The organism is Microbacterium sp. NPDC087589 (genome assembly GCF_044743635.1).
Taxonomy (GTDB): Bacteria; Actinomycetota; Actinomycetes; order Actinomycetales; family Microbacteriaceae; genus Microbacterium.
Map to the genome: position 1 here is coordinate 169,411 of NZ_JBIUWV010000001.1, position 901,031 is coordinate 1,070,441.

A 901,031-nucleotide genomic window follows, 5' to 3' on the forward strand; every position below is an offset into this window, starting at 1 on the left:
GACCCCCCAGGTGCGCCTGGAGCTCGCCAAAGAGGCGTCCCGCGCCACGGCCAGGCTGACCAGCGATGACAAGGCGCGCGCGCTCGAGGCCGTTGCGGTTGCCCTCGAGTCGAACGCCGCCGAGATCATCGAGGCCAATGGTCGCGACATCGAACGAGGTCGGTCCGACGGCATCGGCGAGTCGCTGATCGACAGGCTTCGCCTCGACGAGAAGCGCGTCGCGGCTCTCGCCGCAGCTGTCCGTCAGGTGGCGGCACTCCCTGACCCGGTCGGTCGCGTCGTCGGAGGCCACCGGATGCCGAACGGCGTGGCGCTCGAGCAGGTCCGGGTGCCCTTCGGTGTGGTCGGCGCGATCTACGAGGCGCGTCCGAACGTCACCGTCGACATCGCAGCGCTCGCGCTGCGCTCGGGTAATTCCGTGGTCCTGCGTGGCGGCAGCGCCGCACGGGAGTCGAACACGGTGCTCGTGGAGATCATGCGCGGGGCGCTGCAGGGCGCGGGCGTGACTCCTGACGCTGTGCAGACGGTCGACGACTTCGGCCGAGACGGCGCCACGGCGTTGATGCACGGTCGCGGATTCATCGACGTGCTCGTGCCGAGGGGCAGCGCGGGGCTGATCGAGACCGTCGTGACCGAGGCGACCGTCCCCGTGATCGAGACCGGTGCGGGCAACGTGCACATCGTGCTCGACGAGACCGCTCCTGACGACTGGGCGCAGGACATCGTGGTGAACGCGAAGGTGCAGCGCCCCAGCGTCTGCAACGCCGTCGAGACGGTGCTCGTGCTCCGTCAGGCTGCACCGCGGCTGGTTCCTCTCGTCGTCAGCGCGCTGCAGAGCGAAGGCGTGGCGATCCACGGTGATGACATGGTTGCGGGTCTCGTCTCGAACGTGATCCCGGCGACGGAGGAGGACTGGGCGACCGAGTATCTGAGCCTCGACATCGCGATCAAGGTCGTCGACACCCTCGACGACGCGCTCGACCACATCCGCCGTTACAGCACCGGTCATACAGAGTCGATCATCACCACCGACTCGCGCAACGCGGAGCGGTTCCTGGCCGAGGTCGACTCGGCGGTCGTGATGGTGAACGCCTCGACCCGGTTCACGGACGGAGGCGAGTTCGGGTTCGGTGCCGAGGTCGGCATCTCGACGCAGAAGCTGCACGCGCGGGGACCGATGGGGCTTTCCGAGCTGACCAGCACGAAATGGCTGGCGCGTGGGGCAGGGCAGACGCGCGGCTGAGGGCTAGACTAGGGGGCGCTGTGGCTCTCCGTGAGCCATGCCCGCCAGCCACGAAACGGAGTCAGGATGAACCTCGTCGCACAGATCGCGATGGTCGCTGCCGAAACCGAGCACCACGGCAATGTGCAGCAGGAGACGCTGATCTTCGGCGTGATCGCGATCATCGTCTTCGCCTTCCTCGGACTGGTCACACTGTCGTACAAGAACGTGGCCAACCGTCATTCCGCCAAGGCCGACGCCTGGGCTGCGAAGCACGGCAAGGACGGCCACGAGGCAGGGCACGGCCACTAGGCCCATATGAACGACACGACCTCGCGTCCGGCGCGCATCGGTGTGATGGGCGGTACCTTCGACCCCATCCACCACGGCCACCTGGTCGCCGCGAGCGAGGTCGCTCACTCCTTCGATCTCGACGAGGTCGTCTTCGTCCCCACCGGACACCCGTGGCAGAAGTCTGACGTCACCCCCAGCGAGCACCGCTACCTGATGACGGTGATCGCCACGGCATCCAACCCGCAGTTCACAGTGAGCAGGGTCGACATCGATCGTGAAGGGCCGACATACACGATCGACACCCTCCGCGACCTGAAGGAGAGGCGCCCCGACGCGGAGCTGTTCTTCATCACCGGTGCCGACGCCGTGGCGCAAATTCTCAGTTGGAGGGACCATGATGAACTGTGGGAGTTGGCCCACTTCGTCGCGGTCTCGCGTCCAGGACACGTTCTGAGCACTGACGGCCTCCCCAGCGACAATGTCAGCCAACTGGAGGTGCCGGCGCTGTCCATCTCGTCGACGGCCTGCCGTGCGCGGGTCCGTGACGACGAGCCGGTCTGGTACCTCGTCCCCGACGGAGTCGTTCAATACATCGCGAAGCATCATCTGTATCGGAGCAAGGCATGAGTACATCGGATCAGCAGGGTCACGGTCCGCTGACGCGAAAGCAGCTGCGTGAGATCCGGCTGACGGGTTCGACACCGGTCATCTCAGCGGAGGAGGCCGCGGCCGCGGCCGCCGTCCCTTCCCCTCCGGCGCCGTCGAAACCAGAGGTGCCCGAGTCGATCGAGGTCGAGCCCGCGCCGCACGCAGCGTCAGTCGCAGGCAAGACTGACGGGGAGACGTCCTCGGGGACCACGCGGCTCACGCGTCGACAGGTTCGCGAGCGCGAGCGCTCCGCGACGGGATCCGTTCCTGTCGAAGAGTCCGATGCGCCGGATGGAGCGGTTGCCGATGAGTCGGCCGAGGAGGTGCCGCGCGTCGAGCCCGCATCCGAGGCGAAGAGCAAGACTTCTGCATCCGCTGCATCCGCTGCATCCGCTGCATCCCCTGTGCCCGCCGACGATGACGTCGATGACACCGCAGAAGAGGGCCTTCCCGCTCCCGTCAGCGCCTCGACGCCTGTCGAAGCCTCGGGTGATGACGATGCGATCACTCCCGAAGAGACCGACACATCTGCCGCCGTGGCCGAGCTCGGCATCGAGGGAGAAAAGGCGGACGCGCACGACGACGTCCTGGCCGATGTCGCCGAGTCCGACGATGTCGACATCACCGAGGGGGAACGCCCCACGGTGAACTCCGCCTTCGGGCAGGATCTTCTCAGCGACGGCGCGGAGAACCGCAAGCCCTTCTCTCCGTCTTTCGACGAGCTCCTCAGCGTCGGCGACTCGACCGGATCGCAGCATCTCGCTCCGAACACGCTCATCTTCAACCCCTCCCCGGGAGACGGGTCGCTGTCGGGCCCGGTCGCCTCCACGGGGGAGATCCTTGTGACCGGCTCCTACGAACTGCCCATGGGCCTCGGTTCGCAGGGCCACGCGCACGGCACGACAGACGGCAAGGACGTGGATGCCGTGCTGATCGACGGCGAGCTGCCTCCGGCATCCTCGCCCACTCCGATCGCCGCCAGCGCGGCCGTCAGCACCATCAAGCCCGCCGGTGAGGTCATCCGCCCGCCCGCCCCCGAAAAGGGCAACAAACTCATGCTCATCCTCGCGATCGTGGCGGGTGGTCTTGCGCTCGCGCTGGGCGTTTCCCTGATCGTCGCCTTCAACTCGAATGTGTTCTGATGCAGTCACCTGAAACCGCCGAAGAGATGCTCCAGCTCGCGGCAGACGCCGCCGTCTCGAAGGGCGGTGAAGATCTCGTAGCCCTCAACGTCTCCGAGCCTCTGCCGCTCGTCGACATCTTCCTGCTCGTCACCGGAAACAGCGAGCGCAACGTCGCCGCCATCGCCGATGAGATCGAAGACAAACTCATCGAAGCAGGCCACAAGCGGGTTCGCCGTGAGGGTCGTGCGGAGGCCCGCTGGGTGCTCCTCGACTTCGGCGACCTGATCGTGCACGTCTTCCACCAGGAGGAGCGGGTCTACTACGGCCTCGAGCGCCTGTGGAAGGACTGCCCTGTGGTGCCGTTCGAGCTCGCCGAATCCGCCGCAGCGGACCGCGACTGACGTGAGAGTCCACCTGATCACCGGTGCCGGGTCCGGCATCGGCTCCGTCGTCGCGCGCCGACTGCTCGACCGGGGTGATCAGGTCGTCCTGCTGGCCCGCGATGCGGGGCGCGCGAAGGAGATCACCGCGGCGCTTCCTGGCGCATCGGCGGTCGTCGGTGACCTCGCGCAGCCGGGAAGACTGTCGTGGGCGCTGTCGAAGCAGGCGCTTCCTGAGCGTATCGACTCGCTGATTCATGCAGCCGGTGTCGTCGACCTCGGGCCGGTCGCCGACCTCGCAGCGAACCTGTGGGAGCGTCAGCTCGCCGTGAACCTCGTGGGGCCCGCAGAGCTGACACGTCTGCTGCTGCCGCTGCTGCGCGTCTCCGGCGCTCGGGTGGTGTTCGTCAACTCCGGCGCAGGGCTTCACGCGCACGCAGGCTGGTCTGCGTACGCCGCGTCGAAGCACGGGCTCAAGGCTCTCGCCGACTCGTTGCGCGCCGAGGAGGCCGAGCACGGGGTGCGGGTGACCTCGATCTACCCTGGTCGCACTGCGACGCCCATGCAGGAGCGTGTGCATCAGCAGGAGGGGCGCGACTACGATCCGGAGCGCTTCATCACTGCCGATTCGGTCGCGACGACGATCCTCACCGCACTCGACCTGCCGGACGATGCCGCTCTCACTGACCTGACGATCCGTCCGCGCGGCTGATTCCTTTCCTGCAGTCTCTCTCTCACCTGTCAAGCCCCTGTGGGCTCGGGGCGGCGACGTGGATGATGTGCAGTGGGGGAGAGAGTCGTGGAGGGAATCACATGTCCGGAGATCCAGATCCTAGATACGTGCTGCATCGCGTCACGCCGTCTGAGTGGGTGATCAACGACCGGCGGTACGAGTCGCACGATGCTCGTCACGTGGTGGCCTGCATCTACGAATACGCAGACACCGAGGTCGAGGTCGTGTGGCTGCGCGATCTGCCTCTGGCAGTGCGATACGCCACCCCCGCCGAGGTCCTTGAAGAGGTCACACGGGTGCAGGATTCGAGCCGGGCGACGAGGCCCATCGCGATCCCACACCTTCCTCCGCTCTACTCGGCCTGAACAGACTGCGCGGCAGGACCCGGGGAGGGACCTGCCGCGCACTTCTTCGCCGGGGCGGGGACTCAGGAGTCTTCGTCCACCGGCCGCTCCGCTGCCAAGCGGTCGGCAGCAGCACCGTCGACCTGGTCGGCGTCGGCATCCGTGTCGAGTACGGGCTCGCCGTCGACCTCGCGGTGCGGGACGCCGTCGATCTCTGGGTCGTCGTCCGGGCGCGGAACGAGCGGCGGTATCGGGTTGTTGGTCATCGTTGACTCCTCTCGTGAGATGTGAGCGCCACGCTAGGCCGGACAGTCACTGGAGGGGAGCGGGTTGACCGTGGCGTCCCGGCAGGGTAGCGATGTCGCCACCAGATCGGGTCAGGGTGAGGCGGCGCTCAGTCGGACATGCCCCATCCAGTCGCGTCCCGAGACCGTCAACTGCGGGAATTGTCGGATGTAGTGCTCGGCTACGATCATGTTCTGCGCCCGGATGTCGAGATCGCGGTCACCGAGGCTTTCCAGCCACGACGCTGCTTTCTGGCGGAGAGACGGCGCGCTGGTCGCCGAGAAGACACGGGCATGATTGGCGAGTGACACCCGGTCTCGAGTCTTGAAGACCACGTCGAGGCACGCGTCGCGGGTGGGTGGGAGCAACACCAGGCGGTTCGGGTCGATCAGGCGCCAGAGCGTGTGCCCCGCGACGACTATCGCCGCTCCCCCTAGGAGAGCGAAGACAAACGCACCGAGCCACATTGCGAGGTCGACGTAGCCGAAGAGCAGGAAGGCGATCACCTCGAGCAGCAGAAGTCCGAACGCCGCGAGTGTCAGCCATCGCCAGGCCGGGAACCGCCACATCGCGATGGCGATCGAGCAGAGGCCGATCACGAAGACGGGCCAGGCATCTCGGGCGGTCGCGTCGACGCAGTCCTGCGGTCGGGATGCAGGAAGCCGTCTCACGTCATGACTCCAGAGGCGGTCGAGGGGCGCGCCGCCTGCTCTGCTCGAGGCGAGTCGCCTCTCACACGGTCTCCGGCCGCTTCTTGCGGAACGGCTTCGCGGGCGTGTGAGGGCCATCCCACACGGTGATGATGCCCCACGCGACGGCGGCGATGGGTACCGAGAGGACAGCGCCGACGATCCCACCCAGGATCGTCCCCGTGGTCAAGGCGAGCAGGATCACGAGGGCGTGCAGCTTGAGCGAGCGAGCCATCACGACCGGTTGCAGGAAGTTTCCCTCGAGTTGGTTGACGAGCACCACGATGCCGACCACGATGAGCGCGGCGACCGGCCCGTGCGTGACGAGTGCCACGAGTGCCGCGAGGATCCCTGCCGCGGTCGCGCCGACGAGCGGGATGAAGGCCGTGAGGAAGACGATCACGGCAAGGGGCAGGGCGAGCGGGATCTGCAGGATCGCCAGGCCTATGCCGATGCCGAGGGCGTCGGCGGCTGCGACGATCGAGGTTCCTCGGATGTAGCCACCGAACACGTCAACCGTCTTGTCTCCGATGCGGCGGGCGCGCTCGTAGCTGGTGCCGGCGAAGGGACGGAGCAGGAACTCCCAGATGCGCGGACCGTCCTTGAGGAAGAAGAACAGCACGACGATCATCAGTGCGAGGCCCGTGAAGAAGCTCGCGGTCGCCGAGACGCCGGCCAGGGCTCCGCGTCCGAACGACGCGCTCGTCAGGAAGTCCCCGACGCCGGCCCACACCTCATCGAGGTCGAACGATGCGAAGTCGAACGGCAGGGTGTCGAGCCACGCCGTCACCTGCGTGATGCCGTCGGTGGCCGAGTCGATGAGATCGTCCCACTGCGAGCGGACCGTGAGCACGATCACCCAGACGATGCCGCCGAGAATCGCGAGGATTCCGATCAGCGCGATCCACGTCGCGAGGATCGACGGCACACCGCGGCGGCGCATGAAGGCGACGAGCGGGTGGATGGCTGAGGCGAGGATCAGCGCGATCGTCACCGGGATGAACACGAGCGAGAGCTGCGTGATCACCAGGACGCCGATCGCGACCAGCGCGAGCACCGACAGCGTCTGCAGGCTCCGGGTGGCGGCGAGTCCGAAGCCGCGCGACCAGAGGCCTGGTCCAGGGGTCGGGCGTGCGCCGTCTGCCGGCGGGGCTGACGTGGTCTCCGGTCGTCGGAACAGTCCCAGCACGTGCATCCTCCACCTCGTCGAAGACCGCCTCACTGACGAGGACGGCCTGGCCTTTCTATCCGGCAAACCAGACGATGGCAAGTCCCTGGCGCTCCGCCGCGCGGCCACTTGTGACTGATGGCCGTGGCCAGCGTGTCCGGATGAGCCCGGAGACGAGAAGAAGGCCCCGCGATCTCTCGCGGGGCCTTCGGTGAGTGGACCTGGGGGGACTCGAACCCCCGACCCCCTGCATGCCATGCAGGTGCGCTACCAGCTGCGCCACAGGCCCAGAACTGCTTCCTCACTGCTCGAAGCAACTTGAACAGAGTACTACACGGATCGCGCGCAGCACCAATCGACGAGGGGCTCCCGGGCGCGTCGCGTTAGGCTCGACGGCATGACGACGATCAACCCGATCACGCAGGCCGACTTCGATGAATGGGCGGCTCTGTGGCGCGGATATCTGACGTTCTACGGCACCCAGCTCTCGGACGAGATCACGGCCGAGACGTTCCGGCGGCTCGTCGAGGACACGGAGCTGCACGGCGTCGTCGCTCGTGACGATGACGGACGCGCGATCGGCATCGTGCATTGGCTCACACACCCGGCGACGTGGAGCAGGTCTGCCTACTGCTACCTCGAAGACCTCTACGTCGATGCCGAGTCGCGTGGCTCCGGAACAGGCAGGCGCTTGATCGCGCACGTGCGGGAGTGGGCCGCGGAGCGCGGATGCCAGAAGGTCTATTGGCTGACCCAGGAGACCAACATGACGGCCCGCGCGCTCTACGACAGCGTGGCGACGCACACCGGGTACACCCACTACCAGATCGCGCTCTGAGCCCCGCGGAACAACGGCACGATCTCGGGTGTTGTCACCACCGTGAGCATCCTGGACAGTGTCGTGATCGGCGCCGGTCAGGCCGGTCTGTCGGCCTCCTTCCACCTGACCCGCCTGGGTATCTCCCACGTGGTGCTCGACTCGGATTCCGAGCCAGGGGGCGCATGGCGGCACCGGTGGAACGCGTTGACCATGCGCGACGTGCACGGAGTGGCCGAGCTGCCGGGCGAGTCACCCCCTGCGCGTGACGGCCAGCGGGCCAATACGGCTGTGCCGGCATACTTCGCCGCCTACGAGCGTGCTCATGATCTGCCGGTGGTCCGCCCGGTCCGTGTCGACCGGGTGGTCGACGACGACGGGATCCTGGTCGTCCATGCGGGGGAGCGGCAGTGGCGCACTCGCACCCTCGTCAACGCCACCGGCACGTGGACGCATCCGTTTCTGCCGCACTATCCGGGCATGGAGACGTTCCTCGGCGAGCAGCTGCACACGGTCGACTACCCGGGACCGGAGCACTTCGCGGGCAAGCGCGTCCTCGTCGTCGGCGGCGGTGCGTCGGCCGTCCAGTTCCTCGGAGCCCTCGCGCCCCTCACCGACACCCTCTGGGTCACGCGTCGCGAGCCGGTGTGGCGCAGCGACGACTTCACTCCCGAAGCCGGGGCGGCGGCCGTCGCTCTCGTCGAGCAGCGTGTCGCACACGGGCTGCCGCCGCAGAGCGTCGTGAGTGTGACAGGGCTCATGCTGCGGCCGCAGGAGCGCGAGGCGGAGCGTCTCGGGGCGTACGCCGCTCGCCGCTCGATGTTCGCTCGCATCGAGCCGGACGGCGTGCGCTGGGCCGACGGCGCATTCGAGCGCGTCGACGTGATCCTGTGGGCGACAGGATTCCGCCCTGCGATCGCCCACCTCGCCCCGCTGCATCTGCGCAGTGCCGCCGGCGGGATCCAGCTCGATCGCGAAGGCCGCGGCACGACCGCGGTGCTGGATCCGCGGATCCAGCTCGTCGGCTATGGACCGTCGGCGAGCACGATCGGCGCGAACAGGGCGGGGCGCTCGGCCGCGAAGGGCGTTCAGCGAGCTCTGGCGAGAGAATCCCTGCGCACGTCGTAGAGAGCGGATCGGACTCGCGCGGGTGTGACATCGAGGCAGCAGGCTTTCGTGGTCGACAGCTCGCAGGGTCCGCGCCGTCTTTGTGCCGGGCCCGATGTCGGCTCAGGCGCGTAGGGTGAAGACATGTCGCGAATCATCGTCTTCGGCGGCCACGGCCGCATCGCACTTCTGCTCGCTCCTCTCCTCGTCGCCCGCGGCGACGAGGTGACCTCGGTCGTCCGTAATCCCGACCATGTCTCAGAGGTCGAAGCGACAGGGGCGCACGCGCTCGTCGCCGACGTCGAGACGCTCGACACCGACGCGCTCGCGGAGATCATCGGCGGACACGACGCTGTGGTCTGGTCGGCGGGGGCCGGTGGCGGCTCTCCTGAGCGCACCTATGCCGTCGACCGTGACGCTGCGATCCGCACCATGGACGCCGCTGAGATCGCCGGTGTGAAGCGGTACGTCATGGTCTCCTGGATCGGCTCGAAGGCCGACCACGGAGTGCCTGAAAGCGACGGCTTCTTCGCCTACGCCGATGCGAAGTGGGCGGCAGACGAGCACCTGCGATCGACAGATCTCGACGGCACGATCCTCGGCCCGGGCGCGCTCACGTTCGATGAGCCCACGGGTCGTATCGTCCTCGATCCCGAGGGCAAGGGAGAGGTCTCCCGCGCGGATGTGGCAGCCGTGATCGCCGAGGCCGTCGGCAGCCCGTCGACCTTCGGCCGCACCATCAGATTCGGAAACGGCACGGACGACTCGGCGGTGTCCATCGTCGACGCCCTCAGCGCCTGACCTCATGCTGCGGCGTCGCTTCGGGGCAGTCGGGGCGGCCGTGATCGTCGCCTTCGCCCTGGCGTCCGCGCCGGCCTCTGCCGCGGCGCACGGCTCAACGCGAGTCGGCGAGGCGCGGTCGGACGTCCTCTCCGTCGAATCCGACGAACGCGCAGCGGATCTCGTCGCTGACATGACGACGGCCGAACAGGCAGCGAGCGTCGTCATGGGGCACATCCCCACGACGGATGCCGCAGCTCTCCACGCATACATGCAGCAGGGTCTCGGCGGATTCATCCTGATGGGGGCGAACATCCCCGCGACGGATGACGAGCTGCAGACTCTCACTGCGGCGCTCCTGGCTGATCCTGCACTGCCTCCGCTCATCGCGATCGACCAGGAGGGCGGGCTCGTGTCGCGCCTCGACAGAGACGAGTTCCCCGCCTCGACCAGCCTCAAATCGCTGCCGGCCGCCGACTCGGCGGCGGCCTTCTCGGCCAGAGCCGCGTTGGTCGCGCGGGCCGGGATCAACGTGAACTTCGGCACGGTCGCAGATGTCACATCCGACTCATCGTCGTTTATCTACGGCCGGGCGCTCGGAACCGATCCTCAATCGGCGGCAGAGCGAGTCGTGGCGGCCACGACGGCGCAGGAGCAGGTCGTCGCGTCGACGCTGAAGCACTTCCCCGGTCATGGAGCGGCGCCCGGCGACTCCCATCACGCGATCCCGACGACCGGCGAGACCATCGACGAATGGCGTGCGACCGATGCGGTGCCGTTCGTCGCCGGTGTGGAAGCCGGAGCCTCGCTGCTCATGTTCGGTCATCTGGCCTACACCGCGGTGGACACGGCTCCCGCGTCTCTCTCGCCGCGCTGGCACGAGATCGCCCGGGAGGAACTGGGTTTCGACGGGGTGATCGTGACCGATGACCTCGGGATGCTGCAGTCCTCGGGGATTCCGGAGTACGCCGACCCTGTGCGCAACGCGGTGTCGGCGGTCGTCGCCGGAAGCGATCTCGTGCTCATGATCGCGGGCTCGACGCCCGACACCGCCGGCCAGATCGTGCAGGGGCTCACGGCGGCGGTCGACGCAGGCACCCTCCCCGTCGACCGTCTCACCGAGGCGGCGACACGTGTGATGTCGTTGCGCCTGCAGTCGACGTCGGCGACCGCGGACTGGGCGCTGTGCCCGGAATGCGAGCCGGTGGATTGACGGGTCAGCTCGCGACTGCGGCGGGCTGCACCGAGCCGAGCCACGCCTGCAGCAGCTCGCCGCGAAGCCGAGCGCCTCGCTCGGCGAAGACGCGTTGCTGACGCACGTACTCCGCTTTGCCCTCGGGGGTCTCGATCGGCACGGGCACGATGCCCCACGGTGCCAGGTCGTAGGGTGCGGCCTGCATGTCGAGAAGACGGATGTCCCTGGCGAGCTCGAACGCGTCGAGCAGCAGTTCGCCGGGCACCAGGGGACCGAGCTTGACCGCCCACCTGTAGAGGTCCATGCCGGCATGCAGACACCCGGGCTGCTCGAACAGAGGCTGGTCGTCACGCGTCAGCTCTGTGCGGTTGCGAGGCACCGCTTCGGGGGTGAAGAACCGAAACGCATCGAAGTGCGTGCATCTCAGGTCATGACTCTCGACGATCAGATCGGTGCCCGCCTGCCCGAGACGCAGGGGCACCGGGTGCCTGTGCTCGTCAGCTCGGTAGACCATCGCCCACTCGTGCAGTCCGAAGCATCCGAACTGACCGGGGCGCGAAGCGGTGCGGCGCAGCATCCGCTCGATGAGGCCCGCGAGGTCCGCCTTCTCGTGTGCGAACACGTCGGCATCCGGGACCGCACCGTCATCGGTGCCACCGGGCGAGTACCAGCGCCACGTCAGCCGCTCGGGGGCCTGCTGCAGCTCGACTCCGGCACCCGGGTGCCACCGACGCAACTGCGCGGGCTTGTAGCTGTAGTAGGTGAAGAGAAAGTCCCACACGGGGTGCTTCTCGCCTCGCGCGGCCCGCCCCCTGTGGTCGGCCGTGAGCGCCTCGGCCCTCGCCTGGTGCGCTCGCTCGCGCTCCAGCCAGTCCGTCCGTGGAAGCGACGTGCTCATGTCAGTGCAGGATGCCGGCTTTGCCGAGCAGGTCACGGAGTCCCGCGCCGTCCTCGGCGCTGACCCACGGGGCGACGCCTTCGGCATGCTTCTCGTGACCCGCGCGCCCACCGGCGAGAACCGCTTCGGCCGGCAGCAGTCGACGGATGGCGACGCCGGCGACGGAGCTCGGGTGCTCGTCCATGAACTCGGAGTAGATCGACTCGTCGTGCTGACCGTCGTCACCGATCAGCAGCCACTTCACGTGCGGGAACTCGGTCGCCAGGCGCCGCAGATTGGTGAGCTTGTGCTCGCGCCCGCTGCGGAACCAGCGGTCATGCGTGGGGCCCCAGTCGGTGAGGAGCATGGAGCCTGCCGGGAAGAGGTGTCGTCCGAGGAAGCGACGCAGCGTGGGGGCGACGTTCCAGGCACCGGTCGACAGATAGACCATCGGCGCGCCGGGGTGCTCGCGGAGCACCTGATCGAGAAGCACAGCCATGCCCGGCACGGGGATGCGCGCGTGTTCGTCGACGACGAACGAGTTCCAGGCGGCGATGAACGGACGGGGGAGGGCAGTCACCATCACGGTGTCGTCGACGTCGGAGACCACGCCGAAGTGCGTCGACTCTGCCACGATGAACGCGGTCGTCTCGACCGGGTCCTGGCCCTCCACGGAGAACGTGAACGGCTGCCACCCGGGCTCGAGATCGGTGTGCACGACCGAGTCGATGACACCTCCGCGGTCGGCGACGACGTAGTGAGTAGAGCCGCCGATCTGCACGGCGACCTTCGCGAAGCTCACCGGGATGCCGACGAAGCTCCGCCAGCCGCGGACGCTCGCAGGCTCGCCGTCTTTCGTGCTCCGCGCAGGCGGCACGATGAGTACGCGTCCGACGACTCGCACCCACCCGGGGCCCCCGTAGCCGGGGAACGGGAGGATGGTCGCGGTGCGACCGCGACGGCGCGCTCGTCCCTCGCGCCACACGTGGAGGCGGTGTTCGAGGCGCGCGAACCAATGGATGCGGGGCGCCGGGGGTGACGAAGCCATTGCTTCAGTCTTTCACGTCGGTCGAGTCCTTCGCGTCGGAGATGTCGAGATGACGGGACTCGAGTCGCGAGATCACCTTCTTGCCGACGAACACGGCGATGAGGAAGAGGGCGATGATGCCGACGAAGATGTATCCCGCGTAGTGCACGCGGTCGGCGAGTTCATCGAAGCTGCCGGCGGCGAGCGATGTGATGCTCACGTAGGCCGTCGCCCAGAGCAGGCAGGCGGGTGCCGTCCATGCGAGGAACCTGCGGTACGAATAGTGACTCATGCCCACGGTCAGAGGCACGAGCGAGTGCAGCACGGGCAGGAAGCGCGAGAGGAAGATCGCGATACCGCCGCGGCGGGCGAGATACCGCTCGGCGCGGACCCAGTTCTCTTCGCCGACCCGACGACCGACCCAGGAAGCGCGGATGTGGGGACCGATCCACCGTCCGAGCCAGAAGCCGATGCTCTCGCCGACCAACGCGCCGAGCACGACGGAGACGACCATCGCCACTGCCTGAGGGAGGCTGGTGATGCCGATGGATGCGACGAGCACCACCGTATCGCCGGGGAAGATGAGGCCGATCAGCACGCTGGTCTCGAGCATCACTGCGAGCCCGGCGACGAGCGTGCGGGCGACCGGATCGATGGACCGCATGAAGTCGATCAGCCACGGCACGAAGTCGTCCACCCCTTGAGAATACGGGACTGCTCGCGGCCTAGGCTGAGAGCGTGCCCGAACCTCTGAGCGCCCGCGTCCTGCCCGACCGGGTGGCGCCCGAAGCGCTCTTCCTCGCGCTCGAGCGAGAGCACTCCGATCTGTTCTGGCTCGACGCCGGAGCCGATGCCCCCGAGGGGTGGAGCTTCATCGGGACCGGCACTCGGTCGTCGTTCCCCGGGGAGGTCCGGCTGGACGTCGCCACTGCTGCCTCCGAGGCGGGTCCGCCCCTGCGGGGTGGGTGGGTCGGGTGGCACGACTACGAGAGCGGCGCCCGAGCAGCGGGAGCTCCCGTGTCGGATGCTGCCGACGTGCCGGGTGGCGCCTGGTTGCGTATCTCTCGACTGGCTGCGTTCGACCACGCGACCGGTGCCGTCTGGACGGTCGCGGTTGAGGCGGACCTCGACGACTGGGAGGCCTTCGTCTCGCGCGTCGCGACGACGACGGTGCCGGAGGGCGGACCGGAGATGCACGAGGTCGGGACGAGGTCCGTCGAGGCGCGGCACACCCCGACGGAGTACGCCGCACTCATCGAGCGCAGCCGCGAGCTCATCCGCGCGGGGATCGCATACCAGCTCTGCCTGACCACGCGCTTCACCGTGCCCGGGGCGCACGACGGCGTGACGGTGTACAGACGACTCCGTTCGGCGACCCCGGCGCATCACGGTGGGTTCATCCGCATCGGCGGCCGCTCTCTGCTCAGTGCGAGCCCCGAACAGTTCCTCCACGCTGACGGCGGTGTCATCCGCACACGTCCGATCAAGGGGACACGACCGCGGGGCACTGGTGCCGCTCACGACGCCGCGCTCGCCTCCGAGCTCGCCGCCGATGCGAAGGAGCGCGCCGAGAACGTCATGATCGTCGATCTGATGCGCAACGACCTGTCGCGGGTCTGCGAACCGGGGTCGATCCGCGTCGACGCGCTGTGGGCGGTGGAGACCTATCCGGCCGTGCATCAGCTCGTCAGCACGGTCAGTGGCACGGCGTCTCCGGGCACGACGGCCGGCGCGCTCTTCGATGCCGCCTTTCCCGCGGGCAGCATGACCGGTGCGCCGAAGCTCTCGGCGATGACGCGTCTGCGCGAGCTGGAGGGTGGACCCCGTGGAATCTACGCCGGATGCTTCGGCTATATCGGCGACGAGGGGTCACTCGACCTCGCGATGGTCATCCGCAGCATCGTCATCGACGGCGCGGATGCGGTCGTCGGGGCCGGCGGCGGAATCACCTGGCGATCGGTCGCCGCTTCCGAGGTCGCAGAGGTCGCGACGAAGGCGCGCGCACCGCTCATGGCGCTCGGCGCGGAAATCCCCGCGGCCTGGGCTTCCGATATCCTGAACTGATCCCCGTTTCCCTTCAGATTGGTCGTGCGTTCGTTGTCTGAGAACCTGTCCACCTCTCCCGTCGACGAGGAGACCTCCTCGGCGCACGCTATCCAGGCCAAGTGGCAGAAGTACTGGGCGGAGAACGAGACGTTCCTCACCGGCGGCGACGACGACAAGCGGCCCCGCCGCTACGTGCTGGCGATGTTCCCGTACCCCTCCGGTGACCTGCACATGGGGCACGCCGAGAACTACCTCTACTCAGACATCGTGGCCCGGTTCTGGCGCCACCGCGGGCACAACGTGCTCAACCCGATCGGCTGGGACTCGTTCGGCCTGCCGGCGGAGAACGCCGCGATCCGCCAGGGCGCCGACCCGCGGGAATGGACTTATCAGAACATCGCCCAGCAGAAGCAGGCGTTCCAGAACTACGGCGTCTCCTTCGACTGGTCTCGCGTGCTGCACACGTCCGACCCGGAGTACTACCGCTGGAACCAGTGGCTGTTCCTGAAGCTGCACGAGCGCGGTCTGGCCTATCGCAAGAAGAGCGCTGTGAACTGGTGCCCGAACGATCAGACGGTGCTCGCGAACGAGCAGGTCGTCGACGGACGCTGCGACCGCTGCGGCGCCGAAGTCGTCAAGAAGAAGCTGACCCAGTGGTACTTCAAGATCACGGACTACGCCGACCGTCTGCTCGATGACCTGAACCAGCTCGAGGGATTCTGGCCGCACAAGGTGCTGCAGATGCAGCGCAACTGGATCGGCCGCTCGATCGGTGCCGACGTCGACTTCCGCATCGAGGGACGCGAGGAGCCGGTCACGGTGTTCTCGACGCGCCCGGACACGCTGCACGGAGCGACCTTCTTCGTGGTGGCTCCTGATTCCGACCTGGCGTCTGAGCTGGCGGCGGATGCTCCTGTCGAGGTGCGCGAGCGCTTCCAGAAATATCTGGCCGATGTGCAGAAGACCACCGATGTCGATCGTCAGGCGACGGATCGCCCGAAGACCGGCGTCTTCCTGGAGCGGTACGCGATCAACCCGGTCAGCGGCGAGAAGCTGCCTGTCTGGGCAGCCGACTACGTGCTGGCCGACTACGGACACGGAGCGGTCATGGCGGTGCCCGCGCACGACCAGCGCGACCTCGACTTCGCGCGCGCCTTCGACCTGCCGGTCAAGGTCGTCGTCGACACGACGGCGCCGATCACCGGTGCGATGCCCATCATCGAGGTCGACGACGAGGGTGTGCCGATCGACACCGGCGCCGCCCTCGACGAGCAGAACCCCGCGTCCACGGGCATCGCGCTGACCGGCGAGGGACGGATGATCAACTCCGGCCCGCTCAACGGTCTGTCGAAGCGCAACGCGATCGCTCGCGCGATCGAGCAGCTCGAGGCCTCCGGCACCGGTCGTGCCGCGAAGAACTACCGACTGCGCGACTGGCTGATCTCTCGTCAGCGCTTCTGGGGCACGCCGATCCCGATGCTGCACGCCGAGGACGGTCGGATCATCCCGGTGCCCGAGGACCAGCTGCCCGTGAAGCTGCCCAGCGTCGAGGGGCTGGATCTGAAGCCCAAGGGATCCTCGCCGCTCGGTGCCGCGGAGAGCTGGGTGCGCACGGTCGATGTCGCCAGCGGTGACCCGGTGCTGCGCGACCCCGACACGATGGACACGTTCGTCGACAGCTCGTGGTACTTCCTGCGCTTCCTCTCGCCGAACAGCGACACCGTCGCATTCGATCCGGCTCAGGCCGCACGCTGGTCGCCGGTCGACTCGTACATCGGCGGCGTCGAGCACGCGATCCTGCACCTGCTGTACGCGCGCTTCATCACCAAGGTGCTGTTCGACATGGGGCTGATCGACTTCACCGAGCCGTTCTCCAACCTGATCAATCAGGGCATGGTCCTGCTCGACGGCGCGAAGATGTCGAAGAGCAAGGGCAACCTCGTCCTCTTCGAGGAGGAGCTCGACGCCTACGGTGCCGACGCGCTGCGTGTCGGCCTCGCCTTCGCCGGCCCGGTGGAAGACGACAAGGATTGGGCAGACGTCTCGACCACCGGTGCCCAGAAGTTCCTGGCGCGTGCGCTGCGAGTTGCCCGCGAGGTCTCGTCGCCGGTCGACGTGGTTTTCGCCGGAGGGGATTCGGCGCTGCGCCGTGCCACGCACAAGCTGCTCGCCGATGCTCCGTCGCTCGTCGAGCAGACGAAGTTCAACGTCCTCGTCGCGCGTCTGATGGAGCTGGTGAACGTCACTCGCAAGACCATCGACGGCGCTGCCGGTGCGGCTGATCCGGCTGTCCGCGAAGCCGCCGAGACGGTCGCCGTGATGCTCGATCTGATCGCCCCGCACACCGCGGAGGAGATGTGGGAGATCCTCGGTCACGAGCCCTCCGTCGGACTCGTGACGTGGCGCTCGGCCGACCCGGCTCTGCTCGTCGAAGACACGGTGACCGCTGTCGTGCAGGTGGGCGGCAAGGTTCGGGCTCAGCTCGAGGTGCCGGCACGCATCGGCGAGGCAGAGCTCGAGGCGATGGCGCGCGCCGACGAGCGTGTGATCCGCTCGATCGGCGACCGCGAGATCGTCAAGGTCGTCGTGCGCGCTCCGAAGATCGTCAGCATCGTCGTCAAGGGCTGATCTCAGGGTCGTCGCCACCGACTCATCCGCTCTGCACATCCGGCCGCCCGCGGGGCTTTCTCCCCGATGGGCGGCCGGACGTCTGTGCACTCTCGGCAAGCCGCTTAGCGTTGCGGGATGTCCGATTCCGCGTCTGCGTCCAGTCGACCGCGCAGGCTGCGGCTGAGCATCGGTGCGGCGATCGTGCTGGCGCTCGTCGTGCTGTCGGCTGCCGTCGGTCTCGGGCTCATGCGCGGCCAGGCGGCGCCCACGGATTCCGTGCCACTGTCGACCGGCCACGGGGCTGGCTCTCCGGAATCGTCGGGGGAGCTTTACGTGCATGTGCTCGGGGCAGTCGCGAGTCCTGGGCTCTACGTCCTCGACCTCGATTCACGGTTGGTCGATGCGGTGGCTGCTGCCGGAGGAACGACGGATGACGCCGACCTGACTGCCATCAACCTCGCTCGCGTGCTCTCTGACGGTGAGCAGATCATCGTTCCGGTGGTCGGGGCAGCGGCTGCAGAGACCGGAGGATCCACTCCGGGCGATGACCGAGTCGATCTCAATACGGCTGATCAGGCAGCGCTCGAGAGTCTTCCGCGCATCGGCCCCGCGCTCGCAGAGCGGATCATCGCATGGCGAGAGGAGAACGGTCGGTTCGCGTCCATCGACGACCTACTCGCCGTGCCGGGCATCGGAGAGAAGCTGCTCGCGGGCATCCGCGACGGTGTGCGGGTGTGAGGCGCGATCGTCTCAGCGCCCTGATGGATGCCTCGGAGCGGCGCTGCCCAGCAGGACGGAGGACCTCCCGGGCTCAGGTGCGACCGTCAGCCGCGCTCAGCACACCCGAGATGAGTAGTTGCACGAGGGCGTCGGCCTCGTACCTGGCGTCTGCAGCGGCGCCGATGCAGAGGTTTCCGATGCCCTTGAGCACGTTGTACGCATCGACGGGCGGCTCGGCGTCGACGGTCTCGAGTGCGGCATTGAGGAGGTCGTCGCACACCGGCACGAGGCGGCCGACGAAGTAGGCATGCAGGGCGTCGGAACCCGCGCTGTCTCCCTGGAGCGCGCTGGCGAGACCGTGCTTGGTGACGAGGAACTCCACGAACAGTGTCACCCATGCTCGCAGGGCCGCTTCGGGCGTCGCTCTCTCGGTGAGCAGTCGTGGTCCTGCCTCTGCGCACGCCTCGACCTGATGTCGGTACACCGCGACGACGAGCTCCGGACGCGTCGGAAAGTGACGGTAGATCGTCCCCACCCCGACGCCGGCCTTCGCTGCGATCTCGCGCACCGGAGCGTCGACTCCGGAGGTCACGAACACCGCTGCCGCAGCGTCGAGAAGCGCCTGCTGACTTCGACGTGGCCGGCCCACTTGCGGGGGCCGTGCGACGTGCGACCTGTCGCTCTCGGTGTCAGCCATAGGTCCATCCTCGCCAGTCGTCGTGCATGCATTTGCATTACGGAGCAATGTTCCGTAATGTTGCGGAACAGCGCTCCGATAAAAGTATCGCAGAGCATTCCCTGAGAAAGGAATCGCCATGACTTCGTCTCTCGTCAACGCACTGGACGACATCATCGGAACCGACGCTCCGGTCGTCTCCGTCGCTCCTGTCACGTTGTCCGCCCCCGATCGGCCGGTCCCGTTGGAGGTGCGCGTGTCCGCGCCGACGGCCGGTACCGACCTCCCCGTGGTGGTGTTCTCCCACGGCAACGGATGGAACCTCGATGGCTACGCGCCGCTCACTGCGTTCTGGGCCTCCCGCGGGTTCGTCGTGATCCAGCCCACCCACCTCGACTCGCGCCGGAACGGCTTCGGCTTCGACCACCCGGTGTTCCCGACTATCTGGACCGAGCGGATCGCGGATCTCACCCGCATCCTCGACCAGCTGGACACCATCGAGGGCGCCGTACCCGGGCTCGCCGGCCGCATGGACGGCCGTCGCATTGCTGCTGCCGGTCACTCCTGGGGCGGACAGACGGCACAGTCGCTGCTCGGTGCGCGGATCCTGGACGAAGCGGGTCGGGTCGGCGAGGACATGTCCGACGGTCGCGTGACCGCCGGCATCCTTTTCGCCGCTACCGGCCTCGGTGGCGATGACCTTCACCCGTTCGCGCGGGCGAACTTCCCATTCATGCGACCCTCGTTCGAGGAGCTCACCACGCCGGCGCTCGTCGTCGCGGGTGATCACGACCAGTCCAAGATGTCCAGTCGCGGACCCGACTGGTTCACCGACGTATACACGCACAGTCCCGGCGTCACCGACCTCCTCACGTTCTACGGTGCCGAGCACTCCCTCGGTGGCATCGTCGGCTACGAAGTGGCCGAGACCACCGACGAGAACCCGGAGCGCGTCGCCGTCATCCAGCGAATGAGCACCGCCTACCTCCGAACCGCTCTGCATGTCGATGAGAACAGCTGGCCCGCTGCCCGCGCGGCATTCACAGCCAGCGCCTCTGCGATCGGCCGCGCGGACAGCAAGTGACCACGCTTCGGGGCCTGCTCCTCAGCTGCGTTCGAGTGCGTTCAGGACGACGGATGCGGTTCGGGCCACGAGCGCGTCGTCGAAAGCCGCCTCGGGATCGTTCCGTGACGTCAGTACCGTGATGATGATGGGGTCTCGCTCGGGTGGCGTGACCAGAGCGATGTCGTTGCGGATCGCACCTGCTCCGCCGGACTTGTCGGCGACAGCCCACCCGTCGGGAGCGCCGGCCCGGTTGAGAGCAGCGTTGTCGCTGGATCGTACGGCGGCTTCGGCGAGCTGCGCGTAGGTCAGCCCGTCCTCGACATGCTGCGATGTGACGGGAGCGTGGCCGGCGGCGTCCGCCTCTGCTGCCGTCCACCGGACGAGCTCGTCACGGTCCGAGCCGTGCACCGATCGAAGGAACTCCGCAGCGGCGAAGGCCTTGATGGTGGACGCGAAGCCGAACCGCCGGTCGCCGCCGTACGAAACGGACTCGCCGGTGGCGGTATCGACGGCCACGACACCGATGGTCGCGTCGTACTCCTGCTCGAGGCCGATGAGATCTTCCTCGACGACGGAGTCGAGGTCGGGCGAGGGTGCGGCGGCTGTCGGGGTGCCGGCGGGGGAAGCTGCGGTGGATGCGGAGGGCCCCGAATTCGTGGCGGCGCAGCCGGTGAGCGCGGCGACGGTCAGAAGGCAGCCGAGGGTGAGGCAAAGGCGCCGACGCATGCTCTCAGACGCCCCCGAACGGCCACCCGGTCGTGACCGCGTGGACAGCGAGTCGAAGAGTCGCGTTCTCGGAGTCGACGCGCACCGTCTCGGAAGGTAGTGCGCGTTCGGTCGCGATGCCGGAGGTCACGGTCGCGAGGAACCGCGCTCGCGCTTCGAGCTCGCCCCCGGGGGTCGCGCCTTCGTCGACCAGGGTGGTCAGCCACTGCTCGATGCGATGGCGCCCCATGCGATCCAGGGCGAGGTAGACCGCGGCCTCGTCTTCTGACGGGGCCGTCGCCACATAGGCCTCGTAGAGGGAAGCCCACTGCTGCCGGGCGCGGTCGCCCACCCCCACGTGGAAGAGGAGCAGCTGCAGGCACGCGACGAGGCGTTCTTCCGGGCTCAGGGAGTGGTCGTTGATCGGATCGTCGGGAATCTGGAGGTCGTACATCGCGGCGACCACCGTCTCGACGAGCTCCCGCTGGGTGGGGAAGAAGTGCCGCAGCGAGCCCGTACTCACCTGAGCGCGGGCGGCGACAGCCCGCACGCTCAGTCGCGCGGTGGGGTTCTCACCCAGCATCGTCGCTGCGGCGATGAGGATCTTCGAGCGGGTGCCCGTTTCCTTCGGTTCAACGTCCATGTCCATCCTTCGTGTGACACCTGTCTATCACAGTGTGCTAGCTTAGCCTCTCGTTGACTATCACGCTGTGCTAATAGAAAGGGAATGATGACGATGGGGATCGCGAACTGGCGCAACCGTCGCGTCCGTGCCGGATCCGGCGAGCCGCTGCGACGCTACCGCTGGTGGCAGATGTTCAGCCGATCGCTCCGCTCGATCACGCTGACCTCGGAAGACGGAAGGACATCGACCTATGCCGTCGAAGTCCGTCATGGGGGAGATGCGACCGACGGCGAGGTCCGCGCCCGCCTCTACGTCGACGGAGCGCTGCAGTCGTACGCGAAGCTGCCCACCCGCTTCTCCGTGCCCGGCGGCCACATCGAGGTGGCCATCACCGGCTTCGGGCTCAAACGATGCCACTACGTGCGAACGGACGGCACCGAACAGCAGCTGTCACCCGATCCGCGATCCGCCGAAGGTCGTCGCGCCCGCCTGCACCAGCGCCATCCCGGAGTGAGCCGAGTGATCGGCACCCTCTCCGTCTTGTTCGTCGTGGTCGGCCTCTGCGTCGAGGTTCCCCAGATCATCGAGGCCCTCTCGCAGATTCCCCCGATCGCGGATTCGATCGGCACCTTCACGTCGCCCATCCAGCTCCCCCTCCACGTCAATCTGCTCATCGGGCTCGTAGCTGTCGTCGGCAGCACTGAGCGAGCCTTGCGGATGCGATCGAGCTGGATCGATGAACTCGCCAGCTGACACACCACGAAAGGAGTCACCATGATGAAGCTCTCTCCGATGCGCAGCCGAGGGAAAGACGGCGTCCGTCAGCGATGGAGGTCGGCGGGCATCGCTGCGGCCGCGACCGCGTCCGTGCTGGTGTTCGCCGGGTGCACCACCGCGGCACCGGACGACCAGGGAGACTCGACCGCGACAGGGCTCGAGCAGTATATGGAGCAGAAGCTCGCGTTCGGTCCCTGTGACCCCATGATCGTGGGTGCTCAGCCCGTTGTTCCGGAGATCATCGATGCGGCCGAGAGCGCCGAGTGCGCGATGCTCACGGTGCCGATCGACTACGAGGATGCCGGTGGCAAGACCATCGAGCTGGCGGTGACCCGCATCGCGGCCACCGGCGACGACCGCATCGGGTCGGTCGTGCTGAACCCGGGCGGGCCGGGTGCTGCCGCGACGACCTTCGCCCCGCTGGTCGCCGCGCTCTGGACGGGGGGCGCGGTCACCGAGCGGTTCGACATCGTGGGCTTCGATCCTCGTGGCGTCGGCCTCAGCCTCCCGGCGGTCGGCTGCTACACCGACGAAGTGCGAGATGCAGACGTTCCCCTCTCTGCGCTCGGTGAGTGGACGGAGCAGTCCGCCCGCGAGATCGTCGACAAGTGCGCCGACGGCACGGGGAGCGAAGAGGTGCTCGCCCACCTGGGAACCCGCGACACCGCCCGTGACCTGGACATCCTCCGATCTGCACTCGACGATGACAAGCTCACGTTCGCCGGGGTGAGCTATGGCACCCGCCTGGGAGCGGTGTATGCCGAGATGTTCCCGCAGAACGTGCGCGCCCTCGTCCTCGACGGGGCCGTCGACCCGCTTAAGAGCAGCGGTGAACGCCGGATCCAGCTCAGTGAGGGGCTCCAGGCGTCGTTCCAGCGTTTCGCCGACTACTGCGCGACTCAGGTCGCCTGCCCTCTCGGAAACGATCCGACACATGCGACGACCGAGGTGCAGGGGCTGCTGCAGCCTCTCGTGGATGATCCGCTGACGGCCGCTGACGGCCGCGAAGTGGGCTTCCTCGCCGCCGGTGAGGGGATCGTCGCCGGACTCTACGCGGAGGCGAGTTGGCCCACGATTCTGGCCGGGCTGTCGGAGCTGAAGGAAGGGCGACCGGATGCCCTGCTCGCGCTGCGTGACGGATATCACGGACGCTCCGGGAGCGGTGAGTACACGAACTCGTATGAGGCGCTCTTCGCGATCAACTGCCTCGACGAAGGCCGCTTCACCGCCGAGGAGATGGCGCAGCTCGGCGAAGACCTCAACGACGCAGTGCCGTTCCTCGACCCGGGAACCGCTCCCGCCACGCAGGACGGATGCGAGTACTGGCCCGCCGAACCGACCCTCGGCGAGCCGTACGCAACCGACATCGACGGACTTCCCGAGGTTCTCGTGGTCTCCGCCACCGGAGATCCGGTGACGCCGCACGAGGGCGGTATCAGCCTGGCCGACACGCTCGGCGCACGGCTGCTCACCGTCGACGGCAATCAGCACGGCACCGTCATCTCCCGAGACGCATGCGTCGACGGCGTTGTCGCCGACTACCTCGTCGACCTCCAACTGCCCGACGAAGGAGCACGTTGCGCTCTGTGATCCCGGAGTTCTTCAGAGGCTGATGGGTGCGGCGCTCCTCGAAGATCCCGAGTCAGCGAGGATCGCGCGCGCGGCACGTTCGCCGGACGCGAGGGCTCCTTGAATGGACGCGGTGTCTCGATGGTCGCCTGCGACGTACAGACGCTCGGCGTAGCGCGGCGATCGCGGTGCACCGAGGGGTGCCGGCTGGGCCGGGAGCGCGTCTTCGATGTCGTCGCGCCGTAGCAACTCCCACGCGCTGATGTCTGCATCCCAGATCTCGCCCAGGTGGCGTCGGACTTCGTTCTCCTCGGCGGGTTCACCGTCGCGCGGCAGCAGACATGTCGCGGCGATGAGGTGCCGGCCGGCCGGGGCATACGAGGGCACGGTGTGCGTCATCACGACGGTGTTCACGACGGGGCCGCGGCCGCCGCGCCCGTCGACGGTGAGCAACGCGGACGTGGTCGGAGGTTCGGCGGCGGCGAACCACCATGTCTGCAGGCCGTTCGTCGCCGGTGCCGGAAGCCCGGTGAGACCGGCGACATCATCGGCGCCGACCGCGACGACCACCCGAGCTGCACGGACGGAATCTCCGTCGGTCAGTTCCACCCGGATGCCGTCTCCGTGCGCCGAGATCCGGTCCGCGCCGGCACCGAGGCGGATGTCGGCGCCCGCCGTGCGCGCGCGTGCGGCAAGCTGCTCCGGGACCGCGGCGATCCCTTGTGCGGGGAGGCCAGGGCGGCCGACCGCGAAGTAGCGGACGAGCAGTTGGGCGAACGCATTGGACGTCTCGCCGCGGCTCTCTGCCAGGACCCCGGCGAGGAACGGCTCGAGCACGGCGGTGCGTAGCGGGCCGCGGAGCCCCACGGCATCCCAGGCCTCGCGCACGGTGACGTCGTTGCGGGCGAGACGAGAGAGCGGATGCATCAGAGCCGGTGCGGCCCAGCGCGCCAGCGCGACGGCATCCCGACCATTCACCAGGCCGCTGCGCAGTGTCGTGCCGATCGACAGCGGATGCCGGAGCGGATGCCGCAGCTCGACCGTCCCATCAATCGTGCGCACCCGCACACCGACCGGGAAGCTCCCCAGCGCGAGCGTGTCGAGATCGACGCTGCGGCGGAGCGCCGGGTAGGCCGGGTTGAGCACCTGGAAGCCGCGATCCAGCCGGAAGCCGTCGACGATGTCCGTGCGCTGGCGTCCTCCGACGGCATCCGCCGCCTCGAGGACGACGACATCGAGTCCGCCTGCGGTGAGCAGCCCGGCGCAGCGGAGCCCTGCGAGTCCGGCGCCGATCACGATCACGTCATGCATTCTGGACCACTTCCCCTCGGCGGTTCGCCGAGCACGATCAACAGATCGCGCAGCGTCGGCTCCATTGCACCAGCGTACGACGGGATGCGGTGGAGCGGACGCGCGCACGGACTCGGCACCTGGCCGCGCGCTGCCGGCCGCCGCAGATCTCCATCTCTGGCCTGATGAACGTACATCGCCGGTCTGATGCCCAGACGCCGCGCCCGCGAATACGGTCGAGCGTATGCCCTCTCGCACAGTGATCCCTCGCAGGCTCCTACCGCTCATCATCGTGGCTGTGGCGGCCATAGCGCTGATCTGCGCGCAGACCCCAGGCAGCCTCAGCGTGGTGGGTACGAAGTGGCTGAGTTCCCTCGGCCTGTCCGTCCCGCGAGTCGACCTCGTGTCGGAGATCACGCTGGTGCTTCTTGCGCTGGCTGCGGGGTCGGCGATTGGTCTCGTCTGGTGGAAGCATCCGGAGCAACGGCCGCGCGCCGCGGTCGCATCGATCGGCGTCGTGCTGGCGTACGCCGCGAGCGAAGGACTGAAGGTGCTGTTCGCGCAGCCACGTCCATGTTCTCGCTGGGTGACGGCGGCTGAGTGTCCGCCGGCAGGGGACTGGTCGCTGCCGTCGAATCACGCCACCCTCGCTTTCGGCGCAGTGGCTGTGGTCTCGGTGCTGCTCGGCAGAACGGCAATCACGTGGGCGATGATCGGCTTTGCTGTGCTCGTTGCAACCGGACGAGTCTTGGAAGGTGTGCACTACGTTCACGATGTCGCGATCGGTGCTCTCCTCGGCATGGGACTTCCCGTCCTCCTGACGCTCGTGTTCGACGTTTCTCGTGGGCGCCGAGACGTGAGCCGGAGCACGCGGGATGCAGATGATCGCACCGTCTCGTAGTCTGGCCGTTCGCACCGATCGCTACTTGGCCTGATTCGGTTGGGTGGTGTGCACACGCGATGACCCGTCGGCGGAGCTGCTTCGCTTACAACGAGAGGGAGCCAAGAAATGATCATTCTCCGTGTACTTGCGGGCCTGCTCGCGGGGGCGGTCTATGTCGTGGTCGCGGGGATCCTCGAAGTTCAGATATCTGGGTCTCTCGCTGGAGGCGTATATGACCTGAACAACGTGATCGTCGCAGTCACGCAACCTCAGATTCCGTTCCTGCAGTACGTCTCATTGGCGGTACTCAGCGCGGCGGTCCTCTTGCTAGTGATGCGTCAGAGCTCATCTGATCCGATTCCGCAGGCGATTGCCTTGGTGGGCAGCTTCGCGTTCGCGGTGATCGTCTTGATCACGTGGGGGTTTGTTCTTCAGGGGGCGGCCATGGCGGAGACCGGAGGTGTCCGTGAAGGACTTCCCGAGGGATTGTCCGGATGGGTTCTGATGGGTGGGCTCAGCGTCGCTGTCCAAGCTGTCGGCTTGGTTGCAGCCCTGTCTGCGGTGTTGCTTGCGATGCGCGCGAGGAGAACGAGCAGGCTCGATCCGCAAGGCCGGCTCACGGCGTCCGACGATGCGAGGGCGCGAACTCTGTAGAGGATCGACTCATCGTCGTCAAACCGTACATTCAGCTCCGTCTGCGAGTGGAAGTCGGCTTCGGCGATTGCAATACGGACTACGCCGTTGCCACGGTTCCAGAGCTGCCCTCCCGTGCGGATGGTACGGGAGGGCACAATCGACTGCCTCCCTTTCGGCACTGCCTGCGCCGGCTCAAGGATTCTGGAGCGTTTTGGCCGCGACCGCATCGTCATCTGAACCAACAGCGTCGCCGTGCACCGGTGCAGCGGGAACACCGCTACCGCATACTGAACTAGCAAGACGGAACCTGCACCCGAGATGAGGGGACAACGACTATGAGTCCGTCACAAGCCAAAATCCGCGCTTCCAAGTACACGCTCTGCGGGGCATTCGCCGTTGCTGTGGGTGGTGTGATGGCCGCCGTCTTCGCTCTGCAGCCATGGCGGTCGTGCCCGGAAGACGACGTCGCTGCGGGGTGCGTTGCGCTTCCCCAAGATACGGCGGGGATGATGCTGGGGCTGGTTGTGCTCGGCGGAGGACTGGTGCTGTTGTCTGTCGGCGCGCGACGACGCCGACAAGAGTGACGGGCCCCCGCACGGCGTCAAGTTGCCACTTCTTCGCAGCGGCCGGACTACTCGTCGAAGCGAGCACCGGCAGGGCGTGCGCTCAGCAGCGTGAAGACGAGGAGCACGATGGCGCCGACGATCGGGACGAAGACGATGAAGAACTAGGGCGTGTCTGACAATGAGTGAGCCGTAGCCAATGTCCGTCTTCAGGGGGATGTGTGCGCGTCACCTGTGTGGTGCAGTTGGCCTATGGATTCGATGCTTCGAGGACGTGAAGTGAGCGTTCACAGTGTTCAGCGGCTAAAGCTGACGGTGCGGCTTGTCAACGTGGTCGCGATCGTCGGTGTGGGCGCTGCGATTGTCTGGTTCGGGTTCGCCGCCGCCGATGCGTCTGGTGCTCAGATGGCCGCGGCCAGCGCGATGTTCGCGGCATTCGCCAGCGGGTGGGCGGGCGCTTTCGCTGCGATCAAGGCGCAGTTGAAATTGGGCGAGGCAACTCAGGCTTGAGTGAGCTTGCTCGTCCACGCGATAGCGGCCTGGATGAGGACGGCGGTGCGGTAGACGATCGCGTGTTTGTCGTAGCGGGTCGCGAGGCCTCGCCATTGCTTGGTGTGGCAGAACCGGCGCTCGATCACGTTGCGGTTCCGGTAATCGTCAGCATCGAGGCCGACGGGTCTGCCGCCACGTGAGCCGCGCCGCTTCCGATGGCCCTGCTGGTCTCTCGGTTCGGGAATCACGTGCGACCGGATCGCGCGTGATGAATAGGCCTTGTCGCCCCGGACCGCGTCTGGGCGCGTGCGGGGCCGGCCGACCGGGCGCTCCACGCGGAGCATCTCCAGCATCGGTAACAGCGTTGGTGAATCCCCAGCCTGACCGGGCGTGATCACGGTGACCAGCGGGAGACCGTTACCGTCGACGAGTTGATGGATTTTCGTCGAGAGGCCACCGCGTGAGCGACCGATCCCGTGATCAGGCGGCTCGGCGGCCGGATTCGTGTAATTCGATCCAGCCCCCTGTGGGGCGCGTCGTATTCGTCGCGTGCTGATGCGCCCTGGCGATCGTCGAGTCCACCGACACCGACCAATCGACCAGCCCCTCAAGACGAGTCAACCGAACCGTCAGCAGTCCCACGCGCCGGATCGCGATTGGTCTGCAGCGCAAGGATCGACACCTGATGCTCCATGGATTCGAGACTGGACGGATCGTGCGGTTACCGGGTGGGGAGTACGTCGAAGTGCACTCACCACTGACACCCGACGAACGGTCGCGACTGAACTATGAAAACGCCCGCCTTGGTCCGGGCATGAAGCCCGGAGGCGGACGCGCCGCGCCCACCCCACTGCTTCGCGCCGCGCTCTGGCGCCTGTTGTTCGAGCAGCGCCTGGAGCCTCAAGAGAGAATCAAGACTGCCGAGAAGTCTCCCCTCGACAGCGGACCGACAACATGACCTCGACCAGTAGGTCGTGACGGCGGTATTCGCAGGTGGACGAGGTCGAGTCGGCTCCACGGTCGCACGCGGTGGAAGTACAGTTCCCCGACACCAGGGACAACCTGGGGCATTCAGTGCCGATATCGGCTTTGATGGAGCGCATGAAGAGACCTGCGCTGTTCGGAGCGTCAGTGCTGATGATCGGGTTGCTCGCCGGCTGCATCGCGCAACCGGACCGCACCCCGGAATTGAGCGAAACCGCGAACGCGGAAGACGCCCTGCCTGCGGAAGTGGACGAGGTGGACGGTCTGCAGCTGGACGAGTCCACCGTTCGCTTCGCCGGCGAGGAGGAGGGCTGGCGAGTGTTCATCGGTCGGTCCGTGGAGGTCGATGATGTGACCTCGTATTGCGTCGTGGTTGTTTCAGACGAGGACGAGAGTCAGGGCCTGTGCGGGGACTCGCTCCCCGTTCGGGTGAACGTTCTGGACGGACCCTCGTTCTGGTTCACAGGTGACACGGGAACGACACCCGATGGATTCGAGCAGCTCTCACCAAGCGTGTACTGGAAGCCAACGGCGTAGACACGAGAGCCGCCCGGGGGACTTTGTCTCGGGCGGCTCCGCCGTTGACGGGCGGCTAGCGTCGAGCGGTCATTCGGCGGATCTGCTCGGCGTAGCCGTCGAGGACGTCGAAGATCCCGCGGTACTGCCAGACGCGGTGGCGTCCTTGGCCGGTCGTCTCGGTGAGCACCCCGCGGTCGGTGAGCGTGTCCAGCGCGCGCAGGGCCGCCATCTCGCCGAGTCCGAGCGCACTCATGAGGTACTTCGTGTTCACCGCGGGCTGTCCGACGAGCGCGGGGAGGATCTTCCAGACCGCAGCATCCGAGCGGACGCCCTGGAGTAGAGCGCGGGACTCGTCCAGCTGAGTCACGAGGTCGTCGACCAGCTGCATCCCCGTGGACGCGGCGATGCGACTCGCCATGGCGAACTCGCGGATGATCGGGGCGGCGTCGCCGGCGCGGAAAGCGCTCAGCGCTTCGAAGTAGCGCCCGGTGTTCACGAGCAGTCCTGCAGAGATCGGTACGGCGGTCGAACCGACGAGACCCTTGTTGCGCAGGATGGACTGCGCGAGCGCGCGACCGGTGCGGCCGTTGCCGTCGACGAACGGGTGGATGGTCTCGAACTGGGCGTGTGCGACAGCGACCTGGACGAGCACGGAGATGTCCTGGCGCTTCACGAATCTCACCAGGTCACCGATCGCACCGGGAATCCGGTCGTGCTGGGGAGCTATGAACTCCGCCTGGCGGGGGCCGGCGGTGCCGGAGCCGATCCAGACTTGTTCCTGGCGGTAGAGACCTGCTTCGTTCTCGAGGCCGGGCTGGTGGCGCAGCAGAGCGTGGTGCATCTGCAGGATCGACTCCTCGGAGATCTCGTCCGAGAGCGCGAGAGCTGCTTCCATGGCGCGTACGTTGCCGATCACGGTGAGCGCGTTGGCCTTGTCGCCTTCATTGATCTCGGCGAGAGCCAGCTGCTTTGCCGACGTCGTCAGCTGCTCGATCTGGGAGCTGGACGCGGACTCGGTGCGGAGCAGGATCGCGGTCATCGGACCCAGGGCCGGGTTGTCGGTGCCGAGCGTGCGCCGCGCATGCTCGTCGAACGCGACCAACTGGCGCGTGGCGTCTTCGACGTCAGCGGCGTCTTCGCTCGGGACCTGAGGGCTCCACTCGGCGATCGGAGCCGTGACCGTCGCCTCATATGGCCCGGTCTGACGCACAACCTCGGCCCGTGAGAACATCTCCGGTGCCCGCGGCTTCCAGTCCAGGGCCTCGCTCGAGACAGCATCGATGGGGATGCGGGTGCTGGGCGAAGACGTGGACATCACCTCATCATACCAACACTTATGTAGTTAAGTGTGGGTAAAGGGAGGCTCAACCCGCGTCTGGTGCCCGGGGCTGTCTACTGCGAGATCATGTCGACGGATGAACTCGAGCGTCTCTTCGCTCGTGAAGGTTCTACCTCCGCGCTCCGCGAGGGCCTCGAATCGCAGCTCCTCCATGCGCTCTCGTATCTCCTGGAGACGTGCGAGGCGAGCCTGGTCTTCTGGGTCGGTCACTGTGGCTTCTCTTGGGTACTCGGCAGTTGGTACTACTCGTCGAAGCGAGCACCGGCGGGGCGTGCGCTCAGCAGCGTGAAGACGAGGAGCACGATGGCTCCGACGATCGGGACGAAGACGATGAAGAACCACGCGCCGCTGCGATCGGTGTCATGGAGTCGCCGCCATGTCAGGGCAAGTGCGGGAATGAGGATTGCTGTTGCGTAGATGAGGAATGCCGCGCCTACCGGGCTCGCCAACGCGAAGGCACCGCCGGACGCGAACGGAGAGAATACGTCGATGGGGCGAGACGTCCACTGTGGGTCGGTCAGCGATCCGACGAGATTGAAGGCCACGGCGACGAGTACGTTCGCCAGCACCCACCACCAGTACTCGCTCCGGCTGGCCCGTCCGCTGAACGTCGCGTACTTGCGGAAGAAGCGCGAGACGGCTTGCGGGAACGAGGCCCCGTAGAGAGGCTCGCTGAGGGCGAGCTGTGTCGTCGTCATACCAGGAACATATCCATGAACGAATCGTGGCGCACAGTGCGTGGCCACGGCGGCGCTCTCTGTCTCTGCACATCGCGAGGCCGCTGACGGGTGTCCACTGTGGGTGGGTCTGAGTCCGAGAGGCTGCTGCGGTCGCCTTTAGGTTCGTCTGATGCATGCACTCGTGTACGGCATCGGCGTTCGATCCCGGCCCTCCGTCTTCATTCGTGACGGTGTGCGCGGGTGAGGCGCGATCTGCGTCTTCTCCCCATCGCCGGGGCGGTATGGGTGGTCGCGCTGCTCGGCCTGTTCGTGCCCGTCTCGGCGGGGTGGTTCGTGCTCGCCGGGGTCGTCGGGGCGGCCGTGGTGCTGGCGGCGATGCTGCGGCGCCCTGTCGTCCAAGCATCGGCGGCGGGCGTGGTGCTCGTCGTGCTCGCAGCTGTGGCGGCGGTGTCGATCACTATCATGGTCGCGCTTCCTGCTCGAGACAGCGCGGCGTCGTGGGATGGGCGTGTGGTCGAGGCGACGGGGGAGATCACCTCGTCGGCGTCGGTCGGTCGGGACGGTCGGCTGTGGATGGAGGTGCAGGTCACGGGCATCGGGTCGCCGGGCTCGCTGCGGGCGGCGTCGGCGCCGGTGCGGGTCGGGATCGATCCGGCTGACGGATTCGATCTCGGTGCGACGCTCAGGGTGAAGGGCGAGGCGGCGGCGACGGATCCGGGGGAGAGGTCGGCGCTCGTGGTGTTCGCGAGCACGGCATCGGTCGAGGTGCCGGCATCCGGGGTGTTCGCGGTGGCGGCCGATATGCGCAGCGACTTCATCGAGCGGTCCACACGTCTCCCCGAACCCGGAGCAGGTCTGCTTCCTGGGCTCGCCGTGGGCGACACCCGGGCGGTGTCGACCGAGCTGAACGACGACATGCGCACGAGCGGGCTGAGTCATTTAACGGCTGTCTCCGGGGCGAACTGCGCCATCGTCGTCGGCGCCGTCTTCTGGCTGGCCGCGCTGTGCGGGGCCGGACGAGCGACCCGGGTCGTCGCGGCCGCGGTCGCCCTTGCGGGTTTCGTCGTGCTCGTGACGCCGGAACCCAGCGTGATCAGGGCGGCGGTCATGGCCGGTGTCGCGATGCTGTCGTTGCTGCTCGGTCGGCCGAGCGCCGGGGCCGGAATGCTCGCGCTCAGCGCGAGCGGCATCCTCATCGCAGATCCGTGGCTGGCGTCCACCGCGGGGTTCGCACTGTCGGTCGCCGCCTCGGGGGCGTTGATCATGCTCGCGCCGTCGCTGGCCCGCGGACTCGCACGGTGGATGCCGCAGCCTCTCGCTCTGGCGATCTCGGTGCCTACCGCAGCGCAGTTGGTGTGCGGTCCTGTCATCGCTCTGTTCGCCGAGCAGCAGTCGCTCGTCGGCCTGGCGGCCAACCTGCTGGCCGCGCCCGCAGCTCCCATCGCCACGATCATCGGTCTTCTCGCGTGCCTCGCAGCTCCGGTGCCACTGCTCGCGGACCTCCTGGCAGCCTCCGCGTGGTTGTCGGCCTCCTGGATCGCGCACACGGCAGGCATCACCGCCCGACTTCCCTTCGCGCAGGTCGCGGTGGTTCCGGGCGTCGCAAGTGCGGTGCTCGTCGGCCTCGTGAGCGTGGCGGCCGGGGTGATTCTGGCCGACGGATGCCGCACACTCCCGCTCGTCAGAGGTGCCTCCGCATCCGTTCTCGCAGTGGTGCTCGCCCTGGGCGGCGCCCATGTAGCTCTCAACGGGCCACTCGCGAGCGCGACCAGCCCGGCTGGCTGGTCGATCGCCGCCTGCGATGTCGGCCAAGGAGACGCACTGCTCGTCAGGTCTCACGGCCGGGTCGCGCTGATCGACACGGGGCCGGAGCCCGAGCCCCTGGCGGCCTGCCTGCGCAGTCTCGGCGTCGAGCACATCGACCTGCTCGTTATCACTCATTTCGACCTCGATCATGTCGGCGGTGTCGAAGCCGTGCAGGGCAGAGTAGGTGCGTTGCTGCACGGACCGACGGGGGAGAGCGGCGATGAGCGGATGCTGCAGCGTTTCGCCGACGGCGGTGCGACGATCACCCTCGCCGGGGCGGGGTTGAAGGGCGATCTGGGCGGCGCATCGTGGCAGGTGCTGTGGCCGCAGCGTGGGTCAGAGGTGTTCCCGCCGGGCAATGACCAGAGCGTGGTTCTCGAGGTCGAAGGCGGCGGGGTGCCGCGGTCGCTCTTCCTCGGCGACCTGTCGGCGGAGCCTCAGCGGATGCTGGTGCGCACCGCCCACCTCAGGGGCGACTACGCGGTGGTCAAGGTGGCGCATCACGGCAGCGGTGATCAGGACTTCTCGCTGTATCAGGATCTGCGCCCGGTCATCGCCCTGTTCAGTGCCGGCGCCGACAACGACTACGGGCATCCTCGAGCAGAGACTCTCACGTCGCTCGAGACAGCCGGCGCTCGCGTGCTGCGCACCGACCAGCAGGGCCGACTCCTCGTCGGTCTCGATGGCGATGAGCTGCAGCTCTGGACGGAGAGGCAGCCGCCCTGACGGCGAGGGCGACGTCTGCGGCCCCGGGTAGTCTGGAATCATGGCTGCCTCTCGTACCCCCTCCCGTGGCGGAGCGAAGGCAGCCAAGATCGCACAGGTCTCCTGGCGTGAGCCACGACCGGCTCCCGTCGTGCTCGTGTTCGGGCCCGAAGAGGTCTGCGCAGAGCGTGCGATCGCGGGGGTCCGCGACTACCTCCGCACCGAAGACCCTGCGCTCGAGGTGACCGATGTGCGCGCCGACGACTATGCGCCCGGCACCCTCCTCTCATTGACCTCGCCGTCGCTGTTCGGCGAACCGCGACTCGTGCGCGTATCCGGTGTCGAGAAGTGCTCGGATGCCTTCCTGCAGGAGGCAGTCTCCTACCTGGATCACGCCCAGGAGGGAGCGACGGTCATCCTCCGACACACCGGAGTCAGCGTGCGAGGCAAGAAGCTGCTCGACGCAGTGCGCGCGGGCACCGGCGACGGCATCGAGATCCCGTGCCCGGCGATCAAGCGCGACGGCGATCGCGTCGACTTCGCCGCGGGGGAGTTCAAGGCGGCCAAGAAGCGGATCGCACCGCCCGCGCTGCGCGCCCTGGTCTCGGCGTTCTCCGATGACCTCACCGAGCTTGCGGCGGCTTGTCAGCAGCTGATCGTCGACGTCGAGGGCGACATCACCGAAGACGTCGTCACGAAGTACTACGGCGGGCGCGTCGAGGTCTCGGCCTTCGTCGTCGCCGACACGGCGATCGCCGGCCGCTACGGCGAGGCATTGGTCGCGCTGCGTCATGCACTCGCCTCCGGGGCCGATCCGGTGCCGATGGTCGCCGCCTTCGCGATGAAGCTGCGCACGATGGCGCGCGTCGCCGGCAACCGTGAACCCAGTCGTCAGCTCGCCCAGCGGCTCGGCATGAAGGACTGGCAGGTCGACCGTGCACGGCGCGACCTCGCCGGGTGGAATGAGCGGTCGCTCGGGATGGCCATCCAGGCGACGGCTCGCGCTGATGCCGAGGTGAAGGGCGCGGCGCGCGACCCGATCTTCGCGCTCGAGCGCATGCTCACGGTCATCGCGACCCGGCAGCCGTTCGGCGAGTGAGCGTCACCGCGGGTGCGCGGCAGCGTCACTGACGTTCTCGCTTTCGCGAGTTCGAACGAGTTCTGTCACGCGTGCCCGACCCAGTGCCCTGGGCAGCAGCGCATGCGAAAGAGCCCGCCCCGCGAACGGGACGGGCTCTTGTCACACCGCTGGGCGTGGAATCGGCTCAGAGAGCGGAGACCTGCTTGGCGATGGAGGACTTGCGGTTCGCAGCCTGGTTCTGGTGGATGACACCCTTGCTGACGGCCTTGTCGAGCTTGCGGGAGGCGGCCTTCAGAGCCTTCTCGGCTGCAGCCTTGTCGCCGGAGACGACGGCAGCGCGCGTCGCGCGGATGTGCGTCTTCAGCTCGCTCTTCACGGCCTTGTTGCGCTCGTGAGCCTTGTCGTTGGTCTTGTTGCGCTTGATCTGCGACTTGATGTTTGCCACGTGTGGACGCTTTCTGTACGGAGTTGTTAGGAAATGCCGGCAGAAGAAGAGGGCTTCCACTCGGCGGTCGTGAGGGAAGAACCCACACGCAAGCCAAGAACCCACTCTACCAGCATCTCGGCGGTTCGCCCTAAACGGGGGAGGGCGCCTCCTCTTGCGGATGCGGCACGGGGGCATGCGGGTGCACAATCATCAGTATCCCGACACCCGCGTCGCGACATCGACGTCAAGGAGCGACATGAGCCCCGCCCTCCCACCCGTCTCGCCTGTGCCCGGCTCGCGCAGGGTAGGTCCGCGCTGGATGACCGTGTTCGCACTCGCCTGGCTGGCCATCTGGACGGTGCAGCTCACGCCCGTGCAGCTTCTGCTGCCACTCCAGCTCGACACCGCAGAAGAGGACTGGATCAGCGGCGTCATCTCCTCGGGGTTCGTTCTCGGCATCGGCGGTCTCGCCGGCATCAGCGCAGGCCCCGTGGCCGGCGCCCTGTCAGACCGCGCACGTGTCGGACGCCGGCGCCGGCGCCCGTGGGCGATCGGCGGCGTGTTGGTCACCGCGGTGTTCCTGGTCGTCACCGGCTTCAGCGAGGGTCCCTGGGCTGTGGGGGCCGCGTGGGTCGGGGTGTCGATCGGCGTATCGGTGTCGTCTGCCGCCTTCACCGCGCTGATCGCCGATCAGCTGCCCACGACACAGCGGGGTGCGGCAGCTGCCGCCGTAGGGTCGAGCCAGGCGGTGGGTATCGTCCTGGGGGTCGGTCTCGTGGTGCTCCTCGGGCTCGGCATCCGCGACGGCTACCTTCTGCTCGCCGCAGTGATCGCCGTCGTCGGGACGGTCGCGGCGCTTCTTCTTCCCGACCCGCCTGCGTTCGCAGGCTCGTTGCCGGGCACGCGCGACCGTCGTCTGCTCGCATCGCTGCGCGACCGGGACTTCGCCTGGATGCTGTCGGGCCGCCTCGTGACCAACATCGGCAACGCGCTGGGCACCGCGCTGTTCCTCTTCTTCCTGCTGCACGGGTTGCATCAGGAGACGACGGTGGCGCAAGACAATCTGCTGCTCCTGATCGTGGTGTACACGCTCTTCGTGGTGATTGCGTCGGTCTTCACCGGAGTGCTGTCCGACCGCACCGGCAACAGACGCACTCTCGCCATCGTGGCGACGTTCGTGCAGGCGGCCTCTGGTGTCGTGATCGCCGTCGTGCCGACGTTCGAGGCGACGATGATCGCGGCCGCGCTCATGGGGCTCGGCTACGGCGCGTTCTCGACCGTCGGACTCGCCTTCGCCGCCGACCTGCTTCCCGACGAGAAGGATCACGCCAGAGATCTCGGGATCGTCCACGTCACGGCCGCGCTCGGTCAGCTGATCGGCCCCGTGCTCGGCGCTGGACTCGTGGCGCTGGTCGGCGGGTTCTGGCTCGTGTTCATCACCGCCGCTGTGCTGTCGCTCATCGGCGGCGGGCTCACCGCTCTCGCGAGGCAGCCTGCGCGGGATCCGCTGCCGCAGCCGTAGCTCCGGACTCGATGGTCGCGACGGCCAGACGCAGGACGGCGTTGAAGATCTGCGGACGCATCGCGGTGACGAGATGCGTGGTGCGCGGCACCACGATCAGTTCTGCGTGCGGCGCGAGCCTGCGGAAGAGGGCTTCGTTGACCCGCAGCTGATCCCATTGCCCGTTCACGAACCACAGCGGCACACGGATTCGGCCCACAGCCGTGGCGAGATCGAGGGTCGCGAGATCCCGGAGCGCGGTGTCCTGGGTGTCGAGGGCATACCCTCCGGCCGCGAAGTCCGAGCGTGTCTCTTCGGGGATCGTCGCCTCGAGGATGCGCTTCGTGATCCACATCCCTCGGTCGGGCAGCCGGTCGACCGCCCTGGCGATCGCGCGATACGCCGCGAGCCCGGCGCCGCGGGGGAGCGAGGTGCACGACGCTGCCACCAGACCCGCGATCTTCGGTGCCTCGGCGCCGCCGACGTAGGCGAGCGAGAGGAGTCCGCCCATCGAGTGCCCGACGAGCAGCACGGGGCCTCGCGTGGCGGCATCGCGCACGGCGACGTCGATCGTATGGAGCGCCTCGTGCAGGGTGAAGTCCTCGTTCATCCGCGTGCCGTGGCCGGGAAGATCGACAGCGACCGCGGGAATTCCCTGTTCGTCGAGGAACTCCAGTTGCGAACGCCACATCGTCGCGGACGTGCGGATGCCGTGCACGAAGACGATCTGGACGCTCACGCCTTCAGCATAGAGAAAAGCGGGGCCGGTGGATGAACCACCGACCCCGCTGCGAAGCACTGACGAGTCAGGCTCCTTCTGGATTACTTCTCGTATCCCACGTTCTCCACCGGCGTGATGCCGAAGAGGTCGAGACCCACGTAGGGCTCGGGCGTGAGGTTGGCGAGACCCTCCTTGACGGTCCAGATCTCCGGGCCGTTGAGGACCGGGATGATGCCCCAGGTCTTCGCGAAGATCTCGGACTCCATCTCCATGGCCTTCTTGGTCTGCTCGACCGGGTCGGAGATCGTCTCGAGCTCCTCGTGGATCATCTTGTCGATCTCCTCGGTGCCGGTGCCCGAGAGGTTCAGGCCGCTGTCCGAGCAGTACAGCTGGCAGAACCAGGCAGCACCGAACGGGTCGGACGACGTGAAGTTGAGGAAGAAGATGTCACCGTTCTGCGTGGTGTAGTCCTCGGCGAAGTCAGCGGACGGACGGGTGTCGATCGTCACCTCGACGCCGACCTCCTTCAGCTGCGCCTGCACTGCCAGCGAACGAGCACGTGCGGTCTCGGTGTCGGAGTGGACCGGGAAGACCAGCGAAAGACGCTCGCCGTCCTTCTCGCGGATGCCGTCGGCACCGGCGACCCAGCCGGCCTCGTCGAGGAGCTTGTTGGCACCCTCGGCGTCGCCGTCCTTGCGGCCGGCCTCTTCCAGCGCGTTGATGTAGTTCGGCTGGAACGAGAACAGCGTGAGCGAGCCGGCGGGCTCCTCCGTGTAGTTCAGACCGTTGAAGACGATGTCCTTGACCTGCTCGATGCTGATGGCCTCGAACACGGCCTTGCGGACCTCGAGGTCGGACAGCACGGGGTTGGTCGAGTTCAGCGTGAAGATCGCGTTCGCGGTGGCCTGACCCTTGTAGGTCTCGACGCCCTCGAGGCCCTCGACCTGTGCGAGCAGCTCGGCGCTGCCGGTCTCGGCCATGTCGACCTCGCCGTTGCGCAGGGCGTTGACCGCCGCGGTCGGCTCCATCTGGATGAAGGAGACCTTGTCGAGCAGCGGAGCGTTGCCCCACCACTTCTCGTTCGGGACGAGTGTGACCACGCCGCCGGTCTTGTCGAACTCATCGACCGTGTACGGGCCAGCGGCCCACTCCGGGTGCCAGTCGCCGAGGAAGGCGGTGTTGAAGAGCTCAGGCGTGTTGACCGCCGGGTGCAGCAGCTGCGAGTAGACCATCTCGGGCCAGGCGAACTCGCCCTTGAAGGTCACGATGACGTCGCGGTCGTTCTCGCCGGCCTCGACGGACTCGATCTCCTTCCAGCCGTCGGTCGCGTTCGGCTGGTACTCCTCGTTCTCGCCGCTGTTCGCTTCCCAGGTGGCCTTGAACGCGGTGACGTCGATGGGTGTGCCGTCGTTCCAGACTGCCTTCTCGTTGACCTTGAAGTGCAGGACGGTCTTGCCGTCTTCGACTCCGAAGGAGTAGTCGTCAAGGTAGGCGTCGTTCTTCTTGACGGTGCCGTCGGGATCCATCAGCAGGATCTGCGGGCGGAACCACGTCGCGATCTGGGTGACGCGAGCGTCGCCGTCGCTGTGGAAGTAGTTGAGCTGCTCGGCGATGTTCGAGACGGGGATGCGGAGCTCCCCGCCCTCTGCGAGGTTCTCGCGGGGCTGCGGGTTGTAGTCCGCGCCTTCGACCGTCTGAGCTTCGCCTTCACCGCTGTCGCCGCCGCCGTTGCCTGCCGGTGCACACCCGCTCATGACGAGTGCGAAGGCGGCGCCGAGAGCAGCGATGCCCATCAGCTTCTGATGCCGTTTCATGGTACTCCTTAGTGCCTGTCGGCCTTACTTGGGATAGGGGCAGACTAACCCCGCAACTCGCGGGCGAAACCCCAGGGACACGGAACCGTTACCGGACTGTGCACATCGCTATACAGGTCAGCTGGCGGCGATCGCCTCTGCGTCGAAGCCCTCGACGGGGAGGATGATCCGCTCGCGGGTGCGCTCGATGTCGGGGTCGGGAATCGGGATCGCCGACAGCAGTGCCTTCGTGTACGGATGCTGCGGATCGTCGAACACCTGATCCACGTCGCCGTGCTCGACGAATGAACCCTTGTACATCACGGCGACCCTGTCGGCGATGTGCCGCACGACCGCCAGGTCGTGCGCGACGAACAGGTACGACAGGCCGAGCTTCGCCTTGAGCTCGTCGAGCAGGTTGATCACGCCGGCCTGGATCGAGACGTCGAGCGCCGACACGGGCTCGTCGAGCACGACGATCTTGGGGTTCGTCGACAGCGCTCGCGCGATGCCGATGCGCTGACGCTGACCGCCCGAGAATGCCTGGGGGAACCGGTCGCTGTGCGCGGGGTCGAGGCCGACGAGCCCCATGAGCTCTTCGACGCGGTCGAACACGTCGTCCTTGCTCATGCCGATCGCGAACATGGGCTCGGCGATGATGTCCCAGACCGTCATTCGAGGGTCGAGTGCCCCCATCGGATCCTGGAACACGATCTGCAGGTCGCGACGGAGCTTGCGCTCCTCCGCCCGGTTCTTGATGTCCGAGACGCTCGTGCCGCCGATCCGGATGTCGCCGTCCTCCTGGGCGACCAGGTCCATGATCTGCAGCAGTGTCGTGGTCTTGCCGCTGCCGGACTCTCCGACGATCGCGAGGGTCTCACCCTGGCGGATGTCGAAGCTGATGCCCTTGACGGCGTGCACCTCACCGACCTTGCGCTTGAAGAAGGCGCCCTTCATCAGCGGGAAGATCTTGTTGAGGTTGACGGCCTCCAGCGTGATGGGACGATCCTCGCGGGGGACCTCGGCGAGGGTGCTCGCTGGGATCTCGGGGATCGGGAACACCGGCAGGCCGCCGATCGTGCCGTCGTCGTCGATGTCGTTCGCGCGGATGCAGGCGACCGAATGGTCGGAATGGCCTTCCGTGGTGATCGGCAGCAGGTCGGGCTCGCGTTCACGACACGCGTCGATCGCGATCGGGCAGCGCGCCGCGAAAGGGCACGCATCCGGCAGGCCGATCAGCAGCGGCGGGTTTCCCTTGATCGGGATCAGGGGCACCTTCTCGGTCTTGTCGACGCGAGGGATCGCACCCAGGAGTCCGATCGAGTACGGCATCCGGGTGCGGTAGAAGAGCTCACGCACGGGCGCCTGTTCGACGGGCTTGCCCGCATACATCACGAGCACGTCATCGGCGGTCTTCGCGACCACACCCATGTCGTGCGTGATGATCATCATCGCGGCGCCGGTCTCGTGCTGCGCCTTCTCCATGAGCTCGAGAATCTGCGCCTGGATGGTGACGTCGAGCGCAGTGGTCGGCTCGTCGGCGATGATCAGCTTGGGGTCGTTCGCCATCGCGATAGCGATCACGACGCGCTGACGCATGCCGCCGGAGAACTCGTGCGGGAATGCCTTCATCCGGCGCTCCGCCTCGGGGATCCCGACGAGCTTCAGCAGCTCGACCGAGCGATCCCACGCCTCCTTCTTCGACAGTCGGCGGTGCACCGTGAGCGCCTCGATCAGCTGGTCGCCGATCGTGAAGACGGGGGTGAGCGAGGTGAGGGGGTCCTGGAAGACCATCGCCATACCGTTGCCGCGGATCACCGACAGCTGCTTGTCGGATTTGCCGAGCAGCTCCTGGCCGTCGTAGATGATGGAGCCCGTGACCTTGGCGTTGTCGTCGAGCAGGCCCATGATCGCGAGCGAGGTGACGGACTTGCCCGAACCGGACTCGCCGACGATGCCGAGCGTCTTGCCCGCTTCGAGATCGAAGGAGACGCCACGGACGGCGTCGACGCGGCCCGCTTCGGACGGGAAGCTGACCTTGAGGTCGCGGACGGAAAGGACAGTACTCATGCGCGACCTCCAGCCGCCGAGGTCGGATCGAGGGCGTCGCGCAGACCGTCGGCGATGAGTGCCATCGAGACGGTGAGCAGCGTCAGCGCCGCCGCGGGGAAGTAGAACAGCCACGGAGCACTCACGAGCGTGCTCGAGCCGTAGCCGATGAGCGCTCCGAGTGAGACGTCAGGCAGCTTCACACCGAACCCGAGGAACGACAGGGCGGTCTCGGTGAGCACTGCCGAGACCACACCGAGGGTGAAGTTGATCACCAGCAGCGAGCCGATGTTCGGCAGCATGTGCCGGATCACGATCCGCATGCCCGACAAGCCGGCGTAGCGTGCCGCGTGCACGTACTCGCGCTCGCGGATCGACAGCGACAGCGTCCAGATGACGCGCGCCGGGAAGAACCAGCCGACGACGAAGATCATCACGAGCGAGATCACGAGCCAGTTTCCCCCGGCGTCGTTCGAGATCATCGCGAGGATCAGGAAGTTCGGCACGACCATCATGAAGTGGATGATCGCGAGCATGATCCGCTCGTACCGCCCGCCGAAGTACGCGGCGGTGGCACCGATGAGCGCCGAGACGACGGTGGTGCCGATCGCGACCAGCGCGGCGATCATCATCGAGCGCTGGAGGCCGACGGCTACCTGGGCGAAGTTGTCGTTGCCCGAACCGTTCGTCCCGAACCAGTGTTCGGCCGAAGGGGCCTGCCGCAGCGCGAGGAAGTCGAGGTCGGTGTGCGAGTACGGAGAGATGAGGGGCCCGACGATCGCGAACACCACAAGGACGGCGAGGATCACCACGCCGATCAGCGCGCCGCGGTTGCGCATGAAGCGACGCGTGTACAGCGTCAGCATCGAGGTCCGTTTGCGGTTCTTCGGCTTGGTTTCGATTTCGGGGGAGACCCCGATGCTGTCCAGAGCCATCAGCTCACCCGCACTCTCGGATCGAGGACGACCACGGCGACGTCGGCGAGGATCGCGCCGATCGCCGTCATCAGGGCGCCGAATGCCGCGACTGCGACCACGCCGTGGATGTCGTTGTTGTTGAGGGTCTGGATGAAGTAGCGACCCATTCCGTTCCAGTTGAAGATCGTCTCCGTCAGCACCGCGCCGGTGAAGACCGCGGGGATCGTGAACGCGACCTGCGTCGTGACCGGGATCAGCGAGGTCCGCAGTGCGTGCTTGCGAATCGCCTGCTGCTTGGTCAGGCCCTTCGCCCGTGCGGTGCGCACGTAGTCGGCCTTGATGTTGTCGAGCAGCAGCGAACGCTGCAGGAAGTGGATGCCCGCATACCCGGTGAGCACGAGGCCCAGTGTGGGGAGCGTCAGATGCTGCAGCACATCTATGAGGACGGGGAAGAATCCCTCCACCCCCTGACTCGACGAGCCCACCACGTAGAAGACGGTCGTGCCGACCGCGTTGTTGAAGTTGATCGCCAGGAGGACCAGAGCGAAACCGGCGACCACGGTCGGGATGTTCATCGTGATGATGCTGGTGGCCTGACCGATCCGGTCGGCGAGCTTGTACTGCCGCGAGGCGGTGTACACGCCGAGGGCGATGCCGAGGATCGTCGTGATGATCGTCGCACCGAGCACGAGCTCCGCGCTGATCCAGACGCGGTAGGCGACCTGCTCGTTGACGGACTCGCCTGTGGGGCTGAGCCCCCAGTTCCAGTGGAAGAGGATGTTGGAGAACCAGGTCCACCACCGCTCGATGAGAGGTACCGACTCGCTGAGATTGCGAGGGCGCAGGAGGCTGTCGATCTGATCGGCCGAGAGCGGCGGACGCCGCCCGACGTAGTTGTTCTCCGGGTCGAGGTACAGCCACGCGAGGAAGTAGGTGATGTTCGTCGCGATGACGATCATGAGCACCCAGCCCAGCAGGCGGCGCAACAGATACTTGATCAAGGTGATGATTCTTTCTCTTTTACAGGCGCGCGCGGGTTTTGCCGACGCAACGCTGAGCCGGGAAGACAGTCAATCACCATCAGCCGATCTGCGCGACACGACGCCTGCACTTGGTCTGTGACGGAGTCTTATCGCTCACGGGATCCGGTGTCACGGATGGCTCCCGGGCAACCTCGGCAGAATATCACCGGATCGGGCGAAGCGGGCATTAGTCGCGCCTCACCGTAGAATCGTCAGGACATGTCACCACGCGCTCACACTCCGCTTCAGCCTGCCGCGACGCCTTCGGCGCAGATCCGCAATTTCTGCATCATCGCGCACATCGACCACGGCAAGTCGACCCTCGCCGACCGCATGCTCCAGATCACCGGCGTGGTCTCGGATCGCGACATGCGCGCGCAGTACCTCGACCGCATGGACATCGAGCGCGAGCGCGGCATCACGATCAAGAGCCAGGCCGTGCGGATGCCGTGGGAGATCGAGGGCGAGACCTTCGCGCTCAACATGATCGACACCCCCGGCCACGTCGACTTCACCTACGAGGTGTCGCGCTCTCTCGCCGCCTGCGAGGGGGCCATCCTGCTCGTCGACGCCGCACAGGGCATCGAGGCCCAGACTCTCGCGAACCTCTATCTGGCGCTCGAGAACGATCTGCACATCATCCCGGTGCTGAACAAGATCGACCTGCCGGCCGCAGATCCCGACAAGTACGCCAAAGAACTGGCATCCCTCATCGGTGGCAAGCCCGAAGACGTGCTGCGCGTCTCCGGCAAGACCGGTGTGGGTGTCGAGGAGCTCCTCGATCGTCTGGTCAAGGAGATCCCGGCACCTGTCGGCGACGCCGATGCGCCCGCGCGAGCCATGATCTTCGACTCCGTCTACGACGCCTACCGCGGTGTCGTCACCTACGTCCGCATGATCGACGGCAGCCTGTCGCCCCGCGAGCGCATCCAGATGATGTCCACGGGCGCTACCCACGAGGCGCTCGAGGTCGGCGTGTCGAGTCCGGAGCCGGTTCCCACCAAGGGACTCGGCGTCGGTGAGGTCGGCTACCTCATCACCGGCGTGAAGGACGTGCGGCTCTCCAAGGTCGGCGACACCGTCACGACGGCACGCAAGCCCTCGACCCAGGCGCTTCCGGGGTACACGGATCCGAAGCCCATGGTCTTCTCGGGCATCTACCCGATCGACGGCAGCGACTACGCCGACCTTCGCGAGGCGCTCGACAAGCTGAAGCTCTCCGACGCTTCACTGCAGTACGAGCCTGAGACGTCGGTCGCCCTCGGCTTCGGCTTCCGCTGCGGGTTCCTCGGTCTGCTGCACCTCGAGATCATCACCGAGCGACTCGAGCGTGAGTTCGGTCTCGACCTCATCACGACCGCGCCGAGCGTGATCTACGAAGTGCTCACCTCAGACACCGGCGAGACCGTGACGGTCACGAACCCGAGCGAGTACCCCGACGGCCGCATCGGCTCGGTGTCGGAACCGATGGTCAAGACAGCCATCCTGCTGCCGAAGGACTACGTGGGCACGGTGATGGAGCTGTGCCAGTCGCGTCGCGGTGCACTGCTGGGCATGGAGTACTTCTCCGAGGAGCGCGTCGAGCTCCGCTACATGATGCCGCTCGGTGAGATCGTCTTCGACTTCTTCGATCAGCTCAAGTCCAAGACCCAGGGCTACGCCTCGCTCGACTACGAGCCCGCAGGACAGCAGGAGGCGGACCTCGTGAAGGTCGACATCCTCCTGCAGGGTGACAAGGTCGACGCGTTCAGCTCGATCGTGCACCGCGACAAGGCCTACGCCTACGGCACGCTGATGACGGAGCGCCTGCGCAAGCTGATCCCTCGCCAGAACTTCGAGGTGCCGATTCAGGCCGCCATCGGCGCCAGGATCATCGCCCGCGAGACGATCAGGGCGCTGCGCAAGGACGTGCTCGCCAAGTGCTACGGCGGAGACATCAGCCGCAAGCGCAAGCTCCTCGAGAAACAGAAGGAGGGCAAGAAGCGCATGAAGATGGTCGGTCGGGTCGAGGTCCCGCAGGAGGCATTCATCGCCGCGCTCTCCGGCGACGTCGAAGGCAAGGAAAAGAAGTAGAAGCCCACGAGCCGAGCATGCTCGGCGCGTGGGGGTGATCGCCCAGGTAGCGGGAAGTAGGCTGGAATCATGCGGCGCGGGACTTTCCGAGACGACACGGTTGACTATGCGGCCGTGGGTGCGACCCACGCGCCCGATCTGATGCAGTACCCGCCGGAGCGCAGCATCCCGGCGGAGAACTCCTGGCGGATCGGCAGCGGCCTCGAGCGCTTCCAGTCTGCGGGAGAGGCACTGCTCACCTGGACGGCGCAGCGCGCCTCAGGGCTCAGCGTCGAAGACGTGCGCCCCGCGCCGGGGCCGGCATATGCAGGCGTGAGCTTCGATGCCGAGGGCACGCCGATCGCCCCGAGCAAGCACGATGTCGAACAGCGGTTCGACGCAGAGGGCACTCCGTTCGCGGGCCCGGGGATGACCCTGCGCCTGCATGGCCGGGTCGCCGGCATGCGAGCGGATGCCGAGCTTCGCGTGATCTCCGTGACCGAGGAGAAGCGCCGGATCGGTTTCGTGCTCGGCACCGTCGGCGGGTCCGTGGTGCGCGGCGAGGAATCCTTCGACATCGACTGGCGTGAGGACAACGACGAGGTCTGGTTCACGGTGCGCGCGTTCGATGCGCCGAACTCACTGCTCTACCGCGTCATCCCTCCTCTCGTGAAGCGTCGCCGCCGCGAGCTGTTCGCGCGCTATCTGCGGGCGATCTCGCCGCTGTACGCGACTCCGGTCTGATGGCCGCGCCTCTCTGATGGCCGGTCCGCTTCCCCTCGGTGATCCGGCACCGGCCGACGGCCGTCTTCCCTCCGATCTGTCGATCGACCCCGCCGTGCCCTTCTCCGCCTATCTGCACGTCCCGTTCTGCCGGGTGCGCTGCGGCTACTGCGACTTCAACACCTACACCTCGGGAGAGCTCCGCGGCGCGAAGCAGGAGGACTACGCCTCGACACTGATCACCGAGATCGACCTCGCGAGGCGAGTGCTCGCGGATGCCGGCACATTGCGCCCCATGGACACGGTGTTCTTCGGTGGTGGCACACCCACCCTTCTGCCCGCGGGAGACCTCGCCCGGATGCTCGATGCCGCGACGGACGCGTTCGGGCTGGTCGACGGCGCGGAGGTCTCGGTGGAGGCCAACCCCGATACGGTGACGCCCGAAGTGGTTCGAATCCTCGCGGATGCCGGTGTCACGCGGCTGTCGATCGGGATGCAGTCAGCCGTTCCCCATGTGCTCGCGGCGCTCGACCGAACCCACCGCCCGGAGAATGTGACGACCGCTGTCGCAGCGGCCAAGGATGCGGGTCTCGCAGTCAGCGTCGACCTGATCTACGGAGCGCCGGGAGAGTCGCTGGCCGACTGGGAGGCGTCGCTCGACGCGGCGCTCGCTCTCGAGTCGGACCACGTCTCGGCCTACGCGTTGATCATCGAGGACGGCACGAAGCTCGCGCGGCAGATCCGCCGAGGTGAGGTGCCGATGCCGGACGACGACCTGCAGGCCGACATGTACGAGCTCGCTGATGCGCGTCTCGCAGCGGCGGGCTTCGACTGGTATGAGATCAGCAATTGGTCGCGCAGCGTCGAGCAGCGCTCGCGACACAACCTCGCATACTGGCGAGGGAGCGACTGGTGGGGGTTCGGACCCGGTGCGCACAGCCATGTCGCCGGCCTGCGGTGGTGGAACGTCAAGCACCCGGCTGCCTACGCTCAGCGGCTGGCCGCCTCGGAGTCTCCGGCAGCGGGCACCGAGCGCCCTGATGAGGAGTCAGCGACGCTGGAGCGGGTCCTGCTTCTGAGCCGGATCCGTGAGGGGATCGCGGTCGCCGACCTGCAGGCGGACAAACGCCCCAGGGTCGCGGGCCTGATCGCGGATGGCCTCGTCGATCCCGTAGCCGCAGTGCGCGGACGCGTCCAGCTCACTCTGCGGGGTCGGCTGCTCGCCGACGCCGTGGTGCGCGAACTCACCGACTGAGCAGAGAACCGACTGAGCCGAGACGCGCGCTACGGAAGCAGGTCCAGCGCGTCCGTCCGACGCTGCGGCACTGTGGCGCTGTCCGTGTCGAACACGCGCGTGTTCCGCTCCGCACCGAAGGCCGGCCACCCGGGGTCGCCGGTCGTGATGAACGAGATCCACGCGGCGTGCATCTCGTCTGCGAGTCGCTGCGGTGCATCGGCCCCCGCGAGGCGCTGAGCCTCGGGGTCGCCGAGATGATCGAAGACGAAGCCCAGTTCCAGCGCGTGCGCGGCACGCAGGTCGCGAACCGGGCTCCGCCACGCGAACTCGTAGACGTAGGTCGGCGCCGTACGCGCCTTGGCGAGCGTGGTCAGTGGGCCTCGCAGCATGATGTCGGTCGCGAGCTGGCCGAAGATCTCACCCGTGGTCGCGCCCGGGAAGGTCGACCGATAGGCCGCCACCGCTCGGCGCGGGATCCGCAGGGCGAGTCGTCCGAGCAGCAGTGTGATCCTGCTCATCCCTGCGAGCGTGGCAGGGGGGAACCAGAGCCGGTACTCGTCGGTGTTGCTGCCGATCAGAAGCGGCACATCGGTGCCGGTGAGGACCTCGTGCGGTGACCGGGGCAGCGAGCTGGCATCCACCGCGAACTGGAACCCGGGGGCTCCGCCGAGAGGAGACGACCCTGCGGCCTGCTGGTGCCTGGCCTCGAGCAGCCGCTCGGGGGAGACCGAGGCGAACCCAGCTCTGTCGGCGGCGACCCCGAGCCGCTTCGCTAGCTGGGCGGTCACGCGGCCGGCCTTCTTCGCCGTCTGCGCGTGGAGAGGTCCGGACTCGATGATGGCCTTCGCGATCTGCGCCCGAGACGAGTCGTTCGCGAGGAGTCCCGCGACGATCGCACCGCCCGCGGACTCGCCCATGACCGTGATCTGCCCGGGGTCGCCGCCGAAGGCGGCGATCTCGCGGTGCACCCAGGCGAGCCCCGCCGCAGCATCCTGCAGCCCGAGGTTCCGGGGAGCGTCCTCGAGCACGGAGAATCCTTCGGAACCCAGGCGGTAGTTGATCGAGACGAAGACGATCCCGGCGCGGGTGAAGCCGGCGCCGTCGTACAGCGGGATAGCAGCGGTGCCTCGTTCGAGCGCGCCACCGTGGACCCAGAGCACGACCGGGGCGCGGTCGGCATCCTGAGGCGCCCAGATGTTGACCGAGAGGATGTCGTCGCCGGGGATCTCGACCGAGCCCAGCAGCTCGCCGATGGCACCGGGGTACGGAAGCTGGGGCGCGGTCGGCCCGAATGCCGTGGCATCTCTCATGCCGTCCCACGCGGTAACCGGCTGAGGCTCGCGGAAGCGGTTCGGCCCGAAGGGCGCGGCTGCGTAGGGGATGCCGAGGAAACGACGAATGCCGTCGACCACCTCGCCGCGCACGATTCCGGTGGACACGACGACCTGTGGGGCGACACTCATGGGCTCATCGTATGGCGATCAGCGCGTGGTCGGCGTCGGCGGGTAGAATTGGCACTCGTAGCCAGTGAGTGCCAAAGGGAGGGAGTTGCGATGGTCAGTGAAAGAGGCCTCCAGGTTCTCCGCGCGATCGTTCAGGACTACGTCGAGACCCACGAGCCCGTCGGCAGCAGGTCGATCGTCGACCGCTACTCGTTCGGGGTGTCGCCGGCGACGATCCGCAACGACATGGCCCTTCTCGAAGACGAAGAGCTGATCGCCGCCCCGCACACGTCCTCCGGTCGAGTCCCCACAGACAAGGGATACCGCGTCTTCGTCGACCACCTCGCACAGCTGCGACCGCTGTCGGTCGCACAACGCACGGCGATCGAGTCGTTCCTCACGGCGCCCTCCGACCTCGACGACCTGATGGTGCGCACTGTCCGGGTGCTGACCCAGCTCACGGGCCAGGTCGCGCTCGCCCAGTACCCGTCGTTCGCCCGGGCGCATCTGACGCACCTCGAACTCGTCGCGCTGGCGCCGAATCGACTGCTCATCGTGTTGGTCACCGATGCGGGGGGCGTCTCACAGCGCATCGCACCGTTGCCCGTCGACGTCGATGACGCCGATATGGCCGTGCTCCGCGCACGCCTGTCAGCTCTGATCACCGGGAGGGCGGTGAGCGATGCGGCTGAGCGTCTCCAGGCCCTGCTCGCCGACGATGAGCATTCGCACGACATCGTGCTGCGCGCACTCGCGACCATCGTCATCGACGAACTCGGTGCGTTCCGCCAGGAGCGTCTGGTGATGGCGGGAGCGGCGACTCTGGCGCGTCGCGAGCAGGACTTCCGCGGCAGCATCCATCCCATCCTCGAGGCGATCGAGGAGCAGGTTACTCTCCTGCGCCTGATGAGCGAGATGGAGGCCGACTCACACGGCCTCGCAGCCAGCATCGGCACCGAGAACGCGTCTTTCGGACTCGGTGAGGCATCGATCGTCGCCAGCAACTACGCCGCACCGAGCGGCACGGCGCGCGTCGGCGTGATGGGGCCGACCCGCATGGACTATCCGAGCAATCTCGCGGCGGCACGGGCTGTTGCCCGCTACCTGTCACGGATGCTCGATGAAGACGAGGCGGCTCGCTGACGCGGCCGCCCAGATGACAGCACACGCAGAAGGGCCATTGTGGCAGACCACTACGAGGTACTCGGCGTCTCTCGCGACGCCTCCACCGACGAGATCAAGAAGGCGTACCGACGCCTTGCCCGTCAGCTCCACCCCGACGTGAACCCGGGTGAAGACGCCGCTGAGCGATTCAAGCTCGTGACGCACGCGTACGACGTGCTGAGCGACGACGATTCACGCCGCCGCTACGACATGGGCGGGGGAGACGGAGCGGCGAACGACTTCGGTGGTTTCGGCGGTTTCGGCGACATCTTCGAGACGTTCTTCGGCGCCGGCCAGGGTGGTGGCCGCGGAGCGCGTCCGCGTTCGCGGCGCGAGCGCGGCCAGGATGCGCTGGTTCGCGTGACCCTCGATCTCGGCGACGTCGTCTTCGGCGCCCACCGCGACATCGAGGTCGACACCGCCGTGCTGTGCGAGACCTGCAACGGCTCGTGCTGTCAGGAGGGCACGTCGCCCGTCACCTGTGACATCTGCGGCGGGTCCGGACACGTGCAGCGCCAGGTGCGCAGCCTGCTCGGCAACGTCGTGACCTCTCAGCCGTGCGGCACCTGCGAGGGCTACGGCACGACCATCCCGTATCCGTGCGGCACCTGCGGCGGACAGGGCCGGGTGCGCTCTCGCCGCACCGTCTCGCTCGACATCCCCGCCGGCGTCGAGACCGGACTCCGTCTGCAACTGCCGGGGTCTGGAGAGGTCGGCAAGGCCGGCGGTCCGAACGGCGATCTGTATGTCGAGGTCACCGTCAACCCGCATCCCTCGTTCAGCCGCGACGGCGACGACCTGCTCGCGACACTCGAGGTGTCGATGCCGGATGCCGTCCTCGGCACCGAGACCACTATTCAGGGGCTCGACGGCGAGGTCGATCTCGAGATCCGCTCGGGCGTCCAGTCGGGTGACGTCCTGACCATCAAGGGCCGCGGCGTCACGCCCCTGCGGGGCAACCAGCGCGGCGATCTGCGGGTCGGCGTGCAGGTGGTCACCCCGACGAAGCTGGACTCGGCACAGCGCGCGCTGATCGAGGACTTCGCGAAGAAGACGAAGGCGCCGGGTCCGCAGCTGGCGCAGTTCCAGCAGGGACTGTTCTCGAAGCTCCGCGACCGCTTCCGTTCGCACTGATCCGGACGGCGCTCATGGCACTCCACTTCCTCGTCGAGAACTCGGCGGATGCCGCGGTCGGCGACCTCGTGTCGCTCACCGGTGCCGAGGCGAAGCACGCGGCGGTGGTTCGCAGGCTCCGTGTCGGCGAGGCCGTCACCGTCGGGGACGGCGCGGGAGTGTGGCTCACCGGCGTCGCCGAAGAGGTGTCGCCGTCGCGCGTCGAGGTGCGCGTGTCGGCCCGCTCGGTGGAACCCGCACCGAGCCCGCGGATCGCCCTCGCGCAGGCTCTGGCGAAGGGGGATCGCGACGAGCTGGCGGTGCAGGCGGCGTGTGAGCTCGGGGTCGACGAGATCGTTCCGTGGCAGGCCAGCCGCAGCGTCTCGCGCTGGGAGGGGCCGAAAGCGGCCAAGGGACGTGAGCGCTGGTCGACGATCGTCCGCGAGGCTGCCAAGCAGGCTCACCGAGCCTGGGTTCCCGAGGTCTCGCCTCCGGCGACGACGGCAGACCTCGCGTCGCGTGCATCCTCACAGCGCCTGCTGCTGCTCGACCCGAGTGCATCGACGCGGTTGTCGGATCTCGAACCGGACGGGCGTGACATCGTGCTGGTCGTCGGGCCAGAGGGCGGCATCTCCGACGACGAACTCAGGAAGCTCTCCGACGCCGGCGCCGAACGGGTGCTCCTCGGCACGACGGTGCTGCGCACTTCCACGGCGGGTCCTGCGGCCATCGCAGTGCTGTCGGTGGCGCTCGGCCGCTGGTGAACACGGCCACAGACCCGGTCGTGCTGCGGTCAGTAGACTGAGAGCATGTCCGAGCCCTCGATCTTCACGCGCATTCTCAACGGTGACATCCCCGGCGAGATCCTGCTCGACACCGGCCGGGTGTTCGCGATCCGCGACATCAACCCGCAGGCTCCTCTGCACGCTCTCGTGATCCCCAAGACCGAGGACTACCGAGACGTCACCGATCTCGCTCAGGGCGACCCGGGGCTCCTCGCCGAGATGGTCGCCGCAGCCAAGCAGCTCGCGGCAGAGCATGCCAACGGCGAGTACCGCCTCATCTTCAACAACGGCGCGAGCGCCGCCCAATCCGTCTTCCACGTGCACGCCCATGTGCTCGGCAATATCGAGGAGAACAAGCTCGTTGGCTTCTGACGAAAACGACCCAGCCACCGCATCCGACACCGCTGTCGAGAAGATCTATGCCGACGGCGTCGCCATGGTGCAGCTGCTCGGCCCGCAGGACCGCCTGCTGCGGATGCTCGAGAAGGAGCACCGCGACGTGCAGGTGCTCGTCCGCGGCAACGAGATCACGCTCACCGGCGCGGCGGATGCCGTCGCGAAGGCGAAGAACCTCGTCGACGAGCTGATGACCATGACGAAGGCCGGCCACGACCTCGCTCCGAGCGACGTCACCAGTTCGGCGCGACTGCTGCGCAACGACGGGGGACCCCGCCCGAGCGAGGTGCTCGGTGAGGCGATCCTGTCGACCCGCGGCAAGGTCATCCGGCCGAAGACCCTGGGCCAGAAGGAGTACGTCGACGCGATCGAGGAGAACACGATCGTGTTCGGCATCGGTCCGGCCGGAACGGGCAAGACCTACCTGGCGATGGCGAAAGCCGTCCAGGCGCTGCAGCGCAAGGAGGTCACGCGGATCATCCTGACGCGCCCCGCCGTCGAAGCGGGCGAGCGGCTCGGCTTCCTCCCCGGCACGCTGACCGACAAGATCGACCCGTACCTGCGTCCGCTCTACGACGCGCTCAACGAGATGATGGACCCCGAGATCGTCCCCCGCCTCATGGCGACGGGGACCATCGAGGTCGCGCCGCTCGCGTATATGCGCGGCCGCACGCTGAACGATTCGTTCGTGGTGCTCGACGAGGCGCAGAACACGACACCCGAGCAGATGAAGATGTTCCTCACGCGGCTCGGCTTCGGATCCAAGATGGTGGTGACCGGTGACATCACCCAGGTCGACCTCCCGCAGGGATCCTCAGGACTCCGCCTCGTGACGCGCGTGCTCGACGGAATCGACGACATCCACTTCGCGCGACTCACGAGCGACGACGTCGTGCGGCATTCGCTCGTCGGGCGCATCGTCGACGCCTACAGCGAATACGACGAGCGCCGCACGGCTCAGCGCTTCGAGCGGGAGCAGGCGGCCGAGTTCGCCAACCGCGCAGAGCGACGCGGAGCGCAGCGGCCGGGTCCCCGGGACCGGACGCCCAAACGAGGCCTCTCCTGATGAAACGAGCACAGCCATGATCGAGATCAACAACGAGTCGGCGATCGATGTCGACGAGACCGTGCTGCAGCGCCTGACCGACTTCAACCTGGCGCAGATGCACGTGAGCCCGGACGCCGAGGTCGCGATCGTCCTCGTCGACGAGGCCGCGATGGAGGCCCTCCACGTGCAGTGGATGGACGAACCCGGCCCGACAGACGTGCTCAGCTTCCCGATGGATGAGCTGCGCCCCGGCACCGAAGACCGCCCTACGGCCCCTGGGCTGCTCGGAGACATCGTCCTGTGCCCTCAGGTCGCCGAGGCTCAGGCGCAGGCGGCCGGCCACACGCTGATGGATGAGCTGATCCTGCTCACCACGCACGGACTGCTGCACCTCCTCGGCTTCGACCACGCCGAGCCCGAAGAGGAGCGCGAGATGTTCGGACTGCAGAAGGAGCTCATCCAGGGCTTCGCCGCGGCTGAACGTCGACGATGACCGCCGCCCTCCTGCTCGCGGGCGCAGTCCTGCTCGTCGCGTTCGGCGGTCTCATGGCGGCCATCGACGCCGCCTTCGGGGTCACGTCGCGTTCGGACATCGAAGAGATGGGCGCCGAGGGGCGCAACGGTCGTCAGCTTGTGCGGATCGCGGCCGACCCGGACGCACATGTCAACGCCGTCGCGTTCATCCGCGTGCTCGCCGAGACGGCGGCCGCCGTGCTCGTCACGGTCGCGTTCAGCATCCTGTTCGACAACATCTGGTGGGCGATGCTCGCCGCGGCCCTGCTGATGACGGGCATCAGCTTCGTGCTGGTGGGGGCGAGCCCCCGTTCATTCGGCCGGCACCACGCAGAGGGGATGCTCCGCGCGAATGCGCGGATCGTCCGCGGGCTGCGCATCATCCTCGGACCGCTCGCCCAAGGGCTGGTGATACTCGGCAACAGGGTCACTCCAGGACGCGGCCGCAGCTCGTTCACCTCGGAGGAGCAGCTGCTCAGCATGGTCGACGAGGCGGCCTCGAACGACCTGATCGAGGCCGATGATCGCGACCTCATCCACTCGGTGTTCGACTTCACCGATCAATTCGTACGCGCTGTGATGGTGCCTCGCACCGAGATGGTGACGGTCGACGCGACCGCGACGACGAGCGAAGCCATGACGCTGTTCCTGCAGCGGGGTGTGTCGCGCATGCCGGTCGTCGACGACGACGCCGATGACGTCGTCGGCGTGCTGTATCTGAAGGACCTGGTGCTGTTCGCCTTCCGCGATGAGAACGCCTGGCGCACCGCGTCCATCCGTCCGATCTCGCGGCCGGCGACCTTCGTGCCGGAGTCCATGCGTGCCGAGACGCTGCTTCAGCAGATGAAGCGCGACGCCGTGCACGTGTGCCTGGTGATCGACGAGCACGGCGGCATATCGGGCCTCGTGACCCTGGAGGACCTCATCGAGGAACTCGTGGGCGAGATCTCCGACGAGTACGATCAGGTATCAGCGGAAGTCGTCGAACTCGGCGACGGACGCTACCGCGTGAGCTCCCGACTCTCGCTGGAGGATGTCGGCGATCTGTTCGGCCTCGAACTCGAGGACGAGGACGTCGACTCCATCGGCGGTCTGCTGGGCAAGGCACTCGGCCAGGTCCCGCAACCGGGTTCCACAGCGACGGTCGAGGGGCTGACCCTCACCGGCGGCGCGTCTCGAGGGCGTGGTCGTGGAATCGCGACCGTGTTCGTCGAACGCGCGGCAGACGACGCGGGACATGCCGCAGATGAGAGAGACGGAAACGATGACTGAGCAGACGCGGAGCGGGTTCGTGACCTTCGTGGGGCGGCCGAACGTCGGAAAGTCCACTCTCACGAACGCGCTGGTGGGCGAGAAGATCGCGATCACCAGCGAGAAGCCGCAGACGACCAGGCGGGCGATCCGCGGAATCGTGAACCGCCCGGAGGGGCAGCTCGTCATCGTCGACACCCCCGGCATCCACAAGCCGCGGACGCTTCTGGGCGAGCGCTTGAACGACCTCGTCGAGCAGGTGCTCGGCGACGTCGATGTGATCGGCTTCTGCGTGCCGGCGACCGAGAAGGTCGGACCTGGCGACCGTCGCATCGCGGCCTCGCTCGACGGATACCGCCGTGCCAAGAAGATCGCCATCGTCACCAAGACGGATGCCGCAGGGCGCGACGAGATCACCGAACGGCTCATGGAGGTCGACGCGCTGCGCGAGGACTGGGATGCTGTCATCCCCATCTCTGCCCTCACCAACGATCAGCTCGAGGTACTCGCAGACGAGGTTCTCGCTCTCATGCCGGTAGGGCCCGCGCTCTACGGCGAGGGGGTCACGACCGACGAGTCGGAAGAGGATCGCATCGCCGAGATGATCCGCGAGGCGGCGCTCGACGGTGTTCGTGACGAGCTTCCGCACTCGATCGCCGTCATGATCGACGACATCGCTCCCCGTGAAGGAACCGACCTGACCGATGTGCACGCCTCGATCGTCGTCGAGCGGGACAGTCAGAAGGCGATCATCATCGGCCACAAGGGCAAGCGTCTGGCCGACGTCGGACGCCGTGCTCGCGTGGGCATCGAAGAGCTTCTCGGCACCAGGGTCTTCCTGGGGCTGCATGTCAAGGTCGCGAAGGAATGGCAGCGCGACCCGAAGCAGCTCGGACGCCTCGGCTTCTGACATGCGACACCGAGACGCGACGCGGATCGGGTGCTCCGGCGGACGAGAGAGATGAGCGCCCGCGGTGAGAACCGCGAGACCCAGAGGAACGAAGCCTTCAGTCGGCTCTTCGATGCCAACTGGGCAGCGGTCAGACATCATGTCGAGGGCGTCGTCGAGGATCCCGCGGAAGTCACCGAGATCGTTTCGGAGATCTTCCTCGTGGCGTGGTCTCGACTCATCCCGACGAAGCCGATGGATCGGATCTGGTTGATCCGCGCGGCGGATCGGGTTCTCAGCGGCCGATCGGGGCGATCCACTCTGAGGCGTACGGCCCTCGATGCCGTGCACAGCGGAGTGTCGGGTGACGAGGCGCCTCCCGATCTGACGATGCGCGCGAGAGTTCTCGCAGCATTGGCAGCCCTCACCGGGCGTGAGCGGCGTATCATCATGCTGAAGTACTGGGATGGGCTCGCGGTGGGGGAGATCGCTGAGTTGCTGCGCAGCCCGCGTGTCCGAGTGCGGAGAAGGCTGTTGCGCGCTCAGGTGAAGCTGCGCGCGGAGCTCGGACTGGAGGGGCGTGGGGATCATGTCGACTGACGACGCGCTGCTCGAACGTGTCCTCACGCAGGCCGATCCTGCCAGAACACCACGCGATGCGAAGCCGGACGCCGCGGCAGAGTGGACTCGAGACCGGATCATCCGCACCGCCGCGAAGCCTCGGCCTCGACGCAGGCGCGCTCTGGGGTGGGCCTCGGGTGTCGTGATGGCGGCCGCGGCGGCGGTCGTCGCCGTCGCCGTCCTGGTTCCCCAGGGGGCGGCGGTCGCAGGCTCGCCTGCACCGCTGGACTTCTCGGGTGGTGAGAGCACTGCTGAGACGTTGGACACGGCGCGGTCGACGCTGAGCGCGACGCCGGGCCCCGCCGAGCCGGAGCGCGTCGTGCGGTCGGCCACCTGGGGACTCGACATCAACGGCAGCACCGGAGCGACGAAGGTCGTCCCGCAGCTCACCACTCTTCGCTGGGAGCCCGACCTCTCGGGTCGGGTGGTCTCGGTGAGGGGGGTGCCGTACGACCCCACGGATGCGTCCGCGAACATCGGCGCCGAGATCAGCAGCTCGGGTGAGGTCACCGTCGATCTGTCGATCGAACCCGGTCAGTTGGGGACCCCCGTTCCCGACGTCTTCGGCGACTCCCGTGAGGAGGTGTCCGCCGTTCTCACCGCGTTCGGGATGCCGACGGATCCGACGGGCTCCGAGGTCGTCGCCGCCGCGACAGCGATGCTCGAGTATTGGACCCTCACGAACGCCCAGGAGTCGCAGGTGCTCGACGTCCTCGCGGATGCGGACGGGGTGGAGGCGCTCGGCACCACCACCGACCGCCTGGGACGACGGGTCGCAGGACTGCGAGTGATCACGTCGGACGGCGCTGCGAGTGACGTCGTGCTCCTGTCCCTCGACACGGGGCGGATCGTCGGTGTCGAGCGGACCAACCTCATCGAGAACGACCTGATAGCCGGTGGTGCGATCATCTCGTACACCATGTGGGACGTCGATGAGGATCTCGCGAGATGAGATCACGGAGCATATTTCCCGCCGTGGCCGCCGGTCTCCTCGCGGCCCTCATGCTTGGGGGTCCTGCAGCCGCGGCCCCTGCGGTGGACGACGGGGATCGCATCGCACCGCTGATCCTCGAGGTGATGGCAGAGGTCCCTGGCGGAGTCGTCGTCGACTCGCGGCACGCCGTCTGGCCCGAGCTGGGCATGGAGCTCGTCGTCGGTGCTCACGTCCGAGCTGTGTCTATTGCCGCCGTGGGCAGCTGCACGACGGGTCTGGTGTGCGTTTATACCGGAACGGCGCTCACCGGGGCACGGTTGAGTTGGAGCACGTGTGGCATCCTCGCGGTCCCGACATCCTTCCCGGTGAGGTCACTGGCGAACGCGCGGTCGGGGGGATACGCGCAGGCGCGCAACGGCGCGACGGTGCTGACCACCGCCCCCGCGGGAGGCTGGACCAGCGTCAACGGAACCTCGACCAACGTCCGCTGCGTGCTCTGAGGATAGAGTCACGGCATGACACTCGCACAGCACTGGATCGCATCGTCCTGGGGCGCCCCTGACACGTGGGAGTTCGTCGAGTACGAGGTTCCTCGCCCCGGCCCTGGCGAGGTCACGATCCGCGTCCGCGCGGCGGGTGTGAACCCAGCCGACGCGAAGCACGTCGCAGCGGCGCGCCCCGGTGTCGAGCTGCCGGTGCCGATCGGTTACGAGGTCTCGGGCGAGATCACCGCGATCGGACCCGACACGCAGATCGGATCCGGAGCTGCCGATGTGGGCGACGAGGTAGTCGCATTCCGCGTGAGCGGGGGATACGCCACCGAACTCACCATCCCCGCTGAGAAGGCCTTCTCGAAACCGACCACGCTGACCCACGCAGAGGCCGCGAACCTTCTTCTCGCCGGCACGACGGCGGCCGAGATGCTCTCGGTGACGACCGCCGCTCCCGGTGAGACGATCCTGCTTCACGGCGCGTCAGGTGCGGTCGGGGTGAGCGTGCTCCAGCAGGCGGGGCTCCGAGGCATCCGCGTGATCGGCACGGCGAGTGTGAAGGGATTCGATGTGGTCGAGCGCTTCGGCGGCATCCCCGTCACCTACGGGCCTGGGCTGGCCGACCGCGTGAGAGATGCGGCCGCCGGCGTTGCGGTGGCTGCCGCGCTGGACGCCGTCGGTACCGATGAGGCCATCGACGTCTCCCTCGAGCTGGTCGACGACCGACGTCGCATCGTGACGATCGCTGCGCCCCAGAGGGCCGACTCCGACGGCATCCTCGCGATCGCGGGATCGATGCCCGCGAGCGCCCGCTTCCGCGACGACATCCGCGCCGATCTGGTCGCGCTCGCGCAGCACGGCGACCTCGTCGTTCCGGTCGCGCGCACCTTCTCGCTGGAAGACGCGCCTGCCGCGCTCTCGCTGCTCGCCGGCGGCCACCCCGGCGGCAAGCTCGCGCTCATCCCGTCGTCCTAGTCGATCTCGCGCAGAGCTGACGTCACTATGACGACTCCGTCGCCGTACGCCTGATCGACCGCATCCTGCAGCGTGCCGTCATCCCAGACGACATTCACCCAGACATAGCCACGCTCGATCCAGAGCGAGAGGGCATCGAGGCTCAACGAAGCCGAGAGCTCGTCCTGCACGCGGATGAGATCTGCCTCGGAGCTCGTCCCGTCGACGCCGTCTGCTGGGTCGTCCGGGCGGATGGGGTCGTACAGCGCGAGCAGGATGGGCGGGTCGGTGACGGCGTAGCGCTCACCGTCGAAGGTGCCGTAGACGGCGTAGCTGCCCCAGGTGGTGTCGGCACTGGTCTCGCTGCCGTCGACACCCTCCCACGTCCAGTCGTCGAGTGGGATCCCCGAGCACTGCGGTGGGTACGACTCGGCGACGCCCCCGAGACACAGCTGGGCTTCACCGGCGACGTCCAGAACCGTGCCGGTGCCGATGACGCGTCCTTCCGGAGGCGCCGCATTCGCGGCATCCCACGCGGGCGGTCCCGAGCTCGGGGGTGCGGGCGAGGAGCCGGGACCGGTGGAACACGCGGCGAGACCGAGCACGCCCGCGAGGGCTGCTGCGGCGAGAAGCATGCGACTGCACGAAGTGCTCATGCCTGACAGTGTCTCGTGTCGGTCGATCGTCTCAGCGGCGAGTCAAACGGCTTACGCATCCCTGCTACCATGGCCGCATGCCTTTCGGCGGTCTGCTTCTTCTTAGCTGCCGCGACGAGTCCTAAAGCTAGGGCCTTCCTCGTCGCGGCGCTTGTGTTGGCCCGTTCACATTTCTGACGAAGAGAAGAAGCCCCATCATGCAGAACACTCAGCGCCCGTCCGCGATGCCGATCCACAAGTACCGGCCGTACCACGAGCAGATTTCCGTCCACCTGCCCGACCGCACCTGGCCTGACGCCCGGATCACCGAGGCGCCCCGGTGGTGCGCGGTCGATCTCCGCGACGGAAACCAGGCGCTCATCGATCCGATGTCGCCGGAGCGCAAGCGCGTGATGTTCGAGCTGCTCGTCAGCATGGGCTACAAGGAGATCGAGGTCGGGTTCCCCTCGGCCAGTCAGACCGACTTCGACTTCGTCCGTCAGCTCATCGAAGAGAACCTGATTCCGGATGACGTCACGATCCAGGTGCTGACCCAGGCGCGTGAGCACCTGATCGCCCGCACCTACGAGTCGATCGCCGGCGCGAAGCAGGCGATCGTGCACCTGTACAACTCGACGAGCGTGCTGCAGCGTGAGGTCGTGTTCCGCACCGACAAGCAGGGCATCATCGACATCGCCCTCGAGGGTGCCCGCCTGTGCCGCCAGTACGAGAAGACGATCCCCGACACCAAGGTTTACTACGAGTACTCGCCCGAAAGCTACACGGGCACCGAGCTCGAGTTCGCCGTCGACGTCTGCAACCAGGTGATCGAGATCTTCGAGCCGACGCCCGACCGCAAGGTCATCATCAACCTGCCCGCAACCGTCGAGATGGCCTCGCCGAACGTCTACGCAGACTCGATCGAGTGGATGAGCCGCAACCTCGCTCACCGTGAGAACGTCATCCTGTCGCTGCACCCGCACAACGACCGCGGCACCGCGATCGCCGCCGCAGAGCTCGGCTACATGGCCGGCGCCGACCGCATCGAGGGCTGCCTGTTCGGCAACGGCGAGCGCACCGGCAACGTCGACATCGTCGCACTGGGCATCAATCTGTTCACGCAGGGCATCGACCCCCAGATCGATTTCAGCGACATCGACCAGGTCAAGCGCACGGTCGAGTACTGCAACCAGCTCCCGGTTCCCGAGCGCAGCCCGTGGGCGGGTGATCTGGTCTTCACCGCGTTCAGCGGATCGCACCAGGACGCGATCAAGAAGGGCTTCGAGGCGATGGCCGCCCGGGCCGAGGCAGAGGGCCTCACGGTCGACGACATCGAGTGGGCCGTGCCGTATCTGCCGGTCGACCCGAAGGATCTCGGTCGTTCGTACGAAGCCGTGATCCGCGTCAACTCGCAGTCCGGCAAGGGCGGCGTCGCGTACCTGCTCAAGGCCGACCACGCGATCGACCTGCCTCGCAAGCTGCAGATCGAGTTCTCCGGCGTCGTCCAGACCAAGACCGATGCCGAAGGCGGCGAGGTCACCAGCGAGCAGATCTGGTCGATCTTCAATGACGAGTACCTCCCGGCCGACGACACAGCGGCCAAGTGGGGCCGCTTCGAGCTGCTGGCGACACAGACCCGCAGCGATATGTCAGGAGACGTCGTCCTCGACGTCGTGCTGCGCGACGATGACCAGCAGGTCGCGGTCGCGGGCAACGGCAACGGGCCGGTCGCCGCCTTCGTCGAGGTGCTGCGCGGTCAGGGCTTCGACATCACGGTGTACGACTACGTCGAACACGCTCTCAGCGCCGGTGGCGACGCGCAGGCCGCGGCCTACGTCGAGCTGCAGGTCGGCGACCAGCGACTGTGGGGCGTCGGCATCGACGGCGACATCTCGACCGCTTCGCTCAAGGCGATCGTCTCGGGCGTCAACCGCTCGATCCGCACGCGTCAGCAGGAGCTCGCAGCGGTCTGATCCTCGGATGGACGAACGCCCCACCCCTCGGCGGGTGGGGCGTTTCGTCTGCGCTGGTGGTGACAGGGCCCGTGGTCACTCGGCGCTGGGCTTGATGATCGGGATCACTCCGGTCTCGGCGGCGACCTTGCGCCGGTAGATGCGACGCTGCTCGGGAAGCGAGACATCGAAGGTGACGGCGAGGATGCGGATGACGCTGGTCACCGCGATGCCGATGATCGCCGCGAGCGTGATGGGCATGCCCAGGGCGACGGAGATCACGATGAACGTGCACCCCGCGCCGGCGGCAACCGCATAGAGCGAGCCGACGTGCATGATCGCGGTCGGCAGCCCCATGAGCATGTCTCGGAGCACGCTGCCGCCGACGGCTGCACACACGCCGATGAAGACCGCCGGCACCTCGGGGATGCCGAGGGCGAGCGCCTTGCTGGTCCCGAACGCGCCGAACATCCCGATGACGACGGCGTCGAGCACGACGATCGCCGTGTTCAGGCGGCTGAACAGTCCCGCCAGCAGCATGCCCAGGAGCGCTGCGCCGCCCGCGGTGACCAGATACCACTGGTTCTGCAGCGTGGCCGGGGTCTGCCCGAGCAGGATGTCGCGGATGAGACCGCCGCCCATGCCGATCATGATGCCGATGATCGCGACGCCGAGCCAGTCGAGGCGTCGCTGCCCCTGAAAACCCGAGGCGAACATCGCACCCTGGACTCCGCCGAGGCCGACGCCGAGCAGGTCCGCCCAGAGCGGAATGATGAAGAGCGGTTCGGTCACGCCTCTATTCTCCTGCACGGAGGATAATCGAACGGTGCCCACCTATCGAGATGAAGCGGTGATCCTGCGCACCCACAAGCTGGGTGAGGCAGATCGCATCGTCACGATGCTCTCTCGGCGGCACGGCAAGATCCGTGCTGTCGCGAAGGGTGTGCGACGCACCTCGTCGAAGTTCGGCTCGCGTCTCGAACCCTTCATGGTCGCCGATGTGCAGCTCTATCAGGGGCGCACCCTCGACATCGTGCAGCAGGCGGAGTCGCTCGGGTCGTACGGATCAGACATCGCGGCGCACTACGACCGATTCACCTCGGCCAATGCGATGGTCGAGACCGCTGACAGGCTCAGCGATTCCGAGGCGACGCCCGACCAGTACCTGTTGCTGGTCGGTGGCCTGCGTGCGCTGTCTCGGGGCGAGCATTCGCCCCGCAGCATCCTCGACTCCTATCTGCTGCGCGTCATGGCGCTGTCCGGGTGGGCTCCGTCGCTCGGCGACTGCGCGCGATGCGCCACTCCTGGGCCCCATGCGCACTTCGTCGGACAGCTCGGTGGGGCCGTGTGCCCGAACTGTGCGCCGGCGGGCAGCCCGAAGGTCGCGGAGAAGACCCTGTCGCTGCTGCGGTCGCTCATGTCCGGCGAGTGGGAGGCGATCGATGCTGCTCCGCACGCCGACAACGCCGCGGCATCCGGCCTCGTCGCCGCCTACGCCCAATGGCACCTGGAGCGCGGCATCCGCTCGCTCGAACACCTCGTGGCCGACATCCCCCGAGAAGGAGCACGGTGAGCCCCAAGCCCTACACGCACAAGGATGCCGTGGCGTATCGTCCGCTCGACTGGACGGGCATCTATCCGCCGAGCTTCCGATCTGTTCCCGAGCACGTCGCGATCGTCATGGACGGCAACGGCCGGTGGGCGAATCGTCGCGGCCTCAGCCGCGTCGAAGGGCACAAGGCCGGGGAGGAGGTGCTTCTCGACGTCGTCGCCGGTGCGATCCAGGCGGGGGTCAAGCACCTGTCCGTCTATGCGTTCTCGACCGAGAACTGGGCCCGCTCACCAGACGAGGTCCGCTTCCTCATGGGATACAACCGTGATGTCCTGCATCGCCGACGCGACCAGCTCAACGAGTGGGGCGTGCGAGTCCGGTGGGCCGGCCGCAAGCCGCGACTGTGGGGCAGCGTGATCAAGGAGCTGCAGTACGCCGAACAGCTCACGAAGGACAACGACGTACTCACGCTCACCATGTGCGTGAACTACGGCGGACGTGTCGAGCTGGTCGACGCGATGCGCTCGATCGCCGCCGATGTCGCCGCTGGTCGGGTGAAGCCCAACGCAATCTCCGAGAAGATGATCCGCCGCAACCTCTACGTGCCCGACATGCCTGATGTCGACCTGTTCCTGCGGAGCTCAGGTGAGCAGCGCACCTCCAACTTCCTGCTGTGGCAGGCGGCGTATGCCGAGATGGTGTTCCTCGACACGCTCTGGCCCGACTTCTCGCGCGAGGAGCTGTGGCGCGCCATCGAGGTCTACCTGTCGCGTGACCGTCGCTTCGGTGGGGCGATCGATACGCCTGACGCCTCGGCCTGAGAGCGCAGCCACCGCTCCGTCTCGCGGGGGTGCCGCAACCGCACGATCGTGAGGTGAGTGTGCTCTCGTGTGACGTCGGGCATCCGCGCGGTCCACTTGTGCAGCGTGTTCGTCTGCCACGCGATGATGTTCTCTTCAGGGCCGCCGGAGAACATCCTCCAGATCGGTTTCTCGACGTTGCCGTTCCACATCCGGGTGCGCAGGATGCTGCGCCCGATCGTTCGCCGCAGGAGGCGGGTACGCACCACTCGGTAGGGGTAGTCCAGCCAGAGCACGACCTGGGCGCGCGGAGCGAGGATCTCGTCGGTGCCCTTGCTGGTGTACTGCCACTCGGTGACCCAGCGGTCGGTGGACGCGAAGGCACGGACGTCATCGAGGAAGGACGGGCGTGGAGTCCAGTTCTCGCCGTGGAACAGGCCGTCGATCTCGACGTGCCGTAGATCCCAGAGCCCAGCCACGCGCCGCGCGAGCGTCGTCTTCCCCGATCCGGTGACACCAGCGATCAGCACCCTCTCGGGGCTGAACGGCAGCGGATCGGCGGCGGAGAGCATCCGAGAATCCTACCGACGGAATAGCCCATAGGTGCATACGGTTGGATGTCAGTGTGAGTGAAGCCATCTCGATTGACATCTGGTCCGACATCGCCTGCCCGTGGTGCTACATCGGCAAGCGCAACCTCGAGAAGGGACTCGAAGCCGTAGCCGGCGACGATGACGCCCCACAGGTGAACATCACCTTCCACTCGTTCGAGCTCTCGCCCGACACCCCCGTCGACTTCGACGGCGATGAGATCGACTTCCTTGCCGGTCACAAGGGGATGCCTCGGGAGCAGGTCGAGCAGATGCTGGCGCACGTCACCGGGGTCGCCGAGGGCGCCGGACTCGCATACCGTTTCGACCTGCTGCAGCACACCAACACGGTGAAGGCTCACGAGCTGCTGCACTTCGCGAAGGCGCAGGGCGTGCAGCACAAGATGGAGGAGCGGCTCATGTCCGCGTACTTCACCGAGGGCAAGCATGTCGGTCGCATCGACGACCTGGTCGAGCTCGCCGTCGAGGTGGGGCTGAACCCCGACGACACGCGTGAGGCTCTCGTCTCCGCTCGTCACCTGGCCGACGTCCGTCAGGATCAGGCGCAGGCCCAGGCCTACGGCATCCAGGGCGTCCCGTTCTTCGTGATCGACGGGCAGTACGGCATCAGCGGCGCTCAGCCGCCCGCAGCTTTCGAGAACGTACTGCGCGATCTCTGGTCCAAGCGCGGCGAGACAGAGGCCGAGAGCGAGACCGCCGCGGTCTAACGGTCAGGCTCCGCCGGAGCGAGCGCGGTCAACGCGTCGAACCAGGTCTGCTGATTCGTGCCGACGTAGCCGACCACTGCAGACCAGTGCGAGCCGTGGCCATCCGTGAACATGGATGACCACGGCTCGCGGCCGTGTGCATGCGCAGTGGTCAGCAGGTCGAGCATCGCCGCGGCGCGTCGGTGCATCATCGCGGGCAGCCGGGTCCTGAGCTCGCCAGAGGCGCCGTAACCGTCTACGAAGGCTCGAAGGCCCTCGGCTGCGACCTCCGGGGCGACCTCGACGGCCGAGAGCGTGAACGTCTGAGCCGCATAGGCGAGATCCCAGAGACGGGTGCTCGGCGCCGCGGCATCCCAGTCGATGAAGACCCATCGGTCTCCGATGACGAGGTTCCACGGCGCGAGGTCGTTGTGACAGATGATCTCCGCACCCGGCGCAGGGATGGCGGTATCCCAGAGCGCATCAGCCGAAGGAGAGAACGTCTCGCTCGCGTCGTGAATCGCCCGCACGATCGCGCCGACGCGTCGCAATCCGTCTGCGGTCAGAGGCCCGACGTCGATCGCGAGGGGCCCCGGTACGAACTCGATGCGCTGTCGTCCTCGCTCGTCCTGACCGCGCGGTGTCGGAACATCGACACCGCGTTCGCGTACATGCGACATGAAGGCATGAACGCTCGGCGTCGAGGCGGTCCACTGCTTGCGGACGGTATCGCCGATTCGGGTGACGGTGCCGCTCGCATTCCCGCCGGACAGCGTCTGCTCGTCGTCCATGCCCCGACACTACCCAGCCGACGGAAACGACGCTGCGGTCTAGCGGGTCAGCGCGCCCTCGATCGCTGCGACGATCTCGGGGTCGTTCGGCTTCTGCTTCGGGCGGAAGCGGACGACCTCGCCGTCGGGCAGCACGAGGAACTTCTCGAAGTTCCACTCGACGCGGCCGGCCTTGCCGCCGGCGTCCGGCGTCTCCTTCAACGTCTTGTAGAGCTCTGTGGCGTTCTTGCCGTTGACCTTCACCTTGTCGTTGATGGGGAACGTCACGCCGTAGGTGGTGGAGCAGAACTCCATGATCTGATCGACCGAACCCGGCTCCTGACCGAAGAACTGGTTGCAGGGGAATCCGACGACGCTGAACCCGCGGTCGCCGTAGAGACGTTGCAGTTCTTCGAGCTGCTCGTACTGCGGAGTGAGGCCGCACTTCGACGCGACGTTGACGACGAGCACGACGTCGGCACCGAGATCGTCGATCGTCTTCTCGTTGCCGTCGGCGTCGGTGAAGGGGATGGAACGCACTGCGGGATCGGTCATATTCACAGCTTAGGTCGATGCGCCGATACCGGCTCCGTGTCTGGGAGAATGGAGGGGACATGACTCTCGCCACCGCCTCTGCTCGCACCCTCAACATCGGTCCGATCGCCCTCGACGTGCCGGTCGTCCTCGCACCCATGGCGGGCATCACGAACACCGCTTTCCGTCGTCTCTGCCGCGAGTACGGCGCGGGGCTGTATGTGAGCGAGATGATCACGTCGCGCGCGCTGGTCGAGCGCAACGAGACGACGATGCGACTGATCCGCCACCACGAGTCCGAGACGCCCCGCTCGATCCAGCTCTATGGCGTCGACCCGCACACCATCTCCGAGGCCGTGCGCATCATCGTCGCCGAAGACCACGCCGATCACATCGATCTGAACTTCGGCTGCCCGGTGCCCAAGGTCACCCGCAAGGGTGGAGGAGCGGCGCTGCCGTGGAAGAGCACGCTGTTCTCGCAGATCGTCACGCAGGCCGTCAAGGCAGCGGGCGACGTGCCGCTGACCATCAAGATGCGCAAGGGCATCGATCCCGACCACCTCACCTTCCTCGACGCGGGGCGCGCTGCCGAAGACGCGGGTGTCTCGGCGATCGCGCTGCATGCACGAACGGCGAGCGAGTTCTACTCCGGCTTCGCCGACTGGAACGCGATCGGCGAACTCAAGCAGGCGGTCACGAGTGTCCCGGTGCTCGGCAACGGCGACATCTGGTCGGCTGACGACGCTGTGCGCATGATGCAGCAGACAGAATGCGACGGGGTAGTCGTCGGGCGCGGATGCCTCGGTCGCCCATGGCTCTTCGGCGAACTCGCCGCGGCCTTCGGCGCGGACCCTTCGACGAGCTCAGGGACCGAGCGGATTGTGGACGCGACTCTCGGCTTCGTGGCCGATGCGTTCCGTCGTCATGCAGAACTCCTCGTCGAGTTCTTCGAGGACGAGGACCGCGGATGCCGCGATGTGCGCAAGCACGTGGCCTGGTACTTCAAGGGTTACCCGGTCGGCGGCGACATCCGCACCGGGCTCGCGACCGCGTCGAGCCTGGCTGAGATCGACGAACTGCTCGGTCAGCTCGATCACACGGCTCCCTATCCCGGTGCGGATGCCGAAGGCCAGCGCGGTCGATCCGGACGTCCGAAGCGACCGGCGCTGCCTGACAAGTGGCTGGAGTCGCGAGAGCTCGCGGCATCGGCGTCCGAGATGATGCGAGGGGCGGAGATCGAGAACAGTGGCGGCTGATCCTCAGGCATACCCGGCGCGCGGTCGCTCGGACGGATACGACCCGCGCGACGCCGAGCGATTCTTCGCCGAGACCCATCGATCCGAACGCGACGACTTCGCCCGCGATCGCGCGCGCGTGCTGCACTCCGCGGCTCTGCGACGCCTGGCCGCCAAGACGCAGGTGCTCAGCCCCGCGAGCACAGCGGACTTCGCCCGCAACCGCCTGACGCACTCTCTCGAGGTCGCGCAGGTCGGACGCGAGCTCGCGACCGCGCTCGGAGTCTCGGCCGATGTCGTCGACACCGCCTGCCTCAGCCACGACCTCGGGCACCCTCCGTTCGGTCACAACGGCGAGCGTGCGCTCAACGAGTGGGCAGAGCCGATCGGCGGGTTCGAAGGCAACGCGCAGTCCCTGCGGATCCTGACGCGCCTCGAGGCGAAGGCCATCGATGACGATGGTCAGTCGGTCGGCCTCAACCTCACCAGGGCGAGCCTCGACGCGACCTGCAAGTACCCGTGGACGGTGGACAGCCCCGTTCCCGACCCGGGGGGCCGGCTCAAGTTCGGCGTGTATCCCGAAGACGAAGCCGTGTTCCGCTGGATGCGCGACGGTGTTCCGGGGCGGCGGCGTTGCATCGAGGCCGAGATCATGGATCTCTCCGACGACATCGGCTACTCCGTGCATGACTTCGAGGACGCGATCCTCAACGGCTACGTCGACGTATCCCAGCTCGCCGACCCGCAGGCGCACGAGGCGCTGATCGATCGCATTCAGCAGTGGGTGGGCTACGACTTCACGCGCGATGAGCTCGCAGACGCGCTCTACCGGCTGGCATCCCAGCCGATGTGGCTGCAGTCGTTCGACCGGTCGCGTCGGGATCTCGCTCGACTCAAGAACCTCACGAGTGACTTCATCGGTCGCTTCGCGCGCGCAGCCGTCTCCGCCACGCGCGAGGCGTATGCCGGCCCTGCCCTCGTGCGCTACAACGCGCACGTCGTCGTGCCGCGCGTCATCGAGGCCGAGATCGCCGTCCTCAAGGGCATCATGGGGCAGGCGATCGTCACGATCGAGGCCCGTAAGGGCGTCTACAAGGAGCAACGCCGGGTGCTGAAGAGACTCGCCGATGCGCTGTGGTCGACAGACACCCTCTGGTCGGCAGGCGCAGATGTGCTCGAGCCCGCCTTCTCCGCCGACTTCGTCGCCGCGACGACGGATGCCGAACGCGCACGTGTGATCGTCGACCAGATCGCGAGCCTCACGGATCAGAGCGCGATCGACTGGCACAACAGGCTGGTCGGCGAGATCGACCCCGCAGAGGTCGGTATCTGGACACCACGTCACGCACGGCCGGGTGCGCGGGAGCACACGCCGCGACAGGCGGTCGTCGAAGGGGCCGGCTGATGCCCCGCATCCGCCAGGCCGACGTCGATGAGGTCAAGGCCCGCACGAACATCGCCGACATCGTCGGGGAGCGCGTAGCCCTCAAGTCCGCCGGCGTCGGCTCGCTCAAGGGACTGTGCCCTTTTCACGACGAGAAGAGCCCGAGCTTCCACGTGCGGCCTCAGGTCGGCTACTACCACTGCTTCGGATGCGGAGAATCGGGCGACGTCTACTCGTTCCTCCGCGAGATGGACCACGTCAGCTTCACCGAGGCCGTCGAGCGTCTCGCGGGCCGCATCGGATACGCGCTGCACTACGAGGACGGCGGGTCGGCTCCCGAGACCAGTGGGCGCAGCCGCCTCTATGCGGCCAACACCGCCGCTGCGGAATACTTCCGGGCGCAGCTGCTCACCGCCGACGCCGAGGCAGGACGCCGCTTTCTCGGCGAGCGAGGATTCGACGCGGGTGCTGCCGCGCATTTCGGTGTCGGCTTCGCACCGCGCGGGTGGGACAAGATGCTGAAGGCTCTCACCGCGCAGGGGTTCACCCGCGACGAGCTGAGCGCCGCCGGTCTGGTGTCGACGGGGCAGCGCGGTGTGTACGACCGCTTCCGCGGCCGTCTCGTCTGGCCGATCCGCGACGTATCGGGGCAGACGATCGGATTCGGCGCGCGCAAGCTGTTCGACGACGACCAGGGCCCGAAGTACCTGAACACCCCCGAGACCCCGATCTACAAGAAGGCCCAGGTTCTCTACGGTCTCGATCTCGCCAAGCGCGACATTTCCCGGGGAGACCCTCGTCGAGTCGTGGTGGTCGAGGGGTACACGGATGTGATGGCCTGCCACCTCGCAGGGCTCACGACCGCGATCGCGACCTGCGGCACCGCGTTCGGAACCGACCACATCAAGGTGCTGCGTCGCGTCATGGGAGACGACAACGCCTCGGGAGAAGTCGTCTTCACATTCGACGGCGATGAGGCCGGGCAGAAGGCGGCTCTGCGGGCCTTCACGGAGGACGACCGCTTCAACGCCCAGACGTTCGTCGCGGTCGCACCCGACGGACTCGACCCCTGCGACCTCAGGCTGCAGCGCGGCGATGCCGCCGTGCGCTCGCTGATGGAGACGAAGCAGCCGATGTTCGAGTTCGCGATCGACAGGAAGCTCAGCGGCTTCGATCTCTCGACGGTCGAAGGTCGGGTGGGTGCCCTCCGTGCGGCAGCGCCGATCGTGGCCGAGATCCGTGACCGGCTGCTGCGACCCGGCTATGAGCGCGTGCTGGCGCGGCGACTGGGCATGGACCCCACCGAGGTGCGCAACGAGGTCGAGCGCGCAGCACGCGGAGGATCGCAGACGTCGAGGTACGAGTCGACCAGGCACGAGAGTGCGAGCGACGCCGCTTCAGGACCGCCGGGGGTGGCGCCGGTCACCCTCGCGAGCCTGCCGCGCACTGCGGATGCGGCCGTGGAACGAGACGCCTTAATGGGGGCTCTGCAATACGGACATCAGATCGATCAGGAGCTGCTCACGCGGGCCCTCAGCGCGCCGTTCCGCACACCGGGGCTCGACGCTGTGCGTGAGGCAGTCGCGTCGGCACCTGACCGGACTCGAGCCGGCTGGGTGACGGATACGGTCAACTCCGTGCGAGAGCCCTACCGGTCACTCGCGGGTGAACTGCTGATGACTCCGTTCCCGGCGCGCAACGAAGAAGGCGCCGTCGCCTCGACGACCGACCTCGCCAAGCGACTGATCATGCGCATTCTCGAGCACGAGAAGCAGGAGCTCCTGGGAGCGGTGCAACGGGTTCCGGCGGACTCCGACGGCGGGCGCGCGCTGCGCATGCGGCTTCGTGACATCGACGTCGAGCGTCAACGGTTCGCCGAGTCGTAACGGCGGGTGTCAGGCGCGGCAGGGCAGGATGGAGGAATGTTCTCTCGGCCCGAATCGACCAATGCGATCGACAGCTCAGATCTGGTGATCGACCGCATCGGGCACAGCGGCCCGACCCGCGCCATCGATGGGGTGAGCTTCTCGCTCGCGCCGGGCGAGCTCATCTGCGTCGCCGGCCCGACCGGCTCGGGCAAGTCCACTCTGGTCGCCGCGCTGGCGGGGTCGACCGATCCGTCCGTTCGGGTCGTGGGCGGCAGCGCACAGGTCTGCGGAGTCGACATCCGCCGGCCGGGTCGCAAGCATCGCCTGCTCACCTACCGCACCGGATTCGTGCCGCAGGGTGCCGGCGCCGATCTTCCTCCCCAGCTCACGGTCAGCGAGGTCATCTCCGAGCCGATCCTGATCCGAGAGAAGAGAGTCAACACCAAAGCACTGTCCATCCGAGTCGCGACGCTTCTCGATGAGCTGCACCTGCCGCTCGGTACGGCCTCGAAGTTCCCTTACGAGTTGAGTGCGGGCATGCGCCAGCGAGTCGCGATCGCCAGGTCGTTCGTGCTCGAGCCTCGGGTGCTCATCGCCGACGAGATCCTCGCCAACCTCGACCTCGAGGTGCGACCCGTGGTGTTCGACGCGATCACTCGGCGACGCAAAGAGCAGGGGATGGGGGCGCTGCTGGTCACCAACGACGCCGACTTCATCCGCGAGCTGAACGCCGAGACTCTGATGCTGCGCGGCGGTCATGTGGTCGCGCGCGGCGTCGGCAAAGACCTGCTCTGGGCCCCGAATGCCGAGGCGGATTCCGGGCATTGACGGGGCCGTGGGCGACACGCCCGACCTGCGGTCCGTGTCACGACCACCCTCTGGAGTTTGCTAGGATTGACGAGTTGCCCGCGCAGCGGAGCACATTCCTCGGTAGCTCAATTGGCAGAGCAGCCGGCTGTTAACCGGCAGGTTCTTGGTTCGAGTCCAAGCCGGGGAGCCAATGAAAAGCCCCTCTTCGGAGGGGCTTTTCCCTTTGCAGCATTCCTTGAGGCATCCTCCTCAAGAGTCACAAGCGCGTCCGCGCTCACAGCGAAGGAGGCCCCGTCGAGTGACGGGGCCTCCTTCTGCCGATCAGAGTCAGATCAGCGTGCAGCGCCCTCGAGCGAACCCTCGACCTGGCCCGCCGGGTCAGAGATGACGCACTGCACCACGCGGTCGTTCAGCTCATCCCAGGTCTGCTGGGTCGGCGTGATCGGGTAGACCTCGAGCGTCGAGGCATCGTAACCAACACCGACGAAGCTCGTGTACGGGTCGCCGATGCACTCCTGCGAAGCGGCGTCGATAGCCTCCGCCGAGAAGTCGCCATCGTCCATGGTGATCTCGTAGAAGACTTCCTGGTCGTGCGGCTCGGCGCACGGCACGACGTCGATGTCTTCGAGGAGGCCGCTGGGAGCCTCCATCATGCAGTCGCCGACCTTCAGCGCGAAGATGTCGATGTTCGCGCTCTCGGTGACCTGTCCGGTCTCCTCGTCGCGGTCTGCATCTCCCGCGCCTCCGCCCAGAATGCCGTTCAGCGCGCTACAGCCGGTCAGAGCGACCGACAGCGCTACAGCAGAACCTGCCAGCGCCAGTGCGCGTCGCGTGCGCAGTTTCATCATGATGTCCCCTCCAGAGCCTTCGTGAACGGGCATATCGATATCCCGCCTCAAGCACGCTATCCGGCGCGGAGTCTGTGGTGCAACTCAGAGAAGGCTGTGATTGGGCTGAAAGGTAAGGTCAGCCTTCCAGGTCGTCGATGCCGGGCACCCAGCTGGCGCCGGGCTTGCCCCATCCGCGCTTCTTAGCGATCTTCTGCACGGTCTTCCAATCGCCGTCCGAGAGGCGATCGATGTACAGGATGCCGTCGAGGTGGTCGAATTCGTGCTGCATGATGCGCGCACGCCAGCCGTCGACCGCTATCTCGACGGGTGAGCCGTCGAGATCGGTGCCTGTGACGCGCACCCGCTCGGAGCGACGCAGCGGGAATCGCTCGCCGGGGAACGAGAGGCATCCTTCGGACTCGAGCTCGTCGTCCGGCTCGCCCGGTTCCAGCGGCACCATCCAGAGCTCGGGGTTGATGATGACCCCGCGCCACGGCTGCTCGTCGTCGTCCACGTAGGCGTACGTGTAGATGCGCAGAGGAACGCCGACCTGGGGTGCGGCCAGGCCGACACCGGGTGCGGTGTCCATCGTCTCGAACATGTCGGCGATGAGCGTGCGGATGTCGTCGGTGATCTCTTCGACGACGGATGCGGGGGAGTGCAGGACGGGATCGCCCATGATGCGAATAGGAAGAACAGCCACGCCATAACCCTACTCGGCGCGCATCGCCGGGTAGGGTCGTAGGGTGAGCATCTCCGTATGGATGGCTGGGGCGGAAGACGTCACCGACCAGCTGGTAGGCGCGTTCCAGAACCCGGGACTGCTCCTCGGCATCCCTCTCGCACTCGCGGGTGCCGTCTTCATGTCGCTCGGTGCGCAGTATCAGCATCGCGGCGTGGAGAAGATGGAACGACTCAGCGGTGCGGACGGCGCGTCCGGCCTCTCGATGGCCCAGGTCCGCGGGCTGCTGACGCGTCCGTCGTGGCTCGTCGGGACACTCATGCTCGGCTTGGCCATCGTGTGCCAACTCGCGGCCCTGACCGTAGCGCCGTTGATCGTCGTTCAGCCGCTCGGCGCGATCGCTCTCGTCCTGACGACGCTGCTCAACGCCCGCATCTCGGGGCACTCACCGACCAAGCAGTCGATCACTGCGATCGTCTGCTGCGTCGGCGGAATCTTCCTCTTCGTCTTCTTCGCTGCGATCTTCGCCACAGAGAAAGAGGTCACCGACACCGAGCTCTTCACGATCCTGGCGATCCTGCTCGTCGTGATCATCATCCTCGGCGCATGCTGGCTCGTCCTTCGTCACCGCATGCGCGCGCTCTTCTACATCGTCGGCGCAGGAATCCTCTACGGCTTCGTCGCGACGCTCGCGAAGGTCGTCATCAAGCGCGTCCAGGCGGGCAACTTCGACTGGATCACCATCGTGTGCGTGATCGCCCTGATCGCCGCGGCGGCTGTCGGCGCCTACTTCGTGCAGACGGCATACAGCTCCGGCCCGCCGGATCTCGTCATCGCCGGCCTCACCGTCGTCGACCCTCTGGTCGCCGTGATCATCGGTATGGTCGTCCTCGGTGAGGCGGCAGCCGCACCGCCGTGGGTCCTCGTGATCTTCGGAGTCGCCGGTGCCATCGCGATCTGGGGCGTCGTCAATCTGGCGCGCTATCACCCTCAGGTACTGAGCGACAGTCAGGACCTCGGGATCCCACGCGGCAGTGACGAGAAGCCGAAAGACGCCGGGGCCTGAGCGGGCTGGCTCAGTACGCAGGGTCGATCAGATCGGGCGACACCTCTGAGGCGGCAGCCTCGTCGACGAAGAACACGGTGCGCTTGCGACCCTTGGCTCCGGCCGCCGGAACGTTCGTGTAGCTCGCGCCGGCAAGGGCGAGGCCGAGCGCCGACGCCTTGTCTGCTCCCGTGAGGACGAGCCAGACACGCTTTGAAGCGTTGAGCACCGGGCGCGTCAGCGTGACCCGCTCGGGCGGCGGCTTGGGGGAGTCCCGCACAGGCAGCGCGGCGGCATCCGTCACCGTGACCTCGGGGCGGTCTGGGAAGAGGGAAGCGATGTGGCCGTCTGGCCCCACACCGAGGAAGCACACGGCGAACGACGGCCACGGGTGGTCGTCGGTGCCGTAACGAGCGAGCTCTGCCGCGTAGGCGGCGGCAGCCTCGTCGAGGGTCAGGCCCTCGCCGGCGGCTGCGACCTCGTGCACGTTCTCGGCAGGAACCGGGATGTGGTCGAGAAGAGCCTCGCGCGACTGCACCGCGTTGCGGTCGGCGTCATCGCGAGCGACGAAGCGCTCATCGCCCCACCAGAAGTGCACGAGCGACCAGTCGATGTGGGCCGACCGCGGGTCATCACGCGTCGCCCGCAGCACCGCGCCGCCCATCGAACCGCCCGTGAGGGCGATATGGGCGATGCGGCCGTTGCGAGTGCGCGCGCGAAGACGGGTCAGGAACCGGTCGGCCACGCTTGCGGCGAGTGCTGCGGGCGTGGGCTCGACCACGACCCGCTTCTCAGCGGATGCTGTCTGCGTCGACATCATTCTCCTGTCTCGGGCGGTCCCAGCTTCTCCCAGCCCTCGGTGATCACTCGACCGTACAGGACGTCGGGGTCGAGGCGACGCAGCTCCTCGGCGAGGCACTCGCGCAGTGTGCGGCGGGGGAGGTGCAGGTCGTGGTCGGGCTGATCAGGCTGCGTCAGCACGGCCACGCCGGGCGTCGGGCGCTCGAGCAGGATGTCTCCGGACGAGCGGTGGAGGCGCACCGACTTGATGCCCTCCTGCCAGTGCTCCGGGTCTTCGTACGACCACTTGACCGGAACGTCGAGGGCCATCTGCAGCCACGCGGCCAGCAGAGCCGTCGACGGCGAGGCGGATCCACCGCGTACCTCGACGGCGGTCACCTCTTCGAACGGCGGCTGATCGAGCACGGCGGCGAGCTGCTCGCGCCAGTGTGTGAGACGCGTCCAGGCGAGGTCGGTGTCGCCGGGGGCGTGCGTCGCCCCGAGCTGCGCGAGGCGATCGCGCACGTCGGGTGCCGTCGCGGCATCCGTGATGCGTCGCTGCGCGATCTTGCCGAGCGGCGACGCGGCCGGCGACGTCGGTGCCTCTTCGGGCCACCAGGCGACGACCGGGGCGTCGGGCAGAAGCAGTCCGGTGACCAGGCTCTCTTCGTTGCTCGCGGCGTCTCCGTAGGCGCGGAGCACGACCACCTCGGACGCTCCGGCGTCGCCGCCGACGCGGATCTGCGCATCGAGTCTGGCATCGCCCTCGCCCGTGGTGAGCACGATGACGCGCATCGGGTGCTCGCGGGAGGCATCGTTGGCGGCGTCGATCGCGGCCTCAGCGACACCGTTGCGGGCCGAGATGATCAGCGTGAGCACACGGCCCAGCGCGACAGCACCGCCTTCTTCGCGCACCTTGACGAGCTGCTTGGCGACCTGGCTGACGGTCGTGTCGGGAAGGTCGATGATCATGGGCGTCTCCAGACTCGTCCGTCACGGGCTAGGAGGTCGTCGGCGGATGCCGGACCCCACGAACCGGGTGCGTACTGGTCGACCGGGCCGCCCTCGGCTGCCCAGTACTTCTCCACGGGGTCGAGGATCTTCCAGGAGAGCTCGACCTCTTCATGCCGCGGGAACAGCGGCGGATCACCCAGAAGGACATCGAGGATCAGTCGCTCGTACGCCTCGGGGCTCGCCTCGGTGAACGCGTGGCCGTAGCCGAAGTCCATGGTGACGTCGCGCACGTTGGTTCCGTTGCCCGGCACCTTCGATCCGAAGCGGATCGTGACGCCCTCATCGGGCTGCACGCGGATCACGAGCGCGTTCTGGCCGAGCTCCGACGTGTTCGAACGGCCGAACAGGTGCTCCGGCGCCGTCTTGAAGACGACCGCGACCTCGGTCACTCGACGGCCGAGGCGCTTTCCTGTACGCAGGTAGAACGGCACGCCGGCCCAGCGGCGGGTGTCGATCTCGAGCTTGATCGCGGCGTAGGTCTCGGTGGCCGACTCAGGGTTCATGCCGTCCTCGTCGAGGAAGCCGGTGACCTGCTCTCCGCCCTGCCAGCCACCCGCGTACTGCCCGCGCGCGGTCGCGAGGGAGAGGTCGTCGGGCACGTGCACCGCGGCGAGCACCTTCTCCTTCTCGGCACGCAGATGCTCGGCCGACAGGCTGATCGGCTCTTCCATGGCGGTGAGCGCGAGCAGCTGCAGCAGGTGGTTCTGGATGACGTCGCGCGCGGCGCCGACACCGTCGTAGTAACCGGCGCGGCCCCCGACGCCGATGTCCTCGGCCATCGTGATCTGCACGTGGTCGACGTAGTTGCGGTTCCAGATCGGCTCGTACAACTCGTTCGCGAAGCGCAGCGCCAGAATGTTCTGCACCGTCTCCTTGCCGAGGTAGTGGTCGATGCGGAAGATCGAGTCGGCCGAGAACGCCACTTCGAGGGCGGCGTTGAGCTCGCGCGCGGATTCGAGATCGTGTCCGAACGGCTTCTCGATCACGACACGGCGCCAGCGCTCGTCGTCGTCGTCGTTCGCTCCGACGAGACCCGAGTCCTTGAGCTGCTTCGCGACGAGCGGGAAGTCCTTCGGCGGGATCGACAGGTAGAACGCGTGGTTGCCCATCGTGCCGCGTTCGACGTCGAGCTGGTCGACGGTCTCACGCAGCTTGCGGAACGACTCGGGGTTGTCGAACTCGCCCGATACGAAGCGGATGCCCTGGAGAAGCTGTGCCCACGTCTCCTCGCGGAACGGCGTGCGAGCGTGCTGCTTGACGGCGTCGTAGACGACCTGCGCGAAGTCCTGGTCCTCCCAGTCGCGACGGGCGAAGCCGACGAGAGCGAATCCGGGTGGCAGGAGCCCGCGGTTGGCGAGATCGTAGACGGCGGGCATGAGCTTCTTGCGTGACAGGTCTCCGGTCACACCGAAGATCACGAGAGCGCTGGGCCCCGCGATCCGGTTGAGACGGCGATCATCGGGGTCACGCAGCGGGTTGTGCCCGCGCGAGATGGGAACAGACATCGGTGGGGGATTCTCCTGGCTGTTACTTCTGTGCGGCTTCGAAGAGGGTGAGGACGTCGGCCGACGAATCGGTGATCGTCAGGGAGACGACCGGACGGCCGTGCTCGGCCAGTACGCCGGCATCGCCGGCCGCCTGTGCCTCGATGAGCTGGCCGAACGTGAACGGTCGCTCGGGGATCTCGAGATCGACGTCGGTGCGCTCCAGGATCTGCAGGAACACGCCCTGCGCCGGTCCGCCCTTGTGATACTGGCCGGTGGAGTGCAGGAATCGGGGTCCCCAACCGAACGTGGTCGGCCGACCGGAGTCGGCGGCGACGAGCTCGCGGAGCCCCTGCAGCTGCGGGACGTCGAGCCTGTTGACGTATGCCTGGATCGACACGTAACCGTCTGTCGGAAGCGCCGCCCACAGTGCGTCGAGCACGCCCTCGACGGTTCCGGACGCCGCCAGAGCGGGGTCGGACACGCGAACCTCGACGCCGTTCTCGACGAATGCGGGAGCAGTCGGCGCCGGACGGGCATCGAGCAGACCTCGCGCCGCGACCTTCGCCGACTCGACGTCAGGCTGATCGAAAGGATTGATGCCGAGCAGGTAGCCGGCGATCGCCGTCGCGTACTCCCAGACGATGAGCTGCGCACCCAGCGAACCGCTGACGAGGATCTCGCCCTCGTGTCGCTCACGCAGGTGGAACTCGTTCGCGTCGTCGACGAGCCGCACGATCTGCAGATCGGACGGCTGGGAGTCGAGCTCGGGCGATACGGGCAGCAGCACGACGGGCAGGATGCCGGTGCCGTCCTTGCCCGTGGACTCGGCGATGAGCTGCTCGATCCAGTCGGGCAGGCCGTTGATGTGCGTGCCGTCGGTGATCAGGCCGAGCTTGTCGCGACGAGGCACCGTGGCGGAGATGGCCGCGGCCAGACGCAGTGCAGGGTTGTCGGCAGAATCGATCGCGACCTCGAGGAGCGAGGCCTCTGCCTCGTCGAGGAGCTCATCGATGTCCGCGCCGGCGAGGCCCGTCGGTACGAGCCCGAACGCGGTGAGCGCCGAGTAGCGTCCGCCGACGTTGGGGTCGGCGTTGAACACGCGGTAGCCGGCTTCGCGAGCGGAGACGTCGAGCGGCGAGCCCGGGTCGGTCACCACGATGATGCGCTCGAGCGGGTCTATGCCCACGTCGCGGAACGCGGCTTCGAACGTGCGACGCTGCGAGTCGGTCTCGACGGTCGAGCCCGACTTCGACGACACCACGAGCACTGTGCTCTGCAGACCCTCGTCGAGCGCGGCGAGCACCTGGCCGGGAGCGGTCGAGTCGAGGATCGTCAGAGGGACGCCGGCGGTCTGGGCGATCACCTCGGGGGCGAGCGATGAGCCGCCCATACCCGCGAGCACGACTCGCGTCACACCCCTCGCGTGCAGGTCGGCGCGCAGCGCGACGATCTCAGCGACCAGAGGGCGTGAGACGGATACCGCCTCGACCCATCCGAGGCGGATCGACGCCTCGGACTCGGCTGCCGGGCCCCACAGGGCCGCGTCGCCACCGGTCACGCGCGAGGCGACGAGGTCGTGGACGAGAGCGGGAACCGTCTCGTCGATCGCGACCCGAGCCGCGCCAGAGGCGTGGATCGCAAAAGTCATCGCTGCGCCTCGAGGCCCTCGGCCACCTGCGTCAGCAGGTCGTGCCACGAGTCGATGAACTTGGCGACGCCCTCGTCCTCGAGCACCTGCGTGACGTCGGTGAAGTCGATCCCGAGGTCGGCGAGGCCGGCGAACACCGTGCGGGCTTCTTCATAGCCCGCCGTGATGGTGTCTCCGGTGACGACGCCGTGGTCGAAGGTCGCCTCGAGCGTCTTCTCGGGCATCGTGTTGACGACGTCCTTCGCGACGAGCTCGGTGACGTAGAGGGTGTCCGGCAGCGCCGGGTCCTTGACGCCGGTCGACGCCCACAGCGGGCGCTGGGCGTTCGCGCCGGCCGCGATGAGGTCCTGAGCGCGCTTCTCGGCGAACTTCTGCTCGAAGAGCTCATAGGCGAGACGGGCGTTCGCGAGTCCGGCCTTGCTCTTGAGCGCCTCGGCCTCGTCGGTGCCGATCGCCGAGAGACGCTTGTCGGTCTCGGTGTCGACGCGAGAGACGAAGAATGACGCGACGGAGTGGATGCTCGACAGGTCGACATCGGCGCTGTGTGCGCGCTCGAGTCCGGTCAGGTACGCGTCGATGACCTCGGCGTAGCGCTCCAGACTGAAGATCAGGGTCACGTTGACGCTGATGCCCGATGCGATCGCCTCGGTGATCGCGGGCAGGCCCGCCTTCGTTGCGGGGATCTTCACGAGCAGGTTCGGGCGATCGACCTTGGCCCACAGCTTCTTCGCCTGCTCGACAGTGCCCTCGGTGTCGTGCGCGAGGTCGGGGGAGACCTCGATCGACACGCGGCCGTCGACGTGGCCCGACTTCTCCCACACCGGGCGGAAGATGTCGAGAGCGGCCGCGACGTCCTGCGTTGTCGCGGCGAAGACGGCTTCTTCGGCCGTTGCGCCCGATGCGGCGAGCTCGGTGACCTGAGCGTCGTACGACGTGTTGTTCTTGTCGGTGATCGCATTGGCGAAGATCGTCGGGTTGGTCGTGACGCCGACGACGTTGCGGGTCTCGATCAGCTCGGCGAGGTTGCCTGAGGAGATGCGGGTGCGTGACAGGTCGTCGAGCCAGATGCTGACACCGGCTGCTGCGAGGTCTGCGGTGGGGGTGCTCATGCGTTCTCCTTGATGGTCTCGCGTGCGGCCGCGATGACGGCCTCGGTGGTGATGCCGAACTTCTGGAACAGGGTCTTGTAGTCGGCGGATGCGCCGAAGTGGTCGATCCCGACCGAGCGGCCGCGGTCGCCCACGATGCCGCGCCAGCTGAGAACCGATCCGGCCTCGACCGAGACGCGGGCCGTGACGGCCTGGGGAAGGACCGACTCGCGGTAGGCCTCGTCCTGCTCGTCGAACCACTCCAGCGACGGAGCGGAGACCACGCGCACGTTCACGCCCTCTTCTGCGAGTGCTGCGCGCGCGTCGACCGCGAGCTGCACCTCGGAACCGGTGGCGATGATGATCACGTCGGGCGTGCCGTTCGGCGCCTCCGCGAGCACGTACGCGCCCTTCGCGACGCCGTCGGTCGAGGCGAAGACGTCTCCGTCGGCCCCGCCCTGTCCGCGTTCGAACACCGGGATGTTCTGACGCGTCAGAGCGATACCGGCCGGTCCCTCGTGACGGCGGAGGATCTCGAGCCAGGCGGCCGAGGTCTCGTTCGCGTCAGCGGGGCGCACCAGGGTGAAGTTCGGGATGGCGCGCAGCGTGGCGATCTGCTCGACAGGCTGGTGGGTCGGGCCGTCCTCGCCGAGTGCGACCGAGTCGTGCGTCCAGACGAAGATGCTGGGCACGTTCATCAGCGCGGCCAGACGCACCGGCGGGCGCATGTAGTCGCTGAAGATGAGGAACGTGCCGCCGAAGGCGCGCGTCGGGCCGTGCAGCACGATGCCGTTGATGATCGCGCCCATGGCGTGCTCGCGGATGCCGAAGTGCAGCACACGGCCGTAGGGGTCACCCGACCACTCGTGCGTGGACCACTCGGCGGGGATGAAGGACTTCGAATCCTTGATCGTGGTGAGGTTCGATTCGGCGAGGTCGGCCGATCCGCCCCAGAGCTCGGGGAGCTCGGCGGCGAGAGCGTTGATGACCTGGCCGGAAGCCGCACGGGTCGACACGTCCTTGCCGCTCTCGAAGACGGGGAGAGCGGAGGTGATGTCCGCAGGCAGCTCCTTCGCCTCGAGGCGATCGAGGAGCGCCTTGCGCTCGGGGTTGGCCGCAGCCCAGGCGTCGAACGACTTCTGCCACGTGGCACGAGCCTCGGCCGCGCGCTCGGCGAGACCACGGGTGTGGGCGATCACATCGTCGGCGATCGCGAAGTGCTCGTCGGCGTCGAAGCCGAGGACCTTCTTGGTCGCGGCGAGCTCGTCGCCGCCCAGCGCGGATCCGTGGATCTTGCCGGAGTTCTGCTTGCCGGGCGACGGCCAGCCGATGATCGTCCTCAGGATGATGAGCGATGGCTTCGAGGTCTCGCCCTGGGCGGCCTCGATCGCGGCATGCAGCTCGGCGACGTCCTCGACGTACTCGCCCGTCTTCTTCCAGTCGACGGTCTGCACCTGCCAGCCGTAGGCCTCGTAGCGCTTCGCGACGTCTTCGGTGAAGGCGACGTTCGTGTCGTCTTCGATCGAGATCTGGTTGGAGTCGTAGATCGCGATGAGGTTGCCGAGCTCCTGGTGGCCGGCGAGCGAGGAGGCCTCGCTGGTGACGCCCTCCTGGAGGTCGCCGTCACCGGCGATCACGTAGACGAAGTGGTCGAACGGGCTGGTTCCCGCCTCGGCCTCCGGGTCGAAGAGGCCGCGCTCGTAGCGAGCGGCGTATGCGAAGCCCACCGCTGAGGCGAGTCCCTGGCCGAGCGGGCCGGTCGTGATCTCGACGCCCTTGGTGTGGCCGTACTCGGGGTGCCCGGGGGTGAGCGAGCCCCAGGTGCGCAGCGCCTTGAGGTCGTCGAGCTCGAGGCCGAAGCCGCCGAGGTAGAGCTGCACGTACTGGGTGAGGGAGGAGTGCCCGACCGAGAGGATGAAGCGGTCACGGCCGAGCCAGTCGGTGTCGGTCGGGTCGTGACGCAGTACCCGCTGGTAGAGGAGATACGCGGCCGGAGCCAGGCTCATCGCGGTGCCGGGATGGCCGTTGCCGACCTTCTCCACGGCATCCGCAGCCAGAAGACGCGCGGTGTCCACCGCGCGTCGGTCGATCTCATCCCACTGCAATTCCGACACTGTGAAGCCCTTCTGCAACTGTTCGAGAGCACCCGGATTGCACGATCGCAGTCCGCAACGCAAAGGATGGGGTTGTGATGTGCGCCGGGCGCGCGAGTCATTTCAGCATAGCGCCGAGGTCTGACCCATTACCCCCCTTTACAACGCTCCGCGCTTCCAGTAATTCCATGGATCTGCCCCGTGTTCCACAGCCCGGTGGGACTGCGGATCATGGTTCCTGGAACGCGATCCCGTGACGCCCGGGCGAGGCGCATGCAGAGCTTGGAAGAGGGATCAGGGCCGGAGCACGGGCGAGCGCCTCGTCTCGCGTGCCCTAGACTGGGAAACGCTGTCGTGACGCGTGTGGAGGAGGCGATCGAGATCTCGACGATGTCTGATCAGACCGTTGTGAAGAAGTCCATCGGTCGCACCGTGAAGGCGTACGTCGCCCTCACCAAGCCGCGCGTCCTCGAGCTGCTGCTGGTGTCGACCGTCCCGGTGATGTTCCTCGCCCAGGGGGGGCTGCCCGACCTGTGGCTGGTCCTGGCCACCGTGATCGGCGGATCGTTGAGCGCCGGGTCCGCCGCGGCGTTCAACATGTACCTCGACCGCGACATCGACGCCCATATGCATCGCACCGAGAACCGCCCGCTCGTCACGGGTGAGATCACCCCGAGGGGCGCGCTCATCTTCTCGTGGACCCTGGCAGTGGTCTCCACCGTGTGGCTGTGGTTCACGACGAACTGGCTGGCGGCGACGCTGTCGGCATCCGCCATCTTCTTCTACGTCGTGATCTACACGATGATCCTCAAGCGCCGCACCGAGCAGAACATCATCTGGGGTGGCATCGCCGGATGCTTCCCCGTGCTCATCGGCTGGGCCGCGGTCACCGGTTCGCTCGACTGGCCGGCGTTCATCCTCTTCGCGCTCATCTTCCTCTGGACGCCGCCGCACTACTGGCCGCTCTCGATGAAGTACAAGGACGACTACGAAGACGTCGACGTGCCCATGCTCGGCGTCACCCGCAACGCCTCGCAGGTCGGACTCCAGGTCATCCTGTATGCCTGGGCCACCGTTGCCTGTTCGCTGCTGCTGATCCCGATCGCGAGCATGGGCCTCGTCTACGGCGTCTCGGCCGCCGTGTTCGGCGGCTGGTTCATCTACGAGTCGCACCGCCTGTACAACCAGGCGGTGCGCGGCAACGAGGCGCGGCCGATGCGAGTCTTCCACGCCTCGATCACCTACTTGACGCTGATCTTCGTAGCCGTCGCGGTCGACCCGCTGCTGCCCTTCTGAGCCTCGTCATCCTCGGCGGTCTTCGCGGCATCCGTGTCGGTCGTGTCGTTCTCGACCGTCGTGGTCTCGTTGTCGTCGACGGCATCTGATTCGGCGTTCCAGTCGATCGGCTCGACGACGACCGGTGCAGGTGCCGGCAGGAGCGCCTGCACGGCACTCAGGCCGACGGCGATCAGGATGCCGATGACGCCCGCGCCCAGGAGCGCGGCCCCGACGACGACGAGCGACTGCCCGACATAGACCTCGATGCCGGTGGCCGTGCCATCGAGCAGAGTGCTCGTCATGGTGCCGATCTGGCCGGCGATGAGCCAACCGCCCACACCAGCCGAGGCGAGCGAGAGCACGAGGAGGAGCCAGAAGCCGATGCTGCGTGTCAGTGACTTGTTCATGCCGGCCACGTTGCACGACGAACTGATGAGCCTCTGATGCCGCAGCTATGCATCCACTGTGCCGCGCCCGTCACTCCTGGGGCGCGACGGGCTTCTTCAGGTGCAGCACCACGACCGTGTAGGCCGCGGCCGAGAGCGAGGCGAGCACCATGTGGATGCCGACGAGCAGTGGAGGGAGACCCTCACGCGCCTGCCAGATGCCGACACCTACCTGCACGAGGATCGCGAGCACGAGCACGAGCAGCCACTTGCGGGGCTCGAGACGCAGTACCCACGCCGAGATCGTCAGCGCGGCGACGAGCGCGGCGAGAACGTATCCGGGCCACGCGTGGACGTGTGCGAGCACGGTGGCGTCGAATCCGTGGCGCAGCACGTCGGCATCACCGGAATGCGGGCCGGATCCGGTGGTGAGCACGCCGAAGACGATCGTCACGGCGAGAGCCAGGCCGGTGACGTGGCTCAGGGCCGCGAACCACTTCGGGACCGCGCGCTCCCTCGGACCCGGCTGCCCGTAGAGGCGCACCAGGAACGCTGCGGTGACGCACACCAGCAGCAGCGAGGACACGTAGTGGAACCCGACGATGAAGGGGTTCAAGCCGGTGAGCACGGTGATGCCGCCGACGAGCGCCTGTGCGACGACTCCGAGCAGCACGATCCAGGCGAGGATGACGAGATCACGTCGCTCGGTCGTCAGACCGAACGAGCGCACCATGGCAGCGACCACGGAGACGAGCAGAGCGCCCATGGCGAACGGAGTCGCGGGAATCGAGAACAGCGACACGATCACGAAGGTGATGACGGCCGCGACGACGCCGGCAGCCGCGAAACGCAGGGCGGAGAACACCAGCAGTCGGCCGCCGACACGCGCCAGCACGAGCAGCAGGACGGCGAGGGCGATGATGCCGACGACGCCCGTCATGACGCGGTTGCCGAACTCGATGATGCCGTGGATTCCCTGGTCGGCATAGATCGGCACGAGCGACTCGGGGGTGCAGAGCGGCCACTCCGAGCACCCGAGGCCGGATCCGGTGAGGCGCACTGCGCCGCCGGTGCCGATGATGATCGTCTGAGCCAGGAAAGACAGCCAGGCGAACACACGGAGCGCTCGTCCCCAGAGGATCGCATGCGTCGACGCAGGTGCGTTCGCGGAGGCGGAGATCGTGGGCTGGGGCATAAGTCTTCTCCGAACCGCCCGGACATGGCGAGCGGCCCTGTCTTCAGGCGGAACCTGTAGAATCGGATTGTTGTGATGAGCGCTTACCGCGCTGAAGCATCACCAACAGTTTAGGCGCGATGGATGCGCCGGTGATGAGGGCCCACCAACGGCACCCGCTCCCGCAGACTCGACGGGGATCAGGTGTGTCGGGGCGGATGACACCGTTTGGGACCTGTGAGGAGAGTGTGTGATGTCGGATGTACTGATCGACCGCCCGGAGCTTGACGGCCTGGGGGTGTACGAATTCGGATGGCATGACGAAGATGCCGCCGGAGCCATCGCCAAGCGTGGAATCTCCGAAGAGGTGGTACGCGGGATCTCGGCGCTCAAGCACGAGCCCGAATGGATGCTGAAGACCCGTCTCAAGGGCTATCAGCTCTTCGGACGCAAGCCGATGCCGACCTGGGGTGCAGACCTCAGCGAGATCGACTTCGACAACATCAAGTACTTCGTGCGCTCCACCGAGAAGCAGGCGCAGTCCTGGGAGGACCTCCCCGCGGAGATCCGCGAGACCTACGAACGCCTCGGCATCCCCGAGGCGGAGCGCCAGCGCCTCGTGGCCGGTGTCGCCGCACAGTACGAGTCCGAGGTCGTCTACCACCAGATCCGCGAGGACCTGGAGGAGCAGGGCGTCATCTTCATGGACACCGACACCGCTCTGCGTGAGCACCCCGAGTTCTTCGAGGAGTACTTCGGCACCGTGATCCCGGCGGGCGACAACAAGTTCGCCGCGCTGAACACCGCCGTGTGGTCGGGCGGCTCGTTCGTCTACGTCCCCAAGGGCGTGCACGTCGAGATCCCCCTGCAGGCCTACTTCCGCATCAACACCGAGAACATGGGCCAGTTCGAGCGGACCCTGATCATCGCCGACGAAGACAGCTACGTCCACTACATCGAGGGCTGCACGGCTCCGATCTACAAGTCGGACTCGCTGCACTCTGCCGTGGTCGAGATCATCGTGAAGAAGAACGCCCGCGTTCGGTACACGACGATCCAGAACTGGTCGAACAACGTCTACAACCTCGTCACCAAGCGTGCGGTCGCGCACGAGGGAGCGACGATGGAATGGGTCGACGGGAACATCGGCTCCAAGGTAACGATGAAGTACCCGTCGATCTACCTGATGGGCGAGCACGCCAAGGGGGAGACGCTCTCGGTCGCCTTCGCGGGTCCCGGCCAGCACCAGGACGCCGGCGCGAAGATGATCCACATGGCGCCGTACACCCAGTCGTCCATCGTCTCGAAGTCGATCGCCCGTGGTGGCGGTCGTGCGGGGTACCGCGGTGAGGTCCGGGTGGACGCCAATGCGCACCACTCTGCGAACACCGTCCGCTGCGACGCCCTGCTGGTCGACACGAAGTCGCGGTCCGATACGTATCCGGCCATCGACATCCGTGTCGACGACGTGCAGCTCGGTCACGAGGCGACAGTCTCGAAGGTCAGTGAAGAGCAGCTCTTCTACCTGCAGTCTCGTGGGATGCCCGAGGACGAGGCGATGGCGATGATCGTGCGCGGCTTCATCGAGCCGATCGCGCGGGAACTGCCCATGGAGTACGCGATGGAATTGAACAAGCTCATCGAGATGGGCATGGAAGGATCGGTCGGCTAAATGGCGGCCTCGACGACAGCGCCCAGCGAGGCGCAGCACACGAACGCGCACATCGACCCCGCAGCACAGGTCTCAGAAGCCGGATTCGTTCCGGTGCAGACCCGCTCGGAGCGCCCTCACTCCTTCGACCCCGACGACTTCGGTGCTCCCACCGGGCGCGAGGTCAACTGGAAGCACACCCCGGTCGCCAAGCTCTCGCCTCTCTTCGAGGTCGCGGGCTCGGGCGACGGCGTGAGCTACTCGTTCGGCTCGGGAGAGCAGTACGTGTCGGCCCCGCTGGCCGCCGGAGATGCACCGCGCGGAGAGGTCTTCCTCGCCGAGGACATCACCGCCGCGATCGCGTGGCAGGGCTCGCCCGAGGCGCTGCACATCCGCATCCCGCGTGAAGAAGAGGTCGCGGAGCCCGTCTTCATCGCGATCGACGGACTCGGCGCAGACCGTCGCGCCGACGCCCACCTCGTCATCGAGGCGCTCGAGCACAGCTCTGCGACCGTCGTGCTGCAGCACACGGGCGCGGCGCAGTACTCGCAGAACGTCGAGATCATCGTGCGCGACGGCGCGAAGCTCACCGTCATCAGCCTGCAGCAGTGGCAGGACGAGGCTGTGCACACGTCTGCGCACCAGGCCAGAGTCGACGCGGATGCCACGCTCAAGCACTTCGTCATCAGCTTCGGCGGCGGTGTCGTGCGCGTGAACCCCAGCGTCGAGCTCGCCGGCGCAGGCTCGGAGGGCTACCTCTACGGACTCTCCTACGCCGACGCGGGGCAGCACCTCGAGAGCCAGGTGTTCCTGCATCACAAGGGGCCGCACACCAAGGGCGACGTGCTCTACAAGGGTGCGCTCCAGGGCAAGGGCGCGCACAGCGTCTGGATCGGCGACGTGCTGATCGGCGCCGACGCGAACGGCACGGACTCGTATGAGGCCAACCGCAACCTGGTGCTCACCGAGGGCGCTCGCGCCGACTCGATCCCGAACCTCGAGATCGAGACCGGAGACATCCTCGGAGCAGGCCACGCCAGCGCCACCGGTCGTTTCGACGACGAGCAGCTGTTCTACCTGCAGGCCCGAGGCATCAGCGAAGAGGAAGCCCGCCGTCTCGTCGTGCTCGGGTTCCTCACCGACATCGTGCAGCGTCTGGGAATCCCCGCGCTGGAGGCCGAGCTTCTCGCCGCGATCGAGACGGAGCTCGCCGAGGTGAACGCATGACCGCGGAGCGCGTCTGCGGCGTCGCCGAGCTCGAACAGGATCTGCCGATCCGCGTCGAGCCGAACGGCGTGCCGATCACCGTGATCAAGGATTCCGAGGGCGTCATCCACGCCATCGGAGACGTCTGCACCCACGGCGACATCTCCCTCTCTGAGGGCTTCGTCGAAGGAGAGACGGTGGAATGCTGGGCCCACGGCTCCGCATTCTCGCTGCTCACCGGCAAGCCCCAGAATCTCCCCGCTTATGAGCCCGTTCCGGTCTACGTCGTCGAGATCGACGGCGACGACGTGCTCATCGACCCGACTGTGACGAAGGAAGTCTGAATGTCTGTTCTCGAAATCCGCGACCTCTACGTGACGGTCGAGACCGAGGCGGGAATCACCCCGATCCTCAACGGAATCACCCTCACGATGAACACGGGTGAGACGCACGCGATCATGGGCCCCAACGGCTCGGGCAAGTCGACGCTCGCGTACACGATCGCCGGCCACCCGAAGTACACGGTGGCGTCCGGCTCGATCACGTTCGACGGCGAGGATGTCCTCGCGATGAGCGTCGACGAGCGCGCTCGTGCGGGCCTCTTCCTCGCGATGCAGTACCCCGTCGAGATTCCCGGCGTGACGGTGACGAACTTCCTCCGCACGGCCAAGACCGCGATCGACGGCGAGGCGCCGGCGATCCGCGGGTGGACGAAGGACGTCAAGACCGCCATGTCCAACCTCCGCATGGACCCGAAGTTCGCTCAGCGCAACGTCAACGAGGGCTTCTCCGGTGGTGAGAAGAAGCGCCACGAGATCCTTCAGCTCGAGGTGCTCAAGCCGAAGTTCGCAGTCCTCGACGAGACCGACTCCGGTCTCGATGTCGACGCGCTGAAGATCGTCTCCGAAGGCGTCAATCGCGCCAAGGAGTCGACGGGCCTCGGCGTGCTGCTCATCACGCACTACACCCGCATCCTCCGCTACATCCGTCCCGACTTCGTACACGTGATCGTCGCGGGCAAGATCGTCGAAGAGGGTGGCCCGGAGCTCGCTGATCGGCTCGAGGACGAGGGATACGACCGTTTCCTCGACCCTGCAGCCCCCATCGAGGCGTAGGCTGATTCGCATGACAGCCACCCTCACCGACGCGAAGTACGACGAGGTCACCGAGGCTCTCAAAGACGTCATGGACCCGGAGCTCGGGATCAACGTCGTCGACCTCGGCCTCATCTACGATCTGGCGTGGGATGACGAGAACGATGCTCTCGTCATCCACATGACGCTCACCAGCGCGGGCTGCCCGCTGACCGACGTTCTCGAGGACCAGACCGCTCAGGCTCTGGACAGCGTCGTCGATCGCTTCCGCATCAACTGGGTGTGGATGCCGCCGTGGGGTCCGGAGAAGATCACGGACGACGGGCGCGACATGATGCGCGCTCTCGGCTTCGCCATCTGAGGATGCTCGAGGTCACGGCTCTGCCCCTGGCGGAGCTCCGCGAGCGCAGCAGCGAGAAGTGGAGGGAGTATCCCGCCGATGTGCTTCCGCTCTTCGTCGCGGAGACCGACTTTCCGTTGGCGCCGGCGATCTCATCCGCTCTTCGACGCGCTGTCGACATCGGCGACACGGGGTACATAGCCTCACGCACGCCGCTTGCCGAGGCATACGCGGACTTCGCGCTCCGTCGTTTCGGCTGGCACGTCGATCCGTCGCAGATGCGAACGACGGCCGACGTGAGCATGGGGATCGTCGAGATCCTGCGCCGTGTGACGCAGCCGGGGGAGCGCGTGGTCGTCACCCCGCCGGTGTATCCGCCCTTCTTCGACCTGGTCTCCGAGGCGGGCGCCGAGGTCGCTCGGGTGCCGCTGATCGATACCGGCACGGGGTGGGAACTCGATCTCGACGGCATCCGCGCGGCGTTCGACGACGGTGCCGCCGCGATGCTGCTCTGCAACCCGCACAATCCGACCGGCACGGTGCACGACCGCGACTCGCTGGCCGCTCTCGCCGAGATCGCCGACGAGTACGGCGTTGCGGTGATCTCGGATGAGATCCATGCGCCGCTCGCCCAGCCGGGAACCGGGTTCACGCCGTTCCTCGATGTCGGCGACGCCGCCGAGCGCGTCGGCTACGCCGTCGTGAGCGCGAGCAAGGCCTTCAATCTCGCTGGTCTCAAGTGCGCGCTCATGGTGACCGCTTCCGACCGCACCAGCGCCGTCGTGCGCGGGCTTCCGATCGAGGTCGAGTGGCGCACCGGGCAGTTCGGACTCCTCGCGGCAGTGGCCGCATTCTCTGAGGAGAGCGACGCCTGGCTCGACGGGCTGCTCAGGACGCTCGATGCGAATCGCGTGCTGCTCGAAGATCTGCTCGCGTCGAGGCTCCCTGCCGCACGCTATCGGATCCCCGATGCCGGGTACTTGGCCTGGATCGATCTCTCGGGTCTGGGGTGGGGAGACAATCCCGCGCGGCGGATCCTCAAGGAGGCGAAGGTCGCCCTGCACTTCGGCCCCGCCTTCGGCGAGCAGGGCAGAGGATTCGTCCGGCTGAACTTCGGCACGAGCCCCGAGATCATCACCGAGGCCATCGAGCGCATCGCGTCGCTCGAGGATCGATGATCACCGGGCATCAGCAGACCGCATCGATCTGGGACCGGGAACGACTCTGGGTCACCGTCGGTGCAGTCGCGCTGATCTTCCTCGCCGCGATCGAGGCGCTGGCGGTCACGACCGTCATGCCGATCGTCGCAGAGTCCCTCGACGGCCGCGAGCTCTATGCTGTGGCCTTCGCCGGAACCCTCGCGACGAGTGTGATCGGCATGGTCGCGGCGGGTGCGTGGGCGGATTCTCGGGGACCCCGCGGGGCTCTGTACGCCGCCGTCTCGTTGTTCATCGCCGGCCTGCTGCTGTCGGGCTTCGCTGTGACGATGGACCAGTTCCTCGTCGGGCGCCTGGTTCAGGGTCTCGGCGCAGGTGGGCAGACCGTGGCGCTGTATGTCGTGGTGGCTCGGCTGTATCCGCCCCAGCTTCACGGCAGAGTGTTCGCGGCGTTCGCAGCCGCGTGGGTCGTGCCGTCGATGATCGGTCCGTTCCTCGCCGGAGCGGTTGCCGAGTACCTCGATTGGCGCTGGGCGTTCCTCGGCGTCGCCGTGCTGACGACTGTCGCCTTCGTGACCGTCGTGGCCCGATTGCGTGGCGTCGACCTCGGACGTGGTGGACCTCAGGATCGCCGCGCGCTCGTCGTCCGTCTGCTTCTCGCGGTGCTCGTCGCGGTCTTTGCGGTGCTTGTCGGTCTCACGGCGGAGCTGAGCGTGCGCGTCGCATGGCCGGTGGCGCTCGGATCCGTCGTCGTGATCGCCGTTGCCCTGCTGCCGCTGGTTCCGCGGCGCACGCTTCGTGCGGGGCGAGGTCTGCCGAGCGTCGTCCTCATGCGCGGCATCGCCGCAGGCGCGTTCTTCGCGGCCGAGGCGTACATCCCCTACCTGCTGATGGAGCGCTTCGGCTTCACGGCGACCTGGGCGGGGATCGCGCTCATGCTGGCTGCCTTCGCGTGGGCCGGGGCTTCGCAGCTGCAGGGGATCTTCGGCGAACGTCTCGGCAACACCCGCATCACCGTGATCAGCCTGTCGCTCCTCCTCCTGGCGCTCGCACTCGTCTTCGCGGCGGCGCAGTGGGGCGTGTCGCCCGTGTTCGTCGTCGTCGGTTGGGGCTTCGCCGGCGGTGGCATGGGGCTGCTGTATCCACGCCTCACGGTGCTCACGCTGGCGTACTCGAACGAGGGCAATCAGGGGTTCAACTCGTCGGCGCTGTCGATCTCCGACGCCGCAGGTTCCGCGGTGACGATCGCGCTGGCCGGGTTGCTCGTCGCGACGCTGGGCGGAGACTCCGCGTCGTTCGGAGTGGTGTTCGTGTTCTGCCTCGGTCTGGTGCTGGTGGCGTTCGTGCCGGGACTCAGACTGGGCCACGCCGCGGAGGCGTCTGAGGGCTGAGGCCGGTGTTGGCCGGTTCCCCGGCGATCTCTGTGACGCCCAGGTCGAAGACGCGGTCCAGGCCGGCGGTGACGTCTGCCGTGCCATCGGCGAGAGCCGCCCCGTGGCTCTCAGCGTGCATGCGCTGCTGGACGAGAGTCGCGTGGCCGAGAACGAAGTGCAGGAGTGCCGCTGCTCGCTCGGCGACGTCTGTGTGACCGTGACGCGCGAGGGCGGCCTCGAGCGCCGTCTGGGCGTAGGACGAGCCGAGACGCAGCGCGTAGGTGCTGAGCACCAGCTCTGCCCCGTCACGGTAGGTGAAGAGGGCGTCGCGGATGCTGCGCGCGGTTGTCAGCACGTCGGCATCGTCGCGGGGGATCCCTGCGGTGATCCGGTCTGCCAGCGCTGCCAGCAGCTCCTGCTTGCTCGTGAAGTGCCAGTAGAGGGCGCTCGGCTGCACATCGAGCCTGCCCGCGATCCGGCGCATAGACAGGTCGGCCAGACCGACCTCGTCGAGCAGGGCGAGCGCCGCGCGTGTGACGCCGCCGCGGTCGTGACGCGCGGAGTTGTGCTCTGGGGTCATGCGATCAGTATAGTGAACACCGTTCAAGTGAACGGTGTTCAGGAAGGTGTCGGACAGTGACTCAGCAACGTGATGACCTCGGTCGTGAACTGGCGAGAGTGGCGATCTTCGCCGCGCTCATCGTCGTTCTCGGCATGGTGACGATACCGATTCCCGGTGGAGTGCCGATCACGGCGCAGACACTGGGAGTCATGCTCGCCGGTGCTGTGCTCGGACCCCGCCTGGCCCCGCTCTCGATTCTGCTGGTGCTCGCTCTCGCCGCCATCGGACTTCCCGTCCTCGCCGGTGGGCGGGGCGGCGTCGGCGTCTTCGTCGGTCCGACTGCCGGATACCTGCTCGGATGGGTGGCAGGCGTCATCGTGATCGGCCTCATCGTGGGCAGCGGTCGGCTCAGCTGGTGGCGGGTCGCCCTGGGAGTCGTCGTCGGCGGCATCCTCGTCGTGTATCTGTGCGGGATCCCCGTGACAGCGCTCGTGCTCGGGCTCGACCTCGGCCCGACCGCGCTTGCGAGCCTGGTGTTCCTGCCGGGCGATCTGCTGAAGGCGGCCGCGGCGACGGCGCTGGTGCTCGCGCTGCGGCGCGCGTACCCCCGGGCGTTCGGCGTGCGTGCCCCCGCAGCGCCCGCATCCGTCCGTGCGATCTGAGACCGCGGTCGGATCGATCTCGCTCGACGATGTCACGGTCGAGCGGGACGGGCGGTCGATCCTGCGTGCTGTGAGCGTTGAGCTCACGGCGCCGAGGATCGCGGTGATCGGCGCGAACGGATCGGGCAAGTCGACGTTCGCGCGCCTGCTGAACGGACTCGTACTGCCGGATGCAGGGCGAGTCACGGTTCATGAGCTCGACTCGCGTCGGGACACGAAGGCTCTTCGGCGCCGCGTCGGATTCGTCTTCTCCGACCCGCAGGCGCAGATCCTGATGCCGACGCCCGCTGAGGACCTCGCGCTCTCGCTGCGCGGCTCGCCCCGAGCCGAGATCGCCAGTCGGGTGGCCGGCGCACTCGCCGATCATGGGCTGACCGACAGGGCGGACATCCCCGCGTCTGAGCTGTCAGGCGGTCAGAAGCAGCTGCTCGCTCTCGCCTCGGTTCTGATCACCGAGCCCCGGTTGATCGTGGCCGACGAGCCGACCACGCTGCTCGACCTGCGCAACTCGCGAAAGATCTCCGACCTGCTGCTGGCGCTGCCGTCGCAGGTCGTCATCGTCACCCACGACCTCGATCTTGCAGCGAGATGCGACCATGCGGTGCTCTTCGACGCAGGTTCGCTCATCGCAGCCGGCACCCCGGAGGACGTGGTCGCCGAATACCGCGAGCGGTGCGGATGATCCAGTCGTATCGGCCCGGAGCGAGCACCATCCACCGGATGCCGACGGGGCCCAAGCTCGCGCTGTTCGCGGCGCTCGCGCTCGTGTCGTCCGCATACCCGCATGGCGCATGGAGTGTCACGATCTCACTCGTCGTCGTATGCATGCTGTACCTCGTCGCCGGGTTGCCGGTGAAGGTTCTGATCGTCGAGATGTGGCGGCTGCGCTGGCTCGTGCTGGTTCTCGGGTGGGCGCTGTGGATCTTCGTATCGCCGCTCACCGCATGGATCAGCACCGCCAGGGTGATGTCGCTGCTTCTGCTCGCCGGGCTCCTGACGATCACCACCCGGATGGGTGATCTGCTCGCCGTGCTGCATCGAACGCTGCGGCCGCTGCGGAAGCTGGGCGTCGACGCCGATGCGATCGCGATGACGATCTCACTGACCCTCACGATGATCCCGGTGGTCGCCGGGTTCGCGCATGCGGTGCGCGACGCCCAGCGGGCACGCGGCATCCGTCTCGGGCTTCGAACCGCCGTGCCGCTCATGGTGAGGACGCTACGCCACGCGGACGAGGTCGGCGACGCTCTCGCCGCGCGCGGACTGGTGTGATCAGCGGGATGCTGAGGCGACTCGCGGACGACGCATCCACGCCCACCGGGTCGTGTCCAGCCTGCAGAATGAGCTCGTTGATGACATCCACCTCAGAAGGCTAAGAAGCAGGCGGCAGGTGGGGCATCACCCTGAGGTATCGACCGCATCCCCGGGAGAGGTAGATCCGGCCATGATCTGCGCGTCGACTGAACACTCAGCAGGGCGATCTATACTGGGAGTTTGGCCCCTCGGCCCGAATCCCCTTGAAAGAACGGACATCCCGCCTGTGCTTGCCGTGCACGAACTCGAGATCCGCGTGGGCGCACGCCTCCTGATGGAGAACGTGTCGTTCCGTGTGAGCGACGGAGACAAGATCGGTCTCGTCGGCCGCAACGGTGCAGGAAAGACCACGCTCACCAAGGTGCTCGCCGGTGACGTCCTGCCGTCCGGCGGAAGCGTGACCCGCTCGGGTCAGCTCGGCTACCTGCCGCAGGATCCGCGATCGGGCAACCCCGAAGACCTCGCTCGCACGCGAATCCTCGACGCCCGCGGACTCGGCCAGCTCAACCTCGGGATGAGCGAAGCGGCACTCGCGATGGGGTCCGATGACCCCGCGGTCGCCGACAAGGCGATGAAGCGCTACGCGCGCCTCACCGAGGAGTTCGAAGGACAGGGCGGCTACGCGGCCGAGGCCGAGGCGGCCTCCATCGCGAACAACCTGTCTCTGCCCGACCGCATCCTCGACCAGCCGCTCTCGACTCTGTCGGGCGGTCAGCGCCGTCGTATCGAGCTGGCCCGCATCCTCTTCTCGGATGCTGAGACGATGATCCTCGACGAGCCGACCAACCACCTCGACGCCGACAGTGTCGTGTGGCTGCGCGAGTTCCTCAAGAACTACAAGGGCGGGCTGATCGTGATCAGCCACGACGTCGAACTCGTCGGCGAGACCGTCAACAGGGTGTTCTACCTCGACGCCAATCGCCAGATCATCGACACCTACAACATGAACTGGAAGAACTACCTGCGCCAGCGGGTGGCCGATGAGGAGCGCCGCAAGAAGGAGCGCGCCAACGCCGAGAAGAAGGCCACGACCCTGCAGCTGCAGGCGGCCCGCTTCGGGGCGAAGGCGTCGAAGGCCGCTGCCGCTCATCAGATGATCGCACGTGCCGACAAGCTGCTCGCCGGACTCGATGACGTCCGCCAGGAAGAACGCGTCGCCAAGCTGCGCTTCCCGAAGCCCGCTCCGTGCGGCAAGACCCCGATGATGGCGACCGGACTCTCGAAGTCCTACGGCTCACTCGAGATCTTCACCGACGTCGACCTCGCGATCGACCGCGGATCCAAGGTCGTCGTGCTCGGACTCAACGGTGCAGGAAAGACGACGCTGCTGCGCATGCTCGCAGGGGTCGACCAGCCCGACACCGGTCAGCTCGAGCCCGGACACGGACTCAAGGTCGGGTACTACGCGCAGGAGCACGAGAACCTCGATGTGAATCGATCGGTGCTCGAGAACATGGTGTCGGCCGCTCCGCACATCACCGAGATGGAAGCGCGCCGGGTGCTCGGCTCGTTCCTGTTCACGGGAGACGACGTTCTCAAGCCCGCCGGAGTGCTCTCGGGTGGTGAGAAGACGCGTCTCTCGCTCGCGACGCTGGTGGTCTCGTCCGCGAACCTGCTGCTGCTCGATGAGCCCACCAACAACCTCGACCCCGCTTCGCGCGAGGAGATCCTCGGCGCGCTCGCGCACTACGAGGGAGCAGTCGTGCTCGTCTCGCACGACCCTGGTGCGGTGCAGTCGCTCAACCCCGAGCGCGTGCTGATCCTCCCCGATGGCGTCGAAGATCTCTGGAGCCAGGAGTACCAGGACCTCATCGAGCTCGCCTGATCGGGCCCGGCGGAGGCATTCGGTCCGAGGTCGGTGGCATAGTCGAGAGGGTGACGCACCCATCTGACACCCTTGGCTCTCTCAACGAGTGGCTGAGAGGCCGACATGCCCTCACCGGGACAGCTCCGGACTGGGACCTCGACGCGCTGCCGGATGACCCGAGCGAGCTCTTCGCCACGTGGTTGCGCGCAGCGTCGGATGCAGGAGTCGCGGAGCCGCATACGGTCACCCTCGCGACAGTGGATGCCGGGGGAATTCCCGATGCCCGCACGCTCATCCTGAAGAGGATCGACGACCAAGGGTGGGCGTTCGCCAGCACGAGGTCGTCTCGTAAAGGCGCACAACTCGACGCCGTCCCCGCCGCGGCGCTCAATTTCTGGTGGCAGCCGCAGGTGCGCGCGGTGCGGGTGCGCGGTCGTGTGGAGGAAGCGAGCCTCGAGGAGAGCGCCGCCGACCTCGCCGCGCGCTCCCCGGCCGCGCAGGCGGAGGTCGCGGACGGCGATTGGGCGGTGTGGCGGATCATCCCGACTCGGATCGAGTTCTGGCAGGGGTCGCGAGACCGCCGTCACACGCGGGTCATCTTCGACGCCGCCGACGACGGGTGGTCTCGGACGATCACCGGCGGTCTCGCGGATCGTACGTCGGGAGAAGCGCGGACGACATGAGCGTGCTGACAGGCATCCGCTAGGGCGCTCTTGCGCCACGAGGCGTGTCAGCGTGCGTCGAGGAGCTCGTCTTCGACATCGGCATCTTTGTCGCGCCGCCGGGACTTCTTCACCGGTGCCGGCATGCCCTCGACCTCTTCACGATGCTTCACTATCTCGGTGCGGATGATGTACCCGATGAAGATGAAGCCCATCAGGGCGAACAGGATCCACTGGATCGCGTACGACAGATGAGGGCCGGGGTCGTCTGTGGGCGAGCCGAAACCGCCGAGGGTGCCTTCGCCGGTCGGGTCCTCGCTGACGATCTGCCCGTACGCGCTCGTGATGACGTCTCCGTCGACCAGCTCGGCGATCGACGGGAGGTTGATCGTGGGCACCTGTCCCTCGGGGGCACCGCGCCCAGAGGCGGGAAGCTGCTCGCCCGGACGCAGACGCACGATGACCTCGACTTCACCGGTCGGAGGCGCCGGAACGTAATCCGGGGAGTCGCCGTCGCCCGGCGGCACCCATCCGCGATCGACGATGAACACACGACCGTCGACGTCGCGGAACGGCACCAGAACCTCGAATGCGCTGGTCCCGCCATGCGGCCGGTTGCGCACCAGAAGCTGTTCGTCGGCGATGTACTCGCCGTTCAGCACCACGGGATGCCACACGTCACCGGGATCGAGCATTCCGTCGGGTCCGATGAGGGAGGCGAGCGGAACGGGGTCCGCATCGTAGTTCTTCTCGACGAGTGCGATCTGCTCGGATCGCGTCTCGTTGCGCTCGAACTGCCAATTCGACAGAAACGCGCAGGCGATCGCGAATCCGATCGCGACGAGCACGTATACGGTCCATCTACCCATCCGCGCACTCACGAGGGCACACCATCTCTCACTGTCACGGGGAAGTCCCTGGCTGCCAGGTAATCGTGGAGGAAGCCGACGTGCTCATCGCATGCGAGCCAGACCTTCTCACGGTCAGCGGCGTGGATACGGGGATTGCGCCACACCACGTGCATGGTCGCCGCGTTCCGGCATCCGGCACGCGAGCACTCCAGTCCACTCACTCGCGATCCTGGCGGCTCTCGTGAATGGTGATGACGTCAGGAGCGGAGTCCTGTTCGACCGGCAGCGCCGGGGCCGGGGCCGGGGCCTCCAGCTGCTGCACGGGAGACTCTGCCGTGGTCTCGGTGCTGTCGCTGCCCGCGTTCGCGAACACGACCGCGATGTAGGGGAGGAGCGCTGCAGCCAGCGCGAACACCCAGGTGTACCAGCCATACGGCTGCACGAACATCATCAGCGCGAAGCAGACGATGCGGATGGTCATCGTGAGCGCGTATCGGCGCACGCGATGGTCTGCCTCGTCCTTCGGCGACTGCGGAAGCGAGGTGACAGCAGGGACCAGGGGCTTGCTCTTCACGATGAGTCCAGCCTACGCCGGTGCGGGCATGACGGCGCGCCCGTGTGCGGCTCAGACGGAGAAGAGGAACGGCAGTGTGAAGGCGCCCAAGAACACGGCGCTGATCACCGTCATGACGATGCCGATGACCAGGAAGCCGACCATGATGTATCCCATGATCAGGCCGGCGAAGGCCATGCCGCGGCCACCCAGCGCCGGGTTCTGCTTCGTCTGTCGCACAGCCATGTGGCCCGTGATGACGGCGACGATCGAGGCGAGCAGGGGCACGACGGCCCAGAAGAGCACGACCCCCGCGATTCCGCAGATCAGGGAGGTGATCGCGAGGCCGCTGGCGGGGCGAGGCGGGGGGTAGGGCATCGCGCCGTAACTCGGATAGCCGGCGCCGGGCTGACCCGGTGCAAACGCACCGTAGTACGGCTGTGCTGCGGCACCGTACGGCTGTGTTGCGGCACCGTACGGCTGCGGCGGGGAGTACTGCGGCGGCTGCGGCGGAGAGTACTGCGGCGGTTGCCGCGATGGCGCCGCGTGGTCCTGCGATGGTGCGATCGACGGTGCTGCGCCGGGAAACGTCTGGTACGGCTGAGCGTGGGGAGCGGGTGCCGGCTGCGGGGAAGTCGGTTGTGCGTCAGGCGGAGTGGGGATGCTGTTGTCGCTCACGGTGAAGCCTTTCGTCGGGTTCAGCGTTCCAGTCGCGTCGCTGTTCTGTCAAACGTCGTCCCGATCGAGTCGCAGCATCATCGGTAGGATCGATGACGACCCGGCCGTCACACCCGCACCGGCCAGATCAGGAGTGGAAATGAGTTCTCGCGTCGTCCTCGTCACCGGCGGAAACCGCGGCATCGGCCGCGCGATCGCCGAACGATTCGTCAGGGACGGCTACCGCGTCGCCGTCACGGCTCGCAGCGGTGAAGGCCCCGAGGGCACTCTCACTGTGCGCGCGGACGTCACCGATGCCGCGGCGCTCGATGCGGCCTTCACCGAGGTCGAGCAGCAGCTCGGACCCGTCGAGGTCGTCGTGGCGAATGCCGGCATCACCAAAGACACCCTGCTGCTGCGGATGAGCGAGGACGACTTCGACAGCGTGGTCGCGACAAACCTGGGCGGCACGTTCCGCGTCGTGAAGCGTGCGTCGAAGGGCATGCTGAGGGCGCGGTTCGGCCGAGTCATCCTCATCTCCAGCGTGGTGGGCCTCTACGGCTCAGCCGGCCAGGTGAACTACTCGGCGTCGAAGAGCGCGCTCGTCGGTTTCGCACGTTCGCTCACTCGTGAGCTCGGCGGACGCGGCATCACCGCGAACGTCGTCGCGCCTGGCTTCATCGAGACCGACATGACGGCTGAGCTTCCCGAAGAGACTCAGAAGCAGTACAAGGCGAACATCCCGGCCGGACGTTTCGCGACGCCCGATGAGGTGGCAGGTGTCGTCACGTGGCTTGCCGGGGATGACGCCGGATACATCTCGGGCGCAGTCATCCCCGTCGACGGCGGCCTCGGCATGGGGCACTGATGCCCCGGCGTCGCCCACCCGTCATCGGCGGGTGATTGCGGCGTCGAGCAGCGCGGCGAGCCTCTCCGGCACCGAGAACTGGGGCCAGTGACCTGAGCCGATGCGCACCACCTCGGCATCCTCGATCGCACGGAACTCGTCGGCATAGGGCCCCCACTGCTCGAGTTCGGACTCGAACGTCTCCTGGTCGAGACCTCCCATGAGCAGCGTCACCGGCACCCGGTGGGGCTCCCCATGGCCGAGTTCGATCGCATCAGTGGGCACCCGCGCGGGCACGCTGTGCGTGAGCGGCGCGGTGCGCGCACGAGTCGCATCGTCGAGGTCGTCGACGTCTTCAGCCGGGAAGAAGTCCCAGCCCGGGAAGGGCACGACGCCGTCGACGATCTCGAACTCGCTGATGCGGAACCCGGACGGCGGTGGCACGGTGTCGACGAACACGACCCGCGATACGCGGTCGGGCCGTGCATCGGCGACGCCCCAGGCGACGTTGCCACCGCCGCTGTGACCGACGACCACCACAGGTGCGGCGACGGCGTCCACCGCGGCGACGGCAGCATCGACCCACTCGGCGATGCCGATGTCAGCGGACTCGGCGGCGGGAAGACCCACCCCCGGCATCGTCAGGGGGTGCACCGTGTGCCCTGCGCGTTCGAGATCGGTGATCACGTCGCTCCAGCTGGATGCATCGAGCCAGAGACCGGGGATGAGGATGATGTCCATGTGCCCGAGGGTAGACGGGGCATCGGACATTCGCTACGGCAGCAGTGCGATGACCTCGGAGAGATCCTGAGGTCCGATGACGAGGCTCGCAGCCTCGCGCACGGCGGGCTTCGCGTTGAACGCCAGGCCGAGACCGGCGGCCGCCATCATCTGCAGGTCGTTGGCGCCGTCTCCGATGGCGATCGTGGCGTGTCGGGGCACGCCGAGCTCGTCCGCCCACTCGCAGAGCGAGGTCGCCTTGGCTGCCGCATCGACGATCTCGCCGTCGACGCGCCCGGAGAGTGCGCCGTCGACGACATCGAGTCGGTTCGCACGCCACCGATCCACGCCGAGTCCGGGTGCCACGTCGTCGAGGATCTCGTGGAATCCGCCCGACACGACGCCGACCACACCACCGCGCTCGTGCACGGCCGCGGTGAGTTCGCGGACGCCGCGCGTCGGCTCGATGCGAGCGAGAACGCGCTCGAACGCGGTCACGGGGACACCTTCGAGCTCGGCCACTCGCGACCGTAGACTCGTCGCGAAGTCGATCTCGCCCCGCATCGCCGCCTCGGTCGCCGCCTGCACCTCGTCGCGGCGCCCGGCCTCATCGGCGATCAGCTCGATCACCTCGTTGCGGATGAGGGTGGAATCGGCATCGAGGACGACGAGGAATCGTGCGGCGGTCACGCCTCCGAGCCTATCGACCGAAAGCCGTCTGTCCGTGCATCGCGGTCTGCGGTCGGCACCGTCAGCGATCGATGAAGAGACCCTTGCCCACCACTGTGATGCCGGATTCAGTCACGGTGAAGCCTCGGGCGAGATCGCGTTCGCGGTCGACGCCGACGGTCGCTCCATCGGCGAGGACGACGTTCTTGTCGAGGATGGCTCGATGCACGCGCGAACCGGCCCCGATTCGCACACCGTCGAAGACCACGGAATCGGTGATGGTCGACCCGCCGCCGGCGAGAGTCCACGGGCCCACGACGCTGCGCTCGAGGTGGGTGCCCGACAGCACGGATCCGAGGGACACTATCGAGTCGATCGCATTGCCGATGCGCCCGACGGAGTCTCGCACGAACTTCGCGGGCGGCGAGTTCACGGCCTGCGAGTGGATGGGCCACTCCATGTTGTAGAGGTTGAAGATGGGCAGTGTGGAGATCAGGTCCATGTGCGCGTCGAAGAAGGAGTCGATGGTACCCACGTCACGCCAGTACGAACGGTCGCGCGGGGACGACCCCGGGACGTCGTTCCGCTTCATGTCGTAGTAGCCGGCCTCGCCCCGATCGACGAAGTACGGCACGATGTCGCCGCCCATGTCATGCCCGGAGGTGGGGGATTCTCCGTCGGCCTCGACCGCAGCGATCAGCGCGTCGGCGTCGAAGATGTAGTTGCCCATCGAGGCGAGCACCTCGTGAGGGGAGTCCTCGAGGCCCGCGATGTCGGTCGGCTTCTCGAGGAACTGCTTGATGCGACCCGACTCGGTGTCGGCGTCGATCACGCCGAACTGGGACGCCATCGCGAGCGGCTGGCGGATCCCGGCGACAGTGGCCTTCGCACCGGACTCGATGTGCGCGTCGAGCATCTGCCGGAAGTCCATGCGATAGACGTGATCGGCGCCGATCACGACGACGATGTCCGGCTTCTCATCGTTGATGAGGTTGAGGCTCTGCAGGATCGCGTCCGCTGAGCCCGAGAACCAGCGCTTGCCCAGGCGCTGCTGCGCCGGCACGGAGGTGACGTACGAATCGAGGAGTGCCGACATGCGCCACGTCTGCGAGATGTGGCGGTCGAGACTGTGCGACTTGTACTGCGTGAGGACGACGATCTGGCGCAGACCCGAGTTGATGAGGTTCGAGATCGCGAAGTCGATCAAGCGATACTGTCCGCCGAAAGGCACTGCAGGTTTTGCTCGGTCGGCCGTGAGGGGCATGAGACGCTTTCCCTCGCCGCCGGCGAGGATGATGCCGAAGATCTTCTTTGGTGCGGACATGCACCCACCATAGATGCGATTCGGCTCGGCTAACTAGCATCTGGACAAGTGAGTCACTACCGTCTAGACATGCGCGTCGAGATGATCACGAAGGAATACCCGCCGGAGATCTACGGAGGTGCCGGTGTGCACGTCGCGGAGCTCGTCACAGCCCTGCGGCAGAATATCGATGTACAGGTGAGAGCCTTCGGTTCTCCTCGGGACGAGGCCGGTACTTTCTCCTATCAGGCACCCTCAGAACTGGCCTCGGCCAATGCGGCTCTGCAGACGCTCGGCACCGATCTCGAGATCGTGGCGGCGATCTCCGACGCCGATCTCGTGCACAGCCACACCTGGTACGCGAACTTCGCCGGACACCTCGCCTCGCAGCTGCACGGTATCCCTCACGTGCTCACCGCGCACAGTCTCGAGCCCCTGCGTCCGTGGAAGGCCGAGCAGCTCGGTGGCGGGTACGCGGTGTCGAGTGGAATCGAGAAGCTCGCCTACGAGAACGCGGCGGCGGTGATCGCGGTGAGCGCCGGCATGCGCGAGGACATCTTGCGCAGCTATCCCTCCGTCGACCCGGCCCGAGTGCGTGTGATCCACAACGGGATCGACGTCGAACGGTGGCGCCCGGTGCAGAACCCCGCGTTCCTCGAGTCGGTCGGCATGGACCCGACCCGACCGTCCGTCGTGTTCGTCGGCCGGATCACCCGCCAGAAGGGGCTGCCCTACCTGCTGCAGGCCGCTCGGCTGCTGCCGCCGGAAGTCCAGCTGATCCTCTGCGCCGGGGCGCCTGACACTCCCGAGATCATGGCGGAGGTGCAGGAGGGCGTGCGACTTCTGCAGCAGACCCGCGGGGGAGTCATCTGGATCGATCGGATGCTGCCGCGCGACGAGCTCTCGGCTATCCTCACGGCGGCGACGACGTTCGTGTGCCCGTCGGTGTATGAACCGCTGGGCATCGTGAACCTCGAGGCCATGGCGTGCGGGGCCGCTGTCGTCGGTACTGCCACTGGCGGTATCCCCGAGGTCGTGGACGACGGAGTCACCGGGCGCCTGGTGCCGATCGAGCAGCTCCAGGACGGCACCGGGACGCCGGTCGACCCCGAGCGGTATGTCGCCGACCTCGCGAACGTGCTCACCGAGGTGACATCCGATCCGGAGCAGGCTCGTGCCTACGGCGCGGCCGGTCGAGACCGCGCGCGCGAAGAATTCAGTTGGGATGCGATCGCCGACACCACGCGCGCGCTGTACGCGGAGCTGACCGCCTGAGCCGATAGGCTGGAATCATGTCGATCGCCCTGGAATTCACCGACGTCGTCGTGCGCCGCGAGGGGCGCGACATCATCGATCACGTGACCTGGCAGGTCGACGATGATCAGCGGTGGGTGATTCTCGGACCCAACGGCGCAGGCAAGACCACACTGCTCCAGCTGGCCGACACGCTGATGCATCCGACCTCCGGAGCCGTCACGGTGCTGGGGGAGACCCTCGGGCGAACGGACGTCTTCGAACTGCGGCCACGCATCGGATTCGCGTCCTCCGCCATGGCGAAGCGCGTGCCTCGCGAAGAGACGGTGCTGAATACCGTGCTCACCGCGGCGTACTCCGTCACGGGGCGCTGGAACGAGAACTACGAGGACATCGACGAGCGCCGTGCGCTGCGTGTGCTCGGCGACTGGCGCCTCGACCACCTTGCCGATCGCACCTTCGGGACCCTGAGCGATGGCGAGCAGAAGCGCGTGCAGATCGCCCGTGCCGTGATGACCGACCCCGAGCTGCTGCTGCTCGACGAGCCGACCGCGTCTCTCGACCTGGGCTCGCGCGAGGAGCTGCTCGCGCTCCTGAGCGGTTACGCCTCGTCGCCGACGACACCCGCGATGCTGATGGTCACGCATCACGTCGAGGAGATTCCGGTCGGGTTCACGCACGTGCTGCTGATGCGCGAAGGGCGCATCGTGGCGGCCGGGCCGATCGCCGAGACCCTGACCGCCGACAGTCTGACAGAGACCTTCGGCATGCCGATCGTGCTCAGCAGCGAAGACGGCCGCTATGCGGCACGCGCGGCATCCTGACGCGGATCTGATAGAATCGATCCTTGGTGCTCTCTGCACCGCAGACTTCCCTCGTCCCTGGCACAATCCAGGGCAGCAACTAAGGAATCCCATGAAGACTGACATTCACCCCGTGTACAAGGCAGTCGTGTTCCGCGACCTCGGCTCGGGCGAGACGTTCCTCACCCGTTCGACTGTCTCGAGCGACAAGACGATCGAGCTCGACGGCGTCGAGTACCCCGTCATCGACGTCGAGATCTCGTCGGCATCGCACCCGTTCTACACGGGCAAGCAGCGCATCATGGACTCGGCCGGCCGCGTCGAGAAGTTCAACCAGCGCTTCAAGGGCTTCGGCGGATCGACCAAGTAACGACCACCGCGTTCGAAGGCCCCGTGTTCCTCGGAACACGGGGCCTTCGTCGTCCCATCCGGGTCGCGCTCGGGGTCAGATGTCCTCGGGGTCAGATGTCGATGACGATGCGTTCGCCGTCGATCCTGCTCGGCGGGTCACCGGGGGAGGGCGCGGGAGCCGTGCGCTTCGTCTGACGGTCTCGTTCCATCCCGGCCTCGTGCGCCGACGGCATCCAGACCGCTTCGAACGACCCTCCCAGTCCGCCGCCTGCGCTCTCGTACTTCTTCTCGAGCGGCGCCTTCGCGTACAGGGCCACGATCACCACGACGACCGCGATCACGACGACGAGGAGGATCGCGATCGTGAGGAGCATTCCGAGTGCATCGGCCATGGGTCCAGGCTATGCGGGTCCGCATGTCCCGGCATCCGTCTGCAGGAGGATTCCGTGGGGGGTCTCAGCGGATGCGCCGCGCGTGTGCGAGGTCGATGAGGTGCGTCAGGACGGGGCCCGAACGCACGCCGTTGTGTTCATGCTCGCTCGTGACCCACAGCTCGACACCCGGGAGCAGCCGAGCGGTCTCTAGTGAGAACTCCATCGGCACGTAGACGTCGTTCACGTACACGGCAGCGGCACCCGTCGCGCCCGAGGTGGCGATCGCCACCTCGTTGTAGATCCGGGGCCACTCGAAGTCGGCCAGCGCGAGCGTGACGTCTCGCCACGGCTGGAATGCCGGCACCGTCTCGGTCCACTCGCGACGGATGTGCTCACCGGTGAACAGGGTGACGTCATCGCGGAAGTCCTGGGGCTCCGTACGCTCCGCCGACCAGCGTGTGGCGTGCCCGCTCGCGTAGCTCGATTCGTGGAACGCGAAGTAGAGCGGGTTGCGACCGCCGTACGGCATCGCGTGCATCAGATCGTGGCGGAAGGCGTTCGACGCAGGGTCGCGCTCGAGCAGCGACCACACGGTCTGCCATCCGTCGTTCGTGCCGAGCGCCGAACCTACGGAACGCAGTCGTGATGGCGAGACCACTTCGCCGTCTGGCAGCACGATGTCGCCGGCCGAGGCCCGATCGACCAGACGACGCATGACCTCCCGGTGCTCGGGGAACCGGCGGTAATAGCGTTCTGAGGCGGAGCGCATCTTGTCGTAGCAGAGCGCGTAGACCTCGTCGGGGTGCCGGTTCACGGTGCTGAGCCCGCCCGTGATGAAGACATCGGCGAGCGAGTCCGCGTCGGTCGACAGGTAGGCCAGGGTCGTGAATCCGCCGAAGGACTGGCCGAGCACACTCCACGTCTCCGCAGCGAGGTGCTCGCGCATCGCCTCGCAGTCGCGGACGATCGAGTCGGCGCGCAGATGTGTGAGGTACTCGGCGATCTCGGCGGAGCCGCGCTCGAGATCGGCGTCGCCGACCGGCGTCGAGAGCCCGGTGCCGCGCTGGTCGAGCAGCACGACCCGATAGTGTGCGAGCGCCTCATCGAGCCAGGCGGGGGAGGACGAGGCATGGAAGGGCCGCGGGGCCTCGTGCCCAGGACCGCCCTGCAGGAAGACCAGGTAGGGGAGCCGCTCGCCACCTTCACGTGTGACGACCCGCGCGAAGATGTCGATCGTACGGGTGTCGGCCGCATCTCCCCATACGAGCGGGACGGTCAGAGTGTGCTCTTCGACGGTCAGATCGAGGAGGCGGCGGATGGTCGTCGTCATGTCACATCACATTCCCGATGTAGGAGTACTTGACGAAGACCTCCGAGGCGATGTCCGCCTCGTGAAGCACGCCCTGCACTGCATTCATCATGTAGTTCGAATCCCAGCCCATGTAGAGATGGTGTGTCGCGTCGAGCTGATCCCATTGGCCCTTCCAGGCCATCGATTCATAGATCGGACCGCCGTGCACGGCGCAGTACGACACGGCGGCGTCGCGGGTGTCGGTCCACGCGCGACGGAAGACGCGGTTGAAGAGATGCTTGACGTCGAAGACCTCCCAACGCTCTCCGCGGTACTCGACGTACTCGAACTCACGCTCCCATCCGGCAGGCCAGCCGCGTCGGCGCACCGCATCGAGGATGGGGGTGAGCCCGTCATCATCGATCTCGGGCAGCGCGGGGCGGGCCCAGATCCTCAGCAGATCGGAGGTGAGCCGGATCGTGCGCTGCGAGATGGCTGCCGTTCCCCACGTCTCCGTGTCTGCGAGAGCCCTGGTCTCTGGGACGGAGCTGCGGGCGTACGCCGCGTCGCGTTTCACGGAGTACGACTCTCCGAAGACCCGCTCCGCGAGCGACTGCTCGAGCAGGGTGAGGTTGCCGAGCGTCGGGGCGAGAGCGCGATGCGCGTTGCGCTCGTCGTCCGAGTAGTCGATCCATGAGCGCAGGCCGTCGCCCGACCAGCTGTCGCTGGGGACGGTGGGCACGATGTGCTCCACATCGAAGTGGTCCGGGTCGTCGACCCGCTCGATCCGCCCGAGGACGTAGGCCGCATGCGGCAGCTCGCTGTATTTCAGAACGGCGCTGACGCGCTCGTCCGACGGCGTGATCCGGGCGAACGCGCGTGCCAGAGCCTCTCGGCCGTTCGCCCTGGCTCGACAGAGTCTCGCGACCAGCCGCTCATTCGGCAGGTTCACGAGCGTGCGGCGGAGATACATCGTCTGGATCCACTCCAGCGTCTCGATGAGTTCGTCGCGACCGACGACTCCCCGGGAGTGATCGCTGTAGACGCTGAGGACCAGCGGATACGAGGCGCGCCCGAAGGTGTTCACGTATCGCAGCTGCCTCGCGATCTGGGGGTCCTTCTCGAGCGAGGGATCGAGCAGGATGCCGTAGATCTCGGCATAGTGTCGCCAGACCTCGGCATCCGCCTGCAGGTGATCGAGGTCGACGCGGGGGAAGGACTGTCGGAACGCGCTGTAGACACCGTGCTCGCCGTTGGCTGCGACCTCACGACCGGTCGTCATCACGAGATAGTGACGCCAGAACGCTCCGATGGTCTCGCCGGTGTGCTGCTCGATCGGCAGCCAGAACCGCGCCTCGACGTCGAGCTGCTCTGCGTGGGTGAGTCCCATCAGCATGTAGTTGTGGATGAGCTCGTGATCGCGCAGCGGCTCGCCAGTGGAGTTCAGACTCTCGAAGATCTGCTGCGCGTTGGCGGCGGTGCCGAGGGTGATCGAGACGTGCTCGAGCTTCTTCAGCCCCGCCCAGATCTGAGGCGCCTCGTCGGCGTGCACCTGACTGCGGAAGAACGCGTAGTTGTCATCGAACCGCGACTCGCGCTCTGCCTGGACATCGCGCTCGAGCACCACGGATTCGTACAGCTCGGCCCACGCGTCGTGCGGGCGCAGCTTGGTGCGCGTCGGGTCATCCGGGCGCACGAGCACTCGGTCGAGGTCGGCGGCGAGCACGGGATCGGAGTCCTGAACCGCGTGCCGGAGTGCTGCGACCAGCAGCATCAACGTCGTGATGCGCTGCTGACCGTCGATCAGCACGAGGTCGGTGTCGGCCTCGCTGTCGTCGGCAGCCGAGAGGATCGACCCGATGAAGTGACGATGCGAGGAGTCATTGCGGGCGACCGCACGGACGTCGGAGAGCAGCTGCTCGCAGCCGCCGATATCCCACCGGTACTGACGCTGGTACACCGGCACGACGATGGTGGTGGAGTCCTCTGCGAGCCACTCGATCGTGTTGACAGCTGTCGCCTCGACGTTGGTCGCAGTGCTCATGCTGGTGTCTCGTCCTCCCGTAACGCCCGGCGCCGAGGAGTCGCCAGGCGCCCGATTCAGTCTATTCGCTTATTCACGGCGACCCTCTGCGGCGCTCCAGAGGCGCCCTGTTAGGCTTGCCTTATCAGGGCCTGTTAAAACGTGCTGGCCCCCGATGAAAGGATCTGGTTCAGATCATGGGATACATCAAGTCCAAAGCCCTCGAAGACAAGGGCTTCGTCGTTCTCGACAGCTACAACCAGGAGCTCGACCCCAAGGAGTGGCTCGACATCGAGTACAACGACTGGAAGTCGTCGGGCGACACCCGCTTCGCACCGCTCGCCAGCGCCAAGGGCGAGATCGAGTGCAACGGCTTCTGGAACCACAAGCCGCCGCGCACTGACAAGGACGGCGTCTGGATCGACTCGCAGACCGCGAAGGCTCCGAACCTGACGCGTCGTGCGCAGGAACCCGGTGCAAACGTCGGTCGCTGCCGCGTGATCGAGCTGCAGCCGACCCCGTACGGCGAGTGCCTCTACAACCTCCACCAGGATGACAACAACCGGCTGAACCCCGACGGCACCGGCTGGGTCGTGCGTGGCTTCTTCAACCTCAGCGACGACAAGGACAGCTTCTTCGTCCTGCGCGAGAACCGCACCGACCCGAGCATCGAGTACCGCATCGCCCTGCCTGCAGGCGCTCAGCTCATCGTCGACACGCAGCGTCTCTGGCACGCGGCGACCCACGTGGGCACCGAGCCTCGCTACTGCCTCATCACGTCGTGGACGTCTGGCCCGGAGCTCGACGCCTACATCGAGAAGTACAACGGCACCGACGACGTTCCCAACGTCGAAGTCCCGCAGGACGTGCGCGAGGCCGGGTACGCCGAGCAGGCTCGTCGCGACGCAGCCCGCGCCGCGTACTACGCCGCGAAGGGTCAGCAGGTCAAGCAGGCCATGAGCGAGGCGTGATCCTCGTCTGATCCACGGCCGTTCACGGTCTGAAGGCCCCGGTTCTGTGACCGGGGCCTTCGTCGTGTGAATCACATGCTTGTTATTTCGCCTGGTCTGGGCGAGAATAGCCCCACAACCGCATATTCACGCCAGTTCTCGTTGTTTCAGGTCGTTGGGGAAGACGCACCTGATGAAACGGAGAGATCATGGCGACGGCTTACGCACGCGGAGTGGTGTTCATCCACTCTGCACCTCGCGCGCTCTGCCCGCACCTCGAATGGGCGGTCGGACGCGCTATCGGTCGCGCAGTGAACTTCGACTGGAGCGATCAGCCGGTGCTCGACGGCGCACGTCGCGCCGAGTTCTACTGGGACGGCCCCGTAGGCACGGGTGCTGCCCTCGCGACCGCCATCCGGGGCTGGGAGCATCTCCGCTTCGAGGTCACCGAGGATCCGACCCCCCGCAGCGACGGCGGTCGTTGGCTGCACACGCCCGACCTCGGCATCCATTACGCCCAGACGGATGCTGCGGGCAACATCGTCGTGGGCGAGGACCGCATCCGCTATGCGATGGAGATCGCCGCCGGGAGCGCGACCGAGTTGCAGCGAGAGCTCGACATCGCCCTGGGGTCTGCCTGGGACGAAGAGCTGGAGCCGTTCCGGCATGCGAGCGACGACGCTCGTGTGGTGTGGCTGCACAAGGTCGGCTAGCCGGACCCACAGGCCTGGAACGGGAAGGCGTGAGTATCGGATGCCGGTGAGCGATCCCGGACGCTGAGAAGACGTATTCCCGTTCCACACATGATGAAGACTCCGTCCCGGACATCAGGGACGGGGTCTTCGTCTGTCAGATGACGGCCGAGCGATGCATCTCTGCTCCGGCCGTCGTGGTCCCCTTCATGACGTCGTCCCAGGCGAGGCGGAGCCGATCCATCGCTTCGGCGGTGCGCTCCGGTGGCAGGGTGATCGGGATCCGCAGGCGCCTCTCGAGCACGCCGCCCGTGGAGAACCGTGGCCCGGGCGGGAGGATCAGCCCGTGCTCGCGGGCGGCCAGCGAGAGAGCGGTCGATACGGGGGCACCGAGGTCGAGCCAGGCCGAGAGACCGCCACTCGTCTGCGGCATCGATATGGCCTCGAACGATCCGAGCGCCGACGCCACAGCCTCGCGACCGGCGTGCAGGCGTGTCGCGACATGCGCGGTGAGCGCCGACATCTCCTGCAGCAGCTCGACGGCGATGCACTGCTCGAGTAGCGCGGTGCCGAGCTCGAACGAGGGACGGGTGGCGAGCAGACGCGTCATCACCGAGCGGTCGGCGCGGATCCAGCCGATGCGCATGCCGCCCCAGGCGATCTTCGACATCGAGCCCACGGTGATGATCTGCGGGCTGAACGCCGAGAACGGAAGCGGGGTCCAGCCTCGGTCGATGTCGAGCTCCGCGGTCGTCTCATCGACGATCAGGTGCGTCCCGACGCTGCGGGCCGTCGCGGCGATGCGCGACCGCCCGGCATCCGAGAGCGTCGCCCCGGTGGGGTTGTGGAAGTCGGGGATGAGGTACGCCAGGTGGGGGCGTTCGTGCAGCAGCGTGTCGGTGAGATGGCGCTCATCCCATCCGGAGACGTCGACCGGAGTCGGCAGCAGCCGATAGCCGTGCCGGTAGAGCGCTTCGAGTGCGTGCGGAAAGGTGGGCTGCTCGACGAGTGCGCGCTCTCCCCGTCGGCCGATGGTGGCGAGGACCAGGTTGAACGCGTTGAGCGCGCCCGACGTGATCATGATCTCGTCGGCATCCGTCGGCACTCCCCGCTCGGTGAAGCGCTGCGCCACAGCCTCACGCAACTCGGGAAGGCCTCGCAGCGAGTAACCGCTGGTGCCGCGCATGGCCGCGAGTCGAGGGAGTGAGCGGACCGTCGCGTCATACAGCCCCGGAGTCGAATCCATCGACGCGATCGACAGGTCGATCGCCGACTCGTCTGGGGCGCCGACTGCGGAGGTGGCGGTGTGCGGCAGAGTGACGCGGGTGCCGCCCCCGTGCAGGCGTGAGACATAGCCGTCGCCCTCGAGGAGGTCGTAGACGCGGGTCGTCGTGGAGCGGGAGCGTCGCAGCTCGAGAGCGAGAGCTCGCTCGCTCGGCAGCCGCTCGCCCACGGTGAGTCGGCCGTCGAGGATCAGCGCGCGGACATGCTCCGCGAGAGCCTTGGCCGTGGCGCCGGCGACGTTGTGCGCGCCGAGCTGCTGGACGAGCCGTGAGGTCATGACTCCAGCATGCCGCAAAGTGGCCTGAAGAATACAGGCCACTTCTCGCTGAGTGGTCTCGTAGAGCCGATGGACGACTGGGCCAGCATGGAGAGATGCAGCTTCGTTCCGTCTTCCTCCCGATCAGCGCCACCAGTCGACGTGATGTCGTCGAGCGCATCGTGCAGCTGCTCGTGGGGTTGTTCCTCTACGGCGTCGCCCTCGGCCTCATGGTGCGCGCCGGCATCGGTGTCGCGCCGTGGGACGTCCTCGCTCTCGGCGTCTCCGGGCAGACGGGGATCGGATACGGGGTTGTCACCGTGCTGGTCTCGGTGCTCGTGCTGCTGCTGTGGATTCCGCTGCGGCAGCGCGTCGGGCTCGGCACCCTGCTCAACGCGCTGTTCGTCGGGCCCAGCGCCGACCTGGCCCTCGTGGTGATTCCCGTGCCGGCGTCGATCTGGGTCGGCGCTGGGATGTTCGTGGCGGGACTGCTGCTGCTCGCCTTCGCCACCGGGCTCTACATCGCGGCGGACTTCGGCCCGGGTCCACGGGACGGCCTGATGACGGGCCTCGTGGGGCGCACGGGTTGGCCCGTATGGCTCGTGCGCACACTCATCGAGGGGAGCGTCCTGCTGGTCGGCTTCCTGCTCGGTGGGCCTGTGGGCGTCGGAACCGTGCTCTTCGCCTTCGGCGTGGGACCCCTCGTCGGCTGGTTCCTGCCGTGGACCACTCGCATCCGTGCGGCGAGATCACAGCAGCTCGCGCAGACGACCCCACGCTAGACCTGCGTAGACAAGAGCGGCCCCCGGGATACCCGGGGGCCGCTCGCCGTCATCGCTGCGCGTCAGTCGGCGCTCGCGAAGACGGCGACGGCGTTGTGGCCGCCGAAGCCGAACGAGTTGCTGATCGCGTACAGCTGGCCGTCGCCCAGGGGCTGTGCCTCGCCGGAGAGGCGGAACGGCACGGCCGGGTCTGGTTCGGTCATGTTGATGGTCGGTGGGGCGACGCGGTCACGGAGCGCGAGCAGGGCGAAGATCGCCTCGAGAGCTCCCGTGCCGCCGAGCAGATGGCCGGTCGACGCCTTGGTGGCCGAGACGGGGATCTCATCGATCCGGTCGCCGAAGACCTTCTTGAGCGCGACGTACTCGTTGGGATCGCCCACGGGCGTCGACGTCGCGTGCGCGTTGATGTGCGCGACCTGGTCAGCGGTGATGCCGGCCTCGTCGAGCGCCTGCGTGACGGCGCGTGCGGCGCCGGTGCCCTCGGGGTCGTTGCCCGTGATGTGGTATGCGTCAGCTGTGACGCCACCGCCGAGCACATAGCCGTAGATCTTGGCGCCGCGTGCCGTGGCGTGCTCCTCGGTCTCGAGGATGAGTGCGGCTGCGCCCTCGCCCATGACGAAGCCGTCTCGGTCGATGGCGCCGGGACGCGACGCGGTGTGCGGGTCGTCGTTGCGGCGCGACAGGGCCTGGGCTGAGGCGAACGACGCCATCGTGATCGGGTGGATGGCAGATTCGGTGCCACCGGCGATCACGACGTCGGCAAGGCCGTCCTGCAGGTGGTGGAAAGCGTGAATGATCGACTCGGTGCTGGAGGCGCAGGCGCTGACGACGGTCTGCGCGTAGGCGCGAGCCTGGAACTGCAGCGACAGGTTGCCGGCGGCGGCGTTCGGCATCAGCATCGGGACGGTGAGGGGCATCACTCGGCGGGGGCCCTTCTCACGGAGGGTGTCCCACGCGTCGAGAAGGGTCCAGAGGCCGCCGATGCCCGTGGCGAAGTCGACTCCGAGGCGCTCGGGAGCGACCTCAGGAGAACCGGCATCCGCCCAGGCCTCGCGTGCCGCGATGAGCGCGAACTGCGAGGAGGGGTCGAGCCGCTTGGCCTCGTGGCGGGGCAGGACCTCTTCGGGGCGGACGATCGCCTCGGCGGCGAAAGTCACGGGCAGTTCGTACTGCTGCACCCAGTCGTGCTCGAGGGGGCGGGTGCCGGATCTGCCTGCGAGCAGGTTGGTCCAGTTCTCGGGAGCTGTCCCGCCGATGGCGGACGTGGCGCCGATGCCGGTGACGACGATGCGCTTGGTCATGTGTGGTTCCTTGTCGGGCGGGTCGAGCAGAGGGCGGGCAAGGCGGAGGATGCCACGCCCCGACTGTGCGGGGGTGGCATCCTTCGAGGATTACTCCTGGCCTGCGACGATGAAGTTGACAGCGTCGCCGACGGTCTTGAGGTTCTTGACCTCGTCGTCGGGAATCGTGACGCCGAACTTCTCTTCTGCGTTGACGACGATCGTCATCATCGAGATCGAGTCGATGTCGAGGTCGTCGGTGAACGACTTCTCGAGGGCGACCTCGGATGCGTTGATGCCGGTCTCGTCGGTGATGAGCTCTGCGAGGCCTGCGAGGACCTCATCGTTGGTGAAAGCCATGTGGTCTTCCTCTTTCTAACGGGTTGTATTCGGAACCGTGGAACAGTCTAGGGAAAGTCTGCGCGTTCTCAGGGGAGGACGACGACCTGAGCGGCGAACACGAGTCCGGCGCCGAAGCCGATCTGCAGGGCGAGACCGCCTGAGAGCTCGGGATGCTCGGCCATCAGACGGTGGCTCGCGAGCGGGATGGATGCCGCCGAGGTGTTGCCGGTGGTCTCGATGTCGCGCGCGATCACCGTCGACTCCGGCAGCTTCAGCTGCTTGGCGAACTCGTCGATGATGCGCATGTTCGCCTGGTGCGGGATGAACGCGGCGATGTCGGTCGGCTCGACACCGGCCTTGTCGAGTGCCTCACGGGCGACCTTCGCCATCTCCCAGACGGCCCAGCGGAACACCGTCTGACCCTCCTGGCGCAGGGTCGGCCACGGCGCCTCGCCGTCGCGGAATTCGGTGAGCGTCGCGTTCATGCCGACTGCATCGGCCTTCGAACCGTCGGATCCCCACACCGCGGGGGCGATACCCGGCGTGTCGCTCGGACCGATGAGGGCTGCTCCTGCGCCGTCGCCGAGCAGGAACGAGATGCTCCGGTCGGCCGGGTCGACGACGTCAGACAGCTTCTCGGTGCCGATCACGAGGGCGTATCGAGCCGCACCCGACCTGATCAGCGCATCTGCCTGGGTGATCGCGTAGGCGTAGCCGGCGCAGGCCGCGTTGACGTCGTAGGCGGCGGCAGGGTTCGCGCCCACGCGGTCGGCCACGATCGCCGAGACGGACGGTGACTGCTTCGGGTTGCTGATGGTGGCGACGATCACCAGGTCGACCTGGTCGGCGGGGATGCCGGACTTCTCGATGGCCTCGACGCCGGCGACCGTGGCGAGGTCGATGGCATCCGTGCCCTTGTCTGCCCGCACGCGGGTCACGATGCCGGTGCGCTGACGGATCCACTCGTCGCTCGAGTCGATCGGTCCGATCAGGTCGTCGTTCGGCACGGCGTTCTCGCCGCGTGCAGCACCGAACGAGTAGATCCGCGTGTAGGCGGGGCCGGTGATCTGGTTCAGGATGGGGCTCATGCGGCTTCTCCGTTCAGCAGCGCGACGGCCGCATCGAGATCTTCGGGGGTCTTCACGGCCACGGATGGGATACCGCGCAGGCCGCGCTTGGCGAGACCCGTGAGCGCGCCGGCAGGCGCGAGCTCGATCAGGCCGGTGATGCCGTGATCGACGAACGAGGCCATGCAGAGGTCCCAGCGCACGGGGGACGACACCTGGTCGACGAGGTGGCTCAGGGCCAGCGTTCCATCGGTGACGACGGATCCGTCGCGGTTGGACCACAGCGTGATCTCGGGGTCGGCCGGAGCCACCGTCGCGACCGCGTCGCGCAGGACCGTGACGGCCGATGTCATGTACGACGTGTGGAACGCGCCGGCCACCTGCAGCGGGATGACGCGCGTGCCCTTGACCGGCTCGGAGGCGAGGGCGTCGAGCCCTGCGAGCTCGCCGGCGACCACGATCTGGCCGCCGCCGTTGTAGTTCGCGGGGGAGAGCCCGAGTTCGGTGAGACGCGTGAGGACGGTCTCTTCATCGCCGCCCAGTACGGCGCTCATGCCTGTGGGGGTCTGTGCCGCAGCATCGGCCATCGCGCGGCCTCGGATCCCCACCAATCGCATGCCGGTCTCGGCGTCGATCACCCCGCTGCTCACGAGCGCGGCGATCTCGCCGACCGAGTGCCCCGCGACACCGCCGGCTCGGCGACCGGCACGCTCGGTGAGCGCGTCGGCCGCGATCAGGGAAGCCGCGACGATCAGAGGCTGAGCGATGCGCGTGTCGCGGATCGTGTCGGCATCCGACACCGTGCCGTGCTGCTGGAGGTCGACCTCTGCCGCCTCAGAGAACGCGGCGAGGCTGTCTGCCACACCGTCGAGCTCGAGCCAGGGGGAGAGGAAACCGGGGGTCTGCGAGCCCTGTCCAGGGCATACGACGACAATCACAACCCCAGTCTGCCAACGATCTGCGCAGAGTGGTGGATGATCCATCACAAGATTCGAGAAAACCCTTGTGTGTGGCGTACAGCTGATCGGTGTGTGAGGCTGCCGATCAGCGCGACGGACGACGCAGGGGAGCCCGACGGCGGACCTGCTCTGCGGCGCCGATCGAGCCGAGAATGAGCGCGGTCTGCAGGATCAGAGCCTCGCGCGGACCCGTGGCGTCCCAGCCGATCACCTCGCTGACGCGCTTCAGGCGATAGCGGACCGTATTGGGGTGCACGAACAGCTCTCGGGCGGTCGCCTCGAGCGAACGACCGTTGTCGAGGTAGCTCCAGAGGGTGGTCACCAGATCCGTGGAGTGCGCCTGCAACGGCCGGTAGATGCGCTCGATCAGTGTCTGCTTGGCGAGCGGATCGCCCGCGAGGGCACGCTCGGGGAGAAGGTCGTCTGCGTCGACCGGCCGGGGAGCGCTGCGCCAGGCGCGGGCGACGGCGAAACCTGCGAGGGCTGCCCGTGCACTCTGACTCGCGTCGACGAGCGCGGCGACCGCGGGGCCGAGTACGACGTAGCCGGGGCCGAACGAGGGCTCGAGACGCGAGGCGATCTCTTCGAAACCGAGTTCTTCCTCTTCGCCTTCGGTAGGCTCCTGGCCTGCGATACGCGCGCGTCCGATCACCAGCACGAGTCGGGATCCCTGCACTCCGATGAGCACGTCGACCGCGAGCTTGCGCGCCGTGCGACGCACGAGATCGACGTCGAACTGCGGGGGCGTCGTGCCGACCAGCACAGCCACCTCTCCATGACCGTGCCAGCCGAGGGCGGCGATCCGGCTCGGCAGTTCTTCGTCTGCTTCGCCGGTGAGGATGGAATCGACGACGAGCGCCTCGAGCCTGGCGTCCCACAGGCCGCGAGCCTCAGCGGCTCTGGCGTAGACGTCGGCCGCGGCGAAGGCCACATCGCGTGAGTAGAGCAGGATCGCCTCTCGGAGGTCTGCATCTCTTCCGGCGACGCGCTCTTCCGTCACCTCGACGGTGACCCTGATGAGCTGGAGAGTCTGCTGCAGACTGACGCTGCGCAGCAGCTCACGGGGTGCTGCGGCGAAGATGTCAGCGGCGATCCACGGGGTCGACGTCGGATCCTCGTACCACTGGATGAACGACGTGATGCCCGCTTGAGCCACCAGCCCGACCGCAGAGCGGCGGGCTGGTGGCATGTCGGCGTACCACGGGAGGGTGTCCTCGAGGCGCTTGATGGTCACCGAGGCGATGTCGCCCGAGATCCGGCGCAGCCAGGTGAGCGTGGCGGACTTGTCCATGCCGCGCGAAGAGGAACCCGTCACCGATGGCTCAGCTTTCGCCGCCCGCGTTGCCGCTGGTGCCGGCGTTCACGTCGTGCAGGCTGTACTTCTGGATGGCCTGCGCGGCGAGAGAACGGTCGACGACCCCGTCTTCGGCGAGCGACTGCAGCGTGCGGACGACGATCGACGGACCGTCGATCTTGAAGAAGCGGCGGGCGGCCGCACGCGTGTCGGAGAAGCCGAAGCCGTCGGCGCCCAGCGTGGCGAAACGCTGCGGGACCCACGGACGGATCTGGTCCTGCACGGCGTGCATGAAATCACTCACGGCGACGACCGGACCCTCAGCGCCCTGCAGCTTCTGCGTGAGGTACGCGGTGCGGGGCTCTTCTTCGGGGTAGAGGAAGTTGTGCTCGTCGGCGGCGAGACCGTCGCGGCGCAGCTCGGTCCAGGAGGTGACCGACCAGACATCGGCGATCACGCCCCAGTCGTTCTTCAGCAGCTCCTGCGCCTCGAGGGCCCAGGGGAGTCCGACACCCGACGCGAAGAGCTGGGCGCGGGGGCCATCGCCCTCGCCGACCGACACGCGGTGGATGCCGCGCACGATGCCATCGACGTCGACATTCTCCGGCTCTGCGGGCATCACCATCGGCTCGTTGTAGAGCGTGATGTAGTACATGACGTTCGGGTCTTCGTGGTTTCCGCCGTACATGCGCTCGAGACCCGAGCGCATGATGTGCGCGATCTCGTAGCCGTAGGCCGGGTCGTACGAGACCGTCGCCGGGTTGGTGGCCGCGAGCAGATGCGAGTGGCCGTCGGCGTGCTGCAGGCCCTCACCCGTGAGGGTGGTGCGGCCGGCCGTGGCTCCCATGATGAACCCGCGGGCCATCTGATCGCCGGCGGCCCACTGTGCGTCACCCGTGCGCTGGAATCCGAACATCGAGTAGAAGAGGTAGACCGGGATCAGCGGCTCGCCGTGCGTGGCATACGAGGTGCCTGCCGCGGTGAACGCGGCGAGAGCGCCGGCCTCGTTGATGCCGACGTGCACGATCTGACCCTGCGGGCTCTCCTTGTAGGCGAGGAGGAGCTCACGGTCGACCGAGGTGTAGTGCTGGCCGTTCGGGTTGTAGATCTTCGCCGAAGGGAAGTACGCGTCCATTCCGAAGGTGCGAGCCTCGTCGGGGATGATCGGCACGATGCGGTGGCCGAAGTCCTTCGAGCGCAGCAGGTCCTTCAGCAGACGGACGAAAGCCATCGTCGTGGCGATCTCCTGCGTGCCAGAGCCCTTCTTGGGCAGCGCGTAGGCCGCGTCGTCGGGGAGCGACAGGCCGACGTGCGTCGAGCGACGCTCCGGCAGGAACCCGCCGAGGGCGTTGCGACGCTCGAGCATGTACTGGATCGTCTCGTCCTGGGGGCCCGGGTTGTAGTACGGGGGCAGGTACGGGTTCTCCTCGAGCTGCGCATCCGTGATCGGGATGTGCATCGCGTCACGGAACGTCTTGAGGTTGTCCAGCGTCATCTTCTTCATCTGGTGGGTCGCGTTGCGGCCCTCGAAGTGCGGACCCAGGCCGTAGCCCTTGACGGTCTTGGCGAGGATGACGGTGGGCTTGCCCTTGTGCTCGGTCGCGGCCTTGAACGCGGCGTAGACCTTGCGGTAGTCGTGCCCACCGCGCTTGAGGTTCCAGATGTCGTCGTCGGAGTAGTCCTTGACGAGGGCAGCCGCGCGCTCGTCGCGGCCGAAGAAGTGCTCGCGGACGTACGCGCCGGACTCGGCCTTGTAGGTCTGGTAGTCGCCGTCGGGGGTGACGTTCATCAGGTTGAGCAGAGCGCCCTCGGTGTCGCGGGCGAGCAGGTCGTCCCACTCGCGGCCCCAGACGACCTTGATGACGTTCCAGCCGGCGCCGCGGAAGAACGACTCGAGCTCCTGGACGATCTTGCCGTTGCCGCGCACAGGGCCGTCGAGGCGCTGCAGGTTGCAGTTGACGATGAACGTGAGGTTGTCGAGGCCCTCGTTGGCTGCGACCTGCAGCTGACCGCGGCTCTCGACCTCGTCCATCTCACCGTCGCCGAGGAAGGCCCAGACGTGAGACTCGGAGGTGTCCTTGATGCCGCGGTTCTCGAGGTACTTGTTCGACATCGCCTGATAGATGGCGTTGATCGGACCGAGACCCATGGACACGGTCGGGAACTGCCAGTACTCCGGCATCAGGCGCGGGTGCGGGTACGAGGGGATGCCGTACGGCGCGTGCGATTTCTCCTGGCGGAATCCGTCGAGCTGGTCCTCGCTCAGACGTCCTTCGAGGTAGGAGCGAGCGTAGGTTCCGGGGGAGGCGTGGCCCTGGACGAAGATCTGGTCTCCGCCGCCCGGGTTGTCGAGACCCTTGAAGAAGTGGTTGAAGCCCACCTCGTAGAGGGCGGCCGACGACGCGTAGGTCGAGATGTGACCGCCGACACCGATGCCGGGGCGCTGCGCGCGGTGCACCGTGATGGCCGCGTTCCAGCGGATCCATGCGCGGTACCGGCGCTCGACCTCTTCGTCACCCGGGAACTCGGGCTCGTTCTCAGAGGCGATCGTGTTGATGTAGTCCGTGGTCGGGACCATCGGCACACCCAGGTGCAGCTCCTTCGAGCGCTTGAGCAGGCTGAGCATGATCTCGCGACCACGGCCGTGGCCCTTCGCGTCGACGAGCTCGTCGAGAGACTGCTGCCACTCGCCCGTCTCCTCCGGATCGCTGTCGAGGGGGCCCTGGGAATACGGATCCTGGTCGTGCACAGTCACGGGGGAGCCTTTCGTCAAGCTGGCAGGTCATGCCATTGAAACGGGAAGCGACGCGGGCAACCTTGTCGGTTGTACACAACGCGTGCCGCCCTCAGCCTATCCCCCTTCAACGACATCGGTGCGCATCGGGTCATCTGTAGACTGGACGCACCAGGGCCTTTAGCTCAGCTGGTAGAGCGCCACGTTTACACCGTGGATGTCGTCGGTTCGATCCCGGCAGGGCCCACCTAGAGAACACTGGGAACTCAGCGTTCAGCACCTGTGGACAACTTCTTGAGCGTCCCCCCGGCGTCCTCCGGCTGAGCCAGTACAGCGTTCATTCGTGCGACTGCGGCTGTGTCAGCATCGCTTCCCATGTAGTGGGCGTAGGTGTCGGCTGTGAGCTTTGCTGTGCTGTGCCCCAGCCATGCCTGAACGGTCTTGAGGTCTACACCGTTCTGAAGCCACAGGGTGGCGGCTGTGTGCCTCAGGTCTTGGACTCTGCGTCCACGGGCGTGATCCTTCCAATGGCTGTCGCGCTTCCAGTTGTTGTTGCTGCGCGCGCTCCCTGACGCGGAAGGGAACACCAGCGCATCCGGAGTCCTGCCCTTGGTTGCCGCAAGGATGATCGCTGCTACTTCTTCAGTGAGGGGCACAGTGCGCGGCTTCCCACCCTTGGTTACGGTGCGCACCGGCTGACCGTCTGGCTTAGACCGCGACACCCGCAAGGCCGGATAGGGAAGTTCCTGCACATCACGAACGCGGAGTGCAGCAAGCTCGCCCCACCTCAGTCCCGTCAGGCCCAGTACCAATGCAATGTCTGCGTTCTCACGCGACGTGTGGTTGACGAGATCGGCATGCACAGCGCGAAGCTCTGCAAGGGAAAATGGGAAAATCTCCCGCTTGGTGTCCTGCCCCGTGCCGCGTGGCACCTTGGACTCGACAGCGGGATTCTTCGCGATCAGCTTCTGAGCCACGGCCCACGAGAAGAAGGGGCTGATGACTTGCCGGAAGCGGATGACGGTAGACCGGTTCAGCGTCCGCATCATCTGCGCGTAGAGCGCTTCCAGGTCGGTTGCGCGGATGGCGCTCAGAGGGCGGTTCCTCAGAGCCACAGGAACGTGCTTAAGGGCGTGCTTTTCAGTGTCCAGCGTCTTGCTCGCCACAGTGCCCGTGCGGGTCTGTACCCACCGCTCAAGGGCTGAGCCGACGGATTCCATACCGGCGCGCGGGTCTACGAACTCCCCAAGGCTCAGAGCACGCTTCTGTGCGTCATGCCAGGTGTCGGCATCGCCCTTCCGACGAAAGGTCTTGGATGCGACTACGCTGCGACCACTCTTGACGCGGGCGCGGTAACTGATCGATCCGTCAGCGTTGACGATTCTCGAAACTGTCATGAGCGCTTCTCCTTGATCCAGGCGTAGACATCGGACTCCCGATAGCGGGGGATGCCGTTGAGGTTGATGAAGGGCGGGCCGGTGCGCGAGGAGCGCCAGCGCGAGAGGGTCGGCATGGACACGCGGAGAAGCTTTGCCACGTCAGTCGAGGTCATGAGATTTGGTTCCATTCCTGCCTATACGCCTCTGAAGCACGGAAACCCAAGAAATTGGAGAACTCATTGTGAGAGAGCTTTCGCTGTCTGGCTGGTGACCATGGCGCGCACCGTCGAGGGGTACCACTGGCCACCCTTTGCCGTGGGTACGCCCTCCTGGTTGAGCGTGCGTGCGATTGCGTTCAGGCTCTCCCCGGCGCCGTGCATGGTCAGGACGCGCTCATAGGTCGGCAGGAAGTCGCTTGCAACCTCACGCCCGAACGTGACGCCCTCAGCCTTCCGCTGCGCCATGCCTTCGCGGGTGCGGACACTGATCAGCCGACGCTCATACTGGGCGGCTGAAGCCAAGACGTTGGCGACGAACTCGCCTGAGGGGTCAGAGAGGTCGAGATTGGGGGAGAGAAGCACAATGCCCCAGTGCTTGCGGCGTGCCCGGTCGATCAGAGAAGCGAAGTCCGCCACTGAGCGGGACACCCGGTCCAGGCGCACAGAGAGGAGGAACTGAGCCTCGCCACGGTCAAGCCGCTCCAGGGCCCCGGTGAGTTTGTCGCGGCCTCTGAGGCTCTTGGCTGACTTGCCTTCCTCGCGCACGATCTCGACAGCCCAGCCGCGCCGTGTGGCTTCCTCGCGCAAGGTGGCTTCTTGAGCGTCGAGTGATGCACCCTCCTCTACCTGCATAAGGGAGGAGACGCGAACATACGCGAGTGCGAGAGGCTTGGTCATACCTCAACCATACACAAAGGGTTCCCTCTATGTACAGCGTCAGCTGTCGACGAGAGCTTCCAGCGTGTCGAGCACACCAGCTAGGTACGCCCTCTGGTCGGCAGATGCGTCGAGCCTTCCCGCGTCGATATCCGCGATGACTGCGGCGATGCCGTCTGCGGATCGGCGGAGGCTGTCGAGGTCCATGCTCTGATTCTCCCTTAGAGACACCGATGCCCCGCTCTCTTAAATGGAGGAAGAGGGAGCGGGGCATTGGGTGGCCGGGATCAAGGGCCGGTCCCGTGCGGCGTCCTAGGACCGACACGGGAAGATCATTCAGAGGTTGCCGTTGTTGGCGTCCTCGATGAGCTTCTGGATGCGGGCTTCAGCGTCGCCGTGAAGCTTCTGCACGAGTTCGGCTTCCTGGGCTTCAGACCACCTCTTAGGGGCGTTCGCCGTCTGGGCCTTCACTGATTCAGAGTTCTGGTTCGCAAGGTTGGCGCGGATTTTTGCCATGTACAGAGCATCCCTCGCGGCATCGTCACCCATCATGATTTTCAACTTTCTGATCTGATTCGTATCCGGCCCACCGCTGAAGATGTTTGAGCACGGTGGCGTATGCCTGGCTTTGTTCGTGGGTAAGCCAGAATCGCCCCGGAAGGCTCTCCACGGCCTCTGCGAGGTCATCGCGGAGCTTCACAAGGGCCTGACGTTGGTCAGGGGTGCTGCGGGCTGTACGGAGAGCCATGGTCATTCCCAGCTCTGCAAGGTGCGCTGCGTGCTCTGTGGAGCGCCAAAGCGTTCCCTGATGGCTGTGTGCGCGGCTCGTCGCTCATTGGGGTCTGAAATCTGATCTGCGTGCTTCACTGCTCGTTCCCGTGCCAGAGCGATCTGTGCGAGATCGTCTTCGCCAACAAACTTGATGCACTCGGCCTCACGCTGGTCCCCGAGTGCGAAGTTGACGTGACCCCATCGGGCGAGCTGCTCTTCTTCAGTCATCGACAGCCAACTGACGCCATAACGATCCTCAGTCCCTGCCACCTGCTCGGCGTTCAGGGTGACTAGTTCTCCCCGGTACGCGGCTCTCGAACTGAAGTTGTCGAATGGGATTGTGAACCCTGAGCGGAGTACCGTCAGCGTTACTTCCTGGGTTTGAGTCGTCATCTGTTCTTTCCGATTCCGCGCGCACCAAGCGCGCTTGCGAGTTGGCTGAGTTCGGGGGTCTGCTTAAACACGTCGAGAAGGTCGGCGGCTGAGTCGGGATAGCTGCGGAAGAAGACCTTGAGTGCTGAGACCAGCGCCTGAGCTTCTTCGAGAAACTTGCTGATGCTGATGTCGTCAATGCCGAGTTCAGTGAGCAACTTGGAGAGGATTTCTGCTTCGCCCTTGATCGCCCTTGACTGTGCGACTGGCGACCCCGCTACCTTCACCTGCCGACGGATGAGACGTGCGTGGTCGGCAGCTTCCACAAGTCGAGACAGGACATCGGTTACTCCTGGTTCGTCGTCCACGATCTTCACAAGATCGCTCTTTCTGAGAGATGCGTACCTGGCAAGTGTCGAATTTGCGAGCGCCATGTCCCTAGCGATTGTGGCGATGGGAACACCGTCGTCCAGCATCGAGTCGATACGGTGAATCTGGGGGTGTCCCTTTACTGTGTGGTTTCTACCCAATGCCCTGCGTCCCTTGTATTCATTGGGGTGGGTGACCCTCGATACCCAAGGAGATCACCCACCCCCACCCCAACTAAGGTGGCGGGTGGTTAATTCGATGTTCCCCACCCGTACCTCTACTATCGTGCGCTAGAAGGTTTGGAGGTCTCAAAATGCGTGTTTTAGTGAAAGTATTTTGAGAAGATTATTCCAATGCTATTTTTTACTTCTGCAAGAGAGGTGATGAGCTTTAGAGGAGGGTAGAGAAGTGGATTATGTAACCCCTCCCCAAAGAACCCCCGAACCAAAACACATCAATATCGGATCGACTCAACACAAGTAGCGCTTACCCTCAAGGGACAAACGCTTAGTATCGACTCCTCCAGGCCCACAGCTGTGATGGATCATGCATGGAGAAGGTGACTCCTGCCAGCAAGGAGCATTTTGACTGGCGGTCAATTAGTTAGGCAGTAATGACCTGAAGGAACCTGCTAGTAACAGTTACACGAAGTTTCAAGGCTCTCGCATCAGCCGATGTCTTTACTATCGCTCGGACATACCTGCATATACGCCCGTGAAGCAAATTTGTAAAGAAATGCTCTATATGAGAATTGTTCTCGATAAGCGGTGTACAATTGAATTGGCTAGTAACCACACGAATGCACGCCGGGTCTCGTCTCAAAGTCCCCGGCGTGCATCTTCTTGTTTTAGCCTTTGGCTGCGTTGCGGGCTTGCCTGCGCTTCTCGCGCCGAGCCGCATTTTGCCGATCTTGCTTCTCTCGTCCCGCTGCGGCGCAAATTTCACACCTGCATTTCTTTACGTTGAAGCCATACAGGCCATGAGCGAACTCGCGACGGGGTGCACGTTCGCCTCGTCGATAAGCGGCTGTGCGTTCAGCGTTCCCCGCTCGGCAGTCGGCACAGCGGCAGCGGTCTGTTGAGTAGCACCTCGCGGTCGCCCCATGCGCGTGCTCAGGAGGGCACACGTTCTTCGGCTGCTGTGGGGCCACGTGGCGGACCGTGACTGGCCGTGGCTCTGGTGTGAGCGCCTGGGGTCGCTTAGGTCGCTCAGGGGTCTTCTGGGGCTGCTCAGTGGCCTTCTCAGCGCGAGCTTCTGCGATCGACGAACGCTCATCCCAAGCAGCATCGAGTGCAGCTTCCCGTGCTTCCATGGCTGCTGCTTCTTCGGCTCTGGCCCGGTAGACGATTCGACGACGCTCGACGGGATCAACGGTCGCTGCGACCTGCCGTGAGAGTTCGATCAGTCGGCCACGGTCCAAGTCGAGAGTGCGGAGTGTAGAGAGAGCTTCGTCGAGGGTCATACTCTCTATATCGCGCGGAGCAGGCCCGAGTTTGTGCGTATTCGAGCTACGACTTTTGATTCACAGCAGAAAACCCCGCCCTCGATCTACTGAAGGCGGGGTTTCTGAGTCAGCTAGCGTCTACGGCCTAGGCCTGGTAGTCCGCCACTGACGATTCGAATTCGAGGAATGACTAGCTTCGGCGTTGGAGGTAGCGACGCCCTCCAGGCCTCCTCGCTGTCGAATCCGGCTCGCTGCCACCACGGCGCGCGTGGAGTGTCGTCGACCGGAGTTCGAGGAACTTGCCTCTTCAGCTGAGGCCGTTTCGGCCTCGGCTTGGGTGTCAGCCAGTATTCAGAAACTGGCTTAGGTAGCGGCTTCCGCTTCGGTTGCCTCGGTTTGTGGATGGGGACCGCTTCAAACGGATTGACCGCTTGCGATCCGGTAGCTGGACATCGTCTGCCCGCGCTGTTCTCGTGACTCAGTAGTGTTCCTCCATCGCTTACCCCAGTAACGCGATGACATGTTTCACACTGTGCTCTCGTTTTCCCCTACCTCCATTCGCCGCCCCCAGGGCGTTTCGGGCCGGGCTTGGCCCTGTACCACAGATTACAAGGAAACGCCGAACATCGAAGGCGACACGCCAAGCAATATTCGAACACATTCGAACATTCGAAGGTGTGAGCCAGTCCCCGCGTCGGCTCAACATGCCAGACTCGCACTGTGCTCCTGGAACTCGCGAAACAAGCTGCTGCGGCTCAGCCGCTGATCTCGGATACGGTCGCCATCGCCATCGTTGGCGGCGTCGTCACGGTCGCCACTGCCTTTGTGACCATCAGCCTCACGAACGGCCACGCCCGGCGACAGGTAGAAGATGCCGCGAGGGAAGCCCGACGAACTGAGGCGCGTCTGGCTATTACGGAGTTCGTGACTGCCGGGATCGCATGGGCGAAGGCGAACGACGGAATGGTGCCGGTCTACTACAAAGAGGCGAGGAATCAGACGTTCTGGGTGGAGTGGGTCGACACCGATTCGGGTACCAAGATACGGAATGACATGGAGACGGTGACGCGCACGGGCGCTCAACTGCGTTTGCTCGTAGGCGATGCGGAACTACTTGCAGCGATCCAGACCGCGACAGAACTTGTGCAGGATGGGAAGGCCATGTCAGCGCTCATCGGGCACGGAAGTGAGACCGGGGGCGATTTCGAGAAGCTCGATGGCAGGATGGCGGATGCTTTCGCTTACTTCAGAGACGTTGTAGCCGCGTTCCAACGTGTCGAGACGGTCGCCGCGCGTTACGTCTCAGGTGAACTCGCAAAGAAGCACTGACCCGCGTCCCCCTGGCGTCCCCCCACGGTGAAACTTCGGTCGAATCAGGCAACACCTGTAATCTCAGAAAGCCGTGATGACGCGGGCGGGGGAGTAGCAGACCCGTTTACACCGTGGATGTCGTCGGTTCGATCCCGGCAGGGCCCACTCTCAAGAATCGCCCTGCCGTCCCCTCCCGAGACTCTCAGCGAGAGGTCGGTGGCAGCTTGTCGACGCCGTGCCTGTTGGGCTTGTCGGGCTCGGCTGCCGTCTCGGGCGTCGTGTTCCCCGGCGCGGCCGGGGATTCGGACGTCGGGTAATGCGGCTCGTCGATCTCGATGGCCTTGTCGCGCTCGTCGAGCGGAGGCAGATGATCGAGCGGTTGCTTGATGTCGTCTGGGTGGCTCATGGCTACAGGCTCCACGAGGATCCGCCCGATGAACAGGGGCTTGTGATCAGGAGGATCCTGTGGTTCGGGGCATCGGTCCGGGGTGCAAGGTCGACGCTCTGCCTCCGCAACCCCTGCGCGATGCCGCGCCCGAGAGTCGTGATGTCAACTGACGCCGACTCCGGTACTCTCGGCGCATGGCCACCGCAACGACGCAGTCTCCCAAACGTGAGGCATTCGGATCACGGAACGTCTTCATCCTCTCCGCGATCGGCTCCGCCGTCGGACTGGGGAACATCTGGCGGTTCCCCTACGTCGCGTATGAGGGTGGCGGTGGAGCCTTCCTCATCCCGTATCTCTGTGCGTTGCTGACGGCGGGCATTCCGCTGCTGTTCTTCGATTACGCGATCGGGCACCGGTTCCGCGGGTCCGCACCGCTGGCCTTCCGCCGTATGCACCGCAGGGCAGAGCCGCTCGGCTGGTGGCAGGTGCTCATCTGCGTGATCATCGCGGTCTACTACGCCGTCATCGTCGCGTGGGCCGCGATGTACACCTGGTTCTCCGCGCAGCTGACCTGGGGTCCTGGCAACGAGAACGACTTCTTCTTCATCGACTTCCTGCGCTCGGCCGACGTCGCCGAGGTCGGCGTCTCGACCGAGTTCGTGCCTCAGGTCGGGCTGCCCCTCGTCGCAGTGTGGCTGATCGTCATCGTGATCATGGCGCTGGGCGTCAAGCGCGGCATCGGCAGGGCCAACATGATCCTGATGCCGCTGTTGACGGTGATGTTCGCGATCCTCGTGGTGCAGTCGCTGTTCCTGCCGGGCGCGGCGGAAGGATTGAACGCCTTCTTCACCCCGAATTGGGAGGCGCTCGGAGACCCCGCCGTGTGGGCCTCGGCATACGGGCACATCTTCTTCTCGCTGTCGGTCGCCTTCGGCATCATGGTGACGTACTCGTCTTATCTCAAGCGAAAGACCGACCTCACCGGCTCGGGACTGGTGGTCGCCTTCGCGAACTCGGGTTTCGAGATCCTCGCGGGCATCGGCGTGTTCGCCGCGCTCGGCTTCATGGCGCAGGCGCAGGGCACCGAGGTCGCCGGAGTCGCGTCGTCGGGTATCGGCCTGGCGTTCATCGCGTTCCCGACGATCGTCTCGCAGGCGACCGGTGGATCGATCATCGGCGTCCTGTTCTTCGGCGCGCTGGTCTTCGCCGGCATCACTTCACTCGTCTCCATCCTCGAGGTCATCGTCGCAGCCCTCCAAGACAAGCTGGGCTGGGCGCGCATCCGCACGACCCTCACGGTGACAATTCCGCTCGCGATCGTCTCCATGGCGCTCTTCTCGACGACCACTGCTCTGTCGGTGCTCGATACGGCGGATGCGTTCGTCAACGCCTTCGGCATCATGGCGGTCGCCCTCGTGGCCGTCATCGTCGTGGCCTGGCTGCTCCACAAGCTGCCCGTGCTCGTCGATCACCTCGATCGTCGTTCGAGTTTCCGGGTCGGTCGGGTCTGGATGCTGCTCGTCGGCGCGCTCGCCCCGCTGGTGCTCGGATATCTGCTCGTCACCGAGCTGATCTCGAAGATCTCCGAGCCGTATGGCGGGTACCCCGGATGGTTCGTCGCCGTCTTCGGATGGGGCATGGTCATCGCGCTCGTAGCGATAGCACTGCTGCTGTCGGCGCTGCCCTGGAGCGGCCGCTCGCATGCCAAGGACGACCCGGAGTACGACGAGTTCCTCGCCAAGGAAGACTACGAGCCGGATCCGGAGACCTCGTCGATCCCGACGGTGAGGTCCCCGGAATCCGGGACGACCGAGAAGGGAGCGGGCGCATGACCACGACAGCGATCGTCATGATGATCGTCGCGATGGTCACGATCTGGGGTGGCCTCGTCGCCGCGGTCGTGAACCTCTCGCGTCACCCCGAGGCTGCGGATTCGGAGCCCGCTCCGCCCGCAGAGCTCTGACCGACGCGGGGGGACACGGTCGATACCCGTGCCGTGCCAAGAGGGCCGCACCCCGCACAGTGCGTCTATTGATCCCCAGCCGGCCACCGCAGGCGACCGAGTGCGCCGATCACGAGGGTCGACCTCCCGTCGTCGCGGAGACATGTCAGCAGCGTGCGGCCGCATCCGCGGCAGAGGAGTATGACTCCGGCCGGATCGAGCTCGGCGATCGCGTCGGCGAGTTCGGCTTCGCGTTCGCAGTGCGTGCATGTCGCTCGCGCGCTGGTCATGTCCCTGCCGAAGAGCTCGATCAGCATCCCGCCCGCGGCGTTGCCGTCGACTCTCGTGCGATGACCGGGGTGGGCAGCGTCCATCAGGCACCTCCGAAGCGCTCAGTGCGGATCCGTTCGGGCGGATGCCCCGCCGCGACGAGAAGGTCTGCCACCGCCTCGACGAAGCCCGTCGGCCCGCAGACATAGACCGAAGGCTGCTCTGTGGCGGGGATGGTCGAGACCGCGATCGTCGCCGCATCGACCCTGCCGGCTGGTCGGGCGGAGCCCGTCGGTGCCGAACGGCTGTATGCCCAGTCGACGAGGAAGGCGTCGCCGGCGAGGTCGTCGAGATCGTCTGCGTAGAACGCGTCACCGGGTGAACGCACCGCGTACAGCAACCGCATCGGTGCCGAGCTGCCCGCGCGCCCATGCTCTCTCACCATCGCCATGAGTGGAACGATCCCCGACCCGCCTGCGATCAGCTGCACGGACTCGGTCTGAGCGGCAGTCCACACGAAGTAGGCGCCGATCGGACCGCGAACCTCCAGCTCGTCTCCCGCGCGCACATCCTCGACGAGATACGGAGAGACCTCTCCTTCGGGCACCTCGTCGACGGCGAGTTCGATGATGTCGCCCTCCCCGGACGATGCGAGCGAGTACGACCGCACGGCCTGGTAGCCGTCCTCAGCGGTCAGGCGCACATCGACGTGCTGGCCGGCGAGATTCCCCGGCCACCCGTCGACCCGCACCTGAAGCACGCGACCGTGGGGCGAGGGGTTGCGCGTCTCGATGACTCTGGCGACCAGCCACAGCGGTGCGGCGGTCACCAGTAGCGCTCCTCTTTCCAGGGATCTCCGTACATGTTGTAGCCGTTCTGCTCCCAGAACCCCGGCTCGTCGTTCGCGAGCAGATCCAGGCCGTGCACCCACTTCGCGGATTTCCAGAAGTAGAGGTGGGGGACGAGGAGCCGGGCGGGGCCGCCGTGCTCTGCCGCGAGCGGCTCGCCCTCGAACTCGAATGCTATCCACGCCTTGCCGCCGGTCAGGTCGGCGCGGGGGACATTGGTCGTGTACCCGCCGTAGGAGAAGACCCGGGTGAAGTCGCCGTCTCCAGCATCCTGCAGCAGATGATCGAGCGAGACTCCGCGCCATCGGGTCCCGAGCTTCGACCAACGAGTCACGCAGTGGATATCGGTGGTGATCGTATCGATCGGGAGCGCCTGCAGCTCGTCCCACGACCAGGAGCGGCGGATGCCGTCGAGCCCGACGACGGCGAACTCCCACGTGTCTGTGGAGACGCGCGGTGTCGGCCCCGCCGAGAGCACGGGAAAGTCCTCAGTGAGGTACTGGCCCGGAGGGAGGCGGTCGTTCGACTCGCGTCGCCGTGCCCCGAAACCGCGGGAGATCACACCCATGATCGTCTTCTCTCTTTCGGTCGGGGCGGGGTCGCGAATCCGCTGGCGGGAGACGCCTGCCGTGTGGGACCGATTCTAGGGCGACTCACGAACGGCGCGCCTTAATCATTTTTTACTCATAAACGTGAGCTTCGTGCTAGCTTCACTCGTAAAACAGTTGTTCAAGCCACGGAGTCACATTGCTGAGTAGTTTCGCTGTTTCTGCTGATTCCAGTCAGCCTGACGACATCCCTGCCTCGCCCGAGAAGCTGGCGCGCGACAACATGCCGCTCGCGACCTTCCTGGCCGTCGAGAAGGCGAGGTCGGCGACGCACGTCGACCTCGACGATCTGCTCTCCGCCGCACGCCTGGGCCTCGCCCGCGCTGCGATGTCGTATGAACCGGCCCGTGGCATTCCTTTCGGTGCCTTCGCGAGCAGCCAGATCAACTGGGCGATGCTGTCGGAGATGCGCCGAGCAGACCCGGCCGGAGAACGCAGTCGCGACAAGATCGAACGCGTGCGGGTCGCCGCCGAGACGCTGCTCACTCGCACCGGCCGCGTCGCCACCACGGCGGAGCTCGCGCGGGAGTCGGGATTCACCGTCGATGTCGTCGGCGAGATGATGAAGCTCGACGAGATGGTGCGGACCGCGACCAGCTTCGAGGAGCACTTCGATGTCGAGACCGGGCGTCAGGCAGCCGACCTCACCGACAGTGTCATCCTGCCCGAGCACGCGGTCGAGCAGTCGGAGATGCGGGCGATGGTCAATCGCGTCATCGACGCACTGCCGGCGGCGATGAAGCAGGTCGTCCGCGGGATCTACCTCGAAGACCGGATGGTGAAGGACATCGCCGAAGAGCTCGAGGTCAGCCATGCGTATGTGTCGAAGGTCCGCTCGCGTGGTCTCGCGCTGATGCGCGAGGCCATGGAGGCATGGGAGAACGGCACGACAGGTGACCGATCGACGAAGGCGCGGGCTGAGTTCTTCGAGACTCTGTTCGGCCCGATCCGTGCCGAGACCCGCGACCGGTCGAGCGAGCTCCTCGCCGCTGTCTGACCCGCCCGCCGGAATCTTCCGGCTGCCTGGTTACGTCGGCGGTGCATGTCGCGAATATCGGTTGTGCAGGCCCACGGATGGGCCCGCGTCCAGCCCCATAACCACGGAGGAATTCTCATGGGTCTTCAGATCGCAACCAACGTCGGTGCACTCAACGCGTACCGCAACCTCTCTGTCAACCAGAACGACGTCTCGAAGTCGCTCGAGAAGCTCTCGAGCGGTCTGCGCATCAACCGCGCAGCAGATGACGCCGCCGGCCTCGCCATCTCCGAGGGCCTGCGCTCGCAGGTCAACGGCCTGAACGTCGCAGCCCGCAACGCTCAGGACGGCATCTCGGTCATCCAGACCGCAGAAGGCGCTCTCACCGAGGTCCACTCGATCCTGCAGCGCGTCCGTGACCTCGCCGTCCAGGCGGGTTCCGACTCGAACAACGCCGACTCGCGTGACGCCATCAAGACCGAGATCAACTCGCTCGGCGAGGAGCTCACCCGCGTCGCCGCCAGCACCAACTTCAACGGGATCAAGCTGCTCGACAGCGCGAGCACGCTGACGTTCCAGGTGGGAGCAGGCTCGGACGCCGCAGAGGACCAGATCGCGGTCACGCTGACCGACTTCTCTGGCCTCGGCGCGACCATCGGCGCACTGACGGTCGACTCCGCTGCGAACGCGCTCACCACGATCGCGGCGGTCGACGCAGAGATCACCAACGTCTCGACGGCTCGTGCCGGCCTCGGTGCCGTGCAGAACCGCTTCGAGTCGACGATCAACTCGCTGCAGGTCTCGGCCGAGAACCTGGCCGCAGCGAAGAGCCGCATCGCGGACACCGACATGGCGGCCGAGATGGTCAAGTACACCGCCTCGAACATCCTGCAGCAGGCCGGCACCGCCATGCTCGCTCAGGCGAACCAGTCGGGCCAGGGCGTCCTGCAGCTTCTCCGTTGAGTCGCTGCGCCTGAGGCGCATCAGGCGCCCGGGCGGAGTCACCTCCGCTCGGGCGCCTTCCTGTAGGACACGCTCGACCACACCGCACGGAAGACGACCGGGATGAAACTCGACGGACTCGTATCAGGGCTCAAGACGCAAGAGCTCATCAAAGCGCTCATGGACGTCTCGGCGATCCCGAAGACGCTCATCACCAACAAGATCGCGGACCGCAACTCGATCATCACGAACCTCCAGTCGCTGAACACCACGCTGCAGGAGCTCGTCACCAAGGCCAAGACCGCCGCGGCGCCCTCGTCGCTGGCATCGTTCACCGCGACCTCGTCGTCCGAGACCGTCACCGTCACGGCAGGCGCGAAAGCGACCGCTTTCTCGACCGACATCGTCGTCGACGCCGTCGCCACGGCGCACTCGATCGTGACGGCATCCGCTGGTGCGACGGAGTGGGGCGGCGCGTTCACTCTCGTCGGCTCGGACGGCGAATCGATCGAGGTGACTCCGCTCGGCACCGGTCCGCAGGACCTGGCCAAGGCCATCAACGCCTCGAAGGCCGGAGTGAGTGCGACGGTCGTCCCCGCGGGTACGGATGCCGACGGCAACCCGCTCTCGCGCATCCAGCTCACATCCGTCGAGACCGGCGCCGCCGGCGAGTTCGCCGTGCACAGGGGCACGGCGGCCGACGTCGCAGCAGGCACCTCGACGGATCTCGGCGCCGAGCCCGGTGCCGCCGTCATCACGCAGGGGGCGGATGCGCGAATCCGCCTGTTCGCCGGAACCACAGCAGAGCAGACGCTGAACAGCGCCAGCAACACGATCAGCGTGGGGGAGGGCATCGAGGTCAGTGTCACGAAGCCCAGCGCTGATCCCGTGACGGTGACGGTGGTCCGCGACGACAAGAAGCAGACCACGACAGCCGAGGCGTTCGTCAAGGAGATCGCCGCACTGCTGACGCGCATCGACAACGGATCGAAGGCGACGGTCGGAGGGGTCGGCGAGTCCACCACTCTCGGCGTGTTCACCGGAGACAGCACCGTTCGCAATCTCCGCGGCGCTCTCGCGAACGCGATGCAGCATCCGGTCGACGGAGCATCGCCGTCGACGATCGGAATCTCGATCAGCGACAAAGGGGTGCTCTCCTTCGACGCGGAGAAGTTCGGGAAGGCTCTCGCCGAAGACCCGGAGAAGACCCAGGAGATCTTCTCGTCGATCGCCGGTCGCGTCGAAGGCGTGACGGACCAGTACTCCGACAAATACGACGGGCTGCTCACCCAGCGCATCACCGGTCAGGAGACCGAGGTCAAGACGCTCAAGACCCAGGTCGAACGGTGGGACGTCCGCCTGGAGCAGAGGCAGGCGACACTCGAGCGCACCTATGCGCAGCTCGAGGTCCAGCTCTCGAAGCTGCAGTCGCAATCGTCGTGGCTCACGTCGCAGCTCGCAGGCCTCAACAACACGACGACGTCGTGACCTGAGCACCGCCACCACCATCGCATCGGAGACCAGAACCATGCCCATCACCTCTCTCGACCGCGCCAAGCAGCAGTACCTCGAGCAGCAGGTCGCCTCGGCCACTCCTGAACGCCTTCTCGTGCTGCTCTACGACCGCCTTCTGGTCGACATCGAGCGCGCAGACGCCTCGCAGGAGTCCGGCGACTGGGCGGCGGCGGGGAACCACCTCGTGCACGCGCAGCAGATCGTCGCGGAGCTGAACGGCTCACTCACCGATGAGTGGGACGGATCCGCAGACCTGCATGGCGTGTACACCTATCTCACGGGCCGCCTGATCACCGCCAACATCGCTCATGATCGGGTCGCCACCGCAGAATGCCGTGATCTCGTCGTTCCCCTGCGCGAGGCCTGGCATGCGGCTGCGGCGGAGATCACGTCCGGCACGCAGGCGCCCATCACGGCGCTGGCCTGAGCCCCCGTGCCTGACAACCTCTCGGCCTGGCTGACCGTGCTCGACCAGTTCGAGCGGGCTCTCGATGCTGCCGACGAGCAGCTCGACGAGCAGTCCTTCGATGCGCCGCCCGGCCCCGTGCCCGAGGAACTGCGCGAGCGCGCAGAAGCTGTGCTCGCGCGCCAGCAGCTCATGATCGGTGGACTCGTCACCTCCCGCGCCCACGTCGCGCGCGAGATCGCCGCGCTGCGGCGGGTGCCGACTTCCAAATCCGACGTACCCGTGTATCTCGATGTCGAAGGGTGAGCACCGCGGTTACGTGAGCGGTCGACTGTCGCGATAGTCCACACAGAGCACGGATCGCTCGACGATTGGCCAGGGATCGGCCTCTCCACCAACGTCCGGAGTGCCCCCGTGCTCGAATCCGTCACCTCCTCTGCGCTGATCAGCGCCCTCGACGGGCTGGCCCTGCGCCAACGCTCGATCGCCGAGAACATCGCCAACGTCAACACGCCCGGCTACCAGGCCCAGCGCGTCCGGTTCGAGGACGAGCTGCGATCAGCCGTCGACAGCGGTTCCGGCACCGTCGATCCCACGGTCGAGCGATCGCTCGAGCCGACCAGGTTGAACGGCAACAACGTCAACCTCGACACCGAGACCCTGTCGAACATCGACACGGTGCTGCGGTTCCAATTCGCCAGCCAGGCGATCGGCGGACAGGCGTCGTCGATCACCAAGGCGATCGGGCAGGCCTCCGCATGACCTTCGACGCGATCGGCATCGCCGGAACCGGCCTGACTGCACACCGCAAGTGGCTCGACGCACTCAGCGACAACATCGCGAACGTGAACACCGCCACCCCCGCGGGCCAGGAGGCCTTCCGAGAGAAGTACGTCACCGTGCAGGCCGGCACCGAGAGCCCGGGCGTGTACGTCGCGGGCGTCGTCGAATCGGATGCCGACGCCAAGCTCGTGTACGACCCCGAGCACCCCTACGCGAACGAGGACGGCTACGTGCAGTACCCGAATGTCGAGCTCGGCGACCAGATGAGCATGCTGATCCTCGCGCAGCGCGGATACGAGGCGAACGCGGCTGTCGTCGATAGGGCGAAGACGACCTACGAGGCCGCACTGCAGATCGGCCGCAACTGATGTCGGGCGTCGAGGCCGTCACCGCGGCGGGAGTCACGCCGCTCGCGCCGCTCAGCTTCGAGACGGGGCCGGAAGCAGCCGGTGCCTCGGCATCGGGGAGCACCTTCGCGACATCGCTCTCGGGCGCGGTGGAGAACCTCCAGCAGCTGCAGTCGTCGTCGAACGAACTCGCAGTGCAGGCGGTCACCGGTGACCTGCAGGACATCCATCAGGCGATGATCGCCTCGACACGCGCCTCCGTGACGCTCGACCTGGTGGTCGCCGTGCGTGACCGCAGCGTCTCGGCGTTCAACGAGATCATGAGGATGCAGGCCTGACGATGCCCAAGATGCTCACGAGCTACTACGACCGCGCGAAGCTGGTCGTCTCAGGATTCACGCTCGCACAGCGCACGATCGCCATCATCGGCGTCGCGCTGCTCGTCATGGGAGCCATCGCGCTCGGCGCGTGGCTCACCAAGCCGCAGATGAGCCCGCTGTTCACCGGCCTGAGCGCCGGCGACGCCTCGGCCGTCGTCGAGCAGCTGAAGTCGGCGGGCGTGGGCTATGAGCTCACCGAAGGCGGCGCGACTATCCTCGTGCCCGACGACCAGGTGTACCCGCAGCGTCTCGCAGCGGCATCCGCAGGTCTTCCCGGCGACACGAGCGAGGGGTACACCCTGCTCGACGACATGGGGGTCACGGCGAGCGAGTTCCAGCAGTCGGTCACCTACAAGCGCGCCATCGAGGGGGAGCTGGCGGGCACGATCGGCGCCATGGAGGGGATCTCCACCGCGTCGGTGCAGCTCGCGATCCCCGAGGAGAGCGTCTTCGTGTCGGAGCGGCAGATCCCGACCGCATCCGTGTTCGTGAAGACCCGCAACGGATCGTCCCTCAGCGACGAGAAGATCGAAGCCATCGTGCATCTCACGAGCGCCGCCGTGCCGGGCATGACCCCCGAGAGCGTCGCTGTGACGGATCAGGACGGCAGAGTGCTCTCGGCTGTCGGAACCGGCCTCACCGGAAACTCATCGAAGCAGGCGACGGAGCACGAGGCGAAGGTCGCCGCATCGGTCAGCAGGATGCTCGAGACGATCGTCGGGCCCGGAAACGCCACGGTGACGGTCGCGGCCGACGTCGCGAACTCCACATCGGAGCGCATGGACGAGACGTACTCGGCCCCCGAGGGCGAGCTGAGCGCGTCGGAGGAGACCAAGACGGAGACCTACAACGGCGGTCAGGCCGGCGGCACGGGCGTGCTCGGCCCCGACAACATCGCGGTCCCGAACAACGCAGAAGGCACCGGCGCCTATGAGTTCGAGGAGACGTCTCGCAACAACGCCGTCAACAAGTCGACGGAGAAGACCATCACTCCGGCCGGCGAGGTGACGCGGCAGACGGTCAGCATCGCGCTGAACAGGGGAACCGTCGCCGGGGTGACGGCGAACCAGATCGAATCGCTCGTGGCCTCCGCCGCCGGCATCGATCTCGAGCGCGGCGACGAGATCGCCGTCGAGTTCGTCGAGTTCAACGAGGCGGGAGCGACGGCCGCGGCGACCGCGCTCGCGGCGGCAGAGGCCGAACGCGAGGCGCAGCTGCAGCAGGAGATGCTGCGGTCGGCGATCATCGGCGGATCGATCCTGCTGGCGGCGATCATGCTGATCGTCTTCCTCGTCGTGCGCCGCAAGATGAAGCGGCGGGTGCTGTACACCGAGGACGGCCCGATCGAGTACTTCGCCACCGTCACCGAGAACGAGGAGCAGAAGCTCCGCTCGCTCAGGGGCCTCAAGGAATCCGAGGCGATCGTCGCGCCGGCACCCACCACGCTGCTGCCGTCGGCATCGATGGACCTCGATGACGAGCCGGAGCCCGACAAGGTGCTCGTCGAGCGCAGACGCCGCGAGATCGATGACCTCGCGAAGCGCGAACCCGACACCATCGCCAGCGCACTGGCCGACCTGATGGACGAGGCGACCGTATGAGCGCGCTCACGGAGCTGCTGGACGCGCAGGCCGACACGATCGAGGTCTCGACCGCCGTTGCACCTGCAGCTGTTCCTGCGTCGGAGATGAGCGGCCTTCGCAAGGCAGCGATCGTGCTGATGAACATGGACCGCGCTGCCAGTGCAGAGGTGCTGCGTCACCTCGGCGAGGAGCGCTCCGAGATGCTCGCGGCCGAGCTCACTCAGCTCGGGGGAGTGGACGTCGCCTCGACCGCACGCGCTCTCGCGGAGTTCCGGCGTATCGCCACGGGCGGCTCGGTGCCGTCTCGCGGTGGTCAGGAACTCGCCACCGGACTGCTCGAGACAGCCTTCGGGCGTGAGAAGGCCGTCGGGATGGTCGGCCGGGTGATGTCGCAGGGCTCGGTGTCGTTCGACTTCCTCAACGCGGCCGACCCGGCTCAGCTCGCCACGATCATCGAGGGCGAGCTCCCGACCACGGTCGCCGTGGTGCTGGCGAACCTGCGAGCCGATCGTGCGGCGGCCGTGCTCGCCGCGCTGCAGGACCCGCTGCGCACCGATGTCGCGCAGGCGATCGCGACCATGGGCACCGCGACCCAGGAAGCGATCTCGATCGTCGCAGACTCACTGCGCTCTCGCACCGGCGTCTTCGCGATGCGCGACAACCACGAGTCGATCGGCGGCGTCCAGCCTCTCGTCGAGATCATCAACAGGTCGGACACCGCTCTCGAGAAGTCGCTGCTCGCGAGCCTGGAGGGGCGTGACCTGGCGCTGGCCGAGGACATCCGCAGCCGCATGGTGACGTTCGCCGACATCGCTCGTCTCGAAGATCGAGACGCCCAGCGGGTGCTGCGCGGGATCGACCTTCGCATGCTCGCGCTTGCGCTGAAGGGCGCTGACGAGCAGATCACCGACAAGGTCAAGAGCAACATGACCGAGCGCAACCAGGAGAACCTCGCTGAGGAGACCCGAGTGCTCGGCCCCGTGCGCATGCGCCAGGTCGACGAGGCCCGGGCCGAGATCGTGCGCATCATCCGCGACCTGGAGGCCGCGGAGGAGATCACGATCTCGCGTGAAGACGAGGATGAGCTCATCGAGTGATCCCTCTCACAGCAGGTGATTCGGCCGCGGCGGTTACGGCTGCAGACGGTCGTCGCGATAGTGGGCGGGGAGCACGGATCGCTCGACCTCCGGGCCACGGACAGGCCTCGCCCTTCGACTCCGAGGTGTCCGCTGTGCTCGATTCCGCCTTCACGCCGCTGGTCGTGCCGCGCGTCGGCGAGACGCCCATCGACCTCCGAGGCGAGGCCGATCGCGCTCGTGCCCGGGGGTACGCCGACGGCTTCGCCGAAGGTCGCAGGCTGGCGCTCGACGAGGGCGAGGCGCAGCGCGCGGCGCAACAGCAGCGGATGCAGGAACTCCAGGAGCTGTATCTGCATGAGCGAGGCTCGGGTCTGCGCGCGTTGGAGACCGCGCAGGCGGCGCTCGACCAGCGCATCGAGGAGCTGAGCACACTCGCTGCGGACCGAGTCGAAGAGCTCGCCGTCATGCTCGCGACGACGATCCTCGGAGCGGAGCTGTCGGATCCTGCGCGGTCCGCCGCTCACGCGCTGCGGCGGGCCCTGGCCGAGATGCCGGCGGACCGGTGGACTCATGTCGCCTTCAGCGTGCAGGACGCCGGGGTGCTCCAGGAGGAGGCGTCGACGATGGAGGGACTCCGCGGCATCCGGGTCTCGGCCTCTCCTGCCGTGGACAACGGCGGCGCGCTGGTGGAGATCGAGAACGGTGCGGTCGACACCCGCATCTCCGCGGCACTCGCCCGTGCGGCCGCAGCGCTCGACGGCGGCGACCATGACGCCGAGGTTCTCCTGTGATCACCGAGACGAGGTCGTGGCAGCGCGCCCTCTCCGCCGCGCGCCCCGAGCGCTCCGGCACGGTGAAAGCGGTGCGAGGCCTCGGCGTGGAGGTGCTCGGCATCGACGGCGCGGTGGGCGACCGCATCCGGATCGACGCGGCGGACGGCCGCCCGGTCGATGCCGAGATCGTCGCCGTCGACGGAGCCTCCGCCCGCTGCATGCCCCTCGGCAGGCTCGACGGGATCACCGCTCGAGCCCGTGTGCGCCACGGGGGAGCTCCGCTGCAGGTGCCGACGGGACGAGCGCTGCTCGGACGAGTGCTCGACGGACTCGGTCGACCGATCGACGGCAAGGGACCGCTCGACAGAGGTGCTGCTCTCGTGTCGCTCGACCACGATGCCCCGAGCGTGATGGACCGCCAGCGCATCGACAGGCAGCTCGAACTCGGTGTGCGCGTGCTCGACACGATGACGCCCGTGGGATCGGGGCAGCGCTTGGGCCTCTTCGCCGGATCGGGTGTGGGCAAGTCGTCGCTGATGTCGATGATCGCCCGTGGATCCACCGCAGACGTGAACGTCATCGCCCTTGTCGGTGAGCGCGGTCGCGAGGTGCGGGAATTCCTCGAAGACGACTTGGGGCCGGAGGGCCTCGCGCGTTCGGTGGTGGTCGTCGCGACCTCGGACCAGCCGGCGATGGCACGGCTGCGCTCGGCATTCGTCGCCACACGGATCGCCGAGGGATTCCGCGATGACGGGCTCGACGTGGTGCTGATGATGGACTCGTTGACGCGTGTCGCCATGGCGCAGCGTGAGATCGGGCTGAGCGCAGGCGAACCGCCCGCCACACGGGGGTATCCGCCGTCGACGTTCTCGGTGCTGGCCCGACTGCTCGAGCGCGCCGGAACCGGACCTGTCGGGTCGATCACCGGTCTCTACACGGTGCTCGTCGACGGCGACGACCACAACGAGCCGATCGCGGATGCCGCCAGGGGAATCCTCGACGGGCACGTGGTGCTCGACCGGGCGCTCGCGATCCGCGGTCATTTCCCTGCCGTCGACGTGCTCGGGTCGGTGTCTCGCGTCGTGTCGAAGATCACCACGGCGGAGCAGCGTCAGGACGCCGTCACGCTGCGCAGTGTGCTGGCGGCCCGGCGCAGCGCGAACGACCTCATCGAGATCGGCGCCTACCGACAGGGGGCCAACCCGATGGTCGATGCCGCGCTCGCTCATGAGGGTGCGATCTCTCGTTTCCTCACCCAGAGCATGGACGATCTCGCCTCGTCCGACGACTCCTGGCAGCAGCTCGCCGCCCTCACCACCGACTTCGGAGGACTCACCTCATGACCTTCCCACTGGCTGGTCTGCTGCGCGTGCGCGGCGCCCAGGAGCGTGTCGCCGCCGAGCATCTCTCGCGTGCGAGCGCAGAACGCGCGCAGGCCGAGATCGCTGAGCAGACCGCGATCACGAGCCTCGCCGAGATCAGCGCGCAGATCGATGATCCTCGGGCGCTGATGGCCATGGCTGCGGCCCGCGCCGCGGGACGCAGCACCCTCAGCGATCTGCAGACGCTGGTCGACATGAGGCGCAGCGCTGAGTCCGAGGCCAGGTCGGCGCACGTCGAAGCTCGGCGCGATCTGAAGGGGCTCGAGCGACTCGAGAGCACCCACCGCGTCGAGACCGCCAAGGCCGAGCTCGCGGCCGAGCAGACCGCGCTCGACGAGATCGCGGTCGTGCGCACCTCACGACGCGAGGGGAGCGCAGCATGACCGGGCTTGCAGCGGTGATCGCCCGCGTCGACGCGATCGAGACCCAGATGGTGTCATTGGCTCCGGCGGGGCGGGCGGCCGCCGCGGCCGCATCGGCTGCGACCGAGGCGACCGCCGAGACATCGCCGGCCAGTTCGACGACGTTCGCCGGAGTGCTGGAGGCGGCCAAGGCGGCCACCGCCGGCGAGACCACGTCGAGCACTGCGACCACCGAGTCCGCCGCGGCGTCAGCTGGCGTCAGCACGGGTGCGTCCGGCGGAGAGAACGCCGAAGTCATCGCGGCACTCCAGACCCTGTTCTCGGCGAACGCCTCGGGTGCAGGCGGATCGACTCCGTCGATGCAGAAGATCATGGAGATGCTCGGATGACCGCGGTGGGACTTCTCGCGACCATCCCCGGCGCCGCCGGCTCGGGTGAAGCGGACACGGGAGGTCGAGCGTCGGCTGACTCGGGTTCGCTGTTCGGTGATGCCCTCGCCGCCGCAGGTCGGACGCTCGACGACGCGTCGGCAACTGAGACGACGATGCTCGCCCCTGCCCGGGAGGGCGGGCTGACAGCGGAGGCGTCAACGGCGCCAGATCGCACGATCGACCCACAGGCGGCGATCGCGGCCATGACACACCTGGTCGCGTGGTCGGCTCCGGTGACCCCGGGGCCGGCCCCGACGGCCACGCCTGTCCCGACGTCCGAGACGGCGGTTCCGGGTGAGACGGCTTCGACGGCTTCGGATATGACGGTGCAGATCACGCCGGGCGCAGCGGAGGTGTCTCCTGCGGATCCGGTGAGCGGTGTCGTCGAAGCGGATGCAGCAGCTGCGGTTCCGGCCGATGCCGAGTCTGCGCCTGCGTCGGCTCCGACTTCGGTTCCCGCATCGGCTCTCGCATCGGCGCCGGCGAGCGCGGCGGTCGGTGGCGAAAGCCGTGGCGAACTCCGGACGCAGCAGGAGAGGCCGCCGGGCGAGGTCCGAGAGGTCGGCGTCGACACGGCGGCGGTTCCGCGCGAGCCCGCCAGCGGCGGTGCCGATCCCTTGCCGTCCGACCCGGTTGCGGCGGCGCTCCGGCCTGAGCCGCACACGAGGCAGACCCTTCCTGCGATCCCGTCGGTGGTCGGCGTCCCGGTGCCCGGGGTCGGTGGTTCTTCCGAGCAGCAGATGTCGAGCGATGCGGGGGACCAGGCGCAGGGGTCGCAGCCGGTGCCCGCAACCACCCCGCTCGCGCCGGTCGCTCCGGTCGCTCCATCAGTCGCGACGGTCACCGCTGCTCCGTCGCCCGATGCCGCCGCCACCATGAATCGTGCGGTGGCGGCGCAGGTCGCTCCGGTGGTCGTGAGCATCGCCCAGCGTCCGATGGGCTCCCACCAGCTCACGATGACGGTGAACCCCGACAGTCTCGGCCCCGTCACGGTGCGCGCGCACATCACCGCATCCGGAGAGGTGCAGGTCGAGCTCAGCGGTGCGACGGATGCCGGGCGCGACGCGCTGCGCACCATGCTCGTCGACCTGCGCCGTGACCTCGCCGCGGTGATGCCGCACGCCACTCTGAGCGTCAACCACGGCGCGTCCGCTGATGCTTCCGGCGACCGTGGCCAGCAGGCTGCGGGTGACGCGCCGACGGGGCAGGGCGCGGACGATCGCGAGGCGAACCGCGGCCGACCTGACCACCGCCGTGGAGCCGAGCAGGCCCCCGATCTTCCCCGCACCATCCAGACGATGCCCTCTGCCGCCTCCGGCGCGGGGCTCGACATCTTCGCCTGAGAGGACGACCGAATGACTGTCGACGCCGTGAGCGCCCCGAGCTCGATCCACACGGGAGGCACCACCGACCCCGCAGCCCGCAAGCAGGTGCTCGACGGAGAGGTGTTCCTCAAACTCCTCGTCACGCAGCTGACCCATCAGGATCCGTCGAGTCCGATGGATACCAACGAGATGATCTCGCAGACCACCCAGCTCGCCATGATGGAGCAGTTGACGGCCCTCGCCGACAGCGGCGCCGAGGCCTTCGCCCTGAACATGCGGCAGGCGGCGAGCGCACTCATCGGCCAGGAGGCGAGCTACAAGGATGCCGACGGCAAGACCGTGTCGGGCATCGTGACCAAGGTCTCGTTCGACGGACCGATCCCGCAGGTGACCATCGGAGACAAGACCGTCGCCCTCGACGTCATCACGGGCGTCACCACCGCACCGACCACTCCCGCACCGGCCGCTCCGGCACCGACCACCCCCGCTGCGCCCACCCCCGCCACAGTCTGAACTCCGTCTCACCCAGGAAGAGAGAACCTCATGCTCCGCTCGCTCTACTCCGGAATCTCCGGCCTCCGCTCACACCAGACCATGCTCGATGTCACGGGCAACAACATCGCGAACGTCAACACGGCCGGGTTCAAGGGCTCGTCCGTGCTGTTCCAGGACTCGCTGTCTCAGCTCATCGGCAACCCGGGGATCCCCGACGACGAGGTGGGCGGTCGCAACCCCGCCCAGGTCGGTCTCGGGGTGCAGGTCGCCGGTGTGCGCACGAACTTCGCGCAGGGCTCCGCTCAGGCGACGGGCCGAGGAGGCGACCTGATGATCTCGGGCGATGGATTCTTCGCCGTCCGGTCGGGTGGCGAGACCCTGTACACCCGCGCGGGTGGATTCTCGTTCGACCCCACGGGCAAGATGGTCACCGCCGACGGTGCTGTGGTGCAGGGCTGGTCCGCCCAGGACGGCGTGGTCAACACCGGTCAGGCGACCGGCAACATCGTGCTCCCGCTCGACGCCGTGTCACCCGCGAAGGCGACCACCGCGGCGACCGTCACGGGCAACCTGCCTTCGGAGGCAGCGACCGGCGATGAGCTGGTGCGCGACGTCACCGTCTATGACGCGCAGGGCACGCCGTCGACTCTCAGCCTGACTTTCACGAAGACGGCTGCCGGATGGGACGTCACCGAACCTGCCAGCGGTGCGACCGGGTCGCTGGCCTTCACCGACGGCAAGCAGACCGGGGCGGGCCTCACCCTCACCGCCGGTGCCGTGAGTGTCGACCTCGGTTCGGTCACCGGCTACGCGGAACTGTCGACGGTCGCCGTGTCCGAGCAGGACGGGTCGGCTGCCGGCACCTTGAAGTCGTACAGCATCACCGGCGACGGGTCCATCGTCGGCACGTTCAGCAACGGCGCGACCCAGACGCTCGGCAAGATCGCCATGGCGACGTTCGCCAACCCCGAGGGGCTCGAGAAGGCCGGCGGAACGGCATACCGGGTATCCGTCAACTCCGGTGCGGTGCGCATGGGCGAGCCGGGCCAGGCCGGGTTCGGCGACCTGGTGTCGGGCGCCCTCGAGATGAGCAACGTCGACCTCTCGCAGGAGTTCACCAACCTGATCGTCGCTCAGCGCGGCTTCCAGGCCAATGCGCGCATCATCACGACCAGCGACGAGGTCCTGCAGGAGCTCACCCAGCTCAAGCGCTAGGACCGGCTCGGCGCTGGCGCGGGTCGCAAGGATCGGCCCGGTCAGCGTCGAGGGTCATGTGCAGCACAACCCCTGGCGCCGGCGCCGGGCTGCGGACAAGCTGAGGCCATGCGCTTCGTCCTGCAGTATCCCGTGATCATCGTCACGGCCGTGGTCCTCGCAGGGGTGCTCGCTCTCCACATCGGCGGCATGGACGTTGTCGGACGATGGGTCGCCACCGCCTATGTCGGAGCGTTCGTCCTCTGGACGCTCGTTCGAATGGTGCGGGATGTGCTCCGCGGGCCTGTCGGGCTCGACATCCTCGCCGTCGTGGCGATGGTCGCCACTCTTGCGGTCGGCGAGTACATCGCGGCGCTCATCATCGTCCTGATGCTCGCGGGCGGTGAAGCGCTGGAACACTTCGCGGGGCGCCGCGCGAAACGAGACCTCTCAGCCCTGCTGGATCGATCTCCGCGCATCGCCCATGTCCTCGTGCACCCGCTGGCAGCGGACTCGGAGGAGGTTCGGGACGTCGCCGTCGACGATGTCTCGGTCGGTGACACGCTGCTGGTGCGTCCGGCCGAGATCGTGCCGATCGACGGCGTCCTGCTCTCGGAGTCGGGGGAGTTCGACGAATCGTCGCTCACCGGCGAGAGCATGCCGGTGGCTCGCGATGCCGGGGGAGAGGTGCTGTCCGGAGCGATCAACGGAGCACGGGCCGTGCGCATCCGCGCGCTGCGATCGAGCGCCGACAGTCAGTACCAGCAGATCGTGGCGCTCGTGCACGCAGCCGAAGAATCGCACGCCCCGGTCGTGCGTCTCGCCGACCGCTTCGCGATTCCGTTCACCGCAGTCGCTCTCGTGCTGGCCGGCACCGCCTGGGCGATCTCCGGTGACTCGACACGGTTCGCCGAGGTGCTCGTGCTGGCGACTCCGTGTCCGCTCCTCATCGCCGCACCTGTCGCGTTCCTGGGCGGGCTCTCCCGTGCGGCCAAGTCCGGAGTGATCATGAAGGGCGGTGCGGTGATCGAGCAGCTGGCCCGCGTGCGGTCCGCGGCCTTCGACAAGACGGGGACACTCACGCAGGGCCGACCCGACCTCGTAGAGGTGCGACCAGCCGCCGGCGTCGACTCAGACGAACTGCTGATGCTCGCGGCGTCCGCCGAGCAGTATTCATCTCACGTGCTCGCGGAAGGCATCCGCCGCGCCGCTGCAGAACGTCGCCTCGGTCTACGTCGCTCCGACGACGCGAGCGAGGTCGCGACCAATGGGGTCGTGGCTGTCATCGACGGTCGCTCCATCGTCGTCGGCAAGCCCGCATTCGTCGCATCGCTCGCCCCCGATACCGTGCGGGTGACGCTCGGAACGGGGGAGGCCGCGGCCTACGTGGCGATCGACGGTCGGTTCGGAGGCGCCCTCATCCTCGCCGACGCGCCGCGACCGGAAGCGACCGAGGTCGTGTCGTGGCTCGGCTCCCACGGGATCGAGCGCATTATGATGCTCACCGGAGACGCTCGATCGACTGCGGAGTCCGTCGCGCGCGAGGTCGGGATCGACGATGTCCACGCAGAAGTCCTCCCGCCGGAGAAGGTCAGGCTTGCCGCCGACCTCCATCCGCGACCGATGATGATGGTCGGCGACGGAGTCAATGACGCGCCCGTGCTGGCGGCCGCCGACATCGGTGTCGCGATGGGCGCGCGAGGGGCGACGGCCGCGGGCGACGCTGCTGACGTCGTCATTCTCGTCGATTCGTTGACGAAGGTCGTCGATGCGGTCGCCATCGGACGACACACACTGCGCGTCGCGCTCACGGCGATCTGGATCGGCATCGGGCTGAGCGTGGGGCTCATGCTCATCGCGATGACGGGGATCATCCCGGCGGTAGCGGGTGCACTCGTGCAGGAGGCGGTCGACCTGGCGACGATCCTCTACGCCCTCCGGGCCCTCGCAGACGGTGGTTACCGGGGGATGGCCGCGTCGCGATAGTCGGGGCAGACTTCCCCCTCTCGTCCGAAGCCCGGAGACCCCACCCGATGATCATCGTCACCCGCCTCGACCGCACCCGGTTCGCGGTGAACCCCGACCTGATCGAACGCATACAGGCGTCGCCGGACACGACGCTGCACATGGTCGACGACCGTGTGTACGTGGTGGTGGAGGACCTGGACGTCGTGATCGACCTGATCGTCGCGTACCGTTCGCGCGTCCTCGGCGCGGCCCACGCTCTGACCTCGCAGACGGGGGCGTGACCGTGGATCCCGCTTTCCTCATCGGCGTCATCCTCGCGTTCGGCGCGCTGGTCGCCATGATCACGATGGAGGGCGCGAGCTTCGAGGCTCTGCTCATCCCCGCGCCGATGATCCTGGTGCTCGGCTCGACGATCGGCGTGGGCATCGCCAGTCACACTCTGCGTGACACGATCCTCGCGGTGAAGAGCCTGGGCCGCATGGTCCGCGGACCGAAGTCGACGCCGGAGGCCGTCATCCCGTTCCTCGTCGGCTATGCCGAGAAGGCGCGCGGCGAGGGGCTGCTCGCGCTCGAGCAGGAGATCGACGGTGCACCGGACGACTTCACGAGACAGGCGCTCCAGGCTCTTGCGGACGGAACCGATGCGGAGGACCTGCGCATGGTGATGGACGACGAGATCGCCGCTGCATCGTCGCGAAGCCGTATCGCATCGAAGTTCTTCGGGTCGCTGGGCGGATATGCGCCGACGATCGGGATCGTCGGCACGGTCGTCTCACTGACGCACGTGCTCGAGAAGCTCGACGAACCCGACCACCTCGGTCCGATGATCGCGGCGGCCTTCGTCGCGACCCTCTGGGGCCTGCTCTCGGCGAACTTCATCTGGAATCCGATCGCCGGCCGGCTGGGTCGGATCGGGGCTGTCGAGCTCGAGCGGATGACCCTCGTCTCTGAGGGGATGCTCGCGATTCAATCGGGCAGCGCGCCCCACCTGCTGCAGGAGCGCCTCGAGGCGCTGTCGACCGTGAAGCCCAAAGCGGGCAAGCAGAAGCAGAAGCGCGAGACTGAGCCTGCAGAGGGCGTCCAGTGAGCACAGCCCGTCGCGCTCGTGGCCGCGGGCATGAGGATGACTCGCACGACGAGCCGGACGAGCGCTGGGCCGTCTCGTACGCCGACATGGTCACCGTTCTCATGTGCCTGTTCATCGTGCTGTTCGCCGTGTCGAACGTCGACAAGACGAAGTTCGAGATGCTCGCGAACAGCCTGGCGACCGGTTTCGGGCAGGAGAGCACCGAGGGCGGCGCCGACACCGCAGAGGGCATGATCGTGCCGCCCGAGCTGCAGGACGACGACGGCGTCCTCGATCTCGCAGCTCGCGCAGAGACCGAGTTCGAGTCGCTCGTGGGCCTGCGTGATCGGATGAGCACGTCGTTGGCGTCTCAGGGACTCCAGGACACCGTGCAATTCGTGATCGACGATCGAGGGCTCCAGGTCGGCCTGGTCGGCGCCGAGACCTTCTTCGCCGACAACAGCACCGACCTCTCGGCGAAGGCGAATGCGGTGCTCGACAACATCGGAGACGTGCTGGTCACGGTCGACAACCCCGTCAGCGTCGAAGGGCACGCCGACCACAGGGTCTCGGCCGCCCCGTTCCCGACCAACTGGGAGCTCTCGGGAGGGCGCGCGACCCAGGTGGCTCGATTCCTCGTCGAGCACGAAGGCCTGGGAGGTGCACGCGTGAAGGCGACCGCGTTCTCCGACACCCGCCCCATCGTGCCCGGCGACAGTCCCCAGGCACTCGCCAGCAACCGCAGAGTCGACATCGTCGTCGAGTCGAACGAGGAAGAGCAGGTGAGAGCGCTTATTCCCGCGCTTGCAGCTGCCGCGAACAAGTGAGCACTCACGTGAACACCATCGTCGAGGAGACCGTCATGACCGCATCCGCTGTGCTCGATGATCCCGCCGTACGCTACCCGGCATACGATTTCGGCCGCCCGGCCCAACTCGGGCGCGAGAGCACCCGACACCTCGAAGCGTCGTTCGAGTCGTTCGCACGGCTGTGGTCGTCGCAGCTGACCGACAAGATCCGTGTGCGAGCGCATCTGGCGCTCGAGAGCGTCGACCTGGTGTCGTACGAGGAGTACTCCGATACGCTCCCCGGCACGACGGCCATGGTCGCGGGGTCGTTCGCCGATCGGGATGAGCCGTGCGTCGTGCAGTTCGGCCTCGACAGCGCCCTCCTGTGGGTCGTGCAGATGATGGGTGGCAGGAGCACGTCGCTTCCCGCAGCCCGCACGTTCACGCCGATCGAACTCGCTCTCGTTCGCAACCTGATGGAGGGCACGTTCGAGCACCTTCACGCCAGCCTCGGAAATCTGCTTCCCGGGGCGCCGAGATTCAGCGCGGTGCACTACAACCCCCAGTACATGCAGGTCATCTCCGCCACGGCCGCGGTGATCGTCGCCCGCTACACCATGCGACTGGGGGACTCCGAGACGACGGCGACCGTCATGCTGCCCGCTTCGGCAGTGGTCGACCGCCTCGCGGCGACGGAATCGGATGCCGCCTCTGCTCATTCGACCGATCACACCCTCGAGCAGGTGCGCAGCACCCCGTTGGAGTTGACGCTGCGGCTCGCGCCCATCACGATCGGCACCGGCGAGATCCTCGACCTCGCACCGGGCGACCTGCTGCGCCTGCCGCACCCGGAGACTCGGCCCTACGAGCTGATGGCGGGGCAGACCAGAATCGCCCTCGCCACACCCGGCAGCAGGGGCTCGCGTCTCACCTGCAAGATCACGACCACCCATGAGGAGACCCACTGATGAGCACCTTCCACGAGACCGCCATCGCCGCGGCGATCGCCGGCAAGCTGCCGTTCGGCTACCCGGTGATCCCGGCTCCCTCGACAGACCCCGGTGCGTCGGGCGACGCGGTCGTCGTCACCTTCACGGGCAGCCCCGGCGCGCGTATCGCGATCCAGGTCGTCGATCCGTCGCAGCTCGAGGACGGCTCGAAGAACGCGCCACTGCCTGATCGACTGCATCCGATCTTCGAGGCGGCCACCGCAGTGCTCGGCAGCGGATCGCTCGGCGACGGCACGGTGGTGGCCGCCGCCGATGTGTTCACCGACTCAGGCACGCAGGTGTTCGACATGGTCGACGCCGACGGCAGCGTCGTCGCGCGCGCAGCAGTGCGCATAGACGGAGCCCGGTCTGCCGCGGCAGCGGGACCTCAGCGGCTGAATCGCATCGCGGGCGTCGAGATGGAACTCGTCGTCGAGATCGGACGCACGCGGATGCCGGTGCGTGACGTGCTCTCCCTCGAACCGGGGCGCATGGTGGAGCTCGACCGCGCCGCCGGGTCTCCCGCGGACATCAAGTTGAACGGCCGTCTGATCGGGCACGGCACCGTCGTCGTCGCAGAGGGCGACTTCGCGATCCGCGTCGAGCGCATCCTCGACGGCGCCGAGACGGTCTGAGCATGGACGACATCCTCGTCGCGCTCCGTGCGATCGTGGCACTCGGAGCGGTGCTCGGCCTGCTGCTGTTCCTGAGCCGTCGCCTGCAGAAGTCGCAGGCGAAGGGGGTGAGCCCGCTGGCCGGGCTGATGCCGAAGAAGCTCGCCCAGCTGTCGGAGCTCGTCCCCTCACGTCCGGCGGCAGCCCCGCGCGCACGGCCGGAGAAGATCACCGTGGTGGCGCGGTCGGGCATCGGGGGCAAGGCGCAGCTCGTGGTGGCCGAGTTCGGCGGCATCCGCTATGTGCTCGGCGTGACCGAGCACGGGATCAACGTCGTGGACACGCAGGAGGCTCCTCCGCTGGCGGAGGAGATCATCGCAGAGGAGAAGCGCTCCGCTGTCTCCGAGATGCCTGACGACATCGTCGACCGCGCGCTGCGCTCGGTCGCCTGACAGCACTCGGCCCGTCGTTCGTCGCGGTTACGAACACCTCGTCGCGTCGCGATAGTCCACTGCGAGCACGGATCGCTCGACCCTCTGGCTACGGATCGGCCACGTCACCCATCTTCGGAGTGCCGCCGTGCCCGTATCCGCCGCAGTAGCCGCGTCGCCGTCTGTGCGCGCACCGCGACTGCCGCGTCGTGTCTGGATGATCCTCGGTGCCGCCCTGGTCATCGCCACGGCGCTGGTGCTGCTGCAGGCAGCCGGTGCGCATGCGGCCGCGACGCCGCATCCGGCGCAGATCGGTGACGGCGACGGCGACGGCGTGACGATCAACGGCATCAACGGGGCGCCGTCCGACAGCATCATGACGCTGCTGGGCATCACTGTTCTCAGCGTCGCTCCGGCCCTGCTGCTGATGATGTCGAGCTTCACCAAGATCTTCGTCGTGCTCGCCCTCACCCGCAACGCGCTGTCGCTGCCGTCGATCCCGCCGAACCAGGTGCTCGCCGGGCTCAGCCTGTTCCTGACGCTGTTCATCATGTGGCCGGTGCTCACCGACATCAATGCCGTTGCGGTCGCGCCGTTCACCGACGGTCAGATCGACTTCGGACGCGCCTTCGAACTCGCGCAGGAGCCGCTGCGGGAGTGGATGCTCACCTACACCCGCGAAGAAGACATCGCACTCATGCACCGTGCGGCGCAGATGGAGAATCCCACGGACGCCGCCAGCATCCCGCTGCAGACGCTCGTGCCGGCGTTCATGATCAGCGAGCTGCGCGCCGCCTTCCTGATCGGGTTCATCATCTTCGTCCCCTTCCTCGTGATCGACCTCGTCGTCGCCAGCGCACTGATGTCGATGGGCATGATGATGCTGCCTCCGGTCATGATCTCGTTGCCGTTCAAGATCCTCCTGTTCCTGCTCATCGACGGCTGGGGCATGGTCATCACCGCGTTGGTCCAGTCGTACAACGGGGGTGGCTGATGAACCCCGAGGCTGTCATCGACATCGGGCAGGCGGCGCTGATCGTGGGAGCGAAGCTCTGCGCGCCTCTGCTCATCACCGCGCTCGTGGTGGGGTTCGCGATCTCGCTGCTGCAGTCCATCACCCAGGTGCAGGAGATGACGATCTCGTTCGTGCCGAAGCTCGTCGCCGTCGGCATCGCCCTGCTCGTGACCGGGCACTGGATGATCGCCGAGATGATCGCCTTCACGAACGAGATGTTCGCGCGGATCCCGTCGCTGCTGAACGGCGGCTGATGAACATCCCCATCGACTTCACGTGGCTCGAGGCGACCTCTCTGGCCTGCGTGCGGATCACGGCCTTCCTGGTGCTGGCCCCGCCGTTCAGCCACGGCACGATCCCGATGCGGATCCGTGCGATGCTCGGCGTGGGTCTCGCTCTCGCCGTGTCGCCGGTGGTGACAGCAGGGTACGAGCGCCTCGACACCGGAGCCTTCATGCTCGCTTTGGCGGGGCAGGTCCTGACCGGCGCGCTCCTCGGGTTCCTCGTGCTGGTGCTCTTCAGCGCGATCCAGGGTGCAGGCCATCTCGTCGACACCTTCGGCGGGTTCCAGCTGGCGCAGGCGTTCGACCCCGGCATGGCGATCAACGGCGCGCAGTTCACCCGACTGTTCCAGATGACAGCGATCATGCTGCTGTTCGCCTCGGACGGATACCAGCTCGTGCTCGGAGGGCTGTTCCGCTCGTTCGACGCGGTGCCGGTCACGGGCGTGATCGATCTCGCCAAGCCGGCGGAGGCGCTCGTGGGGGCTGCGGGGCAGATGATGCTCAGCGCCGTGCAGATCGCCGGCCCGCTGCTGATCGTGCTCTTCCTCGCCGACGTCGGGCTCGGACTCGTCAGTCGCGTGGCGCCGGCCCTGAACGCGTTCGCGATGGGCTTCCCGATCAAGATCGGCCTCACACTGCTGCTCGTCGGGTTCGTCTACGCGGCGCTGCCCAGCGTGGTCGCGGTCATCGCGGAAGAAGCCGCGAAGCTGCTCCTGGGGGTGGTGCGGTGAGCGAGTCCGACAGCGGCGAACGCTCCGAGAAGGCGACCGAGCGTCGCCTGAAGGAGGCGCGGAAGAAGGGTCAGATCGGCCGTAGCCAGGACTTCACCGCCTGGGTGTGCATCGCGGCCGCCGCTGTGATGATGGTGCCGACGATCGCCTCGGGCACACAGGTCGTCACCGAACTCTTCCTCGCCGTGACTCCCGTCGCGATGAACCCCACCGACGACGCGGCTCTGGATGTGCTCGGATCGGCGATCGCGTCGCTCGGCGGCATCCTGCTCCCGATGCTGGTGGTGGTGCTGCTCGCGACGACGGCCACCGCGGTCGCTCAGGGCGGCATCCATCTGCGGGGCGTGACGATGCGCACCGAGCAGTTCAACCTCGTGTCCGGCATGAAGCGCGTCTTCGGGCAGCAGGCGCTCTGGGAGGGCGCCAAAGCGCTGCTGAAGACGGTCGCGATCGGTCTCGCGCTGTGGATCGTCGTCTCGGGGCTCGTGCCTGTGCTCATGGCCAGCGGCAGCCACAACATCACGTGGCTGCTCGAGCAGGCGGCCGGGGGAGCGGTCGCACTCCTGCAGGTCGCCGTCGCCGTGGGCATCCTGCTGGCGGCGATCGACGTGGCCGTGGTGATGCGACGCAATCGCAAGCACACCCACATGACGAAGAACGAAGCCAAGGACGAGCACAAGAAGAGCGAGGGCGACCCGCTCGTGCGGTCCCAGCGCCGTTCGCGTCAGCTCGCGATGAGCCGCAATCGCATGATCGCCGCGGTCGGTGACAGCGATGTCGTTCTGGTGAACCCGACCCACGTCGCGGTCGCGCTGCGGTACGAGCCTGGCAAGTCGGCACCTCGGGTCGTCGCGAAGGGGGCCGGAGTCGTCGCGCAGAAGATCCGCGAGAGGGCGGAGGAGTCCGGTGTGCCGATGATCAAGGACATCCCGCTCGCGCGCGCGCTGCACTCGGCCTGCGAGATCGGGCGGGAGATCCCCGAAGAGCTCTATACCGCCGTCGCCCAGGTGCTCGCCTTCATCGAGCATCTCAGACGCCGAGGGGCGGCCAGGGGGACGCACACGATGCCCTTCGCGAGCACCAGGGACCGCGGCCTCTGAGCCGGGTCGCGATCAGATTTCGAACGACGAGAGAGAACGAAGGCGAGACGCATGATCGGCCAGCTGCTGTCCAAGGCGACGGTGCCCGTCGGAGTGGTGGGCATCATCCTCCTGCTCATCGTGCCCATCCCGACCGGGCTCCTCGACGTCCTCATCGTCCTGAACATCGCGTTCGCGCTGCTGATCCTGCTCACTGCGATGTTCGTGAAGAAGCCGATCGACTTCTCGGTCTTCCCCAGTCTGCTGCTCGTCGCGACGCTCTTCCGGCTCGGTCTGAACGTCGCGTCGACGCGACTCGTGCTCAGCGAGGCGCACGCGGGCCAGGTGATCCAGGCGTTCGGACAGATCACGATCAGCGGGTCCCTCGTGATCGGCGCAGTGATCTTCCTCATCCTCACCGTCATCCAGTTCGTCGTCGTCACCAAGGGTGCAGAGCGTGTCGCCGAGGTCGGAGCACGATTCACCCTCGATGCCATGCCGGGCAAGCAGATGGCGATCGACGCCGATCTGAACGCCGGGCTGATCACCGACACAGAGGCGCGCAGGCGTCGAGCCGAGGTGGCTGCAGAGGCCGACTTCTACGGCGCGATGGATGGTGCGTCGAAGTTCGTCAAGGGCGACGCGATCGCGGGCATCGTCATCGTCATCATCAACTTCGTCGGCGGCATCATCATCGGCATGGTGCAGCACGGCATGGAGGTCGGCGACGCACTCGAGACCTACAGCATCCTGACGATCGGCGACGGTCTGGTCACACAGATCCCCGCACTCCTGATGGCTGTGTCGACCGGCATGATCGTGACTCGCGAGAACGCCGAGTCCGAGATGGGCCAGGCGGCCGGGCGGCAGCTCATGCAGTCGCGCAACGCCCTCGTGATCACTGGCCTCGCGGCCATCGCCATGGGCTTCATCCCCGGGATGCCCCTGGTGATCTTCCTGGCGATCGGGGCGGTGCTGCTGTTCGCGGCATCGCGCGTCAAGGCGAACGAGGATCGCGATGCCGCGCTCGAGGCCGACGCGCAGCAGCAGGATGCCGACGACGCCGGAGTCGAGGGGCCCGAGGAGCTCATGGACAGGATGCGCGTGCATGCTCTGGAGATCTCCCTGTCTCCTGACATCGTCGACCTGGCGTCCGGAGGAGCAGGGGATCTGCTCACCCGGGTGAAGTCTCTTCGTCGCAAGCTCGCTCTCGACATCGGCATCCTGATGCCGCCGGTGCGCACCCGAGACAACATCGATCTGCCGGCCCAGACCTACTCGATCCTGATAGCCGGGGTCGAGGCCGGGCGCGGATCGGTGCCGCGCGGACACGTGCTCGCGATCGGCACGGGTCTCGAGCAGCTTCCCGGCACGGCCGTGGTCGACCCGGTGTTCGGCCTCGAGGGCAAGTGGGTGCCTGCCGAGATCTCGCACGCCGCCGACATGGCGGGTGCGACGGTGATCGATCGGGCGAGTGTGATCATCACCCATCTCTCGGACATCGTGCAGAGCCAGGCAGATCGGCTGCTCTCCCTCGAAGACGTGCGCCAGCTGACCGAGCACCTGAAGCAGTCCAGCCCCGCGACGGTCGAGGAGCTCACACCGGCCGTGCTGTCGCTCGCCGCGATCCAGCGCGTCCTGGCGGGTCTTCTCGCGGAGCGCGTGCCGATCAACGACCTCGCCCGCATCTACGAGGCGCTCGCTCTGCGAGGCAAGACCTCGACCGAGACCGCGGGGCTCATCGATGCGGCGAGGGCGGCACTAGGACCGGCGATAGCCTCGCGCTTCGCCGAGGACGGGCGGATCCGGGTCGTCATGTTCGAACCGATGCTCGAACAGCAGATGCTCGAGGGGATGCGGGTCGTCGACGGTCATCCGCAGATCGTGCTGACGCCGGAGTCGACCATGCAGGTGCTCGAGAACGTGCGGCGCACTGTCGCCGAGCTCGAGCAGGTGGGACCGGAACCCGTGCTCGTGTGCGCTCCGTCTCTGCGTCAGGCCGTGCGTCGGATGGTCTCGTCGCAGGTCAGCGGCCTGCCCGTGCTGTCGTACGACGAGGCGGCGACAGGCGGCCTCGCGACCGATGTGGTGGGGGTCGTGCGCATGACGCAGTCGGCTCTTCCGAGCGCGGCGGTGTAGCGACGGATTCTGCTCATTTACGAGCTGAGTGCGATACGTTTGTGAGCAGAGCGCGCAACGGCGCTCACGCCATGGAAGGCAGACGACGCATGCTGGTACTCACGAGACGCGCCAACGAGAGCATCGTGATAGGCGACGACATCACCGTCACCATCCTCGCGGTGACGCCCAGCGGCGTCCGTGTCGGCATCGATGCACCTCGGGACAAGCGCATCAACCGCGCAGAGATCGTTCTCGCTGTCAGCGATGCGAACCTGCAAGCCGTCCAGACGTCCTCTGATGAGTCCGCGGAATCGGCTCTCCTCAGCATCCTGGGGAGAACGCCTCCCGCTCCCTGATCCGGTCGCGGGGGAGTCATCTCGGTGCACTCCGAGTTACTCGCCCGCTCCTTGTCGCGATAGTCGTGGATGTGACGGGCGTCCCCGTCATCGAAACCGTGACATGACGAGGTGACGAATCGTGGCCGCTCACGACCTGAGCATGCAACTGATGCGAGAGCGCGATCTGCTGGAGGTGCTGCTCTTCAAGCTCGATGAGCAGCAGATGCTGCTCGCGACCGGACGCAACCGTTGGATCCACCATGCGGCGAACGAGATCGAGCGGGTTCTCGCGGCCATGCCGACCGTCGCCCTCTCGCGTGACACGCTGGTCATCTCGGTGGCTGACGAATGGGGCGTGCCGGAGGCGACGACGCTGCGCGATCTGATCGAGGCCGCGCCGACCGATGCCTGGCGGGAGATCCTCTCGGGCCACCTGGATGCCATGACGACCCTCGCCGACGAGATCGGCGACATGAAGAAGGTCAACGAGCAGCGGCTGCGCACGGCCATCCGGGTGACGCAGGAGACGATCGCAGGTCTCGGCGCACCGACAGGTGAGTACGACACGCACGGCGATGTCGTCCGCGGCGGGGACGCCCGGCTCCTCGACACGAGGGTGTGAGGCGACGATGTCTTCCTTCGCAGCGCTTCGTCTCGCAGAATCCGCGCTCTCCGCGGCACGAGCGGGGATGACCGTGACCGGTCAGAACATCGCCAATCAGGCCACTCCCGGCTACACACGCCAGCGCGTGGAGCAGACCTCGTTCGCGGCGCCGGGCCAGACGGGACTCTGGCCGTCGGGCCTCGGCATCGGCGGCGGTGTCGGCGTGACCGGGATCGCTCGGTTGGGCGATGACATCCTCGACGCTCGCGTGCGAGACGCGCTGTCGACATCGGGTTTCTCGGCTGCGCGTGCGACAGCCGCTGCACGCGCCGAAGACGTGCTCGCCGAACCGACGAAGGACGGCCTCGCGGCGAACCTCGACCGCTTCTGGGCCGGCTGGTCCGACCTCGCCAACACGCCGGATCCGGCGGCGGCACAGGTCGTGCTCACGAACGCCAACGTGCTCATCGGCCAGATCGCCGCGGGATACCAGACGATCGCCGGACAATGGAGCGACCTGCGCGGACAGGTCGACAGTCAGCTCGCCGACGTCAATGCCGTCGCAGGCCAGGTGGCCTCGCTCAACGGTCAGATCAGGGACGCACTGCAGTCCGGGCGCAACGCCAACGAGCTGATCGACCAGCGCAACGTCCTCGCCCAGCAGCTCTCGACCGCAGTCGGCGCCAAGGGCATCGTCGAGGCGGACGGCACCCTCACTCTTCGGATCGACGGCAACGCGCTCGTGTCGGGCGACAGCAGTCGCGCTCTCGTGGCGAGCGGGCCGCGTGACATCGCCGACGCCGGTCGGGTCACCGTCGCATGGACCGATCGACCAGGCCTCGCGGTGCCGATCACGGGCGGCATCGTCGGCGGCACGATCAGCGCGCTCGCACCGGCCTCCGACGGCGGCACGCTCGCCGGCGTCGCTGCGGCCTACAACGAGACGGCGACCGCGCTCGCGACCGCCGTGAACGACGTGCACCGCACGGGGGTCACGTCGTCCGGCGCCGCCGGGGGCGACTTCTTCGCGCTCAACGGTGCCGGTCCGGCTGCTCTCGGGCTCAGCGTGATTCCCACCGATCTCGACCAGCTGGCCCTGGCAGCGCCGGGTGCCGGAGCGAAGGACACCACGATCGCCGACCGCATCAGTGCGCTCAGTGCATCGGCGACCGGGCCCACCAAGACCTGGTCGACCTTCGTCACAGGCTTCGCGGTCACCGTCGCAGGCGACCTGCAGCGCGCCGACATCGCCGACATGGGAGCTGTTGCGGCCGTCACCGCGCAGCAGTCGAACTCATCGGTCGACGGCGATGAGGAGACGATCAACCTCCTGACCTACCAGACCGCGTATCAGGCAGCGGCCCGTGTGCTGACCGCTGTCGATGAGGCCCTGGACCTGTTGATCAACCGCACCGGCCTCGTCGGCCGCTGACTCTGGGGAGAGTGAACATGATCGGTCGTGTGACAAGCAACACCATGACGCAGCAGTCCCTGCGGACGCTGCAGACCAACCTCGCAGACCGCGAGCGTCTGCAGAATCAGGCGGCCTCGCAACGCGCCTTCCGCTCGCCGAGCGAAGATCCTGCAGCAGCGGCGACGGCGCTCGGCGTGCACGGCGATCAGTCGCGCGTCGCCCAGTTCGCGCGCAACCTGAGCGACGGGATGGCGTGGGTGACAACCGTCGACACGGCTCTCGGGGCCAGTGCCGATCTGCTCAATCGCGCGCGGGATCTGACAGCTCAGGGCGCCAACTCCGGGGCGCTCAGCCCGACTGCGCGCGAATCGATCGCACAGGAGCTCGAGTCGATCAGCGCGGAGCTGCTGGCCAAGGCGAACACGAGGGTGCTCGGTCGCAGCGTCTTCGCCGGTACCAGCGATGCGGGAGGCGCCTTCGATGCCACCACATTCGCGTTCAACGGCGGGGCGGGCGACGGAGTGCATCGCCGCATCAGCGACAACGAGACGGTGCGCGTCGACTTCGATGGCTCACAGGCGTTCGGCGAGGGAGCCGACAGCGCGTTCGCCCTGCTGAACGATATCGCGGCGGACCTGCGCGGCGGCGTCGAGGTCGGCGCGCGTCTCGGCGACATCGACGCGCGCCTGAAGGATGTCAACGCGGCCCGAGGATCGACAGGAGCGCGTCAGGTGCAGATCGAGCGTGCCTCGGCGCAGAACCTCTCGGCGTCGATCGACCTCGAAGCCCGCCGCACCGAGGTCGAGAACGTCGACAGCCTCGAGGTGCTCGTTCGGCTGCAGTCGGCCGAGCTCGTGTTCCAGTCCGCCCTGCAGGTGACTGCCCGATCGCTGCAGACCAATCTGATGGAGTTCCTACGATGAGTGCGTCCACCGACCAGAGGACTGCGGCGCTGGGCGTCGAGTTCGCTTCGCCGATGCCAGGGCTCAGCCCGCACACGGCGTTCACTCTCGAGCAGATCGACGGAGCGGAAGGGCTGCACGCGCTGCGCGCGACGGATGCGGACGTGCGGCTGTTCCTCCTCGATCCGGCCTCCGGGGACTACGGCTACGAGCCGACCATCCCTGCCGAGGTGCGAGGGCAGATCGGCGCCGAGGAGGATTCCGACGTGCGTGTGTTCGTCGTGGCGAACCCGTCGGCAGACGGCGTCTACATCAATCTGCGCGCACCGATCCTCATCCATGCCGCGACCGGTCGTGCGGTGCAGGCGATCCTCGAGGACCAGCGATACCCGATTCGCGCCCTCCTGGGCAGCTGAACGGACGTCGCGTTCGACGACTCTTCCCACGGGGTGAATACTCGGCAATTAGAGGATTCCGACATTCACCGCATATACCAAGGAAGAGCAACTATCCTCTGAAGAGCACAGGCTGGGGTACTGGTGGGATCCCGGCGTCGTCGCAGGAGATCGGGACCCGGGACGCGTCACGGATGCCGTTGGTAGGGGTACAGCGCACGGCGCTCGGTGACGAGCGACATTCCATGGGACGGAAGACAACATGAGCACATCAAAGACGCTCGAGACGAATCGGGTGAGCAAGCGTGAGTTCGTGCAGAGGTTCGCACGACGCGGCGGCATCTCGGTTCAGGCGGCACAGACTGCATACACGGCGATGATCGACGAGCTCCTCGACCTCGTCGGCCGAGGCAACACCGTGACGCTCACCAATTTCGGAAAGTTCTACCCGCAGACGCACAAGGGCCATCGTGTGCAGTTCGCGAAGGACGACGGCGACGCCGAGGTCAATGACTACACGGTGCTGAAGTTCTCTGCGACTCGAGAGGTGAATCGTCGAGTCAAGGTGAACGACTAGTCATCGTTATCTGAACGTAAACGAGAATCCCCGGGGGTTTAGGCCTCCGGGGATCCTTTATGCCCGTCTCGCCCCTAGCATGTAGGTGAAAGCAGTTCTGGTCGCTGGGGAGAGGCCACGCTGTGAGTCGCTGGGGAGGGCTTGCACTTACAGTGAGAGAGGCTAATCCGGTGCCTGAGCGCGCGCGCGACCAACTCGTGGTCGATCACCTGCACATCGTCGGCGCGGCAACGGCGTACGTGGCTTCACGCCTCACCCACGTCTCCCGCGACGACCTCGCCTCCGCCGGTGCTTTGGCGCTGGTCCGCGCGGCCGAGAAGTTCGATGCGAGCCTCGGTGTGCCCTTCGGCGCGTTCGCGCGGGCGCGCGTGAACTGGGCGCTGAAGGATGAGCTTCGGTCGATGGATTGGGCACCGCGAGATATCCGCGTGCGTGCCAAACAGACGGTCAAGGTCAGGCAGGCCCTGTCTGCAGCGCTCGGCCGCACGCCCACCGTGGCGGAGATCGCGGCGGCCATGGGTGTCGACACCGCTGTCGCGCGAGAGGGGCTCGCGGACGCCCAGTGTATGCTCACCAGTCTCGACGCGCCGGACGCACCGGAGATCGTGTGGACCGGGTACCTGCCGGAAGAGCTCGCGATCGCATCGGAGCGCGATGAGTTCCTGCGACGCGCCGTCGATGCGCTGCCGGAGCGCAAGCGATCGATCATCACGGCGATCTACTTCGACGACCGCACCGTGACGGAGCTCGCGGACGAGCTGGGAGTCTCGCACGCCGCAGTCTCGCAGCAGCGAGCCGCAGCGGTGCGTATGCTCCGCGACGCGCTCGACCGCCACTACGCCGATACTCCGCCGACCGAGCCCGCGCCGCCCGCGCGCTCATCCACGTCGGGGGTGGACGCGTACCTCGAGCGCCTCGCCGCCAGCGGCCAGCGGTTCACACGCGCGATCCTGTCGCACGCCGTAGGCGTCTGATCAGGGCCGGCGCGCAGACATTCGACCGGTTCGGTCAGAGACTGAATCCGTAGCTCGCCTGACCGACCAGGATGAGGTTGACCGTCGTCGGGTATACCTCGGGTTCCTCGTCGTCATCGTCGAGCAGCTCGAGCTTGTGGATCGGCACGAAGATGCTGCCGTCCGGTTCGAAGATCAGATCCTTGGGCACGAACGACGCGAAGATCGACCGCGTCGCATTGCGAAGTTCGAAGGTGCGCCCGACGTCACCGCGCTCGAAGAGGTTCATCTCGACCTCATCGGACCAGACCTTGCCGTCGGGGAAGCGTGCCTCGATGCGATAGGTGCTGGGTTCGATCGCCTTGATGTTGAGGTCCTCGACGACATCTGCGAACAGTGCGTCCGGCTGCTCGAGCTCGAACGCGATGGCACGGAGGTGGTCGTAGTTGAGGCGGGCCCGGCGGGAGAACAGGGCGACGTTCTCGATCTCATCGGGATCGGCATGCGGAGCCTGGTCGATCAGGTACTGACGCACCTCGTCGGGACCGGGGTACTCGAATCGCATGTGGTAGTGGAATCGCCCCGGGCGGTTGACGATGTAGGTGCTGACGTCGCTGATGTCGTTCACGGTCAGGCAGTAGATGCGCTTCACGGACGAGAGGCCGTCGAACAGCGACAGGAACTGGTTCTGCCGATTGCCGCCCTCGCCGCCTCGGCGCCCTGCTGGGAAGACCTTCTCGAACTCGTCGAAGATGATCAGGCACTCGTCGAGAGTGTCGAGGAACTCGACTATGCCGTCGTTGTCCTCGGAGACGATCACCACGGGCAGGCACTGCTCGCGGGCTTCCTCGGCGACCATGCGCAGGAACAGCGTCTTGCCGATTCCTTTGTCGCCCGAGAGCATCACACCGAGGCTGCGATCGGTGAGGGCGTAGGAGCGGAAGATCTTGTCGACCTTCCTGTCACGGCCACCGTAGACGCGCTCGGCGCCCACGGTGAGGTCGTCGATCTTGATCAGGCTGAATCCCTCTTTCGAGGTGAAGTGCACCCGATAAGTACCGAGAGGGAACTCGTGATGCGTGCGGACGGCCGCGTCGTAGACGCGGACGTGTCCGCCCGTCTCGATGTACGTGCTGGTCAAGATCCTTCTCCTTCGCTCCCCGTACTCATATATCGGTTGATATTCGATCGCCGTAAGGCGTTCGCGAAGAAACTTTTCGCAGTAGCCTGAGCGGACAGTGGGCGTGGGGACGCCCGGGTCAGGGGATCCATCATGGGTGAGTACGCAGGGGACGAACAGCCGGTCGCAGGTTCGATCGTGATCGTGGTCGAGGCCGCGCCGCAGGGGTTGATGCAGTACACACTGGATCCCGACGACCGGCAGCCCGCATGGCAGGTGGTGCTCGTCGCACACGATGACGCCGTGATGGGGTCTGTGACGACGCCAGAGCAGACAGCTGAGCTGCTGGTGCGCGGAAGCGTCGAGTGCATCAGGCAGAGCATCCCGAGTCTCGAGGTCGGCGGACTGACCATGCGACCTGAGCTCGGACCGAACGACAACGCGCAGATCGTCGCGGCCGGAGAGGCCAGCTTCCTGAAGTCGGAGTGGGATGCGGTCGTCAAGCAGGCAGACGGTCCTCCCGAGATCTAGTTTCGAGCGCGGTCGCCTGGAAACGCCGCAGCGTCGTCAGCCGGGCGTCAGGTACGCGTCGACGATCATCGGTCCGCGGATCCGACGGAGCTCGTCGATGATGCGATCGACACCGCGGGTGGAGACTGATGGCATCCGCAGGTCGTGGGGGCCGAGTGGCTCGAGCCGCCCGGTGCGGATGCGGATGACCTCCCATCCGGCGGAGCGCAGGGCGCGATCTTTGCGCAGGTCCGTCTGCTCCCGCTTGCCGACGTGCTCGAGTCCGTGACGCCCGACCGTGTCGTACTCGATCGCGACGCGAAGCTCAGGAAGCAGGATGTCGGGCCAGACCTCGGTGTGACGGAAGAACGGTCGCGAGACCTTGACCGCGTTGACCCCCGGCGTGAAGGCGATGCGAGTGGCGAGCGCTGCGCGGAGCCGGGCTTCGGCGGCGGATGCGGGCGCAGGAGCGCACACGCTCGAGAAGGCCTCGCCGGTCGGCAGATCGGGAGTCTTGCCGCAGAGCGTCAGCTGCGGCTTCGGGCGCCGCGGAATCGAGCGGGGCTCGCCCAGCACCACGGGCTGGGGCCTGGCGAGCGACGAGCATTCGGGACACCACGCCGACTGGCGCCGCACTCGCCCCGGTCGCTCGCGTTGTTCCGACGGAGTGGCGGCGAAACGGTGGCCGACCCGGCACTCCCAGCACAGCAGCACATCGGCTGCCAGCGGTACCTGCGAGAGAGCGATGCCGTGATTGAGCTCGGGGTGGTACTGGCGGATCAACTCGGGATAGGCGGCCCATTGCGAGCGATAGGCGCCGACCTCGTAGGGCACGTCCCGCCCTCGCGAGAACTGACGTCTCGCCCACCACGACTGCACCGGTTCGGCCACGTCGGGCAACTTACCCGCCGCCGCGGACATCGCCAGGGGGGCGTCGGACATGACAGACTCGCGGAGGAGAACGAGTCCGGTGAACGGACAGAGGGAGTCATCATGCCGCAGCGGATCGTGATCAGTGGCGCATCGGGATTGATCGGCACGGCACTGTCGTCGTCGTTGCGGGCCGACGGCGTGGAGGTGACCACCCTCGTGCGTCGCACCCCACGCGACGCCTCCGAGGTGCAGTGGAGTCCGGGCGAGCGCGAACTCGACCCCGACGTGCTGGCAGGGGCAGACGCCGTCGTCGCTCTGGGCGGGGCGAGCGTGGGCCGCCTGCCCTGGACTCCGCGCTACCGCCGTGAACTCGTCGAGTCGCGGTTGACGACGACTCGCACGATCGCGACAGCGGTTCGCACCCTGCGCGACGATGCTCCGTCGCTCATCTCGGCATCCGCCGTCGGCTATTACGGCTCGGCACCCGGTGAGGTCCTGACCGAGGCGTCGCTCGCCGGCGACACGTTCCTCGCGCAGCTCTGCGTGCGCTGGGAGCAGGAGGCGCTGCGTGCGGGGGAGCAGACGAGAGTGGCGCTGCTGCGCACGGCCCCGATCATCCATCGACAGGGTGTGCTCAAGCCGCTGATCCAGCTCACCCGATTCGGCGTCGCGGGTCCGATCGGGCCCGGCACCCAGATCTGGCCGTGGATCTCCCTGCAAGACGAGGTCCGCGGCATCCGACACGTGATCGACCAGCGTCTCGAGGGGCCCGTGAACTTCGCCGGCCCGACGCGCGCCTCGGCGAACGACATCGGTCGAGCGCTCGCTCAGAGGATGCGGCGTCCGTTCTGGGTTCCCGCGCCGACCTGGGCCCTGAGACTCGCGCTGAGCCGTGCGGCCGCCGACTCGCTGCTCGTCTCGGATGCCGATGTGAGGCCCGCGGCGCTCGAGAACTCCGGTTTCGAGTTCAGCCACAAGACCGCGAAGCAGGCCGTCGACGCAGCGATCTGATCGCGGTGCGTCGACGACCGCGACTGTTCAGCGAGAGTGCGGGTCGCGCCCGTTGAGCGTCTCGACCACCTGCGCGTAGTCGCCCCGCACCTCGCCGTAGCGCAGGAACTTGACGTTCTCGACCTGGATCTCGGTGGCATCCGGCTGGGTCTCGATCAGTTCGACGACCTCGGTGACGAACTCATCGAGGGGCATCGCGAAGTCGCTGGTCTCCTGTCCGGGCATGAGGGACGTGCGCACAGCGGGCGGTTCGAGCTCGAGCACACTCACGCTCGTGTCGGCGAGCTGCAGGCGCAGCGATTCGCTGAGCATGTGGATGGCCGCCTTCGTGGCGTTGTATGAGGGGGTGACGCGCAGCGGTGCGAAGGCCAGACCGGACGACACAGTCATGATCGTGGCATCCGGCATGGTGCGCAGATGCTCTATGAACGCCGCGATCAGGCGGATCGGGCCGAGCAGGTTGGTGGTGACCGTCGCCTCCGCCGTCGCGAGGAACCCTTCGGGCGACTTCCAGTCCTCGGGGCGCATGATCCCGGCCATCGCGATGACGACGTTGAGCGAAGGATGCGCGGCCGACACGGTCTGCGCGGCTTCGCGGATGCTGTCGGCATCCGTGGTGTCGATCTGGACGGTGCCGATGCCCGGGTTCGCCGCCGCGATCTCGTCGAGCAGTTCGACACGACGCCCGCCCACGATCACGGTGTTGCCTCGTCCGCTGAGTCGCCGGGCGAGCGCGAGCCCGATGCCGCTCGTGGCGCCGGGGATGAAGATGGTGTTTCCGCTGATGTTCATGTGTCCACTCTTCGGCCTGTCGCAACGGTCGACCAGAGACCACGCATCCAGGGGTCCGCGGTCCCTGGATGCGTGAGGGCGAGCACGAGATACTGCAGTGGTGGATAGAGAAGCACTGGCCGAGTTCCTCGTGCGACGCAGGGAGCAGCTGCAGCCGTCGGATGTGGGCCTCGGAGCGGGAGCGCGCCGCCGCACTCCCGGTCTTCGCCGCGAGGAGGTCGCTCAGCTCGCCGCCATGTCGACCGACTACTACGCGCGTCTCGAACAGCAGCGGGGTCCGCAGCCCAGCGTGCAGATCCTCGCCTCCCTCGCGCGGGCACTGCGATTGACTCCCGACGAACGCGACTACCTTCACCGCATCTGCGGTCACAGCGCCCCAGACCGCACGACGTTCACCGACTACGTGCACCCGGGCATGCTCCGTGTTCTCGACCGCCTCGATGACACGCCCGCCTTCGTCGTGTCGGTGCTCGACGAGGTCCTGATCCAGAATGACGCCGCACGGGCTCTGCTCGGTGACGTGAGCGGCCTGGAGGGGATCGAGCGCAGCGGGATCTACCGCTGGTTCGCGCACCCGCACGACGAGCGCCGGCGCTACCCCGAGCAGGATCATCCTCGCCACAGCAGCGTGCTCGTGGCCTCGCTCCGATCCGCCTACGGCGTGCTCGGCGAGCGCTCGCGCGCGGGCGAGATCGTGCGAGAGCTCGCCGCTCGCAGCGCGGAGTTCGCCGAACTGTGGGACGTGCACGAGGTGCGGCGACGCTTCGACGACCACAAGGTCCTCATCCATCCGGAGATCGGCCCGATCGAGGTCGACTGCCAGGCGCTGTTCACCGAGGACGAATCCCAGGCGCTCATCGTGCTGACCGCGGCGCCGGGCAGCGACGCCGCGAGCAAGCTCGAACTGCTCAGAGTGCTCGGGACACAGCGGGTCTGACCGGCACCCAGCACGACACCCGACGAGGCGTCGCGCCATCTGCGAGGGAGCGGGATCCCTGCGATGGCCGGCATGACGTCAGTCCCTGAGCGGCGTCGGCCGACGCCGCTCAGGAAGCTGCGTCAGGATTCCTCGTGCGAGGCAGGATCCGCGTCGAAGAGCCGTCCGTCTGCGCGTCCGAGCGCCGTGATCGCCTCGACCTCGGCCGCGGACAGCACGACTTCTCCTGCGGCGAGGTTCGAGACCTGGTGCTCGAGGGAGGACGCCTTCGGAATCGCGACCGTCTCCCGTGCGACGTGCCACGCGAGCACGGTCTGCACGGGGGAGATGTCGTGCGCTGCCGCCACCTCCCCGATCACGGGCTCCTCGATCAGCTCCTTCGCGCGACCCAGCGGACTCCACGCCTCGGTGAGAATGCCGTGCTCTCGGTGATAGGCGAGCTGCTCGTCCTGAGGGAAGTACGGGTGCACCTCGATCTGGTTGACGACGGGGCGCACACCGGTCTCTCGCTCGATGCGCTCGAGGTGCTCGGGAAGGAAGTTCGAGACCCCGATCTGCCTCACGACTCCGCGCTGCTGAGCCTCCACCAGTGCTTGCCATGCCTGCACGTACTCGTCCTGATGCGGGTTGGGCCAGTGGATCAGGTGCAGGTCGATCGCGTCGACGCCGAGCCGCGACCGGCTCTCTTCGATGCTCGTCCGCGCCTTCGCGCGCGGGTGATGACGGCCGGGCAGCTTGGTCGTGACGATGAGCTCCGAGGTATCGATGTCGGATGCGCGCACCCCGCGACCCACCGACCCCTCGTTCTCGTAATTGAATGCCGAGTCGATCAGGCGGTACCCGGCGCCGATCGCGGAGGCGACGGAGTCCGCGCCCGCATCCCCGTTGAGGGCGAGGTGCAGAGGATCGCGTCAGACGACGGCATCCCTGATAATGGCGCGCGGTGCCCCTGCGGCTCGGGAGACCTCTACGGCGGATGCTGCGGCCCGCTGCTCGGCGGATCTCCCGCCCCCACGGCCGAGCGCCTGATGCGGTCGCGCTTCACGGCGTTCTCGATCAAGGACGCCGCATATCTCCTGGCGACCTGGCACCCTTCGACCCGCCCCAGCGAGATCGACCTCGACGACGACGTCGTCTGGCGACGGCTCGTGATCCTCGATCGCAACGCCGGCGGCCCTTTCGATCGCGACGGCGAGGTCGAGTTCGAGGCCTTCTGGCGTCAGGACGCCGAGCGGGGTTCGCTCCGAGAGCGGAGCCGCTTCGTGCGCGAAGACCGCCGGTGGCTGTACCTCGACGGACAGGTCGGGTGATGGACGCGACCGCACAGCGACTAGATTTGAGAGCGTGAACGCCAGCCCAGAACACCAGCGCATCCTGCTCGACGTCGCCGACCTGGACCGGCGCATCGCGCAGGCGGAGCGCGCACGCACCAAGCCGCCTCAGGCCGCCCGCATCACCGAGCTCGTCGCGATCCGTCAGGATCAGCTCCGCGAACTGACCGCGCTGACCGGCACGCGCGACGACGTGCGCACCGAGCTCACGCGGCTCGAGTCCGACGTCAAGCTCGTCGAGCAGCGCCGGGCCCGTGACGCCGACCGCCTCGCCACCGCGACGAACTCGAAGGAGGCGCAGGCACTCGAGCACGAGATCGCCAGCCTCGCGAAGCGTCAGAGCGACCTCGAGGACATCGAGCTCGATCTCATGGGACGAGTCGAAGACGCCGAGGCAGCGGTCGCCGCCCAGCAGGCGCTGCTCGGGACGACGACCTCCGAGGGCAGCGCTCTCACCGCTCAGGCCAAGGCTGACGTCGCTGCCGCGACCGATCTCATCGCCCAGCTGACGCGCGATCGTGAGGCCGTGACCGCATCCCTTCCTGCGCCACTCCTTTCCGACTACACGCGTCGCGTCGCGAACAGCGCGGGTGCCGCTGTGTTGACCCGCGGCACCTGCGAAGGCTGCCGGATGCTGCTTCCGGGCACCGATCTCAACGACGTCCGCAACGCTCCAGACGACCTCGTGGTCTACTGCCCCGAGTGCGGATGCATCCTGGTGCGCACCGAGGAATCCGGGCTGTGATCTCTGCGCCGCGAGCGCGACGGCGGTGAACTCGCGGCAGCAGACCGAGCGTCGCGTCGTCCTCGTGGCGGCTCGCTCAGGCGGGTACACGGCGGTGGAACTCGATGCCGACGATTTAGAGGACCGTCGTGTCGAACTCTCCGCATCGGAGATGCCCTCGTGGGTCGCGGATCAGGAGCGCGAGAATCCGCCGCGCTGGGTGATCCGCAGCGCCAGGGAGATCTACCCGGAGCTGCTCGCCGCTGGCGTGCTTCTCAGCCGTTCGCACGACCTGCTTCTCTGTCATGCGATTCTTCGAGATACGGACAAGGTCCCGCGCCCGCTCGCTCCGTCGCAGGCCTGGGTGCGACGCGAACCCGTCGATGATGCACCTGCGCTCTTCGACGTCATCGCGCACGATGCACCGGATGACCCTGTCGGTGAAGCCCTCGACCAGTACCGCGAGCAGCGCCGCGTGCTTCGCGACAGCAAAGACGGGCGGCTCACCCTGCTCACCTCGGCCGAATCCGCCGGTGGCCTCATCGCCGAGGAGATGAGAGCCGCGGGCGTGCCGTGGAACGAGTCGGTGCACGACGGCATCCTCACCGAGATCCTCGGCACCCGCCCGGTCGCCGGCGGCCTTCCCAGTCGTATGGTCGCGCAGGGCGAGCGGGTGCGTTCGATCCTCGGCGACCCGCACCTCAACCTCGAGAGCCAGCCGAAGCTGCTCCGCGCGCTGCACCGCGTCGGCGTGCAGGTCGAGTCGACCGGCCGGTGGGAGCTCGCCCAGCACAGCCATGCGGTGGTCGAGCCGCTGCTCGCCTACAAGAAGCTGTCGCGGCTGCTGAGCGCCAACGGATGGGCGTGGCTCGCCGAGTGGGTGCACGGTGGGCGCTTCCGACCGATCTACATCACGGGCGGTGTCGTGACGGGGCGGTGGGCATCGGCCGGCGGCGGTGCCCTGCAGCTGCCGCGCAACCTGCGCGCCGCGGTGCGCGCTGACGAGGGATGGACGCTGGTCGTCGCCGACGTCGCTCAGCTCGAGCCACGAATGCTCGCGGGCATGGCGGGTGATCGTGCGATGGCGCGAGCGGCTCAGGGAAAGGACCTGTACGCCGGAGTCGTGGAATCGGGCGCTGTGGCGACGCGCGAAGAGGCGAAGTACGCCGTCCTCGGGGCGATGTACGGAGCGACGACCGGCGACAGCGGACGACTGGTTCCTCGACTGCGCAAGGTCTATCCGCGGGCGATGGCGCTCGTCGACAAGGCCGCGCGGTTCGGTGAGGACGGGGGAGTGGTCTCGACCTGGCTGGGACGATCGTCTCCTCGTCCGTCGATCGAGTGGGAGGCGATGCAGGCTGCCGCCACCGATGCCGACGCCGATCCCGCCGAGGTGGCCCTCGCCCGGCGTCGAGCGCGCGACTGGGGACGCTTCACCCGCAACTTCGTGGTGCAGGGCACCGCCGCCGAGTGGTCGTTGATCTGGCTGGCTGAGATCAGGCACCGCCTGCAGCGGCTTCCCGCGGCAGAGCAGGTCGCCCCGGCATCCGGGATCTTCGGTTCACGCGCGCACCTGGCATTCTTCCTGCATGATGAGGTCATCCTGCACGTTCCCCAGGAGCAGGCGGATGCCGCCGCGGATGCCGTGCGCGAAGCGGCAGCAGTCGCCACTCGGCGGCTCTTCGGGGGTTTCCCGATCGAGGTTCCGCTCGATCTGCGGATCGCGGAGTCGGCTGAGAAGTAGGGTGCTCTGGTCGTAGACTGGATGCGCGAATGGGTCGACTGGACGGTCGCGTGGCGGGCAACCGCACCGAGGAACGTCCGGGCTCCTCAGGGCAGGACGGTGGGTAACGCCCACCCGGAGCAATCCGCGAGAAAGTGCCACAGAGAGCAGACCGCCCCGTCTCGGTCCCCGAGCTTGTCGAAGGGACCGAAGGGGTAAGGGTGAAAGGGTGGTGTAAGAGACCACCGGGGGCCATGGTGACATGGCCCGCCAGGTAAACCTCGTCCGGAGCAAGGTCAGACAGAGGATGTTGACGCGGCTCGCCGAGTCCTCGGGTAGACCGCTAGAGTGCCACGGCAACGTGTCGCCGAGAGAGATGGCCGTCGAAGGGGCGAAGAACCCCGGAACAGAACCCGGCGTACAGGTCGGCCCATTCGCCCAGACATAAACGAAGGCCCCGCTGATCCAGCGGGGCCTTCTGTGTTTCGGGACCCCATGGGCCCCTGAGCTGGTCGTGGGGTCAGTCGCCGGCGAGTGACGCCGCGCCGATGATGCCCGAGTTGTTGCGGTGGATCGCCGGGACGATCGGGGTCTTGAGATCGAGCAGCGGCAGGAAGTCTCCTGCGTTCTTCGACACGCCGCCGCCGACCACGAACAGGTCGGGGCTGAAGAGGAACTCGATGTGCGAGTAGAACTTCTGCAGACGCTCGGCCCACTCAGACCAGCTGAGTCCTTCGCGCTCGCGGGCGGACGTCGCGGCGTAGGTCTCGACGGACTCGTACTCGCCGAAGTTCAGGTGACCGAGCTCGGTGTTCGGGAGCAGCACGCCGTCGTTGAGGAACGCCGAGCCGATGCCGGTTCCGAGCGTGGTGAGCAGCGTGAAGCCGCGCACATCGCGGGCCGCACCGTGGCGCGCTTCGGCGACACCCGCGGCGTCGGCGTCGTTCACGAACACGATGTTGCGTCCGAGACCGTCGCGGAAGAACTTCTCCGCGTCGAAGTCGACCCACTCCTTCGAGACGTTCGCGGCCGAGAGAGTCTTGCCGCGCTTGACGATGGCGGGGAACGCCACGCCGAGCGGAAGAGTCGAGTCCTTGACGTCGAGGGTCTTCAGCACCGTCTGCACCGCCTCGAGGACATCCTGCGGAGATGCGCCCTTGGGAGTGGGCACGCGCACCCTGTCCGAGGCCATGGTCCCGTGCTCCAGGTCGACGAGACCTGCCTTGATACCCGTGCCGCCGATGTCGACGCCGATCGCTTTTGCCATGATCGATAGCTTAGCGACCGGCGTCAGCGCCGATAGGATCGATGACACCACGTGAAGAAGGGGAACGGCCATGTCGAACGGCGATGAGAAGTACTGGTACAACCTGGAGACCGGTCAGGTGGAATTCGGCATGATCTCCGCATCGGCCGACCGCGTCGGGCCCTTCGACACCGAGATCGAGGCTTCTCGGGCCCCCGAGAAGCTCAAGGAGCGCTCGCGTGCCTGGGCCGAGGAGGAAGCGGCCGAGAGCGGCTGGGACGCCGCTACCGGCAAGGGCGCTGAGTGACCGTGGACAAGCAGAGAGATTTCGTCCTCCGGACGATCGAAGAGCGCGGCGTCAAGTTCGTCCGCCTGTGGTTCACCGATGTCATCGGCACGCTCAAGTCCGTCGCCATCGCTCCGGCCGAGGTCGAGGGCGCGTTCGCCGAGGGGATCGGATTCGACGGCTCTGCCATCGAGGGGCTGACCCGCAGCTACGAGTCCGACCTGCTCGCGCAGCCCGACCCCACCACGTTCCAGACTCTGCCGTGGCGCGGCGAGATCGACCCGACCGCGCGCATGTTCTGCGACATCACCACGCCGGACGGGCGTCCTGCCGTGTCCGACCCGCGGCACGTGCTCAAGCGCACGCTCGCGAAGGCCGCCGATGCCGGGTTCACGTTCTACACGCATCCCGAGATCGAGTTCTACCTGCTCAAGTCGTCGTCGTTCGGTCCTGAGGGGCCGGTCCCCGTCGACTCGGCAGGGTACTTCGACAACGTGCCCGGCGGCACGGCGCACGACTTCCGCCGCCGGTCGGTGCGGATGCTCGAGGACCTCGGGATCTCCGTCGAGTTCAGTCACCACGAGGGTGGTCCAGGGCAGAACGAGATCGATCTCCGTTACGCAGACGCGCTGACGATGGCCGACAACGTGATGACCTTCCGCACGGTCATCAAGGAGGTGGCGATCGAGCAGGGCGTCTACGCGACGTTCATGCCGAAGCCACTGAGCGGGCACCCCGGAAGCGGAATGCACACGCATATGTCGCTCTTCGAGGGCGAGCGCAACGCCTTCTACGAAGAGGGTGCCAAGTACCAGCTGTCGAAGACCGGCCGTCACTTCATCGCCGGGCTCCTGCGGCACGCCAACGAGATGGCCGCGGTGACCAACCAGTTCGTCAACTCGTACAAGCGCCTCTGGGGCGGCGACGAGGCCCCGAGCTTCGTCACGTGGGGCCACAACAACCGTTCCGCGCTCGTCCGGGTGCCGATGTACAAGCCCAACAAGGGCGGATCGTCGCGCGTCGAGTACCGCGCGCTCGACTCTGCGGCGAACCCCTACCTCGCCTATGCGCTCATGCTCGCAGCGGGTCTCAAGGGCATCGAGGAGGAGTACGAGCTGCCGCCGGAGGCCGAGGACAACGTGTGGTCGCTCAGCGACGCCGAGCGTCGCGCGCTGGGTTATTCCGCGCTGCCCGCGAGCCTCGACCATGCGCTCGAATACATGGAGAGCTCCGAGCTGGTCGCCGAGACTCTCGGCGAGTCGGTCTTCAACTACGTGCTGCTGAACAAGCGCAAAGAGTGGGAGGCCTACCGCGGCCAGGTCACGCCGCTGGAGCTGAAGAACAACCTCGAGCTTCTCTGAGCGTCGCCGATGGCCCGTTCGGACGAATCCGTCTCTCTCTCCGCGCTGGCCAGGCTGGGGTTCGCCGAGCTCAGCGAGGCGGCGGCGAACCTCACCGAGCTTTCGACGCTGATCGGGGTCGAGCGATCGCTTCTGCTCGGTGAAGCCGACGGCGCCGACCCCGACGCGGCCGTGGAGGGGATGCTGCGCGTGGCGCGGCGTGACCCGGCACCGCTGGCTGCCCTGTTCGCCGACGCCCAGGCGCGCAGACGAGTCTGGCGGGTGTTCGGCGCATCGCAGGGGTTCGCGGACTTCTTTCTGCGACACCCTCGTGAGATCACGGTGCTGGGCGAGTCGATGCCCGAGTTGCCGTCGGCAGACCAACTGCGCGAGCGGATGCTGGATGCCGTCCGCGCCCGCGACGGTTTCGCCGAGTCCGGAGACGACGCGGCGGTGGTCACGTTGCGCGTCGCCTACCGGCGCAACCTCGCGGCGATCGCCGCGTTCGACCTCACGTCGTACAGTCCCGTTCGCATCGTGGGTGACGTGGCCGCAGCGCTGGCCGACATCGCCGGCGCGGCTCTCGAGGCAGCCCTCGCGGTCGCCCGTCGACGGCTCGTCGATACGGTGAGTCGCGACCAGGTCGCGGCCACGCAGCTCGCGATCATCGGCATGGGCAAGGCCGGCGCGCGTGAACTGAACTACGTCAGTGACGTCGACGTGATCTTCGTGGGGGGAACGGCAGACGAAGAAGTAGTCTCCGAAGCGAAGGCGATCGACATCGCGACGCGCCTCGCCAGGGAGACGATGCGCGGCCTGAGCGGGATCGAGGTCGAACCGCCGCTCTGGGAGGTCGACGCGGCGCTCCGTCCGGAGGGCAAACAGGGCGCGCTGGTGCGATCACTCGGCTCGCACCTGGCGTATTACGACCGCTGGGCCAAGAGCTGGGAGTTCCAGGCTCTGCTGAAGGCGCGACCTCTCGCCGGAGATCCCGAGCTCGGCGCCGAGTACATCGCCGCGGTGCAGCCCAAGGTCTTCTCCAGCGCCGCGCGAGAGAACTTCGTCGACAGCGTGCAGCGTATGCGCGAGCGGGTCATGGAGCATATCGACCCCGAGGATGCGCCGTACCAGCTCAAACTGGGGTCCGGTGGCCTGCGGGACATCGAGTTCACCGTGCAGCTCCTGCAGCTCGTGCACGGCCTCACCGACCCGAGTCTGCGCACGCGTGGCACCCTGGAGAGCCTCGACGCGCTCGTCGAAGGCGGTTACATCGGTCGAGCCGAGGCCGCGTCGTTCGCGGACGACTACTGCGTGCTGCGGCTCATGGAACACCGCCTGCAGCTCACGGAGCTCAGCCGCACCCACCTGATGCCTCGGACGCCCGCCGGGCTGCGAGCGCTGGCTCGGAGCACGGGTCTCGGCGAATCCGGCGAGGCGATCTGGGCTCGATGGGAGAGCGTTCGGCGTGAGGTGCGCGACATCCACACCCGGCTGTTCTACCGACCTCTTCTGAGCGCTGTGGCCTCGCTGCCCGAAGAAGAGCGCACTCTGTCGACCGCGCAGGCGCACGATCGTCTCATGGCCATCGGTTTCCGCGACCCGGCAGGCGCACTGCGGCACATCGGCGCACTCACGACGGGATTGAGTCGCAAGGCGACCATCCAGCGTCACCTCATGCCGGTGATGGTGCGCTGGTTCGCCGACGGCAGCGACCCGGACTATGCGCTGATCGCGTTCCGCCGCATCAGTGAGCGCCTCGGCGACACACCCTGGTTCCTCCGCATGCTGCGGGATTCGTCCGGAGCAGCTGAGAGTCTCACGAGGCTGCTGTCGTCATCGCGCTACGTCGGTGAGCTCATGGAGTGGATCCCCGAGTCGGTCGCCTGGCTCGACAGCAGCGAGCTGCTGCGTCCGCGGAGCGGTGCCGCACTCGACGAGGAGGCCAGGGCCATCCAGACGCGCCACAGCAATGTGGGTGACGCGTTGCAGGCCGTCCGAGCGCTCCGACGTCGAGAGCTTCTGCGCACGGCGATGGGCGGCGTCCTCGATGTGCTCTCGATCGAGCAGATCGCGACCTCGCTCACCGAGATCACCGACGCCACGATTCAGGCGGCGCTGCGCGCGGTTCGGCGTGAGATCGTCCCCGCCGATGACGAGGCGCTCGACTTCGCGGTGATCGGCATGGGGCGCTTCGGGGGAGCGGAGCTGGGATTCGGCTCCGATGCCGACATCCTCTATGTATACGACGCGAACGGCGTCGACCCTCAGCGGGCGCAGTCACTCGCCACGCGCATCGTCGCGGGACTCCGGGAGCACCTCACCGATCATCGGGTACCGCTCGATCTCGACGCCGACCTCCGACCGGAAGGACGCAACGGCCCCGTGGTGCGTTCGATCGAGGCATATGCGGAGTACTACCGACGCTGGTCTCTCTCGTGGGAGGCACAGGCGCTGCTCAGGGCACGCGGAGTGGCGGGAAGCACCACTCTCATCGCGAAGTTCACCGCACTCGCCGACAGCATCCGGTATCCCGCAGAGGTCGATCTGCAGGGCACCCGAGAGATCAAGCGCATCAAGGCTCGAGTCGAGGGCGAGCGGCTGCCGCAGGGAGTGGATCCGCGTCGTCATCTGAAACTAGGCCCAGGCACGCTCAGCGATGTCGAATGGCTGGTGCAGCTTCTGCAGCTGCAGCACGCCCACGACGTCCCGGAGCTGCGGACCACGTCGACCCTCACGGCCCTCGGGGCAGCCGTCGACGCGGGATTCGTGCCGGACGATGCCGCCGATCTGCTCCGCGCCGCGTGGTTGCTGTCGAGCCGGCTGCGCTCCGCCATCACGCTCTACACCGGCAAGACGAGCGATGTGCTGCCGACGGATCCGCGCGACCTCGACGCCATCGGTCGACTGCTCGGATACCCCGACCGCTCGGCGAGCGTGCTCGACGATGACTACCTGGGAGTCACGAGGCGTGCGCGCAGGGCGTTCGAGCAGCTCTTCTACGGATAGCCTGGCTTCATGACGATCTCGAAGCTCGGTGTGATCTGGAACCCCTCCAAGGTTGACGGGGATTCGCTGCGCGACGCCGTTGCCACGACCTTCGTCTCCGACGGGGTCGAGACGCCCGTGGAGTGGTGGGAGACCAGCGTCGAGGACCCGGGGCGCGGCATGGCCGCCGAGGCGGTGACCGCAGGCTGCGACGTGGTGATCGCCGTGGGTGGAGACGGCACCGTCCGGGCGGTCGCGGAATCGCTGGCGGGCACGGACTCCGCGCTGGGTATCGTGCCGCAGGGCACCGGCAACCTGCTCGCTCGCAACCTCGAGATCCCCTTGAACGACATCCCCGCTGCACTGGCGCGGGTCCGCGACGGCGAGCCGCAGCGGATCGACATGGGCTGGGTCGATCACGACGGCACCGAGCATGCGTTCGTGGTGATGGTCGGCTTCGGCATCGACGCGCAGATGCTGGTGGAGACCGACGAGGACCTGAAGAACCGCGCCGGATGGATCGCATACGTGGAGGCGATGGGGCGCGCCCTCGCCGGCACCGAGATGACCGACATCACTCTCACGCTCGACGACGAGGAGCCGCAGGGTCTTCGTGGTCACACGATGCTGATCGGCAACTGCGGCATGGTGCAGGGCGGCATCCGTCTCCTGCCCGACGCCGTGCTCGACGACGGGCTGCTCGACATGCTGCTCGTGAGCGCCGACGGGCCCCTGCAGTGGCTCGACACCGTCCGCGCCTTCGTCTGGGAGAACGGCATCCGCCGCATGATGGGGAACGTCGATACCGCGGTGAGCACCGACTCGACGACCCACATCTCTGCTGAACGAGTGCGGGTGCAGCTCGCGTCGCCCCAGATGTTCGAGATCGATGGCGAAGAGGTCGGACAGGTCTCCGACTTCACCGTGCGGGTGCAGCCCGCAGCCCTCACCGTTCGCTGAGGGTGCCCGGCGGCACGACCTTGCTGTCCTGCGTCGGGAAGACCACCTTCTGCACGATGATGATCACGCTGGCCGCGACGGGGATCGCGACGAGTGCACCGAGGATCCCGCCGAGTGCGCCGCCGGCGACGGCCGCGATCACGACGAGAGCGCCGGGCACCGCGACGGCCTTGTTCATGATGCGCGGAGACAGGACGTAGGCCTCGATCTGCATGTAGACGAGGTAGTAGCCGATGGCGATCAGCGCCGTCACCGGCCCGTCGATGAGGCAGACGAGCGAGATGATGATCGATGCGCTCAGCGTTCCGACGAGCGGGATCAACGATCCGATGAAGGCGATCAGCGCGAGCAGCGCAGGCACCGGTGCCCCGATGATGCTCAGCACGATGAGGCTCAGGATGCCGTTGATCAGCGCGAGGCTCGCCTGTCCCATCACGTAACGACCGACGGCGCCGGAGACGTCTTCGAGGAGTCCTCCGAAGGTGTCGCGCTGGTAGGCGGGGACGAAACGCGTGGCCACTCGCTTGATGCTGCGCAGCGAAGCCATGAAGTACAGCGTCAGGATGAGGACGATCGTCACGCCGGTGAACCCGCCCGCGATGCCCGCGCCGACCGCGAAGACGCCGCCGCCGATGTCGGCGAGGTTGCCCGGATCCTGCAAGAAGGAGAGGACGCCGTTCGCCGCGTCCTCGAAGGTGGAGCCGAACTGCTCGTTGAGGTCCTGGAACCACGCGGACGCCATGATGTCCTTGACCATCTGAGGGCCGTCTTCGATGAGGTTCGAGATCTGTTCGACGAGGATCGGCACGATGGCGAGGATGATTCCGGCGAAGGCCAGGATCACGGCGGAGACGACGATCGCGACCGCCGCGGGGCGAGGAAGCTTGCGTTCGATGAACGCGACGACCGGGTCGAGGCCGAGCGCCAGGAAGATCGCCACGCCGATGTATACCAGCACCGTCGCGAGCTGGTTGACGATTCCGCCCAGCATCAGAGCGACGAGCACACCCAGGGCGCCGAGCAGACCGTACATGAAGGGGTTGATTCTGGCGAGGGCCGCCGCCGCCGTCTTCGGCTGTGCCGGGGGAGTCTCCGATGTGTGGACCTTCTTCGGCTGCAGCCTGTCGTTCTTGCGGCGCATGATGGCCCCCCACTTGTGTTCGTTCGGACCCCTCAGTTGACCAGTCAGTGCGGGCGAAAGCAAGCGCGACACGGCGACGCTCGTTGTGGTGTATGGAGTCGTGAATGTCGGCTGCCTGTGCGATCGTTCACGCATGGACACGCTGACACTCAGGCCCTGGTTCGCGGGGGATCTCGACCTGCTGCGCGCCGCGAACACGCCCGAGATGACGACCTATCTCAACGGCGTCGAGAGTGAACAGCAGTTGCTCGACCGGCACGCCCGCTACCTGCGGCTGTGGGAGGCGGGAGAAGCCAGGATGTTCGTCATCGAAGACGATGAGGGGGCGCCACTCGGATCGATCGGCTTCTGGAACGTCGAGTGGCGAGGCGCGCCGGCGTTCGAGACGGGGTGGTTCGTTCTGCCCGAGGCGCAGGGCAGAGGGGTGGCATCTCGGAGTCTCGGACTGCTGCTCGACGATGCGCGGCAGCATCGCGCCGGACAGAGGTTCGTGACGGCGTTTCCGTCGGTGGTGAACACCGGCTCGAACGGGGTGTGTCGACGCGCCGGGTTCGAGATGGTCGGCACCATCACCGACGAGTTCCGTGGTGCGGCCCTGACGATGAACGAGTGGGTGTTCGACCTCGGTGACTGAGTGCGTGCGAGCCCCTCCGCTATTCGGACTTCTCGCCCTTCCACGACGACTCGAACCCTGCGCCCAACGCGACACCCAGTGCGAGGCCCAATGCAGCCCCCACGCCGATGTTGTCGAACAGCAGCATCCCTGCCCCCGCGCCGATCGGCAGGCCCATCGCGATCCCGAGGGCGATGCCGAGACCCGGCTTCTTCATGGAGTTCTCGGCCTGCTCGGAGTTCTCGTCTGATCCTGAGTTCTCGTCTGATTCGGTCATGTTCAGGACGATACGTGCGCGATCGACCATCCGCATCCCCCGCACGACGGACACAGTGCGGGCGGCGAAGCAGAAAGACGAGAACGCCCCCGAGCAGCTGCTCGGGGGCGTTCTCGCTAACTCGGTGAATCAGACGCCGAAGTACAGCTCGTACTCGAACGGGTGCGGGCGCTGAGCCATCGGCAGGATCTCGTTCTCGTACTTGTACGAGAACCAGGTCTCGATGAGCTCTTCGGTGAACACGCCGCCCTCGAGGAGGAACTGGTGGTCGGCCTTCAGCGCCTCGAGCGAGTCCAGCAGGGAGTTCGGAACCTGCGGGATGTTCTTGGCCTCCTCGGGAGGAAGCTCGTAGAGGTCCTTGTCGACCGGCTCGTGCGGCTCGATGCGGTTCTTGATGCCGTCGAGTCCTGCCATGAGCTGCGCCGCGAACGCGAGGTACGGGTTGCCCGAGGCATCCGGTGCGCGGAACTCGATGCGCTTGGCCTTGGGGTTCGAGCCCGTGATAGGGATGCGGATGGCAGCCGAGCGGTTGCCGGCCGAGTAGACCAGGTTGACCGGAGCCTCGAAGCCCTTGACCAGACGGTGGTAGCTGTTCAGGGTCGGGTTCGTGAACGCAAGCACTGCCGGAGCGTGCGCGAGGAGGCCGCCGATGTACCAGCGGGCGATGTCGCTGAGCTGGCCGTAGCCGGCCTCGTCATAGAACAGCGGCTTGCCGTCGTTCCACAGCGACTGGTGCGTGTGCATGCCCGAGCCGTTGTCTCCGTAGAGCGGCTTCGGCATGAAGGTGGCGACCTTGCCCCACTCTTCAGCGGTGTTCTTGACGATGTACTTGAACTTCAGGATGTCATCCGCCGAGTGCACCATGGTGTCGAAACGGTAGTTGATCTCCTGCTGACCGGCGGTGCCGACCTCGTGGTGCGAGCGCTCGAGGATGAACCCGGCGTCGATCAGCTTCAGGGTGATGTCGTCGCGCAGGTCAGCGGTCTTGTCGACCGGGCTGACGGGGAAGTAGCCGCCCTTGTACGGGGTCTTGTTGGCGAGGTTTCCGCCTTCTTCCTCACGACCGGTGTTCCACGCGGCCTCTTCGGAGTCGACCTTGTAGAAGCTCTCGCCGGCGGTGACCGAGTAGCGGACGTCGTCGAAGATGTAGAACTCGGCCTCGGGGGCGAAGACCGCGGTGTCGGCGATGCCGGTCGACGCGAGGTACTTCTCGGCCTTCTTGGCCACCTGACGCGGGTCCTTCGAGTAGATCTCACCCGTGCGCGGGTTGTAGATGTCGAACACCATGACCAGGGTGCTCGCCTCGCGGAAGGGGTCGACGTAGGCCGTGGTCACGTCCGGGATGAGCTGCATGTCGGACTCGTGGATGCTGGCGAAGCCACGGATCGACGAGCCGTCGAACAGCTGGCCGTTGACGAAGAAGTCCTCATCGACAGTGGACGCCGGGATGTTGAAGTGCTGCTGGACACCAGGGAGATCAGTGAATCGGATGTCAAGGAACTTGACGTCGTTCTCCTTGATGTAGGTCAGCACCTCGGACGAATCTTTGAACATGTACGACTCCTGGATTGCGGATCGATGGCTTCACGGCCATTGTGCACAGTACGTGCGGGGCGTTACTCCACGGTATCCGCTTTGTTTCCGGCATGTTACGCGCCGGTAGGCTGGATGCGTGACGGATGCTGTGAACACGTACCCCGGAGAACGACTCGGAATGCCGCAGACGGGGACGGGCAGCATCGCCCGACCTGGGCGGCGGATCGGGGCTCTTCTCATCGACTATCTCGCTGCGACGATCATCGCCACGGGCTTTCTCGGGTACGACCAGTTCGCATTGCCGGGGGAGGCAGGCCTGACGATGTTCGCGCCGATGGCGGTGTTCGCCTTGCTGCAGATCCTGTTCATCCCGACTGCCGGCGGCAGCCCAGGGCACCGCATCCTCGGCATGCGCGTCGTGCGACTCGGCGGTGGTTGGGTGGGAGTGTGGCGCCCGATCGTGCGCACGCTGCTCATCGTCATCGTGATCCCGGCGGTCATCTGGGACACCGACCAGCGCGGTATCCACGACAAGGTGACCGGACTCGCTCTCATCCGCGCCTGACGCGGATCACTCCTTGCCGCGGTTGCGGCGTCTCGCCTCGCGCGGTGCGCGACCTCCGACGAACGAGCGCGCAGGGTCGACGACATATCCCTGTCGCAGGGCCTCGCGTCCGATGAGCATCCGGAAACCCATCTCATCTCGGTTGCTCAGCGTCACCTCGGCGAGCACCTCTCGGTCATGCAGACGAATGAGCATCTCGACGACGAGTCGCTCCTGCGCATGGCCCGAAGAGCTGCGCACGGCGCGGCGGTCGTGCACCGGGGATTCGACGATCACGGCGTCTTCCTGGCTGTCCTGCCAGGGCTTCACCCGAAACCGCACCCACGACACGCCGTCCCGCTCGAACTCCTGGATCTGGAATGCGTGCAGCGAAGAGGTCCGGGCGCCCGTGTCGATCTTGGCTTTGAGCCAGTCGACACCGAGATCGGGCAGGCTCACCCATTCTCGCCACCCGATAAGGGTGTTTGAATGGGATGACTTACTCACCCGACCATCCTGGCAGGAAAACCCCCGTGAAGATCGCAGTGCTCTCCCGCGCGCCGCAGGCGTACTCCACCCAAAGGCTGCGCGCCGCCGCGCTCCAGCGAGGTCACAACGTCAAGGTGCTCAACACGCTGCGATTCGCGATCGATCTGACCGCCGATGAGCCGGACCTGCACTACCGCGGGCGCCAACTCAGCGACTACGACGCGATCCTGCCTCGCATCGGCAACTCGATCACCTACTTCGGTACTGCGGTGGTCCGTCAGTTCGAGCAGATGGACGTGTACACGCCGAACACGGCGAACGGCATCTCGAGTGCGCGCGACAAGCTCCGCGCCAACCAGATCCTCTCGCGCCACAACATCGCGATGCCGCCCACTGCCTTCGTGCGCAATCGTGCAGACGTGCGGCCGGCGATCGAAAGGGTCGGCGGAGCTCCCGTCGTCATCAAGCTCCTCGAGGGCACGCAAGGGATCGGCGTCATCCTCGCACCGCAGGTGAAAGTGGCCGAGGCGATCATCGAGACCCTCCACTCGACCAATCAGAACGTCCTCATCCAGAAGTTCATCTCCGAGAGCCGCGGACGTGACATCCGCGCACTGGTGGTGGGCGACCGCGTGGTGGCGGCGATGCGACGATCGGCAGCCGGAGACGAGTTCCGCTCCAACGTGCACCGCGGCGGTTCCGTCGAAGCCGTCGAGCTCGACCCGATCTACGAACGCGCGGCTGTTCGCTCTGCTCAGATCATGGGCCTGCGTGTCGCCGGAGTCGACATGCTCGAGGGGGACGACGGTCCGCTGGTCATGGAGGTCAACTCCTCGCCGGGGCTGCAGGGCATCGAGACCGCCACCAAGCTCGATGTCGCCGGAGCGATCATCGACTACATCGCGGGGCAGGTGGCGTTCCCCGAGATCGACGTGCGCCAGCGCCTGACGGTCTCGACAGGCTATGGCGTCGCCGAACTGATGGTGCACGGCGCAGTCGACCTCGTCGGCAAGACGCTCGGCGAGGCAGGGCTCTGGGAGCGTGACATCACCGTGCTCACGCTGCACCGCGGTGTCTCCGTCATCCCCAACCCGCGCAAGCACGTCGTGCTCGAGGCCGATGATCGGCTCTTCTGCTTCGGCAAACTCGACGAGATGCGATCCATGGTGCCCGAGCGTCGACGCCGCCGCGCCAAGGTCCGCCGCCTGCCGCGTCAGCCGCTCTCGGAGTGAGACGACGAAGCGCGGCCGCCTCTCGACAGAGGTGCGGCCGCGCTTCGTCGTTTGCGAGCGTCAGATCAACGCGGGCGCTGTGCCCTGACCTTGGTGGGATCGATGCCCTTCGGGATGGGAAGTGACGAGATCGACTGCGACACCGACTCGATGCGTCGGATGACAGCGCCCATGGTGGCCTTGTCGATGACCCTCGGAAGCTTCTTGATGGTCTTGGCGAGGTCGGCGATGGCGACGTCGTCATCGCCGTGGCCGACGTAGAGCACGGTCACAGGCACGCCGTGTGCGACACGGGCGGCCTTGCTGCGCTCGTCGTTGACGAGGCGGGTCAGGCGGCCGCGTGAGCCCTCTCCGACCACGACGACGCCTCCGCGTCCGACCGTGCGATAGACGGCGTCCTGCGTCTTCGGGTTGATGCCCACCGGGGTCTCGGAACCCTGCCAGTTGCGCCCGAGGCTGGTGCTGAGCACGTGTCCCGTGGCACCGGGCATTCCGTCGATCTTCTGGTACATCGCGGAGGTCGACAGGCGTGTCATCAGGAACATCGCGCCGAGCAGACCGAGCATCAGGCCCGAGATGCCCCAGAGGATGAGGGTCCACACCTGGAACGGCGGGATGAGATAGCCGACGATGAGGCCGACGAGCACACCGATGATCAGCAGCGCGATCTGGGCCCAGGGCAGCCAGGGGTAGATCTCTCTCGTGAACTTGAAGAGGGACTTGATCTGGGAGAAGAACCCCGGACGCTTCTCGGGCGCGGACGTGCGGTTTGCCATGTGCATAAGAATACCGACTCCGGGCGGCGCTCACGGCGTCGTTCGCGTCAGGCGGATTCCGGGGGCTCCTCTTTCTCTGCACGGATCACCGATCTCCGGGGAAGCGTCCACATCGTGTCTTCCGTCCACAGCAGGTCCGCGCGATGCGCTGACATGGGGTGATGGCAGAGACAGAAGCGCGACCACGAGGGGTGATGCTCGTGCCCGGTGCGCATCGCGTGATCCGGAGGATCGACCCGGGCGAGGGACCATATGCGGGAACACTCGTCACCCGAGGCGGGTCGGTGGCGGTGCAGGTCGACGCAGAGTCGATCAGCGGCTGGGCAGGTTGGGAGCACGCGGGTGACGATCACGTCGCGGGGCCACTCGACATCGTGCGTCGATCCGACGGGCATGACGTGCTGCTGCCGTGGTGCACCGAGCGCGTCTCCTCCTTCGTCGGGCGCCGTGCCGCAGCCGATGCAGCATTGTCCACCGGAGAGTTGACCACACTCGTGGCCAGCATCCTGCGCGGTCTGGGCGAACTCGCGCGCGCTCCGCGGCTCGGCGAAACCGGAGAGTGGTGGCTCACGGACGACGGGCGACCGACGTTCGTGATCGGCACAGGCGAGACAGCACAGGTTGCGGCGGCCGCCCTCGTGGCTCGGCTGCGGAAGGACTGCACGGACCGTACGCTCGGCCGGCTGCTCGTCGTGATCGAGGAGGGGCTGAGCGCTGACACGGCGAGACCGGGGATGCCGCTGCGACAGCTCGAGAAGTGGGAGGCGGAGCTGTTCGACACGGCGGCTCCGAAACCGCTGAGGCGGGATGTGCATGCGCCGGAACTGGCCAGGGACGTGGATGCGGCGAGGCATGCGGTCGCCGCTCGGCCCGACATGCGAGGTCAGCCGAGAAGCCGCTCGTCGCTGCCGCGGGAGGCCAGCAGAGTCGAGGCGCTGTCGTCACGCATCGCCGTAGTGCTCATGCAGCGCCTCGGCGCCTGGCGGGCCGCGCTGGCCCGCCCGATCGAGCGCCGAACCGGGCGCAGCGCCCACGGAGGATCCGTCCGTCGGGAACACATGGCAGAATCGGGCGCCGCCGCGAATGGCCGCGCTCCAGCGAAACGCGGTCGCCGAACGATCGTCGCCGTGTCAGCGGCGGCCGTGGTGCTCGCAGGCGGACTCCTCTGGCCCGGCGGAGCGACGGGGGAGCCGGAGGAAAGAGGTGCCACCGCTGTTCCCAAGAGCAGTCCCCGCGCGACAGAGGTTGCCCCAGCCGTCGCCGATTCGTCGCCGACGCCCTCTCCCCCTTCACCGGAACCGGATGCGCCGCCGGGGGAGGGATCGCCGCGCGACGGATCTGAGCCGGTGAGTCCCGCAGAGGCGGCACGGATGCTCCTCAGCGCGATCAGCATCTGCGGCGAGAACGACGACAAGGTCTGCGACGGTGCTGTTGCTCAGGGCTCTGTCGGTGTCGTGGACGCGCTGCGTGGCGTCAGCGACGGAGCGCTGCAGCTCGAACCGGTAGACGAGTACGGAGATGTCGCCGTGATCCGGGTGACCACTTCACAGGACTCCGACAGTACGCAGTCCGACACGGGGGAGCGGATGGTCGTGCTCGTCCGGATGGCAGAGAAATGGCTGGTCCGCGACGTGTACGACGTCGCGGACCAGCCAGGATGATGCTGCGGTCAGGCTCCGAGCTGAGCGGCGAACTGCGCCGACTCGAGGCGGGCCTTCACTGCGCCGAGGAAGCGGGCGGCGTCAGCTCCGTCGATGATGCGGTGGTCGTACGAGAGAGCGAGGTACACGTACGAGCGGACGGCGATGGCATCCGCGCCGCCGACCTTGACCAGACCGGGGCGCTTGACGACCGTTCCGGTGCCGAGGATGGCCGACTGCGGAAGGAACACGACCGGAGTGTCGAACAGCGCGCCACGCGAACCGGTGTTGGTCAGCGTGAACGTGCCGCCGGCGAGCTCATCGGGCTTCAGCTTGTTGTCTCGCGTGCGTGCGGCGAGATCAGCGATCTCGTGCGCGATCTCCGCGATGTTCTTCGACGCGGCGTCGCGCAGAACCGGCGTGAGCAGGCCGCGCTCGGTGTCGACCGCGATCGACACGTTCTCGGACTCCGGGTAGACGATGTTCTCTCCGTCTACCGTCGCGTTCACGATCGGGAAGGCGCGCAGCGCCTCTGCGGCTGCCAGGGCGAAGAACGGCAGGAACGACAGCTTGTCGCCGGTCTTCTCGAGGAACGAGGCCTTGACGCTGTCGCGGTACTCCGCCAGAGCGGTCACATCGACCTCGACGACCGTCGTGAGCTGAGCCGTCTGCTGCATCGACTCGACGGCGCGCTTGGCGAGAACCTTGCGCAGGCGCGACATCGGCTGGGTGGTGCCGCGCAACGGCGAGACCTCGAGCGGAGCGGGGGCAGAAGGAGCGGCGGCCGCAGCAGGAGCGGACGATGCGCTCTCGGCTGCCTTGAGCACGTCTTCCTTGCGGATACGTCCTCCGACACCGGTGCCGGTGACGCTGGCGAGGTCGACGCCCTGCTGCGAAGCCAGACGGCGCACGAGCGGGGTCACGTACAGGCTGTCGGTCTCGGTCGGGAGCGAGAGCTTCGACTCGGCCGGAGCCGGAGCCGGAGCCGGAGCCGGAGCGGGAGCAGCCGCGGCGCCGCCGGTGGCCTGCTCAGGAGCTGCCTGTGCGGGAGCAGCCACGGGCGCCTCAGCAGCAGGTCGCTCGGCGGGCTTGTCGACGGGTGCCTCCGAGACGGATTCCTTCGCCTCGGGAGCCTCGGCAGCAGACGGCTGCGCGGCAGGAGCCGGCGCCTCTGCTGCGGGAGCAGCCGGAGCGGTTCCGGACCCGACACGAGCGAGCACAGCGCCCACCTCGACAGTCTCGTCTTCACCTGCGACGATCTCCTGGAGCACACCGGCGACGGGAGACGGGATCTCGGTGTCGACCTTGTCGGTCGAGATCTCGAGCAGAGCCTCATCGACCTCGACGGTGTCGCCGATCTGCTTGAGCCAGCGCGTGACGGTGCCTTCGGTGACGCTCTCGCCGAGTTCGGGGAGAACGATGTCGGTGGCGTCGCCTGCGGGTGCTGCTGCGGCTGCGGCTGCGGGGGCTTCTTCGGCGGCAGCGGGCGCGGCGGCTTCGGGCTCTGCGGGAGCCTCGGCCTGCGGCGCGGCGGGCTCAGCGGCTTCCTCTGCGGCGGGCGCCGCGGCAGCGGGAGCGTCGTCGGCCGGAGCAGCTGCACTGCCGTCGCCGATTCGCGCGAGCAGCGCGCCGACCTCGATGGTCTCGTCCTCGGCGACGAGGATCTCCTCGATGACACCGGTGACAGGCGAGGGGATCTCGGTGTCGACCTTGTCGGTCGAGATCTCGAGCAGGCCCTCATCCGCCTGAACAGTGTCTCCCACCTGCTTGAGCCAGCGGGTGACGGTGCCCTCTGTGACGCTCTCGCCGAGAGGGGGGAGGACGACGGATGTGCTCATGACTGAGTCTCCTTCAAGAAGTTAAATGACGCGTGTCTAGCTTAGTGAACTGTTCACCGGTTGGTGTTCAGAGGGCGTGCAGCGGCTTTCCCGCGAGGGCGAGGAAGGCTTCTCCGAGCGCCTCGCTCTGCGTGGGATGCGCGTGGATCAGGGGAGCGATGTCCTCGGGGTGGGCTTCCCACGCGACGGCCAGCTGGCCCTCGGTGATGAGTTCGCCCACTCGGTCGCCGAGCAGATGGACGCCGATGACCGGGCCGTCCTTGAGCCGAACGACCTTCACGAGTCCGCCGGTGCCGATGATCTCGCTCTTGCCGTTTCCGGCGAGGTTGTACTCGTATGCCACCACGGCGTCCGTGCCGTGCTCTGCGACGGCCGCTTCCTCCGTGACGCCGACGGAGGCGACCTCCGGACTCGAGTAGGTGACCTTCGGGATCTGGATGTCGGGGACGTTCACCGGCGTGAGACCTGCGATGCGTTCTGCGACGGCGATGCCCTGCTGGAATCCGCGGTGCGCGAGCTGCAGCCCGGGAGTGATGTCGCCCACTGCCCACAGCCCGGGTACGCCGGTCCGGAGGTCCTGATCGACCGTGACGAAGCCGCGATCGAGCGTCACCCCCGCCTCTTCGAAGCCGAGGTCGGCCGTGACGGGTCCGCGACCGACGGCGACGAGCAGGTAGTCCGCGGTGAACTCCTTGCCGTCCTCGAGCGTGACGGTGACGGAGCCGTCGTCCTGGGTCGCGCTCTGGTAGCGGACGCCGAGGGAATACTGGATTCCACGGCGGCGGAACGCCCGCTCGAGTCCCTTGCTCATCGCGATGTCCTCGTTCGGGACGAGGTGGGGCAGCGCCTCGATGATGGTGACCTCGGTGCCGAACGACCGCCACACGCTGGCGAACTCGACGCCGATGACGCCGCCACCGAGCACCAGCACACGCTCGGGGATCACATCGAGCGACAGCGCCTGCTCGCTGGTGAGGATCCGGCCGCCGATCTCGAGCCCGGGGAGAGTCCGACTGTACGAGCCGGTGGCGAGGATCACGTCTGTGCCGACGTACACGTCGTCTCCCACGCTCACCGAGCGGTCGGCAGTGAGGCGGCCGAAGCCCGCGACGGTGGTGATGCCGCGAGCCTTGACCAAGCCCTCGAGACCCTTGTACTTCTTGGCGACGATTCCCTCGCGGTAGGCGCGGACGCCTGCAGGATCGATGCCGTCCAGAGTCGCCGAGATGCCGACATGCGCAGCGTCCCGCACGTGCTCGGCGACCTCTGCCGCGTGCAGCAGCGCCTTGGTCGGGATGCAGCCTCGGTGCAGGCACGTGCCACCGACTTTGTCCTTCTCGATGAGCGCGACGGACTTGCCGAGCTCACTCGCACGCAGGGCCGCGGCGTATCCGCCGCTGCCTCCGCCCAGGACGACGATGTCGAAGGTGTGCGTGGTCATGGTCATGCCTCCTTGTGGGATGCTTCGGCGAACGCGATGATCGATCGGACCATCGCTCCTGTGGGGCCCTTGTCGGTGAAGCCGTACGGTGCACCGTTGTGCTCACCGGAACCGGCGATGTCGAGGTGCACCCACGGGATGCGGGGCGCGTCCTTGTCTTCCGAGACGCGGCCGACGAATCGCCGCAGGAAGAGCCCGGCATACGACGCTCCGCCCATGCGATCGCTCATATTGGCGTTCTGCATGTCGGCGATGGGGGAGTCGAGTGAGTCCTCCATGTACGTCGGGAGCGGCATGTGCCAGGCCAGTTCGTCGGCTGCATCGGTCGCGGCGAGGAACTCGGCGACCGCGTCGTCGTCACCGAACACACCGGTGTGGCGGTGGCCCAGTGCCATCACGATCGCCCCGGTGAGAGTCGCGACGTCGATGATGACGTCGGGGTTCTCGCGGCTGGCGGCCACGAGGCCGTCGGCCATGACCAGGCGGCCCTCGGCATCGGTGTTCGGGACCTCGACGGTCGTGCCGTCGAGGATGCGGATCACGTCGCCCGGACGCAGCGCGCGCCCTGAAGGCATGTTGTCGGTGATGCAGAGCCAGGCGGTGACGTGCACCGGCAGGCCGAGCGCGGCGATCGCGCGCAGCGCGGCGACACTCGTCGCGGCACCCGCCATGTCGAACTTCATCCCGACCATCGAGGCTGCCGGCTTGAGCGAGAGCCCGCCGGCGTCGAACGTGATGCCCTTGCCGACGAGCGCGATGTGGCGCGTGGCGTTCGCAGGTGCGTAGTCGAGCCGCACGAGGCGGGGCGGCCTGTCGGAGCCCTGGGCGACGCCGAGGATGCCGCCGAAGCCCTGCTCTGCGAGTGCGTCCTCGTCGAGGACCTCCACGGTCACGTCTGCCAGGCCCTCGACGCTGTCTGCCGCGCTCTGAGCGAGCTGGGCGGGGCTCTGCCATTCTGCGGGCACGAACACCAGGTCCTTGATCAGGGCCATGGCCTCGCCGACGGCGATCGACTTGGCGAGGGCGGCGGCATCGAGGTCAGCATGCAGCAGAACCGACGATGCGCGGCTCTTGCCCGGGTCCGTGCGGTAGCCGTCGAACCGGTAACCGCCGAGCACCGCGCCCTCCGCGGCGGCGGCTGCGAAGTCCTCGAGACCCGGAGCCAGGGCCACGGACACCGCCTCGAACCCGGTCAGCGAACGGAGCGCCGTGCCCACCGCATTGCGTACGGCCTGGGCGTCCGGACTACGTCCCGCGCCGACGACGGCGAACGGCAGTGTCGTGACCTCGGGAGCGTACGCACGGGTGAAGGCCGACGCCGAACCGGTGAAGCCGATGCCCTGCAATGATTCGGCGAGTCCCGGATAGCCGTTCACGGCCTCCGTGGAGTCCGAGATCTCGGGGATGACGAGCACTGCGGCGTCTGCAGCGCTTCCGGGGAACTGATCTGAGGTGCGCGAGAGCGCGGGAAGCGTCATGACTCCATCCTAGGTTGGTCGCGCGTCTGGTCGCCGAGCGGGTGTTCGCTCTCAGCTTGAAGGTCACCGCCCGGCCGTCCGACGCTGCTCGTAGCATTGACTCATGCCCTTCTCCGGAGAGATCCATGAACGTGTAGCGAACGCGCCGGTCGTGCCGCGCGGACTGCCCCTTGTCCTGCTCCTGACGGGTTTCACCGACGCGGGCAACGCGGTCTCGGGGCTCATCGAGCACCTTCGAGAGACGACCTCTCCTCAGCCGGTCGCAGTGTTCGACAACGACGTGCTGCTCGACTACCGCGCGCGTCGCCCTGTGATCTCGTTCGATCAGGACCACCTGACCGAGTTCCGCCCCGCGCGGCTCGAGCTGTCGCTCGCGACGGATGCGCTCGGCCAGAAGTTCCTCCTCCTCGCCGGCTACGAGCCGGATTTCGCATGGAACGAGTTCGCACGCACCGTGCTCGAACTCGCCGACGAGTTCGAGGTGTCCGGGCTCAACTGGGTGCACTCGATCGCGATGCCTGTTCCGCACACGCGCCCCATCGGAACGACGGTGAGCGGCAACAGGCGCGAGCTCACTGTGGCGCACTCGGTCTGGCGTCCGCGCACTCAGGTGCCGGCGACCGCGGGCCATCTCCTCGAGTTCCGCTTCGCCGAGCACGGGGACCGCGTCGTCGGCTTCGTCCTGCTTGTGCCGCACTATCTCGCCGAGACCGAGAACCCTGATGCCGTGATCGCCGCGGCTGAGAAGCTGATGGCGGCGACCGGCCTCGTGATCCTGCTCGACGAGGTGCAGGAGCGCCGAGAGGACTACCTCACCCGAGTCGACGAACAGGTGCTCGGAAACGACGAGCTGCAGCAGATGGTGCAGGGGCTCGAGCGCCGTTACGACGCGTACATGGCCGGTCGTGACCCGGAGGACGGGTCTTATGACGAGGGTGGCTTCAATGAGCGCGACCTGCCGAGCGCCGACGAGCTGGCCGCAGAGCTCGAGCGCTATCTCGCCTCACGTCCCAGTGGCGACGAGGACAAGCCGGGTCGGGGCTGACGTCGAAGACGCGAACTTCGGCGGATTGCACCTGCATGACCACACGTGTGCGATACTAGGACTCTGACCCGTTGTCAATCGATCTTTCCGGAGATCGGACTTGACAAGGGTCTTACTAGTGTCCGAAATGCTCCGGGGCCTCCGAGCGGCCCCGTGAAAGGCGAAACGTGACTCCTGCCACGACGAAGAAGACCCGGACGAAGAAGACCGCCGACGCTCCCGAGGTCGACGCTCCCGTCGAGGAGGCGGCCGAGAAGCCGGCCCCCAAGACGGCAGCGCAGCGGGCCGCCGCCAAGCGCGCGCCCGCGAAGAAGAAGAAGGCTGAAGACATCGTCGAAGACGACGAGACTCCTCCCGCCGCAGAGGCCGAGGAGGACGACGAGGACTCGAAGCCGAAGTTCACCGAGCCTCTGCCGACCGGCGCCATCGTCATCTCGTCGAACGACGACGAAGACGTGCCCGTCTACTCGACTCAGATCACCGGTGCGACCGCCGACCCTGTCAAGGACTACCTGAAGCAGATCGGAAAGGTCGCCCTGCTGAACGCGGCCGAAGAGGTCGAGCTCGCGATGCGCATCGAGGCCGGGCTGTTCGCCGAGGAGAAGCTCTCCACGATGACTGCCGCCGAGAAGGCCAGCCAGCTCGGACTCGACCTGCAGTGGGTCGCCCGTGACGGCCAGCGCGCGAAGAGCCACCTGCTCGGCGCGAACCTGCGTCTCGTCGTCTCTCTCGCCAAGCGCTACACCGGTCGTGGCATGCAGTTCCTGGATCTGATCCAGGAGGGCAACCTCGGTCTGATCCGCGCGGTCGAGAAGTTCGACTACACCAAGGGCTTCAAGTTCTCGACGTACGCCACCTGGTGGATCCGTCAGGCGATCACCCGCGCCATGGCCGACCAGGCCCGCACCATCCGCATCCCGGTGCACATGGTCGAGGTCATCAACAAGCTGGCCCGCGTGCAGCGCCAGATGCTGCAGGACCTGGGTCGCGAGCCCACGCCTGAGGAACTCAGCCGCGAACTCGACATGACGCCCGAGAAGGTCGTCGAGGTGCAGAAGTACGGCCGAGAGCCGATCTCCCTGCACACGCCGCTCGGTGAAGACGGAGACAGCGAGTTCGGTGACCTCATCGAGGACACCGAGGCCGTGGTCCCTGCAGACGCCGTGGGCTTCACGATGCTTCAGCGTCAGCTCGAGCAGCTGCTCGACTCGCTGTCCGAGCGCGAGGCCGGTGTCATCCGGATGCGCTTCGGACTCGGTGACGGGCAGCCCAAGACGCTCGACCAGATCGGTGACACGTTCGGCGTGACGCGTGAGCGCATCCGTCAGATCGAGTCGAAGACGATGGCGAAGCTCCGCCACCCGAGCCGCTCGCAGTCGCTGCGGGACTACCTCGAGTGATGCAGGCGAACGAGGGCAAGGCGCTCGAGACGAGCGTCGACGGCAAGAGCTACGCGCGCATCCCGCTGCGGACGCGTGTGGTCATGCCGGATGATGACCTCGACTCGGTCGTCATGGAGTACGCGAAGGATGCGGTCCAGCCGGGCGACCTGCTGTTCGTGACCGAGAAGATCGTCGCGATCACGCAGGGCCGGTCGTACCGGCTCGACGAGATCTCGCCACGGCCTCTTGCGCGCTTCCTCTCGCGATACGTCGTCCGCACGTCTTACGGCATCGGTCTCGGAATGCCCGAGACCATGGAGATGGCGCTGCGCGAGTGCGGCACTCTGCGGATCCTGTTCGCCGCCGGCGTCTCGGTCATCACGAAGGCCTTCGGCCGCCGCGGCGATTTCTATCGCATCGCCGGCGACAAGGCCCGTGCGATCGACGGTCCGACGAAGAACACGATCCCGCCGTACAACCAGGCTGTCGTGCTCGGTCCGAAGGACCCCCGTGGCGTCGCGGAGCGCCTGAAGAAGATGCTCGGCGGAAACCTCGAAGTGGCCGTCGTCGACATCAACGACATCGGCGGCAACATCCTCGGTTCGACGCTCGACAAGGCTGGCGAGCGTCGTCTCGTCGAGATACTCGGCGACAACCCGCTCGGACAGGCGACGCAGTCGACCCCGATGGGTATCGTCCGCGAAGTCTGACCCGTCGCCCTTCGACAGGCTCAGGGACCCTTCGACAGGCTCAGAGGGACCCTTCGACAGGATCAGGGACCCTTCGACAGGCTCAGGGAGCCAGACGACAGCGAAGAAGGCCCGGATGCTTCGGCATCCGGGCCTTCTTCGTGTCCGCGCGCAGTCAGAAGCCGATCGCGGCCTGGTAGCGCGGCTTGTGACCGGTGCGGATCCCCGTGACGCTCGGCTTGTTCTCGTAGACGCCTGCGCCCCAGTTGCCCTCGACGAGGACGGGTCCGTCGGGGGTGACGACGACATCCCAGCCGACGTACTGGACCTGGGGCACGACACGAGCGACCTGATCCACGAACTCGCGGACCTCATCCATCATGGGCAGCTGGAAGTCGGCGATGGGGAACCCGGAGTCGGGGTGCGTGACGTGCACGTGGCCGTGCGAGTCGTACCCGGAGCCCACGGCGTGACCGTTCTCGTCGAGCATCGTGTAGAAGCCGCCGAAGCTCATCTGGTCGCTCACCGCGCCGCGTCCGAACTTCTGCGCCATCGCGAGGATGTGCGTCTTCTCGCCGTCGAAGAAGGCCGTGATGCGCGTGGTGTTGACGGTGCCTGGGCAGACGGCCGCGAGATCGGCGTGCTGGCGGATGACCTCTTCGACGAGCACCTGCTTCTTCGAGAGGAGCTCGGCGTGGAATGCGTCCCAATCCGTGACGTCGGCGGCGTGGTAGCGGTGCACGCCGGTGCCTGCCTGGCCGTGGGTCTCCTTGACGACGATCGTGCCCTGGCGCTCGGTGAACTCGCGTAGCTCGTCTGCGTTGCCCCGGGTGATGAGCATCCACTCCCGCCTCAGGAAGGCGTCGAAGACGGGGTTGAACTCCGCCTTGTCATGGAAGAGGTGACGGTAGTCGGGGTGGTCGTACTTCTGCGAGATCTCGTTCGACACGGGGTGGGTCATGAACGTGTCGCGCTCCGCTTTGGTGAGGATCGCGAAGTCGTAGTCGATGTAGTCCTGGAACCCGACGTTGTGACGCCCGGCAGACCACAGCATGTCGACGACCACCAGCGGCACGGCCTTGCCGTGCTGGGACGACGCCTCTTTGGCCCTCTCGATGACCGAGGCGACGTCGATGCGGCGGGCACGCGCCAGCAGATAGCGGACGCGGGGCGCGAGGGAAAAGCGTGACATGGATCTCCAAGGTCGGGGTCCTCTCCAGTCTACGGTGGGTGCGCAGAGCATCCTGAGAAGGCGGAGCTAGGCTGGAAACGTGTGTGAGAAGACATCGAGCTCCCGTCCGCGCGCGATGATCTCGCGGTCGGCGCTGGCTGCCGCATCGGCCGCCGCGGTCGATGCGGGGGGCCGCGTGGCCGACCTCCGCCGGGATGCCTGGGGACACGGCCTGTTCGCTGTCGCACATGCAGTAGTCGCGGCCGGCGCGGCTGCCGTGCGGGTGGACTGCACGGCGGAGGTCGAGGCGCTGGCACTGGAGGGCATCGACGCTGTGACCGACCGCGCTGCCGACATCGACCCCTCCCTGCTCTATGGATTGCCTGACTCCGACGGCGCGCTGCGGACGACCCCGGTGATGCGCCTGGTGGGCAGAGTGCTCTCGACCAAGCCGCTCACGGCCGGAGACGCGGTCTCGTACGGCTACACGCACCGAGCGACGCGTGATACGACCGCCGCACTGGTGACCGGCGGGTACGCGCAGGGGATCGTGCGTGCGTTGGGCAATGCCGCCCACGTCGAGATCGAAGGCGTGCAGCGTCCGATCATCGGGCGTGTCGCGATGGATGTCTGCGTGATCGATCTGCAGGGGTCAGCCGGTGTCGTCCCCGCTACCGACGCCACGTACTTCGGAGGACGCGGACCTGCCGCACCCGGACTTGCGAGGTGGGGTGCGGTGACGGGACTCACGATCGCCGAGCTCATCACCGTCGCCGGCTCCCATGCGGAGCGGGGGTGGGAGGCATGAGACGCCCCGAGCTGCGCGTCGACACAGACCGTTTCCGATCGAACATCCGCGCCGTACGCGATCGCATCGCTCAGTCGGCTCTGATGATCGTGCTGAAGGACGACGCCTACGGTCACGGTCTCCGCTGGGCGGTGGAAGCCGCGAAGGAAATGCGCGTCGAGTGGTACGGGGCGTACGACGTCCGCAGCGGAATCGAGACCAGGCGCGTGCTGGGCGACGCAGGACGGGTCTTCGCCTGGGCAACTTCGACCGATGACGAGATCGACGAGGCACTGCGGGCGCACATCGACCTGGGAGTCGGATCGGCGGAGTACCTGGCGCGCATCACGGAGGTGGCGCAGCGGAGGGGTGTGCGGGCGCGGATCCATCTGAAGATCGACACAGGACTGCACCGCAACGGTCTGCTCCCTGCTGAGTGGGGCCGCACCATCGACGACGTGCGCGCCGGTGAGGCCGCAGGGCACCTGCAGCTCGTGGGCATCTGGAGCCATCTCGCCGAGGCGAGCGACGGCGAGGACGACGATGCGCAGAGCCTGTTCCTCGAGGCCGTGCGAGTGGCGGAGCGTTCGGGCACGACTCCCGAAGCCTTGCATCTGACGGCATCCGCCGCCTCCTGGTGGCGCGCTGAGCTTCGCGGCTCGGTGTCACGGATCGGAGCGTTCTGCTACGGAGTCCGTTCGGCTGATGGCCCGGAGCTCGCGGGGGTGACACCGGTCGCGGAACTCACCGCGACGGTCGTCGACACCGTCGACGGGAACGCCGTGGTGGAGATCGGGGCGTTCGACGGAATCCCGTCGACGCTGGCAGGGGCCCGAGTCGGCACGCCCGCCGGGGCCCGCGGACTTCTGCGCATCGATGCGACGACCTCGGTGGTCGAGGGGTGGCCGGAGATGCGGCTCGGTGACTCCGTCTGGATCTTCGGCGCAGGCGAGCACGGCGAGTCGAGCGCGACGACCCTGGCCGAGCGCATCGACACCGTCGGTGAGGAGATACTCACGCGGCTCACCGCTCGCGTCCGCCGGGTGAGCACCCCTTAACGAATGCGGAGCCCGTCAGATGACGGGCTCCGAGGCGGATCGAACCGCAGCTGATCAGTCGATCAGGCGAGCGGTCTCGTCGTGCCAGCTCGTTGCGATGCTGCGGAGCTTCTCTTCGTACTTGCGCCCGTGGTGTGCGCAGAAGAGGAGTTCGGAGCCGTTGACCTCGGCGGCGATGTAGGCCTGAGCGCCACACGAATCACAGCGATCCATGGCGGTCAGGCGGAACTCGACGGCGGAGGTCTCACGTTCGGTCGTTGCGTTCATCATGGTGCCTCCTTGAGTGTCGGGTTCGCTGGTTGGGCGTGTTCAATACAACCACGCTGACGCTGTGCGCATGCCCGGTTTGCGGCGTGTTTCGCTCAGCGCGTACGCACGGCACCCGTCCTCGCCGCTCGCGGGGAGTGTCTGCGGCTCGATCAGAGGCATCGCGAATAGACTCGGAGATTGTGACCGCCGAGTATTCCGCCCATCATCTCCAGGTGCTCGAAGGACTCGAGGCCGTCCGCAAGCGTCCCGGTATGTACATCGGTTCGAACGGATCCCCGGGCCTGATGCACTGCCTCTGGGAGATCATCGACAACGCCGTCGACGAGGCCGTCGCGGGCAACGGCTCGAAGATCGACATCATCCTGCACGACGACGGCAGCGTCGAGGTGCACGACCGCGGCCGTGGCATCCCCGTCGACGTCGAGCCTCGCACCGGGCTCACCGGCGTCGAGGTCGTCTTCACGAAGCTGCACGCCGGTGGCAAGTTCGGCGGCGGGTCGTACGCGGCATCCGGTGGTCTGCACGGTGTCGGCGCCTCTGTGGTCAACGCCCTCTCGGAGCGCCTCGACGTCGAGGTCGACCGAGGCGGCAAGACCTACGCCATGTCGTTCCACCGCGGCGAGCCGGGACTTTTCTCCGACAAGGGCGAGAAGCGACCGGACGCCCCGTTCACGCCGTTCCAGGACAAGAGTGAGCTGCGGGTGGTCGGCAAGGCGCCCCGAGGCACGAGCGGCACCCGCATCCGCTACTGGGCGGACCACCAGATCTTCACGAAGGACGCCGCGTTCCAGCTCACGGAGCTGGTGACCCGCGCGCGTCAGACCGCCTTCCTCGTGCCGGGGCTCGAGCTCGTGATCCGCGATGAGCGCGCGGCCAACGGCTCCGAGGTCGAGGGCCAGCCGCTCGAGACCTCCTACCGGTACGACGGAGGCATCTCGGAGTTCGTCGAGTACCTCGCGAACGACGCGCCCGTCACGGACACCTGGCGCATCCAGGGCGAGGGCACGTTCAAGGAGACGGTTCCTGTCCTGCAGGCCGACGGCCACATGATCGCGACCGAGGTCGAGCGGGTCTGCGCTGTCGACATCGCGATGCGGTGGGGCACCGGCTACGACACGACGACCCGTTCGTTCGTGAACATCATCTCCACGCCCAAGGGCGGCACCCACACCCAGGGCTTCGAGCAGGAGCTGCTCAAGGTCCTCAGGGCCCAGGTCGATCAGAACGCCCGCCGGCTGAAGGTCGGCAGCAACGACAAGCTCGAGAAGGACGACGTCCTCGCCGGGCTCACCGCGGTACTCACCGTGAACGTCCCCGAGCCGCAGTTCGAGGGCCAGACGAAGGAGATCCTCGGCACCCCGGCTGTGCGTCAGATCGTCGCCCAGGTGCTTCGCAAGGATCTCGCCGCCCGGTTCAGCTCGACCAAGCGCGACGACAAGAGCCAGGCCACGCAGCTGCTCGACAAGGTCGTCGCCGAGATGAAAGCCCGCGTCTCTGCCCGAGCCCACAAAGAGACCCAGCGGCGCAAGAACGCACTCGAGTCGTCGACGCTTCCGACCAAGCTGGTCGACTGCCGCACCAACGAGGTCGAGCGCAGCGAGCTCTTCATCGTCGAGGGCGACTCTGCTCTCGGCACCGCGAAGAACGCCCGCAACAGCGAGTTCCAGGCCCTGCTGCCGATCCGCGGCAAGATCCTGAACGTGCAGAAGGCATCGGTGGGCGACATGCTCTCGAACGCCGAGTGCGCCTCGATCATCCAGGTGATCGGCGCGGGCTCCGGACGCAGCTTCGACATCGATGCCGCACGGTACGGCAAGGTGATCCTGATGAGCGACGCGGATGTAGACGGCGCGCACATTCGCACGCTGCTGCTCACGCTCTTCTACCGTTACATGCGACCGCTGATCGAAGACGGACGTGTGTTCGCCGCCGTGCCTCCTTTGCATCGTGTGATCGTGATCAACCCGGGGTCCAAGCCCAACGAGACGATCTACACCTACAGCGAGCAGGAGATGCACACGCTGCTCGCCAAGCTCCGCAAGTCGGGCAAGCGCTGGCACGAGCCGATCCAGCGCTACAAGGGTCTCGGCGAGATGGATGCGGAGCAGCTCGCGAACACGACGATGGAACGTGGCGGACGCCTGCTGCGCCGTGTGCGCATGGAGGATGCCGAGGCCGCCGGCCGGGTGTTCGAGCTGCTGATGGGCAACGAGGTCGCGCCCCGTCGCGAGTTCATCATCGACTCGTCCGACCGTCTGTCGCGCGAATCGATCGACGCCTGATAGTCAGCGCGTCAGCCCTTCAGCGCTTCAGAGCCAGAGCGGCTCGGTAGACGTCGAACAGTGCGTCGCGGTGGGTGTCCTGAGCGATCCTGTCCCGATGAGCGATCGCCGCTGTGCTCATTCGCGTGAGCCGCGAGGGATCCTCGCGCATCTCTCTGATCGCGGCCGCCAGGCCCTCGGCATCCGGCGTTCGGGTGACGACGCCACCGCCCTCGGGCAGCATCTCGACGAGGTCGGGATCCGTGACGATCACGGGCAGACCGGCGGCGATCCCCTCGAGGATCACCATCGGCTGATTGTCGAAGTCGAGAGAACTCGACACCAGGACGTGAGCATCCCGCATCGCCTCGAGCACGCGCGATTGGGCGACACCGCCGTGCACCGTGAGCCGGTCGGCGGGCATGCCGGCCGACGCCGCGGCGACCTGACGTCTGGCCACACCGTCGCCGAACATCTCGGCTCGGATGCCGGAGATCCGTCTCACGGCGTCGACGAAGACCTGAGGACGCTTCTCGGGCGAGAGCCTGCCGCACCACACCACCCGAAGAGACTCTCCCGGCGCGAGGGTGCGCGGCAGGGCGACGCCGATCTCGTCGAGCACCGTCGCCTCCAGGCCGTTCGAGAGCACGGTGAGCGGCGTTCGCACCCCCTGAGCCGAGAGCTTCGCCGCGAAGTGGGCCGAGGGCACTATGACCCGATCGGCGTGGTTGGCCTGGCTGACCATGAGGCGCCACATGCGCCGTGCAGCACGAGTCTTCGCATATGGCGCGCTGCTGTCGACCGTCACGCCGTCGTGGTTCAGTCGGCGGCGGTGCATGGCCGCGAGCAGCGCCGTGGTGATCGAGGGCAGCGGCAGCACCGAGCGGGTGTACACGTCGATGCGTCCGTGCATGGTCTGCACGACCGGTAGGCCCAGAGCCTTCGCCGCCTCGAATCCGCCCAGCGCCGCGAACATCTCGGTGTGCACGTGGACGAGCTCGACCCCGCGCGCGCGAAGGCCGTCAGCGAGCGCCGTCGCCACGGCCGAGGGTGGCCAGGCGAACGGATATCCGTCCGGTGCGAAGCCTCGAGCTGTCGGGAGGCGCACGACGTGCGGGTCATCGCTGGAATCGGCCAGGGGCGTGAACACGAAGACGTCGTGTCCGGCATGCTCGAGTGCCTCTCGGTGCGCCTTGATGACGGTCTGCACGCCACCGAGCGTGGGCAGGTAGTAGTCGGTGACCATGGCGATGCGCACTCGACCACAATAGGACGGCTATCGTGATGAGCATGTCCGGAGCCCGTGTGCTGGTGACGGGGGCGAGCGGGTTCCTCGGCGGCCACGTCGTGCCCGAGCTGCAGACACACGGATACGAGGTCTTCGCCGCCGGTCGCAACGAGCCGGCGCTCGAACGGGTCGCTGACGAGGGACACCGCGTGCTCGGCGATCTGGCTTCGCTCCGCTTGCGGGACCTCCCGGTGGACGCCGTGATCCACTGCGCCGCGCTGTCGGCGCCCTGGGGGCGCTGGAGGGACTTCCGCGAGGCGAACATCGACGGCACCGGTCACGTCATCGAGTTCGCCCGTCGCAACCGTGTGCGCCGTGTCGTCCATGTCTCGTCTCCCAGCGTCTACGCCGCACCGCGGGACCGCGTCGACATCCGAGAATCCGAGGTCGACCGCGCCAATCGACTCAACGGATACATCCGCTCGAAGATCGCCGCAGAGGATCTGCTGCTCGAGGCGCTGGACTGCGGGACGATCCCCGAGCTCGTGATCGTGCGTCCTCGCGGCCTGATCGGCGTGGGCGATCCGAGCCTCGTGCCGCGTCTCCTCGACGTTCACGCTCGCATCGGCGTGCCGGTCTTCGATGGCGGGGAGAACGTCATTGACGTCACGGCGGTCGAGAACGTCGCCTCGGCGCTGAGGCTCGCGTTGACTCGGGGAGATGCCGCCGGTGGGGTGTACAACATCACCAACGACGACCCCCGGCGATTCCGCGAGCTGCTCACGATCCTGCTCGAGCGCATGGGGGAGACCCCGCGATTCCGCCCGATGAACCGTCGGACAGCCTGGGCCCTGGCATCAACGCTGGAGTGGGCCTGCTCAGTGCTGCCGTGGCAGCCGGAGCCGCCGCTCACCCGTTACACGCTCAGCACGATCGCGTACTCGCAGACACTCGACATCACGAGGGCGAAGACAGAGCTCGGATACCGCCCCGAGGTGTCGCTCGATGACGCACTCGCCGGCGTGGCCGCGCACCTGAGGGGGAACGCGTGACCGGTCGCCTCCGCCACTACATCTGCGGCAGCACCTCGCACGACGTCGGCGCGATGTTCCGTGGCGTGCCGCATGGCGTCCGCGAGTTCCCCTCCGGTGTGTTCCTGTACGACACTGCGGACGGTCGGCGCGTATTGTTCGACACCGGCTACGCGACGGGAGAGTGGCACACCGGCTGGCGCGGCGCCGTCTACCGCCGTCTGCTGCCGCCGACCGTCCGGGACGCTGACGATGTGGCCGCCCGCCTCCGAGCAGACGGCGTCGACCCGGCATCCGTCTCGCATGTCGTGCTGTCTCACCTGCACCCGGACCACGTCGGAGGGGTCCGTCGCTTCCCCCACGCCACCTTCGTACTGAGCTCGGGGCACGAGCGGACGCTGTCGGCTCCCTCACTGCGCACGGGGGTGCTCACCGGGCTGCTCCCGACCTGGTTCCCGGATGCCGAACGGATCGTGCTCGATGACGAGTCGTTCTCCGTCGTCGAAGTCGGCGGCATCGCACTGCGCGCTCACGATCTTCTCGGCGACGGCTCGTACCTCGTCGTCGATCTGCCGGGCCATGCCGACGGGCACCTCGGCGCTCTGATCGAGGGCCGTATCCTGCTCGCCGGCGATGCGGCATGGGGGAGCGACCTGATCCACGCCGCTGCCGATCTGAAGGCCCTGCCCCGCGCCGTCCAGCACGACGCGGATCGCTATGCCGCCACCGCGCGGCGTCTCGGTGAGCTCGCCGCCGCCGGCATCCGCGTGGTCTGCAGCCATGATCCGCTCGAGGCGAAGGAACTGTTGAGCTGATGTCGAATCTCCGGATCCTGCGCGAATTCGTCGCGGTGCGGTGGCTCCGTCCGTTGCACACTCGGGCTGCGATCGAGCGGCGGCAGCGGCGCCTGCTGCGCTCCCACCTGAGGTTCCTGCGGCGGCGGTCGCCCTACTTCCGAGAACTCCTGTCGACACGCTCGTTCTCGGATCTGCCGCTCATGGACAAGAGCGTCATGATGACTCGCTTCGACGAGATCAACACCGTCGGGGTCCGGAAGGACGAGGCACTCGCACTGGCGATCGGTAACGAGCGCTCCCGAGACTTCGACACTGACCTGGGCTCGAACTCGGTCGGGCTCTCGAGCGGCACCAGCGGCCACCGCGGCCTCTTCGTGGTGAGCAGCGCCGAACGTGATGCCTGGGTGGGAACCGTACTCGCCCGCACTCTGCCTCGGGGCGTGCTCTTCGGACATCGGATAGCGCTGTTCCTCAGGGCGGACAACACCCTGTACGAGTCGGTCGGCTCGCGGGCGGTCTCGTTCCGCTACTTCGACGTCTACGCCGACATGGACGACAACATCACCCGGCTGCGGGAGTACAGACCGACGATTCTCGTCGCTCCGCCGTCCGTGCTGCGTCTGATCGCGCGCGCGGCCGATGCCGGGGGGTTCGACGTCGTGCCGCAGCGGGTATACTCGGTGGCCGAGGTGCTCGAGATCTCCGACGAGCAGCGCATCACGGCGTCGCTCGGCCAGCGCCTGCTGCACCAGCTCTATCAGTGCACCGAGGGATTCCTCGCGCACACCTGCGAGCACGGTGTGATCCATCTGAACGAAGACAGCATCCTGGTCGAGCGCGAGGCGCTGGATGCCGAGCGGTTCACGCCGATCGTGACGGACCTGCGCCGCCGCGCGCAGCCGATCGTGCGGTACCGGCTCGGCGATGTCCTGCGCGAGCGGACCCATCCGTGCCCCTGCGGCAGCGCGCTCGCGGCTGTCGAGCGCATCGAGGGACGAGAGGGCGACACGCTCCTCTTCCGGTCACTCGACGGCCGAGATGTGCCCGTCTTCGCCGATGTGATCACTCGTGCGCTGCTCTTCGCCGACGGCTTCGACGAGTACCGCATCACGCAGATCGGCGAGTCGCGGCTGCAGATCGCACTCGATACCCTCGACGATCGATCTCGGCGTCTCGTCGAAGACGAGGTGGATGCGCTGGCCGACCGGCTGGGCTGCGAGCGACCGGACATCGCCTTCATCGACTACGTGAGCGACGGGGCCAGGAAACTGCGGCGCGTGGTGCAGGAATGGGGGGACCGGAGATGGTGAGGAGCTGCGAGATCGTGGGGTGGGGCACGGCTCTGCCTTCGCGCATCGTCCGATTCGGGGAGGAGACGCGGTATCGCATCGACGATGAGATGTCTCATCTCGACATGCTGACGGAGGCGTGCGAGCGGGCACTCGTGCACGCGGGCGTCACGGCGGACGACGTCGACCTCGTGCTCGGCGCATCAGCCGCGGGGATCCAGCCGATCCCGTGCACGGCCGCACTCGTACTGGAGAGGCTCACTCTCACGGGGCACGCGGCTGCCTTCGATGTGAATTCGACCTGCACGAGCTTCATCACGGCTCTCGACATCGCCTCGCGATACCTCGATGCCGGCGATCACGAGACGATCCTCGTGTTCGCGGGCGACGTGGGGACTCGGTTCCTCAACCCGGAGCAGCGGGAGAGCTTCGAACTCTTCAGCGATGCCGGCGCGGCCGTCGTGCTGCGCCGTTCTGCTGATCCCGACCGCGGAGTGATCGCCAGCGCTCAGCGCACCTGGCCGGCGTACGCGCACGACACGGAGATCAGGGGAGGGCTGTCGGGATCGCCCGCGCAGGCGTACGCCACCGGAGACCCCGCCGACTACCTCTTCGACATGAACGGGCGCAGGGCGCTGTTGGGCATGATGCGCGTGCTTCCCGACTTCTTCGATGCGTTCCACCGGGATGCGGCGATCTCGCGTGACGATGTCGCGCTCTGGGTGCCGCATCAGGCGTCGGCGGCGCTCGGGCCGATGCTCGACCGCCTCGGGATCCCGGTCGATCGTCGGATCGACGAGGTGCGGGACTTCGGCAACATGGTCTCGTCGTCCGTGCCGTTCATGCTCGCCCGCGCGCTCGAGAGTGGCCGCGTCGGGGCCGGAGACACCGTGATCCTGTGCGGTACGGCCGCGGGCCTCACCGCCAACATCCTGGCTCTCCGGCTCTGAGTCAGGAGTCAGGTGCCGCAGAGGGCGGCTGAGCTGCCTCGAGCTCTCAGATCAGAGTGCGGCCGATGCTCCCGATCACGCCGTCGATCGGCTGGCCCGATGCGTCGCGTCGTGCGCCGGGCTCGGGGAGCTTGCGTACCGCACCTGTCGGGTCGACTGCCTGCGCGGGGCTCGGACCGACCCAGGCGACCGTGAGACGGTCCTCCCCCTTCAGGAACGAGTGCGCGCGCACTCCGCCGGTCGCGCGGCCCTTCGACGGGTACTCCGAGAACGGCGTGACCTTGGCGCGACCCGGCTCGGTTCCGGGAAGGATGCTGTCGGATCCCGAGACGGTGGCGACGACCGCCTCCGCATCAGGCCCCACTGCGCCGAAGAAGAGCACGGATGATCCGGTGCCCAGCTTGATGCCGGCCATTCCGCCGGCGGGCGCGCCCTGGGGGCGCACGGTGGATGCCGAGAAACGCAGCAGCTGCGCGTCGGTCGTCACGAACACGAGGTCGGCGTCGTCCTGAGCTTCCACGGCCCCGACGACGGTGTCGCCGGGCTTCATGCCGATGACTTCCAGATCGGGGCGCACGGGCAGCGTCGACGGGACGATGCGCTTGACCGTGCCCTGTGCAGTACCCAGAGCGATCGGGACGTCGCTGTCGAAGCGCACGAAACCGAGGATCCGTTCTCCCCGAGTGGTGATGCCGAGATAGTCGCGCAGCGGGGCGCCCGCCGCGAGCTGCACGGACGACGACGGCACGGACGGCAGATCCACGGGGGAGAAACGCAGCACGCGACCCTCGGTGGTGAGCGCGCCGATCTCCGCACGAACCGTCGTCTCGACCGTCGTCAGGATCGCGTCGTGCTTGCTCCGTCGCGCCGGAAGGCTCAGCTCCTGGCCCTCGGCGAGGTCGACCCGCACGGCACGGCCCGTCGTCGACAGCACGAGCACTGTCGGAGCGTCGGCGATCTGCAGGTCGACCGCTCCCTTCGTGGCGCGCGGCTTCGGGGGTGCGGCGTTCATCAGCAGCGTGCGGCGAGGAGTGCCGTAGGCGTCGGCTGCGGCATCCAGCTCTTGCGCGACCACTGCTCGGAGGAGCACGTCGCTCCCGAGCAGCTCGCGCAGCCTGGCGATCTCGGCGAGCAGGGCGTCGCGCTCGGTCTCGAGCTCGATGCGCGAGAACTTCGTCAGGCGTCGCAGGCGCAGTTCGAGGATGTACTCGGCCTGAAGCTCGCTGAGATCGAACACGGAGCGCAGCCGTGCGCGCGCCTGTTCGGAGTCGTCTGACGAGCGGATGACCTGGATGACCTCGTCGATGTCGAGGATCGCGATGAGCAGGCCCTCGACGAGATGCAGGCGCTCTTCTCGGCGTGCGAGGCGGTAGCGACTGCGACGGGTGATGACCTCGAGTCGGTGCGCGACATACACGCGCAGCATCTCTTTGAGGCCGAGCGTGCGCGGCTGCCCGTCGACCAGGGCGACGTTGTTGATGCTGAAGGAATCTTCGAGAGGGGTGAGCCGGTAGAGCTGCTCGAGCACGGCGTTCGGGTCGAAGCCGGTCTTGATGCCGATCGCGACGCGCAGTCCGTGGTTGCGGTCGGTGAGGTCGGTGACGTCGCTGATGCCCTGCAGCTTCTTCGACTGCACAGCGTCACGGATCTTCTCGATCAGTCTCTCGGGGCCGACCATGTAGGGCAGCTCGGACACGATGATGCCCGTGCGCCGCGGCCCGAGCGGCTCGACCGACACCTTGCCGCGCACCTTCAAGGCGCCGCGTCCGGTGGCGTACGCGTCTCTGACGCCGTCCAGCCCCATCAGGATGCCGCCAGAGGGGAAGTCGGGGCCGGGCACGAACTCCATGAGCTCTTCGGTGGTGGCCTCGGGGTTCTCGAGCAGATGAGTGGCGGCGGCGACGACCTCGATCAGGTTGTGCGGTGCCATGTTGGTCGCCATGCCGACGGCGATGCCGCTCGCGCCGTTGACCAGGAGGTTCGGGAACGCGGCGGGGAGCACAGAGGGCTGCTGGAACTGGCCGTCGTAGTTCGGGATGAAGTCGACGACGTCCTCGTCGAGGTTCTCGGTGAGAGCCATCGCGGGGGAGGCGAGCCGTGCCTCGGTGTAGCGAGCCGCTGCGGGCCCGTCGTCGAGCGAGCCGAAGTTGCCGTGGCCGTCGATCAGCGGCACACGCAGAGCCCATTCCTGGGCGAGGCGCACAAGAGCGTCGTAGATCGCCGAGTCGCCGTGAGGGTGCAGCTTTCCCATGACCTCGCCCACGACACGGGCGCTCTTGACATGACCGCGGTCAGGGCGGAGTCCCATCTCGGCCATCTGGTAGAGGATGCGACGCTGCACGGGCTTCAGGCCGTCGCGAGCGTCAGGCAGAGCCCGCGAGTAGATCACCGAATAGGCGTATTCGAGGAACGAACCCTGCATCTCAGTCTCGAGATCGATGTCCTGGATTCGCTCGGGGGCGAGCTCGGCAGGCGGGGTCTTCGGCATGGGCATCCTGAATGGTGCGAGGCAGAGGGCGTACGGGAGCCTGTGTCAGACTGGCTCGGATGTCCCTCATTCTACCGTCCGAGTCGCTCGCAGCCCGCAGCGTCGTCGGGGTGGCGGACGACGTGTTCGCCGCTCTGCGCGGCGAATCGGCGAGCCTGCAACGGGCTGAATCCGTCGTTCTCGTGCTCATCGACGGCCTCGGTGCCATCAGTCTGCGTGCCCACGCCGGCCATGCCAGGGCGCTCACGTCCGGGATGGCGAAGAAGGATGTCGCGCACTCGGTCTTCCCGTCGACCACCGCAGCCGCCCTGACCAGCATCCTGACCGGGGTGTGGCCGGGGCAGCACGGCCTGGTCGGCTACCGGGTTCTCGACCCCGCGCGGGGCATCCTGGTCAACCAGCTCACCGGCTGGGAGTCGGAAGGACTGGATCCGGCGACGTGGCAGGCTGCTCCGACGGTCTTCGAGCGCGCGCGTGCAGAGGGGCGCCCGACCTACGCGGTGGGCGTCGCGGCCTACGCGGCGAGCGGGTTCACCCGAGCGACGCTTCGCGGTGCCGACTTCGTCGCCGCGCAGACACCCGCAGAACGCGTCGAGGTGGCCTACGACCTCGCCGAGCGCCACCCGGGTTCACTCATCTACTGCTACCTGCCCGAAGCCGATAAGGCCGGGCACAGGTACGGACTGGACTCGGTGCAATGGGTGTCGGCGCTCGAAGAGATCGACGCCGCGCTGTCGCGACGCGTTCCGCCGGGCGTCGGTGTCCTCGTGACCTCGGACCACGGCATGCTCGACGTGCCTGCGCACCGGCAGATCGTGCTCGAAGCAGAGCACCTCGTCGGGGTGCGGCACATCGGCGGAGAGCCCAGGATGCTGCATGTCTACGTCGAGCCGGACGCCGACGCTGCGACGGTCGCAAAGCGGTTGCGCGATGATCTCGCCGGCCTCGCCGACGTCGGCACCCGGGAGCAGACGATCGCGTCAGGATTCTTCGGCCCCGAGGTGACGCCGGCCGCCGCGTCGCGGATCGGCGATGTCCTCGTCGTGGCCAGGGGCAACGGCGCGGTCTACGACGGCACCGCAGCGGATCAGCGCAGCCGAGGAATGATCGGTCAGCACGGAGGTCTGACTTCGGAAGAACGTCAGGTTCCGTTGCTGAGGTTCGGCGCTTTCGCCCGCTGACCGCGGGCACCGGCGCCCGGCCTACTCGTCGGTGCGTGCTCCGAACACGATCTCGTCCCACGACGGCATCGCGTTGCGGCGGCGTCGGCGACCGTTGCCCTCGTTCGAGGGCTCGGGTGCGGCCTTCGGCTCGTCGTCATCGTCGGGCTCGTCGTTCTCGAGGGCATCGAACAACGCGATCGGATTCTGGTCCGAGCCGTCATCATCTGCCTGGTCGAGGATCGGCGCGGTCTCGCGCTGACCGCGCCGGCGTCGCAGCGCCTCGAGCAGATCGGCGGTCTCCGGGCTCGTCGTCGCCGATTCCGGTGCACGCTTGATGGCGGCATCCTGCACCGCGGCCGCCGACCGCTCGGGCGCGATGCTGTCCTCGTCATCGGCTTCGGGCGGCGGGAGCAGGCGGGGGCCGAACGCGCCGGAGTCGAAGCGGCTGTCGTCCTTGTAGGGCGATGCCTGCCGTTCGGCCTCGACAGCGCGCAGGCGCGGGATGAGACCGTCGGGCAGCGAGCCCTGGCGGGACAGCTGGGTGGCGTCGGCGTTGAGGGGCGCCAGCGCACTTCGTCGTGGGTCGAAGCTCCAGCGAGCGTCATGCTCGACCTCGTTGGCGGTGAACTCGAGCTTGATGATCCAGCCGGATTCGTCTTTCCAGCTCGCCCAGCGCTCGGCTGAGGCCTCGACCTCAGACAGTTTGGCGCGGATCGCGGTGCCGAAAGTGGGCTGAGCGTCGGGCTCCACGTCGCTGCCGATCAGCACCGGCACGGCGAGGGCCTGGCCGATGACGTGCTCGCGCTCGGCGAGAACCGGTCCTTCGAAGCGGATGACGTCGTCGACACCGATGCCGAGGAGTGCGGCGACCTCGGGTGCCGTGAGTCCGGCGCGGATCTGCGCCTGGATGTCGCGCGGACTCGCGGCGAGCCGCTGGGCCGTGGGCTCGCTCTGGCGCGTCGCCCGCCGGAGCTCGCGGTGCAGGACGTCGTCGATGGGCAGCGCGAACCGCTCGCCCGACTCGGTCGCGAGTACGAGCAGTCCTGCTTCTGTGCCGACGATGGTGACGTTTTCCATGCGAATGCCCCTCTGATGGGTGTGCGTTCATGGTGTCACGCGGGGCCGCTCAGAACCGGGAATACTCTGGGCGTGCCGTGAGTTTGGTCTGTCGCAGCCGCGGGCATTTGCTTATTCCTCCGCGGTCATGCAAACTATGGCCGCCGATTACCCCGACGGCGCACCACCCACTCGCATGAAAGTGGAGATTCACCACATGGCAACCGACTACGACGCTCCCCGCAAGAGTGAAGACGACTCCGAGTCGATCGAAGCCCTCAAGGAGCGTGTGCCGGACAAGCTCTCCGGCTCCTCAGGCGACGAAGACGCGGACAACCCGTCCAGCTTCGATCTCCCTGGAGCCGATCTTTCCGACCTCGAACTTGATGTCGTCGTGCTGCCCGCGCAGCAGGACGAGTTCACCTGCATGAACTGCTTCCTCGTGAAGCACCGTTCGCAGCTCGATCACGAGGGCGCTTCCGGCCTCATCTGCAAGGAGTGCGCTGCCTGAGCGCACCTGAGAACAAGAACTCACGCGCCCCCGACCTCACGGTCAGGGGCGCGTCGTCTTTGTGGTGAGGTCAGCGCTGGGCTGCGACGATCGCGGCGGCCAGCCGATCGGGCGTGCGCGTCGAGATGGTCCAGGTGCTCACGGGGTCGTCAGGGTCGTCGTTCGCAACGACGACGACACCGTCGACACCGCCGCGGATGAGATGCCAGCCCCGAGCGGGCAGAGCGGGCCCCCGCGCCTGGCGTGCCCCTTCGCCGCTCAGCGCTCTGGGCGTGCCGAGGTGCCGGACCTCGATGTGCGCTCGACCCGCACGGAGCACGTCGCCGTCGACCGCCACGACCGGGGCGAGGCCTATGAAGGCGACCACGAGCACGGCCGACACGGCGGCTCCGACGACCAGGGCGACGGTCGAGCCGATGGGCACGAAGATGAGCGCCACCATGGGGCCGGCCAGAGCGACCGTCACCAGCAGCCACAGGCTGGGGGACAGTCTCTCGCGGTAGCGGGTCCGCGCGTCAGGAGCGATGTTCTGCATTAGCCTCGGGGGGTGACTGAATCCGTTGATGTCCCCATTATCGCCTCTGTCGTGCCCGGCTACGCCCACCCCGGCGATGCCGGAGCCGATCTGGTGGCGGCCGAGGCCGTTCATCTGGCCCCGGGGGAGCGGGCGCTCGTCGCGACCGGCGTGCGCATCGCGCTCCCTGAGGGCTATGCGGCGTTCGTCGTTCCCCGGAGCGGTCTCGCGGCCAAGCACGGGATCTCGATCGTGAACTCGCCGGGAACGGTGGATGCCGGATACCGCGGTGAGATCAAGGTGAGTCTGATCAACACCGACATCCGCACGGCGTACGATGTCGCCGTCGGCGATCGCATCGCGCAGCTGATCGTGATGCCCGTGACCCGTGCGACCTTCATCCCCGTCGAGGAGCTGCCAGGCAGCGTCCGCGGCGAGGGGGGTTTCGGTTCGACCGGCTACCAGGCAGGACTCCATTCATCTTCGGCAGGACAGATCAATGACTGACAACAACGCGACTCCCTCGAAGTCGGCACCGGACGACCGGGCGACGCAGGGTCCCTTCGACGACTCCGAGGCGAACCCGGTTCGTCCGTACATCGACCTCGGCGGCATCAAGATCCTGCCGCGCGAGGGACTGAATCTCCGGCTCGAGGTCGAGGAGCAGTCCAAGCGCATCGTCGCCGTCGGACTCGACTACGCCGACTCCTCTCTCCAGGTGCAGCCGTTCGCGGCGCCCCGATCCGGCGGACTGTGGGACGAGACCCGCGTGCAGCTGCGCGATCAGGTCCGCACCCAGGGCGGGCGGGTCGAGGAGCGCGAGGGGCCGCTCGGCAAAGAGCTGCTCGCCGAGGTCCCCGCGGCTGCCAATGAGGGCTCTGGGCTGCGGCTCGCCCGGTTCATCGGCATCGACGGCCCTCGATGGTTCCTCCGTGGCGTCATCGGCGGAGCTGCGGCGTCGGATCTCGAGGCCGCTGCCAAGGTGGAGGACCTCTTCCGGTCGATCGTGGTCGTCCGCGGTGGAGCTCCGATGCCTCCGCGCGACCTGATCCCGTTGAAGATGCCCGCGACTCCCGGCTCCGCGTGACCACCCCGGCTCCCGACCCCGAGCGCGAGCAGAGCGCATCCGACATCGTCGGAGCCGCCCTCGGCGGCGCCGCTCGACGCGCCGGCCTCGATCCGACCGAGAGCGACGCGACGCACAAGGTGGTGTGGTCAGCGATGGGCGGATGGCGCGGCATCCTCGAGTCGGTGCTGCCCAGCCTCGCGTTCGTCATCCTCTTCACGATCCGCCCGGAACCCCTGATCCTGCCTCTCGGAGTGTCGGTCGGACTCGCGGCGGTGTTCACCGTCGTGCGCCTGCTCCAGAAGTCGCCGCCCTCGGCTGCCATCGGTGGCCTCGTCGCCGCCGCGGCTGCCGCCGCCCTCGCGTTGTGGACCGGGCGAGGCGAGGACAACTTCGTACCCGGGCTCATCACCAACGCCGTCTACGGCACCGGCATGCTCGTCTCGGCCCTGATCGGCTGGTCGCTGATCGGTCTCGCCGTCGGCTTCCTGATGGGGGAGGGCACCGCGTGGAGGCGCGATCGGCGAAAGCGGCGCGCGTTCCTGTGGCTCGGCATCGCCTGGGCTGCGCTCTTCTTCGCACGTCTCGCAGTGCAGCTGCCGCTGTACCTCGCCGGGGACGTCACAGCTCTCGGCACGCTCAAGCTGATCATGGGGCTGCCCCTGTTCGCTCCACTGATCGCGGTCACCTGGCTCGTCGTGCGCGCCCTGTATCCGCGAACCCCGGATGCCGGAACACCGCAGCGGTCATGATAGATTTATCTTGACATCAAGATAAATTGCAGGCTTTCGCCCGGAGGCTGAGCGGAGCAGACTGGTTAGGTCTGCCTTGCTAGCCGCAGGGGCTCGCTGGCGAGCAAGATGGAGGCGCCTGTCGCTCCCATCCGAATAGAAGGAGACGGAATCGTGTCCACGGTGAACAGCTTCGGTGCCAAGAGCACCCTGACGGTCGGCAGCACCGACTACGAGATCTTCCGCATCGACACGGTGCCCGGTTTCGACAAGCTCCCTTTCAGTCTCAAGGTCCTCCTCGAGAACCTGCTTCGCACCGAGGACGGCGCGAACGTGACGAAGGCGCAGATCGAAGCTCTGGGTTCGTGGGATGCCGCGGCTGATCCGAGCACCGAGATCCAGTTCACGCCGGCCCGTGTGGTCATGCAGGACTTCACCGGTGTTCCCTGCATCGTCGATCTCGCCACCATGCGCGAGGCCGTCACGGCGCTGGGCGGCGACGCGAACAAGATCAACCCGTTGTCGCCTGCCGAGATGGTCATCGACCACTCGGTGATCGCCGACCTCTTCGGCTCGGAGAACGCGCTCGAGCGCAACGTCGAGATCGAGTACGAGCGCAATGGCGAGCGCTACCAGTTCCTGCGCTGGGGCCAGACGGCCTTCAGCGACTTCAAGGTCGTTCCCCCGGGGACCGGCATCGTGCACCAGGTGAACATCGAGCACCTGGCCAAGGTCATCTACGACCGCGACGTCGACGGTGTGCTTCGTGCCTACCCCGACACCTGCGTCGGCACCGACTCGCACACCACCATGGTCAACGGTCTGGGCGTGCTCGGCTGGGGTGTCGGCGGCATCGAGGCCGAGGCCGCGATGCTCGGCCAGCCCGTGTCGATGCTCATCCCGCGCGTGGTCGGCTTCAAGCTCTCGGGCGAGATCCCGGCCGGTGTCACGGCGACCGACGTCGTCCTCACGATCACCGACCTGCTGCGCAAGCACGGCGTCGTCGGCAAGTTCGTGGAGTTCTACGGCGAGGGCGTCGCGTCCGTGCCGCTCGCGAACCGCGCCACCATCGGCAACATGTCGCCCGAGTTCGGTTCGACCGCCGCGATCTTCCCGATCGACGACGTCACCCTCGACTACCTGCGCCTGACCGGTCGCAGCGAAGAGGCCGTCGCGCTGGTCGAGGCCTATGCCAAGGAGCAGAAGCTCTGGCACGACGCCTCGCAGGAGCCCGTCTTCAGCGAGTACCTCGAGCTCGATCTCGGCACCGTGGTGCCCTCGATCGCCGGCCCGAAGCGCCCGCAGGACCGCATCCTCCTCTCCGAGGCGAAGTCGCAGTTCGAGCACGACATCCTCGCCTACGCCGCGCCGTCCACCTCGGACGACGTCGTCGACCTCGAGTCGAAGCACTCCTTCCCGGCATCCGACCCGGGCAACGCTCCGGGCGAAGAAGAGCCGCACACCACCCGTCCGGTGCACATCAACAGCGGTGCTCCGGCGAACGCGTCGAAGCCTGTGCCGGTCACGACTCCGTCTGGCGAGAAGTACATCCTCGACAACGGTGCGGTGACGCTCGCGGCGATCACGTCGTGCACCAACACCTCGAACCCTTCGGTGATGATCGCCGCGGGTCTGGTCGCCCGCAAGGCGCTCGAGAAGGGGCTCAAGCAGAAGCCGTGGGTCAAGACCACCCTCGGCCCGGGTTCCAAGGTCGTCACCGACTACTACGAGAAGTCCGGTCTCGACAAGGACCTCGAGGGGCTCGGCTTCTACACCGTCGGCTACGGCTGCACCATCTGCATCGGCAACTCGGGCCCGCTGATCGAGGAGGTCTCCGCGGCCATCAACGATCACGACCTCGCCGTGACCGCAGTTCTTTCGGGAAACCGCAACTTCGAGGGACGCATCAGCCCCGACGTGAAGATGAACTACCTCGCCAGCCCGCCGCTGGTGATCGCCTACGCGCTGGCAGGCTCGATGCACTTCGACTTCGAGAACGACGCGCTTGGCAAGGGAACCGATGGCGAAGACGTCTTCCTGAGGGACATCTGGCCCACCCCGGCCGAGGTCCAGGAGCTCGTCGACTCGTCGATCTCGCGTGAGCAGTTCATCAAGCAGTACTCGACCGTCTTCGACGGCGACGAGCGCTGGCGCAGCCTGCCCACCCCGGACGACGACATCTTCCAGTGGGACGAGAACTCGACGTACGTGCGCAAGGCGCCGTACTTCGACGGTATGACGATGGAGCTCACGCCGGTGCGCGACATCGAGGGCGCGCGCGTCATGGCGACCCTGGGCGACTCGGTCACGACCGACCACATCTCACCCGCCGGCAACATCAAGCCCGGCACGCCTGCGGCGCAGTACCTCACCGAGCACGGCGTCGACCGCAAGGACTTCAACTCCTTCGGATCGCGTCGTGGCAACCACGAGGTCATGATCCGCGGAACGTTCGCGAACATCCGCCTGAAGAACGTCATGGTCTCGGCCGTCAACGACGGCCAGGTCGTCGAGGGTGGCTTCACCCGTGACTTCACGAAGCCCGGCGGACCGCAGTCGTACATCTACGACGCGAGCATGAACTACCAGGAGCAGGGCACGCCCCTCGTCATCTTCGGCGGCAAGGAGTACGGCTCGGGCTCGTCGCGTGACTGGGCGGCCAAGGGCACGAGCCTGCTGGGCGTCAAGGCTGTCATCACCGAGAGCTTCGAGCGCATCCACCGCTCCAACCTGATCGGCATGGGCGTCGTCCCGCTGCAGTTCCCCGCCGGCGAGAGCTGGGAGTCGCTGGGTCTCGACGGCACCGAGGTCGTCTCGATCTCGGGTCTCGAGGAGCTCAACAACGGGGTGACCCCGAAGACGGTGCGCGTGACGGCGACGCCGACCGAGGACTCGCCCGAGGGCAAGCAGGTCGTGGAGTTCGACGCCGTCGTCCGGATCGACACCCCCGGTGAGGCGGACTACTACCGCAACGGCGGAATCCTGCAGTACGTGCTGCGCTCGCTGGTCTGATTCAGCGACGAAAGGGCCCGGTTCTTCGGAATCGGGCCCTTTCGCGTGAGCGCGGTCGTGTCAAGGGGCGAGGCGTTCTCCGAGCTTTCACGGATGGCCGCGGTAGGATCGATCAGGCTTTCGAACCGGAATCGGATGCCGCCGACGGTGACTATGAGGAGGTGCAGATGCCCATTCTTCCGAGCATCTCAGGACCCCGTGATCTCGACTCCCTCTCTGAGGAGCAGCTGATCGAACTCGCCGGTGAGGTGCGCGAGTTCCTCGTCGAGAACGTGTCCCGTACCGGTGGCCATCTCGGTCCCAATCTCGGAGTGGTCGAGCTCACGATCGCTCTGCACCGGACCTTCTCGTCGCCCGACGATCCGTTCATCTTCGACACCGGCCACCAGTCCTACGTGCACAAGCTGCTCACGGGGCGCCAGGACTTCTCGTCTCTCCGCGTCCGCGGCGGCCTCGCAGGCTATCCTCAGCGTGGCGAGAGCCCGCACGATGTCGTCGAGTCCTCCCACGCCTCGAGCTCCCTCAGCTGGGCCGACGGCGTGTCGCGTGCGATGACCGCGACCGGCCGCGGCGATCGTCATGTGGTCGCAGTGGTCGGTGACGGCGCGCTCACCGGCGGTATGACGTGGGAGGCGCTCAACAACATCTCCGATGACAACGACCGCAACCTGGTGATCGTCGTCAACGACAACGGGCGCTCCTACGCTCCGACGATCGGTGGGATGTCGCGGTATCTGAATCGGGTTCGCACCGCCGCGGCCTACAAGGATCTGCACCACAAGTCAGATCGACTCTTTCGGGCATTCGGACCCGTAGGCCGCGCGGTCTTCCGCGGCGTGCGAGGTGGCACGCACGGGTTCCTGTCGCGCTTCACGAACAACGAGGCGCTGTATTCCAATCTCGACATCAAATACCTCGGACCGGTCGACGGACACGACCTCCCGGTACTCCTCGAGACCCTCGAACTCGCGAAGTCCTATGGCGCTCCCGTCATCGTGCACGCCATCACGGAGAAGGGGCGCGGATACCAGCCCGCCCGTGACGACGAGGCAGACCAGTTCCATGCCGTCGGACGCATCGATCCGACCACAGGCGAGACGCTCTCGTCGGGCGGCACGGGCTGGACCGACGTCTTCTCCGATGCCCTGGTCTCCGTCGGCGAGCGTCGCGATGATGTCATCGCGATGACCGCGGCGATGCTGCGGCCTACGGGCCTCGCTCCGTTCGCAGAGCGCTTCCCCGACCGTGTGTACGACGTGGGCATCGCCGAGCAGCACGCGGTGGCGTCGGCCGCAGGTCTCGCGTTCGGCGGGCTGCACCCCGTCGTGGCCCTGTACGCGACCTTCATGAATCGCGCGTTCGATCAGGTGCTCATGGACGTCGCGCTGCACCGCGCTGGCGTCACCTTCGTGCTCGACCGCGCAGGTGTCACCGGACCCGACGGGCCCAGCCACCACGGTATGTGGGACCTCGCGATGCTGCAGATCGTCCCCCACATCCGCATCGCGGCACCACGAGACGCGGCGCGCCTGGGCGAAGCTCTCGACGAGGCCGTCCTGGTGGACGATGCGCCCACGGTGATCCGCTTCCCCAAGGGCGACGTCTCGCCAGAGCTGCCGGCGATCGAGCGCCTGCACGACGGCGTGGACGTGCTGGCGCGCGGAGAATCCGAGGACGTCCTGCTGGTCGCCATCGGCCCGTTCGCGGCGCTCGCGATGGATGTAGCCGAGCGGCTTCGTGCGCAGGGGATCGGCGCGACGGTGATCGACCCGCGGTGGGCGATTCCCGTGCAGCCCTCGATCGTGAGCATGGCTGCGCGACATCGTCTCGTGATCACCATCGAAGACGGCATCCGCGTCGGTGGCATCGGCACTCGCGTCCGTCAGGTGCTTCGCGAGGCGGGCATCGACACGGCCGTCGACGAGCTGGGTCTTCCGGACGAGTTCATCGATCACGCGTCGCGGGACCAGATTCTCGCGGACGCGGGCCTCACCGCGTCGAAGATCGCGCAGGACGTCGTCTCCCAGGTGCTCGGAACCCGGATCCCTGTCGCACGGGACGCCGGCGCGAACGGCACGATCGACCTGCCGCTCCACGAACGGCGCTGAACGACGCCGCAGACTTCGTGTCTGCCGCTGACCGGGAAGAGAGCGAGTTCGGGGATCAGTTCAGTGCGTGAAGGGCGGCAACGGCCTGGGCTCCGCGGTCGGAGTCGCGAAGCGCGGTCGAGAGCAGGTAGCCGTCGGTCAGCGCATCGCCGGTGACCATGACGCGCACCAGCTCGACGCCGCACGCACGGCGCACCTCGTCGGCGCTGGCGGCGATCACGCGGGTGTTGATCTCGTCGTTGTGCGGCAGTTCAGCGCCTTCGAGGCCTCGGATGACATCTCGCAGTGCTGCGCCGACGATGTTCGAGGCGCGTTCCTTGACGTTGACGACGTCGAGCTCGAACACCCGGAGATCTCGTCCGGTCGGGATCGGACGCCACTCGAAGGAGGCATGCACGCGGTGCTGATGTCCCGTCGCCCCTGTCATCTCTCGCGCGGGGAGATCGGTGGCGCGGCAGCGCACATCGATGAGTCGGTACCAGTAGAACAGCGGGAAAGCACCGTGGGATCCCGGGTCGAGCACGACGACTTCGCCGACCGCTCCGCCGCGGGATGTGGGACGACGCTGCGGTCGATTCCGGATGATCGGCTTGCCGTTCCGCGTGCGGATCGCCGCCCATCCCTCGTCGACCGTGACGACGAAGATCTTCAACAGCGCCGGCACGACCAGCAGGATCGTGAGAATCGCAGTGCCGGTCTTGAAAAGCCCCGACATTCCCTTGCCGCCCAACACCGAGAGGAGCATGTCCATGCCACCACTGTGCCTCCTCGAGCGCAGGCGGATCGCCAACTTCGACGCGCACGCGAAGGTGTTCACACGCTGTTCCGCGCTCGTTACCCGGGCTGCCCCGAGGTGGATACGGTGCGCGCTGGTTGCGCTGGTTGCGCTGGTTGCGCTGGTGCGGCGTCGTCAGGAGAGGGTGGAGAGGATCTCGGCGACGGCGGATTCGACGGGTTGCCGCTGGCACTCCCGGTGCGCGTCGAGGAGTCCGACGCGCGTACGTCGATCGAGCACGTCCTCAGCGGTCATCGCGCCCTCGGAACGGACGGCGAACTCGATGACGGCGCGCGGCACAGGCCCGTGGTCCACGTCGAGCGTGACCGCGACGGCAGTGTCGGTGAGCCGCAGAAACGCCGTGCCGCTGGGGCCCGCGTCGAGTCCTGCGGTGGCCACGGCGAGATCGACGGCGTCCTCCGCCATCCGTCGGTAGGTGGTCAGCTTGCCGCCGAGCACATTCACGAAGCCTCTCTCGGAGACGCTGACGAGATGACGACGGGAGATATCCGCCGTCGAGGTCGCACCCGTGTCGACCAGCGGACGCAGCCCCGCGAATGATCCGCGGACCTGAGCTCGGGTGATCGGCGCGGACAGCACCCGGTTGAGATTCGCGAGCAGGAACGCGATGTCGCCTTCGGTGGCCTCGGCCACGCGGGGCACCGGACCTGGGGCGTCCTCGTCGGTGAGCCCGACGATCACCCGTCCGTCCTGCTGTGGCAGTGCGAACACGTAGCGACTGATCGAGTCCTCGTGCGGAATCGTCAGTGCGGCGGAAGGATCGCCGAGATCGGCGGCGTCGAGCACGATGTGGGTACCGCGGCTGGGACGCACCGTGATCGATTCATCGAGGCTGCCGGCCCAGACCCCGGTGGCATTGATTACCGCTCGGGCCCGGACATCCAGACGTTCGCCCGTCTGCACGTCCTCCACTGTCGCGCCGTCGCGGCGCAGCTCGAGGGCGCGCACCCGGGTGAGGATGCAGGCCCCGAGACTCGCCGCAGTCCTGGCGACCGTGATGACCAGTCGGGCATCGTCGACGAGCTGGCCGTCGTACGAGAGCATCCCGCCCCGCAATCCCGCGGGGGAGAGCGAAGGAACGAGGCGCTGGGCTGTCAGAGCCGAGACGACACGCGGCGGCGGCAGGAACCGACTCGGCGTGCGGGCTCGCATTCGGAGCAGGTCGCCCATCGCCATCCCGATCGTCCCTGCGGCGCGCTGGCGCGCCGTCACTCCTGTGGCGAAGGGCAGGAGCTGGCCGAGCGGACGGATGAGATGCGGCGCGATCCGCGTCATCAGCAGGTGGCGCTCGAAGGCGCTCTCCTTCGCGGTGGCGACATCTCCGGTGGCGAGGTAGCGAAGTCCCCCGTGCACGAGCTTCGAGCTGAAGCGGCTGGTGCCGAATGCGAGGTCCTCAGCCTCGAGAAGAGTGACGCTCAGACCTCGTGCTGCGGCATCGAGCGCGACACCGACGCCCGTGATGCCACCGCCGATCACGAGGACATCGACCGTCTCGTCACCGGCACGATGCAGTTCTGCGGCCCGACGCGCGACGTTGAGGTCGGGGGAGTGCGAGGTCATGGCCGGAGCAGCCCGTCGAGTGCGGCGCGCAGCTCCCGCTCCCACGAGCTCTCGGAGAGGAGCTCTGAGACCGTCCCGTGTGAGAGCACTGCCGACTGGGCGATGAGCAGCAGCATGACCGCGATCTCGTCAGGATCGCCGACGCGAACCGATCCGCCGCGCTGCGCCGCGCCGATCGCCGTGGAGAGCCAACCCAGGATCAGTCGCTGGCTCGATCCCACCCGCTGCAATGTGTAGCGGGTGAATGCTTCGGGCTCTTCCGCGAGGAGTCGCTCGTATACGGGGTCGGCGCGGAAGAGCGAGGAGAAGCGAAGAACATCGTCGACGAGCTCGTGTCGGGTGGCGGCATGAGTCGGGAAATGATCGATGATGACGGCGACCCTGCGGAGGAGAGCTGAGCGTACGACATCGTCGGCGTCGCGCCAACTGCGGTAGATCGTGGGTCGACTGTGCCCGGCGCGCCGAGCGAGCTCCGCGATCGTCACGCCGTGCACACCTCGGCGAGCCATCAGCTCGTCGGCTGCGTCGAGGATGCGGGATTGGGTGGGATCCCAGTAGGGCGCATGGATGCCTGCTGAGTAGACGACCGCTTGACGTTCTTCCATGATGTGTCACACTGTAACGCATGAGTAGAGAGAACGGCAGGGTCGCCGTGCGTTCCGAGATGCGCTGGAACGGCTGGGGCGATCCCGCGCGGGCCTCGGATCTGCCGCAGGCGGTGCGGATGCTTCTGCCGCTCCTGCTGGGACGCCTGCACAAGCCCGCGACGGCGGTCGACCTCCCCGACGTGCGGCTCGAGTCATCGTCGCTTCACGGGGACGACCTGCAGGAGTTCGCGGCAGTGGTCGGAGCCGAGCACGTCGACACGACGGACGAGTCGAGGATCCGCCATGCAGGTGGTCGTTCGACACCGGACCTGCTCAGACGGCGGATGCGGCTTCAAGCTGCTCCTGATGCGGTCGTGATGCCCGGGAATCACGACGAAGTCGTGGCCGTGCTCCGCCTCTGCGCTCACCGGGGGATCGCGGTGGTCCCGTTCGGCGGAGGGACGAGTGTCGTCGGCGCTCTCGATCCCGAGCGCGGCGCCCACCGCGCGGTGATCAGTCTGGATCTGCGGCGACTCTCGGGCCTCATCGGTCTCGATGAGGTGAGCGGTGAAGCCCGTATCGCCGCAGGGACCACGGGTCCGGAGGCCGAGGAGCTGCTGGCCGCGAGGGGCTTCGAACTCGGTCACTATCCGCAGAGCTTCCGGTATGCCACGATCGGTGGATTCGCCGCTGCGCGCTCGTCGGGGCAGAATTCGGCCGGGCATGGGCGATTCGACTCCATGGTCACCGGCCTCAGAGTCGCGACGCCGACCGGTGACATCGATCTCGGTCGATCACCGGGCTCCGCGGCCGGGCCTGATCTCATCAGGGTCTTTCTGGGGTCGGAGGGAATCTTCGGGGTGATCACCGAGGTGCGTGTCCGCGTCCATCCTGTGCCGCGAGAACGCGTCCTCGAGGCGTGGAGCTTCGCGGACTTCTCCCGCGGAGTCGAGGGGCTGCGACAGGTCGCCCAGAACGGCGGCGGTCCCACCGTCATCCGCCTCTCCGATGAGTCCGAGACCGCGGTCAGCCTCGCCCAGGTGGGCCGGATCGGGAAGGCGCTCGCGAAGGGTGCGAGCATCGTCACCGTGTACGAGGGCGACGGCATCGCCGAGCGTCGAGCGCGTACCTCCAGGATCCTGACGGCAGCGGGCGGTGTGTCATCCGGAGCAGGCGGTGCGGAGGGGTGGCTCGACGGCCGATTCGACGGCCCCTATCTGCGCGATTCCCTGCTGGATGCGGGAGTGTTCTGCGAGACGCTGGAGACAGCGACCACCTGGTCGAACCTGCAGCATCTCAGAGCGGAGATCACAGCTGCTCTTCGCGCAGGATTCGCAGATGCCGGCTCCAGATCGTATGTGATGTGCCATGTCTCGCACGTCTATCCCACCGGAGCCTCGCTGTACTTCACGGTGCTCGCGAACCTCCGATCCGAGCCGCTGGAGGCCTGGGCGGGGATCAAGCGACAGGTGAGTGATGCGATCATCTCGGCAGGCGGCACGATCAGCCATCACCATGCCGTCGGTCGCGATCATGCCCCCTGGCTCGAGCAGGAGATCGGCGAGACGGGGGTGCGGATCCTGGCGGCCGTCAAGCGAGAGCTCGACCCGACGTGGATCCTCAACCCCGGCGCGGTCATCACGCCGGAGCGGTCGGGCTGACGTGACTGAGCACATCGCGCTGCTGGCGAACCCGTTCGCAGGCAAGGGACGTGGAACGCACGCGGCGGAGGCCGCCCTCGCCCATCTGCGCGCCCGAGGCCTGGACGTACGCGTGTACACGGGAGAGTCGGCGGCGTCCAGCCGGATGCTGGTGGCACAGGCGCTCGGCGAGAGCCCAGGGATGCTCGTCGTCGTCGGAGGCGACGGCACGCTGTCCGGCATCCTCGACGCGGTGTGCGCCGCCGGCATCCCGGTCGTTCTTGTTCCGGCCGGCACCGGCAACGACCTCGCTCGAGCCCTCGGTCTGCCCCGTCGCGACCCGGTGGCCGCGGCCGAGCTCGCGCTGACCGGCGTGCCGCGCGCGATCGATGTCGGCGAGATCCGAGCCGCAGGGCGTACCGACTCGTTCCTGACTATCGCCGCGCTCGGATTCGATGCGAAGGTCAGTGATCGCACCAACCGGCTGCGCTGGCCGCACGGCGTGTTGCGCTACTACCTCGCGCTGGTCGTCGAGCTCGTGCGTCTCCGGCCGATGGAGTTCACGGTGTCCGTCGACGGCGATGCGCCGATCCAAGCGCCGGGAACGCTCGTCGCGGTGGGCAACACCGAGAGCTACGGCGGCGGAATGCCGCTGTGCGTCGGCGCCGCAGCAGACGACGGGCTGTTGGACATCGTGCAGGTCGCGCCGCTGACACGACTCCGGCTGCTGCGCTTGTTCCCTCTGCTTCTGCGCGGAACGCATCTGGCGAGACCTGAGGTGACCCGTCGCCAGGTCCGTTCCGTGACGGTCAGCGCCCCCGGTCTCGTCGTCTACGCCGACGGAGAGCGGATCGCCGAGAACGAGTGCACCATCGGGATCCGGCGCTCTGCTCTGACGATCCTCGTGCCCGCTGCCTCGGGGGAGCAGCCATGAACAACACCACGCATGGTGCGCAGCACAGTGGTGTGTTCGACGAGGAGGTCGTCGTCATCGGCTCGGGGTTCGGCGGCTCGGTGGCGGCGCTGCGGCTGGCGGAGAAGGGCTATCGTGTCCGCGTGTACGAGGCGGGTCGTCGCTTCGAAGACGAGGACTTCCCGAAGACCAATTGGAACATCCGCCGCTACCTGTGGGCGCCGAAGCTCGGCTGCTTCGGCATCCAGCGCATCCATCGTCTGCCGCACGTCATGATCCTCGCGGGAGCAGGAGTGGGCGGTGGTTCTCTCAACTACGCCAACACGCTGTATCAGCCCAGCGGCGCGTTCTTCGACGACCCGCAGTGGAGTGCTCTCGCGGCGTGGGAGACCGAGCTCGCGCCCCACTATGCGACAGCGAAGCGGATGCTCGGAGTGGTCGAACGCTATCCGCACACAGGCCCTGTCGAGCGCATCATGGCAGGGGCTGCCGACGACCTCGGCGCGGGCAGCACATTCCGGCACGCACCGGTCGGGGTCTGGTTCGGCAAGCCCGGCGAGCGCGCACCGGACCCCTTCTTCGGCGGGGAAGGCCCTGATCGCACAGGCTGCACGCTCTGCGGAAACTGCATGGTCGGATGCCGCGTCGGCGCCAAGAACACACTGATGAAGAACTATCTCGCCCTGGCCGAGAGGCGCGGTGTCGTCATCGAGGCGTTGCGCACCGTCACAGAGGTGCGCGAGCTCCCCGGCGGCGGCTTCGCCGTGACGACGGAGCGGAGCGGGGCATGGTTCCGCCGCGACCGCCGCACCGTGAGCGCGCGCCAGGTGGTGCTGGCCGCCGGGACCTGGGGCACGCAGCAGCTGCTGCATCGGATGAAACGCGTCGGGGCGCTTCCGCGAGTGTCCGATGCTGTCGGACGCCTCACCAGGACCAACTCGGAGGCCCTCGACGGTGCTGTCGCCGTCGCGGTTCCGGCCTCTCTCGAACTCGCGAGCGGAGTCGCGATCACCACGTCATTCCACATCGATGCGAACACGCACGTCGAGAATGTGCGATACGGCCCGGGATCGAATCTCATGGGCGCACTCGCCTCGGTCATGGTGCCCGGTGACCGCGGTCTCGGGCGACGACTGGCGAGCCTGGTGGGTCAGTTCCTGCGAACGCCGATCCGTCAGCTGCGTCTCGGTTCGCTTCGACGCTGGAGTGAACGCGGCATCATCGCGCTCGTGATGCAGACCGCCGACAACTCGCTCACGCTGTCGCTGCGTCGACGCCTCGGGCGGCTCGTGATGACGAGCAGGCAGGGGCACGGCGAGCCGAACCCGAGCTACCTGCCGCAGGCGCACCGCGCGGCCGCGGCGATCGCGGCGCGCGTCGAGACCGAGGGCGGCGTCGCGGCTGCAGCCCGAGGATCATGGCCCGAGGTCTTCGGCATCCCGCTGACCGCCCACTTCCTCGGAGGCGCCGTGATCTCGTCCACCCCCGAGACGGGCGTGGTCGATCTCTACCATCGGGTGTGGGGGCATCCAGGACTGCACGTGGTCGACGGCGCCGCAGTGCCGGCCAACCCCGGCGTGAACCCCTCGCTGACGATCACCGCGCTCGCTGAACGAGCGCTGTCGCACTGGCCGCGCTGTGGTGAGGTCGACCAGCGCCCGACGCTGTAGACACATCGGAGGGGCCGCCTCGCGGCGGCCCCTCCGATGTTCAGCTCAGCGGTTCTCGGTGCCGCGGATCTGCGGCGTGTGGAAATCGCCGCCGAACGCCCGCTGCGAGGCGCCCTCTCGGTCGAGGTACGGCGATGCGCCGCCATCGATGAACGGCCAGCCGGCACCCAGGATGAGGCACAGATCGATGTCCTCGACCTCGGGCACGACGCCCTCGTCGAGCATCAGCTTGATCTCGCTCGCAAGGCCGTCCTGCACACGCTGCAGGATGACCTCGGCCGAAGCCGGCGTCTTGCCGACGGCCGGCTTGAGCAGCTTCTCAGCCTGCTTGGTCCACCCGGTGACGCGGCCGCCCTTGTCCTTCTCGACGACCGCATCGAGCTCTGCGAGAGCGTGGAAGTTCTCGTTCGCGTAGAAACGGTCGGGGAACGCCTGCGCCATCGTGTCCTGCACGTGAGCCGCGACCTTCCATCCGACCAGGTCGATCAGCTGGAACGGGCCCATCGGCAGGCCGAGCGGTGCGAACGCCTTCTCGACCTCCGTGATCGGGGTGCCCTCGTAGACCGCACGAGCTGCCTCGCCCATGACTTTCGCCAGTAGACGGTTCACGACGAAGCCGGGCACATCGGCCGTGAGCACCGCGTTCTTGCCGAGGTTCTTGGCGACGACGAAGGCTGTCGAGAGAGCAGCCTCGGAGGTGCCCGGTGTCTTCACGATCTCGATCAGCGGCATCACCGCGACCGGGTTGAAGAAGTGGAAACCGACGAGGCGCTCAGGGTGAGCGAGCTTCGCACCGATCTCTTCGACGGACAGCGATGAGGTGTTCGTCGCGAGGATCGCGTCCTCCGCGATGACCTTCTCGATCTCACCGAACACCTGCTGCTTCACGCCGACCTCTTCGAAGACGGCCTCGATGACGAAGTCGCAGTCCGCGTACAGGCTCTTGTCGGTGGTGCCGGTCACGAGCGCTCGGAGCTTGTTGGCGGAGTCCGCGTCGAGGCGGCCCTTCGCCTCGAGCTTGCCGATCTCCTCATGGATGTACGCGACGCCCTTGTCGACACGCGCCTGGTCGAGGTCGGTGATCAGCACGGGCACCTGCAGTTTGCGCACGAACAGCAGCGCGAACTGGCTCGCCATGAGCCCGGCACCGATGATCCCGACCTTCGTGACCTTCTTCGCGAGGGCCTTGTCGGGGGCGCCGACCGGGCGCTTCGCACGCTTCTGCACGAGATCGAAGGCATACATCGAGGCCGCGAACTGGTCACCCGTCACGAGATCCGCGAGGGCCTCGTCTTCGCGGGCGAACCCCTCGGCCTTGGTGCCGCTCTTCGCCTTGTCGAGCAGGTCGAGAGCGGCGTACGGAGAGCGGGGCACGGTGCCGATCTTCGACTCGAGCATGCCTCGGGCCATCTTGACGGCGATGGGCCACTTGGTGAGTCGCTCGATCTTGCCCGGTTCGTTCTTGCGCTCGACCTTCTTGCCCCCGAGGACGGCATCTGCCCAGGCGAGCGAGTTCTCGAGGTAGTTCGCCGCAGGGAAGATCGCGTCGACGATGCCCAGATCGAATGCCTGCTGCGGCTTCAGCATCCGGTTCTGCTTGAGGGGGTTCGAGATGACGACCTCGAGGGCGTTCTCGATTCCGATCAGGTTCGGCAGGAGGTACGCACCACCCCACCCGGGGATGATCCCGAGGAAGACCTCGGGGAGCGCGATCGCCGCGGCGGACGCGTCGACCGTGCGGTAGCTGGAGTTCAACGCGATCTCGAGACCGCCACCGAGCGCGAGGCCGTTCACGAAGGCGAACGACGGGACGCCGAGCTCGCCGAGCTTGCCGAGTACCTTGTGACCGAGCTGGGCGATCAGCCGTGCGTTGTCGCGCGAGCCGACCTTGCTGATGTCCGAGAGGTCGGCACCGGCGGCCAAGATGTACTGCTTGCCGGTGATGCCGACCGCCTGGATCTCTCCGACAGCTGCACGTGCGGCGAGACCGTCGAGCGTCTCGCCGAGTGCGGTGAGAGTGGCCGGACCCAGGGTGTTCGGGCGGTTGTGGTCGCGCCCGTTGTCGAGCGTGATCAGCGCCAGCACCTTGCCCGACGCGAGGCGGATGTCGCGCACGGGTGAGTGCGTGATCACCTCGCCGTCGGTGAGGGCCTGGATGGGGGAGAAATCGACATTCGCGTACTGTTCGGAAATCGAGTTGGCCATCGGGCTTACTTCCTCTTCTTGCCGTCGTAGTGCGGGTTCTCCCAGATGACGGAGCCGCCCTGTCCGAGACCGACACACATCGCCGTCAGGCCGTAACGCACGTCGGGGCGCTCGGCGAACTGCGCCGCGAGCTGGATCATCAGACGCACACCGGATGCCGCGAGAGGGTGGCCGAGTGCGATCGCGCCACCCCACTGATTGACACGGGGGTCGTCGTCGGCGATGCCGAAGTGGTCGAGCAGGGAGATGACCTGGATGGCGAAGGCCTCGTTGAGCTCGAAAAGCCCGATGTCGGCGATCGTCAGTCCGGCCTTCTTCAGGGCCTTCTCCGTCGAGGGGATCGGCCCGATTCCCATGATCTCCGGCTGCACGCCTGCGAAGGCGAACGAGACCATGCGCATCTTCGGCGCGAGGCCGAACTCCTTGACGGCTCCGCCACCGGCGAGCAGCGACATGGTCGCGCCGTCGGTCAGCGGCGACGAGGTTCCTGCCGTCACACGACCGTGCGGACGGAAGGGCGTCTTCAGCGCGGCGAGGTCTTCCATCGTGGTCTGTGGACGACGCCCCTCGTCTTCGCTGGCGAGACCCCAGGCGCCGTCGGCCCCCTTGGTCGCGACCGACACGAGGTCGGGCTGGATCTTTCCGGCGTCGTACGCCGCCTGCACCTTGTGCTGGCTGAGCATGCCGAACCGGTCGGAGCGCTCCTTGGTCAGGTGCGGGAAGCGGTCGAAGATGCGCTCGGCCGTGACCCCCATGTTCAGGGCGCCGGGGTCGACCATGCGCTCCGCCACGAAGCGAGGGTTGGGGTCGGCGTTGCCGCCGATCGGGTGGTGGCCCATGTGCTCGACACCGCCGGCGAGAGCGAAGTCGTACATGCCGACGCCGATCGACGCACCCATGGTCGTGACGCTGGTCATCGCGCCGGCGCACATGCGCTCGACGGCGAGTCCTGGCACCGTCTGCGGAAGACCCGCGAGGATCGCCACGGAGCGGCCGAGGGTCAGACCCTGGTCTCCGGTCTGGCTGGTCGCGGCGATGGCGACGTCGTCGATGCGGTCGGCCGGGACGGCTGCGTTCCGCTCCATGAGGCCGATGGTCGCCTTGACGGCGAGGTCATCAGCGCGGGTGTTCCAGTACATGCCCTTTTCGCCGGCGCGCCCGAAGGGGGTGCGCACTCCATCGACGAAGAAGACGTCCGATATTTCGGCCACTCTGCCTCCAAGTTTGTGCGGTGGCCTCAGTCTATGGAGGGCCGGAAACGGGGAGGAATCGGTTGGATCGAACCTACGAAGCGTCCGACGGGGGCTCGTCGGGGGTTTGCGCGGCTTCTACAAAGGCGTTGGCGATCTTCTGTGCAGTCTGTGCAATCTGCCAGGGTCGCGCACCGAGTTCCGCAAGCGCATCCCCGATGGCACCAGCCGTCGTTCCCGGCACGTCCCATGCCACCCGGCGAAGGTGGTCGGGGGTGAGCAGGTTCTCCGTGGGCATCCCCAGTTCTTCCGCCGTGGCTTCGACGACGGGCCGGGCGGCCTTGAGACGAGCATCGGCTTCAGGATTGCGGTCGGCCCACGCCCGAGGTGGCGGCAGCGTGTCGCTCGCAACCCGTTCGCGCGGCAGCTCCTCTGTCGCGCGCCCGTCGACCATGGCCTGCCACCAGCGATCGAGCTGCGTGCGGCTCGCTCGACCTTGGAAATCCTTGATTCCTGCGAGCGCCTGCTTGCTCTGCGGGTTCGCGAGCACCGCGGCGATCAGCGAGCGATCCGGCACCAGTCGCCCCGGAGAGACATCCTGATCCTGCGCGAAGGCCTCGCGAGCCTGCCAGAGCGAGCGCGCGACGGCCAGGTTCCGTGCACCGCGCACCTGGTGGAGCCCGCTCAGGCGTCGCCAAGGGTCTTCGCGCGGAGGCTTGGGAAGACGGATGAGCGTGGCGGCGAACTCCTCGGCCGCGTACTCGGTCTTGCCCTGCTCCTCGAGCTCCGCCTCCAACGCCTCGTAGACATCGATGAGATGCAGCACATCGAGCGCCGCGTACTCGAGCCAGGCAGCGGGAAGCGGTCTGGTCGACCAATCCGCAGCGGAATGCTCCTTCTTGAGGGTGATGCCGAGCGTGTTCTCCACGACCGCAGCGAGGCCGACGCGCTCGTGACCCAGCAGGCGCGATGCGAGCTCGGTGTCGAAGATCTCCCGCGGCAGCAGGTCGAGTTCGCGGAGCGACGGGAGGTCCTGGCTGGCGGCGTGGAAGACCCAGAGCGCGTCGCCGATCGCCTCGTGCAGCGGGCTGAAGTCGCCGAGCGCAGGAGGGTCGAACAGGAAGACTCCCGCGTCACGGCGGAACACCTGCACGAGATATGCCCGCTGGGAGTAGCGGAATCCGGATGCCCTCTCGACGTCGACGGCGACAGGACCTGTGCCTGCGGCCAGCGCGGCGCATGCCGCATGGAACTCCGAGACGTCGGAGATCACGGAGTATTCAGTCACGTGCTGCCTTTCGCGCGCCGATAACGGCGATGCCCTCGGAGCCCGGCGGAAGACCCGCCAGCATCCCGACCAGTTCGACCCAGGCCTCGACATGGGGTGTGAAGGGGCCCTCGGGTGTCCAGGACGCCCTCAACTCTATCTGTGCGCCGTCGCCTTCGACCGCGAGGCCACCGAAGCCCTTCGACAGGGTCTTGGTCGACGTGCCGGACGCGGAGTGATAACCAGCGCCCCTGGAGTCGAGTGCGTCGACGAGCCACGACCAGGTGACGTCGGCGAGCAGGGGGTCGGTGCCGATCTCCGTCTCCAGCGGCGCCTGGGCGAAGATCACGATCCGCCAGTCGCCGTCCCACGCCGCCGGATTGTCTGGGTCATGCAGCAGCACGAAGCGTCCGGTGCCGTACGCGGACTCTCCGCCGTCGTCCGGGCGGACATCGGCGGCGAGCGCGAGGGCGTGCGGGGCGAGGCCTTGCGGCGTGGGGATCTCGCGGATGGTGATGTCTGCGCGGAAGGCGATATCGCGCAGTTCGGCCACGGCGGCGTCGAAGATCGTCCCGGCATCGGGGTGAGCGGTCACGGCAACAGGCTAGAGTCAGGAAGCGATGAAGAGTCTCAGGCACGCCGTTGCACTCCTTGTCCCTGCACTGATCGCTCTCGGGACGGCGCTGGCCCTGCTCGTCTTCAGCGTGGCGCGCAGGGTCGTGATCCCGAAGAAACGACCGGCCGACGCCGAGATCCTCGCTGTCGACACCGGTGCGCAGACGATCGAGCTCACCCGAACACGAGACACCGAGCTGCCGGGGCGATACGGTCTGTTCACCTCGGGCACGTACGGGTACGTCAAGCTCGGTGCTGTGCTCAGCGCCGACGCGACGACCGTGCGGCGCAAGCTGCTCACGCAGATCGAGCCCGGCTCCCGCGTCGACAGGAGCGCGGCGTTCAGCGGCTGGTACTACTCCACGCCCGGCGAGCTGCACCTGCCGTGGCAGAACGTTCTCATCGGCTCGCCGGCCGGTCCGTGCCCGGCATGGCTCTTCCCCGCTGAGTCGTCGACGTGGGTGATCCAGGTGCACGGCCGCGGGGTCACCCGTGCCGAATGCCTTCGCGCAGTCCCGGTGCTGCATGCGGCGGGTTTCCCGAACCTCGTCGTGTCGTATCGGAACGACGGCGAGGCTCCGCGCAGCCGAGGCGGTGCCTACGCGCTGGGGGCCGCCGAGTGGCGCGATGTAGACGCCGCGATCTCCTTCGCCCTGCGACACGGCGCTGAGCGGGTGATCCTGATGGGGTGGTCGATGGGTGGTGCCGTCTCCCTGCAGACAGCTCTGAACTCGGGCAACCGTGACCGCATCGCCGGACTGATCCTCGAATCACCCGTCATCGACTGGCGTAGTGTGCTGCGCTTCCAGGCGCGGGAGGCGGGAATGCGCGCGCCGCTGCCTGATCTGGCGATGAGCGCATTGTCCGTTCCGTTCACGGCTCGGTTGAGCGGTGCAGAGAGCGCGATTCCGTTCGACAGCCTCGACATGGTCGCACGAGCCGAAGAGCTGAATGTGCCCATTCTCATCCTGCACAGCGACGATGACGGATTCGTGCCGGCTGACGCTTCGCACGCGCTGCAGCGGGCCCGCCCGGACCTCGTCACGATGCCGGTGTTCTCCGGCGCGCGGCACACGAAGATCTGGAACTACGACCAGCTCGGGTGGAGCGACGCCATCACAGGATGGCTCACCGACCAGGGTTTCAGCGCTTCTGCCTGACCTGGTTCTTGGCGCGCATGAGCATCCCGGTCATACCGCCGATCCGCAGCGGTGACACGGCCCTGGTGAGCCCGATCGACTGAGGGTAGTCGTCGGGGATCGCCAAGACCTCATCGGCGGTGAGGCCGGTGAGGCCCTGCACGAGGATGCTCGCGAACCCGCGCGTGGTCGGCGCTTCGGGCGGAGCCGTCGCGTGCATCGTGACCACATCGTCGTTCACCTCGACCGAGATGTAGACGGGGGACTGGCACTCCGCGACGCGTTCGTACATCTCCGGATGGCTCGCGACCTCTGCGGAGACCTCGGGCAGCTCGTCCGAGTACTCCAGCAGGAGCAGCAGGCGATCCGCCTCAGGGGTCTCGAGGAATCCGTCGCGGATCTCGGCGAGGGTGTCAGGAAGTTCGCTCATGCTCATCCCTGCCATCCTTCCACGATCACAGCGATCCGGGCTCCGATCCGGTGACGATCGGGACCCGCACCGCGCTGCCCCACTCGGTCCAGGAGCCGTCGTAGTTGCGGACGTTCTCGAATCCGAGCAGATGCTTGAGCACGAACCAGGTGTGGCTGGAGCGCTCACCGATACGGCAGTAGGCGACGACCTCGTCTCCGTCTGTGAGTCCGGCGCCGTCGCGGTAGATCGCATCGAGCTCGGTGCGCGGCTTGAAGCCGCCGTCCTCTGCGACCGCCTTCGCCCACGGCACACTCTGAGCCGTAGGGATGTGCCCTGCGCGCAGAGCACCCTCGTCGGGGTACGCCGGCGCGGTGGTGCGCTCACCGCTGTATTCCTCGGGGGAGCGCACATCGATCAGGGGGCTGCCGATGTGGGCGAGGACGTCCTCCTTGTAGGCGCGGATGACCGAGTCGTCGCGCTCTACGACGGGGTACTCCGTCGGCGTGATCTGAGGTGCGTCGCGGGTGATATCGCGTCCCTCTGCGATCCAGCGATCGCGACCGCCATCGAGAAGTCGCACGTCTTCGTGACCGAACAGCGAGAAGACCCACAGGGCATAGGCGGCCCACCAGTTGTTCTTGTCGCCGTAGATCACCACGGTGTCGTCGCGGGAGATCCCCTTGCTGCTGAGCAGCTTCGCGAATCCCTCACCGTCGACGTAGTCGCGAACGACGGGGTCGTTCAGCTCGGTGTGCCAGTCGACCTTCACGGCGCCCGGGATGTGGCCGGTCTCATAGAGCAGCACATCCTCGTCGGATTCGACGACGACGAGACCGGGTGTGCCGAGGCGATCGGCCAGCCACTCGGTGGGCACGAGCCGGCCGGGCTCGGCATAGTCGGCGAACTTGGACGAAGTGGTGTCGAACTCGATGGCCACAGGGATCTCCTCAGACGGTGAGCGGCGATGATGCAGGGGGCGACGGCGTAATGTGGAGCCGATACTTCGACGATAGATCCACGCCATGCGCCCTGCACCCGATTCGTAAGACTTCGACACAGGTGCGCCCCCGATACAGGACCGTGATGACCGACACGCCCACCCGCACGGGCATCGTGCACCTGACAGATCGACAGCCGACCGTCACCGGTCCCGAGATGCTGGCCAGCCTCGTGCCGCCCCCGCAGTTCGACGGGGCCACCTTCGACAGCTATCGGGCGGATCCCGCATACCCGTCACAGGAGGAGGCGAAGGAGACACTGATCCGCTTCGCGGGGCGCGGCGGGGCACCGGCGAAGCGCGGCGGCTTCTTCAGTCGAGCGAAGAAGGAGCCCGAGACCAAGCCCGGCGTCTATCTCGACGGCGGCTTCGGCGTCGGGAAGACCCACCTGCTGGCGTCGATCTATCACGCGATGCCCGCCCGCAGGAAGTACTTCGGCTCGTTCATCGAGTACACGGCTCTGGTCGGCGCACTCGGATACAAGAACACCGTCGACCTGCTCAAGGGCGCCGACCTGCTGTGCATCGACGAGTTCGAGCTCGACGACCCGGGCGACACCATGGTGATGACGCGACTGATCGGCGAGCTCGTGCCGACCGGCACCAAGCTCGCCGCCACCTCGAACACGCCGCCGAACGCGCTGGGCGAGGGACGCTTCGCCGCGCAGGACTTCCTGCGTGAGATCCATGCGATGTCCGACAGCTTCCAGACGATCCGCATCGACGGTGTGGACTTCCGACAGCGGGCTCTCGACGGGCACGCCGTGGTGAGTGACGCGGCCACCTACTCCGCCGCGGTGCAGGCCGAGTCGGCAGAAGGGGTCGCATCCGACGATTCCTTCGCTGAGGTCATCCGTCATCTCGCTCGTGTGCACCCTTCGCGGTACCTGCGGGTCATCTCGGGGCTCGACCTCGTCGGCCTGAAAGACGTGCACGTGCTGACCGATCAATCGGAGGCTCTTCGTTTCGTCGCCTTCGTCGACCGCGTGTACGACGCGCAGATCCCCATCGTCGCCACCGGCGTGAGCCTCGACCAGGTGTTCGCAGAGGAGATGCTGAACGGCGGGTACCGCAAGAAGTACCTGCGTGCTATCTCCAGACTCAATGCACTTACACACGCGGATCGCAGTGTCGCGTAACGCGATGTTCACACACGTGGCGTCTCTGTAACGCCACCGCAACAAACCTCACGCATTCCGGAAATCGGGCGTCGTCACACTGAAGCTCTCGTTTCCCGAATGTGAGGTTTGACTATGGATGCTCCAGGCAACATCTCCTGGGCGATCACCGCGACCGCCCTCGTACTGCTCATGACGCCCGGCGTCGCCTTCTTCTACGGCGGTCTCGTCAAGGCGAAGAGCGTCGTCAGCATGATGATGATGAGCTTCGGCTCGATCGGACTCGTGGCGGTGCTCTGGATCCTCTTCGGATTCTCGATGAGCGCCGTCGACAGCCCCACCGCCTTCGCAGGCAACCCCTTCGCCGACATCGGACTCTCCTCTCTCGCTGAGGGTGAGGGCTCGAACGTCGCACTTCTCGGAGTCGCCTACGGTGCGACCTTCGCGATCATCACCGTCGCGCTCATCTCGGGCGCCATCGCCGACCGTGCGAAGTTCGGCAGCTGGCTGATCTTCGCGGGCGTCTTCGCCACGGTCGGCTACTTCCCGGTCGCGGCATGGGTCTGGGGCGGCGGTTGGATCATGAACCTCGGCACCACGCTCTTCGGTGAGGACAGCGGCATCGGCGTGATCGACTACGCCGGCGGTACGGCTGTGCACATCAACGCGGGTGCTGCCGCACTCGCCCTCGCGATCGTCCTCGGTAAGCGCATCGGCTTCCAGAAGGGCATCCTCAAGCCGCACAACGTTCCGCTGACCCTCCTGGGTGCCGCGCTGCTGTGGTTCGGCTGGTTCGGCTTCAACGCCGGAGCGGAGTGGCTCGCAGAGGACATGGGCGGCGTCGGACTCATCGGCCTGAACACCCTCGGCGCCACGGCGGCCGCGATCCTCGGTTGGATCCTCATCGAGAAGATCAAGGACGGAAAGCCCACGTCGGTGGGTGCAGCGTCAGGTGCCGTCGCCGGTCTCGTAGCCATCACCCCCGCTTGCGCCAACCTCACCCCCGGATGGTCTCTGCTGCTCGGTGCCGTCGCGGGTATCGTCTGCGCACTCGCGGTGGAGATGAAGTTCCGCCTGGGCTTCGATGACTCGCTCGACGTCGTCGGCATCCACCTCGTCGGTGGCCTGATCGGAACGCTCTACCTCGGCTTCTTCGCAACCGGAACCGGTCTCTTCGTCGGTGGCGACGCGCGTCAGCTCGCCGTCCAGGCGATCGCAGCCCTCGGTGTGCTGATCTACTCCTTCGTCGTCGCCTTCATCATCGGCTTCGCGATCGAGAAGACGATCGGCTTCCGCGTCACCAGCGAAGACGAGATCGCCGGTGTCGACCAGGTCGTGCACGGCGAGGAGGGCTACGCGCTGGCCGACGCCTGAACTGCCGTTAGGGTGACCGTGTGAGCAACTCGAACGGCATCCTGGCAAGACTCGCGGAGATCCTCTTCACAGCACTGGGATCTGACCGGGCGTCTCGGACGAGCAATCGTCCGAGACGCCCGGTCTCGCGTTTACGCTCCTCTGAGGAAGTGCGCTCCTCGGCATCCGGCGAGAGGGGTTCGCCGCGGGGCACGGAGACGGTGCGCATCGACCCCGATCGGATCGAGCAGCTCCGCATCAGCTATGCGCCTGATCGGGATGGTGCGCCGGACGCGGGCGAGATCATCTGGACCTGGGTGCCCTACGAGGAGAACGACGGACGAGGCAAAGACCGTCCGGTGCTCGTGATCGGTCGCGAATCCGCGGATCGCGTGTACGCGGTGCGGATGACGAGCAAGGCGCACGACGGAGATCGCGACTACCTGGGGATCGGCTCCGGCGACTGGGACTCGCGAGGGCGCGAGTCGTGGGTCGACATCGAGCAGCTCTACAGCGTCCACGAGAGCGGGCTGCGTCGCGAGGCCGCCGTGCTCGACCGTTCTCGCTACGGTCGCGTCGCGTCGGCGCTGGCCCGTCGGTACGGCTGGGCGAGCGCCTGAGCATCTGCCTCCTCTGAGCGTCTGGGAGTCCCGAAGCCGCGCACCCTGCTCAGCGCCCACACCAGCGAGCCGGACGCGAGCAGAGCCGCGAAGAGTCCCGCGACATGGAGCGTCAGAGACATCACACCCCGGTCAGGCAGCAGGAACCCGTAGGGCACCCAGCCGTCCGTGACGCCCCGGACCAAGACGACGCCCAGCCATATGACGGGGTACGGGAGCACGAGCCAGAGGCGCCGCCACGGCATCGGAGCGCGATCGCCGACGAGTACCCAGTCGAGCACCAGCAGCACGGGGAACAGGGTGTGGAGTGCGACGCTCACCCACGCCGGTGCGCTTCCCGTTCCCGGGACCAGCACGTTGTACACCACGCCCACGATGATCATGCACGCGACGGCCACGGCGCGGGCGCTGATGAGCGGCGCAGGTATCGACCGGCGGCGAAGCGACAGCAGCCCCGTCGCGACCAGGACACCGGATGTCAGCAGACTCGTCAGATTCGTGAAGTAGCCGAAATAGTCGACCAGGCTCGCTCCCTGGCGGGGGATGCCGATCACGTAAGTGAACAGGAGGATGCCGATCACCCCTCCGCCCGCGGACACACGGAGGATTCCGATCGCGGGGGATGCAGACGGCGATGATGTCATCCGTTCAGGGTACGAGGGGGACTCCTGCAATCCGTTCGGCGCACCGCTGCGAACCAACTGTGAGTCGCAGCACGCGACGACACCACAGGAGGAATCATGCGCTTCATCCCCACCAAGGTCCACGGAATTCTCGACTACGTCGTCGGCGTGGCACTGGTCGCTGCTCCGTGGCTGTTCGGCTTCGCCAGCGTGGGCGGCCCCGCCGTCATCATCCCGATCGTGCTCGGCATCGGGCTCATCGTCTACAGCCTGTTCACGAAGTACGAATGGGGTCCCTTCGGCGTCATTCCGATGCCGGTGCACCTCGTCTTCGACATCGTCGCGAGCCTGTTCCTGGCGCTGTCACCGTGGATCTTCGGCTTCTCGACCGAGGCACCCAACGTGTGGGTCCCGCATGTGGTCGTAGGTGTCGCCGTGATCCTCGTCGTGCTGTTCTCGCAGCCCCAGCCCGCTGGCGTCAAGGCCACCGCGCGCGCCTGATCCCACTGAACTCTGAAGCCCCGCACGGAACGTCGGCCCGTGCGGGGCTTCAGTTCTGCAGTGCCGAGCTCACCCAGCGTGCATACAGCTGCCAGGGCTCGCCCTCGGCACGCAGCCCCGCGATGTGCGAGGACAGAATCGGCGTGAGCGTGAACCACTCGCCTCCCTCGCGGGCTTCAGCGAACTCTCGATGCCTCGCCTGCTCGACATCCCGACCGCCCCGCTCGAAAGCCAGGAGCTCTTCGTGACGGATGCTGGAGAGTCGCTGACGAGGGCGACGACTGGTCCCGATCTTCACGCGGCGGTCGTAGCGGAGGTAGTAGACGACCTCGATCACCGGGCGCGGCAGATCAGGATCCGGCGAGTCTCCGTATCGCCACCCGCACCAGGCGCACATCAGGGCCGTGGCCACGCGCACCGCATCTGCATGGCCGCAGAGCGAGCAGGGGCTGGGAAGCTGGATGGCCGACACGCCAGGCACGCTACCGGCGGCCACCGACGTCAGACCTCGCCCCGACGCTTCTTCGGCCGCTCGCCGGCGCGGTCGCCTCCTCAATGGGGGACGACGAGGGGAGTACCCGTGTGCGGGTCGGGGATGATGCTGCAGCTGAGCCCGAAGACCTCCTCGACACGGTCAGCCGTCACGATGGAGGCAGGGGCCCCGGATGCCACGATTCGGCCGCCGCGCATCATGATCATGTGATCCGCGAACCGCGCCGCCTGGTTGAGATCGTGCAGCACCGCAACGATCGTGCGACCCTCCGTGTGCAGCTCGTGGAACAGGCGCAGCAGCTCGTACTGGTGCGCGATGTCGAGGAAGGTCGTCGGCTCGTCGAGGAGCATGGTGGGTGACTCCTGCGCGAGCAGCATCGCCACCCACACGCGCTGTCGCTGTCCACCGGACAGCTCGTCGACCAGTCGCCCGGCGAGTTCTGTCGTGCCCGTGGCAGCGAGGGCTGCAGCCACGCTGGACTGATCGCTATGAGACCACTGCCGCAGGATCGTCTGGTGCGGGTGCCTCCCTCGTGCGACCAGGTCGGAGACGCGGATGCCGTCGGGAGCGATCGACGTCTGCGGCAGCAGGCCGAGACGCCGCGCGATCTCCTTGGTGGGGAGATCGGTGATCGCCCGTCCGTCGAGCAGCACCTGCCCTGCCGTGGGTTTCAGCAGGCGCGCGAATGCGCGCAGCAACGTCGACTTGCCGCAGGCGTTCGGCCCGACGATGACCGTGAAGGCACCTGCGGGGATGTCGACGCCGAGGTGCTCTGAGACGATGCGTCCGTCGTACCCGATAGTGAGGTCTTCCGCGCTCAGCCGCGCTAGGTCGGTGCCGGTGCCGGTGCCGGTGATGGTCATCGTCTTCTCGCTTCCTGGATGAGCAGCCAGACCAGATAGACACCGCCGAGGCACACCGTGACGATGCCGACGGGGATCTGGGTGGGTGCGAACAATCGTTGTGCCAGGACGTCACTGGAGATCAGCAGGAGCGCGCCGACCGCTGCGGATGCCGTCAGCGTCACCCCAGCGGAGCCGGTCAGACGTCGCGCGACCTGCGGGGCGGCGAGCGAGATGAAGGCGATCGGGCCCGCCATCGCCGTGACGGCGGCGGTGAGACAGACACCCAGGACGATGAGCATCAGACGGGTGCGGCCGGTGCGGACGCCGAGCGCGGATGCCGTGTCGTCGCCGAGTTCGAGCAGGTGCATCCGATCGGCGAGCATCGCCACGGCGACCCCGATCGGGATGATCACGCACGTGGCGATCGCGACCTGCTCGGCGGTGATGACGTTCAGAGATCCGGCGCCCCACGCGCTGGCGAGCATCGCGATCCGCAGGTCCGCGTTGAGGATGATCCAGGTATTGACGGATGCCAGCATCGAGGCGACGCCGATGCCGACGATGATGAGCCGGAATCCCGTGAATCCGCGCCGGAATGCGAGGAGGTAGACGAGAAGAGCTGTCGTCGCACCGCCGATCAGAGCCGCGGCGGCCGTCGATGCGACGTTGACGCCCATCGTCGTGATCACGATCAATGCGCCTGTGTAGGCGCCGGCATCGAATCCGATCACGTCGGGGCTGCCGAGCGGGTTGCGGGTGAGCGATTGGAAGATGGCGCCACCGACGCCCAGGGCGAGGCCGAACACCAGCGCCGCCAGGACGCGGGGCAGCCGCCACTCGACGATCACGAGTTCGGCCCGAGGGTCGCCCATGCCGAGCAGCGTCACGAGAACTTCACCGGGTGAGAAGACGACATCGCCGAGAGTCAGGGCGAAGATGCCGACGGCTGCGGCGGCAAGGAGAGCAGATGCGGTCACGATCGTGGCGCGCACACCGATCCGTCGGGAGAACACAGGAGTGTGCGGGGTGAAGACCCGTCGACCGGCGTCGACCGCGACGGGAGAGGTCAGAAGACCGGTCACAGCCCGCTCACCTTCCGCCGGCGGACGAGCCCGATGAGGACAGGCGCGCCGATCACCGCCGTCATCACCGAGACCGGAAGCTCTCCGGTGCGCAGCACCGACCGCCCGACCACGTCTGCGGTGAGCAGCAGCAGCGGGGCTGCGAACAGGGTCCCGAGGAGGATCCACCCCTGATGCGGGCCGACGAACCAGCGCACGGCGTGCGGAACCATCAGACCGACGAAGGCGATCGGGCCGGCTGCGGCCGTGGCCGCACCGCACAGCAGCGTCACGGCGACGATCGAGAGCACTCGGGTGAGCACGACTCGCGAGCCGAGGGCGGTCGCCAGGTCATCGCCGAGCGCGAGTGCGTTGAGCGAGGGTGCGAGGCAGAAGGCGAGCACGAGGCCGACCAGCAGAAACGGGATCACGGTGTACACATCCGGAGTGAGAGCGGTCAGCGATCCGGCGTTCCAGGTGCGGATCGCATCGAAGGCCCGGGGATTCAGCAGGCCGATCGCCGCCACGACCCCACCCATCACAGCGCCGAGTGCCACACCGGCGAGGGTCATCCGCAGTGGATCCGGTGCTGAGTGGCCCGCAGATCCGATCAGGTAGACGAGGACCGTCGCGACGATGGCTCCGGCGAACGAGAACCAGATGTACCCGCTGACGGCGCTGAGTCCGAAGAACGCGACCCCGATCGTGACGCCGAGGCTGGCGCCGGCGTTCACGCCGAGGATGCCGGGGTCGGCGAGCGGGTTCCGAGTGAAGCCCTGGATCAGCGCACCGGCGATGCCCAGAGCGGCGCCTACCGCGAGCCCGATGAGGGTGCGCGGGACGCGCATGCCCTGGACGATCGCGCCCGGGTCGCCCTCGCCCGTGGTGAGCCCGCTCCAGACCTCGCCGACGTCGATGCGCTGGGAACCGAAGAAGATGCTGGCGATGCAGGCGCTCACCAGGGCGATCGCGAGGAGGACGATCACCAGGCCCCTGCGAGTGGCCGACACCTGGGGCGTCTGCTCCGCTGTGAGAAGGACGTCGGTCATGAGTCGGCGGTCACAGACCCAGCTTCTCGAGTTCAGCCTCGTATGCGTCCTCGATGTCCTCCGTGGGACGAGTGTCGTCGTCCCACATCGCCATCAGACGCGCGCGGGTGCCCTCATCGAGCGAGTCGTAGCGCTCCCGCCACGCCTCGGCATTCTCCGTCCAATACCCGATCACCTTGTAGGCAGCCGCGGGCAGCTTGAGGTCCTGGCGCAGATGCTTGCGTACCCCGCGGGTCGCCTTCGTCTCGCCGGCGACCCAGACGTAGCCCGGACCGCTCGGAAGTTCGGACGCCCGGAGGATCTCCTCGATGCGCGTGGGCGCGTGGCCGTTGCCGCCGTGCACCCAGTGCAGCTCGACGCCGTCGGCAGGACTGATGTCGAGCTCATCCTCGGGGGACGAGACCTCGAGGACGACTCGGGTGCGGACGCCTGCCGGAGCGTTCTCGGCGAGGCGCGCGGCTGCGGGAAGCCCGGTGGCATCGGCGATCAGCAGCTGCCACTCGATCTCAGCCGGCGGATCGTAGAGTCCCTTCGGGGTGTTCACCCCCACGACGTCACCCGGTCGGGCGTTCAGCGCCCACGCGGCCGCGACACCGCCGTCGTGCACGACGAAGTCGACCGTCAGCTCGGAGGCATCCGCATCCCACCTTCGCACCGTGTAGGTACGCATCGGCGCAGGCTCGACACCCTCGGCGAAGTCCCAGTAGCCGTCTTCCGTCGGGAAGGGGAGATTCGGCTCACGCTGCCCTTCTGCAGGGAAGAAGACGCGGAAGTACTCGTCTCCGACCCCGGTAGAGACGAATCCGTCGAGCCCGTCGCCGCTGAACACGATGCGCACCATGCCGGGGCTCAGACGCCGGACGCGTTCGACGACGATTCGGTGGATCAGATTGACGGTCATCCGAGAAGCGCCTTCTCGACCACGGTGAGGAAAGCATCCATACCGCTGGGGGAGCCGTAGATCATCTCGTAGTTGTACGGATGGTAGGCGCCGCCCTCGACGAAGGGCAGGTCCTGCCAGAGCTGATTCTGCTGCAGCGCAGCGTCGTCTTCGATCCAGACGGTGCCGTCTTCGTTCGCCCCGGTGAAGACCACGTCCACGCCGTTCAGCTGACCGACCTGCTCGGGGCTGAGCCTCGCATAGTCGTCGCTCGCGGGAAGGCCCTCTTCTGTGGCGTTCATGAGCTCGTGCATCTCGAGGCCGAGGTCGGCGAACACGAGACAGGGCACCCCGTAGCAGGACGTGGTGACGTGGCCCTCGAAGTAGCCGACATCGGCGACGACGGGGTGGATGTCCGCAGCATCGAGGCGCGCTCGGATGTCGGCGACGCGCTCTTCGTACTGGTCGACCCACACCTGCCACTGATCCTGGCGTCCGAGGTCGTCCGCAGCCTGAGCCACCACGTCACGCCAGTCACCGCCGTCGAACGCGTTGTACGTGTAGGTGGGCGCGATCTTCTGCAGCTTGCTGTCGAGGTCCTCCTCGTACCCGAGGCCGTTGAGGATGAAGTCCGGCTCTGCCTCGAGCACGGCTTCGAGGTTGAACTCGGGGAAGTTGCCGAAGGTGGCGAGCCCCGCGAGCTCCTCCTGGGGGAAGAAGTCCGGGAACGCGGTGAAGTCATCGCGGATCGGCTGGGTGTCGGCGAGGTCGAACCCGAGGGTGATGAGGATGTCGAGGTCAGTCGTGTAGAAGCCGAGCGCCGACTGAGGTTCGGCGGGTACTTCGATGTCGGCGCCTGCGGGGGTCGTCAGCTCGACGGTCTCACCGTCTTGTGCGGCTCCGGCCGCAGTCGAGCCGGCGCAGGAGGTGAGCAGGAGGCCAGTCGCGACGAGCGCGACGAGAGCGAGGGGCGTGGAGCGCATGGATCGTCTTCCAGGGGATTCGGGAGGCGCCAAGAAGTTAGCTAAGGCTTGGCTTACCAAGTATGGATCGGCCCCGTGTCGTCCAGGTGCCAGCCCGTGTCGCGCTCAGGCCGACTTCTTCGCGGCGTCACTCCGCACCGACGCGAACTCGCCGGGAGTGCGTCCGAGCTCGCGTCGAAAAGCCTGGACGAACGCGCTCGGGGTGGCATAACCAGATCGTCGGCTGACGTGTGCGACGGTGTAGTCCGCGGCGAGCCATTCGATGGCACGCCGCATGCGGGCGCGGGTGCGCCAGGTGGAGAAGCTCAGGCCGGTCTCAGAGACGAAGAGGCGCGACAGATTGCGGGCGCTGGCGCCCACGTGACGCCCCCAGTCCTCGAGCGAACGATCGTCGGAAGGCTCCGAGAGCAGAGCCTCCGCGACGAGTCGCGTCCTCGTGTCGCGGGGGAGAGGGAGGTCGATCGTCGACACCTCGACGGGTTCGAGCAGGCTCAGCGCGAGCTCCTCGGCATGGATGCGAGGGGCAGTGGAGAGGTATGGCGGGGCTTCGAGGCGATCGAGAACGGCTCGCACGACTTCGGGAATGGCGACCGCTGTCGTTCGGGTGGCTACTGCGGTGATGCCGGCGTCTATGAACGTGCATCGGAACGAGGTTCCCGGTGCGGCCGCCACGCGGTGACTGGTCCCGGCGGGGATCCAGAGCCCCAGCGAGCCGGGCACGGCGAAGTATCCGTCATCCGTCTCGGCGGTCAATGTGCCGCGTGCGTCCCAAAGCAGTTCGTGTTGATCCGGATGCGAGTGAGAACTCCACTCGGCGTGATCAGTGAGTTCGAAGGAGTTGGTGTCGATGCGCCAGGCGACGGACTCTGCAGGGGGCTGTCCGATCGGCGACATCGTCTCCCCGTCTGTCATCCCGCAGTCTTGGTTAGGTCACCCTAAGTTACCACGACAGGGGTGTTCACTCGGTCGGCGTGGAGAACGAGACGCCGGCGCTGAGCACCCGCAGGCGAGCGGCGAGGAGCTCCGCGTCGAGTGTCGGACCCGAGATCTGGAACTCGCCGGTGAGCTCTCCCGCGACCGTGGGGGCGGTGATGACGCCGATGAAGTCGACCAGCGCGATCTGATTCGCCGGCGCGGTCTCGGTGGACACTTGCCTCGTCCACTCGACGAACTCTTCGGCGCCGGGCGCGGACAGCGCGACTGCCACAACGTCTCCGCTCACCTCGACGTCGGCGATGGAGTTGCCGACGAGCCGCGCTGAAGGCTCGAGCAGCAACTGGGTCTGCTTGGTGTCATCGCACGCCAGCACGCTTCCCTCGACGGCCTGAGGCCCGAACCGCAGCGCGTCGCACGGGGGAGTCGTCGAGCCGTCTCCGAGGTCTGCGCCTCCGCTCGCGGGGTTCACTGCTGTGACCGAGTAGAAGCCTTCGGCCACCGGTGCGGAGATGGCTTGCGCGAACGCGTCGATGTCCGCGTCTGTGACGGCTGCGCCGAAGGTCACCGTGAGGTCGCCCGCATCGGTCTCGGCCACCTCGGAGACCTCGATGCCGGCAGTGTCGCCGTAGAAGGTCAGCGCGGTGCGGGCCGCGTCGAGGGTCTCGGAATCGAGTTCGCGCTCGGCGGTGACTCTGACGACGAGCGCGTCACCAGCTCCGGATTCTGACTGCGACGATTCTGACGGCATCGGCGACCCGGGCGATGAGGGCGGGGTCTGCCCACCGAACAGCCAGCCGCCGACGCTGAGCAACAGGAGGAGCACGACGGTCCACACGACGCTGAGAATCGCGCCGATCACTGCAGCGGCGGTGGCCAGTGCCGTCGGAGAACCGGCGGCTCTCGACTTCGCGCGGGCGACCACCCCCAGAATGAATCCGACGACGGGGAGGGCGAATGCGAGGGCCAACGCCACGATCGACAGTGTGCTCGACCGTGTCTCTTGATCAGGAACGCGGGAGGAGGAGGAGAAGGTCATGGTGAGCTCTCTGTCTTCGTGAGGAAGGAGGACGACGGCCACATGCGGACCCGGCGGAGCGGCTCTGTCGTACGAGAAAAGCCCCGCACAACGTTAGTTGTGTGGGGCTTCGTCAGTGGGCGATACCGGACTCGAACCGATGACCTCTTCCGTGTGAAGGAAGCGCGCTACCAACTGCGCCAATCGCCCATACCTGTGGGGTACGTCAACCGATACTACCCGACGGTCGGAGGCGAAGTTGACCACCCTGGGAGACACGCGCGAGATTCGGTTTCGGTTTGGACAGTCGCCGATCATCGGCTAATGTTTCATAAGTGCCCGGGACAACAACCGGGAACAACGCGGATGTAGCGCAGTTGGTAGCGCACAACCTTGCCAAGGTTGGGGTCGCGAGTTCGAGTCTCGTCATCCGCTCAAGTGCAGGGGCCTTCTTCGGAAGGCCTTCAGCACGTGGGGTCAATCCACACGGTGGCGTGGCCGAGCGGCTAGGCACCGGCCTGCAAAGCCGTTTACACGGGTTCGAATCCCGTCGCCACCTCAGTAACTGAATAGCCCGAACGGGCGCGATTGGCGCAGCGGTAGCGCGCTTCCCTGACACGGAAGAGGTCACTGGTTCGATCCCAGTATCGCGCACAGAGAAACCCCCGGTTTTCCGGGGGTTTTTTGTTGTCTGTGCGAGTACGGCGGCGGACTACGACGCCCGCCGCCGCACTGCTAGGACGTGGCGGACGACCGCTTCACGACGTCGTACGCCGCGAGCGCCGCCTTGCGCGTCGTGGCGAGATCGACGATCGGCTCCGACGGAGCATCCGATGCCCACTCCGAGATGTAGAGACCGTGCGGGTCGAACTTCTTCGCCTGCAGTTCGGGGTTGAAGACGCGGAAGTACGGTGCGGCGTCAGCGCCCGATCCTGCCACCCACTGCCAGTTGAACGGGTTGCTCGCGCCGTCTGCGTCGACGAGCGTGTCCCAGAACCACTCCTCGCCTCGGCGCCAGTCGATCAGCAGGTTCTTCACGAGGAACGACGCCGTGACCATGCGTACCCGATTGTGCATGAAGCCGGTGTGCCAGAGTTCGCGCATTCCGGCATCCACGAGAGGCACGCCGGTGTCGCCATGCTGCCACGCGTCGAGCTGTGCCGGGTCTAGCGGCGGCCACGGGAACGCGTCGAACTGACGACGCAGATTGACGGTCGCTAGGTCGGGGGAGTGGAACGTCGTGTGCCAGGCGAACTCTCGCCACCCGAGCTCTGAGAGGAACCCTGCCGCGCCGTCGGCGTCGACAGCCTCATGCCAGACGGTGAACGGGCTGAGCTCACCCCAGCGGAGACGGGGCGAGAGCAGAGACGTGGCGCCGGCCGACGGCTCGTCACGGGCGCGGTCGTACGACCCGATGTCGTCGTGCAGAAAGGAGTGCAGGCGAGCGCGGGCTGCGGGCTCGCCGGGCTCCCAGGTCTCGCGCAACCCGCCGGCCCAGTCGGGACGAGTGGGCAGCAGATTCCAGTCGTCGAGGTCGTCAGACGCCGGCGGGCGAGCGATTCCGTCGAGGCTTCGCGGCGCGGGGAGAGGCGCTCGGGGAGTGGGAAGCGCGAGGCATGCGCGCCAGAAGGGGGTGAACACCGAGAAATGGGTTCCGCCACCGGTCTTCACTGTCCACGGCTCGTGCAGCAGTGATGCCTGGAAGGACGTGACCTCGAGTCCGTCGGCGCGCAATGAGGTCTTCAGGTTCGTGTCGATGTCACGTTCGGCACCGCTGTATCGCCGGTTCCAGAACACGGCTGTGGCCCCCACATCCGCGACAGTCTGCGACACCACGCGCTCTGCGGGTCCGCGGCGCAGCGTCAACGTCGCACCCCGCTCACCCAGCGCGTCGCGCAGAGATGCGAGGGAGTGGTGCAGCCACCAGCGCGCAGCACCGCCCAGCGGTCGGATGCCGGGGGACTCCTCGTCGAGGACGAACAGCACGACTAGGGGCTCGCCGCGATCGATCGCCGCCCTGAGCGCCGGGTTGTCGGCGAGCCGAAGGTCGTCGCGGAGCCAGACAAGTGAAGGAGAGGCCATGGCTCCATTCTCGCCCGAGCGATCGAACTGGCGGGCGGGGTTGCGCGCCCGGGAGCTCAGCGGGTACGGCGGCGCGGCCGACTCCGAGCAGAAGCGGGCTCGGCCGTGGACCACAGTGCCCACAGCACCAGGAGCGGCTGCAGGAAGAGACGCCCGAAACGACGCGCCTCGGTGTCGAGGCCCGGCGTCGACCGGTGAGTGCGCCACTGGTGCACGTTCCCGGGGAACACGGCGACGAAGAACGCGGCGGTCGCGAATCCGACACGCCGTCGCTCCTTCGGGAGAGCGAGAAGCCCGACCGCCAGAGCGACCTCGGCCGCTCCCGAGGCGATCACGATCGCGTCCTTGTCGAGGCGCGTAGCCATCGTTGCCCAGTCCGGTACGACGACCCGGAAGCCGCGGGTGCTCACGAAATGGACGATGCCGATCGCCCCGAGGGCGAGTGCGAGAATCCAACGCGCCAGTGCTCTGATCATCTGCTCACGCTACCCCGACGGTTCCGGATGCCGAGCAGTGTGATGTCGCGTGCTGCCGCATCCTGTCAGCGCTGCGCCACACTGGACACCATGACCGTCCTGCGCATCAGCATCCTGTTCGTGCTCGCCGCCGTCGCTGAGATCGGCGGGGCCTGGCTCATCTGGCAGGCCGTCAAAGAGAACAGGGGCTGGGTGTTCGCGGTCGTCGGAGTCATGGCCCTGGGCGCATACGGGTTCCTCGCGGCGCTGCAACCCGATGCGAACTTCGGTCGCGTGCTGGCCTCATACGGCGGCGTGTTCATCGCGGGTTCGCTGGCCTGGGGAATCATCGTCGACGGCTTCAAACCCACACTCTGGGACTGGGTGGGTTCGGCGATCGCACTGGTCGGAGCCGCGATCATCATCCTCGCTCCGACCGCAGCGAACACGGCGTCGGAACCGGCGCTCTAGCGGTCAATCGCCCCCGGGCATGCGAGTAGCCTAGTTCCAGACCCAGATGGAGTGTGCAGTGCCTGAAAATGCTCAGCCGAAAGACGGCTTCGCCCTGTTCTCTGACCGTTCAGTCGTCGCGATGCGCGTCAACGGAACCTTGAAGGACCTCGCCGCGACAGTGACGGATGCCGACGAGGTCGAGCCGGTCACGATCGACAGCCCCGACGGGCTGAACATCCTCCGCCACTCGGCTGCGCACGTGCTCGCGCAGGCGGTGCAGCGGATCAACCCGCAGGCGAACCTCGGCATCGGGCCGCCCATCACCGACGGCTTCTACTACGACTTCGGTGTCGAGACGCCGTTCACCCCCGAAGACATCAAGGCCATCACGAAAGAGATGCAGCGCATCGTGCGTGAGGGCCAGCGTTTCGTGCGCCGCGTCGTCACCGACGACGAGGTACGAGCTGAGCTCGCCGACGAGCCGTTCAAGCTCGAACTCATCGGCCTCAAGGGCCCTTCGACGGGCTCAGGGACCCAGGTCGGAAAGGTCGAGGGCGCATCCGTCGAGGTCGGCGAGGGCGAGCTCACGATCTACGACAACACGACCCGCGACGGCGAGGTCGTCTGGAAAGACCTCTGCCGCGGGCCGCACCTGCCCAACACCCGCATGATCGGCAACGGTTGGGATCTCACCCGCATCGCCGCCGCCTACTGGCGAGGCAGCGAGAAGAACCCGCAACTGCAGCGCATCTACGGCACCGCGTGGCCGTCGAAGGACGAACTGCGCGCGTACCAGCACCGTCTCGAGGAGGCCGCCAAGCGCGACCACCGTCGACTGGGCAAGGAACTCGATCTGTTCTCGTTCCCCGAGGAGATCGGCTCAGGTCTCTCGGTCTGGCACCCCCGTGGTGGCATCGTGCGGGGCGAGATGGAGCAGCACGCGCGCAAGCGCCACATCGAGGGTGGCTACACCTACGTCTACACCCCGCACATCTCGAAGGAAGACCTCTTCCTCACCTCGAACCACCTCGTCACGTACAAGGAGGGCATGTACCCGCCGATCGTCATGGACGAGGAACGCGACGACGAGGGAAACATCACGAAGCAGGGCCAGGACTACTACCTGAAGCCCATGAACTGCCCGATGCACATCCTCATCTACAAGGAGCGTGCACGCAGCTACCGCGACCTGCCGCTGCGCTTCGCCGAGAACGGCACCGTGTACCGCAACGAGCTCTCCGGAGCGCTGCACGGCCTCACCCGTGTGCGGGGCTTCACTCAGGACGACTCGCACCTGTTCGTCACGCCCGATCAGCTCGAGAGCGAGGTCTCGAAGGTCCTCGAGTTCATCCTCTCGATGCTGCGCGACTTCGGTCTCACCGACTTCGAGCTCGAGCTGTCGATGAAGGACGACGAGAAGTCGAAGTGGATCGGCTCGGACGAGTTCTGGGACTCCTCGACCGATGCTCTGCGTCGCGTCGCGGTGGCATCCGGTCTGAAGCTCACCGAGGTTCCGGGCGAGGCGGCGTTCTACGGTCCGAAGATCGATCTGAAGACGCGGGACGCGATCGGCCGCACCTGGCAGCTGTCTACGGTGCAGGTCGACCCGAACCTTCCTGAGCGCTTCGAGCTCGAGTACATGGACAAGGACGGCCAGAAGAAGCGCCCGATCATGATCCACCGTGCGCTGTTCGGCTCGATCGAGCGGTTCTTCGCGATCCTGCTCGAGCACTATGCCGGGGACTTCCCGGTGTGGCTGTCGCCGGTGCAGGTCGTCGGCATCCCCGTCGCAGACGAGTTCGCCGACTACCTCGGCGAGGTCATCACCACGCTGCGTGACTCCGGTGTGCGCGCCGAGCTCGACAGCTCCGACGACCGGATGCAGAAGAAGATCCGCACCCACACGACCGGCAAGGTTCCGCTGCTGCTGATCGCGGGGGAGAAGGACCGCGATGGCGGCACCGTCTCGTTCCGCTACCGCGACGGCACGCAGGAGAACGGCGTGCCGATCGCCGACGCCGTCTCTCGCATCCATGCAGCGATCGACGCGCACACCCTCGTACAGACAGCAGGGGACCTGGCGTGACCCTTCGACAGGCTCAGGGACCGAATGCGTGAGGAGTGGGAGGAGGCCGGCGAGTTCGCCGGCGTCCCCGACGAGTTCCAGCGGTTGTGGACCCCGCACCGGATGGCCTACATCCAGGCGGGCCCTGAGCCGCTGCGCGAGGCGTGCCCGTTCTGCGAGGCGCCGAAGTTCCCCGATGCCGAGCGGCTGATCGTCGCACGCGGCGAGACGGCCTACGTGCTGCTCAACCTGTTCCCCTACAACTCGGGACACCTGCTGGTGTGTCCGTACCGCCACATCGGCACCTACGACCAGGCCACGCCCGAAGAGGTCGCCGAGATCGGTGAGCTGACCCAGATCGGCATGCGCGTACTCCGCGAGGTGTCACGCTGCGACGGCTTCAACCTCGGGATGAACCAGGGGGCCGTCGCGGGTGCCGGGGTCGACGGACACCTGCACCAGCACATCGTGCCGCGGTGGACGTCGGACGCCAACTTCTTCCCGATCATCGCGAAGACGAAGGCGCTGCCCCAGCTGCTCGGCGAGGTTCGCGAGGCCGTGGCGAACGCATGGCCGAAGGCCTGAGGGCGGTCAGCGCACCTGACGCGCCGTGAACTGCATTCGCGGGTGCGCATAGAACTCCTGCGCCTCGACGAGCTGCAGTTCGCGTGCACCCGACTCGAGGGTCGCCGCGAGCAGATCGAACACGCTGGATGCCGTGCGCTCCAGCGCCGTCTTGGCGTCGCCCGTCTCGACGTAATGCGCCGTGAAGAGGGCCGCGGTCACGTCGCCCGAGCCGTTGGCCTTCATCGGCAGGCGAGGCGTCTGCACGATCCAGGCGCCGGTCGGGTCGGCGACGAGCATCTCGATCGTGCCCTCTTCGCGGTCGGGTCGCTCGACGCTCGTGACAAGCACGGTGCGCGGTCCCATCGCCATCGCCAGGTCGACCGAGGCCAGAGTGGATTCCAGTGTGTCGGGCTCGGTGTCGGTGAGGAATCCGAGTTCGAACTGGTTCGGGGTGATGATGTCGGCGGCCGGCACGACCTTCTCGCGCAGGAGGATCGGGATCGCCGGCGCGACGAAGCATCCGGACTTCGCGTTGCCCATCACCGGGTCGCACGCGTACACCGCCTCGGGATTGGCCGCCTTGACCCGTGCGACGGCGTCGATGATCACGTCTCCGATGCCCTCGCCGCCCTGATAGCCGCTGAGCACCGCGTCGATCTCGCCGAAGACGCCGCGCTCCTCGATGCCCGTGATGACCTCACGCACGTCGTTCGGATCGATCAGTGGTCCGCGCCATGCGCCGTAGCCGGTGTGGTTCGAGAAGTTCACCGTGTAGACCGGGAGCACCTCGACGCCGATGCGCTGCAGCGGGAAGACTGCGGCGGAGTTTCCGACATGGCCGTACGCGACGGCGGACTGGATGGAGAGGATCTTCATTCCTCGATCCTTTCAGTGAGGGCGGGAACGGTCCCGCGGCGGGTGATCATCGTACGGCCGCGACGAGGTCGGCGACGAGTGTCTCCGCGTCGTCGTCTGACAGGTCATGCACGGTGAGGCGCAGGTGCTGTGAGGGTTCGGCGCGCTCGTCGAGCGCAAAATCGTCTCCCGTGCGCGCCAGCCAGCCGCGTCGCATCAGTCGCTCGGCGACGACCCTCGCCGGCTTCGGAAGCTGCACCCACAGGCTGAGCCCGTCGGCGGCGGGGGAGTCGAGTCCCTCCTCGCGCAGACGGGTGGCGAACGCTGCGTTCTTGGCGGCGTAGTGCTCGCGGGCCTCCGCGATCCGTGAGACGACCGATTCATCGGTGAGCTGGGTCAGAGTGAGACGCTGCAGCAGGTGGCTGACCCAGGTGGTGCCGGGGCTGAGCCGCATGGCGAGGCGCTCGGCCGTGGTCGCGTCCGTCGCGGCGATCGCGAGGCACATGTCGGGCCCGAGGAACTTCGAGACCGAGCGCACGAGGGCGAACCGTCGGTGCTCCGGGCCGATGAGGGACTCGTACGGCTGATGGGACAGCATCGAGAAATGGTCGTCCTCGATGATCAGCACGTACGGGTGGTCGGCGAGCACGGCGCGCAGCTCGGCAGCGCGCGCGGCGGTGAGGCTCGCGCCGGTCGGATTCTGGGCCCGCGGGGTGCAGATCACGGCGCGAATGCCGGCATCCAGTGCGTCACGCAGTCCCTGAACCGTCATGCCCTGTTCGTCGACGGGCACTGGCACGGCGCGGTAGCCGCCGAGACGCACCGTGTGGATGCTGGCGAGGAAGCAGGGGTCTTCGAGCGCGACGGCGTCGTCGCGCATCAGTGCCTGCGCGAGAAGACGCTCGACCGCATCGACCGCGCCGCTGGTGATGGTGATTCGAAAGCCGAGGTGTCCGATGTCGTTCGCGATCCACTGCTGCGCCCACTGCTCGAGCCCGCGGTCGATCACGGGTTCTCCATAGAGCACGGGCCGCCCGGCTACGGTGGCGAGCGCCTGCGACGGATCGGGAATCAGCCGGGGGTCGGGGTTGCCGGTGCCGACGTCGCGCAGCACGGTGTCGGAGGCGTAGCCCTCCTGGGCAACGGCCTCCAGACCCGTGATGACGGTGCCCGCACGACCACGCGAGATGACGATGCCCGCTTGGGCGAGCTGTCGGTAGGCGGCGACGGCGGTGTTGCGATTGACACCGAGCGTCGCAGCAAGCTCGCGAACAGGCGGAAGAGGGCTGCCTGCGCGTAGGACTCCGCGATCGCGCAGCCCTCGCACGCTGTCGGCGATGTCCGCTGCGGTCGTTCCGGTGATCTGGTCGCTCATGAGTCCTCACCTTTGATTCTAGGTCGTCCCGGACAGTGCTACTGTTTGGCCTAGATCAAACGAGACATCGTTCGACACCCATGCACATCGTGCTTCCCCGACAGGAGCTCTCATGACCGAACAGGCCACCACCGGATCCTCGCGCGTCAAGCGCGGGCTCGCCGAGATGCTCAAGGGCGGGGTGATCATGGACGTCGTCACCGCCGACCAGGCGAGGATCGCCGAGGATGCCGGCGCTGTCGCCGTGATGGCCCTTGAGCGGGTTCCCGCTGACATCCGTGCCCAGGGCGGCGTCTCGCGCATGAGCGACCCCGACATGATCGACAGCATCATCGCCTCGGTCTCGATTCCTGTGATGGCCAAGGCGCGCATCGGCCACTTCGTCGAGGCGCAGGTGCTGCAGGAGCTCGGTGTCGACTACATCGACGAGTCCGAGGTACTGTCGCCCGCCGACTACGTGAACCACATCGACAAGCACGGCTTCACCGTGCCGTTCGTCTGCGGTGCCACGAACCTCGGTGAGGCGCTCCGCCGGATCAACGAGGGGGCGGCGATGATCCGTTCCAAGGGCGAGGCCGGCACCGGCGACGTCTCCGAGGCGATGAAGCACATCCGCAAGATCCGCGGAGAGATCGCCGCGCTCACCGCCCTGCCCAAGGATGAGCTGTTCGTCGCCGCGAAGGAGCTGCAGGCACCCTACGACCTCGTGGCCGAGATCGCCGAGACCGGCAAGCTGCCCGTCGTGCTGTTCGTCGCCGGAGGCGTGGCCACGCCCGCGGATGCCGCCATGATGATGCAGCTCGGCGCCGACGGCGTGTTCGTCGGATCCGGCATCTTCAAGTCGGGAAACCCCGTCGAGCGCGCGAAGGCGATCGTCAAGGCGACCACCTTCTTCGACGACGCGAAGGTCATCGCCGAGGTCTCGCGCGGTCTCGGCGAGGCGATGGTGGGCATCAACGTCTCTGACCTCCCCGCCCCGCATCGCCTGGCCGAGCGTGGCTGGTAGTTCACTGGTCGGAGTCCTGGCGCTGCAGGGCGATGTGCGCGAGCACGCCGCCGTGCTGGCCGGGCTCGGTGCCGACGTCGTTCTCGTGCGTCGCCCCGAAGAGCTCGCGGCCGTGGACGGCCTCGTCATCCCCGGTGGCGAGTCCAGCGTGATCGACAAGCTCTCCCGCGCCTTCGAAATGCAGGAGCCGATCCGTGCCGCGATCGCCGCGGGGCTCCCGGTGTACGGCACGTGCGCCGGGTTGATCCTGCTCGCAGACGAGGTGCTCGACGGCATCGAGGGACAGCAGTCGTTCGGCGGCATGGACATCGCGGTGCGCCGCAATGCCTTCGGGCGCCAGACGGAGTCCTTCGAAGTGGCGCTCGACGTTCCGGTCGTCGGCGAGCCCCCGGTGCACGCGACCTTCATCCGTGCGCCGATCGTCGAGCGGGCCGGTCCTGACGTCGACGTGCTCGCCACGCTGCCCGATGGCGGGATCGTTGCGGTGCGGCGAGGAGCGCTGCTCGGCACCAGCTTCCACCCCGAGGTCGACGGTGAGACGCGATTCCATGAGTTGTTCCTCGAGCGTGTCCGAGACCGCAGCGGTCGATGAGGTCGAGCCAGAGCGACCCGCCATGCACCAGCGCGTGACGAATCAGACGCCGAGGGCGGACTAGTCTTTTCCGAGTGACTGGATCCAGGGCTGAGGCCGCCTATGCGCGTGCCATCACCGCGTTCAGCACCCCGACCCTCGATCTTCTGCACGGTCGGTTCGCTCCGTTCGTCGTGGCGTCGCTCACTCTTCTGTTCAACGCCGACCGGGCGTCGGTCGCGGTGGCGGATGCGCATGCCGAGCTGGCCGAGGTCCTCGACGAGCTCCGCGCGGCGGGGTATGACGAGGACGACAGAAGGCTGCCATCCGGGAGCGGACGCGACGTGTGCCGCAGTTGGGTGCGTCTGGGATGGCTGATTCAGCAGATCGACGACGACGTCGAGGTCTATCGTCTGTCGGCTCATGCCGTCGCCGCCCTCGAGATCTCGGGCCGCACCGGCGGCGGGCGGACGCGGGTGTCGAACTCCCGCGTGCGCACCCTGCTCGAAGCCGTGGAGCATCTCTCCGTCAGCGCCGAGGTCGACCCGGTTCGTCGCCTCTCGCGGCTGCAGGCGGAGCGCGACCTGATCGACGCTGAGATCGCTCGCATCCAGGAATCCGGTCACGCGGAGCCTGTGGATGACGAGGAACTCCTCGAGGAGGCGGAGAACGTCCTTCATCTGGCACGGGAACTGCCGGCCGATTTCACCCGAGTCGCTGAATCGCTCAGGTCCATGCAGCGCGATGTAGTCGCCCACCTTCGGAGGGATGAGCGGCCGACGAGCGAAGTGCTGCGCGAGTATCTCCAGCGCGCCCAGGACGTGATGCGGTCCACCCCGGAGGGGCGTGCCTTTGCCGGAGCACTGCGCCTGATCGGCGACCCCGAGCGCATCGATGCCCTCACCGAGCAGCTTCGCGGTCTCCTCGACCTGCCTTTCGCGCGCATGCTCGACGGCTCGCAGCGTGCCGAGCTCGATGCGATCGCCCGGCGTGTGGAAATGGGAGTCGAAGAGGTGCTGGCCGCTCAGCGTCGCGCCTCACACGTGATCACCGGACAGGTGAAGACCCACGATCCGCTGCGTGATCGTCAGATCGACGACCTCTTGCGAGACGTCATCGCCGGGCTCCACAGCTGGTCGGGCCCGGCCACCGTCGTCGATCCGGTGCGCAGCATGCCGCTGATCGACCTCGGGCATCTCCGTCAGACCACGAGCGACATCCGCCCGCCGCGGGCGCCCGCGCCTCTCACGGACGCCGACGATGTCGATTTCCTCGATCACGACACCCGTGCCTGGGGTGGCCCGAGGTACGCCGAGCTCGAGGAGTACGTCGCCGGTCTCGGCCCGGAATTCGATCTCGGCGAGGCGTTCCGCGCGGTCCCTGACGCGGCTCGACGACCTGTCGATCTGCTCGGTCTGCTCGAGATCGCACACCGCAACGGCCTCACGGACGGCGACGGGATCTCGACGGTCGAAGCGCTGCGACCGGACGGGACGACTCGCCGTTTCGCCTTCGGCACCGTGACCGCCCGCAGTACGAAAGAGGATGCAGATGAGTGACGACGACCTCCCGACAGGCGTCCCGGACGAGGGTTTCATCGCGCCCACGGCGATGGAGGACGACCTCGAGGCGCATTTCCCGGGTGACCGCGGAACCCTCGACCCGGAGATCAGGCGTGTGCTCGTGCATCTTCTGCAGCGCCGTTTCATCTCGATGGAGCGCAACCGTCGCGAGTGGACCCTGCTGCTCGAGCATCAGCACGTGATCGAATCGCGGCTCAACGACATCTACCTGCGCCTGATCATCGATCACGCCCGAGGATTCGCCTACAAGCAGCAGTTGCGCTCCGATGAGGTCGAGATGCCCGTGCTGCTCAAGGACTCGCCGTACTCGCGTGCCGAGACGCTCGTGCTGGTGCACCTGCGAACCGTCTACCAGCGCGAGTCCGCATCCGGCGAGGGCTCTGTGCGGATCGACATCGAAGACGTCGAGCAGACCGTACTCAGCTACTTCGCCGACGCCGACGGCGGGACTGCGAAGCAGCAGCGGGCGATCCGGAGCGCATTGGACCGGCTCGACAGAGAGGGCATCGTGCAGGAGGAGACCAGCGGACGGTATCGGATCACGGCGCTCGTCGAGGTGGTGCTCAGCGCCGAGACCCTCAAGCAGCTGCGAGAGTGGCTGCGAGGGCAGGCGGTGGTGGCGCGATGACGATGATGGACACGCTCTTCGGGATGATCCCCGCGAGCTCTCGCGGCCAGCAGTGGGTCGCCGAGGAACTGCAGCTCATCAACTGGGGCGGTTACGACGGCGGGCCCCACCGCGTGCGATTCTCGCCGGATGCGACCCTGCTGTGCGGCGGATCAGGCTCGGGCAAGTCCACGCTCATGGACGGCTACATCGCCTTGATGATGCCGCACACCACGCCGTTCAACGGCGCCTCCAACGGTGGCGTCACGGGGCGCCCGCGCGGGGAGGAGCAGCGGAACATCCTGTCGTACGGCCGCGGCAAGATCGACGAATCGCGCACCGACGAGGGCACGAAGCTCCGTGTGCTGCGCGGCGACGGCGAGGACACGTGGAGCGCCGTCTCGATGACCTGGTTGGACCACGACGGATCGCGCTTCACGGCGGTGCGCGGGTGGTACATCCCCGCGGATGCCCGGACGCTCGAGGATACGACGAGGCTGCGAGCCACGGTCGACGGCCCTTTCGACCTCACGCAGCTCGAGCGCGCGGCGGTTCACCGCCTCAGCGACGCATCGGTGCGTGCCGTCGGATTGGATCCGGTCGCGACTGATCGCGAGTTCTCGGCACGGCTGCACGCTGTGCTCGGCATCGGCGCCGCCGGCTCAGGGGCGAAGGCGATCAGTCTTCTCGCCCGGATCCAGGCCGGTCAGCAGATCACTACGGTCGACGACCTGTACAAGAAGCTGGTGCTCGAAGAGCCCGAGACGATGGCGACCGCGGACGCGGTGGTCGCTCATTTCGACGAACTGGAAAGCACTCGCACGCGGATGCTGGTCGCGAAGCAGCAGGTTGCGGCTCTCGAGCCGATCCGCGGGATCTCGCAGCGCATCGAGGCGGCCTCGGAGCGGATGCGGGTCGTGGATGAAGTGGGGGTCTTCTCCGAGCCGACATCGCTCGCGGCTCTGTGGAGCGCCGAGCGTCGTCTCGACCTGCTGCGCGAGGTGGAGACGGAGTTGCGCGACCGCACCCAGGCGCTCCAGCTGGCCGTGCGCGAGAAGAACGCCCTGATCACCGCCGCGGAGGTCGAGCGCGAAGGGCTTCTCGATGTTCTGCGACAGTCCGGAGGTGATCGTCTCGAGACCGCTCAGCGAGAGCTGCGCGGCGTCGAACGCCGCCTCGAGGACGTTCAGCGAGAGCGGGCCCGTTTCGACGCGGTCACCCGCGAGCTCGGTGCCGAGGTGAGCGACGCGGCACAGTTCGAGGGTCTGCTCGCCAGAATCGGCCGGGAACTCCCGCAGGCCGGGGTCCGTGGTGCCCGCGCTGACTTCGCCGACGCCGAGTCCGCGCGCAGAGCAGCGGAGACCGAGCTCGCGCAGGTGCGTGCCGAGCGCGACCGCACCCGAGACCTGCAGGGGAGCATCCCCGCACATCTGCACGAATCGAGAGCCCTGCTCGCTCGGGCCGCCGGTCTCACCCCTACGGATCTGCCCTTCGTCGGCGAGCTGATCGAGGTCCGCACCGAGTTCGAGCCCTGGCGGGACGCGTTCAACCTGGCACTCGGCGGGTTCGCGCGGACCCTGCTGATCGACGTCTCGAACCTGCCACGATTCCGCACCGCCATCGACGCGGTCCGCACCGCGGAGCGGATCAGCTACGAAGGAGTGCACACCGGTCTCGCAGAGTCGCGGACGGCTGACCCTCGGACGCTTCCCGGTCGTCTCGATCACAGATCGACACCGTTCACCGGATGGCTTCAGCAGCGACTCCGCGAACGGTTCGAATACGTGTGCGTCGATTCGACTGCCGAGCTCGCCGAGCATCCCCGTGCGCTGACGCTCACGGGGCAGGTGTCGCAGGGCGACCGGGGGTCCCACGGCGGTCACGGCCGCGCGAACATGCTCGGATTCTCGAACGCGCGCCGTCTGCGGGAACTCGACGAGCGGATCACCGAGCTCGATATGCGACGGGATGCGGCCTCCGCGGCAGCCGAGGCAGCGGAGTCGGCTCTCGATCGCATCGAGGCCACCGCGAAGGCTCAGGCGAAGATCGAGGATCTCACCTGGGAACAGATCGATGTCGAGGCCGTCTCGGCCGAGCGAGAACGCTGGCTCGCGGTCGAGGCGGAGGTCACCGACGAGAACCCGAAGATCGCCGAACTGCGCTCTCAGGCTGATGAGCTGAGGAAGCGGGCGAGCCGCCTGCGGGACGAGAGCTCCCGTCTCGGGGGAGACCTGACGCTCGCCCAGGACCGTTGGGTGGAGGTGACCGATCAGGTCGACGACTGTCAGCGGATCGTCGATGCGGCCGAAACGGCGGAGATCGCGCTCGAGGAGCGGCACCGTTCCTTCCTCGACGCACGCTTCCTCGGTGCGGAGGCGGCCGTCAGCGTCACGGCGTCGGAACGACTCGCCCACCTCGACTCCGCGCTGCGCACCGCGGCGACCAGATTGCTCGAGGACCGCACGACGGCGGCCACGGCGCACGCCGATCAGCGCGAGCAGATGCGGCGCCTGATGACGGTTTTCCTCGAGCGCTGGGACACCCTCACGATCCTGCCCGACCCCGACGAATCGGTCGCTGAGTTCGAGGGCATCCTCGATGCGCTGGAGACCAACGGCCTGCACGAGTTGGAGTCCGAGTGGCGGGACAGCCTTCTCAAGCTCTCCGGCAACGATCTGACGAGTCTGGACTCGACGCTCGGCCGCTCGCTGCGTGAGATCAAGAATCGCATCGACCCGATCAACAGGATCATGGAGGAGCTGCCCTTCTACGACGACGAGCACCGCCTGCAGATCACGCCGCGCGAGAACCAGTCCGAAGCGCGCAGGCGATTCCGCAAGGAGCTGCGCGAGGTGCGCGGCCTCATCGATGCCGCCGAGACGGATGCCGACCGCGAGAGCGTCTACCGGAGGATGAGCCGTCTCATCGGTCGGATGCGGCGGTCGGCTCCGGACTTCGCCGAGCTCATCGATGTGCGCAACCACGTGCGGGTGAGTGCGGAGCGGATTCACGCCACGACGCGCCAGCACGTCGCGCTCTACGATCACATCGGCGAGAAGTCGGGTGGAGAATCGCAGGAGCTCGTCGCGTTCATCGTGGGCGCGGCACTGCGGTATCAGCTCGGCGATGCGGGTGCCGCGCGTCCGCGGTACGCGCCCGTGTTCATGGACGAGGCCCTCATCAAGGCGGACGCGCATTTCACGAAGCGTGCGATCGGCGCGTGGCGGGGTCTCGGGTTCCAACTCGTGATCGGTGCACCGAACGACAAGTACAGCGCGATCGAACCGCACGTCGACGTGGAGTACGACATCCTGAAGGACACCCGGGGTCGCTCGTGGGCCCGGCCCAAGGTGGGACTTCCGACCGGGGGCGAGTGATCGGGGGAGGGCCGGATCAGCCCGACACGAGTGCCCGGATCGCGCCGACGGTGCGGTCGACATCGTCTCGTGTGGTCGCCCAGGACGACATCGAACAGCGCAGGGCTGCGCGACCTTGCCACTCGGCACCGGTCAGAGCGGCTGTGCCCTCGGCGAGCACAGCGTCGCCGAGCGCGCGCGTCGCCGCATCGGAGTCGAGCCGGAACATGACCTGCGTGTAGTCGACGTCGTTGAGGACGCGGATGCCATCGATCGAGGCGAGTCCGGATGCCATCGTCACGGCGTTCTCGTGCAATCCGTCGACGAGACTCGCGATTCCGCGGCGGCCGAGGCTGCGCATCGCCGCCCAGGCGGGCACTCCTCTGGCCCGACGGGAGAGCTCGGGAGTGACATCCCACGGATCGAGACTCGTGTAGACGAGATAGTCCCCGCCAGTGCGGAACGCGGCGATCGAGTCGGCGGGTTCGCGGACGATCGCCATCCCGCAGTCGTACGGGGCATTGAGGGTCTTGTGGGCATCCGTCGCCCACGAATCAGCCAGCCCCATTCCCTCGGTCAGAGGGCGAAGGGAGGGCGACGCCGCGGCCCACAGGCCGAAGGCCCCGTCGACGTGCACCCAAGCACCGTGCTCGTGTGCGATCGGCACGAGCGCGGCGAAGTCGTCGAACGCGCCGGTGTGCACTTCGCCGGCCTGGAGGCAGACGATGAGCGGACCCGTGGTCTGATCGACCGCCTTCTCGAGGGCCTCGGGTCTCATCCGCCCCTGGTCATCCGATTCGATCACGATCAGTTCCTCGGTTCCCATCCCGAGGAATCGAGCCGCCCGATCGATCGAGCCGTGACGCTGGGCGCCGACGATGAAGCTGACGGCCGGGGCCAGTCGAAGCCCCTTCTCGGTGAGGTTCCATCCGGTTCGTGCGAGAACGGCGTTTCGTGCTGTCGCCAGGCACGTGAAGTTCGCCATCTGACCGCCCGTGACGAATCCGACGCTGGCAGTCGCGGGCAGACCGAACAGCTCGAGCATCCACTGTCCTGCGATGCGCTCCATCGCGACAGTTGCGGGGGTGAGTGTCGCTGATCCCGAGTTCTGGTCCCACGTCGACACCAGCCAATCCGCGGCGAGAGCGGCGGGATGGGTGCCGCCGATCACGAACCCGAAGAAGCGGCCTCCCGGAATCGCGACGAGGCCCGGATCAGCTCGGCGTGCCATCTCCTCGATCACGCTCGCGGCATCCGTGCCTTCCTCGGGCAACGCACCCCCGAACGCCACCATCATCTCGTCGAGGTCCGCCCGCGGCCATACCGGTCTCTCGTCGAGCGATCCGAGGAACTCGACTGCTGCGCGATGTGCGGCTTCGAGGCCGCGGGCCCTGTCGTCGACGGCTCTATCGTCCATGACTCAGGACTACACCCGCGCTGCCCGTCACGCCAGGGGGGGTCCGCCGACCTGTGGCGGTCACTCGTCCGCCACAGGTCAGGGACATGGTTCGATAGAATGGACGACGCCCTGGGCAGCGCCCACGGCGGATACGACGAGCGGAGAATCATGTCCGGACATTCCAAGTGGGCCACCACGAAGCACAAGAAGGCCATCATCGACTCCAGGCGCGCGAAGTCCTGGGCCAAGCTCATCAAGAACATCGAGGTCGCCGCCAAGCTCGGCGGAGCCGACCTGCAGGGCAACCCGACCCTCTTCGACGCCGTTCAGAAGGCGAAGAAGACCTCGGTCCCGAAGGACAACATCGACCGCGCGGTGAAGCGCGGAGCGGGTATCGGTGGCGAGGCGGTCGAGTACACGTCGATCATGTACGAAGGCTACGGCCCCAACGGCGTCGCCATGATGATCGAGTGTCTGACCGACAACAAGAACCGCGCGGCGGCCGAGGTGCGTACCGCGCTCAGCCGCAACGGCGGAACGCTCGCAGACCCCGGCAGCGTGGCCTACAACTTCAGCCGCAAGGGCGTCATCGTGGTCGGCTCAGAGGGCACCACCGAAGACGACGTGATGATGGCCGCGCTCGAGGCGGGCGCAGAGGAGATCGAGCCGCACTCCGAGGGCTTCGAGATCATCACCGAGGCCACCGATCTCGTCACGGTGCGCAGCGCCCTTCAGGAGGCGGGGATCGACTACGAATCCGCCGACGTCGAGTTCGTTCCGAATCTCAAGGTCGAGATCGACGCTGACACGGCCCGCAAGATCTTCCGCCTCATCGATGCTCTCGAAGACAGCGAAGACGTGCAGAACGTCTTCACGAACTTCGACCTCACCGCCGAGGTGCAGGCCGAGCTCGAGAACGACGAGGCCTAGGCGCGCCGACGCCTCGCCTCTCGACGTGACGCTTAGCCTGGGGGAGTGACCTCCTCCTCGCTTCGTGTGCTCGGCATCGACCCGGGTCTCACCCGATGCGGCGTCGGCGTGGTCGACGTGGACAGAGCTCGTCGGGGCACTCTCGTGCATGTCGGAGTCATCCGCTCTGCACCCGATCTGCCGATCGGCGAGAGGCTCGCTCTGGTCGCCGCCGGCATCCGCGAGGTGATCGAGACCCATCGTCCGGATGCGGTCGCGGTCGAGCGGGTGTTCGCACAGCAGAACACCCACACCGTCATGGGCACGGCGCAGGCGAGCGGCGTGGCGCTGCTGCTCGCAGCCGAGGCCGGTCTTCCTGCGGCGACGCACACTCCGAGTGAGGTGAAGGCGGCCGTCACCGGCTACGGCACCGCCGACAAGCGCCAGGTGCAGGCGATGATCGCGCGCATCCTCCGCCTGGATGCCCCGCCGCAGCCGCCCGATGCCGCCGACGCCCTGGCCATCGCGCTCTGCCACGCCTGGCGACGAGGAGCCGCCGGAGCACCGGGGCAGGACTCGCTGACGCCGGCGCAGAAGGCCTGGGCCGACGCGGAGCGTGTCGCTCGAACATATCTACGATCCGGTGCGTAGGCTGGTCGGATGATCTCCTCGCTGCACGGCGCTGTTCTCCACTCGACCGCCGATCAGGTCATCATCGACGTCGGCGGCGTCGGATTCTCGGTCGCTGTTCCGGCCGATGTGGCACACACCGCGACGGTCGGCGAGAAGCTGCTGCTGCACACGAGTCTGATCGTCCGTGAAGACTCCCTCTCGCTGTTCGGCTTCGCCGATCGCAGCGAGCTCGAGATCTTCGGACTGCTCATCAGCGTCACCGGCGTCGGACCGAAGTCGGCGCTCGGTGTGCTCTCGCACCTCACCGTCGACCAGATCGCGGAGGCGGTGACCGATGAGGACGACGCGCCGTTCCGGCGTGTCTCCGGGATCGGACCGAAGACGGCCAAGCTCATCGTCCTCCAGCTCGCCGGCAAGGTGCACCCGGTCGGTGCAGGGTCGAAGCCCACGAAGGCCGGTCCGGCCGATGTCGTCGATCAGGTCACCGCCGCGCTGGTGGGGCTCGGATGGTCGGAGAAGGTCGCCGCCGATGCCGCCGCGCAGACGGCCGCCGAGGCCTCGGAGGCAGAGCGAGCCGCCGTCGCGCCGCTGCTGCGCCGCACACTGGCTCTCCTGGGGCCGGCGCGTGTCTGACGTCCGCGACGCCGCCGAGCCGTCCGACGACACGGAGCTGGCCATCGAAGGCGCTCTGCGCCCCACGAGCCTGGGCGAGTTCGTCGGGCAGCAGAAGGTGCGTGGTCAGCTCCAGCTTCTGCTCGATGCCGCTCGCATCCAGAACCGTCCGCCTGACCACATCCTGCTCGCGGGGCCTCCAGGACTCGGCAAGACCACGCTGGCGATGATCGTGGCGCACGAGAGCGAACGCCCGCTGCGACTCTCGAGCGGACCGGCGATCCAGCACGCAGGCGACCTCGCCGCCCTGCTCTCGAGTCTCGTGCCGGGCGAGGTGCTGTTCATCGACGAGATCCATCGCATGGCACGGTCCGCGGAGGAGATGCTGTACCTCGCGATGGAGGACTTCCGCATCGACATCATGGTCGGCAAAGGCGCGGGCGCCACCAGCATCCCGCTGGACCTGGCCCCGTTCACGCTCGTCGGTGCGACGACTCGCTCGGGCCTGCTCCCGAACCCGCTGCGAGACCGCTTCGGATTCACGGGTCACCTCGAGTTCTACGACGAACCGGAGCTCGAACGCGTCATCGCCCGCTCCGCTCTCATGCTGCGCGTCGATCTGCCCCGGGATTCACTCACCGAGATCGCCCGTCGATCACGGGGTACACCTCGAATCGCGAACCGTCTGCTCCGACGAGTGCGCGACTATGCGCTCGTCCACGGCGGCGGGGAGGCCTCGCTGCACGGCGTCCAGGCCGCGCTCGACCTCTACGATGTCGACCCGATCGGCCTGGACCGCCTCGACCGGGCCGTGCTCGAGGCACTCGTCCGTCGCTTCCGTGGTGGTCCTGTCGGTCTCAGCACGCTCGCGGTCGCGGTCGGCGAGGAGGCCGAGACCGTCGAGAGCGTCGTCGAGCCGTACCTCGTGCGCATCGGATTCCTCGGCCGGACGCCGCGCGGTCGAGTGGCCATGCCGGAGGCCTACGCCCACCTGGGCATCGCGCACCCGGATGGGGCGCTTCGTCTTGATGACCTATAATCGCTGAAGACTTCCCCCGATAGAACTGCGCGCCCGTTTCTGGTGCGCGCACCTGAGAAAGGCCCTTCGCCACCATGCCCATGGAAATCCTCCTCTTCGGCCTTCTCGCCGTGCTCGTCGTCTTCATGTTCGTCAACGGACGCAAGCGCCAGAAGCAGATGAAGGCAGAGCAGGAGGAGAAGGCCACCAAGACCGTTCCCGGTGTCAAGGTGCTCATGCAGGGTGGCATCTACGGCACGATCGTGGCGTACGACCACGATGACCTCGACTCGCCGGCTCTCGTCGAGATCGCGCCCGGCACGGTCATCGAAGTGCACAGCCAGGCGATCCTGCGCATCGTGGAGCCCAAGGACGCCGTCGTCGAGGATGCTGACGATTCGGTCGTCGTGCTCGACGATGCGCCGATCGTCGACGAGGCTCCCGGCATCGAGACCACCGAAGAGACCCGTCGTCGTCTCGAGCGCGACGCCGACGACAAGTAGTCTTCGCACTGCACAACTTCGGCACTCCGGCATCGTAGAAAGCTGATCACACGTGGCCACTTCTTCCCCGGTCCGTCATGCCTGGCGGGTCCTCATGGGCCTGCTCCTGGTGACGGGCCTCCTCTTCGGCATCAACGCTCTGGGCGTGTACGTCTTCACAGACAGCGACGGGGAAGCGGCGAGCTCATGGGCTCCTGAGCTCGCGCTCGACCTCCAGGGCGGCACGCAGATCGTGCTGAGCGCGGAGACCGAAGACGGCGCTGCGCCCTCGTCGGAGCAGCTCGACCAGGCTGCCTCGATCATCCGCCAGCGCGTGGATGCGTCGGGGGTGGCCGAGGCGGACATCACCACTGAAGGTGGCCGCAACATCGTGGTCCAGATCCCGGGTGTGGCCGACGAGCAGACGCGTGCGCGCATCCAGTCCAGCGCGCAGCTCGAGTTCCGTCCGGTGCTCGTCACGACCGCAGGCACGAACACGTTCGTGGGCGAGGACGGCAACGAGACGGCGTACCCGACGCCGGACGATTCGCTCAACGACACCCCGACGGCCGAGCCCACCGACGCGAGCGACCTGTCATGGGTCACCGAGAAGCTCGCCGCCGAGTACCAGGCGTACGACTGTGCGAACCCCGAGAACGATCCGTCGAACGCGCCTCAGGACCAGCCTCTGATCGCGTGCGATCCCACCGGACAGGCGAAGTACCTGCTCGGCCCGACCGAGCTGACCGGTGATGCGATCACCGACGCCGTCGCGGGCCGCGATCCGCAGTCCGGCGCGTGGAACGTGCAGCTCACGATGAACGGCGACGGTGCGGAGGCCTTCGGCGAGGTCAGCACCCGTCTCAACCAGAACCGCCTGGCTCAGCTCTCGCCTCGCGATCAGTTCGCGTTCGTCCTCGACGGGTCCGTCATCAGCGCCCCGCGGATGAACGGGCAGATCCTCGACGGCCGCCCCAGCATCTCGGGCGACTTCGATCAGGAGTCGGCCACCGCCCTCGCCGACCAGCTGAAGTTCGGCGCGCTGCCGCTGAGCTTCGAGGTGCAGAGCTCCGACACGATCTCGGCGACCCTGGGCACCCAGCAGCTCCAGATCGGCCTCATCGCGGGACTCATCGGTCTCGCTCTCGTCGCCATCTACTCGCTGATCGTGTATCGAGCACTCGGCACCGTGATCATCGCGTCCATCGCCGTGATGGCGGTGTTGACCTACGTCATCATCTGCATTCTGGCGTGGCGTCTCGGGTTCCGCCTGTCGCTCGCCGGCGTCGCGGGTCTCATCGTCTCGATCGGCTTCACCGCCGACTCGTTCATCGTCTACTTCGAGCGGATCCGAGACGAGCTGCGAGACGGAAAGTCCATCACCTCGGCTGTGGAAGACGGCTGGGGCAGAGCCAAGCGGACGATCTACATCTCGAAGTCGATCAACGTCCTCGCTGCCGTCGTGCTGTACATCCTCGCCGACTCCACGGTGAAGGGCTTCGCCTTCACGCTCGGGCTCACGACTCTCATCGACGTGTTCATCTTCGTGATCTTCACCCACCCGGTGATGCAGCTGCTCGCTCGCACGAAGTTCTTCGGCGGCGGACACAAGCTCTCGGGCCTCGACCCCGAATCGTTGGGCGCGGTGTACCGCAGCCGATCGCAGTTCCGTCAGGTGTCGACCGTGACGGCGGGCCGAGGCGCGAAGAATTCCAGAGCCAAGGGCGAAGCCGAGCGCCGTCAGACCATCGCAGAGCGCAAGCGCGCCGAGGCACTAGCCGGTGACAGATCCAGCCGCACCGGAAGCGAGGGGGACGCCTGATGGCTTCCATGAATGAGTTCGGCAACAACCTCTACACGGGAAAGACGTCCTTCCCGTTCGTCACCAAGCGTCGCCTGTGGTTCATCATCGCGATCGTGCTGGTCGTCGGCTCTGCGCTGGTTCCCGTCTTCCGCCCGATCCAGTTCTCCATCGAGTTCACGGGTGGGTCGCAGTTCACGGTGCAGGCGCCGGACAGCACCGACCAGCAGACCGCGACCGACGCGGTGCAGTCCGTCGTGCCGGGTGCGGCGACCAAGGTCGTCGTCATCAACGGCAGCGACATCCGCGTGCAGACCGACCAGATGGGCGCGGACGAGACCCAGCAGGTCTCCAACGCTCTGGCCGATGCATTCGGAGTCGACCCCGACAGTGTGACGTCGTCGTTCATCGGCCCCGCCTGGGGCGAGAACGTGACCAAGCAGTCGTTGTGGGGCCTTGCGATCTTCCTCGCGCTGACCTTCCTGATCCTGGCCATCTACTTCCGCACCTGGAAGATGTCGGCTGCCGCGATCGTCGGGCTGCTCGACGTGCTCGTGATCACGGTCGGCGTCTACGCCCTCGCAGGTTTCGAGATCTCGCCGCCGGCGGTGATCGGATTCCTGACGATCCTCGCCTACTCGCTGTACGACACCACGGTCGTGTTCGACAAGATCAGAGAGAACACGACGGAAGACGGTGAGAACTCGTCTCGAACGTTCGGCGAGTCGGTCAACCTCGCGGTGAACCAGACGCTCATCCGGTCGATCAACACCTCAGTCGTGGCAGCGCTGCCCGTCGGAGCGGTGCTGTTCATCGGAGCCTTCTGGCTCGGTGCGGAGTCGCTCACCGACATCTCGCTGTCGATCTTCGTCGGCATCATCGTGGCGACGTACTCGACACTGTTCGTGGCGGCTCCGCTGTACTCGCTCTTCCGCGAGAAGGAGCCGCAGATCGCTGCGCGCGACGCGAAGATCCGCGAGGCACGCAGCCTCGCGGCTGCAGAGGCCTGATAGTCCCCGCTCTGCGGGGCCGCACCCCGCAGAGCACGCGTAAGCTGTTGTGATTCGGAGGTGAGCGGATGGCGGAACCGCAGACGGCGTCGCAGGGCTCCAGCCTGAGACGACTGGTTCCCCGCATCTTCTCTCGCGCGCCCAGGATCAACGACCTCGACAATCTGATCCGCACGGTGCGTGTGAATCATCCCAAGGGCGATCTCGCGGTCATCGAACGCGCCTACGCCGTCGCGAAGGACAAGCACGCGGGGCAGCAGCGTCAGAGCGGTGAGCCGTACATCACGCACCCTCTCGCGGTCGCACAGATCCTCGCCGAGATGGGCCTCGGACCTCGTGCGATCGCCGCGGCCCTGCTGCACGACACCGTCGAAGACACCGGCTACGCGCTGACCGACCTCACGGCGGAGTTCGGCGACGAGGTCGCGATGCTCGTCGACGGCGTCACGAAGCTCGACAAGGTCAAGTACGGCGAGAGCGCGCAGGCCGAGACCGTCCGCAAGATGATCGTCGCGATGTCGAAGGATATCCGCGTCCTGCTGATCAAGCTTGCCGACCGGCTGCACAACGCCCGCACCTGGGGCTTCGTGCCGCCCGAGAAGGCCGCGAAGAAGGCGAAGGAGACGCTCGAGATCTACGCGCCTCTGGCCAACCGCCTCGGTATCCAGGCGATCAAGTCAGAGCTCGAAGACCTCTCGTTCGCCGTACTGCATCCGAAGATCTACAACGAGATCCACAACCTCATCGCCCAGCGCACCCCGCAGCGCGAGAAGTACCTCGCTCAGGTGGTCGAGGAGATCGACGAGGATCTGCGCGATCTGCGCATCCGCGGCAAGGTCGTCGGACGTCCGAAGCAGCTGTACTCGGTGTACCAGAAGATGGTGGTTCGGGGTCGCGAGTTCGACGACATCTACGACCTGATCGGCATTCGGGTGCTCGTCTCCTCGGTTCGTGACTGCTACGCGGTGCTCGGGGCGATCCACGCTCGGTGGACCCCGCTTCCGGGGCGCTTCAAGGACTACATCGCGACCCCGAAGTTCAATCTGTATCAGTCGTTGCACACCACCGTGATCGGTCCGTCCGGACGCACGGTCGAGATCCAGATCCGCACGCACGAGATGCACCAGCAGGCGGAGTACGGTGTCGCCGCGCACTGGATGTACAAGGAGCGGATGAACGGCGGCAAGGCCGAAGTCCGTGCGTCGGACAGCGACATGGCCTGGCTCGCGCACATCTCGGACTGGCAGGCAGAGACGGCCGACCCGGGGGAGTTCCTCGACTCCCTCCGCTTCGAGATCGGCGCGAAAGAGGTCTACGTCTTCACCCCCAAGGGCCGTGTCGTCGGGCTGCCGGCCGGCGCGACTCCCGTCGACTTCGCGTATGCCGTGCACACCGAGATCGGCCACCGCACGATGGGGTCGAAGGTCAACGGGCGTCTCGTGCCGTTGGAGTCCGAGCTCAAGAGCGGCGATGTGGTCGAGGTCTTCACCTCGAAGAACCCCGACGCCGGCCCCAGCCAGGATTGGCTGGGCTTCGTCAAGAGCACCCGGGCACGCAACAAGATCCGCGGATGGTTCACGAAGGAACGCCGCGAAGAGGCCATCGAGCAGGGCAAGGAGGCGATCGCTCGCGCGATGCGCCGCCAGAACATGCCGCTGCAGAGGCTGATGAGCCAAGACTCGTTCGCCGAGGTCGCCCACCAGCTCCGCTACGAAGACGTCTCCGCGCTGTATGCGGCCGTCGGCGAGGGCCATGTGTCGACGCAGTCGGTGCTCGAGAAGGTCACTGCGCTGGTCGCAGCGACCGACCCCGCCACCGGTCCGATCGATCTCCCCGGCAGCATGCCCTCGCGAGAGCCTCGCTCGGGAGATTCCGGGGTTCTGGTGCGTGGCGCATCCGACATCCTGGTCAAGGTCGCGAAGTGCTGCACCCCGGTGCCCGGCGATGCGATCGTCGGCTTCGTCACGCGCGGCAGCGGCGTGTCGGTGCATCGCACGGACTGCCCGAACGTGAAAGCGCTCCAGAGCGACGAAGATCGATTCGTCGAGGTGTCGTGGGCACCGACGACGAAGAGCGTGTTCCGAGTGCAGATCCAAGTCGAGGCTCTGGATCGTTCCGGGCTCCTGTCGGATGTCACCCGTGTGCTGAGCGAGCACCACGTCAACATCCTGTCGGCGACGGTCAGCACTACGGACGAGCGTCTCGCGATCAGCCGCTTCGTGTTCGAGATGGGCGACGCCGTCCACCTCGACCGCGTGCTGAACGCTGTGCGTCGCATCGATGCGGTGTACGACGTCTACCGGGTCACCTCGTCCTGACGAGGAGCCTTTCGAGAGCACCGCGTCCGGCTCGCTTGCCCGGCACGCGGATCATGGCGTCCAGTGCGAGAAGCGCTGCCGGGACGAGGCTCGGCTCGGCGTGCGCCAGGAGCAGCATCCATCGCCGCAGCGACTCGTCGCGGTGCAGGCCGAGCGCGAGATCGACCATAGTGCGCTCGGCGGTCATGACCGGCACTCCGCCGATCATGACGACGTGTGCGCGAGGCAGCGCGGTGTCGTGCAGGATCACCCGAGGGGCCAGTACCGGCCGGATGCGATGAGTGACCGCGCGCCTGACGTGGTGGCGGGCCGGCGGACTGTCGCCGGCTCCGTGGATCCACGCGGCAGACGGCCCCGAGGCCGCGGTGTCGATCGGCACGATGGTCGCGATCGCGGCCGCCCTCGTGCCCGGGCTCTCGATCAGATCGGCGGGGATGTACCCCTCGCCGAGATCGACCACGTGTCCGTCGATCCTCGCCGCGCTGAGCTCGGGGATGGTGAGTCGATCGCCGGGCAGATACAGGAACGCGGGATGCATCACGCCAGTCTGGCGCGGAGCATCCCGCGTTCCGAGTCGATCCGGAGATCTGTGGAGAAGGTCAGCCGCCGAGCGCGCTGAGCCAGGTGCGTCGCGCTTCGAGAGCATCCGCCGCAGCCTTCGCGGCCTTCTCGTCTCCCGACTTCTCTGCCGCGGCGAGCTCGGCTTCGAGCTTCTCGATCGCCTCGAGAAGCTGCGAGCTCATGTCGTTGGCGCGCGCCTTGGTCTCGGGGTTGTTCTTCTTCCAGTCGACCTCTTCACGGGCCTTGAGTGCCTGCTCGATCACGCGCAGACGATCGTCGAGCGCGCGCTCCTTGTCGCGGGGGAAGATGCGACCGATCTCGTCCCACTGGCGCTGAATGCCGGTGAGCAGTGCACGGGCGCGCTTGATGTGGGGCTCGTCCGCCACGGCCTTCGCCTCTTCGAGCAGGGCCTGGCGAGCCTCGATCTTCGGAGCGGAGTCCGCCTCCTCGGCGGCAGACTGCTCGGCGCGAGCCGAGTACAGTGCGTCTCCGGCCGCCTTGAACCGCGCCCACAGCGCGTCGTCGGCCTTGCGACCGGCGCGGCCTGCAGCCTTCCACTCGTCGAGCAGGGTGCGGTAGGCGGGGATCCCGTCGACTCCGCGGGGTGCGAGGGCCTCGGCGCGCTCGACCAGACGGGTCTTCGCATCGCGGGCGCTCTTGTGCGTGTCGTCGAGCTCGGAGTAGAAAGCGCGGCGCGCCTTGTCGACCGTGCCACGTGCGTCACGGAACCGCTTCCAGAGCTGCTGCGAGACGCTCTTCGACAGACGCGGTCCGTTCTGCTGGTGTGCCTGCCAGGCATCGAAGAGTTCACCGAGCTCCGCAGTCACCTGCTTCCACTGCACCTTCGACAGGTCGCGGCCGGCGATCTCCTCTGCGCGCTCGACGAGGGCTGTTCGCTCCGCGATGGCCTTGTCGACCAGTTCCTTCGCCTGCTGCGCCTCCTGAGCCGTCGCCTCGGAGAGCGAGGAGGTCAGCGCGTTCAGTCGCTCACGCAGTCCGGCGAGGTCGCCGACGGCGGCCGCATCCGTCGCCTCGGCGAGAAGGTGGCCTGCCTGCTTGACGAGGTCGCCGGCTGAGGCGCCGCCTGCCTGGTGGCGCTGTTCGAGCGTGCGCACCTTGAAGGCGATGTCGTCATACTTGCGCACGAAGTAGGCGAGTGCCTCGTCTGGGGTGCCGTCCGGGTACTGACCGACGACGCGCCAGTCCTCGCCCTCGCGCACCTCGACGGTGCCGTCATCGGCGACGCGACCCCACTTCGCGGCGTCGGACGACGACGCAGCCGTAGTGGCGGCAGTCGTCGGAGCGACAGCTGCAGGCGTCGGGACCTTGCGCGGCAGGGGCGCAGCGGGGGGAGCGGGAACGGGGGGAGTCGGCTTCGACGGCTCTGTGGCAGACACGGTGATTCTCCTTGCGCGGTAGGGCCCGCGGGAGGCGGAAAGGACGACCTTCAGCCTAGTACGAGAGCGAGGTTCCAATGTGGTCGTCAGTGCTCACAATGGCCGTTACCGATCTGTGAGCGAATCGTTCGACGCGCGAAACATCTCCCGTCATATGCAAGAAACATCGTGCTCCTATCGTCGCCTTCACGAGGTCCCCCGGCGATTGGAGCAGCATGAGCGAGGCCGTCCTCACCCCCGCGGAGATCGTGGTGGTCGGAGCCGGCATGGTCGCGCACCGATTCGTCGAGAGTCTGATCAGCACCGCAGAAACGCCGATCCATGTCACCGTGATCGGAGACGAGGCGCGACACCCCTACGACCGGACGGGCATCTCCGGGCTGTTCTCCGGCGCTGCTCCTGACGTTCTGGAGCTGGACCGCTCGGTCTTCGAGGACTTCCGTGTCCGGTTCATGGCAGACGACAGGGTGCTTCGCATCGAGCGCGGTGCGCGGACCGTGATGACCCGATCACGTCGGATCGTCCGGTACGACGCGCTCGTGCTCGCCACGGGTTCGTATGCCGCGAGCGGTGACATCGCCGGCTCCGACCTGGCCGGGTGCTTCGGCTACCGCACGCTCGACGACGCGCAGCGCATCGAGAGCTTCGCGTATCGGCTCAGGAATGAGCTGGGGCGTCCGCTCCGCGGCGCCGTCGTCGGCGGCGGATCGCTCGCGATCGAGGCCGCCGGCGCTCTGCAGCTCCTGGATGTCGCGCCCTTCGTCGTGCAGCACTCTGATCGCCTGGCGTCGGCGACGCTCGTCTCGGAAGCTCGAGGCTTCTCCTTCACAGGTCTCCTCGAGGCGAGAGGCATCGCGGTTCGCACTGAGTCGCACGTCGTGCGTCTGGCTGCCGGCTCGTCGGGTGCCGTGGGTGCCGTGGAACTCGGTGACGGTGTCGAACCCGTCGATCTGGTCGTTCTCGCCGTCGGCGTGCGTCCTCGAGATGAGCTCGCGCGCAATGCGTCGATAGCCGTCGCCCCAGGGGGCGGCATCGTGGTCGACGAGGGATGCACGACCTCCGACCCACGCGTCTTCGCGATCGGCGAGGTGGCGAGTTTCGAGAGCCGACGTGTCGACGCTCTCGCTCGCGGGTACGCCATGGCTGACGTCGCGGCAGCCCGAATCCTCGGCGCCGAGGCGATGAGTGCTCCTCGACGTCTCATCGCGGAGGCCAGTGGTGGGGTGCGGACGAGCGCGTCGGTCTTGGCAGGATCACGACGCCTGCGTTCGCTCCAGGCCGTGTGATGTCGATCGTGACGCTGCGCACGGTGCGGCCATGACGCCCGCACGGACCCTCGACTCGACGCTGGCGGGGTGCGCGATCGCCATCGTGGAGGAGTGCTCGTCCGGTGACCTCGACGCGATGCTGTGCAGTCGAGGAGCGACAGTCCGGCGCGTGCTCGTTCCACGCCCGGATGCGCACGAGCTGGGCTCGGCCGCCATGCACGCCGGTCGCGGTGAGGCGGATGCGGTGATCCTCGCCTCCGCGTCGGTGGCCGGATCCTGGGTCGAGGCCGCAGAACGGACAGATGCGCTCGAGAGCATCCGGCGGCGTGCCGGGTCGGGACGTCTGCTTCTCGTCGCCATGGGGGCTGGTGTCGCGGACAGGCTGCGTGACGCCGATCTCCGGACCGTGGTCTCGGATCCCGCACGGCCCACGTCGCCGGCCGACCTGGTGATCGAACATTTCGGAAGTGGTGGCGCACTGTCTCAACGCACCGATGCCGGCCTGGTCGAGGTCCGGAGCGGCGGCGTCGTCGTCGACGGAGTGTTCGTCCCGCTCTCGCGGTCCGCGGTCGCATTGATCGACGCGCTGGCCTCCGCAGGGGGTCGCGTCATCTCGAGGGAAGAGCTCGGAGGGGCGCTGCCCGGACCACAGCGCACACCGCACGCGGTGGAGGCTGCGGTGGCGCGTCTCCGCGACGCGCTCGGGCAGCGGGCTCTCGTGCACACGGTGGTGAAGCGGGGCTACCGACTCGCCGTCAGCGAGATCTGACCGCGCCTGGAGCAGCGGTGGGTCCGCCAGACGAACGCGGCACCGCGAAGACGCGCGCTCGATGCAGGATCGAGGGCTATTCGGCAGGAGTGTCGGACGGGAGAGGCTCGGGCAGCGGAGTCTCGGTCGGCACCGGCGCGGTTGTCGGCTCGACGGTGGGCGTGGGAGCGGGTTCCTCCGGCGGCCTCGTCTGTGCGAGCACGACCTGGCTGGCGATCGCGCCGGCGATGACCAGTGCGGCGCCGACGGATGCCACCGCGTTGTCACGGATGCGGCGTCGGATCTGCCCCTCGTGCCACGTCTTGCGGGCGGTGTGCAGGCGTGCGCGCTCCGCCTCGGTGCGCGACTGCTGCGTGCTCTTCCCGCGTCCGGCCATTGCGTGCTCCCTTACTGGACGTGAATGTGCAACGTCGCCTCAGAGCCTACCGTCGCGATCGCGCTGCGCTGTTGCGCCCGAAGTGTCGGTGCCCCGCGTTAGCCTGGAGCGATGACCTCCGCAGCCGCACTGCTCTCCGGGCAGACGCCTCTCGCCGTGCGCATGCGTCCCGTGTCTCTCGATGAGGTGGCGGGTCAGAAGCACCTGCTGCGCGCCGGTTCCCCGATCATCGCGCTGGCCGACCCCGCTGCCACCTCGCCGGGCGCCGTCTCGATCATCCTGTGGGGGCCGCCGGGTACCGGCAAGACCACCCTGGCGCAGGCGATCGCACGATCATCCGGTCGCAGGTTTGTCGAGCTCTCGGCCATCACCGCCGGTGTCAAGGACGTGCGCGAGGTCATGCAGGAGGCGATCACCCAGCGCGACCTGTATGGCCAGACCACGATCCTGTTCCTCGACGAGATCCATCGATTCACGAAGGCGCAACAGGACGCACTGCTTCCCGGCGTCGAGAACGGATGGGTCCTGCTGATCGCCGCGACCACCGAAAATCCGTCGTTCTCGGTGATCTCGCCGTTGATGTCGCGATCGCTCCTCCTCACGCTCCAGCCGCTGACGGACGACGACATCGGGCTGCTCGTCGATCGCGCGGTGACCGATGCTCGCGGACTCAACGGCGCAGTCACTCTGGCCGATGACGCGCGCGCTGCTCTCATCCGGCTGGCCTCCGGCGATGCGCGGCGTGCGCTCACGGGACTCGAAGCGGCGGCCGCCGTCGCTCTGTCGAAGGGCGAAGAGGGCACGGTTCCGGCAGCGACCGCTGATGACGTCGCTCAGGCCGTCGACAAGGCGCTGCTGCGATACGACCGGCAGGGAGACGAGCACTACGACGTCATCAGCGCGTTCATCAAGTCGATCCGCGGATCCGATCCCGACGCGGCGCTGCACTACCTCGCCCGGATGATCGAAGCGGGGGAGGACCCCCGCTTCATCGCGCGGCGTCTGGTGATCTCGGCCTCCGAGGACGTGGGGCTCGCCGACCCCCAGGCGCTGTCGATCGCGGTCGCCGCCGCTGATGCGGTCGCCTTCATCGGCATGCCGGAGGGGCGGATCCCGCTCGCCGAAGCGACCGTCTATCTCGCCACGACCGCCAAGTCGAACGCGGCGTATGTGGGCATCGATCAGGCGATCGCCGACATCCGATCCGGAGGATTCGGGCGGGTGCCGTTGCATCTGCGAGACGCGCACTATCCGGGCGCCAAACGACTGGGCCACGGTCGTGGCTACGTCTACCCCCACGACAGCGAGTTCGGCATCCTGCCGCAGCAGTATCTGCCCGACGAGCTGAGGGGCAAGCGGTACTACGAGCCCAAGAACCTGGGCGCTGAGCGTGACATCTCAGCTCGTCTCGAGCGCATCCGCCGCATCCTCGACGGGCGCTGACGCGGATCTGTTAGACTGGATCGGCTCGAAACCGTGTTTTCGGGCATCTCCTCGTTCACACCCCACCTTGCTGGCGCCCCGGCGTGCGCTCCAAGGCAGAACGCGGACGATACGTCCGTGAGTCGTGAAAGACGCGACCACGTCATCGGAAGGATAACTTCGTGACCACGAAGTCCCAGGACCGCCGCAAGGTGCGCCTCAGCCGCGCACTTGGCATCCCGCTCACCCCGAAGGCCGCCCGCTACCTCGAGAAGCGTCCTTACGCTCCGGGTGAGCACGGCCGCACCAAGCGCAAGGCAGACAGCGACTACGCCGTCCGTCTGCGTGAGAAGCAGCGTCTGCGCGAGCAGTACGGCATCCGCGAGAAGCAGATGCGCAACACGTTCAACGAGGCTCGCCGTCAGGACGGCCTGACCGGTGAGAACCTGGTCGAGCTGCTCGAGATGCGTCTCGACGCCCTCGTCGTGCGTTCGGGCTTCGCCCGCACCACCGCGCAGGCTCGTCAGCTCGTCGTGCACCGTCACATCCTCGTCGACGGCCAGCTCGTCGACCGCCCGTCCTTCCGTGTGAAGCCGGGTCAGCTCATCCACGTCAAGGCCAAGAGCGAGGGCACCGAGCCCTTCCAGGTCGCAGCAGCCGGCGGTCACGCCGAGGTCCTGCCTCCCGTTCCCGGCTACCTCGAGGTCGAGCTCGACAAGCTCCAGGCTCGCCTGGTTCGTCGCCCGAAGCGCGCCGAGGTCCCCGTGACCTGTGAAGTGCAGCTCGTCGTCGAGTACTACGCAGCTCGCTGAGTTCAGCTTTTCCGCAGAAGGCGTCGGGGTCACCCGACGCCTTCTGTCGTTTCCGCATACGATGGAAGCACCGCGCCCACGCGGGCCAGAGGCAAGGATGGCGACATGAAGAACGTGCAGTGGTTCCTGATCGGTGTGATCGGCGGCTTCATCGCGGCGCATCTCATGAACAACGACCCGCGCGGTCATGAAATCCTCGCCGAGGTCGACGCCCGCTTCAACGAGTTCACGGGCATCGTCGGCGATGCCTTCCGCGAGGAGCAGGCTCGTCTCACGGACCCTGCTGACGACTGACCGTCGCGGCACCTTCGCCGCGACATCACGTCAGTCGGTACGCCCTTTCACACCCTGTACGCAAGGACATCTGGCACCCCTATGAAAACTGCGGAGATCGCGGAGCGGTATCTCGACTTCTTCGAGAAGAACGACCACCTCATCGTCCCCTCGGCCTCGTTGGTCAGCGAGGACCCGTCGCTGCTGTTCACGGTCGCCGGAATGGTGCCGATGATCCCGTACCTCACGGGAGTCGTGCCCGCACCGCATCCGCGCATCGCGGATCTGCAGAAGTGCATCCGCACCAACGACATCGAAGAGGTCGGCAAGACCGCGCGTCATGGCACCTTCTTCCAGATGATGGGCAACTGGTCGTTCGGCGACTACTTCAAAGAGGGCGCGATCCGCTACGCGTGGGAGCTGCTGACGAGCTCCGAAGCCGATGGCGGCCTCGGTTTCGATGAGAAGGACCTCTGGGTCACCGTGTACGAGACGGATGACGAGGCCGAGGCCATCTGGCGCGACATCATCGGGCTCAAGCCCGAGCGCATCCAGCGTCTGGGGCGCGCCGACAACTACTGGAACACCGGCCAGCCGGGCCCCGGTGGACCGGACTCCGAGATCTTCTTCGATCGCGGTCCCGCATACGGCGAAGACGGCGGTCCGGCCGTCGATGACTCGAGGTTCCTCGAGATCTGGAACCTCGTGTTCATGCAGGACTTCATCGAGAACATCCGGGGCAAGACCGAGTTCGACATCGTGGGGGAACTGCCCCAGAAGAACATCGACACCGGCATGGGACTCGAGCGCGTCGCGTTCCTCAAGCAGGGCGTCGAGAACATGTACGAGACCGATCAGGTGCGTCCGGTGCTCGACCGCGCGGTGGAGCTCTCGGGCCGCCGCTATGGCGCTGTGCACGAAGACGACGTCCGCTTCCGCGTGGTCGCCGATCACGTGCGCTCGTCGCTCATGCTGCTGTCAGACGGGGTGCGCCCATCCAACGAGGGCCGCGGCTACATCCTGCGACGCCTCATGCGCCGCACCGTGCGATCGATGCGTCTGCTCGGTGTCGACGAGCCGGTGTTCCCCGAGCTGTTCGCCACCTCGCGCGATGCGATGAAGTCCGCATACCCCGTGCTCGAGAAGGAATGGCCGACCCTCTCCTCCTCGGCGATCGCCGAGGAGGAGACCTTCCGACGCACTCTGGCACAGGGGTCGACGATCCTCGATCTCGCTCTGGATGAGACGAAGAAGGGCGGCGGAGCGGCGCTGAGCGGCTCTGAGGCGTTCCTGCTGCACGACACCTACGGCTTCCCGATCGATCTCACGCTCGAAGTCGCAGAGGAAGCGGGTCTGGCCGTCGACCGCGCGGCGTTCGACACTCTGATGCAGGAGCAGCGCTCGCGCGCCAAGGCCGATGCACGCAACCGCAAGCGTCAGCTCGCGGATGTCTCGGTCTACCGCGATCTCCGCGCTCTGGGCGAGACGGGCTTCGACGGATATTCCGAGCTCGAGGTCGACTCGCGCATCCTCGGGATCCTCGTCGACGGTCAGACGGTTCGCAGTGCTGCGGAGGGGCAGATCGCGGAGGTCGTGCTCGCCGAGACCACGCTGTACGCCGAATCCGGTGGACAGGTCGCCGACAAGGGTGTGATCGTCGGCCCCGGGTACGAACTCGACGTGCTCGACGTGCAGCGCCCGGTGCCCGGCCTCATCAGTCACACTGTCGAGGTCACTCGAGGAGTCGTTGCCATCGACGATGCGGCCACGACCATCGTCGATGCGGCGAACCGCCGTGCTGCGCGCCAGGCGCACTCGGCGACGCACCTCGTGCACGCCGCGCTCCGCGACACGCTCGGCCCGACCGCGACACAGGCCGGGTCGCTCAACCGAGCAGGCTACATGCGGTTCGACTTCTCGTGGTCGCAGGCGCTCTCCGCCGATGCGCGCTCGGAGATCGAGGAGATCACCAATCGGGCTGTCAACGACGCTCTCGAAGTCACGACCCGCATCGTCACGCTCGACGAGGCGAAGGATGCCGGAGCCATGGCTCTCTTCGGCGAGAAGTACGGCGATGTCGTGCGTATGGTCGACATCGGAGGGCCGTGGTCGCGTGAGCTGTGCGCGGGAACCCATGTCAGCACGAGCGCCGAGATCGGTCTGGTCAGCGTCGTCGGCGAATCCTCCGTCGGTGCATCCAACCGCCGCATCGAGGCGCTGGTCGGTCAGGACGCGTTCCGCGAGCTCGCGGCGGAGCGCGCGCTCGTCTCGCAGCTGACGACCTCGCTCAAGACCCCTCGTGACCAGCTCGCCGAGCGTATCGCCGATCTCTCCGCGAGCCTCAAGGCCGCAGAGAAGCGCATCGCGCAGTTCGAGTCGAAGGAGCGCGCAGGTCGAGTTCCCGCCATCGCCGATGCGGCGAACCGTGTCGGCGCGTTCCGCGTCGCTGCGCAGTCGCTCGGCGAGGTGGCTTCGGCAGACGATGTGCGCGAGCTCGTACTCGGTGTCCGCGATCGCCTCGGTTCCGACGCCGCAGTCGTCGCTCTCGGGGCGTCGGTCAACGGTCGCCCGGTGGTCGTGGTCGCGACCAACGACGCGGCGCGTGTGGCCGGCGCCAAGGCCGGCGCACTGGCGAAACGCGCCGCATCGGTGCTCGGCGGCGGCGGCGGCGGTCGCGACGACGTCGCTCAGGGTGGTGGCACCGATGTTTCAGCCCTCCAGTCGGCCCTCGAGGCCGTGACGCAGGAGCTGCAGTCAGCGTGAGCGGCTTCCGCCGCGGCGTGCGCATCGGCATCGACGTCGGGCAGGCGCGCGTCGGCGTCGCTCGTTGCGATCCGGACGGGATGCTCGCGGTGCCTGTCGAAACCGTGCAGCGGAACGAACAGGCGATCGATCGGATCGCAGCGATCGCGGCGGACTTCGACGTGCTCGAGTTCGTGGTCGGGTTGCCCGTCAACCTGATGGGGGCTGACACCGCGTCGACGACGGACTCTCGTGAGTTCGCCGCCGCCCTGCACGCTCGCACCGGCACTCCGGTCCGGCTCGTCGACGAACGGCTCAGCACCGTCACAGCACACGCCGCGTTGCGTTCTTCGGGCAGATCACAGAAGAAGTCTCGTAGCATTGTTGATCAGATCGCCGCGGTGGTCCTGCTGCAGCAGGCGATCGACACGGAGAAGAGCACCGGAAACCCGACCGGTGCCACGATTCCGCTCGACGAGGAGTCCCCCCGATAATGCCCGAACGCGAGAGTGCTTCGCCCCAGCACGATCCGGACGCCCGCCTGGGTGACCTGTTCGAGAACCTTCCCGACCCGTCACAGCAGATCCCGACGGTCGACAACAGGCCACCCGCACCCGGGTCTCGGAGAGCAGCGCGCGAAGCCGCCGCTGTGCAGTCGACCGGTGATCCGGCGGGCGAGTCCGAGGACATCTCGACAGGTGAGGACGTGCCGACCCAAGCGATGCCGACAGCCGCAGCCGACGCGGCCGGTCCACGCCCGGCATCGGCCACGCCGTCTTCCGATGCGATGACCTCCTCGGAACGAGTCTCCGGCACCATGCCTGCGGGCTCCATGACCGACGGTGCCGCGACTCCTGCCGCAGACGGCACCGCAGCAGGCGGCCGCCTCGAGGACCTCTTCCACGGACATCCGGAGGAGCCCGGCGGCAATCGACCGCCGGCGAAGAAGAAACGTCGCACAGGGTGTCTCGTCGCCCTCGTCATCGTCCTGGCGGTGATCGGCGGCATCGTCGGCGGAGGCGTCTGGGCGTGGAACGTGTACGGCGACAGGATCAGCAACGCTCTCGGCTGGGGTGAGCCCGAGGACTGGGAGCCGGGCCTGGCCACCGGCGAGGTGCTCGTCACGATCTCTGAGGGCGACACGGGCGCACCGGTGTCGACGGCGCTCTACGAAGCCGGTGTCACCCGCTCGGAGGACGTCTTCTACGACTACCTGGTCACCGAGAACATCGCCGTCACCTTCTATCCGGGCATCTATTCGCTGCAGGAGAAGATGACGGCTGAAGCAGCTCTCGAGGCGCTGCAGAACCCTGAGAACAAGCTCGAGAACTCCGCGAGCGTCGGCGAAGGCGCGACGATCGAATCCTCCCTGCCCGGCATGGCGGAGTCCCTCGGGATGCCCATCGAGGAGCTCCAGGCCGCGGCCTATGCGGATCCTGCCACCTACGGTGTGAGCGCGCAGAACCTCGAGGGGTGGCTCTTCCCGGCCGTCTACACGTTCGATCCCGAGGTGACCGCGACGCAGGTCATCCAGCGCATGGTCGACCGCACGAGGGAAGCGCTGACGGAAGCCGGGGTGCCCGCAGAAGACGCGCAGCGCGTGCTGACGGTCGCTTCGATCATCCAACGCGAGGGCCTCACCGCAGACTTCCCCAAAGTGTCCCGCGTGATCGAGAACCGTCTCGACATCGACATGAAGCTGCAGATGGACTCGACGGCTCAGTACGGATACGGCTCGCTCCACGAGGGCGTCGTCTCGAGTTCCGCCGAGGCCCTCGAGGACGACAACCTGTGGAACACCTACGTGCACACCGGTCTGCCTGTCACCCCGATCGCCAGCCCGAGCTACGCGGCGATCGACGCCGCGATGCACCCCGCTGACGGTCCGTGGCTCTACTTCGTGACGACGAACCTCGCCACCGGAGAGACGCAGTTCTCGGTGACCTACGAGGAGCACCTGCAGGGAGTCGACAAGTGGGAGCAATGGTGCCAGGAGAACCCAGACGGAGGATGCTCGGCCGGATGACGCCGCGGCGTCTCGCGGTGTGGGGAGACCCGATCGCGCACTCCAAGTCCCCTCAGCTGCACGCCGCAGCATACGCGGCGCTCGGCCTCGACTGGGAGTACACGCGACGCCAGGTCGACGAGGCGACGTTCGGCGACACTCTGGGCGCTCTCGACGAGTCGTGGCTGGGGCTCTCGCTCACGATGCCTCTCAAAGAGAGAGCGCACGGAGCCGCGGTGACGCACGATCGTTACGCGGACCTCACCGGCGCGGTCAACACGCTGCTGTTGACCGACGGCGTCCGCGGCTTCAACACAGACGTCGGCGGGATCATCGACGCTCTGGACGAGCAGGGTCTGCTCGGAATCGAGAGGGTTCGCATCCTCGGCGCCGGGGCGACCGCCTCATCCGCGCTGGTCGCGTGCGTCGAGGCAGGCGCCCGTTCTGTCGATGTGCGTGCTCGCCGACCTGAACGAGCCGCTGAGCTCGTGTCCCTCGGACAGCGTCTCGGCGTCGCGATCTCGGCGTCCTGCTTCGATGACGACGCTCTCGACGTCGGGCTCACCGTGTCGACGCTGCCCGGTGGCACGACCCTCGACGCGCTGACAGCGGCGCGCCTGAGCGCGAGCGGGGGAGTGCTGTTCGATGTCGCTTATTCGCCATGGCCGTCGGCGCTCGCAACCGCGTGGAGCGACGGACGCGCGGTCTCCGGAGAGGGGATGCTGCTGCGTCAGGCCGTCCGCCAGGTCCGGATCTTCCTGCACGGTGACCAGCGCGTTCCGCTGCCGTCCGAAGAGGCCGTGGTCGCCGCTATGAAGGCCGCGCTGTAGTCATCGGTCGTCACGCGGCACGATCCGAGTCGAAAGGCGTGGGAGACTAGAGCAATGCTCCGCGTGCTCACGGCCGGCGAATCGCACGGCCCAGAACTCATTGCCGTCATGGAGGGTCTGCCTTCGGGCGTCCCGGTGTCCTCCGAGGCGATCCAGACCGATCTCGCACGTCGCAAGCTCGGCTATGGACGCGGCTCGCGGATGAAGTTCGAGCAGGATGAGCTGACGATCTCGGGTGGTGTCCGCCACGGCAAGACCCTGGGCAGCCCCATCGCTCTGCGCATCGGCAACACCGAGTGGCCGAAGTGGATCGAGGTCATGAATCCCGAGCCCGTCGAGCTGACCGACAGGTCGCGTGGCCGGAGCGCACCGTTGACCCGCCCGCGGCCGGGTCACGCCGATCTCGTGGGCATGCAGAAGTACGACTTCGACGAGGCGCGGCCCATCCTCGAGCGTGCCAGCGCACGAGAGACGGCGGCCAGAGTCGCCCTCGGCGCCATCGCTCGCTCGTTCCTCAGCGAATTGGGCATCCGCCTCGTCAGCCACACGCTGTCGATCGGTCCGGTGCGAGTGCCGGATGACGCTGCGCTTCCGGCCCCCGACGACGTCGACCGGCTCGATGCCGATCCGCTGCGCTGTTTCGACGCGGCGACCTCGGCGCTCATGGTGGCGGAGGTCGATGACGCGAAGAAGGACGGCGACACACTCGGCGGAATCGTGGAGGTGCTCGCATACGGTCTTCCGCCTGGGCTCGGCTCGCACGTTCACTGGGATCGCCGTCTGGACGCACGTCTCGCGCAGGCCCTCATGAGCATTCAGGCGATCAAGGGCGTCGAGGTCGGCGACGGCTTCGAGACCACGCGTCGACGCGGCTCGGCCGCCCACGACGAGCTGTTCGCCACCGCAGAGGGAATCTCCCGCGGCTCGGACCGAGCAGGAGGCACCGAAGGCGGCATGTCGACCGGCACCGTGCTGCGTGTGCGAGCGGGAATGAAGCCGATCGCCACAGTGCCGCACGCTCTCCGCACGATCGACATCGCGTCCGGCGAGGATGCCACGGCACACCATCAGCGCTCCGATGTGTGCGCCGTACCGGCGGCCGGGGTGGTGGCCGAGGCCATGGTGGCCGTCGAACTCGCCAACGCCGTGCTCGAGAAGTTCGGGGGCGACAGCATCGGAGAGACGCGCCGCAACTTCGACGGCTACCTCGCGGCGATCCCTGCGGAGCTGCGCACGACGCCCGCGTCCGAGGCGGCGCTCATCGCGCATGACGAGCGAGACTGATCGGCTGACGCTGGTGCTGGTCGGCCCGATGGCCGCCGGCAAGACCAGCGTCGGGCGCCGCGTCGCTCGCAAGCTCGGCGTGCCGTTCGTGGACACGGACAAGCGCGTGGTCGCAGAGCACGGCCCCATCCCCGCGATCTTCGAGCAATACGGTGAGCCGCACTTCCGTTCAGTCGAGCGCGCCGAGGTCGCTGAGGCTCTGCAAGCCGGCGGTGTGGTCTCCCTCGGTGGAGGGGCGGTGACCGACGCGGGCACCCGAGCGCTGCTGCTCGAGCACCCGGTCGTGTTTCTGACCGTCACCCCTGCCGCGGTGGCCGATCGGATCCACAGCGGAGGACGCCCCCTGCTCGCGGGCGATGATCCCGTCGGGCGATGGACACAGATCTTCGAAGAACGTCGAGACTGGTATGACGAGGTGGCATCCGTGACGTTCGACACGTCACGACGCCCCATGCAGCGCATAGCCGACGACATCGTGGCATGGAGGAGAGAACTGGGATGAGTACGACAACCATCAGCGTGACCGGAGAGAACCCCTACGACATCGCCATCGGACGCGGCATCCTCGATCGGGTGTCAGCGGCCCTCGATGCCGGGGTGCGCAAGGTGCTCGTCGTCCACCCGCCCACGCTCGCCGCCCGAGCTGCGGAGCTGCGGGATCGGCTGCTCGCCGACGGCGAGAACGGCCAGCGGGAGGTTCTGCTCGCTGAGGTGCCCGATGCCGAGCAGGGCAAGCGCGTCGAGGTGGCTGCCTTCTGCTGGCAGGTGATGGGACAGGCCGACTTCACCCGCTCGGACGCCGTGATCGGATACGGCGGCGGCGCGGTGACCGATCTCGCCGGCTTCGTCGCGGCGACCTGGCTGCGTGGGGTGCAGCTGATACAGGTGCCGACCACCGTGCTCGGCCTCGTGGACGCATCTGTGGGCGGCAAGACCGGGATCAACACAGCCGAGGGCAAGAACCTCGTCGGTGCCTTCTGGGCACCTCGTGCAGTGATCGGCGACCTCGACGAGCTCGCCAGTCTCAGCCCGAATGAGGCCACCGCGGGCTTCGCCGAGGTGGTCAAGGCCGGATTCATCTGGGCGCCCGAGATCCTCGACATCATCGAGGCCGACCCCGCGCGCGCGGTCGACACGACGACATCGGAGTTCCGGCGGGCGGTCGAACTCGCGATCGATATGAAGGCTCAGGTCGTGTCAGACGACTTCCGCGAGGCGGGGCAGCGCGAGATCCTCAACTACGGTCACACCCTCGGCCACGCCATCGAGCATGCCGAGCGGTACCGGTGGCGCCACGGGGCGGCGGTCTCGATCGGCATGCTCTACGCGGCCGAGCTGTCACGGCTCGCCGGGCGGCTGTCGGATTCCGCCGCCGAGCGCCACCGCACCATCCTCGATTCGCTCGGGCTGCCGACGGGGTATCGTGCCGGTGCGTGGCCGCAGCTGCTCGCGACGATGCAACGCGACAAGAAGAGCCGCGGCGGCATGCTGCGGTTCATCCTCCTCGATGACATCGCCAAGCCCACGGTGCTGCAGGCCCCGGACGAGTCGTTGCTCTTCGCCGCGTACCAGGAGATCGGCGAATGACCCGCCGCATCCTGCTCGTCAACGGACCGAACCTCAACCTGCTCGGCAGTCGCGAGCCCGAGGTCTACGGCACCGCGACGCTCGCCGACGTCGAACGTCTCACCACTGATGCGGCCGCGGCCGAGGGCTTCGAGATCAGGGCTCTGCAGAGCAACCACGAGGGGGTGCTGATCGATGCCATCCACGACGCCAGGGAGGACTGCGCCGCGATCATCATCAACCCGGGCGGACTCACGCACACGAGCGTGTCTCTGCGTGACGCCCTGACCGGCGTCGCTCTGCCGTTCGCCGAGGTACACATCTCCGATGTGTACGCGCGCGAGGATTTCCGACACCATTCGTACCTCCACGACGTCGCAGCGGTGCGTGTGATCGGCGAGGGCGTCGACGGCTACGCGAGCGCTGTGCGGCAGCTCGCGGCGCTCATCGCGTAGAATCGACTCTCGGCCCACCCCAGTCCGCCTCGGACGCGAGCGGCCCCCAGACTCTAGAAACGGAAAGCCCAGCTCATGGCATCTACCGCAGACATCAAGAACGGCGTCGTCCTCAGCATCGAGCGGCAGCTCTGGAGCGTCGTCGAGTTCCAGCACGTCAAGCCCGGCAAGGGCGGCGCGTTCGTCCGCACCAAGCTCAAGAACGTGATGAGCGGCAAGGTCGTCGACAAGACCTTCAACGCCGGCGCGAAGATCGAGATCGAGAACGTCGACCGTCGTGACTACACCTACCTGTACACCGACGGTGACGGGTACGTGTTCATGGACCAGACCGACTACGACCAGATCACGGTCCCCGCTGCGACCGTCGGCGACGCGAAGAACTTCCTGCTCGAGAACCAGCAGGTCACGATCGCGCTCAACAACGGCAACCCGCTCTACATCGACCTGCCGGCGTCCGTGATCCTCGAGATCACCTACTCCGAGCCCGGCGTGCAGGGCGACCGTTCGTCTGCAGGCACGAAGCCCGCGACGCTCGAGACCGGCTACGAGATCCAGGTGCCGTTGTTCGTCGAGACCGGCACCAAGGTCAAGGTCGACACGCGCACCGGCGACTACCTCGGTCGCGAGAAGTAAGGCGTGAGCGCCCGCACGAAGGCGCGCAAGCGCGCACTCGACATCCTGTTCTCCGCCGACGTCCGTGGCGACGAGGTCGCGGTGGCCCTGGCCGCTGAGGCGAAGCGAGCCGCGAGCGAGCCCGCCCGTGAAGCTTCCTGGCTGTACGCCCGTGAGGTCGTAGACGGCATCATCGACCATCGTGATGAGATCGACGAACTCATCATGACGCACAGCCGCGACTGGAAGCTCGAGCGGATGCCCGCCGTCGACCGTGCGCTGCTGCGCATCGGAGTCTGGGAGATCCTCTTCAACGCCGAGGTGCCGACAGCCGTCGCCATCGATGAGGCCGTCGAACTCGCCAAGGAGTTCTCCACCGACGATTCGGGCGCATTCGTGCACGGTGTGCTCGCCCGCGTATCTCGCGCGGCCTGAGCGACGACTCAGGACGCGGCCCTCGTGATGTCGGAGGCCGCGGGAAGGATGGGGTCATGCCCGCGCCGCACGTCGATCTTCGAGATCTCATGCAGATCACCGATGCGGGTGGTTATCAACGCGGCCTCGCATATTTCCGCGAGGGCAACGTGCTCGACGTGGTCTGGCATGAGGATCTCAACGAACTCGAGGGACATGTCCGCGGCAGCTCGGACGCCCAGTATGTGACAGAGATCCTCTTCCACTCGTCGAACGGCACCAGGCGGCCGCGGACGACCCGCTGTTCGTGCCCGGTGCGCAGCGGGTGCAAGCACGTCGTCGCCACGCTGCTCGCATCGAATGTGCACGAGTACTCCCAGCAGGCAGCGGCGCTTCAGCGCCAGCCCGAGGCACGGCCGGAATCGACCGCGCCGCGCAGTGCTGCGGCGCCGTCGTGGCGCAGCCTGCTGGACCCGTCGGTGTCACGGCACCCGCAGCGACTCGCGCTCGGGATCGAGTTGCGGCACCGGGAGTCCCGCAGCGACAACCACTGGGGACCCCGCCCGGTTCGTGCCGCGACGCCACGCGACCTGGCGCGCCCGCAGGGTGAGCTGCTGCTGGCGATCCGCCCTATGATGCGCAGCGTGCAGACCGGTGCCTGGATCCAGGGCGGCGCAGGCTGGGATGCCGTCCGTCGCGACGCCGCGCAGTTCGGTCGCGACCAGAACCGCTGGTTCGGAGACCTGCTGAGCATCTCTCGGGATTCACTGCTCTCCGGCAACGCCGGCGAGTGGCTCGTCCTTGACCAGGTCGAGTCACCGTTGCTGTGGAGGCACCTCCGATCGGGCGCCGAGCTCGGCATCCCGCTCGTCGCGAGTCAGAAGAGCGCCTCGGTGCGCATCGCGGCCAGCGCCGAGGTCTCGACGCGCATCGCCCGAGGAGACGACGGCTCCCTGGTGGTGTCCGCGGATGTGCGCATAGATGAGCGTGAGGTCTCCGACCGGGAAGTGCATCCGATCGGCCGCACGGGCGTGTACTCCGCCGCCCTCGTGGGCGCGCGGATCGACATCGTCCTCGCCGAGGCGTCGCTGAGCGAGCAGACGCGAGCCCTGCTCGCGGCCTCCGACCCGATCGTCGTGCCCTCCGACGACGAGCAGGCGTTCATCGCCGACGCCTATCCGCTGCTGGCGAGGCGCAGCACGGTGCGCACGGTCGGGGCGGTCGCGCTTCCGGACGTCCCCGAGCCGGAGCCCGTGTTGACGGTCAGCTACGAGCGCGGCGATGTGGTGAGCTACTCGTTCCAATGGTCGTACGGTCAGTTCGGGCGAGTGCCGTTCGCCTGGAACGATGCAGCAGTGCGCGACGCCGCGGTCGAGACCGCCAAGAGGGCGGCTATCGAGGCTGCGTGGCAGGAGTTCCGCACGACCAGCTTCAGGCCGAGCGGCTCCTTCCACGACATCGACGCGGCGGCTTTCGTCGCCGAGGGGGTTCCCGCGCTCGAGGCGGCCGGAGTCCGCGTCGAATCGAGCGGGGAGCGCAAGGCGTACCGCGAGCTGACCGGTGATCCGCAGGTCAAGGTCACGAGCGTCGAATCGACGGACTCCGACTGGTTCGACCTCGGGATCCTCGTGACGATCGACGGCCGGACGATCCCGTTCGGTCCGCTGTTCACCGCGCTGAGCAAGGGGCGTAAGAAGCTGCTCCTCTCCGACGGCGGGTACTTCTCCCTCAATCACCCGTCGCTGGACCGCCTGCGAGATCTCATCGAGGAGGCGGGCGAACTCGACGAGTGGGAGACGGGCCCCAGGATCAGTCGCTACCAGACCGACCTCTGGGAGGAGTTCGAGGATCTCGCAGACGAGGCCGAGCCCGCGGTGAGCTGGCGCGCCACTGCAGACGGACTTCGTCAGGCCACCGGTGTTCCTGCGACGCCTGTGCCCACGGGCGTTCAGGCGGAGCTGCGCGCGTATCAGAAGACCGGCTTCGACTGGCTGGTGTTCCTGTGGCGACACCGGCTGGGAGGGATCCTCGCCGACGACATGGGTCTCGGCAAGACCCTGCAGCTCCTCACGTTCGTGCAGCACACGAGGGATGCCGGCGAGACGCGGCCGTTCCTCGTGCTCGCCCCCACGTCGGTGCTGAGCACCTGGCGGTCGGAGGCCGCGCGATTCACTCCGGGGCTCAGCGTGTCGATCGTCGACAGCACGAGCGGAAAACGCGCCGACGTGCTGAGAGCGGCGGCCCGGTCGAGCGACCTCGTCGTGAGCTCGTACACGGTCGCACGACTCGACGAAGAGGAGTTCCGCGAGGTCGAGTGGGCCGGACTGATCCTCGACGAGGCCCAGTTCGTCAAGAACCCCAAGACGAGACTCCACCGCGCGATCTCGACGTTCCGGGCCGACGTCACCTACGCCGTGACCGGCACGCCGATGGAGAACAGCCTCTCCGAGCTGTGGTCGCTCCTCACACTCGCCGCGCCCGGGCTCTTCCCCTCAGCGCGCAAGTTCAAGGACCGGTACATCCAGCCGATCGAGAAGGGCAAGGTCCCTGAGAACGAGGAGGGCGGCGAATACCGCGCTCGGCGCCTCGCCCAGCTCCGTCGTCGCGTCCGGCCTCTGATGCTGCGACGGACGAAGGAGCTCGTGGCGCCCGATCTCCCCGCCAAGCAGGAGCAGCTGCTCGAGGTCGAGATGAGTCCGGAGCACCGGGCCCTCTACGACGTCGTGCTGCAGCGCGAGCGCCAGAAGGTCCTGGGCCTCATCGACGATCTCGATCGCAACCGCTTCATCGTCTTCCGCTCCCTCACGCTGCTGCGCATGCTGAGTCTCGCACCTGCGCTGGTCGACGAGGCAGACGCAGACATCGGCTCGAGCAAGCTCGACACGCTCCTCGAACGCGTCGTCGAGCTGCAGGCCGAGGGACACCGCGCGCTCGTCTTCAGCCAGTTCACCTCGTTCCTCGATCTCGCCGCCGCTCGCCTCGAAGCCGCGGGCATCCCGTATGCGCACCTCGACGGCTCGACGCGGCGCAGGGAGCAGGTGATCGACGGGTTCAAAGCGGGGGAGCAGCCGGTGTTCCTGATCAGCCTGAAGGCCGGTGGATTCGGGCTCACGCTGACCGAGGCCGACTACGTCTTCCTCCTGGACCCCTGGTGGAACCCGGCCGCCGAAGAGCAGGCGATCGACCGCACTCATCGCATCGGACAGACGAATCAGGTGTTCGTCTATCGGATGATCTCGACCGGCACGATCGAGGAGAAGGTCCTCGAGCTTCAGCGTCGCAAGGCCAGGCTCTTCACCGCCGTGATGGACGATGACGAGCTCTTCGCGCAGTCGCTCACGGCCGAGGACATCAAGGGTCTGTTCGACGAGGCCTGATTTGTCCCGGCCGGGTCACCGCATCCGTCCAGCACCCCGTCGGTAGAATCGAACGGTTGACTTCAGGAGGAATGCATGCGGATCACGGGACTCGGCCACGCCGGGATGTTCATCGAGACAGTCGGCGGGAACATCATCTGCGACCCGGTTCTCGGGCCCTCGTTCTTCGGCTCGTGGTTCCCCTTCCCGGACAACCGCGGGCTCGACTGGGAGCGATTCGGCCGCGAGGCGGACTTCCTCTACATCTCCCACCGGCACCGCGACCACTTCGACCCGGCGCTGCTCGAGCGGTACATCCGCAAGGACATCGAGGTGCTGCTGCCCGAGTACCCCATCGATGACCTCGAGCAGGACATCCGGGCACTGGGCTACACGAACATCACCTACGCACCGGCGGGGGAGATCATCGAACGCGGCGACCTCAAGATCATGATCACGCCGCTCCGGGCGCCCAGCGACGGCCCTATCGGCGACTCATCGCTGAGCGTCGACGACGGCACCGCGTCGGTTCTCAACCAGAACGACTCGCACCCCCTTGATCTCGACACGCTGCTTCACTTCGGAAAGCCCGACGCGTACTTCACACAGGTCTCCGGGGCGATCTGGTGGCCCATGGTCTACGACCTGCCGATGGACGCGAAGCAGAACTTCGCGAAGCTCAAGCGCGACGCGCAGAACAAGCGAGCGATGTACTACATCGACAAGGTGGATGCGCCGCACGTCTTCCCGATGGCAGGGCCGCCCATGTTCCTGCGCGACGACCTCTTCGACTTCAACGGGATCGGACGCAACGGCGAGTCGATCTTCACGGATCAGAAGCAGTTCCTCGCCCACATGAAGGAGCTCTCGCCGCAGTACGACGGGCACCTGTTCGTACCCGGCACGGTCGTGACCGTCGAAGCCGGTCAGGTGTCGACCGAGCAGTCGCTGTACACCGAGTCGGAGATCGCCCACATCTTCGATGAGAAGTGGGACTACCTCGAAGAGCAGCGTTCCGCTCGCCAGCAGGAGATCCTCGACGAGGAGGCTTCGCGCGCCGACGTGCTGCCCGCCGCTGAGATGCTCGAGGAGCTGAAGTCCTGGTGGGAGCCGCTGCTGAAGAAGTCGCGCACCATCCGCCTCGGAGTCGGCGGGTGCGTGCGATTCAGGATCGGCGACCTCGACATGGTCGTGGACTTCCCTCGCGCCAAGGTTCGCGAGTACGCGGGCGAGGAGTGCATCTACTGGTACACGATCCCCGCCGACCTCGTCTCGACGAACATCCGCGATCATGAGATCGACTGGTCGAACTCGATCTTCCTCTCGATGCAGTTCCAGGTGGGACGCAGCGGCAAGTTCAACGAGTTCCTGACGACGTTCCTCAAGTGCCTGTCGGTCGACCGCATCGAGTACGTCGAGAACTGGTACCAGGAGCAGACGGATCAGACCGAGGATGCCGAGATCGGCGACTGGGTCGTGCAGCGCCGCTGCCCGCATCTGCGGGCCGACCTGACGAAGACCGGCAAGGTCGACGACGACGGCATCCTGACCTGCAGCATGCACGACTGGAAGTGGGACCTCAAGACCGGCCGCTGCCTGTCGACGAGTGGCCACCCCATCCGCTCGACGAAGATCGACGAGGTCAGCGACGCTGTGCTCAGCGAGGCCGGCTGAGGCGTCGAGCCGCGCTACACTGGGTGCATCAAGCAACCTTTAACACCGTCCTGTGAGGCGGAGAAGGGAGCGGCCGATGAGTGCACGAACCGTGCTGCATGAAGCCGATATCTCGCGGGCATTGACCCGCATCGCGCATGAGATCCTCGAGTCCAATCGAGGGGCTGAGAACCTCGTCCTGCTGGGCATTCCGACCCGCGGAGTCACTCTCGCCCATCGCCTGTCGGCTGTGATCGGCGAAATCGCGCAGACCACCGTCCCGGTGGGCGCACTCGACGTCACGCTGTTCCGCGACGACCTGGCGAAGCAGCCCACGAGGTCTCCTCGTCCGACCGACATCCCCGCCGGCGGCATCGACGGCAAGACGGTCGTCCTCGTCGACGACGTGCTCTTCTCGGGCCGCAGCATCCGCGCCGCGCTCGATGCGCTGCAGTCGATCGGTCGCCCGTCGATCGTCCGACTCGCGATCCTCGTCGATCGGGGCCACCGCGAGCTGCCGATCCGGCCGGACTTCGTCGGCAAGAACATCCCGTCCTCTCGTCAGGAGCGCGTCAACGTGCGGTTGGCCGAGCACGACGGCGCCGAGGAGGTGACGATCGAAGCATGAGACATCTTCTCGACACACGCACCCTCGATCGCGAGACCGCTCTGCGCATCCTCGACGTCGCCGAGGACATGTCCGACACGCAATCACGCGAGGTCAAGAAGCTCCCGACCCTCCGCGGCAAGACCGTCGTCAATCTCTTCTTCGAGGACTCGACGCGAACCCGCATCTCCTTCGAGGCCGCCGCGAAGCGCCTGTCGGCCGACGTGATCAACTTCGCGGCGAAGGGCTCGAGCGTCTCCAAGGGGGAGAGCCTGAAGGACACCGCTCAGACTCTGCAGGCGATGGGCGCGGATGCGGTCGTCATCCGTCACCCCGCATCAGGCGCACCGCAGACCCTGGCCACCAGCGGCTGGATCTCGGCGGGCGTGGTCAACGCCGGCGACGGCACGCACGAGCACCCGACCCAGGCGCTGCTCGACGCGTTCACGATCCGCAAGCGGCGTTTCGGCGCCGACAGCCGTGGTCGCGATCTCGCCGGCATCCGGGTCGTGATCGTCGGAGACGTGCTGCACTCTCGGGTCGCGCGATCGAACGTCTGGCTGCTCGCCACGCTCGGCGCCGAGGTCACGCTGGTCGCTCCGCCCACACTGGTGCCGCAGAATGTCTCGCTCTGGCCTGCGCAGGTCGTCTACGACCTCGACCAGGCGCTGGCTGAGGGGCCGGACGCCGTGATGATGCTCCGCATCCAGCTCGAGCGCATGAACGCCGCGTATTTTCCCACTGAGCGGGAGTATTCCAGGCGGTGGGGTCTTGACGCACTGCGAGTCGCGGGTCTTCCGGACGGTAGCATTGTCATGCACCCCGGACCCATGAACCGAGGGTTGGAGATCTCCTCCGAAGCCGCCGATTCCCCGCGCTCGACCGTGCTGGAACAGGTGACGAACGGGGTGTCCATCCGCATGGCGGTGCTGTACCTGCTTCTTGCAGGAGAACGAGACGACGAACGAGGGGGAGACCAGTGAGCGAGACCCTCGTCATCACCGGCGCACAGCTTCTCGGTGCCGAGCGCGCCGACATCATCGTGGAGAACGGTCTGATCGCCGAGATCGGCCGGGGACTGACCCGTGCGGGTGCTCGAGTGATCGACGCCGACGGCCTGGTGGCCCTTCCTGGGCTCGTCGATCTGCACACTCATCTGCGCGAACCCGGCTACGAAGCGTCCGAGACGATCCTCACCGGCACCAGGGCAGCAGCGGCCGGGGGCTTCACTGCCGTCTTCGCGATGCCCAACACCTCGCCGGTGGCCGACACCGCCGGCGTCGTGGAGCAGGAGCTCGCGCTCGGCGAAGCGGCCGGGTACGCGACCGTGCAGCCCATCGGCGCCGTGACCGTGGGGCAGAAGGGCGAGCGACTCGCCGAACTCGGCGCGATGGCGACATCGCGCGCGCAGGTGCGCGTCTTCAGCGACGACGGCTTCTGCGTCTTCGACCCTCTGATCATGCGCCGAGCGCTCGAGTACGTGAAGTCCTTCGGCGGCGTCATCGCACAGCATGCGCAGGATCCCCGCCTCACCGAGGGCGCCCAGATGAATGAGGGCACGGTCTCGGCCGAGCTCGGACTCGCCGGATGGCCCGCCGTCGCTGAGGAGTCGATCATCGCCCGCGATGTGCTCCTCGCCGAGCACGTGGGCTCGCGTCTGCACGTCTGCCACCTCTCGACAGCAGGCTCGGTCGACATCATCCGCTGGGCCAAGAAGCGGGGCATCGACGTCACGGCCGAGGTGACCCCGCATCATCTGCTGCTCACCGACGAACTCGTGCGCGGGTACGACGCGCGCTACAAGGTCAATCCGCCGCTGCGGCGCGAAGAAGACGTCCTGGCCGTGCGCGAAGGGCTCGCAGACGGCACGATCGACATCGTCGCGACGGATCACGCGCCGCACCCGAGCGAGCACAAGTCCTGCGAGTGGCAGGCTGCCGCGAACGGCATGGTCGGACTCGAGAGTGCGCTGCGCGTCGTGCACCAGTCGATGGTGCAGACCGGCCTGATCGGCTGGGAGGACGTGGCTCGGGTGATGAGCGCCGCACCCGCGCGGATCGGACGCCTGTCGGGCCATGGATTGCCTCTCGAAGCGGGTGCTCCCGCGCAGATCACGCTCTACGACCCGTCGGTCGACGGTGTCTTCACCGAGTCGGATCTGCACGGCCGAAGCGTGAACTCGCCGTACCTCGGTCGCGACCTTCCCGGCCGCGTCGAGTTCACGGTGCACCGCGGAGTCCTGACGGTCGACGGCGCTGACGTCGTCGAGGAGCTGAACGCATGAGTGCACGCGACATCGCGATCGCGATCACGATCGCCGCGGCGGTGCTCGTACTGGTCGTCATGTTCACCGCCTGGCGACGACGGCTTCGACGCGACTCGGGTCTCGCGGCACCCCTCGGAGTGCCCGAGCACGCGGAAGTGATCGACCGTCATGAGGTTCTCTACGTCTCGACGACCAAGCACGACCAGCCGCTCGAGCGGCTGGCCCTGCACCCGCTCGCGTACCGGGCCAGGGGCGAGGTCGCCGTCACGGACCGCGGGCTCGCGCTCTGCCTCGACGGCGCGCCGACTGTCTTCCTCGCCTCCTCGCGGCTCGCGAGCGTCGACCGTGCGACAGTGACGATCGATCGCGTCGTGGAACCCGGCGGACTCGTCCGCGTCGCGTGGAGCGCGGACGACGACACGATCGTCGACTCGTACCTGCGTCTCACAGACGGCGACCCCCAGACCTTCATCTCAGAACTGCAGCGACTCGTCCCGGCCACGGGCGACGACGCCGCCCCCGACACAGGAGCAACGTCATGACCCCTTCGACAAGCCCTTCGACAAGCTCAGGACGGGCCCACCAGCTCCCCGAACCCGCAGTCCTCGTCCTCGAAGACGGGACCCGCCACACGGGCCGTGCGTACGGCGCACGAGGCACCACTTTCGGCGAGGTCGTCTTCTCCACCGGCATGTCCGGCTACCAGGAGACGCTGACCGATCCCTCGTACGCAGGTCAGATCGTCCTGCAGACGGCGCCGCACATCGGCAACACCGGCATGAACGACGAAGACCCCGAGTCTCGTCGCATCTGGGTGGCCGGCTACATCGTCCGCGACCCCTCGCGCGTCGTTTCGAACTGGCGAGCCAACGCCTCGCTCGACGAGATCCTCGAGCGCGACGGAATCGTCGGCATCAGCGGGATCGACACCCGGTCGATCACCCGACACATCCGCTCGGCCGGTTCGATGCGCGGCGGGGTGTTCTCGGGGGACGCCGCGAAGCTCGACGCCGAAGAGCAGCTGCGGCTCGTGCGCCAGGCGCCCCAGATGGCCGGTCAGAACCTCTCGTCACAGGTGTCGGTGGACGTCGCCACGGTGACGACGGCGATGGGGGAGCGCGTCGGCAATCTCGCCGTCCTCGACCTCGGAGTCAAGCAGGCCACGATCGACAATCTCGCGGCACGCGGGTTCGAGGTGCATGTGCTGCCCCAGAACGTCACGATCGACGACATCCGCTCGATCGATCCGGTCGCCGTCTTCTACTCGAACGGCCCCGGCGACCCCGCGGCGTCGGGCGACCACGTCGAACTGCTGCGCTCGGTGCTCGATGACGGGCTCCCGTTCTTCGGCATCTGCTTCGGGAACCAGCTGCTCGGCAGGGCACTCGGGCTCGGCACCTACAAGCTGCCGTTCGGCCACCGCGGCATCAACCAGCCGGTGCTCGACAAGTCGACCGGGCGCGTCGAGATCACCGCGCACAACCACGGATTCGCCGTGGAGGCGCCGCTGGAGGGCTCGTTCGACAGCCCGCACGGCTACGGCAAGGTCGAGGTCAGCCACGTCGGTCTGAACGACAACGTCGTGGAGGGCCTCCGCGCCCTCGACATCCCCGCGTTCTCGGTGCAGTACCACCCGGAAGCCGCCGCCGGCCCGCACGACGCCAACTATCTCTTCGACCGGTTCCGTGACATGGTCATCGCCAGCAAGAAGGACGCCAAGTAATGCCCAAGCGCGACGACATCAACTCCGTTCTCGTCATCGGCTCCGGCCCGATCGTCATCGGTCAGGCCTGCGAGTTCGACTACTCCGGCACCCAGGCGTGCCGCGTCCTCCGCGAAGAGGGCGTCAGGGTCATCCTGGTCAACTCCAACCCGGCGACGATCATGACCGACCCCGACTTCGCCGACGCGACGTACATCGAGCCCATCACGTGGCAGGTCATCGAGACGATCATCGCGAAGGAGCGTCCTGACGCCATCCTTCCGACCCTGGGCGGGCAGACCGCCCTGAACGCCGCGATCGAGCTGCACAACCACGGCATCCTCGAGAAGTACGACGTCGAGCTGATCGGCGCCAGCTTCGAGGCGATCAACAAGGGCGAGGACCGTCAGATCTTCAAGCAGCTCGTGCTCGACGCCGGAGCCGACGTCGCCCGCAGCATCATCGCCCACACGATGGACGACCTGCTCGAGGGCGCTGCCGAGCTGGGCTACCCGCTCGTCGTGCGCCCCTCGTTCACGATGGGCGGTCTCGGCTCGGGCTTCGCCTACGACGAAGAGGACCTCCGCCGCATCGGCGGAGCCGGTCTGCGCGATTCTCCGACCACCGAGGTTCTCCTCGAGGAATCGATCCTCGGCTGGAAGGAGTACGAGCTCGAGCTCATGCGCGACACGGCTGATAACACGGTCGTCGTCTGCTCTATCGAGAACGTCGACCCCGTCGGCGTGCACACGGGCGACTCGATCACCGTCGCGCCGGCTCTGACGCTCACCGACCGCGAGTACCAGAAGCTCCGCGACATCGGCATCGACATCATCCGCGCCGTCGGCGTCGACACCGGTGGCTGCAACATCCAGTTCGCCGTCGACCCCAGCAACGGTCGCATCATCGTCATCGAGATGAACCCGCGCGTCTCGCGCTCGAGCGCCCTCGCCTCGAAGGCCACCGGGTTCCCGATCGCCAAGCTCGCTGCCAAGCTCGCACTCGGCTACCGTCTCGACGAGATCCCGAACGACATCACGGGAGTCACTCCGGCGAGCTTCGAACCCACGCTCGACTACGTCGTCGTCAAGGTGCCGCGATTCGCTTTCGAGAAGTTCCCGGCCGCCGATGCGACCCTGACGACCACCATGAAGTCGGTGGGTGAGGCGATGGCGATCGGCCGCAACTACGCGACCGCGCTGCAGAAGGCGCTGCGCTCGCTCGAGAAGCGGGGCTCGAGCTTCCACTGGGGTGAGGAGAGCCGCTCGGCAGCCGAGCTTCTCGAGATCTCGAAGATCCCGACCGACGGTCGCATCATCACCCTGCAGCAGGCGCTGCGCAAGGGTGCGACGGTCGAGCAGGCGTTCGAGGCGACAGCGATCGACCCCTGGTTCATCGACCAGATCGTGCTGATCAACGAGGTCGCCGAGACCGTGCGCACGGCGCCTGAGCTCGACGCGGCCACGCTTCGATACGCCAAGGAGCATGGTTTCTCCGACGCGCAGATCGCGCAGCTCCGCGGCGACGACGAGGCCGAGGTCCGCGGCGTGCGCCATGGCTTCGGCATCCGCCCCGTCTACAAGACCGTCGACACCTGCGCCGGCGAGTTCCCCGCGCTCACGCCGTACCACTACTCGAGCTACGACTTCGAGACCGAGGTCATCCCGTCGGATCGCACCAAGGTCGTGATCATCGGATCCGGTCCCAACCGCATCGGCCAGGGCGTCGAGTTCGACTACTCGTGCGTGCACGCGTCGTTCGCGCTCTCGGATGCCGGGTTCGAGACCATCATGGTCAACTGCAACCCCGAGACCGTGTCCACCGACTACGACACGTCGGATCGGCTGTACTTCGAGCCGCTGACGCTCGAAGATGTGCTCGAGGTGCTCGACGCCGAAGCCGCCAGCGGAACGATCCTCGGCGTCGTCTGCCAGCTCGGCGGCCAGACGCCGCTGGGACTTGCGAAGGGCATCGAGGCTGCTGGTTACACGGTGCTCGGCACGAGCCCGGCGGCCATCGACATCGCCGAAGAGCGCGAGCTGTTCTCTCAGCTGCTCGACTCAGCCGGACTCATCGCGCCGCGTCACGGCACCGCGGTGGACGCCGACGGCGCGGTGGCCGTGGCCGACGAGATCGGATACCCCGTGCTCGTGCGTCCGAGCTTCGTGCTCGGCGGGCGGGGAATGGAGATCGTCTACAGCGCGGAGTCGCTGCGCGAGTACTTCGTGCGCACCGCGGGCGAGGTCATCATCGAGGAGGGCAAGCCCCTGCTCGTCGACCGCTTCCTCGACGATGCGATCGAGCTCGACGTCGACGCGCTGTACGACGGCACAGATCTGTACATCGGCGGCGTGATGGAGCACCTCGAAGAGGCCGGCATCCACTCGGGCGACTCCAGCTGCACCCTGCCGCCCGTGTCGCTGGGCCGTACCGACATCGATCGGGTGCGCGAGGCGACCCTGGCGATCGCCAAGGGTGTCGGCGTGCGCGGACTGCTCAACGTGCAGTTCGCGATCAGCGCGGGTGTGCTCTATGTCATCGAGGCGAACCCGCGTGCGAGCCGCACGGTGCCGTTCGTCTCGAAGGCGCTGGGCATCCCGATGGCGAAGGCGGCGAGCCGCATCATGGTCGGCTCGACGATCGCCGAGCTCCGTGCTGAGGGCATGCTCCCCGAGCAGGACGGCTCCCGCGTGCCTCTCGACGCCCCTGTCTCGGTGAAGGAGGCGGTGCTTCCCTTCAAGCGGTTCCGCACGGCCGACGGCAAGACCGTCGACTCGATCCTCGGGCCGGAGATGCGCTCGACGGGCGAGGTCATGGGCATCGACCGCGACTTCCCGACCGCGTTCGCCAAGAGCCAGGCGGCCGCGTACGGCGGGTTGCCGACCTCCGGCACCGTGTTCATCTCGGTGGCCGACTCCGACAAGCGCGCGGTGATCCTTCCGGCACACCGTCTGCAGCAGCTCGGATTCACGATCGTGGCAACCGAGGGCACGGCCGAGATCCTCTCCCGCAACGGCATCGCGGTGACCGTGGTCGAGAAGTACAGCGAGACCCAGGAATCGGGAGCGACCAACATCGTCGACCTCATCAACGAAGGGTCGATCGACATCGTCGTGAACACGCCTTCGGGTGGTGCGGCGCGCGCGGACGGCTACGAGATCCGCGCGGCGGCCGTCGCGGCCGACAAGGCGCTGTTCACCACGATGGCGGTGCTCGGCGCCGCCGTGAGCGGGATGGACGCAGCACACGAGGGCTTCCAGGTGAAGAGCCTTCAGGAGTACGCACTCGACCGGAAGGCCGCTCTGTGAGCGCACGCTTCGGCGAACGGGTCCGTGCCGCCCTCGCGGCGCACGGCCCGCTGTGCGTGGGAATCGATCCCCATGCGGCGCTGCTCGCATCCTGGGGCCTCGGTGACGACGCGCCCGGCGCCCGCGAGTTCGGACTGCGCACGGTCGAGGCCGCCGCCGGCCGTGCCGCGATCGTGAAACCGCAGGTGTCGTTCTTCGAGCGCTTCGGCTCCGCGGGCATCGCGGCACTCGAGGACGTGCTCGCCGCTGCGCGTGCGGCCGGACTCGTCGTCATCGCGGATGCGAAGCGCGGCGACATCGGCTCGACCATGGATGCGTATGCCGCGGCGTGGCTCACGCCAGGGGCACCGCTCGAGGCCGACGCCCTGACCGTGAACCCGTTCCTCGGGGTCGGTGCGCTCGACGGCACCTTCGCCCTCGCCGAGGAGCACGGCAAGGGTCTCTTCGTGCTCGCTGCCACGAGCAACCCCGAGGCGCAGACCTTGCAGCGCTCGGTCTCCGAGACCGGCCGCGCCGTGTCAGCGGACATCATCTCCGTGGTCTCGGCCCGCAACGCGGAGCACACCGCAACAGGCGAGTGGGGGAGCTTCGGCTTCGTGATCGGCGCGACCGTGGATTGGACGGATGCCGGCATCGCCGCATTCGCACCGATGGCCCCCATCCTCGCGCCCGGTTTCGGCACGCAGGGTGCGACTCCGGCAGACCTCCACCGTCGGTTCGGCTCGATGAGCCCCGCGGTCATCGCGAGCGAGAGCCGCAGCCTCCTCTCGGCCGGACCCGCCGGTCTCGCCGCCGCCATCGACGCACGCGTCGCAGAGTACAGGGAGGCCGGCCGTGGCTGAGTCCCGTCCCGTCCCCGAGGTCGACCGTGCCGCCGCCGCCCGCAAAGCGGTCGAGCGGCGCCGTGCCCGCGCGTCCCTCAAGCGCGATCTGACGACACGAGTCGTGACCCCGCAGGCTGTGCTCGAAAGGGCCACCGCCGACCCCGACTCGGTCGAGGGGTCGATGCGCATCACGGACTTCCTGCTCGCCCTCCCGGCCATCGGCGCGGGAAAGCGCGACCGGATCCTGGCAGAGCTGCACATCTCGCCGGTGAAACGACTCGGGGGTCTCGGCGTCAGGCAGCGCGTGGCGCTCTCGCGGTGGCTCGACTCCCGCTTCCCGATCCTGCGGCCGCGAGGCGCACGAAGCCGCCTCCTGGTGCTCGCCGGGCCGACCGCTGTGGGCAAGGGCACCGTTGCAGCCCACATCCGCGAGCACAACCCCGAGATCCATCTGTCGGTCTCGGCGACGACCCGGGCGCCGCGCCCTGGCGAGGTCGACGGCGTGCACTACTACTTCGTGGACGACGCGGAGTTCGATCGACTGATCGCCGAGGACGAGCTTCTCGAGTACGCGGTCGTGCACAACAGATCGCGGTACGGGACGCCCCGTGCCCCGATCGATGCCGCACTGGCAGCGGGCAAGACCGTGCTGCTGGAGATCGACCTGCAGGGTGCCCGTCAGGTGCGCAAGGCCGAGCCGGCCGCGACGCTCATCTTCCTGCTGCCGCCGACCTGGGACGAACTGGTTCAGCGACTGGTCGGACGCGGCACCGAAGGGGCCGAGGAACGCGCTCGCAGACTGCGCACCGCGAAGGTCGAACTCGCCGCGCAGAACGAGTTCGATCACCTCATCGTGAACGAGGACGTCGCCGCTGCGGCCGCAGAGGTCGTAGAATTGTCTTCAAGCTCTGCGCGCTGAGCGTTTTCGCGCGCCGTTGCACAGTCTTCGCGACGATCCCGTCGCCTGATCAGGAGGTCCCACCATGGCCGGACACCACACCAACGGAATCATCGATCCCCCCATCGACAATCTGCTCGACCGCGTCGACTCGAAGTACGAGCTCGTGATCTACGCCGCCAAGCGCGCGCGTCAGATCAACGACTACTACTCCGACCTCCACGAGGGCAACCTGTTCGACAACGTCGGTCCGCTCGTCGACTCCTCCGTCGAGGACAAGCCGCTGACCATCGCTCTGCACGAGATCAACGAGGACAAGCTCCGTCTCCGTCACGCCGAGTGACGTCCGATGACCGCACCGCCGGCTGATGTCGGCGGTGCGGTCCATCATGGGAGCCATCCCCTTCCTGCTGTCCGATTCCGTTCTGGAGCCCCGATGAGCGCGCTGCGTCTGTTCACGTCCGAGTCCGTCACCGAGGGGCACCCAGACAAGATCTGCGACCAGATCTCGGACAGCATCCTCGACGGGCTCATCGCGAAGGACCCCGAGTCACGCGTCGCTGTCGAGACGCTGGTGACCACCGGTCTCGTGCACGTCGCCGGCGAGATCCGCACCGAGGCGTACGTCGACATCCCGACCATCGTCCGACAGGTCGTCAATCGCATCGGCTACACGTCGAGCGACACCGGCTTCGACGGTGACTCCTGCGGCGTGAGCATCTCGGTGGGCGAGCAGTCGACAGATATCGCCCATGGCGTCGACAACGCCCAGGAGCACCGCGACGGCTCATCCGTCGATCCGCTCGACGGACTCGGCGCCGGCGACCAGGGCATCATGTTCGGCTTCGCCACGAACGAGACGCCCCAGCTGATGCCGATGGCCGCGTGGACCGCGCACCGCATCGCCGAGCGTCTCGCCGACGTGCGCCGCTCGGGCGCGTTGCCGTTCCTCCGCCCCGACGGCAAGACGCAGGTCACGCTCGGGTACGACGGCTTCACGCCCAAGACCGTCGACGCCGTCGTGCTGTCGACCCAGCATCACCCCGAGATCTCGCAGGACGAGCTCAAGGCACAGGTGCGCGAGCACGTCATCGACCCGATCCTCGAGACCACAGGACTCGACCTCGACGACATCACCTACTACATCAATCCGGCGGGTCCCTTCGTGACCGGCGGGCCCAAGGGCGACGCGGGTCTCACCGGCCGCAAGATCATCATCGACACTTACGGCGGTGCGGCGCGACACGGTGGCGGTGCGTTCAGCGGCAAAGACCCCTCGAAGGTCGACCGTTCGGGCGCCTACGCGACTCGCTGGGTGGCCAAGAACGCTGTCGCAGCAGGACTCGCCGACCGTCTCGAGGTCCAGGTCGCGTACGCGATCGGCGTCGCTCGCCCGGTGGGTCTCTATGTCGAGACCTTCGGCACCGGCAAGGTGTCGGACGAGGTGATCACCCGCGCGATCGACGACGTCTTCGATCTCCGTCCGCAGGCGATCATCGAGCACCTCGATCTGCTGCGCCCGATCTATGCGCAGACAGCCGCCTACGGACATTTCGGCCGCGAGCTGCCGGAGTTCACCTGGGAGCGCACCGACCGCGCTGAAGAGCTGCGGCGCGCTGCAGGACTCTGACGGAGCGCGGGCCTGATGGCGATCCGCTCATGACGACGCAAAGCCGTCGCATCGCGCGTGTGCTGCTGGACTCTCCGCTTCCGCAGCTCGACCGGCTCTTCGACTACGCGCTGCCGGCCGAACTCGGAGACGTGCCGATCGGGGTGCGCGTGCGCGTGCCGCTACGCACGGCCGGTCGGGTGGTCGACGGGTACGTGGTCGAGATCGATACCGAGAACGACGCCGACAGGCCTCTCTCCGAGGTCGAGAGCGTCGTGTCGCCGGTGCCGGTGCTTCCCGAGCGCACCTACCGGCTGGCTCGTCGCGCAGCCGACCGCGCGGCAGGGTCGGCATCCGACGTGCTGCGTCTCGTCATCCCCAAGCGTCAGGTACGGGTCGAGAAGGCATGGACGGCAGACACACCTGCACCCGTGCCGGCAGATGAGTCCATCGCCGCCGCCGCGTCGCTCCTCGCCATGTACGACCACCTCGACGAGGTTCTGGCAGACGCCGGCAGGGCTGCGGTCGAGGCGATCCCGATGCAGCACCGGGGCGAGCCGGGCTGGACGGCTCTGCTGGCCTCGACGGCGACGCGGATGCTCGCGGCCGGACGCTCCAGCATCCTGATCGTGCCCGATCATCGAGACCTCGATCTGCTCCTCGCTGCTCTCGGGTCGCTCGTTCCGCCCGAGGCTGTCGTGCGATACGACTCACGGCAGACGAATCCCGATCGATACCGCTCCTTCCTCAGATCGCTCGAGGATGCTCCGTGCATCGTGGTCGGCAACCGCTCGGCCGTCTACGCGCCGGTGCGCGCCGGGCTCGTCGCGGTGTGGGATGACGGCGATCCGCTGCTCGGCGAACCGCTCGCGCCCTACATCAACGCTCGAGATGCAGCGCTGCTCCGTCAGGAGCAGGAGGACTCCGCTCTGCTGTTCGTCGGCCATACCCGCACGACAGACGTCGAGCGCCTCGTCGCGCATGGCTACCTGCACGATGTGCGAGCCGCGCGACGGGTGATGCCGAGAGTGATCCTGAGCACACCGCAGGAGATGGATGCGCCGACGGCGCAGCGGATGCCGTCTTCGGCGTTCCTCTCGGCAGGCAACGCCGCAGCCGAGGGTCCGGTGCTCGTGCAGGTCTCGCGCCCGGGTTTCGCGCCGTCCCTCGTGTGCGCGGAGTGCCGTGCGCCGGCCAGATGCGCGCACTGCGGCGGACCGTTGGGTGCCAAGCATCGCGGTGCCGTGCCCGTGTGTGCGTGGTGCGGCCGGGGCGCGAGAGCCTGGGCCTGCCCGACGTGTTCGTCGACCAAGCTGCGGTTGGCGTCCTCGGGGAGCGAGCGCACTGCCGACGAGCTGGGCAAGGCGTTCCCCGGAGTCCGGGTGATCGTCGCCGACAGCGCGCACCCGGTCGAACACGTGGCCGACAAGCCGGCGCTCGTGGTCGCGACCCGCGGCGCCGAGCCGCTCGCCGAGGGGGGCTATCGCGCAGTGGTACTGCTCGACGGTCCACGTATGCTCCAGGCACCTGATCTTCGGATCGGCGAGGCATGTCTGCGGTGGTGGTCGAACGCCGCTGCCCTCGCTGCGCCCGGGGCGCCCATCCACCTCGTCGGAGTAGACGGCACGATCGCACGCGCGCTCGCGACCTGGAGCCAGTCGGGTTACGCTCGCGGCGAGCTCGCAGAGCGCGCCCCGCTGCACATGCCTCCGACCGCTCGCGTCGCTCTGGTCGAGGGGTCCGCCGCGGCCGTCGGCCGTGCGCTGGCAGCGCTGCAGGAACTCGCCCTGCCGTCTGACGCGGTCCTGGGTCCTGTGCCCATCGAGTCCGACGACTATCCGCCGCGCGTGCGCGCGCTCGTCCGATTCGACTACGGCGCCGGAGTCAAGGTCGCGGCGACGCTGCGCGCAGCGGTCGTGGCCGAAGCCGTCAGCAACCGTCGAGGCAAGGGAAAGTCGACTCGGAGCACGCTCTCGGTTCGGCTCGATATCCTCGACCCAGAGCTCTGATACTTCCGCACCGATCCGATCTCACCCGATTCACACACAGCATCCCTCCGGAGCACCTTCATGCGCCTCGTCTTCGCCGGCACACCATCGGCAGCCGTCCCCACTCTTCACCGCCTCGCGGCCGATCACGACATCGCGGCGGTGATCACGCGACCCGATGCGCCCCTGGGACGCAAGAGGGTGCTGACGCCGTCACCGGTCGCCCAGGCGGCCGCCGACCTCGGTCTACCGGTCATCAAGGCGGCACGCCTCGACGACGAGGCGACCGGGGCCATCGCCGCTCTGCAGGTCGAGCTCGGCGTGATCGTCGCGTATGGCGGCCTCGTGCGGGAGCCGCTGCTCTCCGCTCCGGCGAAGGGGTGGATCAACCTGCACTTCTCACTCCTGCCCCGGTGGCGGGGTGCCGCGCCGGTGCAGCGCGCGCTGATCGCCGGCGATGCTCAGCTCGGAGCAAGCGTCTTCCAGCTCGTCCCCGCCCTCGACGCGGGTGACGTCTTCGCCACGCGCGTCGTCGACATGCCTGCCGAGGCGACGGCCGACGCGGTGCTCGAGACCCTTGCCTCCGACGGGGCGCAATTGACGGCAGAGGTCGTGCAGGCCATCGCCGACGGCACTGCACAGGCCGTGCCGCAGCACGGAGAAACGACGCTGGCGCCGAAGCTGACGCTCGACGACGGTCTGCTCGACTGGACCCAGCCACTCGCACAGGTCTTCGCGCGGTTCCGCGGCGTCACTCCCGAGCCCGGAGCGCACACCACCGTCAGCGGGTTCCGCGTGAAGATCCTCGAGGCGGCGCCGTCGAGTGACGACGCCGCCCTGGAACCGGGAGAGATCATCGCGACGAAGTCGGCGCTCCTCGTCGGCACCGGCTCGACGCCGCTCGCTGTCACTCGAGTGCAGCCGGCAGGCAAGGGAGCCATGACGGCGGTCGACTGGTGGCGGGGCCAGCGAGACACCGACGGTCTGCGAGCCGGAGCATGAGCGGTCAGGGAGACGCGAAGCGTCGCGACGATCGGCCGAACGGTTCACAGTGCAGTTCGCAGGGTCGACCGCACGGGCAGCGCGGCGGTGAGGCGCGGGGTGGCCGGCCGCACGCCCAGCGCGGCGACCAGCCTCGTGGGCCGCAGCGCACGGTGCAGCCCGCTCGTCGGGTCGCATACGACGTGCTGCGGGCGGTCTCCGAGTCGGATGCCTACGCCAACCTGATCCTGCCCCCGGCGATCGCCGAGGCGCATCTCGACCCACAGGATGCCGCGCTCGCGACCGAGCTCGCCTACGGCACCCTTCGTCGTCGTGGCACCTACGATGCGATCATCGCCGCGGCCGCCGATCGTCCGGCGGAGGAGATCGACCCCGCGGTGCTCGACGCCTTGAGACTGGCCACCCATCAGCTGCTCGCCACACGGGTCGCTTCCCACGCGGCCGTGAACGAGTCCGTGAATCTGGTCGCCTCGACTCAGGGGCGAGGCGCAGCGAGTTTCGCGAACGCGGTGCTGCGGCGGATCTCCCGCGAGACACCGGGAGAGTGGGAGGAGCGCATCGAGAGCTCGGCGCGGTCCGATGACGAGCGTCTCGCACTGCGCTCCGCGCACCCCGTCTGGGTCATCAGAGCGCTGCGACGCGCTCTGGCAGCCGAAGGACGAGCCGACGAGCTCGACGAGCTTCTCGACGCCGACAACGCCTCCCCGGAGGTGACGCTGGTCGCGCTCCCCGGGCTCGCGGAGCCGGGCGAGCCGCGTCGCCCGTACGCGCCGACGGCCTACGGATCGCCCGGCGGTGATCCGCATCGTGTGATCGCCGCGACCGGCGGCACGGTTCGTGTTCAGGATGAGGGCTCTCAACTGGTGGCTCTCGCACTGGCGGCAGCCGCGCCGATCACGTCAGGTGAGCGTTGGCTCGATCTGTGTGCCGGGCCCGGCGGCAAGACCGCGCTGCTCGCCGCGATCGCCCGCGATCACGAGGTCACGCTCGAGGCCAACGAGGTCATCCCGACTCGGGCACGTCTGGTGCGCAACGCCCTGCGTGGCGTACCGGGCGAGGTCGTGGTGCACGAGGAGGACGGGCGCTCGATCGGAGCCACCCACCCCGGCGCATTCCATCGCATCCTCGTAGATGCGCCCTGCACCGGTCTCGGCGCCCTCAGACGGCGGCCCGAGGCACGCTGGCGCAAGACCCCTGCCGATGTCGCCGAGCTCGTGCCGCTGCAGGTCGAGCTCCTGAGCGCAGCGCTCGACGCACTCGCGCCCGGCGGGATCGTCGCGTACGTGACCTGCTCGCCGCATCTTGCGGAGACGACGGGAGTCGTCCAGGAGGTGCTTCGAGGCCGCACCGATGTCACCGAGATCAATGCGCGCGCCGTGCTCCAGAGCGTCTCCGAGTCGTCGATCGACCTCGCCGACGACGGTTCGGGGAGGGTGCAGCTGTGGCCGCACCGCCACGGCACGGATGCCATGTTCCTCGCGCTTCTCCAGCGCAGCGCCACCGGGCAGGGCGACGCGACCTCCGAAGAGAGAGACTAGAGACGTGGACCTCCCCAACGCACCGCGCATCAATCCCAGCATCCTCGCTGCCGACTTCGTGAACATGCAGCGCGATCTCGCCAAGATCGCGACCGCAGATTTCGCGCACGTCGACGTGATGGACAACCACTTCGTGCCGAATCTCACCTTCGGGCCGCAGATGGTCGAGCGGATCCAGGCGACCAGTCCGATCCCGCTCGACGTGCACCTGATGATCACCGAGCCGGAGCGCTGGGCCCCCGCCTATGCCGAGCTGGGGGCCGCCAGTGTCACCTTCCACCTCGAAGCGGCTGCGGATCCGATCTCGCTCGCCCGCACTCTGCGCAGCATCGGGGCCAGGGCCGGCGTAGCGATCAAGCCCGACACGCCCGCCGAGGGGCTCTACAGCGTGCTCGAGGAGTTCGATCAGATCCTCGTGATGACCGTCGAACCCGGGTTCGGCGGGCAGGGGTTCATGCCCGAGACGATGCCGAAGCTCCGCGCCCTCGCCGACGAGGCCAAGCGCCGCGGTTCGAACGTCTGGCTTCAGGTCGACGGCGGGATCTCGGATGCGACCATCGAAGCCGCGGCCGCCGCGGGCGCCGACACGTTCGTCGCAGGATCCGCGGTCTACGGCGCCGACGACGTCGAGGCGGCCGTCACCCGGCTCAGAGACCGCGCCAGAGCCGCTAGCCTGGAATCGTGAAGACTTTCGACGAGCTGTTCGCCGAGCTCAGCGTCAAGGCCGAGACCCGCCCAGAGGGGTCGGGTACGGTCGCGGAGCTCGACGGCGGCGTGCACACGATCGGCAAGAAGATCGTCGAGGAGGCCGCCGAAGTCTGGATGGCATCCGAGTACGAATCCGACGAGGCCGCTGCGGAGGAGATCTCGCAGCTGCTCTATCACGTCCAGGTGATGATGATCGCGAAGGGCTTGAGCCTCCAGGACGTCTACCGACATCTGTGAAGCGCTCCGCCCCACTCGCTTCGATCTGAAGGCTTCCCATGCTGCGCATTGCTGTTCCCAACAAGGGCTCTCTCTCCGAGACGGCCGCCGACATGCTCGCGGAGGCCGGCTACGCCGGTCGTCGTGACCCCAAGACGCTTCACGTCGTCGATGCCGACAACGACGTCGAGTTCTTCTACCTCCGTCCGAAGGACATCGCGACCTACGTCGGCTCCGGTGCCATCGACGTCGGCATCACGGGCCGTGATCTGCTCCTCGACGCCCGCATGCCCGGCGCACGCGAGATCGAGGCGCTCGGCTTCGCCGGGTCGACGTTCCGCTTCGCCGCGCCCTCGGGCAGCTACACCGACGTGTCAGAGCTCGACGGTCTGCGCATCGCGACCTCGTACCCCGGCCTCGTCGACGCGTTCCTCGACGAGCGCGGAATCGCGGTCGACCTCGTGCCGCTCGACGGTGCAGTGGAGTCGGCCGTGCGCCTCGGCGTCGCGGATGCCGTCGCCGATGTCGTAGAGACCGGCACGACGCTGCGTCAGGCGGGACTCGACGTCTTCGGCCCCGTGATCCTGCAGTCCGAGGCCGTGCTGATCGCCGGGCCCCATGACGCAGAGGGGTCTGAGACGCTTCTGCGCCGCCTGCGCGGTGTCATGGTCGCTCGCCGGTTCGTGATGATCGACTACGATCTGCCGCTGGCGCTGCTCGACGACGCCGTCAAGATCGCGGGTGGTGTCGAGTCGCCCACTGTCTCGCCGCTGCGCGACCCGGAGTGGGTCGCCGTCCGCGTCATGGTGGCGCGTGCCAGGGTCAATCCCGTGATGGACGCGCTGTATGCGCTCGGCGCTCGTGCGATCCTCGTCACGGCGATCCACAACGCGAGGCTCTGATGACGCTCGCGAGTCGCGTCATCCCGTGCCTCGACGTCGCCGACGGCCGCGTCGTCAAAGGCGTCAACTTCGAGAATCTGCGCGACATGGGCGACCCCGTCGAGCTCGCACGCCACTACGCGGCCCAGGGCGCAGACGAGATCACATTCCTGGATGTCACGGCGACCGTCGATGCCCGAGCCACGACGTACGACGTCGTGCAGCGCACGGCTGAGCAGGTGTTCGTGCCGCTGACGGTCGGCGGGGGAGTGCGCGGCGTCGACGACGTGTCGAGACTGCTCTCGGTCGGCGCCGACAAGGTCGGGGTCAACTCAGCAGCGATCGCCCGCCCTGAGCTGATCGGCGAGATCGCCGATCGCTTCGGCGCGCAGGTCCTGGTGCTGTCGCTCGACGTGAAGCGGGCAGCCGGCACTCCTTCGGGCTTCGTGGTCACGACCCACGGCGGGCGCACCCGGACGACCCTCGATGCGCTCGACTGGGCGCGTGAGGCGGCAGAGCGCGGGGCAGGCGAACTGCTGGTCAACTCGATCGACGCCGACGGCACGCGAGACGGCTTCGACCTCGAACTGGTGAAGCTCATGCGTGAGGCCGCCCCTGTGCCGGTGATCGCCTCCGGCGGTGCGGGCAAGGCCTCCGACTTCGCTCCGGCGATCAAGGCCGGAGCGGATGCGGTGCTGGCAGCCAGTGTCTTCCACACCGGTGCGCTCACGGTCGGCGACGTCAAGGACGCGCTGCGCGCGGAGGGAGTGCTGGTCCGATGAGCGATGTCGAAGAGCGCATCGCGCAGGTCGCCTTCAACGACGACGGCCTCGCGCCGGTGATCGTCCAGCAGTGGGACACGGCAGAGGTCCTCATGCTCGCGTGGGTCGATGCCGAGGCGCTGCGACGCACCCTCACCACCGGCCGCGCGGTCTACTGGTCGCGCTCCCGTCAGGAGTACTGGCGCAAGGGAGACACTTCCGGACACATCCAGGTCGTGCGCGAGGCGAGACTCGACTGCGACGGCGACGCGATCCTGTTGCGCGTCGATCAGACCGGCCCCGCTTGCCACACCGGCACTCGCACCTGCTTCGACACGACGGACCTGCACGCCGTCGAGGGGAGCTCAGCCGAGTGAAGTTCGTTCAGAGAGGTCGCTCGATCGCCGTCTCCGGCTTCCTGCTCTCGGGAGCGGTCGGGATCATCTCGTCGACCCAGACGTGGCTCACGGTTTCACGGGCCGATGCCGGGGAGGCGATCCTCGTGCCCGGCGCATCAGCGCTGCCGCTGCTCGCTCCGCTCAGCCTCGCGGTCCTGGCGCTGGGCATCGCGCTCTCGATCGTCGGCCCGGTGATGCGACTCGTGTTCGGCGTGCTCGCCACCGCAGCCTCTCTGTTCCTCGGCTGGACGACTCTGCAACTGCTCCTGACGGCGCCGCTGAGCGCCGTCGGCCCCACCGTCACCGAGACGACGGGGCTCGCGGGCAGCAAAGCGATCGCCGATGTCGTCGCCGGTATCGAGCTCTCGGCCTGGCCCGTGATGACGTTCATCGGCTGGGTCGTACTGCTGGCGGCATCCCTCGTCGTGCTGTTCACCTGGCGACGCTGGAAGCGCGGAGGACGCCGCTACCGCACGGATGCCGCACATGTCGGTTCGACGGCCGGGCCTGTCGACGCGATCGATTCGTGGGACGACCTGTCGCGCGGAACCGACCCGACACGATGACCCCGATAGACTTGACCCGAACCAGCACGTCGTCCCCCGGAGGAGACCATGACCAACCCGATCGCTGACCCCGGCCACGGACACTCGCCTGCCGCATGGACGGGCGTCATCATCATGCTCGCCGGCTTCACGATCGGCACGCTGGCATTCTGCCTCGCCGAGTTCAGCCCCGTGTGGGTCGCCCTGATCTGGGTGGGTGCCGCGATCGTCCCGATCGGTGCTCTCGTGGGCTGGCTGCTCTCGAGGGCCGGCTACGGCGTGAAGGGCCCCAAGTACTCGCCGAAGGCGCACTAATGGTGCTCGCCGACCTCACGGCCGGCGCAGTCGCAGACGCTGAACGTCGCGCTCTGACCCGGCCCCTGGCCGACGTCGAGCGCGATGCTCTCGCACGCCCCGCCGCCAAGAATGCCCTCGCGTTCCTCACTCCCTCCGAGCGTGTGAAGATCATCGCTGAGGTGAAGCGCGCGAGTCCGTCGCGCGGTGCCCTCGCCGAGATCCCCGACCCGGCGCTCCAGGCTTCTCTCTACGAGACGGGCGGTGCGTCGGCGATCAGCGTCCTGACAGAGGAGCGCCGCTTCGGCGGGAGCCTGGCCGATCTCGAGGCCGTCACGGCCCGCGTGTCGTTGCCCGTGCTGCGCAAGGACTTCATCGCGAACCGGTACCAGGTGCTCGAAGCACGAGCGGCCGGTGCCGACCTCGTGCTGCTGATCGTCGCCGGGCTCGAGCCGCACGTGCTCCGTGACCTGTTCGGCTTCATCAGCGAGCTCGGCATGACTCCGCTCGTGGAGACGCACTCGGCCGACGAGCTCGAGGTCGCGATCGACCTCGGCGCACCGCTGATCGGTGTCAACGCCCGCGATCTGACGACACTCGAACTCGACCGTGACCTGTTCGGACGTCTGGTCGACCGCATCCCGGATTCCGCCGTCAAGATCGCCGAGTCGGCGGTCCTCACACCTGCAGACGTCACGCACTACCGTTCCGCGGGTGCAGACGTCGTCCTGATCGGGGAGGCGCTCGTCACGGGCGACCCGGTCGCCACACTCAAGAGCTTCCTGGAGGCGTGATGAGCCTGCGAGATCAGCATGGTCCCCTGTTCGGCGAATACGGCGGGCGTTACATGCCCGAGTCTCTGATCGCCGCGATCGACGAGCTCGCCGCGGCGTACGCGGAGGCGATCGTCGACCCGGCGTTCCGCGAAGAACTCGCGTCGCTGCTCAGCTCGTACGCCGGGCGCCCGTCGCCCCTCACCGAAGTCGCCCGGTTCGCCGAGCACGCCGGAGGAGCACGGGTCTTCCTCAAGCGTGAGGATCTCAACCACACCGGCTCGCACAAGATCAACAACGTGCTCGGCCAGGCGCTGCTGACCAAGCGTCTCGGCAAGAAACGCGTGATCGCCGAGACGGGCGCGGGCCAGCACGGCGTCGCCACGGCGACGGCTGCGGCCCTGTTCGGTCTCGAGTGCACGATCTACATGGGTGAGGTCGACACCGAGCGCCAGGCGCTGAACGTCGCTCGGATGCGGCTGCTGGGCGCGGAGGTCGTCGCGGTCACCTCCGGCTCACGCACCCTGAAGGATGCGATCAACGACGCCTACCGCGACTGGGTCGCGTCGGTCGAGACCACCAACTACATCTTCGGCACAGCGGCGGGCCCGCACCCGTTCCCCGCGATGGTCCGCGACTTCCAGAAGATCATCGGCGAAGAGGCCCGACAGCAGCTTCTCGACGAGGTCGGGCGTCTGCCCGATGCGGTCATCGCCTGTGTCGGAGGCGGCTCGAACGCGATCGGCATGTTCGATGCCTTCCTCGACGACGATGGGGTGAAGCTCTACGGCGTCGAAGCTGCCGGAGACGGCGTCGATTCACCGCGGCACGCGGCATCGATCGAACGTGGTCGCCCCGGCATCCTGCACGGTGCCAAGACCTACGTCCTCCAGGACGAGGACGGTCAGACCGTCGAGTCGCACTCGATCTCCGCCGGTCTCGACTATCCCGGCGTCGGCCCTGAGCACTCCTGGCTCGCCGACATCGGCCGTGCCGAGTACATTCCTGCGACCGACGACGAGGCCATGCAGGCCCTGCGTCTGCTGAGCCGCACCGAGGGCATCATCCCGGCCATCGAGTCCGCGCATGCCCTGGCCGGCGCACTCCGCCTCGGTCGTGATCTCGGACCGGACGCTGTGCTCGCCATCTGCCTGTCCGGCCGCGGCGACAAGGACATGGACACCGCCGCCCGCTACTTCGACCTCTACGACGCCGAGGCACTCGCGCACGATGTCGAGCAGGAGAGCGACGCCGAGGCAGCCGCGTCGAAGGGGGAGCCGGAACTGTGAGCCGTGTGGAACAGGCGATTGCCGCAGCCCATGAGGCCGGTCGCAGCGCCTTCGTCGGTTACCTGCCGGTCGGGTTCCCCGACCTCGAGACCAGCATCCAGGCCGCCATCGCGCTAGCGGAGAACGGCGTGGACATCATCGAGCTCGGCCCGCCATACAGCGACCCGGTGATGGACGGCGCGGTGATCCAGGAAGCGACCACAGCGGCGCTCGCGAACGGGTTCAAGATGAAGGATCTCTTCACCGCCGTGCGCGCGATCACCGCCGCGACGGACGTACCCGTGCTCGTGATGACGTATTGGAACCCCGTCTTCCAGTACGGCGTCGATCGCTACGCCGACGATCTGCTCGCTGCCGGCGGAGCCGGGCTCATCACCCCTGACATCACCCCGGAGGTCGCGGGGGAGTGGATCGCCGCGAGTGAGCGCACCGGCCTCGACCGTGTCTTCCTCGCTGCCCCCACGTCGTCGGACGAACGCCTCGAGCTCGTCGTGAAGTCCTCGACCGGCTTCGTCTACACCGTCTCCACGATGGGCATCACCGGTGAGCGCACCGAGCTCGACCGGGCTGCGCGCACCCTGGTCGGTCGCCTGCGCGAGCACGGCGATGTCCGCGCCTGCGTCGGCATCGGCATCTCGACCGCCGAGCAGATCGCCGGAGTCTCCGAATACGCGGACGGCGCGATCGTCGGCACCGCACTCGTCCGCGCCCTCCGGGACGGCGGCATCCCCGCCCTCGCAGAGGTCACCCGAAACCTGGCGGTCGGCACGTCGTCGGCACGCCCCGTACACGAGAACTAGAATCGCACTCATGTCCCTCGCGCTTCACAGCACCTTCACCGGCGTGCTCGCCAGCATCCCGAGCCCCACGGTCTCCTACATCGACCTCGGCCCCCTCCGGATCCACTTCTACGCGCTCTGCATCATCGCCGGCATCATCGCCGCGGTCCTGCTGACCAACTACCGCCTCACCAGGCGCGGGGCAGAGCCGTGGGTCGTGATCGACATCTCGATCCTCGCCGTTCCGCTGGCCATCATCGGGGCGCGCATCTTCCACGTGCTGACCCACCCGAACTTCTACTTCGGCGAGGGCAGGAACACGTGGAACCCGTTCGAGCCGGGTTCGGTCTGGGCGATCTGGGAGGGTGGCATCGCCATCTTCGGCGCACTCATCGGTGGTGCCGTGGGCGCGTACCTCGGGTGCCGCTGGACCGGCATCCGCTTCTGGACCTTCGCAGACGCGCTGGCACCGGGACTCCTGCTCGCGCAGGCCATGGGCCGATTCGGCAACTGGTTCAACAACGAGCTCTACGGACTCCCCACCGACCTGCCGTGGGGACTCGAGATCCCCGCTGACAACTCGGCCTTCCCTCCGGGGCTTCCCGAGGGCACTCTCTTCCACCCGACCTTCCTCTATGAGGTGCTCTGGAACGGCCTCGGAGTGATCGTGCTGCTCTGGCTGAGCCGCAAGGCGACCGCGTTCCAGTGGGGCAAGCTCTTCGCGATCTACCTGATCTGGTACAGCGCCGGCCGAGTGGTCTGGGAGTCGATCCGCATCGATCCGAGCGAGATCCTCCTGGGACTCCGCAGCAACGTGTGGGCCGCCATCATCGGCATCGTGGTGGGTCTCGCGATCCTCATCGTGCAGTCTCGCCGCCACCCCGGACTCGAGCCCTCGCCCTACCAGCCCGGCCGCGGCCGGAAGGATCTGGACGCTGATGTAGAATCGCAGAACAATCCCTCCGATTTCGTGGACGTGAGTGAGCCTCCGTCCGAAGAAGTCGCCGCAGGAGCCAGCGCCACAAGCACCGCTCCCACGGACACGGAAGGCGCTCGATAGCCGACCGGTCCGTGCGGACCCCATCACATCCACCCGGCCAATGACGCCCCCGGGTCAGCTGCAGATCTGAGGACGGTACTGGTGTATTTTCAGCCTCCCTACGGCGCTTCCGGCGCTTACCCCCCGAAGCAGGGCATGTACAACCCGGCGTTCGAGAAGGACGCCTGCGGCCTCGCCATGGTCGCGACTCTTCGTGGCGAGGCGGGCCACGACATCATCGCGCTGGCGCTCGAAGCCCTGCGCAACCTCGAGCACCGCGGTGCGATCGGCTCGGATGCCGGCACCGGAGACGGCGCGGGCATCCTGACGCAGATGCCCGACGTGTTCCTGCGAGCGGTCACCGACTTCGAACTGCCCCCGGTCGGCGAGTACGCCGCCGGTCTGGCATTCCTCCCTCGCGACTCGAGCGAGCGCCGTCAGCAGAAGGCCGGCATCGAGAAGATCGCCCGCTCCGAAGGTCTCCGCGTCCTCGGCTGGCGCGAGGTGCCGACCGTCAACGACAACCTGGGCAAGCTCGCCGACGAGGCTCGACCCGCCTTCGAGCAGCTCTTCGTGAGCGCCGGGGGAGCGACGCACTCCGACGCTCCGCTCACCGGCATCGCCCTCGACCGCGTCGCCTACCGGCTGCGCAAGCGCGCAGGACACGAGCTGGGCGCATACTTCGTCACCCTGTCCGCGCGCACGCTCGGCTACAAGGGCATGGTCACGACGCTGCAGCTCGAGCCGTTCTACCCAGACCTGCAGGACGAGCGCTTCATGTCGGAGCTCGCGGTCGTGCACTCCCGGTATTCCACGAACACGTTCCCGTCGTGGCCGCTCGCGCAGCCCCTGCGCATGCTCGCGCACAACGGTGAGATCAACACCGTCGGCGGAAACCGCAACTGGATGCGCGCCCGTCAGTCCCAGCTCGAGTCCGAGCTGCTGGGCGACGTCGCTCCGCTGCTGCCGATCTGCACCGACGGAGCCAGCGACTCGGCATCCTTCGACGAGGTGCTCGAGCTGCTCACCCTCACCGGCCGCAGCCTGCCGCACGCGATCATGATGATGGTGCCCGAGGCCTACGAGAAGCAGTCGGACATCACTCCGGAGCTGCGCTCGTTCTACGAGTATCACTCGAACCAGATGGAGCCGTGGGACGGCCCCGCCGCCCTCATCTTCACCGACGGCACCGTGGTCGGAGCGACCCTCGATCGCAATGGCCTGCGCCCCGGTCGCTGGACCGAGACGACCGACGGTCTGATCGTCATCGGCTCGGAGACCGGCGTGCTCACCTTCGAGCCCGAACGGATCAAGCGCCGTGGGCGCCTGCAGCCGGGCAAGATGTTCCTCGTCGACACCTCGCAGCAGCGCATCATCGAGGACGAGGAGATCAAGCACGACCTCGCGACCCTGCACCCGTGGCAGGAGTGGCTGGATGCCGGATCCGTGCGTCTCGCCGAGTTGCCCGAGCGTGAGCACATCGTGCATCCGCCGGCATCGATCACCCGTCGTCAGCGCACCTTCGGCTACACCGAGGAAGAGGTGCGTCTGCTGCTGACCCCGATGGGTCAGAACGGTGTCGAGCCACTCGGCGCCATGGGGTCGGACACTCCGATCGCCGTGCTGAGCAAGCGCCCACGTCTGCTCTTCGACTACTTCACGCAGCAGTTCGCGCAGGTCACCAACCCGCCACTCGACTCGATCCGTGAAGAAGTCGTCACGAGCCTCAAGCTGGGTCTCGGCCCCGAGAGCAACCTGCTCACCTGGGGCCCTGACCACACGCGCACCGTATCGCTCGACTTCCCGGTGATCGACAACGACGAGCTGGCGAAGATCCGCCACATCGACAAGGCTCTTCCGGATCGTTCCAGCGTGACGATCAAGGGCCTGTACCACTTCGACGCAGGATCGAACACGCTCGAGAAGCGCCTCACCGAGATGTGCGCCGAGGTCGACGAGGCCATCGAACAGGGCGCCGAGTTCGTCATCCTGTCGGACCGCGACTCGAACAAGGATCTGACCCCGATCCCGTCGCTGCTCATGGTCTCGGCGATCCATCACCACCTGATCCGCCGTGAGAACCGCATGAAGGTCGGTCTGATCGTCGAGGCCGGCGATGTGCGCGAGGTCCACCACGTCGCGACGCTGATCGGCTACGGCGCCTCGGCCGTCAACCCGTACCTCGCGATGGAGACGGTCGAGCACCTCGTGCGCACCGGCTACATCACCGGCATCAGCCCCGAGAAGGCCGTCCGCAATCTGATCTACGCGCTCGGCAAGGGCGTGCTGAAGATCATGTCGAAGATGGGCATCTCGACGGTGTCGTCCTACGCCGGAGCGCAGGTGTTCGAGGCCGTCGGCCTGAGCGAGGAGTTCATCGACAAGTACTTCACTCGCACCGAGTCGAAACTCGGCGGAATCGGCATCCAAGAGATCTTCATCGAGAACCAGGCTCGTCACGACTACGCCTACCCCGAGGACGAAGCGGCTCGGGCGCACGAGCGGCTGTGGACCGGTGGCGAATACCAGTGGCGCCGCGACGGCTCTCCGCATCTCTTCAACCCCGAGACGGTGTTCAAGCTGCAGCACGCGACACGTGAACGTCGCTACGACATCTTCCGCGAGTACACGAAGATGGTCGACGACCAGGCGGCGGAGCTCAAGACGCTCCGCGGGATGTTCACGCTGCGCACCGGCACCCGCAAGCCTGTGCCTCTCGATGAGGTCGAACCGGTCTCGGCGATCGTGAAGCGCTTCTCGACGGGCGCGATGAGCTACGGCTCGATCTCCAAAGAGGCCCACGAGACTCTCGCGATCGCCATGAACAGGCTCGGCGGCAAGTCGAACACCGGTGAGGGCGGCGAGGACACCGACCGTCTGCTCGACCCGGAACGCCGCAGCGCGATCAAGCAGGTCGCCTCGGGTCGCTTCGGCGTCACGAGTCTGTACCTCACCGAAGCCGACGACATCCAGATCAAGCTCGCCCAGGGCGCCAAGCCGGGCGAGGGCGGTCAGCTGCCTCCGCAGAAGGTGTACCCCTGGGTCGCACGCACCCGCGGTGGGACGCCCGGCGTCGGCCTCATCTCGCCGCCGCCGCATCACGACATCTACTCGATCGAAGACCTCAAGCAGCTCATCTTCGATCTGAAGAGGGCCAACCCCGAGGCGCGCATCCACACCAAGCTGGTCAGCCAGTCGGGTATCGGCGCGGTGTCCGCAGGTGTCGCCAAGGCGCTCAGCGACGTCATCCTGGTGTCCGGCCATGACGGAGGCACGGGCGCGAGCCCGATGAACTCCCTCAAGCACGCAGGAACGCCCTGGGAGCTCGGCCTGGCCGAGACCCAGCAGACGCTCATGCTCAACGGCATGCGCGACCGGGTCGTCGTGCAGGTCGACGGCCAGCTGAAGACCGGACGCGACGTCATCATCGGCGCTCTGCTGGGAGCGGAGGAGTTCGGCTTCGCCACCGCACCGCTGGTCGTCAGCGGATGCATCATGATGCGCGTCTGCCACCTCGACACGTGCCCCGTCGGCGTCGCCACGCAGAACCCGGTGCTGCGCGAACGCTTCACCGGCAAGCCGGAATTCGTCGTGAACTTCATGGAGTTCATCGCCGAAGAGGTCCGTGAGATCCTCGCGGAGCTCGGCTTCCGCTCGATCGACGAGATCGTCGGCCGCGCAGAGCTCATCGAGGCGAACGCCGCCCTGCAGCACTGGAAGGCGGAGGGTCTCGACTTGAGCCCCGTGCTCGAGGGCCCGGCGTTCCCGGCCAGCGAGCCGCGTCGCAATCGCCGCACCCAGGATCACGAGCTCGAGAAGCACTTCGATGTGCAGCTCATCGACATCGCCAAGCCTGCTCTCCTCAACGGAGAACCGGTCGTCGTCGAGCTGCCCATCGCGAACACCGAGCGCGCCGTCGGCACGATGCTCGGGCACCAGGTCACGTCGCGCCACGGCGCTGCGGGGCTGCCCAGCGGCACCATCGATGTCACGCTGCACGGCACGGCCGGTCAGTCGTTGGGAGCGTTCCTCCCCTCCGGCATCGTGCTGCGCCTCGAAGGCGACGCGAACGACTACGTCGGCAAGGGGCTCTCGGGGGGCGACATCTCGATCCGTCCTGCCCGGGGCTCTGACATCGCGCCGCACGAGAACGTGATCGCCGGCAACGTCATCGGATACGGGGCGACGTCGGGAACCATGTTCCTGTCGGGAGTGGTGGGCGAGCGATTCCTCGTCCGCAACTCCGGGGCGACCGCGGTCGTCGAGGGAGTGGGCGATCACGCGCTCGAGTACATGACCGGTGGAATCGCGGTGATCCTCGGCTCGACGGGTCGCAACCTCGGTGCCGGCATGTCCGGGGGAGTGGCGTACATCCGCTCGCTCGACAGTGGCAAGATCAACGCCCAGTCGCTCGGCAGCGGCGAGCTCAAGCTCGAACCGCTCGACCGTGCCGACCTCGAAGTGCTGCGCAGCCTGATCGTCGCACACGTGGAGCGCACGGCCTCGCCGCTCGGCTCCGACATCCTGGCGCGGTTCGATGAGACCGCCGGCCAGTTCACGAAGGTGCTTCCGCGGGACTACGCCGCAGTGCGCAGCATGCGCGAGGAAGCAGTCGCCGAGGGGATCGACCCCGACGGCGACGTCGTCTGGAACCGCATCCTGGAGGTGACCGGTGGCTGATCCCAAAGGTTTTCTGAAGGTCACTGAGCGTGAGCTTCCGAAGCGTCGTCCTGTGCCGGTGCGCATCATGGACTGGAAAGAGGTCTACGAGGCGGGCGATCAGGCAGTTCTGAAGCGTCAGGCCGGTCGCTGCATGGACTGCGGCGTGCCGTTCTGCCACCAGGGATGCCCACTGGGCAATCTGATCCCCGAGTGGAACGACCTGACCTGGCGCGGAGAAGGGCGTGCGGCGATCGATCGCCTGCACGCCACGAACAACTTTCCGGAGTTCACGGGTCGTCTGTGCCCGGCCCCGTGCGAGAGCTCGTGCGTGCTGAGCATCAACCAGCCCGCGGTCACGATCAAGCAGATCGAGGTCTCGATCATCGACGAGGCTTTCGCAAAGGGCTGGGTCGAACCCCAGCCTCCTGCTCGCCTCACCGGCAAGACAGTCGCGGTCGTGGGCTCCGGCCCCGCCGGCCTCGCCGCCGCGCAACAGCTCACGCGGGCCGGCCACACGGTCGCGGTCTTCGAGCGCGACGACCGCATCGGCGGTCTGCTGCGCTACGGCATCCCCGACTTCAAGATGGAGAAGGGGCAGCTCGAATCGCGCCTTCGCCAGATGCAGGAGGAGGGAACGAGGTTCCGTGCCGGAGTGGAGATCGGCAAGGACATCTCGTGGTCCGACCTCCGCGCCCGCTACGACGCCGTCGTGATCGCCACCGGATCCACGATTCCCCGCGACCTCTCGATCCCGGGTCGCGATCTCGATGGAGTGCACTTCGCGATGGAGTACCTCGTCGAGTCGAACCACGCGGTCGCCGGAGACAAGGTCCCCGAGCAGATCACCGCCGAGGGCAAGCACGTCATCGTGATCGGCGGCGGCGACACCGGGGCGGACTGCATCGGAACCGCACACCGCCAGGGCGCGATCAGCGTCACGAACCTCGCGATCGGCAAGCAGCCGGGAACCGAGCGGCCGGGACACCAGCCGTGGCCGATGATGCCGACGCTCTTCGAGGTCTCGTCTGCTCATGAAGAGGGGGGTGAGCGTGTCTTCCTCGCCTCGACCGTCGAGTTCCTCTCGAACGACGTCGGCGAGGTCCGTGCTCTGCGCGTCGCCGAGACCGAGTTCATCGACGGGCGCCGCGTGCCCAAGAGCGGCACCGAGCGCGAGATCCCCGCAGACCTCGTGCTGATCGCGATGGGCTTCACCGGCCCGGAGCAGGACGGCTACACCGAGGACACGCTTCCGCAGGTCACCGACCGTGGTGCCTTCCGGCGTGATGACAGCTACGAGTCGACCGTTCCCGGTGTCTTCGTCGCCGGGGATGCCGGCCGCGGGCAGTCCCTCATCGTGTGGGCGATCGCGGAGGGCCGTGCGGCCGCAGCGAACGTCGATCGCTTCCTCATGGGCACGACCGTTCTGCCCGAGCCTGTGCGACCGCATGAAGTCGCTATCGGTCTCCAGCCCGCGTAGGCTGAGCCGCGGCACCGTCGCCTGATTTCCATCCCCCACTACCCTGGAGCAATCTGTTGAGACGCGCGAAAATCGTCGCCACCCTGGGCCCCGCCACCTCCACCTATGACACCGTGCGTGCACTGATCGACGCCGGCGTGGACGTCGCGCGCCTGAACCTCAGCCACGGCGACTACTCCGTGCACGAGAACAACTACGCCAACGTGCGCAAGGCCGCCGAGGACGCGGGCCGCGCCGTCGCCATCCTCGTCGACCTGCAGGGACCGAAGATCCGCCTCGGCAAGTTCGAGAACGGCCCCTACGAGCTCGCCGCCGGCGACATCTTCAAGATCACCACCGAAGACATCATCGGCAACAAGGAGATCTCGGGCACGACGTTCAAGGGCCTGCCCAACGACGTCAAGCCGGGAGACTTCCTGCTCATCGACGACGGCAAGGTCCGCGTCGAGGTCGTCGAGACAGACGGCGTCACCGTCACGACCCGCGTGATCGTCGCGGGTGCCGTGTCGAACAACAAGGGCATCAACCTGCCCGGCGTCGCGGTCAACGTCCCCGCTCTGAGCGAGAAGGATGAAGACGACCTCCGCTGGGGCCTTCGCATCGGCGCCGACCTCATCGCCCTGTCGTTCGTCCGCAACGCGGAGGACATCAGCCGCGTCCACGAGATCATGGCCGAAGAGGGCGTCAAGGTCCCCGTCATCGCGAAGGTCGAGAAGCCGCAGGCCGTCGATGCACTCGAAGAGATCGTCGACGCTTTCGACGCGATCATGGTCGCCCGTGGTGACCTCGGTGTCGAGCTTCCTCTCGAGGCCGTGCCGATCGTGCAGAAGCGCGCGGTCGAGCTGGCGCGTCGCATGGCCAAGCCGGTCATCGTCGCGACGCAGATGCTCGAGTCGATGATCAACAGCCCTGTGCCGACCCGCGCAGAGACGTCTGACGTCGCGAACGCGGTGCTCGACGGAGCCGATGCCGTGATGCTCTCGGGCGAGACCAGCGTGGGCGATTACCCGGTAGGCGTCGTCGAGACGATGGCTCGTATCATCGAGTCCACCGAGGAGCATGGCCTGGAGCGCATCGCGCCGCTCACGACCAAGCCGCGCACTCAGGGTGGCGCGATCACGCTCGCCGCCCTCGAAGTCGCCGAATTCGTCGAGGCGAAGTACCTCTGCGTCTTCACCCAGTCGGGCGACTCGGCACGCCGTCTGTCGCGACTGCGCTCGCGCATCCCGATGATCGCCTTCACCCCCGAGCCCGGGATCCGCCGTCGTATGGCGCTGACCTGGGGCATCCAGTCGAAGCTCGTCGACATGGTGCAGCACACCGACCTGATGTACCTGCAGGTCGACGACTATCTGCTCAGCAGCGGTCTCGCCGTCGAGGGCGACAAGGTCGTCGTGATCTCCGGTTCCCCTCCTGGAATCGTGGGGTCGACCAACGACATCCGCGTCCATAAGGTCGGCGACGCCGTCAACGGCGCAGCTCCGATCTACAAGGAAGCCACGATCTGATCCAGGTCGCACGACGAAGGGGCGGAACGAATGTTCCGCCCCTTTCGTCGTGCAACGGCTCCGCCCCACGGGGCATGTCAAGCGGCTGGTGCACGAGCGCGAATCCCACGTACGCTCATCCGATGACCTTTCTTCCTCGGCGCATCATCGTGGCGCGCCGCGCCTTCGGTCATCTCGCGGCTCCACGGTCAGTCTCGGAAGCGATCCGGAGGCCGACGCCATCCGCGCACTGAGACGAGCCGGCTGGTGGATCGCCGATTACGCCTACGCCGTGTATTGGCAGCTGCGCGCTGCCGTCGATCGTCGCGACGCCGGGTCCTTCACGACCGGCTCCGAGGTTCCGATCGTGATCCTTCCCGGGGTCTACGAGACATGGCGGTTCATGCAACCCCTCATCACGGCGCTGCACGCCCGGGGCCACCCCGTTCACGTCCTCGATTCGCTCAGGCACAATCGCCGGCCCATCGTCGAATCGGCTCAACTCATGACCGACTTCCTCGAGACGGCCCAACTGACCGATGCACTCATCGTCGCGCACAGCAAGGGCGGCCTCGCGGGCAAGATGGCGATGGCGGGCTCCGCGGGCTTCCGCGTGCGGGCCATGGTGGCGGTGGCCACGCCCTTCGGCGGTTCCCGCTATGCGCGGATGCTCCCGGTCAGGTCTCTCCGAGCGTTCTCGCCTACGGACCCTTCGATCATGCAGCTCGCGCACCACCGGGATGTCAACGAGCGGATCGTGTCGATCTACGGCGAGTTCGACCCGCATATCCCCGAGGGCAGTGAGCTCAGCGGTGCGATGAAGAACGTGCGTCTCGACACCGGCGGGCACTTCCGGGTTCTCGCGAACCCCCGGGTGCTCGCAGAGGTCGCCGCGCTGTCCGAGCGGTGAACGACGAGGCGAGGCTCAGGCCTCACGACCCCGTGCTGTGGCGGCGCAGCTTCTCAGGCACAGCCCTGTACTCTGGTCGAGGCGCTGGCCGGCCGCACAGCGGCAGGTCTGCACCCAGCCCCATGGATGACCTCACCATCGACCCCGCCGTGGCCGAGCGGCCCGAACGCTCCCGCCCGCTGGTCGGCGCGCCACCGGAGCCCGGCGACGCGCCTCGGCTGACCAGGAAGCCGGGGAGCATCGGCGTCCGGTACCGCCTCAAGCGTCGCTTCCGGACCTACGACGCGATAGCCTGCGTTCCCACCTATTTGGCGCAGACGAGCATGCGCGACACGATCCCGGGTCCCGACGGCGAGCGGACGCACGACGGGCAGGTGTACGGACCGATGCTGGTCGGCGGAACATGCGTCGAGGCGACCGATGAGAACCTCGACGCGATCATCCGAGCCGCGCTTCCGCGAGATGTCGTCACGGCCGATCATCCTGCAGTCGCCGAGCGAATGATCCTCGAATCGATGCGCCCGGCCCTCAATCGGTATCTGCTGATCGACGATCGCGTATGGGTCAGCATCTGAACTGATGTGCCGGCGGTGGGACTCGAACCCACACGCCCTTTCGGACAAAGCATTTTGAGTGCTCCGCGTCTGCCATTCCGCCACGCCGGCTCGTGTGTCGCGTCTACGACTTTAGCGCAGAGGCTCCGCGATCTCGGTCACCCGTCGCACCCGAGGGGACCTCATAGGCGGTCTCCACTAGGATGGATCTGTGACCGAGCAAGAACAGGCAGCAGAAGAGCCCACGTCATCCGCACCCCGACGCGTCGTCGTCGCCGAGGACGAGTCGCTGATCCGTCTCGACATCGTCGAGATCCTCCGCGACAACGGCTTCGATGTCGTCGGAGAGGCCGGTGACGGTGAGACCGCTGTGGCGCTCGCGACCGAATTGCGCCCCGACCTCGTCATCATGGACGTCAAGATGCCGCAGCTGGATGGCATCAGCGCAGCCGAGAAGCTGCACAAGGGGAACATCGCGCCCGTCGTGCTTCTCACGGCGTTCAGCCAGAAGGAACTCGTCGAGCGCGCGAGCGAGGCCGGAGCCCTGGCCTACGTCGTCAAGCCCTTCACCCCGAACGATCTGCTGCCCGCGATCGAGATCGCCCTCGCCCGCCACGAGCAGATCATCACTCTCGAGGCCGAGGTCGCCGACATGGTCGAGCGCTTCGAGACCCGCAAGCTCGTCGACCGGGCCAAGGGCCTGCTGAACGAGAAGATGGGCCTCTCCGAGCCCGAGGCTTTCCGCTGGATCCAGAAGGCGTCGATGGATCGCCGCCTCACGATGCAGGATGTCGCCAAGGCGATCATCGAGCAGCTCGCTCCGAAGAAGTAGTCTTTGCTGCAGCTCGACGCCGAGCATCTTCTCCGTCCGGTGCAGATCGGTGACGGTCCTGCACTGGCGAGAGCGTATTCGGCGAACCGAGAGCATCTCGCACCGTGGGAGCCGCTCAGAGCGCCGGAGTTCTTCACGCCCGAGTGGCAGGAGTTCCACGCCGAGCAGTGCGTGATCGAAGCATCCGCCGGTCGGAACATCCGCTTCGTGATCGAGTCGTCCGACGGCGAGATCCGCGGACGGATCAACCTCAACAACATCGTCCGCGGTGCGTTCTGGAACGCCGATCTGGGCTACTGGGTCGATAAGACGCGCCTCCGTCGCGGCCTCGCATCCCGCGGGGTGCATCATGTCGCCGCCTACGCGCGGGACGAGGTGCGATTGCACCGCCTGCAGGCAGCCACGCTGCTGCACAACTTCGGTTCACAGCGCGTTCTCGCTGACAACGGCTTCGCGCGCATCGGCATCGCGACGCACTATCTGCGGATCGCGGGGGAATGGCAGGATCACCTGCTGTTCCAACTGTTGCTGGATGAGCCGCTCAGCGAGCCTCGGGAGCATCCTTGATCATGTTCGTGATCCGGATCGTCGAGCACCGGCGCCCCTGATCGTCGGAGACGACGATCTCGTGCACCGTGATACTCCGCCCGAGGTGGACCGGCGTGCACACGCCCGTCACCACGCCGGACGTCGCCGATCGCGTGTGCGTCGCGTTGATGTCGACCCCGACGGCCAGTCGTCCGGGGCCCGCATGCAGGTTGGCTGCCATCGACCCCAGCGACTCGCCGAGAACCACATAGGCACCGCCGTGCATGAGACCGACGGGCTGCGTGTTGCCCTCCACCGGAAGAGTGGCGACGCAGCGCTCGGTGGTGAACTCGAGGAACTCCATGCCCATCTTCTCAGCGAGCGCACCCATTCCGCGGGCCGTCGCCCAGTCGAGTCCTGCACTGGTCGCGGTGTCGCTCATGGTTCCTCCTCAGCGGGTGTCTGTCGTCCTCGTTAGGCTGACAGGGTGACGGACTCCGCAAAGCCTACCCTCATGGTCGTCGACGGCCATTCGCTCGCCTATCGTGCCTTCTTCGCCCTCCCGGTCGAGAACTTCACGACCAAAGACAATCAGCACACGAACGCCATCTACGGCTTCCTGTCCATGCTGGTGAACCTCATCAAGGCCGAGCAGCCGACGCACATGGCGATCGCTTTCGACACCTCGCGCCATTCGTTCCGCACGGATGTCTACCCCGAGTACAAAGCGACGCGCTCCGAGTCGCCGCAGGAGTTCCGCGGGCAGATCCCGTTGCTGCAGGACTGCCTGGCAGCGATGTCGATCCCGGTGCTCACGAAAGAGGGCGTCGAGGCCGATGACATCCTCGCGACCCTCGCGGCGCAGGGCGCCGAGCAGGGGTACGACGTCCTCGTGGTCTCCGGCGACCGCGACACCATCCAGTTGGTCACCGACGAGGTCACACTGCTGTACCCGTCTGTGCAGGGCGTCTCGCAGCTCAAGCGGTACGACCCGGTGACGGTTCAGGAGCGCTACGGAGTCCGGCCCGAGCAGTACCCCGACATCGCGGCTCTCGTCGGAGAGACGAGCGACAACCTTCCGGGTGTGCCCAAGGTGGGCGAGAAGACGGCCGTGAAGTGGTTGACCCAGTTCGGCTCGCTCGACGATCTGCTCGAGCGCTCAGGCGAGATCAAGGGCGTCGTGGGCGGCAATCTGCGCGACCACATCGAAGACGTGCGCCGCAACCGGCAGCTCAACCGGCTGCTGCGTGACGTCGAACTTCCCGTCGCGCCCGACGACCTCGCCGTCGCACCGATCGACGCCCAGGCCGTGCGCGACATCTTCGCCCGTCTCGAGTTCCGCACGCTGCTGCCTCGCGTGTTCGAGGCCGTCGGCGCGGGCGAGGTGGCCGACGACACGACGACCGCAGTGGTGCTGCCCGAGCCGACCCAGGTCACCGCGGCGGAGTTCGTCGGCTGGGCAGAGGCGCAGACAGACGACATCGCTCTGCGGATCGTCGTTCAGGGCGGGGCTCCGACGAGGCTCGGTGCCGCGTCCGGCGGCGAACTCCGTGAACTCGATTGGAGCGACGACGTCGTCGATGTCCTGCGTCCGTGGCTCGAGTCCACGAGTCCGAAGGTGCTCCATGACGCGAAACCGCAGGTGAAGGCCCTGCTCCGACTGGGGGTGCGATTCAGCGGCCTGGCGTACGACACGAGTCTGGCGGGCTGGCTGCTGCGTCCGAGCTTCCCCGACAAGACGCTCGGCGACCTCGTCGAGCGCTATCTCGGTGAGAAACTGCCTGAGGCAGACCCGACGCAGCTCGTTCCTGAGACCGAAGGCGCCACCCCCGCCCAGGAGGCATGGTTCGCGCTCCGCGTCGCCACCGCGCTGCGTGAGGACATCCCCGAGTCCGTCGCCGGCGTGCTCACCGACATCGAGCTTCCGACGCTCCTGACGCTGGCCGACATGGAAGTGGCCGGGGTCGCGGTGTCGCACGACGTACTCTCGACATTCTCCGGTGAGCTGGCGACACGCGCCGAGGGCCTCGCTCAGGAGGCGTTCGGCATCGTCGGTCGCGAGTTCAATCTCGGGTCCCCGAAGCAGCTGCAGGAGGTGCTGTTCGACGACCTGCAGCTTCCGAAGACCCGCAAGACGAAGACCGGGTACTCCACGGATGCCGCGGTGCTCGCCGATCTGCAGGAGTCTCACCCGCATCCGTTCCTCGGGCTGCTGCTGCAGCACCGTGAGGCGACCAAGCTCCGTCAGATCATCGAGTCGCTCGACACCGCCATCCAGGCCGATCACCGCGTGCACACGACGTACGTGCAGACCGGCAGCCAGACCGGACGTCTGTCGAGCACCGATCCGAACCTCCAGAACATCCCGGTTCGCACCGAGGAGTCCCGTCGCATCCGCAGTGCCTTCCAGGTGGGAGAGGGCTACGAATCGCTGCTCACCGCCGACTACTCCCAGATCGAGATGCGGATCATGGCACATCTTTCCGGCGATGAAGGTCTCATCGAGGCGTTCAACAGCGGTGAAGACCTGCATCGCTTCGTCGGTGCACGGGTGTTCGGTGTCGAACCCAGTGACGTGACGCCCGCGATGCGCACGAAGGTCAAGGCGATGTCGTACGGCCTCGTCTACGGCCTCTCGGCCTTCGGCCTGTCGAAGCAGCTCCGCATCGAGCAGTCCGAGGCGAAGCAGCTGATGGTCGAGTACTTCGCACGGTTCGGAGCGGTGCGCGATTACCTTCGGGCATCGGTCATGAAGGCCAAGGAGGTCGGCTACACCGAGACCATCTTCGGCCGCCGCCGCCCGTTCCCCGACCTCGCGAGCCCGAACCGCGTTCTTCGCGAGAACGCCGAGCGCGCAGCACTCAATGCACCGATTCAGGGAAGCGCAGCCGACATCATGAAGATCGCGCTCCTGCACATCCACGAGGACCTCCGCACCGAGGGGCTCGCGTCGCGTGCCCTCCTGCAGATCCATGACGAACTCGTCGTCGAAGTGGCACCGGGGGAGTGGGAGGCGACAGAGCGGATCGTGCGGAGCCGTATGGGCGACGCCGCGACTCTCACCGTACCCCTCGACGTGCAGGTCGGGCGGGGACGCGACTGGAACGAGGCCGCGCACTGAGCGCCAGAGTCGAGTGGTGACGGCGGCGAGGCAGAGTCCGACCGCGCGCCACACCGATATCCTGCGCCGGGGGTGCGGGGCTACGCTGGAGGGATGACTTCAGCTCCCCGCATCCCGTCAGCCATCGACAGAGTCGCCGATGAGTGGGTCGACACCATCGCGGTGCTCACCCCGACGCTCGGCACCTACATCGGTCGCGACGAGGTCAACGACCGGTTCGGCGATCTGAGTCCTGAGGGCCACGAGCAGATCGCCTCTGCAACGCGATCGACGCTCGCGCAGCTTCAGGCACTCGACCCGGTCGACGCGATCGACGAGGTCACCAAGACCGACCTCTCGGCGGAGCTCAGCCTGGATCTCGAGCTGCACGACGCCCAGTGGCACCTGCGCGACCTCAACGTGATCGCCTCAGCCGCTCAGGACGTGCGGTCGGCCTTCGACCTGATGCCGACGGCCACAGCGGACGACTGGAGCGTCATCGCGACGCGTCTCGCCGCCGTTCCCGAGGCCCTCCGCGGATATACCGAGACACTCCGTGCAGGCATCGCCGCCGGAGTCACCCCCGCTCGGCGTCAGGTGGTCGAGGTCGCGACGCAGATCGATCGGTACACCGCTGACGACGGATTCTTCGCCGCGTTCGTGGCCGAAGCGACTCCCCAGGAGGGCAACCTCCCCGCATCTCTCGCGCGCACTCTGGCCGACAATTCCGCTGCGGCGCGAGTGGCGTACGACGAACTGCGGAGCTTCCTCGCGGAGGAGCTCGCTCCCGTCGCGACGGAGGTCGACGCCGTCGGCCGCGAGCTGTATGCGCTGAACTCCCGCCGGTTCCTCGGAGCGACCATCGATCTCGATGAGACCTATGAATGGGGCCGTGAAGAACTCGCGCGCATGGTCGCCGAGCAGACGGCGATCGCGAACGAGATCCTCCCCGGGGCCTCGGTCGAAAAGGCCGTCGCGCACCTCGAGGCCGACCCCGCCCGCAAGCTCGTCGGAACAGACGCTCTCCAGAAGTGGATGCAGGAGACGAGCGACCGCGCCGTCGCAGAGCTGGGCGCAACGCACTTCGACATCCCTGAGGCGATTCGCACTCTCGAATGCATGATCGCGCCGACGCAAGAGGGCGGCATCTATTACACCGGTCCGACCGATGACTTCTCGCGTCCTGGACGCATGTGGTGGTCGGTTCCCGAGGGCGTCACCGAGTTCGACACGTGGCGTGAGCTGACGACGGTCTATCACGAGGGCGTCCCGGGGCATCACCTGCAGATCGCGCAGGCGGTCTACAACCGCACCGAGCTCAACTCCTGGCGGCGACTGCTCGCCGGCACCTCCGGCCATGCGGAGGGCTGGGCGCTGTACGCCGAGCGCCTGATGCAGCAGCTGGGCTACCTCGATGACCCGGCCGACCGACTGGGCATGCTCGACGGACAGCGGATGCGTGCTGCACGTGTCGTGCTCGACATCGGTGTGCACCTCGGCAAGCCGCGTCTCGATGGCGAGGGCATCTGGGACGCCGACTACGCGCTCGACTTCATGCGTAAGAACGTGAACATGCCTGACCAGTTCGTGCAGTTCGAGGTGAACCGCTACCTCGGCTGGCCGGGACAGGCCCCGTCCTACAAGGTCGGGCAGCGCATCTGGGAACAGGTCCGCGAGGCGTACCAGGCCGAACGGGGCGCGGACTTCGACGTGAAAGAGTTCCACAAGAGGGCACTCGACATGGGCGGCGTCGGCCTCGACACGCTCCGAACGGCACTTCTGACGCGCTGAGGGAATGCTCAGAGCGCGACCGCTGTTCATTCAGCTGAATAGAAAGGGCTGACATGAGCATCGAGTTCGGGCTGGACACCTTCGGCGACATCACGAGAGGCGCGGACGGTGAGCTTCTCACCGGCGCGCAGACGATCCGCAACATCGTCGAGCAGGCAGAGCGCGCCGACAGCGTCGGAGTCGACTTCTTCGGCGTGGGGGAGCACCACCGCACGGAGTTCGCCGTGTCGGCGCCAGAGATGGTGCTCGCCACCATCGCGGGTCGCACGAAGAACATCCGCCTCGGCACCGCCGTCACCGTGTTGTCCTCGGACGACCCGGTGCGCGTGTTCGAGCGCTTCGCCACCCTCGACGCCCTCTCGAACGGACGAGCTGAGGTCGTGCTCGGCCGGGGATCGTTCATCGAGTCCTTCCCGCTCTTCGGCTACGACCTGCGCGACTACGACGCTCTCTTCGAACAGAAGCTCGAGCTTTTCGTCGAGCTGCTCAAGGAGCAGCCGGTGACGTGGTCGGGATCGATGCGCGCGTCGCTGGAGGACGCGAACGTCTTCCCGAAGACGGAGAACGGTCTGCGCACCTGGGTCGGGGTGGGCGGCAGCCCCGAGTCCGTCGTGCGGGTAGCTCGCCACGGGCTCGGCCTCATGCTCGCGATCATCGGGGGCCCCGCGGGTCGCTTCCGTCAGTTCGTCGACCTGTACCACCGCTCGGTGGCGTCCTTCGGCACGACGTCGCACCCGATCGCCGTGCATTCACCGGGCCACATCGCTGCCAGTGATGAGGAAGCGTGGGAGGCCGCGTACTCCGGGTTCGAGGCGATGAACAACACCATCGGTCGCGAGCGCGGATGGCCTCCGTACAGCCGCGCTCGGTTCCAGAACGACGTGGGGCCGGCGGGAGCGTTGTACGTCGGCTCGCCCGACCGGGTCGCGGCCAAGATCGCCGACACCGTCACGACGCTCGGGCTCGGCCGCTTCGACATGAAGTACGCCACCGGCACGCTGTCACACGATGCGATGATGCGCAGCATCGAACTCTATGGCTCCGAGGTCATCCCTCGAGTGCGGCGGCTGCTCGCAGACCGCGACTGACGCACAGCTCGGCACCGCGGCGCGCCCCTCTACGATGAAGGAATGGCCAACACCGCGCTGCCGAGCCGGGCGTCGATCGCCGGGCGTCTCGACGAGCTCCCGTTCACGCGCCGACACCTGCGTCTGCTCACCGGCTCGGGGGTCGGCTGGGCCCTCGACGCGATGGACGTCGGGCTCATCTCGTTCATCCTCGCAGCGCTCACCCAGCAGTGGGGCCTGACGAAGACGGATGCCGGGTGGATCGCATCCGTCGGCTTCATCGGCATGGCGATCGGCGCCACCCTCGGCGGCCTGCTCGCCGACAGACTCGGTCGTCGTCAGGTCTTCGCACTGACGCTGCTGATCTACGGCATCGCCACGGGAGCAAGCGCGCTCGTGAGCGGTCTCGCCGCCCTCCTCGTGCTGCGGTTCCTGGTCGGGTTGGGCCTCGGCGCCGAGCTGCCCGTGGCCTCGACCTACGTCAGCGAGTTCGCACCCGCTCGTATCCGAGGCCGACTGATCGTCATTCTCGAAGCATTCTGGGCGCTGGGGTGGACGGCGGCCGCGCTCATCGGGTTCTTCGTGATCCCCGCATCCGACGACGGCTGGCGCTGGGCGTTCGCGCTCGGCGCGATCCCGGCGATCTATGCACTGGTCGTCCGGTGGGGGCTTCCAGAGTCGCCGCGGTGGCTTGCCTCGCGCGGGCGCATCGCCGAGGCCGACCGCATCGTCGCGACATTCGAGGCGGACGCGGGCATGGAGCCGGCGCCGGCGATCAAGAGGGAGCCGGCGTCCCGCGCGATCGCCATCACCACACGCGCACGATTGACCACGCTGTGGAACGCGGAGTTCCGCGTGCGCACCGTCTGCCTCTGGATCGTCTGGCTCTGCGTGAACTTCGCGTACTACGGCGCATTCATCTGGATCCCCAGCATCCTCGTCGATGCAGGGTTCGATCTCGTGCGGTCCTTCGGGTTCACGCTCATCATCACCCTCGCTCAGCTCCCGGGCTATGCGGTCGCCGCGTGGCTGATCGAGGTGTGGGGCAGGCGCACGACGCTCTCGGTCTTCCTCGTCGGTTCGGCCGTATCGGCTGCCTTCTTCGGAACGTCGACGACCGAGGCCGCCATCATCGCCTCGGGCATGGCCCTCTCCTTCTTCAATCTCGGGGCCTGGGGTGCGCTGTACGCCGTCACTCCGGAGATCTACCCGACATCATTGCGGGGGACAGGAGCGGGCTGGGCTGCGGGAGTCGGACGCATCGCGTCGATCATCGCTCCGCTGGCCGTGCCGATCCTGCTCGTCGCCGGGGGCGCGCCGATGCTGTTCGCTGTGTTCGGCGCGTGCTTCCTCGTCGCGGCGGCTGCTGCATGGGGCCTGGTGGATCGCCGTGGAATGGCCCTCGACGACCGTTGAACGCCTCGGTGTCCGCGCGCGGGAATAGGCTGTCGAGGTGACCGAAGTACGCTATGTGGCCATCGGAGACTCCTTCACCGAGGGAGTGGGTGATCTTCTGCCCGACGGCCGTGAACGAGGGTGGGCGGACCTCGTGGCTCAGGGCTGGGCCGATGCCGTCGGTCACCCGATCAGCTACGCGAACCTCGCGATCCGCGGCAAGCTGGCCTGGCCGATCGTCGAGCAGCAGCTCGAACCCGCGCTCGCGCTGCGTCCGACGCATCTGTCGTTCAACGGCGGCGGCAACGACATGCTCCGACCGAGGACCGACCTCGAGCACATCGCTGATGCGTTCAGTCGGGTCCTGCGTCGGTGCGATGAAGAGGGCGTCACCCTCATCCTTCTCTCCGGGGCGAATCCGAGCGGCCAGCTTCCGATGGGGTCGCTCGTGCAACGCCGCGGCGATCTGCTCTCCGACGCGGTGCTGCGCAGAGTCGAGGGCCGCGACGACGTCGTGCGGGCACTGAACTGGCCGGATCGAGAGCTCGCCGACGCGAAGTACTGGTCGGACGACCGACTCCACATGAACGCCGCCGGTCACCATCGTGTCGCCGCACGGGTTCTGCACGGTCTGGGGTTCGAGCCGCCGTCGACGTGGTGGTCTCCGACCGCTCTCACCGCCGGCGGGCCCGCCGGTCTCGCCTACTACCGTGAATTCGTGGGTCCTTGGGTCAGACGGCGCGTCACGCGCACCTCTTCCGGTGACGGACGCGCGGCGAAGTACCCCGACTGGGTCGAGAGAGTCCCGAACGCGTGACCGACATCGAGATGCGCCGCATCACAGGCGGCTCGGTCACGCTGCATGACGCGCGCCGCAAGGTCGAGCGCACCGTCGAGGTCGAGGACTTCGAGATCGGTGTGTTCCCGATCACCGAAGAACAGCTCGCTGAGATCCTTCCCATCGCGTCACGGCATCCGCGGCGGCCCGCCGTCGATGTGAGCTGGTTGCGCGCGATCCATTTCTGCAATGCGGCCTCCGAATGGGAGGGCCTCGACCCGGTCTATCGGTTCGACGGTGAAGACGTCAGCTGGGACGCGACGGGCGACGGGTATCGGCTGCCCACCGAGGCTGAGTGGGAGTACGCCTGCCGGGCGGGTTCGGTCGGTCCTCATTACGCGCCTCTCGCCGATGCGGCGTGGACGAGCGCCGATGCGGTCTCCGTCCCGCAGGATGCCGGTGGCAAGCTGCCCAACCTGCACGGCCTCTTCGACACTCTCGGCAACGTCTGGGAATGGTGCTGGGATCTCCTGGATCCGGCCCGCTACGGCGACTACCGGGTGTTCCGCGGTGGCGGATTCGCCGACGACTCCTGGAGCGTCCGGGCATCGGTACGCCGAGGGGGAGGACCACGGATGCAGCACGAGGACGTCGGCCTCCGTGTCGCCCGAGGTGCCTTCGACACACCTGATGAGGCGCAGGGCTGGTCAGCGCGAGCAGATCGTGAGCGGGCGGTGGTCGACGGACCAGTGCCCTTCGGATGGACGCCGTTGAGGGGACCCGGGCGGTGACATCACCCTCGGTCGATCAGCTTCACCATGTAGTGGTTCGGATCATGCCCGACGCAGTCAGCGTCGCCTCTCGGGATCCAAGCCCATCCTGATGCGGGTCCGCTTGCGCTCGATCAGGATGAAGGTGACGCCGAGGATCCAGAGCGGGATGGGCATGAGGAATGCGATCCGGAAGGCATCGAGCGAGTAGGTCTCCGGCGTCCCCGCGCCCTGCAGGTCGAGCGCGAGACCGATGAGGAAGATCGCGATCAGAGCCGCGATGAACCCGCCCGCGTTGGTCACGCCGGTCGCGGTGCTCAGGCGGTGCGACGGATTGTGCGTGCGGGCGTGGTCGAAGGCGATCATGCTCGCGGGACCTCCGGTCGCGAGAGCCACAGCGAGCAGATAGAGCAGCCAGAGGGGAGCGGGCTCTGGCATCGCCAGCACAGCCACCCAGGCGATGAACTGCACCCCGACAGCGGGCAGCACGAGTGCGAGAGAGCGCTGATTGGGCAGACGACGCGAGAGGTCGCCGATGATGGGACCGAGCGCCATTCCGGCGACCACGTACACAGAGATGATCCCCGCCGCGTGCGCGGTGTCGAGGCCCTGAGCGGCGGTGAGGAACGGCATTCCCCAGAGCAGGATGAAGGCGGTGCCGGCGAACGGCGTGGTGAAATGCGACCAGAAGGCGAGCCGAGTGCCGGGGTGCGCCCACGCGGCTCGGATGCCGACCCCCGTATCGATCGCCGAGGTGACCACACGGATCACGCCCGTGTCGGTGTTGACGGTCACATCGGCACCACGCTCAGCAGGGTGGTTGCGGATGACGAGCACGACGAGGATCGTGAACAGGACGCCGAGTCCTGCGATGCTGCCGAAGGTGATCGTCCACGTGGTCGCGTGCAGAAGAGCGGCGAGCGGAACGAGCGCGATCAGCTGGCCCGCCTGACCGATGATGCCGGTGAACTGCACCATGATCGGTCCGCGCTGCGCGGGGAACCAGGTCGCCACCAGGCGGAGCACTGCCGGGAAGATCGCCGCGTCACCTGCACCGAGCAGGATGCGGGCGAAGATCGCGATCCCGATGCCGGGGGAGAGGGCCATCGTGAGCTGGCCTGCTGCCATCAGCAGCATGCCGATCGTCATGATGGGGCGCGAGCCGAAGCGGTCGAGCAGGATGCCGATGGGAATCTGCATGCCACCGTAGACGGCGAGCTGCACCACGGCGAAGAGCGCGAGAGTCGACGCATCGGCCTGGAATCGATCGGCGGCCTCTACTCCGACGGCGCCGAGCGAGGTGCGGTTGGTGATGGCGAGAACGTAGGCCGCGACGCCCACGCCCCAGATGAGCCAGGCTCTCCATCCCGGGGTGGTCACGGGGGAGCGGGGAACCTGTTGCACTCCTCCCACGGTACTCCTGGTCGAAGAGTCTCCCGACGCTCGGACTGATCGATCAGGGGTGCCGGATGTCCGATGCTCTCGCTACCGTGGCCGCATGACACCTGAACCCGTGCACCACTCCCTCAACTACGTCGAGCTCGTCGTCAATGATCTCGAGACAGCGAAGAGTTTCTACCGAGATGCATTCGGCTGGGTCTTCGTGGACTACGGTCCCGCGTACGCGGGTATCGCGTCGCTGACCGGAGACGGATCGGAGGTGGGCGGTCTGCTGCTCTCTGACCAGGGGCGTCCGCCCGGCGGGCCGCTCGTACTGCTCTACTCCGACGATCTCGACGCCACGCAGCGGGCGATCACCGAGGCCGGCGGCGCCGTCACCCAGGGTCCCTACGAGTTCCCCGGTGGTCGACGACTGCACTTCCTCGACCCGAGCGGCAACGAACTCGGAGTCTGGGCCGCGCAGTGACGACAGAATGGGTGTGTGACTTCGCAGCCTGATCATCCTTCGCGCGAGGATTCCGCCCCGTCCGCACCCGTGGTTCGGGGATCGTCCCTCGAAAACGACGACGCGCGGGTCGTCTCTGACCTCGTGAGCGCGTATCTGATGCAGACCGAACGAGAGAAGCTCGAGCATGGTGGCGGCGAATCGTCGTCGCCGGCTGACGTTCTTCCATCGCAGTACGAGCGGGAGGTGAGGGACCCCCGTGGGGCCTACGCGGACTGCACGGTGCTGATCGCGGAGGTCGAGCAGCGTCCTGTCGGCGTGGTGGTTGTGAGAACCGCGGCGGGCGAGGCGGAGATCAAACGTCTGTGGGCGGACCCCGGCGTTCGCGGGCGGGGAGTGGGGTCGGCCCTCCTCGACGCCGCATTGGCGCTGGCACCGGTGCCGATCCGTCTCTCGGTGTGGGAGTGGCGCTCTGCAGCTCTGAGACTCTACGAGTCACGGGGGTTCGCTCGCGTGGCATCCTGGGACGTCCGCGAGGGACTCGTATGCATGGTCCGGCGGGGGCGCGACGAGAACAGCGCCACGCGCCACGGCGAGACCCGGTGAACCGCAGCGACCCCGACATCGGGCTGGAGCCGACGCCGCAGTTGACGATCCGCGCAGCACGAGGAGCATTGGGAGAGGCCACTCTGCGCACGGATCGCCTGACGTTGCGACCTCAGGAGGTCGGGGACGCAGAGGTGTTCCATCGTTTGTGGGGCGAACGGGATGAAAGGGTGCCCGCACACCGCAAGCTCGATGCCGACGGTCGTCCGACCGTCTCAGACATCGCCACGCATATTGCGGGAGCGAAGAGCGCCCGCTCGGATCTCCTGACTGTGGCCGATCGTTCCACTGGTGATATCTGCGGGCACTGCGGCCTCATCTTCGAAGGCAACGGCTCAGTCGAGGAGCCGGAGATCGCCTTCGAGCTCTTGCGCGACGTACACGGTCGCGGATATGCGACGGAGGCGGGCCGTGCCGTGCTCGCCTGGGCAGTGTCCGCCGGGTTCGCACGAATCTGGGCGAGCGTCTGGGAGTGGAACATCGCGTCACGACGGGTCCTGGAGAAGCTCGGCTTTGTCGATTCAGGCCGCGAAATGACGCCGGGCGAGCATGGTCGCAACATCCTGACCGTTGCGATCCATCAAGAGACGCCCGCGACCGGCCGCGGGGCGGGAATCCTGATGCCGGGCGAGCAACTCATCGTCATCGAGCATGGCGACCTGTCGGAGTCGCACGTGGCTGCGCTGAGCACTCTGTTCGACATCGAATACTCCTCGGAGCACGGACCATGGGATCCTGACTGCCCGTACGGATATTCGCCGGCGGACGTGCACACGATCATGTTTCGGGGCTCGGCAGCCGTGGCGCACGTAGGATTCCAACGGCGACGGATACATGTCGGCACGCGGGAGATCGCGGTCGCGGGCACAGGGGGAGTCCTCGTGCACCCGGCGCATCGCTCCGGCGGAGTCGGGCGGCGAGTGATGTCCCACGCCCAGAGCGCGATGCGCGACGATGACCACGTCGAGTTCGGCTACCTCGGATGCAGAGAAGAAGTCGTTCCGTTCTACGAGCGGACGGGTTGGTCACGAGTTCACGCAGTCGAGCGGCACGTGTCCCTGAGCGACCCGCACGCGACCGTGACGTCTGCCGCAGGACCCATCCTCGTGTTCGCCGCAGCCACGGAACCTCAGAACCGCCCATGGCCTCATGGCGACATCGATCTCAGAGGGACGCCGTGGTGAAAGCGGCCTGGGTGAGCAGGCGGGGAGCGGTGTTATCGCGTTACTGGTTACCCGGCGTATTCGTGACCAGCGTATTCGCTCCGTCAGACGGATTCGCTGCGCTCCATGCGACACAGCGCGGCCAGCCGACGGTCTCACTCTCGTGCTCACGGACGATCTCGTGTGCGTCGGCCGCAGCGCGACAATACGGGGCGTGGAGTCGCGTGCACCCGCCACGCTGAACGTTCAGGGGGCGTACCACCACGGCATCATCGGCCAGAACTGGTCCGGCATCCGCTCGAAGATGCCGGAGATCGCCGCCACGACAAGCCAGAGGCCGAACCCTGCGGCAGTGATGATCCAGGCGATCATCTTGTGCTCAGCGAAGTCCGGAAGCAAGCGTCCTGCCTTATCGCGTTGCACCCCAGCAAGTGTCAGGATCAGATCGATGAGCCACCAGATGCCGAAGCCGCCGGCGGTCAAGAGTTTGAGAATTCCTGTGCCCGTCTTGCCGAGGTAGAACCTGTCGACTCCGAGGAAGCCTAGAAGCCAGGCGAACATCCACGTGGCGATGAAGGAACGATCGGACGCTTCGACTGATACCGGTTGCGCGTCGGAGTCGGCGTCGTGCGCCTCGACTCGAGGGAGGTTCGTGGACATGATCGCTCCTATCTTTTCTCACCGTGCGCGTTCTTCGGCGCCAGACGGGGGCCGAAGGTCCTCTCGACTCCGGTCCGCCGCCACCGCAGGTGACAACGAGGCTCGCGGGAACCAGGCTGCAATTCCGAGCATCGCCATCACGATCACCAGTTGGGCAATGCCTGTGGCGAAGTAGAGCGCTTGCAGCCAGGACATGCCGCGGACCATCCCGGTCTCGGTGAAGATCCAGACGATCATGCCGAACCCCGCCACGGCCGACCAGAGCAGCGCAGACTCTCTGCGCGCCAACAACAGTCCGGCTGCAAGCGCTGGGGATCCTCCGACCACGCCGATGAGTATCGCACCGGGCCATACGAACGATCTGAATGGGCCGTCGTCGAGAAAGGACTGAGGCATTCCGAGCCCGGCCGTCGCGATGAGGCCGATCCCTCCGGCGAATGCGGATACGGCCTGGAAGATCGCCAGCGCGATCAGCACCCACAAGGACACCAGCCGCAATCGGTCGATCATGGCGCTCCAGCCTTCGAATCGAGGTGTGTGTTGTGGAATCTGCAAACGCTGACCTGGGCCGGGGATAATCCGGTCGGCGAACTCATCGACGCCTCGATGGTATGCGACCTGCTCGTCATCGGAAGCGACCACCGCCATCCGTCGAAAGGGCACCGACGCGGTCTGCACGGTGTCCGCATAGCGGCGGGCGCTCATAGTCCGGTTGCGCTGGTGCCCGACATCGATCTCACCGACCGCAGCGGCGTTGTCGTGGGCATCGACGGATCAGCTGATTCCGAGCGAGCTCTCGAGTTCGCCGCCGAGGAGGCTGACAAAGCGGGCGACGTACTCACGGCTGTGACGACATGGACGACCGTTCCGCTGCCTTTGGGCATGCACGGCTATCCATCGACCTACCTGTCAGGGATGCAGCAGGCGGCAGAAGAGACACTCGCCATCGCACTGGCGGGCATCGGGCAGAAGTATCCGGACCTCGTGGTCCATCGCGTGGTGGAAAGAGGAAGTCCCGGTCTGACGATCAGCGACCGGGCAACGGAATCCCGACTGGCGGTGGTGGGGTCTCACGGGCGAGGAGCGATCGCTCGCTTTCTTCTCGGGTCCACGAGCGAAGAAGTCCTCGTCCGCCTTGCGACGGCCACCGTCGTGGTCCGCTAGTGGCATCCCGCGGGCGACGCGACGCACGCACTGCGTCGAGCATCGTGGCCAGGTCTCAAGAGTCCAGGGCTTCGTCGGAAGATGACCGAGAGGACTCGCTGTCGACCGCCTTCTTCGTGTGGACGATCAGCACGGGGCAGTGGGCGTGTTCCGCGCAGGCCGCGCTGACCGATCCCAGGAGGAGCCCGACGAATCCGCCGTGTCCGCGGCTGCCGAGCACCAGCATCGATGCCTCGCTGCTGAGACCGATCAGGGTTCGCGCGGCCGATCCGAGCAGCACCTCACTGGTGAGGTCGTGCGGTGGGTTTCCGGCAAATGCTCCTTGGATCGTTTCGTCCAGAGCTTCGCGGGCGAACTCAGAGGGTGACCACTCGATCGCCGAGTACGGATCGATCGGGGGAGCGGTCCAGGTCGTGACGACGTGCAGAGGCTCCTTGAGCGCCTTACCGAGACGTGCTGCGTAGCGGAGGGCGTCGATAGACGATTCAGATCCGTCCACTCCGACGACGATGCGGTGTGAGTGTGCGTTCGACATAGCTTCACGATCCTGCTCTTGGCTCTGCGCCACTGGGCCAAAGGTCACACGCAGAAGATCGGCGTCGGCTCTACTGTGTGTCCTCAGCGTCACCCTTGACGGACCAGGGCGCGCTCGGCACCTCAAGATCGAAGACCCTGCCGCGAACGTCGGATGCCTCGATACGCACCCAGCGGTCTTTCTCTTCCGGGGCCCAGGGGTGTATGCCCAGTCGTTCTGCCGCGAGTACATCGGCGTCTCGGTCGAACTCCTGGGCTCTCCCTTTCACCACTACGCTGAAGGCTTCATGCTCGTCGTACCCGTCGATCTCGAAAGCGACCGACTCGCGGATCGTCAGCTCGAGAAGCTTCGTTCCTGCCGAGGTGCGGAAGATGATCGTTCGTCCGTCGGTCTTGTGGTTGATCGGGAAGATGTCGATCTCACCGGCCGCACCGCAGGCGATCCGGCCGTAGGGGGCTCGAGCGAGACGTTCCCAGCACTCATCCTCGCTCAGCTGTCGTGTCGGTGAGCGTTCGATCTCGGTCATGATTCTCCCGTCCTGAGAGGTTCCGGTCTCGCTCTCATCGTGCCCCGGGGCCTCATCGAGCCGGGGGACCAAGGTCCCGTCATCGCGTGGGCTGTGTTGGCACCGGCGAGGGACCTTCGGCTCTATCCCGAGGCCGTCCCCGGGCAAGACTGCGTGCATGGACGCATCTCGGACTTCCTTGCCCGCGCAGACCGAGAGTCGGGTCGACAACGCCGCCACATCCGCGTGGCCCCACGGAACCGGAGGCCACCCTGCGGCGTCGACCCTGGAGGTTCTGAACGCCTGGTGGCGGGCGGCGAACTATCTGTCCATCGGGCAGATCTACCTTCTCGACAACCCGCTTCTCCGCGAGCCTCTGAGGCCCGAGCACATCAAGCCTCGACTCCTCGGGCACTGGGGAACGACCCCGGGACTGAACTTCATCTACGCCCACCTCAACCGAGTGATCCGGGAACGCACTCTCCACACGATCTACATCGCCGGGCCAGGACACGGGGGACCAGGAATGGTCGCGAACGCCTACTTGGACGGCACGTACAGCGAGGTCTACAACAGCATCGACCACTCCGAGGACGGACTGCGCAGACTCTTCCGCCAGTTCTCGTTCCCCGGAGGAATCCCGAGCCATGTGGCACCGGAGACTCCCGGGTCGATCCATGAGGGCGGCGAACTGGGCTATTCCCTCTCTCACGCGTACGGCGCCGCATTCGATAACCCCGACCTTCTCGTCGCTGCGGTCGTCGGAGACGGCGAGGCGGAGACGGGGCCGCTCGCAACGAGCTGGCATGGGAACAAATTCCTCGATCCGGTGCACGACGGCGTCGTCCTACCGATTCTTCATCTGAACGGGTACAAGATCGCCAACCCGACGGTGCTCGCACGTATCCCTGAGAAGGAGCTGCTCTCCCTGATGCGTGGGTACGGGCACACTCCGTATCTCGTCTCCGGCGGGTTTGACGGTGAAGACCCGATGGACGTGCATCGACGTTTCGCGCTCGTGCTGGACGACGTGCTCGACCATATTGCACAGATCAAGGCGGATGCCGCGGCCGGTGCTCTCCACACCCGGCCGGCATGGCCGATGATCATCCTGCGCACGCCGAAAGGGTGGACATGTCCGCGCGAGATCGACGGGCATCCGGCGGAGAACAACTGGCGCTCACACCAGGTGCCTCTACGTGATGCGCGTGACACCGAAGCGCACACGCAGCTGCTCCAATCGTGGCTGCTGTCCTACCGGCCTGAGGAGCTCTTCGATCAGAACGGCGCAGTCGCTGAGTGGGTGACGGCACTGGCTCCAGACGGAGAGCTCCGGATGAGTGCGAACCCGGTGGGCAACGGCGGACTGCTGAGGAAAGAACTACGACTCCCGGACTTCCGCGACTACGGCGTCGACGTGCCGAGCCCCGGCGCCACGGTGAGCGAGGCCACCCGCGTCCTCGGAGGCTGGCTTCGGGACGTGATCACGGCCAACCCCGAGAACTTCCGCATCTTCGGTCCCGACGAGACGGCATCCAATCGGCTCGATGCGGTCTTCGAGGTGACCGACAAACAGTGGAACGCGGAGTCGCTGCCGATGGATGCCGACAATCATCTGTCGCGCACCGGCAGGGTCATGGAGATGCTCAGCGAGCACCAGTGTCAGGGCTGGCTCGAGGGGTACCTGCTGACGGGACGCCACGGCGTCCTCAACTCGTACGAGGCGTTCATCCACATCGTCGACTCGATGTTCAATCAGCACGCCAAATGGCTGAAGACCACCCGGAGCATCCCCTGGAGGCGGCCCATCTCCTCCTTGAACTACCTGCTCAGTTCACACGTCTGGCGCCAGGACCACAACGGACTCTCACACCAGGACCCCGGATTCATCGACCATGTCGTCAACAAGAAGGCCGACGTCGTACGCGTGTACCTCCCGTTCGATGCGAACACCCTGCTCTCGACCTACGACCACTGTCTGCGCTCACGCGATTACGTCAACGTCGTCGTCGCGGGAAAGCAGCCTGCACCGAACTGGCTCGGGATGGATGCGGCGATCGAGCACTGCACCCGTGGGCTCGGCATCTTCGACTGGGCGGGCTCCGAACGTGCTGGCGAGGAACCGGATGTGGTGCTCGCTGCGGCGGGCGACGTGCCGACCTTGGAGGTCCTCGCGGCGGCGTCCATCCTGCGCCAGCGACTTCCGTCCTTGAAGGTGCGTGTGGTGAACGTCGTGGATCTCATGCGCCTGCAGACCGAGGGTGAGCATCCGCATGGCCTCGGCGATCGAGAATACGACGCGATCTTCACCATGGACAGACCCGTGATCTTCGCCTACCACGGATACCCGTGGCTGATCCATCGTCTGACATACCGTCGACACGGCCACGACCAGCTCCACGTCCGCGGGTACATCGAAGAAGGAACGACGACCACCCCGTTCGACATGGAGATGATGAACGACCTCGACCGCTTCCACCTCGTGATGGACGTGATCGACCATGTGCCCCGCCTCGGACCCCGTCAGGCTGTCCTGCGTCAGGAGATGCAGGACGCGCGCGTGCGAGCTCGGGCCTACACGCGGCTCCATGGAGAAGACGCACCTGAGATCAGGAACTGGCAATGGCCGGAGCCAGAGCGATCGGCAAGAGATGATGTCCGCGATGAAGAGCGGTCGATCTGAACCGGATGAGAAGTACGACAGCACCTACGGGGCGCGATGGTCGCACGCGCGGCTGGCTCTCCCGGCCTGAAGCACCGCCGCCTGCGTGCGCCGCTCAAGGCCCAGTTTGTTCAACAGAGATGAGACGTAGTTCTTGACGGTCTTCTCCGCGAGGCCGAGCCGGTCGCCGATCTGTCGGTTTGAGAGCCCTTCGGCGATGAGGGCGAGGACCTCCTTCTCGCGCATGCTCAGAGCACCGAAGCGAGGGTCGGCAGTGTCGGCACGATCGACGGTGCCAGCGACATGCCGCACCATCGAGGGTTTGATCAGTCGCTGTCCCTGCGCGACAGCTCGGATCGAGCGGAGTAGTTCATCGGTTCGGAGCGTCTTCACCAGGTAGCCGGCCGCGTCTCCGAGAACGGCAGCGAACAAGGCATCGTCATCATCGAATGCGGTGAATATCAGGCACTGCACCTGCGGGTGCGTCTGGCGGATCTCACGACACAGATCGATGCCGCTGCCGTCGGGGAGGTGCACGTCCAAGACCGCCACATCCGGCAGAGTCGTGGCGACGACCGTTCGCGCATCGTGAACCGTTGCTGCTTCACCGACGACGCTGAGATCAGACTGCGTCCCGAGGAGATCCGCGATCCCGCGCCGCACCATCTCATGATCGTCTACGAGAACGATCCGGAACATGTCGTCCTCCGATCCCCTCACACTGATGGGTAAGCACAGAGTACAGCTGCGCGGTGACGCACCCTCGGGACTTTCGACCCTGCTCACAGCGAGGCGTGGCGATTGAATGGACGCGTCTTGACCAGCGACGACGACACGTCCTCGACTGATGCGAAGACCGGATGCGCAGGAGACCCGCCATGGCGAACGATGACCCCAACCCGTACTACCGGGATACACCGACGGCGCCGGAAACGGCTGCGTCAGCAGGCGTGGAAGAGATCGGAACGGCCGCTTGCTGGAAACTGATCGAGGCGAACTCGCTCGGGCGCCTTGCGATTCAGAGCATTGACGGTCGCCCGGATCTGTTCCCCCTGAACTACCTGGTGCACGAGGGCAGCGTGTTCATGAGATCGGCGCCCGGGACCAAGCTGAGAAGTCTTGCTCGGCATCCGGATGTTGCTCTCGAGATCGACGGGGTGGATGGCGCCTTCCGGTGGAGCATAGTGATCCGGGGACACGCGACGCGCATGGACAACGACGCCGACATCGAAGCCTCCGGAGTTCTCACCCTTGAGTCAAGAAGTCCCACCGCGAAGCACAACTACGTGCGCCTCGTCCCCGACACGGTGACGGGCCGCCGCTTTCGGGTCCGCAGTTCCTCCTCGACGCGGAGGACCGGCTCATCCTCTTCCGCGTCGGGTAGGCGCGCACCTGACGAACACGTCGATCATGGTGCACCAGGGATGCGGACGGCGGATAAGCCGCAACCCATTCCGCATCTTCCGCCCTGGGGTGGATAGCGCGTCGACGCTCCGGCATCGCACCCGAGAGGGTCGTGGTCAGCCGCCTCTCATGGGGCTTCACCGTTCGCCGGGTGTGGGGCCTTGGCAAACGAGGAAGGGCGGCGCCGAGGGGGGACGTGGGCAGGGGTGGTGCTTCGGGCATACCACCCCTGCCCATACGAGCGTCAGCCGTCAGCGGCTGCAGTGAGCCGCACGACGAGGACAGGGGCATCGATATTCACCAGGACGTCGTGCGTCACAGCGCCGAGCGCGTGCCCGGCGCCACGTGGGTGCCCTGCCCCTACGACGAGAAGTGCGGCGTTACGCGAGGCGTCGAGCAGTGCCTCCGCGGGCGGGCGGTGCGTGTAGCGCGTGCGAACCACGGTGTCCGCATCGACCAGGCTCTCCACGGCAGCGACGCGAGCCGCCATGATCGCGCGCGTTTCGACCATCGCGGGAATCACCCCGCTGAAGGACGAGTGGATGAGCTCGATCGGCTCCTGTCGGGCACGCGCCTCACGGGCCGCTGCGCCGATGATTGGATGCATGAGGTCGTCGTCCTTCACACCGGCGACGATTCCCTTTCTGAACCGTAGATCGATGGACGGGATCACTGCCACGCTACACTGCACCTCGGCAGCGATCTGCAGACTCACCGTGCCGAAGACACGGCTGTAGATGAAGCCGGTCTTGCCCGTGCCGATGACCAGAACGTCGTCGACGGTCACGAATCGTGCGAGCGCTTCGGGAACCCTCCCGACGATATGGACCATGTCCGTTTCCTTTGCGCCTCGCACAGGACCCTTCGGTCGATACGTCGCTTCACCACCGACGTGCACCCTCACCAACGGAACGCCAGCACTATGGGCGTGGGTCTCAGCCCACCGCCCGGCGGCGACCGCGTCGGAATCGCCGACGCCAAGTACATATCGAGCGGGCATGTGTGCATCGCCTTCACAGATCAGATCGGGCACTCACACGATGGTGCGACTCGCACCACTGCCTGCGCAGAGGCGAAGGTCCCGCGGGCTGTGTGTGAGAGTAATGTCAGCACCAGCGGGAGCCCGGAAGGGAATGTGATGACCGACGATCACCTCCAACGGCCTGGCCGGAGCCGAACGGATCGAGAGCACACGATCGGGGAGTCGTTGAATCGTGCGCATCTCGTCCTCATGGATCAGGGACGACTGAGAAGCCTTCTGCGCGCCAATCAGGCTGTGGTGGAGGACATCGAACTCGAGCATGTGCTCCGTCATATCGCTGAAGCAGCCGTCGCCCTCGTGGAAGCGCAGTACGGCGCGCTCGGCGTCATCGACCGCGACGGAGGCCTCGAACAATTCATTCATGTGGGCATGAAGGAGGAGGTGGCCCAACAGATCGGGCATCTTCCGGAGGGGCTGGGCATTCTCGGGGCAGTCATCGAAAGCGAACATCCGATCCGGCTCGACGATCTCGGAGAAGACTCGCGGTCCGTCGGATTCCCCGCACATCACCCGCCGATGCGCAGCTTTCTCGGGGTGCCGATTCGCGTGCGAGGTGAGATCTACGGAAATCTGTATCTCACGAACCCAGCCGCAGGCTCGTTCTCGGAAGAGGATGAAGAGCTCGTGCTCGCCCTCGCATCGACAGCGGCGATCGCGATCGACAACGCGCGACGCTTCGAGGAGTCCCGCAGGCTGCAGCGGCTGAGCGGTGCACTCGCGGAGATCAATGCTGCACTTCTGTCGCCCGACGCGGGAGACGTTTTCGGTGTTCTTGCCGAACGCGTTGCGATATTGGTCGACGCCGATGTGGTGTGCATCGTGGTGTCGGATCCGCTCACGGAGGACTACCGCATAGAGACCGCCCGCGGCTCCGGCGCCGAATCTCTCGAGGGGGCCGAGGTACCTGCCGATACTTCCCTGATCTCAGCCGCGATGACCGGCGGAGGTGTCGTAGTGGCCGACGGAGTTACGGGGATTCTCTCGGAGCAGCAGCAGGACAATGGCGGATCGACCGTGGCCGTGCCACTCATCGTCACGGGTGCACCTGTCGGTGCACTATGCGTGACACGCGATGAGAGCGGTCGTCGGTTCTCACCCGAGGACCTTTCCACTCTTGCTGAGTTCGCAGCGCAGGCGGGGCTCGTCCTCGCGCTTGCCCAGGCCCGGGGCGATCGCCAGCGTTTGGATCTCATCGAAGAGCGCGCTCGTATCGCGAGAGATCTTCATGACAACGTCATCCAGCGGCTGTTCGGCACAGGTCTTGGCCTGCAGGCGCTTGCCGCACGGTTGCCTGCACACGCTGCCGCCATCAGTGCCCAGGTGGCAGAGATCGATGCTGCGATCGCCGATTTCCGGACTGCGATATTCACTCTTCAGACCTCCGACCCCGAATCCGTTCGACATCGGCTCATCGACGTAGCGAACGACCTCGCGCCGCTGCTTCAGAGTCCGCCCCGAATCGCTTTCGCAGGCCCCGTCGATCTGCTGGTGACAGGAAGCCTCGCGGATGACATCATCGCGGTGGTGCGAGAAGCTCTCAGCAACGTGGCTCGTCACGCCCATGCACACAGCGTCGAGATCAGCGTCTCCGCCACCGCGTCGCTCGTCACAGTTCTCGTGGAAGACGACGGAGTCGGGGTCCCCGAGAAGCTGCCTCGGTCCAGCGGTACTGCGAACCTCCGCATGCGCGCGCACGCGCATGGCGGTGCGTGCGAAATAGAGCGGCGAAGCGCGGGAGGCACGCGGATACGCTGGCGCGTGCCGCTCGGATCGCCGTCGCAGGGATCCTCATGACGCGGGTCTTCCTCGTGGACGATCATGAAATCGTTCGCCGCGGCATCGCGCAGATCATCGATGCAGACCCAGGCCTGGAGGTTGTGGGGGAGTCCGGCACGGTGCAGGGGACTCGCGGCCGTGTCTCAGCGACGATCCCGGACGTCGTCGTCCTCGATGTGAACCTTCCTGACGGCAATGGGGTAGATCTGTGCCGACTCATTCGATCCGACCACCCCGAGATCCGCTGCCTCATGCTGACGGCATTCGACGACGATGCTGCAAGCATCGCGGCGGTGATCGCAGGTGCATCCGGATACGTGCTCAAGTCGATCCGTGGAACGGACCTCGTCGACTCGATCCATCGTGCAGCGCGGGGCGAGAACCTCATCCCCACGGAAGTCTCCGAAGGCGTGCACCGCAAGCTTGAGGCTCGAGTAGCGGGTGCTCAATCGCCATCAGTGGAGTTGACTCTCAGAGAGCGCCAAGCGCTGATGCTGATCGCGGAGGGGCTCACCAACCGTCAGATCGGTGAGCGTCTGGGCCTCGCCGAGAAGACCGTCAAGAACTATGTCTCGGGGCTCCTCGCCAAGCTCGGCATGCAACGCCGCACCCAAGCTGCCGTGTTTGCGACAGAAGAGAAGAAAGGTCGCGCCCGCCCGTAGACCGAGCGGCGGTCGGCTGTGCCAAACGCTCCAGAGCAAGCGGGGAGCCAGATGAGCACGAAGGGGCGGGTAGGCGGCCCAAGGACCCGACGTCACCACGTCAGCCGGGGGACCTTTGGCACTGCCCGGTGAGTTCGTGAGAGGAAACGATGAAAGGAGGGGACACCATCGCTGCTGAAGGAGCACCATGAACGACTCGATCTTCACCGTCCTTCCACCCCTGCAGGTTCGGCCCGCTGACCTTGCGCTCCCGCCCACCCAGCCCATCGATATCACCGCTCTGATGCACGAGGAGAAGGAATCGTGACAGCGAACAGCTCGCCGACCCCGGGGCCGATGATCGCGATCGTCTACGAATCGCTGTTCGGCAATACTCGTCTCATTGCAGAGACGATCGCGGACGGCATCCGAGAACAGCACATGCCGGTGACCGTCGTGCCCGTCGCGAGAGCATCCGCGCTCCCGGAATGCGATGTTCTCGTGGTTGGCGCTCCCACCCACGCACACTCGTTGAGCAGTCCGGCATCACGCACGGAAGCCGAACGATGGGCGCACAATCCCTCGAGGCGCCTGGCGCTGGAGAATGGGAGTCTGATCACAGGGGTCAGAGAGTGGATCGAGCTGCCGCCCGCCGCGCGTCACGGTTATGTGGCGTTCGATACTCGTGTCGACATGCCCCGTATCTTCACCGGCGCTGCGTCATCCGCGATCGGTAGGCGGTTGAAGAAGCACGGGCTGCTCGAGGTACTCCCAGCGGAGAGCTTCCTCGTGGATAAGGACAGTCGTCTTCTCCCGGACGAGCATGACCGCGCACTGCGCTGGGGCCGTGAGATCGCGACAACAACGCGGGCGCTGACAGGCCCCTCGACGCGCGTGCACATGTGAACGCCACGAATACGCGTCACGCGCGGACGACCTCAGGCGCAACCCTCGCCTTCACCGGCGACCTCGGCCGATCCGACGACCCGCTCATGCGCGCACCGCAGCCGTTCGGAGGAGCGGACGTGCTCGTCACAGAGCCGACCTATGGAGATCGCCGAGACAGCACGGTCAATCCCGAAGATCAGCTGCGTGACATAGTGACACGCACGGCCCATCGCGGGGGAGTGGTGCTGATCTTGGCATCCGATCATCGTCTCCGCGAGCGGAATGCTGCCGATCAGGGCCGAGGTCGCGACGATCGATGCGATGTCCGCTCATGCTGATGCCGGCGATCTCATCGCCTGGATGAAGGGGGCTCCGCGTCCGCCCCAGGCCGTGTACGTCACTCAATGGCTTCGCCGACGCTGCGTCGAAGGACCTTCGACCCGATTGGCGCGCCTGCTCAGCGAAAGACTTCGAGCGTACCCAGCCCGTCAAGGAGGAATGATGCGAGCAGCAGTTGTCTCAGAGTTCGGTTCACCGGCGCACGTCGACGAACGTCCGATCCCACAGCCCGGTGCGGGGCAGGTCTTGGTCCGTTTGGAAACCTGCGGTCTCTGCCATACCGATATCCACGCCATGCACGGAGATTGGCCAGTGAAGCCGAACCTGCCTCTGGTGCCGGGTCACGAAGGAGTGGGGATCATCGAGCAGATCGGCGACGGGGTGACCGGCCGTACTGTCGGGCAGCGCGTGGCGATGCCCTGGCTCGGTCACGCGTGCGGAGAGTGCCGCTACTGCGTCAGCGGCCGAGAGAACCTCTGCGAGCACCAGTACAACAACGGCTACGCCGTCGACGGAGGATTCAGCGAGTACATGCTCTCAGACGCGCGCTTTGCGACTCTCGTTCCTGACGGCGTCACCGCGCTCGATGCCGCACCTCTCACGTGCGCCGGAGTCACGACGTATGCAGCGATCAAGAATGCGCACGTCATCGCGGGGGAGACGGTCGTCGTCTTCGGTGTCGGCGGACTCGGGCATCTCGCTGTTCAGTACGCGCGCCTGGTGGGTGCGAAAGTCATCGCCGTGGACGTGACGACGGAGAAACTCGAGCTGGCCACAGAGTTGGGCGCGGATCACGTCGTCAACGCACGGGAGACGGATCCGGTCCAGGCTATCCGGGATCTCGGTGGGGCTGACGTCGTCGTTGTCCTCGCCGTCGCCCCGCCTGTCTTCGATCAGGCGTTCAATGCGCTGAATCGCGGGGGCCGGCTTGTTCTCGTCTCACTGCCAGCAGGAGGGGAGCTGACCATACCCGTCTTCGACACGGTCCTGAAGGGCATCAGCATCATCGGCTCCATCGTCGGTACCCGACAGGATCTCGCCGAGGTGTTCGCTCTGCACGCCGCCGGCCGAACCAGGGTCGTCACGGAGACGCGCGAGCTGCAGCAGGTGAACTCATCCGTCGACGAGGTGCTTGCAGGGACGGTGCCTGCTCGACTCGTGTTCCAGTACCACACAGCAGATGTCGTCCCGGTCCCAGAACCGGCTGCGGCAGCTCAGTGACGGCTCGGGAGGGGAGTCAGCGCAACCACCATGACCTGACATAATGTGCATTATCGGCGTTAGTGCGATCGCGGGGATCGAGGCGATAGATAGGCTCGTCACGTGAACGGAAGCAACGTCGAGATCGACTGGGAAGCCGCACGCAGCGCGAATCTGCAGAACTGGGACGATCGCGTCCCGTTGCACGAGGAAGCATACGGATTGGACGCTTTCGACGAGCCAAGCCACCTCAGCGACGTCGTGAGCGACGATCTGCCGGTGCTCAGCCGTTTCGTGCGTGGTGGGACTCTCTCAGGACTGAACCTCTGCCATCTGCAGTGCCACATCGGCACCGACACCGTCTCGTTGGCGCGTGCCGGAGCGACCGTGACGGGCGTCGACTTCTCGGAGCCGGCGCTACGAGCCGCAGAGGCGCTCGCGAACCGCGCAGGGGTCTCGGCCACGTGGGTCCAGACCGACGTCCTCGATGCGAGCAACGCGGTTCCGGGCGCCTTCGACGTCGTCTACACGAGCATCGGGACGATCTGCTGGCTCGAGGATCTCGACCGCTGGGCGACTCAGATCGTCGCACTGCTGCGCTCGGGTGGCACGTTCTTCATCCGCGACGGTCATCCCGCGTTGCTCGCTCTCGACGAGGATGCGGGAGACCTCACGACGCGCTACCCGTACTTCGGAGATGGTCGTGCCCAGCAGTGGGACGACGAATCGACGTACGCCGGAGACGGAACGGTCGCACATTCCCGGACCTACGAGTGGCCGCATCCACTCTCCGAGATCCTCGGTGCGCTGCTCCGTGCCGGGCTTCGCCTGGTCCATTTCGATGAGGGACGGACGCTCCCCTGGCAGTTCAGCCCGCGAATGGTCGAGGTTCCTCGTGGCTATGCGTGGCCCGAGGCGGAACGCAACCTCATCCCCTGCACCTTCACGATCGTCGCGCGCAAGGACTGAGCGGCGCCTCCCCTACGCGCCGACGTACTCCGCCAGGTGCTCCCCCGTCACCGTCGACTTGGCCGCGACGAGATCCGCGGGAGTCCCCTCGAAGACGACTCGACCCCCGTCGTGGCCTGCGCCAGGGCCGATGTCGATGATCCAGTCGGCGTGTGCCATCACGGCCTGGTGGTGCTCGATCACGATCACGGTCTTGCCCGACTCCACCAGCCTGTCGAGCAGCCCGAGGATGTTCTGGACGTCAGCGAGGTGGAGACCGGTGGTGGGCTCGTCGAGGACGTACGTGTCGCCCTTCTCCCCCATCTGGATCGCCAGTTTGACGCGCTGACGCTCACCGCCCGACAGCGTCGACAGCGGCTGCCCAAGGGAGAGATACCCCAGGCCGACGTCCTCGAGGCGACCGAGGATCGTGGCTGCCGCGGGAAGCTTCGCTTCGCCGTCAGAGAAGAACGTCCGCGCCTCGGCGACGGGGAGATCCAGCACCTCGGTGATGTCCTTGCCTGCGAGCTTGTACTCGAGGACGGCAGCCTGGAACCGCTTGCCGCCGCAGTCCTCGCAGGGCGTCTCGATCGTGTCCATGAAACCGAGCTCGGTGATGATGACGCCTGCGCCCTTGCACGTCGGACACGCTCCCTCCGAGTTCGCACTGAACAGCGCGGGCTTGACGCCGTTGGCCTTCGCGAATGCCTTGCGAATGGGTTCGAGCATGCCGGTGTAGGTGGCGGGGTTGCTCCGTCGCGAGCCCTTGATCGCGCCCTGGTCGATCGCGACGACGCCCTCGAGCTTCGATACAGAGCCGTGGATCAGAGAGCTCTTGCCCGAGCCGGCGACGCCGGTGACCACGGTGAGGATGCCTGTGGGGATGTCGACGTCGACGTTCTGCAGGTTGTTGGCGGTGGCGCCGCGGATCTCGATCGCACCGGTGCTGCTGCGCACCGACTCCTTGAGCACCGCTCTGTCGTCGAGATGATCACCCGTGCGCGTGCCACTGGCCTTCAGCCCGTCGACTGTCCCCTCGAAACAGATCTCCCCTCCTGCGCTCCCGGCGCCTGGGCCGAGGTCGACCACGTGGTCGCCGATCACGATGGTCTCGGGCTTGTGCTCGACGACCAGCACCGTGTTGCCCTTGTCCCTCAGGCGTAGCAGCAGCGTGTTCATCCGCTGGATGTCATGCGGGTGGAGGCCGATGGTCGGCTCGTCGAACACGTAGGTGACATCGGTGAGAGACGACCCCAGATGGCGCAGCATCTTGATGCGCTGTGCCTCCCCACCGGAGAGCGTTCCGGAGGGCCGCTCGAGACTCAGGTATCCCAGGCCGAGGGTGACGAACGCGTCGAGGTTGGCGCGCAGGGCCTCGATCAGCGGAGCGGCACCGGGAAGCTCCAGACCACGCACCCACAGGGCGAGATCGGTGACCTGCATGCGGCAGGCATCGGCGATGCTGATTCCGTCGATCTTCGAGGACCGGGCCCCCTCGGTCAGACGCGTGCCGTCGCACTCGGGGCACGTCGCGAATGTCGCGACCCGCTCGACGAAGGTGCGGATGTGCGGCTGCAGGGCATCGAGGTCCTTCGAGAGCATCGACTTGGTGATCTTGGGGATGAGCCCCTCATAGGTCATGTTGATGCCCGAGATCTTGACCTTGGTGACCTCTCCGTAGAGGAAGAGCAGGCGCTGCTTCTCGGTGAATCCGGCAACCGGCTTGTCAGCCGGATAGAAGCCCGACCCGGAGAACCCCTTCACCATCCATCCGTCCGCGGTGTACCCGGGGACCATGATCGCCCCTTCATCGAGGGACTTCGACTCATCGACGATCTGGGAGAGATCGAGATCGGACACCGCTCCCCTGCCCTCGCACCGCGGGCACATCCCGCCGAGGTAGATGGCGTCCTTGACGATCTTCTTCTCGCCGCCCGGCCCGGTCATCACTCCACTGGCCCTCTGTGTGGGGATGTTGAAGGAGAACGCGGTGGGGCCGCCGATGTAGGGCTGCCCCAGCTTGCTGAAGAGGATCCGCAGCATCGCGTTCGCATCGGTGACCGTGCCGACCGTCGAACGTGGATTCGCCCCGAGTCGCTCCTGATCGACGATGATCGAGGTCGTGAGCCCCTCGAGCACGTCGACGTCGGGGCGTGGCACCGACGGCATGAATCCCTGCACGAACGCACTGTAGGTCTCGTCGATCATGCGCCGGGACTCGGCGGCGATCGTGTCGAAGACCAGCGAGCTCTTGCCCGACCCCGAGACGCCGGTGAACACCGTGAGGCGACGCTTGGGGATGTCGACGCTCACTTCTTTCAGATTGTTCTCGCGCGCACCCTGCACGCGGATGAAGTAGTGGCCGTCGGCGGGGTGAGTCGTCATGAGGATCCTCGAGTGGAGACCGGCTCAGCCGGCCCGGTTGATTCGGAGCAGATTGCCCGCGGGGTCGCGGAAGGCGCAGTCGCGCACCCCGTACGGCTGGTCCATGGGCTCCTGGACGACGTCTGCGCCGCTGTCGACGAGCCGCTCGAACAGGGCGTCGAGATCGTCGCTGGCAAGCGTCAGCGCGCCGTAGCTGCCTTTGGCGATGAGCTCGAGGATCGTCTGACGCTCGGCATCGGTGATCCCAGGGTCGGTGGCAGGCGGGTGCAGCACGATCGACGTCTCGGGTTGTCCTTCCGGACCGACCGTGAGCCATCGGAGGCCGTCGTAGCCGACGTCGTTGCGCACCTCGAAGCCGAGGGCGTCGCGATAGAAGCCGAGAGCTGCCTCGGCGTCGGTGTGCGGGAGGAACGCGTAATGGATGCTGATGTTCATGGGTTTCACGTTAGGTCCGCACCCGTGCGCGGCGCTTCTTGATTCCTGATCGGTCTGATGACGTGCTTCACCTGAAAGTTGGGGATGCCGTCGATATCGGCTGCGCGCTCACGATACACGCGAGGTGGGACACCGACCAGCTCGGTGAACCGGGTGCTGAAGGTGCCCAGCGATGAGCAGCCCACTTCTAAGCACACCTCGGTGACGCTGAGGTCGCCGCGGCGCAGCAGCGCCATGGCCCGCTCGATCCGTCGCGTCATCAGATACGAGTACGGCGACTCTCCGTAAGTCTCTTTGAACCGTCTGCCGAGATGCCCCGCCGACATGTGTGCGCCGCGCGCCAGAGCCTCTACATCGAGAGGTGTCGCGTAGTCGCGATCGATGCGATCCCGCACCCCGCGCATCACGACGAGCTCGCGGAGCCGCGCGTCATCGTCCGGGGTCACGTGTCGAGTGTGCCATGACGCTCGGTATCCGCGTGTGAACGTTCACGACATATCGATACTGTCCTCCCCCCTTTTCGGCTTCGAGAGCGCTACTCTGTGACCATCCCTCACAGGATTTTCTCAGAAAGGGGTCCCCAACCATGTCTGATTCACTCGCAACCGAAGCGAAGTCACTGTTCAAGTCCATTCGCGTGGTGCTGGCGGTCTCGGGCGTCATCGCCCTCATCGCCGGTATCGTCCTGCTCGTCTGGCCGGCCAAGTCGGCCGTGATCGTCACCGGAATCTTCGCCACCTACCTCGTGATCGCAGGTCTCGTCTATATCGGCCTCGGTATCTTCTCGAAGGTCAAGGGCGGATGGGCTCGAGTCGGCCACATCGTGCTCGGCCTCGTCTACATCGTCGCCGGCGTGATCGCGTTCGCGAATCTCGGAGTCGCCGCGGCGACCCTCGCGCTCGTCGTCGTCATCTTCATCGGCATCAGCTGGATCGTCGACGGAGTGGTGGCGCTGTCGCTCCTCGGACAGGACGGCTCACGGGTCTGGACGCTGCTCTATGCACTGCTCAGCATCATCGCCGGTATCGTCGTGCTGTTCTCCCCGCTGTACGCGGCGGCGGTGCTCTGGCTGGTGCTCGGCATCTCGCTCGTCGTTCTCGGAATCGTGCAGATCGTCCGCGCGATCACCCTCGGGAAGGACGCGAAGGACTTCGTGGCCTCGGCGAAGGCCGACTCCGCGATCTGACTCGCCTCGCAATGCAGAGAGCCCCGTCCTTTCGGACGGGGCTCTCTGCATTGCGCGTCCCGAAGTTTTACTCCGCTGCGAAGGCGCTGACGTCGCCGACCAGTCGAGTGTTGTCGGCGGGAACCCCGTCGACCGCCGCACGTGCGACCTCTGCCGCGAACTCCGAGACGTTGTAGAGCTTGCCCGCGGACTCCCGACGCTCGGCGATCGCGCCGGGATTGGCGCGCTCGAGCAGCGTCGCCGTGATGGTGCCCTCGATCATGTCGCCGGAGACGACGGTGAACCCGATGCCCTTCTCGGCGAGGCCCGGGATGCGCTCGCGGAGCGCGTCCTCTCCGGCACGCTTCGACAGCGCGACCGGCTCGTACTCGGGCATCGTGGGCGTGGTACGGATGAAGTGGGCCTGGTGGCTCGTGACGAAGACGACCCGCGAGCCGTCGCCGAGCAGCGGGACGGCCGCGTCGAGGACATTGATCTGTGCGTCACGGTTGAGGGTCAGGGCGTAGTCCTCGGCCATCCCCGATTCCATGCCCCCGGATGCGTTGAGAACCAGCACGTCGAGGCGGCCGAACTCGGCGTTCACCGCATCGAACATCTCGCCGACCGACGCGGGGTCGGTGAGGTCGGCACCCACGACGAGCACGCGGCGTCCGAGCTCGCGCAGCTGTGCAGCGAGCTTCTCGGCGCGCGGGGCCTTGTTTCGGAAGTTGATGACCACGTCGGCACCCGCCTCAGCGAGGTAGCGCACGGTGTCGGCCCCGATCCCCCGAGACGAGCCGGTGACAAGGGCGACCTTGCCGTCGAGAGAACCTGCGGGAAGAACGTCGGTCACGGTGACTCCTCTGATGCGTGAATCGCCGTGATGACACGGCTCTTTCAGACTATCAAGCCGGCCCCGTCGAGCCGGGCCACGGCTCATGCTGCGTGATAGGTTGACCGCAAAGGAGGCCGCATGGACAACTTCGCGACATTCGTACAGTTCATCGACCAATGGGCATGGATCGGGTGGCTGATCCTGATCGCCATCTTCCTCGTGATCGAGATGCTCACTCTCGACTTCACCTTCCTGATGCTCAGCTTCGGCAGCGTCGTCGGACTCGTCACCGACTTCGTCGGCATCCCCGTGTGGGTCCAGGTGCTCATCGCAGCCGCGGCCGCCGCCCTCTTCATCCTGTTTCTGCGTCCGCCGCTCATCAAGCGGCTGCATCGCGGTGAGGATCCGACGAAATCCAATGTCGACGCACTCATCGACCTCAGAGGCACCGCCCTGCAGGACGTCACTCAGATCTCGGGTCAGGTGAAGTTGAGCAACGGCGACACCTGGACCGCCCGTACCGCCGGGGCGGTGCCGATTCCCCAGGGCTCACCGATCGCAGTGATCGCGATCAACGGCGCGACCGCGACCGTCCGTCCCGTCAACGACTAGGAGAACCTCTTGGACGACGCATCGTTCATTCCCGCAGCGATCGGGTGGATCCTCGTCATCGCGATCATCATCTTCGTGGTGGTCACGCTGGCTCGATCCATCCGCATCATCCCCCAGGCCACAGCCGGCGTGGTGGAGCGTCTGGGCCGCTATCACAAGACGTTGATGCCCGGACTCAACATCCTGGTGCCCTTCATCGACCGTCTGCGACCCCTCATCGACATGCGCGAGCAGGTCGTCTCGTTCCCGCCGCAGCCCGTGATCACCGAGGACAACCTCGTGGTCTCGATCGACACCGTGGTCTACTTCCAGGTGACCGACGCCCGTGCCGCGACCTACGAGATCGCGAACTACCTCGGCGCAGTCGAGCAGCTCACGACGACGACTCTCAGAAACGTCGTCGGTGGCCTCAACCTCGAAGAAGCGCTGACCAGCCGCGACAACATCAACGGACAGCTCCGCGTCGTGCTCGACGAGGCGACCGGCAAGTGGGGTATCCGCGTCGGCCGTGTCGAGCTGAAGGCGATCGACCCTCCCATATCGATCCAGGATTCGATGGAGAAGCAGATGCGCGCCGAGCGTGACCGCCGCGCCGCGATCCTCACCGCTGAGGGAACCAAGCAGTCGGCGATCCTCGAAGCCGAGGGCGCAAGGCAGGCCGAGATCCTGCGCGCCGAGGGTGACAAGCAGGCCGCAGTCCTCCGTGCTCAGGGTGAGGCCGAGGCGATCCAGAACGTCTTCACCGCCATCCACCAGGGCGCGCCGGACGACAAGCTGCTCGCGTACCAGTACCTGCAGATGCTGCCGAAGATCAGCGAGGGGCAGTCGAACAAGCTCTGGATCATCCCGAGCGAACTGACCGAAGCACTCAAAGGCATCGGCACCGCGTTCACCCCGAAGCCCGGTCAGCCTCCGACGAACCCGCCGGGCGCGTGACGCACCCCTACTTCGAGAAGGCACAGCACCCCAGAGTCCTCGCTCACCGCGGTCTGACGACCACGGCGGGCGGGGACTCCGGTGTCTGGGAGAATTCGGCAGCAGCGTTCGCAGCGGCACACGCGGCCGGCGCCGAGTACGTCGAGACGGACTGCCAGGTGACGGCCGACGGCGACGTCGTGCTCTTCCATGACTCGACGCTCGCGCGACTCGTCGGAGATCCGCGCCCGGTGCGCGCCGTCCGCACTCGCGAACTCGCGCTCATCTTCGCCGATCACGGCGGCCTCCTCACCGTCGCAGACGCACTGTCGGCCTTCCCGACGACGCGCTTCAACATCGATGTGAAGACCGCCGAGGCCGCCGAGCCCCTCGGCCCGATCCTCGTCGACCACACGCACCGTGTGCTGATCACCAGCTTCTCCGACGCGAACCGACGAGCCGCCGTCGCATCCGCCCTTCGGTCCGGCGCTGATCTGCGCCCGGCGACCTCCGGCGGCAGCCGCACCATCGCGGCGGTCCGCGCGCTCTCATCTCTCCGCCTCTCCCCCGCGCGCGCCCTGCGCGACATAGACGCGCTGCAGATCCCCGAGCGACACGGTGTGCTCCGAGTGCTGACGCCGTCTCTGCTCCGCGCCGCACACCGACACGGCGTCGAGGTCCACGTGTGGACGGTGAACGACGCCGTCTCGATGCGACGGCTGGTCGCGGCAGGTATCGACGGGATCGTCACCGACCGAGCCGACCTCGCGCTGGCCACGCTCGGCCCCTGATCGCGCCACGCCGCCTTTACGCTGTGGCGCTGGGATTCCGCTGTGAATCGCGCCGAGATTCCGCCCGCGTGGATGAAGCGCACAGGCTGGAGCGTTATACCTGACAGCGACGAGAGGACCACACAATGGCAGATCGCAGCCTACGCGGCATCCGACTCGGCGCCCAGAGCCTACAGAGCGAAGAGGGCGTCGTTTTCATGGAGCGCCGTGAAACCACCTACATCTGTGACACCTGCGGCCATGTCACGAACCTGATGTTCTCGGCGGACGCAGAGCCGCCTCAGACGTGGGAATGCCGTGCCTGCGGAGCGGACGCCCGCCTGAACGTCGACGGCCAGGCCGTCACGCTCGACGCCACCGACGAGAAGGCGGCACGCACGCACTGGGACATGCTCCTGGAGCGTCGCACCCGTGCGGAGCTCGAAGAGCTTCTCGAAGAGCGACTCGCCTTCATCCGCGCGCGCCGCGGTGCAGGTGAAGACCCGACCCGCGAGAAGATCGGCGCCTAGCGCCGACGGGCGCGCAACCACCCGAAGGCCAGCGCGCCCAACCCGCCCCACAGCAGAATCTGCTGGACCCAGGGGCCGAGGACCATTCCAGCGGTCAGGCCGGAACGCAGCTCGACATCCTCGAGCAGCGCTCCGGCCTTTCCTGCATCCAGGCTCGAGACCGTGGATCCGTCCGGGCGGATGATCTGGCTCGTGCCCACCGTCGAGATGTTCACGACGCTGCGACCGGTCTCGATCGCCCTCATCCTCGCGAACGCGAGCTGCTGCAGATTCTCGTCAGTACCTCGGAAGTCGGCGTTGTTGGTCTGGAAGACGAGCACCTCGGCACCCTCGCCGATCCCCTCGTTGATCACGTCGTCGTAGATCACGTCGAAGCAGATCGCCAATCCGACCTTCACTCCGTCGACGTCGATGACCGGCGGATTCGTTCCATGCGTGTATTCGCGTTGGATGAGTCCGATCAGGTCGGGCGCTAGAGCATTGAAGAAGGCGCGGTCGGGCACGTACTCCCCGAAGGGAACCGGGTGCCGTTTGTCGTGCACTTGACCGTCCCCGCCGTCTTGCGTCCACAGCATCGACGTGTTGTAGAACAGGCCGTCTCTCTCTGTCGCCGCGTTCGCGAGCAGAGGAGCACCGATGCGCGCCGCGACCGAGCTCATCCGCCGGGCGAGAGAGTCGGACTGGAACGGGTCGTAGTCGAGCGATCCCTCGGGCCACACCAGCAGGTCGACGTCCTCGCCATAGAGCGGCTCGGTCGCATCCGTCTGCGCGTCGATGAGCGAGTACGGCTGGCGCTCATCGAAATAGCCGCTCGGCCCGTTCCCCTGCACTGCGGCGATCCGCATCGTGCCACTGGCGGCCGTAGGGAACAGGGGCGTGACGAGCAGGGCCGCCGTCACGATGACCGGTGCGATCAGCGCGGTCGGGCGACGCCAGGCACGCTCGCGCACAACCTGAATGACCAGAGCAACGAGAAACACCATCAGGAAGGTGAGTCCGCTGACACCCACCCAGGACGTGACAGGGGCCAGCGGGCTCTCGGCCTGGCTCATGCCCAGACGCGCCCACGGGAAGCCTCCGTAGGGCCACGAGCCGACGAACAGCTCTCGCCCGACCCACAGGGCCGCCACGACCGCCGGAAGAAGAAGGAGCCGCGCCCAGAGGCTTGAGAAGGCTCTGGGGATCCAGCGATAGGCCAGGGCGACCAGGATCAGAGCCACGGCTGTGAGGACGCCTTCCAGAACACTCAGTGCGGCCCAGGGCAGCGGGCCCAGGTAGCGCGAGGTGAATGACACGAGCAGCCCGAAGAAGATCACTCCGTAGACCAGGCCCACCGCCAGCGCGCCTCCGGCCCGACGTCCGATGAGCGCGACCAGCAACAACGCCGTGGCAGGGAAGGCGAGAGCCCACACTGCGGTGTCCGGATACGCAAGATCCATGAGGATCGCAGCCATCGCCGCAGCAGGCAGTGCGAGCGACAGTGGCAGCAGAGGGCGCTGTCGCGCTCGGGAATCAGGCATGGGTCCTGTTCTCACATCGAGGAGTAGGCGACGATGCCGCGGCGCACGCCGTCGAGAGCGACGCGGGCATTTCGCGCGAGCGTCCCGTCCTCCGCCACGATCGAGAGCTGATCGAGCAGGTCGATCGTCTGCTTGGCCCAGCGCACGAAGTCACCAGCCGCCATGTCGGCGTCGACCAGGACTCGATCGAGCATCCCGCCGCGCGCCCAGGAGTGCATCGCGCCGGCAAGACCGGCAGCCAAGGGTTCGGAACCCGGGAGATGGTGATCCTTCTCGAGATCATCGAGCTCGGCCCACAGCGTGGTGGTCTTCTCGTATGCCGCACGGAAGGCACCCCTCGGCAGATCGCGCTCGCCCGAGTTCGCCTCATCGCGGCGCGGCTCATAGACGAGGCAGCAGGCCATGGCGGCCAGCGAGGGAGCGTCCAGGCCGTTCCAGAGGCCCTGGCGCAACGACTCGGCGACCAGCAGATCACGCTCTCCGTAGATCCGCCGCATCGTGCGCCCGGCGTCGGTGAGTGTGGTCACGTCGTCGGCATCGCGCCGCAGGTAGTCGAGCGTCTCGAGCACCTCGACGACCCGGTCGAACACGCGCGCCACCGTTCCGGTCCTCGTCTCGATCTGCCGACGGATGCGATCGTTCTGCCTCTTGAGCTTCCAGTACCGCTCCGCCCAGCGGGCGTGGGCCTCACGATCTGGACAGCGGTGGCAGCCGTGCCGCTGCATGCGGGCGCGCAGGCTCTGGATCTGCTTCGTGCGCTTGTCGCGCGAAGCCCGGGGCGCGTTCGAGTCCTGACGGTTCTTCTTCTCGAGGTCGCTGAGCTCTCGGCGGATCGATGCGTAATCGAGGAAGTCGCCGTGGTCGCAGACCATCGCGGCTTTGTAGCCCTCGAGCGACTCCTCGGCCTCGCGCACCTGCCGGGCAAGTCCGACCACCGCGCGATCAGCCTGGAACTGAGCGAAGGAAGACTCGAGCATCTCGCGCGCACGCTGCTTTCCGAACAGCTCGATCAGGTTGACGGCCATGTTGTAGGTGGGCCGGAAGCTGGAGTTGAGGGGGTAGGTGCGCCGGGATGCGAGCGCGGCGACAGCCTGCGGATCCATCCCCTCGGTCCACTGCACCACAGCATGGCCCTCGACGTCGATGCCGCGTCGTCCGGCTCGACCGGTGAGCTGGGTGTACTCCCCCGAGGTGATCGCCACGCGCGCCTCGCCGTTGAACTTCTCCATCTTCTCGAGCACGACCGTGCGCGCCGGCATGTTGATGCCGAGCGCCAGAGTCTCTGTCGCGAACACGACCTTCACGAGCTTGCGCTTGTAGAGCTCTTCGACGACCTCCTTGAAGGCGGGGAGGAGTCCGGCGTGGTGGGCGGCCACGCCCCGCTCGAGGTTCTCGAGCCAGTCCCAGTATCCGAGGACGCCGAGATCTTCGTCCTGCAGCGAGCGGGTGCGATCCTCGACGATCACGCGGATCTCGGCCTTCTCCTCCGACGTCGTGAGTCGCACCCCCGACCGTCGGACCTGCTGGACAGCGGCATCGCAGCCCACCCGGCTGAAGATGAAGAAGATCGCGGGCAGCAGGTTGGCGCGCTCGAGCAGACGGACGACGTCCGGCCGATCCATCCGCTCGATCCGACGCACATTCGATGCACGCACTGGGCGGCGCCCGCCGCGAGGCGGGCGCTGGGCCTGCCTGCCGGCATGGCGGTTGCTGCGGTACGACTGCGCCTCACGGTTGTTGTCGTAGTTCGAGCCCGTGAAGGAGCGGATGCGCATCAGCTCCTGATTGACCTGAGCCGTCGCGATCCCTGCGCGGTCGTCGAAGAGCGGGAGCAGATCGTCGCGAACCAGCACATGCTGTTCGAGCGGCACCGGTCGGATCTCCGAGACGATGACCTCGGTGTCGCCGCGGACCGTGTCGAGCCAGTCGCCGAACTCCTCGGCGTTCGACACCGTGGCACTCAACGACACCAGCCGCACATGCTGCGGCAGATGGATGATCACCTCTTCCCACACCGCGCCTCGGAATCGGTCGGCGAGGTAGTGCACCTCGTCCATCACCACATACCGAAGGTCGCGCAGCGCCGCGGAGTCGGCGTAGATCATGTTGCGCAGCACCTCGGTCGTCATGACGACTATCCGGGCGTTGCCGTTGATGTTCGTATCTCCGGTGAGCAGACCCACCTCATCGGCGCCGTACACGTCGACCAGCTCGCGGAACTTCTGATTCGAGAGGGCCTTCATCGGCGTCGTGTAAAACGCCTTGTCTCGCGGCGTCTGCATCGCGAGGTTGATCGCGAACTCGCCGACGATCGTCTTGCCTGCTCCGGTAGGGGCAGCGACCAGCACGCTGCTGCCGTCTTCGAGAGCGTGGCACCCCTCGATCTGGAACGGGTCGAGCTCGAACTTCTGGCTCGCAGCGAAGGCGACAGTCGCCGGATGCCCTGCGGCTTCGCGAGCGGCGGCATACCGTTCTGACGGCGAACTCATGCGCTCAGGGGTTCGATGCCCGCGGCCGCATCAGCCTTGCGCTTGCGCCGATCGAACAGCATCGAGATCAAGGTCGCCGCGAAATAGAGAACGATCATCGATCCCATCAGCAGCAGCATCGAGAAGACATCGGCGGGCGGCGTGGTGACGGCCGCGAAGATCGTGCAGACGAGGATGGCGACGCGCCATCCCTTGAGGATCTCCTTGCCCGAGACGATGCCGGCGAGGTTGAGCGCGACGAGGAACACGGGGAGCACGAACGCGATTCCGAGCACCAGCAGGAACTTGAAGACGAAGTCGTAGTACGTCGAATAATCGAAGAACTGGGCCATGCCGGTCGGCACGAAGCCGGCCATGATCTCGATCACGTGCGGCAGTACGAAGAACGCGACAGTGCATCCTCCGAAGAACAGAGGTATGGCCGCCCCCAGGAATCCCCAGGTGTACTGGGTCTCCTTCTTGGTGAGCCCCGGCATCACGAACGCCCAGACCTGCCAGAGCCAGACCGGGGCGGAGAGCAGAAGACCGATCGCGAACGCGATGCGCATGCGGAGATCGAAGCCGCTGGTCACCGTCGTGAAGTTGAGGCCGACGTACTCGCGACCGGCCTCTTCGGCGATCGTCCGGATCGGGATCGAGAGCAGATCGATGATCGGATCCGTCACGATGAACGCGATCACCATGCCGACAACGAGCGCACCCGCAGCGATGAAGAGCCGTTTGCGCAACTCGATGAGGTGCGCGCCGAGAGACATCCGCCGGTCGCGACCGGGTGTCACCTGGTCGGCGGAATCGAGAGCGGACAACGAACTATGCGGATCGAGGTGGCTGACCCGGATCCGTGTCGCGAGCCGTCACCGTGGTGTCCGCGACCGAGGGCGCGGGTGTCGGGGATGCCGGATCCGCGACGTCAGTCGCGTCCTCGTTCTTCATCGCCTTCATCTCGCCCTTGAACACACGGGCGGACTGTCCGAGGCTCTTTGCCAGCGCGGGCAGCTTCGCCGCACCGAAGAGCAGCAGGATGACGGCGAGGATGATCAGCAGATGTGGCCAACCGAAAGCGCCCATGATTCTCCTTCGTCGTTTAGTAGCAGTCTAACCGGCGTTGTCGCCGTCTGGTCGGCGATACAGCGCGAGTCCTGCGGCGGCCCACTCGCGTGCAGCAGTCCGGGCGACGCCGGGGTCGACGACTTCGAGGGCTCCGCCGAACTTCGCCGCCAATCGCTTGACCCCCCGAGGATCGGCCAGATGCAGCCGCACGGTCACGATCCCGTCGCTGACGTCGGCGTTGTCGGCGGTGAGGAAATCCCCGAGCAGAGGCGCCATCCTCTCGGGCACGCGCACTCGCACCTCGCCCTCGTGCTCGACCGCGCTGAACGCCTCCGGCACGTGGTCGCCCGCGTGGGTGATCGGAATGTCGGTCAGCCGCGCGTCGCTCACCCGATCGAGATGGAACGTCCGCATCGCCTGTCGCATGTGGCACCACCCCTGCAGGTACCACTGCGCGTTGGTGATCAGCACCTGCACCGGATCCACGGTGCGTGTGGTCGGCGCCGCATCGGGCGCCTGATAGGTGAACGACACGGCAACACCTCGTTGCACGCCCTGCGACACGACCTGGCGCACCTCGTCGACGGCACTCGGCGCGACGACCACCTCAGCCGGCGCATCTGCCGCACCCCGCGAGAGCTTCGAGATGAGACCGCTGACGAGCCCCGAGTCGGAGACCGCCGGCACTGCGGCCACCATCTGCAGACCGGCGAGCAGCGCCGCCGCCTCACGGGCTGTGAAGCGCGGGACTCGTCGCAGGGCGACATCGTTGGTGATCTCGATGACGTCCTCTTCGTCGAGAAGGTCCCAGTTGATGTCGAACATCTCCTGGGGCTGCTGCCAGAAGCCGGAATCACCGGGCAGGCCGATGACGGTGAGCTTCTCGACCATCTGGCGCATCTCGGCCGGAGTGACCCCGAACTCCGCTGCCGCCTCAGCGAGTGACACCTGGCCGTGCTCGAGCAGATAGGGCACGAGCGTCAAGTAGACGCGGACGCGGTCGGCGGCGAGCAGTGGCTTCACCTGGGCGCTCATCGCTGCTCCCCTGTGTCCGAGTTGGTCTCGACGACGGCAGTCAAGCGCTCGACGACGGCAGAGCGGAGCGCGACGGGCTCGACCACGCGCACCTCGGGGCCATACGAGGCGAGTTCGTCGGCGAAGATGTGCAGGTCGACGAACGGGACAAGAATCCCCTGCGTCGCCGCCGGCGTCGCGCGGCGGCCCAGACGCAGTGACGCTTCAGTGCCAGGGGTGACCTCGAGCAGCGCAGAGTTCTGCGACGCGACGCGCTCGAGACCGCTCAGGGCACGCTCTCCCGCTCCTTCGCGCAGGGCGGGTTCGAAGGACTTCGCAGTGAGCTTCACGTCTCCGACGATTCTGCTGAGCAGGAACATGCGGTCCTCCTCGATGTCCACGTCGACACCGAAAACATGCCATCTCGCCTCGTAGTCGACGAGCGCGAGCGGACGGATGCTGCGTCGGCGGGGCGCATCCTCTCCCGGCTTGAGATAGTCGAAGACGACGACACGGCTCTTCTCGATCGCGTCCTGCAGCTGCGGGAAGGCCGCATCGCGAGCGGTGATCCGTGGCGCGAAGCCGATGATCGGCTCATCGCCGTCGATCCCGAGCGCTCTGATCTTGCGCACGCCGGCTTTGGCGTCGCCCGACGCGGACTCGGCACTCCACACGCTGCCGGCCAGCTGCAGCACGGCGAGCTCGGCAGCGGTGAACTCGATGTCGCTGGGCAGATCGTATTCCGCCTGGGGAATTCGATAACGGGCTTCGCGGAGATCATTGGGATCGGCCTGATCACCGATCGTCTCGACGGGGACACCGAGCGTGCGGAGCTCGTCCTTGTCGCGCTCGAACATCTTCTCGAGCGCGTCGGAGCGCACACCCGCATCGGCTCGCTGACGGTACCCCGAGACGTTGTCGAGGATCTGCTGCTTGGTGAGCCCGATCTCCGTGGCCATCAGCGCCACGACGAGGTTCGTCAGACGCTCTTCCGCGGGAATACGGGCCGCCATCACTGCTCCGGGACGGGAACGACGCCCAGGATGTCGACCACGATGGCCGTCGCCGGGTTTCCGTCGGCCTCCGGCACGACGACGAGGAGCTGCGAACCGACTGTCGCACCGACGAGCTCCTTCGCTGCCGGACCGATGTTGGGCTCCGCACCCCAGCTACTCGATGTGACGGTCTTGTCGTCCCATCCCACGGCCATGATGTTGGTCACGATCGTCGAGTCCTTTTCGACCTTCGCGCCGTCGCCCTTGATGAGAGTCTCGGTCACAGCCTCCGTGGGAGCGTCGCTGTCCGGGATGATCACACCCGGGGTTCCGTCGGGAGCGCGAACCACGCTCGGCAGGCCACGGGCGTCGTTGAACTGCGATGCGCCTTCGGCGTGTGCGAGGTAGACATCCTGCAGGTCGACGATCGCGACGATGTTCTCGTCCTTCGCGAGTCCGAAGGCCTCGACGTTGGCTTCACCGAAGTCCTCGGGGGTCAGCACGGCGACGATCCGGCTGCCACCGGTGGCGCACTCGAGCACGGCTTCGAGTCCGGCGGACCGCTCGGCCCAGTACGAGATGCTGTGCACCCGGCTCGGGTCGCCGTTGAACTCGGACTCGTAGAGCTTCTCACCGCTCTCCCCACCGTAGAAGGCGATATCGAGCACCATGGGCTGAGAAGTGGAGGTGAGGGTGTTCCCCTCTCCTGTGATCACGTCTGCGAAGGACGTCTCGTCCGCCTTGACAGGGCTGTAGACGGTCACGTCGGGAGCTTCGCCCAGCGCGCCCTCTGCAGTCACCGAATCCTTCACGGATGCGGTCGAAGCGCCTGCACGATCGCAGACGTCACCGGCGAACGACGGCGCCGAAGCGCATCCGGTCAGAGTGAGGACGGCGAGGCTGAGGGTGGCCAGAACGGCGGACGTTTTACGCACGCGCTCCAGTCTATTCCGTCGGTGGCTCCGATTCGCGCGAACCGGACGCGAGACGCGCCCCTTCGGCGGCCTTCGCCGCCTCTCTGGCTCGCTTGCGGAGGTTCTTGTCGTTGATCTCCCGATCCCCGACGGCGCCGGGCGTCCACGCGTCGACATCCGCATCGCCGTAGCTGCTCTTCGAGGCCCTGCGCTTGACCTGGGGAGCGACCGCCCCCGGCGCCAGCCGACGCGCCGTGAGAAGGAACCCGGTGTGCGCCACCATGCGGTGATCCGGTCTGACGGCGAGCCCTTCGACGTGCCACCCTCGCACCATCGTCTCAGACGCTTCCGGGTCGGTGAACAGTCCGGTGCCGCGGATGTACTCGGCGACGCGCGAGAGCTGAGTCGCCGTCGCGACGTAGCAGAGCACGACGCCGCCAGGCGTGAGGGCATCGGCGACGACGTCCATGCATTCCCACGGCGCGAGCATGTCGAGCACCACGCGATCGACCGTGCCGGCCGGGAACTCGGTCGGAAGTGCCTCGGCCAGATCTCCGACCACCACATTCCAGGTATCGGGCGTCTCGCCGAAGAATGTCTCGACGTTTCCACGAGCGACCTGGGCGAAGTCCTCACGGCGTTCGAACGACACCAGACGGCCGACCGGACCTATGGCGCGGAGCAGTGAGAGCGAGAGTGCGCCGGATCCGACGCCCGCCTCGACCACGACCGCGCCGGGGAAGATGTCGGCCTGCATCACGATCTGCGCCGCATCCTTCGGGTAGACGATCGCCGCTCCGCGCGGCATCGACATCGCGAAATCGCGGAGCAGGGGCCGCAGCGCGAGGTACTCATGCCCGGAGCTGTTGGCGGCCACAGAACCGTCAGGACGACCGATGAGGTCACGGTGCCGGAGCACTCCCTGATGGGTGTGCAGCTCGCCGTCCTCGCGGAGGGTCACGGTGTGCAGGCGTCCTTTGGGCCCGGTCAGCTGCACCCGATCGCCCTCCCGGAACGGCCCGCTCGGCCGCGGTGAGGTGGTGTCGGTCATCGGGTGGCTCCCGTCATGGAGTTCTTACGGTCGAACAGGTCGATCAGGTGCGCGGCGTTGCGGCCTTCGAGGGTAGGCCAGAGTTCGTGCGCCCCGACGTGATCGAGGGACACGATGTGCGGGACCCCGAGCGCGACGGCGCCGGAGGCGAGACCCGCGCGGAGCCCTGTCGGGGAATCCTCGATGACCACGGCGTCGGCGATGTCGATCTCGAGCAGCGACGCCGCGCGCAGGTACGGCTCGGGGTGCGGCTTGGGGTGGGTCACGTCATCGCCCGCGACGACGATGTCGAAGGCCTCGAACTCGATCAGGTCGACGACGTTCAATGCCATCCGACGCAGCGACATCGTGACGAGGCCGGTCGGGATGCCCGCCGACTTCAGATCCTGCAGCAGTTCGCGGGCACCGGGGCGGAACGGCACTCCCTGCGTGCGCAGAGCGTGCTGAACTCCATCGGTGAGGAGCGAGATGATGGCTTCGGCCTCCATGTCGACGCCCGCATCCTGCAGGATGATCGCGCTGTCGATGAGACCGTTGCCCACGAGCTGAAGGGCGTCGTCGTGGGACCACGTTCCGCCGAAGGATTCGACCAGGGCCGTCTCGGCTGCCATCCAATACGGCTCGGTGTCGACGAGGGTTCCGTCCATGTCCCAGAGGATCGCGCGGGGCTGTCTGCTCACCGAACCATGTTACCCGTGGCTCCACCCGGTCCCCGCGCGGTCGGACTAGCCTGGAGGGATACCGATCCGGAACTGGCGAAGGGAGCCCACGATGGATGTCCTCGGTTCACGCATCGTCATCGTCGCCTTCGATGGCTGGAACGACGCGGGTGAGGCCGCGAGCGGCGCGATCGCCGCACTGCGTTCCGCGAACGACTACGACCTCGTGCACTCGATCGACCCGGAGCTGTACTTCGACTATCAGTACACCCGCCCCTCCACGAAGATGGATGCCGAAGGCCGCCGTCAGCTCAGCTGGCCCGAAGCCGGGCTGTGGCGCCCGCGCGATCCAGGGCCCGGCCCGGAGTTCTGGGTGCTGACCGGAGTCGAGCCCGCGCGCACCTGGCAGTCCTTCGCCGCAGAGTTCATCGACGTCGCGCTCCGCGACGACATCACCGGGTTCGTGACCCTCGGTGCGATGCTCTCGGACGTGCCCCACACGCGACCGATCTCGATCTTCGCGTCGAGCCAGAATGAGCAGGTCCGCGAGGCTCATGGTCTCGAGCGGTCTCTCTACGAGGGCCCCGTCGGGATACTCAGCGTGTTCGAGCACTTCGCAGAGAGCGCCGGCATCCCGACCGCCAGCCTGTGGGCCAGCGTCCCGCACTACGTCGCATCCGCCACTCCATCGCCCAAGGTCACCCTCGCACTGCTCGACCGGCTCGAGGAGCTGACGGGAGTCGACGTCCCGCGCGACCATCTGCGCACGGAGGCCGCCGCATGGGAGGCGTCGATCGACGCCGCCGCCGCCGATGACGAGGACATGACGGAGTACATCCGTCAGCTCGAGCAGACCCGCGACACGTGGGACTCCCCCGATGCATCCGGCGATGCGATCGCCCAGGCGTTCGAGCGCTACCTGAAGCGCCGCAGCGACGGCCCCGGAGACCACAAGCGCTGAGCGCGGAGGCCTCCGGGTGTCGTGCCGCTAGGCCGCTATGACGCCGGTCCCGAGCAGGACCAGCAGAACCGTGCCCAGCAGGATGCGGTAGATCACGAACGGCAGGAAGCTGCGCTTCGAGATGTAGTTCATGAAGAACGCGATGACCGCGAGCGCCACGACGAAGGCGATGCCGGTCGCTGCCAGCGTGTCGCCGAAGGAGAAGAACGACGGCTCGTCCCAGCTCTTGAACAGCTGGTAGAAGCCACTGCCGAACACCGCGGGAATCGCCAGCAGGAACGCGTAGCGCGCGGCGGCGGCGCGCTCGTAGCCGAGGAACAGTCCCATCGTGATCGTCCCGCCCGAACGCGACACGCCGGGGATCAGCGCGAGAGCCTGCGCGAAGCCGTAGGCGATGCCGTGCGGATAGGTCAGCTGATCGAGCTTGCGTCGCTTCGCGCCCACATGGTCGGCGATGCCGAGCAGGATGCCGAACACGATCAGCATGATCGCGACGATCCAGAGCGACCGGAAGACGGTCTCGATCTGATCTTGGAAGAGCAGGCCGAGCAGCACGATCGGGATGCTGCCGATGATGATCATCCAGCCCATCCGGGCGTCAGGATCGCTGCGCGGAACCCTGCCCGTGAGCGAGCGGAACCACTGCGCGATGATGCGGACGATGTCACGCCAGAAGAACACCACGACCGCCGCCTCCGTGCCGATCTGCGTGATCGCGGTGAACGCGGCACCAGGGTCCTCACCGGACGGCAGGAAGGTGCCGAGGATGCGCAGATGCGCGCTGGAGGAGATCGGGAGGAACTCAGTGAGTCCCTGGACGATGCCGAGGATGAGCGCTTCGAACAAGTGCATGGAGGAGCTTTCTGAGTCGTGGTGCGCGGACGCGGAGCAGAGAGCTCAATACGTGCGCAGCAGATCGGCCAGCACCCGCTGACCGAAGACAAGCGATTCTACGGGCACGCGCTCGTCGACCCCGTGGAACATCCCCGTGAAGTCCAGGTCGGCAGGGAGTCGGAGGGGCGCGAATCCGTACCCCGTGATGCCGAGATAGGCCAGTGCCTTGTTGTCGGTCCCCGCGCCCAGCAGGTACGGGATGACCGGCACGCCGGGGTCGTGACGGCCGAGACTGGCCACCATCGCCTCGACGAGCTCCCCCTCGAACGGCGTCTCCATGCCGATGTCTCGCACGACAGTCTGAATCTCGATGTCGTCGCCGACGATCTGCTGCAGTTCGGCGAGCACCTCGTCTTCGGTGCCCGGGATCACCCGCACGTCGATCAGCGCCTCCGCCCGTTCGGGGATCACGTTGTGCTTGTACCCCGCGGTGAGCGCCGTCGGGTTGGTCGTCGTCCGGAACGACGAACGGAGGAACGCCTCAGCGGGTCCGGCGGCGGCCGCGAGGGCGTCCGGGTCGTCGACGGATCGTCCGGTGAGGTCGCTGAGCCCCTGAAGCAGCGCCTCGGTGGTGGGAGTGAGCCGAAGCGGCCACCGTGTGCGCCCGAGGGCCGCCACAGCCTCAGCGAGCTTCGTGACGGCGTTGTCGTCGTGCAGGCGGCTTCCGTGGCCGGCACGCCCCCTCGCGACGAGGCGGATCCAGATGAGCGCCTTCTCCCCCACTTGCAGCAGGTAGGCGCGGCGATCGTCGACCGTGATCGAGTAGCCGCCCACCTCGCTGATGGCTTCGGTCGCTCCCGCGAACCACTCCGGGTGGTTCTGCACGACGAGCGCCGAACCCTCGACGCCGCCGTTCTCCTCGTCGGCGAAGAAGGCGAGCACCAGATCCCGCTCCGGTTGCTCCCCCGCACGCAGGAGGTCTGCGACGGCGGTGAGGATCATCGCGTTCATGTTCTTCATGTCGACCGCTCCACGCCCCCAGAGCATGCTGTCCTTCACGATGCCCGCGAACGGGTCGACGCTCCAGTCTTCGGCCATGGCCGGGACGACGTCGAGGTGTCCGTGCACGACGAGGGCCGGCTTGCTCCGATCGCGACCGGGCACGCGCGCCATCACGTTCGTGCGGCGCGGGATCGGCTCGTAGTACTCGACGTCAAGACCCAGCTCCTGCAGATACGCGCCGACGTACTCGGCGGCCTCACGCTCACCCTTCGCGTTGCCTCCGCCGAAGTTCGAGGTGTCGAATCGGATCAGATCGCTCGCGAGGCGAACCACCTCGGGGAGAGCCACGTCAGTCATGCATCCAGGCTATCGAAACGTCGTGGCGCGCCCGGGCGTCACCGCCGGTTTCTGAGTGCCTCGACGCTCGTGCTAATGTAAATCTTCGTTCGGCAACGAACATCCAACACCTGCGCGGGTGGCGGAATGGTAGACGCGCTACGTTGAGGTCGTAGTGCCCGTAAGGGCGTGGGGGTTCAAGTCCCCCTCCGCGCACAGACAGGCCTCGGATATCCACTGGATATCCGAGGCCTTATTCGTACCCCCGGTCTCACCGTGTGGTCGGGCAGAACTCGGGATGAGTTCCCCGAGCCCAGCCCGACGGGTCGGCACCGGCGTCAGAGCGCCCCGACGCCGAACACCAGCCCGAGCACGTAGGTGACTGCCGCGGCGCCGAAGCCGATCGCGAGCTGTCGCAGTGCGCGACGCAGGGGTGGACCTCCCGACAGGATGCCGACCATCGCTCCGGTCGACAACAGCGCGACACCCACCAGGACGAGCGCGACGACCACCGCAGTGGTGCCCTCGAGTCCGAAGATCCACGGGAGGACCGGAATGATCGCGCCGGACGCGAAGAGCAGGAAACTCGAGATGGCCGCCGTCCAGTCGCTGCCGACGATCTCGTGGTCGTCTCCGGTGTGGATGTGGATCGGCCCCGTCGTCGTGCGCTCCGCTCCGGCACGCGCGGCATCCACTATCCGCCGTGCACGCTCGAGCGCCTCCTGCTGGCCGATTCCGCGCGCGCGGTAGACCAGCGCGAGTTCGTTCTCGTCGATGTCGAGGTCGGCAGCGGATGCGGCGGCATCCTCGTTCGCTTCCGTCGACGCCAGCAGCTCGCGCTGAGAGCGCACGGAGACGAACTCCCCGGCCCCCATCGACAGCGCCCCGGCGAGCAGACCCGCGATCCCGCTGAACAGCACGAAGGCGGAGCTGACACCCGTGGCACCGATGCCGAGCACGAGAGCGAGGTTGCTCACCAGACCGTCGTTCGCGCCGAAGACGGCCGCACGGAACGACCCGGACAGACGGCGTCGCCCGCGCGCAGCGAGGCCTCGGACCACCTCGTAGTGCACCTTCTCGTCTGCACGCATGGCAGGTGTCGCGTACTGCTCGGAGTCGTACGGGGATCTGGCTTCGGCGCTCTGCGCGAGCGCGAGGACAAAGATGGATCCGAAGCGACCGGCCATCCAGGCGAGCAGCCGTGACCGAATGCCTGCCCTCGGCAGCCGCGCAGGCTCGGCGCCCAGCAGATCGAGCCAGTGCTGCTCGTGGCGACGCTCGGCATCGGCGAGGCTGAGCAGGATCTCGCGCTCCTCGCCGGTGCGGCGGCTCGCGAGCTTCTGGTAGACGTGCCCTTCGGTGCGTTCCTCTACGAGATAACGTGCCCAGCGGCGACGGTCTGCGGCGGTCGGGTCGGCGGCAGCGGGGGCTGTCATGAGGTCTCCTGATCGACGGTCCCCGAGATCGGGGCAACCGTTCAACGCTAGCTTCGACCTCGCGTCACGGCGGCACCGGGAGCAGGATTGCCAGCTTTTCGGGGCTCCGAACCGCGGGCCGATTTCAGGAGCGGACGCGCTTGCGGAGCACGTCGATGCGCGACTGCAACTGTGTGACTGTCGCCTGCGCGACAGCAGGACCACCGCAGATTCTGCGCAGCTCCGCGTGCACCGCCCCATGCGGCTCGCCCTTCTGACGGGCGTACAGGCCCACGAGGCTGTTCAGCAGCTGGCGCTGCTCACGAAGAGTGCGATGCAACGGCGCCGGGAGCGTGGTCGTCTCGGTCGGTCCTGCCTCGGCCTCCCTCGTCTCACGCAGACGGGTCTGACGTGCCTGCCGCTGCATCAGCAGCTCGTGCACGTGCTCGGGCTCGAGAAGACCGGGGAAGCCGATGAACTCCTCTTCCTCGGGGGTGCCCGGCTCGGCGAGTTGGCCGAACTCCTGACCTTCGAACACCACGCGGTCGAAGTGCGCCACCGACGAGAGCGCCTGATAGCTGAACTCCTGTGTCAGCGCATCCGATGCATCGTCTTCGCGGTTCGCCGACTCGAGCAGTGAGTCCTCGAGCCCGTCGTCGTCTTTCGACTGACGATCGAGCGCATGGTCGCGCTGCTTGTCCATCTCGTTCGCGAGCCCCATGAGAACCGGAACCTGAGGAAGGAAGACACTCGCCGCCTCTCCCCTGCGGCGCGCTCGCACGAAGCGGCCGATCGCCTGCGCGAAGAACAGCGGCGTCGATGAGGAGGTCGCGTAGACCCCGACCGCGAGCCTCGGCACGTCGACGCCCTCCGACACCATGCGCACCGCCACCATCCAGCGATCCTCGCTGTTGCTGAACTTCTCGATGCGCTCAGAAGCTGTCGCGTCGTCTGACAGGACGATCGTGGGCTGCTGGCCGGTGATGCTGTGCAGGATCTTGGCGTAGGCGCGTGCGACCGTCTGGTCTGTCGCGAGCACGAGGCCCCCGGCATCGGGCACGTGGTGCCTGATCTCGGTCAGACGTCGATCCGCAGCCGAGAGCACCGCGGGCATCCACTCGCCCTCGGGGTCGAGCGCCGTTCGCCAGGCCTGCGAGGTGACGTCTTTCGTGTTGTCCTGACCGAGATGCGTCTCGAGCTCGTCGCCGCTGCTCGTGCGCCACCGCATCTTGCCCGCGTACATGTGGAAGAGCACAGGACGGACGACGCCGTCGGCCAGCGCGCGCCCATAGCCGTAGTTGTAGTCGGTGCGGGAGATGCGGGCACCGGACTCGTCAGGGTGGTACTCCACGAACGGGATCGGCGCGGTGTCGCTGCGGAACGGGGTGCCCGAGAGCAGCAGTCGACGCTTCGCCGGTCCGTAGGCATCGCGGATCGCATCGCCCCAGCTGAGCGCATCGCCGCCGTGATGCACCTCATCGAGGACGACGAGCGTCTTGGCGTCTTCGGTCAGATGGCGGTGCACCGACGACTTCGCGGCCACCTGCGCGTAGGTGACCACGGCGCCGTGGTAGTGCCGCGCCGGCGCCCAGTGACTGTTGCGGAATCGCGGATCGAGACGGATGTGCACGCGAGCAGCGGCATCAGCCCATTGGGTCTTGAGGTGCTCGGTCGGGGCGACCACGATGATCCGGTTGACCTCGCCCATGCGCATGAGTTCGACCGCGAGGGTGAGGGCGAACGTCGTCTTTCCCGCCCCCGGCGTCGCCGCCACGAGGAAGTCTCGCTGATCGGCCTGGAAGTACTGCTCGAGCGCCTCCTGCTGCCAGGCGCGCAGCTTGTTCGCGGTTCCCCAAGGGGCACGCTGAGGAAAGGACGGAGAGAGCATCGAGACAACGATAATCGCTGCCGCCGACACTCGGCACGCTCGCGCGCTCTGCCGCGCGCGTCTCGCCGGGATCCTCCCACCCGGGGTAGGCTCGGTCACTGCGCGGCCGCCACCGCACGGATGCGCTCGTTCCGAAGGAGAGCTGGATGACAGATCAGGATTCGATCCGAACCCCGGAACTCGACAACGAGAACCCGCACCCCTGGCGAAGATTCGTCGCGATCGGCGACTCGTTCACGGAGGGCATCGGCGACCCGGATCCGTCGCAGCCGGGCGGCCACCGTGGCTGGGCCGACCGTGTCGCGGAGGTGCTCTCACGCCAGGTCGACGACTTCGCCTACGCGAACCTCGCCGTACGCGGCAAGCTGATCGCCCAGATCGTGCGCGATCAGATCGAGCCCGCCGTGGCGCTGCATCCAGACCTCATCTCGATCTGCGCCGGCGGCAACGACGTGATCCGACCGGGCACCGACCCCGACGCGATCGCCGCTCAGCTCGAAGACGCCGTCGCACGTCTGTCGTCGACCGGCGCCGCGATTCTGCTCTTCACCGGAATCGACACGGCATTCACTCCGGTCTTCCGTGCCTTCCGCGGCAAGGTCGCCATCTACAACGAGAACGTGCGCGCTATCGCCGAGCGACACGACTGCATCGTCGCCGACCAGTGGGCGCTCAAAGTCGTGCAGGACATGCGGTTCTTCGACGACGACCGCCTGCACTACAACTCGCTGGGCCACCACGAGGTCGCCCGCATGGCGTTGCGCGCCCTCAACGTGCCCAACGATCTCGAGGCCATGCAGCCCGAGACGATCCCGCTCCGCACCTGGCGCGAAGCCCGCACCGAGGACTTCGGCTGGGCCCGCGAGCATCTCGTCCCCTGGGTCCTGCGGCGCCTGCGCCACCAGTCGTCGGGTGACCACGTGATGGCGAAGCGGCCCGAGCCGTCGCCGATCGTCTTTCCTCCGACCGACTGACTTCCTCAGCGGGTCACGGTGACGTCAGAGCCCACAGCGCCACCGCAGCGGCAGACGCCACGTTCAAGGAATCCACACCACCGGACATGGGGATCGTCACCACCGTGTCTGCCTTGTCGAGGGCTGTGCGGGAAAGCCCGTCGCCCTCCGACCCCATGACGATGGCGACGCGCTCGGGGCGGTTGGCGACGTAGGCGTCGAGCGTCACGGCGTCATCGCTCAGAGCGAGAGCTGCGATGTCGAACCGCGCCGCGTGGAGGTCGGCCACCGCCGACTCCCAGTCCGTGATGCGCGTCCACGGCACCTGGAACACGGTCCCCATGCTGACGCGCACGCTGCGTCGATACAGCGGGTCCGCTCCCCCGGGCGACACCAGCACGGCGTCGGCTCCGAGGCCGGCGGCCGCACGGAACGCGGCACCGACGTTGGTGTGGTCGCCGACATTCTCGAGGATCAGCACGAGGTTCGCGGCCTCGAGGACCTCACGCACTGCTGGCAGCACCGGGCGATGCATCGATGCGATCGTCCCGCGATGCACGGCGAAGCCGGTCACCGACTCGGCCACCTCGTCCGGGACGATGTACACCGGCACGTCGAGCTCGCCGACGATCGCTCTGATGTCGTCCACCCGACGTTCCTGCACCAGCACGGAACGCGGACGATGGCCTGCGGCGACCGCGCGCGCGATCACCTTCGTCGATTCGGCGATGTACAGCCCGCCGGCCGGTTCGTTCACGGTCCGGAGCGCGGTGTCGGTGAGCGCTCGGTAGTCATCGAGCCGTCGATCGTCAGGATCGGTCACGCGCAGCAGTTCCACGAGTCCAGTCTGCCATCGCCCGAGATGCCGGCTCCGCGGTCGGCGGCGGAGCGTCGGCCGCGGAGCGTCGGCCGCGCTGCACGTCGTAGACTCGCTCGGGGAGGTCCTGTGAGTGCATCGAGTCCGGTCGAACTGTCGGCCACCATCGCTCGCACCGCCGAACTCCTACGCGGTCGCAGGATCGCTCTGCTCACCGGCGCCGGGATCTCCACGGACTCGGGAATCCCCGCCTACCGTGGCGAGGGATCCCGCAACCGCACCGATCCGATGACCATCCAGAAGTACCTCGCCGACGACGCCGCGCGACGACGTTACTGGGTCGGGGGCCACCTGGGGTGGCGCGCGTTCGCCCGAGCCCAGCCGAACCCGGGCCACCTGGCTCTCGCCGCGATGGAGTCCACCGGTCACGTCAGCGGTGTCATCACCCAGAACGTCGACGGCCTGCATCTGCGTGCCGGCAGCTCGCATGTGATCGAAGTTCACGGCACGATGCGCAGGGTGCTGTGCCTGAAGTGCGGCCAGGTATTCGACCGTCGTGACATCGCGGTGCAGATCGAAGAGCGGAACCCGTGGATCACGGTTCCCGAGAACGTGGCGTTGAATCCCGACGGCGATGTGCTCCCCGAGAGCACAGACGGCTTCATCGTCCCCGTGTGCACGGTGTGTGGAGGGATGCTGAAGCCTGACGTCGTCTTCTTCGGTGAGTACGTCCCGCAGGGGCGGTTCAAGGCTGCCGAGTCTCTGCTCCGTGCCAGCGATGCGCTGATCGTCGCGGGGTCGTCCCTCGTCGTCAACTCGGGGGTGCGCCTCGTCGAACGCGCACGACGACGCAGCATCCCCCTCATCATCATCAACCGCGAGCCCACGCGCGCGGATGTCTGGGCCGATGTCACCATCGCCGCAGGCACCAGCGATGTGCTCCCCGCGATCCAGGAGCTCCTCGAATGACTCTGCTCACGCTCATCCGCCATGGCCAGACCGACTGGAACCTGGCTCGCCGGATCCAGGGGTCCACCGACATCCCTCTGAACGAGAAGGGACGCGCGGATGCACGGACCGCCGCAGAACTGCTCGAGGGCGTCACGCACCACTCGATCTACGCCAGCCCGCTGAAGCGCGCGCGAGAGACGGCCGAGATCATCTCCGAGAGTCTGGGACTCGGCTCACCCGTGCTTGTGCCCGACGTGCGCGAGCGCGAGTTCGGCGAGGGCGAGGGCATGCTCGTATCGGAGTACATCGAGAAGTACGGCGACTGGCAGTCACCGGTCCCCGGGGCCGAGACGCTCGACGGAGTCGCTGAGCGGGCTCTCGTCGCGCTCGACGGGATCGCCCGTGATGCACGCCGCCGCTCGGCGCCGCTCGCGGAGTCCGTCATCGTCGTGACGCACGGAGGCGTGATCCGATCGCTGATCGACCACGTCTCCGGTGGCACGCTGCCTCGGGTCGGCGAGGTTCTCGCGAACGGTTCGGTCCACCGTTTCGAGGCGTCTCCCGGTTCCCTGCGCCTGATCGACCAGGGGATGCTGGTCTGACCGGCGCGCCAGCTCAGCTGCTCTGATCAGCGAGTGCGGCCCAACACCGAGCGCGCATGCCTCAGCACGGGCTCGTCGACCATGCGTCCTCTGAAGCGGAAGACCCCTCGCTCGCTCTCGGCCGCCGCGAGCACTCCGCGAGCCCATTCGACGCTGGCCTCATCAGGCGCGTACGCCGCCCGGATCACCGCCACCTGACTCGGGTGGATGCACGCGGTCGCGACGAACCCCGACGCGGCGGCGTCGACCGCTTCGGACTCGAGACCCGCGACATCCTCGATGTCGACGTGCACCGCGTCGATCGCGCCCTTGCCGTGAGCCCCCGCCTCCAGAAGCACCCGCGAGCGTGCGTATCGTGCGATATCGCGATAGCCGCCCCTCGCCGTGCGACTGGAGGTGCCGCCGAGGGATGCCACCAGATCCTCCGCACCCCACATCATCGCGATGATCTGCGGGTGCGCGGCGATACGATCTGCGGCATGGACGCCCCTCGCCGTCTCGCACAGGGCGATCAGCGAGAATCTCTCGTCGAAGGCGGCGAGGCTCTCCGCGCTCTCTGTCTTCGCGACCATGACGGTGCGGAGATCGGTCTGCGCGAGCGTCGCGAGATCGGCGGTGAAGGCGTCTGAGCCCGGAGCATTGACGCGGACGATCACTCGATCAGGGTCGAGATCGGCATCGATGAGATGCTGTCGTGCGCCGGCCTTCGCCTCGGGGAGCACGGCATCCTCGAGGTCGAGGATGACCGCGTCCGCCTTCTCGAGGGCTCCGCGGAATCGCTCAGGTCGGTCGGCGGGGCAGAAGAGCAGCGCGGGTCCGAGGTCGAGGGTCATCGTCCGTCCTTCGGCAGGCAGTGCACGAGGACGGTTCGGGTCGCCGTCGCGACGACCGTGTCGTCCTGGTTGCGTCCGGTGTGGGCGATGGTCACGATCCCCTGCCCCGGGCGCGATGCCGACAGCCTCTTCTCGAGGACCACGCTCTCGGTGTACAGCGTGTCACCGGCGAACAGAGGGTGCGGGAACGCGATCTCGCCGAACCCCAGCTGGGCCACCAGAGTGCCCTGGGTCAACTGCGCGACAGAAGCCCCGACCATCGTCGAGAGCGTCCACATCGAGTTGATCAGACGCGCGCCGAAGGGTGGCTGCGCGTCGGCGAAGGCCGCATCGAGGTGCAGCGCCTGCATGTTCATCGTGAGCGTCGTGAAGAGGACGTTGTCGGCCTCGGTCGCCGTGCGTCCAGGGCGATGCAGGTAGCGCGCGTCCGTCACGAACTCCTCGAAGAAGAGCCCCCGCTGAACGATGTCTTCCACGGTCATGGCTGCCACGCTACCCGGCGAGCCCCAGTGCCCGCGCGATCACGAGCAGTTGCACCTCGGTGGTGCCTTCACCGATCTCGAGGATCTTCGAGTCGCGGTAGTGACGGGCGACCGGGAACTCGTTCATGAACCCGTTGCCGCCGAAGATCTGTGTCGCATCCCTGGCGTTGTCCATGGCGGCTTCTCCTGCGACGAGCTTCGCGATGGCGGCCTGCTCGGCGAACGGTCGTCCCGCGTCGCGCAGACGCGCTGCGTGGTGCCAGGCGAGTCGTGCCGTGTGCACTCGGGCACGCATGCGTGCGAGGGTGAACTGGGCGTTCTGTCGCGTGCTGAGGGCACTGCCGAAGATCGTGCGGCTCTTCGCATAGTCGACGGCGGCTTCGAGGCATCCTTCCGCCGCACCGGTCGAAAGAGCGGCGATCGCGATGCGTCCCTCATCCAGGATGCTGAGGAAGTTGCGGAAGCCGCTCCCCTGCTCCCCCAGCAGGTTGCTCACGGGCACACGTGCGCCGGCGAAGCTGAGCGGATGCGTGTCGGATGCGTTCCAGCCGACCTTGTCGTACGGGGCCTCCACCGTGAACCCGGGGGTGCCGTTGGGGACGATGATGGTCGAGATCTGCTTACGGCCCCCTTCGTTTCCCGTGACGGCGGTCACTGTGACGAAGCGGGTGATCGGAGTGCCCGAGTTGGTGATGAACTGCTTCGAGCCGTCGATGACCCATTCGTCCCCTTCGAGACGAGCGGTCGTGCGGGTCGCCCCCGCATCGCTGCCTGCCTCCGGCTCGGTGAGACCGAACCCGGCGAGAGCGCGACCGGCGAGCAGGTCGGGCAGGTACTCGCGCTTCTGCTCCTCGCTGCCGAAGCGGAACACGGGCATCGCCCCGAGGCTGACTCCGGCCTCGAGCGTGATCGCGATGGACTGGTCGACGCGCCCGAGGGCCTCGATCGCGATGCCGAGCGCCATGTAGTCGCCCCCCTGGCCGCCGTACTCCTCGGGGAACGGAAGCCCGAACAGCCCGAGATCACCCATCTGTGCCACGACGTCCATCGAGAGCGTGTGCGTGCGATCCGCTTCGTAGGACTGCGGTGCGACGACCGCCTCGGCGAAGTCGCGCACCATCGCGGCGAGCTCGCGCTCCTCATCGGTCAGTTCGAACATGCTCAGTTCTCCTCCGTCGTCATGTGCGCGACCGGTTGATCGCGTCGTACCTGATCGCCGACGGCGACCGTCAGGCGCACGGTCCCGTCGTGGGGCGCCACCACCGGATGCTCCATCTTCATCGCCTCGATCGAGACGAGAGGAGTGCCGGCCGTCACCTGGTCGCCGTCGCGGACGTGCACGGCGACGACGCTTCCCGGCATCGGAGCCCGCGCAACCGGGCTGCTCTCGGTCTCGCGTCGCTCCCGTGCCTGCAGCCGGTGCAGCATGCGCGCCCGGCGATCCAACGGGCGCAGGTGCACTGTACGCCCGCCCTCACTCACCCAGATGCCGCCGTCGACGTCCGTGGCGACAGCCGCGCGAGCCGCAGGTCCGTCGGATGCCGGAGCGACGATCACCTGACCCCGGTCGGTGAGGAACGAGACCTCGTGACGGTCGCGCTCGGTGAGCGCCTGCCACACATGGCCCGCCCGTCGAACCCTCCTGGCTTCGCCGACCGCGTCCTCGGCCCGCAGGACACCGCGGCTCGCGGCCACCAGCATCGACGGCGACGGCGGCTCGTCCTCGAGCGGTAGAAGCGTCTCGATGAGTCCGGTGTCGAGGTCGCCGGCCATGACCCGCTCATCACGGCAGAGCAGTCGGAGGAACGCGATGTTGGTATCCACACCCAGCACGACGGTTCTGCTCAGGGCCTCGTCGAGGAGGCGGAGTGCCGTGCCGCGATCCTCCGCGAACGCGATCACCTTGGCGATCATCGGATCGTAGAACCCCGTCACCTCGCTGCCGGTCTCGACCGCCGCATCGACTCTCACACCTCGAGGCGGGTCGAAGAGCAGAATGCGTCCGGTCGAGGGGAGAAAACCGCGCTCGGGCGACTCCGCATACACGCGCGCCTCGACCGCATGCCCGCGAAGCGTCGGTGCGGATTCGAGGTGCCCTCCCGCGGCGACGCTGATCTGGAGAGCGACGAGGTCGAGTCCGGTCACCTCCTCTGTGACCGGGTGCTCGACCTGCAGGCGGGTGTTCATCTCTATGAAGAAGACCTGATCCGGGGCATCGGCATCGATGAGGAACTCGACGGTGCCTGCGCCCACGTACGAGACGCTCGCCGCGGCCTGCGTCGCAGCCTCGAGAAGGCGGTCCCGGGTCGCGTCGGGGATCCCTGCGGACGGAGCCTCTTCTATCACCTTCTGGTGGCGGCGCTGGAGCGTGCACTCGCGCTCGCCGAGGGCGATCACCGTCCCATGCGTGTCGCCGAAGACCTGCACCTCGATGTGGCGTGGACGCCGGATGAGCCTCTCCAGGATCAGCGAGTCATCGCCGAACGCCGATCGTGCGACCCGCCGCGCCGAGGCCAGGGCGGCGCTCAGGCCTGCGGGCGCCTCCACGACCTCCATCCCTTTGCCGCCGCCCCCCGCGCTCGGTTTCACGAGCAGCGGGTAGCCGACAGCGGCAGCCTCTTCGGCGATCTCCGCGTCCGACAGACCGCTCGCGTCGAACCCGGGAACCACGGTGACTCCGGACCGGACGACGTGATCGCGGGCCTTGGCCTTGTCGCCCATGATCTGGAGCGCCTCGATCGAAGGGCCGATGAACACGACGCCGCTCTCTGCGCAGGCCTCTGCCAGCGCCACGCTCTCCGAGAGGAAGCCGTAGCCCGGGTGGATGGCCTGCGCTCCCGTCGCACGCGCGGCCGCGATCACGGCGTCGATGTCGAGGTAGGACTCGGCGACCGGCGGCGGGCCGATCCGCACGGCGTCGTCGGCCTCGCGCACGTGGGGTGCGTCGGTATCCGCATCGCTGTAGACGGCGATGCTGCGGATGCCGAGTCCGCGCAGCGTGCGGATGATGCGCCGCGCGATCTCGCCACGATTGGCGACGAGGACCGTGTCGAAGTCACGGGAGGCAGAGGTGTTCGTCATGGCGGTCACATCCGGAAGAGGCCGAAACGCGGTTCGGGCAGAGGGCTTCGTGCGACCACGTCGAGGGCGAGCCCCAGAAGGTCGCGGGTGTGAGCTGGATCGATGATTCCGTCGTCCCACAGGCGGGCTGTGGCGTAATACGGCTCGCCCTGGCTCTCGTACTGCTCACGGATGGGCTGCTCGAACGCCGTCCGCTCCTCGGAGCTCCAGGTCTGTCCACGTGCCGCGAGCTGATCGTCCTTGACCGTCCCGAGAACGGAGGCCGCCTGAGCGCCGCCCATCACCGAGATGCGACTGGCCGGCCACGTCCACAGGAACCTCGGTGAGTACGCCCGTCCGCACATCGAATAGTTGCCGGCGCCGAAGGAACCGCCGATGATCACCGTGAGCTTGGGCACGCGCGTGCTGGCGACCGCGGTCACCATCTTGGCTCCGTCCTTCGCGATGCCTCCTGCCTCTGCGTCCGACCCGACCATGAAGCCCGAGATGTTCTGCAGGAACACCAGCGGGATGCCGCGCTGATCGCAGAGCTCTATGAAATGCGCACCCTTCAGAGCGGACTCGCTGAACAGCACGCCGTTGTTCGCGACGATCCCGACCGGATGCCCGTGCAGTCGCGCGAACCCCGTGACGAGCGTGGTGCCATACTCTGCCTTGAACTCCCGGAACGTATCGCCGTCGATCAGCCTCGCGATGACATCGTGCACGTCGTACGCGGCGTTGACGTCGACGGGGACGACGTCGTAGAGCGATCCCGACTCCGCGGGCTGACGCGTGTCATGCACCTCCCACGCCGGGTCGAGAGGCGCCGGCAGCGTGGCGACGATGTCACGCAGGATCTCCAGCGCGTGCTCGTCGTCTTCAGCGAGGTGGTCGACCACGCCGCTCCGCCGGGCGTGCAGTTCGCCGCCGCCGAGCTCTTCCGCGGAGACGACCTCACCGATCGCCGCCTTGACGAGCGGGGGGCCGCCGAGGAAGATCGTCCCCTGGTCGCGGACGATCACGGTCTCATCGCTCATAGCGGGGACGTATGCTCCGCCGGCCGTGCATGAACCGAGCACGGCTGCGAGCTGCGGGATGCCCTCGGCCGACATCCGGGCCTGATTGAAGAAGATGCGGCCGAAGTGCTCTCGATCGGGGAACACCTCGTCCTGCCTGGGGAGGAAGGCACCGCCCGAGTCGACCAGATACAGGCAGGGCAGTCGATTCTCGAGCGCGATCTCCTGTGCGCGCAGGTGCTTCTTGACCGTGAGCGGGTAATACGTTCCGCCTTTCACGGTGGCGTCGTTGCACACGACCATCACGTGGCGTCCGTGCACGAGACCGATCCCGGCGATGACTCCGGCGGCCGGTGCTTCTCCCCCGTACAGTCCGTCGGCCGCCAGAGGCGCGATCTCGACGAACGGGCTGCCCTCGTCGAGGAGCCTGGCCACTCGGTCACGCGGAAGCAGCTTGCCCCGAGCGATGTGCCTCTCGCGAGATGCCTCGGGCCCGCCTCCGAAGGCGACCGCAAGCCGTTCGTGCAGCTCGGCGGCGAGGGCCTGCTGGGTTGCGGGCATCGTGACGTCCTCCTCGACCACACGGCGCCGGCGTCATCGCTCTGGCGCACTGGATGCTTTCTCGGTTAGTGTTCACTAACCGACGGCATCAGGTTAGCGAGGATTAACTGAGATGACAAGCCCCCTCACCGCGCGAGATCGCGCCAAGGCAGAGCGGTCGGACGCGATCCTCCGAGAGGCGGCGCGGCTCTTCGCCGAAAGCGGGTACAACGGCGTGAGCCTCGAGGACATCGGCGCCGCCGTGGGCGTATCCGGCCCGGCCGTCTACCGCCACTTCGCAGGAAAGCAGGCCCTGCTCGGTGCCGTGCTGATCAAGGTGAGCGACGATCTCGTCACCGGTGGCACCCGGGTCGCGTCCGACGGGTCCACGCCGGAAGAGCGCATTCGCGCACTCGTCGCCTTCCACGTCGAATTCGCCCTCGGCCATGCCGACGTGATCCGCGTGCACGATCGCGACGTCGTGCACCTCGCAGCTCAGGATCATGCCGCGGTGCGACGCCTGCAGCGCGCCTACATCGAGCTCTGGATCGACACGCTGAGTCCGCTCGTCGACGCCGACGCCGACGAGCTCCGCCTACGGGTGCAGGCGTGCTTCGGGTTGATCAACTCGACACCGCACAGCACGCGGGCGGCAGCCAGACATCGCTCCGCCACCGCGGCAGTGCTCGCCGCGATGGCGGAATCGGCGCTCCGCGCGGCTACCTGAGGAGCATCGCCCGACCGGGTTCCTCGAGCACATCGGCGACGTCCCTGAGGAACTTCGCGCCCTCGGCTCCGTCGACGATCCGATGGTCGAACGAGAGGCTGAGCGTCATCACGTGGCGAAGGGCGATCTCGCCGCGGTGCTCCCACGGACGGTGACGGACAGCACCGACCGCGAGTATCCCCGATTGTCCCGGAGGGAGGATGGGTGTGCCTGCATCGACTCCGAACACCCCGATGTTCGAGATCGAGAACGTGCCTCCCGACAGCTCCACCGGAGACGTCCTGCCCTCACGCGCTGTGGCGGCGAGCGACTTCAGGGCATCCGCGAGCTGAATGAGGCTCAGCGTCTCCGCGTCGCGGATGTGGGGCACGATGAGTCCCCGTTCGGTCGCGGCAGCGATTCCGAGATCGACGTAGTCGAACTGCACGATCTCTCCGGCGGAATCGTCCCACCGTGCGTTCAGGCCGGGGGCGCGGGTCAGTGCGAGGCACACCGCCTTCGCGACGACGGCGAGCGGGCCTATCCGATGCTCGGACAGCGAGCGGTCGTTGCGCAGCGACTCGAGAAGGTCCATGGTCGCCGTCACATCGACCGTGTGGAAGACCGTCACGTGCGGCGCGGTGAACGCGCTCTCGACCATCGCCGCGGCGGTGTGCTTGCGGACCCCGCGGATGGGGATGCGTGTCTCCCGCGAGCGCTCCCGGAGCCCGGTCGCGTCGTCCGGAACCGCAGCGTGTCTCTGCTCGGGGTCGGCCTGCTCGACGACCGCTCCCGTGCGAGAGACGTAGTCGTCGATGTCGGTGCGTGTGATCACCCTGTTGCCGACGGATGCGGCCACCAGGGCGAGATCGACGCCGAGACGCTTGGCATACGCGCGCACCGGCGGGGTGGATCGTGGCCGTTCGACGACGACCTCGACGCTCGCCGTCGGCGAGGCATCGTGCGGTGCCGCCTCGAGCACGGCCGTGTCGGTCGTCGCTCTGACTCCGGCCGCGCGCCGGGCGCGCCGAGCGGGCCGCCCGGATGCCGTGGGGGCGGCTCCGTAGCCCACGAGGTTGGGCTGCGCCTTCTCCTGCCCATCGACTCCGGCCGCGTCCGCGGCGGACGGCCCGTCGGCCCCCTCCACGTCGAACTCGATCAAGGGAGCCCCGACCGAGATCGTCTGACCAGCCTCGGCGTGCAGGGCGGCGACGACGCCTTCGTAGGGAGAAGGCAGCTCGACGATCGCCTTGGCCGTCTCGACCTCCGCCAGCGTCTGGTTGAGCGTCACCGTGTCGCCGGGTTCGACGAGCCACTGGACGACCTCTGCCTCGGTCAGTCCCTCGCCGAGATCCGGCAGTCGGAACTCCGCATTCATGCGTCTGCTCCCGTCAGGCTGTTCGGACGGTCGAGAACACGATCGACGGCATCCAGCAGCCGGTCGAGGTCCGGCAAGTGATACTTCTCGAGCTTCGCCGGCGGATACGGGACATCGTGTCCGGTCACACGCAGCGGCGGGGACTCGAGGTATTCGAAGCATCGCTCCGTGACGCTCGCGATCACCTCGGCGGCCATGCCCGCCTCCCGTGATGCCTCGTGAGCCACGACGACCCGTCCGGTCTTGCGGACCGACGTCGCGACCGTGTCGTAGTCGACGGGCGACAGCGAGCGCAGGTCGATGACCTCCAGCGAGATGCCCTCGTCCTCCGCAGCCTCGGCCGCCTGCAACGCCGTCGTGACCATCGCGCCGTAGGTGATGAGTGTCGCATCGTCACCTGCTCGGACGACACGTGCGAGTCCCATCGGCGCAGCATCCGCCAACGGTGCGTCGAGGTCGACCTCGCCCTTGTGGTGATAGAGCCGTTTCGGCTCGAAGAAGATCACCGGGTCGTCTGACGCGATGGCCTGACGAAGACTCCGGTACGCGTCCTCGGGATTCGACACGGCGATCACGCGGAGTCCTGCCGTATGCACGAAGTAGGCCTCAGGCGATTCCGAGTGATGCTCGGCCGCGCCGATCCCGCCGGCCCACGGGATGCGGATCGTGATCGGCATCCTGACCCGCCCCTGCGTGCGGAAGTGCAGCTTGGCCACCTGGGCGACGATCTGATCGAACGCGGGGTACACGAAGCCGTCGAACTGGATCTCGACGACGGGCCGGTAGCCACGGAACGCCAACCCGACAGCCATGCCGACGATGCCGGACTCGGCGAGAGGCGTGTCGATGACGCGGTTCGCACCGAACTCGTCGAGGAGTCCGTCCGTGATGCGGAAGACGCCGCCTAGTCTGCCGATGTCCTCGCCCAGCAGCACGACCTTGTCGTCGTCGCGCATCGCCTGGCGGAGGCCGGCGCCGAGCGCCTTCCCGAGAGTGATCTGCGTCATCATCACACCTCGCCGTCGAAGGAGGCCAAGTACGCGGCGTACTCATCACGCTGACGCTCGAGACCGGCATGCGGCTCGGCATAGACGCCGTCGAACACAGCGAGCGGGAGGCGCGTCGCCATGCTCAGGCACTCGGCGCGCATCTCTCGTGCCGCGATGTCGGCGGCCTTCTGCGTGTCAGCGACCTGTTCATCGCTCAGCTCGCCGATCGACAGCAGGTGCGCCTCCAGCCGCGCGATAGGGTCGCGACGGCGCCACGCCTCGAGCTCGTCGTCCCTGCGATAGCGCGTCGGATCGTCGGCTGTCGTGTGCGGTCCCATCCGGTACGTGACCGCTTCGATGTAGGCGGGGCCCTTTCCCGAGCGGGCGTGCTCGAGTGCCCAGCGCATCGCGGCCATGCAGGCGAGAACATCGTTGCCATCGACGCGGAGGCTCGGGATGCCGAAACCGGGCGCCCGCCCGGCGATCGGATACTTCGACTGCACCGACACGGGCTCCGAGATCGCCCAGTGGTTGTTCTGGCAGACGAAGACGACCGGGGCCTGATAAGAGGAAGCGAAGATCATCGCCTCGTTGACGTCGCCCTGGCTCGTGGCACCGTCGCCGAAGTAGGTGACCGCGACTTCGTCCGCGCCTTCATGGCGGATGCCGAGCGCGTAGCCGACAGCGTGGAGCGTCTGCGCTCCGATGATGATCTGCAGCGGAGCGACCCGGAGCGCTGCGGGGTCGTGACCCGCGCCCTCCTCGCCCCGCCACATGCGGACGAAGTCGCCGGGCTTCGCGCCACGGGCATAGATGACCCCCGTCTCCCGATAGCTCGGGAAGACGTAGTCCTGCGGAGCGAGTGCCTTCGCGGTGCCGATCTGGGTCGCCTCCTGTCCCTGGCAGGGCGCCCAGAGTCCGAGCTGTCCCTGGCGCTGGAGCGCGACGCCCTCTGCGTCGATGCGACGGAGGATGACCATGTCGCGATGAAGCGCCCGCAGCTGTGCCGCGTCGACGTCATCGACGTAGGAATCGAGCATCGGGTTCGAGATCCGCTCGCCCTCGGGTGAGAGGATGCGCTCGGCGAGTTCGAGATCCTGTGCCGTATCGGCGATCGGGGTGATCTGCGGTGACATCATCGTCCTCCTCATTCGTGGCCGTCGTCACGGGTTCTACGCTCGGCCCCGGCATCATCGCCGGTTGAGTCGAGCGTACGTCCGCTCATCACCTCGCTCAAGCAACTGCGATCGGCTTGAGCATGTTGCCAAATATCGGCAGTCACCACCCTGCTATCGTTTGGCACTATGGCCGGACTTGACCGCATTGATCTGGAACTTCTCGCCGCTCTCGCCGATGACCCCAGGGTGACGATCGTCGCGCTCGCGGAGAATCTCGGGCTGTCCCGGAACACCATTCAGGCGCGTATGGCGAGGCTCGAGCAGACCGGGATCTTCCAGTCGTACGAGCGATCGTTCTCCACCGATGTGCTGGGTTTCCCGCTCCAGGCATTCGTGAGCATCGGAGTGCGTCAGACCGAGCTGCCACGCATCATCAACGAGCTGGCGCGCATCCCCGAAGTCGTGCAGGCGCACGGACTCAGCGGCTCGATCGATCTGCTCGCGCGCGTCGCGTGCAGGGATGCCAGACACCTCTTCGACACCGACGCGCGCATCCTGTCGATCGAAGGCGTCGAACGCACCGAGACCTCACTCGCGATGGGCGAGGTGATCCCGTTCCGTGTCGCCGGCCTCATCGGCCTCGCTCGACGGGAATCCTGAGGAATCGGCGAACGGCGCCCGCAGCTTCTGCAGGCGTCTCGTAGTGGATCAGATGCCCGACCTCGGCGATCTCGACCAGGGTGGCGTCGTCGAAGCGGGTCGCGAGCTGTCGCTCCATCTCGATGGGGGTGATGTCGTCCCGCTGGGCGGCTATGAGCAGAGTCGGCGTCGAGATCGACGAGGCGAACTCGCTCACGTCATGCGACACACTCGTCACGAACGCATCGCGGAGGACGTCGCGGTCTGCGAAACGCGAGAAGTACGTGTCGTGCTGATCGTGGATGAACCGTCGCAACTGCGGGTCGGATGTCTTGGCCATCGTGATGCTCATGACCCTGACGATCAGACGGTTGCGCAGGAGTGCGGTGCCCGCTCGTTCGGGCAGGCGCGCCCCGAGCGAGTAGTACAGGACCGCGAGGCGCGTCATGATGCCCTTGGGCCCCTCGAGAGCGGGCGCGCCGATCGGATTCATCAGGATCAGCCGCGGGGTCTCGAGCCCCGCTGCGACCGCCGCAGAGGCGACGATCGATCCGAAGGAGTGTCCGAGGATCACCGCTCCGGGAGCCACCGCCTCCGCGAACTCCGTCAGCCAGGCGACGTACTCGTCGAGATCGTACGTACGGCCGGCGACAGGCATGGTCTCGCCGAATCCGGGGAGATCGGGAGAGATCACCCGGACCTCTGGAAGGAAGGCGAGGACCGGCTCGAGCCCGTGGTGCTCGCCCCGGAATCCGTGCACAGCGACCACCGTCACGGCGGCGTCGGCAGGTCCGTACTCCCAGAACACGGTCGTACCGCCGCGGACCTCGACCTCGTGGCGCACGACCGGCAGTCGGCTGAGGCGGTCTGCATAGGGAGAGTGGACGGTCATGATCCAAGTCTAGAGTCGACGCTTGCATGCTCTCCGTGCGCCTCCGTGCGGATGTCGGAGCCCGGATCTACGGTGAAACCATGCCCCCGGCCCCCTCGCTCCCGCACTGGATCACTCGTGTCGGCGTGTTCGACCTCGAGACCACGGGAGTCGATGTCGAGAAGGACCGGGTCGTCACCGCGCATGTGGGTCTCCTCGATGCGGATGGGCGCGAGATCGCCGCGAGGGATTGGCTGTCGGATCCTGACGTTCCGATCCCGGAGGGCGCCACAGCCGTGCACGGAGTCACGACCGAGCATGCCCGGCGGCATGGCCGTCCGGGTGCTGAAGTGGTCGGAGAGGTGACCGCTGCCCTGCGATCGCTGCTTTCCCAAGGTGTTCCGATCGTCGCGTACAACGCGGCGTACGACTTCTCCCTCCTGGCGCATGAGGCGCGCCGCCACGGAGTCGCGCCGCTCGAGGACCCCGCGCCGATCATCGACCCTCTCGTGATCGACAAGGCCTACGACCGGTACCGTCCAGGCAAGCGCACCCTCGAGGTGGTCGCGGCTCTCTACGCCGTTCAACTCGACGACGCCCACGAGGCCGCCGCCGATGCGGTGGCCGCAGGCCGGGTCGCGCAGGCGCTGGCGCGTCAGTTCGTGCTTCCCGAGACCCTCGAAGAGCTGCATACGCGGCAGATCGGGTGGGCCCGTTCTCAGGCGGCGAGCCTCACGGAGTACTTCATCCGGGTCGGTCGCCTCGAGCCGGAGGAGCGACTCGACGGCACCTGGCCGGTGCGCGCACACCGCACTCTCGGGGAGGTGCCTCGCAATGCGGTTCCGAACCAGTGACGTCTCCCGAGTCGAGAGCACCTGGAAGCAGTTCGTCCCGTCCGCAGTCCTTCACGACGTCGACCCCGAGCGGTTCCGCTTCGATTGGCACTCGGCGGATTTCGGGGGTGTGAGCCTCGTTCGCTACGACCTGGCGGCTGAGGTCCGCTCGACGGCAGAACCACATGACCAGATTCTCGTCTGCCGAGTCGATGGTCCAGATGCACGGGTGTTCTCCGACCGCGACGATCTCGATGCGCGCCGCCCCTGGATCTCCGACGGGCCGCGAGTGCATGCGCGGTGGGATGCAGGGGCCCGGGTCACCGCACTGGTGTTCGAGCGCGACGCCCTGTCGCGCCTCGCCCGGCGGATCAGCGGTGACGACGACCTCTCCATCCGCGTCGCCGACCTCTCGCCCCGATCCCCGCACGCGGCCGCAGCATGGGACCGCATGTTCGCTTATCTCGAGTCGAGCGCTGCAGCCCTCGAGACCAGCACAGACGATCACGAACTCCTCGACAGCGAGCTGGCTCGCCATGCGGCGGCGACGACGCTCGCGGCATTCGCGCTGACGGGCCACCGCGAGCACCATCTCCCGGCGCAGACCACAGCGGCTCCAGCGACCGTGCGTCGCGCACTCGTTTTCATCGCAGAGAATTCACACCGGCCGATCACCGTCGATGACGTCGCCGCAGCCGTCCACATCTCTACACGCGGACTGCAGTACGCCTTCCGACGGGCACTCGGTACGACGCCGGCAGAGTCGCTGCGACGCGCGCGATTGGACGGCGCGCATCGTGACCTGCAGTCCGGGGCATACGCGACGGTCACCGCGGTGGCCCGGCGATGGGGTTTCTCGCACCCTTCCCGATTCGCCGCCGCGTATCGCGACAGCTTCGGCGTGCTTCCTTCGGTGACAGCCGCGAAACATCGCCGATGACATTTTGCGAACAGATTGTTCGTGCCCAGCGCGCGCCGCGGGCTGCTGCCGCGAAGGGCCGCTCCCGGACGAATATATTCCGAGATATGGGTTCTCTCTATTACGGCGCCTCGGAGCCGATCCATATCGACGATCGTGCTCTCGCACACCTCAAGGTCGTCGTTGCGACGAAGCTGCGTCGCAACGAGAGCTTCACACTGACCTGGAAGCACCCGGAGGGCGATCCTGAAGGCCGCTCCACAGTCTGGCTGCATCCTTCGATCCCCCTGCGGTTCGTCTTCGACGAGAGCGAGGCACCGGAGCTCAGCCGTCGATGGATCGAGGATCTCGCACATTCCGCCAACTCGTCCGGCGGGATCACGCTCGTGGACGAACTGCTCGAGCCGTCGCCCGACGTCCCGGTTGCAGACGGTCGCTGACCCACGCACGGTGGTCAGGGTGCGCTCCGCCACTGTCAAGTCCTTCGCTCGCCTCCTCGATCGATGACATGATCGCTCTGATGACAGAACGCACAGCAGGGCACGGATCGCGACCGGCCGGGAGCGTCCGGTCGCACCCGCCATCCGTTCGCTCCCCCACGACGTCCGTGGTGATCCCTGTCAAGGATGACGCTGTGCTGCTGGCGCGCTGTCTGCGGGCGCTGCACGCGCAGGAGTCGCCGGCCGACGAGATCATCGTGGTCGACAACGATTCCTCCGACGCGTCCGCATCCGTGGCTCGCGCATCAGGCGCACTCGTGCTCACCTGCATCGAGCCGGGTATCTCCGCCGCGGCGTCCACCGGCTACGACGCCGCACGCGGTGATCTGATCCTGAGACTCGACGCCGACTGCGAACCGGATGCCGACTGGATCACCACCGTCGTGGCCGCCTTCGGGGAGGACGAGCATACGGGGGCCGTCACCGGGCACGCGCGCTTCACCGACGGACCTGCCGCGCTCCGCGTCCCCCTCGCTCGGCTCTACCTCGGGGCGTACACGAGCGTCTTGAGTGTCACACTCGGCCACCGTCCGCTCTTCGGCTCGAATCTCGCGTTCCGCAGGGAGGCGTGGCATGCGGTGCGTGCTGACGTCCATCGCGGCGATCCACACATCCACGACGACCTCGACCTCGCCTTTCACCTCGGAGAGAACCACCGCATCGCGCGGCTCCCCGGCGAGTCGATGGGGATGTCGATGAGACCACTCACCGCAGGACACTTCGGCCGGCGTGTGCACAGAGGCTTCCGCAGCGTGCTCGTGCACTGGCCGCGCGACTTCCCGCCTCTCCGCTGGGCGCGCCTCGCGGTACGGCTTCGTCTGCGTGGCCCCGCGTCGCGGAGGACGCGATGACCGTCCCCCCGCTGATCGGCCCCGCTGTCGAGCCGGAGTTGCACATGATGTCCGTGAACATCCGTCGCCCCATGGAGGGCGCCCTGCGTCCGGAGCAGGACCGCTGGAGTGTGCGCGCCCCCGCGGTCGCTGAGCTCCTCCGCTCGGAGCGTCCGACGATACTCGGGCTGCAGGAGGTGCTGCCCCGTGCGATGAAGGTGGTCTCGCAAGCGATCGGTCCGACCCACCGGTTCGTCGGCAGAGGAAGAGGTCGCGACGGCACGGGTGAGGGCAGTCCGCTCGTCTACGACGCCGAACGCCTGGAACTGCGTGGATGGGAGCAGCGGGCCCTCTCGGCGCGGCCTGACGAACCGGGCAGTCGATCCTGGGGCAATCTCATCCCCCGCATCCTCGTGACGGCGGAGTTCTCCGACAGGTCGACGGGCGTCCGATTCCTCGTCGTCAACACCCACCTCGACCACCTGTCGTCGCGTTCTCGGCGGCGATCGGCCGAGATGATCGCCGCCCTGATCCGCAAGCGCGGACTTCCGGCGATCGCGATGGGCGATCTCAACGCGGGCCCCCGCTCGGCCGCTGTACGCGCCCTTCTCTCGCACGCGCAGCTCGCCGATTCCTGGAGCGCCGCAGAAGATCGGCTGACGCCGCTGTGGAGCACGCTCAACGGATATCGACGACCGCGGCTCACGGGGCGGCGCGTCGATTGGATGCTCGTCAGCCGGGACGTGCGAGTGCGTGCCGCCGCCATCAACCCGCACGCCTTCGGCGGGGTCAGACCCTCGGATCACCTGGCAGTGCAGGCCTTGTTGCGAGTGGAAGGGAAGACACCGTGAAAGAGGACTTTCTCCGCCCGCCTCGGTCGCTCGAGGAGTGGTCCGCCGATGCTCTGCGGGCTCTGGGGGTCATCGGCGTCGGCGTCGCGTTGATCTGGTTCGTGCCGACGGACGCCGGCATCGCCGCGCTCGCTCTTCCGGCCTTGATGCTGCCACGAATCCTGGGCCTGCGCGGGTCGTTCGACCTGGCGGTGTGTGCGACCGTGCTCGTGGCCGCATGGAGCAACGTGTTCGACCTGTACCGGACGGTCGCCGGATGGGATCTGCTCCTGCACCTGGTGTGCACGGGCGTTCTCACCATCATCACCGCGCTGATCCTCACCCGGACGGACGTCGTCGCGATGACTCGCGATCGCGGCGCCCGGCCGCGAACACCCCTCGTTCTCGCACCGCTGTTGGCCCTCGCGCTCAGCGCGATGTGGGAGATGGTCGAGTGGCTGGGCTGGGCCTTTCTCAGCGACGACATCTTCGTCACGTATCAGGACACGATCGGCGACATGGTCTTCGGCGGTCTCGGCGGAGTCGCGGCGGGCGTCGTACTCGCGACGGCATCCCTGAACCGACCGCATTCGAGATCTGGGTTCGGCGAAACGACGAACGGGAGTAGGGCGGGTCGGACTTGAACCGACGATCGTTGGGTTATGAGCCCACTGCCTTAACCAGCTTGGCCACCGCCCCGTGACGACAAGCCTATCGGGCGAAGCCGGTCAGATCGGTGTCGCGGCGGCGTGCGTCTCGAGGTGCCTCAGATAGATCTCGGCGTTGGCGATCAGGTCAGCACGCTCATCGTCGCTGAGCGACCGGCGCACCTTCGCGGGAACCCCGGCCACCAGCGAACCGTCGGGCACCTCGGTTCCTCCGAGCACGACTGCTCCGCCGGCGATCAGGCAGCCTGAGCCGATGACGGCGCCACTGAGGACGACAGCTCCCATACCGATGAGCGAGCCGTCCCCGATCGTGCATCCGTGCACGACAGCGTTGTGACCGATCGACACCTTCGTGCCCACGATGACGGGATGAGCCGCATCGACGTGGACCGAGACGTTGTCCTGCACGTTGCTGCCTGGACCGATGATGATGGACGCCGAATCGCCTCGGAGTACAGCGTTGTACCAGACGCTCACGCCATCGGCCAGCGAGACGTCACCGACGACGCGCGCTCCCTCGGCGATGAACGCGTCGACGGCCACTGACGGGGTCTTTCCCGGGAGCGCGAGGACAGAGGCTCCGGCTGCGATGCTCATGAGGTGAGACTATCCTCTCAAGGCCGGAATTCCGCATGATTCCGGGCCACTAAGCCGAGCCTTCGCTTGCTTGCGGAATGTTTTCAGGCGAGTAGCGTTGTCATCATCAGGCACGAAGAGACAACTCCGGAGGAGTCAAGATGAGCAAGGTACAGACCGTTTCCACCACCGCCAGCGACCCGACCGTGGCAGCTGCAGCGGCTCAGTTCCTCTCCCCCGTCGTGCTCGGACTCCAGGCACTGACGATCGATGGCAAGCAGGCGCACTGGCACGTACGCGGCGCCAACTTCGTCGGCGTCCACGAGCTCCTCGACACGATCGTCGCGCATGCCGGAGACTTCGCAGACACCGCCGCAGAGCGGATCGTCGCGCTCGGTCTGCCCATCGACGCGCGCGTCAGCGCAGTGGCCGCCAAGGTCAGTGCGACCTCGGTTCCCGCGGGCTTCACGCAGTCGGACGAGCTCGTGCGCGCTGTCATCTCCGACATCGATGCGATCCTCGTCGATGTGAAGGCTGCGATCGACGGACTCGACGAGGTCGACCTCACGAGCCAGGACGTCGCGATCGAGATCATGCGCGGACTCGAGAAGGACCGCTGGTTCCTCGTGTCGCACATCGCTGCGTAACCACGACACCACTCACGAGGAAGGGCACCGGAGTTCTCCGGTGCCCTTCGTCGTGCTCGCCGTCGTCAGGCGCCGTGTGTGAGACGCCCCGCCAGCACCGTCGCCACGATGGGCATTCCCCGCAGATCGGCCCCCGAGGCGACCAGCGGGTCGAGTCCGCAGAGCGCGATGTCGGCGGGTTCGCCCGGTCGCAGAGACGTGCGTACGCTCGCCTGCAGGGCCTGCTCCCGCGTGAGCCGTTCTTCCGGATGCCACGGCTCCCGCTCGTCGTCCGTCCGCGTGACCGCTGCGGAGATGCCCTGCCATGGGTCCAGCGGAGCGACGGGCGCATCCGACCCGAAGCGCAGCTCGACCCCGGCATCACGCAGCGCCCCGAGCGGGTAGCCGATGGATGTCTGCCCCGCCCAGTGTCGCCCGACCAGATCTCGGTCATCCAGAGCGTGCTGCGGCTGGACGCTCGCGACGACGCCGAGCCGGCCGAAGCGGGCGAGATCCGCATGCCGCACCAACTGGGCATGCTCGATCGTTCCCACCGCCCCCGATACGGTGAAGCCGTCGAGCGCTCCCGTCACTGCGCGGTCACCGATGGCGTGGACGGCGACAGCCAACCCCGCGCCAGTGGCGACGGTCAGCAGTTCGGTGAGCTCCGCCGGGGGGACGGTGAGCACACCGAAGTTCTCCGGGTCACCCGGATAGGAGTGGGAGCACGCGGCCGTCCTCGTGCCGAGCGAACCGTCGCTGATGATCTTCAGAGGACCGACGTGGATGAGCCCACGGCCCGCTTCGGGAGCCTCCGGATCCTCGTGGAGCTCCCCCGTCCGCAGTCCGGCACGGATGGCTCGTTCGAGGTCGAAGGGATAGATCGCGAACTCGACGCGGTGCGCGGCGAACCCCGCGGCGATTCGACGCGGCCACGCATCGGCGTTCCACGCCATGTCGAAGTCGACGAGGCCGGTGACTCCGCGCGAAGCGGCACGCTCCCCGGCCGCACGTACCGCGATGTCGCCGCGTTCGGGGTCGACAGCGTTGAGGCGGCGGGATATCTCGAACGCATCCTGCTCGCGCAGCATCCCGTCGACGCTGTCGAAGCCCTCGAGCCGCAGCGCAGCCGAGTTCAGCCACGTGCTGTGCACATCGGCGTTGATGAGGTAGGTGGGCACGGTCCCCGTCGCGGCGTCGAGGAGGCCGACACTCGGGGCGTCCGGCCACATCGCGTCGCGGAACCCACTGCCCACCTTGCGCCCGTCCGGAAGGGGCGCCGCCGCGGCCATGATCGCCGCGGCCTCCGCCGCCGACGCCGCGCTCCCGAGTGTGACGCGCTCGGTCGCGAGCGCCCACTGCACCGTATGCACGTGATTGTCCCAGAGCCCGGGCACCGCCCAGGCTCCACCGCCGTCGAGCACCTCTCCCCTCGGCGCGAGCGCTCCCACGGGGGCGATATCGACGATGCGGCCGTCTTCGATGAAGATGTCGACCGGCTCATCGTCGATGAGAAACTCACGCCCCGGGCCCGCTATGCGAACACCCGTGACGGTGCCTATCCGCGCGCCGACGCCGGTCATCGGCCCGCTCCCGTGCGAGCCTGCCGGGCACGGCGCATCTCGGCGGCCAACTCGGGTTGCGCGTACGGCCCATCGCCCTCGAGTTCGGCGATGACGGTCTCGACGGTCTCGGCTGGTTTGTTCTGACTGAGTTTGCGCTTGGCGACGACCCTGGTCGGGGTGAGCCTGAAGCCCACCGTCCCTCCGGCCAGCCGCGCCACGAACGCGGGGTCGTTCGGTCGTTCCCACATGCGCCGAGGCTCCGGCATCCGCCCCTCGAAACGATCGACCAGGCGGTCGAGCACGTCGAGGTTCTCCTCGTCGCTGAGTATCTCTGGGACCCCTGCCAGATGCACGGCCGTATAGTTCCAGGTCGGCACCGACTGCACGTCACCGTACCACCCGGGTGAGATGTAGCCGTGCGGTCCCTGAAACACGACGAGCAGCTCCCGCTCGCCCAGACCATGGATCAGGTCGTCAGGCCGACCGACATGACCCACGACGGTGAGATCGTCACGGTCATCGTCGAGCAACACGACATAGTGCGACGAGACCAGACCGTCGGGACCGTGGCTCACGATCGTCGCCCAGGGATTGGCATCGACGATCCGACGGATCTCGGCCACATCAGCGAGCGTGAAACTGGGGTTCTGACGCATCCCCTCAGCCTATGGCCGACGGGTCATGCTTGGCAGCGCGGACACCAGTACAGCTTGCGCGCGCCGATCTCCTCGAGAGCGATCTCCGTGCCGCAGATGCGACAGGGCAGACCGGCGCGGTGGTAGACCCAGTGCCGGTCGTCTCGGCTCGCCATCGCGGCTCTGTACGCATCGGGCGAAAGGTCGTCCATCGTCATCATCTGACCGGTCTCGACACCGATGGCGAGGAGACGCACCCAGTCGTGCCACAGGGCCCGCACGATATCTTCCGGAACCTCGCGGCCGGGTGTATGCGGGTTCAATCGCTGCCGGAAGAGCATCTCGGCCCGGTACACGTTGCCGATGCCGCTGACCACAGCCTGATCCATGAGCAGGAGCGCGATCACCGTCTGCTTCTTGCGGACCGCCGCGACGAAGCGCTCCTCGTTCTGCGCAGGGTCACCCACCAGCGGATCGGGACCGAGCTTCGCCACGCTGGCGAGCATCTCCTCAGGAGTCTGGATCACGCATGCGGTCGGCCCGCGCAGATCTGCGGCGGTGATGTCCGTCATGAGGCGCAGTCTGACCTGGCCGACGACCGGCGGCGGCCACTCGAGCCCCTCGTCGGCGAGCCCCTTGGTCTGCTCGGACATCCGGACGTGCACGCGGGTCCGACGCGGTGCACCGATCGAGGCGAGCGAGTTCTCTCCGGCGTCGTCGAGGATCTCCTCCTCGACCACCGTGCCCCGCTGATTCGTCTGGCCCATTCGGCCGTTCGCCGAGGCGATGGTGGGGTCGACCAGGATGTCCCCGGCGAAGTCCCATGCTCCATAGAGTCCGAGGTGCACTCGCAGCCACACGTCGCCCTCGGCCTCGAGGAACATCTGCTTCCCCACGGCCTGCACACTGATCGCTTCGCGTCCGTTCAGCACCGCTGCACCCTCGGCGAATCGTCCCTGGGGGCTCGAGGCGAGCATCGTCTTGCCGACGAAGTTCCGATCGAACTGGCGAGCGATGCGATGGACGGAATGGCCCTCGGGCATGTCAGGCCCGCGGGTCCGGAAGCAGCGAGCCGTCGCGCTCGAAGTCCGCGATCTGACCGATGCGGCGGATGTGGCGTTCATCCTGCGAGAACGGGGTCGCGATGAAGGTATCGATGAACGAGGTGACCTCGTCGAAGGAGTGCTGACGAGCCCCGATCGAGATCACATTCGCATCGTTGTGCTCGCGAGCGAGCTCAGCGGTCGACGTGTTCCACACCAGCGCGGCACGCACGCCCTCGACCTTGTTCGCGGCGATCTGCTCACCGTTGCCCGAGCCGCCGAACACCACGCCCAGCGTCTCCACACCGGCTGCCTGATCGGCCACGACAGCCTGTGCCGCGCGGATGCAGAACGCAGGGTAGTCATCGAGTGCGTCGTACTCGACCGGTCCGTGGTCGACGACCTCGTGACCTGCCTCGCGCAGATGATCCTGCAGCTGCGTCGAGAAGTCGAGACCGGCGTGATCGGTGGCGATATGGATGCGCATGGCATCCATCCTAGAAGCGTCGAGGGTCAGCGCGCGCTCACGGAGCCACGCCGGCAGCGGCCGGCTTGAACCCCGCCCGGACGTTCTCGCAGCAGCCAGGACGACACACGTCGAACGCACCGGGCAAAGACGTCACATGGGGGCGATCCTCGTTGGGACGCCCCTCCAGGCGCTCGGCGATCAGATCGACGATGCCGGTCACGAACGACGGAGCGACGCCGGGAGTCGGAGTGCGCGTGAAGGCGAGCCCCGCCTCTTCGGCTGCTTCGGCGGCCTCGGTGTCGAGATCCCAGAGCACCTCCATGTGATCGCTCATGAACCCGACGGGCACCACGGCCACGGCCTTCCGACCGCGCTCGGGGAGCTCCCCGATGACATCGCACACATCAGGCTCGAGCCACGGCTGCGAGGCGGGACCCGAACGAGACTGGTAGACGAGCTCCCACGAGACGTCAGCCGCTGCCGGGATGCTCTCGCGGACGCGATCCATCACCCACGCGGCGACGGCGAGATGCTGCGCTGCATACGCGCCACCCTCGCCCCAGTCGATGTCCCGCGCGCCCGAACGCTCGGCATCCGCGGTCGGGATGCTGTGCGTGGAGAAGAGGATCTGGATGTCTGCCGGGGCGATGCCCTGAGCGAGGAAGGCTTCCACGGCCTCACGGACTCCCGTCTCGAACGACTCGACGAACCCGGGGTGGTCGTAGAACGGACGGATCTTGTCGATCGTCACCGTCTCGCCGAGTTCGGTCTCCTCGAGCACTCGCGCGAAGTCCTCGCGGTACTGCCGGCAGCTCGAGAAGGAGCTGTAGGCGCTCGTGGCGAACGCGAGGAGCGTCGTCTTGCCGTCGGCTGCGGCTTCGGTGACGACCTCTTCGAGGTACGGACTCCAGTTGCGGTTGCCCCAGTACACCGGAAGATCGATGCCGCGGCGGGCGAGCTCGCCTTCGAGCGCCTCCTTGAGGATGCGGTTCTGTCCGTTAATCGGACTCACACCGCCGAAGTGGCGGTAGTGGTGCGCCACCTCCTCGAGACGCTCATCCGGGATGCCGCGGCCTCGCGTGACATTGCGGAGGAACGGGATGACGTCATCCTGTCCCTCAGGGCCACCGAACCCGGCGAGCAGGATGCCGTCATAGGCCACCGGGGTGGTCATATACGGCGCGCCGGAGGCAGCAGCATCGGAAGCAAAGAGGACGGTGTTCGGCTCGATCGCGGTCACCCGTCTATTCTTTCATCTCCTGGAAGTGAGTCAGGCCGCCGTGCTGGCGTAGGCTGTCATGGTTGCCGTGGGCGCCAACTGCGCTGGGTTGCGGCAGCATCCCCTCACCCCTGGGAGTACAGCTGTGCCTGGAGAGAACCTCACCCGCATCGAAGCGCAGGAGCGCCGTGACATCATCGACACCCAGTCGTACGAAGTCTCGCTCGACCTGACCAAGGGTGCGGAGGTCTTCGGCTCCCGCAGCGTCGTCCGCTTCACCGCGACGCCGGAGAGCCACACATTCATCGACCTGATCGCACGTGACGTGCGCGAGATCTCGTTGAACGGCGAGCAGCTCGACCCCGACGAGGTCTTCGCCGACTCGCGCATCGCGCTCGCCGGCCTGCAGGCCGAGAACGTCCTCGTCGTCGATGCCGACTGCGAGTACACCAACACCGGCGAGGGCCTTCACCGCTTCGTCGATCCTGTCGACGGCGAGGTCTACCTCTACTCCCAGTTCGAGGTTCCCGACTCGCGTCGCGTGTTCGCCGTGTTCGAGCAGCCCGACCTGAAAGCCACCTTCCAGTTCACGGTGACGGCACCGGCATCCTGGAAGGTCGTCTCGAACTCCCCCACGCCCGAGCCCATCGTCCACGACGACGACACGGTCGCGACCTGGGGCTTCGAACCCACGCCTCGCATCTCCTCGTACATCACGGCCCTGGTCGCGGGCCCCTACGAGTCGACGTTCTCCGAGCTCACCAGCGCCTCCGGCCGTGTGATCCCCCTCGGCGTCTACGGCCGCAAGAGCCTGTGGCAGCACCTCGACGCCGATTACATCTTCGACAAGACGCGCGAGGGCTTCGCCTACTTCGAGTCGAAGTTCGGTGTGCCCTATCCCTTCGCGAAGTACGATCAGCTCTTCGTCCCCGAGTTCAACGCCGGTGCGATGGAGAACGCGGGAGCGGTCACGTTCACCGAGACCTACGTCTTCCGCAGCAAGGTCACCGACGCCGTCAAGGAGCGCCGCGTCGTCACGATCCTGCACGAGCTCGCGCACATGTGGTTCGGCGACCTCGTGACCATGAAGTGGTGGAACGACCTCTGGCTGAACGAGTCGTTCGCCGAGTGGGCGTCGACGATCGCGACCGCCGAGGCCACCGAGTGGACCGAGGCGTGGACGACCTTCAACGCGATGGAGAAGACCTGGGCCTACCGCCAGGATCAGCTGCCCTCGACGCATCCCATCGTGGCCGAGATCAACGACCTCGAAGACGTGCAGGTGAACTTCGACGGCATCACCTATGCGAAGGGTGGGTCGGTCCTCAAGCAGCTCGCCGCGTGGGTCGGCATCGAGGCGTTCTTCGCCGGTGTCTCGCAGTACTTCCAGAAGCACTCGTGGGGCAACACAGAGCTCAGCGACTTGCTCACCGAGCTCGAGGCGACCAGCGGGCGCGATCTGAGCACCTGGTCGAAGAAGTGGCTCGAGACCGCGGGGGTGAACACGCTGGAGCCTGTGATCGCAGACGACTCCGACGGCACGATCACGCGATTCGCCGTGACGCAGACCGCTCCGGCTGATTACCCGACCATCCGCCCTCACCGGCTCGGCATCGGCTTCTACAACCTCCAGGACGGCGCACTCGTGCGCTCGCACTACGCGGAGGTCGACGTCGACGGAGACCGCACAGAGGTCCCCGAACTGCACGGCCTCAAGCGCCCAGATCTCGTGCTCCTCAACGACAACGACCTCGCGTACGCGAAGATCCGCCTCGACGAGCGCTCCCTCGCCACGGCGATCGCGCACCTCGCGGACATCAGCGACCCGCTTGCGCGCTCCCTCGTCTGGGGCGCGGCATGGGACCAGACCCGCGACGCCGAGACCGCAGCGTCCGACTACATCGACCTCGTGCTGGGCAACATCGGCCGCGAGACCGAGTCGACCACGGTCCGCACCACACTCGCGCAGCTGCGCACTGCCGCGACGCTCTACGTCACGCCGGATGCGCGCCTCGCTGCCCGCCACAAGGTCGCGGACGGACTCTGGGCGCTCGCCGAAGCCGCCGAATCGGGCAGCGACAGTCAGCTGCAGTTCGTCACGGCCTTCGCGAACGCGCTCGTGACACCCGAGCATGCCGGCATCGTCGGCCGGCTGCGCTCCGGTGAGGAGACACTCCCGGGTCTCGAGATCGACGCGGACCTCAGCTGGCAGCTGCTCGTCGGACTCGCCACGATCGGTGCGACGGATGCGGCATCGATCGATGCCGCACTCTCTTCGGACAACACCTCGAAGGGCGGCGAGTTCGCCGCGCAGGCACGCGCAGCGCTGCCCGACTCCGCCTCGAAGAAGGCGGCTTGGGCGTCGCTGATAGAGCGTGACGACGCTCCGAACACGATCGTGCGGTCCGCCGCGCTCGGGTTCGTGCACCCGGCGGGCGCCGAGGTTCTTCGCGAGTTCGTGCCCGCATACTTCGACATGCTGGTGCCGATCTGGGAGTCCCGCAGCTACCAGATCGCGCAGTATCTGATCGTCGGCCTTTTCCCGACGGCCATCGCAGATGTCGCACTGCGTGATGCGACGCGCGCGTGGCTGTCGGCCAATCAGGACGCGGCACCGGCCCTGCGCCGTCTGGTGCTCGAGAACCTCGCCGACGTCGAGCGCTCGCTCGCCGCGCAGTCCCGCGACGCGGAGGACTGAACCCGCTTGTAGCGATCAGGCCTCTGCGCGGTGCGTCCAGCCCGCGCAGAGGCCTGATCGCTACTCTGGAGGGGATGATTCAGCCATTCGACGTCGACCCCGATGCCCCTGAGGCCACCATCCCCCCGTGGTGGTCAGACATGCTGAGCGCGCTCGGCGTCGTCGGGGGCCGCGCGATCCAAGTCCTGATCATCATCGCCTCGTGCGTGGTCATCGCACTCGTGCTGCGAGTGGTGATCCGTCGCGTGGTGCATCGCATCGTCGACAGCGCCAAGAACAAAGCTGCCGTCGACGACACACAAGCTTTGGAGCGCTCGCCCCTCGCTGACATGCGTCTCGTGCAGCGCACCCGCACGCTGGGCACGATCCTGCAGAACATCGTCAATGTGATGCTGGTGGTCATCGCGCTCGTCCTGATCGTGAACGCGCTCGACAACAGTCTGCTCGGCTCTCTCACTCTGCTCACCGCTGCGGTCGGCGCCGGTCTCGGTTTCGGCGCCCAGAACATCGTCAAAGACGTGCTGAACGGCATGTTCATCGTCGCGGAGGACCAGATCGGAATCGGCGACGTCGTGGATCTCGGTCTCGCCTCGGGTGTCGTCGAGTACGTGAGCGTGCGCATCACGCAGGTGCGTGATGTGAACGGCACGCTCTGGTACGTCCGCAACGGCGAGGTGCTGCGCATCGGCAACATGTCGCAGGGCTGGGCCAGAGCGATCATCGATCTCGGCGTGCCTGTGGACTCCGATCTCGAGAAGGTCGAGCAGATCATGATCGACACGGCTCAGGCTCTCGCCAAGGATCCGAAGTGGCGCACCCGCATCGTCGAGAAGCCCGAGCTCTGGGGCCTCGAGTCGATCGACGGCGATGCTCTCGTCATGCGACTCGTCATCAAAGCCCGCGCCAACGCCAAGGACGACGTCGCGCAGGAGCTGCGCAAGCGTCTGCGAACCGCCTTGCTCGAGAACGAGATCTCCTTCCCGAGCATGACCACCGTCGTCCCCACCGGGCTCGAGGGCGCGCGCCGCGTGCGGGGCGCCAATCCGCCCAAGACACGCCCGAACGCCGTCACCGGCATTCCCGCCGTCCCGGATCGCGGGATCTGGCGGCGCAAGAAGACGAACGACGACGGGAGCTCCCAGAAGTGACGTTCTACGACGAGGTCGGCGGTCGCGACACCTTCGCGAAGATCGTGTCGGTGTTCTACCGCGAGGTCGCACTCGACCCCGTGTTGAAGCCGATGTACCCCGAGGAAGACCTCGGTCCCGCCGAGGAGCGGCTGCTGATGTTCCTCGAGCAGTACTGGGGCGGCCCCACGACCTACGGCGAGACGCGCGGGCATCCGCGCCTGCGGATGCGCCATATGCCGTTCCACATCGACCCCGACGCTCGCGACAGGTGGCTCCGACACATGCGCACCGCTCTGGACGAGGCGCAGTTGTCGCCACTGCACGAATCGACACTGTGGGACTACCTCGAACGCGCCGCGTATGCCATGGTGAACACATTCGAGCCGTCCGGCATCGGCACACCCTCAGCCGGACGCCCCACGCTCGAGACGCGATCACGTCAGGAATCAACGGAGAGCACATGACGAACACGCCCCTGTCTGCAGACGTACTGGTCATCGGATGGGGGCTCGCCGGTCTCGTCGCAGCGGGTGAAGCATTGGACGCCGGGCGTCGAGTGATCCTGGTCGACCAAGAGCCGCGCACCAACTTCGGCGGGCAGGCGTGGTGGTCGTTCGGTGGCCTGTTCCTCATCGACTCCCCCGAGCAGAGGCGGATGGGCATTCGCGATTCGCTCGCGCTCGCCACGCAGGACTGGTTCGGCACAGCCTCTTTCGACCGCCCTGAAGATCACTGGCCGCGCCGGTGGGCCGAGGCCTACCTGCAGTTCGCCGCCGGAGAGAAGCGATCGTGGTTGCGGGAACGCGGAGTAGGTTTCTTCCCGGTCGTCGGCTGGGCTGAGCGAGGGGGATACGGTGCGCTCGGTCCGGGCAACTCGGTTCCTCGGTTCCACATCACGTGGGGCACCGGGCCGGGTGTCGTCGCACCGTTCGTCGCCGCGGTCGAGCAGGGCGAGCGCGAGGGCCGGATCACGATCCTCCCCCGCCATCGTGTGACGGCGCTGATCACCACCGATGGAGCCGTCACCGGCGCACGCGGGACGATCCTCGAGTCGAGCCCTGCCGCTCGCGGGGTCGAGTCATCGCGGCGCGCGATCGGCGACTTCGAGATCAGCGCCGACGCCGCGATCGTCTCGTCCGGCGGTATCGGGGGAAATCACGACCTCGTGCGCGCCGCATGGCCCGCCAGCCTCGGCGTCCCTCCGGAGCACATGCTCACCGGGGTGCCCGCCTACGTGGACGGATCGATGCACGCCGTCTCGGAGTCGGCCGGTGCGCGTCTGATCAACGGCGACCGCATGTGGCACTACGTCGAGGGCATCACGAACTGGGATCCGGTGTGGCCGTCGCACGGCATCCGCATCCTCCCCGGCCCGTCATCGCTGTGGCTGGATGCGACAGGCAAGCGACTGCCCGTTCCGCTGTTTCCGGGCTTCGACACGCTGGGCACCCTCGCCCACCTCCGCACCACGGGATACGACCACTCGTGGTTCGTCACCTCTCGTCAGATCGTCGAGAAGGAGTTCGCCCTCTCCGGAAGCGAGCAGAACCCCGATCTCACGGGCAAGGATGTCGGGCTCCTCGTGAAGTCCCGGCTCGCCAAGGGACCGACGGGGCCGGTGCAGGCGTTCCTCGACGAGGGCGAGGACTTCATCGTCGAGAATGACCTCGAATCATTGCTCGAGCAGATGCAGCGGCATCCCGGCGGAGAATCGCTGGATATCGATCACGTGCGACGGGAGGTGGTCGCGCGTGACCTCGAGATGGAGAACGAGTTCACGAAGGACGCCCAGATCGGCATGCTGCGTTCGATGCGCGGCTACCGCGGCGACAAGCTGATCCGCACCGCGTCTCCGCATCGGCTGCAGGACCCGGCAGCGGGTCCTCTGGTCGCCGTCAAGCTGCACGTGCTCACGAGGAAATCCCTCGGCGGCATCAACACCGATCTCGACGGCCGTGCGCTCGGAGCAGACGGTGAGCCGATTCCGGGTCTGTATGCGGCAGGTGAGGCGAGCGGCTTCGGCGGCGGCGGCGTGCACGGCTACCGGGCGCTCGAAGGCACGTTCCTCGGTGGGTGCCTCTTTTCGGGGCGTCAGGCCGGGCGCGCCGCGGCCGGGTGAGCTCGTTCTCGCATTTACTGTGTGGAGCCCGTGCCTCTGACCGCGGTGAGCCCCGTGGCGACGGGTCCGCGAGCGAGCACGTGACCCCGACGGAAAGCGAGTCGAGTCCACCGCCCGGACTGCATGACCGGAACCTCTTCCTCGCCGGAGATGAAGCCGAATGCGTCGGCCGCGAACGCGACTCCGCGCGGCAGGCCGCCGAGATCGTCATCGGGCTCGCCCCAGATGGCTGCACGGAGGGCTCTGACGGCTTCCTCTCCCGATCCGGGCGTCGCTCCCCGCGCAACCGCGCTGATCCCCCACTGCGCACGCCGAGCGATGACGGATGCCGCAAGGGTCGAGGTCGGCTGCCAGTCGCCGCGAGGCGGAGCGACTCCGGCCCACGCGGGCGAGAGCCCCGTCTCGGGCAGAGTCAGTGCGCGCTCGTCGTCGGTCGCTGCGAGCGAGGAGACGACGACATCGCACTCGAGCTCGGGGTCGGCCTGCACGACGCGCATCGCAAGCACTGTCGGGGTCTGATCGAACAGCCCGTGGGGCGACAGAGCGGCTCCCGTGAGCGCGAGCACACCCCGCGCCGCCTGCAGTCGAACCCCTTCGTCGGAGATGCGGGTGGCTCGCCCGAGGAAGGTCAGAACGTCCTTCGTGGTCTCGGCGTCTGCAAGAAGAAGCTGGTGGGGCACACCCTCTAAACTAGCAACGCCAGCGGCATCCGCAGTCGCGGAAAGGAAGTCATGACCGCCGACGCCCACGCGATTCGCACCGTCGACCAGCTCCTCGACGTGCTGGACCTCGATTCGACTCAGGCCCGCACCACAGAGGACATCTTCATCGGCTCTTCTCATCCGATGCCCTCGGGACGGATCTACGGTGGCCAGGTGCTGGCGCAGAGCCTCCTCGCTGCGGAACGGACGCTCCCGGAGGATCGTGCTGTGCATTCCATGCACGGGTACTTTCTGCGGCCCGGCGACGCGAGCCAGGGCATCACGATCGCCGTCGACCGCATCCACGACGGCCGTTCGTTCTCCACCCGCCGTTCGCAGGCGTATCAGAACGGTGTGCCGATCTTCTCGATGATCGCTTCCTTCCAGGACGACGATCCGGGCATCGAGCACGCCGTGCCCATGCCCGAAGGCATTCCCGGCCCCGACTCTCTGCTGCCCGACGAGCAGCGCATCGAGGGATTGCCGTCCGGCGTGGTGCGGATGCTCAGCGATCGTGCCGCTGATGTGCGCCACATCGACTCACCGCTGTTCCTGCCGAGCGAGGATTCCCGCGTGCCTCAGCAGGGCGTCTGGATGCGCATGAAGGCGCCTCTTCCTGACGACCAGCGCATTCACCGGGCGGCTCTCGCGTATCTGAGCGATATGACGATCCAGGAGTCCATTCTGCGCGCCCATGGCGTGTACTGGGGGCTTCCCGGGTTGAAGGTGGCGAGTCTCGACCATGCGATGTGGTGGCACCGACCTGCGCGCGTCGACGAGTGGCTGCTCTACCTGCAGGAGTCGCCCAACGCTCGCGGCGGCCGCGGTCTGGCGCAGGGGCGCATCTATACGCAGTCGGGCGACCTGGTCGCCTCCGTGGCGCAGGAGATCATGGTCAGGGTGCCGGCCCCGGCCTGACGTCACGCGCGTCGGGTCAACGGTGGGTGTACTCGATCGAGGGGCCGACGTACGGCTCCCACGCTTCGCGCATCTCGGGCGTCAGACGAGTGGGACGGCCCGTCTTGGCGTCGACGAGCACGATGATCGCGGTGGACCGTGCATAGATCGTGCGGGGCTCAGCCTCGGGGTCGTTGTGCACCTCATAGCAGACTTCGACACTCGAGCCGCCGAGCTTGCCGAACCACATCTGAACCTCGAGCGGTCGCCGCTGATACGGCACCGGAGCGAGGTACTCGATCTCCTGCCGCGCGATGAGCGTCAGCGTGCCCTCGTCGATGCCTGAGTCGAGCACAGCCGTCGAGGGCGCCTGCTCACCGGGGCCCGCACGCCAGAACGCGCGCACGCGCGCCTCCTCGAGGAGCTTCAGCATCGAGGTGTTGTTGACGTGATTGAATGCGTCCAGATCGCCCCATCGGAGGTGGATCGGGATGTGCAGGCGGGGCCCCGGTGTCAGGTCGGACATCGAGCGATCAGTCGCGCGTGAGCTTGCGGTGCGTCGACCGGTGCGGCTTGGCCGCGTCGGCGCCGAGGCGCTGGATCTTGTTCTCCTCATACGCCTCGAAGTTGCCCTCGAACCAGTACCACTGAGCGGGATTCTCGTCGGTGCCCTCGTACGCGAGGATGTGGGTCGCGATGCGGTCGAGGAACCACCGGTCGTGGGTGATGACCACGGCGCAGCCCGGGAACTCGAGGAGCGCGTTCTCGAGTGAACTGAGCGTCTCGACGTCCAGGTCGTTGGTGGGCTCGTCGAGGAGAAGCAGGTTGCCCCCCTCCTTGAGCGTGAGCGCCAGGTTCAGACGGTTGCGCTCACCACCGGAGAGCACACCTGCCTTCTTCTGCTGGTCCGGACCCTTGAACCCGAACTTCGAGACGTACGCGCGGGAAGGGATCTCGGTCTTGCCGACCGTGATGACATCAAGGCCGTCGGAGACGACCTCCCACAGCGTCTTGTCGGGGTCGATGTTCGAGCGTGACTGGTCGACGTAGCTGATCTTGACCGTCTCACCGATCTTGAGGTCACCGCCGTCGAGCGGCTCGAGGCCGACGATGGTCTTGAACAGGGTCGTCTTACCGACACCGTTGGGTCCGATCACGCCGACGATCCCGTTCGGCGGCAGGTTGAAGCTGAGCCCGTCGATGAGCACCCGGCCGTCGAAGCCCTTCTGAAGCTTCTTCGCATCGATCACGATGCTGCCGAGTCGCGGCCCAGCCGGAATCGAGATCTCCTCGAAGTCCAGCTTCCTGGTCCGCTCCGCCTCCGTCGCCATCTCCTCGTAGCGCGCCAGTCGAGCCTTCGACTTGGTCTGGCGGCCCTTGGCGCTGGACCTGACCCACTCCAGCTCCTCCTTGAGGCGCTTGGCGAGTTTCGCGTCCTTCTTGCCCTGGATCTCGAGGCGTTCGCCCTTCTTCTCCAGGTAGGTCGAGTAGTTGCCCTCGTAGCCGATCAGGCGGCCACGGTCGACCTCGGCGATCCACTCGGCGACGTGGTCGAGGAAGTACCGGTCGTGCGTGATCGCGATGACGGCACCCTTGTAGGCCTGGAGGTGCTGCTCCAGCCAGAGCACGCTCTCCGCGTCGAGGTGGTTGGTCGGCTCATCGAGCAACAGCAGATCGGGCTTCTGCAGAAGTAGCTTCGCGAGCGCGACGCGTCGCTTCTCACCACCGGAGAGCGGGGCGATCGCCGCGTCGCCGGGAGGCGTACGCAGGGCGTCCATGGCCTGTTCGAGCTGCGAATCGAGGTCCCAGCCGTCTGCCGCGTCGATCTCCTCCTGCAGAGTACCCATCTCCGCGAGGAGGGAGTCGAAGTCGGCATCGGGATCGGCCATCAGCATGGAGATCTCGTTGAACCGGTCGACCTTCGCCTTGATGGCGATGCCGTCCTGGATGTTCTCGATCACCGTCTTGGTCTCGTCGAGCTCGGGCTCCTGCATCAGGATGCCCACCGAGAAGCCGGGAGACAGCTTCGCCTCACCGTTCGACGGCGTGTCCATGCCGGCCATGATCTTGAGGATCGTCGACTTGCCGGCGCCGTTCGGTCCCACCATGCCGATCTTGGCACCGGGGAGGAACGCCATCGTGACGTCGTCGAGAATGAGCTTGTCGCCCACCGCCTTGCGCGCACGAACCATCGAGTAGATGTACTCAGCCACCGAAAACCGCTCCTTCTGTTGGCGTCGAAGATCGACACTCCAGCCTACCGGCGATCGCGCAGGGCGCTACCGAACGCCGGTGCGCCCCCTGAGGCAGGGGTGAGCGACGCGCGACGCGGGACGTGAACGTGCCGTGTCACCAGTCGATCGCTCGGGTCGCCCCGACGAGACAACGCCCCTCGGCGAGTTGGGGCATGACGACGGTGACGGGTTCGCCCGTCGACGGACCCACCTGCCCGACGAGGCACTCCGCTTCTCCCCATCGCACGGCGAACATCAGGCTCTCGACCGGATTGCCGACAGTCGTGACGTCCTCGGTCACCTGCATGGCGGCGCGGTCGAACCCCGCAGCCGTCAACGCGTCGATGTATGCGCGGCCCGATGCCCTCTGGTCAGAAGCCCATACGCCACCGGTCACTGCCGCGAAGAGCGGCAGGTTGTCACCCGCGGTGCCGTCTGCGACGTACACGGGACCTTCGGGCGACTCTGACGGGCTGGGGCTCATCCCGGCGTCCGTCGGCCCCGGTGTGGGCGGAGCGGTGGGGCCGCACGATGTCAGCAGCAGCACCAGCGTCATGGCAACGCCCGTCGTGATCACTGCACGCGATGCGGAGGAGTCCGGTCGTCGAAGCACGAACCGAGTCTACGGGCGTCCTCCTCCGCACGCGCACGAGCGCGCTCACGGGTGTCGAGTGCGCCGGCGTCGTTCGGTCACGGAGCTCAGAGAAGCCCCGTCCCTGCAGCCGACGAATCCGCGAAGTCGTCTTCGGCACCGGAGAATTCGCCGTCCCTCGTCGCCCATGAGGTGTCGATGTCCGGCTCATCGCCACCCGAATTCGAAGACTGCCCGCTGTCGTCGCGCGGATCCGATGCCGCAGCGCCTCTGGGCGCGGCGTCGATGGCCGATCGTGCGCTTCGGCGATATGCAGTCGTACCCCACCGGAGATCGTGGCCGATCGCATCGGCATCGATGTCGACGCTCGTGCCCTGTTTGCCGTTGTTCTCCCAGGCGCGGATCTTCATCCTGCCCGTCACGATCACGCTGTCACCAGACCGCAGCGAGACCTTCGCGTGTTCCGCCAGCTGACGGAAGGCTGCGACCGAGTACCAGTTCGTCGTGACGTCGACCCACGTCTGCGTCGCGTCGTCGAAGCGCCGATGCGTGCTCGCGAGTCGGAAGTTGGTGACGGGAATTCCGCTGGTCGTCCGCCCCTGGGTCGGGTCGGTGGCGACGTTGCCGACGATGGTCACTGTGTCATGCATGTTCTCTCCTCTGTGCCCGGAGCGTGCGTCCGGATCACTTCAGAGTGCGCCCTGCCCACGCCTCGACGATGCCGTGAACACAGGCATGCTGAACAACCTGGATCGGCGTCCGGATGTGCAGAAGAACTGCTTCACGGTCGCCCACGCCCCCGTGGAGCGCAATGTCAGTGGTCGGACATACGTTCGAACCACGAAAGGAGATTCGATGTCTGCCACCCTGATCACGTCCATGCCCGAGGTTCCCTACGCGACACCGCAGCTGTCGACCAAGAAGGAACATCTCGTGCGCGCCTCAGCCCACCTGTGGCGGGTTCAAGACGCGAGAGCGAAGGTCATCGGACACCTGCGCCTCATCTCAGATCCCCTCGGGGTTCGCTACCGGGCAGAGCGCCTGCATCTCGCCACGGCGTCGTTCCGACTCGTCGGCGACTTCTGGAGCGCGGATGACGCGGTCGCCGCTTTGCGCAACGGGTGAGTTCGCAACTCGGTCCAGATGATGGTGCCCCCGGCAGGATTCGAACCTGCGACCAAGAGATTAGAAGGCTCCTGCTCTATCCCCTGAGCTACGGAGGCGCACAGATCTACCGTACCGCGCCCGACTCGGATGTCGGAGCCGTCGATAGGATGGCGAAATGGTATCTGCCTCAGAAAACGACCGCCTCGTCTGGATCGATTGTGAGATGACCGGCCTCGATCTGGCCGTCGACGAGCTCGTCGAGATCGCTGTCGTCGTGACTGATTTCGAACTCCGTCCGGTCCACCCGGGCTTCCAGATCGTCATTCGTCCGAGCGACGCAGCCCTTGAGAACATGAATGACTTCGTGACGACGATGCACGAGACCTCAGGGCTGATCACCGAGATCCCCCATGGTGTATCGCTGGCCGAGGCCGAAGCGCAAACTCTCGCCTACATCAAGCGGTTCGCTCCCGTCGAACGCAAGGCTCCGCTCGCCGGCAACACCATCGGCACAGACCGGATGTTCCTGGCCAAGTACATGAGTCAGGTCGACCAGTGGCTCCACTATCGCAACGTCGACGTCTCCAGCATCAAAGAACTCTCGCGGCGGTGGTACCCCCGTGTCTTCTTCCAGGCGCCAGCGAAAGACGGCGGACACCGCGCCCTCGCCGACATCCTCGAGTCCATTCGCGAGCTGCGGTACTACCGCGAGGCGGTCTTCGTCGATGAGCCCGGACCCTCGAGCGACGATGCTCGCGACATCGCCGCACGCACCGTGTCAGAGTTCACTCCGAACATGTAATAGACTCGTCTGGTTGCCGATCACGATCGGCGCATGGTGGGTATAGCTCAGCTGGTAGAGCGCTGGCTTGTGGTGCCGGATGTCGCGGGTTCGAGTCCCGTTACTCACCCCACACAGAGAAGGCCCGAGTCGAAAGACTCGGGCCTTCTTCGTGTCACGACCGCTTCGCACGCCAAATCCGAACGCCGGTGATCGAGGGATGACGAGCCACCCGTAGGATTGCGGAGTGTCGCTCGCAGTGTGGTTCTCGCTTCTGACCGCCTGCGTGGTGATCAGCTTCACGCCGGGTGCCGGCGCCATCAACACGATGTCGAATGCCCTGAGCCAGGGCTGGCGCCGTTCGATCTGGGGAATCCTCGGACAGCAGCTCGCTCTCATCGTGCACGTCATCGTCGTCGCGGCGGGCCTCGGACTCGTCGTCTCGCAGTCCGAGGTGCTGTTCAACGTCATCAGGTACGCCGGCGCGGCATACCTGGTCTTCCTCGGCATCCGCCTGATCCTCACCAGACCGAAGCTCCCCACCGATGATGACGGGCCGACCATCGACCTCCACGAGAGGCACTGGTCGATGATCAGACGAGGGTTCTGGGTGAATCTCCTCAACCCGAAGGCGATCGTCTTCTTTCTCGCCTTCATCCCGCAGTTCATCCGCCTGGATGAACCGCAGCTCCCCCAGTACCTCACCCTCATCGGCACGGTCATCATCGTCGACATCGTGGTGATGTGGGGGTTCTTCGCGACGGCGGCCCGGCCGTTCCGCCGACTCACGCGATCGACACGCGGACAGCGGATTCTGAACAGCGTCTTCGGTTTGCTCTTCATCGCCGTCGCCGGTCTCCTCGTCTTCCTGCACTGAGGCAAAGCCCTCCACCCCGCAATAGGCTGGACCTGATGGAAATGGATGCTGCGACCTTCGAGAAACTCGTGATCGACGAGCTCGATCGACTGACCGACGAGATGGTCGACGGGTTGGAGAACGTCGTGTTCGTCGTCGAGGATCGTCCCGAGGACGGAAGCCTCGACCTGCTCGGGCTCTACGACGGGCTGGCCTTGACCGAACGCACGCAATACGGCTCCGGTGAGCTCCCCGATCGGATCGTCGTCTACCGCGAGCCGCATCTGGCCGCATGCGAGACGGACGACGAGCTGCGCGACGAGGTGCATGCGACCCTGGTGCACGAGATCGCGCACTTCTACGGCATCGACGACGAGCAGCTCCACACGCTGGGGTGGGCATGAGTCCCCTCGCCTCGCCCGACCTCGAAGAACTGGTCGATCTCTCGGCGGCTCCGCTCGAACCATGGGAGGTCGTCGTGTGGAACGACCCTGTCAATCTGATGAGCTACGTCGTACGTGTCTTCCGCATCTACTTCGGCTACTCGCTGGAGCGCGCGACGATGCTCATGCGTCAGGTCCACCACGACGGCAAGGCGATCGTGGCGACGGGGCCGCGCGAGACGATGGAGATGCACGCGCAGGCGATGCACGACTACGGCCTGTGGGCGACCGTCCGAAAGGCCACGAGATGAGCGAGCCGATGGTGCGGATGCGTATGGCTCGGGTCGAGGGCGCTCAGCTCGCGCAGCTCGTCGACGACTTCCGCGAACTCGTGGGAACGAACCGCGACGTCGAGGATCCCGCGATCGGCCGTCTGGTTCCCGATCCCTACCCCGAGGACGAGGATTCCTCCCGCGTCTTCCGCGACGCGACTCGAGATGATCTGCTCGACCGACGCGCTCTGGATGCGGACGTCGTCCGCAATGCACTCGCAGGCATGCGCGGTGACCTCGACGAGATGTCGCAGAACGAGGCCTTCGCGGAGCACGACCTCGACATACTCCTATCCGATATCGACGCGTGGATGCGCACGCTCACCGCGCTGCGCCTCGTGATCGCGGAGCGCCTCGGCATCGAGAGCGATGACGATCATGACCCCGAAGACCCGAGATTCGGCATCTACGACTGGCTCGGGTACCGTCTCGAACTCATCATCGAGGCAGCCGACGAACTCCTGTGAGAACTACGGCACCTCGATGACCCTGGTCGCGAGCGCACGCGGATCATCGCGCACGATGTGATCGGCTTCCTGCTGCGCCCAGCGTTCCCAGTGAGGACGGTACGTGTCTCCGTCGCGCGCCAACGCTCGCGCCTTGCGACCGGCCTCCGCGGACTCGACCCAGACGCGAACATCGGAGATCGCAGCGGTTGCAGGCGTGAGTATCCCGCTCCCCTCGACCAGCACACCGAGCGCAGGGTCGACCGCGTGAGTCTCAGCCTCGGCGCCGCTCCCCCAGTCCCATCGTCTCCACTCGCCGAGATACCCCCGGCCGTGCGGGCGGAGGATGCCGTCCAAGGCACGTTCGGCTCCTTCTCTGAGCCCGTCCCATCCGGGATAGATCGAGTCCAGAGCGACGAGCTGCACCCGACCCGTGATCGGCCAACGTTCGACGAGCATGCGCGCCAGAGTCGTCTTCCCCGCCCCGCTGCGACCGTCGATCAAGACGACAGGGTTCGCCGCCGCGAGCATGTGGATGTCGTCGACGATCAGAGTCGCCGCACGCTCGAGGGCGGCAGCGACCGGGTCGTCATTTCTTGAGGGCACGGATGATGCGAGAGAACGCGCGTCCGGTCACCCAGACGAACGGCACAGCGACGACGAGCAACGTCACGATGTTGGGCTCGAAACGGAGTCCCTCCTCGCGGCGCACATAGACGCCGACCGGCACGGACACGCCACCTCCGCCGCCGCCTTCGGCACCGTCACCGCTTCCTCCGCCGAAGCCTGAGTAGGTGAACGCCACCGGAGTGATGCTCACGCCGTCGACATCCTGCGGCTCGCCGTACGCGCTCTTCACGCCGAACGAGGCGGCCTGCTTTCCGAGTTCCAGTGCAATGTTGGGCATGGCTCCACGCTAGCCCAGGATTCGGACTTGAGAAGGGTCAATCCAGCCCGTGCGCACGGGGATGCTGTGCGGCACCACGCCCGTCGCCTCGCCCGATGTGTCTGGCGCGGCTGATCGTGGCTGTGCCGAATCGTGCGACGGCGTCGTCGACCGCGCCCTCGACGCGTCGCCAGTCCTCGTCGTCATCCCAGAGGCCGAAGCCACCGCCTCCTGCAGGCCGCAGCTTCTCAGCGCGCACCCCGACCAGACGCACGGGATCCCTTCGTTCGATCTGGTCGAAGAGCGCCTGGGCGGCCTCGCCGATGCGCTGGCCGACCGCGGTGGGCTCCGAGAGCGTCTGCGAGCGGCTGATGGTGCGGAAGTCGTCGAACCTGATCTTGATGGCGACCGTCGACGTCTCCCATTCGGCCTTTCGCAGGCGCGCTGCGACGCGGTCTGCCAGCCGCAGGAGCTCCGCTCTCAGGAAGGATCTGTCCGAGATGTCGGTGTCGAACGTCTCCTCGTGCCCGACGCTCTTCTCGACGCGCTCCGTCTCGACTGTGCGGGGGTCCTGCCCGCGCGCGAGTTCTGCGAGACGCGCGCTCAGAGCCGGCCCGACGGCACGGTCGAGCATCGCCCGAGACGAGGTGCGGATGTCGCGCACCGTGCGGATTCCGCGCGCCTCCAGTGCTTCGGCCGCCTTCGGCCCCACGCCCCACATCGCGCGCACCGGGCGTGGATCGAGGAAATCCTGAGTGTCGGCTGCCGCGACGACGAGCATCCCATCGGGCTTGGAGATGGTCGAAGCCATCTTCGCCACGTGCTTCGTGGCAGCGACGCCGACGCTGCAGGTGATGCCCACTTCGTCTTTGACCCGCTCTCGAACGAGGTGCGCGATCCGCGCAGGACTGCCCCAGAGCCGCCGCACACCGCGCACGTCGAGAAAAGCCTCGTCGACCGACAGAGGCTCGACCAGCGGGGTGAAAGACTCGAAGATCGCCATCACCTGGCGCGAGACCGCCTGATAGCGATGGAAATGCGGAGGGACGATGCGGGCCGACGGGCACAGGCGCAGCGCCTGGGACACCGGCATGGCCGCACGCACGCCGTAGCGACGCGCCTCATAGGAGGCACTGGACACCACCGATCGGCCATCGGGCGACCCGATGATCAGCGGGAGGCCGAGAAGGCTCGGATCGTCGAGCACTTCGACCGCTGCATAGAACGCGTCCATGTCGACGTGCAGGATACTCGTTCCGGTGTCGTCGGCATCGGCGGACGACACGATGCGCCCTCTGCCGTCACCGTGTCCCATGAGACCATTCTCCCCCGGACCTCGGACATGAGGTCCGGGGGATCCGGTTACTGCGCAGCGCGCTCGAGGACGAGTTCGCGGACTCGGGCCGCGTCCGCCTGGCCCTTCATCGCCTTCATCACGGCGCCGATCACGGCGCCGGCCGCTTGCACCTTGCCGTCCTTGATCTTGGCGAGTACGTCGGGCTGCGCTGCGAGGGCCTGATCGATCGCGGCGATCAGCGCGCCGTCGTCCGAGACGACGGCGAGTCCGCGGCTGTCCACGACCTCCTGCGGCGTTCCCTCGCCGGCGATGACTCCCTCGAGCACCTGGCGAGCCAGCTTGTCGGTGAGGGTGCCGGCATCGACGAGCTTCTGCAACGCCGCGACGTTCTCAGGGGAGATCAGCTCCGTGGCGTCCTTCTCCTGCGTGTTCGCGAGTCGGCTGATCTCACCCGTCCACCACTTGCGCGCGGTGGCAGGGGTCGCGCCGGCTGCGATCGTCGCTTCGACGACATCCAACAGACCGCCGTTGCGCACGTCCTGGAACTCCAGGTCGGTGAATCCCCACTCGGCCATCAGGCGGCGCCGACGGGCGACGGGCTGTTCGGGCAGCTGCGCTCGGAGCTCTTCGATCAGCTCTGCCGCAGGCTCCACGGGAAGCAGATCGGGCTCAGGGAAGTAACGGTAGTCATCAGCATCCGACTTCGGACGACCGGGCGAGGTCGTGCCGGTGTCCTCGTGCCAGTGCCGGGTCTCCTGCGTGATCGTCCCGCCGTCGGCGAGGATCTGCGCCTGACGCTGGATCTCGTAGCGCACGGCGCGCTCTACTGAGCGCATCGAGTTGACGTTCTTGGTCTCAGTGCGCGTGCCGAGCTTCTCCTGGCCGCGAGGGCGCAGCGAGATGTTGGCGTCGCATCGGAGATTGCCACGCTCGAGGCGGGCTTCCGAGATCCCGAGGCTGCGGACGATGTCGCGAATGGTCGCGACGTAGGCCTTGGCCACCTCAGGCGCGCGGTGCTCTGTGCCGAAGATGACCTTCGTCACGATCTCGACGAGCGGAACGCCGGCGCGGTTGTAATCGACCAGCGAGTACTCGGCACCCTGGATGCGTCCGGTGGCGCCTCCCATATGGGTGAGCTTGCCGGCGTCCTCTTCCATGTGCGCACGCTCGATCGGGATCTGCACGATGGTTCCGTCTTCGAGCTCGACCTCGACCTCACCCTCGAACGCGATCGGCTCGTCATACTGCGAGATCTGGTAGTTCTTGCCGAGGTCGGGGTAGAAGTAGTTCTTCCGGGCGAAACGGCTCGACGGTGCGATCGAGCAGCCGAGTGCGAGACCGAGGCTGATCGACGAGCGGATAGCCGTCTCGTTCACGACGGGCAGCGATCCCGGAAGACCGAGATCGACCGGGGCGATCAGCGTGTTCGGCTCAGCCGCGTGGTACAGCTCGTTGGCCGGGTTCGGCGCATCCGAGAACATCTTCGTGTTCGTGTTGAGCTCGACGTGCACCTCGAACCCGAGAACGGGCTCGAACAGCTCCAGCGCCTTGTCGAAGTCCATGAGCTTGGCGGTGGCCATCAGCGGGTCCCTCCCACGAGCTGCGGTGCACGCGTGAGGAGCGGTGCTCCCCACGAATCGACGAGGAGCGTCTCGACCGCAGCGCCGACCTTGTAGAGTCGCGCGTCCTCCCTGGCCGGTGCGATGAACTGGATGCCGACGGGCAATCCGTCCTCCGCCGCGAGGCCGCTGGGAATCGAGATCCCCGGGACGCCGGCGAGGTTCACGGGGATCGTCGTGATGTCGTTCAGGTACATCTGCAGCGGATCATCGATCTTCTCGCCGATCTTGAACGCGGTCGTCGGAGCCGACGGCGTCGCGATGATGTCGACCTCGGCGAACGCGTTCGCGAAGTCCTGCTGAATGAGCGTGCGGACCTTCTGAGCACTGCCGTAGTAGGCGTCGTAATATCCGGCCGACAGCGCGTAGGTGCCGAGGATGATGCGTCGCTTCACCTCGTCGCCGAAACCGGCATCGCGTGTGGCGGACATGACATCCTCGACCGTGGGGTTGCCGTCGGGCGTGACGCGCAGGCCGAAGCGCACGGAGTCGAACTTCGCGAGGTTGCTGGATGCCTCTGCGGGGAGGATCAGGTAATACGCGGCGACGCCGTACTCGAAATGGGGTGCACCGATCTCGACGATTTCGGCACCCTGAGCTTCCATCAGTGCCAGTGCACTGCGGAACGACTCGGCGACGCCGGGCTGGAAGCCGCTGTCGGGCAGCTCCCGGATGACACCGACCTTCAGCCCCTTGAGCACATCTCCGCGTGCGCCCTCACGGGCGGCATCCGCGAACGAGGGCCATTCGTCGCGCAGCGACGTGGAGTCCTTCGGGTCGTGACCGCCGATCGCGTCGTGCAGCAGACCTGCGTCGAGCACGGTGCGCGTCACGGGTCCGACCTGGTCGAGACTGGAGGCGAGGGCGATCGCGCCGTAGCGGCTGACGCCGCCGTAGGTGGGCTTGACGCCGACCGTGCCGGTCACATGCGCGGGCTGACGAATGGACCCACCGGTGTCGGAGCCGAGCGCCAGCGGAGCCTCGAACGCGGCGACAGCGGCGGCCGATCCACCGCCGGAACCTCCGGGTATCCGATCGAGGTCCCACGGATTGCGGGTGGGGCCATAAGCGGAGTGCTCGGTGGACGAACCCATGGCGAACTCATCCATGTTGGTCTTGCCGAGCGGGATGAGCCCCGCGGCGCGCGAACGTGCGACGACGGTCGCGTCGTACGGCGAGCGGTACCCCTCGAGGATCCGCGAGCCGCTGGTGGTCGGCTGGTCGGTCGTGACCAGCACGTCCTTGATGGCGAGCGGCACACCGGCGATCGGGCCGAGCTCCTCGCCCGCCGCCCGCCGGGCGTCGACGGCGGCTGCGGCCTCGAGCGCCCCCTCGTTCACGTGCAGGAAGGCATGGACGTCCCCGTCGACGGCGGCGATGCGGTCGAGGTGCGCGCGGGTCGCCTCGACGCTGGAGATCTCGCGCCTGGCGAGCTTGTCGGCAAGCTCTGCTGCGGTCATCCGGATGATGTCGCTCACTGTTCTTCTCCCAGGATCGCGGTGACGCGGAACCGGCCGTCGGCCTGGTCCGGCGCATTCTGGAGCACCTGCTCGTGCGTGAGCGTCTCGCCCACCACATCGGGGCGGTAGACGTTGCTCAGCGGGATCGGATGACTCGTCGCGGCGACGTCGGGGCTTGCGACCTCCGACACCTTCGCGATGTTGTCGACGATGGCATCGAGCTGGCCCGTCAGCCGGGTCACCTCGTCGTCGTTGAGCTGGATGCGCGCGAGCACGCCGAGATGGCGCACAAGATCAGGGGTGATTTCAGACACGAGCCAAGTCTAGTTGCCGTGCCCGTCGTCTCCCGCAGTCGAGCGGGGCCGGTCCTATGCTGGGCAGGTGAGCTCCTACCAGCCTCCCCGCCCATGGATCGCCAGCTACGCGGACGGCGTCCCCGAGGATCTCGCCCCCGTCTCGGGATCGCTGATCGACATCGTCGCCGCATCCGCTCGCGACTACCCGGACGCGCCCGCGCTGCAGTTCTTCGGACGTGAAACGACCTATGCACAGCTGCAGGACGCGATCGACCGCGCCGCCGAGGGCCTGCGCGACCTGGGTGTGCGCGCCGGGGATCCGGTGGCGATCGTCCTGCCGAACTGCCCGCAGCACATCGTGGCGTTCTACGCGGTGCTCCGTCTGGGCGCGGTGGTCGTCGAACACAACCCGCTCTACACGCCGCGCGAACTGCGGAAGCAGTTCGAGGACCACGGCGCGAAGCACGCGATCGTCTGGAACAAGGTCGTCTCGACGGTGCAGGAGTTCCCCGCGGATCTCGCAGTGACCAATCTCATCTCCGTGGACGTCACCAGGGCAATGCCTCTCCGCACCCGCGTGGCTCTGCGACTGCCTGTGGCGAAAGCGCGTGAATCGCGGGCGGCGCTCACCGAGCGCGTGCGCGGAACCATCACGTGGGACGCACTCGTGCAGTCGTCACCCATTCCCACGACGCACCCGCAGCCCGCCACCGGCGATCTGGCCATCATCCAGTACACGTCTGGGACCACGGGCGCCCCGAAGGGCGCGGCTCTCACCCATGGGAACCTGCTCGCGAACGCCGCCCAGTCGCAAGCGTGGGTGCCGTCCATCCAGCGCGGCAAGGGCTGCGTCGTGTACGCGGTGCTGCCGATGTTCCACGCCTACGGACTCACTCTGTGCCTGACCTTCGCGATGTCGATGGGTGCGCGCCTCGTCCTGTTCCCCAAGTTCGACCCGGACCTCGTCCTCGATGTAATGAAGAAGCGCCCGGCGACGTTCCTTCCGCTCGTGCCCCCGATCGCAGATCGGCTGCTCACTGCGGCCAATACCAAAGGCGTGTCGCTCGACGGAATCGAGGTTGCGATCTCCGGTGCGATGGCGCTGCCGCACGAGCTGGTGGTGCCGTTCGAGGCGGCGACGCACGGCTTCCTCGTCGAAGGCTACGGGCTCAGCGAGTGCTCCCCCGTCCTCATGGCGAATCCGGTGGCGGACAACCGCGTTCCGGGCACGGTGGGTCTTCCGTTGCCCGGCACCGAGTGCCGCGTGGTCGATCCCGAGAACCCGACCGTCGATGTCGCACCCGGCACAGCCGGCGAGCTCCTCGTGCGCGGTCCGCAGGTGTTCTCGGGGTACTACGGCAAGCCGGAGGAGACCGAGGCTGTCTTCGTCGGCGAGTGGTTCCGCACTGGAGACATCGTGACGGTCGATGACGCGGGATTCATCAGAATCGTCGACCGCATCAAGGAGCTCATCATCACCGGCGGCTTCAACGTCGCGCCGACCGAGGTGGAGCGCGCACTGCGCCAGCACCCGCAGGTCGTGGATGCCGCGGTGGTCGGCCTCCCGAGCGATCACTCCGGCGAAGAGGTCGTCGCCGCGATCGTCGTGGACCCCGGAACGGACGTGGACGTCGAGGCGATCCGCGAGCACTCACGCAGCATCCTCACCCCCTACAAGGTGCCTCGTCGCATCTTCGTCGTGGACGAACTGCCGAAGTCATTGATCGGAAAGGTCCTTCGGCGGCAAGTGAAGGAGAAGCTCCTGGCGCTGACGTCGGGCGCCTGAGGGCGCCCTCACAGGCGCGGGAACTCGGGACGCGCTACCCTTGATCAGTGACCCCTGAAGACGCTGTATCCACCGAAGCCCCCGAGACCCCTGGATTCGAGGAACTCGGTATCACCGGACCCGTCCTCAAGGCGATCCGCGACCTCGGCTACGAGACCCCCTCCCCCATCCAGGCCGCGACGATCCCCACTCTCTTGTCGGGCCGCGACGTCGTCGGCATGGCGCAGACCGGAACGGGAAAGACCGCCGCCTTCGCGCTCCCCGTGCTGGAGCGCCTCGACGTCTCCCAGAAGACGCCTCAGGCTCTGGTGCTCGCACCTACGCGCGAGCTCGCTCTGCAGGTCTGCGAAGCCTTCGAGTCCTACGCCTCGAAGATGAAGGGCGTTCATATGCTGCCCGTCTACGGCGGCCAGGCCTACGGCGTGCAGCTCTCTGCACTGCGACGCGGCGTGCACGTGATCGTCGGAACGCCCGGCCGCATCATGGACCACCTCGCCAAGGGCACCCTCGACCTTTCGCACCTGCAGTACCTGGTGCTCGACGAGGCCGATGAGATGCTGAAGATGGGCTTCGCGGAAGACGTCGAGCAGATCCTCGCGCAGACGCCCGTCGAGAAGCAGGTCGCACTGTTCTCCGCAACGATGCCTCCGCAGATCCGTCGCCTCGCACAGAAGTACCTGCGCGATCCCGAAGAGATCAGCATCAAGTCGAAGACCGCGACGGGCACCAACATCACGCAGCGCTACCTGGTGGTCTCGTACGCCCAGAAGGTCGACGCTCTGACCCGCATTCTCGAGGTCGAGAACTTCGACGGGATGATCGTGTTCGTGCGCACCAAGAACGAGACCGAGACCCTCGCCGAGAAGCTGCGCGCTCGTGGATACTCGGCCGCCGCCATCAACGGCGACGTGGCTCAGGTGCAGCGTGAGCGCAGCGTCAATCAGCTCAAGGACGGCAAGCTCGACATCCTCGTGGCGACGGACGTCGCCGCACGTGGTCTCGACGTCGAGCGCATCAGCCACGTCATCAACTTCGACATCCCCACCGACACCGAGTCGTATGTGCACCGCATCGGTCGCACCGGCCGTGCGGGACGCAAGGGCGACGCGATCAGCTTCATCACGCCTCGCGAGCGCTACCTGCTCAAGGCGATCGAGAAGGCGACGCGTCAGCAGCCCGCTCAGATGCAGCTGCCCAGCATGGATGACGTGAACACCACGCGTCTTGCGCGTTTCGACGACGCGATCACGGCGGCGCTCGGCGACAACCCGCGGATCGAGAAGTTCCGCGACATCATCGCCCACTACGTGCGCAACCACGATGTGCCGGAGGCCGACGTGGCGGCGGCGCTAGCGGTCGTCGCCCAGGGTGACACTCCGCTGCTGCTGGACCCCTCGGACGACCCGCTGACGAAGGCGGTCGAGTTCGACAACCGTCCGCCGCGGGAGCGCAACAACCGTGACCAGAGGGAGACCCGCGAGCCTCGCGAGCGCCGAGGACGGGGCGACTACAAGCCCTACCGCATCGAGGTCGGTCGACGTCACCGGGTCGAACCGCGTCAGATCGTCGGCGCGCTCGCGAACGAGGGCGGCCTCGGCCGTGACGACTTCGGCGCCATCAACATCCGGCCGGACTTCACGGTCGTCGAGCTGCCCGCGAACCTCGATTCCTCGGTGCTCGACAAGCTCAAGGACACCCGCATCTCGGGTCGGCTGATCGAGATCAAGCCCGATCGCGGCCCCGCATCGCGACGCAACGACGGTGGCGCTCGAGGCGGCTTCGACCGCCCCCGCCACGATCGGGATGACCGTCCGGCCCGCAGCGACGACCGTGGCGAGAAGCCGTTCCGCAAGCCGCGCCACAAGGACTGACCATCACATGCACATCGAGCGCGCCGGGGCCGACGAAGTTCGGAGCCTGGCGCGCTTGAAGTGGATGGACAGAGCCAAGGCTCGGGTTCGGCGGATCACCGAAGTTGCTCCAGCACATCGCCGAAGCGTGAGCGCTTCAGGAGCCTGAAGCTCCTGTCGCCCCGCTGCGTGCGAGGCGGACGGCGATATCGAGAAGTGATTCCGGGCGGGCGAGCAGCGATCGCTGCTGCGGGTGGTCGATGAGGTGCTGCAGCAGCCTGTGGGCACCATCGACTGTCGGAGCCCAGTACCCGCCGACATGGTGACGACTCAAGGGTGCGCTGGTCGATTCGCCGTCGATCAGCACGTCGACCGTGCCGTCGTCCGGATCCAATCCGAGATCGGAGACGGCAAGGAACGTCAGCGCACCGATCACGATCGTGCTGACAAGTCCCGGCAGCCGGAATCGCGTCACAGGAACATCGAGAAGCACGCGCTCGACCTGGGCCCACGGAACGAGTCCTCGATTCTCGGTGCCTTCACGGAAGAGCACGGCGTCCGGTGTGAGGCGCAGGTGATGCCTTCCCGGATCGCCGACGGCGAGGGCGCCCGGAACGACGATCAACGGTCCGTAGCGCTTCATCCGAGCGCGTCCGGCCCTTCGGTGACGAGCACGTGGAACTGGGCGGCGTCGAGGATCCGGATGCCCAGTTCCTCGGCCTTGCCGAGCTTCGACCCCGCACCAGGACCGGCGGCGACGAAGTCGGTCTTCTTGGAGACGCTCGATGCCGCCTTGCCGCCCGCCTTGATGATGGCCTCCTGCGCGCCGTCACGCGTGTAGCCGTCGAGCGAGCCCGTGGCGACGACGGTGATCCCTTCCAGCACGCCTCCCTCGATCACTGCCGCACCCGGGCCCGGGTGTCCTGGCGTGGTCCATTGAACACCGGCTTCGGTCCACCGACGCACGATCTCGTGGTGCCAGTCCACATCGAACCAGGCGAGCAGGGAGTCCGCGATGATGCCACCGACGCCTTCGACTGCAGCGAGCTCGTCGCGGGATGCGGCGCGGATCGCGTCGAGCGAACCGAACCACTGCGCCAGCGCTCTCGCCGCAACCGGCCCGACGTGGCGGATGTTCAGCGACACGAGAAGACGCCAGAGATCTTTCGTCTTCGCCTTCTCGAGCTCGGCCAGAAGAGTGAGCGCCTGAGAAGACGGCTGAGGACCCTCGAGTCCTGACTTCTTTTCTGCAGCGGTGGGGTTGCGTCGGAACGGAGCGCGCATCTTGACTACTCCGTCATCGTCTTCCTTCGGCAGCCCCGTCTCGGCGTCGCGCACGAACAGCTCGATCGGCACGATCTCGTCGAGGGTGAGCGCGAACAGGCCGGCCTCGGTCTCGAGGGGCGGCACCGCGGGAGATGTCGGTTGGGTGAGCGCGGCAGCAGTGACTTCTCCGAGAGCTTCGATGTCGAGGGCACCCCGCGATCCGATGTGCTCCACGCGACCGCGCACCTGCGCTGGGCACGATCGCGCATTCGGACACCGCAGATCGATGTCGCCCTCTTTCATCGGACGCAGCGGAGTGCCGCACTCGGGGCACTCCACAGGCATGACGAACTCGCGCTCCGTGCCGTCGCGCTTTTCGACGACCGGCCCGAGCACCTCGGGGATGACGTCGCCCGCTTTACGCAGCACGACCGTGTCGCCGATGAGCACGCCCTTGGCCTTCACGACGTCCTTGTTGTGGAGCGTCGCCTGCCTGACCACCGATCCGGCGACCTGTGCCGGCGCCATCACAGCGAACGGAGTGGCACGACCCGTGCGTCCCACCGACACGACGATGTCGAGGAGTTTCGTCTGAACCTCTTCCGGCGGGTATTTGTAGGCGATCGCCCATCGCGGAGCGCGACTCGTCGCGCCGAGCTCGTCGTGCAGCGAGAGCTCGTCGACCTTGACCACGATGCCGTCGAGCTCGTGCTCGATGTCATGTCGGTGCTCGCCGAAGTACTCGACGAAATCGGTCACCTCGTCTATTCCGGTGCACACCTTCGTGTGCGGGCTCGTGGGAAGCCCCCATTTCGCAAGCTGGTCGTATACCTGGCTCTGCGCGGCCACCGGCGGGTTCTCCCATGCGCCGATGCCATGGACGTAGAGGGCGAGCGATTCGATGCGCAGCATTCCGGCCTCGAGCTCGAGGCCGTTCTTCTTGTCGATCTGCTGCCGCAGGCCCCCGCTCGCCGCATTGCGCGGGTTGGCGAAAGAGGGGAATCGACGGGCCGCGGCCGTTCTGGCCTTCTCTTCGTCGAACGGTCGCTTCGCCCCGCCTCGGGCCTCCCAGCGGGCGAATGCGTCGTCATAGGCGCGATCGCGGAAGGCGGCCTGGGCTGCGTTGAGACGCTCGAATGCCGCCACGGGGATGAACACCTCTCCCCTGACCTCGACGATCGGCGGATGCCCCGTGCCCTCGAGCTGAAGCGGGATCTCGGGCAGTCGCAGAGCGTTCTCCGTCACGATCTCACCGACGCGGCCGTCGCCGCGCGTGGCCGCCGATGTCAGGCGTCCATTCTCGTAGCGAAGGTTGATCGCGAGCCCGTCGATCTTCAGCTCCGTGAGCCAGTCGACGTCCCTCCCCGCAGCGGCGCGAGTCTTCGCAGCCCACTCCCTGAGCTCGTCGATCGAGAAGACGTTGTCGAGGCTCAGCATCCGCTCGGCGTGCTCGATCGTCGCGAGTCCCGTCGCCTCTGCCGCGCCGACCATCTGCGTCGGTGAGTCCTGCCCCTGGAGCTCGGGATGCAGACGCTCCAGCTCCTCGAGTCGATGCATCCAGCCGTCGTACGTGCGATCGTCGACGACCGAGGTGTCGCGCCCGTAGTACGCGTCTTTCGCCTCGAGGATGCGAGTGGTCAGCTCGTCGGCTTCGATACGGGCGTCTTCCAGCGAGATGTTCTCCGGCACTCCGCCAGTCTACGAGCGGCCGCCGACATCCCGACGGAGGCGCTACGCGTCGACCGGTACCGCAGACACCGTGCGGTCGATCGTGAACTGACCCAGGACGCGAGTGCCGACGTAGAGGACAGCTGTCTGCCCCGGTGCGACTCCGTTCAGCGGCTCCTCGGGTACGACGCGCACGCCGTCGGCTGAGACGAACGCCCGAGCGACCTCGGGTTCCGCGTGAGCTCGGATCTGCACCTCGCAGTCGAACTCGGAGTCCACGGGCGCTGCTCCCGCCCAGCTGAATCGAGCACCGGCGATCTCGCGGATAGCGAGCGCCTCCTTCGGTCCGACCACGACGGTGTTCGACACCGGGCGCACTTCGAGGACGAACCGGGGCTTGCCGTCCGCCGCCGGAACACCGAGCTTGAGCCCACGACGCTGGCCCACTGTGAAGGCATGTGCCCCCTCGTGCGAGCCCACGACGTCACCGGTGCGGTCGACGATCTCACCCGTCGCGGTGCCGACCTTCTCAGCCAGCCAACCGCGCGTGTCGCCGTCAGGGATGAAGCAGATGTCATGGCTGTCGGGCTTCTGCGCGACCGTCAACCCGCGCTCCGCGGCCTCAGCCCGAACGACAGCCTTCGAGGGTGTCGTGCCGAGCGGGAAGTAGGTGTGGGCCAGCTGCTCGGCCGTCAGCACGCCGAGGACGTACGACTGATCCTTCGCATTGTCGGCCGCACGATGCAGCTCGAGGCCGGCGTCTGTGGTAACAAGTGTCGCGTAGTGCCCCGTGCAGACCGCGTCGAAGCCGAGCTCGATCGCGCGTTCGAGCAAGGCGGCGAACTTGATCTTCTCGTTGCAGCGCATGCAGGGGTTGGGAGTGCGCCCGGCTTGATACTCCGACACGAAGTCGGCGATCACGTCTTCGCGGAACCGCTCCGAGAAATCCCAGACGTAGAAGGGAATGCCGAGGAGATCTGCTGCGCGGCGCGCATCGAGCGCGTCCTCGATCGTGCAGCAGCCTCTGCTTCCGGTGCGGAGGGTGCCGCCTGCGCGGGACAGCGCGAGATGCACTCCGACGACGTCATGCCCCGCTTCCACGGCACGCGCGGCCGCGACTGCGGAGTCCACCCCGCCACTCATGGCCGCAAGAATCCTCATGCGACCAGTCTACGAGCGCGCAGCTGAGCCGGAGCCGGATGCGCGCGAGTACGCGTCCGCGATCGAAGCGAGAACCGCGTCGACGTCGGCATCCGTCGAGGTTCGTCCCAGCGAGAAACGGAGCACGCTGCGTGCTTCCCGTTCGCTGAACCCCATGGCCATCACCACATGCGAGGGCTCCGCGACGCCCGCCTGGCACGCGGATCCGGTGGATGCCGCAATGCCCGCCATGTCGAGCAGGAAGAGAAGGCTCTCCCCCACAGCGCCGGGAAACAGCACGTGCACGTTGCCCGGAAGCCGTTCGGCGCGGTCGCCCAGGACCTCGGCAGTCGGAATTCGGGTGAGGATGCCGTCGATCAGACGATCGCGCATCGCGCTCAGTCGGACACTCTCGGTCTGCAGCTCCGCCTCGGCGAGTTCCAGCGCGATCGCGAACGCAGCTGCCCCCGCGATGTCTTGCGTCCCTGCACGGAGGCCTCTCTGCTGCGCGCCCCCGCGAAGGAGCGCCGAGAGCCGCGCGGAGCGAGCGACGACCAACGCACCGACACCGACGGGGGCGCCGATCTTGTGGCCGGCCACGCTCATCGCCACCAGACCGACGGCGTCCGCTGCGTGGCCTCGCAGGGCCCGGAACGACAGCGGAACATGACCGAGCGCCGACACGGCATCGAAGTGCAGTGGCACCTGCGCCACTGCGGCGGATGTCGCCAGCGCCGCTGCGTCGTTGATGGTCCCCGCCTCATTGTTGGCTACCAACGCCGTGGCCAGCGCAGCCCCCGACAGCTGCGAGGTGAACGCTGCGACGTCTATTGCTGCCGAGCGAAATACCGGTACAGCGCGAAGGACCGCTCCCGCCGCGATCAGAGCCTCGACGGTGTCCATGGTGGCGTGATGCTCGGCATCCGGCATCACGATGGCGTCCGTTCCCGGTTGGCGCGCCTGCCACAGCCCCTGCAGCGCGAGATTGATCGACTCGGTGCCGCCGGAGGTGAAGACGACCTCAATGGGATCGCAGTCGAGCACAGCAGCAGAGCGTTCACGCGCTTCCTCGAGCAGTCGTCGGGCATCCTGCCCCGCGCCGTGGGTCGACGACGCATTGCCGACCAACGTGCTCGCCTCCAACCACGCCTCGCGTGCCTCGGGGCGCAGCGGAGCCGTCGCGGCGTGATCGAGATAGTGCTGCATCCTTCAACTCTCCCCCATTTTCATCACCCGGGGTGCACATGGAACTGAGTGCACGGTGTCCTGGCACCCGGGCGCAGAGCCCTATTGTGTATTCATGCCCGCGATCCGAGACATCACCGTGCCCGGCGGTACTGCACTCGACAACCTCGGCGTTCGCCTTCACGACGGCGTCGGAACACTCCGCGTCTGGTCGCAGAACGCGTCCTCCATCGAGCTCGTCGTCTTCGATGCCACCGACCTCGACTGGGTGATCGATCAGGTCGACCTCGCCCGCCTTCCCGGGGGTATCTGGGAAGTGACCACGGAGCTGCTCCAACCGGGCACCCGATACGCCATCCGTGTCGGCGGACCGCATGGCCCCGGCAACACCTTCAACCCCGAGACCCTCCTGCTCGATCCGTATGCCCGTGGTCTCGCCCAGGGCGACGGCTACGAGGAGTGGCGCTCGGTCGTGATCGTCGACGGGTTCGACTGGGGCGACTCCGTCAAGCCGCAGATCCCGCTCGACCGGACCGTGATCTATGAAGGGCATCTGAAAGGGCTGACCAAACGCCACCCCGATGTGCCGCCCGCTCTGCACGGCACGTACGCCGGCCTCGCGCACCCGGCCATGATCGAGTACTTCCACGCTCTGGGCATCACATCCATCGAATTGCTCCCCGTTCAGGCGTTCGTGCCGGAGCCTCGGCTGCTCGAGCGCGGCCTCACGAACTACTGGGGCTACAACACCCTCAACTTCTTCACACCGCACAACGCCTACGCGTCGGAGGACGCACGCAAGGGCGGCCCCGAGGCCGTGCTCGCCGAATTCAAGGGCATGGTGCGGCTGCTCCACGAGGCAGGACTCGAAGTCATCCTCGACGTCGTCTACAACCACACCTCTGAGGAGGGCCTCGGCGGCCCCCGCTCGAGTCTGCGCGGGATCGACAACGCGAGCTACTACCGACAGGACGCATCCGGCGCGTACATCGACACGACGGGGTGCGGCAACACGCTCGACACCTCGACCGATGCCGGCGCCCGACTCGTGCTCGACTCGCTGCGCTATTGGGCGCAGGAGATGCAGATCGACGGATTCCGGTTCGACCTCGCCGCGGCCATCGCCCGCGATGCCTCACACACCTACACCCCGGATCACCCGCTGCTCACGGCGATCGCGAACGATCCGATCCTCAAGGAGACCAAGCTCATCGCGGAGCCGTGGGACGTCGGTATGGGTGGCTGGCAGACGGGGAACTTCCCGAAGGGCTGGCTGGAGTGGAACGACCGCTACCGCGACCGCGTGCGCAACTTCTGGCTGAGCGACATCGACTACGCACGCCGCGCCTCCGCTCCCGTCGGCATCGGCGGCTTCGCGACGCGTCTCGCCGGCTCCTCCAACACCTTCGCTGACAAACGGGGCCCGCTCGCGAGCATCAACTTCGTCACGGCGCACGACGGATTCACCCTGCACGACCTCGTGTCGTATGACGTCAAGCACAACGAGGCGAACGGCGAGCAGAACCGCGACGGCGCCGACATGAACCGCGCGTTCAATCACGGCATCGAGGGCCCGACCGATGACCCGGCCATCCTCGCCGCCCGTCGGAAGGCGATGCGCAATCTGCTCGGCACCCTGCTGCTGTCTGCGGGAATCCCGATGCTCACCGCAGGCGATGAGGTCGGACGCACGCAACGCGGCAACAACAACGCCTACGCCCAGGACTCGTCGATGACCTGGCTCGGATGGGACGAAGAGCCGTGGCAGGAGGATCTCCGCGCGCACGTCGCTCGACTCATCCAGCTCCGTTCGGAGAACCCCGCTCTCCGGCCGAGCCGGTATGCCCGACTCGGCGAGCACATCCCCAACGCCTCCGTCATGGACTGGTTTGACCAGAACGGCGAGACGATGGAGAGCGAGCAATGGACGGACCCGGGCAACCGGACGCTGCAGTACGTCGCTGCCTCGACCCCCGATCGCGAGGCAGCCAACCGGATCCTCCTCATCGTGCACGGCACGGAGTCGCCGATAGACGTGCGCCTCCCTGAGGAACTCGAGGATGCGACGCGCTTCGTCTCGCTGTGGTCGAGTGCCGACGACAGGCCGGATGACGGCGGTGAGGTGTTCGCTCCGGGCGACATCCTGCCCATCCCGGGCACCTCGATGCGACTCTTCCGCGTGGAATGACGGGCGGCGCGCCGGTGCCTTCTGCAAGCTACCCGCTCGCCTTCGGGAGCGGTACATTCGGGAGGTGGCCGCACGTATGAGCAGCACCAGTCCGAAGGCTCTCCGAAGCCCCGCACAGATCCCGTCGCGCCCGTTGGGTGCCGTCTCGGACGGCGACGGGCTCGTCGCGACCCGCATTCCGCTGGTCGGTGGTACACCGGCCGTGCCGGGCGGTTTCGCACCCAAGGCCTTCGTCGGCGAGGTGGTTCCGTTCAGCGTGGTCGCCTTCCGCGAGGGGCACGACCTGATCGGCGTGCAGCTGCGGTTGACCTCGCCTGAGGGCGACGAGACCCTGCACCGCCTGACCCCATTCCTGGATGGAAGCGATCGCTGGGGTGCCGAGGTCGCGATCGACGTGCAGGGTCGCTGGACCTTTCGCTTCGAGGCGTTCTCCGACGACTTCGCGACCTGGGCTCACGCCGCCGAGGTGAAGGTCGCCGCTGGCGTGGATGTGCCGGTGATGGCGGCGCTCGGGGCCGAGCTGCTCACGCGGGCAGCAGCCGAGAAGGACCGCCCCGTAGCTCAGCGCAGACGTCTCAGTGACGTCGCCGCGGCGCTGAGCGGCGGTGATGCGGCGATCACCACCGCTGCCTCGACCGATGCCGAGCTCGCCGGTTTCTTCCGCGACCGGCCGCTCATGACACTCCGCTCAGCGTCGGCGGCGCACACGCTGCTCGTCGAGCGGACCGCGGCTGGCGTCGGGGCCTGGTACGAGTTCTTCCCACGCTCAGAGGGCGCGCGACGTCTCAAGGACGGCACGGTCAAGAGCGGCACGTTCAAGACGGCCGCCAAGCGCCTTCCCGCTGTCGCCGCCATGGGGTTCGACGTCATCTATCTGGTGCCCGTCCATCCGATCGGGACGACGAACCGCAAAGGCCGGAACAACACACTGACCACCGAACCGGGCGACCCAGGTTCGCCGTATGCGATCGGCTCCGCCGACGGCGGCCACGACGCGATCCACCCCGAGCTCGGCACATCGGCTGACTTCCGCGCCTTCGTGCGAGCCGCGAAGAACGAGGGCCTGGAGGTCGCTCTCGATCTCGCTCTGCAGGCGTCTCCGGACCACCCCTGGGTCGATGAGCACCCGGAGTGGTTCACGACCCTTCCCGACGGCACCATCGCCTACGCGGAGAACCCTCCGAAGAAGTACCAGGACATCTACCCCCTGAACTTCGACAACGACCCCGCCGGCATCTACCGGGAGATGCTGCGTATCGTGCAGCACTGGGTGCGGCAGGGCGTGAAGATCTTCCGGGTCGACAACCCGCACACGAAGCCGCTGCAGTTCTGGGAGTGGCTCATCGCCACCGTGAACGCTCAGGACCCCGACGTGATCTTCCTCGCCGAAGCCTTCACGCGCCCCGCCGTGATGCGCGCTCTGGCGGCCGTCGGGTTCCAGCAGAGCTACAGCTACTTCACCTGGCGCAACACCAAGGCGGAGCTCGAGGAGTTCCTCACCAGCGTCTCGCACGAGACGAGCGACTACATGCGACCGAACCTTTTCGTGAACACGCATGACATCCTCACCGAGTACCTGCAGTTCGGCGGACGCGCCGCCTACCGGATCCGTGCCTGCATAGCGGCCACCGCTGCTCCCGTCTACGGCGTGTATGCGGGCTACGAACTCTTCGAGAATGTGGCGCGCCCCGGTTCCGAGGAGAACATCGACAACGAGAAGTACGAGTTCAAGTTCCGTGACTGGGAGGGTGCAGAGGCCGCCGGCGACTCGCTGGCCCCTCTCCTGCGCCGGCTGAATGAGATCCGCGCAGCGCACCCGGCTCTCCGACAGCTCCGCAACCTCTCCGTGCACTGGAGCGATGATGACTCCGTGCTCGTCTACAGCAAGCATCTCGACGCAGCCTTCACCGGCACCGGCCACTCCGACACGATCCTCGTGATCGCGAACGTCGATCCGCATTCCGTTCGCGAGACCACCGTCCATCTCGACACGACGATCTGGGGTGTGCCCCAGGGCGAGCAGTTCGAGGTGGAGGACCTGCTGACCGGCGCCGTCTGGACCTGGGCCGACCACAACTACGTGCGCCTCGACGCCTTCGCCGAACCGGTGCACATACTGAAGGTGAGGAGACGAGCATGAGCTACGTCGAAGATGCCGCCACGTCATCGGACTGGTCTGCAGTGGCGGCCGGCACCCACCACGACCCGCACGCCGTGCTCGGCTCGCACCCGTTCACGGATGCGCGCGACCGCACCGTCACGGTGATCCGTGCCCGTCGTCCGCTCGCCTCGTCGGTCGCGGCCGTCTTCACTGACGGCAGCCGACTCGACCTCGAACACGTCGCGCACGGCATATGGGAGGCGCAGCACGACGGATCGCCGGTTCCGTATCGGCTCGCCACTGCCTACGGCGACGACGAAGAGACGATCAGCGGCGACCCCTACCGCCACCTGCCCACCCTCGGCGACGTCGATCTGCATCTGATCGCCGAGGGGAGACATGAGCAGCTGTGGCAGGTGCTGGGTGCGCACCCTCGTATCGCCGACGGCGAGAGCGGCGTCGCCTTCGCGGTCTGGGCTCCCAACGCCACAGCCGTCCGTGTCGTCGGCGAACACAACGGGTGGAACGGCGAGCCTCACTCGATGCGCTCGATGGGTGTGAGCGGCATCTGGGAGCTGTTCATCCCCGACCTCGCGATCGGAACGACCTACAAGTACGAGATCCGCACCCGTGAGGGCTCGTGGATCTTCAAGGCCGACCCGATGGCTCAGGCCGCACAGGTCCCGCCCGAAACGGCATCGGTCATCACGCAGTCGACCTACGCCTGGTCCGACGGTGCGTGGATGACCCGCCGTGCGGCGACCCACGCCGTCGCCCAGCCGCTGTCTGTCTATGAGGTGCACCTCGGATCCTGGCGCGGGGGCCTGAGCTACCGCGAGGCGACAGAGCCGCTGATCGCCCACGTCACCGAGGCCGGTTTCACGCACGTCGAGTTCATGCCACTCGCAGAGCATCCCTTCGGGGGCTCCTGGGGCTATCAGGTGAGCGGGTACTACGCGGCGACGAGCCGGTTCGGCAGCCCGGATGACCTGCGGTACCTGATCGATCGACTCCACCAGGCGGGGATCGGCGTGATCATGGACTGGGTGCCCGGGCACTTCCCCAAGGACGCCTTCGCCCTCGCGAGGTTCGACGGACAGCCGCTCTACGAGCACCCCGACCCTCGGCGCGGTGAGCACCAGGACTGGGGAACCCTCATCTTCGACTACGGCCGCCCAGAGGTGCGCGGCTTCCTGGTCGCCAACGCACTCTTCTGGCTGAGCGAGTTCCATGTCGACGGCCTACGCGTCGACGCGGTGGCCTCGATGCTCTATCTCGACTACTCACGCAACGAGGGCGAGTGGGAGCCGAACGTCCATGGGGGCAGAGAGAACCTCGAGGCGATCCGCTTCCTCCAGGAGGTCAATGCGACCGCCTATCGTCTTCACCCCGGCGTGCTGATGATCGCGGAGGAGTCGACGAGCTTCCCCGGCGTCACGGCACCGACCGACCACGCCGGACTCGGCTTCGGGTTCAAGTGGAACATGGGCTGGATGAACGACTCCCTGCAGTACATCGAACGCGACCCGATGTACCGTGCCCATCACGAAGGTGAGATGACGTTCTCCTTCGTCTACGCGTTCGGAGAGAACTATCTGCTCCCGATAAGCCACGACGAGGTCGTACACGGCAAGGGCAGCCTGCTCGCGAAGATGCCCGGCGACCACTGGCACAAGCTCGCGAACGTTCGCGCGTACCTCGCGTACATGTGGGGTCACCCTGGCAAGAAGCTGCTCTTCATGGGGCAGGAATTCGGGCAGCTGGCGGAGTGGTCCGAATCCCGCGAGCTCGACTGGTGGCTGCTGGAGCAGCCGTCGCATGCGCAGCTGCAGAATTTCGTCGGGCAGCTCAATCTCACTTATCGCGCCCAGGCTCCTCTGTGGGAGCGAGACAACGACGGCTCGTCGTTCGCGCGTCTCGGGGCGCCCAGCTGGGACCCGAACGTGATCGCGTTCGAGCGCCGTGACGCACACGGCGGACGTGTCGTCGTGATCAGCAACTTCGCCGGCGTCGAGCGCAGCGGCCACCGCCTCGCTCTACCTGTCGCAGGCGTATGGCAGGAGATCCTCAACACGGATGCCGCAGAGTACGGCGGCCGTGGATCGGGCAATCTCGGCATGGTCGTCGCGCACTCAGATGACAGCGGACCCGCTGTGGCGACAGTGACGATCCCCGCGCTGTCCACCATCTGGCTGCGGCACGAGGGCGAGCCCCACGTGCCAACGATCAGCCGCGGCTGATCAGTCGCGACTGACCGGCTACGACTGACCGGCTACGACTGACCGGCTACGACTGACCGCCCTTACAGGGCTGGTCGGCCGTAGCTCCGCGTCAGAAGAGCAGCGAGGAAAGCCTGTTGCGGGCGGTGATGACGCGAGGATCCGCGGCGCCGATCAGGCCGAACAGCTCGATCAGTCGCTCGCGAACCGGTGTCCGCTCGTCCGACGACAGCTGGGCGAACAGGTCGAGCAATCTTCCGAACGCATCGTCGACGTGGCCGCCGGCGATGTCGAGATCGGCGACATCGAACTGTGCCTGGACGTCTCGGGGCCCAGACGCAGCCGCAGCACGCGCGTCGTGCAGGTCGAGCTTCTGGACGCGGTCGAGGAGGCGCACCTGCCCCAGACCGGCTATCGCGTCCTCGTCTCGAGGATTCTCTGCGAGAGCCTTCTCATACGCCACGATCGCCGCGGCATAGTCGCCTGCCTCGATGGCTGCGAAGGCCTCAGCGTGCAGCGGTGGCATCGGCGGTTCCTCCGGCGTGGCCTGCTCCTCGGGCGGCTCGCCGACGTTCAACGTGCCGGTCACACCGTTCTGGGCCGCGAGCTGGAGCAACTGCGCGAAGACCTCCCTGACCTGCTGTTCAGGAACCGCGCCCGTGAACATCGGGACGGGCTGGCCGGCGATGAGCGCGACGACCATCGGGATCGACTGCGCGCGAAAGCCCTGGGCCAGCTGCGGGTTGGCATCGACGTCGACCTTGGCGAGGAGTACCTTGCCGCCGAGCTCACGCGCCACCTTCTCGATGATCGGGCTCAGCTGCTTGCACGGACCGCACCACTCCGCCCAGAGATCGACGACCACCGGCACCGTGCGCGAGAGTTCGAGGATCTGGCCGAAGGACTCGTCGGTCGCATCGACCACGATGTCAGCGGCCCCGGCAGCGGGGCTCTGCGCTGCCGCAGCCGGTGTTGCCGGGCGGTTTCGCAGAGAGGAGAGGTCGACGGCTCCTCGGAGCGCGGCGGGAGAGATATCGGTCATTTGATCACCTCGACGGAGAGAAGGTCCTGTCGGACAGCCAGAAGTCGGATCTGCTCCGTCGAGCCCTGCGCAGGAACGGAGAAGAACAGCTGGAACTCGTATTTGGTCGTCACGCCCTTGGCGGACTCGGTCACGCCCGTCAGCGCCTTGGCCTGCGCGTTGTCGCCGAAGCGGATCACGGCATCCGCCGAGGTCGGCGTCACCGACTCCGTGTCGACGAGGGAGACAGCCACGATCGCGCCACTGTCCAGCGTGGCCATCGACACCGGTGCGGAGTCCGCGGGGATCATGTCGAACGCAGTCTGCGAGGTATCGGCCGCGCCGTTGTCCGCGAGGTTCTGGACCACGGCCTGACGGCTGTCTCGAATCGACTGGGCGAGATTCTGAGAGATCTCGTCGAAGAGCCCGTAGGACGCGCTCGTCTCTCCCGTGTCGACGATATCTGCGAACGTCTCAGCGAGCTCACTCGGCGGGAGGCTGAGGAATGCGGAGTCGTCCGGCACGAGTGAGGTGCCGAGCCAGGGTGCGGCCACTTCGGGGAAGGCGGCGTCCGCCGACATCTCGGCCATGTTCGTCACCTTGTAGTTCGACCACGGGTCCTGCTGAGTCATGGTGAGGATCACCGGCGGCACAGTGTCGTCCCCGGCGCTCTTCGAGAGCAGCAATACCGTGCGCGGCCAGCGGTCGGTGGCCTCGGGCAGCACGACCTCGACATCATCGGTCGGGATCGCGGCAGGCACCGGGGTCTCCGGTACAGCGGTCCGCAGCGCGTACTCGGTCGTCCGAGCCGTCAGCGCGGGACCATCGAGACGGGTTCCGGCCAGAGCGATGTCCATCGAGGCGTCTGCGTCCGCGAGCGTTGTCGACACGTCCTGCAGGATTCGCCTCGCCTGCGACTCGGTGACCGCGGGTGGCTTCTGGTTGTCCGGGGCGATCACCGTCGCGCTGGGCGACGGCGACGGCGTCCCTTCGCCGAACTGCGGCCAGGAATCGGGCGAGCAACCGGTGGCGAGCAGCGCGGTCACCGCCAGCGCCGGCAATGCGAGCAGGCGTCGGCGGCCCGGGGTCGTCGCACGCCTCTCCGTCTTCCGATCATGGTCGGGGCTGTTCGCGCCGGCCGCATCATCCGAGCCTTCGTGGCCTGTTACCGACGTCTTCGCGCCTTCAGCGGACGGCGCCGAATCGTCGGGTGCACCGGCGGCGGAGTCCTCGATCGCTGCGCGCTCAGAAGGCGGCAGCTGAGCCACATCGATCGGCTCCGTCGCGGGCAGGGGGCCAGGCCCCTTGCGCCGCGGTCCTCGACCGCGGCGCTGATGACGGATCCCGAGGACATAGAGCACGAGTCCCACGAGAAGCATCGCGGCGCCTGCCGCCATCAGCGGACCCGCAAGCGGCGTCGAAGTGTCGAGTGGCCAGGAGATCACGATGTCATCGGGAGCGTCTGCGGTGCCGTCATACGCGATGATCAGGCTGACCCCTTCCGGGAGCTGCATCTTGTCGACGATGAGGGCGTCGGTCTCGGTGAACGAATCCAGCCAGAGATCGGAACCTGCCGGATTGCGGCCGGCCTCTGCGGCTGAGCCGTCCTCGGCCGGCGTCTCGGACGGGACCGGGGTCTCCACGGGGGCGGGGCTCTCGGTAGGCGCCGGGCTCTCCGTGGCGTCGTCGCCGTCGGCCGTGGATCCGGCAGGAACCAGCTCAGTGTCGAGCTCGCCGTCGTCTCCGGCCGTCACGTGGTTGTACGAGGAGTCTGCCAGCCACGCTTGCATATCGGCCGTCCGAACATACGCCGCGAAGATGTCACCTTCTCCCCGCACGAGCAGGGTCTGAGACCCCGGGTGCTCACGCAGAACGTCGCCGTCCAGCAGCACGAAGGGGGCAGGTTCTTCCACGGCGACTGAGACCTCCTGGGTCGATGGACCCATGAAGATGGTTCGCTGCGCGATGCCCGCAGCGATCAGTCCCGCAGCCAGCACGAAGGCCACGACGGCCCATACGAAACGCACGAATAGTCTCCTCACACGGCCCGGACGCACGCCCGAGTCGCAACACTCGACATTTCAGACTAGCGAAATCAGCTGTGTATTGCCCACGAGGGGCACTCCCAGGTCGTGTGCGGCACGTCGTCGCGGCCAGTCCGTGTGGGGTGGATACTCTTGCATGGTCCCGCATTCCGAGGAGCAGCGATGAAGATCCACAACCCGTTCCGTACTGCTCTCGTCGCGACACTCGGCGTGGGGTTGGGCATCCTGCTGATCGGCAGCGTGGAGAACCTCTCGACGGTGCTTCTCTACATAGGAACAGCGCTCTTCCTCAGCCTGGGCCTCGACCCGCTCGTCTCCTTCCTCGAGCGCAGGCGGCTCCCCCGCTGGCTCGCCGTGCTCATCACGATCCTCGCCGTTCTCGGGTTGTTCGCGGGCATCATCCTGATCGTCATCCCGGTGCTCGTCAATCAGATCTCGCAACTCATCGCCGAGATCACTGTCATCGTCCAGCGAGGCACGTTCCTCGCCGACCTGCGTCAGTGGATGGTCGACACATTCCCCAATCTCAAGGTCGACGATGTCTTCGCCTATGTCTCGAACTGGCTCGAGACGAACCTCGCCCAGATCGGCGGGTCGATCGGCCAGAGCGTCCTCGCGGCCGGCGGTGCCGTCGTGAGCGGCCTCTTCGGCGCGTTCATCATCCTCATCCTCACCATTTACCTCACCGCCTCCACGCCATCGCTCAAGCGCGCTGTGTATCAGCTCGCCCCTGCGTCGAAGCGCGAACGATTCATCGACCTGGCCGAGCAGATCACCGATTCGGTCGGCTACTACGTCATGGGTCAGGTCACCCAGGGAGCCATCAACGGCATCCTGAGCATGATCTTCCTCACGATCATCGATGCGCCTTTCCCTGCCGTCCTCGCCGTCGTGGCCTTCTTCTTCTCGCTGATTCCCCTCGTCGGCACACTCACGGGGTCGACGATCATCGTCCTCGTATGCCTCATCCCCGGACTCGGCTCGCCGGCGACAGCGATCGCCGCGGCCATCTACTACCTCATCTACATGCAGATCGAGGCGTACATCATCTCTCCGAGGATCATGAGCCGCGCTGTGTCTGTTCCTGGCGCGGTCGTGGTCGTCGCGGCGCTCGCAGGCGGCAGCCTGCTGGGCCTGCTCGGCGCGCTGATCGCGATCCCCGTGGCCGCCAGCATCCTGATCCTCTACCGACAGGTGCTGATCCCCCGGATGAACGAGCTCTAGTCAGTCCATTCGGTCGGCAGCGGGAGAGCCGCCGGGTTCACTGCGGCGACGATCTCGGTGAGGACGCGCCTGGTCTGGCTCTCCCCCACCCAGAGGTGCTTGCCGCCCTCGACGGCGATCAGCTTCGCGTGAGGGATCGCAGCGAAGCGTTCGCGGGCTTCGGCCGGGCGAAGGTAGTCGTCGAGCTCAGGGACGAGCACGACCACCTCGACGTCGGAACCGGCCCAGGCCGCGACCTCGGCGTCCGTCGCCCGGTGGAGCGGCGGAGACAGGAGGATGATCCCCTCGACGTCGTGCTCCCGCCCATACTTCAGGGCGAGTTCGGTGCCGAACGACCAGCCGAGGAGCCATGGGCGCGGAAGGCCCCGCTCGCGCACGAACTCCATCGCCGCTGCGACGTCGAACTGCTCTGCCGCTCCGCCGTCGAACGCCCCATCGCTGGTCCCGCGCGGCGAGGTGGTGCCCCTGGTGTTGAATCGCAGCACTGCAAGATCAGCCAGCGCAGGCAGCCGCGCGGCGGCTTTGCGGATGATGTGCGAGTCCATGAACCCGCCGGCCGTAGGAAGCGGATGCAGCGTGACCAGGGTGGCTGCAGGTACGGATGACTCGGGCATGGCCAGCTCTCCGACGAGCGTCAGCTCATCAGCGGTCACCAGCACGATGTCCTCGCGTCGCGCCGGCAGCTCGATCGGGCCGCGGATCTCCATGGTCATGCAATCCTCCAACAGTGTGTGTGCCAGTGCCGTCGGGCGGCGAGATCCGCAGCGTCGCCGAGAACCCCGTCTGCGCGCCAGACGACGAGGTGCGCGGTTCCCGGTGCGACGCTGCGCCCGCACCCAGGGCAGGTGTACTCCTTCAGAGCCTGTACAGCCGACACCGGCTGCACTGTCCACTCGGAGCCGCGACGCATCTCTGTGCGCTTCCATGACGCCAGGAGGCGGTCAAGCGAGTCGTCGGTGTCAGGGCGCGCCGGACGGCGTCTGCGAGAGCGAGCCATGACGCCGGCTCACCACCAGTGGTTGTTCGTCCAGAAAGCGTGAGCGCCGGCCCAGCTGCCGTATCGGCCCGTGGCATATCCCGAGGCCCAGCGGAGGTTGTCGACCGGATCGTAGCCGTTGCCGGGAACCTTGCTGCAGGGCAGCGCCTGAACGAGACCGCATGCACCCGACGACTTGTTCGTCGCGTTGGGGTTCCACCCGCTCTCGCGGGAGACGATGTAGTCGACGTAGCCCCAATCGGACTCCGGGATGCCTGCTGCCGCCATCCATTCGGCCGGGGCTCCCCCGCCTGTGTAGAACAGAGGGCCACTGGGGCCAGGGTTGGACGATCCTGAGGAACCGGACGAGGCAGTCGTCGGTGTCGGTGTCGGTGTCGGCTTGGGCGTGACGTAGACCGAGAACGTCCCTCGCTGAACGGGGGCGATCGCGGCTCCGTCCGCCGAGACAGTAAGGTTCTGCGTCTCGCTGAGCGCCGCCGAGTATGCCGACTCCGGGCCGACCGCTTCAGGCTGCTGGGCGAGTGCGACGCCGGTCGGCGCCACCATGGCCGCAGCGAAGCCGACGACCGCGAGGCCGCTGAAGAATCCCGCGACGCCCCGGCGGCGACTGCCGTTGCGCGCCGAACGAGTCGCCGATGCGGGCACAGGCGTGACGTCGTTTCGATGAGGTGTCATGGCGTTTCGGGAGTTCACGATGAGTGGCAGTCTACCCGGTGAGGTACGAGTCGGCTATCGGAACGCTCAGCGAACAGCCAGGATCACGTCGACCGTCGCATCGAGCAGTGCATCGACCTGCTCTTCTCGATACCCCCCGCGCTGCATGCGGAACGCGGCCGAGCGCAGCTGCTCGGCCGTCAGCGGCTCGCCGTCCCGCAGATACCGAGCGATGCGGGTGCCGACATGGTCGACCTCGTCGATCCGGTAGCCGAACGTGAGAACACCCGTGCGTGCGAAACGCTGTCGCTTCGGACGCGCGAGGTGATCGAGGATCACCTGGGCCTCATCACGGGCCTGCTCGACCCATGCCCCCGCGCCCTGCGAACGGACCACCCTGTCACGCGCGCGAGCCGCCAGCGCATCTTCCACTCGTCCAAGCGCCGCGTCGACCTCGGCCACGACATAGCCGTTCTTGACGAGGGGGAAAGAAGCCACACGAACGTCGGCTGCGGTGAGGTCGTCTACGTCTCCTTCGAAGGCCGCTCTCGCGGCCGCGAGGAAGGTGTCGACGGCGGCGCGGTGATAGCCGCGAACCCGCCCCGTGGTCACCGAGAACGCGGGCCGCGGCTGCACCGCGGCTTCCGCTGTCTGCACGTCATCGGAGAGCATCACAGCACCACCCAGGAGGAGAAGAGGAAATACAGGCACAGCGCAGGCACCGTCGACGGCAGGATGCTGTCGAGTCGGTCGAGGAGCCCGCCGTGCCCGGGGAGCCAGGAGCTCATGTCCTTGATCCCGAGATCACGCTTGAGCATGGATTCGCCGAGATCCCCGAGCGTCGCGGACAGGAGGATCGCGATGCCGAAGATCACGCCGATCCACCATGGCACGTCGAGCAGGAAGATCGCGAGGAGCACACCGGCCGTGATCGACCCCGCCACGGCTCCGCCGAATCCCTCCCAGGTCTTCTTGGGACTGATCTTCGGTGCCATGGGGTGCCGCCCGAAAGCGAGCCCGGCAGCGTACGCACCAGTGTCGGCCACCACGGCGATCGCGATGAAGCTCAGCACCCACCACTGGCCACCCTCCTGCTTGAGCAGGATCAGCGCGACGGCCGCCAGGAACGGCACATAGATCTGGACGAACCCGCCGATGACCGCATCGGTGAGCACATCGCCGTAGGTTCTGCCGTCCTTGGCGATCATCTGGGCGACCAGTCGCCAGACGATCACGAACGCGACGGCGAAGAACAGCATGACCCAGACGAACCACAGGTCGAGGAAGAACGCGGACAGCACGAGCAGAGTCGCGGCAATGAACTGCGGGACCACGTCGATACGTCGCCCCGATGCACGCAACGCCAGTGAGAGCTCGTAGACCCCGAGCAACGCCGCAGAGAGAGCGAACGGCACGAAGAGGACTTTGATGAACAGCAGCGAAGCGAGCAGCACAGCGCCGAATGCGAGACCGATCAGAGTCGCGAGGATCAGATCGCGCCCTGTGCGCTCCTTGATGCGCTCGTTCGCCTGGTCGAGCTGACCACGAGCATGTGTGACATGCGTGCCGAACTCGTCACGCTTTGCCCGCCACTGCTCTCTGATCGCGTTGTGCTCAGCCGTGTCCAGAGGGGACTCCGTCCTCGCGGGCTCGTCGGCGGGGAGAGGAGGACGCGGCGGAATGCTCGTCGCGTCGAACGCCGCAATGGCCCCGTCGACCGGCGGGATGGCGCCGGTCGACGGCGACGAGTCGCGCGCCGCGCGGCGCGTCTGCGGCTTGTCGGCGCCGTCGTCCTGGGGTTCGTCGGACATGCCGCCTATACCTCGAGGAGTTCAGCCTCTTTGCGCTTGAGTGCGTCGTCGATGAGGTCGACGTGCTGGCGCGTGAGGGCGTCGAGTTCCTTCTCTCCACGGGCGATCTCGTCTTCGCCGAGTTCGCTCTTGAGGCCGTCGAGTTCGTCCTTCGCCTTGCGACGGATCCCGCGCACGTGCACCTTGGCGTCTTCGGCCTTGGTCTTGACGAGCTTGACATACTCCTTGCGACGCTCAGCCGTGAGCTCCGGCATGGTCACCCGAACGAGATTGCCGTCGTTCGTGGGATTGGCACCGAGGTTCGGCATGTCCCGAATCGCCTGCTCGATACCCTTCAGAGCTGTCTTGTCGTACGGCGTGATGATGAGCGTACGCGCCTCCTGGTTCGCGAGCGACGCGAGCTGAGCGAGCGGCGTGGGCGTGCCGTAGTAGTCGACGAGCACCTTCTGGAACAGCTGCGGGTTGGCGCGACCGGTGCGCACCGTGGAGAAGTCCTCCTTGGCGGCCTCGACCGCTCGTGCCATACGGGAGGTGGTTTCAGCGAGGACATCCGCGATCACGGTGACTCCTATCGTCGGGGTGTTCTGAAATTCTATCGGGCGTGGCCCGTGAGCACCGTCAGGCGCTCAGGCGGTGACGAGAGTGCCGATCGGCTCTCCCAGAAGCGCGCGCGTCACGTTGCCGGCAGGCTCCATGCCGAACACGCGCATATCCATGTTGTTGTCCATGCAGAGACTGAATGCGGTGGAATCGACCACCTTGAGTCCGCGCTGGAGTGCATCGCGGTACGTGACTCGCTCGATCCGCTCCGCATCGGCGTGCTTGTTGGGGTCAGCGGTGTAGATCGCGTCCACGCCGTTCTTGGCCACGAGGACTTCCTGTGCGCCGATCTCGAGGGCGCGCTGTGCCGCGACCGTGTCAGTGGAGAAGTAGGGCAGGCCGGCACCTGCACCGAAGATGACGACACGGCCCTTCTCCATGTGCCGCTCGGCGCGCAGCGGAATGTACGGCTCCGCGACCTGCGTCATCGAGATGGCCGATTGCACGCGTGTGGGCGCACCCGCCTGCTCGAGGAAGTCCTGCAGAGCGAGGGCGTTCATGACAGTGCCGAGCATTCCCATGTAGTCGGCTCGTCCGCGGTCCATTCCTCGCTGGCTGAGCTCGGCTCCGCGGAAGAAGTTGCCACCACCCACGACGATGGCGACCTCGACCCGGTCGACCGCCGCAGCGATGTCGCGCGCGATCTGACTGACGATGTCGGGGTTGACGCCGAGCTGGCCGGCGCCGAACGCCTCACCGGAGAGCTTCAGAAGGACGCGACGGCGTCCTGTGCGTTCGGTCATGGGGTGATCCTCTCGTCCCGATTCAAGATAGTGCCTTCTGGGCATGAAGAAGGGGTTCGGATCGCGTTGATCCGAACCCCTTCGACGGTGTTACGCGCCGACCTTGAAGCGCGCGAAGTCCGTCACGGTGATACCGGCGTCCTTCGCCACCTGGGCGACTGACTGCTTGCTGTCCTTCGCGTAGTCCTGCTCGAGCAGGGCGACCTGCTTGATGAACGCGGAGACGCGACCCTCGACGATCTTGGGCAGCGCCGCCTCCGGCTTGCCCTCGTTGCGAGAGATCTCGGTCACGATCTGACGTTCCTTCTCCACAGCGTCGGACGGAACGTCCTCGCGGGAGAGGTACGACGGGTTGGCGAACGAGATGTGCTGCGCGATGCTGCGAGCGGTCTCGGCGTCATCACCCGTGTAGGCGACGACGACGCCGATCTGCGGAGGCAGATCCTTGCTCGTGCGGTGCAGGTAGACCTCGACCTTGTCGCCGGAGATCGTGCGCACGCGGCGCAGCTCGACCTTCTCGCCGATGATCGCGGCCTCTTCCGAGATGACCTGCTCGACGCTCTTGTCGCCCGCCTGGGCGGCGAGAGCAGCGTCGACCGAATCGGCCTTGACGGCTGCGACAGCGTCGGCGACCTTGTCGGCCAGCGCGATGAAGCGCTCGTTCTTGGCGACGAAGTCCGTCTCGCAGGCGAGCTCGATCAGCGTCACTGCGCCGTCCTGCTCGCGAGCGACGACGAGGCCCTCGCTCGTGGAGCGGTCAGCGCGCTTCGCGTTGCCCTTGGCACCCTTGAGGCGCAGGATCTCGGTGGCCTTCTCGACGTTGCCGTCAGCCTCCTCGAGCGCCTTCTTGGTGTCGACCATTCCCGTGCCGAGCTGCTCACGGAGCGCCTTGAGATCGGCGATGGTGAAGTTGGCCATGTGTGGTGGCTCCTTGCTTCGTGATGTGTGTGGTGGTCGCGGAATTACTTGGCGTCTGCCTCAGCGGGGGCCTCGGTGGCCTCTGCTGCGGGAGCCTCGTCGGCCTCAGCCGGAGCCTCAGCGGCCGGAGCCTCAGCGGCTGCGTCCTCGGCCGGAGCCTCAGCAGCAGCGTCAGCGGCCGGAGCGTCGGCAGCTGCGTCAGCGGCCGGAGCGTCGGCAGCTGCGTCAGCGGCCGGAGCGTCAGCGGGGGTCTCGAGAAGCTCCTTCTCCCAGTCGGCGAGCGGCTCAGCGTCGCCCGTCTCGGGGTTGTGCTTCTGCTGAAGGCCCTCTGCCGCTGCGTCCGCGATGATGCGGGTGAGCAGCGAGACCGAGCGGATCGCGTCGTCGTTGCCGGGGATCGGGTACTGGAAGTCGTCGGGGTCGGCGTTGGTGTCGAGGATGCCGATCACCGGGATGCCGAGCTTCTTCGCCTCGTCGATGGCGAGGTGCTCACGCTTGGCGTCGACGACCCAGAGGGCGGACGGCGTCTTGGTGAGGTTGCGGATTCCGCCGAGCGACTTGTGCAGCTTGTCGAGCTCGCGCTTCTTGAGAAGGAGTTCCTTCTTCGTGAAGCCCGAAGCGGACGGGTTCTCGTAGTCGAGCTCCTCGAGCTCCTTCATGCGAGCGAGACGCTTCGCGATCGTCTGGAAGTTCGTGAGGAGTCCACCGAGCCAGCGCTGGTTGACGTAGGGCTGGCCCACGCGGGTCGCCTGCTCGGCGAGGATCTCCTGCGCCTGCTTCTTGGTTCCGACGAAGAGGATCGTGCCGCCGTGCGCGACCGTCTCCTTGACGAAGTCGTAGGCCTTGTCGATGTACCCGAGCGACTGCTGCAGGTCGATGATGTGGATGCCGCTGCGCTCGGTGAGGATGAAGCGCTTGACCTTCGGGTTCCACCGACGCGTCTGGTGTCCGAAGTGCACGCCGCTGTCGAGCAGCTGGCGGATGGTGACCACAGCCATGGTCGTCTCCTTGTTCTGGCGCGGGTCTGCGCCGTTGAGGTTGTCAAGTCGATCGGACGATCGATCTTCCTGGTGCCCGGCGCACTCCCGCCTGAATGGAATCAGGACCTGTGGGAATGGATGCCACGACTGAAGTCGCTGTGGGCACGCGTAGTCACCCCGAGATCGAGGTGCTCCCTCAGCATACAGGATGCGCGGGCCTCACTCCCCCTGCACATCGTGCCCGTTTCGGGCTTTCCGCACACGATCCGCGTAGGCGTCGGTCCAGCGGAGCGCCATTCGCGCGCGGCGATGAGCATTGCCTCATGAGCACCCGCACACGCGCGACGATCGCCCTCCTCCTGCTGATCGTCATCGCTCTCTTACCACCCACGTCGACGAGCGCGAGAGCGTCGTCATCAGTCGATGAGGCACATCCGCTCTGGCGATGGCCGCTCGATGCGCCCCGAGCGGTCGCATCGCCGTATCGCGCCCCGGCACACGAGTTCGGGGCCGGCCATCGAGGCATCGACCTCTCGACTGCTGAAGGAGTGATCGTCCGATCTCCGGCCGATGGGACGATCGCGTTCCGAGGCGTCGTCGTCGACAGGCCTCTGATCACGATCGCGCACCCCGGCGGCTATGTGTCGACGTTCGAGCCGGTGTCCTCCACGCTCGCCCCCGGTGACACCGTCTCGGCCGGTGACGAGATCGGCACGGTCGCGGTCGGCGGTCACTCGATGCACGGCGCACTGCATCTGGGAGTTCGGCTGGACGGAGCGTACATCAACCCGATGCTGCTCTTCGGTCCGGTGCCGCGAGCGGTGCTGCTCCCCTGCTGCGACGCGCTGTGACGCGCGTCGCGTCAGCGCGTCACGCGCGGGGGTGCGCGAGACGATACGTCGCAGTGAGACGCTCAGTGGAGACGTGGGTATAGATCTGGGTCGTGCCGAGACTGGCATGCCCCAGGATCTCCTGGACCGCGCGCAGGTCTGCTCCACCGTCCAGGAGATGCGTCGCAGCCGTGTGCCTGAGCGCATGCGGGCCGACGGTGTCTGCACCGACGAACGGCGCGAGCACCTCCGCGACGAGTGAGTACACCGTGCGCGGTCCGATCCGCGCGCCCCGACTGCCGAGGAAGAGTGCAGGAGACGAGCGGGCTGTGCGCGCGGCGAGGGAGGGCCGCCCTCGTGACAGGTAGGAGCCTGCGGCTTCGCGGGCCGGAACCCCGTAGGGCACCACTCTCTCCTTCGCCCCCTTCCCCATCACTCGTGCAGTGCCCCGGTCGAGGTCGAGGTCGTCGACATCGAGTCCGCACAGCTCGGAGACCCGAATGCCGGCACCGTACAGCAGTTCGAGGATCGCGTGATCTCGGAGCGCGATCGGGTCACCGGCGGAAGCGGCTCGGCGTTGCGCGTCGAGCAGGGTCGTCATGGCGTCCTGCGAGGCGATGGTGGGGAGGGTTCGCCCCCGCTTGGGAGCGACCAGGCGCAGGCTCGGATCGTGATCGACGAGCTGCTGTTCCTGCGCCCAGCTGAAGAACGATCGGGCCGCCGCCGCTCGCCGTGCGAGCGTCGTCCGCGCGTCCCCCCGCTGAGTCGCCCGCCAGAGCCAGTCTCGGAGCGTCTCCAGGGCGACCTGGTCGAGCTCGAGTTCACCGACGGTCTCCGCAAGGTCCCGAAGGTCTGATCGATAGGCGCGCACGGTGGCGGGAGAAAGACGACGCACCCGAGCAAGGTGGTCGGTGAAGGCATGTGCGGCTGCCGCGAACTCCATGGACCAAGTGTGCAGGAGCGCGGATCGCTGCCGCGTCAGCCGCGCCGCTCGCCTCCCCGTCCCCTCTGCCATCCCCCATCGACGCGCCGGACCACGCCCTCGAGCTCGAGCAGCCCGAGTACCGCACCGACTCGCTCGGGTGCGAGCCCCGACCTTCGCGACAACTCGAGAACGGCTCGCGCAGCGCGACCGCTCATGGCGTCGAGCACACGAGACACGTCGGGATCCGTCCCTCGACCGGTCGGCGACCCCGGCGGCACGTCGCCCCAGAGCTCGCGTATCTCAGCACTCGTGGTGACGCATCGTGCGTCGTACTCGCGCAGGAGCCGATGGCAGCCGGCCGACGATGCGGAGGTCACCGGCCCGGGCACCGCGCCGAGCGGTCGCCCCAGTGCAGCTGCGTGGCCAGCGGTGTTCAGCGATCCGCTTCGCCATCCTGCCTCCACGATCACGGTCGCGTCGCTCACCGCAGCGATGAGTCTGTTGCGCGACAGGAATCGCCACTTCGTCGGCGCGGTGCCGCACGGGACCTCGCTCACCACGGCGCCGGTCTCGACGATTCGTCGAAGAAGCTGCAGATGACCCTGGGGGTACGCCCGATCGACCCCACCGGCGAGGAACGCGATCGTCCTTCCGCCCACGCCCAGGGCGGCACGGTGAGCTGCACCGTCGATGCCGTACGCTCCCCCGGACACGACGACCGCGCCGCCCGTTGCCAACTCACCGGCGAAGTCGCCCGCAAGCATCTCGCCGTATCCGCTTGCGGCGCGGGCACCGACGATCGCGACTCTGGGCGCCGCGCTCAGGAGTCCCGGGTCTCCGCGCACCCAGAGCACGGCGGGCGCGTGCACTCCGAGGTCGTCGAGAGAAGTCGGCCAGTGCGCGTCCCCCGGAAGCAGAAGGCGGGCTCCGACGTCCCCGGCGCCGCGCAGCGCATCGGCCACGCTGCGCGCGTCGGCTCGGGTCTTCCACCGAGCACGTCCCTCGGCGAGTGCCCGGCTGCTGACCTCTGAGCCCGACGCTTTCCCGGTGCCCAATGCGAACCGGAGCGCGTCCGAAGCACCGAGCTCTCCGATGAGCGTCCCAGCCACGCCGTCGCCCGGCTCGGTGAAGACCGACCACGACACCCGAGCGAGGGCCTCCTCCACATCTCCGGAGGGCCTGACCTGCTCGAGCGACTCCTGGACCCCGGCGTCACCGGCGAGCGAATCGATCATGATGCGTATCCCCTCTTCAGAAACAGCGCCTGGCCCACCTCGTCGCGTCCCGGCCTGTCGGCTCCGGCGAGATCGGCCATGGTCCATGCCAGCCGGTGGACGGTGCTTTAGCATTACTGACATGAGAGCAGGAATCTATCTTCGGCAATCCCTGGACGTCGCCGAGGGCATCGAGCGTCAGCGAGACCGGTGCGCCGCGATGGTTCATGCTCGCGGGTGGGACGTCGTCCGGGAGTACCGGGATAACGACACGTCCGCATCGAAGGCGCGGGGGCGATCGACGGGGTGGGCGCAGATGCTCGCCGACGCGTCCGACGGCGTGATCGACGTTGCCGTGGCAGTCAACCTCGACCGACTGCTGCGCACCCAGACCGACCTCTCAGCCCTGATCGAGACCGGTGTGGCCGTCACCACCCTCGAAGGTGAACTCGACCTCACGAGCGCGTCAGGCGAGATGCAAGCCTCCGTGCTGACCGCCATGGCGAGGTTCGAGGTCCGCAGAAAGTCAGAGCGCCAGATCCGAGCGAACGAATCGCGGGCCCGCAGCGGACAATGGGTCGGCGGGCGTCGGCCGTTCGGCTTCGAGGCCGACGGCATCACGGTTCGCGAGCCCGAGGCTGATGCCGTGCGTGAAGGTTTTCGAGACCTTCTGCTGGGAACGTCGCTCGCGGCGATCGCGCGCAGATGGAACCAGCAGGGCTTCGTGACTGGACAGGCCCGTCAGGCCCGATCCGGCCATGCGGGCGAACCTTCGCCATGGCGCGCCGACGCCGTCCGGGCCGTCCTGATGAACCCGCGCTACGCCGGTCGAGTGCGCTACAAGGGCGAGACGCTATCCGCACCCGCTAAGTGGCCGGCGCTGATCGACGCGGCCACCTTCGAAGCCGTACAGGCGGTGCTGCAGAATCCGGCCCGGCGGTCTGCGGGTCGCGCACCGACACATCTGCTCACCGGCATTGCCCTCTGTGGCGTATGCGGCGCGACGGCCCACGCTGGCGGAAACGCTCGCCAAGGCGTCCGCGCATATCGATGCTCGGCGAGCAGCGGCCACTTCGCCCGACGCGCGGAGCCCGTCGAGGAGTATGTGACCACGGTCATCCTCGCGCGCCTCGCTCGAGACGACGCTCGCGAGCTGCTCCAGCGCTCCCCTGGCCTCGACACGGAAGACATGCGCCTTGAAGCAGTTGGCGTCCGTGCACGCCTCGACGCGCTCGCCGTGGACTTCGCAGACGGCGCTCTGACGGCGTCGCAACTGCGCGCGGCGACAGAGCGGCTGCGCAACCGTCTGAACGAGCTCGAAACGCGGCTCGCCGACGCGGGGCGCGTAGACGTACTCGGCGACGTCGTCGGCGCGCCAGACGTCGCCGCTGCATGGGCGTCGCTGACGCTCGAGCGACGCCGCGCGATCATCGCAACGCTCATGACGGTCACGCTGCACCCTCCAGGCCGCGGAACGAGGACGTTCCGGCCAGAGACGGTCGGTATCGACTGGGCCCGTTGAAGCTTCCCGGCGCCCGCCGGGATGAAGGTGGCCCCCGCCGAGTAGCAGCTCGACGAGGGCCTGAGATCAAGTCACAGGAGGACTCGATCATGGTCAAATCTAGCGCCCCTTACGCCGATTACACGGTTCGCGTCGGCGATGTGCTCCCGGTCGACGTGTACTACGACGAGGGCCTCGCCGGCGAGCCGCTGCGCGTGCACCACCGTGTGTCACGCACCCCGTCGCGACGAGAGTTCGTGATCCGCCCGCTGCGCGGCGCAACCGCCGCTGACCGCGCAGAGCTCGCGCACGAGCTGCGAGACATTCGTCGAGTGTTCCGCAGATGCGAACTGGCGCGCGCGACGAATCGAGTCTGGAACCGCGCGGGTCGCTTCTGGCTGTTCACTATCTACCTCGGAACACGGATCGAAGATCCGCTCGTGCAGCTCGAGCTGGAGATGATGATCGACATCGAGTACGAGAGCCGCCACGAGCGGGCCGCCTGAGCACACCACCGATAGAAACGCCCGGTGACGCCACCTGTGAGGTACTTGCAAATGCGTCACCGGGCGTTAAGCTGTACCCGTTGAGGAGCGCTGAACCGGAGTCAGACCGGAAGCGACATTCGAACCTCAGTCAGTAGCAGGCAAGCCAGGAATCGGCACCCGTTCGCAATCGCGTGGGCTCGGCAGGAATCTGACCCGACCAGCTCCCACGGAAGCCGCGAACGATCAACCGATCGTTCCTGGAGCTTCCGTTGCCTACCACCATCACCACCACCACATGGGGTACCGTCCCCGAGGCGGCCGCTCAACTGCGTGTCGACCCCCGCACCATCCGCCGGCAGATCGCCGCAGGCAAGATCCGCGCCGTGCAGCTCGGCAAGATTTACCGCGTCGACATGGACAGCCTCGAGCCCGACACCGACCCGATCGCCGCCCACGTCGCCGCCATCGTTGCCGACGCTCCCCCGCTCACACCCGAACAGCGCGACAAGATCGCCGCAATCCTCCGCGGCGGCGCCGCATGAACGGTGCAAGGAACTACGCACCCGAACCGCGCACCGCGATCACCAGCCCGGGTGCGCAGTTTCGCTCGGGTGCGGAGTCGTGGCGCAGTTCAAAAACGCGACCGCGCACCCACTTCTACCCCGAAATCATGCGGCAGAACCAACCTGGGTGCGCAGTGGTGCTCAGTTTTTCCAGTTGGCACAGCTCTTTGATTAAGCAACTAGGAGACCTAGCTATACGCGCGCAGGGAACGCTGAACTGTGGATCCGTGCAAACTCCGCACCCGTACGCCACGAACCCCGCCCCCAAACTGCGCCCCGCCAGCGCACCAGCGGGGCGCGGTTTACACACCCGGGGCGCAGTTGGGGCGCAGTTCAAAACGCCCACCCCGCCCCGCTCTACCCGCAGGATCACGCGGAGAAACACCCTTGGGGGCGCAGTGGGGCGCAGTTTTCCCAATTGGCACAGCTCTTTGACTAAGCAACTAAGGGACCTGGTTATACGCGCGCAGGGAACACTCAGCACCAGCTCCCCGCAAACCGCGCCCCCGAGCTCCGCAAACTGCGCCCTGAAACCCCGCCCTGTCCACCCAAGCAGCAGGGCGCAGTTCGGAACACAGGGCGCAGTTAGGGCGCAGTTGATGACAGCATCCGGACCCTCCGACTCCCCTGATATTCCGGGGATGCACACCTCACAGGGCGCAGTAGGGCGCAGTTATCTCAATCGTCACAGCTCTATGACTAGTAAGCATGTTGCCGGGCTATACGCGCGCAGGGCACGCCTGACCTCCAAACCACCCAAACTGCGCCCTGCCGACACCCCGCCCCCCTCGAAAAATCCGGCATTGACGATGGGGGCGGACCACAGCCCCGGGGAGTGGTCCTCTCTCCCTGGCCCATTCCGGGCCCCCCATCGCGCGCGCATGCGAGAAAGTGCGTCATGACGGACACTCGGAACCACGCGAAGATCGCCGCGGGCCTACGCCGCCGCGCTCAGGCAGCCGAAGCGGACCTCACGCGGTTGCGATCGGCCGTCGACGAGCAGAACCGAATGCTGCTCGGCATAGTGCTCCGCGATGTGCTCGCCGATCCCGCGGACTTCGCTCGATTCGTCGACGTCGGTCGCCTGTACGGGGACGACGGCGCGCTGATCTGGGCCGACGTGTGGGCGCAGCTCGAGCAGCTTCTCGCGGCGCGGCCGTATCTCGCCGCGCCGCCGAGCGACACTCCCCGCCCGCGGGGACGAGGCGCGCTATCGTGGTTCTCGACGGGAGCGTGATCGGCCGTGCAGGTCGCTCGCTTCGACGGTCAGAAGTCTCCTGGTTGGAGAACACGCGGACGGGCTGGGGCCGCGCGTGAACGCCTCCACTTTTGGGAGCAACCATGACCCGTCCATACAACCCGCTTCGCCGCAACCCGCGCGCGAGCCTCCCCTCCGCTGACGAACTGGACCGCAAGCACTCCGCCGCCGTCCGATTCATCAACGCGGTCTCCGACCGCCTAGGCGTCGCAGCATCCGCAGAGCCCCAGCAGGTGCTCGCCGCGTTCGACGCGCAGAGCGCCACTCGCGCACAGGCGCCGGCGTCCCTCGCCGCCCGTGCCGGCTGGGCCGCCCCCGCCACCGAGACTCCGCGCCCCGCCGCCCCCGCCCAGGCCGCCGTCAACGCGCTCGCCGCAAAGGCCGGCTGGGCCGCGCCCGGGAAGGCCTGACCATGGCGATCAACACCTACCTGCACGGACAGGCCAAGTATCGAGTGCTCGCGCCATGCGTCGTCGTCGATCTCGTCGGCGGCGGCCAGAAGTACGTCTACCGCAACGGCTACCTCCCGGCGAGCACCCGCCCGACCGTCGTGGAGCACCTGCTCGAGCAGCGTTCGATCGAGACTGTGGAGGACAACGCATGAACTGGCACCTAATCCGCGCATTCGCGGAACGCTGCAACGCCTTCGGCATCGCGGTCCCCGAGCCCATCGCCCGCGGCCTGCACCTGGTCGACGTCGCCGACGCACACGCCGCGACGCCGGCCGGCCGTGTGCTCGACCTCACCGACGACGAGCTCCGCGACCGCGTCACCGACATCTCGATCCGCCTCCACGACCGCGACGGCATCGGCTCGAACCGGGGCATGGCGCCGGGAGTGCGCGCCGTGCACGAAGCGCTGCGCCGCGAGGTCATCAGGGACACGGTGCCGCTGCTCGAGGCGATCATCATCGAGCTGCAGCCGCGGTTCGACGAGGCGATCGCGCCGCTCGTCGACGCCGCGCAGCGGTTCGGGATCTCCTACGACACGACGTCTGACGCCGTGATCGACCAGGATGACGGCATGATCGCCGCGTTCCGCGCGGCGAAGAAATCGTGGTTCGCAGTGCAGCCCATCGCGACATTCCGCATCCTCATGTCTACGGCGTTCGGGCTCGAGCCGACGGGCGGGCTCAGCAAGGACTTCTCCGTGCTGTTCGCCGCCGGCGACAACTGGGGGCAGGGCGGTAAGTACTACCTCGAGGGCAAGACCCAGTCGCACCTCGACTGGTTCGCCCTAGTCGCCGGCGGGTTGCGCCTGAACGGTATCAGCGACGTGCACACCAAGATCCAGAACCGGCGAGCACGGCCGATCGCACCGACCGTCGAACCGGATGCGGAGCTGATCTTCCCGGAGGATCCGTTCTTCGGGCCCTTGCCCTCGTACCCGAGTTGACATGACTCTCGCGCGCGCTGCCCGCCCGCCGTCCTTTCCGGTTGGGGCCTGCGCGTGCGACGTCTCAGGATCTGCCACACCTCGCATCGAACGCGGGGCGCTTGAGACACACCGACGGGGCCGACGCTGGGCGGGGTCGGCCCCTCACTCACACCAGATGACATGCGGCCGCGCTCTGAAGAGCCGCACTGCGGAAGGACTCCGATGGCAAAGCTGACAGTCGCTGACCTCGAGGTCCTGTTCACGGCGAACACCGAGAAGGTGGAGAAGGCCGAGAAGCAGATCGTCGCGATCGGCAAGAAGATCGAGTCGAAGCCGCTGAAGATCGACGCCGACACCAAGGGTGTGCTCGGCAGCATGGACCGCGTCGAAGGTGCGGCGAAGAAGCTCGTTTCCGAGCGCGCCGTGCTGAAGCTCGACGCGGACGTGTCCCGTGCCGAGAAGAACCTCGGCCGCGCGATCGACAGGCTCGAGGATCTGCACATTCGCGCCGAGGGCGGCATCGACGTCACTGCCGACGTGAAGCGCGCCGAGTCATCCATCCAGCGATTTGAGCGCCAGCTGGACGCGCTCAAGCGCGCCCGCAACGTCGTCGACGTCGAGGTTGAGGTCGAGGAGCAGAAGGCAGAGGGCAACCTCAAGCGGTTCCTCTCGATGTTCAAGCAGCGCACCGCCGAAGCAGGTGACGCCGGCGGCCGCTCTCTCACCGAAGGACTGGACGCCGCAACCCGCGGCGCCGGGCAGAAGGTCGGCGACGTCGTCGGTGGCGACATCGAAGACACGCTCATCGACGCGCTGACCGCGATCCCCGTCGCGGGAGGAATCATCATCGCCGGCGTCGCGATCGGCAAGGCCATCACTGGGGCGATCGAGGACGGGTTGGCCGTCGAGAAGAACACCGACCGCCTGCAGGGTCTCACCGGTATCAGCGAGGCCGACGCTCTCCGTCTGAGCCGCGCAGCCGGCGAGGCCTACGCGAACAACTTCGGCGACTCCATCGAATCGAACATGGACACCGCGCGTCTCGCGCTGCAGTTCCGCATCCTCGACCCGTCGGCCACCACGCGCGACGCGCAGCTGGTCGTCCAGGGCCTCGCGGGAATCGCTGACGTTCTCGAGGCAGACGTCCGCCCCACCGCTCAGGCCGTCACCCAGCTGCTCAGCACCGGCCTGGCGAAGAACGCCCAGGCCGCGTACGACCTGATCGCGGCTGGCGCGCGCAACGGACTGAACCGGAACGAGGACCTGCTCGACACGCTCACCGAATACCCGGCGCTGTTCAAGCGCCTCGGTCTTTCCGGTGAGGATGCCCTCGGCCTGATCAACCAGGGCATGCAGGCTGGCGCGCGCAACAGCGACCTCGCCGCGGATGCGCTGAAAGAGTTCCAGATCCGCGCGTCAGAGGACCTTCCGAACGCGACACTCGGCTTTGAGATTCTGGGCATGAGTGTCGAAGATTCGATGAACAAGGTCGCCGCGGGCGGGGCAACCGCTCGTGAGACGCTGGCCGAGACGCTCAATCGCCTCAGCGAGATGGAGCCCGGCGTCGACCGGACCCGCGCCGCGATGGCGCTGTTCGGATCGCAGGCGGAAGACCTCGGCGATTCGCTCTTCGCGATGGACTTGGACACCGCCGTGCAGCAGCTCGGCCAGGTTCAGGGTGCCGCGCAGAAGATGTTCGACACACTCGCATCCAACGATGCATCGAAGATCGAGCAGGCGCAGCGCAACATCGAGGTCGCGGCCGACGGCATCAAGGGCGCGCTCGCCAGCGTATTCGCCGAGCCGCTCGGTGATTTCGCCGACTGGGTATCCCAGAACCGGGGACCGATCCTGCAGTTCTTCCAGGACCTCGTGAACGGCGCGATCGACTTCGGTATCTCCGCGACGGAGTCTTTCGGGAGCTTCGTGTCCGGTCCGCTCGCCGAGATGGTCGAGGGTGTCGCGGGCATCGTCGACTTCTTCAACGGAGCCGAGGGGCGGCCGAAAGAGCTCGACGATCTTGCCGAAGGCATGCGCGGGTTCGAATCGACGACGGATGCGGCGGTCACGAAGCTCGAGGAGATGCGCGGTCAGTTCAACGATTTCACGGACCCGCTTGTGGCACTCGGCTATGTGAACGACGCAGCACTGCAGACAGCCGACGCTGTATCGAAAGTTGGTATCGCGGCCGCCGATGGTGCCACGCTGATCAGCAACTTCGCGGTCGCGCAGGACGGTTCCGTTCGCGCGAGCGGTGAGCTGAAGGCGCAGCTGGATGCATCGGCCGCGGCGCTGCTCGTCGAGTACGACGCGGCGATCGCCGCGGGGGAGTCTCAGGACAATCTGCAGGGTCGCTACTACGCCACCCGCGATGCGCTCCTCGCGCAGCTGACCGCGATGGGGCTGACGCAGGAGCAGGCGCAAGCGCTGATCGATACGGTTCTCCGGACGCCGGAACAAGCGATCACGACGTACTCATCGAACGCGGCAGCTGAGGCGGCGATCGTCGACAACCTGACCCAGAAGGTCATTCAGTTGCCGGACGGTTCCTTCGCGATCGTCGCAACCGGAGTGCAGACTGTCGAGACCCAGCTGCAGCAGCTCACGCGTCCGCGCTCGGTGCAGATCCTCGCGCAGTACGACTTCGGCAGAGGGACCGCAGCGCCTGTCGGTGTCGGCACCGTGCTGGAGCGCGCCAGCGGTGGGCCGATCACCGGGCCCGGTGGCCCCCGCGAAGACCTGGTGCCTGTCATGGCCTCCAACGGTGAGCACATGCTCACCGCACAGGAAGTACAGGCGATGGGCGGTCACGGAGGCGTCTATCGGCTGCGGCGCGCCATCCTCGACGGTGCTCTGCACCTCGCCGACGGTGGCCCGGTCGCTGCGCCCTCCGACGATACATGGGCCGTCCGGGACACTCGGGCAAGCTCGGTCGCTGCGCCCGTCGCATCTGGGCGAGACATCGAACCCTTGGGCCTTGTGAGCGAGCTTCGCGCGCTTCGTGGCGACGTCCAGTCCCTGCAAGCCGCGCTCGGTCGACCGAACGTCTCGTTCGTCAACCCCGTGTCGAAGGACGCTAAGTCCGATGCGTGGGAAGCCGCGCAGATCCTCGACGTGTGATGAACGTTGACATCACGCCCCTCGTTCGCCAGGAGTTCATGCAACTCATGGATGTCACGACGGTGGATCAGGCGCTCAGGTGGGTGCTCCGTAACTCGTGGCGGGCGCGAAAGCGCGAGCAGCACGTGATGTTGATGGTCGTCGATGCCGCTGCCGACACGCTGCGCGACGGCTCAGAGTTCTACCGGCTCGAGTACCACCCGGAAGCATCGCAGGCGAGCGTGCTGCGCGGGCGCATGGTCACTGCGGCCGCGAACCGTGACCAACTGACTGTGGACGCGCTCGTGCAGGTTTGGGCGCAGTGGGATCGCTCGCTGCGCCGCGACGTTCTTGTTGAGCTCGTCGGAACGCTCATCGGCGGTCGCCTTACTTGAGCAGGACGTGAAGCCGCTAGTCTCGCGGCATGCCACCGATCCATCCCGCTCTCTCGATGCAGCAGAGCTTCGCGCTCATAGCCGAGGCTCAGTCCGTGCAGAACCTCATGCGCGACGCTGTCGCCGCGATCGGTGATCTGAGGGAGCCGACTATTCATCATGACGCGATCTTCACCCTTGGAAGCATCGGTGTGGAGAAGCTCGCCAAGATCATGCTCGGATCCGCTGAGGTCGAGGCGAACGGCGCCTGGCCCACGAAAGACACCATGAAGGCATGGGGCCACGACACTGAGGGCCTGGTGGAGAAGCTGTTCGCCACGGCGGAAGCGAATCAGCCGGCGGCCGTCGCGACCGGCTATGTCGCGACGCTGATCGCGCGTATCCGCGAGAGCACGATGCTGCCATTACTGTTCGCCACACTCTCCAGGTATGGCCGCTCCGGCCGGTTCCACTACCTCGACGTACTCGCGACCGACAGCCGCGGCAAGTTCGACCCCCCGGCCGACTACTGGCGAACGCTCGAGCGAGAAGCCGTCGCATCGCTTGGCGGCTACCCGGGAGGGACGCCGGAAGAGTTCGAGCGGTTCCTCGTCAGAGTGAGCGCGGCGATCGCCGACGAGCTCAACGTCTGGTGGTTCGTGATGCACCGGCTCGGCGTGCAGGGATGCTTCGGCGAGCTCGGGAAGAGCTTGGGCTGGCAGATCTGGGAGTTCGGTCGTTCGGACCCGCTCCGACGGTGAGTCTCACGCGGCGGCGGCCGACGCCACCGCGGCGAGCTCCCGCCACGTCATCCCCGCCCAGAATCCAACCGTAGGCCGCTGCGCGATCGCGAACGCTCGGCACTGCTCGAGCACCGGGCACACGGCGCAGATCGCGGCGAGCCGTTGCTCCTCGTCGGCGGCGAGGCGGTCAGCAGTGAACGCGTCGACGCCGCGGCAGCGGGTGGGAGCGTGCCGAGTAGCCTTCATCAGCTGCACGTACTCGTCGCGGCCTGCCAAGGGCTTCATGTGGTCGAGCGGCTCGTGGAACGGCGCGGGCGCGGGCCAGGGATCGGCGGTTTCCTCGTCGACGAGGTCCCGCTCAGGTTTCTGTACCGGCACCCGCTTGGGCGCGCGTACGGGCGCCACGTAGGGCATGCCGGCGGCCTCGAGGCGCTTCCGCACCCGGTGCTGGTGCGCAGGGTTGTTGTCCATGGCGTCGCGCCACCAGGCGAGCAGCACGTCCTCGCGTACTACCCGCGTGCGCTGGCCCTCGATGGTCTGCCAGCCCATCACCATGCCGTCACTTCCCCAATGGCGTACCGTCCGCTCAGACGACCTCACTCGGGCCGCAGCCTGCTTGTACGTCAACCACTGTTCCTCGACCATGACCGCGAGACTGACACGAGGCTCCGGTCTACTGCGCCCACGGCGCGGCGAGTCGCTTCCGGCGCGACAAACGTAAATGTCCACTCTTGTGCAGCCGCAGCACCCTGTCGTAGCCGCGCAGTGTGAGCGTTCCCCGCTCGAGAGCCCGGTCCAGCGGGGCCCGAGCATCAGCCGGGATCCGCAGATCGAGCTGTCTCAGCCGAGCACCGGGCACTTCGCTGTTGCGAAGCCATGGAGTTCCTCTCCACCGCGTGGCAGCTCGCTCCCGCGCCTCGACGACAGTCGCGCGAGCGATCTCGCTCGTCATTCCAGTACGGCCTCCGAGCATCGCCTGAGAGGCAGACACCCGAGACACGTGCAGTTCGATATCTATGCGGTCACGTAACGGGCCCGAGAGCCTCGTCGAGTACCTCCGGATCGCCAACGACGGGCACGTGCACTCCGCCCCGCGCACCCCGTAATTGCCGCACGGACAGGGATTGAGCGCCACCAGCAACTGAAACCTTGCAGGGAAGAGCGCCGTGATCCCCGATCTGCTCACTTCGATCACCCCCGACTCGAGCGGTTGTCGCAGCGCGTCGAGCGCCACTCTCGAAAACTCCGCCGCTTCGTCGAGGAAGAGCACGCCTCTGTGCGCCCGAGAGATGGCACCGGGGCGGACAGACCGCGTTCCACCTCCGACGAGCGCCGCGACGGATGCACTGTGGTGCGGCGACTCCAGCGGCGGCAGCACGTCGAGAGCCAGGACCGACTCCCCCGAGAGGGAGCGGATCGACGCCACCTCGAGCGCTTCATCTTCGGTGAGGCTAGGAAGAATGCCGGGCAGCCTTCTAGCGAGCATCGTCTTTCCTGCCCCCGGCGGCCCGCTGAGAAGCATGTGGTGACCGCCCGCCGCGGCGACGATCAGCGCACGCACTGCGCCCTCCTGCCCCACGACGTCGGCGAGGTCCAACTCCTCGGCACGCTCGCGAGCGACCGCTGCAGCCGCGACCGGATCTGCATCGAGCACGTCGACCTCTGCGCCGTGCCACACCGCCACCTGCGAGAGGCTCGCTGCGGGGCGCACCTCGATTCCTGGCACGAGCCTCGCCTCCGCCTCATTGCCCCAGGGCACGATCACGGTGTCGAACCCCGCGCGTGCGGCAGCGAACACGGACGGCAGCACTCCGGGAACGGGCCGGAGCCGACCGTCGAGCCCGAGCTCCCCGAGATGCACCACGCGAGCGATGGACCGGCTCGACAGTGCTCCGCCGGCCGCCAGCGCAGCGACAGCGATGCCGAGGTCGAAGCCCGCTCCCTGCTTGGGGAGGCTCGCGGGTGAGAGGTTCACCGTAAGCCGACGACGCGGAAGATCGAGCGCGGTGTTCTTGCACGCGTTGTGCACCCGCTGAACCGCTTCGCCGAGTGACTTGTCCGGCAGCCCGATGATCTTGAAGTCGGGTGTCTGGTTGGAGATGTCCGCTTCGACCTCGACCATGTGCCCATCGACCCCGGTCAGCGCGACCGCCCAGGTGCGCGCCGTCTTCACGATACGTCCACGAGGTGTTCGAGAGTGCTGTGCTCCGGATCCGCGCCGATGATCCCGATCGCCTCGATCCGAATCATGAGCCCACGGGCCAGGTCAGGATGATCGGCGACCCACGCCTGTGCCAGCTGCCACAGCCGGCGGATCTTGCGTGGGTCCACCGCTTCGAAGGGGTGCCCGTGCGCGATCGTCCGTCGTGTCTTGACCTCTACGACCGCCAGATGGCGACCGCGGCAGGCGACGATGTCGATCTCTCCCTGCGTACATCGCCAGTTGCGGTCGAGCACTACATACCCGATACCGGTCAGGTACCGAACCGCCTGTTCTTCACCCGATCTACCGAGCTCGTCTTTCGCTGCCATGGGGACAGCCTGTCGATCGACCCTGCCGAGCAGAGCACCGCAAGGGTCGTTCCTCCGGCCCTTCTGGACAGGTCGTCAGGAACCCGAACCGTGCAGAAGAGGTCACTCTCCGTCGAGCGACAGCTCCTGGGGCAGTTCGAACTCGCGGCGCTGCAGCTCTTCGACGTTGACGTCCTTGAACGTCAGCACCCGCACGGCCTTCACGAAGCGGTCGGCGCGGTAGATGTCCCACACCCAGACGTCACTCATCGAGATCTCGAAGTAGAAGTCGTGCTCGGTGTCGCGCCGCACGACGTTCACCTCATTGGCAAGGTAGAACCGCCGCTCGGTCTCGACCACATACTGGAACTGTGCGACGACGTCGCGATATTCGCGGAACAGCGCGAGCTCGAGCTCGCGGTCGTAGTCGTCGAAGGCTTCCTCATCCATGATGTGTCCATCCTACGAGGCCCCGGCGCGGCCCGCGCACGCGCGCGCCTCAGGACCGCGCGCACCTCAAGGGATCGCGGCGGCTCTACTCCTCGCCGCGGAGGCGTCCGATCGTCGTACCCGATTCGTCGAGAACGATGAGTTCGTCCCCGTCACGCGTGACCGCTCGAGCATCGAGGAGCCAGGTGTCGTCATGGGGACACAGCACCTCGGTCACGTTGCCGAGAGTGATCGTCACGCCGTCCTGCTCTCCCATCCAGGTGCCCCCGACGGTGTTGCATCCGTCGTACCCTGTCGATGTGCCGTCCTCCTCGAGCATCAGGTACACGTGGCTGTCGCCCTGCGCTTTCCACATACCCAAAGGCACGTCCGCGGTCGCAATCGATGCCACGGGCGACTGTGCGGGAGTTGCCGCTGGAGGATCGGTGTCGGTCGGGCTGGAAGTGCCCCCCGTGCACGCGGTCAGCCAGAGCACGAGGAGAAGGGACCCGACTGCCCACGTCTTACGAAAACGGACTTCTTTGTCCACGGTCACCTCTCCATGCGGTCACGGGATTGTGTTCCCGGCGGAATCGAGCACCAAGTTGACTCGTGTCTTGTTCAGAGCATTGTTTACGAGGCTGAAGGCTGAAGGCCGCCAGCTCCGACGAGCAAAGCTAGCGCAGCGATCGTCCCGATCAGACCTCTTCTGCTCATGTGGTCCCCCACTTTCGTCAACGCACCATTGCGTCGAGACAGGGCCTTTCTACCATGTGACGTCACTCCGGGCAGTATTTTACACTGATGCCCCGAAACTCCTACGGACCACATATCAGAACAGCGTCGGGACATCTGCGATCGCCCAGGATGATCGGTGGTGCGGGGAGAGCCCGAGGCTCCTGATCGCATCACGATGCTCGAGGCTCGCGTACCCTTTGTTCCTGTCCCATTGGTACGCGGGGTGACCCTCGTGAAGCTCAGCTATGTACGTGTCGCGTGCCACCTTCGCGATCACCGATGCCGCCGAGACCGACGCGCAGTCGCGGTCGCCCTTGACGACGGGCCGGACTCGCAGGGGAACCGGATGCACGGGCGAGACGTAGTCGTGATTGCCGTCGAGCAGCACGAGAGCTCCCTCGAGGTCCACTCCCGAGTCCACCACGCTCTGCACAGCGCGCGACGCCGCGAGCCCGAGCGCACGCATGATGCCCACCGCGTCGACCTCGGCCGCACTCGCCCAGCCGACGCCCGACGCCTGCACCCATGCCGCGGCCCTCGCAGCGACATCGGGTCGACGTCGCTCGGTGACGAGCTTCGAATCCCGAAGTCCTTCCGGGACGCGGCGGCGCACGCCGGCGGCATCCATCACTGCAGCTCCGACCGCCACCGGTCCGGCAAGCGCGCCGCGTCCGACCTCATCGAGAGAGATGATGAGATCGCACTCGCTCAGCAGCCTGCGCTCCAGAGTGAGCTTCGGAGCGACGACGGTCATTCGGGATCCGGGACGCCGTTGAAACTGTCGTGGTGGCCGTCGATCGTGCCCAAACGGTCGAACGGCCAAGTGGTGAAGAACGCCTTGCCGACGACGTTCTCGATCGGCACGAAGCCACCGCTCGGAAGATCCTGGTGCGCCCGGGAGTCGCGCGAACGATCGCGATTGTCTCCCAACAGCCAGAGGGATCCCTCCGGCACGACCACGTCGAAGGGTTCGTTCGAAGCAGCGGTGTCACCATCCGGCAGGTTCAGATAGCCGAGCTCGTCGATGGGTGCGCCGTTGACCGTGATCTGACCGAGCGCATTGCAGCAGACGACGTGGTCGCCCGGCAGCCCGATCACCCGCTTGACGAGGTGATCCTGAGAGTCCGTAGCCGAGATGCCGATGACGTTGAGCATCCAGTCGACGGCTTCGATGAGGGGAGGCTGAGCCGGAGTCTGCGGCTGTCCGTCGAGCCACCCGCCCGGATCTTTGAAGACGACCACATCGCCGCGTTCGTAGTCGTTCCACCGGGGCGTCAGCTCATCGACGAGGATGCGATCGTTGACCATCAGGGTGCGTTCCATGGAGGCCGACGGAATGTAGAAGGAGCGGACGACGAAGGTCTTGACGACGAAGGAGACGAGCGCGGCGATCACGACGATCACGAGGACGTCTCGCAAGAAGACGAGGAAACCGCGACGCCGCTTCGTCGGTGGAGTGGACGCGGCGGCGGGGTCAGTCGTCATGAGGGTTCCTTCACAGTCTCGCACCGCACGGAGGCGGCATCATCAAGGGTCGCACACCCCGGGGAGAACACAGCACCCCGGGACATCGTGTCCCGGGGTGCTGTGGAGAACCTGCGCGTCAGTTGTCGCGCTTCTCCTTGATCTTCGCCTTCTTGCCCCGCAGCTGGCGGAGGTAGTAGAGCTTCGCGCGACGCACGTCGCCGCGGGTGACGACCTCGATGTGGTCGATCACCGGGGAGTGCACCGGGAACGTACGCTCGACGCCCACCTGGAAGCTGATCTTGCGAACGGTGAAGGTCTCGCGCACACCGTCGCCCTGGCGGCCGATGACGACGCCCTTGAAGACCTGGATGCGCGAGCGGGTGCCCTCGGTGATGTTCACGTGCACGTTGACCGTGTCACCGGGGTTGAAGACGGGAACGTCTGTGCGCAGCGATGCTGCGTCGACGGCGTCGAGGATCTGCATGATCGTCTCTCTCTGCACTCGCCTCAGGTCGGTTGCATGATGTAAGTAGGAACAAGAAGAGGTGTGTGCTGAACGGAGCCGAAGCGTCCGTGGGCTCCCCTGAGGCAGAGCCGGTCACGGCACAAACATTCATTCTGCCATGGATGCTACGCACGGCCAAAACGCCGTGCGCCGCGTCGTCACTCCCGAGAGTCCTGCTCGCGAACGATGATGACCTCGTGCGCGCGGGTCTCTGGAGCCGGCTCGTCGACGCCGGGCACGGACGACCATGCGATGGTCTCGCGGATCCGCGCTCCACTGCCCTTCGCCTCGTTCCACAGCTGCCAGAGCTGCAGCCAGAACAGGCCGATTCCGACCACCACCGCCGCCGCGAGCAGCCAGCCGAATGCGCCGTCGATGAAGCATCCGACGGCGATCGTCAACCCGTGCCAGAGCGTGAAGCCGGCGACGTCCCACCAGGAGACCGCCCGCTCGACACGCACCGACGGACGGGAGCGGGTCAGGAGCGTGAGGAGCAGCTGACCGATGAAGACCGAGGGCACGGCGATGAACAGCACCCACAGGATCGCCCACCCGCCCTGGAAGATGCCCCACCCCACGAGCAGCCAGAGCGGCAGCAGGAACGCGGCCGGAATCAGCCACCGGAAGAACGCCTGACGCAACCACATGTCTCAAATCGTACGACGAGGCGCTCGGCATCGTCCCGGTGTTCGCTGTGAGCGCGCGGTCTCGACGCGGACGCCAGCATCCCGCAGATCGGGGAGAATGGAGTGGACGAGAGGACACCCGATGATCGAACTGCGCACCCCCGCCGAGATCGACGAGATGCGCGCCGCCGGTCGCTTCGTAGCTGAGACCCTGGCAACCCTGCGCGACGAGACGAAGGTCGGCACGAATCTGCTGTCGATCGATGGTCGAGCGCACGACCTGATCCGCAAGGCCGGAGCGGAATCGTGCTATATCGACTACCACCCGTCCTTCGGTGCCAGCCCGTTCGGCAAGGTGATCTGCACGTCGATCAACGACGCGGTGCTGCACGGGCTCCCCCATGACTACACGCTCCGCGACGGCGACCTGGTCTCCCTCGACTTCGCGGTGTCTGTGGACGGCTGGGTCGCGGACTCGGCTCTCTCGTTCATCGTGGGCACCCCACGCGAGGAGGACCTGCGCATCATCGACACGACCGAGCGCGCACTCGAGGCGGCGATCGATGCAGCGGTCGTCGGCAACCGAATCGGCGACATCTCGGCCGCCATCGCTGCGGTGTCACACGGTGAGGGATACTCGATCAACACCGATTTCGGCGGACACGGCGTAGGGCGCATCATGCACGGTGACCCGCACGTTCCCAACGACGGTAGGGCCGGGCGCGGATTCCCTCTGCGCGAGGGTCTCGTGTTCGCCCTCGAGCCGTGGCTGCTCGAGACGACAGACGAACTCGTGACCGATCCTGACGGCTGGACCCTTCGGAGCGTCGACGGATCCAGAGGCGCTCATTCAGAGCACACCGTCGCAGTGACGGCGGATGGCCCCGTCATCCTCACCGACAGGTCGTTCCTCGGCGTCCGCTGACCCTCGCCGCCCGGCTGGTGGTCTTCATGCGCGGCGGTAGATGAACACATCCGTGACGATCGGCAGGTCGTACTCGTCACGGTCGCGGGTCTCGGGATCCGAATCCAGCACCGCTTCGATGGCGGCGAACATCTCGGTGCGCGAGACCTCGTCCGCGACGAGGAACGTGCTCACGGTCGACCAGCGACCGAGGTATGCGTCGCGTCGAATCCGCTCCGTCGACTGGATCCGCTCGCGGCGCACGAAGTCGAAGCCGGGAAGCTCGTCTGCCGCGGCGTTCGTGACGACGTCTGCATCCGCGAGCGAGGGGTGCGCGATCCGGTGTGCCGCTCGATCCCACCCGCACGACGGATCGAAACGGTTCCAGACGAGACCGAGCGTTCCACCGGGTGTGAGCACTCGAGCGATCTCCGCGCACGCGGCCTCCTGGTCGAACCAGTGGAAGGCCTGCGCCACCGTCACGACATCAGCGACCTCCGACTCCACCGGTATCCGCTCGGCGCTGCCGAGGTGCGCCTCGACCTCCGGGAGCTTCGACCGCAGTATCTCGAGCATCGGCTCCGAAGGCTCGACCGCGATGACGCGCTGCGCTCGCCCCACGAGCAGTTCCGTGAACTTCCCCGTGCCTGCACCGAGATCGAGCGCCGTGAGCATGGTGGGAGACATCACCATGTCTGCGGCAGCCGCCGGGAAGCCCGGACGGTAGCGGTCGTAGTCCGCTCCGGTGAGAGTGAACGATTTCGCCAGCACATCGTCGACCATGCTGCGACGCTATCAGGCGGCCGCGATGTCGACCGTCCCGGGACGGCGAGGCTGTGCCATCCTGAGTGCATGATTCCGGAGGATCGCCACGTGCCAGATCATCTGTTCCTGGTTCGGCACGGGCAGACCCGATGGAATCTCGAGCACCGGCTGCAAGGACAGCTCGACTCGCCCCTGACCGCGGACGGCATCAGACAGGCGCAGAGTATCGCGGAGCGGGTCGTCGGCCGCGGCATCAGAACCGTATGCTCCAGCCCGCTGGGCCGTGCACGACAGACTGCGGTGATCATCGCCGATCGGATCGGCGCAGAACTCATCGAAGTCGCGGAGCTCGCTGAGCTCGATCACGGAGAGATGGCGGGCCTGACCTGGGATGAGATCGATCAGCGATTCCCCGGTGCGCGCGAAGACAGGGCGGCGAACCGGTACGGCTGGGCGTTTCCCGGAGGTGAGAGCTATGCCCAGGCGAGAGGACGGGCCCGCCGGGCGCTGTCATCATGCGGCTGGGCTTCCACGGGTGTTCCTCTGCTCGTCAGTCACGAGATGCTCGGCCGTCTGCTGCGAGCGGACCTCCGAGGCTTGGACGCCGCCTCTGCATTGTCGCTCAGGCACCCGCAGGACGTCGTGTTCGAGATCGACGGAGGAACCGAGCGGATGCTCTAGTCCTCGTCGTCCGGCAGCAGATCCCGGCGACGGCGACGCGTCCGCTCGATCTGCTGATCGCGACGCCAGGAGGCGATCACGGCATGATTACCGCTCAGCAGCACCTCGGGCACGGGCCGCTCTCGCCACACTGATGGCTTCGTGTATGACGGGTACTCCAGAAGCCCGTCTTCATGCGATTCCTCGACCAGGCTCTCCGGATTGCCCACGACGCCGGGGATCAGTCGACCGATAGCCTCGATCATCGCCATGGTCGCGACTTCTCCGCCGTTGAGCACGTAGTCGCCGAGACTGATGAGTCGCACTTCGCCGAGCGTCGCGGCGTACTCGAACACCCGCTCGTCGATGCCCTCGTAGCGACCGCATCCGAAGACGAGGTGATCTCGGGTGCTGAGATCGCGAGCCGTGGCCTGGGTGAAGACCTCGCCCGCGGGAGAAGGGAAGATGATGGTAGGCGGCCGACCCTCAGCGGAAGGAGCCGACGCGAGCTCGTCGAGCGCGAGCCCCCAGGGCTCCGGTTTCATCACCATCCCCGCTCCGCCCCCGTAGGGGGTGTCGTCCACGGTGCGGTGACGGTCAGAGGTCCAGTCCCGGAGGTCACGGACACGCAGGTCGAGAATGCCGGCGCTCTGCGCCTTACCCAGCAGCGAGAGCGTCAGGCCGTCGAAGTACGACGGGAATATCGAGAGGACGTCGATGCGCACGGGCAGACCGTACCCGTGGTCACTCGATGGCGTCGGAGTCCGGGGACTTCCCCGCCTCCGTCGCCTCGGGAGCTTCGGGAAGCTCTTCGAAGAGCCCGGCGGGCGGCGTCACGATGACGCGACCGGCGCTGACATCGACGGTCGGGACGATAGCCGCGACGAACGGGACCATGATGTCTTGATCGCCCGATCGGACGATCAGCAGGTCCTGCGCGGGGAAATGCTCCACCCGCGCGACCTTCCCGATGACGACGTCGTCACGGACCACGTCGAGACCGACGAGCTGGTGGTCGAACCACGCGTCGTCCTCGACCTCATCGTTGTCCTGATCGATCCAGAGGATCGCCCGGACGAGGGTCTCTGCGCCCTCGCGATCGTCGACGTCCTTGAAGAAGACGACGGGGTTGCCGTTCATCACCCGATACTCGCGAACGACGACAGTCTTGCCGTGCCACGGAGATGCCTCAGGCACCTGCAACGTGAACTCGGCCCCCGGAGTGAAACGCCGCTCGGGGTTGTCGGTGTAGAGCTCCAGCTTGAGAGCGCCCTTGAGGCCGTGTGCCTTGACAAGGCGCCCGACACGCAGCTGGTTCTTGCCCTGGTTGCGGTCTGTCGACACCACGTCAGTCATCCGCGACATCGACACGGACACGACGCCCGTCTGCAAGAGCGGAGATGAGCGTACGCAGTGCCTTCGCGGTGCGGCCGCCGCGCCCGATCACGCGTCCACGGTCATCGGGGTGCACGCGCACCTCGAGGAGATCGCCTCGCGGCGAGGTGGAAGCGTTGATGCGGACATCCTCGGGGTGATCGACGATCCCCTTGACGATGTGTTCGAGCGCGGCGGCGAGCACGACGAATTACTCGGCGTCGGCGGCGGGAGCCTCAGCGGCCTCCGCGTCGGCCTTGGCGGGAGCCTCGGTCTTCTTCTCGACCTTGGGCTTCACGACGGACTTCTTGGACGCGTCGATCTCGAACGGAACCTTGGGCTCCTTGACCTTGAGCGTGGACTTCGCGTCCTTGTCGCCCTTGAACTTGCCCCAGTCGCCCGTGATCTTGAGGAGCGCTGCGACCTGCTCGGTCGGCTGCGCACCGACGGAGAGCCAGTACTGTGCACGGTCGGAGTCGATCTCGATGAACGAGGGCTCCTCGGTGGGGTGGTACTTGCCGATCTCCTCGATCACGCGACCATCGCGCTTGGTCTTCGAGTCGGCGACGACGATGCGGTAGTACGGCGCACGGATCTTGCCCAGGCGCTTGAGACGAATCTTGACAGCCACGATTCTCCTGAATTGTGTGGAAGGTAACGAACCGATCGCCTGGAGAGTGGGGTGCACACCCGGCGGAAGCTCAAATAGGGAGGACGAGCGCTGGATAGAGGGTCGAGCACGTCGTCCGACCTTCTATTCTGCCAGATCCGGGGCCAAGGAGCGAAACGGGACGACACGGCGGTTGCCGTGTCGTCGACACCGCATGTCAGACTGTGCTCGTGAAGCTCGATTTCGCCTCATCGGCCCGGTCCACCGTAGGCCTCGAATGGGAGATCATGCTCGCCGATCCGGTGAGCGGTGATCTCGTCGGACGCGCACCCGACCTGCTGTCGGCGCTCGAGCATGAGAGCGCCGACGAACGCCATACGGTCACCGGTGAACTGCTCACCAACACGATCGAGGTCACCAGCGGAATCGGTGATTCGGTGGGACACGCGATCGACGACATCGCCAACGCGATCTCGGCCGTGCGCACGGCGACCGATCCGGCCGGAATCGAACTGCTCTCCGCAGGAAGTCATCCCTTCGCGCAGTGGTATCAGCAGGATGTGACCGACAAGACCCGATACCACACCCTGATCGAGCGCACCCAGTGGTGGGGGCGCAACATGATGATCTGGGGAATCCATGTGCACATCGGCATCGAGGACCAGCGCAAGGTCATCCCCATCATCAATGCCCTCGCGGCCTATCTCCCCCACCTGCAGGCGCTGGCCGCCTCGAGTCCGTTCTGGGCCGGGGAGCGCACCGGGTACGCGTCCAACCGGGCCCTCGTCTTCCAGCAGCTGCCCACTGCCGGACTCCCCTGGCCCCTGAGCGACTGGGCCGAGTATGAGGCGTACCTCGACGACATGGTGCGCACCGGTGTGATGGCAGATGCCACCGAGGTCCGCTGGGACATCCGCCCGGCTCCGCGATGGGGAACGATCGAAGTACGGGCATGCGATGGTCTCTCGACCCTGCCGGAGCTCGCAGCGGTGGCCGCGCTCGTGCAGGTCTTGGTCGAGCACCTCTCCCGGCAGCTCGACGAAGGTCGCACCCTCGCGCAGATGCCGGCCTGGTATCACCGCGAGAACAAGTGGCGCGCGGCTCGCTACGGCCTCGACGCCCGAGTGATCGTGGACTCAGCGGGAGCCCAGCGCCCTGTGCGGGACCACCTGTCCGAGGTGCTCGAGGAGCTCGCGCCCATCGCGGTCGAACTCGGCTGCGGACGGGAGTTCGGCAGCGTCGAGACGATACTCACGAACGGCGCGAGCTACGAACGGCAGCTGACGATCGCGAACGCCACGGGCGGCGACCTCGGCGCTGTCGTGCAGCACCTCATCCGGGAGTTCCGTTCGGGCCCCGAATCGTCGACCGACGAGCCGTAGGGTCAGTCCTCCACGAGGCGCCGCGCCAGCCCCTCATCGAGAACCACATCCGTGATGAGCTCGGCGGCGATCGCGGCGCGAAGGCTCGCGAGCTTCGGCACTCCCGAGACGACGCACACGCGCCTCGGCACGCGTCGCAGCCGGTCGAGGCCGGGGCCGGTGGCGCGGGCGTTCACGCGGATGTCCCTCCACGAGCCGTCTGCGCGGAAGAACACCGTCGCCACATCGCCGATCGCGTGGTCCTCGCGGAGGCTTCGGTAGTCGTCGCGACCGAGGTACCCCCCGACGTACACACGGCTGGGCACCTCCGCGGCCGGCGAGCCGAGGCTGAACACCGCTATGTCCATCTTCGACTGGAGGTCGAGCACTCGCCGTGTGCTCCGCTCGCGCCACATGGCCTCGCGCGTCGAGGGGTCGTCGAAGAACGCCGGCACAGGGAACTGCTGCACTTGAGCGCCGAACGCGCTGCCGAACCGCTGCAGGATGTCGCTCGAGTACTCGACGCCACTCGTCTGCGTGTTGCCCGCGCCGTTCAGCTGCACGAAAGTCGTGTTGTGGGTCTCCTTCTGAGTGAGACCCCGGCTCACAGCGCTGATCGTCGACCCCCATGCGACACCCACGATCATGTTGGAGTCGACGAACTGCGACAGCAGTCGCCCCGCCGTCAGCGCCACACGCTCGAGGCGTTCGACCTCGCTGACGATCTCGGGAATGGGTACGACGTGCGCGACCAGGCGGTATCTGTCTCTGATGCGCTGCTCGAGCATCCCCAATCGCTCCAGAGGAGAATTGATGCGGATGTCGACGAGTCCGCTCTCTCGAGCGAAGCTGAGCAGACGTGACACAGAGGATCGCGAGGTCTTCAGCTCCTGCGCGATCACCTCCATCGTCTTGTCCTGCATGTAGTAGAGCTGCGCTGCGGTGAGCGCGGCGATCAACTTCGAGTCACGGGATCCCGCGTCAGGCTGGGTCATGAGGACCTCCTCGGCTCGATCTTTGCACATATGTGCAGCAGGCTTGCGCGCAGTGGCCACATGGGTCGAAGCTGGGTGCACGTACAGAGAAGGGTCGAAGATGATCGAGTCGACACACTCATCACCGGAACGCGCCGAAGTCCGCGCCGTCCGTGAGTCCGGACGCACGAGCGTCCTTGTCATCGGAGCCGGGATCAACGGGATCTCCGCTTTCCGTGATCTCGCACTTCAGGGCGTCGATGTCCTGCTCGTAGAGCGAGGAGATTTCGCTTCCGGTGCCTCCGCGGCCTCGAGCCACATGATCCACGGCGGCATCCGCTATCTCGAGAACGGCGAGTTCCGACTCGTCCGTGAATCCGTCGAGGAGCGGAACGGCCTGCTCAAGATTGCGCCGCACTACGTGAAGCCGCTCGAGACCACGATTCCGATCTACTCGACCTTCTCCGGCATCCTCTCCGCTCCCCTGCGCTTCCTCACGCACAAGAGCGGCAAGCCTCAGGAGCGTGGAGCGTTCCTCATCAAGGTCGGGCTCACGATCTACGACACGTTCTCGCGCGACGGGGGGATGGTCCCTCGCCACCGCTTCCTCGGTCGAAAGCGCTCTCTCGCCGAGCTGCCATCGCTCGACCCGAACATCAAGTACACGGCCACCTACTACGACGCCTCCATGCACGACCCGGAGCGGCTGGCGCTCGACGTCCTGCAGGACGGACGCGCGGCTCATCCTGGTGCCATCGCACTGAACTACATCGAGGCGATCGCTCGAGACGGCAAGAAGATCGTCCTCCGCGACCGTGAGAGCGGCACCGAGTTCTCGGTCACCGCAGACGTGGTCGTGAACGCGTCAGGGCCCTGGACGGACCTCACCAACGACGCTCTCGGCAACGACACGCGTTTCATGGGCGGGACCAAGGGGTCTCACATCGTCCTCGATCACCCCGAGCTTCTCGAAGCGACGCGCGGACGCGAGATCTTCTTCGAGCACTCCGACGGACGCATCGTGCTGATCTACCCCCTCAAGGGTCGCGTGCTCGTTGGAACGACGGACATCGACGCGGATCCCCGAGAGGCTGCGGTGTGCACGGAGGAGGAGATCGACTACTTCTTCGATCTGATCCATCACGTGTTCCCGACGATCGACGTGACGCGCGAGCAGATCGTCTTCAACTTCTCGGGCATCCGGCCGCTTCCTCGCCACGAGGACACGGCCCCCGGGTTCGTATCGCGCGACTACCGCATCGAGGTGGACGAGAAGGGCGCTGCGCCCCTCGTGAGCCTCGTCGGCGGCAAGTGGACGACGTTCCGCGCTCTCGGTGAGTCCCTCTCCGATGTCGTGCTGACTCTGATCGGTCGCACTCGCACGGTGTCGACCGTCGGCCGAGCCATCGGCGGAGGCCGAGACTTCCCGCGCACCGAGAAGGCTCGTCGGATCTGGATCCAGGAGAACCTCCCGGGTGCCGGCGACCGCGCAGAGCGCCTCCTCGCCCGCTACGGCACGCGGGCGGCACAGGTCTGGGAGTTCATCGAGCAGGGGGACGACGCTCCCCTCGCCGGCGATGACCTCTCCACCCGAGAGCTCGCCTGGATGGTCGAGAACGAGATGGTCGCGCGCCTGCAGGATGTCGTCATGCGACGCACCAGCATCGCGTTCACCGGTCACGCCGACGCGGATGTGCTCGAAGAGCTTGCCGCAGCCTTGGCTCCTCTGCTCCACTGGGATCGTGCACGTCACGATGCCGAGCTCGATCAGACGCGTACGATGCTGAACGAACGACATGGACTCCAGATCTCGTCCCGCGCACGCGGCTGACGAGAGATCCGAACGCCGCCCTCCACGCGGCGTAACTCCCAACAAGTGCCGGCGTATGGGGCTCTGGCACTCAAGAAAGGTCAATGAAGACATGACTGAAGTGAATCTCGGTCTCTACTTCCTCTCGGAGTTCGTCGGCACTGCAATGCTGATCCTCCTCGGTTGTGGTGTCGTCGCCAACGTCGCTCTCGCCAAGAACAAGGGCTTCGGTGGCGGCTTCCTGATGGTCAACTGGGGATGGGGTCTCGCGGTCTTCGTGGGTGTCCTCGCCTCCGCGTACTCGGGAGCGATCCTGAACCCCGCCGTCGGCATCGGTCTCCTCGTCGGAGGAAAGATCGACTTCTCGCAGTTCGCCGTGGCGACCGGCGCGGAACTCCTCGGTGCGATCGTCGGTGCGGTCCTCACCTGGCTCGCGTACAAGCAGCACTTCGACGAGGAGCCCGACCCCGCCAACAAGCTCGGCGTCTTCTCGACGGGCCCCGCGATCCGCTCCTACGGCTGGAACCTCGTCACAGAGGTCATCGGCACCTTCGTCCTGGTGTTCGCGGTCTTCGCGTTCGCTGACTACGGCGTCGCCGACATCGGCGTCCCGGGAGGCCTCGGACCGCTCAGCGCCCTGCCTGTCGCACTCGTCGTGGTCGCCATCGGTGCCTCCCTCGGTGGCCCCACCGGCTACGCGATCAACCCTGCACGTGACCTCGGACCCCGCATCGCCCACGCCCTCCTCCCCATCAAGGGCAAGGGCTCGAGCGACTGGTCGTACTCGTGGGTCCCGGTCGTCGGTCCGCTGCTCGGTGGTGTCCTCGCCGCCCTCGCCGCGCCCGTTCTGCTCAACCTCGCCTGAACCCGAACCTGACTTCAAAGGAGAACACAATGGCCGACTACATCATCGCCATCGATCAGGGCACCACCTCCAGCCGCGCGATCATCTTCGACAAGAAGGGCAGCATCGTCGCGACCGGTCAGAAGGAGCACGAGCAGATCCTCCCGAAGGCCGGCTGGGTCGAGCATGACCCCGCCGAGATCTGGCGCAACGTGCAGGAGGTCATCGGCCTCGCACTGAGCCGTGCCGACCTGACGCGCCACGACATCGCCGCGGTCGGAATCACCAACCAGCGCGAGACCGCAGTGGTCTGGGACAAGACGACCGGCAAAGCCGTCTACAACGCCATCGTCTGGCAGGACACCCGCACTCAGGAGATCGTCAACCGCCTTGCGGCTGACGGAGGCGTCGAGCGGTTCAAGCCCATCGTGGGCCTCCCCCTCGCCACCTACTTCTCCGGCACGAAGATCGCCTGGATCCTCGAGAACGTCGAGGGTGCGCGCGAGAAGGCCGAGGCAGGCGACCTCGTCTTCGGGACGACGGACAGCTGGGTGCTGTGGAACCTCACCGGTGGCGTCGACGGCGGTGTGCACGTGACCGACGTCACGAACGCCTCGCGCACGATGTTCATGGACCTCGAGACGCTCGAGTGGCGCGACGACATCCTCGAGGCGTTCGGCGTTCCGCGCTCGATGATGCCGGAGATCCGCTCCTCCTCCGAGGTCTATGGTGCGGCAGAGGATTCCTCGCTGCTGCGCGAGACGCCGATCGCCGGCATTCTGGGCGACCAGCAGGCAGCGACCTTCGGCCAGGCCGCGTTCAACACCGGCGAGAGCAAGAACACCTATGGCACGGGCTGCTTCCTCATCTTCAACACGGGCGAGGAGATCGTTCACTCGAAGAACGGACTGCTGACCACCGTCGGCTACAAGCTGGGCGACGGACCGACCCACTACGCCCTCGAGGGCTCGATCGCCGTCACCGGTTCCCTGATCCAGTGGCTCCGGGATCAGCTCGGGATCATCAGCTCCGCTCCCGAGGTCGAAGAGCTCGCAAAGCAGGTCGACGACAACGGCGGCGTGTACATCGTTCCCGCATTCTCGGGCCTGTTCGCGCCGTACTGGCGTCCGGATGCGCGCGGCGCGATCGTCGGCCTCACCCGCTACGCGAACAAGAACCACATCGCTCGCGCAGCGCTCGAGGCAGTGGCGTTCCAGACCCGCGACGTTCTCGACGCGGTCAACGCGGATGCGGGTGTCGACCTCACCGAGCTCAAGGTCGATGGCGGCATGGTCGCGAACGATGCGCTCATGCAGTTCCAGGCCGACGTCCTCGGCGTGCCCGTCGTGCGCCCGGTCGTCGCCGAGACCACCGCACTGGGTGCCGCGTACGCCGCGGGTCTTGCAGTCGGCTTCTGGAACGGTCTCGACGACCTCTCCGCCAACTGGCAGGAAGACCGTCGCTGGGAACCGTCGATGGAAGACGGCGAGCGTGACCGTCAGTTGCGTCTGTGGCGCAAGGCCGTCAGCAAGTCGATGGACTGGGTCGACGAAGACGTGAAGTGACCTCAGGATTCTGAGAAGGCGGGCCCGGAGGATTCCTCCGGGCCCGCTTCGTCGTCGGGCCGACCGGTCATCGAACCGATGACACGGAGGAAGGCCGATGCGACAGCCCTCGACCCCCGCGCGTCCCAGGCGACGTACTCGACGCGCACCGGTCCGCCGACGATCTTCACGGCCACCGTGTCGGACGACGACGCGGCGACGATACCCGGCGCCAACAGCGTGATCGCGAGCCCGGCAGACACGAGACCGAGAATGAGCTCCGCCGAGTCCGCCTCGAACGACACGTCGCGCGGGATGCCGGAGACCGCGAATGCCGCATCACTCTGCGCGCGCCCCGACGTGCCCGCGGGGAAGTCCGCGAACACCTCGCCGGCAAGGTCTTCCAGCGCGAGTTCCGCGCGCCGTGCGAGTCGATGAGTCGAAGGCACGACGGCAACCAGCTCCGCGCGCGAAAGCTCTCGGGAGGTGACGCCGCTGGGTACGACATCCGCGCGCAGGCCGAGCAACGCGACATCTATCTCGCCGCGCCGGACAGCGACGGCCAGAGCGTCGCTGTTGCCCATCGTGAGCTGCACCCGAGCCTCCGGGTGTGCTTCTCGGAATCGGGAGATCGCGTGCGGAACGGAGACCGCGGTGACGGTCGGGATCACACCGAGCCGAAGTGTGCCGACGACCCGACCCGCGGCCGCTGCTGCGGCCTCGCGCGCCCGCTCGGCCGCGGCCAACGCGGTCGTCGCATGGACGAGGAATGCCTCCCCCGCCTCCGTCATCCTGACGCTGCGACTCGAGCGCACGAACAGGCGCTGCCCGAGTTCGCGCTCCAGGGCCGCTATCTGATGACTGAGGGCCGACTGCGTCACGAAACAGCGTTCGGCCGCTCGGGTGAAACTCGACGAGGCAGCGACCTCGACGACGTATCTCAGCTGCTGCAGCTCCATGCTTCTATGATCACTGCTCATGAATACAGTGACAACCATGCGTTGGACTCATTCTTGTAGAGAGAGCAGTCTGAAGACATGAACCGGATCACGATCCTCCTCCTCACGGCGATGGCGCCGATCTCCTGGGGCACGACCTACCTCGTGACCACGGAGCTGCTGCCCGCAGGACACCCCCTCCTCGCTGGCCTGCTGCGCTCCCTGCCCGCGGGCCTCATCGCTCTGGCCGCCGGGCGCACGCTGCCGTCCGGCGTCTGGTGGCTGAAGTCACTGACTCTCGGCATCCTGAACATCGGGGCGTTCTTTCCTCTGCTCTTCCTCGCCGCCGAGAGGCTGCCCGGCGGGGTCGCTGCAGCGGTGGCGGGCGTGCAGCCCGTGATCATCCTCGGCATGGGAGCACTCGTGCTGAGAGATCGCATCCGCCCTGTGACCGCCGCGGCAGCTGTGATCGGCGCCGGCGGCGTGGCCCTCGTGGTCCTCGGACCCGCAGCAGAACTCGACGCGATCGGGATCCTCGCCGCCCTCGGCGGTGTGACCGCGACAGCACTCGGCATGATCCTGACCAAGCGGTGGGGTCGCCCGTCCGGTGTCGGTCCGATCGCCTATGCGGGCTGGCAACTCACCGCCGGCGGGCTCTTCCTCCTGCCGCTCACTCTGGTCTTCGAGGGATTCCCACCCGCACTGGACGGCGGTGCGGCACTCGGCTACCTCTGGCTCGGCACGGTCGGGGGCCTGCTGGCATACACACTCTGGTTCAGCGGCATCCAGCGCCTGCCTGTCATCGCGCCTGGTCTGCTCGCGCTGCTCTCCCCCGTCGTCGCGACGATCCTGGGCGTCGTCGTCGCGGAAGAGCGCTTCACGGTCGTGCAGGCGATCGGACTCGCGCTGGTGCTCGTGGCGCTCGTCGGAGGGCAGACCGCGGCGCTCACGAGACCGCGCCGACTCGCCGAGCGACCGAACCGGTCACTCGTCACAGCAGAGCAGTGAGCGCCCGTCAGCTTTTGCCGAAGAGCTTCTGGATCTCGGCGAGGTCGGCTTCGCTCGGCGCCTTGGCACCACCGAGACCGAAACCCGAGCCGGTCGGGGTGGCGGCGGATGTGAGTCCCGCGTTCTCAGCCGCACGCTTGGCGGGGTTGCCGGAGCGGGATCCGCCCGAGGACTTGCCCTTCTTGCCGCGCTTCGAAGACGCACCCGGCTTGCCCATTCCGGGCATGGAACCCATTCCGGGGATGTTCGGGGTGCCGCCACGCGCGACGGTCTTCATCATCTTCGCGGCCTGATCGAAGCGCTGGACGAGCTGGTTGACATCTGTGACGGTCATTCCCGAACCACGTGCGATGCGCAGACGACGCGAACCGTTGAGCACCTTGGGGTTGCGTCGCTCACCCGGTGTCATGGAGCGGATGATCGCCTCTGTGCGATCGATCTCGCGCTCATCGAAGTCCTCGAGCTGCTGCTTCATCTGCCCCATGCCGGGGAGCATCCCCAGCATCTTCTTCATCGAGCCCATCTTCTTCATCTGCTGAAGCTGGTCGAGGAAGTCTTCGAGGGTGAACTGCTCGGTCGCCAGCTTCTCGGCCATCTTGACGGCCTCTTCCTCATCGAAGGCCTGCTGGGCCTGCTCGATGAGAGTGAGGATGTCGCCGAGATCGAGGATGCGGCTGGCCATGCGATCGGGATGGAAGGGCTCGAGGTCTTCGAGTCGCTCGCCTGTGGACGCGAAGATGATGGGGCGTCCGGTGACGGAGGCGACCGAGAGCGCCGCGCCACCGCGGGCGTCACCGTCGAGCTTCGAGAGGACGACACCAGTGAAGTCGACACCCTCCTGGAACGCACGCGCGGTGTTGACCGCGTCCTGACCGATCATCGCGTCGATGACGAAAAGGACCTCGTCGGGGTCTGTCGCCTTGCGGATGTCCGACGCCTGCTTCATGAGCTCGGCGTCGACGCCGAGACGTCCTGCGGTGTCGATGATGACGACATCGTGCTGGTGGCGGCGGGCATGCTCCACACCGTCGCGCGACACCTTGACGGGGTCACCCACGCCGTTTCCGGGCTCGGGCGCGTAGACCGTCGCGCCAGCCTGCTCGGCCACGACCTGGAGCTGATTGACGGCGTTCGGACGCTGCAGGTCGGCCGCGACGAGAAGGGGCGTGTGCCCCTCGCTCTCGAGCTGCTTCGCGAGCTTGCCGGCGAAGGTGGTCTTACCGGAGCCCTGGAGCCCTGCGAGCATGATGACAGTCGGAGCGGTCTTGGCGAACTGCAGACGACGCTGCTCGCCGCCGAGGATCTGCACGAGCTCCTCGTTGACGATCTGCACGACCTGCTGCGCGGGGTTCAGCGCCTTGCTGACCTCATCCCCCAGGGCTCGCTCGCGCACCTTCGCGGTGAACTCCTTGACGACTGCCAGCGCGACGTCGGCGTCGAGCAGCGCGCGACGGATCTCGCGCACGGTGCCGTCGACGTCGGCCGCGGTGAGCTTTCCCTTCGTGCGGAGGTTGCGGAAGGTCTCGGTGAGCCGATCGGAGAGCGTGCCAAAGGTAGCCATGGTGACACCGAGTTTACGCGAATCCCGAGCTGTTCTCCGCGTCCGCGGCACCACCGAGCGTGAGCGTGATCAGCGAGAGCCCACGGCAGCAGGTCTTGCCGTGGGATCGCTTCTCCCAGCGTCACTCAATCGCGAGCCGAGTCGCCCCACGGCAATCGGCCGATCGCGCGCACCGCGTCGGCGAATCGGTCGCCCACTGAACCCCGTCCGGCACCGCTCTCCGCCCACGCTCGGACGGCGGCGAGCACCGCGGCGGCCCAGGTCGCCGCGACGATATCCGAGGTGAGCGCGGCGACGCCCGAGCGGTGCGCGAGATCGGCCAACGCCGCCGCAAGGCGAGCTTGACGCAGCGCCGCATCCTGCTCGAGCTCGTCGTCAAGACCCATTGCCGATGAGTTCGTCATCGCGAGAGCGAGGCTGTCAGGCGCGAAATCATCGACGAGCTCCGAGAGAATGCGCCTCATGTGTGTGCCGTCGCGATCTTCAGGCACGATGACGAGGTCCTCGATGGCACGACCGATGCGCTCGTCGAGACCCGACCAGAGCACGTCGCTCTTCGACGAGAAGTAGTTGAAGAAGCTCGATCGGCTCACCCCGGCACGCTGCGTGATGTCGGCGACGGACGTCGCATCATATCCGCGTTCGAGGAAGAGCTCGCAGGCAGCCTCGGCGAGGGTCTCGCGTGATGACGCCTTGGGGCGTCCCGCTCGGCTCGTGCTGCTCATGTTCACACGCTACCGCGCGCCGCTCCTGCGCGCCTCGACAGTCTCGGGGGAGTATTCTTAGACGCAATCCATCAATTGATCGAGAGGGACGCTCATGCTCGACATCCTCACCCCCGGACTCGCGCCGAGCTTCGTCCCCTATGCCGTCGGGTGGGAGCTGCAGCGCAGGACCCACGCCGACGTCGTCGACGGCACTCGCCCCGACACACTCATCCTGCTCGAGCACGAGGCGGTGTACACCGCGGGCAAGCGCACCGAGCCGCAGGAACGCCCGACGGACGGCACACCGGTGGTCGACGTCGACCGCGGCGGAAAGATCACCTGGCACGGACCGGGTCAGCTGGTGGGCTACCCGATCGTCCGGCTGCCCGAGCCGATGGACGTCGTCGCGCACGTGCGCCGTCTCGAGCGCATCCTGATCGACGTGCTCCGGCCACTCGGCGTCGACGGATACCAGGTGGAGGGGCGCAGCGGGGTGTGGGTTCGTCGCCCCCTGTCAGAAGACAAGGTCGCGGCGATCGGCGTGCGCGTACAGCAGGGCGTGACCATGCATGGCTTCGCGATCAACTGCGACAACAGCCTCTCTGGATTCGGCGGCATCATCCCGTGCGGGATCACCGATGCAGGTGTCACCACCGTGAGCGAGGTCATCGGGGCCGATGTCTCCCCCATCGACATCGTCGACTCCGTATCCGCCGCCTTCCTCGCCGAATATTCGCCAGCCGAGCACACAGGAGCACTCGCATGACCGCCGCACCCGAAGGACGCAAGCTCCTCCGCCTCGAGGTCCGCAACGCAGAGACTCCCATCGAGCGCAAGCCGGAGTGGATCAAGACGAAGGCGAAGATGGGGCCCGAGTACACGGCGCTCCACTCGCTGGTCAAGAGCGAAGATCTGCACACCGTGTGCCAGGAAGCCGGGTGCCCCAACATCTTCGAGTGCTGGGAAGACCGGGAGGCGACCTTCCTCATCGGCGGATCGCAGTGCACTCGACGGTGCGACTTCTGCCAGATCGACACGGGCAAGCCCGCCGCCTATGACACCGACGAGCCGCGCCGCGTCGCCGAGAGCGTCGTGCGGATGAACCTCCGCTATGCGACCGTCACCAGCGTCGCACGTGACGATCTGCCCGACACCGGAGCGTGGCTGAACGCCGAGACCGTGCGCAAGATCCATGAGCTCAACCCGAACACCGGCGTCGAGCTGCTCGCCAACGAGCACAACGCCGATCCTGCCTTCCTCGGTCAGATCTTCGACGCCCGCCCCGAGGTCTTCGCGCACAACGTCGAGACTGTGCCGCGCATCTTCAAGCGCATCCGCCCGGCTTTCCGCTACGAGCGCTCGCTGGATGTGATCACGCAGGCGCGAGATGCGGGCCTCATCACCAAGTCGAACCTCATCCTGGGCATGGGCGAGGAGCCCGAAGAGGTCGTGCAGGCGCTGAACGATCTGCACGACGCCGGATGCGACATCATCACCATCACGCAGTACCTGCGCCCATCCCCTCGCCACCTGCCCGTGGCCCGCTGGGTCAAGCCGGCGGAGTTCGTCGAGTTCAAGGAGGAGGCGGAGCGGATCGGCTTCCTCGGAGTGCTCGCCGGACCTCTCGTGCGCTCGTCCTACCGCGCGGGTCGGCTGTGGGCGCAGTCCATGGCGTCGAAGGGGCGCGAGATCCCGTCGCACCTGTCACACATCGCCGAGAGCGCGGATCTCGGGTTCGCCCAGGCCGTCTGAGCGATGCCGAGGTGAGCGTCAGTCGGCGCTCATCACCGACTGCACGCTGCCGTCCGAGCCGAGGTTCACGAGCAGGACGTCGTCGGTGGTGGTGGCGTCGAGCGCGTACTCCAGCACGGCGAACGGCTCCGACCCGCCATGCTCGTCCGCGAGGATCGTCATGCTCATGAGCCGCAGCGAGCGGATGATGTCGACCGCGGCGTCACCGCTGACGTCTACGAGGACATCCTCGAGTTCGTCCCCGTAGGCCTCCTGCTGCTGCAGGATGTACTCGGTGACCTCGCTGGTGCGATCGTCGACCTCCGCGAGCATCCCACGCCGGGAGACGTCGTCGACGTTCTCGAGCCCCGCGATGAGCGAAGCGGCGATGTCGAGCGCGTCGGCGGAGACATCGTCCTGGTCTGGGGCCGTCAGATCGACGGTGACACTCTGGTCACCGAGCTCGACGGTCTCAGACCAGAAGATCGAGCCGTCGGGCCCCGAGGACAGGAGTCCGAAGTAGTCATGTTCGATCGCCATAACGCTATGAAACCAGCCTCGTGCTCGCGGCGGTAGTCCCGTGATCAGCCGACGAGCGACTGGACGAAGACATGGGGGGTGAATCCGGTGAGATCATCGATGCCCTCGCCCTGCCCGAGGAGCTTGACGGGGATGCCGGTGCGCTCCTGCACAGCGAGGACGAAGCCGCCCTTCGCCGAGCCGTCGAGCTTGGTCAGGACGAGTCCGGTGACACCTGCGTGCTCGAGGAACGCCTCCGCCTGCATCACGCCGTTCTGACCCGTGGTGGCGTCGAGAACGAGAAGGACCTCGCTGATCGGAGCCTGCTTCTCGATCACCCTGCGGATCTTCGAGAGCTCGTCCATCAGCCCTCCCTTGGTGTGCAGTCGGCCGGCGGTGTCGATGATCGCGATCTCGATGCCCTCGCGCTGGGCGAACTCGACGGTCTGATAGGCGACGGATGCCGGATCCTGACCCTCTTGCTGGGGGCGGACGATCGCCGCTCCCCCACGTTGTGCCCAGGTGGCGAGCTGATCGACGGCTGCCGCACGGAATGTGTCGGCTGCTCCGACGACAACGCTGCGCTGGAAACCGCGGAGGAACTTGGTGAACTTGCCGATCGTCGTGGTCTTGCCGACGCCGTTGACGCCGACGACCAGCACGACCGCCGGTCGCTCGGTGAGCTTCAGGGTCGTGTCGAACTTCGCGAAGTGCTCCTCGAGCGTCTCTCGCAGCATCCGCTGGAGATCCTGCGGATCGGTCGTGCGGTACCGCTCGACCTTCTCGCGAAGCTCCTCGACCACCCGCTCGCTGATGTCCGGACCGAAGTCGGCCGTGATCAGGGCCGTCTCGAGGTCCTCCCAAGTCGTCTCATCGATAGTGGGCTTGACGAACATCCCGCGCAGCGCGCGAGTGAGGGACCACGACTTCTCCGCCATGTCTCCAGCCTACGGGTAGCGCCGTCAGCCGGCCGCCGCGCGATCGCCCACGCGCTGTCCGACGACCGCCGACACGCCGTCCTGACGCATCGAGACCCCGTAGAGCGCGTCGGCGATCTCCATCGTGCGCTTCTGATGCGTGATGATGAGCAGCTGAGAGCTCTCGCGCAGCTGCTCGAACACGGTGAGGAGGCGGCCGAGGTTCGCGTCGTCGAGCGCCGCCTCGACCTCATCGAGGATGTAGAACGGGCTCGGTCGGGCTTTGAAGATCGCGACCAGCAGAGCGACTGCGGCGAGGGAGCGTTCGCCTCCGGAGAGCAGTGACAGCCTCTCGATCTTCTTTCCCACCGGACGCACCGAGACCTCGATGCCCGTCGTGAGCAGGTTCTCCGGGTCAGTGAGCGAGATGCTTCCGGATCCCCCGGGGAACAGCAAGGGGAAGACCTCGCCGAACGCGACCCTCGTGTCTTCGAACGCGCTCGCGAAGATCGTCTGCATCCGCTCGTCGAGGTCGGCGATGATCGTCAGCAGGTCCTGGCGCGTCTGCGTCAGGTCTGCCAACTGCTCGGTGAGGAAGGCATGACGCTGCTCGAGCGCCGCGAACTCCTCGAGCGCTAGCGGATTGACTCGTCCGAGCTGAGCGAGCTTGCGTTCGGCCTCGGCGAGGCGTCGCTGCTGAATCCGCCGATCGAACGGAATGGCCGTGTCGTCGAGCACCTCGTACTCGACGGTCGCGGCACCGGGGTCACGGGGAACGAGCTGATCCGGCCCATATTCCGCAATGAGAATATCTTCGTCGAGGGCGAGCTCGGACCCGACGCGCTCGAGCAGACTGTTGAGGTGCAGCTTCTTCTCGTGGATCTGAAGCTCGAGGCCGTGAACGCTCTCGGTGAGCCCGGCGAGCCTTTCCCGCAGAGATGTCTCCTGCACGCGAAGCGCGGTGAGCTCCTGGTTCTGTGCCGATCGCGTGGCCTCGGCCTCAGCGAGTGCGACGCGCGCCTCGGTGACCGACCGATCGATCGAGTCCAGGATCCGGGGAAGCTCCTGCACCACTCCCGATGCTGCTTCGCGCTGCGTGCGTCGGATGACCGATCGGCGCGCAGCCTCGGCGGCGGCGTCTCGCTCCTGCTCGCGCTGCCGTTCGAGCCCAGCGACGCGTGTCTGGGCAGCACGCACACGCTCGCGCAGCGTCTCGATCTCCAGCCGCGCCCGGACTTCACCCTCGCGGGCCAGCTCGAGCGCTTCGAGCAGACTGTCCCGCGCCGAGGCATCGAGCACGGGCCGGGGGGCGGCGATCGCCGCGTCCAACTCGGCCTTCGCCGCTTCGGCCTTCACCTCCGCGTCGTGCACGGCGCTCTGAGCCTGCGTGAGTCCCGCCTCGAGCCGTTCGCACTCGGCGACCGCCGACTCGTGGGTGACTGTGATGCGGTTCACCTGTTCCGCATGTGTGGCCAACGCGGCATCGTGCTCCCGCAAGGCTCGAAGCGCGTCCTTCGCCTGGCGACGAGAAGTCTCCACGGCCTCGTTCGCGTCTTCGCGAGCCTCACGCAGCGAGTCGACGATGACCTGCACCTCGGCCAGGCGCTCGGTCGCCGCATCACGTTCGGCGGCGAGCTCGAGACGGGAGCGCTCACCTCCGGATCCGGTTCGAAGCGTCTGCGCGGTGACCACGTCGCCGGCCGTCGTGACGATCGTGGTGGTCGTGTCGCCTGCGGCGTCGAGCGCGGCTCTCGCACCATGCGCCGCATCGAGGCTGGCGGCGATGACGACGTGAGACAGGATTCCGAGCACGCCATCCGGAGCCGTGACTGTGTCGACGGCCGGCGTCACCCCTTCGAGAGCGGGCAGCTCGATCGACGGATGCGCGGCGTCCGAGACGACGAAATCCACCACCCCGCGGTGCTGGTCCGATGCGCCGCGTGCCAGCTCGAATGCATCGGAGGTCCTCGCTACGAGGACCCCTTCGGCCAGCGGACCCAGCACGGCAGCGATCGCGGCCTCGAAGCCGTTCCGGACCTGCACCGAGTCGCCCACGAGGCCGCGCACGCCCGCGCCGCCCGCCTTCACTATCTCGGCGGCGCCTCCCGAGATCGCGAGTGCGCTTCCGAGTGCGGCCGCCTTGGCTGTGAGCGCGTCGACCTCGCGCTCTGCCGCGTGCAGGCGCTCGCGGAGAGTCTCCCGCTCGGCCTCGGCAGCTGTGGCGGCACGCTGCGCGCTCTCATACGCGGCGGAGTGCTCGGCCGCCGTGCCCTCCGGCGCCTCCGCGTCATCGATCGCCTCGAGAGCATCAGCCGCATCGCGGCGGCGCGCGTTCGCCGCCTCGAGCGCGTTCTCCTGGCGCAGCACCGCACCGCGCACCGCGGCGAGAGCTGACGCGGCCGCATCGGCCGTTCCTCGCAACGAGCTGAGTCGCATGTCGTACTCCGACACGAGCGCACTCTGCTCGGCGATGTCCACGTCGAGGGTGTCGAGCTCCGCCCGCGCGTGCACCACCTCGCGGCTCGCCACGGTCGCCGCGTCCTGAGCATCGCCGAGCCCGGCGGATATCTCGGTGATCTCGTCCTTCGCCTCGTCGATCGTGCTCTGTGTGACCGTGACGGTCGTCACGGCCGCATCGTCCTCCTCCGACCCGAGCAGCGCGAGTCGCTGATTGGCGAGTGTGTACAACCCGCGCATCCGCTCCTGCACCTGCTCGAGACCGAACGCCACGCCTCTCGCCCGATCCACCGCGACCGAGTTCTGATCCTGCTCGAGGCGCGCGATGCTCCCCCGCACCGCCTCCGCCTGATCCGACAGCACAAGTCGTTCGGTGTGCCGCTCGTGCTCGGTGCGCGTGTGATCGGCCAGCGCCGTGCGCAGCGCCACGACGTCGTCCGCGAAGATGCGCGCCTTGGCATCACGCACGACCGCGGCGATCGTCTGCGCCTCGCGCGCGATCTCGGCCTGCCTGCCCAGAGGTTTGAGCTGGCGGCGGATCTCGCCCGCGAGATCACTGAGACGGGTGAGGTTCGTCTCCATGGCGTCGAGCTTGCGGAGGGTCTTCTCTTTACGACGCCGATGCTTGAGGATGCCGGCGGCCTCTTCGATGAAGCCGCGACGATCCTCCGGCGATGCCTGGAGCACGGTGTCCAGGCGCCCCTGACCCACGATGACGTGCATCTCGCGCCCGAGTCCGGAGTCGCTGAGCAGTTCCTGCAGGTCGAGCAGGCGGCAGTTCTCGCCATTGATGGCGTACTCACTGGCACCGTTGCGGAACAGAGTGCGGCTGATCGTGACCTCGGTGAAATCGATCGGCAGAGCGCCGTCGCTGTTGTCGATCGTGAGCTGAACCTCGGCGCGACCGAGCGGCCCTCTCGTCGAGGTACCGGCGAAGATGACGTCCTCCATCTTGCCGCCGCGCAGAGTCTTCGCTCCCTGTTCGCCCATGACCCAGGCGAGGGCGTCGACGACGTTCGACTTGCCCGACCCGTTGGGTCCGACGATGCAGGTGACGCCCGGTTCGAACACGAAACTGGTCGGCTGCGCGAAGGACTTGAACCCCTTGAGGGTCAGGCTCTTCAGATGCATGCGCGTACCGCACTTCCCGGGTGATTCACGCCCATACGCTACCGGAACGACGGCTCAGAACCGGCATCCCGCGCGGGAGCGGAGTGAACCGGAATCACGCGCGACACGCCGAACCACGCCGGAGGTGCTTGACGGACACGCTCGCGTTTCGCTACCGTAACCTCCGGATCGCCACACGAAAGGAGGTTACCGATGATCACTCAGCTCAACGCTCAGGCCACTGGCCTCGCCGCGCCATTCGCGCCGCGCCTTGCGCACTCGGTAACCGCCGGCGTCCGTCGAAGCGCGCTCTCGTAGAACCGCAGCCCGAGAACTCTGCCCCGAATCACCCACCGGTCTCTGATCGCTTACGGGTCTTCTCGCTCGCGTGTCTCCGCGCCCCGCCCTCTGATCCCTCCCGGATCACGGATCTCCGCCGATCTCGGCGCTCGCCTTCCGGCGTGCCTGACTCTCGGCCCCCGTCGTGCACCGCCGGCCGTCTTCTCGGCGTCTTGCGGTCGCGCTCTCCCACTCTCTGGACACCACCACTCATCTCGAAGGAATCATCGTGAACACCACGCTGTATCGCAGCATCCCCCACCCTCCGGATATCGAGGACCAGCAGGTCCTTCACATCCCCGCGCCCGAAGAACTGCGGCGCCTGGCGCTGGCAGATCGTCTCTCACTCCGGATCGGCCTCTGGCTGCTCCAGCGGGCACAGCGTTCTCGCCCGCCGCGCCGCGTGAGCGCCATCGAGGCGGATGCGCTGCATCTCGATCGGCGGAAGCGCACTGCGGGCGAGACGTACGCTCTGCTCACGTACGACCTGCAGCGTCAGCTGCGCTGACCTGGAGATGACCATGAGCATTCCGCTCACCGCAGATGCGTCGCTGCATCCGCTCGTGCTGCCTGCACGGGCGGATGCAGCCGACGCGGCCGAGTTCCGCGAGCTCGCCCGTGTACGCAACGCCGTCTATCGCGAACTCACCGGGCGTACTGAACAGGACCTCACACCGGAGGCGCTCCTGCCGATCCTGAGCTCCCGCAAGGAGCGCACGACCGCAGTGTGGACGGTGCGCGTCGAAGGAGAGATGGTCGGGCGCACCGTCATCGACATCCCGCACGAGGAAGGCTCGCGTGTGGCCATCGCCGCGATCGAGCTCCATCCTCGGGTCTGGGGTCGGGGAATCGGAACCGCGATCCTGCCTCATGTCGAAGCGTTCGCCCGACTGCACGACCGCACGGTCGTCCAGAACTGGACGGAACAGCCAGCGAGTGAGGGTCCGCGACTCCAAGCCCGGACCGGATTCGGCAGCGTGCCCGACGATCACGTCGCGCGATTCCTCGTCCGCCACGGATTCAGCCTCGAGCAGGTCTACCGGGTGAGTCGACTCGACATGAATACCGAGACGATTCGCCGCGCCGAGGAGCTCCGCGAAGACGCACGCGCGTTGTCTCAGGACTATCGCGTGATCCGGTGGATGCTGCCGACGCCCCGTGAGCACGTCGAGGGCTATGCGTGGCTCAAGTCGCGCATGTCGACCGATGCGCCGTCTGCAGAGCTCGAGTCCGACGAGGAGGTCTGGGATGCAGAACGCCTGATCGCTTCCGAGAAACGAGTGGAGGAGATGGGTCAGATCATCCAGGTCACCGTCGCGCAGCACGTCGGAACCGGCGAGCTGACTGCATTCACCGAGCTCCGCATCGGACCGGATCCGAGCGCGACCACACATCAGCACGACACTCTGGTGCTCACAGAGCATCGCGGCCACCGATTGGGGCAGCTCGTGAAGTGCGACGCCCTCCTGTCGTGGACGGGCGTCGCTCCCGAATCCCGCGACGTGATCACCTACAACGCCGAGGAGAACCGGCCGATGCTCTCGATCAACGAAGAGATGGGCTTCACGGCCATCGCCTATGAAGGCGCCTGGAAGAAGGAACTGACATGACGACCACCACGCTGACGATCACTCCTCTCATCATCCCGGCCGCTCTCGACGCCGCGGAGGGCGCGGACTTCCGCGCCTACGGACAGCTCAACCGGCAGATCTGCGATGAGCTGGTCGGTCTGCCGGACATCGCGCCCGACGCCGCCCAGTTGCTCGCGTCGTGGCAGGATCCCACCGACACTCTGCAGACCGGATTCGTGGCCAGGAACGGCGACGAGATCGTGGGCATAATCACGCTCGCGTATGCCCAGGAGGCGGATGCGAAGGCGGCAGAAGCTGACCTCCTCGTGCCCGAGAAGCACTGGGGAATCGGTGTCGAGGATGCGCTCCTGACGCTCGCCGAGTCGGAGGCTCGCGCTCACGGTCGGGCTCTGGTGCAGATCTGGACGCTGCACCGGCCGATCGAGTCCGCGCGGATGATCTCCCCCAGGACGGGGTGGGGTCGCGTCCCGGCGATCCCGCTGTCGGATGCGCTCGAAGCTCGTGGGTACGGCTTCGAACAGGTCGAACGCAACAGCGAGCTCGATCTGCAGTCGGACCCGGCTCCGCTCAGCAGCGCCCTGGCATCTGCGCAGGTCGCCGCGGGAGACGACTACCGGGTGCTCCAGTGGATGGCGCCGACGCCGCCCGAATTCCGAGACGGCTATGCTGCGATCCTGGCTCGCCTGTCGACCGATGCGCCGAGCGGCGAGATGGACTTCGTCGCCGAGGAGTGGGACGCCGAGCGCGTGGTGCGCCGAGAACGCCGGCTCACCGGAGCCGGCCAGGCCCTGTCGATCGTCGCAGTGCAGCACGTGCCGAGCGGGGACATCGTGGCATACAACGAGCTGCTCGTCGGAGCGGACCGCTCGGGGGGCACGCACCAGCTCGGCACGCTGGTGTCTCGCGAGCATCGCGGGCATCGCCTGGGCACCATCGTCAAGTGCGCGAACCTCCTGCGCTGGCGAGAGCTCATGCCGCTCTCCCCGACCGTGTCCACCTTCAACGCCGAAGAGAACCGCCCGATGCTGAGCATCAACGAGGCTATCGGCTTCGTGGCGGTCTCCTACGCCGGAGCGTGGCAGAAGCGGATCTGACCGAGATCATCCGAACGGTGTACACGGAAGCGTCCGGATCATCCGCCCGGGCGATGCAGCGCTCCCGGCCCTGTCGCGAGGCTGGAAGCATGAACGACTCCGTCCTCGAAGCACGCTCCCTGACCAAGTCCTACGGCACCACTCACGCACTCGCCGGGGTGGATCTCACGATCCACCGCGGCGAGTCGGTGGCGATCATGGGTGCCTCCGGATCAGGCAAGACCACCCTCCTCCATGTGCTCGCAGGTATCGTCACGCCGGACTCCGGCACCGTGACCTTCCAGCCCTCGACCGGGCAGCCTGTCGACGTCGCGGGGCTCGGTGAATCCGCTCGCTCCCGGCTACGCAGGGAGAAGTTCGGGTTCGTCTTCCAGCAGGGGCTTCTCATCCCTGAGCTCACAGCCGTCGAGAACGTGGCGCTCGCATCGATGATCAACGGTGTGAAGAGAGCGGATGCCACGGCCCACGCGGCATCCTGGCTATCCGCGCTCGGGCTCGCCGGCATGGAGGACCGACGCATCGGCGAGCTCTCCGGCGGTCAGGCGCAGCGCGTCGCGATCGCACGGGCCCAGGCCACGGGCGCGGATCTCGTGTTCGCCGACGAGCCGACCGGGGCTCTCGACTCGCACACCTCGCAGGACGTGATGAACGCACTGCTCTGGTCGACGACCGGTCAGGGGCGGACACTCCTCGTCGTCACCCACGACGCCGACGTCGCCGCCAGATGCTCGCGCGTCGTGGCGGTTCGCGACGGACGGATCGTGTCGTCGGCGGTGTCCGCATGAACGCCCGCGTTATGGCCCTCCTTCTGCGACCGGCGAAGGGAGAGAACGCTGTTCTGGTGCTTCCCGTAGTCGCGTTCGGAGTCGTCACCGCGCTCGTGCTGACCGTCGTGGGCGGAGCGCAGTCCTTCTGGACCTGGAGCGACGACTACGCTCCGGTCTATCAGGCACTGGCGGCGATCGCTCTCGTCCTCCTCGTCGTGCCGCTGATGAGCCTCGGCGGGGCGGCTGCGCGTCTCTCGGCCCGCCGCCGCGACGAGCGACTCTCCACCCTGCGCCTTCTCGGTGTGACGCCGATGGGCGTCAGCGTCGCCACCGTGATCGAATCCGTGCTCGTCGCGGCCGCAGGCGCCCTCACCGGGGTCGTCGTCCATATGGCGACCACTCCCCTGGTCGGCCTCATCCCGTTCCGTGGCACGGCGCTCGGCGTCGACGCCGTGAGGCTGTCTCCCCTCAGCATCCTGGTGGTCGCGGGAGGGGTCCTTCTCGTGGCGGCCGGAAGCGCCGTGCTGGGTCTCAGACGCGTGATCGTCTCGCCGCTCGGGGTGCGTCTGCGGACGACAGCCTCGACGGTGCACTGGTTCCGTGCGCTCATCGGCATCTCGGTGCTCGCTCTGGTGTTCGTCCTCGTCAAGATCTTCCCCTCTGTGGCGGGGCTCGCGGTGACGATCACCGTTCTGGCTGCCCTGTTCGCGGTGGCGCTCGCCGTGCTCAATGTGATCGGGCCGTGGATCATCAAGGTCGCCGCATCTCGTCAGCTGCGCAAGGCCGAGCGTGCCGACCGTCTGCTCGCCGCCCGTCTGGTGCTGGACTCGCCCAAGGCCGCATGGCGTCAGGTGAGCGGTATCGCGATGGCGAGCTTCATGGCCGTGTTCGCGGGCACCGGCGTCTCGCTGATGAACGTGATGAACAGCGGCGGCACGACGGATGCGGATGCGGCACTCGCCATGGACATGCGGACCGGTCTCATCATCACGCTGGTCGCCTCATTCCTGATGGTCGCAGCATCCGTGGGCGTGAATCAGGCCGCCTCCGTGCTCGATCAGCGCGAGCTGCACCGGAGCCTGCACCACCTCGGGGTGCCATTCGACACCGTCGACAGCGCGCGTCGCCTCGCGACCATGTCTCCGCTGCTCATCACCGCGATCGGATCGGCCACCTGCGCAGCAGTGCTCGTGTTCCCACTGCTCGGAATCGCCCTGATCACCGCTCCCGAGTCGCTGCTGACGATCGGTGGCGTGGTCGCGGTGGGAATCGGCATCGTGTGGGTGAGCACGCGTGCGACCCGGCCACTGCTCGCGCGATCATTCGAGATCGCCTGAGTCTCAGCGTCGGCGCTGGCAGCGCGGGCAGAAATGGCTCGATCGGTTCATGAAGGCCCGTCGGCGGATCAGCGTGCCGCACCGAGGGCACGGCTGACCGCCTCGACCGTACGCGTTGAGAGAATGCGCGAAGTACCCGGCCTGCCCGTTCACGTTGACGTACTGTGCATCGAAGCTCGTGCCGCCCTCGGCCAGCGCCTTGGCGAGCACCACCCGGATCTCGGCGAGGAGGCGGCCGATCGCGGATGCCGAGAGCGAGCTCGCGAGAGTCTCGGGGTGGATGCGCGCCGCCCACAGCGCCTCATCGGCGTAGATGTTGCCCACGCCGCTGATCACCTGCTGGTCGAGCAGCACTCGCTTGATCGCGCTGCCCCGCCTGCTGAGCACGCGTATGAGGACACCATCGTCGAAGAGAGGGTCGAGGGGGTCGCGCGCGATGTGCACGACCTGGGTGGGAATCATCGTCGGGCCGTCCGGAACGAGACGGTCGACCGCCAGAGACCCGAACGTCCTCTGATCGGAGAACACGATGGCGAGTTCTCCGTGCTGTGGATGCTCGATGTCGATGCGAATGCGCTCGTGGCGTTCCGCGCCGGCATCCGGGGCGCGGAGCAGCATCTGTCCGCTCATCCCGAGGTGCGCGATCAATACGGACTCATCGGCGTCGAGCGGAAGCCAGAGAAACTTGCCTCGTCGCTCGGCGGCGGTGAATGTGCGCCCTTCCAGACGCGAGACGAAGTCGGAGGAACCCGCGGCGTGACGTGTCAGAGCGCGCTCGTCGAATACGCTCACCCCCGTGATGACCGAACCGACCGCGGCCGGAGCGAGACCTGCTCGCACCACCTCGACTTCGGGAAGCTCAGGCACGCTCGTTGAGGAAGCGCCACGCGCTCAGCGCGGCCGCCATCTCCGCGGTCTTCTTGCTGCTGCCCTTGCCGGTCATCGCCACATCGCCGACGCTCACGGTCGCCAGGAAGCGACGATCGTGATCGGGACCGCTGGCCTCCACCGAATACTGCGGTGGCGTGGCGCCGACGCGCGCAGCCAGCTCCTGAAGACTGGTCTTCGGATCCATGGCAGCGCCATAGCGCTCGGGGTCGGCAAGCAGCGGTGCAGTCAGTCGGAGCACGAGTTCGGTGGCCGCTTCAGGACCAGCTGACAGATAGGTCGCGCCGATGACGGCTTCCATCGTGTCGGCGAGGATCGAATCCTTGTCGCGTCCGCCCGTCTGCTCTTCGCCTCGACCGAGCAGCAGGTGACTGCCCAGATCGATGCCTCTCGCGACCTCCGCGAGGGCGACCGTCGAGACGACACTCGCTCGCCGCTTGGCGAGTTCTCCCTCATCGAGCCCTGGGTGGGTCGTGAAGAGCATCACCGTCACCGCTTGGCCGAGAATGGAGTCGCCGAGGAACTCGAGACGTTCGTTGTGAGGGATGCCACCATGCTCGTACGCGTAGGAGCGATGGGTGAGCGCCAACTCCAGAAGCTCCGCGTCGATGTCGACGCGGAGCTTCTCTGGGAGTGGTCTCGTCCCCCCAGGGACCTCAGTCACAGAAGTGAAGTCGCGACTCAGACGTCGGCGACCTTGCGGCCCTTGTACTCGAGGAACAGCTCGGTGCCCTGCGAGTCGGTGACGACCTTCGCCTGGTGGGGGCGGCTGTAGACGGCCTTGCCGTTCTCGATCGTCTTGACGAGAGCGATGGGTGCCGCCTTCCACTGCGCGCGGCGCGAGCGGGTGTTCGAACGGGATACCTTGCGCTTCGGGGGGTTACCAGCCATGACTAGCTCTCTTCTTTCTCGGCGGCACGAGATTCTTCCGCGCCGTCTTGGTCTGTGATGTTCTGGAGCGCGCTCCACCGAGGATCGATGGGAGCTGCCTGCTCCTTGTCGGTGCTCGCTGTCAGCCTCTCGCCCGTCTCCGGGTCGAGCCCGGGGCAATCCGGCTGACACACCGGCTGAAAAGGAAGCGCCAATACGGCCGCATCCCTGACTAGAGTTTCAAGATCCACGTGGTCGTCTTGAACCTCGAAGTCAGTTTCTTCCTCACCAGGATACGCGAAAAGCTCCTGGAACTCGACTTCGACGGGCCGAGTGATGTCGATGAGGCACCGACCGCACACACCCGAGTACTCCGCATCCACGATTCCCGACACCAGAATGCCCTCATGGACCGACTCCAGACGGACATCCAGATCGAGTTCGGACCCGGACTCATACGACACGATCCCCTCTCCCCAGGCATCCTTCAGGGTCACGGAGAACTCGTGTTCGCGCATCTCTCCCGGCTTGCGGACGATGTCGCGGACGGGGAGGACGAAAGGACCACTCATTCGAGAACGCACCCAGCAATGGTACCGGCTATACGCATCGAGAGGCTGGCTCCGGGCTGAGCGCGGCGCTCACGAGCACAACGTCAGATGCCGCGAGACCCTGTGTCGAGGAATGCGGCGACTGCGGGAGGAACGAATGGCGACACATCGCCGCCGAGCCCCGCCACCTGTCGCACGAGGGAGCTGGACACGAGAGCATGCGCCGGGTCTGGCAGAAGGAAGACCGTCTCGATGTCGGCGAGGTGCCGGTTGACGATCGCCATCGGCGATTCGTAGGCGACGTCGATCTGCGAGCGGATCCCCTTGACCAGCACTCCGGCGCCGACATCACGCGCGTAGTCGACCAGCAGGCCCATGCTCCAGGAACCGACGATGACATTGCCGTCCATGCCCTCGTCAGCGATGGACTGCTCGATGAGCGACATTCGCGCCGCGATCGGCAGCATCGCCTCCTTGCCAGGGTTGTGCACGACGAGCACATGCAGCTCGTCGTACAGCTTGGCGGCCCGACGGATGACGTCGAGGTGGCCCAGAGTCGGCGGGTCGAAGGAACCCGGGACGACGGCGATCCGGCTGCTCATGCCCCCAGCCTAGAGCACGCCGCACTCGGGTCAGTTCTTCGCCAGGGCCGCGCGATCGTCGTCGCTCACCCGTCGCTCGATGGCGGATCTGAGCCCCGGGTTGGCATCGAGACCGGGATCAGCGGCCAGGATCACCTCGGCGAGTTCGCGCGCCCTGACGATCAGGCCGGAGTCCTTCACCACGCGCAACAGCTTCAACGACGACCGCACCCCCGCCTGTGCTGCGCCGAGCACGTCGCCTTCACCTCGCAGCTCGAGATCGACCTCGGCGAGGGCGAATCCGTCGAGCGTCGCTGCGACCGCGTCGACGCGCTCGCGCGCCACCGAACCTGCTTCCGCCTCGGTCACGAGCAGGCACAGGCCCGGCACGCCACCTCGGCCCACGCGGCCCCTCAGCTGATGGAGCTGGGAGACGCCGAAGCGGTCGGCATCGAGGACGATCATGGTCGAGGCGTTGGGCACATCGACGCCGACCTCGATGACGGTCGTCGCCACCAGCAGATCGACCTCACCCCGCGCGAAGGCCTGCATGACCGAGTCTTTCTCGTCTGACGGCATGCGGCCGTGCAGCACCGCTCGGCGGAGACCACCGAGTTTCGGGTGCGTCGCCAGCGCCTCGTCGAGCTGCACCACGCCCCAGCGCGGGCCTGACGCACCCTCGGGTGGGAGCAGGGCCGGCTCACCCGCCTCGGCCGTCTTCTTCGTGGTGTCGATCGCGGCGCATACTGCGAACACCTGACGCCCCTGGGCGATCTCCTCGGCGGCGCGCTCCCAGACGCGGTTGAACCATCCCGGATGCTCGGCGAGCGGGGCGACGAACGACTCGATCCCCGCCCGTCCCTTCGGCATCGTGCGGATCACCGAAGTGTCGAGGTCTCCGAAGACCGTCATGGCGACGGTGCGAGGGATGGGCGTAGCGGTGAGGACGAGCGCGTGCGGGCTGGAGCCCTTCGCGCGGAGCGCCTCTCGCTGCTCGACTCCGAACCGATGCTGCTCGTCGACCACCACGAGCCCGAGATCTGCGAAGGTCGTCTTCTCGCCGAGCAGCGCATGGGTGCCGACGACGATCAGCGCCTGTCCTGAGGCCACGCGAAGAGCAGCCTTGCGTCGCGCCGCAGCCGGCATCTGCCCCGTGAGCAGCGTGGGCATCACGAGCGGGGCCAGCTCGGGTCCGAGCATCTTCGATATCGACCGCAGATGCTGACCGGCCAAGACCTCGGTCGGCGCGATGAGTGCAGCCTGGCCACCGGACTCGGCGACCTGGAGCATCGCGCGCAGGGCGACGAGCGTCTTGCCCGAGCCGACCTCTCCCTGCACGAGCCGGTTCATCGGCCAGGAGCCGACCAGGTCTTTCGCGACCTGCTCGCCGACGGTCTGCTGATCGGGTGTGAGGTCGTAGGGCAGTGAGGCATCGAACCGCTCGAGCAGTCCTCCGGGCTTCGCTGCCCGCGCGGTGGCCGAGAGCGACCGCACCGCGTCGCGCTGCTGCAGGAGCGCGGTCTGCAGTGTGAGCGCCTCATGCATCCGCAGCGTGCGGACTGCAGGATCGATGTCATTGCGGGTCTTCGGTCGATGGATCTGCTCGAGCGCCTCCCTCGCGGTCAGCAGCTCTTCCCTTGTGCGGACATCCGCAGCGAGAGGCTCGGGCACGTCACCGAGACCGTCGAGCACTCGGGTGATGAACTTCGCGATCTGCCAGGTCTGCAGCGTCGACGTCGCGGGGTAGATCGGGATCAGCACGGCTGCGCGGGCGTCCGCGCGCCGCCTGGCTGCATCCTCGTCGTCGAAGAGCTCGTACTCCGGATGTGCGAACTGCGTCATCCCGTTGAACTCGCCGACCTTGCCCGAGAAGACGCCTCGACGACCGACTGCGAGATCCTCGGACCGCCACTTGGCCGCACCGAGGTTCTTCGCGAAGAACGTGAGCGACATCTTGCCGATGCCATCGCCGATCACGACATCGACCATCGCGCCCCGTCGATTGCGCATGGCCCTGGCACTCGACGACAGCACCTCGGCGACGATCGTCACTGTCTCGCCGAGCGGAAGCTCGCGGATGGGCGTCAGCTCGCCGGGGTCGGCGTAGCGCCGTGGATAGTGCGAGACGAGATCGCCGACCGTCTTCATGCCGAACGCCCGATCGAGAGACTTCGCCGGAGTCGTGCCCAACGCCTCTTCCAGTGATGAATCCAGCGTGAGCGACATGAATCGACCCTATCGGCGCCGTCCGACATCACAGATCACACGAGCGCCCGCGAGACCGCGTCGAACGCCCGTAGCGTCCAAAGGAGCTTCTCTCCGTCCTGTGGGCTCGGCCAACTCGACAGCTTGGCCGCCACCACGCCTGCGGCGCGGTTGATGTAGATCATCTGTCCGTGGATGCCCAGCGCGAGCATGACCTCCGAACCCTCGTATGGGAACCAGAAGCCGTTACGGTACATGCCACCGGGCATCAGAGTCGGCTCAGGCGCGTTGGCGAAGGCGATTCGAGAGTCGACTCCACCCTGATATGTGTCGGTGATCCATGCTTGCGGGAGCACCTGCCTGCCGTCGAGGGCGGCGCCGTCTCGCAGGTACAGCGATCCGAAGCGGGCGAGATCGCGGAGCGCAGCGCACACGCCACCATCGAACATCGCGGCACCGACCGAGTCGATGCCGACATACGCTCCGAACTCCGCGCCCATCTCCTGCCACAGGCGGCGCGACATCACGTCGGCCGCATGCGCACCGGTAGCGCCCTCGATCACGAAGGCGAGAGCGTCCGTCTCGCACGACTTGTACTCGAAGCGGCCTCCGTGATCGTGCTCGATGCGGAGGCTCGCCAGCAGCTCGATAAGGGTTCCCGGAACCTCGACGCTCCGACGCGGCGCCCAGCCGATCGCCTGCTCGAGAAGCCGAACCTCGGCGTCCGGATCCAGATAGTCCTCAGAGAATCGCACGCCGGAGCGCATATCGAGCAGATGGCGCACGGTGGCGCCGTCGTATCCGGATCCTGCGAGTGCTGGAACGTACGCGGTCACCGCACCATCAGGGTCGAGGATGCCGTCGCCGATCAGGATTCCTGCCGTCGTGGTCGTCAACGACTTGCTCACCGACATGAGCAGATGCGGTGTCGTCGGCGCCATCGTGTTGAAGTACCGCTCGCCGATCACGGCGCCGTGTCGCGTCACCACCCAGCCGTCGGTGTGGCTCATCGCCATCACCTCGTCGAATGATGCCGATCGAGACTCCCATGGATGCTCGACCGCCACCGGGCCGAGGTCGGCCGGCGCCGCGGGCATCGGCGTGACACGAGACCCGCGCGCGATCGGATGCACGGGGAGGAAGTCGGCTATGTGCTGCATCGACCACTCGAGATAGGGAGCGCGCTGCCACGCTTCGAGGGGCGGTGGAACGGCGACCGGTGCAACGCCGGCAAGGGAGGCGCTCGCAGCGGCGAATTCGGGAACGGCGTCAGAAGTCATCGTGGCGAGTCTCGCACAGATCATCCCTGATCATCCCTGAGATCCGGCCAGTTCGGCGACCTCGACGACCGCGGCGGGTGGCAACGGCGTCGCGGCGTACATCGCCCTCACCGAGTCGATCAGGTGCTTCCCGCGGATGGTGAGTTCGCCTGCGGATGTCTGCAGACGCCCCTTCGTGACCAGGACGCCGAGATCCGCGCCTTTCCAGCGATAGTCCCCCGGACCGTAGATCCGCAGGTAGAACGCCTCCGACTCGCTGTGCAGAAGGTGCCAGTCGAGATCGCCCTGAGAGAAGACGAGGCGCCCCTGCAGATCGTAGACGTACCGCCCGGTAGGCGGAGCGATGTCGATGTGCTCCACCGAGTCCACGGTGTGCTTTATGACCATGTGGCTCCAGACGTCCGCTGCCGCCAGCTCTTCCCAGCGCTCGTTGACCTCATCGACGTCGATCGTGAAATCCACCCCGGCGAACTCGAGCAGGTGAAACACGAAGAGCGGCACGTCGGCGTAGGCGCCGGCAGTCACATTCGTGATGGCGGATGCACCCGAGATCCGAGGGTTCAGTTCGCCGAGGTAGACCTCCCCTGTATCGGTGTCGAGAAGCACATCGACCTCGAAGAAGCCTCGATAGCCCTCTTCGCCGAGACGATCGCCGAGCCGTCGGACCAACTGTGTCGCACTGTGGCGGGCCTGCGCGTCCAGCACGTCAGGGAACATCTCGTTGCCGGACCAGCCTCCACGATACGGAGTGAGCGCAGCGTGCCCCGTGATCTCGGTCATGAAGGGTCCGACGATCGTGCCGTGCCTCGTGAGCACGGCCTCGACCGCGATCGGGCGGTTGTTGATGCGCTTCATCACCTTGATCTCGACACCGCACACGTCATCTGCGATCTTCTCGAAGCCTGCCGCGTCGCCGACGAAGAATGTGGTTTTGCCGGAGTCGCCGTAGGCCGTCTGGATCACGAGGTCTGTGCCGAGTCCCTCTTTCTCGGCCTGAGCGACCACCTCATCCCAGGTGTCGACCGTCGTGATGAAGTTCGGCACGCTCGCGACCCCGACGGACTCCGCGATCCTCGTGGTCACCATCTTCGAATCGAGGTGCTCCCTCAGCCGCGCCGGCGGGAGGATCAGCTCGAAGCCGAGCTCCTCGCAGATCGCCTCGGTCTGCTCGTCAAAGAAGACCATCGCGATCTGGGGCCGCTCGCCGTACGGTGTCAGTCGCGCGATGTGCGCCCGGACCTCATGATTGCTCAGCAGCCAGTTGTTGATCTCCTCACCGCTCTGGAAGTCGACATAGGGCTTGTCGACCGGACTGAACACCCTCGGGTGGGTTCCCTGCCAGCTGTCGTAGTAGGCGATGTACGAGAATCCGCGCACCCAGCGGTCGAGACCGAGCAGATTGAATGCGGATGCTCCGACGAAGAACACCGGGCGGCGGTTGGTGCGGAAGAAGTGGCGGATCTCCGACATGTTCCGCAGCGCGTGCGTGATCTCCGGTGCCGCGATCTCGAGCAGCTGCTCCTCGGCATCCAGCGTCGGCGCGGATGTCGGCAACGGCCCCGTCGTGAGATCGAGCGCAGGCACCGAATCCCTCTTGGTCGCGCTCTTGGGGCTGCTCGATGAAGACGCGCGGGACGTCGTGCGCTTGGCAGGGGTCTTTCTCGGTGACGCCATGGCGTTCCTCCTCGATCGGGGCATTGTTGAGATCCGGATCGGGGGTGCGATGATCATGTCAGTTCGCTCGAACGAGGGCAATCCTGAGCTCTCGTTATATTTCGGAGAACCCCGCACGGACGCGACGTGCGCCGCGGCTGTCGTATCGTGAACGGGTGACGAGGATCATCGCCGGAAAGGCACGCGGCGCGCGGCTCGACGTGCCGCACGCAGGAACCCGCCCCACCAGCGACCGCGTACGCGAGTCGCTCTTCGGAGCGCTGGAGTCGGCAGATGCGATCGCCGGAGCACGAGTGCTCGATCTGTACGCCGGCTCGGGTGCGCTGGGATTGGAGACGCTCAGCCGCGGTGCGGCCAGCGCCGATCTCGTCGAGCACGGCCGAGAGGCCGCAGCAGTCATCCGGCGCAATGCCGCCACCGTCGCGAAGGCGGGAGCATCCGGTGCACGGGTGCACCAGAGCACGGTCCGGTCGTTCCTGCAGCGAGCCTCCGGCCGGTACGACCTCGTCTTCTCGGACCCGCCCTACGACCTCGACGACGAGGCGATGACCGCGGACCTCATCGCGCTCGCGGCGTGTCTCGCGCCCGACGCCCTCGTGATCATCGAGCGAGCGCGAAGATCCTCGCCCCCCGATCTCCGGGCAGCCGGCCTCGAACTGATCCGCGAGAAGGTCTACGGAGACACCGCTCTCTGGTGGGCCGAGCCTGCCCCCGCGTCCGAGACACCTCAGCCCGAGGCCGAGTCCCAGTCGCGATAGGGATCCCAGCCGCTCACGTCGGCGGGTGCGTCGTCGACGAGCAGATCGTGCTCGCCCTGAGCGGTCACAGCCCCGATGATGCGGAAGCCCGACGGCAGCATCCCCGGACTGAACGTGGCGAGCAGCGCGTGGTCCTCACCGCCCGCCAGGGCACGCTGCGGAGAGTCCCCGAGGGCCGCGCTGTCGAGAGCGATCGTGACGGCTGAGGCCGCCGCCATCCGCCGCGCGTCGATCGCGAGACCATCCGAGATGTCCATCATCGCGGTGGCTCCGGCTGTGGCGGCGAACGGTCCGAGGCCGATCGGCGGCGACGGGCGGAGCTGGGCCGCCAGCGCCGCCCTCTCACCCCGTCCGAGTGCGGACGGGTCGACAGCGATCGGTGTGTCACCATCGCGGAACCTGGCGAAGAGCACAGCGAGTCCGTGGGCGGCGTGACCGAGTTCCCCCGCCACCGCGACCACATCGCCGACCCGCGCCCCCGAGCGCGTCACCGGCGCGCGATCCTCGAGATCGCCGAGAGCGGTGACTGCCACGGTGAGTACTTCCGAGACGGTGAGATCGCCTCCGACCACTGCGCAGCCGGGCGCCAGGGCCGCGCACGCCTCGCGCAAGCCATCGGCGAGCTGTTCGACGAAAGAGAGCCTCAGGTCGCGCGGAACCGCCAGCGCGACGAGCAGCGCGGTCGGGCGCGCACCCATGGCGGCGACGTCGGCGAGGTTGACCGCCGCAGCCTTCCACCCGAGGTCGTAGCCCGACGACCACGCGAGTCGGAAGTCAGGACCGTGCACCAGTGTGTCCGTGGTGGCGACCACCGATCCTGAAGGAGCCGCGATCACGGCCGCGTCGTCACCGGGCCCGATGATCGCGTGACTGGCCTGCGAAGTCCTCGCCAGGATGGCCCGCAGGATCTCCCCCTCCGAAAGGTCGCCGAGGGTCGGATCGTGGTCGCGAGGTCGGGAGGACATGGAGTCAAAGGTAGCCTGGATACATGCCCCGCTCTCGTCGTCTCGCCGTCATCGCGGGGTCTCTGACCCTCGTCGCGGCGCTCTCCGGATGCTCGACCACGATCCATCTGGAGCCGGCCGACGATGCGAACGATCCGGCATGCGCGGAGGTATCCGTGCTGCTCCCCGATGCCGTCGGCGATCTGGACCGCGTATGGACCGATGCCCAAGCAACCGGCGCCTGGGGCGACCCGACGGTCGTGCTGCGCTGCGGCGTCGAGCCGCCGGCACCGTCGACCGAAGTCTGCACCACTATCGGCAGCGTCGACTGGCTCGTGCTCGATCAGGAAGAGGAACGCCAGCGTCTGGTGACCTACGGTCGCGATCCTGCCGTCGAGGTGATCATTCGCCGGGGCGAGGAGATCGACTTCCGCACGGTGGTCGAGAGTCTCTCGACGAGCATCCAGTCCGGCCTCGAACCGGCGACGGCTCGGTGCACGGACCGGGTTCCCACAGAGGAATCCCCTGATGCAGGATCCGCCGAAGGCTGACCGGACGCCCCCCGATCAGCGGCGCAGACCCGCTTCGATCAGCTCGGAGATCAGGTCGCCGTAGCTGAGTCCGGACGCCACCCAGCACTTCGGGAACATGGAGATCGGCGTGAATCCGGGCATCGTGTTGAGCTCGTTGACGACGAGCTCTCCCTCGGTCGTGAGGAACATGTCGACACGGGCGAGGCCGCGGCCGTCGACCGCCTCGAACGCTCGGATGGCAGCATCCTGGATGGCCGCGATCTCGAAATCCTCGAGCTCCGCCGGGCACACCACGTCGACGCCGTCACCACCGAGATACTTGCCCTCGAAGTCGTAGAACCCGCGGGACGTCAGCACGATCTCACCGGGCAGCGATGCACGCACGCCGTCGGCGCTCTCGAGAACCGCGACCTCGATCTCGCGACCGACCACTCCGCTCTCGATGAGGACCTTGTCGTCCTCTGCGAAGGCGATGGCCAGCGCGGCGTCGAGCTCGTCCGGCCCTTCGACCTTGGAGACGCCGACACTGGAGCCCGCGCGAGCAGGCTTGACGAACAGCGGCATCCCGAGATCGACGGCGGAGGCGCGAACCGACGCGGCATCCCGCTCCCACTCCCGCGAGCGGACCGTGATCCCGGGTGCCACCGAGATACCGGCGGCGCGCAGTGCGATCTTCATGAAGTGCTTGTCCATGCACAGCGCCGAGTCGAGAACTCCACCACCCGCGTAGGGCACCTCGAGGGTGTCGAAGTACCCCTGGATCGTCCCGTCCTCGCCGTGCGTGCCGTGCAGGATCGGGAGCACGATGTCGATCTCGCCGAAGCCCTCGACAGCCCCATCCTGACCTACCACGCGCAGCGTCCGGTCGCCCCCGGGCTCGGGCCACAGCACCCTGGTGCCGTTGTCGGCTACCTCGGGCAGATGCGCGGCATCCAGTGGGAACTTCGACGGGTCGTCGTCTTCGAGGACGAAAGCCCCCTCGCGCGTGATCCCGACGGGGATCACCGCATAGCGGTCGCGATCAATCGCGCCCAGCACTCCGCCCGCCGTTGCGGAACTGATCGAATGCTCGCTGGAGCGTCCTCCGAAGAGCACCACCACCGTCTGCTTGTCCATGGTTGGTCCTCTCACCCTGCGGGGTGTCGTCGTCCGTCGTCAGGTGGGGTGCGATGTCGCGCGGGTTCATCTTGCCGTCGAGCACCATCTTCACCTGCTCGACGATGGGCATGTGCACCTCGGACTCGCGGGCGAGCTGCAGCACCGGCGCGACGGACGCGAGGCCCTCGGCTGTCTGCTGCATCTGCTTGACGACGTCCTGGAAGCTGTATCCCTGACCGAGCAGACGCCCGGCCGTGTTGTTGCGGCTCAGCGGAGACTGGCACGTCGCGATGAGGTCTCCCAGGCCCGCGAGCCCCTGGAGCGTCTCCGGGTGGGCCCCGTTCGCGACGGCGAAGTCGGTCATCTCGACCAGCCCGCGCGTGATGATCGACGCCTTGGTGTTCTCGCCGTATCCGACGCCGTCGACGATGCCGATCGCCACCGCGATGAGGTTCTTCAGCACTCCCCCGAACTCCGTGCCGATCACATCGGTGTTGACGAAGGTACGGAAATAGCTGTTGCGCGCAGCACGGGCGACCTCGTCGGCCGTCTCCTGGCTGCGTGACGAGATCACGGCGGCTGTCGGCTGCTCGCGGGCTATCTCGAGTGCGAGATTCGGCCCCGAAGCGACGGCGATGCGATCGGGATCGCACCGCAACTCCTGCTCGATGACCTGACTCATCCGCAGCCCTGACGTGCGCTCGACGCCCTTCATCAGGCTGACGATCTTGGCGTCGTTGTCGGAGAGCAGCGGTCGCAGCGCCTTGAGATTCTCGCGCAGCGACTGGCTCGGCACCGAGAGGTAGACCTGGTCGACGTCGCGCAGTGCGATCGCCAGCTCATGCGTCGCCGCCATCGTGCGCGGCAGGTTGATGCCGGGCAGATAGCGCGAGTTGCGCTTGGCCTCGTCGATCTCGTGTGCGAGTTCGGCTCGCCGGGCCCACATCGTGACCTGCGCTCCGCCGTCGGCGAGGATCTTCCCGAAAGTGGTGCCCCAGCTGCCAGCGCCGATGACGGCGACCCGAGGGCCCGCGGGGGTATTGCGCTTAGGAGTCAAGGCGACCCGTCTCCTTCTGTCCGTGCGAGGCGGGGTTCCAGCGTTCGGCCGGCGCCGTCTCGTTGCGCAGCTGCTCGAGCAAGGCGGTGATCGCGTTCATCAGCCGGTCCGTGGCCTCGTTCAGCGCCGCCGTCTCGCCCGCACGACCGTGCAGGTCGGAGACGTCGACCGGATCGCCGATGATCACGTCCACGCGCTTGCGAAGCGGCCACAGACTCAGACCCTTCTGGTACCGCCCCATGATCTCCTGGGTGCCCCACTGGGCCATCGGGATCAACGGGATGCCGTCGGTCAGAGCCAGCCGCACGGCACCTGATTTGCCGCGCATCGGCCACATGTCCGGGTCGCGCGTCAGGGTTCCCTCGGGATACACGATCACCCCGCGTCCGTGCTCGACCAGCTCGGCAGACTGCTTCAGGGTCTGCTTCGCGGCCGACGCCGACGACGAACGAGCGACAGGGATCATCCCCGTGCGACGCAGAATCCCTCCGAGCACAGGAACCTTGAACAGGCTCTCCTTGGCCATGAATCGGGGAGCCCGTCCGATACGCCACACCGCGAGTGCCACGATGAGCGGGTCGAACTCCGAATAGTGATTGGGAGCCAGGACATAGGCACCCTCACGAGGGAGCTTCTCGGCGCCGGTGATGCGCACCTTCGCGAGCAGCGAGATCAACGGCACGGCGATCGCCGCGAGCGGCCAGAACACACTGGGCCGCGTCGTCTCGCGTGATCGGGAACCCATCCGGGTCACCGGATGACGTCGAAGTCGGCGCCGACGGCGTCGAGCTTGGCGAGGAACTTCTCGTAGCCGCGGCTGAGGATGTCCACTCCGGACACCCTCGACTCGCCCTCGGCGGTCAGAGCCGCGATGACGTGGCTGTATCCGCCGCGCAGGTCGGGAACGACGATGTCCGCAGCATGCAGCGGAGTCGGGCCGGTGATGACCGCGGCCTGCTCGAGATCCCGGCGCGGAACACGACGGGGACCCGCCTGCAGTCCGCGGGGATGCACGACGATGTCGGCGCCCATCTTGACGAGCGCATCGGTGAAGCCGAGACGGTTCTCGTAGACCGTCTCGTGGACGACCGAGCGGCCGCTCGCCTGCGTCAGCGCCACGACCAGCGGCTGCTGCCAGTCGGTCATGAAGCCGGGGTGCACGTCGGTCTCGACGACGACGGGCTTGAGCTCGCCGTCACGACGGAAGAGGATGCCGTCTTCCTTGATGTCGAACCAGCCGCCCGCCTTGCGGAAGACGTTGAGGAAGGTGAGCATCTCCTGCTGCTTGGCCCCGCCGACGAAGATCTCGCCGTCGGTGGCCAGCGCCGCGGATGCCCACGAGGCCGCCTCGTTGCGGTCGAAGATCGACCGGTGGTCGTAGCCGCGCAGATTCTCGACGCCCTCGATGAGGATGACGCGGTTCGGCTCGTACGAGATGATCGCGCCCATCTTCTGCAGCACGGCGATCAGATCCATGATCTCGGGCTCGATGGCGGCGTTGCGGAGCTCGGTCGTGCCCTCGGCGCGAACGGCGGTCAGGAGGACCTGTTCGGTCGCCCCGACGCTCGGGTACGGCAGGTGGATGTTGGCTCCGTGCAGACGGGTGCCGCCGGTGGAGAGGCGGATGCCGCTCGGCAGCTTCTCGACGATGGCACCGAACTTGCGGAGCGCGTCGAGGTGGAAGTCGATGGGACGATCGCCGATGCGGCATCCGCCGAGGTCGGGGATGAAGGCCTGACCGAGACGGTGCAGGAGGGGACCGCAGAACAGGATCGGGATGCGGGAGGCACCCGCGTGGGCGTCGATCTCCTCGAAGTGCGCCGACTCGACATCGCTCGGGTCGAAGACGAGAGCGCCCGGCTCATCACCGTCGGACACGCGGACGCCGTGCACCTCGAGCAGTGAGCGCACCACGGCGACGTCACTGATGGCGGGGACGTCGCGCAGCACGCTGACGGTCTCTCCGAGCAGCGAGGCGACCATCGCCTTGGTCGCGAGGTTCTTCGCGCCCTTGACGTCGACGCGGCCGCGCAGCGGGCGCCCTCCACGAATGGCGAGGACGTCTCCGGTGAGTGGGGGGACTCCGTCCGGAAGAGCGTCGCGCACAGGTGTCGTCATTCGGAGCCTCACTTCATTCAACGGAATTCGGGGCGGGGTCGCCCTCGGCTCCCCCGCCCCGCCGTTCACTGCTGAACGGGAAGGGTCCGGGGCCGCCACGACTCGCGACGGGCCTCGAACTGCGCGATCTTGTCTTCGTTGCGCAGCGTGAGCCCGATGTCATCGAGCCCTTCGAGGAGCCGCCATCTAGTGTAATCGTCGATCCCGAGGTCAGCCTGGATCTCACCGATCGACGCCACCCGCGCCTCGAGGTCCACGGTGATGGATGCCCCGGGATTCCGGTCGATCTCGGCCCAGATCCGCTCGAGATCCTCTTCGGAGATGGTCGCGGCGAGGAGTCCCTGCTTGCCCGAGTTGCCTCGGAAGATGTCGGCGAAGCGCGGGCTCAGGACGACGGCGAACCCGAAGTCGCGCAGCGCCCAGACGGCGTGCTCTCGGCTCGATCCGGTGCCGAAATCCGGCCCGGCGACGAGCACCGACGCACCCTGGAACACGGGCTGGTTGAGCACGAATTCCGGGTCCTGGCGCCACCCGTGGAACAGGGCGTCCTCGAAGCCGGTCTTGGTGACCCGCTTGAGGAAGACGGCCGGGATGATCTGGTCGGTGTCGACGTTCGAGCGCTTCAGCGGAGCGGCGATACCGGTGTGGGTGATGAACTTCTCCATGGTCAGACCTCCGCCATCTCGTTCAGGTCGCTGGGACTCGACAGCGTGCCGCGGATCGCGGTCGCCGCGGCGACGAGCGGCGACACCAGGTGCGTGCGACCGCCCTTGCCCTGCCGACCCTCGAAGTTGCGGTTCGACGTCGACGCGCACCGCTCGCCCGGAGCGAGCTGATCGGGGTTCATCCCGAGGCACATCGAGCATCCGGCGAAACGCCACTCTGCGCCGAAATCCTTGATGATCTTGTCGAGGCCTTCAGCCTCGGCCTCCAGTCGGACGCGGGCCGAACCGGGCACGACCATGACGCGGACGCCGTCGGCCTTCTTCCTGCCTTCGATGATCGATGCGAAAGCACGGAGATCTTCGATGCGGCTGTTCGTGCATGACCCCATGAAGACGGCGTCGACCGGCACCTCCTTGAGCGGCGTGCCAGGGGTCAGATCCATGTACTCGAGCGCGCGCTCTGCGGCGGCGCGCTCGTTGGCGTCGGCGATCTGAGCAGGGTCGGGAACCGCTGCCGACAGCGAGCTGCCCTGACCGGGGTTGGTGCCCCAGGTCACGAACGGCTCGAGCTCGTCGGCATCGATGAAGACCTCGGCGTCGAACGTCGCCCCTTCGTCGGTCGGCAGCGTGCGCCAGTAGGCGACGGCGTCGTCCCAATCCTGCCCCTGGGGAGCGTGTGGGCGACCCTTCAGGTACTCGAAGGTCGTCTCGTCAGGAGCGACCATGCCCGCGCGGGCGCCGGCCTCGATCGACATGTTGCAGATCGTCATGCGGCCTTCCATCGACAGCGCACGGATCGCGCTGCCGCGGAACTCCAGGACGTAGCCCTGGCCGCCACCGGTCGTGATCTTCGCGATCACGGCGAGGATGATGTCCTTCGCGGTGACTCCGGGTCGCAGAGTGCCGTCGACGGTGATCGCCATCGTCTTGAAAGGCTTGAGTGGAAGCGTCTGGGTCGCCATGACGTGCTCGACCTCGCTCGTGCCGATGCCGAACGCCATGGCCCCGAAAGCACCGTGAGTCGACGTGTGGGAGTCTCCGCAGACCACGGTGATACCCGGCATAGTCAGCCCGAGCTGCGGACCCACGACGTGCACGATGCCCTGTTCGGCATCGCCCAAGGAGTGCAGACGCACGCCGAACTCGGCGGCGTTGCGTCGCAGCGTCTCGATCTGGGTGCGGCTGGTGAGATCGGCGATCGGCTTGTCGATGTCCCACGTGGGCGTGTTGTGGTCCTCGGTGGCGATCGTCAGGTCGAGGCGGCGCAGCGGACGCCCCTCCGCCCGCAGTCCGTCGAACGCCTGAGGGCTCGTGACCTCGTGCACCAGGTGCAGGTCGATGTAGATGAGGTCGGGCTCGCCGTTCTCGCCCTTGACGACGAGGTGGTCGTCCCAGACCTTCTCAGCGAGGGTCCTGGGACGTGCGGGAGCAGTGTCTGCTGCGGGGATGGTCATTGCGTCTCTCCTGAAGCTGGCGGTTCGGCCCACGATGGACTCCGCGACGAGGAGGGGCTCAGAACGAGGTCTCGTCGCGGCCGCTAAGGAGGAGCACGATCCGCATGACGTCAGATTACCACCGCTTCAGCGACCGGAGTCGCCGCATGACACGCTACTGTCACCCGCACCTTCGAGAGGCATCCGCATGACCGACGACACGACCGGCTTCGCCACCAGAGCGGTGCACGCCGCCCGGAATCAGGGCGTTGCGTCGTCGAGGGCGACCCCGATCTATCTGACGGCCGGCTTCGAGTTCGACGACTTCGATCACGCCGCCGATCACTTCGGCACCGGCGCCGGCTTCGGCTACACCCGCACGGGAAACCCGACGGTGAGCGCCGTCGAACGCCAGCTCGCCTCCCTCGAATCCGCCGCGGAGGCGGTGCTCGTCGCGAGCGGTCAGGCCGCGGTCGTCACCGCACTGCTGACTGTGGCCGGCGCCGGAGACCACATCGTGTCCTCGACGCACATCTATGAGGGCACCCGCGGACTCCTGCTCGACAACCTCGCACGCCTGGGCATCGAGACGACCTTCATCGACGACATCGCCGACCCCGATGCATGGCGCCAGGCGATCCGCCCGACCACTCGCGCACTGTTCGCGGAGTCGATCGCCAACGCCCGGAACGACATCCTCGACATCGGCGCTGTGAGCGCGGTCGCGGATGAGTTCGCGATACCACTCATCGTCGACAACACACTCGCGACCCCCTTCCTCCTGCGTCCGATCGAGCACGGTGCCGCCATCGTCGTGCACTCCGCGTCGAAGTTCCTCGCAGGTCACGGATCCGTGCTCGGAGGTGTGATCCTCGATGACGGTCGTTTCGACGCAGAGAGGGCAGGTCACAACGCTCCGCATCTGGTGCTCCCCGGACGAGGAGGCTCTCCGAGCGTCTTCGCGCGCCATGGCGGCAACGCTCGGATCGCCTACGCCCGCGAATCAGTGGCTCCCCGCTTCGGTGCCTCCCCTTCTCCACTCAACGCGTTCCTGATCGGACAGGGCGCCGAGACCCTCGGCCTCCGGGTCGAGCGCCAGTCGCGGAACGCGCTCGCGGTGGCCCGCTGGTTGGCGGCGCAGGATGCCGTCGAGAGCGTCGATCACGTGGGCCTCGAGACCCATCCCGATCACGCGCTCGCGCAGCGCTATCTGCACGGCGGGTACGGGTCCATCTTCACCTTCACCCTCCGCGGAGGAATCGACGCCGCACGCGACTTCGTCGAGAGCGTCGAGGTCTTCACGCATATGACACACATCGGCGACGTCCGCTCGCTGGTGCTGCATCCCGCGACGACGAGCCACTCGCACAGAACGCCCGAAGAGCGCGAGATCCTCGGGGTACAACCGGGAACCCTTCGACTGTCGGTCGGCATCGAGGACGTATCCGACCTCATCGCGGATCTCGCCCGGGTGCTCGAGCCGGCGCGAGAGGCTGTCGCATGACCAGGCCCCAGCACTTCGGCTGGTTCCTCGCCCGCGGTTTCGGCCCCCAGGGGTGGGGCTATCCCTCTCTGGACTGGGACTACGACTGGACGCGTCCCGAGATCTATCAGGAGGCAGCCCGGACGCTCGAGCAGGCAGGCTTCGACCTCGTCATCATCGAGGACGCGCCGTCTCTCGGCTCTCCGGACACGATCGACCTCCGAGTACGCCATGCCTTCGGTGGTCCCAAGCACGACCCGCTGCTCCTCGCTCCCTATCTCTTTCACGCGACTCGCCATCTCGGAGTCGTGCCGACGGTGAACCCCGCCTCGTACCTCCCGTACACGGCTGCGCGGCAGTTCTCCACGCTCCAGCACCTCAGCGGGCACCGCCTTGGGCTCAACGTCGTCACCGACACCGGGAGCGCCCGCCACTTCTCGGCCGCGGCGCAGCTCGGACACGACGCCGCGTACGATCGCGCCGAAGAGTGGCTCGCCGGCATCCGCTCGCTCTGGCGCAGCTGGGGCGACGGAGCGCTGGTCGGCGACCGGGAGACCGATGTGTTCGCGGACGGGTCGAAGCTGCGCGCCGTGCGGCATCGCGGAGAGCACTTCGCGTTCGACGGCCCCCTGAACGCCGTGCCGTTCACCGACGGGGAGCCGGCGATCGTCTCCCCCGGCGGCTCGGGCCGCGGGCTCGGGTTCGCCGGAGCCAACTCCGATGTGCAACTCGCTCTCGCGCCGCTGGACGAGGCATCGGTACGGGCCTACCGTGCGAAGATCCATGACGCCGCCATAGCCGAAGGGCGCCTGGCCGCCGACATCAAGATCCTGTTCGCGATCCAACCGATGATCACGTCGTCCGCCGAAGAAGCCGACCGCATCGTGGCTGCTTCCGCGCATCCCGATGACGCCGCACTCGTGCAGATCGCCCGAAAGCAGTCCAGTGACCTCGAGACCGACCTCACCTCGCTCGACCTCGACCGACCGCTCGACGTGTCGATCTTCGGCGAGCACGTCTCGCGCGGCAGCATCCAGCGTCTGATCGGCGACCGCGGGGCGGACGCTCCGCTGCGCGCCCACCTCACCGCCCTCGCCCGTGCTGGGCGCATCACCGATCGATCGGGCTTCGTCGGTACAGCAGACGAGTTCGCCGATCTGATCGAGGAACTCGGCGAATGGGGCAACGACGGCGTGCTGCTGTGGGGCGACTTCCACCCCGTCACGCTGCACCGCACGCTCGACGAGCTCGTGCCGGTGCTGCGGCGACGTGGCATCCTGCGACGCGACTATGTCGACGGCGGACTGCAGGCCAACCTGCGCGCGTTCTGACGAGGTGGGATGAACCCGGGTGTCACCAGCCCATGGAGCCCGGCACACCCTTGAACGGGCCGACCACTGACGACGTCACCCAGCCGCCGTAGAACCCGCCAGGCTGTGGCACAACGACCTCATCGCCGACGGTGCACTCGTCCATCGGCCCCGCGTATACGGCCACCCGGGTGCTCAGCACCTCGAAACCGGGCGACGGATGCGGGTAGTTCCATGCCGCGCCGGCGGCCACCAGGCCTCCGCCATGCACATCGAGATAGCGCGCGGCGCCCTTGAACTCGCAGAACGATGAGCCAGAGGCATCCGAGAGAGCGCCCCCGATGAAGTCGGCGATCGGCAGGTAGTACACGGGAGGATGACTCGTCTCGAGCACCCGCACGGCGTCACGCGTATCGGCGATGAGATCGCCGCCGAGACGGATGGTGATGCGCTCGGGCACCTGCTCTACCCGCGGTGGCCGCGGATAGTCCCATACGGATTCCTGTCCGGGCGAAGTGGGGATGGGCTGAGGTCTGCGCATCTGTTCACTGTACGTCGCGCGGTGTTGACTGGGGTCATGGCTGAAATACCGATGTTCCCGCTCGGGTCGGTGCTCTTTCCCTACACCCCTCTTCCGCTCCGCGTCTTCGAGCCGAGGTACCTCACGATGATCGGGCACCTGCTCGACGACGACGACCCGCAGTTCGGCGTCGTGCTCATCGAGCGCGGTCACGAGGTCGGCGGCGGCGATCGACGCAGCCGGTTCGGCACCATGGCCCGGCTGGTGAGCGTGGCGGCGGACGCCCAGGTGCTGCACACCCTCGCGGTAGGCACGGCACGCTTCACGGTCGATCAGTGGCTCGACGACGCGCCCTATCCCCGCGCAGAGGTCACGCAGCTGCCTCAGCTGACGTGGCACGACGCTCTCGCCCCCCTGCGCACCGAAGCCGAGGCGATCGTACGTCGGGTCCTCGCGCGCGTGGACTCGCCGTGGGATGCTGACACCGAACTGTCCGACGACCCGATCGCCGCGTCCTGGCAGCTCGCCGCCATCGCCCCACTGGGCGAGTACGACCAGTACGCCCTGCTGCAGTCCAACTCACTCGGCGCTCTGCTCGGTCAGGTCATCGATCTCACCCTCGAAGCGGAGCTCCTCTGGTCAGCCGAGTGAGCGGGCGGGCATCACTCGACGTTCACTGCCTTCTTCGCCGCCGACTTCTCGCGCGACGAGGCGATGAGACTGGCGACAGTCGCGACCGTCATCGCCACGACGATGACTCCCAGCGACACCATGTTGTCGATGTCCGGCACCCACTCGACGTGCTCGCCGCCGTTGATGAAGGGCAGCTCGTTCTCGTGCAGCGCGTGCAGGATCAGCTTGATGCCGATGAAGCCGAGGATCACGGCGATGCCGTAGTGCAGGTAGCGCAGGCGGTCGAGGAGGTCGCCGAGCAGGAAGTAGAGCTGACGCAGGCCCATGAGCGCGAAGATGTTCGCGGCGAAGACGAGGAACCCGTTGGTGGTGATCTCGAAGATCGCGGGGATCGAGTCGATCGCGAAGATCAGGTCGGTGACACCGATCGTGATGAACACGATGACCATCGGCGTCCACATGCGCTTGCCGTCGACGGTCGTGCGCAGCTTCGATCCGTCGTACTCCTCGCTGATGTCGATGCGCCGACGAAGCAGTCGCACGATGAAGTTCTCGCGTTTGACCTCTCCTTCGAGGTCGCCTTCGGGCATCGCCTGACGGATCGCGGTCCAGATCAGGAACGCACCGAAGATGTAGAAGATCGGCGAGAAGTGCTCCACGATCGTGACGCCCACGAGGATGAACGCGCCACGGAGGATGAGCGCGATGATGATGCCGACCATCAGCACCTGCTGCTGCAGACGTCGCGGCACCGCGAACTGCGCCATGATCAGCACGAAGACGAACAGGTTGTCGATCGAGAGGCTGTACTCGAGCGCCCAGCCGGTGATGAAGTCCCCCGCGTTCCGCCACCCCGCGACGTTCCCGAGCAGCACGGCGAACAGCAGAGCGAGTCCGACGTAGAACACGACCCACAGGGTCGACTCCTTGGTCGACGGGATGTGTGGGCGGAGGCGGATCAGAAGCAGGTCGCCGATCAGGATGATCGTCAGCACGATCATCGAGGTGATCTCGAACCAGACAGGAATGTCCAAGGGCGTACAGCACCTTTCGGGAGGGTAGGGAGAACGCCGAAAGTCTCTCCCACGCACAGAGTGCGTCGCACGACCGGAGCAGCGATGTCGGTGCTCGTGATGACGGTGGATGCGCTTGCGGGATACTCCCTCTCGCGTCACCAATGGTAGCGGAGCGAAGGGGCCGTGATGGTGATGGTCTTCATCGCCCCACACTGATCTGAGACGATGGGGCATCCTCCGACACTCTCCAGGTGAGAGACACCGAACGGAATCGGGATGCCAGTGCACACGAGTGATCAGAGAGTGGCGGCACAGGCCGCGGCAGGTGACGAGAGCGCCTTCCGTGAGCTGTACCGCTCGTATGTCCGCCCGGTCTACTGGATCGCGCACGGCATGCTCGGCTCCCCTGCCGATGCCGAGGATGTGACACAGGAGACCTTCGTCACGGCATGGCGAAAACTGCCGGGATTCGAGCTGCAGGGAGACTCGATCCTCCCGTGGCTCGCGACGATATGCCGCTTCCAGGCCGCGAATCGCCTTCGTCAGCGTGGGCGCGACCAGGCCCACACGGCGGATGCGGTGGATGATGCCCTCCCCTCGACGATCAGCGTCGAGGAGCAGGTGATCACCGCAGACCTCGCTGAGCGGATCGCCGCCGAGGTCGGCACGCTGAGCGACCTCGACCGCGCGATCTTCCGGCTCTGCGCCGCAGAAGGCTATGCCTACCAGGCGGCGGCAGAGGAGCTCGGCGTGAGCCATGCGATCGTCCGGAACCGTCTCTCCCGAGTCCGCACCCGACTACGCGGTGCCGTGAAGGAAGCGAGCGACGTATGAACGACAAGACCAGCTCCGAGCAGCTGCCAGAGCTCACCGATGCCGCGGTGGCCCGCATCGAGACAGCCGTGTTCGAGGACATCGCCGCCGAGCGGCCACGTCAGGCGCCTGCGGCAGTGCGCGGCCGAGGCCGTCGGCGCGGGTGGCTGACCGGCGCGGGGATCGCAGCCGCGTTCGTCGTGGGCGTCCTCGTCACTCCCCCGATCCTCACGGCGGTCGGCGGTTCGGCGACTAGCACAGCTGAGGGCGGAGACATGCTGGTCACTGAGGAGTCCCGCTCAGGCGCGGCCGACCAGTCGGCCGCGACGGGCACGGCTGAGTCTGCACCGACCGTCGGAGATATCGCAGTGACCGATCGCGAGATCATCGCGACCGCCAGCGCGACGGTGGAGGTGAAGGACATCTCGGATGCCGCCGACACGATCGGCGCACTCGCCGAGTCGCGCGGCGGCTACGTCGAAAGCACCGAGATCGGCAGGAGCGTCGCCGTCGACGACATCACCGCGCCCGCACCGGCGGACTCCGGCTACGGCTGGATCAGCATCCGGGTTCCCTCCGCCGACCTTGCCGCGGTCATCGACGAACTGGCCGACTCGGGAGACGTGCTCTCGTCCTCGATCTCGCAGCAGGATGTGACCTCGACCGCGATCGACCTGCGCGCCCGCATCGACGCGACCAGGGCATCTGTCCAGCGTCTCAGCGAACTGATGTCCCAGACGGGCAGCGTCGCGGAGCTCATCGAGGCGGAGGTCGCGCTCACAGAGCGTCAGGGACAGCTCGAGTCGTACGAACAGCAGCTCGCCTCGCTCGAGGACCAGGTCGCGATGTCGACTCTCACGGTTGAGCTGACACGCACCGCCGCCGCGACCACCGCCGACCCTGCCGGGTTCTCCGACGGGCTGCTCGCCGGCTGGAACGGCCTCGTCGTGTCGTTGAACGCGCTGGTGATCGCCGTCGGGTTCATCCTGCCGTGGCTCGCCCTGGCGGGAGTGGCGGTGCTGGTCGTGTGGATCGTCCGCCGGTCGCGCCGCATCCGCCGCATCCGCCGCGCCGCCGCCACGAGCGCGAGCACGAACGCGGACTGATCTCGGTCCGGCTGGCGCCGAGCGCGGCAGCCGGACCGAGGATTCACTCGGGAACGACGAAAGCCCTCGGAGAACCGAGGGCTTTCGCTTGTTGTGACCCCAGCGGGATTCGAACCCGCGTTACCGCCGTGAGAGGGCAGCGTACTAGGCCGCTATACGATGGGGCCGTCTGGCGGAACGTTTCCGTCCCGCGACAACTCAACAAGTATGCCATGACGATTCTCGCGCCGCCAAATCGAGCCGAGCCCTCGTCGATTCCCGGGCGTGGCGCGCCGGCACTGCGGTTTGCCAGAGAGCCTGCGAAGGAGTTGACTCGCCTCATGCGCATCACGAAATTCGAACATGCCGCTCTTCGCATCCAGCAGGGCGATGACATCCTCCTCATCGATCCCGGTTCGTTCACCGCTCCCCTGAACGATCTCTCGGGTCTGGTCGCCGTCGTGATCACCCACGAGCACCCTGACCACTGGACGCCCGAGCACCTGGATCGGATCCTCCGCGCCGCCCCCGGCACTCCGATCTACGCTCCTGCCGGCGTCGCCCATGCGGCCGAGGGCTACGACATCGCAGAGGTCGCTCCGGGAGACACCGTCGAGGTGGGCGGGTTCACGCTCCGTTTCTTCGGTGGCACGCACGAGGTGATCCATTCGTCGCTGCCCACGGTCGAGAACGTGGGCGTGCTGATCAACGGTGCCTTCTACTACCCCGGCGATTCTTACGCGGTTCCAGAGGGTGTCGAGGTCGACACGCTCGCCGCTCCCCTCGGAGCGCCGTGGCTGAAGATCGGCGAGGCCATGGACTACGTCCTCGCGGTGGCCCCGCGTCGGGCGTTCGGCACACACGACATGACCCTCTCGGTCGCAGGCAAGACGATGCACCGCCAGCGTCTGCAGTGGGCGACCGAGCAGGGCGGCGGAGAGTTCTCGGTCCTCGAACCGGGCGACTCCCTCGACATCTGAGCGTGGCGGACTCCCCCTCCGCCGAGTACTCCCTCGACGAGAACGGCGTACGAGAGCTCCTCAGGCGGACGAGCCCTGATCTCGCCGCGCTGCCGCTCAGGCTGTTCGCCGACGGCTGGGACAACTCGATCTGGAGGCTCGGGTCGGAGCTCGTCGTGCGTCTGCCGCGGCGCGAGCTCGCCGTGCCCCTCATCACGAACGAACAGCGCGCGCTCCCCGCGATCGGTCAGGCGCTGGCGGCCACCGGCATCCGCACTCCCGTACCGCTGATCGTCGGCGAACCGGGTGAGCAGTTTCCGCACCCCTGGTCGGTCGTCCCCTGGATCACCGGAACGACGGCGCTCGCAACCTCGCGCGCGGAGAACTCTGCGTGGGCCTCACGACTCGCCGACGCCCTGGGGGCTCTGCACGTCCGGGCCCCCGCGGATGCTCCGTACAACCCTGTTCGAGGACGTCCGCTGAGCACGCGGGACGACGCGATGCGGCCACGACTCGATCTGTTCGGGAATCACGCGGCGCTTCGCGACGTCTGGGCCGCAGGTCTCGCCGCATCGGTCGGCTCGGAGCGGGTCTGGGTCCACGGCGACCTCCACCCCGGGAACATACTGGTGGCAGAGGGCAGCCTCGCCGCACTCATCGACTTCGGCGATGTCACGGTCGGCGACCCCGCCTACGATCTCGCATCGTCGTGGATGCTCTTCGACTCATCGGGTCGCGACATGTTCCGCAGCGCGACCGGAGCGCGGTATGACGAGGCCACCTGGGTGCGCGCCAGAGCGTGGGCGGCATACATCGCCCTCGTGCTCCTGACCCAGAGCGACGATCGACCTGAGTACTTCGCCGTGGGGGCGAGCACCGCCGACGCGCTCGACGCGGACTAGCTCTGCACCGCTCGCACGCGCAGCGCTCGGGCCAGGTGATCACGCTGCTCGATGACGATTCGGCGCAGCGCCGCGGGCGCAGACCTGTTCTCGTCAAGCCACGCATCCACGAGATCGAGCGTCGGCGAGGCGGGGAACAGCCCCACGACCAGACGCTGAGCCAGCTCGATGCTCCGTGCTCCCCAGGCGTCGCCGATCCGCTCGAAGTACTCGGCGTCGAACCCCGCGATGAGATCACGACGCCCACCCGCGCGGAAGCCCGCGATCACGGCGTCGAGATGGTCGTTGCTGAGGGCCCCGTCGTTCCAGGCTGCGTCCCAGGCCGCGGCCCGCACCGCCGGATCGGGTTGCGAGGCGAGCGCCCTGCGAGCAGCCGTGCGACCACTTCCGGTGTCGTCGGACTCCAGCTGGGCCGCGACGTCATCGGTCCCGGCGTGGGCTGTCGTGACGAGAGACGTGAGCAGCTGCCACCGCAGATCAGGGTCGATCGTGAGGCCGTCCGGGGTATCGCCGTGCAGGAGCGCGCCGACCTCTGCTGCGCGCGTGTCGTCGAACGCCGCTGCCGACGCGAGAGCGCGCGCCCACGAGAGTTGCGCATCGCTGCCGGCCTCGGATTCCTGCAGCGCAGTCCACGTCGTCTCCACCCACGCCCGCTGCTCGTCCTGTCGCTCGTGGTCGCCGGCATAGTTCCGGATCGCGAAGAGGGTGTTCGCGAGGACACCTGCGAGAAGGCCGATGTTCGACTCGCGCGGGGCGTGCGCGCGCACGATCGAGGTGTATCGCGCCACCGTCAACTCGCCGTCGCGTGTGGCGTTCCAGAGCGACGACCACACGACCGCTCTCGCGAGGGGATCGTCGATGGAGGAGAGCGACTCCTGCACCGTCGACAGAGAAGCGTCGTCGAGCCGCACCTTGGCGTAGGTGAGGTCGTCGTCGTTGAGAAGCACGAGATCGGCGGCGGGGACGTCGATCGGCGTCCGCTCGTCGTGGATGTCGAGCGCGAGCTGGTCGCGACGGATCACGCGCCCGTCGTCGCGGTGGTAGAGCCCGATGCGCAGGCGATGCGGGCGAGGATCGCTCTGCACGAGCGCGGCGCCGCCGTCGGCCTGTCGTTCGAGCCATAGCGTGGAGACCCCTGTCGTCTGCAGCCAGGCCTGCGACCACTCGGTCATGTCACGGCCGGACACCGCGCTCAGTTGCACGAGGAAGTCCTCGAGAGTCGTGTTGCCGAAGGCGTTCGCGGCGAAGTACCGGCGGGCGCCTTCGAAGAAGGCGTCATCACCGACGAAGGCCACGAGCTGCTTCAGCACCGCGGCGCCCTTGGCATAGGTGATGCCGTCGAAGTTCAGCTTCGCCGCCTCGAGGTCGGTGATGTCCGCGACGATCGGGTGCGTCGTCGGCAGCTGGTCCTGCTGATAGGCCCATGCCTTGCGGTTGGCGGCGAACTTGACCCAGGCGTCATGGAAGCGCGTCGCCACCGCTGAGGCGTGCGAACCCATGTAGTCCGCGAAGGACTCCTTGAGCCACAGGTCGTCCCACCACTTCATCGTCACGAGGTCGCCGAACCACATGTGCGCCATCTCATGCAGGATCGTGTTCGCGCGGGCAGCGCGCTGGGCGTCCGTGGCAGCACCTCTTGAGAGGTACGACTCGGTGAACGTCACGAGCCCCGGGTTCTCCATCGCACCGAGGTTGTACTCGGGCACGAAGATCTGGTCGTACTTGCCCCAGGGATAGGGGTAGGCGAAGGCATCGGTGAAGAAGTCGAGGCCCTGGCGCGTGATCTCGAGGATCTCCTCGGATTCCAGGTACTGCGCGAGCGACTGCCGCACGAACAGCCCGAGAGCGATGCGCTGATCCTCGCGCTCCCACTCCCCCTCGACCGAGGTGTACGGCCCCGCTGCGACGGAGGTGATGTAGCTCGAGATCGGGAGCGTCGGAGCGAACTCCACCCGCTGCACACCGACTCCGACGTCGACGCTCGCCGCGACCTGGTTCGAGAGCACCTCCCAGCCCGCAGGAGCATCGACCACGAAGGTGTACGGAGCCTTGATGTCCGGCTGCTCGAAGCACGCCATCACGCGCCGCGAGTCTGCCGGCTCATACTGCGTGTAGAGGTAGGTCAGGTCGTCGGCGGGGTCGTGGAACCGGTGCAGCCCCTCCCCGGACCTGCTGTAGCTTCCGACCGCCTCGACACGCACCACGTTCGTGTCGACGAGGTCGTGCAGCGCGATGCGCGCACCGTCGTAGACCACCTCGTGCTCGACGCCGTTCACGACCACTCTCTCGACGCTCTCGCCGATGAAGTCGAGCCAGGTCGACGACGCGGTCGAGGTGAACTCCAGCGTCGTGGTCGTGGAGAACCCGCTGCGCGCTCGCTCGGGCGCACCTGTGAGGTCGAGTTCGACGCGGATGCTGCGCACGGAGATGACGGCGAATCGCGCCGCGGTCTCCTCTCGCGAGAGGTTGGCTGTGTCCATTCCTCCATCCTTCCATCTGAGGTACCCAGAGGAGGACTCCCGCCGTGTTGCTGTACGCAACAAACCGGCGTAGAGTTGCGCTATGCAACAAAAGGGGGACTCGCGCAGTCGTCGCAACGACAGCGCCGTCGTGCTGAGATCTCTCGTCGCCATCACGCGCCGCGGCCTTGTCGACGCCCGCGCGGAAGAACCGAAGCTGTCGATCACCGATCAGTCGATCGTCATGGCGATCGCCGATGCGCCGGGGATCCGCTCGACCGACATCGCCCGCATGTTCCGCCTCAACCGGTCGACCGTGTCACGTCAGCTCTCGACGCTCGTCTCTCTCGGTCTCGTGCAGGAGACGCCGTCGGCTTCCGGACGCGGACGTCCGCTCGAGCTGACCGCCGAGGGCGAAGATGCCTTCCACAACACACTTCGATCGCTGCAGACGGTGATCGATGCGCATCTCGCGCAGTGGACGGATGCCGAGGTGCAGCGCTTCGCGCATGATCTCCAGCGCTTCGACAGAGGCGACGAGACGGCGTGACCACGGCCCACAAGGCCATCAGAGGAAGAAGAGAAGATGAAGAACATCACTGTTCTCGGCACCGGCGTGCTCGGATCGCAGATCGCGTTCCAGACCGCCTTCCATGGTTTCGACGTCGTCGCGTACGACATCGATCAGCCTGCGCTCGACCGCGCGGCCGAGCGGTTCGAGGCTCTTGTCGGGCGCTACGTCGCCGATGGGGTCGAGAACGCCGCGGACGGCGGCGCGCAGGCCGCGATCGGCCGAATCCGCCTCACGTCCGACCTCACGGAGGCCGCGGCGTCAGCCGACCTCATCATCGAGGCCGTGCCGGAGAACCTCGAGCTCAAGCAGGGCATCTACCGGACGCTCGCCGACGCCGCACCGGCGACGACGATCTTCGCGACGAACTCCTCGACCCTGCTCCCCAGTGCTCTCTCAGAGTCGACGGGACGCCCAGACCGCTTCCTCGCTCTGCACTTCGCGAACGAGATCTGGTCGCACAACACCGCCGAGGTCATGGGAACGCCCGCCACCGACCCCGCGGTCTACGAGAAGGTCGTCGAGTTCGCGACCCGTATCGGCATGGTCCCGATCCAGATCAAGAAGGAGAAGGCCGGGTACCTGCTGAACTCGCTGCTCGTGCCCTTCCTCCAGGCCGGCGCCGAGCTGCTCGTCGACGGGATCGCCGAACCCGAGGCGATCGATGCGACGTGGCGGATCGGCACGGGCTCCCCGGCCGGGCCGTTCGAGATCTACGACATCGTCGGGCTCACCACGGCATACAACATCTCCCGCATGGGAGGCGAGAAGCAGCAGCGCTTCGCCGAGCTGATCAAAGAGCAGTACATCGACAAGGGCAAGCTGGGTGTGGCGACGGGCGAGGGCTTCTACACCTACCCCCGAGAGAGCTAAGCTCCTCAGCGCCCGAGGAGCTTGCGGATCGCCGTCTCCGGCGACACCGTGAGATCGAGAGTGCGTCCGCGCGCATAGAGCCGGAACACGCGCGGATCGATGTAGCTCCCCCTGGCCACCGCGAGGGTGTTGCCGAGCGCTGACGCCGTCGCCTGCACGGCGAGGCGCTCGGCGCGCCGCCGCTCGTTCTTCGTCTCGAGTCGGCCGATTCGTGCAAGGGCGTCAGCCGCGAGGATCGTGCCGTGCAGCGTGCGGAAGTCCTTCGCGGTGAACGAGGCTCCGGCGACCTCCCGAAGGTAGTCGTTGACCTCGCTCGACGTCAGGCGCACTCGGCGGCGACCCTTGCGGTACGCGAGCAGCGGCGCCCGCGGCGAGCCGACGGCGAACTCAGACAGCGCCTCGGCGAGAGCGGCGTCGGTGATCTCGATCGCGGCGAGCTGCTTGCTCTTGGCAGGGAAGCTCAGGGCCACGTCGCTGCCGTCGATGCGCACGTCCCGTCGACGGAGGGTGCTCAGCCCGCGACTGCCGTGCTTCACGAGATAGCGTTCGGAGCCGATGCGCAGTGCGGCGTCGTCGAGCAGCCGGAAAGACACCGCGAGTGCCCGCTCCCTCGTCAGACCCGATTCGCCGATCGCGCGCGTGACCTTGGCTCTGGCCGCAGGCAACGCCGCTGCGAGCTTGAGCGCGCGCGCGAACTTGCGCTGATCCCTCCCCGTGCGCCAGAGCGGATGGTAGAGGTACTGGCGACGTCCCGCATCGTCTGTGCCGACCGCCTGGATATGCGCGAGCGGATCGGCGGCGATCCACACGTCCTTCCATGCCGGGGGTATCGCGAGGTCGCGGATGCGCTCCCTGTCGGCCTCCGCGACCGGGGTGTTGCCGGCGTCGACGTATCTGAACCCGGACCCGGATCGCACGCGTCGGATTCCGGGCGTCTCACCGGGTACGACTCTCGTGAGCGCCATTCTCGTCCTCTCGGTCGCGCCGCGTCCGGCATGGTTAGTGCTCTTCGATCACGATGACCGACGAGAGGCGAGGCGTGAAGGGCATGGCGCGACGCACGGGCGACCTGCTAGGCGACGCAGGCTCGGTGACGCAGGACCGGCCATCTCGAATTCTCCGGTGGGTGCGAGCAGACGCGCAACCGGAAACGACGAAACCCCCGCCTGAGCGGGGGTTTTCGTCTTGCTGGGGTACCTGGACTCGAACCAAGAACAACGGAACCAGAAACCGCCGTGTTGCCAATTACACCATACCCCAAGGGCGAAACCGGAGCCTCGCACCGAGAGTCAAGCCTACCCGAGCCGCGCCCCTAATGCCAAAACGCCTCGGTCCGTCCGGGCGCGTCGCCCGCTGATCACTGCCTGTGCGCGATCACGGCGACGGGCAGGAGAGCGTCGACGCGCTGCTCCCCCACCCGCCTGCCTCGTCAGTTCGCGAGGAACGCCGACAGTGACCGCAGCCGCCGCAGCGACTCATCCTTGCCCAGCAGCTCCATGGACTCGAACAGCGGCGGGGAGATCCGACGGCCGGTGATCGCGACGCGAGGCGGACCGTATGCGATGCGGGGCTTGAGCTCGAGCTTCTCGACCAGCGCCCCAGCGAGAACCTCCTGGATCTTCTCGGGCGTGAACTCGGTCACCGGCTCGAGCGCGACGACGCAGGCGTCGAGGACTTCAGCCGCGTTCGCGGGCAGCCCCTTGAGCGCGTCGGCGTCGTACGAGACGTCGTCGGTGAAGAGGAACCCGACCATGCCAGGTACATCGCCGAGCAGCTGTACGCGCTCCTGCACGAGCGGCGCGACGCGGAAGGCGAGCACGAGCTGCTCGTGCGTCGGCTCGTCGAAGAGGCCCGCAGCAGCGAGGTACGGGATCGTCCTCTCGGCGAAGTCCCGCTCGTCGAGCTTGCGGATGTGGTCGCCGTTGATCGACTCGGCCTTCTTCTGATCGAAGCGTGCCGGGTTGGGATTCACGTCGACGATGTCGAACGCCTCGATGAATTCGTCGAGCGTGAACACGTCGCGGTCGTGGCCGATCGACCAGCCGAGGAGCGCGAGGTAGTTCAGCAGCCCCTCGTGGATGAAGCCGCGATCCCGATGCAGGAACAGATCGGCCTGCGGGTCGCGCTTGGAGAGCTTCTTGTTGCCGGTCTCACCGAGCACCAGTGGCATGTGAGCGAAGCGGGGCACGAACGTGGTGACCTCTGCCTCGATCAGCGCCGCGTAGAGCGCGAGCTGGCGAGCCGTCGAGGGCATCAGGTCTTCGCCGCGCAGGACGTGCGTGATGCCCATCAGCGCGTCGTCGACCGGGTTCACGAAGGTGTACAGCGGGATGCCGTTCGGACGCACCACCACGAAGTCGGGGAAGGAACCGGCGGGGAAGGTCACCTCGCCGCGGATCAGGTCGACGTAGGTGAGGTCCTCGTCCGGCACGCGCAGACGGAGCGCGGGCTGACGCCCTTCGGCACGGAACGCGTCCTTCTGCTCGGTCGTGAGGTCACGATCGTGGTTGTCGTATCCGAGCTGCTTCGCTCGCCCGGCGGCCTCGTTGCGAGCATCGATCTCTTCCGCGGTCGAGAAGCTCTCGTACAGGGCGCCGGAGGCGAGGAGCTTGTCGATCACGCCTCGGTAGATGTCGTGGCGCTCGGACTGACGGTAGGGAGCGTGCGGACCACCGACCTCGACACCCTCATCCCAGTCGATCTTGAGCCAGGTCAGGGCGTCGACGAGCTGGCGGAAGCTCTCCTCACTGTCTCGGGCGGCGTCGGTGTCTTCGATGCGGAACACCATCTTCCCGCCGTTGTGGCGGGCGAACGCCCAGTTGAAGAGCGCGGTGCGGACCATGCCGACGTGCGGCAGTCCGGTCGGCGAGGGGCAGAAGCGGACGCGTACGTCGGCGCCGCTGGCGGTCGTGGTGAGGGGGTGCGGGGTAGCCATATCCCCTCGATTCTACGGCTCGGTGCCGTCTCGCCGTGCGGGCGTCAGCCGCGGGAGCCGATCGCCACCGCCGCGGAGTGCTCGAGCGGAATGACGCCATCGATCGCCCGCTCACGGCACACCGACTCGAACGCGTTGCGGAACGAGCGACGACCGGCGTCGTCGAGTGCACGATAGAACTGACCGGCTCCCCCGACGCCTCCTTCGGCGGACGCCCACAGAGAAGGCGCATCCGCCGACCACGTCCAGGAGATCTCCGACACCTGCGGGCGCGTCCAGCCCGCATCGTCGAGCATTCTCGTGAAGCCGTCGACGGTGCGCTCGAAATCCTTATCCGGCGGGAGCCGCTCGCCCTCCGTCGGGGGCAGCGCCGCACGGTCGCGCACCTCTCGCCAGAGCCACGTCGGCGAGTTCGTCCAGATCGTGGCCGCGACGAGGTCGGCAGAGACTCGAAGGAGCTCTCCGGCCGACGCTCGGGGGTCGGCGACGTGATTCAGCACGAAGTTCGCCACGACCGCATCGAACCCCGCGTCGTCGAACGGCAAAGAGGGCAGAGCTCCCTCGCGCACCACGATCGCTGGATGCTCCCGCACGGCGACCTCGCGCATCGTCGGCTCGGGCTCGCACCCGGTCGCCTCCCAACCGGCGTCGGTGAACGACGCCGCGAGAAGACAGGTTCCGCAACCCACATCGAGCAGCGAGCGCCCCGCAGGGTCTCCCAGCATCCCGAGCAGTGTGCCTGCGGTCCCGACGCACAACGACGCATATGAATCGGCGTACGCGCGGCCCGTGCCCGCCCAGTCCTTCATTCTCTCGGGCGCCCGAGAGGAGAGAGCGCGACGATGACGACGACGATGACAGACGCGGCGATTCCGAGTCCGGCGTAGTCGAAGTTCGAGAGCACCACACCCGCGAGCACCGCACCCGCGGCTGCCGAGAGGCTCATCAGCGAGTCACTGCGCCCCTGCCGGCGCGTGCGGATCTCGGGCGCACTCGCCTCGGTCAGCAGCGCAGCCCCGGCAACCGTCGCCGCGCTCCATCCGAGACCCAGCAGGATCAGGGCGACGATCACACCCCACTCCCGATCGTTCGCGAACACGGCGAACGCCAGCGCCGCGCCGAGGAGAACCTGGCCCAACAGGACCACGCGCAGCCGCCCCCATCGGTCGGCGAGGATGCCGAAGAGCGGCGACAGCGCATACATGCCGCCGACATGCAGCGCGATCGTGATGCCGACGAGAGCCGAGACGTCGGCTGGAGTGGGCGCCATCCCGTGCGCACCGTGCGCCATGTGGGCGAGATGCACCGGAGTCATCGCCATGACAGACGCCATCACGACGTGCGAACCGGCCACCGCGAACATCGCGTAGCGAGCTACGACGGGCCTGTCGGTGAATGCCTTCGCGGTCGCCCCCGCGGCGGCCGCTGAGGCGAGCTGCTGCGCCGCCAGGAGAGGGTCGGGCCTCAGGGCGACGAGGTAGAGGATGAGAGCCGCACACTGGGCGACGAATGAGAAGACGTAGGAACCGGTCTGCGGCGGCATGCCGATCGCCGCGCCGACGATCTCACCCGGCCCGAGCAGTAAGGGGCCCGCGACTCCGCCGATGGTCGTCGCCCAGACGACGATCGAGAGATCCCGCCCTCGGTGCTGCGGCGCGGCGAGGTCGGTGGCGGCGAACCGCGACTGGAGATTGCCCGCGTTGCCCGCGCCGATCATCAGGATGCCCACGAGGAGCAGCGGGAACACCCGCAGCGACGCCGCGAGGATCACGACCGCGATCCCCACGAGCGCGAACAGATTGCCCAGTGTCAGGGCACGACGGCGCCCCACCCTGGCGGCGAGGCGAGCGAGAGGTATGGCGCACAGCGCAGCGCCCAGCGTGACCGATGCCGTCGCGAGCCCCGACAGGGCGTCACTGCCCGAGACGTCTGCGGCGAGCAGCGCACCGAGCGACACGGTGGCCCCGAAGGCGATCCCGCCGAGCACCTGGCCGGTCGAGAGAACCAGCACTGTTCTCCGCTGTACCACCGCCTGCTGCGCCGCCGTGAGGGCGACGACGGTCATGATGCGCGCACGGCGTCGCGCACGGTGTTGCGCAGAATACCCAGACCGGTGATCTCGACCTCGACCGTGTCACCGGCCACGAACTCCTCCACACCCGCCGGCGTACCCGTCAGGATGACGTCACCAGGCAGCAGCGTGAATGCCGCGGATGCGTGCTCGATGATCGCCTCGACGGAGTGGATCATGTCGGTCAGCGGCGCCTTCTGACGGACCTCCCCGTTGACACGGGTCTCGATCGTCGCGACCGAGGGATCGAACTCCGTGCTGATGGTCGGGCCGAGAGGGCAGAACGTGTCGAAGCCCTTCGCGCGAGCCCACTGACCGTCCTTGCGCTGGAGGTCACGCGCGGTGACATCATTCGCGATCGTGTAGCCGAGCACGTGGTCGAGAGCATCCGCCGCCTTCACATTCTTCGCGACCCGGCCGATCACGACCGCCAATTCGCCTTCGTACTCGGTCTGGTCAGAGATCGAGGGGCGCACGATCGCATCCCCAGGGCCGATGACTGCGGTGTTGGGCTTGAAGAACAGCAGCGGCTCTTCCGGCGCCACTCCCCCCATCTCGACGGCGTGGTCGTGGTAGTTCTTGCCGACGCACACGATCTTGGAGCGAGGAATCACCGGCGCGAGGATCACGGCGTCTGCGATGGGCACGCGGTCTCCCGTGGGCTCGTACCCGGCGAAGAGCGGATCGCCCGCGAGGACGACGAGGTCGGTGTCGTCGACGATCCCGAAGAGGATGGCGTCGTCGTGGCTGAATCGGGCGATCTTCATGCCACCAGCCTAGCCAGAGTGCCGGACGACGAGACCCCGCTGTGCAGGTCGCGCAGCGGGGTCTCGGGGAGCTCTTGCGACGATCAGGCGTCGAGACGCAGGAGCCAGCCGTGCTTGTCTTCACGACGGCCGTACTGGATGTCGGTGAGCTCTTCGCGGAGCGACAGGGCGAGCTCACCCAGCGGCTGCGGCTCATCGAAGCCTTCACCGACGAGTGCGCCGATCGGCGTCACGACCGCTGCCGTACCGCACGCGAAGACCTCGACGATGTCGCCTGATGCCACGCCCTCGCGCCACTCGTCGATCGAGATCGGCCGCTTCTCGACCGTGTAGCCGCGGTCCTCGGCGAGCTGCAGCAGCGAGTCACGCGTGATGCCCTCGAGGATGCTGTCGGATTCGGGTGTCACGACGCGCCCGTCCTTGAAGACGAACACGACATTCATGCCGCCGAGCTCCTCGACGTTGCGGTGTTCATTGAGGAACACGACCTGGTCGCATCCCTTCGACGATGCCTCGCTCTGGGCGAGCAGACTCGACGCGTAGTTGCCCCCCGTCTTGGCCTTGCCCGTGCCGCCCTTGCCGGCTCGGGCATAGTCCTCGGAGAGCCAGATGCGCACGGGCTTCACGCCGCCGCTGAAATAGGCGCCGGCAGGGCTCGCGATCACGTAGTACGCGACCTTCTTCGCGGCGCGGACGCCCAGGAAGGCCTCTTTCGCGAACATGAACGGGCGCAGGTAGAGGCTCTGGTCGGCGCCGGACGGCACCCAGCGGCCGTCGACCGCGATGATCTCGCGCAGTGACTGGATGAAGTACTCGGTCGGCAGCTCTGGCAGCGCGAGTCGACGAGCGCTCGCCTGCAGCCGTGCGGCGTTGCGGTCGGGACGGAAGGTGTGGATCGACCCGTCATCGTGGCGGTAGGCCTTGATGCCCTCGAAGATCTCCTGCGCGTAGTGCAGCACGGAGGCGGCGGGGTCGAGCGGAATCGGTCCGTACGGCTGAACGCGCGGACGGTGCCATCCGCCCTTCGTCGACCAGCAGATGTCGACCATGTGATCGGTGAAGACCACGCCGAAGCCGGGGTTCTCGTGAACCTCGGCGACACGACCGGGCGTCGCGGCGGCCAGGTTCTTGGTCACGGCGAACTCCAGTGGAGCCACGGTGGTCTCGGCATCGATGGTGGTCATCTCGTCATCCATTCCTCGTGCGGCGCGCATCCTCGCGTCGTCTCAGCCTACGCCTGTCGTTCAGAGCAGAGCGGTGATCGCGGAGCCGATCTCCGCCGTGGTGCGCGCACCCGTGCGGGCGGCGATGTCGGACTCGACGGCGGCACTCACGCGAGCAGCCTCCTCGGCGAGCCCGAGGTGGTCGAGCAGCAGCGCCACCGACAGGATGGCCGCAGTGGGGTCGGCCTTCTGCTGACCGGCGATGTCGGGAGCAGATCCGTGGACCGGCTCGAACATCGACGGGAATGCCCCACCGGGGTTGATGTTGCCGGAGGCTGCCAGGCCGATGCCTCCGGTGACCGCGCCGGCGAGGTCGGTGAGGATGTCGCCGAACAGGTTGTCCGTGACGATCACATCGAAGCGCGAGGGGTCGGTCACGAGGAAGATCGTCGCCGCGTCGACATGCAGGTAGTCGACCGCCACGTCGGGATGCTCGGCGGCGACCTCGCTCACGATGCGCTGCCAGATGGCACCGGCGTGCACCAGCACGTTGGTCTTGTGGACGAGCGTGACCTTCTTGCTGCGCCGCTCGGCGAGGTCGAACGCATACCTGACCACGCGCTCGACGCCGAACGCCGTGTTCACAGAGGTCTCGTTGGCGACCTCGTGCGGCGTGCCCTTGCGGATCGCGCCGCCGTTGCCGACATACGGACCCTCTGTGCCCTCGCGGACGACGACGAAGTCGATGGCGCCCGGGTCGGCCAGGGGGCCCGGAGCACCGGTGAACAGCTTCGACGGACGCAGGTTGACGTAGTGATCGAGAGCGAACCGCAGCTTCAGCAGCAGGCCGCGTTCGATGTTCGCATCCTTGAGCCGGGGGTCGCCCGGAGTGCCGCCGACAGCGCCCAGCAGGATCGCATCGTGATCCGCGATGGCTTGCAGGTCGTCGTCGGTCAGGGTGTCGCCGGTCTCGAGGAAGCGGGCGGCGCCGAGTGAGAAGCGGGTCTTGTCGAACGTCACGTCGCTGGAGACGGTGACCGCATCGAGGACCTTCTCGGCCTCGGCGACGACCTCTGGGCCGATTCCGTCACCGGGGATGACGGCCAGCTTCACGACACGCGACATGACACTCCTTGCATCGGGATGAACCGGCCAGCACTCGGACAGATGCCGAGCGGGCCGGTTCTCCCAGCGTACTGGTCAGTGCGTGGGGGCCTTGCGCAGTGTGACGGCCGCGATCGCTCCGGCGAGGACCACCAGCCCCGCGCCGATCAGCGAGGTCACCATGACGCCCGAACCGAAGGCCGCCGATGCCGCGTCCCACAGCGCATCTCCGAGTTGCGCAGGAAGCTCCTGCGCCGCCGTGTAGGCGCCCGCGAGCGTCTCCGTCGCCGCATGCGCCGCCTCTGCGGGAATACCCTCCGGGACCACGAGCGCGCCACGGTAGAACGCGGTGATGAGTCCGCCGAGCACTGCCGTGCCGAGAACAGCTCCGAGTTCATATGCCGTCTCCGACACGGCGCTCGCGGCGCCGGCCTTCTCGGCCGGGGCGCTCGAGAGGATGAGCTCGTTGGAGATCGTCTCGGCGCCGCCGATGCCGATGCCGAGCACCACGAACGCGATGATGAGGGGGACGACGCCGTGGTCGGCCGTCGAGAACGCCACGAGCAGATACCCGGCGACGGAGAAGACGAGTCCCGCCGGCACCAGGATGTGGGGCGGCACCCGCCGCGAGATGGGCACCACCGAGAGCCCGGCAACGATCATCGCGAGCATGCCCGGCACGAGCGCCGCACCCGCTGTCATCGGTGAGAGACCGAGTACGAGCTGCAGGTGCTGCGACACGAAGTAGAGGAAGCCCACGAGCGCGACGACGCTCAGCAGATTCACGAGGATCGCACCGGAGAACGACCCTCTGCGGAACAGAGCCATGTCGAGCATGGGAACCTCGGCGCTCAGCTGACGCCGCACGAAGAGATAGCCCATGGCGACGCCGAGCAGTGCCCAGGCACCCGCTGTGAGGCTCGGGCCGTCGACGGCGAGCGACTTGATCGCGTAGACGACGGGGATCATGGCGGCCATCGAGAGCGCGATGCTGACGATGTCTATGCGTCCTGGATTCGGGTCCCGACTCTCGGGTACGAGCAGAGGCGCGGCGATGAGCAGTGGGATGAGCACCGGCACGGCGATCAGGAAGACCGAGCCCCAGTCGAAGTGCTCGAGCAGGAACCCGCCCACGATCGGACCGAGGGCCGCACCTGCAGAGAAAGCTGACGCCCACACCGCGATGGCGAGGCGACGTTGATCGCGGTTCTGGAAGATCGAGCGCAGGAGCGACAGCGTCGACGGCATCAGCATGGCTCCGAAGAAGCCCAGCAACGCGCGCGCGGCGATCAGAAGGCCGGCCGTCGGCGCGAAGGCTGCGACCACAGACACGGCAGCGAAGCCGGTCGCACCGATCAGCAGCATCCGGCGGCGCCCGAATCGGTCGCCGAGCGTTCCCATGGTGACCAGAAGTCCGGCGAGGACGAGCGGGTAGACGTCGATGATCCACAGCTGCTCGGCCCCGGTGGGAGCGAGCGCGATGGAGATCTCGGGGAGCGCGAAGCTCAGCACCGTGTTGTCCACCGACACCAGAAGGACCGGGAGCATGAGGACGACGAGTGCCGCCCAGCCGCGGGCTCCGACACGGGGAGCATCCGTCTCTGTCGTCGGGACCGACGCAGTACGGGTCATGGAACACCTCTCAGGATCATGACGGCAGCGTTACTAAACCGTCCAGCTGGTATAGTAACAGAATCGTCATCTATCAGCGTTACGGTGATGAGAGACGAACAGAGGAATCCCGATGCCCCGACCTCCCCTGGCCCGCGAACGCGTGCTCGACGCGTTCGAGTCCATCGTCATCAACGACGGCGAACGGGCGGCGACGCTGGACGCGACGGCGAAGGCGGCCGGCGTCTCGAAGGGCGGGCTGCTTTACCACTTCGGATCGAAAGAAGACCTGGCGGCAGGACTCCTCGATCGTCTCGACGCACTCACCACGACAGACCTCGAGCGGATGGCCGCGGCAGACGAGGGGCCGGTGGCGTACTACGTGCGCACCTCCGTCATGGAGAACGACGCTTTGGACCGCGCGCTCATCGCCGCGTCACGTCTGGCACAGGGCGGGTCTCTTCCCGCCGGCGAGGCGCTGCGCACCGTGCGGCGTCGCTGGGAGGACATGATCCGTCCGCACGTGCGCGATCGAGCGAGCCTCAACCTCGTGATGCTGCTCAGCGACGGACTCTATTTCAACAACTCACTCGATGTGAACGGCGAAGAGCATCTCGTCCCCCACCGCGCCGAGCTCGACGAGCTGATCGCGCTCGTGCTCCGCACCACCGCACCCTGAGACCGCACCGGAAAGCCAGAGTGGGAGGCGCGACCGCTCGGCCGCCCCTCCCGCTCTCTTCGTGCGTCTGGATCAGATGTCGGTGATCTCGATCTGACGGAACAGGTCGGCGTCGATCTCGGAGCGCAGGGAGTCGAGCAGGTCATCAGACACCGGCGAGTCCAGCGTGAGCACGCTGAGCGCCTGGTCGCCCGCTCCGAGCCGCGAGATCTGCATGCCGGCGATGTTGATGCCGGCCTCGCCGAACTTCTGCCCGTAGACCGCGACGATGCCCGGGCGGTCGGTGTAGAGCATGACGACGTGGTGCTTCTCGATCGGCAGCTCGAGCGCGTGGTCGTTGATCGCGACCAGCTTCTCGGCCTGCTTCGGACCGGTGAGAGTGCCGGACACCGACAGCTGTGAACCGTCGGAGAGTGCGCCGCTCAGAGTGATCACATTGCGGTACTCGTCGCTCACGTCGTCTTTGAGCAGGCGGACGGCGATGCCGCGCTGGTCAGCGAGCAGCGGGGCGTTGACGTACGAGACGGTCTCGCTGACGATGTTCGTGAAGACGCCCTTGAGCGCCGCGAGCTTCAGCACGCTGACGTCGTAGTCGTTCAGCTCGCCGTGCACCTCGACGTCGAGGCTCGTGAGAGGCGACGTCGCGAGGGCGGCGAAGATCTGACCGAGCTTCTCGACGAGCGAGATCCCCGGGCGCACATACGGATCGATGACTCCCCCGGCGACGTTGACCGCGTCCGGGACGAGGTCGCCGCCGAGCGCGAGGCGTACGGAGCGCGCCACTGAGACACCGGCTTTCTCCTGCGCCTCCTCGGTGCTGGCACCGAGGTGCGGGGTCACGACGACGTTGGGGAGGTCGAGCAGCGGACGAGCGGTTCCGCCCTCGGCGGGCGGCTCGGAGGTGAAGACATCGAGTCCTGCGCCGGCGATCTCACCGGCGACGAGGGCCGCGTGGAGTGCTTCCTCATCGATGAGACCACCGCGAGCGACGTTCACGACGAAGGCGGTCGACTTCATGGCCTTGAACTGCTCGGCACCGATCATGCCGGTCGTCTCGGGCGTCTTGGGCATGTGGATCGTGAGGAAGTCGGCCTCTGCGACGAGCTCGTCGAGCGAGAGGAGCTGAACGCCGAGCTGCTGCGCGCGGGCCGAGGTGACGTAGGGGTCGTAGGCGACGACGCGCATGTCGAACGCCGCAAGGCGCGCGGCGACCAGCGCTCCGATGCGACCGAGCCCCACGATGCCGACGGTCTTCTCGAAGAGCTCCGCACCCGTGAACGAGCTGCGCTTCCACTGGCCGGCGGCGAGTGAAGCGTGTGCCGCGGGGATGCGACGGGCGAGGCTGAGCACGTGTCCGACCGTGAGCTCGGCAGCCGAGACGATGTTCGACGTCGGTGCGTTGACGACCATGACGCCGGCCGCTGTGGCCGCCTTGATGTCGACGTTGTCGAGTCCGACGCCGGCGCGGGCGACGACCTTCAACTTCGGCGCGTGCGTGAGAGCCTCTCCGTCGATGTGCGTCGCCGAGCGGATCAGAACCGCATCGGCCTCCGCCAGCGAGGCGAAGAGCGCCTCACGATCGGTGCCGTCGACGGTGCGGACGTCGAAGTCGGGGCCGAGGGCCTCGATCGTGGCGGGAGAGAGAACTTCAGCGATGAGCACGACGGGCTTCGGCACAGGGATCCTTCGGGGCAGCGCGACAGGGGGCCGATGCGCCGCACACCATGGGGGCGCGATCACCTCAACTGTACCCGAGCGCTCCCGCTGCTCCGTGCCGTATGACGACGGGCCTCAGACCGCGACGGTCACGAGGTCCGACATGTTGAGGATGCTGTATCCGATCAGACTCAGCCAGAACACTGCCACGACGCCGAGGCCGGCCAACAGCACCAACGCGAGTTCACCGGCACGACGTCGTCGACCGATCGCATACGCGAAGACGAAGACGATCGCGGGGAAGACCACGCCGAAGAGAAGTGTCACCCAGCCGATGCCGGTGAGCCCGTTCTGCGCCATCGAGACCAGGTGGGCGACGGCGTTCCAGATGGCGTAGGCGTAGAAGAGACCTGCGAGGCCGAGCACGAGCGCGCTGAGCCAGCGAGGAGAACCGGAGGATGCGGGAGGAACCGCCTGCTGCTCGGTCATGACCCGATCACCCCCACCGTCACGAAGGGCCACGGCACGAGAAGCACCACTCCGAGCAGGAGCAGGCCGATACGGATCCATGCAGCCTTGGCCCGAGTGAGGACCCACACCGCGAGGAACCACAGCGCGGGCGCCGCCACCGCGAGCACGAACCACGGTACGTACATGGCATCGGCGACGATCAGATTGGCGAGCGGCTTGAGCCGCAGTCCGCCGACGACCCAGCCGATGCTGAAGAGCAGATAGATGCCACCCACGATGCCGACGGTCAGCAGCATCGCTGTGCTCAACGACGCGCGCTCCGAGCCCTCGCTCTCGACGCGCCCGACCGCCTCGCTCCCCTTTCCGACGGCGTTCCAGCCGTCCGGCAGCGCAGGGTCGTCCGAGGGTCCATCCGTCGGGGCGGACGCCTTCGCCCCGGAGGCCGTCGGAGAGGGCGCCGCTGGAGCCGCGCCCTCGTCGCCATCCCAGTTCAGGGCGTCGTCGGAATCGGAGATCATGTCCCCAGCGTAGGACACGGCGTCCACTATGCTCGGGGGCATCTGGGCCGCAGGGGCCCGCGCCGGGAGGGATCACCGTGGCAGAGCAGAACAAGAACGTCGATCAGGCCGCGGCGAGCGACTCGGTCGACGAGCCCGCTGCAGGGTGGAGACCGACCCCGGCTGCGAAGTCGAAGGCGACCACCTTTCGCTGGATCGCGGCCGTGCTGTGGGCGCTCGCGATCATCGGCGAGGCGGTCTCGATCTTCTGGCTCCTGCGCCAGCGCGAGTATGTCGGCGAGGACGGCGCCCTGGTCCGTGATCCGGATACCGGCCTGCTCGAAGACCGCGGCGTCACCGTGGTGTTCCCGCAGTGGGCGTTCGTCACGCTGCTCGTGCTGCTCGTCGTGATCGCAGCCCTCGCGATCACCGGTTCGATCCTGTGGAAGAAGGCGAACCGTCTCGACCCCGCGCGCAGGTCCGAGACGGTGCGCTTCTTCGTGCAGAACCAGCTCGGCGCGATCATCGCCATCGTCGCGTTCCTGCCCCTGGTCATCCTCATCTTCCTCAATAAGGACATGAGCAAGGGCCAGAAGACCACCGCCGGGATCGTCGGCGTGGTCCTCGCTCTGCTCGCCACTGTGATCGGAGTCGACTTCAACCCGCCGTCGGTCGAGAGGTACACCGCCGACCAGTCGGCCGTGATCCAGCTGCTCGGCAAGGACGAGGTCGTCTGGGTCGACGGCGGCGCCGTCTACCACGTCTGCGAAGACGTGTCTGACATCCAGACGGGCAGCGAGAAGCGCATCGGCACCACGGCAGAAGCCGTGGAGGCAGGCAAATCCCGCCTCACGCTGAAATTCGCGTCCGAGTTGAACGCCTGCGGGCTTCCGGTCCCTCAGAACGCCGACGAGATCGAAGAAGCGCTGCGCGAGATCCAGGCCGGCGCGGTCGACACCGCTCTCCCGGCTCCGGTCTGGACCAACGGCGACGACGCCCCGCCCGTGATCGAGGACGCACCGTCCGAGTAACGGCCGACCGACAGATGAGAGGGGCTCGGTGCGATGCGCACCGGGCCCCTCCTCACATGCTCGAGAACCTGCCCGCTCAGACTCCGGATGCCGTCATGACGACGACCGCTTCGTGACGCAGCGCCGAGGGGATGCTCGCTGTTCGCACACCCGACGCGTCGAACGTGGATTCGACCGCCGAGCCGTCCATCCAGCGCAGCTCGATCCCGTCGAACTCCGCCGGCAGCTCGGCCGTGCCCGTCGTGGGATCGAGCAGGTGCAGGTGCACTCCGGCTGCTGAGCGCGTGTACCGACGCGGCGCCCCGGTCTGCTCCCCCATCCTGATCCACGGACGGGTGGAGTAGATCGCGTCTCCGTTCACCCGCAGCCACGCTCCGAGCTCACGCATCGCACTGCGCTGCAGGTCCGGGATGGAGCCGTCGGCGGCGGGGCCGACGTTGATGAGGAGATTGCCGTTCTTTGCCACGACGTCGACGAGCAGTCTGGTGAGGGCAGCGCCCGACAGTGAATGCCGCGAGTCCTCGTCCCGATTGAAGCCGAACGAGTAGCCGAGTCCGCGGGTCGATTCCCACGGCTCCGGGATGATCTCAGGAATGTCCGTGTACTCGCGGGTGAGGAAGCCGTGGTACGGCACTCCCCACCGATCGTTCACGACGCCGTCTGGCACGGCATCGAAGTAGCGCCTGAGGAGTGCGGCGACCGCGTAGTCGTCCCCCGCCTTCCCGCCGTCGGGCCACTCGATGTCGTTCCAGAGCAGGTCCGGCGAGAACCGTTCGACGAGCTCGTCGAGCTGCGCCGCCGAATAGCGGGCGAAGTGCTCGTCGTTGCGGCGGTAGCGGAAGAGGTCGGTGTCGGACTCGATCGGCGGGAAGTCGCTGACGTGCCAGTCGAGCGCGCCCGAGTAGTACACGCCGAACTTCGCGCCCGCCTTGCGGGTCGCGGCGTGGAACTCCGCGATCAGGTCGCGACGGGGCCCGCGGGCGACCGCGTTGAACCCCGTGGTCTCGGTGCCCCACAGGCAGAACCCCTCGTGATGCTTCGTGGTCGGCACGATATACCGGGCCCCCGCATCCACGAGCTCCCCGACGAAGGAGTCGGCATCGAATACCGACGCATCCCATCGATCGGCGAGGTCCTCGTACGAGGTTCCAGGTCCGAACAGGCGCTGGTGCCGTTCCCAGGTCGGACTTCCTGCGATTCGCACCGTGTTGCCGTACCACTCGGCGTACTGGTGCCACGCGTAGGCGTCTTCGGTGGGGATGTGCACGCCGTCGCCATGCTGCACCGCCCATGCCGGCACGGAGTAGAGCCCCCAGTGCACGAAGAAGCCGAGCTTCGCGTCGCGATACCAGTCGGGCACACCGTTCCCCGGGTACACAGGAGCCGCGGCGCCGAAGTCAGGGCCCGTGCGCTTCTCGAAGTTCATCATGCGGTGGTCTCCTCACGGTCGCCGCGGCGTCCGACCACGGCGGTCAGATCCGGCGTGCCGGACGGGTCGAACGGGTACACGCCCGGCCGCAGCCGGTGATGACCCAGCCGCAGCAGGTCCTGATCGACACCACCGGGCGTGAGCGCGAGCGTCCAACCGCGGGCGAGATCGTACAGCTCGGGCTCCAGATAGCCGATCTTGACGACCACGATGTGGGCGGTCGTGGGTTCCAGTCCGAGCATGCGGAAGTCGGCGAGGTGATGGAAGGGCTTGCGGCGCTCGGTGATGATCGCATGCAGACCACCGACGGCGATCACGACCTGCGTGCCCGCGTCCGGATCGCCCTCGGTGACCGAGAAGACGGTGCCGGTGATCTCGACAGGCGCATGCGGGCCGTCATCCACTCGGGCTCCCGCCGACAGCGACACCGTCGCTCCGGCTCCCGCGGCGACCGCCCGTGCGACCGCATCGGCGTCGAACACCGAGGCGACCAGAGTCGTGCGCGAACCGTCCGTCAGCTCGCTGTGACCGAGCAGGTGCGCGAGAGTCCAGGTGACATCGCCCGCTCCCCCGGCCGTGGGATTGTCTCCCGAGTCGGAGATCAGGTACGGGTGCTCGGCATCCGGTGCGAGAGCCTCGGCGAGGGCCTCCTCGAGCGACCCCGTCTCAGCGACGAACACGAAGTCCGCACGTGCCTCCCAGAACATCCGGGCGATGCGCTCCGCTTCGCGGGTGATGACCTCGCGATCGTCGCCGGTGACGACGACGTATGCCTGGCAGCGGGGCTCGTCAGCCCAGGCATATCCGATCCACACCGAGGCGTCGACGACTCCGGGGAGTGCCTCGATGCCGGGAAGCTCGGCGTAGATCCCCCGAGCGGGCTCCAGCCGCGTGCTCGTCTTCTCGCCCGGCAGCAGCACCGGCACCGGCACCCAGGCCACGAGAGGTCGGCGAAGATGCGGATCGCCGCCGTGCTCGCCGCGCAGCCGCACGAGCAGGTTCCAGACTGCGCGTTCCTTGGTGTTCAGCCAGTCCTCGTGGGGCGCCATTCGGTAGCAGGTGAGCAGGTCCACGGCATCGCGCAGCACCTCCGACACGTTGCCGTGCAGGTCCATCGAGGTCGACACGAGAGTGTCGGGGCCCAGCGCCTCCCGCACCGCACTCGCCAGATCTCCCTCGGCGTCATCGATTCCGACGACGCTCATGGCTCCGTGGATGTCGAAGAAGAAGCCGTCGAACGGACCCTGCTCGCGGATGCCGTCGACGATCGCCGTCTTCATGCGGTTGTAGGTAGCCGGGTCGACGGCGCCGCCCGGGAGCGACCGACCGTGCGTCAGGGGAACCCACTCAGCCGCATCGGCGAGTTCGCGCCCCTCGTCGAGGAACGGGTAGTACCGCCGAAGCCCCTCACCCGTGCGAACCGTGAACGCGTCGTCTCCGGAGATGTGCGGGGAGAACGTGCTCGACTCGATCGAGATGCCACCGATGCCGATGCGCGGCCGTCCGAGCCCTCCCTCGATCACGGGCGGCAGAGCGCCCATCCAGACCTCGCTGGCTTCGGGCGTTCTTCCTGTCACAGCTTGCTCCTCGTCGTCGATGGTCATCGCGCCCTCACCGGCGCCAGTATGCGTCGAGCCGCCTCGATCGCGCCGAATGCGACCGCATCCGCGCCGAGCCTCGCCGGAGTGATCACGAGCGGCAGCCCCGAGACGGGCGGATCGGAGCGCAACGTGGTGAGGATCGCCGGCTCCAGCAGATCCCAGGCCTCAGACACTCCCCCGCCCACGATGGCCCGCGGCAGGTCCAACAAGGTCGCAGCGCTCACGCACGCCAGCGCGACCGCGCGCCCAGCCGTCTCGAAGGCGGCGACCGCGCGTGGATCTCCTGCCCGCGCGCGCTCGGCGACCGCACGTGCATCCGCGACCGGCTCGCCGCCGCGCGCCTCGTATCGGCGCGCGATGGAGGTCCCTGATGCGAGGGTCTCGAGGTGACCGACCTGCCCGCACGTGCAGACGAGGTCGCTGTATCCGGGCGTGTGCCCGATCTCGCCCGCTGCGCCGTGGGGGCCGTGCCGTAGGTCGCCGTCGATGATCACCGCGCCACCGACCCCGGTTCCCAGCATCACGCCGAGCACGTCGTCGTCTGCACGGCGGTCGGCCGCCACCTCGCCGAGCAGGAAGGCGTTGACGTCGTTCTCGACACTCACGGGCACCGAGAGTCGTGCCACCAGCGCATCAGCCAGGGGGAAGCCTGCCCAGCCGACGAAGGTCGCCGATGCCGCGCGGATCGTCCCCGTCGCGTGGTCGACGACCCCGGCGGCCCCCACGCCGACCGCGATCAGCCGGACGGACGCCCGTGCGACGAGATCGAGAGCGAGTGCGGCGGCCGCATCCGCCATCGCCTCCCCGCCCAGGCTGGCCGGCGCTGCCACGCTGCCGCGCGCGAGCACGGTGCCGTCGTCGTCGACGATCAGCCCGGCGATCTTCGTTCCGCCGATGTCGATCCCCACGATGGCGCCCGGCGCTGCGGGCTCACCTGTTCCGGGCATGGTCGTCCTGTGTTCCTCGCCGATCATCGTCATCGTCCGCCGAGCCCCGCCATCGCGATGCCCTTGACCAGGTGCTTCTGCAACACGATCACGAGCAGCGTCGTCGGGATCATCGAGATGATGGCCGCAGCCATCTGCAGATCCCACCGGGTGCCGGTGAGCCCCGCGAAGCTCGCGAGACCGACCGGAAGCGTGCCGTGCGCGTCGTAGTCGACCGTGACGATCAGCGGCCAGAGGTAGCTGTTCCAGAAGGTCAGGAAGGTGAACACCGCCAGCACCGCGACGGCCGACTTCGACAGCGGGAGGATGATCTGCAGGAACGAACGGATGGGCCCCGCGCCGTCCACCCGAGCTGCCTCTTCCAGCTCATACGGAATGCCGCGGAAGAACTGCCTCATGAGGAAGGTGCCGAAGGCGCCGAACGCGAACGGCAGCACGAGCGCCTGGTAGGTGTCCACCCAATCGAACCACTGCATCACCTGGAACATCGGGATGACGAGCACCTCGGCCGGGACCATCAGGGTGGCGAGGAACAGGATGAAGACGGCATCCCTCCCCTTCCAGCGAAGTCTCCCGAAGGCGTACCCCGCCGTCGTCGATACGACCAGCACCACGAGGGTGCCGAGGATCGCGACGATGAAGGAGTTCGCGATGTACGTGACGAACGGCCCGTAGGCGAAGACGTCGACGAAGTTGCTCCATCTCAGCTCCGACCCGATGAGGGTGGGCGGCATCGAGAACATCTCGGTGTTCGGCTTCAGCGCCGAGAAGAACGCGTAGACGATCGGCGACACGAAGATGAGCGCCGCGATGTAGATGCACACGTGCGCGATCACGAGTCGGACGCGGGCCGCGGGGGTCGTCGCGGCACCGCGTGCGCGCCTCAGCTCTCGGGGCGTGCGCATCGCAGCCGTCGGCGTGGTGAGGGTCTCAGTGCTCATAGTGCACCCACTTCTTCTGAGCGGCGAACTGCAGGCCGGTGATCGCGATGATGATCGCGAAGAGGATCCATGCGGCCGCGGCAGCGAGGCCGAGGTCACCGAAGGTGAAGCCCTGCTCCCAGATGAACATGACGAGAGGCTTGGTGGCGTTCCCCGGTCCACCGCCGGTGAGCAACTGAGGCTGGACGAACACCTGCAGCGACGTGATCATCGTCATGATGGTCGCGAAGAAGATCGCCGGAGAGATCATCGGGATGATGATGCTCCAGACGCGCCGGAAGCCCTGTGCACCGTCGATGCTCGCGGCTTCCAGCACGCTCTCGGGTAGCTGCTCGAGAGCGGCGGAGAAGATCAGCATGTTGTAGCCGAGCCCCTGCCACACGCTCATCGCGACGACCATGATCATCGCCCACGACGGGTCTGCGAGGAAGTTGGGGAGCTGGATGCCGAACCAGGTCTCGGAGAGCCCGTTGAACAGGCCCTGCGGCTGCAGCATCATCTTCCACACCAGCACGTTCGCGACCATCGGGGTCACGACCGGGATGAAGAAGAGCACCCGGAGCGCGCCTCGTCCGCGGATCCGCGGGCCGAGCCCGAGAGCGAGCACAAGCGAGAGAGCGACGCTCAGCGGCACGTAGAGCAGGGTGTAGACCGCCGAGTTGCGCAGCGCCGGCCAGAAGTCTGGGCTGGTGGTGAACAGCGTGATGTAGTTGTCCACACCGTTGAAGGCCCGCTCGCCGAAGGTCGGCCAGTCGAAGACGCTCATCACGATCGACAGCCCCACGGGCACGATCGTGAACAGGGCGAGCCCCACCAGGGCTGGGCTGGCAAATCCCAGCGCCTGGCGGGCCTCGACCTTGGCGAGCGATCCTCGACGTCTCGTCGTGATCGTCATCTCAATTTCTTTCGTTGATTACTGCAGAAGTGTCCGGAACCGGATCACTCGCCGAACTGCGCCTGCGCGTTCGACAGCAGTTCCTCCATCGACATCTGGCCGTTGTAGACGCTCACCAGGTTCGGCTGGATGTAGCTGTCGAGCTTCTGCCAGTTCTGCGTCATGTACAGCGGCACGGTGTCGCCGAAGGCGGCCTCGAAGACCGACTGCACCTGGTCGCGGTACTCCTCGTCGAGGGATTCGAAGTACAGCGGCTGCGACGAGACGCGAGCGGGGTACGAACGACCCGACGACGCGATGTAGTCCTGCGCGTCCTCACCGAGGAGCGACCCCATCACTTTGAGGGCGGCTTCGGGGTTCTCGCAGTTCGCGGAGATGCCGTAGCCCGAGCCGAGGATCGGGCCCGGGTTGCCGTCGACGCCCGCGGGCAGCGGAGCCATCCCGGCGGCGAAGCCGGACTCGTTGTTCAGGTAGGTCACCGCGTTCCAGGTGCCGTCGACGGCCATGGCCGCGTTGCCACCCGAGTACTGGTTCTCGCCCCAGCCGGTGTCAGAGGCGGAGGCCACGGGGGCCGCGACCTTCTTCTCGTCGACGAGCCCGGCGTACCAGGACGCCGCGTCGACGAATGCCTTCTCGTCGATGTGGAGGGAGCCGTCCTCTGCGGCCGGCTGCGTCGCCGAATATGCGATCGGCATCGACATCCATTGGTAGCCGCCCATGCCCATGGCGAACCCGTACTTGCCGTCCTTGGTGGCGTCGGCGGCGATGTCGTCGAAGTCGTCGAACGTCCAGCCGATCTCCGGAGTCGCGGCGCCCGCCGAGGTCAGCATGTCCTGGTTGTAGTAGACGAGCATCGTCGCGACGTCGAACGGCACGCCGTAGACCTTGCCCTCGAAGCTCAGGATGCCGTCGGCGCTCGGGTTGAACTCCGACCAGTCGATGCCGGCCGTCTCGAGGTCATCCGCACTCAGCTCTCGGAAGCCCTGGGTGTACCCGCCGAGCTGCGCTCCGCTCATGCCCGTGACACAGGCCATGTTGCCGCTCGCCATGTTGGTGGTGAGCTTGGTGAAGAAGTCGCTCCAGGGCGACGTCTGCAGTTTGATCTTGATGTCGGGGTTCTGCTCCTGGGCGAAGGCGACCTGCGCCTCCAAGGCGTCCACATCGGATTCGCTGCCGGCCCACATGTCGACGACGATCGTGTCGCCGTCAGCCGAACCGCCGGCGTCTCCACTCGCACAGCCGGTCATCGCCACAGCGATGCCGGCGACAGCTATGGCTGCCCCCACACGCAACTTCTTCATTGAATGCCTCCTCGGGAAAGATCAGGTTATTTCGAGAATCGAAGCAACCTAGTAGGATTTCGTATGAAGTGAGATTGTCACACTTCACCTCGACGCCGCAAGCGGAACATCCGATGTTTATCGGAGCTTGATATTTCGTAACCGAGCCGAAACGCAGCTCCTCCCCGCTACGCTGACCTTGCTTCGATCACGAAGGAGCCTCATGCCCGACACCTCGCCCCTCGCCGTCGAGGACCAGCACTCTCGACGCATCCTCGATCTGGTCGCTCGCGGAGAGGCGCGCTCCCGCAGCGAGCTCGCCGCGCTGCTCGGCGTGGCGGCGTCGACCGTCGGGCTCAGGGTGCAGTCGCTCCTCGATGCCGGCGTGCTGCAGGAGGCGGGCGACGGCACGTCCCGCGGGGGAAGACGCCCTCGTGTGCTGCGGATCGCCGGTGACGGCATCGTGCTGTCAGCCGACCTCGGCGGACGACACGCGCGGGTCGGGAAGCACTCGCTGAGCGGAGCGCTGCTCGGCACCGAGTCGATCGCGATCGATCTCACCGACGGCCCGGATGCGACACTCGCACGCGTCGCCGAGGTCTTGGAGCGCCTCGGCGCCGACACGCGGATCCACGCGATCGGCGTCAGCCTTCCCGGACCGGTGGACATCCTCACCGGAACCGTCGACCAGCCGTCGCGCATGCCCGGTTGGCCTGGCTTCCGGGTCGGCGAGCATCTGGCCCGCCGCTTCGCAACGCACGTAGCAGTCGACAACGATGCGAACCTCGCCGCGCTCGGCGAGCACCGCGCGCAGTTCGGCCACATGCAGCACAGCATCACTGTGAAGGCCGGCACCGCCATCGGCAGCGGAGTCATCGTCGACGGACACATCCACAGAGGCGCCACGAGCGCTGCCGGCGACATCACGCACACCCGCATCGACGGCAGCGGCGACATTCCCTGCTCGTGCGGCAACACAGGATGCCTCGAGACGGTCGCCAGCGGCGCGAGCCTCGTGCGTCAGATGCGCGAGCGCGGCAATGACACTGTGCGCACGACCGCCGACGTGCTGACGCTGGCCAGGGATGCCGACCCGCTCGCGACTTCGCTCGTACGGACGGCGGGCACGCACCTCGGCCAGGCGCTGTCCGGGGTCGTGAACTTCTTCAACCCGCACGCGGTCTTCCTGACCGGGGGCATGAGCGCCTCCGAGCCGTTCATCGCCGCAGTCCGCAGTCGCGTCTACGAAGCGTGCCACCCCCTGGCGACGCAGCGACTTCGCATCGAGCCCGCGACCACAGGAGCGGATGCCATCCTGCAGGGCGCCGCAAGGCTCGCCCTCGAGGGCATGGACATGGCGGCAGGCTGATCGGCCACCAGTCCCCTGATCAGTCCGCGAGCGTCAGCTCGATCACCGGCAGCAGCACGTCGGGGCGCCTGACAGGCAGATGGACGGTGAGCGTCCCCTCGACCTCTCCTGCCGGGGTCATCAAGTCGGCCTGCTGCTCGGGATCGGATGCGCTCGTCTTGAGCCACGACCCGTCATGCAGCAGCCGCGCATAGGTCACTCGCCCGGCGAGATCCGGCAGGTGCACGAACCCCATCGGCCAGGAGAACAGGCTCAGGTACAGGCGATCACCTCTGCGCGTGTAGACGCCTTCGCGGGGAGGAGTGAACTCGGCGTGCCCCGCCCCGACCACCGCACCTCTGTGCAGCCGCATCCACTCGCCGATCTCGCCGAGCGTCGCAGAGTCCCGCGGAGCGATGGCCCCGCGCCCGTCCGGACCGATGTTGAGAAGCATGTTGCCGCCCATCGAGACCGAGTCGACCAGCATCTGCGTCAGCAGCGTCGATGACTTCTGGTCGTTATTGTCCCGGTGATATCCCCAGGAACCGTTGAGCGTCTGACATGCCTCCCACGTCAGGGCAACGCCGTCTCGGACGATCGGCGCTGTCGGCTGATACTGCTCGGGGGTCACGAAGTCGGCGGGTATCCCGAGGCGGTCGTTCACCAGCATGTTCGGCTGCAGCTCGCGACACAGCGCGAGCAGGCCTGCGGCATCCCAGTCATCGGGCCCTTTGCCCGCCCATCCGTCCTTCGTCTCGGGGTAAGTGAAGTCGAAGAACAGGTAGTCGATGTCGCCATATGCGGTGAGCAGTTCACGCACCTGGGCGTGCAGGTACTCCCGGTAGATCGACATGTCCCTGCCGACGTTCAGTTCGTGTGCATCGGCATCGTCTCGACGGGGGTGGTTCCAGTCGACCGTGAAATGCGGGTGATGCCAGTCGATCACCGAGTGATACAGCCCCACCTGGAGCCCCTCGGCGCGGAGGGCGTCGACATACTCGCGCACCAGATCGCGCCCCGTCGCCTCGACGGAGGTGAAGTCGGTGCGCTGAGAGTCCCACAGGCAGAATCCGTCGTGGTGCTTGGTCGTCAGCACCACGTAGCCCATCCCCGTGTCCTTCGCCGTGCGCGCGAGGGCGCGAGCATCGAAGAGATCCGGGTCGAAGTGCTCGAAGTACTGTCGATAGTCCTCGTCGGTGAGGCGTTCGTAGTTCTGCACCCACTCATGCCGCGCGGCGCCGCTGTAGAGGCCGAAGTGCACGAACATGCCGAAGCGGGTGTGATCAAACCATTCCTGTCGCATGCCTCCATCCTGGCACAGACATCCGATGTCTAACGAGAGAAGCGGCGAAGACAAAAGAAGAACGGGCACCCCCGGAGGGATGCCCGTTCTTTCGAGATCGAATCAGCGTCAGCGCGCAGCGCTGCCGTCGACGTAGTCCTCGTCCTGCTGCTTCCATGCGAAGAGCGAGCGCAGCTCCTTGCCGGTGGCCTCGATGGGGTGCGTCTCCTCCTTGGCCCGCAGCGCGAGGAACTCCTCACCGCCGTTGTCCTGGTCGTCGATGAAGCGCTTCGCGAACGCGCCGCTCTGGATGTCGGCGAGGATCGCCTTCATCGACTCCTTGACCTCGGGGGTCACGACACGGGGGCCCGACACGTAGTCGCCGTACTCTGCGGTGTCGGAGACCGACCAGCGCTGCTTGGCGATGCCACCCTCCCACATGAGGTCGACGATGAGCTTCAGCTCGTGCAGCACCTCGAAATAGGCGATCTGCGGCTGGTAGCCCGCCTCGGTGAGCGTCTCGAAGCCGGCCTGCACGAGGTGGCTGACGCCACCGCACAGCACGGCCTGCTCGCCGAACAGGTCGGTCTCGGTCTCTTCCGTGAAGGTCGTCTTGATGACGCCGGCACGGGTGCCGCCGATCGCCTTCGCGTACGACAGCGCGGTCGCCCACGCGTTGCCCGACGCATCGCGCTCGACGGCGATGATGTCCGGGATGCCGCGGCCGGCGACGAACTCGCGACGGACCGTGTGGCCCGGCGCCTTCGGAGCGACGAGGATCACGTCGACGCCCTCAGGAGCATCGATGTAGCCGAAACGGATGTTGAAGCCGTGCGCGAAGGCGAGCGTCTTGCCCTCGGTGAGGTTCGGGGCGATCGACTCGCTGTAGATCGTGCGCTGGTGCTGGTCCGGCGCCAGGATCATGATGAGGTCGGCCCACTGAGTGGCCTCGGCGACCGTCTTGACTGCGAATCCGGCCTCCTCCGCCTTCGGCGCCGACTTGGAGCCCTCCTTGAGAGCGATCGCGACCTCGACCCCCGAGTCGCGAAGGTTCTGCGCGTGCGCGTGACCCTGCGAGCCGTAGCCGACGATGGCGACCTTCTTGCCCTGGATGATCGACAGATCGGCGTCTGCGTCGTAGAAGATCTCGGTGCTCACTGGTTTTCTCCTTGATTGGTGTTCGTGTACGTGTGTGAAGTCTGGTCAGCCGCGCAGGACGCGTTCGGTGATGCTCTTGCCGCCGCGGCCGATGGCGAGCAGCCCCGACTGAGCGATCTCCTTGATGCCGAAGGGCTCCAGTGCGCGGAGCAGGGCATCGACCTTGCCCCGGTCGCCGGTGACCTCGATCACCAGCGCGTCGGACGCGTAGTCCACGACCGAGGCGCGGAACAGGTTGGCCACCTCGATGACGTTCGACCTGTTCGCGTTGTCGGTGCGGACCTTGACGAGCATGTGCTCGCGCTGCACCGAGGTCGGGAAGTCGAGCTCCACGATCTTGATCACGTTGATCAGCTTGTTGAGCTGCTTGGTGACCTGTTCGAGAGGCAGGTCCTCGAGGTCGACGACGACGGTGATGCGCGAGATGCCGGGCACCTCGGTCACGCCCACCGCGAGGGAGTCGATGTTGAAGCCGCGGCGCGCGAACAGTCCTGCGACGCGGGTCAGCAGACCGGGGGTGTTCTCCACGAGGAGGCTCAGCACGTGAGTCGACATGGTCAGTCCTCCTCGTCGAATGCGGGCGCGTGCTCGCGGGCGTACTGGACGTAGCTGTTGCTCACGCCCTGGGGAACCATGGGCCACACCATGGAGTCGGCGCTGACGACGAAGTCGATGACGACGGGGCGGTCGTTCGTCTCGAGAGCGAGCTTGATCGCCGCATCCACCTCCTCCTCCTTCTCGACGCGGATCGCAAGGCAGCCGTAGGCCTCGGCGAGCTTCACGAAGTCGGGGATGCGCACCGTGCCGTGCCCGGTGTTCAGGTCGGTGTTCGAGTGGCGGCCGTCGTAGAACAGCGTCTGCCACTGGCGCACCATGCCCAGCGAGGAGTTGTTGATGATCGCGACCTTGATCGGGATGTTGTTGATCGTGCAGGTCGCGAGCTCCTGATTCGTCATCTGGAAGCATCCGTCACCGTCGATCGCCCACACCACGCGATCGGGTTCGGCGACCTTGGCACCCATGGCTGCGGGGACGGAGTAACCCATCGTTCCCGCTCCCCCGGAGTTCAGCCAGGCGTTCGGCCGCTCGTACTTGATGAACTGCGCAGCCCACATCTGGTGCTGTCCGACGCCTGCGGCATAGATCCCCTCCGGGCCGGTCAGCTCACCGATCCGCTGGATCACGTACTGCGGCGCGAGGAGCCCGTCGGTCGTCGGCGCGTATCCGAGGGGGAACTCGGTACGCAGCCCGTCGAGGTACGACCACCATTCCTCGGTGTCGGGGGTCGTCGTGTTGACGGCTGTGCGGAACGCGGACTCGAGATCGACCAGAACGTCGCGGACGTCACCGACGATCGGCACATCGGCCGTGCGGATCTTCGAGATCTCCGCCGGATCGATGTCGACGTGCACGACCTTGGCGTTCGGTGCGAAGAGAGCGGCCTTGCCGGTCACTCGGTCATCGAACCTCGCGCCGAGCGACACGATCAGGTCGGCCTCCTGCAGCGCCAGCACCGCCGGGACGGTGCCGTGCATCCCCGGCATGCCCAGGTGCTGCTGATGCGAGTCGGGGAACGCGCCCCGCGCCATGAGCGTCGTCACGACCGGTGCGTTCGTCGTCTCGGCCAGCGCGAGCAGCTCGGCCGACGCACGACCGCGGATCACACCGCCGCCGACGTAGAGCACCGGCTTCTTGGCCTCGGCCAGGAGCGCAGCGGCCGCGTGGATCTGCTTGCCGTGGGCCTTGGTCACGGGGCGGTACCCCGGCAGGTCGTACTTGGGCGGCCAGACGAACGGCGCCATTGCCTGCTGGGCGTCCTTGGTGATGTCGACGAGCACGGGGCCGGGACGGCCCGTCGATGCGATCTCGTACGCCGCCGCGATGGCACCGGGGATCTCGGATGCGTCCTTCACCAGGAACGAGTGCTTCGTCACCGGCATCGTGATGCCGACGATGTCGGCCTCCTGGAACGCGTCGGTGCCCATCAGCGTCGAGAACACCTGCCCGGTGATCGCGAGCAGCGGCACCGAGTCCATGTAGGCGTCGGCGATCGCAGTCACGAGATTGGTCGCACCGGGGCCGGAGGTCGCGATGCAGACCCCGACCTTGCCCGACGACGATGCATAGCCCTCGGCGGCGTGACCCGCTCCCTGCTCGTGCCGCACCAGGATGTGCCGAAGCTCGGCCGCGTCCATCAGCGGGTCGTAGACGGGGAGGATCGCGCCGCCGGGCAGGCCGAAGACGTCCCTGACGCCGAGGAGCTCGAGCGTGCGGACGACCGCCTCTGCTCCGGATATCTCCGGTGCGGCGGATTTGGGTGCGGGCGGCCTCGGCACGGCCGAGACGGTGTCAGCGGTCATGACACTCCTTCTGATGGTCTGTGGGCGACGTCGGAGGCTGGGATGCCGGATCGACGCGGATCAGCCGGTCGTCGCGCCCTCGGCGGCGGACCGCACGAGACGCGAGTACTTGGCAAGAACGCCACGGGTATAGCGCGGGGGTAGCGGCTCCCAGCCAGAACGGCGGGAGGCGAGCTCCGCCTCGTCGACGAGTAGGTCGAGAGAGCGAGCTGCGATATCGACCCGTATCAGATCACCATCGCGCACGAAGGCGATGGGACCTGCGTCCACCGCTTCGGGTGCTATGTGGCCGATGCACAGGCCGGTTGTGCCGCCTGAGAATCGTCCGTCAGTCAAGAGTAGTACATCTTTTCCGAGCCCCGCGCCCTTGATGGCCGCGGTGATCGCGAGCATCTCGCGCATACCCGGTCCGCCCTTCGGGCCCTCGTAGCGGATCACGATGACGGTGCCCGCCTCGATCTCGCCGTTCGCCACGGCGTCCATCGCCGCACGCTCGCGCTCGAACACCCGGGCGGGCCCTTCGAAGACGGCTGCGTCGAAGCCGGCGGTCTTCACGACCGCGCCTTCGGGGGCGAGTGATCCGTGCAGGATCGTCAGGCCGCCGGTCGCATGGATGGGGTTGTCGAACGTGTGGATGACCTCGCCGTCGATCGGCTGGGGGTCGAGGTCGGCCAGGTTCTCGGCGAGCGTCTTACCCGTCACGGTGAGCGCGTCACCGTGCAGCAGGCCCTCGTCGAGCATCGCCTTCATGATCACCGGGATGCCGCCGTGACGATCGACGTCGTTCATGACGTACTTGCCGAACGGCTTCATGTCGGCCACGTGCGGCACCTTGTCGCCGATGCGGTTGAAGTCGTGCAGGCTCAGGTCGACCTCGGCCTCCCGGGCGATGGCCAGCAGGTGCAGCACGACGTTCGTCGAGCCGCCGAGGGCCATCGCGAGCGCGATCGCGTTCTCGAACGCCTCCTTGGTGAGGATGTCGCGGGTCGTGATGCCCTGACGGAGCAGGTTCACGACGGCCTCGCCGGAGCGGTGCGCGAAGTAGTCGCGGCGCCGATCCGCGGCGGGCGGGGCGGCCGAGCCGGGAAGGCTGAGGCCGAGCGCCTCGGCGACCGACGCCATGGTGTTGGCCGTGTACATGCCTCCACAGGCGCCTTCACCTGGGGCGATGGCGCATTCGATGCGCTTGAGGTCTTCTTCGCTCATGAGACCCGCTCGGCACGCGCCGACGGCCTCGAACGAGTCGATGATCGTGACGTCCTTCTCGGTGCCGTCGGAGAGCTTGACCCACCCGGGTGCGATGGAGCCGGCGTAGAGGAAGACGCTGGAGAGGTCTAGACGGGCGCTCGCCATGAGCATGCCGGGGATCGACTTGTCGCAGCCTGCGAGCAGCACCGAGCCGTCGAGACGCTCGGCCATCATCACGGTCTCGACAGAGTCGGCGATGACCTCGCGCGACACCAGCGAGAAGTGCATGCCCTCGTGGCCCATCGAGATGCCGTCGGACACCGAGATCGTGCCGAACTGCAGCGGGTAGCCGCCACCCGAGTGCACGCCCTCTTTCGCGCCCTGCGCGAGGCGGTCGAGGCTCAGGTTGCAGGGTGTGATCTCGTTCCAGCTGGACGCTATGCCGATCTGGGGTTTGTCCCAGTCGGCGTCGCCCATGCCGACGGCACGGAGCATGCCTCGGGAGGTCGTCGCCTCGATGCCGTCGGTGACGACGCGGCTGCGGGGCTTGATGTCGATGGGCGCGCTGCTGGAGGGATCATGCGAGGACATGACGGAAGTCTATTCCCGCCGGGAGGTGCGCTCGTCCGCGAGCGTCTCCAGAAGCAGAGCGATCTCTTGTGGATTCTCCACACGAAGCTCGGCGGCGCTCTCCCCCGGTCCCACGCGCACGCCCAGATCGTCGCCGGTGAGCACCCTCATCGCGTCCTCGTCCGTGACGTCGTCGCCGGCGAAGAGGATGGCGGTCGCATCGAAGTGCTCGCGAAGTGCGGTCATCGCGGCGTCCTTCCCCTCGTTCCGAGACGAGAACTCCAGCACGCGATGACCGGCGCGGCGCCGCCAATGCGGGAAGCGCTCGGCCACCAGGGCATCGATCTCGGCGAATACCGCCTTCTCCACCTCGCGCGTGGCGGTGCGCGTGTGCACGCCCATCCCGAAGGTCTTGGGCTCGAGCTCGGCACCTTCGTAGCGGTCGATGATCGGGCGTGCGGCCTCCCACAGCTCCTCGCGAGAACCCTCGGCGGACTCGCCGCCGTCGCTTGCAGCATCGCCGACACCCGGATACCAGTACTGGGCACCGTGCGAACCGGCCAGAGCGATCAGCGAATCATCCGTGTGCTCGGTGATGACCCTCAGGTCGTGCATGCTGCGCCCCGACACATAGGCGACCACCGTGTCGGGAAGGGCAGCGAGCCGAGCGACCTGCGTAGCGACCTCGGGCAGCGCCCGGGCTGCCATCGGGTCGGGGACGAGCGGAGACGCCGTGCCGTCGAAGTCCAGGGCGACGACCAGCCTGGGGGTGGCTGCGATGGCGCTCAGCGCCGGGTCTGCTTCTCCGGGGGTCCAACTACGGGTCACAGTGTCTCCAATCGAGGCGGTGTCCTCCCAGTATGACCCGGCGGATCAGCGTCGGCGGACGTCTGCGAGCGCGCGGAGGAACGACGACGACCAGGCGTTCACGTCGTTCTCCAGCACGCGGCGGCGCAGCGACCGCATCCGCTTGCCCTGCTCGGCCGGCGTCATGGCGACCGCCGTCATGATCGCGTCCTTCAACCCGGCGATGTCGTGCGGGTTGACCCGCACCGCCTGTCGCAGCTCATCGGCGGCACCCGTGAACTCGCTCAGCACGAGCACGCCACGGTTGTCGGCGCGGGTCGCCACATACTCCTTCGCCACGAGGTTCATGCCGTCGCGCAGGGCGGTCACGAGCATGACGTCGGCAGCGAGGTACAGCGCGACCATCTCCTCGCGAGGGTAGCCCTGGTGCAGATACCGGATCGCCGTGTGGCCCATCGTGTCGTGATCGCCGTTGATGCGCCCGACCGCGAGCTCGATCTCGTCGCGAAGGTGCACGTAGGCGTCGACGCGCTCACGGCTCGGACTCGCGACCTGCACGAAGGTGACGTCATCGACGCTCAGCCGGCCGTCTTCGAGAAGCTCGCCGTACGCCTTGATGCGGTGCCGGATGCCCTTGGTGTAGTCGAGCCGATCGACGCCGAGCAGGATCTTCTTGGGGTTGCCGAGGCTCTCTCTGATCTCGGCCGCACGCGCCCGCACCTCTGGGCGCGCCGCGAGTTCGAGATACGGAGCCGTGTCGATGGAGATCGGGAAGGCCCGGGCTACCGCGGTGCGGGTACGTCCGTCGTCCGATGGGATCGCCACCGCAGACCCCTTGACCTCGTAGCGCAGACGACGGCGCACCGCCGTCAGGAAGTAGGTGGCGTCCTGCGCACGCTGGAATCCGATGACATCGGCGCCGAGCAGGCCGTTCAGCACCTGATCACGCCAAGGCAGCTGGGCGTAGAGGCCGTGTGCCGGGAACGGGATGTGGTGGAAATAGCCGATCGTGACGTCGGGCCTCAGCTCGCGGATCATCTGCGGCACCAGCTGCAGCTGATAGTCGTGCACCCAGACCGTGCCGTCGGTGGCGACGACGTCGGCAGCGGCCTCTGCGAACCGGCGGTTGACTTTGACGTACGCCTCCCACCATTCGCGGTGGTACTGCGGCGGCGCGATGACGTCATGGTAGAGCGGCCAGATGGTGTCGTTGGCGAAGCCCTCGTAGTAGTCGGCGACCTCTTCGGCACTGAGCGGCACCGGAATCAGGTCGATGCCGTTGATCTCGAACCGGTCGAGCTCGAGGTCGGGCTGTCCCGGCCAGCCCACCCAGGCCCCGCGCGCACTGCGCATCATCGGCTCAAGAGCTGCGACCAGACCGCCCGGGGAGGTCCGCCACTCCTCGTCTCCGTCAGGACCCACGACCCGGTCGACCGGAAGTCGGTTGGCGACGACGACGAAATCTGCGACTGACATGGGTGAGTGCTCCTGACGATGCAGTGGGGGTGCTCCTCAGGCTACAGAAGCTCAGACCGAGGCTACGCGAGGTCGGGTCGCACTGAGGCACCAATTGACAACCGCCGCCGCGAACGCTACCCCGGCGGCGACGATCGGCAGGACGAGGGCGCTGCCCGTTCCCGCGTTCTCGGCGAGCTCGCCTGCCACCGCCGCGCCGAGGGACTGACCGACGACGATGCCCGAACCGAGCATCGTCATGACCGTGGCCGAGCGTCCGAGTGGGCTGCGCGCGGCGCCGAAGCTGTACTGGGTCACCAGAGTCGGCCCGATTCCGATGCCCATGATGGCCAGCGCGACCATCATCATCACGGGCGAGTCGACGAAGAGCAGCAGCAGGCTGCCCGCGAGCAGGATGCCGGAGAACACCAGCCAACGCGCGCGCAGTGAGAACCGCACCGGAAGCCAGGCGACTCCGAGGGCGAGGATCGCCGAGCCGACGCCCATGACTCCGTAGAGGAGTCCGGCCTGCTCGGGGGCGCCTCGATCGGCCATGAAGGAGGTGAGCGCTGTGAGCATCGTGCCGAAGAACATCCCCACTCCGAGAATTCCGACGACGACGATCAGCAGGCGCGGGCTGAAGAGCTCAGACACGGCCGACGGGGCTCTGCCGTCTTCACCTCGGTGCACGGACACGACGCGCGCACTCGGATGCAGGGCGAATGCGCCGACGAACACCACCGTGAGCACGGCCGCGCCGATCAGCGGGGCCCACGGAGCGATCGCCGACGCGAGGATGCCGACGATGAAGGGTCCGAACACGAACACGGTCTCATCGGCTGCGGACTCATACGCCATGGTGCCGGAGACGGTGCGGGTGCGGAGTGCCTCCGGCATGCGGTCGGCGATCATCGTGACGAGCCGGGAGCGTGACATCGGCGCCACCTGCGGGGCGGTCGCGCCGATGCCGAAGGCGGCGATCAGCACGAGGGCGTCGACTCCACCCGTGTAGACGACGACGGTGAAGAGCACCAGCATCGTCCCGTTGGCGATCGCCAGGATGAGCAGCACCATCCGCTGGCCGAACCGGTCTGCAGCGGCGCCCAGCAGAGGCCCGAAGCACGCCGTGCCCAGGCCGACCGCTGCGGAGGTGAGTCCTCCGAGCGAGAGCGAGCCGCGCGCCGACACGACGACGGTGAGGACTCCGACGACCATCATCGCGAACGGCAGTCGGGCGATGAACGCGATGACGAAGTACGGCAGGCCCGCGATGCGGAGCAGTCCCGGTGAATCCGGCGTCGTCGTCGGGGCGTGGTTCTGAGGCGTGGGCGTTGCGTGTGTCATGGGCTCTCGCGCGTCCGCAGACGCGGGGTCGGGTGCCGCCGCTGTCCGCCGGAAAGCCGGCGGCCGGTAGATACACGGATTGCGGCCGCGAGCGAGCCGCGACTGCCCCATTGTACCGCGCGTACCAGACCCGCGTCTGAACGCCCGACGCTGGGCGCACCGCCCTGACAGAATCCTCGCCCGATTGTCAAGGCTGAGCGGTGCGCGGCCGTCGGAAGGTAGCGTGAAGGCATGAACTACCTCTCGGGCACAGGACTCATCGGCGCGGTCATGACCGGAGTCACTCTGCTCCGCGGCTCCCGCGACACTCGGCTCACGTGGCGGTCTGCGCTCGCGTGGGTGAGCTGGGGCATCAGCCTGGCGCTCGCGATCGGGGCGGTCATCGACACGCGGCGCGCGAAGCAGGGACGCCCTGTGTCGCCGGATTCCCCCGTCTACGCGAAGCAGCAGAGGGAACACGAGAAGGAAGCCAAGAAGGAGTCGAAGGGCATCAAGCCCCTCAAGCGCTGACTCCTCAGCGTGTGAGGATCAGCGCCTCACCCTGACCACCGCCTCCGCAGAGTCCGACTGCGGCGGTGCCCGAACCGCGGCGCATGAGCCCATGAGCCACGTGCACGACGAGCCGTGTGCCCGATGCGCCGATCGGATGGCCGATCGCGATGCCACCGCCGTGGATGTTGACGATGTCGCTGCTCAGACCGAGCTCGAGCTGCGATCGTGCGACCACGGCTCCGAACGCCTCATTGATCTCGACGAGGTCGAGATCCGCCGGCGATATCCCCTGCTTCTCACAGGCCCGCTCGATGGCGCGGGCAGGCTGGGCCTGCAGGGAGTTGTCCGGGCCGGCTGTCTGTCCGCTCGCTCCGACGGTGACGAGCACCGGCCACCCCTTGGCCTGCGCTGTGCCGCGGGTGGTCACGATGACCGCCGAGGCCCCGTCAGAGATCTGAGAAGAGTTGCCCGCCGTGATCGAGCCTCCTTCGGCGAACGCCGCCCGAAGCCCTGAAAGGGACTCGACAGTGGTGTCGGGTCTGATCCCCTCGTCGGCGGTGATGAGCACCGGCTCCCCTCGGCGCTGTGGCACCGCCACCGGCACGATCTCATCATCGAACACTGCGGCGGCCTGAGCCGCCGCAGCACGCTGGTGCGACAGTGCTGCGACCTGGTCCTGCGCTTCCCTGGTCAGGTCGTAGCGGGCGTTGTGCCGCTCTGTCGACGCACCCATGCTCTCTCTGTCGTAGGCGTCCGTGAGACCGTCGTACGCCATGTGGTCGAGCACCTCGACGCTGCCGTACGTCCAGCCGTCGCGTGAGCCCATGAGCAGGTGCGGTGCCCTGGTCATGGATTCCATCCCGGCCGCGACGACGACCTCCGCGTCCCCGGTCCGGATCATCCGAGACGCGTCGATGATCGCAGTGAGACCCGACAGGCAGACCTTGTTCACGGAGTGGGCGGGAACGTCCCAGCCGATGCCCGCGCCGATCGCCGCCTGTCGAGCGGCGTTCTGGCCGGAGCCGGCCGCCAGGACCTGACCCACGATCACTGCGTCCACCTCAGACGGATCGATGGATCCCTGTTCGAGCGCGCCTCTGATCGCGAATGCACCGAGCTGCGGGGCGGTGAAGCTCGCCAGCTGTCCTTTGAGCCGCCCCTGCGGGGTGCGCGCGGCGGCGACGATGACGACATCCTGGTCGGTCGGGTGGTCGTGGGCGATCATCTCGGCCCCTCCGTTCTCTGGGTTCATCGGTCGAGCAGCTCGGCGGGAATCGTGAGCGGTGGCTCGGTCACCTCGACGACCTGTTGCACCGTGACGCCCGGTGCGAGCTCGACGAGGACGAGGCCATCGGGTGTGACGTCGACGACCGCCAGGTCAGTGATGATCCTGTCGACCACGCCGCGCCCGGTGAGCGGAAGCGAGCACTCGTGCACGATCTTCGCGGATCCGTCCTTCGCGACGTGCTCCATCAGGACGATCACACGCGCGGCACCGTGCACGAGGTCCATCGCGCCACCGGGGCCCTTCACCATCTTTCCAGGGATCATCCAGTTCGCGAGATCTCCGGTCGCGGACACCTGCATGGCGCCGAGGATCGCCGCGTCGATCTTTCCGCCGCGGATCATGCCGAAGCTCGTCGCCGAGTCGAAGTACGCAGCACCGGCGAGGACTGTGACCGTCTCCTTGCCCGCATTGATCAGATCGGGGTCCACCGCATCCTCGTGCGGATAGGGCCCGACCCCGAGGATGCCGTTCTCGGACTGCAGCACGACGGTGACGTCATCCGGGACATGGTTCGGCACGAGCGTGGGCAGTCCGATGCCGAGATTGACGTACGACCCGTCTCGCAGCTCGGCTGCCGCGCGTCCTGCCATCTCATCGCGTGTGAGCGCCATCTCAGGCTCCTTTCTTGGCGACGGTGCGGCGCTCGATGCGCTTCGGGATCTCGGTGCCGACCTCTACGACGCGGTGCACGAAGACACCGGGCAGATGGACGCGGTCCGGGTCCAGCTCGCCCGGTTCGACCAACTGTTCGACCTGCGCGATGCACACCCGTCCGGCCATCGCCGCGAGCGGGTTGAAGTTGCGTGCAGCCTTGTTGAAGATCAGGTTCCCGTGCCTGTCCCCAGCCAGCGCGTGCACCAGGGCGAAGTCGGTGGTGATCGCCTCCTCGAGCACACATTCGCGTGGCCCTGCCGTCGTATCGAATGTGCGCACGTCCTTGGGTGGGGACTCCACTGCGACGCTGCCATCGGGGTTGTACAGCCGCGGAAGCCCGCCCTCGGCGACCTGCGTGCCGACACCCGTCTGCGTGAAGAACGCCGCGATACCTGCCCCTCCCGCACGAAGCTTCTCGGCCAGCGTTCCCTGCGGCGTCAGCTCGAGTTCGAGCTCGCCGGAGAGGAATTGGCGCTCGAACTCCTTGTTCTCCCCGACGTACGAGGACGTCATCTTGCGGATGCGTCTGGCTGCGAGCAGGATTCCGAGCCCCCAGTCGTCGACCCCGCAGTTGTTGCTCACGATGCTGAGTCCCGCCGTGCCCTGGGCGAGCAGCGCCTCGATCAGGGCGATCGGGTTGCCGGAGAGTCCGAATCCTCCGACGGCGAGGGAAGCACCGTCTTCGATGTCCGCGACCGCCTCCGCGGCATTCGCCCACTGCTTGTCGATCACGCATGCTCCTTCGAAAGACGTATCTGTTCAGCATCCGCTTCTGCGGCCCTCGAAGGAAGGGGGACTCTTGCGATGTGGACGCAACATGGCTTAGCGTCCACATTATGGAATCCACCGCCGTCGTTCCGGGAGCGCAGGCGATCGCCCGCGCCGCGAAGCTCCTCCGGCTGGTCACCTCCAGCGGACATGACGGCGCATCGCTGCAGCATCTCGCACGCTCTGCGGAACTGTCTCGTTCCACCACACATCGACTCCTGTCCGCTCTGCGTGCGGAAGGGCTGGTCGACCGCGACGAGTCCAGCGCTCGTTGGATGCCTGGGCCGGAGCTCTTCCTCATGGGATCGGTCGCCGCCGCGCGCTATGACGTGACCGCTCTCGCCCGGGACATCGTGCGCTCGCTCGCCGTCAAGACGGAGGAGAGCGCCTTCCTCTCGGTACGCAGAGCCGACGAGACGGTGTGCCTGCTCCGTGAGGAAGGGTCGTTCCCGATCCGGTCGTTCGTGCTGAGCGAGGGCGTCCGATTCCCGCTCGGCGTGGCAAGCGCCGGCCTCGCCATCTTGGCTTTCCTGCCTGACCACGATGTGGACGCCTACTTGGAGCGGCATCCTGAATTGGAGTCCGCGTGGGGCCGATCGCATGGCGCCCGCCCCTTGCGGACACGCTTGGCGGAGACGAAGGAGCGAGGCTACGCGGTGAACCCGGGGCTCATCGTCGAGGGCAGCTGGGGGCTCGGCGCAGCGGTCTTCGATCGGTCGGGGCGGCCGGAATGGGCCCTCAGCCTGACCGGCGTCGAGTTCCGCTTCGGACCTGATCGGATCGCCGATCTCGGCAGGACGCTCCTCGCCCACGCACACCAGCTCTCTGCGCGGATCTCCGGCGCCCGACGCTGACTCGAGACTTTTACATACTGAAAGTTATATACTTTTGGGTATGAATCGCCAGGATGTCATTCCCTCACTCGTGCTCTCGGGGTACGCGCTCGGCCGGATCGCTGCGCAGGATGCCGGCAATGACGCGCCTGCGGCACAGTGGAGGGTGCTGAGTCTGCTCGAGCAAGCCGGATCGAGAAGGGTCGGAGAACTCGCGGCCGCGGCGCGCACCACCCAGCCCGGGATGACGCGCCTGATCGGGAACCTCGAGCGCGAAGGGCTCCTCCTCCGCTCCCCTGACGCTGAGGACTCCCGCGCGATCGCCGTCGCCATCACGGACGCAGGCTCCCGCGCGTTGCAGGCGTGGCGCGAAGAGTTCCGCGACACTCTCGCACCGCGCTTCGCCGATCTCGATGCTGACGAATGGGACGTCCTGACGCGCGCCGCCGAGATCCTCGCGGCGCACACCACCACCGACTCGACAGGAGCTACAGCGTGAACACCCCCGCCACCTCAGTGTGGAAGCAGCCCGCCCAGGTCTGGGCCGTCGCCTTCGCCTGCGTCGTCGCCTTCCTGGGCATCGGACTGGTCGATCCGATCCTCCCGGCGATCGCGGAGTCGCTTCAGGCGAGCCCGTTCCAGACCGAACTGCTGTTCACGAGCTACCTCGCCGTCACCGGACTCGCCATGCTCGTGACCAGCTGGATCTCGAGCCGCATCGGCGCGAAGAAGACGCTGCTGATCGGGCTGGCGCTGATCGTCGTGTTCGCTCTCTTCTGTGCGCTCAGCGGCAGTGTCGACGCAGTCATCGGCTTCCGCGCAGGGTGGGGTCTCGGCAACGCTCTGTTCATCTCCACGGCCCTGGCGACCATCGTCGGATCGGCCACCGGAGGCAGCTCCGCGGCCATCGTCTTGTATGAGGCGGCTCTCGGTCTCGGCATCGCGATCGGTCCACTTCTGGGCGGCCTCCTCGGCGAGCAGAGCTGGCGTGCACCGTTCTTCGGCGTCGTGGTGCTGATGGCGATCGCGTTCCTCGCGGTCCTCGTGCTGCTGCGCGGCCCGGCCGAGAAGCACACCCCTGTGCCGTTCTCCGCGCCTTTCAAGGCGCTCGGCAACCCCGCCCTCGCGGTGCTCGCCACGGCGGCCTTCTTCTACAACATCGGATTCTTCATCCTGCTCGCCTTCTCGCCGTTCCCCCTCGGCTTCGGAGCGATGGGGATCGGTTTCACCTTCTTCGGCTGGGGACTCGCGCTCGCGCTCACGAGCGTGTGGGTCGCACCGCTGCTCATGCGCCACATGTCACGCACCCGTGTCATTCTCACGGTGCTCCCGCTTCTCGCGGTCGATCTGATCGTCGCCGGGCTGCTGGTCGAGTCGGCCACCGCACTCGTGGTCTGCATCGTCATCGGCGGACTACTGCTCGGCGTGATGAACACCGTGCTCACGGAGGCCGTCATGGAGGCGACGGATCTGCCCCGCTCGGTCGCCTCGTCGGCGTACTCCTCCGTGCGGTTCCTCGGTGGAGCGATCGCTCCTCCGCTCGCGGCTGCCCTGTGGCACGCGTTCGATGCGACGGTTCCGTATCTCGTGGCAGCCGTAGCAGTGCTGGTCGCCGCCCTGACGATCTTCCTCGGGCGCAGGACACTCGCGCACATCGACGACGAGCCTGACGAGGTCGCCGTCGAAGATGCCGAGGCGATCCTGCTGGGCGACGCCGCGTGAGACTCGAGCCTGCGGCGTTCGCTACCGTGGGGTCATGAACGATCTCCCCGAGCGCAGCAGGCTCGTACAGCAGCATCTCATCGACGCCGGCGTGACCGCAGAGATCCGCATCCTCCCGGACTCCGCGCGAACGGCCCCCGAAGCCGCAGCCGCGATCGGATGCGACGTCTCCGTGATCGCGAACAGCCTCGTGTTCGTCGCCGACGGGACTCCGGTTCTCGTGATGACGAGCGGTGGACACCGGGTCGATCTCGCCGTCCTGGCACGCAGCACCGGCGCGGCCACCATCGCGATGGCGCCGGCATCAGTCGTTCGTGAGGCCACCGGCCAGGCGATCGGCGGAGTCGCCCCGGTGGGACATCCGACGCGATTGCGGACCTACATCGACGAGGATCTTCGCAAGCATGGTGAGATCTGGGCCGCAGCCGGGCACCCGCACACGGTGATGCCCCTGACCTTCGAGACTCTTCAGCACCTCACCGATGGAGAGGTCGTAACGGTCGACTGAGCGACCGCTATTTCACCGTCACCGTGATCTCGGCCGTCTGCTGATCGTCCGCGTCTTCGGGCACCGCCCCGCGGAACTGGTATTCGAACCGGATCACCGTGGTCCCGTCGCCGACAGGTGCGAAACGATAGGAGACCTCGCTCGGAGCGCCGGTCTCGCCGTCCTGACCGAGATAACGTGATCGTTCATCGCCGGGACCGAGCATGGCGGGATCCGGCTCTCGTGTGATCACCCATGCGTCGCCGACTGTGGAATTGATCTCCCCGAAGTCGACCACGAGGGCTTCTCCGGGCGCGAGGGTGACCGACGATGTCGAGTAGTCGACCCTCTTCTCGGCCGCTGAACAGCCTGTCAACCCCAGACCGAGAGATGCCGCGACCGTCACGATCGCGCAGGCCCTATTCAGTGTCCACATGGCCATCCCCTAGCGTTTGCATCACGCTAGCGCACCGGAAGCCTGATCCTCGGCATCTTCGTGGATGCAGAAAAGCCCCGATGACTGGCGAGAGTCATCAGGGCTGATCCGTGCACCCCCTCGGACTTGAACCGAGAACCCACTGATTAAGAGTCAGTTGCTCTGCCGATTGAGCTAGAGGTGCGTGGCCCGGGAATTCCCCGGCCGAGGAATTACATTACCAGCGGATCGCCGCCGGGCGAAATCGAACCGGGTCCTCCGCGTTCGCCGCGCGTGTCGCCCCGAGTCAGCCCCTCTCGGACTCCCGTGTGCGGGCGGTTATCCTGGAGTCGTGACCGCCTCCCCCCGCGTCGACGACTTCTCTCGCGACCTCGCACTCGCCCTCCGACTCGCCGACGCCGCCGACGCGCAGTCCCTCCCCCGATTCGACAGCCCCGACCTCGAGGTCTCGACGAAAGCAGACAACTCGCACGTCACAGACGCCGACCTCGCGACGGAGCGGGCGATCCGCTCGCTCCTGGCGATCGAACGGCCCGATGACGGCATCTTCGGAGAGGAGTTCGGCGCTCAGGGCAGCACCCATCGGCAGTGGATCATCGACCCGATCGACGGCACCGCCAACTTCCTTCGCGGGGTGCCACTCTGGGGCACCATGATCGCTCTCGCTGTCGACGGCATCCCACAGGTCGGCGTCGTCAGTATGCCCGCCATCGGACGCCGCTGGTGGGCCGCTGCCGGCGCAGGGGCCTGGACCGCGACGGACGCCGAGCCGCGCCGCATCCGGGCGTCCTCCGTGTCGTCGCTCGACGACGCCAGCGTCAGTTTCCAGAGCATCAGCCAGTGGGCTGAATCCGGCCACATCGACCAGCTGCTGGCGCTCGCCGACCGCGTGTGGCGCGATCGTGCGTACGGCGACATCTATGCCTACATGCTCCTCGCCGAGGGGCGAATCGACATGGTCGCAGAGTTCGGAGTCAAGGAGTACGACGTCGCCGCGGCTGTACCGATCGTGCGCGAGGCCGGCGGCCGGATGACCGGGTTCGATGGTGCTGAGACGATCTCGGATCTGTCGACGCTTGCAACCAACGGCGTCCTCCACGGAGCCTTTCTCGATCTCCTGCACGACTGACCCACCGATGAAGGCTCGCGCGATGAACCGCTTCACCTCCGCCGCACTGGGTGCCCTGCTGCTCGCTGCCGCCCTGACCTCCTGCGCGGGGGCGCCGGAGAGCTCCGCCTCCCCCACACCGGACGCACCGAAGCCCTCCCCCGCGGCCACAGCCGAGCCCGCGACCACGCCGACCCCCACACCCACAGCAGAGCCCGCCTGCGACACGATCGTGTCGGCCGGCACAGTGAAGGTGCTCACCGATCAGGGGTGGTCCTTCGAGGAGAAGGAGTTCGTGGTGGGCGGCGTGACGCTGACCGACGGTCTCCTCTGCTTCTGGGCCGACTACAGCATCGCCTCCGACCATGGCCAGCTCTATGGATGGTCGACGATCAGCGCAGAAGATGCCACGACGGCACAGTCCTCGCTGTTGGGAGAGGGCTGGACCCGAGAAGACGGCCCGGACGGCATCTACATCACCGAGAACCCGCAGTTCGCGATGGGCACCGACGAAAACGGATACGGCATGACGTATCTGTTCGGCGACGGATGGGTGAAGTTCGCGGATACGCGCCAGGGGCTGATCCTGATCGAATGGGCCGGGTGACGGCGCTTCATCCGGCCGCGTCAGGGGCGCTCACGGCCCTGGCGCGTCGATCACCTCGTCCACCAGGAGGATGCCGCCGGTGGAGTTCACCGACTGCATGAGATCTTCTATCCAGCGCGTGTTCAGCTGAGGCGGCTCCGGTTCGTCGAAGGTGAAGCGCAGCGGTATCGACGGGTGGATCCAGATGGTGGACCGCCCACCGGGCTGCCTCTCGGGGTGACGCCACGACAGAGTGAAGCTCTCCTGTCGGCGGAGCTTGGTCGCGATGACGATCTTCAGATGCGCGAGTGCTCGATCCTCGATGTGGATCGGAACGTCAGACGCGCCATAGAACAGCGTTGCAATGCCAACCAGAATACTGATCGGGCTGCGGTCGATGTTCACGCGTCGCGGCACGGAGAGCAGATCGTGCGCGGTGTATCGTCGCTCGCATGGAGTCCGAGCTCGCTGACATCGCGGTGAAGCTCTACACCGGGTCGCCGACGGACTTCGTGACCGCACGGAACGCCCGTGCCGCCGACACCGACGACCCTGCTCTCGCTGCTCGGATCCGCGGCTTGAAGAAGCCATCGATCGCCGCCTGGGTCGTGAATGTCTTCGCGCACGAGCGCGGCTCCCAGCTCGGAGAGGCACTGGAGCTCGCCGAAGAGCTGCGCGACGCACAGGCGGATCTGGATGCTCGGGCTCTCGCGCAGCTCGGACGCGACCGGCGTGCCCTCACCAACAGACTCGCCGCGGACGCCGCCGACCTCGCCGAAGCGCGCGGGCAGCGCATCACGGCTTCGACGAGAGAGGCGATCCAACAGACCATCAGCGCCGCTTTCTTCGATCCGACTGCTGCCGCGGCCGTCGCCTCCGCTCGGCTGGTGCGGGAACTGGAACCCGCCGGCACATTCACAGACATCGCCGACAGCATCGTCGGCGGGGGTGCACCTGATGCCCCCTCGGCCGCCGCAAAACCTCTCGACGAGGTCAAGGCGCGCAGAGAGCGGCGAGATTCCGAACGGGCTGTCAGAAAAGCGGAGAGAGCGCGCGACCGAGTGGCGCGCGAGGCGGCCACAGCGGACCGTGCGCTCCGCGATGCTGTCGTGCATGTCGACGAGCTCACACGTCGCGAGCAGGAGCTCGAGTCAGCACTGGCGAAGGTGCGCGTCGATGCGAAACGTGCACGAAGTGACGCCGAGAACGCGGAGACCGAGCAAGAAGCGCTCGCGCAGCGCGTGCGAGAAGCGGAGGACGATCTCCGCGCCGCACAGGACGCCCTCGATCGACTCACCCGGCGCTGACGACCGGTTCTGATCGCGGGTCAGCGGCAAGACGAACTACAGAACGGGCGCGCACGCGTACCGGTATTCTGTGTGTATCCTGAGCGCGGGACTCCACCGGCGGAGCCGAATTCACAGGGAGTGGCATGCGCAATCGGGTTCTCGGGGCCGCTCTCGTCACCGTCGCCATCTTCGCAGGATCGCTCACACCTTCGGTGGCGCTGGCAGCGCCCCCGACGTCGGCGGAATGGATACCCGTGGCCACGCTTCTGGATCAGTTGCGTGTCGAGGCTCCTTCCACCGTCAAGTACAACCGCGACCAGTTCTTCGAAGGCGCAGATCTCGACGGAGACGGCTGCCGCACCCGTCAGGAGGTTCTCATCGAGGAGACGGACATCCCCGCGACCGTCACCGGCGTGTGCACTGTCACGGCGGGTCAATGGTTGTCCTACTACGACAATGTCACGCATCTCGACCCCGCCGCAGTGGAGATGGATCACCTCGTCGCCCTCAAAGAGGCATGGGTGTCCGGAGCGTGGGCGTGGACAGACGAACAGCGACAGGGATACTCCAACGACGTCGATGACGACCGCGCACTGACCATGGTCACCGCGGCCGTCAACACGGCGAAGGCCGACAAAGATCCTGCGTCCTGGTTGCCCTCCTACCGTTCCATTCGGTGCACCTACGTCTCCGAGTGGGTCGCGGTGAAATGGCGCTGGAACCTGTCCGTCGACCCCGCCGAGAAGATCGCCATCCAGACGATCCTCGAAGGCTGCGGCCCTCGGGACACCTGGCTCCCCGCGGCTCCGACTGTGGGGCGCCCCTCCGCGCCGCCGCTGCCGGAGCCCGTTGCCGTGCACCGGTTCTGGAGCCCCGTCTACCAGGGACACTTCTTCACCACGGACGTGGCAGAGCGCGATCAGATCATCGCCCGCTGGCCCGGTGTGTGGACCTATGAGGGGCAGCGGTACACCGCGTTCAAGACCCAGGTCGCAGGCACCATCCCGCTCTACAGATTCTGGAGCAGCACGTACTCGGGGCACTTCTACACCGCAGACCCGGCCGAGCGTGCCGCGGTGATCGCCAGGTGGCCGAACATCTGGAAGGACGAAGGGGTCGCCTATTACGTGTACCCGACGGACTCCACGCAGCCTGACACGGTTCCGGTGGCGCGTTTCTGGTCTGCGTCCGCGGCTCATCACTTCTACACCGCAGACGCGGCGGAACGGGATGCAGTCATCGCGAAGTGGACCAGGGTGTGGTCGTACGAGGGCGACAATTTCCGCGTGCCGGCCGCGGGCATCCCTGTCCCCCAGCCGCCTCGACCGCCCCAGCAGCCCGGGAACCCCGGCGACATCAGGAACTGCACCGACTTCGCGAACTACGCTGCCGCGAAGGAGTGGTTCGACCTCTACTACCCGCACTACGGGGACGTCGCGAAGCTCGACCTCGACCACGATGGGGTCCCCTGCGAGGGCCTGCCGGGAGCGCCGTGATCAGCGGCACGAGCGGCCGCACTCACCGACACACAAGAAGGCCGGCCTCCCCAGTGATCACCAGGGAGGCGGGCCTTCTTGCTTGTGACAGCGACGTGGTGGAGCTGGGGGGAATCGAACCCCCGTCCAACGCTGAGTCTCCACGCCTTCTCCGGGCGCAGTCTGTGAAGACGTTCTGCTCGGCTCCGACCTTTGTCACAGACACCTAAGTCGACGAGCCCAGCCTGGGAAGAGTCCCACGTGACGTCCAGACGCCATCACGCAGCAAGATTCCTAGATGACGCCAGGATCCGTACCGGAATCACATACGGCCTGACGGACTATCGGGCTCGCTTATGCAGCGAGGGCGAAGTCGTTGCGCTTGGTTTCGGCAACTATTTTTTTGCAGAGAGCGTTTACGAGATAACTCTGCATCCTCGGCCCGCTTCTCGTGGATTCACAGGCGCTGTCGAAACCGATCAGCCCCGTGGTCCTTCTCTCGAAGGAGCCGCTGTCACTCTGTGGATTTTTCACTTCGGGAACCGGAGTCCCCGAGCCTCATAGACTACAACGTTCGCCGCGGCTACGCCATTCCCAGCCTCGTCAGGGCGCAGGCGTAGAGTCACGACATGAGCGAAGTCACCGTCACCGTCCGGGGCGAGCATGAGGCGCGGATCGCGCCCGAGCGCGCCACCATCCGCGTCAGCATCCGCGCCGAGGGTGCAGAACGCGCCTCGGTGGTCGATCGCGTCATGCGTCTCACCGAGCCCGTGCGTGAGAGCATCACCGCGCGACACGACACGGGCGTCGTCGTCGACTGGTCGAGCAAGAGGCTGTCGGTGCGGGCCGAGCGCCCGTGGAACAACGAGGGCAAGCGTCTCGCCCCCGTCTATTACGCAAGCATCGATCTGACCGCGACCTTCGCCGAGGCCTCCGAGCTCTCGCTCTGGGTGTCGGACGTGTCGCCGTGGGACGGAGTCGAGGTCGGATGGGTCAACTGGCATCTCACGACCGAGACGAGCTCACGGATCGAACGCGACGTCGCGGCGGCTGCGGTCGGAGTGGCCGTCACGCGGGCACAGGCGTACGCCACAGCGCTCGGACTCGGCACCGTCGTGCCAGTGGAGATCGCCGATGTCGGACTGATCGCGCCCACACCCGCCCAGCCGTTCGCCGGCATGGCGAAGACACGCGGGGCGATGGTTCAGCAGTCCGACGCCGTCGGCGCATCGATGGAGTACGAACCTGACGAGATCGTCATCTCGGCCACCGTCGAGGCGCGCTTCCTCGCTCGCTGATTCCGGCCCGTCAGATGCCGACGGCGAAGGGGGCGAGATCGGCGGCGAGCCGCTCGGACACACGTGCGTGGACGACAGTGCCTTGCTCGCTGTGTTCCACCGAAAGCAACATCCCGGTCTCGTGGATCGCCGCGACCAGATCACCGCGATCGTACGGAACCACTGCGTGAACCTCGACAGCGGGCTTCGGAAGCGCCTCTTCGATGGCCGCCCGAAGCTCCTCGATGCCTTCACCGGAACGCGACGAGACGAAATGCGCTCTGGGCTCGAGGCCCTGCAGCACGAGACGCTCATCGCCCGCCAGCAGATCCGCCTTGTTGAAGACGACGATCTCCGGCATGTCACGGACTCCGACGTCACCCATCACGTCGCGCACGGTCTGCAGCTGACCCGCCGGATCGGGGTGCGATCCGTCGACCACGTGCAGCACGACATCCGCCTCACCGACCTCTTCGAGCGTCGAACGGAACGCCTCCACGAGCTGGTGCGGAAGGTTGCGGACGAATCCGACGGTGTCGGTCAGCGTGTACACGCGCCCGTCTGAGGTCTCCGACCGGCGCACCGTCGCATCCAGCGTTGCGAACAGAGCGTTCTCCACGAGCACCCCGGCACTCGTCAGAGCGTTCAGAAGGCTCGACTTGCCGGCGTTGGTGTAGCCGGCGATGGCGACCGACGGGATCGTGTTGCGCTTGCGCTCGGCCCGCTTCGCCTCTCGGGCGGGACCGAAGTCGCGGATCTGCCGACGCAGAAGCGCCATCTTGGTGCGGATGCGGCGACGGTCGAGCTCGATCTTCGTCTCACCCGGCCCGCGGGAACCCATACCGGCGCCGCCGGCACCGACTTGTCCACCCGCCTGGCGACTCATCGAGTCGCCCCACCCGCGCAGACGCGGCAGCAGGTACTCGAGCTGCGCCAATTCGACCTGGGCCTTGCCCTCACGGCTCTTGGCGTGCTGGCTGAAGATGTCGAGGATCACGGTGGTGCGATCGATGACCTTGACCTTGACGACATCCTCGAGGGCACGTCGCTGGCTGGGCGCGAGTTCGGTGTCGGCGATCACGGTGTCGGCACCGGTGGCTGCGACGATGCCCTTGAGCTCCTGAGCCTTGCCTCGGCCGATGTAGGTCGCGGCATCCGGATGCGGCCGTCGCTGCAGAACGCCGTCGAGCACGACCGCACCTGCGGTCTCGGCAAGGGCTGCCAACTCGCGAAGCGAGTTCTCCGCATCGTCCTGGGCACCCTGCGGGTACACGCCGACCAGCACCACGTTCTCGAGGCGGAGCTGGCGGTACTCGACCTCTGTGACGTCTTCGAGCTCGGTGGAGAGACCGCCCACGCGCCTCAGCGCATGACGATCCTCGAGGTCCCACTGGTCGCCGTCCGAAGACGCGTGCGAGGCCGTGGAGTGGTCCTGCAGCGCCTGCGCGGCGCCGAAGACACGTGCCTCCGTCCTCTTCTCCGCATTCGCGAGCACGCGATCGACTGCTTCGTCACCTGTGGAGTGTGTGGTGGTCTCCGTCATCCGTCCCTTATCTCTGGGTTTTGTTGCGAGCCTTAACCTTAGCCCGCGCTGTCCGCTACGCTCACGGTATGGGGTCCGACCATTACTTCACCGCGGCCCCGGCAAGCCCCGAGAACCTGCGATCGATCCGTGTGACGCTCGCAGGCCGAGAGCTGGAAGTCACCACTGCTGGCGGCGTCTTCAGCCCGGATCGGCTGGATGCCGGTACAGCCGTCCTTCTCGCAAACATGCCTCCGGTTCCGCCGGGAGGCCATCTTCTCGACCTCGGAAGCGGGTGGGGACCCATCACGCTGTCGATGGCGATGGCCGCACCTCACGCGACCGTGTGGGCGGTCGACGTGAACGAGCGATCCCTCGACCTCGTGCGGCGAAATGCTGCGGCTCATGGTCTCAAGAACATCAACGCATCCCTGCCCGAGGATGTTCCCGCCGATGTGACCTTCCGCTCGATCCGCTCGAATCCGCCGATCAGAGTCGGCAAGAACGAGCTTCACGGACTGCTGGAGAAGTGGATCCCCCGGCTCGATGAGCGCAGTGACGCGTGGCTCGTCGTGCAGCGCAACCTCGGCGCGGATTCGCTGCAGCGATGGATCGCCGCGACGTTCCACCCGGGTTTCAGCGTCCATCGGACCGCCACGTCGAAGGGCTACCGCATCTTGAAGGTGCGCAAGCACGGCACCCCGCCGACCGAGCCGATCACGCTCGTCTGAGCCGTCGTCGGGTAGCTCGCGCGTATCAGATCAGGTCGACCTCGCCGCTGAAGACGAGCTGAGCCGGCCCGGAGAGGGCCACATGCTCGCCGTCCTCCGCGGGGAACATGCGCACGCCGAGCGTGCCGCCTGGCACCTCTACGCGCCAGTTGTCCGGTGCCTTCTGACCGGCCCAATAGCGCACAGCCAGAGCCGTGGCCGCCACGCCTGTGCCGCAGCTGAGGGTCTCCCCCACGCCGCGCTCTGAGACGCGCATCGAGACGTGTCCGATTCCGTCCCGCACGAGCGGCTCCCCCGGAACGACGAACTCCACGTTCGCGCCGGCGGGCGGGGCCGGATCGAGAACCGGTGCACGGTGCAGCTCGAGAGAGGACAACTCCGCCTCAGAGGCGAGAGCGACCACGACATGCGGATTTCCGACGTCGATGCCCAGACCGGGTCTCGTGACGGGAAGCCCGTCTGCGGTGACGAGCGGATCATCACCGGAGAGCTTCCACAGACCGAGGTCCACCTGGTAACCCGTCTCACTGCGTGTCACGTCGCGGACGCCCGCACGCGTCCCGATCGGCAGCGTGGAACCGGGTTCGATCGTGGCGAGGCCGGAGCGCACGAGGTAGTGCGCGAAGACGCGGATGCCGTTGCCGCACATCTCAGCGATGGAGCCGTCCGCATTGCGATAGTCCATGAACCACTCGGCACCCGGCTCCTCCTCGAGTGCCGGCTGCCCGTCTGCGATCGCCGCAGAGCGGACGACGCGAAGGATGCCGTCGGCACCGATGCCTCGGTGCCGATCGCAGAGGACGGCGACCTGCTCGGCGCTCAATTCGAGCGCGCCGTCGGGGTCGGCGATGATGATGAAGTCGTTGCCGGTGCCGTGTCCTTTGGTGAATGCGACCATCCACCCAGTCTAGAGATCACGGCTATGCGTCGACGATCAGACGCCTGCCTGTGTTCGACACGGAGAATCGCTCGTACCCGAGGTCATCGTAGAAGCCCAGCGCGCCCTCGTTGCCCTCTCTGACCATGAGCTGCACCTTCGGGCAGCCCATGTCGAGAAGAAGTCGCTCAGCCTCACGGACGAGAGAGCGCGCGATCCCCTGACGGCGATGCGACCTTGCGGTCGCCAGGTAGTAGAGCCATCCCCTGTGTCCGTCGTAACCGGCCATCACCGTGCCGACGATCGGCGCTGCGACCGACCTCGCCTCGCCGTCCTCGACGACCAGGAACAGCTCGGGCTGCACCGTGAGCTTGCGCTCGATGTCGAGCCTGGGGTCGTTCCACGGCCGTGTGAGACCCGCCTCGGCCCAGAGAGCGACCACAGATTCAGTGTCTGACCGATCGAAGGCCCGGACCGCCCAGTTCTCCCCCGAGCGCACAGGAGCCGACGACTCAGCCACGCCGCACGCGGTACCGACCGCACATCAAGTTGCGGTTGCGGGCGACCTCGAGAAGCTCGAGATCCAGCGCCCTGGGCAGCAGCGGCGCCCCTGAACCGAGTGTCACCGGCGCGTACTGCACCCACACCTCGTCGAGAAGACCGGCATCGGCGAACTGCCCGGCCAGGTCGCCGCCCCCGACGACCCAGAGATCCTTGCCATCTGCGGCGGCGACCATCTCGGAGTGCACGGCGGTCACATCACCCACCGCGATACGAACGTCGGCGTCGGCCGGAAGCGCGAGTGATCGGTGGGAGAAGACCCAGGTGGGCTGCTGATACCCCCAGCGCCCCTCCTCGTGGCGCATGACCCATTCGTAGGTCGATGCTCCCATCGCCAGCGCGCCGATGGTCTTCTCGAACGACGCGTAGGACATGGGGCCGTCTTCGTCGATGTCCTGCTTGAGGAGCCAATCGAGCGAGTGCTGGTCAGTCGCGATGAAGCCGTCGATGCTGCTCGCGGTGTAGAAGTGGGTGGCCATGGAACAACCATCTCATCAGGCTCAGACATCAGCCACCGAGGTCGGCGAGCGACTTGCCTCACGGGTCGACGAGCAAAGCCGCGTCGACGGGTGGTTCGTACCAGGTGAGTCCGGGATACCGTTTGAACCACGACACCTGACGGCGGGCGTAGCGCCGAGTGAGCGCCTGCGTCTCGGCGATGGCCTCGGCCTGGGTGAGGTGGCCATCGATCTGCGCGAGAGCCTGGGTGTAGCCGATGGCGCGCTGCGCCGTCACGCCATCTTCGAGCCCCTGTCGTCGGAGCTCCCGCACCTCATCGACCAGGCCCGCTTCCCACATGCGTTCGACGCGGGCGTCCAGCCGCTCGACCAGCGCTCCGCGTTCGACATGCAGACCGATCAGACGAGTGTCGGCGTGCCAGAGCGCGGGCTGTTCAGGCAGGGCAGCGCCGTGCGTGGCGCTGCCCTGTTCGAGGACTTCGAGGGCGCGGATCACACGCCTGCCGTTTTTGGGATCGACACGCGACGCCGTGGCGGGGTCGAGTGCCCGCAGCCGGTCGAGCAGCCCCGCAACGCCCTCGCTTTCGAGCTCGCGTTCGAGCCGCTCGCGGATCACCGGGTCACGGGGTGGGAAGGCGAAGTCGAACACCACACTGGAGACGTACAGACCCGACCCGCCCACGAGGATGGCATCGGCACCACGCTCCTGGATGTCGGTGATCACGGAGCGCGCCAGCGGCTGATACCAGGCGACAGCGGCTTCCTCCTGCACCTCCCGCACGTCGAACAGATGGTGCGGGATCTCTCGACGGTCGGCCGGGGCGAGTTTCGCCGTGCCGATGTCCATTCCGCGGTAGAGCTGCATGGCATCGGCATTCACGATCTCAGCGGCGTTGCCTCGGCTCCGCAGCACTGCAGCGAGATCGAGGGCGAGATCACTCTTGCCCGTGCCTGTCGCGCCCACGATCGCCCAGAGCCGCGGAACCATGTCTGCGCCGCTCGACGCCGGATCGGTCATGCCTCGAGCGGCGGTCAGCTGCCGACGCGGAGCGTCGGGAGACCGAGGGATACGGCACGGGTGCCGTCGGCGGAGATCGGTGCTGGCACGGCGCACGACTCAGCCTGGCCGCGGTCCCATGCATCTCCACCGCGTGTGCGGCGGATCCGCAGCGGGGAGCCCATCGGGTCGTCCGCGAGAAGGTGGAACGGCGCTGCATGGGTGATCGTCACCGAGACGACATCGCCGGGCCGTGGGACAGCGGATCCGGGTGTGACTTCGAAGTGCACGAGTCGGTTGTCCTCCGCTCGCCCGGTGAGCCTGTGAGTCTCGGCGTCCTTCTTGCCTTCGCCCGTCGAGACGAGCACCTCGACCTCGCGTCCGACCTGCTTCTGGTTCTCCTCGAGGCAGATGCGCTCCTGAAGCGCCATGAGCCGGTTGTAGCGCTCCTGCACCACAGCCTTCGGAATCTGGTCTTCCATGGTCGCGGCGGGTGTGCCCTCGCGGATCGAGTACTGGAACGTGAACGCACTGGAGAACCGTGCCTGTTCGACCACCCGCATCGTGTCTTCGAAGTCCTCCTCCGTCTCGCCGGGGAATCCGACGATGATGTCGGTGGTGATCGCGGCGTGCGGAATCCGATCACGGACGCGGTCGAGGATCCCGAGGAACTTCTCGCTGCGGTACGAACGGCGCATGGCCTTGAGGATGCGGTCGCTGCCCGACTGGAGCGGCATATGAAGCTGCGGCATCACGTTGGCAGTCTCCGCCATCGCGTCGATCACGTCGTCGGTGAAGGCGGCGGGGTGAGGACTCGTGAAGCGGATCCGCTCGAGTCCGTCGATCTCACCCGCGGCGCGGAGCAGCTTGCCGAAAGCCTGCCGATCGCCGAATTCCACGCCGTAGGAGTTGACGTTCTGTCCGAGCAGGGTGACCTCGATCGCGCCGTCCTCGACGAGCAGACGGATCTCGTTCAGGATGTCGCCGGGGCGTCGGTCCTTCTCTTTGCCACGCAGGCTCGGAACGATGCAGAAGGTGCAGGTGTTGTTGCATCCGACGGAGATGGAGACCCAACCGCTGTGTGCCGAATCGCGTTTCGTCGGAAGCGTCGACGGGAACACCTCGAGCGACTCCAGGATCTCGAGCTCGGCGTCGCCGTTGTGTCGCGCTCGCTCGAGAAGTCCGGGAAGCGAACCCATGTTGTGCGTGCCGAAGACGACGTCGACCCAGGGCGCCTTGTCGAGCACGGCTTGCTTGTCCATCTGCGCCAGACAGCCGCCGACGGCGATCTGCATCCCGTCTTTGCGACGCTTCACCGAGGCGAGCTGACCGAGAGTTCCGTAGAGCTTGCCCGCGGCATTGTCGCGCACAGCGCACGTGTTGATGATCACCACGTCGGCCTCGGCGCCGTCGGTCGCGCGGATATATCCTGCGCTCTCGAGAGAACCCGAGAGGCGTTCGGAATCGTGGACGTTCATCTGGCAGCCGAAGGTGCGGACCTCGTAGGAGCGCTGGCGTCCATCAAGATCGATTGCTGCTGACGACGACTCGATGATCGTCGGCTCACTGCGAGGGATAGTCATGATTCCCCCATTCTACGAGCGGTTCTCCGACACTGCCGCTGAGAGCGAGAGCTCGACGCTCTCACCCCAGCGTCAGTCCGAGTCGACGAATCGAACCCCGGATGACGACGAGCCGAAAGACCCCTCAGCAAGGGCCGACTTCGCGGCCGTCATCGCGACCGAGCCGTTGTAGCCACGGCGAGACAGCTGACCGACGAGGCGCCGCAGCGCTGTGTCGCCGTCGAGGCGAGACATGGCTCGTGCCTTCGAGCGCGCGAACTCAAGTGCCCGCTCGGCGTCATCGTCGGGAACGTCGTCGAGCGCCGCATCGATCACATCGCGAGGGATGCCGCGCTGCGAGAGCGCCCTCGACAACGCGACCCTCCCCTGCCCCTTGCGCTCGATTCCTGACGTCACCAGCTGGCCGGCGAGAAGTGTGTCATCGAGGTACCCGCGTCGACAGAAATCGTCGATCACGTCATCGATCGCACCCGTGTCGAGCCTCTGGGCGTTCTGTTCGTAGCCTCTGAGCACCATCCGCGCCTCTGACAGGGAGAGCGATCGCGTCCGCAGCTTGCGGACGAGGAGCTCCTCTGCATCGGCACGCAGCCGAGCGGGATCGACGCCCACGCCATCGCCAGACCCGACATCTTGCGACTGCAATGCGCGCAACCGCGGTGCTGACCGAGCCGCTGCACCGCGTGCTGGATGGCGGTCACTGGGCCCACGAGAATCGGTGGCGGTCGGATTCGACTCGCGCTCTGTCGACTTCCATACTCCGGTGTCGGCTGCCGAACGAGTCGTCACGCTCTCGACCTTCGGAGCTTCCCCGTCGACCGACTTCTCACGTGTGTCGTCACGACCGAAGAGAGGGATGATGGGGGCGAGCTGCTCAGGCCCACCCCCGCCATCACTCATGGTTCACTCCGGTCGCGCGGCAACCGCGCACCATCATGCTCATGCCGGACGGCGCTCGGCGAGCTCGTCAGCAGGAGCCTCGGTAGCCCCTCCGATGCCGAGCTTCTGCTTGATCTGCGTCTCTATGGCAAGTGCGACATCGGGGTTCTTGAGCAGGAACGTCCGCGCGTTCTCCTTGCCCTGGCCCAGCTGGTCGCCGTCGTAGGTGTACCACGATCCGGACTTCTTCACGATGCTGTGCTCGACACCGAAGTCGATCAGGCTGCCCTCACGCGAGATGCCGACCCCGTACAGGATGTCGAACTCCGCCTGCTTGAACGGCGGCGCCATCTTGTTCTTGACCACCTTGACCCTGGTGCGGTTTCCGACCGCATCCGTGCCGTCCTTCAGCGTCTCGATACGGCGGATGTCCATGCGGACCGAGGCGTAGAACTTCAGCGCCTTTCCACCCGCGGTGGTCTCGGGAGATCCGAAGAACACGCCGATCTTCTCGCGCAGCTGGTTGATGAAGATCATCGTGGTGTTCGTCTGGTTGAGTCCACCGGTGAGCTTTCGCAGTGCCTGCGACATCAGTCGAGCCTGCAGACCCACGTGGGAATCACCCATCTCGCCCTCGATCTCGGCCCGAGGCACGAGGGCCGCGACCGAGTCGATGACGATCAGATCGATCGCGCCGGAGCGTACGAGCATGTCCGCGATCTCGAGCGCCTGCTCACCCGTGTCGGGCTGCGAGACGAGAAGAGCGTCGATGTCGACACCGAGCTTCGCGGCGTAGTCGGGGTCGAGCGCGTGCTCGGCATCGATGAAGGCTGCGATGCCACCGGCACGCTGCGCGTTCGCGATCGCGTGCAGCGTGAGTGTCGTCTTACCTGAAGACTCGGGGCCGTAGATCTCGACGATGCGCCCACGCGGGAGGCCTCCGACGCCGAGAGCGACGTCGAGAGCGATGGAGCCGGTCGGGATGACGGCGACGGGTGCGCGCTCGTCGCTGCCCAGTCTCATGACCGAGCCCTTTCCGAACTGACGGTCGATCTGGGCGAGGGCTGTCTCGAGGGACTTCTCGCGGTCAGCGGGTGATGGCATGACGTGCTCCTTATGCTCGCGTGGTGCCGCCTGTAGGCTGTCGCGGTCCTCCCGGCTGGGCGGAACTCTCCGACAAGGCGTATGGCTCTTCGGCTTGCTGTTCACCGTACGAGGGACCTCGGACATTGCGTCGTCAGCTCCGCGAAACAGGGAGAACACCGTCTCCGAACCACTTGTGCAGAAGACTACGCCCGTTTCGAACACATCTTCGACGACACGCCGTCACGGCGTGTCCGTAGTCGAACGTGCATCGAACGCCTCAGCGGGTCATCGTTTGCGCGGCTCGAGGCGCCCAGCGCCGTGCCGTCGATCCTGAGGCACATCGGTCTCGGCGCACAGCGCCAACCAGATGTCACGCGGCGGAACTCCCGCATCCAGCGCCTCGTCTGCGGTGCGGCCTGCGAGCTGGGTCAGGATGAGGTCGCTGATGAGAGACGACCCTCGACCACCGAATTCCGCGTCGACTGCGCGGAGGAACTCACTGCGACGCATCAGACGATCAAGAGGATCCGACGCTCAGTGAAGCGAAAGCTCTGGCTCGACGGAAGCCACAAGGTCATCCGGAACGACATCGGGGAAGACCTGGATGCCCTCGAGAACGGAGATGCGGTCGCCCACCTCTCGCATGATGATCGAGATGGGAACATCCAGCGCATCGGCCACCGAGGCGAGAATCTCGCTCGAGGCCTCTTTCTGGCCTCGCTCGACCTCGCTGAGATAGCCGAGTGCCACAGACGCCTTGCTCGCAACCTGCCGGAGCGTACGCCCCTTCTGCAGGCGGAAGTCCCTCAGCACATCGCCGATTTCCTGTCGTACAAGAATCATCGGAACCTCCTCCCAGATCGCCTTCTCGAGGTCTCCCTCGAGGAGACCGCCAGTCTAGTCCTACCGACCTTCACAAAATCTACCTTCGCACGCTGTGCTTTCGGTGTGAGCACATAGGACATAACGGGACGCACGCATCGACTATTCCCGGAGGACCCGTGCAAGCATCGCGATGGCCTCAGCGACCGACTGAGCTCGCACCTGCGCACGATCGCCGTCGAACCTGAAGGCCTCGCTCACGGAGTGATCCGGGGTGACGACGGCGATGTGCACCGTGCCGACGGGCTGACCGTCGGAAGAATCCGGTCCCGCGATCCCTGTGGTCGAGACGCCGACGTCAGCAGGGACTCCGCAGACCTGCAGGGCTCGGCGCGCCCCGGCCGCCATCTGCAGCGCCACCTCGGGATGCACGGGACCGTGCGCATCGAGCAGGCCGTCGTCGACCCCCAGAAGCGTGTGCTTCACCGGAGTGGCGTACGCGACGATCGCTCCCCGCAGCGCCGCTGACGCGCCTGGCACCGAGACGAACTCAGCTGCGAGAGCACCGCCCGTCAGCGACTCCGCTACACCGAGGGTCCAGCCGCGTTCGATCAGTACAGCGAGCACCTCCGACGCGGACGTCACGACGCCTGCCGCGACCCTCGCACCTGCGCCACGATGTAGTCGATCCCGCTCGCCACGGTGAGGATCAGTGCCAGGATCATCAGGATCGCGGTCCCGACAACCCACAGCTGGGGCCCTATCACCACGTGGAGCGGGAGCAGCGCCCAGGAAAGAGCCACGGCCTGAACCGCGGTCTTGACCTTGCCCATCCACGCGGCCGCCACGACGTGCTCCTTCGCGACCATGAGGCGATGGATCGTGATGCCCCATTCGCGGATCAGGATCACGATCACGACCCACCAGTTGAGCTCGCCGAGCACGGCCAGGCCGATGAAGCCCGCCCCTGTGAGGAGCTTGTCGGCGATCGGGTCCCACAGCTTGCCGAAGTCTGTGACGATGTCATGGCGACGTGCGAGATAGCCGTCGACCCAGTCGGTGGAGATGCCCACGACGAAGAGGATGGCCGCAATCCATCGGATGACGATGTCGTCGAGCCCGTACGTTCCGCCCATCAGAAGCAGGACGAAGAAGATCACCGCGAGCGGGATGCGCGCGATGGTGATCGCGTTGGGAAGCTGCCGTGGAATAGCCATCAGTCTCGTCCTGTCAGTCCCCAGGCGTCTTCGTCGCCGTCGTCATCAGCCTCGACCACCGGCAGACCCTGGAACTGGGCTTCCACCGGGTCATGCGGCGCTCCAGCCGCGGTCGCAGCAGTGGTGGGAGCCGCCGGCTTCGGCGGCGCATCGTCGCCTCGCAGCTTGGCCATCACCTGAGGCAGCTGCTCAGCTGTCGCCAGCACGTCACGCGCCTTGGACCCTTCGGACGGACCGACGATCTCTCGCGACTCGAGGAGGTCCATCAGACGCCCCGCCTTGGCGAAGCCGACACGCAGCTTGCGCTGCAGCATCGAGGTGGAGCCGAACTGCGAAGAGACGATGAGTTCGGCGGCCGCGAGGAGGAGCTCGAGATCATCCCCGATGTCCTCATCGACCTCCTTCTTCTTCGTCGGCTCCAGCGCTTCCTGCACATCGGCGCGGTAGTCGGGACGAGCCTGGCGAGTGACGTGCTTGACGACCGCGTCGATCTCCTTCTCGTCGACCCATGCCCCCTGCAGACGGAACGGCTTCGACGACCCCATCGGAGAGAACAGCGCGTCGCCCTGGCCGATCAGCTTGTCGGCGCCGGGGCTGTCGAGGATCACACGGCTGTCGGTGACGCTCGTCACGGCGAACGCGAGGCGCGACGGGACGTTGGCCTTGATCAGACCGGTGACGACGTCGACACTCGGCCGCTGGGTGGCGAGCACCAGGTGGATCCCGGATGCTCGAGCGAGCTGGGTGATACGGACGATCGAGTCCTCGACATCTCGCGGGGCGACCATCATCAGGTCGGCGAGCTCGTCGACGACCACGAGAAGGTACGGGTACGGCTTGAGAACGCGCTCGCTGCCGACCGGCAGCTCGACCTCGCCGGCGCGGACGGCCCTGTTGAAGTCGTCGATGTGGCGGAATCCGAACGACGCGAGGTCGTCGTACCGCATGTCCATCTCCTTCACGACCCACTGCAGCGCCTCGGCGGCCTTCTTGGGATTCGTGATGATGGGCGTGATCAGGTGCGGCACCCCCGCATAGCTGGTCAACTCCACCCGCTTCGGGTCGATCAGGACCATCCGCACATCGGTGGGCCGAGCGCGCATGAGCAGGCTCGTGATCATCGAGTTGACGAAGCTGGACTTACCCGACCCCGTCGAACCGGCGACAAGGAGGTGCGGCATCTTCGCGAGGTTCGCGATGACGATGTTTCCGCCGACGTCCTTCCCGACACCGATCGTCATCGGATGCGTGCTCTTGTGCGCTGCCGGAGACCGGAGCACATCGCCGAGAGCGACCATCTCCTTGTCGGCGTTGGGGATCTCGATGCCGATCGCGCTCTTGCCGGGGATCGGCGAGAGGATCCGCACATCGTTGGATGCGACCGCGTAGGCGAAGTTGTTGCTCAGCTGGAGGATCTTCTCGACCTTGACACCGTGACCGACCTCCACCTCGTACTGCGTGACCGTCGGACCACGCGAGAACCCTGTGACCTTCGCATCGACCTTGAACTGCGTCAGCACGCTCGTGATCTGCTCGATCACCTTGTCGGTGGCCTCAGACCGCATGACCGGCGGAGGTCCTTCGACCAGCAGCCCCGGCGAAGGAAGCACGTACGGGGTCACGGGCGCCTGCGGGCCCCGCTCCCCCGGCCCCGGAGTCCCGAAGCCGTCGAGTCCGGGCAGCTCGGGCACCTCGCCCGTGTCTGACTCGTCATCGAGAAGTGCGGTGTTCTGCTGTCCGGCCAAGGACTCGGTCACCGAGCGCACGTCTGACAGCACCTCTGTCGCGGCATCCGAGGGGTTCTCCACGACCACGGCCTGGTCGTATGCAGGAGTCGGCTCCGAGGTGGTGAGCAGAGCGGTGATGTCGTCGGAGCCGAGAGTTCCCTCGTCGGGGTCCTCCTCGCGGCCGGTCTTGTTGCGTCGCCACCAGGGCAGAACATCCGGGTCGTCGACCTTGTCGGCCTCGTCGATCGCTGCGGCATCCTTCGCAGGCTTCTCCGGGCGCTCGGCGTCGAACATCCAGGCATAGAGATCCCCGAGGCGCTGACCGATGCGGTTCGGCGGGGTCTTGGTGACGATCAGGACGCTGAGAGCGGCGAGGACCGACAGCACGATGTAGGCGCCGACCGGGGTGAGGTACGACAGCGGCTCCCCGAGCATCCAGCCGAACAGCCCGCCCGCCTCGCTGAGCGCGGGCATGCCGTCTTTCGGCTGAGGTCGAACGAGAAGACCCGAGGAATCAGCCCGGCCGGCTGCCGTGTGGCAGAAGCCCGCAAGGGTGAGGATGAACAGCCCGAACCCGATGCCGATGCGCCCGTTGTCATGCACGGACGACGGATGACGGAACAGCCAGCCGGCGAGCAGCAGGAGCAGCACCGGCATGACGAACGCCACTCGCCCGACCAGAAGCCCCACCGAGTACGCGCTGATGTTCGCCGCGACCTCGTTGCCGATGAAGAACCATTCGTTGACCGCTCCGGCGATCGCCAACAGCACGAGCAGGAACGGGAATCCGTCGCGACGATCGTCCTTCTCGAGGGTCTCGGGACCGAATGCTCGGAACAGTCCACCGACACCGTGGGCAAGGCCGTTCCAGGCCCGCACCGCCACCGGCGGCTTGTCGACCTCGTCGATGTACTTCTTGGGCGCTGCCTGAGCCTTCGGAGCAGCCTGCCTCTTGGGGCGAGGCGTGGCGCTCTCGGACGCGCGCGCTGACTTCGTGGTACTCCTGGCCATGCTCTCACGTTACGTCCAGGGGCCGACATAGGCCCGTAATGACGCGGCATTCCGCTGTCTTCCACCGGCGGAGCAGCGAGGAATCAGGACCCGCGATGCACCATCGTGTCGCGGACGCTTCCTGCGTCGGTGACCACGAAGCCCTCCGATCGATACAGGGTCCGCGCGAAGTTGTCCCGTTCCACGCTGAGGCTGAGCCGAGGGTGTCCCTGTTCCCGGGCGTGCACGACAAGACGCCGGAGCAGAGTCCGTCCGACTCCGTGAGCACGCCAGATCGGCTGGACGCCGATGATCAGCTCCGGTACAGCGGTTCCGACAAACCCGAACCCTGCGTCGTCCGGCGCGAGCATGCGGTACCACGCTGCGCCGATCGGCCGGCCATCCGCATCGATGGCGAGAAAGCCCGCATCCGCCGGTCGCATCCATCCGGAGACGTAGCGTCGATGCTCGACGGCGGTGAGGATCTCGTGTCGTGGCCGCGCTCCGCCCGAGCGCCAGTTCGCTGCCTCGACGACCATGTCGCCGAGGAAGCTCCCGTCCGCCTGCACGGCGGGTCGGATCGAGAAGTCGTCCGGCATGAGGAGAGCGTACGCCGCTCGCGTTACAGCCGAGTGTCGGTCGACTGTGAACCCACGAGCGGCGCTGCGGCCGTCACGCCTCGATGACGAGCGGGACGATCATCGGACGGCGACGGAGCTTCTGGTTGACCCAGCGCCCGATCGTGCGGCGGATCACCTGCGAGAGCGCATGGGTGTCGCGCACGCCGTTGCCGGATGCTTCCTTGAGCGCGGCGATGATCTTCGGCGTGACGTCGTCGAAGACGGAATCGTCTTCAGCGATGCCGCGAGCGTGGATCTCGGGTCCCGAGATGATGCGACCCGTCGCGGCGTCCACCACGACGATCACGGAGACGAAGCCCTCTTCGGCCAGAATCCGACGGTCCTTGAGATCGGCGTCCGTGATCGCGCCGACAGTCGAGCCGTCGACGTAGACGAACCCGAGGTCGAGCTGACCGACCACGCGCGCGTCGCCGTTCTTCAGATCGATGACCGTGCCGTTCGACGCGATGATCGTGCGCTCGGCATCGATTCCCGTGTCCTGAGCCAGCTTGGCGTTGGCGATCAGGTGACGGTACTCGCCGTGCACGGGAAGCACGTTCTTGGGCTTGAGGATGTTGTAGCAGTAGATCAACTCGCCGGCCGCGGCGTGTCCTGAGACGTGCACCTTGGCATTCGCCTTGTGCACGACGTTCGCGCCGAGCTTGGTGAGTCCATCGATCACGCGGTAGACGGCGTTCTCGTTTCCGGGGATCAGGCTGGACGCGAGGATCACGGTATCGCCCTCACCCGGCTCGATCGCGTGGTCGAGGTTCGCCATCCGGCTCAGAACGGCCATGGGCTCGCCCTGGGAACCGGTCGACATGTAGACGATCTTGTCGTCAGGAAGGTCTCGTGCCTTCTTGTAGTCGATCAGCAGTCCGCTCGGCACCTTCAGGTAGCCCAGGTCCTCGGCGATCGTCATGTTGCGCAGCATGCTGCGACCGAGCAGGGCGACGCGGCGGCCGTGCGCGTGCGCGGCATCGAGCACCTGCTGCACGCGGTGCACATGGCTGGAGAAGCTCGCGACGATGACCCGCCGAGGCGCCTTGCCGATGACCTGATCGAGCACGGGGCCGATGGAGCGCTCGGTGGGAGTGAATCCGGGCACGTCGGCGTTCGTCGAGTCGACGAGGAACAGGTCGACGCCCTCCTCACCGAGGCGGGCGAAGGCGCGGAGATCCGTGATCCGGCCGTCGAGCGGCAGCTGATCCATCTTGAAGTCGCCGGTGGCCAGCACGAGGCCCGCGGGGGTGCGGATGGCGACCGCGAGCGCATCCGGGATCGAGTGGTTCACCGCGACGAACTCGAGGTCGAACGGCCCGACCTTCTCGCTCTGCCCCTCTTTCACGGTGAGCGTGTAGGCCTTGATCCGGTGTTCCTTGAGCTTCGCCTCGACGAGTGCGAGCGTGAGACCGGAACCGATCACGGGGATGTCGCTCTTCAGGCGGAGCAGATACGGGACCGCGCCGATGTGGTCTTCGTGCCCGTGGGTGAGGACGACGCCGACGATGTCGTCGAGGCGGCCCTTGATCGGCTCGAAGTCGGGCAGGATCAGGTCGACTCCCGGCTGGTGCTCCTCGGGGAAGAGCACGCCGCAGTCGACGATCAGAATCTTCCCGTCGAACTCGAAGATGGTCATGTTGCGACCGATCTCGCCGAGGCCGCCGAGCGGGGTGACCCGGAGCGTCCCCTCTTCGAGGGCTGCGGGGTCTGCGAGCGGGATGGACATGCTGTCTCCTCAGTCGGACGCTCGACGCGCCCGTTCGTTCGTTGTGACGCGGCTCACCGCGTTCGGTATCAGCGGGTCGTGCCGTGCACCTTCGGCAGGGCGCCGCCCGCGGCCGCGTTGCGGTCGGGGCGGAAGTTGGAGAAGTCTGCGCCGGGGACGTCCTTCACGAGATCGAGCTCGTCCTCGATGAGAGCGGCCTCCCACTCTTCGGGACCGACGAGCGGCAGACGTACGCGCGGGCTCGAGATGCGGCCGAGCCCGTGCAGGATGTACTTCGCCGCGACGGTGCCCGGCACGTGCGTCATGACAGCGCGCACCAGCGGCTCGAGGCGCTTGTGCTCAGCGGTCGCAGTCGTGAGATCGCCGCGGTTGACGGCGTCGATGATGGCCCGGTACGGCGCCGCAGCGACGTTCGCAGTGACACCGATCAGGCCGGTCGCGCCGATCGCGAGATGCGGCAGCACGTTGGCATCGTCACCCGAGAAGTACATGAGGTCGGTCTGGTTCAAGACGCGGCTCACCTCTGAGAAGTCTCCCTTTGCGTCCTTCACGGCGAGGATGTTCGGGTGCTTCGCAAGCCGGAGGATGGTCTCGTACTTGATCGGCACACCCGTGCGTCCCGGGATGTCGTAGAGGATCACAGGGAGGTCGGTGGCGTCTGCCACGAGCCGGAAGTGGGTCAGGATGCCGGCCTGCGTCGGCTTGTTGTAATACGGCGTGACGATCATGATGCCGTCAGCGCCGGCCTTCTCGCTGGCCTTGTACAGCTCGATCGCGTGCGCGGTCTCGTTGGACCCGCCGCCCGTGATGATCTTCGCGCGGCCGGCTGAGACCGACTTCCCGACCTCGACGAGCTTGAGCTTCTCGGGGTCCGTCAGGGTCGAGGTCTCGCCGGTCGTTCCCGTCACGACGATTCCGTCAGCACCGGCGGTGATGACGTCATCGATGTGCTTCTCGACAGCGGGCCAATCGACTTCACCGTCGGCCGTCATCGGAGTGACGAGCGCGACGAGAACCTGTCCGAAGGGGTTGCCCGAGTGCGTCATGCCCCCAGCGTATCGGTTCGCATGCCCGTCACCCAGACAGCCGGTCACACGCAGGCGCCTAGGCTCATCTGCATGACATGGGTCACGCACGAATCCTCCACGGTGTACTCGAATCCCTGGATCGAGGTCAGGGAGGACCAGGTCACCGGACCCGGTGGCGACGGGATCTACGGCGTGGTGACCATGCGGCATCCCGCGGTCTTCGTGGTCGCGCTCGATGACGAGGACCGCGTCTGCCTCGTGTCGCTGGAGCGCTACACGACAGGCGTCTCGCTCGAGGTGCCAGCCGGAGGAAGCGACGGCGAGGATCCGCTCGTGGCCGCGCAGCGCGAGCTGCTCGAGGAGACGGGATTCGTCGCCGAGGACTGGACGTCGCTCGGAACCATGAACGCGCTGAACGGGATCGCTCACGCACCAGAGCATGTGTTCCTCGCCCGCGCCTTGAGTCCGACGGATGACTCGACGCACACCCAGGCCGAGGAGGGCATCGACACCGTCACGTGGGTGCCGTTCTCCACGGTTCTCAGCATGATCGCGGACGGCCGGATCACCGACGGAGAGACCGTGGCGGCGATCGCCTACGCCGGTATTCGCCTGGGCAGATTCCGCTGATCCGGGCAGCACCCGCTCGTGGCGGAGTGCCGTGGCGTTCAGATCAGATGCGGCCGCGCCGAGCGATGCCCGAGGTCAGCCCACTCGGCAGCAGGCCGGCGACGGCGACGATCACCTTGTAACGCAGAGACGGGATCGAGACGGCCCTGCCGCGCGCCGCGTCCCGAAGCCCTTCTCGGACCACGTCGCCCGCATCGAGCCACATGAACGCGGGAACACCCTCGTGCCCCGGTTGCAGCCCCATCCGCTCGTGGAACGTCGTGTGCGTGAAACCGGGGCACACCGCGGTGACCGTGACGCGGTCGCGGGAGTACTCCGCATTCGCCCAGCGGCTGAAGCCGATCAGCCAGCTCTTGCACGCGGAATACGTCGAGCGCGAGATGAACCCGGCGACGGAGGCGACGTTGATGATGCGGCCACCGCGGCCGCGCATCGGCTGGAGCGCGGCGTGCATGAGGCGCATCGACGCCTCGACGTGAACGCGCAGGTGGCGCACCTCGTCGTCGATGTCATTGTCAGCGAACTGCAACGGCAGCCCGAAACCCGCATTGTTGACGAGCAGATCGACCGGATCGGAGGTGTCGCGGAGACGCTCGGCCACGCGCTCGACATCGCTGTCCACCGACAGATCGGCGGGGAGCACCTCGACGGCGATGCCGTACTCGCTGCGCAACTCGGCGGCCACGGCCTCGAGGTCGCCCGCAGAACGCGCGACGAGGATCAGGTCGGCGCGGCGTCGGGCGAGCTGTCGTGCGAACTCGGCGCCGAGTCCGGCGCTCGCTCCCGTGATCAGAGCAGTGGGCATCAGCGGTCGTATCCGAGGAAGCGGTAACGGATGCCGGAGCGCGACGTCTGCCACTCCCCCTCGTCTACGAGACGCCACCCGGCCTTGGACGGTGCATAGGCGTCACCGTCGACATCGATGTCGAGCTCCGTGACCTCGAGACGGTCGGCGTCGGCGATCACGAGGCGGAAGATCTCAGCTCCGCCGATGATCCAGACCTTGTCGTGGCCGCGCACGGCATCGGTCACCGCCGCCGCGCGACGAGCCCCATCAGCGGACCAGTCCTGCTGGCGGGTGACGACGATGTTCTCGCGCCCGGGGAGCGGACGGAAGCGCTCGGGAAGCGAGTCCCAGGTCTTGCGTCCCATGATCACGGGAGCGCCGAGCGTGACCTCTTTGAAATGAGCGAGATCCTCGGGAACGCTCCAGGGCATGCCGCCCTCTGCTCCGATGACGCCGCCATGAGCCTCAGCCCATATCAGCCCCACCCAGGTCATACCGCGACCGCCGCCCGGATCGGAGCATGGTGCTGGTAGTCCTCGACGATGAAATCTTCGTAGACGTAGTCCAGGATCGACTCCGGCTCCCGAGCGAATCGCAGGGTCGGGTACGGATACGGCTCGCGAGTCAGCTGTTCGCTCACCTGCTCGAGGTGGTTGTCGTAGATGTGGCAGTCGCCGCCCGTCCAGACGAAGTCGCCGGGCTCGAGGCCCACCTGCTGCGCGACCATCAGCGTGAGCAGCGCATAGGAAGCGATGTTGAACGGGACCCCGAGGAAGAGATCGGCGCTGCGCTGATAGAGCTGGCAGGAGAGCTTGCCGTCTGCCACGTAGAACTGGAAGAGCGCGTGGCAAGGGGCGAGGGCCATGTCGGGGATGTCGGCCGGATTCCAGGCCGACACGATGAGCCGACGGGAGTCGGGAGTCTGGCGGATCTGCTCGATCACCTGTGCGAGCTGATCGATGCTCTCGCCGTCTGGCGTCGGCCAGCTGCGCCACTGGACTCCGTACACGGGGCCCAGATCTCCGGACGCGTCGGCCCACTCGTCCCAGATCGTGACGCCGTGGTCCTGCAGCCACTTCACGTTCGAGTCGCCCCTGAGGAACCACAGGAGCTCGTAGGCGATCGACTTGAAGTGCACGCGCTTCGTCGTGATGAGCGGGAAGCCCTTCGAGAGATCGAAGCGGATCTGTCGGCCGAAGACGCTGGTGGTCCCGGTGCCCGTTCTATCAGACTTGTGCGTGCCCGACTCGAGCACGTCTCGGAGAAGGTCTTCATACGGCGTCGGGACGGCTGCGCTCATGTGTGCCAGACTACCCGCCCCGAGGACGGAAGGGTCTGATCGTCACGATGCGACACATCGGCCTCGAGGTCATCCGATCGCCCGTATTCTCTATCCATGTCGCCCGGAACCGCACTCGCCGTCGTCGGAGCGCTGCTCGTGATCGCCGCCGCCGTCGGGATCGTGCTGCGGGTTCTCGACGGACGGCGTCGAGGAGGTGGGCACCTGCTGTTCGATCCTGCCGATGCAGGTGCAGCGCAGCTCGGTTCGCACGCCACGCTCGTGCAGTTCAGCACCGAGATGTGCGCGCGCTGCCCGCAGGTCCGCAGGATGCTGTCGGGCTACGTCGCAGACTCCGACGGCCTGCATCACCTCGAGGTCGACCTCACGCACAGACCCGAACTCTCTGCGCGATACAAGGTCCTGCAGACCCCGACGACGTTCGTGGTGGACGGCTCGGGCGCCGTCCGAGCGCGATTCCACGGCGTGCCGCACCGGCATGCACTCGCCGAAGCCCTCGCCGCCGTCTGAGGGCCCAACGACTGGAACAGAGATGACCACTCCCGCAGGTATCGACCCCCGCGGTCCGCGCTTCGCCGCGACGATCACGACCGTGCTGCTGCTCGCCGCGACCTTCCTCGGCCTGATCGACATCTCGACCGCGAGGTCGTTCGGCTGGTTCGCCTACCAGCCGCTCGCATCGGCGAGCTTCGACTCCGACACATGGGTCATCGTCGCCGCGTCACCCGACCAGCGGGCGCTGGACCCCGGCTTTCTCCTCACTGTCGTGATCGCTCTGCTCTTCCTGTGGAGCGTGCTCTCCCCCGCGACGGCTCCCTGGGGCGTCGTGTTCCGCCGATTCGTGCGGCCCCGTCTCGCTCCCCCCGCCGAACTCGAAGATCCTCGCCCTCCACGCTTCGCGCAGGGCGTCGGCCTCTTCGTCGTCGCCCTCGGGATCGTCCTGCACCTCGCCGGTGTGCCGTGGGCGCTGCCCATCGCGACCGCGGCTGCGTTCATCGCGGCCTTCCTCAACGCCGCGTTCTCGTTCTGCCTCGGCTGCCAGATCTACCTGCTGCTGCAGCGCGCAGGCGTCGTCGGTCGGGCCCCATCCGCGGCCTGAGCGCGGTTCCGCCGGACGCAGCCGGTCGATAGGCTGGCCCCTACGCGAGCGCACATCCCGCGGCGCGAGAACCGGAGGAATCATGCCCGTCACCAGCGAAGCCACCACCACCTGGACCGGATCCCTCACAGAGGGCTCGGGCACAGTCGCGTTCTCCTCGTCGAAGCTCGGCACCTTCCCGATCAACTGGAAGGCTCGCAGCGAGGGCAGCGACACGACCACCACCCCTGAGGAGCTGATCGCTGCGGCTCACGCCTCGTGCTTCAGCATGGCGCTTTCTCACGCGCTCTCGGAGAACGGCACTCCGCCGGAGCGCGTCAACACGAGTGCGTCGGTCACATTCAAGCCCGGGGTCGGGATCAGCGGAAGCCACCTGAACGTCAACGCCGTCGTTCCCGGCCTCTCCCCCGAGGACTTCCAGAGGATCGCCGCTGAGGCGAAGGTCGGCTGCCCGGTCTCGCAGGCTCTCGCCGGCATCGAGATCACTCTCGAGGCCACGCTCGCCTGAGTTCGATCAGCCCCGGGCCACGCGGATCGCCTCGCGGATGCTGGCACGGGCGTCCTTGCGGCGCCCCGCCGCGTCCTGCACCACACCGAGGCGATACCGCGCTCGCCAGTCCGTCGGCGCGGCGTCCGCCTCCCCCGCGTACCTCGCGATCAGCGGGTCCGCATCCGCTCGGGCGATACGTCCGCTCGGAGTGAGTTCGGACTCCGCCTCGGGCATTCCTCCTTCGGCGTCGAGCGCACGACCGAGCCGATCTGCGGCGAACCCGAACTGCATCTCGCGGACGAGCGCCCAGGCGCCGATCGGGGCGAGCACGATCAACGCGACACCCATGCCGATCGACACGGGCGTCCCGACGGCGAAGAACATCACGGCCAGCCAGACGGCGACCGCCAGATAGACCAGCAGCGCCGCGGCCATGAGGCCCACGCCGATTCGCGACATCACGAGCGGATGCCGATGTCGATCATGCTCTCCAGCCCGACGAAGACCCCGTTCGCCTGCGCCGCGAACGGGACCGCCAGCCGGATTCCCGGCGCGTAGGCGAGCGCCGGCTCGACCGTGTCGTGAGTGAATGTCAGGGATTCGCCCGGGCCCGAGAGGATGACCTCCTGCTTCGCGATGACCCCAGGACGCCGGAGCGAATGGATCGGCACGCTGCCCACCTGCTGCCCCCTCGCGCGCTGATCGGCATGCGGAGCGCTGACGGGCCCCTGCTCGGCGCGAGCAGCCGCGATGAGCTCTGCGGTGCGCACCGCAGTACCGCTCGGAGAGTCGACCTTCGCCTCGTGATGTGCCTCCACGATCTCGGCCGATCCGAAGAACGGCGCAGCGGCGGCTGCCAGCGCCGAGCCGAGTGCCGATCCCAGAGAGAAGTTCGGGATGAAGACAGCCCCGGTTGCGGCGTTCTCCACCAGTGGGCGCACCAGTGCGATACGCTCCGTGGACCATCCGGAGGTCGCCACCAAGACGTTGATCCGACGTTCCACCGCCGCGCGCACCACATCGACACTCACCTGAGGCGTGGTGGCATCGATCACCAGATCCGCCCCGTCGAGCTCCGCGAGGTCACTTCGAGAAGTGAGCACGCGACTCACCTCGAAGCCCTCGAGCCCAGCGATCACCGCACCTATGATCGATCCGAGCTTCCCGGTTCCGCCGACGAGTGCTACCTGCGTGGTCATGCGTTCAGTCTATTTCTCGGCGGCCCCCCGACCGCCGCGGCGGGCCGGGGTATCGGGAATCAGACCGGCATGGCGTCGGGGATGCCGGTGCGCAGCTCGAACGGAAGGTGTCCGGTGTCGTTATGCGTGAGCAGCGTCCATGGACGCCCCTGCTTCTGCGCGATCACGGTCAGCCCGCAGTGCGCCTGGTTCAGAGTCATCCACCGCCACTCCGGGGCGCCGAGAACCTCTCGCACGAACCATGAGATCACGAAGTTGTGGGTGATCAGCACCTCGTGCACGTCACCCGGCTTACGCACCAGGAACTCGTTGACCGCGTCGAACATCTGGGCACGGCCGGCGTCGAGCTCTGCCTCGGTGATCGAGCCGAAGAACGGCTCGTAGGCCGCGGGGGTCTCGTCGGTCATGCCCGTGGGCACGCAGTCGAAGAGCAGCGCGGTCGGTGCGGGATCGACCGACGGAAGTCGTTGCGCGATCGCCCGAGCCGTCTCATTCGCGCGCAGGAGGGGCGAGTGCCAGACGGCATCGAGCGGTAGCCCAGAGAGCCGGTCGGCGATGAGCTCGGCCTGGCGCTGGCCGCGTGGCGACAGGGGGCCGTCAGCGAGACCGTGTTCGGCGTCCTGATGTTCACCGTGTCTGACCAGATATATGTAATGCGTCACAAACTCGCTCGCTTCATCGACAGCGTTTGCCGGGATTCACTCCACCCTATGCCAGGTCTGTGACAGAAGCGTTACGACGCTCAGTTGCCCGCGCGTGTGAGTTCGGTGACCTGCGCGCGCGAAAGCGTGACGCCCGCGCCCTGCATCAGCTCGTCGACGTGGTCGGTCGCGAAGGTGTTGACGATCGGTGCCGCGACGGTGCGCTGCGCGAGCAGCCAGGCGATGGACACGGCCGCCACCGGAACCTCGAGTTCGGTCGCCACCTGGTCGAGAGCGCGCAGGATCTTCGTGCCGCGACGGTTCAGGTGACCGCGCAGCTGCTCTCCGCGCACGCCGTGCGAGGTCAGCGCCTTGCTGCGGTGTCTGCCCGACAGGAAACCGTGCTCGAGAGCGTGTGACGGCGTGACGGCGAGACTCTGTGCGCCGGCGACGAGACGCAGATCGCCCTCGAACGGCTGCCGACGGATGAGGTTGTACGGAGAATCGATCACCTCGATGCGCGGGTACCCGGCGGACGCGAGGATGCGGGCCTCGACAAGCCGCTCCGGTGCGAATCCGAATGCGCCGAGGGCGCCGATCTTGCCCGCGTCGATCATCCACTCGACGGTCGCGAGCGTGTCTTCGAGGTTCGTCGTCCGGTCGAGCGTGGCGTCGAGATACAACACGTCGATGCGGTCGACGCCCAGACGCGTGAGCGAGCCCTCGACCGCGCGCACGAGGTTCACGGAGCCGAGACCCGGATTGTCGGCGTGCGCTCCGATCCGCACGCTCAGCAGGGCACCATCACGCCGTCCTCTGGACTGCAGCCACTGGCCGATGATGTGCTCACTGCGCCCACCGGAGAAGCCGTCGGCGGTGTGGATCGCGTTGCCGCCGAACTCCACGTACCGATCGAGGATTCCGTGGCTCGTCTCGAGATCGACGTTCCACCCGAACTCGGCCGCACCGAGCATCAGCGGAAATGTATCGAGCCCGGTCTCGCCGAGAGGTACGCGGATGCTCTCTCCTATTCCCGGGCCGACGATGGGAATGGGCGCGGACGGGTGCTCTGCCGTGTTCTGCTGCCCGCGCTCGGCCGACGCTCCTGCGCCTACGCTGAACAACCGCATATCCTCACCCCCGTCGGCCGGTGCGTACCGACCTCCGTCACTGCCTCGAATGCACCCCCCGGTGCGTACTTCGAGAGTAGGCGAGATCCGGGAACTCGCTGACCAATCCGGGGAACGGCGCAAGAACTTCCCATAACGGTTTGGTCACGTCAGACACGACGAAGCCCGGGTCATCCACGAGGGACGACCCGGGCTCCATCGAAGGAGCAGCAGATTACTCGGCTGCGGCCTCTCCGGCAGGAGCTGCGTCCGCTGCGGGAGCGTCATCGAGCACGGGCTCGAGCGAGAGCTTGCCGCGGTCGTCGATCTTCGTGATCTTCACGAGGATCTTCTGACCGACCGACAGGACGTCGTCGACGTTCTCGACACGCTTTCCACCGGCGAGCTTGCGCACCTCGGTGACGTGCAGCAGACCGTCCTTGCCCGGAAGCAGCGAGACGAACGCACCGAACGTCGCGATCTTCACGACGGTTCCGAGGAACTGCTCACCCACCTCGGGGTTGGTCGGGTTCGCGATCGCGTTGACCTGGGCACGCGCGGCCTCGGCCGACGGTCCGTCGGTCGCGCCGATGTAGACGGTGCCGTCCTCCTCGATGGAGATCTGCGCGCCGGTCTCGTCCTGGATCGCGTTGATCGTCTTGCCCTTCGGGCCGATCAGCTCGCCGATCTTGTCGACCGGGATCTGCACGCTGATGACGCGAGGCGCGGTGGGCGCCATCTCGTCGGGCGCGTCGATCGCGGCGTTCAGGACGTTGAGGATCGTCAGACGAGCATCGCGGGCCTGCGTGAGCGCACCGGCGAGGACCGACGTCGGGATGCCGTCGAGCTTCGTGTCGAGCTGGATGGCGGTGATGAACTCACCGGTACCCGCGACCTTGAAGTCCATGTCGCCCAGAGCGTCTTCCGCACCGAGGATGTCGGTCAGCGCCGCGTAGCGGGTCTCACCGTCGACCTCATCGGAGACGAGACCCATGGCGATGCCGGCGACGGGAGCGCGCAGCGGCACACCCGCGTTCAGCAACGACAGGGTCGACGCGCAGACAGAACCCATCGAGGTGGAGCCGTTGGAGCTCAGCGCCTCGGAGACCTGACGGATCGCGTAGGGGAACTCCTCGCGGCTCGGCAGAACCGGCACGAGGGCGCGCTCGGCGAGGAAGCCGTGCCCGATCTCGCGACGCTTCGGCGAACCGACACGGCCGGTCTCACCGGTCGAGTACGGCGGGAAGTTGTAGTGGTGCATGTAGCGCTTGCTCGTGACGGGCGACAGCGAGTCGATCTGCTGCTCCATCTTGAGCATGTTCAACGTGGTGACACCCAGGATCTGCGTCTCGCCGCGCTGGAAGATCGCCGATCCGTGCACGCGCGGGATGACCTGCACCTCTGCGTCCAGCGGACGGATGTCCGCCAGGCCACGACCGTCGATGCGAGCACCCTCGGTGAGGATGCGACCGCGCACGATCTTCTTCGTGACGGACTTGTACGCTGCGGAGAACTCGAGCGGTGCGGCAGCCGGGAGGTTGCCCGCCTCGGTCGCCTCGATGAGCTCGGCCCTGACACGATCCTTGATCGCATCGTCGGACGTCTGACGCTCGACCTTGTCGGCGATCTGGTAGACGCCGACGAGGTCGTCGTAGGAGCGGCCGGCGACGAAGTCGTAGACCTCCTGGCTGTATGCCGGGAAGACCGGGTAGACACCCGGCTCCTTCGACGAGGTCGATGCCAGCTCGGCCTGAGCCTTGACGAGCTGAGCGATGAACGGCTTCGATGCCTCGAGGCCCTGCGCGACGATGGTCTCGTCGGGCTTCGTGGCGCCGGCCTTGATCAGGTTCCAGCTGCCCTCGGTGGCCTCGGCCTCGACCATCATGATCGCGACGTCTTCGGTGCCATCGGCCTTGGTGACGACACGGCCGGCGACGATCAGGTCGAACACGGCCTCCGACACCTGCTCGGCGTTCGGGAACGCGACCCACTGGTCGGCGTGCTCGCCGTGACCGGGGATGAACGCGAGGCGCACACCGGCGACGGGACCAGAGAACGGAAGACCCGAGATCTGCGTCGACGCGGACGCGGCGTTGATGGCGAGAGCGTCGTAGAACTCGCCCGGAGCGATCGACATCACGGTGATGACGACCTGGACCTCGTTGCGCAGACCGTCGACGAACGACGGGCGCAGCGGACGGTCGATCAGACGGCAGACGAGGATCGCCTCGGTGGAGGGGCGACCCTCACGACGGAAGAACGAGCCGGGGATCTTGCCCGCGGCGTACGAGCGCTCTTCGACATCGACCGTCAGCGGGAAGAAGTCGAAGCCCTCGCGGGGGTGCTTGCCCGCGCTGGTGGCAGAGAGGAGCATGGTCTCGCCGTCGAGGTACGCGGCGACTGCGCCCTGAGCCTGCTGCGCGAGGCGGCCGGTCTCGAAGCGGATGGTGCGGGTGCCGAAGCGGCCGTTGTCGAGAACGGCCTCGGTGGCGGTGATTTCAGGACCTTCCAAGAGGTCTCTCCTTCTTTGTTTAGACTCGCGAGTCCGTATGACGCGCGAGCGCATTCATGAAGGAGCTGATACTGACGGATATGGGCGCGCGGGCATTCCCGCGAATCTCACCTGCGCTGGCCACCAGTAGAAAGCCACCCGACGTCGCGCCGAGGAACCCACCACAGGGGACCAGCTCTCCGCCGATCGCTCCATGAGTCGATATGAAATTGTCCGGTCGACACACGTCGACCACGTCCAGCCTATCAGCGAGGCATTCAATGTCCTCGCTCTGACTGCCGCCTCACGCCGGGACCGCCCGGAGATCAGCCGACTGTGACGTCCCGCGGGGCGCTCGAGCGCCCCAGATAGACGTAGTCGTCATGCTTGGCGACGCGCCCGTCTCCTGCCGTGCGTCCGTGCAGTCGACGCCATACCCACGGCAGCGCGTGCCGACGCCACCAGAGCCCCGCCCCGATCGGCTCGTTCTCATGCAGAGCCGCATCGAGGGCTCCGAGTGCGTCGGCGTGCGGCACGGCGAGCACCTCACCCGCGCGGTACGCGAGGAATCTGTGGCCTCGACTGCTCAGGTGCACGAGGTCCTCACCCCAGTTCGGGCGGTCGGGGAGCGACGGGTGCAGGTCCGTATCGATCAGGATCGCACCCGTGCGCGCCGCGATGCCCGTGAGCGCCGTGGCGAACGCCGCGAACCGCTTCGTGTACATCGCGGCCGCCCGCCGACGCGGAAGGAACGGTGTGACGAGGAGGACATCCGCTCCGTTGCTCCGGAGTCGTTCGACTGCGCCCTCGAGCTCTGCGGCGAGCGCCGGCACGTCGACGTTCGGCTTGACGAGGTCATTGGCGCCGATGAGGATCGACACGAGATCCGGTTGGAGTGCGAGTGCTCGCGGAAGCTGCGTGGCGCACACGTCGCGGACGCGTTTCGACCTGATGGCGAGGTTGGCGTAGTGCAGTCCCCCTCGAGCAGCGAGCAGGAGCGCGAGCCTGTCAGCCCATCCGCGCAACGCACCGTCGGGGGCCGGGTCGCACAGCCCCTCGGTGAGCGAGTCGCCCATCGCCACGTATCGCTGCCACCGACGCGCGTCGACGGGGACGCTGGGCTCTGGGCGCGTGAGGCGGCGAGCGCGCAGTCCGGCATCCACCGCCCGGAGCTCTCGTGCTTCGTCGAAATGCCCCAGGAGCTGATCGCAGACGGTCGCCCAGCTGCGCCCCTGCACCGCCTCGCGTCCTGCCGCGCCGAAGGCCCGGCGCTTGCGCGCGTCCCCGGTGAGGTCGGCGACGCGCATGCGCAGATCGTCGAGATCGCCAGGGCTATAGAGCCATCCGTCGATCCCCATCCGCACGAGGCTGAGCGGGCCGCCGCGTCCGGTGGCGATGACGGGCACCCCGCTCGCGTGCGCCTCCTGCAGGGTCTGGCCGAAGGTCTCGCTCTCCCCCGGGTGCACGAACACGTCGAACGATGCCATCGCCGCGGCGAGAGCATCGCCCTCGAGGTGCCCGAGAAAGAGAGCGCCGGGCATCAGGGCTTCGAGCCTGGGCCTGCTCGGGCCGTCCCCCACGATCACGAGACGCGTCCCGGGGATCGTCTGCAGCACAGCCAGGTCCTCGACCTGCTTCTCCGGGGCGAGTCGGCCCACATAGCCGATCACGACCTCGGTGCACCACTCAGCGCGCAGCGTCGCGCTGCGTCGGGTCGGCTGGAACCTCTCGGCATCCACGCCTCTCCCCCACCGACGGACTCGATCGACACCGAGCGAGGCGAGCTGCTGCGCCGTGTCAGCCGACGGTGCGAGCGTCAAAGTCGCCCGCCGATGGAGCCGCGCGATGTGCGACTGTGCGATGCCCGTCGCCGCAGGGATGCGGTACCTCTGCGTGTATGCCGCGACGTCTGTCTGGTACGCGGCGACCGAGGCCACGCCGAGGTGCTCTGCGGCGAGCGCGCCTCGCCAGCCGAGGGCGAAGGGTGAGGCCAGGTGCACGACGTCCGGGGCGAAGCGACGCAGCGACGCCGCGACCTGGCGCACCGGCGAGGTGCCCACCCGCACGTTGCGGTAGCCGGGGAGCGCGAGGCTGGGCATGGGTTCGACAGCGGCGCCATGGACCTGTGCGGGCATCCCGACCGCATCGGGTGCGATCACGTGCGCGTCATGGCCTGCGCGTTCGAGGTGGCCGAGGATCTGCAGTACGGATCCTGTGACACCGTTCATGTGCGGAAGGAAGGACTCTGTCACGATCGCGACTCTCACACCCCCAGGATGCTGGCACCGACACACGTGATACGCGGGAAACGACCCTCGGCACCAGAAGTTCACCGGATGCTGGAGCGCTGGTCACCGGCTATCCGGACGTTGGTTCCCGTTCACCTGCGCCGAGCACTGTGGAGGCGTGCCGACAGACCTCCTCAGCGGCCCGTGGGCCCTCATGATCATGAGCCTGCTCGTTCTCGGCGATTCGTTCTTCGTCATCGTCCCGGGGGAGATCGCGGTGACCGCACTGGGGGCCATTGCGTCGACCACCGGCGCTCCCCCGCTGTGGGCGGTGATCGTCTGCGCGGCAGCAGCGGCCGCGGCAGGAGACGCCGTCTGCTTTCTCATCGGTCGCAGGGTCGGCACCGATCGCTGGCGATGGATGCGTGCGCCGCGTGTGCGCCAAGCCCTCGACTGGGCGCGACGCCGCCTGGATGGCGGGACGGCCACGGTGCTCTTCACCGCCCGGTTCGTGCCGTTCGCGCGTCTGGCGATCAATCTCGTCGCCGGTGCCTCGCGCATCCACCCGGGCCGATACCTGCTGCTGGTCTCCGTGGCGGCTCTCGGGTGGGCGGGCTACCAGGCGTCTGTCGGTGCCGTCGTCGCCGCGCTGGTGCCGGGTGGCACCGTCGTGGCTGTGCTGGTGTCGGTCGCTGTGGCGGTCGGGCTCGGCGCGGTGATCGACCTCGTGTCCCGTCGTGCCCGGAAATGATCCACCTGCCGGTCAGGGGCGTGCCCTAGGCTGGCGAACATGAGCACCGAAGAAGGCGCCTCCTCCAGCGAGGAGATGAAGCGCAAGTTCAAGGAAGCGCTCGAGAAGAAGAACGCGCACCACCGGCAGGGCGAGGCCCACCTGGATGGCGACTCCGCCGTCCACGGCGCGCCCGCCCCGCAGACGCGGCGCGAGTTCCGACGCAAGAGCGGTTGACCACACGGATGCGGGAGTCGACGGTCGTCGACTCCCGCATCCCTCTTTTCGGCCTACTGCTCAGTTCTGCACTGCGCGAGCCCGCGCCCTCTCCTCTTTGGCTGCCATCTCGTCGAGCGCCGACTCCTTCAGACCCTGGATGTCGACCGCCTTGCTCTCGTCTGCCATCCCGTGATCGTCCACGCCATCGAGCGACGACTCTTCGAACGGCAATGCGCCGCTCAGCACCTGCTGCACCCGCTCGCGATCGATCTCACGCGTCCAGGTGCCGATGAGCAGGGTCGCGACAGCGTTGCCGGTGAAGTTGGTCAGCGCGCGCCCCTCTGACATGAACCGGTCGATGCCCACGATCACACCGACGCCATCGACCAGGTCGGGGCGGTACGCCTGCAGACCACCGGCGAGCGTGGCGAGTCCGGCGCCGGTGACGCCGGCGGCTCCCTTGCTGGCGATGATCATGAACACCAGCAGCCCGATCTGCTCGCCGATCGTCATCGGCTGGCCCATGCCGGTCGCGATGAAGAGCGAGGCCATGGTCAGGTAGATCGCCGTGCCGTCGAGGTTGAACGAGTATCCCGTGGGCACCGTGATACCGACGACCGGCTTCGAGACGCCGATGTGCTCCATCTTGGCGATGAGACGAGGAAGAGCGGACTCCGACGACGAGGTGCCGACGATCAGCAGGTACTCGCGGGCGAGGTACTTCACCAGACTGAAGATGTTCACGCGGGTCACCGCGAAGAGCAGCGTCCCCAGGACGACCACGATGAACAGGATGCAGGTGATGTAGAACGCGATCATCAGCACGCCCAGACTCCAGATGGCGGCGATGCCCGTCTTCCCCACGACCGCCGCGATCGCTCCGAACGCTCCGAGCGGCGCGAGCCACAGGATCATGCCGAGGATGCGGAACACCAGCTTCTGGAGGTTCTTGACCGCCTCCATGATCGGGGCGCCCTTGTCTCCCAGTCCCTGGAGTGCGAAGCCGACCAGCAGCGCGATGAACAGCACCTGCAGCACGCTCTCACCGGTGAAGGCCGAGAAGAAGGTCGTCGGGATGATCCCGAGGATGAACTCGGTCGTCGTCTTGGCTTCGGTGTCGGTGGCGTCGTAGTTCGCGCCGGCCATGTCGAGCCCGGCACCCGGGTGGATGATGTTGCCCACCACGAGACCGATCGCCAGAGCGAACGTCGACATCACCATGAAGTACAGCAGCGCGAGTCCGCCGATCTTGCCGACGGTCGCGGCCTTCGCGATCGAACCGACGCCCACCACGATCGTGCAGAAGATGATCGGGGCGATCATCATCTTGATGAGCGACACGAAGCCCTTGCCGATCGGTTCGAGACTCTGACCGACCTCGGGCCAGATCAGACCGACCGCGGCTCCGAGCACGACCGCGATGATCACCGAGACATACAGCCACGTGTGCCTGTCCCACGCCTGCTTGCCGCGCCGCCAGTGGAATCCGGGAAGCGAGAACCCTGTCGTGATGGCCATGTTTTCCTCCTTGATCATGAACGTCTTCGTCTCATGCCCTCGGGCGCCCTCGCCTTCGGTAAGCTCACGGTCGCGGACTTCGCACGGCGACACCATTTGTGGTCGTATTGGTCTCCACCGATATGCCGGCTCCGCGATCACCGACGATCGGAAGGACGCGATGAGACCCGCCCGCAGTGTCGCCTCACGCGTGTTCGTCGTGCTCCTGATCGCGACGCTCGTCGTCGGCGGGCTGGTCGCCGTCTTCCTGGTTGCAGATGCCCAACGCACCACGCACGCGGAGGCTGAGCGGGTGACCGAGGCGACGGCCGTGACGCTCGCCGCGTCACCACTGGTGACCGACGCGTTGGAGGCCGGCGACGTCGACGCGGCCACACGGGCCCTCGAGCCGTACGCCCTCGATGTGATCGCCGGCGCGGATCTGGACTTCGTGACGATCATGACTCCGGACGGCACCAGGGTGACCCACCCCGACGTCGAGCAGATCGGCGCGACGTATCTCGGCACGATCCCCGACACTGCTCGGACCTTCACCGAGGTCTTCACCGGCACTCTCGGTCCTTCGGTGCGAACGATCGTTCCGGTCGATTCGGCCGACGGCGGCCTGGTCGGCTGGGTGTCAGCCGGGGTGACGACGGAATCGATCTCGGAGATCCTGATCCGCCGGCTTCCGCTGTCGCTCGGAATCACCGTCGGGCTGGTGGCTCTCGGCACTCTCGGTGCCTGGGCCGCCCGCCGGTTCACACGGCGCATCGCGGGTGATCTTCCACCGGGGCAGGTGCGCGATGCCGTGTCTTCGTATGAATCGCTGCGGACGCTCGGCGATGCTCTGCGAGCGCAGACGCATGAGCACGGCAACCGCATGCACACCGCAGTGGCCCTGCTCGAGCTGGGGCGTGCGGAGGAGGCCATCGGAATCCTGACCGAGACCTCACGACAGAGCCAGTCGCTCGTCGATCAGGTCACCGCGCGACAGGCCGGGGACCCCACCGTGGGCGCACTCCTGCTCGGCAAGGCTTCGCAAGCCAAGGAACGAGGCATCGACTGGCGGTTGCAGATCGATCCAGACACTCCCGAATCGCCGCTGTCTCCGGTCGACAGCGTGGCCGTCCTGGGCAACCTGATCGACAACGCGATGGACGCCGCATCCGGCGGAACCGACCGATGGGTCCAGGTCACGCTCGAGCCCTCGACCGACGGCGGCATCGTGCTCGCCGTCTCGGACAGCGGGCCCGGGATCGCCCCCGAGCTCCGGATGCGGATCTTCATGCACGGGTTCTCGACCAAGCCCGCAGGCTCACACGGGCGCGGGGTCGGACTCGCGCTCGTGCGATCCGTCGTTCTCGGGGTCGGGGGGACGGTCGACCTCGAGGCCCACCCGACGACGTTCCGGGTCGTCCTGCCACCGATCAGAAGGAGGCGAGCCCCGTGATCCGCACGCTGATCGTCGATGACGATGCTCTGACACTGGAGCTCCACCGCTCGTACCTCGAGAGGATCGACGGCTTCACCGTCGCGGGCGAATGCACCCGAGCGCGTGCCGCGGTGACCGCCGTACTCGAGCAGCCGCGTGACCAGCCTTTCGATCTCATCCTTCTCGACATCACGATGCCGGATGGGTCGGGCATCGACGTGCTGCGCGCACTCCGTGCCCGTGCGGCGTCGGTCGATGTGATCGCGATCACCGGGGTCCGCGACGCCGAGAGCGTGCGGCAGATGGTCGCTCTCGGCGTGTATCAGTATCTCGTCAAGCCGTTCTCCTTCGCGGTTTTCGACGAGCGTCTCACTGCGTACCGAGCGCACCGCGAGAAGGCGAGATCCACCGACGGCGAAGCGACCCAGGCAGAGATCGACGCCCTGCTCGGACGCTCGACGAGAGCCATCCCTGTTCCGAAGGGGCTCTCCGGGGCGACTCTGCAGAAGGTCACCTCCGAGCTCCGCACAGCCGGAGCACTCTCGGCGAGCGAGGCAGCGCAGATGCTGGGGATGTCGCGGGTGTCCGTGCGTCGGTATCTCGAACATCTGGCTGCATCGGGGATCATCCTTCGCAGCGCTCGCTACGGCGCTCGTGGACGGCCGGAGACCGAGTACGAGTGGAATCGGCGCGCCGACGGATCCGACTGACCCCGCACTGACGGAGACCGATGCAGGCTCTCGCCCCGGCGCTGTTGTCTGCGGCCCGCCGTCGGCTCCGAGTCAGCGCGGGAGACGCCCCTCGTGGAGCAGCGCCTCGGGGTCGGCCAGCGCGCGTGTACGACGGAGGCGGTCGATCGATGCCGTCTGGCCGCACCGTTCCAGGGTCTGCCCGGGGAGGAGGAAGGTCGGTACGGTGTGCGGTGCCGCCGCCCTCGCCAGAACCTCGCTGAACCCCGCCATGCTCGCGCTTCCCGGTTCGCTGGGGACTCCCGGCAATACCGGAACCAACGCATGGAGCAACCAGTCGACTCCGTGAAGAGTCGCGAACCCGGCTCGTCGCGGCTTCTCCAGTGCCCCCCCGAGCATCCGGATGTCGATGCCCATGATCGGCCACTGCTCCGGCTGCTCTCGGAACCGCAGCAGCTCGTCGATCATGTCGTCGTCGAGCGAGGAGAGCGCGGCCGACGCGCCGCGTCCGGGTGTCGGTTCGGTGGGCTCGCCGCTCGACTCCGCGATGAGCCGGGGCGATGTGGGACCCGAGACCTCGCGCTGCACGGTGCCCGCCCGGCTCAATCCACTCACGAGCGGCTCGGCTGGGCCGTTCGCAGAGAGCGCCTGCACCGTGAAGAAGCTGCGACCGCGGATCTCTTCAGGAAGCTGGGGGACATCAGGCATCCGCATCGAGTTCATGAACACGTTCAGCGACGAGGGGGCATCGACGGCGAGGTCTCGGACCGCACGCATCACGGCCGCGGCATCCCCCGCACCGAACGTGAGCTCGGCACCCCACACGGCGGGTGCAGCCACCAGGTCGATCTCGAGGGCTGTGACGATCCCCATGACCCCACCGGCGCCCCGCATCGCCCACATCAGATCGGGGTCGCTGTCGTCGTCGACGCGCTCGTGCTCGCCGTCGCCGCGCAGCATCCACACAGCGCGGAGGTTGTCCGACCCCAGCCCGGCGGTGCGACTGAACCATGAATGGCCGCCGCCGAGGGTGTAGCCGGCGACGCTGACCACCGGGCTCGTTCCGGCCGGGGCGACCCAGCCGGTGCCGTCGAGCGCCTCGACCACGGCGCCCCAGCGGACGCCGCTGCCGACACGCACGGTTCCGGCATCGAGGTCGACCTCGAGGTCGTCGAAGGCCGCCATTCGCAGGATCACGGCACCGGACAGGTCGCCGGACGCACCGTGCCCAGTCGGCTGCACCGCGATCGTGACACCCGCATCGCGCGCTGCATGGACGAGCGTGCGCAGATCGCCCAGATCGACTGGAGTGGCGACTCCGACCGGATGCTGCTCGATCGCGAGGTTCCACGGACGACGAGCATCGTCGAAGGACTCCTCTCCCGGCAGAAGGAGTTCTCCGCGCAGCGCGCGTCGCGCTGCGTCCAGCACAGAAAGGTGGGCCATGACGTCACCGTACGATGCCCCACGGACATTGTCGATGGCCTCATGGCCCACCGTGCGGCCCGTCTCCGGGGCCGCAGACTTTACTCCCCGGCGAGACCGCCGAGCATGTGACCGAACGACCGACCCTCTCCAAGATATGTCGCGGGGTCGTACGGGTCGGCGGCCGCAGCCACCTCACGCTTCGCGATCGCCTCGGCCAGCTCGCGCGCGCCCTTCTCGACGCGCTTCGCGAGAGGAGCGACGTCATCACCGCCACCGCCCCAATCACTGGATGCGGCGAAGACGCCGGTCGAGACCGCATCGGCATGCAGATAGGCGAAGAGCGGTCGGATCGCGTAGTCGATCGCGAGCGAATGCCTCGCCGTGCCGGCGTTCGCTCCGATCAGCACGGGCTTCCCGGTGAGCGCGTCCGGGTCGAGCACGTCGATGAACGACTTGAAGAGCCCGTTGTAACTCGTCGAGAAGATCGGCGTGACGGCGATGAGCGCGTCCGCCGAGACCACGGTGTTGATCGCAGTCTCGAGGGCGGGCGGCGCGAATCCGGTGAGCAGGTTGTTCGTGATGTCGTGCGCGTAGTCGCGGAGCTCGATCACGTCGACGCTCGCCTCGATATCATGACCGGCGAGGGCCTTCACGGTCTCCGCCGCGAGACGATCCGCGAGCATCCGTGTGGACGACGGATTCGAGAGCCCCGCAGACACGACGGCTATTCGACGAGTCGCCATCTCAGGCTCCCTTCCGGCTGAGACCGAACGCGGCACCCGCTGGGGCGGGCGAATCCTGATAGGGCGAGTCGCCCGTCAGGTTGTCACCGCGGTTGGCGCCGGGACGCGCCTGCCGCGTCGGCCCGTCGCCGAACTCGGCCTTCACCCGTGCCACGTGCGTCGGAGCATCCGGCACGCTGACCGGGCGGTCCTTCGCCATCTCCTTGCGAAGCACCGGCACGACCTCGGAGCCGAGGATGTCGAGCTGCTCGAGCACGGTCTTCAGCGGCAGACCCGCGTGATCGATCAGGAACAGCTGGCGCTGGTAGTCGCCGTAGTGCTCGCGCATCGCGGCGTAGCGGTCGATGACCTGCTGAGGCGAGCCCACCGTCAGCGGAGTCATCTCGGTGAAGTCCTCCATGCTCGGCCCGTGGCCGTACACGGGGGCGTTGTCGAAGTACGGGCGGAACTGGTTCACGGCGTCCTGCGACTTCGCCGCCATGAAGACCTGCCCGCCGAGGCCGACGATCGCCTGCTCGGGCGTGCCGTGGCCGTAGTGCGCGTAGCGCTGACGGTACAGCTCGATCAGACGCTGGTAGTGCTCCTTCGGCCAGAAGATGTTGTTCGCGAAGAAGCCGTCGCCGTAGTAGGCCGCCTGCTCCGCGATCTCGGGAGTGCGGATCGATCCGTGCCAGACGAAGGGCGCGACGCCGTCGAGGGGTCGCGGCGTCGAGGTGAAGCCCTGAAGCGGAGTGCGGAACTTGCCCTCCCAGTTCACGACGTCCTCACGCCACAGCTTGTGCAGCAGAGCGTAGTTCTCGATGGCGAGCGGGAGACCCTGCCTGATGTCCTGACCGAACCAGGGGTAGACCGGACCGGTGTTGCCGCGGCCGAGCATGAGATCCATGCGGCCGTCGGAGACGTGCTGCAGCATCGCGTACTCCTCGGCGATGCGCACGGGGTCGTTGGTCGTGATGAGAGTGGTCGACGTCGAGACGATCAGATGCTCCGTCTGCGCCGCGAGAGCGGCGAGGAAGGTCGTGGGGCTCGATGACCAGAAGGGAGGGTTGTGGTGCTCGCCGATCGCGAAGACGTCGAGACCGACCTCTTCGCTGTGCTTGGCGATCGCCAGCGTCGCCTTGATCCGTTCCTGTTCACTCGGCGTCTCACCGGTGGTCGGGTCGCGGGTGATGTCGCTGACCGACATGATTCCGAACTGCACCGGGACGCCTGCCTGCTCGCTCATGATTGCTCCGTCTTCTCCGAATCGGGTGCCCTGCATCCGGTTCTATTCATTTGAATGTATCTGAGTCAACGCGATGCGAGCAACTTTATTCCCCGAGTAGCCTCAGAGGATGCACAGCGACGGATCCGCCACGACGAACCCCGCCACCGGATCCGTCCCGAAGCCCCGCAAGCGCGTCCCGTTCTGGGACAACGCGCGATATGCGTGCATCGTCCTCGTCGTGCTCGGGCACGCGATCCAGCGTCTCACCTACGACTCGGACATCGCGCTGGCGTCGTACCTGGCTCTCTACGCCTTCCACATGCCGGCCTTCGCCATCATCTCCGGCTACTTCTCGAAGTCGGGCTCACCGACGCGAGTCCAGATGGCCCGCGTGATCACCGACATCCTCCTCCCCTACGTCATCTTCGAACTCCTGTGGACCCTGACGAAGTGGCTGGTCGAAGGGCAGGCGGACCCGAACTTCACCAAGCCGTCGTGGACGCTGTGGTTCTTGCTCGCACTCGGCATCTTCCGCCTCGTGCTCCCCTATCTCGCACTCCTCCGCTGGCCCCTGCTGTGGACGGTGATCATCTCGGTCGGGGTGGGCTACCTGCCCAATGTCGACAGCACGTTCTCCCTGTCGCGCACACTCGGCCTGCTGCCCTTCTTCGCTCTTGGTTGGTGGCTGCGCGAGCGTGATGTCGTCGCACGCTTCCGCCTGCTCGACGTCCGCCCCTTGTGGATCCGCGTCGCCAGCCTCGCCGTGCTCGGTACGACCGGCTTCGCTGCCTGGTACTGGATAGACCTCTGGCAAGAGGTCGACCTGCGCCACTGGCTGTTCTACGAGGATGCGTATGCGGACCTCGGCGGAGAGCAGTGGTGGGCGGGCGGCGTGCGCATCGCACTGATGCTGCTGGCGGTGATCCTGAGCGCTGCGTTCTTCGCCCTGATCCCCCGGGGCACGCACCGGTGGACGCGGTTCGGTCAGTACACGATGTATGTGTTCCTGCTGCACTCGTTCGCGCTCTACCCGTTCCGCGAATCCGGCGTGCTGCGTGATCTCGATCCGACGTGGCTGTGGCTGCCGCTCGTGACCCTGCTGTCGGTGGTCCTGGCACTCGGTCTCGCGACGAAACCCGTGCGCTGGCTCTTCCGCCCGCTGGTCGAGCCCCGCCCGCGATGGCTCTTCCGAGACCCGGAGCTCGCTCGAAGCGAGGGCCACCGCAGCGACCCGACCGGTTCTCGTCGGCCACGCCAGGGGGAAGCGGCTAGCCTGAAGCAGTGATCACAGCCGAGACGATCCGCGACCGACTGGTGGACCACGCAGACGCGTCGGGGTTCGGAGCCCACGGGCTTCACGTGCTGGTGGGCTCCGACGCCGCTGAGCACCGGTGGACCGCGGACGTCCGGGAGGAGATCCACTCGGTGGCGAAGGGCGTGTGCGTTCTTGCGGCCGGAATCGCCGCCGACGAGGGCCTCGTGTCGCTCGATGCTCCGATCGCCGAGTACGTCCCTGATACCGCGCTCGGAGACGGCGTCGATCGGATCACGCTGCGACGCCTGCTCTCGATGTCGAGCGGCATCGATCTCGCCTGGTCCGAGACCATGATGACCGACTGGCCCGACCTCGCGACCGAGTTCCTCTCGCGCCCGTCACGTGGGCCGGTCTTCCAGTACTCGAACGCCAGCACTTACACGGCCATGTCCGTGCTCGCGACACGAGTCGGCGACATCGTCGACTACCTGAGTCCGCGGCTGCTCGTTCCTCTGGGCATCGATGACATCGAATGGGAGCGTTGTCCGCAGGGCCGCGTCGTCGCCGGCGGCGGCATCGCGTTGCGTACCGAGGAGATGGCACGCCTCGGTCGACTGATCCGCGATCGCGGTGAATGGGGCGGGCGGCGCCTCGTCTCCTCTGCCGTCGTCGATGCGATGCATTCCGACTGGGTGACGGCGGGTCAGAACCCCGGCTACGAGCGCTACGCCCTGGCCGGATGGGATGGCCCCGGTTCGGTCTGGCGGCTGCACGGCGCCTACGGTCAACTGCTCATCTTCCACGGCGATGCCGTCGTGACGATCACCGCCGACGACCACTTCGGCGCCGACGCCATGTCGGCGTTCGTGGCGGAGACGCTGGGCGCCTGACCGCGCTCCGCGGCCGTCAGCCGAACAGCCCCGCGCCGACGTACGATCCGGGCCTCGCGCCCGCAGGGACCGCCCAGATCCCCGAGCCGACGTGACTGATGTACTCGTTCAACCGGTCGCTGGACAGCCGTCGCTGCAGCGAGATGAACTGCGCAGGATCACGCTGGTACGACAGGAAGAAGAGTCCGGCGTCAAGCCGCCCGAGGTCATTGTTCCCGTTCACGTAGTTGAAGCCGCGGCGGAGGATCCGGATGCCGTCGTTCTGGTCCGGATGCGCGAGCCGCACGTGCGCGTTCTGGTCTATCGCCGAGGACCCGAAGTCCGGTGCGGTGAACTCATCACCGCCGGACAGCGGCGCCCCCTCACCCTTGTCGCGCCCCACGATCACGTTCTGCTCCGAGAGTCGGACCCGATCCCAGGTCTCGATCAGCATCGCGATCTTCCGAGCGACGAGATAAGAGCCGCCCGCCATCCATTCGGGCCGGTCCGGTCCCCCGACCCAGACGTTCGCGTCGAGGGCGGCGGCGTCATCGGCGAGGATGTTCGCCGTGCCGTCCTTGAAACCGAACAGGTTGCGCGGGGTCGCCTGGGCGGAGGTCGTGCGGGAGGTCTTGCCGAATCCGAGCTGCGACCAGCGCAGCCGCGCGCGCCCGAACGCGATGCGACTGAGGTTGCGAATCGCGTGCACCGCCACCTGCGGGTCGTCGGCGCAGGCCTGGATGCAGAGATCGCCGTGCGACGACTGCGGATCGAGGTCATCGCCCAGGAAGGCGGGCAGTCGCTCGAGCTTCTTCGGACGGCGTGCGGCGATTCCGTATCGGTCGCCGTCTTCGTTCTCGAACAGGCTCGGCCCGAAGCCGAAAGTGATCGTGAGACCGGCGGCCGGGAGGCCGAGAGCTTCACCGGTGTCATCCGGCGGCACTTCGGCGTCACCGCCGACCGCACCCGTCGCGCTGACCTCGAGCCCCTTGGCCATTCGCGACGCCGCATACGTCCAGTCCTGCAGCAGCGTGATCAGGTCGTCACGATCGGTCCGCGGCATCATGTCGAACGACGCGAAGTGCAGATGCTCCTGCACCGGAGTGGTGATCCCCGCCTGGTGCGCGCCGAAGAACTCGTATGCGATCTGCGAGTCCGCGTCGGCCCTGGCACGGCCGAGCGCCACACCACCGGCCAGTCCGCCGCCCACGCCCACCGCGAGAGAGGCGACTCCCCCGCCGATGGCGAGGCCGAGGAGACCGCGGCGGCTGAGGCCTGCGGAAGGGGATGCGGCGACAACCGAATCCGGCATGGAGTCGGCTGCCGCGGCATCCTTCGAGCGTTCGTTCACCTGCGAGATCGCACCCTTCGGGTCAGTTGAGGACGGTGCCGGTGAGCTGCGAGAGCGGCTCGGCAAGCGCGTTGATGAGGTCGGTGAACTCGCGCTTGTCAGCATCCGTCAGCTCCTTGTACCCGACGAAGCCCTCGTCGAGCGAGCCGTGCGCCGCGAGCGACTCTTCGAGAGCCGCGTACCCGTCTTCGATCTCGGCCACGAGGATCGCTCCGTCGTCGCCCTGCGCTGTGGCGAAGTCCTGCACGAGAGAGAACGCCATCTGGGAGCCCTCGACGTTGGCGGCGAAGTCGTAGAGGTCGGTTCCCGACCACCAGTCCTCTTCACCCGAGATCTTGCCGGTGGCGACCTCGTCGAGCAGCGCGATCGCACCGTTGGAGATGCCGCCGATGCCCTGGTCGTCCAGAGCCGTCGTGAACTCGTCGGAGTGCACGTAGTCGTAGAGCTCCTGTACGTCCGCGAGCAGTTGGTCGCCGTAGCCGGCACGCTCCTCGGTCGTCGAGGGAGCCCAGTCCTGCCAGGCGGGCGTCTCGCCGTCAGCGTTGAGGGCATCCTCCGCAGGCACCCAGAGATCCTTCTCGATGCGGTGGAAGCCCGTCCAGTCGAGCCCCTCTGCCACGGCGTCGACCTCGCGATAGTCGATGCGCGGATCGAGGGTGCCGAGAGCCTCAGCCACGGGCTCGATGCGCTCGTAGAAGGCCCGCGTCTGTGGGAACAGCGCTCGAGCGGTCTCGTCGTCGCCGGACTCGTAGGCGGCGACGAGCTCGTCGACGGACGGGACGAGCTGTCCGACCTGGTTCTTCACGAACGCCGCGTACAGGTCGACGGCCTGCTGCTTCTGGTCGGCATCCTCACCCTCGATCGCGACGCGGTCCCCGGTCACCGTGAACTCCGATCTGCCGACGCCCTCGCCGATCATTCCCGGCTTGCACAGGGTGAAGTACTCGCCGGGCTGAGCCACCACGGTGAGCGTGCGGGAGGCGGACGGTGCGATGTTCTCGACCTCGCCCACGATGCGCAGTCCGTCGTCGGCGAGCAGGTAGAACTCCGAGGTCTGTCCGCTGTCGTTCGTCACGTCGAACGTGAGTGTGCCGCTCTCGGCAGTCGCCGAGGAGACCGCGCATTCGGAGTCGGTCGATGAGACGTCGAACGCGGCGCCTGCTGCGACATCGTTCTTGGCGACGCAGCCGCTGAGGACGAGTGCGGCCGCGCCGGCGGCGGCGACGGCACCGAGGATTCGGCGAGAGGTGGTCATGCTGCTCCTTGCTGGGTGAGAGTGGGGGTCGAGTCATCGCGGTCTGCGGATGTCGAGCGAGGCGCGGTCGGTCGACGCGAACGCAGCCCACGGAGGAAGAAGAATCCGACGACGACGAGATAGACGGTCCATGCCGTGACCTGCAGCCAGGTCATCCGCGGCATGAAGCCGACGGTCGCCTGCAGGATGGTGGCCCATGCTCCGTCCGGGGCGATGACGCCGGTCACGTCGAACGCCCACCCGAACGGGAACGCCGCCCAGCCCAGCGCGACGGCACCGGTGAGCGCGTCGATGGGCGCCGCGGAAGTGAAGGGGCCGGGCAGGGCGCCTGCCTCCTGCAGATCCATGATCGCGTAGGCGAGGACCCCGGCGGCGACGATCACGAGGAAGCCGCTCGTCCAGGTGAAGAACCGGCGAAGGTCGAGTCGGACGGCGCCTCTGGCGAGCAGCCATCCGATCGCGACGGCGGTCAGGAGCCCGAGCAGCGCCCCGAGCAGCGCAGAGGGGGCGTCTCCGAAGGACTGGACCATCGACCAGAGGAGCAGGGTCGTCTCGATCCCTTCCCTGGCCACCGAGACGAAGCCGATCGCGATCAGCGCCCAGAGGCCGCCATGCGTCAGAGCACGATCGAGCCCTCCTTCGAGCGTCGCCCTCATGGTGCGCCCGGCCCTCTGCATCCAGAAGATCATCCAGGTGACCATGCTCACCGCGAGCAGAGAGAGCAGACCGCCGATGAGCTCCTGCGCTTCGAACGTCAGCGAGTAGGCGCCGAACGTGAGAACCGCACCGATGCCCAGAGCGAGAGCGATCGCCAGCCCGACACCCGCCCAGAGTCGCGGCAGCGCGTCGCTGCGGCCGAGACGGCGGAGGTAGGCCACGAGGATGCCGACGACGAGAGCGGCTTCGAGGCCTTCGCGAAGACCGATCAGGAACGTTGCGAGCACGAGACGGAGACTCTCTGAGGAAGTTGCTTAGGCAAGGCATCCCTTACCTCACAGAGCGTAGCATCACATTGCGGTCGCCTCATGCACGTGCGCGAGACAGCGGGAGTAATGCGACGCAACACTCGACCGCGCACCTCGCGACCGACTTACGCTCGATGCATGGCTGATCTCTCGCTTCCCATCCTCGACCTGTCTCAGCTCGATGCCGGCCCGGAGGCCGCGGCCCGTTTCCGTGACGAACTTCGTGCTGCGACACACGACGTGGGCTTCTTCTATCTGACGGGCACCGGGGTCTCCCCCGAGCTCGAGGCTCGTCTGCACCGGGCCGCGCTCGATTTCTTCGCGCTGCCCGAAGAGGAGAAGCTCGCGATCGAGAACGTCAACAGCCCCCACTTCCGCGGATACACCCGTATCGGCGGCGAACGGACGCAGGGCGAGGTCGACTGGCGCGAGCAGATCGACATCGGCCCCGAGCGCGAACCCGTCGAGGGCGGGCCTGCTTTCAACCGCCTCACCGGTCCGAACCTGTGGCCGGCGGCCCAACCCGAGCTCAAGACGGTCGTCACCGAGTGGCACGACACGCTGACCGAGGTCGCACACAAGCTGCTGCGCGCCTGGGCGGTCACGCTCGGTGCAGACGAGTCCTACTTCGACGCCCCTTTCCGCGATCCGTCGACTCTCATCAAGATCGTGCGGTATCCGGGCACCCATGAGCCGGAGCCCCAGCAGGGCGTCGGCGCCCACAAGGACTCCGGCGTGCTCACCCTGCTCTGGGTCGAGCCGGGCAAGGGCGGGCTGCAGGTCGAGCGCGACGGCGAGTGGGTGTCGGCTCCGCCCATCCCCGGCGCGTTCGTCGTCAACATCGGGGAGCTGCTGGAGTACGCGACCGGCGGCTACCTCAAGGCGACCAACCACCGGGTGATCTCACCCACGGCGCCGGAGGAGCGCATCTCGATCCCGTTCTTCTTCAACCCGGCACTCGACCAGCAACTGCCGCTTCTCGAGCTTCCGGCCGATCTCGCGGCGGAGGCGACCGGCATCACCGAGGACCCGAGCAACCCGATCCACGCGACATACGGGGAGAACGCCATGAAGTCACGACTGCGCGCCCATCCCGATGTCGCCGCGATCCACCACCCCGACCTGGTCGCCACGAAGGCCTGACACCGGTCACAACGCGGGGCCGCCCCCGAGCGCGACGATCTCGCGCAGGGCCTGGAGATGACCGGCGAAGGCCGCGCGGCCCGCCGCCGTCGAGTGGACCCAGGTGCGCGGGCGGTTGCCGAGACTGCCCTTGCGCGCGACGACGTACCCTGCCGCCTGCAGGTGCGTGATGGCCTTGCTCAGCGGCGAGTCTCCGCATTGGAGGATCTCGCGCAGCGTCGCGAAGTCGAGCTCGATGCCGTCGCCGAGCGAGGCGAGCAGGGAGAAGCGGATCGGGGATGCGAAGTTGTCGTCGAGTCGGGTGCGAGGATGCGGTGCCGCGGGCAGGTCAGTCACGCAGATCACGCCCCGGCATGAAGGAGACGGCGACGAACAGGAGGATGATCCCCGCACCCGAGACGACCCCGAGGATCGCGGGCGCGCCGTCGAGCAGCACGAGCATCGACTGTGCGCATACCGACACCGCGAATGCGACGAGATGCGGCCACCGCCACGAGGCGCCGACAGCCGGCAGCCCCAGCTCGCTGCGGGATGCCACGCCCCACGCGAGAATCATCAGTACGACGAGCAGGAGGATCACGCTCGTCACCACCCCTGCGGGTGCTGAACCGAGCATCGTCAGCAGCCCGACTGCGACTCCGACGAGAACGGTGCCCAACCGTGCGGCGCGCGACATCGGAGCGTGAGACGCTCGCGGCGCGCGGGAATCGCCGGATGCCCGCATGAGCTGCGCCGTTCCGTAGCCGCCGAACCCGATCAATACGATCAGAGCCGGCACCAGCATCCCCGCCACCGGGAACGCCGGATCGAACACGACGAAGCCGAATACGACGAGTGCCGTGAGGATCAGAAGACCACCGGCGAGCAACGCGGGCCAGCGGGAACGCGTCATCCGCCACTGCATGCCGTTGCGCTGGGCGATCCCACTCGCCAGCTGCCCCCAGATGAGGAAGCTGAAGAGGATGACCTGATACGTCCCGGCGCCGTCACTGCGGATCGCTGCCGCCATCGCGATCAGATAGGCGGCGGTCGCCACGGCGTTGGCGATCTGCAACCAGGCAAGAGCCCGACGGTCGGCTGACCTCTCGAGGCGCGTCGCAACCGCTTCAGCCTCTTCGAGATACTTCTGAGCGATGTCCGCGCTGGGCGGTGCCAATGCCTCGTGTCCGTCGACCGGCTTCTGTTCCATGATTCCCCCTTCGCGCTTTCCGTGAGGAAAGCTCACTACTTTCCTACGGGAAAGCCGGTCGGAGATCAACCCCGGAACATGACGAAGGCCGCCCCACACCTGGGGCGGCCTTCTCAAGAATGTTCTGCGCGATTGTACGCTGGAGCGCTCTGCGTTATCGGCGGAGACCCAGGCGTGCGATCAGCGAGCGGTAACGCTCGATGTCGACGCTCTGGAGGTAGCCGAGCAGACGACGGCGCTGACCCACGAGCAGGAACAGGCCACGACGCGAGTGGTGGTCGTGCTTGTGCTCCTTCAGGTGCTCGGTGAGGTCCTTGATGCGCTGCGTCAGCATCGCGGCCTGCACCTCGGGGGATCCGGTGTCACCGGGGTGCGTCGCGTACTCTTCGATGATCGCCTTCTTGACGTCTGCTTCCAGTGCCATAGATTCGATCCCCTCTCTGCTTGTTGCGCGGTGCCCGACGCCTGATGCGTGAGCTCTCTTTATCCGCGGCCGATCAAACGGCAACCTGAAGAGTCTACCAGGCATGAACGCGCTCGAGTGACGCAGAGAACCCCGAGCCCTGAGGGCCCGGGGTTCTCGAGAACACCTGATCAGTCCTGCCGCAGAGCGCCCTGCAGGTCGAGGCTGATCGTGACATCCTTGCCGACCAGCACTCCACCGGTCTCGAGGGCTGCGTTCCAGGTCAGGCCGAAGTCCTCGCGGTTGATGACCGTCTTGGCCGAAGCGCCGGCCTTGTAGTTGCCCCACGGGTCGGAGCCGAAGCCACCGAAGTCGAGCTCGAAGCTGACGGGCTTGGTGATGCCGCGGATCGTGAGGTCGCCGTCGACGAAGAGCTCGCCGCCCTCGGTGCGCGCACCGGTCGAGACGAACTCCATCGTCGGGAAGTTCTCGGTGTCGAAGAAGTCGCCGGAGCGCAGGTGCGTGTCGCGCCCCTCGTCCTTCGTGTCGATCGACGTCACGTCGACGCTCGCCTCGACGCGGGCCTCGAGGGGGTTCTCGGGGGCGATCAGGGTCGCACTCTTGACACCGAAGGTGCCGCGCACCTTCGAGATCATCATGTGGCGCACGCTGAAGGTGACCTCACTGTGCGACGGGTCGAGCACCCAGGTGCCTGGGCGGTAGCCGGGAATGTCGATGCTGGTCATGGTTTCTCCTCGGGAGACATCGGCCGCTTGTGTACGGCAACGGATGAGGGGCCGCGTTCACGGCGTCACGCGTTACAACTTACATGCACGCGCATGTATTCCGTGAATGCGCGGATCCCCTCGCCACAACGAAGAAGGCGCCGGACCCACGAGGGGCTCGGCGCCTTCCGGCGTTGATCGGGTCAGCCGACGGCGACGAGATCGATGATGAAGATGAGGGTCTTGCCCGAGAGGAAGTGACCTCCGCCGACAGGGCCGTACGCGAGGTGCGGCGGGATGACGAGCTCACGGCGTCCGCCCTCCTTCATCCCCGGGATGCCGTCCTGCCAGCCCTGGATCAGGCCGCGAAGCGGGAACTGGATGGTCTCGCCGCGACCCCAGGACGAGTCGAACTCCTCGCCCGACTCGAACTCGACACCGGCGTAGTGCACGGTCACGGTGTCGCCGGGCTTGGCCTCGGCGCCGTCTCCTTCGATGATGTCGCGGATCACGAGCTCCGCGGGGGCGGGTCCGGTGGGTGCGTCGAACTCAGGCTTTGTGCGATCAGTCATGCTCTCCATCAAACCCGAGCCGTGGGTCGCCGGTCAACGCGATCACTCCGCTGAGGGCGAAACGGCGATGTGCGCTCATTCGTGCTCTCCAAGCCCTTGACACCCGCGCGCACCGGGTGCACCCTGTTTACAGATCAACTCAGCGCCCGGTAGACATGCAGGCATCGCCGCAGCACCGGGCGCTGAGTCTTGGTACGGGCGCTCGGTCTTGGTACGGGCGCTCGGCCGATCTGCGTCACTCCCGACACGCGGCCATGACGGGACTGCCGTCAGTACGCCAGGAGGGCGGCCCTGGTGGCACGTGTACGTGCGAGCAGAGCCTGTTCGTCTGACGGAGCCATCGGGTCGCGACCGGTAATGGCGCGCTGGCGGACGGATGCGAGCGTCGTCGCGTCCTTGATGAACTCGCGCATCAGCGGGCGTCGATCGCCCCGAAGCTGCGATGCCCATGCCAGGCCCGTCTTGCGCCCGGCGGGAGTCGCGAGCATCGTGACCTCTTCGGGGGTGAACCATCCGGCGGCCGCGTAATCGCTCAGACGAGCCTTCGTCAGGCGCGATTCTTCTCGCCGCAGGGCGATGATGCCGAAGATGAACCCGACGAACAGCGGCACCTGGAGGACGAAATAGAGGAGGAAGAAGTTCGCGAAGGACGATCCGTTCCACAGCCCATGCAGCACCATGGCGCCCAGCATCCCGAGAAGACCGAAGCCGAGCGCCGCGCCCGTGGAGGCATGCCGTCGAGCGGCCAGGCCGATCGCGAACCCGGTGAGCGACGTGAACATCGCGTGAGCGAACGGCGACATGATCGCACGCAGGATGAACGTCACCGTCAGTTGCTCTCCCCCGCCCTCGATGAGGCTGATCGCGAAGTACTGGATGTTCTCGGTGAACGCGAAGCCGGCGCCGACCAGCGCTCCGTACACGACTCCGTCGACCGGCCCGTCGAACGATCGACGCGCGATGAGGAAGATCAGGAAGACTCCGAAGCCCTTCCAGAACTCCTCGACGATGGGAGCCTGGATGACTGCGCCCGCGACCTCCCCTCTGAGCCCCAGGACGGCGGTCAGCCCCAGGTCGACGAGAAGCGTGAGTCCCACTGCGGCGATGGCACCCCAGGCGATTGCAAAGAAGACGAGCGACTTGGGCTCGGGCTCCCAACGGTCGATCATGCGCACGACGAAGAAGACGATCGCGAGCGGCACGAGGGCGAGCACGAGGCCGATGATCGATGCGAGCGGGCCGAGGAACAACCCGAAGTAGGCGATCAGGCCGAGCAGCAGCAGACCGAGGAAGCCGAACAGCGAGAACAGCGCGACACGGCCGCCTCGGCGCACTGCGGGCAGCGCAGGAAGACCAGGGGCGGGCGAAGGCGCAGCGGGGGCAGGCGGAGAGTACGGAGTCGGCTGGGCCAGCACAGACGCGTATTCCGGGCGCTGGGAGAAATGCACCGGCGCATAGCTCGACTGCGCGTACTGCTGAGCGGAGTACTGCCGCGGATCGGCCTGCGGCCGCTGCGGATACGTCGGCGGCTGCTGCGCGGGCGGCGGCGTATACGGCGATGGCTGGGACGGTCCTCCGGAACTCATAGCCAAAGCATATGGCGAACAACCAACTTCCCCGGGTCTGGCGACTTCCTCCAGGCAATCGAGCCGGGCAGCGGATAGCGTAGGAACATGCGGTTCGCTCATCTGCGTCGTGCCGACTCCCCTGCTGCGCATCTCGCAGTTGTGGAGGGTGCCGATGCCATCCTCGTCTCCGATCTCCTCCCCGACCCCCCTGCGACGCTCCAGCAGCTGATCGAGGGCGGCGAGCAGACACTCTCCGCGCTTCGCGCAGCTGTCGATAGCGGCACGGCCACGCGGCATCCGCTCGAGGACTGGGCGTTCGCATCAGCGGTCATCGCTCCTCCCGCAGTCCTCGCAGTCGGCCTGAACTACGCCGCTCACTCGAGTGAGCTCGGTCTGAAGACCGACGCGGCTCCTACCGTCTTCACCCTGTGGCCCAACTCGCTCACGGGCCACGAGCAGACGACATCGTGGCCGCGAGAATTGAGCGAGGCCGTGGACTACGAGGCAGAACTCGGAGTGCTGATCGGCACACCCGCGAAAGACGTCGCAGAGGCGGACGCCCTGTCGCACGTCTGGGGTTACACCGTCGTCAACGACATCACCGCACGGAACGTGCAGTTCTCCGAGGCGCAGTGGTCACGGTGCAAGTCATTCGACGGCTTCACCCCGACCGGTCCGTTCGCCGTCACGGCCGACGAGGTCGCCGACCCGCAGGATCTGCACATTTGGGCGATCGTGGACGGCCAGACCGTGCAGGACGCCAGTACCGACCAGATGGTCCGATCGGTCGCGAAGCTCATCGCCCACCTCTCGCAGTCGCTGACTCTGCTGCCCGGCACGCTGATCTCCACGGGCAGTCCCGGAGGAGCCGGCTACTCTCGCGATCCGCAGATCTTCCTCCGCGATCGTTCGACCGTGACCGTCGGCATCGACGGGATCGGCGAGCTCACCACTCACTGCCGAGTCCTGGACTGACTCGGATTCCGCGCACACGGATACACGAAGGGGGACCCGGCGCTGCGCCGGGTCCCCCTTTCTGCGTGGTCAGATCTCGATGAGGTCCTCGGCCGAGATCACCGGAATCGCGGCGGTGATCGCCTCGAGTCCGGAGAGACGTGCGGGCGACAGCTGCTTGATGACCTCTTCACGCGACATCAAGCCGGCTTCGACGACCAGGTCCGCCACATTCCGGTTGGTCAGGAGGGCGGTCTTGGCCAGAGCAGCTGCGGCAGCGTATCCGATGAACGGCGTGAGAGCGGTGATGACTCCGACCGAGGCACCGACCATGGCACCGAGACGATCCCGGTTCACAGTGATGCCATCGACGCAGTTGACGCGCAGCGTCCACATCGCCTGGCGCATCCAGGTGATCGACTGGAAGATCGAGTGGGCGATCACGGGTTCGAAAGCGTTGAGCTGAAGCTGGCCCGCCTCGGCTGCCATCGTCACCGTCATGTCAGCACCGGCGACCGCGAATGCCACCTGGTTCACGACCTCCGGGATCACCGGGTTCACCTTGCCGGGCATGATGCTGGAACCCGCCTGCATGGCAGGCAGGTTGATCTCGCCGAAGCCTGCCTGCGGTCCGGACGACAGCAGTCGCAGGTCGTTGCAGATCTTCGACAGCTTCATCGCATTGCGCTTCAGCGTCGATGAGAAGGACATGAACGAGCCGGTGTCGCTGGTCGCCTCGACGAGGTCGGCGGAGGTGACGAGGTCGAGCTCGGTGATCTCGCGCAGGTGCTTCAGCACCGCGGGCGCGTAGTCGACGTGGGTCGTGATGCCGGTGCCGATGGCCGTGGCGCCCATGTTGATCTCGAACATCAGCGACGCGTTCTCGGTGAGACGTGTGTGGTCGTAGCCGAGGGTCGAGGCGAAGCCGTGGAACTCCTGGCCCAGAGTCATCGGCACGGCGTCCTGCAGCTGCGTGCGTCCGACCTTGAGCACGTCGTGGAACTCATGCGACTTGTGCAGGAACGAGATGCGCAGCAGATCGAGCTCTTCGAGCAGTGACCGGAGCGTCAGCGACAGACCGATCTTGACGGCGGTCGGGTAGACGTCGTTGGTCGACTGGCTGCGGTTCGTGTGATCGATCGGCGAGAGGAACGCGTAGTCGCCCTTCTCACGCCCGGCGAGCTCGAGGGCGATGTTGGTGATGACCTCGTTGGCGTTCATGTTCGTCGAGGTGCCGGCACCGCCCTGGATCACTCCGACGGTGAACTGGTCGTGGAACTCGCCGTCGATGACACGCTGGGCCGCCCGGTCGATCAGGTCGGCGCGCTCGGGGTCGAGTACTCCGATCTCGCGATTGGCCCTGGCGCTGGCCTGCTTGACCATCGCGAGCCCGACGACGAGGTCGGGGTAGACCGAGATCGGACGCTTCGTGATCGGGAAGTTCGCGTCGGCACGGGCAGTGTGGATCCCCCAGTACGCGTCGGCGGGAATCTCCATGCTCCCGAGAGAGTCGGTCTCGGTGCGGGTGGGGGCAGGCGCGGCAGAAGCCATGTCACATCCTTGTGGGTAGTGGCGAGTGTGTGGTGCGGGGGATGCTCCCAGTCTACGCCTGCGTGCATACGCCGCCAGGGATACGACGGCGGTTCAACGTTTGCGCGAGAACGCCTCGAGGCGCTCGTCGTGACTGAGCCGCGCCATCTCCTCGAGCCACGCCGTCGAGAAGTGATCGCCGGTGGGCGCGTCCGTCACGGGCACCACGGTGTGCGTGATCGTGTCCGGACGCACGTGCACGACCTGGAAAGCCTGCGCGGCATCCATGCCGTTCACATCGGCGGCCGGCCGGGCGACGTTCATCGTGTAGCAGGTCGCCGAAGACACGCTGACCGGCACGCCGGCGAACGTGCCATGCGACGAGTAGTGCAGATGCCCCGCGAGGATGCCGCGGACGTCCGTGTCGCGGATGACCGCCGCCAGTTGGTCCTGGTGTCGCAGCTCGAGGATGTCGAAGAGCGGCAGGTGACTCGGCAGCGGAGGATGGTGCATCGCGAGCAGAGTGCCGTGCGGCGCCGGCTCGCTCAGGACCTCTGCCAGCCACGAGAGCTGACCGGCCTCCAGGTCGCCGTGGTGCCACCCCGGCACACTCGTGTCGAGCGCGATCAGCCTCAGCCCGTCGAGGTCCCACACCCCCGTCACCGGTTCCTGGGTCGGGGGCAGGTCGAGCAGCCCTGCTCGAAGGGCCGGGCGCTCGTCGTGATTGCCCGCCACCCAGACGATGATCGTCCCCAGCTCCTGTGCGACGGGCTCCACTGCGAGACGGAGCCGACGGTACGCGTCCGGTTCCCCCAGATCGGTCAGGTCGCCGGTGATGACGATCGCCGCAGGGTGCGGATGCACTGCCCTGATCGCCTCGAGAGTGCGAGCGAAGTTCGCCTCGACGTCATAGCGTCCGCCGAGCCGCACACCGTTCGCCAAGAAGTGCGGGTCGCTCACATGGATGATGACGTGACTCGCGGGCTCGTGACGACCGAAGACGAACGCGCTGTCGGAAGACGCTGGCATACTCTCAGCCTAGGCGGGAGGGCGACATCGGACCATGACGGATCCACGGCAGACGTAGTAGTGGCGATAGGGTGCTCGGATGGCGAAGAACGAGACGAGACGACGGACCATCGCGGACGCAGGGCTGACCGTCCTGGCGACGGACGGTTCTCGCGGGCTCACGCACCGCGCCGTCGACCTCGTGGCCGGCGTGCCGGTGGGCACCACATCGAATTACTTCCGCAGCCGGCACGCGCTCATCGAAGGTCTCGTCCAGCGCATCGGCGAACGTCTCGCCCCCAGCGACGAGGATCTCGCCCGTCGATCATCAGAGCAGCCGAGCAGGGAGCTCTTCGCCGATTACATCAGAGACATCGTGCGCCGCCTGACCGACGATCGCGATGTCACGTTGGCGCTGTTTGAGCTGAGGCTCGAGAGCAGCCGACGACCTGAGGTCGCCGCCCTGCTGGGCGCGTGGCAGCGAGCAGGGTTCGATGCGGATGTCGGGTTCAACGCGGCAGCGGGTCTTCCGGGCGGCCGACGCGAGATCGCGCTGTTCCACTACGCGATCGACGGGCTTCTGCTCGATCGACTGACATCACCGATCGACCCCGAGACGTCGACCGACGAGATCGTCGACGACCTCGTCGCCGGTCTCCTGCGTTGAATCCGGAGGGCGTCGTACGCGGCGGTCAGTGCCCGACGACGATGATCAGGATGCCGGCAACCACAGCGACCGCGCACAGCACGAAGCACCCGTAGGCGCCGTACAGCGCGATGCGTCGCTGCCCCTCGGTGAGCGGACTCTTCTTCGCCGCCTTGGCGGCCTGCTTCGCCGCCCGCTTGAGCTCCTTCTCAGAGACCACGGTGATGGCGTCGGTGAACTCCGCCGGACTCACGACCGGCGCATGCCCGCTGCGGACCAGCAGCCGAAGCCCGAACGCATAGAAGGTCACGACGGCGCAGGCGCCTATCAGCGCCGCGAGGAACACCTGGAGGAATGCACCCCATTCGATGGCGACGCTCACTTCGACTCCTCGCTGTCCGCCTTCTCCGGGCTCTCGACCTTCGTCGCGACGCCGGTCTCCGGTGCCTTCTTCGCGGCCTTCGCCGCAGCCTTCGCCTTCGCCTCGGCCCTGGCCTTGGCCTTGGCCTTCTCGCGTGCCTCAGCGCGGGCCTTCGCCTCAGCCTTGGCGTCGATGATCCGCTGCTGCCTGCGCGTGGGCGGCGTCGTGTCGGGGTGTTCGATCGCGAGCCCCGACTCGGCCACGTCGCTCATCGCGTTCGCATGAGTCACGGCATCCTTGCGGGAGCGGAGGAACAGGCCGATGATCACGGCGAGCGCGAGGACGGTGTCGATCGCGATGCCCCAGAGCCCGAGCCATGTGATGAGCAGCGCTGCGATAGCACCGACCGCACCCGCCGCCGGCAGCGTCAGGAGCCAGCCGATGGCGATCCGACCGGCGGTCCGCCAGCGAACGGTGGATCCGCGGCGCCCCAGGCCAGAGCCGATGACGGAACCCGATGCGACCTGGGTGGTCGAGAGCGCGAAGCCGAAGGCGCTGGAGGCGAGGATCGTCGCAGCCGTCGAGCTCTCCGCTGAGAAGCCCTGTGCGGGCTTGACCTCGGTCAGGCCCTTGCCCAGCGTGCGGATGATCCGCCACCCGCCGAGATACGTACCGAGGGCGATCGTGACCGCACAGGCGATGATGACCCAGAGGTACGGATCCGCCTGCTCGCTGCTCTGCCATCCGACCGTGATGAGCGCGAGGGTGATCACGCCCATCGTCTTCTGGGCGTCGTTCGTGCCGTGCGCAAGCGCTACCAGCGACGACGTGAAGATCTGGCCCCAGCGGAAGCCGTCCCGTCCGTCGGGCTTGCCGTCGTAGCGCCGGGTGATCGAGTACGCGAGCTTCGTCGCGGCGAACGCGATGATGCCGGCCGTCAGCGGGGCGATGAGAGCCGGGAGGATGATCTTCGACAGCACCATGCCGAAGTCGATGCCGCCGACCCCGACGCCGACCATCGTGGCACCGATGAGACCGCCGAAAAGCGCGTGAGACGAACTCGAGGGAAGCCCGAGCAGCCAGGTCAGCATGTTCCAGGTGATCGCGCCGATGAGACCGGCGAAGATCATCGGGAGGAACACATCGCCTTGGATGGTGTCCTCGCGGATGATGCCGTGCGACACGGTCTTCGAGACCTCAGTCGAGAGGAACGCACCGACGAGGTTCAGCACCGCTGCGAGAAGGACGGCCGTCTTGGGCTTGAGCGCGCCGGTGGCGATGGGGGTGGCCATCGCGTTGGCCGTGTCGTGAAACCCGTTGGTGAAGTCGAAGAAGAGTGCCAGTGCGATGACAAGCACGACGATGAGGACTGCGGTTTCCACCGTTCGCTTTCGGTCGTTGAGGAAGAAAGGGAGGTGTCGACGTGATCGACGTGACGAACGAAGAGTTCACCGTGGGTTTCACTTCCGTTAACCGGCCCCGGTAGATCCTCCCACCCTCCCGGGTGCCGGTCAACTCGACCTGGACTAGCGTGGAACTCGTGACTGATGCCCCGATCGCAGACCGCCGCTCGACACTCCGCACGCACCACGGCGACACATTCGATGATCCCTATGAGTGGCTGCGCGAGAAGGACTCCGGCGAGGTGATCGCACACCTCGAGGCCGAGAACACCCACACCGAGGACCAGCTCTCTCACCTCGCGGATCTGCGCGAAACGCTGTTCCAGGAGATCAAGGGCCGCGTGCAGGAGACCGACCTCTCCGTGCCCACGCGGCGCGGGAACTGGTGGTATTACGGCCGCACCGAGGAGGGTGCGCAGTACGGCATCCACTGCCGGACCGCCGCAGCTGAGGACGACTGGACTCCCCCGGTGCTGGAACCGGGCATCGCGGTGCCGGGCGAGACCGTGCTGCTCGACGGCAACGTCGAGGCCGAGGGACATGAGTTCTTCTCACTCGGTGCGTTCGACACCTCTGACGACGCCACGAAGCTGCTGTGGGCCACCGACTTCGAGGGAGACGAGCTCTATACGGTGCACGTGCGCGACCTCGTCACGGGCGAGACCCTCGCCGACGAGATTCCCGACACCGGTGGCGCGTTCTTCACGCCCGACGGCACCGGGATCCTCTACACGACTCGCGATGACGCGTGGCGTCCTGACACGCTCTGGCTGCATCGCCTGGGCACCCCTGTCGCGGACGACGTGAAGCTCTTCCACGAACCCGATGAGAAGTACTGGCTCGGCGCCGGAATCACCCGCAGTCGCAAGTACCTCGTGATCGCTGTCGGATCGAGCATCACCAGCGAGGAGTACCTCGTCGATCTCGCGGGCGATCTGACCGCCGCGCCTCAGATCGTCTGGCCGCGCCGTGAGGGCGTCGAGTACTCGCTCGAGCACGCCGTGGTCGACGGCGAAGACCGTCTGTACATCCTGCACAACGATGACGCTCTGGACTTCGAGCTCGTGTCGGTGTCGGCATCCGATCCGCAGGGAGATCGGCGCGTGGTGCTCGCGCATGAGCCAGGACGCAGGTTGCTCGGGATGGATGCGTTCCGCGATTTCGCGACGGTGGAGTACCGCCGAGAGGGACTCGAGCGTGTCGGGCTGCTCGACTACGCGACCGACGCGGTCGACGACATCGCCTTCGACGAGCCCCTCTATTCAGCGGGCGTCAGCGGCAATCCGGAGTGGCACTCGCCCTTCCTCCGACTCGGCTACACCTCGTTCGTGACCCCGGGGACCGTCTACGAGCTGGACCTCGCCACGCGTGAACTCCAGCTGCGCAAGCAGGTCACCGTGCTCGGCGGGTACGACCCCCTCGACTACGGCCAGAAGCGCGACTGGGCGACGGCATCCGACGGCACCCGAGTGCCGATCTCGCTGGTGTGGAAGCGCTCGTTCGGCGAGCCCGGCTCCGAAACGCGACCGGTGCACCTCTACGGCTACGGCTCGTACGAGCACTCGATCGATCCGGGCTTCTCGGTCGCACGGCTCTCGGAGCTCGACCGGGGCATCGTCTTCGCCGTCGCGCACGTTCGCGGCGGCGGTGAGATGGGCCGGCAATGGTACGAGGACGGCAAGCTGCTGAACAAGCGCAACACCTTCACCGACTTCGTCGCGTGCGCCGAGCACCTCATCGAGCAGGGCGTCACGTCTCCTGAGCGCCTCGTCGCCGAAGGCGGAAGCGCCGGAGGACTGCTCATGGGAGCGGTGACCAATCTCGCTCCCGAGCTCTTCGCCGGAGTACTGGCGGCTGTGCCCTTCGTCGACGCGCTCACGACGATCCTCGACCCGTCGCTTCCCCTGACGGTGATCGAGTGGGACGAGTGGGGCGACCCGCTGCACGGTGCTGACGTCTACGAGTACATGAAGTCGTACTCGCCGTACGAGAACGTCCGTGACGGCGTGGACTATCCGCGGATCCTGGCGGTGACCTCCCTCAACGACACCCGAGTCCTCTACGTCGAGCCCGCGAAGTGGATCGCCGCACTGCGCGTCGCCGGTGCGGCGGACGCTCTGCTCAAGTGCGAGATGGTCGCCGGCCACGGCGGTGTCAGCGGTCGCTACAACTCCTGGAAGGAACGCGCTTTCGAGCTCGCCTGGATCCTCGACACCGTGGGCCTCGCCTCGGAGTGACCGCCCACTCGGTGACCTGAGTTCAGGCCGACAGGCTGAGATCAGGACGCACCGAACAGCGCCGGCCTGATCTCGCACTGTTCTCCTGTTTCCGATAGTCGCATTCGCTCCTGCACATTCTGCGATTCGTCCGATTCGATCCACATCGACGCTGTAGCCCCGCACGAGACGGAGTGCGGCTGCAGAGTGAGTGCATGCGACTGGAGGACTGGCTGCAGGAGCGCGATGGCGCAGCGCACACCGCAGAGATCTTCGCTGCCGGATTCAGCAGACACGCTGTCGCCTCGGCTGTCGATTCCGGGCGGATGCTTCGTCTTCGCCGCTCCTGGATCGCATCGAGGATCTGTGATCCGGCGGTCCTCGCCGCCGTCGGAGTCAGCGGGCGCCTTACTTGTGTGACCGCCGCACGAAGACTCGCGCTGTGGACGCCGGCTCACGACGAGTTCCATATCGCGGTCGCCCCGACTGCGGCGCGATTCGATTCCACCGGCCTGCGCGTCCACTGGTCATCTGGACCGGCACCGATCGGACCACACGCTGTCCTGGATCCGCTGATCAACGTGCTTCATCACGTCGCACGATGCCAGGAACCCTCCACAGCGCTCGCGGTCTGGGAGTCCGCCCTCAACAAACGCCTCATCGCTCCCGAGGTCTTGGCGCGCGTCGAATGGCGCAGCGCGCGAGCGTCACGCATCGCCGCGGTCGCAGACGTACTCTCTGATTCCGGGCTCGAGACCCACTTCGTCGTCCTCATGCGCTCGATCGGCGTGGTCGTCGTCCAGCAGGTCTGGATCGACGGACACCCGCTCGACGCCCTGATCGGCGATCGCCTCGCGGTCCAGTTGGACGGATTCGCGCACCACAGCAGCGCACCGGATCGACGGCGCGACCTCGAAGCAGACGCACGATTACGCCTGCGCGGATACACCGTGCTCCGATTCGACTACCAGCAGGTGCTGTTCCAACCGGAATTCGTGCAGAACGTCGTGCGTGCGGCAATCGCCCAACAGTTGCATCGGCGAGGATGAGTCCGTCACCAACCGAGATCAGGACGACCGCCTGAGAAAAGGAGAATTCAGCTGAGATTCTCCTGATTCGAGCCGGTAGTCCTGTTGTCGCGTCGACGCCTACAGGGCGCGGCGGAAACCGGTCCGGTCTCAGCCGAAGAGCGCTGCGGCCTCGTCGTAGCGGCTGCGGGGAACCGTGTTCAGCTCTCCCAATGCCTCTGCGAAGGGGACACGGACGATGTCGGTGCCCTGCATCGCGACCATCTGGCCCCACGCCTTCTCGACGATCGCGTCGGCGGCGTGGAGTCCGAGGCGGGTGGCGAGCACCCGGTCGAAGGCGGACGGGGACCCGCCCCGCTGGATGTGCCCGAGGATCGTCGCGCGAGTCTCGATGCCCGTGATGCGCTCGATGGCGGGAGCGAGCTGATCGCCGATGCCGCCGAGACGAGGACGGTTGAAGGCGTCGAGGCCCTTGTCGCTGTAGGCCTCGTCCATGCCGAGCAGCTTGAACCCCTCTGAGACGACGACGAGCGGAGCGCGACCACGGTCATGCGCGCTGGAGACGAGTGCGGTGATGTCGTCGATGGACATCGGCACCTCGGGGATGCAGATGGCGTGCGCGCCCGCTGCCATGCCCGCGTGGAGAGCGATCCAGCCGACGTGACGACCCATGACCTCGGCGACCATGCAGCGCTGGTGAGAGTCTCCTGTGGTGCGCAGGCGATCCATCGCGTCCGTGGCGATGTTGACAGCCGTGTCGAAACCGAAGGAGTAGTCCGTGGCGCGAAGGTCGTTGTCGATCGTCTTCGGCACGCCGATGACGTTGATGCCGTCCTTGGCGAGGCGGTCGGCCGCTGCGAGGGTGCCCTCGCCGCCGATCGCGATGATGCCGTCGATCTTGTGTCCGTAGAGCGTCTTGGCGATGTTCTCGGCGCCACCGCGCTCACCCTCGTAGGGGTTGGTGCGGCTGGTGCCCAGGATCGTGCCGCCGATCTTCGACAGCCCCTTCACCTCGTGACGGGTGAGGGGGAAGAAGTCGCCGTCGACGACGCCTCGCCAGCCGTCGCGGATGCCGACGAACTCGAGGTCATAGGTGGTGGTGCCCTTGAGCACGATGCCGCGGATGACCGCGTTGAGTCCGGGGCAGTCGCCGCCGCTCGTCAGAATGCCGATCTTCATGCTTGCCTCAGACGGTTCAGTGGAAGGGGGAACAGGCGACGGTGCCTGCGATCGACACTAGCGGTCCGAACCGACCGGGCGCCATTCGGGGCGATGAAAACCGAGGATCTTGCCGGTCATTCGTGACGATTCACGAGAAATGAGCAGACAACGTGCGAAGCGCAAGAAATCGGCGTCAAGAACTGATGTTCTTAACGCCGATCTCTGGCACTGAGCGCGTGTCAGGCGGCCCCGAGCGCCTCCCGGAGCAGATGCATGAGAGCGCCCAGCTGCACGGGCTCGGCAGCAGCCTCGTCGAGGGCTTCGCCGTCGAGCGCACGCGCTGCGAGGCCTTGCTTCTGATCGATGAGCTCTGCGATCTTCGCGTCGATCGTGTGCGCCGCGATGATCCGCCAGGCAGTCACCGGCTCGTCCTGACCGATGCGGTGCACCCGGTCGATCGCCTGCGTCTGCTCGGCCGCCGTCCACGACAGCTCCGCCAAGACCACGTTCGACGCCGCCTGCAGGTTCAGACCGACGCCGGCCGCGGTCAACGAGCACACCGCGATACCCACGGCAGGGTCGCCGTTGAAGTCGTCGATCGCCTGCTGGCGGACGGTCGAAGTCTGGTCACCGCGGATCGAGACCGACCGGATGCCGGCAGCGGCGAAGTGCTCCTCAGCCTGATCCATCACGTCGATGTGCTTCGCGAAGAACACGACCTTGCCCACCGAGCGCTGGAGCTGAGCCGCGTAGTCTGCCGCCAGATGCGCCTTCGCCTGTCCGATCCGGCGCACCATGGTGAAGACGTTGTCTCCGCCCGTGCCTGCGGCCTTGGACTCCTCGAGCTCGTTCTGAGCGACCAGACGCACGATGTCCTGGTCGATCTCGCCCGGTGCGAGTCCACGGTCGCCCCGTGCCTCGATGATCCGTCGGTATCGGGCGGCGAGCCGCTCGCCCAGTTCGCGCTCGGCCTGACGGATTCCGCGGCCGAACTCATCGTCCAGCTGCACGGGCAGGTCGGCGATGAGCTTGTCGGGCAGATCGGCTGCGACGTCCTTCTTCTTGCGCCGGACGATCCCCATCGAGATCACCGCTTCGCGAGCCTCCGGGTAGAACGCCTTGTCGGCGGGAGTGAAGCCGGTGGCGTCGAGCTTCTCCATCAGCTCCGGCCCCGGCTTCTCCCCCGTGGTCCAGCCGAGGAAGCGCCAGATCGCATCGAAGTCCTCGACGTCGTTGATCAGCGGTGTGCCCGTGAGCGCGAGCATCAGCGGGTTGCCGCCCGGGGTGCGCTCGCGCACGCGGTTGGCGAGCGACAGCACGTTCTGCGAACGCTGAGAGCTGAGGTTCTTGATGAAATGCGCCTCGTCGACGACCATGCCCCGAAGGCCGATCGACGCGAGCCACGACATGTGGCGGTCAAGGATCTCGTAGTTCACGATGAACACATCGGCGAACGCGTCGATGTCGGCACCATCGCCCTGGATCACCGTAGCCCTGCGCTGCGGCGTCCACCGCTCGACCTCTCGCGCCCAGTTCATCTTGACGACGTTGGGCACGACGACGAGCAACGGGTAGGCCCCGGCGACGGATGCGGCCAGCACCGACTGCGCGGTCTTGCCCAGGCCGGGTTCGTCGGCGAGCAGGAAGCTCCTGTGCCCTTCGCGCACCGCTTCGAGAAAGCGCGACTGGTGCACCATGACCTCGAGGCCCTTGGGCGAGAGGTGATCGTATTCCGGGGCCGGCGGCAGGTCCATGCTCGCGGCTCCTCCCCCGGCTCCGGTCTCGAACGCCTTGTACAGGGGCCCCATGAGCTCCCAGCCGTCCAGGCGTCGACGTGGGGTCGTGGCGGCGCGCGGGGTGAGGTCAGGGGCGAGGAACGGGTTCGCCAGCTGGCGCGCCTCGACCGAGGGCGGCGTCACCTGACGCTCTGCGATCCCCGCCGACACCATCGGCGTCTGGACGGGGGCCACGTCGGCGATGATCAGCTCTTCGGGTGCCAGCTCGGCCCCGGACTCGAGCAGCCAGTCACGACGCATGCGTTTCGCCACCGGCGAGGTCGCCTGATCGGCCTCGAGAAGCTGGATCAGCGAGGTGTCGCGCGCCGCCGTCTTCGCCAGGATCGTGGCCACACCGTCGAGCCGCTTGAGCAGCTCGGCGCGGGCGGCGTCGGCGATCTCGGGATCGGCCTTCACTCTCGCGCGCTCTTCGCGCACGAGGAACGCGATGACCTGGAACTTGACCCGGTTCGTCGGGCCGAGCTTTCCTCGCTGTGACTTCGCCTCGATCTCACGCACCTTGCGGGCGAGGATCGGGATGAGGGGTGCCTCGTCATCGCGACGAGACGTCTTCTTGCGCCGTGTTGCGGCGGTTGCCGTGGTCGGCATGCTCCTCCTGAGCGTGAAGGCCGGAGCATCCGTGGGATGCGTCGGCCGTTCTCGGTGTCCGCGTGTGGCGTGAGCCAGGACCGTACGAACAGTGTTCCCGGTGATCGACTACGAGCGAATGACGCGCGAGGTTCAAGGACCACCGAGACTCATTCTATGCCATGCGACCTGAGCGACGCAGATCAGGACACGCAGAGTTCGAGGGGAGTTCAGCTGGAGCGGCTCGACAGCACGCTCTCGGCATCCGTCACATCGGTGGCCATCTGCTCCTTCAGCTTCTCGATCCCCTCGAACGCGACCATGCCGCGCAGACGCTCGACGAACTCGACGGTCACATCGTGACCGTACAGGTCGAGATCGGTCTCGCCGATCACGTGCGCCTCGACCTGTCGCTCGAGGACGTCGTCGAAGGTGGGATTGGTGCCCACCGAGATGGCCGCCCGGTGCCGGAGTCCCGTCTCGTGGTCGACCAGCCATCCGGCGTACACCCCGTCGGCAGGGACGAACGAGTCGACGGATGCCGAGAGATTGGCCGTGGGGAAACCGAGTTCCCGTCCACGCTTGAGTCCGTGCACGACCTCGCCGCGCACATCGACGTTGCGGTCGAGCACGCGAGAGGCAGCGGTGACGTCGCCGGCCATCAGCAGTTCACGGATCCACGTCGACGAGACGCGACGGTCTGACCCGTCGAGGAACACGTCGTCGACGACCTCGACCGTGAATCCGTACTTCGGCCCGAGTTCTCTGAGGAGCGCGGGGTCTCCTGCTCCGCCCTGACCGAATCGGAAGTCCCGACCCACGAGGACGGTGGACACATGCAGTGCACCGGTCAGGATGCTGGCCACGAAGTCTTCGGCGCTGCGCGCCGCGAGTTCTGCGTCGAAGGTCAGAAGCAGGGTGGCATCGAGCTCGAGTTCACCCAGCAGCTCCAGCTTGCGCTCGACCGTGACCACGTTCTCGGGGCAGCGATCCGGTCGAAGCACAGCGAGCGGGTTGCGGTCGAACGTGACGGCGACGGCGCGGACTCCCGACTGTGCCGCGATCTCCTTCAGCCGGCGGATCACCGCTCGGTGACCGGCGTGAACGCCGTCGAACTTGCCGATCGCCACGGCCGAGGGGCCGAAGCCGTCCGGCACTTCCCTCGGGTCGCGGAAGACGATCATGCGCTCGCCTCGGCACGGAGCGCAGGGTGAGGCTCGCGGATCGGGCCGTGAGTGCGCAGCCAGGAGATGCCGAGGACCGGCAGCACGAGCGGGATGAACAGGTACCCCCGCCCGAACATCGACCAGACGGTGTCGTGCGGGAACAGCTCGGGGAAGAAGATGCTCAGCCCACCGACCACCAGGACTCCGGCGAGCTCGAAGACGATCGCCACCCAGGCCACCGCGTACCACCCCCGTCGACTCGCGAGAACGAGCGCCAACGTGGCCAGGATGTACACGACAGCGGCGAGTGCCGAGAGGGAGTAGGCGAGAGGCGCCTCGTCGAACTGTCGGAAGATCTGCACGAAGCTTCGACCGGTCGCCGCCAGCGCCATCACGGCGTAGACGATCACGAGGACACGGCCGATGCCGGTCATGCGGGAGGTGGGAACGGTGGTGCTCATAGCGTCCTCCATTCTAGATCCGGGCGGGAAGACGCGGATGCGCCCCGACCGGCTCAGGCCACCTGGATGGTCCAAATGACGTGCATGCGCCAGACCATGATCGCGACGGCGAGCCCAGCCACGCCGAGTATCACGGTGCTCCAGCGGCTCCTCTCCATCAGCGCCCACAGCACGGCTCCCACAGGCAGCAGCACCGCTGAGACGAGATAGACCCAGTACTCGAGCAGATCACCCGTCGGAGGGTTTCCTGCCAGGGGCGCCACGATCGCGACCACCACCTGGACGACGAGGAGCACCTCGACGAGGGCGAGCGCTCCGACGGTGTAGTCGCTCGGACGCCGACCGGCCAGACCGAGCGAGACGCAGAACACGCCCACCACGGTCGCGACCGCCACCTGTGCGATGGTCAGCCAGAGGATCATCCGGCAGCCTCCGGCATGTTCATCGCGCTCTTGAGATCAGCACCGCGTCTCTCCACGACTCCGACGAGGACGCCGCCCGGGTCGATCGCGGCCGCCAGAGCTCCTGTCAGCCGATCAGCCTGCCCCGTGAGCCTCTTGCCATGACGCAGATCTCTCGCCTCCTCGGCCGACACCGACAGCGGATCGAGAACCCTCGCGGCCGCGGCGGCCGGGGCCAGCAAGGCCGTCTCGACGACGTCGTCGACCATCACCGCATCCGCGACGTCGAAGTCGCCGACGCGCGAGCGCCGCAGCGCCGTGAGATGTCCACCCACTCCGAGCCGGGCACCCAGGTCACGGGCGAGCGAGCGGATGTAGGTGCCGGAGGAGCAGTCGACGACGACGTCGAGATCCAGGAACCCTTCGCCGGACCGCTCGGCGATGACCTCGAAGCGCGAGACCGTGACATCCCGTGCGGCCAGCACGACCTCTTCCCCTGCGCGCACACGGTCGTACGCGCGGCGTCCGTCGACCTTGATCGCCGACACCGAACTCGGCACCTGCGAGATCGCACCGGTGAGCGCTCCGATCCCGGCTGACACGCGGTCGGGCGTCACCGACTCCCACGACTCGGCATCCGCCCGCGTCAGGATCTCGCCATCCGCGTCATCCGTGTCCGTCGTCTGTCCGAGTCGGATCGTGGCCTCGTAGGTCTTGTCGGCTCCGACGATGTACGTGAGCAGTCGAGTCGCTCCTTCGACGCCGATCACGAGCAGACCGGTCGCCATGGGGTCGAGGGTTCCCGCGTGCCCGACCTTGCGGGTGCCGAGCGCACGCCTGGTGCGTGCGACGACGTCGTGGCTGGTCAGTCCAGCTGGTTTGTCGACGAGGAGGATGCCGGGCGAGACCATCTCTCAAGCCTACGATGCGTACGAACTCTCCACCGCACGCCCCTCGCTTGTGCCGGCGCCGGCCCGAGAACCCGGATGGGTTCCCGGTTCGCCTAGGCTGTCGAGGTGCCTTCGACATCGCATCCCGCCGCCGAGGTGTCTCTGCCTCTTGCGGTTTGGTATCGGGCCACAGCACGCGACCTGCCGTGGCGGCGCCCACGATTCCACGAGGACTTCGGCGCCTGGGGCACTCTGGTCAGCGAGTTCATGCTGCAGCAGACACCCGTCAATCGGGTGATACCGCACCTCGAGGCATGGCTCGGCAGATGGCCCACCCCCGCAGCGATGGCTGCCGCCTCGACCTCCGAGGTGCTGCAGCAATGGGCCAACCTCGGCTATCCCCGCCGTGCGCTGTGGCTGCATCGCGCCGCGGTCGAGATCACGGAGCGACACGGTGGCATCGTTCCCAACGATGTGGACGCCCTGCTGAAACTGTCGGGAATCGGCGACTACACGGCCAGGGCCGTGGCCGTCTTCGCCTACGGCGACCGACACCCCGTCGTAGACACGAACACACGTCGTGTGATGGCACGCGCGATCCTCGGGCAGGCGCAACCGGGCCCGCCCTCGCGCCGCGATCTGGAGCTCATGGATTCGCTGCTCCCCGCGGATGTCGTCGAATCGACCGTGTTCAACGCGGCGGCGATGGAGCTGGGCGCGACCGTGTGCACGGCGCGATCGCCGCGCTGCGACATCTGCCCTCTGGTCGACGCGTGCGCGTGGGTGGCCTCAGGGCGACCGGACACCGGCGACACCCGGAGACGCCAAGCGACCTTCGAAGGCTCCGACCGCCAGGCGAGAGGCGCGGCGCTCAGGATCCTGAGGGCCGCTGCACCTGACTCGGTTCTGATCGACTCCGTGCTCGCCGAGTGGCCGGATCCACTTCAGCGCGACCGTGCGATCGACTCGCTCATCGCCGATGGCCTCGCCGAGGCCGATGGCGAGATGCTCTCGCTCCCCCGCTGACCGCGACGGTCAGACGAACTGCCCTATCCGATGGGCGAGCACGGTGAGTTCGACGCGGGTCCTGACCTCGAGCTTCGCGAAGACCCGGCCCAGATGAACTTCCACCGTGCGCACCGACACGTGCAGCGAGTCTGCGATGTCGCGGTTCGAGGCGCCGCCGACCGCCAGCATCGCGACCTCCAATTCGCGAGGCGTGAGCATCGATTCCCAGACTCGCCGGCACGATGAGAGCGGGTCTGCGGTGACGGCGGCGCCGTCTGCGACCTCCACTCGATCGAGACGCTCCGCGATCGCCCTCGCCCAGGCTGTCGCACCGGAGACCTCGAGCAGGTTCCGAGCCATCGACAGATGCTCTCTGCCTACCGCGATGTCGCCTTTGATCAGTGATCTGGTGCCGATCATCGCCTCGACTCGCCCGCGCGAGAAGGGCGAGGTCAGCGTGCGCGCGGCGGCCACGACCAGTGGACGCTCTACACGCCATTCGTCATCCGAACAGCTGGTGATCTGCACCCGAAGCCGCTGGGCGAGAGCGATCTCGGGCGGCTCGATCCGGCGCGGATGCCACGATGCGCCATGCGTGACGACGATCGCCTCGTCGAGCCCGGGAACAGACAACGTCGGCTGTGGAGCGCCGCGGTCTCGCCAGAGGCGCATGCACGCCGCAGCCTCGGCGGAATCGCCCGCCAGGAATGCCTCGATGCCTCGATCCACGAGCTGATCGATACGCCCAGGAGCGGGGAGAGCGGCAGTGAGAGCCTTCGCGAACGGCCCGAGATGACCGAGTACGGCCAGGTCGAGGCGTCGCGCGATCACGACGCCGAGTCCGTCGAACGGCACCGCGACGGGCAGTTCGAGCGCGGCGCACAGCATCCGGTCGCGTGCCGCGCCGATATCTCCGCGCCACATCAGAAGCAGCGCTTCGACGATCGCCCGATAGGCCGCGACGAGCGGGCTGAGCTCGAATCCGGCCACGAACGGATCGGCCTCGACGCCGATCGCAGAATCTCCGGCAGCGAGCAGACGGAGACCTCTGTCGATGTCTCCGTCGAGAGCCGCACGCAGGGCCAGGAGCATGCTTCCGGTGAGCGGGCCGGTGCCGCGCACGTCGTCGCTCTCCCCGTCTCCGATCACGAGCCAGGCGAGCGCGACCACCGGGTCTCGAAGTTCGCTGTCTGCGTCGACGCGCCCGCTCGCGCTTCTGAGCGCCTCGAGCCACGAGCGCATTCCGCGGCGATCGCCTCGCTCCGCGCAGAGCATCGCCGCGAAGGCCGAAGCCCGCGCCCACGAGTACCAGTGGGCGGGGTCATCCACACGCGGCTGGACGACACTCATGTCGACCTCAGGCACCGCCCCGCGCAGATGCGCCTCGGCGACGAGCAGACCGCCGAGCCCCTGCAGACGATAGAGCTCGTCACCGTGGGGGAAGAGACTTCCCAGTCGGCTCGCCGCCTCGACCGCGTAGCCGGCGGCGATCGCCGCGACACCGGCGACGAGCGTCGCCTCATCCTGCTCGATCCCGCTCGAGTGCGCGGCGGCTTCAGCCGCGAGATGGAAGGCGCGCTCACTCAGTCCGGCCTCCGAGTGCTCTCTCGCGATGCGTGTGAGCTCGCCGGCGGTTACGGGTTCGCCGTGCATCGCCGCACGCGCGCCGTGCCAGTCGGCATCTACCCTCTCGCCACGTGCCTCGAAGATCCGATGCAGTCTCGAGTGCACCGCGGCAGCCAATGAGGACGTCGTCGTCGCGCGCAGCCAGATCGCCAGCCGGGGGTCGGCGAGACGCACTCGGCCCGCATGGATGTCGAGAAGTGAGCCGAGCGGACCGCCGGCGAGTTCTGCGGCGGACCGACCCGAGAAGTCGACCAGCGGGTCGAGGCTGTCGTCGAGCCGCAGCGACACGGCGACGAGGACCGCACGATCTCTGTCGTCGAGCTCCAGCTGAGCGAACAGCGCTTCAACGGATGGCACCATGGGCAACGGCGAAGGAAGCGCCCTGAGCCCGTGCCGCTGAGCGGCGTCGAGTCGGGCAGCGACCGCCAGAACCGTCTGCGGATCTTCAGACAGCTCGAATGCGAGTCGCGCCGCGACATGCGGTGCGCAGCTCAGATCATGATCGAGAAGGTCATCGAGAATCTTCTCGATGACCGCTGGTGCGATCGAGGCCGCCCCGTGCGCGCGCGAAAAATCGATGCCGAACTCCCCAGTCCCCCCGGGCGATCACCCGTGGAGCCGAGAGTACCAAGACACCGCGGCGCCCAGACGAGGGCACCGATATTCAGGACTTCGTGTCGTCGTCTTCCTGGCGGAGGTAGGGGTCTGCGTCGCCCGCGTGCGATGCGGAGGAAGCGAGCTTCGCCACCTCGGCATCGCGCTGCTGCGCTTCGCGGAGGAGAGCCGAGATGTGATCGGCGTTCTCCGGCAGCGCATCGGGGATGAACTCGAGTGTCGGCACGAGGCGCGTGCTGAGCTGCTTCCCGACCTCACTGCGCAGCATTCCGGTGGCGGAGGTCAGAGCCTCGCCGCTGGAGAGACGCTCCTCTTCGGTGCCGAGCACCGTGTAGAAGACGGAGGCGTGCTGCAGGTCGCCAGTGACACGGACATCCGTGATCGTGACGAAGCCGAGGCGCGGGTCACGCAACCCCTTCTCGAGGCGCTCCGCAAGGATCACTCGAATGCGATCAGCCAGACGGGCCTGTCGTTCACCAGCCATTGTTCTCTCCCTCTACGTACTCTTCGGGCGAGGATGCATCACGCACCCTCGCCCGAAGATATCGAACTCGATCAGCCGCGAGGCTTCTCGATCAGTTCTGTCGTCTCGATCTCGTCACCGATCTGGATGTCGTTGAACTTGCCGAGGCCGATACCGGCCTCGTAGTCCGTACGCACCTCGGTGACGTCGTCCTTGAAACGACGCAGCGACTCGATGGCGAGGCCGTCTGCGACGACCACGCCGTCGCGGATGACGCGAGCCTTGGCGTTTCGCGTGATCGTTCCCGAACGCACGATGACACCGGCGATGTTGCCGAACTTCGAGGAGCGGAACACCTCGCGGATCTCGGCGACACCCGACTGGACCTCTTCGTACTCCGGCTTGAGCATGCCCTTGAGCGAGCTCTCGACCTCGTCGATCGCGTTGTAGATCACCGAGTAGAACCGGATGTCGACACCCTCACGCTGAGCGCGCTCGCGCGCCTTCGTGTCAGGGCGGACGTTGAAGCCCACGATGATCGCGTTGTCGATCGTCGCGAGGTTGACGTCGGACTCCGTGATCGCACCGACACCGCGGTGGATGATGCGGAGCTGCACCGAGTCATCGACCTCGATCTTGAGCAGCGACTCCTCGAGTGCCTCGACGGCACCGGAGACGTCACCCTTGATGATGAGGTTGAGCGACTCGACCTTGCCCTCTTCGAGCGCACGGGTGAAGTCCTCGAGCGAGATGCGCTTGCGGGCCTTGGCCAGCTGGGCGTTGCGCTCGACCGCTTCACGCTTCTCAGCGATCTGGCGGGCCATGCGGTCCTCTTCGGTGACGATGAAGACATCGCCCGCACGCGGCACCGAGTTGAGACCCTGCACCTGCACCGGACGCGACGGGTAGGCCTCGAGGACCTGCTCGCCGTTCTCGTCTGCCATCGCACGGACACGGCCGTAAGCCGTTCCTGCGACGATCGCGTCACCGATCCGAAGCGTTCCGGACTGGATCAGCACCGTGGCGATGGATCCGCGGCCCTTGTCGAGCTTCGCCTCGATGGCGACACCGCGAGCGGCCTTGTTCGGGTTGGCCGTGAGGTCGAGACCAGCATCAGCGGTGAGCAGCACAGCGTCCAGAAGCTCCTGGATGCCGGTGTTCGCCCGAGCCGAGACGTCGACGAACATGACGTCTCCGCCATACTCCTCTGCGACCAGACCGTACTCGGTGAGCTGCTGACGAACCTTGGCCGGGTTGGCGTCGGGCTTGTCGACCTTGTTCACCGCGACCACGATCGGCACGTTCGCCGCCTGGGCGTGGTTCAGCGCCTCGACCGTCTGGGGCATGATGCCGTCGTCGGCTGCGACCACGAGGATCGCGAGGTCGGTGACCTGCGCTCCACGCGCACGCATGGCGGTGAACGCCTCGTGCCCCGGAGTGTCGATGAAGGTGATCGCGCGCTCGACGTTCTCGTGCTCGGTCCACACCTGGTAGGCACCGATGTGCTGCGTGATGCCGCCGGCTTCACCGTCGATGACGTTGGTCTGGCGGATCGCGTCGAGAAGACGGGTCTTACCGTGATCGACGTGGCCCATGACGGTGACCACGGGAGGACGGATCTCGAGGTCGTCCTCGTCCTCCTCCTCGAGCTCCTGCTCGAGGTTGAGACCGAAGCCCTCGAGGAGCTCCTTGTCCTCATCCTCGGGCGAGACCATCTGGATCTTGTAGCCGAGCTCTTCACCCAGTACCTCGAACGTCGCCTCATCCAGCGACTCGGTGGCCGTGGCCATCTCGCCGAGGTTGAAGAGGATCGTCACGAGGGTTCCTGGCTGCACCGTGTAGCCGGTCAGCGTCTCGATCTTGTCGGCGAAGTCCGCGATCGACGCACCACGGCGCATGCGGATGGTCTCCCCGTTACCGCGGGTGACGTTGACACCACCGACGATCGGGGCGCTCCGCATCTCGAACTCTTGCCGCTTCGCCCGCCGCGACTTGCGCTGCTTGCTCTTGCCGCCGCCCTTGCCGAAGGCACCTGCGGTACCTCCACCAGGACCACGACCGCGACCGCCGCCACCGCCGGGGCGACCTGCGAAGCCACCACCGGGCCGAGCACCGGGACCGCCGCCGGGTCCACCGGCACCGCCGGGACGACCGGGGCCGCCGGGACGCTGCTGGAACGGTGCACCACCGGGACGACCGCCCTGACCGCCGCGCGGAGCGCCGGGACGGGGGGAACCGGGACGAGGTGCACCCGGACGCGGGGCACCGGGGCGCGGAGCCTGCGGACGCGGGATGTTGCCGGGAGTCGGACTCGGCCGCTGGCCCATGCCCTGCGCCGAGGCGAAGGGGTTGTTGCCGGGACGCGGACCTGCCGGACGCTGGCCCATGCCCTGCGCCGACGAGAACGGGTTGTTGCCCGGACGCGGTGCGCCGGGCTTCGGTGCGCCGCCGTCGTTCGACTTCGGTGCAGCGGGTCCGGGCGTGGCCTCTGCCGAAGCAGCGGTCTCGGCCGGAGCCTCTGCGGCCGCGGCGGGAGCCTCGGGAGCCGGAGCGGCAACGGGCTCTTCCGGCGCGGGTGCCGGCTTGGGGCCGGGCTTGGGTCCGGGAGTCGGTCCACCGGTCTTGGCGGCACCGGGCTTCGCAGCACCGGGCTTGGCGGCACCGGGCGTTGCCGCGTCGGTCTTCGCGGCACCGGGCTTCGCAGCACCGGGCTTTGCAGCACCGGACTTGGCAGCAGCGGGAGCCGCGTCAGCAGATGCCTTCAGCGAGGCATCCGACTCGATGGCAGCGCGAAGCTTGCGCGCCACCGGGGGTTCGATGGTCGAAGAGGGGCTCTTGACGAACTCTCCGAGTTCCTTGAGCTTTGCAAGTGCGATCTTGCTGTCGACGCCGAGTTCGGCGGCGATCTCGTGTACGCGTGGTTTACCAGCCACAATTCTCCTGTCTGGGGTCGGTCCACCCAGACAGGGCAGACCACTAGTCGCGGACGGGTCTCATTTCGAGCCGTTCACTTTGTTTCCATAGCCGTTCAGCCTTTGTTTCTTGGTGGGTATTGTTCGATGATCCGCGTATCCAGATTGCCGGATGCGCGAAGTGCTCGGCCGAAAGCGCGGCGCCGCAGAGCGGCATCCATGCATTCCGGTGTCGGATGCACCCACGCGCCTCGCCCTGGCAGAACGCTTCGCTCATCGATGATGAGGACGTCGTCCTGGGACACCACTCTGAGAAGAGTGGCGCGGGGAGCACGCGTGCGACAGCCGACGCACGTTCGAACGGGTTCCATCTTACACCTGTGTTCCCGTCCGACTCACGCGACGGGCGCGAGTCGGACGTGACGAGCAGTCAGTCCAGGACGCTGTCGGGCTGGATGTCGATCTTCGCGCCGGTGAGCTTGGCGGCCAGACGAGCGTTCTGCCCCTCCTTGCCGATCGCGAGGGAGAGCTGATAGTCGGGCACCAGCGCACGCACGGCCCTGGTGTTCGCGTCGAGGATGAACGCGCTGGTCACCTTGGCGGGCGAGAGGGCGTTCGCGACGAACGCGGCGAGCTCCGGATCGTGATCGACGATGTCGATCTTCTCTCCTGAAAGCTCCTCGGTGACGGCGCGCACACGGCGCCCCATCTCACCGATGCAGGCGCCCTTGGCGTTGATCGCCGGGTCGTTGGCGCGAACGGCGATCTTCGTGCGGTGACCGGCCTCGCGGGCCAGTGAGACGATCTCGACGAGACCTGCGGCGATCTCGGGCACCTCGAGCGCGAACAGCTTGCGGACCAGACCGGGGTGCGTGCGCGAGACGGTGATCTGCGGACCCTTGAGGCCCTTCGCGACGCTGGTGACGTACACGCGGAGGCGCGAGCCGTGGGTGTACTCCTCGCCCGGGACCTGCTCCTCAGGAGGAAGGATCGCCTCGACAGCTCCGAGATCGACGTGGATCATGCGGGGATTCGGTCCCTGCTGGATCACGCCGGCGACGATGTCGCCTTCCTTGTCCTTGAAGTCGCCGAGCACCACGTCGTCCGCGATGTCGCGCAGACGCTGGCTGATGACCTGCTTCGCGGCGAAGGCGGCGATCCGTCCGAAGTCATCCGGCGTGGCATCCTCTTCCCCGATGATCGCGCCCTCATCGTCCTTGACGACCTGCAGCACGGCGACGTGCCCGGTTCGACGATCGAGTTCGACGCGGACGCCCTCGGGGGTTGCTCCGTCTGCGGAGACATGCTTGGAGTAGGCGGTCAGGATGGCCTGTTCGATGATCGAGACCAGCTCATCGAAGGGGATCGCCTTCTCCTTCTCGATCCCACGCAGCAGACTCAGTTCGATATCCATGACGACTCCCTATTCAGCTCTCGTCGCGCGGGTGTGCACGCGCGACATCCGTACCACGATACCCTGTGCCCACCGCTGGTCGCCACGAAGGCGGCCGCACCGGTGCGGTGCCGACCATGAAGGAGGACTCAGTGACGACGTACGACGCCATCGTGATCGGGGCAGGGATGTCCGGCGTGACGGCGGCTCGCATGCTCGCCGACGCCGGAGCGGACGTCATCGTCCTCGAGGCGAAGGATCGCGTCGGCGGCCGCATGCACACCGATCGCACCGCGGGTTTTCCCGTCGATCTCGGCGCGTCGTGGGTCCACGGCATCGAACGCTCCGCACTGTGGGACCTCGTACAGGCGCTCGGAATCCCGACGCTCGAGTACACCGTCGGCAGCTTCCAGGCCGGAGGGCGCCCGATCGAGAACTTCGACGGCGACGGCAGGCCCATGGATGCCGCGCGCGCTTCTCAATGGGTCTCCGACGTCGAGGAGGCCGATCGCCTGCTGCTCGAGAAGATCGAACGGTCCTCCCCCGGCGACACCTACCTCGATGTCACCGAGCGCGCGCTCGACCGCACCGGCTTCGATCCTGAGCGCATCGATGAGATCCGGGAGTTCTTCCGCCACCGCGTCGAAGAGCAATGCGGAGCATGGATCGGCGACCTCGACGCGCACGGGCTCGACGAGGACGCGATCGACGGTGACGAGGTCATCTTCCCTCGCGGTTATGACGAGCTCCCACGGCGCATCGCCGCCGAACTAGACATCCGCCTGGGCCAGGTGGTCACCCGCATCGCCCGCACGGATGCCGGAGTCACGGTGTCGACCGAGAACGGGGATTTCTCCGCACGGAGCGCCGTGGTCACCGTGCCGCTCGGAGTGCTCAAGGCGGGGTCGATCGACTTCGCCCCTCCCCTGCCCGACGCGGTCGCGGGGCCGATCGCGAGGCTGGGCATGGGGGTGTTCAACAAGGTCTTCATCCAGTTCCCGGAACGCTTCTGGAATGAGGACAGCTATGTCCTGCGGGCGCTCGGCGAGGCCGGTGAGCACTGGCACTCGTGGTACGACGTGTCGGCCGTGAGCGGGCTTCCCACATTGCTGACTTTCGCTGCCGGTCCGTTCGGCCGCAGGATGCAGGAGCTGTCCGACGACGAGATCGTCGCGGATGCCGTGCGCGCTCTTCGTGCCCTCTACCCTGACGCCGTCGGCGAGCCCACCGCGCACTGGGTCACCCGCTGGGGGCACGACGTGTTCTCGAACGGCTCGTATTCGCATCTCGCGCTCGGATCGTCGCACCACGACCATGACGAACTCGCGGGTCCCGTCGACGGAGTGCTGCACTTCGCCGGCGAGGCGACCTGGGGCGACGAGCCCGCGACCGTGGGGGCGGCCTTCTCTTCAGGTCACCGCGCCGCGGGGCGGATACTCGGGCACGAAGTCGATCTCGCCGCGTTCGCGGAAAGAATCACAGCGCGGGAGCGGACTTCAGCGAGTTGATCGCACCGATCAGGCGGAACAGACTGCCGACCTGACGCTGATCGAGGTGCAGGGCGAGACGCGGAAGGTGCAGCAGATCGTCGTCGGCGACTTCGGGTGACCGCGGAGCAGTCCGCTCGATTCGTCCGCTCGCCAGCATCCCCGCGAACCGCTCATTGAGGTCCTCGAGCTCCGCATCTGTCGGCGCGACCCGCAGCCTGAGCACGAGCGAATCCCCGACCCAGCGCAGCGAGTCGTAGTTGCGCCAGAACCCTGCGATCACGGCTGCGGCCGACTCGACGGAGTCGGTGATGACGACGCGGTCGAAGTCACCTTCAGAGATCACGCCAGTGGGCTGCAGATCCTCGTCGATGAACCGCTTGAGACCGTTCCAGAAAGTGCCGCCCGGCTCGTCGAGCAGGACGATCGGCGTCGGCTCGGCCTTGCCGGTCTGCTGCAGTGTGAGCAGCTCGAACATCTCGTCGAGCGTGCCGAACCCGCCGGGCAGACAGATGAAGCCGCTCGACTCCTTGATGAGCATCAGCTTGCGGGTGAAGAAATACTTCATCGCGACGACCTGGTCGCTTCCCGCCACCAGGCTGTTCGCCTTCTCTTCGAACGGGAGCCTGATCGAGACGCCGAGGGATAGAGCGGGGCCGGCGCCTTCTGCCGCCGCCTGCATGATTCCCGGGCCGGCGCCGGTCACCACCATCCATCCGTCTGCAGCGAGAGCGCCTGCGACATCGCGAGCCTGGATGTAGAGCGGGTCATCCTGGCGCGTCCGCGCCGAACCGAAGACCGTGACCTTGGGCACCCCATGGAACGGCGCGAAGAGGCGGAACGCATCCCGCATCTCGGCCAACGCGGCCGACGCGATCTTGAGGTCGAGCCGGTCGGTGCCGTCCTCCCCCAACAGCACCGCAGTGCGCATCATGCGCATCACGAGGCGGCGGTCGGTCTTCACTCCCGCCTCATCCAGGACGGTGTTGATCTCGGCGCTCAGCGATTCCGGCAGCGATTCGTCGGTCATGCACTCAGCCTGTCACGACGGCATGTCGCGTGGGTCGGCGCAACGCCGCCCGATGCGCTGACCACGCGCGCGGGCCGGTGTCAACGCCCCTGCGAAGTCGGACCTCCTGCGCCACAGTGGCGGCATGACAGAGATCATTGGACCGGAAGCGCTCGCGCGCGTGACCGAGCTCGTCGAGGACATCGACTTCACGATGCTGACGACGACTGACGAAGACGGCAATCTGGTGAGCAGGCCGATGTCGACCCGGCAGATGGACGATGCCGGAGACATCTGGTTCTTCACCGCGGAAGACACCGAGAAGGTCGAAGAAGCGCGAGCTCACCACCAGGTGGGCCTCGCGTACTGCGACGCCAAGGGGATGAGATATGTCTCGGTCGCCGGCGAGGCGTCCGTCGTGCACGACCGGGCGAAGATGGAGGAGCTCTACTCGCCCTCGCTCGACATCTGGTTCGAGGACGGCCTCGACACCCCCGGGATCGCGCTTCTGAAGGTGACGCCGACGGTGACCGAGTTCTGGGAGCCCGGGCTGGGCAAGATCGCGATGGCGGCGGGCGCGCTCAAGGCGCTGGTCACCAAGGACACGCCTGATGACGACATCATGAACCACGGCCGCATCGTCAGCTGACGAGCGGCTCGACTCCGCAGAGACGGAATGCCACGCACCTCGGACGAGGTGCGTGGCATTCTCCGGTCTGTACGGTCAGCGTCGGGACAGCTGCTGCAGGGCCTCGGCGACCGATACCGCTTCACGGTCACCCGTGCTGCGGTCCCACAGCTCGACCTGGCCCTCGGCAGCGCCACGGCCGACGATGACGATCTTCGGCACACCGACGAGCTCTGCGTCTCCGAACTTCACTCCGGGCGACACCTTCGGACGGTCGTCGTAGAGCACATCGAGGCCCGTGGACTCGAGCTGCGCCGAGAGCTCGGTCGCCACGTCGAACGCCACCTGATCGCGGCCTGCTGCTACGACCTGCACATCGAAGGGAGCGACGGATGCGGGCCAGATGAGCCCCTTCTCGTCGTTGTTCAGTTCGGCGATGATCGCGAGGATGCGGGTGATGCCGATTCCGTACGAGCCCATCGTGACGGTGACGAGCTTGCCGTTCTCGTTGAGCACCTTGAGGCCGAGTGCCTCAGCGTACTTGCGGCCGAGCTGGAACACGTGGCCGATCTCCATTCCGCGGGCGAGCTCGACCGGGCCCGAACCGTCGGGAGCGGGGTCCCCCGCCTTGACGTTCGCGATCTCGACGATCCCGTCCGAGAAGAAGTCACGACCGGCGACGACCGAGTGCGCGTGCTTCTGATCGACGTTCGCGCCGGTGATCCAGGTGGTGCCCTCGCTCACGCGGGGATCGACCAGGTAGCGGATGCCGGTTGCCGACTCCTCGCCGAGCACGGCGCCCGTGGGCGACCAGGGACCGATGTATCCCTTCACGAGCAGCGGGTTGTTCTCGAAGTCGTCGGCCGTCGCCGTCTCGACCTCGGCGGGTGCGAAGGCGACCTCCGCTCGCTTCTCGTCGACTTCGCGGTCACCCGGGATGCCCACGACTACCAGCTCACGCGTTCCGTCGAGGTGAGTCAGGGCCAGCACGACGTTCTTGAGCGTGTCGGCGGCGGTGTACTCGCCGCCCAGGTGCGCATTCGCGTGCGCGACGAGCGTCTCGATCGTCGGCGTGTTCGGCGAGTCGAAGATGACGGGAGATGCGTCGGCATCGAACTCGATGGCGTCGGGCACCGCCGTCGTGAATGCCTCGACATTGGCGGCGTAGCCGCCGGCGCTCCGCACGAACGTGTCCTCACCCACAGGGGTCGGGTGAAGGAACTCCTCACTTCGCGACCCGCCCATCGCACCGGCATCCGCCTGGACGATCACGTACTCGAGACCGAGGCGCTGGAAGATGCGCTCGTAGGCATCGCGCTGCGCCTGGTAGCTGACGTCGAGGCCGGTGTCGGAGGAATCGAAGGAGTAGGCGTCCTTCATCGTGAACTCACGGCCGCGGAGCAGACCTGCACGGGGACGAGCCTCGTCACGATACTTGTCCTGGATCTGGTAGAGCGTGAGAGGCAGATCCTTGTACGAGGAGTAGAGGTCCTTGACGAGGAGCGTGAACGCCTCTTCATGGGTCGGGGCGAGCAGGTAGTCACCGCCCTTGCGGTCCTGCAGACGGAAAAGCAGGTCGCCATACTCCTCCCAGCGACCGGTCGCTTCGTAGGACTCACGCGGCATCAGAGCGGGGAAGTGCACTTCCTGTGCCCCAGCGGCGGCCATCTCCTCGCGGACGACCGTCTCGATCTTGGCTTTGACGCGCAACCCGAGCGGGAGCCACGCGAAGATCCCGGCGGCCTGCGGTCGGATGTATCCGGCGCGGATCAGCAGCCTGTGGCTCGCGACCTCTGCGCCTGCAGGGTCTTCACGGAGCGTGCGGAGGAAGAAGTTCGAAAGACGAGTGACCACGGGCCAAGTCTACTGACCGGTGGTCACCCCGTTTTCGCGGTGGGTCAGTTGAGCGCGGGGAGGCCGTTCGGGATCACGCCACCGGCGTACAGGCTCGCGGCGAGGTCCTGGACGGCCGTGAGCGCCACTCGCTGCGGAAGAGGACCGTACGAGATGCGGGTGACCCCGAGCTTCTCGTACTCCGACGCGGCGAGAGTGCCCGGGAGGCCGATGACGCTGAGCTTGCCTTCACCGAGGCCGTCGACGAGCTGGCGGGTGATATTGGCGTCGAGCATTCCCGGGACGAAGACCGCGGTGGCTCCGGCGTCGAGGAACGCGCGGCCACGCTGGATCGCGTCGGCTACGCTCTCCGCGACCGGACGGTGCCCGGCACGCACGAAAGCATCGGTACGTGCGTTCAGCGCGAACGGAACGCCCTCGGCCTCGGCGGCCTTGACGATCGCCTCGACCGCCGCGACGGACTCGTCGAACGGCTTGAGGCGGTCTTCGACGTTGGCGCCGACGACACCGGCGCCGATCGCCAGGCGGGTGGTCTCCCCCGCGTCGCCGTATCCGTCGTCGAGATCGGCGGTCACCGGGACCGAGACGGATGCTGCGATGCGACCGACCATGTCGATCATGATGTCCCGCGGGATCGCGCCGTCCTCGAATCCGAAGGAGGCGGCGATGCCGTGCCCTGCGGTCGCGATCGCCTTCGTCTCGGGCAGCTTCGCGACGGCGCGGGCGGACACGACATCCCACACATTCACGACACGGAGGATCTCCGGGGCTTCGTAGAGTCCGATCAGGGTCTTGGCCTTCGCAGCAGTGGTCATACCCCCACGCTAACGCCCAGTATTCCGGTCTGGGTCGGACGGACACGCGAATCACAGGTTCGCGAGGGGACGCAGTGCATCGGCGATCGTCCGGAGTGCCACCTCTAGGTGCTCGTCGAGGTGACCTTCATGGCGGCCGTGCTCTCGCACATTCCGGGATGCCGTTGTTCTGTGTTCCCGGCTGGGTTTCGGGGTCTGATCTGCGGTGGGAATGTCGGTGGTGGGTGGTGTGATGTGGGTATGACGGCACTGATGGACGCGACGGTGGAGCAGGTGGGCGCGCTGGGCGCGGTCGCTGAGATGCTCGTCGCGGTCGATCGGACGATCGGGTCGTTGCTGGCCGCCCGCGACGGTCTTCTCGCGCTCGGTTCGCGCATCGCTGTCGAAGCAGCAGAGCAGGCCGACGAACCGAGTGCTGATGGTGTCGATCTGGCGGTGCGGGCGGTGGCGGCCGAGTTCGGGGCGGCGCTGCGCATCAGCGACCGGACGGTGCAGAGGCGGATGCTCGACGCGGAACTCGTGGTGTCTCGGTTCCCCCGGGTGTGGCAGGCGCAGGGTGCCGGGCTGATCAGCGCCGCGCATGCTCGGGTGATCGTCGACGCCGCCATGCACCTCGACGATGCGGCCGACCGCGACGCGTACGCAGGGCAGATGGTCGATTTCGCGAAGACGGAGTCCCCTAATCGAGTGGGGCGGATGGCACGACGAGTCGCAGACCGGTTCCAGCGGCGCAGCATCGATGATCGTCACAAAGACGCGCGCCGCGAGCGCGGTGTGTGGGTCAAGAACCGCGCAGACGGCATGGCGCAACTGAGCATCTTCGGTCCGGCCGCTCTCGTGCACGGCGCGTTCGAGAGGGTCACGGCGATGGCAAAAGCCGCCTGTGCGGATTCGTCGAGCGCCCCCCGCGCCGCGTCGACTCATGGCTCGCGGACGCTCGGGCAGGCCAGCTGCGATGTCGCTCTTGACCTGCTCCTCACCGGCGCGCCCGCAGGACACGACACCGCCGACGGCATGCTCGCCTCGATCACCCCGACCGTGACTGTCACTGTCCCCGTGCTGTCGCTGATCGGTGCGAGCAGCGTCCCGGCCGAGCTGAACGGCTGCATCCCGATCGATATCGACACCGCACGTCTGCTCGCCGGCATGGCACCCGGGTGGGCCCGGATCCTCACTCACCCTCTCACCGGCGCGATGCTCGCCGTCGACCGCTACCGGCCGTCCGCCGCCCTCACACGGCACTTGAGAGCCCGCGATCAACGATGCCGGTTCCCGACCTGCGGGCATGCCTCCCGAGACGGCGATCTCGACCACACCCGCGACCATGCTCTCGGCGGCGCGACCACGGCCGACAACCTCGGCGTCCTGTGCCGCCGACACCACAGACTCAAACACCACAGCCCTTGGCACGTCGAGCACCTCGACGACGGCACCTTCGCATGGACGAGCCCCACCGGCAGGGTCTACATCGACAGAGCACCGCCGCAGAACACCACCACTGTCCCCGACGACGACTCCCCGCCGCCCTTCTGACCCTAGGGCGGAGGATGACGACGCGACCATGCCCGACATCACGCCGTCCTCTGTCCGCGGCGTCATAGTGTGGGGGCATGCCTCAGCGCCGATCGCACGTCGCCCCATCAGCCGCGCAGACCGAACTCGCCGCGGCGCTCGCGGCCCTGCGCGAGTCCCTCGACGCGCCCACAGACTTCCCCGCCGCGGTCGTCGCCGAAGCGGAGGCCACGAGAACGACGACCCCCGAGCTCGATCTGCGCGACATCCCCTTCGCGACACTCGATCCGCTCGGGTCGCGCGACCTCGACCAGGCCTTCCACCTCGAGCGGCGGGAATCCGGATACACCGTTCGCTACGCAATCGCCGATGTCCCCGGCTTCGTGACTCCCGGAGGGGAAGTAGACGCAGAGGCACGCGTCGAGGTCAGACGCTGTATGCGGCAGATGGCAGAATCCCTCTGCATCCGAAGGTGCTCAGCGAGGATCGCGCGTCGCTGCTGGCCGACGTGGACCGCCCCGCACTCGTCTGGACTTTCGCCCTCGATTCTGCGGGAGTCGTCGAAGAGTTCCGGCTCGAGCGGGCTCTGATCCGCTCGAGCGCCCAGCTCGACTACGCCAGCACACAGGCGGCGCTCGACCGAGGCGAGGGCGGTCCGGCCGCGCTGCTTTCGGAGATCGGTGCGCTGCGGATCGAGCAGGAGAAGATCCGCGGCGGCGCAAGCCTGAACCTCCCCGACGAGGAAGTGACCCGAGCCGCCGACGGCACATACGCGATCGAGCGTCGGCATCCGCTTCCCGTCGAGGAATGGAACGCGCAACTGTCCCTCATGACCGGCATGGCGGCGGCGTCACTGATGCTGGACGCCGGCATCGGCATCCTTCGAACCATGCCAGAGCCCGACGAAAAGGCATTCGACGCGTTCCGCCATCAGACCGAGGCTCTCGGGCGCCCGTGGACGACGGGCGCCTACGGCGACTACCTTCGCGAGCTGGATCGCGAGGACCCGATGACCCTCCCGATTCTCGAGGCTGCGGCATCGCTGTTCCGCGGCGCCGGCTACGTGGCCTTCGACGGGTCGGTGCCGCCCGACATCGAGCAGGCGGCCATCGCCGCACCCTACGCGCATGCCACGGCGCCGCTGCGCCGTCTCATAGATCGCTGGTCGCTCGAGATCTGCCTTGCCGTCTCCGAAGGACGCGAGGTACCGAGCTGGGTTCGCGAGTCTCTTCCGGATCTGCCCGCGCTGATGCAGGAGTCCGGTCAGCGTGCATCCCGGCTCGACTCCGCGACGATCAACTGCGTCGAGGCCGCGTTGATGACGCCGCTCGTGGGCGGGACGGTCGAGGCCACCGTGATCGAGATACGCGGCGAGCGCGCGACGGTCCAGATCGCTGATCCCGCCGTCACCGCCTCTGCCCCGATCCCCGCCGATACGATCCCCGGAGCCGTCGTGAGGCTCCAGGTCGTGCGCGCCGACATCGCCCGAGGCGAGATCGAGTTCAGCGCCTGAAGGCATAGGCTTCCGCTGAGCCAGGCACACGTGCTCGCCGCCGGACTCGGCGCCCGGCTCGGAGCAGCGACGCGCTGATCCCCGGAGGTGCACAGCCCGAAGGGTTACGCTGTGGACGTGGACCACTTCGCCGTCGCGGAACGATTCGTCGCCGCCCGCTACCCCCGGGCGGATATCGCCATCGTGGCGGGAAGCATGGCGCGTGGCGACCGCACGTCGACCAGCGACATCGACCTGCTGCTCCTCGGAGATGACCTCTTCGATGTCGACGGACAGACGAGTGAAGCCTCGACGCACGACTTCGACGGAGAGATCTTCGAAGTCTTCGCCTACACGTCGACGGGCTTCGACGAGTGGGCGGCACGAGGCATCGCGCAGCACCGCCCGGTGACGGTGCACATGCTCGTCGACGGCATCGCGATCCGAGATGATGGCCGGCTGGCATCGGCCCGACAGCACTGGCGGAGTGTGCTCGACGCGGGGCCGTCACTCAGCGCGAACGAGTCCGCGTTCCGCCGCTACGTCATCACGGATGTGCTCGACGATCTGGAGGACGCCACGGGCCCCGTCGAACAGCACGTGGAGGCATCCATCCTGTTCGAGCGGATCGCAGAGCTCATGCTGCTCACCGAGGGGCGGTGGATAGGGGCGGGCAAATGGCTGCCCCGACGCCTTCGAGAGCTGAGCGTCGACAGAGCCGACCGCTTGACCAACCCTCTGCTCGAGAACGACTACACGACCTTCGCAGCTCGCGTCTCCGCTGAGCTCGAGCGGGCCGGCGGCCGCGTGCAGGCCGGATTCGTTCGCTGAGCGGACTCAGACCGCGGGAACGGCCTTCGTGGTCATCACCAGCAGCTGGGGATCCGTCAGATCGAGCGCGACCGAGATCGAGACGAACTCGGAAAGAGACGCCACGTGCGTTCCGCCGCAGAGGATCTCGGCGTGGCCATCCGGCAGTTCGCAGTGCCAGCTGCGCCGATCCACGATGGTCGGGCCCTCGGCCACCACGCGGCTCATCGCACCGGAGGCGACCCACGCGGCCAGCTGGGTGTTGATCGCTGCCACCCGATCGTCGAGCGACGCCGCGAACGTCTCGGTGTCGAAACCTGCTCGGCGCAGGCTCTTGCCCAGACGGTACTCGTCGACGGCGCCGTCTTCATGGATGCGGCTGGACTGATTCGCTCTGACCTCGAAGTTCGGATTGCCCAGAGCATCCGCTCCCGGGTCCTTGCGCCACAGGTCGGCGAGAGCGATGTCGAGGGCCAACGACGCGAGGTGGCAGGCGGTGTGTCCCCGGCTGAAGCCAGCCCGCCGTGACGAGTCGACCGACAGCTCCACACGCGCGCCCTCGACCAACCAGGACGGCGCCTCACCCTCAATCGGGTGGGCGACGAGCCAGGTCCACCCTTCAGCACCACGCTTCACCGGGATGTCGGAGCCGACAGCGAACTCGCCCTCGTCGGAGATCGCCGCCATCACCGCCTCGGAGACGCGAACGACGGATTCGTCGCGCGCAATCTCACCGCGGTCGCCCGGCTGATCCGGCCACGTGTGATCGACGGGGTGAAACGGCGTCGCGTCCACGACGACGACGGTGCCCGCCGCGCCGGACTGGATACGACTGACGGTGCTCGAACCTGCGACGCCGCCGACGGGAAAGGATACGACAGTGGACGAGGGCATAGAGCTCCTTGAGACGGACCGACGCGCGGCGGTCAGGCCGTGACGACCTGCGCGGTGCCGAGCGGCGCCTCAGGTCCCATCTCGGCCGCGATGCGGTTGGCCTCTTCGATCAGCGTCGCGACGATGTCTGCTTCGGGCACGGTCTTGACGACCTCACCCTTGACGAAGATCTGTCCCTTGCCGTTGCCCGAGGCGACTCCGAGGTCGGCTTCGCGCGCCTCGCCCGGACCGTTCACGACACAGCCCATGACGGCGACACGCAGCGGAACGGTCATGTCCTTGAGTCCCTCGGTCACGTTCTCGGCGAGCGAGTAGACGTCGACCTGGGCGCGTCCGCATGACGGGCACGACACGATCTCGAGCTTGCGCTCCCGAAGGTTCAGGGACTGCAGGATCTGGTGTCCCACCTTGACCTCTTCGGCCGGCGGCGCTGACAGCGAGACGCGGATGGTGTCACCGATGCCCTCACCGAGCAGGATGCCGAAAGCAGTGGCGCTCTTGATCGTCCCCTGGAACGCGGGTCCGGCCTCGGTCACTCCGAGGTGCAGCGGCCAGTCGCCCCGTTCGGCGAGCTGGCGGTAGGCCTTCACCATGACGATGGGGTCGTTGTGCTTGACCGAGATCTTGAAGTCGTGGAAGTCGTGCTCCTCGAACAGCGAGGCCTCCCACACAGCACTCTCGACGAGAGCCTCAGCGGTCGCCTTGCCGTACTTGGTCAGAATGCGGCGGTCGAGCGAGCCGGCGTTGACGCCGATGCGCAGCGAGACGCCTGCGGCCTTCGCGGCCTCGGCGATCTTGCCGACGTTGCCGTCGAACTCGCGGATGTTGCCCGGGTTCACACGCACAGCGCCGCACCCCGCGTCGATCGCGGTGTAGATGTAGCGGGGCTGGAAGTGGATGTCGGCGATCACGGGGATCTGGCTCTTCATGGCGATGATCTTCAGCGCGTCGGCGTCGTCCTGATGAGGGACGGCGACACGGACGATCTCGCATCCGGATGCGGTGAGCTCCGCGATCTGCTGGAGAGTCGCGTTGATGTCCGTCGTCTTCGTCGTCGTCATGGACTGGACGGTGACGGGGGCGTCGCCGCCGACGAGCACCTTGCCGACCTTGATCTGGCGAGACTTGCGGCGCGGGGCGAGGACTTCGGGGATCTTCGGCATCCCAAGATTCACTGCTGGCACAACCCCCAGCCTACGCCGCCTGGATGCACGCAGGCTGGATGTCGCACGGCGAGGATGCGCGTCATACGGCCTGGGCGGCGGCGCGCGGTGTGATAGTTTTCAGCCCATGCTCGCGAACTTCACCTGGTGGCCCGCCTCCTAGGCGGTGTGTTCGCGTTCCCACGAATCCAGACCGCCTCCGGGGCGGTCTTTTCGTTGAGCCGAGCCGGAGCCATGCACAGGAGACACCGATGACCCTCTCACGTCTTGCCGAGCTCACCGCAGATCCCACGGCATCCTTCGTGCTGATCGCGCGCGACGGCGCAGACACCGTCGAGCTGCTCACCGGCGAGGTCGTCGATGTCGACCTGCTCGCCGACATCCCCCTCACGATCGACGGAACCCCGCGCGAGATCTTCACCATGGTGCCCTACCGCCAGGTGCGGGAGCGTGGCTTCGTCGCTCAGGACGACGGGGCGCCCCTGCGCTGCATCGTGGTCGATGAGCACCTGCATATCGCTACACCCGCGCTGCTCGCGGCGCTTCCCTCGGACAACGTGCCGCTGCGCGACGGTGGCTTCGACATCCCGGACGAGGAGTACGCCACGATCGTCGAGACCGTGATCGCCGACGAGATCGGACGCGGCGAGGGCGCGAATTTCGTGATCCGCCGCGACTTCACCGCCGAGATCGACGTCGACGATCGCACCGCAGCCCTGACCTGGTTCCGCGCGCTGCTCACGCACGAGCGCGGTGCCTACTGGACTTTCGCGGTCGTCACGCCCGGACACATCGCGGTCGGCGCGAGCCCCGAGGCGCACGTCGTCGCACGCGGCGGCATCGTCACCATGAACCCCATCTCGGGCACGTTCCGCCACCCCGCGGGTGGAGCCACGAAAGAGACGCTGGTGGACTTCCTCTCTTCGACCAAGGAGACGGAAGAGCTCTTCATGGTGGTCGACGAGGAGCTCAAGATGATGAGCGCCGTCTGCTCCGACGGAGGACGCATCACCGGCCCCCATCTGAAGGAGATGTCGCGCCTCACCCACACCGAGTACATGCTCCGTGGCCGCAGCGCGCTGGATCCCCGCGACATCCTCCGCGAGACGATGTTCGCGCCGACCGTGACCGGCTCGCCGATGCAGAACGCGTGCGCCGTGATCCGCCGTCATGAGAAGAAGCCGCGCGGTTACTATTCCGGCGTCGCCGCCCTGTTCACTCCGAACGACGCCGGTGGGCACGACCTCGACGCGCCGATCCTGATCCGCACCGTGTATCTGCAGAACGGCTCGCTCAGCGTGCCGGTGGGCGCGACGCTCGTGCGGCACTCCGACCCGCACGGCGAGGTGTCGGAGACCCACGGCAAGGCCGCCGGCGTGCTCGGAGCGATCGGCGCGATCGATCGCGACAGCGTCGCCGAGGCCCGCGATGATGCCGACGCTCCGGGAGAACGGCAGCCCCTCGCCCACGACCCCGCCGTCGCGGAGCTTCTCTCCTCGCGCAATGCACGCCTGGCGGACTTCTGGCTGAACCCGCAGGGCGACGATCTGACCGGGCCCTTCGCCGGCCGATCGGCGATCGTCGTCGACGCGGAAGACCGCTTCACCACCATGCTCGCCCACCAGCTGCGCCACCTCGGGCTGGATGTCACGATCCGCGCCTGGAACGACGTCGATGATGCGGAGCTCGACGCGTCCGACCTCGTCGTCGCCGGCCCAGGACCCGGCGATCCCCGCGACGTCGAGAGCGACCGCATCACCAGGTTGCGCGACGTCGTGTCCCGACGTGTGGACGCCAGGTCGCCGCTGCTCGCGGTGTGCTTGAGCCACCAGATCCTCAGCGATCGTCTCGGCATCGCGCTGACCCCCCTCGCCGCACCGCATCAGGGGTTGCAGAAGTCGGTTCCCGTGTTCGGCGAGGACGCCTCGATCGGCTTCTACAACACATTCACGGCGCGGGTGATGCCCGGCACGACGTCGACGGGAACGGTCGACGTGTCGGCCGACCCCGAATCAGGCGACGTCTACGCGCTTCGCGGCGAGCGCTTCGCCTCGGTGCAGGGCCATCTGGAGTCGATCCTGTCGCGCGACGGCATCCGCACTCTCGAGCGCCTGGTCTCGCACGCGCTCACGTGATCTGAGAGCGGATGCCGGAGCGCCCCAGCCCTCGAAGGCAGCCGCGCCCCGACGGTGGCTCAGCCGCCGAAGATGTTCACCGGGTTGAAGACATCGGCGAGCAGCAGCACGGCACCCATCACGATGAGCAGCGCGGCGACGACCACGGTCAGCGGCACGAGCCTGGTGGCATCGACGGGCGGAGGCGGCGGCCGACGGAACAGCTTCGCCCAGGCGCGGCGGATGCCGTCCCACAGCGCGACGACCACGTGACCTCCGTCGAGCGGCAGCAGCGGAATCAGGTTGAACACGAACAGCGCGACATTGAGGGATCCGAGAAGCCCGAGGAGCACGGAGAAGCGGTTGAGGATCGGAGCATCGATCGCCGCGACCTCACCCGCGATGCGCCCGACGCCGACGACGCTCAGCGGACCGTTCGGGTCGCGCTCAGACCCGGTGACCAGGGAGACACCGGTGTCCCAGATCCGAACCGGAAGGGTGAGGATCATCGACCCCACGCGCGCGACGGTGTCGGCCGCCATCTGGGGTCCTGCCGACAGCGGCTGCGGGACGAAGCCCATCTGCGCCGCCATCCCGACATAGCCGACGTCCTTGACGACGGGTTGCCCATCCTCCCCGATGACCGGCTGCCCGCTCGCATCCGTGATGGTGCGCTCAGCCTCGATCGGCGTGATGCTCAGTGTCTTCTCGGCGCCGTCTCGAAGGACGACCAGTTCCAGGGTCTGGCCTGGAGCGGCCTGCACGATGGCGGTCGCCTGTGCGAAGGTCGAGACGGGCTGATCGTCGACGGACACCAGCACGTCGCCTGGTCGGATGCCTGCCTCGGCAGCCGGCGTCGCCGGGTCATCGGGCTCGCACTCGGTCGCCGTCGATCCGGCGGGCAGAACGCACTGATTCACCGAGGCGATCGTCGTGGTTCCCTGCTGCACACCGATTCCGGACACCAGGACGGTGAAGATCACGATCGCGAGGATCAGGTTCATCAGCGGTCCGCCGAGCATCACGATGACGCGCTTCCACACGGGCAGGCGATAGAAGACGCGGTCTTCGGAACCCTCCGCGATCGTCTCGTCGTTCGCCGATCGTGCGTCCTGCACGAGAGCGCGGAAGACGCCCTTCGCCGGGCCGGATGCGGCGGAGGCCGGGTACATTCCCGACATCGAGATGAATCCGCCGAGCGGCAGCAGCTTGAACCCGTACTCGGTCTCGCCGATGCGCTTGGACCAGAGCCTCGGACCGAAGCCGATCATGTACTGGCCGACGCGCACGCCGAACAGCTTCGCCGGCAGGAGGTGTCCGACCTCGTGCAGACCGATCGACAGGCCGAGGCCGATCAGCATGAACACGATGCCACCCAGATAGAGCAGTGCTTCCACTCCCCCAAGCTAGTGCTCGCCGCCTAGGAATCAGCCCCATGTGGTGCACAGGTCGATGGCGAGACACGGTTAGGCTTGTGGCGTGACCTCCCGCCAGCTGCGACTTCTGCGTGCAGCCGCGGCATCCGGTGCGGCCACGCTCGTCGCCGCCGCATCGCACACCACTGCGGGCGGAGCCGCCCCGCATCCGCTTCTTGTGCTCGCCGTCGCGACGCTCCTCGTGCCGCTGGCGGCGCTGCTCATCGGCGCCCGGGCATCCCGCGCCCGTGTCGCTCTGACGGTGCTGGTCAGCCAGGCGCTCTTCCACCTCGTGTTCCAGCTGCTCGGGACCCCCACCGGCGCGACGGCGATCGCGGGACACGAGCACCACCTCGACCTCGCCGCTCTGGGCCCCGTGGTCGCCGCGACCGCTCCTGATGCCCTCATGCTCGCCGGTCACGTCTTCGCAGCGATCATCACCATTGCCCTGGTGTGTCACGGCGAGTCGTCGGTGCGGGCGATCGCCGGTTGGGTGCAGGCACGCCTGCGGCACACGGTCACGGTGTTCCGACCGGTCCACGAACGCCCCGCCTTCCCCGTGTGCGCGATCCGAGTGCCGATCGAGAGCGACTTCTCGGTGTCGGTATCGCGCCGCGGTCCTCCTGCACACGCCTGATCACGCATCGCCTCACCGAGGCGTTTCCACCTTCCCGCGGATGTCGCGCATACCGACGCGCCCGCAGATCAGCACACAGGAGTATCACCATGCGTTCCACCACCACCAGCACCACCCGCCGCAACGTCACCGCAGGACTCGTCGGGGGCGCGATCCTCGCGCTCGCCATCCCTGCGATGGCGAGCGCACACGTCAGCGTCAGCCCGGACGAGCTGATCGCCGGAGACCACGGCGTGCTGACCTTCTCGTTCGCCCACGGCTGTGAGAACTCGCCGACCACCTCGCTGAAGGTGACGATGCCCGAGGGCCTCGCCTCCGTCGCACCCACCATGGACAGCGACTGGACGATCGACATCGAGAAAGGGGATGACGGGCTCGTCAGCGCCGTGACCTACACCGCCCTCGAGCCGGTGCCCAACGAGCTGCGCGGCGCGGTCAGCATGGCTGTCGGGCTCGACGAAGACGCGCCCGACTCGCTCGCATTCCCGGTCATCCAGACATGCGTCGAAGGCAGCACGGAGTGGACGGAGCTCGCCGAGGAAGGCGAAGACCCCCACAGCCTCGACGCGCCGGCTCCAGTGGTCCAGGTCGCGGCAGCCGCTGACGGACACGGAGAGCACGACTCCGCGGACGAAGCAGGAGACGCGGACACCGCCGATTCGGAAGCCGCCGACGAGACGGACTCCTCGAACGAGCTCGGTACGGCGCTGGGCGCGGGTGGCCTCGTCGCCGGAATCGTCGCGCTCGTCGTCTCCGTACTGGCGTATCGCCGCAAGGCGTGACCCCCTGGCACGTCTCCTCGGCTCGACGCAGCCGAGGAGACGTGCCGCACCCGGTCATCGCGTCGCGGGCGTGAGATCATGGATGCGACATGTCGATTGAACAACAACCGAGCCTGCCTCCCGTGCTCCGCCCCGCGAACCCGCCCCGGCGTGAGCTGTCCGAACTCGCCTCTCGATTCGCTCGAGCCGTCCGCGGCGAGGTGACCGGAGTCACCCTGTCCGGCATCACGCTCGCCACCGCTGATCTGCGCCCCGGCGAGGCCTTCGTCGCGATCCGGGGCGTGAACCGCCACGGAGCCGAATTCGCGGCCACGGCCGCCGAGAAGGGCGCCGTCGCGATCATCACCGACGATGACGGCGCAGACATCGCGCAGCCTGCCGGACTCCCCGTGATCATCGTGGACGACCCCCGTGCCGTGCTCGGCGCTCTGAGCGCGTGGGTCTACGGCACGGGTGCGGGCGAGCCGCTCCCCCTGCTGTTCGCCACCACGGGGACCAACGGCAAGACGAGCGTCTCGCACCTGCTCGAGGGCATCCTCGACCAGCTCGGCGTCGTCACCGGACTCTCGTCGACGGCCGAGCGCCACATCGCCGGTGAGGTCATCGTCTCGAGACTGACGACCCCGGAAGCCTCCGAGATGCACGCACTGCTCGCGCTGATGCGCGAGCGCGATGTCGAAGCCGTGGCCGTCGAGGTCAGTGCTCAGGCGCTCTCTCGGCATCGCGTCGACGGCATCCGCTTCGACGTCGCCGGCTTCACCAACCTCAGCCACGACCACCTCGACGACTACGCCGACATGGAGGAGTACTTCGAGGCCAAGCTGCCGCTCTTCCGCCCCGACCGCGCGACGCGCGGTGTGGTCTGCCTCGACTCCGCCAACGGGGCGATCGTGGTGCAGCGAGCCGAGATCCCCGTGGTCACCGTCGGCACCCCGTCGATCGCCACAGATCCGGACGCCGCGGCTCGCGCCGACTGGGTCGTCGTGATCGACGATGAGCGCGCATCCGGAACCACCTTCACCATGACCGGCCCGGCAGGAACCCTGACCACGACGGTTCCGGTCATCGGTCCGCACATGGCCGCGAACGCGGCGCTGGCGATCGTGATGCTGCTCGAGGGCGGCTACGCGTGGGACCGCATCGCCTCGGCGCTCGACCGTGACGGCGGCATTCTCGCGCACCTCCCGGGTCGCACCCAGCTCGTCTCCGGAGACACCGGCCCCGTCGTCTTCGTCGACTTCGGGCACTCTCCCGACGCGTTCGAGAAGACCCTCGCCGCGGTCCGCCGCGTCACCCCGGGCAAGGTGCTGATGCTCTTCGGCGCCGACGGCGATCGCGATGCCAGCAAGCGGTACGACATGGCACGCACCGCGGTCGAGGGCAGCGACATCCTCGTCGTGACAGACCACCACCCTCGTTTCGAAGACCCGGACTCCATCAGGGCCGCTCTCGTCGCCGGCGCACGCGCAGCGCGGCCCGACGCCCAGATCCACGAGTACTCACCTCCGGAGGCGGCCATCGTCGCCGCGGTCGGATTGGTCGGAGACGGCGACTCGATCCTGTGGGCAGGACCTGGGCATCAGGACTATCGCGACATCCGCGGCGTGCGCACACCCTATTCGGCGCGTGAGCTGGCGAGACGGGCGCTGCGCGCGGCCGGATGGCCCGTGCCCGACTCGCACTGGCCTGTGCCCTACCCCGACGAGGACTGACCTCGGCGAGTGGCCGCAGCGATCCGCTGCGGCCACTCCCGCATCAGGCCCGCGCGATCAGCTGATCAGCCTTGCGCCGCGCCCACTCCTCGGCGTCGGCGAGCGACTCGACCGTCAGCGACTCCGGGGGCTCGTGTGCGTCGACCACCCGTGAGATCGTGTCGACGATGCCGAGGAACGGCAAGCGTCCCTCATGGAAGGCATCCACCGCCTGCTCGTTGGCCGCATTGTAGACCGCGGGGAAGGTCGCGCCCGCTCGGCCGACGAGCTTGGCGAGATCGACAGCCGGGAAGGCGACGTCGTCGAGCGGCTCGAAGTTCCACGACGTCGCCTGAGTCCAGTCGAGAGGGCGACCGACCCCGCCGACGCGGCTCGGCCAGTCGAGCCCCAGCGAGATCGGAAGACGCATGTCGGGCGGGGATGCCTGGGCGATCGTCGAACCGTCGACGAACTCGACCATCGAGTGCACGATCGACTGCGGGTGCACGACGACGTCGATGTCTTCGTAGGCGACGTCGAACAGCAGGTGCGCCTCGATCACCTCGAGACCCTTGTTGACGAGTGTCGCCGAGTTCGTCGTGACCATCCGACCCATGTCCCATGTCGGGTGCGCGAGCGCTTCCTGCGGCGTGACCTCGAGCATCTGCTCGCGCGAACGCCCACGGAAAGGCCCACCGGATGCCGTCACGACGAGGCGTCGCACCTCTGCGTGAGTTCCGCTTCGCAGCGCCTGCGCGAGCGCGGAGTGCTCAGAGTCGACGGGGACGATCTGGTCTGGGGCGGCGGCTGCGAGAACCAGCTCTCCGCCGACGATGAGGGATTCCTTGTTCGCGAGAGCGAGGGTTCGGCCGGCTTTCAGCGCGGCGAGGGTGGAACCGAGTCCGATCGATCCGGTGATCGCGTTGAGCACCACGTCGGCGTCGACATCGCGCACCAGTTGCTCGGCCTCGGCCGCGCCCAGTGCGGTGCTGTCGACGCGGAAGCTCTCCGCCTGCTCCGCGAGCATCTCCGCGTTCGACCCGGCGGCGAGGCCGACGAGCTCGAAACGACGAGGATTGGCGCGGATGACGTCGAGCGCCTGCGTGCCGATGGAACCGGTGGAGCCGAGGACGATGATGCGACGCATGCCGCCAGCCTATGGCAAGCCCCCGGCCCGCCGTCTTACGGGGCCTGCTCCACCGGCGTGGTCGCGAGGATGTCGACGACGAAGACCAGAGTCTCGCCGGTCAGATCGGTGTCGTTGAGCTCGCCCTCACCGTAGCCGTCCTTCGGCGGCATGGCGACGACTACCTGAGACCCGACCTTCTGGCCCTCGAGGGCCATCTTGAACCCGGGGACCACTCCGCTGGTCGGGAACTGCGACGGAGCCGCATCGCGGCTCCAGCTGGAGTCGAACTCGGAGCCGTCCGACCACTTCACGCCGCGGTACTGCACCGTGACCAGGTCGCCCGCGCCGACGACGGCGCCGTCGCCCTCCTTGAGGACGGCCACCTCGGTCTCGGCGGGGGCATCGGAGTCGGGAATCGTGATCGTCGGCGAACCGGCGTCGTCGAGCTCGACGACGGGCATGCCATCGGTCGCATCGACGTCGGAACCGGTAGCCGTCGTGGGAAGCTGCTCGATCGTCTCGACGTAGAGGATGCTCGGGTTCATGCCCTCCTGCGCTGCGGGAAGGGTCAGGACGACGCTCGAGCCGATCGGAAGACACTCGGCCGCGACAGTGAAGACGGTGGACTGGGTCGGGTCGACGATCTGCTGCGGCTGCTGAACGGCGAGGAGAGCGGACAGCACCCCGTCGGGGCCGCGCTCCGAGGTGCTGAGCACCTCGTTGGTCGTGGCATCGATGAGCTGGTAGCGCAGCGAGACGAGGTCTCCGGGCATGACGTCATCGCCCTCACCCTCGACGACCACCGTCCGCTCGGCCTCGGCGAGATCCGTGCCCTCGGGCACGGAGACCTTGGCGTCTGCCCCGGATCCCTCGACGGACACGGCATCAGAGCCTGCGCCCGACGCGATGTCAGCGAGGCAGGAGCTCTCGGAGCCGGCATCGGGGGTGGCGGTGGACTCTGGGGCAGCCCCTCCGGAGCACCCGGCCAGCAGAAGAGTCGCCGCGGCGACGGTGGACAGGACGATAAGCGGACGCTTGCGCACAGTTGAACCTCAGGATCGCGGGCGGGAGACCCCATCATCTCGCACGCCCCTTTGCTGATGCTGTGAGGCGCGCGCGAGCGCTTCATTCCCACCCCGGCATGATTGCCGGGGTAATCTTCTCTGATGACGTCAGACCAGTCCGTGGAGCCCGAAACTTCGCCCGCAGAGACTGAGAAGCCTCGTCACGCCGGCATGGCCTATGCGCTCGGACGCAGCCTCATCACCCCGTTGGCGCGCACGATCTACCGGCCCCGCATCGAGGGCAGGGAGAACGTACCGAAGAACGGCGCGGTCATCTTCGCGAGCAATCATCTGTCGTTCATCGACTCGATCGCGATTCCGGTGGCTGCTCCACGACCCGTGCATTTTCTGGCGAAGTCCACCTATTTCGAGGGGACGGGGTTCACAGGCTGGCTCAGCAAGACGTTCTTCGAGTCCATCGGCGCGATCTCCGTGCGCCGTGGTGCGGGCAAGGCCGCCCTCGACGCCCTCGACGTGCAGCGCCAGCTGCTCGATGAAGGCCTCGCCGTCGCGCTCTACCCCGAGGGCACGCGTTCGACCGACGGGCGCCTGTACAAGGGACGCACGGGAGTGGCTTTCCTGGCACTGCAGACCGGAGCACCGGTGGTCCCGGTCGGATTGATCGGCACGGACAAGGTGATGCCGGTCGGCGCCAAGATGCCGACTCTGAAGGAACGCATCACGGTGCGTTTCGGTGAGCCGCTCGACCTCTCACCTCATGGCCCCGCCACGAGCGGTCGCGCCCGCAGACTCGCGACGGACGAGATCATGGCCGCGATCCATGCCCTTTCCGGTCAGGAGCTGGCCGATGCCTACAACGAGGCTCCCGCGCAGGGCACGATCGAGAAGATCAAGCAGGCGCTTCCCCACGAGCGCCGCTGACACGTAGCTGCCGTTCAGGCCGTCTCGGCCCGCACAGACGCCTCGTGCCGCACCGGGAAGTTCATCGAGTTCGCGATGAAGCACCATGCGTTGGCCTGCGCATGAGCGCGCTCGGCCGCGTCGATCATCGAGACATCGGCGACGACGACCTCCGGACGCAGCATGACCTCGACGAACGCACCGCCGCCCTTTCCGTCTTCTCGCATCATCCCCGAGGCCGAGTCCCGATAGGAGACGACGACGACGCCTGCGGTGACGCACGCGTGCAGGTAGGAGAGCAGGTGGCACTCGGAGAGCGAGGCGAGCAGCAGATCCTCGGGGTTCCACCTCGACGGATCACCGCGGAACGGCTTGTCGGCGGAGGCGAGGATGTCGGGCTTGCCTGCGACCTCGAGCGTGACGTCGCGACGATATTCGCGATAGCCGCTGGTACCGGTGCCGGTGTTGCCGGTCCAAGTGGAGCTGAGTGAATAGCGGTGCTCGCCGAGCGGCGCTGGTCGATCTGCCATGTCGACAGTCTGCCACTGGCACGCCCTCGTCGATCTCCATGGCTGGCACCGCGTGCACTCAACCAACGATATCCTTGGGAGGTGCTGGAGACTCTCACCGTTCAAGATGCCGTGGAACTTGCCGTCGTCGATCGGAGCGGGTTCGTCGAGTCCCGCCATGCGGGAGCGGCGGTGGTCCTCTCACCTGATGGCGATGTCGTCGCGCGCTACGGGAACGCGGATGCCCTGATCCTGCCTCGCTCGAGCCTCAAGCCGTTGCAGGCCGTGGCGTGCATCACAGCGGGAGCCGCTCTCGAGGACGAGCAGCTCGCCCTGTCCACCGCGAGTCACAGCGGCACCGACCGTCACGCCGCAGTGGTCCGCGACGTCCTCACCGAGGGCGGTCTCACGGAGGATCACCTGGGCTGCCCCCCGGCGTGGCCCGGTGATACGTCGGCCCGCGACGAGCTCGTACGCGAGCACGGTGCGCAGACCCGCATCCGCATGAACTGCTCCGGCAAGCATGCGGCGATGCTTCGCGCCTGCATCGCGACCGGCTGGCCCACCGACAGCTACCTCGATCCCGCCCACCCGCTCCAGATGCACATCCGCGATGTCATCGAGCGTCTGACCGGCGAGAAGGTCGCGCACACGGCGATCGACGGGTGCGGCGCCCCGGTCTACGCGATCACGCTGACGGGCCTCGCCCGCTCGATCCACCGGATCGGCACCGCCTCGGATCGCTCCCCCTTCGCCCTGCACCGGGTCGCCGGCTCCCTGGTGCGCGCCGTGCGCGAGCACCCGTGGACCATCGACGGCCCCGGCCGTCCTGACACCATCGCGATCGAGAAGCTCGGAGTGTTCGCGAAGGGCGGCGCAGAGGGAATCATGGTCATGGTCGCTCCGAACGGAACGACCGTCGCGCTGAAGATGCTCGACGGCGGCGCACGCGCATCGACCATCGTGGCCGCGACTCTGCTCGCACGCGCAGGCGGACTCACCGACGCCGAGGTCGCGACTCTCGCCGATGCTCTGCCACTCGAGGTGCTCGGTGGCGGCGCGGAGGTCGGAACCATCCGTCCAGGCAGCGGTATCTGACCACACGACGCACCGCACTGCTGATCACCTGGGTGCGAGGGGCGGGATGAGGACCCGACGAGGACCGGCGTCGCCGATCAGCGACCACGCACGTCCGGCATGCGGTCTCGCGTAGGGCGGGAGTTCGCGAACGCCGGCGAGCTGTCGTAGTTCAGTGGCGTTCTCTGCCCGGATGAGAGCCTCTCCCTCCCTCCGCACTCGCTGCCACAGCGGCCAGTTGCGTTGCCACGCATCCGCTTCGCCGAGCAGCAGCGTCGGACGCGTCGACGCCTGCAGGTCGCGTAGCTCCCCCGAAAGCGCCACGACGTCGCAGCCCGGAAAGGCGTCGGCCAGCGTCTCGGCGACCGTCGACACCCCCGCGGTGACGAGCGCCGTGAGAGAGGCACGCGGCGACCAACCGTGGTCGTCCCGATTCCGAGAGACACTGCGGCCAGGGGCCGACGAGCGCAGTCGCTCCTCGGGAACCCACACCAGCTGGACCTCGCGATCCCCCATCCGCATCCGCCCCGGCGGTCGGTCGCGATCGAAACCTGCGGAGTCCCCGCCTGCGGCGAGATGATCGACGCGGCTCGGCATCCTCAGCAGCCCCCGTTGTGGCAGCAGATCGAGAAGCCGCCCCAGGGGGCCCGCTGCTCTCGTCGCTGTGAGCGCGAAGGTGGTTCCGGACCCGTGCCGCAGGATCTGCTCCCAGAGCTGCGCGACATGCTGACCGTACTCGAGCGGCAACTCGCTGATCCTGACGTCGACATCGTCGCAGAGGACGAGCCCTGCGCCGCGTGCCCCGTCTGCGGCCAGCGCGACCACGGCGTCCCAGGCACGCTCCGGATCGGACGGTATCCAGATCGGGTCGGCATGCTGCTTCGCCAGCGCACGCAGAGCCGAGGTGCGCCCCGACCCGGGTCCCCCGAGCAACACGATTCCACGGTCGGAACCGATCGAGAGGACCTCGAGCGGCTGCCGCTGACGCTCCGGATCGTCAGCTCGCCCGAGGATGGCATCACCCTTCCGCGACTCGGGCTGAAGCGCGGCCAGCGGCAGCATCCGCGGAAGAACGGGCAGCCACGGGCTGTGCGGAATGTCGGCGTCGGCCCACCTCAACGTGACGGCTCTCAGATCGGCGGCGCCCGTCAACGCCACTCTCATCACCATCGGTTCAGCGTCCTGAGGACGACGGACCAGCGCCAGGCCCCTGGCCTCCACCCCGCCCGGAAGCTCAGCCGCCGCGTCGGTGCCGATGACTGCTCGGCTGTCTGCGGCGTCCGCGACACGCAGACTCACCCGGAGCGGGCAGTTGGCCGCCAGCGCGTCGCGAATCACGCCCGACGCACGTTGGGTTCCGAGGATCAGATGCATGCCGAGCGCTCTGCCCCTGGCCGCGATATCGGTGAACACAGCCCCGAGGTCGGCATGATCCTGAAGCAATGCCGCGAACTCGTCGACCACGATCACCAGCCTCGCCATTCCGATCTCCCGCACATCACGTGCACCGGCCTCCGCGAGGACGGACTCACGGCGGCGCAGCTCTGCGGTCAGGCTGGAGACTCCCCTGCGCGCGCCCTCTTCGTCGAGATCCGTGATGACAGCGGCCACCTGCGGGAGCATCCGAAGCGGTTCGAAGGCCGTGCCCCCTTTGAAGTCCGCCAGGACGAATGTCACTCGGTCCGGTCCGTGGCTGCTCGCCATGGCTGTCACCCAAGACACCAGCAGCTCGCTCTTGCCGCTGCCCGTCGTGCCCGTGACGATCGCGTGTGGCCCGTCGTCGACGATGTCGAGGAGCATGTCGGCGCGCTCGCCTCGGCCGATCACCGCCGCCAGCCCGATCTGCGACGAGGGCTGGCGCAGATCGCCGAGCGCGACCCCGGCCGGGAGCGACTCCAGCTCGTCGCCCTCGCTCGATCGCTCCTTTCCGATCGCGAACGCCTGATCGAGGGACATGCACTCGGCGGCGACCTCGATGATCCCCTGCGGCGTTCGCACGCTCGCGCGGTGCGGCTCGACGACGTCGACGACCGTCGTGATTCCCTCGGGGACGTCCTCGTCGCGGTCGAGCAACCAGATCACGGCATCAGCCGCCGGCCGAGAGTCCCCGCTTCGGGCCACCGCCAGACGAAACGCACCGCGCCGCGCGAAACGCGCCTGCGGGAGGCCCGCGATTCCCAGCTCATCGAGATGCGGGCCGACCACCGATATCTGAGAGGCACCGAATCTCAGACACAGCTGCACCACGAACGCTCTCGCGACAGCGGCGGCCACGGGGTGCGCACCCCGCAGTCCGACACCGCCGCTGAGCGGAACCGTGATCGGCACGTTCTCGAGCCTGGCGCATCGTGCCCGGAACTCGCGTTCGCGCTCCCCGTCACCTCCGGATGCGCGCACCGCACTGTTGCCGACACCGCTGCCGACGACGATCTCCGTGTCGGCATCCGGCGGTTCGAGGCCGCGCAAGGGCGGTTGCTCAAGGCCGGCTGCCGCATCAGGATGACGGTGCCATCGCATCTGGCGCTCATCGTCGTGGAGCCGTGACAGCTGGGCCTCAGCGAGCGACCACGCCGCCGCGCTCTCGGTCTCGGCGACCCGGAACGCTTTTCGCCGGGAGCGAGACCCGTCGATCAGCGACGCGAAGATCATCAGCGGTCCGAGAGCCGCGAAGCACAGCGAGAACAGCGAGCCGGTGACCATCCAGAGCACCACTCCGGCGCCCACCGGCACGAGCGCCGCGATGAACGGCGTGGGTGGCCTGCGCGCCGGCGCAGGGGCGGCAGGGATCGTTATCGGCAGAGAGTCCATGCCCTCAGTGGACCTCATGCGAGAGGCGCGGAGCGCGCCGTCCACAGGGATCGGACGTTATTCGGCGGAGTCGTCCGGTGTGGAGGAGGACTCGTCCGGAGAGGAGGACTCGTCCGGAGAGGAGGACTCGTCCGGAGAGGAGGACTCGTCTGCGATCTGCACGATGACGAGCGTCACGTTGTCACGGCCTCCGTTCTCCAACGCAGCCGCGAGCATCGCATCGACGGCAGCCGCGGGATCTGCGTTCTCACGGAGAAAGTGCTGGATGCCGTAGTCGGTCAGCTCTTTCGTCAACCCGTCCGAGCAGATCACGAATCGATCGCCCGGGCGGACATCGAGCGTCACGTAGTCGGGAGCAGTGAGCTCACTCGCTCCCACCGCTCGCGTGATCACGTTGCTGTACGGATGACCTTCGGCCTCTTCGGGGCTGATCTTGCCTGCTGCGATGAGCTCCTGAACGACAGAGTGATCGGTGGTGATCTGCACCAGACGCTCGTCTCTGAGAAGGTACACACGCGAGTCGCCGATGTTGAGCGAAGTCCAGTGCGGCTCGTCGCCCTCGAACTCGAGGAAGACGCCGGTGAGTGTGGTGCCGGTGCCTTCGTCCGTGGTCTCCGGATGGTCGGCGATATCGGCGACGGCCAGCTGGAGAGCTCCCTCGATGGATCCGCGATCGACCGCGCCCGCAGCGACGACGGCATCAAGTCGTCTGACCGTGCTCCTGCTCGCGATCTCGCCACCGGCGTGACCGCCCATGCCATCGGCGACGATGAACAGCGGGTAGTCCGCGAAGAACGCGTCCTGATTCGACTCACGGCGCCGACCGACATCGGTCACACCCGCCCAGGACAGCAGCAGCGTGCGCTGCGCAACCGTGACGCTGCGCGTCTTCGTCGTCGTCTCAGCCACTCGTCGCCTCCGAATTGCCTGCGGGTCGGGCTACCCCAGGACACTCACACATCGTAGTGGACGCTGCGACAGTCGCACTCGCACCCCCGACCGTCACGCGGCGTCCGGTGGCGCCGAAACGGGGCTGCGACATGACCATGCCTCCACGTTATCGTCTTCTGCCGCGGCCCTCCGACACCGGGCGATACCATCCCCGCACAGCACAGAGCCCCCGACCGAAGTCGAGGGCTCTGTGTCGAGTCAGATCAGGCCGGAGGATCCGTGGGATCCTTCGGCGGCGTCTGCGGAGCTGCCGGTGGCGCTGCAGGCGGAGCGGGCGGAGCCGTCGGAGGAGTGGACGGCGCAGCCGGCGGAACACCGGGAGCGGCCGGGGACGACGGTGCCGCGGGCGGAGCGTAGCCAGGCTGGGCAGGCTGGGCCGGCGGCGCGTAGCCGGGCTGAGCGGGCGGGGCGTATCCCTGGGGTGCAGGGGGCGCATAACCCTGCTGAGGCGCACCGTACCCCTGAGGAGCGCCGTAGCCGGGGCCTGCTGCCGGGCGCGGCTGCACGGGAACGCCGTCCCAGACGGTGGAGTCAGCGAGGAGCTTGTTCGTCACCCACGACGCGGGAACGATGTTCGGGTTCCAGCGGGACTTGTCGAACGCATTGATACCGAGCCACACCACCGGGAGGAAGAAGTACAGGATCACCCAGACCGCGTCCTTCTGCAGCTTGAGCCCGACCCGCCAAGCCGCGATCAGGTCGAGGATTCGGGCAGCGATTCCGACGAGCGGAAGGATGAGGAACCACCCGAGGAAAGGAATGATCGCGCCGAGGATTCCCGCCCCCACCAGATAAAGGAGCAGCCACGGACTCAGATCACCGAGCTTGTAGAAGATCATCGAGTTGTATACAGGCACCCACGCGCGCCATTTGCCCTGAACTCCTGCCTTCTCGAAGACCTTCATGTAGAACCATGAATAGATCGCGTAGATGGCCAGAGGCAAGACCGTGTAAAGCAGAATCAGAGCGACCAGTGCGCCGCCCGAGAGCCCGCCATAACCGTAGTAGTCGTCGTACATGATCCCTCCGGATCCGATGGTGCGACGCCGTGCGCGCCGCGTCACCCACCATAGCGGTGCGCCGATATTACGGGCAACGACCCACGCCGCGGGCTGTCACACCGCCAGATGCGGCTGTTCAGCCGGCGACAACGAGCTCCAGTACGCCGTCCACGGTCGACTTGCGCATCGCAATCGCGCGACTTTCTGCCCAGTTCCGCAGCACCCGTTCGGACCGGACCCGCGGACGGTCCTCTGCCAAAGCACGCACGAGCAGCCCCTTGGACTTCTTGTTGAAGTGGTTGAGAGCGCGCCCGTGTTCTGTGACGACCCGCACGTAGGAGGAGGACACCGCGTCCGGCACTGGGCCGAGCGCGACGTACGCCTCGCTCCGCAGATCGAGCACGAAGTCCGGGCCCTCCCCCGCTATCGCCTCGGTGGTCGCGTCAGCCCAGTGTCGGCGCAACGCGGGCAGACCCGGCAGCGAGGTCCCCGCCGCCAAGCGGTACGGCGGCAGGGGGTCGAGCGCGCCGATCGGACCGAGCGGGGCCGAGTGGATCCACACGTGCGCGCCGAGCCAGCGACGGGATGCAGGAGCGAGGCTGGTCGCATCGAGCCCGTCGTACAGAACGCCTGTATAGCGATCCACCGCCGGCATGGTCGCCGCCGAGAGCAGCATCCGATTGTGACCGACATCGCCGGCCTGCTTCGGACTGAGCTTCAACACCCTCCGCGCGTGCTCCTCGTCTCCCGCCAGCTCGATGAGCGCATCGATCACCTCGTGACGCTTCACGCCGAGGCTCGGAAGCGCGAGCGCGCTCACATCGAGAGGTGCACCGTTCCCCCCTGGTCGCTTCGTCTCTGACGGCGGCAGCAGAATCTTCATGAAACCTCGGTGATACAGACGCGTCCGCCCCGACCCCAGAGGGGCCGAGGCGGACGCGATGAACTGAACTGCTCAGGCGATGAGAGCCGCGTTGCCTGCCACGATCGTCAGGACGTCGCTCTCCATCGAGAGGAATCCGTCCTGTGCGTTGGCGAGCACCTTGGTGCCATCCGTCTGCGTGATCCGCACCTCGCCCTGAGCGAGGATCGCCAGGACCGGCTCGTGGCCGGCCATGAATCCGATCTCGCCCTCGACGGTCTTGGCGACCACGAGGCTCGCCTCTCCCGTCCAGACCTCCGCATCCGCGGAGACGAGGCTGACATGCAATGCCATGATCAGCCGTTCTCCTTCTGGATCTTCGCCCACTGCTCTTCGACGTCGGAGATGCCACCGACGTTGAAGAAGGCCTGCTCGGCGACGTGGTCGAAGTCACCGCGGGTGATCGCATCGAAGGACTCGATGGTCTCCTTGAGCGGGACGGTCGAACCCTCCACACCGGTGAACTTCTTGGCCATGTAGGTGTTCTGCGAGAGGAACTGCTGGATGCGACGTGCACGCGACACGACGATCTTGTCCTCTTCGGAGAGCTCGTCGACACCGAGGATGGCGATGATCTCCTGCAGTTCCTTGTTCTTCTGGAGGATCTGCTTGACCGTGGTGGCGACGCGGTAGTGGTCCTCGCCCAAGTAGCGGGGGTCCATGATTCGCGACGTCGAGGTCAGCGGGTCGATGGCCGGGTACAGACCCTTCGATGCGATCTCACGCGAGAGCTCCGTGGTGGCGTCGAGGTGGGCGAACGTGGTCGCCGGAGCCGGGTCGGTGTAGTCGTCGGCCGGGACGTAAATCGCCTGCAGCGAGGTGATCGAGTGGCCACGGGTCGAGGTGATGCGCTCCTGGAGCACACCCATCTCGTCGGCGAGGTTCGGCTGGTAACCCACGGCAGACGGCATGCGGCCGAGCAGCGTGGAGACCTCGGAACCGGCCTGCGTGAAGCGGAAGATGTTGTCGATGAAGAGCAGCACGTCCTGCTTCTGCACGTCACGGAAGTACTCCGCCATCGTCAGAGCCGAGAGGGCGACGCGCAGACGCGTTCCCGGCGGCTCGTCCATCTGGCCGAAGACGAGGGCCGTCTTGTCGAAGACTCCCGCCTCTTCCATCTCGTGGATCAGGTCGTTGCCCTCACGGGTGCGCTCGCCGACACCGGCGAACACCGACACGCCACCGTGGTCCTGCGCGACGCGCTGGATCATCTCCTGGATGAGGACGGTCTTTCCGACACCGGCTCCACCGAACAGACCGATCTTTCCACCCAGCACGTAGGGGGTCAGGAGGTCGATCGACTTGATGCCGGTCTCGAACATGGTCGTCTTCGACTCGAGCTGGTCGAAGTTCGGAGCCTTGCGGTGGATGGGCCACCGCTCGGTGACCTCGATGGTCTCGCCGGGCTCGAGGTTCAGGACCTCGCCGATCACGTTGAAGACCTTGCCCTTGGTGACGTCGCCGACGGGGACCGAGATGGCCTCGCCGGTGTCGCGCACTTCCTGGCCGCGCACGATGCCGTCGGTCGGCTTCAGAGCGATGGCACGAACGAGGTCGTCGCCGAGGTGCTGAGCGACCTCGAGGGTGATCTCGACCGAGGAGTCGCCGATCACGATCGTGGTCTTGAGTGCGTTGTAGATGTCGGGGATCGAGTCGTGCGGGAACTCGATGTCGACAACCGGACCGTTGACGCGTGCGACGCGCCCGACGACCGCGGTCGCCGGCTGGTCAGCCGTAGCGGTGGGGGTCATTTTCGTCTCTCTCCTGATGGTCTATTTGCTCGATGAGAGCGCGTCGGCGCCGCCGACGATCTCTGCGATCTGCTGCGTGATCTCCGCCTGACGCGCGTTGTTGCGCAGACGGGTGTAGTCGGTGATGAGCTTGTCGGCGTTGTCGCTGGCGGACTTCATCGCCTTCTGCGTCGCGGCCTGCTTCGCGGCAGACGACTGCAGAAGCGCGTTGAAGACGCGGCTCTGGATGTACACCGGCAGGATCGCGTCAAGAACGGTCTCGGCGTCCGGCTCGAACTCGTACAGCGGGTAGACGGCGTTGCCTGCCTCCGAGTCGTCGGCTTCCGCGATCTCCAACGGAAGCAGACGCACGGACTCGGGCGACTGCGTCATCATGCTGACGAAGCGGTTGTACACGAGGTGGATCTCATCGACGCCGCCGTCGTCTGCACCGCGCCCGAAGTCCTCGAGCAGCTTCGCCGAGATCTCCTCTGCGGTGTGGAACGACGGAGTGTCCGTGTCGCCGGTCCACTCCGCGGCCGCCGCGATGCGACGGAACTGGAAGTACCCGACGGCCTTGCGACCGACGAGGTAGAACACCGGCTCCTTGCCCTGCTCACGCAGGAGCTCCGCCACCTCGAGGCCCTCACGGAGGATCTGCGAGTTGAAGGCTCCGGCAAGACCGCGGTCCGAGGAGAAGATCACGACCGCAGAGCGGCGGATCGTCTCGGGCTCGCGAGTGAGCGGGTGGTCGACGTTCGAGTGCGTCGCGACGGCGGACACGGCCCTCGTCACGGCCCGCGCGAAGGGACTGGACGCTTTGACACGTCCCATCGCCTTCTGGATGCGCGAAGCCGCGATGAGTTCCATCGCCTTCGTGATCTTCTTGGTCGTCTGAGCAGAGCTGATCTTCTGCTTGTAGACCCTGAGTTGAGCGCCCATGAATTCAGTTCCTCACGCGGTTACGCGCGACGACCCTTGACGATCTTCTCCTGGTTGACGTCCTCAGCCTCTGCTGCAGCGTGCTCCTCGTGGCCGGGAGCGCCGATGGCGTGTCCCTTGCCACCCTGGAACTCCAGGATGAAGGCGTCAGTGTGCTTCTCGAGCTCGGCGACGGTGTCGTCGTCGAGGACGTTGGTGTCGCGCAGCGTCTCGAGAACCTTCGTGTTGCGACGAAGGTAGTCGAGCAGCTCGCGCTCGAAGCGCAGGACATCGGAGACCTCGAGGGTGTCGAGCTTTCCCTTCGTTCCGGCCCAGATCGAGACGACCTGCTCCTCGACGGGGTACGGCGAGTACTGAGGCTGCTTGAGCAGCTCGGTCAGACGCGCACCACGGGAGAGCTGACGACGCGAAGCCGCGTCGAGGTCGGACGCGAACATCGCGAACGCCTCGAGAGAGCGGTACTGCGCGAGTTCGAGCTTCAGGGTTCCGGAGACCTTCTTGATCGACTTCACCTGAGCGTCACCGCCGACTCGCGAGACCGAGATACCCACGTCGACCGCCGGACGCTGGTTGGCGTTGAACAGGTCGGACTGGAGGAAGATCTGGCCGTCGGTGATCGAGATCACGTTGGTCGGAATGTAGGCCGAGACGTCGTTCGCCTTGGTCTCGATGATCGGAAGACCGGTCATCGAGCCTGCGCCGAGCTCGTCGGACAGCTTGGCGCAACGCTCGAGAAGACGCGAGTGCAGGTAGAAGACGTCGCCGGGGTACGCCTCGCGGCCCGGCGGACGGCGCAGGAGGAGCGATACGGCACGGTAGGCCTCAGCCTGCTTCGACAGGTCGTCGAAGATGATGAGGACGTGCTTGCCGCCGTACATCCAGTGCTGGCCGATGGCCGAACCGGTGTACGGGGCGAGGTACTTGAAACCGGCGGGGTCGGATGCCGGAGCGGCCACGATCGTGGTGTACTCCAGGGCGCCGGCCTCTTCGAGCGCGCCCTTCACCGAAGCGATGGTCGAGCCCTTCTGACCGATAGCGACGTAGATGCAGCGAACCTGCTTGTTGACGTCGCCCGACTCCCAGTTGTCCTTCTGGTTGATGATCGTGTCGATAGCGATCGCCGTCTTGCCGGTCTGGCGGTCACCGATGATCAGCTGACGCTGACCACGGCCGACGGGGATCATCGCGTCGATGGCCTTGATGCCGGTCTGCATCGGCTCGTGGACGGACTTGCGCTGCATGACACCGGGAGCCTGGAGCTCGAGCTCGCGCACACCATCGGTGGCGATGGACCCGAGGCCATCGATCGGGTTGCCCAGCGGGTCGACCACTCGGCCGAGGTAGCCGTCGCCGACGGGAACGGAGAGGACCTCACCCGTGCGGGTGACTTCCTGGCCGGCCTCGACGCCGGTGAACTCGCCGAGCACGACGACACCGATCTGGTGCTCATCGAGGTTGAGCGCGAGTCCCTTGGTGCCGTCTGCGAATGTGACGAGCTCATTCGCCATCACGCCGGGAAGTCCCTCGACGTGCGCGATGCCGTCTGCCGCGTCGATGACGGTGCCGACCTCGGTCGCCGCGGCCCCAGTGGGCTCGTATGCTGCGGCGAAGTCCTTCAGCGCGTCACGGATGACGTCGGGGCTGATCGATAGTTCTGCCATTGTCTTCCCTTTGTATCTGGGTGCGCGGTTCCCCGCGCGAAGTCGTGTTAGCCGGCGAGCTTCTGGCGAAGATCGGCGAGACGGGCGGAGATGCTGCCGTCGATGACGTCATCGGCGATCTGCACGCGCAGGCCTCCGACGACGGCGGGGTCTGAGACCTCGTTGATCGAGATCTTGCCGTCGTAGCGACGCGAGAGTGCGTCGCTGAGACGAGTGCGCTGTGCATCGGTGAGCGGCTTGGCGGTGTGCACCGTCGCCACCACGCGGTCGCCCTGATCTGCGACGACCCGCGTTGCCCGACCGAGCATCTGACGGACGCGGCGATCGCGAGGCTGGCGGACCAACGACGAGACGATCACAGCGGTCGCGTCGCTGACGCCACCTGCGAGCAGCTTGTCGACGAGTGCGCCCTTGGCGTCCTCTCCCCCGAGGCGGCTCCCGAGCGCGAGCTCGAGTTCCGCGTTCGCGGCGATCACGCGGGTGAAGCCGAACAGCTCCCCCGCGATGTCAGCCTGGGGCGCGGCGATCGCGGCAGCCCGGATGGCGAGCTCCTCGATGCCGTCCACGAGCTGCGAGGCCGACGACCAGCGCTCGGCGACGACGGTCTTCAGGACGCTCTGGGCATCCTGAGAGAAACCGCCGAACACCGCTGCGACGACGTTCTGTCGCGCCTCGACCGGAGCCGAAACGTCGGCGAGCGCGCCGCTCAAATGAGACGACTCCGCCACGGCACGTGCGGCTGCGAACAGCTCCCGTGCCGTGTCGAGAGTGACGTCCTTCGCTGCGGCAAGCGCCTGGGTGGATGCCGCGAGTGCCTGAGTGGTCGCGCTGCCCATTACTGAGCCGCCTTCTCGGATGCTTCGAGGTCTGCGAGGAAGCGGTCGACCACTGCGGTCGCACGTGCATCGTCGGAGAGCGTCTCGCCGACGACGCCACCGGCGAGGTCGATGGCGAGGGAGCCCACCTCGCTGCGCAGGGAGACGAGAGCGGTCTGACGCTCGGCCTCGATCTGCGTGTGCGCGGTCGCGGTGATGCGAGCAGCCTCGCTCGACGCGGCGTCCTTGGCTTCGGCGACGATCTTCTTGCCGTCCTCACGGGCGGCCTCGCGGATCTCACCGGCCTCGGTGCGTGCCTCGGCGAGCTGCCGGGTGTACTCCTCGAGCGCGGCCTCAGCCTGCTTCTGTGCTTCGTCAGCCTTGGCGATGTTGCCCTCGATGGCGGCGGACCGCTTGTCGAGCATCGCCGTGAACTTCGGAAGGGCGACCTTCCACACGACGACGAGGATGACGAGGAACCACAGACCCGACCAGATGATGTCGTACCACGCGGGGATCAGCGGGTTAGGCGTTTCTCCCTCAGCCGCGAGGTTCGTGACAAGAGCGTTCAGCATCCTGTCTCCTTCAGAAGTCGGTAGAGATTACGGGAAGGGGATGAATCCGACGGCGATGCCGACGAATGCAAGCGCCTCGGTGAAGGCGATACCGATCCACATGAGGACCTGAAGGCGACCGGCCAGCTCGGGCTGACGGGCGACGCCCTCGATGGTCTTGCCGACGACGATGCCCACGCCGATGGCCGGACCGATCGCTGCGAGGCCGTAGCCGACCGATGCGAGGTGACCGTTGATGTCTGCGAGAACCGTAGTAGCGTCCACGGGTTTTTCCTTTCGTTGGGTGGGACGGCAGTTGCCGACCCGCTCAGTGCTCTTCTGCGACCGCGAGCTGGATGTAGACCGCGGTGAGGACGGTGAAGACGTATGCCTGGAGAACGGCGACCAGGATCTCGAAGAGAGTGAAGGCGCCGCCGAAGGCGAGGGTTCCGACACCGAGAGCGGCCCAGCCGCCACCTGCGGTGAAGAAGAAGAACTGGGTGGCCGCGAAGCACAGCACCAGGAGCATGTGGCCGACGACCATGTTCATCAGGAGTCGGAGCATCAGTGTGACTGGCCGGATGATGAACGTCGAGAGGAACTCGATCGGCGTCACGATGATGTAGACCGGCCACGGAACTCCGGCCGGGAACAGGGCGTTCTTGAAGAAGCCGAGCGGGCTCTTCTTGATACCCGCGTAGATGAACGTGAAGTAGCTCACGAGGGCGAGCGTCAGCGGCACGGCCGCGATGCTCGTGCCGGCGATGTTCAGGAACGGGATGATTCCCGTGATGTTCATGAACAGCACCATGAAGAAGATCGTCGTGAGGATCGGCAGGAATCGGTTGCCGTCCTTGCGTCCGAGCAGATCGTGCGCGATGTTGGTGCGGACGAAGTCCAGACCCATCTCGACGACGCTCTGGAAGCGGCCGGGGACGACCTTCATGCGACGGGTTCCGAGAACCAGGAGCAGAACCACCACCACGACGGCGAGGAACTGCACGAGGTGGATCCGGTGAACGGGAATGACCCCGAACGCGTCGAAGAGGATCTCCGGGAAGAACTCGTCGATCGAAGGTCCGTGGAACTCGCCGTCAGTGGCGAGCTTGGGCATCAGGGTCGCAGCAAGATTGAACAGCGCGGGCTCCAGCTTCGGGGCACCGGTCAGAACCGGGGCGACGATGGTCGGTGTGCTTCAAGCGCAAGCGCTCGCGAACGAGCGGCGGGCACGTGACAACACTATCAGAATCTGAGGGTGTCCTAAGACCGCGCGGCCTCTTCTGCCGGCCCGTCTTCGTCGCGGGACTCGGGGATCAGGTTGTGCCGCCCCGGGGCGCGATCCTCGGGCACGACGGTGGGCAGCTGCACGCCGGGGGCGTAGTCGCTCGGCGCCTCGGAGGGAAGGGACGCGTCACTCACGTTGGGCAGTCGCATCCGCGTGAGCACGATCACGTCGATCACCAGTGACACGATCACACCGGCGACGATCGAGAGGAAGAAGACCATGGGGTTCAACCACGGCTGACCGGCCAGGAGGATCATCACGACGAGGAAGACACCGAGCTTCAGCAGCCAGCCCCCCAGCACGATCGCGAAGAAGAGCTGCACGTAGAGCGGGTCCCCGAACCAGCGGTTGGCGATCAGGATGCTCAGGGCCGTGATGCCGAGGAACAGCATGGCGAGCACGACACCGAGCAGACCGCTCACGAGGCCCTCTCCCCCGCCGACGAGGAGACCGATCACCCCGGCGACGATCGCGAGGATCACCATCGAGAGGGCGGACCAGAGCAGCGTCCTCCGCAGGATCGGGTTGCTGGAAACGGGGCTCGGGCTCACGGGGACTCCACGGGTGTCGGGTCGGGCTCAGCAGACGCCGCGGGCTTCCGTCGGCGCAGAGGGTTCAGGGTGATGACGAGGCATGCGGCGATTCCCACGAGGCCGAACACGACTCCGGGGATGTACTGTCCAGGCCAGTCCTCGCGGGCACCCACGTACATGAGGAGGACGGCGAGGGAGATGACCGCCGTCCAGGCGTAGAAGATCAGCACGGCGTCGCGGTCGCGATGGCCGAGGTCGAGCATGCGGTGGTGAAGGTGCTTGCGATCGGGCGAGAACGGTGACTTGCCGGCGTTCATGCGGCGCAGGACCGCCAGGCCGAAATCGAGCAGCGGCAGCAGCACCACCAGCAGCGGCAGCAGGATCGGGATGAACGCTCCGAGGAGCTGCGATCGACCGAGGCGCTCCGGGTCGAGGGCGGAGGGCTCGAGCTGACCCGTGACCGCGATCGCGGACGTCGCCATCAGCAGGCCGAGGACCAACGCCCCGGAGTCGCCCATGAAGAGCTTGGCCGGACTCCAGTTGAAGGGCAGGAACCCGAGGCATGCGCCGATCAGCACGGCCGCCAGGAACGAAGCGAGGTTGAAGTAGCTGGATGCACCCGTGTCACGCGTCAGGATGTAGGAGTACGCGAAGAAGACCCCGTTGGCGATCAGGCACACGCCGGCGACGAGTCCGTCGAGGCCATCGATGAAGTTGACCGCGTTCATCACGATGACGATCGCGAACATCGTGATGGTGATGCTCAGCCAGCTCGAGAACACGATCAGATCGCCGAACGGCAGCGAGAGGATCTGCAGCCCGCCGCCCACGGTGATGATCCCGGCCGCGAGGAATTGCGCGCCGAGCTTGATCATCCAGTCGAGATCCCACAGGTCGTCCACGACGCCGATGACGGCGATCAGCAGCGACGCGGCGAGGATCGACCACATCGTCTGGGGCGGCATCCACATGGTGGCGAAGAACGGGTTCGCGGCGGAGAAACCGATCGCGGCGGAGATGCCGAGGAAGATGGCCACCCCGCCGAGACGCGGGGTAGGAGTGGTGTGCACATCCCGCTCGCGGATGGTCGGGTAGAGCTTGAACCGCAGGCTCAGCTTCCAGACCGCCCAGGTCAACGCGAACGTGATCGCGGCGGTCAGGATGATCGTGAAGAGGTACTGCTTCACGAATCCCCATCCGATTCCGGAGCCTGCGCCTCGGGCTCGAGCAGGTCGCCGAGCACCTCCTCCAGCCGCTCACGGCTGACCGCGCCGACTCGGAGGATGCGCACGCCGCCCGTGGTGGGCTCAGCGCCGCGGGGCACCAGCGAGGTCGCGTCGACGATCGTCGATGCGATCCCATCACGGCTGATGCCGTCTGCGAGGTAGACAGAGACGCTGTCTCCGAGCATCCGCTCGGCATCGAGCGCGGAGATCGCCGACTCGCGACCGGTGAGGTTGGCGCTCGACACTGCCAGAGGACCCGTCTCGGCGAGCAGCTCGAGAGCGACGCGTCCTTCGGGCATCCTGACGGCGACTGTGCCCTCCGTGTCGCCCAGGTCCCAGACGAGGGACGGCTGCGCGGGGAGGACGATGGTCAGCCCACCGGGCCAGAACGCGTCGACGAGACGCTGGACGGGCTCCGGCACCGACTCCGCGAGCGCGTGCAGAGTCTCCTTCGTGCCGATGAGCACGGGCGGGGGCTGGTTGCGACCTCGCCCCTTGGCGTCGAGGAGACGTTGCACCGCTGCCGGCGAGAAGGCATCGGCAGCGACGCCGTAGACCGTGTCGGTGGGCATGACGATGAGTTCGCCGCGACTGATCGCCTGGCGGGCGTGGCGCATACCGGCGAGGAGCTGGGCCTCATCGCCGCAATCGAAGATGGAGGACATGACGATCCGATTCTAGTTGGGGATGCCTGTGCGGTTCGTGTCCGCGTCTCACGGGCGCAGGGCGGTCGTCGCCCTGTCTCGCAGGGTGAGGTCGCGGTGGGTCGCGGCCGCCCTCCATCCGTCGCGAGTGAGGATGCTGCGAATCTCCTCGCCCTGCAGTTCGCCGTGCTCGATGACCAGCAATCCGCCCGGATGCAGCAGCTCGAGGGCGCGCACGCTCAGGACCCGGACGATGTCGAGCCCGTCTTCTCCCCCGTACAGCGCCATCGACGGATCGAAGAGGCGCACCTCGGGATCGCGGGGAACAGCGGCGTCGGGGACGTACGGCGGATTGGAGATCACGACCGACGCCGTTCCGTCGAGTTCGGGGAATGCGTGCGCCAGGTCCTCATTCACCAGGGTGAGGTTGGCCACACCCGCTGTGTTCCGCACCGCCCACGGATAGGCGTCGGACGAGAGCTCTGTCGCGAAGACGCGCGCATGGGGCACTTCGGTGGCCATGGCGAGAGCGATCGCGCCACTGCCGGTACCGAGGTCGATGCCGATCGGCTCCGGTTGCGGGGAGCCCAGGAGTGCGTCGATCGCATACTGGACGACGGTCTCGGTCTCGGGCCGAGGCACGAAGACCCCCGGTCCCACCGCGAGCTCCAGATGCCGGAACGGCGCGGTTCCGGTGATGTGCTGCAGTGGTTCCCGCGCGGCGCGGCGGATGACCAGGGCACGCAGCGACTCTGCATCCGCCTCGCCCACCGCATCGCCGCGGATGATGACGGCCTGCACCTCGCCCCGTCGCAGTCCGAGGACGTGACCGGCGAGCAGCTCGGCATCGACGAGGGGATCCGTGACGCCCGCATCGGCGAGCTGTCGGGCCGCGGCATGCACGACGGAGGCGAGGGAGAGATCGGGCATGGATCCAGCGTAGAGCGCGGCAGGTGTCATATTGCCCACCCCTCCAGGACCCTCGCATAGGCTGGAGCGCGCAGTCCCCCCGCACAGGAAGGCTCTCCCCATGCCCGGAATCCACTCCGACATCACCAGCGCGTTCGGCAACACTCCCCTGGTCCGCCTGAACCGCGTCACCGAGGGCCTCGGCGCCACCGTGCTGGCCAAGCTCGAGTTCTACAACCCGGCCTCGAGCGTCAAGGACCGGCTCGGCATCGCGATCGTCGACGCCGCAGAGGCATCGGGCGAGCTGAAGCCCGGGGGCACGATCGTCGAGGCGACCAGCGGCAACACCGGCATCGCGCTGGCGATGGTCGGCGCCGCGCGCGGATACAAGGTGATCCTCACGATGCCCGCGTCGATGTCGAAGGAACGGCGCATGCTCCTCAAGGCGTTCGGCGCCGAACTCGTCCTCACCGACCCCACCAAGGGCATGACGCATGCGCTCGCTGAGGCGGAGGACATCGCCGCCCGCACGCCGGGTGCGGTGTTGGCGAAGCAGTTCGCCAACGAGGCGAACCCCGCGATCCACCGCAAGACCACGGCCGAGGAGATCCTCCGCGACACGGAGGGCTCGGTCGACTACCTCGTCGCCGGCATCGGCACCGGCGGAACCATCACCGGCGTCGGCCAGGTGCTCAAGGAGCGCGTCCCGGGCGTGCAGATCGTCGCCGTCGAACCCAAGGATTCCCCGATTCTCACCGAGGGACACCCTGGACCGCACAAGATCCAGGGCATCGGACCGAACTTCGTGCCCCCGATCCTCGATCGCGATGTCCTCGACGAGGTCATCGACGTCACCTTCGACGACGCCATCCGTGTCGCACGTGAGACCGCTCGCAAGGAGGGGATCCTCGTGGGCATGTCCAGCGGCGCCGCGATCTGGGCCGCTCTGGAGGTCGCCCGCCGCCCCGAGGCTGCGGGAAAGACCATCGTCGTCATCATCCCCTCGTTCGGCGAGCGATACCTCTCGACAGCTCTGTACGAAGACCTCCGCGAAGGCTGATCCGCTCGATGGGCATGATCGGTCGAATGCGCGAGGACGTCGCGGCAGCCCGCCTTCGTGACCCCGCGGCGCGCAGCAACGCAGAGGTGGCGCTGCTGTATCCGGGGCTGCACGCGATCTGGGCGCATCGCGTCTCGCATGCGCTCTGGCGCAGACGGCTGCGCCTCGTGGCTCGAGCCACCTCGCAGATCTCGCGGTGGGTGACCGGCATCGAGATCCACCCGGGGGCGCGGATCGGCCGTCGCTTCTTCATCGACCACGGTATGGGAGTGGTCATCGGCGAGACGGCCGAGATCGGCGACGACGTGATGCTCTATCACGGGGTCACACTCGGGGGCCGCACGCGAGACTCCGGTAAGCGGCACCCCACTCTCGGCAACGGCGTCGCCGTCGGCGCGGGAGCGAAGATCCTGGGGCCGGTCACGATCGGCGAGGGATCGGTGGTCGGGGCGAACGCCGTGGTGACCCGTGACGCGCCGGCCGACAGCATCCTCGTCGGTGTGCCGGCGAAGCCGCGGGCACGGATCATGGGTGAGGACACCAGAGCCGTGCTCGCCGCACCGGACTACTCGATCTGACGCTCTCGCGAGGGCCTCACGCGCCGCGGCGCGAACGGACCTTGTCGACCTTCTTGCGCAGGAAGATCAGCGGCAGCAGCACACTGCCCAGCGCTGTGATGAGCCAGACGATCACGGATCCGAGCAACCAGCCCGTGAGATCGACGATGCGCAACCCGCCGATCGGCAGCAGGACGACGATGACGAGGGAGATCAGCGTCGAGAAGATCCCGATGCCGCCCATCAGGACCGGCGCGTAGCGATCGGCCATCCTGCTGACCCAGGGTGCGAGCACGCTCTGCAGGATCGCGAAGATCACGATGCAGACCACGAATCCCCACCACTTGTCCCACTCGATCTGGAAGCCCTCGAGCACGAGATCGGCGACGATCAGGCCGAGGCCTGCAGACACGAGATACATGAGCGCGCGGAACAGAAGGGTGATCACGGCCTGAGCCTACCGCTCGCACTGCGCCACGGCTCATGACCGGCGGCGCGTCAACTCAGGAGTCGGAGCCCACCGCTGCGAGTCGCGCCTCTTCGTCTGCCTGGATGGCACTGACGATGATCGGCTCCAGCGCCCCGTCCATCACCTGGTCGAGGTTGTAGGACTTGAAGCCGGTGCGGTGGTCGGCGATCCGGTTCTCCGGAAAGTTGTACGTGCGGATGCGCTCCGAACGATCCATCCCGCGGATCTGCGACTTGCGCGCGTCCGATGCCGCGGCATCCAGCTCCTCCTGCTGCTTCGCCAGCAGCCTCGCGCGCAGAACGCGCATCGCCGCCTCGCGGTTCTGCAGCTGAGACTTCTCGTTCTGCATCGACACGACGATGCCGCTCGGCAGGTGAGTGATACGCACCGCCGAGTCAGTGGTGTTCACCGACTGGCCACCGGGGCCGGACGATCGGAAGACGTCGATCTTCAGATCGTTCTGATTGATGGCGATCTCGTCGGGCTCATCGACCTCGGGGAACACCAGCACTCCGGTGGTCGAGGTGTGGATGCGCCCCTGCGACTCGGTGGCGGGCACGCGCTGCACGCGGTGCACGCCGCCCTCGTACTTGAGGTGCGCCCAGACGCCCTGAGCGGGGTCGGTCGACGAGCCCTTGATCGCGACCTGGACGTCCTTGTAGCCGCCGAGGTCGGACTCGTTGCGCTCGAGCAGTTCGGTCTTCCACCCCTTGGATGCCGCGTACTGGATATACATGCGCAGCAGATCGGCGGCGAACAGCGCCGACTCGGCGCCACCCTCCCCCGCCTTGATCTCCATGATCACGTCGCGAGCGTCATCGGGGTCCCTCGGGATCAGGAGTCGCCGGAGCTTCTCCTGCGCCGACTGCAGGTCTTCTTCGAGCGACGGCACCTCGGCGGCGAACGCCTCGTCCTCACGAGCGAGCTCACGCGCGGCGTCGAGATCTTCGGATGCCGCCACCCACGCCTCGTAGGCCGCGACGATCCTCGACAACTCGGCGTAGCGCCGGTTCACGCGCTTCGCCCGAGCAGCATCGGCGTGCACCGCCGGGTCGGAGAGTTCCTCCTGCACCCGGCGATGCTCGTCGATCAGAGTCTGGACGGACTCGAACACTCCGGCTCCGCTCAGCGGATGTTGCTGTCGTGTCCGTGCGAACCCGAGGGCAGCGTCGGAATCGACTTCTGCATCTGCACGAGGAACTCGACGTTCGAGTGGGTCTCCTTGAGCTTGCCCAGGACCACCTCGAGCGCCTGCTGCTGGTCGAGGCCCGCGAGGGCTCGGCGCAGCTTCCACGTGATCTTGACCTCATCGGTCGAGAGCAGCATCTCTTCGCGGCGGGTGCTCGACGCGTTCACGTCGACGGCCGGGAAGATGCGCTTGTCGGCGAGCTGACGCGACAGGCGCAGTTCGCTGTTTCCGGTGCCCTTGAACTCCTCGAAGATGACCTCGTCCATCTTGGAGCCGGTCTCGACGAGAGCCGTGGCGAGGATCGTGAGGGACCCGCCGTTCTCGATGTTGCGCGCAGCGCCGAAGAAGCGCTTGGGCGGATAGAGCGCCGAGGCGTCGACGCCACCCGACAGCACTCGGCCGGAAGCGGGCGCCGCGAGGTTGTACGCACGGCCGAGGCGCGTGATCGAGTCGAGCAGCACGACGACGTCGCGGCCCAGCTCGACGAGACGCTTGGCGCGCTCGATAGCGAGCTCGGCGACCGTGGTGTGATCTTCTGCCGGGCGGTCGAACGTCGAGGCGATGACCTCGCCCTTGACCGTGCGCTCCATATCGGTGACCTCTTCGGGGCGCTCGTCGACGAGCACGACCATGAGGTGGACCTCGGGGTTGTTCTGTGCGATCGCGTTCGCGATCTGCTGCAGGACGATCGTCTTGCCGGCCTTGGGCGGCGCGACGATGAGGCCGCGCTGTCCCTTGCCGATCGGCGCGACGAGGTCGATGATGCGCTGGGTCAGCTTCTCGGGCACCGTCTCGAGACGAAGACGCTCCTGCGGGTAAAGAGGCGTGAGTTTGCCGAACTCGACGCGGGTCGCCGCGTCGTCGATCGACAGACCGTTGATCGAGTCGACCTTCACGAGAGCGTTGTACTTCTGACGACCCTGCTGCTCGCCTTCGCGCGGCTGCTTGATGGAGCCGACGATCGCGTCGCCCTTGCGCAGGTTGTACTTCTTGACCTGTCCGAGCGATACGTAGACGTCGCTCGGGCCGGCGAGGTAGCCGGTCGTGCGCACGAATGCGTAGTTGTCGAGCACGTCGAGGATTCCGGCGATCGGAACGAGGACGTCGTCCTCGCCGATCTCGGTGTCGAACTCGTCGGTAGGCACACCACCGCGGCGCTTGTTGCGCTGACGGTTGCGGCCGTTGCCACCCTCGTCTTCGGCGGGCGCGTTCTGCTGCTGAGGCTGCTGCTCGCCGCCCTGCGCGGTGCCGTTCTGGCCGCGGCCCCGGTTGCGGCTGCGATTGCGGTTGCGGCCGCGGCCGCCCTGCTCCTCGCCGCCGTCAGCGGAGTCCGAGGAGGAGTCGGCAGCGGGAGCCGTATCGGCCGGAGCAGCGTCGGCGGGCTTCTCGTTCGCAGGAGCCTCGGTCTCGGCCGCAGGCTTCTTCGCCGTGCGGCGTCCACGTCCGGAGGTCTTCTTCGGCTCGTCGGCGGCGCCTGCGGCATCCGCGGAGCCTGCGGTGTCAGTGGCGCCTGCGGTGTCAGCGGCGCCTGCGGTGTCAGCGGTGTCGTTGCCGTCGGCGGTCTTCGCAGCGCGGGCCTTGGCGGACGCTGATGCGGAAGCTGCAGGAGCCTCGGCTGCGGCGGCGGGAGCCTCGGCGGTCTCCGCATCGGCCTTCTTCGCACGACTGCGGCGGGGGGCCTTGGCCTTGGGCGCCGCGTCAGCGGCGGGGGCCTCGGCTGCGGGGGCGTCGGATGCGGGTGCGCTGTCTGCGGATGCTGCGGCCTTCTCCGCCTTCGCGGCGGCGGTCGCGGTGCTCGCTCGGCGCGGGGCGCGCTTGCGGGCCGGTGCAACCTCGGTCGCGGCAGTCGTCGCGGCGTCGGAACTCGCGGCCTGTGCCGGAGCCTCGGCGGCAGATGCCGCCTGGTCGTTCTGGGTCTCGGAGAAATTCTCCACGAGTACTCCCTCTTTGGTCTCGGGGACATGAGCGGCACGCGCACAACGGGTGCTGCGCGCGATCGCACGGACTGACGCTCGGCGCCAGCCAGCCTCTGCACTGGGTTCTCGGAAAGAACAAGGTTCTCGGTGAGAGCAGTGCGACAGGGGTTTGCGTGCGGGTCTTGCAGAGTTGCAATGGGGCCAGATTCACGCAGTCACGTGGAGCCCTCCGCTCGATTCCCCACTGTACCACCACGTACGTCGACCGCGAGCAGCAGCGCGTCCCACGGGGTGTCGGTCGTTGATTCGGCCAGTTCCACGGCGTCCTGACGGCTTCCGGGTCCGTCAGCGAGCACGAGGACGCTCGGGCCTGCACCCGAGACCACGGCGGCGAAGCCCGCCGCGCGGAGTGTCTGAACCAGCCGCTGGGTCTCGGGCATCGCCTCGGCCCTGTAGTCCTGGTGCAGACGGTCGGCCGTGGCGTCGAGCAGCAGCTCGGGACTCTGCGTGAGTGCGGCGATGAGCAGGGCCGAGCGCGAGACGTTGAACACCGCGTCTGCCGTCGAGACGTGAGGGGGCTGCAGTGAGCGCGCCTTCGAGGTCGACATCGTGTACGACGGGACGAGCACGAGCGGGGAGACACCACGGTGCACGAGCAGCTTCTTGTGCTGTGCACCGCGTTCGCCCATCCACGCGATCGTCAGTCCGCCGAACAGCGCGGGCGCCACATTGTCGGGGTGTCCCTCGATCTCGGTGGCGAGACGCAGCATGTCGGTCTCGCTGATCTCGACATCGCCCTCGAGCAGGCCTTTCGCCGCAAGGATGCCTGCGGCGACCGCCGCACCGGAGGAGCCGAGTCCGCGACCGTGCGGAACGCCGTTCTCGGCGACGATGCGCAGTCCCGGAAAGGGCCGGTCGACGTCGGCGTAGACGTGCGCGATCGTGCGGACGATGAGATTCGAGCCGTCGCGAGGAATCTCCCCCGCACCGGAGCCGGTGACCACGATCTCGAGCTCACCGACGGCGAGCTCGGTCACCGACAGAGTGTCGTAGACGCTGAGCGCGAGTCCGAGGGTGTCGAATCCGGGGCCGAGGTTGGCACTGGTCGCCGGGACCGTCACTTCGACCGTGCGCCCCGCTGCCATCGTCACTCGCCTTCCACGCGGAGCACCGAGACGACCCGTTCGACGACAGAGCTGCCGGCGAGTGCATCGACCGTGGCGCTGAGCGCGGCATCCGTGGCCCGATGGGTGCCGATGACGAGACGAGCGGTGGGCTCGTCCTCCCCTTCGACGGTCTGTACGACGGTGGCGACCGAGACCGCTCCGTCGCTCAGGATGCCGGCGACGGTCGCGAGCACACCGGGCGCGTCCGCGACCTCGAGAGTGATCTGGTAGCGGGTCGTGACGTGACCGATCGGCACCACGGGGAGGTTGGCCCTGGTGGACTCCCCCACGCCGACACCGCCGGCGATGTGCCGGCGAGCGGCCGACACGACGTCTCCGAGCACAGCGGATGCCGTCTGCACTCCGCCTGCTCCTGCGCCGTAGAACATCAGCGAACCTGCGGCCTCGGCCTCGACGAAGACGGCGTTGTTGGCGCCGTGCACGGAGGCGAGCGGGTGCGACTTGGGAACGAGCGCCGGGTAGACGCGCACCGAGATCGACTCGGTGCCGTTGGCCTCGATGCGCTCGCATACGGCGAGCAGCTTGATCACGAAGCCGGCTGCTCGTGCCTCCTCGATCATCGAGGCCGTGATCGTCGTGATGCCCTCGCGGTACACGGCGTCGAGCGGAACCGCCGTGTGGAACGCGAGGCTCGCGAGGATCGCTGCCTTCTGTGCGGCGTCGAACCCCTCGATGTCGGCAGTCGGATCGGCTTCGGCATAACCGAGGCGCTGCGCGTCGGCGAGCACCTCGGCGAAGTCGGCACCCTCGGTGTCCATGCGATCGAGGATGTAGTTGGTCGTGCCGTTCACGATCCCCATGATGCGCACCACGCGGTCGCCCGCGAGAGAATCGCGGAGCGGCCGGATGATCGGGATCGCGCCGGCAGCGGCCGCCTCGTAGTAGACGGATGCGCCCACGCGGTCGGCCGCCTCGAACAGCTCCGGACCATGGGTCGCGAGCAGCGCCTTGTTTGCCGTCACAACGTCGGCACCGGAGCCGATCGCCTGGAGAATGCTGGTGCGGGCAGGCTCGATGCCGCCGATCAGCTCGATCACGATGTCGGAGCCGAGGATCAGCGAGTCGGCATCCGTCGTGAACAGCTCCTTGGGCAGGTCGGCCTCACGCGGGGCATCGAGGTTGCGCACCGCGATGCCGGCCAGCTCCAGCGTGGCACCCGCACGGTCGGCGAGTTCGTCGCCGTGTCGCAGCAGGAGGGCGGCCACCTGGGAGCCGACCGCTCCGGCGCCGAGGAGCGCCACCCGAAGTCGTCGGTACTCAGTCGTCATTGCATCTCTCCTTAGGAGGGTTGTTCAGTCGTGCTACGTCGGGGACCGCGTCGTTCGTCGCGCGGATCACCCGTGGTTCTCGGACGCCTCGACCCCGACATCGCGCGACAGGACGTCGGCGATGGTCTCACCGCGGACGATGATCGTCGACCGGCCATCGCGCACGGCGACGATCGGAGGGCGCGGGACGTGGTTGTAGTTGCTGGCGAGCGGCGCGCAGTAGGCACCGGTGGAGGGGACGGCCAGCAGGTCGCCGGGGCACACGTCGGCGGGGAGGTACTCGTGGTCGACCACGATGTCGCCGGACTCGCAGTGCTTGCCGACCACCCTGCTGAGCTGCGGTGAGCCCGTGCCGAGCCGCGAAGCGAGGCGAGCCGAGAACTGCGCTTCGTAGAGCGCTGTCCTGGCGTTGTCGCTCATGCCGCCGTCGACGCTGATGTACCGCCGCGTGGCTCCGGTGTCGAGCGCGACGTCTTTGGTGGTGCCGACCTCGTAGATCGTCACCCCTGCGGTGCCGACGATCGCTCTGCCGGGCTCGAACGACAGAGCAGGCACCGCGATACCGCGGGCGGCGCACCCCTCGGCGACAGCGGTCACGATCTCACCCGCGAGCGTCTCGATGGGTGTGGGATCGTCGACGCTCGTGTAGGCGATGCCGAACCCTCCGCCGAGATTGAGCTGAGGGACCGCTCCACCCTCGAGCAGTGCGGCGTGCAGTTCGAGCACGCGCGAGGCCGACTCGCGGAAGCCCGCGACGCCGAAGATCTGCGATCCGATGTGGCAATGGAGCCCGGCGAACTCGAGGCCGGGGATCTCGCGGATGCGGGCCACGGCCTGCTCGGCGTCGGGCAGCGGGAAGCCGAACTTCTGGTCCTCGTGGGCCGTCGCAAGAAAATCATGGGTCTCGGCGTGCACGCCGCTGATGACCCGCACCAGCACCCGCTGCACAGTGCCGGTCCTGGCGGTGATCGCCGCCAGACGCTCGATCTCGACCGCGCTGTCGACGATGATCGTGCCGATGCCCACGTCGACGGCGCGCTCGAGCTCAGCGACGGACTTGTTGTTCCCGTGGAAGCCCAGGGATGCCGGAGAGACGCCCGCGGCGAGCGCGACCTCGAGTTCGCCGCCGGTGCACACGTCGATGCGGAGTCCCTCGTCGATCACCCACCGCGCGATCGTCGTGGTCAGCAGCGCCTTGCCCGCGTAGTAGACCTGGACGGTCGTTCCGTGGTCGGCCGCAGCCGTGTCGAAAGCAGAGCGGAAGGCGCGAGCTCGAGAGCGCACCTCGTCCTCGTCGATCACCAGCAGCGGCGTGCCGTACGTCTCGGCCAGAGCGGTCGCGGTGATCCCGGCGATCTGCAGAGCTCCGTCGTCACCGCGAACTGCGGATGCCGGCCAGACAGCGGCGGGAAGATCATTCACGTCGTCGGGCACGACGAGCCATTCCGGGGCGAGCGAGTCGGCAGGGGAAAGCAAGGAACACCAATCGTGGGACGAGTCTCGGGCGGATGCGCGCACTGCGAGGTTGCCCCCGATTCTAGGGCACGGTGCATGCCGCGTCAGTCATGGTGACGCTCGGCGTCAACCCCCTGCAGACACTTTCCGCGACTCGTAAGGTGGTGGAGATGAGCACCGAATCCGCAGCACCCGATGCCGCCCGCCCTGGCCTGATCGCGCGCGTCAGCACTGCGACGATCCGGTGGGCTCTGACACGTCGACCGGTACGGGCCTTCCTGCTCTACTCCGAGCGCCGCGGACCCATGCTGGCCGACAGCGTGACGTACCGTGCGCTGTTCAGCGTGTTCGCCGCCGTTCTGCTCGGCTTCTCGATCGCTGCGCTGTGGCTCGCCGGCAACCCCGATGCCTGGGACGCGATCATCTCCGCGGTCCAGGCCGTCGTGCCCGGCCTCATCGGCGAGAACGGGGTGGTCAACCCCGATGACCTCAAGGAACCGATCTCACTGTCGATCGCCGGCGCCGTCTCGACGATCGCTCTGATCGGCTCGGCGCTCGGGGCCGTGGGGTCGCTGCGCACGGCCGTGCGCGTCCTCGCCGGGACCGCGCACGCCGACGTGCTGTTCATCTGGGTCATTCTCCGCAACCTGCTGCTCGCGGTCGGTGTCGCCGTGCTGTTCGTCGCGGCAGCGGCCGTCACCTTCGCCGGCCGGCTCGGAATCACCTGGATCAGCGGTGTGCTCGGTCTCTCCGAGGATTCACCCGTCGCGTCCTGGGGCATCCGGATCATCTCGCTCCTTGTCGTGCTCGCGCTCGACACCGTGCTCATCGCAGGGGTGTTCCGACTGCTCTCCGGTCTCCGTCCATCGGGGCGCTCTCTCTGGATCGGAGCACTCATCGGGGGCATCGGACTGCTCGTGCTGCAGGAGCTCTCCGGGCTGTTCATCGGAGGCGCGACGAGCAATCCGCTGCTCGCATCCTTCGCCACGCTGCTCGCGCTGCTGATCTGGCTCAACCTGTCGACCCAGGTCATCCTGGTCTCCTGCGCCTACATCGTCACGTCGGAGGAGGAGCGCACAGACCGCGTGCATGCCCGGTTCGGCGCGACGACCTTCCCGCAGCGACGCGTGCAGCGCGCCGAGGCCGAGGTCGCGCTCGCGACGTCGGAGCTTCGCGCAGCGCAGAAGGCCGAGCGGGAGGCCCGCCTGGGTTCCGACGACGACTGAGCGTCACCCCTGAGGGCAGGTGCCCTTCTCGAGCAGGCTCTCATCGGTCGCGATGGCACCGTCGACGTCGACGTCGATCACCGCCTCGGTTCCATCGATCTCGAGGTCGGTGAGTGCGATGCCGGCGGGCAGCTGATCGGCGATGCAGATGCGCTGTGTCTCGGTGAGCCGTTCTCCCAGCGCTCCGAGGGTGAAGCCGACCTGATCCGCATCGACCTCGAGTCCGCCGATCGTCAGCCCGACAGGGGTCAGTTCGAGGTCTCCCTCTGCGACGCCGGGAGTCACCGTCAGGGAGATCGGGATCGCGATGCCCAGCACGCTCACGGAGCCGGCGACGGTCGCGTTCGGCGCCTCGAGAGTGACCGTGTCGATCGGCAGGTCTGTGTTCGAGAGCAGAGCGGTGAACTGCGATTCGTCGATGCGGATGGTGCCCGACGCGTCACGCAGATCGCCGCCGCGCAGCGGGACACCGGTGGCAGTGACGTCGACGGCGCCGGTGATCCCTTCGAGAGTCACGGAATCAGTGGAGAGGTGCAGGCGGTCGAGCGTGCCACCGATCAGCTGAGGCAACAGGATGCCGTCGGCCTCGACCGCGAGTTTCTGGTCAGCGGGAAGGTCGAGCTGCTCGATAACGATCCCCCGCACCGTGCCGGGCAGGACCGCCCGCGCGATGAACTCCGCCGCGACGACGACAGCGGCCAACACCACGATGACGATCAGCAGCACCCACGGCCAGCGTTTGCGCGTGCGTGCGGGTGACTCGACACCGTCGACAGATGCACCGTCCTTTCCGCCGGGGATCACGAGCGTCGGATGCTCGGAATCCGCAGCGGGGTAAGGAAGGGTGTGGTTGTCGTCGCTCATGCTGCCATCCTGCCCTACGGCGTCCGACGGCAGGAGGAATCACATGCGCTCTGGCGCAGACACTCCGAGCAGGTCGAGCCCGTTGCGGAAGACCTGCCCCGCGGCGTCGTTCAGCCACAGCCGCGTGCGGTGCACCGTCTCGACGGGGTCGTCGCCCTGCGGGATGACCCGACAGTTGTCGTACCAGCGGTGGTACAGGCCCGCGAGCTCCTCGAGGTAGCGCGCGACGCGGTGGGGCTCACGCACCTCTGCGGCGAACGCCACGATGCGCGGGAACTCCTGCAGCGCGCCGAGCAGGGCGCTCTCTGTCTCATGCGTGAGCGTCTCGGGTGCGAACTCCGAACGATCCACTCCGGAGTCGGCGGCGTTGCGCGCGACGTTGTGCGTGCGGGCATGCGCGTACTGGACGTAGAACACCGGGTTGTCGTTCGTGCGCTTCTGCAGCACGTCGAGATCGATGTCGAGGTTCGAGTCAGTCGAGCTCCGCGTCAGCGCATACCTGGCCGCATCCACGCCGACGATCTCGACGAGGTCCTCGAGCGTCACCACGGTGCCGGCACGCTTCGACATGCGCATCGGCTGGCCATCGCGAACGAGATTCACCATCTGCCCGATCAGGATCTGCAGATTGACGTTCGGCTCATCTCCGAAGGCCGCGCACATCGCCATGAGGCGCTGGACGTAGCCGTGGTGATCGGCGCCGAGCATGATGATGCACCGGTTGAAACCGCGCTCGCGCTTGTTGAGGTAGTAGGCGAGGTCGCCGGAGATGTACGCGGGCTGTCCGTCGGACTTCACGACGACCCGATCCTTGTCGTCTCCGAACTCCGTCGTGCGCAGCCACAGCGCCCCGTCGGCCTCGAACATGTGTCCCAGTTCCTGCAACCGCGAGATCGCGCGCTCGACTGCCCCCGACTCGTGCAGGTCGTTCTCGTGGAAGTAGACGTCGAAGTCGACGCCGAACTCGTGCAGGCTCGCCTTGATCTCGTCGAACATGAGGTTGACGCCGTAGGCGCGGAAAGCCTCCTGGAGGTCTTCCGGTGACAGTGTCGAGAGGTCGCCGTCATACGCAAGCTCGACGCGCTTCGCGATGTCGAGGATGTACCCGCCGCCGTAGCCGTCTTCCGGAGTCGGCTCCCCCAGGTGCGCAGCGACGAGGCTGCGGGCGAAGCGATCGATCTGTCCGCCGTGATCGTTGAAGTAGTACTCGCGGGTGACTCGCGCACCCTGGGACTTGAGCATGCGGGCCAGCGAGTCGCCTACGGCCGCCCAGCGGGTGCCTCCGAGGTGGATGGGACCGGTGGGGTTCGCGGATACGAACTCAAGATTGATCGACTCATCTGCACGCGAATCGTTGTGCCCGTACTCTGTGCCCGCCTCGACGATCACCTTCGCCAGGGCGCCGGCGGCAGCCGCATCGAGGCGGATGTTGATGAATCCGGGGCCCGCGACCTCCGCGCTCTGCACGCCGTCGACCTGCGCGAGCCCGTCGGCGATCTGCTGCGCGAGCTCACGCGGGTTCGTGCCGAACGGCTTCGCCAGGCGCATCGCGATGTTCGATGCCCAGTCGCCGTGGTCGCGGTTGCGGGGGCGCTCGAAGACGATGTCCGAGGCGGTGAGCGCGAGCGGCTCGCCAGGACGTCGTTCCTCGGCGATCGGTGCGAGGACGGCGAGGAGGGCTGTGGCGAGCGTTTCAGGGTTCATAGGCCTCCCAGTTTACGGCGCGTCACGCGCCCGAATTTGCGAGGGCGAGATCGTGATCTACAGTCATGCCATGAAGGACGCATCCGCCCGTCGTCGACTGCCCACAGCAGGCCTCGCCGTCGCCGTGATCCTGGCGCTCGCCGCAGTCGTCCTCGGCGTCTGGCGCCCGTGGGTCCCGATGCCCTCCTCGGCCGCCGTCAGTGCCGAGGCAAGTGAGCAGGAAGCAGTCGAGATCGCGCCTGCCCCGCTGCTCCTTCCCGAGCATCCGACCGTTCTCGTCTTCGGCGATTCCTGGACGTACGGCTCGGCTGCTGCCGACCCGACCCTCGGCTATGCGTATCGGCTCGCTGACCTGATCGATGGCGAGACGATTGTCGACGGCGTCCGCGGTAGCGGCTACCTCAAGCCCGGCCTCGACGGCCCCGCCTTCGGCGAGCGCATCGCCGCTCTGGATCCGACGCTCGCCCCCGACCTGATCGTCCTGCAGGGATCGATCAACGATCGGACTCAGGGCGAGGCCGGGTACAGAGAAGCCGTCACGGCCGCCTGGGACACGATGGCGGCGAAGTATCCGGAGGCGACGATCGTCATTCTCGGCCCGGCGCCGCACGAGTTGCCCGTGGGTGCTGAGACCGCTCGCATCGACGCCGATCTCGGCGAACTCGCCGCCGCTCGCAGCTGGTGGTACATCTCCCCCATCGCGCAGGACTGGATCACCGACCAGAACTATCTGTCGGTCATCGACGTCGAGGTGGGCCGCAAGCATCCGTCGACCGACGGCCACCGCTACCTGGCCGAGAAGCTGGCCACGGCACTCGGCGAACTGGGCGACGCGCCGGTGACCGAGGCCAGTGAGTCGGAGACCACTCCCGAGCAGTGATATTGTCGATCGGTACGCCTCCGTAGCTCAGTGGATAGAGCGCCGGTTTCCGGTACCGTAGGTCGCAGGTTCGACTCCTGTCGGGGGCACACAAGGGATAGATGCGGAACGAGTCTCGAGTCGTCCGCAGGATTCCGCATCGCGAAGAGCCGCCTGGTTTCAGGCGGCTCTTCGCGTCGATGTGCTCCGGTCGGAGGGATGACCGGGAGCACCGCTCACCGCCTATGATTCGTGAGATGTTGCGCAATCGCCGGCCGAAGGACGTCCACGGTCCCACACGCACCTCTCCCGCTCCGGCCACCGCTGGAGGGCTCTCCCCCAGCCTGCGCGTTCTTCTGGCGCTCGCGGGGGCGACCGTGGCTCTCGCCGGGGTGTACTTCGCCAGAGAGGTGTTCGGGCCCGTCGCGCTCGCGATCGTGATCGTGGTGATCTGCGAGCCCCTCCGCCTACCGCTCGATCGGCGCGGCTGGCCCCGCTGGGCGAGCACGACGGCAGTCATCGCTCTCGCCTATCTGATTCTCGTGGCCATGGGGGCGCTGCTGTGGCTCGCAGGCACGCAGTTCGCTCGATTGATCACCGACCTCGTCTCCGAGGGCGGCCTCACCCGAGCCGCAGATCAGCTCGTCTCGTCTCTGCAGGCGCTCGGGCTGGACGCGGAAGCCTCGGATGCCGCGGCTTCGGTGCTCGACCCGGAGACACTCCTCGGGCTCGTTCGCAGCGTCGGCGGCACGGTGCTCAGCGTGGCGACCGCGCTGTTCTTCGTCTGCGCGTACATCATCTTCATGGCGGTCGATGCTGCCCGCTACCGCCAGGCGCCGGCGCTCTTCGCAGCGACCAAGGGCGCGACGATCGAGCGCATCGTGCGCCTCAACTCCGGCATCCGGAGGTACTACGTCGTGAACGCCACGTTCGGCGCCATCGTCGCGGTCATCGACGGGCTCGCACTGTGGTGGATGGGGATCCCGGTTCCCGTCGTCTGGGCGATCCTCGCGTTCGTCACGAACTTCATCCCGAACATCGGGTTCATCCTCGGACTCGTGCCACCGGCCATCCTCGCGTTCGTCGTCGGCGACTGGCCCCTGCTCCTCGCAGTCATCGCGGTCTACTGCGTGGTCAACGTCGTGCTGCAGGTCCTCGTGCAGCCCAAGTTCGTCAGCGACGCCGTCGACCTCAGCCTCACACTGAGCTTCCTGTCGGTGATCTTCTGGACGTTCATCATCGGACCGCTCGGAGCGATCCTGTCCATTCCCCTGACCCTCCTCGCGCGCACTCTGGTGCTCGATGGCGACCCCAGCACCACGTGGCTCCGATGGCTCTCCGGCGACCGAACAGCGATTCCTCCGGAGCCCCCGTCCTCCGAGGATAGCTCCGACACGCGACCCCGACGCCGGCGTTCCGCACGCGCCGGTCGAGCGACCGACCGCTGAGCAGCGGGCTCCCTCAGTCGGACGCACCGCTCCGAGGCTCTTCACCTGCAGGCGCAGGCTCGTCGTCGCGGCGTGGTTTCGCGCCCGCACCGGAGCCGAGCGAGATCGTCGAGAGCAGACCCAGCGACAGGAACGCTGCCGCGGTCCACGCGGCGAAACGTGTGCCGTCAGAGAAGGCCGCCTTCGCGTCGTCTGCGATCTCGGCGGTCTCAGGCTGAGCCTCCAGCCCGCTGATCGCCGCGCCGGCGCTGTCGACGACGGACGACACGATCTGATCCCGCTGATCCGCCGGAAGCCCCCTCTCGTCGAGTGACGACGCGAGGATCCCGGCCGTGCTCGTGAACAGCACCGTGCCCAGGACGGCGACTCCGAGCGCTGCTCCGAGCTGCCGGGAGGTGGACTGGGTTCCCGACGCCGCGCCGCTGTCGGCGACCGGGACATCGGCGAGCACGACACCCGTCAGCTGAGCGGTGGCGAGGCCGACGCCGAGTCCGTAGACGAAGAGGAACGGGATGAGGGGCACCCACGAGGCGTCGGGTGCGATGACGAAGCCGACTCCGGCGACGCCGACGATCTCGGCCAGGAGTCCCGCTCGCACGACCCAGACCGGTGCGATCTTGCCGCTCGCCGCACCTGCCGCACCGCTGGCGACGAACGACCCGCCGGCAAGGGCGAGCAGCAGCAGGCCGGTCTGCAGCGCATCAAAGCCCAGGACGAACTGCAGCCACAGCGGCAGCGCGAGGATGATGCCGAACTCCCCCAGTGAGACCACCGTGGCGGCGATGTTGCCATTGCGGAACGACGGGATGGAGAACAGACGCAGTGCCAGAAGGGTCGACCTGCCGTGGCGTTCCCGATGCACACCCCACGCGATGAAGGCGACGAGCCCCACGAGAGCCGACGCGAAGGCGAACGGGATCGGAGACACATCCAGCGGCCAGCTCCAGTCGCCGATCTGCGGGCGCTGGTCGACGAGCCACCACCCGTAGGTGCGTCCCTCGATCAGACCGAACACGAGACTCGCCATCGTGATCACCGAGAGGATCGCTCCGACGACGTCGATCTTCATCGCTCGATCGCTGCGCGATTCGGCGACCGTGAGCAGCACACCGATGATGATGATGATCCCCAACGGGATGTTGATGCCGAAGGCCCATCGCCAGGAGAACGCGGTCGTCAGCCATCCCCCGAGCAGCGGTCCCACGGCGGCCATGCCACCGATCGTGGACCCCCACACGGCGAAGGCGATGCCGCGCTCGCGTCCTCGGAACGTCGCATTGATGATCGACAGGGTGGTGGGCAGGATCATCGATCCCCCGACTCCCTGCGCCAGGCGGGCGAGGATCAGCATCCCGCCGTCGGGCGCGAACGCCGCGAGCACCGAGGATGCCGCGAAGACGACGACGCCGATGATCATCACCCGCCGTCGTCCGAGTCGATCCGCCAGACTGCCGAACACCAGGAGCAGAGCGGCGAACACCAGCGTGTACGCCTCCTGCACCCACTGCACCTCGGTGGAGGTGATGCCCAGGTCATCGACGATCGCCGGAATCGCCACATTCACGATTGTCGAATCGACGATGATCAGCGACACGGCGATGCTGATGAAGACCAGGCCCACCCAGCGCAGGCGAATGTAGCGTTCCATGACTACTAGCTTAGCTAGCAATAAGCGAAGTGTGCCTTCTCAGTGGACGACTTCTTCGCTCCCGCCCGGTGCGGCCCTCGCCCGCCCAGGGTGAAGGTGGCTCCGTCTCTCACTCGGCGGGTGTCACGATGAGCCGAGGAACGATCAGTCCTGAGCAAGCGAGACCGAGAGAATCGAGGGCGCGATGAATGAACCCGCACAGCTGCGGTCCTGGCGCACGGGCGCGACGCGCGACGCGATCGAGCGATTCGTCCTGTCCGTCACCGAGGGCCCGGATGCGGTGCCCGTCGAAGAGCGCATCGCCGTCTTCGACAATGACGGAACCCTGTGGGCCGAGAAGCCGATGCCGACGCAGCTTCACTACGTGGTCGAACAATGGCGTGTCGCCGCAGAACTGGACCCCGAGCTCGCTCAGAAACAGCCCTACCTCGCCGCGGTGAGCGGTGATCTCGCCTGGCTCGGAACTGCCATCGACAAGCACTACTCCGGCGACGATTCGGATCTGGCAGTCATCCTCCAGGCGCTCGGCGGGCTGACCGACGGCGTGAGCGTGGAGAAGTACGCCGATTCGGTGAACGAGTTCTTCTCGACCGCGACGCACCCGGTGCTGCAGCGGCCCTACGCCGACGCCGTCTATCAGCCGATGGTGGAGCTGCTCCGCTACCTCGAAGGACATGGCTTCACCTGCTACATCGTGTCGGGGGGCGAGCGCGACTTCATGCGACCCATGACGCAGAGCAACTACGGCATCCCCCCGGAACGCGTCATCGGGTCGGCTTTCGGGCTCGGCTACGACGCGGAGAAGGCCGTGGTGCGGTACGCGCCGTCGTTGGCGTTCTTCGACGACGGTCCGGAGAAGCCGGTCCGCATCTGGAGCAGGATCGGGCGCCGCCCGCTGTTCGCGGCGGGGAACTCCAACGGAGACATCCCGATGCTCGACTTCGCGCGCCGCGGCCCGCGCCCTGGGTTCGCCCTGCTGATCCATCATGATGATGAATCGCGCGGCGACGCTCCCTATGATGCCGGTGCCGAGACGGCACTCGACAGTGCAGCCGACGCCGGATACGTCGTCGCGAGTGTGCGTGACGACTGGGAGAGGGTGTTTCCGGACGCCTCCGGATCCCTGCAGACATGACTCCGGTTCCGCCCGCGCCGCCGGAACGCTTCGTGATCGGCGCCGCATCGCCCCCGGCGGGTGAAGTGTCGGCTGCCTCACGCAGCCGCGATGCCAGCATGGGCACATGAGCGACCATGCCACGCGGCGCGCGCCGCGGTTCCTCCTGCCGAGCGTGGCGGGATACCGTCGCGAATGGCTTGCACCCGACGTCGTCGCCGGTCTCGCAGCCGGAGCCGTGGTGGTGCCTCAGGCGATGGCCTACGCCACCATCGCGAACCTCCCGGTGCAGGTGGGCCTCTACACCTGCATCATCCCGATGCTCGTGTATGCGCTGCTCGGCGGCTCCCGCGCCATGAGCGTGTCGACGACTTCGACGATCGCCACTCTCACGGCCACGACGCTGGTGACCGCATCCGTCGCGTCGAGCGTCGAGGATCCGGCGGGAAGCCTGATGACCCTGGCGATGCTGGTGGGCCTGCTGCTCGTCGGAGCGCGCCTTCTGCGGTGGGGATCGCTGGTCGAGAACATCAGCGCGGCGACGATCCTGGGTGTGAAGATCGGCGTCGGCGGGACGGTCGCGGTGGGGCAGCTTCCGAAACTCCTCGGAGAGACCTCCGAAGTGTCGGGAGAAGGGTTCTTCCGCACCATCGAGGCGGCGATCGCGGCGGCATCGAGCATCGACCTGCCCACCGTCGCGCTCTCGGTCGGGAGCCTGGTGGTCCTCCTCGTGCTGAAGCGATTCGCACCTCGGGTCCCCGGAACCCTCGTCGTCGTGGTCGGCGGAATCGTGCTGGTAGCCCTCGCTGGCCTCGACGAGCGAGGTGTGGCGCTCATCGACCCCGTCCCCTCCGGCCTGCCGACACCGGGCCTGCCCGACCTCACGCAGATCGGTGCGCTGCTCCCGGGCGCCCTCGCGATCGCGGTGATGGTGTTCCTCGAGACCGCGGCAGTCGCGCGCAGCATGCGGCGTATGTCAGAGCCGGCGATCGACGCCGACCAGGAGCTCGTCGCGGTGGGCGCTGCGAACCTCGCCGGCACGTTCTTCACCGTGCTCCCCGCCGCAGGTGGATTCTCGCAGAGCGCTGTCAACCGCGATGCCGGCGCCAGGACGCAGCTCGCGACCCTCGTCACGGTCGCGCTCGCGATCGTGGTCGCGGTCTTGCTCGGGCCGGTGGTCTCGCTGCTTCCCCAGGCGACTCTCGCCGCGGTGGTCTTCCTCGCCGTCGCCGGACTCATCGACATCCCTACGCTCGTGCGCTGGGCTCGCATCAGTCCCATCGACTTCTGGATCGCCCTCCTCGTCGCTGTGCTCGGCTTGACCGTCGGGCTGCTCGCCGCGGTGGCGGCCGGGGTGGCTCTCACGCTGATCCTGGTTCTGCGAGAGCTCAACATCCCGAAGCTCGAGATCGTGGGGGAACGAGACGGGCGCATCGCGATCCACACCGTCCGGGGGCTGTACACCGCCAACGCACTGGCATGCGAGCGGGCGATCATCGAGATAGCGACCACTCGGCCGGAGCCGGTGAGAGTCGTGATCCTCGACGCTCTGCGGCTCGACATCGTGACCATCACGGTGCTCGACATGCTCGAGGACCTCGATCGAGAGCTGTCGGCGACGGGGATCGCGTTGCACATAGCCGCGTTGCCGGAGCGCGCCACGTCGATCGCGGTGAAGACGGAGTGGTACCAGCGCATGATCACGGAGGGCCGCGCGCACGCGAGCGTCGAGGAGGCGTTCACCGCGACAGAAGAGCGGTGAACGCCTCCAGCGCTACTCGCGTGACAGCATCGCTGCGGCCTCGAGTTCGAGGTCGAGATACTGCTCGGCACTCACATCGACGCCGACACCGACAGCTTGCCGCCGCTGAACGGGAACGGCACCCCGTATTGGCTGCTCACCGGATCGGCACTGTCCCATCCGATGCAGAGACCGTCGCCACACAGTGTGAACTTGCCGATCTGGGCGCGCATCGGTCCAGAGGCCACGGCTTGGTCGTCGACGTAGAGTGTTGCGGTGCCGATCGACTCTCCATGCTCGCCGGCTCCCTCCCGCACGAATTCGACGCCGAGCGTGTGCGGTCCAGGAGTCAGCTCGTCGGAGGTGAACGTCTGCTCCGGCGGGATGCCGAGGAAGTTGTAGACATACGTCAGGCGGCTGTCCTTGATGAACAGGGAGTGCCCGCCGAATCTCGATCCGTGGGCGAACAGCACCCCCTGCGCACCTTCATCGAGCACGACATCGGCGATGATCTTGTACGAGCGCCCTCGCACGTTGACTGCGACGCTCTCGGGCACAGCCGCAGTGTCGGGGTAGTAGACGTAGCGCTCGCGCGGCTTCTCGGCCTGAGGCCGATCGATCGTGAGCTGCTCTCTCGCGGATCGGTCGTCCAACGGAAGGACGAAGTTGGCGTCGGCCTCCTCGAACCACGCGGCGATGAGCTCCTGCAGCTTCTCGGGTTCGCTCGCGGCGAGATCGTTCGACTCCGACCGATCGGTGTCGACGTTGTAGAGCTCCCACACGTCGTCCTCGAAGTGCCCTCTGCCGGTGAGCGGCGCGTGCACGGCTGCCGCCTTCCAGCCGTCCTTCCAGATCCCCCGGGTGCCCAGCATCGCGTAGTACTGCGTCTTCTTCTCGGTGGCCGCATCCGGCGCAGCATCGAAGCTGTACTTCATCGACACTCCGTCGAGCGGATGCTGCTGCACGCCCCGGAACGTCTCCGGCATCTCGATGCCGACCACGTCGAGCACTGTGGCGACGACATCGACCGAGTGGTGGTACTGATGGCGCAGCTCTCCCTGCGCCCGGATTCCCTTCGGCCAGTGGATGACCATCGGGTCGCAGGTCCCGCCGGCGAACTGCGAGTAGCGCTTGAACATCTGGAACGGTGTCGAGAACGCCACCGCCCACCCCGTCGGATAGTGGTTGTAGGTGTCGGCGGAGCCGAGGCGATCGAGCATCGCCAGGTTCTCGGCGAGGTCGTCGGGATACCCGTTGAAGAACTTGTTCTCGTTGACCGAGCCGTTGGGCGATCCCTCCCCTGACGCGCCGTTGTCGGCGCAGTAGAAGACCAGCGTGTTCTCCAGCTGATCGCTCTCCTCCAGATAGTCGATGATGCGTCCGACCTGCGCGTCGGTGTACTCGGAGAATCCCGCGAACACCTCGGCGAACTTCGCGAACAGACGTTTTTCGTCGTCGTTGAGCTCGTTCCACGGACGCACCTCGTCGGCGGGGTTCGCCACGTCGTCCGGCAGCGGGTTGATCGGGGTGAGGGCGGTGCCTTCGGGGACCACGCCCTTCTCGATCATCCGAGCGAGAACCCACTCGCGATATGCGTCATAGCCGTCGTCGAACACCCCTTTGTACTTGTCGATGTACTCCTGGGGGGCATGGTGCGGCGCGTGGTTGGCACCGGGGCAGAACCACATGTACCAGGGCTTCGACGGGTTCGACGACTGCTGATTGCGGATCATCCGCAGCGCCTGATCGGCCAGATCCTTCGAGAGGTGGTAGCCCTCCTCCGGAGTCGCCGGCGCCTCGACGAAGTGATTGTCCTCGACGAGGTCGGGATACCAGTTGTTCGTCTCGCCGCCGAGGAATCCGTAGAAGCGGTCGAAGCCCAGCTGGAGCGGCCACATCGAGCGGTTCCCGCCCGGGGCGACGTCCTCCTCCGGCACGTTGTGGTTCTTGCCCACCCAGAACGTCGAGTATCCGTTCTGCTGCAGGACCTGACCTACCGTGGCGCACTCGGCGGGGAGCCGGCCCGCGAACCCGGGGAAACCGTTCGTTCCCTCCATGATGACGCCGGCGCGGTTGACGTGGTGGTTGCGACCGGTGAGCATCGTCGAGCGCGTCGGCGAGCACAGCGATGTGGTGTGCCACTGTGTGTAGGTGAGGCCCGACTGCGCGAGTCGATCCATCGTCGGCATGTTGATGCGGCCGCCATACGGCGACCACGAAGCGAGCCCGGTGTCGTCGTAGAGAACGACCAGCACGTTCGGTGCCCCCTCCGGGGCCACAGGAAGCTCATACGGCGACCAGTCGGGCACCGAATCTCGGACATCCAGTGTGATCTTGCCTGAGAAGTCCGCGTTGAATTCCGATATCATCTCTCCTTCGTCACGCCGCGGGAACCGACCCGTCACGTGCAGAGTAACCACGCCATCCCGCACAGCACCCACAGCCGTCACCCACGAAGGGTGACCCGAGTCATCCGTCGCCGAGCCGCCTTCGCGTCACCTCTGCCAGCGCATTCTGCAGCGCGTCACCGAGACGAGGCTGCTCGACGAAGACGTTCTCCTCTCCCACGACGGCGCGCACCCCCGTGGACGCGAGCTGTGTATGCACTCGCTGCCCGACACCGGCGACCATCAGCGTTCCTCCAGCCGCCCTGAGCTCCTGCGCGTAGGTGCGGATCATCGTGAGGAACGTCACGCCGAGTTCATCCGTGCCCCGCAGCCGGATGATCACGAAGGAGTCGGCCGCATCATCCTCGGGGTCGGGCAGCTGCTGCCGGAATGAGGGCGCAGACGCGAAGAACAGGCTTCCGTATGGAGTGAGCACGACGGTCGCGCCCGATTCGACCGTCGTGGGCGGATCTTGCTCGATGGGGCGCCCGCCCGGTGCGTCGAAGACCCACCGACGCACCCGCACCCGATTCGACTGGCGCGCGATCTGCAGCACGATCGCCAACCCCACACCGGCGATCACCGCGTACTGCAACGGGATGAGGAGGGTCAGCGCGAACGTGACGAGGAAGACGGCGATCTGCACGGCCCCCGTCTTGAAGACCATCACGATCTGCCGTGGCTTGACGGTTCGCACCCCGACCAGGATGAGCAGAGCGGCGAGAGCGGGCATCGCAATGTAGCCGATCAGAGGTCCGAAGAGCAGCACGCTGACGATCATGACGACCGCCGCGACGAGGTTCGCTGTCGCGCTGCGGGCACCGGCGGCGCGTGCGAGGGCCGTCGCCGACATCGACCCGCCCACGGGGATGCCCTGCAGCATGCCTGTGGCGATGTTCGCGATCCCCTGTCCGCGGAAGTCGGTCGACGCATCGGGGTACCGTCCATCCGGATTCGGGATGGATCCCGAGATCGCGGCGCCCTGCACGAGTCCGACCAGAGCGAGCGACAGCGCAGGCACGATGAGGACGAAGAATGTCGACAGGTCAGGCAGGGAGATCGAGGGAAGACTGCGCCCCGCATCCGCCACGTCTCGGATGGTCGCGACCGCGTCGGCCGGCAGCACGACGGCGAGCACGGATCCGACGACGATCGCGACGACCATCGACAGGGCGCCGAGCGGAGTCCGCTCGAGCAGGAGGATCAGCATGATCGTGATCGTGCCGACGAGCACGGACCACCAGCTGATGTGCAGCAGATTCACGAAGATGTCGACGACCCGCAGCAGCCGGTCGTCGGCATCGCTGTCGAACCCCGTGAAGTTCTCGAACTGACTGAGCACGATGTTCACAGCGACCGCGTTCACGAACCCGATCAGCACCGCGGTCGGAATGAACCGCACCAGACTGCCGAGCCGCGCGATGCCGAGGCCGAGCATCAGGACGCCGGTCATGACCGTCAGCATCGCCATCGCGGCCATGCCGTCTTCGCCGTGCACCTCAGGGACATCGGCGATGATCACCGCCATCGCCCCCGTCGCTTGTACCGACATGAACACGGAGCCTGTGGCGAGTGCCCCGGCGAACGTTCCCACGATGTACGCGTTCAAGCCCATCACCGGGTTCACCCCGGCCAGCAAGCCGGACGCGAGCCCGTCGGGAACGCTCTCGACGCCGAGCACGATGCCGGCTTTGAGATCGCCGACGACGGTGCGTCGCGAACCGAACCGACGCCGATAGCGCAGCCACCGCTGACGCAGGTTCACCTCTGCCATGCGACGAGCATCCGATCTCAGATCTTGATCGGGAATGTCAGCACGATCACGACGCCGACGACAGCGAGAACTGCGCTGAGTGCCAGGAACGTCCGGCGACGCCATTCAGCGCTCTGATGCTGCGAGAGAGCGGCGAAGAACAGCACGAGCGCGAACAGCACGGTGAGCAGCGAGTAATCGTCGCCTCTCTGGTTGTTGACGAGCGCCTCATCGAACTTCGCATCGGCACGGGCGTTCAGCTCCGCAGCCTCGACGGCTCCGGGAGGGACGTACTCCTCCATCGCGAAGGGCCCCCGCGAGCCCCTGTCCTCCGCGACCCATGCGTCGAACGCGATCGCGAACTCGGGGGTGAACCGCGCCTCGATGAAACGCACCAGCTCCTGTCTGCCATCAGCCTCGGCGAGCACCCATTCGGTGTAAATGGTGAGGTCGTACTGGCGGGCGGCCTGCGCGGTCGACTCCGCCGAGGCCGCCTGCACGCGCGCACTCGAAGCCTGACTGAAGGCGATCGACATCTCGCCGCCCCACTTCGACGCCTCGAATCCGCACCACGCGGTGATCACCGCGGTGACAGACAGGAGGACGACCGTGACGATGTCGAGGACCTGCCTGGAGCGGGTTCTGTCTGGTGTGGATCCGTCGGTCATGGGCCCATTGTCGACGCGGATCGCGCGCCACGTGCACGCACTCTCACCCGCCTGGGGTGACCGACGCGCGCCTGACGCCGCCGAATCGGGCAATCTGGGCGCATGAGCCGGCAGACCAGCGCGTCGACCGCGCACCGAGCGCGACCATGAGCGTCGACGACTTCTTCCCGGCAGGCATCACGACCGCGCAGGTCGTCCTGGCGATCCTGTCATTCGTCGTGGGCTGGGTGGCCTCGCATTTCGCACGGACGGGCGTGCTGAAGCTCGCCCTGCGCACCCCGGGCATCACCGATTCGGTCGCGCACCTCGCCGCCCGGATCACGCAGTACATGCTGCTGCTCGTCGGGATCGGCATCGGCCTCGCCTTCCTCGGAGCGAACATCCAACCCCTGCTGGCCATGACTGCTATCGCCACGGTGGTGCTCGTCCTCGTCCTCAGAGGTGTGGCCGACAACTTCGCGGCCGGAGTGCTGATCCAGTCGCGTCAGTCCCTGCGGCTCGGCGAGGAGATCTGCGTCGACGGCCCGGATGGTCCGGTGCGAGGCGTCGTCGTCGAACTCACCGGACGTTCCGTCATCCTGAGTTCGTCCGACGGCCTGACCGTGCACGTTCCCAACGCCGGCCTGCTTTCCGCAGTCCTGATCAACGACTCCCGCCACGGATCCCGGCGGAGCATGATTCAGGTGCGGATCGCACGAACCTCGGCACACGATCTGAGCGACGTGATCACGCTGCTGACCGAGACCACCGCGAGCGTCGAAGGGGTGCACTCCCGCGAGCACGTCTCCGTGCTCGTGCAGTCGGTGTCGCCGAACCGGTGGATGCTCGCAGTGCGCTTCTGGCACCACCCGCTGCACCGTTCGTCCGTGGCCTCCGCTGCGGTGATTCGCCTGTCCGCAGCGCTGGAGAGCGCGGACCTCGACGCGGTGATCACCTCCGATCCCGGCGGCCCTCCCCTGGTCGCGGCGGATCCGCTCTAACTCACCGCGTCAGGTGCCGATACCGGGTCCTGCGCTGTCGACGTCGCTGCGTCTGCCGACGGGTCCACATCCATCTCCTTCGGCTCCGAGGGCCTGCGGAGCAGCTCAACCAGGACCGCGACGACGAGCAGACCGACACCGGCCCCGATGACCGATCCGAACGAGACGGGCCGAGAAGCGATCAGCAGCACCGTCACCACCACGACCGCGGCGATGAAGATCGGTCCCCGGAATCGGTCGATTCCCCGGCCGAAGGCACCCGTCGTGAGACCCCTGCGCTCTGCCGCACCTCGCACGGCGGAGAATCCGCTGTCGACGAGGCCTCTGAACCCGGCGGCCGCGCGACTCGATCCGGCGAGCCAGGCCCACATCGCCGCGAGCACGCCGATCAACGCGATCGCGGCGATCGTGCCGGCCAGCAGCGAGGTCAGCTGCTCGAACAGTGCGGTCGCGGCGGCGGCGGACATGATCTCCGGGCTCACTGCCCTGAGGAAGACGCCCCTGCCGATGCCCAACCCCGCCGACAGGAGGAGGAAGACGAGAGCGATCGCCGCGCTCGACCAGAGCACTGCCCGCGGTCGATCACGCATCAGCAGCACCCCTGCGACGACGAGTGCGACGACGAGCCACGGCAACCAGAAACCCCCGATGTCGGCGACCTGGTAGACCGTGCGCACCAGCGCCAGAGAGTCGGCCTGAGCGATCGGAATCGACCTGTCGATCTCGGGGATGACGTCGGCGAGACCGATCCCGCGTTCGGACATCGCCTGCTTGACACGTTCGATCACGACGCCGAGCTCGATCGTGACCGCCCCGTCGTCGCTGAGCTGCACCGCCGTCCCCGGGGCGTTCTGCAGGATCGCGGTAGCGCGGTCATGCGTGAACCGCAGTGACTGGGTCCAGATGTCTGCGAACTGCTCGGAACGCACCACATCGTGCACCACACCGTCGATCAGAGAGATCGCACCGTCAGCCGCGGGTCCCTCGAGAAGCGTGAGCGCCGTATCCGCGCGCGGCGGGAGCCCCAGCGACCGGATGCCGTCGAACACCTCTCCGACGACCGCGGAGACGTCGACCTGTTCGTCGATCGCCGCGCTCACCTGTTCGGCGACGAAGTCCTGCACATCTGGGTCGGAGGCGAGCGGCGCGAACGTCGCGACGAAGCTCTCGGTCTCGACGAGCTGCAGTCGCGCCCAGGTCCCCATCGCCGCGACGGGGGCGAGGACGACCGCAAGCACGAGGAGGACAGCACCGATGACGCTCCTGCCTCGGATCCGTCGTCTCTTCGGCGTGCGTAGTTCGTCGTTCTCGCGTTCGAGGGCGACCACACGTTCGCGCAGCGCATCCAGCTCACTCATTCGAGTTCCCTCCGTCTCGCATCGCTCAGCCGAACGCGGCGATGCCCTTTCCGATGATCACCACGCCCAGCACGATGAGGAGAACGGTCATGATGACCGCATTCTCGACCTGGAGCCAGTCGCGCAGTCTGCCCAACGGCGCTCTGAGCGAGTCCGCTGCGATGAGGAATCCCACCACCGGCACGAGCACCGTCGAGCCGGCGATCACCGTGTAGACGGCGATCACGACAGCCGCCGCCCCCACGTCGAGCGACGCACTCCCGAGGCTGACGCCCGCGCTCGCCCCGAGCAGCAGATTCTTGGGATTCAGCGCCGCAAGCAGGAGGCCGAGCCCGAGGGCAGCGACGAATGACATTCCGTCGATCTGACGCATCCACTTCGGCATCTCGACCGCTGACCCCGGCTTCGGCCTGCCACGCCACTGCCGCACGGCCATGAGCAGCATGAGCACACCGAGGGCGAGCTGCACGATGCCGAGGACGGGAGTGGCGCCGTCGTCCGACTGCTCCGGCAGGACCGATGAGAGGAAGGCGAACAGCACCGCCACGATCACGATGCCGCCGAGCCACCCGACGAGGAATCCGACGCCCGTCGACCGCGCTCGCGGCGACATCAGCATGAGTATCCCCGCGATCACGGGAAGCGGGCTGATCGCGATGCCGACGGCGAGCGGAAGAAGTTGCCCGATCACCTCACCCATCGCACTCCTCCTTCTCTCTCATCGACGGTTCCGCCGATCAGCTCAGCAGCTTCTGCTTCGCCGCAGCGAACTCGTCGTCCGACAGCACCCCGGAGTCGCGAAGCGATGCCAGCTGCTGCAGCTTGGCGATCATGTCGTCCCCTGCCGCCGGTGCGACGGGCGCCGGTGCCGGCGTCGCCGGCGCATACTGAGCCGCGGCAGCCTGCGCTGCCGCATCGATCTGCGCCTGCTGCTGCGCGGCCTCGTACTGCTCCTGCTCGCGCTGCCCTTCTGCCCTTCTCTGCTGATTGCGCATCGATGCCCCGGACACCGCGGATGCGGTGCCTGCGACGACTGCTGTTCTTGCGGCGAGTCCGATCAATCCCGGACGGCCGAATCTCCTCAGAGGCATGTCACTCTCCTTCCTGCTCGAGGATGTCCATCATGGCGTTGACCACGGGGGCGGGCACGCGGTCTGTCCGCAGCACCTCTCCCCCCGCTCGTGCGAGGCTCTCGGCGAGCGTCCGCGCGAAGGCGAGTTCGAGAACGACGATGGCGGCCGAGCTCCCCGGAGGCACGGCCTCGGCGAGCATCTCGATGTCCTCATCACCGGCCAGCCCGGCTGCGAGCGGCTCGAGTGCGTCGAGACCGGGAAGATCGCCGTCTTCGAGGTCGAAGATCTCGATCTCACCCTCATCGGATTTGGCCAGTACGACGATGTCGAGCAACCGCACCGTCCCTGTGCCGACGAGGTCGTCCAGTGCACCGAAGATGCTCGGGTCCGGATGCCTCCCCTCGAACCCGACGAGGTAGTACTCCACGGGTCCGTAGCGGAAATCATTCATCTCGTGTTCCTCTCTCTGACGGTGCGGGTTCGCGGAGCTGCTCGATCGCCGCACGATTCGTCTCGAAGACCCGCTGGCCCTCGAGGATTCCCAGTCTCTTCAGCCGCCCCTCAGCAGAGACGCGCAGACGACTGAACGAGACGGTGACGTCGCGGGATCGCATCGAGTCCATCAGGCTCTCGAAGGATTCCGCTGCGGTCACGTCAGCGTCGGTCACCGCCTCCATGTCGATGACGAGGTGTCGCACGGCCGCGGGTCCTGGTGCCTCGACGGCCGAGCGCACCGCGGTGGCGAAGGCGTCCGCGTTCGCGAAGAACAGGGGTGCTGCCATGCGCACGACGATGATCCCCGGCGCGGTCATCGCGCCGGGCTGCGCCGCGTCCAGGAGCGACGCCGCTGGACGGTCGTCGTCGGCGAGCACATCGATCGCCGGGCTCGAGGCGCGCCGTGCCAGGTTGATGAGTGCGAGCACGAAGGCGATGAGGATGCCGGGAATCGAACCGATGAAGAGCGTGACGAGGAAGCAGACCGCGCCGATGGCGAACTCGAACCGATCGATCCGCCACAGAGCGGCGAACTCCTTGATGCCCAGCAGCGGGAGGATCGCGACTCCGACGATCGCCCCGATCGCCGGCGACGGAATGTCCTCGAGAAGCCCGGTGCCGAAGAGCAGGAGCAGCAGCGTCCCGGCCGCGAGCACGAGCGAGGGCAGCTGCGTGCGCGAGCCGGACTGGTCCATCGCCGCGGTGCGACTCGTCGACGACCCGACGGCGAAGCTGCCCTGCGCGCCGGCGGCGACGTTCGCGACACCGAAGGCGAGGAGGTCGCGGTTCGGCGACGTGCGGTAATGCCGCTTCTCACCGTAGGAGCGGGAGACGAGCAGGCCCTCAGCCGTGGTCACCAGAGTCAGAGCCATCGCCGAAGGCACGAGCAGCAGCCATGTCTGCCAGTCGAGCATGGGCCAGGTGAGCGTGGGGGCGCCCGCCGGCACTTCGCCGAGCACGGCGACGCCGCGTTCGGCGAGGCCGGTGCCGAGCACCAGAACGGTCGCGGCCACCATGACGACGAGCGCCCAGGGCACGACGCTGAGCAGCCGGCGACCCAGGATCAGCACTGCGACGGACGCCACGGAGATCGCGAGGGACCACGGATTCGTAGTGCCGATACCGGTGACGAGGCCGGCGACCTTGTCGACGAACTCTCCTCCGGAGTCGATCGAGACGCCGAGCATCTTCGCGATCTGCGAGACGAGGATGTCGAGGGCGAGGCCTCCCACGAAGCCGACGAGGATCGGCTTCGAGAGGAAGTTGGCGAGGAAGCCCAGTTTGAACACCGCAAGAAGGACGAACATCACGCCGCAGATGATCGCCTGAGCGAGAGCCATGGTGGCGTAGTCTTCGGATCCGGCGGCCGCGAGCCCCCCGATCGAGGACGCGACGAGCGCTGCTGCAGCGGCATCCGGTGAGGCGACGACCTGCCGAGACGACACGACGAGCACGTAGACGATCGTCGGGATGACGAGGGCATACAGCCCGGCGGTCGGGGGCAGTCCCGCGATCTGCGCGTATCCGATGTTCAACGGGATCGCGATCGCGAGGAGGGTGACCCCGGCGAGCAACTCGCGCACGAGGTTATGCCGGGTGACGCCGACGAGCGGTCTCTGCACTGCGTCACCTCCGCACTCGCGCCCTCGATGCGGGGCGACGTGCCCATGGTGACAGCGGCGACGTGAGACTGTGGTCCCTCGCTCACCCCAAGGGGGTGAAGGGGCTGCTCACCCCAGCGGCGGCGTCGTCTCGCGGTCCTGACGCGGTATCCACACCTGGCGGACGATGATCAGGATCGACGCCGTGATCGGGATGGCGACGAGAGCTCCCAGCAGACCGAGAAGAGTCGCGCCGACCATCGCGCCGATGATCACGAGCACGCTCGGCACCGCCGCTGCGCGACCCATCACTCTCGGCGTGACGATGTACGCCTCGATCTGGATGTACACGAAGTACGCGACGACGAACACCAGGGCGGCCGTCGGGCTCACGAAGAGGGTGGCGACCCCGCCGATCACGATGAACACCAGCGACCCGATCATCGGCACGAGGGTGACGAAGAACGCCACGATGGCCAACACCACGGGCGCGGGTGACCCGACCGCGAGCTGAAGAACGAGCACCACGGCCGCATTGATGGCCGAGAGAGTCACGCCTCCGGCCACCACGCCGCCGACCGACGACGTCACCTCGTCGAGGAGGCGCGAGAAGCTCGCTCGTCGATAGGCCGGGACGAGCTGCGCCGCCGTCGCCTTGATGGTCTCCAGTGACGCGACGAAGTAGAGAGTGAGCACCGACACCATCACGAAGCTCGAGACGGCGCCGATGACGCCGAAACCCGCTTTGAGAACCCCGCCCGAGATCGTCAGGAACGACGACAGGGTCGTGAGCGACGAGAGCCCGTCAGCGATGACCGCCGACAGATCGACACCGAGGTTCTGCTCGAGGTCTCGATACCACTGGCTCTGCTGCATCGAATCGATCGTCTCCGGGGCGTTCACCACCACCGCTGCGAGCTGGCGAACGGTCGCCGGTACGACGAGGAGGAGGATTCCGACGACGAGGAGAAGAAATGCGACGGCGACGATGGCGACGCCGGCCGGCCGACTCACGCCTCGTCGTTCGAGTGCCCGCACCGCGGGGTCGAGGCCGAGGGCGAGGAAGGCACCCAGGAAGATCGACATCAACACCGTCGAGATCCCTGCGATCGTCGCCGCGAGCGCGAGCGCGAGGAGCACCCCGAGAGTCACGACGAAACCGGACCGAAGCGGATGAGCGGGCAGGACGCGCCATAGGTTCCCCCACCGCGAGGGAGGCGGCTGATCCGTCGATGGATCCAGCGAGCTCGTCTCGTCCATGAGGGGACTGTATCGAGCGACGTCGCGTGCCCCGGACGGCAGCTCGCCCCCTCAGGGTGAGGCGGCGGCGAATTCGACGATCCACGGTGCCACTATCGCCAGTGACAGAAACGCAACGAGAGGAGTCTGCTGTGTCCATATGGGATAGCTTCTGGGCCATCATCTGGTGGTTCTTCTGGGCTTTCGTATTCATCTCCTACCTGATGGTGCTCTTCAACATCGTCGCCGATCTCTTCCGCGACCACGCGATGAACGGATGGCTGAAAGCGCTGTGGATCATCTTCCTCATCTTCGTTCCCTTCCTCACCGCGCTGGTGTACCTGATCGCCCGCGGCCCGGGCATGGCCGAGCGGAACATCTCGACCATGCAGGCGCAGCAGCACGCGGCAGACAGCTACATCCGCAGCGTGGCCGGCAGCAGTCCGAGCGATGAGATCGATAAGGCAGCGAAGCTCCTGGCCTCCGGCACGATCACGGATGCCGAGTTCGCCGCCATCAAGGCCCGGGCCCTGGCCTGATGCCGAGGACTGGGGCGGACGGGCGAATGCCTCGCGAACTGGGGGCTGTGCAGATCCTCGTCGTGAGAATCGGGTCCGACCGCCCCACTCCTGCGCTGCTCGAGTCCTTGCTGCGGCAGGTCGAGGGCAGCACTCTTCACCTCCTGGACTTCTTCCTCGTGCATCGGCGCAGCGAGAGAGGCTACGACCTGACCGAGGTCGACGAGGCGGAATTCGCCCTCGCGGGGCTGTCGCTCCAGGTGCGCGGTCTCGTCGGCACCGACGACGCCCGTCGCATCGCGATGGAGCTTCCCCTCGGCGCCTGGGCGGCCGTCGTGCTGGTCGAGCCGATGTGGTTCGACCGGCTCGCCTCAGACCTCGCACGCCTCGGGCACCCTCTGATCGACACCTTCGCCGTATCTGCACCGCGGGCCAACGCCGTGTGGGATCGCGCTCGTCGCCGGTTGTGAGGAGCCTCGACGGCGAACGGACCCGCAGCGCGTTCACAACGTGGTGCGGACGGCCTCTCGCCGCGACGAGACTCCCAGTTTGCGGTAGATCGAGCGCTGGTGCGTCTTGACCGTGTTGATCGACAGCGACAGGGCACGTGCGATCTCGGGCAGGGTCCGAGAGGTCTGCAGCTGGCGGAACACGTCTTTCTCGCGACCCGACAGAGCCTCCGAGAGCGAACCGGCGGCGTCCGAGGCGAGGCAGCGGCCGATGAAGTCCTCGAACTCGGTGCCGTGGTGCACATGCTCGCTCAAGAGCCGACGCACGGCCGTCTCGCGGTGACCGAAGGGCAGACGCACGTTCTCGCCGGCCGCGACCGCGATCGCGGCCTCGCACAGGTCGTGCGCCTTGTCGTGGTCGCCCACGTGACGGCGCATCACGGCGGCCGTGATCAGGGTGGATGACTTGACGTACGACACCTCGGCGAAGATACGCATCGCCCGCAGCATCTCCAGTGCCGCCGAGTAGTCGCCTCCCCTCCGGAGCACTCCGGCGAGCGCGACTCCGATGATCGGCAGGTCGGGGATCGGCAGATGTCGCCGCGCGATCCGCAGCGCTCTTTCGCCGTTGCCCACGGCCTCCTCGAGCACGGCGATCGCAGATTCACGGAACACCGGCCAGGCGACGCCGTGCAGCATCTCGAGCGGGATCTCCTGGATGCCGATCGCCGCCCGCCGGCACGCGGCGGTGTCTGCCCCCTCAGCCGCGGAATACGCCAGCATCATGCGGGCGATCGCGGTGAACGACGGATCATGACCGCTGCTGAGCAGCACGGATTCGAACTGCCGCACGGCGTCGTCGGGCTCTCCCGCCCAGTACGAGACCAATCCTGCCGCCGCCGCGGTGCTGCCGCCCGCGTATCCGGTGCCGGACGGCAGAGCGGGGCCGGGCGCGGTGATCCGTGCGAGCGTGGACGTGGCGTCAGTGAAGCGCCCCGCCCACGTGTGTCCGAACGCGAGGTGTCCGAGCGCTCGCTTCCACAGACCCACGTCACCCGATGCCTCGATCTCCCTGGCCGCGGCCGAGAAGTACTCGGTGGGCAGGGTCGGGTTGGTGGGATAGCGGATCTCCGACCAGCCGATCAGGTAGTTGACCGCCGCCCGATCGCTCATGAGTGCGTCGGATGTCGTCAGGAGCGAGCGAAGAGTGGTGCTGGCCGCCATCGCGTGCTCGCGATCATCGGCGACGAAGAGCTGCGCGATCGCGAGCGTCGTCGAGCATCCTCCGCCCGCCCGCGAGTGCGCTGCCTCGGCGCGGTCGAGGAGCTGACGGGCGAGGTGGTGCTCGCCCAGCACGTCCGTCGCGCAGGCTCGTACCGCGAGGATCTCAGCGTCGTCCGGGAAGTCAGCCATCAGCACGGTCGAGACGCGTTCGACCTCTGCAGCGCACGCTCCCATGACGAGGCGCATCCACTGCCGCATGAAGGTGGTCCTCGCCTGCATCGGCTCGCCCGCACGCAGGGAGTGGGTGACCGACGCCAACGGATCGATGTTCTCCAGGAAGCGCGCAACTCGTCGGTGGCGTTCGGCGTATCGTGCCGGGTCCTTCCGCGCGATGTCGACGCACTGACGCGCGAACGACCCGTGCCAGCGGTAGACGACGCCCTGCGGGCTCTCGAACCGATCGAGGAAGAGCCCGAGTCTGACGCATTCGTCGAGCATCGATACGGCATCAGCACGCTCGGTGACGGCGGCAGCGAGCTCGGGGGTGAGCTCGTGGCAGATGGCCGCGTCGAGCACGAACTCCACGGTCCTTGGCGGCAGAGCGCTCAGCACGTGGTCGCGCACGTAGTCGCCCAGGAACGCCGACGCGGTCGCCGCGTCCGATGACGGGCGGGCGCCGCCGATCGTCACGAGCTTCACGGCGATCGGCCACCCGTGGGTCTCCTCCAGGATGCTCTCTGCGTCGAGCCCGGTGCCGCCTACCCCTCGGAGTCGGTCTATCTCGCGCGCGGTGAAGCGGAGGGTGTCGGAGCCGACGAACGCCCCTGGGTCCATCAGATGCTCGCGCGACAGGGTGATCTCGAGCAGGGTCGTGCCGACCAGCACGAGGTGCAGGTTGTCGGGCGGCTGTTCGGCCAGCATCCCCAGCAGACCGTCGCGCCAGTGCTCGCCGGCTCGCTGGGCGTCATCGACGACGAGATGCACGATCCCATCGACGGCGTCGAGACCGTCGCAGATCTCGGCGTAGGCGCGCAGCGGGTCGGCGAGACCACGGGTGAGCGCAAGAGGCCGACCGTCGCGCTCGCCGCCGACGATCAGAGCATCCACGACCCCCTGTGCCAGCACGCCATCGTCGGCATCCGCCGCGGTGAGCGCGAGCCAGGCGAGACCGTCATTGCCCGATGCCCACTCCGCGACCGCGGTGGTCTTGCCGTACCCGCTCGGCGCGCTCACGACGCTGAGGTGCCTTCCCGTCGACGCTTCGATCAGCGCGTCTGTCACACGCTCTCGGCGCACGCCCCCCGGTTGTCGCTCCGGCGGGCGGAATCGCACAGCGGGTATGGGACGAGTCTGGCGCGTGGGGGAGGCCATGCGCTCAACATAGCGACGACCGGAATATCGGGCAAGGGGTCTCTCTCAGTCATCATGTCGCCTGGTAGGAGCGCTCCCACGTCGGCGTTCGCGGTGGCACCTCACCCGCATGGGATGAGAGACGCACCATTCACGCCGCCTGCGGTGCACTCTGAGAGGAGCGCTTCGGATCGCGAGCAGGGAGATCCTCGATGACGGAGGAGGCGGGAATGGGCGAGCTGCTGATCACCCTCATCCCCGTCGCGCTCGGCGTCGTGCTGAGTCCGCTGGCGATCATGGCGCTCGTGGCTGTGCTGCTGTCTCGGCGCGCGAGCGCGAACGGCATCGCCTTCCTGATCGGCTGGGTCGTGGGTCTCGCCGGTCTACTCTTCCTGGCACTCTGGCTGTTCGGCGTCTTCGAGGTGCACGGGCTCCGCACACCTCCGCTGTGGGTGCCGATCCTCCGCCTGGTCATCGGCCTGTTCCTCGCGGGTGCCGCCGTGTGGGTGTATCGCAAGGGCACCGCGCGAGTGCGCCAGATGGCCGCCGCGTCGTCTCCGCAGCAGGTCGTCGCAGCGGCTCCACAGCTGCCGGGGTGGCTGCATGCGGTCGAGACCTTCCGACCTGTGCGCACCGGGTTCCTCGGTCTCGCGCTGTTCGTGCTCAACCCGGTCGATGCCTCATGCGCGATCATCGCCGCCCTCGACATCTCGTTGGCGCAGATCGGTGGTGATGCCGTCTGGGTCGCGCTGGCCTTCATCGTCGTCGGCACGCTGCCGATCGCCGTTCCGGTGATCTACGTCGCCGTCAAAGGCGAGAAGTCGCAGCCGTTGCTCGACGCCGCTCGGCGATGGGTGGCTGGCAACACCCACATCATGAACGCCGCACTGCTCCTGGTGATCGGCGCCCTCAAGCTGCAGAAGGCTCTCTCGGGGCTGTTGTGAGTCGGCTCGTCGGCAAGTCTCGACGTGCGACAGCGGGCAATTAGGTTGTGCACAATCTAATCGTGTGCAATGCTTGAAGAATGGCCGTGACCGATGAGATGGTGTGCTTCTCGCTGTACTCCGCCGCGCGCGCGACCACGCAGGCGTACAGAGCTCTTCTCGCACCGTGGGGCCTCACCTACCCGCAGTATCTCGTGCTCGCGATCCTCTGGATGGAGGGCGAGCAGACGATCGGCTCGCTGGGCGATGCGATGCAGCTCGACTCGGGCACCCTCTCCCCTCTCGTCCGACGCCTCGAGCAGGCGGGCTACGTGAGTCGAGCCCGCAGCTCGGCCGATGAGCGTGTCGTCACGGTCGTGCTGACCGAGTCGGGCACGGCGCTGCGCTCCGAGGTCGCGCCGGTCCACACCACGATCGCAGCCCTCGCCGGCATGCAGGACGACGACCAGCGTCACCGTCTGATCGCCGAGCTGCAGCAGCTCACCGAGCGGCTGCAGAAGACTGCGGCCACTCCCTCCGCGCGCGGACCGCGCGCCGACTGACCACAACCAGGAAGGAATCCACACCATGGACGCTCTCTACACCGCCGAAGCACTCGCCACCGGAGCCGGACGCGCCGGCCGCGTCGCCACGAGCGAAGGCAACCTCGAGCTCGACCTCGCCATCCCGAAGGAGATGGGCGGCAGCGGCGACGGGGCCAACCCCGAGCAGCTGTTCGCCGCCGGCTACGCCGCGTGCTTCCACTCGGCGCTGCAGTCCGTCGCCCGCACGCAGAAGGTGAAGATCACCGACTCGTCGGTCGGGGCCCGCGTGCAGATCGGATCCAACGGCGAGGGTGGTTTCGGACTCGCCGTGCAGCTCGAGGTCGTCATCCCCGACCTCCCTCACGAGCAGGCGCAGGCACTCGCGGACGCCGCACACAAGGTGTGCCCCTATTCGAACGCGACCCGCGGCAACATCGACGTCGAGATCACCGTCACCGACGACTGATCCACCCCGAACATCCCCCACGACCGATCCCACAAGGAGACACCATGCGCGCACTCACCCACGACACTTTCGGCGATCCCGAACAGGTGCTGACCGTCACCGAACGCCCCACCCCAGAGCCCGGCCCGGGTCAGGTTCGCCTGCGGATCGTCCTCTCCCCGATCCACAACCATGACCTGTGGACCATCCGCGGCACGTACGGCTTCAAGCCCGAGTTGCCGGCGGCATCCGGCACAGAGGCCCTCGGCATCGTCGACGCTCTCGGCGAGGGCGTCGACAGCCTGACCGTCGGCCAGCGTGTCGCCACGGGCGGCACTTTCGGCGCCTGGGCCGAGTACGTGGTCGCGAATGCCGCGGGGCTCATCCCGGTACCGGAGTCGCTCAGCGACGAGAGCGCGTCGCAGCTCGTCTCGATGCCGTTCAGCACCATCAGCCTGCTGCAGTTCCTGGGGGCCGAGAAGGGTGACTGGATCGTCCAGAACGCAGCGAACGGTGCGGTCGGACGCATGCTCGCCCAGCTCGGCGCTGCTCGTGGCGTGAACGTCATCGGCCTCGTGCGCCGCGCGGCCGGTGTCGACGAACTCCGCGAACAGGGCATCGAGAATGTCGTCTCCACCGAGAACGACGGCTGGCGCGAGCAGGTCGCCGAGATCACCGGCGGAGCGCACATCGCCTACGGGATCGACTCGGTCGGCGGATCGTCGGCGGGCGACGTGCTGTCGCTCCTCGGCGAAGGTGGAACCCTCGTCGCGTTCGGTGCCATGAACTCCCCCACGATGGAGATCGCGTCCGGCGACGTCATCTTCAAGCAGGCCACCGTCAAGGGCTTCTGGGGCAGCAAGGTCATCCAGACGATGGATGCCGCCACGCGCGGCGCCCTGTTCGGCGAGCTCATCCAGCGGGTCAGCGACGGCACCCTGACGCTGCCGGTGGCTGGCGTCTTCGACGCTGCAGACGCCGCGGACGCGGTGCGTGCGAGCAACACCGCGGGCCGCGTGGGCAAGGTCCTCTTGAAGTTCTGAACGTCCTGTGCGTGACCACCCCCGTCAGATTCGACCTCTGACGGGGGTGCGCTCGGCCCCGTCGCCGCCCTCCGGCATCGTCATCTCGGCGCGCACACCGAGAAGTCGCACTTCCCGGTCGTGATCGATCGTGGCACCGAGTGCGAGAGCCGCATCGACGACGTCAGAGCGCTCGGTCGTCGGTTCCGGCAGCTTGCGGCCGAAGGTCTTCGTCTCGAACGGGGCGTACCGCACCTTGAGGTGCACGCGGACCACCGGGCGTCCTTCGGCGGCGCAATCGTCGAAGGCCTGGCCTGCCAACTCGACCAGCGCCGACTGCACCTCCGCGGTCGTCGTGAGGTTCTCCTGAAAAGTCGTCTCCCGGCTGTGGCTGCGCGCCACCCAGGGGGTGCTGTCGACGACAGCAGGTCCGAGACCCGACCCCAGGCCGTGATACCAGACGCCCATCCGGGGTCCGAACTCCGCGATGAGCTGACCCTCGTCCGCGTCGGCGAGCTCCCGGACCGTCCTGATGTCATAGCCGGCGAGCCGCTTCTGCACCTTCGGCCCCACACCCCAGAGGCCCCGCGTGGGCTTGTCGCCCATCACCTCGAACCAGTTCTCGGCGGTGAGCCGGAACACACCGCGGGGCTTGCCGAACTCGGTGGCGATCTTGGCGCGCACCCTGTTGTCGCCGATGCCGACCGAGCAGTGCAGGCACGTCGACTCGAGCACCGCACTCTGAGCGATGCCTGCGATCCCCTCGGGGTCGTCCGTCGTGACACCGAGGAAGCATTCGTCCCAGCCGATGACCTCGAGCACCACCCCTGGCAGCGCGCGCAACGTCGACATCACCTCGGTCGATGCCGACTCGTAGGCTTCGTGGTCGACCGGCAGGAAGATCGCGTTGTCGGGGGCCTTGCGCGCCGCGACCTTCAGCGGCATCCCCGATCCGATGCCGAACTCGCGTGCTTCGTACGATGCCGTCGACACGACCGCTCGCTCCGTCGGGTCGCCCCTGCCGCCGACGATCACGGGAAGCCCCGCCAGCTCGGGTCTGCGCAGCACCTCGACCGCAGCGATGAACTGGTCCATGTCCACGTGCAGAACCCAGTCGCTCATGCATCGAGTGTGGCCCGTGTCACCCGGGAAGTCACCCTTCGAAGACGATCAGCGCACCGAGGTCAGCCGATCGAGACGCCGATCGACGTCGCGATCACGGCGAGCAGTGGCAGGGTGCCCTGCATCGCGGCCGCACGCACCTTCGTGCGGTCCGACAGCACGAGCACCAGCGCTGCGGCGAGCATCATTCCCGTGCCGGCGAAGACCAGAGTCAGCCCGACCGTCGTCAGGCCGATGATCACGAAGCCGACACCGAGCAGTGCGGTGAGCGCCAGGAACAGATTGTAGAAGCCCTGGTTGAAGGCGAGAGACTTCATGGTGATGGCATCCGCCTCGCTGGCGACGCCGAAGATCTTCCTCGTCTCGGGCTCGGTCCACTTGAGCGATTCGAGCGCGAAGATGAAGACGTGGAACGCGGCGGCGGCCGCGGCGAGGACGAGTCCGACGATGAGCATGACTCGATCGTATCGGCCCGCGGTCCGGTCAGATGAGGAAGATCGGCAGCAGCCCCGGATTGTGCGCGTGCACGAGCACGGCGAACACGACCGCATCGAACAGCAGGTGGACCGTCACGACGTATGCGAGCGAGTGCGTGCGCACGAAGATGAAGCCCTGCAGGAGGGCGAACGGGATCGTCAGCAGGGGGCCCCACTCGCGGTAGCCGAGCTCCCACAGGAAGGAGACGAACACGATCATCTGCAGCACGTTGGCGAGGACATCGGGAAAGTGCCGGCGCAGCAGTGCGAAGACGGTGCAGATGAAGAACAGCTCATCCCAGATGCCGACGGCTCCCACCCCGACGAAGAGTCGCGCGATGAGGTCCGGGGAGTCGACGACGGGCCAGTTCTGATAGACGCCGCTGGTGATGAAGTAGAACGGCAGGATCAGCCAGCCGAGCACGAGGACAGCGACGAGCCAGCCCCACTGCAGTCGCCCCCATCGCTGCCCTGTCCGCCAGGGGAAGCTGATCGCCCGGTCTCGGAAGACGAAGCGGGAGACGATGTACGGCACGGCGACTGCGCCACCGAGAGCCAGCGTGAATCGCAGCATCGCGAGGTTGTCGAGCTCCGCCGCCAGCGGGATGACGCTGACGATCAGCATCCCCAGTGCGATCAACGAGAGATCGCGGGTGAGCGACGGCTGACGGCTCACTCCGATCACGCGAGCGCTGTCACGCCGCGTGCCGACGCTCACCATCTGATCCGGCGACGAGGGCATGCGCCGTTCGACGAGCCAGGCCGCGCCGACGCCGAGCGCGAGCAACGCCCAGCCGAGCCAGGGGATCTGCACCACGAAGAACGCCGGTGCCGCGAGGCACACGAGCAGCGCAGGCACGACAGCGGGCCACGTCGTCGACGTGCGCTGAGCGTCGATCACGCGCGCGACTTCCGCCGATACACGAGATCGCGGATGTCGCGCCCCTTGGCGATGCCCTTGCGCTCGAAGGCCGTCATGACGCGTCCGTCGAACCGCTCCGCCCATTCGCCGTCGAAAGCACGCTCGAACAGCGGCTCTGCGTCCAGCACTTCACGCATCTGCAGCGCGTAGTCCTCCCAGTCGGTCGCGAGCCGGAGCAGACCTCCGTCTCGAAGCGCGCGGGCCGCGGTGTCGCCGAACCCCTGGCGGACGAGCCGCCGTTTGGTGTGCTTCTTCTTGTGCCACGGATCGGGGAAGAAGATCCAGACCTCCGCCGCGGCGGCCTCGGGAAGGTACGACGAGAGCACCTCTGGCGCATTCGCCTCGACGACGCGGATGTTGCGAGCGGCCTCGCGGTCGGCATCCAGCATCGTCCTGGCGAGCCCTGCGCGGAAGACCTCGACCGCGAGGAAGTCGTCGTTCGGGCGAGACGACGCCGCCGCGACGATCGCGTGCCCCTGTCCCGATCCGATCTCGACGAACAGATCGGCATCGCGTCCGTACTCGACGACCGGATCGAGGCGCGCCTCGGGGTGCACCGAGGTCCAGGCGACGTCGCGAGGGACGTCGAGCAGGTAGTGCGGGCCGAGCTCTTCGAACGCGCGCTCCTGCGCATCGGACATCCGGCCGCTGCGGCGCACGAACGATACCGGCTCGTCACGGAAGGTGCGTGGTTCGGGCATTCTTCCAGGGTAGTCGGCGGCGATCGACGCCACAGACACAGCGGATCAGGGCGCGGGCGCGGTCACGAAGTCGATCAGCTCCTCGACACGGCCGAGGAGCGCGGGCTCGAGGTCGCGATACGTGTGCACCTTCGACAGGATGTGCTGCCAGGCCCGACCGGTGTCGCCCTGCGTCTCGTAGGGCCAGCCGAACGCCCGGCAGATTCCGGTCTTCCAGTCGGTCCCTCGAGGGATCTCGGGCCATTTCGTGATGCCCAGAGCCTTGGGGGTGACGCACTGCCAGACGTCGACGAAGGGATGTCCGACGATCCGCACGTGCTTCCCGTGCGGACCTCGGGCCACGGCATCCGCGAGCCGGGACTCCTTCGAACCGGGCACGAGATGATCCACCAGAACCCCGTAGCGGCGTGATGCGCTGGGCGGCTCTGCGGCGAGCAGCTCATCGAGGAGATCGACTCCCTGCAGAAACTCGACGACCACGCCCTCGACCCGCAGGTCTGCGCCCCACACCTTCTCGACGAGCTCGGCGTCGTGCTTGCCCTCCACCAGGATGCGGCTGGGCAGCGCGACCTTGGCCCGCTGATCGGCGGCCACGAAGGAGCCGGATGCCGTGCGTCGGAGCCCCTGCTCCTTAGCCGCGGGAGGGGTGAGTCGCACCGGCGATCCGTCGATCAGGAACCCGCCACCGAGCGGGAAGAGTCGCTTGCGCCCGACCCGATCCTCGAGCTCGACATTGCCGCCCTGCACCCGCGTGACCGCTCCGCAGAATCCGTCCTGCGCGACCTCGACGACCAGATCGAGCTCGGCGGCGACCTGCGGCACCGGCTTCGCCGCGCGCTCCCGCCAACCAGCTGCGAGCACATCCGATCCGTACCTGTCGTCCATGCCATCCAGCGTATGTGTCTCCGCTGAGGGCGAACGGCTATCCCCGCTCGGAAGCTGTCGCGTGTCGGCCTCAGTGCATAGACTCGTGCCATGGGGCTCGGCTGCCGGTCGGAGGGAACACGATGAAGACACGGTGGCTGGCGCTGGCCGCACTGACCGCGGCAGCGGCCGCAGGGGTGTTCTCCGCCTCGGCCGCATCTGCGACCGATCCGGTCACGCTCGACTCGGGATACGTGACCGACGACGCGGACGCCCTCAGCGCCAGTGAAGAGGATGCCGTCGAGGCCCGGCTCCAGACGCTCAGCGACAACTCCTCTTCCGACCTCTTCGTCGTCCTCGTCGACGACTTCACCTCGCCGTCCGACAACGCCCAATGGGCCGACACCGTCGCAGAGAACAACAACCTGGGCTCTGAGCAGTATCTCCTCGCCATCGCGGTGGACGGACGCAGCTATTACATCTCGGCCGCGCCGGACGGCCCGCTCAGCGACAGCAAGCTCGACGAGGTGGAAGACAAGATCCAGGGTCTGGCCGCACAGGAGGACTGGGAGGGCATGATCGTCCTCGCCGCCGACGAGATCGAGGGCGACGGCGGGGCAGGCGCTCTGCGAGCCACGGTGATCGTGGTCGCGGTCATCGCGCTGGGCCTCATCGTGTGGCTCGGCATCGCGCTGGTCCGTCGCTCCCGTCGGAACGCCGAGATCCGCAGACGCGGGGCGATGCCGGAGAAGCCCGATCCGAACGACCCGTTCTCGACTCTCACCGACGAGCAGGTGCAGACGCAGGCGGGTGCTGCCCTCGTGCAGGCCGACGATGCGATCACCTCGAGCCGGGAGGAACTCGGCTTCGCCGTCGCTCAGTTCGGCGAAGCCGCCACCGCGGCGTTCACAGGGGCCGTCGAGACCGCCAAGGCCAAGATGTCGGAGGCTTTCGATCTCAAGCAGAAGCTCGACGACGAGATCGAGGACACCGTCCACGACCGGCGCGCCTGGCACATCCGCATCATCCAGATCTGCGAAGAGATCGACGACATCCTCGACGAGAACACCGAGGCGTTCGACGCCCTTCGCAAGCTCGAGCAGAACGCCCCGCAGGAGCTCGAACGAGTGAGGGGCGAGCGAGCAGCGCTCGCACCCGTCCTCGCCGGCGCGGCCTCCGCTCTCTCGGCTCTCGCCGACACCTACGACCCTGCGGCGCTGTCGACCGTCGCCGACAACCCGGCGCAGGCCCAGGAGCGCGCGCTGCTCGCAGACCGTTCCATCGAAGCCGCAGCAGAGGCTATCGCCGCGGGCAGATCCGGCGAGGCGGCCTTCGCGATCCGCACGGCCGAGCAGTCGGTAGCTCAGGCAGCTCAGCTGGCGCAGGCGATCACCGCACTCGGCGCCGAGCTGACGAACATCGAAACGCAGGCACAGGCCCTGGTGGCCGAGTTGCAGGCCGACATCGCCGCCGCGCAGCAGCTGCCTGACTCCGGCGGAGCGATCGCCTCGGTCGCTGCAGCGACCGTCCAGCAGCTCGAGCAGGCCCAGACCGGTCTCACTGGGGCCTCACGCAGCCCCCAGCGGGTGCTCGACGCCCTCTCCGCGGCGAACGCACAGATCGATGCCGCGATCGCGCAGGGCACGCAGGCCGTCGAGCGCGCCCGCCGAACGCAGCAGATGCTCGAGCAGACGCTGACCCAGGCCGGCTCCGAGATCCGCGCGACCCGCGAGTACATCGAGACGCGCCGCGGCACGGTCGGGTCGACCGCCCGAACTCGGCTGTCGCAGGCCGAAGCCTCCCTCACCCAGGCTCTCAACCTGCGCGCAACGGACCCCGACGCAGCGCTCACCGAAGCCGGCCGTTCGGTGGATCTCGTCCGTCAGGCCACGTCGTCTGCGCAGGCCGACGTCGAGGCGATGAACCCGAACCGGTACCAGAACAACGGCTGGGGCGGTGGGGGTGGCAGCATCTTCTCCGGCTCCGGCGGTTCCGGCCTCGGAGGGGACATCCTCGGCGGCATCATCGGCGGTCTGCTCTCCGGAGGCGGCGGCGGCGGTCGCTCCTCCCGCAGCAGCAGCTGGCGCTCCAGCGGAGGCGGCGGATTCCGCAGCTCCGGTTTCGGCGGCAGCCGCTCCAGCCGCTCCAGCGGCCGCAGCGGCCGTTCGGGAGGGCGACGCTTCTGAACCGCACACACATCGACCCCAGACATCGAGTCCGACCCTCTGAAAGGAACCACGCATGACCAAGCAGTCCATCTTCGGACGTATCTCGACCCTCGTCCGCGCGAACATCAACTCCCTCCTGGACTCTGCGGAAGACCCGCAGAAGATGATCGACCAGCTCGTTCGCGACTACACGAACAGCATCGCCGATGCCGAGTCGGCCATCGCCGAGACCATCGGCAACCTGCGCCTGCTCGAGCGCGACCACGAGGAAGACGTCCAGGCGGCAACCGAGTGGGGCAACAAGGCACTCGCCGCCAGCCGCAAGGCCGACGAGATGCGCACCAAGGGCGACGCCGCAGACGCCGACAAGTTCGACAACCTCGCGAAGATCGCTCTTCAGCGTCAGATCAGCGCCGAGCGCGAGGCGACCGGCGCCGAGCCGCAGATCGCCGCGCAGACCGAGATCGTCGACAAGCTGAAGTCCGGCCTCAACGGCATGAAGGACAAGCTCGGCGAGCTGAAGAACAAGCGCAGCGAGCTGCTCGCCCGCGCCAAGGTCGCCGAGGCGCAGACGAAGGTGCAGGATGCGGTCTCATCGATCAACGTCCTCGACCCCACCAGCGAGCTGGGCCGCTTCGAAGACAAGGTCCGCCGCCAGGAGGCTCTCGCACAGGGCAAGATCGAACTCGCGGCGTCGAGCCTCGACGCGCAGTTCGAGAGCCTCGAGGATCTCGGTGAGCTCACCGAGGTCGAGGCTCGCCTCGCCGAGCTGAAGGCGGGCGGCTCCGCTCCTCGCCAGGCCATCGAAGGCTCCTGATACTCCTGCGGGTGCCTCGGATCCTCGCATCCGAGGCACCCGCTCCTCTTTCTCAGCTGGAGGCACCCATGGTGCGTTTCCTCGTCGTCCCGCAGTGGCAGGGCTCCCCCGCCGCCCGCGCGATGCTCCTCGTCGACGGCGCCTCGGCGATTGCCGGTGATCTTCCGCGCGCGGCGACCACCGTGCTCGACGTACCTGTCGAGGCGGGTGAGTCTCTGGGAACGGGCGTTCGCCGCCTCAGCGCGCTTCTGCGCACCAGAGAGCTCGTCCACGAGAGCATGACGGCCGACACGGTGATCATCGGCGGCGATTGCAGCGTGACGGTCGCCGCGCTGGCTGCTCTCCCCGGCGGGACCGACGACCTCGCGGTGGTGTGGTGCGACGCCCACGCCGATCTGCATACGCCCGACACGTCGCCCTCCGGCGCCTTCTCGGGCATGGCGCTTCGGGCGGTACTGGGCGACGGCGAGCCTCAGCTCGCCGTCACGCCCGGAATCCCTCGCGACCGAGTGGTCACGGTGGGCATGCGCAACCTCGAGGATTCCGAGGTCACGGCTCTCGACGGCCTCACACAGCTCTCCGTCCAGGATCTCGACTCGCCCGAAGCGCTGGCCGACGCGGTCGAGGCGACCGGCGCACGGCGCGTGTGGGTGCACATCGATGTCGACGTGCTCGACCCCGCCGAGATCGCCGGCGTCTCCTCCCCCGCCCCGTTCGGACTCGCGCCCGCGACTCTGAGCGCCGCGATCCGCGCACTGCGGTCGCGTGTTCCGCTGGCCGGCGCGACCATCGCCGGGTTCGCGCCCCGCTCACCCGCCGATGCGGTGGACGACCTCGGCGCCCTGCTGCGCCTCGTCGGTGCCGTCGCATGACAGCTGACTGGCGGCCCGCTGCCGAGCTCGCCCTGGCCCGAGGGCGACGACTCGACCGAAGAATCCCCGCGTTCCTGCTCCGCTCGCCGATCAGCCGGCTCGGCTACTGGTGGGGCACGACCGTCGGCTGGATCTGGGGCTCGTTGTGGAGCACCGGCCCCGTAGAACGACGCGCAGGCCTCTGGGTGTTCCGGGGGATGCCGAACTGGACGTTCAATCGCGGTGGGGTCTGCGTGGGCGGCTGCTTCCTCACCGGCGACTCCCGACCGAGCGACGCGATGCTGAGGCACGAAGCAGTGCACAAAGCGCAGTGGCTGCGCTACGGAATCCTGCTTCCGGTGCTCTATCTCTTCGCGGGCCGAGATCCCCTGCGCAACCGCTTCGAGATCGAGGCAGGGCTCGAGGACGGCAACTACGTCCGTCGCAGCAGAGCTCAGCCGTAGACGCCCAGCCCTGGGTCGCAACCTGGGTCGCAGACGGGCAGAGCCCTCAGCTGCAGACGGGCAGAGCCCTCAGCTGCAGACGGGCAGAGCCCTCAGCCGCAGACGGGCAGAGCCCTCAGCGCTCGACGGGAAGAAGTCCGAACCGCTCGGGCGCGTAGATCTGAGCGGGCTCGATGTCGAGGGTGCCGGTCAGATGATCGACGATGTCGGCTGTGCCGAGGTAGCCGCCGAGAAGGGTGACGCGCGTCTCGAGCTCGTCGTCGCAGAGCATCTCGTCCGCCCAGGCGCAGGTCGCTCGCGCGAGAGCCTCACCCGGAGCGCAGGCGCGACCGGTTCCGGGGGCTCCCGACCGCTGAGCTCGAGCGAGCCACGTGACGGTCATGCGGCCAGGCGCGTCGATCATGCCGATGTCCGAGGCGTCAGCGACCTCGATGAAGATCCGGCCCGATGCACAGAGCGGCAGCGTGGTGAGGAACACCTCGAGCTCGGCCAGCGAGTGCTCGTCGGCCGTCACCAGGTGGTGAGCACGACGACGTGCGGCGCGGCGCTCAGCACGCGTGCTGCGGGTCTCGAGGAAGGTCTCCATGATGCATCCAGCATACAGCACGTGAAGGGTTGCCTAACCTTGCTCGGGAACTTCTTCCACGAGCGCTTCGCGAAGATCCTCGAGCTCCTGATCCGTCATGCCGTGTGCACGGAGATACTCGGTGGCCGAACCCCACCGCTCGTCCACCTGCTCGAGAAGCGCTCTCATCACGGGTGCAGGCGACTGCGTGGCCAACGCGACCGCGTGCACCGCCTGCGGATGCTGCGACCTCAGATACGCGGCTATGCGATGCGACCGCTCGGCCGGCAGCAGCGACTCCGTGAGCGCATAGTCCTCGATGATCGCCTCACGGTCGGCACCCACTGCGGCGAGCGCAAGGGCGACCGTCACCCCGGTGCGGTCCTTGCCCACCGTGCAGTGGACCAGGGTCGGCTCTCCCGCCGCGATGATGCGGATGGCGGCGACGAGCCTCTCTCCACTCTCCTCGAGAAGATGGAGATAGAGGTCTTCCAGGCTCGTATCCGTCTCGAAGAACGAGCGCACGGATCCGAGGAAGAGCGGAAGGTGAGTGGTGTCGGGCCCCTCGATCTCGGTCGGCTCCGCGGCGACCTCTTCGCCGTCGCGGAGGTCGACGATGTGCGATACGCGACGGCGAACCTCGTTCACGCCCGCCGTCGTGGCGGCGGAGAGCTGGCCGGACCGCAGCAGCCTTCCCGAGCGGATCCGTCCGCCCTGCGCGGGCAGCCCGCCGACGTCGCGGAAATTGTTGACGCCGTCGATGTCGAGGACGCTCACGCCTGCGCCTGCGGGGCGCGCGGCGGAACAGGGTATCGTCCGGCGATGACGACCCTGTTGAACGCGTTGATCGAGATGCAGGCCCAGCTCAACGCCGCGTACTCCTTCTCCGTGAAGACTCCCCCGACGCGGTTGTAGACCTCGTCGGAGATGCCCTCCTCCGAGATGAACGTGAAAGCCTCGGCGAGCTCGAGTGCCGCCTCCTCACGGTCACTGAAGACATCGCTCTCTCGCCACGTCGCGATCTGCATGAGCGTGTCCGTATCGATGCCGGCCTTGAGCGCCCTGTCGACGTGCAGACGCGTGCAGTAGCTGCATCCGTTCAGCTGCGAGGAGTGGATCATCACGATCTCCTTGAGCCTGTCGTCGATGCCGTTCGCGGCGCAGATGTCTCCGACCGTACGTGCGAAGGCGTCAAGGGCCTGATAGGCCGCCGGCTCGGTCTTGGAGAGGTGCACTCGCGTCTCGCTCATGCCTCAATGATATTCCGTTGTGCACTCGCTCCGGCAGGCCACCGCCGCAGCAGAAGAATGCAGAATGGCAGTTCATATCCTGCAGTTCTTCGCTTTATGACAGGCACGAGCGCAACCCCGGTTGGCACAGTGTGTTCGCATTTCCGCACGACCCTGAAAACAGAGGAGAATATGCAGGTGGCGATCGACACCAGCGAGTTCAGTTATCTTCCCGCACAGGCGCAGGCGATGGGAGTCCCTGTGCCATCTGTCCGGCGCGTGGCGCTGACCCTCCCCGACGGCCGTCACGTGAGCGCGCTGCGGTTCGGAGAAGAGACACCCCGCGTCACGCTGCTGCACGGCGCCGGCCTCAACGCCCACACATGGGACACCACGGTGCTCGCTCTGCAGCATCCGGTGCTGGCGATCGACCTCGCCGGGCACGGCGAATCGTCTTGGCGCAGCGATGTCGACTACACCCCTCGCACGCTCGCGGTCGATGTCGCGGCTGCACTCGATGCCTGGGCCGATGGCCCACAGGTGGTCGTCGGCCAGTCACTCGGCGGCCTCACCGGCGCCGCGCTGGCCGCCGCTCGACCCGACCTCGTCTCGGAGCTGATCGTCGTCGACATCACCCCTGGCATCGACACCTCTGCCGGCCCCGCTGCTCTGCGCGAGTTCTACGCCGGCCCCACCGATTTCGAGACCCGCGACGAGCTCGTCGACCGCGCGATCTCTTTCGGGTTCGGCGGCACCCGATCCGACACCGAGCGCGGCGTCTTCCTCAACACCCGCGTGCGCGACGACGGACGTGTCGAGTGGAAGCACCATTTCGCCCACCTCGCCGCCCAGACGCTGACAGCCCACGCCCCCGGCGATGTCTCGGCGCCGTCGCTGCTCCACACCACCGGATGGCAGGATCTCTCGGAGACGACAGCTCCGGTGACACTCGTCCGCGCGATCGACGGCTTCGTGAGCGAGGCGGATGCGGAGGAGTTCTCCGAGCGCCTGCCCCATGCTCGCGTCACCGCCTTCCACGCCACTCACAACGTTCAGGAGACCGCACCCGCGGAGCTGGCGTCGCTGATCTCCTCGACCCTCGCTTCCCGCAGAATGTGACGTCCCGTTCCACATTTCGCCCTCACCACCCCGACACATCCCTAGGCTCGATCCATCGGCACACAGCAACTGCCGCACCGAGAGGAAACCACCCATGTTCCGACGCACGCGACGACTCGCGCTGATCTCCGCGATCGCGGCGAGCGCCATCGTCCTCACGGCCTGCGCAGGTGCCGCAGAGCCTGAGACCACCGAGCCGGCGGGAGAGCCCGACCCGGACGCGACGCTCCAGGTGGGCCTCGTCCTCGAGCCCACGAACCTCGATATCCGTCGCACCAGCGGCGCAGCGCTCGAGCAGATCCTGATCGACAACATCTACGAGGGTCTCGTCAGCCGCACGCAGGAGAACGAGATCGTACCCCGGCTCGCGTCCGACTACGAGGTCTCCGAAGACGGACTCACCTACATGTTCACGCTGAACGAGGGCATCACCTTCCACAGCGGAACCGCGCTCACCTCCGCCGATGTGGTCGCCTCGTACGAGGCCGTGCGCACTGACACGACGCTGCAGGGCAACGCCGAGTTCGCCTCGGTGGCCTCGATCACGGCTCCAGACCCGACCACGGTGCAGATCGTGCTGACGGAGCCGAACCAGAACTTCCTGTTCTCGCTGACCGGCCCTGCCGGCCTCGTGTTCCAGACCGGTGACACGACCGATCTCAAGACCGCCGAGAACGGCACGGGCCCCTTCACCCTGACGCGATGGAGCAAGGGCAGCGCCATCACGTTCGCCCGCAACGAGGCGTACTGGGGCGAGCCTGCCGGAGTCGCCGAGGTCGAGTTCCAGTACATCCCCGACTTCACGGCCGGAGTGAACGCCGCCCTCGACGGTGGCGTCCAGGTGCTCACCGCAGTGGATCCGAATCTCGCCCCGCAGCTCGAGGAATCCGGCGACTTCTCGCTCACGACCGGCCGCACCACCGACAAGGCGACGCTCGCGTTCAACAATGCCAAGGCTCCCCTCGACGACGTCCGAGTGCGCGAAGCACTGCGTCTCGCGATCGACCACGACGCTCTCGTCGAGGCCGTCGGCGCAGGCTCCACCCTCTACGGACCCATCCCCGAGCTCGACCCCGGCTACGAAGACCTCTCCGATGTCGTCTCCTACGACCCGGAGAAGGCCAAGGAACTGCTCGCCGAGGCCGGACAGGAAGAGCTCGAGCTCACCCTGACGATCCCGAGCTTCTACGGCACGACGGTTCCGAAGGTCCTCATCTCCGACTTCCAGAAGGTCGGAGTCACGCTCGACGTCGACTCGGTCGAGTTCCCGACCTGGTTGGAGGACGTCTACACCAACCGCGACTACGATCTGAGCTTCGTGCTTCACGTCGAGCCGCGCGACTTCGGCAACTTCGCGAACCCCGAGTACTACTTCGGCTACGACAACGCCGAGGTGCAGAGCCTCTACACCGAGGCGCTGACCGAGGTCGACCCCGACAAGTCGGCGGACCTGCTCGCCGAGGCCGCTCGGATCGTCTCCGAGGACCACGCGGCGGACTGGCTCTACAACGGCGCGACGATCACGGCCGTGAGCCCGCTCGTCACGGGGTTCCCCGAGGACTCGATCAACTCGCGCATCGACCTGGCCGGCGTCACCGTGGCCACCGAGCAGTGATGACGCGCACGTCGTGATCCGCTACACGCTCGTCCGAGGAGCCCTGCTCATCGCAGGGCTCCTCGTGTCGAGTGCGGTGATCTTCCTGACGCTTCGGGTGTTCCCCGGCGACGTCGCTCAGCTGATCGCGGGAACCCAGGCGTCAGCCGCAGAGGTCGAGGCCCTCCGCGAGTCGCTCGGCCTCAACCGCCCCCTCACCGCGCAGTACGCCGAGTGGATCGGGGGCATCTTCCGTGGGGACCTCGGCACGTCCCTGCTCTCCGGCGCCTCGGTCGGCGAAGAGCTCCTCGAGAAGGCGCAGGTCACGGTGCCCCTCGGCATCCTCGCCCTCCTGATAGCCGTGCTCATCGCGGTGCCGTTCGGCATCCTTGCCGCGCTGCGCCGCGGCGGTCGCGGCGGCACCGCCCTCAGCGTCGGCGCACAGGCCCTCGCGGCCGTGCCGGTCGTCTGGGCGGGGATGATGCTCATCGTCGTCTTCTCGGTCTGGCTCGGCTGGCTCCCGCCGCAGGGCTTCCCCCGCACCGGCTGGAGCACGCCCTGGAAGGCGATCGAGTCACTCCTGCTGCCCGCTCTCACGATCGGCATCGTCGAGGGGGCGATGCTCATGCGGTTCGTCCGCAGCGCCACCCTGCAGGCGGCAGGCCAGGACTTCGTGCGCACAGCGGCAGCCAAAGGTCTCACGCGCACGCGGGCGCTCATCTCGCACGGCATCCCCGCCGTCGGGCTCTCGATCATCACCGTGCTGGGCCTCCAGATCGCCGGGATCATCGTCGGGGCGGTCGTGATCGAACAGCTCTTCACGCTTCCCGGGATCGGACGGATGCTGGTGGCAGACGTCGGCACGCGCGACCTGATCAAGGTCCAGAGCGAGCTCCTCGTACTCACCGGATTCGTGCTCGTGGTGGGATTCCTCGTCGACCTGGTCCACCGCGCGGTCGATCCTCGCCAGAGGGAGGCATGATGCGCGGCTGGCTTTCGAGACTCGCACGATCCGCCACCGGGCGATTCGGCCTGATCGTCGTCGCCGCGGTCGCGCTCGCCGCACTCGTCTCACTGTTCTGGACTCCGTTCGATCCCCAGGAGTCCGACGTGCGCGCTCGCTGGTCGATCCCGAGCTGGCCGCACCTGCTCGGCACCGACGACACGGGCCGGGACATCCTCAGCCTGCTCATGGCAGGTGCTCGCACGACCGTGTTCGTCAGCATCGGCGCCGGTGTCGTCGCGACCCTGGTCGGCATCGCCCTCGCCGCCCTGGGCGCGCTCACCGCACGCTGGCTGCGCGAGACCGTCGCCGTGCTCGTCGACATCCTGATCGCCTTTCCCGTGCTGCTGATCGCCATGATGATCTCGTCGGTCTGGGGCGGCTCGCTGTGGGTGGTGATCTGGTCGGTCGGCATCGGCTTCGGCGTCAACATCGCCCGCGTCACGAGACCCGAGCTGCGCCGTGTGCAGCAGAGTGACTTCGTCCTCGCCGCGCGGGCATCCGGCCTCACGGCCGGGCAGAGCCTCGCTCGCCACCTCCTTCCGAACGTCGCCCCCGTGTTCATCGTGCAGCTCTCGTGGTCGATGGCGGTCGCGGTGCTCGCCGAGGCCGGACTGTCGTACCTCGGCTTCGGCGCCTCGGTCACGGAGCCGAGCTGGGGACTGCTTCTCGCCGACCTGCAGCGGTACATCGGCGTGCACCCGCTCTCGGTCATCTGGCCGGGGCTCGCGATCACCATCACCGTGCTGGCGCTCAACCTGCTCGGCGACGGGCTGCGCGAGGCCACCGATCCCACGCTGCGCCACCGTGCGGCAGAGGTCCACACCCCGGCGGTGATCGCATGAGCCTCGAGGTGACAGACCTCGTCGTCCGCATCGACGGACGCACCGTCGTCGACGGCATCTCGTTCGAGGTGCCGGACGGATCCCGTCTCGGCCTGATCGGCGAGTCCGGCTCCGGCAAGTCGCTGACCGCCCTCGCAGTGCTCGGTCTGCTTCCCGAGGGCGCGGTCGCGAGCGGCAGCATCCGCTGGAACGGCACCGAGCTGATCGGACTTCCGGATCGCGCACTGGCGAGACTGCGCGGCGATGAGATCGGGATCGTGTTCCAAGAGCCCCGCACCGCGCTGAACCCGATCCGCACGGTCGGCAGACAGATCGCCGAGTCGATCCGCATCCACGAGGGCATCGGTCGGCGAGAGGCCCGCGAGCGTGCGATCCAGGAGGCCGCGCGCGTGCGGCTGCCCGACCCCGCCTCGATCGTCGATCGCTATCCGCATCAGCTCTCGGGCGGTCAGCGGCAGCGGGTGGCGATCGCGATAGCGCTTGCGTGCCGGCCACGCCTGCTCATCGCCGACGAGCCGACGACCGCTCTCGACGTCACGATCCAGGCCGAGATCCTCTCGCTGCTGTTGAACCTCGTCGAGGAAGAGGGCATGTCTCTCATGTTCATCACGCACGATCTCGCGGTGCTCGCACAGGTCGCGACCCACGGCGTCGTGCTCGACGACGGACTCGTGGTCGAGGCGGCTCCCGTCAGCACGCTCCTCACAGCCCCGACGTCCCCGATCACGCAGGGACTCCTCCGCGACGCCACCGCGACGCTCTGGCGTCCTGAGGGAGGCGCGCGATGAGCCTGATCGAGGCACGGTCGCTGCGGCGCGACTTCGTGATCCCGAAGCGTTCGACGTTCGAGCGCACGCGCCGACAGACCGCACTGGCACCGACCGACCTCGACATCGTCGAGGGGGCGTCCGTCGGCATCATCGGCGAGTCCGGATCGGGCAAGTCCACCCTCGTGCGGCTGCTTCTCGGCCTCGACCACCCGACGTCCGGCACGGTCACGGTCGACGGCAGAGCGGTGGACGTCTCGGCATCCGCTCGATCGCTGCACTGGCTGCGTCGTCAGACCGGGCTGGTGTTCCAGGACCCCTACGCATCGCTCGACCCGCGGATGACCGCTGCGCAGATCATCCGCGAGCCTCTGTGGGCGCTCGGCATCGAGGGGGATCACCGAGCCAGGGTGCGCGAAGTGCTCGAGCAGGTGGGCCTGGAGCCCGAGATGGGCGATCGGTACCCGCACGAGTTCTCGGGCGGGCAGCGGCAGCGCATCGCTCTGGCGAGGGCCATCGCCCACCGTCCTCGCATCCTCGTCGGCGACGAGCCGCTGTCGGCCCTCGACGTCACGGTGCGCGCTCAGATCCTCGAACTCCTGATCGAGCTGCGTCGCACCAGTGACCTCACGCTCGTCCTGGTGTCGCACGACATCGGCGTGGTGCAGAATCTCTGCGACACCGTCGTGGTGATGAAGGACGGCCAGATCGTCGAGCGAGGGGCCACCGCCGACGTGCTGCTGCACCCGACTCACGACTACACGAAGACACTGCTGGCCGCGATCCCGGTCATCACCGATCCCCCTGCGTGATCGCGGCTCTCAGCGCCCGGAGCTCGTGGTGAAGAACTTCCGCCGACGGCTCGGGCGCAGGGCCCGTCGCATGTAGACGGTGCCCAGGTCGCGGCCGAACTTGTGACCGACGCGACCCATGCGCCCGGCCTCGACGAAGCCGAGCTTGGCGTGCAGTCGAATCGACGCGTCTGCTTTGGTGTCGCTGATGACGGCCACCATCTCGCGGATGCCGAGCTGCTCGCATGCGTCGATCAGCGCCTGCAGCAGTGCGGCTCCGAGGCCTTTGCCGCCGGCGCCCGGCCCGAGGTAGATCGAGTCCTCGACGGTGTGCCGATAGGCGTTCTTCCCCGCCCACGGCTGAGCCAGCGCATAGCCGATCACGACGCCTGCCGGCGAGACGGCCACCAGGAAGGGCAGTCCGAGCTTGCTCAGCAGCGCGAACTTCTCCCGCCAATAGGGGATACTGCTGCGCCGCTCGTCCAGCGTGACGACCGAGTTGCTGACGAAGTGGTTGTAGATCTCGCGCACGTACGGCAGATCGCCAGACCGTGCAGGGCGGATCGAGTACGAGAACACGTCGGGTTCCGGCTGCGGGCGCAGATGGCGCGGCAGCACACGGCGGCGATCACCGGGCTCGAACTGCATGCGATCAGCTTAGAGGGGGCTCGCCGCCGATGCGCCAGTCGACCGGACTCGCACCGAGCCCTGCGAGCATCTCGTTCGCCCGCGAGAACGGGCGGGAGCCGAAGAACCCCCGCCGGGCGGACAGCGGCGACGGATGCGCCGAGGCTATGACCGGCGTCTCTTCCAGCAGCGGCTGGAGTTTCGCCGCGTCCTTCCCCCAGAGGATCGTGACGAGCGGCCGATCGCGGGCGACGAGGGCACGGATCGCCAGCTCAGTCACCTGCTCCCACCCCCAGCCACGATGGGATCCCGCCTCGCCGGGGCGAACAGTCAGCACGCGGTTCAGCAGCAGCACCCCCTGGTCGCTCCACGCGGTGAGGTCTCCGTGCGGCGCGGGTGGGATGCCGAGATCGCTCTCGAGCTCGGTGTAGATGTTGCCGAGACTGCGTGGCAGTGGGCGCACGTCGCGCTCGACCGCGAATGACAGGCCGATCGGATGCCCGGGAGTCGGGTAGGGGTCCTGACCGGTGATGAGCACTTTGACGCCGGCCATCGGACGCTCGAATGCACGGAGCACGTGCTCCCCCGCGGGAAGGTACCCCCTTCCCGCAGTCTGCTCGTCGCGCAGCCGCTCACCCAGGGCGGTGATCGTCTGCTGTGCCGGAGCCAGTGCGTCAGCCCACTCCGGGTCGATGAGACCGTCGTCGGCGAGCTCAGCGAGGGTTCTCGCAGGCATCGTTCAGTCGACCGGTCGCACGCGCAGCGGCCCACGGGCGAGCAGATGATTCGCCGACTGCGCGACGGGTCGCATCGTGATGAGGTCGAGGTTCACATGACCGGGGGCATCCAGCGCGTAGGCGATCACGTCGGCGACGTCCTCGGCCTGCAGCGGCGACTCGACCCCCGAGTACACGGCCTCCGCCGCGACCGAGTCGCCTCCCAACCTGTTGAGGGTGAACTCCTCGGTGTGCACCATGCCGGGGGCGATCTCGGCGACACGGATCGGCTCGCCGTTCAGCTCGAGCCGCAGAGCGTGCACCAGCATCGCCTGCGCGGCTTTGGCAGCGTTGTAGCCGCCTCCGCCGGGGTAGGCGACCTGTGCGGCCGTGGACGTCACGAAGACGGTGTCGGCGTGGCCGTCTGCCGCGGCCGCGCGTCGCAGCAGCGGCAGGAGACCTGCCACCAGACGCTGACTCGAGAGCACGTTCGCGTCGTACATCCACTGCCAGTCGTCGATCGACGCGTTCTCGACGCGGTCCGTTCCTCGTGCCCCGCCGGCGACCTGCACGAGCGCGTGCACCGGGCCAGACGCCTCGAGCTCGGCGATGAGCGCAGCCACGGCATCCGGGTCCGTCAGATCGCACGCGATCGTCGAGGCACCCGTCTCGGCCGATAGCGCCGCCAACCGGGACGCTCGTCGTGCGACCCCGACCACTCCCCAGCCTCGCGCACGCAGCGCGCGCACCGTGGCCTCTCCGATACCCGAACTCGCACCCGTCACGACTGCACGCCTGTTGACCATTCCTCCACCGTACGATGTTCGTGCGACTATCTCGCCGCGCGCACCGCCACGTCGCGCTTTCCGGTCGACGATGCGATCGATTTCTGCGACCTCGCCTCGCTGGTGAGCACCACCGCGACGCCGATTCCGCACAGGAGGAACCCTGCGACGGTGACCATGGTCATCGGCTCCCCCAGCAGGAGGCTGCCGGCGAGTGACGTCGCGGGCGCGATCAGGAAGAGCAGAGCCTGCAACGCGGTGATTCCCACTCGCTGCAGCAGCCACCAGTACAGGCCGTAGGCGGCGAGGGTCGGGAACACCGCGGTGAGCACGACGGCGAGCCAGAAGGAGGCGGATGCCGGCGGTACCAGGGTTCCGGTCGCGATCGCGATCACCAGGAGCAGCACCGCGGTCACCGTCACATGGACGGTCAGAGTGAGGAGCACGCCGGTGCTCACCGCCGACCTCCGCTGCAGCAGGGTGCCGATGATCAGGCAGACCATCGCGACGGCCGGCAACAGATACGCCATCGGAGTCGCCTCGGACGACCCGAACTGCGAACGCACCACCAGGAGCACGCCGACCGCTCCGATCACGAGCCCGGCCCATTGCGCGCCTCGCACTCGCAGACCGAGCACGGGGCCGACCAGCACAGCCACGACGAGCGGCTGCACCGCGTCGATGAGCGCGACAGTCCCTGTCGCGATGCCGGCCGCGACGGCGCCGTAGACCGCGACGCAGTATCCGAACTGCGCGAAGAGCCCGATCATGGCCTGCGCGCGCAGGTCACGAGCACTCAGGCCCTTCGCTCCGCCGGAGAGATGGAGGATGGCGAGAAGCACGACTGCCAGAGGCACGAACCGCCAGACGAGGAGCGTCAGCGGTGACACCTCCACCGTGGCGTACGCAGGAATGATGAATCCCGAACTCCAGGTCACGATGAAGGCGACGGCGGCGGCGACCGTCACCACCGCGCGAAGTAGACCGATCTGTTTACTCATCCTTTGACTATACAGACTGGTATAGTCAAAGGATGACGCAGTCCGTTCCCGAGCTCGCCCCGCTCACCCCCGGAGGGCGACGCGTCCTCGATGCCGCGTCGAGGCTGTTCTACGAACGCGGCATCCACGCAGTCGGCGTCGACACGATCGCCGAGGCGGCCGGCGTGACGAAGAAGACCCTCTACGACCGCTTCGGCTCGAAGGAGGCGCTCGTCGTCTCCTACCTCCAGCACCGCGACGCTCGCTGGCGGGAGCATGTGGCTGCACATCTCTCCCGCGTGCCCGGACCCGGCCCTGATCGCGTGCTCGCGATCTTCGACGCGGCCATCTCCTGGTCCGATGAGAACAGCCCGAAGGGATGCAGCGCGATCAACGCACGCGCGGAGATCGGCGACGGCAACGACGAGCACCCGGTGTTCCCTGAGGTCTCGCGCCAGAAGGTCTGGCTGCTCGACGTGTTCGAGGAGCTCTGCGCCGAGGGGGGAATCCCTGATCCCCGCTCGATGGCGCAGGCGATGATGCTGCTGTACGAGGGAGCGATCGTGACGGTCGGAATGACGACGTTCGCCGAGCCGTTCGTGATCGCACGCTCGTGGGCGGCGCGACTGCTGAGACAGGGCTGATCTCCCCCGTCATCAGCCTGCGGATTCGATCCGGGTTCATTACGTCACATTTCCCACCCGCTGTTGACAGCCGCCGATATTCCGTACCCTCGCATCAACGGCATCAGTCGAATCGACCTTCCAACAGTTCCAGGGGGAACACATGTCCGCACCCGAGACCTGGCGTTTCGAGACCAAGCAGATCCACTCCGGAGCTGCTCCCGACCCGGTGACCAAGGCCCGCGCAACACCGATCTACCAGACCACGTCCTACGTGTTCGACAGCGCGGACCACGCGGCGAACCTGTTCGCGCTGGCCGAGTTCGGCAACATCTACACCCGCATCCAGAACCCGACCCAGGACGTCCTGGAGCAGCGCCTCGCGGCCCTCGAAGGGGGCACCGGCGCCCTCGTCCTCGCCAGCGGTCAGGCTGCATCGACGTTCGCGGTGCTCAACATCGCCGAGGCCGGCGACCACATCGTGTCGTCGAGCTCGATCTACGGCGGCACCTACAACCTGTTCAAGTACACGCTCGCGAAGCTGGGCATCGAGGTCACGTTCGTCGAGAACCAGGACGACCCCGAGGAGTGGCGCCGCGCCGTCCGCCCGAACACCAAGCTGTTCTTCGCGGAGACCATCGGCAACCCGCAGATCAACATCCTCGACATCCGCACCGTCGCAGACGTGGCGCATGAGGGCGGCGTTCCGCTGATCGTGGACAACACGATCGCCACGCCGTACCTGATCCGCCCGTTCGAGCATGGCGCCGACATCGTCGTGCACTCCGTGACCAAGTTCCTCGGCGGCCACGGCACCACCATCGGCGGCGCGATCATCGACGGCGGCACCTTCGAGTGGTCGAAGAACGTCGAGAAGTTCCCCGGGCTCACCGAGCCCGACCCCTCGTACCACGGCGCCAGCTACACCGCTGCGGTCGGCGACCCGCTGGCCTACATCATCAAGGCCCGCGTGCAGCTGCTCCGCGACCTCGGCTCGGCCATCGCCCCGCAGAGCGCCTGGAACCTCATCCAGGGCATCGAGACCCTCTCGCTGCGCATCGAGCGTCACGTGCAGAACGCACAGGAGATCGCCGAGTGGCTGGACGGCCGCGACGACGTCGCGTCCGTCAACTACTCGGGGCTGCCCTCCTCTCCCTGGTACGCCAAGGCGAACGAGTACGCGCCCAAGGGCGTCGGCGCGGTGCTGTCGTTCGAACTCAAGGGCGGCGTCGAGGCCGGTCGCGAGTTCGTGAACAGCCTGTCGCTCTTCAGCCACCTCGCGAACATCGGCGACGTGCGCTCGCTCGTCATCCACCCTGCGTCCACCACGCACGCACAGCTCACTCCGGAGCAGCAGTTGACCGCGGGCGTCACCCCTGGGCTCGTGCGCCTGTCGGTCGGCATCGAGAACATCGACGACCTCAAGGCCGACCTCGACGAGGCACTCGGCGCGGCTCGCCGGGTCTCGGAGGCCGCTCGCGCCTGACCCATCCATCGGACACCGCAGGTGCCCCGGGCTGCGGCTCGGGGCACCTGCTCGTTTCGGGGCCCGTTCGGTGCACCCGGGTGCGTAACGTGCGTCCGACGGCCCGCGTGCCAGGCGAGAATGGGAGCATGGACTGGCAGACGACCTCTGAAGACACGGTGCCTTCGGCGCCCGTGACGGAGGCCGACGTACGTCTGCTCCGCGCACGACCGCCCGCGACCGGCGCCTGGCGCGACGGAGACCCGGCGGGCGGACGCAGGTTCGCCTCGTTCGGCGCCTTCCCGACCGAGAGCGGCGCCGAGCTCCCCGGCATCCGTCTCGCATTCGAGACGTGGGGCGAGCTGAACGGCGCCCGCGACAACGCGATCCTCGTGCTCCACGCGCTCACCGGCGACAGCCACGTGCGCGGCAGCGCCGGGGCGGGGCATCCGACCGCAGGCTGGTGGGAGGACATCACCGGACCAGGGGGGCCGCTCGACACCGACCGCTGGTTCGTCATCGCGCCGAACATGCTCGGCGGATGCCAGGGCTCCACGGGACCTGCCAGCATCGCGCCCTCCGGATACGAGTGGGCGTCCCGCTTCCCCTATCTGACCATCCGCGACCAGGTGGCGGCACAGGTCCGCCTCGCCGATTCCCTCGGTATCGAGACCTGGGCAGCTGTGATCGGCGGGTCCATGGGCGGGATGCACGCCCTCGAATGGGCCGTCACGCACCCTGACCGCGTCGCTCGCCTCGCGGTGCTCTCGTCGCCGCCCGTCACGACAGCCGATCAGATCGCCCTGAACACTGTGCAGATCGAGACCGTGCGAATGGACCCGAGGTTCCAGGGTGGCGAATACTACGATCTGGCCGACGGGGACGGCCCGCATCGGGGCTTGGCCCTCGCCCGGCGCATGGCACTGCTGAACTACCGCAGCCCGATCGAGCTCAATCAGCGATTCCAGCGTTCGTGGCAGTCGGGAGTGTCGCCTCTCGGTCGTGGCGGCCGCTTCGCGGTCGAGTCGTACCTCGACTTCCATGGCAACAAGTTCACCCGCCGTTTCGACGCGAACAGCTACATCACCCTCGTCGAGGCCATGAACTCTCATGACGTCGGCCGTGACCGCGGCGGCGTCGAAGAGGCGCTGCGCGCCGTGACCGCCACGACGCTCGTGCTGGGGATCGACAGCGACCGGCTCTTCCCCGTCGACGGCCAGCATCGCATCGCGCGGAGCATCCCGAACACTCTCGACGGCGCCGAAGCCGTAGTGCTCACCAGCGACTTCGGTCACGACGGATTCCTCATCGAGACAGAGGCGGTCGGCAGCAATCTGCGGCGGCTGCTCGCGAGTTAGCGCTCGTCGATCGTCCAGGGCAGCGCACCGGTGCGCAGCCGCACACCGTCCCACTCGAAATCCCTGCCCTGCGGCGATTCGATCACCCGGGTCGAGAAGTGCCGCGCCACCCCCGCGGAGGCGAGCGCGGCATCGACGGAGGAGAAGCGGCTGAGCTGGTGCAGTGTGATCCAGGTCGGCGGGAAGAGCGTCCACTCTCCCGTCGCGTGCCTCGACAGGGCTTCTGCCGGGCTCAGCCACATCACGTCGACGACCTCGTCGACCGAGAACCGCGGATCGTCGTCTGGCGCCGAGGCGAGGAAGAACCAGGTCCGAATCCGGACGGGCGCCTCGACCGGGGGCTGCCAGCGCGACAGCAGCACGGGATCGCTGATGATCAGACCGACCTCCTGCTCCGTCTCGCGAACCGCCGCTCGACGCGCATCGTCGCTCTCATCTGACCCCTCTCGGCGGTCGGACGACTCCACCTTGCCCCCGGGGAACACCCAGGCCCCTGCGAACGAGCCGCGATCCGGGCGACGCATCAGCAGCACGACGAACCCCTCGGCCGTCGGACGCAGCAGCACGGCAGTCCCAGCGACGGGGAGATCGTCGATGTCGGTCACAGCCCCACTCTATGAGGCGGACTACCGCTCACACCGCAGCGAGCACCGGTCTGCGCGCTTCCGAGCGATAGGACAGCAGGGCGATCGCGAGGCCTGCGACCGCGAGCGCCGCCCCCGTCCATGACGGCGCGACGAAACCCCATCCGGCGGCGATCACCAGACCGCCGAGGAACGCTCCGAGGCTGTTGCCGATGTTGAGCGCAGAGTGGTTCATCGCTGCGGCGATCGACTGGTTGTCTCCGGCGACATCCATCAGCCGGGTCTGGATCGTCGGACTGAGCACCGAAGAGACGAAGCCGACCACGAACACGAGCAGCGCGAGTGTGACGATCCAGAATGCGAGCACGGCGAGGAGAGCGAACACCACGGCCATCGCCGCGAGTCCGAAGAGCAGGGTGCGTCGCAGATCGATGTCGGCGAGGTGTCCGCCGACGAGGTTGCCCGCTGTCATCCCGAGCCCCATGAGCACGAGCACTATGGGCACCGCCCACTCGGGAGAGCCCGCCACCTCGGTGACCAGTGGCGCGATGTAGCTGTAGACCGCGAAGAAGCCGCCGAAGCCGATCGCTCCGATGCCCAGAGTGAACCAGACCTGGGGAATGCGAAAGACACCGAGCTCCTCGCGCATGGTGCGCCCGGGCGAGCCGGGGTGCTTCGGCACGAAGAACGCGATGCATACGGTCGCCAGGGCGAAGACGAGAGTCACGACCGCGAAGGCCGCCCGCCATCCCCAGAGCTGGCCGAGGAAGGTTCCCAGCGGCACCCCGACCACGTTCGCCACGGTCAACCCGGTGAGGATGAAGGCGACTCCCTTGGCGCGGTTGCCCGGCCCCATGACCTCCGCCGCGACCAGCGCGCCGATGCCGAAGTAGGCACCGTGCGGCAGACCCGCGAGGAACCGCGAGGCGCCCACGAGCTCGAAGGTCGGCAGGAACACCGTGAGCGCGTTGAACACGGTCAGCGCCAGTGCCAGCCCGATCATGACCCGGTGCCGAGGAAAACGGGCGACGAAGCCTGCGATCGTCGGAGCGCCGACGACCACGCCGAGCGCGTAGAGCGAGATCAGCCACCCGGCCTGACTCAGCGCGTCTTCAGGACTGCTGGCCCACAGCGTGGGCAGCAGCTCGTCGGCGATGTTGGGCAGCAGGCCCATGACCACGAACTCGGTCATGCCGATGCCGAAACTGCCGATGGCGAGGGAGAGGAGCGCCCACTTCGCCGCACCCCTCGATTCAGTCGAGGGATTCACCTGTCGATTCTACGGGGTGTCGGCGACATCGATCGCCGCTTCGAGCCGCTCGATCTTCGCGTCGAGCTCACCCGTGTAGCCGGGGCGGATGTCGGCCTTGAGCACGAGCGACACCCGCGAACCGAAGGGCATCACGGCTTCGGTCGCGCGCTTGACGACGTCCATGACCGAGTCCCAGTCCGGGCCCTCGATCTCGGTGAACATGCTGGTCGTGCGGTGCGGCAGGCCCGACTCTCGCACGACTCTGACCGCGGCGGCGACCGCATCGTGGACCGACGCGTCGGAGCGCTCGGCTCCGTCGGAGGGGACGCCGCTCGGGGCGACGGAGAAGGCGATCAGCATGGGTTCACTCCCTGGTGGTGGACGGACGGCGGGCGGGCACGTGGACGAGGGCGCGGATGCCGACAGCGAGGAGCACGAGCAGCCCGACGTTCCGCAGAGTCAGGATGGCGACGGGCAGCGTCTCCGCACGCAGCAGCGCGTCGTAGCTCAGCGGATAGATCAGGCACGTGAAGGCGCACAGCGCGAGCACGAGGAGTGCAGGGGCGACCGCTCGTGTGCGGTCGAGGACGAGCCAGAGGATGACCGGAGCGATCAGCCAGGTCTGGAACTGCGGAGAACCGACCTTGTTCATGACGATCAGGGTCGTCACGAGACTCAGCGCGAATGGCGGGAACAGCCGGGCGAAGGAGGCGCCGCGTGACGCCTTGAGCCCGCCGATCACCGTGATCACGACGACGAGTGCCGCCATCAGCGGTGTGAGCACAGCGCTCACGGCATCCGCACCCTGAGCACTGATCTGGAAGGTCAGGATGTCGAAGCTGTACTCGATGCGGGCGGCCCCGGCGATCGCGAGCCACAGGAACGGGGTCGCAGCGACGGCCTCGATCTGCAGACCGCGTCCGGTCTGCTCCGTCAGGAACCCGAAGATCTCGGTGTCGGCCCCGATGGCGACCAACACGATGAGGACGGCGGCCGACACCGCCGCGGCGGTGAGCAGGACCCGCATCCGGCTCCTGGCTGCCACCATGGCCGCGAGCAGCAGCGCACCCGGCCAGATCTTGATCCAGGCGCCGATTGCCAGCAGCGCGGCTGCGGCAGCGGGGCGGCGCACCAGCCAGAGTCCGCCGATCACCGCGAGCGGCACCGTGATCGCGTCGATGCGGTACATCGCGATCGGTCCCAGCAGAAGCAGGGCGGTGATCCAGAACCATGCGGCGATTCGCCGTGGCTGCGACGGCGAACGCCCGACGAGCACGGCGAAGGCGATCGCATCGAGCACCGTGACGAGCGCCGCCCAGGCGATCAGATAGGCCTCGGAGGCTCCCAGCACCGCGATGAGCGGTGTCGACAGGATCTTCGCGAAGAGCATGGGCACGAGCGCGAGCTGCGGATAGACCCACGTCTCGGTGACTCCGACGATCGCCCCACCCGACAGCGCCGCCGACGACCAGGGCTCGTACACCAGCACCACGTCGCCCATAGGCTGGCTCGGATACAGCCAGCCGGCGACCGCCGTGACGAGATGCACGAGTCCGAACGCGCTCCACAGCGCGACGAGACGCATCGAGGAGGCTCGGCTCACGCGACGACGTCCGAGAATGCGCGAGGCAGAGCCTCGGCGACGTCGAGCGCCACGATCGGATGCCCCGTCGCGCCGCCTTCCGCGCCCGAGGCAGAGGCGAGGACCCCGGCATGGCCGTGCAACCAGGCGGCTGCCGCTGCGACCTCGGCCAGTGGTGCGTCGGCGTTCGCGGCGATCAGCGCGCCGAGCACCCCGCCGAGGACATCACCGGTGCCCGCCGTCGCGAGCCAGCCGGTGCCCGCGTGCACACGGATGACGAGTCCGTCCGGATCCGCGATCAGCGTCTGCGCGCCCTTGAGCAGCACGACGGCGCCGACGGCATCCGCGACCCGGGCGACTGCGCTGACGCGGTCGTCGACGGCACTGTGTCCGAGCTGATCTTGCAGCCGTTCGAACTCCCGTCCGTGCGGCGTCAGCACCCGCGGCGCACGGCTCCCCCGCGCCAGGTCGAGTGCTCCCGCGTCCACGATCACAGGCACGACCCCGTCGAGCAGGTCGCGCAGCTCGCTCTCCGCCTCGGTGCTCCTGCTCGCGGCATCCGTCCCTGACCCGATGACCCAGGCGCCGACGCGTGCGTCGGCCGCCCGCGGACTGACCACGGTCTCCGGGCGTCGTGCGATCACGGCGTCCGCGGCTCTGCCCTCGCCGATGTAATGCACGAATCCGGCGCCGGCACGCCACGCCGCCTCGACGCCGAGCACTGCGGCACCCGGATAGGCGGATGATCCGGTGCGCAGGCCGACGACACCGCGAGAGTACTTGTCGTCGTCGGCTCCGGGCACGCGCAGGAAGCGTGCAGTGTCGTCGCGGGACCAGTCGCGTGCGTCGGGCATGACTCCACGTTAGTGCGATGGCCCGCACCGCCCCACCCGGCCGGTAGCGTCGAGGGGTGAGCATTCTCTTCTCCCCTCTGAGCATCCGTTCCGTCACGTTCCGCAACAGGCTCTGGGTGTCTCCCATGTGCATGTACAGCGCGGTCGACGGGGTCGTGCAGGAGTGGCACCACACCCACCTCGCCCAGTTCGCCTCCGGCGGCGCGGGTCTGATCGTGGCCGAGGCCACGGCCGTCGTGCCGGAAGGCCGGATCTCGCCCAGGGATGCCGGGCTCTGGAACGACGAGCAGCGCGACGCGTGGGTGCCGATCGTCGACGCCATCCATGCGCGCGGAGCCGCAGCGGGCATCCAGCTCGCGCACGCCGGCCGCAAGGCGTCGACGTGGTGGCCCTGGGCGGACGAGCGCGGGTCGGTGCCCGAGTCTCAGGGCGGATGGACGGCCACGGCGCCCTCCGCCGTCCCGTTCGAGGGGTTCGCCGAACCTGCGGCGCTCGATCAGGACGGCATCGACGCCGTCATCGAGGGGTTCGCGACGGCGACCCGCCGTGCCCTCGACGCCGGATTCGACGTGCTCGAGGTCCACGGTGCGCACGGATACCTGCTGCACCAGTTCCTCTCCCCTCTGTCGAATCTGCGAGACGACGAGTACGGCGGCTCGCTCGAGAACCGCGCTCGGCTGCTCCTCAGGGTGGTCGACGTGATCCGCGAGGTCGCGGGCGAGGATGTGCCCGTGTTCGTGCGCATCTCGGCGACCGATCACGCCGAGGGCGGCTTCACCCCCGACGAAGCGGCGACGGTGAGCGCTTGGGCGACCGAGCACGGAGCCGACCTCGTCGATGTCTCCAGCGGAGGGCTCGTGGCCCATCAGCAGATCAGCGTGTTCCCCGGGTACCAGGTGCCGCTCGCCGAGGCCGTGCGACAGGGCGGACGCATCCCGGTGACGGCGGTCGGGCTGATCACCGCCGCCGAGCAGGCGGAGCAGGTGCTCGTCGACGGCGCGGCCGACGCGATCTTCGCAGGTCGGGAGTGGCTGCGCGATCCGCACTTCGCGCTCCGGGCCGCACACGAGCTCGGCGCCGAGATCAACTGGCCGCCCCAGTACGAGCGGGCGCGCTGGCGCTGACACGCACCCCGCAGAGAAGCCCCCGGGTCCGCAGGGACTCGGGGGCTTCTTCGTGATCGCAGATCAGTGGCCGCGGATGCGACGAGTCGCGTCCTGCACCTCGCCGACGAGCTCCTCGAGGATGTCCTCGAGGAAGAGCACGGCGGTCGTGCGCCCCTGAGAGTCCCTGACCTTCGCGAGGTGGCGTCCGGCTCGGCGCATCACGGCGAGAGCGTCCTCCAGATCGGTGTCCTCCTGCACCGGAACCATGTGGTTGATGCGCTTCGAGGGCAGCGGCTCGACCAGCTTCTCGGCAGCACCAGGTCCGTCCGATGCCCGAAGGACGTCCTTGAGGTGGACGTATCCGACAGGCGCCCCCTCGTCGTCGACGATCACGTAGCGCGAGAACCCGTAACGGGCGACGGCCTTCTCGACGTCGTCCGGAGTCGTCGACTGCGGAAGCGTCACGAGATCGCTGAGCGGCACAGCCACATCGCGAGCCTTCTTGTCGGTGAACTCCACCGCCGCCGCCACAGTGCCCGCCGTATCGGTGAGCACCCCCTCTCGCCGGGACTGGTCGACGATCGTCGCGACCTCATCGAGCGTGAACGTCGATGCGGCCTCGTTCTTCGGCTCGACCCGGAACAGCCGCAGCACGCCGTTGGCGGCCGCGTTCAGCACCCAGATCACCGGCATGAAGATCTTCGACACGAACACGAGGGGTGGCGCGAGGATGAGCACCGCGCGCTCAGGCAACGAGAAAGCGAGGTTTTTCGGCACCATCTCGCCGAAGACCACGTGCAGGAACGACACGATCAGCAGGGCGATCGCGAACGACACGGCATCGACGACGCCGTCCGACCAGCCGAGCGCGTGCAGCGGCACGGCGAGCAGGTGATGGATCGCAGGTTCCGAGACGTTCAGGATCAACAGCGAGCAGATGGTGATGCCCAGCTGCGAGGTCGCGAGCATGAGCGTCGCATGCTCCATCGCGAAGAGCGCGGTCTTGGCGGCGCGCGATCCGCGGTCGGCCTTCGGCTCGATCTGCGACCGGCGCGCGGAGATCACCGCGAACTCGGCCCCCACGAAGAAGGCGTTCGCCACGAGCAGCACGACCAGCCAGGCCAGTCCTCCCCAGTCGTTCATCGTCCGACCACCTCTGCGGGAAGATCCTGACTGGGGACGTAGCGGATGCGGTCGACACGACGACCGTCCATGCGGACGACCTGGAGCGTGCCGGTGTCGAGGGCGACCTCGTCACCCACGGAAGGGACGCGCTCGAGGATGCTCATGACGTAGCCGGCGACGGTGTCGTACACGTCGCCCTCCGGAACCTCCACCCCCGCCCTGCTCCGAAGCTCATCCGGCCGCAGTTCTCCGGGGAAGGTGATCCCGTCTCGGCCGCGGACGACTCCGGCGCGCGTGCGGTCGTGCTCGTCCGAGACCTCGCCCACCAGCTCCTCCACGAGATCCTCCAGGGTGACGAGCCCCGCGGTGCCGCCGTACTCGTCGACCACGACGGCCAGCTGGTATCCGCGGGCTCTGAGCTCGGAGATGAGCGCGTCGACGTGCACGGTCTCGGGGACGCGAAGCGGATCTGTCGAAAGCGCGCCCACCGGCACCTCGCCTCGTCGATCACGCGGAACCGAGATCGCGGCCTTCAGGTGCACGACCCCGGTGATGTCGTCGAGGTCGTCGTCGTAGACCGGGAAGCGGCTGTGTCCGGTCCGGCGGGCGAGCTGGATGACGTCGTCCGCCGAGTCGCCGACCGCGAGGGCGTGCATGCTCGGACGAGCCGTCATCACGTCGGCCGCCGTCAATCGGGAGAACGTCAGCGTGCGGTCGAGCAGGCTCGCGGTATCGGCTTCGAGCAGCCCGGCGCTCGCCGAGCGGCGCACGAGAGAGGACAGCTCCTCAGCGGAGCGCGCGCCGGACAGCTCCTCTTTCGGCTCGATCCCCATGCTCCGCAGAACTCCGTTCGCACTGCCGTTGAGCACCACGACAGCGGGCTTGAAGACGGTCGTGAACGCGACCTGGAAAGGTATGACGAGCTTCGCCGTCGCAAGCGGCAGAGCCAAGGCGAAGTTCTTGGGCACGAGCTCGCCGAGGATCATCGACAGCACAGTGGCGACCAGCATCGCGACGATCGTGGCGATCGGACCGACGGCCGCCTCGGGGATGCTCCATGCCACCAGAGTGGGGCCGAGGAGGTTGGAGAGCGCAGGCTCCATCGTGTACCCGGTCAGCAGCGTCGTCAGAGTGATGCCGAGTTGAGCGGACGACAGATGGGTCGAGGTGTGCTTCAGCGCGCTGATGGTCAGCGACAGGCGGGATTCGCCGCGGGCCTGCCGCGCTTCCAGATCGGCGCGGTCGAGATTGACGAGGGCGAACTCGCTCGCGACGAAGAGCCCGGTGCCCACGGTGAGCAGAAGCCCCACGCCCAAGAGGATGTAATCCATCAGTCGTTCCTCCCGGTGCGGGGAGGCAGGCAATGGGGCGATGTACTACAACTGGGAGGGTCGTCCATGGTGTCCACGATTCTACGGGATCGCGGCACGTTCGAGCACGGACCGCTACCAGCTGACCGGGAGCGCCTTGCCCTCTTCGTATCCGGCGGCGGACTGCAGTCCGACGAGCGCCCGTTCATGGAACTCGGGCACCGACGAGGCACCGGCATAGGTGAACGACGAGCGCACGCCCGATGTGATCATGTCGAGCAGATCCTCGAGGCCGGGGCGCAGCGGGTCGAGGTAGATCTTCGACGACGAGATCCCCTCCGCGAACAGCTCCTTGCGGGCGCGCTCGTACGCGTCCAGACGCCCGAACCGGGCCTGCACCGCCTTCGTGGAGGCCATGCCCCAGGACTCCTTGTAGATGCGACCCTCGGCGTCGCTCTGCAGCTCGCCAGGCGCCTCGATCGTGCCCGCGAACCAGGAGCCGACCATGACCGAGGCGGCGCCGGCGGCGAGTGCGAGCGCCACATCGCGCGGGTACCGCACTCCGCCGTCCGCCCAGACGTGCGCGCCGAGCTCCTGGGCAGCCTGGGCCGTCTCGAGCACAGCCGAGAACTGCGGTCGGCCGACGGCGGTCATCATGCGCGTGGTGCACATGGCTCCGGGCCCCACGCCGACCTTGAGGATGGAGGCGCCCGCTTCGACGAGGTCCTTGACGCCGTCGGCGGTGACGATGTTGCCCGCCACGATCGGAATGCCGAGGTTCAGTGCGGCGACGGCGGTCAGCGCGCGCAGCATCCCCTCCTGATGTCCGTGCGCAGTGTCGACCACGAGCACGTCGACACCGGCGTCCGCGAGGGCCTTCGCCTTCGCGGCGACGTCTCCGTTGATGCCCACTGCCGCCGCCACGGCGAGGCGGCCGTCGACGTCCAGCGCCGGTCGATACAGCGTCGATCGCAGGGCGCTGCGCGCGCTGAGCGTTCCGACGAGGTGACCGTGGTGAGTGATCGTCACCATGTCGACGCCCGCGTCGGTGATCACGTCGAACGCATGGCGCTCCGATCCGATGTCATCCGCATCGAGCGACGGCGTGCCGGCGTGCACGAGGTCGCCCAGCTGCGCATCCGGCAGCGCGGTGGCGAGCCGTGTCGCCGCCAGGACTCCGAGAATCCGCTCCGCGTCGTACGGAGCCTCACCCGTGGCCACGACGATGCCGTGGCCTGCGGTCGCGGGCATCAGCCGGAGCGCGTCCGACACCGATGCCTCGGGAGGCAGCACGATCGGTGTGTCCCAGAGCACCGGCTGCGCCTTGACATCGCGGATCGCGGCATCGAGACCCTGCAGCGGCATGTCCTGCGGGAGCACGCCGAGCCCGCCGCGCCGCGCGAGCACCGCTGCGAGCCGGGGGCCTGTGACGGAGTTCATGTTCGAGGCCACGATCGGGAGGGTGGCGGGGGTGCCGTCCTGTGGGGCGAGATCGACCTGCAGACGACTGGTGACGGCGGATCGTCGCGGCACGAGGAACACGTCGGAATAGGTCAGATCGACTGTGGGTGACTCACCGGAGAACTCCATACCCCCACGGTACTCAGATAGCGGCGCCGAGGGCGCATGCCTTCGCCGAAGGGGCGAGGAAACACGTTAGGCTTGGAAGTCGAGAGTGTGCGGGCCCGGACGCATCCTGCGACCTGGTGTGCACATATGGACTTCAGCGATGAAAGAGGGCGATCGAGCGTGTCGAACCAGGTGACCGGCGTCGGGGGCGACGGGGGGTTCGGAGCCAATTCCTGGCTCGTGGAAGAGCTCTACGAGCAGTACAAGGTGAACCGCGACTCCGTCGACAAGGAGTGGTGGCCCATCCTCGAGAAGTACCAGTCGGATGCCGCGACCGGCGCCGCAGCTCCCGCACCCGCTGCCGAGCAGCCCGCGCATCCGGTGACCGCGCCCATCCCCGTCATCGGCGCTCAGCCCGTGGCGCGGACCACGACCAAGCCCGCTGCTGCCGCCCCGATTCCCGCGCAGGCCCCCAAGCCCGCGGCGAAGGCCGAGGCTCCGGAGTCTGCGGAGCCCGTCGAAGAAGACAAGGTCACGCCGCTCCGCGGTCTCCCCAAGACCCTCGCCGCGAACATGGACGAGTCTCTGACCGTCCCCACCGCGACCAGCGTCCGCACCGTGCCCGCGAAGCTGATGATCGACAACCGCATCGTCATCAACAATCACATGGCGCGCACCCGCGGCGGCAAGATCAGCTTCACCCACCTCATCGGCTGGGCGCTCATCCGCACGCTCGACGACTTCCGCAGCCAGAACGTGTTCTACGCCGAGATCGACGGCAAGCCCTCGGTCGTGGCACCGGCGCACGTGAACCTCGGCATCGCCATCGACCTGCCGAAGCCCGACGGCACCCGCGCGCTGATGGTCCCCAGCATCAAGCGCGCCGACACGCTGACGTTCAGCGAGTACCTCGTCGCCTACGAAGACCTCGTGACGCGAGCCCGCAACAACAAGCTGACGGCCGCCGACTTCCAGGGCACCACGGTGTCGCTGACCAACCCCGGCGGCATCGGAACCGTGCATTCGGTCCCCCGCCTCATGAAGGGGCAGGGCTGCATCATCGGCGCCGGTGCGCTCGAGTACCCGGCTGAGTTCCAGGGCGCGAGCGAGAAGACCCTCAACGAGCTGGCGATCGGCAAGACCATCACGCTGACGAGCACCTATGACCACCGCGTCATCCAGGGTGCCGGTTCCGGAGAGTTCCTCAAGAAGGTGCACGAGCTGCTGATCGGGCAGCGTGGCTTCTACGACGACATCTTCGCTGCGCTGCGCATCCCGTACTCGCCGATCCGCTGGAACCCCGACATCGCTGTCGACCTGGCTGAGCGCGTCGACAAGCAGTCCCGCGTGCAGGAGCTCATCAACTCGTTCCGCGTGCGCGGACATCTGATGGCCGACATCGACCCGCTCGAGTACGTCCAGCGCTCGCACCCCGACCTCGAGATCGAGAGCCACGGGCTCACCTTCTGGGACCTCGACCGCGAGTTCGTCACCGGCGGGTTCGGCGGACGTCGGGTCGCCAAGCTCCGCGACATCCTCGGCGTCCTGCGTGACTCGTACTGCCGCACGCTCGGCATCGAGTACATGCACATCCAGGACCCGGAGCAGCGTCGCTGGTTCCAGGAGAAGGTCGAGGTCAAGTACCAGAAACCCGGCCACGACGAGCAGCTGCGAGTCCTCCGCAAGCTCAACGAGGCCGAGGCGTTCGAGACCTTCCTGCAGACGAAGTTCGTCGGTCAGAAGCGATTCTCGCTCGAGGGCGGCGAGTCGCTCGTCCCGCTGCTCGACGAGATCCTCCAGGGTGCAGCCACCTCCGGTCTCGAGGGCGCCGCGATCGGCATGGCGCACCGGGGCCGTCTGAACGTCCTGACGAACATCGCCGGCAAGACCTACGGCCACGTGTTCCAGGAGTTCGAGGGCACGCAGACCCCCGGCAACCAGCGAGGCTCCGGCGACGTGAAGTACCACCTCGGCACCGAGGGCACCTTCGTCGCCGACGACGGCTCCGAGCTCCCGGTCTACCTCGCCGCGAACCCGTCTCACCTCGAGACCGTCGACGGCGTGCTCGAGGGCATCGTCCGCGCCAAGCAGGACCGCAAGCCGATCGGCACGTTCGCCTGGCTGCCGATCCTGGTCCACGGTGACGCGGCGTTCGCCGGTCAGGGCGTGGTCGTCGAGACTCTGCAGATGTCTCAGCTGCGCGGCTATCGCACCGGCGGCACGATCCACGTCGTCGTCAACAACCAGGTCGGATTCACGACCCTCCCCAACGACTCGCGCAGCTCGGTGTACGCGACCGACGTGGCGAAGACGATCCAGGCGCCGGTGTTCCACGTGAACGGCGACGACCCCGAAGCCGTCATCCATGTCGCGCAGCTCGCATTCGAATACCGCGAGAGGTTCCACCGCGACGTCGTCATCGACCTCGTCTGCTACCGCCGCCGCGGCCACAACGAGGGAGACGACCCCTCGATGACGCAGCCGTTGATGACCGACCTCATCCAGGCGAAGCGATCGGTGCGCAAGCTCTACACCGAGTCTCTCGTCGGTCGTGGTGACATCACCGAAGAGGAGTACGACGAGGCCAAGGCCGACTTCCAGAACCGCCTGGAGATCGCCTTCGCCGAGACGCATGCCGCCGAGACCGGTGCCAACCAGATCCCCCAGGACCTTCCTCCCGCTGACGAGCAGGTCGGCGCCCCGGAGATCACCGGAGTCTCCAACGAGGTCATCCAGCTCATCGGCGACGCGTTCGTGAACAAGCCCGAGGGTTTCACCGTTCACCCCAAGCTGCAGCAGCAGCTCGAGAAGCGTCTCGACATGAGCCGCAACGGCAACATCGACTGGGGCTTCGGCGAGCTGCTCGCCTTCGGTTCGCTGCTCGTCGAGGGCACGCCCGTCCGGCTCGCGGGGCAGGACTCGCGCCGAGGCACGTTCGTGCAGCGCCATGCGACCCTGCACGACCGTTCGAACGGGCAGGAATGGCTGCCGCTGTCGAACCTCTCCGAGTCCCAGGGGCGCTTCTTCGTCTACGACTCGCTGCTGAGCGAGTACGCTGCTCTCGGCTTCGAATACGGATACTCGGTCGAGGCACCAGAGGCCCTCGTGCTGTGGGAAGCCCAGTTCGGGGATTTCGTGAACGGCGCCCAGTCGGTCATCGACGAGTACATCTCGGCGGCCGAGCAGAAGTGGGGGCAGCAGTCCAGCGTCACGCTGCTCCTCCCCCACGGCTATGAAGGTCAGGGACCGGACCACTCGTCCTCGCGCATAGAGCGCTTCCTGCAGATGTGCGCGCAGGACAACATGATCGTCGCGCGCCCGTCGACGCCTGCGTCGTACTTCCACCTGCTGCGTCGTCAGGCGTACGCCCGGCCGCGCAAGCCGCTCATCGTCTTCACCCCGAAGGCCATGCTGCGTCTGCGCGGAGCGACGAGCCCCGTCGAAGCCTTCACGCAGGGCCGCTTCGAGCCCGTGCTCGACGACAACCGCGGTCTCGATCGCAACGCCGTGAAGCGCGTGCTCGTGCACTCGGGCAAGGTCCACTGGGACCTCAAGGCCGAACTCGACAAGAACCCGAACCCGGAGGTTGCGCTGGTCAGGCTCGAGCAGCTGTATCCGACCCCGATCGACGGGCTGAAGGCCATCACCGACGCCTACCCGAACGCCGAGCTGGTGTGGGTGCAGGAGGAGCCGGAGAACCAGGGAGCCTGGCCGTTCCTCGCTCTCGCATTCGCCGACGTACCCGGTGACCGCAGCTTCCGCCCGGTGTCGCGTCCGGCGTCGGCATCGCCCGCGACCGGTTCGTCGAAGGTGCACGCGGCAGAGCAGGCGAAGCTTCTGCGAGACGCCCTCACCATCAGCTGACGGGCTGTCCGAGAATCAGAGAGGGGCTCACGGGTGATCCCGTGAGCCCCTCTCTGTGCCGTCTGTCGTGGTGGCGGCTGCTTGTCGCTCAGTACCAGATGCCCAGAAGCGGGGCATCTGCCGTGCGGAACGCGTCGTCCAGCGTCGCCGCCGCCTCAGCCGATGCGCGCAGACGGCCCGCCGCACGCAGTCGAACAGCGCTGACCCCTCCCGCATAGATCGACGAGAGTGCCCCGACACCGAGAACGACGTCAGCCTCTGCGTCGTCCTCGATCCGCGTGACATCAGCCGTTCCGTCGGCATCCGTGGCCAGTCGCCACGAGCCTTCGGCGAAGCCGAGTGGATCCTCGACTCGGAACACCACATCGAGGGGGGCCCGGTATGTGCGCGCGCCGAGCGCAGCCGACACGTCGAGGATGCGCAGCCACCCGTGATCGTGGGGGGTGAGCTCCACGCCTCGCTGGTCATTGACGAGCCAGGTGATCGGATCGTCGATCGGACGCAGATCGACGATCACCTTCGACACCAGGTCGTGCTGCAGAGCGAATCGCCACAGTGCGGACAGCGCGTCCGTCGTGGTCGAGGCGAGGTGGTGGATCGCCATGTCGGCGCGGAAACTCCCCTCGACCTCCTTGAGCGTGTAGGCCATCGCCCCCCGAACGGCTCCGTCGGCGTCGACGTAGTGCACGCCTCGCACGGCCCGTGGCGCTGTGTGGCCGACAGACAGCCCGGCGATCCGCTCCCAGCGAGCGTCCCACCCCGCGATCTGACCGGAGCGCTGCGTTCGCGCCTCCTCATGCAGGGCGGACAGGTCCTTCTGAAGCGTGTCGCGATCGACGTATTCGATGCGACCATCCGTGGTCGGCCCGTTCCAGCCCGCTCTCGGCGCATCGATCGACACCTTGGCTACGGGGATCGCCGAGGCGAATCCATACCGCTCGTAGATCGTCGCCTCCGAGACCGTGAGGCCGGCGAGCGCCACTCCCGCACCCGCGGCGGCACGCAGCTCTCCTTCGAGGAGGTTCCGTGCAATCCCGCGGCGACGATGAGTGCCCGATACTGTGACAGCGCTGATCGCCCACATGGGCACCTCGCCGCCTGGAACGGTCAGCGGGGTCACCCACGAATTGACCGTGGCGACGGGGAGATCGCCGTCAGGGGCGTCCTCCTCGAACACGCCGACATTGCGTCGAGTCGCGAGCAGTTCACGGTCTGCCACGATCTGCTCGGGCGTGGGATCGGCATCGAGGAAGCCGCGTGCTTCCGCCCGCAGGAAGGCCTCGGTATCAGCATCCGACCCGTTGTCGACGAGTCGATAGACGAGGTTCTTCGCCGCGAGGCGCCCAGCGGACATGGGATCAACAGGGACGGTTAGCGCGTCGGTCATCCTTCCACCCTATGGGCAGACGCGACAGGCGGCGTCTCGCGTCAGTGCTGCGAGGCCTGCACCTCACGCAGTCGCGCGAACACCTGGTCGCGCAGTTCTTCGGGTGCCGTCTCCTTGCACGCGCGGGCCACGACCTCAGTGAGGGTCGTCGCCACCAGCGCCTCGTCCCGGCAGGACGGGCACTTCTCGAGATGCTCACGGATCTCGGTGTGCTCGGTGTTGCACACCTCGTTGCGGAGGTACTCCTCGAGGTCCTTGCGGGCCTTGTCGCAGCCGCAGTCGGTCATTTCTTGCTCCTCGGGTCGGCCGCAGAGATTCCCCGCTCCACGGCGTAATCGGCCAGCAGCTCCCGCAGCATTCGCCTGCCTCGATGCAGGCGGCTCATCACAGTGCCGATGGGTGTCTTCATGATGTCCGCGATCTCCTGGTACGCGAAGCCCTCCACATCAGCGAGGTACACCGCCAACCTGAAGTCCTCGGGAACAGCCTGCAGCGCGTCCTTCACGACCGATGCGGGCATGTGGTCGATGGCTTCCGCCTCGGCCGAACGGCTGTGCGAGGCGGTGGTCGACTCCGCACCGCCCATCTGCCAGTCCTCGAGCTCGTCGATGGTGCCCTGGAACGGCTCACGCTGCTTCTTGCGGTAGATGTTGATGTAGGTGTTCGTGAGGATCCGATACAGCCACGCCTTCAGGTTCGTGCCCTGCGAGAACGTCGCCCAAGAGCCGTAGGCCTTGACGAAGGTCTCCTGCACGAGGTCAGCAGCGTCCGCCGGGTTGCGCGTCATGCGCATCGCCGCGGCATAGAGCTGATCCATGAACGGGATCGCCTGTTCCTCGAATTCGCGCCGAGGGTCGCTGACCGTCTCTGCGGTTGCCGTGTCATCCATCACCGGCCAGTCTAGGCGGGTGAGGTCGACCGACTCGCGTTCCAGCGTTGCGAGCATGCTCTCTCCTTCTCGGCGTGCGCCCGTATTCGATCATCCGGACACTCGCGTTTACTAAGGTGGGAACCGATGAGCGCCAACAGGTATTCCCCCTCCCCTGTCCAGGGCGTCTATGTCGCGCCGACCAGCACCGCAGCCGTTCATGCGACAGTGACCATCCCCGGCTCGAAATCGCTCACGAATCGCGAGCTCATCATCGCCGCGATCGCGGACGGACCGGGCAGACTCATCGCCCCTCTGCACTCCGACGACTCCCGCCGCATGATCGACGCCCTCCGCGCCCTGGGCGTCGGCATCGAAGAGATCGACGGCGACGGAGAGTTCGGGCCCGACCTCGCGATCACTCCGGCCAAGCTCGTCGGCGGCACGACGATCGACTGCGGCCAGGCCGGCACGGTGATGCGCTTCATCGCACCGTTGGCGGGGCTCGCCCAGCGTGACGTGCATCTCACTGCGCACGAGACGGCCCTCCACCGACCGATGGGCGGCCTCATCAGCGCTCTGCGCGACCTCGGAGTCGACATAGACGATGAGGGCACGTGGGCCCTGCCGTTCACCGTCCGCGGCCACGGTCGCATCCGCGGCGGGCGCGTCGAGATCGACGCCTCGGCATCCAGCCAGTTCGTCTCGGGACTCCTGCTCGCCGCCCCGCGCTTCGATGTGGGTCTGCACCTCGTGCACACCGGCGAACATCTGCCGAGCCTGCCCCACATCGACATGACCATCGAGGCGCTGAGCCGGCGCGGCATCCGGATCGAGCGCCCCGCGACGGGTGAGTGGCTCGTGGAGGCGGGCGTGCCACGTGCCAAGGAGATCGCCATCGAGCCCGATCTCTCGAACGCCGCCCCGTTCCTCGCCGCTGCACTTGTCACGGGTGGCGCGGTGTCGGTGCCGGGTTGGCCGGTGCACTCCACCCAACCGGGCGCTCTGCTTCCCGAGATCCTGCAGGCCATGGGCGCGCACGTCGGCCGTCACAGCGGCACGCTGACGGTCAGGGCGGGGACCGAGATCCGCGGACTCGACATGGACCTGTCTGCGGCGAGCGAGCTGACCCCGACGCTGGTCGGGCTCGCTGCATTCGCGTCCGGCCCCACCACCATCCGCGGCATCGGTCACATCCGACTCCACGAGACCGATCGCATCGCAGCTCTCATCGGTGACGTGCGCGCCCTCGGCGGCGAAGCGGAGGAGCTCTCCGATGGTCTGCGCATCATTCCGCGAGAACTGCACGGCGGCCGCTGGGCGGCGCACCACGACCATCGGATGGCGACGACGGGAGCCCTCATCGGCCTGCGGGTTCCCGGGGTCGAGATCGACGACATCGGCACCACGTCCAAGACCCTTCCGGAGTTCACCCTCCTGTGGGAGCGAATGCTGCGAGGCGCGTCCACGTGAGCTGGCTCGACGACTCCGACGACCTCGAGGACGACTTCGAGGACTATGACGAGAGCAGCATCCGCACGCGCCCGAATCCGAAGGCCAACCGCCCGCGCACCAAGCGACGACCGGCTCATGACGACGCGCAGATCGGCCGCGTACTCGGGGTGGACCGTGGTCGCTACTCGGTGCTGATCGACGAGGACACGCCCGACGAGCGCATGATCACCGCGGCACGGGCGCGGGAGCTCCGCAGGAACCCGATCGTCACCGGCGATCACGCCAAGGTCGTCGGCGACGTCTCGGGCGAAGACGGCACTCTGGGCCGGATCATCGGCGTCGTCGACCGCACATCTCTTTTGCGGCGCAGCGCCGACGACACCGACCAGGTCGAGCGGGTCATCGTCGCGAACGCCGATCAGATGCTCGTCGTCGTCGCCGCCGCCGACCCCGAGCCGCGCGCCCGCCTGGTCGACCGCTACCTGGTAGCCGCGTTGGATGCCGGTGTGCGTCCGCTCCTGGTCGTCACGAAGACGGACCTGGCCGACCCCAGTGCCTTCCTATCGCATTTCGACGGACTCGATCTGCGCGTCTTCACCAGTGCGGAGGACGAGATGCCGGTCGACGAGATCGGCGCTGCCCTCGTCGGGCACTCCACGGTCTTCGTGGGGCACTCCGGTGTGGGCAAGTCAACCCTCGTGAACGCACTGGTGCCCAGCGCGCTTCGCGCGACGGGGCACGTCAACCAGGTCACCGGCCGTGGCCGACACACCTCTTCGTCGACCGTCTCGCTGCGATACGTCAGTCCGGCGGGCAACGGCTGGGTGATCGACACCCCCGGCGTCCGATCCTTCGGACTCGGACATGTGAACCCCGCGAACATCCTCGCCGCCTTCACCGAGCTGGCGGACATCGCCGAGAAATGCCCGCGCGGCTGCACGCACCTCGCCGATGCTCCGGATTGCGCGCTCATCGAAGCGGCCGAGAGCGGCGAGCTGAGCGAGACAGGACGAGCCCGCCTGGACTCGCTGCAGCGGCTTCTGCAGACCTTCGCCGACAAGGCGGAGCAGACCCCCGGCCGGTAGGCTGGGTGTGTGACTGTGCGCCTCGACTCCGGATCCGCTGCCCCCGACTTCGCTCTCCTCGACCAGGACGGTGCGACCGTCCGCCTCGACGATCTCCGCGGCCAGAAGACGGTCCTCTACTTCTATCCGGCCGCGATGACGCCCGGCTGCACGACGCAGGCGTGCGATTTCCGCGACAGCATCTCATCTCTCGAGAGCGCTGGATACCGCGTGGTCGGGGTCTCGCGCGACGAGCCTGCGAAGCTCGCCGAGTTCCGCGAGCGCGACGGCCTCACCTTCACTCTTCTCAGCGACCCCGACCACGCCGTGCACACCGCGTACGGCGTCTGGGGCGAGAAGATGAACTACGGCAAGGTCGTCGAGGGCGTCATCCGCTCGACCTTCGTGCTCGACGAGCAGGGCACGATCACCCTCGCTCAGTACAATGTCAAGGCCACGGGGCACGTGGCCCGTCTGCGCAAGTTGCTCGGCATCGACGCCTGACAGTCACTTCGCCGGGCGCTCGTTCTCGGCGCGTGTGCTCGCGATCAGCAGCGCGAAGCACAGCAGAGCCGGCAGGCCGACCCCGACCGTGAACGCCCAGACGATCGGCTGCAGCGTGAGCGAGGCGAGTGCGAGCGCGATGGCGAGCACCTGGAAGACGACGCCGCCCGAACGCGCCCACGAACGGCCCGTCCTTGTTCCGATGGCAAAGGCGATGAGAGCGCCAGCGCCGATGAGCGTCAGTACGATGAGGGCGAGCGCCGTCGGCAACGATGCGGCATCACCGGCGCCGAGACCGACGAGTTCGATGAGGGCGAAGACGGCCAGTGCGGCACCCTCGGCCGCGAGAACCGCTGAGGCCGCCAGAGCGAGGCCGGGTGAGCGCACTGTTGTCTCCTGAGAATCGAATGAGAACGGCGGAAACCCTTGATTTCGCCGGTTTCATGTAACAGAATGGACAGCGTCATGTGCTCCCACAGCGGCGTGGGGCGGGCTTCGCGCTCGCATCACAGAAAGCGGGCATCCGTCCGTATCTCATACAGGGTAGCTGAACCCGATCTGCACCCGAAATCCGAGTCGTCGCAATGCGATGATTTCTGAAAAACCACACCGAGGAGCCCCCATGGACTGGCGCGATAAGGCCGCCTGCCTGACTGTCGACCCCGAGCTGTTCTTCCCTGTCGGGAACACCGGTCCGGCCGTCGACCAGATCGAGAAGGCGAAGACCGTCTGCGCCACCTGCACCGTGACTGAGATCTGCCTGCAGTACGCCCTCGAGTCCAGCCAGGACTCGGGCGTGTGGGGCGGCCTCTCCGAAGACGAGCGCCGTGCCCTCAAGCGCCGCGCCGCTCGCGCCCGCCGCGCTTCCTGAACGTAGAGAAGCGGCCCGAGACGATGTTTCGGGCCGCTTCTCTGTCTCCGCTCGGTATCGCGGGCGATGCTTCGCCTATGTGGTCAGCCAGCGGAGCGGGATGTCGATGACGACCTCGGTGCCCTCGCCTTCGCTCCCCCGCCATTCGATCGATCCGCTGAGCTCGCCCTGAATGAGGGTGCGGATGATCTGCGTTCCCAGCCCCTGACCGATCCGTCCCTCCGGCAGGCCCTTTCCGGTGTCGTGCACCGTGACGCGCAGATTCTCCTCAGTACGCGCCGCATCGATGGTGACCATGCCCTCTTGCCCGGCGAGGCCGTGCTCGACGGCGTTCGTGACGACCTCGGTGAGAGCGAGCGCCAACGGTGTCGCGTACTCGCTCGGCAGGACGCCGAAACGACCGGTCGACCGCGTGCGCGCACGGGTGTTCGGCGCCGATGCGACCTCGGCCACGAGCTTGAGGACGCGATGGAACACCTCGTCGAAGTCGACCTTCTGCGTCAGGCCCTGGGCCAGCGTGTCGTGCACGACGGCGATCGAGTCGACGCGTCTCATCGCCTGCGTCAGCGCATCGCGTGCCTCATCGGAGTGCGTGCGTCGCGCCTGGATGCGCAGCAGCGACGCGACGGTCTGCAGATTGTTCTTGACTCGGTGGTGGATCTCGCGAATCGTCGCGTCCTTGGTGATCAGCTCCTGCTCCTGATGGCGCAGTTCCGAGACATCGCGACACAGGAGGATCGCGCCGATGCGGGTTCCGTGATCCTTCAAGGGAATCGCGCGCAGCGACACCGTGACGCCGCGCGCTTCGATGTCGGTCCGCCACGGTGCGCGTCCGGTCACGACGACGGGCAGAGACTCGTCGACCTGTCGAGACGGCGGCACGAGCCTCGTGGTGACCTCCGCGAGGGATTCGCCCTCGAGCTCGTCATCGAACCCCATGCGATTGAACGCCGAGAGCGCATTCGGGCTGGCGAACGTCGTGATCCCGTCGACATCGATGCGGATCAGGCCGTCGGACGCGCGCGGCGCGCCTCGGCGAGGAGACGTCGGGGCAGCCGGATCCGGGAAGCTGCCGTCGGCGATCATGCGGAAGATGTCGTTGGCGCACTCGTCGAACGTGATCTGCTGCCGAGACGGAGTCCGAGCCTCGCCGAGGTTCGTGTGCCGGGTGACGACGCCGATGACACCGGCCTGATTCTCACCGCCGCGACGTTCGTTGACGATCGGCACAGCTCTGACACGCGTCGGGGTCTCTTCGAACCAGTCCGGAGAAGACGAGTCCACGATCTCCGCCGAATCGAATGCCCCCTGCACCTGGGTGCGCCACTGAGGGCGCACCCGCTCACCGACGATGTCCCTATAGAACAGGGTGGCTGCTCCGCTCGGACGGGCGTGCGCGACGGCGACGAAGGATCCGTCGCCGGTCTCGATCCAGACCACGATGTCCGCCGAAGCGAGGTCCGCGAGAAGCTGTCCGTCACCGGCGAGTCGGTGCAGCCACTCGACATCGTGGTCGGCAAGACGGCCCTGGGCATTGGCGAGGTCGCTGAGCGTTGACACCCCACCAGCCTAGAGCGCGCCGGCTCAGAGAACGGCCAGCGACGTCGCACGCCAGCGACGGTCCAGCCCTTCGAGCTGGATCGCCACCGCCCGGGTGCGGCCGGGCCCCGCCACCACCACGACCGCTTCGACCTTGCCGTCGACAGGCTCTGTCACGCGGATCGACAGGATCTCGAAAGTCGGGCGCGCAGGCGAGACCCCCCTCGCGCTGCGCGCCCTCGCCGAGAGGTTCGCCCGAGTCACCAGACTCCGATACGCGTCTTCATTGAACCAGCGAGCGAGCTGATCGACTTCTCTGACTCCCGCGAGCACCTCGAGCACACCCTGCGTCAGGCTTCGCAGCAGCGGAAGCGGATCGGGCAGCTCGGCGCGAGGCGTCGGCTGAGGGGCGAAGTACTCGTGAAGCATCATCTGAGGCACTCTCCATCGGGAAGACTGCGCCAAGTAGAGCATGCGCACGACCGCCGTTCGGGTCGTGTTCGTGATGTATGTGGATAACTCGCACATGCCTTCCTGGACATCACTTACGGTGGGGCGCGTGCACTGGGACCGACTGTTCGAAGACCTCGAAGGCCAGCTCGCCTCGGAGTGGGAAAGCGAGCGCGCGGCGCTGGACGCGGAATCCGAGCGATTGCGCATCTCGCGGCTCGAGCTTCGCGCCCGCCTGAGGGTGCTCTGCGCCTCAGCGGCTCCCGCGACGCTCGATCTGCCGGGCGGAAGACGCGTCCGGGCCCGACTGAACACGCTCGGATCCGATTGGATCGCCGCCACGATCGCGCAGGCCGAGGAATCGACGACCAAGCGATCGACCTTGATCGTCCCGCTGCACGCGGTGCGCGGGCTGACCGTGGATCACGGCCTGCTGCTGTCGAGCCTGGACCACGAAGACGGCTCCGCGCCCGTGCTCCGCGAGCGCATGTCGCTCGGGTTCATTCTGCGTGATCTCGCCCGGCGACGGGTTCCGGTGAGGATCGTCAGCGTCGACGACTCGGACATGCATGGAACGATCGACAGGGCGGGAGCGGATCATCTGGACCTCGCTCTGCATGATCCGGGCGATGCGCGAATCGCCTCGTCGGTGCGCGGCTTCCAGATGATCCCCTTCGCTGCGGTGGCCTCGGTGCAGACCGCCGGAGATCACATGCCGTGACGGCGGGAAGTACCCCAGACCTCCGGAAAACTCGCCTCGTTCGCCTGTCGCCACAGCGCCATCCGTCTGGCCTCTTCCGACTGCTCGGCAAGATACTCCGAAAGACTCGACTCCTCGATACGCCATCTGGCCGGGGCGCCGAGCTTGGATCCGCGCAGACGACCCTCAAAGACGAGTTCGACGACCTCGTCGACCTCGATGCTCAGCAGCTCGGCCACCTGCGCCGGAGCGAGGAAGCCTTGCGCGGGCTGAGAGGAATGAGGCATGCTCCCATTCTCCTCCTGCCGCGCCGGAGCGTCAGCGCGGATCCGATGCTGTGGATAAGTCTCGAGCAGCCGCTTCGATTTCTGTGACCATATCGGCATGAGCAAGTTCGTCCGTTCCCGCCGCGCCGTCTGGGGTGACGCGCGCTTCCTGATCGGCATCGCCGTCGTCGCACTGTCGATCGGCGGCGTCTGGGCCGTCGTCTCCTCCTCGGGCACCACGACCCCTGTGCTTCAGGCGACGCGCACGATCGCGCTGGGTGAAGCGCTCGTCTCGGGCGACTTCCAAGTGGTCGAAGTCGGCCTCGGCACTGTCACGGATCGATATCTGGCACCGCAGGAGCTCCGACCCGGTCAAGTCGCGTCCCGCACGCTCTTCGAAGGAGAGCTCTTGGCGACCTCTGCTGCTGAGGACGCCGACGCCAACAGGACGACCACGATCGTCGTCGAGAGCAGCACGAGGATCCCGGCCGAGGTCGCCGCCGGGAGCATCATCGAGCTCTGGCACTCGCCATCGGTCGACGATGGCGGCGGCCATGGACCCCCTCGTATCCTCGTGGCGGACGCCGTCGTCGCATCGGTCACGAAGACTGAAGGGATGCTCGCGGCGGAGGGCACCACCGCAGAGATCGTGATCGACCGAGCGGATGTGGCCGAGGTGCTGTCCGCGATCACCGGCGGCTCTGTTCTCTCGGTCGTGCCGATCGGTTCGACCTCATGACCTCGGTCGTCATCGCCGTTCCGGAGGCCCGCGCGCGCGTCCTGGCCGACGAGCTCGAGATGGAGGGCATCCGCGTGGTCTCGATCGTGCAGCCGAGCAGGGTCCTCCCCCTGCCCGAAGGCGTCGATGCCGCCATCGTCGCCGCGACCCGTGCGGTTCTGACATCCGAGCTCATCGCCGAGTGCGACAGGGCAGGCGTGCGGATCATTCCGCTCGGCGACAGCGACAGCAGACTGCTCGGGCGCTACGGACTCACCTCTGCACTCCCGACGGATGCGAGCGGCTGGCAAGTCGCGGCGGCGCTGACCGCCGACATCCCCGACACCGTCGACCGTGCCGCATCACCTCCACATCGCGTGACGGCGGTGTGGGGCCCTTCCGGTGCGCCTGGAAGGTCGACGATCGCGATCCAGCTCGCCGTCGAACTCTGCCGGACAGGTCGGCGTACCGCCCTGGTGGACGCCGACACCGTCGCACCATCACTGGCGCTGCTTCTGGGACTCAGCGATGATGCGCCCGGCATCGCCGCAGCGTGCCGACGCGCAGAACTCGGCGCACTGGACTCAGCCGAGCTCACGAGGCTCGCGACGGTCCTCGAGACGAGCGCCGGAGAGATCGAGGTCCTCGGCGGCATCAATCGCCCAGGGCGATGGCCGGAGCTGGGAGCTCTTCGCCTGCAGACCACTCTGCGCGCCTGCCGCGGCTGGGCGGAGGAGACCGTCGTCGACGTGGGCAGCGCCTTCGACGCAGACGACGAAGCCACCTACGACCTCACCGGACCACGCCGCCACGCGGCCACGGTCGCGGTGCTGCAGGAGGCGGATTCGATCATCGCGGTCGCATCAGCCGACCCCCTCGGCATCAGTCGTTTCGTGAGAGAACATGCCGAGCTGAGAAGACTCACGACCCCCACACCCATCAGGGTCGTCGTGAATCGCGTGCGACCCGGCCCCTTGGGCATCGACGCGCGTGGTCAGATCCGGCGCACCCTCGAGAGATTCGCGGGCATCACCGACATCGCTTTCCTGCCGTTCGATCAGCGAGCCGCTGATTCCGCTCTGCTGCACGCGCGGCCGATGGCTGACCTCACCCCGCGCTCGACCCTGGTCGCCGGCGTGCGTCGCATCGCAGAGACGTGGGCCTCTGCGTCGTCGCAGCCGTCTACTGGCGGTAGCTCGAGAGGAAGTTCCCGAGGCGCTCGACGGCTTCAGCGAGCACGCGAGGCTCGGGGAGCGTGACCAGCCTGAGGTGATCGGGCGTCGGCCAGTTGAAGCCGGTCCCCTGCACGAGAAGGATGTGCTCCGAGACCAGCAGGTCGTAGACCAGCTTCGCATCGTCCCTGATCTCGTGGACGTTCGGGTCGAGGCGAGGGAAGGCATACAGCGCACCGACGGGCTTGACGCAGGAGACACCGGGAATCGACTCGAGTCCTTCCCACGCGATGTCGCGCTGCTCATGCAGGCGTCCGGTCGGAGCGATCAGGGAATCGATCGACTGCACTCCCCCGAGAGCCGCCTGCACCGCGTACTGCGCAGGCACATTCGGGCAGAGGCGCGTGGATGCGAGCAGGTTGATCCCCTCGAGGAACCCCTTCGCATGGTCCTGAGGCCCGGTGATCACCAGCCATCCGGAGCGGAATCCGGCGACTCGATACGTCTTCGAGAGTCCGTTGAACGTCAGGCACAGAAGATCGGGCGCCAGCGTGGCCGTCGGGATGTGCACCGCATCGTCGAACAGGATGCGGTCGTAGATCTCGTCGGAGAGCAGAAGCAGCTGGTTCTCTCGCGCTATCTGAACCATCCCCTCGAGGACCTCGCGAGAGTAGACGACACCGGTCGGGTTGTTGGGGTTGATGATCACGAGGGCTTTGGTTCGAGGGGTGATCTTCGATCGGATGTCCTCGAGGTCGGGCTGCCAGCCGTTGTCCTCGTCGCAGAGGTAATGCACAGGCGTGCCGTCGGCCAGACTCGTCATGGCGGTCCACAGCGGATAGTCGGGCGCCGGGATGAGCACCTCATCACCCTCGTCGAGAAGCGCCTGCATCGTCATGGTGATGAGTTCGGACACACCGTTTCCGAGGAAGACGTCCTCAGGATCGAAGCGGGGGAACCCGGGGATCTCCTCGTACCGGCTCACCACGGCGCGGCGCGCCGAGATGATCCCCTTGCTGTCGCTGTACCCGTGAGCGGTCGGAAGCGCCGCGAGCATGTCGTGCACGATCTGGTGCGGGGCCTCGAAGCCGAAGATGGCGGGGTTGCCCGTGTTGAGCTTGAGGATCCGATGCCCCTCGGCCTCGAGCCGCGCCGCCTCGACGAGCGTGTTTCCACGGATCTCGTACAGGACGTTCTTGAGCTTCGACGACTGGTCGAAGTGGCGCGTTGGTGTCATTGCGCAAGCCTACAATGACGCGAAGAGGGGCCGATCCATCCGGACCGGCCCCTCTTCGCACGTCCTGCTACTTCTTCTTCTTGCTCTGCGCCCGGCGCTGCTCTCGGTTGCCGGCAGGCGCTGCAGAGGGCTCCGTACGCTGACCGAATGCTCCTCGCGGACCATCCTCGCCCTCGGCGGGTTCGGCCGGCGTCTGACGCGCGGCAGCCGCCTGGCGGAGCTTCTCGGTCGCCGCCTGCTGCACCTGACCGCGGTCGTTGCGCACCTCGACCTCGCCGGCGTCGTTCGCCGCCGAGTACTCGAGGCGCTGATCTCCCGCACCTTCGACGAGTCCCTTGGCCTCCACCTCGGCGGTCTGCGAGTCACCTGCTCGGCGAACCTCGACCTCGAGGTTGTAGAGGTACCCGACGGACTCCTCTTTGATCTGCCCCATCATCGACTGGAACATCGCGTAGCCTTCACGCTGGTACTCGATCAGCGGGTCGCGCTGCGCCATGGCACGAAGACCGATGCCGTCCTTGAGGTAGTCCATCTCGTAGAGGTGGTCGCGCCAGCGGCGATCGAGCACCTGGAGCACGACCCGACGCTCGAGCTCGCGGGTGGCCGCTTCTCCGAGAGACTCCTCGCGGGTCTCGTACGCGATCTTCGCGTCGGAGAGCAGCTCTCGCGTCAGCCCGTCCGCAGTGATCCCACCCTTGCGACCGGCGGCCTCCGACACGACCTCGTCGATCGTCACGCTGACCGGATAGAGCGTCTTGAGCTCCGTCCAGAGCGCGTCGAAGTCCCAGCTCTCGTTGTGGCCCTCGCCTGTGTGATCGCGCACGACGCCGCTGATCGCGTCTTCGATGAAGTGCTGGACCCGGTCGGCGATGTCGTCGCCCTGCAGGATGTGGCGGCGGTCGGCGTAGATCGCCTCTCGCTGACGGTTCAGGACGTCGTCGTACTTGAGGACGTTCTTGCGCATCTCGGCGTTGCGGGACTCGACCTGCGACTGAGCGCTCCGAATCGCCCGCGACACGAGACCCGACTCGATCGGGACGTCGTCGGGGAAGTTGGTCCGAGCCAGGATCGCCTCAGCGGCCCCCGACTGGAACAGACGCATCAGGTCGTCGGTGAGGCTCAGGTAGAAGCGGCTCTCACCCGGATCGCCCTGACGACCGGAACGGCCGCGCAGCTGATTGTCGATTCGACGGGACTCGTGGCGCTCGGTGCCCAGAACGTAGAGACCGCCGGCCTCGATGACCTTCTCGGCCTCCTCGGCGACGATCGCCTTCATCGCCTCGTAGGTCTCGTCCCACGCGACCTCGTACTCCTCGGGCGTCTCGACCGGGTCGAGACCCTTGCCCTTGAGATCCTGCACGGCGAGGAATTCGGCGTTGCCGCCGAGCATGATGTCGGTTCCACGACCGGCCATGTTGGTGGCGACGGTGACGGCACCGAGGCGTCCTGCTCGCGCCACGATCTCTGCCTCACGCGCGTGGTTCTTCGCGTTCAGGACCTCGTGCTTGACGCCCTTCTTGGCGAGGAGTCGCGACAGGTACTCGCTCTTCTCGACGCTGACCGTGCCGACGAGCACAGGCTGGCCGTTCGCGTGGCGCTCGGCGATGTCCTCGACGACCTGGGCGAACTTGGCGGTCTCGTTCTTATAGACGAGATCGGACTGATCCTTGCGGACCATCGGCCGGTTCGTGGGGATCGGGATGACGCCCAGCTTGTAAGTCGACATGAACTCGGCAGCCTCGGTCTCGGCGGTACCGGTCATGCCTGCGAGCTTGTCGTAGAGGCGGAAGTAGTTCTGCAGCGTGACCGTGGCGAGAGTCTGATTCTCGGCCTTGACAGGCACGGCCTCCTTCGCCTCGATGGCCTGGTGGATGCCTTCGTTGTAGCGGCGCCCGACCAGGATGCGGCCGGTGTGCTCATCGACGATCATGACCTCGTCGTTCATGACGACGTAGTCGGTGTCCTTCTTGAACAGCGCGAGGGCCTTGATCGAGTTGTTGAGGAAGGAGATCAGCGGGGTGTTCGCTGACTCGTACAGGTTGTCGATGCCGAGGTAGTCCTCGACCTTCTCGATCCCGGGCTCGAGCACGCCGACAGTGCGCTTCTTCTCGTCGACCTCGTAGTCGATGCCGGCTTCGAGAGTGCGGGCGATCTTCGCGAACTCGGCGAACCAGCGGTTGGCCTCTCCCGACGACGGGCCGGAGATGATCAGCGGCGTCCGTGCCTCGTCGATGAGGATCGAGTCGACCTCGTCGACGATCGCGAAGTAGTGCTCGCGCTGGACGAGGTCTTCCTTGCGCCACGCCATGTTGTCGCGGAGGTAGTCGAAGCCGAACTCGTTGTTCGTGCCGTAGGTGATGTCAGACGCATACTGCTCGCGGCGCACGGCCGGAGTCTGACCCGAGACGATGATTCCCGTCGACATGCCGAGTGCCCGGTAGACGCGGCCCATCAGCTCGGCCTGGTAGCTCGCGAGGAAGTCGTTGACCGTGATCACGTGGACGCCCTCGCCCGCGATCGCATTCAGGTAGGCCGGGAACGTGGCGACCAGAGTCTTGCCTTCACCGGTCTTCATCTCGGCGATGTTGCCGAGGTGAAGAGCGGCACCACCCATGATCTGCACGTCGTATGCACGCATTCCGAGCGTGCGCTTCGCCGCCTCACGCACTGCGGCAAACGCCTCGGGCATGAGCTGGTCGAGCGACTCGCCCTTCGCGAACCGCTCGCGCAGCTCGACGGTCTCGTTGCGCAGTTCATCGTCCGTGAGCTTGGAGATGTCCTCTTCCAGCGCGTTCACGGCCTTCACCACCTGGTTCAGGCGGCGAATGACCCGCCCTTCTCCCGCGCGCAGCAGCTTCTCAAGAGGATTCGCCACAGATGTCATCTCCCTGTCGATGGTTCCGGCGGCGCCGCTTGTCGGGCGCGTGCCAGGCATACTTTGCCATGTTACCGGTCCGTGACCTGCACGTCGTCTGCATGGCGCGCCGCCATGACGTTTCCGAGTATGTATATATTGATCCACGACACCGGGAGGTCCATATGTCGGTCAGACAGAGTCTGCTCGCGATTCTCGCGCAGGGCCCCTGCTACGGATATCAGCTGCGCCACGAATTCGACCGCCGCACCGGTTCGGTCTGGCCGCTCAACGTCGGTCAGATCTACAACACGCTCGAGCGCCTCGAGCGCGACGGACTCGTCGAGCGCGGAGCGGCCGATCTGCACGGCCACGTGTACTGGGAGATCACCGACGCCGGCGCATTCGAGGTCGACCGTTGGTTGGCATCCCCCGTTGCACGGAGTCAGGCCACACGCGACGAGCTCGCGATCAAGCTCGCCGTCGCGGCGACCCTTCCGGGCGCGGACGCGACCCGCGTGATCTCGGCCCAGCGGGCCGCGTCGGAGAAGCGCCTCGGGGAGCTCACCACGGCCAGGGAGTCACGCGAGGACGACAGCGCCCAGGGGCTCGCGTGGTCGCTCGTCGTCGACTCGATGATCTTCACCGCAGAGGCCGAGCTCCGCTGGCTCGATCATGTGCAGACGCGTCTGGCACAGCATCCCCAGCACGCGCTCGCCCTGGAGCTGACGACCGAGCGACCGAAGCGCGGCCGGCCGGCGAGGGCAGAGGTCGCGGCGCTGGTCTGAGCACAGTTCGCCTGGAGCGGATGCACAGCCAGGGTTGCCGCCCGGGAAACTAGGATCAGTCCTATGGCTGGAATATGGGGCAGACGCAAACGCGAGCAGGAACAGCTCGCCGCACAGGACGCCGACCTGGCTCGCCGCGCAGAGCAGGCGCTCGTGTCCGCGGACGAGCGCATCAGGAGCACCTCTGACGAGTTGGCATTCGCAGAGGCCGAGCTCGGCGAGCAGCTGACTCGGGACCTGAAGAAAGCACTGAGCGCCGTGCGCACTCACCTGCGCGAGGCCTTTCAGCTCCACCAGCTCAACCACGACGAGATCCCCGACACTCCCGAGGAGCTCCGCACCCGCAACGCCCGGATCATGCAGCTGTGCGACTGGGCGCAGGATCTGCTCGATGAGAAGACATCGGACCTCGAGACATCGATCTCGAAGGTGCGCCGAGCGCCAGAGGTCATCGCCCAGGTTCGAGCGGATGCCGAGACACTGAGCGCGCGAATCCCGCACACCAACGAGACCGTCGCCCGTCTGTCCTCCCGCTACTCGGACTCGGCGATGCACCAGATCACGGCCAGTGCGGCTGAAGCCGAGCAGCTGATCGCCTTCGCCACTCATGGCGCGGCAATCTCGGAGCGGCGTCGCGCCGCCAAGCAGAACGAGGAGGCGAATCTCGCCCTGGAGACCGCCACCGAAGCGACACGCCGCGCCTCCGCTCTCCTCGATGCCGTGGAGGACTTCGAGATCGAGGCGCTGCGTGCGGAGTCGACCCTCGCCGAGGTCGTCGCCGACTCCAGGAACGACCTCATCGCAGCACGGACCGCACCGCAGGTGCCGGCCGTCGCTGCCGCGGTCTCCGCCCTGCAGGACGCTCTCAGTGCCCTGTCACCCGCCGGCTCACCCGGAGACCCCTTCGCGGAGCTGTCGCGGCTGCGCGAGGCGAACACGGCTCTCGACGACGCGATCGCCACCGCCCGCCACCGTGAAGCGCACCCGCTGCCCAGCATCCAGCAGGTGCAGCATGCGATCGACGACGCGGACCGCCAGCTCGGTGTCGCGCGCGGACTCATCGCCGGGCACCGTGGCTGGATCGGTGCAGATGCCCGCACCCGTCTCGCAGAGGCCGAGAGGCTGCGCGTCGATCTCTCGGACCTGCTTCCGGCGGAGGAGACCCGCGACGAGGCATTGGCCAGCGCTCGACGCGTGGCGCACCTCGCCTCGGAAGCCCTGCAACTCGCTCAGCGTGACATCGATTCATCCCGACCGCAGGACCAGGGCTGGGGCGGCGGCGACGGCTGGGGCGGCGGCGGCTGGAGGGGTGGTGGCCGACGCGGCGGGGGCAGCGACGTCGCCTCCGGGATTCTGGGCGGTCTAGTGATCGGGAGCATTCTCGACGGGATCTTCGACTGAACCCTCACGAGCAAGATACGACGACGGCCCGGCTCCTTCTGGAGCCGGGCCGTCGTCGTATCAGCCTCAGGAGGCGAGCGCCTCAGTGGGCGGAGCCTGCGTCTCGAGCGCGATCACGCCGTAGTCCCAGCCCTTGCGCCGGTAGACGACGCTCGGGTGATCGGTGCGCACGTCGACGAACAGGAAGAAGTCGTGTCCGACGAGCTCCATGCGGTCGACCGCCTCTTCGACCGTCATCCATTCCGCCCCGAAGTTCTTGGTGCGGATGACCACCGGCGAGTAGACCTCGTCATCGTCGTTCTGGATCGGAACCGTGCCGGTCGCGACCGCGCGAAGCACCTCCACGGATGCCGGCTGGACGTCGATGCCCTCCAGCGCGCCGCTCTCCTTCTCGAAGTGCGCCCCACGCGGATGCTGACGTCCGTCGACTCGCTTCTCCTTCGCCCGGCGAAGCTGTTCGGCCATCTTGTCGACGGCCATGTCGAGTGCGACGAACTTGTCTCCGTCCGTGGCCTCGGCGCGCACGACGGGACCCTTGCTGACGAGCGTCAGCTCGACGGTCTCATCCGGCACGTGACCGTTGCGATACACCCGGTGGGTGACCTTGACATCCAGCCGTTGCGCACGTGACGCGAACGTCTGGATCTTGGCGATCTTCTCTTCGACAACGGTTCGGAATCGATCGGTGATACCCACCCCGACGCCAACGATGCTCGTTTCCATTGCTGCCTCCTTGTCCCGGTCCTCCCGGCCAAGGGCGGACCGTGGTCGCCTTGTGAACCCCAACGGTAGTCCGCCTGACCTCGGAAGTCACGGGTCATTTGCTGCGTGTCTCCGATGCGTTCGCATTCTGTTCGCCGAGACGAGGTGTCGCGGCGAGCGCGACCGCCGAGACGACGCGGACGCCGGCGTCTCTCAACGTGCGAGCCGCCTCATCGAAAGTCGCTCCCGTGGTCACGACATCATCCACCAGCACGACGGCCTGGCCTCCGGTCATCCGTCGCGATCGCATGCTCCCCCGCACATTCTCTGCCCTGCCGGCCGAGTCGAGTCCGCGCTGATCCGTGCGTCGGCCTCGCAGCACGAGCAGGCGATGGGGTGCCGCACCCGCCCGTCGGATCAGAAGCTCGGGGACGCGGTAGCCCCGTCGCCGGAACGCGCTCCGCGACGTCGGGATCGGCACCAGGCGCACCGGATCATCGATCGCGGCCTGTGCCGCGATGACCTCGGCGAGAACCTCGCCCACCGCCGCTCCGAGCGGGCGGGCGAGCATGGTCTCTCCGTCATCCTTGAGCCTGCGGATGCAGCGGGCTGCGATCGACTCGAACGGCATGGCGGCCCGGACGAGCAGACCGGCCGGCGTGCGTCGCACGAGGGGCGTGGCGCGGATGCCCTGCCGACAGGCGTCGCACAGCAGCGTCTCGGGTCGGTCGCAGCCCGCGCAGGTCGCCGCGAGCAGAAGCGCGAGCACCTCGACGCCGATGGCGTGGGCGAGCGGATGCGACGGCATCCGTCGATCCTGCCGCACAGGCCCGACGCCCCGATCCCAGACCGATGCGGATCCCGCGCGCTGTGAACGCGCAGCCCCCACCGACCTGCCGTGCAGAGACAGTCGCTCTCAGTGACCTGCTCTGGTGGCGAGAAGAGAGACTCCGGTGATCGACTCGCTCCACGCCGACCCCGTTCGCGCGAACACGGCTCCGTCCGCGCCGAGAACCCGGAGCCCGGTGGCGGATCGCGAGCCAGCGATGGACACCGCACCCGTCGGAGCGACTTCGGCTGATCCCGGACCTCCGACGACCTGCGTGACGACCATCCGGTCGGCGGGGTCGGTGAGGAGGCCCAGTCGGTCGGCTCCCAGCCAGACGAGGCCCACAGCGCTGCCGTCGAGCTGCGCCAGCGGTTCGGTCGGTCCGAGTTCGATGGGCAGCCCCGTCTCGTCCCGGATCACCGAGGAGACGACTATCCAGCGCTCGCCTCCGATCACGACGGCGGCTGCCACCCTGGCGCCATCGGCCGACACTCGGATGGCGGAGACCGCCGATGCTTCGGGCCACGCCCCCGCGATGCTCTGCGGGGCGACATCGCTGCCGATCGCCTGCAGAGAGGCGGGAGCATTCGACGGCACCGACCAGGTGTAGTCGTAGGGGTCCATCGACGGCCGCACCAGCGACGGGCGTGCATCGAGTTCGTCGAAGCCGCCGTCGCCGGCGAGCCAGACATGTCCGTCGATCAACTGCACGGCAGCGCGCGAGCTGTCGGCCGAGACGTCGATCGCTGCGACCGGCTGACCGGCGTTGAGGATCTGATCCGTGACACCGGGTATCGGGGTGATCTCACCGCCCACGAGCATCCCGAACGTCCCGTCCTTCACGACGAGGCTGCCGGCATCAGCCGCGTCGGTCACGACCTCGACGACGCCCGCTTCCAACGCCCGGCCGTCGACCGTGAAGCGCACCTGATCGATCTGCACCCCTGCAGCGACGAGGGTGGCCTGAAGCTGTGTGCGCATGCGCGCGAGGGTCGTCGGTTCGAGACCGAGTGCAGCGCGGTTCAATGCGACGTCGGCGATCTGATCCTGGTCGATCGGCACGGCGTCGCGGGCGAGCTGCACCGCCTGGGGGAACGCGCTCTGCACCGCCGGGTCGAGCCACGGGCTCGGCACACCGCCGATCAGTGACTGCGCGATGGTCGTGGCAACCGTGGCGCGCCTGGGGAACCAGCGCACGTCGGGGACGAGCCGCTCCCACGTCTGATCGAAGTACTGCAGCGCATAGTCGTCGTAGACGCGCGAGAACCTCGACTCGTCGATCACGACGCCGTCCGGGGCCTCGGCGATTCGCCACTGGCCCTCGGTGCGCTCGACCACGAAGGCCGAGTTCGACGCGCCGGACGCCTCGGAGTACGCCCCGGTCGCGTCGACGCTCGCCACCTGGTCGAACGCGACCCTCACGTCCGCCGTATCGCCGTCGTCGACCTCGTCGTCGTCTTCGTCGTCGAGGTTCGAGGTGAAGGAGCGCGTCGCGGCGCTCATGTCGATCGAGACTCCCGTGTTCGGACGCCAGGTCGACGCGAGCTCGGGGGTGAGGAACGTCCGAGCGGTGTCCCAGTTGTCAGCCGGAGTGATCGCGGCCTCCATGAAGCCCTCGACGATCTCCTCAGGGCTCGCACCGTCCACAGGGCCCGAAGCCAGCGGAAGGAAGTCCTGTCCCTCCGGAGGCGCACCGAGTGGGATCCCGCGTTGCACGTCTCCCGTCGTCGGGAGACCCGTGCATGCGGACAGGAGGAGTGCAGCCGCCGCGATCGCGATCCCACGCAGAGCCTGTCGAGTCTTGGACGTCATTCGATGCTCCCTCGGTCGAAGAGCTCTGCCGGCACGTCGGCGAGCTGTATCGGCTGCGTGGCGTCATCGATATCGGCGAAAGTCTCCTGCGGCTCGATCGGCACGGGCGAGGGTCCATCCGTCGCGTCGCCCCTGCGAGGAAGAGTCAGGACGAAGTTGGTGCCGACCCCGAGCTCGGACCAGACGTCGAGTGAACCACCGTGCAGAGTCGCGTCGCCGAGCGCGATCGACAGCCCGAGCCCCGTGCCCCCGAGCGTGCGCTGGCGAGACGGGTCCGCGCGCCAGAATCTGTCGAACACCCTCTCCGCATCGGCCGGATCCATGCCGAGACCGAAGTCGCGGACGCCGGCGGCCACCGCATGCTGGTTGCTGTCGACGGTGATCACGATCGGCCGTCCCTCGCCGTGCTCGATCGCATTGCCGATCAGGTTGCGCAGCACTCGGCGCACCCTGCGCGGATCCATGTCCACAGGCGAGTACCCGCCCGGAGCCACGAGTCTCAGCTGGCTGCCGCGGTCGTCGGCGAGGGGCTGCATCTGCTCGATGATGTCCTCCGCGAGGTGCGCGAGGCTCGTCGCCTCGAGTTCGAGCTGCACGGAGCCGGCGTCGTAGCGACTGATCTCGAGCAGATCCGACAGCAATGTCTCGAACCGCTGCACCTGCGTGTGCAGGAGCTCGGCGGTGCGTGCGGTCGTCGGGTCGAACTCACCCCGCTGATCGTTCAGCATGTCGGCGGCGAGACGGATCGTGGTGAGAGGTGTGCGCAGCTCATGCGACACGTCCGAGACGAAGCGCTGCTGCACGAGCGACAGCTCGCCCAGTTCTTTGATCTGGGACTCGATGCTGTCGGCCATGGCGTTGAAAGAGCGCCCGAGAGTGGCTATCTCGTCTTCACCGTGCACGTCGATGCGCACTCCGAGGTCGCCCGACGCCAGACGCGCGCTGGTCTCTGCGGCCTCGACGATGGGTGTCGACACCGTGCGGAGAACGATGAAGGAGATCACGGCGACGATCGCGACGAGGCCGATGCCGGCGACCCAGAGGGTGCGCTGCACGAAGACCAGGGTGTTGTCGGCATCAGCGAGGTCGTAGGCGAAGTAGATCTCGAACGGACCGGCCTCGGGCACGCGCAGCTGCTGGCCGACGATGATCCCCGGCACCTCTCGACCGCCGACCTCGAGTGGCACGGACTGCCACGACTGCCAGTCGTCGAACTCGACCACCCTGTTTCTGAGGCCGGAGCTGATCAGATTGTCACTGAGTCCTGCGGTGAAGCCGTTGAGCGCGACGTCCGGGTCGACGTCCATGCGGAATCCGGCGAGACCCTCAGCCGTCGAATTGCGCCCCAGGTCTTCCTGCACGCTGTCCCACAGCTCGGGCAGGGCTGCCGGGTCGTCGCCGAGCGCCGTGGCGTCGAGGGTCGCCTGCGCCTGATTCACCGAGCGTGCTGCGTCATCGAGCGCCTCGTTCTTGCGCGACTCGAACAGATCGTTCTGGATCACGAGAGCCATCGTCACGCAGGTGATCAGAATCGCGGTCGACGTCAACAGCAGCGTGATCGTCAGCGTCCGGAATCGCAGGGAGCTCCGCCACAGCGCTCGAAGGACGCTCGGCCAACCACGCCAGTCGCGGATGACAGCGACCGCCGTGGTGGTCGCTGTGGTCGCGGCCATGGTGGGCCTAGCCCGCGCCCCCGGCACGGTAGCCGACGCCCCGCACCGTCATGACGATCTTGGGGTTGTCCGGGTCGAGCTCGACCTTCGCGCGCAGGCGCTGCACATGCACGTTCACCAGCCGGGTGTCGGCCTTGTAGTGATAGCCCCACACCTGCTCGAGCAGCATCTCTCGCGAGAACACCTGCTGCGGCTTCGAAGCCAGGGCGACGAGGAGCTGGAACTCCAGAGGCGTCAGGGCGATCGGAGCCGTGCCACGGCGCACCTCGTGGGCGTCGACGTCTACGGTGAGGTCTCCCACTCGCAGCTGCTCCCCCACGTTCTGCGACGTGGGCCGCAGCCGCGTTCGGATGCGCGCGACGAGCTCCTTCGGGTTGAAGGGCTTGACGATGTAGTCATCGGCTCCGACCTCGAGGCCGCGCACCACATCGGCCGTATCACTGCGGGCCGTGAGCATGATGACGGGGACTCCGGATTCGGCGCGGATCCGCGAGCAGATCTCGATGCCATCCATGCCCGGCAGCATCAGGTCGAGCAGCACGAGGTCCGGGCGCTGCGTGCGCCACTCATCGACCGCCCGCGCACCGTCGGCGCAGAACACCGGTTCGAAGCCCTCGGTGCGCAGCACGATGCCGATCATCTCGGCGAGCGCGGTGTCGTCGTCGACCACAAGAATGCGTGAGGTCATAACTGTTACCTTATGGCACTCAGTACCACGGCCCCCATGTCTACGCGCCGACGGGTCTTGTGACACGATGGGAGCGCACGACGGAGGGAGTGCCGGTGAGCGGCCAGACGTGGACCCCTGCCCCGAAGAAGGGCATCATTCCGCTGCATCCGCTGACGTTCGGGATGCTGCTGAGCAAGTCGTTCGCCGCGCTGCGACACAACCCCAAAGTCCTCTTCGGGTTCGGCGTCGTGATCCAGCTCGCCGTCGTCGTGTTGAGCGCCACGGTGATGGGCTTCGTGTTCGTCACGACGTTCACGCGGCTCGAGTCGCTCTCGCCGTCCTCTCCGGACTTCGAGGCGGTGTTCGCAGGCACCATCGCGATGAACATCGTCGCCGGCATCGCCGTGGGGCTCGCGTCCGTCGCATTCACCGCCCTGATGCAGGGCGTCGTCGCCGCCGAGATCGGATTCGCCGCGATCGGTGTGAAGGCGAGCCTCAAGACCCTCTGGCGCAAGATGATCCCGTCGTTCTGGCGGCTGGCGGCATTCGCGTCGCTGTCCGTCATCTTCGTCTTCGGCGTGATCGTGATCCTCTTCGTCATCATCGCCGGCTTTGTCGCGAGTGGGCTCGGCGGTTCCGTCGAAGCCATCGGCGGCATCGTCATCCTCGTCCTGGTGCTGCTGCTCGCCATCATCCCGCTCATCGTGTGGCTCACGACCAAACTGCTCCTCGTGCCGTCGATCCTCGTGCTCGAGCGCGCGAAGTTCCGCGACGCGCTCGTGCGATCATGGCGCCTCACCCGGGGTCGTTTCTGGATCGCCTGGGGAGTCACCTTCCTGATCGGCGCCATCATGGGTGTCGCGATGCAGCTCGTGAATCTGCCCGTCTCGCTGGTCAGCTCGATGCTCGGATCGATCATCGCCCCGACCGGCTCCGCCGACACCGCGGCGATCATGGGCTTCGTCTTCGCGCTCCTCGCCCCGCAGATCCTGCTGCTCGTGCTGCAGGCCATCACCCTCGTGGTGCAGAGCACCGCCGGCACCCTGGTGTACCTCGACAGCCGGATGCGGTACGAGGGGCTCGACCAGGCGCTGATCAGTCACGTCGAGAGACGCGATCTCGGATGGACGGATGAGCAGCTCGGCGATCCGTTCATCGTCGACTCTGAACGCGCCGTCACGAGCGCTCCGCCGCCGAAGCAGGTCCCGGAGTGGGCGACGATGACACCCGCCGGCTATGAGATGCAGCAGTACCCGGGGCAGCAGTACCCGGGGCAGCAGTACCCGGGGCAGCAGTACCCGGGAGCGGGATACCCGGCGCAGGCGTACCAGGGCCAGCCGCCCTATGCACAGCAGTACCCGGCACAGCAGTACCCGGCACAGCAGTACCCGGCACAGCCGCCGTATCCGGGAGCGGTGGCACAGAGCCCGCCTCAGCCGCCCGCGGGCGCCTCAGAGCCGCCCGCGTACTCGCCCCCTCCTGCTTCTGCTCCCCCGGCCGCCTCAGGGTCGCCTGACGATTCCACCTGGGCCGCGCCGGGAGCAGGCAGCGAAGGATCTGCATGATCCGCTCGCTCGACGACGTGCGGATCCCCGACGGAGACGAAGCGCGGCAGTGGGCCGAGCGGGAGCTCTCCGATCCGCGCTATGCCGACGCGAAGCCCACCTGGTTCGACCTCGTCGCGCGCGATGTCGGACGGTTCCTCGCCGATCTCTTCAGCTCCGACAACGGCGCCAGCGTCGGGCCCTCTGCCCTGATCATCGTGAGCATCATCGTCTTCGGTGCGCTCGTGGCAGCCCTCATCATCTGGGGCCGCCCCCGCCGCGCTCAGGGGATACGCCGGCCCGGGGCCGGCCTCCTCGGCGCAGAAGACGACCGCTCAGCCGCGCAATTGAGAGCAGATGCCGATCGCTGCGCTCGCGGAGGCGACTGGGACGAGGCGACCATCCTGCGATTCCGTGCGCTCGCCAGAGGGCTGCTCGAGCGCGACCTCATCGATCCCTCCCCAGGAGCGACCGCACAGGCGATCGCTCGCGAGGTCTCGGTCGTCTTCCCCGCAGAGACCATGCCCGTCCGCCAAGCCGCGGTCTCTTTCGATGACGTTCGCTACCTCCGGCACCCGGCGACCGCTGAGAGCTATGCCGAACTCGCGGCCACCGACGACCGGCTCAGCGCGCTGCGCCCAGAGGCGGTGACCGCGTGAGCGTTCTCGAGCAGCGCGATGCCCCGACCTCGACGGCCGAACGTGCACCTCGCGGAACACGATCGCGGTCTCTGCTCGGATGGGCGATCGTCGTGGCGCTCGTTCTCGGAGGCGTCTTCGTGGCCATACAGGTCGGTGTGCGCATGCCCGATCAGCGCGGCTCACTCGACCCTGAGAGCGTGGGAGATTCCGGAGCCATGGCCATCGCCCAGATCCTGGAGGACAACGGCGTCGAGGTCTCAGTCTTCCGCTCACGGGATGAGGCACGAGCCGCGCTCGATGACGACACCACGCTCGTGATGGCCAATCCGTACACGCTCACAGACGAGGCGATCTCCGAGCTGATCGAGCCGGCGGACCGAGTCGTGTTCCTCTCGAGCAGCACGCACCTGCTGAATCTCCTGCGCATCGGCGACAACGCCACGCCGGACTCGACCCCGGTGCAGGCCGAGTGCGGCGCCCCCGAGTTCGCTGAGGTCGGCACCATCCGCCCCGATCGGCTGTTCACACCGGCCGACGGCGTGGAGGGCTGTTTCGGCACCGGCGGCGCGGCCGCCGTGCTCATCGACGAGAGAGACGACACGACGCGGGCTGTGGTCGAGGGCGCGCGCCTCTTCAGCAACGCCTACCTCGCGGAGGACGGAAACGCCGCCCTCGCACTCGCTCTGCTCGGTCAGACCGACCGGATCGTCTGGTATGTGCCCAGCTTCGGCGACACCGACATCGAAGGCGAGACCGAGGACACGCTCGGCTCGCTCACCCCCGGATGGGTGACACCCGCCATCCTGCTGCTGATGATCGCCGGCGTCGCGGCGGCGCTGTGGCGCGGTCAGCGCTTCGGTCCGCTCGTCTCCGAGACCCTTCCGGTCACCGTACGCGCCTCGGAGACGATGCACGGACGGGCCCGCTTGACCGCCAAGGCAGGTGACGCCCCACATGCGGCGGAGGCTATCCGCGACGGCAGCAGGCGCCGGCTCGCCCGCCGACTCGGACTCGCCGTCACCGCCGGCGCCGAAGAGGTCGCGGATGCCGCAGCCGATCGGCTGCGCATCCCGCGCGGATCTCTGCACGACCTGCTCGGGGGCGCGACACCCGCCGACGACCCATCGCTGATCGATCTCGCGCGACGTCTGCAGGAGCTCGAGAGCGCGGTCGACGCCTCCTCCTTCACGGAACGGACATCTGAATGATCCACCGATCCCACCCAACCGCCGTCCATCCATCCGAACGGAAGCCGAGGACACCACGTGACCACTGAGACATTCGACGACGCCGAGCTGCGTCAGGCCATGCATCGTGTGCGCACCGAGGTCGACAAGGCCGTCGTCGGCCAGGCGGGCACCGTGACCGGCCTGCTGGTGTCGCTGCTGGCCCGAGGACATGTGCTTCTCGAGGGCGTGCCCGGCGTGGCGAAGACGCTCGTCGTGCGCTCGTTCGCGCGCGCGCTGAGCCTCGACACGAAGCGCGTGCAGTTCACACCCGATCTCATGCCCGGCGACGTCACAGGCTCGCTCGTGTACGACGCTCGCACGGGCGAGTTCGACTTCCGTGCGGGTCCGGTGTTCACGAACATCCTGCTCGCCGACGAGATCAACCGCACGCCCCCGAAGACGCAGGCCGCCCTGCTCGAGGCGATGGAGGAGCGTCAGGTGTCGGCCGACGGCGTCAGCCGACAGCTGCCCGATCCCTTCCTCGTCGCGGCGACGCAGAACCCGATCGAGCACGAGGGCACCTACTCGCTTCCGGAAGCGCAGCTCGACCGCTTCCTGATGAAGCTCGTCGTGGGCATGCCGGAGCGGGACGCCGAGGTGTCGGTGCTCCGCAAACACGCGTCGGGCTTCTCTCCTCGCGAGCTCACCGGCGTCGAGGCCACCGTCTCCGCCGACGAGATCCGGGCGGCGCAGGATGCGGCCGGGCGCGTAGAGGTCACCGATGACGTCCTCGGCTACGTCGTCGATCTCGCCAGGGCGACCAGGCAGTCGCCCTCGGTCGAGCTCGGCGCGAGTCCTCGCGCCTCGACGGGCCTGCTGGCGGCCGCGAAGGCGTGGGCGTGGCTCAACGCATCGACCGCAGTCACCCCTGATCACGTGCAGACCATGCTCGTTCCGGTCTGGCGGCACCGACTGCAGCTGCGTCCGGACGCGCAGATGGAGGGCGTGTCGGCGGATGCCGTGCTCACGTCCGTCGTGCAGCAGACCAGGGTGCCGATCTAGGTGTTCGTCACCGGCCGTCTCGCGCTTGCCGTCGCCGTCGGCATCGTCCCGCTCGTCCTCGCCGGACTCGCGGAGTTCCCGCCCTATGCCGCGCTGGGCATCTGGGTGCTGCTGTGCGTGCTCCTGGTAGTGCTCGACGTGCTGCTGGCACCGAACCCTCGCTCCGTCATCGTGACGAGACGCGTGCCGACCCGCGCCCGGATCGGAGAACTGGTTCCTGTGAGCGTCGCGCTGCAGAATCAGGGCAGCCGCACCCTCCACGCGGTGATTCGCGATGCGTGGCAGCCGACGGCAGGGGCGGGCGAAGCGCGTCAGCGACTCAGCATCCCGCCGGGTGAACGGCGCCGCGTCTCGATGCCGCTGCTGCCCAGGCGTCGAGGGGAGCTCGCGAGCGAATTCGTGATGATCCGGTCGCGCGGTCCGCTCGGACTGGCCGGACGGCAGGCCCGCCACATGGTCCGCGGCACCATCAGGGTGCTCCCCGCCTTCTCGTCGCGCAAGCACCTGCCCTCGCGGCTCGCACGGCTGCGCGAGCTGGACGGCAACACGAGCATCCAGGTGCGCGGCCAGGGAACCGAGTTCGACTCCCTCCGAGAATACGTCCGAGGCGACGACGTGCGGTCCATCGACTGGCGGGCGACGGCGCGGGCAGGAACCACGATGCTGCGGACCTGGCGACCTGAGCGCGACCGCCACGTCGTGATCATCATCGACACGGGGCGCACTGCGGCCGCCCGTGTCGGCGACGGCACGAGGGTCGACGCCGCCCTCGAGGCGTCCCTGCTGCTCGCCGCGCTCGCCGCACGAGCGGGTGACCACGTGCATCTGCTCATGTACGACCGCGTCGTGCGGGCTCGCGTCACCGGTGTCGACGGCACCGCGCTTCTCCCCGCGCTGACGGACGCGATGGCCCCGGTGCACGCTCGACTCGTCGACACCGATTGGCCGGGCGCATTCGCCGCGGTTCGCACCCTCACGACCCGCCCGGCGCTGATAGTGGTGCTCACGGCGCAGGATGCCGCCGAGTCGGCTCGCGGATTCCTCGGCGCCTTCCCCGACGCGAGCAGGGCGACGTCCATCCTCGTCGGATCCGTCACCGACGACGGCATCGCGGATCTCGCGGTGCAGCGCGGTTCACGGGAGGAGATCTACCTCGCGGCGGCCGCCGAACGCACCATGCGCGATGCGGAGAACGTGGCCGATGCGGTACGTCGCGCCGGAGGCGAGGCCATCGCCGCCGACCCCGAGTCTCTGCCTCCCAGAATCGCCGACCGGTACCTCGAGCTCAAGGCCGCCGGACGGCTGTGAGCCGCCCGGGGATCAGCCGGCGAGAAGTCGCGGGGTCCCCGCCTCGTACTCGACGAGGTCTCCGGTCTCGCCTCGGCGATGGGCACGACCGCCGATGACGAGCATGTAGATCAGGAACGCGGCGAGCGCAGCGACGCCGATGCCGATCTTGATGGGCCAGGGCAGCGCCCACCCGGTCACGAAACCCTCGATCAGGCCTGAGACGAAGAGTGCGAAGACGAGTCCGATCGCGACCGTGGCGAGCGAGCGTCCCTCTGCGGCGAGAGATTCGCCTCGCGAACGGTGCCCCGGAGCGACCCACGACCAGAACAGGTGGAGTCCGCCCGCCGCGGCGACGAAGATCGACGTCATCTCGAGAAGGCCGTGCGGGAGGATGTAGAGGATCATCACATCGACCTGGTCGTGGGCGGCCATGACGGCGCCGGAGACTCCGAGACCCATCGCATTCTGCACCAGGACGTAGATCGGCCAGAGTCCGGTGATGCCGAACAGGACGCACTGCAGTGCGATCCAGGCGTTGTTGAACCAGACCATGCCCATGAACTCCGCTGCGGGGTTCTCGGTGTAGTAGCCGGTGAAGCTCTCATCGGCGTACTGCTCGAGAAGATCCGGCGGGCCGAGGGTGGCGAGGAGCGCGGGGTCTGCTGAGATCCACGCGGCGGTGCCGACCACGATCGCGATGAACGACACAGCGACGACGAGAGTGGTCCAGCGCAGCCGGTACAGAGCGGCCGGCAGCTGCCTGGAGAAGAAGCGGCCCGTCTGGGTGAGGATGTTGTCGGACGCGCCCGTGAGACGCAGCCGCGCGCGCACGAGGATCGTCGAGAGGTACGCACCCTGAGGAGATTCGCCCACCGAGGTCTTGAGCTCGGCCAGATCAGCGGATGCCGCGCGGTATCGGACGATCAGCTCATCGACGTCCGCCCCGTCGAGCCGGGCGCGGCTCAACTGATCGAGTCGCTCCCACTCGGCGCGGCGTGCATCTGTCAACGCATCGGCATCCACCTGATTTACTGTACTCATGTCCGCCGCGCTCGATGCATCCGACGAGGTCCTCTCCGGAGAAGCCGTCGCGATCGACGTGCAGCCGATCGGCTTCGTTCTGCGAGCCGCGGGGGCGATCATCGACCTCCTGGTCGGCATCGCCGTCTTCCTGCTCACCCTGTTCCTGCGGATCTGGCTGCTCGACATCGGCGTGCTCAACCAGGCGACCGACACGATCGCCCTGATCGCTTCGATCGTGATCAGCTTCGTGGTGCTGCCGATCACGATGGAGGTCGCGCTCAAGGGCCGCAGCCTCGGCAAACTCGCGGTGGGCGGTCGCATCGTTCGCCTCGACGGGGGTGCGACCGGATTCCGGCACGCCTTCATCCGGGCGCTTCTCGGCGTTCTGGAGATCTACATGACGCTGGGCAGCGTCGCGGTGCTCGCCGGGGCGTTCAGCGCCCGATCGCAGCGCCTCGGAGACATGGTCGCCGGCACCTACAGCCAACGCGTGCGGACGCCGAAGCTCACCGCCAGCGCCCCGGTGCTGCCGCCGATGCTCGCCGGCTGGGCGCAGATCGCCGATGTGGCCCGTCTGCCCGACCGCCTCGCCCGTCGTATCTCGCAGTTCCTGCAGAGCGCTCCGCGCATGGTGCCGACTGCGCGAGCGAGGGTGGCGCAGGACCTGCTCGCCGAGGCCTCGCCCTTCGTCTCTCCCCTGCCCCAGGCTGCGCCCGAGGTCGCGCTCATCGGCATCACCGTGCTCCGGCGAGAACGGGAGCACAGGGCGCTGCAGAACGCCGATCGCCGAGCGGAGAAGCTCACCGGTCGTCGCGTCGGCGTCTGAGGACTCATCCCGTCGGACCGTGCGCAGGCGCAGGTCAGAATCGGATGGCGTCGATCACCTTCACCCGCAGTGCGACCAGCGCCGGGATGAAGCCCGCGACGGCACCCACTAGGATCGACGCCGCGAGACCGACGAAAGCCGCTCGCATCGGGAACGGCGGGACGTCCTGGATACCGTAGAAGAGCGAAGTCACCACCCAATCGGAGCGGAGCACCGCGACCACGATCGCGATGCCGACGAGACCGGCCACCGTGGTCGCCACGAGGCTCTCGAGGAACACCGAGAAGAAGACGCGTCCCGACGTCGCCCCGAACGCTCGGCGCACGCCGATCTCACGCACCCGCTGCCGCATCGCGACCAGCTGGATGTTGATCAGGCTCAGCGCGCCGAGCCCGAGGATCACGGCGGCGATGCCGCCGGTGACCATCTCGAACGTCGCCTGTGCGTCGAGAGCCCCGGGTTGGGCCGCCCAGTCCGATCGGCTGACCGACACCGTCTGTCCTTCCGGAAGCCCTGCGCGCAGGTCCATCGCGAGCACGGGTGCGATCTCGTCGACCTGCCCCTGCCCGAGCCAGATCTCATACTGCGGCCATGCTGCCTCCGGCAGTGCATCGACGCGAGCACGATAGGCGTCGTAGAGGATGTCGACGCGCAGCTCCTCGTCGCCGAACCCCTGCCGAGGAACGACACCCACGACCTGATATGTGCCCCCTGCCGGCCCCGCGAGTGTCAGAGTCGGATGCTGAGCGACGGGTGTCCGTCCGATGCGGTCCCACAGCGCCTCTGTGATCACGACCGGCGGCGAGAGCGCGGCGGAATCGGCATCCCGCATCCAGCGTCCTTCGAGCAGCTGCTCGCGGTGGATCTCCGAGTAGAGCGGGTCGATCAATCGCGAGTTGACATCGACGATGCCATCAGGAAGCTGCACGGGGACGACCAAGCCCTGCGCTATGCGCGCGGTGTGGCTGAACTCGAATCGCTCGGTGACTCCGGTGAACCGCTCATCGAAGGCGTCGAAGTCGACGGGCGCGCCATCGTCGCTGCTGATCGTGACGACCAGCGTCGCCGCCCGACCGCCCCAGCGGTCCGACTGCTCGGCCTGGAATTGGCGCTGATACTCGGAGATCGCGACGACGCCGGTGAGCGCCGCCACCGAGACTGCGATGCCGATCAGGCTGAGCAGCACCCGCAGCTTGTGCACGCGGATCTCCGACCAGGCGTCCGAGAGCGCACCGAGGATGCCGGTCATGACGCTGCTCCCCTGCGCGAGTACGGCATGGCCGGGATATCGGGCGTGGTGGAAGGCGCAGATGCCCCCGAATCCGCGGATGCGGCAGAGGGGACGGAGGCTGAGAGAGTGGAGGCCTCGAAGGCGCGGCTGAGGTCCGCCGTCTCGAGGACTCCGGCGTCGAGCCGGTAGTGCCGTCGAGCGCGGGCAGCCACGTGGAGGTCGTGCGTGATCGTCACGAGTGCGGCGTCGGTCTCGGTCGCCACCTGGTCGAGCAACGACATGACCGACGCCCCCGTGTCGATGTCGAGAGCCCCGGTCGGCTCATCCGCCAGGATCAGCACGGGGCGACGCACGAGAGCCCTCGCTATCGCGACCCGCTGCTGCTCGCCACCGGAGAGGCGGTCGGCGACCTGCTCGATCCGATGGCCGAGGCCGACCCGCTCGAGCATGTCAGCGGCGATCTGTCTTCTGTTCCAGAACATCCGACCCCGGGCGTGTCCGAGCGGCATCATCACGTTGTCGAGTGCAGTGCGCCCAGGCAGCAGATTGAACTGCTGGAAGACGAAGCCGACGTTGTCGCCGCGCAGCCTGTCCAGCCGCCCCGAGCGCATTCGCCGCACTTCGCGGTCTTCGAACGACACGGACCCGGTGGTCGGCGCATCGAGCATTCCGAGGATGTTGAGCAGCGTCGACTTGCCCGAACCCGACCTGCCGACGATCGAGACGTGGTCGCCGGCACTCACCTCGAGCGTGATGCCCCGCAGGATCTGCAGTTCCGAGTCATCGGCAAGCCATACGCTCTTCGTCACATCGCTGAGCGCGACGAGCGTCACCAGCTGACCCCGCTGTCGCACTGCTCGACTCCGGGCTCGATCTCGTAGCAGAACTCCTCGACCGGTGCGACGAATCCGGGAACGAACTGCCTGATCGATTCGCCCTCTTCGAGGCCGGAGACCACCTCGACCATAGTGCCGTCGTTGACGCCGAGCTCGACCGGGCGCTCCTCGGGTTCGGCGCCATCGCCGGCATCGACCCATACATTCCCCGTGCCGGCACCGCCCTGCACCGCAGTCACCGGGACCACCAGGGCGTCATCGACCTGTCCGAGCGCGAGATCCATCGTCGCAGGAAGACCGGCGAAGACGACCTGGTCGCCGGTCACCGCGCATCGGACGCTCGCGGTTCCCTCGGCGCTCACCTGCACCCGGACTCCTGTGCAGGCGAACGGCGCGGGTCCGCCGGTGATGGTCACCGACGCCTCGGACGGCGCGTTCACCAGGCGATACAGCTGCACCGGTTCCACCGTCGCGAGCAGGTGGTAGCGCGCCGGCGTGAGCGTGAAGATCTCGGTTCCCGCAGACGTCGCCTGCCCCTTCACCAACGCGATCTCCGAGACATCACCCGCCTCGGATGCGACGACGTCCACGTCCCTCTTCGGTTCGTCCTGCCTGATCGTGAAGAGCTTCTGGCCCGCCGCGACAGCCGCGCCCTCCGGCACGTGCACCGCGATGACCGTGCCGGTGACCTCGGTACGCACCGGGAAGGCGTCGTCACGGGCGACGTTGCCGCTCAGGGTGAGGGCGTTCACGACGGATCCTCGCTCGACCGGGATGATCGGGTCTCCTATCGACGCCTCAGGACTGACCATCGCCTCGCTGCTGTCAGGGAAGAACGCGATCTTCACGAGCGCTGCCGCGCACGCCCCGAAGACGAGCACGAGAAGAAGGGGGAAGATCCAGCGTCGCCAGACGATCACAGCTGCCTTTCCGGCGGCGCCGCCCTGGCGCATCCGCGGTCAGCGTAGCCGCATGCGTCGAAGACTCACCGCCGCGGGGCGGCGTGTCTATCCACCGAAGTGAAGAACTCAGGCGCGCAGCGCCTCATGTCGGATCACGAGCCAGCCAGCGGGCACGGAGAGCCGATCCGCGTGCTGCGCGCACAGGTCGTGAGCGTTCGGATGCCGCGCGGTGCCCAGCGGCCCGAGCGCCGCCATCTGGTCGCCGTAATCGTAGGTGAGCGTCGCCACGGCTTCACGCGCGCAGCCGACCTTCGAGCAGAGTCTTCCGTCCATTCACGCCAGGCTACGTCCAGGTTCTCCGGACGAGCGGATGCCGCGCCGCCCCGGCCGACAGACTCGGCCTAGACTTTCGCTATGCCCCGTCGTCCCCGCACCCCCGCCGCACCCCGACGCGGCGCCAGGCACGGACGCCACGGACGCCTCGGACGCAGTGAGGTCGTGCGCCCTCCGCTGGCCCCGCTCGACGGGCGCATCGACCGGTTCGATCTGACGGTCGGCACGGCGGTGGAGTTCCTGCGCGGCACCTGGCCGGAGCTGCAGGAGGTGCGGTTCGAGATCGGCGCCATGCCCGCCTTCGATGCCACAGACGAGGTGCCGCGCTGGCACCTCGATCCTGAGAAGGCGCGGATCGTGCTCTTCCGACTCCCGATCGAGCGGCTGCTGCCGCCCGGCCACGACGACGGCGCTCACCGGAGGATGGCCATCGAGAGCGCCGTCTTCAGAGCCGCGGCGGAGTACGTCGGCCGCGAACCCTGGGACCTCGGCGGCCACGACCACTGAGGTCGCTGAACCGCCTCACCGAACCGATCGTCACGGGTAGACGGTGATGCTCTGCTGCGCCCCCGGCGCGGGCCAGACGGGCCAGGCCGCGAGCTCGCCGGCGCCGGTCATGGTGACTGACGCATGCACGGGTGCCGACGTCGACATCGAGTAGACCGTGCGCGGCTCCACATCGACCGATGCGGAGGACCCGGCAGGCACGGTGACCTCGATCGGGTCTCCCCCCGCTGCAGGCGCGACCTGCACCACCGCGTCGGCATCCTCGCGATTGACGAGCACGAGGCGGGGACTCGGACCGGCAGGAACGGCCACGTAGACGTCATCCTCGAGCGCCGGGGCCGGTGTGACCCAGGCGAAGTCATCCTGCGGGCCGACGACGTCCTGCTGTCTCACTCCGGCGAGCACGGGGTTGTCGGATTCGATGCTCATCGTGTAGCTCCCCGGAGAGAGCGCCGACAGTGACAGCTCCGTCGGCACATCGGCGGTGAGCGGCACCACCAACTCGTCGGCGATGACCGACGATCCGACCGCGCTGACCCTCACCACGGCTTGGGAATCGACCTCAGGCGACATCAGACGCAGAACCGCCATGTCGGCATTGTCGCCCTGGTTCTCGAAGACCTCGATCCCCGGAAGCACCGGCTGACGCTGCGCGGCGGGCACCGCATCCTGCAGATCGATACCCGCTGGGTCGAGGGTTCGAGTCAGGGACGACTGGAGCACCGCGCGCACCGGCGCGCCCGTCGCCGTCACCTTGACGATCGGGAAGTCCGAACCGGCGGCGATCGATGTCAGCGGGAGCGCGATCTGCGACTCTGCGGGGACGATGACGGTGCTCAATGCCCGCACCGACCCGTACACGCCGAGCGACACCGTGGAGGGAACGACGCCCGGATTGGTGAGAACCACGAGATCCTCTGTCCCGGTGGCGACAGTTCCGCCCACGAGCCAGGATTCGATGCTCGCAGGGCGACAGGGAGCCGCGGCGAGACCGGACAGGTCCTCCTCTGTCAGACTGGCGGACTCCGTCGCGCCGAGCAACGGCGCTCGGCGCGCGTCGACGGTGCCGACGAGGCGCTGAGCGGATCCACCGTCGGCGAGGTCCCTCGCGGGCAGGGGACTCGACTCCGGTCGGCCCGAGGAACCCTCGACAGTCAGCGCGGGGGATGCGGCCGACACCATTTCCAGAGGGTTGGACGGATCACGTCCTACGGCGCGGAGATCTCCGTTGCACACGAGCACGGTGTCGCCCGGAATAGGCGTGACCTGTGCCTGGGCAGGTTCATGCACGACTGTCGGCCACGACGCGGTGATGCCGAACACGACGCCGACGACGCATGCCCCCGCCACGACGGCGCCTGTCAGCACACGAGCGCCGGTGGCCGCCACCCGGAATGCACGTTTCCCGGTCATCGTCGATCCCCCTCGTCCTGTTCGGAGTCTCGGTCGACAGGACCGGTCGTGCCCGCGGCGCGGGCGGAGTCATCGACGGCGTCGCCGGGGCCCTTCTCAGCATCGTGGTGTGGACCGCTCGATGAGGTGGTCTCGCGGTGCGCATCGATCTCCGGTGCCTCGGAGGATCCATCGCCCGTCGTCCCGTCGGCATCAGGGACTCCGGCATCCTCACCCGCCGGGTGCGGATCCTCATGGCTTTCGGGTCCTTCGCGGTCCTCGGGGTGTCGCGGCAGCACGAGCGGCTCTTCCGGCGCTCGTCCCACGATGCGAGACCTGGCGCGGGCCGCTCGCCGCGACGCACGCGTCGGCACCGACAGCAGCAACGCGGCGAGAACGAGCACGAGCTGGATCGTGATCACGAGGCGGGCCGTGGCCTGCTGAGCGGATGACAGCGGGGCGCGCGGCGATGCATCGGCCTCGAGCCGATAGAGCACACCGCGATCGGTGGAGCCGGCCTGGACGAACCCCGCCCGCTGGTCGAGCGACGTCACCGCCGCAGTGCGCAGAGAGCGAGCGCGATCGGATTCTTCGCCGGAGACCTGAGCGACCAGGACGTAGGAGATCCCCGTCTTCCCCAGTTCATCGGCCGCATCGAAATCCCGCGCCGAGAGCAGGTCGACCGCCAGCGTCGTGAGGTCGGCGCCGCGCAGTTCCGTCGCTGTCGAGAGGATCGTCGTCTGGGCGCTCAGTGTCTCGCTTCCGCCCCAGGCGACCTCGGTCGCGAGACCTCCGTCGTTCTGGGGGGTGAGCACGAGCGTGCCGATCTGACGATCAGCGCCCGCCTGTGCGGCGACGTACGCCGGCAGCGTCGACGCAGGGCCGTCGCGGAGTTCGGAGGAATCCGAGTGGAATGCGGCGAGCGCCGGAACCGCGCACACCGCGACCGACACTGCGGCGACCGCTGCGCTGAGGACTCGCACCCGCGGCATCGACAGCGCGGTGTCGAGAGTCACGAGAGCGGCTCCCGTGACCCCGACCCAGGCGAGACTGAGACCGGAGCCGGGCCAGATCGCGACAGGCACTCCCTGGGCGAAGGACACCGCGACGCCGACCGCGAGGAATGCGGTGGCAAGGCCCGAGAGCGCGACGACGAGAAGCGTGATGCCCGCTCGCCATCGCGGAGCGACCGACGACGCGAGAGCGAGGAGCGCGAGCGGGGCCAGCAGCACGCCGACCCACGGAGCGAGCTCGACGCCGAGCCAGGAGGCCCATCCGCCCATGTCCGCGGTGGGGAACCCCGTAGCCAGGGCGAGCCTGCCTGCCGCATCGGCTGTCGCCTGCGGACCGTTCCAGACCGAACCGGGATCCGCGAGCGCCGCGAGGACGTCTCCATTGCTGAGCTGCCAGAGCACGAGCGGAGCGAACAGGGCGACCGCAGGAACTGGCACCCAGAGCAGGCGGATGGCCCCGCGGATCCGCGCCCCGGCGAGAGTGATGCCGAGCGCGACGACCCACAGCAGCAGCAGCGCAGGGGCGAGCGACGGCGCGCACGCCGCCACCGCGGCGAAGAGGATGGATGCGGCTCCTGCCGCGCCCCACGAGCGGTGGGCGACAGCCGCTGCGTGGAAGAGCCAGGGCAGGAGGAGGTGCACCAGCACGCCGGCCGGACGGCCATCGACCAGCGCGGTGAGGAAGGTCGGCGCGAGCGCCCAGACGATCCCGGCGAAGATGCGCAGGCCTGCACGATCGGTCACCCGCGTGGCGGCGAACCAGCCGCCGAGCACAGCGAGAGGCAGCGCCAGCACCCAGAGGAGCACGAGCGAGAAGGAGGGGGCACCCGGCCAGAGCGAGCCGAGCACCGCGAGCACACCGGCGAACGGATCAGCCGGCCCCACGACGTCGACCCCGAGACCTCTCAGCCCCCAGGCGGCATCGCTCCAGAGCGCTCCGACCGTCTCGCGGAGCGGAAGCAGCGCTCCGCCCCCGAGCACCGGCCAGGCGAGGATCATGGTGAAGGTCGCGAGGCTGACCACGAGTGCGCCGAGCACCGCCCAGGCGCCACCGCCGGAGAAGAACCGAAGCTCGCTGGCAGCGCCGCCTTCGCTGCCGTGACCGTCGTCCAGCCGTCGACGCAGGTCGGAACTGCTCACCCGGAGCGGCGCGATGCTCGACCAGCTCGACGTCCGGAAGGAACGGATGCGCGCACGAGACCGAGCGATCGCGCCGAAGCGGAACATCGCTGTGACAGCAGCAGCCCACTCGGGGGCGACTGCCTCCGGCCGTTTGCTGACCAGATCGGTCATCGATCGCCAGAGCGCCAGCGGGAGCAGGCTCAACCAGTGCAGCGGCACGGCGATCGCCGGAGCATAGGCCAGCCGACGATGCAGCTGCGCGAGCCTGGTCGCGAACGCGCGCCTGCCTCGCGCGGTCGGCAACGCCCCTGGTCCGTCCGGCGAGACCGACACCCTCGCCGACGGCGCGAGCACGACGCGTCCGCCGCCCAGTCTGGCGCGGACTCCGAGATCGAGCCCCTGGTCCGCCCCGGCGAGGGCCGGATCCGGCGTAAGCGCGCCACGGACCTCGCCGCGGATCAGCATGCCGCGGATGTCTGCGCCCAGCGCGTCGTCGCTGCCATCGTGCTGTCCCTGGTCCAGCTCACCTGCGGCCAGCTCGACAGCGCGTCCGAGTGTCGTCATGCTGACTCCGAGGGAGACGATCTCGCGATCGTTGTCGGTATGCACGAGCTTCGGTGCCACGATCGCCGCAGACGGCGAACGTTCGAGGGTTCCGATCAGTCGCTCGAGAGCGCGCTCGTGAGGCGCGGTGTCCTGCGCGAGCAGCCAGACAGCACTCCCTTCGAGGACGCGGGGCCTGGCCAGCTCGACCGCGTCGGCGAAGGACGTGCTGCCGCGTGCCTGGATGATGCCTTCGACAGCGCTGGCGATGGCCCCGCTCTCGCGAGCCGAGGCCGCATCGCCGCACATCACCAGGGTGATGGCGGCTGGAGGTGTGGTCTGGGAGCGCAACGCATCGAGTGTGCGGAGCAGCTGCGCACGGGCGGAAGAACCGGGGCGCGCGACGATGATTGCATGAACTCGGGCTGGCATGACGTGGTCAGCCTAAGCGCGCGGCATGGGTCCGAGGCCCACCTGCTTCGGCGTGGCCGCGATCAGCTTGCGCGACGCTTGAGCTTGCGGCGCTCGCGCTCGGAGAGACCGCCCCAGATTCCGAAGCGCTCATCGTTGTTGAGCGCGTACTCGAGGCATTCTCCGCGGACGTCGCAGGATGTGCAGATCCTCTTGGCGTCGCGGGTGGATCCGCCCTTCTCGGGGAAGAAGGCCTCGGGATCGGTCTGCGAGCAGAGCGCGTCGCTCTGCCATGCCAGAGCATTGTCGTCGTCGGTCTCGATCTTCCGAACCCCGGGGACACCGAGGTTGATCGGATCGACGAACCAGTTCTCCGGTACGTCTGAACGGTAACCCGTCATCTCGCTCTCCAACCCCTAAATTCCGCCCCCTCGGCGGGCCGTGCACAACTAATTACACCCGTGTCATTCGCATCGGTCAAGTCGCGGATCGTAAACCCTCAATACGGTCTTGAAGGTTTTTGACCTGTGCACGGCGTGTCGCACGCTCGCTCCGAAGCTCACCCGTGCGCGGCAGGGTCGCCGGGAGAGGCGACGAATGCCTCGCCCCGGCCGCTGATCGTCAGGCGCTGCTCGTCCATGGTCGCGAACGCGACCGTGCCGACCGGGACGTCGCGCAGCGCGTCGTCCGCCCCGCTCACTGCGACATGACCGGCCGTGGCGAGGACCATGGTCGGTCCGTCCACGTCGATCACGACGCTCGCGCCAGTGAGATCGATCCTTCGCAGTGAGAAGTCGGAGACAGGGACCGGGTACTCGGTGACCGCATCCGTCGCCACCGGACGCAGCACAGGCACCTCACCCGTCGTCGTGTCGAGGATCGAGAGCAGCTCGGGCACATCGATGCGCTTGGGAGTGAGGCCCCCGCGCAGCACGTTGTCACTCGCCGCCATGATCTCCACGCCGAGCCCGGCGATGTAGGCGTGCAGCATCCCGGCCCGCAGGAAGACGCCCTCTCCCCTGCGCAACACCACGTGGTTCATGAGGAGCGCGACGACCACACCCGGGTCCCCCGGGTAGGTCTCCGAGATCGCAGCCACCCCGCGAATGGTGGCGGCCCACTCCCCTGACGCCGCGCCTGCGGCCGACCGCACAGAAACCACGATGTCATCCACCACAGTCCGCGCCTCGCCCGACAGCAGCCAGCCGATCGTGTCGCGCAGCACATCACCGGGACCACGGAGACGGGAGGCGAGCTCCTCGACTCCCCCGCTGTCCCCCAGCACCTCGAGCAGCCGCAGGGTGTCATCGATGGGACGCAGCCCGCTCAGCGACTCGAAGCGATCGCTCAGGGCGACGATCAGCTCCGGCTTGTGGTTGTCGTCGCGATAGTTGCGATTCGGATCTGCGGCGGCGAGCGCCGACTCCCGCGCCCACCCCTCTCTCGCCTGCTCGATGGTCGGGTGCACCTGGATCGACAGCGGCGATGCCGCCGCGAGCAGCTTCAAGAGGTAGGGCAGGGATCCACCGGTGACGGCGTCGAGCGTCCCGTCGCCCTGCACATCGGCGGGGTCCCCGGGGTGGTCGCCGAACCACACCTCCGCTTCAGGGCCGCCCGCAGGGGTGCGGCCCTCGAGGTCGGCGAGGAGGGTCGACGACCCCCAGGCGTAGTCACGGGGCACGTTCGACAGGCTGAGCAGCATGTCACCAGGGTATTGGCATGCGAACTCGACGTGCCACGACGCACTGCATCAGGTTCGTCGCGATCTCCGCGCGGTAGCCTGAACGCGATGGCGCAATACACGAAGCACCCGGTCGCCGCCCCGCCCACCGCTCCAGAGCGCGAGTCGACGGGGCATCTTCTGCTGCGCGGCTACATCGGCCTCGTGCTCTTCGCGACCTTCGCGCACTCGGCGGTCTACAACCTCGTGGGCGAGATCGGCGCCTTCGTCACGCTCATCGCGTTCCTGATCGCCACTCTCGCCATCGGCGTTCCGATGGTCGCTCGCGGCCGTCCGGCCGCGTTCGCGTGGCGCCGCCTGCCGTGGGCTGCGATCGCCTACACAGTGCTGGCACTGCTCTCGATCGCGTGGTCGCAGTGGCGGGGAGCCACCGTCGTCACCTGGGTCCTGCTCGCGACCGTCACGGTGAATGCCCTGTTCATCGTGCACGTGCTGTCGTGGCAGGAGATCGTACGAGCGCTCGCCTCCGCATTCAAGTGGATCCTCGGGCTGTCCCTCGCGCTCGAGCTGTGGGTCGCCCTCGTGGTGCGGGCTCCGATCCTCCCGAACTTCTTCGTACGCCCCGACGGCGAGACGAATGCGCACTGGTACTGGGTCAGGGGCAACCTGCTCGACGGCGGTCGCATCCAGGGAATCGTGGGCAACTCCAACGTGCTCGCCATCGTCTGCCTGTTCGCGATCCTCACCTTCGGCGTGCTCTTCGCCGCCCGCGCGAGGTGGCGCACGACTCTCGCCCTCTGGACTCTGTTGGCGGGCTACTTCTTCCTCCGAGCCGGATCCGCCACCGCCTACGCGTGCGCGGCGGCCGCGGCCTTGGTGCTCGTCGTGGCGCTGCTGATGCGCCGCACGAAGACACCGGGAGCGCGGACGAGGCTCTACGTGGTGTTCATCGGCGGCACCGCGATCGCAGGAGCCGCACTCTGGCTGCTGCGGGAACCCCTCTTCGCACTGCTGGGGCGCAGCGCAGACCTGACCGGCCGCTCCGACAAGATCTGGGACCAGGTCCTCGCGCGGGCGGCCGAGCACCCGATCTTCGGCAACGGCTTCTCGAGCCCCTGGGTCCCGTTCGACCCTGCCTTCGCCGGGTGGATCGAGGATCACGGCATCACCGTCTTCCACGCCCACAACATGTGGCTCGACGTGCTGATGCAGCTCGGAGCCGTCGGCGTCGTGCTCGTGGCGCTCGCCTACTTCAGTCTGCTCTGGCGTTCGTGGTTCTTCGCGGTCGACAGGCCTCGCTGGGATCTGAAGTCCGACCGCGGCTACTCGTCGATCACGGTGCTCCCGAGCCTCTTCACCGTCGTGCTGCTCGTGCAGGGGCTCACCGAGTCGACGCCCATCATGCTGTGGGGCTGGATGCTGCTCGTGCTGCTGACGTTCAAGATCAAGGTCGTGCCGCTGGTGGGCGTGGGCGAACGGGAGCGCGTGATCGAGCGCGGCGAGCGAAGCCGGCGGGTTCCGTGACGCCGCAGCGTCGTCTGAGCGCGCTGCTCGGCTCGGCCGAGTTCGCTCGCGCATACACGGTGGCGGTCCTCACCGCGGTCTTCTCGTCCTTCACGATCGAGGCCGCGGCCTCGCCCGTCACCCTCGCAACGGTCATCGCGGTGCTGTGCGTGCTCGGCGCCGGGGTCCTGTGGGTGCGACGAGAAGAGCTCTCCCTGCTTCGCATCGCTCCGTCGTCTCTCCTGGCCTTCCTCGCCTGGGCGGCCATCAGCATCGTGTGGACGCCAGACAAGTCGGCCACCGTCTTCGGATGGATGGAGCTCTTCGGATTCGCGTTCCTCGCGGTCACGGTCGGTCACATCCGCGACACCCTCCAGACCGTCCGGGCTCTCGGGGACTCGCTGAGGTTCCTCCTGCTCGTGTCGCTCGGCCTGGAGATCCTCTCCGGTGTGCTGCTCGACACCCCCTTCCTGTTCCTCGGAATCCAGGGCGACCTGGCCGTCGGGGGTCCGGTGCAGGGAATCTTCGGCAGCAGGAACATGCTCGGATTCGTCACGGTGATCGCGCTCATCACGTTCGTGATCGAGTGGCGGACGCAGTCGCTGACGGCGCGCATCGCGATCCCGTCGATCGCGCTCGCGTCTCTGCTGGCGTTCTTCTCGTCCTCCCCCACCGTGCTGGTGCTCGCGGCCGCTGTCGGGGTCGTCGCCGTCGCGCTCGCCATCGTCCGTCATGCGCCTGCGGAGAGACGGACCATCGTGCAATGGGTGCTCGGAGCTCTCGTCGCCATCGCTCTCGCCGCGGCCTTCGCCCTGCGCCACGCGATCATCGCGCTGCTCGACGCGGGTTCCGACTTCTCGATCCGGGCGACCCTGTGGAACACGATCCTCGATTTCGTCGCTCTCAAGCCCGTGGAAGGCTGGGGCTGGTTCGGCTCTTGGGCCCGCGGCGAGTTCCCCTTCACCTACATCAACTTCCTGCTCGACGACCACCATCAGAGCGCGCTGAACGCCTACTTCGACGTCCTGCTGCAGCTCGGCGCGGCAGGGCTCGTGCTCTTCCTCCTGTTCGGCGGAATCGCCACCATCCGGTCATGGCTCGTGGCGAGCGTGCGGCGTTCGGTCGTCTACGCCTGGACGCCTCTCATGCTCGTCACTCTCGCGGTGGAGTCGATGTTCGAGAGCTTCACCCTGGTCGGCGCCGGGTGGTTCATGCTGGTCCTGTGCGCCCTGCGGGCCGGACAGACGAGGTCGTGGCGCGAGAGCATCGACGCCGCCCACACCGGCGCGATCCCCACCCTGCGCCCCGAACGCTGAGCTCTGCGCCGCGCCCTCGGCGGATTCCGAACTGCGCCGGGTAGGGTGGACCTGCTCGCGGCGCCCTGCGGGCCCCCAGCCACCGGAGATAGCACCTCGTGACTCACGCCCCCTTCGACCCGGCGTCCGCGACGATCGTCATCGTCACGTACAACCGGTCTCACCTCCTGACCGGTCTCCTCGAGAGCATCACCGCGATGGACCCGAAGCCGGGCCATGTGGTGATCATCGACAACGCCTCGTCCGACGACACCACCGACGTCGTGGAGTCCTTCCGCCCTCAGCTCGGCGCGGAGGTCGTCTACCGCCGACTCGAGACGAACACCGGCGGATCGGGAGGCTTCAGCGAGGGTATGCGCACCGCATACGAACTCGGCTCCGAGTGGATCTGGATGATGGACGATGACGTCGAGGTCGTGACCGACGGTCTGGCCAAGATGGGCAAGTGGGCTCCGCGCTTCAAGAGCATCCAGGGCCGCCGCTATGACTACGACGGCAGTGAGTTCTACTGGCAGTACCGGATCGCCGAGCGCATGGGCATCCCGATTCCGTTCGCGCCGTCCGGTTTCGACGCGTCCGGCTTCAAGGAGATGAACAGCGGATGCTTCGAGGGGATGTTCATCCATCGGTCCATCGTCGCGCAGATCGGTCTGCCCGACCACCGCTTCTTCATCTACTGGGATGACCAGATGTACGGGTGGCTCGCCTCGCGCAAGACCACCGCGGTGATCGTCGACGAGTTCGTCCTGCGACGCACCCGTGAGATCAAGCAGTGGGACATGGGCATCCGTCACATGAATGCGTCGAGCAACGCCTACCGGTTCTACATCATGCGCAACCGGGCGTACATCAAGCACTATTACCGCGTGCACGGCAACTACAACCCTGTGCTGTTCGGACTCGGGACCTCGATGACCTTCGCGAAGGAACTCATCCGCCTGCTGTTCGTCGAGCGCACGGTGCGAGGAACGAGCAATCTGTTCCGCGGACTCAAGGAGGGCGGCAAGCTCGGCCGCGATCGCTCCTGGACGCCCATGCCCGCTCTGGAGGACTGACACCATGACCGACGAACCACAGCCGGACCTCCGCTGGGCCCCACTGGAGCCGAAGCCCCGCAATCGTGGTCGAGTCTGGCTCATCGTCGGACTCGTCGTCGCCGCGCTCGTCATCGTCGGCGTGCTGCTGTTCTTCCTCCTGCCGCGCGGAGAGTCGCCGGCTCCCGGCGCCAGCGGGTCGCCATCCCCTTCGGCATCGCCGTCTGTGTCACCGTCGGCGTCCCCCTCGTCGACGCCGACGCCCACCCAGACCGAGGTCCCCCCGCCGACGGTGGCACCTGTGCCGACGACACCGGTCACGGCCCCGCCGCCCGCGGCTGACCCCTCGGTCGATGCCTTCCGCGGGCAGGTGCAGGGATGGCTCGACGACGCGCTGACCGGGCTTCAGATCGCGAGCGGGACCAGCGGTCAGGACGCGACGTCCGTGATCGAGAGTCTTCAGGCCGACGCCCAGCGACTCGGTGGCACCGCACCCCCTGGGTCCATCGAATCCGCCTGGGGCGCTGCCGTGAACGACTACGTCCAGACGCTCGCCACGTTGCACTCCGAAGTCGCTGCGGGCGCACCTGCGACAGTCGACAGCGCACGCTCTGCAGTGAACGAGCTCCGCGGCATCGTAGGACTCTGACGGCGAGACCGAGTCCCTCTTCGCTCTCGTTCAGCCGACGCCGGACTCGAGGCGGCGCAGGCGCTCCTCGTAGTGAGCGGCGAGTTCGAGACGGATTCGCGCGCGCTCGTGTTCGGCCCGTGCACGGCCGAGCGCGCCGTCGGCGTCCAGATCTCCTGCATCGAGACGGACCCGCAGCCATTCGAAGCGCTGCTCGAGTGCCGCGACCTGCGGCGCGATGCGGTCGAACTCGGATCTGATGTACGAGAAGTCAGCCTGGGTGCCGGCGAGGCGTGCCTCGTAGTCGCGCTGCGCGGCTTCGAACTGCTCGAGGGCGCGGCCGAGTCTGGCGTCCACTCTCGCATCCACACGGCGTTCGACGACGGCGTCCAGTCTGCGACGGAGTCGGTTCAGCATTCAGTCCTCAATCATTCGGGTGATTGTCGATGGTCTGTGAAGTTCAGCGGTGATAGCTGACGCGGCCGGATTCGATCCAGCCCCGCACGAGCTCCGATTCCAGTTCTATCCGGTGCTCGGCGCCGACAGCCGAGGGATCGCCGTAAGCGTGGTTCCAGGATGTCTGATCCGGGGAGTCGACGAAAGAGAATCCGGTGGCATCGACCTGAGCCTCAGGGAACAGGCGGGTCGCGATCCACAGCATCACGGTTCCCGTCGTCGCCCACTGGCCGCCACTGCGCGGATCAGCGCCCATCGCCTCGCCGAGAGGCAGCACCACCTCGCGGTTCGGCATCGTCACGATTCCGAGATCAGCGGGCCAGAAGGCGGGAAGCTTCGGATTCTCCCAGAGCAGGCGCCCCGGCTCGATCATCAGATAGAGACGCTCGGAATAGCCGGCGAAGAACCAGGGGGTCGGCCGCACGCCGCGGTTGAACACCACGACGTCGGCACGGCGCCCCACAGACGGCGCACCGTCGACGTCGTCCACGCGGAAGCCGTTGACTCTGAACACGACGTCCGCCGTGTCGATCGTCTCGGCCCGCTCGTCTGACGGCTCGAGCGGCTGGTTGCCGACGACCGCGATCCGGCGCACCGCTTCGGCTCGTCCGTATGCGCTGACGAGCGGACGCAGTCGGTCGTAGAACTCGGCCTCACCGGCCATCGCCCTGTCATCACCGACAAGATCCGTCGCATGCCCCATGAGACCTCAGCTTAGGGCACGTCGACGCCGGCTCCAGCGGCACGGCGGTGAGTCCGCCACAGGACGCGTCTAGAGTTGTCGGCGTGACTTCTTCGCAGACCATCCAGCTCTCCTCCGCGAACATCGGTGCGGGCTCGCCGGTGTTCACCATCGCTGAGATGTCGGGAAACCACAATGGCGATCTCGATCGCGCGCTCGCGATCGTCGACGCCGTCGCCGCCACCGGTGCCGACGCCCTCAAGATCCAGACGTACACGGCCGACACCCTCACGATCGATTCGGACAAGCCCGCTTTCCAGGTCGCGGGTGACCACGGTCTCTGGGGCGGCCGCAACCTGTATTCCCTCTATCAGGAGGCGCATACACCGTGGGAGTGGCACGCGCCGATCTTCGAGCGCGCACGCAGCCACGGACTCATCCCCTTCTCCACCCCGTTCGACCCGAGCTCGGTCGCGTTCCTCGAGGAGCTGGGCGTGGAGATGTACAAGACGGCATCCGCCGAGATCGTCGATCTGCCGTTGCTCCGCGAGGTCGCCCGCACCGGCAAGCCGATGATCGTGTCCACCGGCATGGCGACGCTGTCCGAGATCGATGCGGCCGTCACCGCCGTCCGCGACGCCGGCGGCACCGAGCTGGTGCTTCTGGCCTGCACCGCCGCGTACCCCGCGGTTCCCGAGGAAGCACGGCTGGGCAACATCGAGGCACTGCGGAACGCATTCGACGTCCCGGTGGGACTCTCGGACCACACGCTCGGCATCGGAGTCGCGGTCGCGTCTGCAGCCCTCGGTGCGGTCGTGATCGAGAAGCACGTCACACTCGACCGCACGGATGGCGGCGTCGACGCAGATTTCTCCCTCACTCCCGACGAGTTCCAGGCCCTCGTCGTCGCCTCCGAACAGGCACGTGTCGCGTCAGCGAGCGGTGTGTCGTTCGGACCGACAGCCCAGGAAGAAGCGGTACTCGCTCTTCGCCGGTCTCTGTTCGTCGTCGCGGACGTGCGTGCCGGCGACAGTGTGAGTCCCGAGAATGTGAGGTCGATCCGCCCGGCCGGAGGACTCCGTCCCGATGATTTCGCTCTCGTGAGCGGACGCACGTTCACGAGAGCCGTAGAACGCGGCACGCCACTGACCTGGGACGTGCTCTGAGTCACACTACGACAGTCGCCATCTCGCCACGGTGAGGAAGCCGTCTGCATCCGCGGGCAGATGCGGAAGATAGCCGGCACGCTCGAAAACCCGACGAGACGCCGCGTTTTCTCGGTGCACCGCAGCGACCAGGCGGATCGGGGGCAGTGCAGTGAGCGCGGCCTCCGCCGCCTGAACCGCTGAGGCAGCGATACCGCGACCACGACTCTCCGGGGCGACCGTGATCGAGATCTCCCACTCGTCTGCCGACCGCCTGTCCCAACGACAGGTGGCCACCGGCACCCCGTCTGATTCGATCATGAGGAGTCGACGATCGGGATCCTCGAGGCTTCTCGCCAGCCAGTCGTCGTGCGACCCCCGGTCGATCTCGCCGCGCGAGCGGGAGTTGAGACGGACGGTCGGGTCGTTGCGCCATTCGAAGAGCTTCTGCCCGTCGTCGATCGTCGCAGCCCGAGCGATCACCGCAGGCCCGGCTGCGATCTGTGGACGCGTGCTCAGCAGCTGCTCCCACGAGGTCACTATCCGCCAACTGCCGAGGCCGTCGACGATCTGCTTCAGTTCTGCAGCCGTCTCGGCGAGCGCTACCGGTGAATCGAGAAGATCTGCGAGCAGGCCGATACGCTCGTCGAGGCTCTGATGGAGCGGCTCCCCCAGGCCGATCGCGAACCCCCGCTCGACGGCCTGGCGGTAGCCGACTCGCTGGTTGTCCGCCACGCAGACGAGTGCCATCGGAAGGCCCATGCAGGCGAAGTCCCAGACGGACGTTCCGGCCGCCGTCACGGCCAGATCGTGGTCTCGGGCGATCGCAGGGAGGTCGTCGACGAAACCCAGGACCTCGACCGAATGCCGCGAGGACTCGGCCGCTGAGAGCACCTCATCGCGGCGGCGGGGGTCGATCACGGTGATCTTCACCGTGGAAGGCAGGCGGTCGAAGGCGGCGATGACGCGAGCGGTCACACCGTGGGGATCCGTGCCGCCCATCACGACCAGCACACGAGGCGACGCCGATGGCGTCGTCCGCACATCGCGCTGTGCGAGCACCTGCGAACGCACCACCGCGGCGGCGATGCCGGCCAGCTGGCTGAGACTGCGCTCAGGGCTCGCGAAGGTGTGCTCGGAGGCCAGATTGGCATCGATGGCCAGATCGGCGTCGCGCACGCCGAACGGACCGTCCTGCATGTTGCTGATCAACGGTCCGAGGGAGGAGAGATCGGGAACCTCGCGGTAGCTGTCCAGATGGATCACGTCGACGCCCCGCGCGAGATCGGCGAAGTCACCGAGGCTCGCCGCGGGTCCCTGCGTCGTGAACAGCTCGAGCTCAGGCTCCATCCGTCGCAGGATGTCCGCGCCGACCTCATCGACATCGCCGAACACCGACGCCGACCACCCGCGGTCGCGCGCGGCACGGGCGATCGTGAGCGTGCGCATGAGATGTCCCATGCCCGACTCGACATCGGCGTTGCAGTGCAGGAGGACCCGTCGCCCGCTCATCGCACGTTCCTCTCCTCCGGGGCGCGCCTGCGCCCACCCGATAGGATAGGCCGGGCATGGAACAACCCGAGCATCCATGCGATCACGACAACGCTGAGGAGACAGAGTGTCGGTTCTCGAGGGCGCGAGCATCCTCATCACAGGCGGCACGGGGTCATTCGGCAAGGCGTTCATACGCCACGCCCTGACCCACCTCAACCCCCGGCGTCTGGTCATCTTCTCGCGGGACGAGCTCAAGCAGTACGAAGTGCGACAGCAGTTCGGCGACGACCCCCGACTGCGGTGGTTCATCGGTGACATCCGCGACGAGCGGCGTCTCGCGCGTGCGCTGCACGGCGTCGACTACGTGGTGCACGCCGCTGCGCTCAAGCAGGTCGACACCGCCGAGTACAACCCGTTCGAGTTCGTCAAGACGAACATCCTGGGCAGCCAGAACGTGATCGAGGCATCGATCGACGCCGGTGTGAAGCGCGTCGTCGCGCTCTCGACCGACAAGGCCTCGAGCCCCATCAACCTGTACGGCGCGACGAAGCTCACCGCCGACAAGCTCTTCATCACGGGCAACCACTACGCTGCCGCATACGACACGAGATTCGCGGTGGTGCGCTACGGCAACGTGATGGGATCGCGGGGCTCTGTCATCCCGTTCTTCTCCCGCCTGGGCGCCGAGGGCAAGCCGCTTCCGATCACCGATCTGCGCTGCACCCGGTTCTTCATCACCCTCCCCCAGGCCGTCGAGATGGTGGTCGACACGTTCGAGCTCATGCAGGGTGGCGAGCTGCTCGTCCCCCGCATCCCCTCGATGAAGGTCACGGACCTCGCCCACGCCGTCGTGCCGGGAGCCGAGCTCGTCGACGTCGGCCTGCGCCCGGGCGAGAAGCTCCACGAGGAGATGATCAGCCCGGAAGAAGGACGCCGCGCGGTCACGGTCAGTGACGGCAAGTACTTCATCATCCAGCCCGATCTCGCCTCGTGGGGTTATCAGATGCCTGCAGGTGCCGTACCGGTACCCGAGGGCTTCGCCTACCGCTCGGACAGCAACGACCGGTGGTATTCCCAGCAGGAGATCGCGGAGATCATCGAGGCGGGGATCTGACGGTGCTGCCATACGGGCGTCAGTCGATCTCCGAGGACGACATCCAGGCGGTCGTCGACGTGCTCCGCGGCGACTGGCTCACGACGGGCCCGGCGGTCGCCGCCTTCGAGGCGCGGCTCGGTGAGGTCGCCGGAGGGCACCGGGCGGTCACCGCGACCTCGGGAACTGCGGCGCTCCACATGGCGTACGGCGCCGCAGGAGTGACCCGGGGCGACACCGTGATCTCGACGCCGATGACTTTCATCGCCACGACGGCGATGGCGTCGGTCCTGGGTGCGAACATCGTCTTCGCAGATGTCGAAGAAGACACAGCGCTGATCGACCCGGATGCGGTCGACGCGCTCGTGGACGAGCGGACGAAGGTGATCGCCGCCGTCGACTACGCGGGCCACCCTGCCGACTACGACAGGCTCTCCGCCGCGGCCGCACGGGTCGACGCCCTCGTCCTCGATGACGCCGCGCACTCGATCGGCAGCACGTACAAGGGTCGACCCGTGGGCGACCTCGCTGACCTGACCACGTTCTCGTTCTTCCCCACCAAGAACCTGACTACGGGCGAGGGCGGCGCTCTCGTCGCCAAGGATCCGCTGATCGCACAGCGCGCCCATGAGTTCCACTTCATCGGACTCGTGCGCGACGCCGATCGGTTCGCGATGACGACCGAGGGCGCCTGGCATCAGGAGGTCCACGAGTTCGGCTTCAACTACCGACTCGATGACATCGCCTGCGCACTCGGCCTGTCCCAATTGGCACGGCTCGACACGTTCAGGCGGCGACGCGCCGAGATCACTCGTCGCTATGACGCGGCTCTGTCGGGCCTCGACGGTGTTCGCACTCCGATCCAGCGCGACGATGTCGAACTGATCCGGCATCTCTACCCGGTGCGCATCCTCGATCAGCGTCGTCGAGAGGTCTTCGACCGGATGCGTGCAGACGGCATCGGGGTGCAGGTCAACTACATGCCCGTGTACTGGCACCCCGTCTATGCGGATGCCGGCTACCGCCGCGGCATGTGCCCCCACGCAGAAGCCTTCTATGCCGAGGAGCTCTCGCTCCCCATCCACCCGGAGCTCACGGACGATCAGGTCGATCAGGTCGTCGAGTCGCTCGTCAGGGCTCTCCGTTGACGCGCATCGGCATCATCACCCAGGCGCGGATGACCAGCAGCCGCCTTCCTGGCAAGGTGCTGCTCCCCGCCGGGGGCCGGTCGATGCTCGATCACCATATCGACAGGCTCGTCGCCACCGATCTGTCCGTCGTCCTCGCCACCACGACGAACGCCGTTGACGACCCTCTCGCGGCACTGGGGCATGCGCGAGGGATCGAAGTCTTCCGCGGCAGCGAGGCCGACGTGCTGAGTCGATTCGCGCAGGCGGCGTCTTCCGCGGGACTCGATGTCGTCGTGAGGGTGACCTCGGACTGCCCTCTGATCGACCCCGCGCTCATCGCTGAAGGCGTTCGCCGATTCGTCGAACTGGATGATTCTCACGCCCACGTCTCCAACGTCCTCGAGCGGACCTACCCGCGGGGGTTCGACTTCGAGGTCTTCTCTGCGTCCGCCCTCGCCGCCGCCGACAGGAACGCCACCGAGCCGGCCGAGCGCGAACACGTCACCCCGTACCTCTACGCGGGACGTTCGCCGCGTTCGAGCATCCACTCGATCACCCGGCGGATCGATGCCTCGCGCTACCGAGTGACCCTGGACACCCCGGAGGACCTGTCCGTCATCCGGGCGCTCATCGAGGTGCACGGCGCTGCATCGCTGGACGTCTCCGAGATCGTGGCCGTCCTGGATGCTCATCCGGAGCTCGCCGCCGTCAACGCGCTCGTGGAGCAGAAGAAGCTCGGCGAATGACCGTGAGGGCGACCGCCCATCTGCGTCAGCCGCGGTTGTAGTCGGTGTTGTATCGGTCGAGGACGTCTGCGATCGGCCCGTCCAGGGCGAGCGTACCCTTGTCGAGATACAGACCGCGGGTGCAGAACCGGCGGAGGTCCCGCTCGTTGTGGCTGACGAAGAAGAGCGTGCGCCCCTCGGCGAGGAGCTCGTCGATGCGCTTGTAGCATTTGTCCTTGAACGCCTTGTCTCCGACGGCGAGCACCTCGTCGACGAGCAGGATCGGCTCGTCGAGCTGGGACACGACCGAGAACGCCAGGCGCACCTTCATGCCGTTGGACAGGTGCTTGTAGGGAGTGTCCTCGAATCCGGCCAGCTCGGCGAAGGCGATCATGTCGTCGTAGCGCTCCGCGACCGCGTCGCGCGGCATCCCGTGCAGACCCGCCATCAAGGCGACGTTCTCCCGCACAGTCAGATCTCCCACGAAGCCGCCCGTGATCTCGATCAGCGGGGCGACTCCACCGTGCACCGCCACCGCCCCCTCGTCGGGGAGCAGCACGTTCGCGACGAGACGGAGCAGCGTGGACTTGCCCTGGCCGTTGCGTCCGACGACGCCGATCGACTCTCCCTGCTGCACCGTGAACGAGACGTCACGCAGCGCCCAGAACTCACCCGAGCGCGCCCGCCGCGCCGCAGGGGCGAACAGGTCTTTGAAGTTCTGGCGCCCACGGCGATTGCGGCGGAACCGAACGCCCAACCCGTTGGCCTCGATCGCGACGGTCATCCCAGCTCCTTCAGCACGGTGCGTTCGAGGGACCGGAAGGTCCATACGCCGAGCGCCAGAATGACGAGGGTCATGCCCACGCTGACGAGCAGCGTGAAGAGATTCCACTGGTCGGGGAAGAACGGCATCCGATAGAGCATGAAGATCCCCGCGAGCGGGTTGAACGCACCGAGAGTCTGGAAGATACCGGGAAGATCTGTCACGTTGTAGATGATCGGAGTCGCATAGAACATGGCGCGCAGAATCAGCGCGGTCGTGCGCTCCAGGTCGACGAAGAGGACGCAGAGCGGCGCTACCAGAAGCCCCAGGCCCACGAGCAGGACGGTCTGCAGGAAGACCGCGACCGGAACCCAGAGGATTCCCCAGCCGACCTGGACCATGTGGGCGGGATCCTGCTCCACCAGCAGGTTGATGATCACGAACGCGGCGAGCACCGGCAGGGAGAAGAGGAACTCGACGCCCTTGCTCAACACGATGCGGTTCACCCAGATCGATCGAGGGATCGCGGTCGAGCGCACCAGCCTCGCGTCCTTCTTGAACGCGCGAGTGAAGTCGGTGACCGACGTGTTGAACCACACCCAGGGCAGCAGGGCGCTGATGAGGAACACGATGTACGGGTCCTCACCGACATCGCGGTTGAAGATCTGCGTGAAGACGAACCAGTAGATCACGCTCATCACGAGCGGATCGAGCACCGACCACAGGTAGCCGAGCAGGCTCGTCGAATACCGCACCTTGAGGTCCCTGGCCGACAGCAGCCACAGGGAATGCAGATAGCGCCGGGGCGTTCCGGGTGCCCCGGCAGCAGTGTGACTCACAGTGCCGAGTCTACGAGAGCGAGTTGTTCCACAGCGACAGCGCCGAGCCGATGGCCATGTGCATGTCGAGGTACTGGTACGTGCCGAGGCGTCCGCCGAAGTGCACGCCGTCCTCACCCTTCGCGAGCTCACGGTACGCGAGCAGACCGTCACGGTCGGTCTGGGTGTTCACAGGGTAGTACGGCTCGTCGTCGCGGTTCGCGAAACGGGAGAACTCGCGCATGATGACGGTCTTGTCGGAGTCGTAGACGTCCTTGCGCTCAGGGTGGAAGTGCTTGAACTCGTGGATGCGCGTGAAAGGCACGTCCATGTCGGGGTAGTTCATCACACTGGTGCCCTGGAAGTCGCCGATGTTCAGCACCTCCTGCTCGAAGTCGAGCGTGCGCCAGCTGAGAGCGCCCTCCGCGTAGTCGAAGTAGCGGTCCACAGGTCCCGTGTAGATGATGGGCAGCTGTCCGACCGTCGCCTTCTTGTTCAGCGGCTGGTTCTCGTCGAAGTAATCGACGTTCAGCTTCACCTCGATGTTGGGGTGATCGGCCATCCGCTCGATCCACGCGGTGTAGCCGTCTGTCGGCAGCCCCTCCCACGTGTCGTTGAAGTAGCGGTTGTCGTAGGTGTAGCGCACGGGGAGACGGCTGATGATGTCGCCCGAGAGCTTCTGCGGGTCGGTCTGCCACTGCTTGGCGGTGTAGTCCCGGAAGAACGCCTCGAACAGAGGACGGCCGACGAGGGCGATGCCCTTCTCCTCGAAGTTGGCCGCCGTCTTGACGTCGAACTCCCCCGCCTGCTCGCGCACGAGGGCCCGCGCCTGGTCGGGCGTGTAGGCCGACTGGAAGAACTGGTTGATGGTGCCGAGGTTGACCGGCATCGGGAAGACCGTTCCCTTGTGCGTCGTGTAGACCCGGTGCACGTAGTTCGTGAAGCTCGTGAACCGGTTGACGTACTCCCACACCGTGGCGTTCGACGTGTGGAACAGGTGGGCGCCGTAGCGATGGACCTCGATGCCCGTCTCCGGCTCCGCCTCGCTGTAGGCGTTCCCGCCGATGTGGTGGCGACGGTCGATGACCGTGACCTTGCGGCCGGCGTTGGCGGCGCGTTCTGCGATGGTGAGGCCGAAGAAGCCCGACCCGACGACAAGAAGATCCATGTTGCTGCTTTCTGCCCACAAGGCTCACATCCGCGCGGCGTCGCGCACGGCACACAGCAGACAACTCTACCGGCAGGGAACTCGGCGCAACCTGTCAGCCCGCCTCGGCGCCGAGGGGTCCTCCGACCTCCAGCATTCCCTGCAGCATGGGAGCGAGCGTACGCCCGTACGTGTCGGAGAGGTGATTGTCGTCGATGTACACGGCGATATTTCCTATCGACGCCCGACACACGCCCTCGGGGCAGAGCCAGGGTCGGAAGTCCACGGCGATGACCCCTTCGGCCTCCGCCAGATCGTCGAGGTCTTCCCCGACGGCGAACCCGGGTTCGGGAACGTCGCACGACGCCGCAGCGGCGCCCGGCGCGACCTCGGATTCCTCGAGGGCGCACTGGTACATGTCGACGTCGAAGCGCGGGTTGTCTCGCACGGCGATCACTGGGATCCCGTTGGCGGTGAGCTGGTCGGCGACTTCTCGGATCCCCTCCACGAGCACCTCGGGAGACCCAGGCGTCGCCCGAGTCACGACGAGGTACACGGCATCGGGCTGCACCCTCGTCGCATACTCGATCGCAGCGGCACGCCACTCCTCGCACGGCGGACCCGAGGCCGACCACGTCGGTGCTCCGATGCCGATCGCGCATCCGCCCTTCAGCAGGGCGACGACGCCCCACCCTTCCTGATCGGCGAGAACGGTGAGGGGGGACATGAGCTGTTGCGCGTGCGAGTCCCCCATCACGAGCACCCGCCATGCATCCGAGTCCGCTGCATTCGCGGTCTGCACGCAGCTGCCCTGCAGCACCGGTTCGACGGGCTCGAGCTCCCCGTCGCAGCTGCCCTTCAGGTCCACCCACTCCTCATCGAGCGCCGTGGCCAGAGGGATCAACGGCAGATCGGCACCCGAGAGGTCGATCGGCGTATCGATCTGCGCCGCCCCCGGATATCCCCCGGTGTCGCTGGCCAGCAGTGCGGCCTCTCGCTGTTCCACCGTGAGCTGCCATGCGGCAAGCGGCGCGGCGACGACGAGGACGGACGCCGCGAGCACGAGCGCACCGAGTCGATGCGAGCGATCGAGGACAGCTGAGTCTCGAATCGGTCGCTCGACCAGCATCGACACGAGCCTCGCCAGCACGAACGACACGAGGACGATTCCGAGGCCGGCCAGCCATCCCGGCTCGGAACGCCCACTGAGCATCATCCAGGTCACGAGCACGGGCCAATGCACGAGGTAGAGCGCATAGGCATCGCGCGAGATGTAGCGCAGCGGTGCTGATTCCAGGACCATCGCGGGGCCTCCACGCGGGCGGTCGCGCCCGGCGACGATGACGAGCGCCGTGCAGATCACCGGCCATAGGGCCAGATACCCGGGGAATCCGCCCTGCACGTCGAGCACTATTCCGCACATCACGATGCCGACGATTCCCGCCCATCCGAGGACCGCCCCGATAGACGGGCGAACGCGGACGTGGGGCAGAGCGATCGCGACGAGTGAGCCGGCCGCGAACTCCCACAGCCGTGTACGGGTGTCGAAGTAGGCGAACGACTGGGCCCGCATCGTCTCGACCACCGAGAACCCGAGCGAGACGACGAAGATCGCACCGAACACCAGCGCCAGGGCGGGAACGATCATGCGCTGTCGTCGGCGGAGCACCACCCACACCCCCGCGATGATCAGCGGCCAGAGTATGAAGACCTGCCCTTGGACCGACAGTGACCAGAAGTGCTGGAAAGGACTGGGCGTGACGGACTCGCGCGCGTAGTAATCGACCTCTGACAGTGCCAGCGTCCAGTTCTCGACGTAGAAGAGGCTCGACCACGCTTCGCGCCACACGCGCGGCCACTCCGTCTGCGGGTACGCCGCGAGCGCGACGCCGAGCACGCCGACGATCGTCACGGCGGCTGCGGGCAGCAGCCGCCGGAAGCGGCGCAGCCAGAACGATCCGAGTGCGAGCCGGCGCTGAGACTCGAGCCGCCGCACGAACGACGCGGTGAGAAAGAACGCGGAGACCATCAGGAAGACGTCGACACCGCCCGAGACGCGACCCAGCCACACGTGGTACGCCACGACGAGCAGAATCGCGAGCGCACGGAGACCGTCGATGTCCGCGCGGTACGTCGCAGGGCGCACGGAGTCAGCCACGGGAGGCCGAAGAGATATCGGTCGCGTCGGATTCATGAAGAGTGCGGCGTATCGGCGGGGGTGTCGCCGCAGTCGTCTCGGGTCGACCGTCTGCCGCTTTCAGCCTATCTGCTCTGCGCCAGCAGTCGCTCAGCGGCTGCTTCGATATCGGGTCCGAGCAGTCTGGCGTACTCGAGGTTGAGGTGATCCGCGTCGTAGTAGACCGGGATGCCACCCACGACGGCGTAGCACGAGGTGGCATCGCAGAAGCGGTCCGTCAGGTCCAGCACGCCAATCGACGCAGATCCGGCCTCCGCACCTGCGGCGACCATGGGGTCGGCGGGGTGCGCCTCGGCGCGAGGACGCGCGCAGGCCTGCGGCTCGTCGGAGTTGTGGAGCACGCAGTCGGGGCTCCTGACCTCGGCGTTGAACGGAGGGTCCGCGAGCGCGAGGACTGTGATGCCCGCATCATTCCAGCGCTTCCAGTACTCCAGCAGCCCGTGCGACATCTGATCGATCTGCGGCCGGTCGCTTCCATCATCCACGAGCTGAAGCCGAGACGCCATCGCGGTGATGACGAGGTCGGGTTCGTCGTCGATGACGGTCTCGGCGAGGTCACGCGACCACTCGCGACACCTCTCGACGTCGGCGGCGCCCCACGCGCTGCGGAATCCGATGAAGTCGACATCGGCCACGGGGCAGCCCCCGTAGAAGCTCGTATCGACGATCCACCCGTTCTTCTCGGCGATGTCGAACACGGCTCCCTGCCACTGCTGCGCGTGCGAGTCGCCGATCAGCCAGACCCGCGTCGGATCCTCCGCGCCACGCGAGAAGTCGCACTCGTGCGTGGTCTTCAGATCTCCATAGGTGAGGATCGGCAGGAACTCACCGCACTCCTCAGGGGTGTAGAAGTACTCGTTCTTCTTCGTCATCACCGAATAGTCCGCGGCCCCGAAAGGGTCGGCGCACTCCGCCCCCGGTGCGAGCGCCGAGGGCCCCTCGCAGGTCGCCGCGATGAGGTCGTCAGGTGGACCGTCTGCCGCGACCCGCGCACTGTATGACGCGAGGACGCCAGCCACGAGAGCAGCGATGACGATCATCCCGGCGACCATGAGCCCGGATGCGCGGCGTGAGGAGCCACGCCAGTATCTCCAGGTCTGGCCGGCGTCCTCGACGAACCTCTTCGTCAGCGCGGCCAGCACGAGCGCTATACCCAGCACCGCGACCTTCGACAGGGTGGTCGCCTCGCCGCCGATGACGAACGGCGCGACCACGATCAACGGCCAGTGCCACAGGTAGAGCGAGTACGAGATGCCACCGACCCACTGCACGGGTCGCAGGGCCGTCGCCTTCGCATGCCAGAGAGACACGTATCTCTCTCCGGCGAGGATCACCGCCGCGGTGCCGAGCACGGGCACCAGCGCGGTGTACCCGGGAAAGGCTGTCGTGTGATCGTAGGCGAGGGCGGCGCAGACGATGAGGGCGAACCCGAGCAGGCTGACGATGTCAGCGGCGGTGCGCCTGAGCGGTATCCGGCTTCCGAAGAGCGCGATCGCGCCGCCCACGGCGAACTCCCATCCGCGCGTGAAGGTCGCGAAGTACGCCTGAGGCGGGGCGACGATCGTGTAGACGACGCTGGCGGCGAAGGAGAGGATGCCCACGACCGCCACGACCGCGATCAGCCCGTTGCCCGTCCTCCTCCTCGTTTCGCGACGCGTGCTCGGACCTCCGGTGCGCCGAGACACCGCGAGGGCCGCGAGCAGCAGCAGGGGCCAGACGATGTAGAACTGCTCCTCGACCGACAGCGACCAATAGTGCTGGACGGCGCTCGCCGCATCGTTGAGCGCCGAGTAGTCGACCGACATCGATGCCAGGAACCAGTTCTCGACATACCCCGCACTCGCCGCGGCCTCCCATGCGCCTCGCTCCCAGCGAGGGTAGGGAAGGAACACCACGAGGAGCACGAGCGACACTGCGAGGACGAGCATCGCGGCCGGGAGCAGGCGCCGGATCCGTCGGGCGTAGAACGCCCCGAGTCGCACTCCCCCGGTGCGCCTCATCTCTCCCACGAGGTGTCCTGTGATGAGGAAGCCGGAGATCACGAAGAAGACATCGACACCCACATACCCGCCGGGCAGGCGAGACGGCCAGAGGTGGTTGAGCACGACGAGGCCGATGGCCACGGCGCGAAGCGCCTGGATGTCGGTTCGGAAGACCCGCGCCTTAGGGGCCGCGATGATCGTATCCGCGGTCCTCAGCGACGCGCTCACGGCGAGAGATACTCCCGAAGCAGTTCGTCTCCCGCTCGAGGGGTGAAGCCGATGCCGTGCACCCGCGTCAGATCGAGCACGCTGTTCAGCGGGCGCGGGGCGACGGGGGACGTCGCCGCGGCGAAGTACTGATCCGTCGACACACCCGAGACGCAAGCGGCATCGTGGCCGGCAAGCTCGAACACACGGCGAGCGATGTCGGCCCAGGTGACGACCTCACCCTCGGAGGTCAGGTTGTAGACCCCGAACGGCGGACGGGTCTCGACCAGAGTGCGGATGAGGCGAGCGATCTCGCTCGCGAAGGTGAGCCGCCCGCGCTGGTCGTCGACGACCTTCGGGTCCACGCCCTTCGCGGCCAGCGAGGCCATGGTGCGGACGAAGTTGCTCCCGCTGCCGATCACCCAGGAGGTGCGGACGATGTAGTGACGAGGGGCCGTCGAGACGGCGAGATCGCCGGCGGCCTTGGACTGGCCGTAGACACCGAGAGGGCACACGGGATCGTCCTCCGCGTAGGGGCGATCGGCCGAACCGTCGAACACGTAGTCGCTCGACACGTGCACGAGCGTGATGCCGTGCTCTGCGGCGATGCGTGCCAGCGCAGCCGGCCCTGCGGCGTTGACCGCCCACGCGTCGCGCCTGCCGTCTGGCGTCTCCGCACGATCGACGGCCGTGTATGCGGCTGCGTTGATGATCGTGTCGTAGTCGCGCCACCGGCGCGCATCCGCCAGTGTCGCCGACCCGAGATCGACATCGGCGCGCGTGGTCCACTCGACGCTCGGCATCCCGTCGAACTCGGCCTGAAGCGCAGTTCCCAGCTGTCCGCCCGAGCCGATCACGAGAGTCTTCCGAGGAGAGACCGGCTCCACATCTGCGAGACGCGGGTGTGCGAGATCCTTCGCAGAGACCTCAGCCTCAGACAGCGGGATGGGCCATTCGATCGCGGCGGTCTCGTCTGCGAGATTCAGGAACGAATAGGATGCGTCCGGCGACCAGTGGTCGTTCACGAGATAGGTGTAGGCCGTGTCGGGCTCGAGAGTCTGATACGAGTTGCCGACGCCTCGAGGCACGAAGATGGCCTTCGAAGGATCGAGCTCGGCGGTGAAGACCGCGCCGAACGTCGGTCCCTCGCGCAGGTCGACCCAGGCGCCGAAGATACGACCGGTCGCGATGGACACCCACTTGTCCCACGGCTCGGCGTGGATCCCGCGCGTCGTTCCGACGGCATCGTTGAAGGAGACGTTGTTCTGGACCGGGCCGAAATCGGCGAGGCCGAGTGCCGTCATCTTCTCGCGCTGCCAGTTCTCCTTGAACCACCCGCGCGAGTCGCCGTGAACCGGCAGATCGAAGATCTCCAGCCCCGGAATCGTCGTCTCTGTGCGACTCAGGGACTTGCCGAAGTCGATCTCGCTCATCGGGTCACTGCCCCTTGGAGGCGTAGAACGCCTCGGTCTGATCCTTGGCCGGCGCCCACCACGACTCGTTGTCTCGGTACCACTCGATGGTCGCCGCCAGCCCGGACTCGAAGTCGGCGAACTCCGGCTGCCAGCCCAGCTCCGTGCGCAGCTTCGTGGAGTCGATCGCGTACCGCAGGTCGTGACCCGCGCGGTCGGTGACGTGGTCGTACGCGTCCTTCGGCTGACCCATCTCTTCGAGGATCAGCTCGACGACGTCCTTGTTGTTCCGCTCGCCGTCAGCGCCGATCAGATACGTCTCGCCGATCCGACCCTTCTCGAGGATCGTGAGCACGGCAGACGAATGGTCGTTGGCGTGGATCCAGTCCCTGACGTTCTCGCCCGCCCCGTAGAGCTTGGGACGGATGCCGCGGATCACGTTGGTGATCTGGCGAGGAATGAACTTCTCGACGTGCTGGTACGGCCCGTAGTTGTTCGAGCAGTTCGAGATCGTCGCCTGCACGCCGAACGAGCGGACCCAGGCGCGGACGAGCAGATCGCTGCCGGCCTTGGTCGACGAGTACGGCGACGACGGGTTGTACGGAGTCTGCTCGGTGAACCGCTCGGGGTCGTCGAGCTCGAGGTCGCCGTAGACCTCATCGGTCGAGATGTGGTGGAACCGCGTCTCGTGCCTGCGCGCCGCTTCGAGCAACGTGTACGTGCCGATGATGTTGGTGTCGAGGAAGGGGCGGGGGCTGTGCAGCGAGTTGTCGTTGTGCGACTCCGCCGCGTAGTGCACCACAGCGTCCGCTTCTGCGGTGAGTCCGTCGACGAGCTCAGCGTCCGTGATGTCGCCGTGCACGAACCGCACCCGGTCTTCGGGAAGCCCCGCGAGCGAGGCCCGGTTGCCCGCGTAGGTCAGCGCGTCGAGAACCGTGACCGTGTGGTCGGTGTGCTCGACCGCGTAGTGGACGAAGTTCGAGCCGATGAAACCGGCGCCTCCGGTGACGAGGATGTTCGACATCAACGACCTCTTTCCAGGGTCTCGAGCAGGTATGTGCCATAGCCGGATTTCACGAGCTTCGTCGCGCGCTCACGCAGGTCATCGTCGGTGAGGAAACCCTGACGCCAAGCGACCTCTTCCGGCACGCCGATGCGCAGACCTGTGCGGCGTTCCATCGTGCGCACGTAGTCGCCGGCATCCGACATCTGGTCGAAGGTCCCGGTGTCGAGCCACGCGGTCCCGCGCGGCAGCACCTCGACCTGCAGTCCGCCCCGCTCGAGATAGGCGCGGTTGATGTCGGTGATCTCGTACTCGCCGCGAGCACTCGGCTCGAGGTTGCGGGCGATCTCGACCACGTCGTTGTCATAGAAGTAGAGCCCGGGTACGGCGTAGTTGCTCTTGGGGTGCTCCGGCTTCTCCTCGAGGGAGACGGCGCGACCGTCGGCATCGAACTCGACGACGCCGTAGGCATCGGGCTCTGCCACCCAGTAGGCGAACACGGCACCGCCCTCGACGTCCGTGTAGCGCTTGAGCTGGGTGCCGAGTCCCGGACCGTAGAGCAGGTTGTCGCCGAGCACGAGGGCGACCTTGTCGTCGCCGATGAAGTCCGCTCCGATCACGAAGGCCTGCGCGAGGCCGTCCGGCGATGGCTGCTGCGCGAACGTGAGGTTCACGCCGAACTGCGAACCGTCACCGAGCAGACGCTCGAACTGCTCTGCGTCGTGAGGCGTCGTGATGATCAGGATGTCCCGGATCCCTGCCAGCATCAGCGTCGACAGCGGGTAGTAGACCATCGGCTTGTCGTACACGGGAATCAGCTGCTTGGAGATGCCGATCGTAATCGGGTGCAGTCGAGTGCCTGAGCCGCCAGCGAGAATTATGCCTTTCACCCCCATATCGTGCCACATCCCGCCTGGGACCCAGAACGACACGATTTACTTGCGTCACACCGTTCACACTGGCATCATCGGTATATTTCCGCCACAATGAGCAGGTGACCGGCTCAAAATCCCCCCACCTGCTCGGCATCCTTGCCAGTGCAGCGGCTGTCGTCCTCGCCGCATCCCTGCTCGTGGCGACGCCGGCCAGTGCCGTGTCGCCCTCCTCCTCCGGCGGTCTGTCCACGGCCGCGACAGCACTGGCATCGTCGGCTGCGGCGACGGCCCCGGTGGATGCGTCCATCCGCGAGACCGCGAACCTCGCGCAGTTCAAGCCGGGGAACATCATCTCCGATGCCGTGTTCTTCCAGGGTGACACGATGTCGGCCGGCCAGATCGACTCGTTCTTCCGGGGGAAAGTGGCGTCATGCCGCAGCGGATACGTCTGCCTCAAGGACTACCGTCAGAACACGCCGAACCGCCCGGCAGACAGCTACTGCCGTGGCTACAGCGGAGCGGCGAACGAGTCGGCGGCGACGATCATCGCACGGGTCGCGAAGTCGTGCGGCATCAACCCGCGTGTGCTCATCGTCATGCTCGAGAAGGAGCAGAGTCTCGTCACGCACACGTGGCCGAGCAGCTGGCGCTACGACATGGCCCTCGGTCAGGGTTGCCCGGACACAGCGGCGTGCGATCCGGCATACGCAGGCTTCTTCTACCAGATCTACGGTGCGGCCAGGCAGATGCAGATCTACGCCGAGGGGCGCTGGTTCACCTACTACGCGCCGGGAAAGACCTGGAACATCCTGTATCACCCCAACCGGGCCTGCGGCTCGGCCCCGGTGCGCATCGAGAACAAGGCGACCGCGGCGCTCTACTACTACACCCCCTATCAGCCGAATCGGGCGGCGCTCAATGCCGGCTACGGCAGCGGGGACGGGTGCTCGAGCTACGGCAATCGCAACTTCTACCAGCTCTTCACGGATTGGTTCGGCAGCACGCAGACATCGGGCGGTGCGTCGGCGACCCTCGTGCAGGTCCCGGGTCGCGCGGAGATCTACATGGTGCAGTCCGGCGTCCGCCACCATGTCGTCGCTGCCGAGGATCTCGCCGCGCTGCGGTCGAGACTCGGCGGGGCTGTCTCCGTGGCCGCGGCGTACCTCGACCCGATGCCCGAGGGCAAGCCGGTCACGCGGTACGTGCACGACCCTCGCACGGGGACGCTGTACCTCCTGGAGCCTGACGGCACCCGCCATCGCTTCGTGGATGCGGGCCAGGTCGCGCTGTTCGGATACTCGTTCAGCTCGTACGTCAACCTCACCGGCGCCACGGCCGACCGGTTCTCCGAGGGTGCCCCCGTCGGGTCGTTCTTCCGCTCAGGAGCGGAGCCTGAGGTCTACCTCTATCAGTCAGGCGTGCGCAGGCACGTCGCCAACCAGCAGACGTGGCTCGAGGTGTCCAAAGGAACATCGGGGTATGTCGCGTCGATGAAGCCGTCGGCGGCCGCGGCCATCGCTCACGGCCTCCTCGTGATCAAGGCGAACAGCCTGATCCGCGCCGCGGGGTCGCAAGAGGTGTATCTCACGCTCCTCGGCGACCGCCTGCTGCGTGTGCCCAGCACCGCGCTCGCCCGAGAGTTCGGAGCCACGAACACCACCATCGTGCCGAGCAGTTCGGTCTCGGCGAATGCGAAGGTCGGGTCGACGCTCGCCCCGGTCGTCTCGTGCGGCAACAGCAACATGATCGCCGCGGGCGGCAAGCTCTATCCGGTCTCGGGCACGAAATTCGGCGGTATCAAGCCGACCAAGCTGGGCGCCGGAGAATGTGGCGCGATGCCCCGCGCGAAGACCTCGGTCTCCGATCCGCTGTTCATCCAGCCGCAGGGGGCACCTGAGATCTACGTCGTCTCGGGAGGCACGCTGCGACACGTGCCCACCCCCGCGGATCTGCTGGCGCTCAACGGATCGAGACCGCTGCGGGTGCTGCCCTGGTCACAGGCAACCGTCCAGTGGCTCGGCACCGGCCCTGCGAGCCTCCCCGCGAATTCCTTCGTGCGCTTCACCGGACGCGAAGAGATCTACCGATACGAGAACGGTGTGCTGCGTCATGTGCGCAGCATCAAGACCCTGATCCAGCTGAACGGGGGAACGCCGCCGCGGGAGTATGTGCTCCCGGGCGACCAGCTCTCGGGATTCAAGATCGGCTCCCCCCTGCTCACCAGCGGAGTAGATTTCGTGCAGTTCACCGGTGCGCCGGAGATCTACCTCTACGAGAACGGCAAGCTGAGGCACGTGTCGTCCATCTCGGTTCTGCTCAGACTCGGCGGCGGGCGCGCGCCCGCGGTGCTCCAGATCGCGCCCTCTTTCAAGGGTGACTACGCGGTCGGCGCTCCGATCACGTGACCGGTCGATCCGATAGGATCGGGGGACTATGAGCTTGTCGTCGGACCGTGTCCTCGTGATCGTCCCCGCGTGGAACGAGGCCCGCAACGTCGGACGCACCGTGCAAGAGATCCGCGCCGCGAGCGCAGACTTCGATCTTCTCGTCGTCGACGACGGATCCACCGACGACACCGGCACCGTGGCCAGAGAGGCCGGCGCGACAGTCATCTCCCTGCCGTTCAACCTCGGCGTCGGCGGGGCCATGCGCACCGGGTTCACGTACGCGAAGCGTCACGGCTACAGCCGCGCGATCCAGGTCGATGCAGATGGGCAGCACAATCCCATCGATATCGCTCGGGTCCTCGACGGTCTCGACACTGCGGACATCTCGATCGGCGCTCGTTTCGCGGACGTCGGCGACTATTCGGTTCGGGGCCCGCGCCACTGGGCGATGCTGTTCCTGGCGAAGACCGTGTCCAGGGTCGCCAAGACCCGCCTGACAGATGTGACGAGCGGCTTCCGTGCTGCCAACCGCAGAGCCATCGAGCAGTACGTCCGCTATTACCCCGCCGAGTACCTCGGCGACACCATCGACTCCCTCGTCGCAGCGTGTCACGCTGGATTGACCGTGACGCAGGTGCCCGTGGCCATGCGGCCACGGGTCCATGGCACCCCGAGCCAGGGTCCGATCGGAGCGTCGATCTACCTGCTGCGTTCGGTGTTCACACTCGGCCTGGCGATGCTGCGCCGCCCCGGTTCGACGAGCCAATCGACGAGTGTCCGCGAACGGGAGGACGCACAATGATCGTTGCCGTCGGGATCGTCCTTTCGCTGTTCATCCTCGCACTGGTGTTCTGGATGCTCCTGACACGACGTCTTCGCGAGAAGTACGCGGTGATGTGGATCGTGATCGCGCTGAGCGTCCTGCTGCTCGGGATCTTCCCGCAGCTCCTGCTCTGGGCGACCGCGCTGCTCGGCGTTCAGGTGCCAGCCAACCTCCTGTTCGCTCTCGCGATCACCCTGCTCCTCGGGGTCTCGCTGCATCTCTCCTGGGAGCTCTCGCAGGCTGAGGACGAGATCCGCCGCGTTGCGGAGGAGGCCGCGCTGTCCCGCGCCGAGGTAGACCGGCTGGACAGCCGCATCGCGGCTCTGGAGGCGCAGCACCGAGGCGGCGGCGCCGACAGCGCTCCCCCGGCATGACGTCCCGAGCCCCGAGCGGCGGCGTCTGGGGGGTCGTCACCGTTCATCGCCCCGCCGGGGTACCTCCGCTTCTGGCCGATCTCGCTCCTCAAGTCACCGGAATCATCGTGGTCGACGACGGCAGCGGCTCTGAGTTCGATTCGGTCCGCGCGGACATCGCATCGAGCGGAGCACTGGTGGTCGCCTTGGAGCACAACTCCGGCATCGCCACCGCCCTGAATCGCGGCATCCGCTGCGCCCTCGACAATGGCGCGACCGCGATCGTGACGTTCGATCAGGACTCGACCATCGCCCCCGGCTTCGTCGACGCTCTGAGCGCCGCGCGGGAACACGCCCTGGCGCACGGTGTCCCCGCCGGTCCTGCCGTTCCGGAGTTCTTCGCCGACGTCTCCCAAGCCGGGTCGTCGACGCGACACGAAGTGGTCTACGCCGCGCACGCGATCCAGTCCGGCATGTACCTCCCCGCCGATGTGGTCGAACGGGTCGGCCTGATGGACGATTCCCTGTTCATCGACCTCGTGGACACGGACTTCGAGCTCCGCTGCCTCGATTCCGACCTGCCGTGCATCGTCGCCCCTGGCGTCCGGCTGCCCCACCGTCTGGGTGCACGCTACCGCTTTCCCGGACCGCTGGGAGCGCTGCTGCCCGCGCTCACCCTCAGCACGCCGTTCCGCTACTACTACAGGGCCAGGAATCGCATCGTGCTGGCGCGGCGCCACCCGCGGCACCGCGCGCGACTGCGCAGCGACGCACGAGCCGACTACGCGTACTTCGTGATCGCGTGGATGCTGGCGAAGCCCCGATCGACCATGCGGAGGCTCCTCGTCGCGGGGTTCCGAGACGGACGCGCCGAGCGGATGGGGAGGATGCGTCCAGAGCTCTCCGCTGAGGCGGCCCGCGTCACCTGGCGCGCTCGCCCTCTTCCGTACGCGCAACCCCACTGAGCGCTGTCTACGGCTTCACGGTGGGGGTGCGTCGACGACCCCGGATCAGCCAGCCCGCGGCCCAGCTGCCGAGATACGCGATGACGAACGGCGCCGGCACGACCTGTGCGCGTCGGACTCGGCGCAGCATCTGCACGGTCTCGAGCAGCCGCCGCCCCGAGCCGAATCGCCGATCGGTATCGATCGCAGGCGCCGCGTGGGGATCGCGCGCGACGAGTGTCTGCGCCATGAGCTGGCGCCAACCCACGTAGATCCAGAACAGCATCCGAGCCATCGCCGACGGTGACGCCGACCCCTCGTACCGCATCGAGAATGTGACAGCGTTGCCCCAGGCTCTCCGCAGCGTCGCGATCGGGCCGAGCCGCAGCCTGCTCGGATCACCGAACACGTTCGCGGAGTGCTGCACGTAGTCCTGCACGACGTCATCGACGATCCGGCCGCCTCCCCGCGCCATCCCGACGACGGCGAGCCAGTGATCGTGCGCGACGGTGTGGGAGGAGAGTCGAGGGAAAGGCAGCGCCGTCGACAGCAGGTCGGCACGGAAGAGGCACAACGAGCCGGTGTACTGATTCACGATCATGGTGGAGGCGGCATCGAGCTGTCGTCGCTCGGTGAATCCGAGCACATCATCACCGGGGTGCGACACCAACCGGGCCTGCCCGGACACGATCGCGGCCTCCGAGAGGTGCGGAAGAAGAGTCTCGAGCTTGTGGGGGTACCAGAAGTCGTCCTGGTCGCTCAGCGCCACCCATTCGGCCTCGGCAGGCACCGCCGCGAGCCCCCGCTCGAAGTTCAGGTAGAAGCCGAGTCGTCGCCCGTCTGCAAGGACGCGGAAACGATCGTCGTCGGGCACGACATCGGCGAGGACCTCCTCGATGGTGTCGAGCTCTCCGTCGACGGAGATGATGCACTCCCAGTCAGTCACGGTCTGGTCGCGTATCGAGGCGATCTGGCGGGCGAACAGCTCCTGAGAGGGTCGATAGGCGGCGAGCACGATAACTCCAGCCATTCGTCCCTGACCTCTCCTTCAACCCGACTCCAGTAGTCTAGGCTCGCACGCGTTAATGTCCGCGCCATCCCGAGTGGTGTCGGGCCGCAATGGTCCGAGGGGTCCCATCCATGAAGGTTCTACTGTCACGCTTCGCGGGCTTTAGTGCCGTTCCTCTGATCTCTTTCATCGCGCCGCTGTTCTTATTGCCCATCATCCCGAACGTCTTCGGCTTGGAGGCGTGGGGGTCGGTGGGCACGGCTCAGGCCGTCGGAACCGTCTGTGCGATCGTCGCGGGGTTCGGCTGGAACATCTCCGGCGGAGCGCGCATCGCGCTCAGCGCCGACGACGCCGCCCGGAGTCAGATCTTCGGAGACTCGTTCTGGTGCCGCGGCCTGCTCGTGGTGACGGCCGGAACGGTCGGCGCCGCACTCAGCTCGGCGCTCGTCCCGGCCGAGTTCCGCCTTGTCGCCGCACTCGTGACTCTTGCCACCACCGCTGCGGCCATGACCGTCGTCTGGTATGCGGTCGGTGTGGGCAACGCGCGGGTCGTGCTGCTGTTCGAGACGGTCCCGGTGAGCATCAGCGTCGCCCTGGCGATTCCGCTCCTCCTGCTCACCGAGCAGTTGCTGTGGTACCCGATCCTCACACTGATCGGCTTCCTCACGGGCCCGGTCATTCTGAACCTCCGGCTCTACCGACGACCTGTGCCTCCGTTCGCAGGCAGGCGGATCCTGCACGCGTATCGTGCGAACCTCTCGGTCGCCGCAGCTGAGACCATCGGCGGGACCTACACGTCCGCGCCCATCCCCCTCGCGCAGGGTCTGCTCGGCGCGGCGGCCAGCGGTCAGGCCACCTCGGCCGACAAGTTCTTCCGCATCGCCCTCTTCGCCATCACCGTTCTGTCGAACACCCTTCAGAAGTGGGTGCTCGAGGTCTCTTACGCTCATGGTCGGCTGCGCCGCCATCTCGTGGCCTTCGGGCTCCATGCCGCCCTCGCCCTCCTCGGAGGCGCGGCGCTGACGGTGCTCGGCCCGGTGTTCTCGTCATTGCTGTTCGGCGCGAAAGCGACGCCGGAGATCGCCGTGTTCCTCGGCTTCGGCGCGACCTTCGCGCTGACCAGTCTGACCACGCCTTTCATCCGCAACGTCCTGGTACCGGCCGGCCTGAACCGCTACGTGCTCTTCGGCACCCTCGGCGCTGCTCTCGTCGGAGTCCCGCTCATGGTCTTCGGAGCCCAGTGGGGCCTCAGCGGGATCATCACTGGGCTCGCGGCCTCAGAGCTCGTGATCCTCGCCGTCGTCGTGACAGCCGGAACCCACCATCTACTCCTGGAGAGACGATCGGCTGTCGCTCTCGTCGCACCCGCTGACGGAGGCATCGTATGACCAAGACCGTGAGCGTCTGCATGGCCACGTACAACGGCGCACGGTTCGTCAGGCACCAGCTCGAATCGATCCTCGATGGACTGGGCCCCGACGACGAGGTGGTGGTGGTGGACGATGCGAGCACGGACGATACAGCAGATGTCGTGGCCGCTGTCGGAGACGGTCGCATCCGACTGATCCGCTCCGAGACCAACCGCGGATATGTGAAGGCCTTCGAGGCCGCGATAGCCGAAGCGACCCGCGAGATCATCTTCCTCTCCGACCAGGACGACGAGTGGGTCCCTGGCCGCCGTGCGCTGCTGGTCGAGGCGCTCCGCGACCGGTCGATCGCGGCAGGTGACCTCGTGCTGCTCCCTGACGACGCCCCGTTGCGCTCCCCGCTCACCGGACGCCCCTGGCGTCTCGAGGCGCTGCCATCAGGAGGCTCCCTGGCCAATGAGCTGCGTCTGCTCGCCGGGGACGCGCCCTACTACGGCTGCGCCATGGCTTTCCGACGTGAAACCAGGGACGTGATCCTGCCCTTCCCGGAGTTCCTCGTCGAATCCCACGATCTGTGGATCGCGACCGTCGGCAACACTGCTCGCGGGCTCGCCCATGTCCAGAGCCCGGTGCTGCGCCGCCGCCTGCACGACGCGAACGCGTCGTCGCCGAAGCCGCGAGGGCTCCGCAGGGCGCTGCAGTCGCGGTGGATGCTCATCCGTGCGTGGCGAGAAGCATCGCGACGCGTCGCCTCGGCACGCTGACTCGACATCGTGCTGCGAGCTGAACCGCAGCTCAAGAGCCCAGGAGCTCAGCTGATGTCGGCCACGTGGGCCAGCGACGATCGCAGGCCCCGTGGCGTGCCGTGGCGCAGTACGAGGGGCAGCGCGGCGATCCCGTGCAAGCGCGACATGAGGCGCACTCGCGCGGTTCGCGCTGTGCGACTCCACCCTCGGTCAGCGGCCGAACGACGCGCGATGCGGTAGTACCGCCGCTCATCGAGAAAGCGGCTGCCGTCGAGAAGCGTCTTCTGCGACGCGCTCTCCAGATGACGGCGATAGGAGAACGCGAGCGTCGGCGTGTAGGCCAACGTGCCACCGTCGAACGCGATGTCCATCAGCAGCGCCAGATCCTGGATGACGGGAAGGTCATCCGTGAAGTCGATGCGGCGGAGCGTCTCGACACGGAGCGACAGCGACGGCCAATAGAGCCAGTTTCCCCGGATCAGCGTCGTGGCCATGTCCGGGCCGCTGAACACGCTCACGCTCCGTCCCTTCGGAGCGAGGTGGCGCTGCTTGATCCGGTCGACGAGGGGAAGGACGACGACCCCGTTCTCGTCGATGACCTGAACCGCCGGCTGGATGACGTCGGCGTTCGGCACCGCGCGAGCCGCAGCGCGGACGACCTCCACATAGTTCGGGTGCAGCAGATCGTCGCAGCCGAGGATCGTGACGAATTCCCCTGACGCGCGCCGCACAGACTCCCGGAAGTTCTCGGTGATCCCGACGTTGCGCTCGTTGCGGGTGTAGACGATCCGCTCATCCCGCTCTTCATCGAAGTGAGCTGCGACCGAGTCGTCGGGATAGCAGTCGTCGATGATGGTCAGCTGCCAGTCCGGGTCCGTCTGGGCGCGCACGGAGTCGACGGTCTCATAGAGCTGATCCGGGTCGCCCCAGAACGGCACGAAGATCTCGTACGTCATGAGCCGAGTCCGCATGAGATGATCTTGAAGAGCTTCGCGTCACCGCGCTGCTCGACGAGCTCGACGTAGGGTGAGCTGTCGAGGTCATCGAGTCCCGAATAGTCTCCGTCGTTCTCCTGGAAGTCCCCGTCCGCGCTGAAATCCAGGACGTATGCGACGCCGGTGTCCTCGAGAGCGTCGCAGACCTCCGGCGAATCGCCGTCCGTGCTCAGCATGGTGTTGATCGCTTCGGCATCGTCGGTGAGGTCCATCAGAAGGTGGGGCATGAGGACCCGCCTTCCGCTCACACCGTAGGCGAACGACGCACCCGTCCACGGGTCACCCGCTATGACCGCATCGTCAGGGACGAGCTCCGCGAGATCCTCCATGAGATCGAGCTCGTCGGGAGACACGATCGGTCCGCCGGGGCGGAGTTCGTACGTGTACTCGATGTCGGCGGCCGCCTGCCGGATCGCGGCGTTCTGGGTGACTCCGACGAGCGCGAGCACGACGATGGCGATGAGGACGACGGGCCGGCGCTCGGAGAACCGCCGCGCCCTGACCAGCAGCCGTTGCCGGAGAAGCCACGTGACGAGGACGATTCCGCCCAGCGCCGCGAGCGGCAGGACTCCGATGGCCCAGAACGCGGCGATACGGGGCGGGTTGTTGTACCAGGGAGCCGTGAACCAGAAGCGGAGCGTCTCATACGGCGACGCGGACACGATGATGTACAGCACAGCCGAGATGACCGCCATCGCGAGGATGGACCACCGCGCATAGCTGCCTCTGCGGATCACGCTGTACGCGCCGATGATCATCAGGGCCGTGATCCCGAGCGAGCTCGGGTAGCCGTAGACGCCCGCTGCGACGACCTCGCCGATCGAGTCGGGAACCGTGTTGATGATCGGCCAGTAGATCTGGCTCGCGGGGGGCCGCACCACCTGCAGGAGGACGACTCCCGCGGCGGCGTATGCGATCAGCAGACCTATCCCGATCAGTCGCGGCCGACCTGGAGTTCTCATCTCGTGCAGGAGCCTGGCGAGGACGAAGGGCACCGTGAGCGCGACGACCGCCATGAGCGCTCCGGGGTGCGCGACACCCAGACCTGGCACGACGAGCACCAGCAGCAGCGCCCAGTCCTGACGACGCGGCACCCGTCCGGGCCTGAGCAGCCACCAGGCGACGGCGATGGCTGCGGGGGCGACGGCGAGGCCGAGGAACAGCGGGTAGAGCACGCCGTAGTGCAGAAGCAGGAACGGGAAGGCCGGGAAGGCGGCGGCGAGAGCTCCCGCGATCACCGTCATGATCTGGTTGCGCCCCAGAAGCTCGCGCACCAGGAGCACCGCGCCGATCGGCCAGACGACCGCCGCGACGACGATGATCATGGCGTTGGCCGCAAGCGGCACGGAGGCTCCGCTCAGCGCGACGACGATCGAGACCATCGCATGCCAGCCGGACGGGTAGAAGGGAACGCCCGCCGGCGATGTCATGCTGCCCAGCCACAGGGGCGATGCGTTGCCGGTGTCGAGGACGTACTGGACCGCGTTCAGATGGAAGAAGTTGTCATAGCGCTGCGAGAAGAACTCCGTGTCGTGCATGCTCCTGACCAGCACGAACGCGATGAGAACGGCGGGCACGACGATCGAGACGATCACGGCGACCAGTTGTCTCGCGCTCGCGCGAGGAGGAAGCGGCGCCGGCTTGCCGACGTGCTTCGACCAGAAGTATGCCGCGACCGATGCCACCGCAGTGAGGGCGAGGACCGGTACGACGCTCCAGCGGATCCCCACGAACGGCGCTGCGAGGGCGGCGACCGCGACGAGGGAGACGCTGAGCGCCGGGGCGAGCGCGAGGAGTCTCATCCCCCGCAGGCGAAGGAGGAAGCCCAGCAGCAGTCCCGGGAGGAAGAGGAGAGCACCCGTGACGAAGACCGCGGGCAGGATCGAGACCCAGCTCACGCCGCCTCCGCCTCTGGATACTTGATCTTCGGGTTGAAGGTGATGCCCTTCACCCACTTGCCGAGCAGCTTCGCGCGCAGGTCCAGCGGAACGCGGCCGCGGTGGAGGCTCACGAAGAGTCGCGCACCGAACTCCACGAAGTACAGGAATCCGCGGTGGTGCAGCTGCCACGACGCCTCGTTGCGCACACCGTATGAGAACTTCCACAGGCTCTTGCGGTCGACCATCGCGAAGTTCACACCCCTGTTGTCACCCATGTCATGGACGACGACGCTGTCGAGCACCTGCACACCCGGGCAACGCGCGGTGAGGCGAAGCGTGTACTCGCGGTCGTCGAACCAGATGAAGTATTCGGAGTAGGGAAGCCCGTACTCCGCGATGGCCCACCGAGGGATCAGCACCGAGACGAATGAGCAGGCGGTCACCATGACGTTCTTCTGCCCCTTGACGAGCAGGCGCCCCCAGTCCCACGTGGTGACCGGGTTGTTCATCTCGCAGATGCTGCCGTCGGTGAACTCCACCACCGAGCACGCGAAGGGCACGTCCCCGCCGAGCTCCTGGACCGCCCCGTCGAAACCGGCGATGAGGCTCGCGAGCGCCTCCGGCTTCGGATAGCAGTCGTCGTCCATGATCCAGACGTGATCCGCACCGGACGCGTATCCGCGCAGCATCCCCTCGGAGAACCCACCCGCTCCCCCGGAGTTGGTCGCCATAGTCACGACTTCGAGAGGAACCGAGGTCTCAAGCTCGGCCAGATACTCCGCCGTGCCGTCGGTCGAGGCGTTGTCGATCACGAACAGCGTCTCGACCGGGTGCGTCTGCGCCTCGATCGATGCGATCACGGTCTTCAGCTTCTCGAGCCGATTGAACGTGACGACCACTCCAGCGACACTCACCACGAGCCCACCTCTTCCTTGAACCATGAACTCGCGGACTGCCGGGACAGCAGCTTCTTCTCAGCCTTGCGCTCCGTGCGCCACAGCGCTTCCCTCGCCTCTTCGTCGTTGACGAGCGGGGCCACAGCCTCGGCGAGCCTGCGCGCGGCGAGGCGCGCATATCGAGGGACCAGAGCCGACTCCGGGATGATGTCGCCCTGAGCCCCGACATCCGTCGAGATCACCGGCACTCCGTGCGCGATCGCCTCGAGGGTCGTGAGCGTGAGGCCCTCGTTGTGCGAGGCCACCACGAGCACGTGGGCTTCGTCGAGCGTCTCGGAGACCGGGGTGTCCGAGGTGCGCCGGATGATGTCGGCCCTCAGCCCTTCGGCCTCGATGATGTCGTCGACCCAACTCGACAACTCGCCACCACCGTGCAGGATGAAGCGGAGCGAATATCCCTGACGCTTCAGGCGTCGCGCCATCGTGAGGAAGACCTCCGGCGCCTTCTGCCGCGCCATCCGGCCGACGAACGCGACGGTGAACTGCTCCCCCGCGGACCGCGGGCGGAACACGGCATCCTTCGGCTTCACGGTGAGTCCGCCGAGCGGTGCCATGACGACGCGGTCGGCGGGGATCCGCTGCACGTCCGTCATCCAGCGGGCGAGGCTCGGCGAGATCACGTGGTGCGTGGTGATCGACTTCGATGCGATCGCACTGCTCAGGGGATAGCCACCGCCGGTGTACTCGACGATGTGAGTGCTGTCGATGATCGGGATGCCGGGACGCGACGCGGCGATCCAGGAAACCCGGTCGTAGAGCCACTGATTGTGATGGATGACGACACCGCGCACGTCGAAGGTGCGCAGCAGCGAACGCAGCAGCGGTTCGACGCCCGCTGTCTGGGAGTCGACGGTGGGCTCGGAGAAGGGGATGAGCAGCGCCCCGTCGAGCTCGGGACGTGTGACCCACGGCTGATGCGAGTCCCGATTCGTCAGCACGATCGGGAGCAGGCCGGCCTCACGCACCAGACGTACCGTCTCGAAGGCCCAGAGCTCAGCGCCGCCGAGCTCGAACCAGTGGAGGCCGATGATCACGGCCTTCTGCGCTCCTTCGAGGACCGGCGCGGCCGGCACGATCACCTCGTCCTCGTGCGCACCCCCTCGACGGAACTCCGCTTCGTAGTCACGAGGCTCGATGGCCGTCGTGAGCTTGCGACGGAATCTGAGCAGCGAGAGATCACGCGCATCGTCGTAGAGAAGCGGGGCACGCGACTTGACGCCCCTCGCGATCCGTCCGATGACCCCGGGGCGCTGTGGGCGGTAAGGGTCGGAATCGAGAACGCCGTCGCGGGACACGTGCAGATGCCTGGTCGGCGACGCCACGAGCCCGGCCGAGACGGCCTCCGTGTGCTCGAGCTCACGCTCCTCCGCGGAGACGGAGCTGACGATGTCGAAGCTCTCGATGCGGTGACGGTTGTTCCTCGAGAGCCCGTCGAACGTGCTGTCGTCAGTCAGTCGAGGGGTGGTCTGCGGCGTGCCGTCGTAGAGATGGACCCGCAGCGTCCGCTCAGGCGCCATGAGCGCATGGAAATTCAGCGCTCCGACGAGAAGGCGGCGTTCACGCTCCGACAGATCCACACCGGTCTGCGGGTCCGCGAAGCTGAAGAGTGCAGGCTGATCGAGAGCTTGAAGAGGTGTCACGGATACAGTTTGCTTTCGGATCGACGGACGCACGAGACCTCCGCGAGCCTACCAGCGACGGTGCCACTGACCCTGGGTTGCGCCTGTGTCGCGCGTTCGAGGTTTCCCCATCGATCTGCCAGGGACGATGCGTCAGGGATCGTATGATTGCTCACGGTGCGCCCGAGACCGTCGGCGCGTCGGAAGGTGGAATCGCGGTGCAACAGGCTCGCACAGCCGACGACCAGAGAATGACGACTCCTGGCGCGAATCGAGGGCTCCTCGAGGTCTTCCGGCAACGGCATCTGCTCTCGCTCATCGTGCGCAAGGAAGTGCAGATCCGCTACCGGGGTTCCATCTTCGGATGGCTCTGGTCGTACGTGAAGCCGCTCGTGCAGTTCGTCGTCTTCTTCGTCGCGATCGGCGTCTTCCTCGGCCTGAACGACCGGGTCGACTTCTTCCCGATCTATCTGCTCTCGGGCATCACGGTCGTGACCTTCTTCAACGAGGCGTTCTCGAACGGCACCCGATCGCTGGTCGACAACGCCGCGCTCATCAAGAAGATCTACCTCCCTCGCGAGATGTTCCCGATTGCGAGCATGATGATCGCCGCCGTGAACACGGTGCCGCAGATCATCGTCGTCATCGCGATCTCGCTGTTCTTCGGCTGGGCTCCCTCATTCGCGTCCCTCGGTGCGATCCTCCTGGCCCTCGTGATCATCGCGGTTCTGGCCAGCGGTCTCGGCCTCTTCTTCGGTTCGATCAACGTGACGTTCCGCGACGCGCAGAGCTTCGTCGAGATCATCGTGATGGTCGCGATCTGGGCCTCGCCCGTGATGTACGAGTGGACCCAGGTCGCCAGGGTCGTGCCCGAGTGGCTCTTCGTCCTCTATCGACTGAATCCGATCACCGCCGCCGTCGAGCTGTTCCACTACGGGGTCTGGTTCCCGCTCGGACCCGATGCCTCTCCGAGCCCCGACGTATGGATGTTCGGGCTCATCGCACTCGTGACGTCACTCATCGCGCTGGTCATCGGCCAGCTCGTCTTCCGCCGACTGGAGGGCCGCTTTGCCCAAGACCTCTGATGCGCAGCCTCTCCCGCGGATCATCATCGACGACGTCCACAAGACCTTCAAGCTCCGGCACACGCATTCGATCAAGGAGACTGCTCTCGCAGCGATCCGCCGCAAGCCGCTGACGACGGACTTCCACGCCCTCGACGGCGTCTCGTTCGAGATCCAGCAGGGCGAATCCGTCGCTCTTCTCGGGTTCAACGGATCCGGCAAGTCGACGATGCTGAAGCTGATCTCGGGGGTGCTCGAACCGGATTCCGGCACCGTGCTCACTCGCGGCCGCGTCGCCGGCCTCATCGAGGTCGGGGCGGGGTTCCACCCGGATCTGTCTGGGCGCGAGAACATCTTCCTCAATGCCGCGATCCTGGGCATGAGCAAGAAGGAGACCGAGGCACGGTACGACGAGATCGTCGCGTTCAGCGAGATCGAGCAGTTCATCGACACCGAGGTGAAGCACTATTCATCCGGCATGTTCCTCAGACTCGCCTTCTCCGTCGCGATCCACACCGAGATGGACGTCCTGCTGATCGACGAGATCCTCTCTGTCGGCGACGAGCCGTTCCAGAAGAAGTGCCTCGCCCGGGTCCGCGAGCTCCATGCCCAGGGCAAGACACTCGTGGTCGTCAGCCACGACCTCAACATGGTGTCGAACCTCTGCGATCGCGGGATCCTGCTTCAGAAGGGCAAGGTGCGCTTCGACGGACCCAGCAAGGACGCCGTCGAGGTCATGCGGTCCTGATCAGGCCCCGGAGCCCCCGACCGGGGCTTTCGGGGTTCACAGATCTGCGTGCAATCCCCATACGCGTTCGGCCGCGCCGAGCCAGGAGAAGGAACGCGACCGGTCGGCGCCGAGCACACTCAGACGACGCGCTCCGTCACCGACCGCATCGGCGACTGCATCGGCGATGTCCGTCGGCCCGGTGATCACTCCCCCGTCGGCGATCACATCGCGGTGCACTCCGCTGTCGACGGCGACCACGGGCACCCCGAGGGTCATCGCCTCGACCGCACGCCAGGGCCACACGGCGTGCGAGCTCGTGGCCACCAGTGCGGATGCTCCTGCGAGGACAGCTGCCCGATCCTCAACCGGCAGCGACCCGCGGATGTGCGCCCTCGATTCGGGCAGTCCTGCGGCCGCCGCGACCTCGGCCAGCCTCGGCTCGGTTCCTTCCGGCGCGTCGAGCACGACAGCTTCTCTGCCTGCTGCGATCGCCGCTCGGAACCCGTGCTCGAGCGAATCGGCGGAGCCCGTGAGTACCAGGTAGCCCGCTGGCAGAGACAGGGAGGCTCGTCGTGCTGTCGCGTCGAACGGCACGACGAGACTGCACGGGGCCGCACCGGGGATGACGCGGATCCGTCCGCTCAGCTTCGCGATCTCTGCCAGTCGTGCGCCGACCGCATGCGAGGGCACGACGACGGCATCAGCGTGCTTGACGGCTCGTTTCAGCATCGCCCTATGCCACGCGACGGCTGACTTCGGGAGCGACTCAGGCTCTTCCCACGCCTGCAGATCCCACAGAGTGACGGTCGTCTGATCGTGGTCGTGCACGCGGTCGTGCCGCACCAGCGGCGCCATCAGCGTGGGCGAGTGGATCAGACCTCCGCCGACCCCCCGCACGATCCCCAGCTGCCATGACGCCGCGAGCTCTCGTCGCGCGAGCGACAGTCTGCGCACATCCGAGAGGCCCGGAATCGGCACCTCGACCCCGGACGGGACGATCGCCTCGACCTCGCACCCGGAAGGGGCGGTCGAGATGAGCGCTGCGGTGAGGTCGGATGCCGCCGATGCGTGATCCGCGTGCACGACATGCGTCAGCTGATCCAGAACCACACGCAGCCGAGCACCCATGCGACAACAGTAATCGCCCGACCGCCCCGAACCTGGGAGCGTGACCGCGAGCGACGAGGATCGAGTCATTCCGCACCCCGATATGCCGCTACGTGCTTGAATGCAGGGGTGAGTGACGGACGCCTGCCTGTACGTCGTCGATGGTTGCGGTGGACCATCGGCGTGATCGTGATCCTCCTCGTGCTCGCGATCGGCTGGGTCGGCATCCGCGGCATCGGTGCCGTGAACAACCTGCAGGAGGTCGCGGCGTCGTCGTCGAAGCTCAAGCAGGCGATCGGCCAGGGCGACCTCGACAAGGCAGCGTCGCTCTCCTCCCGCATCGCGCACCACGCGGAGTCGGCTCACGACCTGACATCCGATCCGATCTGGCTCGGATTCGGCCTCCTGCCGTGGATCGGTCCGAACTTCTCGGCGGTGAGCGACGTCGCCGAGATCGCCGACGACGTCGCCTCGGACGCTCTGCTCCCCGTTCTGGAGGCAGCTGACGCACTCGACCTGGCGAGTCTGGGGCTCTCGGGTGGAGCACTCGACCTGGCGCCTTTCGCGCAGATCGAGCCCTCGCTCGCTGACGCGAGCGCGACGCTGACGTCGGCCGAGACACGCGCCCTCGGCATCGACGCGGACGCGACCCTGCCGCCGCTCGCCGATGCGGTGCGGGAGATGAGATCGACGGTCACCCAAGCAGCCACTGTGGTCGGAGCGCTGCACGGAGCGTCCGCATTGCTGCCGAGCATGCTCGGCGCGGAAGGGCCCCGCAACTACGTGCTCGCGATGCAGAACAACGCCGAGCTGCGATCTTCGGGCGGCATCATCGGCGCCATCGCGCTTCTCCACGCCGAGAACGGCAGGATCACGCTCGTGCAGCAGGCGTCCGTTCCGGACTTTCCCGCCCTCGACACCCCCCTCCCGCTCAGCGAATCGACCGTCGCCCTCTTCGAGGATCGCCCGGGTCGCTACATGCAGAACCTGACGAGCATTCCCGACTTCACCGAGGCGGGCCCTGCGATCGCGACGCGATGGCAGAACCGTTTCGGGCAGCCGGTCGACGGCGTCATCGCGGTCGACGCCGTGATGACCGAACACCTCCTCGCCGCCACGGGGCCACTCACGTTCGGACCCTTCACCGCCACCGAGGAGACCGTGGTGGATCTGCTGCTGTCCGAGATCTACGCCGCCGTACCCGATCCGATCGCACAGGACGAGATCTTCTCGCAGGCGGCGGGAGCACTTCTGTCCGCTGCGCTGAGCACGGCGGATCCGAAGGATCTCGTCGCGGCGCTTTCGGCGTCAGCAGATGAGCGACGCATCCGCATCTGGAGCGCACACGAGGACGAGCAGGCGATCCTGGCGGCGTCCACCCTCGGTGGGGCCCTGCCCGAGGACGACACTCAGACTCACGTCGGCGTCCTTTTGAACGACATCACGGGCGGCAAGATGGACTTCTATGCCGGCGCCGCCATCACGACCTCGATCGGCACCTGCGATGGCGAGGCGACCACACAGGTGACGGTGACCTGGAAGAACGATGCACCGGCCGACGCCGCAACCTCGCTGCCGCCCTACGTCACCGCTGACGGGTTCTACGGCGTGCCCGCCGGCTCGACCCGGACACTGATCACGGTGTACGGCCCCGAAGGTGCGACTCCGTCTCACATCGACCGCGACGGAGAAGAGGTGAGCGTGCAGACGGCACTGCTCGGCTCCCGTTCGGCGGTTCAGCACGAGGTGCTTCTGGCCCCCGGGGAATCGTCGACGATCACCGTCGAATACCAGGGAACCGGGGCCGGAGAGCGGCTCACGGTGGTCGACCACACGCCCATGGTGACCACGCCGGAGACATCTCGCGAGCAACTGCGCTGCGCATCGTGACTTTCCTGATTCCATGATGTAGTGTCAGTCCCACTGGGGAATATCTGAGTTCTGCAATTCTGTCGTGGGGACAGGAAGAGCTCACGCAGTCGGATGCAGGGGTGTATTCGAAGGCGATTCCGCGTGTATTTCTGGGGAGAATCATGCTGAAGAAACTGGCTGCAATCAGCCTTACCGCTGGCGTACTCGTGCTCATGGCACCTGCTGTCGCCTCCGCCTCGCCGGCCGTTCAGACGGAGTCGGACTCGTATGCGGGCACCCCGCGGGTGACTGTCGATGATCCGATCATCGACATCTGCGAAGTGTCCACCGTCGTATTCGGCGCAGGTTACTTCCTGCCGTCCGAGAACGTCGGCGTGTCTGTCTCCGGCCTCAACGCCGGCGACTCCGTCATCTCGGGCAACACGGCGGCCGCCGACGGCAGCCTCGTGGTCACCTTCCGTCCGCCGTCGGACGGCGAGGGCTCCTATGCACTCGCCTTCAGCGGTTCGCGGTCGTACACGGCGACCATCACGGTCTCAGAGGGTCATGACTCCGCCGTGAGCTGCGACCACGACCCCGGCGTCGCGTCCGCAGGAACGGAGCTCCCGCTCACCGGCGGTGGGCTCGAGCTCGCGCTCACGGGCGGCAGCGTGTCGCCGTGGGTTCTCGGAGGTGGGGCAGCCGCGCTCGTGGCTGGTGGAGTGCTCGTCGCGACAGGTGTCACGCGCCGCAAGCGCGCCTAGGTCAGATTCCCGCCCTGCGGGAATCGACTGGACGACGGTGATCCCTCCCCCTCCGATCACCGTCGTCTGGTGAATCCGGTGATGCACCGGAGGCCCACGGCCACCACTTTCACTCTCAGGTGGTGGCCGTGGGCTCACTCATGTGCCGAGGTGGAATCGAACCACGGAATACCACCCGCGGCATCGCCGATCACGGTGTCGGTGTCGGGCTCTCCGTCGGGGGATGCAGCGACTGCTGGATCATCTCGTGGATGTGGCCGTAGTCGGGAGCATGCTCGTCGACACCGTTCTCGGGAGTGAGCTCGATCGTCGTGACGGTCTGCTCACGCGCTTTGGTCATCAGATCGAAGAACTCGGGGAGCTTGTCCTGAGGCAGATCGGTGCTGACCAACTCTGTTCCCGCCGAAGCCACCTCGTTGAACCGCGTGAGCACGGTCTGCGGCGTGAACTGGGCGAGAATCGCCTCCTGCAGTTCGCGCTGACGCTTCATGCGGTCCCAGTCGCTGGTCGTGTATCGCGACCGCGCATACCACTGCGCCGTGTCACCGTCCATGTGCTGCTGACCGACCTCGATCCAGCCGATCGCCCATGCATCCACGTCATACGGGTCCGTGCCCTCGGGCGGACCGCCCTTGGGCAGCCGCTCCGTCACGTTGATGTCCACGCCGCCGAGCGCGTCGACGAGAGCTGCGAAACCGTGCATGTCGACGAACACGTAGTACGGGATCTCGATCCCGAGAACACCCTCGGCCGCATCCTTGGTGGCCTCGATCCCCGCATCGGAACCATGCCCGGCCGCATCCGGATACAGGCCGGTGCCGTTGTCGTCGCGGCAGATCTCCGCGGCGTTGCGGACGTGGTTCATCCAGCCGTTCCATCCGCACGAGCTCGAGCTGTGCCCCTCGAAGCCGTTCGGGTACAGCGCCAGCATCGGGCTTCCTTCGCTGAAAGGCGCGTGAGGAAGCTCACGGGGAATGCCGGTGATCGTGACGGCACCGGTGGTCGCGTTCACCGAGACCACCGAAATGCTGTCGAACCTCATCGAGTCGCGGCCCTCACCGCTGTCGGCTCCCAGCAGCAGGATGTTGTAATACCCCTCGCTCGGCGGCAGACTCGGACCGCTCTGACCGAAGATCGTGTTGATCGTGCCTCGCGCGGTGCCGACATAGGACGCGGCGTATCCGGTGCCCGTTCCGACGAGACCGAGCAGGAGCAGGGCTACCAGAGGGATGGCGAATTTCGAGGGCCCTGGAACTCTGACCAGTCTGACGAGCCGCAGCACATCGAAGGTGAGCACCGCCCACAGTACGAGGTATGCGATCAGCAGCACTTGGACGAGTGTGAGGACGACCGCCGAGAACCATCCGCCGCCGACCGTGAGCCACAGCAGCACCGGCCGAGCGAAGAGAGCCAGCCCCGCGCCCACGATGACGAGGAACCATGCGAGCAGTGTCGCTCCGAGACCGATGCGCCCGAGCCGGCGATTGCCGGCGAGCACCTGAGCAGCACCGGGAACCAGCAGGTTCACCAGCACGAGCCACCAGCCGCGCTTGGTCATCATCCCTGCATCTGCGGTGTTCGGATGCCGCAGGGGGCGGGTCTCGATCAGCGGTCGCGCCGAACCTCGCGGCGGCGCAAGGGTCACAGGGACCCCTTCAGCCGTTCGTTCTTCTCCTCGACCTGCGCCTCGAGGTCGAGCGCATACGTCTCGATGCGATCGGCGAGGTCATCGTCGGAGGTGCCGAGAATACGCGCGGCGAGGATGCCTGCGTTGCGGGCTCCCGCGATCGACACCGTCGCGACCGGGATGCCTGCCGGCATCTGCACGATCGACAGGAGAGAGTCCATCCCGTCGAGGTAGGCGAGCGGCACGGGGACGCCGATGACCGGCAGCGCCGTCATCGAGGCGAGCATCCCGGGAAGATGTGCGGCCCCACCGGCGCCGGCGATGATCACTCGGATACCGCGACCGCGCGCTTCCCGCGCGTACTGCATGAGTTTGTCCGGGGTGCGGTGGGCCGAGACGACCTCGACCTCGTGTGGGATCGCGAAGTCCGTCAGCGACTGAGAGGCGTCGCTCATCACGCGCCAGTCGGAGTCGGATCCCATGACGACGCCGACGAGGGGCGCGGTGGAGGAGTGCAATGGCTCAGTCACCCACTCAGGCTACGGTCTGGTGCTGGGAGAACCCCCGAACGGCACACCCCTGGTCGCACCCTCAGTCGAAGTGGGCCGCTGCTGCACGGGCCACGTACACCGCATCGTCGAGATCGTCGGAGGTCACATTCACGTGTCCGACCTTGCGACCAGGACGCGGGGCCTTTCCGTAGGTGTGGATCTTGGCCGAAGGATGCGCCGCCATCGCTCCCGCGAAACGGTCGCCGAGCGAACCGCTCTTCGGTCCTCCGAGGATGTTCACCATCACGGACCACGCGGCCTGCGGTGCCGTGTCGCCGAGGGGCAGATCGGCGACCGCACGAAGGTGCTGCTCGAACTGCCCGGTGACGGCGCCGTCCTGGCTCCAGTGGCCGCTGTTGTGCGGGCGCATCGCGAGCTCGTTCACGAGAATCCGCTCATCATCGGTCTCGAAGAGCTCGACCGCGAGCATGCCGGTGACCCCGAGCCCCTCGGCGATCGACCGCCCGATCTCCTCGGCGACCTGGACGAGACGGTCGGTCGCATGCGGCGCCGGCGCGATCACCTCGGCGCACACGCCCTCACGCTGCACAGTCTCGACGACCGGATAGGCGACGATCTCGCCGCTGGGACGGCGGGCCACCTGCTGCGCGAGCTCTCGAACGAACCCGACCAGCTCCTCGACCAGCAGAGCCTCTCCGTCGGCGAGCCCGTCGAGCCAGTCCTGAGCTTCGCTCGCCGCTCGGACGACACGCACGCCCTTGCCGTCGTAACCACCGCGCGGCGTCTTCACGACACCCTGCCCCTCGTGCTCGTCGAGGAAGACCTGCAGCTCGGACGCATCGCGAACCGACGCCCAGTCGGGCTGGGGCACGCCGAGCTCTTCGAGCCGCGCCCGCATGAGGAGCTTGTCCTGGGCGAACTGCAGCGCATCGGGCCCGGGATGCACAGCGACGCCCTCGGCGACGAGAGTCCGCAGCACCTCCTGAGGGACATGCTCGTGGTCGAAGGTGACGACATCGACGTCCGCGACGAACGCGCGGACGACATCGAGGTCGTGATAGTCGCCGACCGCGGTCGCAGCGAGCTGCGCCGCCATCCCCTCATCCTCAGCGAGCACCCTCAGGTCGAGTCCGAGCTCGACCGCCGGAGCGATCATCATCCGAGCCAGCTGGCCTCCACCGATCACACCAACGCGCAGCGCCATGGGCCGCCTCCATTCGTCCTGACCATTCTCGCGCATCGGCACGCACGCAGTTCACTCGTCGCGCCGATGACGGCGAAGCGCTATCGAGCTCCGAACTCGGCTGTCCCGTCGTTCCCCGCCTGCGCATCTCGGTGCGCGAGGATCTGACTGACCTCGATCTGATCGGCGAGCGTCTCGTGCACGAGCGTCACATTCGGCACATTGGCGAGGCGCAGCGGCGCGTCGACCCCGTTGGAGAGGGTGATCGTGCCGACGCCCCAGATCCGCTGGATCACGCCGCGGCGGACGCCGATCGTGTAGCCGCGCGCATGCGACATCTCCTGTCTGTTGCGCGCACCGATGCCGCGGTTCACGATGACTCGCCGGGTGGTGAGCGTCACCGAACGCGAGTACCAGACGACCCAGGGCACGACCACCAGCAGGAAGACGATCGCCGCGGCTGCACTCAGCAGCATCCAGTTCTCGAAGGGAGCCGGGAGATTGTCATAGAAGAAGGTCGTGGCACCGAACACGGCGATCAGCACCAGCGCCGACCAGAAGAGTCTCCTGGCGTGTGCGCGGAATCGAGCGATGAGCAGCTCTTCGGCGGGCGCGCCCGGCGGTGGCATCGTCGGCCTTCCGCCGAGAGTCACGGGCTGAGTCACCCCTCCATTGTGCCCGCAACCACCGACATCGCCGCTCGCACGCCGGGCGTGTCAGACTCATGCCGGCCGGACGTGCACCACATCGCCCGCAGAGATAGGCCTCTCGGCACCCCCCGCCAGCACCAGGAGCCGACCGTCGGCGTCCAGTGCTGTGGCTGTTCCGACGAGCACGGAGTCCCCGGGAAGCGAGACCCTCACGCCGAGGCCGATCGTCGCGCAGCGCCCGCTCGCCGCGGCATGAAGGCCGCTCGAGACGGCATCACCGGCTGCGGCGAGATCGGCGACCAGCTCGTCGAGCGCGCGCAGATAGCTGGCGAGCAGCTCATCGGCATCGGCCTCGACGCCGAGCACGGCGAAGGACGTCGCAGTCGGCACCGGCAGCTGAGACTCCGTCATCGCCGTGTTCACGCCCGTTCCCACGATCACGGCATCCTGAGTCGCCTGTGCCAGGATCCCGCAGATCTTGCGACCGTCGACCAGCACATCGTTCGGCCATTTGACAGCCACCTCATGGTCCGGAAGCTGCTCGGCGATCGCATCCGCCATCGCCACCCCGGCCGCAAGAGGGATCCAGCCGCGCGCATCGGGCTGGGGCAGCCGCCGCAGCAGGACGGATACGGCGAGCGACGCGCCCGGCGCAGCCGTCCAGGAGCGACCGAGCCTGCCGTGACCCGCCGTCTGATTGTCGGTCAGGAGCACACTCAGGTGCGACATCGAGCGCGATTCGCGCGCGCGCTCGCTCAGGATCTCATTGGTAGAGCCCGCGTCGGTCAGCACCTCGAGATGCGAGGCGACCGCGGCAGTGAGGGGCAGGTCCATCGTCAGACCTCCTCTTCGTCGGCCTCTTCGTCGTCGTCGTCCTCGTCGGTGCGCACCGCCCCGATCTCGTGCGCCTGCCAGTGCTCCCACTCCTGCATCAGGCGTTCGATCGCGGCGTGGAACTTCTCGGTCGCCGCTCCCGGCGTCGTGTCGCCGAAGTAGTGCTGCACCCACATGCGCAGCCTGGCGATGGCCGCCTCATCGGCACGGACGCGTTCGACCTCGGCGACGATGTCGCCCGCGGCGTCCGCGCTGAGCCACTCGCAGTCCGACAGGTAGCCGTTGGTGTCGATCGACGCGCGCTCGTCTGCCGGTCGCGTGATCATCAGCGGCTTGCCGACGGCGAGGCGGTCGTAGACCATCGCCGAGATGTCGACGACTGCCACGTCGGCGGCGGCCAACTGCCATCCGAGTTCCGGCCCGTTGTCGTACACGTGCTGCGCAGCGGGGTCTGCGGCGTTGGCTGCGGCGATCGCCGCGATGATGCGACGGTGCGCTGCGCCGTACTCGCCGTCGATGACTCCGCTCCGAGGGTGCGGCCGGTAGATCACGCGGTGCCCGCGGGACGCGAGCAGCGTCTTGACCAGCGTCTCACCATGCGTGGCGATCGACCCGTAGTGCGCGCTCGGGCGGTCGCCTTCCCATGTCGGGGCGTAGAGCACGACCGTGCGCTCGTCGGGCAAGTACGGCAGCGTGCCCGAGTAGTGGTCGGCCTGCGGGCGGCCGATCTCGATCGTGCGCTGATCGATGTCCCAGTCCCAGAGCGTCCTCGACAACCGGTCACGCGCGGCTTGCCCGGCGACCAGCGCGTAGTCATACGCCTTGTACTGATTCGTGGTCATGTACATCTTGTCGGACTCGCCGTGGTTGATGAACACGTGCCAGCGTCTGCCGTAGCGGAACATCTGGAAGTTGCGTGTGTTCTGGTTCACATACAGGACGACACGGATGTCCTGCGACGAGATGAACCTCTCGAGGTCGCGGATCGTGGGAACGAATGCGACCGGCGGGCCATCCTCGTCGAGCAGCTTGTCTGCGCCGGTCGCCGACCGCGACAGCACGACGACCGGCCAGCGCTTGGACAGCTCGGCGAGCGGGCGGTACCACTGCCTCATCTGGTACATGTTCACGTCGCCGTCGGCGAAGTACACCGCCACCTGGTAGTGCTCCGGCTGGTGCGGTTCGTGTTCGGCGAGGCGACGTCGCACTCGCTGCACAGCCTTGCGGGAGGCGAGCGCCCGCTTCAGCAGACGGTAAGCCTTCTTCGCGTCGGACACTGCACCCATCCCTCCAGGATACCGAGTACGAGGGCGCAGGCCGACGGCCGCCTCCAGGGACCCCCGCTCCCGCGAATCAGCGAACGTCCGAGCAGTGCATGCCATGATCGTCATGTGCCCGACAACGACATCGCCGCCCCCGAGACCGGAGTGTCGTTCGTCATGCCCGTGCTCAACGAGCGCGCGTACCTCGAGCACGCGGTCGCCTCCGTGCTGACGCAGGAGCTGACGGTCCCTGCCGAACTCGTGCTCGCGCTCGGCCCGTCCACCGACGGCACGACAGAACTCGCTCAGCGCCTCGCCGAGGAAGATGACAGGATCCGGCTCGTCGACAACCCGGCCGCACACATCCCTGTCGGATTGAATGCGGCGATCCGGGCCAGCCGCTTCGCGACGATCGTCCGCGTCGACGCGCATTCCGAACTCGCCCCCGGCTATGCGGCGCTCGCGCTGCAGACTCTCGAGCGCACGGGCGCCGCCAACGTCGGCGGTGTCATGCGCGCCGACGGCCGCACGCCGTTCCAGACGTCGGTGGCGCGCCTCTACAACTCGCCGGTCGGTCTCGGTGGAGGCGCGTATCACGGTGGCACTCACGAGGGCGAAGCCGAATCCGCGTACCTCGGCGTCATGCGTCGGACGGTGCTCGAAGAGGTGGGGCTCTTCGATGAGTCGATCCGCCGTGGAGAGGATTGGGAGCTCAATCTCCGGATCCGTCAGGCAGGACACGTCGTCTGGTTCGACCCGAACCTCTCAGTGACCTACTGGCCACGCGAGAGCTGGCTGCGCCTCGCGCGTCAGTTCCGAGCGACCGGAGCATGGAGAGGCGAGCTCGTGCGCCGATACGGACGCCGCAACGGCATCCGCTTCTTCGCTCCCCCTGCCCTGGTGGGCCTCGTCGCCGTCGCTGTCGTCACCGGGATCCTGCAGCTCACCGGCGTCCTCACTGGAGTGCTCTCGCTCATCGTCTCGGCCGTCGTGTACCTGCCACTCGCGGCATACCTCTTGCTCGTGGTCGGCGTCGCCTGCCTACCAGGCGGGGGCGGTCTGCGTCAGAGGCTGTGGACACTGCTGGTGCTGCCCACCATGCACCTCTCCTGGGGCCTCGGGTTCCTCGGTGGCGTGCTGCGGGGTGCTCGCGGCACCCTCGATGCATCGCGTCTCGGCACCCGCAACACGCCACTCCCCTAGCGCACCGACGGCCGACCGCATCGACTCACCTGGCGACGTACCCCTGGTCGAGGATGCGTGCGACGACCCGCTCTGCCGAGTGCCCGTCGTCCCTCGGGTTGAACTGCGCCCGCCAGGCTCGATATCGCTCGGCGTAGACGCTCTCGTGTGCACCGTCGGCCAGCGCAGCGACGAGCTCATCCTGCGAGTGCACGAGCGGCCCCGGCGCGCGCGTGGCGAGATCGAAGTAGAACCCTCGTAGCTCTCCTCGGTAGTGATCGAGGTCGGGAACGAGGAAGAACATCGGTTTTCCCGTCACGCTGAAGTCGAACATGACCGACGAGTAGTCGGTGATCAGCACGTCGGCCGCGAGCAGGAGCTTCGAGGTCTCGGGGTACCCGGTGACATCGATGACGCGGGCGCCGGCTCGGTCGCGTCCGGTGTCGATCGTGCGAGAGTGCCCGCGCACCAGCACGACGGAGTCGGTCTGCCTCGCGAGTTCCTCGGGGTCGATGAAGTCGACCATCTCCGTCCGATCATCGCGCCATGTGGGTGCATACAGCAGCACCCGCTCGCCGTCGGCGATACCGAGGTCGGCGCGGATCGCAGCGGCATCACCGGTGACGAGGGCGTCGTTCCTCGGATACCCCTCGACCCAGATCGGCCGCCCCAGGAAGGCATATGCCTTGCGGAGAATGCGCTCTGAGTACGTGTTCTGCGCCAGGAGCACGTCCCAGCGGCGAGACTCCTTGACGACGGCCGCCATGCGACGAGGAGCGAAACCGGGTCGGTGCAGGGCGAGCCGCTTCAGCGGGGTGCCGTGCCAGGTCTGCAGCACCCTCTGACCCGGTTTGCGGACGAATCTGCGACGCAGCCAGTCGTTGACGATCAGCAGCCGCGACGACGCACGGGCCCGCCACCACTCCGGGCTGCCCTCTACGACCGCGATCGCCCCGTCCGGAACCGCCACGGACAGGTCGACGACGCTCCAGTAGCGCACGACGTCAGGCGCCTGTGCGACGAGAGCTCGGTCGATCGCCTGCGGGTTGCAGCCGACGGTGCGGCCGTAGAAGCTCTCGAAGAAGACGGCATTCTCGGTGGCCCCGGGGTGTGCGAGATAGCGCCCCTCGAGAGTCGCCTGGCCCTCGTTCGTCTCATAGGCGGGGTCGATCGGCGCCGCGATGCGCACTGTCGCGCCCTCGACGGCGATCCGCACGCCCGCCAGCACCTCCGCGGCGATGAGGAGATCACCGAACTCGGCATCCGCGATGCGCAGCTCGTAGTCCCCCGTGGGAAGCGGCAGCTCCGGGCCGCCCCACCGCGACGCGCGCAACGGGAACGTCGCCTTCCAGGTCTTGCCCCCGCCGGTGATCCGAGCATCGACACGGGCACGAGGCCCGACCAGCTCTGCCGTGGTCGGGCGCTGTCCGGCGCCTGCGATGACCAGCGTCTCTGCCGCCTCATCGATCCGGGCCGTGGTCATGCTGCTCCCTTCGGCGCGGGAATCCCCCGCGCACGGATTGTCTCGTAGACGCGCCGGGTGTTGCCTCCGTCGCGGAAGGCATGCATCTCCGCGCTGAGCGTACCCGAACGCTCAGACTGCGCGGCGAAGACGTCGTGATCGGCCAGCAGCGCCGACAGCCGCGGCAGCAGGGAGTCCCAGCTCGTCGGGGCGTCATCGCCCGCGACGTCCTCGAATCGTCCGTAGAAGCCGCGGGTGCGGGCATAGTCCTCGGCGTCCGGGGCGAGGAACAGCACGGGCATCCTCAGCAGGCCCACGTCGTAGGCGAGCGACGAATAGTCGGTGACGAGGACATCGACCGCCGGCAGCACGGGCGTGACATCGGACAGCACACCGGCGCCGAGCATCCTCACCCTCCTGCTGGGCAGCGGGGGCGCGTACCCGCCCTCGCCGAGCGGATGGGAGCGAACGAGCAGCACGGCGTCACTCTCTTCGAGCATTCGGATGATCCGCACCCACTGCACGGCCGTCGGAATCGCCGGGTCGTCGGCTCCGTCACGCCACGTCGGCGCATAGAGGATCGTCCGCGAATCGGTCGGCAGACCGTTGAGCACGCGATCCAGAATGTCGGATGCCTTCGTTCGGCGCTCGACCGGATCACCTGATGACAGCACGTCGACACGCGGCTCGCCGGTGACCACGACTCGGCCGTCACCGAGCGCGAACGCCGACTCGAGACGCCCTCTCGATCGGTGCGATGCGGCCGGCAGGACTCGGATCCGCTGAGCGGCACGCCGGTAGAGGATGCCGATGAGGCGGCGCAGCACCGGGGCGCCGGGGATGTTCGGCACCTGTGTGGTCGCGGGTGAATCGAGTCCGATGCGCTTGAGGGGGATCCCATGCCACAGCTGCACGACGAAAGCACCGGACACCGCATAGCGGTTCACGTCGCCGAGGCCGTGCGTGACCACGACAACGCGAGCCCGCGCCGTCGCCCACCACCCTCGCAGGCTTCCCTTGCGCATCGTACGGAGACCGAGCGCCGCGGCGTCGCTGTCCTCCCGATCGGAGGATGTGAGCCATACGGTGTCATGGCCCTCCGCCGCGGCGAGGCGCTGCAGGGCGAGAGCGCCGTCTCCGATGCCGGCGCCGCACCCGAACACCCACCGAGCACCGCGCGGGATGACGAGCGTGCCGAATCGCCCGGCGAGGTAGAGAGGTATCCGAAGCAGCTTGGCCGCATTGCCGGAGCCGAAAGAGAAGGACGCCACCCCGCGAGCCTATCGCGGGGTGGCGTCCTTCTCGGTGAGCCGGATCGCTCGAGTCAGCCGGCGAGCTCGCCCAGGGTGACGTCGATCTCGTATTCCTTGCCTCCGCGGATGTACGTGACCTTCGCCTCGCTGCCCGCTGCTGCTGCGCGGACCTGCGCCGTGAGGTCGCTGGCGCTCGTGATGGGCACTCCGTTGAAGGCGGTCACCACATCGTCGGCCTTCAGTCCGCCGGCAGCGGCAGCGCCGCCTCCGGTGACATCGGCGATATATGCACCCGAGACATCGGCGTTCTCGACGCTGGCCGCGTCTCGGACCGACGCGCCGAGCAGGCCGTGGCTGGCTGCGCCGTTCGCGATGATCTCCTCCGACACACGCTGGGCGATGTTCGCGGGGATCGCGAACCCGATCCCGATCGACCCCGACTCCTCGGAGCTCCCGGAGCTCGCGATCGCGACGTTGATGCCGATCAGCTCGCCCTTGGCGTTCACGAGCGCACCACCGGAGTTCCCGTGGTTGATAGCGGCGTCCGTCTGGATCACCGCGATCGAGATCGACTCGGACGTCTGCTGCGACCTGTTGCCCGGCAGATCGAACTGGAACGGCCCCTCGCCCTCTTCGGGGGTCTCCTGCTGGTCCTGCGGAGCGTCCTCCGACGTCGAATCGGGCAGAGCCGACGACGCGATCTGGATGCTGCGGTTCAGCGCGCTGACGATGCCGGTCGTGACCGAGTTCGACAGACCGAGCGGCGCGCCCAGTGCCACCGCGGTGTCACCGACGTTGAGCTTCGACGAGTCGGTGAAGTCGATCGGCGTGAGATCCGTCGCGTCCTCGAGCTTGATCACGGCGAGGTCGTAGATCGGGTCCGTCCCGACGATGGTCGCCGAGAAGATGCGACCGTCCGAGGTGGTGACCCGGATCGTCGGATCAGCCACGGCGCCGCCCAGAGTCACCACGTGGGTGTTCGTGAGCACGTAGCCGTCGTCATCGATGATGACGCCCGAACCACTGCCGCCCTGATCGGAGCCGGCCACCTCGATGGTGACGACCGACGGGAGCGCCGCGGTCGCGACGGCGGTCGTCTCGTTGACGGACCCTGGGTTGTTGACCGTGATGGTGTCGGGACCCTGTGCCACGCCCGTGGACCCCTGATTCGAGATCCCGTTGAGAATCGCTCCACCGCCGAACCCGGCGACGCCGCCGACGAGGGCGGCCGCGAGCACGATCGCGGCGAACTTCACTCCTGCGCGGGGCTTCGTCTCCTTGACCTTCGAGGAGCCGTCGACCGGCTGGCCGGGCTCGGCTCCCGTGTGGAGGCCGAACGCCGCACCGGGGGACGACGCGGTCGGCCCTCCGAAGGGCGCCTGGTGCGGTCCCGGCTGGTGCTGTCCTGCCTGGTGTCCTGGGGCTCCGAAGAAGGGCTGGGGCACAGTCGGGGCGGCGGGCGCCACCGGGGCGGTCGGAGCCTCGAATGCCGGAGCGGCCGACGACGCGAACGACGAGGGCACGTAGTGTCCCCGGTGCGGTCCCGGCGCGGTGCCCACGCCGGGGGTCTCAGCGGCGGCATTCGTCGTCGAACGGTCGACGCCCTCTGCTGCCTCGGTGGACGGCGCTGCGTCGTTCGACGCAGGTGCCGAGTGGTCCTGGGTGCTGTCTTCGTTCATGGTGTGTGCTCCTTCAACAACGCCCTCTTAGAGTGACGCCTGTATCTGTGCGTTTCGTATGGCGAAGATGAGTTTCACCTATGGCCTTAGCCTGTTCTTCATGAGTGTCATCCCCGGAGCATGGCGGCGCACGGCGGCGGGAGCCGGTCTGCTCGCGCCAGACGGAAGCGTCGCGCCCACCATCTTCGCAGAGATGTCCGCTGCTGCGGCCAGAACCGGTGCGATCAACCTCGGCCAGGGATTCCCCGACGAGGACGGCCCCGCACAGGTGCTGGATGCTGCCAGGGAGGCGATCTCCCGCGGGGTCAATCAGTATCCACCCGGCAGAGGGAACCCCGATCTGCTCGAGGCGATCAGCGAGCACCAGCGGCGCTTCTACGATCTGGAGGTCGACCCTGCGCGCGAGGTGATCGTGACTGCCGGGGCGACCGAGGCGCTGACGGCGACCCTGCTCGCCCTCATCGACGGTCCGGACGATGAGGTCGTCGTCTTCGAGCCGTACTACGACTCCTATGCGGCCGCGGTCGCCCTCGCGGGTGCCCGGCTGCGCACGGTGCCGTTGAGAGCACCCGACTTCCAGCCGGACCTCGAGCTGCTGACAGCCACGGTCTCCGACAGCACACGCATCATCCTGATCAACGATCCGCACAATCCCACCGGTGCCGTGTTCGATCGCGAGGTGCTCGCAGAAGTCGTCCGCCTCGCCGAGTTGCACGACGCGATCATCGTCACCGACGAGGTCTACGAGCATCTCGCCTTCAGAGGCCCGCACACCCCGATCGCGACGCTTCCCGGGGCTGCCGAGCGCACGCTCACGATCTCGTCGGCGGGCAAGACGTTCTCGGCCACCGGCTGGAAGATCGGTTGGGTGCACGGCCCCGCAGAGCTCATCACCGCTGTGCTGACCGTCAAGCAGTACCTGACGTATGTGAACGGATCGCCGTTCCAACCGGCCATCGCCCTGGGCCTGCGGCTCGGAGACGATTTCTTCACAGGGGCCGCGGCGGCGTTGGCTCACAAGCACGAGATCCTCGGTGCGGGACTCCGGGCTGCGGGGTTCACGGTGTTCCCGCCGCAGGGCGGCTACTTCACCGTCGCCGACGCATCAGCGCTCGGTGGGGCCGATGCCGCGGAGTTCTGCCGCGCGCTCCCTGAGCGCGCGGGAGTGGTGGCGATCCCCCTGACCGCCTTCGTGTCAGAGACGCACCGCGACGACTACGCCGGGCTGGTGCGCTTCGCGGCGTGCAAACGTGTCGAGATCCTCGAAGAAGCGGCGAAGAGGCTCGGGTCGAGCTTCTGAGTGCCCTGCCGATTCAGCGCGGTCCGACGGCGTATCTGCGCACCCTCAGCGACGGGTTCACAGCGCGCACGCGCTCGATGGCAGCGCGCTCGACGGCCGCGACCGCGATGCCCTCTGTCGTTCCGACTCCGGCGAGCACGACACCCTGCGGATCCACGATCTGCGAATGCCCGACGCCGATCGGGGTCGGGTGGTCGGCGGCGATCACATAGGCGGTGTTCTCGATCGCTCGCGCGGCCAGCAGCGTCGTCCAGTGGTGCTCCTTGAGCGGGCCGCGCACCCACTCCGCGGGCACCACCAGGGCGTCAGCGCCGGCGTCGATCAGAGTGCGCGACACCTCGGGGAAACGCAGGTCGTAACAGGTCATCAGGCCGAATCGGAGTCCGGCGACCTCGAACGTCGCCGCACCTCCGACCTCGCCCGCCTCGATCCAGTCGGACTCGGTCTGGCCGAACGCGTCATACAGGTGCTGCTTTCGGTAGGTCGCGAGGATCCCGTCGCCACGAACGGCGACGATCGTGTTGCGCACGTGCGTCGTGTCTGAGGCGCGCTCGACCAGTCCGGCGACGATCACCACGCCGTAGTCGGCGGCCAGGGAGATCAGCGTCGCCACGAACTCGCCATCCAGCGTCTCGGCGTTCTCGGCCAGAGTGGCGTCCATCGGATCCACGAAGTAGCTCGAGTACTCGGGGAAGACGATCAGGCGCGCACCGCGTGCTGCAGCATCCGCCGTCAGCTCCGCGATGCGGTCGCGATTGTCCTCCCGCGACGAGGTGGGCGCGAACTGGCAGACGGCGACGGGAACGGCGGCGGAAGCGGTCTCGGTCATGCTCACATCCTCCCCCATGGCACCTGTGGGCCCTCGATTCGCGGACTCCTGATTCGCGTGTTAGGCTATAAAACGTGCCGCGGGGTGGAGCAGTTCGGTAGCTCGCCGGGCTCATAACCCGGAGGTCGCAGGTTCAAATCCTGTCCCCGCAACGAGAACGCGACACAAGAAAGCCCCTGATCGGGAGAAATCCTGATCAGGGGCTTTTCGCATGCCCGTATCCACCGAGTCGTACGACGAGGTGGGGTTATCGGCCAGAAAGAGTGGATGGGGTCGGGTGTGTCATCCGCGTCCTGCCCATCCGGTGCGTAGCCAGAGGCCTTCGCCCGCGTCGAGTCCTGTGTCGTAGAGGGCGGGTCCGTGGGGTTCGTCGGGCTCGGTGTCGGGCTCGGGTTCGGGTTTGGTTCGGGCGAGGCTGAGGGCTCGTTCGAGAGGGAGCTCGTGAAGTACGAGGAACCACTCGACCGCGCGGCGGCGGTGTTCTTCGCTCATCCCGCGATGACGGCGGAGGATCTCGCGAATCTGTGCGTTGATGCCTCCCTCGAGAGGACTCGTCGTGCGGGGGTTGCCGTAGGTGATCCAGGTGAACAAGGTGTCGTTGCGGGAGACGCGGCGGATCAGCATCCAGGCCTTGCGGAGCCGGTCATGGGTGAAGCCCCATTGCCCGTTGCGGAACAGCGTGCGCTCCCGGGTGAGGTGCCCGAACGTCTGCCACCACTTCTCCAGCTTCAGCTGCCAGGCGATCGCGGCGTCCTCGTTCTGGACCTCGCTGAGCCGCATCACCAGAGCGCGAAGAGCGCGTCCGGCGTCAGTTCTCGGGTTGCGGGTCAGGTGGCGAGAGACATTCATCTGCAGGTGGAACAGGCACCTTTGGTGTTTCGTCTCGGGCCAGCAAGCCGCCAGCGCGGTCGGCAGGCCGGTCCCACCGTCGGAGACGAGGATCCCGGGGGCTTCGACCTGGTTTAGGAGCGCCTTCCAGGCAGCGACGGATTCTCCGCCTGACCATTGCCAGGCGAGGACGTTGCCCTTGTCGCTGAGCGCGATCAGCAGGCAGTAATCACCGATCCAGACCCCGTCGACGAGGACCGCGTGAAAGATCGCCGTCGCGGGCTCCAACTGGGGTTCAACATCCCAGCACCAGGCCGTGTCACGACGGAATGAGCGGCCCGTGGTCGTGCCATCGATCTCGGCCTGAGTCTGCTTCCCGGTCAGCCATTTCACGAACCGGGACAGCTGCTCACGCCTCGTGACGTCGGGACGCCGGCGAACGGATGATGCCCCGCACCCCGGGCACCGCCACCGTTGAGTCCCGGACCGATGCCGACCGTTCTTCACCAGGCGGGCGCCGCATACCATGCACGTCGTCGAGTTCGAGGGAAGATCCACGAGTAAGCCTCGCAGACCATACCGCCCCCCGATTCCCCCCCCGGAATCACGCGCCTAGATCAAGAACCCATCCACTCCTTTTGGCCGGTAACCCACGAGGTGGGCGAGCCGTTCGTCGAGCTGAGCGGCACCGGCGCGGGCACGTGCCGCAACTGACCGAGGGCCACCATCTCCATCGGCGTCCTCCGAGGCTGCGACGGATTCGACCGGAAACGACGGATGCCGCCCCTCGAGAGGGGCGGCATCCGTCGTTGCGGAAGGTTACTCCCCCGCGGTCTCTTCCAGTCCGAGCAGCGTGTTCACCGCGTCAGTGAGGCGCTTGTCAGCCTCGGCGAACTTGGTCAGGTCGCCTTCCTTGAGAGCTGCCTCGCGGTCGGTCAGCGCCTGCTGTGCTGCCGCGAGGGCCTCCGCCTCGACGTCGGTCGGCACGGTCGGCTCGGTCGGGACCTCACCGGCGTCGGGATCCGGTTCGGTCGGCTCGACCTGGTCGTCTCCACCGGCGGCACCCGCGTCGCCGCCGAACAGCGTGTCGAGCGCCGCGGTCAGCGTGTCCTCGAACGCGACCCTGTCTCCGAAGGCCACGAGGACCTTCTGCAGACGAGGCAGCTTCGTGCCCTCCGAGGACTGCACGTAGACCGGCTGCACATAGAGCAGACCGCCACCCACGGGCAGGGTCAGCAGGTTGCCGTAGAGCACCTCGGACTCTCCCTGCTGCAGCAGGTTGAGCTGCGGCACCACGGCGGTGTCGGAGTTGTACGTGTTCTGCACCTGGCCGGGGCCGGGCACCGTCGTATCGGTGTCGATCTCGAGCATCCGCAGCTGGCCGTAGCCTTCGGCCTTCACGCCCGCCTCCGACCCGGCATCCGAGTCCACCGCGAGGTAGCCCATCAGCACGTCGCGGTTGCCACCGCTCCCCGTCGCCGACGGGATGAAGGTCGAGAACATCGAGAAGCGCGGGGAGTCCTGCCCCGGCATCTGCATAGTCAGGTAGTACGGCGGCTGCAGCACCGCGTCGCTGCGCGGGTCGTTGGGCGTCTGCCAACGGTTGTCCTGCTGTGCGAACGATCCTGCGGTGTCGATGTGGTAGATCCCGAGGATGTCGCGCTGGACCTTGAACAGGTCGGTCGGGTATCGCACGTGGCTCATCAGATCAGCCGACATGTCGCTCACGGGCTTCAGCGTCGACGGGTAGATGTTCTGCCAGGTCTGCAGCACGGGATCCTCTTCGTCCCACGCGTACAGCGTCACCGAGCCGTCGTAGGCGTCGACCGTCGCCTTGACGGAGTTGCGGATGTAGTTGATGTCGTCGATCGCGAGGGCGGGCGACGGGAGGTTCGAGTCGGCGATCGCCTCCGACAGACTCACGTTCGTCGAGTACGGGTAGGTCGCGCTCGTCGTGTAGCCGTCGACGATCCAGACGACGCGTCCATCGACCACAGTGGGGTACGGGTCGCTGTCGAGCTCGAGGTACGGCGCGACCTTCTGCACACGCGTCTTGGGGTCGCGGTCGTAGAGGATCTGGGATTCCTCGTTCACCAGGTTGGAGAACAGGATCTGCTCCGACTGGAACTTCAGGGCGTAGAGCAACTTCGTGAAGGTGCTGCCGACCTGCGGTCCGCCGTCGCCCTCGAACGTGGTCTTGGTCTCGTTCGAGCCGTCCTTGCCGCGCGGGTAGTCGATCTCCACGGGGTCGGTGCCGTCGGGAGAGCCCACGATCGAGTACTCGGGCGAGTTCTCGCCGAAGTACACGCGCGGCTCGAAATCCTCCTGCTCGGTGAGGAACCCCGAAGTCGGGATGCCGCGCTCGAGGAACACCGGCTCGCCGTCGGGCGTGCGCTGATTGCCCGCCGCGACCACCAGGCCGTAACCGTGCGTGTAGACGGCGGCACGGTTGTTCCAGTTGCTGACATCGACGCCTTCCATGTCGAGGTCGCGCACGGACACCACGGTGTCCTGCATCTCGCCGCCGATCTCGTAGCGGTCGACATCGAGGTTCTGCTGGAACTGGTAGTACCCGCGGTACTGCTCGAGCTGGCGCACGGCCGGGCTGATCACGGCGGGGTCGACGATGCGGATGGATGCCGTGGTCTCGGCATCTGCACGCAGCTGGCCGGCCTCGGGGTCGGTCTTGGCCTCGAACGGAGTCGTCTCGAGGTCGGCGACCCCGTACGCCTCCTTGGTGCCGTCGATGTTCCGCTGATAGAACTCGGCCTGGTAGGCGTTCTGGTTCGGGGCCACCTGGAAGGTGGTCACTGCCCACGGGAAGCCGACGCCCACGACGAGCGAGGCGACGATCAGCAGCGCCGTCGCGGCGAGCGGGAAGCGCCAGCGACCGATGACGGCTGTGACGAAGAAGAGGACAGCGACGATCGCGGCGATGATCGTGAGGATCGCGAGACCGGGGATCGTCGCGTTGACGCCGGTGTACGCGGGACCGACGATGCGGTCATCCTGAGCGACGAGGGTCTTGTAGCGGTCGAGCCACAGGCTCGCCGCCTGCACCAGCAGGTACAGCCCGGCGATGATCGCGATCTGAATACGAGCGGGCTTCGAGATGCGCAGCTCGCCCTGGCCGATCCGGACCGACCCGTAGAGGTACGACACCAGGGCCGTGACGATGAGAGTGAGCAGCAGGACCGCCGACACGAACGCGAGGAGGATCGAGTAGAAGGGCATCGCGAACATGTAGAAGCCCGTGTCGACGCCGAACTGCGGATCGACCGCATCGGTGGCGACACCGTTCACCCACAGCCACACGGTCTTCCACTGGCTGGCAGCGGAGAAGCCCGCGAACAGGCCGAAGAAGATCGGCATCCCCCACATCGCGAGACGGCGGAGCGGCTCGATGACTTCCTGGTACCTGTCGAGCTGCGAGCTGAGCCGCACGTAGACGGGTCGCAGGCGGTACGCGAGCTGGATGGCGACGAACAGCGGCACTGCCATGCCGAGGAATCCGACGACGAACATCACCGCCGTGGCGATCCATTGGGTGGTGAGAACTCCCTCGAAGCCCAGCTGGTCGAACCAGAGGAATTCGGTGTAGAGCGACGCGAAGACGAAGAAGGCGGCGATCAGCGCGGCGATGATCGCCAACGAGATGCCGAATATTCGTCGCGAGGTTCGGGGAGTGGCCGGGTTCGGTGCAGAAGTCGAGGTCACCTTCCCATCCTAGGCACGCCTTACTGTGCTGCGGCTGTCATCCCTGTCACGGGGAGGTCACGACGTCGCATGACGGGAGCGATCCGACGTCGCCGCCTTCGGCGATCACGTCGAGCGCTGCGAGCGATTCCTCCAGCGTCGACGTGCTGATCACGGTGAGACCGTCCGGCACGTGGCCGGTGACCTCGTCGCAGTTCGTCGACGGCGCGAGGAAGTAGTCCGCTCCCGCATCACGTGCACCGTAGAGCTTCTGCCGGATGCCGCCGATCGGTCCGACGGTGCCGTCGGCTTCGATCGTTCCGGTGCCGGCGACGTTCTCTCCGCCGTTGAGCTCTCCCTCGGTGACGGTGTCGATGATTCCGAGTGCGAACATCATCCCGGCGCTCGGGCCGCCGACGTTGTCGAGCTGGAGCGTCACATCGATCTCGAAGTCGTAGTCGGTGCGCAGGGTGACTCCGATCAACCACGTCGTCACGTCGCCGTCGGTCTGCTCGGCTGGCGTCACCTCGACGACCTGCTCTTCGCCGCCGCGCTGCACGGTGAGTTCGACCGGTGCACCCGCAGCATCCTGGATCGCCTGACGCAGCTGCTTGGCCGAGGTCACCGCGGTGCCGTCGACGGCGGTGATGACGTCTTCCGCCTCGACAGCACCCTCGGCCGGCGCACCCTCGACGACCTCCTGCACGACGACCTCGGCTCCGGTGTCGTAGCCGAGCTCGTTGAGCGCCGCGGCGGTCGCCTCGTGCTGCGAGTCGACCATGAGCGTCGCGTTGCGTTCGTCTCGCTGCTCTGTCGTGACTCCCTCGGGGAACACCGAGTCGAGCGGGACCACCGCTTTCGAGGAATCCGTCCAGGCCAGTGCGAGTTCGAACCAGCTCGGCGTGCGCTCGCGGTTGCCGACGACCTGCACCGTCGTGAGGTCGAGCGACCCGGCGGTCTCGAAGGTCTCGGTGCCCTCGACCTGGATGAGGGGAACCTGCTCGCCGTCTGCACCGGCCGCCGTGCCGAGAGTGTCGTAGACCGGGCCGGGACGCTGGATGACGTACGGCGTCGGGAGGAAGGTCAGCACGACGAGCGCGATCAGCGCGACGACCAGCGCCCAGACGCCCAGTCCGAGCTTCACAGGCCGGGTTCGATCCACAGGGTTCCTCCGTCGTTCGCGGGCGGCGTACAGCGATCTGCCCGCTTCGGGGTCTCGCGGCCGATCCTGTGACTAGCGTAGATGCCACGGCTTTAGGCGTGCTGAGAGGCGAGCGACATGTCAGACAACGACCCGACCCCCGAGGACTTCCAGGAGTTCCTCCGACGAATGATGTCCGGCCAGGGTGCCGGCGATATCGACCCCGAGGCGCTGCAGAACGCCTTCGCAGGCATGGATGGAATCCAATTCGACCCGGCGATGATGCAGACGATCATGTCGCAGCTGCAGGGCGCGTTCGGTGGTGACGCCTGGGAGAACGCGCTGCGTCAGGCCCTGCACATCGCCAACCGCGACGGCCTCGGCATCACCGACGGCTCACGGAGTTCCCTCGTCGACTCGTTCGCACTCGCCGATCTGTGGCTCGGCGAGGCGACGACGATCTCCGAGCTCGGCGAGTCGCCCAAGGCGATGACGCGCGGCGAATGGGTCGAAGCGACCCTGCCCGTGTGGAAGGAGATCGCCGGCCCCGTGTCGACCAGCATCGCGGATGCGCTCACCAGCGCGCTCGACACGCAGGTGCCCGAGGAGATGCGCGACGTCGTACAGGGTGCGGGCAAGCTCATGCGCGGTCTCGGCGGCTCGGTGTTCGCCGCCCAGTTCGGTCAGGTGCTCGGCAATCTCGCGCTCGAGGTCGTGTCGGGCGGAGATGTCGGCATTCCGGTGCTTCCCGCCGGCACCGCGGCTGTCATCCCGCAGAACCTGACGGCTTTCGGCGACGGTCTCGAGATCCCCGAAGACCAGATCACCCTCTACGTGGCGACCCGCGAACTCGCCTACGCCCGGCTGTATCGCCATTCGAAGTGGCTGCATCTGCACGTCATGGCGCAGATCACCGATTTCGCCCGTGGAGTCACGGTCGATGTGGATGCACTCGAAGACGTCGCGAGCCGCCTCGATCCCTCGAACCCCGAAGAGCTCCGCGCGGCGATCGAGGGCGGCGCTCTGCTGCCCACGCAGACGGAGGCGCAGCGCGAGGCACTCGCTCGTCTCGAGAATCTCGTGGCGACGATCGACGGGTGGGTCGACGTCGTGACCGCACAGGCCACCTCCCGCCTCCCCGACGGGGCGCGGATCGCCGAGGCGGCCCGTCGACGCCGCGCGGTGGGCGGCCCGGCTGAAGATGCTCTCGGCGCCCTCGTGGGCCTCAAGCTGCGGCCTCGTCGGCTGCGCGAGGCGTCGGCTATGTGGCAGGCGGTGACTGACGCCGTGGGCATCGCAGGGCGCGACGCGCTGTGGGACTACCCCGACCTCATGCCCACCTCGGAGGACATCGACGACCCGTCTGCGCTGGTCGCGCGGCTCCAGGCGAGCGCGCGAGGAGAACAGCCCGTCGCAGATGAGTTCGACGAGGCTCTGGCGCGTCTGCTCGACGGCGACGACTTCTCGGAGGAGCAGCCGGAGAAGTCGGAAGATGGCCAGGACTCAGACGGCGGTGATGACCCCGGAGGCGACCGCCCGGTGTGAGCGGGATGCGCTGACTTTTCCACGGATGCCCGAGACTCCCCCACCGGGAGCTCGGGTTTCCGCAGAATCGAGGGATGTCTCCTCTGACGCCCAAGACCATCACCCGCCTGGATCCCGCCGTTCCGTTGCTCTGGCGGGACGGCGAGACCCTGCAGATCGGCATCGAGGGCACGCTGCGCATCGCGGCATCCGAGCCGTGGGTCGAGCGTCTGATCGGTCGGATGGCCGCCGGGTTCCGGCGCACGGCCTTCGATGTGGTCGCGCACGCCGCCGGTGCACCGCGAGCGGAGGCACGGATGCTCCTCTCACGACTCGAGCCTCTGCTCGTCGACGATGCCCCGGCTCCGAAGGCCGCATGGGTGGAGAGCATCGACGTCGCCGATGCTCGCTGCGACTACCGCATGCGCGAAGCGCTTCTCGATGAGGGCATCGCCGTCGGAACGCGTGAAGACCCCGCCGACATCGGAATAGTGCTGGTCGAGGGCGCCGCCGCCGCCCTGCACTTCGCCCGCTACCTTCGCGATGACACCTCGCACCTCCCCGTGGCGCTCGAGCGAGGGCGGACGACCGTCGGCCCCCTGGTCATGCCCGGCGAATCCCCCTGTCTCACCTGCCGAGACGAGCATGAGCGCGAGCGCGACGACGCGTGGCCGCGCATGCACGCTCAGCTCATCGGACGAGCGTCGGGCCCGATCAGCGCCGCACGGATCGCCGACGCGGCGACGCTCGTCGCACGGCTCCTCGCGGAGACGTCGTCAGCGGGCTCATTCGTCGAAGTCAGCGGCGATGGTCGGCGCGAGTGGCGCTCGGTGACATTTCACGAAGAATGCCGGTGCCGCGAGCAGTCGTTCCCATCTCTGCCAGGAACCGCGACGGCGCCCGCTCCCCTCGCCCCGCTGAGCGCGACCATGACAGCGAGAGAGTACGCGCGGCCCGCGTGACGCCGACGTAGGCGAGGCGGCGTTCTTCGTCGATCGCCTCGAAGCCGGTGGCATACGAGATCGGAAGTGCACCCTCCGCCCAGCCGGCGAGGTGGACGTGCGGCCATTCGAGACCCTTGGCGGCGTGCAGGGTCGAGAGCGTCACGGTGCGCATCGTGGGCTCGTGCTGGTCCTTCGCTCGCGCCATGAGCGCATCGCTGAACGTGCGCAGGTTCTCATCCGGTCCGGCATCTTCAGCGAGACGCAGAATCGCGCGCCGAGCCTCCCATCCGTCGCGCTGCGCGCCACCGGCCGCGGGCGGCTCTTCGGAGAGCCCCAGCTCGCGGAGGACGCGTTGCACGCCGGGGAGGAACCCCTGCTCCGTCGGAGCGACGGCTGCGGCCCGCAACGCCAGGATCGCCTGACGCACCTCCGGCATCGCGAAGAATCGCGTCCCGCCCAGCACCGATGTCGGGATCCCCTCTGCGGCGAGCGCCTGCTGCAGCACGGCGGATTGCGCATGAGCGCGATAGAGCACCGCGACCTCCGAGGGCGATGCCCCGGATTCGATTCGGGCCGCCACGGCAGCGGCGATCCCCTCAGCCTCGTCGCGCTCGGAGTCGTACGCCGTGACCGTGGGCGATTCCGCGTTGAACGTCTCCCTCGCGGGGATGAGTTCGAGTGCCCCCGGCCGACCCTTCATGAGGGCGTTGGCCGCTTCGAGGATCGGCGCCTGCGAACGGTAGTTCGTCTCGAGCCTCACGACCGTGGCATCCGGATGCCGCCGCTCGAACTCGAGCAGAAAGCGCTGCTCGGCGCCGGCGAACGAGTAGATGGTCTGGCTCGCATCGCCGACGACGCAGATGTCCTTGCGGTCACCCAGCCAGAGTTCGAGCAGCCGGTTCTGGAGCGGCGAGACGTCCTGATACTCGTCGACCGTGAAGTGCCGATACTGCTCGTGCACCGAGGCGGCGACGCGCGGCTCCGCTTCGAGCATGCCGGCGCACGCCAGCAGGACGTCCTCGAAATCGAGTTGGCGCCGCTCGTCCTTCAGCGCCTCGTAGCGCTGCTGCAGCTCGACGAACTGCGCGGAGTCGATTCCGCTCATCGTTCGACCGAGCAGCGAGTGCTGTTCGATCGAGAGCATCGACACCTTGCGCCATTCGATCTCCGAAGCGATGTCGCGGAGGGTCGCGGTGCTCGGACGCAGACGCATCGAGTCGGCGGCCTGGCCGAGCAGCCTCACTTTGTTGTCGATGATCGACGGAGCGGGCGAACCGGCCAACGTCGGCCAGAAGAAGTTGAGCTGGGCGAGTGCCGCGGCATGGAACGTGCGTGCGGCGACGCCCTCGACGCCGAGGGCGCGCAGACGTCCCCTGAGCTCTCCCGCTGCCTTCGCGGTGAAAGTCACAGCCATCACCCGTGACGGCGAATACGCGCCTGTGTCGACACCGTGGGCGATCCTGTGCGTGATCACACGGGTCTTGCCCGTTCCCGCGCCGGCCAGCACGGCGACGGGACCGCGCAGAACGGATGCCGCCTCCCGCTGTCGATCGTCGAGGGCTTCGAGCGCGCTCACGCGCGCTCCTCGAACCATTCGAGGATGAGCGCGCGGGCGATCGATGCGGGCCCAGGCAGACCGACCGGTCCGTCGCCGGCGAGGGCGGACCCGATCTCGTCGCGGGTGAACCAGCGCACGTCGATGATCTCCTCACCATCCGGGCGCAGCACGTGGTCATCCAGAGCCACCGCGCGGAACCCGAGCATGAGCGAGCGAGGGAAGGGCCAGGGCTGAGACGAGACATAGCGCAACGAGGCCAGGCGGACGCCCGATTCCTCCTCGAGCTCTCGGTGCACGGTCGACTCCAGAGACTCGCCGGCCTCGGTGAATCCGGCGAAGCAGGAGTACATCCGTCCGCCCCAGTTCGCGTTCGCGCCGAGCAGGAGTCGTTCGCCGTCTGAGCTCTCGACCGCGACTATCACCGCGGGGTCCGTGCGGGGGAAGTGCTCGCGCCCGCAGACGAGGCATCGACGCGACCACCCTGCCTGACGCACCTCAGTCCCTCCCCCGCAGCGCGGGCAGAAGGGCGCGTCGCGCAGCCAGCCGCCGAGCGCGAGGGCCTCGATGAGCAGCTCGGTGTCGTCAGAGCCGAGACGAGCGCCCAGGTCGCGCAGACCCAGCCAGACCTCATCAGGAGTGGTATCGACGGTGTCGCCCTCCGGCGGCAGAACGGCGAGAAGCACCGCGGTTCCGTCGCCGTCGCGGCCGAGGAGCGCCCAGGTCGCGTCGCCGATCTCGGAGGCGGGCACCCGCAGCAGTGCGGCCGGATCGAGCTCGGCACCGGAGATGCGCACCCGACCGTCGCGGACGGCGATCACCCTCGTCGCCTCCTCGGCCCGGAGCCGATCGAGGATCCCGGGCTCGACACGCAGATCAGCTGCACGGTCGAGGGAACGGCTGCTGTCGGCGATCATCGGCTCCCTCTCTCACGGGCGTGGCGGAAGCGGGACCGCCCCCTCGTCCACCTACCCTGGAGGCATGGGACGCTCTCCATTCACTCTAGCCGCGGCGGTGACTGCCGCACTGCCCGGCGCCGAGGTGACCGGAGCGCGCGTGCTCAGCGCCGACGGTGACGGCCGCTTCGACTCCGCCGTCGCCACCCTCGCGGACGGACGCGAGCTCGCGATCCGCGTGGCCGACGACGACGAGACCTCGCGGGAGCTCGCCGCGGAGGCCCTCGCGCTGAGGGCTCTGACGGCCGGGGCGCGGGCGATGCTGCCGTTCAGCGCTCCCGAGTACATCGGCGAGACCCGACTCGCGGACGCACACGCACTCGTGACCGAGCTGCTGCCCGGATTCCAGATCGAAGCCGCGATGGTGCCCGCGGGCCGAGGCGCCGCCGAATCGATGGGCGCGGCGATCGCCGCCGTGCACGCCCTTCCCACGTCGGTCGTGCGAGGCGCCGGGTTGACCACTCGGTCTGCGCAGGAGAGCCGCGACGAACTCGCCCGACTGGTCGACACCGCGGCCTCGACCGGGCGCGTCCCCGCTCGACTCACGGTGAGGTGGCGCGACGCCATCGCCGACGACGACCTCTGGCGTTTCGAATCGACAGTGGTGCTGGGTGGAGTGCAGTCCACCTCGTTCATCTTCCGCGACGACCCGGATCTCGGCCCCGAGGTCACCGGACTCATCGGCTGGCATTCGCTGGCCGTGGGCGACCCTGCGATCGATCTGTCGTGGCTGTCGACCGCCCCTGATGCTGCAGACGACGTGCACGCCTCGTACGCTCGCGCCGCAGACCGCGGCCCGGACGCGGCTCTCGAGGTGCGTGCTCGACTGCTCGCAGAGCTCGAGTTCGCCCGCTGGCTGGTGCACGGAGACTCGCTGCACAGACCCGACATCGTCGATGATGCCGCCGCACTTCTCGAGGCTCTCGCCGAGGGACTGCACAGCGACGATCTCGGCGTGATCGCGTCGCGCAACGAGGGCGTCGAGTCTGCTCTGGACGCGCTCGACAGGGTTCCGGCGAGCGCCGCCTCGCGTGTCGACACATCGATGCAGACCGATGCGTACAACCCGAACGATCTCTGGCACGACGACAGCGACGCCCAGAGCACGAGCGATCTCAGCGACACCGCGGATGCCGCCCGTCGCCTTGAGGTGGGCGGCGTCGAGACCGAGGACCTGTCAGGCGTGCGCGACCAGCTCTCGGAAGATCTCGATGCGGAGCGGCGTACGACTGATGACGCCCGTCACGCCCACGCGCCAGAGAAAGCGGACGGCTCCGACGAGGGGTCGCCGGAGGACGAAGCTCAGCGTGCCGCGCGAGCGGCGCTCCAGCGCTGGAAGAGTTCCGACTCGGAATAGACCCGGTCACCGCGGATGACGAGGTCGTCCGCGACGTAGTAGAGCGCGACGTCGATCTCGTCGAGCGGCACAGCGAATCGGCGATGGTACGCGAGGCGGTACAGCGCGAGCTGCAGCATCCGCTCTTCCCGCTCCTTGGGCGTGCGCGGGGCCTTGCCCGTCTTCCAGTCGACGATCTCGATGCGCCCGCCTCGGTCCTCGCGTCGATAGACCGCATCGAGCTTGCAGATGACGATATGTCCGTCGTCACCCGGCAGTGTCCCGCCGCCCAACGCGAAGTCGATCTCGATCTCGACCGCGATGGGCTTGAGGGATCCCCACTCGCTGGCCTCGAAGATCTCCTGGAGCGTCGAGAGGTCGGCGGCGTCGGCAGACGAGACCTCGGCTCCGCCGACGACCTCGCCGAAGGAGGGGTCGTCTTCGTCTACCTCCCAGAGTGCCTCGTCGACACGCTGACCCGCGCCGACCAGTTCGCTGCGTCGCTCGACCCATGCATGGAACAGCGTGCCCAGGCGCGTCTGCCGATAGGGCCGCTCCGGCATCGGCCGGACGATGGAGGACACCGTGCCGCGGAAGTCGGTGACATAGTCCTTGAAGCGGGAGGCGGGCACGCGGGTCGGGGGCGCCGCATCAGCGCCGCGCAGTCGGGCCGCGCGCTCCGCGAGCAGACGGACGAGCTCCGGGGACGCCATCGGGTCGCTCTCGGCCGCAGCTCGCACGGCCGCCGCCGCGGACTCGACGATGCCTCGCCGAGCACCGAGTGGGTCGAGCGGCCAGGTGAGCGTGGCGCCAGGACCGTCGTAAGGGTTCTCGTCAGGATCCACGGGCTCGATCTGCTGTCGCCCGAGCACCTCCATCGCCTCGATCAGATAGGGGCTCGGCGCCTTCGGCTGCTTCTGCCCCGCCCAGTGCGCTCCGGTCAGAAGCAGGTGGCTGCGTGCCCTGGTGACGGCGACGTAGGCGAGTCGGCGCTCCTCCTCCTGCTGGTACTCGCGATAGGAGTCCTTGAACACGGTGATCGCACCTGGTGCCGTCTTGCTCCTGCTCGTCAGCGATGCGATCCCGGCCTTCAGCCGCTTGGCCGGATCGAGCTCCTCGTCAGAGGGAGGAATCCAGCTGAACGTCGGCAGTGCCGCACTGTCACCGCGCAGGGCGAACGGCAGCACGCCGAAGCCGAACCAGCCCGAGGTGTCCGTCGGTCGCGAAGGCAGCTCGCCCTCCACCATGCGGACCACCGCGACCGCATCCCACTCCAGGCCCTTGGAACCGTGGATGGTCAGCAGCTGCACCACCCCGGGCTCCGGCGGCTCCGGGCGCGGCACCAGCTCGTCTGTGCTCTCAGCCTTCTCGAGCCAGGCGAGGAGGCTCGAGATGGTCCCCCGCTCGTCAGCGGCGAGGAACGAGCGGACCTCGTCGGTGAACGCACGCAGCTGCGTGGCGGCGATGCGGGCCGGCCCCCTCGTCTCGTTCGCAGCGAGCTCGATATCGAGACGCAGCTCGAGTTCGATGAGCCGCAGCAGGTCGGGAAGCGGGAGCGACGAGGCTCGACGGAGGCGTTCGAGCATCTCCCCCGCTGCGCGTATGCGAGACCGCCCCTCCGGCGTGATACCCGCCAGCAGGCGGTAGTCGTCGCTGAGGCCGCGGAGCACATCGACGGCGTCGATGATCGACAGCGCCTCGTCAGCTCCGCGCGACGCGCGGATGCGCTTTCGGAGTTCGTCGTCCAACGGCAGCAGCCCGCTGTCGCGCCGGGAGAGCTCCGCAGCAAGCTGCTGCAGGGCGGCCATGTCGGCGACCCCGACCGAGAATCGTGGGCCGACGAGGAGTCTGATCAGCGCAGAGCCGGCGGTGGGATCGTGCAGCACCCGCAGTGTCGAGACGACATCGACCACCTCGGGCGTGGCCAGGAGACCGCCGAGGCCGAGGATCCGGTGGGGAATGCCCTGCGCAGCCAGGGCTGCCGCGACGGTCTGCATATGGCGCTTCGACCTGAACAGCACCGCGCCGGTGTGCGGCTTCGCGGGGTCATCGTGCGCCGCACGACGCTCAGCGAACCACTCTGCGACCGCGTGCGCCTCCTCATCGACCGTGAGCGGGAAGCTCACCTCGACCGACCCGGCGCCCGCACCCGGGCGAGCCTCGAGAGGTGGCACGTCCAACCCCGGTCTGCGCAGAGGACCGAGCATGCGGTTGGCGACACCGAGGATGCTCCGGTCGTTGCGCCAGCTCGTCATCAGGCTGTAGTTCCCGACCGTCTCCTGCTCGGAGAAGGTCCGCGCGAAGGCATGCAGGTTGTCTGCGCTGGCGCCTCGCCATCCGTAGATCGACTGGTGGGGGTCGCCCACCGCCATCACGGCCGAGTCGCGGAACAGCCGCGCGAGGAACTGCGTCTGGATCACAGAGGTGTCCTGGTACTCATCCAGGAGCACGACCTGATGCTGCTGTCGCAGGTCGTCGCGCACATCGGGCGACGACTCCACGATGTCGTAGGCACCGCTGACCTGGTCGGCGAAGTCCAGCACGCCGCGTCGCTCCTTCTCGGCGATGTACTCGCGGACCAGAACCGACAGGGCGGGAAGGGCGCGCAGGTTCGCCACCGCCGTCGCGACATCCGCATTGCTCCTGTACGGTTCGAACGCCTCGGCCTGGCGCAGCGCGATCCGATCCGCGCGGTCCAGGTCGACCCTGTGGTCGAGAGAGTCGCCGGCCAGGCGCTGAACCGCGTCGACCACTCCCGCCACCGATCGGTCTATCTGCTCCAGCTCAGGCAGGTCGGCGCGCAGCACGACGTCGCGCACCAGCATCCAGGACGCTGCCTGGCTGAGCATGGCCACGTCGGAATCGCGTCCGATGCGCGCCGCGTGCTCTCGCACGATGCCGTCCGCGAACGCGTTGTAGGTCGACACCTTCGGGCGGATCAACAGGTCCTCGGCCGAAAGCGCGACCGCGTCACCCGCGGTCCCGAACCGCTCGGCGAGTTCGTCGAGCACCTGCGATCTGACGACGTCGCGCTGACGACCGTTCGCAGCCTTCGACACCCTGTCGAGCGCGTTGCTCGCGACGATCTCGGGCAGGTGCGGCAGCAGGCCCCTTCTCCCGTATTCGTCGATGAGCGCGAGCCGGATCCCGATCCGCTCCGCGAGCTCACCCGCAGCCTTGCGTGTGAAGGTCAGCCCGAGGATCTGATCACGACGAACGTGCCCGTTCGCTACGAGCCAGACGACGCGACCGGCCATCGTCTCGGTCTTGCCGCTGCCCGCTCCCGCGATCACGAGAGCCGGCGCCGGCGGCGACTCGATCACCCGCTGCTGTGCCTCGGTGGGCGGCGGCAGACCGAGCGCGGCGGCGACATCCAGTGCAGAGATCCCGTTCCCCGCTCCCGTCCACGCCGTCACGCGCTCACCGCGGCGACGGTGTGGATGCGGCACGGCTGGACGCGCCATTGGGTGTCTGCGCAGTGCGCCTCGACGTGAGCGGTGAAGCTCGACGCCGACATGCCTCGAGCGGCCTCGGCGATGCGACCGAGGAACTGCACTCGCTCTTCACCGGCGAGAGTGTGCTGGTGCGCGACACGGAAGTCGCTCCCGGCCAGCGTCTTGGCCACCAGGACGAGCCGCGCACCGGCCAGTGCCGCCGGATCCGCTCCTGCGATGAGACCCTCCTGCACAGCCACCTGGTATGCGGCGAGCTGCGCGTGGTCCGCCACCTTCTGCTCGCTCTCCGGCTCGTACTTTCCCGTCTTCAGATCGACGACCACGACGCGCTCTCCCCCCGGCGCATCGGCCATTCGTGTCCACCTCTGCCCTCGCGCCTTCGCGTGCTCCCCGCCCCCTGCGGTGTACGCCTCGACCCTGTCGATGAAACCGTGAACGACCGCATGGTGCGGATGAGGGTCCGGCTCGGTGCTCGTCGCGCGGACGGTCGGCGGAGCCCCGACCTCTTCGGGGACCTCGACCGCGAACCGGAACTCGACCTCGCCGGCGATCACGCGACCGCCCTCCTCGCTCACGTCCGAGAGGTAGCTGTGCAGTCGATCGATGTACAGGTCGGCCCGGCGGCGCTCCTTCCTGCCGATCCAGGCGGTCTCGAAGTCGAGCTCGGGCCAGTGTTCGGCGAGAACTTCGCGCAGGCGATCCAGTTCCCCCTCGGGCACCTGCTCCATCGCCTCGTGGATGATCGTGCCGATCCCCGCCGACGGCGGCATGACGGTGTCGCCGCCGAGCGCGGAGACAGCCCAGTTCAACTCGCACTCCTCGAAGGACTCCATGCGCGACGGCGACACCCGAGCGGCGTCGACCGCGAGGTCGTGCAGTGGGGCGTCGGTCGTCGGCGGAGTCACGCCGTACCACTCGGCAGGGTCTGCGCCAGGCACGCCCTCCCTCGCGAGCACCGCCAGCTGCGCAGACGCGTGCCCTCGCGCACCAGGGGACGTCGAGGTCGTCAGCACTCGGCGATGCCGTGCGACGAGCCCCCGCAGAGTGAGCGGATGCTCCGCCGAGGCATGCAGCTCTGGTGGATCAGGAGGAGGGAGGAACCCGAAGAACGGACTGGGCGTCAGGTCATCGTCGTCGACCGCGGTGATCAGGAGTCTGCGGCGGGAGCGGGAGATCGCGCGCACGAAGAGACGCAGCTCATCGTGAAGGGCCGCGCGACGCCGGTCGAGCGTCTCGGGCGGGTTCTCTGCTGTTCCGGCGCGAGCGGCGAGCAGCGCATCAGCGAGACGCCAGGTCTGCAGCATCCCGCCGCGCAGTCGCACGTTCGGCCAGATGCCGTCCTGCACGCCGGCGACGACGACGGCGTCGAACTCGGTGCCCAGCGCAGTCGCCGGAGTGAGCAGGGTCACCCGACCTGGCCGATCGGGACTCGCCAGCGAGTCTTCGGGCACCTCGCTGTCGAGGATGTCGCGCACGAACGCCTCGGGCTTCTCGTTCGGGGTGCGCTCGACGAATCGCTTCGCCGCACCGAACAACGACACGAGAGCGTCGAGGGCTCTTGCGGTCTCCGCACCGCTGGGCTGCAGCGACATCTCACGCCACGCGACCTGGAGCTTGCGCCCATCGACCGCCCTGGACTGATCCCAGACTCTCCAGAGCAGATCATGGATCGTCTCGCCGGCGTCCGCCGCGGTCGCCACCTCGGCGATGGTCGAGGCGAAGCGTGCAGCCAGGCGGGATTCCTGCGCATCGATGAGAGTGAAGTGGTCGGGCGAAGCCAATGCCTGGCGCAGCAGCTCGCGAGCCGGGGTGGATCCGCCGAGGTCGAGTTCGACATGACGCAGACGTGCGCGAAGGCGCCGGAGGCCGATCGCATCCATGCCGCCGAAAGGCGTGCGGAGCGCCTCCTCCCAGTCCTGCGTGGTCCGGTCGTCAGGCGCGGTGAGGGCCAGCCGCACGATGCCGACGATGTCGCGCACGATCGGCTCAGAGCCGAGGGGACGCTGCACGCCCGCGGCCCTCGTCGGAATCTCGCGCGCCGCGAGTTCGGACTCGAGCTGTGTGACCTGGCGGGTGTCGTGCGCGATCACGGCGATGCGATCCCAGGGAACGTCGTCGGTGAGGTGCCATTCGCGCATGACCCCCGCGATGCGGTCGAGTTCTTCGTGCGGCGACGGCGCGACGAAGGTGCTGACGTCGGTGGGGGCGCCCGGCGCCCGGGCCTCGAGCGGTTCGGGGGCGCGCCGGTGGTCGACGCGGCCTGACGCCCCGATCGCCTGCGTGACGGTGCGGGTCAGCGCCGTGAGAGCCGGCACCTGCCGGTGGGGCCGGTCGAGGACGTGCACCTCGCCGAGCGCGGCCGCGAGCTGAGCGAACAGCTCTGGGCTCGCTCCGCGGAAGGCTCCGGAGGAGATATCGGGATCGCCGAACGCGAGCACCGCCGTGCCTCGCGCGCGCAACGCCTCGACCACCGCGATTCCACCGCGTGTCAGCTCTTGCGCGTCGTCGATGAGCACAGCCTTGAGATCGGCGAGCGGCCCCAGCTCGGCCGGCTCTGCCGTCTGGAGAATCGTGCGCGCCTCGGCGAGCAGATCTGCGGCGTCTCGGTGAGATGCCCGCGCCAGGTCGAGCACAGCGCGGTATTCGACGAGGAAGTCGGCGACGGCCGACCACGCGGCATCGTCGGCCGCGCGCAGCTCCTCGGGCTGCGCACCGAGCTCGACGCACTCGGCGAGGAACGCTCGAAGCTCGGAACGGAAGCCCTTCGATGCGCGGACCGCGGGGCTCAGCGCCTGCGGCCACTCGATGCGCTCATCTTCCGCATCGCCCGCGAGCAGCTCGGCGATCAGGCGGTCCTGGTCCGCCCCTGTCAGCAGGGCCGGCGGCTCTGCTCCTGCGCGCACCATCGCTCCGCGCACGACCTGGAAGGCGAACGACCCGAGCGACCTGGCCAACGGGCCGGGCGTGGCCTGACCGATCCTGACTCCGATGCGGTCGCGCAACGCGGTGGCCGCCTGCCTGCTCGGCGTGAGGACGAGCAGCTGCTCCGGACGCATCCCGACAGCGTCGAGCAGATGCACCACGCGCTCGGTGAGCGTGCGGGTCTTGCCTGTGCCCGGCGCCCCGATGATGACGCCTGATGCCGACGCGTCTGCACCGATCACGGCGTTCTGCGCGGCGTCATCTGTCATGTCCTCCACGCTACTGCGGCGCACGGACATCGCCGCCCGCCGCCGTCCCACGACGCTGTGCGCTCAGGGCGAAACGGGCCCGATCGGCGGATCCGGTCGTCTCGCCGCCCGGTAGAGTTGGGCGCAGTCGTCGGCCTCCGAGGTCGACTCGACCACAGCATCGTCGACTGGAAAACAGGAGTACGCGTGGAAATCCGCATCGGCATCATCAACACCGGCCGCGAGCTCAGCTTCGAGACCGCTTCGAGCGCGGACGAGGTCCGCACGCAGGTGTCCTCGGCTCTCGAGCAGAACACCTCTCACCTGAGCTTCGCCGATGTGAAGGGCAACTCCTACCTGGTTCCGACCGCGAACCTCGCCTACATCGAGCTCGGCACCGAGGAGTCTCGTCGCGTCGGCTTCTTCGCCTGACGCCACGATGTACATCCTCCTCGCTCTCGTCGGAGCGTGCGCGCTCGGCATCGCGGCCCACTACATGATCGGTGGCCGCGAGCTGCGCGGAGTCGTCCTGACTCCCGCGATCGCCACCGCCGTCGCCGCGCTCCTCTACACGGGCCTTCAGTGGCTCGGCGTCGGAGAGGGCAGCATCTGGCTGTGGGTCGCGAGCATCGTCGGCTCCGTCGTCATCGCCGCAGGGGCCACCGTCGCGATCGTCGCCTCACGGCGCCGGTCCGACGCGTCGGCCAAGGCCGCACTCGGCATCTGAACGCCTCGGTCTACGAGGCGAGACCCATCGCATCCATGCGGCGGGCGTGCGCGCCCATGAGCTCGGTGTAGACCAGCTCGACACGGTCTTCGCTCATGGCCGCGAGCTCGGGCTGCCGCAGCGCCGAGCGACACACCAGAATCGTGTCCCCCACCAGACGACGCGCCCACATCGAGAGCAGCGACCGCCATTCGCCGTCGCCGTCGATGGTCTCCTGGATGATCGCGACGATCTCGTGGCGCGCATCGTCCTCGGCCAGGATGGCCGCCACCCGCTCGCCCGTCTCGCCGTAGCTCGAGGCGAGCGCGAAGTAGAAGTCGTCCAACATCCCTGCGGTGATGTAGACGGCCAGCAGCGTCTCGCGCGGACGCGCCCCGATCGTCTTGCGACGGAACGCATCGAGATTCTCACGGAACGGGAGCATGAGCTGCGTCGGATCGTCACCGCGCTCGGCGATCAGGTCGACGATGGCCCGATGCTTCGTCAGCGCAGCGCCGGCCGCACGCGACAGGGATTCCTTCTCGGAGAGTTCGGGCGTCGCCCTGATCAGTCGGGTGAGTGTCTCGAAGTACCCCAGCTGGAGGTACGCGGCCTGCCCGAGGAATCGTGGGAGCTCCGGTGCGAGTTCGGCGAAGTCGACACGCGTCGCCGCGCCTTGATCCCCTCGACTGCGCAACGTCAGTGTGCGCCGGGGCGTCCTACGCTTCCAGAACCAGTTCACCACGGGGTTCACAATACTCGGACGAAGGGGTCCTTCCGGGCGCCACCACCCCCTCGGGTAGGCTGTCGGTGTCCCCGCCGTCGGAGCGGGGCCCGCGCCTGTGGCACAAAGACGGCGTGGATCCGTGAACGTGGCGATCCTCGCAGGTCGCCGGACAGGCAATCTGAACATTGACAACCTTCGCTGATCTCGGAATCGATCAGGACATCATCGACGCACTCGCCGCCAAGGGCATCGTCGACGCCTTCCCGATCCAGGAGCAGACCATCCCCCTCGGCCTTCCCGGCCAGGACATCATCGGCCAGGCCAAGACCGGCACCGGCAAGACCTTCGGATTCGGCATCCCCGTCGTGCAGCGACTGGGACTCGACCCCGAGCACGGCGTCAAGGCGCTCATCGTCGTCCCCACCCGCGAGCTCGCAGTGCAGGTGTACGAGGACATCGACCTGCTCACGAGCAACCGTTCGACCAGCGTCGTCGCGATCTACGGCGGCAAGGCGTACGAGGGTCAGATCGACCAGCTCAAGGCCGGGGCGCAGATCGTCGTCGGCACGCCGGGTCGTCTGATCGACCTCGCCGGCCAGCGCCTGCTCGACCTGTCCAACGCGACAGAGGTCGTGCTCGACGAGGCCGACAAGATGCTCGACCTCGGCTTCCTCGCCGACATCGAGAAGATCTTCCAGAAGGTCCCTGCGGTGCGGCACACGCAGCTGTTCTCGGCGACCATGCCCGGCCCGATCGTCGCGCTCGCTCGGCGATTCATGTCGAACCCGATCCACATCCGCGCCAGCGACCCCGATGAGGGCCTCACTCAGGCGAACATCAAGCACCTCGTCTACCGGGCGCACTCGCTCGACAAGGACGAGATCATCGCCCGCATCCTGCAGGCCGAGGGTCGCGGCAAGACCGTCATCTTCACGCGCACCAAGCGCGCCGCGCAGCGTCTGGTCGACGAGCTCTCCGACCGCGGATTCAATGTCGGCGGCGTGCACGGCGACATGGGCCAGGATCAGCGCGAGCGCTCGATGGCGGCCTTCAAGGCGGGCAAGCGTGACGTGCTGGTCGCGACCGACGTCGCCGCCCGCGGTATCGACGTCGATGACGTCACCCACGTGATCAACCACACGATCCCCGACGAGGACAAGACGTACCTGCACCGCGTCGGCCGCACCGGGCGCGCGGGCAAGACCGGCATCGCCGTGACGTTCGTCGACTGGGAAGACCTGCACAAGTGGGCGCTGATCAACCGCGCCCTCGAGTTCGGTCAGCCCGACCCCACCGAGACGTACTCGTCGAGCCCGCACCTGTTCGAGGACCTCGACATTCCCGCGGGCACGAAGGGCCGCCTCGTGTCGGCTCCGAAGACGCAGTCGGTGAAGACCGAGCGGGCTCCGCGCCCAGAGCGGGCAGCGGACGTCGCAGCAGAGGGCACCGACGAGGGCGGCACCCGTCGCCGTCGCCGTCGCCGTGGCGGTTCGACCCCGGTGGGTTCCACGTTCGCAGAAGGCGCTTCAGAGGCTCCTGCCGATGGCTCGCAGTCCGCACAGTCAGCTGATCGCAGCGCCGAGGGCGCCGGCACCCATGACGGCGCCGGCAAGGAGCACCACGACGGCAAGCCCGCCCCGGCGCGTCGTCGCCGCCGCCGTCGTGGCGGCTCGGGCGGCACGGGAGCAGCTCCGGTCACCGGAGCCTGAAAGACCTCAGAGGGGGCGGATGCTACAGCAGCGGCATCCGCCCCCTCTGCTGTCTCGCCTGGGCGCACCGCAAGAAGCAGGCGGCAGAACACCCGAGGTCAGGCGTATCGCGGTGAGGTTCCGGTCGCGCGCTCGATGAGCCGCTGCACCATCTCGTCGGAGGTCGTGTTCTCGCCGGGCAGATTCGGTTTTCCGGTGCCGTGGTAGTCGCTCGATCCCGTGATGATCAGGTCGTGCTTCGCCGCGATCGCATGCAGCGCCTTCTTGCCCGACGCGGTGTTCTCACGGTGATCGATCTCGAATCCGCCCAAGCCCGCAGCGATCAGCCGCTCGATGAAATGCAGCGGCATCATATGATCGCGGGCGACCGTCGCGGGATGTGCGATGATCGCCACTCCTCCGGCGTCCGTGATCAGACGCACCGCTGTGAGCGGATCCGGCGCGTAGTGCGGTTCGTAGTAGCCCTCGCGCGGGTGCAGGATCCCGTCGAACGCCTCGGTACGATCGCGGACGATCCCTCGTGCGACGAGAGCGTCGGCGATGTGCGGGCGGCCGACCGTCGCGTCGAGGGTGGTCTGGGCGAGGACATCGTCCCAGTCGAGGTCGTAATCGCGACCGATGCTGCGGACGATCCGCTCGGCTCGGCCGATTCGATCCCCTCGGATCCGGTCGGTCTCGGCTGTGAGCGCCTCGTCGAGCGGGTCGAACAGATAGCCCAGCACGTGCACGCTGCGCCATTCGTGCTTCGCCGAGAGCTCCATGCCGGGGATGAACGTCATCCCGAGCTCGGTCGCCGCCGTTGCGGCCTCATCCCACCCCGTGGTGCGGTCGTGATCGGTCAGCGCCATCGTGCGCACCCCGAACCGCCGCGCCTGATGCACGACCTCGGCGGGCGCCTCCGTGCCGTCCGAGTGATTGGAGTGCATGTGCAGGTCGGACGGACCGGCGAAACGGCGGGAGCGAGCGGTGGCCATGCTCCGAGCGTACCGACGACGGCAGACCCCGGTCGCGCATGCCGTCGCTCTAGGGAGTTCACAGAGAGGACTTCTAGGCTGGAGGAGATGTTTCGACTACTGGGGATCCTCTTCACCGTGCTGTTCGCGATCGCGACGGCAGTCATGGTGTGGCCGCAGTTCTTCCGCCTCGAGCAGACCTTCCCGTTCGCGCAGATCGTCGCCGCCCGTGGAGTCGTGCTCGCAGCGTTCCTCGTCATCGCGGCACTGTCGCTGCTCTTCCTCCTCGCGAAGCCGTTGCGTGGCTTCGCGGCATCGGTCCTGATCGTCGCGCTGCTCGGGGCGGGGGCGACCGGAGCCATCGGCTTCCTACGCGGTTTCGGTGCGGACACTCTTCCCGCGGCGACGGATTCGAGCATCAGGGTGCTCACCTGGAACACCGCCGGTGACGAGGTGTCTGCCGAGGAGATCGCCCGCGAGATCGTGGATCGAGGCGCCGACATCATCGCACTGCCCGAGACCACGGAGGAGGTCGGAGAGCAGGTCGCCGTGCTGCTGCGTGACCAGGATCACCCGATGTGGGTGCACCACGTGCAGTTCAAACCCGACGTCGTCGACGGTCCCAAGTCGTGGCACACGACCGTCCTGGTCTCCCCCGACCTCGGTGAGTACTCCGTGATCGCATCGTCGGAGGACGGCTCGAACAACACCGGCTCTGTGCCCAGTGCAGTGCTGATGCCGGTCGATGGCCAGGGTCCGACGATCGTCGCCGTGCATGCCGTCGCACCTCGCATGGACGACATGGCGCAATGGCAGAGCGATCTGCGCTGGATCGCCGACCAATGCCCTGCGGGCGACTTCATCCTCGCCGGGGATTTCAACGCGACGATCGACCACATGGCGGGACTCGGCGTCGACGGCGGCGACATGGGCTATTGCCGCGACGCGGCCACTCGATCAGGCAACGGTCTCAGCGGAACCTGGCCGAGCTCGCTGCCGGCGCTGCTGAGCACGCCGATCGACCACGTCATGGCATCGCCCAGCTGGACGACCACCGGATCGGTCGTGATCGGCGGCGGCGGTGGCAGCGACCATCGCGGCCTCGTCGTGCAGCTCGAGCCCGCAGGCTGACATCCCGCGGTCGTCGCACAGGTGACAGACTGGAGGGATGAGCACCGCAGAAGGCGACACGATCGCAGAGCCCACCACAGAGACCCCCGTCGAAGCCACGACCACGAACCGGAAGCAGCCCTTCCCGCGCGGATTCCTCGACACGATCTCGACGGGATGGGCCGAGCGACCCGAGTCGATTCCCGCGCCCCGCGCACAGGCGCCGTTCGCCGCCGTGCGCCGCGCCGCCGTCTCCGCCGCCTTCCCCGGCAAGCGTCTGGTCATTCCGGCCGGCTCGCTCAAGCAGCGCAGCAATGACACGGACTACCCGTACCGCGCACACTCCGCTTTCGCGCACCTCACCGGCTGGGCATCGGATGCCGAACCCGACTCGATCCTCGTGTTCGAGCCGACCGACTCGGGTCACGACGTGACGCTCTACTTCCGAGAGCGCGCCGACCGCACCACGACCGAGTTCTACGCGGATGCCACCGTCGGCGAGTTCTGGATCGGCCCTCGCCCGTCGCTCGCCGGGGTCGCCGCAGACCTCGATGTCGCGACCGAGCACCTCGCAGAGTTCTCGAGCGCCGAGGGCGAGCTCGTGCTCGAGGAGGACGACGACCTCACGCGCTTCGTCTCAGAACTTCGTCTCGTCAAGGACGAGTACGAGATCGCCGAGATGCGCAGGGCAGTGGACATCACCGCTCAGGGCTTCGAAGACGTCATCCGTTCGCTTCCCGACGCGATCGCGCACGCCCGAGGCGAGCGGGTCGTGGAGGGTGTGTTCCACCGGCGCGCTCGCGAAGACGGCAACGGCGAGGGCTACGACACGATTGCCGCATCCGGCCCTCATGCCTGCTACCTGCACTGGACCCGCAACGACGGAACGGTCGTGCCCGGAGACCTGATCCTCGTGGATGCCGGCGTCGAGGCAGACAGCCTGTACACCGCAGACATCACCCGCACGCTCCCGGTCTCCGGCACCTTCACCGAGGTGCAGCGCCGGGTGTACGAGACCGTGCGCGAGGCCGCGGATGCCGCGTTCGCCGCCGCGCGGATCGGCGTGCGCTTCCGCGAGGTGCACGAGGCCGCCATGCGCGTGATCGCCGCCCGCGTCGCAGAATGGGGTCTGCTTCCGGTGACCGCGCAGGAGGCGCTGGATGCGGATGCCGGTGGACAGCACCGTCGCTACATGGTGCACGGCACGTCGCACCATCTGGGCATCGATGTGCACGACTGCGCTCAGGCCCGTCGGGAGATGTACTACGACGGCATCCTCGCCCCCGGCATGGTGTTCACGATCGAGCCCGGTCTCTACTTCCAGATCGACGACCTCACCGTGCCCGCTGAGTACCGCGGTATCGGGGTGCGCATCGAGGACGACATCCTGATGACCCAGGACGGTCCGGTCAATCTCTCCGCCGACATCCCGCGCACCGCCGACGAGGTCGAGGCCTGGATCGCCCGCGTCCAGAGCTGAGCCGGCTGCGTGCACGAGGACGAACTCGAGCTCACCGAGGAGACCGCTGGGCGACTGATCGCCCAGCGGTTTCCGGCGCTCGCCCACCTGCCGATCGAGCGCGTACGCACCACGGGCACCGCTGCGTCGGGTGATGCCTACGCGGGCGCATCCGCGACGATCTCGACCTTGAATCCCTGGTCGTTCTCGACCCACCCCGCATAGTGATCCGGCCCGCCTGCATGCGGATACCGGTCCTGATACAGCGGACGCCATCCATGTGCCTCGGCATCGCCGATGATCGCGTCGACCTCTGCCCGGGTGCCGCCCCAGAACGCCAGGTGATTCATCCCGGCGCGACGGCGGTCGTGATCGGCGCGTGTGAGGTTCGGTGACGTCGTCACCGTCACGTACGCGTCCTCCGCCGACCAGGTGCGCCCACCTGGCCACTCGCCGGTGAGGTCGAGACCGAGCCGTTCCAGCAGCCAGCCCCAGCTGCCCGAGGCTTCATCGATGTCGGGCACCCAGATCTCGACGTGGTGCAGGCCCTTCACGATTGCCGCACGAAGTCCGAGACGAACGGTGCGAGCGACGCGCCGATCTCGGACGCCGGGCGCTTATGCCCCTTCACTTCGAAGGTGTGACCGCCGCCCTCGATCCAGACGACGCGGGCGTCCTGACAGGTCGAGACGACTTCCTCGAACTGCGTCACAGGCTGGATGAACGGATCGTTCGTGCCCTCGATGAACAGCTGCGGAACGCTGATGGTCGGAAGGTGCTCGGCCCGCGGCTTCTCCGGCTTGCCAGGCGCGTGCAGCGGGTACCCCAGGTACGCGAGCCCGTCGACGGAGAGTCCCTGCGCGACGGCCATGGACGCCATCCGCCCGCCGTACGACTTGCCGGTCGCCCAGATCGCCGCAGCCGGGTCCTGCCCGCGCGCGAAGGCGACCACGGCGTTCCAGGTCGCGATCGCGTGCGTCGCCGGTCCCGGCATCCGACGCCCCTGCTCGACGTACGGAAAGTTGAACCGCAGCGTGGAGTGTCCCCGGGAGGCGAGCTCTTCGGCGAAGCCGGTGAGGAAGGGGTGGTCTTTGCCGGTGCCCGCGCCGTGCGCGACGATCACGGTCGATCCGCTGTCCCCCGCCGACCAGTCCGCCGAGACGGTGGCCGGACCGGCGGGCAGATCGACGAGGATCTCGACCATCAGGCGCGCAGGTAGGGAATCGCGAACGGCACCCTCATGACCTTGCCGCTCGAAGCCTTCACCATGCCCATGATGACCAGGACGACGTGGAAGACCGACAGCGCGAAGTAGATCGTGATCGGGATACCGATGGGGTAGAACCCGCTCGACGGAGAATCGGCCGTGAGGGAGAACAGGATCACGAAATGCGAGATGAGCAGGACCGTCGACACCAGCAGGTACGTCAGACCCCAGTTCGCGGCGGCCCGAGCGTTCTCACTGGCCACGCCTCCGAAGCGACGCGACGATCCGCCGCTGACGGCCATGGCGATCCCTGAGGCGAATCCGCCGACGAACGGGAACGGTATCAGGATCAGAAGGCCGAGAGCCCACGGGAGAAGGCCGCGCGGGGGCACGGCAGCGGGATACGTGCCGACCGGATAGCCCTGTGCCGGGTAGCCCTGTGCCTGATAGCCCTGTGCCTGATAGCCCTGTGCCTGATAGCCCTGTGCCTGATACCCCTGGGAAGGAGGCGTCTGCGGCGGGGCATATCCGACCGGCTGCTGAGGCGCCGGAGCGTGACCTGGAGCCGCGGGGGGAGCGTATCCCGGAGGCTGCGGCGCAGGCTGCTGCGCATGCCCCGGGGTCTGGGGCTGAGCGTAGCCGTACACGGGTGCGGGCGGCACCGGCCCCTGTGCGGGAGGCATGACAGGTGCGGGAGGAACAGGAGGCACCGCGGGGTGTGCGGGCGTCCCAGAGGAGTCGGCCTCGCGCTGTGCGTCGGACATCAGATGGTTCCCGTCGAAGTGGGCGGATGACCGGGCTTACCCGGGTCAGGCGAGTCGATCGGAGGCGCGGTCGGATCTGCGGGGCGCGGCGGAACCGTGGGCTCTTCCGGAGCGGCCTCGGGGCCGCCGAGCGGCGGGGTCGGTCCGGCTCCGGGAGTCGGGGCCTCGGGCGAGACGGGAGGCCCTGCCGGAGGCGCAGGAGCGGGCTGGCCGCCCGGAGCGATGCGCTCGCCGTACCTCGGCGGCTCGTCCAGGTCGACGGGCGCACGCACCGGTGCGGGCTTGGCCCCGCCCAGGGCGAGACGCGCCTTCGCGAGCGATGTCGTCTGCACTCGCACCTCATAGTGGTCTGCGGCGAACTGGGTGACGCTCGCGAAGTCGCGGCGCCGACGCACGATCGCGTACGTCACCAGGCTGAGGAGCATTCCGAGCGCGACGCCGATGAAGACGAACCCGACGAAGAGCTGGATCGGCACCTCGGGGTTGCCGATCACGAGGATCGCCGAGAGGAAGAGGCCGATGAGGACTCCGTTGATCGCACCCGATCGTGCGGCGGCGGCATAGCCGAGTCGCCCGGTGATGCGCTCGACCGTCCGGACGCTCTGCCCGATGATCGCGATGTCTCGGGCCGGCACCTCCTGGGCGATCAGTTTCGACACCGTCTTCTGGGCGCCTTCGTAATCGCGGGTGGAGGCGACGATCTCGCCCTCATCGCGGCTGTCAGCTGGACGGTTCAGCATGCTCATCCCGCCATTGTTCCATGCCTTGTGGTGACAGGGCCGGGAGTGTGTCGTGCCTCGGCCAGCCAGAGGCCGCAGCACGACCCCGCGCACTACGCTGGACGAGTGAGCACACAACGGGTATTCGCCGCGCGCCTGGCAGGCTGCGCCGTCTTCGATCCCGTGGGCGACCGGCTCGGCAAGGTCCGAGATGTCGTCATCGTGTACCGAAGTACGGCCGCCCCGCGTGTCATCGGACTCGTCGTCGAGATCCCCGGACGCCGACACGTCTTCCTGTCGATAGGCCGGGTGACGTCGATCCGTGCGGGCCAGGTCATCAGCACCGGGCTCATCAACGTTCGCCGCTTCTCGCCCCGTGCCGGCGAGGTGAGGGTTCTCGCAGAGCTCCTCGGTCGACGCGTCAGCCTCGTCGACGGCACCGGCACGGCTGTGATCGAAGATGTCGCCATCGAGCCGAACCGCCTGGGCGAGTGGGCCGTCAGCCAGCTCTTCCTCCGTCGCCCGAAGACGAGCGCGTCTCCGTTCGCGAAGGGCCCGACGACCTTCGCCGCCTGGAGCGAGGTCGCCGAGCAGCGCTCGCCCGGCGAGTCGCAGTCGGCCGAGCAGCTCGTGGCCTCTTACTCCGAACTGCACGCCGCCGACCTCGCGAACACTCTGCTCGATCTGCCGCAGCAGCGCATGATCGAGGTCGCAGAGGAGCTCTCCGACGATCGTCTCGCCGATGCTCTCGAAGAGATGCCCGAGGACGAGCAGGTGCACATCCTCGACCGCCTCGGCGATGAGCGAGCCGCCGACATCCTCGACCAGATGGAGCCGGACGACGCCGCAGACCTCCTCGCCCAGCTGCCGCCGAATCGTCTCGAGCAGCTGCTCGAACTGATGGAGCCGGAAGAGGCCGAGGACGTCAGGATGCTGCTGCGCTACGGCCCTGACACAGCCGGCGGTCTCATGACGCCCGAGCCCATCATCCTCTCCGCCGACGCCACCGTGGCCGAGGCGCTGGCGCTCATCCGGCGTCACGAGCTGCACCCGGCCCTCGCCGCAGCCGTGTTCGTGACCCTGCCGCCCTTCGAGACGCCGACCGGCAGACTGCTCGGCATGGTGCACTTCCAGAGGATGCTGCGCTACCCGCCGCACGAGCGTCTCGGCGCGATCATGGACGACAGCCTCGACCCCGCGCGCGTCACCGCGTCGGCGGCCGAGGTGGCCAGGATGCTCGCGAGCTACGATCTGGTCTCGCTTCCGGTGATCGACGCCGCCCATCGGCTGGTCGGCGCGATCAGCATCGACGACGTCCTCGACTATCTGCTGCCCGACGACTGGCGCACGCATGACAGCGACGAGGCGACGATCGCGAAGGAGGTGCGCTGATGCCCCGCTCGCGCTCTCGCTCCTCCCAGCTCGACGCCCCGCTCGGCCGGGGCACCCCTCGGCAGCGGCCGACGTCACGCGATCGCTTCGGCCGTTTCACCGAATGGGTCGCCCGCGCCATGGGCACCCCGGCGTTCCTGCTCATCCTCACTCTGTTCTGCGTGCTCTGGATCTGCTGGAACACCCTGCTGCCCGACCACCTGCGATTCGACGACGCCGCGCTCGGCTTCACGGCCCTCACTCTCATGCTGTCGCTGCAGGCGTCGTACGCTGCCCCTCTGATCCTCCTCGCGCAGAACCGCCAGGACGACCGCGACCGCGTGCAGATCGAGCAGGATCGCCAGCGCGCCGAGCGCAACCTCGCCGACACCGAGTACCTCGCGCGGGAGATCGTCGCACTGCGGATGTCGCTCGAAGAGCGCAACAACCAGGTCGTGACCCGCGATGTGCTGCGCCACGAGCTCAAGGCGCTGCTCGCCGAGCTCGGCGAGCAGGACGACGAGGGGATCGAGCGACGCCCCCGCGGTCGCTCCACATCATCATGAGCTCATCCGACTCCGTCCGAGCGGCCGTCGCCGCTGTCACCGACCCCGAGCTGCGCCGCCCCATCGGCGACCTCGACATGGTCAGAGAGATCAGTGTCGATGGAGCACACGCGCACGTCGCGATCGTGCTGACGATCGTGGGCTGTCCGGCAGCGGCCCGCATCGAATCCGATGTCCGCGCCGCGGCCGCATCGGTGCACGGCATCGCCGAGGTGGACGTCGAGGTCGGCGTGATGACACCGTCCGAGCGCAAGGCGCTCACCGAGAAGCTCCGTGACGGGCGGCCCCCTCGCCAGATGCCCTTCGGCCCGGACTCCCTCACTCGGGTGATCCTGGTCTCGAGTGGCAAGGGCGGCGTGGGCAAGTCCACTGTGACCGCGAACCTCGCCGTGGCGCTCGCCGCTCAGGGGCTCTCGGTCGGCCTTGTCGACGCCGACGTGCACGGCTTCTCGATCCCGGGGCTCCTCGGCATCCCCGCCGGAACGCAGCCCACGCGCATCGACGACCTCATGCTTCCGCCGGTCGCCCACGGCGTGAAGACCATCTCGATCGGCATGTTCCTCCGTGACGGCGAAGCCGTGGTCGCCTGGCGCGGACCGATGCTGCACCGCACCGTGCAGCAGTTCCTGACCGACGTGTTCTTCGGCGACCTCGACATCCTGCTGATCGACATGCCTCCCGGCACCGGTGACATCGCCATCTCGATCGGGCAGCTGCTGCCCCACGCCGAGGTGCTGGTCGTCACGACACCGCAGACGGCAGCATCCGACGTGGCGATCCGCAGCGGGCTGGTCGCCCGTCAGACCGGACAGCGGGTGATCGGCGTGGTCGAGAACATGGGCGCCCTCACTCTTCCGGACGGCACCGTGGTCGACCTGTTCGGCTCCGGCGGCGGCGCGGCAGTGGCCGACGCGCTGTCGGAGACGCAGCCCGCGCCCCTGCTCGCATCGATCCCCCTCAGCCCCGCGCTTCGGACGGGAGGCGACGAAGGCGTGCCCGTGGTGCTCAGCGCCCCCGGGGACGCGGCCGCCGTCGCGATCCGGGATCTCGCAGCATCCCTCGCGACTCAGGGGCGAGGCCTCGCCGGCCGATCGCTCCCCATGACCCTGGGCTAGCACGGTCGTGGCTCTCGCCGTCGACGAACAGCTGCTGAGGGGCATGGCACGCGACGCCGCGATCTACGCCCTCACCCGCCCCGTCGCGATCGTGATGTGGATCGCCCTCCTCGCGGCATTCGTCGTCAGCATCCTCAATCTCACCGCCATGCGCGGCGCCCAGGGCCTGGCGGGTCTGCTGCCCGTCGCCAGCATCGCCCTCATGGTCTATGCCGTCGTCATGACGGTCGTCGGTGCCAGACGCGCTGTTCGGGCCGCCACTCCTCCCGGCAGCACCGTGTGGCTTCGGCTCGACGACAGCGCTCTTCATGTCGGAGCCGGCAGCCGATCGTCGGACATCGCGTACAGCACCTTCCAGAGCGTGCGGGCCGGCCGACATGCCGTGCTCTTCACGCTCCGCGGGGCGTCTGCGATGACGGCGGTCCCGCGTGCGCTGTTGTCAGACGATGACATCGCGACGCTCCGGTCGAGGATCGACTGACCGCGATCAGGGCGGGAGACGGCCTCGTCCGAGTCACGTGGCTTCGGGATCGAACGGCGGCGGACTCGCGAGAGAGAACTCGGGGCGCACCCTCGGTATCCGCACGGGCTTCACCGTCGGCTCGGCGACGACAGCCTCCGCCTGGGCGGGCCCTGGCGCCGTGTCGTCCTCGAAGAGGGCGTCGCGGATGATGCGCCTGGGGTCGTACTGCCGAGGGTCGAGCTTGCGCCAGTCGACGTCGTCGATGTCGGGACCCATCTCGTCGCGGACGCGCGTCTTGGTGTCGCGGAGGAACTCGCCGGCGCGCCGAGCGAGCTTCGCGACGCTCTCGGCGTAGCGGGGCAACCGCTCCGGTCCGATGAGCAGCGCAGCGATCAGACCGATGAGCAGCAGCTTCTCGAAGGTGATCCCGAACTGCATGTGTCCAGGCTACCGCCGCGCCTGCCGTTGTGCCGCGCACCGAGCGCATACGCTGGGAGAACACATATCTCAGTCGGGAGAATCAGTCAATGAGCGAGAACGATGCGAACGCACGTTTCATCCGCGAGTCGATCGTGGAGCCTTCGCCGATCGCCCGCGCGCGTGCGCACGCCATCGAACTCGGCGCCTCGCCGATCAGCGCTGCCGTCGGCTCGCAGATCGCCGTGCTGGCCGCGGCGACGGGTGCCAGATCGATCGTCGAGATCGGCACCGGGGCAGGCGTCTCCGGCCTCTGGCTGCTGCGCGGAGCACCGCAGGCCGTGCTCACCTCCATCGACAACGAACCGGAGCATCTGGCTGCAGCCCGTCAGGCGTTCTCCGACGCCCGAGTCCCCCCGACGAAGGCTCGTTTCATCACGGGTCGCGCCGCTGACGTGCTCCCGCGCATGAACGAGGCGTCGTATGACATCGTGCTCGTCGATGCAGACCCCGAGAACGTCATCGACTACGTCGAGCACGGTCTGCGGTTGGTTCGCACCGGAGGAATGGTCCTGGTCCCCCGGATTCTCGGTGGCGGACGAGTGGCCGACCCGGTGCAGCGTGACGAGGTGACCTCGGCCTATCGCTCGCTCGTGCAGGAGACCCAGGAGTCGTCCGCGGTGCTCGCGACCGTCTCGACCTCCGGCGAAGGCCTGCTGCAGCTGATCAGCGTCGGCGAGGCCTGAGCCGCCGACGCCCCGCACAGACGGAAGAGGGCGACGGATCGATGATCCGTCGCCCTCTTCGTGAATCCGCGTGCGCGAATTCGAGTTCGATCAGGCGGGCTTCACGACGGCTGCCAGCACGTCGTGGAGTTCCTTCGCCTCTGCGTCGTTCACGGAGACGACCAGACGGCCGCCTCCTTCGAGCGGGACGCGCACGATGATGAGTCGTCCTTCTTTTACGGCCTCCATGGGTCCGTCTCCGGTCCTCGGCTTCATCGCTGCCATCGTGGGCTCCTTTTCCTCCGGTGGTATGCGATCAGTTTATCGGGTGTTACCGGAACCTGGATGTCCCCTATGAAGAAATGCATCAAGCCTTAACATTCACGGCACCTGCCAGAACGTGTTCCCCAGGGCATAGATGTGGTAAATCCAGAGCCACTGACCCAGTAGGCAGACCGCCAGAACCCCGAGCCGCCAGAGGCGAGAGCGCGGCACGGCAAGCGCTCCCCAGGCAGGGCTCAACGGCAGAAGCAACCGGAAAGTACTCGACTGGGGGAAGAAGACGGCGAGCAGGTAGAGAAGGTAGCTCGCACTCCACAGCCTCAGATCGGAGCCGAGGGCGCGCACCTGCGGCAGGTAGAGCAGAGCAGCGCCTGCCGCGACGACGAGGAGCGCGAGGGCAGCCGGACCCCACGCACCGGGAAGCCCCCACTGAGCGAACCAGAACTGGGACGCCTGGATCCAGCCTTCGAAAGGCACGAAACCCTCCACGCCGCCGATGAGCCAGTTCCTGCGCCAGGCGAGCTCGGTCGCGAGGTACGCGCCAGGGTCGCCGGTGACGATGCCGGCGATGACCTGCCACGAGAAGCCGGTGACCGTGGCGAGGGCGCCGAGCGCCACGATGTGCACGATCTCCCGCGGGGCGAGCGGGTCCTCTCTGCGGCGCCACCAGCGGAGTATGCCGTGCAGACCGAGGTAGAGCGCGAATGCGAGGATCCCCGGCCTCGTGAACGCCATCACGGGGATGAGCAGATAGAGCCAGACGTAGTTCCTGCGCATCGTCGCGTCGAGCGCCAGGAAGAGCAGGAGGAGGAACAGCGTCTCGGCGTATCCGACCTGGAACATCGCCGCGATCGGGCCGGAGGCGAAGAACACCACCGACCACATCGTCGCCCGCGCCCCGATGCGATCACGCAGCAGTCGGTGCAGCGCGAGACACGCGAAGTACCCGGCCACGAGAGACAGCAGGAACGCGCCCATCCCCCACGAACCGAAGACGAACCCGACCGTCTTGGCGGCGAAAGCGAACACCGGCATGAACGCCCAGGCGTTCTCTGCGACCTCACCGGATTCGGTGAGCGGAAGAGACGAGGGATACCCCTCTTCGGCGACGAGCCAGTACCACTGCGCATCCCATCCGACGATGAAGTCGGCGAGCCCCGGCTCTGCCCCGAACCTCGACAGGGACGTCGACTGCGTCGCCGCCGCGATCATCATCGCCGTCGTCACGGCGCGCGCCGTGAGGTAGATCACAGCGATCCGCAGCGCCAGCGGCGCCGCCGCCCATCGGCGGGTCGCCGTCAGCGCGAACTGAGCCATGCGCGCAGTCCTCGCTCGACGGCGTCGATCTGCGCGAGCGGCACGCGCTCCTCGTCGTGGTGCGCGAGGTGCGGGTCTCCCGGTCCGTAGTTCACGGCGGGGATGCCGAGGGCCGAGAAGCGCGCGACATCGGTCCATCCGTACTTGGGGCGCGGCTCGGCGCCGACCGCAGCGACGAAGTCCTGAGCGATCGGCGCGTCGAGACCGGGCCGCGCACCTTCCGCGGCGTCGGTGATCTCGACGTCGAAGCCGGCCAGGAGGTTGCGGATGTGCGCTTCCGCATCCGCAACCGACTTGCTCGGGGCGAACCGGTAGTTCACCTCGACCTCACACGCATCGGGGATCACGTTGCCCGCGACTCCTCCGGTGATCCGGACGGCGCTCATGCTCTCGCGATAGAGCAGTCCGTCGACTGCGATCTCCTTCGCGCGGTACTCGGCCAGACGCGCGAGGATCGGGGCCGCCCGATGGATGGCGTTCTCGCCGATCCAGGCGCGGGCGGCGTGCGCGCGGACGCCGGTGGTGCGCACGATCGCACGCATCGTGCCGTTGCATCCGCCCTCGACCTCGCCGTTCGACGGCTCGCCGAGGATCGCGAAGTCGGCCCGGAAGAGATCGGGCCGCACCGCGGCGAGGAGCGCGAGCCCGTTCTTCGACGCCTCGACCTCCTCGTTGTCGTACCACATCCAGGTGATGTCTACCGAGGGCTCGGTGAGCTCGGCGGCGAGCTTGAGCTGCACCGCGGTGCCGCTCTTCATGTCGACCGTTCCGCGGCCCCAGAGGTGGGCGACACCGTCGATCACGATGTCCTTCGTCGGCACGTTGCCGTTGATCGGCACGGTGTCGATGTGTCCTGCGATCGCCACCCGTTGGGCTCGTCCGAGGTTCGTGCGGGCGACGATCGTGTTGCCGTGGCGGATCACCTCGAGATGCGAGCACACGGAGATCGCCTCCTCGATGGCGTCCGCGAGCGTCGTCTCGTCACCCGAGACACTCGGGATGTCGCAGATCGCGCGGGTCAGGTCGACAGAGGACGCTGTCAGATCGAGCATCATGCACCCAGCCTACTTACCCCGACATCTGTGCGATCGTCCACGTCCGCTCGCGATACCGTGGAGGCATGACTGAGGCGCGCACCGTGTGGGGTACCGGACTTTCGACGATCGCCGGCGACGGCACAGTTCTCGACGCGTGGTTCTCCGAGGTGCTCACCGAAGCGCCGTCGTCCGAAGACGCCGCGGCCGCACTCGTCGCGCTCGAGGCCTTCGCCGGCCCCGACGAGCGCCGCAACGTCACCGTCGAGACCGTGCAGCTGCACATCGATCTGGATGCCGCGCCCACGTCGACCGTCGACGCCTACCTGCGGCTGCATGCGCTCTCGCACCTCGTCGTGCGACCGAACGAACTCAACCTCGACGGCGTCTTCGTCCACCTGCCGAACGTGGCCTGGACCAACGCCGGCCCCGTGCACCCCGATGACGCCGCACGACTTCGCCCGCTGCTCCAGCGCGCTGGGATCCAGGTGCAGGGGCTCGACAAGTTCCCGCGGCTCACCGACTACGTGCAGCCTGCGGGCGTGCGCATCGCTGACGCCTCGCGCGTCCGCCTGGGCGCCCACCTCTCCCCCGGCACGACCGTGATGCACGAGGGCTTCGTCAACTTCAACGCGGGCACGCTCGGTGCGTCGATGGTCGAGGGCCGCATCTCCCAGGGCGTCGTCGTGGGCGACGGCAGCGACATCGGCGGCGGCTCGTCGATCATGGGCACCCTGTCGGGCGGAGGCGCCCACCGCGTCTCCATCGGTTCGCGCACGCTGCTGGGCGCGAACGCAGGAATCGGCATCTCACTCGGCGACGACTGCGTGGTCGAGGCGGGGCTCTACGTCACCGCCGGAACGAAGGTCGTCCTCGTCGACGGCCCCGTGACCGCAGAAGGCGGCAAGAAGACGGTGAAGGGCGCCGAGCTGTCGGGGCAGGATGGACTGCTGTTCCGCCGCAACTCGCTGAGCGGCGCAGTCGAGGCCGTGCGACGCGCGGGCGTCGGCGTCACTCTGAACGAGGCACTGCACGCCTGAGCGACTCGCGGAGGCGTGCCGCGTCCCAGGCTTCTCCCCCTGACGCGTGATAGTGTCGAACCGACGATCCTCGCCACGCGAGACGTCTGCGTCGTCGACACGCTCCCGCGCCACTTGCCTGGTTCTGGCCTTTTCGAACGGCGAAACGATGCGCGATCCCGCGCCGTCGCCCACCCTTCCGCACCCGGCCCGTTGGTACGTGCGTGCATTTTCACGGAGATACACCCCTATGACTTCCTTCCTCGATCTCGGCGTGCCCGCCGACCTCGCCGCCGTCCTCACCAAGGACGGAAAGACCGAGGCGTTCGCGATTCAGCGCGACACGCTTCCCGACTCGCTCGCCGGTCGTGACCTGCTCGGCCGCGGCCGCACCGGCAGCGGCAAGACGATCGCGTTCGCGCTCCCCCTCGTGGCCCGCCTCTCCGCGTCTTCGCGCAGCAGCCGCCCTGGCCACCCGCGTGGACTCGTGCTCGCCCCGACCAGGGAGCTCGCCACCCAGATCGCAGCGACCATCGCACCGCTCGCCGAGGCCAAGGGCCTGCGTGTCACGACCGTCTTCGGCGGCGTCAGCCAGCGCCCGCAGGAGCAGGCGATGCGCAGCGGCGTCGACATCGTCGTAGCCTGCCCCGGCCGTCTGGAAGACCTGATGAAGCAGCGGATCGTGCAGCTCGACGCCGTCGAGGTCACAGTCCTCGACGAGGCCGATCACATGGCCGACCTCGGGTTCCTCCCGGGCGTCACGCGCATCCTCACCGCCACGCCGGCCGGCGGCCAGCGTCTGCTCTTCAGCGCGACCCTCGACCGCGGCATCGACACCCTCGCCCGCCGCTTCCTCTCGAACGCCGTCAGCCACGAGGTCGATGAAGAGAGCGTCCCCGTCGGCGAGATGACCCACCGCGTGCTGGTCGTCGACTCGACCGACAACAAGACCGAGCTCGTGCGCGAACTCGCGTCCGGCACCGGCCGCCGCATCCTCTTCACCCGCACGAAGCACCAGGCCAAGAAGCTCGCGAAGCAGCTCACCGCGGCGGGGATCCCGGCCGTCGACCTGCACGGCAACCTGTCGCAGAATGCGCGTGAGCGCAACCTCAGCGCCTTCTCGGCGGCCCCCGAAGCCGGCGGCGTCCGCGTCCTCGTCGCCACCGACGTCGCAGCACGCGGAGTGCATGTCGACAACGTCGATCTCGTCGTCCACGTCGACCCGCCGATGGAGCACAAGGCGTACCTGCACCGTTCGGGCCGCACCGCTCGTGCCGGGGCAGCCGGAACCGTCGTCACGGTGGTGCTCCCCGAGCAGCGACGCGATGTGAAGGACCTCCTGCGCAAGGCAGCGATCAGCGCGGCTCTCGAGCCCGTCACGACAGCCGCCGTCAGCGAGCTGGTTCCCGAGCGCGCCGCACACGTGCGTCCTGCTCCCGTCCAGCAGCAGCAGCAGCGCCAGGCACCCAAGCAGCGTCCGGCTGGCGGTGAGCGCAACTCGGCCGCCAACCCGCCGTCGCGTCGCAGCCGTCGTCCCCGCTCGGGCCAGGGCGGCCAGGGTGCACCGGCAGCGCAGGCCGGCTCACGCCAGGGCGGATCCCGTCAGAGCGGCCAGTCGCGCAGCCAGGGCGGCCGCGGCTGGAGCTCGCAGGGTCGCTGACCCCAACTGTCACAGAGGCGGGTGCGCCGATGCTCAGGCATCGACGCACCCGCCTTTCTGCGTACTGCCGCGAAACCCGTGGTGTCGCGCGCGACGTCAGCGCGTCTGGAAAGTGCGCTCTGGAGACCCTGTGTAGAGCTGCTGCGGGCGACCGATCTTGGTCTGCGGGTCGAGCTGCAGCTCACGCCACTGCGCGAGCCACCCGGGCAGACGACCGATCGCGAACAGCACGGTGAACATGCGCGTCGGGAAACCCATCGCCTTGTAGATGACCCCGGTGTAGAAGTCCACGTTCGGGTAGAGACGACGCTCCTTGAAGTAGTCGTCTGCGAGAGCAAGCTCTTCGAGCTCCTGAGCGAGGTCGAGCAGCGGGTCCGTGACGCCGAGCTCGGCGAGGACCTCACCTGCGGCCTCCTTGACGAGCTTGGCGCGGGGGTCGTAGTTCTTGTAGACCCGGTGCCCGAAGCCCATGAGCTTCACGCCCTCTTCTTTGTTCTTCACCCGCTCGACGAAGCGAGAGACGCTCTGACCGGAGTCACGGATCTGCCCGAGCATGGTGAGGACGGCCTCGTTCGCACCGCCGTGCAGCGGCCCGGACAGGGCCTGGATGCCCGCGGAGATCGACGCGAACTGATTGGCGCCGGTCGAACCGACGAGGCGCACGGTCGAGGTCGACGCGTTCTGCTCGTGGTCTTCATGCAGGATGAGCAGCAGCTCGAGAGCCTTCGACATGACGGGGTTGACCTGGTACTCCTCGGAATGCACACCGAAGTTGAGCTTGAGGAAGTTCTCGACGAAGCCGAGGGAGTTGTCGGGGTACAGGAAAGCCTGGCCGACGCTCTTCTTGTGCGCGTAGGCGGCGATGACCGGCAGCTTCGCCAGCATCCGGATCATGTTCAGCTCGACGTGCTCGGGGTTGTGCGGGTCGGTCTGGCCCTCGTAGTACGTCGAGAGCGCGGCGACGGCCGACGACAGCACCGACATCGGGTGCGCGGTGTGCGGAAGCGCCGAGAAGAAGCGCTTCAGGTCTTCATGCAGCAGCGTGTGCCGACGGATCTTCTCGTCGAACTCGGCGAGCTCGGCGGCGGAGGGCAGCTCGCCGTAGATGAGGAGCCAGGCGACCTCGAGGTAGCTCGTCGATCCGGCGAGCTGCTCGATCGGATACCCGCGGTAGCGCAGGATGCCCTTGTCTCCGTCGATGAACGTGATCGCGGACTTGGTCGACGCGGTGTTGACGAAGCCGTAGTCGAGCCCCGTGTAGCCGGTCTGCCGCGTCAGCGTCGAGAAGTCGATGCTGTCGTTGCCTGCCGTGCCTCGCAGGAGTGGGAACTCAGCGGTCGTATCGCCGATCGTCAGCTTCGCTGTCGCCTGCTGCTCTGCCGCTGCGCTCACGCGGGCCTCCTCATGGATCTTCATCAAGTCGGATGTGGCGATGTCACGGCGCTGTGCACCAGGTCTGTTCGAGATCATCGATACACGACCGAATCGCCTTTACAGCCTAGTAGGCACACAGGCCTACTGTGACAACCGACAAAAGAACCATCAGTCTGAGGCCAGAACCTACACGGCTTGTTCACGCAGGCGACGGGCGCCCTCGGCGATCCGTTCGGAAGGAGCCGTCAGCGCCAGCCGCACGTGCTGACTCGAGGACGCACCGTAGAACGGGCCAGGACCCGCGAGGATGCCGAGATCGGCCAGCCTCTCGATGCTCGTCCAGGCATCCTGCCCCTCGGTCGCCCACAGGTAGAGACCGGCTTCCGAGCCATCGATCCGGAAACCGGCGGCTTCGAGCGCCGGTCGCAGCATGTCGCGCCGCGCACGGTAGAGCTCCTTCTGGGCCGCGACGTGCGTGTCGTCGCCTAGGGCCACCGCCATCGCGTGCTGCACCGGCTCCGGCGGCATCAGCCCCAGGTGCTTGCGCGCGGTGAGCAGCTCGCCGACGATGCGCGCGCACCCTGCCACGAAGGCCGCACGATATCCGGCGAGATTCGACTGCTTGCTGAGCGAATAGACACTGAGCAGATTCGACCGGCTGCCACCGGTCACACGCGGATCGAGGACCGAAGGGATCGGCTCGGTCGCCCACTGACCGTCCCACCCGAGCTCGGCGTAGCACTCGTCACTCGCGAGCACGGCTCCCAGCTCACGCGCCCGCAGCACCGCGACAGACAGTTCCTCCGCGGTCCAGGTGCGGCCGTCTGGGTTGCCCGGCGTGTTGATCCAGATGAGCTTGGTGCCCTCTGGCCAGTCGGCCGGATCGTCGGAAGGCAACGGTGTGGCTCCGACGACGCGGGCGCCCACCTCGTAGGTCGGGTACGCGATCCGGGGATGCACGACGATGTCACCGTCGCCGAGACCCAGCAGAGTCGGCAGCAGCGCCACGAGCTCCTTCGAGCCGATGGTGGGCAGGACGTTGTCGACGGTGAGGTCGGCCACTCCCCTGCGGCGGGCATACCACGCGACGATCGCCTCGCGCAGAGCGGGCGTGCCGACGGTCTGCGGGTACGCGTGCGCGTCCGTCGCGTCCGACAGCGCTCGGCGGATCAACTCGGGCGTCGGGTCGACGGGCGATCCCACGGACAGATCGACGATCCCCCGCGGATGCCGGGCGGCACGCTCTCGGTACGGGACGACCGCATCCCACGGATAGTCGGCGAGGTCGCGGACGCTCACGGACTACTCGCCCTGTGGCGGGAGCGCGGCGATGATCGGGTGGTCGTGCGCGATGACGCCGACCTTGGCCGCACCACCCGGAGAGCCGACCTCGTCGAAGAACTCGACGTTGGCCTTGTAGTAGTCCTGCCACTCGTCGGGAAGATCGTCTTCGTAATAGATGGCCTCGACGGGGCAGACGGGCTCGCACGCACCGCAGTCGACGCATTCGTCGGGGTGGATGTACAGCGAGCGTTCGCCCTCGTAGATACAGTCAACGGGGCACTCGTCGATGCAGGCGCGGTCCTTGACATCGACGCACGGAAGGGCGATCACATACGTCACTCCCCCAGTCTACGACTCGCCGCTGCTCCGATCTCCCAGGAAGGGGGCACGCCGGGCACCAGCGTCGTGAGCATCGGGCTCCCCGGACGGCAGTGAGGGCACGGGCTCCTGCGCCACGGTGCGTGCGGGAAGCCGAGAGAAGGACGGCCATGCCACGGTGAGAAGTACGAGCCCTGCGACGAGATAGGTCCAGATGCGGCCGCTGAAGGTGTCTTCGACCACCACCGACCCGCCAGGGCCGACGCCCGAGATGAGAATCAGCATGCCGAGCATGCCGAGCCCTGCGGCGAGAGTCGCACCTCGGTGGTGGGTGAGTGCGCGGATTGCGACGAGGATCGCGCCGCACGCGATCGCTCCCACCAGGAGTCCCACGGGCACGGGTCCCCACATCAGGCTGTGGCCGATCGTCCCTGCGACGCCGAAGACGCCGCCGACGAGAGCAGCGGCGATCCATGAGAGCACCCGGGAGATCCATCCGTTACGCACGAGTCGATCCTACGCGCGCCGATGATCCGCTCGGCTCAGGCAGCGAGACCGAGAAGCCGCAAGAGGGCGGCGACGGCCGCAGCAGCGAACACCACGACGAGGAACGACTGACGCAGCCACAGGAGCCCGGCCGCGACGAGCAGAGCCGGAACCCGCGCATCGACGACCACAGCCTGTCCGGCTCCGAGAGTCTGCACCGCCACGAGTGCGGCGAGGAGCCCCACGGTCAGCAGGTCAGAGATGCGCGCCGGTCGCGGCGCCTCGAGCACTCTCGGAGGCACGAGGTAGCCTGCGGCCTTGAGCGCCAGGCAGATGACCGCGGCGAGCAGGATCGCACTCCAGACACTCACCGGCCCACCTCCCCACTGGTGGCCGTCGAGTCGACTCTGCCCAGCCAGTTGAACCAGCCGACGACGACAGCGACGACCGCGGCCACCAGCACGGGCAGCCCTGGCATGAGGAACGGCGTGAACGCCGCCGCGACGACTGCTGCCGCCACGCCGACCGCGATCGCCTGGCGTTCCTTGAGACGCGGCCAGAGCAGGGCGAGGAAGGCTGCAGCGGCGGCAGCATCCAGCCCCCAGGCCTTCGGGTCTCCGAGCACGTCGCCGACGAGTGCGCCGATCAGCGTCGTGATGTTCCACCCGACGAAGATCCCGACTCCGGTGACCCAGAAGCCGACCTGCCTCAGGCGGGGATCGCTCTGCGAGATGGCCACGGCGGTCGACTCGTCGATCGTGAAGTGCGCCGCCGCGACGCGGCGTGCGGGCGTGGTGCCGACGATCGGAGACATCCGCATGCCGTACGCGACGTTGCGCAGGCCGAGCAGCGTCGCCGAGGCGATCGCCGAGGGAAGCGCCGACACTCCCCCGGCGGCGAAAACGCCGACGAAGGCGAACTGCGACCCGCCGGTGAACATCAGCAGGCTGAGCACGCACGACTGCCAGACATCGAGACCGGATGCCACGGCGAGCGCACCGAACGAGACGCCGTAGGCGCTGGTCGCGAGGACGACCCCCAGCGCCTCGCGCCAGACTTCGCGCTCGGCACTCATCGCACGACCGTTCGCTGCAGTGAACACATGGTCATCATTCTGAACAACAGAATTCGGATAGTCAAGCGAACGATCGTTTGACATACTGAACACATGGAGGATCTCCGAACCCGCATCGCCCGCACTCTGCGCAGAGAGCGTGAGAGAGCCGCCCTGTCCGTGTCCGAACTCGCACGGCAGGCGGGGATCTCGAAGGCGACCGTCTCCCAGCTCGAATCGGGCTCGGGCAATCCCAGCGTCGAGACGCTGTGGGCTCTGGGCGTCGCGCTCGGTGTGCCCTTCGCCGTGCTCGTCGACCAGCAGACCAACGCTCCGACTCTCATCCGCGCCGATGACCTCACCGGCGTGCCGTCGTCAGCGGCGGCGTACAGCGCCACCCTGCTCTCCGCGAGCCCACCGGGCGCCCGCCGGGACCTCTACGTGATCCAGGCGGAACCCGGTGATCCGCGCCACTCCGACCCACATCATCCCGGAACCACAGAGCACGTGGTCCTCATCTCGGGTCAGGCTCTGATCGGGCCTACGGACGCCCCCGTGCGGCTGAACCCCGGCGACTATCTCTCGTACGCGGGCGACGCGCCACACGTCTTCGAGGCGCTCGCCGCCGGAACCACCGCGGTTCTCATCTCCGAGCTCCGATGAGCATCACTCGCGGCCAGGCCCAGGGCCCGAGACCGGCGACGGGTCGGGGATCTCGTCGGGCTTGTACTTCGGCAGCCTCGATGCGGGCAGGATCGCGACCGCACTGAGACCGGCGAGCAGCAGGAGCCCGAGTCGCAGCGTGCCCAGGCGTGACTCCTCGTTGACGATCACCGCCGCGTCGATCTGCTCGGGGCTCGCATCCGTCTGCTCCAGGGCTGTGCGGAGGTCGTCGTTGCTGACGAAGTTCAGGTTGTCCATGTCGACCTGCGCGACGAGAGAAGGCGGCAGCTCAGGGTGCTCGACGACCGCACGGCCGATGCTCAATCCGAGGAGCGAGACGAGCAGCGCGCCGGCCAGAGCGGTGCCGACCGCGGAGGCGAGGTTCTGCGTGGTTCCTCGGAGCGAACCGACGTCCCCCGCGAGCTCGGCGGGCGCCGAGGTGACGAGCACGTTGAACACGAGGGTCACGAGCGCCCCCTGGCCGATGCCGAAGACGACCAACCCGAGGATCGTCGGGAGTGTCTCCCAGTTGTTGTTCACGACGAAGGAGAGCCAGACGAGCGCGACCGTGGTCAAGATGAATCCGAAGACGCCGATCACCCGCGGCGGGTATCGCTTGTAGAACCGGACGACGAGCGTGGCGGTGATGAAGACCGTCAGGTTGAACGGCATCATCGCGAGCGACGTGTCGAAGGGCGTCCTCCCCTGCACGATCTGGATGTACAGCGGGATGGTGAAGTTCACGCATGCCTCGAGCGCCACGACGATGAACATCGCGTAGACGGCCGCTCGCTCCTTCGAGGAGTCCAGGATGCTGAGGTCGATCAACGGCACCTTGCCCTCGGCCATGCGCTTCCGCGTCCAGACGAAGAAGCACTGTCCGAGCACGATACCCACGACGACGAAGGCAGGAGCAGGCGACAGCCCGAGGATGCTGAACGGGGCGGCCTCCGTCGCGGCGACGGCACCCCACCCGTTGAGGTTGTTGAAGCCGAGGGTGAGGAGGACGATCGCCCCACCGATGAGCAGTGACGCGACCAGGTCGATGCGGATCGACGCGTCGCCGCGATCACCCCGGAGAGTGAAGCTGAACGCGAACACGACCACCGCGATGCCGAACACGATGAAGAACATCGGACGCCAGCCGACGAGCGTTCCCAGGGTGCCGCCGATCAGGAAGGCCGTCACGCCCGATATCGCCCTGGCCGAGCCGATCGCACCGATCGCCGTGGCCTGTTGCGGTCCGCGATAGTTCTCAGCGATCAGCGCCACGATCGAGGGGACGATGATCGCCGCCGCCGCGCCGGCGACCGCCTGCCCCGCGATGGCCCAGCCCACGCTGGGAGACACGATCATCAGCACGGCGGATGCGGCGAAGAGACCGATCACGATCCGGAAGATGAGCACCCATCCGATGCGCTGGCCGAGCTTCGCGCCGGTCATCACCAACGCGGCGACGGCGAGCCCGTACATCACGATCGTCGTGCTGGCGACGGTCGGCGGCACTCCGAACTCGCTGACCATGCCGCCGAGCGAGATCGGCAGGGCGGCCACATTGAACGACATCAGCACCTGGGCGAGGAAGAGACTGACGAGCGGCATCCAGGAGGTCTTCGTGGGCGCCGGGGCGGTGTGTGTCATGGCGGGATCCTCCGAACGGTCGATGGGAGTCAGTCCGTCGACCGAGTGGTCGTCGAGGGTGCGGAGGCGAACAGGTTCAGGCCGAGAGCGCGCGAGAGGTGGCCGATCGCGAGCTGGGACCGCACCGAGTTTCCCGCCGCGTCGAGACGAGGTGAGAATCCGGCGACGGCGCCCTTGCCCGGTGCGACGGCCACGATGCCTCCGGCGACTCCCGACTTGGCGGGCAGGCCGATCTCGAACAGCCACTCCCCTGAGGCCTCGTACAGGCCGGTCGACGCCACCACGGCGAGGGTGTCGCGGCAGACGTCCGCCGAGACGACGCGCTCGCCCGTGATCGGATTCACGCCGCCGTCGGCGAGCGTCGCGCCCATCACCGCGAGGTCATGAGCGGTGACGCTGAGAGCGCACTGACGCGTGTAGACGTCGACCACCTCATCAGGGTCACCGGTGAGTCGTCCGTAGCTCCGGAGCAGCCACCCCATCGCACGGTTCCGCTCGTTGGTCTCCGCCTCGGATGCATAGACGACCCCGTCGAGGCTCAGCGGGCGCCCGGCGAACGCCGAGAGCCCCTCTCGGACGCGTTCCCACTGCTCGACGGCCGTCTGTCCCGGCATGAGCGCCGTGGTGGCGATCGCACCGGCGTTGACCATCGGATTCATCGGGTGCCCGGCATTGAGCTCGAGCGCCATCAGCGAGTTGAAGGCGAGCCCCGTGTTGTTGACGCCCACGATCTCGCGCACCCGCTCATGGCCGTGCTCCTGAATGGCCAGCGCGTAGACGAACATCTTCGAGATCGACTGGATCGAGAACGGATGCAACGCATCTCCGGCATCATGAAGACCGCCGTCGACCTCGATGACCGCGAGACCGAACAGCTCGGGATCGGCCTCCGCGAGCACGGGGATGTAGTCGGCGACGGCGCCTCTGCGGTCATCCGTATAGCGACCGTGGGCTTCGCGCACGAGCTCATCGACGCGGTCCCATCCGGGCATCCCGCCTGTCGACACCTGCTGGGGGATGTCTGCCAGTGCCGCGACGTCCATGTGCTCTCCTCCGGGTTCACGACCCCCCAGCCGTCACCGCTCACCGTAGTGGCAATGCGTCGCACTGCCTAGAGCACCCAGTGCCAGTTTCAGGGTGCGCCGTGGAACGCCGAGACCCACCGCCGCACGCATGCGGGGGCGGGTCTCGATCGCGAGAGTTCAGCCGTGCGGCGACTCAGTACCAGTTCACGGACTGCGAGTGCCCCCACGCGCTGCATGGGGTGCCGTACACCGACGAGATGTACCCCAGACCCCAGCGGATCTGCGTGGCCGCATTCGTCTGCCAGTCGGATCCGGCAGACGCCATCTTGCTTCCGGGCAGAGCCTGCGGAATGCCCGTCGCGCCGCCCGAGGCGTTGTACGCCTGGTAGTTCCACCCAGACTCCTTGGTCCACAGCGATTCCAGGCAGGAGAACTGGTCGTCGCCCCATCCGTACTGGCTCGCCGCGATGTCGCGCGCTGCGGCCTTCGCACCATCGACGGTGTTCGTCTGCGCGAGTGCGGCGGCTTCGGCCGCAGCCTGCTCTGCAGCGGCATCCGCAGCCGCCTTCGCCTGCTGGGCCGCCACGTACGACTCCTGCAGGGCGGCGGTCTCAGCGATGATCTCGTCCGTTCCGGTGACCGCATACGCCGTGAGGCTCGAGAGCTCCCTGTTCGAGAACTCGTCGCGGTCGGCGAGCTGACCGACCCACGCGGTGACGTCGGCGGTGTCAACCGAAGAGGGCGCGCTGCCGAGGTCGAGACCCGATGCCGCCACCTCGGCGTTCAGCGCCTCAGCCGCGGCGACGGCATCCTCAGCTGCGAGCATGGTGAGCGCCGAGTCGTCGGCGCTCTTCGCCAGTGTCTCCGGCTCACCGGTGACGAAGGACGCGACGCCGGCGACCGCATCGGGCATCTCGGCCCCGGCGGCGGGAGCCGAGACGAGGCCGACGGTCAGGGCGAGACCGAGCACTCCTCCGGTGATCGTTCCGAGGATCAGCGTCGGCCGGCGTGCTGTGATCGCGTTGCGAGCTGATGCCGCCGCGTGGGCGCGCCGAAGCGCGCGGGTGTTCTGAAGCATGGGTTCGACTTTCGGGTCGTCGTACGCCCGTCACAGGACACTCATCGGGAGGTTTGCCCCAGGCGCAAGGTAACGATTCTGCAACGACACACCTGGACGTTTCGTGAGAAAGGGGCCCTGTACTGCCGTTTCCGGCGGTACAGGGCCCCTCTTCTTAGACGATTCTCAGGCGTTGGCGTCCTGGCGCTTCAGGCGAGCGGTCTCGCGCGCACGGGTGTTCGCGTCGAGGTTCACCTTGCGGATGCGGACGACCTCGGGCGTGACCTCGACGCATTCGTCGTCACGTGCGAACTCGAGGCTCTCCTCGAGCGTGAGCTGGCGCGGAGGGGTCATCGACTCGAAGGTGTCGGAGCTCGCCGCACGCATGTTGGTGAGCTTCTTCTCCTTCGTGATGTTGACGTCCATGTCGTCGGCGCGGGAGTTCTCGCCGATGACCATGCCCTCGTAGACCTCCTGCGTGGGCTGCACGAAGAACGACATGCGCTCCTGCAGAGCGATCATCGCGAACGGAGTCACGACACCCGTGCGGTCTGCCACGATCGAGCCGTTCTGACGGGTCGTGATGGAACCTGCCCACGGCTCGTAGCCGTGCGAGATCGCGTTGGCGATTCCGGTGCCGCGGGTCGTCGTGAGGAACTCGCTGCGGAAGCCGATGAGGCCACGCGACGGGACGATGAACTCCATGCGCACCCAGCCGGTGCCGTGGTTCGTCATGTTCTCCATGCGACCCTTGCGGTTCGCGAGCAGCTGCGTGATGGCGCCGAGGTGCTCCTCAGGCGTGTCGATCGTGAGGTGCTCGAACGGCTCGTAGGTCTTGCCGTCGACCTTCTTCGTGACCACCTGCGGCTTGCCGACGGTGAGCTCGAAGCCCTCGCGGCGCATGTTCTCGACCAGGATGGCGAGAGCCAGCTCTCCGCGGCCCTGAACCTCCCAGGCGTCGGGGCGTCCGATGTCGACCACCTTGAGCGAGACGTTGCCGATCAGCTCCTTGTCGAGACGGTCCTTGACCATTCGAGCGGTGAGCTTGTGACCCTTGACCTTGCCCATGAGCGGCGAGGTGTTCGTGCCGATCGTCATGGAGATGGCGGGGTCGTCGACCGTGATCGCGGGAAGCGGGCGGACGTCCTCGGGGTCGGCGATGGTCTCACCGATCGTGATGTTCTCGAAGCCGGCGATGGCGACGATATCTCCGGGGCCGGCGGACTCGGCGGGGTAGCGCTCGAGCGCGCGCGTCTTGAGCAGCTCGGTGATGCGTGCGTTCTGGTGCGTGCCGTCCGCACGCACCCAGGCCACGGTCTGGCCCTTCTTGAGCGTGCCGTTGAAGACGCGCAGCAGGGCGAGGCGGCCGAGGAAGGGGCTCGAGTCGAGGTTCGTGACCCAGGCCTGGAGGGGCGCCTCGTCGTCGTACGCCGGAGCGGGGACGTGCTCGAGGATCGCCTCGAAGAGCGGCTCGAGGTCGTCGTTGTCGGGCAGCGAGCCGTCGGCGGGACGGTTCTGCGATGCCGCGCCGGCGCGACCCGAGGCGTAGACCACCGGCACGTCGAGCAGGGCGTCGACGTCGAGGTCGGGCACGTCGTCGACGAGGTCGGACGCGAGGCCGAGCAGCAGGTCGTGAGCTTCTTCCTCGACCTCGGCGATGCGAGCGTCGGGGCGGTCGGTCTTGTTGACCAGGAGGATGACGGGCAGCTTGGACTCGAGCGCCTTGCGCAGCACGAAGCGCGTCTGCGGGAGCGGGCCCTCGCTGGCGTCGACGAGCAGCACGACGCCGTCGACCATCGACAGGCCGCGCTCGACCTCACCGCCGAAGTCGGCGTGACCGGGGGTGTCGATCACGTTGATCGTGATCTCCTTGCCCTGGGCGTGCTTGCCCTTGTACGTGATCGCCGTGTTCTTGGCGAGGATCGTGATGCCCTTCTCACGCTCGAGGTCGTTCGAGTCCATCGCGCGCTCATCGACGTGGGCGTGTTCACCGAAGGACCCCGTCTGACGCAGCATGGCGTCGACGAGGGTGGTCTTGCCGTGGTCGACGTGCGCGACGATTGCGACGTTGCGGAGGTCAGAGCGAAGGGCGTGCGCCATGCAGATGTCCTAAAGAGTGTGGGGTTTTGCCGAGAAGCCGACGTTCCAGACTATCGTATGCGGGCGAGTCGTTCCTGAGCGCTCGAAGTAGCATCATGATCGTGACTGTCACCGACCTCTCCCCCGCTCCCTCGCGCAGTCGCCTGTGGTGGGAGATCGCGATCGTCCTCGCACTCGGTCTCGGCCAGTCAGCGGTCTACGCGATCGTGCAGCTGGCCTACCGCCTGACCGACGAGACGCCGCTCGCCGACCAGACCGCGACCCTCAACCCGTCCCGGAGCGACCGCGAGATCTTCGACCTGATCTACCAGATCCTGTCGATCGGGTTCTCCCTCGTCCCCGTGCTGCTCGTCTGCTTCCTGCTGTGGCAGTCATCCAGACCGCATCTGGGCAGGCTGGGTCTCGACGGCACCCGGGTCGCACCGGATGTCGGGCGCGGGATCCTCCTGGTCGCAGCCATCGGCATCCCGGGTCTCGGTCTGTATCTCGCCGGGCGCGCGCTCGGGCTCTTCGTCGCGGTCAACCCCGCAGGGCTCGACACTCACTGGTGGACGATCCCGGTGCTTCTGCTCGCGGCAGCTCGCGCATCGCTGCAGGAGGAGTTCGTCGTGCTCGGCTACCTCTTCGCCCGACTCAGGCAGCTGGGCTGGGGGCCGTGGGCGATCATCCTCACCACGTCCGTGCTGCGCGCGAGCTACCACCTCTACCAGGGGCCCGGAGCCTTCATCGGAAACCTCGCGATGGGGCTGCTCTTCGGATGGCTGTTCCAGCGCAGCGGACGGCTCATGCCGTTCCTCGTCGCGCACTTCCTGATCGACGCGACGGTGTTCGTCGGCTATCCCTGGGCGGCGGCGACGTGGCCGGTGCTGTTCGGCCTTCCCGGCTGACGACGCTCGGCGCGATCAGGCGTTCGCGATGACGATCGACGCCACGGCCCAGAGCACGATGACGCCGAGCGCGATGAGCGCCTGAGAGTCCCAGGTGCGACGGGTCGGAGCGTCCGCGGTCGCGGGAGCCGCCTGCCAGCGGTCACGGATCTCGGTGAGCTCGCGGACTCCGGCGGGCGCCTTGGCCTCGTCGTCCTCGCGCACCGGGCGCCGAATCGGACGCGCTCTCGCCGGCCCCCCATAACTGGAGACATCCGAGCCGTCCTCGAGCGAGAAGATGAGCTGCCAGCGCAGGTCGATGTCGCGGACGCGGCTCCAGCCGAACGACGTCCGGCGCAGCATGTTCTGCACCATGGCACCATCGCCGTCGACGCGTACGACAGAGACGAAGGCGATCTCGTAGACGACCCAGAGTCCCAGCAGCACCCACGGGGCGAGCAGGAGCATCTGCCCCCACCCTGCACGCACGACGGCGTCGCCGAGCAGGAAGATCGCCAGCAGCGAGCAGAGGACGAGGGAGACAGGCCCGGAGGCCGCACGGAATGTCCGTGCGGCCTCCGGTCGAGATTCGGTGCTCACTCTCAGCGACCGCCGAGAGGGATCGATGCCCCGGGGATCGCCTTGAGCAGACGGTCGGTGTACTCCTGCTGCGGGTTTGCGAAGATCGCGTCGACAGTGCCCTGCTCGACGATCTTGCCCTTCTCCATGACGCACACGAGGTCGCTCGACACGCGGACGACGGCGAGGTCGTGCGTGATGAACAGGTACGTCAGACCGAGCTCGGACTGCAGCTCGGCGAGCAGCTGCAGCACCTGATCCTGCACGAGCACGTCGAGCGCCGAGACGGCCTCGTCGAGCACGATGATGTCGGGCTTGAGCGCGAGCGCACGGGCGATCGCCACGCGCTGGCGCTGTCCGCCCGAGAGCTCGTTCGGGTACCGGCTCGCGAGGACGCGCGGCAACGAGACCTGGTCGAGCAGCTCCTCGACGCGTTCACGCTGCGAGGCGCGATCGCCCACACCGTGGATCTGCAGTGGCTCGGCGATCGTGTTGCCGATGTTGCGCAGCGGATCGAGCGAGCCGTACGGGTCCTGGAACACCGGCTGCATGCGGCGACGGAGCCCGAACGCCTGAGCGTTCGAGAGGTTCGACACATCCTGGCCGTCGATCTCGATGGTGCCGCTCGTGGGCTCCTCGAGCTTCAGCACCATCTTCGCGACGGTCGACTTTCCCGAGCCCGACTCACCCACCAGCGCGAGAGTCTTGCCCTTGGGAATCTCGAACGACACGTTGTCGACGGCGCGGAACGCCTCGCTGCGGAAGCCTCCCTGACGGATCCGGTAGTCCTTCGTGAGCCCCGCGACGCGTACCGTCGGCGGGATGGCGGCGAGGCTATCGCGGGTCTCGAGTTCCTTGTCCTCCACCACAGCCTGGATGCGCTGCGAGGCCACGCTGGGCGCCGCGGCGACCAGACGCTTCGTGTACGGATGCTGCGGATTCTCGAGGATCTCGCGGCTCGGACCGGCCTCGACGATGTTGCCGCCGTTCATCACGATGATCTTGTTCGCACGCTCGGCCGCGAGGCCGAGGTCGTGCGTGATCAGGAGCATCGAGGTGCCCTTGTCGCGCGTGAGCGATGCCATGTGATCGAGGATCACACGCTGCACCGTGACGTCGAGAGCCGAGGTCGGCTCGTCGGCGATGAGCAGCTTCGGGTCGGCTGCGAGGCCCATTCCGATCAGCGCACGCTGACGCATGCCCCCAGAGAACTGGTGCGGGAACTGGTGCAGACGCTTCTCGGCGTCGGACAGACCAGCCTGCTGCAGCACCTCGATCGTGCGCGCCTTGGCACCACCGCGATCCTGTGCGAGGCCGTTCGCACGGATCGCCTCCTTGACCTGGAAGCCGATGCTCCACACCGGGTTGAGGTTCGACATCGGGTCCTGCGGCACGAAGCCGATGTCCCGGCCGCGAACCGCCTCGATCTCACGACGGTTGAGTGTCGTGAGCTCGCGCCCTTCGAGGGTGATGGACCCGCCCGTGATCTGCCCGGTTCCGGGAAGAAGGTTCACGATGGCCGTGGCCGTCGTGGACTTGCCGGATCCCGACTCGCCCACGATCGCGACGGTCTCGCCCGGCATGATGTCGAAGCTGACTCCGTGGAGTACTTCGCGCAGCCCCTCCTGGGTGCGGAAGGCGACGGTGAGGTCGCGGACGCTCAGCAGGGGGACCTGTTCGGTGACGCGCTCGCTCATCGGCGTGCCCTCGCCTTCGGGTCGAGGGCGTCTCTGATGAGCTCGCCCAGGGTGACGAACGCCAGCACCGCGAGGGTGAGGGCGATCGACGGATAGATGAGTGCCATCGGAGCCACGCGCAGCGAGGCCTGGGCCTTGCCGATGTCCAGCCCCCACGACATCACGTCGCTGCCGAGACCGACGCCTAGGAACGACAGAGTCGCCTCGGCGACGATCGCCCCCGCGAGCCCGAGGGTCGACACGACGAGCAGCGGCGCGATCGCGTTCGGGACGACGTGGTTCAGGAGGATCTTGAACTTCGACTGTCCGAGCGCCTGCGACGCCATCACGAAGTCGGCTTGACGTACGCGGAGCACCTCGGCTCGCACGACTCGGGCGGTGGACGCCCAGGCGAACCCGCCGATCGCGAACGCGAGCGTCCACACCGACCGGGAGTCGCGGAACACGGTCATGACGACGACAGCCGCGAGGATGTACGGGATCGCGAAGAAGATGTCGCCGACGCGCGAGAGGATCGAGTCGAGCCATCCGCCGTAGAAGCCGGCCAGGGCGCCCATGATCAGGCCGAGCGTCGATGCGATCACCGTGGCGATCAGACCGACGGCGAGCGAGGTCTGCGCACCCCAGACGATTCGCGCGTAGATGTCGCACCCCTGGAAGGTGAATCCAAGCGGGTGCCCCTCCGTCGGACCGCCGTTGCTGTTCGACAGCGAGCAGTCGTTGTTGGGCGGCGTCGCGGTGAACAGCGTGGGCCAGAGCGCCATCACGAGGAAGAACAGCGCGAGCACGACCGAGAACCAGAACAGCGGGCGGCGACGCAGGTCGACCCAGGCGTCTCGCCACAGATTGCTGGGCTTGTCGGAGATGCGGACGGCGTCGACCGAGATCGACTCCGTCTCGATCGGGGCGACGTAGTGCTTCTGAGAGGTGGGATCAGGCATAGCGAATCCTCGGGTCGAGCAGACCGTAAAGAAGGTCGATGAGAAGGTTCACCAACACGTACAGGATGACGAACACGGTCACGAACGAGACGACCGTGGGGCCCTCGCCGCGCTGGATCGCCTGGAACAGCGTGTTTCCCACACCGGGGACGTTGAAGATGCCCTCGGTGACGGTCGCGCCGACGAGCAGCACGCCGAAGTTCGTCGCCGAGTTGGTGATCACCGGAATCAGCGAGTTGCGCAGCACGTGCACGGGAAGCACCCGGTTGCGCGAGAGACCCTTGCTGTAGGCGGTGCGCACCCAGTCCTGGTTGAGGGTCTCGATCACCGAGCTGCGCATCAGACGCATGCTCACGGCATACAGGCTGAACCCGAGCACGAGGGCCGGCAGCCAGAGGCCGCCCCAGTCGTTGTCGGCACCCACTGTCGGTTTGAACCAGCCGAGCTGGATCGCCAGGAAGTACTGCGCGAGGAAGGCGACGACGAAGATCGGGATCGCGATGGCGACGAGCGCCACGACGAGCGACACATTGTCGAACAGTTTGCCCTTGCGCAGTGCCGAGATCGTACCGATGATGATCGCCAGCACGAACTCGATGGCGATCGCCATGACGGCGAGACGACCTGTGACCGGCAGGGTCGCGGCGAGGACCGCCGACACGGGTCGACCGGAGAAGGTGTTGCCCAGATCACCCTGGAACACCCCGGTGATGTAGTACCAGTACTGCACGATGAACGGGTCGTTCAGGTGATACTGCTCGCGCAGCTGCTCGAGGACCGCCGCGTTCGGGGTCTTGTCGCCGAACAGGGCGAGGATCGGGTCGCCTGGCATGGCGAACACGAGGAAGTAGATGAGCAGGGTGGCTCCGAAGAAGACCGGGATCACCTGCAGAAGACGTCTCAGAATGTAGCCGAGCATCCGCTTGTCCCTTCTTAGAGGGGTGAGAAAAACGAGGCGAACACAAGCCTGTGAGGCGGTGACGAAGAATCGTCACCGCCTCACAGGTGAAGTGCCGTCTGGCTTTACTCGCCGGCCTTCGTGATTTCGTAGTACAGCGGAACCGAGTTCCAGCCGAACGTCACGTTGTCGACGCTCTCACCGAAGCCACCGGTCACGTTCGAGTACCACAGCGGGATCGCGGGCAGGTCCTGGAAGAGAACCTCCTGCGCCTTGGTGAAGTCCTCGATCTGCGCGTCGGCGTCGGGGTTGCTGATGCCGGCCTTGATGAGGTCGTCGAACTCGGGGTTCGAGTAGTCACCGTCGTTGGAACCGGCGCCGGTCGCGTAGAGCGGTCCGAGGAAGTTGTACAGACCCGGGTAGTCGGCCTGCCATCCCGAACGCGCTGCCGTGGTGATGGACCGGTCGTTGACCTTCGAGCGCAGGTCCTGGAAGGTCGGGTACGGGTCGCCCGACGCCTCGATGCCGAGCGTGTTCTTGATCTGGTTCGACACCGCGTCGACCCAGGCATCGTGCCCGCCGTCGGAGTTGTACGCGATCTTGAACTCGCCGTCCCACGGCGAGATCGCGTCGGCCTCGGCCCACAGCTTCTTCGCCTCTTCGGGGTTGAACTCGAGGACCTCGCTGCCGGGGACCGAGTCGGACCAGCCTGCGATGACCGGCGACGTGAAGTCGGCTGCCGGAGTGCGGGTGCCCGAGAAGATCGTCTCGGTGATCTCTTCGCGGTTGATCGCCATCGACAGCGCCTGACGACGCAGCTGGCCCTCTTCGCCGCTGAAGTGCGGGAGGAACTGGCCGATGGTGAACGACTGGAACACCGCAGACGGCTGGTTCACTGCGCGGTCTTCGAGCTCGTCGGCGAACACCTGGAGCGAACCGGTCGGGATCGCGTCGATCACATCGACGTCACCGCCCAGCAGGTCGGCGTACGCGGACTCCTGGGTGGCGTAGAACTTGATGGTCAGACCGCCGTTGGCTGCCTTGCGGCCGCCCTCATAGTCGTCGTTGCGGACGAGGTCGATCTGCACGTCGTGCTGCCATGCGTCTTCGCCGTCGATCATGTACGGGCCGTTGCCGATCGGGTTCTGACCGTAGGCTTCCATGTCCTCGAAGGCGACATCGGGCAGCGGGTAGAACGCCGAGTAGCCGAGACGCAGAGCGAAGTCGGAGGCCGGCTTGTTCAGTGCGATCGTGAACGTGTAGTCATCGACCTGCTCGAGACCCGTGAGCTCCGAGTCCTCGTCGTAGCTGAAGCCCTCGATGTCCTCGAAGAAGTAGCTCGAAAGGTGTGCGTTCGAGAGCTTGGCGCCCTCGTTCCACGCCTTGATGAAGTTGTCGGCGGTGACCTCTTCACCGTCGGTGAAGGTCATGCCCTCCTTGAGCTTCACGGTGAGGTTCTGCGGGTCCTCGGTCGTGATCTCTTCGGCCATGTCGTTGACCGGCTGGCCATCGGCGTCGTAGTAGATCAGACCGGCGAAGATCTCGTCGAGGATCTTTCCGCCACCCACCTCGTTGGTGTTGGTGGGGATCAGCGGGTTCTCGGGCTCCGAGCCGTTCGTGGTGATGATGGCATCGGCGTTGACATCGCTGCCTGCGTCGCCGCCGTCGTTGCCTCCACCGCTCGCGCAGCCCGCGAGCGCCAGGGCGCCGATCGCGAACAGCGCGGTGCCCGCAAGGGCGATCTTGTTGCGCTTCACTTTGTGTCCTCCTGTGGACGGGTATTCATCAGACTGCGCGCTCATCGTCGAACGCGTAGGGATAGTTGACTGTAACCCGCGATCCAGGGGACATCGCACTCGGCTAATGAACCGTTACTGAGTGGTGACCATCCGTAATATCGCGGAAACATGCGGAAGTGCACGGAAATGAGAAGCGACGCCGCGTCCTTTCGGACACGACGCCGCTTGCTCATGGCACTCCGCTCAGGCGAATGCCTCGATCGGCGGGCAGGCGCACACGAGGTTGCGGTCGCCGTAGGCCTGATCGATGCGCCGCACCGGCGGCCAGTACTTGCCCGCGACCAGGGCGTGCACCGGGTAGGCGGCATCCTCTCGCGTGTAGGCGTGGTTCCACTCCCCCGCGATCAGCGAGACCGCGGTGTGCGGAGCATGGACAAGTGGGTTGTCGTCTGCGGGCCAGCGGCCCGCAGCGACGGCATCCGCTTCAGCCTTGATCATGATCATCGCCTCGATGAACCGCTCGATCTCGCCGAGATCCTCGGACTCCGTGGGCTCGACCATGAGCGTCCCCGCGACGGGGAACGACATCGTCGGGGCGTGGAAGCCATAGTCGATGAGTCGCTTGGCCACGTCGTCGACGGTGATGCCCGTCGCTTCTTTGAGGGGCCGCAGGTCGAGGATGCACTCGTGCGCGACGCGGCCGTCCTCACCCGCATACAGCACCGGGTAGTGCCCGCCGAGGCGCGCGGCGATGTAGTTCGCCGACAGCACGGCAGCTGCGGTCGCATGGCGGAGGCCATCGGCCCCCATCATGCGCACGTACGACCAGGAGATCGGCAGAATTCCGGCCGATCCGTACGGCGCCGCGGACACTGCGCCGCCCTCGAAGACGTATCCGCCCGCGTGCTCTGCCCGCTGCGCGAGCGGGTGAGACGGCAGGTACGGAGCGAGGTGCGCCTTCGCCGCGACCGGACCCACGCCGGGGCCGCCGCCACCGTGCGGAATCGCGAACGTCTTGTGCAGGTTGAGGTGGGAGACGTCGCCACCGAGATCGCCGAAGCGGGCGTATCCGAGCAGCGCGTTGAGGTTCGCACCGTCGACGTACACCTGTCCGCCGGCGTCGTG

866 protein-coding genes, 17 tRNA genes, 2 other RNA genes and 2 pseudogenes (2 of these 887 only partly in view) are annotated in these 901,031 nt (G+C 67.2%); 431 read left to right on the forward strand and 456 right to left on the reverse strand.

From position 1 onward, the window contains the following. From ACIOU8_RS00840 to ACIOU8_RS00870, 7 genes are all read left to right on the forward strand, one after another. A protein-coding gene (locus tag ACIOU8_RS00840; protein WP_400784929.1) for a glutamate-5-semialdehyde dehydrogenase crosses the window boundary here: on the forward strand, positions 1 to 1,243 show its 3' portion. The gene continues 11 nt to the left of window position 1, outside the view; only the last 1,243 of its 1,254 coding nucleotides appear in the window; its start codon lies off the left edge, out of view; its stop codon occupies positions 1,241 to 1,243. Positions 1,244 to 1,309: 66 nt separating this feature from the next. Further along, positions 1,310 to 1,534, forward strand: a complete 225-nt coding sequence (locus tag ACIOU8_RS00845; protein ID WP_290163561.1) for a hypothetical protein — start codon at positions 1,310 to 1,312, stop codon at positions 1,532 to 1,534. A 6-nt stretch (positions 1,535 to 1,540) separates the two neighbouring features. Continuing rightward, the gene (gene nadD, locus ACIOU8_RS00850; RefSeq protein WP_400784930.1) at positions 1,541 to 2,143 is read left to right on the forward strand and encodes a nicotinate-nucleotide adenylyltransferase; all 603 of its coding nucleotides are present in this window, start codon (positions 1,541 to 1,543) and stop codon (positions 2,141 to 2,143) included. Beyond that, entirely contained in the window at positions 2,140 to 3,306 is a 1,167-nt protein-coding gene (locus tag ACIOU8_RS00855) for a hypothetical protein (RefSeq protein WP_400784931.1), read from the forward strand. Before nadD ends, ACIOU8_RS00855 begins: the two co-directional genes overlap by 4 nt. Then, a complete protein-coding gene (gene rsfS, locus ACIOU8_RS00860; RefSeq protein ID WP_400784932.1) occupies positions 3,306 to 3,689 on the forward strand; it encodes a ribosome silencing factor in 384 nt (127 codons plus the stop codon). The genes ACIOU8_RS00855 and rsfS overlap by 1 nt, the downstream gene beginning before the upstream one ends. 1 nt (position 3,690) lies before the next feature. Further along, on the forward strand, positions 3,691 to 4,380 hold the full coding sequence (locus ACIOU8_RS00865; protein ID WP_400784933.1) for an SDR family oxidoreductase: 690 nt from the start codon (positions 3,691 to 3,693) through the stop codon (positions 4,378 to 4,380). A gap of 101 nt (positions 4,381 to 4,481) precedes the next feature. Then, the gene (locus ACIOU8_RS00870; protein WP_400784934.1) at positions 4,482 to 4,766 is read left to right on the forward strand and encodes a hypothetical protein; all 285 of its coding nucleotides are present in this window, start codon (positions 4,482 to 4,484) and stop codon (positions 4,764 to 4,766) included. Between the two features lie 62 nt (positions 4,767 to 4,828). On the opposite strand, the gene ACIOU8_RS00875 is transcribed toward ACIOU8_RS00870, so the two are convergent. From ACIOU8_RS00875 to ACIOU8_RS00890, 4 genes are all read right to left on the reverse strand, one after another. Then, the gene (locus tag ACIOU8_RS00875) at positions 4,829 to 5,011 is read right to left on the reverse strand and encodes a hypothetical protein (RefSeq protein ID WP_140037359.1); all 183 of its coding nucleotides are present in this window, start codon (positions 5,009 to 5,011) and stop codon (positions 4,829 to 4,831) included. 111 nt (positions 5,012 to 5,122) lie between these two features. Further along, on the reverse strand, positions 5,123 to 5,701 hold the full coding sequence (locus tag ACIOU8_RS00880; RefSeq protein ID WP_400784935.1) for a hypothetical protein: 579 nt from the start codon (positions 5,699 to 5,701) through the stop codon (positions 5,123 to 5,125). Positions 5,702 to 5,762: 61 nt separating this feature from the next. Continuing rightward, the gene (locus ACIOU8_RS00885; protein WP_400786826.1) at positions 5,763 to 6,905 is read right to left on the reverse strand and encodes an AI-2E family transporter; all 1,143 of its coding nucleotides are present in this window, start codon (positions 6,903 to 6,905) and stop codon (positions 5,763 to 5,765) included. Between the two features lie 198 nt (positions 6,906 to 7,103). After that, positions 7,104 to 7,176: transfer RNA gene (locus tag ACIOU8_RS00890), tRNA-Ala, on the reverse strand. A 108-nt stretch (positions 7,177 to 7,284) separates the two neighbouring features. Here ACIOU8_RS00890 and ACIOU8_RS00895 point away from each other — a divergent pair. The 4 genes from ACIOU8_RS00895 (at position 7,285) to ACIOU8_RS00910 (ending at position 10,804) form a co-directional block, all read left to right on the forward strand. Beyond that, a complete protein-coding gene (locus ACIOU8_RS00895) occupies positions 7,285 to 7,725 on the forward strand; it encodes a GNAT family N-acetyltransferase (RefSeq protein ID WP_400784936.1) in 441 nt (146 codons plus the stop codon). A gap of 42 nt (positions 7,726 to 7,767) precedes the next feature. Further along, a complete protein-coding gene (locus ACIOU8_RS00900; protein WP_400784937.1) occupies positions 7,768 to 8,832 on the forward strand; it encodes an NAD(P)-binding domain-containing protein in 1,065 nt (354 codons plus the stop codon). Positions 8,833 to 8,955: 123 nt separating this feature from the next. Next, entirely contained in the window at positions 8,956 to 9,612 is a 657-nt protein-coding gene (locus tag ACIOU8_RS00905; protein WP_400784938.1) for an SDR family oxidoreductase, read from the forward strand. A 4-nt stretch (positions 9,613 to 9,616) separates the two neighbouring features. Then, entirely contained in the window at positions 9,617 to 10,804 is a 1,188-nt protein-coding gene (locus ACIOU8_RS00910) for a glycoside hydrolase family 3 N-terminal domain-containing protein (RefSeq protein ID WP_400784939.1), read from the forward strand. A gap of 4 nt (positions 10,805 to 10,808) precedes the next feature. Here the strand turns inward: ACIOU8_RS00910 and ACIOU8_RS00915 are convergent, their stop codons facing one another. The 3 genes from ACIOU8_RS00915 to ACIOU8_RS00925 are packed head-to-tail and all read right to left on the reverse strand — an operon-like array spanning position 10,809 to position 13,387. Beyond that, positions 10,809 to 11,684: a 3-methyladenine DNA glycosylase gene (locus tag ACIOU8_RS00915; protein WP_400784940.1), complete on the reverse strand. Its 876-nt coding sequence runs from the start codon at positions 11,682 to 11,684 to the stop codon at positions 10,809 to 10,811. A gap of 1 nt (position 11,685) precedes the next feature. After that, positions 11,686 to 12,711 (reverse strand): App1 family protein, encoded by a 1,026-nt coding sequence (locus ACIOU8_RS00920; protein ID WP_400784941.1) that lies wholly within the window; start codon positions 12,709 to 12,711, stop codon positions 11,686 to 11,688. Between the two features lie 4 nt (positions 12,712 to 12,715). Beyond that, entirely contained in the window at positions 12,716 to 13,387 is a 672-nt protein-coding gene (locus tag ACIOU8_RS00925; RefSeq protein WP_400784942.1) for a DedA family protein, read from the reverse strand. A gap of 41 nt (positions 13,388 to 13,428) precedes the next feature. Between ACIOU8_RS00925 and ACIOU8_RS00930 the strand changes: the two genes are divergently transcribed. From ACIOU8_RS00930 to ACIOU8_RS00940, 3 genes are all read left to right on the forward strand, one after another. Further along, a complete protein-coding gene (locus tag ACIOU8_RS00930) occupies positions 13,429 to 14,754 on the forward strand; it encodes an anthranilate synthase component I family protein (RefSeq protein ID WP_400784943.1) in 1,326 nt (441 codons plus the stop codon). A gap of 33 nt (positions 14,755 to 14,787) precedes the next feature. Further along, positions 14,788 to 17,364, forward strand: coding sequence for a leucine--tRNA ligase (gene leuS / locus ACIOU8_RS00935; protein WP_400786828.1), 2,577 nt, complete (start codon positions 14,788 to 14,790; stop codon positions 17,362 to 17,364). Between the two features lie 117 nt (positions 17,365 to 17,481). Next, positions 17,482 to 18,084: a helix-hairpin-helix domain-containing protein gene (locus ACIOU8_RS00940; RefSeq protein ID WP_400784944.1), complete on the forward strand. Its 603-nt coding sequence runs from the start codon at positions 17,482 to 17,484 to the stop codon at positions 18,082 to 18,084. A 73-nt stretch (positions 18,085 to 18,157) separates the two neighbouring features. Here ACIOU8_RS00940 and ACIOU8_RS00945 read toward each other — a convergent pair whose 3' ends face one another. After that, complete coding sequence (locus tag ACIOU8_RS00945) at positions 18,158 to 18,763, reverse strand: TetR/AcrR family transcriptional regulator (protein WP_400784945.1); 606 nt, start codon at positions 18,761 to 18,763, stop codon at positions 18,158 to 18,160. A 118-nt stretch (positions 18,764 to 18,881) separates the two neighbouring features. Here ACIOU8_RS00945 and ACIOU8_RS00950 point away from each other — a divergent pair, with 118 nt between their 5' ends. After that, entirely contained in the window at positions 18,882 to 19,826 is a 945-nt protein-coding gene (locus ACIOU8_RS00950) for an alpha/beta hydrolase family protein (protein ID WP_400784947.1), read from the forward strand. Between the two features lie 21 nt (positions 19,827 to 19,847). On the opposite strand, the gene ACIOU8_RS00955 is transcribed toward ACIOU8_RS00950, so the two are convergent. After that, on the reverse strand, positions 19,848 to 20,534 hold the full coding sequence (locus tag ACIOU8_RS00955) for a serine hydrolase (protein ID WP_400784949.1): 687 nt from the start codon (positions 20,532 to 20,534) through the stop codon (positions 19,848 to 19,850). 4 nt (positions 20,535 to 20,538) lie between these two features. Continuing rightward, positions 20,539 to 21,156, reverse strand: a complete 618-nt coding sequence (locus tag ACIOU8_RS00960) for a TetR/AcrR family transcriptional regulator (RefSeq protein WP_400784951.1) — start codon at positions 21,154 to 21,156, stop codon at positions 20,539 to 20,541. A gap of 87 nt (positions 21,157 to 21,243) precedes the next feature. Here ACIOU8_RS00960 and ACIOU8_RS00965 point away from each other — a divergent pair, with 87 nt between their 5' ends. Both ACIOU8_RS00965 and ACIOU8_RS00970 read left to right on the forward strand, forming a co-directional pair. Continuing rightward, the gene (locus tag ACIOU8_RS00965) at positions 21,244 to 21,891 is read left to right on the forward strand and encodes a hypothetical protein (RefSeq protein WP_400784953.1); all 648 of its coding nucleotides are present in this window, start codon (positions 21,244 to 21,246) and stop codon (positions 21,889 to 21,891) included. Between the two features lie 21 nt (positions 21,892 to 21,912). Further along, on the forward strand, positions 21,913 to 23,505 hold the full coding sequence (locus tag ACIOU8_RS00970; protein WP_400784955.1) for an alpha/beta hydrolase: 1,593 nt from the start codon (positions 21,913 to 21,915) through the stop codon (positions 23,503 to 23,505). A 12-nt stretch (positions 23,506 to 23,517) separates the two neighbouring features. Here ACIOU8_RS00970 and ACIOU8_RS00975 read toward each other — a convergent pair whose 3' ends face one another. Further along, positions 23,518 to 24,795, reverse strand: a complete 1,278-nt coding sequence (locus ACIOU8_RS00975; protein ID WP_400784957.1) for an FAD-dependent oxidoreductase — start codon at positions 24,793 to 24,795, stop codon at positions 23,518 to 23,520. 223 nt (positions 24,796 to 25,018) lie between these two features. Here ACIOU8_RS00975 and ACIOU8_RS00980 point away from each other — a divergent pair, with 223 nt between their 5' ends. The 3 genes from ACIOU8_RS00980 to ACIOU8_RS00990 all read left to right on the forward strand — a co-directional run bounded on the left by ACIOU8_RS00980 (position 25,019) and on the right by ACIOU8_RS00990 (position 27,366). After that, positions 25,019 to 25,675, forward strand: a complete 657-nt coding sequence (locus ACIOU8_RS00980; protein ID WP_400784959.1) for a phosphatase PAP2 family protein — start codon at positions 25,019 to 25,021, stop codon at positions 25,673 to 25,675. Between the two features lie 108 nt (positions 25,676 to 25,783). Beyond that, positions 25,784 to 26,311, forward strand: a complete 528-nt coding sequence (locus ACIOU8_RS00985; RefSeq protein WP_400784961.1) for a hypothetical protein — start codon at positions 25,784 to 25,786, stop codon at positions 26,309 to 26,311. 797 nt (positions 26,312 to 27,108) lie between these two features. Next, entirely contained in the window at positions 27,109 to 27,366 is a 258-nt protein-coding gene (locus ACIOU8_RS00990) for a hypothetical protein (RefSeq protein WP_400784962.1), read from the forward strand. On the opposite strand, the pseudogene ACIOU8_RS00995 reads toward ACIOU8_RS00990, so the two are convergent. Beyond that, a pseudogene (locus ACIOU8_RS00995) lies at positions 27,357 to 27,957 on the reverse strand (IS5 family transposase); the annotation flags it as partial. The gene ACIOU8_RS00990 and the pseudogene ACIOU8_RS00995 overlap by 10 nt on opposite strands. Positions 27,958 to 28,341: 384 nt before the next feature. Between ACIOU8_RS00995 and ACIOU8_RS01000 the strand changes: the two are divergent. Continuing rightward, positions 28,342 to 28,869 (forward strand): hypothetical protein, encoded by a 528-nt coding sequence (locus ACIOU8_RS01000; RefSeq protein ID WP_400784964.1) that lies wholly within the window; start codon positions 28,342 to 28,344, stop codon positions 28,867 to 28,869. Between the two features lie 55 nt (positions 28,870 to 28,924). Here ACIOU8_RS01000 and ACIOU8_RS01005 read toward each other — a convergent pair whose 3' ends face one another. Further along, positions 28,925 to 30,166, reverse strand: a complete 1,242-nt coding sequence (locus tag ACIOU8_RS01005; protein WP_400784966.1) for a Fic family protein — start codon at positions 30,164 to 30,166, stop codon at positions 28,925 to 28,927. A 266-nt stretch (positions 30,167 to 30,432) separates the two neighbouring features. Continuing rightward, the gene (locus ACIOU8_RS01010) at positions 30,433 to 30,888 is read right to left on the reverse strand and encodes a DUF805 domain-containing protein (RefSeq protein WP_400784968.1); all 456 of its coding nucleotides are present in this window, start codon (positions 30,886 to 30,888) and stop codon (positions 30,433 to 30,435) included. A 222-nt stretch (positions 30,889 to 31,110) separates the two neighbouring features. On the opposite strand from ACIOU8_RS01010, the gene ACIOU8_RS01015 reads away from it, so the two are divergent. Further along, the gene (locus ACIOU8_RS01015; RefSeq protein ID WP_400784970.1) at positions 31,111 to 33,402 is read left to right on the forward strand and encodes a ComEC/Rec2 family competence protein; all 2,292 of its coding nucleotides are present in this window, start codon (positions 31,111 to 31,113) and stop codon (positions 33,400 to 33,402) included. 40 nt (positions 33,403 to 33,442) lie between these two features. Next, a complete protein-coding gene (gene holA, locus ACIOU8_RS01020) occupies positions 33,443 to 34,480 on the forward strand; it encodes a DNA polymerase III subunit delta (RefSeq protein WP_400784972.1) in 1,038 nt (345 codons plus the stop codon). A 166-nt stretch (positions 34,481 to 34,646) separates the two neighbouring features. Here holA and rpsT read toward each other — a convergent pair whose 3' ends face one another. After that, positions 34,647 to 34,907, reverse strand: a complete 261-nt coding sequence (rpsT, locus tag ACIOU8_RS01025) for a 30S ribosomal protein S20 (protein ID WP_400784974.1) — start codon at positions 34,905 to 34,907, stop codon at positions 34,647 to 34,649. A 238-nt stretch (positions 34,908 to 35,145) separates the two neighbouring features. Between rpsT and ACIOU8_RS01030 the strand changes: the two genes are divergently transcribed. After that, positions 35,146 to 36,411: an MFS transporter gene (locus ACIOU8_RS01030; protein WP_400784976.1), complete on the forward strand. Its 1,266-nt coding sequence runs from the start codon at positions 35,146 to 35,148 to the stop codon at positions 36,409 to 36,411. Here the strand turns inward: ACIOU8_RS01030 and ACIOU8_RS01035 are convergent. The 5 genes from ACIOU8_RS01035 to ACIOU8_RS01055 all read right to left on the reverse strand — a co-directional run bounded on the left by ACIOU8_RS01035 (position 36,362) and on the right by ACIOU8_RS01055 (position 42,871). Continuing rightward, entirely contained in the window at positions 36,362 to 37,129 is a 768-nt protein-coding gene (locus tag ACIOU8_RS01035) for an alpha/beta fold hydrolase (RefSeq protein WP_400784978.1), read from the reverse strand. The two genes, ACIOU8_RS01030 and ACIOU8_RS01035, sit on opposite strands and share 50 nt — an antisense overlap. A gap of 83 nt (positions 37,130 to 37,212) precedes the next feature. Next, positions 37,213 to 38,925 (reverse strand): ABC transporter family substrate-binding protein, encoded by a 1,713-nt coding sequence (locus tag ACIOU8_RS01040; protein WP_400784980.1) that lies wholly within the window; start codon positions 38,923 to 38,925, stop codon positions 37,213 to 37,215. Between the two features lie 117 nt (positions 38,926 to 39,042). Then, positions 39,043 to 40,974 carry an ABC transporter ATP-binding protein gene (locus ACIOU8_RS01045; RefSeq protein ID WP_400784982.1) on the reverse strand — a complete coding sequence of 644 codons (1,932 nt, stop codon included), beginning with the start codon at positions 40,972 to 40,974 and terminating at the stop codon, positions 39,043 to 39,045. Beyond that, on the reverse strand, positions 40,971 to 41,888 hold the full coding sequence (locus tag ACIOU8_RS01050; protein WP_400784984.1) for an ABC transporter permease: 918 nt from the start codon (positions 41,886 to 41,888) through the stop codon (positions 40,971 to 40,973). The genes ACIOU8_RS01045 and ACIOU8_RS01050 overlap by 4 nt, the downstream gene beginning before the upstream one ends. Next, entirely contained in the window at positions 41,888 to 42,871 is a 984-nt protein-coding gene (locus ACIOU8_RS01055) for an ABC transporter permease (protein ID WP_400784986.1), read from the reverse strand. Before ACIOU8_RS01055 ends, ACIOU8_RS01050 begins: the two co-directional genes overlap by 1 nt. A 240-nt stretch (positions 42,872 to 43,111) precedes the next feature. Here ACIOU8_RS01055 and lepA point away from each other — a divergent pair, with 240 nt between their 5' ends. The 3 genes from lepA to hemW all read left to right on the forward strand — a co-directional run bounded on the left by lepA (position 43,112) and on the right by hemW (position 46,922). Beyond that, the gene (lepA, locus tag ACIOU8_RS01060; protein ID WP_400784988.1) at positions 43,112 to 44,965 is read left to right on the forward strand and encodes a translation elongation factor 4; all 1,854 of its coding nucleotides are present in this window, start codon (positions 43,112 to 43,114) and stop codon (positions 44,963 to 44,965) included. 69 nt (positions 44,966 to 45,034) lie between these two features. Continuing rightward, a complete protein-coding gene (locus ACIOU8_RS01065; RefSeq protein ID WP_400784990.1) occupies positions 45,035 to 45,688 on the forward strand; it encodes a DUF1990 family protein in 654 nt (217 codons plus the stop codon). Between the two features lie 16 nt (positions 45,689 to 45,704). Further along, positions 45,705 to 46,922, forward strand: a complete 1,218-nt coding sequence (gene hemW, locus ACIOU8_RS01070; RefSeq protein ID WP_400784992.1) for a radical SAM family heme chaperone HemW — start codon at positions 45,705 to 45,707, stop codon at positions 46,920 to 46,922. A 29-nt stretch (positions 46,923 to 46,951) separates the two neighbouring features. Here hemW and ACIOU8_RS01075 read toward each other — a convergent pair whose 3' ends face one another. Next, on the reverse strand, positions 46,952 to 48,367 hold the full coding sequence (locus ACIOU8_RS01075) for a carboxylesterase/lipase family protein (protein WP_400784994.1): 1,416 nt from the start codon (positions 48,365 to 48,367) through the stop codon (positions 46,952 to 46,954). A 90-nt stretch (positions 48,368 to 48,457) separates the two neighbouring features. On the opposite strand from ACIOU8_RS01075, the gene hrcA reads away from it, so the two are divergent. From hrcA to ACIOU8_RS01135, 12 genes are all read left to right on the forward strand, one after another. Then, positions 48,458 to 49,489 (forward strand): heat-inducible transcriptional repressor HrcA, encoded by a 1,032-nt coding sequence (gene hrcA, locus ACIOU8_RS01080; RefSeq protein WP_400784996.1) that lies wholly within the window; start codon positions 48,458 to 48,460, stop codon positions 49,487 to 49,489. A gap of 39 nt (positions 49,490 to 49,528) precedes the next feature. Further along, positions 49,529 to 50,644: a molecular chaperone DnaJ gene (gene dnaJ, locus ACIOU8_RS01085; RefSeq protein WP_400784998.1), complete on the forward strand. Its 1,116-nt coding sequence runs from the start codon at positions 49,529 to 49,531 to the stop codon at positions 50,642 to 50,644. Positions 50,645 to 50,658: 14 nt separating this feature from the next. Continuing rightward, a complete protein-coding gene (locus ACIOU8_RS01090) occupies positions 50,659 to 51,387 on the forward strand; it encodes a 16S rRNA (uracil(1498)-N(3))-methyltransferase (protein ID WP_400785000.1) in 729 nt (242 codons plus the stop codon). Positions 51,388 to 51,432: 45 nt separating this feature from the next. Then, complete coding sequence (locus tag ACIOU8_RS01095) at positions 51,433 to 51,780, forward strand: HIT domain-containing protein (RefSeq protein ID WP_400785002.1); 348 nt, start codon at positions 51,433 to 51,435, stop codon at positions 51,778 to 51,780. 64 nt (positions 51,781 to 51,844) lie between these two features. Then, positions 51,845 to 52,870: a PhoH family protein gene (locus ACIOU8_RS01100; protein WP_400786830.1), complete on the forward strand. Its 1,026-nt coding sequence runs from the start codon at positions 51,845 to 51,847 to the stop codon at positions 52,868 to 52,870. 16 nt (positions 52,871 to 52,886) lie between these two features. Next, positions 52,887 to 53,345 carry an rRNA maturation RNase YbeY gene (gene ybeY / locus ACIOU8_RS01105; RefSeq protein WP_140037322.1) on the forward strand — a complete coding sequence of 153 codons (459 nt, stop codon included), beginning with the start codon at positions 52,887 to 52,889 and terminating at the stop codon, positions 53,343 to 53,345. Next, entirely contained in the window at positions 53,342 to 54,637 is a 1,296-nt protein-coding gene (locus tag ACIOU8_RS01110; protein ID WP_400785005.1) for a hemolysin family protein, read from the forward strand. Before ybeY ends, ACIOU8_RS01110 begins: the two co-directional genes overlap by 4 nt. Beyond that, positions 54,630 to 55,526 carry a GTPase Era gene (gene era, locus ACIOU8_RS01115; protein WP_400785007.1) on the forward strand — a complete coding sequence of 299 codons (897 nt, stop codon included), beginning with the start codon at positions 54,630 to 54,632 and terminating at the stop codon, positions 55,524 to 55,526. The genes ACIOU8_RS01110 and era overlap by 8 nt, the downstream gene beginning before the upstream one ends. Before the next feature lie 51 nt (positions 55,527 to 55,577). Next, positions 55,578 to 56,105 (forward strand): RNA polymerase sigma factor, encoded by a 528-nt coding sequence (locus ACIOU8_RS01120; RefSeq protein WP_400785009.1) that lies wholly within the window; start codon positions 55,578 to 55,580, stop codon positions 56,103 to 56,105. After that, a complete protein-coding gene (locus ACIOU8_RS01125) occupies positions 56,095 to 57,078 on the forward strand; it encodes a hypothetical protein (RefSeq protein WP_400785011.1) in 984 nt (327 codons plus the stop codon). The genes ACIOU8_RS01120 and ACIOU8_RS01125 overlap by 11 nt, the downstream gene beginning before the upstream one ends. Positions 57,079 to 57,203: 125 nt before the next feature. Beyond that, positions 57,204 to 57,560 carry a hypothetical protein gene (locus tag ACIOU8_RS01130; protein WP_400785013.1) on the forward strand — a complete coding sequence of 119 codons (357 nt, stop codon included), beginning with the start codon at positions 57,204 to 57,206 and terminating at the stop codon, positions 57,558 to 57,560. A 15-nt stretch (positions 57,561 to 57,575) separates the two neighbouring features. Further along, positions 57,576 to 58,526: an NADP-dependent oxidoreductase gene (locus ACIOU8_RS01135; protein ID WP_400785015.1), complete on the forward strand. Its 951-nt coding sequence runs from the start codon at positions 57,576 to 57,578 to the stop codon at positions 58,524 to 58,526. On the opposite strand, the gene ACIOU8_RS01140 is transcribed toward ACIOU8_RS01135, so the two are convergent. Then, positions 58,523 to 59,161 carry a hypothetical protein gene (locus ACIOU8_RS01140; RefSeq protein ID WP_400785017.1) on the reverse strand — a complete coding sequence of 213 codons (639 nt, stop codon included), beginning with the start codon at positions 59,159 to 59,161 and terminating at the stop codon, positions 58,523 to 58,525. The genes ACIOU8_RS01135 and ACIOU8_RS01140 overlap by 4 nt on opposite strands. Positions 59,162 to 59,358: 197 nt before the next feature. Between ACIOU8_RS01140 and leuA the strand changes: the two genes are divergently transcribed. Then, on the forward strand, positions 59,359 to 61,113 hold the full coding sequence (gene leuA, locus ACIOU8_RS01145; RefSeq protein WP_400785019.1) for a 2-isopropylmalate synthase: 1,755 nt from the start codon (positions 59,359 to 59,361) through the stop codon (positions 61,111 to 61,113). A 75-nt stretch (positions 61,114 to 61,188) separates the two neighbouring features. On the opposite strand, the gene ACIOU8_RS01150 is transcribed toward leuA, so the two are convergent. Next, positions 61,189 to 61,884, reverse strand: a complete 696-nt coding sequence (locus tag ACIOU8_RS01150; RefSeq protein WP_400785021.1) for a trimeric intracellular cation channel family protein — start codon at positions 61,882 to 61,884, stop codon at positions 61,189 to 61,191. Positions 61,885 to 61,918: 34 nt separating this feature from the next. On the opposite strand from ACIOU8_RS01150, the gene recO reads away from it, so the two are divergent. Then, a complete protein-coding gene (recO, locus tag ACIOU8_RS01155; RefSeq protein ID WP_400785023.1) occupies positions 61,919 to 62,665 on the forward strand; it encodes a DNA repair protein RecO in 747 nt (248 codons plus the stop codon). Next, positions 62,662 to 63,465 carry an isoprenyl transferase gene (locus ACIOU8_RS01160; protein ID WP_363570048.1) on the forward strand — a complete coding sequence of 268 codons (804 nt, stop codon included), beginning with the start codon at positions 62,662 to 62,664 and terminating at the stop codon, positions 63,463 to 63,465. Before recO ends, ACIOU8_RS01160 begins: the two co-directional genes overlap by 4 nt. Here ACIOU8_RS01160 and ACIOU8_RS01165 read toward each other — a convergent pair. Further along, a complete protein-coding gene (locus ACIOU8_RS01165) occupies positions 63,405 to 64,016 on the reverse strand; it encodes an AAA family ATPase (RefSeq protein WP_400785025.1) in 612 nt (203 codons plus the stop codon). The two genes, ACIOU8_RS01160 and ACIOU8_RS01165, sit on opposite strands and share 61 nt — an antisense overlap. A 53-nt stretch (positions 64,017 to 64,069) precedes the next feature. On the opposite strand from ACIOU8_RS01165, the gene ACIOU8_RS01170 reads away from it, so the two are divergent. Further along, positions 64,070 to 64,762, forward strand: coding sequence for a DsbA family protein (locus tag ACIOU8_RS01170; protein WP_400785027.1), 693 nt, complete (start codon positions 64,070 to 64,072; stop codon positions 64,760 to 64,762). Here ACIOU8_RS01170 and ACIOU8_RS01175 read toward each other — a convergent pair. Together ACIOU8_RS01175 and ACIOU8_RS01180 are read right to left on the reverse strand one after the other, a co-directional pair. Further along, complete coding sequence (locus ACIOU8_RS01175; protein ID WP_400785029.1) at positions 64,759 to 65,532, reverse strand: phosphotransferase; 774 nt, start codon at positions 65,530 to 65,532, stop codon at positions 64,759 to 64,761. The genes ACIOU8_RS01170 and ACIOU8_RS01175 overlap by 4 nt on opposite strands. A 39-nt stretch (positions 65,533 to 65,571) precedes the next feature. Beyond that, positions 65,572 to 66,066 carry a glutathione peroxidase gene (locus ACIOU8_RS01180; protein ID WP_140037308.1) on the reverse strand — a complete coding sequence of 165 codons (495 nt, stop codon included), beginning with the start codon at positions 66,064 to 66,066 and terminating at the stop codon, positions 65,572 to 65,574. Between the two features lie 59 nt (positions 66,067 to 66,125). Between ACIOU8_RS01180 and dusB the strand changes: the two genes are divergently transcribed. From dusB to ACIOU8_RS01205, 5 genes are all read left to right on the forward strand, one after another. Then, positions 66,126 to 67,301 (forward strand): tRNA dihydrouridine synthase DusB, encoded by a 1,176-nt coding sequence (gene dusB, locus ACIOU8_RS01185; RefSeq protein ID WP_400785032.1) that lies wholly within the window; start codon positions 66,126 to 66,128, stop codon positions 67,299 to 67,301. Continuing rightward, complete coding sequence (locus ACIOU8_RS01190; RefSeq protein ID WP_400785034.1) at positions 67,291 to 68,685, forward strand: deoxyguanosinetriphosphate triphosphohydrolase; 1,395 nt, start codon at positions 67,291 to 67,293, stop codon at positions 68,683 to 68,685. The genes dusB and ACIOU8_RS01190 overlap by 11 nt, the downstream gene beginning before the upstream one ends. Then, positions 68,685 to 70,550, forward strand: a complete 1,866-nt coding sequence (gene dnaG / locus ACIOU8_RS01195; protein ID WP_400785036.1) for a DNA primase — start codon at positions 68,685 to 68,687, stop codon at positions 70,548 to 70,550. Before ACIOU8_RS01190 ends, dnaG begins: the two co-directional genes overlap by 1 nt. 36 nt (positions 70,551 to 70,586) lie before the next feature. After that, entirely contained in the window at positions 70,587 to 71,360 is a 774-nt protein-coding gene (locus ACIOU8_RS01200; RefSeq protein ID WP_400785038.1) for an ATP-binding cassette domain-containing protein, read from the forward strand. A gap of 96 nt (positions 71,361 to 71,456) precedes the next feature. After that, a tRNA-Asn gene (locus ACIOU8_RS01205) sits at positions 71,457 to 71,532 on the forward strand. Positions 71,533 to 71,674: 142 nt separating this feature from the next. On the opposite strand, the gene ACIOU8_RS01210 is transcribed toward ACIOU8_RS01205, so the two are convergent. Both ACIOU8_RS01210 and def read right to left on the reverse strand, forming a co-directional pair. Further along, a complete protein-coding gene (locus tag ACIOU8_RS01210) occupies positions 71,675 to 72,190 on the reverse strand; it encodes a septum formation family protein (protein ID WP_400785040.1) in 516 nt (171 codons plus the stop codon). A gap of 118 nt (positions 72,191 to 72,308) precedes the next feature. After that, positions 72,309 to 72,875 carry a peptide deformylase gene (gene def / locus ACIOU8_RS01215; protein WP_400785041.1) on the reverse strand — a complete coding sequence of 189 codons (567 nt, stop codon included), beginning with the start codon at positions 72,873 to 72,875 and terminating at the stop codon, positions 72,309 to 72,311. A 61-nt stretch (positions 72,876 to 72,936) separates the two neighbouring features. Here def and ACIOU8_RS01220 point away from each other — a divergent pair, with 61 nt between their 5' ends. Further along, positions 72,937 to 73,920, forward strand: a complete 984-nt coding sequence (locus ACIOU8_RS01220) for a DMT family transporter (protein WP_400786832.1) — start codon at positions 72,937 to 72,939, stop codon at positions 73,918 to 73,920. 10 nt (positions 73,921 to 73,930) lie between these two features. Here the strand turns inward: ACIOU8_RS01220 and pgl are convergent, their stop codons facing one another. The 6 genes from pgl to tkt are packed head-to-tail and all read right to left on the reverse strand — an operon-like array spanning position 73,931 to position 82,030. Continuing rightward, on the reverse strand, positions 73,931 to 74,716 hold the full coding sequence (gene pgl / locus ACIOU8_RS01225; RefSeq protein ID WP_400785043.1) for a 6-phosphogluconolactonase: 786 nt from the start codon (positions 74,714 to 74,716) through the stop codon (positions 73,931 to 73,933). Continuing rightward, positions 74,716 to 75,651 carry a glucose-6-phosphate dehydrogenase assembly protein OpcA gene (locus ACIOU8_RS01230; RefSeq protein WP_400785045.1) on the reverse strand — a complete coding sequence of 312 codons (936 nt, stop codon included), beginning with the start codon at positions 75,649 to 75,651 and terminating at the stop codon, positions 74,716 to 74,718. The genes pgl and ACIOU8_RS01230 overlap by 1 nt, the downstream gene beginning before the upstream one ends. Then, positions 75,648 to 77,198, reverse strand: coding sequence for a glucose-6-phosphate dehydrogenase (zwf, locus tag ACIOU8_RS01235; RefSeq protein WP_400785047.1), 1,551 nt, complete (start codon positions 77,196 to 77,198; stop codon positions 75,648 to 75,650). The genes ACIOU8_RS01230 and zwf overlap by 4 nt, the downstream gene beginning before the upstream one ends. Positions 77,199 to 77,220: 22 nt before the next feature. Continuing rightward, positions 77,221 to 78,828, reverse strand: coding sequence for a glucose-6-phosphate isomerase (locus ACIOU8_RS01240; RefSeq protein WP_400785049.1), 1,608 nt, complete (start codon positions 78,826 to 78,828; stop codon positions 77,221 to 77,223). Beyond that, entirely contained in the window at positions 78,825 to 79,937 is a 1,113-nt protein-coding gene (gene tal / locus ACIOU8_RS01245) for a transaldolase (RefSeq protein ID WP_400785051.1), read from the reverse strand. The genes ACIOU8_RS01240 and tal overlap by 4 nt, the downstream gene beginning before the upstream one ends. Beyond that, positions 79,934 to 82,030 (reverse strand): transketolase, encoded by a 2,097-nt coding sequence (tkt, locus tag ACIOU8_RS01250; protein ID WP_400785053.1) that lies wholly within the window; start codon positions 82,028 to 82,030, stop codon positions 79,934 to 79,936. Before tkt ends, tal begins: the two co-directional genes overlap by 4 nt. Before the next feature lie 369 nt (positions 82,031 to 82,399). Between tkt and ACIOU8_RS01255 the strand changes: the two genes are divergently transcribed. Further along, on the forward strand, positions 82,400 to 83,305 hold the full coding sequence (locus ACIOU8_RS01255; RefSeq protein WP_400786834.1) for a heme o synthase: 906 nt from the start codon (positions 82,400 to 82,402) through the stop codon (positions 83,303 to 83,305). On the opposite strand, the gene ACIOU8_RS01260 is transcribed toward ACIOU8_RS01255, so the two are convergent. Both ACIOU8_RS01260 and ACIOU8_RS01265 read right to left on the reverse strand, forming a co-directional pair. Continuing rightward, positions 83,251 to 83,694, reverse strand: coding sequence for a hypothetical protein (locus tag ACIOU8_RS01260; RefSeq protein WP_400785055.1), 444 nt, complete (start codon positions 83,692 to 83,694; stop codon positions 83,251 to 83,253). The genes ACIOU8_RS01255 and ACIOU8_RS01260 overlap by 55 nt on opposite strands. Positions 83,695 to 83,764: 70 nt before the next feature. Then, positions 83,765 to 84,868 carry a heme A synthase gene (locus ACIOU8_RS01265; protein WP_400785056.1) on the reverse strand — a complete coding sequence of 368 codons (1,104 nt, stop codon included), beginning with the start codon at positions 84,866 to 84,868 and terminating at the stop codon, positions 83,765 to 83,767. Positions 84,869 to 85,100: 232 nt separating this feature from the next. Between ACIOU8_RS01265 and sufB the strand changes: the two genes are divergently transcribed. Genes sufB through ACIOU8_RS01300 form a run of 7 tightly spaced genes read left to right on the forward strand, consistent with a single transcriptional unit; the run spans position 85,101 to position 91,686 of the window. Continuing rightward, complete coding sequence (sufB, locus tag ACIOU8_RS01270; protein WP_053096457.1) at positions 85,101 to 86,519, forward strand: Fe-S cluster assembly protein SufB; 1,419 nt, start codon at positions 85,101 to 85,103, stop codon at positions 86,517 to 86,519. Continuing rightward, positions 86,520 to 87,725, forward strand: a complete 1,206-nt coding sequence (gene sufD / locus ACIOU8_RS01275; RefSeq protein WP_400785059.1) for a Fe-S cluster assembly protein SufD — start codon at positions 86,520 to 86,522, stop codon at positions 87,723 to 87,725. Further along, on the forward strand, positions 87,722 to 88,048 hold the full coding sequence (locus ACIOU8_RS01280) for a non-heme iron oxygenase ferredoxin subunit (RefSeq protein ID WP_400785061.1): 327 nt from the start codon (positions 87,722 to 87,724) through the stop codon (positions 88,046 to 88,048). Before sufD ends, ACIOU8_RS01280 begins: the two co-directional genes overlap by 4 nt. Continuing rightward, positions 88,049 to 88,819, forward strand: coding sequence for a Fe-S cluster assembly ATPase SufC (sufC, locus tag ACIOU8_RS01285; protein ID WP_400785063.1), 771 nt, complete (start codon positions 88,049 to 88,051; stop codon positions 88,817 to 88,819). Between the two features lie 10 nt (positions 88,820 to 88,829). Next, positions 88,830 to 89,159: a metal-sulfur cluster assembly factor gene (locus ACIOU8_RS01290; RefSeq protein WP_060926108.1), complete on the forward strand. Its 330-nt coding sequence runs from the start codon at positions 88,830 to 88,832 to the stop codon at positions 89,157 to 89,159. Between the two features lie 2 nt (positions 89,160 to 89,161). Further along, the gene (locus tag ACIOU8_RS01295; RefSeq protein ID WP_400785065.1) at positions 89,162 to 90,316 is read left to right on the forward strand and encodes a MalY/PatB family protein; all 1,155 of its coding nucleotides are present in this window, start codon (positions 89,162 to 89,164) and stop codon (positions 90,314 to 90,316) included. Continuing rightward, positions 90,313 to 91,686 carry an MFS transporter gene (locus ACIOU8_RS01300; protein ID WP_400785067.1) on the forward strand — a complete coding sequence of 458 codons (1,374 nt, stop codon included), beginning with the start codon at positions 90,313 to 90,315 and terminating at the stop codon, positions 91,684 to 91,686. The genes ACIOU8_RS01295 and ACIOU8_RS01300 overlap by 4 nt, the downstream gene beginning before the upstream one ends. Here ACIOU8_RS01300 and ACIOU8_RS01305 read toward each other — a convergent pair. Continuing rightward, positions 91,649 to 92,248 (reverse strand): TetR family transcriptional regulator, encoded by a 600-nt coding sequence (locus ACIOU8_RS01305; protein ID WP_400785069.1) that lies wholly within the window; start codon positions 92,246 to 92,248, stop codon positions 91,649 to 91,651. The genes ACIOU8_RS01300 and ACIOU8_RS01305 overlap by 38 nt on opposite strands. Positions 92,249 to 92,304: 56 nt before the next feature. Here ACIOU8_RS01305 and ACIOU8_RS01310 point away from each other — a divergent pair, with 56 nt between their 5' ends. The 5 genes from ACIOU8_RS01310 (at position 92,305) to ACIOU8_RS01330 (ending at position 96,696) form a co-directional block, all read left to right on the forward strand. Next, positions 92,305 to 92,892, forward strand: coding sequence for a biotin transporter BioY (locus ACIOU8_RS01310; RefSeq protein ID WP_400785071.1), 588 nt, complete (start codon positions 92,305 to 92,307; stop codon positions 92,890 to 92,892). After that, positions 92,882 to 93,574: an energy-coupling factor ABC transporter ATP-binding protein gene (locus ACIOU8_RS01315; RefSeq protein WP_400785073.1), complete on the forward strand. Its 693-nt coding sequence runs from the start codon at positions 92,882 to 92,884 to the stop codon at positions 93,572 to 93,574. Before ACIOU8_RS01310 ends, ACIOU8_RS01315 begins: the two co-directional genes overlap by 11 nt. Next, on the forward strand, positions 93,571 to 94,164 hold the full coding sequence (locus tag ACIOU8_RS01320; protein ID WP_400785075.1) for an energy-coupling factor transporter transmembrane component T family protein: 594 nt from the start codon (positions 93,571 to 93,573) through the stop codon (positions 94,162 to 94,164). The genes ACIOU8_RS01315 and ACIOU8_RS01320 overlap by 4 nt, the downstream gene beginning before the upstream one ends. A gap of 268 nt (positions 94,165 to 94,432) precedes the next feature. Next, the gene (locus ACIOU8_RS01325; RefSeq protein ID WP_042537558.1) at positions 94,433 to 96,031 is read left to right on the forward strand and encodes an ABC-F family ATP-binding cassette domain-containing protein; all 1,599 of its coding nucleotides are present in this window, start codon (positions 94,433 to 94,435) and stop codon (positions 96,029 to 96,031) included. Between the two features lie 50 nt (positions 96,032 to 96,081). Beyond that, on the forward strand, positions 96,082 to 96,696 hold the full coding sequence (locus ACIOU8_RS01330) for a pyridoxal 5'-phosphate synthase (RefSeq protein ID WP_400785077.1): 615 nt from the start codon (positions 96,082 to 96,084) through the stop codon (positions 96,694 to 96,696). A 47-nt stretch (positions 96,697 to 96,743) separates the two neighbouring features. Here the strand turns inward: ACIOU8_RS01330 and ACIOU8_RS01335 are convergent, their stop codons facing one another. The 3 genes from ACIOU8_RS01335 to ACIOU8_RS01345 form a co-directional block, all read right to left on the reverse strand. Continuing rightward, positions 96,744 to 97,544, reverse strand: a complete 801-nt coding sequence (locus ACIOU8_RS01335) for an SURF1 family protein (protein WP_400785079.1) — start codon at positions 97,542 to 97,544, stop codon at positions 96,744 to 96,746. Between the two features lie 199 nt (positions 97,545 to 97,743). After that, the gene (locus ACIOU8_RS01340; RefSeq protein ID WP_400785081.1) at positions 97,744 to 98,100 is read right to left on the reverse strand and encodes a DUF3099 domain-containing protein; all 357 of its coding nucleotides are present in this window, start codon (positions 98,098 to 98,100) and stop codon (positions 97,744 to 97,746) included. Between the two features lie 51 nt (positions 98,101 to 98,151). Next, positions 98,152 to 98,757, reverse strand: a complete 606-nt coding sequence (locus ACIOU8_RS01345) for a DUF4190 domain-containing protein (RefSeq protein ID WP_400785083.1) — start codon at positions 98,755 to 98,757, stop codon at positions 98,152 to 98,154. Positions 98,758 to 98,896: 139 nt separating this feature from the next. On the opposite strand from ACIOU8_RS01345, the gene ACIOU8_RS01350 reads away from it, so the two are divergent. Continuing rightward, on the forward strand, positions 98,897 to 99,604 hold the full coding sequence (locus ACIOU8_RS01350; RefSeq protein WP_042537549.1) for a beta-ketoacyl-ACP reductase: 708 nt from the start codon (positions 98,897 to 98,899) through the stop codon (positions 99,602 to 99,604). A gap of 21 nt (positions 99,605 to 99,625) precedes the next feature. Here ACIOU8_RS01350 and ACIOU8_RS01355 read toward each other — a convergent pair whose 3' ends face one another. The 3 genes from ACIOU8_RS01355 to glgC form a co-directional block, all read right to left on the reverse strand. Next, positions 99,626 to 100,324: an alpha/beta fold hydrolase gene (locus tag ACIOU8_RS01355; protein WP_400785085.1), complete on the reverse strand. Its 699-nt coding sequence runs from the start codon at positions 100,322 to 100,324 to the stop codon at positions 99,626 to 99,628. A gap of 33 nt (positions 100,325 to 100,357) precedes the next feature. Then, on the reverse strand, positions 100,358 to 100,993 hold the full coding sequence (gene serB / locus ACIOU8_RS01360; protein ID WP_400785087.1) for a phosphoserine phosphatase SerB: 636 nt from the start codon (positions 100,991 to 100,993) through the stop codon (positions 100,358 to 100,360). 61 nt (positions 100,994 to 101,054) lie between these two features. After that, complete coding sequence (gene glgC / locus ACIOU8_RS01365) at positions 101,055 to 102,296, reverse strand: glucose-1-phosphate adenylyltransferase (protein WP_400785089.1); 1,242 nt, start codon at positions 102,294 to 102,296, stop codon at positions 101,055 to 101,057. 69 nt (positions 102,297 to 102,365) lie between these two features. On the opposite strand from glgC, the gene glgA reads away from it, so the two are divergent. The 3 genes from glgA (at position 102,366) to ACIOU8_RS01380 (ending at position 104,702) form a co-directional block, all read left to right on the forward strand. Next, positions 102,366 to 103,550: a glycogen synthase gene (gene glgA, locus ACIOU8_RS01370; RefSeq protein WP_400785091.1), complete on the forward strand. Its 1,185-nt coding sequence runs from the start codon at positions 102,366 to 102,368 to the stop codon at positions 103,548 to 103,550. 17 nt (positions 103,551 to 103,567) lie between these two features. Beyond that, positions 103,568 to 104,353 (forward strand): ABC transporter ATP-binding protein, encoded by a 786-nt coding sequence (locus ACIOU8_RS01375; RefSeq protein ID WP_400785093.1) that lies wholly within the window; start codon positions 103,568 to 103,570, stop codon positions 104,351 to 104,353. A gap of 91 nt (positions 104,354 to 104,444) precedes the next feature. Beyond that, positions 104,445 to 104,702, forward strand: coding sequence for a type B 50S ribosomal protein L31 (locus tag ACIOU8_RS01380; protein WP_201469959.1), 258 nt, complete (start codon positions 104,445 to 104,447; stop codon positions 104,700 to 104,702). A gap of 91 nt (positions 104,703 to 104,793) precedes the next feature. Here the strand turns inward: ACIOU8_RS01380 and ACIOU8_RS01385 are convergent, their stop codons facing one another. The 3 genes from ACIOU8_RS01385 to ACIOU8_RS01395 form a co-directional block, all read right to left on the reverse strand. Continuing rightward, on the reverse strand, positions 104,794 to 105,075 hold the full coding sequence (locus tag ACIOU8_RS01385; protein WP_400785095.1) for a hypothetical protein: 282 nt from the start codon (positions 105,073 to 105,075) through the stop codon (positions 104,794 to 104,796). A 64-nt stretch (positions 105,076 to 105,139) separates the two neighbouring features. Further along, entirely contained in the window at positions 105,140 to 106,387 is a 1,248-nt protein-coding gene (locus ACIOU8_RS01390; RefSeq protein WP_400785097.1) for an alpha/beta fold hydrolase, read from the reverse strand. A 1-nt stretch (position 106,388) separates the two neighbouring features. Then, positions 106,389 to 108,392 carry a DUF262 domain-containing protein gene (locus ACIOU8_RS01395; RefSeq protein ID WP_400785099.1) on the reverse strand — a complete coding sequence of 668 codons (2,004 nt, stop codon included), beginning with the start codon at positions 108,390 to 108,392 and terminating at the stop codon, positions 106,389 to 106,391. Positions 108,393 to 108,568: 176 nt separating this feature from the next. Between ACIOU8_RS01395 and ACIOU8_RS01400 the strand changes: the two genes are divergently transcribed. After that, the gene (locus ACIOU8_RS01400; RefSeq protein ID WP_400785101.1) at positions 108,569 to 109,342 is read left to right on the forward strand and encodes a hypothetical protein; all 774 of its coding nucleotides are present in this window, start codon (positions 108,569 to 108,571) and stop codon (positions 109,340 to 109,342) included. 188 nt (positions 109,343 to 109,530) lie between these two features. Further along, complete coding sequence (locus tag ACIOU8_RS01405; protein WP_042537526.1) at positions 109,531 to 110,034, forward strand: DUF3145 domain-containing protein; 504 nt, start codon at positions 109,531 to 109,533, stop codon at positions 110,032 to 110,034. 136 nt (positions 110,035 to 110,170) lie between these two features. Here the strand turns inward: ACIOU8_RS01405 and ACIOU8_RS01410 are convergent, their stop codons facing one another. After that, positions 110,171 to 111,574 (reverse strand): PLP-dependent aminotransferase family protein, encoded by a 1,404-nt coding sequence (locus ACIOU8_RS01410; protein WP_400785103.1) that lies wholly within the window; start codon positions 111,572 to 111,574, stop codon positions 110,171 to 110,173. 95 nt (positions 111,575 to 111,669) lie between these two features. On the opposite strand from ACIOU8_RS01410, the gene ACIOU8_RS01415 reads away from it, so the two are divergent. Continuing rightward, complete coding sequence (locus ACIOU8_RS01415) at positions 111,670 to 112,335, forward strand: YitT family protein (RefSeq protein ID WP_400785105.1); 666 nt, start codon at positions 111,670 to 111,672, stop codon at positions 112,333 to 112,335. Positions 112,336 to 112,397: 62 nt separating this feature from the next. Here ACIOU8_RS01415 and ACIOU8_RS01420 read toward each other — a convergent pair whose 3' ends face one another. From ACIOU8_RS01420 to aceE, 6 genes are all read right to left on the reverse strand, one after another. Next, a complete protein-coding gene (locus ACIOU8_RS01420) occupies positions 112,398 to 113,636 on the reverse strand; it encodes a beta-ketoacyl-[acyl-carrier-protein] synthase family protein (protein ID WP_400785107.1) in 1,239 nt (412 codons plus the stop codon). A 90-nt stretch (positions 113,637 to 113,726) separates the two neighbouring features. After that, positions 113,727 to 113,975: an acyl carrier protein gene (locus ACIOU8_RS01425; protein ID WP_017202249.1), complete on the reverse strand. Its 249-nt coding sequence runs from the start codon at positions 113,973 to 113,975 to the stop codon at positions 113,727 to 113,729. A gap of 68 nt (positions 113,976 to 114,043) precedes the next feature. Next, positions 114,044 to 115,045, reverse strand: a complete 1,002-nt coding sequence (locus tag ACIOU8_RS01430) for a beta-ketoacyl-ACP synthase III (RefSeq protein WP_400785109.1) — start codon at positions 115,043 to 115,045, stop codon at positions 114,044 to 114,046. Beyond that, the gene (locus tag ACIOU8_RS01435) at positions 115,042 to 115,962 is read right to left on the reverse strand and encodes an ACP S-malonyltransferase (protein ID WP_400785111.1); all 921 of its coding nucleotides are present in this window, start codon (positions 115,960 to 115,962) and stop codon (positions 115,042 to 115,044) included. The genes ACIOU8_RS01430 and ACIOU8_RS01435 overlap by 4 nt, the downstream gene beginning before the upstream one ends. A gap of 106 nt (positions 115,963 to 116,068) precedes the next feature. Continuing rightward, positions 116,069 to 117,274, reverse strand: coding sequence for a PucR family transcriptional regulator (locus ACIOU8_RS01440; protein WP_400785113.1), 1,206 nt, complete (start codon positions 117,272 to 117,274; stop codon positions 116,069 to 116,071). A 31-nt stretch (positions 117,275 to 117,305) separates the two neighbouring features. Next, the gene (aceE, locus tag ACIOU8_RS01445) at positions 117,306 to 120,032 is read right to left on the reverse strand and encodes a pyruvate dehydrogenase (acetyl-transferring), homodimeric type (protein WP_400785115.1); all 2,727 of its coding nucleotides are present in this window, start codon (positions 120,030 to 120,032) and stop codon (positions 117,306 to 117,308) included. A 153-nt stretch (positions 120,033 to 120,185) separates the two neighbouring features. Between aceE and ACIOU8_RS01450 the strand changes: the two genes are divergently transcribed. Further along, a tRNA-Val gene (locus ACIOU8_RS01450) sits at positions 120,186 to 120,258 on the forward strand. 19 nt (positions 120,259 to 120,277) lie between these two features. Here the strand turns inward: ACIOU8_RS01450 and ACIOU8_RS01455 are convergent. The 7 genes from ACIOU8_RS01455 to ACIOU8_RS01485 all read right to left on the reverse strand — a co-directional run bounded on the left by ACIOU8_RS01455 (position 120,278) and on the right by ACIOU8_RS01485 (position 123,884). Next, complete coding sequence (locus ACIOU8_RS01455; RefSeq protein WP_400785117.1) at positions 120,278 to 121,408, reverse strand: tyrosine-type recombinase/integrase; 1,131 nt, start codon at positions 121,406 to 121,408, stop codon at positions 120,278 to 120,280. Beyond that, complete coding sequence (locus tag ACIOU8_RS01460) at positions 121,405 to 121,563, reverse strand: helix-turn-helix transcriptional regulator (protein ID WP_400785119.1); 159 nt, start codon at positions 121,561 to 121,563, stop codon at positions 121,405 to 121,407. The genes ACIOU8_RS01455 and ACIOU8_RS01460 overlap by 4 nt, the downstream gene beginning before the upstream one ends. Positions 121,564 to 121,626: 63 nt before the next feature. After that, complete coding sequence (locus ACIOU8_RS01465) at positions 121,627 to 122,286, reverse strand: recombinase family protein (protein ID WP_400785121.1); 660 nt, start codon at positions 122,284 to 122,286, stop codon at positions 121,627 to 121,629. Between the two features lie 39 nt (positions 122,287 to 122,325). Next, entirely contained in the window at positions 122,326 to 122,472 is a 147-nt protein-coding gene (locus ACIOU8_RS01470) for a hypothetical protein (RefSeq protein WP_400785123.1), read from the reverse strand. A gap of 129 nt (positions 122,473 to 122,601) precedes the next feature. Further along, positions 122,602 to 122,952 (reverse strand): hypothetical protein, encoded by a 351-nt coding sequence (locus ACIOU8_RS01475; protein WP_400785125.1) that lies wholly within the window; start codon positions 122,950 to 122,952, stop codon positions 122,602 to 122,604. A gap of 63 nt (positions 122,953 to 123,015) precedes the next feature. Continuing rightward, positions 123,016 to 123,429, reverse strand: coding sequence for a hypothetical protein (locus ACIOU8_RS01480; protein ID WP_400785127.1), 414 nt, complete (start codon positions 123,427 to 123,429; stop codon positions 123,016 to 123,018). Then, positions 123,426 to 123,884, reverse strand: coding sequence for a hypothetical protein (locus tag ACIOU8_RS01485; protein WP_400785129.1), 459 nt, complete (start codon positions 123,882 to 123,884; stop codon positions 123,426 to 123,428). The genes ACIOU8_RS01480 and ACIOU8_RS01485 overlap by 4 nt, the downstream gene beginning before the upstream one ends. 2,057 nt (positions 123,885 to 125,941) lie before the next feature. Between ACIOU8_RS01485 and ACIOU8_RS01490 the strand changes: the two genes are divergently transcribed. Continuing rightward, positions 125,942 to 126,550: a hypothetical protein gene (locus ACIOU8_RS01490; RefSeq protein WP_400785130.1), complete on the forward strand. Its 609-nt coding sequence runs from the start codon at positions 125,942 to 125,944 to the stop codon at positions 126,548 to 126,550. A gap of 184 nt (positions 126,551 to 126,734) precedes the next feature. Here the strand turns inward: ACIOU8_RS01490 and ACIOU8_RS01495 are convergent, their stop codons facing one another. Beyond that, on the reverse strand, positions 126,735 to 126,938 hold the full coding sequence (locus ACIOU8_RS01495; RefSeq protein ID WP_400785132.1) for a hypothetical protein: 204 nt from the start codon (positions 126,936 to 126,938) through the stop codon (positions 126,735 to 126,737). A 176-nt stretch (positions 126,939 to 127,114) separates the two neighbouring features. On the opposite strand from ACIOU8_RS01495, the gene ACIOU8_RS01500 reads away from it, so the two are divergent. Both ACIOU8_RS01500 and ACIOU8_RS01505 read left to right on the forward strand, forming a co-directional pair. Next, positions 127,115 to 128,752 (forward strand): sodium-dependent transporter, encoded by a 1,638-nt coding sequence (locus ACIOU8_RS01500; RefSeq protein WP_400785134.1) that lies wholly within the window; start codon positions 127,115 to 127,117, stop codon positions 128,750 to 128,752. Continuing rightward, positions 128,749 to 128,883, forward strand: coding sequence for a methionine/alanine import family NSS transporter small subunit (locus tag ACIOU8_RS01505; RefSeq protein ID WP_400785136.1), 135 nt, complete (start codon positions 128,749 to 128,751; stop codon positions 128,881 to 128,883). Before ACIOU8_RS01500 ends, ACIOU8_RS01505 begins: the two co-directional genes overlap by 4 nt. 65 nt (positions 128,884 to 128,948) lie before the next feature. Here ACIOU8_RS01505 and ACIOU8_RS01510 read toward each other — a convergent pair whose 3' ends face one another. The 3 genes from ACIOU8_RS01510 to ACIOU8_RS01520 are packed head-to-tail and all read right to left on the reverse strand — an operon-like array spanning position 128,949 to position 130,548. Then, complete coding sequence (locus ACIOU8_RS01510) at positions 128,949 to 129,236, reverse strand: DUF6510 family protein (RefSeq protein WP_400785138.1); 288 nt, start codon at positions 129,234 to 129,236, stop codon at positions 128,949 to 128,951. Then, positions 129,236 to 129,961 (reverse strand): ferredoxin reductase, encoded by a 726-nt coding sequence (locus ACIOU8_RS01515; protein ID WP_400785140.1) that lies wholly within the window; start codon positions 129,959 to 129,961, stop codon positions 129,236 to 129,238. Before ACIOU8_RS01515 ends, ACIOU8_RS01510 begins: the two co-directional genes overlap by 1 nt. Beyond that, positions 129,958 to 130,548 (reverse strand): sulfite oxidase-like oxidoreductase, encoded by a 591-nt coding sequence (locus tag ACIOU8_RS01520; RefSeq protein WP_400785142.1) that lies wholly within the window; start codon positions 130,546 to 130,548, stop codon positions 129,958 to 129,960. Before ACIOU8_RS01520 ends, ACIOU8_RS01515 begins: the two co-directional genes overlap by 4 nt. A gap of 179 nt (positions 130,549 to 130,727) precedes the next feature. Here ACIOU8_RS01520 and ACIOU8_RS01525 point away from each other — a divergent pair, with 179 nt between their 5' ends. The 36 genes from ACIOU8_RS01525 (at position 130,728) to ACIOU8_RS01700 (ending at position 160,851) form a co-directional block, all read left to right on the forward strand. Beyond that, positions 130,728 to 131,585 carry a sigma-70 family RNA polymerase sigma factor gene (locus ACIOU8_RS01525; RefSeq protein WP_400785144.1) on the forward strand — a complete coding sequence of 286 codons (858 nt, stop codon included), beginning with the start codon at positions 130,728 to 130,730 and terminating at the stop codon, positions 131,583 to 131,585. 117 nt (positions 131,586 to 131,702) lie between these two features. Then, positions 131,703 to 132,527, forward strand: coding sequence for a flagellin (locus ACIOU8_RS01530; protein WP_400785146.1), 825 nt, complete (start codon positions 131,703 to 131,705; stop codon positions 132,525 to 132,527). Positions 132,528 to 132,629: 102 nt separating this feature from the next. Continuing rightward, positions 132,630 to 133,994: a flagellar filament capping protein FliD gene (fliD, locus tag ACIOU8_RS01535; RefSeq protein ID WP_400785148.1), complete on the forward strand. Its 1,365-nt coding sequence runs from the start codon at positions 132,630 to 132,632 to the stop codon at positions 133,992 to 133,994. 40 nt (positions 133,995 to 134,034) lie between these two features. Next, entirely contained in the window at positions 134,035 to 134,448 is a 414-nt protein-coding gene (gene fliS / locus ACIOU8_RS01540) for a flagellar export chaperone FliS (RefSeq protein WP_400785150.1), read from the forward strand. A gap of 6 nt (positions 134,449 to 134,454) precedes the next feature. Then, positions 134,455 to 134,733 (forward strand): hypothetical protein, encoded by a 279-nt coding sequence (locus ACIOU8_RS01545; RefSeq protein ID WP_400785152.1) that lies wholly within the window; start codon positions 134,455 to 134,457, stop codon positions 134,731 to 134,733. Between the two features lie 108 nt (positions 134,734 to 134,841). Then, positions 134,842 to 135,189: a flagellar basal body rod protein FlgB gene (locus ACIOU8_RS01550; protein ID WP_400785154.1), complete on the forward strand. Its 348-nt coding sequence runs from the start codon at positions 134,842 to 134,844 to the stop codon at positions 135,187 to 135,189. Next, positions 135,186 to 135,578, forward strand: coding sequence for a flagellar basal body rod protein FlgC (flgC, locus tag ACIOU8_RS01555; protein WP_400785156.1), 393 nt, complete (start codon positions 135,186 to 135,188; stop codon positions 135,576 to 135,578). Before ACIOU8_RS01550 ends, flgC begins: the two co-directional genes overlap by 4 nt. Next, complete coding sequence (gene fliE, locus ACIOU8_RS01560; protein ID WP_400785159.1) at positions 135,578 to 135,895, forward strand: flagellar hook-basal body complex protein FliE; 318 nt, start codon at positions 135,578 to 135,580, stop codon at positions 135,893 to 135,895. Before flgC ends, fliE begins: the two co-directional genes overlap by 1 nt. Before the next feature lie 2 nt (positions 135,896 to 135,897). Continuing rightward, positions 135,898 to 137,538 carry a flagellar basal-body MS-ring/collar protein FliF gene (gene fliF / locus ACIOU8_RS01565; protein ID WP_400785161.1) on the forward strand — a complete coding sequence of 547 codons (1,641 nt, stop codon included), beginning with the start codon at positions 135,898 to 135,900 and terminating at the stop codon, positions 137,536 to 137,538. Continuing rightward, positions 137,535 to 138,617: a flagellar motor switch protein FliG gene (fliG, locus tag ACIOU8_RS01570; protein WP_400785163.1), complete on the forward strand. Its 1,083-nt coding sequence runs from the start codon at positions 137,535 to 137,537 to the stop codon at positions 138,615 to 138,617. Before fliF ends, fliG begins: the two co-directional genes overlap by 4 nt. A 134-nt stretch (positions 138,618 to 138,751) precedes the next feature. Next, positions 138,752 to 139,390 (forward strand): FliH/SctL family protein, encoded by a 639-nt coding sequence (locus tag ACIOU8_RS01575; protein WP_400785165.1) that lies wholly within the window; start codon positions 138,752 to 138,754, stop codon positions 139,388 to 139,390. Further along, the gene (locus ACIOU8_RS01580) at positions 139,387 to 140,715 is read left to right on the forward strand and encodes a FliI/YscN family ATPase (RefSeq protein WP_400785167.1); all 1,329 of its coding nucleotides are present in this window, start codon (positions 139,387 to 139,389) and stop codon (positions 140,713 to 140,715) included. The genes ACIOU8_RS01575 and ACIOU8_RS01580 overlap by 4 nt, the downstream gene beginning before the upstream one ends. Next, positions 140,712 to 141,137: a hypothetical protein gene (locus tag ACIOU8_RS01585; RefSeq protein ID WP_400785169.1), complete on the forward strand. Its 426-nt coding sequence runs from the start codon at positions 140,712 to 140,714 to the stop codon at positions 141,135 to 141,137. The genes ACIOU8_RS01580 and ACIOU8_RS01585 overlap by 4 nt, the downstream gene beginning before the upstream one ends. Continuing rightward, positions 141,134 to 141,505 carry a hypothetical protein gene (locus tag ACIOU8_RS01590; RefSeq protein WP_400785171.1) on the forward strand — a complete coding sequence of 124 codons (372 nt, stop codon included), beginning with the start codon at positions 141,134 to 141,136 and terminating at the stop codon, positions 141,503 to 141,505. Before ACIOU8_RS01585 ends, ACIOU8_RS01590 begins: the two co-directional genes overlap by 4 nt. After that, positions 141,502 to 142,890: a hypothetical protein gene (locus ACIOU8_RS01595; protein WP_400785173.1), complete on the forward strand. Its 1,389-nt coding sequence runs from the start codon at positions 141,502 to 141,504 to the stop codon at positions 142,888 to 142,890. The genes ACIOU8_RS01590 and ACIOU8_RS01595 overlap by 4 nt, the downstream gene beginning before the upstream one ends. Before the next feature lie 12 nt (positions 142,891 to 142,902). Then, a complete protein-coding gene (locus ACIOU8_RS01600; protein WP_400785175.1) occupies positions 142,903 to 143,385 on the forward strand; it encodes a flagellar hook capping FlgD N-terminal domain-containing protein in 483 nt (160 codons plus the stop codon). Between the two features lie 30 nt (positions 143,386 to 143,415). Then, positions 143,416 to 144,582, forward strand: a complete 1,167-nt coding sequence (locus ACIOU8_RS01605) for a flagellar hook protein FlgE (protein WP_400785177.1) — start codon at positions 143,416 to 143,418, stop codon at positions 144,580 to 144,582. A gap of 108 nt (positions 144,583 to 144,690) precedes the next feature. After that, positions 144,691 to 146,547, forward strand: coding sequence for a heavy metal translocating P-type ATPase (locus ACIOU8_RS01610; RefSeq protein WP_400785179.1), 1,857 nt, complete (start codon positions 144,691 to 144,693; stop codon positions 146,545 to 146,547). Between the two features lie 47 nt (positions 146,548 to 146,594). Next, positions 146,595 to 146,810 carry a flagellar FlbD family protein gene (locus ACIOU8_RS01615; protein WP_400785181.1) on the forward strand — a complete coding sequence of 72 codons (216 nt, stop codon included), beginning with the start codon at positions 146,595 to 146,597 and terminating at the stop codon, positions 146,808 to 146,810. After that, entirely contained in the window at positions 146,807 to 147,616 is an 810-nt protein-coding gene (locus ACIOU8_RS01620; protein WP_400785183.1) for a motility protein A, read from the forward strand. Before ACIOU8_RS01615 ends, ACIOU8_RS01620 begins: the two co-directional genes overlap by 4 nt. Next, on the forward strand, positions 147,613 to 148,422 hold the full coding sequence (locus tag ACIOU8_RS01625) for a flagellar motor protein MotB (protein WP_400785185.1): 810 nt from the start codon (positions 147,613 to 147,615) through the stop codon (positions 148,420 to 148,422). The genes ACIOU8_RS01620 and ACIOU8_RS01625 overlap by 4 nt, the downstream gene beginning before the upstream one ends. Before the next feature lie 35 nt (positions 148,423 to 148,457). Beyond that, on the forward strand, positions 148,458 to 149,351 hold the full coding sequence (locus ACIOU8_RS01630) for a flagellar motor switch protein FliM (protein WP_400785187.1): 894 nt from the start codon (positions 148,458 to 148,460) through the stop codon (positions 149,349 to 149,351). Further along, the gene (locus tag ACIOU8_RS01635) at positions 149,351 to 150,007 is read left to right on the forward strand and encodes a FliM/FliN family flagellar motor switch protein (RefSeq protein ID WP_400785189.1); all 657 of its coding nucleotides are present in this window, start codon (positions 149,351 to 149,353) and stop codon (positions 150,005 to 150,007) included. Before ACIOU8_RS01630 ends, ACIOU8_RS01635 begins: the two co-directional genes overlap by 1 nt. A 2-nt stretch (positions 150,008 to 150,009) precedes the next feature. After that, the gene (locus ACIOU8_RS01640; RefSeq protein ID WP_400785191.1) at positions 150,010 to 150,438 is read left to right on the forward strand and encodes a flagellar biosynthetic protein FliO; all 429 of its coding nucleotides are present in this window, start codon (positions 150,010 to 150,012) and stop codon (positions 150,436 to 150,438) included. Between the two features lie 196 nt (positions 150,439 to 150,634). Next, a complete protein-coding gene (gene fliP, locus ACIOU8_RS01645) occupies positions 150,635 to 151,411 on the forward strand; it encodes a flagellar type III secretion system pore protein FliP (protein WP_400786836.1) in 777 nt (258 codons plus the stop codon). Then, positions 151,411 to 151,686 carry a flagellar biosynthesis protein FliQ gene (gene fliQ / locus ACIOU8_RS01650; RefSeq protein ID WP_042541106.1) on the forward strand — a complete coding sequence of 92 codons (276 nt, stop codon included), beginning with the start codon at positions 151,411 to 151,413 and terminating at the stop codon, positions 151,684 to 151,686. Before fliP ends, fliQ begins: the two co-directional genes overlap by 1 nt. Further along, positions 151,686 to 152,447: a flagellar biosynthetic protein FliR gene (locus tag ACIOU8_RS01655; RefSeq protein ID WP_400785194.1), complete on the forward strand. Its 762-nt coding sequence runs from the start codon at positions 151,686 to 151,688 to the stop codon at positions 152,445 to 152,447. The genes fliQ and ACIOU8_RS01655 overlap by 1 nt, the downstream gene beginning before the upstream one ends. Continuing rightward, positions 152,444 to 153,547 (forward strand): flagellar biosynthesis protein FlhB, encoded by a 1,104-nt coding sequence (locus ACIOU8_RS01660; RefSeq protein ID WP_400785196.1) that lies wholly within the window; start codon positions 152,444 to 152,446, stop codon positions 153,545 to 153,547. Before ACIOU8_RS01655 ends, ACIOU8_RS01660 begins: the two co-directional genes overlap by 4 nt. 51 nt (positions 153,548 to 153,598) lie before the next feature. Then, on the forward strand, positions 153,599 to 155,665 hold the full coding sequence (locus ACIOU8_RS01665) for a flagellar biosynthesis protein FlhA (protein WP_400785198.1): 2,067 nt from the start codon (positions 153,599 to 153,601) through the stop codon (positions 155,663 to 155,665). A gap of 89 nt (positions 155,666 to 155,754) precedes the next feature. Further along, on the forward strand, positions 155,755 to 156,003 hold the full coding sequence (csrA, locus tag ACIOU8_RS01670; RefSeq protein WP_400785200.1) for a carbon storage regulator CsrA: 249 nt from the start codon (positions 155,755 to 155,757) through the stop codon (positions 156,001 to 156,003). 121 nt (positions 156,004 to 156,124) lie between these two features. Further along, a complete protein-coding gene (flgN, locus tag ACIOU8_RS01675) occupies positions 156,125 to 156,607 on the forward strand; it encodes a flagellar export chaperone FlgN (protein WP_400785202.1) in 483 nt (160 codons plus the stop codon). 7 nt (positions 156,608 to 156,614) lie between these two features. Then, positions 156,615 to 158,021, forward strand: a complete 1,407-nt coding sequence (flgK, locus tag ACIOU8_RS01680; RefSeq protein ID WP_400785205.1) for a flagellar hook-associated protein FlgK — start codon at positions 156,615 to 156,617, stop codon at positions 158,019 to 158,021. A gap of 17 nt (positions 158,022 to 158,038) precedes the next feature. After that, positions 158,039 to 158,926 (forward strand): flagellar hook-associated protein FlgL, encoded by an 888-nt coding sequence (flgL, locus tag ACIOU8_RS01685; RefSeq protein WP_400785207.1) that lies wholly within the window; start codon positions 158,039 to 158,041, stop codon positions 158,924 to 158,926. Then, entirely contained in the window at positions 158,923 to 159,321 is a 399-nt protein-coding gene (locus tag ACIOU8_RS01690) for a flagellar assembly protein FliW (RefSeq protein ID WP_400785209.1), read from the forward strand. The genes flgL and ACIOU8_RS01690 overlap by 4 nt, the downstream gene beginning before the upstream one ends. 241 nt (positions 159,322 to 159,562) lie before the next feature. Continuing rightward, positions 159,563 to 159,877: an HU family DNA-binding protein gene (locus ACIOU8_RS01695; protein WP_400785211.1), complete on the forward strand. Its 315-nt coding sequence runs from the start codon at positions 159,563 to 159,565 to the stop codon at positions 159,875 to 159,877. A 170-nt stretch (positions 159,878 to 160,047) separates the two neighbouring features. Then, a complete protein-coding gene (locus tag ACIOU8_RS01700) occupies positions 160,048 to 160,851 on the forward strand; it encodes a sigma-70 family RNA polymerase sigma factor (RefSeq protein WP_400785213.1) in 804 nt (267 codons plus the stop codon). A 34-nt stretch (positions 160,852 to 160,885) separates the two neighbouring features. Here ACIOU8_RS01700 and ACIOU8_RS01705 read toward each other — a convergent pair whose 3' ends face one another. Then, positions 160,886 to 161,971, reverse strand: a complete 1,086-nt coding sequence (locus ACIOU8_RS01705; RefSeq protein ID WP_400785215.1) for an AAA family ATPase — start codon at positions 161,969 to 161,971, stop codon at positions 160,886 to 160,888. 132 nt (positions 161,972 to 162,103) lie between these two features. Between ACIOU8_RS01705 and ACIOU8_RS01710 the strand changes: the two genes are divergently transcribed. Then, on the forward strand, positions 162,104 to 162,481 hold the full coding sequence (locus ACIOU8_RS01710) for a hypothetical protein (protein WP_400785217.1): 378 nt from the start codon (positions 162,104 to 162,106) through the stop codon (positions 162,479 to 162,481). 36 nt (positions 162,482 to 162,517) lie between these two features. Here ACIOU8_RS01710 and ACIOU8_RS01715 read toward each other — a convergent pair whose 3' ends face one another. Next, positions 162,518 to 163,381 (reverse strand): zinc-ribbon domain-containing protein, encoded by an 864-nt coding sequence (locus ACIOU8_RS01715; RefSeq protein ID WP_400786837.1) that lies wholly within the window; start codon positions 163,379 to 163,381, stop codon positions 162,518 to 162,520. A 72-nt stretch (positions 163,382 to 163,453) separates the two neighbouring features. On the opposite strand from ACIOU8_RS01715, the gene ACIOU8_RS01720 reads away from it, so the two are divergent. Beyond that, the gene (locus ACIOU8_RS01720; RefSeq protein ID WP_400785218.1) at positions 163,454 to 164,344 is read left to right on the forward strand and encodes a TIGR01777 family oxidoreductase; all 891 of its coding nucleotides are present in this window, start codon (positions 163,454 to 163,456) and stop codon (positions 164,342 to 164,344) included. A gap of 27 nt (positions 164,345 to 164,371) precedes the next feature. Here the strand turns inward: ACIOU8_RS01720 and ACIOU8_RS01725 are convergent, their stop codons facing one another. Then, positions 164,372 to 165,136 (reverse strand): SDR family oxidoreductase, encoded by a 765-nt coding sequence (locus tag ACIOU8_RS01725; protein ID WP_400785220.1) that lies wholly within the window; start codon positions 165,134 to 165,136, stop codon positions 164,372 to 164,374. A gap of 100 nt (positions 165,137 to 165,236) precedes the next feature. Here ACIOU8_RS01725 and ACIOU8_RS01730 point away from each other — a divergent pair, with 100 nt between their 5' ends. After that, the gene (locus ACIOU8_RS01730; RefSeq protein ID WP_400785222.1) at positions 165,237 to 166,073 is read left to right on the forward strand and encodes a helix-turn-helix transcriptional regulator; all 837 of its coding nucleotides are present in this window, start codon (positions 165,237 to 165,239) and stop codon (positions 166,071 to 166,073) included. 122 nt (positions 166,074 to 166,195) lie between these two features. Here the strand turns inward: ACIOU8_RS01730 and ACIOU8_RS01735 are convergent, their stop codons facing one another. After that, complete coding sequence (locus tag ACIOU8_RS01735) at positions 166,196 to 166,975, reverse strand: aldo/keto reductase (protein WP_400786839.1); 780 nt, start codon at positions 166,973 to 166,975, stop codon at positions 166,196 to 166,198. On the opposite strand from ACIOU8_RS01735, the gene ACIOU8_RS01740 reads away from it, so the two are divergent. The 4 genes from ACIOU8_RS01740 (at position 166,970) to rnpB (ending at position 170,288) form a co-directional block, all read left to right on the forward strand. Further along, positions 166,970 to 167,383 (forward strand): YchJ family protein, encoded by a 414-nt coding sequence (locus ACIOU8_RS01740; protein ID WP_400785223.1) that lies wholly within the window; start codon positions 166,970 to 166,972, stop codon positions 167,381 to 167,383. The two genes, ACIOU8_RS01735 and ACIOU8_RS01740, sit on opposite strands and share 6 nt — an antisense overlap. A 34-nt stretch (positions 167,384 to 167,417) precedes the next feature. Further along, positions 167,418 to 168,149 carry a zinc ribbon domain-containing protein gene (locus ACIOU8_RS01745; RefSeq protein ID WP_400785225.1) on the forward strand — a complete coding sequence of 244 codons (732 nt, stop codon included), beginning with the start codon at positions 167,418 to 167,420 and terminating at the stop codon, positions 168,147 to 168,149. Between the two features lie 25 nt (positions 168,150 to 168,174). After that, the gene (locus ACIOU8_RS01750) at positions 168,175 to 169,872 is read left to right on the forward strand and encodes a bifunctional 3'-5' exonuclease/DNA polymerase (protein ID WP_400785227.1); all 1,698 of its coding nucleotides are present in this window, start codon (positions 168,175 to 168,177) and stop codon (positions 169,870 to 169,872) included. A gap of 30 nt (positions 169,873 to 169,902) precedes the next feature. Then, positions 169,903 to 170,288, forward strand: an RNA gene (rnpB, locus tag ACIOU8_RS01755) — RNase P RNA component class A. 83 nt (positions 170,289 to 170,371) lie between these two features. On the opposite strand, the gene ppgK is transcribed toward rnpB, so the two are convergent. Further along, positions 170,372 to 171,118 (reverse strand): polyphosphate--glucose phosphotransferase, encoded by a 747-nt coding sequence (ppgK, locus tag ACIOU8_RS01760; RefSeq protein WP_400785229.1) that lies wholly within the window; start codon positions 171,116 to 171,118, stop codon positions 170,372 to 170,374. Between the two features lie 70 nt (positions 171,119 to 171,188). Between ppgK and ACIOU8_RS01765 the strand changes: the two genes are divergently transcribed. The 4 genes from ACIOU8_RS01765 to ACIOU8_RS01780 are packed head-to-tail and all read left to right on the forward strand — an operon-like array spanning position 171,189 to position 176,668. Beyond that, a complete protein-coding gene (locus ACIOU8_RS01765) occupies positions 171,189 to 171,404 on the forward strand; it encodes an SPOR domain-containing protein (RefSeq protein ID WP_400785231.1) in 216 nt (71 codons plus the stop codon). Positions 171,405 to 171,406: 2 nt separating this feature from the next. Further along, positions 171,407 to 172,744: a type I glutamate--ammonia ligase gene (gene glnA, locus ACIOU8_RS01770; RefSeq protein ID WP_042541155.1), complete on the forward strand. Its 1,338-nt coding sequence runs from the start codon at positions 171,407 to 171,409 to the stop codon at positions 172,742 to 172,744. A 9-nt stretch (positions 172,745 to 172,753) separates the two neighbouring features. Further along, the gene (locus ACIOU8_RS01775) at positions 172,754 to 175,729 is read left to right on the forward strand and encodes a bifunctional [glutamine synthetase] adenylyltransferase/[glutamine synthetase]-adenylyl-L-tyrosine phosphorylase (RefSeq protein ID WP_400785233.1); all 2,976 of its coding nucleotides are present in this window, start codon (positions 172,754 to 172,756) and stop codon (positions 175,727 to 175,729) included. Between the two features lie 9 nt (positions 175,730 to 175,738). Then, a complete protein-coding gene (locus ACIOU8_RS01780) occupies positions 175,739 to 176,668 on the forward strand; it encodes a diacylglycerol/lipid kinase family protein (protein WP_400785235.1) in 930 nt (309 codons plus the stop codon). On the opposite strand, the gene ACIOU8_RS01785 is transcribed toward ACIOU8_RS01780, so the two are convergent. After that, a complete protein-coding gene (locus ACIOU8_RS01785; RefSeq protein WP_400785237.1) occupies positions 176,655 to 177,809 on the reverse strand; it encodes an AI-2E family transporter in 1,155 nt (384 codons plus the stop codon). The two genes, ACIOU8_RS01780 and ACIOU8_RS01785, sit on opposite strands and share 14 nt — an antisense overlap. A 133-nt stretch (positions 177,810 to 177,942) precedes the next feature. Between ACIOU8_RS01785 and ACIOU8_RS01790 the strand changes: the two genes are divergently transcribed. Next, positions 177,943 to 178,443 carry a GNAT family N-acetyltransferase gene (locus tag ACIOU8_RS01790; protein ID WP_400785239.1) on the forward strand — a complete coding sequence of 167 codons (501 nt, stop codon included), beginning with the start codon at positions 177,943 to 177,945 and terminating at the stop codon, positions 178,441 to 178,443. A gap of 19 nt (positions 178,444 to 178,462) precedes the next feature. Here the strand turns inward: ACIOU8_RS01790 and ACIOU8_RS01795 are convergent, their stop codons facing one another. After that, positions 178,463 to 178,699, reverse strand: a complete 237-nt coding sequence (locus ACIOU8_RS01795) for a hypothetical protein (RefSeq protein ID WP_400785241.1) — start codon at positions 178,697 to 178,699, stop codon at positions 178,463 to 178,465. 129 nt (positions 178,700 to 178,828) lie between these two features. Then, the gene (glnA, locus tag ACIOU8_RS01800) at positions 178,829 to 180,253 is read right to left on the reverse strand and encodes a type I glutamate--ammonia ligase (RefSeq protein ID WP_400785243.1); all 1,425 of its coding nucleotides are present in this window, start codon (positions 180,251 to 180,253) and stop codon (positions 178,829 to 178,831) included. A 160-nt stretch (positions 180,254 to 180,413) separates the two neighbouring features. On the opposite strand from glnA (ACIOU8_RS01800), the gene ACIOU8_RS01805 reads away from it, so the two are divergent. Beyond that, complete coding sequence (locus ACIOU8_RS01805; RefSeq protein WP_400786842.1) at positions 180,414 to 180,800, forward strand: RDD family protein; 387 nt, start codon at positions 180,414 to 180,416, stop codon at positions 180,798 to 180,800. A 6-nt stretch (positions 180,801 to 180,806) separates the two neighbouring features. On the opposite strand, the gene ACIOU8_RS01810 is transcribed toward ACIOU8_RS01805, so the two are convergent. After that, positions 180,807 to 181,286, reverse strand: coding sequence for an ATP-dependent zinc protease (locus ACIOU8_RS01810; RefSeq protein WP_400785245.1), 480 nt, complete (start codon positions 181,284 to 181,286; stop codon positions 180,807 to 180,809). A gap of 26 nt (positions 181,287 to 181,312) precedes the next feature. On the opposite strand from ACIOU8_RS01810, the gene ACIOU8_RS01815 reads away from it, so the two are divergent. After that, positions 181,313 to 182,500: a RimK family alpha-L-glutamate ligase gene (locus ACIOU8_RS01815; RefSeq protein ID WP_363570265.1), complete on the forward strand. Its 1,188-nt coding sequence runs from the start codon at positions 181,313 to 181,315 to the stop codon at positions 182,498 to 182,500. Positions 182,501 to 182,565: 65 nt separating this feature from the next. On the opposite strand, the gene ACIOU8_RS01820 is transcribed toward ACIOU8_RS01815, so the two are convergent. Then, a complete protein-coding gene (locus ACIOU8_RS01820) occupies positions 182,566 to 183,276 on the reverse strand; it encodes a DUF4191 family protein (RefSeq protein WP_400785248.1) in 711 nt (236 codons plus the stop codon). Positions 183,277 to 183,437: 161 nt separating this feature from the next. Here ACIOU8_RS01820 and ACIOU8_RS01825 point away from each other — a divergent pair, with 161 nt between their 5' ends. Then, entirely contained in the window at positions 183,438 to 184,937 is a 1,500-nt protein-coding gene (locus ACIOU8_RS01825; protein WP_400785250.1) for a hypothetical protein, read from the forward strand. A gap of 8 nt (positions 184,938 to 184,945) precedes the next feature. On the opposite strand, the gene sucB is transcribed toward ACIOU8_RS01825, so the two are convergent. The 3 genes from sucB to ACIOU8_RS01840 all read right to left on the reverse strand — a co-directional run bounded on the left by sucB (position 184,946) and on the right by ACIOU8_RS01840 (position 189,673). Next, entirely contained in the window at positions 184,946 to 186,754 is a 1,809-nt protein-coding gene (gene sucB, locus ACIOU8_RS01830) for a 2-oxoglutarate dehydrogenase, E2 component, dihydrolipoamide succinyltransferase (protein ID WP_400785252.1), read from the reverse strand. A gap of 67 nt (positions 186,755 to 186,821) precedes the next feature. Next, entirely contained in the window at positions 186,822 to 188,195 is a 1,374-nt protein-coding gene (gene lpdA / locus ACIOU8_RS01835) for a dihydrolipoyl dehydrogenase (RefSeq protein ID WP_400785254.1), read from the reverse strand. A 2-nt stretch (positions 188,196 to 188,197) separates the two neighbouring features. Beyond that, on the reverse strand, positions 188,198 to 189,673 hold the full coding sequence (locus tag ACIOU8_RS01840) for a leucyl aminopeptidase (protein ID WP_400785256.1): 1,476 nt from the start codon (positions 189,671 to 189,673) through the stop codon (positions 188,198 to 188,200). A 103-nt stretch (positions 189,674 to 189,776) separates the two neighbouring features. On the opposite strand from ACIOU8_RS01840, the gene ACIOU8_RS01845 reads away from it, so the two are divergent. The 3 genes from ACIOU8_RS01845 (at position 189,777) to ACIOU8_RS01855 (ending at position 192,810) form a co-directional block, all read left to right on the forward strand. Then, positions 189,777 to 190,718 carry a proteasome assembly chaperone family protein gene (locus ACIOU8_RS01845; RefSeq protein ID WP_400785258.1) on the forward strand — a complete coding sequence of 314 codons (942 nt, stop codon included), beginning with the start codon at positions 189,777 to 189,779 and terminating at the stop codon, positions 190,716 to 190,718. 167 nt (positions 190,719 to 190,885) lie between these two features. After that, positions 190,886 to 192,118 carry an RNA polymerase sigma factor gene (locus tag ACIOU8_RS01850; protein WP_400785260.1) on the forward strand — a complete coding sequence of 411 codons (1,233 nt, stop codon included), beginning with the start codon at positions 190,886 to 190,888 and terminating at the stop codon, positions 192,116 to 192,118. Further along, positions 192,118 to 192,810 (forward strand): coenzyme F420-0:L-glutamate ligase, encoded by a 693-nt coding sequence (locus tag ACIOU8_RS01855; RefSeq protein WP_400786845.1) that lies wholly within the window; start codon positions 192,118 to 192,120, stop codon positions 192,808 to 192,810. The genes ACIOU8_RS01850 and ACIOU8_RS01855 overlap by 1 nt, the downstream gene beginning before the upstream one ends. 154 nt (positions 192,811 to 192,964) lie before the next feature. On the opposite strand, the gene ACIOU8_RS01860 is transcribed toward ACIOU8_RS01855, so the two are convergent. Beyond that, the gene (locus ACIOU8_RS01860) at positions 192,965 to 193,981 is read right to left on the reverse strand and encodes a sugar-transfer associated ATP-grasp domain-containing protein (RefSeq protein WP_400785262.1); all 1,017 of its coding nucleotides are present in this window, start codon (positions 193,979 to 193,981) and stop codon (positions 192,965 to 192,967) included. 79 nt (positions 193,982 to 194,060) lie between these two features. Between ACIOU8_RS01860 and ACIOU8_RS01865 the strand changes: the two genes are divergently transcribed. Beyond that, a complete protein-coding gene (locus tag ACIOU8_RS01865) occupies positions 194,061 to 194,768 on the forward strand; it encodes an alanine racemase C-terminal domain-containing protein (RefSeq protein ID WP_400785264.1) in 708 nt (235 codons plus the stop codon). Continuing rightward, positions 194,765 to 195,805, forward strand: coding sequence for an alanine racemase (locus ACIOU8_RS01870; RefSeq protein ID WP_400785266.1), 1,041 nt, complete (start codon positions 194,765 to 194,767; stop codon positions 195,803 to 195,805). The genes ACIOU8_RS01865 and ACIOU8_RS01870 overlap by 4 nt, the downstream gene beginning before the upstream one ends. A 54-nt stretch (positions 195,806 to 195,859) precedes the next feature. Here ACIOU8_RS01870 and ACIOU8_RS01875 read toward each other — a convergent pair whose 3' ends face one another. Next, the gene (locus tag ACIOU8_RS01875) at positions 195,860 to 196,072 is read right to left on the reverse strand and encodes a hypothetical protein (RefSeq protein ID WP_042540282.1); all 213 of its coding nucleotides are present in this window, start codon (positions 196,070 to 196,072) and stop codon (positions 195,860 to 195,862) included. Between the two features lie 182 nt (positions 196,073 to 196,254). Between ACIOU8_RS01875 and ACIOU8_RS01880 the strand changes: the two genes are divergently transcribed. After that, positions 196,255 to 198,357, forward strand: coding sequence for a type IIA DNA topoisomerase subunit B (locus tag ACIOU8_RS01880; protein ID WP_400785268.1), 2,103 nt, complete (start codon positions 196,255 to 196,257; stop codon positions 198,355 to 198,357). 19 nt (positions 198,358 to 198,376) lie between these two features. On the opposite strand, the gene ACIOU8_RS01885 is transcribed toward ACIOU8_RS01880, so the two are convergent. Then, positions 198,377 to 199,594 (reverse strand): glycosyltransferase, encoded by a 1,218-nt coding sequence (locus ACIOU8_RS01885; RefSeq protein WP_400785270.1) that lies wholly within the window; start codon positions 199,592 to 199,594, stop codon positions 198,377 to 198,379. Positions 199,595 to 199,626: 32 nt separating this feature from the next. On the opposite strand from ACIOU8_RS01885, the gene ACIOU8_RS01890 reads away from it, so the two are divergent. The 4 genes from ACIOU8_RS01890 to ACIOU8_RS01905 are packed head-to-tail and all read left to right on the forward strand — an operon-like array spanning position 199,627 to position 203,631. Continuing rightward, positions 199,627 to 200,616: an NAD-dependent epimerase/dehydratase family protein gene (locus ACIOU8_RS01890; protein ID WP_400785272.1), complete on the forward strand. Its 990-nt coding sequence runs from the start codon at positions 199,627 to 199,629 to the stop codon at positions 200,614 to 200,616. Next, positions 200,613 to 201,410, forward strand: coding sequence for an MBL fold metallo-hydrolase (locus ACIOU8_RS01895; protein ID WP_400785274.1), 798 nt, complete (start codon positions 200,613 to 200,615; stop codon positions 201,408 to 201,410). Before ACIOU8_RS01890 ends, ACIOU8_RS01895 begins: the two co-directional genes overlap by 4 nt. After that, a complete protein-coding gene (locus tag ACIOU8_RS01900; protein ID WP_400785276.1) occupies positions 201,410 to 202,702 on the forward strand; it encodes a F390 synthetase-related protein in 1,293 nt (430 codons plus the stop codon). Before ACIOU8_RS01895 ends, ACIOU8_RS01900 begins: the two co-directional genes overlap by 1 nt. 14 nt (positions 202,703 to 202,716) lie before the next feature. Continuing rightward, positions 202,717 to 203,631 carry a 3-oxoacyl-ACP synthase III family protein gene (locus ACIOU8_RS01905; protein WP_400785278.1) on the forward strand — a complete coding sequence of 305 codons (915 nt, stop codon included), beginning with the start codon at positions 202,717 to 202,719 and terminating at the stop codon, positions 203,629 to 203,631. 46 nt (positions 203,632 to 203,677) lie between these two features. Here ACIOU8_RS01905 and ACIOU8_RS01910 read toward each other — a convergent pair whose 3' ends face one another. After that, positions 203,678 to 206,119 (reverse strand): DNA topoisomerase (ATP-hydrolyzing) subunit A, encoded by a 2,442-nt coding sequence (locus ACIOU8_RS01910; RefSeq protein WP_400785280.1) that lies wholly within the window; start codon positions 206,117 to 206,119, stop codon positions 203,678 to 203,680. Between the two features lie 59 nt (positions 206,120 to 206,178). On the opposite strand from ACIOU8_RS01910, the gene ACIOU8_RS01915 reads away from it, so the two are divergent. Continuing rightward, entirely contained in the window at positions 206,179 to 207,300 is a 1,122-nt protein-coding gene (locus ACIOU8_RS01915; RefSeq protein ID WP_400785282.1) for an alkaline phosphatase family protein, read from the forward strand. Positions 207,301 to 207,321: 21 nt separating this feature from the next. On the opposite strand, the gene sepH is transcribed toward ACIOU8_RS01915, so the two are convergent. Further along, positions 207,322 to 208,359: a septation protein SepH gene (sepH, locus tag ACIOU8_RS01920; protein WP_400785284.1), complete on the reverse strand. Its 1,038-nt coding sequence runs from the start codon at positions 208,357 to 208,359 to the stop codon at positions 207,322 to 207,324. A 196-nt stretch (positions 208,360 to 208,555) separates the two neighbouring features. Here sepH and ACIOU8_RS01925 point away from each other — a divergent pair, with 196 nt between their 5' ends. Continuing rightward, entirely contained in the window at positions 208,556 to 208,849 is a 294-nt protein-coding gene (locus ACIOU8_RS01925) for a DUF4193 domain-containing protein (protein WP_400785286.1), read from the forward strand. Positions 208,850 to 208,919: 70 nt separating this feature from the next. Here ACIOU8_RS01925 and ACIOU8_RS01930 read toward each other — a convergent pair whose 3' ends face one another. Beyond that, on the reverse strand, positions 208,920 to 209,384 hold the full coding sequence (locus ACIOU8_RS01930) for a DUF3093 family protein (RefSeq protein WP_400785288.1): 465 nt from the start codon (positions 209,382 to 209,384) through the stop codon (positions 208,920 to 208,922). 12 nt (positions 209,385 to 209,396) lie between these two features. On the opposite strand from ACIOU8_RS01930, the gene dut reads away from it, so the two are divergent. The 5 genes from dut (at position 209,397) to dxs (ending at position 216,280) form a co-directional block, all read left to right on the forward strand. Continuing rightward, on the forward strand, positions 209,397 to 209,870 hold the full coding sequence (gene dut, locus ACIOU8_RS01935) for a dUTP diphosphatase (RefSeq protein ID WP_400785289.1): 474 nt from the start codon (positions 209,397 to 209,399) through the stop codon (positions 209,868 to 209,870). Continuing rightward, positions 209,863 to 210,450 (forward strand): DUF3710 domain-containing protein, encoded by a 588-nt coding sequence (locus ACIOU8_RS01940; protein WP_140037186.1) that lies wholly within the window; start codon positions 209,863 to 209,865, stop codon positions 210,448 to 210,450. Before dut ends, ACIOU8_RS01940 begins: the two co-directional genes overlap by 8 nt. Then, a complete protein-coding gene (locus tag ACIOU8_RS01945; protein WP_400785292.1) occupies positions 210,447 to 211,181 on the forward strand; it encodes a DUF3159 domain-containing protein in 735 nt (244 codons plus the stop codon). The genes ACIOU8_RS01940 and ACIOU8_RS01945 overlap by 4 nt, the downstream gene beginning before the upstream one ends. 153 nt (positions 211,182 to 211,334) lie before the next feature. Next, on the forward strand, positions 211,335 to 214,172 hold the full coding sequence (locus tag ACIOU8_RS01950; protein ID WP_400785293.1) for an aconitate hydratase: 2,838 nt from the start codon (positions 211,335 to 211,337) through the stop codon (positions 214,170 to 214,172). Between the two features lie 167 nt (positions 214,173 to 214,339). Then, positions 214,340 to 216,280, forward strand: a complete 1,941-nt coding sequence (gene dxs, locus ACIOU8_RS01955; RefSeq protein ID WP_400785295.1) for a 1-deoxy-D-xylulose-5-phosphate synthase — start codon at positions 214,340 to 214,342, stop codon at positions 216,278 to 216,280. A 55-nt stretch (positions 216,281 to 216,335) separates the two neighbouring features. On the opposite strand, the gene ACIOU8_RS01960 is transcribed toward dxs, so the two are convergent. The 3 genes from ACIOU8_RS01960 to ACIOU8_RS01970 form a co-directional block, all read right to left on the reverse strand. Further along, on the reverse strand, positions 216,336 to 217,031 hold the full coding sequence (locus ACIOU8_RS01960; protein ID WP_400785297.1) for an SPFH domain-containing protein: 696 nt from the start codon (positions 217,029 to 217,031) through the stop codon (positions 216,336 to 216,338). Positions 217,032 to 217,190: 159 nt separating this feature from the next. Continuing rightward, positions 217,191 to 218,636, reverse strand: coding sequence for a glycerol-3-phosphate dehydrogenase/oxidase (locus ACIOU8_RS01965; protein ID WP_400785299.1), 1,446 nt, complete (start codon positions 218,634 to 218,636; stop codon positions 217,191 to 217,193). Then, a complete protein-coding gene (locus tag ACIOU8_RS01970) occupies positions 218,633 to 219,241 on the reverse strand; it encodes a TetR/AcrR family transcriptional regulator (RefSeq protein ID WP_400785301.1) in 609 nt (202 codons plus the stop codon). Before ACIOU8_RS01970 ends, ACIOU8_RS01965 begins: the two co-directional genes overlap by 4 nt. Positions 219,242 to 219,261: 20 nt before the next feature. Between ACIOU8_RS01970 and ACIOU8_RS01975 the strand changes: the two genes are divergently transcribed. From ACIOU8_RS01975 to ACIOU8_RS01985, 3 genes are read left to right on the forward strand one after another with little or no spacing between them, the layout of a single operon-like run. Beyond that, positions 219,262 to 220,884 carry an FAD-binding oxidoreductase gene (locus tag ACIOU8_RS01975; protein ID WP_400785303.1) on the forward strand — a complete coding sequence of 541 codons (1,623 nt, stop codon included), beginning with the start codon at positions 219,262 to 219,264 and terminating at the stop codon, positions 220,882 to 220,884. Between the two features lies 1 nt (position 220,885). After that, a complete protein-coding gene (locus ACIOU8_RS01980) occupies positions 220,886 to 221,797 on the forward strand; it encodes a YegS/Rv2252/BmrU family lipid kinase (protein ID WP_400785305.1) in 912 nt (303 codons plus the stop codon). Next, positions 221,794 to 223,446, forward strand: a complete 1,653-nt coding sequence (locus tag ACIOU8_RS01985; RefSeq protein WP_400785307.1) for a GMC oxidoreductase — start codon at positions 221,794 to 221,796, stop codon at positions 223,444 to 223,446. The genes ACIOU8_RS01980 and ACIOU8_RS01985 overlap by 4 nt, the downstream gene beginning before the upstream one ends. A gap of 45 nt (positions 223,447 to 223,491) precedes the next feature. Here ACIOU8_RS01985 and ACIOU8_RS01990 read toward each other — a convergent pair whose 3' ends face one another. The 4 genes from ACIOU8_RS01990 to ACIOU8_RS02005 all read right to left on the reverse strand — a co-directional run bounded on the left by ACIOU8_RS01990 (position 223,492) and on the right by ACIOU8_RS02005 (position 228,703). Continuing rightward, a complete protein-coding gene (locus ACIOU8_RS01990) occupies positions 223,492 to 225,651 on the reverse strand; it encodes a 3-hydroxyacyl-CoA dehydrogenase NAD-binding domain-containing protein (RefSeq protein WP_400785309.1) in 2,160 nt (719 codons plus the stop codon). A 5-nt stretch (positions 225,652 to 225,656) separates the two neighbouring features. Next, the gene (locus tag ACIOU8_RS01995; protein ID WP_400785311.1) at positions 225,657 to 226,862 is read right to left on the reverse strand and encodes a thiolase family protein; all 1,206 of its coding nucleotides are present in this window, start codon (positions 226,860 to 226,862) and stop codon (positions 225,657 to 225,659) included. A 73-nt stretch (positions 226,863 to 226,935) separates the two neighbouring features. Further along, positions 226,936 to 228,129, reverse strand: coding sequence for an HRDC domain-containing protein (locus ACIOU8_RS02000; RefSeq protein WP_400785313.1), 1,194 nt, complete (start codon positions 228,127 to 228,129; stop codon positions 226,936 to 226,938). Beyond that, positions 228,122 to 228,703 carry a DUF3000 domain-containing protein gene (locus ACIOU8_RS02005; RefSeq protein WP_311257149.1) on the reverse strand — a complete coding sequence of 194 codons (582 nt, stop codon included), beginning with the start codon at positions 228,701 to 228,703 and terminating at the stop codon, positions 228,122 to 228,124. The genes ACIOU8_RS02000 and ACIOU8_RS02005 overlap by 8 nt, the downstream gene beginning before the upstream one ends. Positions 228,704 to 228,728: 25 nt before the next feature. On the opposite strand from ACIOU8_RS02005, the gene ACIOU8_RS02010 reads away from it, so the two are divergent. After that, positions 228,729 to 229,883 (forward strand): alpha/beta hydrolase, encoded by a 1,155-nt coding sequence (locus ACIOU8_RS02010; RefSeq protein WP_400785315.1) that lies wholly within the window; start codon positions 228,729 to 228,731, stop codon positions 229,881 to 229,883. On the opposite strand, the gene ACIOU8_RS02015 is transcribed toward ACIOU8_RS02010, so the two are convergent. After that, entirely contained in the window at positions 229,867 to 230,298 is a 432-nt protein-coding gene (locus ACIOU8_RS02015) for a SufE family protein (protein ID WP_400785317.1), read from the reverse strand. The genes ACIOU8_RS02010 and ACIOU8_RS02015 overlap by 17 nt on opposite strands. A gap of 19 nt (positions 230,299 to 230,317) precedes the next feature. Then, positions 230,318 to 231,211: a sulfurtransferase gene (locus ACIOU8_RS02020; protein WP_400785319.1), complete on the reverse strand. Its 894-nt coding sequence runs from the start codon at positions 231,209 to 231,211 to the stop codon at positions 230,318 to 230,320. Between the two features lie 146 nt (positions 231,212 to 231,357). Between ACIOU8_RS02020 and zapE the strand changes: the two genes are divergently transcribed. The 3 genes from zapE (at position 231,358) to ACIOU8_RS02035 (ending at position 234,362) form a co-directional block, all read left to right on the forward strand. Continuing rightward, positions 231,358 to 232,410, forward strand: a complete 1,053-nt coding sequence (gene zapE, locus ACIOU8_RS02025) for a cell division protein ZapE (RefSeq protein WP_400785321.1) — start codon at positions 231,358 to 231,360, stop codon at positions 232,408 to 232,410. A 114-nt stretch (positions 232,411 to 232,524) separates the two neighbouring features. Next, positions 232,525 to 233,763, forward strand: coding sequence for an ammonium transporter (locus ACIOU8_RS02030; protein ID WP_400785323.1), 1,239 nt, complete (start codon positions 232,525 to 232,527; stop codon positions 233,761 to 233,763). A 20-nt stretch (positions 233,764 to 233,783) separates the two neighbouring features. Further along, complete coding sequence (locus ACIOU8_RS02035) at positions 233,784 to 234,362, forward strand: type II toxin-antitoxin system PemK/MazF family toxin (protein ID WP_400785325.1); 579 nt, start codon at positions 233,784 to 233,786, stop codon at positions 234,360 to 234,362. Here the strand turns inward: ACIOU8_RS02035 and ACIOU8_RS02040 are convergent. Further along, a complete protein-coding gene (locus ACIOU8_RS02040; RefSeq protein ID WP_400785327.1) occupies positions 234,308 to 235,006 on the reverse strand; it encodes a Pr6Pr family membrane protein in 699 nt (232 codons plus the stop codon). The two genes, ACIOU8_RS02035 and ACIOU8_RS02040, sit on opposite strands and share 55 nt — an antisense overlap. Positions 235,007 to 235,102: 96 nt before the next feature. Here ACIOU8_RS02040 and ACIOU8_RS02045 point away from each other — a divergent pair, with 96 nt between their 5' ends. Next, entirely contained in the window at positions 235,103 to 235,486 is a 384-nt protein-coding gene (locus ACIOU8_RS02045) for an SPW repeat protein (RefSeq protein ID WP_400785329.1), read from the forward strand. Positions 235,487 to 235,535: 49 nt separating this feature from the next. Here the strand turns inward: ACIOU8_RS02045 and ACIOU8_RS02050 are convergent, their stop codons facing one another. From ACIOU8_RS02050 to ACIOU8_RS02090, 9 genes are all read right to left on the reverse strand, one after another. Continuing rightward, positions 235,536 to 235,958 carry a GIY-YIG nuclease family protein gene (locus tag ACIOU8_RS02050; protein ID WP_400785331.1) on the reverse strand — a complete coding sequence of 141 codons (423 nt, stop codon included), beginning with the start codon at positions 235,956 to 235,958 and terminating at the stop codon, positions 235,536 to 235,538. A gap of 80 nt (positions 235,959 to 236,038) precedes the next feature. Continuing rightward, on the reverse strand, positions 236,039 to 236,842 hold the full coding sequence (locus ACIOU8_RS02055; protein ID WP_400785333.1) for an ABC transporter ATP-binding protein: 804 nt from the start codon (positions 236,840 to 236,842) through the stop codon (positions 236,039 to 236,041). Beyond that, positions 236,839 to 237,906: a FecCD family ABC transporter permease gene (locus ACIOU8_RS02060; protein WP_400785335.1), complete on the reverse strand. Its 1,068-nt coding sequence runs from the start codon at positions 237,904 to 237,906 to the stop codon at positions 236,839 to 236,841. The genes ACIOU8_RS02055 and ACIOU8_RS02060 overlap by 4 nt, the downstream gene beginning before the upstream one ends. Continuing rightward, positions 237,903 to 238,934 (reverse strand): iron chelate uptake ABC transporter family permease subunit, encoded by a 1,032-nt coding sequence (locus tag ACIOU8_RS02065; protein ID WP_400785337.1) that lies wholly within the window; start codon positions 238,932 to 238,934, stop codon positions 237,903 to 237,905. The genes ACIOU8_RS02060 and ACIOU8_RS02065 overlap by 4 nt, the downstream gene beginning before the upstream one ends. Positions 238,935 to 238,944: 10 nt before the next feature. Beyond that, positions 238,945 to 239,835: a siderophore-interacting protein gene (locus ACIOU8_RS02070; protein ID WP_400785339.1), complete on the reverse strand. Its 891-nt coding sequence runs from the start codon at positions 239,833 to 239,835 to the stop codon at positions 238,945 to 238,947. Then, the gene (locus ACIOU8_RS02075) at positions 239,832 to 240,797 is read right to left on the reverse strand and encodes an ABC transporter substrate-binding protein (protein WP_400785341.1); all 966 of its coding nucleotides are present in this window, start codon (positions 240,795 to 240,797) and stop codon (positions 239,832 to 239,834) included. Before ACIOU8_RS02075 ends, ACIOU8_RS02070 begins: the two co-directional genes overlap by 4 nt. 105 nt (positions 240,798 to 240,902) lie before the next feature. Beyond that, positions 240,903 to 241,709 (reverse strand): helix-turn-helix domain-containing protein, encoded by an 807-nt coding sequence (locus tag ACIOU8_RS02080; protein ID WP_400785343.1) that lies wholly within the window; start codon positions 241,707 to 241,709, stop codon positions 240,903 to 240,905. A 46-nt stretch (positions 241,710 to 241,755) separates the two neighbouring features. Continuing rightward, positions 241,756 to 242,706: a SecDF P1 head subdomain-containing protein gene (locus ACIOU8_RS02085; protein ID WP_400785345.1), complete on the reverse strand. Its 951-nt coding sequence runs from the start codon at positions 242,704 to 242,706 to the stop codon at positions 241,756 to 241,758. Positions 242,707 to 242,885: 179 nt separating this feature from the next. Next, a tRNA-Val gene (locus ACIOU8_RS02090) sits at positions 242,886 to 242,958 on the reverse strand. Between the two features lie 152 nt (positions 242,959 to 243,110). On the opposite strand from ACIOU8_RS02090, the gene ACIOU8_RS02095 reads away from it, so the two are divergent. The 3 genes from ACIOU8_RS02095 to ACIOU8_RS02105 all read left to right on the forward strand — a co-directional run bounded on the left by ACIOU8_RS02095 (position 243,111) and on the right by ACIOU8_RS02105 (position 243,402). Continuing rightward, positions 243,111 to 243,183, forward strand: a tRNA-Gly gene (locus ACIOU8_RS02095). 53 nt (positions 243,184 to 243,236) lie between these two features. Beyond that, a tRNA-Cys gene (locus tag ACIOU8_RS02100) sits at positions 243,237 to 243,307 on the forward strand. A gap of 23 nt (positions 243,308 to 243,330) precedes the next feature. After that, positions 243,331 to 243,402: transfer RNA gene (locus ACIOU8_RS02105), tRNA-Val, on the forward strand. Positions 243,403 to 243,483: 81 nt separating this feature from the next. Here ACIOU8_RS02105 and ACIOU8_RS02110 read toward each other — a convergent pair. Continuing rightward, positions 243,484 to 244,830 (reverse strand): cryptochrome/photolyase family protein, encoded by a 1,347-nt coding sequence (locus tag ACIOU8_RS02110; RefSeq protein ID WP_400785347.1) that lies wholly within the window; start codon positions 244,828 to 244,830, stop codon positions 243,484 to 243,486. A 56-nt stretch (positions 244,831 to 244,886) separates the two neighbouring features. Next, complete coding sequence (locus ACIOU8_RS02115) at positions 244,887 to 245,306, reverse strand: hypothetical protein (protein WP_400785348.1); 420 nt, start codon at positions 245,304 to 245,306, stop codon at positions 244,887 to 244,889. A 90-nt stretch (positions 245,307 to 245,396) separates the two neighbouring features. Here ACIOU8_RS02115 and ACIOU8_RS02120 point away from each other — a divergent pair, with 90 nt between their 5' ends. The 3 genes from ACIOU8_RS02120 to ACIOU8_RS02130 are packed head-to-tail and all read left to right on the forward strand — an operon-like array spanning position 245,397 to position 248,388. Further along, positions 245,397 to 245,756, forward strand: a complete 360-nt coding sequence (locus ACIOU8_RS02120; protein ID WP_400785350.1) for a YnfA family protein — start codon at positions 245,397 to 245,399, stop codon at positions 245,754 to 245,756. A 46-nt stretch (positions 245,757 to 245,802) separates the two neighbouring features. Next, on the forward strand, positions 245,803 to 247,824 hold the full coding sequence (gene thrS, locus ACIOU8_RS02125) for a threonine--tRNA ligase (protein WP_400785352.1): 2,022 nt from the start codon (positions 245,803 to 245,805) through the stop codon (positions 247,822 to 247,824). A 24-nt stretch (positions 247,825 to 247,848) separates the two neighbouring features. Next, positions 247,849 to 248,388, forward strand: coding sequence for an HIT family protein (locus ACIOU8_RS02130; RefSeq protein WP_400785354.1), 540 nt, complete (start codon positions 247,849 to 247,851; stop codon positions 248,386 to 248,388). Between the two features lie 6 nt (positions 248,389 to 248,394). Here the strand turns inward: ACIOU8_RS02130 and pdxY are convergent, their stop codons facing one another. Both pdxY and ACIOU8_RS02140 read right to left on the reverse strand, forming a co-directional pair. Next, complete coding sequence (pdxY, locus tag ACIOU8_RS02135; RefSeq protein ID WP_400785356.1) at positions 248,395 to 249,246, reverse strand: pyridoxal kinase PdxY; 852 nt, start codon at positions 249,244 to 249,246, stop codon at positions 248,395 to 248,397. A gap of 46 nt (positions 249,247 to 249,292) precedes the next feature. After that, positions 249,293 to 250,600 (reverse strand): aminotransferase class I/II-fold pyridoxal phosphate-dependent enzyme, encoded by a 1,308-nt coding sequence (locus ACIOU8_RS02140; RefSeq protein ID WP_400785358.1) that lies wholly within the window; start codon positions 250,598 to 250,600, stop codon positions 249,293 to 249,295. Positions 250,601 to 250,712: 112 nt separating this feature from the next. Between ACIOU8_RS02140 and pdxS the strand changes: the two genes are divergently transcribed. The 5 genes from pdxS (at position 250,713) to ACIOU8_RS02165 (ending at position 257,744) form a co-directional block, all read left to right on the forward strand. Then, complete coding sequence (pdxS, locus tag ACIOU8_RS02145; protein WP_400785360.1) at positions 250,713 to 251,606, forward strand: pyridoxal 5'-phosphate synthase lyase subunit PdxS; 894 nt, start codon at positions 250,713 to 250,715, stop codon at positions 251,604 to 251,606. After that, positions 251,596 to 252,198, forward strand: a complete 603-nt coding sequence (pdxT, locus tag ACIOU8_RS02150; protein WP_400785362.1) for a pyridoxal 5'-phosphate synthase glutaminase subunit PdxT — start codon at positions 251,596 to 251,598, stop codon at positions 252,196 to 252,198. The genes pdxS and pdxT overlap by 11 nt, the downstream gene beginning before the upstream one ends. A gap of 74 nt (positions 252,199 to 252,272) precedes the next feature. After that, complete coding sequence (locus ACIOU8_RS02155; protein WP_400785364.1) at positions 252,273 to 253,736, forward strand: DUF3375 domain-containing protein; 1,464 nt, start codon at positions 252,273 to 252,275, stop codon at positions 253,734 to 253,736. Then, positions 253,729 to 254,388 (forward strand): DUF4194 domain-containing protein, encoded by a 660-nt coding sequence (locus ACIOU8_RS02160; protein ID WP_400785366.1) that lies wholly within the window; start codon positions 253,729 to 253,731, stop codon positions 254,386 to 254,388. The genes ACIOU8_RS02155 and ACIOU8_RS02160 overlap by 8 nt, the downstream gene beginning before the upstream one ends. Beyond that, the gene (locus ACIOU8_RS02165) at positions 254,385 to 257,744 is read left to right on the forward strand and encodes an ATP-binding protein (protein WP_400786847.1); all 3,360 of its coding nucleotides are present in this window, start codon (positions 254,385 to 254,387) and stop codon (positions 257,742 to 257,744) included. The genes ACIOU8_RS02160 and ACIOU8_RS02165 overlap by 4 nt, the downstream gene beginning before the upstream one ends. Positions 257,745 to 257,760: 16 nt before the next feature. On the opposite strand, the gene ACIOU8_RS02170 is transcribed toward ACIOU8_RS02165, so the two are convergent. Beyond that, the gene (locus ACIOU8_RS02170; RefSeq protein WP_400785368.1) at positions 257,761 to 259,140 is read right to left on the reverse strand and encodes a pyridoxal phosphate-dependent decarboxylase family protein; all 1,380 of its coding nucleotides are present in this window, start codon (positions 259,138 to 259,140) and stop codon (positions 257,761 to 257,763) included. 150 nt (positions 259,141 to 259,290) lie between these two features. Here ACIOU8_RS02170 and ACIOU8_RS02175 point away from each other — a divergent pair, with 150 nt between their 5' ends. From ACIOU8_RS02175 to ACIOU8_RS02210, 8 genes are all read left to right on the forward strand, one after another. Next, positions 259,291 to 260,052 (forward strand): YebC/PmpR family DNA-binding transcriptional regulator, encoded by a 762-nt coding sequence (locus tag ACIOU8_RS02175; RefSeq protein WP_400785370.1) that lies wholly within the window; start codon positions 259,291 to 259,293, stop codon positions 260,050 to 260,052. A gap of 45 nt (positions 260,053 to 260,097) precedes the next feature. Beyond that, on the forward strand, positions 260,098 to 260,682 hold the full coding sequence (gene ruvC, locus ACIOU8_RS02180; RefSeq protein WP_400785372.1) for a crossover junction endodeoxyribonuclease RuvC: 585 nt from the start codon (positions 260,098 to 260,100) through the stop codon (positions 260,680 to 260,682). 9 nt (positions 260,683 to 260,691) lie between these two features. After that, positions 260,692 to 261,297: a Holliday junction branch migration protein RuvA gene (gene ruvA, locus ACIOU8_RS02185; RefSeq protein WP_400785374.1), complete on the forward strand. Its 606-nt coding sequence runs from the start codon at positions 260,692 to 260,694 to the stop codon at positions 261,295 to 261,297. After that, on the forward strand, positions 261,290 to 262,315 hold the full coding sequence (gene ruvB, locus ACIOU8_RS02190; protein ID WP_400785376.1) for a Holliday junction branch migration DNA helicase RuvB: 1,026 nt from the start codon (positions 261,290 to 261,292) through the stop codon (positions 262,313 to 262,315). Before ruvA ends, ruvB begins: the two co-directional genes overlap by 8 nt. 80 nt (positions 262,316 to 262,395) lie before the next feature. Next, entirely contained in the window at positions 262,396 to 262,797 is a 402-nt protein-coding gene (gene yajC, locus ACIOU8_RS02195; protein ID WP_400785378.1) for a preprotein translocase subunit YajC, read from the forward strand. A 52-nt stretch (positions 262,798 to 262,849) separates the two neighbouring features. Further along, entirely contained in the window at positions 262,850 to 264,598 is a 1,749-nt protein-coding gene (gene secD / locus ACIOU8_RS02200; RefSeq protein WP_400785380.1) for a protein translocase subunit SecD, read from the forward strand. Further along, positions 264,598 to 265,587 carry a protein translocase subunit SecF gene (secF, locus tag ACIOU8_RS02205; RefSeq protein ID WP_400785382.1) on the forward strand — a complete coding sequence of 330 codons (990 nt, stop codon included), beginning with the start codon at positions 264,598 to 264,600 and terminating at the stop codon, positions 265,585 to 265,587. Before secD ends, secF begins: the two co-directional genes overlap by 1 nt. A gap of 68 nt (positions 265,588 to 265,655) precedes the next feature. Beyond that, positions 265,656 to 267,905 (forward strand): RelA/SpoT family protein, encoded by a 2,250-nt coding sequence (locus tag ACIOU8_RS02210; protein WP_400785384.1) that lies wholly within the window; start codon positions 265,656 to 265,658, stop codon positions 267,903 to 267,905. On the opposite strand, the gene ACIOU8_RS02215 is transcribed toward ACIOU8_RS02210, so the two are convergent. Together ACIOU8_RS02215 and ACIOU8_RS02220 are read right to left on the reverse strand one after the other, a co-directional pair. Then, positions 267,892 to 268,443: a type IV toxin-antitoxin system AbiEi family antitoxin gene (locus ACIOU8_RS02215; protein WP_400785386.1), complete on the reverse strand. Its 552-nt coding sequence runs from the start codon at positions 268,441 to 268,443 to the stop codon at positions 267,892 to 267,894. The two genes, ACIOU8_RS02210 and ACIOU8_RS02215, sit on opposite strands and share 14 nt — an antisense overlap. Positions 268,444 to 268,504: 61 nt before the next feature. Beyond that, positions 268,505 to 269,863, reverse strand: a complete 1,359-nt coding sequence (locus ACIOU8_RS02220; protein WP_400785388.1) for a DUF349 domain-containing protein — start codon at positions 269,861 to 269,863, stop codon at positions 268,505 to 268,507. A gap of 215 nt (positions 269,864 to 270,078) precedes the next feature. Between ACIOU8_RS02220 and ACIOU8_RS02225 the strand changes: the two genes are divergently transcribed. Further along, entirely contained in the window at positions 270,079 to 271,149 is a 1,071-nt protein-coding gene (locus tag ACIOU8_RS02225; RefSeq protein WP_400785390.1) for an NAD(P)/FAD-dependent oxidoreductase, read from the forward strand. Between the two features lie 31 nt (positions 271,150 to 271,180). After that, on the forward strand, positions 271,181 to 271,900 hold the full coding sequence (locus tag ACIOU8_RS02230) for a winged helix-turn-helix domain-containing protein (RefSeq protein WP_400785392.1): 720 nt from the start codon (positions 271,181 to 271,183) through the stop codon (positions 271,898 to 271,900). Positions 271,901 to 271,976: 76 nt separating this feature from the next. Here the strand turns inward: ACIOU8_RS02230 and ACIOU8_RS02235 are convergent, their stop codons facing one another. Further along, on the reverse strand, positions 271,977 to 272,276 hold the full coding sequence (locus ACIOU8_RS02235; protein ID WP_400785394.1) for a hypothetical protein: 300 nt from the start codon (positions 272,274 to 272,276) through the stop codon (positions 271,977 to 271,979). Positions 272,277 to 272,387: 111 nt separating this feature from the next. Between ACIOU8_RS02235 and ACIOU8_RS02240 the strand changes: the two genes are divergently transcribed. The 44 genes from ACIOU8_RS02240 (at position 272,388) to ACIOU8_RS02455 (ending at position 322,239) form a co-directional block, all read left to right on the forward strand. Further along, complete coding sequence (locus ACIOU8_RS02240; RefSeq protein ID WP_400785396.1) at positions 272,388 to 273,719, forward strand: replication-associated recombination protein A; 1,332 nt, start codon at positions 272,388 to 272,390, stop codon at positions 273,717 to 273,719. 161 nt (positions 273,720 to 273,880) lie between these two features. Then, positions 273,881 to 274,510 (forward strand): 30S ribosomal protein S4, encoded by a 630-nt coding sequence (gene rpsD, locus ACIOU8_RS02245; protein ID WP_052677824.1) that lies wholly within the window; start codon positions 273,881 to 273,883, stop codon positions 274,508 to 274,510. Between the two features lie 105 nt (positions 274,511 to 274,615). Beyond that, the gene (locus tag ACIOU8_RS02250; RefSeq protein WP_400785398.1) at positions 274,616 to 274,804 is read left to right on the forward strand and encodes a hypothetical protein; all 189 of its coding nucleotides are present in this window, start codon (positions 274,616 to 274,618) and stop codon (positions 274,802 to 274,804) included. A gap of 81 nt (positions 274,805 to 274,885) precedes the next feature. After that, positions 274,886 to 277,546, forward strand: coding sequence for an alanine--tRNA ligase (alaS, locus tag ACIOU8_RS02255; RefSeq protein ID WP_400785400.1), 2,661 nt, complete (start codon positions 274,886 to 274,888; stop codon positions 277,544 to 277,546). Then, a complete protein-coding gene (ruvX, locus tag ACIOU8_RS02260; protein ID WP_400785402.1) occupies positions 277,543 to 278,019 on the forward strand; it encodes a Holliday junction resolvase RuvX in 477 nt (158 codons plus the stop codon). Before alaS ends, ruvX begins: the two co-directional genes overlap by 4 nt. After that, positions 278,019 to 279,551: an endolytic transglycosylase MltG gene (mltG, locus tag ACIOU8_RS02265; protein WP_400785403.1), complete on the forward strand. Its 1,533-nt coding sequence runs from the start codon at positions 278,019 to 278,021 to the stop codon at positions 279,549 to 279,551. Before ruvX ends, mltG begins: the two co-directional genes overlap by 1 nt. Continuing rightward, positions 279,548 to 280,360, forward strand: a complete 813-nt coding sequence (locus ACIOU8_RS02270) for a shikimate dehydrogenase (RefSeq protein WP_400785405.1) — start codon at positions 279,548 to 279,550, stop codon at positions 280,358 to 280,360. The genes mltG and ACIOU8_RS02270 overlap by 4 nt, the downstream gene beginning before the upstream one ends. A gap of 54 nt (positions 280,361 to 280,414) precedes the next feature. Continuing rightward, positions 280,415 to 281,644 (forward strand): chorismate synthase, encoded by a 1,230-nt coding sequence (aroC, locus tag ACIOU8_RS02275; protein ID WP_400785407.1) that lies wholly within the window; start codon positions 280,415 to 280,417, stop codon positions 281,642 to 281,644. Next, positions 281,628 to 282,146, forward strand: a complete 519-nt coding sequence (locus ACIOU8_RS02280; protein ID WP_400785409.1) for a shikimate kinase — start codon at positions 281,628 to 281,630, stop codon at positions 282,144 to 282,146. Before aroC ends, ACIOU8_RS02280 begins: the two co-directional genes overlap by 17 nt. Beyond that, a complete protein-coding gene (gene aroB, locus ACIOU8_RS02285; protein ID WP_400785411.1) occupies positions 282,143 to 283,231 on the forward strand; it encodes a 3-dehydroquinate synthase in 1,089 nt (362 codons plus the stop codon). Before ACIOU8_RS02280 ends, aroB begins: the two co-directional genes overlap by 4 nt. Next, positions 283,228 to 283,665 (forward strand): type II 3-dehydroquinate dehydratase, encoded by a 438-nt coding sequence (aroQ, locus tag ACIOU8_RS02290; protein ID WP_400785412.1) that lies wholly within the window; start codon positions 283,228 to 283,230, stop codon positions 283,663 to 283,665. Before aroB ends, aroQ begins: the two co-directional genes overlap by 4 nt. A gap of 75 nt (positions 283,666 to 283,740) precedes the next feature. After that, positions 283,741 to 284,301: an elongation factor P gene (gene efp, locus ACIOU8_RS02295; protein WP_140037127.1), complete on the forward strand. Its 561-nt coding sequence runs from the start codon at positions 283,741 to 283,743 to the stop codon at positions 284,299 to 284,301. Positions 284,302 to 284,304: 3 nt separating this feature from the next. Further along, positions 284,305 to 284,715 (forward strand): transcription antitermination factor NusB, encoded by a 411-nt coding sequence (nusB, locus tag ACIOU8_RS02300; protein ID WP_400785414.1) that lies wholly within the window; start codon positions 284,305 to 284,307, stop codon positions 284,713 to 284,715. A 56-nt stretch (positions 284,716 to 284,771) separates the two neighbouring features. Further along, on the forward strand, positions 284,772 to 288,071 hold the full coding sequence (locus tag ACIOU8_RS02305; RefSeq protein WP_400785416.1) for an SNF2-related protein: 3,300 nt from the start codon (positions 284,772 to 284,774) through the stop codon (positions 288,069 to 288,071). Between the two features lie 75 nt (positions 288,072 to 288,146). After that, complete coding sequence (locus ACIOU8_RS02310; RefSeq protein ID WP_400785418.1) at positions 288,147 to 289,724, forward strand: Rieske 2Fe-2S domain-containing protein; 1,578 nt, start codon at positions 288,147 to 288,149, stop codon at positions 289,722 to 289,724. 76 nt (positions 289,725 to 289,800) lie between these two features. After that, positions 289,801 to 290,331 carry a bifunctional pyr operon transcriptional regulator/uracil phosphoribosyltransferase PyrR gene (gene pyrR / locus ACIOU8_RS02315; RefSeq protein ID WP_140037124.1) on the forward strand — a complete coding sequence of 177 codons (531 nt, stop codon included), beginning with the start codon at positions 289,801 to 289,803 and terminating at the stop codon, positions 290,329 to 290,331. Further along, positions 290,328 to 291,293: an aspartate carbamoyltransferase catalytic subunit gene (locus tag ACIOU8_RS02320; RefSeq protein ID WP_400785420.1), complete on the forward strand. Its 966-nt coding sequence runs from the start codon at positions 290,328 to 290,330 to the stop codon at positions 291,291 to 291,293. The genes pyrR and ACIOU8_RS02320 overlap by 4 nt, the downstream gene beginning before the upstream one ends. After that, positions 291,290 to 292,594, forward strand: coding sequence for a dihydroorotase (locus ACIOU8_RS02325; protein ID WP_400785422.1), 1,305 nt, complete (start codon positions 291,290 to 291,292; stop codon positions 292,592 to 292,594). Before ACIOU8_RS02320 ends, ACIOU8_RS02325 begins: the two co-directional genes overlap by 4 nt. Further along, entirely contained in the window at positions 292,591 to 293,118 is a 528-nt protein-coding gene (locus ACIOU8_RS02330; protein WP_400785424.1) for a hypothetical protein, read from the forward strand. The genes ACIOU8_RS02325 and ACIOU8_RS02330 overlap by 4 nt, the downstream gene beginning before the upstream one ends. Beyond that, positions 293,115 to 294,299, forward strand: coding sequence for a glutamine-hydrolyzing carbamoyl-phosphate synthase small subunit (gene carA, locus ACIOU8_RS02335; protein WP_400785426.1), 1,185 nt, complete (start codon positions 293,115 to 293,117; stop codon positions 294,297 to 294,299). The genes ACIOU8_RS02330 and carA overlap by 4 nt, the downstream gene beginning before the upstream one ends. After that, positions 294,299 to 297,586 carry a carbamoyl-phosphate synthase large subunit gene (carB, locus tag ACIOU8_RS02340; RefSeq protein ID WP_400785428.1) on the forward strand — a complete coding sequence of 1,096 codons (3,288 nt, stop codon included), beginning with the start codon at positions 294,299 to 294,301 and terminating at the stop codon, positions 297,584 to 297,586. The genes carA and carB overlap by 1 nt, the downstream gene beginning before the upstream one ends. Further along, complete coding sequence (pyrF, locus tag ACIOU8_RS02345; RefSeq protein ID WP_400785430.1) at positions 297,583 to 298,428, forward strand: orotidine-5'-phosphate decarboxylase; 846 nt, start codon at positions 297,583 to 297,585, stop codon at positions 298,426 to 298,428. Before carB ends, pyrF begins: the two co-directional genes overlap by 4 nt. Further along, the gene (gene gmk, locus ACIOU8_RS02350; protein ID WP_400785432.1) at positions 298,421 to 299,329 is read left to right on the forward strand and encodes a guanylate kinase; all 909 of its coding nucleotides are present in this window, start codon (positions 298,421 to 298,423) and stop codon (positions 299,327 to 299,329) included. The genes pyrF and gmk overlap by 8 nt, the downstream gene beginning before the upstream one ends. 64 nt (positions 299,330 to 299,393) lie before the next feature. Continuing rightward, entirely contained in the window at positions 299,394 to 299,651 is a 258-nt protein-coding gene (rpoZ, locus tag ACIOU8_RS02355; protein ID WP_042536631.1) for a DNA-directed RNA polymerase subunit omega, read from the forward strand. Positions 299,652 to 299,744: 93 nt separating this feature from the next. Next, entirely contained in the window at positions 299,745 to 300,938 is a 1,194-nt protein-coding gene (gene metK, locus ACIOU8_RS02360) for a methionine adenosyltransferase (protein ID WP_400785434.1), read from the forward strand. 29 nt (positions 300,939 to 300,967) lie between these two features. Beyond that, positions 300,968 to 302,926, forward strand: coding sequence for a primosomal protein N' (locus ACIOU8_RS02365; RefSeq protein WP_400785436.1), 1,959 nt, complete (start codon positions 300,968 to 300,970; stop codon positions 302,924 to 302,926). A gap of 60 nt (positions 302,927 to 302,986) precedes the next feature. After that, positions 302,987 to 303,907: a methionyl-tRNA formyltransferase gene (gene fmt / locus ACIOU8_RS02370; protein WP_400785438.1), complete on the forward strand. Its 921-nt coding sequence runs from the start codon at positions 302,987 to 302,989 to the stop codon at positions 303,905 to 303,907. Then, positions 303,904 to 305,445: an RsmB/NOP family class I SAM-dependent RNA methyltransferase gene (locus ACIOU8_RS02375; RefSeq protein WP_400785440.1), complete on the forward strand. Its 1,542-nt coding sequence runs from the start codon at positions 303,904 to 303,906 to the stop codon at positions 305,443 to 305,445. Before fmt ends, ACIOU8_RS02375 begins: the two co-directional genes overlap by 4 nt. A 4-nt stretch (positions 305,446 to 305,449) precedes the next feature. Further along, the gene (rpe, locus tag ACIOU8_RS02380; protein ID WP_400785442.1) at positions 305,450 to 306,130 is read left to right on the forward strand and encodes a ribulose-phosphate 3-epimerase; all 681 of its coding nucleotides are present in this window, start codon (positions 305,450 to 305,452) and stop codon (positions 306,128 to 306,130) included. Then, positions 306,127 to 306,390 (forward strand): phosphoribosyl-ATP diphosphatase, encoded by a 264-nt coding sequence (locus tag ACIOU8_RS02385; protein ID WP_042536637.1) that lies wholly within the window; start codon positions 306,127 to 306,129, stop codon positions 306,388 to 306,390. Before rpe ends, ACIOU8_RS02385 begins: the two co-directional genes overlap by 4 nt. 38 nt (positions 306,391 to 306,428) lie before the next feature. Continuing rightward, positions 306,429 to 307,271, forward strand: a complete 843-nt coding sequence (gene hisG / locus ACIOU8_RS02390; protein WP_400785444.1) for an ATP phosphoribosyltransferase — start codon at positions 306,429 to 306,431, stop codon at positions 307,269 to 307,271. Beyond that, positions 307,271 to 308,032: an imidazole glycerol phosphate synthase subunit HisF gene (gene hisF / locus ACIOU8_RS02395; protein ID WP_400785446.1), complete on the forward strand. Its 762-nt coding sequence runs from the start codon at positions 307,271 to 307,273 to the stop codon at positions 308,030 to 308,032. Before hisG ends, hisF begins: the two co-directional genes overlap by 1 nt. Beyond that, complete coding sequence (gene hisI, locus ACIOU8_RS02400; protein ID WP_400785448.1) at positions 308,029 to 308,388, forward strand: phosphoribosyl-AMP cyclohydrolase; 360 nt, start codon at positions 308,029 to 308,031, stop codon at positions 308,386 to 308,388. Before hisF ends, hisI begins: the two co-directional genes overlap by 4 nt. Then, positions 308,385 to 308,975 (forward strand): Trp biosynthesis-associated membrane protein, encoded by a 591-nt coding sequence (locus tag ACIOU8_RS02405; RefSeq protein WP_400785450.1) that lies wholly within the window; start codon positions 308,385 to 308,387, stop codon positions 308,973 to 308,975. The genes hisI and ACIOU8_RS02405 overlap by 4 nt, the downstream gene beginning before the upstream one ends. 48 nt (positions 308,976 to 309,023) lie before the next feature. Next, positions 309,024 to 309,269: an HGxxPAAW family protein gene (locus ACIOU8_RS02410; RefSeq protein WP_290160720.1), complete on the forward strand. Its 246-nt coding sequence runs from the start codon at positions 309,024 to 309,026 to the stop codon at positions 309,267 to 309,269. Positions 309,270 to 309,271: 2 nt separating this feature from the next. Continuing rightward, positions 309,272 to 310,042 (forward strand): indole-3-glycerol phosphate synthase TrpC, encoded by a 771-nt coding sequence (gene trpC / locus ACIOU8_RS02415; RefSeq protein ID WP_400786849.1) that lies wholly within the window; start codon positions 309,272 to 309,274, stop codon positions 310,040 to 310,042. Next, a complete protein-coding gene (trpB, locus tag ACIOU8_RS02420) occupies positions 310,042 to 311,310 on the forward strand; it encodes a tryptophan synthase subunit beta (protein WP_400785452.1) in 1,269 nt (422 codons plus the stop codon). Before trpC ends, trpB begins: the two co-directional genes overlap by 1 nt. After that, on the forward strand, positions 311,307 to 312,110 hold the full coding sequence (trpA, locus tag ACIOU8_RS02425) for a tryptophan synthase subunit alpha (RefSeq protein ID WP_290160723.1): 804 nt from the start codon (positions 311,307 to 311,309) through the stop codon (positions 312,108 to 312,110). The genes trpB and trpA overlap by 4 nt, the downstream gene beginning before the upstream one ends. A 10-nt stretch (positions 312,111 to 312,120) precedes the next feature. Then, positions 312,121 to 313,149, forward strand: a complete 1,029-nt coding sequence (gene lgt, locus ACIOU8_RS02430) for a prolipoprotein diacylglyceryl transferase (protein ID WP_400785455.1) — start codon at positions 312,121 to 312,123, stop codon at positions 313,147 to 313,149. Positions 313,150 to 313,284: 135 nt separating this feature from the next. Next, positions 313,285 to 317,808, forward strand: a complete 4,524-nt coding sequence (gene gltB, locus ACIOU8_RS02435; RefSeq protein WP_400786852.1) for a glutamate synthase large subunit — start codon at positions 313,285 to 313,287, stop codon at positions 317,806 to 317,808. Then, a complete protein-coding gene (locus tag ACIOU8_RS02440) occupies positions 317,801 to 319,267 on the forward strand; it encodes a glutamate synthase subunit beta (RefSeq protein ID WP_400785457.1) in 1,467 nt (488 codons plus the stop codon). Before gltB ends, ACIOU8_RS02440 begins: the two co-directional genes overlap by 8 nt. 56 nt (positions 319,268 to 319,323) lie before the next feature. Further along, positions 319,324 to 320,775 (forward strand): pyruvate kinase, encoded by a 1,452-nt coding sequence (gene pyk, locus ACIOU8_RS02445; protein ID WP_400785459.1) that lies wholly within the window; start codon positions 319,324 to 319,326, stop codon positions 320,773 to 320,775. A gap of 49 nt (positions 320,776 to 320,824) precedes the next feature. Next, positions 320,825 to 321,664, forward strand: a complete 840-nt coding sequence (locus ACIOU8_RS02450; protein ID WP_400785461.1) for an esterase/lipase family protein — start codon at positions 320,825 to 320,827, stop codon at positions 321,662 to 321,664. 122 nt (positions 321,665 to 321,786) lie between these two features. Next, positions 321,787 to 322,239, forward strand: coding sequence for a hypothetical protein (locus tag ACIOU8_RS02455; protein ID WP_400785462.1), 453 nt, complete (start codon positions 321,787 to 321,789; stop codon positions 322,237 to 322,239). A gap of 7 nt (positions 322,240 to 322,246) precedes the next feature. Here the strand turns inward: ACIOU8_RS02455 and ACIOU8_RS02460 are convergent. Continuing rightward, a tRNA-Leu gene (locus ACIOU8_RS02460) sits at positions 322,247 to 322,329 on the reverse strand. Positions 322,330 to 322,429: 100 nt separating this feature from the next. On the opposite strand from ACIOU8_RS02460, the gene ACIOU8_RS02465 reads away from it, so the two are divergent. Both ACIOU8_RS02465 and ACIOU8_RS02470 read left to right on the forward strand, forming a co-directional pair. Further along, on the forward strand, positions 322,430 to 323,050 hold the full coding sequence (locus ACIOU8_RS02465; protein WP_140037099.1) for an ANTAR domain-containing response regulator: 621 nt from the start codon (positions 322,430 to 322,432) through the stop codon (positions 323,048 to 323,050). 3 nt (positions 323,051 to 323,053) lie between these two features. After that, positions 323,054 to 323,617 (forward strand): GNAT family N-acetyltransferase, encoded by a 564-nt coding sequence (locus ACIOU8_RS02470; protein ID WP_400785464.1) that lies wholly within the window; start codon positions 323,054 to 323,056, stop codon positions 323,615 to 323,617. Here the strand turns inward: ACIOU8_RS02470 and ACIOU8_RS02475 are convergent. Then, positions 323,592 to 324,020 (reverse strand): hotdog fold thioesterase, encoded by a 429-nt coding sequence (locus ACIOU8_RS02475; RefSeq protein WP_400785466.1) that lies wholly within the window; start codon positions 324,018 to 324,020, stop codon positions 323,592 to 323,594. The genes ACIOU8_RS02470 and ACIOU8_RS02475 overlap by 26 nt on opposite strands. Positions 324,021 to 324,092: 72 nt before the next feature. Between ACIOU8_RS02475 and polA the strand changes: the two genes are divergently transcribed. From polA to ACIOU8_RS02505, 6 genes are all read left to right on the forward strand, one after another. Continuing rightward, a complete protein-coding gene (polA, locus tag ACIOU8_RS02480; protein WP_400786854.1) occupies positions 324,093 to 326,699 on the forward strand; it encodes a DNA polymerase I in 2,607 nt (868 codons plus the stop codon). 93 nt (positions 326,700 to 326,792) lie between these two features. Further along, complete coding sequence (locus ACIOU8_RS02485; protein WP_400785468.1) at positions 326,793 to 328,469, forward strand: DUF885 domain-containing protein; 1,677 nt, start codon at positions 326,793 to 326,795, stop codon at positions 328,467 to 328,469. Positions 328,470 to 328,522: 53 nt separating this feature from the next. Then, positions 328,523 to 329,557: an LLM class flavin-dependent oxidoreductase gene (locus tag ACIOU8_RS02490; RefSeq protein WP_400785470.1), complete on the forward strand. Its 1,035-nt coding sequence runs from the start codon at positions 328,523 to 328,525 to the stop codon at positions 329,555 to 329,557. A gap of 42 nt (positions 329,558 to 329,599) precedes the next feature. Next, complete coding sequence (locus tag ACIOU8_RS02495) at positions 329,600 to 330,952, forward strand: MFS transporter (protein WP_400785472.1); 1,353 nt, start codon at positions 329,600 to 329,602, stop codon at positions 330,950 to 330,952. A 37-nt stretch (positions 330,953 to 330,989) separates the two neighbouring features. Further along, positions 330,990 to 331,748, forward strand: a complete 759-nt coding sequence (locus ACIOU8_RS02500) for an SGNH/GDSL hydrolase family protein (protein ID WP_400785474.1) — start codon at positions 330,990 to 330,992, stop codon at positions 331,746 to 331,748. A gap of 11 nt (positions 331,749 to 331,759) precedes the next feature. Continuing rightward, the gene (locus ACIOU8_RS02505) at positions 331,760 to 332,500 is read left to right on the forward strand and encodes a formylglycine-generating enzyme family protein (protein WP_400786856.1); all 741 of its coding nucleotides are present in this window, start codon (positions 331,760 to 331,762) and stop codon (positions 332,498 to 332,500) included. A 57-nt stretch (positions 332,501 to 332,557) separates the two neighbouring features. On the opposite strand, the gene ACIOU8_RS02510 is transcribed toward ACIOU8_RS02505, so the two are convergent. Further along, positions 332,558 to 333,883, reverse strand: coding sequence for a nitrate/nitrite transporter (locus ACIOU8_RS02510; RefSeq protein ID WP_400785476.1), 1,326 nt, complete (start codon positions 333,881 to 333,883; stop codon positions 332,558 to 332,560). A gap of 94 nt (positions 333,884 to 333,977) precedes the next feature. Here ACIOU8_RS02510 and ACIOU8_RS02515 point away from each other — a divergent pair, with 94 nt between their 5' ends. The 3 genes from ACIOU8_RS02515 (at position 333,978) to ACIOU8_RS02525 (ending at position 336,115) form a co-directional block, all read left to right on the forward strand. Continuing rightward, the gene (locus tag ACIOU8_RS02515) at positions 333,978 to 334,346 is read left to right on the forward strand and encodes a VOC family protein (protein WP_400785477.1); all 369 of its coding nucleotides are present in this window, start codon (positions 333,978 to 333,980) and stop codon (positions 334,344 to 334,346) included. 123 nt (positions 334,347 to 334,469) lie between these two features. Further along, positions 334,470 to 334,931, forward strand: a complete 462-nt coding sequence (locus ACIOU8_RS02520) for a GNAT family N-acetyltransferase (RefSeq protein WP_400785479.1) — start codon at positions 334,470 to 334,472, stop codon at positions 334,929 to 334,931. Beyond that, positions 334,928 to 336,115, forward strand: a complete 1,188-nt coding sequence (locus tag ACIOU8_RS02525) for a GNAT family N-acetyltransferase (protein ID WP_400785481.1) — start codon at positions 334,928 to 334,930, stop codon at positions 336,113 to 336,115. The genes ACIOU8_RS02520 and ACIOU8_RS02525 overlap by 4 nt, the downstream gene beginning before the upstream one ends. A gap of 225 nt (positions 336,116 to 336,340) precedes the next feature. Here the strand turns inward: ACIOU8_RS02525 and ACIOU8_RS02530 are convergent, their stop codons facing one another. Together ACIOU8_RS02530 and ACIOU8_RS02535 are read right to left on the reverse strand one after the other, a co-directional pair. Further along, positions 336,341 to 336,754, reverse strand: a complete 414-nt coding sequence (locus ACIOU8_RS02530; RefSeq protein WP_400785483.1) for a TM2 domain-containing protein — start codon at positions 336,752 to 336,754, stop codon at positions 336,341 to 336,343. A gap of 18 nt (positions 336,755 to 336,772) precedes the next feature. Further along, complete coding sequence (locus tag ACIOU8_RS02535) at positions 336,773 to 337,459, reverse strand: hypothetical protein (protein ID WP_400785485.1); 687 nt, start codon at positions 337,457 to 337,459, stop codon at positions 336,773 to 336,775. 15 nt (positions 337,460 to 337,474) lie between these two features. Between ACIOU8_RS02535 and ACIOU8_RS02540 the strand changes: the two genes are divergently transcribed. After that, positions 337,475 to 337,918: a universal stress protein gene (locus tag ACIOU8_RS02540; protein ID WP_400785487.1), complete on the forward strand. Its 444-nt coding sequence runs from the start codon at positions 337,475 to 337,477 to the stop codon at positions 337,916 to 337,918. A gap of 55 nt (positions 337,919 to 337,973) precedes the next feature. Here ACIOU8_RS02540 and ACIOU8_RS02545 read toward each other — a convergent pair whose 3' ends face one another. Next, positions 337,974 to 338,453, reverse strand: a complete 480-nt coding sequence (locus tag ACIOU8_RS02545) for a universal stress protein (RefSeq protein ID WP_400785489.1) — start codon at positions 338,451 to 338,453, stop codon at positions 337,974 to 337,976. A 70-nt stretch (positions 338,454 to 338,523) separates the two neighbouring features. After that, positions 338,524 to 338,979: a pyridoxamine 5'-phosphate oxidase family protein gene (locus ACIOU8_RS02550; RefSeq protein ID WP_400785491.1), complete on the reverse strand. Its 456-nt coding sequence runs from the start codon at positions 338,977 to 338,979 to the stop codon at positions 338,524 to 338,526. Positions 338,980 to 339,136: 157 nt separating this feature from the next. Here ACIOU8_RS02550 and ACIOU8_RS02555 point away from each other — a divergent pair, with 157 nt between their 5' ends. Beyond that, on the forward strand, positions 339,137 to 341,641 hold the full coding sequence (locus ACIOU8_RS02555) for a phosphoketolase (RefSeq protein ID WP_400785493.1): 2,505 nt from the start codon (positions 339,137 to 339,139) through the stop codon (positions 341,639 to 341,641). Positions 341,642 to 341,665: 24 nt separating this feature from the next. On the opposite strand, the gene ACIOU8_RS02560 is transcribed toward ACIOU8_RS02555, so the two are convergent. Further along, a complete protein-coding gene (locus ACIOU8_RS02560) occupies positions 341,666 to 342,319 on the reverse strand; it encodes a response regulator (protein WP_400785495.1) in 654 nt (217 codons plus the stop codon). Positions 342,320 to 342,498: 179 nt separating this feature from the next. On the opposite strand from ACIOU8_RS02560, the gene ACIOU8_RS02565 reads away from it, so the two are divergent. After that, the gene (locus ACIOU8_RS02565) at positions 342,499 to 343,101 is read left to right on the forward strand and encodes a pyridoxamine 5'-phosphate oxidase family protein (protein ID WP_400785497.1); all 603 of its coding nucleotides are present in this window, start codon (positions 342,499 to 342,501) and stop codon (positions 343,099 to 343,101) included. A 167-nt stretch (positions 343,102 to 343,268) separates the two neighbouring features. Here the strand turns inward: ACIOU8_RS02565 and ACIOU8_RS02570 are convergent, their stop codons facing one another. Continuing rightward, a complete protein-coding gene (locus ACIOU8_RS02570; protein ID WP_400785499.1) occupies positions 343,269 to 343,856 on the reverse strand; it encodes a universal stress protein in 588 nt (195 codons plus the stop codon). Between the two features lie 399 nt (positions 343,857 to 344,255). Between ACIOU8_RS02570 and ACIOU8_RS02575 the strand changes: the two genes are divergently transcribed. The 5 genes from ACIOU8_RS02575 to ACIOU8_RS02595 all read left to right on the forward strand — a co-directional run bounded on the left by ACIOU8_RS02575 (position 344,256) and on the right by ACIOU8_RS02595 (position 349,879). Beyond that, a complete protein-coding gene (locus ACIOU8_RS02575; protein WP_400786858.1) occupies positions 344,256 to 345,860 on the forward strand; it encodes a GAF domain-containing protein in 1,605 nt (534 codons plus the stop codon). After that, positions 345,857 to 346,504: a response regulator gene (locus ACIOU8_RS02580; RefSeq protein WP_400785501.1), complete on the forward strand. Its 648-nt coding sequence runs from the start codon at positions 345,857 to 345,859 to the stop codon at positions 346,502 to 346,504. Before ACIOU8_RS02575 ends, ACIOU8_RS02580 begins: the two co-directional genes overlap by 4 nt. 303 nt (positions 346,505 to 346,807) lie before the next feature. Next, positions 346,808 to 347,389, forward strand: coding sequence for a flavodoxin family protein (locus ACIOU8_RS02585; protein ID WP_400785503.1), 582 nt, complete (start codon positions 346,808 to 346,810; stop codon positions 347,387 to 347,389). A gap of 483 nt (positions 347,390 to 347,872) precedes the next feature. Further along, positions 347,873 to 348,931 (forward strand): zinc-dependent alcohol dehydrogenase, encoded by a 1,059-nt coding sequence (locus tag ACIOU8_RS02590; protein ID WP_400786860.1) that lies wholly within the window; start codon positions 347,873 to 347,875, stop codon positions 348,929 to 348,931. 102 nt (positions 348,932 to 349,033) lie between these two features. Continuing rightward, positions 349,034 to 349,879, forward strand: a complete 846-nt coding sequence (locus ACIOU8_RS02595; RefSeq protein ID WP_400785505.1) for a class I SAM-dependent methyltransferase — start codon at positions 349,034 to 349,036, stop codon at positions 349,877 to 349,879. A 12-nt stretch (positions 349,880 to 349,891) separates the two neighbouring features. On the opposite strand, the gene ACIOU8_RS02600 is transcribed toward ACIOU8_RS02595, so the two are convergent. From ACIOU8_RS02600 to ACIOU8_RS02610, 3 genes are read right to left on the reverse strand one after another with little or no spacing between them, the layout of a single operon-like run. After that, positions 349,892 to 352,243, reverse strand: coding sequence for an ATP-binding cassette domain-containing protein (locus ACIOU8_RS02600; protein ID WP_400785507.1), 2,352 nt, complete (start codon positions 352,241 to 352,243; stop codon positions 349,892 to 349,894). A 24-nt stretch (positions 352,244 to 352,267) separates the two neighbouring features. Continuing rightward, entirely contained in the window at positions 352,268 to 352,678 is a 411-nt protein-coding gene (locus tag ACIOU8_RS02605) for a VOC family protein (protein ID WP_400785509.1), read from the reverse strand. Between the two features lie 5 nt (positions 352,679 to 352,683). Further along, positions 352,684 to 353,082: a helix-turn-helix transcriptional regulator gene (locus ACIOU8_RS02610; protein ID WP_400786862.1), complete on the reverse strand. Its 399-nt coding sequence runs from the start codon at positions 353,080 to 353,082 to the stop codon at positions 352,684 to 352,686. 182 nt (positions 353,083 to 353,264) lie between these two features. On the opposite strand from ACIOU8_RS02610, the gene ACIOU8_RS02615 reads away from it, so the two are divergent. After that, on the forward strand, positions 353,265 to 353,864 hold the full coding sequence (locus ACIOU8_RS02615) for an HdeD family acid-resistance protein (RefSeq protein WP_400785511.1): 600 nt from the start codon (positions 353,265 to 353,267) through the stop codon (positions 353,862 to 353,864). 67 nt (positions 353,865 to 353,931) lie between these two features. Here ACIOU8_RS02615 and ACIOU8_RS02620 read toward each other — a convergent pair whose 3' ends face one another. Continuing rightward, entirely contained in the window at positions 353,932 to 354,696 is a 765-nt protein-coding gene (locus ACIOU8_RS02620; protein WP_400785513.1) for an SDR family oxidoreductase, read from the reverse strand. A 120-nt stretch (positions 354,697 to 354,816) separates the two neighbouring features. On the opposite strand from ACIOU8_RS02620, the gene ACIOU8_RS02625 reads away from it, so the two are divergent. From ACIOU8_RS02625 to ACIOU8_RS02640, 4 genes are all read left to right on the forward strand, one after another. After that, positions 354,817 to 355,290, forward strand: a complete 474-nt coding sequence (locus ACIOU8_RS02625) for an NfeD family protein (protein ID WP_400785515.1) — start codon at positions 354,817 to 354,819, stop codon at positions 355,288 to 355,290. Positions 355,291 to 355,299: 9 nt separating this feature from the next. Then, positions 355,300 to 356,226 carry an SPFH domain-containing protein gene (locus ACIOU8_RS02630; protein WP_400785517.1) on the forward strand — a complete coding sequence of 309 codons (927 nt, stop codon included), beginning with the start codon at positions 355,300 to 355,302 and terminating at the stop codon, positions 356,224 to 356,226. Beyond that, positions 356,223 to 356,996 (forward strand): glycerophosphodiester phosphodiesterase family protein, encoded by a 774-nt coding sequence (locus ACIOU8_RS02635; RefSeq protein WP_400785519.1) that lies wholly within the window; start codon positions 356,223 to 356,225, stop codon positions 356,994 to 356,996. Before ACIOU8_RS02630 ends, ACIOU8_RS02635 begins: the two co-directional genes overlap by 4 nt. 125 nt (positions 356,997 to 357,121) lie before the next feature. Then, entirely contained in the window at positions 357,122 to 357,505 is a 384-nt protein-coding gene (locus ACIOU8_RS02640) for an RNA polymerase-binding protein RbpA (protein WP_042536672.1), read from the forward strand. On the opposite strand, the gene lnt is transcribed toward ACIOU8_RS02640, so the two are convergent. From lnt to ACIOU8_RS02685, 9 genes are read right to left on the reverse strand one after another with little or no spacing between them, the layout of a single operon-like run. Continuing rightward, positions 357,502 to 359,025 carry an apolipoprotein N-acyltransferase gene (gene lnt, locus ACIOU8_RS02645; protein WP_400785521.1) on the reverse strand — a complete coding sequence of 508 codons (1,524 nt, stop codon included), beginning with the start codon at positions 359,023 to 359,025 and terminating at the stop codon, positions 357,502 to 357,504. The two genes, ACIOU8_RS02640 and lnt, sit on opposite strands and share 4 nt — an antisense overlap. A gap of 11 nt (positions 359,026 to 359,036) precedes the next feature. Continuing rightward, a complete protein-coding gene (locus ACIOU8_RS02650; protein ID WP_400785523.1) occupies positions 359,037 to 361,514 on the reverse strand; it encodes a DEAD/DEAH box helicase in 2,478 nt (825 codons plus the stop codon). Continuing rightward, complete coding sequence (gene tatC / locus ACIOU8_RS02655) at positions 361,511 to 362,269, reverse strand: twin-arginine translocase subunit TatC (RefSeq protein WP_400786864.1); 759 nt, start codon at positions 362,267 to 362,269, stop codon at positions 361,511 to 361,513. Before tatC ends, ACIOU8_RS02650 begins: the two co-directional genes overlap by 4 nt. A 55-nt stretch (positions 362,270 to 362,324) precedes the next feature. Then, entirely contained in the window at positions 362,325 to 362,582 is a 258-nt protein-coding gene (gene tatA, locus ACIOU8_RS02660; protein WP_400785525.1) for a Sec-independent protein translocase subunit TatA, read from the reverse strand. Between the two features lie 27 nt (positions 362,583 to 362,609). Next, entirely contained in the window at positions 362,610 to 363,599 is a 990-nt protein-coding gene (locus ACIOU8_RS02665; protein ID WP_400785527.1) for a helix-turn-helix transcriptional regulator, read from the reverse strand. After that, the gene (locus ACIOU8_RS02670; RefSeq protein ID WP_400785529.1) at positions 363,596 to 364,591 is read right to left on the reverse strand and encodes a helix-turn-helix transcriptional regulator; all 996 of its coding nucleotides are present in this window, start codon (positions 364,589 to 364,591) and stop codon (positions 363,596 to 363,598) included. The genes ACIOU8_RS02665 and ACIOU8_RS02670 overlap by 4 nt, the downstream gene beginning before the upstream one ends. Further along, entirely contained in the window at positions 364,591 to 365,508 is a 918-nt protein-coding gene (locus ACIOU8_RS02675) for a hypothetical protein (protein WP_400785531.1), read from the reverse strand. Before ACIOU8_RS02675 ends, ACIOU8_RS02670 begins: the two co-directional genes overlap by 1 nt. A 10-nt stretch (positions 365,509 to 365,518) precedes the next feature. After that, the gene (locus ACIOU8_RS02680; protein ID WP_400785533.1) at positions 365,519 to 366,538 is read right to left on the reverse strand and encodes a tRNA (adenine-N1)-methyltransferase; all 1,020 of its coding nucleotides are present in this window, start codon (positions 366,536 to 366,538) and stop codon (positions 365,519 to 365,521) included. Beyond that, positions 366,535 to 367,218: an HAD family hydrolase gene (locus ACIOU8_RS02685; RefSeq protein ID WP_400785535.1), complete on the reverse strand. Its 684-nt coding sequence runs from the start codon at positions 367,216 to 367,218 to the stop codon at positions 366,535 to 366,537. The genes ACIOU8_RS02680 and ACIOU8_RS02685 overlap by 4 nt, the downstream gene beginning before the upstream one ends. Before the next feature lie 91 nt (positions 367,219 to 367,309). On the opposite strand from ACIOU8_RS02685, the gene ACIOU8_RS02690 reads away from it, so the two are divergent. Further along, positions 367,310 to 368,158 (forward strand): PAC2 family protein, encoded by an 849-nt coding sequence (locus ACIOU8_RS02690; RefSeq protein WP_400785537.1) that lies wholly within the window; start codon positions 367,310 to 367,312, stop codon positions 368,156 to 368,158. A gap of 27 nt (positions 368,159 to 368,185) precedes the next feature. Here the strand turns inward: ACIOU8_RS02690 and ACIOU8_RS02695 are convergent, their stop codons facing one another. Both ACIOU8_RS02695 and ACIOU8_RS02700 read right to left on the reverse strand, forming a co-directional pair. Then, positions 368,186 to 369,010: an undecaprenyl-diphosphate phosphatase gene (locus ACIOU8_RS02695; protein WP_400785539.1), complete on the reverse strand. Its 825-nt coding sequence runs from the start codon at positions 369,008 to 369,010 to the stop codon at positions 368,186 to 368,188. A 45-nt stretch (positions 369,011 to 369,055) separates the two neighbouring features. Continuing rightward, a complete protein-coding gene (locus ACIOU8_RS02700; RefSeq protein ID WP_400785541.1) occupies positions 369,056 to 370,351 on the reverse strand; it encodes a M20/M25/M40 family metallo-hydrolase in 1,296 nt (431 codons plus the stop codon). A gap of 112 nt (positions 370,352 to 370,463) precedes the next feature. Between ACIOU8_RS02700 and ACIOU8_RS02705 the strand changes: the two genes are divergently transcribed. Beyond that, positions 370,464 to 370,546, forward strand: a tRNA-Leu gene (locus ACIOU8_RS02705). A 122-nt stretch (positions 370,547 to 370,668) separates the two neighbouring features. Here the strand turns inward: ACIOU8_RS02705 and ACIOU8_RS02710 are convergent. Both ACIOU8_RS02710 and ACIOU8_RS02715 read right to left on the reverse strand, forming a co-directional pair. Continuing rightward, on the reverse strand, positions 370,669 to 371,766 hold the full coding sequence (locus tag ACIOU8_RS02710; RefSeq protein WP_400785543.1) for a VIT1/CCC1 family protein: 1,098 nt from the start codon (positions 371,764 to 371,766) through the stop codon (positions 370,669 to 370,671). A 124-nt stretch (positions 371,767 to 371,890) separates the two neighbouring features. Next, positions 371,891 to 373,633, reverse strand: coding sequence for a DEAD/DEAH box helicase (locus ACIOU8_RS02715; RefSeq protein ID WP_042536686.1), 1,743 nt, complete (start codon positions 373,631 to 373,633; stop codon positions 371,891 to 371,893). 146 nt (positions 373,634 to 373,779) lie between these two features. Between ACIOU8_RS02715 and ACIOU8_RS02720 the strand changes: the two genes are divergently transcribed. After that, positions 373,780 to 374,607 (forward strand): SGNH/GDSL hydrolase family protein, encoded by an 828-nt coding sequence (locus ACIOU8_RS02720; RefSeq protein ID WP_400785545.1) that lies wholly within the window; start codon positions 373,780 to 373,782, stop codon positions 374,605 to 374,607. Positions 374,608 to 374,620: 13 nt separating this feature from the next. Here the strand turns inward: ACIOU8_RS02720 and ACIOU8_RS02725 are convergent, their stop codons facing one another. After that, positions 374,621 to 375,424 carry a TrmH family RNA methyltransferase gene (locus tag ACIOU8_RS02725; protein ID WP_400785547.1) on the reverse strand — a complete coding sequence of 268 codons (804 nt, stop codon included), beginning with the start codon at positions 375,422 to 375,424 and terminating at the stop codon, positions 374,621 to 374,623. Between the two features lie 108 nt (positions 375,425 to 375,532). On the opposite strand from ACIOU8_RS02725, the gene ACIOU8_RS02730 reads away from it, so the two are divergent. Together ACIOU8_RS02730 and ACIOU8_RS02735 are read left to right on the forward strand one after the other, a co-directional pair. Further along, a complete protein-coding gene (locus ACIOU8_RS02730) occupies positions 375,533 to 376,372 on the forward strand; it encodes a Sir2 family NAD-dependent protein deacetylase (protein WP_400785549.1) in 840 nt (279 codons plus the stop codon). Further along, positions 376,369 to 376,956, forward strand: a complete 588-nt coding sequence (locus ACIOU8_RS02735; RefSeq protein WP_400785551.1) for a histidine phosphatase family protein — start codon at positions 376,369 to 376,371, stop codon at positions 376,954 to 376,956. The genes ACIOU8_RS02730 and ACIOU8_RS02735 overlap by 4 nt, the downstream gene beginning before the upstream one ends. A gap of 26 nt (positions 376,957 to 376,982) precedes the next feature. Here the strand turns inward: ACIOU8_RS02735 and ACIOU8_RS02740 are convergent, their stop codons facing one another. The 5 genes from ACIOU8_RS02740 to ACIOU8_RS02760 are packed head-to-tail and all read right to left on the reverse strand — an operon-like array spanning position 376,983 to position 382,911. Then, complete coding sequence (locus ACIOU8_RS02740) at positions 376,983 to 377,789, reverse strand: HpcH/HpaI aldolase/citrate lyase family protein (protein ID WP_400785553.1); 807 nt, start codon at positions 377,787 to 377,789, stop codon at positions 376,983 to 376,985. Further along, positions 377,786 to 378,271, reverse strand: a complete 486-nt coding sequence (locus tag ACIOU8_RS02745; protein ID WP_400785555.1) for a MaoC family dehydratase — start codon at positions 378,269 to 378,271, stop codon at positions 377,786 to 377,788. The genes ACIOU8_RS02740 and ACIOU8_RS02745 overlap by 4 nt, the downstream gene beginning before the upstream one ends. 10 nt (positions 378,272 to 378,281) lie before the next feature. Next, a complete protein-coding gene (locus ACIOU8_RS02750) occupies positions 378,282 to 379,430 on the reverse strand; it encodes an acyl-CoA dehydrogenase family protein (RefSeq protein WP_400785557.1) in 1,149 nt (382 codons plus the stop codon). A 2-nt stretch (positions 379,431 to 379,432) separates the two neighbouring features. Further along, positions 379,433 to 381,352, reverse strand: a complete 1,920-nt coding sequence (locus ACIOU8_RS02755; protein ID WP_400785559.1) for an acetyl/propionyl/methylcrotonyl-CoA carboxylase subunit alpha — start codon at positions 381,350 to 381,352, stop codon at positions 379,433 to 379,435. Positions 381,353 to 381,357: 5 nt separating this feature from the next. After that, a complete protein-coding gene (locus tag ACIOU8_RS02760; protein ID WP_400785561.1) occupies positions 381,358 to 382,911 on the reverse strand; it encodes a carboxyl transferase domain-containing protein in 1,554 nt (517 codons plus the stop codon). Positions 382,912 to 383,023: 112 nt separating this feature from the next. Here ACIOU8_RS02760 and ACIOU8_RS02765 point away from each other — a divergent pair, with 112 nt between their 5' ends. Further along, positions 383,024 to 383,617, forward strand: coding sequence for a TetR/AcrR family transcriptional regulator (locus tag ACIOU8_RS02765; protein ID WP_400785563.1), 594 nt, complete (start codon positions 383,024 to 383,026; stop codon positions 383,615 to 383,617). On the opposite strand, the gene ACIOU8_RS02770 is transcribed toward ACIOU8_RS02765, so the two are convergent. The 3 genes from ACIOU8_RS02770 to pdhA are packed head-to-tail and all read right to left on the reverse strand — an operon-like array spanning position 383,610 to position 387,099. Next, on the reverse strand, positions 383,610 to 384,974 hold the full coding sequence (locus ACIOU8_RS02770) for a dihydrolipoamide acetyltransferase family protein (RefSeq protein ID WP_400785564.1): 1,365 nt from the start codon (positions 384,972 to 384,974) through the stop codon (positions 383,610 to 383,612). The genes ACIOU8_RS02765 and ACIOU8_RS02770 overlap by 8 nt on opposite strands. Beyond that, positions 384,971 to 385,981: an alpha-ketoacid dehydrogenase subunit beta gene (locus ACIOU8_RS02775; protein WP_400785566.1), complete on the reverse strand. Its 1,011-nt coding sequence runs from the start codon at positions 385,979 to 385,981 to the stop codon at positions 384,971 to 384,973. The genes ACIOU8_RS02770 and ACIOU8_RS02775 overlap by 4 nt, the downstream gene beginning before the upstream one ends. Positions 385,982 to 385,983: 2 nt before the next feature. After that, complete coding sequence (gene pdhA, locus ACIOU8_RS02780) at positions 385,984 to 387,099, reverse strand: pyruvate dehydrogenase (acetyl-transferring) E1 component subunit alpha (RefSeq protein ID WP_400786867.1); 1,116 nt, start codon at positions 387,097 to 387,099, stop codon at positions 385,984 to 385,986. Between the two features lie 168 nt (positions 387,100 to 387,267). On the opposite strand from pdhA, the gene ACIOU8_RS02785 reads away from it, so the two are divergent. Further along, positions 387,268 to 387,741, forward strand: a complete 474-nt coding sequence (locus tag ACIOU8_RS02785) for an Lrp/AsnC family transcriptional regulator (protein WP_042536698.1) — start codon at positions 387,268 to 387,270, stop codon at positions 387,739 to 387,741. Here ACIOU8_RS02785 and ACIOU8_RS02790 read toward each other — a convergent pair. Then, positions 387,713 to 388,612 carry an alpha/beta fold hydrolase gene (locus tag ACIOU8_RS02790; RefSeq protein ID WP_400785569.1) on the reverse strand — a complete coding sequence of 300 codons (900 nt, stop codon included), beginning with the start codon at positions 388,610 to 388,612 and terminating at the stop codon, positions 387,713 to 387,715. The two genes, ACIOU8_RS02785 and ACIOU8_RS02790, sit on opposite strands and share 29 nt — an antisense overlap. 80 nt (positions 388,613 to 388,692) lie before the next feature. On the opposite strand from ACIOU8_RS02790, the gene ACIOU8_RS02795 reads away from it, so the two are divergent. From ACIOU8_RS02795 to ACIOU8_RS02820, 6 genes are all read left to right on the forward strand, one after another. After that, the gene (locus ACIOU8_RS02795) at positions 388,693 to 389,445 is read left to right on the forward strand and encodes an exonuclease domain-containing protein (protein WP_400785571.1); all 753 of its coding nucleotides are present in this window, start codon (positions 388,693 to 388,695) and stop codon (positions 389,443 to 389,445) included. Beyond that, positions 389,426 to 390,364: a helix-turn-helix transcriptional regulator gene (locus ACIOU8_RS02800; RefSeq protein WP_400785573.1), complete on the forward strand. Its 939-nt coding sequence runs from the start codon at positions 389,426 to 389,428 to the stop codon at positions 390,362 to 390,364. Before ACIOU8_RS02795 ends, ACIOU8_RS02800 begins: the two co-directional genes overlap by 20 nt. 86 nt (positions 390,365 to 390,450) lie before the next feature. After that, entirely contained in the window at positions 390,451 to 390,783 is a 333-nt protein-coding gene (locus tag ACIOU8_RS02805; RefSeq protein WP_400785575.1) for a hypothetical protein, read from the forward strand. A gap of 80 nt (positions 390,784 to 390,863) precedes the next feature. Further along, positions 390,864 to 391,694: a glycosyltransferase family 2 protein gene (locus tag ACIOU8_RS02810; RefSeq protein WP_400785577.1), complete on the forward strand. Its 831-nt coding sequence runs from the start codon at positions 390,864 to 390,866 to the stop codon at positions 391,692 to 391,694. Next, positions 391,691 to 392,524: an endonuclease/exonuclease/phosphatase family protein gene (locus ACIOU8_RS02815; protein ID WP_400785579.1), complete on the forward strand. Its 834-nt coding sequence runs from the start codon at positions 391,691 to 391,693 to the stop codon at positions 392,522 to 392,524. Before ACIOU8_RS02810 ends, ACIOU8_RS02815 begins: the two co-directional genes overlap by 4 nt. Further along, positions 392,521 to 393,147 (forward strand): hypothetical protein, encoded by a 627-nt coding sequence (locus ACIOU8_RS02820; RefSeq protein ID WP_400785581.1) that lies wholly within the window; start codon positions 392,521 to 392,523, stop codon positions 393,145 to 393,147. The genes ACIOU8_RS02815 and ACIOU8_RS02820 overlap by 4 nt, the downstream gene beginning before the upstream one ends. On the opposite strand, the gene ACIOU8_RS02825 is transcribed toward ACIOU8_RS02820, so the two are convergent. Both ACIOU8_RS02825 and ACIOU8_RS02830 read right to left on the reverse strand, forming a co-directional pair. Further along, a tRNA-Ile gene (locus ACIOU8_RS02825) sits at positions 393,129 to 393,202 on the reverse strand. The genes ACIOU8_RS02820 and ACIOU8_RS02825 overlap by 19 nt on opposite strands. Positions 393,203 to 393,231: 29 nt before the next feature. After that, entirely contained in the window at positions 393,232 to 393,768 is a 537-nt protein-coding gene (locus ACIOU8_RS02830) for a gamma carbonic anhydrase family protein (RefSeq protein ID WP_400785583.1), read from the reverse strand. 140 nt (positions 393,769 to 393,908) lie between these two features. Here ACIOU8_RS02830 and ACIOU8_RS02835 point away from each other — a divergent pair, with 140 nt between their 5' ends. Continuing rightward, on the forward strand, positions 393,909 to 394,394 hold the full coding sequence (locus ACIOU8_RS02835; protein ID WP_400785585.1) for a Dps family protein: 486 nt from the start codon (positions 393,909 to 393,911) through the stop codon (positions 394,392 to 394,394). A gap of 65 nt (positions 394,395 to 394,459) precedes the next feature. Here the strand turns inward: ACIOU8_RS02835 and ACIOU8_RS02840 are convergent, their stop codons facing one another. From ACIOU8_RS02840 to ACIOU8_RS02860, 5 genes are read right to left on the reverse strand one after another with little or no spacing between them, the layout of a single operon-like run. After that, positions 394,460 to 395,956 carry an amidohydrolase gene (locus ACIOU8_RS02840; RefSeq protein ID WP_400785587.1) on the reverse strand — a complete coding sequence of 499 codons (1,497 nt, stop codon included), beginning with the start codon at positions 395,954 to 395,956 and terminating at the stop codon, positions 394,460 to 394,462. Next, the gene (locus ACIOU8_RS02845; RefSeq protein WP_400785589.1) at positions 395,953 to 396,594 is read right to left on the reverse strand and encodes an FMN-binding negative transcriptional regulator; all 642 of its coding nucleotides are present in this window, start codon (positions 396,592 to 396,594) and stop codon (positions 395,953 to 395,955) included. Before ACIOU8_RS02845 ends, ACIOU8_RS02840 begins: the two co-directional genes overlap by 4 nt. Positions 396,595 to 396,617: 23 nt before the next feature. Further along, complete coding sequence (locus ACIOU8_RS02850; RefSeq protein WP_400785591.1) at positions 396,618 to 397,616, reverse strand: Fpg/Nei family DNA glycosylase; 999 nt, start codon at positions 397,614 to 397,616, stop codon at positions 396,618 to 396,620. A 1-nt stretch (position 397,617) separates the two neighbouring features. Then, positions 397,618 to 398,103, reverse strand: coding sequence for a ribose-5-phosphate isomerase (locus ACIOU8_RS02855; protein WP_400785593.1), 486 nt, complete (start codon positions 398,101 to 398,103; stop codon positions 397,618 to 397,620). 37 nt (positions 398,104 to 398,140) lie between these two features. Continuing rightward, positions 398,141 to 399,325: a ferrochelatase gene (locus tag ACIOU8_RS02860; RefSeq protein WP_400785595.1), complete on the reverse strand. Its 1,185-nt coding sequence runs from the start codon at positions 399,323 to 399,325 to the stop codon at positions 398,141 to 398,143. A 124-nt stretch (positions 399,326 to 399,449) separates the two neighbouring features. Between ACIOU8_RS02860 and pepN (ACIOU8_RS02865) the strand changes: the two genes are divergently transcribed. From pepN (ACIOU8_RS02865) to ACIOU8_RS02880, 4 genes are all read left to right on the forward strand, one after another. Beyond that, complete coding sequence (gene pepN / locus ACIOU8_RS02865; RefSeq protein ID WP_400785597.1) at positions 399,450 to 402,002, forward strand: aminopeptidase N; 2,553 nt, start codon at positions 399,450 to 399,452, stop codon at positions 402,000 to 402,002. 74 nt (positions 402,003 to 402,076) lie between these two features. Then, the gene (locus ACIOU8_RS02870) at positions 402,077 to 403,150 is read left to right on the forward strand and encodes a mechanosensitive ion channel family protein (protein WP_400785599.1); all 1,074 of its coding nucleotides are present in this window, start codon (positions 402,077 to 402,079) and stop codon (positions 403,148 to 403,150) included. Continuing rightward, positions 403,147 to 403,596, forward strand: coding sequence for a globin (locus tag ACIOU8_RS02875; protein WP_400785601.1), 450 nt, complete (start codon positions 403,147 to 403,149; stop codon positions 403,594 to 403,596). The genes ACIOU8_RS02870 and ACIOU8_RS02875 overlap by 4 nt, the downstream gene beginning before the upstream one ends. Next, positions 403,593 to 405,251, forward strand: a complete 1,659-nt coding sequence (locus tag ACIOU8_RS02880; protein WP_400785603.1) for an FAD-binding dehydrogenase — start codon at positions 403,593 to 403,595, stop codon at positions 405,249 to 405,251. The genes ACIOU8_RS02875 and ACIOU8_RS02880 overlap by 4 nt, the downstream gene beginning before the upstream one ends. 14 nt (positions 405,252 to 405,265) lie before the next feature. Here ACIOU8_RS02880 and ACIOU8_RS02885 read toward each other — a convergent pair whose 3' ends face one another. Beyond that, positions 405,266 to 405,931 carry a hypothetical protein gene (locus tag ACIOU8_RS02885; RefSeq protein ID WP_400785605.1) on the reverse strand — a complete coding sequence of 222 codons (666 nt, stop codon included), beginning with the start codon at positions 405,929 to 405,931 and terminating at the stop codon, positions 405,266 to 405,268. 51 nt (positions 405,932 to 405,982) lie between these two features. Here ACIOU8_RS02885 and ACIOU8_RS02890 point away from each other — a divergent pair, with 51 nt between their 5' ends. Next, positions 405,983 to 406,870 carry an acyl-CoA thioesterase gene (locus ACIOU8_RS02890; RefSeq protein WP_400785607.1) on the forward strand — a complete coding sequence of 296 codons (888 nt, stop codon included), beginning with the start codon at positions 405,983 to 405,985 and terminating at the stop codon, positions 406,868 to 406,870. Between the two features lie 16 nt (positions 406,871 to 406,886). Here ACIOU8_RS02890 and ACIOU8_RS02895 read toward each other — a convergent pair whose 3' ends face one another. The 4 genes from ACIOU8_RS02895 to ACIOU8_RS02910 form a co-directional block, all read right to left on the reverse strand. Next, positions 406,887 to 407,375: an acyl-CoA thioesterase gene (locus ACIOU8_RS02895; RefSeq protein WP_400785609.1), complete on the reverse strand. Its 489-nt coding sequence runs from the start codon at positions 407,373 to 407,375 to the stop codon at positions 406,887 to 406,889. A gap of 7 nt (positions 407,376 to 407,382) precedes the next feature. After that, the gene (gene ettA, locus ACIOU8_RS02900) at positions 407,383 to 409,062 is read right to left on the reverse strand and encodes an energy-dependent translational throttle protein EttA (RefSeq protein ID WP_290161314.1); all 1,680 of its coding nucleotides are present in this window, start codon (positions 409,060 to 409,062) and stop codon (positions 407,383 to 407,385) included. Positions 409,063 to 409,198: 136 nt separating this feature from the next. Further along, positions 409,199 to 409,696, reverse strand: coding sequence for a DUF6993 domain-containing protein (locus ACIOU8_RS02905; protein ID WP_400785611.1), 498 nt, complete (start codon positions 409,694 to 409,696; stop codon positions 409,199 to 409,201). 86 nt (positions 409,697 to 409,782) lie between these two features. Further along, on the reverse strand, positions 409,783 to 410,325 hold the full coding sequence (locus ACIOU8_RS02910; RefSeq protein ID WP_400785613.1) for a single-stranded DNA-binding protein: 543 nt from the start codon (positions 410,323 to 410,325) through the stop codon (positions 409,783 to 409,785). A 205-nt stretch (positions 410,326 to 410,530) separates the two neighbouring features. On the opposite strand from ACIOU8_RS02910, the gene ACIOU8_RS02915 reads away from it, so the two are divergent. Beyond that, on the forward strand, positions 410,531 to 410,800 hold the full coding sequence (locus ACIOU8_RS02915; RefSeq protein WP_400785615.1) for a hypothetical protein: 270 nt from the start codon (positions 410,531 to 410,533) through the stop codon (positions 410,798 to 410,800). A gap of 22 nt (positions 410,801 to 410,822) precedes the next feature. Here ACIOU8_RS02915 and ACIOU8_RS02920 read toward each other — a convergent pair. Then, a tRNA-Arg gene (locus ACIOU8_RS02920) sits at positions 410,823 to 410,898 on the reverse strand. A gap of 59 nt (positions 410,899 to 410,957) precedes the next feature. Between ACIOU8_RS02920 and orn the strand changes: the two genes are divergently transcribed. The 6 genes from orn to ACIOU8_RS02950 all read left to right on the forward strand — a co-directional run bounded on the left by orn (position 410,958) and on the right by ACIOU8_RS02950 (position 413,601). Then, positions 410,958 to 411,584 carry an oligoribonuclease gene (gene orn, locus ACIOU8_RS02925; protein WP_400785617.1) on the forward strand — a complete coding sequence of 209 codons (627 nt, stop codon included), beginning with the start codon at positions 410,958 to 410,960 and terminating at the stop codon, positions 411,582 to 411,584. 36 nt (positions 411,585 to 411,620) lie between these two features. Next, a tRNA-His gene (locus ACIOU8_RS02930) sits at positions 411,621 to 411,696 on the forward strand. Positions 411,697 to 411,810: 114 nt separating this feature from the next. Further along, on the forward strand, positions 411,811 to 412,440 hold the full coding sequence (locus tag ACIOU8_RS02935) for a LysE family transporter (RefSeq protein ID WP_400785619.1): 630 nt from the start codon (positions 411,811 to 411,813) through the stop codon (positions 412,438 to 412,440). 35 nt (positions 412,441 to 412,475) lie between these two features. Continuing rightward, positions 412,476 to 412,823: a metallopeptidase family protein gene (locus tag ACIOU8_RS02940; RefSeq protein ID WP_400785621.1), complete on the forward strand. Its 348-nt coding sequence runs from the start codon at positions 412,476 to 412,478 to the stop codon at positions 412,821 to 412,823. Next, positions 412,820 to 413,113 carry an ATP-dependent Clp protease adapter ClpS gene (clpS, locus tag ACIOU8_RS02945; protein WP_400785623.1) on the forward strand — a complete coding sequence of 98 codons (294 nt, stop codon included), beginning with the start codon at positions 412,820 to 412,822 and terminating at the stop codon, positions 413,111 to 413,113. The genes ACIOU8_RS02940 and clpS overlap by 4 nt, the downstream gene beginning before the upstream one ends. Then, complete coding sequence (locus ACIOU8_RS02950) at positions 413,110 to 413,601, forward strand: DUF2017 family protein (protein ID WP_400785625.1); 492 nt, start codon at positions 413,110 to 413,112, stop codon at positions 413,599 to 413,601. Before clpS ends, ACIOU8_RS02950 begins: the two co-directional genes overlap by 4 nt. A 3-nt stretch (positions 413,602 to 413,604) precedes the next feature. On the opposite strand, the gene ACIOU8_RS02955 is transcribed toward ACIOU8_RS02950, so the two are convergent. The 6 genes from ACIOU8_RS02955 to gatC are packed head-to-tail and all read right to left on the reverse strand — an operon-like array spanning position 413,605 to position 419,156. Then, on the reverse strand, positions 413,605 to 414,186 hold the full coding sequence (locus ACIOU8_RS02955) for a hypothetical protein (RefSeq protein ID WP_400785626.1): 582 nt from the start codon (positions 414,184 to 414,186) through the stop codon (positions 413,605 to 413,607). Then, on the reverse strand, positions 414,170 to 414,487 hold the full coding sequence (locus ACIOU8_RS02960) for a hypothetical protein (RefSeq protein WP_140036988.1): 318 nt from the start codon (positions 414,485 to 414,487) through the stop codon (positions 414,170 to 414,172). Before ACIOU8_RS02960 ends, ACIOU8_RS02955 begins: the two co-directional genes overlap by 17 nt. Positions 414,488 to 414,524: 37 nt before the next feature. Beyond that, on the reverse strand, positions 414,525 to 415,781 hold the full coding sequence (dinB, locus tag ACIOU8_RS02965) for a DNA polymerase IV (protein WP_400785628.1): 1,257 nt from the start codon (positions 415,779 to 415,781) through the stop codon (positions 414,525 to 414,527). Positions 415,782 to 415,828: 47 nt separating this feature from the next. Beyond that, complete coding sequence (gene gatB / locus ACIOU8_RS02970) at positions 415,829 to 417,343, reverse strand: Asp-tRNA(Asn)/Glu-tRNA(Gln) amidotransferase subunit GatB (protein WP_400785630.1); 1,515 nt, start codon at positions 417,341 to 417,343, stop codon at positions 415,829 to 415,831. Beyond that, positions 417,343 to 418,860, reverse strand: a complete 1,518-nt coding sequence (gene gatA / locus ACIOU8_RS02975) for an Asp-tRNA(Asn)/Glu-tRNA(Gln) amidotransferase subunit GatA (RefSeq protein ID WP_400785632.1) — start codon at positions 418,858 to 418,860, stop codon at positions 417,343 to 417,345. The genes gatB and gatA overlap by 1 nt, the downstream gene beginning before the upstream one ends. Further along, positions 418,857 to 419,156 carry an Asp-tRNA(Asn)/Glu-tRNA(Gln) amidotransferase subunit GatC gene (gatC, locus tag ACIOU8_RS02980; protein WP_042536743.1) on the reverse strand — a complete coding sequence of 100 codons (300 nt, stop codon included), beginning with the start codon at positions 419,154 to 419,156 and terminating at the stop codon, positions 418,857 to 418,859. The genes gatA and gatC overlap by 4 nt, the downstream gene beginning before the upstream one ends. A gap of 67 nt (positions 419,157 to 419,223) precedes the next feature. Here gatC and ACIOU8_RS02985 point away from each other — a divergent pair, with 67 nt between their 5' ends. Both ACIOU8_RS02985 and ACIOU8_RS02990 read left to right on the forward strand, forming a co-directional pair. Then, the gene (locus ACIOU8_RS02985; protein ID WP_400785635.1) at positions 419,224 to 420,924 is read left to right on the forward strand and encodes a long-chain-fatty-acid--CoA ligase; all 1,701 of its coding nucleotides are present in this window, start codon (positions 419,224 to 419,226) and stop codon (positions 420,922 to 420,924) included. A 47-nt stretch (positions 420,925 to 420,971) separates the two neighbouring features. After that, positions 420,972 to 422,795 carry a DEAD/DEAH box helicase gene (locus ACIOU8_RS02990; protein WP_400785637.1) on the forward strand — a complete coding sequence of 608 codons (1,824 nt, stop codon included), beginning with the start codon at positions 420,972 to 420,974 and terminating at the stop codon, positions 422,793 to 422,795. A 136-nt stretch (positions 422,796 to 422,931) separates the two neighbouring features. On the opposite strand, the gene ACIOU8_RS02995 is transcribed toward ACIOU8_RS02990, so the two are convergent. The 4 genes from ACIOU8_RS02995 to ACIOU8_RS03010 are packed head-to-tail and all read right to left on the reverse strand — an operon-like array spanning position 422,932 to position 428,054. Continuing rightward, a complete protein-coding gene (locus ACIOU8_RS02995) occupies positions 422,932 to 423,417 on the reverse strand; it encodes a hypothetical protein (RefSeq protein WP_400785639.1) in 486 nt (161 codons plus the stop codon). Continuing rightward, entirely contained in the window at positions 423,414 to 425,729 is a 2,316-nt protein-coding gene (gene ligA, locus ACIOU8_RS03000) for an NAD-dependent DNA ligase LigA (RefSeq protein ID WP_400785641.1), read from the reverse strand. Before ligA ends, ACIOU8_RS02995 begins: the two co-directional genes overlap by 4 nt. A 42-nt stretch (positions 425,730 to 425,771) precedes the next feature. Further along, positions 425,772 to 426,869 carry a tRNA 2-thiouridine(34) synthase MnmA gene (gene mnmA / locus ACIOU8_RS03005; RefSeq protein WP_400785643.1) on the reverse strand — a complete coding sequence of 366 codons (1,098 nt, stop codon included), beginning with the start codon at positions 426,867 to 426,869 and terminating at the stop codon, positions 425,772 to 425,774. Positions 426,870 to 426,878: 9 nt separating this feature from the next. Beyond that, on the reverse strand, positions 426,879 to 428,054 hold the full coding sequence (locus ACIOU8_RS03010) for a cysteine desulfurase family protein (RefSeq protein ID WP_400785645.1): 1,176 nt from the start codon (positions 428,052 to 428,054) through the stop codon (positions 426,879 to 426,881). Positions 428,055 to 428,148: 94 nt separating this feature from the next. Here ACIOU8_RS03010 and glgX point away from each other — a divergent pair, with 94 nt between their 5' ends. From glgX to glgB, 3 genes are all read left to right on the forward strand, one after another. Then, positions 428,149 to 430,221 (forward strand): glycogen debranching protein GlgX, encoded by a 2,073-nt coding sequence (glgX, locus tag ACIOU8_RS03015; protein WP_400785647.1) that lies wholly within the window; start codon positions 428,149 to 428,151, stop codon positions 430,219 to 430,221. Between the two features lie 76 nt (positions 430,222 to 430,297). Further along, positions 430,298 to 432,361: an alpha-1,4-glucan--maltose-1-phosphate maltosyltransferase gene (locus tag ACIOU8_RS03020; RefSeq protein WP_400785649.1), complete on the forward strand. Its 2,064-nt coding sequence runs from the start codon at positions 430,298 to 430,300 to the stop codon at positions 432,359 to 432,361. Further along, positions 432,358 to 434,562, forward strand: a complete 2,205-nt coding sequence (glgB, locus tag ACIOU8_RS03025; RefSeq protein ID WP_400785651.1) for a 1,4-alpha-glucan branching protein GlgB — start codon at positions 432,358 to 432,360, stop codon at positions 434,560 to 434,562. The genes ACIOU8_RS03020 and glgB overlap by 4 nt, the downstream gene beginning before the upstream one ends. 91 nt (positions 434,563 to 434,653) lie before the next feature. Here glgB and ACIOU8_RS03030 read toward each other — a convergent pair whose 3' ends face one another. Together ACIOU8_RS03030 and ACIOU8_RS03035 are read right to left on the reverse strand one after the other, a co-directional pair. Beyond that, on the reverse strand, positions 434,654 to 435,583 hold the full coding sequence (locus ACIOU8_RS03030) for a tetratricopeptide repeat protein (protein WP_400785653.1): 930 nt from the start codon (positions 435,581 to 435,583) through the stop codon (positions 434,654 to 434,656). Further along, positions 435,580 to 437,589 carry a glycosyl transferase gene (locus ACIOU8_RS03035; RefSeq protein ID WP_400785655.1) on the reverse strand — a complete coding sequence of 670 codons (2,010 nt, stop codon included), beginning with the start codon at positions 437,587 to 437,589 and terminating at the stop codon, positions 435,580 to 435,582. The genes ACIOU8_RS03030 and ACIOU8_RS03035 overlap by 4 nt, the downstream gene beginning before the upstream one ends. Positions 437,590 to 437,769: 180 nt before the next feature. Here ACIOU8_RS03035 and ACIOU8_RS03040 point away from each other — a divergent pair, with 180 nt between their 5' ends. Then, a complete protein-coding gene (locus tag ACIOU8_RS03040; protein ID WP_400785657.1) occupies positions 437,770 to 438,831 on the forward strand; it encodes an AI-2E family transporter in 1,062 nt (353 codons plus the stop codon). Here ACIOU8_RS03040 and ACIOU8_RS03045 read toward each other — a convergent pair. From ACIOU8_RS03045 to rpsB, 9 genes are all read right to left on the reverse strand, one after another. Continuing rightward, positions 438,828 to 439,538 (reverse strand): alpha/beta hydrolase, encoded by a 711-nt coding sequence (locus ACIOU8_RS03045; RefSeq protein ID WP_400786869.1) that lies wholly within the window; start codon positions 439,536 to 439,538, stop codon positions 438,828 to 438,830. The genes ACIOU8_RS03040 and ACIOU8_RS03045 overlap by 4 nt on opposite strands. A 2-nt stretch (positions 439,539 to 439,540) precedes the next feature. Continuing rightward, positions 439,541 to 439,828 carry a hypothetical protein gene (locus ACIOU8_RS03050; RefSeq protein ID WP_400785659.1) on the reverse strand — a complete coding sequence of 96 codons (288 nt, stop codon included), beginning with the start codon at positions 439,826 to 439,828 and terminating at the stop codon, positions 439,541 to 439,543. 9 nt (positions 439,829 to 439,837) lie between these two features. Beyond that, entirely contained in the window at positions 439,838 to 440,503 is a 666-nt protein-coding gene (locus ACIOU8_RS03055; RefSeq protein ID WP_400785661.1) for a transglycosylase SLT domain-containing protein, read from the reverse strand. Positions 440,504 to 440,569: 66 nt separating this feature from the next. After that, a complete protein-coding gene (locus ACIOU8_RS03060; protein WP_400785663.1) occupies positions 440,570 to 441,154 on the reverse strand; it encodes a DivIVA domain-containing protein in 585 nt (194 codons plus the stop codon). Beyond that, positions 441,154 to 442,293 carry a phosphatidate cytidylyltransferase gene (locus tag ACIOU8_RS03065; protein WP_400785665.1) on the reverse strand — a complete coding sequence of 380 codons (1,140 nt, stop codon included), beginning with the start codon at positions 442,291 to 442,293 and terminating at the stop codon, positions 441,154 to 441,156. Before ACIOU8_RS03065 ends, ACIOU8_RS03060 begins: the two co-directional genes overlap by 1 nt. Positions 442,294 to 442,298: 5 nt before the next feature. Next, complete coding sequence (gene frr / locus ACIOU8_RS03070; RefSeq protein ID WP_400785667.1) at positions 442,299 to 442,853, reverse strand: ribosome recycling factor; 555 nt, start codon at positions 442,851 to 442,853, stop codon at positions 442,299 to 442,301. 66 nt (positions 442,854 to 442,919) lie between these two features. Further along, positions 442,920 to 443,636 carry a UMP kinase gene (gene pyrH / locus ACIOU8_RS03075; RefSeq protein ID WP_042536766.1) on the reverse strand — a complete coding sequence of 239 codons (717 nt, stop codon included), beginning with the start codon at positions 443,634 to 443,636 and terminating at the stop codon, positions 442,920 to 442,922. A 90-nt stretch (positions 443,637 to 443,726) separates the two neighbouring features. After that, positions 443,727 to 444,554 (reverse strand): translation elongation factor Ts, encoded by an 828-nt coding sequence (gene tsf / locus ACIOU8_RS03080; protein ID WP_400785670.1) that lies wholly within the window; start codon positions 444,552 to 444,554, stop codon positions 443,727 to 443,729. A gap of 44 nt (positions 444,555 to 444,598) precedes the next feature. Further along, complete coding sequence (gene rpsB / locus ACIOU8_RS03085; RefSeq protein WP_400785672.1) at positions 444,599 to 445,552, reverse strand: 30S ribosomal protein S2; 954 nt, start codon at positions 445,550 to 445,552, stop codon at positions 444,599 to 444,601. Positions 445,553 to 445,857: 305 nt separating this feature from the next. Here rpsB and ACIOU8_RS03090 point away from each other — a divergent pair, with 305 nt between their 5' ends. Beyond that, positions 445,858 to 446,385 (forward strand): M23 family metallopeptidase, encoded by a 528-nt coding sequence (locus ACIOU8_RS03090; RefSeq protein ID WP_400785674.1) that lies wholly within the window; start codon positions 445,858 to 445,860, stop codon positions 446,383 to 446,385. A 19-nt stretch (positions 446,386 to 446,404) separates the two neighbouring features. Here the strand turns inward: ACIOU8_RS03090 and ACIOU8_RS03095 are convergent, their stop codons facing one another. From ACIOU8_RS03095 to ACIOU8_RS03105, 3 genes are read right to left on the reverse strand one after another with little or no spacing between them, the layout of a single operon-like run. Then, positions 446,405 to 447,307 (reverse strand): tyrosine-type recombinase/integrase, encoded by a 903-nt coding sequence (locus ACIOU8_RS03095; RefSeq protein WP_400785676.1) that lies wholly within the window; start codon positions 447,305 to 447,307, stop codon positions 446,405 to 446,407. 35 nt (positions 447,308 to 447,342) lie between these two features. Further along, positions 447,343 to 448,524: a DNA-processing protein DprA gene (gene dprA, locus ACIOU8_RS03100; RefSeq protein ID WP_400785678.1), complete on the reverse strand. Its 1,182-nt coding sequence runs from the start codon at positions 448,522 to 448,524 to the stop codon at positions 447,343 to 447,345. Further along, on the reverse strand, positions 448,521 to 448,604 hold the full coding sequence (locus ACIOU8_RS03105) for a hypothetical protein (RefSeq protein WP_400786871.1): 84 nt from the start codon (positions 448,602 to 448,604) through the stop codon (positions 448,521 to 448,523). The genes dprA and ACIOU8_RS03105 overlap by 4 nt, the downstream gene beginning before the upstream one ends. A gap of 41 nt (positions 448,605 to 448,645) precedes the next feature. On the opposite strand from ACIOU8_RS03105, the gene ACIOU8_RS03110 reads away from it, so the two are divergent. The 10 genes from ACIOU8_RS03110 to ACIOU8_RS03155 all read left to right on the forward strand — a co-directional run bounded on the left by ACIOU8_RS03110 (position 448,646) and on the right by ACIOU8_RS03155 (position 457,924). Next, positions 448,646 to 450,025 carry a recombinase family protein gene (locus ACIOU8_RS03110; protein WP_400785680.1) on the forward strand — a complete coding sequence of 460 codons (1,380 nt, stop codon included), beginning with the start codon at positions 448,646 to 448,648 and terminating at the stop codon, positions 450,023 to 450,025. An 89-nt stretch (positions 450,026 to 450,114) separates the two neighbouring features. Next, the gene (locus ACIOU8_RS03115) at positions 450,115 to 450,510 is read left to right on the forward strand and encodes a hypothetical protein (protein WP_400785682.1); all 396 of its coding nucleotides are present in this window, start codon (positions 450,115 to 450,117) and stop codon (positions 450,508 to 450,510) included. A gap of 251 nt (positions 450,511 to 450,761) precedes the next feature. After that, positions 450,762 to 451,034 carry a helix-turn-helix domain-containing protein gene (locus tag ACIOU8_RS03120; protein WP_400785684.1) on the forward strand — a complete coding sequence of 91 codons (273 nt, stop codon included), beginning with the start codon at positions 450,762 to 450,764 and terminating at the stop codon, positions 451,032 to 451,034. Between the two features lie 919 nt (positions 451,035 to 451,953). Next, positions 451,954 to 452,292, forward strand: coding sequence for a hypothetical protein (locus ACIOU8_RS03125; RefSeq protein WP_400785686.1), 339 nt, complete (start codon positions 451,954 to 451,956; stop codon positions 452,290 to 452,292). A 104-nt stretch (positions 452,293 to 452,396) separates the two neighbouring features. Beyond that, positions 452,397 to 452,723: a hypothetical protein gene (locus ACIOU8_RS03130; protein WP_400785688.1), complete on the forward strand. Its 327-nt coding sequence runs from the start codon at positions 452,397 to 452,399 to the stop codon at positions 452,721 to 452,723. Positions 452,724 to 452,725: 2 nt separating this feature from the next. Further along, positions 452,726 to 452,917 carry a hypothetical protein gene (locus tag ACIOU8_RS03135; protein ID WP_400785690.1) on the forward strand — a complete coding sequence of 64 codons (192 nt, stop codon included), beginning with the start codon at positions 452,726 to 452,728 and terminating at the stop codon, positions 452,915 to 452,917. Further along, positions 452,914 to 453,708: a hypothetical protein gene (locus ACIOU8_RS03140; protein WP_400785692.1), complete on the forward strand. Its 795-nt coding sequence runs from the start codon at positions 452,914 to 452,916 to the stop codon at positions 453,706 to 453,708. The genes ACIOU8_RS03135 and ACIOU8_RS03140 overlap by 4 nt, the downstream gene beginning before the upstream one ends. Positions 453,709 to 453,912: 204 nt before the next feature. After that, positions 453,913 to 456,810, forward strand: a complete 2,898-nt coding sequence (locus tag ACIOU8_RS03145) for a phage tail tape measure protein (RefSeq protein WP_400785694.1) — start codon at positions 453,913 to 453,915, stop codon at positions 456,808 to 456,810. Then, a complete protein-coding gene (locus tag ACIOU8_RS03150) occupies positions 456,810 to 457,184 on the forward strand; it encodes a hypothetical protein (RefSeq protein ID WP_400785696.1) in 375 nt (124 codons plus the stop codon). Before ACIOU8_RS03145 ends, ACIOU8_RS03150 begins: the two co-directional genes overlap by 1 nt. A 29-nt stretch (positions 457,185 to 457,213) precedes the next feature. Beyond that, positions 457,214 to 457,924 carry a hypothetical protein gene (locus tag ACIOU8_RS03155; protein ID WP_400785698.1) on the forward strand — a complete coding sequence of 237 codons (711 nt, stop codon included), beginning with the start codon at positions 457,214 to 457,216 and terminating at the stop codon, positions 457,922 to 457,924. A 3-nt stretch (positions 457,925 to 457,927) separates the two neighbouring features. On the opposite strand, the gene ACIOU8_RS03160 is transcribed toward ACIOU8_RS03155, so the two are convergent. The 9 genes from ACIOU8_RS03160 to ACIOU8_RS03200 form a co-directional block, all read right to left on the reverse strand. Further along, positions 457,928 to 458,551 (reverse strand): WhiB family transcriptional regulator, encoded by a 624-nt coding sequence (locus tag ACIOU8_RS03160; protein ID WP_400785700.1) that lies wholly within the window; start codon positions 458,549 to 458,551, stop codon positions 457,928 to 457,930. 28 nt (positions 458,552 to 458,579) lie between these two features. Next, complete coding sequence (locus ACIOU8_RS03165) at positions 458,580 to 460,079, reverse strand: YifB family Mg chelatase-like AAA ATPase (protein WP_400785702.1); 1,500 nt, start codon at positions 460,077 to 460,079, stop codon at positions 458,580 to 458,582. After that, positions 460,076 to 460,438: a YraN family protein gene (locus ACIOU8_RS03170; RefSeq protein ID WP_400785704.1), complete on the reverse strand. Its 363-nt coding sequence runs from the start codon at positions 460,436 to 460,438 to the stop codon at positions 460,076 to 460,078. Before ACIOU8_RS03170 ends, ACIOU8_RS03165 begins: the two co-directional genes overlap by 4 nt. Positions 460,439 to 460,540: 102 nt before the next feature. Beyond that, positions 460,541 to 460,867: a DUF2469 family protein gene (locus tag ACIOU8_RS03175; RefSeq protein ID WP_042541663.1), complete on the reverse strand. Its 327-nt coding sequence runs from the start codon at positions 460,865 to 460,867 to the stop codon at positions 460,541 to 460,543. A gap of 85 nt (positions 460,868 to 460,952) precedes the next feature. Next, on the reverse strand, positions 460,953 to 461,222 hold the full coding sequence (locus ACIOU8_RS03180) for an META domain-containing protein (RefSeq protein WP_400785706.1): 270 nt from the start codon (positions 461,220 to 461,222) through the stop codon (positions 460,953 to 460,955). A gap of 456 nt (positions 461,223 to 461,678) precedes the next feature. After that, entirely contained in the window at positions 461,679 to 462,338 is a 660-nt protein-coding gene (locus tag ACIOU8_RS03185; protein WP_400785708.1) for a ribonuclease HII, read from the reverse strand. Further along, positions 462,335 to 463,069: a signal peptidase I gene (lepB, locus tag ACIOU8_RS03190; RefSeq protein ID WP_400785710.1), complete on the reverse strand. Its 735-nt coding sequence runs from the start codon at positions 463,067 to 463,069 to the stop codon at positions 462,335 to 462,337. Before lepB ends, ACIOU8_RS03185 begins: the two co-directional genes overlap by 4 nt. Positions 463,070 to 463,187: 118 nt before the next feature. After that, positions 463,188 to 463,535 (reverse strand): 50S ribosomal protein L19, encoded by a 348-nt coding sequence (gene rplS / locus ACIOU8_RS03195; protein ID WP_400785712.1) that lies wholly within the window; start codon positions 463,533 to 463,535, stop codon positions 463,188 to 463,190. 179 nt (positions 463,536 to 463,714) lie between these two features. Beyond that, on the reverse strand, positions 463,715 to 464,203 hold the full coding sequence (locus ACIOU8_RS03200; protein WP_400785714.1) for an MFS transporter permease: 489 nt from the start codon (positions 464,201 to 464,203) through the stop codon (positions 463,715 to 463,717). 121 nt (positions 464,204 to 464,324) lie between these two features. Here ACIOU8_RS03200 and map point away from each other — a divergent pair, with 121 nt between their 5' ends. Continuing rightward, entirely contained in the window at positions 464,325 to 465,107 is a 783-nt protein-coding gene (gene map / locus ACIOU8_RS03205; protein ID WP_400785716.1) for a type I methionyl aminopeptidase, read from the forward strand. Positions 465,108 to 465,131: 24 nt separating this feature from the next. On the opposite strand, the gene ACIOU8_RS03210 is transcribed toward map, so the two are convergent. Continuing rightward, positions 465,132 to 465,869 (reverse strand): class I SAM-dependent methyltransferase, encoded by a 738-nt coding sequence (locus tag ACIOU8_RS03210; RefSeq protein ID WP_400785718.1) that lies wholly within the window; start codon positions 465,867 to 465,869, stop codon positions 465,132 to 465,134. Positions 465,870 to 465,959: 90 nt separating this feature from the next. Here ACIOU8_RS03210 and ACIOU8_RS03215 point away from each other — a divergent pair, with 90 nt between their 5' ends. After that, on the forward strand, positions 465,960 to 466,532 hold the full coding sequence (locus ACIOU8_RS03215; protein WP_400785720.1) for a histidine phosphatase family protein: 573 nt from the start codon (positions 465,960 to 465,962) through the stop codon (positions 466,530 to 466,532). Here ACIOU8_RS03215 and trmD read toward each other — a convergent pair. From trmD to rpsP, 4 genes are read right to left on the reverse strand one after another with little or no spacing between them, the layout of a single operon-like run. Then, on the reverse strand, positions 466,529 to 467,236 hold the full coding sequence (trmD, locus tag ACIOU8_RS03220; RefSeq protein WP_400785722.1) for a tRNA (guanosine(37)-N1)-methyltransferase TrmD: 708 nt from the start codon (positions 467,234 to 467,236) through the stop codon (positions 466,529 to 466,531). The two genes, ACIOU8_RS03215 and trmD, sit on opposite strands and share 4 nt — an antisense overlap. A gap of 19 nt (positions 467,237 to 467,255) precedes the next feature. Next, on the reverse strand, positions 467,256 to 467,867 hold the full coding sequence (gene rimM / locus ACIOU8_RS03225; RefSeq protein WP_400785724.1) for a ribosome maturation factor RimM: 612 nt from the start codon (positions 467,865 to 467,867) through the stop codon (positions 467,256 to 467,258). Further along, entirely contained in the window at positions 467,860 to 468,090 is a 231-nt protein-coding gene (locus tag ACIOU8_RS03230; protein ID WP_042541671.1) for an RNA-binding protein, read from the reverse strand. Before ACIOU8_RS03230 ends, rimM begins: the two co-directional genes overlap by 8 nt. A gap of 6 nt (positions 468,091 to 468,096) precedes the next feature. Continuing rightward, on the reverse strand, positions 468,097 to 468,516 hold the full coding sequence (rpsP, locus tag ACIOU8_RS03235) for a 30S ribosomal protein S16 (RefSeq protein ID WP_140036950.1): 420 nt from the start codon (positions 468,514 to 468,516) through the stop codon (positions 468,097 to 468,099). Between the two features lie 209 nt (positions 468,517 to 468,725). Between rpsP and ACIOU8_RS03240 the strand changes: the two genes are divergently transcribed. Beyond that, a complete protein-coding gene (locus ACIOU8_RS03240) occupies positions 468,726 to 469,877 on the forward strand; it encodes a glutamate--cysteine ligase (protein ID WP_400785727.1) in 1,152 nt (383 codons plus the stop codon). A gap of 2 nt (positions 469,878 to 469,879) precedes the next feature. Here ACIOU8_RS03240 and ACIOU8_RS03245 read toward each other — a convergent pair whose 3' ends face one another. Then, the gene (locus tag ACIOU8_RS03245) at positions 469,880 to 470,851 is read right to left on the reverse strand and encodes a sugar-binding transcriptional regulator (RefSeq protein ID WP_042541673.1); all 972 of its coding nucleotides are present in this window, start codon (positions 470,849 to 470,851) and stop codon (positions 469,880 to 469,882) included. A 100-nt stretch (positions 470,852 to 470,951) separates the two neighbouring features. Here ACIOU8_RS03245 and ACIOU8_RS03250 point away from each other — a divergent pair, with 100 nt between their 5' ends. The 3 genes from ACIOU8_RS03250 to glpK all read left to right on the forward strand — a co-directional run bounded on the left by ACIOU8_RS03250 (position 470,952) and on the right by glpK (position 475,049). After that, the gene (locus ACIOU8_RS03250; protein ID WP_400785729.1) at positions 470,952 to 472,661 is read left to right on the forward strand and encodes an FAD-dependent oxidoreductase; all 1,710 of its coding nucleotides are present in this window, start codon (positions 470,952 to 470,954) and stop codon (positions 472,659 to 472,661) included. Positions 472,662 to 472,752: 91 nt separating this feature from the next. After that, entirely contained in the window at positions 472,753 to 473,505 is a 753-nt protein-coding gene (locus tag ACIOU8_RS03255) for an MIP/aquaporin family protein (RefSeq protein WP_400785731.1), read from the forward strand. A gap of 29 nt (positions 473,506 to 473,534) precedes the next feature. Further along, positions 473,535 to 475,049, forward strand: coding sequence for a glycerol kinase GlpK (gene glpK, locus ACIOU8_RS03260; RefSeq protein WP_400785733.1), 1,515 nt, complete (start codon positions 473,535 to 473,537; stop codon positions 475,047 to 475,049). Between the two features lie 2 nt (positions 475,050 to 475,051). Here the strand turns inward: glpK and ACIOU8_RS03265 are convergent, their stop codons facing one another. Next, on the reverse strand, positions 475,052 to 475,987 hold the full coding sequence (locus ACIOU8_RS03265; RefSeq protein ID WP_400785735.1) for a LysR family transcriptional regulator: 936 nt from the start codon (positions 475,985 to 475,987) through the stop codon (positions 475,052 to 475,054). Positions 475,988 to 476,065: 78 nt separating this feature from the next. On the opposite strand from ACIOU8_RS03265, the gene ACIOU8_RS03270 reads away from it, so the two are divergent. Beyond that, complete coding sequence (locus ACIOU8_RS03270) at positions 476,066 to 476,974, forward strand: EamA family transporter (protein ID WP_400785737.1); 909 nt, start codon at positions 476,066 to 476,068, stop codon at positions 476,972 to 476,974. A gap of 7 nt (positions 476,975 to 476,981) precedes the next feature. Here ACIOU8_RS03270 and ffh read toward each other — a convergent pair whose 3' ends face one another. Together ffh and ACIOU8_RS03280 are read right to left on the reverse strand one after the other, a co-directional pair. After that, positions 476,982 to 478,535, reverse strand: coding sequence for a signal recognition particle protein (gene ffh / locus ACIOU8_RS03275; protein ID WP_400785739.1), 1,554 nt, complete (start codon positions 478,533 to 478,535; stop codon positions 476,982 to 476,984). A gap of 125 nt (positions 478,536 to 478,660) precedes the next feature. After that, the gene (locus tag ACIOU8_RS03280) at positions 478,661 to 479,260 is read right to left on the reverse strand and encodes a TetR/AcrR family transcriptional regulator (RefSeq protein ID WP_400785741.1); all 600 of its coding nucleotides are present in this window, start codon (positions 479,258 to 479,260) and stop codon (positions 478,661 to 478,663) included. A gap of 94 nt (positions 479,261 to 479,354) precedes the next feature. On the opposite strand from ACIOU8_RS03280, the gene lipB reads away from it, so the two are divergent. Then, the gene (lipB, locus tag ACIOU8_RS03285) at positions 479,355 to 480,008 is read left to right on the forward strand and encodes a lipoyl(octanoyl) transferase LipB (protein ID WP_400785743.1); all 654 of its coding nucleotides are present in this window, start codon (positions 479,355 to 479,357) and stop codon (positions 480,006 to 480,008) included. Continuing rightward, positions 480,005 to 480,994, forward strand: a complete 990-nt coding sequence (gene lipA, locus ACIOU8_RS03290; RefSeq protein ID WP_400785745.1) for a lipoyl synthase — start codon at positions 480,005 to 480,007, stop codon at positions 480,992 to 480,994. Before lipB ends, lipA begins: the two co-directional genes overlap by 4 nt. Positions 480,995 to 481,012: 18 nt before the next feature. Here the strand turns inward: lipA and ACIOU8_RS03295 are convergent, their stop codons facing one another. From ACIOU8_RS03295 to smc, 3 genes are read right to left on the reverse strand one after another with little or no spacing between them, the layout of a single operon-like run. After that, positions 481,013 to 481,513 (reverse strand): DUF2004 domain-containing protein, encoded by a 501-nt coding sequence (locus ACIOU8_RS03295; RefSeq protein WP_400785747.1) that lies wholly within the window; start codon positions 481,511 to 481,513, stop codon positions 481,013 to 481,015. 44 nt (positions 481,514 to 481,557) lie between these two features. After that, on the reverse strand, positions 481,558 to 482,430 hold the full coding sequence (ftsY, locus tag ACIOU8_RS03300; protein ID WP_400785749.1) for a signal recognition particle-docking protein FtsY: 873 nt from the start codon (positions 482,428 to 482,430) through the stop codon (positions 481,558 to 481,560). Between the two features lie 24 nt (positions 482,431 to 482,454). Continuing rightward, on the reverse strand, positions 482,455 to 485,997 hold the full coding sequence (smc, locus tag ACIOU8_RS03305) for a chromosome segregation protein SMC (RefSeq protein WP_400785751.1): 3,543 nt from the start codon (positions 485,995 to 485,997) through the stop codon (positions 482,455 to 482,457). Between the two features lie 547 nt (positions 485,998 to 486,544). On the opposite strand from smc, the gene ACIOU8_RS03310 reads away from it, so the two are divergent. The 5 genes from ACIOU8_RS03310 to ACIOU8_RS03330 all read left to right on the forward strand — a co-directional run bounded on the left by ACIOU8_RS03310 (position 486,545) and on the right by ACIOU8_RS03330 (position 491,105). Further along, positions 486,545 to 486,823, forward strand: coding sequence for a hypothetical protein (locus tag ACIOU8_RS03310; protein WP_400785753.1), 279 nt, complete (start codon positions 486,545 to 486,547; stop codon positions 486,821 to 486,823). Positions 486,824 to 486,836: 13 nt separating this feature from the next. Then, positions 486,837 to 487,925, forward strand: coding sequence for a GNAT family N-acetyltransferase (locus tag ACIOU8_RS03315; RefSeq protein WP_400785755.1), 1,089 nt, complete (start codon positions 486,837 to 486,839; stop codon positions 487,923 to 487,925). Then, positions 487,922 to 489,001: a GNAT family N-acetyltransferase gene (locus ACIOU8_RS03320; protein WP_400785757.1), complete on the forward strand. Its 1,080-nt coding sequence runs from the start codon at positions 487,922 to 487,924 to the stop codon at positions 488,999 to 489,001. The genes ACIOU8_RS03315 and ACIOU8_RS03320 overlap by 4 nt, the downstream gene beginning before the upstream one ends. An 89-nt stretch (positions 489,002 to 489,090) precedes the next feature. Continuing rightward, the gene (locus tag ACIOU8_RS03325; RefSeq protein WP_400785759.1) at positions 489,091 to 489,786 is read left to right on the forward strand and encodes an ABC transporter ATP-binding protein; all 696 of its coding nucleotides are present in this window, start codon (positions 489,091 to 489,093) and stop codon (positions 489,784 to 489,786) included. A 56-nt stretch (positions 489,787 to 489,842) separates the two neighbouring features. After that, positions 489,843 to 491,105, forward strand: a complete 1,263-nt coding sequence (locus tag ACIOU8_RS03330; RefSeq protein WP_400785761.1) for an FtsX-like permease family protein — start codon at positions 489,843 to 489,845, stop codon at positions 491,103 to 491,105. A gap of 3 nt (positions 491,106 to 491,108) precedes the next feature. On the opposite strand, the gene mutM is transcribed toward ACIOU8_RS03330, so the two are convergent. The 8 genes from mutM to ACIOU8_RS03370 all read right to left on the reverse strand — a co-directional run bounded on the left by mutM (position 491,109) and on the right by ACIOU8_RS03370 (position 499,154). Then, positions 491,109 to 491,972: a bifunctional DNA-formamidopyrimidine glycosylase/DNA-(apurinic or apyrimidinic site) lyase gene (gene mutM, locus ACIOU8_RS03335; protein WP_400785763.1), complete on the reverse strand. Its 864-nt coding sequence runs from the start codon at positions 491,970 to 491,972 to the stop codon at positions 491,109 to 491,111. Next, complete coding sequence (rnc, locus tag ACIOU8_RS03340; RefSeq protein WP_400785765.1) at positions 491,965 to 492,657, reverse strand: ribonuclease III; 693 nt, start codon at positions 492,655 to 492,657, stop codon at positions 491,965 to 491,967. Before rnc ends, mutM begins: the two co-directional genes overlap by 8 nt. A gap of 17 nt (positions 492,658 to 492,674) precedes the next feature. Next, entirely contained in the window at positions 492,675 to 492,884 is a 210-nt protein-coding gene (gene rpmF / locus ACIOU8_RS03345; RefSeq protein WP_314841597.1) for a 50S ribosomal protein L32, read from the reverse strand. Between the two features lie 2 nt (positions 492,885 to 492,886). Then, a complete protein-coding gene (locus tag ACIOU8_RS03350) occupies positions 492,887 to 493,435 on the reverse strand; it encodes a YceD family protein (protein WP_400785767.1) in 549 nt (182 codons plus the stop codon). Positions 493,436 to 493,518: 83 nt separating this feature from the next. Further along, positions 493,519 to 494,016 carry a pantetheine-phosphate adenylyltransferase gene (gene coaD, locus ACIOU8_RS03355; RefSeq protein ID WP_400785769.1) on the reverse strand — a complete coding sequence of 166 codons (498 nt, stop codon included), beginning with the start codon at positions 494,014 to 494,016 and terminating at the stop codon, positions 493,519 to 493,521. A 30-nt stretch (positions 494,017 to 494,046) separates the two neighbouring features. Then, a complete protein-coding gene (locus tag ACIOU8_RS03360) occupies positions 494,047 to 496,221 on the reverse strand; it encodes an ATP-dependent DNA helicase RecG (protein WP_400785771.1) in 2,175 nt (724 codons plus the stop codon). A gap of 35 nt (positions 496,222 to 496,256) precedes the next feature. Further along, positions 496,257 to 497,480, reverse strand: a complete 1,224-nt coding sequence (locus ACIOU8_RS03365) for a serine hydrolase domain-containing protein (RefSeq protein ID WP_400785773.1) — start codon at positions 497,478 to 497,480, stop codon at positions 496,257 to 496,259. A gap of 30 nt (positions 497,481 to 497,510) precedes the next feature. Beyond that, a complete protein-coding gene (locus ACIOU8_RS03370) occupies positions 497,511 to 499,154 on the reverse strand; it encodes a biotin carboxylase (protein ID WP_400785775.1) in 1,644 nt (547 codons plus the stop codon). A 155-nt stretch (positions 499,155 to 499,309) separates the two neighbouring features. Here ACIOU8_RS03370 and rsmD point away from each other — a divergent pair, with 155 nt between their 5' ends. Then, positions 499,310 to 499,912 (forward strand): 16S rRNA (guanine(966)-N(2))-methyltransferase RsmD, encoded by a 603-nt coding sequence (gene rsmD, locus ACIOU8_RS03375; protein WP_400785777.1) that lies wholly within the window; start codon positions 499,310 to 499,312, stop codon positions 499,910 to 499,912. Here rsmD and thiL read toward each other — a convergent pair. Beyond that, positions 499,882 to 500,877, reverse strand: a complete 996-nt coding sequence (gene thiL / locus ACIOU8_RS03380; RefSeq protein ID WP_400785779.1) for a thiamine-phosphate kinase — start codon at positions 500,875 to 500,877, stop codon at positions 499,882 to 499,884. The two genes, rsmD and thiL, sit on opposite strands and share 31 nt — an antisense overlap. Positions 500,878 to 500,900: 23 nt before the next feature. Here thiL and ACIOU8_RS03385 point away from each other — a divergent pair, with 23 nt between their 5' ends. Then, entirely contained in the window at positions 500,901 to 501,407 is a 507-nt protein-coding gene (locus tag ACIOU8_RS03385; RefSeq protein WP_400785781.1) for a DUF3515 family protein, read from the forward strand. A gap of 15 nt (positions 501,408 to 501,422) precedes the next feature. Here the strand turns inward: ACIOU8_RS03385 and ACIOU8_RS03390 are convergent, their stop codons facing one another. From ACIOU8_RS03390 to leuC, 6 genes are all read right to left on the reverse strand, one after another. After that, complete coding sequence (locus ACIOU8_RS03390) at positions 501,423 to 502,505, reverse strand: D-alanine--D-alanine ligase family protein (protein ID WP_400785783.1); 1,083 nt, start codon at positions 502,503 to 502,505, stop codon at positions 501,423 to 501,425. Then, the gene (locus tag ACIOU8_RS03395; RefSeq protein ID WP_400785787.1) at positions 502,411 to 503,544 is read right to left on the reverse strand and encodes an NAD(P)H-dependent glycerol-3-phosphate dehydrogenase; all 1,134 of its coding nucleotides are present in this window, start codon (positions 503,542 to 503,544) and stop codon (positions 502,411 to 502,413) included. Before ACIOU8_RS03395 ends, ACIOU8_RS03390 begins: the two co-directional genes overlap by 95 nt. Beyond that, a complete protein-coding gene (locus ACIOU8_RS03400) occupies positions 503,534 to 504,289 on the reverse strand; it encodes a lysophospholipid acyltransferase family protein (RefSeq protein WP_400785790.1) in 756 nt (251 codons plus the stop codon). Before ACIOU8_RS03400 ends, ACIOU8_RS03395 begins: the two co-directional genes overlap by 11 nt. Positions 504,290 to 504,294: 5 nt before the next feature. Beyond that, positions 504,295 to 505,662 (reverse strand): UDP-N-acetylglucosamine 1-carboxyvinyltransferase, encoded by a 1,368-nt coding sequence (gene murA, locus ACIOU8_RS03405; protein WP_400785793.1) that lies wholly within the window; start codon positions 505,660 to 505,662, stop codon positions 504,295 to 504,297. A 65-nt stretch (positions 505,663 to 505,727) separates the two neighbouring features. Next, positions 505,728 to 506,327 carry a 3-isopropylmalate dehydratase small subunit gene (gene leuD, locus ACIOU8_RS03410; RefSeq protein WP_400785796.1) on the reverse strand — a complete coding sequence of 200 codons (600 nt, stop codon included), beginning with the start codon at positions 506,325 to 506,327 and terminating at the stop codon, positions 505,728 to 505,730. Between the two features lie 2 nt (positions 506,328 to 506,329). Further along, positions 506,330 to 507,781: a 3-isopropylmalate dehydratase large subunit gene (gene leuC, locus ACIOU8_RS03415; RefSeq protein ID WP_400785799.1), complete on the reverse strand. Its 1,452-nt coding sequence runs from the start codon at positions 507,779 to 507,781 to the stop codon at positions 506,330 to 506,332. A 187-nt stretch (positions 507,782 to 507,968) separates the two neighbouring features. Between leuC and ACIOU8_RS03420 the strand changes: the two genes are divergently transcribed. Both ACIOU8_RS03420 and ACIOU8_RS03425 read left to right on the forward strand, forming a co-directional pair. Next, positions 507,969 to 509,264: an O-acetylhomoserine aminocarboxypropyltransferase/cysteine synthase family protein gene (locus tag ACIOU8_RS03420; protein WP_400785801.1), complete on the forward strand. Its 1,296-nt coding sequence runs from the start codon at positions 507,969 to 507,971 to the stop codon at positions 509,262 to 509,264. Next, the gene (locus ACIOU8_RS03425) at positions 509,261 to 510,574 is read left to right on the forward strand and encodes an LLM class flavin-dependent oxidoreductase (protein ID WP_400785803.1); all 1,314 of its coding nucleotides are present in this window, start codon (positions 509,261 to 509,263) and stop codon (positions 510,572 to 510,574) included. Before ACIOU8_RS03420 ends, ACIOU8_RS03425 begins: the two co-directional genes overlap by 4 nt. Before the next feature lie 22 nt (positions 510,575 to 510,596). Here ACIOU8_RS03425 and ACIOU8_RS03430 read toward each other — a convergent pair whose 3' ends face one another. Further along, positions 510,597 to 511,094 carry a DUF427 domain-containing protein gene (locus tag ACIOU8_RS03430; RefSeq protein ID WP_400785805.1) on the reverse strand — a complete coding sequence of 166 codons (498 nt, stop codon included), beginning with the start codon at positions 511,092 to 511,094 and terminating at the stop codon, positions 510,597 to 510,599. 36 nt (positions 511,095 to 511,130) lie between these two features. Between ACIOU8_RS03430 and ACIOU8_RS03435 the strand changes: the two genes are divergently transcribed. After that, positions 511,131 to 511,724: an LON peptidase substrate-binding domain-containing protein gene (locus ACIOU8_RS03435; protein ID WP_400785808.1), complete on the forward strand. Its 594-nt coding sequence runs from the start codon at positions 511,131 to 511,133 to the stop codon at positions 511,722 to 511,724. A gap of 11 nt (positions 511,725 to 511,735) precedes the next feature. Here the strand turns inward: ACIOU8_RS03435 and ACIOU8_RS03440 are convergent, their stop codons facing one another. After that, a complete protein-coding gene (locus ACIOU8_RS03440; protein ID WP_400785812.1) occupies positions 511,736 to 512,740 on the reverse strand; it encodes a TerC/Alx family metal homeostasis membrane protein in 1,005 nt (334 codons plus the stop codon). Positions 512,741 to 512,998: 258 nt separating this feature from the next. Here ACIOU8_RS03440 and ACIOU8_RS03445 point away from each other — a divergent pair, with 258 nt between their 5' ends. Together ACIOU8_RS03445 and ACIOU8_RS03450 are read left to right on the forward strand one after the other, a co-directional pair. After that, positions 512,999 to 513,556, forward strand: a complete 558-nt coding sequence (locus ACIOU8_RS03445; RefSeq protein WP_400785815.1) for an RNA polymerase sigma factor — start codon at positions 512,999 to 513,001, stop codon at positions 513,554 to 513,556. Beyond that, the gene (locus ACIOU8_RS03450) at positions 513,553 to 514,641 is read left to right on the forward strand and encodes a DUF4349 domain-containing protein (RefSeq protein WP_400785817.1); all 1,089 of its coding nucleotides are present in this window, start codon (positions 513,553 to 513,555) and stop codon (positions 514,639 to 514,641) included. Before ACIOU8_RS03445 ends, ACIOU8_RS03450 begins: the two co-directional genes overlap by 4 nt. A gap of 94 nt (positions 514,642 to 514,735) precedes the next feature. Here ACIOU8_RS03450 and ACIOU8_RS03455 read toward each other — a convergent pair. Continuing rightward, positions 514,736 to 514,808, reverse strand: a tRNA-Glu gene (locus tag ACIOU8_RS03455). 153 nt (positions 514,809 to 514,961) lie between these two features. Here ACIOU8_RS03455 and ACIOU8_RS03460 point away from each other — a divergent pair. Both ACIOU8_RS03460 and ACIOU8_RS03465 read left to right on the forward strand, forming a co-directional pair. Next, positions 514,962 to 515,600, forward strand: a complete 639-nt coding sequence (locus tag ACIOU8_RS03460) for an MBL fold metallo-hydrolase (protein WP_400785820.1) — start codon at positions 514,962 to 514,964, stop codon at positions 515,598 to 515,600. A 2-nt stretch (positions 515,601 to 515,602) separates the two neighbouring features. Beyond that, the gene (locus tag ACIOU8_RS03465; RefSeq protein WP_400785822.1) at positions 515,603 to 516,481 is read left to right on the forward strand and encodes an aminoglycoside phosphotransferase family protein; all 879 of its coding nucleotides are present in this window, start codon (positions 515,603 to 515,605) and stop codon (positions 516,479 to 516,481) included. On the opposite strand, the gene pepN (ACIOU8_RS03470) is transcribed toward ACIOU8_RS03465, so the two are convergent. Beyond that, entirely contained in the window at positions 516,478 to 518,961 is a 2,484-nt protein-coding gene (gene pepN / locus ACIOU8_RS03470; RefSeq protein WP_400785825.1) for an aminopeptidase N, read from the reverse strand. The two genes, ACIOU8_RS03465 and pepN (ACIOU8_RS03470), sit on opposite strands and share 4 nt — an antisense overlap. Positions 518,962 to 519,043: 82 nt before the next feature. Here pepN (ACIOU8_RS03470) and ACIOU8_RS03475 point away from each other — a divergent pair, with 82 nt between their 5' ends. Together ACIOU8_RS03475 and ACIOU8_RS03480 are read left to right on the forward strand one after the other, a co-directional pair. Continuing rightward, a complete protein-coding gene (locus ACIOU8_RS03475; RefSeq protein WP_400785827.1) occupies positions 519,044 to 519,490 on the forward strand; it encodes a MarR family winged helix-turn-helix transcriptional regulator in 447 nt (148 codons plus the stop codon). Between the two features lie 36 nt (positions 519,491 to 519,526). Beyond that, entirely contained in the window at positions 519,527 to 520,384 is an 858-nt protein-coding gene (locus ACIOU8_RS03480) for a 3-hydroxyacyl-CoA dehydrogenase (protein ID WP_400785830.1), read from the forward strand. Positions 520,385 to 520,389: 5 nt separating this feature from the next. Here the strand turns inward: ACIOU8_RS03480 and ACIOU8_RS03485 are convergent, their stop codons facing one another. From ACIOU8_RS03485 to ACIOU8_RS03525, 9 genes are all read right to left on the reverse strand, one after another. Further along, a complete protein-coding gene (locus tag ACIOU8_RS03485; protein ID WP_400785833.1) occupies positions 520,390 to 521,349 on the reverse strand; it encodes a DNA topoisomerase IB in 960 nt (319 codons plus the stop codon). A 223-nt stretch (positions 521,350 to 521,572) separates the two neighbouring features. Beyond that, positions 521,573 to 521,644, reverse strand: a tRNA-Gln gene (locus ACIOU8_RS03490). Between the two features lie 169 nt (positions 521,645 to 521,813). Continuing rightward, complete coding sequence (gltX, locus tag ACIOU8_RS03495; RefSeq protein ID WP_400785835.1) at positions 521,814 to 523,319, reverse strand: glutamate--tRNA ligase; 1,506 nt, start codon at positions 523,317 to 523,319, stop codon at positions 521,814 to 521,816. A 44-nt stretch (positions 523,320 to 523,363) separates the two neighbouring features. After that, positions 523,364 to 524,044, reverse strand: a complete 681-nt coding sequence (locus ACIOU8_RS03500; protein WP_400785838.1) for a class I SAM-dependent methyltransferase — start codon at positions 524,042 to 524,044, stop codon at positions 523,364 to 523,366. An 80-nt stretch (positions 524,045 to 524,124) separates the two neighbouring features. Continuing rightward, positions 524,125 to 525,384 (reverse strand): MFS transporter, encoded by a 1,260-nt coding sequence (locus ACIOU8_RS03505; RefSeq protein WP_400785842.1) that lies wholly within the window; start codon positions 525,382 to 525,384, stop codon positions 524,125 to 524,127. Beyond that, positions 525,381 to 526,157: a fumarylacetoacetate hydrolase family protein gene (locus ACIOU8_RS03510; protein ID WP_400785843.1), complete on the reverse strand. Its 777-nt coding sequence runs from the start codon at positions 526,155 to 526,157 to the stop codon at positions 525,381 to 525,383. Before ACIOU8_RS03510 ends, ACIOU8_RS03505 begins: the two co-directional genes overlap by 4 nt. Before the next feature lie 83 nt (positions 526,158 to 526,240). Beyond that, positions 526,241 to 527,341 (reverse strand): branched-chain amino acid aminotransferase, encoded by a 1,101-nt coding sequence (locus ACIOU8_RS03515; protein WP_400785845.1) that lies wholly within the window; start codon positions 527,339 to 527,341, stop codon positions 526,241 to 526,243. A 60-nt stretch (positions 527,342 to 527,401) separates the two neighbouring features. Then, a complete protein-coding gene (locus tag ACIOU8_RS03520; RefSeq protein WP_400785847.1) occupies positions 527,402 to 528,445 on the reverse strand; it encodes a 3-isopropylmalate dehydrogenase in 1,044 nt (347 codons plus the stop codon). A gap of 75 nt (positions 528,446 to 528,520) precedes the next feature. Beyond that, complete coding sequence (locus ACIOU8_RS03525) at positions 528,521 to 530,056, reverse strand: MFS transporter (RefSeq protein ID WP_400785850.1); 1,536 nt, start codon at positions 530,054 to 530,056, stop codon at positions 528,521 to 528,523. A gap of 112 nt (positions 530,057 to 530,168) precedes the next feature. On the opposite strand from ACIOU8_RS03525, the gene ACIOU8_RS03530 reads away from it, so the two are divergent. Then, a complete protein-coding gene (locus ACIOU8_RS03530; protein WP_400785852.1) occupies positions 530,169 to 530,714 on the forward strand; it encodes a TetR/AcrR family transcriptional regulator in 546 nt (181 codons plus the stop codon). Positions 530,715 to 530,786: 72 nt separating this feature from the next. Here the strand turns inward: ACIOU8_RS03530 and serA are convergent, their stop codons facing one another. The 3 genes from serA to ACIOU8_RS03545 all read right to left on the reverse strand — a co-directional run bounded on the left by serA (position 530,787) and on the right by ACIOU8_RS03545 (position 533,359). After that, positions 530,787 to 532,391 (reverse strand): phosphoglycerate dehydrogenase, encoded by a 1,605-nt coding sequence (serA, locus tag ACIOU8_RS03535; RefSeq protein WP_400785854.1) that lies wholly within the window; start codon positions 532,389 to 532,391, stop codon positions 530,787 to 530,789. 114 nt (positions 532,392 to 532,505) lie between these two features. Then, positions 532,506 to 532,859, reverse strand: coding sequence for a hypothetical protein (locus ACIOU8_RS03540; RefSeq protein ID WP_400785856.1), 354 nt, complete (start codon positions 532,857 to 532,859; stop codon positions 532,506 to 532,508). Further along, a complete protein-coding gene (locus tag ACIOU8_RS03545) occupies positions 532,856 to 533,359 on the reverse strand; it encodes a hypothetical protein (protein WP_400785858.1) in 504 nt (167 codons plus the stop codon). Before ACIOU8_RS03545 ends, ACIOU8_RS03540 begins: the two co-directional genes overlap by 4 nt. 77 nt (positions 533,360 to 533,436) lie before the next feature. Here ACIOU8_RS03545 and ACIOU8_RS03550 point away from each other — a divergent pair, with 77 nt between their 5' ends. Then, the gene (locus tag ACIOU8_RS03550; RefSeq protein ID WP_400785860.1) at positions 533,437 to 534,369 is read left to right on the forward strand and encodes a hypothetical protein; all 933 of its coding nucleotides are present in this window, start codon (positions 533,437 to 533,439) and stop codon (positions 534,367 to 534,369) included. A 76-nt stretch (positions 534,370 to 534,445) separates the two neighbouring features. Here the strand turns inward: ACIOU8_RS03550 and ACIOU8_RS03555 are convergent, their stop codons facing one another. Genes ACIOU8_RS03555 through ACIOU8_RS03580 form a run of 6 tightly spaced genes read right to left on the reverse strand, consistent with a single transcriptional unit; the run spans position 534,446 to position 541,483 of the window. Further along, entirely contained in the window at positions 534,446 to 535,798 is a 1,353-nt protein-coding gene (locus ACIOU8_RS03555) for an alpha-L-fucosidase (RefSeq protein WP_400785862.1), read from the reverse strand. Further along, entirely contained in the window at positions 535,795 to 537,339 is a 1,545-nt protein-coding gene (locus tag ACIOU8_RS03560) for a M81 family metallopeptidase (protein WP_400786873.1), read from the reverse strand. Before ACIOU8_RS03560 ends, ACIOU8_RS03555 begins: the two co-directional genes overlap by 4 nt. A 59-nt stretch (positions 537,340 to 537,398) precedes the next feature. After that, complete coding sequence (locus tag ACIOU8_RS03565) at positions 537,399 to 538,346, reverse strand: ROK family protein (protein ID WP_400785865.1); 948 nt, start codon at positions 538,344 to 538,346, stop codon at positions 537,399 to 537,401. Between the two features lie 29 nt (positions 538,347 to 538,375). After that, positions 538,376 to 539,287: a carbohydrate ABC transporter permease gene (locus ACIOU8_RS03570; protein ID WP_400785868.1), complete on the reverse strand. Its 912-nt coding sequence runs from the start codon at positions 539,285 to 539,287 to the stop codon at positions 538,376 to 538,378. Continuing rightward, positions 539,277 to 540,182, reverse strand: a complete 906-nt coding sequence (locus tag ACIOU8_RS03575; protein ID WP_400785870.1) for a carbohydrate ABC transporter permease — start codon at positions 540,180 to 540,182, stop codon at positions 539,277 to 539,279. Before ACIOU8_RS03575 ends, ACIOU8_RS03570 begins: the two co-directional genes overlap by 11 nt. 44 nt (positions 540,183 to 540,226) lie before the next feature. Then, positions 540,227 to 541,483: an ABC transporter substrate-binding protein gene (locus tag ACIOU8_RS03580; RefSeq protein WP_400785872.1), complete on the reverse strand. Its 1,257-nt coding sequence runs from the start codon at positions 541,481 to 541,483 to the stop codon at positions 540,227 to 540,229. A gap of 202 nt (positions 541,484 to 541,685) precedes the next feature. On the opposite strand from ACIOU8_RS03580, the gene ACIOU8_RS03585 reads away from it, so the two are divergent. Next, positions 541,686 to 542,831 carry an ROK family protein gene (locus ACIOU8_RS03585; RefSeq protein WP_400785875.1) on the forward strand — a complete coding sequence of 382 codons (1,146 nt, stop codon included), beginning with the start codon at positions 541,686 to 541,688 and terminating at the stop codon, positions 542,829 to 542,831. 19 nt (positions 542,832 to 542,850) lie between these two features. Here the strand turns inward: ACIOU8_RS03585 and ACIOU8_RS03590 are convergent, their stop codons facing one another. The 8 genes from ACIOU8_RS03590 to ACIOU8_RS03625 form a co-directional block, all read right to left on the reverse strand. Then, positions 542,851 to 544,113 (reverse strand): alpha-L-fucosidase, encoded by a 1,263-nt coding sequence (locus tag ACIOU8_RS03590; protein ID WP_400785877.1) that lies wholly within the window; start codon positions 544,111 to 544,113, stop codon positions 542,851 to 542,853. Between the two features lie 108 nt (positions 544,114 to 544,221). Then, on the reverse strand, positions 544,222 to 545,250 hold the full coding sequence (gene ilvC / locus ACIOU8_RS03595) for a ketol-acid reductoisomerase (protein ID WP_042541742.1): 1,029 nt from the start codon (positions 545,248 to 545,250) through the stop codon (positions 544,222 to 544,224). A gap of 45 nt (positions 545,251 to 545,295) precedes the next feature. Further along, a complete protein-coding gene (gene ilvN, locus ACIOU8_RS03600; protein ID WP_400785880.1) occupies positions 545,296 to 545,805 on the reverse strand; it encodes an acetolactate synthase small subunit in 510 nt (169 codons plus the stop codon). Positions 545,806 to 545,807: 2 nt separating this feature from the next. Then, complete coding sequence (locus ACIOU8_RS03605; RefSeq protein WP_400785883.1) at positions 545,808 to 547,610, reverse strand: acetolactate synthase large subunit; 1,803 nt, start codon at positions 547,608 to 547,610, stop codon at positions 545,808 to 545,810. Positions 547,611 to 547,670: 60 nt separating this feature from the next. Next, entirely contained in the window at positions 547,671 to 549,389 is a 1,719-nt protein-coding gene (gene ilvD / locus ACIOU8_RS03610) for a dihydroxy-acid dehydratase (protein WP_400785885.1), read from the reverse strand. Positions 549,390 to 549,398: 9 nt separating this feature from the next. Beyond that, on the reverse strand, positions 549,399 to 550,196 hold the full coding sequence (otsB, locus tag ACIOU8_RS03615) for a trehalose-phosphatase (protein ID WP_400785888.1): 798 nt from the start codon (positions 550,194 to 550,196) through the stop codon (positions 549,399 to 549,401). Positions 550,197 to 550,241: 45 nt separating this feature from the next. After that, positions 550,242 to 551,651 carry a trehalose-6-phosphate synthase gene (locus ACIOU8_RS03620; RefSeq protein WP_400785891.1) on the reverse strand — a complete coding sequence of 470 codons (1,410 nt, stop codon included), beginning with the start codon at positions 551,649 to 551,651 and terminating at the stop codon, positions 550,242 to 550,244. A 51-nt stretch (positions 551,652 to 551,702) separates the two neighbouring features. Then, positions 551,703 to 552,974, reverse strand: coding sequence for an MFS transporter (locus ACIOU8_RS03625; RefSeq protein WP_400785893.1), 1,272 nt, complete (start codon positions 552,972 to 552,974; stop codon positions 551,703 to 551,705). 231 nt (positions 552,975 to 553,205) lie between these two features. On the opposite strand from ACIOU8_RS03625, the gene ACIOU8_RS03630 reads away from it, so the two are divergent. Beyond that, a complete protein-coding gene (locus ACIOU8_RS03630) occupies positions 553,206 to 553,484 on the forward strand; it encodes a hypothetical protein (RefSeq protein ID WP_400785897.1) in 279 nt (92 codons plus the stop codon). A 4-nt stretch (positions 553,485 to 553,488) separates the two neighbouring features. Here ACIOU8_RS03630 and ACIOU8_RS03635 read toward each other — a convergent pair whose 3' ends face one another. Genes ACIOU8_RS03635 through ACIOU8_RS03645 form a run of 3 tightly spaced genes read right to left on the reverse strand, consistent with a single transcriptional unit; the run spans position 553,489 to position 556,140 of the window. Further along, positions 553,489 to 554,718, reverse strand: a complete 1,230-nt coding sequence (locus ACIOU8_RS03635) for an acetyl-CoA C-acetyltransferase (RefSeq protein WP_400785900.1) — start codon at positions 554,716 to 554,718, stop codon at positions 553,489 to 553,491. Beyond that, positions 554,715 to 555,365 (reverse strand): 3-oxoacid CoA-transferase subunit B, encoded by a 651-nt coding sequence (locus ACIOU8_RS03640; RefSeq protein ID WP_400785903.1) that lies wholly within the window; start codon positions 555,363 to 555,365, stop codon positions 554,715 to 554,717. Before ACIOU8_RS03640 ends, ACIOU8_RS03635 begins: the two co-directional genes overlap by 4 nt. 1 nt (position 555,366) lies before the next feature. After that, positions 555,367 to 556,140: a CoA transferase subunit A gene (locus tag ACIOU8_RS03645; RefSeq protein WP_400785905.1), complete on the reverse strand. Its 774-nt coding sequence runs from the start codon at positions 556,138 to 556,140 to the stop codon at positions 555,367 to 555,369. Positions 556,141 to 556,244: 104 nt separating this feature from the next. Here ACIOU8_RS03645 and ACIOU8_RS03650 point away from each other — a divergent pair, with 104 nt between their 5' ends. The 4 genes from ACIOU8_RS03650 to ACIOU8_RS03665 are packed head-to-tail and all read left to right on the forward strand — an operon-like array spanning position 556,245 to position 559,239. Then, a complete protein-coding gene (locus tag ACIOU8_RS03650; protein WP_400785907.1) occupies positions 556,245 to 557,030 on the forward strand; it encodes an IclR family transcriptional regulator in 786 nt (261 codons plus the stop codon). A gap of 40 nt (positions 557,031 to 557,070) precedes the next feature. Then, positions 557,071 to 557,508 (forward strand): MarR family winged helix-turn-helix transcriptional regulator, encoded by a 438-nt coding sequence (locus tag ACIOU8_RS03655; RefSeq protein ID WP_400785909.1) that lies wholly within the window; start codon positions 557,071 to 557,073, stop codon positions 557,506 to 557,508. Beyond that, positions 557,505 to 558,731, forward strand: a complete 1,227-nt coding sequence (locus ACIOU8_RS03660; RefSeq protein WP_400785911.1) for an MFS transporter — start codon at positions 557,505 to 557,507, stop codon at positions 558,729 to 558,731. The genes ACIOU8_RS03655 and ACIOU8_RS03660 overlap by 4 nt, the downstream gene beginning before the upstream one ends. A gap of 34 nt (positions 558,732 to 558,765) precedes the next feature. Next, complete coding sequence (locus tag ACIOU8_RS03665) at positions 558,766 to 559,239, forward strand: YbaK/EbsC family protein (protein ID WP_400785913.1); 474 nt, start codon at positions 558,766 to 558,768, stop codon at positions 559,237 to 559,239. A gap of 7 nt (positions 559,240 to 559,246) precedes the next feature. On the opposite strand, the gene ACIOU8_RS03670 is transcribed toward ACIOU8_RS03665, so the two are convergent. Further along, positions 559,247 to 559,654 (reverse strand): hypothetical protein, encoded by a 408-nt coding sequence (locus ACIOU8_RS03670; RefSeq protein ID WP_400785915.1) that lies wholly within the window; start codon positions 559,652 to 559,654, stop codon positions 559,247 to 559,249. Between the two features lie 111 nt (positions 559,655 to 559,765). Beyond that, positions 559,766 to 559,838 (reverse strand) — tRNA-Lys (locus tag ACIOU8_RS03675). Between the two features lie 147 nt (positions 559,839 to 559,985). On the opposite strand from ACIOU8_RS03675, the gene ACIOU8_RS03680 reads away from it, so the two are divergent. Continuing rightward, positions 559,986 to 560,783, forward strand: a complete 798-nt coding sequence (locus tag ACIOU8_RS03680; protein ID WP_400785917.1) for an inositol monophosphatase family protein — start codon at positions 559,986 to 559,988, stop codon at positions 560,781 to 560,783. Between the two features lie 22 nt (positions 560,784 to 560,805). Beyond that, positions 560,806 to 561,369: a hypothetical protein gene (locus tag ACIOU8_RS03685; RefSeq protein ID WP_400785919.1), complete on the forward strand. Its 564-nt coding sequence runs from the start codon at positions 560,806 to 560,808 to the stop codon at positions 561,367 to 561,369. Positions 561,370 to 561,399: 30 nt separating this feature from the next. On the opposite strand, the gene ACIOU8_RS03690 is transcribed toward ACIOU8_RS03685, so the two are convergent. Next, entirely contained in the window at positions 561,400 to 561,714 is a 315-nt protein-coding gene (locus ACIOU8_RS03690; protein WP_400786875.1) for a hypothetical protein, read from the reverse strand. 86 nt (positions 561,715 to 561,800) lie between these two features. Between ACIOU8_RS03690 and ACIOU8_RS03695 the strand changes: the two genes are divergently transcribed. Together ACIOU8_RS03695 and ACIOU8_RS03700 are read left to right on the forward strand one after the other, a co-directional pair. Further along, positions 561,801 to 562,655 (forward strand): transposase, encoded by an 855-nt coding sequence (locus ACIOU8_RS03695; RefSeq protein WP_400785921.1) that lies wholly within the window; start codon positions 561,801 to 561,803, stop codon positions 562,653 to 562,655. 125 nt (positions 562,656 to 562,780) lie between these two features. Beyond that, positions 562,781 to 564,133 carry a DUF1524 domain-containing protein gene (locus ACIOU8_RS03700; RefSeq protein ID WP_400785924.1) on the forward strand — a complete coding sequence of 451 codons (1,353 nt, stop codon included), beginning with the start codon at positions 562,781 to 562,783 and terminating at the stop codon, positions 564,131 to 564,133. A 96-nt stretch (positions 564,134 to 564,229) separates the two neighbouring features. Here ACIOU8_RS03700 and ssrA read toward each other — a convergent pair. Then, positions 564,230 to 564,599: a transfer-messenger RNA gene (gene ssrA / locus ACIOU8_RS03705) on the reverse strand. Positions 564,600 to 564,741: 142 nt separating this feature from the next. On the opposite strand from ssrA, the gene ACIOU8_RS03710 reads away from it, so the two are divergent. After that, the gene (locus ACIOU8_RS03710) at positions 564,742 to 565,410 is read left to right on the forward strand and encodes an SIMPL domain-containing protein (RefSeq protein ID WP_400785926.1); all 669 of its coding nucleotides are present in this window, start codon (positions 564,742 to 564,744) and stop codon (positions 565,408 to 565,410) included. A gap of 10 nt (positions 565,411 to 565,420) precedes the next feature. Here ACIOU8_RS03710 and hflX read toward each other — a convergent pair whose 3' ends face one another. Then, positions 565,421 to 566,932 (reverse strand): GTPase HflX, encoded by a 1,512-nt coding sequence (gene hflX / locus ACIOU8_RS03715; RefSeq protein WP_400785928.1) that lies wholly within the window; start codon positions 566,930 to 566,932, stop codon positions 565,421 to 565,423. 68 nt (positions 566,933 to 567,000) lie between these two features. On the opposite strand from hflX, the gene ACIOU8_RS03720 reads away from it, so the two are divergent. After that, entirely contained in the window at positions 567,001 to 567,642 is a 642-nt protein-coding gene (locus ACIOU8_RS03720) for a class I SAM-dependent methyltransferase (RefSeq protein WP_400785930.1), read from the forward strand. Between the two features lie 25 nt (positions 567,643 to 567,667). Here the strand turns inward: ACIOU8_RS03720 and dapF are convergent, their stop codons facing one another. The 15 genes from dapF to dapA all read right to left on the reverse strand — a co-directional run bounded on the left by dapF (position 567,668) and on the right by dapA (position 582,231). Continuing rightward, the gene (gene dapF, locus ACIOU8_RS03725; protein WP_400785933.1) at positions 567,668 to 568,540 is read right to left on the reverse strand and encodes a diaminopimelate epimerase; all 873 of its coding nucleotides are present in this window, start codon (positions 568,538 to 568,540) and stop codon (positions 567,668 to 567,670) included. Positions 568,541 to 568,562: 22 nt separating this feature from the next. Beyond that, the gene (locus ACIOU8_RS03730) at positions 568,563 to 569,039 is read right to left on the reverse strand and encodes a GNAT family acetyltransferase (RefSeq protein WP_400785935.1); all 477 of its coding nucleotides are present in this window, start codon (positions 569,037 to 569,039) and stop codon (positions 568,563 to 568,565) included. Then, the gene (locus ACIOU8_RS03735) at positions 569,032 to 569,559 is read right to left on the reverse strand and encodes a dihydrofolate reductase family protein (RefSeq protein ID WP_400785937.1); all 528 of its coding nucleotides are present in this window, start codon (positions 569,557 to 569,559) and stop codon (positions 569,032 to 569,034) included. The genes ACIOU8_RS03730 and ACIOU8_RS03735 overlap by 8 nt, the downstream gene beginning before the upstream one ends. Positions 569,560 to 569,617: 58 nt before the next feature. Then, positions 569,618 to 570,556, reverse strand: a complete 939-nt coding sequence (gene miaA / locus ACIOU8_RS03740) for a tRNA (adenosine(37)-N6)-dimethylallyltransferase MiaA (protein ID WP_400785939.1) — start codon at positions 570,554 to 570,556, stop codon at positions 569,618 to 569,620. Positions 570,557 to 570,570: 14 nt separating this feature from the next. After that, complete coding sequence (gene miaB, locus ACIOU8_RS03745) at positions 570,571 to 572,118, reverse strand: tRNA (N6-isopentenyl adenosine(37)-C2)-methylthiotransferase MiaB (RefSeq protein WP_400785942.1); 1,548 nt, start codon at positions 572,116 to 572,118, stop codon at positions 570,571 to 570,573. Positions 572,119 to 572,190: 72 nt separating this feature from the next. Further along, a complete protein-coding gene (locus ACIOU8_RS03750) occupies positions 572,191 to 572,727 on the reverse strand; it encodes a regulatory protein RecX (protein ID WP_400785944.1) in 537 nt (178 codons plus the stop codon). A 327-nt stretch (positions 572,728 to 573,054) separates the two neighbouring features. Continuing rightward, positions 573,055 to 574,098: a recombinase RecA gene (recA, locus tag ACIOU8_RS03755; protein ID WP_290159974.1), complete on the reverse strand. Its 1,044-nt coding sequence runs from the start codon at positions 574,096 to 574,098 to the stop codon at positions 573,055 to 573,057. 267 nt (positions 574,099 to 574,365) lie between these two features. Next, positions 574,366 to 574,590: a DUF3046 domain-containing protein gene (locus ACIOU8_RS03760; RefSeq protein ID WP_400785946.1), complete on the reverse strand. Its 225-nt coding sequence runs from the start codon at positions 574,588 to 574,590 to the stop codon at positions 574,366 to 574,368. A 24-nt stretch (positions 574,591 to 574,614) separates the two neighbouring features. Continuing rightward, positions 574,615 to 574,923 carry a helix-turn-helix domain-containing protein gene (locus ACIOU8_RS03765; protein WP_042541772.1) on the reverse strand — a complete coding sequence of 103 codons (309 nt, stop codon included), beginning with the start codon at positions 574,921 to 574,923 and terminating at the stop codon, positions 574,615 to 574,617. Positions 574,924 to 575,064: 141 nt separating this feature from the next. Further along, positions 575,065 to 575,547: a CinA family protein gene (locus ACIOU8_RS03770; protein ID WP_400785949.1), complete on the reverse strand. Its 483-nt coding sequence runs from the start codon at positions 575,545 to 575,547 to the stop codon at positions 575,065 to 575,067. Continuing rightward, positions 575,544 to 576,119: a CDP-diacylglycerol--glycerol-3-phosphate 3-phosphatidyltransferase gene (pgsA, locus tag ACIOU8_RS03775; protein WP_400785951.1), complete on the reverse strand. Its 576-nt coding sequence runs from the start codon at positions 576,117 to 576,119 to the stop codon at positions 575,544 to 575,546. Before pgsA ends, ACIOU8_RS03770 begins: the two co-directional genes overlap by 4 nt. After that, positions 576,119 to 578,857 carry a DNA translocase FtsK 4TM domain-containing protein gene (locus ACIOU8_RS03780; RefSeq protein ID WP_400785953.1) on the reverse strand — a complete coding sequence of 913 codons (2,739 nt, stop codon included), beginning with the start codon at positions 578,855 to 578,857 and terminating at the stop codon, positions 576,119 to 576,121. Before ACIOU8_RS03780 ends, pgsA begins: the two co-directional genes overlap by 1 nt. A gap of 83 nt (positions 578,858 to 578,940) precedes the next feature. Next, positions 578,941 to 579,435, reverse strand: a complete 495-nt coding sequence (locus ACIOU8_RS03785; protein ID WP_400785956.1) for a GNAT family N-acetyltransferase — start codon at positions 579,433 to 579,435, stop codon at positions 578,941 to 578,943. A 73-nt stretch (positions 579,436 to 579,508) separates the two neighbouring features. After that, entirely contained in the window at positions 579,509 to 581,185 is a 1,677-nt protein-coding gene (locus ACIOU8_RS03790) for a ribonuclease J (RefSeq protein ID WP_400785958.1), read from the reverse strand. 68 nt (positions 581,186 to 581,253) lie between these two features. Then, entirely contained in the window at positions 581,254 to 582,231 is a 978-nt protein-coding gene (gene dapA / locus ACIOU8_RS03795) for a 4-hydroxy-tetrahydrodipicolinate synthase (RefSeq protein ID WP_400785960.1), read from the reverse strand. A gap of 72 nt (positions 582,232 to 582,303) precedes the next feature. Between dapA and ACIOU8_RS03800 the strand changes: the two genes are divergently transcribed. Beyond that, complete coding sequence (locus ACIOU8_RS03800; RefSeq protein WP_400785962.1) at positions 582,304 to 582,843, forward strand: NUDIX domain-containing protein; 540 nt, start codon at positions 582,304 to 582,306, stop codon at positions 582,841 to 582,843. A gap of 43 nt (positions 582,844 to 582,886) precedes the next feature. Here ACIOU8_RS03800 and ACIOU8_RS03805 read toward each other — a convergent pair whose 3' ends face one another. From ACIOU8_RS03805 to ACIOU8_RS03815, 3 genes are read right to left on the reverse strand one after another with little or no spacing between them, the layout of a single operon-like run. Further along, complete coding sequence (locus ACIOU8_RS03805) at positions 582,887 to 583,648, reverse strand: SDR family NAD(P)-dependent oxidoreductase (protein WP_400785964.1); 762 nt, start codon at positions 583,646 to 583,648, stop codon at positions 582,887 to 582,889. Continuing rightward, the gene (locus ACIOU8_RS03810; RefSeq protein WP_400785966.1) at positions 583,648 to 584,124 is read right to left on the reverse strand and encodes a dihydrofolate reductase; all 477 of its coding nucleotides are present in this window, start codon (positions 584,122 to 584,124) and stop codon (positions 583,648 to 583,650) included. The genes ACIOU8_RS03805 and ACIOU8_RS03810 overlap by 1 nt, the downstream gene beginning before the upstream one ends. After that, positions 584,121 to 584,930 (reverse strand): thymidylate synthase, encoded by an 810-nt coding sequence (locus ACIOU8_RS03815; protein ID WP_400785969.1) that lies wholly within the window; start codon positions 584,928 to 584,930, stop codon positions 584,121 to 584,123. The genes ACIOU8_RS03810 and ACIOU8_RS03815 overlap by 4 nt, the downstream gene beginning before the upstream one ends. Before the next feature lie 96 nt (positions 584,931 to 585,026). On the opposite strand from ACIOU8_RS03815, the gene ACIOU8_RS03820 reads away from it, so the two are divergent. From ACIOU8_RS03820 to ACIOU8_RS03830, 3 genes are all read left to right on the forward strand, one after another. Further along, positions 585,027 to 585,440, forward strand: a complete 414-nt coding sequence (locus ACIOU8_RS03820) for a thioredoxin family protein (RefSeq protein WP_400785971.1) — start codon at positions 585,027 to 585,029, stop codon at positions 585,438 to 585,440. Between the two features lie 22 nt (positions 585,441 to 585,462). Continuing rightward, positions 585,463 to 586,029 (forward strand): DUF4395 domain-containing protein, encoded by a 567-nt coding sequence (locus ACIOU8_RS03825; protein WP_400785973.1) that lies wholly within the window; start codon positions 585,463 to 585,465, stop codon positions 586,027 to 586,029. Positions 586,030 to 586,111: 82 nt separating this feature from the next. Continuing rightward, the gene (locus tag ACIOU8_RS03830; RefSeq protein WP_400785975.1) at positions 586,112 to 586,537 is read left to right on the forward strand and encodes an OsmC family peroxiredoxin; all 426 of its coding nucleotides are present in this window, start codon (positions 586,112 to 586,114) and stop codon (positions 586,535 to 586,537) included. 6 nt (positions 586,538 to 586,543) lie between these two features. Here ACIOU8_RS03830 and ACIOU8_RS03835 read toward each other — a convergent pair whose 3' ends face one another. From ACIOU8_RS03835 to ACIOU8_RS03860, 6 genes are all read right to left on the reverse strand, one after another. Next, complete coding sequence (locus ACIOU8_RS03835) at positions 586,544 to 586,978, reverse strand: hypothetical protein (protein WP_400785977.1); 435 nt, start codon at positions 586,976 to 586,978, stop codon at positions 586,544 to 586,546. Then, positions 586,978 to 587,718, reverse strand: coding sequence for a 4-hydroxy-tetrahydrodipicolinate reductase (dapB, locus tag ACIOU8_RS03840; protein ID WP_400785978.1), 741 nt, complete (start codon positions 587,716 to 587,718; stop codon positions 586,978 to 586,980). Before dapB ends, ACIOU8_RS03835 begins: the two co-directional genes overlap by 1 nt. A 59-nt stretch (positions 587,719 to 587,777) precedes the next feature. Beyond that, entirely contained in the window at positions 587,778 to 588,380 is a 603-nt protein-coding gene (locus tag ACIOU8_RS03845) for a histidine phosphatase family protein (RefSeq protein ID WP_400785979.1), read from the reverse strand. A gap of 80 nt (positions 588,381 to 588,460) precedes the next feature. After that, a complete protein-coding gene (locus ACIOU8_RS03850; RefSeq protein WP_400785981.1) occupies positions 588,461 to 589,489 on the reverse strand; it encodes an aldo/keto reductase in 1,029 nt (342 codons plus the stop codon). 214 nt (positions 589,490 to 589,703) lie between these two features. After that, positions 589,704 to 591,980, reverse strand: coding sequence for a polyribonucleotide nucleotidyltransferase (locus ACIOU8_RS03855; protein WP_400785983.1), 2,277 nt, complete (start codon positions 591,978 to 591,980; stop codon positions 589,704 to 589,706). A 305-nt stretch (positions 591,981 to 592,285) separates the two neighbouring features. Further along, positions 592,286 to 594,211 carry a GDSL-type esterase/lipase family protein gene (locus tag ACIOU8_RS03860; protein ID WP_400785986.1) on the reverse strand — a complete coding sequence of 642 codons (1,926 nt, stop codon included), beginning with the start codon at positions 594,209 to 594,211 and terminating at the stop codon, positions 592,286 to 592,288. 154 nt (positions 594,212 to 594,365) lie between these two features. Here ACIOU8_RS03860 and ACIOU8_RS03865 point away from each other — a divergent pair, with 154 nt between their 5' ends. Then, complete coding sequence (locus ACIOU8_RS03865; RefSeq protein WP_400785988.1) at positions 594,366 to 594,938, forward strand: DedA family protein; 573 nt, start codon at positions 594,366 to 594,368, stop codon at positions 594,936 to 594,938. A gap of 39 nt (positions 594,939 to 594,977) precedes the next feature. Continuing rightward, on the forward strand, positions 594,978 to 595,154 hold the full coding sequence (locus ACIOU8_RS03870; RefSeq protein ID WP_091232420.1) for a DUF5302 domain-containing protein: 177 nt from the start codon (positions 594,978 to 594,980) through the stop codon (positions 595,152 to 595,154). 60 nt (positions 595,155 to 595,214) lie between these two features. Here ACIOU8_RS03870 and ACIOU8_RS03875 read toward each other — a convergent pair whose 3' ends face one another. Next, positions 595,215 to 596,654, reverse strand: coding sequence for a cation:dicarboxylate symporter family transporter (locus ACIOU8_RS03875; protein WP_400785991.1), 1,440 nt, complete (start codon positions 596,652 to 596,654; stop codon positions 595,215 to 595,217). A 160-nt stretch (positions 596,655 to 596,814) separates the two neighbouring features. Here ACIOU8_RS03875 and ACIOU8_RS03880 point away from each other — a divergent pair, with 160 nt between their 5' ends. Both ACIOU8_RS03880 and ACIOU8_RS03885 read left to right on the forward strand, forming a co-directional pair. Beyond that, complete coding sequence (locus tag ACIOU8_RS03880; RefSeq protein WP_400785993.1) at positions 596,815 to 598,086, forward strand: ATP-binding protein; 1,272 nt, start codon at positions 596,815 to 596,817, stop codon at positions 598,084 to 598,086. Beyond that, positions 598,083 to 598,778: a response regulator gene (locus ACIOU8_RS03885; RefSeq protein ID WP_400785995.1), complete on the forward strand. Its 696-nt coding sequence runs from the start codon at positions 598,083 to 598,085 to the stop codon at positions 598,776 to 598,778. Before ACIOU8_RS03880 ends, ACIOU8_RS03885 begins: the two co-directional genes overlap by 4 nt. Positions 598,779 to 598,850: 72 nt before the next feature. Here the strand turns inward: ACIOU8_RS03885 and ACIOU8_RS03890 are convergent, their stop codons facing one another. From ACIOU8_RS03890 to ACIOU8_RS03900, 3 genes are all read right to left on the reverse strand, one after another. Further along, positions 598,851 to 600,203: an FAD-binding oxidoreductase gene (locus ACIOU8_RS03890; protein WP_400785997.1), complete on the reverse strand. Its 1,353-nt coding sequence runs from the start codon at positions 600,201 to 600,203 to the stop codon at positions 598,851 to 598,853. Positions 600,204 to 600,283: 80 nt separating this feature from the next. Continuing rightward, positions 600,284 to 600,928, reverse strand: a complete 645-nt coding sequence (locus ACIOU8_RS03895) for an FMN reductase (protein WP_400786000.1) — start codon at positions 600,926 to 600,928, stop codon at positions 600,284 to 600,286. Position 600,929: 1 nt separating this feature from the next. After that, positions 600,930 to 602,153: an LLM class flavin-dependent oxidoreductase gene (locus ACIOU8_RS03900; protein WP_400786002.1), complete on the reverse strand. Its 1,224-nt coding sequence runs from the start codon at positions 602,151 to 602,153 to the stop codon at positions 600,930 to 600,932. Positions 602,154 to 602,262: 109 nt separating this feature from the next. On the opposite strand from ACIOU8_RS03900, the gene ACIOU8_RS03905 reads away from it, so the two are divergent. Then, the gene (locus ACIOU8_RS03905) at positions 602,263 to 603,420 is read left to right on the forward strand and encodes an acyltransferase family protein (RefSeq protein ID WP_400786004.1); all 1,158 of its coding nucleotides are present in this window, start codon (positions 602,263 to 602,265) and stop codon (positions 603,418 to 603,420) included. Next, the gene (locus ACIOU8_RS03910; RefSeq protein ID WP_400786006.1) at positions 603,417 to 604,280 is read left to right on the forward strand and encodes a serine hydrolase domain-containing protein; all 864 of its coding nucleotides are present in this window, start codon (positions 603,417 to 603,419) and stop codon (positions 604,278 to 604,280) included. Before ACIOU8_RS03905 ends, ACIOU8_RS03910 begins: the two co-directional genes overlap by 4 nt. Before the next feature lie 16 nt (positions 604,281 to 604,296). Here ACIOU8_RS03910 and efeB read toward each other — a convergent pair whose 3' ends face one another. The 3 genes from efeB to efeU all read right to left on the reverse strand — a co-directional run bounded on the left by efeB (position 604,297) and on the right by efeU (position 607,809). Beyond that, positions 604,297 to 605,571, reverse strand: coding sequence for an iron uptake transporter deferrochelatase/peroxidase subunit (efeB, locus tag ACIOU8_RS03915; RefSeq protein ID WP_400786877.1), 1,275 nt, complete (start codon positions 605,569 to 605,571; stop codon positions 604,297 to 604,299). Positions 605,572 to 605,632: 61 nt separating this feature from the next. After that, positions 605,633 to 606,865, reverse strand: coding sequence for an iron uptake system protein EfeO (gene efeO, locus ACIOU8_RS03920; protein ID WP_400786009.1), 1,233 nt, complete (start codon positions 606,863 to 606,865; stop codon positions 605,633 to 605,635). Beyond that, entirely contained in the window at positions 606,862 to 607,809 is a 948-nt protein-coding gene (gene efeU / locus ACIOU8_RS03925) for an iron uptake transporter permease EfeU (protein WP_400786011.1), read from the reverse strand. The genes efeO and efeU overlap by 4 nt, the downstream gene beginning before the upstream one ends. Before the next feature lie 159 nt (positions 607,810 to 607,968). Here efeU and ACIOU8_RS03930 point away from each other — a divergent pair, with 159 nt between their 5' ends. Then, positions 607,969 to 608,973: an isopenicillin N synthase family dioxygenase gene (locus tag ACIOU8_RS03930; protein WP_400786013.1), complete on the forward strand. Its 1,005-nt coding sequence runs from the start codon at positions 607,969 to 607,971 to the stop codon at positions 608,971 to 608,973. A 6-nt stretch (positions 608,974 to 608,979) separates the two neighbouring features. On the opposite strand, the gene ACIOU8_RS03935 is transcribed toward ACIOU8_RS03930, so the two are convergent. The 6 genes from ACIOU8_RS03935 to ACIOU8_RS03960 all read right to left on the reverse strand — a co-directional run bounded on the left by ACIOU8_RS03935 (position 608,980) and on the right by ACIOU8_RS03960 (position 613,448). Beyond that, a complete protein-coding gene (locus tag ACIOU8_RS03935; protein WP_400786015.1) occupies positions 608,980 to 609,309 on the reverse strand; it encodes a transcriptional regulator in 330 nt (109 codons plus the stop codon). Then, positions 609,302 to 610,162, reverse strand: a complete 861-nt coding sequence (locus ACIOU8_RS03940; RefSeq protein ID WP_400786017.1) for a hypothetical protein — start codon at positions 610,160 to 610,162, stop codon at positions 609,302 to 609,304. The genes ACIOU8_RS03935 and ACIOU8_RS03940 overlap by 8 nt, the downstream gene beginning before the upstream one ends. Before the next feature lie 154 nt (positions 610,163 to 610,316). Continuing rightward, on the reverse strand, positions 610,317 to 610,586 hold the full coding sequence (rpsO, locus tag ACIOU8_RS03945; RefSeq protein WP_017203073.1) for a 30S ribosomal protein S15: 270 nt from the start codon (positions 610,584 to 610,586) through the stop codon (positions 610,317 to 610,319). A gap of 170 nt (positions 610,587 to 610,756) precedes the next feature. After that, the gene (locus ACIOU8_RS03950; RefSeq protein ID WP_400786020.1) at positions 610,757 to 611,311 is read right to left on the reverse strand and encodes a YceI family protein; all 555 of its coding nucleotides are present in this window, start codon (positions 611,309 to 611,311) and stop codon (positions 610,757 to 610,759) included. A 182-nt stretch (positions 611,312 to 611,493) separates the two neighbouring features. Then, positions 611,494 to 611,862: an FKBP-type peptidyl-prolyl cis-trans isomerase gene (locus ACIOU8_RS03955; protein ID WP_053095804.1), complete on the reverse strand. Its 369-nt coding sequence runs from the start codon at positions 611,860 to 611,862 to the stop codon at positions 611,494 to 611,496. Between the two features lie 269 nt (positions 611,863 to 612,131). Beyond that, positions 612,132 to 613,448, reverse strand: a complete 1,317-nt coding sequence (locus tag ACIOU8_RS03960) for a PrsW family intramembrane metalloprotease (protein WP_400786023.1) — start codon at positions 613,446 to 613,448, stop codon at positions 612,132 to 612,134. An 87-nt stretch (positions 613,449 to 613,535) separates the two neighbouring features. Between ACIOU8_RS03960 and ACIOU8_RS03965 the strand changes: the two genes are divergently transcribed. Continuing rightward, the gene (locus ACIOU8_RS03965) at positions 613,536 to 614,405 is read left to right on the forward strand and encodes a fumarylacetoacetate hydrolase family protein (protein ID WP_400786026.1); all 870 of its coding nucleotides are present in this window, start codon (positions 613,536 to 613,538) and stop codon (positions 614,403 to 614,405) included. 69 nt (positions 614,406 to 614,474) lie between these two features. Here ACIOU8_RS03965 and ACIOU8_RS03970 read toward each other — a convergent pair whose 3' ends face one another. Next, on the reverse strand, positions 614,475 to 615,935 hold the full coding sequence (locus ACIOU8_RS03970) for an aspartate ammonia-lyase (protein WP_400786028.1): 1,461 nt from the start codon (positions 615,933 to 615,935) through the stop codon (positions 614,475 to 614,477). Between the two features lie 93 nt (positions 615,936 to 616,028). After that, complete coding sequence (locus tag ACIOU8_RS03975) at positions 616,029 to 616,943, reverse strand: metallophosphoesterase (RefSeq protein WP_400786030.1); 915 nt, start codon at positions 616,941 to 616,943, stop codon at positions 616,029 to 616,031. A gap of 79 nt (positions 616,944 to 617,022) precedes the next feature. Between ACIOU8_RS03975 and ACIOU8_RS03980 the strand changes: the two genes are divergently transcribed. After that, positions 617,023 to 617,589 (forward strand): TetR/AcrR family transcriptional regulator, encoded by a 567-nt coding sequence (locus ACIOU8_RS03980; protein ID WP_400786032.1) that lies wholly within the window; start codon positions 617,023 to 617,025, stop codon positions 617,587 to 617,589. A gap of 25 nt (positions 617,590 to 617,614) precedes the next feature. Here the strand turns inward: ACIOU8_RS03980 and ACIOU8_RS03985 are convergent, their stop codons facing one another. Continuing rightward, positions 617,615 to 617,950 carry a peptidase gene (locus ACIOU8_RS03985; protein ID WP_400786034.1) on the reverse strand — a complete coding sequence of 112 codons (336 nt, stop codon included), beginning with the start codon at positions 617,948 to 617,950 and terminating at the stop codon, positions 617,615 to 617,617. Then, complete coding sequence (locus ACIOU8_RS03990) at positions 617,947 to 619,311, reverse strand: anion permease (protein ID WP_400786037.1); 1,365 nt, start codon at positions 619,309 to 619,311, stop codon at positions 617,947 to 617,949. Before ACIOU8_RS03990 ends, ACIOU8_RS03985 begins: the two co-directional genes overlap by 4 nt. Positions 619,312 to 619,469: 158 nt before the next feature. On the opposite strand from ACIOU8_RS03990, the gene ACIOU8_RS03995 reads away from it, so the two are divergent. Together ACIOU8_RS03995 and ACIOU8_RS04000 are read left to right on the forward strand one after the other, a co-directional pair. Continuing rightward, on the forward strand, positions 619,470 to 621,569 hold the full coding sequence (locus tag ACIOU8_RS03995; protein ID WP_400786039.1) for a S9 family peptidase: 2,100 nt from the start codon (positions 619,470 to 619,472) through the stop codon (positions 621,567 to 621,569). A gap of 194 nt (positions 621,570 to 621,763) precedes the next feature. Next, entirely contained in the window at positions 621,764 to 622,597 is an 834-nt protein-coding gene (locus ACIOU8_RS04000; protein ID WP_400786041.1) for a DUF559 domain-containing protein, read from the forward strand. Positions 622,598 to 622,726: 129 nt separating this feature from the next. Here the strand turns inward: ACIOU8_RS04000 and ACIOU8_RS04005 are convergent, their stop codons facing one another. The 6 genes from ACIOU8_RS04005 to truB form a co-directional block, all read right to left on the reverse strand. Beyond that, complete coding sequence (locus tag ACIOU8_RS04005) at positions 622,727 to 623,755, reverse strand: ATP-dependent 6-phosphofructokinase (protein ID WP_400786043.1); 1,029 nt, start codon at positions 623,753 to 623,755, stop codon at positions 622,727 to 622,729. Positions 623,756 to 623,976: 221 nt separating this feature from the next. Continuing rightward, entirely contained in the window at positions 623,977 to 626,121 is a 2,145-nt protein-coding gene (locus tag ACIOU8_RS04010) for a DEAD/DEAH box helicase (protein ID WP_400786045.1), read from the reverse strand. Positions 626,122 to 626,330: 209 nt separating this feature from the next. Then, on the reverse strand, positions 626,331 to 627,284 hold the full coding sequence (locus tag ACIOU8_RS04015) for a bifunctional riboflavin kinase/FAD synthetase (RefSeq protein WP_400786047.1): 954 nt from the start codon (positions 627,282 to 627,284) through the stop codon (positions 626,331 to 626,333). Continuing rightward, positions 627,281 to 627,727 carry a hypothetical protein gene (locus ACIOU8_RS04020; RefSeq protein WP_400786049.1) on the reverse strand — a complete coding sequence of 149 codons (447 nt, stop codon included), beginning with the start codon at positions 627,725 to 627,727 and terminating at the stop codon, positions 627,281 to 627,283. The genes ACIOU8_RS04015 and ACIOU8_RS04020 overlap by 4 nt, the downstream gene beginning before the upstream one ends. Before the next feature lie 53 nt (positions 627,728 to 627,780). After that, positions 627,781 to 628,149: a hypothetical protein gene (locus ACIOU8_RS04025; protein WP_400786051.1), complete on the reverse strand. Its 369-nt coding sequence runs from the start codon at positions 628,147 to 628,149 to the stop codon at positions 627,781 to 627,783. Next, positions 628,146 to 629,039 (reverse strand): tRNA pseudouridine(55) synthase TruB, encoded by an 894-nt coding sequence (truB, locus tag ACIOU8_RS04030; RefSeq protein WP_400786053.1) that lies wholly within the window; start codon positions 629,037 to 629,039, stop codon positions 628,146 to 628,148. Before truB ends, ACIOU8_RS04025 begins: the two co-directional genes overlap by 4 nt. A 105-nt stretch (positions 629,040 to 629,144) precedes the next feature. Between truB and ACIOU8_RS04035 the strand changes: the two genes are divergently transcribed. Beyond that, the gene (locus ACIOU8_RS04035) at positions 629,145 to 630,044 is read left to right on the forward strand and encodes an A/G-specific adenine glycosylase (protein WP_400786055.1); all 900 of its coding nucleotides are present in this window, start codon (positions 629,145 to 629,147) and stop codon (positions 630,042 to 630,044) included. 9 nt (positions 630,045 to 630,053) lie between these two features. Here the strand turns inward: ACIOU8_RS04035 and ACIOU8_RS04040 are convergent, their stop codons facing one another. The 5 genes from ACIOU8_RS04040 to nusA all read right to left on the reverse strand — a co-directional run bounded on the left by ACIOU8_RS04040 (position 630,054) and on the right by nusA (position 637,056). After that, positions 630,054 to 632,012 carry a LuxR C-terminal-related transcriptional regulator gene (locus tag ACIOU8_RS04040; RefSeq protein ID WP_400786057.1) on the reverse strand — a complete coding sequence of 653 codons (1,959 nt, stop codon included), beginning with the start codon at positions 632,010 to 632,012 and terminating at the stop codon, positions 630,054 to 630,056. 304 nt (positions 632,013 to 632,316) lie between these two features. Next, positions 632,317 to 632,751, reverse strand: a complete 435-nt coding sequence (gene rbfA, locus ACIOU8_RS04045; RefSeq protein WP_400786059.1) for a 30S ribosome-binding factor RbfA — start codon at positions 632,749 to 632,751, stop codon at positions 632,317 to 632,319. 71 nt (positions 632,752 to 632,822) lie between these two features. Beyond that, entirely contained in the window at positions 632,823 to 635,663 is a 2,841-nt protein-coding gene (gene infB / locus ACIOU8_RS04050) for a translation initiation factor IF-2 (protein ID WP_400786061.1), read from the reverse strand. 95 nt (positions 635,664 to 635,758) lie between these two features. Beyond that, entirely contained in the window at positions 635,759 to 636,013 is a 255-nt protein-coding gene (locus tag ACIOU8_RS04055; RefSeq protein WP_400786064.1) for a YlxR family protein, read from the reverse strand. Between the two features lie 59 nt (positions 636,014 to 636,072). Beyond that, positions 636,073 to 637,056: a transcription termination factor NusA gene (gene nusA / locus ACIOU8_RS04060; RefSeq protein ID WP_400786066.1), complete on the reverse strand. Its 984-nt coding sequence runs from the start codon at positions 637,054 to 637,056 to the stop codon at positions 636,073 to 636,075. 131 nt (positions 637,057 to 637,187) lie between these two features. Between nusA and ACIOU8_RS04065 the strand changes: the two genes are divergently transcribed. Beyond that, the gene (locus tag ACIOU8_RS04065; RefSeq protein WP_400786068.1) at positions 637,188 to 638,543 is read left to right on the forward strand and encodes a flavin monoamine oxidase family protein; all 1,356 of its coding nucleotides are present in this window, start codon (positions 637,188 to 637,190) and stop codon (positions 638,541 to 638,543) included. Here ACIOU8_RS04065 and ACIOU8_RS04070 read toward each other — a convergent pair. After that, the gene (locus ACIOU8_RS04070) at positions 638,512 to 639,552 is read right to left on the reverse strand and encodes a TIGR00730 family Rossman fold protein (RefSeq protein WP_400786070.1); all 1,041 of its coding nucleotides are present in this window, start codon (positions 639,550 to 639,552) and stop codon (positions 638,512 to 638,514) included. The two genes, ACIOU8_RS04065 and ACIOU8_RS04070, sit on opposite strands and share 32 nt — an antisense overlap. Positions 639,553 to 639,676: 124 nt before the next feature. Here ACIOU8_RS04070 and ACIOU8_RS04075 point away from each other — a divergent pair, with 124 nt between their 5' ends. Next, positions 639,677 to 640,180, forward strand: a complete 504-nt coding sequence (locus tag ACIOU8_RS04075) for a pyridoxamine 5'-phosphate oxidase family protein (RefSeq protein WP_400786072.1) — start codon at positions 639,677 to 639,679, stop codon at positions 640,178 to 640,180. A 75-nt stretch (positions 640,181 to 640,255) separates the two neighbouring features. Here the strand turns inward: ACIOU8_RS04075 and ACIOU8_RS04080 are convergent, their stop codons facing one another. Together ACIOU8_RS04080 and ACIOU8_RS04085 are read right to left on the reverse strand one after the other, a co-directional pair. Further along, on the reverse strand, positions 640,256 to 642,013 hold the full coding sequence (locus ACIOU8_RS04080) for a proline--tRNA ligase (RefSeq protein ID WP_400786074.1): 1,758 nt from the start codon (positions 642,011 to 642,013) through the stop codon (positions 640,256 to 640,258). Positions 642,014 to 642,057: 44 nt separating this feature from the next. Then, complete coding sequence (locus ACIOU8_RS04085) at positions 642,058 to 642,828, reverse strand: isocitrate lyase/phosphoenolpyruvate mutase family protein (RefSeq protein ID WP_400786076.1); 771 nt, start codon at positions 642,826 to 642,828, stop codon at positions 642,058 to 642,060. Positions 642,829 to 643,068: 240 nt separating this feature from the next. On the opposite strand from ACIOU8_RS04085, the gene ACIOU8_RS04090 reads away from it, so the two are divergent. From ACIOU8_RS04090 to ACIOU8_RS04105, 4 genes and pseudogenes are all read left to right on the forward strand, one after another. Further along, entirely contained in the window at positions 643,069 to 644,361 is a 1,293-nt protein-coding gene (locus ACIOU8_RS04090; protein WP_400786078.1) for a DUF222 domain-containing protein, read from the forward strand. A 77-nt stretch (positions 644,362 to 644,438) separates the two neighbouring features. Further along, a pseudogene (locus ACIOU8_RS04095) lies at positions 644,439 to 645,439 on the forward strand (RNB domain-containing ribonuclease); the annotation flags it as partial. A 219-nt stretch (positions 645,440 to 645,658) separates the two neighbouring features. Continuing rightward, positions 645,659 to 645,853 (forward strand): hypothetical protein, encoded by a 195-nt coding sequence (locus ACIOU8_RS04100; RefSeq protein ID WP_400786879.1) that lies wholly within the window; start codon positions 645,659 to 645,661, stop codon positions 645,851 to 645,853. Between the two features lie 117 nt (positions 645,854 to 645,970). Further along, entirely contained in the window at positions 645,971 to 646,663 is a 693-nt protein-coding gene (locus ACIOU8_RS04105) for a nucleotidyltransferase domain-containing protein (RefSeq protein ID WP_400786080.1), read from the forward strand. Between the two features lie 6 nt (positions 646,664 to 646,669). Here ACIOU8_RS04105 and ACIOU8_RS04110 read toward each other — a convergent pair whose 3' ends face one another. Together ACIOU8_RS04110 and ispG are read right to left on the reverse strand one after the other, a co-directional pair. Next, positions 646,670 to 647,536: a hypothetical protein gene (locus ACIOU8_RS04110; RefSeq protein WP_400786083.1), complete on the reverse strand. Its 867-nt coding sequence runs from the start codon at positions 647,534 to 647,536 to the stop codon at positions 646,670 to 646,672. Positions 647,537 to 647,568: 32 nt separating this feature from the next. Next, positions 647,569 to 648,699: a flavodoxin-dependent (E)-4-hydroxy-3-methylbut-2-enyl-diphosphate synthase gene (ispG, locus tag ACIOU8_RS04115; RefSeq protein ID WP_400786086.1), complete on the reverse strand. Its 1,131-nt coding sequence runs from the start codon at positions 648,697 to 648,699 to the stop codon at positions 647,569 to 647,571. 251 nt (positions 648,700 to 648,950) lie between these two features. Between ispG and ACIOU8_RS04120 the strand changes: the two genes are divergently transcribed. Beyond that, the gene (locus ACIOU8_RS04120; RefSeq protein WP_400786089.1) at positions 648,951 to 650,834 is read left to right on the forward strand and encodes a chorismate-binding protein; all 1,884 of its coding nucleotides are present in this window, start codon (positions 648,951 to 648,953) and stop codon (positions 650,832 to 650,834) included. Positions 650,835 to 650,893: 59 nt separating this feature from the next. Here ACIOU8_RS04120 and ACIOU8_RS04125 read toward each other — a convergent pair whose 3' ends face one another. Next, positions 650,894 to 652,210 (reverse strand): M50 family metallopeptidase, encoded by a 1,317-nt coding sequence (locus ACIOU8_RS04125; protein WP_400786091.1) that lies wholly within the window; start codon positions 652,208 to 652,210, stop codon positions 650,894 to 650,896. 82 nt (positions 652,211 to 652,292) lie between these two features. Between ACIOU8_RS04125 and ACIOU8_RS04130 the strand changes: the two genes are divergently transcribed. From ACIOU8_RS04130 to ACIOU8_RS04140, 3 genes are all read left to right on the forward strand, one after another. Further along, positions 652,293 to 652,865 (forward strand): hypothetical protein, encoded by a 573-nt coding sequence (locus ACIOU8_RS04130; protein WP_400786093.1) that lies wholly within the window; start codon positions 652,293 to 652,295, stop codon positions 652,863 to 652,865. Between the two features lie 89 nt (positions 652,866 to 652,954). Next, positions 652,955 to 653,647, forward strand: a complete 693-nt coding sequence (locus tag ACIOU8_RS04135; protein WP_400786095.1) for a YcnI family protein — start codon at positions 652,955 to 652,957, stop codon at positions 653,645 to 653,647. 89 nt (positions 653,648 to 653,736) lie between these two features. Then, the gene (locus ACIOU8_RS04140; protein WP_400786097.1) at positions 653,737 to 655,359 is read left to right on the forward strand and encodes a Mur ligase family protein; all 1,623 of its coding nucleotides are present in this window, start codon (positions 653,737 to 653,739) and stop codon (positions 655,357 to 655,359) included. 43 nt (positions 655,360 to 655,402) lie between these two features. Here the strand turns inward: ACIOU8_RS04140 and dxr are convergent, their stop codons facing one another. After that, the gene (gene dxr, locus ACIOU8_RS04145) at positions 655,403 to 656,485 is read right to left on the reverse strand and encodes a 1-deoxy-D-xylulose-5-phosphate reductoisomerase (RefSeq protein ID WP_400786099.1); all 1,083 of its coding nucleotides are present in this window, start codon (positions 656,483 to 656,485) and stop codon (positions 655,403 to 655,405) included. A 35-nt stretch (positions 656,486 to 656,520) separates the two neighbouring features. After that, entirely contained in the window at positions 656,521 to 657,510 is a 990-nt protein-coding gene (locus tag ACIOU8_RS04150) for an FKBP-type peptidyl-prolyl cis-trans isomerase (RefSeq protein ID WP_400786102.1), read from the reverse strand. A gap of 123 nt (positions 657,511 to 657,633) precedes the next feature. On the opposite strand from ACIOU8_RS04150, the gene ACIOU8_RS04155 reads away from it, so the two are divergent. Then, complete coding sequence (locus ACIOU8_RS04155) at positions 657,634 to 658,413, forward strand: lysophospholipid acyltransferase family protein (RefSeq protein ID WP_400786104.1); 780 nt, start codon at positions 657,634 to 657,636, stop codon at positions 658,411 to 658,413. Between the two features lie 14 nt (positions 658,414 to 658,427). Here the strand turns inward: ACIOU8_RS04155 and ACIOU8_RS04160 are convergent, their stop codons facing one another. Continuing rightward, positions 658,428 to 658,922: an OsmC family protein gene (locus ACIOU8_RS04160; protein ID WP_400786106.1), complete on the reverse strand. Its 495-nt coding sequence runs from the start codon at positions 658,920 to 658,922 to the stop codon at positions 658,428 to 658,430. An 81-nt stretch (positions 658,923 to 659,003) separates the two neighbouring features. On the opposite strand from ACIOU8_RS04160, the gene ACIOU8_RS04165 reads away from it, so the two are divergent. Further along, the gene (locus tag ACIOU8_RS04165) at positions 659,004 to 659,999 is read left to right on the forward strand and encodes an asparaginase (RefSeq protein ID WP_400786109.1); all 996 of its coding nucleotides are present in this window, start codon (positions 659,004 to 659,006) and stop codon (positions 659,997 to 659,999) included. Positions 660,000 to 660,023: 24 nt separating this feature from the next. Here the strand turns inward: ACIOU8_RS04165 and ACIOU8_RS04170 are convergent, their stop codons facing one another. From ACIOU8_RS04170 to prmC, 16 genes are all read right to left on the reverse strand, one after another. Then, positions 660,024 to 662,786: an FtsK/SpoIIIE domain-containing protein gene (locus tag ACIOU8_RS04170; protein WP_400786111.1), complete on the reverse strand. Its 2,763-nt coding sequence runs from the start codon at positions 662,784 to 662,786 to the stop codon at positions 660,024 to 660,026. 57 nt (positions 662,787 to 662,843) lie between these two features. Then, a complete protein-coding gene (locus ACIOU8_RS04175) occupies positions 662,844 to 663,695 on the reverse strand; it encodes a PP2C family protein-serine/threonine phosphatase (protein WP_400786113.1) in 852 nt (283 codons plus the stop codon). A gap of 245 nt (positions 663,696 to 663,940) precedes the next feature. Continuing rightward, complete coding sequence (locus ACIOU8_RS04180; RefSeq protein WP_400786116.1) at positions 663,941 to 664,801, reverse strand: large exoprotein; 861 nt, start codon at positions 664,799 to 664,801, stop codon at positions 663,941 to 663,943. Positions 664,802 to 664,874: 73 nt separating this feature from the next. Next, positions 664,875 to 665,621 (reverse strand): YaaA family protein, encoded by a 747-nt coding sequence (locus tag ACIOU8_RS04185; RefSeq protein ID WP_400786118.1) that lies wholly within the window; start codon positions 665,619 to 665,621, stop codon positions 664,875 to 664,877. A 72-nt stretch (positions 665,622 to 665,693) separates the two neighbouring features. Further along, a complete protein-coding gene (locus ACIOU8_RS04190; protein ID WP_053095764.1) occupies positions 665,694 to 665,954 on the reverse strand; it encodes a F0F1 ATP synthase subunit epsilon in 261 nt (86 codons plus the stop codon). A 2-nt stretch (positions 665,955 to 665,956) separates the two neighbouring features. Next, the gene (gene atpD, locus ACIOU8_RS04195; protein ID WP_042541846.1) at positions 665,957 to 667,411 is read right to left on the reverse strand and encodes a F0F1 ATP synthase subunit beta; all 1,455 of its coding nucleotides are present in this window, start codon (positions 667,409 to 667,411) and stop codon (positions 665,957 to 665,959) included. 21 nt (positions 667,412 to 667,432) lie between these two features. Further along, positions 667,433 to 668,332, reverse strand: coding sequence for a F0F1 ATP synthase subunit gamma (locus tag ACIOU8_RS04200; protein ID WP_400786121.1), 900 nt, complete (start codon positions 668,330 to 668,332; stop codon positions 667,433 to 667,435). Between the two features lie 20 nt (positions 668,333 to 668,352). Beyond that, positions 668,353 to 669,993, reverse strand: a complete 1,641-nt coding sequence (gene atpA / locus ACIOU8_RS04205; protein ID WP_400786124.1) for a F0F1 ATP synthase subunit alpha — start codon at positions 669,991 to 669,993, stop codon at positions 668,353 to 668,355. A 47-nt stretch (positions 669,994 to 670,040) separates the two neighbouring features. Further along, positions 670,041 to 670,829 (reverse strand): F0F1 ATP synthase subunit delta, encoded by a 789-nt coding sequence (locus ACIOU8_RS04210; RefSeq protein WP_400786127.1) that lies wholly within the window; start codon positions 670,827 to 670,829, stop codon positions 670,041 to 670,043. After that, the gene (locus tag ACIOU8_RS04215) at positions 670,829 to 671,383 is read right to left on the reverse strand and encodes a F0F1 ATP synthase subunit B (RefSeq protein WP_311257589.1); all 555 of its coding nucleotides are present in this window, start codon (positions 671,381 to 671,383) and stop codon (positions 670,829 to 670,831) included. Before ACIOU8_RS04215 ends, ACIOU8_RS04210 begins: the two co-directional genes overlap by 1 nt. Positions 671,384 to 671,410: 27 nt before the next feature. Beyond that, positions 671,411 to 671,647 (reverse strand): ATP synthase F0 subunit C, encoded by a 237-nt coding sequence (atpE, locus tag ACIOU8_RS04220; RefSeq protein WP_042541851.1) that lies wholly within the window; start codon positions 671,645 to 671,647, stop codon positions 671,411 to 671,413. Positions 671,648 to 671,690: 43 nt separating this feature from the next. After that, entirely contained in the window at positions 671,691 to 672,476 is a 786-nt protein-coding gene (gene atpB, locus ACIOU8_RS04225) for a F0F1 ATP synthase subunit A (RefSeq protein ID WP_400786130.1), read from the reverse strand. A 146-nt stretch (positions 672,477 to 672,622) separates the two neighbouring features. Beyond that, positions 672,623 to 673,198: a hypothetical protein gene (locus ACIOU8_RS04230; protein ID WP_400786133.1), complete on the reverse strand. Its 576-nt coding sequence runs from the start codon at positions 673,196 to 673,198 to the stop codon at positions 672,623 to 672,625. Continuing rightward, the gene (locus ACIOU8_RS04235; protein WP_400786135.1) at positions 673,195 to 674,367 is read right to left on the reverse strand and encodes an MraY family glycosyltransferase; all 1,173 of its coding nucleotides are present in this window, start codon (positions 674,365 to 674,367) and stop codon (positions 673,195 to 673,197) included. Before ACIOU8_RS04235 ends, ACIOU8_RS04230 begins: the two co-directional genes overlap by 4 nt. Next, entirely contained in the window at positions 674,364 to 675,071 is a 708-nt protein-coding gene (locus ACIOU8_RS04240; RefSeq protein WP_400786137.1) for an L-threonylcarbamoyladenylate synthase, read from the reverse strand. The genes ACIOU8_RS04235 and ACIOU8_RS04240 overlap by 4 nt, the downstream gene beginning before the upstream one ends. Positions 675,072 to 675,119: 48 nt before the next feature. Further along, positions 675,120 to 675,980 carry a peptide chain release factor N(5)-glutamine methyltransferase gene (gene prmC / locus ACIOU8_RS04245; protein WP_400786139.1) on the reverse strand — a complete coding sequence of 287 codons (861 nt, stop codon included), beginning with the start codon at positions 675,978 to 675,980 and terminating at the stop codon, positions 675,120 to 675,122. 100 nt (positions 675,981 to 676,080) lie between these two features. Here prmC and cysK point away from each other — a divergent pair, with 100 nt between their 5' ends. Continuing rightward, on the forward strand, positions 676,081 to 677,019 hold the full coding sequence (gene cysK, locus ACIOU8_RS04250; protein ID WP_400786141.1) for a cysteine synthase A: 939 nt from the start codon (positions 676,081 to 676,083) through the stop codon (positions 677,017 to 677,019). A gap of 8 nt (positions 677,020 to 677,027) precedes the next feature. After that, positions 677,028 to 677,597, forward strand: a complete 570-nt coding sequence (epsC, locus tag ACIOU8_RS04255; protein WP_400786143.1) for a serine O-acetyltransferase EpsC — start codon at positions 677,028 to 677,030, stop codon at positions 677,595 to 677,597. Positions 677,598 to 677,613: 16 nt separating this feature from the next. Here epsC and ACIOU8_RS04260 read toward each other — a convergent pair whose 3' ends face one another. The 6 genes from ACIOU8_RS04260 to lysA all read right to left on the reverse strand — a co-directional run bounded on the left by ACIOU8_RS04260 (position 677,614) and on the right by lysA (position 685,081). After that, positions 677,614 to 678,024, reverse strand: a complete 411-nt coding sequence (locus ACIOU8_RS04260) for a hypothetical protein (protein ID WP_400786146.1) — start codon at positions 678,022 to 678,024, stop codon at positions 677,614 to 677,616. Between the two features lie 55 nt (positions 678,025 to 678,079). Next, entirely contained in the window at positions 678,080 to 679,159 is a 1,080-nt protein-coding gene (gene prfA / locus ACIOU8_RS04265; RefSeq protein WP_290160122.1) for a peptide chain release factor 1, read from the reverse strand. A gap of 11 nt (positions 679,160 to 679,170) precedes the next feature. Then, positions 679,171 to 681,168 (reverse strand): transcription termination factor Rho, encoded by a 1,998-nt coding sequence (rho, locus tag ACIOU8_RS04270; RefSeq protein ID WP_400786148.1) that lies wholly within the window; start codon positions 681,166 to 681,168, stop codon positions 679,171 to 679,173. Positions 681,169 to 681,365: 197 nt separating this feature from the next. Then, the gene (gene thrB / locus ACIOU8_RS04275; RefSeq protein WP_400786150.1) at positions 681,366 to 682,295 is read right to left on the reverse strand and encodes a homoserine kinase; all 930 of its coding nucleotides are present in this window, start codon (positions 682,293 to 682,295) and stop codon (positions 681,366 to 681,368) included. A gap of 2 nt (positions 682,296 to 682,297) precedes the next feature. Next, complete coding sequence (locus tag ACIOU8_RS04280; RefSeq protein WP_400786152.1) at positions 682,298 to 683,605, reverse strand: homoserine dehydrogenase; 1,308 nt, start codon at positions 683,603 to 683,605, stop codon at positions 682,298 to 682,300. 66 nt (positions 683,606 to 683,671) lie between these two features. Further along, positions 683,672 to 685,081: a diaminopimelate decarboxylase gene (gene lysA / locus ACIOU8_RS04285; RefSeq protein ID WP_400786154.1), complete on the reverse strand. Its 1,410-nt coding sequence runs from the start codon at positions 685,079 to 685,081 to the stop codon at positions 683,672 to 683,674. A 149-nt stretch (positions 685,082 to 685,230) separates the two neighbouring features. Here lysA and ACIOU8_RS04290 point away from each other — a divergent pair, with 149 nt between their 5' ends. Further along, complete coding sequence (locus ACIOU8_RS04290) at positions 685,231 to 686,286, forward strand: YihY/virulence factor BrkB family protein (protein WP_400786157.1); 1,056 nt, start codon at positions 685,231 to 685,233, stop codon at positions 686,284 to 686,286. Positions 686,287 to 686,289: 3 nt separating this feature from the next. On the opposite strand, the gene ACIOU8_RS04295 is transcribed toward ACIOU8_RS04290, so the two are convergent. Both ACIOU8_RS04295 and argS read right to left on the reverse strand, forming a co-directional pair. Continuing rightward, positions 686,290 to 687,150, reverse strand: coding sequence for a DUF2993 domain-containing protein (locus tag ACIOU8_RS04295; RefSeq protein WP_400786159.1), 861 nt, complete (start codon positions 687,148 to 687,150; stop codon positions 686,290 to 686,292). A 39-nt stretch (positions 687,151 to 687,189) separates the two neighbouring features. Beyond that, the gene (argS, locus tag ACIOU8_RS04300; protein ID WP_400786161.1) at positions 687,190 to 688,854 is read right to left on the reverse strand and encodes an arginine--tRNA ligase; all 1,665 of its coding nucleotides are present in this window, start codon (positions 688,852 to 688,854) and stop codon (positions 687,190 to 687,192) included. Positions 688,855 to 688,924: 70 nt separating this feature from the next. Between argS and ACIOU8_RS04305 the strand changes: the two genes are divergently transcribed. From ACIOU8_RS04305 to ACIOU8_RS04315, 3 genes are all read left to right on the forward strand, one after another. After that, entirely contained in the window at positions 688,925 to 689,734 is an 810-nt protein-coding gene (locus tag ACIOU8_RS04305) for an SGNH/GDSL hydrolase family protein (RefSeq protein ID WP_400786164.1), read from the forward strand. Between the two features lie 16 nt (positions 689,735 to 689,750). Further along, positions 689,751 to 689,823, forward strand: a tRNA-Arg gene (locus ACIOU8_RS04310). Positions 689,824 to 689,970: 147 nt separating this feature from the next. Continuing rightward, on the forward strand, positions 689,971 to 691,161 hold the full coding sequence (locus tag ACIOU8_RS04315; RefSeq protein WP_400786167.1) for an AI-2E family transporter: 1,191 nt from the start codon (positions 689,971 to 689,973) through the stop codon (positions 691,159 to 691,161). Positions 691,162 to 691,174: 13 nt separating this feature from the next. Here the strand turns inward: ACIOU8_RS04315 and ACIOU8_RS04320 are convergent, their stop codons facing one another. Then, positions 691,175 to 692,809 (reverse strand): MFS transporter, encoded by a 1,635-nt coding sequence (locus ACIOU8_RS04320; protein ID WP_400786170.1) that lies wholly within the window; start codon positions 692,807 to 692,809, stop codon positions 691,175 to 691,177. 184 nt (positions 692,810 to 692,993) lie between these two features. On the opposite strand from ACIOU8_RS04320, the gene ACIOU8_RS04325 reads away from it, so the two are divergent. Continuing rightward, on the forward strand, positions 692,994 to 693,944 hold the full coding sequence (locus ACIOU8_RS04325; protein ID WP_400786173.1) for an HAD family hydrolase: 951 nt from the start codon (positions 692,994 to 692,996) through the stop codon (positions 693,942 to 693,944). A gap of 106 nt (positions 693,945 to 694,050) precedes the next feature. Beyond that, on the forward strand, positions 694,051 to 695,685 hold the full coding sequence (locus ACIOU8_RS04330) for a SulP family inorganic anion transporter (protein WP_400786175.1): 1,635 nt from the start codon (positions 694,051 to 694,053) through the stop codon (positions 695,683 to 695,685). Between the two features lie 71 nt (positions 695,686 to 695,756). On the opposite strand, the gene ACIOU8_RS04335 is transcribed toward ACIOU8_RS04330, so the two are convergent. From ACIOU8_RS04335 to ACIOU8_RS04345, 3 genes are all read right to left on the reverse strand, one after another. Beyond that, positions 695,757 to 698,033 carry an arylsulfatase gene (locus ACIOU8_RS04335; RefSeq protein WP_400786177.1) on the reverse strand — a complete coding sequence of 759 codons (2,277 nt, stop codon included), beginning with the start codon at positions 698,031 to 698,033 and terminating at the stop codon, positions 695,757 to 695,759. Between the two features lie 100 nt (positions 698,034 to 698,133). Beyond that, a complete protein-coding gene (locus ACIOU8_RS04340) occupies positions 698,134 to 699,825 on the reverse strand; it encodes a SulP family inorganic anion transporter (RefSeq protein WP_400786179.1) in 1,692 nt (563 codons plus the stop codon). Positions 699,826 to 699,842: 17 nt separating this feature from the next. Then, on the reverse strand, positions 699,843 to 700,472 hold the full coding sequence (locus ACIOU8_RS04345; protein ID WP_400786181.1) for a hypothetical protein: 630 nt from the start codon (positions 700,470 to 700,472) through the stop codon (positions 699,843 to 699,845). 56 nt (positions 700,473 to 700,528) lie between these two features. On the opposite strand from ACIOU8_RS04345, the gene ACIOU8_RS04350 reads away from it, so the two are divergent. Beyond that, positions 700,529 to 701,452, forward strand: coding sequence for a mechanosensitive ion channel family protein (locus ACIOU8_RS04350; protein ID WP_400786184.1), 924 nt, complete (start codon positions 700,529 to 700,531; stop codon positions 701,450 to 701,452). Here ACIOU8_RS04350 and ACIOU8_RS04355 read toward each other — a convergent pair. The 6 genes from ACIOU8_RS04355 to ACIOU8_RS04380 form a co-directional block, all read right to left on the reverse strand. Further along, positions 701,449 to 702,810, reverse strand: a complete 1,362-nt coding sequence (locus tag ACIOU8_RS04355; RefSeq protein ID WP_400786187.1) for a hypothetical protein — start codon at positions 702,808 to 702,810, stop codon at positions 701,449 to 701,451. The genes ACIOU8_RS04350 and ACIOU8_RS04355 overlap by 4 nt on opposite strands. A gap of 25 nt (positions 702,811 to 702,835) precedes the next feature. Beyond that, complete coding sequence (locus tag ACIOU8_RS04360) at positions 702,836 to 703,510, reverse strand: GAP family protein (RefSeq protein WP_400786189.1); 675 nt, start codon at positions 703,508 to 703,510, stop codon at positions 702,836 to 702,838. Between the two features lie 37 nt (positions 703,511 to 703,547). Further along, positions 703,548 to 703,901 carry an SHOCT domain-containing protein gene (locus ACIOU8_RS04365; protein ID WP_400786191.1) on the reverse strand — a complete coding sequence of 118 codons (354 nt, stop codon included), beginning with the start codon at positions 703,899 to 703,901 and terminating at the stop codon, positions 703,548 to 703,550. 1 nt (position 703,902) lies between these two features. Further along, on the reverse strand, positions 703,903 to 704,334 hold the full coding sequence (locus tag ACIOU8_RS04370; protein ID WP_400786194.1) for a DUF6325 family protein: 432 nt from the start codon (positions 704,332 to 704,334) through the stop codon (positions 703,903 to 703,905). Then, entirely contained in the window at positions 704,327 to 706,000 is a 1,674-nt protein-coding gene (locus ACIOU8_RS04375; protein ID WP_400786196.1) for a SulP family inorganic anion transporter, read from the reverse strand. The genes ACIOU8_RS04370 and ACIOU8_RS04375 overlap by 8 nt, the downstream gene beginning before the upstream one ends. Positions 706,001 to 706,108: 108 nt before the next feature. Continuing rightward, a complete protein-coding gene (locus ACIOU8_RS04380) occupies positions 706,109 to 707,239 on the reverse strand; it encodes an AI-2E family transporter (protein ID WP_400786198.1) in 1,131 nt (376 codons plus the stop codon). Positions 707,240 to 707,370: 131 nt separating this feature from the next. Here ACIOU8_RS04380 and ACIOU8_RS04385 point away from each other — a divergent pair, with 131 nt between their 5' ends. Next, positions 707,371 to 707,757: an SHOCT domain-containing protein gene (locus ACIOU8_RS04385; RefSeq protein ID WP_400786200.1), complete on the forward strand. Its 387-nt coding sequence runs from the start codon at positions 707,371 to 707,373 to the stop codon at positions 707,755 to 707,757. Between the two features lie 26 nt (positions 707,758 to 707,783). Next, positions 707,784 to 708,206, forward strand: a complete 423-nt coding sequence (locus tag ACIOU8_RS04390) for a DUF6325 family protein (RefSeq protein ID WP_400786202.1) — start codon at positions 707,784 to 707,786, stop codon at positions 708,204 to 708,206. A gap of 33 nt (positions 708,207 to 708,239) precedes the next feature. Here the strand turns inward: ACIOU8_RS04390 and ACIOU8_RS04395 are convergent, their stop codons facing one another. Continuing rightward, complete coding sequence (locus ACIOU8_RS04395) at positions 708,240 to 710,690, reverse strand: LuxR C-terminal-related transcriptional regulator (RefSeq protein WP_400786204.1); 2,451 nt, start codon at positions 710,688 to 710,690, stop codon at positions 708,240 to 708,242. Positions 710,691 to 710,989: 299 nt separating this feature from the next. Here ACIOU8_RS04395 and ACIOU8_RS04400 point away from each other — a divergent pair, with 299 nt between their 5' ends. From ACIOU8_RS04400 to ACIOU8_RS04415, 4 genes are all read left to right on the forward strand, one after another. Then, entirely contained in the window at positions 710,990 to 711,703 is a 714-nt protein-coding gene (locus ACIOU8_RS04400) for a GAP family protein (RefSeq protein ID WP_400786206.1), read from the forward strand. Between the two features lie 80 nt (positions 711,704 to 711,783). Beyond that, positions 711,784 to 712,245, forward strand: coding sequence for a MarR family winged helix-turn-helix transcriptional regulator (locus ACIOU8_RS04405; protein ID WP_400786208.1), 462 nt, complete (start codon positions 711,784 to 711,786; stop codon positions 712,243 to 712,245). A 25-nt stretch (positions 712,246 to 712,270) separates the two neighbouring features. Further along, positions 712,271 to 712,693: an organic hydroperoxide resistance protein gene (locus ACIOU8_RS04410; protein WP_290160135.1), complete on the forward strand. Its 423-nt coding sequence runs from the start codon at positions 712,271 to 712,273 to the stop codon at positions 712,691 to 712,693. Between the two features lie 44 nt (positions 712,694 to 712,737). Then, positions 712,738 to 713,715 (forward strand): zinc-binding dehydrogenase, encoded by a 978-nt coding sequence (locus ACIOU8_RS04415; protein WP_400786211.1) that lies wholly within the window; start codon positions 712,738 to 712,740, stop codon positions 713,713 to 713,715. A gap of 24 nt (positions 713,716 to 713,739) precedes the next feature. On the opposite strand, the gene ACIOU8_RS04420 is transcribed toward ACIOU8_RS04415, so the two are convergent. The 5 genes from ACIOU8_RS04420 to ACIOU8_RS04440 all read right to left on the reverse strand — a co-directional run bounded on the left by ACIOU8_RS04420 (position 713,740) and on the right by ACIOU8_RS04440 (position 717,800). After that, a complete protein-coding gene (locus tag ACIOU8_RS04420) occupies positions 713,740 to 714,816 on the reverse strand; it encodes a DNA polymerase IV (protein ID WP_400786213.1) in 1,077 nt (358 codons plus the stop codon). A gap of 62 nt (positions 714,817 to 714,878) precedes the next feature. Next, positions 714,879 to 715,271, reverse strand: a complete 393-nt coding sequence (locus tag ACIOU8_RS04425) for a DUF1304 domain-containing protein (RefSeq protein WP_400786215.1) — start codon at positions 715,269 to 715,271, stop codon at positions 714,879 to 714,881. A 28-nt stretch (positions 715,272 to 715,299) separates the two neighbouring features. Further along, positions 715,300 to 716,193, reverse strand: a complete 894-nt coding sequence (locus ACIOU8_RS04430; protein WP_400786217.1) for a CPBP family intramembrane glutamic endopeptidase — start codon at positions 716,191 to 716,193, stop codon at positions 715,300 to 715,302. Then, entirely contained in the window at positions 716,190 to 716,915 is a 726-nt protein-coding gene (gene trmB, locus ACIOU8_RS04435) for a tRNA (guanosine(46)-N7)-methyltransferase TrmB (protein ID WP_400786220.1), read from the reverse strand. Before trmB ends, ACIOU8_RS04430 begins: the two co-directional genes overlap by 4 nt. A 45-nt stretch (positions 716,916 to 716,960) precedes the next feature. Continuing rightward, the gene (locus ACIOU8_RS04440) at positions 716,961 to 717,800 is read right to left on the reverse strand and encodes a DUF3097 domain-containing protein (protein WP_400786223.1); all 840 of its coding nucleotides are present in this window, start codon (positions 717,798 to 717,800) and stop codon (positions 716,961 to 716,963) included. A 122-nt stretch (positions 717,801 to 717,922) separates the two neighbouring features. On the opposite strand from ACIOU8_RS04440, the gene ACIOU8_RS04445 reads away from it, so the two are divergent. The 4 genes from ACIOU8_RS04445 (at position 717,923) to ACIOU8_RS04460 (ending at position 722,079) form a co-directional block, all read left to right on the forward strand. Further along, entirely contained in the window at positions 717,923 to 719,965 is a 2,043-nt protein-coding gene (locus ACIOU8_RS04445) for a TPM domain-containing protein (RefSeq protein ID WP_400786226.1), read from the forward strand. 55 nt (positions 719,966 to 720,020) lie between these two features. Further along, complete coding sequence (locus ACIOU8_RS04450) at positions 720,021 to 720,764, forward strand: PspA/IM30 family protein (protein ID WP_042541884.1); 744 nt, start codon at positions 720,021 to 720,023, stop codon at positions 720,762 to 720,764. Positions 720,765 to 720,832: 68 nt separating this feature from the next. Beyond that, entirely contained in the window at positions 720,833 to 721,636 is an 804-nt protein-coding gene (locus ACIOU8_RS04455) for an arginase family protein (protein ID WP_400786881.1), read from the forward strand. Continuing rightward, positions 721,633 to 722,079: a Fe-S oxidoreductase gene (locus ACIOU8_RS04460; protein WP_400786229.1), complete on the forward strand. Its 447-nt coding sequence runs from the start codon at positions 721,633 to 721,635 to the stop codon at positions 722,077 to 722,079. Before ACIOU8_RS04455 ends, ACIOU8_RS04460 begins: the two co-directional genes overlap by 4 nt. A gap of 115 nt (positions 722,080 to 722,194) precedes the next feature. Here the strand turns inward: ACIOU8_RS04460 and ACIOU8_RS04465 are convergent, their stop codons facing one another. From ACIOU8_RS04465 to ACIOU8_RS04475, 3 genes are read right to left on the reverse strand one after another with little or no spacing between them, the layout of a single operon-like run. After that, entirely contained in the window at positions 722,195 to 722,665 is a 471-nt protein-coding gene (locus ACIOU8_RS04465) for an SIP domain-containing protein (protein WP_400786231.1), read from the reverse strand. Positions 722,666 to 722,698: 33 nt separating this feature from the next. Beyond that, positions 722,699 to 723,421: a tyrosine-protein phosphatase gene (locus ACIOU8_RS04470; protein WP_400786233.1), complete on the reverse strand. Its 723-nt coding sequence runs from the start codon at positions 723,419 to 723,421 to the stop codon at positions 722,699 to 722,701. Continuing rightward, the gene (locus tag ACIOU8_RS04475; protein WP_400786235.1) at positions 723,418 to 723,894 is read right to left on the reverse strand and encodes a carboxymuconolactone decarboxylase family protein; all 477 of its coding nucleotides are present in this window, start codon (positions 723,892 to 723,894) and stop codon (positions 723,418 to 723,420) included. Before ACIOU8_RS04475 ends, ACIOU8_RS04470 begins: the two co-directional genes overlap by 4 nt. Positions 723,895 to 724,065: 171 nt before the next feature. Between ACIOU8_RS04475 and ACIOU8_RS04480 the strand changes: the two genes are divergently transcribed. From ACIOU8_RS04480 to ACIOU8_RS04505, 6 genes are all read left to right on the forward strand, one after another. After that, positions 724,066 to 724,992: an alpha/beta fold hydrolase gene (locus tag ACIOU8_RS04480; protein WP_400786238.1), complete on the forward strand. Its 927-nt coding sequence runs from the start codon at positions 724,066 to 724,068 to the stop codon at positions 724,990 to 724,992. A 94-nt stretch (positions 724,993 to 725,086) separates the two neighbouring features. After that, positions 725,087 to 726,607 carry an ABC transporter substrate-binding protein gene (locus tag ACIOU8_RS04485; RefSeq protein ID WP_400786241.1) on the forward strand — a complete coding sequence of 507 codons (1,521 nt, stop codon included), beginning with the start codon at positions 725,087 to 725,089 and terminating at the stop codon, positions 726,605 to 726,607. Positions 726,608 to 726,620: 13 nt separating this feature from the next. Beyond that, positions 726,621 to 727,568 (forward strand): ABC transporter permease, encoded by a 948-nt coding sequence (locus tag ACIOU8_RS04490; RefSeq protein WP_400786244.1) that lies wholly within the window; start codon positions 726,621 to 726,623, stop codon positions 727,566 to 727,568. Then, on the forward strand, positions 727,565 to 728,434 hold the full coding sequence (locus ACIOU8_RS04495; protein ID WP_400786247.1) for an ABC transporter permease: 870 nt from the start codon (positions 727,565 to 727,567) through the stop codon (positions 728,432 to 728,434). Before ACIOU8_RS04490 ends, ACIOU8_RS04495 begins: the two co-directional genes overlap by 4 nt. Beyond that, entirely contained in the window at positions 728,431 to 729,222 is a 792-nt protein-coding gene (locus ACIOU8_RS04500) for an ATP-binding cassette domain-containing protein (protein WP_400786249.1), read from the forward strand. The genes ACIOU8_RS04495 and ACIOU8_RS04500 overlap by 4 nt, the downstream gene beginning before the upstream one ends. After that, a complete protein-coding gene (locus tag ACIOU8_RS04505) occupies positions 729,219 to 730,013 on the forward strand; it encodes an ABC transporter ATP-binding protein (RefSeq protein WP_400786251.1) in 795 nt (264 codons plus the stop codon). Before ACIOU8_RS04500 ends, ACIOU8_RS04505 begins: the two co-directional genes overlap by 4 nt. A 9-nt stretch (positions 730,014 to 730,022) precedes the next feature. On the opposite strand, the gene ACIOU8_RS04510 is transcribed toward ACIOU8_RS04505, so the two are convergent. Genes ACIOU8_RS04510 through ACIOU8_RS04525 form a run of 4 tightly spaced genes read right to left on the reverse strand, consistent with a single transcriptional unit; the run spans position 730,023 to position 733,121 of the window. Beyond that, entirely contained in the window at positions 730,023 to 730,640 is a 618-nt protein-coding gene (locus ACIOU8_RS04510; protein ID WP_400786253.1) for a GNAT family N-acetyltransferase, read from the reverse strand. A gap of 4 nt (positions 730,641 to 730,644) precedes the next feature. Beyond that, the gene (locus tag ACIOU8_RS04515) at positions 730,645 to 731,355 is read right to left on the reverse strand and encodes a uracil-DNA glycosylase (RefSeq protein ID WP_400786255.1); all 711 of its coding nucleotides are present in this window, start codon (positions 731,353 to 731,355) and stop codon (positions 730,645 to 730,647) included. Positions 731,356 to 731,358: 3 nt separating this feature from the next. Then, positions 731,359 to 732,141 carry an SDR family oxidoreductase gene (locus ACIOU8_RS04520; RefSeq protein WP_400786257.1) on the reverse strand — a complete coding sequence of 261 codons (783 nt, stop codon included), beginning with the start codon at positions 732,139 to 732,141 and terminating at the stop codon, positions 731,359 to 731,361. A gap of 26 nt (positions 732,142 to 732,167) precedes the next feature. Beyond that, the gene (locus tag ACIOU8_RS04525) at positions 732,168 to 733,121 is read right to left on the reverse strand and encodes a DMT family transporter (protein WP_400786260.1); all 954 of its coding nucleotides are present in this window, start codon (positions 733,119 to 733,121) and stop codon (positions 732,168 to 732,170) included. A 32-nt stretch (positions 733,122 to 733,153) separates the two neighbouring features. Between ACIOU8_RS04525 and ACIOU8_RS04530 the strand changes: the two genes are divergently transcribed. The 3 genes from ACIOU8_RS04530 to ACIOU8_RS04540 all read left to right on the forward strand — a co-directional run bounded on the left by ACIOU8_RS04530 (position 733,154) and on the right by ACIOU8_RS04540 (position 736,546). Then, positions 733,154 to 733,744, forward strand: coding sequence for a TetR/AcrR family transcriptional regulator (locus tag ACIOU8_RS04530; RefSeq protein WP_400786262.1), 591 nt, complete (start codon positions 733,154 to 733,156; stop codon positions 733,742 to 733,744). A 142-nt stretch (positions 733,745 to 733,886) separates the two neighbouring features. Beyond that, a complete protein-coding gene (locus tag ACIOU8_RS04535; protein ID WP_400786265.1) occupies positions 733,887 to 735,209 on the forward strand; it encodes a bifunctional o-acetylhomoserine/o-acetylserine sulfhydrylase in 1,323 nt (440 codons plus the stop codon). A 128-nt stretch (positions 735,210 to 735,337) separates the two neighbouring features. Next, positions 735,338 to 736,546: a homoserine O-acetyltransferase gene (locus ACIOU8_RS04540; protein WP_400786267.1), complete on the forward strand. Its 1,209-nt coding sequence runs from the start codon at positions 735,338 to 735,340 to the stop codon at positions 736,544 to 736,546. Here the strand turns inward: ACIOU8_RS04540 and ACIOU8_RS04545 are convergent. From ACIOU8_RS04545 to ACIOU8_RS04565, 5 genes are read right to left on the reverse strand one after another with little or no spacing between them, the layout of a single operon-like run. Continuing rightward, positions 736,543 to 737,151, reverse strand: a complete 609-nt coding sequence (locus ACIOU8_RS04545) for an NUDIX hydrolase (RefSeq protein WP_400786270.1) — start codon at positions 737,149 to 737,151, stop codon at positions 736,543 to 736,545. The genes ACIOU8_RS04540 and ACIOU8_RS04545 overlap by 4 nt on opposite strands. A 28-nt stretch (positions 737,152 to 737,179) precedes the next feature. After that, the gene (locus ACIOU8_RS04550; protein ID WP_400786273.1) at positions 737,180 to 738,400 is read right to left on the reverse strand and encodes an MFS transporter; all 1,221 of its coding nucleotides are present in this window, start codon (positions 738,398 to 738,400) and stop codon (positions 737,180 to 737,182) included. Between the two features lie 9 nt (positions 738,401 to 738,409). Beyond that, positions 738,410 to 738,742 (reverse strand): MTH1187 family thiamine-binding protein, encoded by a 333-nt coding sequence (locus ACIOU8_RS04555; RefSeq protein WP_400786275.1) that lies wholly within the window; start codon positions 738,740 to 738,742, stop codon positions 738,410 to 738,412. A gap of 4 nt (positions 738,743 to 738,746) precedes the next feature. Then, the gene (locus tag ACIOU8_RS04560; protein WP_400786278.1) at positions 738,747 to 739,985 is read right to left on the reverse strand and encodes a hypothetical protein; all 1,239 of its coding nucleotides are present in this window, start codon (positions 739,983 to 739,985) and stop codon (positions 738,747 to 738,749) included. Further along, on the reverse strand, positions 739,982 to 740,818 hold the full coding sequence (locus ACIOU8_RS04565) for an NAD(P)H-hydrate dehydratase (protein WP_400786280.1): 837 nt from the start codon (positions 740,816 to 740,818) through the stop codon (positions 739,982 to 739,984). Before ACIOU8_RS04565 ends, ACIOU8_RS04560 begins: the two co-directional genes overlap by 4 nt. Before the next feature lie 56 nt (positions 740,819 to 740,874). Between ACIOU8_RS04565 and ACIOU8_RS04570 the strand changes: the two genes are divergently transcribed. After that, entirely contained in the window at positions 740,875 to 741,942 is a 1,068-nt protein-coding gene (locus ACIOU8_RS04570) for an NADH:flavin oxidoreductase/NADH oxidase (protein WP_400786283.1), read from the forward strand. 63 nt (positions 741,943 to 742,005) lie between these two features. On the opposite strand, the gene ACIOU8_RS04575 is transcribed toward ACIOU8_RS04570, so the two are convergent. The 3 genes from ACIOU8_RS04575 to ACIOU8_RS04585 form a co-directional block, all read right to left on the reverse strand. Further along, entirely contained in the window at positions 742,006 to 743,067 is a 1,062-nt protein-coding gene (locus ACIOU8_RS04575) for a hemolysin family protein (protein WP_400786286.1), read from the reverse strand. After that, positions 743,064 to 744,380, reverse strand: a complete 1,317-nt coding sequence (locus ACIOU8_RS04580) for a hemolysin family protein (RefSeq protein ID WP_400786289.1) — start codon at positions 744,378 to 744,380, stop codon at positions 743,064 to 743,066. The genes ACIOU8_RS04575 and ACIOU8_RS04580 overlap by 4 nt, the downstream gene beginning before the upstream one ends. Positions 744,381 to 744,494: 114 nt before the next feature. After that, positions 744,495 to 745,949 carry a GuaB1 family IMP dehydrogenase-related protein gene (locus ACIOU8_RS04585; RefSeq protein WP_400786291.1) on the reverse strand — a complete coding sequence of 485 codons (1,455 nt, stop codon included), beginning with the start codon at positions 745,947 to 745,949 and terminating at the stop codon, positions 744,495 to 744,497. Between the two features lie 159 nt (positions 745,950 to 746,108). Here ACIOU8_RS04585 and ACIOU8_RS04590 point away from each other — a divergent pair, with 159 nt between their 5' ends. After that, positions 746,109 to 749,792, forward strand: a complete 3,684-nt coding sequence (locus tag ACIOU8_RS04590; RefSeq protein WP_400786293.1) for a multifunctional oxoglutarate decarboxylase/oxoglutarate dehydrogenase thiamine pyrophosphate-binding subunit/dihydrolipoyllysine-residue succinyltransferase subunit — start codon at positions 746,109 to 746,111, stop codon at positions 749,790 to 749,792. Positions 749,793 to 749,880: 88 nt separating this feature from the next. Here ACIOU8_RS04590 and ACIOU8_RS04595 read toward each other — a convergent pair whose 3' ends face one another. From ACIOU8_RS04595 to ACIOU8_RS04605, 3 genes are read right to left on the reverse strand one after another with little or no spacing between them, the layout of a single operon-like run. Beyond that, positions 749,881 to 751,179 (reverse strand): GNAT family N-acetyltransferase, encoded by a 1,299-nt coding sequence (locus tag ACIOU8_RS04595; RefSeq protein ID WP_400786295.1) that lies wholly within the window; start codon positions 751,177 to 751,179, stop codon positions 749,881 to 749,883. 41 nt (positions 751,180 to 751,220) lie between these two features. Continuing rightward, on the reverse strand, positions 751,221 to 751,466 hold the full coding sequence (locus ACIOU8_RS04600) for a zf-HC2 domain-containing protein (RefSeq protein ID WP_311257667.1): 246 nt from the start codon (positions 751,464 to 751,466) through the stop codon (positions 751,221 to 751,223). Beyond that, on the reverse strand, positions 751,463 to 752,125 hold the full coding sequence (locus tag ACIOU8_RS04605) for a sigma-70 family RNA polymerase sigma factor (RefSeq protein WP_290160172.1): 663 nt from the start codon (positions 752,123 to 752,125) through the stop codon (positions 751,463 to 751,465). The genes ACIOU8_RS04600 and ACIOU8_RS04605 overlap by 4 nt, the downstream gene beginning before the upstream one ends. Before the next feature lie 69 nt (positions 752,126 to 752,194). Between ACIOU8_RS04605 and aroA the strand changes: the two genes are divergently transcribed. From aroA to bcp, 3 genes are read left to right on the forward strand one after another with little or no spacing between them, the layout of a single operon-like run. Continuing rightward, positions 752,195 to 753,520 carry a 3-phosphoshikimate 1-carboxyvinyltransferase gene (aroA, locus tag ACIOU8_RS04610; protein WP_400786298.1) on the forward strand — a complete coding sequence of 442 codons (1,326 nt, stop codon included), beginning with the start codon at positions 752,195 to 752,197 and terminating at the stop codon, positions 753,518 to 753,520. Further along, positions 753,517 to 754,587 carry a ribosome small subunit-dependent GTPase A gene (rsgA, locus tag ACIOU8_RS04615; protein WP_400786300.1) on the forward strand — a complete coding sequence of 357 codons (1,071 nt, stop codon included), beginning with the start codon at positions 753,517 to 753,519 and terminating at the stop codon, positions 754,585 to 754,587. The genes aroA and rsgA overlap by 4 nt, the downstream gene beginning before the upstream one ends. A gap of 9 nt (positions 754,588 to 754,596) precedes the next feature. Further along, complete coding sequence (gene bcp, locus ACIOU8_RS04620) at positions 754,597 to 755,070, forward strand: thioredoxin-dependent thiol peroxidase (protein ID WP_400786302.1); 474 nt, start codon at positions 754,597 to 754,599, stop codon at positions 755,068 to 755,070. Between the two features lie 3 nt (positions 755,071 to 755,073). Here the strand turns inward: bcp and ACIOU8_RS04625 are convergent, their stop codons facing one another. Continuing rightward, on the reverse strand, positions 755,074 to 755,457 hold the full coding sequence (locus tag ACIOU8_RS04625; protein ID WP_400786304.1) for a hypothetical protein: 384 nt from the start codon (positions 755,455 to 755,457) through the stop codon (positions 755,074 to 755,076). 235 nt (positions 755,458 to 755,692) lie between these two features. Here ACIOU8_RS04625 and ACIOU8_RS04630 point away from each other — a divergent pair, with 235 nt between their 5' ends. Beyond that, a complete protein-coding gene (locus ACIOU8_RS04630; RefSeq protein WP_028503730.1) occupies positions 755,693 to 755,941 on the forward strand; it encodes a WhiB family transcriptional regulator in 249 nt (82 codons plus the stop codon). A gap of 75 nt (positions 755,942 to 756,016) precedes the next feature. Here ACIOU8_RS04630 and ACIOU8_RS04635 read toward each other — a convergent pair whose 3' ends face one another. Together ACIOU8_RS04635 and ACIOU8_RS04640 are read right to left on the reverse strand one after the other, a co-directional pair. Further along, complete coding sequence (locus ACIOU8_RS04635; RefSeq protein WP_400786307.1) at positions 756,017 to 757,501, reverse strand: sensor histidine kinase; 1,485 nt, start codon at positions 757,499 to 757,501, stop codon at positions 756,017 to 756,019. 24 nt (positions 757,502 to 757,525) lie between these two features. After that, the gene (locus ACIOU8_RS04640; RefSeq protein WP_400786310.1) at positions 757,526 to 757,912 is read right to left on the reverse strand and encodes an Rv3235 family protein; all 387 of its coding nucleotides are present in this window, start codon (positions 757,910 to 757,912) and stop codon (positions 757,526 to 757,528) included. A 127-nt stretch (positions 757,913 to 758,039) separates the two neighbouring features. Here ACIOU8_RS04640 and ACIOU8_RS04645 point away from each other — a divergent pair, with 127 nt between their 5' ends. Beyond that, positions 758,040 to 758,651, forward strand: coding sequence for a hypothetical protein (locus ACIOU8_RS04645; protein WP_400786313.1), 612 nt, complete (start codon positions 758,040 to 758,042; stop codon positions 758,649 to 758,651). Here the strand turns inward: ACIOU8_RS04645 and ACIOU8_RS04650 are convergent. After that, positions 758,639 to 758,917 (reverse strand): helix-turn-helix domain-containing protein, encoded by a 279-nt coding sequence (locus ACIOU8_RS04650; protein WP_400786315.1) that lies wholly within the window; start codon positions 758,915 to 758,917, stop codon positions 758,639 to 758,641. The genes ACIOU8_RS04645 and ACIOU8_RS04650 overlap by 13 nt on opposite strands. 97 nt (positions 758,918 to 759,014) lie before the next feature. Here ACIOU8_RS04650 and ACIOU8_RS04655 point away from each other — a divergent pair, with 97 nt between their 5' ends. Both ACIOU8_RS04655 and ACIOU8_RS04660 read left to right on the forward strand, forming a co-directional pair. After that, positions 759,015 to 759,635: a hypothetical protein gene (locus ACIOU8_RS04655; protein ID WP_400786318.1), complete on the forward strand. Its 621-nt coding sequence runs from the start codon at positions 759,015 to 759,017 to the stop codon at positions 759,633 to 759,635. After that, entirely contained in the window at positions 759,632 to 760,873 is a 1,242-nt protein-coding gene (locus ACIOU8_RS04660) for a CpaE family protein (protein WP_400786320.1), read from the forward strand. The genes ACIOU8_RS04655 and ACIOU8_RS04660 overlap by 4 nt, the downstream gene beginning before the upstream one ends. On the opposite strand, the gene ACIOU8_RS04665 is transcribed toward ACIOU8_RS04660, so the two are convergent. After that, a complete protein-coding gene (locus ACIOU8_RS04665) occupies positions 760,797 to 762,023 on the reverse strand; it encodes a pyridoxal phosphate-dependent aminotransferase (protein WP_400786322.1) in 1,227 nt (408 codons plus the stop codon). The two genes, ACIOU8_RS04660 and ACIOU8_RS04665, sit on opposite strands and share 77 nt — an antisense overlap. A gap of 67 nt (positions 762,024 to 762,090) precedes the next feature. Then, positions 762,091 to 764,898, reverse strand: a complete 2,808-nt coding sequence (secA, locus tag ACIOU8_RS04670; protein WP_400786324.1) for a preprotein translocase subunit SecA — start codon at positions 764,896 to 764,898, stop codon at positions 762,091 to 762,093. Positions 764,899 to 765,062: 164 nt separating this feature from the next. Between secA and ACIOU8_RS04675 the strand changes: the two genes are divergently transcribed. After that, positions 765,063 to 765,665 carry a PadR family transcriptional regulator gene (locus ACIOU8_RS04675; protein WP_400786326.1) on the forward strand — a complete coding sequence of 201 codons (603 nt, stop codon included), beginning with the start codon at positions 765,063 to 765,065 and terminating at the stop codon, positions 765,663 to 765,665. Positions 765,666 to 765,728: 63 nt separating this feature from the next. Further along, positions 765,729 to 767,066 carry a hypothetical protein gene (locus ACIOU8_RS04680; protein WP_400786328.1) on the forward strand — a complete coding sequence of 446 codons (1,338 nt, stop codon included), beginning with the start codon at positions 765,729 to 765,731 and terminating at the stop codon, positions 767,064 to 767,066. Between the two features lie 66 nt (positions 767,067 to 767,132). Here the strand turns inward: ACIOU8_RS04680 and hpf are convergent, their stop codons facing one another. The 5 genes from hpf to mtrA all read right to left on the reverse strand — a co-directional run bounded on the left by hpf (position 767,133) and on the right by mtrA (position 772,770). Further along, the gene (hpf, locus tag ACIOU8_RS04685; RefSeq protein ID WP_290160186.1) at positions 767,133 to 767,789 is read right to left on the reverse strand and encodes a ribosome hibernation-promoting factor, HPF/YfiA family; all 657 of its coding nucleotides are present in this window, start codon (positions 767,787 to 767,789) and stop codon (positions 767,133 to 767,135) included. Between the two features lie 94 nt (positions 767,790 to 767,883). Beyond that, complete coding sequence (locus ACIOU8_RS04690; protein WP_400786331.1) at positions 767,884 to 768,576, reverse strand: ComF family protein; 693 nt, start codon at positions 768,574 to 768,576, stop codon at positions 767,884 to 767,886. 108 nt (positions 768,577 to 768,684) lie between these two features. Beyond that, entirely contained in the window at positions 768,685 to 770,409 is a 1,725-nt protein-coding gene (locus ACIOU8_RS04695; RefSeq protein WP_400786333.1) for a GerMN domain-containing protein, read from the reverse strand. After that, on the reverse strand, positions 770,406 to 772,082 hold the full coding sequence (gene mtrB, locus ACIOU8_RS04700; RefSeq protein WP_400786335.1) for an MtrAB system histidine kinase MtrB: 1,677 nt from the start codon (positions 772,080 to 772,082) through the stop codon (positions 770,406 to 770,408). The genes ACIOU8_RS04695 and mtrB overlap by 4 nt, the downstream gene beginning before the upstream one ends. 7 nt (positions 772,083 to 772,089) lie before the next feature. Further along, positions 772,090 to 772,770 carry an MtrAB system response regulator MtrA gene (mtrA, locus tag ACIOU8_RS04705; protein WP_056376242.1) on the reverse strand — a complete coding sequence of 227 codons (681 nt, stop codon included), beginning with the start codon at positions 772,768 to 772,770 and terminating at the stop codon, positions 772,090 to 772,092. A gap of 95 nt (positions 772,771 to 772,865) precedes the next feature. Here mtrA and ACIOU8_RS04710 point away from each other — a divergent pair, with 95 nt between their 5' ends. The 5 genes from ACIOU8_RS04710 to ACIOU8_RS04730 all read left to right on the forward strand — a co-directional run bounded on the left by ACIOU8_RS04710 (position 772,866) and on the right by ACIOU8_RS04730 (position 778,476). Then, entirely contained in the window at positions 772,866 to 774,317 is a 1,452-nt protein-coding gene (locus ACIOU8_RS04710) for a hypothetical protein (protein WP_400786339.1), read from the forward strand. Beyond that, the gene (locus tag ACIOU8_RS04715) at positions 774,314 to 774,955 is read left to right on the forward strand and encodes a DUF4129 domain-containing protein (protein WP_400786341.1); all 642 of its coding nucleotides are present in this window, start codon (positions 774,314 to 774,316) and stop codon (positions 774,953 to 774,955) included. Before ACIOU8_RS04710 ends, ACIOU8_RS04715 begins: the two co-directional genes overlap by 4 nt. Continuing rightward, positions 774,952 to 776,145 carry a DUF4350 domain-containing protein gene (locus ACIOU8_RS04720; RefSeq protein WP_400786344.1) on the forward strand — a complete coding sequence of 398 codons (1,194 nt, stop codon included), beginning with the start codon at positions 774,952 to 774,954 and terminating at the stop codon, positions 776,143 to 776,145. Before ACIOU8_RS04715 ends, ACIOU8_RS04720 begins: the two co-directional genes overlap by 4 nt. A 99-nt stretch (positions 776,146 to 776,244) precedes the next feature. Then, positions 776,245 to 777,168 (forward strand): AAA family ATPase, encoded by a 924-nt coding sequence (locus ACIOU8_RS04725; RefSeq protein WP_400786883.1) that lies wholly within the window; start codon positions 776,245 to 776,247, stop codon positions 777,166 to 777,168. Continuing rightward, a complete protein-coding gene (locus ACIOU8_RS04730) occupies positions 777,169 to 778,476 on the forward strand; it encodes a DUF58 domain-containing protein (RefSeq protein ID WP_400786346.1) in 1,308 nt (435 codons plus the stop codon). A gap of 12 nt (positions 778,477 to 778,488) precedes the next feature. Here ACIOU8_RS04730 and ACIOU8_RS04735 read toward each other — a convergent pair whose 3' ends face one another. After that, the gene (locus tag ACIOU8_RS04735) at positions 778,489 to 779,481 is read right to left on the reverse strand and encodes a stage II sporulation protein M (RefSeq protein WP_400786886.1); all 993 of its coding nucleotides are present in this window, start codon (positions 779,479 to 779,481) and stop codon (positions 778,489 to 778,491) included. 16 nt (positions 779,482 to 779,497) lie between these two features. Between ACIOU8_RS04735 and ACIOU8_RS04740 the strand changes: the two genes are divergently transcribed. Further along, positions 779,498 to 780,307 (forward strand): RDD family protein, encoded by an 810-nt coding sequence (locus tag ACIOU8_RS04740; RefSeq protein ID WP_400786348.1) that lies wholly within the window; start codon positions 779,498 to 779,500, stop codon positions 780,305 to 780,307. Positions 780,308 to 780,341: 34 nt separating this feature from the next. On the opposite strand, the gene ACIOU8_RS04745 is transcribed toward ACIOU8_RS04740, so the two are convergent. The 4 genes from ACIOU8_RS04745 to ACIOU8_RS04760 form a co-directional block, all read right to left on the reverse strand. Next, positions 780,342 to 781,556 (reverse strand): ABC transporter permease, encoded by a 1,215-nt coding sequence (locus tag ACIOU8_RS04745; protein ID WP_400786350.1) that lies wholly within the window; start codon positions 781,554 to 781,556, stop codon positions 780,342 to 780,344. Next, positions 781,553 to 782,371, reverse strand: coding sequence for an ABC transporter ATP-binding protein (locus ACIOU8_RS04750; RefSeq protein WP_400786352.1), 819 nt, complete (start codon positions 782,369 to 782,371; stop codon positions 781,553 to 781,555). Before ACIOU8_RS04750 ends, ACIOU8_RS04745 begins: the two co-directional genes overlap by 4 nt. After that, positions 782,368 to 783,327 carry an efflux RND transporter periplasmic adaptor subunit gene (locus ACIOU8_RS04755; protein ID WP_400786354.1) on the reverse strand — a complete coding sequence of 320 codons (960 nt, stop codon included), beginning with the start codon at positions 783,325 to 783,327 and terminating at the stop codon, positions 782,368 to 782,370. Before ACIOU8_RS04755 ends, ACIOU8_RS04750 begins: the two co-directional genes overlap by 4 nt. A 75-nt stretch (positions 783,328 to 783,402) precedes the next feature. Continuing rightward, positions 783,403 to 783,609 (reverse strand): DUF3499 family protein, encoded by a 207-nt coding sequence (locus ACIOU8_RS04760; RefSeq protein WP_056376237.1) that lies wholly within the window; start codon positions 783,607 to 783,609, stop codon positions 783,403 to 783,405. Between the two features lie 165 nt (positions 783,610 to 783,774). On the opposite strand from ACIOU8_RS04760, the gene ACIOU8_RS04765 reads away from it, so the two are divergent. After that, positions 783,775 to 784,116, forward strand: a complete 342-nt coding sequence (locus ACIOU8_RS04765; RefSeq protein ID WP_400786889.1) for a metallopeptidase family protein — start codon at positions 783,775 to 783,777, stop codon at positions 784,114 to 784,116. A gap of 30 nt (positions 784,117 to 784,146) precedes the next feature. Here ACIOU8_RS04765 and ACIOU8_RS04770 read toward each other — a convergent pair whose 3' ends face one another. The 4 genes from ACIOU8_RS04770 to manA form a co-directional block, all read right to left on the reverse strand. Further along, positions 784,147 to 785,529: a DUF5719 family protein gene (locus ACIOU8_RS04770; RefSeq protein ID WP_400786356.1), complete on the reverse strand. Its 1,383-nt coding sequence runs from the start codon at positions 785,527 to 785,529 to the stop codon at positions 784,147 to 784,149. Further along, complete coding sequence (locus tag ACIOU8_RS04775; protein WP_400786358.1) at positions 785,526 to 788,618, reverse strand: glycosyltransferase; 3,093 nt, start codon at positions 788,616 to 788,618, stop codon at positions 785,526 to 785,528. The genes ACIOU8_RS04770 and ACIOU8_RS04775 overlap by 4 nt, the downstream gene beginning before the upstream one ends. 62 nt (positions 788,619 to 788,680) lie before the next feature. Then, on the reverse strand, positions 788,681 to 788,998 hold the full coding sequence (locus ACIOU8_RS04780) for a WhiB family transcriptional regulator (protein WP_079112584.1): 318 nt from the start codon (positions 788,996 to 788,998) through the stop codon (positions 788,681 to 788,683). 158 nt (positions 788,999 to 789,156) lie between these two features. After that, on the reverse strand, positions 789,157 to 790,299 hold the full coding sequence (gene manA / locus ACIOU8_RS04785; protein ID WP_400786361.1) for a mannose-6-phosphate isomerase, class I: 1,143 nt from the start codon (positions 790,297 to 790,299) through the stop codon (positions 789,157 to 789,159). Positions 790,300 to 790,386: 87 nt separating this feature from the next. On the opposite strand from manA, the gene ACIOU8_RS04790 reads away from it, so the two are divergent. From ACIOU8_RS04790 to ACIOU8_RS04805, 4 genes are all read left to right on the forward strand, one after another. After that, on the forward strand, positions 790,387 to 791,802 hold the full coding sequence (locus ACIOU8_RS04790; protein WP_400786363.1) for an O-antigen ligase family protein: 1,416 nt from the start codon (positions 790,387 to 790,389) through the stop codon (positions 791,800 to 791,802). After that, positions 791,799 to 793,097 carry an O-antigen ligase family protein gene (locus tag ACIOU8_RS04795; protein ID WP_400786365.1) on the forward strand — a complete coding sequence of 433 codons (1,299 nt, stop codon included), beginning with the start codon at positions 791,799 to 791,801 and terminating at the stop codon, positions 793,095 to 793,097. The genes ACIOU8_RS04790 and ACIOU8_RS04795 overlap by 4 nt, the downstream gene beginning before the upstream one ends. 98 nt (positions 793,098 to 793,195) lie before the next feature. Then, positions 793,196 to 794,152 carry a glycosyltransferase family 2 protein gene (locus tag ACIOU8_RS04800; protein WP_400786367.1) on the forward strand — a complete coding sequence of 319 codons (957 nt, stop codon included), beginning with the start codon at positions 793,196 to 793,198 and terminating at the stop codon, positions 794,150 to 794,152. 4 nt (positions 794,153 to 794,156) lie between these two features. Next, positions 794,157 to 794,780, forward strand: coding sequence for a hypothetical protein (locus tag ACIOU8_RS04805; RefSeq protein WP_400786369.1), 624 nt, complete (start codon positions 794,157 to 794,159; stop codon positions 794,778 to 794,780). A 30-nt stretch (positions 794,781 to 794,810) separates the two neighbouring features. Here ACIOU8_RS04805 and ACIOU8_RS04810 read toward each other — a convergent pair whose 3' ends face one another. Next, positions 794,811 to 795,176 (reverse strand): hypothetical protein, encoded by a 366-nt coding sequence (locus tag ACIOU8_RS04810; protein ID WP_400786371.1) that lies wholly within the window; start codon positions 795,174 to 795,176, stop codon positions 794,811 to 794,813. A gap of 43 nt (positions 795,177 to 795,219) precedes the next feature. Next, complete coding sequence (locus ACIOU8_RS04815) at positions 795,220 to 795,918, reverse strand: hypothetical protein (RefSeq protein ID WP_400786374.1); 699 nt, start codon at positions 795,916 to 795,918, stop codon at positions 795,220 to 795,222. Between the two features lie 83 nt (positions 795,919 to 796,001). Here ACIOU8_RS04815 and pseI point away from each other — a divergent pair, with 83 nt between their 5' ends. Next, positions 796,002 to 797,063: a pseudaminic acid synthase gene (pseI, locus tag ACIOU8_RS04820; protein WP_400786377.1), complete on the forward strand. Its 1,062-nt coding sequence runs from the start codon at positions 796,002 to 796,004 to the stop codon at positions 797,061 to 797,063. 6 nt (positions 797,064 to 797,069) lie between these two features. Here the strand turns inward: pseI and ACIOU8_RS04825 are convergent, their stop codons facing one another. Further along, a complete protein-coding gene (locus ACIOU8_RS04825) occupies positions 797,070 to 798,554 on the reverse strand; it encodes a GNAT family N-acetyltransferase (RefSeq protein WP_400786380.1) in 1,485 nt (494 codons plus the stop codon). A 106-nt stretch (positions 798,555 to 798,660) separates the two neighbouring features. On the opposite strand from ACIOU8_RS04825, the gene pseB reads away from it, so the two are divergent. The 3 genes from pseB to ACIOU8_RS04840 are packed head-to-tail and all read left to right on the forward strand — an operon-like array spanning position 798,661 to position 801,505. After that, positions 798,661 to 799,650: a UDP-N-acetylglucosamine 4,6-dehydratase (inverting) gene (pseB, locus tag ACIOU8_RS04830; protein ID WP_363571149.1), complete on the forward strand. Its 990-nt coding sequence runs from the start codon at positions 798,661 to 798,663 to the stop codon at positions 799,648 to 799,650. A 2-nt stretch (positions 799,651 to 799,652) separates the two neighbouring features. Then, a complete protein-coding gene (locus ACIOU8_RS04835; RefSeq protein WP_400786383.1) occupies positions 799,653 to 800,777 on the forward strand; it encodes a DegT/DnrJ/EryC1/StrS family aminotransferase in 1,125 nt (374 codons plus the stop codon). Next, positions 800,774 to 801,505: a cytidylyltransferase domain-containing protein gene (locus tag ACIOU8_RS04840; protein ID WP_400786385.1), complete on the forward strand. Its 732-nt coding sequence runs from the start codon at positions 800,774 to 800,776 to the stop codon at positions 801,503 to 801,505. Before ACIOU8_RS04835 ends, ACIOU8_RS04840 begins: the two co-directional genes overlap by 4 nt. Before the next feature lie 25 nt (positions 801,506 to 801,530). On the opposite strand, the gene ACIOU8_RS04845 is transcribed toward ACIOU8_RS04840, so the two are convergent. From ACIOU8_RS04845 to rfbA, 8 genes are all read right to left on the reverse strand, one after another. Next, on the reverse strand, positions 801,531 to 802,268 hold the full coding sequence (locus tag ACIOU8_RS04845) for an ABC transporter ATP-binding protein (protein ID WP_400786387.1): 738 nt from the start codon (positions 802,266 to 802,268) through the stop codon (positions 801,531 to 801,533). Continuing rightward, positions 802,265 to 803,086, reverse strand: coding sequence for an ABC transporter permease (locus ACIOU8_RS04850; RefSeq protein ID WP_400786389.1), 822 nt, complete (start codon positions 803,084 to 803,086; stop codon positions 802,265 to 802,267). The genes ACIOU8_RS04845 and ACIOU8_RS04850 overlap by 4 nt, the downstream gene beginning before the upstream one ends. Before the next feature lie 10 nt (positions 803,087 to 803,096). After that, positions 803,097 to 804,233: a UDP-galactopyranose mutase gene (gene glf / locus ACIOU8_RS04855; protein ID WP_400786391.1), complete on the reverse strand. Its 1,137-nt coding sequence runs from the start codon at positions 804,231 to 804,233 to the stop codon at positions 803,097 to 803,099. A 94-nt stretch (positions 804,234 to 804,327) separates the two neighbouring features. Continuing rightward, on the reverse strand, positions 804,328 to 806,358 hold the full coding sequence (locus tag ACIOU8_RS04860) for an acyltransferase family protein (protein WP_400786393.1): 2,031 nt from the start codon (positions 806,356 to 806,358) through the stop codon (positions 804,328 to 804,330). Between the two features lie 116 nt (positions 806,359 to 806,474). After that, positions 806,475 to 808,619 (reverse strand): acyltransferase family protein, encoded by a 2,145-nt coding sequence (locus ACIOU8_RS04865; RefSeq protein ID WP_400786395.1) that lies wholly within the window; start codon positions 808,617 to 808,619, stop codon positions 806,475 to 806,477. Continuing rightward, on the reverse strand, positions 808,616 to 810,031 hold the full coding sequence (locus ACIOU8_RS04870; protein WP_400786397.1) for a sugar nucleotide-binding protein: 1,416 nt from the start codon (positions 810,029 to 810,031) through the stop codon (positions 808,616 to 808,618). Before ACIOU8_RS04870 ends, ACIOU8_RS04865 begins: the two co-directional genes overlap by 4 nt. A 4-nt stretch (positions 810,032 to 810,035) precedes the next feature. Beyond that, positions 810,036 to 811,034: a dTDP-glucose 4,6-dehydratase gene (gene rfbB / locus ACIOU8_RS04875; protein WP_400786399.1), complete on the reverse strand. Its 999-nt coding sequence runs from the start codon at positions 811,032 to 811,034 to the stop codon at positions 810,036 to 810,038. Next, positions 811,034 to 811,903, reverse strand: a complete 870-nt coding sequence (gene rfbA / locus ACIOU8_RS04880) for a glucose-1-phosphate thymidylyltransferase RfbA (protein ID WP_400786401.1) — start codon at positions 811,901 to 811,903, stop codon at positions 811,034 to 811,036. Before rfbA ends, rfbB begins: the two co-directional genes overlap by 1 nt. A 104-nt stretch (positions 811,904 to 812,007) precedes the next feature. Here rfbA and ACIOU8_RS04885 point away from each other — a divergent pair, with 104 nt between their 5' ends. From ACIOU8_RS04885 to ACIOU8_RS04900, 4 genes are read left to right on the forward strand one after another with little or no spacing between them, the layout of a single operon-like run. Continuing rightward, positions 812,008 to 814,293, forward strand: coding sequence for a hypothetical protein (locus ACIOU8_RS04885; RefSeq protein ID WP_400786403.1), 2,286 nt, complete (start codon positions 812,008 to 812,010; stop codon positions 814,291 to 814,293). Positions 814,294 to 814,321: 28 nt separating this feature from the next. After that, complete coding sequence (locus ACIOU8_RS04890) at positions 814,322 to 815,077, forward strand: glycosyltransferase family 2 protein (RefSeq protein ID WP_400786406.1); 756 nt, start codon at positions 814,322 to 814,324, stop codon at positions 815,075 to 815,077. Beyond that, on the forward strand, positions 815,074 to 815,472 hold the full coding sequence (locus ACIOU8_RS04895) for a DUF2304 domain-containing protein (protein WP_400786408.1): 399 nt from the start codon (positions 815,074 to 815,076) through the stop codon (positions 815,470 to 815,472). The genes ACIOU8_RS04890 and ACIOU8_RS04895 overlap by 4 nt, the downstream gene beginning before the upstream one ends. Further along, the gene (locus tag ACIOU8_RS04900; RefSeq protein WP_400786410.1) at positions 815,469 to 816,416 is read left to right on the forward strand and encodes a glycosyltransferase; all 948 of its coding nucleotides are present in this window, start codon (positions 815,469 to 815,471) and stop codon (positions 816,414 to 816,416) included. The genes ACIOU8_RS04895 and ACIOU8_RS04900 overlap by 4 nt, the downstream gene beginning before the upstream one ends. A gap of 7 nt (positions 816,417 to 816,423) precedes the next feature. Here the strand turns inward: ACIOU8_RS04900 and ACIOU8_RS04905 are convergent, their stop codons facing one another. Continuing rightward, positions 816,424 to 817,425, reverse strand: a complete 1,002-nt coding sequence (locus ACIOU8_RS04905; protein ID WP_400786412.1) for a glycosyltransferase — start codon at positions 817,423 to 817,425, stop codon at positions 816,424 to 816,426. A 110-nt stretch (positions 817,426 to 817,535) separates the two neighbouring features. On the opposite strand from ACIOU8_RS04905, the gene ACIOU8_RS04910 reads away from it, so the two are divergent. Beyond that, complete coding sequence (locus ACIOU8_RS04910; RefSeq protein ID WP_400786414.1) at positions 817,536 to 818,792, forward strand: hypothetical protein; 1,257 nt, start codon at positions 817,536 to 817,538, stop codon at positions 818,790 to 818,792. Continuing rightward, the gene (locus ACIOU8_RS04915; RefSeq protein ID WP_400786416.1) at positions 818,789 to 819,535 is read left to right on the forward strand and encodes a glycosyltransferase; all 747 of its coding nucleotides are present in this window, start codon (positions 818,789 to 818,791) and stop codon (positions 819,533 to 819,535) included. The genes ACIOU8_RS04910 and ACIOU8_RS04915 overlap by 4 nt, the downstream gene beginning before the upstream one ends. Positions 819,536 to 819,582: 47 nt before the next feature. On the opposite strand, the gene ACIOU8_RS04920 is transcribed toward ACIOU8_RS04915, so the two are convergent. From ACIOU8_RS04920 to ACIOU8_RS04935, 4 genes are read right to left on the reverse strand one after another with little or no spacing between them, the layout of a single operon-like run. Then, a complete protein-coding gene (locus ACIOU8_RS04920; RefSeq protein WP_400786419.1) occupies positions 819,583 to 820,473 on the reverse strand; it encodes a glycosyltransferase in 891 nt (296 codons plus the stop codon). Then, a complete protein-coding gene (locus tag ACIOU8_RS04925; protein WP_400786421.1) occupies positions 820,470 to 822,410 on the reverse strand; it encodes a DUF6541 family protein in 1,941 nt (646 codons plus the stop codon). Before ACIOU8_RS04925 ends, ACIOU8_RS04920 begins: the two co-directional genes overlap by 4 nt. Further along, complete coding sequence (locus ACIOU8_RS04930; protein WP_400786423.1) at positions 822,407 to 823,306, reverse strand: glycosyltransferase family 2 protein; 900 nt, start codon at positions 823,304 to 823,306, stop codon at positions 822,407 to 822,409. Before ACIOU8_RS04930 ends, ACIOU8_RS04925 begins: the two co-directional genes overlap by 4 nt. Beyond that, a complete protein-coding gene (locus tag ACIOU8_RS04935; RefSeq protein ID WP_400786425.1) occupies positions 823,303 to 824,988 on the reverse strand; it encodes a glycosyltransferase in 1,686 nt (561 codons plus the stop codon). Before ACIOU8_RS04935 ends, ACIOU8_RS04930 begins: the two co-directional genes overlap by 4 nt. Positions 824,989 to 825,218: 230 nt before the next feature. Between ACIOU8_RS04935 and ACIOU8_RS04940 the strand changes: the two genes are divergently transcribed. Both ACIOU8_RS04940 and ACIOU8_RS04945 read left to right on the forward strand, forming a co-directional pair. Beyond that, complete coding sequence (locus ACIOU8_RS04940) at positions 825,219 to 826,052, forward strand: ABC transporter permease (protein WP_400786427.1); 834 nt, start codon at positions 825,219 to 825,221, stop codon at positions 826,050 to 826,052. Continuing rightward, a complete protein-coding gene (locus ACIOU8_RS04945; protein ID WP_400786430.1) occupies positions 826,036 to 826,779 on the forward strand; it encodes an ABC transporter ATP-binding protein in 744 nt (247 codons plus the stop codon). The genes ACIOU8_RS04940 and ACIOU8_RS04945 overlap by 17 nt, the downstream gene beginning before the upstream one ends. A 36-nt stretch (positions 826,780 to 826,815) precedes the next feature. Here ACIOU8_RS04945 and ACIOU8_RS04950 read toward each other — a convergent pair whose 3' ends face one another. After that, positions 826,816 to 827,889, reverse strand: a complete 1,074-nt coding sequence (locus tag ACIOU8_RS04950) for a glycosyltransferase (RefSeq protein WP_400786432.1) — start codon at positions 827,887 to 827,889, stop codon at positions 826,816 to 826,818. Positions 827,890 to 827,997: 108 nt separating this feature from the next. Between ACIOU8_RS04950 and ACIOU8_RS04955 the strand changes: the two genes are divergently transcribed. Both ACIOU8_RS04955 and ACIOU8_RS04960 read left to right on the forward strand, forming a co-directional pair. Next, on the forward strand, positions 827,998 to 829,758 hold the full coding sequence (locus ACIOU8_RS04955) for a DUF4012 domain-containing protein (protein ID WP_400786433.1): 1,761 nt from the start codon (positions 827,998 to 828,000) through the stop codon (positions 829,756 to 829,758). Between the two features lie 143 nt (positions 829,759 to 829,901). Beyond that, complete coding sequence (locus ACIOU8_RS04960) at positions 829,902 to 830,483, forward strand: hypothetical protein (RefSeq protein WP_400786436.1); 582 nt, start codon at positions 829,902 to 829,904, stop codon at positions 830,481 to 830,483. Positions 830,484 to 830,673: 190 nt separating this feature from the next. Here the strand turns inward: ACIOU8_RS04960 and ACIOU8_RS04965 are convergent, their stop codons facing one another. The 6 genes from ACIOU8_RS04965 to ACIOU8_RS04990 all read right to left on the reverse strand — a co-directional run bounded on the left by ACIOU8_RS04965 (position 830,674) and on the right by ACIOU8_RS04990 (position 836,575). Next, positions 830,674 to 832,128 carry an LCP family protein gene (locus ACIOU8_RS04965; RefSeq protein WP_400786438.1) on the reverse strand — a complete coding sequence of 485 codons (1,455 nt, stop codon included), beginning with the start codon at positions 832,126 to 832,128 and terminating at the stop codon, positions 830,674 to 830,676. Further along, positions 832,125 to 832,592, reverse strand: coding sequence for a 5-(carboxyamino)imidazole ribonucleotide mutase (gene purE, locus ACIOU8_RS04970; protein ID WP_400786892.1), 468 nt, complete (start codon positions 832,590 to 832,592; stop codon positions 832,125 to 832,127). Before purE ends, ACIOU8_RS04965 begins: the two co-directional genes overlap by 4 nt. A gap of 109 nt (positions 832,593 to 832,701) precedes the next feature. Continuing rightward, the gene (locus ACIOU8_RS04975; protein WP_400786440.1) at positions 832,702 to 833,826 is read right to left on the reverse strand and encodes a 5-(carboxyamino)imidazole ribonucleotide synthase; all 1,125 of its coding nucleotides are present in this window, start codon (positions 833,824 to 833,826) and stop codon (positions 832,702 to 832,704) included. A gap of 80 nt (positions 833,827 to 833,906) precedes the next feature. Next, a complete protein-coding gene (locus ACIOU8_RS04980; protein WP_400786443.1) occupies positions 833,907 to 834,470 on the reverse strand; it encodes a PH domain-containing protein in 564 nt (187 codons plus the stop codon). Between the two features lie 57 nt (positions 834,471 to 834,527). Next, positions 834,528 to 835,289: a biotin--[acetyl-CoA-carboxylase] ligase gene (locus ACIOU8_RS04985; protein ID WP_400786445.1), complete on the reverse strand. Its 762-nt coding sequence runs from the start codon at positions 835,287 to 835,289 to the stop codon at positions 834,528 to 834,530. Between the two features lie 2 nt (positions 835,290 to 835,291). Beyond that, positions 835,292 to 836,575, reverse strand: a complete 1,284-nt coding sequence (locus tag ACIOU8_RS04990; RefSeq protein WP_400786448.1) for a CDP-glycerol glycerophosphotransferase family protein — start codon at positions 836,573 to 836,575, stop codon at positions 835,292 to 835,294. Between the two features lie 153 nt (positions 836,576 to 836,728). Between ACIOU8_RS04990 and ACIOU8_RS04995 the strand changes: the two genes are divergently transcribed. Further along, positions 836,729 to 837,754, forward strand: a complete 1,026-nt coding sequence (locus ACIOU8_RS04995) for a glycosyltransferase family 2 protein (protein WP_400786894.1) — start codon at positions 836,729 to 836,731, stop codon at positions 837,752 to 837,754. Between the two features lie 25 nt (positions 837,755 to 837,779). Here ACIOU8_RS04995 and ACIOU8_RS05000 read toward each other — a convergent pair whose 3' ends face one another. From ACIOU8_RS05000 to ACIOU8_RS05010, 3 genes are read right to left on the reverse strand one after another with little or no spacing between them, the layout of a single operon-like run. After that, the gene (locus ACIOU8_RS05000) at positions 837,780 to 839,216 is read right to left on the reverse strand and encodes a CDP-glycerol glycerophosphotransferase family protein (protein ID WP_400786451.1); all 1,437 of its coding nucleotides are present in this window, start codon (positions 839,214 to 839,216) and stop codon (positions 837,780 to 837,782) included. Further along, on the reverse strand, positions 839,213 to 840,466 hold the full coding sequence (locus ACIOU8_RS05005; RefSeq protein ID WP_400786454.1) for a CDP-glycerol glycerophosphotransferase family protein: 1,254 nt from the start codon (positions 840,464 to 840,466) through the stop codon (positions 839,213 to 839,215). The genes ACIOU8_RS05000 and ACIOU8_RS05005 overlap by 4 nt, the downstream gene beginning before the upstream one ends. A gap of 53 nt (positions 840,467 to 840,519) precedes the next feature. After that, positions 840,520 to 842,127 carry a S1C family serine protease gene (locus ACIOU8_RS05010; protein WP_400786456.1) on the reverse strand — a complete coding sequence of 536 codons (1,608 nt, stop codon included), beginning with the start codon at positions 842,125 to 842,127 and terminating at the stop codon, positions 840,520 to 840,522. A gap of 100 nt (positions 842,128 to 842,227) precedes the next feature. Here ACIOU8_RS05010 and ACIOU8_RS05015 point away from each other — a divergent pair, with 100 nt between their 5' ends. Then, a complete protein-coding gene (locus ACIOU8_RS05015) occupies positions 842,228 to 843,427 on the forward strand; it encodes an aminotransferase class I/II-fold pyridoxal phosphate-dependent enzyme (RefSeq protein ID WP_400786458.1) in 1,200 nt (399 codons plus the stop codon). A 13-nt stretch (positions 843,428 to 843,440) separates the two neighbouring features. Here the strand turns inward: ACIOU8_RS05015 and ACIOU8_RS05020 are convergent, their stop codons facing one another. Then, complete coding sequence (locus ACIOU8_RS05020) at positions 843,441 to 844,256, reverse strand: carbon-nitrogen hydrolase family protein (RefSeq protein WP_400786460.1); 816 nt, start codon at positions 844,254 to 844,256, stop codon at positions 843,441 to 843,443. A 78-nt stretch (positions 844,257 to 844,334) separates the two neighbouring features. Between ACIOU8_RS05020 and ACIOU8_RS05025 the strand changes: the two genes are divergently transcribed. Next, positions 844,335 to 844,408 (forward strand) — tRNA-Met (locus ACIOU8_RS05025). A gap of 130 nt (positions 844,409 to 844,538) precedes the next feature. On the opposite strand, the gene ACIOU8_RS05030 is transcribed toward ACIOU8_RS05025, so the two are convergent. The 3 genes from ACIOU8_RS05030 to ACIOU8_RS05040 all read right to left on the reverse strand — a co-directional run bounded on the left by ACIOU8_RS05030 (position 844,539) and on the right by ACIOU8_RS05040 (position 849,942). After that, positions 844,539 to 845,612 (reverse strand): IS1249 family transposase, encoded by a 1,074-nt coding sequence (locus ACIOU8_RS05030; protein ID WP_400786896.1) that lies wholly within the window; start codon positions 845,610 to 845,612, stop codon positions 844,539 to 844,541. A 291-nt stretch (positions 845,613 to 845,903) separates the two neighbouring features. Further along, positions 845,904 to 848,801: a UPF0182 family protein gene (locus ACIOU8_RS05035; protein WP_400786462.1), complete on the reverse strand. Its 2,898-nt coding sequence runs from the start codon at positions 848,799 to 848,801 to the stop codon at positions 845,904 to 845,906. A gap of 46 nt (positions 848,802 to 848,847) precedes the next feature. After that, positions 848,848 to 849,942: a PDZ domain-containing protein gene (locus tag ACIOU8_RS05040; RefSeq protein ID WP_400786465.1), complete on the reverse strand. Its 1,095-nt coding sequence runs from the start codon at positions 849,940 to 849,942 to the stop codon at positions 848,848 to 848,850. A 117-nt stretch (positions 849,943 to 850,059) separates the two neighbouring features. Between ACIOU8_RS05040 and ACIOU8_RS05045 the strand changes: the two genes are divergently transcribed. Beyond that, entirely contained in the window at positions 850,060 to 851,466 is a 1,407-nt protein-coding gene (locus ACIOU8_RS05045; RefSeq protein ID WP_400786467.1) for a zinc-dependent metalloprotease, read from the forward strand. Positions 851,467 to 852,243: 777 nt separating this feature from the next. Here ACIOU8_RS05045 and ACIOU8_RS05050 read toward each other — a convergent pair. Next, entirely contained in the window at positions 852,244 to 853,965 is a 1,722-nt protein-coding gene (locus tag ACIOU8_RS05050) for an ATP-dependent helicase (protein WP_400786469.1), read from the reverse strand. Next, complete coding sequence (gene nudC / locus ACIOU8_RS05055; protein WP_400786472.1) at positions 853,962 to 854,861, reverse strand: NAD(+) diphosphatase; 900 nt, start codon at positions 854,859 to 854,861, stop codon at positions 853,962 to 853,964. The genes ACIOU8_RS05050 and nudC overlap by 4 nt, the downstream gene beginning before the upstream one ends. Positions 854,862 to 854,925: 64 nt before the next feature. Here nudC and ACIOU8_RS05060 point away from each other — a divergent pair, with 64 nt between their 5' ends. After that, on the forward strand, positions 854,926 to 856,257 hold the full coding sequence (locus ACIOU8_RS05060) for a phosphotransferase (RefSeq protein ID WP_400786475.1): 1,332 nt from the start codon (positions 854,926 to 854,928) through the stop codon (positions 856,255 to 856,257). Here ACIOU8_RS05060 and ACIOU8_RS05065 read toward each other — a convergent pair. Further along, on the reverse strand, positions 856,203 to 859,700 hold the full coding sequence (locus ACIOU8_RS05065; RefSeq protein WP_400786478.1) for a UvrD-helicase domain-containing protein: 3,498 nt from the start codon (positions 859,698 to 859,700) through the stop codon (positions 856,203 to 856,205). The genes ACIOU8_RS05060 and ACIOU8_RS05065 overlap by 55 nt on opposite strands. After that, complete coding sequence (locus tag ACIOU8_RS05070; protein ID WP_400786480.1) at positions 859,649 to 862,882, reverse strand: ATP-dependent helicase; 3,234 nt, start codon at positions 862,880 to 862,882, stop codon at positions 859,649 to 859,651. The genes ACIOU8_RS05065 and ACIOU8_RS05070 overlap by 52 nt, the downstream gene beginning before the upstream one ends. Before the next feature lie 186 nt (positions 862,883 to 863,068). Here ACIOU8_RS05070 and ACIOU8_RS05075 point away from each other — a divergent pair, with 186 nt between their 5' ends. Together ACIOU8_RS05075 and ACIOU8_RS05080 are read left to right on the forward strand one after the other, a co-directional pair. Continuing rightward, positions 863,069 to 863,293, forward strand: coding sequence for a DUF3107 domain-containing protein (locus tag ACIOU8_RS05075; protein WP_053095596.1), 225 nt, complete (start codon positions 863,069 to 863,071; stop codon positions 863,291 to 863,293). Positions 863,294 to 863,300: 7 nt separating this feature from the next. Next, entirely contained in the window at positions 863,301 to 863,588 is a 288-nt protein-coding gene (locus tag ACIOU8_RS05080) for a hypothetical protein (RefSeq protein WP_400786482.1), read from the forward strand. A gap of 10 nt (positions 863,589 to 863,598) precedes the next feature. Here ACIOU8_RS05080 and ACIOU8_RS05085 read toward each other — a convergent pair whose 3' ends face one another. Beyond that, positions 863,599 to 864,312 (reverse strand): ferritin-like fold-containing protein, encoded by a 714-nt coding sequence (locus ACIOU8_RS05085; RefSeq protein ID WP_140036652.1) that lies wholly within the window; start codon positions 864,310 to 864,312, stop codon positions 863,599 to 863,601. A gap of 167 nt (positions 864,313 to 864,479) precedes the next feature. On the opposite strand from ACIOU8_RS05085, the gene ACIOU8_RS05090 reads away from it, so the two are divergent. After that, positions 864,480 to 866,003 (forward strand): DEAD/DEAH box helicase, encoded by a 1,524-nt coding sequence (locus ACIOU8_RS05090; protein WP_400786485.1) that lies wholly within the window; start codon positions 864,480 to 864,482, stop codon positions 866,001 to 866,003. A gap of 98 nt (positions 866,004 to 866,101) precedes the next feature. On the opposite strand, the gene ACIOU8_RS05095 is transcribed toward ACIOU8_RS05090, so the two are convergent. Continuing rightward, positions 866,102 to 866,977 (reverse strand): PHP domain-containing protein, encoded by an 876-nt coding sequence (locus tag ACIOU8_RS05095; RefSeq protein ID WP_400786488.1) that lies wholly within the window; start codon positions 866,975 to 866,977, stop codon positions 866,102 to 866,104. A gap of 87 nt (positions 866,978 to 867,064) precedes the next feature. Between ACIOU8_RS05095 and ACIOU8_RS05100 the strand changes: the two genes are divergently transcribed. Further along, positions 867,065 to 868,087 (forward strand): endonuclease/exonuclease/phosphatase family protein, encoded by a 1,023-nt coding sequence (locus ACIOU8_RS05100; protein ID WP_400786490.1) that lies wholly within the window; start codon positions 867,065 to 867,067, stop codon positions 868,085 to 868,087. 37 nt (positions 868,088 to 868,124) lie between these two features. After that, the gene (locus ACIOU8_RS05105; RefSeq protein WP_400786492.1) at positions 868,125 to 869,546 is read left to right on the forward strand and encodes an aminopeptidase P family protein; all 1,422 of its coding nucleotides are present in this window, start codon (positions 868,125 to 868,127) and stop codon (positions 869,544 to 869,546) included. A 137-nt stretch (positions 869,547 to 869,683) separates the two neighbouring features. Here ACIOU8_RS05105 and ACIOU8_RS05110 read toward each other — a convergent pair whose 3' ends face one another. From ACIOU8_RS05110 to ACIOU8_RS05125, 4 genes are read right to left on the reverse strand one after another with little or no spacing between them, the layout of a single operon-like run. Next, positions 869,684 to 870,079, reverse strand: a complete 396-nt coding sequence (locus tag ACIOU8_RS05110) for a VOC family protein (RefSeq protein ID WP_400786494.1) — start codon at positions 870,077 to 870,079, stop codon at positions 869,684 to 869,686. After that, positions 870,076 to 870,729 carry an alpha/beta family hydrolase gene (locus tag ACIOU8_RS05115; protein ID WP_400786496.1) on the reverse strand — a complete coding sequence of 218 codons (654 nt, stop codon included), beginning with the start codon at positions 870,727 to 870,729 and terminating at the stop codon, positions 870,076 to 870,078. The genes ACIOU8_RS05110 and ACIOU8_RS05115 overlap by 4 nt, the downstream gene beginning before the upstream one ends. Then, positions 870,729 to 871,496: a DUF4870 domain-containing protein gene (locus ACIOU8_RS05120; RefSeq protein WP_400786498.1), complete on the reverse strand. Its 768-nt coding sequence runs from the start codon at positions 871,494 to 871,496 to the stop codon at positions 870,729 to 870,731. Before ACIOU8_RS05120 ends, ACIOU8_RS05115 begins: the two co-directional genes overlap by 1 nt. Next, entirely contained in the window at positions 871,496 to 872,242 is a 747-nt protein-coding gene (locus tag ACIOU8_RS05125) for a general stress protein (RefSeq protein ID WP_400786500.1), read from the reverse strand. Before ACIOU8_RS05125 ends, ACIOU8_RS05120 begins: the two co-directional genes overlap by 1 nt. A gap of 99 nt (positions 872,243 to 872,341) precedes the next feature. On the opposite strand from ACIOU8_RS05125, the gene ACIOU8_RS05130 reads away from it, so the two are divergent. Genes ACIOU8_RS05130 through ACIOU8_RS05145 form a run of 4 tightly spaced genes read left to right on the forward strand, consistent with a single transcriptional unit; the run spans position 872,342 to position 875,748 of the window. After that, entirely contained in the window at positions 872,342 to 873,607 is a 1,266-nt protein-coding gene (locus tag ACIOU8_RS05130; RefSeq protein ID WP_400786503.1) for a magnesium transporter MgtE N-terminal domain-containing protein, read from the forward strand. Then, positions 873,607 to 874,152, forward strand: coding sequence for a DUF1003 domain-containing protein (locus ACIOU8_RS05135; protein WP_400786506.1), 546 nt, complete (start codon positions 873,607 to 873,609; stop codon positions 874,150 to 874,152). The genes ACIOU8_RS05130 and ACIOU8_RS05135 overlap by 1 nt, the downstream gene beginning before the upstream one ends. Beyond that, positions 874,149 to 875,267 carry an Mrp/NBP35 family ATP-binding protein gene (locus ACIOU8_RS05140; RefSeq protein ID WP_400786508.1) on the forward strand — a complete coding sequence of 373 codons (1,119 nt, stop codon included), beginning with the start codon at positions 874,149 to 874,151 and terminating at the stop codon, positions 875,265 to 875,267. Before ACIOU8_RS05135 ends, ACIOU8_RS05140 begins: the two co-directional genes overlap by 4 nt. A 7-nt stretch (positions 875,268 to 875,274) precedes the next feature. Next, on the forward strand, positions 875,275 to 875,748 hold the full coding sequence (locus tag ACIOU8_RS05145; RefSeq protein WP_400786510.1) for a YcxB family protein: 474 nt from the start codon (positions 875,275 to 875,277) through the stop codon (positions 875,746 to 875,748). 33 nt (positions 875,749 to 875,781) lie between these two features. Here ACIOU8_RS05145 and ACIOU8_RS05150 read toward each other — a convergent pair whose 3' ends face one another. After that, positions 875,782 to 876,168 (reverse strand): Sec-independent protein translocase TatB, encoded by a 387-nt coding sequence (locus tag ACIOU8_RS05150; protein ID WP_400786512.1) that lies wholly within the window; start codon positions 876,166 to 876,168, stop codon positions 875,782 to 875,784. A gap of 89 nt (positions 876,169 to 876,257) precedes the next feature. On the opposite strand from ACIOU8_RS05150, the gene ACIOU8_RS05155 reads away from it, so the two are divergent. Further along, a complete protein-coding gene (locus ACIOU8_RS05155) occupies positions 876,258 to 876,893 on the forward strand; it encodes an O-methyltransferase (RefSeq protein WP_400786514.1) in 636 nt (211 codons plus the stop codon). 90 nt (positions 876,894 to 876,983) lie between these two features. On the opposite strand, the gene ACIOU8_RS05160 is transcribed toward ACIOU8_RS05155, so the two are convergent. The 3 genes from ACIOU8_RS05160 to dapE all read right to left on the reverse strand — a co-directional run bounded on the left by ACIOU8_RS05160 (position 876,984) and on the right by dapE (position 879,526). Continuing rightward, positions 876,984 to 877,157 carry a DUF3117 domain-containing protein gene (locus tag ACIOU8_RS05160; RefSeq protein ID WP_079112537.1) on the reverse strand — a complete coding sequence of 58 codons (174 nt, stop codon included), beginning with the start codon at positions 877,155 to 877,157 and terminating at the stop codon, positions 876,984 to 876,986. A gap of 96 nt (positions 877,158 to 877,253) precedes the next feature. Then, entirely contained in the window at positions 877,254 to 878,471 is a 1,218-nt protein-coding gene (locus ACIOU8_RS05165; protein WP_400786516.1) for a hypothetical protein, read from the reverse strand. Next, positions 878,453 to 879,526: a succinyl-diaminopimelate desuccinylase gene (gene dapE, locus ACIOU8_RS05170; RefSeq protein WP_400786518.1), complete on the reverse strand. Its 1,074-nt coding sequence runs from the start codon at positions 879,524 to 879,526 to the stop codon at positions 878,453 to 878,455. The genes ACIOU8_RS05165 and dapE overlap by 19 nt, the downstream gene beginning before the upstream one ends. Before the next feature lie 65 nt (positions 879,527 to 879,591). Here dapE and dapD point away from each other — a divergent pair, with 65 nt between their 5' ends. Together dapD and ACIOU8_RS05180 are read left to right on the forward strand one after the other, a co-directional pair. After that, the gene (dapD, locus tag ACIOU8_RS05175) at positions 879,592 to 880,545 is read left to right on the forward strand and encodes a 2,3,4,5-tetrahydropyridine-2,6-dicarboxylate N-succinyltransferase (RefSeq protein ID WP_400786520.1); all 954 of its coding nucleotides are present in this window, start codon (positions 879,592 to 879,594) and stop codon (positions 880,543 to 880,545) included. A 229-nt stretch (positions 880,546 to 880,774) separates the two neighbouring features. Beyond that, complete coding sequence (locus ACIOU8_RS05180; protein WP_400786522.1) at positions 880,775 to 882,184, forward strand: DEAD/DEAH box helicase; 1,410 nt, start codon at positions 880,775 to 880,777, stop codon at positions 882,182 to 882,184. Positions 882,185 to 882,280: 96 nt separating this feature from the next. On the opposite strand, the gene ACIOU8_RS05185 is transcribed toward ACIOU8_RS05180, so the two are convergent. From ACIOU8_RS05185 to ACIOU8_RS05210, 6 genes are all read right to left on the reverse strand, one after another. Next, positions 882,281 to 883,600, reverse strand: coding sequence for a citrate synthase (locus ACIOU8_RS05185; RefSeq protein WP_400786525.1), 1,320 nt, complete (start codon positions 883,598 to 883,600; stop codon positions 882,281 to 882,283). A gap of 144 nt (positions 883,601 to 883,744) precedes the next feature. Then, positions 883,745 to 884,857: a succinyldiaminopimelate transaminase gene (gene dapC, locus ACIOU8_RS05190; protein ID WP_400786528.1), complete on the reverse strand. Its 1,113-nt coding sequence runs from the start codon at positions 884,855 to 884,857 to the stop codon at positions 883,745 to 883,747. 3 nt (positions 884,858 to 884,860) lie between these two features. Then, positions 884,861 to 885,181 (reverse strand): ferredoxin, encoded by a 321-nt coding sequence (gene fdxA / locus ACIOU8_RS05195; RefSeq protein WP_042542002.1) that lies wholly within the window; start codon positions 885,179 to 885,181, stop codon positions 884,861 to 884,863. Between the two features lie 9 nt (positions 885,182 to 885,190). Continuing rightward, entirely contained in the window at positions 885,191 to 885,667 is a 477-nt protein-coding gene (locus ACIOU8_RS05200; RefSeq protein WP_400786531.1) for a histidinol dehydrogenase, read from the reverse strand. A gap of 35 nt (positions 885,668 to 885,702) precedes the next feature. Further along, positions 885,703 to 886,017, reverse strand: coding sequence for an AzlD domain-containing protein (locus ACIOU8_RS05205; RefSeq protein ID WP_400786532.1), 315 nt, complete (start codon positions 886,015 to 886,017; stop codon positions 885,703 to 885,705). After that, entirely contained in the window at positions 886,014 to 886,721 is a 708-nt protein-coding gene (locus tag ACIOU8_RS05210) for an AzlC family ABC transporter permease (protein ID WP_400786899.1), read from the reverse strand. The genes ACIOU8_RS05205 and ACIOU8_RS05210 overlap by 4 nt, the downstream gene beginning before the upstream one ends. A 93-nt stretch (positions 886,722 to 886,814) precedes the next feature. Between ACIOU8_RS05210 and ACIOU8_RS05215 the strand changes: the two genes are divergently transcribed. Then, entirely contained in the window at positions 886,815 to 887,363 is a 549-nt protein-coding gene (locus ACIOU8_RS05215) for a helix-turn-helix domain-containing protein (RefSeq protein WP_400786534.1), read from the forward strand. A 3-nt stretch (positions 887,364 to 887,366) separates the two neighbouring features. Here ACIOU8_RS05215 and ACIOU8_RS05220 read toward each other — a convergent pair whose 3' ends face one another. From ACIOU8_RS05220 to typA, 4 genes are all read right to left on the reverse strand, one after another. Then, positions 887,367 to 889,004 carry an MFS transporter gene (locus ACIOU8_RS05220; RefSeq protein ID WP_400786537.1) on the reverse strand — a complete coding sequence of 546 codons (1,638 nt, stop codon included), beginning with the start codon at positions 889,002 to 889,004 and terminating at the stop codon, positions 887,367 to 887,369. Between the two features lie 29 nt (positions 889,005 to 889,033). Continuing rightward, positions 889,034 to 890,047 carry a glutaminase A gene (glsA, locus tag ACIOU8_RS05225; protein ID WP_400786539.1) on the reverse strand — a complete coding sequence of 338 codons (1,014 nt, stop codon included), beginning with the start codon at positions 890,045 to 890,047 and terminating at the stop codon, positions 889,034 to 889,036. 175 nt (positions 890,048 to 890,222) lie between these two features. Further along, positions 890,223 to 891,107 (reverse strand): phospholipase, encoded by an 885-nt coding sequence (locus tag ACIOU8_RS05230; RefSeq protein ID WP_400786541.1) that lies wholly within the window; start codon positions 891,105 to 891,107, stop codon positions 890,223 to 890,225. A gap of 165 nt (positions 891,108 to 891,272) precedes the next feature. After that, entirely contained in the window at positions 891,273 to 893,186 is a 1,914-nt protein-coding gene (gene typA / locus ACIOU8_RS05235) for a translational GTPase TypA (protein WP_400786543.1), read from the reverse strand. 95 nt (positions 893,187 to 893,281) lie between these two features. On the opposite strand from typA, the gene ACIOU8_RS05240 reads away from it, so the two are divergent. Beyond that, complete coding sequence (locus ACIOU8_RS05240) at positions 893,282 to 894,073, forward strand: CPBP family intramembrane glutamic endopeptidase (protein WP_400786546.1); 792 nt, start codon at positions 893,282 to 893,284, stop codon at positions 894,071 to 894,073. 15 nt (positions 894,074 to 894,088) lie between these two features. On the opposite strand, the gene ACIOU8_RS05245 is transcribed toward ACIOU8_RS05240, so the two are convergent. The 6 genes from ACIOU8_RS05245 to gcvP form a co-directional block, all read right to left on the reverse strand. Further along, positions 894,089 to 894,652, reverse strand: a complete 564-nt coding sequence (locus tag ACIOU8_RS05245) for a PH domain-containing protein (protein WP_400786548.1) — start codon at positions 894,650 to 894,652, stop codon at positions 894,089 to 894,091. Positions 894,653 to 894,654: 2 nt separating this feature from the next. Beyond that, entirely contained in the window at positions 894,655 to 896,328 is a 1,674-nt protein-coding gene (locus tag ACIOU8_RS05250) for a dipeptide ABC transporter ATP-binding protein (protein WP_400786550.1), read from the reverse strand. Next, positions 896,325 to 897,269: an ABC transporter permease gene (locus ACIOU8_RS05255; RefSeq protein WP_400786552.1), complete on the reverse strand. Its 945-nt coding sequence runs from the start codon at positions 897,267 to 897,269 to the stop codon at positions 896,325 to 896,327. The genes ACIOU8_RS05250 and ACIOU8_RS05255 overlap by 4 nt, the downstream gene beginning before the upstream one ends. Continuing rightward, the gene (locus ACIOU8_RS05260; RefSeq protein WP_400786554.1) at positions 897,262 to 898,188 is read right to left on the reverse strand and encodes an ABC transporter permease; all 927 of its coding nucleotides are present in this window, start codon (positions 898,186 to 898,188) and stop codon (positions 897,262 to 897,264) included. The genes ACIOU8_RS05255 and ACIOU8_RS05260 overlap by 8 nt, the downstream gene beginning before the upstream one ends. 104 nt (positions 898,189 to 898,292) lie before the next feature. After that, the gene (locus ACIOU8_RS05265) at positions 898,293 to 899,924 is read right to left on the reverse strand and encodes an ABC transporter substrate-binding protein (RefSeq protein ID WP_400786556.1); all 1,632 of its coding nucleotides are present in this window, start codon (positions 899,922 to 899,924) and stop codon (positions 898,293 to 898,295) included. 225 nt (positions 899,925 to 900,149) lie between these two features. Beyond that, positions 900,150 to 901,031: the 3' portion of an aminomethyl-transferring glycine dehydrogenase gene (gene gcvP, locus ACIOU8_RS05270; protein ID WP_400786902.1), read on the reverse strand. Its footprint extends 1,950 nt past the window's final position; the window shows 882 of its 2,832 coding nt (coding positions 1,951-2,832); its start codon lies beyond the right edge, outside the window — the gene reads right to left on this strand; its stop codon occupies positions 900,150 to 900,152.

Coding starts and splice junctions, on each gene's coding strand:
- ACIOU8_RS02785 (WP_042536698.1), top strand. CDS start 387,268: ATGGCCGGACTTGACCGCATTGATCTGGAACTTCTCGCCGCTCTCGCC.
- ACIOU8_RS01375 (WP_400785093.1), top strand. CDS start 103,568: ATGTCGATCGCCCTGGAATTCACCGACGTCGTCGTGCGCCGCGAGGGG.
- gltB (WP_400786852.1), top strand. CDS start 313,285: ATGTACAACCCGGCGTTCGAGAAGGACGCCTGCGGCCTCGCCATGGTC.
- ACIOU8_RS04960 (WP_400786436.1), top strand. CDS start 829,902: ATGCTGAAGAAACTGGCTGCAATCAGCCTTACCGCTGGCGTACTCGTG.
- ACIOU8_RS03175 (WP_042541663.1), bottom strand. CDS start 460,867: ATGGATGAGGAAGCCTTCGACGACTACGACCGCGAGCTCGAGCTCGCG.
- ACIOU8_RS04585 (WP_400786291.1), bottom strand. CDS start 745,949: ATGGAGTTCTCCGGTGAGTCACCCACAGTCGATCTGACCTATTCCGAC.
- ACIOU8_RS04810 (WP_400786371.1), bottom strand. CDS start 795,176: ATGCTGAACCGACTCCGTCGCAGACTGGACGCCGTCGTCGAACGCCGT.
- ACIOU8_RS01220 (WP_400786832.1), top strand. CDS start 72,937: ATGGCTGGGGCGGAAGACGTCACCGACCAGCTGGTAGGCGCGTTCCAG.
- ACIOU8_RS04845 (WP_400786387.1), bottom strand. CDS start 802,268: ATGACCGTCGCGATCGAGGCCAACGGGTTGGGCGTTCGGTTCCGCCGC.
- ACIOU8_RS03880 (WP_400785993.1), top strand. CDS start 596,815: ATGAGACCCGCCCGCAGTGTCGCCTCACGCGTGTTCGTCGTGCTCCTG.
- ACIOU8_RS02240 (WP_400785396.1), top strand. CDS start 272,388: ATGACCTCCGCAGCCGCACTGCTCTCCGGGCAGACGCCTCTCGCCGTG.
- ACIOU8_RS01805 (WP_400786842.1), top strand. CDS start 180,414: ATGCCGCAGACGGGGACGGGCAGCATCGCCCGACCTGGGCGGCGGATC.
- ACIOU8_RS03485 (WP_400785833.1), bottom strand. CDS start 521,349: ATGGCGCTCACGAGAGTCGTACCCGGTGAGACGCCCGGAATCCGACGC.
- ACIOU8_RS00950 (WP_400784947.1), top strand. CDS start 18,882: ATGACTTCGTCTCTCGTCAACGCACTGGACGACATCATCGGAACCGAC.
- ACIOU8_RS02560 (WP_400785495.1), bottom strand. CDS start 342,319: ATGTTCCGGATCGTTCTCGTAGACGATCATGAGATGGTGCGGCGCGGG.
- ACIOU8_RS02870 (WP_400785599.1), top strand. CDS start 402,077: ATGATTCAGCCATTCGACGTCGACCCCGATGCCCCTGAGGCCACCATC.
- ACIOU8_RS04740 (WP_400786348.1), top strand. CDS start 779,498: ATGTCCGCCGCGCTCGATGCATCCGACGAGGTCCTCTCCGGAGAAGCC.
- ACIOU8_RS04890 (WP_400786406.1), top strand. CDS start 814,322: ATGAGCTTGTCGTCGGACCGTGTCCTCGTGATCGTCCCCGCGTGGAAC.
- ACIOU8_RS01210 (WP_400785040.1), bottom strand. CDS start 72,190: ATGATGAAACTGCGCACGCGACGCGCACTGGCGCTGGCAGGTTCTGCT.
- recA (WP_290159974.1), bottom strand. CDS start 574,098: ATGCCATCACCCGCTGACCGCGAGAAGTCCCTCGAGACAGCCCTCGCC.
- dinB (WP_400785628.1), bottom strand. CDS start 415,781: ATGGGACACGGTGACGGCAGAGGGCGCATCGTGTCGTCCGCCGATGCC.
- mtrA (WP_056376242.1), bottom strand. CDS start 772,770: ATGACCTCACGCATTCTTGTGGTCGACGACGACACCGCGCTCGCCGAG.
- ACIOU8_RS02735 (WP_400785551.1), top strand. CDS start 376,369: ATGACTCTGCTCACGCTCATCCGCCATGGCCAGACCGACTGGAACCTG.
- ACIOU8_RS01415 (WP_400785105.1), top strand. CDS start 111,670: ATGCAGCTTCGTTCCGTCTTCCTCCCGATCAGCGCCACCAGTCGACGT.
- ACIOU8_RS01400 (WP_400785101.1), top strand. CDS start 108,569: ATGGGATACATCAAGTCCAAAGCCCTCGAAGACAAGGGCTTCGTCGTT.
- ACIOU8_RS00905 (WP_400784938.1), top strand. CDS start 8,956: ATGTCGCGAATCATCGTCTTCGGCGGCCACGGCCGCATCGCACTTCTG.
- ACIOU8_RS04170 (WP_400786111.1), bottom strand. CDS start 662,786: ATGGACTCTCTGCCGATAACGATCCCTGCCGCCCCTGCGCCGGCGCGC.
- ACIOU8_RS03810 (WP_400785966.1), bottom strand. CDS start 584,124: ATGACCTGGGTGGGGCTGATATGGGCTGAGGCTCATGGCGGCGTCATC.
- atpD (WP_042541846.1), bottom strand. CDS start 667,411: ATGACCCCCACCGCTACGGCTGACCAGCCGGCGACCGCGGTCGTCGGG.
- holA (WP_400784972.1), top strand. CDS start 33,443: ATGGCTGCCTCTCGTACCCCCTCCCGTGGCGGAGCGAAGGCAGCCAAG.
- ACIOU8_RS00875 (WP_140037359.1), bottom strand. CDS start 5,011: ATGACCAACAACCCGATACCGCCGCTCGTTCCGCGCCCGGACGACGAC.
- ACIOU8_RS01855 (WP_400786845.1), top strand. CDS start 192,118: ATGCAGGCGAACGAGGGCAAGGCGCTCGAGACGAGCGTCGACGGCAAG.
- ACIOU8_RS04410 (WP_290160135.1), top strand. CDS start 712,271: ATGGACGCTCTCTACACCGCCGAAGCACTCGCCACCGGAGCCGGACGC.
- pyrR (WP_140037124.1), top strand. CDS start 289,801: ATGAGTGCACGAACCGTGCTGCATGAAGCCGATATCTCGCGGGCATTG.
- ACIOU8_RS02170 (WP_400785368.1), bottom strand. CDS start 259,140: ATGGACGATAGAGCCGTCGACGACAGGGCCCGCGGCCTCGAAGCCGCA.
- ACIOU8_RS02590 (WP_400786860.1), top strand. CDS start 347,873: ATGCGAGCAGCAGTTGTCTCAGAGTTCGGTTCACCGGCGCACGTCGAC.
- ACIOU8_RS03710 (WP_400785926.1), top strand. CDS start 564,742: ATGAGCGAAGTCACCGTCACCGTCCGGGGCGAGCATGAGGCGCGGATC.
- ACIOU8_RS04675 (WP_400786326.1), top strand. CDS start 765,063: ATGTCGGTCAGACAGAGTCTGCTCGCGATTCTCGCGCAGGGCCCCTGC.
- ACIOU8_RS04295 (WP_400786159.1), bottom strand. CDS start 687,150: ATGAGCGACGACAACCACACCCTTCCTTACCCCGCTGCGGATTCCGAG.
- ACIOU8_RS04595 (WP_400786295.1), bottom strand. CDS start 751,179: ATGACCGACGCGCTAACCGTCCCTGTTGATCCCATGTCCGCTGGGCGC.
- ACIOU8_RS03010 (WP_400785645.1), bottom strand. CDS start 428,054: ATGCAGCACTATCTCGATCACGCCGCGACGGCTCCGCTGCGCCCCGAG.
- clpS (WP_400785623.1), top strand. CDS start 412,820: ATGAGTCCCCTCGCCTCGCCCGACCTCGAAGAACTGGTCGATCTCTCG.
- ACIOU8_RS04535 (WP_400786265.1), top strand. CDS start 733,887: ATGTCCGCACCCGAGACCTGGCGTTTCGAGACCAAGCAGATCCACTCC.
- ACIOU8_RS04775 (WP_400786358.1), bottom strand. CDS start 788,618: ATGCCAGCCCGAGTTCATGCAATCATCGTCGCGCGCCCCGGTTCTTCC.
- ACIOU8_RS04025 (WP_400786051.1), bottom strand. CDS start 628,149: ATGATCCTCTGGCTGACCATCGCACAGGTGGCGGTCGCGACCGTGGTG.
- secF (WP_400785382.1), top strand. CDS start 264,598: ATGGCTTCCATGAATGAGTTCGGCAACAACCTCTACACGGGAAAGACG.
- ACIOU8_RS00870 (WP_400784934.1), top strand. CDS start 4,482: ATGTCCGGAGATCCAGATCCTAGATACGTGCTGCATCGCGTCACGCCG.
- ACIOU8_RS04995 (WP_400786894.1), top strand. CDS start 836,729: ATGCCCGTGCTCAACGAGCGCGCGTACCTCGAGCACGCGGTCGCCTCC.
- ACIOU8_RS03620 (WP_400785891.1), bottom strand. CDS start 551,651: ATGTCAGTCGCAGATTTCGTCGTCGTCGCCAACCGACTTCCGGTCGAC.
- ACIOU8_RS00970 (WP_400784955.1), top strand. CDS start 21,913: ATGATGAAGCTCTCTCCGATGCGCAGCCGAGGGAAAGACGGCGTCCGT.
- ACIOU8_RS03955 (WP_053095804.1), bottom strand. CDS start 611,862: ATGACTGATCGCACAAAGCCTGAGTTCGACGCACCCACCGGACCCGCC.
- ACIOU8_RS02890 (WP_400785607.1), top strand. CDS start 405,983: ATGACCGCCGACGCCCACGCGATTCGCACCGTCGACCAGCTCCTCGAC.
- ACIOU8_RS02505 (WP_400786856.1), top strand. CDS start 331,760: ATGCGCCGCATCACAGGCGGCTCGGTCACGCTGCATGACGCGCGCCGC.
- ACIOU8_RS03790 (WP_400785958.1), bottom strand. CDS start 581,185: ATGTCCATCCCGCTCGCAGACCCCGCAGCCCTCGAAGAGGGGACGCTC.
- ACIOU8_RS02765 (WP_400785563.1), top strand. CDS start 383,024: ATGACAAGCCCCCTCACCGCGCGAGATCGCGCCAAGGCAGAGCGGTCG.
- ACIOU8_RS01845 (WP_400785258.1), top strand. CDS start 189,777: ATGCCCTTCTCCGGAGAGATCCATGAACGTGTAGCGAACGCGCCGGTC.
- ACIOU8_RS02115 (WP_400785348.1), bottom strand. CDS start 245,306: ATGATCAGAGCACTGGCGCGTTGGATTCTCGCACTCGCCCTCGGGGCG.
- ACIOU8_RS01780 (WP_400785235.1), top strand. CDS start 175,739: ATGACGATCTCGAAGCTCGGTGTGATCTGGAACCCCTCCAAGGTTGAC.
- ACIOU8_RS01710 (WP_400785217.1), top strand. CDS start 162,104: ATGGGTGAGTACGCAGGGGACGAACAGCCGGTCGCAGGTTCGATCGTG.
- ACIOU8_RS05260 (WP_400786554.1), bottom strand. CDS start 898,188: ATGCTCGGCTACATTCTGAGACGTCTTCTGCAGGTGATCCCGGTCTTC.
- hflX (WP_400785928.1), bottom strand. CDS start 566,932: ATGACGGAGACCACCACACACTCCACAGGTGACGAAGCAGTCGATCGC.
- ACIOU8_RS01455 (WP_400785117.1), bottom strand. CDS start 121,408: ATGACAGTTTCGAGAATCGTCAACGCTGACGGATCGATCAGTTACCGC.
- ACIOU8_RS01795 (WP_400785241.1), bottom strand. CDS start 178,699: ATGACCGAATCAGACGAGAACTCAGGATCAGACGAGAACTCCGAGCAG.
- ACIOU8_RS00980 (WP_400784959.1), top strand. CDS start 25,019: ATGCCCTCTCGCACAGTGATCCCTCGCAGGCTCCTACCGCTCATCATC.
- argS (WP_400786161.1), bottom strand. CDS start 688,854: ATGAACCCTGAAACGCTCGCCACAGCCCTCCTCGCCGTCCTCGCACCG.
- ACIOU8_RS05220 (WP_400786537.1), bottom strand. CDS start 889,004: ATGACACACACCGCCCCGGCGCCCACGAAGACCTCCTGGATGCCGCTC.
- ACIOU8_RS03930 (WP_400786013.1), top strand. CDS start 607,969: ATGGCTGATCTCTCGCTTCCCATCCTCGACCTGTCTCAGCTCGATGCC.
- ilvN (WP_400785880.1), bottom strand. CDS start 545,805: ATGTCGACTCACGTGCTGAGCCTCCTCGTGGAGAACACCCCCGGTCTG.
- tsf (WP_400785670.1), bottom strand. CDS start 444,554: ATGGCCAACTTCACCATCGCCGATCTCAAGGCGCTCCGTGAGCAGCTC.
- hisF (WP_400785446.1), top strand. CDS start 307,271: ATGACGCTCGCGAGTCGCGTCATCCCGTGCCTCGACGTCGCCGACGGC.
- ACIOU8_RS03325 (WP_400785759.1), top strand. CDS start 489,091: ATGAACGACTCCGTCCTCGAAGCACGCTCCCTGACCAAGTCCTACGGC.
- ACIOU8_RS01265 (WP_400785056.1), bottom strand. CDS start 84,868: ATGCCCCAGCCCACGATCTCCGCCTCCGCGAACGCACCTGCGTCGACG.
- ACIOU8_RS02840 (WP_400785587.1), bottom strand. CDS start 395,956: ATGACCGGCGTCGGCGCGCGGATAGGCACCGTCACGGGTGTTCGCATA.
- ACIOU8_RS04480 (WP_400786238.1), top strand. CDS start 724,066: ATGCAGGTGGCGATCGACACCAGCGAGTTCAGTTATCTTCCCGCACAG.
- ACIOU8_RS01335 (WP_400785079.1), bottom strand. CDS start 97,544: ATGGGTAGATGGACCGTATACGTGCTCGTCGCGATCGGATTCGCGATC.
- ACIOU8_RS01430 (WP_400785109.1), bottom strand. CDS start 115,045: ATGAGCCCCATCCTGAACCAGATCACCGGCCCCGCCTACACGCGGATC.
- ACIOU8_RS00985 (WP_400784961.1), top strand. CDS start 25,784: ATGATCATTCTCCGTGTACTTGCGGGCCTGCTCGCGGGGGCGGTCTAT.
- ACIOU8_RS01140 (WP_400785017.1), bottom strand. CDS start 59,161: ATGAGCACTTCGTGCAGTCGCATGCTTCTCGCCGCAGCAGCCCTCGCG.
- ACIOU8_RS03580 (WP_400785872.1), bottom strand. CDS start 541,483: ATGAAGAAGTTGCGTGTGGGGGCAGCCATAGCTGTCGCCGGCATCGCT.
- nudC (WP_400786472.1), bottom strand. CDS start 854,861: ATGATCGCCGACAGCAGCCGTTCCCTCGACCGTGCAGCTGATCTGCGT.
- ACIOU8_RS04425 (WP_400786215.1), bottom strand. CDS start 715,271: ATGCTCATCGTCGGACTCGTCCTCGCCGCGGCCGCCGCCGCGTTCCAC.
- lpdA (WP_400785254.1), bottom strand. CDS start 188,195: ATGACCACGCACACCTTCGACATCGTCGTCCTGGGCGGAGGCAGCGGC.
- ACIOU8_RS01485 (WP_400785129.1), bottom strand. CDS start 123,884: ATGCTGGACGACGGTGTTCCCATCGCCACAATCGCTAGGGACATGGCG.
- nusA (WP_400786066.1), bottom strand. CDS start 637,056: ATGGATATCGAACTGAGTCTGCTGCGTGGGATCGAGAAGGAGAAGGCG.
- ACIOU8_RS01420 (WP_400785107.1), bottom strand. CDS start 113,636: ATGACCAAGCGCATCGTCGTCACCGGCATCGGCGCCACGTCCGCCATC.
- sepH (WP_400785284.1), bottom strand. CDS start 208,359: ATGGAAAACGTCACCATCGTCGGCACAGAAGCAGGACTGCTCGTACTC.
- ACIOU8_RS01095 (WP_400785002.1), top strand. CDS start 51,433: ATGTCCGAGCCCTCGATCTTCACGCGCATTCTCAACGGTGACATCCCC.
- ACIOU8_RS01990 (WP_400785309.1), bottom strand. CDS start 225,651: ATGGCCAACTCGATTTCCGAACAGTACGCGAATGTCGATTTCTCCCCC.
- ACIOU8_RS02530 (WP_400785483.1), bottom strand. CDS start 336,754: ATGTCCACGAACCTCCCTCGAGTCGAGGCGCACGACGCCGACTCCGAC.
- fliG (WP_400785163.1), top strand. CDS start 137,535: ATGAGCGCGCTCACGGAGCTGCTGGACGCGCAGGCCGACACGATCGAG.
- ACIOU8_RS01395 (WP_400785099.1), bottom strand. CDS start 108,392: ATGAGCACTGCGACCAACGTCGAGGCGACAGCTGTCAACACGATCGAG.
- purE (WP_400786892.1), bottom strand. CDS start 832,592: ATGGGATCCGACTCCGACTGGCGCGTGATGAGCGACGCCTCTCAGTCG.
- ACIOU8_RS03895 (WP_400786000.1), bottom strand. CDS start 600,928: ATGGCGACTCGTCGAATAGCCGTCGTGTCTGCGGGGCTCTCGAATCCG.
- ACIOU8_RS03385 (WP_400785781.1), top strand. CDS start 500,901: ATGCCCCGCTCTCGTCGTCTCGCCGTCATCGCGGGGTCTCTGACCCTC.
- ACIOU8_RS03320 (WP_400785757.1), top strand. CDS start 487,922: ATGACGACCACCACGCTGACGATCACTCCTCTCATCATCCCGGCCGCT.
- ACIOU8_RS01110 (WP_400785005.1), top strand. CDS start 53,342: ATGACCGCCGCCCTCCTGCTCGCGGGCGCAGTCCTGCTCGTCGCGTTC.
- ACIOU8_RS02855 (WP_400785593.1), bottom strand. CDS start 398,103: ATGCGCATCCATATCGCCACCGATCACGCCGGTCTCGACTTCTCGACG.
- ACIOU8_RS02830 (WP_400785583.1), bottom strand. CDS start 393,768: ATGAGCATCGCAGCCGGAGCCTCTGTCCTCGCGCTCCCGGGAAAGACC.
- ACIOU8_RS04770 (WP_400786356.1), bottom strand. CDS start 785,529: ATGACCGGGAAACGTGCATTCCGGGTGGCGGCCACCGGCGCTCGTGTG.
- ACIOU8_RS04390 (WP_400786202.1), top strand. CDS start 707,784: ATGCCTCGCGAACTGGGGGCTGTGCAGATCCTCGTCGTGAGAATCGGG.
- ACIOU8_RS04015 (WP_400786047.1), bottom strand. CDS start 627,284: ATGATCGTCTTCCGCGACCCGAGGGAAGTGCCGGACGGCTTCGGCCCC.
- ACIOU8_RS01615 (WP_400785181.1), top strand. CDS start 146,595: ATGATCATCGTCACCCGCCTCGACCGCACCCGGTTCGCGGTGAACCCC.
- ACIOU8_RS01595 (WP_400785173.1), top strand. CDS start 141,502: ATGACCGCGGTGGGACTTCTCGCGACCATCCCCGGCGCCGCCGGCTCG.
- ACIOU8_RS02680 (WP_400785533.1), bottom strand. CDS start 366,538: ATGACCGACACCACCTCACCGCGGCCGAGCGGGCCGTTCCGGGAGGGC.
- ACIOU8_RS03125 (WP_400785686.1), top strand. CDS start 451,954: ATGACGGACACTCGGAACCACGCGAAGATCGCCGCGGGCCTACGCCGC.
- ACIOU8_RS01065 (WP_400784990.1), top strand. CDS start 45,035: ATGCGGCGCGGGACTTTCCGAGACGACACGGTTGACTATGCGGCCGTG.
- ACIOU8_RS01510 (WP_400785138.1), bottom strand. CDS start 129,236: ATGGACGCTGCCCACCCCGGTCATCGCACGAGAGTCGACGGCAACGCC.
- atpB (WP_400786130.1), bottom strand. CDS start 672,476: ATGCCCAAGCTCGCCACTGACGGCGAGTTCCACGGACCTTCGATCGAC.
- ACIOU8_RS02305 (WP_400785416.1), top strand. CDS start 284,772: ATGCCCGCGCCGCACGTCGATCTTCGAGATCTCATGCAGATCACCGAT.
- manA (WP_400786361.1), bottom strand. CDS start 790,299: ATGCTGCTCAGCCTGTCGAACGTGCCCCGTGACTACGCCTGGGGGTCG.
- ACIOU8_RS02570 (WP_400785499.1), bottom strand. CDS start 343,856: ATGGTCCATATCGTCGGGAGGGTTCCCGAAGCGCTCGCACGATTCGTG.
- ACIOU8_RS04565 (WP_400786280.1), bottom strand. CDS start 740,818: ATGCCCGACGCACGCGACTGGTCCCGCGACGACACTGCACGCTTCCTG.
- glgC (WP_400785089.1), bottom strand. CDS start 102,296: ATGTCCGCACCAAAGAAGATCTTCGGCATCATCCTCGCCGGCGGCGAG.
- ACIOU8_RS03820 (WP_400785971.1), top strand. CDS start 585,027: ATGTCGCCCGGAACCGCACTCGCCGTCGTCGGAGCGCTGCTCGTGATC.
- ACIOU8_RS02235 (WP_400785394.1), bottom strand. CDS start 272,276: ATGGCCGGACGCGGGAAGAGCACGCAGCAGTCGCGCACCGAGGCGGAG.
- dapE (WP_400786518.1), bottom strand. CDS start 879,526: ATGATGCTCGATCTGACAGCGTCCTCTGTCGACCTGACCCGCGCGATC.
- atpA (WP_400786124.1), bottom strand. CDS start 669,993: ATGGCAGAACTATCGATCAGCCCCGACGTCATCCGTGACGCGCTGAAG.
- ACIOU8_RS03095 (WP_400785676.1), bottom strand. CDS start 447,307: ATGGAGTTCGCGGCAGCCGCACATGCCTTCACCGACCACCTTGCTCGG.
- ACIOU8_RS01320 (WP_400785075.1), top strand. CDS start 93,571: ATGATCCAGTCGTATCGGCCCGGAGCGAGCACCATCCACCGGATGCCG.
- ACIOU8_RS05115 (WP_400786496.1), bottom strand. CDS start 870,729: ATGGTCGAGATCCTCGTCGATCTGCCCGCCGGTCCGGCCACCGTCTCG.
- ACIOU8_RS02950 (WP_400785625.1), top strand. CDS start 413,110: ATGAGCGAGCCGATGGTGCGGATGCGTATGGCTCGGGTCGAGGGCGCT.
- ACIOU8_RS02650 (WP_400785523.1), bottom strand. CDS start 361,514: ATGAGTTCGCCGTCAGAACGGTATGCCGCCGCTCGCGAAGCCGCAGGG.
- ACIOU8_RS02845 (WP_400785589.1), bottom strand. CDS start 396,594: ATGCGTCAGAACCCCAGTTTCACGCTCGCTGATGTGGCCGAGATCCGT.
- fliE (WP_400785159.1), top strand. CDS start 135,578: ATGTCGGGCGTCGAGGCCGTCACCGCGGCGGGAGTCACGCCGCTCGCG.
- ACIOU8_RS03170 (WP_400785704.1), bottom strand. CDS start 460,438: ATGGCAGCGAAAGACGAGCTCGGTAGATCGGGTGAAGAACAGGCGGTT.
- ACIOU8_RS04540 (WP_400786267.1), top strand. CDS start 735,338: ATGGACTGGCAGACGACCTCTGAAGACACGGTGCCTTCGGCGCCCGTG.
- ACIOU8_RS02770 (WP_400785564.1), bottom strand. CDS start 384,974: ATGAATGCGGAGTTCCGACTGCCGGATCTCGGCGAGGGACTGACCGAG.
- csrA (WP_400785200.1), top strand. CDS start 155,755: ATGCTGGTACTCACGAGACGCGCCAACGAGAGCATCGTGATAGGCGAC.
- ACIOU8_RS05215 (WP_400786534.1), top strand. CDS start 886,815: ATGGAGGATCTCCGAACCCGCATCGCCCGCACTCTGCGCAGAGAGCGT.
- fliF (WP_400785161.1), top strand. CDS start 135,898: ATGCCCAAGATGCTCACGAGCTACTACGACCGCGCGAAGCTGGTCGTC.
- trmB (WP_400786220.1), bottom strand. CDS start 716,915: ATGCCCGAACCACGCACCTTCCGTGACGAGCCGGTATCGTTCGTGCGC.
- fliQ (WP_042541106.1), top strand. CDS start 151,411: ATGAACCCCGAGGCTGTCATCGACATCGGGCAGGCGGCGCTGATCGTG.
- ACIOU8_RS02210 (WP_400785384.1), top strand. CDS start 265,656: ATGGCGGAACCGCAGACGGCGTCGCAGGGCTCCAGCCTGAGACGACTG.
- typA (WP_400786543.1), bottom strand. CDS start 893,186: ATGGCGCACGCCCTTCGCTCTGACCTCCGCAACGTCGCAATCGTCGCG.
- ACIOU8_RS04190 (WP_053095764.1), bottom strand. CDS start 665,954: ATGGCATTGCATGTCAGCCTCGTCTCCGCGGATGCGGAGGTCTGGACG.
- ACIOU8_RS00915 (WP_400784940.1), bottom strand. CDS start 11,684: ATGAGCACGTCGCTTCCACGGACGGACTGGCTGGAGCGCGAGCGAGCG.
- ACIOU8_RS03060 (WP_400785663.1), bottom strand. CDS start 441,154: ATGCTCTCCGATGACGTGCAGACAGCGGAAGCCGCGGTGCAGCCGCGG.
- ACIOU8_RS02535 (WP_400785485.1), bottom strand. CDS start 337,459: ATGAGCGCCCGCCGCTATGCGGACACCGTGCAGACCGCGTCGGTGCCC.
- ACIOU8_RS00910 (WP_400784939.1), top strand. CDS start 9,617: ATGCTGCGGCGTCGCTTCGGGGCAGTCGGGGCGGCCGTGATCGTCGCC.
- ACIOU8_RS03400 (WP_400785790.1), bottom strand. CDS start 504,289: ATGGGTTCCCGATCACGCGAGACGACGCGGCCCAGTGTGTTCTGGCCG.
- ACIOU8_RS05015 (WP_400786458.1), top strand. CDS start 842,228: ATGAGTGTCATCCCCGGAGCATGGCGGCGCACGGCGGCGGGAGCCGGT.
- ACIOU8_RS03150 (WP_400785696.1), top strand. CDS start 456,810: ATGAACGTTGACATCACGCCCCTCGTTCGCCAGGAGTTCATGCAACTC.
- ACIOU8_RS02690 (WP_400785537.1), top strand. CDS start 367,310: ATGGATGTCCTCGGTTCACGCATCGTCATCGTCGCCTTCGATGGCTGG.
- ACIOU8_RS00960 (WP_400784951.1), bottom strand. CDS start 21,156: ATGGACGTTGAACCGAAGGAAACGGGCACCCGCTCGAAGATCCTCATC.
- ACIOU8_RS03835 (WP_400785977.1), bottom strand. CDS start 586,978: ATGTCGCGAATCGGCGTGGGCCTCATGGCCGCGGCGCTGCTGGTCTAT.
- ACIOU8_RS04870 (WP_400786397.1), bottom strand. CDS start 810,031: ATGAGCGAGATCGACTTCGGCAAGTCCCTGAGTCGCACAGAGACGACG.
- ACIOU8_RS01840 (WP_400785256.1), bottom strand. CDS start 189,673: ATGACGCTTCCCGCGCTCTCGCGCACCTCAGATCAGTTCCCCGGAAGC.
- ACIOU8_RS03130 (WP_400785688.1), top strand. CDS start 452,397: ATGACCCGTCCATACAACCCGCTTCGCCGCAACCCGCGCGCGAGCCTC.
- ACIOU8_RS01875 (WP_042540282.1), bottom strand. CDS start 196,072: ATGAACGCAACGACCGAACGTGAGACCTCCGCCGTCGAGTTCCGCCTG.
- glf (WP_400786391.1), bottom strand. CDS start 804,233: ATGGATCTTCTTGTCGTCGGGTCGGGCTTCTTCGGCCTCACCATCGCA.
- ACIOU8_RS04020 (WP_400786049.1), bottom strand. CDS start 627,727: ATGAGCACCACCGTTCCCACCTCCCGCATGACCGGCATCGGCCGTGTC.
- ACIOU8_RS05060 (WP_400786475.1), top strand. CDS start 854,926: ATGGGACGCTCTCCATTCACTCTAGCCGCGGCGGTGACTGCCGCACTG.
- ilvD (WP_400785885.1), bottom strand. CDS start 549,389: ATGTCCTCGCATGATCCCTCCAGCAGCGCGCCCATCGACATCAAGCCC.
- ACIOU8_RS03450 (WP_400785817.1), top strand. CDS start 513,553: ATGAACGACAAGACCAGCTCCGAGCAGCTGCCAGAGCTCACCGATGCC.
- hisG (WP_400785444.1), top strand. CDS start 306,429: ATGCTGCGCATTGCTGTTCCCAACAAGGGCTCTCTCTCCGAGACGGCC.
- ACIOU8_RS03425 (WP_400785803.1), top strand. CDS start 509,261: ATGACCAGGCCCCAGCACTTCGGCTGGTTCCTCGCCCGCGGTTTCGGC.
- ACIOU8_RS02600 (WP_400785507.1), bottom strand. CDS start 352,243: ATGACGACTCACCCCGCCGACGGCCACTACTTCATCCGCGTGCAGGGT.
- ACIOU8_RS04100 (WP_400786879.1), top strand. CDS start 645,659: ATGACGCCGCTCGTGGGCGGGACGGTCGAGGCCACCGTGATCGAGATA.
- ACIOU8_RS04365 (WP_400786191.1), bottom strand. CDS start 703,901: ATGCCTCTGAGGAGATTCGGCCGTCCGGGATTGATCGGACTCGCCGCA.
- ACIOU8_RS04355 (WP_400786187.1), bottom strand. CDS start 702,810: ATGAGTGAGCTGGATGCGCTGCGCGAACGTGTGGTCGCCCTCGAACGC.
- lnt (WP_400785521.1), bottom strand. CDS start 359,025: ATGCCTGATTCCCGAGCGCGACAGCGCCCTCTGCTGCCACTGTCGCTC.
- ACIOU8_RS04290 (WP_400786157.1), top strand. CDS start 685,231: ATGAGCACCGAATCCGCAGCACCCGATGCCGCCCGCCCTGGCCTGATC.
- ACIOU8_RS04755 (WP_400786354.1), bottom strand. CDS start 783,327: ATGCGCCAGGGCGGCGCCGCCGGAAAGGCAGCTGTGATCGTCTGGCGA.
- ACIOU8_RS05095 (WP_400786488.1), bottom strand. CDS start 866,977: ATGGCCACCGCTCGCTCCCGCCGTTTCGCCGGTCCGTCCGACCTGCAC.
- ACIOU8_RS03295 (WP_400785747.1), bottom strand. CDS start 481,513: ATGGCGATCGAACATGACTACTTCGGACTCCTGTCCTCGGGGCCCGAC.
- pyrH (WP_042536766.1), bottom strand. CDS start 443,636: ATGACCGAACGCACAGGACGCCGTCGCGTCCTTCTGAAGCTCTCCGGT.
- ACIOU8_RS01870 (WP_400785266.1), top strand. CDS start 194,765: ATGAGACGCCCCGAGCTGCGCGTCGACACAGACCGTTTCCGATCGAAC.
- ACIOU8_RS04630 (WP_028503730.1), top strand. CDS start 755,693: ATGGACTGGCGCGATAAGGCCGCCTGCCTGACTGTCGACCCCGAGCTG.
- glsA (WP_400786539.1), bottom strand. CDS start 890,047: ATGGACGTCGCGGCACTGGCAGACATCCCCCAGCAGGTGTCGACAGGC.
- sufB (WP_053096457.1), top strand. CDS start 85,101: ATGTCGGATGTACTGATCGACCGCCCGGAGCTTGACGGCCTGGGGGTG.
- ACIOU8_RS01425 (WP_017202249.1), bottom strand. CDS start 113,975: ATGGCTTTCACCAACGATGAGGTCCTCGCAGGCCTCGCAGAGCTCATC.
- lepA (WP_400784988.1), top strand. CDS start 43,112: ATGTCACCACGCGCTCACACTCCGCTTCAGCCTGCCGCGACGCCTTCG.
- ACIOU8_RS05030 (WP_400786896.1), bottom strand. CDS start 845,612: ATGGTATGCGGCGCCCGCCTGGTGAAGAACGGTCGGCATCGGTCCGGG.
- map (WP_400785716.1), top strand. CDS start 464,325: ATGATCGAACTGCGCACCCCCGCCGAGATCGACGAGATGCGCGCCGCC.
- dxs (WP_400785295.1), top strand. CDS start 214,340: ATGCCCATTCTTCCGAGCATCTCAGGACCCCGTGATCTCGACTCCCTC.
- ACIOU8_RS05240 (WP_400786546.1), top strand. CDS start 893,282: ATGATCGTGACTGTCACCGACCTCTCCCCCGCTCCCTCGCGCAGTCGC.
- ACIOU8_RS03515 (WP_400785845.1), bottom strand. CDS start 527,341: ATGACCACCATCGATGCCGAGACCACCGTGGCTCCACTGGAGTTCGCC.
- ACIOU8_RS03510 (WP_400785843.1), bottom strand. CDS start 526,157: ATGAAGATCGCCCGATTCAGCCACGACGACGCCATCCTCTTCGGGATC.
- truB (WP_400786053.1), bottom strand. CDS start 629,039: ATGGTCTCGCCCGGCATCCTCCTCGTCGACAAACCAGCTGGACTGACC.
- ACIOU8_RS03030 (WP_400785653.1), bottom strand. CDS start 435,583: ATGACCGATATCTCTCCCGCCGCGCTCCGAGGAGCCGTCGACCTCTCC.
- ACIOU8_RS04120 (WP_400786089.1), top strand. CDS start 648,951: ATGACCCTCTCACGTCTTGCCGAGCTCACCGCAGATCCCACGGCATCC.
- ACIOU8_RS02800 (WP_400785573.1), top strand. CDS start 389,426: ATGCGGTTCCGAACCAGTGACGTCTCCCGAGTCGAGAGCACCTGGAAG.
- ACIOU8_RS04950 (WP_400786432.1), bottom strand. CDS start 827,889: ATGGGTGCTCGGCTGCGTGTGGTTCTGGATCAGCTGACGCATGTCGTG.
- ACIOU8_RS05125 (WP_400786500.1), bottom strand. CDS start 872,242: ATGAGCATGCTGAACCGTCCAGCTGACAGCCGCGATGAGGGCGAGATC.
- ACIOU8_RS04455 (WP_400786881.1), top strand. CDS start 720,833: ATGGTGCGTTTCCTCGTCGTCCCGCAGTGGCAGGGCTCCCCCGCCGCC.
- ACIOU8_RS03905 (WP_400786004.1), top strand. CDS start 602,263: ATGCACAGCGACGGATCCGCCACGACGAACCCCGCCACCGGATCCGTC.
- ACIOU8_RS02605 (WP_400785509.1), bottom strand. CDS start 352,678: ATGAACATCAGCATCCATTACGCGTTCCTCCCGCACACCGACGCCGAG.
- ACIOU8_RS02320 (WP_400785420.1), top strand. CDS start 290,328: ATGAGACATCTTCTCGACACACGCACCCTCGATCGCGAGACCGCTCTG.
- ACIOU8_RS03650 (WP_400785907.1), top strand. CDS start 556,245: ATGGAATCCACCGCCGTCGTTCCGGGAGCGCAGGCGATCGCCCGCGCC.
- ACIOU8_RS03280 (WP_400785741.1), bottom strand. CDS start 479,260: ATGAGCAGCACGAGCCGAGCGGGACGCCCCAAGGCGTCATCACGCGAG.
- ACIOU8_RS03805 (WP_400785964.1), bottom strand. CDS start 583,648: ATGCCCACTGCTCTGATCACGGGAGCGAGCGCCGGACTCGGCGCCGAG.
- pgsA (WP_400785951.1), bottom strand. CDS start 576,119: ATGGCTATTCCACGGCAGCTTCCCAACGCGATCACCATCGCGCGCATC.
- ACIOU8_RS01280 (WP_400785061.1), top strand. CDS start 87,722: ATGACCGCGGAGCGCGTCTGCGGCGTCGCCGAGCTCGAACAGGATCTG.
- ACIOU8_RS01775 (WP_400785233.1), top strand. CDS start 172,754: ATGGCCCGTTCGGACGAATCCGTCTCTCTCTCCGCGCTGGCCAGGCTG.
- ACIOU8_RS01180 (WP_140037308.1), bottom strand. CDS start 66,066: ATGACCGATCCCGCAGTGCGTTCCATCCCCTTCACCGACGCCGACGGC.
- fliD (WP_400785148.1), top strand. CDS start 132,630: ATGAAACTCGACGGACTCGTATCAGGGCTCAAGACGCAAGAGCTCATC.
- ACIOU8_RS01010 (WP_400784968.1), bottom strand. CDS start 30,888: ATGACGACGACACAGCTCGCCCTCAGCGAGCCTCTCTACGGGGCCTCG.
- dapA (WP_400785960.1), bottom strand. CDS start 582,231: ATGACGCACTCGGGCAACCCCTTCGGACAGGTTCTCGTCGCGCTCGTC.
- ybeY (WP_140037322.1), top strand. CDS start 52,887: ATGATCGAGATCAACAACGAGTCGGCGATCGATGTCGACGAGACCGTG.
- ACIOU8_RS03500 (WP_400785838.1), bottom strand. CDS start 524,044: ATGCTGGGAGACCCTGCGGGGCGCTCGCTGCTCGATGTGGGTTGCGGA.
- ACIOU8_RS03565 (WP_400785865.1), bottom strand. CDS start 538,346: ATGCCCGGAACAGGTGAGCCCGCAGCGCCGGGCGCCATCGTGGGGATC.
- ACIOU8_RS04335 (WP_400786177.1), bottom strand. CDS start 698,033: ATGATATCGGAATTCAACGCGGACTTCTCAGGCAAGATCACACTGGAT.
- ACIOU8_RS00895 (WP_400784936.1), top strand. CDS start 7,285: ATGACGACGATCAACCCGATCACGCAGGCCGACTTCGATGAATGGGCG.
- sufC (WP_400785063.1), top strand. CDS start 88,049: ATGTCTGTTCTCGAAATCCGCGACCTCTACGTGACGGTCGAGACCGAG.
- ACIOU8_RS01465 (WP_400785121.1), bottom strand. CDS start 122,286: ATGACCAAGCCTCTCGCACTCGCGTATGTTCGCGTCTCCTCCCTTATG.
- ACIOU8_RS04320 (WP_400786170.1), bottom strand. CDS start 692,809: ATGGAACGCTACATTCGCCTGCGCTGGGTGGGCCTGGTCTTCATCAGC.
- ACIOU8_RS01975 (WP_400785303.1), top strand. CDS start 219,262: ATGAGTAGAGAGAACGGCAGGGTCGCCGTGCGTTCCGAGATGCGCTGG.
- ACIOU8_RS01495 (WP_400785132.1), bottom strand. CDS start 126,938: ATGAGCCACCCAGACGACATCAAGCAACCGCTCGATCATCTGCCTCCG.
- ACIOU8_RS02475 (WP_400785466.1), bottom strand. CDS start 324,020: ATGAGCGACACCGCGACCAGTGCAGGACTCGACTGGGCGACGGCCCGC.
- coaD (WP_400785769.1), bottom strand. CDS start 494,016: ATGAGCAGCCGGATCGCCGTCGTCCCGGGTTCCTTCGACCCGCCGACT.
- ACIOU8_RS04360 (WP_400786189.1), bottom strand. CDS start 703,510: ATGGGTGAGGTGATCGGGCAACTTCTTCCGCTCGCCGTCGGCATCGCG.
- mnmA (WP_400785643.1), bottom strand. CDS start 426,869: ATGAGGATTCTTGCGGCCATGAGTGGCGGGGTGGACTCCGCAGTCGCG.
- ACIOU8_RS01385 (WP_400785095.1), bottom strand. CDS start 105,075: ATGGCCGATGCACTCGGAATGCTCCTCACGATCGCGATCCTCCTCGTC.
- ACIOU8_RS02565 (WP_400785497.1), top strand. CDS start 342,499: ATGGCGAACGATGACCCCAACCCGTACTACCGGGATACACCGACGGCG.
- ACIOU8_RS03970 (WP_400786028.1), bottom strand. CDS start 615,935: ATGGCTTCTGCCGCGCCTGCCCCCACCCGCACCGAGACCGACTCTCTC.
- ACIOU8_RS00945 (WP_400784945.1), bottom strand. CDS start 18,763: ATGGCTGACACCGAGAGCGACAGGTCGCACGTCGCACGGCCCCCGCAA.
- ACIOU8_RS03950 (WP_400786020.1), bottom strand. CDS start 611,311: ATGACCAGCATCGACATTCCCGGCTACCGCCCAGGCACCTGGGTGCTC.
- ACIOU8_RS02330 (WP_400785424.1), top strand. CDS start 292,591: ATGAGTGCACGCGACATCGCGATCGCGATCACGATCGCCGCGGCGGTG.
- glpK (WP_400785733.1), top strand. CDS start 473,535: ATGGCCGACTACATCATCGCCATCGATCAGGGCACCACCTCCAGCCGC.
- rbfA (WP_400786059.1), bottom strand. CDS start 632,751: ATGGCTGGTGAACGACAGGCCCGTCTGGCTGATCGCATTCGAGTGATC.
- ACIOU8_RS01930 (WP_400785288.1), bottom strand. CDS start 209,384: ATGCAGAACATCGCTCCTGACGCGCGGACCCGCTACCGCGAGAGACTG.
- ACIOU8_RS01135 (WP_400785015.1), top strand. CDS start 57,576: ATGACACTCGCACAGCACTGGATCGCATCGTCCTGGGGCGCCCCTGAC.
- gltX (WP_400785835.1), bottom strand. CDS start 523,319: ATGGCTACCCCGCACCCCCTCACCACGACCGCCAGCGGCGCCGACGTA.
- ACIOU8_RS03360 (WP_400785771.1), bottom strand. CDS start 496,221: ATGTCGCTCACGCTGGATTCATCACTGGAAGAGGCGTTGGGCACGACT.
- thrS (WP_400785352.1), top strand. CDS start 245,803: ATGGAGTGTGCAGTGCCTGAAAATGCTCAGCCGAAAGACGGCTTCGCC.
- ACIOU8_RS01480 (WP_400785127.1), bottom strand. CDS start 123,429: ATGACGACTCAAACCCAGGAAGTAACGCTGACGGTACTCCGCTCAGGG.
- ACIOU8_RS04185 (WP_400786118.1), bottom strand. CDS start 665,621: ATGAAGATTCTGCTGCCGCCGTCAGAGACGAAGCGACCAGGGGGGAAC.
- ACIOU8_RS04660 (WP_400786320.1), top strand. CDS start 759,632: ATGACCTCGGTCGTCATCGCCGTTCCGGAGGCCCGCGCGCGCGTCCTG.
- ACIOU8_RS04155 (WP_400786104.1), top strand. CDS start 657,634: ATGACGTCAGACCAGTCCGTGGAGCCCGAAACTTCGCCCGCAGAGACT.
- pdxS (WP_400785360.1), top strand. CDS start 250,713: ATGACCGAACAGGCCACCACCGGATCCTCGCGCGTCAAGCGCGGGCTC.
- ACIOU8_RS04640 (WP_400786310.1), bottom strand. CDS start 757,912: ATGATGCTTCACGAGTACTTCGCCCCTCAGCCGACGCCTCGCGCCGAG.
- glnA (WP_400785243.1), bottom strand. CDS start 180,253: ATGTTCAAAGATTCGTCCGAGGTGCTGACCTACATCAAGGAGAACGAC.
- ACIOU8_RS01985 (WP_400785307.1), top strand. CDS start 221,794: ATGAACAACACCACGCATGGTGCGCAGCACAGTGGTGTGTTCGACGAG.
- ACIOU8_RS04460 (WP_400786229.1), top strand. CDS start 721,633: ATGACAGCTGACTGGCGGCCCGCTGCCGAGCTCGCCCTGGCCCGAGGG.
- ACIOU8_RS01290 (WP_060926108.1), top strand. CDS start 88,830: ATGACAGCCACCCTCACCGACGCGAAGTACGACGAGGTCACCGAGGCT.
- ACIOU8_RS02515 (WP_400785477.1), top strand. CDS start 333,978: ATGACACCTGAACCCGTGCACCACTCCCTCAACTACGTCGAGCTCGTC.
- dapD (WP_400786520.1), top strand. CDS start 879,592: ATGACTGAGGCGCGCACCGTGTGGGGTACCGGACTTTCGACGATCGCC.
- aroB (WP_400785411.1), top strand. CDS start 282,143: ATGAGTACGACAACCATCAGCGTGACCGGAGAGAACCCCTACGACATC.
- ACIOU8_RS03640 (WP_400785903.1), bottom strand. CDS start 555,365: ATGGCGCTCACACGCGATGAGATGGCAGGACGCGCGGCAGCCGAGCTG.
- flgL (WP_400785207.1), top strand. CDS start 158,039: ATGATCGGTCGTGTGACAAGCAACACCATGACGCAGCAGTCCCTGCGG.
- ACIOU8_RS00855 (WP_400784931.1), top strand. CDS start 2,140: ATGAGTACATCGGATCAGCAGGGTCACGGTCCGCTGACGCGAAAGCAG.
- ppgK (WP_400785229.1), bottom strand. CDS start 171,118: ATGGCAAAAGCGATCGGCGTCGACATCGGCGGCACGGGTATCAAGGCA.
- ACIOU8_RS04985 (WP_400786445.1), bottom strand. CDS start 835,289: ATGGACCTGCCCCTCACTGCCGCGGTCGCCTCGCATCTCGAGGTGCTG.
- ACIOU8_RS04075 (WP_400786072.1), top strand. CDS start 639,677: ATGACAGAGATCATTGGACCGGAAGCGCTCGCGCGCGTGACCGAGCTC.
- ACIOU8_RS01890 (WP_400785272.1), top strand. CDS start 199,627: ATGTCCGGAGCCCGTGTGCTGGTGACGGGGGCGAGCGGGTTCCTCGGC.
- ACIOU8_RS01255 (WP_400786834.1), top strand. CDS start 82,400: ATGTCTGATCAGACCGTTGTGAAGAAGTCCATCGGTCGCACCGTGAAG.
- ACIOU8_RS02310 (WP_400785418.1), top strand. CDS start 288,147: ATGCGGATCACGGGACTCGGCCACGCCGGGATGTTCATCGAGACAGTC.
- ACIOU8_RS03555 (WP_400785862.1), bottom strand. CDS start 535,798: ATGATGAACTTCGAGAAGCGCACGGGCCCTGACTTCGGCGCCGCGGCT.
- ACIOU8_RS01090 (WP_400785000.1), top strand. CDS start 50,659: ATGGCACTCCACTTCCTCGTCGAGAACTCGGCGGATGCCGCGGTCGGC.
- aroQ (WP_400785412.1), top strand. CDS start 283,228: ATGACCCGCCGCATCCTGCTCGTCAACGGACCGAACCTCAACCTGCTC.
- ACIOU8_RS03090 (WP_400785674.1), top strand. CDS start 445,858: ATGAGCACCCGCACACGCGCGACGATCGCCCTCCTCCTGCTGATCGTC.
- lipA (WP_400785745.1), top strand. CDS start 480,005: ATGACCGCCGCACCCGAAGGACGCAAGCTCCTCCGCCTCGAGGTCCGC.
- ACIOU8_RS04215 (WP_311257589.1), bottom strand. CDS start 671,383: ATGCTGAACGCTCTTGTCACGAACCTCGCGGCTGAGGGAGAAACGCCT.
- ACIOU8_RS04520 (WP_400786257.1), bottom strand. CDS start 732,141: ATGGTCAACAGGCGTGCAGTCGTGACGGGTGCGAGTTCGGGTATCGGA.
- ACIOU8_RS02065 (WP_400785337.1), bottom strand. CDS start 238,934: ATGACCGACGTCCTTCTCACAGCGGAGCAGACGCCCCAGGTGTCGGCC.
- ACIOU8_RS04605 (WP_290160172.1), bottom strand. CDS start 752,125: ATGCTCGCAACGCTGGAACGCGAGTCGGTCGACCTCACCCGCCTAGAC.
- glgA (WP_400785091.1), top strand. CDS start 102,366: ATGCGCGTCGAGATGATCACGAAGGAATACCCGCCGGAGATCTACGGA.
- ACIOU8_RS01100 (WP_400786830.1), top strand. CDS start 51,845: ATGGTGCAGCTGCTCGGCCCGCAGGACCGCCTGCTGCGGATGCTCGAG.
- ACIOU8_RS03460 (WP_400785820.1), top strand. CDS start 514,962: ATGCGCATCACGAAATTCGAACATGCCGCTCTTCGCATCCAGCAGGGC.
- ACIOU8_RS04680 (WP_400786328.1), top strand. CDS start 765,729: ATGGCTGGAATATGGGGCAGACGCAAACGCGAGCAGGAACAGCTCGCC.
- ACIOU8_RS01200 (WP_400785038.1), top strand. CDS start 70,587: ATGTTCTCTCGGCCCGAATCGACCAATGCGATCGACAGCTCAGATCTG.
- ACIOU8_RS03625 (WP_400785893.1), bottom strand. CDS start 552,974: ATGACACACGCAACGCCCACGCCTCAGAACCACGCCCCGACGACGACG.
- ACIOU8_RS04000 (WP_400786041.1), top strand. CDS start 621,764: ATGCGACTGGAGGACTGGCTGCAGGAGCGCGATGGCGCAGCGCACACC.
- ACIOU8_RS05080 (WP_400786482.1), top strand. CDS start 863,301: ATGTACATCCTCCTCGCTCTCGTCGGAGCGTGCGCGCTCGGCATCGCG.
- ACIOU8_RS04370 (WP_400786194.1), bottom strand. CDS start 704,334: ATGAATGATTTCCGCTACGGACCCGTGGAGTACTACCTCGTCGGGTTC.
- hrcA (WP_400784996.1), top strand. CDS start 48,458: ATGGTCAGTGAAAGAGGCCTCCAGGTTCTCCGCGCGATCGTTCAGGAC.
- ACIOU8_RS02695 (WP_400785539.1), bottom strand. CDS start 369,010: ATGCACTTGTTCGAAGCGCTCATCCTCGGCATCGTCCAGGGACTCACT.
- ispG (WP_400786086.1), bottom strand. CDS start 648,699: ATGCCGAAGATCCCCGAAGTCCTCGCCCCGCGCCGCAAGTCTCGCCAG.
- rpsB (WP_400785672.1), bottom strand. CDS start 445,552: ATGGCTGTGGTCACCATCCGCCAGCTGCTCGACAGCGGCGTGCACTTC.
- ACIOU8_RS02550 (WP_400785491.1), bottom strand. CDS start 338,979: ATGACCGAGATCGAACGCTCACCGACACGACAGCTGAGCGAGGATGAG.
- ACIOU8_RS01300 (WP_400785067.1), top strand. CDS start 90,313: ATGATCACCGGGCATCAGCAGACCGCATCGATCTGGGACCGGGAACGA.
- ACIOU8_RS03815 (WP_400785969.1), bottom strand. CDS start 584,930: ATGAGCGCAGCCGTCCCGACGCCGTATGAAGACCTTCTCCGAGACGTG.
- carB (WP_400785428.1), top strand. CDS start 294,299: ATGCCCAAGCGCGACGACATCAACTCCGTTCTCGTCATCGGCTCCGGC.
- ACIOU8_RS03055 (WP_400785661.1), bottom strand. CDS start 440,503: ATGACACCTCATCGAAACGACGTCACGCCTGTGCCCGCATCGGCGACT.
- ACIOU8_RS05150 (WP_400786512.1), bottom strand. CDS start 876,168: ATGCAGTTCGGGATCACCTTCGAGAAGCTGCTGCTCATCGGTCTGATC.
- alaS (WP_400785400.1), top strand. CDS start 274,886: ATGAAAACTGCGGAGATCGCGGAGCGGTATCTCGACTTCTTCGAGAAG.
- ACIOU8_RS04040 (WP_400786057.1), bottom strand. CDS start 632,012: ATGGTGCCATCCGTTGAAGCGCTGTTCGCTCAGCTGGAGCTCGACGAC.
- tal (WP_400785051.1), bottom strand. CDS start 79,937: ATGAGCACCCCCACCGCAGACCTCGCAGCAGCCGGTGTCAGCATCTGG.
- ACIOU8_RS02055 (WP_400785333.1), bottom strand. CDS start 236,842: ATGACCATCACCGGCACCGGCACCGGCACCGACCTAGCGCGGCTGAGC.
- ACIOU8_RS03255 (WP_400785731.1), top strand. CDS start 472,753: ATGACTGAAGTGAATCTCGGTCTCTACTTCCTCTCGGAGTTCGTCGGC.
- ACIOU8_RS04450 (WP_042541884.1), top strand. CDS start 720,021: ATGACCAAGCAGTCCATCTTCGGACGTATCTCGACCCTCGTCCGCGCG.
- ACIOU8_RS05210 (WP_400786899.1), bottom strand. CDS start 886,721: ATGAGTGCCGAGCGCGAAGTCTGGCGCGAGGCGCTGGGGGTCGTCCTC.
- leuA (WP_400785019.1), top strand. CDS start 59,359: ATGCAGAACACTCAGCGCCCGTCCGCGATGCCGATCCACAAGTACCGG.
- ACIOU8_RS05100 (WP_400786490.1), top strand. CDS start 867,065: ATGTTTCGACTACTGGGGATCCTCTTCACCGTGCTGTTCGCGATCGCG.
- ACIOU8_RS02410 (WP_290160720.1), top strand. CDS start 309,024: ATGACCAACCCGATCGCTGACCCCGGCCACGGACACTCGCCTGCCGCA.
- ACIOU8_RS04140 (WP_400786097.1), top strand. CDS start 653,737: ATGTCGATTGAACAACAACCGAGCCTGCCTCCCGTGCTCCGCCCCGCG.
- ACIOU8_RS03540 (WP_400785856.1), bottom strand. CDS start 532,859: ATGACCGAGCAGCAGGCGGTTCCTCCCGCATCCTCCGGTTCTCCTCGC.
- ACIOU8_RS01125 (WP_400785011.1), top strand. CDS start 56,095: ATGTCGACTGACGACGCGCTGCTCGAACGTGTCCTCACGCAGGCCGAT.
- ACIOU8_RS02490 (WP_400785470.1), top strand. CDS start 328,523: ATGAGCATCGAGTTCGGGCTGGACACCTTCGGCGACATCACGAGAGGC.
- lipB (WP_400785743.1), top strand. CDS start 479,355: ATGCTCGACATCCTCACCCCCGGACTCGCGCCGAGCTTCGTCCCCTAT.
- ACIOU8_RS04485 (WP_400786241.1), top strand. CDS start 725,087: ATGTTCCGACGCACGCGACGACTCGCGCTGATCTCCGCGATCGCGGCG.
- ACIOU8_RS03505 (WP_400785842.1), bottom strand. CDS start 525,384: ATGACCGTCGTCGCCCTCACGGCGGCGCAGCAGGCGGTGGTACAGCGG.
- ACIOU8_RS01460 (WP_400785119.1), bottom strand. CDS start 121,563: ATGACCTCGACTGACGTGGCAAAGCTTCTCCGCGTGTCCATGCCGACC.
- ACIOU8_RS03370 (WP_400785775.1), bottom strand. CDS start 499,154: ATGGCGTCACCGAGAAAGACCCCTGCCAAGCGCACGACGTCCCGCGCG.
- ACIOU8_RS01520 (WP_400785142.1), bottom strand. CDS start 130,548: ATGGGTGTGATCTCCCGCGGTTTCGGGGCACGGCGACGCGAGTCGAAC.
- ACIOU8_RS01655 (WP_400785194.1), top strand. CDS start 151,686: ATGAACATCCCCATCGACTTCACGTGGCTCGAGGCGACCTCTCTGGCC.
- dapB (WP_400785978.1), bottom strand. CDS start 587,718: ATGACCACGCAGGTAGCACTCGTCGGCGGAACCGGGAAGCTCGGATCG.
- ACIOU8_RS03850 (WP_400785981.1), bottom strand. CDS start 589,489: ATGCGGTTGTTCAGCGTAGGCGCAGGAGCGTCGGCCGAGCGCGGGCAG.
- pepN (WP_400785825.1), bottom strand. CDS start 518,961: ATGGACACAGCCAACCTCTCGCGAGAGGAGACCGCGGCGCGATTCGCC.
- ACIOU8_RS04380 (WP_400786198.1), bottom strand. CDS start 707,239: ATGGACGAGACGAGCTCGCTGGATCCATCGACGGATCAGCCGCCTCCC.
- ACIOU8_RS03560 (WP_400786873.1), bottom strand. CDS start 537,339: ATGGGCGCTCTGCCGCCCGTGATCGAGGGAGGGCTCGGACGGCCGCGC.
- ACIOU8_RS03665 (WP_400785913.1), top strand. CDS start 558,766: ATGAACGATCTCCCCGAGCGCAGCAGGCTCGTACAGCAGCATCTCATC.
- ACIOU8_RS02225 (WP_400785390.1), top strand. CDS start 270,079: ATGAGCGAGGCCGTCCTCACCCCCGCGGAGATCGTGGTGGTCGGAGCC.
- ACIOU8_RS02625 (WP_400785515.1), top strand. CDS start 354,817: ATGGACAACTTCGCGACATTCGTACAGTTCATCGACCAATGGGCATGG.
- aroC (WP_400785407.1), top strand. CDS start 280,415: ATGCTCCGCGTGCTCACGGCCGGCGAATCGCACGGCCCAGAACTCATT.
- ACIOU8_RS01305 (WP_400785069.1), bottom strand. CDS start 92,248: ATGACCCCAGAGCACAACTCCGCGCGTCACGACCGCGGCGGCGTCACA.
- ACIOU8_RS04345 (WP_400786181.1), bottom strand. CDS start 700,472: ATGACCGACGGATCCACACCAGACAGAACCCGCTCCAGGCAGGTCCTC.
- lepB (WP_400785710.1), bottom strand. CDS start 463,069: ATGACGACTGACCCCGCCGCCGCGTCCACTCCACCGACGAAGCGGCGT.
- ACIOU8_RS01610 (WP_400785179.1), top strand. CDS start 144,691: ATGCGCTTCGTCCTGCAGTATCCCGTGATCATCGTCACGGCCGTGGTC.
- ACIOU8_RS03605 (WP_400785883.1), bottom strand. CDS start 547,610: ATGACCGCTGACACCGTCTCGGCCGTGCCGAGGCCGCCCGCACCCAAA.
- ACIOU8_RS05105 (WP_400786492.1), top strand. CDS start 868,125: ATGAGCACCGCAGAAGGCGACACGATCGCAGAGCCCACCACAGAGACC.
- ACIOU8_RS02015 (WP_400785317.1), bottom strand. CDS start 230,298: ATGAGCATGAGCGAACTTCCTGACACCCTCGCCGAGATCCGCGACGGA.
- ACIOU8_RS01050 (WP_400784984.1), bottom strand. CDS start 41,888: ATGGCTCTGGACAGCATCGGGGTCTCCCCCGAAATCGAAACCAAGCCG.
- ACIOU8_RS03020 (WP_400785649.1), top strand. CDS start 430,298: ATGAGCAGCACCAGTCCGAAGGCTCTCCGAAGCCCCGCACAGATCCCG.
- era (WP_400785007.1), top strand. CDS start 54,630: ATGACTGAGCAGACGCGGAGCGGGTTCGTGACCTTCGTGGGGCGGCCG.
- ACIOU8_RS04415 (WP_400786211.1), top strand. CDS start 712,738: ATGCGCGCACTCACCCACGACACTTTCGGCGATCCCGAACAGGTGCTG.
- ACIOU8_RS03780 (WP_400785953.1), bottom strand. CDS start 578,857: ATGGCCAGGAGTACCACGAAGTCAGCGCGCGCGTCCGAGAGCGCCACG.
- ACIOU8_RS01665 (WP_400785198.1), top strand. CDS start 153,599: ATGATCGGCCAGCTGCTGTCCAAGGCGACGGTGCCCGTCGGAGTGGTG.
- ACIOU8_RS02615 (WP_400785511.1), top strand. CDS start 353,265: ATGTCTGATTCACTCGCAACCGAAGCGAAGTCACTGTTCAAGTCCATT.
- ACIOU8_RS02455 (WP_400785462.1), top strand. CDS start 321,787: ATGGATGACCTCACCATCGACCCCGCCGTGGCCGAGCGGCCCGAACGC.
- ACIOU8_RS01915 (WP_400785282.1), top strand. CDS start 206,179: ATGTCCCTCATTCTACCGTCCGAGTCGCTCGCAGCCCGCAGCGTCGTC.
- ACIOU8_RS04525 (WP_400786260.1), bottom strand. CDS start 733,121: ATGAGTAAACAGATCGGTCTACTTCGCGCGGTGGTGACGGTCGCCGCC.
- ACIOU8_RS02790 (WP_400785569.1), bottom strand. CDS start 388,612: ATGACCGTCCACTCTCCCTATGCAGACCGCCTCAGCCGACTGCCGGTC.
- ACIOU8_RS05070 (WP_400786480.1), bottom strand. CDS start 862,882: ATGACAGATGACGCCGCGCAGAACGCCGTGATCGGTGCAGACGCGTCG.
- sucB (WP_400785252.1), bottom strand. CDS start 186,754: ATGAGCACATCCGTCGTCCTCCCCCCTCTCGGCGAGAGCGTCACAGAG.
- ACIOU8_RS04715 (WP_400786341.1), top strand. CDS start 774,314: ATGATCCGCTCGCTCGACGACGTGCGGATCCCCGACGGAGACGAAGCG.
- ACIOU8_RS03695 (WP_400785921.1), top strand. CDS start 561,801: ATGGAGTCCGAGCTCGCTGACATCGCGGTGAAGCTCTACACCGGGTCG.
- ACIOU8_RS03960 (WP_400786023.1), bottom strand. CDS start 613,448: ATGAGTTCCGGAGGACCGTCCCAGCCATCGCCGTATACGCCGCCGCCC.
- ACIOU8_RS04445 (WP_400786226.1), top strand. CDS start 717,923: ATGAAGACACGGTGGCTGGCGCTGGCCGCACTGACCGCGGCAGCGGCC.
- ACIOU8_RS02750 (WP_400785557.1), bottom strand. CDS start 379,430: ATGTTCGAACTGACCGATGAGGAGCGCGAGCTCGCCGCGATGGTGCGC.
- metK (WP_400785434.1), top strand. CDS start 299,745: ATGAGCGCGCTGCGTCTGTTCACGTCCGAGTCCGTCACCGAGGGGCAC.
- ACIOU8_RS04910 (WP_400786414.1), top strand. CDS start 817,536: ATGAAGGTTCTACTGTCACGCTTCGCGGGCTTTAGTGCCGTTCCTCTG.
- efp (WP_140037127.1), top strand. CDS start 283,741: ATGGCATCTACCGCAGACATCAAGAACGGCGTCGTCCTCAGCATCGAG.
- epsC (WP_400786143.1), top strand. CDS start 677,028: ATGGGCATGATCGGTCGAATGCGCGAGGACGTCGCGGCAGCCCGCCTT.
- ACIOU8_RS02165 (WP_400786847.1), top strand. CDS start 254,385: ATGACGATGATGGACACGCTCTTCGGGATGATCCCCGCGAGCTCTCGC.
- ACIOU8_RS03350 (WP_400785767.1), bottom strand. CDS start 493,435: ATGAGTGGTCCTTTCGTCCTCCCCGTCCGCGACATCGTCCGCAAGCCG.
- dusB (WP_400785032.1), top strand. CDS start 66,126: ATGACTCTCGCCACCGCCTCTGCTCGCACCCTCAACATCGGTCCGATC.
- ACIOU8_RS04815 (WP_400786374.1), bottom strand. CDS start 795,918: ATGGGGCATGCGACGGATCTTGTCGGTGATGACAGGGCGATGGCCGGT.
- ACIOU8_RS02995 (WP_400785639.1), bottom strand. CDS start 423,417: ATGAAGCGCTACGGACCGTTGATCGTCGTTCCGGGCGCCCTCGCCGTC.
- ACIOU8_RS04325 (WP_400786173.1), top strand. CDS start 692,994: ATGAATGAACCCGCACAGCTGCGGTCCTGGCGCACGGGCGCGACGCGC.
- ACIOU8_RS03390 (WP_400785783.1), bottom strand. CDS start 502,505: ATGGACAAGCAGACGGTGGTGGTGCTCTTCGGAGGACGCTCCAGCGAG.
- ACIOU8_RS04940 (WP_400786427.1), top strand. CDS start 825,219: ATGACGACTCCTGGCGCGAATCGAGGGCTCCTCGAGGTCTTCCGGCAA.
- ACIOU8_RS02045 (WP_400785329.1), top strand. CDS start 235,103: ATGCGCTTCATCCCCACCAAGGTCCACGGAATTCTCGACTACGTCGTC.
- ACIOU8_RS05250 (WP_400786550.1), bottom strand. CDS start 896,328: ATGAGCGAGCGCGTCACCGAACAGGTCCCCCTGCTGAGCGTCCGCGAC.
- ACIOU8_RS03110 (WP_400785680.1), top strand. CDS start 448,646: ATGAGAGCAGGAATCTATCTTCGGCAATCCCTGGACGTCGCCGAGGGC.
- ACIOU8_RS03420 (WP_400785801.1), top strand. CDS start 507,969: ATGACCGACGACACGACCGGCTTCGCCACCAGAGCGGTGCACGCCGCC.
- ACIOU8_RS04010 (WP_400786045.1), bottom strand. CDS start 626,121: ATGCCGACCACGGCAACCGCCGCAACACGGCGCAAGAAGACGTCTCGT.
- dnaG (WP_400785036.1), top strand. CDS start 68,685: ATGCCCCGCATCCGCCAGGCCGACGTCGATGAGGTCAAGGCCCGCACG.
- ACIOU8_RS02575 (WP_400786858.1), top strand. CDS start 344,256: ATGGATCAGGGACGACTGAGAAGCCTTCTGCGCGCCAATCAGGCTGTG.
- ACIOU8_RS03105 (WP_400786871.1), bottom strand. CDS start 448,604: ATGGCCGATCTCGCCGGAGCCGACAGGCCGGGACGCGACGAGGTGGGC.
- fliP (WP_400786836.1), top strand. CDS start 150,635: ATGATCCTCGGTGCCGCCCTGGTCATCGCCACGGCGCTGGTGCTGCTG.
- rplS (WP_400785712.1), bottom strand. CDS start 463,535: ATGCAGATCCTCGACGCCGTCGACGCAGCATCGCTGCGCACAGACGTT.
- ACIOU8_RS03435 (WP_400785808.1), top strand. CDS start 511,131: ATGGCTGAAATACCGATGTTCCCGCTCGGGTCGGTGCTCTTTCCCTAC.
- ACIOU8_RS04695 (WP_400786333.1), bottom strand. CDS start 770,409: ATGACGTCCAAGACTCGACAGGCTCTGCGTGGGATCGCGATCGCGGCG.
- ACIOU8_RS02700 (WP_400785541.1), bottom strand. CDS start 370,351: ATGACTGACGTGGCTCTCCCCGAGGTGGTTCGCCTCGCGAGCGATCTG.
- ACIOU8_RS03210 (WP_400785718.1), bottom strand. CDS start 465,869: ATGGTCGACGATGTGCTGGCGAAATCGTTCACTCTCACCGGAGCGGAC.
- ACIOU8_RS04975 (WP_400786440.1), bottom strand. CDS start 833,826: ATGGCGCTGCGCGTTGGTGTGATCGGTGGAGGCCAGCTGGCTCGGATG.
- sufD (WP_400785059.1), top strand. CDS start 86,520: ATGGCGGCCTCGACGACAGCGCCCAGCGAGGCGCAGCACACGAACGCG.
- ACIOU8_RS02810 (WP_400785577.1), top strand. CDS start 390,864: ATGACAGAACGCACAGCAGGGCACGGATCGCGACCGGCCGGGAGCGTC.
- zwf (WP_400785047.1), bottom strand. CDS start 77,198: ATGTCTGTTCCCATCTCGCGCGGGCACAACCCGCTGCGTGACCCCGAT.
- ACIOU8_RS03065 (WP_400785665.1), bottom strand. CDS start 442,293: ATGTCCGACGAACCCCAGGACGACGGCGCCGACAAGCCGCAGACGCGC.
- ACIOU8_RS02715 (WP_042536686.1), bottom strand. CDS start 373,633: ATGCTCTCTCCGTCCTTTCCTCAGCGTGCCCCTTGGGGAACCGCGAAC.
- ACIOU8_RS04070 (WP_400786070.1), bottom strand. CDS start 639,552: ATGACCGACGAATCGCTGCCGGAATCGCTGAGCGCCGAGATCAACACC.
- ACIOU8_RS03590 (WP_400785877.1), bottom strand. CDS start 544,113: ATGCGACAGGAATGGTTTGATCACACCCGCTTCGGCATGTTCGTGCAC.
- ACIOU8_RS03655 (WP_400785909.1), top strand. CDS start 557,071: ATGAATCGCCAGGATGTCATTCCCTCACTCGTGCTCTCGGGGTACGCG.
- ACIOU8_RS05120 (WP_400786498.1), bottom strand. CDS start 871,496: ATGTCCGACGCACAGCGCGAGGCCGACTCCTCTGGGACGCCCGCACAC.
- ACIOU8_RS03965 (WP_400786026.1), top strand. CDS start 613,536: ATGCGGTTCGCTCATCTGCGTCGTGCCGACTCCCCTGCTGCGCATCTC.
- ACIOU8_RS04240 (WP_400786137.1), bottom strand. CDS start 675,071: ATGTCCTCCATCTTCGATTGCGGCGATGAGGCCCAGCTCCTCGCCGGT.
- ACIOU8_RS02545 (WP_400785489.1), bottom strand. CDS start 338,453: ATGTCGAACGCACACTCACACCGCATCGTCGTCGGAGTGGACGGATCT.
- ACIOU8_RS03185 (WP_400785708.1), bottom strand. CDS start 462,338: ATGACCGTCGTCGCTCCGAAGCTCACTCTGGAGCGCAGGCTGCTGAGC.
- ACIOU8_RS03940 (WP_400786017.1), bottom strand. CDS start 610,162: ATGGAACAGAAGCCGGTCGACGGACACGAGGCATTGGCACCGCCCAGC.
- ACIOU8_RS04160 (WP_400786106.1), bottom strand. CDS start 658,922: ATGGCAGATCGACCAGCGCCGCTCGGCGAGCACCGCTATTCACTCAGC.
- ACIOU8_RS01585 (WP_400785169.1), top strand. CDS start 140,712: ATGACCTTCCCACTGGCTGGTCTGCTGCGCGTGCGCGGCGCCCAGGAG.
- polA (WP_400786854.1), top strand. CDS start 324,093: ATGGTCGTCGACGGCCATTCGCTCGCCTATCGTGCCTTCTTCGCCCTC.
- ACIOU8_RS04135 (WP_400786095.1), top strand. CDS start 652,955: ATGCGTTCCACCACCACCAGCACCACCCGCCGCAACGTCACCGCAGGA.
- ACIOU8_RS03145 (WP_400785694.1), top strand. CDS start 453,913: ATGGCAAAGCTGACAGTCGCTGACCTCGAGGTCCTGTTCACGGCGAAC.
- ACIOU8_RS01505 (WP_400785136.1), top strand. CDS start 128,749: ATGACCACGACAGCGATCGTCATGATGATCGTCGCGATGGTCACGATC.
- ACIOU8_RS04210 (WP_400786127.1), bottom strand. CDS start 670,829: ATGGGCAGCGCGACCACTCAGGCACTCGCGGCATCCACCCAGGCGCTT.
- ACIOU8_RS04665 (WP_400786322.1), bottom strand. CDS start 762,023: ATGACACCAACGCGCCACTTCGACCAGTCGTCGAAGCTCAAGAACGTC.
- ACIOU8_RS04690 (WP_400786331.1), bottom strand. CDS start 768,576: ATGCCGTCGCATCCGCTCGCCCACGCCATCGGCGTCGAGGTGCTCGCG.
- ACIOU8_RS03520 (WP_400785847.1), bottom strand. CDS start 528,445: ATGTCGCGTGTCGTGAAGCTGGCCGTCATCCCCGGTGACGGAATCGGC.
- ACIOU8_RS03480 (WP_400785830.1), top strand. CDS start 519,527: ATGAAGAACATCACTGTTCTCGGCACCGGCGTGCTCGGATCGCAGATC.
- ACIOU8_RS02040 (WP_400785327.1), bottom strand. CDS start 235,006: ATGACATCATCGCCGTCTGCATCCCCCGCGATCGGAATCCTCCGTGTG.
- ACIOU8_RS02760 (WP_400785561.1), bottom strand. CDS start 382,911: ATGCCCGCAACCCAGCAGGCCCTCGCCGCCGAGCTGCACGAACGGCTT.
- ACIOU8_RS04330 (WP_400786175.1), top strand. CDS start 694,051: ATGAGCGACCATGCCACGCGGCGCGCGCCGCGGTTCCTCCTGCCGAGC.
- lgt (WP_400785455.1), top strand. CDS start 312,121: ATGTCCCTCGCGCTTCACAGCACCTTCACCGGCGTGCTCGCCAGCATC.
- ACIOU8_RS02375 (WP_400785440.1), top strand. CDS start 303,904: ATGAGCGGTCAGGGAGACGCGAAGCGTCGCGACGATCGGCCGAACGGT.
- rpsO (WP_017203073.1), bottom strand. CDS start 610,586: ATGGCACTGGAAGCAGACGTCAAGAAGGCGATCATCGAAGAGTACGCG.
- ACIOU8_RS01175 (WP_400785029.1), bottom strand. CDS start 65,532: ATGGACGACGAGCAGACGCTGTCCGGCGGGAATGCGAGCGGCACCGTC.
- ACIOU8_RS02745 (WP_400785555.1), bottom strand. CDS start 378,271: ATGACCGTGGAAGACATCGTTCAGCGGGGGCTCTTCTTCGAGGAGTTC.
- ACIOU8_RS03570 (WP_400785868.1), bottom strand. CDS start 539,287: ATGAGCACTGAGACCCTCACCACGCCGACGGCTGCGATGCGCACGCCC.
- yajC (WP_400785378.1), top strand. CDS start 262,396: ATGGAAATCCTCCTCTTCGGCCTTCTCGCCGTGCTCGTCGTCTTCATG.
- ACIOU8_RS04315 (WP_400786167.1), top strand. CDS start 689,971: ATGTTGCGCAATCGCCGGCCGAAGGACGTCCACGGTCCCACACGCACC.
- ffh (WP_400785739.1), bottom strand. CDS start 478,535: ATGGCTACCTTTGGCACGCTCTCCGATCGGCTCACCGAGACCTTCCGC.
- ACIOU8_RS02010 (WP_400785315.1), top strand. CDS start 228,729: ATGAAGAGTCTCAGGCACGCCGTTGCACTCCTTGTCCCTGCACTGATC.
- ACIOU8_RS00845 (WP_290163561.1), top strand. CDS start 1,310: ATGAACCTCGTCGCACAGATCGCGATGGTCGCTGCCGAAACCGAGCAC.
- ACIOU8_RS04915 (WP_400786416.1), top strand. CDS start 818,789: ATGACCAAGACCGTGAGCGTCTGCATGGCCACGTACAACGGCGCACGG.
- ACIOU8_RS02910 (WP_400785613.1), bottom strand. CDS start 410,325: ATGCATGACACAGTGACCATCGTCGGCAACGTCGCCACCGACCCGACC.
- ACIOU8_RS04780 (WP_079112584.1), bottom strand. CDS start 788,998: ATGACGGGTTACCGTTCAGACGTACCGGAGAACTGGTTCGTCGATCCG.
- ACIOU8_RS03630 (WP_400785897.1), top strand. CDS start 553,206: ATGAACTACCTCTCGGGCACAGGACTCATCGGCGCGGTCATGACCGGA.
- ACIOU8_RS01720 (WP_400785218.1), top strand. CDS start 163,454: ATGCCGCAGCGGATCGTGATCAGTGGCGCATCGGGATTGATCGGCACG.
- ACIOU8_RS01260 (WP_400785055.1), bottom strand. CDS start 83,694: ATGAACAAGTCACTGACACGCAGCATCGGCTTCTGGCTCCTCCTCGTG.
- ACIOU8_RS04725 (WP_400786883.1), top strand. CDS start 776,245: ATGCATCGTGTGCGCACCGAGGTCGACAAGGCCGTCGTCGGCCAGGCG.
- ACIOU8_RS03135 (WP_400785690.1), top strand. CDS start 452,726: ATGGCGATCAACACCTACCTGCACGGACAGGCCAAGTATCGAGTGCTC.
- ACIOU8_RS02230 (WP_400785392.1), top strand. CDS start 271,181: ATGACGCCCGCACGGACCCTCGACTCGACGCTGGCGGGGTGCGCGATC.
- ACIOU8_RS01590 (WP_400785171.1), top strand. CDS start 141,134: ATGACCGGGCTTGCAGCGGTGATCGCCCGCGTCGACGCGATCGAGACC.
- ACIOU8_RS01690 (WP_400785209.1), top strand. CDS start 158,923: ATGAGTGCGTCCACCGACCAGAGGACTGCGGCGCTGGGCGTCGAGTTC.
- ACIOU8_RS01240 (WP_400785049.1), bottom strand. CDS start 78,828: ATGACTTTTGCGATCCACGCCTCTGGCGCGGCTCGGGTCGCGATCGAC.
- smc (WP_400785751.1), bottom strand. CDS start 485,997: ATGCATCTGAAGAGCCTGACCCTCAAGGGGTTCAAGTCCTTCGCGCAG.
- ACIOU8_RS01910 (WP_400785280.1), bottom strand. CDS start 206,119: ATGCCGAAGACCCCGCCTGCCGAGCTCGCCCCCGAGCGAATCCAGGAC.
- ACIOU8_RS01230 (WP_400785045.1), bottom strand. CDS start 75,651: ATGATCATCGACCTTCCCGACACGACCGTCAGCCAGGTCGCCAAGCAG.
- ACIOU8_RS01600 (WP_400785175.1), top strand. CDS start 142,903: ATGACTGTCGACGCCGTGAGCGCCCCGAGCTCGATCCACACGGGAGGC.
- ACIOU8_RS03530 (WP_400785852.1), top strand. CDS start 530,169: ATGCCCCGACCTCCCCTGGCCCGCGAACGCGTGCTCGACGCGTTCGAG.
- ACIOU8_RS05065 (WP_400786478.1), bottom strand. CDS start 859,700: ATGGCGCGTCCAGCCGTGCCGCATCCACACCGTCGCCGCGGTGAGCGC.
- ACIOU8_RS01410 (WP_400785103.1), bottom strand. CDS start 111,574: ATGACCTCACGGCTCGTCCAGCAGCTCGGCGCGCACAACGTCGCCGGC.
- ACIOU8_RS03980 (WP_400786032.1), top strand. CDS start 617,023: ATGGCGAAGAACGAGACGAGACGACGGACCATCGCGGACGCAGGGCTG.
- ACIOU8_RS01530 (WP_400785146.1), top strand. CDS start 131,703: ATGGGTCTTCAGATCGCAACCAACGTCGGTGCACTCAACGCGTACCGC.
- ftsY (WP_400785749.1), bottom strand. CDS start 482,430: ATGGCGGAGAAGTCGTGGTCCCTCACTCGCGCGCTGCGCGGGATGTTC.
- ACIOU8_RS03050 (WP_400785659.1), bottom strand. CDS start 439,828: ATGGCTCGCTCTCGCAGACGCCGTCCGGCGCGCCCTGACACCGACGAC.
- ACIOU8_RS04555 (WP_400786275.1), bottom strand. CDS start 738,742: ATGCTGATCGCCTTCTCCGTCGCCCCGAGCGGCGTCCCCTCCGACGGA.
- ACIOU8_RS01630 (WP_400785187.1), top strand. CDS start 148,458: ATGACCGCATCCGCTGTGCTCGATGATCCCGCCGTACGCTACCCGGCA.
- aroA (WP_400786298.1), top strand. CDS start 752,195: ATGAGCGCCAACAGGTATTCCCCCTCCCCTGTCCAGGGCGTCTATGTC.
- ACIOU8_RS05135 (WP_400786506.1), top strand. CDS start 873,607: ATGCCCCGCTCGCGCTCTCGCTCCTCCCAGCTCGACGCCCCGCTCGGC.
- ACIOU8_RS04340 (WP_400786179.1), bottom strand. CDS start 699,825: ATGGCAGAGGTGAACCTGCGTCAGCGGTGGCTGCGCTATCGGCGTCGG.
- ACIOU8_RS01405 (WP_042537526.1), top strand. CDS start 109,531: ATGGCGACGGCTTACGCACGCGGAGTGGTGTTCATCCACTCTGCACCT.
- ACIOU8_RS04005 (WP_400786043.1), bottom strand. CDS start 623,755: ATGAAGATCGGCATTCTGACGAGCGGCGGCGACTGCCCCGGACTCAAC.
- ACIOU8_RS03265 (WP_400785735.1), bottom strand. CDS start 475,987: ATGGAGCTGCAGCAGCTGAGATACGTCGTCGAGGTCGCTGCCTCGTCG.
- rfbB (WP_400786399.1), bottom strand. CDS start 811,034: ATGTCGAACATCCTCGTCACCGGAGGCGCCGGTTTCATCGGCTCGAAC.
- ACIOU8_RS01765 (WP_400785231.1), top strand. CDS start 171,189: ATGTCGAACGGCGATGAGAAGTACTGGTACAACCTGGAGACCGGTCAG.
- ACIOU8_RS03180 (WP_400785706.1), bottom strand. CDS start 461,222: ATGTGGAAAGCGCAGGGCGACAGCCACGTGTACCTGATGCTCGAGGAG.
- ACIOU8_RS05155 (WP_400786514.1), top strand. CDS start 876,258: ATGAGCGAGAACGATGCGAACGCACGTTTCATCCGCGAGTCGATCGTG.
- ACIOU8_RS04200 (WP_400786121.1), bottom strand. CDS start 668,332: ATGGGCGCTCAACTCAGGGTCTACAAGCAGAAGATCAGCTCTGCTCAG.
- ACIOU8_RS03760 (WP_400785946.1), bottom strand. CDS start 574,590: ATGCGTCGCAGTGAGTTCCTCCGCGCAGTCGACGCGGAATTCGGTGGT.
- ACIOU8_RS01605 (WP_400785177.1), top strand. CDS start 143,416: ATGCTCCGCTCGCTCTACTCCGGAATCTCCGGCCTCCGCTCACACCAG.
- ACIOU8_RS05000 (WP_400786451.1), bottom strand. CDS start 839,216: ATGACCACGGCCCGGATCGATGAGGCGGCAGAGACGCTGGTCATCGCA.
- ACIOU8_RS03160 (WP_400785700.1), bottom strand. CDS start 458,551: ATGGTCGAGGAACAGTGGTTGACGTACAAGCAGGCTGCGGCCCGAGTG.
- ACIOU8_RS05160 (WP_079112537.1), bottom strand. CDS start 877,157: ATGGCAGCGATGAAGCCGAGGACCGGAGACGGACCCATGGAGGCCGTA.
- ACIOU8_RS03445 (WP_400785815.1), top strand. CDS start 512,999: ATGCCAGTGCACACGAGTGATCAGAGAGTGGCGGCACAGGCCGCGGCA.
- ACIOU8_RS03115 (WP_400785682.1), top strand. CDS start 450,115: ATGGTCAAATCTAGCGCCCCTTACGCCGATTACACGGTTCGCGTCGGC.
- ACIOU8_RS05230 (WP_400786541.1), bottom strand. CDS start 891,107: ATGCTTCAGAACACCCGCGCGCTTCGGCGCGCCCACGCGGCGGCATCA.
- ACIOU8_RS01390 (WP_400785097.1), bottom strand. CDS start 106,387: ATGACGACGACCATCCGCCGCCTCCTCGATCTGACCGTCGAAGAGCAC.
- miaA (WP_400785939.1), bottom strand. CDS start 570,556: ATGACCGATCCGGCGTCGAGCGGCGCAGACATGGTTCCGCGGCTCTGG.
- hpf (WP_290160186.1), bottom strand. CDS start 767,789: ATGGAAACGAGCATCGTTGGCGTCGGGGTGGGTATCACCGATCGATTC.
- ACIOU8_RS02580 (WP_400785501.1), top strand. CDS start 345,857: ATGACGCGGGTCTTCCTCGTGGACGATCATGAAATCGTTCGCCGCGGC.
- ACIOU8_RS02755 (WP_400785559.1), bottom strand. CDS start 381,352: ATGACGAACACCTCTGCCTCCCGTGACTTCGACACGGTCCTCGTCGCC.
- ACIOU8_RS01075 (WP_400784994.1), bottom strand. CDS start 48,367: ATGAGTGTCGCCCCACAGGTCGTCGTGTCCACCGGAATCGTGCGCGGC.
- ACIOU8_RS01350 (WP_042537549.1), top strand. CDS start 98,897: ATGAGTTCTCGCGTCGTCCTCGTCACCGGCGGAAACCGCGGCATCGGC.
- ACIOU8_RS01970 (WP_400785301.1), bottom strand. CDS start 219,241: ATGGAAGAACGTCAAGCGGTCGTCTACTCAGCAGGCATCCATGCGCCC.
- ACIOU8_RS01030 (WP_400784976.1), top strand. CDS start 35,146: ATGAGCCCCGCCCTCCCACCCGTCTCGCCTGTGCCCGGCTCGCGCAGG.
- ACIOU8_RS01940 (WP_140037186.1), top strand. CDS start 209,863: ATGACTGACAACAACGCGACTCCCTCGAAGTCGGCACCGGACGACCGG.
- ACIOU8_RS01005 (WP_400784966.1), bottom strand. CDS start 30,166: ATGTCCACGTCTTCGCCCAGCACCCGCATCCCCATCGATGCTGTCTCG.
- ACIOU8_RS02835 (WP_400785585.1), top strand. CDS start 393,909: ATGAGCAAGGTACAGACCGTTTCCACCACCGCCAGCGACCCGACCGTG.
- mltG (WP_400785403.1), top strand. CDS start 278,019: ATGCCCGAACGCGAGAGTGCTTCGCCCCAGCACGATCCGGACGCCCGC.
- ACIOU8_RS02610 (WP_400786862.1), bottom strand. CDS start 353,082: ATGCGCGGGGTGCGGGATCGCATCGATCGCGACTACGCGACACCTCTC.
- ACIOU8_RS02775 (WP_400785566.1), bottom strand. CDS start 385,981: ATGACGCAGATCACTCTCGGGAAGGCGCTCGGCGCCGGCCTCCGCCAG.
- ACIOU8_RS02555 (WP_400785493.1), top strand. CDS start 339,137: ATGGACGCATCTCGGACTTCCTTGCCCGCGCAGACCGAGAGTCGGGTC.
- rimM (WP_400785724.1), bottom strand. CDS start 467,867: ATGACTGACGTGGTGTCGACAGACCGCAACCAGGGCAAGAACCAGCTG.
- nadD (WP_400784930.1), top strand. CDS start 1,541: ATGAACGACACGACCTCGCGTCCGGCGCGCATCGGTGTGATGGGCGGT.
- ACIOU8_RS02140 (WP_400785358.1), bottom strand. CDS start 250,600: ATGAGCGACCAGATCACCGGAACGACCGCAGCGGACATCGCCGACAGC.
- ACIOU8_RS04475 (WP_400786235.1), bottom strand. CDS start 723,894: ATGAGCGAGACGCGAGTGCACCTCTCCAAGACCGAGCCGGCGGCCTAT.
- ACIOU8_RS00975 (WP_400784957.1), bottom strand. CDS start 24,795: ATGCATGACGTGATCGTGATCGGCGCCGGACTCGCAGGGCTCCGCTGC.
- ACIOU8_RS04580 (WP_400786289.1), bottom strand. CDS start 744,380: ATGGATTACATCCTCTTGGGCGTGGGGCTTCTGCTCACCGTGGGCACC.
- ACIOU8_RS03720 (WP_400785930.1), top strand. CDS start 567,001: ATGGGGTCCGACCATTACTTCACCGCGGCCCCGGCAAGCCCCGAGAAC.
- ACIOU8_RS02080 (WP_400785343.1), bottom strand. CDS start 241,709: ATGACAGACGGGGAGACGATGTCGCCGATCGGACAGCCCCCTGCAGAG.
- ACIOU8_RS01785 (WP_400785237.1), bottom strand. CDS start 177,809: ATGCGCCGCAAGAACGACAGGCTGCAGCCGAAGAAGGTCCACACATCG.
- ACIOU8_RS04305 (WP_400786164.1), top strand. CDS start 688,925: ATGAAGGACGCATCCGCCCGTCGTCGACTGCCCACAGCAGGCCTCGCC.
- cysK (WP_400786141.1), top strand. CDS start 676,081: ATGCCCGGAATCCACTCCGACATCACCAGCGCGTTCGGCAACACTCCC.
- ACIOU8_RS04895 (WP_400786408.1), top strand. CDS start 815,074: ATGATCGTTGCCGTCGGGATCGTCCTTTCGCTGTTCATCCTCGCACTG.
- ACIOU8_RS04515 (WP_400786255.1), bottom strand. CDS start 731,355: ATGCCTGCGAGAACCCTCGCTGAGCTCGCCGACGACGGTCTCATCGAC.
- ACIOU8_RS03875 (WP_400785991.1), bottom strand. CDS start 596,654: ATGGCCATCACGACAGGGTTCTCGCTTCCCGGATTCCACTGGCGGCGC.
- ACIOU8_RS02130 (WP_400785354.1), top strand. CDS start 247,849: ATGCGTGAGGAGTGGGAGGAGGCCGGCGAGTTCGCCGGCGTCCCCGAC.
- ACIOU8_RS03475 (WP_400785827.1), top strand. CDS start 519,044: ATGCAACAAAAGGGGGACTCGCGCAGTCGTCGCAACGACAGCGCCGTC.
- orn (WP_400785617.1), top strand. CDS start 410,958: ATGGTATCTGCCTCAGAAAACGACCGCCTCGTCTGGATCGATTGTGAG.
- miaB (WP_400785942.1), bottom strand. CDS start 572,118: ATGACTATCCCTCGCAGTGAGCCGACGATCATCGAGTCGTCGTCAGCA.
- ACIOU8_RS04530 (WP_400786262.1), top strand. CDS start 733,154: ATGACGCAGTCCGTTCCCGAGCTCGCCCCGCTCACCCCCGGAGGGCGA.
- ACIOU8_RS02365 (WP_400785436.1), top strand. CDS start 300,968: ATGACGACGCAAAGCCGTCGCATCGCGCGTGTGCTGCTGGACTCTCCG.
- ACIOU8_RS04760 (WP_056376237.1), bottom strand. CDS start 783,609: ATGGACGGAAGACTCTGCTCGAAGGTCGGCTGCGCGCGTGAAGCCGTG.
- ACIOU8_RS01130 (WP_400785013.1), top strand. CDS start 57,204: ATGGCAGAGGTCCCTGGCGGAGTCGTCGTCGACTCGCGGCACGCCGTC.
- ACIOU8_RS02960 (WP_140036988.1), bottom strand. CDS start 414,487: ATGCCCAACATTGCACTGGAACTCGGAAAGCAGGCCGCCTCGTTCGGC.
- ACIOU8_RS03040 (WP_400785657.1), top strand. CDS start 437,770: ATGAAGATCCACAACCCGTTCCGTACTGCTCTCGTCGCGACACTCGGC.
- ACIOU8_RS04920 (WP_400786419.1), bottom strand. CDS start 820,473: ATGACGTACGAGATCTTCGTGCCGTTCTGGGGCGACCCGGATCAGCTC.
- ACIOU8_RS02075 (WP_400785341.1), bottom strand. CDS start 240,797: ATGCGCTCCACGCCCCTCGCTCTCGTCGCGCTCGTCGCGACTGGCCTC.
- thiL (WP_400785779.1), bottom strand. CDS start 500,877: ATGTCCTCCCGACCTCGCGACCACGATCCGACCCTCGGCGACCTTTCG.
- ACIOU8_RS03800 (WP_400785962.1), top strand. CDS start 582,304: ATGACATGGGTCACGCACGAATCCTCCACGGTGTACTCGAATCCCTGG.
- rsfS (WP_400784932.1), top strand. CDS start 3,306: ATGCAGTCACCTGAAACCGCCGAAGAGATGCTCCAGCTCGCGGCAGAC.
- efeB (WP_400786877.1), bottom strand. CDS start 605,571: ATGCCGGATTCGGTTGTCGCCGCATCCCCTTCCGCAGGCCTCAGCCGC.
- ACIOU8_RS04905 (WP_400786412.1), bottom strand. CDS start 817,425: ATGGCTGGAGTTATCGTGCTCGCCGCCTATCGACCCTCTCAGGAGCTG.
- thrB (WP_400786150.1), bottom strand. CDS start 682,295: ATGGCAGCGGGGCGCACGGTCGAAGTGACGGTCCCGGCGACCAGTGCC.
- leuC (WP_400785799.1), bottom strand. CDS start 507,781: ATGACCATCCCCGCAGCAGACACTGCTCCCGCACGTCCCAGGACCCTC.
- ACIOU8_RS04745 (WP_400786350.1), bottom strand. CDS start 781,556: ATGACCGGCATCCTCGGTGCGCTCTCGGACGCCTGGTCGGAGATCCGC.
- ACIOU8_RS04505 (WP_400786251.1), top strand. CDS start 729,219: ATGAGCCTGATCGAGGCACGGTCGCTGCGGCGCGACTTCGTGATCCCG.
- ACIOU8_RS02495 (WP_400785472.1), top strand. CDS start 329,600: ATGGCCAACACCGCGCTGCCGAGCCGGGCGTCGATCGCCGGGCGTCTC.
- ACIOU8_RS03545 (WP_400785858.1), bottom strand. CDS start 533,359: ATGATCTCCGATTCCGACGACGCCCTGAACTGGGATGGCGACGAGGGC.
- ACIOU8_RS02815 (WP_400785579.1), top strand. CDS start 391,691: ATGACCGTCCCCCCGCTGATCGGCCCCGCTGTCGAGCCGGAGTTGCAC.
- ACIOU8_RS01825 (WP_400785250.1), top strand. CDS start 183,438: ATGGCAGAGACAGAAGCGCGACCACGAGGGGTGATGCTCGTGCCCGGT.
- ACIOU8_RS03250 (WP_400785729.1), top strand. CDS start 470,952: ATGATCGAGTCGACACACTCATCACCGGAACGCGCCGAAGTCCGCGCC.
- ACIOU8_RS04500 (WP_400786249.1), top strand. CDS start 728,431: ATGAGCCTCGAGGTGACAGACCTCGTCGTCCGCATCGACGGACGCACC.
- ACIOU8_RS02030 (WP_400785323.1), top strand. CDS start 232,525: ATGGATGCTCCAGGCAACATCTCCTGGGCGATCACCGCGACCGCCCTC.
- ACIOU8_RS03525 (WP_400785850.1), bottom strand. CDS start 530,056: ATGACCCGTACTGCGTCGGTCCCGACGACAGAGACGGATGCTCCCCGT.
- ACIOU8_RS03765 (WP_042541772.1), bottom strand. CDS start 574,923: ATGATTCTTGTACGACAGGAAATCGGCGATGTGCTGAGGGACTTCCGC.
- flgK (WP_400785205.1), top strand. CDS start 156,615: ATGTCTTCCTTCGCAGCGCTTCGTCTCGCAGAATCCGCGCTCTCCGCG.
- ACIOU8_RS02720 (WP_400785545.1), top strand. CDS start 373,780: ATGACAGATCAGGATTCGATCCGAACCCCGGAACTCGACAACGAGAAC.
- ACIOU8_RS05140 (WP_400786508.1), top strand. CDS start 874,149: ATGAGCTCATCCGACTCCGTCCGAGCGGCCGTCGCCGCTGTCACCGAC.
- ACIOU8_RS02940 (WP_400785621.1), top strand. CDS start 412,476: ATGGAAATGGATGCTGCGACCTTCGAGAAACTCGTGATCGACGAGCTC.
- dxr (WP_400786099.1), bottom strand. CDS start 656,485: ATGCGTCGCATCATCGTCCTCGGCTCCACCGGTTCCATCGGCACGCAG.
- ACIOU8_RS04805 (WP_400786369.1), top strand. CDS start 794,157: ATGACCGACGAACCACAGCCGGACCTCCGCTGGGCCCCACTGGAGCCG.
- ACIOU8_RS01355 (WP_400785085.1), bottom strand. CDS start 100,324: ATGGACATCATCCTCATCCCCGGTCTCTGGCTCGATGCATCCAGCTGG.
- ACIOU8_RS02740 (WP_400785553.1), bottom strand. CDS start 377,789: ATGACCCTCGACCTCGGACCCGCGCTGCTCTTCTGCCCCGCCGACCGA.
- fmt (WP_400785438.1), top strand. CDS start 302,987: ATGCGCCTCGTCTTCGCCGGCACACCATCGGCAGCCGTCCCCACTCTT.
- ACIOU8_RS02665 (WP_400785527.1), bottom strand. CDS start 363,599: ATGAGCGCCCAGGTGAAGCCACTGCTCGCCGCCGACCGCGTCCGCGTC.
- ruvA (WP_400785374.1), top strand. CDS start 260,692: ATGATCTCCTCGCTGCACGGCGCTGTTCTCCACTCGACCGCCGATCAG.
- ACIOU8_RS04990 (WP_400786448.1), bottom strand. CDS start 836,575: ATGGGTGCAGTGTCCGACGCGAAGAAGGCTTACCGTCTGCTGAAGCGG.
- hemW (WP_400784992.1), top strand. CDS start 45,705: ATGGCCGGTCCGCTTCCCCTCGGTGATCCGGCACCGGCCGACGGCCGT.
- ACIOU8_RS02215 (WP_400785386.1), bottom strand. CDS start 268,443: ATGCATCCCGCGTTCCTGTATCTGCCCGGCGATCGACTCACCATCCCC.
- ACIOU8_RS03825 (WP_400785973.1), top strand. CDS start 585,463: ATGACCACTCCCGCAGGTATCGACCCCCGCGGTCCGCGCTTCGCCGCG.
- murA (WP_400785793.1), bottom strand. CDS start 505,662: ATGACGACACCTGTGCGCGACGCTCTTCCGGACGGAGTCCCCCCACTC.
- ACIOU8_RS01475 (WP_400785125.1), bottom strand. CDS start 122,952: ATGACCTCGCAGAGGCCGTGGAGAGCCTTCCGGGGCGATTCTGGCTTA.
- ACIOU8_RS03890 (WP_400785997.1), bottom strand. CDS start 600,203: ATGGCCCACCTTTCTGTGCTGGACGCAGCGCGACGCGCGCTGCGCGGA.
- ACIOU8_RS03870 (WP_091232420.1), top strand. CDS start 594,978: ATGAGCACCGAAGAAGGCGCCTCCTCCAGCGAGGAGATGAAGCGCAAG.
- glgB (WP_400785651.1), top strand. CDS start 432,358: ATGAGCTACGTCGAAGATGCCGCCACGTCATCGGACTGGTCTGCAGTG.
- ACIOU8_RS02280 (WP_400785409.1), top strand. CDS start 281,628: ATGACGAGCGAGACTGATCGGCTGACGCTGGTGCTGGTCGGCCCGATG.
- ACIOU8_RS01440 (WP_400785113.1), bottom strand. CDS start 117,274: ATGGACAAGTCCGCCACGCTCACCTGGCTGCGCCGGATCTCGGGCGAC.
- tatC (WP_400786864.1), bottom strand. CDS start 362,269: ATGTCTCTCGGCGCGCACCTCATCGAGTTGCGCAAACGGCTCTTCATC.
- pdxY (WP_400785356.1), bottom strand. CDS start 249,246: ATGAAGATCCTCTCCATCCAGTCCGCCGTCGCGTACGGCCATGTCGGA.
- ACIOU8_RS01500 (WP_400785134.1), top strand. CDS start 127,115: ATGGCCACCGCAACGACGCAGTCTCCCAAACGTGAGGCATTCGGATCA.
- ACIOU8_RS04440 (WP_400786223.1), bottom strand. CDS start 717,800: ATGGACGACAGGTACGGATCGGATGTGCTCGCAGCTGGTTGGCGGGAG.
- ACIOU8_RS02670 (WP_400785529.1), bottom strand. CDS start 364,591: ATGGCGGCCCGTATTCCCGCGGAAGAGCGTCTGACGAACCTCGTCGTG.
- ACIOU8_RS01715 (WP_400786837.1), bottom strand. CDS start 163,381: ATGTCCGCGGCGGCGGGTAAGTTGCCCGACGTGGCCGAACCGGTGCAG.
- ACIOU8_RS04510 (WP_400786253.1), bottom strand. CDS start 730,640: ATGCAGTTCGAGCCCGGTGATCGCCGCCGTGTGCTGCCGCGCCATCTG.
- glgX (WP_400785647.1), top strand. CDS start 428,149: ATGCCCGCGATCCGAGACATCACCGTGCCCGGCGGTACTGCACTCGAC.
- ACIOU8_RS04055 (WP_400786064.1), bottom strand. CDS start 636,013: ATGGAACCCGTTCGAACGTGCGTCGGCTGTCGCACGCGTGCTCCCCGC.
- ACIOU8_RS01695 (WP_400785211.1), top strand. CDS start 159,563: ATGAGCACATCAAAGACGCTCGAGACGAATCGGGTGAGCAAGCGTGAG.
- ACIOU8_RS01380 (WP_201469959.1), top strand. CDS start 104,445: ATGAAGACTGACATTCACCCCGTGTACAAGGCAGTCGTGTTCCGCGAC.
- ACIOU8_RS00940 (WP_400784944.1), top strand. CDS start 17,482: ATGTCCGATTCCGCGTCTGCGTCCAGTCGACCGCGCAGGCTGCGGCTG.
- ACIOU8_RS04405 (WP_400786208.1), top strand. CDS start 711,784: ATGGCCGTGACCGATGAGATGGTGTGCTTCTCGCTGTACTCCGCCGCG.
- ACIOU8_RS01900 (WP_400785276.1), top strand. CDS start 201,410: ATGTCGAATCTCCGGATCCTGCGCGAATTCGTCGCGGTGCGGTGGCTC.
- ACIOU8_RS04280 (WP_400786152.1), bottom strand. CDS start 683,605: ATGACGACTGAGTACCGACGACTTCGGGTGGCGCTCCTCGGCGCCGGA.
- ACIOU8_RS01295 (WP_400785065.1), top strand. CDS start 89,162: ATGCTCGAGGTCACGGCTCTGCCCCTGGCGGAGCTCCGCGAGCGCAGC.
- ACIOU8_RS04650 (WP_400786315.1), bottom strand. CDS start 758,917: ATGCCTCATTCCTCTCAGCCCGCGCAAGGCTTCCTCGCTCCGGCGCAG.
- ACIOU8_RS03315 (WP_400785755.1), top strand. CDS start 486,837: ATGAGCATTCCGCTCACCGCAGATGCGTCGCTGCATCCGCTCGTGCTG.
- hisI (WP_400785448.1), top strand. CDS start 308,029: ATGAGCGATGTCGAAGAGCGCATCGCGCAGGTCGCCTTCAACGACGAC.
- pgl (WP_400785043.1), bottom strand. CDS start 74,716: ATGTCGACGCAGACAGCATCCGCTGAGAAGCGGGTCGTGGTCGAGCCC.
- ACIOU8_RS03140 (WP_400785692.1), top strand. CDS start 452,914: ATGAACTGGCACCTAATCCGCGCATTCGCGGAACGCTGCAACGCCTTC.
- ACIOU8_RS01640 (WP_400785191.1), top strand. CDS start 150,010: ATGGACGACATCCTCGTCGCGCTCCGTGCGATCGTGGCACTCGGAGCG.
- ACIOU8_RS04790 (WP_400786363.1), top strand. CDS start 790,387: ATGGCGCAATACACGAAGCACCCGGTCGCCGCCCCGCCCACCGCTCCA.
- dapF (WP_400785933.1), bottom strand. CDS start 568,540: ATGGTCGCATTCACCAAAGGACACGGCACCGGCAACGACTTCATCATC.
- dprA (WP_400785678.1), bottom strand. CDS start 448,524: ATGATCGATTCGCTCGCCGGTGACGCCGGGGTCCAGGAGTCGCTCGAG.
- ACIOU8_RS03785 (WP_400785956.1), bottom strand. CDS start 579,435: ATGCCGGACGACTTCTCGATCCGACCCGCCGTGCAGGCGGACGGGAGC.
- ACIOU8_RS01960 (WP_400785297.1), bottom strand. CDS start 217,031: ATGGACATGCTCCTCTCGGTGTTGGGCGGCAAGGGAATGTCGGGGCTT.
- rpoZ (WP_042536631.1), top strand. CDS start 299,394: ATGGCCGGACACCACACCAACGGAATCATCGATCCCCCCATCGACAAT.
- ACIOU8_RS05010 (WP_400786456.1), bottom strand. CDS start 842,127: ATGAACGAAGACAGCACCCAGGACCACTCGGCACCTGCGTCGAACGAC.
- ACIOU8_RS02160 (WP_400785366.1), top strand. CDS start 253,729: ATGAGTGACGACGACCTCCCGACAGGCGTCCCGGACGAGGGTTTCATC.
- ACIOU8_RS04090 (WP_400786078.1), top strand. CDS start 643,069: ATGACGGCACTGATGGACGCGACGGTGGAGCAGGTGGGCGCGCTGGGC.
- fliS (WP_400785150.1), top strand. CDS start 134,035: ATGCCCATCACCTCTCTCGACCGCGCCAAGCAGCAGTACCTCGAGCAG.
- ACIOU8_RS03735 (WP_400785937.1), bottom strand. CDS start 569,559: ATGGCCACCCACTTCTACACCGCGAGCAGCATCGACGGCTTCATCGCG.
- ACIOU8_RS01040 (WP_400784980.1), bottom strand. CDS start 38,925: ATGAAACGGCATCAGAAGCTGATGGGCATCGCTGCTCTCGGCGCCGCC.
- ACIOU8_RS02710 (WP_400785543.1), bottom strand. CDS start 371,766: ATGACAGCCCCCGCTGCCGCCGACCCGACCGCCGCAGACCGTCGCCGC.
- ACIOU8_RS03585 (WP_400785875.1), top strand. CDS start 541,686: ATGCCCGACACCTCGCCCCTCGCCGTCGAGGACCAGCACTCTCGACGC.
- ACIOU8_RS02895 (WP_400785609.1), bottom strand. CDS start 407,375: ATGTCCGACCTGACACCGGGGCCCCGCCTGCACATCCCGATCCACCTC.
- mtrB (WP_400786335.1), bottom strand. CDS start 772,082: ATGGCCGCGACCACAGCGACCACCACGGCGGTCGCTGTCATCCGCGAC.
- ACIOU8_RS02120 (WP_400785350.1), top strand. CDS start 245,397: ATGACCGTCCTGCGCATCAGCATCCTGTTCGTGCTCGCCGCCGTCGCT.
- ACIOU8_RS03830 (WP_400785975.1), top strand. CDS start 586,112: ATGCCCGTCACCAGCGAAGCCACCACCACCTGGACCGGATCCCTCACA.
- ACIOU8_RS01120 (WP_400785009.1), top strand. CDS start 55,578: ATGAGCGCCCGCGGTGAGAACCGCGAGACCCAGAGGAACGAAGCCTTC.
- ACIOU8_RS02110 (WP_400785347.1), bottom strand. CDS start 244,830: ATGGCCTCTCCTTCACTTGTCTGGCTCCGCGACGACCTTCGGCTCGCC.
- efeO (WP_400786009.1), bottom strand. CDS start 606,865: ATGACCACCTCTCGCCGAATCCTCGGTGCCGTCGCCGCCGCCGGCGCG.
- ACIOU8_RS04825 (WP_400786380.1), bottom strand. CDS start 798,554: ATGAGCGGGCGACGGGTCCTCCTGCACTGCAACGCCGATGTCGAGTCG.
- ACIOU8_RS04900 (WP_400786410.1), top strand. CDS start 815,469: ATGACGTCCCGAGCCCCGAGCGGCGGCGTCTGGGGGGTCGTCACCGTT.
- ACIOU8_RS01860 (WP_400785262.1), bottom strand. CDS start 193,981: ATGTCACGCTTTTCCCTCGCGCCCCGCGTCCGCTATCTGCTGGCGCGT.
- ACIOU8_RS03365 (WP_400785773.1), bottom strand. CDS start 497,480: ATGACTTCTGACGCCGTTCCCGAATTCGCCGCTGCGAGCGCCTCCCTT.
- pdhA (WP_400786867.1), bottom strand. CDS start 387,099: ATGTCACCGCAGATCACCCCGATCGCCGATACGGCACAGGATCTCGAA.
- ACIOU8_RS01045 (WP_400784982.1), bottom strand. CDS start 40,974: ATGAGTACTGTCCTTTCCGTCCGCGACCTCAAGGTCAGCTTCCCGTCC.
- ACIOU8_RS02805 (WP_400785575.1), top strand. CDS start 390,451: ATGGGTTCTCTCTATTACGGCGCCTCGGAGCCGATCCATATCGACGAT.
- ACIOU8_RS04600 (WP_311257667.1), bottom strand. CDS start 751,466: ATGACCGACTGCGGCTGCGACAAGGCCCGCAAGGACCTCGAGGAGTAC.
- ACIOU8_RS02485 (WP_400785468.1), top strand. CDS start 326,793: ATGACTTCAGCTCCCCGCATCCCGTCAGCCATCGACAGAGTCGCCGAT.
- ACIOU8_RS03245 (WP_042541673.1), bottom strand. CDS start 470,851: ATGACCCAGCCTGACGCGGGATCCCGTGACTCGAAGTTGATCGCCGCG.
- leuD (WP_400785796.1), bottom strand. CDS start 506,327: ATGGAGAAGTTCATCACCCACACCGGTATCGCCGCTCCGCTGAAGCGC.
- ACIOU8_RS03045 (WP_400786869.1), bottom strand. CDS start 439,538: ATGGAGATCCGCGGCCCGATCGAGCTGCCGGCGCGACGCGAGGACATC.
- ACIOU8_RS05020 (WP_400786460.1), bottom strand. CDS start 844,256: ATGACCGAGACCGCTTCCGCCGCCGTTCCCGTCGCCGTCTGCCAGTTC.
- ACIOU8_RS03200 (WP_400785714.1), bottom strand. CDS start 464,203: ATGTGGTTGCGTCAGGCGTTCTTCCGGTGGCTGATTCCGGCCGCGTTC.
- ACIOU8_RS04400 (WP_400786206.1), top strand. CDS start 710,990: ATGGGCGAGCTGCTGATCACCCTCATCCCCGTCGCGCTCGGCGTCGTG.
- ACIOU8_RS02850 (WP_400785591.1), bottom strand. CDS start 397,616: ATGCCCGAGGGCCATTCCGTCCATCGCATCGCTCGCCAGTTCGATCGG.
- tatA (WP_400785525.1), bottom strand. CDS start 362,582: ATGGGCGCTTTCGGTTGGCCACATCTGCTGATCATCCTCGCCGTCATC.
- ACIOU8_RS04495 (WP_400786247.1), top strand. CDS start 727,565: ATGATGCGCGGCTGGCTTTCGAGACTCGCACGATCCGCCACCGGGCGA.
- ACIOU8_RS04110 (WP_400786083.1), bottom strand. CDS start 647,536: ATGCCCTCGTCCACTGTCGTATCCTTTCCCGTCGGCGGCGTCGCAGGT.
- ACIOU8_RS03685 (WP_400785919.1), top strand. CDS start 560,806: ATGAACCGCTTCACCTCCGCCGCACTGGGTGCCCTGCTGCTCGCTGCC.
- flgC (WP_400785156.1), top strand. CDS start 135,186: ATGACCTTCGACGCGATCGGCATCGCCGGAACCGGCCTGACTGCACAC.
- ACIOU8_RS01725 (WP_400785220.1), bottom strand. CDS start 165,136: ATGAACATCAGCGGAAACACCATCTTCATCCCCGGCGCCACGAGCGGC.
- ACIOU8_RS03430 (WP_400785805.1), bottom strand. CDS start 511,094: ATGCGCAGACCTCAGCCCATCCCCACTTCGCCCGGACAGGAATCCGTA.
- ACIOU8_RS03575 (WP_400785870.1), bottom strand. CDS start 540,182: ATGACGATCACGACGAGACGTCGAGGATCGCTCGCCAAGGTCGAGGCC.
- ACIOU8_RS03635 (WP_400785900.1), bottom strand. CDS start 554,718: ATGAACCCAGAGAACGGAGGGGCCGAGATGATCGCCCACGACCACCCG.
- ACIOU8_RS04420 (WP_400786213.1), bottom strand. CDS start 714,816: ATGAGCGACTGGGTTCTGCACGTGGACATGGACCAGTTCATCGCTGCG.
- gatB (WP_400785630.1), bottom strand. CDS start 417,343: ATGGCCACCGCCAAGCTCATGGACTTCGACAAGGCGCTGGAGCTGTTC.
- trpB (WP_400785452.1), top strand. CDS start 310,042: ATGAGCCTGCGAGATCAGCATGGTCCCCTGTTCGGCGAATACGGCGGG.
- zapE (WP_400785321.1), top strand. CDS start 231,358: ATGACCGACACGCCCACCCGCACGGGCATCGTGCACCTGACAGATCGA.
- ACIOU8_RS00990 (WP_400784962.1), top strand. CDS start 27,109: ATGGATTCGATGCTTCGAGGACGTGAAGTGAGCGTTCACAGTGTTCAG.
- ACIOU8_RS04085 (WP_400786076.1), bottom strand. CDS start 642,828: ATGACCACTGCTGCGAAGGCCAAGACCCTGATCGGACTCTACGAAGCC.
- ACIOU8_RS02175 (WP_400785370.1), top strand. CDS start 259,291: ATGTCCGGACATTCCAAGTGGGCCACCACGAAGCACAAGAAGGCCATC.
- prmC (WP_400786139.1), bottom strand. CDS start 675,980: ATGCCCGATCTCTCCCTCGCCTCCGTCGTGCATGCCGCGGCCCGACAG.
- ACIOU8_RS04655 (WP_400786318.1), top strand. CDS start 759,015: ATGAGCAAGTTCGTCCGTTCCCGCCGCGCCGTCTGGGGTGACGCGCGC.
- ACIOU8_RS05180 (WP_400786522.1), top strand. CDS start 880,775: ATGACTTCCTTCCTCGATCTCGGCGTGCCCGCCGACCTCGCCGCCGTC.
- ACIOU8_RS00955 (WP_400784949.1), bottom strand. CDS start 20,534: ATGCGTCGGCGCCTTTGCCTCACCCTCGGCTGCCTTCTGACCGTCGCC.
- ACIOU8_RS02270 (WP_400785405.1), top strand. CDS start 279,548: ATGACGCCGCGGCGTCTCGCGGTGTGGGGAGACCCGATCGCGCACTCC.
- ACIOU8_RS05045 (WP_400786467.1), top strand. CDS start 850,060: ATGTCAGACAACGACCCGACCCCCGAGGACTTCCAGGAGTTCCTCCGA.
- ACIOU8_RS01165 (WP_400785025.1), bottom strand. CDS start 64,016: ATGCTCTCCGCCGCCGATCCGCTGCCGTTCAGCCCCGAGAGGGTGCTG.
- ACIOU8_RS02070 (WP_400785339.1), bottom strand. CDS start 239,835: ATGACCGTCAATCTGATCCACCGAATCGTCGTCGAACGCGTCCGGCGT.
- carA (WP_400785426.1), top strand. CDS start 293,115: ATGACCCCTTCGACAAGCCCTTCGACAAGCTCAGGACGGGCCCACCAG.
- ACIOU8_RS01470 (WP_400785123.1), bottom strand. CDS start 122,472: ATGGACCTCGACAGCCTCCGCCGATCCGCAGACGGCATCGCCGCAGTC.
- ACIOU8_RS01965 (WP_400785299.1), bottom strand. CDS start 218,636: ATGACCTCGCACTCCCCCGACCTCAACGTCGCGCGTCGGGCCGCAGAA.
- ACIOU8_RS01790 (WP_400785239.1), top strand. CDS start 177,943: ATGGACACGCTGACACTCAGGCCCTGGTTCGCGGGGGATCTCGACCTG.
- ACIOU8_RS02640 (WP_042536672.1), top strand. CDS start 357,122: ATGGCAGATCGCAGCCTACGCGGCATCCGACTCGGCGCCCAGAGCCTA.
- ACIOU8_RS01635 (WP_400785189.1), top strand. CDS start 149,351: ATGAGCACCTTCCACGAGACCGCCATCGCCGCGGCGATCGCCGGCAAG.
- ACIOU8_RS02915 (WP_400785615.1), top strand. CDS start 410,531: ATGTCTGCCACCCTGATCACGTCCATGCCCGAGGTTCCCTACGCGACA.
- ACIOU8_RS01925 (WP_400785286.1), top strand. CDS start 208,556: ATGGCAACCGACTACGACGCTCCCCGCAAGAGTGAAGACGACTCCGAG.
- ACIOU8_RS00920 (WP_400784941.1), bottom strand. CDS start 12,711: ATGGCTTCGTCACCCCCGGCGCCCCGCATCCATTGGTTCGCGCGCCTC.
- ACIOU8_RS04575 (WP_400786286.1), bottom strand. CDS start 743,067: ATGAACGACTGGGGAGGACTGGCCTGGCTGGTCGTGCTGCTCGTGGCG.
- ACIOU8_RS02795 (WP_400785571.1), top strand. CDS start 388,693: ATGCCCCCGGCCCCCTCGCTCCCGCACTGGATCACTCGTGTCGGCGTG.
- ACIOU8_RS05185 (WP_400786525.1), bottom strand. CDS start 883,600: ATGAAGATCCATGAGGAGGCCCGCGTGAGCGCAGCGGCAGAGCAGCAG.
- ACIOU8_RS03975 (WP_400786030.1), bottom strand. CDS start 616,943: ATGCCAGCGTCTTCCGACAGCGCGTTCGTCTTCGGTCGTCACGAGCCC.
- ACIOU8_RS05165 (WP_400786516.1), bottom strand. CDS start 878,471: ATGGCTCAGTTCGCGCTGACGGCGACCCGCCGATGGGCGGCGGCGCCG.
- ACIOU8_RS03155 (WP_400785698.1), top strand. CDS start 457,214: ATGCCACCGATCCATCCCGCTCTCTCGATGCAGCAGAGCTTCGCGCTC.
- ACIOU8_RS01820 (WP_400785248.1), bottom strand. CDS start 183,276: ATGGCAAACCGCACGTCCGCGCCCGAGAAGCGTCCGGGGTTCTTCTCC.
- ACIOU8_RS03900 (WP_400786002.1), bottom strand. CDS start 602,153: ATGAGCGAGCAGGCAGGCGTCCCGGTGCAGTTCGGAATCATGTCGGTC.
- ACIOU8_RS03700 (WP_400785924.1), top strand. CDS start 562,781: ATGCGCAATCGGGTTCTCGGGGCCGCTCTCGTCACCGTCGCCATCTTC.
- rpmF (WP_314841597.1), bottom strand. CDS start 492,884: ATGGCTGGTAACCCCCCGAAGCGCAAGGTATCCCGTTCGAACACCCGC.
- ACIOU8_RS00965 (WP_400784953.1), top strand. CDS start 21,244: ATGACGATGGGGATCGCGAACTGGCGCAACCGTCGCGTCCGTGCCGGA.
- ACIOU8_RS02250 (WP_400785398.1), top strand. CDS start 274,616: ATGAAGAACGTGCAGTGGTTCCTGATCGGTGTGATCGGCGGCTTCATC.
- ACIOU8_RS03270 (WP_400785737.1), top strand. CDS start 476,066: ATGAACCGGATCACGATCCTCCTCCTCACGGCGATGGCGCCGATCTCC.
- ACIOU8_RS03670 (WP_400785915.1), bottom strand. CDS start 559,654: ATGTGGACACTGAATAGGGCCTGCGCGATCGTGACGGTCGCGGCATCT.
- ACIOU8_RS05255 (WP_400786552.1), bottom strand. CDS start 897,269: ATGCCTGATCCCACCTCTCAGAAGCACTACGTCGCCCCGATCGAGACG.
- ACIOU8_RS02880 (WP_400785603.1), top strand. CDS start 403,593: ATGACGAACACGCCCCTGTCTGCAGACGTACTGGTCATCGGATGGGGG.
- ACIOU8_RS04465 (WP_400786231.1), bottom strand. CDS start 722,665: ATGGAGACCTTCCTCGAGACCCGCAGCACGCGTGCTGAGCGCCGCGCC.